Source organism: Yoonia sp. R78084 (assembly GCF_044595625.1).
In the GTDB taxonomy this organism is placed as follows: domain Bacteria; phylum Pseudomonadota; class Alphaproteobacteria; order Rhodobacterales; family Rhodobacteraceae; genus Yoonia.
This window is the reverse complement of sequence record NZ_CP138993.1, coordinates 2677194-3414542: the sequence shown is the minus strand read 5'-3', so window position 1 is coordinate 3414542 and position 737349 is coordinate 2677194. Positions and strand designations below refer to the sequence as shown.

The 737349-nt window shown below is 57.3% G+C and carries 731 protein-coding genes, 6 tRNA genes, 4 pseudogenes and 2 riboswitches (1 of these 743 cut by a window edge); of the genes and pseudogenes, 369 read left to right on the top strand and 372 right to left on the bottom strand.

All coding sequences use genetic code 11. From position 1 onward, the window contains the following. Positions 1 to 340: 340 nt before the first annotated feature. Positions 341 to 964 carry a protein-methionine-sulfoxide reductase heme-binding subunit MsrQ gene (gene msrQ, locus SJY29_RS17135; RefSeq protein WP_400085320.1) on the bottom strand — a complete coding sequence of 208 codons (624 nt, stop codon included), beginning with the start codon at positions 962 to 964 and terminating at the stop codon, positions 341 to 343. Between the two features lies 1 nt (position 965). Continuing rightward, entirely contained in the window at positions 966 to 1865 is a 900-nt protein-coding gene (msrP, locus tag SJY29_RS17130; protein WP_400085317.1) for a protein-methionine-sulfoxide reductase catalytic subunit MsrP, read from the bottom strand. Between the two features lie 281 nt (positions 1866 to 2146). Here msrP and SJY29_RS17125 point away from each other — a divergent pair, with 281 nt between their 5' ends. After that, positions 2147 to 2626 carry a fasciclin domain-containing protein gene (locus SJY29_RS17125; protein WP_110280602.1) on the top strand — a complete coding sequence of 160 codons (480 nt, stop codon included), beginning with the start codon at positions 2147 to 2149 and terminating at the stop codon, positions 2624 to 2626. 53 nt (positions 2627 to 2679) lie between these two features. Here SJY29_RS17125 and SJY29_RS17120 read toward each other — a convergent pair whose 3' ends face one another. Continuing rightward, entirely contained in the window at positions 2680 to 3291 is a 612-nt protein-coding gene (locus tag SJY29_RS17120; protein ID WP_400085314.1) for a YitT family protein, read from the bottom strand. Between the two features lie 95 nt (positions 3292 to 3386). Then, positions 3387 to 5999 (bottom strand): ATP-dependent chaperone ClpB, encoded by a 2613-nt coding sequence (gene clpB, locus SJY29_RS17115; protein ID WP_400085311.1) that lies wholly within the window; start codon positions 5997 to 5999, stop codon positions 3387 to 3389. Between the two features lie 364 nt (positions 6000 to 6363). On the opposite strand from clpB, the gene pyrF reads away from it, so the two are divergent. Next, on the top strand, positions 6364 to 7080 hold the full coding sequence (gene pyrF, locus SJY29_RS17110) for an orotidine-5'-phosphate decarboxylase (protein ID WP_400085308.1): 717 nt from the start codon (positions 6364 to 6366) through the stop codon (positions 7078 to 7080). Between the two features lie 39 nt (positions 7081 to 7119). On the opposite strand, the gene SJY29_RS17105 is transcribed toward pyrF, so the two are convergent. Genes SJY29_RS17105 through SJY29_RS17095 form a run of 3 tightly spaced genes read right to left on the bottom strand, consistent with a single transcriptional unit; the run spans position 7120 to position 9577 of the window. After that, positions 7120 to 7392 carry an NfeD family protein gene (locus SJY29_RS17105; protein WP_055296985.1) on the bottom strand — a complete coding sequence of 91 codons (273 nt, stop codon included), beginning with the start codon at positions 7390 to 7392 and terminating at the stop codon, positions 7120 to 7122. Continuing rightward, the gene (locus tag SJY29_RS17100) at positions 7392 to 8285 is read right to left on the bottom strand and encodes an SPFH domain-containing protein (protein ID WP_110280606.1); all 894 of its coding nucleotides are present in this window, start codon (positions 8283 to 8285) and stop codon (positions 7392 to 7394) included. The genes SJY29_RS17105 and SJY29_RS17100 overlap by 1 nt, the downstream gene beginning before the upstream one ends. A gap of 41 nt (positions 8286 to 8326) precedes the next feature. Further along, a complete protein-coding gene (locus SJY29_RS17095; RefSeq protein ID WP_400085305.1) occupies positions 8327 to 9577 on the bottom strand; it encodes a D-amino acid dehydrogenase in 1251 nt (416 codons plus the stop codon). A gap of 105 nt (positions 9578 to 9682) precedes the next feature. Further along, a riboswitch (glycine riboswitch) is annotated at positions 9683 to 9770 on the bottom strand. Positions 9771 to 9944: 174 nt separating this feature from the next. Between SJY29_RS17095 and SJY29_RS17090 the strand changes: the two genes are divergently transcribed. Together SJY29_RS17090 and SJY29_RS17085 are read left to right on the top strand one after the other, a co-directional pair. Next, positions 9945 to 11198 carry a DNA polymerase IV gene (locus tag SJY29_RS17090; RefSeq protein ID WP_400085302.1) on the top strand — a complete coding sequence of 418 codons (1254 nt, stop codon included), beginning with the start codon at positions 9945 to 9947 and terminating at the stop codon, positions 11196 to 11198. 103 nt (positions 11199 to 11301) lie between these two features. Then, on the top strand, positions 11302 to 12483 hold the full coding sequence (locus tag SJY29_RS17085; protein WP_400085300.1) for a phytanoyl-CoA dioxygenase family protein: 1182 nt from the start codon (positions 11302 to 11304) through the stop codon (positions 12481 to 12483). Between the two features lie 6 nt (positions 12484 to 12489). On the opposite strand, the gene SJY29_RS17080 is transcribed toward SJY29_RS17085, so the two are convergent. Further along, positions 12490 to 13353: an N-formylglutamate amidohydrolase gene (locus tag SJY29_RS17080; protein WP_400085297.1), complete on the bottom strand. Its 864-nt coding sequence runs from the start codon at positions 13351 to 13353 to the stop codon at positions 12490 to 12492. Between the two features lie 154 nt (positions 13354 to 13507). On the opposite strand from SJY29_RS17080, the gene SJY29_RS17075 reads away from it, so the two are divergent. The 3 genes from SJY29_RS17075 to SJY29_RS17065 all read left to right on the top strand — a co-directional run bounded on the left by SJY29_RS17075 (position 13508) and on the right by SJY29_RS17065 (position 15191). Continuing rightward, a tRNA-Val gene (locus SJY29_RS17075) sits at positions 13508 to 13582 on the top strand. Between the two features lie 77 nt (positions 13583 to 13659). Beyond that, complete coding sequence (gene ykgO, locus SJY29_RS17070) at positions 13660 to 13785, top strand: type B 50S ribosomal protein L36 (RefSeq protein WP_010141322.1); 126 nt, start codon at positions 13660 to 13662, stop codon at positions 13783 to 13785. A 212-nt stretch (positions 13786 to 13997) separates the two neighbouring features. After that, positions 13998 to 15191: a PPC domain-containing protein gene (locus SJY29_RS17065; protein WP_400085292.1), complete on the top strand. Its 1194-nt coding sequence runs from the start codon at positions 13998 to 14000 to the stop codon at positions 15189 to 15191. A 77-nt stretch (positions 15192 to 15268) separates the two neighbouring features. Here SJY29_RS17065 and SJY29_RS17060 read toward each other — a convergent pair whose 3' ends face one another. The 5 genes from SJY29_RS17060 to SJY29_RS17040 form a co-directional block, all read right to left on the bottom strand. Continuing rightward, complete coding sequence (locus SJY29_RS17060; protein ID WP_400085290.1) at positions 15269 to 16750, bottom strand: peptidoglycan-binding protein; 1482 nt, start codon at positions 16748 to 16750, stop codon at positions 15269 to 15271. A 125-nt stretch (positions 16751 to 16875) separates the two neighbouring features. Further along, the gene (gene fdhF / locus SJY29_RS17055; protein ID WP_400085287.1) at positions 16876 to 19644 is read right to left on the bottom strand and encodes a formate dehydrogenase subunit alpha; all 2769 of its coding nucleotides are present in this window, start codon (positions 19642 to 19644) and stop codon (positions 16876 to 16878) included. A gap of 135 nt (positions 19645 to 19779) precedes the next feature. Then, entirely contained in the window at positions 19780 to 20598 is an 819-nt protein-coding gene (locus SJY29_RS17050; RefSeq protein WP_400085284.1) for a PA2778 family cysteine peptidase, read from the bottom strand. 8 nt (positions 20599 to 20606) lie between these two features. Further along, positions 20607 to 21008, bottom strand: a complete 402-nt coding sequence (locus SJY29_RS17045) for a PA2779 family protein (RefSeq protein WP_400085281.1) — start codon at positions 21006 to 21008, stop codon at positions 20607 to 20609. A gap of 128 nt (positions 21009 to 21136) precedes the next feature. Next, complete coding sequence (locus SJY29_RS17040) at positions 21137 to 21424, bottom strand: YggT family protein (RefSeq protein WP_055296968.1); 288 nt, start codon at positions 21422 to 21424, stop codon at positions 21137 to 21139. A gap of 137 nt (positions 21425 to 21561) precedes the next feature. Between SJY29_RS17040 and SJY29_RS17035 the strand changes: the two genes are divergently transcribed. The 5 genes from SJY29_RS17035 to SJY29_RS17015 all read left to right on the top strand — a co-directional run bounded on the left by SJY29_RS17035 (position 21562) and on the right by SJY29_RS17015 (position 26002). Then, positions 21562 to 22107, top strand: a complete 546-nt coding sequence (locus SJY29_RS17035) for an acyl-CoA thioesterase (RefSeq protein ID WP_110280612.1) — start codon at positions 21562 to 21564, stop codon at positions 22105 to 22107. A 65-nt stretch (positions 22108 to 22172) separates the two neighbouring features. Then, entirely contained in the window at positions 22173 to 23549 is a 1377-nt protein-coding gene (locus SJY29_RS17030; protein WP_400085278.1) for an MFS transporter, read from the top strand. Continuing rightward, a complete protein-coding gene (gene mepA / locus SJY29_RS17025) occupies positions 23534 to 24436 on the top strand; it encodes a penicillin-insensitive murein endopeptidase (protein ID WP_400085275.1) in 903 nt (300 codons plus the stop codon). The genes SJY29_RS17030 and mepA overlap by 16 nt, the downstream gene beginning before the upstream one ends. A 21-nt stretch (positions 24437 to 24457) precedes the next feature. Continuing rightward, positions 24458 to 25288: an esterase-like activity of phytase family protein gene (locus tag SJY29_RS17020; RefSeq protein ID WP_400085272.1), complete on the top strand. Its 831-nt coding sequence runs from the start codon at positions 24458 to 24460 to the stop codon at positions 25286 to 25288. A gap of 72 nt (positions 25289 to 25360) precedes the next feature. Beyond that, complete coding sequence (locus SJY29_RS17015; protein WP_400085269.1) at positions 25361 to 26002, top strand: queuosine precursor transporter; 642 nt, start codon at positions 25361 to 25363, stop codon at positions 26000 to 26002. A gap of 719 nt (positions 26003 to 26721) precedes the next feature. Here the strand turns inward: SJY29_RS17015 and SJY29_RS17010 are convergent. Continuing rightward, positions 26722 to 27678 carry a hypothetical protein gene (locus SJY29_RS17010; protein ID WP_400085266.1) on the bottom strand — a complete coding sequence of 319 codons (957 nt, stop codon included), beginning with the start codon at positions 27676 to 27678 and terminating at the stop codon, positions 26722 to 26724. 205 nt (positions 27679 to 27883) lie between these two features. Here SJY29_RS17010 and arfB point away from each other — a divergent pair, with 205 nt between their 5' ends. After that, the gene (arfB, locus tag SJY29_RS17005) at positions 27884 to 28303 is read left to right on the top strand and encodes an alternative ribosome rescue aminoacyl-tRNA hydrolase ArfB (RefSeq protein ID WP_110280618.1); all 420 of its coding nucleotides are present in this window, start codon (positions 27884 to 27886) and stop codon (positions 28301 to 28303) included. 87 nt (positions 28304 to 28390) lie between these two features. After that, positions 28391 to 28726, top strand: coding sequence for a cupin domain-containing protein (locus SJY29_RS17000; RefSeq protein ID WP_400085263.1), 336 nt, complete (start codon positions 28391 to 28393; stop codon positions 28724 to 28726). 21 nt (positions 28727 to 28747) lie between these two features. On the opposite strand, the gene pncB is transcribed toward SJY29_RS17000, so the two are convergent. Beyond that, positions 28748 to 30040, bottom strand: a complete 1293-nt coding sequence (gene pncB / locus SJY29_RS16995) for a nicotinate phosphoribosyltransferase (RefSeq protein WP_400088970.1) — start codon at positions 30038 to 30040, stop codon at positions 28748 to 28750. A gap of 70 nt (positions 30041 to 30110) precedes the next feature. On the opposite strand from pncB, the gene SJY29_RS16990 reads away from it, so the two are divergent. Both SJY29_RS16990 and SJY29_RS16985 read left to right on the top strand, forming a co-directional pair. Then, positions 30111 to 30617, top strand: a complete 507-nt coding sequence (locus SJY29_RS16990) for a hypothetical protein (protein ID WP_400085260.1) — start codon at positions 30111 to 30113, stop codon at positions 30615 to 30617. 34 nt (positions 30618 to 30651) lie between these two features. Continuing rightward, positions 30652 to 31509, top strand: coding sequence for a DMT family transporter (locus tag SJY29_RS16985; RefSeq protein ID WP_400085258.1), 858 nt, complete (start codon positions 30652 to 30654; stop codon positions 31507 to 31509). Here the strand turns inward: SJY29_RS16985 and pncA are convergent. Beyond that, a complete protein-coding gene (gene pncA / locus SJY29_RS16980) occupies positions 31506 to 32099 on the bottom strand; it encodes a bifunctional nicotinamidase/pyrazinamidase (protein ID WP_400085255.1) in 594 nt (197 codons plus the stop codon). The two genes, SJY29_RS16985 and pncA, sit on opposite strands and share 4 nt — an antisense overlap. A 146-nt stretch (positions 32100 to 32245) precedes the next feature. Here pncA and SJY29_RS16975 point away from each other — a divergent pair, with 146 nt between their 5' ends. The 3 genes from SJY29_RS16975 to SJY29_RS16965 are packed head-to-tail and all read left to right on the top strand — an operon-like array spanning position 32246 to position 35485. Next, positions 32246 to 33511: an Hsp70 family protein gene (locus tag SJY29_RS16975; RefSeq protein WP_400085252.1), complete on the top strand. Its 1266-nt coding sequence runs from the start codon at positions 32246 to 32248 to the stop codon at positions 33509 to 33511. Positions 33512 to 33517: 6 nt separating this feature from the next. Beyond that, positions 33518 to 34423, top strand: a complete 906-nt coding sequence (locus tag SJY29_RS16970) for a rhodanese-related sulfurtransferase (protein WP_400088968.1) — start codon at positions 33518 to 33520, stop codon at positions 34421 to 34423. Between the two features lie 30 nt (positions 34424 to 34453). Then, complete coding sequence (locus SJY29_RS16965; protein WP_400085250.1) at positions 34454 to 35485, top strand: AbrB family transcriptional regulator; 1032 nt, start codon at positions 34454 to 34456, stop codon at positions 35483 to 35485. A 6-nt stretch (positions 35486 to 35491) separates the two neighbouring features. On the opposite strand, the gene gyrB is transcribed toward SJY29_RS16965, so the two are convergent. The 10 genes from gyrB to mutM form a co-directional block, all read right to left on the bottom strand. Next, entirely contained in the window at positions 35492 to 37906 is a 2415-nt protein-coding gene (gene gyrB, locus SJY29_RS16960) for a DNA topoisomerase (ATP-hydrolyzing) subunit B (protein WP_400085247.1), read from the bottom strand. Between the two features lie 105 nt (positions 37907 to 38011). Next, complete coding sequence (locus tag SJY29_RS16955; protein WP_400085244.1) at positions 38012 to 38632, bottom strand: LysE family translocator; 621 nt, start codon at positions 38630 to 38632, stop codon at positions 38012 to 38014. Further along, positions 38629 to 39057 carry a VOC family protein gene (locus SJY29_RS16950; protein WP_400085241.1) on the bottom strand — a complete coding sequence of 143 codons (429 nt, stop codon included), beginning with the start codon at positions 39055 to 39057 and terminating at the stop codon, positions 38629 to 38631. The genes SJY29_RS16955 and SJY29_RS16950 overlap by 4 nt, the downstream gene beginning before the upstream one ends. Beyond that, entirely contained in the window at positions 39054 to 40154 is a 1101-nt protein-coding gene (gene recF, locus SJY29_RS16945; protein ID WP_400085238.1) for a DNA replication/repair protein RecF, read from the bottom strand. Before recF ends, SJY29_RS16950 begins: the two co-directional genes overlap by 4 nt. Before the next feature lie 61 nt (positions 40155 to 40215). Then, positions 40216 to 41334 (bottom strand): DNA polymerase III subunit beta, encoded by a 1119-nt coding sequence (gene dnaN, locus SJY29_RS16940; protein WP_055297029.1) that lies wholly within the window; start codon positions 41332 to 41334, stop codon positions 40216 to 40218. 136 nt (positions 41335 to 41470) lie between these two features. Next, complete coding sequence (dnaA, locus tag SJY29_RS16935; protein WP_400085234.1) at positions 41471 to 42808, bottom strand: chromosomal replication initiator protein DnaA; 1338 nt, start codon at positions 42806 to 42808, stop codon at positions 41471 to 41473. Between the two features lie 597 nt (positions 42809 to 43405). After that, positions 43406 to 43669, bottom strand: a complete 264-nt coding sequence (gene rpsT / locus SJY29_RS16930; RefSeq protein WP_055296927.1) for a 30S ribosomal protein S20 — start codon at positions 43667 to 43669, stop codon at positions 43406 to 43408. Between the two features lie 191 nt (positions 43670 to 43860). Beyond that, entirely contained in the window at positions 43861 to 44787 is a 927-nt protein-coding gene (locus tag SJY29_RS16925) for a type IV pili methyl-accepting chemotaxis transducer N-terminal domain-containing protein (protein WP_400085231.1), read from the bottom strand. A gap of 133 nt (positions 44788 to 44920) precedes the next feature. Next, positions 44921 to 45697, bottom strand: a complete 777-nt coding sequence (locus SJY29_RS16920) for an enoyl-CoA hydratase (RefSeq protein ID WP_400085228.1) — start codon at positions 45695 to 45697, stop codon at positions 44921 to 44923. Between the two features lie 62 nt (positions 45698 to 45759). Beyond that, the gene (gene mutM / locus SJY29_RS16915) at positions 45760 to 46611 is read right to left on the bottom strand and encodes a bifunctional DNA-formamidopyrimidine glycosylase/DNA-(apurinic or apyrimidinic site) lyase (RefSeq protein ID WP_400085225.1); all 852 of its coding nucleotides are present in this window, start codon (positions 46609 to 46611) and stop codon (positions 45760 to 45762) included. A gap of 151 nt (positions 46612 to 46762) precedes the next feature. On the opposite strand from mutM, the gene ubiE reads away from it, so the two are divergent. Beyond that, the gene (gene ubiE / locus SJY29_RS16910) at positions 46763 to 47515 is read left to right on the top strand and encodes a bifunctional demethylmenaquinone methyltransferase/2-methoxy-6-polyprenyl-1,4-benzoquinol methylase UbiE (RefSeq protein WP_110280636.1); all 753 of its coding nucleotides are present in this window, start codon (positions 46763 to 46765) and stop codon (positions 47513 to 47515) included. 1 nt (position 47516) lies between these two features. Continuing rightward, entirely contained in the window at positions 47517 to 49046 is a 1530-nt protein-coding gene (ubiB, locus tag SJY29_RS16905) for a 2-polyprenylphenol 6-hydroxylase (protein ID WP_400085222.1), read from the top strand. Here ubiB and SJY29_RS16900 read toward each other — a convergent pair. Both SJY29_RS16900 and SJY29_RS16895 read right to left on the bottom strand, forming a co-directional pair. Then, entirely contained in the window at positions 49043 to 49708 is a 666-nt protein-coding gene (locus SJY29_RS16900; RefSeq protein ID WP_400085219.1) for a flagellar hook capping FlgD N-terminal domain-containing protein, read from the bottom strand. The two genes, ubiB and SJY29_RS16900, sit on opposite strands and share 4 nt — an antisense overlap. Before the next feature lie 9 nt (positions 49709 to 49717). Next, a complete protein-coding gene (locus SJY29_RS16895) occupies positions 49718 to 51022 on the bottom strand; it encodes a flagellar hook-length control protein FliK (protein ID WP_400085216.1) in 1305 nt (434 codons plus the stop codon). Positions 51023 to 51126: 104 nt separating this feature from the next. On the opposite strand from SJY29_RS16895, the gene SJY29_RS16890 reads away from it, so the two are divergent. The 6 genes from SJY29_RS16890 to SJY29_RS16865 all read left to right on the top strand — a co-directional run bounded on the left by SJY29_RS16890 (position 51127) and on the right by SJY29_RS16865 (position 55174). Continuing rightward, complete coding sequence (locus SJY29_RS16890; RefSeq protein ID WP_400085214.1) at positions 51127 to 51420, top strand: rod-binding protein; 294 nt, start codon at positions 51127 to 51129, stop codon at positions 51418 to 51420. A gap of 25 nt (positions 51421 to 51445) precedes the next feature. Further along, positions 51446 to 51754 carry a hypothetical protein gene (locus tag SJY29_RS16885; protein ID WP_400085211.1) on the top strand — a complete coding sequence of 103 codons (309 nt, stop codon included), beginning with the start codon at positions 51446 to 51448 and terminating at the stop codon, positions 51752 to 51754. Positions 51755 to 51957: 203 nt separating this feature from the next. Then, the gene (locus tag SJY29_RS16880; RefSeq protein WP_400085208.1) at positions 51958 to 53496 is read left to right on the top strand and encodes a flagellin; all 1539 of its coding nucleotides are present in this window, start codon (positions 51958 to 51960) and stop codon (positions 53494 to 53496) included. Positions 53497 to 53592: 96 nt separating this feature from the next. After that, the gene (gene flaF, locus SJY29_RS16875; RefSeq protein WP_400085205.1) at positions 53593 to 53967 is read left to right on the top strand and encodes a flagellar biosynthesis regulator FlaF; all 375 of its coding nucleotides are present in this window, start codon (positions 53593 to 53595) and stop codon (positions 53965 to 53967) included. Next, positions 53967 to 54371 carry a flagellar biosynthesis repressor FlbT gene (gene flbT, locus SJY29_RS16870; RefSeq protein WP_400085202.1) on the top strand — a complete coding sequence of 135 codons (405 nt, stop codon included), beginning with the start codon at positions 53967 to 53969 and terminating at the stop codon, positions 54369 to 54371. The genes flaF and flbT overlap by 1 nt, the downstream gene beginning before the upstream one ends. Next, positions 54368 to 55174: a DUF1217 domain-containing protein gene (locus tag SJY29_RS16865; RefSeq protein ID WP_400085200.1), complete on the top strand. Its 807-nt coding sequence runs from the start codon at positions 54368 to 54370 to the stop codon at positions 55172 to 55174. The genes flbT and SJY29_RS16865 overlap by 4 nt, the downstream gene beginning before the upstream one ends. Here SJY29_RS16865 and SJY29_RS16860 read toward each other — a convergent pair. Beyond that, the gene (locus SJY29_RS16860; protein WP_400085197.1) at positions 55171 to 56508 is read right to left on the bottom strand and encodes a FliI/YscN family ATPase; all 1338 of its coding nucleotides are present in this window, start codon (positions 56506 to 56508) and stop codon (positions 55171 to 55173) included. The genes SJY29_RS16865 and SJY29_RS16860 overlap by 4 nt on opposite strands. A gap of 86 nt (positions 56509 to 56594) precedes the next feature. Here SJY29_RS16860 and SJY29_RS16855 point away from each other — a divergent pair, with 86 nt between their 5' ends. The 9 genes from SJY29_RS16855 to SJY29_RS16815 are packed head-to-tail and all read left to right on the top strand — an operon-like array spanning position 56595 to position 61111. Further along, a complete protein-coding gene (locus SJY29_RS16855; RefSeq protein ID WP_400085194.1) occupies positions 56595 to 56981 on the top strand; it encodes a FlgB family protein in 387 nt (128 codons plus the stop codon). Positions 56982 to 56990: 9 nt separating this feature from the next. Next, on the top strand, positions 56991 to 57383 hold the full coding sequence (flgC, locus tag SJY29_RS16850; protein ID WP_327543090.1) for a flagellar basal body rod protein FlgC: 393 nt from the start codon (positions 56991 to 56993) through the stop codon (positions 57381 to 57383). Between the two features lie 10 nt (positions 57384 to 57393). Then, positions 57394 to 57675, top strand: coding sequence for a flagellar hook-basal body complex protein FliE (gene fliE / locus SJY29_RS16845; protein WP_400085192.1), 282 nt, complete (start codon positions 57394 to 57396; stop codon positions 57673 to 57675). Next, the gene (locus tag SJY29_RS16840) at positions 57675 to 57944 is read left to right on the top strand and encodes a flagellar biosynthetic protein FliQ (protein WP_400085190.1); all 270 of its coding nucleotides are present in this window, start codon (positions 57675 to 57677) and stop codon (positions 57942 to 57944) included. The genes fliE and SJY29_RS16840 overlap by 1 nt, the downstream gene beginning before the upstream one ends. After that, complete coding sequence (locus SJY29_RS16835) at positions 57944 to 58660, top strand: flagellar hook-basal body complex protein (protein WP_400085188.1); 717 nt, start codon at positions 57944 to 57946, stop codon at positions 58658 to 58660. Before SJY29_RS16840 ends, SJY29_RS16835 begins: the two co-directional genes overlap by 1 nt. Before the next feature lie 12 nt (positions 58661 to 58672). Then, positions 58673 to 59458, top strand: a complete 786-nt coding sequence (gene flgG, locus SJY29_RS16830) for a flagellar basal-body rod protein FlgG (RefSeq protein WP_076660589.1) — start codon at positions 58673 to 58675, stop codon at positions 59456 to 59458. Continuing rightward, the gene (flgA, locus tag SJY29_RS16825; RefSeq protein ID WP_400085184.1) at positions 59455 to 59871 is read left to right on the top strand and encodes a flagellar basal body P-ring formation chaperone FlgA; all 417 of its coding nucleotides are present in this window, start codon (positions 59455 to 59457) and stop codon (positions 59869 to 59871) included. The genes flgG and flgA overlap by 4 nt, the downstream gene beginning before the upstream one ends. Next, positions 59858 to 60592, top strand: a complete 735-nt coding sequence (gene flgH, locus SJY29_RS16820) for a flagellar basal body L-ring protein FlgH (protein WP_400085181.1) — start codon at positions 59858 to 59860, stop codon at positions 60590 to 60592. The genes flgA and flgH overlap by 14 nt, the downstream gene beginning before the upstream one ends. Before the next feature lie 18 nt (positions 60593 to 60610). Then, positions 60611 to 61111, top strand: coding sequence for a flagellar basal body-associated protein FliL (locus SJY29_RS16815; RefSeq protein WP_400085178.1), 501 nt, complete (start codon positions 60611 to 60613; stop codon positions 61109 to 61111). On the opposite strand, the gene SJY29_RS16810 is transcribed toward SJY29_RS16815, so the two are convergent. The 9 genes from SJY29_RS16810 to fliL form a co-directional block, all read right to left on the bottom strand. Continuing rightward, positions 61099 to 61476, bottom strand: coding sequence for a hypothetical protein (locus tag SJY29_RS16810; protein ID WP_400085175.1), 378 nt, complete (start codon positions 61474 to 61476; stop codon positions 61099 to 61101). The genes SJY29_RS16815 and SJY29_RS16810 overlap by 13 nt on opposite strands. Next, positions 61476 to 62555 (bottom strand): flagellar biosynthesis protein FlhB, encoded by a 1080-nt coding sequence (locus tag SJY29_RS16805; RefSeq protein ID WP_400085172.1) that lies wholly within the window; start codon positions 62553 to 62555, stop codon positions 61476 to 61478. The genes SJY29_RS16810 and SJY29_RS16805 overlap by 1 nt, the downstream gene beginning before the upstream one ends. Further along, positions 62552 to 63331 carry a flagellar biosynthetic protein FliR gene (locus SJY29_RS16800; RefSeq protein WP_400085169.1) on the bottom strand — a complete coding sequence of 260 codons (780 nt, stop codon included), beginning with the start codon at positions 63329 to 63331 and terminating at the stop codon, positions 62552 to 62554. The genes SJY29_RS16805 and SJY29_RS16800 overlap by 4 nt, the downstream gene beginning before the upstream one ends. Further along, positions 63331 to 65421, bottom strand: a complete 2091-nt coding sequence (flhA, locus tag SJY29_RS16795; RefSeq protein WP_400085166.1) for a flagellar biosynthesis protein FlhA — start codon at positions 65419 to 65421, stop codon at positions 63331 to 63333. Before flhA ends, SJY29_RS16800 begins: the two co-directional genes overlap by 1 nt. Positions 65422 to 65586: 165 nt before the next feature. Beyond that, on the bottom strand, positions 65587 to 67695 hold the full coding sequence (locus tag SJY29_RS16790; RefSeq protein ID WP_400085164.1) for a hypothetical protein: 2109 nt from the start codon (positions 67693 to 67695) through the stop codon (positions 65587 to 65589). Beyond that, on the bottom strand, positions 67692 to 68561 hold the full coding sequence (gene motA, locus SJY29_RS16785) for a flagellar motor stator protein MotA (protein WP_400085161.1): 870 nt from the start codon (positions 68559 to 68561) through the stop codon (positions 67692 to 67694). The genes SJY29_RS16790 and motA overlap by 4 nt, the downstream gene beginning before the upstream one ends. Before the next feature lie 83 nt (positions 68562 to 68644). Then, complete coding sequence (locus SJY29_RS16780; protein ID WP_400085159.1) at positions 68645 to 69220, bottom strand: MotE family protein; 576 nt, start codon at positions 69218 to 69220, stop codon at positions 68645 to 68647. Then, complete coding sequence (locus SJY29_RS16775) at positions 69217 to 69573, bottom strand: hypothetical protein (RefSeq protein WP_400085156.1); 357 nt, start codon at positions 69571 to 69573, stop codon at positions 69217 to 69219. Before SJY29_RS16775 ends, SJY29_RS16780 begins: the two co-directional genes overlap by 4 nt. A gap of 13 nt (positions 69574 to 69586) precedes the next feature. After that, complete coding sequence (gene fliL / locus SJY29_RS16770; protein ID WP_400085153.1) at positions 69587 to 70084, bottom strand: flagellar basal body-associated protein FliL; 498 nt, start codon at positions 70082 to 70084, stop codon at positions 69587 to 69589. Between the two features lie 120 nt (positions 70085 to 70204). Between fliL and fliF the strand changes: the two genes are divergently transcribed. Genes fliF through fliP form a run of 4 tightly spaced genes read left to right on the top strand, consistent with a single transcriptional unit; the run spans position 70205 to position 73356 of the window. After that, positions 70205 to 71785 carry a flagellar basal-body MS-ring/collar protein FliF gene (gene fliF, locus SJY29_RS16765; protein ID WP_400085151.1) on the top strand — a complete coding sequence of 527 codons (1581 nt, stop codon included), beginning with the start codon at positions 70205 to 70207 and terminating at the stop codon, positions 71783 to 71785. Positions 71786 to 71797: 12 nt separating this feature from the next. Further along, a complete protein-coding gene (locus tag SJY29_RS16760; protein WP_400085148.1) occupies positions 71798 to 72346 on the top strand; it encodes a hypothetical protein in 549 nt (182 codons plus the stop codon). Continuing rightward, positions 72339 to 72623 (top strand): FliM/FliN family flagellar motor switch protein, encoded by a 285-nt coding sequence (locus tag SJY29_RS16755; protein WP_400085145.1) that lies wholly within the window; start codon positions 72339 to 72341, stop codon positions 72621 to 72623. The genes SJY29_RS16760 and SJY29_RS16755 overlap by 8 nt, the downstream gene beginning before the upstream one ends. Before the next feature lies 1 nt (position 72624). Then, a complete protein-coding gene (fliP, locus tag SJY29_RS16750; RefSeq protein WP_400085142.1) occupies positions 72625 to 73356 on the top strand; it encodes a flagellar type III secretion system pore protein FliP in 732 nt (243 codons plus the stop codon). Between the two features lie 287 nt (positions 73357 to 73643). Here the strand turns inward: fliP and SJY29_RS16745 are convergent, their stop codons facing one another. The 5 genes from SJY29_RS16745 to SJY29_RS16725 all read right to left on the bottom strand — a co-directional run bounded on the left by SJY29_RS16745 (position 73644) and on the right by SJY29_RS16725 (position 79498). Then, on the bottom strand, positions 73644 to 74750 hold the full coding sequence (locus SJY29_RS16745) for a flagellar basal body P-ring protein FlgI (RefSeq protein WP_400085140.1): 1107 nt from the start codon (positions 74748 to 74750) through the stop codon (positions 73644 to 73646). Continuing rightward, complete coding sequence (locus tag SJY29_RS16740) at positions 74751 to 75755, bottom strand: flagellin (protein WP_400085137.1); 1005 nt, start codon at positions 75753 to 75755, stop codon at positions 74751 to 74753. It abuts the gene before it with no gap. After that, positions 75756 to 77198, bottom strand: a complete 1443-nt coding sequence (flgK, locus tag SJY29_RS16735) for a flagellar hook-associated protein FlgK (protein WP_400085134.1) — start codon at positions 77196 to 77198, stop codon at positions 75756 to 75758. 27 nt (positions 77199 to 77225) lie between these two features. Then, positions 77226 to 78560 (bottom strand): flagellar hook protein FlgE, encoded by a 1335-nt coding sequence (locus SJY29_RS16730; protein ID WP_400085132.1) that lies wholly within the window; start codon positions 78558 to 78560, stop codon positions 77226 to 77228. Between the two features lie 101 nt (positions 78561 to 78661). Next, positions 78662 to 79498, bottom strand: coding sequence for a flagellar motor protein MotB (locus SJY29_RS16725; protein ID WP_400085129.1), 837 nt, complete (start codon positions 79496 to 79498; stop codon positions 78662 to 78664). A gap of 204 nt (positions 79499 to 79702) precedes the next feature. Between SJY29_RS16725 and chlG the strand changes: the two genes are divergently transcribed. The 7 genes from chlG (at position 79703) to SJY29_RS16690 (ending at position 87107) form a co-directional block, all read left to right on the top strand. After that, on the top strand, positions 79703 to 80617 hold the full coding sequence (chlG, locus tag SJY29_RS16720) for a chlorophyll synthase ChlG (protein WP_400085126.1): 915 nt from the start codon (positions 79703 to 79705) through the stop codon (positions 80615 to 80617). A 1-nt stretch (position 80618) separates the two neighbouring features. Then, positions 80619 to 81899 carry a BCD family MFS transporter gene (locus tag SJY29_RS16715; protein ID WP_400085123.1) on the top strand — a complete coding sequence of 427 codons (1281 nt, stop codon included), beginning with the start codon at positions 80619 to 80621 and terminating at the stop codon, positions 81897 to 81899. A gap of 3 nt (positions 81900 to 81902) precedes the next feature. Then, positions 81903 to 83084, top strand: a complete 1182-nt coding sequence (locus SJY29_RS16710) for a geranylgeranyl diphosphate reductase (RefSeq protein ID WP_400085120.1) — start codon at positions 81903 to 81905, stop codon at positions 83082 to 83084. Then, positions 83081 to 83614, top strand: coding sequence for an isopentenyl-diphosphate Delta-isomerase (gene idi / locus SJY29_RS16705; protein ID WP_110280646.1), 534 nt, complete (start codon positions 83081 to 83083; stop codon positions 83612 to 83614). Before SJY29_RS16710 ends, idi begins: the two co-directional genes overlap by 4 nt. A 54-nt stretch (positions 83615 to 83668) precedes the next feature. Then, the gene (locus tag SJY29_RS16700; RefSeq protein WP_400085117.1) at positions 83669 to 84202 is read left to right on the top strand and encodes a gamma-glutamylcyclotransferase; all 534 of its coding nucleotides are present in this window, start codon (positions 83669 to 83671) and stop codon (positions 84200 to 84202) included. A gap of 151 nt (positions 84203 to 84353) precedes the next feature. Beyond that, a complete protein-coding gene (locus SJY29_RS16695; protein ID WP_400088966.1) occupies positions 84354 to 85439 on the top strand; it encodes a biopolymer transporter ExbB in 1086 nt (361 codons plus the stop codon). 3 nt (positions 85440 to 85442) lie between these two features. Further along, the gene (locus tag SJY29_RS16690; RefSeq protein WP_400085115.1) at positions 85443 to 87107 is read left to right on the top strand and encodes a peptidoglycan -binding protein; all 1665 of its coding nucleotides are present in this window, start codon (positions 85443 to 85445) and stop codon (positions 87105 to 87107) included. Here SJY29_RS16690 and SJY29_RS16685 read toward each other — a convergent pair. Together SJY29_RS16685 and SJY29_RS16680 are read right to left on the bottom strand one after the other, a co-directional pair. Continuing rightward, positions 87094 to 88431 carry an ABC1 kinase family protein gene (locus SJY29_RS16685; RefSeq protein WP_400085114.1) on the bottom strand — a complete coding sequence of 446 codons (1338 nt, stop codon included), beginning with the start codon at positions 88429 to 88431 and terminating at the stop codon, positions 87094 to 87096. The two genes, SJY29_RS16690 and SJY29_RS16685, sit on opposite strands and share 14 nt — an antisense overlap. A 35-nt stretch (positions 88432 to 88466) precedes the next feature. Further along, positions 88467 to 88682 carry a DUF2805 domain-containing protein gene (locus SJY29_RS16680; protein ID WP_400085111.1) on the bottom strand — a complete coding sequence of 72 codons (216 nt, stop codon included), beginning with the start codon at positions 88680 to 88682 and terminating at the stop codon, positions 88467 to 88469. 93 nt (positions 88683 to 88775) lie between these two features. Between SJY29_RS16680 and SJY29_RS16675 the strand changes: the two genes are divergently transcribed. Then, entirely contained in the window at positions 88776 to 89603 is an 828-nt protein-coding gene (locus tag SJY29_RS16675) for an isoprenylcysteine carboxylmethyltransferase family protein (protein ID WP_400085108.1), read from the top strand. A gap of 52 nt (positions 89604 to 89655) precedes the next feature. On the opposite strand, the gene clpA is transcribed toward SJY29_RS16675, so the two are convergent. Both clpA and gloB read right to left on the bottom strand, forming a co-directional pair. Continuing rightward, on the bottom strand, positions 89656 to 91980 hold the full coding sequence (gene clpA, locus SJY29_RS16670; RefSeq protein ID WP_400085105.1) for an ATP-dependent Clp protease ATP-binding subunit ClpA: 2325 nt from the start codon (positions 91978 to 91980) through the stop codon (positions 89656 to 89658). Between the two features lie 169 nt (positions 91981 to 92149). Further along, positions 92150 to 92923 (bottom strand): hydroxyacylglutathione hydrolase, encoded by a 774-nt coding sequence (gene gloB, locus SJY29_RS16665; RefSeq protein ID WP_400085102.1) that lies wholly within the window; start codon positions 92921 to 92923, stop codon positions 92150 to 92152. Positions 92924 to 92986: 63 nt separating this feature from the next. On the opposite strand from gloB, the gene SJY29_RS16660 reads away from it, so the two are divergent. Then, positions 92987 to 93760 carry a class I SAM-dependent methyltransferase gene (locus SJY29_RS16660; protein WP_110280652.1) on the top strand — a complete coding sequence of 258 codons (774 nt, stop codon included), beginning with the start codon at positions 92987 to 92989 and terminating at the stop codon, positions 93758 to 93760. Positions 93761 to 93771: 11 nt separating this feature from the next. On the opposite strand, the gene SJY29_RS16655 is transcribed toward SJY29_RS16660, so the two are convergent. Next, the gene (locus SJY29_RS16655) at positions 93772 to 94299 is read right to left on the bottom strand and encodes a CAP domain-containing protein (protein ID WP_400085098.1); all 528 of its coding nucleotides are present in this window, start codon (positions 94297 to 94299) and stop codon (positions 93772 to 93774) included. 273 nt (positions 94300 to 94572) lie between these two features. On the opposite strand from SJY29_RS16655, the gene SJY29_RS16650 reads away from it, so the two are divergent. Further along, positions 94573 to 95937: a hypothetical protein gene (locus SJY29_RS16650; RefSeq protein ID WP_400085095.1), complete on the top strand. Its 1365-nt coding sequence runs from the start codon at positions 94573 to 94575 to the stop codon at positions 95935 to 95937. Between the two features lie 55 nt (positions 95938 to 95992). Continuing rightward, positions 95993 to 97093 carry a class I SAM-dependent RNA methyltransferase gene (locus tag SJY29_RS16645; RefSeq protein ID WP_400085092.1) on the top strand — a complete coding sequence of 367 codons (1101 nt, stop codon included), beginning with the start codon at positions 95993 to 95995 and terminating at the stop codon, positions 97091 to 97093. Positions 97094 to 97143: 50 nt separating this feature from the next. Here the strand turns inward: SJY29_RS16645 and dxs (SJY29_RS16640) are convergent, their stop codons facing one another. The 14 genes from dxs (SJY29_RS16640) to SJY29_RS16575 form a co-directional block, all read right to left on the bottom strand. Then, positions 97144 to 99066 (bottom strand): 1-deoxy-D-xylulose-5-phosphate synthase, encoded by a 1923-nt coding sequence (gene dxs / locus SJY29_RS16640; RefSeq protein ID WP_400085089.1) that lies wholly within the window; start codon positions 99064 to 99066, stop codon positions 97144 to 97146. A gap of 181 nt (positions 99067 to 99247) precedes the next feature. Continuing rightward, the gene (pufX, locus tag SJY29_RS16635; protein WP_286164001.1) at positions 99248 to 99484 is read right to left on the bottom strand and encodes an RC-LH1 core complex protein PufX; all 237 of its coding nucleotides are present in this window, start codon (positions 99482 to 99484) and stop codon (positions 99248 to 99250) included. 11 nt (positions 99485 to 99495) lie between these two features. Further along, a complete protein-coding gene (gene pufM / locus SJY29_RS16630; protein ID WP_110280656.1) occupies positions 99496 to 100422 on the bottom strand; it encodes a photosynthetic reaction center subunit M in 927 nt (308 codons plus the stop codon). A 12-nt stretch (positions 100423 to 100434) separates the two neighbouring features. Then, positions 100435 to 101265 (bottom strand): photosynthetic reaction center subunit L, encoded by an 831-nt coding sequence (gene pufL / locus SJY29_RS16625; protein WP_055296878.1) that lies wholly within the window; start codon positions 101263 to 101265, stop codon positions 100435 to 100437. A gap of 124 nt (positions 101266 to 101389) precedes the next feature. Beyond that, on the bottom strand, positions 101390 to 101545 hold the full coding sequence (gene pufA, locus SJY29_RS16620) for a light-harvesting antenna LH1, alpha subunit (RefSeq protein ID WP_019954421.1): 156 nt from the start codon (positions 101543 to 101545) through the stop codon (positions 101390 to 101392). A gap of 12 nt (positions 101546 to 101557) precedes the next feature. Next, a complete protein-coding gene (gene pufB, locus SJY29_RS16615) occupies positions 101558 to 101713 on the bottom strand; it encodes a light-harvesting antenna LH1, beta subunit (protein ID WP_008231906.1) in 156 nt (51 codons plus the stop codon). Between the two features lie 147 nt (positions 101714 to 101860). Beyond that, on the bottom strand, positions 101861 to 102085 hold the full coding sequence (pufQ, locus tag SJY29_RS16610; protein ID WP_110280658.1) for a cytochrome PufQ: 225 nt from the start codon (positions 102083 to 102085) through the stop codon (positions 101861 to 101863). Then, the gene (gene bchZ, locus SJY29_RS16605; RefSeq protein WP_400085083.1) at positions 102082 to 103542 is read right to left on the bottom strand and encodes a chlorophyllide a reductase subunit Z; all 1461 of its coding nucleotides are present in this window, start codon (positions 103540 to 103542) and stop codon (positions 102082 to 102084) included. The genes pufQ and bchZ overlap by 4 nt, the downstream gene beginning before the upstream one ends. Continuing rightward, positions 103542 to 105146 carry a chlorophyllide a reductase subunit Y gene (gene bchY, locus SJY29_RS16600; protein ID WP_400085080.1) on the bottom strand — a complete coding sequence of 535 codons (1605 nt, stop codon included), beginning with the start codon at positions 105144 to 105146 and terminating at the stop codon, positions 103542 to 103544. The genes bchZ and bchY overlap by 1 nt, the downstream gene beginning before the upstream one ends. After that, entirely contained in the window at positions 105136 to 105282 is a 147-nt protein-coding gene (locus tag SJY29_RS16595) for a hypothetical protein (protein WP_400085077.1), read from the bottom strand. Before SJY29_RS16595 ends, bchY begins: the two co-directional genes overlap by 11 nt. Further along, positions 105269 to 106273 carry a chlorophyllide a reductase iron protein subunit X gene (locus SJY29_RS16590; protein ID WP_110280661.1) on the bottom strand — a complete coding sequence of 335 codons (1005 nt, stop codon included), beginning with the start codon at positions 106271 to 106273 and terminating at the stop codon, positions 105269 to 105271. Before SJY29_RS16590 ends, SJY29_RS16595 begins: the two co-directional genes overlap by 14 nt. After that, the gene (bchC, locus tag SJY29_RS16585) at positions 106270 to 107208 is read right to left on the bottom strand and encodes a chlorophyll synthesis pathway protein BchC (protein WP_400085074.1); all 939 of its coding nucleotides are present in this window, start codon (positions 107206 to 107208) and stop codon (positions 106270 to 106272) included. Before bchC ends, SJY29_RS16590 begins: the two co-directional genes overlap by 4 nt. Positions 107209 to 107318: 110 nt before the next feature. Then, a complete protein-coding gene (locus tag SJY29_RS16580) occupies positions 107319 to 108467 on the bottom strand; it encodes a methyltransferase (protein ID WP_400085072.1) in 1149 nt (382 codons plus the stop codon). Beyond that, complete coding sequence (locus SJY29_RS16575; protein WP_076660553.1) at positions 108467 to 109348, bottom strand: polyprenyl synthetase family protein; 882 nt, start codon at positions 109346 to 109348, stop codon at positions 108467 to 108469. Before SJY29_RS16575 ends, SJY29_RS16580 begins: the two co-directional genes overlap by 1 nt. 84 nt (positions 109349 to 109432) lie before the next feature. Here SJY29_RS16575 and crtD point away from each other — a divergent pair, with 84 nt between their 5' ends. After that, positions 109433 to 110986, top strand: coding sequence for a 1-hydroxycarotenoid 3,4-desaturase CrtD (crtD, locus tag SJY29_RS16570; RefSeq protein ID WP_400085069.1), 1554 nt, complete (start codon positions 109433 to 109435; stop codon positions 110984 to 110986). Continuing rightward, positions 110950 to 111819, top strand: a complete 870-nt coding sequence (gene crtC / locus SJY29_RS16565) for a carotenoid 1,2-hydratase (RefSeq protein ID WP_400088964.1) — start codon at positions 110950 to 110952, stop codon at positions 111817 to 111819. The genes crtD and crtC overlap by 37 nt, the downstream gene beginning before the upstream one ends. 79 nt (positions 111820 to 111898) lie before the next feature. On the opposite strand, the gene SJY29_RS16560 is transcribed toward crtC, so the two are convergent. The 9 genes from SJY29_RS16560 to SJY29_RS16520 form a co-directional block, all read right to left on the bottom strand. Continuing rightward, entirely contained in the window at positions 111899 to 112966 is a 1068-nt protein-coding gene (locus SJY29_RS16560) for an acyltransferase family protein (protein WP_400085067.1), read from the bottom strand. Between the two features lie 185 nt (positions 112967 to 113151). Beyond that, a complete protein-coding gene (locus SJY29_RS16555; RefSeq protein WP_400085064.1) occupies positions 113152 to 113787 on the bottom strand; it encodes an ATP-binding cassette domain-containing protein in 636 nt (211 codons plus the stop codon). Continuing rightward, positions 113780 to 115474 (bottom strand): ABC transporter permease, encoded by a 1695-nt coding sequence (locus SJY29_RS16550; RefSeq protein WP_400085061.1) that lies wholly within the window; start codon positions 115472 to 115474, stop codon positions 113780 to 113782. Before SJY29_RS16550 ends, SJY29_RS16555 begins: the two co-directional genes overlap by 8 nt. Before the next feature lie 101 nt (positions 115475 to 115575). Further along, positions 115576 to 116775, bottom strand: coding sequence for an ABC transporter substrate-binding protein (locus SJY29_RS16545; protein ID WP_400085058.1), 1200 nt, complete (start codon positions 116773 to 116775; stop codon positions 115576 to 115578). Positions 116776 to 116787: 12 nt separating this feature from the next. Then, positions 116788 to 117396 carry a CDP-alcohol phosphatidyltransferase family protein gene (locus SJY29_RS16540; protein WP_110280671.1) on the bottom strand — a complete coding sequence of 203 codons (609 nt, stop codon included), beginning with the start codon at positions 117394 to 117396 and terminating at the stop codon, positions 116788 to 116790. A 101-nt stretch (positions 117397 to 117497) separates the two neighbouring features. After that, complete coding sequence (locus SJY29_RS16535; protein ID WP_400085055.1) at positions 117498 to 119501, bottom strand: hydantoinase/oxoprolinase N-terminal domain-containing protein; 2004 nt, start codon at positions 119499 to 119501, stop codon at positions 117498 to 117500. A gap of 104 nt (positions 119502 to 119605) precedes the next feature. Beyond that, positions 119606 to 121390, bottom strand: coding sequence for a hypothetical protein (locus SJY29_RS16530; protein WP_400085052.1), 1785 nt, complete (start codon positions 121388 to 121390; stop codon positions 119606 to 119608). 114 nt (positions 121391 to 121504) lie between these two features. Further along, positions 121505 to 121900 carry a GtrA family protein gene (locus tag SJY29_RS16525; RefSeq protein ID WP_400085050.1) on the bottom strand — a complete coding sequence of 132 codons (396 nt, stop codon included), beginning with the start codon at positions 121898 to 121900 and terminating at the stop codon, positions 121505 to 121507. A 5-nt stretch (positions 121901 to 121905) separates the two neighbouring features. Beyond that, positions 121906 to 122859, bottom strand: coding sequence for a glycosyltransferase family 2 protein (locus SJY29_RS16520; protein ID WP_400085047.1), 954 nt, complete (start codon positions 122857 to 122859; stop codon positions 121906 to 121908). A 130-nt stretch (positions 122860 to 122989) separates the two neighbouring features. Between SJY29_RS16520 and SJY29_RS16515 the strand changes: the two genes are divergently transcribed. From SJY29_RS16515 to SJY29_RS16480, 8 genes are all read left to right on the top strand, one after another. Beyond that, positions 122990 to 124270 (top strand): acetylornithine deacetylase/succinyl-diaminopimelate desuccinylase family protein, encoded by a 1281-nt coding sequence (locus tag SJY29_RS16515; protein WP_400085044.1) that lies wholly within the window; start codon positions 122990 to 122992, stop codon positions 124268 to 124270. A 95-nt stretch (positions 124271 to 124365) separates the two neighbouring features. Further along, on the top strand, positions 124366 to 125841 hold the full coding sequence (locus SJY29_RS16510; RefSeq protein ID WP_400085041.1) for an ABC transporter substrate-binding protein: 1476 nt from the start codon (positions 124366 to 124368) through the stop codon (positions 125839 to 125841). Between the two features lie 65 nt (positions 125842 to 125906). After that, positions 125907 to 126443 (top strand): GNAT family N-acetyltransferase, encoded by a 537-nt coding sequence (locus SJY29_RS16505; protein WP_400085038.1) that lies wholly within the window; start codon positions 125907 to 125909, stop codon positions 126441 to 126443. After that, positions 126440 to 127384 (top strand): ABC transporter permease, encoded by a 945-nt coding sequence (locus SJY29_RS16500; protein ID WP_400085035.1) that lies wholly within the window; start codon positions 126440 to 126442, stop codon positions 127382 to 127384. The genes SJY29_RS16505 and SJY29_RS16500 overlap by 4 nt, the downstream gene beginning before the upstream one ends. Further along, positions 127381 to 128196: an ABC transporter permease gene (locus tag SJY29_RS16495; RefSeq protein WP_400085031.1), complete on the top strand. Its 816-nt coding sequence runs from the start codon at positions 127381 to 127383 to the stop codon at positions 128194 to 128196. Before SJY29_RS16500 ends, SJY29_RS16495 begins: the two co-directional genes overlap by 4 nt. Further along, on the top strand, positions 128193 to 129779 hold the full coding sequence (locus tag SJY29_RS16490) for an ABC transporter ATP-binding protein (RefSeq protein WP_400085029.1): 1587 nt from the start codon (positions 128193 to 128195) through the stop codon (positions 129777 to 129779). The genes SJY29_RS16495 and SJY29_RS16490 overlap by 4 nt, the downstream gene beginning before the upstream one ends. Before the next feature lie 58 nt (positions 129780 to 129837). Next, positions 129838 to 130575 (top strand): SDR family oxidoreductase, encoded by a 738-nt coding sequence (locus tag SJY29_RS16485; protein WP_400085026.1) that lies wholly within the window; start codon positions 129838 to 129840, stop codon positions 130573 to 130575. After that, positions 130559 to 131578 carry a P1 family peptidase gene (locus SJY29_RS16480; RefSeq protein WP_400085023.1) on the top strand — a complete coding sequence of 340 codons (1020 nt, stop codon included), beginning with the start codon at positions 130559 to 130561 and terminating at the stop codon, positions 131576 to 131578. The genes SJY29_RS16485 and SJY29_RS16480 overlap by 17 nt, the downstream gene beginning before the upstream one ends. On the opposite strand, the gene SJY29_RS16475 is transcribed toward SJY29_RS16480, so the two are convergent. The 3 genes from SJY29_RS16475 to SJY29_RS16465 are packed head-to-tail and all read right to left on the bottom strand — an operon-like array spanning position 131575 to position 133906. Further along, positions 131575 to 132753: an NAD(P)/FAD-dependent oxidoreductase gene (locus SJY29_RS16475; protein ID WP_400085020.1), complete on the bottom strand. Its 1179-nt coding sequence runs from the start codon at positions 132751 to 132753 to the stop codon at positions 131575 to 131577. The genes SJY29_RS16480 and SJY29_RS16475 overlap by 4 nt on opposite strands. A 60-nt stretch (positions 132754 to 132813) precedes the next feature. Next, complete coding sequence (locus tag SJY29_RS16470; protein WP_400085017.1) at positions 132814 to 133461, bottom strand: ferric reductase; 648 nt, start codon at positions 133459 to 133461, stop codon at positions 132814 to 132816. Next, complete coding sequence (locus SJY29_RS16465; RefSeq protein ID WP_400085014.1) at positions 133418 to 133906, bottom strand: twin-arginine translocation pathway signal; 489 nt, start codon at positions 133904 to 133906, stop codon at positions 133418 to 133420. The genes SJY29_RS16470 and SJY29_RS16465 overlap by 44 nt, the downstream gene beginning before the upstream one ends. 303 nt (positions 133907 to 134209) lie before the next feature. On the opposite strand from SJY29_RS16465, the gene SJY29_RS16460 reads away from it, so the two are divergent. Further along, complete coding sequence (locus SJY29_RS16460) at positions 134210 to 134959, top strand: lysophospholipid acyltransferase family protein (RefSeq protein ID WP_400085011.1); 750 nt, start codon at positions 134210 to 134212, stop codon at positions 134957 to 134959. Positions 134960 to 135225: 266 nt separating this feature from the next. Here the strand turns inward: SJY29_RS16460 and SJY29_RS16455 are convergent, their stop codons facing one another. The 8 genes from SJY29_RS16455 to SJY29_RS16420 all read right to left on the bottom strand — a co-directional run bounded on the left by SJY29_RS16455 (position 135226) and on the right by SJY29_RS16420 (position 142489). Then, positions 135226 to 136218: an ABC transporter substrate-binding protein gene (locus SJY29_RS16455; protein WP_110280686.1), complete on the bottom strand. Its 993-nt coding sequence runs from the start codon at positions 136216 to 136218 to the stop codon at positions 135226 to 135228. A 48-nt stretch (positions 136219 to 136266) separates the two neighbouring features. Further along, positions 136267 to 137118 (bottom strand): ABC transporter permease, encoded by an 852-nt coding sequence (locus tag SJY29_RS16450; RefSeq protein WP_400085008.1) that lies wholly within the window; start codon positions 137116 to 137118, stop codon positions 136267 to 136269. Continuing rightward, the gene (locus SJY29_RS16445; RefSeq protein ID WP_400085005.1) at positions 137115 to 138035 is read right to left on the bottom strand and encodes an ABC transporter permease; all 921 of its coding nucleotides are present in this window, start codon (positions 138033 to 138035) and stop codon (positions 137115 to 137117) included. Before SJY29_RS16445 ends, SJY29_RS16450 begins: the two co-directional genes overlap by 4 nt. A 45-nt stretch (positions 138036 to 138080) precedes the next feature. Then, positions 138081 to 138860 carry an ABC transporter ATP-binding protein gene (locus SJY29_RS16440; protein ID WP_400085002.1) on the bottom strand — a complete coding sequence of 260 codons (780 nt, stop codon included), beginning with the start codon at positions 138858 to 138860 and terminating at the stop codon, positions 138081 to 138083. Then, complete coding sequence (locus SJY29_RS16435) at positions 138853 to 139320, bottom strand: hypothetical protein (RefSeq protein WP_400084999.1); 468 nt, start codon at positions 139318 to 139320, stop codon at positions 138853 to 138855. The genes SJY29_RS16440 and SJY29_RS16435 overlap by 8 nt, the downstream gene beginning before the upstream one ends. 1 nt (position 139321) lies before the next feature. Continuing rightward, positions 139322 to 140776, bottom strand: coding sequence for a dihydropyrimidinase (gene hydA / locus SJY29_RS16430; RefSeq protein WP_400084997.1), 1455 nt, complete (start codon positions 140774 to 140776; stop codon positions 139322 to 139324). 45 nt (positions 140777 to 140821) lie between these two features. Then, positions 140822 to 141055, bottom strand: a complete 234-nt coding sequence (locus tag SJY29_RS16425; RefSeq protein WP_400084994.1) for a GIY-YIG nuclease family protein — start codon at positions 141053 to 141055, stop codon at positions 140822 to 140824. Between the two features lie 183 nt (positions 141056 to 141238). Further along, a complete protein-coding gene (locus SJY29_RS16420; protein ID WP_400084991.1) occupies positions 141239 to 142489 on the bottom strand; it encodes a Zn-dependent hydrolase in 1251 nt (416 codons plus the stop codon). A gap of 162 nt (positions 142490 to 142651) precedes the next feature. On the opposite strand from SJY29_RS16420, the gene SJY29_RS16415 reads away from it, so the two are divergent. Together SJY29_RS16415 and SJY29_RS16410 are read left to right on the top strand one after the other, a co-directional pair. Beyond that, positions 142652 to 143254, top strand: coding sequence for a TetR family transcriptional regulator C-terminal domain-containing protein (locus SJY29_RS16415; protein ID WP_400084988.1), 603 nt, complete (start codon positions 142652 to 142654; stop codon positions 143252 to 143254). A gap of 33 nt (positions 143255 to 143287) precedes the next feature. After that, the gene (locus SJY29_RS16410; protein ID WP_400084985.1) at positions 143288 to 143533 is read left to right on the top strand and encodes a hypothetical protein; all 246 of its coding nucleotides are present in this window, start codon (positions 143288 to 143290) and stop codon (positions 143531 to 143533) included. A 67-nt stretch (positions 143534 to 143600) separates the two neighbouring features. On the opposite strand, the gene preA is transcribed toward SJY29_RS16410, so the two are convergent. The 4 genes from preA to araD form a co-directional block, all read right to left on the bottom strand. After that, the gene (preA, locus tag SJY29_RS16405) at positions 143601 to 144905 is read right to left on the bottom strand and encodes an NAD-dependent dihydropyrimidine dehydrogenase subunit PreA (RefSeq protein ID WP_400084982.1); all 1305 of its coding nucleotides are present in this window, start codon (positions 144903 to 144905) and stop codon (positions 143601 to 143603) included. A 1-nt stretch (position 144906) separates the two neighbouring features. Beyond that, positions 144907 to 146241, bottom strand: a complete 1335-nt coding sequence (locus SJY29_RS16400) for an NAD(P)-dependent oxidoreductase (RefSeq protein ID WP_400084979.1) — start codon at positions 146239 to 146241, stop codon at positions 144907 to 144909. Positions 146242 to 146404: 163 nt separating this feature from the next. Then, positions 146405 to 147313: a Gfo/Idh/MocA family protein gene (locus tag SJY29_RS16395; protein WP_400084977.1), complete on the bottom strand. Its 909-nt coding sequence runs from the start codon at positions 147311 to 147313 to the stop codon at positions 146405 to 146407. Continuing rightward, positions 147313 to 149070: an L-arabinonate dehydratase gene (araD, locus tag SJY29_RS16390; RefSeq protein ID WP_400084974.1), complete on the bottom strand. Its 1758-nt coding sequence runs from the start codon at positions 149068 to 149070 to the stop codon at positions 147313 to 147315. The genes SJY29_RS16395 and araD overlap by 1 nt, the downstream gene beginning before the upstream one ends. Positions 149071 to 149141: 71 nt before the next feature. Between araD and SJY29_RS16385 the strand changes: the two genes are divergently transcribed. Beyond that, positions 149142 to 149891, top strand: coding sequence for a class II aldolase and adducin N-terminal domain-containing protein (locus SJY29_RS16385; RefSeq protein WP_327545226.1), 750 nt, complete (start codon positions 149142 to 149144; stop codon positions 149889 to 149891). A 103-nt stretch (positions 149892 to 149994) separates the two neighbouring features. Beyond that, a complete protein-coding gene (locus SJY29_RS16380) occupies positions 149995 to 150855 on the top strand; it encodes an SDR family oxidoreductase (protein WP_400084971.1) in 861 nt (286 codons plus the stop codon). On the opposite strand, the gene SJY29_RS16375 is transcribed toward SJY29_RS16380, so the two are convergent. Further along, a complete protein-coding gene (locus tag SJY29_RS16375) occupies positions 150821 to 151477 on the bottom strand; it encodes a hypothetical protein (protein WP_400084968.1) in 657 nt (218 codons plus the stop codon). The two genes, SJY29_RS16380 and SJY29_RS16375, sit on opposite strands and share 35 nt — an antisense overlap. Before the next feature lie 134 nt (positions 151478 to 151611). Between SJY29_RS16375 and SJY29_RS16370 the strand changes: the two genes are divergently transcribed. Both SJY29_RS16370 and SJY29_RS16365 read left to right on the top strand, forming a co-directional pair. Beyond that, entirely contained in the window at positions 151612 to 152394 is a 783-nt protein-coding gene (locus SJY29_RS16370; protein ID WP_400084965.1) for an ion transporter, read from the top strand. A gap of 133 nt (positions 152395 to 152527) precedes the next feature. Further along, positions 152528 to 152884 (top strand): cupin domain-containing protein, encoded by a 357-nt coding sequence (locus SJY29_RS16365; protein ID WP_400084962.1) that lies wholly within the window; start codon positions 152528 to 152530, stop codon positions 152882 to 152884. 58 nt (positions 152885 to 152942) lie between these two features. On the opposite strand, the gene dxs (SJY29_RS16360) is transcribed toward SJY29_RS16365, so the two are convergent. From dxs (SJY29_RS16360) to SJY29_RS16340, 5 genes are all read right to left on the bottom strand, one after another. Further along, positions 152943 to 154856 carry a 1-deoxy-D-xylulose-5-phosphate synthase gene (dxs, locus tag SJY29_RS16360; protein WP_400084959.1) on the bottom strand — a complete coding sequence of 638 codons (1914 nt, stop codon included), beginning with the start codon at positions 154854 to 154856 and terminating at the stop codon, positions 152943 to 152945. 11 nt (positions 154857 to 154867) lie between these two features. Then, positions 154868 to 155776, bottom strand: a complete 909-nt coding sequence (locus SJY29_RS16355) for a polyprenyl synthetase family protein (protein ID WP_110280703.1) — start codon at positions 155774 to 155776, stop codon at positions 154868 to 154870. Beyond that, positions 155769 to 156002, bottom strand: coding sequence for an exodeoxyribonuclease VII small subunit (locus SJY29_RS16350; RefSeq protein ID WP_110280704.1), 234 nt, complete (start codon positions 156000 to 156002; stop codon positions 155769 to 155771). The genes SJY29_RS16355 and SJY29_RS16350 overlap by 8 nt, the downstream gene beginning before the upstream one ends. Continuing rightward, positions 155999 to 156922: a histone deacetylase family protein gene (locus SJY29_RS16345; RefSeq protein ID WP_400084955.1), complete on the bottom strand. Its 924-nt coding sequence runs from the start codon at positions 156920 to 156922 to the stop codon at positions 155999 to 156001. The genes SJY29_RS16350 and SJY29_RS16345 overlap by 4 nt, the downstream gene beginning before the upstream one ends. A 215-nt stretch (positions 156923 to 157137) precedes the next feature. After that, positions 157138 to 159183, bottom strand: a complete 2046-nt coding sequence (locus tag SJY29_RS16340; RefSeq protein WP_400084952.1) for an FAD-dependent oxidoreductase — start codon at positions 159181 to 159183, stop codon at positions 157138 to 157140. Between the two features lie 113 nt (positions 159184 to 159296). Between SJY29_RS16340 and SJY29_RS16335 the strand changes: the two genes are divergently transcribed. Beyond that, positions 159297 to 159908, top strand: coding sequence for a TetR/AcrR family transcriptional regulator (locus SJY29_RS16335; RefSeq protein WP_400084949.1), 612 nt, complete (start codon positions 159297 to 159299; stop codon positions 159906 to 159908). 201 nt (positions 159909 to 160109) lie between these two features. Here the strand turns inward: SJY29_RS16335 and SJY29_RS16330 are convergent. Then, a pseudogene (locus SJY29_RS16330) lies at positions 160110 to 160400 on the bottom strand (polyribonucleotide nucleotidyltransferase); the annotation flags it as partial. Between the two features lie 293 nt (positions 160401 to 160693). On the opposite strand from SJY29_RS16330, the gene SJY29_RS16325 reads away from it, so the two are divergent. Beyond that, positions 160694 to 160987: a hypothetical protein gene (locus SJY29_RS16325; RefSeq protein ID WP_400084946.1), complete on the top strand. Its 294-nt coding sequence runs from the start codon at positions 160694 to 160696 to the stop codon at positions 160985 to 160987. Positions 160988 to 161142: 155 nt separating this feature from the next. Then, the gene (locus tag SJY29_RS16320; protein WP_400084943.1) at positions 161143 to 161799 is read left to right on the top strand and encodes a prolyl hydroxylase family protein; all 657 of its coding nucleotides are present in this window, start codon (positions 161143 to 161145) and stop codon (positions 161797 to 161799) included. A gap of 73 nt (positions 161800 to 161872) precedes the next feature. Here SJY29_RS16320 and rpsO read toward each other — a convergent pair whose 3' ends face one another. From rpsO to SJY29_RS16285, 7 genes are all read right to left on the bottom strand, one after another. Further along, positions 161873 to 162142, bottom strand: a complete 270-nt coding sequence (gene rpsO, locus SJY29_RS16315; RefSeq protein WP_055295077.1) for a 30S ribosomal protein S15 — start codon at positions 162140 to 162142, stop codon at positions 161873 to 161875. Between the two features lie 137 nt (positions 162143 to 162279). Then, the gene (locus SJY29_RS16310) at positions 162280 to 163116 is read right to left on the bottom strand and encodes a calcium-binding protein (protein ID WP_400084939.1); all 837 of its coding nucleotides are present in this window, start codon (positions 163114 to 163116) and stop codon (positions 162280 to 162282) included. Positions 163117 to 163227: 111 nt separating this feature from the next. Beyond that, a complete protein-coding gene (locus SJY29_RS16305; protein WP_400084936.1) occupies positions 163228 to 163740 on the bottom strand; it encodes a DUF1643 domain-containing protein in 513 nt (170 codons plus the stop codon). Positions 163741 to 163744: 4 nt separating this feature from the next. Further along, positions 163745 to 164650 carry a tRNA pseudouridine(55) synthase TruB gene (gene truB / locus SJY29_RS16300; RefSeq protein WP_400084933.1) on the bottom strand — a complete coding sequence of 302 codons (906 nt, stop codon included), beginning with the start codon at positions 164648 to 164650 and terminating at the stop codon, positions 163745 to 163747. Positions 164651 to 164707: 57 nt separating this feature from the next. Then, positions 164708 to 165697, bottom strand: a complete 990-nt coding sequence (locus SJY29_RS16295) for an NADPH:quinone reductase (RefSeq protein ID WP_400084930.1) — start codon at positions 165695 to 165697, stop codon at positions 164708 to 164710. A 21-nt stretch (positions 165698 to 165718) separates the two neighbouring features. Continuing rightward, positions 165719 to 167755 (bottom strand): DNA helicase RecQ, encoded by a 2037-nt coding sequence (gene recQ / locus SJY29_RS16290; RefSeq protein ID WP_400084927.1) that lies wholly within the window; start codon positions 167753 to 167755, stop codon positions 165719 to 165721. Positions 167756 to 167902: 147 nt separating this feature from the next. Beyond that, positions 167903 to 168235, bottom strand: a complete 333-nt coding sequence (locus SJY29_RS16285) for a hypothetical protein (protein ID WP_400084924.1) — start codon at positions 168233 to 168235, stop codon at positions 167903 to 167905. A gap of 476 nt (positions 168236 to 168711) precedes the next feature. Between SJY29_RS16285 and SJY29_RS16280 the strand changes: the two genes are divergently transcribed. Genes SJY29_RS16280 through SJY29_RS16270 form a run of 3 tightly spaced genes read left to right on the top strand, consistent with a single transcriptional unit; the run spans position 168712 to position 171019 of the window. Continuing rightward, on the top strand, positions 168712 to 169356 hold the full coding sequence (locus SJY29_RS16280; RefSeq protein ID WP_400084921.1) for a histidine phosphatase family protein: 645 nt from the start codon (positions 168712 to 168714) through the stop codon (positions 169354 to 169356). A gap of 11 nt (positions 169357 to 169367) precedes the next feature. Beyond that, complete coding sequence (locus tag SJY29_RS16275; protein WP_400084918.1) at positions 169368 to 169970, top strand: glutathione S-transferase family protein; 603 nt, start codon at positions 169368 to 169370, stop codon at positions 169968 to 169970. Beyond that, positions 169970 to 171019 (top strand): saccharopine dehydrogenase, encoded by a 1050-nt coding sequence (locus SJY29_RS16270; RefSeq protein ID WP_400084915.1) that lies wholly within the window; start codon positions 169970 to 169972, stop codon positions 171017 to 171019. The genes SJY29_RS16275 and SJY29_RS16270 overlap by 1 nt, the downstream gene beginning before the upstream one ends. 26 nt (positions 171020 to 171045) lie before the next feature. Here SJY29_RS16270 and SJY29_RS16265 read toward each other — a convergent pair whose 3' ends face one another. The 5 genes from SJY29_RS16265 to SJY29_RS16245 all read right to left on the bottom strand — a co-directional run bounded on the left by SJY29_RS16265 (position 171046) and on the right by SJY29_RS16245 (position 174303). Then, the gene (locus SJY29_RS16265) at positions 171046 to 171372 is read right to left on the bottom strand and encodes a DUF3775 domain-containing protein (protein ID WP_110277861.1); all 327 of its coding nucleotides are present in this window, start codon (positions 171370 to 171372) and stop codon (positions 171046 to 171048) included. Between the two features lie 85 nt (positions 171373 to 171457). Continuing rightward, a complete protein-coding gene (locus SJY29_RS16260; protein ID WP_400084912.1) occupies positions 171458 to 171634 on the bottom strand; it encodes a hypothetical protein in 177 nt (58 codons plus the stop codon). Between the two features lie 173 nt (positions 171635 to 171807). Beyond that, positions 171808 to 172917 (bottom strand): site-specific DNA-methyltransferase, encoded by a 1110-nt coding sequence (locus tag SJY29_RS16255; protein WP_400084909.1) that lies wholly within the window; start codon positions 172915 to 172917, stop codon positions 171808 to 171810. A 90-nt stretch (positions 172918 to 173007) separates the two neighbouring features. Continuing rightward, complete coding sequence (locus SJY29_RS16250; protein WP_400084906.1) at positions 173008 to 173640, bottom strand: ribonuclease HII; 633 nt, start codon at positions 173638 to 173640, stop codon at positions 173008 to 173010. Between the two features lie 177 nt (positions 173641 to 173817). Beyond that, positions 173818 to 174303, bottom strand: coding sequence for a hypothetical protein (locus SJY29_RS16245; protein ID WP_400084903.1), 486 nt, complete (start codon positions 174301 to 174303; stop codon positions 173818 to 173820). 158 nt (positions 174304 to 174461) lie between these two features. Here SJY29_RS16245 and SJY29_RS16240 point away from each other — a divergent pair, with 158 nt between their 5' ends. Beyond that, positions 174462 to 174743, top strand: coding sequence for a hypothetical protein (locus SJY29_RS16240; protein WP_400084900.1), 282 nt, complete (start codon positions 174462 to 174464; stop codon positions 174741 to 174743). Further along, positions 174721 to 175419, top strand: coding sequence for a transcriptional regulator (locus tag SJY29_RS16235; protein WP_400084897.1), 699 nt, complete (start codon positions 174721 to 174723; stop codon positions 175417 to 175419). Before SJY29_RS16240 ends, SJY29_RS16235 begins: the two co-directional genes overlap by 23 nt. On the opposite strand, the gene SJY29_RS16230 is transcribed toward SJY29_RS16235, so the two are convergent. Next, positions 175416 to 176372, bottom strand: coding sequence for a LacI family DNA-binding transcriptional regulator (locus tag SJY29_RS16230; RefSeq protein WP_400084894.1), 957 nt, complete (start codon positions 176370 to 176372; stop codon positions 175416 to 175418). The two genes, SJY29_RS16235 and SJY29_RS16230, sit on opposite strands and share 4 nt — an antisense overlap. Before the next feature lie 178 nt (positions 176373 to 176550). Here SJY29_RS16230 and SJY29_RS16225 point away from each other — a divergent pair. The 4 genes from SJY29_RS16225 to SJY29_RS16210 all read left to right on the top strand — a co-directional run bounded on the left by SJY29_RS16225 (position 176551) and on the right by SJY29_RS16210 (position 178247). Further along, positions 176551 to 176627, top strand: a tRNA-Arg gene (locus tag SJY29_RS16225). A 155-nt stretch (positions 176628 to 176782) separates the two neighbouring features. Next, positions 176783 to 177640 carry a hypothetical protein gene (locus SJY29_RS16220; RefSeq protein ID WP_400084891.1) on the top strand — a complete coding sequence of 286 codons (858 nt, stop codon included), beginning with the start codon at positions 176783 to 176785 and terminating at the stop codon, positions 177638 to 177640. Continuing rightward, positions 177637 to 178107, top strand: a complete 471-nt coding sequence (locus tag SJY29_RS16215) for a plasmid mobilization protein (RefSeq protein ID WP_400084888.1) — start codon at positions 177637 to 177639, stop codon at positions 178105 to 178107. Before SJY29_RS16220 ends, SJY29_RS16215 begins: the two co-directional genes overlap by 4 nt. Continuing rightward, positions 178104 to 178247 (top strand): hypothetical protein, encoded by a 144-nt coding sequence (locus tag SJY29_RS16210; RefSeq protein ID WP_400084886.1) that lies wholly within the window; start codon positions 178104 to 178106, stop codon positions 178245 to 178247. Before SJY29_RS16215 ends, SJY29_RS16210 begins: the two co-directional genes overlap by 4 nt. Positions 178248 to 178617: 370 nt before the next feature. Here the strand turns inward: SJY29_RS16210 and SJY29_RS16205 are convergent, their stop codons facing one another. After that, complete coding sequence (locus tag SJY29_RS16205) at positions 178618 to 178857, bottom strand: hypothetical protein (protein WP_400084883.1); 240 nt, start codon at positions 178855 to 178857, stop codon at positions 178618 to 178620. Between SJY29_RS16205 and SJY29_RS16200 the strand changes: the two genes are divergently transcribed. Both SJY29_RS16200 and SJY29_RS16195 read left to right on the top strand, forming a co-directional pair. Further along, positions 178856 to 179317, top strand: a complete 462-nt coding sequence (locus SJY29_RS16200) for a hypothetical protein (protein ID WP_400084881.1) — start codon at positions 178856 to 178858, stop codon at positions 179315 to 179317. The two genes, SJY29_RS16205 and SJY29_RS16200, sit on opposite strands and share 2 nt — an antisense overlap. Beyond that, the gene (locus SJY29_RS16195; RefSeq protein ID WP_400084878.1) at positions 179318 to 179632 is read left to right on the top strand and encodes a hypothetical protein; all 315 of its coding nucleotides are present in this window, start codon (positions 179318 to 179320) and stop codon (positions 179630 to 179632) included. It begins immediately after the preceding gene. Between the two features lie 102 nt (positions 179633 to 179734). On the opposite strand, the gene SJY29_RS16190 is transcribed toward SJY29_RS16195, so the two are convergent. The 4 genes from SJY29_RS16190 to SJY29_RS16175 all read right to left on the bottom strand — a co-directional run bounded on the left by SJY29_RS16190 (position 179735) and on the right by SJY29_RS16175 (position 184521). After that, complete coding sequence (locus SJY29_RS16190) at positions 179735 to 180856, bottom strand: DNA adenine methylase (RefSeq protein ID WP_400088962.1); 1122 nt, start codon at positions 180854 to 180856, stop codon at positions 179735 to 179737. A 5-nt stretch (positions 180857 to 180861) separates the two neighbouring features. Beyond that, the gene (locus SJY29_RS16185; protein ID WP_400084876.1) at positions 180862 to 182217 is read right to left on the bottom strand and encodes a hypothetical protein; all 1356 of its coding nucleotides are present in this window, start codon (positions 182215 to 182217) and stop codon (positions 180862 to 180864) included. After that, positions 182217 to 183707, bottom strand: coding sequence for a DGQHR domain-containing protein (locus tag SJY29_RS16180; protein ID WP_400084873.1), 1491 nt, complete (start codon positions 183705 to 183707; stop codon positions 182217 to 182219). The genes SJY29_RS16185 and SJY29_RS16180 overlap by 1 nt, the downstream gene beginning before the upstream one ends. Before the next feature lie 391 nt (positions 183708 to 184098). Further along, the gene (locus SJY29_RS16175; protein WP_400084871.1) at positions 184099 to 184521 is read right to left on the bottom strand and encodes a helix-turn-helix domain-containing protein; all 423 of its coding nucleotides are present in this window, start codon (positions 184519 to 184521) and stop codon (positions 184099 to 184101) included. A gap of 365 nt (positions 184522 to 184886) precedes the next feature. Between SJY29_RS16175 and SJY29_RS16170 the strand changes: the two genes are divergently transcribed. Continuing rightward, entirely contained in the window at positions 184887 to 185981 is a 1095-nt protein-coding gene (locus tag SJY29_RS16170; protein WP_400084868.1) for a tyrosine-type recombinase/integrase, read from the top strand. A 73-nt stretch (positions 185982 to 186054) separates the two neighbouring features. Here the strand turns inward: SJY29_RS16170 and SJY29_RS16165 are convergent, their stop codons facing one another. After that, positions 186055 to 186690, bottom strand: coding sequence for a hypothetical protein (locus SJY29_RS16165; RefSeq protein WP_400084866.1), 636 nt, complete (start codon positions 186688 to 186690; stop codon positions 186055 to 186057). A 52-nt stretch (positions 186691 to 186742) separates the two neighbouring features. On the opposite strand from SJY29_RS16165, the gene SJY29_RS16160 reads away from it, so the two are divergent. Beyond that, complete coding sequence (locus tag SJY29_RS16160) at positions 186743 to 187435, top strand: endonuclease/exonuclease/phosphatase family protein (protein ID WP_400084863.1); 693 nt, start codon at positions 186743 to 186745, stop codon at positions 187433 to 187435. 15 nt (positions 187436 to 187450) lie between these two features. On the opposite strand, the gene SJY29_RS16155 is transcribed toward SJY29_RS16160, so the two are convergent. Continuing rightward, positions 187451 to 188290 (bottom strand): universal stress protein, encoded by an 840-nt coding sequence (locus tag SJY29_RS16155; RefSeq protein WP_400084860.1) that lies wholly within the window; start codon positions 188288 to 188290, stop codon positions 187451 to 187453. A 226-nt stretch (positions 188291 to 188516) separates the two neighbouring features. Further along, positions 188517 to 189194 carry a helix-turn-helix domain-containing protein gene (locus SJY29_RS16150; protein ID WP_286163682.1) on the bottom strand — a complete coding sequence of 226 codons (678 nt, stop codon included), beginning with the start codon at positions 189192 to 189194 and terminating at the stop codon, positions 188517 to 188519. 166 nt (positions 189195 to 189360) lie between these two features. On the opposite strand from SJY29_RS16150, the gene SJY29_RS16145 reads away from it, so the two are divergent. Continuing rightward, the gene (locus SJY29_RS16145; protein WP_400084857.1) at positions 189361 to 190131 is read left to right on the top strand and encodes a response regulator; all 771 of its coding nucleotides are present in this window, start codon (positions 189361 to 189363) and stop codon (positions 190129 to 190131) included. Here SJY29_RS16145 and SJY29_RS16140 read toward each other — a convergent pair. After that, the gene (locus tag SJY29_RS16140) at positions 190083 to 191612 is read right to left on the bottom strand and encodes a PAS domain S-box protein (protein WP_400084854.1); all 1530 of its coding nucleotides are present in this window, start codon (positions 191610 to 191612) and stop codon (positions 190083 to 190085) included. The two genes, SJY29_RS16145 and SJY29_RS16140, sit on opposite strands and share 49 nt — an antisense overlap. A gap of 116 nt (positions 191613 to 191728) precedes the next feature. Between SJY29_RS16140 and SJY29_RS16135 the strand changes: the two genes are divergently transcribed. Together SJY29_RS16135 and SJY29_RS16130 are read left to right on the top strand one after the other, a co-directional pair. Next, complete coding sequence (locus SJY29_RS16135; RefSeq protein ID WP_400084851.1) at positions 191729 to 192166, top strand: host attachment protein; 438 nt, start codon at positions 191729 to 191731, stop codon at positions 192164 to 192166. Between the two features lie 113 nt (positions 192167 to 192279). After that, positions 192280 to 192642: a hypothetical protein gene (locus SJY29_RS16130; protein ID WP_220000155.1), complete on the top strand. Its 363-nt coding sequence runs from the start codon at positions 192280 to 192282 to the stop codon at positions 192640 to 192642. Between the two features lie 104 nt (positions 192643 to 192746). Here the strand turns inward: SJY29_RS16130 and SJY29_RS16125 are convergent, their stop codons facing one another. Together SJY29_RS16125 and SJY29_RS16120 are read right to left on the bottom strand one after the other, a co-directional pair. Beyond that, positions 192747 to 193631 carry an MBL fold metallo-hydrolase gene (locus SJY29_RS16125; RefSeq protein ID WP_400088960.1) on the bottom strand — a complete coding sequence of 295 codons (885 nt, stop codon included), beginning with the start codon at positions 193629 to 193631 and terminating at the stop codon, positions 192747 to 192749. 73 nt (positions 193632 to 193704) lie between these two features. Then, positions 193705 to 194019 (bottom strand): TraR/DksA family transcriptional regulator, encoded by a 315-nt coding sequence (locus SJY29_RS16120; RefSeq protein WP_400084847.1) that lies wholly within the window; start codon positions 194017 to 194019, stop codon positions 193705 to 193707. Positions 194020 to 194185: 166 nt separating this feature from the next. On the opposite strand from SJY29_RS16120, the gene SJY29_RS16115 reads away from it, so the two are divergent. Then, entirely contained in the window at positions 194186 to 194614 is a 429-nt protein-coding gene (locus SJY29_RS16115; RefSeq protein WP_286163681.1) for a DUF2267 domain-containing protein, read from the top strand. Positions 194615 to 194634: 20 nt separating this feature from the next. Here the strand turns inward: SJY29_RS16115 and SJY29_RS16110 are convergent, their stop codons facing one another. The 4 genes from SJY29_RS16110 to SJY29_RS16095 are packed head-to-tail and all read right to left on the bottom strand — an operon-like array spanning position 194635 to position 198351. Then, entirely contained in the window at positions 194635 to 195243 is a 609-nt protein-coding gene (locus tag SJY29_RS16110; protein ID WP_400084844.1) for an ABC-type transport auxiliary lipoprotein family protein, read from the bottom strand. Between the two features lie 5 nt (positions 195244 to 195248). Beyond that, the gene (locus SJY29_RS16105; RefSeq protein ID WP_400084841.1) at positions 195249 to 196448 is read right to left on the bottom strand and encodes an MlaD family protein; all 1200 of its coding nucleotides are present in this window, start codon (positions 196446 to 196448) and stop codon (positions 195249 to 195251) included. Then, entirely contained in the window at positions 196448 to 197224 is a 777-nt protein-coding gene (locus tag SJY29_RS16100; protein ID WP_400084839.1) for an ABC transporter ATP-binding protein, read from the bottom strand. The genes SJY29_RS16105 and SJY29_RS16100 overlap by 1 nt, the downstream gene beginning before the upstream one ends. Then, the gene (locus SJY29_RS16095; RefSeq protein ID WP_400084837.1) at positions 197224 to 198351 is read right to left on the bottom strand and encodes an ABC transporter permease; all 1128 of its coding nucleotides are present in this window, start codon (positions 198349 to 198351) and stop codon (positions 197224 to 197226) included. The genes SJY29_RS16100 and SJY29_RS16095 overlap by 1 nt, the downstream gene beginning before the upstream one ends. 142 nt (positions 198352 to 198493) lie before the next feature. Here SJY29_RS16095 and SJY29_RS16090 point away from each other — a divergent pair, with 142 nt between their 5' ends. Both SJY29_RS16090 and SJY29_RS16085 read left to right on the top strand, forming a co-directional pair. Then, a complete protein-coding gene (locus SJY29_RS16090; protein WP_400084834.1) occupies positions 198494 to 198640 on the top strand; it encodes a hypothetical protein in 147 nt (48 codons plus the stop codon). A gap of 5 nt (positions 198641 to 198645) precedes the next feature. Then, the gene (locus tag SJY29_RS16085; RefSeq protein ID WP_400084832.1) at positions 198646 to 199812 is read left to right on the top strand and encodes a cation:proton antiporter; all 1167 of its coding nucleotides are present in this window, start codon (positions 198646 to 198648) and stop codon (positions 199810 to 199812) included. 2 nt (positions 199813 to 199814) lie between these two features. Here SJY29_RS16085 and SJY29_RS16080 read toward each other — a convergent pair whose 3' ends face one another. The 3 genes from SJY29_RS16080 to SJY29_RS16070 all read right to left on the bottom strand — a co-directional run bounded on the left by SJY29_RS16080 (position 199815) and on the right by SJY29_RS16070 (position 202109). After that, positions 199815 to 200954, bottom strand: a complete 1140-nt coding sequence (locus SJY29_RS16080) for a site-2 protease family protein (RefSeq protein ID WP_400084829.1) — start codon at positions 200952 to 200954, stop codon at positions 199815 to 199817. Between the two features lie 118 nt (positions 200955 to 201072). Continuing rightward, a complete protein-coding gene (locus tag SJY29_RS16075) occupies positions 201073 to 201843 on the bottom strand; it encodes an SDR family oxidoreductase (protein ID WP_400084826.1) in 771 nt (256 codons plus the stop codon). Positions 201844 to 201899: 56 nt separating this feature from the next. Then, on the bottom strand, positions 201900 to 202109 hold the full coding sequence (locus SJY29_RS16070) for a DUF2892 domain-containing protein (protein WP_110277842.1): 210 nt from the start codon (positions 202107 to 202109) through the stop codon (positions 201900 to 201902). A 148-nt stretch (positions 202110 to 202257) separates the two neighbouring features. Between SJY29_RS16070 and SJY29_RS16065 the strand changes: the two genes are divergently transcribed. From SJY29_RS16065 to SJY29_RS16055, 3 genes are read left to right on the top strand one after another with little or no spacing between them, the layout of a single operon-like run. After that, entirely contained in the window at positions 202258 to 202977 is a 720-nt protein-coding gene (locus tag SJY29_RS16065; protein WP_400084823.1) for an ABC transporter ATP-binding protein, read from the top strand. Next, the gene (locus tag SJY29_RS16060; protein ID WP_400088958.1) at positions 202977 to 205340 is read left to right on the top strand and encodes an ABC transporter permease; all 2364 of its coding nucleotides are present in this window, start codon (positions 202977 to 202979) and stop codon (positions 205338 to 205340) included. The genes SJY29_RS16065 and SJY29_RS16060 overlap by 1 nt, the downstream gene beginning before the upstream one ends. 3 nt (positions 205341 to 205343) lie before the next feature. Further along, positions 205344 to 206558: an efflux RND transporter periplasmic adaptor subunit gene (locus SJY29_RS16055; protein WP_400084820.1), complete on the top strand. Its 1215-nt coding sequence runs from the start codon at positions 205344 to 205346 to the stop codon at positions 206556 to 206558. Between the two features lie 48 nt (positions 206559 to 206606). Here the strand turns inward: SJY29_RS16055 and SJY29_RS16050 are convergent, their stop codons facing one another. Beyond that, positions 206607 to 207458 (bottom strand): universal stress protein, encoded by an 852-nt coding sequence (locus SJY29_RS16050; protein WP_400084817.1) that lies wholly within the window; start codon positions 207456 to 207458, stop codon positions 206607 to 206609. Positions 207459 to 207578: 120 nt separating this feature from the next. Between SJY29_RS16050 and SJY29_RS16045 the strand changes: the two genes are divergently transcribed. After that, a complete protein-coding gene (locus SJY29_RS16045; protein ID WP_400084814.1) occupies positions 207579 to 208469 on the top strand; it encodes a DnaJ C-terminal domain-containing protein in 891 nt (296 codons plus the stop codon). 4 nt (positions 208470 to 208473) lie between these two features. After that, positions 208474 to 208779, top strand: coding sequence for a chaperone modulator CbpM (locus tag SJY29_RS16040; protein ID WP_110277836.1), 306 nt, complete (start codon positions 208474 to 208476; stop codon positions 208777 to 208779). 21 nt (positions 208780 to 208800) lie between these two features. Here the strand turns inward: SJY29_RS16040 and SJY29_RS16035 are convergent, their stop codons facing one another. Further along, the gene (locus tag SJY29_RS16035) at positions 208801 to 209694 is read right to left on the bottom strand and encodes a UTP--glucose-1-phosphate uridylyltransferase (RefSeq protein ID WP_400084811.1); all 894 of its coding nucleotides are present in this window, start codon (positions 209692 to 209694) and stop codon (positions 208801 to 208803) included. 346 nt (positions 209695 to 210040) lie between these two features. Here SJY29_RS16035 and SJY29_RS16030 point away from each other — a divergent pair, with 346 nt between their 5' ends. The 4 genes from SJY29_RS16030 to SJY29_RS16015 all read left to right on the top strand — a co-directional run bounded on the left by SJY29_RS16030 (position 210041) and on the right by SJY29_RS16015 (position 214677). Continuing rightward, entirely contained in the window at positions 210041 to 211183 is a 1143-nt protein-coding gene (locus tag SJY29_RS16030; protein WP_400084808.1) for an NAD(P)H-dependent glycerol-3-phosphate dehydrogenase, read from the top strand. Then, positions 211180 to 211953, top strand: a complete 774-nt coding sequence (locus tag SJY29_RS16025; RefSeq protein WP_400084805.1) for an HAD-IIB family hydrolase — start codon at positions 211180 to 211182, stop codon at positions 211951 to 211953. Before SJY29_RS16030 ends, SJY29_RS16025 begins: the two co-directional genes overlap by 4 nt. 15 nt (positions 211954 to 211968) lie before the next feature. Beyond that, positions 211969 to 213459 carry a glucosylglycerol-phosphate synthase gene (ggpS, locus tag SJY29_RS16020; RefSeq protein WP_400084802.1) on the top strand — a complete coding sequence of 497 codons (1491 nt, stop codon included), beginning with the start codon at positions 211969 to 211971 and terminating at the stop codon, positions 213457 to 213459. 342 nt (positions 213460 to 213801) lie between these two features. Beyond that, positions 213802 to 214677: a LysR family transcriptional regulator gene (locus SJY29_RS16015; protein ID WP_400084800.1), complete on the top strand. Its 876-nt coding sequence runs from the start codon at positions 213802 to 213804 to the stop codon at positions 214675 to 214677. 22 nt (positions 214678 to 214699) lie between these two features. On the opposite strand, the gene SJY29_RS16010 is transcribed toward SJY29_RS16015, so the two are convergent. After that, positions 214700 to 215755, bottom strand: coding sequence for a pyridoxal-phosphate dependent enzyme (locus SJY29_RS16010; protein ID WP_400084797.1), 1056 nt, complete (start codon positions 215753 to 215755; stop codon positions 214700 to 214702). A 151-nt stretch (positions 215756 to 215906) separates the two neighbouring features. Between SJY29_RS16010 and SJY29_RS16005 the strand changes: the two genes are divergently transcribed. Further along, complete coding sequence (locus SJY29_RS16005) at positions 215907 to 216758, top strand: urea carboxylase-associated family protein (protein WP_400084795.1); 852 nt, start codon at positions 215907 to 215909, stop codon at positions 216756 to 216758. On the opposite strand, the gene argE is transcribed toward SJY29_RS16005, so the two are convergent. Both argE and SJY29_RS15995 read right to left on the bottom strand, forming a co-directional pair. Next, the gene (gene argE / locus SJY29_RS16000) at positions 216755 to 217942 is read right to left on the bottom strand and encodes an acetylornithine deacetylase (protein WP_400084792.1); all 1188 of its coding nucleotides are present in this window, start codon (positions 217940 to 217942) and stop codon (positions 216755 to 216757) included. The two genes, SJY29_RS16005 and argE, sit on opposite strands and share 4 nt — an antisense overlap. A gap of 6 nt (positions 217943 to 217948) precedes the next feature. Continuing rightward, positions 217949 to 219133 (bottom strand): M24 family metallopeptidase, encoded by a 1185-nt coding sequence (locus SJY29_RS15995; protein WP_400084789.1) that lies wholly within the window; start codon positions 219131 to 219133, stop codon positions 217949 to 217951. Positions 219134 to 219471: 338 nt separating this feature from the next. On the opposite strand from SJY29_RS15995, the gene SJY29_RS15990 reads away from it, so the two are divergent. From SJY29_RS15990 to SJY29_RS15970, 5 genes are all read left to right on the top strand, one after another. After that, positions 219472 to 220578: an ABC transporter ATP-binding protein gene (locus SJY29_RS15990; protein ID WP_110277827.1), complete on the top strand. Its 1107-nt coding sequence runs from the start codon at positions 219472 to 219474 to the stop codon at positions 220576 to 220578. A gap of 86 nt (positions 220579 to 220664) precedes the next feature. After that, positions 220665 to 221780: an extracellular solute-binding protein gene (locus SJY29_RS15985; protein WP_400084785.1), complete on the top strand. Its 1116-nt coding sequence runs from the start codon at positions 220665 to 220667 to the stop codon at positions 221778 to 221780. A 78-nt stretch (positions 221781 to 221858) separates the two neighbouring features. Further along, on the top strand, positions 221859 to 223520 hold the full coding sequence (locus SJY29_RS15980) for an ABC transporter permease (protein WP_400084782.1): 1662 nt from the start codon (positions 221859 to 221861) through the stop codon (positions 223518 to 223520). 16 nt (positions 223521 to 223536) lie between these two features. Then, positions 223537 to 224745 (top strand): ABC transporter permease, encoded by a 1209-nt coding sequence (locus SJY29_RS15975; protein WP_400084779.1) that lies wholly within the window; start codon positions 223537 to 223539, stop codon positions 224743 to 224745. Between the two features lie 175 nt (positions 224746 to 224920). After that, positions 224921 to 226123, top strand: a complete 1203-nt coding sequence (locus SJY29_RS15970) for an aminopeptidase P family protein (RefSeq protein ID WP_400084777.1) — start codon at positions 224921 to 224923, stop codon at positions 226121 to 226123. On the opposite strand, the gene SJY29_RS15965 is transcribed toward SJY29_RS15970, so the two are convergent. From SJY29_RS15965 to SJY29_RS15930, 8 genes are all read right to left on the bottom strand, one after another. After that, positions 226120 to 227448, bottom strand: coding sequence for a UDP-glucose dehydrogenase family protein (locus SJY29_RS15965; protein WP_400084774.1), 1329 nt, complete (start codon positions 227446 to 227448; stop codon positions 226120 to 226122). The genes SJY29_RS15970 and SJY29_RS15965 overlap by 4 nt on opposite strands. A 51-nt stretch (positions 227449 to 227499) precedes the next feature. Further along, complete coding sequence (locus SJY29_RS15960; RefSeq protein WP_400084771.1) at positions 227500 to 228513, bottom strand: NAD-dependent epimerase/dehydratase family protein; 1014 nt, start codon at positions 228511 to 228513, stop codon at positions 227500 to 227502. 69 nt (positions 228514 to 228582) lie between these two features. Beyond that, positions 228583 to 229464 (bottom strand): bile acid:sodium symporter family protein, encoded by an 882-nt coding sequence (locus tag SJY29_RS15955; RefSeq protein ID WP_400084768.1) that lies wholly within the window; start codon positions 229462 to 229464, stop codon positions 228583 to 228585. Next, positions 229464 to 231185: an AMP-binding protein gene (locus SJY29_RS15950; RefSeq protein WP_400084765.1), complete on the bottom strand. Its 1722-nt coding sequence runs from the start codon at positions 231183 to 231185 to the stop codon at positions 229464 to 229466. The genes SJY29_RS15955 and SJY29_RS15950 overlap by 1 nt, the downstream gene beginning before the upstream one ends. Before the next feature lie 110 nt (positions 231186 to 231295). Next, the gene (locus SJY29_RS15945) at positions 231296 to 231919 is read right to left on the bottom strand and encodes a sugar transporter (RefSeq protein WP_400084762.1); all 624 of its coding nucleotides are present in this window, start codon (positions 231917 to 231919) and stop codon (positions 231296 to 231298) included. Continuing rightward, entirely contained in the window at positions 231903 to 232673 is a 771-nt protein-coding gene (locus SJY29_RS15940) for an ATP-binding cassette domain-containing protein (protein WP_055295159.1), read from the bottom strand. Before SJY29_RS15940 ends, SJY29_RS15945 begins: the two co-directional genes overlap by 17 nt. Further along, positions 232673 to 233761, bottom strand: a complete 1089-nt coding sequence (locus SJY29_RS15935) for an ABC transporter permease (protein WP_400084760.1) — start codon at positions 233759 to 233761, stop codon at positions 232673 to 232675. The genes SJY29_RS15940 and SJY29_RS15935 overlap by 1 nt, the downstream gene beginning before the upstream one ends. 104 nt (positions 233762 to 233865) lie before the next feature. After that, positions 233866 to 234894, bottom strand: a complete 1029-nt coding sequence (locus tag SJY29_RS15930) for a sugar ABC transporter substrate-binding protein (protein ID WP_110277817.1) — start codon at positions 234892 to 234894, stop codon at positions 233866 to 233868. A 138-nt stretch (positions 234895 to 235032) separates the two neighbouring features. On the opposite strand from SJY29_RS15930, the gene SJY29_RS15925 reads away from it, so the two are divergent. Then, complete coding sequence (locus tag SJY29_RS15925; protein WP_400084758.1) at positions 235033 to 236232, top strand: ROK family transcriptional regulator; 1200 nt, start codon at positions 235033 to 235035, stop codon at positions 236230 to 236232. A gap of 67 nt (positions 236233 to 236299) precedes the next feature. Here the strand turns inward: SJY29_RS15925 and SJY29_RS15920 are convergent. Beyond that, positions 236300 to 236375, bottom strand: a tRNA-Lys gene (locus SJY29_RS15920). A gap of 96 nt (positions 236376 to 236471) precedes the next feature. Here SJY29_RS15920 and dapF point away from each other — a divergent pair. Genes dapF through SJY29_RS15900 form a run of 4 tightly spaced genes read left to right on the top strand, consistent with a single transcriptional unit; the run spans position 236472 to position 239798 of the window. Beyond that, positions 236472 to 237287, top strand: a complete 816-nt coding sequence (gene dapF, locus SJY29_RS15915; RefSeq protein WP_400084756.1) for a diaminopimelate epimerase — start codon at positions 236472 to 236474, stop codon at positions 237285 to 237287. Then, positions 237287 to 238546, top strand: a complete 1260-nt coding sequence (gene mtaB / locus SJY29_RS15910; protein ID WP_400084753.1) for a tRNA (N(6)-L-threonylcarbamoyladenosine(37)-C(2))-methylthiotransferase MtaB — start codon at positions 237287 to 237289, stop codon at positions 238544 to 238546. The genes dapF and mtaB overlap by 1 nt, the downstream gene beginning before the upstream one ends. Further along, positions 238543 to 239175, top strand: a complete 633-nt coding sequence (locus tag SJY29_RS15905; protein WP_400084750.1) for a glutathione S-transferase — start codon at positions 238543 to 238545, stop codon at positions 239173 to 239175. The genes mtaB and SJY29_RS15905 overlap by 4 nt, the downstream gene beginning before the upstream one ends. A gap of 20 nt (positions 239176 to 239195) precedes the next feature. Then, positions 239196 to 239798 carry a glutathione S-transferase gene (locus SJY29_RS15900; RefSeq protein WP_400084747.1) on the top strand — a complete coding sequence of 201 codons (603 nt, stop codon included), beginning with the start codon at positions 239196 to 239198 and terminating at the stop codon, positions 239796 to 239798. A gap of 5 nt (positions 239799 to 239803) precedes the next feature. On the opposite strand, the gene SJY29_RS15895 is transcribed toward SJY29_RS15900, so the two are convergent. Further along, a complete protein-coding gene (locus SJY29_RS15895; RefSeq protein WP_400084744.1) occupies positions 239804 to 240448 on the bottom strand; it encodes an outer membrane protein in 645 nt (214 codons plus the stop codon). Positions 240449 to 240863: 415 nt separating this feature from the next. Here SJY29_RS15895 and petA point away from each other — a divergent pair, with 415 nt between their 5' ends. From petA to SJY29_RS15880, 3 genes are read left to right on the top strand one after another with little or no spacing between them, the layout of a single operon-like run. Then, positions 240864 to 241424, top strand: coding sequence for a ubiquinol-cytochrome c reductase iron-sulfur subunit (gene petA, locus SJY29_RS15890; RefSeq protein WP_400084741.1), 561 nt, complete (start codon positions 240864 to 240866; stop codon positions 241422 to 241424). A 12-nt stretch (positions 241425 to 241436) separates the two neighbouring features. After that, complete coding sequence (locus SJY29_RS15885; protein WP_400084738.1) at positions 241437 to 242786, top strand: cytochrome bc complex cytochrome b subunit; 1350 nt, start codon at positions 241437 to 241439, stop codon at positions 242784 to 242786. A 10-nt stretch (positions 242787 to 242796) separates the two neighbouring features. Then, positions 242797 to 243660, top strand: coding sequence for a cytochrome c1 (locus SJY29_RS15880; RefSeq protein WP_400088956.1), 864 nt, complete (start codon positions 242797 to 242799; stop codon positions 243658 to 243660). A gap of 79 nt (positions 243661 to 243739) precedes the next feature. Here SJY29_RS15880 and SJY29_RS15875 read toward each other — a convergent pair whose 3' ends face one another. The 3 genes from SJY29_RS15875 to thiB are packed head-to-tail and all read right to left on the bottom strand — an operon-like array spanning position 243740 to position 246913. Further along, positions 243740 to 244432 (bottom strand): ATP-binding cassette domain-containing protein, encoded by a 693-nt coding sequence (locus SJY29_RS15875; protein WP_400084735.1) that lies wholly within the window; start codon positions 244430 to 244432, stop codon positions 243740 to 243742. After that, the gene (locus tag SJY29_RS15870) at positions 244419 to 245948 is read right to left on the bottom strand and encodes a thiamine/thiamine pyrophosphate ABC transporter permease ThiP (protein WP_400084732.1); all 1530 of its coding nucleotides are present in this window, start codon (positions 245946 to 245948) and stop codon (positions 244419 to 244421) included. The genes SJY29_RS15875 and SJY29_RS15870 overlap by 14 nt, the downstream gene beginning before the upstream one ends. After that, positions 245924 to 246913 carry a thiamine ABC transporter substrate binding subunit gene (gene thiB, locus SJY29_RS15865; protein WP_400084730.1) on the bottom strand — a complete coding sequence of 330 codons (990 nt, stop codon included), beginning with the start codon at positions 246911 to 246913 and terminating at the stop codon, positions 245924 to 245926. Before thiB ends, SJY29_RS15870 begins: the two co-directional genes overlap by 25 nt. Before the next feature lie 36 nt (positions 246914 to 246949). Continuing rightward, positions 246950 to 247051: riboswitch (TPP riboswitch) on the bottom strand. A gap of 90 nt (positions 247052 to 247141) precedes the next feature. Between thiB and aroC the strand changes: the two genes are divergently transcribed. Further along, positions 247142 to 248245, top strand: coding sequence for a chorismate synthase (gene aroC, locus SJY29_RS15860; protein WP_110277808.1), 1104 nt, complete (start codon positions 247142 to 247144; stop codon positions 248243 to 248245). Between the two features lie 18 nt (positions 248246 to 248263). On the opposite strand, the gene SJY29_RS15855 is transcribed toward aroC, so the two are convergent. The 7 genes from SJY29_RS15855 to SJY29_RS15825 all read right to left on the bottom strand — a co-directional run bounded on the left by SJY29_RS15855 (position 248264) and on the right by SJY29_RS15825 (position 256087). After that, a complete protein-coding gene (locus SJY29_RS15855) occupies positions 248264 to 249124 on the bottom strand; it encodes a DMT family transporter (protein WP_110277807.1) in 861 nt (286 codons plus the stop codon). Between the two features lie 153 nt (positions 249125 to 249277). Next, positions 249278 to 249568 (bottom strand): HU family DNA-binding protein, encoded by a 291-nt coding sequence (locus tag SJY29_RS15850; RefSeq protein ID WP_055295176.1) that lies wholly within the window; start codon positions 249566 to 249568, stop codon positions 249278 to 249280. Positions 249569 to 249701: 133 nt separating this feature from the next. After that, on the bottom strand, positions 249702 to 251183 hold the full coding sequence (locus tag SJY29_RS15845; RefSeq protein WP_400084725.1) for an AMP nucleosidase: 1482 nt from the start codon (positions 251181 to 251183) through the stop codon (positions 249702 to 249704). Then, the gene (gene ade / locus SJY29_RS15840) at positions 251180 to 252979 is read right to left on the bottom strand and encodes an adenine deaminase (protein ID WP_400084722.1); all 1800 of its coding nucleotides are present in this window, start codon (positions 252977 to 252979) and stop codon (positions 251180 to 251182) included. The genes SJY29_RS15845 and ade overlap by 4 nt, the downstream gene beginning before the upstream one ends. A gap of 40 nt (positions 252980 to 253019) precedes the next feature. Continuing rightward, positions 253020 to 253499, bottom strand: coding sequence for a TspO/MBR family protein (locus tag SJY29_RS15835; RefSeq protein ID WP_400084719.1), 480 nt, complete (start codon positions 253497 to 253499; stop codon positions 253020 to 253022). 30 nt (positions 253500 to 253529) lie between these two features. Next, positions 253530 to 254552: a 15-cis-phytoene synthase gene (crtB, locus tag SJY29_RS15830; RefSeq protein WP_400084716.1), complete on the bottom strand. Its 1023-nt coding sequence runs from the start codon at positions 254550 to 254552 to the stop codon at positions 253530 to 253532. Continuing rightward, on the bottom strand, positions 254549 to 256087 hold the full coding sequence (locus SJY29_RS15825; protein ID WP_400084714.1) for a phytoene desaturase: 1539 nt from the start codon (positions 256085 to 256087) through the stop codon (positions 254549 to 254551). The genes crtB and SJY29_RS15825 overlap by 4 nt, the downstream gene beginning before the upstream one ends. A 107-nt stretch (positions 256088 to 256194) precedes the next feature. Here SJY29_RS15825 and crtA point away from each other — a divergent pair, with 107 nt between their 5' ends. From crtA to bchO, 4 genes are read left to right on the top strand one after another with little or no spacing between them, the layout of a single operon-like run. Continuing rightward, positions 256195 to 256896 (top strand): spheroidene monooxygenase, encoded by a 702-nt coding sequence (gene crtA / locus SJY29_RS15820; RefSeq protein ID WP_400084711.1) that lies wholly within the window; start codon positions 256195 to 256197, stop codon positions 256894 to 256896. Beyond that, on the top strand, positions 256893 to 257897 hold the full coding sequence (gene bchI / locus SJY29_RS15815) for a magnesium chelatase ATPase subunit I (protein ID WP_400088954.1): 1005 nt from the start codon (positions 256893 to 256895) through the stop codon (positions 257895 to 257897). The genes crtA and bchI overlap by 4 nt, the downstream gene beginning before the upstream one ends. Next, positions 257890 to 259521, top strand: coding sequence for a magnesium chelatase subunit D (locus SJY29_RS15810; RefSeq protein ID WP_400084708.1), 1632 nt, complete (start codon positions 257890 to 257892; stop codon positions 259519 to 259521). Before bchI ends, SJY29_RS15810 begins: the two co-directional genes overlap by 8 nt. Next, entirely contained in the window at positions 259521 to 260366 is an 846-nt protein-coding gene (gene bchO / locus SJY29_RS15805; RefSeq protein ID WP_400084705.1) for an alpha/beta fold hydrolase BchO, read from the top strand. Before SJY29_RS15810 ends, bchO begins: the two co-directional genes overlap by 1 nt. Positions 260367 to 260432: 66 nt before the next feature. On the opposite strand, the gene SJY29_RS15800 is transcribed toward bchO, so the two are convergent. From SJY29_RS15800 to bchF, 15 genes are all read right to left on the bottom strand, one after another. Further along, a complete protein-coding gene (locus tag SJY29_RS15800; RefSeq protein ID WP_076660301.1) occupies positions 260433 to 260876 on the bottom strand; it encodes a cytochrome c family protein in 444 nt (147 codons plus the stop codon). Between the two features lie 112 nt (positions 260877 to 260988). After that, positions 260989 to 262203 (bottom strand): 5-aminolevulinate synthase, encoded by a 1215-nt coding sequence (hemA, locus tag SJY29_RS15795; protein WP_400084701.1) that lies wholly within the window; start codon positions 262201 to 262203, stop codon positions 260989 to 260991. A gap of 5 nt (positions 262204 to 262208) precedes the next feature. Then, on the bottom strand, positions 262209 to 262994 hold the full coding sequence (puhE, locus tag SJY29_RS15790) for a putative photosynthetic complex assembly protein PuhE (RefSeq protein ID WP_400084698.1): 786 nt from the start codon (positions 262992 to 262994) through the stop codon (positions 262209 to 262211). Beyond that, positions 262994 to 264112 (bottom strand): magnesium-protoporphyrin IX monomethyl ester (oxidative) cyclase, encoded by a 1119-nt coding sequence (acsF, locus tag SJY29_RS15785; RefSeq protein WP_400084695.1) that lies wholly within the window; start codon positions 264110 to 264112, stop codon positions 262994 to 262996. Before acsF ends, puhE begins: the two co-directional genes overlap by 1 nt. Then, entirely contained in the window at positions 264109 to 264405 is a 297-nt protein-coding gene (locus SJY29_RS15780) for a hypothetical protein (protein WP_055295196.1), read from the bottom strand. Before SJY29_RS15780 ends, acsF begins: the two co-directional genes overlap by 4 nt. Before the next feature lie 48 nt (positions 264406 to 264453). Next, the gene (puhC, locus tag SJY29_RS15775; RefSeq protein ID WP_400084691.1) at positions 264454 to 264912 is read right to left on the bottom strand and encodes a photosynthetic complex assembly protein PuhC; all 459 of its coding nucleotides are present in this window, start codon (positions 264910 to 264912) and stop codon (positions 264454 to 264456) included. A 5-nt stretch (positions 264913 to 264917) separates the two neighbouring features. Further along, entirely contained in the window at positions 264918 to 265559 is a 642-nt protein-coding gene (puhB, locus tag SJY29_RS15770; RefSeq protein WP_400084687.1) for a photosynthetic complex putative assembly protein PuhB, read from the bottom strand. Between the two features lie 73 nt (positions 265560 to 265632). Then, positions 265633 to 266391, bottom strand: coding sequence for a photosynthetic reaction center subunit H (gene puhA / locus SJY29_RS15765; RefSeq protein WP_076660305.1), 759 nt, complete (start codon positions 266389 to 266391; stop codon positions 265633 to 265635). A 19-nt stretch (positions 266392 to 266410) separates the two neighbouring features. Then, positions 266411 to 267841 (bottom strand): PucC family protein, encoded by a 1431-nt coding sequence (locus tag SJY29_RS15760; RefSeq protein WP_400084683.1) that lies wholly within the window; start codon positions 267839 to 267841, stop codon positions 266411 to 266413. Next, on the bottom strand, positions 267838 to 268530 hold the full coding sequence (gene bchM, locus SJY29_RS15755; protein WP_400084680.1) for a magnesium protoporphyrin IX methyltransferase: 693 nt from the start codon (positions 268528 to 268530) through the stop codon (positions 267838 to 267840). The genes SJY29_RS15760 and bchM overlap by 4 nt, the downstream gene beginning before the upstream one ends. After that, positions 268530 to 269426, bottom strand: coding sequence for a ferredoxin:protochlorophyllide reductase (ATP-dependent) iron-sulfur ATP-binding protein (bchL, locus tag SJY29_RS15750; RefSeq protein ID WP_110277789.1), 897 nt, complete (start codon positions 269424 to 269426; stop codon positions 268530 to 268532). The genes bchM and bchL overlap by 1 nt, the downstream gene beginning before the upstream one ends. Before the next feature lie 37 nt (positions 269427 to 269463). Next, positions 269464 to 273009, bottom strand: a complete 3546-nt coding sequence (locus tag SJY29_RS15745; RefSeq protein ID WP_400084677.1) for a magnesium chelatase subunit H — start codon at positions 273007 to 273009, stop codon at positions 269464 to 269466. After that, positions 272999 to 274522 carry a ferredoxin:protochlorophyllide reductase (ATP-dependent) subunit B gene (bchB, locus tag SJY29_RS15740; RefSeq protein ID WP_400084675.1) on the bottom strand — a complete coding sequence of 508 codons (1524 nt, stop codon included), beginning with the start codon at positions 274520 to 274522 and terminating at the stop codon, positions 272999 to 273001. Before bchB ends, SJY29_RS15745 begins: the two co-directional genes overlap by 11 nt. Next, positions 274519 to 275802, bottom strand: coding sequence for a ferredoxin:protochlorophyllide reductase (ATP-dependent) subunit N (locus SJY29_RS15735; protein ID WP_400084672.1), 1284 nt, complete (start codon positions 275800 to 275802; stop codon positions 274519 to 274521). The genes bchB and SJY29_RS15735 overlap by 4 nt, the downstream gene beginning before the upstream one ends. Continuing rightward, complete coding sequence (gene bchF / locus SJY29_RS15730) at positions 275799 to 276299, bottom strand: 2-vinyl bacteriochlorophyllide hydratase (protein WP_400084669.1); 501 nt, start codon at positions 276297 to 276299, stop codon at positions 275799 to 275801. Before bchF ends, SJY29_RS15735 begins: the two co-directional genes overlap by 4 nt. 275 nt (positions 276300 to 276574) lie before the next feature. On the opposite strand from bchF, the gene SJY29_RS15725 reads away from it, so the two are divergent. Both SJY29_RS15725 and ppsR read left to right on the top strand, forming a co-directional pair. Beyond that, on the top strand, positions 276575 to 277372 hold the full coding sequence (locus tag SJY29_RS15725) for a B12-binding domain-containing protein (RefSeq protein ID WP_400084666.1): 798 nt from the start codon (positions 276575 to 276577) through the stop codon (positions 277370 to 277372). Positions 277373 to 277407: 35 nt separating this feature from the next. Continuing rightward, complete coding sequence (ppsR, locus tag SJY29_RS15720; RefSeq protein ID WP_400084663.1) at positions 277408 to 278835, top strand: transcriptional regulator PpsR; 1428 nt, start codon at positions 277408 to 277410, stop codon at positions 278833 to 278835. Here ppsR and SJY29_RS15715 read toward each other — a convergent pair. Continuing rightward, the gene (locus tag SJY29_RS15715; protein WP_055295221.1) at positions 278832 to 279383 is read right to left on the bottom strand and encodes an ActR/PrrA/RegA family redox response regulator transcription factor; all 552 of its coding nucleotides are present in this window, start codon (positions 279381 to 279383) and stop codon (positions 278832 to 278834) included. The genes ppsR and SJY29_RS15715 overlap by 4 nt on opposite strands. 192 nt (positions 279384 to 279575) lie before the next feature. Here SJY29_RS15715 and regB point away from each other — a divergent pair, with 192 nt between their 5' ends. The 8 genes and pseudogenes from regB to trxA form a co-directional block, all read left to right on the top strand. Further along, complete coding sequence (gene regB / locus SJY29_RS15710; RefSeq protein WP_400084659.1) at positions 279576 to 280979, top strand: sensor histidine kinase RegB; 1404 nt, start codon at positions 279576 to 279578, stop codon at positions 280977 to 280979. Between the two features lie 77 nt (positions 280980 to 281056). Beyond that, complete coding sequence (locus SJY29_RS15705; protein WP_400084656.1) at positions 281057 to 282613, top strand: PAS-domain containing protein; 1557 nt, start codon at positions 281057 to 281059, stop codon at positions 282611 to 282613. Positions 282614 to 282654: 41 nt separating this feature from the next. Further along, complete coding sequence (gene tsaE / locus SJY29_RS15700; RefSeq protein WP_400084653.1) at positions 282655 to 283119, top strand: tRNA (adenosine(37)-N6)-threonylcarbamoyltransferase complex ATPase subunit type 1 TsaE; 465 nt, start codon at positions 282655 to 282657, stop codon at positions 283117 to 283119. Next, complete coding sequence (locus SJY29_RS15695) at positions 283112 to 284083, top strand: aminoglycoside phosphotransferase family protein (protein ID WP_400084650.1); 972 nt, start codon at positions 283112 to 283114, stop codon at positions 284081 to 284083. Before tsaE ends, SJY29_RS15695 begins: the two co-directional genes overlap by 8 nt. Beyond that, the gene (locus tag SJY29_RS15690; protein WP_400084647.1) at positions 284080 to 284751 is read left to right on the top strand and encodes a nucleotidyltransferase family protein; all 672 of its coding nucleotides are present in this window, start codon (positions 284080 to 284082) and stop codon (positions 284749 to 284751) included. Before SJY29_RS15695 ends, SJY29_RS15690 begins: the two co-directional genes overlap by 4 nt. After that, a complete protein-coding gene (addB, locus tag SJY29_RS15685; protein ID WP_400084644.1) occupies positions 284744 to 287671 on the top strand; it encodes a double-strand break repair protein AddB in 2928 nt (975 codons plus the stop codon). Before SJY29_RS15690 ends, addB begins: the two co-directional genes overlap by 8 nt. Further along, positions 287668 to 291006, top strand: a complete 3339-nt coding sequence (addA, locus tag SJY29_RS15680; RefSeq protein ID WP_400084641.1) for a double-strand break repair helicase AddA — start codon at positions 287668 to 287670, stop codon at positions 291004 to 291006. Before addB ends, addA begins: the two co-directional genes overlap by 4 nt. 59 nt (positions 291007 to 291065) lie before the next feature. Next, positions 291066 to 291377, top strand: a pseudogene (gene trxA, locus SJY29_RS15675) (thioredoxin); the annotation flags it as partial. Positions 291378 to 291440: 63 nt separating this feature from the next. Here the strand turns inward: trxA and SJY29_RS15670 are convergent. Further along, the gene (locus tag SJY29_RS15670) at positions 291441 to 292358 is read right to left on the bottom strand and encodes a hypothetical protein (protein ID WP_400084638.1); all 918 of its coding nucleotides are present in this window, start codon (positions 292356 to 292358) and stop codon (positions 291441 to 291443) included. 100 nt (positions 292359 to 292458) lie between these two features. Between SJY29_RS15670 and hslV the strand changes: the two genes are divergently transcribed. The 3 genes from hslV to hslU are packed head-to-tail and all read left to right on the top strand — an operon-like array spanning position 292459 to position 295385. Next, positions 292459 to 293016: an ATP-dependent protease subunit HslV gene (gene hslV, locus SJY29_RS15665; protein ID WP_400088952.1), complete on the top strand. Its 558-nt coding sequence runs from the start codon at positions 292459 to 292461 to the stop codon at positions 293014 to 293016. Then, the gene (locus SJY29_RS15660) at positions 293013 to 294068 is read left to right on the top strand and encodes a hypothetical protein (RefSeq protein WP_400084636.1); all 1056 of its coding nucleotides are present in this window, start codon (positions 293013 to 293015) and stop codon (positions 294066 to 294068) included. The genes hslV and SJY29_RS15660 overlap by 4 nt, the downstream gene beginning before the upstream one ends. Positions 294069 to 294077: 9 nt before the next feature. Then, positions 294078 to 295385: an ATP-dependent protease ATPase subunit HslU gene (gene hslU / locus SJY29_RS15655; RefSeq protein WP_110277772.1), complete on the top strand. Its 1308-nt coding sequence runs from the start codon at positions 294078 to 294080 to the stop codon at positions 295383 to 295385. Between the two features lie 23 nt (positions 295386 to 295408). Here the strand turns inward: hslU and SJY29_RS15650 are convergent, their stop codons facing one another. Next, positions 295409 to 295789 carry a hypothetical protein gene (locus SJY29_RS15650; RefSeq protein WP_400084633.1) on the bottom strand — a complete coding sequence of 127 codons (381 nt, stop codon included), beginning with the start codon at positions 295787 to 295789 and terminating at the stop codon, positions 295409 to 295411. 146 nt (positions 295790 to 295935) lie between these two features. Between SJY29_RS15650 and SJY29_RS15645 the strand changes: the two genes are divergently transcribed. Next, on the top strand, positions 295936 to 297171 hold the full coding sequence (locus tag SJY29_RS15645) for an MFS transporter (RefSeq protein ID WP_400084630.1): 1236 nt from the start codon (positions 295936 to 295938) through the stop codon (positions 297169 to 297171). On the opposite strand, the gene SJY29_RS15640 is transcribed toward SJY29_RS15645, so the two are convergent. From SJY29_RS15640 to SJY29_RS15630, 3 genes are read right to left on the bottom strand one after another with little or no spacing between them, the layout of a single operon-like run. Continuing rightward, on the bottom strand, positions 297154 to 297741 hold the full coding sequence (locus SJY29_RS15640; protein WP_400084627.1) for a Smr/MutS family protein: 588 nt from the start codon (positions 297739 to 297741) through the stop codon (positions 297154 to 297156). The genes SJY29_RS15645 and SJY29_RS15640 overlap by 18 nt on opposite strands. Further along, positions 297741 to 298682, bottom strand: a complete 942-nt coding sequence (locus SJY29_RS15635; RefSeq protein ID WP_400084624.1) for a murein transglycosylase A — start codon at positions 298680 to 298682, stop codon at positions 297741 to 297743. Before SJY29_RS15635 ends, SJY29_RS15640 begins: the two co-directional genes overlap by 1 nt. Positions 298683 to 298734: 52 nt before the next feature. Further along, positions 298735 to 299397, bottom strand: a complete 663-nt coding sequence (locus SJY29_RS15630) for a Tim44/TimA family putative adaptor protein (RefSeq protein ID WP_400084621.1) — start codon at positions 299395 to 299397, stop codon at positions 298735 to 298737. Between the two features lie 111 nt (positions 299398 to 299508). Between SJY29_RS15630 and SJY29_RS15625 the strand changes: the two genes are divergently transcribed. Beyond that, positions 299509 to 299991 (top strand): FxsA family protein, encoded by a 483-nt coding sequence (locus SJY29_RS15625; RefSeq protein ID WP_400084619.1) that lies wholly within the window; start codon positions 299509 to 299511, stop codon positions 299989 to 299991. Between the two features lie 58 nt (positions 299992 to 300049). Beyond that, the gene (gene secB / locus SJY29_RS15620) at positions 300050 to 300547 is read left to right on the top strand and encodes a protein-export chaperone SecB (protein WP_110277766.1); all 498 of its coding nucleotides are present in this window, start codon (positions 300050 to 300052) and stop codon (positions 300545 to 300547) included. A 3-nt stretch (positions 300548 to 300550) separates the two neighbouring features. Here the strand turns inward: secB and dnaQ are convergent, their stop codons facing one another. The 4 genes from dnaQ to SJY29_RS15600 are packed head-to-tail and all read right to left on the bottom strand — an operon-like array spanning position 300551 to position 303279. Further along, positions 300551 to 301276 carry a DNA polymerase III subunit epsilon gene (gene dnaQ, locus SJY29_RS15615; RefSeq protein WP_400084616.1) on the bottom strand — a complete coding sequence of 242 codons (726 nt, stop codon included), beginning with the start codon at positions 301274 to 301276 and terminating at the stop codon, positions 300551 to 300553. Beyond that, complete coding sequence (coaE, locus tag SJY29_RS15610; RefSeq protein ID WP_400084613.1) at positions 301269 to 301859, bottom strand: dephospho-CoA kinase; 591 nt, start codon at positions 301857 to 301859, stop codon at positions 301269 to 301271. The genes dnaQ and coaE overlap by 8 nt, the downstream gene beginning before the upstream one ends. After that, on the bottom strand, positions 301856 to 302683 hold the full coding sequence (locus SJY29_RS15605; protein ID WP_400084610.1) for a shikimate dehydrogenase: 828 nt from the start codon (positions 302681 to 302683) through the stop codon (positions 301856 to 301858). Before SJY29_RS15605 ends, coaE begins: the two co-directional genes overlap by 4 nt. Further along, entirely contained in the window at positions 302680 to 303279 is a 600-nt protein-coding gene (locus SJY29_RS15600; RefSeq protein WP_400084607.1) for a Maf family protein, read from the bottom strand. The genes SJY29_RS15605 and SJY29_RS15600 overlap by 4 nt, the downstream gene beginning before the upstream one ends. A 405-nt stretch (positions 303280 to 303684) precedes the next feature. Between SJY29_RS15600 and hemJ the strand changes: the two genes are divergently transcribed. The 7 genes from hemJ to SJY29_RS15565 all read left to right on the top strand — a co-directional run bounded on the left by hemJ (position 303685) and on the right by SJY29_RS15565 (position 311015). After that, positions 303685 to 304134, top strand: coding sequence for a protoporphyrinogen oxidase HemJ (gene hemJ, locus SJY29_RS15595; protein ID WP_055295256.1), 450 nt, complete (start codon positions 303685 to 303687; stop codon positions 304132 to 304134). A 119-nt stretch (positions 304135 to 304253) separates the two neighbouring features. Further along, positions 304254 to 305525 carry a transcription termination factor Rho gene (gene rho, locus SJY29_RS15590; protein ID WP_110277760.1) on the top strand — a complete coding sequence of 424 codons (1272 nt, stop codon included), beginning with the start codon at positions 304254 to 304256 and terminating at the stop codon, positions 305523 to 305525. 29 nt (positions 305526 to 305554) lie between these two features. Then, a complete protein-coding gene (mnmE, locus tag SJY29_RS15585) occupies positions 305555 to 306835 on the top strand; it encodes a tRNA uridine-5-carboxymethylaminomethyl(34) synthesis GTPase MnmE (protein WP_400084603.1) in 1281 nt (426 codons plus the stop codon). 12 nt (positions 306836 to 306847) lie between these two features. After that, positions 306848 to 308716 (top strand): tRNA uridine-5-carboxymethylaminomethyl(34) synthesis enzyme MnmG, encoded by a 1869-nt coding sequence (gene mnmG, locus SJY29_RS15580; RefSeq protein ID WP_400084600.1) that lies wholly within the window; start codon positions 306848 to 306850, stop codon positions 308714 to 308716. 3 nt (positions 308717 to 308719) lie between these two features. Beyond that, complete coding sequence (gene rsmG, locus SJY29_RS15575; RefSeq protein WP_400084597.1) at positions 308720 to 309340, top strand: 16S rRNA (guanine(527)-N(7))-methyltransferase RsmG; 621 nt, start codon at positions 308720 to 308722, stop codon at positions 309338 to 309340. Continuing rightward, positions 309330 to 310127 carry a ParA family protein gene (locus SJY29_RS15570; protein ID WP_110277756.1) on the top strand — a complete coding sequence of 266 codons (798 nt, stop codon included), beginning with the start codon at positions 309330 to 309332 and terminating at the stop codon, positions 310125 to 310127. The genes rsmG and SJY29_RS15570 overlap by 11 nt, the downstream gene beginning before the upstream one ends. Further along, a complete protein-coding gene (locus SJY29_RS15565; RefSeq protein WP_400084594.1) occupies positions 310128 to 311015 on the top strand; it encodes a ParB/RepB/Spo0J family partition protein in 888 nt (295 codons plus the stop codon). Here SJY29_RS15565 and hemW read toward each other — a convergent pair. Genes hemW through rph form a run of 3 tightly spaced genes read right to left on the bottom strand, consistent with a single transcriptional unit; the run spans position 311012 to position 313483 of the window. Next, positions 311012 to 312166: a radical SAM family heme chaperone HemW gene (hemW, locus tag SJY29_RS15560; RefSeq protein WP_400084591.1), complete on the bottom strand. Its 1155-nt coding sequence runs from the start codon at positions 312164 to 312166 to the stop codon at positions 311012 to 311014. The genes SJY29_RS15565 and hemW overlap by 4 nt on opposite strands. Before the next feature lies 1 nt (position 312167). After that, positions 312168 to 312776, bottom strand: coding sequence for an RdgB/HAM1 family non-canonical purine NTP pyrophosphatase (gene rdgB, locus SJY29_RS15555; protein WP_400084588.1), 609 nt, complete (start codon positions 312774 to 312776; stop codon positions 312168 to 312170). Beyond that, positions 312776 to 313483 (bottom strand): ribonuclease PH, encoded by a 708-nt coding sequence (rph, locus tag SJY29_RS15550; RefSeq protein WP_400084585.1) that lies wholly within the window; start codon positions 313481 to 313483, stop codon positions 312776 to 312778. The genes rdgB and rph overlap by 1 nt, the downstream gene beginning before the upstream one ends. 145 nt (positions 313484 to 313628) lie before the next feature. On the opposite strand from rph, the gene hrcA reads away from it, so the two are divergent. Further along, positions 313629 to 314663, top strand: coding sequence for a heat-inducible transcriptional repressor HrcA (gene hrcA / locus SJY29_RS15545; protein WP_400084582.1), 1035 nt, complete (start codon positions 313629 to 313631; stop codon positions 314661 to 314663). A gap of 11 nt (positions 314664 to 314674) precedes the next feature. Then, positions 314675 to 315232, top strand: coding sequence for a nucleotide exchange factor GrpE (locus SJY29_RS15540; protein ID WP_055684974.1), 558 nt, complete (start codon positions 314675 to 314677; stop codon positions 315230 to 315232). 17 nt (positions 315233 to 315249) lie between these two features. Here the strand turns inward: SJY29_RS15540 and mutS are convergent, their stop codons facing one another. Further along, positions 315250 to 317871, bottom strand: coding sequence for a DNA mismatch repair protein MutS (mutS, locus tag SJY29_RS15535; protein ID WP_400084579.1), 2622 nt, complete (start codon positions 317869 to 317871; stop codon positions 315250 to 315252). Positions 317872 to 317994: 123 nt separating this feature from the next. On the opposite strand from mutS, the gene SJY29_RS15530 reads away from it, so the two are divergent. From SJY29_RS15530 to SJY29_RS15515, 4 genes are all read left to right on the top strand, one after another. Then, positions 317995 to 320250 (top strand): NADP-dependent malic enzyme, encoded by a 2256-nt coding sequence (locus SJY29_RS15530; protein ID WP_110277750.1) that lies wholly within the window; start codon positions 317995 to 317997, stop codon positions 320248 to 320250. Continuing rightward, a complete protein-coding gene (locus SJY29_RS15525; RefSeq protein WP_400084575.1) occupies positions 320250 to 321116 on the top strand; it encodes a ribokinase in 867 nt (288 codons plus the stop codon). The genes SJY29_RS15530 and SJY29_RS15525 overlap by 1 nt, the downstream gene beginning before the upstream one ends. Positions 321117 to 321182: 66 nt before the next feature. Then, on the top strand, positions 321183 to 322082 hold the full coding sequence (locus SJY29_RS15520; RefSeq protein WP_400084572.1) for a D-amino acid aminotransferase: 900 nt from the start codon (positions 321183 to 321185) through the stop codon (positions 322080 to 322082). Positions 322083 to 322134: 52 nt separating this feature from the next. Then, positions 322135 to 322833, top strand: a complete 699-nt coding sequence (locus tag SJY29_RS15515; RefSeq protein ID WP_400084569.1) for an HAD family hydrolase — start codon at positions 322135 to 322137, stop codon at positions 322831 to 322833. Between the two features lie 69 nt (positions 322834 to 322902). Here SJY29_RS15515 and SJY29_RS15510 read toward each other — a convergent pair whose 3' ends face one another. After that, a complete protein-coding gene (locus SJY29_RS15510) occupies positions 322903 to 324117 on the bottom strand; it encodes an argininosuccinate synthase (protein WP_110277746.1) in 1215 nt (404 codons plus the stop codon). 141 nt (positions 324118 to 324258) lie between these two features. Beyond that, positions 324259 to 324696 (bottom strand): NUDIX hydrolase, encoded by a 438-nt coding sequence (locus SJY29_RS15505; protein WP_400084566.1) that lies wholly within the window; start codon positions 324694 to 324696, stop codon positions 324259 to 324261. Positions 324697 to 324772: 76 nt separating this feature from the next. On the opposite strand from SJY29_RS15505, the gene SJY29_RS15500 reads away from it, so the two are divergent. The 8 genes from SJY29_RS15500 (at position 324773) to SJY29_RS15465 (ending at position 333554) form a co-directional block, all read left to right on the top strand. Beyond that, positions 324773 to 325765 carry an Hsp33 family molecular chaperone HslO gene (locus SJY29_RS15500; RefSeq protein ID WP_400084563.1) on the top strand — a complete coding sequence of 331 codons (993 nt, stop codon included), beginning with the start codon at positions 324773 to 324775 and terminating at the stop codon, positions 325763 to 325765. Next, positions 325758 to 326342: a CoA pyrophosphatase gene (locus tag SJY29_RS15495; RefSeq protein ID WP_400084560.1), complete on the top strand. Its 585-nt coding sequence runs from the start codon at positions 325758 to 325760 to the stop codon at positions 326340 to 326342. Before SJY29_RS15500 ends, SJY29_RS15495 begins: the two co-directional genes overlap by 8 nt. Then, the gene (locus SJY29_RS15490; protein WP_400084557.1) at positions 326339 to 327475 is read left to right on the top strand and encodes a CCA tRNA nucleotidyltransferase; all 1137 of its coding nucleotides are present in this window, start codon (positions 326339 to 326341) and stop codon (positions 327473 to 327475) included. The genes SJY29_RS15495 and SJY29_RS15490 overlap by 4 nt, the downstream gene beginning before the upstream one ends. Next, the gene (locus tag SJY29_RS15485) at positions 327468 to 328049 is read left to right on the top strand and encodes a LysE family translocator (RefSeq protein WP_400084554.1); all 582 of its coding nucleotides are present in this window, start codon (positions 327468 to 327470) and stop codon (positions 328047 to 328049) included. The genes SJY29_RS15490 and SJY29_RS15485 overlap by 8 nt, the downstream gene beginning before the upstream one ends. 46 nt (positions 328050 to 328095) lie before the next feature. Continuing rightward, the gene (locus tag SJY29_RS15480) at positions 328096 to 329961 is read left to right on the top strand and encodes an ABC transporter ATP-binding protein (RefSeq protein ID WP_400084551.1); all 1866 of its coding nucleotides are present in this window, start codon (positions 328096 to 328098) and stop codon (positions 329959 to 329961) included. Beyond that, positions 329939 to 331771 carry an ABC transporter ATP-binding protein gene (locus SJY29_RS15475; RefSeq protein ID WP_400084548.1) on the top strand — a complete coding sequence of 611 codons (1833 nt, stop codon included), beginning with the start codon at positions 329939 to 329941 and terminating at the stop codon, positions 331769 to 331771. The genes SJY29_RS15480 and SJY29_RS15475 overlap by 23 nt, the downstream gene beginning before the upstream one ends. Further along, positions 331772 to 332974, top strand: coding sequence for a class I SAM-dependent RNA methyltransferase (locus tag SJY29_RS15470; protein ID WP_400084545.1), 1203 nt, complete (start codon positions 331772 to 331774; stop codon positions 332972 to 332974). A gap of 88 nt (positions 332975 to 333062) precedes the next feature. Further along, complete coding sequence (locus SJY29_RS15465) at positions 333063 to 333554, top strand: murein L,D-transpeptidase family protein (RefSeq protein WP_286163672.1); 492 nt, start codon at positions 333063 to 333065, stop codon at positions 333552 to 333554. Here SJY29_RS15465 and SJY29_RS15460 read toward each other — a convergent pair. Next, positions 333551 to 334102 carry a CAP domain-containing protein gene (locus SJY29_RS15460; RefSeq protein WP_110277736.1) on the bottom strand — a complete coding sequence of 184 codons (552 nt, stop codon included), beginning with the start codon at positions 334100 to 334102 and terminating at the stop codon, positions 333551 to 333553. The genes SJY29_RS15465 and SJY29_RS15460 overlap by 4 nt on opposite strands. A gap of 168 nt (positions 334103 to 334270) precedes the next feature. Between SJY29_RS15460 and SJY29_RS15455 the strand changes: the two genes are divergently transcribed. Beyond that, positions 334271 to 334852, top strand: coding sequence for a L,D-transpeptidase (locus SJY29_RS15455; RefSeq protein WP_400084541.1), 582 nt, complete (start codon positions 334271 to 334273; stop codon positions 334850 to 334852). Positions 334853 to 334934: 82 nt separating this feature from the next. Here the strand turns inward: SJY29_RS15455 and SJY29_RS15450 are convergent, their stop codons facing one another. From SJY29_RS15450 to SJY29_RS15435, 4 genes are all read right to left on the bottom strand, one after another. After that, positions 334935 to 336146: a serine/threonine protein kinase gene (locus SJY29_RS15450; protein WP_400084538.1), complete on the bottom strand. Its 1212-nt coding sequence runs from the start codon at positions 336144 to 336146 to the stop codon at positions 334935 to 334937. A gap of 303 nt (positions 336147 to 336449) precedes the next feature. Then, entirely contained in the window at positions 336450 to 336701 is a 252-nt protein-coding gene (locus tag SJY29_RS15445; protein ID WP_110277733.1) for a DUF6522 family protein, read from the bottom strand. Positions 336702 to 336710: 9 nt separating this feature from the next. After that, on the bottom strand, positions 336711 to 337796 hold the full coding sequence (gene hemH / locus SJY29_RS15440) for a ferrochelatase (protein WP_400084535.1): 1086 nt from the start codon (positions 337794 to 337796) through the stop codon (positions 336711 to 336713). Positions 337797 to 337848: 52 nt separating this feature from the next. Continuing rightward, positions 337849 to 338673 carry an SAM-dependent methyltransferase gene (locus SJY29_RS15435; protein ID WP_400084532.1) on the bottom strand — a complete coding sequence of 275 codons (825 nt, stop codon included), beginning with the start codon at positions 338671 to 338673 and terminating at the stop codon, positions 337849 to 337851. 22 nt (positions 338674 to 338695) lie between these two features. Between SJY29_RS15435 and SJY29_RS15430 the strand changes: the two genes are divergently transcribed. Genes SJY29_RS15430 through SJY29_RS15415 form a run of 4 tightly spaced genes read left to right on the top strand, consistent with a single transcriptional unit; the run spans position 338696 to position 340978 of the window. Further along, positions 338696 to 339418 carry a ComF family protein gene (locus SJY29_RS15430; protein WP_400084530.1) on the top strand — a complete coding sequence of 241 codons (723 nt, stop codon included), beginning with the start codon at positions 338696 to 338698 and terminating at the stop codon, positions 339416 to 339418. A 32-nt stretch (positions 339419 to 339450) separates the two neighbouring features. Further along, on the top strand, positions 339451 to 339708 hold the full coding sequence (gene grxC / locus SJY29_RS15425) for a glutaredoxin 3 (protein ID WP_076660395.1): 258 nt from the start codon (positions 339451 to 339453) through the stop codon (positions 339706 to 339708). Beyond that, positions 339705 to 340535, top strand: coding sequence for a carbon-nitrogen hydrolase family protein (locus SJY29_RS15420; RefSeq protein ID WP_400084526.1), 831 nt, complete (start codon positions 339705 to 339707; stop codon positions 340533 to 340535). The genes grxC and SJY29_RS15420 overlap by 4 nt, the downstream gene beginning before the upstream one ends. Next, positions 340535 to 340978, top strand: coding sequence for a MarR family winged helix-turn-helix transcriptional regulator (locus SJY29_RS15415; RefSeq protein ID WP_110277728.1), 444 nt, complete (start codon positions 340535 to 340537; stop codon positions 340976 to 340978). The genes SJY29_RS15420 and SJY29_RS15415 overlap by 1 nt, the downstream gene beginning before the upstream one ends. Before the next feature lie 224 nt (positions 340979 to 341202). On the opposite strand, the gene SJY29_RS15410 is transcribed toward SJY29_RS15415, so the two are convergent. Together SJY29_RS15410 and ubiG are read right to left on the bottom strand one after the other, a co-directional pair. Then, positions 341203 to 342099 carry a glycosyl transferase family 90 gene (locus SJY29_RS15410; protein WP_400084522.1) on the bottom strand — a complete coding sequence of 299 codons (897 nt, stop codon included), beginning with the start codon at positions 342097 to 342099 and terminating at the stop codon, positions 341203 to 341205. Between the two features lie 164 nt (positions 342100 to 342263). Then, the gene (gene ubiG / locus SJY29_RS15405) at positions 342264 to 343016 is read right to left on the bottom strand and encodes a bifunctional 2-polyprenyl-6-hydroxyphenol methylase/3-demethylubiquinol 3-O-methyltransferase UbiG (protein WP_400084519.1); all 753 of its coding nucleotides are present in this window, start codon (positions 343014 to 343016) and stop codon (positions 342264 to 342266) included. Positions 343017 to 343063: 47 nt separating this feature from the next. Here ubiG and pip point away from each other — a divergent pair, with 47 nt between their 5' ends. The 9 genes from pip (at position 343064) to infB (ending at position 355108) form a co-directional block, all read left to right on the top strand. Continuing rightward, positions 343064 to 344059 carry a prolyl aminopeptidase gene (pip, locus tag SJY29_RS15400; protein ID WP_400084517.1) on the top strand — a complete coding sequence of 332 codons (996 nt, stop codon included), beginning with the start codon at positions 343064 to 343066 and terminating at the stop codon, positions 344057 to 344059. A gap of 60 nt (positions 344060 to 344119) precedes the next feature. Continuing rightward, complete coding sequence (locus SJY29_RS15395) at positions 344120 to 345112, top strand: ABC transporter permease (protein WP_110277724.1); 993 nt, start codon at positions 344120 to 344122, stop codon at positions 345110 to 345112. After that, a complete protein-coding gene (locus SJY29_RS15390; protein ID WP_400084514.1) occupies positions 345109 to 346308 on the top strand; it encodes an ABC transporter permease in 1200 nt (399 codons plus the stop codon). The genes SJY29_RS15395 and SJY29_RS15390 overlap by 4 nt, the downstream gene beginning before the upstream one ends. After that, positions 346305 to 347954: an ABC transporter ATP-binding protein gene (locus tag SJY29_RS15385; RefSeq protein WP_400084511.1), complete on the top strand. Its 1650-nt coding sequence runs from the start codon at positions 346305 to 346307 to the stop codon at positions 347952 to 347954. Before SJY29_RS15390 ends, SJY29_RS15385 begins: the two co-directional genes overlap by 4 nt. Positions 347955 to 348028: 74 nt before the next feature. Next, positions 348029 to 349570 carry an ABC transporter substrate-binding protein gene (locus SJY29_RS15380; protein ID WP_400084508.1) on the top strand — a complete coding sequence of 514 codons (1542 nt, stop codon included), beginning with the start codon at positions 348029 to 348031 and terminating at the stop codon, positions 349568 to 349570. 215 nt (positions 349571 to 349785) lie between these two features. Continuing rightward, positions 349786 to 350361, top strand: a complete 576-nt coding sequence (gene rimP / locus SJY29_RS15375; RefSeq protein WP_055685254.1) for a ribosome maturation factor RimP — start codon at positions 349786 to 349788, stop codon at positions 350359 to 350361. A gap of 1 nt (position 350362) precedes the next feature. Then, on the top strand, positions 350363 to 351970 hold the full coding sequence (gene nusA / locus SJY29_RS15370) for a transcription termination factor NusA (protein ID WP_110277721.1): 1608 nt from the start codon (positions 350363 to 350365) through the stop codon (positions 351968 to 351970). A 25-nt stretch (positions 351971 to 351995) separates the two neighbouring features. Beyond that, the gene (locus SJY29_RS15365) at positions 351996 to 352628 is read left to right on the top strand and encodes an RNA-binding protein (protein ID WP_076660408.1); all 633 of its coding nucleotides are present in this window, start codon (positions 351996 to 351998) and stop codon (positions 352626 to 352628) included. Further along, entirely contained in the window at positions 352625 to 355108 is a 2484-nt protein-coding gene (gene infB / locus SJY29_RS15360) for a translation initiation factor IF-2 (protein ID WP_400084503.1), read from the top strand. The genes SJY29_RS15365 and infB overlap by 4 nt, the downstream gene beginning before the upstream one ends. A 62-nt stretch (positions 355109 to 355170) precedes the next feature. Here infB and mutT read toward each other — a convergent pair whose 3' ends face one another. The 3 genes from mutT to SJY29_RS15345 are packed head-to-tail and all read right to left on the bottom strand — an operon-like array spanning position 355171 to position 357629. Next, positions 355171 to 355569, bottom strand: coding sequence for an 8-oxo-dGTP diphosphatase MutT (gene mutT / locus SJY29_RS15355; RefSeq protein ID WP_400084500.1), 399 nt, complete (start codon positions 355567 to 355569; stop codon positions 355171 to 355173). Continuing rightward, a complete protein-coding gene (gene argJ, locus SJY29_RS15350) occupies positions 355566 to 356780 on the bottom strand; it encodes a bifunctional glutamate N-acetyltransferase/amino-acid acetyltransferase ArgJ (protein ID WP_400084497.1) in 1215 nt (404 codons plus the stop codon). The genes mutT and argJ overlap by 4 nt, the downstream gene beginning before the upstream one ends. A gap of 6 nt (positions 356781 to 356786) precedes the next feature. Continuing rightward, the gene (locus SJY29_RS15345) at positions 356787 to 357629 is read right to left on the bottom strand and encodes a peptidylprolyl isomerase (protein ID WP_400084494.1); all 843 of its coding nucleotides are present in this window, start codon (positions 357627 to 357629) and stop codon (positions 356787 to 356789) included. A gap of 196 nt (positions 357630 to 357825) precedes the next feature. Between SJY29_RS15345 and secA the strand changes: the two genes are divergently transcribed. Both secA and SJY29_RS15335 read left to right on the top strand, forming a co-directional pair. Continuing rightward, complete coding sequence (gene secA, locus SJY29_RS15340; protein ID WP_400088950.1) at positions 357826 to 360534, top strand: preprotein translocase subunit SecA; 2709 nt, start codon at positions 357826 to 357828, stop codon at positions 360532 to 360534. 104 nt (positions 360535 to 360638) lie between these two features. Then, a complete protein-coding gene (locus tag SJY29_RS15335; protein ID WP_400084492.1) occupies positions 360639 to 361631 on the top strand; it encodes a hypothetical protein in 993 nt (330 codons plus the stop codon). Here the strand turns inward: SJY29_RS15335 and radC are convergent. From radC to SJY29_RS15315, 4 genes are all read right to left on the bottom strand, one after another. Beyond that, a complete protein-coding gene (gene radC, locus SJY29_RS15330; protein ID WP_400084489.1) occupies positions 361628 to 362395 on the bottom strand; it encodes a DNA repair protein RadC in 768 nt (255 codons plus the stop codon). The genes SJY29_RS15335 and radC overlap by 4 nt on opposite strands. Before the next feature lie 41 nt (positions 362396 to 362436). Then, a complete protein-coding gene (dnaJ, locus tag SJY29_RS15325; protein WP_400084487.1) occupies positions 362437 to 363579 on the bottom strand; it encodes a molecular chaperone DnaJ in 1143 nt (380 codons plus the stop codon). Between the two features lie 73 nt (positions 363580 to 363652). Continuing rightward, a complete protein-coding gene (gene dnaK, locus SJY29_RS15320) occupies positions 363653 to 365557 on the bottom strand; it encodes a molecular chaperone DnaK (protein WP_110277712.1) in 1905 nt (634 codons plus the stop codon). A gap of 205 nt (positions 365558 to 365762) precedes the next feature. Beyond that, the gene (locus tag SJY29_RS15315) at positions 365763 to 366536 is read right to left on the bottom strand and encodes an ABC transporter permease (protein ID WP_110278488.1); all 774 of its coding nucleotides are present in this window, start codon (positions 366534 to 366536) and stop codon (positions 365763 to 365765) included. Positions 366537 to 366705: 169 nt separating this feature from the next. Here SJY29_RS15315 and cysQ point away from each other — a divergent pair, with 169 nt between their 5' ends. The 7 genes and pseudogenes from cysQ to SJY29_RS15280 all read left to right on the top strand — a co-directional run bounded on the left by cysQ (position 366706) and on the right by SJY29_RS15280 (position 374505). Next, the gene (gene cysQ / locus SJY29_RS15310; protein ID WP_400084482.1) at positions 366706 to 367503 is read left to right on the top strand and encodes a 3'(2'),5'-bisphosphate nucleotidase CysQ; all 798 of its coding nucleotides are present in this window, start codon (positions 366706 to 366708) and stop codon (positions 367501 to 367503) included. Continuing rightward, positions 367503 to 368303 (top strand): 3-deoxy-manno-octulosonate cytidylyltransferase, encoded by an 801-nt coding sequence (locus tag SJY29_RS15305; RefSeq protein WP_400084479.1) that lies wholly within the window; start codon positions 367503 to 367505, stop codon positions 368301 to 368303. The genes cysQ and SJY29_RS15305 overlap by 1 nt, the downstream gene beginning before the upstream one ends. 110 nt (positions 368304 to 368413) lie before the next feature. Beyond that, on the top strand, positions 368414 to 369307 hold the full coding sequence (locus SJY29_RS15300) for a UTP--glucose-1-phosphate uridylyltransferase (RefSeq protein WP_110277709.1): 894 nt from the start codon (positions 368414 to 368416) through the stop codon (positions 369305 to 369307). An 8-nt stretch (positions 369308 to 369315) separates the two neighbouring features. Then, the gene (locus tag SJY29_RS15295) at positions 369316 to 370326 is read left to right on the top strand and encodes a glycosyltransferase family 2 protein (RefSeq protein ID WP_400084475.1); all 1011 of its coding nucleotides are present in this window, start codon (positions 369316 to 369318) and stop codon (positions 370324 to 370326) included. Positions 370327 to 370416: 90 nt separating this feature from the next. Next, positions 370417 to 371375 (top strand): annotated as a pseudogene (locus tag SJY29_RS15290) (glycosyltransferase family 2 protein). Continuing rightward, positions 371372 to 373075: a beta-1,6-N-acetylglucosaminyltransferase gene (locus tag SJY29_RS15285; protein WP_400084472.1), complete on the top strand. Its 1704-nt coding sequence runs from the start codon at positions 371372 to 371374 to the stop codon at positions 373073 to 373075. Before SJY29_RS15290 ends, SJY29_RS15285 begins: the two are co-directional and overlap by 4 nt. Beyond that, positions 373072 to 374505: a sulfotransferase family 2 domain-containing protein gene (locus SJY29_RS15280; RefSeq protein ID WP_400084469.1), complete on the top strand. Its 1434-nt coding sequence runs from the start codon at positions 373072 to 373074 to the stop codon at positions 374503 to 374505. Before SJY29_RS15285 ends, SJY29_RS15280 begins: the two co-directional genes overlap by 4 nt. On the opposite strand, the gene SJY29_RS15275 is transcribed toward SJY29_RS15280, so the two are convergent. The 9 genes from SJY29_RS15275 to SJY29_RS15235 all read right to left on the bottom strand — a co-directional run bounded on the left by SJY29_RS15275 (position 374502) and on the right by SJY29_RS15235 (position 382036). Beyond that, a complete protein-coding gene (locus SJY29_RS15275; RefSeq protein WP_400084466.1) occupies positions 374502 to 374966 on the bottom strand; it encodes a PTS sugar transporter subunit IIA in 465 nt (154 codons plus the stop codon). The two genes, SJY29_RS15280 and SJY29_RS15275, sit on opposite strands and share 4 nt — an antisense overlap. 29 nt (positions 374967 to 374995) lie before the next feature. Beyond that, a complete protein-coding gene (gene hpf / locus SJY29_RS15270) occupies positions 374996 to 375571 on the bottom strand; it encodes a ribosome hibernation-promoting factor, HPF/YfiA family (protein WP_110277704.1) in 576 nt (191 codons plus the stop codon). A 235-nt stretch (positions 375572 to 375806) separates the two neighbouring features. Next, entirely contained in the window at positions 375807 to 376568 is a 762-nt protein-coding gene (gene lptB / locus SJY29_RS15265) for an LPS export ABC transporter ATP-binding protein (RefSeq protein ID WP_400084462.1), read from the bottom strand. Beyond that, positions 376568 to 377053, bottom strand: coding sequence for an LptA/OstA family protein (locus SJY29_RS15260; RefSeq protein ID WP_400084459.1), 486 nt, complete (start codon positions 377051 to 377053; stop codon positions 376568 to 376570). Before SJY29_RS15260 ends, lptB begins: the two co-directional genes overlap by 1 nt. A gap of 17 nt (positions 377054 to 377070) precedes the next feature. Further along, the gene (locus SJY29_RS15255; RefSeq protein WP_400084456.1) at positions 377071 to 377673 is read right to left on the bottom strand and encodes a hypothetical protein; all 603 of its coding nucleotides are present in this window, start codon (positions 377671 to 377673) and stop codon (positions 377071 to 377073) included. 2 nt (positions 377674 to 377675) lie between these two features. Continuing rightward, positions 377676 to 378644: an SIS domain-containing protein gene (locus SJY29_RS15250; protein WP_400084453.1), complete on the bottom strand. Its 969-nt coding sequence runs from the start codon at positions 378642 to 378644 to the stop codon at positions 377676 to 377678. Next, positions 378644 to 379255 (bottom strand): ribonuclease D, encoded by a 612-nt coding sequence (locus SJY29_RS15245; RefSeq protein ID WP_400084450.1) that lies wholly within the window; start codon positions 379253 to 379255, stop codon positions 378644 to 378646. Before SJY29_RS15245 ends, SJY29_RS15250 begins: the two co-directional genes overlap by 1 nt. Before the next feature lie 67 nt (positions 379256 to 379322). Continuing rightward, positions 379323 to 381365, bottom strand: coding sequence for a putative bifunctional diguanylate cyclase/phosphodiesterase (locus SJY29_RS15240; protein WP_400084447.1), 2043 nt, complete (start codon positions 381363 to 381365; stop codon positions 379323 to 379325). A gap of 65 nt (positions 381366 to 381430) precedes the next feature. Then, positions 381431 to 382036: an HD domain-containing protein gene (locus SJY29_RS15235; protein WP_400084444.1), complete on the bottom strand. Its 606-nt coding sequence runs from the start codon at positions 382034 to 382036 to the stop codon at positions 381431 to 381433. Positions 382037 to 382250: 214 nt separating this feature from the next. Between SJY29_RS15235 and ahcY the strand changes: the two genes are divergently transcribed. Together ahcY and SJY29_RS15225 are read left to right on the top strand one after the other, a co-directional pair. After that, positions 382251 to 383636: an adenosylhomocysteinase gene (gene ahcY, locus SJY29_RS15230; RefSeq protein WP_400084441.1), complete on the top strand. Its 1386-nt coding sequence runs from the start codon at positions 382251 to 382253 to the stop codon at positions 383634 to 383636. A 6-nt stretch (positions 383637 to 383642) separates the two neighbouring features. Further along, positions 383643 to 384425, top strand: a complete 783-nt coding sequence (locus SJY29_RS15225; RefSeq protein WP_400084438.1) for an extensin family protein — start codon at positions 383643 to 383645, stop codon at positions 384423 to 384425. A 57-nt stretch (positions 384426 to 384482) separates the two neighbouring features. Here the strand turns inward: SJY29_RS15225 and SJY29_RS15220 are convergent, their stop codons facing one another. Beyond that, complete coding sequence (locus tag SJY29_RS15220; RefSeq protein WP_110277696.1) at positions 384483 to 385010, bottom strand: outer membrane protein; 528 nt, start codon at positions 385008 to 385010, stop codon at positions 384483 to 384485. A gap of 248 nt (positions 385011 to 385258) precedes the next feature. On the opposite strand from SJY29_RS15220, the gene SJY29_RS15215 reads away from it, so the two are divergent. Beyond that, complete coding sequence (locus SJY29_RS15215) at positions 385259 to 385600, top strand: DUF2853 family protein (RefSeq protein ID WP_400084434.1); 342 nt, start codon at positions 385259 to 385261, stop codon at positions 385598 to 385600. Positions 385601 to 385841: 241 nt separating this feature from the next. Here the strand turns inward: SJY29_RS15215 and SJY29_RS15210 are convergent, their stop codons facing one another. From SJY29_RS15210 to tsaD, 4 genes are read right to left on the bottom strand one after another with little or no spacing between them, the layout of a single operon-like run. After that, positions 385842 to 386261 carry an EVE domain-containing protein gene (locus SJY29_RS15210; protein WP_110277694.1) on the bottom strand — a complete coding sequence of 140 codons (420 nt, stop codon included), beginning with the start codon at positions 386259 to 386261 and terminating at the stop codon, positions 385842 to 385844. Then, positions 386261 to 386533 carry a YciI family protein gene (locus tag SJY29_RS15205; RefSeq protein ID WP_110277693.1) on the bottom strand — a complete coding sequence of 91 codons (273 nt, stop codon included), beginning with the start codon at positions 386531 to 386533 and terminating at the stop codon, positions 386261 to 386263. The genes SJY29_RS15210 and SJY29_RS15205 overlap by 1 nt, the downstream gene beginning before the upstream one ends. Further along, complete coding sequence (locus SJY29_RS15200; RefSeq protein ID WP_400084430.1) at positions 386534 to 387496, bottom strand: NAD(P)H-dependent glycerol-3-phosphate dehydrogenase; 963 nt, start codon at positions 387494 to 387496, stop codon at positions 386534 to 386536. It abuts the gene before it with no gap. Beyond that, positions 387493 to 388575, bottom strand: a complete 1083-nt coding sequence (gene tsaD, locus SJY29_RS15195) for a tRNA (adenosine(37)-N6)-threonylcarbamoyltransferase complex transferase subunit TsaD (RefSeq protein ID WP_400084427.1) — start codon at positions 388573 to 388575, stop codon at positions 387493 to 387495. Before tsaD ends, SJY29_RS15200 begins: the two co-directional genes overlap by 4 nt. A 67-nt stretch (positions 388576 to 388642) precedes the next feature. Between tsaD and SJY29_RS15190 the strand changes: the two genes are divergently transcribed. The 5 genes from SJY29_RS15190 (at position 388643) to SJY29_RS15170 (ending at position 393404) form a co-directional block, all read left to right on the top strand. Further along, entirely contained in the window at positions 388643 to 389353 is a 711-nt protein-coding gene (locus SJY29_RS15190) for a uroporphyrinogen-III synthase (RefSeq protein ID WP_400084425.1), read from the top strand. A 192-nt stretch (positions 389354 to 389545) separates the two neighbouring features. Then, on the top strand, positions 389546 to 390625 hold the full coding sequence (locus SJY29_RS15185) for a COG4223 family protein (protein ID WP_400084422.1): 1080 nt from the start codon (positions 389546 to 389548) through the stop codon (positions 390623 to 390625). 11 nt (positions 390626 to 390636) lie between these two features. Then, the gene (locus SJY29_RS15180; RefSeq protein WP_400084420.1) at positions 390637 to 392085 is read left to right on the top strand and encodes a heme biosynthesis protein HemY; all 1449 of its coding nucleotides are present in this window, start codon (positions 390637 to 390639) and stop codon (positions 392083 to 392085) included. 141 nt (positions 392086 to 392226) lie between these two features. After that, a tRNA-Thr gene (locus SJY29_RS15175) sits at positions 392227 to 392302 on the top strand. A gap of 154 nt (positions 392303 to 392456) precedes the next feature. Next, positions 392457 to 393404, top strand: a complete 948-nt coding sequence (locus tag SJY29_RS15170; protein ID WP_400084417.1) for a DMT family transporter — start codon at positions 392457 to 392459, stop codon at positions 393402 to 393404. A gap of 67 nt (positions 393405 to 393471) precedes the next feature. On the opposite strand, the gene SJY29_RS15165 is transcribed toward SJY29_RS15170, so the two are convergent. The 6 genes from SJY29_RS15165 to SJY29_RS15140 all read right to left on the bottom strand — a co-directional run bounded on the left by SJY29_RS15165 (position 393472) and on the right by SJY29_RS15140 (position 398750). Continuing rightward, positions 393472 to 395121: an acyl-CoA synthetase gene (locus tag SJY29_RS15165; RefSeq protein ID WP_400084414.1), complete on the bottom strand. Its 1650-nt coding sequence runs from the start codon at positions 395119 to 395121 to the stop codon at positions 393472 to 393474. 3 nt (positions 395122 to 395124) lie between these two features. Then, entirely contained in the window at positions 395125 to 395925 is an 801-nt protein-coding gene (locus SJY29_RS15160) for an enoyl-CoA hydratase (protein ID WP_400084412.1), read from the bottom strand. 21 nt (positions 395926 to 395946) lie between these two features. After that, the gene (locus SJY29_RS15155) at positions 395947 to 396396 is read right to left on the bottom strand and encodes an OsmC family protein (protein ID WP_400084409.1); all 450 of its coding nucleotides are present in this window, start codon (positions 396394 to 396396) and stop codon (positions 395947 to 395949) included. Positions 396397 to 396420: 24 nt separating this feature from the next. Then, positions 396421 to 397560, bottom strand: a complete 1140-nt coding sequence (locus tag SJY29_RS15150; protein ID WP_400084406.1) for a glycine cleavage T C-terminal barrel domain-containing protein — start codon at positions 397558 to 397560, stop codon at positions 396421 to 396423. A gap of 163 nt (positions 397561 to 397723) precedes the next feature. Continuing rightward, positions 397724 to 398215 carry an Lrp/AsnC family transcriptional regulator gene (locus SJY29_RS15145; RefSeq protein WP_400084403.1) on the bottom strand — a complete coding sequence of 164 codons (492 nt, stop codon included), beginning with the start codon at positions 398213 to 398215 and terminating at the stop codon, positions 397724 to 397726. A gap of 244 nt (positions 398216 to 398459) precedes the next feature. Further along, the gene (locus SJY29_RS15140) at positions 398460 to 398750 is read right to left on the bottom strand and encodes a hypothetical protein (RefSeq protein ID WP_110280866.1); all 291 of its coding nucleotides are present in this window, start codon (positions 398748 to 398750) and stop codon (positions 398460 to 398462) included. Between the two features lie 218 nt (positions 398751 to 398968). Between SJY29_RS15140 and phnC the strand changes: the two genes are divergently transcribed. The 5 genes from phnC to SJY29_RS15115 all read left to right on the top strand — a co-directional run bounded on the left by phnC (position 398969) and on the right by SJY29_RS15115 (position 403623). Then, entirely contained in the window at positions 398969 to 399784 is an 816-nt protein-coding gene (gene phnC / locus SJY29_RS15135; RefSeq protein WP_110280867.1) for a phosphonate ABC transporter ATP-binding protein, read from the top strand. A 59-nt stretch (positions 399785 to 399843) separates the two neighbouring features. Then, entirely contained in the window at positions 399844 to 400755 is a 912-nt protein-coding gene (gene phnD / locus SJY29_RS15130; protein WP_400084399.1) for a phosphonate ABC transporter substrate-binding protein, read from the top strand. 65 nt (positions 400756 to 400820) lie between these two features. Beyond that, positions 400821 to 401696, top strand: coding sequence for a phosphonate ABC transporter, permease protein PhnE (gene phnE, locus SJY29_RS15125; RefSeq protein ID WP_400084396.1), 876 nt, complete (start codon positions 400821 to 400823; stop codon positions 401694 to 401696). Then, positions 401693 to 403006 (top strand): phosphonate ABC transporter, permease protein PhnE, encoded by a 1314-nt coding sequence (gene phnE, locus SJY29_RS15120; protein WP_400084392.1) that lies wholly within the window; start codon positions 401693 to 401695, stop codon positions 403004 to 403006. The genes phnE (SJY29_RS15125) and phnE (SJY29_RS15120) overlap by 4 nt, the downstream gene beginning before the upstream one ends. Further along, the gene (locus SJY29_RS15115) at positions 403006 to 403623 is read left to right on the top strand and encodes a chloramphenicol acetyltransferase (RefSeq protein WP_400084389.1); all 618 of its coding nucleotides are present in this window, start codon (positions 403006 to 403008) and stop codon (positions 403621 to 403623) included. Before phnE (SJY29_RS15120) ends, SJY29_RS15115 begins: the two co-directional genes overlap by 1 nt. A 13-nt stretch (positions 403624 to 403636) precedes the next feature. On the opposite strand, the gene arsJ is transcribed toward SJY29_RS15115, so the two are convergent. The 4 genes from arsJ to phnF form a co-directional block, all read right to left on the bottom strand. Then, a complete protein-coding gene (arsJ, locus tag SJY29_RS15110) occupies positions 403637 to 404899 on the bottom strand; it encodes an organoarsenical effux MFS transporter ArsJ (protein ID WP_400084387.1) in 1263 nt (420 codons plus the stop codon). Beyond that, positions 404896 to 405894, bottom strand: coding sequence for an ArsJ-associated glyceraldehyde-3-phosphate dehydrogenase (locus SJY29_RS15105; RefSeq protein WP_400084384.1), 999 nt, complete (start codon positions 405892 to 405894; stop codon positions 404896 to 404898). The genes arsJ and SJY29_RS15105 overlap by 4 nt, the downstream gene beginning before the upstream one ends. Then, on the bottom strand, positions 405891 to 406739 hold the full coding sequence (locus SJY29_RS15100) for a helix-turn-helix domain-containing protein (protein ID WP_400084381.1): 849 nt from the start codon (positions 406737 to 406739) through the stop codon (positions 405891 to 405893). The genes SJY29_RS15105 and SJY29_RS15100 overlap by 4 nt, the downstream gene beginning before the upstream one ends. A 69-nt stretch (positions 406740 to 406808) precedes the next feature. Beyond that, positions 406809 to 407528: a phosphonate metabolism transcriptional regulator PhnF gene (gene phnF, locus SJY29_RS15095; RefSeq protein ID WP_400084378.1), complete on the bottom strand. Its 720-nt coding sequence runs from the start codon at positions 407526 to 407528 to the stop codon at positions 406809 to 406811. 81 nt (positions 407529 to 407609) lie between these two features. Here phnF and phnG point away from each other — a divergent pair, with 81 nt between their 5' ends. Genes phnG through phnN form a run of 7 tightly spaced genes read left to right on the top strand, consistent with a single transcriptional unit; the run spans position 407610 to position 412560 of the window. Continuing rightward, on the top strand, positions 407610 to 408065 hold the full coding sequence (gene phnG, locus SJY29_RS15090) for a phosphonate C-P lyase system protein PhnG (protein ID WP_400084375.1): 456 nt from the start codon (positions 407610 to 407612) through the stop codon (positions 408063 to 408065). After that, positions 408065 to 408628 (top strand): phosphonate C-P lyase system protein PhnH, encoded by a 564-nt coding sequence (phnH, locus tag SJY29_RS15085; RefSeq protein WP_400084372.1) that lies wholly within the window; start codon positions 408065 to 408067, stop codon positions 408626 to 408628. The genes phnG and phnH overlap by 1 nt, the downstream gene beginning before the upstream one ends. Further along, positions 408628 to 409716, top strand: a complete 1089-nt coding sequence (locus SJY29_RS15080; protein WP_400084369.1) for a carbon-phosphorus lyase complex subunit PhnI — start codon at positions 408628 to 408630, stop codon at positions 409714 to 409716. The genes phnH and SJY29_RS15080 overlap by 1 nt, the downstream gene beginning before the upstream one ends. Next, positions 409713 to 410564 carry an alpha-D-ribose 1-methylphosphonate 5-phosphate C-P-lyase PhnJ gene (locus SJY29_RS15075; RefSeq protein ID WP_400084366.1) on the top strand — a complete coding sequence of 284 codons (852 nt, stop codon included), beginning with the start codon at positions 409713 to 409715 and terminating at the stop codon, positions 410562 to 410564. The genes SJY29_RS15080 and SJY29_RS15075 overlap by 4 nt, the downstream gene beginning before the upstream one ends. Next, positions 410561 to 411331, top strand: a complete 771-nt coding sequence (phnK, locus tag SJY29_RS15070) for a phosphonate C-P lyase system protein PhnK (protein WP_400084363.1) — start codon at positions 410561 to 410563, stop codon at positions 411329 to 411331. Before SJY29_RS15075 ends, phnK begins: the two co-directional genes overlap by 4 nt. Positions 411332 to 411334: 3 nt before the next feature. Then, complete coding sequence (phnL, locus tag SJY29_RS15065) at positions 411335 to 412018, top strand: phosphonate C-P lyase system protein PhnL (protein WP_400084360.1); 684 nt, start codon at positions 411335 to 411337, stop codon at positions 412016 to 412018. After that, on the top strand, positions 412015 to 412560 hold the full coding sequence (phnN, locus tag SJY29_RS15060; protein ID WP_400084357.1) for a phosphonate metabolism protein/1,5-bisphosphokinase (PRPP-forming) PhnN: 546 nt from the start codon (positions 412015 to 412017) through the stop codon (positions 412558 to 412560). Before phnL ends, phnN begins: the two co-directional genes overlap by 4 nt. Here the strand turns inward: phnN and SJY29_RS15055 are convergent. Continuing rightward, positions 412542 to 413213 carry a DUF1045 domain-containing protein gene (locus SJY29_RS15055; protein ID WP_400084354.1) on the bottom strand — a complete coding sequence of 224 codons (672 nt, stop codon included), beginning with the start codon at positions 413211 to 413213 and terminating at the stop codon, positions 412542 to 412544. The genes phnN and SJY29_RS15055 overlap by 19 nt on opposite strands. On the opposite strand from SJY29_RS15055, the gene SJY29_RS15050 reads away from it, so the two are divergent. The 5 genes from SJY29_RS15050 to SJY29_RS15030 all read left to right on the top strand — a co-directional run bounded on the left by SJY29_RS15050 (position 413212) and on the right by SJY29_RS15030 (position 417068). Next, entirely contained in the window at positions 413212 to 414405 is a 1194-nt protein-coding gene (locus SJY29_RS15050; RefSeq protein ID WP_400084351.1) for an alpha-D-ribose 1-methylphosphonate 5-triphosphate diphosphatase, read from the top strand. The genes SJY29_RS15055 and SJY29_RS15050 overlap by 2 nt on opposite strands. Then, positions 414402 to 415640: an MFS transporter gene (locus SJY29_RS15045; protein WP_400084348.1), complete on the top strand. Its 1239-nt coding sequence runs from the start codon at positions 414402 to 414404 to the stop codon at positions 415638 to 415640. Before SJY29_RS15050 ends, SJY29_RS15045 begins: the two co-directional genes overlap by 4 nt. Then, positions 415600 to 416457: a sugar phosphate isomerase/epimerase family protein gene (locus SJY29_RS15040; RefSeq protein ID WP_400084345.1), complete on the top strand. Its 858-nt coding sequence runs from the start codon at positions 415600 to 415602 to the stop codon at positions 416455 to 416457. Before SJY29_RS15045 ends, SJY29_RS15040 begins: the two co-directional genes overlap by 41 nt. 40 nt (positions 416458 to 416497) lie before the next feature. Beyond that, positions 416498 to 416710 carry a hypothetical protein gene (locus SJY29_RS15035; RefSeq protein WP_110280886.1) on the top strand — a complete coding sequence of 71 codons (213 nt, stop codon included), beginning with the start codon at positions 416498 to 416500 and terminating at the stop codon, positions 416708 to 416710. Positions 416711 to 416816: 106 nt separating this feature from the next. Then, positions 416817 to 417068, top strand: coding sequence for a hypothetical protein (locus tag SJY29_RS15030; protein WP_400084342.1), 252 nt, complete (start codon positions 416817 to 416819; stop codon positions 417066 to 417068). Here the strand turns inward: SJY29_RS15030 and SJY29_RS15025 are convergent. The 15 genes from SJY29_RS15025 to SJY29_RS14955 form a co-directional block, all read right to left on the bottom strand. Continuing rightward, positions 417065 to 419290, bottom strand: a complete 2226-nt coding sequence (locus SJY29_RS15025; RefSeq protein ID WP_400084339.1) for an NADP-dependent isocitrate dehydrogenase — start codon at positions 419288 to 419290, stop codon at positions 417065 to 417067. The two genes, SJY29_RS15030 and SJY29_RS15025, sit on opposite strands and share 4 nt — an antisense overlap. A gap of 139 nt (positions 419291 to 419429) precedes the next feature. After that, positions 419430 to 420869: an alpha/beta hydrolase gene (locus SJY29_RS15020; RefSeq protein WP_400084336.1), complete on the bottom strand. Its 1440-nt coding sequence runs from the start codon at positions 420867 to 420869 to the stop codon at positions 419430 to 419432. A gap of 12 nt (positions 420870 to 420881) precedes the next feature. Next, complete coding sequence (locus SJY29_RS15015) at positions 420882 to 421616, bottom strand: proteasome-type protease (protein WP_110280889.1); 735 nt, start codon at positions 421614 to 421616, stop codon at positions 420882 to 420884. A gap of 48 nt (positions 421617 to 421664) precedes the next feature. After that, a complete protein-coding gene (locus SJY29_RS15010; RefSeq protein WP_400084334.1) occupies positions 421665 to 422462 on the bottom strand; it encodes a transglutaminase domain-containing protein in 798 nt (265 codons plus the stop codon). A 13-nt stretch (positions 422463 to 422475) separates the two neighbouring features. Beyond that, positions 422476 to 423417 carry an alpha-E domain-containing protein gene (locus SJY29_RS15005; protein ID WP_110280891.1) on the bottom strand — a complete coding sequence of 314 codons (942 nt, stop codon included), beginning with the start codon at positions 423415 to 423417 and terminating at the stop codon, positions 422476 to 422478. Between the two features lie 3 nt (positions 423418 to 423420). Continuing rightward, on the bottom strand, positions 423421 to 424848 hold the full coding sequence (locus SJY29_RS15000) for a circularly permuted type 2 ATP-grasp protein (protein ID WP_400084331.1): 1428 nt from the start codon (positions 424846 to 424848) through the stop codon (positions 423421 to 423423). 58 nt (positions 424849 to 424906) lie between these two features. Continuing rightward, positions 424907 to 425686 (bottom strand): transglutaminase family protein, encoded by a 780-nt coding sequence (locus SJY29_RS14995; protein WP_400084328.1) that lies wholly within the window; start codon positions 425684 to 425686, stop codon positions 424907 to 424909. Between the two features lie 245 nt (positions 425687 to 425931). Then, positions 425932 to 426063 carry a hypothetical protein gene (locus tag SJY29_RS14990; protein ID WP_286164036.1) on the bottom strand — a complete coding sequence of 44 codons (132 nt, stop codon included), beginning with the start codon at positions 426061 to 426063 and terminating at the stop codon, positions 425932 to 425934. A 4-nt stretch (positions 426064 to 426067) separates the two neighbouring features. After that, positions 426068 to 427249, bottom strand: coding sequence for a formate dehydrogenase subunit gamma (locus tag SJY29_RS14985; RefSeq protein ID WP_400084325.1), 1182 nt, complete (start codon positions 427247 to 427249; stop codon positions 426068 to 426070). 81 nt (positions 427250 to 427330) lie between these two features. Beyond that, positions 427331 to 427924 (bottom strand): formate dehydrogenase FDH3 subunit beta, encoded by a 594-nt coding sequence (fdh3B, locus tag SJY29_RS14980; RefSeq protein WP_055295457.1) that lies wholly within the window; start codon positions 427922 to 427924, stop codon positions 427331 to 427333. A gap of 12 nt (positions 427925 to 427936) precedes the next feature. After that, on the bottom strand, positions 427937 to 430837 hold the full coding sequence (locus SJY29_RS14975) for a formate dehydrogenase subunit alpha (RefSeq protein ID WP_400084322.1): 2901 nt from the start codon (positions 430835 to 430837) through the stop codon (positions 427937 to 427939). 91 nt (positions 430838 to 430928) lie between these two features. Then, positions 430929 to 431120 (bottom strand): twin-arginine translocation pathway signal protein, encoded by a 192-nt coding sequence (locus SJY29_RS14970; protein WP_400084319.1) that lies wholly within the window; start codon positions 431118 to 431120, stop codon positions 430929 to 430931. A gap of 58 nt (positions 431121 to 431178) precedes the next feature. After that, positions 431179 to 431787, bottom strand: coding sequence for a molecular chaperone (locus SJY29_RS14965; RefSeq protein ID WP_400084317.1), 609 nt, complete (start codon positions 431785 to 431787; stop codon positions 431179 to 431181). Further along, on the bottom strand, positions 431784 to 432353 hold the full coding sequence (locus SJY29_RS14960) for a DUF3306 domain-containing protein (protein WP_400088948.1): 570 nt from the start codon (positions 432351 to 432353) through the stop codon (positions 431784 to 431786). The genes SJY29_RS14965 and SJY29_RS14960 overlap by 4 nt, the downstream gene beginning before the upstream one ends. A 5-nt stretch (positions 432354 to 432358) precedes the next feature. After that, complete coding sequence (locus SJY29_RS14955; RefSeq protein ID WP_400084314.1) at positions 432359 to 432925, bottom strand: DUF3305 domain-containing protein; 567 nt, start codon at positions 432923 to 432925, stop codon at positions 432359 to 432361. A 301-nt stretch (positions 432926 to 433226) separates the two neighbouring features. On the opposite strand from SJY29_RS14955, the gene SJY29_RS14950 reads away from it, so the two are divergent. Genes SJY29_RS14950 through SJY29_RS14930 form a run of 5 tightly spaced genes read left to right on the top strand, consistent with a single transcriptional unit; the run spans position 433227 to position 437660 of the window. Further along, positions 433227 to 435176 (top strand): 4Fe-4S binding protein, encoded by a 1950-nt coding sequence (locus SJY29_RS14950; protein ID WP_400088946.1) that lies wholly within the window; start codon positions 433227 to 433229, stop codon positions 435174 to 435176. A 34-nt stretch (positions 435177 to 435210) separates the two neighbouring features. After that, positions 435211 to 435405, top strand: a complete 195-nt coding sequence (locus SJY29_RS14945; RefSeq protein ID WP_110280898.1) for a DUF6494 family protein — start codon at positions 435211 to 435213, stop codon at positions 435403 to 435405. A 1-nt stretch (position 435406) separates the two neighbouring features. Then, positions 435407 to 436474: an Mrp/NBP35 family ATP-binding protein gene (locus SJY29_RS14940; protein WP_400084312.1), complete on the top strand. Its 1068-nt coding sequence runs from the start codon at positions 435407 to 435409 to the stop codon at positions 436472 to 436474. Further along, positions 436471 to 437172 carry a biotin/lipoate--protein ligase family protein gene (locus SJY29_RS14935; protein WP_400084309.1) on the top strand — a complete coding sequence of 234 codons (702 nt, stop codon included), beginning with the start codon at positions 436471 to 436473 and terminating at the stop codon, positions 437170 to 437172. The genes SJY29_RS14940 and SJY29_RS14935 overlap by 4 nt, the downstream gene beginning before the upstream one ends. Continuing rightward, positions 437169 to 437660 carry a DUF6505 family protein gene (locus SJY29_RS14930; RefSeq protein ID WP_110280901.1) on the top strand — a complete coding sequence of 164 codons (492 nt, stop codon included), beginning with the start codon at positions 437169 to 437171 and terminating at the stop codon, positions 437658 to 437660. The genes SJY29_RS14935 and SJY29_RS14930 overlap by 4 nt, the downstream gene beginning before the upstream one ends. Here the strand turns inward: SJY29_RS14930 and SJY29_RS14925 are convergent, their stop codons facing one another. Genes SJY29_RS14925 through SJY29_RS14915 form a run of 3 tightly spaced genes read right to left on the bottom strand, consistent with a single transcriptional unit; the run spans position 437661 to position 439866 of the window. After that, entirely contained in the window at positions 437661 to 438464 is an 804-nt protein-coding gene (locus SJY29_RS14925) for a substrate-binding domain-containing protein (RefSeq protein ID WP_400084306.1), read from the bottom strand. It abuts the gene before it with no gap. Next, positions 438461 to 439156: an ABC transporter ATP-binding protein gene (locus tag SJY29_RS14920; RefSeq protein ID WP_400088945.1), complete on the bottom strand. Its 696-nt coding sequence runs from the start codon at positions 439154 to 439156 to the stop codon at positions 438461 to 438463. The genes SJY29_RS14925 and SJY29_RS14920 overlap by 4 nt, the downstream gene beginning before the upstream one ends. Positions 439157 to 439161: 5 nt before the next feature. Beyond that, complete coding sequence (locus tag SJY29_RS14915; RefSeq protein WP_400084303.1) at positions 439162 to 439866, bottom strand: ABC transporter permease; 705 nt, start codon at positions 439864 to 439866, stop codon at positions 439162 to 439164. Between the two features lie 88 nt (positions 439867 to 439954). Between SJY29_RS14915 and SJY29_RS14910 the strand changes: the two genes are divergently transcribed. The 4 genes from SJY29_RS14910 to SJY29_RS14895 all read left to right on the top strand — a co-directional run bounded on the left by SJY29_RS14910 (position 439955) and on the right by SJY29_RS14895 (position 442735). Continuing rightward, positions 439955 to 440191 (top strand): hypothetical protein, encoded by a 237-nt coding sequence (locus SJY29_RS14910; RefSeq protein ID WP_400084300.1) that lies wholly within the window; start codon positions 439955 to 439957, stop codon positions 440189 to 440191. A 360-nt stretch (positions 440192 to 440551) separates the two neighbouring features. Then, entirely contained in the window at positions 440552 to 441007 is a 456-nt protein-coding gene (locus SJY29_RS14905) for an AMP-binding protein (protein WP_400084298.1), read from the top strand. Next, complete coding sequence (locus SJY29_RS14900; protein ID WP_400084295.1) at positions 440973 to 442049, top strand: class I adenylate-forming enzyme family protein; 1077 nt, start codon at positions 440973 to 440975, stop codon at positions 442047 to 442049. Before SJY29_RS14905 ends, SJY29_RS14900 begins: the two co-directional genes overlap by 35 nt. 95 nt (positions 442050 to 442144) lie before the next feature. Beyond that, complete coding sequence (locus tag SJY29_RS14895) at positions 442145 to 442735, top strand: outer membrane protein (protein WP_400084292.1); 591 nt, start codon at positions 442145 to 442147, stop codon at positions 442733 to 442735. 64 nt (positions 442736 to 442799) lie between these two features. On the opposite strand, the gene SJY29_RS14890 is transcribed toward SJY29_RS14895, so the two are convergent. After that, positions 442800 to 444251, bottom strand: a complete 1452-nt coding sequence (locus tag SJY29_RS14890; RefSeq protein WP_400084289.1) for an AMP-binding protein — start codon at positions 444249 to 444251, stop codon at positions 442800 to 442802. A 78-nt stretch (positions 444252 to 444329) separates the two neighbouring features. Here SJY29_RS14890 and SJY29_RS14885 point away from each other — a divergent pair, with 78 nt between their 5' ends. Genes SJY29_RS14885 through SJY29_RS14875 form a run of 3 tightly spaced genes read left to right on the top strand, consistent with a single transcriptional unit; the run spans position 444330 to position 448853 of the window. Then, the gene (locus SJY29_RS14885) at positions 444330 to 445793 is read left to right on the top strand and encodes an AMP-binding protein (protein ID WP_400084286.1); all 1464 of its coding nucleotides are present in this window, start codon (positions 444330 to 444332) and stop codon (positions 445791 to 445793) included. A gap of 44 nt (positions 445794 to 445837) precedes the next feature. Further along, the gene (locus tag SJY29_RS14880) at positions 445838 to 446815 is read left to right on the top strand and encodes a tripartite tricarboxylate transporter substrate-binding protein (protein WP_400084283.1); all 978 of its coding nucleotides are present in this window, start codon (positions 445838 to 445840) and stop codon (positions 446813 to 446815) included. Between the two features lie 16 nt (positions 446816 to 446831). Beyond that, entirely contained in the window at positions 446832 to 448853 is a 2022-nt protein-coding gene (locus SJY29_RS14875; protein WP_400084281.1) for a tripartite tricarboxylate transporter permease, read from the top strand. A 210-nt stretch (positions 448854 to 449063) separates the two neighbouring features. Here SJY29_RS14875 and SJY29_RS14870 read toward each other — a convergent pair whose 3' ends face one another. The 3 genes from SJY29_RS14870 to SJY29_RS14860 form a co-directional block, all read right to left on the bottom strand. After that, positions 449064 to 449246, bottom strand: a complete 183-nt coding sequence (locus SJY29_RS14870) for a hypothetical protein (RefSeq protein WP_400084279.1) — start codon at positions 449244 to 449246, stop codon at positions 449064 to 449066. Next, entirely contained in the window at positions 449243 to 450487 is a 1245-nt protein-coding gene (locus tag SJY29_RS14865) for a tyrosine-type recombinase/integrase (protein WP_400084277.1), read from the bottom strand. Before SJY29_RS14865 ends, SJY29_RS14870 begins: the two co-directional genes overlap by 4 nt. 79 nt (positions 450488 to 450566) lie before the next feature. Continuing rightward, complete coding sequence (locus SJY29_RS14860) at positions 450567 to 450782, bottom strand: hypothetical protein (protein WP_110280726.1); 216 nt, start codon at positions 450780 to 450782, stop codon at positions 450567 to 450569. A gap of 642 nt (positions 450783 to 451424) precedes the next feature. On the opposite strand from SJY29_RS14860, the gene SJY29_RS14855 reads away from it, so the two are divergent. Beyond that, complete coding sequence (locus SJY29_RS14855) at positions 451425 to 452405, top strand: hypothetical protein (RefSeq protein WP_400084274.1); 981 nt, start codon at positions 451425 to 451427, stop codon at positions 452403 to 452405. A 200-nt stretch (positions 452406 to 452605) separates the two neighbouring features. Here SJY29_RS14855 and SJY29_RS14850 read toward each other — a convergent pair whose 3' ends face one another. Further along, entirely contained in the window at positions 452606 to 452728 is a 123-nt protein-coding gene (locus SJY29_RS14850; RefSeq protein ID WP_400084271.1) for a hypothetical protein, read from the bottom strand. Positions 452729 to 452943: 215 nt separating this feature from the next. Here SJY29_RS14850 and SJY29_RS14845 point away from each other — a divergent pair, with 215 nt between their 5' ends. From SJY29_RS14845 to SJY29_RS14835, 3 genes are all read left to right on the top strand, one after another. Further along, positions 452944 to 453591 carry a hypothetical protein gene (locus SJY29_RS14845; protein ID WP_400084268.1) on the top strand — a complete coding sequence of 216 codons (648 nt, stop codon included), beginning with the start codon at positions 452944 to 452946 and terminating at the stop codon, positions 453589 to 453591. 52 nt (positions 453592 to 453643) lie between these two features. Further along, the gene (locus SJY29_RS14840) at positions 453644 to 454402 is read left to right on the top strand and encodes a hypothetical protein (protein ID WP_400084265.1); all 759 of its coding nucleotides are present in this window, start codon (positions 453644 to 453646) and stop codon (positions 454400 to 454402) included. A 348-nt stretch (positions 454403 to 454750) separates the two neighbouring features. Beyond that, positions 454751 to 454894: a recombinase family protein gene (locus SJY29_RS14835; RefSeq protein WP_400084263.1), complete on the top strand. Its 144-nt coding sequence runs from the start codon at positions 454751 to 454753 to the stop codon at positions 454892 to 454894. Positions 454895 to 455169: 275 nt separating this feature from the next. On the opposite strand, the gene SJY29_RS14830 is transcribed toward SJY29_RS14835, so the two are convergent. The 7 genes from SJY29_RS14830 to SJY29_RS14800 all read right to left on the bottom strand — a co-directional run bounded on the left by SJY29_RS14830 (position 455170) and on the right by SJY29_RS14800 (position 462171). Further along, entirely contained in the window at positions 455170 to 455622 is a 453-nt protein-coding gene (locus SJY29_RS14830; protein ID WP_400084260.1) for a hypothetical protein, read from the bottom strand. Further along, positions 455603 to 457075: a DUF5906 domain-containing protein gene (locus SJY29_RS14825; protein ID WP_400084257.1), complete on the bottom strand. Its 1473-nt coding sequence runs from the start codon at positions 457073 to 457075 to the stop codon at positions 455603 to 455605. The genes SJY29_RS14830 and SJY29_RS14825 overlap by 20 nt, the downstream gene beginning before the upstream one ends. Before the next feature lie 240 nt (positions 457076 to 457315). Further along, positions 457316 to 458149, bottom strand: coding sequence for a hypothetical protein (locus SJY29_RS14820; protein WP_400084254.1), 834 nt, complete (start codon positions 458147 to 458149; stop codon positions 457316 to 457318). Between the two features lie 325 nt (positions 458150 to 458474). Further along, positions 458475 to 459455, bottom strand: a complete 981-nt coding sequence (locus SJY29_RS14815; protein WP_400084251.1) for a reverse transcriptase domain-containing protein — start codon at positions 459453 to 459455, stop codon at positions 458475 to 458477. A 129-nt stretch (positions 459456 to 459584) separates the two neighbouring features. Then, positions 459585 to 460427: a retron St85 family effector protein gene (locus SJY29_RS14810; RefSeq protein WP_400084248.1), complete on the bottom strand. Its 843-nt coding sequence runs from the start codon at positions 460425 to 460427 to the stop codon at positions 459585 to 459587. Between the two features lie 187 nt (positions 460428 to 460614). Beyond that, positions 460615 to 461898, bottom strand: coding sequence for a tyrosine-type recombinase/integrase (locus SJY29_RS14805; RefSeq protein ID WP_400084245.1), 1284 nt, complete (start codon positions 461896 to 461898; stop codon positions 460615 to 460617). Positions 461899 to 462084: 186 nt separating this feature from the next. Next, positions 462085 to 462171 (bottom strand) — tRNA-Leu (locus SJY29_RS14800). Between the two features lie 158 nt (positions 462172 to 462329). Between SJY29_RS14800 and SJY29_RS14795 the strand changes: the two genes are divergently transcribed. Next, positions 462330 to 463310, top strand: coding sequence for a complex I NDUFA9 subunit family protein (locus SJY29_RS14795; protein ID WP_400084242.1), 981 nt, complete (start codon positions 462330 to 462332; stop codon positions 463308 to 463310). Here the strand turns inward: SJY29_RS14795 and SJY29_RS14790 are convergent. Further along, on the bottom strand, positions 463307 to 464110 hold the full coding sequence (locus SJY29_RS14790) for an undecaprenyl-diphosphate phosphatase (protein ID WP_400084241.1): 804 nt from the start codon (positions 464108 to 464110) through the stop codon (positions 463307 to 463309). The genes SJY29_RS14795 and SJY29_RS14790 overlap by 4 nt on opposite strands. Positions 464111 to 464329: 219 nt before the next feature. Here SJY29_RS14790 and SJY29_RS14785 point away from each other — a divergent pair, with 219 nt between their 5' ends. The 8 genes from SJY29_RS14785 (at position 464330) to SJY29_RS14750 (ending at position 475638) form a co-directional block, all read left to right on the top strand. Beyond that, the gene (locus SJY29_RS14785; protein WP_400084238.1) at positions 464330 to 465757 is read left to right on the top strand and encodes an NAD(P)-dependent oxidoreductase; all 1428 of its coding nucleotides are present in this window, start codon (positions 464330 to 464332) and stop codon (positions 465755 to 465757) included. 101 nt (positions 465758 to 465858) lie between these two features. After that, positions 465859 to 466530 (top strand): hypothetical protein, encoded by a 672-nt coding sequence (locus SJY29_RS14780; protein WP_400084235.1) that lies wholly within the window; start codon positions 465859 to 465861, stop codon positions 466528 to 466530. Next, positions 466527 to 467189 (top strand): hypothetical protein, encoded by a 663-nt coding sequence (locus SJY29_RS14775; RefSeq protein WP_400084233.1) that lies wholly within the window; start codon positions 466527 to 466529, stop codon positions 467187 to 467189. Before SJY29_RS14780 ends, SJY29_RS14775 begins: the two co-directional genes overlap by 4 nt. Positions 467190 to 467243: 54 nt before the next feature. Further along, on the top strand, positions 467244 to 471776 hold the full coding sequence (gltB, locus tag SJY29_RS14770) for a glutamate synthase large subunit (RefSeq protein ID WP_400084231.1): 4533 nt from the start codon (positions 467244 to 467246) through the stop codon (positions 471774 to 471776). 82 nt (positions 471777 to 471858) lie between these two features. Beyond that, on the top strand, positions 471859 to 472623 hold the full coding sequence (gene mtgA / locus SJY29_RS14765) for a monofunctional biosynthetic peptidoglycan transglycosylase (protein WP_400084228.1): 765 nt from the start codon (positions 471859 to 471861) through the stop codon (positions 472621 to 472623). 64 nt (positions 472624 to 472687) lie between these two features. Further along, positions 472688 to 473353: a glutathione S-transferase family protein gene (locus SJY29_RS14760; RefSeq protein ID WP_110280713.1), complete on the top strand. Its 666-nt coding sequence runs from the start codon at positions 472688 to 472690 to the stop codon at positions 473351 to 473353. A gap of 87 nt (positions 473354 to 473440) precedes the next feature. Beyond that, positions 473441 to 474487, top strand: coding sequence for a tRNA epoxyqueuosine(34) reductase QueG (queG, locus tag SJY29_RS14755; protein WP_400084225.1), 1047 nt, complete (start codon positions 473441 to 473443; stop codon positions 474485 to 474487). A 2-nt stretch (positions 474488 to 474489) separates the two neighbouring features. After that, the gene (locus tag SJY29_RS14750; RefSeq protein ID WP_400084222.1) at positions 474490 to 475638 is read left to right on the top strand and encodes a PQQ-dependent sugar dehydrogenase; all 1149 of its coding nucleotides are present in this window, start codon (positions 474490 to 474492) and stop codon (positions 475636 to 475638) included. 146 nt (positions 475639 to 475784) lie between these two features. Here SJY29_RS14750 and SJY29_RS14745 read toward each other — a convergent pair whose 3' ends face one another. Beyond that, the gene (locus SJY29_RS14745; RefSeq protein ID WP_400084220.1) at positions 475785 to 476207 is read right to left on the bottom strand and encodes a cupin domain-containing protein; all 423 of its coding nucleotides are present in this window, start codon (positions 476205 to 476207) and stop codon (positions 475785 to 475787) included. A gap of 87 nt (positions 476208 to 476294) precedes the next feature. Here SJY29_RS14745 and SJY29_RS14740 point away from each other — a divergent pair, with 87 nt between their 5' ends. Next, a complete protein-coding gene (locus SJY29_RS14740; protein ID WP_400084218.1) occupies positions 476295 to 476897 on the top strand; it encodes a TetR/AcrR family transcriptional regulator in 603 nt (200 codons plus the stop codon). A 42-nt stretch (positions 476898 to 476939) separates the two neighbouring features. Here SJY29_RS14740 and SJY29_RS14735 read toward each other — a convergent pair whose 3' ends face one another. Then, complete coding sequence (locus SJY29_RS14735; RefSeq protein ID WP_400084215.1) at positions 476940 to 477929, bottom strand: fatty acid desaturase; 990 nt, start codon at positions 477927 to 477929, stop codon at positions 476940 to 476942. Positions 477930 to 478074: 145 nt separating this feature from the next. Between SJY29_RS14735 and SJY29_RS14730 the strand changes: the two genes are divergently transcribed. Continuing rightward, the gene (locus SJY29_RS14730) at positions 478075 to 478995 is read left to right on the top strand and encodes a DMT family transporter (RefSeq protein WP_400084212.1); all 921 of its coding nucleotides are present in this window, start codon (positions 478075 to 478077) and stop codon (positions 478993 to 478995) included. Here SJY29_RS14730 and SJY29_RS14725 read toward each other — a convergent pair. Beyond that, a complete protein-coding gene (locus SJY29_RS14725; RefSeq protein ID WP_400084210.1) occupies positions 478992 to 479624 on the bottom strand; it encodes a hypothetical protein in 633 nt (210 codons plus the stop codon). The genes SJY29_RS14730 and SJY29_RS14725 overlap by 4 nt on opposite strands. Before the next feature lie 227 nt (positions 479625 to 479851). On the opposite strand from SJY29_RS14725, the gene SJY29_RS14720 reads away from it, so the two are divergent. After that, positions 479852 to 480037 carry a hypothetical protein gene (locus tag SJY29_RS14720; RefSeq protein WP_400084207.1) on the top strand — a complete coding sequence of 62 codons (186 nt, stop codon included), beginning with the start codon at positions 479852 to 479854 and terminating at the stop codon, positions 480035 to 480037. Between the two features lie 52 nt (positions 480038 to 480089). On the opposite strand, the gene SJY29_RS14715 is transcribed toward SJY29_RS14720, so the two are convergent. Beyond that, positions 480090 to 480959 (bottom strand): branched-chain amino acid aminotransferase, encoded by an 870-nt coding sequence (locus SJY29_RS14715; protein WP_055297006.1) that lies wholly within the window; start codon positions 480957 to 480959, stop codon positions 480090 to 480092. Between the two features lie 148 nt (positions 480960 to 481107). On the opposite strand from SJY29_RS14715, the gene SJY29_RS14710 reads away from it, so the two are divergent. From SJY29_RS14710 to SJY29_RS14695, 4 genes are all read left to right on the top strand, one after another. After that, positions 481108 to 481614 (top strand): MarR family winged helix-turn-helix transcriptional regulator, encoded by a 507-nt coding sequence (locus SJY29_RS14710; protein ID WP_055296775.1) that lies wholly within the window; start codon positions 481108 to 481110, stop codon positions 481612 to 481614. Next, positions 481611 to 482312: a response regulator gene (locus tag SJY29_RS14705; protein WP_400084204.1), complete on the top strand. Its 702-nt coding sequence runs from the start codon at positions 481611 to 481613 to the stop codon at positions 482310 to 482312. Before SJY29_RS14710 ends, SJY29_RS14705 begins: the two co-directional genes overlap by 4 nt. A 385-nt stretch (positions 482313 to 482697) precedes the next feature. Next, a complete protein-coding gene (gene pnp, locus SJY29_RS14700; protein WP_400084201.1) occupies positions 482698 to 484830 on the top strand; it encodes a polyribonucleotide nucleotidyltransferase in 2133 nt (710 codons plus the stop codon). A 192-nt stretch (positions 484831 to 485022) separates the two neighbouring features. After that, positions 485023 to 485616, top strand: coding sequence for a hypothetical protein (locus SJY29_RS14695; RefSeq protein WP_400084199.1), 594 nt, complete (start codon positions 485023 to 485025; stop codon positions 485614 to 485616). Between the two features lie 69 nt (positions 485617 to 485685). Here SJY29_RS14695 and SJY29_RS14690 read toward each other — a convergent pair whose 3' ends face one another. Beyond that, entirely contained in the window at positions 485686 to 486339 is a 654-nt protein-coding gene (locus tag SJY29_RS14690; RefSeq protein ID WP_110277872.1) for a peroxiredoxin, read from the bottom strand. Between the two features lie 128 nt (positions 486340 to 486467). Between SJY29_RS14690 and SJY29_RS14685 the strand changes: the two genes are divergently transcribed. The 3 genes from SJY29_RS14685 (at position 486468) to SJY29_RS14675 (ending at position 489531) form a co-directional block, all read left to right on the top strand. Continuing rightward, complete coding sequence (locus tag SJY29_RS14685; RefSeq protein ID WP_400084196.1) at positions 486468 to 487907, top strand: aldehyde dehydrogenase family protein; 1440 nt, start codon at positions 486468 to 486470, stop codon at positions 487905 to 487907. A 96-nt stretch (positions 487908 to 488003) separates the two neighbouring features. After that, a complete protein-coding gene (locus SJY29_RS14680; protein WP_400084193.1) occupies positions 488004 to 488933 on the top strand; it encodes a VOC family protein in 930 nt (309 codons plus the stop codon). Position 488934: 1 nt separating this feature from the next. Further along, positions 488935 to 489531 (top strand): alpha/beta hydrolase, encoded by a 597-nt coding sequence (locus SJY29_RS14675; RefSeq protein WP_400084191.1) that lies wholly within the window; start codon positions 488935 to 488937, stop codon positions 489529 to 489531. Here SJY29_RS14675 and SJY29_RS14670 read toward each other — a convergent pair. Next, the gene (locus SJY29_RS14670; RefSeq protein WP_400084188.1) at positions 489528 to 490175 is read right to left on the bottom strand and encodes an RluA family pseudouridine synthase; all 648 of its coding nucleotides are present in this window, start codon (positions 490173 to 490175) and stop codon (positions 489528 to 489530) included. The two genes, SJY29_RS14675 and SJY29_RS14670, sit on opposite strands and share 4 nt — an antisense overlap. Continuing rightward, entirely contained in the window at positions 490172 to 490825 is a 654-nt protein-coding gene (locus SJY29_RS14665; RefSeq protein WP_400084185.1) for a YggS family pyridoxal phosphate-dependent enzyme, read from the bottom strand. Before SJY29_RS14665 ends, SJY29_RS14670 begins: the two co-directional genes overlap by 4 nt. Before the next feature lie 226 nt (positions 490826 to 491051). Between SJY29_RS14665 and SJY29_RS14660 the strand changes: the two genes are divergently transcribed. The 5 genes from SJY29_RS14660 (at position 491052) to holA (ending at position 496881) form a co-directional block, all read left to right on the top strand. Continuing rightward, positions 491052 to 492218 (top strand): porin, encoded by a 1167-nt coding sequence (locus tag SJY29_RS14660; RefSeq protein WP_400084183.1) that lies wholly within the window; start codon positions 491052 to 491054, stop codon positions 492216 to 492218. A 144-nt stretch (positions 492219 to 492362) separates the two neighbouring features. Continuing rightward, complete coding sequence (locus SJY29_RS14655; RefSeq protein WP_400084180.1) at positions 492363 to 492764, top strand: DUF3576 domain-containing protein; 402 nt, start codon at positions 492363 to 492365, stop codon at positions 492762 to 492764. 76 nt (positions 492765 to 492840) lie between these two features. Next, positions 492841 to 495387 carry a leucine--tRNA ligase gene (leuS, locus tag SJY29_RS14650; RefSeq protein ID WP_400084177.1) on the top strand — a complete coding sequence of 849 codons (2547 nt, stop codon included), beginning with the start codon at positions 492841 to 492843 and terminating at the stop codon, positions 495385 to 495387. Continuing rightward, the gene (gene lptE, locus SJY29_RS14645; RefSeq protein WP_400084174.1) at positions 495377 to 495859 is read left to right on the top strand and encodes an LPS assembly lipoprotein LptE; all 483 of its coding nucleotides are present in this window, start codon (positions 495377 to 495379) and stop codon (positions 495857 to 495859) included. Before leuS ends, lptE begins: the two co-directional genes overlap by 11 nt. Further along, positions 495859 to 496881 (top strand): DNA polymerase III subunit delta, encoded by a 1023-nt coding sequence (holA, locus tag SJY29_RS14640; protein ID WP_400084171.1) that lies wholly within the window; start codon positions 495859 to 495861, stop codon positions 496879 to 496881. The genes lptE and holA overlap by 1 nt, the downstream gene beginning before the upstream one ends. 55 nt (positions 496882 to 496936) lie before the next feature. Here the strand turns inward: holA and SJY29_RS14635 are convergent, their stop codons facing one another. The 5 genes from SJY29_RS14635 to SJY29_RS14615 form a co-directional block, all read right to left on the bottom strand. Beyond that, the gene (locus tag SJY29_RS14635) at positions 496937 to 497146 is read right to left on the bottom strand and encodes a hypothetical protein (protein WP_110277884.1); all 210 of its coding nucleotides are present in this window, start codon (positions 497144 to 497146) and stop codon (positions 496937 to 496939) included. Positions 497147 to 497679: 533 nt separating this feature from the next. Then, positions 497680 to 498843 (bottom strand): TIGR03862 family flavoprotein, encoded by a 1164-nt coding sequence (locus SJY29_RS14630; protein WP_400084168.1) that lies wholly within the window; start codon positions 498841 to 498843, stop codon positions 497680 to 497682. Continuing rightward, positions 498840 to 500147: a mechanosensitive ion channel family protein gene (locus SJY29_RS14625; protein ID WP_400084166.1), complete on the bottom strand. Its 1308-nt coding sequence runs from the start codon at positions 500145 to 500147 to the stop codon at positions 498840 to 498842. Before SJY29_RS14625 ends, SJY29_RS14630 begins: the two co-directional genes overlap by 4 nt. A gap of 13 nt (positions 500148 to 500160) precedes the next feature. After that, a complete protein-coding gene (locus SJY29_RS14620) occupies positions 500161 to 500784 on the bottom strand; it encodes an enoyl-CoA hydratase/isomerase family protein (protein WP_400084164.1) in 624 nt (207 codons plus the stop codon). Beyond that, positions 500781 to 501530 carry an SDR family oxidoreductase gene (locus SJY29_RS14615; RefSeq protein ID WP_110278508.1) on the bottom strand — a complete coding sequence of 250 codons (750 nt, stop codon included), beginning with the start codon at positions 501528 to 501530 and terminating at the stop codon, positions 500781 to 500783. Before SJY29_RS14615 ends, SJY29_RS14620 begins: the two co-directional genes overlap by 4 nt. 128 nt (positions 501531 to 501658) lie before the next feature. On the opposite strand from SJY29_RS14615, the gene SJY29_RS14610 reads away from it, so the two are divergent. The 6 genes from SJY29_RS14610 to lpxK all read left to right on the top strand — a co-directional run bounded on the left by SJY29_RS14610 (position 501659) and on the right by lpxK (position 507895). After that, on the top strand, positions 501659 to 503161 hold the full coding sequence (locus SJY29_RS14610; protein ID WP_400084161.1) for a DUF2125 domain-containing protein: 1503 nt from the start codon (positions 501659 to 501661) through the stop codon (positions 503159 to 503161). Positions 503162 to 503283: 122 nt separating this feature from the next. Further along, positions 503284 to 504630: a TldD/PmbA family protein gene (locus SJY29_RS14605; protein WP_400084158.1), complete on the top strand. Its 1347-nt coding sequence runs from the start codon at positions 503284 to 503286 to the stop codon at positions 504628 to 504630. Further along, complete coding sequence (locus SJY29_RS14600) at positions 504617 to 505408, top strand: 3'(2'),5'-bisphosphate nucleotidase CysQ (protein ID WP_400084155.1); 792 nt, start codon at positions 504617 to 504619, stop codon at positions 505406 to 505408. Before SJY29_RS14605 ends, SJY29_RS14600 begins: the two co-directional genes overlap by 14 nt. Positions 505409 to 505444: 36 nt before the next feature. Next, positions 505445 to 505690: a DUF4170 domain-containing protein gene (locus tag SJY29_RS14595; protein WP_400084152.1), complete on the top strand. Its 246-nt coding sequence runs from the start codon at positions 505445 to 505447 to the stop codon at positions 505688 to 505690. 21 nt (positions 505691 to 505711) lie between these two features. Beyond that, positions 505712 to 506908, top strand: coding sequence for a 3-deoxy-D-manno-octulosonic acid transferase (locus SJY29_RS14590; RefSeq protein ID WP_400084149.1), 1197 nt, complete (start codon positions 505712 to 505714; stop codon positions 506906 to 506908). Continuing rightward, on the top strand, positions 506909 to 507895 hold the full coding sequence (gene lpxK / locus SJY29_RS14585) for a tetraacyldisaccharide 4'-kinase (protein WP_400084146.1): 987 nt from the start codon (positions 506909 to 506911) through the stop codon (positions 507893 to 507895). Here the strand turns inward: lpxK and SJY29_RS14580 are convergent. The 3 genes from SJY29_RS14580 to SJY29_RS14570 are packed head-to-tail and all read right to left on the bottom strand — an operon-like array spanning position 507892 to position 510231. Further along, positions 507892 to 509013, bottom strand: a complete 1122-nt coding sequence (locus SJY29_RS14580) for a CaiB/BaiF CoA transferase family protein (RefSeq protein ID WP_400084143.1) — start codon at positions 509011 to 509013, stop codon at positions 507892 to 507894. The two genes, lpxK and SJY29_RS14580, sit on opposite strands and share 4 nt — an antisense overlap. A 31-nt stretch (positions 509014 to 509044) precedes the next feature. After that, the gene (locus SJY29_RS14575) at positions 509045 to 509710 is read right to left on the bottom strand and encodes a DsbA family protein (RefSeq protein WP_400084141.1); all 666 of its coding nucleotides are present in this window, start codon (positions 509708 to 509710) and stop codon (positions 509045 to 509047) included. Between the two features lie 2 nt (positions 509711 to 509712). Then, positions 509713 to 510231 carry a DUF721 domain-containing protein gene (locus SJY29_RS14570; RefSeq protein WP_400084138.1) on the bottom strand — a complete coding sequence of 173 codons (519 nt, stop codon included), beginning with the start codon at positions 510229 to 510231 and terminating at the stop codon, positions 509713 to 509715. A 68-nt stretch (positions 510232 to 510299) separates the two neighbouring features. Here SJY29_RS14570 and mutY point away from each other — a divergent pair, with 68 nt between their 5' ends. Together mutY and SJY29_RS14560 are read left to right on the top strand one after the other, a co-directional pair. Further along, positions 510300 to 511352 (top strand): A/G-specific adenine glycosylase, encoded by a 1053-nt coding sequence (mutY, locus tag SJY29_RS14565; protein ID WP_400084135.1) that lies wholly within the window; start codon positions 510300 to 510302, stop codon positions 511350 to 511352. A gap of 52 nt (positions 511353 to 511404) precedes the next feature. Continuing rightward, a complete protein-coding gene (locus SJY29_RS14560) occupies positions 511405 to 512547 on the top strand; it encodes an alkane 1-monooxygenase (protein WP_400084132.1) in 1143 nt (380 codons plus the stop codon). A gap of 6 nt (positions 512548 to 512553) precedes the next feature. Here SJY29_RS14560 and SJY29_RS14555 read toward each other — a convergent pair whose 3' ends face one another. From SJY29_RS14555 to SJY29_RS14535, 5 genes are read right to left on the bottom strand one after another with little or no spacing between them, the layout of a single operon-like run. After that, positions 512554 to 513291 carry an SDR family NAD(P)-dependent oxidoreductase gene (locus SJY29_RS14555; protein ID WP_400084130.1) on the bottom strand — a complete coding sequence of 246 codons (738 nt, stop codon included), beginning with the start codon at positions 513289 to 513291 and terminating at the stop codon, positions 512554 to 512556. Positions 513292 to 513293: 2 nt separating this feature from the next. Continuing rightward, complete coding sequence (locus SJY29_RS14550) at positions 513294 to 513866, bottom strand: DUF3833 family protein (protein ID WP_110277898.1); 573 nt, start codon at positions 513864 to 513866, stop codon at positions 513294 to 513296. 3 nt (positions 513867 to 513869) lie between these two features. Next, the gene (locus SJY29_RS14545) at positions 513870 to 515096 is read right to left on the bottom strand and encodes an MFS transporter (RefSeq protein ID WP_400084127.1); all 1227 of its coding nucleotides are present in this window, start codon (positions 515094 to 515096) and stop codon (positions 513870 to 513872) included. Continuing rightward, complete coding sequence (locus SJY29_RS14540) at positions 515093 to 515851, bottom strand: DUF1365 domain-containing protein (RefSeq protein WP_400084124.1); 759 nt, start codon at positions 515849 to 515851, stop codon at positions 515093 to 515095. Before SJY29_RS14540 ends, SJY29_RS14545 begins: the two co-directional genes overlap by 4 nt. Next, positions 515848 to 517146, bottom strand: a complete 1299-nt coding sequence (locus tag SJY29_RS14535) for an NAD(P)/FAD-dependent oxidoreductase (protein ID WP_400084121.1) — start codon at positions 517144 to 517146, stop codon at positions 515848 to 515850. Before SJY29_RS14535 ends, SJY29_RS14540 begins: the two co-directional genes overlap by 4 nt. A 257-nt stretch (positions 517147 to 517403) precedes the next feature. Between SJY29_RS14535 and SJY29_RS14530 the strand changes: the two genes are divergently transcribed. Then, complete coding sequence (locus SJY29_RS14530) at positions 517404 to 517928, top strand: sigma-70 family RNA polymerase sigma factor (RefSeq protein ID WP_242654421.1); 525 nt, start codon at positions 517404 to 517406, stop codon at positions 517926 to 517928. Positions 517929 to 517936: 8 nt separating this feature from the next. Beyond that, positions 517937 to 518587 carry a ChrR family anti-sigma-E factor gene (locus SJY29_RS14525; RefSeq protein WP_400084118.1) on the top strand — a complete coding sequence of 217 codons (651 nt, stop codon included), beginning with the start codon at positions 517937 to 517939 and terminating at the stop codon, positions 518585 to 518587. Positions 518588 to 518660: 73 nt separating this feature from the next. Here SJY29_RS14525 and SJY29_RS14520 read toward each other — a convergent pair whose 3' ends face one another. The 10 genes from SJY29_RS14520 to SJY29_RS14475 all read right to left on the bottom strand — a co-directional run bounded on the left by SJY29_RS14520 (position 518661) and on the right by SJY29_RS14475 (position 531155). Then, the gene (locus SJY29_RS14520; RefSeq protein ID WP_400084115.1) at positions 518661 to 519419 is read right to left on the bottom strand and encodes an SDR family oxidoreductase; all 759 of its coding nucleotides are present in this window, start codon (positions 519417 to 519419) and stop codon (positions 518661 to 518663) included. A gap of 3 nt (positions 519420 to 519422) precedes the next feature. Beyond that, positions 519423 to 520661 (bottom strand): DNA recombination protein RmuC, encoded by a 1239-nt coding sequence (locus SJY29_RS14515; protein WP_400084112.1) that lies wholly within the window; start codon positions 520659 to 520661, stop codon positions 519423 to 519425. Then, positions 520658 to 522469 (bottom strand): DNA mismatch repair endonuclease MutL, encoded by a 1812-nt coding sequence (mutL, locus tag SJY29_RS14510; protein ID WP_400084109.1) that lies wholly within the window; start codon positions 522467 to 522469, stop codon positions 520658 to 520660. Before mutL ends, SJY29_RS14515 begins: the two co-directional genes overlap by 4 nt. Before the next feature lie 61 nt (positions 522470 to 522530). After that, positions 522531 to 523841 carry a M16 family metallopeptidase gene (locus tag SJY29_RS14505; protein WP_400084107.1) on the bottom strand — a complete coding sequence of 437 codons (1311 nt, stop codon included), beginning with the start codon at positions 523839 to 523841 and terminating at the stop codon, positions 522531 to 522533. Then, positions 523841 to 525172 carry a M16 family metallopeptidase gene (locus SJY29_RS14500; protein ID WP_400084104.1) on the bottom strand — a complete coding sequence of 444 codons (1332 nt, stop codon included), beginning with the start codon at positions 525170 to 525172 and terminating at the stop codon, positions 523841 to 523843. The genes SJY29_RS14505 and SJY29_RS14500 overlap by 1 nt, the downstream gene beginning before the upstream one ends. 85 nt (positions 525173 to 525257) lie before the next feature. Further along, complete coding sequence (locus tag SJY29_RS14495; protein ID WP_400084102.1) at positions 525258 to 525896, bottom strand: DUF3035 domain-containing protein; 639 nt, start codon at positions 525894 to 525896, stop codon at positions 525258 to 525260. 52 nt (positions 525897 to 525948) lie between these two features. Beyond that, the gene (locus SJY29_RS14490) at positions 525949 to 526455 is read right to left on the bottom strand and encodes a signal peptidase II (protein ID WP_400084099.1); all 507 of its coding nucleotides are present in this window, start codon (positions 526453 to 526455) and stop codon (positions 525949 to 525951) included. A gap of 9 nt (positions 526456 to 526464) precedes the next feature. Continuing rightward, a complete protein-coding gene (gene purH, locus SJY29_RS14485; protein WP_400084096.1) occupies positions 526465 to 528054 on the bottom strand; it encodes a bifunctional phosphoribosylaminoimidazolecarboxamide formyltransferase/IMP cyclohydrolase in 1590 nt (529 codons plus the stop codon). Positions 528055 to 528070: 16 nt separating this feature from the next. Then, positions 528071 to 529771, bottom strand: a complete 1701-nt coding sequence (locus tag SJY29_RS14480; RefSeq protein ID WP_400084093.1) for a heparinase II/III family protein — start codon at positions 529769 to 529771, stop codon at positions 528071 to 528073. A gap of 109 nt (positions 529772 to 529880) precedes the next feature. Next, positions 529881 to 531155, bottom strand: a complete 1275-nt coding sequence (locus SJY29_RS14475; RefSeq protein WP_400084090.1) for an RsmB/NOP family class I SAM-dependent RNA methyltransferase — start codon at positions 531153 to 531155, stop codon at positions 529881 to 529883. 72 nt (positions 531156 to 531227) lie between these two features. On the opposite strand from SJY29_RS14475, the gene SJY29_RS14470 reads away from it, so the two are divergent. The 3 genes from SJY29_RS14470 (at position 531228) to SJY29_RS14460 (ending at position 532620) form a co-directional block, all read left to right on the top strand. Further along, positions 531228 to 531404 carry a DUF1674 domain-containing protein gene (locus tag SJY29_RS14470; protein WP_055295486.1) on the top strand — a complete coding sequence of 59 codons (177 nt, stop codon included), beginning with the start codon at positions 531228 to 531230 and terminating at the stop codon, positions 531402 to 531404. 104 nt (positions 531405 to 531508) lie between these two features. Continuing rightward, a complete protein-coding gene (locus tag SJY29_RS14465) occupies positions 531509 to 531763 on the top strand; it encodes a hypothetical protein (protein WP_400084087.1) in 255 nt (84 codons plus the stop codon). After that, positions 531760 to 532620: a polysaccharide biosynthesis/export family protein gene (locus SJY29_RS14460; RefSeq protein ID WP_400084084.1), complete on the top strand. Its 861-nt coding sequence runs from the start codon at positions 531760 to 531762 to the stop codon at positions 532618 to 532620. The genes SJY29_RS14465 and SJY29_RS14460 overlap by 4 nt, the downstream gene beginning before the upstream one ends. Before the next feature lie 6 nt (positions 532621 to 532626). On the opposite strand, the gene SJY29_RS14455 is transcribed toward SJY29_RS14460, so the two are convergent. Together SJY29_RS14455 and galE are read right to left on the bottom strand one after the other, a co-directional pair. Next, complete coding sequence (locus SJY29_RS14455; RefSeq protein WP_400084081.1) at positions 532627 to 534804, bottom strand: calcium-binding protein; 2178 nt, start codon at positions 534802 to 534804, stop codon at positions 532627 to 532629. A gap of 326 nt (positions 534805 to 535130) precedes the next feature. Continuing rightward, positions 535131 to 536147 (bottom strand): UDP-glucose 4-epimerase GalE, encoded by a 1017-nt coding sequence (gene galE, locus SJY29_RS14450; RefSeq protein WP_400084078.1) that lies wholly within the window; start codon positions 536145 to 536147, stop codon positions 535131 to 535133. Positions 536148 to 536310: 163 nt separating this feature from the next. Between galE and SJY29_RS14445 the strand changes: the two genes are divergently transcribed. The 6 genes from SJY29_RS14445 to SJY29_RS14420 all read left to right on the top strand — a co-directional run bounded on the left by SJY29_RS14445 (position 536311) and on the right by SJY29_RS14420 (position 541899). After that, positions 536311 to 536664: a DUF2793 domain-containing protein gene (locus SJY29_RS14445; RefSeq protein WP_400084075.1), complete on the top strand. Its 354-nt coding sequence runs from the start codon at positions 536311 to 536313 to the stop codon at positions 536662 to 536664. Positions 536665 to 537011: 347 nt separating this feature from the next. Then, positions 537012 to 537572 carry a F0F1 ATP synthase subunit delta gene (locus SJY29_RS14440; RefSeq protein WP_400084072.1) on the top strand — a complete coding sequence of 187 codons (561 nt, stop codon included), beginning with the start codon at positions 537012 to 537014 and terminating at the stop codon, positions 537570 to 537572. Next, complete coding sequence (gene atpA, locus SJY29_RS14435; protein ID WP_400084069.1) at positions 537573 to 539108, top strand: F0F1 ATP synthase subunit alpha; 1536 nt, start codon at positions 537573 to 537575, stop codon at positions 539106 to 539108. Between the two features lie 25 nt (positions 539109 to 539133). Beyond that, entirely contained in the window at positions 539134 to 540006 is an 873-nt protein-coding gene (locus SJY29_RS14430) for a F0F1 ATP synthase subunit gamma (protein WP_400084066.1), read from the top strand. Positions 540007 to 540024: 18 nt separating this feature from the next. After that, the gene (atpD, locus tag SJY29_RS14425) at positions 540025 to 541449 is read left to right on the top strand and encodes a F0F1 ATP synthase subunit beta (protein ID WP_327541718.1); all 1425 of its coding nucleotides are present in this window, start codon (positions 540025 to 540027) and stop codon (positions 541447 to 541449) included. A gap of 24 nt (positions 541450 to 541473) precedes the next feature. After that, a complete protein-coding gene (locus SJY29_RS14420) occupies positions 541474 to 541899 on the top strand; it encodes a F0F1 ATP synthase subunit epsilon (RefSeq protein WP_110277921.1) in 426 nt (141 codons plus the stop codon). A gap of 84 nt (positions 541900 to 541983) precedes the next feature. On the opposite strand, the gene SJY29_RS14415 is transcribed toward SJY29_RS14420, so the two are convergent. Further along, on the bottom strand, positions 541984 to 542712 hold the full coding sequence (locus SJY29_RS14415; RefSeq protein ID WP_400084063.1) for a hypothetical protein: 729 nt from the start codon (positions 542710 to 542712) through the stop codon (positions 541984 to 541986). Between the two features lie 98 nt (positions 542713 to 542810). Here SJY29_RS14415 and SJY29_RS14410 point away from each other — a divergent pair, with 98 nt between their 5' ends. Further along, positions 542811 to 543161 carry an H-type lectin domain-containing protein gene (locus tag SJY29_RS14410; protein ID WP_400084061.1) on the top strand — a complete coding sequence of 117 codons (351 nt, stop codon included), beginning with the start codon at positions 542811 to 542813 and terminating at the stop codon, positions 543159 to 543161. A gap of 8 nt (positions 543162 to 543169) precedes the next feature. On the opposite strand, the gene SJY29_RS14405 is transcribed toward SJY29_RS14410, so the two are convergent. Further along, positions 543170 to 544189, bottom strand: coding sequence for a ribose-phosphate pyrophosphokinase (locus SJY29_RS14405; protein ID WP_110277924.1), 1020 nt, complete (start codon positions 544187 to 544189; stop codon positions 543170 to 543172). Positions 544190 to 544305: 116 nt separating this feature from the next. Here SJY29_RS14405 and SJY29_RS14400 point away from each other — a divergent pair, with 116 nt between their 5' ends. Both SJY29_RS14400 and SJY29_RS14395 read left to right on the top strand, forming a co-directional pair. Then, positions 544306 to 544902 (top strand): 2-hydroxychromene-2-carboxylate isomerase, encoded by a 597-nt coding sequence (locus SJY29_RS14400; protein ID WP_400084059.1) that lies wholly within the window; start codon positions 544306 to 544308, stop codon positions 544900 to 544902. Next, positions 544902 to 545687 (top strand): alpha/beta fold hydrolase, encoded by a 786-nt coding sequence (locus SJY29_RS14395; RefSeq protein ID WP_400084057.1) that lies wholly within the window; start codon positions 544902 to 544904, stop codon positions 545685 to 545687. The genes SJY29_RS14400 and SJY29_RS14395 overlap by 1 nt, the downstream gene beginning before the upstream one ends. On the opposite strand, the gene SJY29_RS14390 is transcribed toward SJY29_RS14395, so the two are convergent. From SJY29_RS14390 to SJY29_RS14365, 6 genes are all read right to left on the bottom strand, one after another. Beyond that, positions 545656 to 546702 carry a threonine aldolase family protein gene (locus SJY29_RS14390; protein ID WP_400084054.1) on the bottom strand — a complete coding sequence of 349 codons (1047 nt, stop codon included), beginning with the start codon at positions 546700 to 546702 and terminating at the stop codon, positions 545656 to 545658. The genes SJY29_RS14395 and SJY29_RS14390 overlap by 32 nt on opposite strands. Beyond that, the gene (locus tag SJY29_RS14385) at positions 546703 to 547170 is read right to left on the bottom strand and encodes a YcgN family cysteine cluster protein (protein ID WP_400084052.1); all 468 of its coding nucleotides are present in this window, start codon (positions 547168 to 547170) and stop codon (positions 546703 to 546705) included. Then, a complete protein-coding gene (locus SJY29_RS14380; RefSeq protein ID WP_400084049.1) occupies positions 547160 to 548101 on the bottom strand; it encodes a bifunctional riboflavin kinase/FAD synthetase in 942 nt (313 codons plus the stop codon). The genes SJY29_RS14385 and SJY29_RS14380 overlap by 11 nt, the downstream gene beginning before the upstream one ends. A gap of 94 nt (positions 548102 to 548195) precedes the next feature. Next, positions 548196 to 548639 (bottom strand): MaoC family dehydratase, encoded by a 444-nt coding sequence (locus SJY29_RS14375; protein WP_055294950.1) that lies wholly within the window; start codon positions 548637 to 548639, stop codon positions 548196 to 548198. 91 nt (positions 548640 to 548730) lie between these two features. Beyond that, positions 548731 to 549606 (bottom strand): TIGR01459 family HAD-type hydrolase, encoded by an 876-nt coding sequence (locus SJY29_RS14370; protein WP_400084046.1) that lies wholly within the window; start codon positions 549604 to 549606, stop codon positions 548731 to 548733. Positions 549607 to 549692: 86 nt separating this feature from the next. Beyond that, positions 549693 to 550610: a manganese-dependent inorganic pyrophosphatase gene (locus tag SJY29_RS14365; protein WP_400084043.1), complete on the bottom strand. Its 918-nt coding sequence runs from the start codon at positions 550608 to 550610 to the stop codon at positions 549693 to 549695. 146 nt (positions 550611 to 550756) lie between these two features. On the opposite strand from SJY29_RS14365, the gene SJY29_RS14360 reads away from it, so the two are divergent. Then, positions 550757 to 551407 (top strand): DUF2161 domain-containing phosphodiesterase, encoded by a 651-nt coding sequence (locus SJY29_RS14360; protein WP_400084040.1) that lies wholly within the window; start codon positions 550757 to 550759, stop codon positions 551405 to 551407. Between the two features lie 66 nt (positions 551408 to 551473). Here the strand turns inward: SJY29_RS14360 and SJY29_RS14355 are convergent, their stop codons facing one another. From SJY29_RS14355 to SJY29_RS14330, 6 genes are all read right to left on the bottom strand, one after another. Further along, complete coding sequence (locus SJY29_RS14355) at positions 551474 to 552466, bottom strand: TraB/GumN family protein (protein ID WP_400084037.1); 993 nt, start codon at positions 552464 to 552466, stop codon at positions 551474 to 551476. Between the two features lie 64 nt (positions 552467 to 552530). Further along, positions 552531 to 552845 carry a hypothetical protein gene (locus SJY29_RS14350; RefSeq protein WP_055294941.1) on the bottom strand — a complete coding sequence of 105 codons (315 nt, stop codon included), beginning with the start codon at positions 552843 to 552845 and terminating at the stop codon, positions 552531 to 552533. A 448-nt stretch (positions 552846 to 553293) separates the two neighbouring features. Then, positions 553294 to 553974, bottom strand: coding sequence for a Crp/Fnr family transcriptional regulator (locus SJY29_RS14345; protein WP_400084034.1), 681 nt, complete (start codon positions 553972 to 553974; stop codon positions 553294 to 553296). Further along, entirely contained in the window at positions 553971 to 556982 is a 3012-nt protein-coding gene (locus SJY29_RS14340) for an ATP-binding protein (RefSeq protein ID WP_400084031.1), read from the bottom strand. The genes SJY29_RS14345 and SJY29_RS14340 overlap by 4 nt, the downstream gene beginning before the upstream one ends. An 84-nt stretch (positions 556983 to 557066) precedes the next feature. Next, on the bottom strand, positions 557067 to 557840 hold the full coding sequence (locus tag SJY29_RS14335) for a crotonase/enoyl-CoA hydratase family protein (RefSeq protein ID WP_400084028.1): 774 nt from the start codon (positions 557838 to 557840) through the stop codon (positions 557067 to 557069). Beyond that, a complete protein-coding gene (locus SJY29_RS14330; RefSeq protein WP_400084026.1) occupies positions 557830 to 559473 on the bottom strand; it encodes an AMP-binding protein in 1644 nt (547 codons plus the stop codon). Before SJY29_RS14330 ends, SJY29_RS14335 begins: the two co-directional genes overlap by 11 nt. 194 nt (positions 559474 to 559667) lie before the next feature. Here SJY29_RS14330 and SJY29_RS14325 point away from each other — a divergent pair, with 194 nt between their 5' ends. Together SJY29_RS14325 and SJY29_RS14320 are read left to right on the top strand one after the other, a co-directional pair. After that, the gene (locus SJY29_RS14325; RefSeq protein ID WP_110277939.1) at positions 559668 to 560330 is read left to right on the top strand and encodes a response regulator transcription factor; all 663 of its coding nucleotides are present in this window, start codon (positions 559668 to 559670) and stop codon (positions 560328 to 560330) included. After that, on the top strand, positions 560327 to 561679 hold the full coding sequence (locus tag SJY29_RS14320) for a sensor histidine kinase (RefSeq protein ID WP_400084022.1): 1353 nt from the start codon (positions 560327 to 560329) through the stop codon (positions 561677 to 561679). Before SJY29_RS14325 ends, SJY29_RS14320 begins: the two co-directional genes overlap by 4 nt. Here the strand turns inward: SJY29_RS14320 and SJY29_RS14315 are convergent. After that, positions 561663 to 562646 carry a YcjF family protein gene (locus SJY29_RS14315; RefSeq protein WP_400084019.1) on the bottom strand — a complete coding sequence of 328 codons (984 nt, stop codon included), beginning with the start codon at positions 562644 to 562646 and terminating at the stop codon, positions 561663 to 561665. The genes SJY29_RS14320 and SJY29_RS14315 overlap by 17 nt on opposite strands. Next, positions 562643 to 564055, bottom strand: a complete 1413-nt coding sequence (locus SJY29_RS14310) for a YcjX family protein (RefSeq protein ID WP_400084016.1) — start codon at positions 564053 to 564055, stop codon at positions 562643 to 562645. The genes SJY29_RS14315 and SJY29_RS14310 overlap by 4 nt, the downstream gene beginning before the upstream one ends. Before the next feature lie 94 nt (positions 564056 to 564149). Here SJY29_RS14310 and truA point away from each other — a divergent pair, with 94 nt between their 5' ends. The 3 genes from truA (at position 564150) to SJY29_RS14295 (ending at position 571081) form a co-directional block, all read left to right on the top strand. Then, the gene (truA, locus tag SJY29_RS14305; RefSeq protein WP_400084013.1) at positions 564150 to 564917 is read left to right on the top strand and encodes a tRNA pseudouridine(38-40) synthase TruA; all 768 of its coding nucleotides are present in this window, start codon (positions 564150 to 564152) and stop codon (positions 564915 to 564917) included. A gap of 144 nt (positions 564918 to 565061) precedes the next feature. Continuing rightward, complete coding sequence (locus tag SJY29_RS14300) at positions 565062 to 566831, top strand: autotransporter assembly complex family protein (RefSeq protein ID WP_400084010.1); 1770 nt, start codon at positions 565062 to 565064, stop codon at positions 566829 to 566831. Further along, positions 566828 to 571081, top strand: a complete 4254-nt coding sequence (locus SJY29_RS14295; RefSeq protein WP_400084007.1) for a translocation/assembly module TamB domain-containing protein — start codon at positions 566828 to 566830, stop codon at positions 571079 to 571081. Before SJY29_RS14300 ends, SJY29_RS14295 begins: the two co-directional genes overlap by 4 nt. 65 nt (positions 571082 to 571146) lie before the next feature. On the opposite strand, the gene SJY29_RS14290 is transcribed toward SJY29_RS14295, so the two are convergent. The 5 genes from SJY29_RS14290 to SJY29_RS14270 form a co-directional block, all read right to left on the bottom strand. After that, positions 571147 to 572154 (bottom strand): oligopeptide/dipeptide ABC transporter ATP-binding protein, encoded by a 1008-nt coding sequence (locus SJY29_RS14290; protein WP_400084005.1) that lies wholly within the window; start codon positions 572152 to 572154, stop codon positions 571147 to 571149. Beyond that, a complete protein-coding gene (locus SJY29_RS14285; protein WP_400084002.1) occupies positions 572154 to 573119 on the bottom strand; it encodes an oligopeptide/dipeptide ABC transporter ATP-binding protein in 966 nt (321 codons plus the stop codon). The genes SJY29_RS14290 and SJY29_RS14285 overlap by 1 nt, the downstream gene beginning before the upstream one ends. Before the next feature lie 2 nt (positions 573120 to 573121). Next, entirely contained in the window at positions 573122 to 574048 is a 927-nt protein-coding gene (locus SJY29_RS14280; protein ID WP_400083999.1) for an ABC transporter permease subunit, read from the bottom strand. 12 nt (positions 574049 to 574060) lie between these two features. Continuing rightward, positions 574061 to 574984, bottom strand: coding sequence for an oligopeptide ABC transporter permease OppB (gene oppB, locus SJY29_RS14275; protein WP_110277948.1), 924 nt, complete (start codon positions 574982 to 574984; stop codon positions 574061 to 574063). A gap of 70 nt (positions 574985 to 575054) precedes the next feature. Continuing rightward, the gene (locus SJY29_RS14270; RefSeq protein ID WP_400083996.1) at positions 575055 to 576689 is read right to left on the bottom strand and encodes a peptide ABC transporter substrate-binding protein; all 1635 of its coding nucleotides are present in this window, start codon (positions 576687 to 576689) and stop codon (positions 575055 to 575057) included. Positions 576690 to 576996: 307 nt separating this feature from the next. Here SJY29_RS14270 and SJY29_RS14265 point away from each other — a divergent pair, with 307 nt between their 5' ends. Next, on the top strand, positions 576997 to 577566 hold the full coding sequence (locus tag SJY29_RS14265) for a hemerythrin domain-containing protein (RefSeq protein WP_055294873.1): 570 nt from the start codon (positions 576997 to 576999) through the stop codon (positions 577564 to 577566). A gap of 1 nt (position 577567) precedes the next feature. Here SJY29_RS14265 and SJY29_RS14260 read toward each other — a convergent pair whose 3' ends face one another. Continuing rightward, positions 577568 to 577930: a dihydrodipicolinate reductase gene (locus tag SJY29_RS14260; protein WP_400083993.1), complete on the bottom strand. Its 363-nt coding sequence runs from the start codon at positions 577928 to 577930 to the stop codon at positions 577568 to 577570. Between the two features lie 243 nt (positions 577931 to 578173). Between SJY29_RS14260 and SJY29_RS14255 the strand changes: the two genes are divergently transcribed. The 5 genes from SJY29_RS14255 (at position 578174) to SJY29_RS14235 (ending at position 580897) form a co-directional block, all read left to right on the top strand. Further along, the gene (locus tag SJY29_RS14255) at positions 578174 to 578638 is read left to right on the top strand and encodes a hypothetical protein (RefSeq protein ID WP_400083990.1); all 465 of its coding nucleotides are present in this window, start codon (positions 578174 to 578176) and stop codon (positions 578636 to 578638) included. A gap of 60 nt (positions 578639 to 578698) precedes the next feature. Beyond that, positions 578699 to 579052, top strand: a complete 354-nt coding sequence (locus SJY29_RS14250) for a hypothetical protein (RefSeq protein ID WP_400083987.1) — start codon at positions 578699 to 578701, stop codon at positions 579050 to 579052. Positions 579053 to 579244: 192 nt separating this feature from the next. Continuing rightward, positions 579245 to 579991 carry a hypothetical protein gene (locus tag SJY29_RS14245; RefSeq protein WP_400083985.1) on the top strand — a complete coding sequence of 249 codons (747 nt, stop codon included), beginning with the start codon at positions 579245 to 579247 and terminating at the stop codon, positions 579989 to 579991. Positions 579992 to 580105: 114 nt separating this feature from the next. After that, on the top strand, positions 580106 to 580501 hold the full coding sequence (locus SJY29_RS14240) for a hypothetical protein (RefSeq protein ID WP_400083982.1): 396 nt from the start codon (positions 580106 to 580108) through the stop codon (positions 580499 to 580501). Between the two features lie 60 nt (positions 580502 to 580561). Further along, positions 580562 to 580897 carry a hypothetical protein gene (locus SJY29_RS14235; protein WP_400083979.1) on the top strand — a complete coding sequence of 112 codons (336 nt, stop codon included), beginning with the start codon at positions 580562 to 580564 and terminating at the stop codon, positions 580895 to 580897. Between the two features lie 51 nt (positions 580898 to 580948). Here the strand turns inward: SJY29_RS14235 and rpiB are convergent, their stop codons facing one another. Both rpiB and dapB read right to left on the bottom strand, forming a co-directional pair. Then, positions 580949 to 581398: a ribose 5-phosphate isomerase B gene (gene rpiB, locus SJY29_RS14230; RefSeq protein ID WP_400083976.1), complete on the bottom strand. Its 450-nt coding sequence runs from the start codon at positions 581396 to 581398 to the stop codon at positions 580949 to 580951. Between the two features lie 24 nt (positions 581399 to 581422). Next, positions 581423 to 582232 carry a 4-hydroxy-tetrahydrodipicolinate reductase gene (dapB, locus tag SJY29_RS14225; RefSeq protein ID WP_400083973.1) on the bottom strand — a complete coding sequence of 270 codons (810 nt, stop codon included), beginning with the start codon at positions 582230 to 582232 and terminating at the stop codon, positions 581423 to 581425. A 97-nt stretch (positions 582233 to 582329) separates the two neighbouring features. On the opposite strand from dapB, the gene rbfA reads away from it, so the two are divergent. Further along, positions 582330 to 582725 carry a 30S ribosome-binding factor RbfA gene (gene rbfA / locus SJY29_RS14220; protein ID WP_400083970.1) on the top strand — a complete coding sequence of 132 codons (396 nt, stop codon included), beginning with the start codon at positions 582330 to 582332 and terminating at the stop codon, positions 582723 to 582725. Continuing rightward, positions 582725 to 583441, top strand: a complete 717-nt coding sequence (locus tag SJY29_RS14215; RefSeq protein ID WP_400083968.1) for a phosphodiester glycosidase family protein — start codon at positions 582725 to 582727, stop codon at positions 583439 to 583441. The genes rbfA and SJY29_RS14215 overlap by 1 nt, the downstream gene beginning before the upstream one ends. An 18-nt stretch (positions 583442 to 583459) precedes the next feature. Here the strand turns inward: SJY29_RS14215 and SJY29_RS14210 are convergent, their stop codons facing one another. After that, positions 583460 to 583861 carry an NUDIX hydrolase gene (locus SJY29_RS14210; RefSeq protein ID WP_400083967.1) on the bottom strand — a complete coding sequence of 134 codons (402 nt, stop codon included), beginning with the start codon at positions 583859 to 583861 and terminating at the stop codon, positions 583460 to 583462. Then, a complete protein-coding gene (locus SJY29_RS14205) occupies positions 583861 to 584499 on the bottom strand; it encodes a GDSL-type esterase/lipase family protein (RefSeq protein ID WP_400083965.1) in 639 nt (212 codons plus the stop codon). Before SJY29_RS14205 ends, SJY29_RS14210 begins: the two co-directional genes overlap by 1 nt. 108 nt (positions 584500 to 584607) lie before the next feature. Between SJY29_RS14205 and SJY29_RS14200 the strand changes: the two genes are divergently transcribed. Genes SJY29_RS14200 through SJY29_RS14190 form a run of 3 tightly spaced genes read left to right on the top strand, consistent with a single transcriptional unit; the run spans position 584608 to position 586367 of the window. Beyond that, complete coding sequence (locus SJY29_RS14200; RefSeq protein ID WP_400083963.1) at positions 584608 to 585519, top strand: tetratricopeptide repeat protein; 912 nt, start codon at positions 584608 to 584610, stop codon at positions 585517 to 585519. A 27-nt stretch (positions 585520 to 585546) separates the two neighbouring features. After that, a complete protein-coding gene (locus SJY29_RS14195) occupies positions 585547 to 586188 on the top strand; it encodes an LON peptidase substrate-binding domain-containing protein (RefSeq protein WP_400083961.1) in 642 nt (213 codons plus the stop codon). Then, the gene (locus tag SJY29_RS14190; RefSeq protein WP_400083959.1) at positions 586185 to 586367 is read left to right on the top strand and encodes a Trm112 family protein; all 183 of its coding nucleotides are present in this window, start codon (positions 586185 to 586187) and stop codon (positions 586365 to 586367) included. The genes SJY29_RS14195 and SJY29_RS14190 overlap by 4 nt, the downstream gene beginning before the upstream one ends. Before the next feature lie 112 nt (positions 586368 to 586479). Here SJY29_RS14190 and SJY29_RS14185 read toward each other — a convergent pair whose 3' ends face one another. The 5 genes from SJY29_RS14185 to SJY29_RS14165 all read right to left on the bottom strand — a co-directional run bounded on the left by SJY29_RS14185 (position 586480) and on the right by SJY29_RS14165 (position 592050). Further along, positions 586480 to 586641: a hypothetical protein gene (locus tag SJY29_RS14185; RefSeq protein WP_400083957.1), complete on the bottom strand. Its 162-nt coding sequence runs from the start codon at positions 586639 to 586641 to the stop codon at positions 586480 to 586482. Positions 586642 to 586924: 283 nt separating this feature from the next. Then, on the bottom strand, positions 586925 to 588157 hold the full coding sequence (locus SJY29_RS14180; protein WP_400083955.1) for a hypothetical protein: 1233 nt from the start codon (positions 588155 to 588157) through the stop codon (positions 586925 to 586927). Between the two features lie 39 nt (positions 588158 to 588196). Next, positions 588197 to 588775: a polysaccharide biosynthesis/export family protein gene (locus SJY29_RS14175; RefSeq protein ID WP_400083954.1), complete on the bottom strand. Its 579-nt coding sequence runs from the start codon at positions 588773 to 588775 to the stop codon at positions 588197 to 588199. 130 nt (positions 588776 to 588905) lie between these two features. Beyond that, positions 588906 to 591332, bottom strand: coding sequence for a tetratricopeptide repeat protein (locus SJY29_RS14170; protein ID WP_400083952.1), 2427 nt, complete (start codon positions 591330 to 591332; stop codon positions 588906 to 588908). 40 nt (positions 591333 to 591372) lie between these two features. Continuing rightward, the gene (locus SJY29_RS14165; RefSeq protein ID WP_400088942.1) at positions 591373 to 592050 is read right to left on the bottom strand and encodes a sugar transferase; all 678 of its coding nucleotides are present in this window, start codon (positions 592048 to 592050) and stop codon (positions 591373 to 591375) included. A gap of 529 nt (positions 592051 to 592579) precedes the next feature. On the opposite strand from SJY29_RS14165, the gene SJY29_RS14160 reads away from it, so the two are divergent. The 3 genes from SJY29_RS14160 to SJY29_RS14150 are packed head-to-tail and all read left to right on the top strand — an operon-like array spanning position 592580 to position 595787. Beyond that, entirely contained in the window at positions 592580 to 593308 is a 729-nt protein-coding gene (locus SJY29_RS14160) for an ExeA family protein (protein WP_286163698.1), read from the top strand. Between the two features lie 39 nt (positions 593309 to 593347). Continuing rightward, positions 593348 to 594898: a GumC family protein gene (locus SJY29_RS14155; RefSeq protein WP_400083950.1), complete on the top strand. Its 1551-nt coding sequence runs from the start codon at positions 593348 to 593350 to the stop codon at positions 594896 to 594898. A gap of 16 nt (positions 594899 to 594914) precedes the next feature. Further along, a complete protein-coding gene (locus SJY29_RS14150; protein WP_181417086.1) occupies positions 594915 to 595787 on the top strand; it encodes a CpsD/CapB family tyrosine-protein kinase in 873 nt (290 codons plus the stop codon). A 77-nt stretch (positions 595788 to 595864) separates the two neighbouring features. Here SJY29_RS14150 and SJY29_RS14145 read toward each other — a convergent pair whose 3' ends face one another. The 3 genes from SJY29_RS14145 to xrtD all read right to left on the bottom strand — a co-directional run bounded on the left by SJY29_RS14145 (position 595865) and on the right by xrtD (position 599589). Continuing rightward, the gene (locus SJY29_RS14145; RefSeq protein ID WP_400083948.1) at positions 595865 to 596515 is read right to left on the bottom strand and encodes a VPLPA-CTERM sorting domain-containing protein; all 651 of its coding nucleotides are present in this window, start codon (positions 596513 to 596515) and stop codon (positions 595865 to 595867) included. Between the two features lie 221 nt (positions 596516 to 596736). After that, positions 596737 to 597597, bottom strand: a complete 861-nt coding sequence (locus SJY29_RS14140; protein ID WP_400083947.1) for a glycosyltransferase — start codon at positions 597595 to 597597, stop codon at positions 596737 to 596739. A 387-nt stretch (positions 597598 to 597984) separates the two neighbouring features. Continuing rightward, a complete protein-coding gene (gene xrtD / locus SJY29_RS14135; protein WP_400083945.1) occupies positions 597985 to 599589 on the bottom strand; it encodes a VPLPA-CTERM-specific exosortase XrtD in 1605 nt (534 codons plus the stop codon). A 215-nt stretch (positions 599590 to 599804) separates the two neighbouring features. On the opposite strand from xrtD, the gene SJY29_RS14130 reads away from it, so the two are divergent. Then, complete coding sequence (locus SJY29_RS14130; RefSeq protein WP_400083943.1) at positions 599805 to 600374, top strand: isopropylmalate isomerase; 570 nt, start codon at positions 599805 to 599807, stop codon at positions 600372 to 600374. Positions 600375 to 600450: 76 nt separating this feature from the next. Here SJY29_RS14130 and SJY29_RS14125 read toward each other — a convergent pair whose 3' ends face one another. Continuing rightward, the gene (locus SJY29_RS14125) at positions 600451 to 600666 is read right to left on the bottom strand and encodes a hypothetical protein (RefSeq protein ID WP_400083942.1); all 216 of its coding nucleotides are present in this window, start codon (positions 600664 to 600666) and stop codon (positions 600451 to 600453) included. On the opposite strand from SJY29_RS14125, the gene SJY29_RS14120 reads away from it, so the two are divergent. From SJY29_RS14120 to SJY29_RS14085, 8 genes are all read left to right on the top strand, one after another. Beyond that, positions 600659 to 602020, top strand: coding sequence for a hypothetical protein (locus SJY29_RS14120; RefSeq protein WP_400083940.1), 1362 nt, complete (start codon positions 600659 to 600661; stop codon positions 602018 to 602020). The two genes, SJY29_RS14125 and SJY29_RS14120, sit on opposite strands and share 8 nt — an antisense overlap. Positions 602021 to 602174: 154 nt before the next feature. After that, positions 602175 to 603023 (top strand): hypothetical protein, encoded by an 849-nt coding sequence (locus SJY29_RS14115; RefSeq protein ID WP_400083938.1) that lies wholly within the window; start codon positions 602175 to 602177, stop codon positions 603021 to 603023. 97 nt (positions 603024 to 603120) lie between these two features. Next, positions 603121 to 603969: a glycosyltransferase gene (locus SJY29_RS14110; RefSeq protein ID WP_400083936.1), complete on the top strand. Its 849-nt coding sequence runs from the start codon at positions 603121 to 603123 to the stop codon at positions 603967 to 603969. Between the two features lie 122 nt (positions 603970 to 604091). Continuing rightward, positions 604092 to 610532 carry a type I polyketide synthase gene (locus SJY29_RS14105; RefSeq protein ID WP_400088940.1) on the top strand — a complete coding sequence of 2147 codons (6441 nt, stop codon included), beginning with the start codon at positions 604092 to 604094 and terminating at the stop codon, positions 610530 to 610532. Further along, positions 610533 to 611522: a glycosyltransferase family 2 protein gene (locus tag SJY29_RS14100; RefSeq protein ID WP_400083934.1), complete on the top strand. Its 990-nt coding sequence runs from the start codon at positions 610533 to 610535 to the stop codon at positions 611520 to 611522. It begins immediately after the preceding gene. A 1-nt stretch (position 611523) separates the two neighbouring features. Next, a complete protein-coding gene (locus tag SJY29_RS14095) occupies positions 611524 to 616074 on the top strand; it encodes a MupA/Atu3671 family FMN-dependent luciferase-like monooxygenase (RefSeq protein WP_400083933.1) in 4551 nt (1516 codons plus the stop codon). Further along, the gene (locus SJY29_RS14090) at positions 616074 to 616700 is read left to right on the top strand and encodes a 4'-phosphopantetheinyl transferase (RefSeq protein WP_400083931.1); all 627 of its coding nucleotides are present in this window, start codon (positions 616074 to 616076) and stop codon (positions 616698 to 616700) included. The genes SJY29_RS14095 and SJY29_RS14090 overlap by 1 nt, the downstream gene beginning before the upstream one ends. Beyond that, positions 616693 to 617619 carry a hypothetical protein gene (locus SJY29_RS14085; RefSeq protein WP_400083929.1) on the top strand — a complete coding sequence of 309 codons (927 nt, stop codon included), beginning with the start codon at positions 616693 to 616695 and terminating at the stop codon, positions 617617 to 617619. Before SJY29_RS14090 ends, SJY29_RS14085 begins: the two co-directional genes overlap by 8 nt. A 6-nt stretch (positions 617620 to 617625) precedes the next feature. Here SJY29_RS14085 and SJY29_RS14080 read toward each other — a convergent pair whose 3' ends face one another. From SJY29_RS14080 to SJY29_RS13990, 19 genes are all read right to left on the bottom strand, one after another. Then, positions 617626 to 618597, bottom strand: coding sequence for a glycosyltransferase (locus tag SJY29_RS14080; RefSeq protein WP_400083928.1), 972 nt, complete (start codon positions 618595 to 618597; stop codon positions 617626 to 617628). 80 nt (positions 618598 to 618677) lie between these two features. Then, on the bottom strand, positions 618678 to 619868 hold the full coding sequence (locus SJY29_RS14075; RefSeq protein WP_400083926.1) for a glycosyltransferase family 4 protein: 1191 nt from the start codon (positions 619866 to 619868) through the stop codon (positions 618678 to 618680). A gap of 1 nt (position 619869) precedes the next feature. Continuing rightward, positions 619870 to 620739, bottom strand: a complete 870-nt coding sequence (gene rfbA, locus SJY29_RS14070; protein ID WP_400083924.1) for a glucose-1-phosphate thymidylyltransferase RfbA — start codon at positions 620737 to 620739, stop codon at positions 619870 to 619872. Beyond that, positions 620736 to 621614 (bottom strand): dTDP-4-dehydrorhamnose reductase, encoded by an 879-nt coding sequence (gene rfbD, locus SJY29_RS14065; protein WP_400083922.1) that lies wholly within the window; start codon positions 621612 to 621614, stop codon positions 620736 to 620738. The genes rfbA and rfbD overlap by 4 nt, the downstream gene beginning before the upstream one ends. Then, complete coding sequence (gene rfbB / locus SJY29_RS14060; RefSeq protein ID WP_400083920.1) at positions 621611 to 622648, bottom strand: dTDP-glucose 4,6-dehydratase; 1038 nt, start codon at positions 622646 to 622648, stop codon at positions 621611 to 621613. The genes rfbD and rfbB overlap by 4 nt, the downstream gene beginning before the upstream one ends. 570 nt (positions 622649 to 623218) lie before the next feature. Continuing rightward, positions 623219 to 624331, bottom strand: coding sequence for a DegT/DnrJ/EryC1/StrS family aminotransferase (locus SJY29_RS14055; protein WP_400083918.1), 1113 nt, complete (start codon positions 624329 to 624331; stop codon positions 623219 to 623221). A gap of 222 nt (positions 624332 to 624553) precedes the next feature. Further along, positions 624554 to 625744: a glycosyltransferase gene (locus tag SJY29_RS14050; RefSeq protein ID WP_400083916.1), complete on the bottom strand. Its 1191-nt coding sequence runs from the start codon at positions 625742 to 625744 to the stop codon at positions 624554 to 624556. Between the two features lie 346 nt (positions 625745 to 626090). Continuing rightward, positions 626091 to 626663 carry a dTDP-4-dehydrorhamnose 3,5-epimerase gene (gene rfbC / locus SJY29_RS14045; RefSeq protein WP_400083914.1) on the bottom strand — a complete coding sequence of 191 codons (573 nt, stop codon included), beginning with the start codon at positions 626661 to 626663 and terminating at the stop codon, positions 626091 to 626093. Positions 626664 to 626852: 189 nt separating this feature from the next. Continuing rightward, on the bottom strand, positions 626853 to 627686 hold the full coding sequence (locus tag SJY29_RS14040; RefSeq protein WP_400083912.1) for a 2OG-Fe(II) oxygenase: 834 nt from the start codon (positions 627684 to 627686) through the stop codon (positions 626853 to 626855). A gap of 444 nt (positions 627687 to 628130) precedes the next feature. Beyond that, entirely contained in the window at positions 628131 to 629201 is a 1071-nt protein-coding gene (locus tag SJY29_RS14035; RefSeq protein WP_400083910.1) for a WavE lipopolysaccharide synthesis family protein, read from the bottom strand. A gap of 2 nt (positions 629202 to 629203) precedes the next feature. After that, positions 629204 to 629974: a glycosyltransferase family 2 protein gene (locus SJY29_RS14030; protein ID WP_400083908.1), complete on the bottom strand. Its 771-nt coding sequence runs from the start codon at positions 629972 to 629974 to the stop codon at positions 629204 to 629206. Continuing rightward, the gene (locus SJY29_RS14025; protein ID WP_400083907.1) at positions 629968 to 630288 is read right to left on the bottom strand and encodes a hypothetical protein; all 321 of its coding nucleotides are present in this window, start codon (positions 630286 to 630288) and stop codon (positions 629968 to 629970) included. The genes SJY29_RS14030 and SJY29_RS14025 overlap by 7 nt, the downstream gene beginning before the upstream one ends. Continuing rightward, positions 630285 to 631031: a glycosyltransferase family 2 protein gene (locus tag SJY29_RS14020; RefSeq protein WP_400083905.1), complete on the bottom strand. Its 747-nt coding sequence runs from the start codon at positions 631029 to 631031 to the stop codon at positions 630285 to 630287. The genes SJY29_RS14025 and SJY29_RS14020 overlap by 4 nt, the downstream gene beginning before the upstream one ends. Further along, positions 631028 to 631657, bottom strand: a complete 630-nt coding sequence (locus SJY29_RS14015) for an HAD family hydrolase (RefSeq protein WP_400083903.1) — start codon at positions 631655 to 631657, stop codon at positions 631028 to 631030. The genes SJY29_RS14020 and SJY29_RS14015 overlap by 4 nt, the downstream gene beginning before the upstream one ends. Beyond that, positions 631654 to 632283: a hypothetical protein gene (locus SJY29_RS14010; protein ID WP_400083901.1), complete on the bottom strand. Its 630-nt coding sequence runs from the start codon at positions 632281 to 632283 to the stop codon at positions 631654 to 631656. Before SJY29_RS14010 ends, SJY29_RS14015 begins: the two co-directional genes overlap by 4 nt. 113 nt (positions 632284 to 632396) lie before the next feature. Then, a complete protein-coding gene (locus SJY29_RS14005; RefSeq protein WP_400083899.1) occupies positions 632397 to 633755 on the bottom strand; it encodes an oligosaccharide flippase family protein in 1359 nt (452 codons plus the stop codon). Positions 633756 to 634344: 589 nt separating this feature from the next. Then, on the bottom strand, positions 634345 to 635358 hold the full coding sequence (locus SJY29_RS14000) for a glycosyltransferase (protein ID WP_400083898.1): 1014 nt from the start codon (positions 635356 to 635358) through the stop codon (positions 634345 to 634347). Positions 635359 to 635429: 71 nt separating this feature from the next. Continuing rightward, positions 635430 to 636149 (bottom strand): WecB/TagA/CpsF family glycosyltransferase, encoded by a 720-nt coding sequence (locus SJY29_RS13995; protein WP_400083896.1) that lies wholly within the window; start codon positions 636147 to 636149, stop codon positions 635430 to 635432. A gap of 120 nt (positions 636150 to 636269) precedes the next feature. Continuing rightward, the gene (locus SJY29_RS13990; protein ID WP_400088938.1) at positions 636270 to 637514 is read right to left on the bottom strand and encodes a UbiH/UbiF/VisC/COQ6 family ubiquinone biosynthesis hydroxylase; all 1245 of its coding nucleotides are present in this window, start codon (positions 637512 to 637514) and stop codon (positions 636270 to 636272) included. Positions 637515 to 637556: 42 nt separating this feature from the next. Here SJY29_RS13990 and SJY29_RS13985 point away from each other — a divergent pair, with 42 nt between their 5' ends. From SJY29_RS13985 to SJY29_RS13975, 3 genes are all read left to right on the top strand, one after another. Beyond that, positions 637557 to 638885: an amidase gene (locus SJY29_RS13985; RefSeq protein ID WP_400083894.1), complete on the top strand. Its 1329-nt coding sequence runs from the start codon at positions 637557 to 637559 to the stop codon at positions 638883 to 638885. Positions 638886 to 639030: 145 nt separating this feature from the next. Then, a complete protein-coding gene (locus tag SJY29_RS13980; RefSeq protein ID WP_400083892.1) occupies positions 639031 to 640206 on the top strand; it encodes an aminotransferase class I/II-fold pyridoxal phosphate-dependent enzyme in 1176 nt (391 codons plus the stop codon). A gap of 12 nt (positions 640207 to 640218) precedes the next feature. Beyond that, entirely contained in the window at positions 640219 to 643116 is a 2898-nt protein-coding gene (locus tag SJY29_RS13975) for a DNA translocase FtsK 4TM domain-containing protein (RefSeq protein ID WP_400083890.1), read from the top strand. 148 nt (positions 643117 to 643264) lie between these two features. Here the strand turns inward: SJY29_RS13975 and SJY29_RS13970 are convergent, their stop codons facing one another. Further along, entirely contained in the window at positions 643265 to 643609 is a 345-nt protein-coding gene (locus SJY29_RS13970) for a hypothetical protein (RefSeq protein WP_400083888.1), read from the bottom strand. A 115-nt stretch (positions 643610 to 643724) separates the two neighbouring features. Continuing rightward, on the bottom strand, positions 643725 to 644198 hold the full coding sequence (locus SJY29_RS13965; protein WP_400083886.1) for a hypothetical protein: 474 nt from the start codon (positions 644196 to 644198) through the stop codon (positions 643725 to 643727). A gap of 390 nt (positions 644199 to 644588) precedes the next feature. Between SJY29_RS13965 and SJY29_RS13960 the strand changes: the two genes are divergently transcribed. Together SJY29_RS13960 and SJY29_RS13955 are read left to right on the top strand one after the other, a co-directional pair. Then, on the top strand, positions 644589 to 644996 hold the full coding sequence (locus tag SJY29_RS13960; protein WP_400083884.1) for a universal stress protein: 408 nt from the start codon (positions 644589 to 644591) through the stop codon (positions 644994 to 644996). Between the two features lie 38 nt (positions 644997 to 645034). Then, positions 645035 to 645937, top strand: coding sequence for a DMT family transporter (locus tag SJY29_RS13955; protein ID WP_400083882.1), 903 nt, complete (start codon positions 645035 to 645037; stop codon positions 645935 to 645937). Positions 645938 to 645943: 6 nt separating this feature from the next. Here the strand turns inward: SJY29_RS13955 and SJY29_RS13950 are convergent, their stop codons facing one another. Next, positions 645944 to 646525 carry a hypothetical protein gene (locus tag SJY29_RS13950; RefSeq protein WP_110277993.1) on the bottom strand — a complete coding sequence of 194 codons (582 nt, stop codon included), beginning with the start codon at positions 646523 to 646525 and terminating at the stop codon, positions 645944 to 645946. Between the two features lie 417 nt (positions 646526 to 646942). On the opposite strand from SJY29_RS13950, the gene rpsL reads away from it, so the two are divergent. The 8 genes from rpsL (at position 646943) to SJY29_RS13910 (ending at position 653922) form a co-directional block, all read left to right on the top strand. Further along, complete coding sequence (rpsL, locus tag SJY29_RS13945) at positions 646943 to 647314, top strand: 30S ribosomal protein S12 (RefSeq protein WP_055294782.1); 372 nt, start codon at positions 646943 to 646945, stop codon at positions 647312 to 647314. Positions 647315 to 647418: 104 nt separating this feature from the next. Further along, on the top strand, positions 647419 to 647889 hold the full coding sequence (gene rpsG / locus SJY29_RS13940) for a 30S ribosomal protein S7 (protein ID WP_055294780.1): 471 nt from the start codon (positions 647419 to 647421) through the stop codon (positions 647887 to 647889). 15 nt (positions 647890 to 647904) lie between these two features. Further along, a complete protein-coding gene (gene fusA / locus SJY29_RS13935; RefSeq protein WP_400083879.1) occupies positions 647905 to 650022 on the top strand; it encodes an elongation factor G in 2118 nt (705 codons plus the stop codon). A 91-nt stretch (positions 650023 to 650113) separates the two neighbouring features. Continuing rightward, the gene (tuf, locus tag SJY29_RS13930; protein WP_110278189.1) at positions 650114 to 651289 is read left to right on the top strand and encodes an elongation factor Tu; all 1176 of its coding nucleotides are present in this window, start codon (positions 650114 to 650116) and stop codon (positions 651287 to 651289) included. A 544-nt stretch (positions 651290 to 651833) separates the two neighbouring features. Next, positions 651834 to 652145 carry a 30S ribosomal protein S10 gene (gene rpsJ / locus SJY29_RS13925; protein WP_055295556.1) on the top strand — a complete coding sequence of 104 codons (312 nt, stop codon included), beginning with the start codon at positions 651834 to 651836 and terminating at the stop codon, positions 652143 to 652145. A gap of 12 nt (positions 652146 to 652157) precedes the next feature. Next, positions 652158 to 653009, top strand: a complete 852-nt coding sequence (rplC, locus tag SJY29_RS13920) for a 50S ribosomal protein L3 (protein WP_400083877.1) — start codon at positions 652158 to 652160, stop codon at positions 653007 to 653009. Continuing rightward, positions 653009 to 653629 carry a 50S ribosomal protein L4 gene (rplD, locus tag SJY29_RS13915; RefSeq protein WP_400083875.1) on the top strand — a complete coding sequence of 207 codons (621 nt, stop codon included), beginning with the start codon at positions 653009 to 653011 and terminating at the stop codon, positions 653627 to 653629. The genes rplC and rplD overlap by 1 nt, the downstream gene beginning before the upstream one ends. Further along, positions 653626 to 653922: a 50S ribosomal protein L23 gene (locus SJY29_RS13910; RefSeq protein ID WP_008236551.1), complete on the top strand. Its 297-nt coding sequence runs from the start codon at positions 653626 to 653628 to the stop codon at positions 653920 to 653922. The genes rplD and SJY29_RS13910 overlap by 4 nt, the downstream gene beginning before the upstream one ends. Before the next feature lie 154 nt (positions 653923 to 654076). On the opposite strand, the gene SJY29_RS13905 is transcribed toward SJY29_RS13910, so the two are convergent. Then, positions 654077 to 654733: a hypothetical protein gene (locus SJY29_RS13905; protein WP_400083873.1), complete on the bottom strand. Its 657-nt coding sequence runs from the start codon at positions 654731 to 654733 to the stop codon at positions 654077 to 654079. Between the two features lie 446 nt (positions 654734 to 655179). Here SJY29_RS13905 and rplB point away from each other — a divergent pair, with 446 nt between their 5' ends. Genes rplB through rplP form a run of 5 tightly spaced genes read left to right on the top strand, consistent with a single transcriptional unit; the run spans position 655180 to position 657814 of the window. After that, entirely contained in the window at positions 655180 to 656022 is an 843-nt protein-coding gene (gene rplB, locus SJY29_RS13900; RefSeq protein WP_327544429.1) for a 50S ribosomal protein L2, read from the top strand. 2 nt (positions 656023 to 656024) lie between these two features. After that, positions 656025 to 656303, top strand: a complete 279-nt coding sequence (gene rpsS, locus SJY29_RS13895; protein WP_055295568.1) for a 30S ribosomal protein S19 — start codon at positions 656025 to 656027, stop codon at positions 656301 to 656303. A 3-nt stretch (positions 656304 to 656306) separates the two neighbouring features. Further along, positions 656307 to 656687 (top strand): 50S ribosomal protein L22, encoded by a 381-nt coding sequence (rplV, locus tag SJY29_RS13890; RefSeq protein WP_008236481.1) that lies wholly within the window; start codon positions 656307 to 656309, stop codon positions 656685 to 656687. Further along, positions 656687 to 657388 (top strand): 30S ribosomal protein S3, encoded by a 702-nt coding sequence (gene rpsC / locus SJY29_RS13885; protein ID WP_055295570.1) that lies wholly within the window; start codon positions 656687 to 656689, stop codon positions 657386 to 657388. The genes rplV and rpsC overlap by 1 nt, the downstream gene beginning before the upstream one ends. Before the next feature lie 12 nt (positions 657389 to 657400). Then, the gene (gene rplP / locus SJY29_RS13880; protein WP_055295572.1) at positions 657401 to 657814 is read left to right on the top strand and encodes a 50S ribosomal protein L16; all 414 of its coding nucleotides are present in this window, start codon (positions 657401 to 657403) and stop codon (positions 657812 to 657814) included. An 81-nt stretch (positions 657815 to 657895) separates the two neighbouring features. Here rplP and SJY29_RS13875 read toward each other — a convergent pair whose 3' ends face one another. Together SJY29_RS13875 and SJY29_RS13870 are read right to left on the bottom strand one after the other, a co-directional pair. Then, positions 657896 to 658303 (bottom strand): hypothetical protein, encoded by a 408-nt coding sequence (locus SJY29_RS13875; RefSeq protein WP_400083869.1) that lies wholly within the window; start codon positions 658301 to 658303, stop codon positions 657896 to 657898. A gap of 272 nt (positions 658304 to 658575) precedes the next feature. Then, positions 658576 to 659196 (bottom strand): TIGR02466 family protein, encoded by a 621-nt coding sequence (locus SJY29_RS13870; RefSeq protein ID WP_400083867.1) that lies wholly within the window; start codon positions 659194 to 659196, stop codon positions 658576 to 658578. Between the two features lie 211 nt (positions 659197 to 659407). On the opposite strand from SJY29_RS13870, the gene rpmC reads away from it, so the two are divergent. The 28 genes from rpmC to SJY29_RS13730 all read left to right on the top strand — a co-directional run bounded on the left by rpmC (position 659408) and on the right by SJY29_RS13730 (position 678715). After that, positions 659408 to 659614, top strand: coding sequence for a 50S ribosomal protein L29 (rpmC, locus tag SJY29_RS13865; protein ID WP_055295577.1), 207 nt, complete (start codon positions 659408 to 659410; stop codon positions 659612 to 659614). Positions 659615 to 659617: 3 nt separating this feature from the next. Further along, positions 659618 to 659848: a 30S ribosomal protein S17 gene (gene rpsQ, locus SJY29_RS13860; protein WP_055295579.1), complete on the top strand. Its 231-nt coding sequence runs from the start codon at positions 659618 to 659620 to the stop codon at positions 659846 to 659848. Positions 659849 to 659929: 81 nt separating this feature from the next. Then, positions 659930 to 660298: a 50S ribosomal protein L14 gene (rplN, locus tag SJY29_RS13855; protein WP_008236500.1), complete on the top strand. Its 369-nt coding sequence runs from the start codon at positions 659930 to 659932 to the stop codon at positions 660296 to 660298. A gap of 2 nt (positions 660299 to 660300) precedes the next feature. Continuing rightward, entirely contained in the window at positions 660301 to 660606 is a 306-nt protein-coding gene (gene rplX / locus SJY29_RS13850) for a 50S ribosomal protein L24 (protein WP_110278002.1), read from the top strand. Further along, complete coding sequence (rplE, locus tag SJY29_RS13845; protein ID WP_110278003.1) at positions 660606 to 661169, top strand: 50S ribosomal protein L5; 564 nt, start codon at positions 660606 to 660608, stop codon at positions 661167 to 661169. Before rplX ends, rplE begins: the two co-directional genes overlap by 1 nt. A gap of 19 nt (positions 661170 to 661188) precedes the next feature. Next, positions 661189 to 661494, top strand: coding sequence for a 30S ribosomal protein S14 (gene rpsN, locus SJY29_RS13840; protein WP_055295584.1), 306 nt, complete (start codon positions 661189 to 661191; stop codon positions 661492 to 661494). Positions 661495 to 661506: 12 nt separating this feature from the next. Then, the gene (gene rpsH, locus SJY29_RS13835; protein ID WP_055295586.1) at positions 661507 to 661899 is read left to right on the top strand and encodes a 30S ribosomal protein S8; all 393 of its coding nucleotides are present in this window, start codon (positions 661507 to 661509) and stop codon (positions 661897 to 661899) included. Between the two features lie 9 nt (positions 661900 to 661908). Then, positions 661909 to 662442: a 50S ribosomal protein L6 gene (rplF, locus tag SJY29_RS13830; RefSeq protein ID WP_055295588.1), complete on the top strand. Its 534-nt coding sequence runs from the start codon at positions 661909 to 661911 to the stop codon at positions 662440 to 662442. 11 nt (positions 662443 to 662453) lie between these two features. After that, the gene (gene rplR, locus SJY29_RS13825) at positions 662454 to 662819 is read left to right on the top strand and encodes a 50S ribosomal protein L18 (RefSeq protein WP_055295590.1); all 366 of its coding nucleotides are present in this window, start codon (positions 662454 to 662456) and stop codon (positions 662817 to 662819) included. A gap of 131 nt (positions 662820 to 662950) precedes the next feature. Beyond that, complete coding sequence (gene rpsE, locus SJY29_RS13820) at positions 662951 to 663529, top strand: 30S ribosomal protein S5 (RefSeq protein ID WP_400083862.1); 579 nt, start codon at positions 662951 to 662953, stop codon at positions 663527 to 663529. A 13-nt stretch (positions 663530 to 663542) separates the two neighbouring features. Beyond that, the gene (gene rpmD / locus SJY29_RS13815) at positions 663543 to 663731 is read left to right on the top strand and encodes a 50S ribosomal protein L30 (protein WP_019953326.1); all 189 of its coding nucleotides are present in this window, start codon (positions 663543 to 663545) and stop codon (positions 663729 to 663731) included. 226 nt (positions 663732 to 663957) lie between these two features. Next, positions 663958 to 664191 carry a DUF1127 domain-containing protein gene (locus tag SJY29_RS13810; protein WP_110549982.1) on the top strand — a complete coding sequence of 78 codons (234 nt, stop codon included), beginning with the start codon at positions 663958 to 663960 and terminating at the stop codon, positions 664189 to 664191. Between the two features lie 312 nt (positions 664192 to 664503). Continuing rightward, positions 664504 to 664977, top strand: coding sequence for a 50S ribosomal protein L15 (gene rplO, locus SJY29_RS13805; RefSeq protein WP_110278006.1), 474 nt, complete (start codon positions 664504 to 664506; stop codon positions 664975 to 664977). A 105-nt stretch (positions 664978 to 665082) separates the two neighbouring features. Next, a complete protein-coding gene (secY, locus tag SJY29_RS13800) occupies positions 665083 to 666441 on the top strand; it encodes a preprotein translocase subunit SecY (protein ID WP_400083859.1) in 1359 nt (452 codons plus the stop codon). Further along, positions 666438 to 667097 (top strand): adenylate kinase, encoded by a 660-nt coding sequence (locus tag SJY29_RS13795; protein WP_110278007.1) that lies wholly within the window; start codon positions 666438 to 666440, stop codon positions 667095 to 667097. The genes secY and SJY29_RS13795 overlap by 4 nt, the downstream gene beginning before the upstream one ends. A gap of 244 nt (positions 667098 to 667341) precedes the next feature. Then, positions 667342 to 667710: a 30S ribosomal protein S13 gene (gene rpsM, locus SJY29_RS13790; RefSeq protein WP_110278008.1), complete on the top strand. Its 369-nt coding sequence runs from the start codon at positions 667342 to 667344 to the stop codon at positions 667708 to 667710. A 13-nt stretch (positions 667711 to 667723) separates the two neighbouring features. Then, positions 667724 to 668113, top strand: a complete 390-nt coding sequence (gene rpsK, locus SJY29_RS13785; protein ID WP_008236527.1) for a 30S ribosomal protein S11 — start codon at positions 667724 to 667726, stop codon at positions 668111 to 668113. 112 nt (positions 668114 to 668225) lie between these two features. Continuing rightward, complete coding sequence (locus tag SJY29_RS13780) at positions 668226 to 669242, top strand: DNA-directed RNA polymerase subunit alpha (protein WP_055295946.1); 1017 nt, start codon at positions 668226 to 668228, stop codon at positions 669240 to 669242. Positions 669243 to 669428: 186 nt separating this feature from the next. Beyond that, complete coding sequence (gene rplQ / locus SJY29_RS13775; protein ID WP_076660710.1) at positions 669429 to 669848, top strand: 50S ribosomal protein L17; 420 nt, start codon at positions 669429 to 669431, stop codon at positions 669846 to 669848. 84 nt (positions 669849 to 669932) lie between these two features. Continuing rightward, complete coding sequence (locus tag SJY29_RS13770; protein ID WP_400083856.1) at positions 669933 to 671243, top strand: replication-associated recombination protein A; 1311 nt, start codon at positions 669933 to 669935, stop codon at positions 671241 to 671243. A 31-nt stretch (positions 671244 to 671274) separates the two neighbouring features. Further along, positions 671275 to 671634, top strand: coding sequence for a fluoride efflux transporter FluC (locus tag SJY29_RS13765; RefSeq protein WP_400083854.1), 360 nt, complete (start codon positions 671275 to 671277; stop codon positions 671632 to 671634). Next, the gene (locus SJY29_RS13760) at positions 671631 to 672686 is read left to right on the top strand and encodes an RluA family pseudouridine synthase (RefSeq protein WP_110278012.1); all 1056 of its coding nucleotides are present in this window, start codon (positions 671631 to 671633) and stop codon (positions 672684 to 672686) included. The genes SJY29_RS13765 and SJY29_RS13760 overlap by 4 nt, the downstream gene beginning before the upstream one ends. Further along, positions 672679 to 673344 carry an HAD-IA family hydrolase gene (locus tag SJY29_RS13755; protein WP_400083852.1) on the top strand — a complete coding sequence of 222 codons (666 nt, stop codon included), beginning with the start codon at positions 672679 to 672681 and terminating at the stop codon, positions 673342 to 673344. The genes SJY29_RS13760 and SJY29_RS13755 overlap by 8 nt, the downstream gene beginning before the upstream one ends. A gap of 3 nt (positions 673345 to 673347) precedes the next feature. Beyond that, positions 673348 to 674058, top strand: a complete 711-nt coding sequence (locus SJY29_RS13750) for an ATP12 family chaperone protein (protein WP_400083850.1) — start codon at positions 673348 to 673350, stop codon at positions 674056 to 674058. A 217-nt stretch (positions 674059 to 674275) separates the two neighbouring features. Continuing rightward, positions 674276 to 675295 (top strand): amino acid ABC transporter substrate-binding protein, encoded by a 1020-nt coding sequence (locus SJY29_RS13745; protein ID WP_110278015.1) that lies wholly within the window; start codon positions 674276 to 674278, stop codon positions 675293 to 675295. Positions 675296 to 675423: 128 nt separating this feature from the next. Continuing rightward, on the top strand, positions 675424 to 676641 hold the full coding sequence (locus SJY29_RS13740) for an amino acid ABC transporter permease (protein ID WP_400083848.1): 1218 nt from the start codon (positions 675424 to 675426) through the stop codon (positions 676639 to 676641). Between the two features lies 1 nt (position 676642). Next, positions 676643 to 677935: an amino acid ABC transporter permease gene (locus SJY29_RS13735; protein WP_110278017.1), complete on the top strand. Its 1293-nt coding sequence runs from the start codon at positions 676643 to 676645 to the stop codon at positions 677933 to 677935. Positions 677936 to 677947: 12 nt separating this feature from the next. Further along, positions 677948 to 678715 (top strand): amino acid ABC transporter ATP-binding protein, encoded by a 768-nt coding sequence (locus tag SJY29_RS13730; RefSeq protein WP_110278018.1) that lies wholly within the window; start codon positions 677948 to 677950, stop codon positions 678713 to 678715. 49 nt (positions 678716 to 678764) lie between these two features. Here SJY29_RS13730 and SJY29_RS13725 read toward each other — a convergent pair whose 3' ends face one another. The 11 genes from SJY29_RS13725 to SJY29_RS13675 form a co-directional block, all read right to left on the bottom strand. After that, positions 678765 to 679292: a histidine phosphatase family protein gene (locus SJY29_RS13725; protein WP_110278019.1), complete on the bottom strand. Its 528-nt coding sequence runs from the start codon at positions 679290 to 679292 to the stop codon at positions 678765 to 678767. Next, positions 679289 to 679915: a ferredoxin gene (locus tag SJY29_RS13720; RefSeq protein ID WP_400083845.1), complete on the bottom strand. Its 627-nt coding sequence runs from the start codon at positions 679913 to 679915 to the stop codon at positions 679289 to 679291. Before SJY29_RS13720 ends, SJY29_RS13725 begins: the two co-directional genes overlap by 4 nt. Continuing rightward, positions 679916 to 680773: an acetylglutamate kinase gene (gene argB, locus SJY29_RS13715; protein WP_400083843.1), complete on the bottom strand. Its 858-nt coding sequence runs from the start codon at positions 680771 to 680773 to the stop codon at positions 679916 to 679918. 17 nt (positions 680774 to 680790) lie between these two features. Further along, the gene (gene yihA / locus SJY29_RS13710; RefSeq protein ID WP_055295625.1) at positions 680791 to 681438 is read right to left on the bottom strand and encodes a ribosome biogenesis GTP-binding protein YihA/YsxC; all 648 of its coding nucleotides are present in this window, start codon (positions 681436 to 681438) and stop codon (positions 680791 to 680793) included. 1 nt (position 681439) lies between these two features. Then, entirely contained in the window at positions 681440 to 682195 is a 756-nt protein-coding gene (locus tag SJY29_RS13705; protein ID WP_400083841.1) for an MOSC domain-containing protein, read from the bottom strand. Next, a complete protein-coding gene (gene yidC, locus SJY29_RS13700) occupies positions 682196 to 684016 on the bottom strand; it encodes a membrane protein insertase YidC (RefSeq protein WP_400088937.1) in 1821 nt (606 codons plus the stop codon). Between the two features lie 171 nt (positions 684017 to 684187). Then, positions 684188 to 684337 (bottom strand): hypothetical protein, encoded by a 150-nt coding sequence (locus SJY29_RS13695; RefSeq protein ID WP_400083840.1) that lies wholly within the window; start codon positions 684335 to 684337, stop codon positions 684188 to 684190. A gap of 281 nt (positions 684338 to 684618) precedes the next feature. Next, the gene (locus SJY29_RS13690) at positions 684619 to 685920 is read right to left on the bottom strand and encodes an NAD(P)/FAD-dependent oxidoreductase (protein WP_400083838.1); all 1302 of its coding nucleotides are present in this window, start codon (positions 685918 to 685920) and stop codon (positions 684619 to 684621) included. Next, a complete protein-coding gene (locus SJY29_RS13685; RefSeq protein ID WP_400083836.1) occupies positions 685920 to 687314 on the bottom strand; it encodes an aspartate aminotransferase family protein in 1395 nt (464 codons plus the stop codon). Before SJY29_RS13685 ends, SJY29_RS13690 begins: the two co-directional genes overlap by 1 nt. Before the next feature lie 13 nt (positions 687315 to 687327). Continuing rightward, the gene (locus SJY29_RS13680) at positions 687328 to 688704 is read right to left on the bottom strand and encodes a glutamine synthetase family protein (protein ID WP_400083834.1); all 1377 of its coding nucleotides are present in this window, start codon (positions 688702 to 688704) and stop codon (positions 687328 to 687330) included. A 112-nt stretch (positions 688705 to 688816) separates the two neighbouring features. After that, positions 688817 to 689467 (bottom strand): GntR family transcriptional regulator, encoded by a 651-nt coding sequence (locus SJY29_RS13675; RefSeq protein ID WP_400083832.1) that lies wholly within the window; start codon positions 689465 to 689467, stop codon positions 688817 to 688819. Positions 689468 to 689611: 144 nt separating this feature from the next. On the opposite strand from SJY29_RS13675, the gene SJY29_RS13670 reads away from it, so the two are divergent. The 4 genes from SJY29_RS13670 to SJY29_RS13655 all read left to right on the top strand — a co-directional run bounded on the left by SJY29_RS13670 (position 689612) and on the right by SJY29_RS13655 (position 693617). Continuing rightward, positions 689612 to 690700 carry a polyamine ABC transporter substrate-binding protein gene (locus SJY29_RS13670; protein WP_400083830.1) on the top strand — a complete coding sequence of 363 codons (1089 nt, stop codon included), beginning with the start codon at positions 689612 to 689614 and terminating at the stop codon, positions 690698 to 690700. A 72-nt stretch (positions 690701 to 690772) separates the two neighbouring features. Continuing rightward, entirely contained in the window at positions 690773 to 691894 is a 1122-nt protein-coding gene (locus SJY29_RS13665; RefSeq protein WP_110278028.1) for an ABC transporter ATP-binding protein, read from the top strand. A gap of 17 nt (positions 691895 to 691911) precedes the next feature. Next, positions 691912 to 692802 (top strand): ABC transporter permease subunit, encoded by an 891-nt coding sequence (locus SJY29_RS13660; RefSeq protein ID WP_110278521.1) that lies wholly within the window; start codon positions 691912 to 691914, stop codon positions 692800 to 692802. Beyond that, positions 692799 to 693617 carry an ABC transporter permease gene (locus tag SJY29_RS13655; RefSeq protein WP_110278029.1) on the top strand — a complete coding sequence of 273 codons (819 nt, stop codon included), beginning with the start codon at positions 692799 to 692801 and terminating at the stop codon, positions 693615 to 693617. Before SJY29_RS13660 ends, SJY29_RS13655 begins: the two co-directional genes overlap by 4 nt. Positions 693618 to 693648: 31 nt before the next feature. Here SJY29_RS13655 and SJY29_RS13650 read toward each other — a convergent pair whose 3' ends face one another. After that, positions 693649 to 695652, bottom strand: a complete 2004-nt coding sequence (locus SJY29_RS13650) for a M10 family metallopeptidase (RefSeq protein ID WP_400083827.1) — start codon at positions 695650 to 695652, stop codon at positions 693649 to 693651. 236 nt (positions 695653 to 695888) lie between these two features. Here SJY29_RS13650 and SJY29_RS13645 point away from each other — a divergent pair. Next, a pseudogene (locus tag SJY29_RS13645) lies at positions 695889 to 696404 on the top strand (NAD(P)-dependent oxidoreductase); the annotation flags it as partial. Further along, positions 696378 to 696818: an NAD-binding protein gene (locus tag SJY29_RS13640; protein WP_400088936.1), complete on the top strand. Its 441-nt coding sequence runs from the start codon at positions 696378 to 696380 to the stop codon at positions 696816 to 696818. The pseudogene SJY29_RS13645 and the gene SJY29_RS13640, both read left to right, overlap by 27 nt. Here SJY29_RS13640 and SJY29_RS13635 read toward each other — a convergent pair. Both SJY29_RS13635 and SJY29_RS13630 read right to left on the bottom strand, forming a co-directional pair. Next, positions 696815 to 697489: a hypothetical protein gene (locus SJY29_RS13635; protein ID WP_400083825.1), complete on the bottom strand. Its 675-nt coding sequence runs from the start codon at positions 697487 to 697489 to the stop codon at positions 696815 to 696817. The genes SJY29_RS13640 and SJY29_RS13635 overlap by 4 nt on opposite strands. A 391-nt stretch (positions 697490 to 697880) precedes the next feature. Further along, complete coding sequence (locus SJY29_RS13630) at positions 697881 to 698696, bottom strand: formate/nitrite transporter family protein (protein WP_400083823.1); 816 nt, start codon at positions 698694 to 698696, stop codon at positions 697881 to 697883. Positions 698697 to 698990: 294 nt separating this feature from the next. Between SJY29_RS13630 and SJY29_RS13625 the strand changes: the two genes are divergently transcribed. The 5 genes from SJY29_RS13625 (at position 698991) to SJY29_RS13605 (ending at position 704609) form a co-directional block, all read left to right on the top strand. Continuing rightward, positions 698991 to 700595, top strand: a complete 1605-nt coding sequence (locus tag SJY29_RS13625; protein WP_400083821.1) for an ABC transporter substrate-binding protein — start codon at positions 698991 to 698993, stop codon at positions 700593 to 700595. 105 nt (positions 700596 to 700700) lie between these two features. Beyond that, entirely contained in the window at positions 700701 to 701684 is a 984-nt protein-coding gene (locus SJY29_RS13620) for an ABC transporter permease (RefSeq protein WP_400083819.1), read from the top strand. Between the two features lie 12 nt (positions 701685 to 701696). Further along, positions 701697 to 702611: an ABC transporter permease gene (locus tag SJY29_RS13615; protein WP_110278035.1), complete on the top strand. Its 915-nt coding sequence runs from the start codon at positions 701697 to 701699 to the stop codon at positions 702609 to 702611. Positions 702612 to 702616: 5 nt separating this feature from the next. Continuing rightward, positions 702617 to 703621, top strand: coding sequence for an ABC transporter ATP-binding protein (locus tag SJY29_RS13610; RefSeq protein WP_110278036.1), 1005 nt, complete (start codon positions 702617 to 702619; stop codon positions 703619 to 703621). Further along, on the top strand, positions 703614 to 704609 hold the full coding sequence (locus SJY29_RS13605; RefSeq protein ID WP_400083817.1) for an ABC transporter ATP-binding protein: 996 nt from the start codon (positions 703614 to 703616) through the stop codon (positions 704607 to 704609). The genes SJY29_RS13610 and SJY29_RS13605 overlap by 8 nt, the downstream gene beginning before the upstream one ends. A 29-nt stretch (positions 704610 to 704638) precedes the next feature. Here the strand turns inward: SJY29_RS13605 and SJY29_RS13600 are convergent, their stop codons facing one another. After that, positions 704639 to 706015, bottom strand: a complete 1377-nt coding sequence (locus SJY29_RS13600; protein ID WP_400083815.1) for a glutamine synthetase family protein — start codon at positions 706013 to 706015, stop codon at positions 704639 to 704641. A gap of 252 nt (positions 706016 to 706267) precedes the next feature. Here SJY29_RS13600 and SJY29_RS13595 point away from each other — a divergent pair, with 252 nt between their 5' ends. Next, on the top strand, positions 706268 to 708559 hold the full coding sequence (locus SJY29_RS13595) for an Orn/Lys/Arg decarboxylase N-terminal domain-containing protein (protein WP_400083813.1): 2292 nt from the start codon (positions 706268 to 706270) through the stop codon (positions 708557 to 708559). Between the two features lie 103 nt (positions 708560 to 708662). Continuing rightward, on the top strand, positions 708663 to 710249 hold the full coding sequence (locus SJY29_RS13590; RefSeq protein WP_400083811.1) for a gamma-glutamyltransferase family protein: 1587 nt from the start codon (positions 708663 to 708665) through the stop codon (positions 710247 to 710249). A 95-nt stretch (positions 710250 to 710344) separates the two neighbouring features. Here the strand turns inward: SJY29_RS13590 and SJY29_RS13585 are convergent, their stop codons facing one another. The 6 genes from SJY29_RS13585 to SJY29_RS13560 form a co-directional block, all read right to left on the bottom strand. After that, positions 710345 to 711325 carry a 2-dehydropantoate 2-reductase gene (locus SJY29_RS13585; RefSeq protein WP_400083809.1) on the bottom strand — a complete coding sequence of 327 codons (981 nt, stop codon included), beginning with the start codon at positions 711323 to 711325 and terminating at the stop codon, positions 710345 to 710347. Between the two features lie 10 nt (positions 711326 to 711335). Beyond that, a complete protein-coding gene (locus SJY29_RS13580) occupies positions 711336 to 712847 on the bottom strand; it encodes an acyl--CoA ligase (protein ID WP_400083807.1) in 1512 nt (503 codons plus the stop codon). Between the two features lie 65 nt (positions 712848 to 712912). Then, positions 712913 to 714424 carry a tripartite tricarboxylate transporter permease gene (locus tag SJY29_RS13575; protein ID WP_110278042.1) on the bottom strand — a complete coding sequence of 504 codons (1512 nt, stop codon included), beginning with the start codon at positions 714422 to 714424 and terminating at the stop codon, positions 712913 to 712915. 24 nt (positions 714425 to 714448) lie between these two features. Continuing rightward, the gene (locus SJY29_RS13570; RefSeq protein WP_400083805.1) at positions 714449 to 714952 is read right to left on the bottom strand and encodes a tripartite tricarboxylate transporter TctB family protein; all 504 of its coding nucleotides are present in this window, start codon (positions 714950 to 714952) and stop codon (positions 714449 to 714451) included. A gap of 26 nt (positions 714953 to 714978) precedes the next feature. Beyond that, complete coding sequence (locus SJY29_RS13565) at positions 714979 to 715950, bottom strand: tripartite tricarboxylate transporter substrate binding protein (protein ID WP_110278044.1); 972 nt, start codon at positions 715948 to 715950, stop codon at positions 714979 to 714981. Between the two features lie 123 nt (positions 715951 to 716073). After that, on the bottom strand, positions 716074 to 716925 hold the full coding sequence (locus SJY29_RS13560) for a universal stress protein (protein ID WP_400083803.1): 852 nt from the start codon (positions 716923 to 716925) through the stop codon (positions 716074 to 716076). Between the two features lie 781 nt (positions 716926 to 717706). Here SJY29_RS13560 and SJY29_RS13555 point away from each other — a divergent pair. From SJY29_RS13555 to SJY29_RS13535, 5 genes are all read left to right on the top strand, one after another. Continuing rightward, complete coding sequence (locus tag SJY29_RS13555) at positions 717707 to 718996, top strand: tyrosine-type recombinase/integrase (protein WP_400083801.1); 1290 nt, start codon at positions 717707 to 717709, stop codon at positions 718994 to 718996. A gap of 149 nt (positions 718997 to 719145) precedes the next feature. Further along, entirely contained in the window at positions 719146 to 719781 is a 636-nt protein-coding gene (locus SJY29_RS13550) for a hypothetical protein (protein WP_400083799.1), read from the top strand. Positions 719782 to 719880: 99 nt separating this feature from the next. Beyond that, positions 719881 to 720069, top strand: a complete 189-nt coding sequence (locus tag SJY29_RS13545; RefSeq protein ID WP_400083797.1) for a helix-turn-helix transcriptional regulator — start codon at positions 719881 to 719883, stop codon at positions 720067 to 720069. 108 nt (positions 720070 to 720177) lie between these two features. Continuing rightward, the gene (locus SJY29_RS13540; RefSeq protein ID WP_400083795.1) at positions 720178 to 720465 is read left to right on the top strand and encodes a hypothetical protein; all 288 of its coding nucleotides are present in this window, start codon (positions 720178 to 720180) and stop codon (positions 720463 to 720465) included. A 90-nt stretch (positions 720466 to 720555) separates the two neighbouring features. Continuing rightward, positions 720556 to 721650, top strand: coding sequence for a bifunctional DNA primase/polymerase (locus SJY29_RS13535; RefSeq protein WP_400083793.1), 1095 nt, complete (start codon positions 720556 to 720558; stop codon positions 721648 to 721650). Here SJY29_RS13535 and SJY29_RS13530 read toward each other — a convergent pair. Continuing rightward, a complete protein-coding gene (locus SJY29_RS13530) occupies positions 721623 to 722105 on the bottom strand; it encodes a hypothetical protein (protein WP_400083791.1) in 483 nt (160 codons plus the stop codon). The two genes, SJY29_RS13535 and SJY29_RS13530, sit on opposite strands and share 28 nt — an antisense overlap. Before the next feature lie 193 nt (positions 722106 to 722298). On the opposite strand from SJY29_RS13530, the gene SJY29_RS13525 reads away from it, so the two are divergent. The 3 genes from SJY29_RS13525 to SJY29_RS13515 all read left to right on the top strand — a co-directional run bounded on the left by SJY29_RS13525 (position 722299) and on the right by SJY29_RS13515 (position 724782). Next, complete coding sequence (locus tag SJY29_RS13525; protein ID WP_400083790.1) at positions 722299 to 722706, top strand: hypothetical protein; 408 nt, start codon at positions 722299 to 722301, stop codon at positions 722704 to 722706. A 550-nt stretch (positions 722707 to 723256) separates the two neighbouring features. Then, a complete protein-coding gene (locus tag SJY29_RS13520; RefSeq protein ID WP_400083788.1) occupies positions 723257 to 723835 on the top strand; it encodes a hypothetical protein in 579 nt (192 codons plus the stop codon). Positions 723836 to 723930: 95 nt separating this feature from the next. Then, positions 723931 to 724782, top strand: coding sequence for a hypothetical protein (locus SJY29_RS13515; RefSeq protein WP_400083787.1), 852 nt, complete (start codon positions 723931 to 723933; stop codon positions 724780 to 724782). 157 nt (positions 724783 to 724939) lie between these two features. Here SJY29_RS13515 and SJY29_RS13510 read toward each other — a convergent pair. From SJY29_RS13510 to SJY29_RS13495, 4 genes are all read right to left on the bottom strand, one after another. After that, a tRNA-Arg gene (locus tag SJY29_RS13510) sits at positions 724940 to 725016 on the bottom strand. A 60-nt stretch (positions 725017 to 725076) separates the two neighbouring features. Continuing rightward, a complete protein-coding gene (locus SJY29_RS13505) occupies positions 725077 to 726477 on the bottom strand; it encodes a sensor histidine kinase (RefSeq protein WP_400083785.1) in 1401 nt (466 codons plus the stop codon). Positions 726478 to 726496: 19 nt separating this feature from the next. Next, on the bottom strand, positions 726497 to 727915 hold the full coding sequence (locus tag SJY29_RS13500) for a dihydrolipoyl dehydrogenase family protein (RefSeq protein ID WP_400083783.1): 1419 nt from the start codon (positions 727913 to 727915) through the stop codon (positions 726497 to 726499). A gap of 3 nt (positions 727916 to 727918) precedes the next feature. After that, complete coding sequence (locus SJY29_RS13495) at positions 727919 to 728650, bottom strand: TVP38/TMEM64 family protein (RefSeq protein ID WP_400083781.1); 732 nt, start codon at positions 728648 to 728650, stop codon at positions 727919 to 727921. A gap of 286 nt (positions 728651 to 728936) precedes the next feature. Here SJY29_RS13495 and rpmH point away from each other — a divergent pair, with 286 nt between their 5' ends. Genes rpmH through yidD form a run of 3 tightly spaced genes read left to right on the top strand, consistent with a single transcriptional unit; the run spans position 728937 to position 729690 of the window. Then, positions 728937 to 729071 (top strand): 50S ribosomal protein L34, encoded by a 135-nt coding sequence (gene rpmH / locus SJY29_RS13490; protein ID WP_008231458.1) that lies wholly within the window; start codon positions 728937 to 728939, stop codon positions 729069 to 729071. 23 nt (positions 729072 to 729094) lie between these two features. Next, positions 729095 to 729472, top strand: a complete 378-nt coding sequence (gene rnpA, locus SJY29_RS13485; protein ID WP_400088935.1) for a ribonuclease P protein component — start codon at positions 729095 to 729097, stop codon at positions 729470 to 729472. Further along, entirely contained in the window at positions 729469 to 729690 is a 222-nt protein-coding gene (yidD, locus tag SJY29_RS13480; RefSeq protein WP_110278049.1) for a membrane protein insertion efficiency factor YidD, read from the top strand. The genes rnpA and yidD overlap by 4 nt, the downstream gene beginning before the upstream one ends. Before the next feature lie 56 nt (positions 729691 to 729746). Here the strand turns inward: yidD and SJY29_RS13475 are convergent, their stop codons facing one another. Next, positions 729747 to 730283 carry a DUF3833 family protein gene (locus SJY29_RS13475; RefSeq protein WP_400083778.1) on the bottom strand — a complete coding sequence of 179 codons (537 nt, stop codon included), beginning with the start codon at positions 730281 to 730283 and terminating at the stop codon, positions 729747 to 729749. Positions 730284 to 730373: 90 nt separating this feature from the next. On the opposite strand from SJY29_RS13475, the gene ttcA reads away from it, so the two are divergent. The 3 genes from ttcA to SJY29_RS13460 all read left to right on the top strand — a co-directional run bounded on the left by ttcA (position 730374) and on the right by SJY29_RS13460 (position 733916). Then, positions 730374 to 731246 (top strand): tRNA 2-thiocytidine(32) synthetase TtcA, encoded by an 873-nt coding sequence (gene ttcA / locus SJY29_RS13470; protein ID WP_400083776.1) that lies wholly within the window; start codon positions 730374 to 730376, stop codon positions 731244 to 731246. 266 nt (positions 731247 to 731512) lie between these two features. Then, entirely contained in the window at positions 731513 to 733099 is a 1587-nt protein-coding gene (locus SJY29_RS13465) for a PstS family phosphate ABC transporter substrate-binding protein (protein ID WP_400083775.1), read from the top strand. Positions 733100 to 733310: 211 nt separating this feature from the next. Then, on the top strand, positions 733311 to 733916 hold the full coding sequence (locus SJY29_RS13460) for an outer membrane lipoprotein carrier protein LolA (RefSeq protein ID WP_400083773.1): 606 nt from the start codon (positions 733311 to 733313) through the stop codon (positions 733914 to 733916). 55 nt (positions 733917 to 733971) lie between these two features. On the opposite strand, the gene SJY29_RS13455 is transcribed toward SJY29_RS13460, so the two are convergent. Together SJY29_RS13455 and SJY29_RS13450 are read right to left on the bottom strand one after the other, a co-directional pair. Next, complete coding sequence (locus tag SJY29_RS13455; RefSeq protein WP_400083771.1) at positions 733972 to 734562, bottom strand: lytic transglycosylase; 591 nt, start codon at positions 734560 to 734562, stop codon at positions 733972 to 733974. A 76-nt stretch (positions 734563 to 734638) separates the two neighbouring features. Beyond that, positions 734639 to 735520 (bottom strand): AEC family transporter, encoded by an 882-nt coding sequence (locus SJY29_RS13450; protein WP_400083769.1) that lies wholly within the window; start codon positions 735518 to 735520, stop codon positions 734639 to 734641. Between the two features lie 80 nt (positions 735521 to 735600). Between SJY29_RS13450 and hspQ the strand changes: the two genes are divergently transcribed. Next, positions 735601 to 735927 carry a heat shock protein HspQ gene (gene hspQ, locus SJY29_RS13445; RefSeq protein WP_076660810.1) on the top strand — a complete coding sequence of 109 codons (327 nt, stop codon included), beginning with the start codon at positions 735601 to 735603 and terminating at the stop codon, positions 735925 to 735927. Here the strand turns inward: hspQ and SJY29_RS13440 are convergent. Then, positions 735924 to 736763, bottom strand: coding sequence for a fumarylacetoacetate hydrolase family protein (locus SJY29_RS13440; RefSeq protein WP_400083767.1), 840 nt, complete (start codon positions 736761 to 736763; stop codon positions 735924 to 735926). The genes hspQ and SJY29_RS13440 overlap by 4 nt on opposite strands. A gap of 115 nt (positions 736764 to 736878) precedes the next feature. Here SJY29_RS13440 and yaaA point away from each other — a divergent pair, with 115 nt between their 5' ends. Next, positions 736879 to 737349 carry the 5' portion of a peroxide stress protein YaaA gene (gene yaaA, locus SJY29_RS13435; protein WP_400083765.1) on the top strand. 300 nt of this gene lie beyond the right edge of the window, so 471 of the gene's 771 nt are visible here — the first part of the coding sequence; it begins with the start codon at positions 736879 to 736881; its stop codon lies off the right edge, out of view.

The following is a 737349-nucleotide window of genomic DNA, read 5'->3' as shown; positions in this document are numbered from 1 at the left end:
GAGAAAAGTGCATTTTTTATGACATCTCTGAATATACGTTTGTTTTTAATGACTTGTGGTATTTTAAATGCGCCAACACCCCCCGTTGTCGCAATTTTCTTAGGCAGAATAGAAACAGAACATACCAGATTTGGGGTTATCCACAGAGTCTCCTACTAGAGCCTTCAAGATTCACGAAGACTCACGTACCAACATCGCTCTGAATCGCTGCTATTCACACTTTCTTAAGGCATTGAGATGAAGCTGAGATGGTGATTCATTCTGATTCACCTCCTCACCACACAAAGACCCGGCAGTTTTCGCTGCCGGGTCCGTGGGCAATGTCGCAATGTCGGGTCGTTTATCCCGACGCTGGCTGTCGCTTCCGTTCCAGAGACACATACCGCGCCCCGACAAGTGCCAGCACCAAAATCAAATAGACCAGCGGCTCAATCTGGAAGCCCTTTGCCAACCAGAGATAATGCAACGCGCCCAGAACCGCGGCCGGATAGGTCAGCTTGTGCAGCTTGCGCCAGGACGCGGCCCCCATTTTGCGCAGGGACAGGTTGTTTGATGTCATCGCGAGCGGAATCAACATCACGAATGACGCCATTCCGACGGTGACATAGGGGCGCTTCACGACTTCTTCCCAGACGCGGCTAAGACTTTGCACATCAAGAACCGCGAAAACCAGAAAATGCGCCAGCACAAAGAAGAATGCACTGACACCGATCGCGCGCCGGAACTTGAGCAGGTTCAGACCGGTCCATTTGCGCAATGGTGTAACGGTTAATCCCGCCACCATCAGGATCAGGGCGATTTCACCGTAAGCCCGTTCAAGCACATTGATCGGCTCGACCAGATAGGGGCCAAGCTGGTTCAGGGCGCGCCAGAACTCCCAGCAGGCGTAAAGCGCGCTGGCGATATATATTGTACCTGCGGGCAACCGGCGCAAAACGCTGTTGATGGGTTGGGCCACTGTCACGTTAGATATCCACGCTCAGATCCTGGCCTGCATAAAGCGGGGCGACTTCGGGATAACCGTTGAACATGAGCGTGTCCTGACGTGTGGAAAAGAGACCGCCGCCAATGCGCCGCTCGGTTGCCTGGCTCCAGCGCGGGTGGTCCACATTCGGGTTCACATTACTATAGAAGCCGTATTCGCGTGCGTTGGCCTTGTTCCAGCTGGTCGGGGGTTCACGATCGGTCAGCGTAATCCGCACAATGGATTTGATCGACTTGAACCCGTACTTCCACGGCACGACCAAACGGATCGGCGCGCCGGACTGGTGATAGAGCGGCTCATCATAAATCCCTGTCGCCATGATGGTCAGCGGGTGCATTGCCTCATCAAGACGCAGGCCCTCGACATATGGGAAATCCAGAACGCGGCGCTGGACGCCGATCATGTTCTCTGGCTGCACGACCGTTTCAAAAGCCACATATTTTGCGCGCGACTGAACCCCGACCCTATCGAGGATATCTGCGAGCTCGATCCCGTTCCACGGCACGACCATCGACCATGCCTCGACACAACGGAAGCGATAGAGCCGGTCTTCAACCGATAGACCCGCCAGCAGGTCATCGAGCGCATAGTCACCGGGGTTATCGACCATGCCGTCCACTTTGATCGACCAGGGCGATGTCACCATCTTATGTGCGTTTTGGGCCGGATCATTCTTGCCGGTGCCGAATTCGTAAAAGTTGTTGTAGCTTGTGATCTCTTCCAGCGTGTTGGGCTCGAGGTCGCCCTGTGCGGCGGCGCGGCCCGCAAGGCCAATCGCGCCAAGGCCGATCGTGCCCGCCAGAATCTGGCGCCGGTTCAGATAAGCCGACTTTGGTGTGACGTCAGCCTTTGTCAAAGTATTGGTCCAGCGATATGCCATCTTGGATCTCCGATCTTTTCAGTTCCTGACAGTATATAGGGGATAACGTTTGAAAGATGTCTCACGTTGCCGCCAGATCATTGAAATGTTCCAAAAATATACGGGATCAATCACAAAGTTTCACGCACCTGTGACTGGAAACAGCAAATCATCGCGGCTTAGGTGAAATGCTGTTTTCGTCAAGCGGCGTCGGCAAAATTCCCCCATGATCCAAGGCGATCTGCCTTCGTAAAAAGCACAATGCCACCGACAAGGCATGCTTTGAAACTAGGAGAAAACAAATGCTACGCAGAACTTTTATCGCACTGACAACGACAGCTGCCCTGACATCGACATCCGCCTTTGCAGCAGGCCACTCGAAAGACATCGTCGACACAGCGATTGATGCAGGCAGCTTTACAACTTTGGTTGCAGCTGTTGAAGCGGCTGGTCTGGTTGAGACACTGAAGGGTGAAGGCCCGTTCACTGTTTTTGCACCAACAGACGAAGCTTTTGCTGCACTGCCAGAAGGTACAGTTGAGGGTCTGCTTGCCGATCCGGAAGCACTGGCTGCGATCCTGACATACCACGTTGTCCCAGGCAAAGTGATGTCCACAGACCTGAGCAACAACATGATGGCGACAACCGTAAACGGTGCTGACGTCACAATCATGACAGAAGGTGGCGTGATGGTTGATGGCGCAAACGTCGTTACAGCTGACATCGAAGCATCGAACGGCGTGATCCACGTGATCGACGCGGTTATCCTGCCGTCCATGTAAACGATTGACCACAAGGTCTACCATAGCCCCGGCACATCGCCGGGGCTCTTTCGTTATCGTGCGACGTATCGGTCGCGCCGGTGATTGATGGCAATAATCAGATTGAGCACCACAGCGCCCACGAGCGAATAGAACACCAACAACGGATCAAAGAGAAAGAACGCCAGCCCGAAGATCAGGGCGTCAAAGATGAGCTGCACATATCCGGCGCGAAACCCTGTGGTATCCTGGATCAGCAGAGCAACAACGCCCAATCCACCCAGCGATCCGTTGTGCCGGAAGAGCACCAGGAGGGCGACCCCAAGCAAAGCGCCAAATGTCAGCGCACCCACTAGCGGGTCAATATATGAGAATACCATTCCAAGCGGGATGATCTCGCTCAGGACTGACAAAAGCGTCACAGAGATCAGCGACTTAATGGTGAATATGGCGCCCAGACGTTTCCACGCCAGCACATAAAACGGCAGGTTTACCGCAAAGAAGACCACACCGAATGAATACCCGCTGAGGTAAGAAATAATCACCGCAATTCCGGCTGTCTGTCCGGTAATCAGCCCAACTGTGGTCAATATGTTCAGACCAACCGCGGCAAGAAAGATGCCAAGCGACATGCCCTGGACGTCATCAAGAAGCGAATGTGTAGATTCTGGCGGATGTGTTGTCATGACACCTTTATAGGGCAGCTTTGCTGACCCACAAGTGCCCGGGTGCCAACGGGCCCGCGATGAAAAGGGCGCCCGAAGGCGCCCCGATCACTTGCTCAATGCACGACTGCATCATTCGGCCGTGGTCGGTTGGTTCCCGCCACACGATCACCCAATACGAGCCCGTCAACTCCAGCGCTGATTTTGATCGTATCGCCGTCCATAACATCACCGGCCAGAATCATCTCGGCCAGCTGGTCCTGCAGCGCTCGCTGGATGACCCTCTTCAGGGGGCGCGCGCCGAACACAGGATCATAACCTTCTTCAGCCAGCCACTTGAGTGCGGCCTCATCCAGATCAAGATGGATGTTGCGCCCTGCCAGCCGCCGCTCGAGCAAACCAAGCTGGATTGTCACGATACCTGCCATGTCACTGCGCGCCAGACGGTCAAAGATGACAATCTCGTCCAGCCGGTTCAGGAACTCTGGCCGGAAGTGCCCGCGCACCGCATCCATCACATCGCGCTTGGCATCGCTGGTATCGGCACCATCTGGCAGTTGGCTCAGCGCCTGCGCTCCCAGATTGGATGTCAGAATGATCAGCGTCTGCTTGAAGTCCACCGTCCGGCCCTGACCATCGGTCAACACACCATCGTCCAGCACCTGCAACAGCACGTTGAACACATCGGGGTGCGCCTTTTCGACCTCGTCGAACAGGACCACCTGATATGGGCGGCGGCGGACGGCCTCGGTCAGCACGCCACCCTCGTCATAACCGACATAACCCGGAGGCGCGCCGATCAGACGCGACACAGCGTGTTTCTCCATAAATTCAGACATATCAATGCGCACCATCGCGCTATCGTCATCAAAAAGATACTCGGCCACGGCCTTGGTCAGCTCGGTTTTACCAACACCCGTTGGCCCGAGGAACAGGAACGATCCAAGCGGACGGTTCTCGTCATTCAGACCGGCACGTGCGCGGCGCACAGCATTTGCCACCGAACGGACCGCGGTCTTTTGACCGATCACGCGCTTGCCCAGCTCTTCTTCCATGCGCAAGAGCTTATCGCGTTCGCCTTCCAGCATCTTCGAGGTCGGAATACCCGTCCAGCGCTCGACGACTTCAGCGATCTGCTCGGGGCGCACGGCCTCTTCAACCATCAGGTCATCACCTGTCTCAACTTCTGCGACAAGGCGCTCCAGTTCAGGGATCACACCATAGGACAGCTCACCGGCACGGGCGAGGTTGCCTTCGCGTTTGGCGATGTCCAACTCGGCACGCGCACGGTCCAGTTTTTCCTTCACGCCACGCTGGTTTTCCAGCTTGTCACGCTCGGCCTGCCATTTCGCAGTCATTTCTGATCCACGGTCCTGCAGGTCCGCCAATTCCTTTTGCAGCTTTTCCAACCGATCAAGCGATGCTTTGTCGTCTTCTTTCTTCAAAGCCTCGGATTCGATCTGTAACTGCAGAATCTGGCGATCCAGCGCATCCAGCTCTTCTGGCTTGCTGTCCACTTCCATCCGCAGACGGCTGGCGGCCTCATCCATCAGGTCGATGGCCTTGTCCGGCAGAAAACGATCCGTGATATAGCGGTGCGATAGCGTTGCCGCCGCAACCAAGGCGCTATCGGAAATACGCACACCGTGGTGCAGCTCGTACTTCTCTTTGATCCCGCGCAAGATACTGACCGTGTCCGACACAGTCGGCTCTTCCACCATCAAAGGCTGGAAACGCCGCGCGAGGGCTGCGTCTTTTTCCACATACTTGCGGTATTCGTTCAGCGTCGTGGCACCCACGCAGTGCAGTTCGCCGCGTGCCAAAGCCGGTTTGATCAGGTTTGCCGCATCCATCGAACCCTCGGACGCACCTGCACCGACAAGCGTGTGCATCTCGTCGATGAACAAGATGATTTCGCCCGCCGCTGCCTCGATCTCTTTCAAGACAGCCTTCAGGCGCTCTTCGAACTCACCACGATATTTGGCACCCGCAATCAGCGCGCCCATATCCAGCGCCATCAGACGTTTGTTGCGCAGGCTTTCAGGCACGTCGCCGCTGATGATCCGCAGGGCCAGCCCCTCGGCGATGGCCGTTTTACCGACGCCGGGTTCGCCAATCAGCACAGGGTTATTCTTGGTCCGGCGTGACAAAACCTGCATCGCGCGGCGAATCTCTTCGTCACGGCCAATGATCGGGTCGATCTTGCCTTGCTCGGCGGCCTCGGTCAGGTCGCGCGCATATTTCTTGAGCGCATCAAAGCTGTCTTCAGCTGTGGCGCTATCGGCGGTCCGGCCTTTGCGGATATCGTTGATCGCCGCGTTCAGCTTCATGGCGGAAACGCCACCGACATCCAGCGCATCCTTGGCCTTGGATTTGACGACAGCGAGTGCCGTCAGCAATCGCTCAACCGGGACAAAGCTGTCTCCGGCTTTCTTGGCGATCTTCTCAGCCTCATCCACGACTTTGGCAGTGGTATTGTCCAAATAAACCTGCCCCGTATCTCCGGAAACCTTTGGGATTTTGGCAAGGGCTGCCTCGACAGCGCCGACAACAGCGGGCGCATCGCCACCTGCACGAGAAATCAGGTTGGTGGCCAACCCTTCTTCATCATCAAGCAAAGCTTTGAGCAGGTGCTCGGGGGCGAGTTTCTGGTGGTCCTCGCGCATAGCGATCGTCTGGGCGGCTTGAATGAAGCCGCGCGACCGCTCGGTGAACTTTTCTAAGTTCATGGGTCTCTCCTTTGTTAAGCGCCCGGGTTTATGGATGCCCGCTTGGCGGCACACCCCTGATTGGGCCTCGCTATATAGATGGGCATCGGAAGGTTCGCTCGCAAGGTTGTGAACAGGATTTTTGACAACGGGGAGATCGCAACAATTATTCCCCGCGCTTTCTATCCCCAACTTGCCCAGACTTGATCTGCAGAGAGGGACTTGTGCAATTACACAACGCGCTTTCTGCAAACCCCCACCTTGGTCGGCGTCGGTGATGGCGGCCAGGGGCAATGGCGCGGCCACGGGAGAGGCTGCGCCATTGCATTTGCACCGCCCGCCCGCAATCGCTAGACCCGTGGCAAATCAGCCAAGGAGTTTGCACATGTCCGATGACCGTTTGATCGTAGCAATGGACGTGCCGAACGTCCTTGAAGGGCTGGAACTGGCCAACACGCTGGGCGACAGCGTGAGCTTCTACAAAATCGGGCTCGGGATGCTGACGGGTGGCGGCTTGGCGCTTGCCAATGAGCTTAAGCAGGAACATGGCAAACGCATTTTCCTTGATATGAAATTCTTCGACATCGGCGCCACGGTCGAGGCTGCGGTGCGTGGTGTAGCCCAATTCGATCTGGATTTCCTGACCGTGCATGGCGACCCCCATGTCGTACGTGCAGCGCGTGAAGGGGCTGGCGGGTCCAACATGAAGATCTTGGCCGTAACCATTCTGACGTCACTCGATCGCGCCGATCTGGATGCATCCTGCATCAAGGCAGGCGATGTGGCCGATCTGGTACAGGAACGCGCCGGCATCGCGCTCTCGAACGGGGCTGACGGTGTCATCGCATCGCCACAAGAGGCGGCACTGATCCGCGCCCTGCCCGAAGCGGAAGGCAAACTGATCGTCACCCCCGGCGTGCGGCCCGCAGGTGCAGCACTTGGGGATCAAAAACGGGTCATGACACCAGCGCAGGCCATCGCAAACGGCGCGGACCATGTGGTTGTGGGCCGCCCGATCTGGCAGGCCGCGAACCCAAAAGCCGCAGCACAAAGCATTCTGGCGGAGCTGGCATCACCGCAAGCAAAAACCCCCAACCACTAGGGCCGGGGGTTTCCAAGTCTGAAAATCTGGAACGACAGATCAATCGTTGACGTCGGTTTCCCAGATTTTAACCTGTCCGGTCTTGAGGGCGAAGTATTTCCGCATCACCAGATAGGAAATCAGCGACAGGACCGAAAAGATCACCAGCGTGAGCGCAAAGCCTGACGCAGAGATCCCGAAGAGGATCAGCAGCCCCATCATGGCCGCGCCTATGGCGAACCCCAGAAATATATAGCCCGGGATCAACACTTCGAGTGTTGCAAGGATCAAAGCCCCCGACATCCACACCCACCATTCTGTCCAAAGCGGCATTATCCACGTCCTTTCAGCATCTGAAATGCGTTGGCAAAGGCATCAAGCGCATTAGCAGGCAGAATAACAGTCTGGCTGCCGGTGCCGTCACCCAGCTTTTGCAAGGCTTCAACCTGCTTGAGGGCAACCTGATACTGCGCCGCCTCCAAACCATTTTCCGCAATCGCCACGGCAACAACCTGCGTCGCGTAGGCTTCGGCATCAGCCAGAATACGGCGCGCCTTGGCTTCCTGCTCGGCGGCATAAAGTTCCGCATCCGATTGTAGCTCAACCGCCCGCTTTTTACCCTCGGCTTCGGTCACCTGCGCACGACGCGCACGTTCCGCGTTCAGCTGTTGCAGCATCGCTTCACGGGTTGCCTGATCCAGATTTACATCGAGAATCTCGGCGCGGGTCACTTCGATGCCCCAGTCATCAACCTGCTGGGCCACTTGGGTGCGGACCGCTTCAATCAGGCTCGAACGGTTCGCCTGTACCTGATCCAGTTCCATGCGGCCGATTTCCGACCGCACGATGCCCGCAACAGTGGTCGAGATCGCACCATCAACATCACGGATCCGGTAGACGGTCTTTTCAGGCTCGATGATGCGGTAAAATACCGATGTTTCGACCTGTACCAGCACGTTGTCCGATGTGATCGCATCCTGATTCATTGACGGCAATTGACGCTCGAGGATGGAGACCTTGTGCCGGACACGATCCAGAAACGGCACAATAAAGTTGATCCCGGGCCCTAGGACCGCGCGCAAACGCCCCAACCGTTCGACGACGAATTTCTCCGACTGCGGCACGATGCGGACACCCGCCATGATGCAGACGATGATAAACACCGCCAGAAGTAGCCAAAGCACATTTTGGCCCAGAAACTCGGAAAAAAGGTCTTCAATAGGCATGTATCTATCCCTCATAATTATGAAGGATAGATAAGTAGCTGCTATGCTGATTTCAATGTATGCTGTTGCATACTGTGCGATTTGGGCGCGAAAACACGCGACTGTACCGCACTTGCAACGAGATCGGACGTTGCCGCCGAAAGGGTCCAGCCAAGGTGCCCGTGCCCGGTATTATAGAAAACACGCGGATGACGCCCGGCACCGACACGCGGCATCATATTGGGCATCATCGGGCGCAGCCCCGCCCAAGGCACGACGTTTTCCGTGCTGACATCAGGGAAATGCGCCTCGCACCACTGCACCAGCGGTTTCACACGATCCGCACGGATATCGCGGTTCTCGCCGTTGAATTCCGCCGTGCCTGCAATGCGGAACCGGTCACGCCCCAAGCGCGAAGTGACGATCTTGGCCTTGTCATCCAACAGCGACACCGTTGGTGCCGCCGCCTGAGATTGTGCATCCGGCAGGTTTACGGTGATGGAATAGCCCTTCACCGGATACACATTCACGCGGTCGCCCAGTTTCTTTGCAAAACCTCGTGACGCAACGCCCGCCGAAACAACCACCGCATCAAAACGCTGCTCAGTCCGTGCCCGCACCGTCACGCCATCCGCATCCGCCGCAACATCGCCGACCGCATTGCCCATTTCAAACTGCACACCCTGCTGGCGCAGCCACGCTGCCAGACCGACCGTAAATTTGTGGATATCGCCTGTGCTGTCGCTTTCGGTCCAGAACCCGCCCAGAATATCGCCGCGCAACGTAGGCTCTTTGGCAAGGGTTTCCTCTGCACTCAATTCGCGCCGCGCCAATCCGCCTTGGGCCAAAAGCGCAGTCACCTTGCGCGCATGGGCAAAGTCTTTTTCGGTTTTGTAGAAATGCAAAATCCCCGCCGGCGTGAAATCAAAATCAATCCCGGCATGATCAGCCATTTCCGCCAGACCTGCACGCGCCGTCACCGCCATCCGCGCGGTTGCGACGGTGTTCGCTTTATATTGCGGAATATTGGCCAGAAACGCCGCCATCCAGCTAATTTTATGCCAGCTGGGGCTCGGGTTCACCGACAAAGGCGCATCCTGTTGCAGCATCCATTTGATACCCTTCAGAACCGTGGACCATTGGTTCCAGACCTCCGCATTCGACGCGCTGAGCTGCCCGCCATTGGCAAAGCTGGTTTCCATCGCCGCATAGCGCTGGCGATCATAGACGGTCACGTCATATCCGCGTGTGTGAAGTGAATAAGCAGTGGTGACGCCGGTAATTCCGGCGCCCAATACAGCAACTTTAGGCATGGTAAACTCCCTACCATCTGCCCCCGCCGTCTGCTGTACCTGAGAGATTCGCCCAATCGGGCTTGCTCCTTCGGCGGACCACTCAAGGTCTCTCTTCGGCGTGTTGCACCCCAACCGGTCCTTTTGCCTGAGAGTGACCGGGGCGGTTGCTCCTTCGGCGCCAGACCAAACCGGACTCTCCCGGTTGACGTGTTTCCTATTGGAAACTCATAGACAGATCGGCGCGCAACGCAATGGGAAATATTAGCTCGGCCTGCAGCCCCCTGCGCCGTGATATTTTCGCGACGCCATGCCGGCGGCGGCAGCACCTTTGCATCAGTGATGCAGAGCCGTTGTGTCCGAATACTGCCCCTTCTACACTGCCGTCATGCCAGCACTTTGTCGCGATTGCCTGACCACATTCGACAATGAGTCCCGTTGTCCGCAATGCCGCAGTCCAAGGGTGACGCGGCACCCGGAGCTGTTTGACCTGACCATCGCGCATATGGATTGCGATGCTTTTTATGCCTCGGTGGAAAAGCGCGACAACCCGGATCTCGCAGATAAACCCGTGATCATCGGCGGCGGGCGGCGCGGCGTTGTATCGACCGCTTGCTATGTCGCGCGAATCAAGGGCGTCAAATCTGCCATGCCGATGTTTCAGGCGCTCAAGCTTTGCCCCGAGGCTGTCGTCGTCCGCCCCAACTTTCCGGCCTACACCGAGGCCTCACGCGCCATCCGCGCGATGATGGATGAACTGACACCGGTGGTTGAGCCCTTGTCACTGGATGAAGCATTCATGGACCTTACAGGCACCGAACGCCTGCACCACGCACCCCCTGCGGTCATGCTGGCGCGTCTGGTCAAACGCATGAAAGACGAATTGGGGCTGACGGGATCAATCGGGCTGTCGCACAATAAATTCCTCGCCAAAGTGGCCTCGGACCTCGACAAACCACGCGGCTTTTCGATTATCGGCAAGGCAGAAACCACCGCATTTCTGCGCCCCAAATCCGTGCGCCTGATCTGGGGCATCGGGCCGGCCGCACAGGCCAGCCTAGAGGGTGCGGGCATTCGCACCTTTGACGACCTTCTGCGCTGGGACAGGCGGGATCTGCATGACCGCTTTGGCGGCATGGGTGAGCGGCTGTACAGCCTTGCGCGCGGCGAGGACGGGCGGCGGATCTCATCCCATAGCCCTGTAAAGACGCTGTCGAACGAGACGACGTTCAACGAAGATACCGGCAATGTAGATATTCTGGATGGGCATCTGTGGCGGATGGCCGAGAAGGTCAGCGCACGCGCCAAAGCGCAGGATAAAGCGGGGCGGGTGGTGACGCTGAAACTGAAAACATCTGATTTCAAACTGATCTCGAAACGGCAAAGCCTGCGCCACCCGACCCAGATTGCCGATACCATCTATCGCACGGCGCGCGGCTTGTTCGATCAGGTCAGCGGACGCGGGCCGTTTCGTCTGCTGGGGGTGGGGCTGTCCGAGATCACCCCTGCTGCCGACGCCGACCGCGAAGGTGATTTGCTCGACCCCGGCGCGCAAAAACGGGCCGATGCCGAAAAGGCAGCTGACAGAATCCGCGCGAAGTTTGGCAAGGATGCGATCATCAAAGGACGCGCCCTGCGTTAAGGGTAAGGTGGGTCTTGACCCACCCTACCCCGCCTGAATTTGTCTTTTTACAAAAAACAATGTCCGCTACGCTCAAGAGGCTTAGACACCGGGAGGGCACGATTTGAACCGCATCTTTGACACCACAGCCGCGTATTATGAACCCGATGCCTGTGATATCGCGGATTTCACCGCGTTGATTGATCAGACAACACACGGCGCGGATGTGCCTTTTGCCGCCGCCATCGAAAAGAATATTCCGGTTTATGATATGGCAGCACTCCGCCCTGCCCTTGAAGATCAGGGAACCCGTAAGCGAATCCTGGCAGAATGGGCGCTTGTTCTGCGGCAAGGTGCGGGTGTCATCGCCCTTAAAAAGACCTATGCGGACACCAGTGTTCTGGACCAGGCCACCCGCGTTTACGAACAGATCATTGCAGATGAAAAGGCGGGCGCGCGCGGCGCAGGGGACCATTTCGCGGCGGCAGGTGCGAATGATCGGGTCTGGAATTCGCTGCAAAAACTTTGCGAAGCGGCACCCGATGTCTTCCTCCACTATTTCGCAAATACCGTGATTGATGCGGCTTGCGAGGCATGGCTTGGCCCCAACTACCAGATGACCGCGCAAGTGAACCTCGTCCATCCCGGCGGAGCCGCGCAGCAGGCGCATCGCGATTATCATCTGGGCTTTCAAACCGCCGAAATCTGCGCGTCCTACCCCGCCCATGTGCATGATATTTCCCCAGTTCTCACGCTTCAGGGGGCGGTTGCGCATTGCGACATGCCGCTGGAAAGCGGCCCGACGAAACTACTTCCTTTCTCGCAGGCCTACCGCCCGGGATATGCCGCTTGGCGCAGGCCCGATTTCAGGGCTTTGTTTGAAGAACGCTACGTCCAACTGCCGCTCGCAAAAGGCGACACTTTGTTTTTCAACCCTGCGCTGTTTCACGCAGCAGGCGCGAACACCAGCAAGGATATCCATCGTTTCGCCAATCTCTTGCAGGTCTCCTCAGCCTTCGGGCGGGCGATGGAAACGATTGACCGCGACAAAATGTGCAGGCTGGTGTTCCCATTTGCTGCCCAAGCGATAGCAGATGGCAAATTGAGCCCCTCGGAACTCAAAGCAGCGATATCGGCCACTGCAGAAGGCTATTCTTTCCCGACCAACCTTGACCGCGATCCACCCGCAAACGGAATTGCGCCAGAAACACAGGCCGCGTTCATGGCGCGTGCCTTGTCGACAGGCATCAGCCCGGAGGATTTCAGCAAACGTCTGGACGATATGAAAATGGCGCGCCTAACTTAACCGCGGCTATTCCGCCGCAACCTTTTGGTCCGCAACACGTCCAATATCGACAATCTCGGCGATCACACCTGACAAGAGCGCCTGAAAGGCCGCGAAGTCTGCATTCAGCTCCAATGTGCGTTCGTTCATATAAAGCGCGCGGTCGATTTCGATCTGAATGGCGTGTTGCTGGCGTGACGGGCGGCCATAGTGTTGCGTAATAAAAGCACCCGCAAACGGCATGTTGCGCGCCACCCGCAGACCCGCGCTTGTGAATGCGGCCTCCACCTGCTCCACAACAGATGCCGCGGCGGTAGAGCCAAACCGGTCACCCAGAACCACATCAGGACGCGCACTGCCCGGAGGGCCTACGTTTTCCAGCGCTTCATGGGGCATGGAATGGCAATCAATTAAAATCGCCTCGCCATAGGTGTTATTGCTTTCATCCAGCAAGGTCTGCAGCTGGTCATGGTAGGGACGCCAGTATTGCGCAATGCGCAGATGCGCCTCGGCCAGTGTGAGTTTGCCGCGATAGATCTGGCGGCCATTGGCCACAACTCGCGGGATCACCCCGAGCCCGCTGGCAATGCGCGGATTATGCGCGTTGCGGCGCACCCCTTCGATCAGGGCCTGATCAAGTTCATCCACACCGCGGTTCAGATCAAGAAAGGCGCGCGGCGCTGTTGCCGTCAACAGCGGCGCGCCATGGTCAGGCACGGCTGCGAATAGCTGATCGACAAAGGCGTCCTCGGACGAACGGATCTCGCTTGCATTCAGAACCGACCGGCGCAAGAACGCGTCAGGATAATCGCGTCCGCTATGGGGCGACGCAAAGACAACGCTTGTGGTGCGCACCTGTGGTCGGGTCAGAGTGTAGGCCGTTTTGAGCAATATTTTCGTCCCTTCAGCACAACAGATAGCGCATTTCGGGAAAATACCAAAAGCCCTTGATCCCTTTGTCGACTCCTTTTATAGACCGCACGACTGACGCGGATTGCCCGCGTCCTATTTCGTTATGGGACGTGTTGCAAAACGCAGAAGACATGGATGATTAGCTCAGCGGTAGAGCACTTCGTTGACATCGAAGGGGTCACTGGTTCGATCCCAGTATCGTCCACCATGAATTCATCGGGCTTACCGCCCGTTAATGTAACCCAAGGCGCAGTCCGCGCGCCGCGACAGATAGGAAACGACCCCATGAAGGTACGTAACTCCCTCCGCTCGCTCAAGCAGCGCCACCGCGATTGCCGCGTCGTGCGCCGTAAGGGCCGCGTCTATGTTATCAACAAGACGCAACGCCGGTTCAAAGCCCGTCAGGGCTGAACCTGCGAAAGCAGTATTTGGGAAAAGGGTCGTGCCGCTGGCGCGGCCCTTTTTCTTTTTCAACAGGCCGATCTCATCAGAATATCTGCAAAAAACCCGATGAAAAGTCACAATCACGCCTTGGTAGACCTGTAATATTCGCTAGTCATACTGCGTTTCATCACGCTACTTTGTGGCACTCCAATTTTCTTGAAGACAAAGGATTTTATTCCATGACCCGCCCCACACTTAGAATATCTGCCATTGCAGCCCTCATGCTGGGCACCGCAACACCGGCATTGGCCCAGGACATCTGCGGCGGCTTTGGCAACAACGGTCAGTGGATCGGCGGCGATGAAGCCACCTCGGACATTAGCACATCCACAACCTACCGCGAACAAATGGCGCTGGTTCTGGGCGGCAATGAATATGTGTCCCTTTTCACCCTCTCTGCCCCGACAGATGTCCGCGTTGAGGCCGCAGGGCGTGGGTCGGGCGATCCGGTCATCGACCTGCTCAACAGTACCGGCGATATCATTCTTTCCGATGATGATTCTGGCGGTAACGCCGCCTCCCGTGCGGAAACCTCGCTTGATGCAGGGACCTACTGCATGTCTCTGCGCAGCTATGATGGCGGCCCGATGACCGCATTCGTCCGCATTGGCCGTCAGGAACAGGAACCGCTGACAGAAGGGATCAGCACGCCGACAAGCACCCAAACAGGCAGCTGTGACACAGCCGTGCCGTTCGGCACGCTCGGTGAAAGTGTCTCGGCCTCGGCAGCAGAGGTCCCGTTCTGGAGCTTCGAACTTGACGGTCAGACGCCGATCACGATTACAGCGGAAAATGAAACCGCCGATCCGGTCATTACCCTCTACGGTCCGGGCGAGACATACATTGACGAAAACGATGACTATGACGGTTTGAACTCCCGCCTTGATGTCACAGACACTTTGGCCGCTGGCACCTATTGCCTTGGCGTGACAGCACTCAGCGATGACAGCGCGCCGATCACCCTGTCCATCAATCCTTATGATGCGGAAGAAGCCTTGCAGGCGCTCTATGCCCGAGGCGAGGCCGCACCACCTTTGGACGGCAGCGTCCCTGTGACCGATCTTGGCGTGCTGACCTCACGCACACGCCAGGACGTACAGGCAACCGAAGATGTCACATGGTTCAGCCTTGATTTTGAAGGCGCGGGCCTTTTGGTGGTCGAAGCCATCGCAAACGGCAACAGCGACCCTTGGCTGGTGCTCTATGATGATCTGGGCCGCCAGGTCGGACTCAACGACGATTATGGCGACGGACTGGACAGCATGATTGCCGTACGTTTGCAGGAAGGCACCTACATCATCGGTGTGCGCCTGTTTGAGGGCAGCCAGGGCTTTGTCCGGCTTGTAGCCGAAAAATACGTGCGCGCAGACTAAAGAGCGCAAGACTGAAAAGAAGGGCGCCCCACGGCAAGCGGGGCGCCCTACTTCGTTGCCAGAATCACGGCTTACGCCTAGCGGCCGAAGGTATCAGCCAGCAGACGCGCCAGCGTCGCCTGATCCAGATAGCCCGTCGATGTCAGATTTCCCTGCGCCTGATAGCGCCCGATCGCACGCCGCGTATCGCTGTCAAACCGCCCATCGACCTGTCCCGGATTGAACCCCAGTTGCTGCAGCCGGTTCTCGATCAAACGACGCAGGACAGGATTGATATTCAACGCATCCTCACGCGCCCTTGCTGCATCATTGGCGGCTTCATTCGTCGCATCATTCAATGCCGCCAGCCTGTTGCGCGCCTCATCCGCGAAAATACCGTCGGGATAACGCTCCAAATAGGCCTGATAACCGGCTGGAGTACCGCGTGCTCCGGTTTCTTCCCAATAGTCACGCTCCAGTGACAAGGCTTCTTCGCGCGCACGCTCTTCCTCGGCTGCGACTTCCGCGGCGCGGCGGCTGGCCTGTGCATCAATGCGGTTGATCTGCTCGGTGGTCAGATAAGAGGTCTGCCCAAACCCGTTGTTCTGCTGCCAGTTGCGGATCGCGCCACGTGTGCCGGGGCCAAAGATACCATCCACGCCCCGCGTATCGAATTCCAGCAGCGTCAGATTGCGCTGGATCGCGCGCCGCTCGCTGCGGGTCAGGTTCAGCGCGTCCTCAGCAATCTGTGCAAGCCTGACCGGATCATTTTCGATCTGGTCCAGACGGCGGCGCGCCTCTTCGACATACGGGCTGCGGGGATGGTCGAAAATAAAGTCGCGATAGCTGTCTGCGGTGTTTGCATTCTGCGCGTTGGTCCAAGCGGTCAGGCTCGGCTCGATTTGGGGCAGGTTTGGTGCAGGCACTGCATCCGACGGCTGCATAATCAGGCTCTGCGGCTGAAAACCCAGCGTATTCAGGCGACGGTTGTCGCGCACATAGGCCATGATATCGCCGCCCGATACGGCAACCGCATCAGTCAGAACCTCGGTAACCCGGTCCGGTTCACCATAAATCACAGTCACACCTTGCGGCACATCAAGATTGCCGACGCCTTCGCGCAGATACCGTCCGAAACTGCTGAACCCGTCCTGATCGTACCCCAGCACCAGGATCGCCTGACCGGGCGTGCGTGCAAGGACATCCAGTACAGTATCCACCGATATCGCGCTATCCAGGCCAAAGGGTGTGGGTGTTTGCGCGTCCTGTGCCAGGAACCATGTCCGTGTGCCGTCCGTGGCAAAACGACCAGAGAGCGCAACAACCAGACGATCCGCGTCCAGCGCATCATCGGCCAGTGTTTCCGCCAGACGCTTCATGTCGCGCGCAGAGCCGTTCGAGAGCGTGGTGACCTGAAAGCCTGCTTGCCGGAGCTCATCCGAGGCGTCCAGAATGTCCGTTGCATCGCCGACCCTGCCAAATTCCTGATAGCGGTCAACGCCCATCAAGAGGGCTGCATCATCAGCAAAAGCCGGCAGGGCAAGCCCCGATAGGGCCGCAATCAGGGTCAATCTGCGCATCGCGCGTCTCCTTTGGTTAGTCTTGCAGAAGCCGCAAAATGGGCTCCGCACTCAGCCAAAGGCTAGGCTGTTGCGGGGGTGCTATTCAATAGCGCCCCCTAAACCGGCGTTAGATACGCAGGTTTTCACTCGGCCGGAACGGTGGTTTCGGCCTTTTCGACGCGCACGGCAGAAAATTTGAACTCGGGGATCTTGCCATAAGGATCGACCGCCGGGTTGGTCAGCACGTTCGCCGCCGCCTCGACATAGGCGAAAGGCACAAAGACCATATCGGGGGCGACTGCGCGGTCTTCGCGGGCCATGATCGTGATGCTGCCACGGCGGCTCGAGACCGTGACCATCCCGCCCGGCTCGACACCCAGCTTGCGCAGTGTCGAGGGGTGCAGCGAACAGTTCGCTTCCGGCTCAACCGCGTCCAGAACACGTGATCGCCGCGTCATAGAGCCGGTATGCCAATGCTCCAATTGCCGACCTGTTGTCATAATCATCGGATATTCTGCATCTGGTGCTTCATCCGGCGCGATCACGCTGGCGGGGGTGAAACGCGCACGCCCGTTGGCGCGGGGGAAACCATCGCCAAAGACAATCGGTTGGCCCGGATCGGTGGGCGATAGCGACGGGTAGGTCACGGCATTCTGCGCCTCAAGCCGGTCCCATGTGATGTTGGACAGCGATTTCATCGACAGCGCCATTTCGCCAAAGACCTCACGCGGGTGGGTGTAGGTCCAGTTCAGGCCAAGGCGCTTGGCAAGTTCTGTGGTGATCCACCAATCCTCGCGTGCTTCACCGGGTGGCGGCACGGCGGGGCGGCCCATTTGCACCTGTCGGTTGGTATTCGTGACCGTGCCGGACTTTTCAGCAAAGGCGGCGGCAGGCAGGATCACATCAGCATAGTTCGCTGTTTCGGTGATGAAGATATCCTGCACAACCAGATGTTTCAGCTTCGCCAGCGCATCGCGGGCATGTTCGACATCAGGGTCAGACATCGCGGGGTTTTCGCCCAAAATATACATGCCGTGAATGTCACCTGCGTGGACCGCATCAAGGATTTCCGTGACGGTCAGCCCCTTGTTGGGGTCAATCGTGCCTTCTTGCCAAATCTCCTCGAACGCAGACCGCACACCGTCATCGCCCACCGGCTGATAATCAGGCAGGAACATCGGGATCAGGCCCGCATCAGAGGCACCTTGCACGTTGTTTTGCCCGCGCAGCGGGTGCAGACCGGCACCGGGCCGCCCCACTTGGCCGGTCATCAACGCAAGGCTGATCAGGCAGCGGGAATTGTCGGTGCCGTGGATGTGTTGCGACACACCCATGCCCCAAAAGATCATAGCGGCCTGGGCACCGGCGAAGGTGCGGGCCACATCGCGCAGCACCTCGGCCTCGATGCCGCATATCTTGGCCATCTTCTCTGGTGTAAAGTCAGCCAGATGCGCTTTCTCGGCTTCCCAGTTTTCGGTGTAGGCTTCGATATATTGGCGGTCGTAAAGCTCTTCCTCCACGATCACATGCATGATCGCGTTCAGCATCGACACATCGGCACCGGGCCGGAATTGCAGCATATGGGATGCAAACCGCTTGAGTGCCTGACCGCGCGGGTCCATCACAATGAGCTTGCCACCGCGTTTGGTGAATTGCTTGAAATAGGTCGCCGCGACGGGGTGGTTTTCAATCGGGTTGGCCCCGATGACGATGGCCACATCCGCGTTTTCAATCTCGTTAAAGGTCGCGGTCACAGCGCCCGAGCCTACGTTTTCCATCAGCGCCGCGACCGATGACGCGTGGCAGAGCCGCGTGCAGTGATCGACATTGTTGTGTCCAAATCCTTGGCGGATCAGTTTCTGGAACAGATAGGCCTCTTCATTGGTGCATTTGGCCGAGCCGAAACCGGCTACACCTGTACCACCAATGTCAGCCATGCCTTTGGCGGCCACATCCAGCGCCTCTTCCCAACTGGCTTCGCGGAAATGGGTTTGCCAGTTGCCGGGGTCCACGTTCAGGCCTTTGGCAGGCGCATCATCCCGGCGGATCAATGGTTTTGTCAGACGGTGATTGTGGTGGATATAGTCGAACCCGAACCGCCCTTTCACGCAAAGCCGCCCCTCATTGGCGGGTCCGTTGATGCCTTCGACGAATTTAACCTTGCCGTCCTTGATCTTCAGGCTGATCTGGCAGCCGACACCGCAGAACGGGCAGACGCTTTCGACCTCTTTGTCGTAGTCTTTCGTGTCGCCCATCTGGTTTTCGTCCGTCACCGTCGCGGGCAGCAGAGCCCCCGTCGGGCAGGCCTGCACGCATTCGCCACAGGCCACACAAGAGGACGCGCCCATCGGATCGGCCATATCAAAGACCGGATAGGCATTGCCGCCGCGCCCTGCCATGCCGATTACGTCGTTGACCTGCACTTCGCGGCAGGCGCGCACACAAAGGCCGCATTGGATGCAGGCATCCAAGTTCACCGACATCGCCACATGGCTGTCATCAAGCAAGGGGATGTGATCGGGATCGGCCTTGGGAAAGCGGCTTTCGCTCACGTCCTGTTTCGCGGCCATGTCCCACAGATGCGCGGATTTATCGTGCGCCACCTCTTGGGCGGGCTGGTCGGCGACCAAAAGCTCCATCACCATGCGGCGCGCCTGTTTTTCGCGGGGTTGGTCGGTCGTCACGACCATGCCTTCGGAGGGTTCGCGGATACAGCTCGCGGCCAAGGTCCGCTCGCCCTCGATTGCAACCATACAGGCGCGGCAGTTGCCGTCAGACCGATAACCGGGCGCGGGTTTGTGGCACAAATGCGGGATCACAAGGCCGCGTCCATTGGCCACTTCCCAAATCGTTTCACCCGGTTGCGCGGTCACGGTCTGACCGTCAAGCGTAAAGGTAATTGGATCTGACATCGGGAACCTCCAAGGTGCGTTGCCCGAATATAGACCATTTGTGCCTTGCCACTGAAAGGTCATGCGCGACCGCAAGCAGCACATTTGCGCCATGCGGGATTTCCGATGGGTTACGTGGGGGATGCATGAGGGGAATTAACCCGCGATTTCGCTTTCGACAAAGGTGAGGTTGGCGCGGACTTCGGGAATTGAGGGATCAATGCTGCGGGCTCGGCGCAATGCCTGTCGCGCACCCCGCAGATCGCCCTGCGCATAGCGGGCATTGCCCAGACCGAATTGCCAAAGCCAGTTCTCCGGCCATTTCGCGGCACCCGTTTCATAAAGCGTTTCGGCTGCCTCATACTGCGCGACCCGTTCGAGCGCGGCAGCGGCAGAAAGGACCTCGGCCTCGTCCACGCTGGCGGGTAGTTGATCGGGCGGCAGCACCACCAGCCCCCAGTAATCGCCGCGCCGCCATGTGCGCTCAAAGACCGAAAACGGCATGACCATCTGGTCCTGCTGGCCGGAATTCAGATAGACCTCATCGCGTGCAAAATCATAGCCTGTCACAACGCCGTAATGCCAGACAGGCACCACACTGAACCCGAGGTTCTGAAACACAATCACCGGATGGCCTGCGGTCACTTCGGTCAAGAGATGATCAAAGTTATCAATTTCGACAGCAAGTTGGCCCAACCTGCGGCTGCTGCCGATCATATCTGCCAGATAGGTACCGCCCGCGCCCGGGCTGAAGGCAAGGGCGGCGACCTCTTCTTGTGAAATCTCGGCCCCTGCCCACTGCATGACCATCGCGATCGAGGTGGGACCACAAAAGAAATCTTCCTGCTGGATCAGTGGCACGCCAGTGATTTGCGCCCGTGTCGGGGCGTCGAAGGACAGGCGTTCATCCGGATCAAAAGGTGGCGCGCAGGCCGCCAGCCAGCACAGGGCCAGCAGGCAGGCAAAGCGTTTCACAAATGCGCCTAGCGGACGCACCGCGTAAAGTTGAAGAAGCGCGTAAAGCACAAAAGGTCAGTGACCAGCAGGATCACAAAAATCGTGAACAGCGTGCCCACGATATCGGCACCGGCACTGTCATTTTCCATCTGCGTCAGCATCGTGGCGATCTCGGTATCGGACAGCGCGGCCAGACGGGCCTCGGCCTCGGCGGGATCGACACCAAGCGCTTCGATCTCGGCGCGGACCTCATCGCGCTGCATTTCATCCATCAGCGCATTGCGGTTCGCCAAAGCCGTGTATTTGCTGATCGCTGCATCTGTGCCCAGCATCTCGGCCTGCGCCATTGTAACCGCTTGCGTGGCCAGCACCATCTGCGCCGAAAGCGCGATTGCGATACCTTTTTTGCTCAGATTAAGAAAACCCATGTCGTTCTTTCCCATTCTGTGGCGGCATTCCGGTCCGCCACGTTGCCCCAATACACATAGTTTTGAGCAATTTCTGCCCCAGCGCAACTCTTTGCGGGAAATTAAACGCCCAATCGGCAAAAACCAGACTAGGCGAATGCCAACATGTTGTTGATCAAGAAGATACGCAGGATTTCAAGGCCGACCAGCACAACGATCGGTGACAGGTCAATCCCGCCCAGATCCGGCATAAACCGGCGCACGCGGCTATAGATCGGCTCCAGAACACGCTCCAACCCGTACCAGACCTGACCCACAAATTCCTGCCGGATGTTCAAGACCTCAAACCGGATCAGCCAGCTCATGATGAAATGCGCGATAACAAAGAACCGGATCACACCAATGATCAGCAGAAGGGCTTGGATAATTGTCAGCATGGATGCGGCCTTTTTGAACTGTTTGTCACGATCTAAGCGCTTGCGCGCGCCGCGACAAGCCCAAGGGCTGCCGCAAGGTCAAAGTTGACGCGGACGTCACGCGAGCGCATCCCCGCGAGGCAAGAAAGGACGACCGCATGTATCCCATTATCCGCGTCATCAAAGAGGTTCTCAAAGCCAAACGTATGCCCCCGCTGCACCCTTTGGGCAGCCATGTGTCGCATCACCGCTGCTGGCCGCAGGACATTGATCAATACCTGGAAATGAACAACGGGCGTATCCTGACAATGCTTGATCTGGGCCGTACCGGTCTTGCCCAGCGCACGGGACTGCTCGATGCCCTGCGCAAGGAAAGCTGGGGCTTGACGATGGCGGGCGCGTCGATCCGCTATCGCAAACGGATCCGTCCGTTCGTGAAATTCCGCATTGTGAGCAAGGCGGTCGGCTGGAGCGAGCGGTTCTTTTATCTCGAGCATACCATCTGGATTGGTGACCAATGCGCGGTACAAGCCCTGTTCCGCGCCGCCGTGACCGACAAGAACGGTATCGTGAACCCTGCCCGTGTCTTTGCGGCAGTGGGGCTTGACCAACCCTCGCCCGAAAAGCCCGCATGGGTGCAAGCCTGGATTGATGCGGATAACACCCGCCCCTGGCCACCCGAGGACGACGGCACGTCGCAATAAAGAATTCTTGCCAGCCATAGGCTTATCTGTGTCTTATCCCGTCAGGGAAGAGCAGGGACAAGAGTATGGCAGTCGCAAAGAAACGCATCTGGGGATGGATGGCCTTCGATTGGGCCTCGCAGCCTTTCTATACGCTTGGCCTGACCTTCATCTTTGGCCCCTATTTCGCCGTTGTCGCGACCGAGTACTTCTTCAGCACGGGCATGTCCGAAAGTGCGGCAGACGCGCAGGCGCAATGGGTCTGGTCAGCGGGCCAAACCGTAGCAGGGCTACTGATTGCATTCACAGCCCCGTTTCTGGGAGCGTTCGCGGACAACTCGGGCCGCAAGATGCCGTGGATCGCCTTCTTCTCGGTCGTCTATGTTGTCACGACCTTCATGTTGTGGGGGCTGACACCGGACGGATCGTCGCTCATCCTTGTCCTCGTGATGTTCTACGTGGGCTTCTTTGCTGCCGAAAGCGCGTTGAACTTTGTGAACGCCATTCTGCCATCGCTGGGCAATGACAAAGAGGTCGGGCGGATTTCCGGCTCGGGTGCGGCCTTTGGGTATTGGGGTGGCGTGACCTCGCTCTTCATCATGCTCCTGCTCTTTGCCGAGAACGATCAGGGCGTCACCTTGTTGGGCAATGCGCCGCTCTTCGGGTTGGACCCGGAGGCACGCGAGGGCACGCGCTTTGTCGGGCCGTTTATCGCGATCTGGTACGTCATCTTTATCATCCCCTTCTTCATGTTCGTACGCGACGATCCCAAAGCCGAACGGAAATCCACCAAACTGGGCGCGGTTTGGGGCGAGTTGATGGAAACGCTGCGGTCGGTCTTCCACCGCAAAAGCCTGCTGAACTTTCTGGTAGGGTCGATGTTCTACCGTGACGCGCTCAATGCGCTTTACGCCTTTGGTGGTGTCTATGCGGCACTGGTGCTGGATTGGCAGACGATCCAGATTGGCGTGTTCGGAATAATCGCCGCGATTGCCGCCGCCATCACAACATGGCTGTCAGGTCTGGCAGACGCACGCTATGGCCCGAAACCTGTGATCCGCGCCTCTGTCTGGGTGCTGATACTTGTCTCGGTTGTCATCGTGGGTATGTCACGCGAAAGCATCTTCGGCATTCCCTTTGCCGAAGGCTCGGGCATCCCTGACATCATCTTCTACATCTGCGGTGTTTGCATCGGCGGCGCGGGCGGTGCGGTTTATGCCTCGTCACGGTCAATGATGGTGCGTCACACCCATCCCGACCGCCCCGCCGAGGCTTTCGGCCTGTTTGCGCTTACCGGCAAAGCCACCGCTTTTCTTGCCCCTGCGCTGATCACTTTGTTCACGATCATGACCGGTAGCAATCAATTAGGGTTCTTGCCTGTAATCTTTCTTTTCCTGATCGGGCTTTTGTTGCTACGATGGGTGAATAAAGACGGAGATCGCGCAGAATGGTCCGCTTCATAATCGCAGCAGCATTTACCATCGGATTGGCCGCATGCCAGACGGAAGAACCGCCTGTTGTCAGCCTGTCCAGCCAGAATTTCAACGACACACGTATCGCCAAGACGCTCTTCGGCGCGGCACCTGACGCCTCGCCACAAGGGTCGCAGCCCTTTGGCAGCTATTCGCGTGGCTGTCAGGCCGGCGCGCAGCAGTTGGAAGAAACAGGTCCGACATGGCAGGCGATGCGGCTGTCGCGCAACCGCAATTGGGCGCAACCCGAAACGCTGGATTACGTCCGCGATCTCAGCCGCTTTGCCGCGACACAACCCGGATGGGCGGGGCTTTATGTCGGCGATATGAGCCAGCCGCGCGGCGGCCCGATGCTGACCGGACATGCCAGCCACCAGACCGGTCTGGACATTGATGTCTGGATGCTACCGCCCCAGCGGCTCGACCTCACAGTGGCCGAGCGCGAAAGCATTTCGTCCATCTCGATGCGGCGCAATGCGGGCGCCTTTACCAACGACCTTTGGACGCCCCAGCACGAGGCGATCGTCCGCGCCGCAGCGTCAGACCCGCGCACTGCACGCATCTTTATCTTCCCAGGTGCAAAGGTCGCAATGTGCAATTCGGCAACCGGTGATCGTAGCTGGCTGTCCAAAGTGCGCCCTTGGTGGGGCCATCACTATCATTTCCATGTACGCCTGAATTGCCCGGCGGGTGCGGCGGGTTGCGAGAACCAGACACCACCGCCGCCCGGCGATGGCTGTGCCGAAGCACAAGAATGGGTGGATCGTATCCTGAACCCACCTCCGCCGGACCCCAACGCGCCACCACCGACACCGCGCGCAGAGCTGACGATGGCGAACCTGCCCGGCCAGTGCCAAGCCGTCTTGAACGCCCAGTAAGTGTTCCGCTTTTTATGCCTCTTGGCCCTGCTCAGGGCCGTGCCTGCCTATGCCGAGGTCACATATCTTGGCAGCTATGACTGGCGCGTGAGCGACCGGCTCTTCGGCGGCTTCTCAGCCATTGAGGTGACGGCCGATGGAATGGATTTCGTCGCCCTGACAGACCGCGGCAGCATCGCGCGCGGCACATTCATACGCGAGGGGAACGCGATTACCGGCATCGACCTCGGCGTCTTACGGCGCCTGCTCGGACCAACCCGCGCACCGCTTGCCGATGACCTGAACGATAGCGAGGGGCTCGCCATTGGGCCGGACGGGACGCTTTATATCTCGTTTGAGGGCGAGGATGGCGTCCGTTCCTTTGCAGACGTTGACCGGCCCGGATCCGAACTCGTAACCGCATGGGACTTCAAAGCATTTCAACCCAACTCAGGTCTTGAGGCCTTGGCGATTGGCCCGGACGGCGCGCTTTACACATTGCCTGAAAGGTCGGGGCTGGCGACGCGGCCTTTCCCTGTCTTCAGGCTCAAAGGCGGTGTCTGGGATCAGCCGTTCGAGATCACACGTGCAGGGGCTTTCCTCCCTGTCGGCGCGGATGTCGGGCCCGATAGCAGGCTTTATGTACTGGAACGCGACTTTACCGGCATCGGGTTTCGCAGCCGTATCAGGCGGTTTGATCTGGACGGTCGCAATGAAGAGACCATTCTCGAAACGGGCCTGCGCACACATGATAACCTCGAAGGGATCAGCGTCTGGCAAGACGCCCAAGGGCTGCGGATCACGCTGATTTCCGACGACAACTTTCGCATGTTCCAAAGGACCGAGATCGTCGAATACCGATTGACGGAGTAGGCAGAGGGCGTTAATGCGCCCTGTCCCCGTCGGGGGCCAAGTGCCGCAACCTTGTCAAAACGGATTTATCGCATGACACGTATCCTTCCCGGCGTTCTCGCCATGGCCACCATTGTTGTGGCATCCAACATCCTCGTACAATTTCTGCTGCTCGACGGGCTTTTGACCTGGGGGGCGTTTACCTATCCGCTGGCCTTTCTTGTCACCGACGTGATGAACCGCGTCTACGGGCCGTCGGCTGCGCGCAAGGTCGTGTTCTCGGGTCTTGTCGTGGGTATCATCTGTTCGCTGATCGGCAGCCGGATCATGATCCAGGGCGACGGGTTCGAGTATCCGGCCGTGGCGCTGCGTGTGGCGATCGGCTCGGCGACGGCGTTCCTGATTGCGCAATTGCTGGACATCGTGGTGTTCGACCGCCTGCGTGACGGATCGTGGTGGAAGGCCCCTCTGGGCAGCACGCTGGTTGGGTCAACCGTGGATACGGTGATCTTCTTTTCCATCGCATTTGCAGCCGTTTTCAACGGGTTGAACGCATCTGCCGCCGAAGAAGTCATGTGGGCGCAGGACGCCGCACCCTTCCTGCTCACCGGTCCCGAGATGCCGCTTTGGGTGACACTGGCCGTGGCCGACTGGGGCGTGAAACTCAGCATCGCGCTGCTCGCTTTGGTGCCATTTCGCTTCATTGTTACGCGTATGCTGCTGCGCAGCGCATAAACACGAGATCAGGTATCTTTTTACTTGAAATATACCAAATCTGTGGTTTTCTGCTTTCAGGCGAAACATTGAAAGGAGGTGATCCAGTGCATCATGAGGTATTGGAGAAGTGTGTCGGGACAACTTGGGAGGAGCGCAGCTAGGGCAGCCCTTGGCTGACGTGAACCCAAGGTGGAGTTCCTAACCGACCCACCTCCGAAATTCAGGAAAGGGCCATCCCGTTCGCCGGGGTGGCCCTTTTTCGTGGGGGTTCGGGGCGTACACAAGGTGTACACGGGCTGTACACACGGCGTATGTACAGGTGTGTGGATGGGGTTGGGGCGTAACTATGTGTGTAGAGGACATATGGCGTAGAAGATTACGTGAAACCACGAGCCAACATGTTGGCATACCGATGCCCAAAAGTATAACAAATACAAGTATATAGGTCGCAGTGACTTTGGTGCTAGCGATTAAGACCGCAAAGCCTTATTCAGAGCGTTACATCAAAGCAGTTCTGAGTTCACTCAGCTTGCTTCCTTCATTTTGTTTGACCGAAACACTTTAGGCTTTAACAGTCCCTCCCGTTCGCGAGATAGTCTGCTAGCTTTTGCTACAGCAGTAGCATCACCATTCTTTACGTATTCACGAACGAGAACGTCAATCTCACGAGTGAGCTGTCCAATTTTTGACTTTGAATCCACGGCTACTCCTCCAGAAAGGTTTCTACGCTTTATCATTTAGGATGTTTCGACCTTCTTTGCATACTCATCATGAATCAACTTGAAAAGAATAGCAAGAAAAGCTGCAGTTTCTCTTAACGCATCTTCTCGCTCCCAGTCACGCTCTCCTCTTTCAGATTCATCTTGGTATCTTCCAATTTTATCGCTGGTAGCTACGAGTATTCCGAGAGGGTTCGCACCATCAGTCGAAATAGGCATTGAGGCGAGAGAGCGATATGCATGCTCGTCATATTCACGATAATTTTGCCCTTTTGCGCCGACAACAGTTCGAAGTTCGGGAGTGTTCGCATCTGAAAAAATAATTTCATTACTTCTGCTGTATGCTAGTCCTACATGCCCCTCTCCTACACGCCAACTCCGGTGCACATGATTGGGTGGGACCTCATCTGCTCTTTTGCATGCCAAACATACAAGTTTTTCAACTTCTGCATCGTAGCGATAAACACCAAAATTCCACTTTTCATCTTGAATTCCAAAGAGGGCTGTCTTGCGTTCATCAAGTAGACCCAGCACTGCTTTGGATGACTTTTTTAGTGCATCTAAGTCAAAACCGTCATCAACAGTTGCAGCCTCAACAATCTCGCGCATGTAAGAGTTTAGTGACAACCTAGCCAACACGTGATCGACGTAGTTTTCGTAGAAATCAAACTCGTCCTCATCTTCCCTGTGCTGCTTTGAAAGCCGCAGATTTTCGGCAAGTATTTCAGAAGTGGTGCGATCTGCAAAAACAAGGACTAATGAGCTAAATGTCGTAAGAGCTAACCCCACCCAGAGTAAAATGCTGGCTATATCTTGAGCATTTTGAAAGCTTTGCGTTGAAACCCATGGGTGCAAAGCGATCATAGCCGCGCCAACTACAGTTCCGAATATTTTAGCAAGCTTAAGGGACCTACTAGAGTCTCTCAAATATTGCAGGGCAGCTTCGAAATTAGCTTCATAATCATCATAGCTCAAACCGTGACCTCAACCCTAATCCGGCACTTCCAGTGCAATACTCACTCATGACGTGCAGCAACGTCAAGTGTGCCTATTGTGTCGCCTATCAAGCGTCTGAATGTCCGACTTCCTAGGCTGCGAACCATCTCATTTACCCAACCGCCTACCCACGCCCCCGCCGCCCATGTATGCTCTCCCCACCAACCCCGCACACGGACATCACATGCGTATCAACGATCAGATCGAGATTGCCGATTGGGAGCTGACCGAGAGCTTTGCGCGGTCGTCCGGCCCCGGCGGGCAGAATGTGAACAAAGTGTCCACGGCGGTCGAGTTGCGGTTCGAGGCCGCGCGCTCTCCGCATCTGACCGAGGCGGTCAAGGCGCGCCTGAAACGGCTGGCGGGGCAGAAATGGACCAAGGACGGCGCGGTTGTGATCTTTGTGCAAGAGACCCGCAGCCAGGCCCGCAACCGCGAGATCGCGCGCGACCGGATGGCCGAATTGATCCGCAAGGCGCTGGTGGTTGCAAAACGGCGGCAGGCGACCAAACCGACCTATGGCTCGGTGAAGCGGCGGCTGAAGGCAAAGAAGGTGCGCGGGGAAGTGAAGGCGTTGCGGGGGTCGGTTGATCCGGATGCGTAAGGCGGGGGCTGCCATAACTTCGCGTTTCCCTTACCCGCCCCTTTCGCGCATCAATAGCCCCGAGACAACCGCATGAAAGGGCCACCGATGCTGATCTACAGACTGGACACCACAGGCGCGGGCGAAACGGACCGCCCCGCACCGGAAAAGCTGATCTCGGGCGATCCGGTTTTTACCACGTGGAACCTTGAAGAGCGCGACGGCCTCTACTGCGGGATCTGGCGCAGCACGCCGGGGCGCTGGCGGATAACCTATGACGAATGGGAATACTGCCGCATCCTGTCGGGTGTGTCGCATATCCACGGGGCAGACGGCAGCTGCATGACGGTGAAAACCGGCGACAGCTTTGTCCTGCGCCCGGGGTTCGTGGGCGAATGGGACGTGGAAGAAACCACGGTGAAGGAATATGTGATCAGGGTTTGACGGGGGTCTGTGCGGATCGTCCTAAACCATAACCTCCATCTTCTCCTGCGCGCCTACCCCGAACACCCGCTTGTAGCGCGCGATCTCTGCCTCCGGCCCCATCGCTTTATTCGGGTTGTCGCTCAGCTTAACCGTCGGACGCCCATTGGCGGACACCGCTTTGCAGACCAGTGAAAACGGCGCGAGCCCGTCATTGGCGACCAGACCTTTGAAGTCGTTGGTGAGCATCGTGCCCCAGCCGAAGGACACCCGCACGCGGCCGGCGAATTGTTTGTGCAACTCGACGATCTTGTCCACATCAAGCCCGTCGGAGAAAATAACCAGCTTTTCGCGCGGGTCTTCGCCGCGTGATATCCACCATTCAATTGCCGTTTCGGCCCCTGCTGCAGGATCACCGCTATCCACGCGAATACCCGTCCATCCTGCCAGCCAGTCAGGGGCGCCTTGCAGGAACCCTTTGGTGCCGAATGTATCGGGCAGAATGATGCGCAGATTGCCGTCATGTTCTTCCTGCCAGTCCGCCAGCACATCATAGGGCGATTGCCGCAGGGTCTCGTCGCTCTCGGCCAAGGCCGCATAGACCATCGGCAATTCATGGGCGTTTGTCCCGATTGCTTCGATTTCGCGCATCATCGCGATCCGGCAGTTCGATGTGCCTGTGAATTTATCGCCCAGGCCCTCCATCATCGCCTGCACGCACCAGTCCTGCCAGAGATAGGAATGCCGCCGCCGCGTGCCGAAATCCGCGACCCGCAGATCGGGGATCGTGCGCAGCTGGCCGATTTTCTCCCACAACTTTGTCATCGCGCGCGCATAGAGCACCTGCAATTCGAACCTGCCCATATCCTTGAGCACCGCGCGGCTGCGCAATTCCATGATCACCGCTAGAGCGGGAATTTCCCACAGCATCACCTCGGGCCATGTGCCTTCAAAGGTCAACTCGTATTGCCCGTCCTTCTTTTCCAGATGATAGGGCGGCAATTGCAGGTTCTCGAACCACTCCATAAAGGCGGGGGTGAACATCTGGCGTTTGCCGTAAAAGGTATTGCCGCGCAGCCATGTGCTTTCACCGCGGGTCAGCCGCAGGGAGCGGATATGGTCAAGCTGTTCGCGCAATTCGCCCTCATCCACCAGTTCGGCCAGACGGATGGATTTTGTGCGGTTGATGAGGGAAAACGACACATGCGTGTCCGGATGATTGCGGAAAACAGACTGGCACATCAGCAGTTTGTAAAAGTCCGTATCAATCAAGGACCGCACGATCGGATCGATCTTCCACTTGTGGTTCCAGACCCGTGTTGCGATATCAACCATATTCAGTTCCCCCTGCTGGCGCTTACGTGTTAGATCAAGCGGGCGCTGGTGTGGCAAGGGGGCCGTGAACATGGCATTGCGTTACGATTTCGATATGATGGAGGTGCCACCAACAGGCGTGGCGGGCGAAAAGGCTGCGATGTTCCGCGATCCGGCCACGGTCGCCGCGCTGAAAGAGGCCGACGCCTCCGTACAGGCTTATTTTTCCGACAGCGGCTTTGTTTTGCAGGAGTACAACAGCGGCGCCCCACCGGGCCGTTATCCGATGCGCGATGAAGAGGCGCGGATCGCACTGATTGACCGACTCACGGCAAATCTGGATGCCTACGATCTGGCCAATGTGAATTGGGGCGGCTTTGATTTTGACGCTTTCATGAATGCGCTTTCGACTGCAGAACCGGTCGAGGATGAGCTGTTGGCGCCTTTGCCGGGTGCCGGAACCGGCGATCTGACCGACGAGATCATCGCCGCACGCATCGCGTCACGACAAAAGAAGGGCCGCCGGATGCTGGCCTTGGGCGGGCTTTTACTCGGGCTCGTCCTGCTTTTCTATGTCGCCAGCCAAACGCTGATGTGATCCCTTCACACGCCGCGCGTCAGAAGGCCCCCGTATGACGACCACTCCTTATTCTGCCCGTCTGGTTGGCGCGGTCGTTCTGGCGATGACGCTGATTGTGGGCGGGGATGCGGCGGCGACGGTGCTGACCGGCGCGGGTTTCCCCCAGACTTTTGTGGCATGGACCCGCTTTGCGCTGGCGGCTTTGTTGCTGGCCCCTTTGTGCGGGCTGGTGCGCGCGGATCTGGCGCATCTGACGGATTGGCGGCTTTATCTGCGCGCTGCCCTGATTGTGGGCGGCATCGTCTGTATCCTGACCGCGCTGAAAACCGAGCCGCTGGCGAATGTTTTTGCGGGTTTCTTTGTGGGGCCAGTGGTTTCCTACTTCCTTTCGGCGCTCTTGTTGCGCGAACGGATTACCGCACTGCGGACCTGTCTTTTGCTGGTCAGTTTTGCTGGCGTTTTACTTGTCGTGCGCCCGGGTTTTGGCATGACCACAGGTATGGACTTTGCCATGCTGGCGGGGTGTTTTCACGGGTCCTATCTGGTGGCGACCCGCTGGCTCGTCGGGGGGTTCCGCCCGCGGTTCTTGCTGTTTTCCCAACTCTTGATCGGCGCTGTTCTGCTCTCGCCCTTTGCATTGGCCCCCATCCCGGACATGACGCTTTCCCATCTGGGGCTGATCACCATTTCGGCCTTGGGATCGGCAGGGGGGAACCTTTTGCTGGTTCTGGTAAATCGCAACACGCCCGCCGGTGTCGTCGCGCCTTTGATTTACAGCCAGCTTCTGGCGGCCATGGCTATTGGGTGGCTGGTTTTTGGCCAATGGCCGGATGGTCTAAGCCTGATTGGTCTGGTCATCATCATGACGGCGGGCGCATCCTCGGTCTGGTTCGCAGGCAGAGGCCGCTAGGCCAGTGTCACACCTGCCTGCGCCATGCCATCCTTGGCCGCATCCAATGAGCCGTCAAAATCGATCGCGCGGCAAAGCGCCATGTTCACCGTCACATCGAACCCCAGATTGGCCGCATCCACGGCAGAATAATTCACGCAAAAGTCTGTCGCCAACCCTGCCAGAGTGAGGGTGGTGATCCCGCGGGTGCGTAAATAGCCTTCCAGCCCCGTTGGTGTGGTCTTGTCGTTCTCGAAGAAGGCCGAATAGCTATCAATCGCGGGGTTAAACCCTTTGCGGATAATCAGATCAGCGCGGTCAACATGCAACTGGTTATGAAAGGCCGCGCCCTGTGTGCCCTGAATGCAGTGGTCAGGCCAGAGCACCTGAGGCCCATAAGGCATCTCTATCATACTCATCGGGGCCGCATCATGCGTGGAAGCGAATGATGAATGGCCTGCAGGGTGCCAGTCTTGTGTCAGGATCACCGCATCGAAATCGGCCATGGCGGTGTTGATGCCTGCAACAATCTCATCACCGCCCGCGACCGCCAATGCGCCACCGGGGCAGAAATCATTCTGGACGTCGATTACGAGTAGGGCATGGGTCATGGCGGGCTCCTCTTTGTTGATGGGCGCAAGCTAACCTGTTCGGCCCCGACCTGCGACCGCTTTATTGGATTTGGAAAACAGCGCTTGCCAGTGGCAGCTTATTTTCCTATCTGCGGCGTCTTTCACGCAAGGATCAGGTGGTAGAAATGGCGGTTTTGGGCATTGATTTTGGCACCTCGAATACCGCAGCGGGCATCATGGCCGCCGGTCGCCCGCATCTGATTGCGGTGGAACAGGGGCGCACGACACTACCGACTTCGGTGTTTTTTGACTATGACCGCAAGCTCACGACCTACGGGTCTGTTGCCAATGCCGCGCTGATCGAAGGGCGTGAAGGGCGGTTCATGCAGGCGCTGAAATCAGTGCTGGGCACGCCCTTACTGCGTGAGCGGCGCCAGATTGCCTATGAGCGGATGACGCTATTGGAGGTCGTGGCGCGGTTTTTGCAGATGATCCGTGAACGGGCCGAAGCCGAGACCGGCCAGAATTTTGAGGTCGCTCTATCAGGTCGTCCTGTGCGGTTTCATTCCATCGATCCCGCCCGCAATGCGCAGGCCGAGATTGACCTGCGCGAGGCCTATCTTTTGGCAGGCTACAAAGACGTGGCGTTTATGTACGAGCCCGAGGCCGCCGCCCTTGCCAGTGGCCCGATAGATCGCGGTGAACTGGGGCTGATCGTGGATATCGGCGGCGGTACGTCGGATTTCTCCATCTTTGAACGCGACGGCGAGACAACGCGGATTATCGCAAGCCACGGTGTGCGCGTTGGTGGCACCGACTTTGACCGCGCGATCAGTATTGCACAAGTCATGCCGCTGTTGGGGCGCGGTGCCGAGGTCCGCAATGCGATGGGCCAAGGGCGGCATACGGCCCCGAACGCAATTTTCAACGACCTTGCCACGTGGCAGAAAATTCCTTTTCTCTATACACTCGAAAACCGGCGGATGGCGGCGGATTTTGCAAAGCTTGGCGTTGATCCCGCGCTATTTGCACGGCTCAATACCGTTCTTGAGATGGAGTTGGGCCATGACATTGCCTTTGCTGTCGAAGCGGGGAAAATCCAGCTCAACCAACCGGATCGCGCAGACGTGGGGATTGATCTGCGCGTGATCGAACCCGCGCTCTGGGCGCGTTTGACCCAAGAGGCGATGGAGAATGTGCTGACAGATCAGGCCGCACAAATTGGGACCTGCGCGCGCGAAACGCTGGCGATGGCCGATATCGGGCCCGACCGGATTTCCAAGATCGTTTTTGTGGGCGGCTCCAGCCTTCTGACGGTGGTTGAGGATACGATGACCGCGCTTTTCCCGCAGGCAGCACATGAAAGGGCCGAAGCCTTTACCGCTGTTGCGGACGGTCTGGCGATTGCAGCATCCCGCGACTTGCCCCTTTCGGCGGACAGGCGTATTTGAGTGCCTATGTATACTGTTGCTGCGCTCTATCACTTTACCCGCTTTGATGATCCCACCGCCCTGCGGGGGCCATTGTTGGATTTGTGCAAGTCCAATGGGATCATGGGCACCCTGCTTTTGGCGAAAGAGGGGATCAACGGCACGATTGCCGGACCGCGCGCTGGCATTGATGCCGTGCTTGCGCATATCCGCGCCCTGCCCGGCTGTGACGGTCTGGAGTGGAAGGAAAGCACGGCGTCCACGCCGCCCTTCCACCGCATGAAAGTGCGCTTAAAAAAGGAAATCGTGACGATGGGCCAGCCCGATGTCGATCCGGTGGCGCGGGTCGGCAACTACGTGGACCCTGCCGATTGGAACGATCTGATCAGCGCACCAGATGTGGCCGTAATTGATACCCGCAACGATTACGAGGTGGCGATTGGCACCTTTGAAGGTGCCGTTGACCCCGAAACCAAAAGCTTTGGTGAATTCCCCGAATGGTGGGAAAAGAACAAGCACCGGTTCCACAACAAAAGGATCGCGATGTTCTGCACCGGCGGGATTCGCTGCGAAAAATCAACAAATTATCTGATGGGTCAGGGTGTTGAAGATGTGTATCACCTGAAGGGCGGCATCCTCAAATATCTCGAAGAAGTCCCCCAAGAGCAAAGCAAATGGGACGGTGAATGTTTCGTTTTCGATGCGCGAGTGAGCGTTGGACATGGGCTGACGGAAGGGCCACATATCCTGTGTCATGCCTGCCGTCGTCCGCTGCTGCCCGAAGACCGCGACAATCCGGCGTTCGAGCAGGGCGTGTCTTGCCACCAATGCATTCACGAGACATCCGAAGCGGACAAAGGCCGTTTCCGCGAGCGTCAGAAGCAAATGCAATTGGCCAAGGCGCGCGGCACGCACCATATCGGCGGAGTATAGATCCTCGGTATGCGCGCTTCGTACCCATTCATGCCGCAGTTGCTGGCGCTGACGATTGGGCTGTGCGGTGGGTTGGCTGCTTATTTTGCGGGCTTGCCCTTGCCATGGATGCTTGGGCCGATGGTGGCAAACACAGTCGCCGCGATGCTGCGGGCGCCAATCGCGGGCCCCGACAGGCTCCGCCCCTATGTGATCCCCGTGATCGGCGTGATGCTGGGGTCCGGTGTGTCGGTGGACGTGCTGGGCCTTTTGGGAAGCTGGCTGATCACTTTGCTTTTGTTGCCGCTGTTTTTGATCTGTGCAGCCGGGATTTCTTATACCGTTTACCGCAGGCTTGGCCGTTACGATCCGGTCACCGCTTTCTATTCCGCGATGCCTGGGGGGATCAACGAGATGCTGATCCTCGGTGCCGCCGCAGGCGGAGACGAGCGCCGGATCGCTTTGGCCCATGCGGCGCGCGTGTTGATTATCATCGTATTCGTGGCGTTGTTCTTTGGTTTGGTGCTGGGCGTGACAAGTGGTGGGCGCGGTGCCGCACAGTGGATCGGGCTTTATCAGATTACCGCACTGGATTACGTGATCCTTGGCATTTGCGCTGTTCTGGGCGCGCTTTTGGGCAAGTGGCTGGGTCTGCCTGCCGCACCCATTTTCGGCCCCATGATCCTGAGCGGTGTGGCCCATATCGCGGGCTGGGTGACGGTGGCGCCGCCGACGATTTTTGTGATCGCAGCGCAGGTGACGATTGGCACGATTATCGGCACACGGTTTGTCGGGGCTACTTTGCGCGAAGTCAGAACCGATATCGGGCTGTCGGCGGTCGCATCATTCCTGATGCTGGTCGCCGCGGTGGGGTTTGCGGAATTGATTGTCGTCATCAGCGGCATCCCCCTCGCGCAGGCCTTTCTGGCCTTCTCGCCCGGTGGTTTGACCGAAATGTCTTTGCTCACGCTCGCGATGGGCCAGGATGTGGCCTATGTTTCGGTGATGCATATCATCCGCATCACGATGGTTATCGCGCTGGCGCCTTTCCTGTTCACGCTGACGCGGAGCAGAAAAGGCTAGCAGTCGCTAGAAATCCAGATTTTCCACGTTCAGCGCATTGTTCTGGATAAATTCGCGGCGCGGTTCGACGACGTCGCCCATCAGCTTGGTGAACAAATCGTCCGCCTCAGCAAGATCCTCGACCTTGACCTGAAGCAGCGTACGCGCGTCAGGGTCGAGCGTCGTTTCCCAAAGCTGATCCGGGTTCATTTCGCCCAACCCTTTGTAGCGCTGATAGGACAGGCCCTTTTCGCCCTCCTCAAGGATCGCCTTGAGCAGGTCAAGCGGGCCGTGGATCGCCTGGCTGCGGTCCTTGCGGATCAGCGTGGCAGGCAGGTTGTAGACGTCCTGCAGGCTTTGCGTAAACGTACCTGTCCGCCGTGCTTCGCCACCGCGCAGCATGGGGCCGTCAAGCGTGCGCACCTCTTCGACACCGCGCAGCATACGGGCAAGCCGCATCCCGTGGTCTTGCGTGATGCGCCCTTGCCAGCCGCGTTCCCATTCCAGCGCGATCAGGTTCAGCCGTTCGGCCACGCGATCAGCCGTGCCTTGCAGGTCATTTTCCACAACTCCGGGGACAAACGCGCCAGCGATGGCGGCCTGTTCGAGAATGTGGCGCGGGTAATGCGTCGGGAAGGCTTCCAGCACACGTTTGAGCTGGCGCGCCTCTTCCACCACACGGCGCAGATCAGCACCGGCGATTTCTTCGTCGTTGCCTTGGCGGAGCATCGCCCCGTCAATGCCTTGCTCGATCAGATATTCATCCATCGCGGCCTGATCCTTGAGGTAAACCTCGGACCTGCCGCGCGAGACTTTGTAAAGCGGGGGCTGTGCGATGTAGAGATAGCCGCCTTCGATGAGCTGCGGCATCTGCCGGAAGAAGAAGGTCAGCAGCAAAGTACGGATGTGTGCGCCGTCAACGTCCGCGTCAGTCATGATGATGACTTTGTGGTAACGCAGCTTTTCGATGTTGAATTCGTCGCGGCCAATGCCGGTGCCCAGCGCCATGACAAGGTTGCCGATTTCCTGACTGCCGAGCATGCGGTCAAAACGGGCGCGTTCGACGTTCAGGATTTTACCCTTCAGCGGCAGGATTGCCTGTGTGCTGCGGTCGCGCCCTGTCTGGGCGGAACCGCCAGCCGAGTCACCCTCGACAAGGAAGACTTCGGTCTTAGAGGGGTCTTTTTCCGAGCAGTCCTTCAGCTTGGAGGCGTTGAAGTTCACGTCCATCGCCGATTTGCGGCGGATTTCGCGGGCCTTACGCGCGGCTTCGCGGGCAGCGGCAGCTTCAACGATCTTCGAGATGATCGACTTGGCCATTTGCGGGTTCTCTTCGAACCATTCGTTGAGCTTTTCACCCATCAAATTCTCGACGGCGGGGCGGACCTCCGAACTGACCAGCTTGTCTTTCGTCTGGCTGGAAAACTTTGGATCAGGGACTTTTACGGACAAAACGCAGGTCAGACCTTCGCGGGCATCATCGCCGGTCAGAGACACTTTTTCCTTCTTCGAGATCCCCGTCTCGGTGGCATATTTCGCAATGGCACGGGTGAGCGCGCCACGGAAACCGGCCAGATGGGTGCCGCCATCACGCTGAGGGATGTTATTGGTAAAAGGCAGCACCATTTCGTTGTAGCTGTCGTTCCACCACATCGCTACTTCGACGCCGATGTCATCGCGTTCACCAGTCACATAGATGGGTTCTTCCATCAGAGGGGTCTTGGAACGATCGAGGTATTTGACAAATTCCTTGACGCCGCCCTCATAAAACAGATCCGCCTTGAGCGGTTCGGCGGGGCGCAGGTCCTCAAGGATGATCCGCACGCCGGAGTTCAGAAACGCCAGCTCGCGCAGACGCTTTTCCAGAATGCTGAATTCAAAGTCACGGTTGCTGAAGGTGTCGGTCGAGGCAAGGAACGTCACCTCGGTGCCTTTGCGCCCGTTTGCGTCACCCACAACGCGCAGGTGTTCGGTGGTAAAGCCGCCTTCGAAGCGTGCATAGTGTTCTTTGCCATCGCGCCAGATGCGCAGCTCAAGGAAATCCGAAAGCGCATTCACAACCGACACGCCCACTCCGTGCAGACCGCCCGACACCTTATAGGAGTTCTGGTCGAATTTGCCGCCCGCATGCAACTGGGTCATAATGACCTCTGCGGCGGAAACACCCTCGCCCTCGTGGATGCCTACAGGAATCCCGCGCCCGTTGTCGCCCACAGTGACCGATCCGTCGGCGTTGATTTTCACATAGACATGGTCGGCATGACCGGCCAGCGCCTCGTCAATCCCGTTGTCGACGACCTCATAAACCATATGGTGCAGACCCGAGCCATCATCGGTATCGCCGATATACATGCCCGGGCGCTTGCGCACCGCCTCTAAGCCCTTGAGAACTTTGATGGAATCTGCGCCGTAGTCTTCTTGTTGTTGGGGCTCATTGGCCATGTCGGAAATCCTGTATTCTTCTGCCCAAAATATACGCTTTTGGGGGGCGTTTGTCACGCAAATGGCACAATATTTTGTGGTTTTTGCGGTCCGGCGCTCACGGGCTCAGGTCAGCCCGATGACAACGCCCACACCGATCAAAAGACAGCCCGCGATGATATTCATCCGGCGCACTGCAGCGGGTGATTTCAGCACTCCGCGTACGCGATCCACAGAGGCGGCCAGAACCAGATTTCCGACCAAGGGAACCATGAAACTGAGCGTACAGATCGCAACCATATCAAACGGTGTGACCCTGCTCAGATCAAAGAAACCGGGCAGGATACCCATATAGAAGAGCGCCGCCTTGGGGTTGCCAACGATGACGGCGACACCGGCCAGAAACCCTGCCCATCTGCCCGGCCGCATCAGCCTGCTGTTGGCATCCAGCCCATGGTCGGCGTTGCGGATCAATGCCGCGCCCATTAGCATGAAGACAAGCACCGCGACGTATTTCAGAAAATCCATGAAGCCAGCAAATTCCGACACCAGCCATGCCACCCCCAATACCGCGACCAGCGGCCAGAGGATATCACCAATGGCCACACCAATGGCGAGCGGCCAGGCCGCCTGAAACCCGCCCGACAGTGACCGTGCGAGCAACGCGACCCATACGGGACCGGGTGTCATGAACAAGATGATCAGCGCTCCTGCATAGAGCAGGAGTTCGTAGGCCGAGATTGTCATGCGGTGTCCAATGTCAGGCTTCCATCGGCGTTCAGGGTCCAGAACGGGTTTTGCGCAACTTCCCAGACGTGACCGTCAGGGTCCGCGTAGTAGCCCGAGTAGCCGCCCCAAAAGACCTTTTCTGGCGCCTTGAGTGGGGTTGCCCCTGCTGCAAGGGCGGTGGCATAGGCGGCATCGACATCTGCATCAGTGGTGAAATTCTGCGCCAGCGTGACGGCACCGGTGCCCAGTTTTGCATCAGGCCGCCCCTGATCTTTCGCCAAAGGAGCAAGACCAAAAAGACCAAGCACCATGCCGTTGATCTGATAGAACACAACTTCCCCTTCGTCATTGGTCGGGGTCCAGCCGAGAGCCGCGTAGAAGGCTTTGGAACGGTCCAGATCCGCCACCCCGAGGGTGATCAATGTGACGCGTTGTGGTGTCATGGTGCATCCCTTTGCGTGACGGTAGATTGTCCGTCTACCTCAGTGATTTCCGCGTATTGCGCGCGCGCGCCGAGTTCGGTGAAAAGTTCAGGCCCTGTGCCGGTCATGAAAGCCTGTGCGCCGAGGCTGCAGATCTCATCATAGAGCGCTGCGCGGCGGCCTGCGTCAAGATGGGCTGCGACCTCATCCAACAACAGGATGGGTGGCGCACCGAAATCGCGGGCAAGCGCGCGGCCATTGGCAAGGATCAGGCTGATCAGAAGCGCCTTTTGCTCACCGGTCGAGCAATCCTTGGCAGGCACGCCCTTGTCGGCAAAGACAGCGTCCAGATCTGCGCGGTGCGGCCCGATCAGCGTGCGGCCTGCCGCCATGTCGCGGGCGCGGTTGTCGGAGAGTGCGGCTTGCAGGTCGTCCGGCACTGGCTCGGGTGACGTGAGCGCGAGCGTGGCCGTGGGAAAGGCCGTGGTGGCGGAGGCTTGCGCCGTGGTCAGTGCGTCAATTGCATCAAGGCGATTGCGCTGGATGGTGGCGCCCGCCTCGGCCATTTGCGCCTCGATCGCGGTATACCAATGGGCATCGCGCACCATGTCTTTGAGCAGGCGATTGCGTTCGCGCATGGCCTTTTCATAGGTCAACACGGCCTCTGCATGGGTCGGCTCGAAACTGAGCGTCGCACGATCAAGAAAGCGCCTGCGTCCTTCGGCACCTTCGATCCAGAGCCGGTCCATCGCAGGCACCAGCCAGAGAACGCGCCCGATCCGTCCAAGGGCCGTTTGCGGCGCGGCCTTGCCGTCAATCCGGAGTTGGCGGGGGTTGCCGGCCTCGGCCCATGTTTCGACCTCGTGGGTTTGGTGGAGGGATTGCAGGATGCCGGTGATCTTCCAGCCCAGGGCCTCGGGACGGCGCGCGAGGTCCTCGGCCCCTGCGCGGCGCAGGCCACGCCCCGGCGAAAGGAGCGAGATGGCTTCAATGATGTTGGTCTTGCCTGCACCATTGGGACCAAATATCGCCATGGGGCGCGGATCAAGCGAAAGCGACGCGCGTTTATGCGAGCGGAAATGCGAAAGCGTCAGCTCTTGCAGGGCGAGCGTAGTCACAAGCGGTTGTCAGGATTTTGCAAAATCCTGCCTCCAAAATTTTCAAAAATTTTGGGGCCCGTCACACGCGCATCGGCATGACGACATAGACCGCCGAGGTGTCGTTGCCTTCACGCATCAGTGTCGGATCGCCCGCTGTGTTGAACATGAACACCGCGTTTTCGCGGTCTACCTGGCTTGCGATTTCCAGCAGGTATTTCGCGTTGAACCCGATTTCCAACCGCTCATCGCTATAGGCCACTGCAAGCTCTTCTTCGGCGGCACCGCTGTCAGGCGCGTTCACGGAAAGGATCAAACGGTCCTCATCGAGTGACAGCTTCACCGCGCGCGACCGCTCGGATGATACAGTCGCCACGCGGTCCACGGCGCGGGCAAATTCGCTGGCATCCACTTCAAGCTTGCGGGTATTTCCTTGCGGGATCACGCGGGTGTAATCGGGGAACGTCCCGTCGATCACCTTGGAGGTCAGCGTGATATCCGGTGTCGCAAAGCGCACTTTGGTTTCCGACACGGATACCGCAATCTGCATATCGTCATCATCAAGCAACTTGCGCAATTCGCCCACGGTCTTGCGTGGCACGATCACGCCGGCCATTTCGGCTGCACCAGCGGGAAGGTCGGCGTCGATCCGGGCAAGACGGTGGCCGTCGGTCGCAACACACCGCAGCACTTTGCCGCCTTCGCTATCGGCGACATGCATATAGACACCATTGAGGTAATAGCGGGTTTCCTCGGTCGAGATTGCGAATTTGGATTTGTCGAAAAGGCGGCGCAGCACGGGTGCTGGTGCCGAAAAATTGGCGGCATAGTCGGACGATGCCATCACAGGGAAATCTTCTTTCGGCAATGTCGCCAGAGAGAAGTTCGACCGCCCTGCCTCAATGCTCAACCGCCCGGATGCGCCGTCTTCGGTCAGCGTGACCAAAGCCCCATCAGGCAGTTTGCGCACAATTTCATTCAGGGTGACCGCAGCAACTGTTGTCGCCCCTGCGCGTTCCACCTTGGCAGGCGCGCGGTCGACAATCTCGATGTCGAGATCGGTCGCGCGGAACTGGACAGTGTCACCTTCCGCTTCGATCAGGACGTTGGCCAAAATCGGGATCGTATTGCGCCGCTCGACCACGGACTGGGCTTGCGCCACAGCCTTAAGAAGCACCGCACGTTCAATGCTGAATTTCATATCCCAATCTCCGCATATCTTGGCATCCGACGCCATCGGGACGCAAAATGTACTCTATTTTGCGCCACCCTCAAGCGTTTTCTGGACTGTTGACGATGGGGGTGTCCACGTCAAGCTTCGGGCCTGTTTTGCAGGCTTATTCCTGCAGCGCGCGGCGCAAGAGTTCCAGATCATCGGCGATCTGGCTATCCAGCGCCTTGAGCTCTTCGATCCGCTTGACCCCGTGCATGACCGTTGTGTGATCACGCCCGCCAAAACGCCGCCCGATCTCAGGCAGTGAGCGGCTGGTCATCTGCTTGGCCAGATACATCGCGATCTGGCGTGGGCGGGCATAATTGCGCACGCGCTTGGGGCCGATCATGTCGGACAGTCGGATGTTGTAATGCTCGGACACTTTGCGCTGGATCTCTTCGACCGTCACCTTGCGGTCCGACGCCTTGAGCACGTCAGACAGGCAATCCTGTGTCAGGTCCAGCGTAATTTCGCGGCCCACAAGCGACGCGAAGGCGAAAAGACGTGTCAGCGCGCCTTCCAGAACGCGCACATTGGTTGAAATACGGTGCGCGAGGAATTCCAGAACACCATCAGCGATCTGAAGTTCGGGGTATTGGGCGGAGTAGACCTCGACCTTGGACTGCAGAATGCCAAGGCGAAGTTCGTAATCTGTCGGGTGCAGGTCCACCACAAGACCACATTGCAGGCGGGATTTGATCCGCTCTTCAAGGTCCTTGATCTCGCCCGGTGCGCGATCGGCAGAAATGATGATCTGTTTCTGACCATCAACCAGCGCGTTGAAGGTGTGAAAGAATTCTTCCTGCGTGCTGTCCTTGCCGCCGATAAACTGCACATCATCCACCATCAGCACATCGACCGAACGGAAAAGCTGTTTGAAGTCCATCATCTTGCGTTCGCGCAATGCGGTGATGAAGCGGTACATGAACTGCTCGGCAGAGAGATAAAGCACGTTCAATTCCGGCGAACGCAGCTTCAATTCATGCGCGATCGCATGCATCAGGTGGGTTTTGCCCAGCCCGACGCCGCCATAAAGAAACAGCGGGTTGAATGTAACAGGGCCACCTTCAGCGACGCGGCGGGCGGCCGCATGGGCCAATTCGTTTGGTTTGCCGACGACAAAGGTGTCAAACGTGAACCGGCTATCAAGAGGCGCACCTGATCCGGCTTCGGGTTCGGCGGCTTTTCTGGCCGTTTTGGGTTTGGCTGTCGGGCGCATTTGCGACGGGACACGGAATTGCAGGCGCTGGACCTCTTGGCCCAGATTATTCATGTGATACAGGATCTGATCACCGAAGTTCTGTGAAACATAGTTCCCGATAAAATTCGTGGGCACATCAAATACGGCCACGCCATCTACAAGTTCTTTGAATTCGAGCGGTTCAATCCAGCTGGAATAACTGTTCTTCCCCAGTGCACTTTTCAGAGCAGCCAAAACCGTCGCCCAAATTTCGTTCGTCATTTTATGCCTTTGTCCCACATTCGCAGCTACCACGTGAGACGCGAAAATCGCGCCTGCGCCACAACACCCAGGACAAAAAAGGTCACCCAGATCAAGTTGCCCAACTTGATCCCCAGCGCCTTTTACCCAAAACCATAGACCGAGACGAAAACCGGCATCGCAAGGATGCAGACAGACGCCAAACGGCAGCTCAACGGGCCATGAACAGCGACCAGAAACCAAAGAGCAGACCTTGGCCCTGACGCAGACACAAAATGACACGGGTTTGCAGTTTGCACTGCAATCTCCACGGCACCTTAGCATGAAATTTGCGTTCTGGTTCGGTGAAAAAACCCGTCAACAACGATGTTTTATCACCCGATCAGTTGCAAATTCCCTCATGTCCCCCCGGAACGATGTGAATCGCTGGGACAAGGTAGCAAGGGGTTTGGGGCCGCTTCAACATAACATCGCGCTTGACTCATAGAATGTCAGAAAAGAATCTCTCGGCCCTTTGAAATGTCTCATTTTCTGCGCAGACAGACCACAGTGGAACAAAAAAAGCGCGCCCTGTTTGGACGCGCTTGAATTTCTTATTTTTTGCCGATTACGGCAGAATCAACCGACAGATTTGACGCGTGCTGCCAGACGGGACATTTTGCGCGACGCGGTGTTCTTGTGCATGACACCTTTGGTGACACCGCGCATCAGTTCTGGCTGAGCTGCCTTCAGAGCCGCTGCTGCGGCCTTTGGATCGCCGGATGCAATCGCTTCTTCAACAGCACGCAGATATGTACGGATGCGTGAGCGACGCATCTTGTTGACTGCAAAGCGTGCTGCGTTCTGACGGGCGCGTTTTTTCGCCTGAGGTGAGTTTGCCATGTGTTCGTTTCCTAGCTGGGCCTTGATCGGGCCAAATTGAATATCATTCGCGCATCAAGCCCAAGCCCCGGGTTTTCGAACCGGTGATTCTGGCCAAAGCGGGCCTCACGCGCATGTATGGCGCTGCGTTTAAGCGAGACAACACAGCGTTTCAACCCCTAATTACAAGGCAACGATCCCGACTGGACCGGTTAGAAGGCCACTTTTGAATGGTCCTGATAAAGATAGAGCAAATCAAGCAAGACCACTTTCTCGTTAATCAGGTTGTAGTAGAGATCAAATCGCTGTTGATCGGTAATCTCTTCATCCACGGCAACGAGATTGAGCACCGGCTGATTTTGCACCCAGACACTGCCAATCTCTTCCAGCTTGTCCGCGATCCCGGGTGTCTGCGGAGGTAGAATGCTCATCTGCGGCAATCCATTGCGCAGGGCGCTTAACGTACCGTTGTAGGCCTGGATCGTCTGCTTGAGTTCATCAGCGATTGTCTGGTCCATCCCTTCCGACCAGAGCAGGCAGGCCTGAAGTGCCATTTGCTGGTTCAAAGTCACCAGACGGCCCGCGAGTTGAATGAACATGATATCCCGCGCCTGGATTTCGGCCGAGCTCGAATACTGTGCGTCCAGCATTGTCGCCAATTGATATGTCTGCTCGCGAAGGTCATCCGATGCTTGCGTGAGGATCAAGGCCGCGTCTTTGTCGGTTGGCGTTTCCAAGAGCCGTCTTGCCGCCTGTTGTGCAGGGGCCCAAGTCGCGCGCAGTTGTTCAATTTCGGCAATTGTCTTGCGGCGTGTTTCAGGTGTTTCGATCCCCCAAAAGATATCACCCTCCAAGAGCGCGTTCAGCACTTCTTCCACCTGCGCATCGCCAACAGCAAGGAGCTCTGCCGCATCCTCGACATTGACCTGATTGTGCAGGTGGCAAGCCGCAGCAGGCACAGCCTGCGTCCATGACAACAGCACTTGAGCCGCTGTAAGACGGTTCGCAACGCCCGTGTCCTGAATGATGGACTGCGCACTGCCTGCGGATTGAAAGGAAGAGTCAGCGTAAAGGCCGCCGACCGGCATGATCATGGCACCCGTCAGGAAGACGGAAGCCAGCAAAGAAGAATATCGCATAATTTTGGCCGCTTTAGTTGTTTCGCGCCACCACCCGCGGCCCGATCTACGCAACCTGCGGCCGATGGTCCATGACCTAAATCAAGTGCGCGGATTGCAGACACGACTGCCGCGTGGATTTGAAGGTCCAGGTCTACTTATCGCGGAATTGCGCTTCACGTTTTTCGGTAAAGGCCGCCATGCCCTCGGCTTGGTCCTCGGTTGCGAAGAGCGACTGGAACAGCCGCCGCTCATAATTCAGACCTTCGGCAAGTGTCGTTTCATAGGCACGATCTACAGCATCTTTTGCTGCCATCGTCGCAATCTGGGATTTCTCGGCAATCTTTTCTGCAGCTGCTTTCGCTTCGCTCAGCAATTTCTTGGCGGGGACAACACGGCTCACAAGACCGCTGCGCTCGGCCTCTTCGGCGTCCATGAAGCGGCCTGTCAGATGCATGTCCATCGACTTGGATTTGCCCACATAGCGGGTCAGGCGCTGTGTGCCGCCGATCCCCGCAATCACACCAAGGTTGATTTCGGGCTGGCCGAATTTGGCATTGTCCGCCGCGATAATGAAATCGCACATCATCGCCAGCTCGCATCCGCCACCCAGCGCGTAGCCTGCAACAGCGGCGATGATCGGTTTGCGGGTGCGATTGAAGCGGTCGGTTTCATTCTCGAAGAAGCGCTTGGTGTACATCTCGACAAATGTCTTGTCGGCCATCTCGGCGATATCGGCACCTGCAGCAAAAGCCTTCTCGGATCCGATGATCACGATGCAGCGGACCTTTTCACTGGCGTCGGCGTCTTCCAGCGCCGTGCAGAGTTCGCCCAGCAAGGCGCTGTTCAACGCATTCATCGCTTCGGGTCGGTTCAGCGTGATCGTTGCGACACTGTCGCTGATATCTACGATGATCTTGTCAAAGGCCATTCTGCTCATCCTGTTGCGCCGGTCAGAGCCCAAGGCTTAGCAAAGCGCGCGGGCGGATCAAGTTATCTTTGGCATTGCGGACAAAAGAAAGATGATCTTCCGGACTGTACGATTCGGGTGATTGTCTTGCCACATCCGTGGGTTACGCAGGGTTTATCCGCGCGGTCATAGACCTGAAAAACATGCTGGAAATATCCCAACTCACCATCGGATTGCCGGTAATCGCGCAGGGATGACCCGCCTGCGGCGATTGCTTCGGACAAGACATCGCGGATCAGCGGTACCAAAGAGGCGACACGCGCAGCACTGATACGCCCCGCCTTGCGCGCAGGATGGATACCGGCGCGAAACAGCACTTCGCAGACATAAATGTTGCCAAGCCCCGACACGATCCGCTGATCCAGCAGCGCCGATTTGATCGGTGTATTGCGCCCTTTCAGGCGGTCGATCAGATAGGTTTCGTTGAAGGCATTGCCCAAGGGTTCCGGCCCCAGATCGCGGATCAGCCAGTGATCTTCCTGGCGCGCTGTCTCCATCAGGTCCATCGCGCCAAAACGGCGGGCATCATTGAACGTAATGCGCGCGCCGTTTTCCATGTGGAACACAACATGATCATGTTTGGCGGGTGCCGGATGCGGGTGGTGGAATTCACCGATCATCTGCCCCGATACCAACATGCGCCCCGACATGCCAAGGTGGATCAAGAGCGTTTCAGCACTTGCAAGATCAACCAGGATATACTTCGAGCGCCGCCGCAGACCCAGTACCCGCTGCCCCGTCAACCGCTCGGCCATCCGTTCGGGAAACGGCCAGCGCAGATCGGGCCGGTTCACCTCGGCACGCGCGATCACACTGCCCTCCATCACGGGGGCGATGCCGGCTTTGACGGTTTCGACTTCGGGCAATTCGGGCATTTTGCGTCATCTGTTTTTGCTGTGGCCCACTACATAGGCATTGCTGCGCCCCTTGTCGTCCCCATTCGTGCGCCGTGGCACATTGACAGTTTGTCTATTTCGTCGCTTGGGTATAACCCCTTGCGGGACAGTATTCAGGCGAAAGCATGACATGACCGACAAGGCAGACAATACCACACACTTCGGGTTCGAAACCGTCCGCGAGGATGAAAAAGCAGGCCGCGTGCAAGGCGTGTTCTCATCCGTGGCGAGCAAGTACGACATTATGAATGATGTGATGTCGGGTGGTGTGCACCGGATCTGGAAAGATGCGATGATGGATTGGCTGGCCCCGCGACCCGGACAGCGGCTTTTGGATGTGGCTGGCGGGACCGGTGACATCTCGTTCCGCTTCCTGAAACGTGCGGGGCGTGGTCACTCAACCGTGCTCGACATTACCGAATCCATGCTTGTCGAGGGCCGCAAACGGGCCGAGGCTGCACAGATGTCGGACAGTCTTGATTGGGTTGTGGGCGATGCGATGGCCCTGCCGTTCGAGGCGAATACCTTTGACGTCTACACCATCAGCTTTGGCATCCGGAACGTGACCCGCCCGCAAGAGGCGCTGAACGAGGCCTACCGCGTCCTGAAGCCCGGTGGCCGTTTGATGGTGTTGGAGTTCAGCCAGTTGCCCAACCCGATGATGCAGGCCGCATATGACGCCTATTCGTTTAACGTGATCCCGCGTATGGGCCAGATGATTGCGGGGGATCGTGACAGCTACCAGTATCTGGTCGAATCCATCCGCAAATTCCCCGATCAGGAAACTTTCCTCGGGATGGTGCGTGAAGCAGGTTTCGGCAACGCGAAATATCGCAACCTGACAATGGGCGTTGCGGCGCTGCATTCGGGATGGAAGCTCTAGCATGCGCGGCCCTCACAATATCATCCGCCTGATCCGCACAGGTGCCACATTCGAACGCACGGGTGCGATGAAAGTTGTGCTGGATGCGTTCGATGCGGGGCCATTGCTGCGCATTACGTTCCGGACATTGGTCTGGCCGTTTCAGTGGCTTGGCTACAAAGGCGATGTGTCGATGCCGCCCGCAGTGCGTGCGCTGCAAGCGCTGGGTCCGGCCTATATTAAATTCGGTCAAATCCTGTCGACCCGCCCCGATGTGGTGGGTGACGAACTCGCAGTGCAACTGCGGGTTCTACAGGATAAATTGCCGCCGTTTTCCATGGCAGAGGCAAAAAAGGCGATCCAATCCGAGCTGGGTACCAGTTTTGATAAACTCTTTTCGACCTTCTCTGAACCGGTCGCTGCTGCCTCGCTCGCCCAGGTGCACAAGGCCCATCTGGCCGACACGGGCGAGGCTGTCGCGGTGAAAATCCTGCGTCCCGGGATTGAGCGCGCGTTCCGGACCGACATTGATGCGTTCTACTTTGCTGCGCGTGCGATCGAGTTCTTGTCGCCCGCGTCGCGCCGTCTGCGCCCGATGGATGTGATCACCCATTTCGAAGGCGTGGTCATGGGCGAATTGGACCTGCGATTGGAAAGCTCGGCCGCCGCGGAATTTGCCGCGAATACCGAAAACGATACGGGTTTTCAGGTGCCCAAGGTGCATTGGCATCTGTCGGGGCGCCGCGTGATGACAATGGAATGGGCCGAAGGCACGAACATCGGGATGAACGAAGCGCTGGATGCCGCAGGGCATGATCGCGTCGTTTTGGCCACGCGTGTCCTGCAGCTCTTCCTGAACCATGCGCTGCGCGACGGCTACTTTCACGGCGACATGCACCAAGGCAACCTGAAGGTCGCCGCAAACGGGGATATCATTGCCTATGATTTCGGCATCATGGGGCGGATCGATGAATATACCCGCCGCGTCTATGCCGAGATCCTGTTCGGCTTTATCCGTAAGGACTACCAGCGGGTCGCAGAGGTCCATTTCGAAGCGGGCTATGTGCCTGCAAACCGCGATGTTGACGAATTCGCCCGCGCACTGCGCGCTGTTGGCGAGCCGATTTTCGGCATGGACGCGAGCCGCATTTCGATGGCGCGCCTGCTGAGTTATCTGTTTGAAGTCACCGAGCGGTTCGGCATGGAAACCCGCACCGAGCTGATCTTGTTGCAACGCACAATGGTGGTGGTCGAGGGTGTCGCCCGATCACTTGATCCGCGGATGAACATCTGGCACGTCGCAAAACCCATCGTCGAAGACTACATCAAGGAAAGCATCGGCCCGAAGGCCTTGATGCGTGATCTGGCAAAGACCGCGCGTATTCTGTCGCGCTTTGGCCCGCAGTTGCCAAAGCTTGCCGAAGACGCGCTGATCCGTCTGAACAATCCGCCACCGCCGCCAAAACCGCAGCGCCGCATTGCGCGGTTGTCGTGGATGGCGCTTGGCGCGGTTCTGGCAAGTGGCGCTATATGGGGCATCTCTCTGCTCTAGAGGTTCGCGTCACGGAGCGCTGTGACCTGATCACTCGCCACGGTAATTCCCCCCGTCAGGACCAGCATGGTCACACCGCCCTCAAGCCGCACCTCGTTCACGGTATGATAGCTTGCGACGGGGTTCTGGGCGATCACCTGACCGTTGGATATTGACTGGATTTCGAACTGATAAACCCCTGCAGGCATCGGCGTACCGTCAGGGCCGACACCCGCCCATTGCACCGTCTCGGCACCTGGCGGGACAGCCTGCCTCTGCACCTCTTCGCCTGCAGCATTGCGCACGACAAGCTCTGCGCTGTCAGCGGCCACGGTTCTTGTCGCCAGTAGTGTCATTGGCTGGCCGTCAAAATAGGCAGGCCCCTCTGTGCGCACCTCTTTGCCGACCAGTGCCGCCATTTCAACCAGCCCACCTGTTGTCATCTGGCTGCTGAGGGACCGCAACAAATCATTCGTCAGCACCGCCTGTTCAACCCCCGAGAAGGTTGCCAGCTGCGTCGCATAGTCTGTCGAATTGATTGGGTTCAGCGGGTCTTGATACTGCATTTGCGCCGTCAGCATCTTCAAGAAGGTTTCAAAATCAGAACTGATCTGCGTCGCGGCATTGGCCACGCCTGCGTTGGGGGTTGTCCCACCGGTTTGGGTGAGTTGCGTGATATCCATGTTTGCTCCTTAAATGCGCAGATCGAGGCCACCCACAGCAGGTGGTGGCGAGGCTTGGGTGATCGGAACGGTGTCTAGTATCTGTTGCTCGACAGGTTGCTCGTCCGGCCTCGCCTCAGGGCGCGCCTGCCCCTTTTGGTCGCCAAAAGAGAACGAAATTGAGTTATACCCAAGCTGACGGAACTCCTGCGCAAGGATATCAATGTGCCGCCGCAACAGCTCCTGAGTTTCGGGGCGATCAGCTAGCAGGCTCACCGTGATAACACCATCAGCCGCAGAAAGGCTTAGTTTTACCCGCCCCAGTTCTTCCGGGTTAAGCGCAATTTCCGTTGTCTTGCCGTTGCTATTCGTGACAGCCACCGCTAACTGCGCGGCCACATGGCGTGCAGTTTCTGGTGTGGCAGCGGCCGCCCCAGAGGCCGGAGTACCAGTGACCGCAGTGTGCCGTTCGGCAGGCATCGCCGACAAAATACTATCCACATCAGCCGGTTTAGACGCCTTTTCAACCATCTCACGCTGCGGATGAGCAGCGATTTGCGCCATGGCCACGGCAGGTGGCTGTGCCGCAGACACATGTGCTGCCGCACTCGGGGGTAGCTGTACCGTTGCCCGCGGTGGCATGGCATCCTCGCGTACAGGACGTGGCCGTTCATCGGCAGTATGAAACCGGGGGTTTCGCACATATTTGGCCTGACCTTCGAAATCTGCCCTGGGTTTGTCTGAAATCGACGGTGGTGACACAGGTGGCGGCGCGTCCACCTTCGTTGTCTCGACCGGTTTCGGCTGCAGTGGTTGTGTAGACGGCACCTCAGCACGCACCTTAACCGGCAAACGCCCTTCGACCACAGACTGTGCCACAGTCGCGCCTGTTGATTTGCCTTCCCGCGCGACCGGAGCGGTCTGATCGGGCCGCTTTTCTGTTGCGCCCTCGCGCGCAGGCGGCGGCACGTTCGGGCCCTGACGCCGCAACATCTGGGTTTTATCCTCTGCTGGTCCGGATAGTGCGGCTACACCTTCGCTATCAACCTTTGCTGCGGGCACAGGTAAAGCGATCGGCGTTTCGGCCTTGGCCACAACGTCTTTTGTCACCACAGGCAGAGCGACCGCATCGTCCGGTAGCAGCTCTGGATCAGCAGCAAACGCCACACCCATTCCCCCATCCGCCGCGTCACCATGTATGTCATCACCCGCCGGTGCGGTCGCGGCCATCATTTCGTCGAATGTCGTGACATCGGCGCTAGCGGCCCCCACGGCAGGCACCGGCGGGGTCTGTGCGGTCGTCGCTGCCGACTGGGAAAGGATCAAGGGAATCATCGGTTCTCCGATTGCGTCTGTTCGATCTTCTGTTTGACGCAAAAAACTTACTGAATGTTTAGGAAGGTCGGTCAAGTTGCGCGAACCACCAACCGGAGAATCCGATGACAATGATCACTGATCTGCCACCGCCACGCCCCGCGCCCGCCCTGCCGGACTATATAAACAACGACGCAAAGCTGCGTGACGCCGCCCAAAAGATGGAGGCGACATTTCTGGCGGAAATGCTGAAATCCGCAGGTGTCGGGACGCCGCGCGAAACATTCGGCGGCGGCGCTGGCGAAGAGCATTTCGCTTCTTTCCTGCTAGAGGCGCAGGCCGAGGAAATGGTGAAAGCAGGGGGAATCGGACTAGCCGAAGCGCTTTTCGAGGCCATGAAAGTCCGGAACTTTGTTTAATACAGTCGTTTCTCAATTGCATCAGGTGCTGGACCAGGAACGCCAGGCGCTGATTTCCGCGGATTACGACGCGTTGGCCACCTTCGTTTCGCAAAAGGAGGCATTGTTGTCACAGCTGGAAAAAACAATTCCGGCTAAGGAAGAGTTGCGGCCCCTGCGCCAAAAGATGGACGAGAACCTTGGTCTTCTGGCGGCCGCGATCAAAGGCGTCGCTGCCGCGAGCGCGCGTCTTTCAGCGCTTCAGAACGTGAAAAGCGGTTTGAGTGTTTATGACAACGCAGGCCGTCTTGAACATGTCCGCACCCACAACCCAGCCCTCGAGAAGAAGGCCTGATTTCAGTCAAATTCTCTTTATTTGGACGGGCCGAGTTAAGAGGTTGTTCAGCCTGCGCTAGATATTCATCCGGCATCGCCACAAAGGCGCACCGGTACGAAGTGACCGGTGAATTCCGTCAGAATGACGCATCGCGCCGCAGTAAATTTGCGGAGTTTCCAACCAACCCGGTGCAAAGCGCCATACATAAAGGACCGTGAATTATGTCCAGTATTTTGACCAACAACAGCGCAATGGTTGCGCTGCAAACGCTCAAGTCGATCAACAACGATCTCTCCAAAACACAATCAATGATCTCAACCGGTAAAGATGTCGCTTCGGCCAAGGACAATTCGGCCGTTTGGGCGATTTCCAAGGTGATGGAATCAGACGTCAAAGGCTTTAAAGCCATCTCTGAGAGCCTGTCTTTGGGTGAATCCTCTGTCGCAGTTGCCCGCAACGGGGCGGAAACGGTGACAGACCTGCTCAACAACATGAAAGAAAAAATCGTTGCAGCGCAGGGCGAGAACGTCGATCGCACAAAACTCCAGTCGGATGTAAAGGCGATCTCTGACCAGATCGCATCGGTGGTTGGTGCGGCGCAGTTCAACGGGTTGAACATGTTGTCCGGCACGCAAAGCGTGAATATTCTGTCCTCACTGGATCGTTCCAGCGATGGCACGGTCGCACCGTCCAACATCACAGTCGACCGCCAAGACCTGAGCACCGATGCAGGTGTTTACGGGACCGGGGCAACGCTGGCTGACAACGTGACAACCACACTTGGGGGCAACCTTGCCGCTGACGGGACCGGCGACGCATTCTCGAATGGTGCAAACATTCTGGAAGCAACAGTTGCAGGTACAATTGTTGCCGGCCAAACCTATAACTTCCAGATCGCGGGCGAAACCGTCAGCTTTACAACCACGACGACAGCCACCGATGACTTGGCGGCCGGCTTGACTGCCGCGATCAACGCAGCAGGCATTGAAGACATCACAGCAGATGTAACCGCATCAGTGATTTCGATCAGCTCGACCTCGAAGTTCGATGACGTCGAAGTTAATACAAGCGGCAACGGTGCTGCGACTTTTGCCCTCCAGGCAAATGGCGTGACAGCGGCGGCCGCAACAACAAATACGCAGACGATCAACGCCCGCGCGTCCGAGCTCGCGTTTTCAACGACGGCAGGTGTTTCCGAAGGTGACAGCTACCGCGCGAGCATTGGTGGCGTAAGCTATGACTATATCGCAGGTCCGAACGAGACCTTCGAAGATGTCGCGCGTGGTTTGAAGACTGTCATTGACGGTGCGGGTATTGAAAATATCTCGACACGCGTGACGCAGGATGAAGCAACGGGCGCATGGATCCTGCAAATCGACAATGATGGCGCCGCTCAGACCCTCACAGACGATGGTGCTGCGGGTGGTACAGCAACTGGTGGGCTCGTTGGGCTGGATAAACTGGACGTGACGACAGATGAAGGCGTGGCTGCGGCCCTTGCCAACATCGAAACATATATCGACACAACAATTGATGCCGCTGCATCTTTTGGTTCCAGCCAGGGCCGGATCGAAACACAGTCAGACTTTATCTCGAAACTGACAGATTCGCTCCGGTCCGGAATCGGTGCGCTGGTTGATGCGGATATGGAAGAAACATCCGCACGTCTGCAGGCCTTGCAGGTCCAACAGCAGTTGGGTGTGCAGTCGCTCTCGATTGCGAACCAGGCCCCCCAGACCATCCTGTCTTTGTTCCGGTAAAATCGAGCGGTGGCGCCATAACACTGGCGCCACCCTTATCCTTATGGCCACGATAAAATCGGGCCTCGTCCACATTGCGCCGGAAAGGACCCACGCGTGAACGTTATTGAACAAGCCCAGCTGGGCTATGCCCCCACACAATTTGCCATCCGCACGACACGCTCAGTCGAGGCACAACTGATTACACAGATTACGTCACGCCTCCAAAAGCTGCGCAACGCCAGTCGCCAGGATTTCCCGAAACTGATGGCCGCCCTGCATGACAACCGCCGCATGTGGAACACGATGGCGATTGACGTGGCTGACAAGGGCAATGCCCTTCCAAAGGAATTGCGCGCCCAGATCTTCTATCTCGCTGAGTTTACCGACCAGCACACCCAGCAGATTCTTCGCAAAAAAGCCGATATTGCTGCACTCATTGATATCAACATGGCTGTACTCCGCGGCCTCAACGGGCAGGAGCGGGCTTGATGTCGGGCCTTGTGCTCAAATTGAACCCAAGAGAGCGGGTTTTGGTGAATGGTGCCGTCATTGAAAACGGCGACCGTCGGAGCAGGCTATCGATCCTGACGCCGAACGCGAATATCTTGCGCCTGCGCGATGCGATCCGCCCGGATGAGGTCAACACACCTGTGCGCCGGGTCTGTTACATCGCACAGCTCGTGTTGTCTGGTGATGTGGATGAGGAAGATGCGAAACTGCAGATCCTGCGCGGAATCGAGCAATTGAGCCAAGCGCTCCGTGATGATGATAGCCGCACCCATCTTGATCATGCGACCGAGGCGGTTGGCCGCCTGGATTTCTACCGTGCTCTCAAATCACTGCGCAATCTTCTCCAACGTGAGGCACGTCTTTTGGGGACAGCCCCACAATGAGTTTTCAACCTGTCCTCCCCCTGACGGGCTATGTTGGCTGGCGTTTTTTGGAAAGGACTGCCCAGGCGCAAGAGACCGCTTTTGCCGAAAGCCGGCCGATCCAGCGCGCGACAGATTACTTTCGTGAAAACATCGGGTCGGTCCGCACCGCGGCCGATCTGGTCAATGATCGCCAGCTCCTGGCAGTCGCTCTTGGTGCCTTCGGCCTGGATGATGACATTAACAACCGTGCTTTTATCCAGAAAATCCTCGAGGATGGCACCACGGCAGATGACGCACTTGCCAATCGTCTGGCCGACAACCGCTATGCCGACTTCAGCCGCGCGTTCGGCTTTGGTGATAGTGCCATACCGAACACAGTATTGAGCAGTTTCGCCGGTGATATCGCCCAGCGTTTCGAAAGCCAGCAATTCGCCCGCGCGATCGGCGAGCAGAACAACGACCTGCGTCTGGCACGCAATGTAAGGTCCGGCCTTGCGGATGTGCTTGATCGCACGACAACCAACAATGGCCAGTGGTTTGCGATCATGGGAAACGCCCCGCTGCGATCTGTTTTTCAAACCGCACTCGGGCTGCCTGACAGCATTTCGAGCATTGATATCGACAGGCAACGTGAGATTTTCCAAGAGCGCGCCAAGTCAGTGCTCGGAACAGATGATTTGTCCCAGATTGCAACCCCCGCAGAAGAGGAAAAGCTGATCCGCCTGTTTCTGATCCGTGCAGAGGCCAATGCCATCGCATCCACCTCGGCGGGGGCGACAGCATTGGCATTGCTGCAATCGGTGCCGCGGATCATCCGCTAAGGTGTATCAGACCGCATCGGCGACGCCGTGATCGCCTGCCGCAGCTTGGCGAAATGCGCCAGCGTACCGCGTCCGTCCTTGATCTTCTGGAACTCTTCCAGCGCTGGTGCCGTCGCAATTGCCGCATCCAGCGCAGGGTCTGATCCCGCCACATAGAGCCCTGCCTGCACCATCATTTCAGAGCGTGCATAGGTCCCCAAAAGCGACCGTGCCTTCGCAATAATCTCATTCTCTTTGTCGTTCGCCGCCGCGGGCAAGGCACGTGATACCGACCTGACCACATCGACAGCAGGAAAACGCCCGCGTTCGGCAACCGTGCGGTCCAGCACAATGTGCCCGTCCAGAACGCCGCGCAGCATATCCGCCACCGGCTCTTCCATATCCGAACCTGCGACCAGAACAGAGAAGATGGCAGTAATATCGCCCGCATCCCCAACACCGGGCCCGGCGCGTTCGCAAAGCCGCGCAATCGCAGGGCCGGTCGAGGCGGGGTATCCGCGCAAATTGGCGTTTTCGCCGCTCGCGACAGCCAGTTCGCGATGGGCCTCGCAGAACCGGGTTACCGAATCGACCAACAGCAGAACATGCTGGCCAGCGTCGCGAAAGTATTCGGCTACAGCCATTGCCGAGAGCGCACAGCGCCGCCGCACCTGTGGACCTGTGTCCGAGGTGGCCGCCACGACAACGGCGCGCCTCATACCTTCCAGTCCCAGCACTTCTTGCACGAAGTGCCCGACCTCACGCCCGCGTTCACCAACGAGTGCGATAACGATGACATCGGCCTCAACCCCGCGCGCGAGGTCTGCCAGCAAGGTTGATTTACCCACACCGGAGCCTGCGAAAAGTCCGATCCGCTGGCCACGCACCAAAGGTAGCAGCGTGTTGAAAACCGCCAAACCCGTTTCCAACCGTGCGCCCAGTGGTCGCCGCTGATGGGACGCAGGCGGTGTCGCGTTCAGATCACAACCCTGCAAACCAGGCAGCAAAGGCCGCCCGTCAAGCGGCTGACCGTTGGGGTCAATAACACGCCCGATCCACCCCCCATGCGGTGCGAGTTGTGGTGCAGGAGAAAACACCACCGGATCGTTGATCGACACGCCATCGGTCGTGCCATCGAGCATCAGATCTGCGCCGCTTTCATCAAGCTTCACGACTTCGCCATACCGCCGTTTCCCCTTGCTCTGAATGACGCCACGGTCACCGACGCGGAGATCGTGCGCTGCACGCGCGCAGCGGACGGTGCCGGAGGAGACGCCGATCACATGCCCCGCTTTGTGTATTTGTGCGCAGGTTTCAATCGCCCGGCACATCTGATCGAGAAGGTTTTCCTGCATTAAGGTTGTCCATTCAAATGCCACACACTTCTTTTTAAGGAATCACCCTTAATCCTTCGTTGAAACCAACCGAGGGAGAATCCCCGATGTACAATTCACTGGATCTTTTCCAGACAGCGGGCGCCATGGCGCGTCACGCAGGTGCCAGACAGGCTGTCGTTGCGCGCAATATCGCTAACGCAGACACGCCTGACTTTCAGGCGCAGTCAATCGCTGCTTTCAAGGATGTCTATGCTGGGTCTGCCACAACGGCGATGCGCGCCACCCGCGCCGGGCATATTGGTGGCCAGATCGGACAACCCGCAACGGATCTGCGGCAAACCGTGGTCGGCGAACCCTCACCCAACGGCAACAGCGTATCCATTGAAGACGAAATGCTACGCGCCGTTGAAGTGAGCCGTGAACACAACCGCGCCCTGACCATCTACCGCCACGCGATGACGGTCCTGCGCACAAGTCTTGGCAGAGGATAAGGGGGTAGAATGACTGATTTCAGTGATGCCATTTCCGTTGCAACCAGCGGGATGAAGGCACAGGCCAGCCGTTTGCGTCATGTGTCCGAGAATATTGCCAATACCGACACGCCCGGTTACCGGCGCAAAGCGATAACCTTTGAAGAGATGGTCAATCTGGGCCGCACTACCGGTGAAGTTGCGGTTGGCGAGGTCCGGCTGGACCGATCCGAGCTGAGCCGGATTTATGACCCTGCCCACCCCATGGCCGACGCGGCAGGATATTACCAAGGCTCAAACGTCAATCTGCTGATTGAAATCGCCGACGCGCGTGAAGCGCAGCGCAGCTATGAAGCCAACCTCAAAATGTTCGATCAGGTGCGACAGATGTCGACAGCCCTGATGGATCTCTTGCGTAGATAAGGAAAATACCATGGATATCAGTGCACTCGTCGCCCAGAACTATGCCGCGAGCAAATCCGTCACCGCCCCCGAGACAGGCGGCGCCGGTGCCGCCTTTGGTGCTGCTGCGGAAAGCTTTCTTGCGACCATGCAGGCAAGCGAAAACACCGCAATGCAGGCGATGACCAGCGGGGCCGATCCCCATGCGCTGGTCGAGGCCTTGGCACAAACCGAACTGGCCGTGCAAACGGCAGTAACGGTGCGTGACCGCGTGGTCGAAGCCTATCAGGAAATCCTGCGGATGCCTGTCTGATGAGCGATGCGCTTTTCTATGACACCTTGCGACAGGGGCTTTGGGTGACATTTGTCATCTCTGTGCCGATCCTTGCCGTGGCACTGGCCTCGGGGTTGATTGTGGGACTGTTTCAGGCGCTGACATCCATTCAGGAAATGACGCTTACCTTTGTGCCAAAACTGGCAGCAATCGTCGTCACCTTCTGGATCACCATGGCGTTCATGACAGAGGCCCTTGTCGCACTGTTTCAAACAACGCTGATCCCGATCATTTCAGGGGGCTTTTGATGGATAATGCGTCATATACCGCGCTGACGCGGCAGGCGGGCCTGCTGCAAGAAATGCAATTGCTGGCCAACAACATCGCCAACGCATCGACCACGGGTTTTCGGGCCGAGGGCATCTTGTTTGCCGAACATATCAAAGCGCTGGGGCCAGACGCCCCGTCCCTGTCAATGGCGAGCGCCGGAGTGCGCAACACAGTGATGACGCAAGGCACATTGGCGCAAACCGGCGGCACCTTCGATCTGGCGATCGAAGGCGACGGGTTCTTTCTGGTCGAAACGCCGGATGGTCCGCGCCTGACACGGGCCGGCGCCTTTGGACCCGACGCGAACGGGACGCTTGTGACACCAGAGGGCCATGCCGTTCTGGATGCAGGCGGCGCGCCCGTTTTTGTCCCTCAGGGGCTGGGCCCTGTGGGCATTGGCGCTGACGGCATCATCAGCGCGGGCGGGCAACCTGTCGGGCAGATAGGATTGGTTCTGCCAATTGATCCGACACAAATGGTGCGCGAAGGCAGCGTGCTGTTCGACGCGCAGGGCGGATTTGAACAGGCCGTCGATGGCCGCGTGCTGCAAGGGTTTCTGGAGGGCTCAAACGTGAACCCGATACTTCAGGTCGGTCGGATGATCGAAGTCCAGCGCGCCTATGAGTTGGGCCAAAGTTTTCTCGACAAAGAAGATGAACGCATCCGCAGCGTCATTCAGGCCATTCGCACATAAAGGAGACGATTGATGCGCGCACTACAGATTGCAGCGGCAGGCATGACTGCCCAGCAAATGCGGGTTGAAGTGATTTCAAACAACCTCGCGAATATGAACACCACGGGGTATAATGCACGACGGGCGGAATTCGCGGACCTGCATTATCAACAAGTGGCCCGCCCCGGCACGATCAATGCCTCTGACGGCACAGTCCTGCCCACCGGCGTGCAGCTTGGGCTGGGCGTCCGGGCAAGCGCGGTTTCGGTGATGCTCAGCCAAGGCGCGCTGGGGGCCACAGGTGGCGATCTCGACCTTGCGATTGAGGGCGACGGTTATCTGGAAGTGACTCTGCCGTCCGGTGCGTCGGCCTATACGCGCGATGGCGCGCTGAAGCTTACAGGCGACGGTCTGATTGTGACGTCAGATGGGTATCCCGTTGTTCCCGATCTGACGATCCCGCGCGATACAAGGTCGATCTCGATCAATGCCGATGGCGAGGTTTATGGCTATTTCATTGATGAAATCCAGCCGCAACTCTTGGGCCAATTCAGCTTGGCAGGCTTTACCAACCCAAAGGGACTTGAGGCGATTGGATCAAACCTGTTTCTGGAAACCCCCGCATCAGGCCCTTCGGTCGTTGCGGCACCGGGTGAGGACGGATTGGGCGTCTTGCGTCAGGGCTATCTTGAGGACAGTTCGGTCGATCCCGTGCGCGAAGTCACCGACCTGATCGAGGCACAGCGCGGGTATGAGCTCAATTCCAAGGTTATCACCGCCGCCGACCAGATGCTGAGTGCGATGGTGCAGTTGCGGTGATCCGGCTGGCTTTCATATCCGCGATGATCGCAGCTCCTGTAGCGGCCGAGACCGTGGTCGCAACCCGCACGATCCCCGCGCAAACGGTGATTTCGGCAGACGATATCCGCATTGTCGGTGATCCGACCGGCGCGGCACTGCAAGAGGCGCAAAACATGATTGGCATGGAGGCACGCGTGGCCCTTTTTGCAAACCGGCCCATCCAGTCCGGCAACATCGGCCCGCCTGCTGTTGTCGAGCGCAATGAAATCATCCCGCTGTTGTTTGAAAGGAACGGTCTGACGATCTCGACCGATGGCAGGGCGCTAGGGCGGGCCGGGCCCGGTGATGTCATTCGGGTGATGAACCTTGGGTCGCGCACAACAGTTACGGCGCGGATCGGCAGTGATGGGGTGGCATATGTCCAAAGGTAAATTGACAGCAGCACTTCTTGCAGTGCTGATCACGGGCTGCGGCAGCAGCGATATCGGCCAACCCCCACGGTTTTCACCCTCGGCCGAAAACACCGAGCGCGCGGCCATTCTGAACCCCGCCATGCCAATGCCGGTTTCGGCACGGGTTCTGGGGCCATCATCGAATGCCTCACTCTGGACCGGTGCACGCGGATCGCTGCTCGGTGATCGCCGTGCAATGCAACGCGGCGATATCATGACGGTCGTTATTGAAATTGATGACCGTGCGGAAATCTCGAATTCGAGCGATCGGTCGCGCTCGGCGTCGCAACAAGCGGGCGTGCCCCAGCTCTTGGGTATCCCGCAGCGGCTTGATCCGCGCCTGCCAGAGGGGGCGTCATCTGCGGCACTCGTGGATCTGAATTCACAAAGTTCCGCGTCAGGCGACGGCACGGTGCGCCGCAACGAAAGGCTGACCTTAAGGGTTGCTGTCACGGTCACGGACGTCTTGCCAAACGGCGTATTGGCGATTGTGGGCCAGCAAGAGGTGAGGGTGAATTTCGAACTGCGCGAACTGATCGTGACGGGCTATGTGCGCCCCGAAGACATCACCCGACAAAACGAGATTACTTACGATAAAATCGCCTCGGCAAGGATTTCCTACGGGGGGCGCGGCCAGATCACGGACATGCAACAACCCCGCCTTGGACATCAGCTGCTTGAATCGATCCTGCCATTCTAACAAAGGTCAAAGCATCGCATGAAAGCTATTTTGATACCTGTCATACTGCTACTTGCCGGAACGGGCGCCGGCGCCGGCGCTGGGTTGTTTCTGACGCCGCCAAAACAGCAGGATGCAGAAAGCGCGCTTGACTGCCCAACGCCCGAAGGGGCAATCGAGACATCCGGTGTGCCAGACGCTGCTGCCGCGTCGCCTGAACGGGAATATGCAAAACTGAACAACCAGTTCATCATCCCCGTTGTAGAAGACGAAATGGTTGCCGCACTGGTCGTTATGTCGCTGAACCTTGAGGTCACGGTAGGCAGCCGTACCGCCATTTTTGCCGCAGAGCCCAAATTACGTGACCGTTTTCTGCAGGTGATGTTTGATCATGCCAATAACGGCGGTTTTTCCGGGAATTTTACGACTGGCACAAAAATGCGTGCCTTGCGTAACGAACTGCTGCGCGTGGCCCAAGACATCAGCGGCCCGAGCGTCACTGACGTTCTGGTCATCGATCTTGTCCGTCAGGATTCGTAGCGCGAACGCCGTTGCGCCATTTGTACCTTTTTCAATAGCGCTTGGGCCGCCTGATCCTGCCCAAAGGATCTTTGCACCCTCGCCAGACAGTCGGATTTCTGCGCCAGAAGCTGGGCAAGTTCGGTGTTGATCGTCTTGCGCCGTTGATCCACCCAGGCATGCCAATGCACATCGGCCCCTGCGATCGTGGCCGGATCATCCGCTTTGGTCACCGAAGCCGCACGCGCATTCCGCTGCTGCACCAGATCTAGCAGGTTCTTGCGTAAATCGTGCTCTTTCGCTTGCAACTGCGCCAATCGGGCCTGATCGGCCTGAAACCGCAGGGCGGATACCTGTGCCAAAGCTTTGATCCGGTCTTCCTGCATTATCGGCGCGCGGCCTTTCTGCGCATGCCTTCTGCAAACCGGATCGCTGCAGCCACGGCGCGATAGTAATCTTGCGAAATCTCTTGCCCAAGATCGACCTCTGCATGCAGCGCACGGGCGGTGGGCGGATCCGAATGTACAGGCACGCCATGTTCCTGCGCCAGTTCACGGATGCGCGCAGCGACCTCATCAACGCCCTTGGCGACACAGATAGGCGCACGCCCCGCGGACTGGTCCCACTTCAGGGCAACGGCATAATGTGTGGGGTTCACAACCACGACATCTGCGGTCGGAACATCCTGCAGCATCCTGTTTGTAGCAATCTCTTGTCCACGCTGACGGCGCTGTTGTTTGATAAAGGGGTCGCCCTCGGATTGCTTTAATTCATCCATCAATTCCTTGCGGCTCATCCGGTTCTTCCGGATGTGCTCTGCGCTTTGCCACATGAAATCCACACCGCCCAAAACCAGCGCCATCAGCAACACAATCGCCATCAGCACAACAAGCATGCGACCCAGCTCTGCCAAGATCAGACGCGGCGGCAACTGCATGCTTCCAAGGATCTGGTCAATCTGGCCTATCAGAAATAACCCCAGGATCACACAATAGATGATCAGTTTCGCGCTGCTCTTGGCGAACTCGAACAGGCCTTGCCGCCCGAGTTTATTCTTGATCCCTGAAACCGGTGAAACACGGTCCAGCTTTGGCGCGACTTTGCTGGTTGTGAACAAAAAACCGCGCTGCAAAGCCACGCTGACAAGCGCAAATATTGCGGGCACCCCGAACCAGGGGGCGACACCCCAGACCACCTGCTGTTGGATACCGCCATGCAGGGCCGCACCACCACCGCCAAAGATCACCGCAGACAGATCATTGGACTGCTCCAGAAGTACCGCAAGCGTCGTGGCCAGATCATCCAAAACCGGCGGGCCAATCGTCAGCATCACCAACAAAAGCCCACCATAGGCCGCCGCTGTTGTCAGATCAGCCGAGCGTGCGATTTCGCCCTTCTTGCGCGCGTCATCCAGCTTTTTCTGCGTCGGTTCGTATTGCTTGTCGCTGTCTTCTTCCTCGCTCATGGCATGGACCCGAAGGGCATTTCCATGAAGGCGGAAAAGGCGGCCAGCCAAATCGCCAGCATGATGGGTGCCGCAAGGAAGAAAAGCAAAAGCCCCCCTGCGGTCAGTGCGGGCGCACCGACGAATGACACCATCAACTGGGGCATGGCGCGGTTAATGACACCCAGCACAACATTGTAAACCAGCGATGCAATCAGGAAAGGTGCCGCAAGGATAAAACCCAAGGCAAACGTGCGTCCGACCTCGGCCACACCGACCTCGGCCACCAGACCAGGCTGAAGGGCCACACCAAAGGGGACCAGAACATAGCTATGGATCATATAGCTGGCCACCTGCACATGCAGCCCCGACAAAGCAGCAAGTGCCGTGCCCGCCACCACCAGCATATGGCCAATCGCAGGCTGCGGATCGACGACCGCGGTACCACCGAAGATCTGCGACAACGATGTGGCCTGCGCAGCGATAGACCCCGCAATCTGGAGAACAAGAATAAAGAACCGCAGGAAGAGACCAAAAAACAGCCCCGTTAGCGCCTCCATCCCCAAGAGGCCGAAAGCGGCCAGCATGGACGCGGGCGGCGCAGGAATCGTCTGCACAACGGAGGGTGCAACGATCAAGGTGAACATGACTGCCAAGACCAGCCGGACGCGCGTGGGAACCGGCTGATCACCGAAGGCGGGCAGAACAGCCATGAACGCCCCGAGACGGGTAAATACAGCAAAACCGCTCCAGAGTGCGGATTGCGAATAGGGCAGCAATTCCAGCAAGAGCTCCATCAGACAGGGACCAGTCCAACAAGAGAAGGCCGTGCATCAATACCAATTTCCTCGAATGACAGAACCGGGTTCATGATGCCCTTGGCCGCCATGACCGTCCGCAAAAACCGCCTGCGTCGGGTGGATGTCACGACAGCCGCATAAGCACCGGCATTCGCAGCCTGCCCCAGCTTTTCCGCGATTCCGTCGGCCAGCCGGTTAAAGCTCTCCGGCGGCAGGGCCACGTCACCGCTACCGCGATCGGTGCGTATTTCATAAGTGGCAAAGGTATCTTCCCACTCCGGTGCAAGCTGTACCAAAGGGATCGTCCCGTCCGGTCTGCGCATCTTGGCCACAAGCTGAAACCCGAGCCGCTGGCGTACATGTTCAGCAATGGCATCAGAGCTTTGAAAGAGCTGCCGTCCTTCCGCGACAGCCTCGATGATAAGCCCGAGGTTGCGGATCGACACCCGCTCTTCCAGCAGCAACCGCAAGACCGACAACAGCACATCAAGGGGCACTTTGTCAGGGACAAGTTCATCCAGCATCCGCCGGTTTGCTGCGGCGCGATCCGGATCGCTCAGATTTGTCATTTCATCCAGCCGCCGCCGTAGCGCCTTGAATGTGAGCAAGCGGGCGAAATTCCGTTTGACGATTTCAAGCAGATGCGTTGCCAAGACCTCTGCCGGTTGCACCGTGGTCAGACCGGCAACAGCCGCTTTTTCCTGATCCGATGGATCAATCCATCGTGCGGGCGCGCCATAAACCGGTTCATTCACCGCCTCGCCGGGCATATCGGCCGCACTGCTGTCGTTCATCAGCGCCAGAATCTGGTTTGGCTGCAATCGATCGCGCACCTGTTCGACACCCTGAATGTGAACAACATAATATCCGGGGGGCAAGGCGGGATTATCGGTCAGTCTGATTTCTGGTAACATCACCCCGAATTCACTCGCAACATGGCTGCGCATATTTGCAATCCGCGCGTCCAGTCCCGTACCCGGATCAAGCACCATATCAACAAGATCCGGCGCGAATTCGACGTGAATATCGTCAAGATCAAGCATGTCCCCAAGCGAGCTCCGGGCAGGCTTTTCCTCCTCCGTCGGCGCATTATCCGCATGCCTTTCGGCGTTGCGTTGCGCCGCAGAAGCCATCACGAAGGCACAACCGCCCAATGCAATCGCGCCAAGGATGAAGGGGAGAAAGGGCAAACCCGGCACCAGCGCAAGCAGCGCCATCAGGATGCCCACAGTCATCAGCGCCGCAGGATGCCGACCAAGCTGTGTCACCAGTGCTAGGTCTGTTGCACCCGTCGCCCCACCCCGCGCCAGCAGCAGCGCAGATGCGATGGAAATCACTACAGCAGGTATTTGTGATACTAATCCATCACCAACAGTCAAAATAGAATATGTCTCAAATGCGCGACCGACCGGCATATCATGTACGGTAATGCCAACAATCAATCCGACAATCAGGTTGAGGGCTGTGATCAAGAGGCCGGCGATTGCATCGCCTTTTACAAATTTCGATGCCCCGTCGAGCGAGCCGAAGAATGTCGTTTCGGCCTGTTCACGCTCACGCCTTTCTTTGGCTTCATTGTGGTCGATCGCGCCGGCAGCCACGTCACTATCAATCGCAAGCTGTTTGCCGGGCATGGCATCAAGTGCGAAACGCGCGCCCACCTCTGCCATGCGCGTGGCCCCTTTGTTGATCACCACGAAGTTGACGATCAACAAGACACAGAAAATCACGATGCCAAGGATGACACTGCCACCCATGACAAACATAGCGAACCCTTCAATCACTTCGCCGGCGGCATCTGTCCCTGTGTGGCCTTCCCCGATGATCAGCTTTGTCGAGGAAACGTTCAACGACAGACGCAGGATCAGCGAAGCAAGAAGCACAGTTGGGAACGCCGAGAAATCCAGTGGACGGTCGATGAAAAGCGTCACCGTGAACATCAGGATCGCGAGCGCGAAAGAGGCCGCGAGACCGATATCGAGGACCCATGACGGCATTGGCAAAATCATCATCACGATGACCGCCATGAGGGCCACCGCCAACAGGATTGTTGGTTGAAAGACAGTCTTAACCGACAGCCCCTTCATACGGCGTCACCGTACAGTTTACGGCGCTGGATCGTGCGCAAACCCCCACAGGTGCGCATGTGATGTGATCTTGTCACTGGCATTCTGCCGACCTCGGTTTGTGGGCGACTTCTGTCGCTCTTTGCAGGTCGTAAACCGAATTGATTTACAAACTGTAATCCCAACTCAGAAGTCAGTGGGCGCAGGTACAGTTTGCAGCAGTGCACGAATATTCTCACGCGCCTGCGCGGCAGTGTCGACCAATGAGCGACTGTCGCGCAGCGTTGGCTGACCAACAGGGTTGAATGCCTGCGTTACTGTACTTTCGAAAGTATCGGCATCGTCAGATGGCGGAACGTTTGCATTTTCGTCCGCTGTTGAACGGTTCGCTGCGATCGCCTGCAGTATATCTGCGATAAGAACATCTCTTTGTGCTGCGTCCTCTTCCTCTGCGGGTGAGGTCAGCACAGCAAGCGCGCGATCGGGAAAGCCCAGTGCGACCAGTCGCTCTGCAACCATATTCTGCGTCTTTGCATCCAGCCGCGTCAGATCTTCCTGCCAAACGAATTCCAGGAATGCAGCTTCCGGCATACGCTGCGCGGCTTGCAGATAAACCGCAAACTCTCCCGCGGCAAAGTCCTCTGTCGAAAGGGTATTCCGACGCGTCAACTGCAGGGCGCGCGCGTCTGCAAACCGGTCAACAGACAGATATCCGACAATTTGCGCTTCGGCGAGGTCGGATGCCGCGGGCGTATCCGCGGTCTCAAATCGGAGCGCATCGGAAAGCAGGAAATCCTCATCCGAGAAACCGATGCCACGCGATGCGCCATCACGAAAAAAACGCGCCATGGCTTCAGGGCTCGTGCGGGGGGCATTGCGCGCAATATCCTTTATCTGACCCATCGCGAGATTTTCCTCGCCCAATGCTTCGGCCAGAGACGCTTCGGCAAGGGCACGTGCGATATCGCGGCGGTCTGTTGTGCTTTGCGGGGCAAGCACCTGGAGCGCTTCGTCTTCCGCGCCGATGGCCAACAGCGCGCGTGCAAGGCGCGGGGCGATGGCCTGCTGCACATAACCTGGCAACGCGCGAAAACTATTCACAACAGCGGTGCGGTTCACCTGTGCATCTGTCGGCGCAGTGGGCTGCGCCAAAAGCGCCCAGAGCGCGACATTTGTCGGACAACTGACCTGGCCCGCGAACACAGCATGGGCGACAGGTTCATCATCGATGATTTGCGCAATTGCGCGCAAGACGATCCGGTCCTGGGACTGAACAGCCTCCAGTTCCAGTGCCTGTTGCGCTTCACGACCGAAACCCAAGAATACATAGAGCCGCGCCAAAGTGATAAGAGAGCCTTCAGCGAACCCGCCATCCTCTGCGGCCAACCCATTACGCGCCACATGAAGCTGCTGTCCTGGCGGACTGTCATTTCCCCATGACGCAACATCAAATGCCGCTTCGGGCAAACACCTCTGTCCGTCTTGCGTCTGGGGCGATGGAACTGCGCTTTCTATCGCGCGCGGGTCAATGCTGGTTCTTGCGGCAACACCTGGCAGGTCCGCCCCCGCCACTTGCGGCATGAAACCATCAGTTGTGTTGGTTCGGGGTGGATCCGACGGCGCGCTTAACCCTTCCTGCAAGAGCCCTTCGGAGAGTCCGCGCCCGACACTTTCCGTCAACGCCTGCGCAATCCTGCGCAGTGCTTCGTCTGCGGTCTCTGTCGATACAGTGGGATCAGAGATATCCGCAACATCTTGCTTTTGTTGATCATCGTCGACCGGCACCTCAGGTTCTGCCCACTGGAAACGCGGCGTTATTAGTGGAAGCAGACGGTTCTGCGCCGGTCGGAAGGGGACCCCGACAGAGGCGGGCAAAGGTGAATTCGGCGCGACTGTCTTTGGCAATACCAGAGCCGTCTCAAAAGGCGAATTGGGCGGCGCGGGTCCGTCACGGATATCGATCACCAGAAAATTTGAAATATAGACACTCGCAATCGCATGGCAGTCGCAGTCAACGAAGAGCTGCAATTCTCCCTCTTGCGGGGACTGGGAGACCTCTGAAATCCGATCCCGCGGGATCAATCTGAAGAACTCATCAAGCAGAAAACCATCGGTGGCAGAAACGCGCACTGCATAACCCGCAGGCGTGCGCCCGATTTGCCAATCTGTGCCTTGGGGGAGGCCGACAACGACCCGCGTGAAATCCGCATGTTCACCCGTTTGAACCCGCAATGGTGCCGCAGCCACCAAATGCGGCCAGACAACCAGCAATGACAGCAACACAGAGTATCTCATGCGGCATCCTGTTTGGTCGCCTTCAACGCATCTTCCATCTCGGCAAAGCTGGGGCGGTAATGGCCCGGCATGTTCTGGCGCCCGACTTCAACGCAGATATTCGGGGCATGGGCATGCAGGTTTGCGATCAGCACTTCACGAATAAGCTGGTGAAAATGGGCGTCTTCCTCAATCACAGCTTTCACCTTGGCCGAGAAAGGCCCGACAAATCCGTAGGCCAGAAACACGCCGAGGAATGTCCCGACCAGCGCGCCACCGATCAGCTTGCCCAACACCTCGGGTGGCTGGTCGATCGATGCCATCGTCTTGATTACGCCCAACACCGCCGCCACGATGCCCAGCGCCGGCAAACCGTCAGCAACCGTCTGCAATGCATGGGTCGTGTGGAGCTTGTGATGCAATGTCGCCTCGATCCGTTTTTCGAGAATTTCCTCGACCTGATGCGGATCATCATAATTCATGGAGGCAGACCGGAGCGTATCGCAGATCAAGGCAATTGCTTCGCCATCATCCAGAATCTTCGGGTACTTGCCGAAAATCGTTGAAGAATCAGGCGCCTCAATATGGCTTTCCAACGCGACAGGATTTGTTTTCGCGACGCGTAGCAGTTCGAACAGCAAGCACAACAGATCGCGATAATCCTGCGCTTTCCATTTCGGCCCTTTCACGACCTTGCCCAGATCCTTAAGCGTTGCCTTGATCGCAGAGCCATCATTGCTGATCGCGAATGCGCCAATCGCGGCCCCGCAGATCATGATCATTTCATAGGGCAGGGCGGCAAGGATAATGCCCATTTTACCGCCCGCCAAAAGGTACCCGCCAAAGACCGTGACGAAGACAAAGACGATACCGAATAAACCGACCATAGGGCGCGGCTCCCTGCTAGAAGAAAAGAACGAGATGCTTGCGAATCCCTTCTAGTCTGAAGGGATTAATGATTTCTCTGCGCCTATTCTGTCGGGACGTCCGCGTTGCGGCCAGCAAGCACAACGCTAAAGGAATAGGCAATTTCAGGGTCCAGTTCGGTCATTATGGACGCCGCAGCATCCGGCCGCATCAGCCCCAGAAACCCGGCGGCAAACCGCGGGGGCATCTGCGCAAAAAGGTCGGCTGCTTCGCGCGGTTTCATATTCTCATAAACGGTCGTCAGCTGCGCAAGATCAGATTCAGCCGCCGTGTCTGCCAAGGCAATTGTCGCGCTCAGGCGGGCCTCTGCTGCAACAAGTTGTTCCAGCTTTTGATCGATCTCTTCTTCCGCGACGCGCAGTGCCTCCATACGTGCGGTTAACTGTGCTTCCCGCTCTGTCATGCGCCGCTCACGTGCCTGCAACGCCGACAGGAGAGAATCAGTGGCACCCGTATCTGCAGCAGGAACGTTTGCCTCCTCAACAGAGACATCGGTTCCTTCATTGGCCATTGCGGGCCCCACTTCTGTTGCAAGACGCAACACGGCAGAGGCTACAAGCAAACAGGTAATCACCTGAAGAACCCCAAGCCCCCTTTTCTTGCGGCGCGGCTGTTTCATTGCTTCGCAACGTCCACGTTTTGCCGTCTGACAAAGAAGGGGCTTTGCGCAACGTCTGGCTGCGCTTTTTGCGGCAGATCATGCATTGACGCGATCGACAACGCGAGCCGCTTGTGCGCGCGTTCGGCCCGTTCGCTGACCGCGTCCAACTGCGCGACCGAGGCCTTAGCGGTCGTCTGCGCCTTTGTCAGGATTTCAGTCAAATCATCAACCTGCACCGACAAGACCGCCACCGCCCCACCGACGCCTTTTTCAAGATCGGTAAAGCGCCGCAACCGGCGCGACAATACAAGGCAATAGAGCGCGGCGCCCAATGCGCCGGCCACAAGTAAAACATCGGCAATCATGGTCATAAACGGCACCTTTCTAGCTCAGAACAAATTCCATAATCAGCAGATCGTTCACCCGGCCCGGCCCTGTTACAACCTGAATACGGCGCAGCATTTGCGCGCGCAGTCGCACCAGCGCGGCAGGATCTTCAAGTGATGCGATGTCCACGGCACGCAAATATCCATTCAAGACGTCGACAATCCGCGGCCTTATCGCCTCAACCTCGGGGACATAGGGCGGAGACACTTCTAACTGCGCAGAAAAACGCAGGAAATTGCGCCCGCCTTCGCCGGGCAACGAGATAACGAGCGGATCAATCGGGACAAAGGATACGGCAATATCCATTGCATCATCGGCACCGGTCGCAATCTCCGTCTCTTCTATCTCGGACGAAGCCCCGCCCCCCAGAAGACCCGACTGGGCGGCTAAAAAACCGCCACCGCCGCCAAGCAACGCCAGAACCAGCCCCAAAATCAACGGCAGCTTTGACGCCTTGCGCGGCGCTTCCTGTTCGACATCGGCGTCAGCGGTCATGGGCCTGCTCCTGAAATCTCCATGTCATGGTGAATAAACCGAAAAGCCCTAACCGATTGTTAAGTCTCATCAGCCAAAAACAACGCATCGGCAGAATGCCCACGGAATGGAGAAACCAACTTGGAAAACTTTGGCAAGCTCTGGTCTGCGCTCAGCATGCAGCGGCGGATCGTTGTAATATTTGTCACGGTGGCCGTCTTTGCGGCTGTTCTCTTGCTGGCCCGCGGCGCCGGAACACGGGACATGTCCCTGCTTTTTGGCGGATTGGAGGCAGTCGCCGCAGGCGATGTCATCACGGCTTTGGATCAACAGGGTGTCGCCTATGAGGTGCGTGGCAACGCGATCTATGTGCCCACCACAGAACGCGATTCTCTGCGCATGGCGCTCGCCGGTCAGGGGCTGCCGGCGACAGGTCGTCAGGGGTACGAACTGCTCGATTCGCTGTCGGGGTTCAGTACGACTGCGCAGATGTTTGATGCCGCCTATTGGCGCGCCAAAGAGGGTGAGCTTGCACGCACAATCCTTGCCAATCCGCAGATCCGCGCGGCGCGCGTCCATATCTCAACCCCCTCCCAACGGCCTTTCCAGCGTGAACAGGGCCAGACAGCGGCCGTCACCGTAACCACGGACGGGGTGGGTCTGTCAGCTCAGCAAATCAAGGCGTTGCAGTACCTGATCGGTGCGGCAGTACCAGGTCTGTCACCCAATGATGTCGCCGTCATTGATGACGCGGGCGGGTTGCTGTCACAAGGCGATGCTGCGCAGAACGGCGCGAGCGGCGATGAGCAGGCCGAGAGCCTGCGCCAACGCGCCGAGCGGCTTTTGGCCGCACGGGTAGGCGCCGGAAACGCTGTTGTCGAAGTCTCGGTTGATCAGGTGACAGAGACCGAAATGATCACCGAACGCCGGGTTGATCCGGACAGTCGCATCGCCATCAGTACCGACGTCACCGAAAGCACCGGCACAGCCACCGACAGCCGCGGCGGCGATGTGACCGTGGCATCAAACCTGCCCGAAGGGGACGCAGGTGCGAACACCGGATCATCCAGCAATGAAAATAGCGAAAGCCGGACTTTGACCAACTATGAGGTCTCGCAGACCGAGCGCCAGTTGACGCGCGCGCCAGGGGCGATCCGGCGGTTGACCGTCGCTGTGCTTGTCAACGATGTGGTCGAGACCGCCGATGATGGCACCGTGACGATCACCCAGCGATCTGCCGAAGAGCTCGCGGCTCTTGAGGCGCTCGTCGCCTCTGCCGTCGGGCTGAACCCGGATCGCGGGGATATTCTGACGCTCAGATCAATGCCATTTGAACCTTTCGAGGCATTGGGCACTGCAGCCGTCAGCCCGATCACGGCGCGTCCGCTTGATATGATGCAACTGATCCAGATCGGTGTTCTTGCGCTTGTTGCCTTGATCCTCGGCCTATTTGTCGTACGCCCGATATTGACATCCGCAGGCGCGCAAGCGCGGCCATTGGCATTGGAAGACCGCGCCGAACCGATCGACATCAACCCGCCGATGGCAATGGCAATGGACGAGTCGGATTTTGGCGGTTTCATGGGGGGCGATATGCTGGGGGTTGAAGCAGACAACGATCCCGTCGCGCGGCTCAAGCGCATCATATCCGAGCGCGAAACCGAAACGCTTCAGGTGTTGCAGGACTGGATCGAAGAGCCATCTGCAAAGGCGAATACGTAAGCCATGCAAAAAATGCAGCTTGAATCATTTGACGATGACGCGGTGCAGGCGGTGCAATCCCCTGAAGGGTATGAACAGGGTTTTGCCGAGGGCTATGCCGAAGGGCTTGCTGCGGCAAAATCCGAGCATGCGACCTTGCAACAAGAGTTTGTCCAAAACATCGCCGATCTGGAATTCAAGTATCAAGAGGTGCGCGGCGAACTCACCCGTTCGCTTGGGCCACTCTTTGATATCCTGTGCAACAAGCTGTTTCCACACCTCGTGGAGGAAGGGTTTGCCAGCCAGATTGCCCATATCCTCTTGCAGGGCACAGCCCAAAACCCCGCAACGCAGTTCACCTTGGTTGTCCACCCTGACCGGTGCGATGCAGTGACGTCTGCACTCGCAACGAACCCCTTCAATGTCACGCTCATGGCTGATCCAGAGCTGACAAGGAATGCAGCATGGGTGCGCTGTGGGCAGGATGCCTTGCATGTCGATCTTGATCAGATGCTGGAGGATATCCGCCAGATCCTTTCTGCCGCCGATTTCATAGAAACAAGGACCACACCGCATGGATAACCCTGCCGAAACCGCCAAAAAAGCGCACCCACTTCACAATATCCCGATCGAAGTGATTGTCACCGTGGGCAAAGCGCGCCCTTTGGTGCGCGACCTGCTGCAGCTGGGCGAAAATGCCGTCCTACCGCTCGACAGCAAGATCGAAGATCCCGTCGAACTCTACATCGGTGATCGCCTCATCGCGCGCGGTGAACTCCAGGAAGCCGAAGGCGCAGAGCCAGGACAACTTGCCGTGCGTTTGACAGAAGTCGCGCACGACAAGGCTGACCTGTCCTAGGATGGGTCGGCTGCTTGCCCTCGCGGTGCTTTTGTTTGGGCTAATTGCAAGCCCCGCGATGGCGCAGGAGGTTGCAATAACGTTCGGCGATGACGGCTCCTTGGCGACACGATCCATTCAGTTGCTTGTCCTGATCACCGTGCTGAGCCTTGTCCCCGGCATCGCGATCATGGTGACCTGCTTTCCCTTCATTGTGACGGTCTTTGCGATCCTCAGGCAGGCAATCGGCCTGCAACAGTCGCCCCCAAACATGCTGATTGTCAGCCTCGCCATGTTCCTAACATATTTTGTGATGGAACCTGTGTTTCGCGCCGCATGGGACCAAGGGATCAATCCCTTGATCCAAGGCAACATTGCACTCGAAGAAGCCTTTGCAAGAACGATCGTGCCTCTTCAGGAATTCATGCTGACCCGGATCAACCCCGATACCTTCATGGCATTGGCTGATCTACGCCCGGATATCACCAACACGCTCCCTGCGCAGGATGCACCCTTGTCGATTGTGGTACCGTCGTTTCTGCTGAGCGAAATGGAACGCGCTTTTCAGGTGGGTTTTCTGATTTTCATGCCCTTCCTGATTATTGATCTGGTTGTCGCAGCCGTGTTGATGTCGATGGGTATGATGATGGTACCGCCTGCGATCGTATCACTGCCATTCAAACTGGCATTCTTTGTCGTGGCGGACGGGTGGACCTTGATCGCAAAAAGCCTTGTACAGGGCTATGGCGTCTGAGCCACGCCTTTTTTTTGTCCTTGCAAGGATGAACGCGGACATGGTTCAAACGCGCGGCAAGTCATTCAAGGTATATGCCAACACCCCATTGCCAAACGACTATCACCCACTCATCCGCGCGACAGTCCCCCATCTTGTAGAACGTACGATCGGCTTGGGCAGTCCAGCAGCGGTTTCAAGATCATAGGCATAAAGACAGCCGAACAATTATACACAGAAAAGGTCGTGCTCACAATTGAACCATGCAGGACGCTGCACCTTCAAAATCAGCCACAAAAACGTGTCCTCTATCTGACGATAAATTCCGCATGCAGGGCACCGCTGGCTTTGATACTTTTGAGAATATCAATCATATCCCGCGGCGCGACGCCCAGTGCGTTCAGCCCTGCAACAACTTCGCTCAAGGATGTGCCACCGTTGACCTCTGCCAGGCCAATACCCGGCTCTTCGATGATATCCACATCTGTCCGGGGCACGACAACGGTTTCACCCTCGGCAAAGGGGTTGGGTTGGGAGACAAGGGGCGCTTCCTGAATACGCAGCGTGAGATTGCCCTGGCTGACAGCTACACGGCTGATCCGCACGTCTTCTCCCATGACGATGGTACCAGAGCGCTGATCCACAACAACCCGCGCGCGTCTTTCAGGTTCGACCATAATATTCTCAACACGCCCCAGCGCATGGGCCGGAGAACGCATTTGGGTGGCATGGATGTCCAGTTCGACGGTACCAGCATCCAACATCACAGCCACATGGCGCGAAAACGCCGCATTGATCGCGCGCTCGATCCGTTCTGCTGTCGTGAAATCTGGCGTACGTAGCGCCAGACGCACCGTCGAAAGACCCGAAAAATCAAAGGCCACTTCCCGCTCGATCGTCGCGCCGGAAGGGATGACGCCAGCCGTCGGCACCCCTTGAATAACAGCCGCACCATCACCTGCGGCAGAAGCACCACCTGCAATAATCGTTCCCTGGGCGACGGCATAGATATCTCCGTCGGCAGCTTTCAGCGGGGTCATAATCAACGTGCCACCAAGTAGGCTGCTGGCATCACCGATAGCCGAAACGGTCACATCAAGAGAACTGCCCGTACGCGCAAACGGCGGCAACGCGCCGGTCACCAAGACAGCCGCCACATTGTTGGGGCGGAACTGCTCACCGGTGACGTTGACGCCGAGACGCTCAAGAATATTGCCTAAAATATCCTCGGTGAATGGGGAGTTACGTAGTCCGTCGCCCGTACCATTCAGACCCACGACAAGACCGTAGCCAACGAGATCGTTTGATCGCACACCATCAAACTCAACCAGATCCTTGATACGGATCGGATTCGCCTGCGCCAACTGTGGCAAGAGTAGCGTCGCAAGGACCCAGAGTAGTTTCACCATCTTCATCTAGATGTACCGCAGCAGGCTGAGTTGGGACATGCGCGCGGTCAGACTAAAGAATGTCTCCAACTGAACCTGTGTCGCTTGTAGGCGCGACGCTGTTTCAAAAGGATCCGCAAGCGACAAATCGTTCTGTGCCTGTTTCAGGGATGTTTGTTGCGCATTGGTTTCGGTCAGCGCTCTTTCAACACCGGCCTCGGCAAAGCCGACGCGCGCTTGCACCGCAACCAAGTCGCTTGCCGCGCCATAAAGTCCGGCTGCGGCTTCTTGCAGCAGGCTGGATTTCGTTTCGCGGCTCAGGCCAGGTAGATCATTGGCAAGCGCTGCGAGGGCCGCACCTTTCAGCACGTCCCGGATTGCCGGATCATCAGCCCGCGCACTCAGCGTCACGTTACGATTGTCGGCCACCCGCCGTTCCAGCAGAGCACCTGTATCACCTTGATAACCAAGCGTTGCAAAGCCTCCGGCAGGATCATTGAACCAAGTGTCGACGGTCGCACTTATCGTCGCTTGATCCACCGCGCCGCCAATTTCGACCGTCAATTGGGCCAGCATTTCTGTGCCAGAGGCAAGCGGTGCTGTGTCGACACGCGTGCCGCCCATCAAAGCGCGGTCCGCGACCTGTGTGTTCAGGGCCAGAACCATATCTTCAAAGGCACTCCGTGATGCCAATGCTGCTTCGTCAATTTGCGCAGATGTGCTGGTATCATTTACCAAGAGCAGCCGCTCTGCAGTGGCACCGCGCGCGCTGTCAACCTTACCCAGAATGATTTGTACATTTGCGAGTGTTTGAAGCGTTTCCGATGCAATCTGACCATAGCCATCAAGCTGTGTCAGACTATACCGGATCCCGGAATACCGCGCGGTTTCCCCGTCAAGGCTCTTGGTCAGATCCACGACCTTTCCAGAGGACAGGCTATCAACCAGTTCCGCAAGTTCCGTCTTGATGGCATTTCCATTGCGCAGTGATGTAAACTGGCGCGCCATATCGCCTACTGAAACTACTGACATCTAAAGCTCCATCAGTCTTTGCATCATAAAATCTACAGTCTGGATCACCTTTGCGTTTGCAGCATAGGATTGTTCGATTTGCAGCAGTTTTTGCAGTTCCACATCTGTATCCACACCATCAGCAAGTTCGGCTTCGCGCAGTGTTTCCCACCGTGCAGAGGTGAAGCTGAGTTGTTCTTGCGCCAAAAGCCGTGTCGCGCCGACCTCGGAGACAAAGCTTGCAATCCGCCCGGACGCGGATTGTGCCGCCATGCCCGGCACGTCGACACGTGGCGCGCTGAGTGCTGCAATCCAGCGGTTGAGCTGCGTCGCATCACCAGCAGGGCCGGGCCCCGCAGCATTCAGACCATCGCGCAACAAGGCCGCGTTGCCGCCATTCGCCGGCGCAATGAGCGGGTTCAATGCAATCCGGCCCGCAAGCCCGGCCAGATCGGCCAGATCCAGGACCCCTCCTTCATCAGTCAAAAGCCCCAGATCGCCGGCCGTGAGTGACGGGTCGTTTGTTGTATCTTGAAAGCGGGCCATCAAATCCGCCGCGATCAGATCAAGAGATGCTTGTGATTCAACCAGTGTTTTGTCACGCAAAGCAAAAGCCGCACCGAGGGAACCGCCATCGAGCCGTCCAATCCCGGTCGCGGCGTCTACAACGTCGCCATCAATTGTGATGACGCCAAGCGCACCACCAGCCAAGGTCATATCGGCGGTGATTGTCGGTGTGCGCTGAAACCCGAATTCAACCGGTCGCGATTCCAGAAGCGGAGTACCACGCGTTGTCTGAAGGCCTATCGTGCCATTGTCGCGCGGGATTTCGCGAATTGGCACAATTTTCGCGATTTGATCGACAGCCCGCTGTCGCGCATCCAAGAGCGCGGACGGATCATCACCGGACCCTTTGATGCGCAAGATGTCGGCGTTCAGCGTCGCGACCTGCTTCAATGCCGTATTCAGCACGTCGATATCGCGCGCAATCGCAGCATCAGCCTCTTGCCTCAGGGCCTGGATACTCTTGGTGTTGGATTGCAGCGTCGTTGCGACATCCTGCAAACGGCTGACCACTGACGCCAGCCGCGTCTCGGATGCGGGGTCGCTGCTGGCGCTGATCAATGCGCGTTCAAATTCGGCCAGTCTTGCGCCCAAACCTGCGGCATCGTCAGGACCACCGATTGCCTGCTCGAGCCGCACCACCATCGTGGCGCTGCGGTCTTGTCCGCTCAGCGAGGCATCTGCCAAGCGCCGGTCGGCCAAAAGCCCCGCATCAACAAAGCGATTGATCGCATCAATGCGGACGCCACCTCCACGACCGCCGACTTGCACGGAAGAAAGCTCTACCGAGCGCCGCCCATAACCATCTGTCATGACGTTCGAGAGGTTGGAGGATACCACCTCGGCCATGCGCGCGTTGGTCGTCAGACCGGTCACTGCGTTATTGAGGGCGCTCGACATGCTCATGTCAGGTCAATCCAATCTGCCTTAGCGTTTGATGTTGGTGGTTTCTTGCAGCATCTCGTCCACAGTCTGGATGACCTTGGCGTTGGACGAATAGGCGCGTTGTGTCTGGATCAGTTCCGTCAGCTCACCGGCAACATCCGTGGCCAATTCCTCGCGTGCAAAGCCGACGATATCGCCCGTCGGCCCGTCACCTGCGTCCCACAGGAAGAAAGAACCACTGTCAGGCGTCACACGGTAACTCTGCTGATCAAGCGTTTCCAATCCGTTCACGTTTGGCACGTCCACAAGCGGAATTTGATAGAGAACACGGTTGATCCCGATGTCAAAGGACGCCCGCACAAAACCGTTCTGGTCCACCTCGATTGAGGTCAGACTGCCCACGGGCGTGCCGTTCTTGGAAATTGAAACGGGCGCGAAGGCATCGGACAGTTGGGTCAATCCGATCGAACTGCCCAATTCGCCGATATTGATTTCCATTGGCCCGCCATCGACCGCAATTGTCAGTGCCCCGGTGAGCGGATCGTATGCCCCGCCAATCGGGTTCAGCGGGTCTGCAAAATCGACGTTTGCAAGCGTACCGCCGCCACCGCGTGTCGCATCAAAGGTTAATGTATATTCGCCAACAACATCGGGAATACCGTCAAGATCAGTATCGGACTCACTGTCGCGGATTTCCATTGTCCATGTATTCGATGAACCATTTGCCGGTACAGTTGGCGTAAACAGGAAGCTCAGGTTCGAAGACGCACCCAGGTTGTCGAAATATTCAACCGAGAGCGTTTCCGTATCCCCCGGTGATCCTTCCCGCGTTGACGTGGCGGGCAGGTTGACCGACAGGTCAACGCGCGTCGTCGCCTCGCCCGCAAATTGGTTGGCGTTGATCTGGACAGGCACCAGACCGTCGATAGAGTCGCGCGGATAGTTGGGAATGGTTCCGTCAGCCGCCGCTGGCACACCCAGCAGAACCAACCCCCCTGGCGTACGCAAATACCCTTGGGCATCGGGGCGGAAGGATCCTGTCGTTGTCAGGAACAATGGATTGTCCCCGTTGTTGACGGCCACAGATGTTTCCGATGTGACCGGCAGCATTCCACGGCCCCGCACGGCAAGGTCTGTGGGGTTTGACGTTGAAACCAGCGCACCACGTTCATCGATCAAGCGCGATGTTGTTGTGCGCACACCGCCCGCAGAATAGGTTCCCTGACCGCTTTCAATTACCATTGACTGAAAATCGGTCACCGCTCTTTTGTAGCCATAGGTTGATGAGTTCGAAATATTGTCCGAGATCGTGGCCAACCGAGAGGCGTTTGCCGCCAAACCGGCAACGCTGGCATTCAGGGAAGAGGAAATCGTCATATAGATGAGCCTTTCTGCGTCAGAGATGACTAATGTTCACACCACTCCTAAGCCCCGCGCCTTAACACCCCCCTAACGGCTAAAATTCGAATGATATCGTTCTAGCGGTCCGATCGCAGCAGGATGACTTCAATCCGGTTATTGCGCGGGGCGGTCGCATCGCGCACTGCAGGATCGCGGTCGCCCGCACCCGTCTGGCGGACAATACGCATCGGATCGAGACCACCGCTTTGCAGCATCAGACGCATCTGGTCGGCCCTGCCGGTTGACAGTGCCCACACAGGATTGTCGACCTTCAGAACAGATTTCGCGCTCAAATGCCCTTCTATCGCAACATCGTTGCGGACCGTTTGAAACAGCCGCGCCATGATCGCTGCAATCTCGGCGATCACGGGATTGGGGATGACCGTGTCATCAACAAAAAGCGTAACGTCAGGCAGATCAAAGATCTCGATCACAAGGCCCTCATCGGTGAGGCGGGTGATGATATGACGCAGCGCCTGATCGGATAACATGCTCTCACCACCCTGCCCCAGAAGTACAGCCTCGATTTCGCGCAGGGCCGCGACCTGGGCCGCGGCGGCGGCGTCTGCCCCGGTCTCGCTTTCGCTGCGCAGGGGTTCATTGCCGATACTCGGCTGGCTGATGCCAGTGCCGCTTTGTGCCAGGGTCTCTTCGGTGAAGATATTGTCGCCACCAAAGGCACCGGACCCACCGCCTGAAATGCGGTTGACGGGAATCGTTGGCGAAAAGTAATCCGCCAGCCCCTTGCGCTGCTGTTCAGTTGTGGCGTTGAGCAGCCACATTAACATAAAGAACGCCATCATCGCGGTGACGAAATCGGCATAGGCAACCTTCCAAGCACCACCGTGGTGGCCGCCGCCAGCAACCACTTTCTTGCGTTTGATAATTGTCGGTGCGTTTGATCCTGCGCCCATCTCTCTACCTCATGTTTCACCCAGAACGGGCATAGACGGGCAGAAATGAAAGCAGGCTTAACGCGACAATTCGATGAAAAACACGCGCGTATTCCGGGCGCGGCGGTCGCGTTCATGCGACGATCAAGCCGAGTGACAAGATGGCGCAGTGTCAACAGACCTTTACACTTGCCCAAACGCCATATGTCACACTAAACTGACAGAATGAGTGTAACGTCAGATTTACAGATTGAACCCGCCATACGCCGCTGGCCCGAGCCGCGCGCGATGCTGCGGCTGATCAAACCTGTGACATGGTTCCCTCCGATGTGGGCCTATCTCTGCGGCGTCGTTTCATCGGGTATAAGCCCCTCTGGCCAATGGTTTTTCGTGGTCTTGGGCGTGGTGCTTGCCGGCCCGATCGTCTGCGGCATGTCGCAGGCGGCGAATGATTGGTGCGACCGGCATGTTGACGCAATCAACGAGCCCGACCGCCCGATTCCTTCAGGGCGCATTCCCGGACGCTGGGGGCTCTATATCGCACTCGCAATGACTGTGTTGGGGTTGGCGGTCGGGTATCAACTGGGGCCTTGGGGCTTTGGTGCCACTATACTGGCCGTTGCAGCGGCTTGGGCCTATTCGGCCGAGCCGATCCGCGCCAAAAAATCCGGTTGGTGGGGCCCGGGGCTTTGCGGCCTCGCTTATGAAACCCTGCCATGGATCACTGGTGCTGCTGTTGTCGCCGCTGGCGCGCCCAGCCCGCAGGTGATTGCGATTGCCGTGCTTTACGGCATCGGCGCGCACGGAATCATGACACTCAACGATTTCAAAGCGATTGAAGGCGACCGCGCCACTGGCCTGCGGTCGCTGCCTGTCACACTTGGGCCCGCGCGCGCGGCGCAGGTCGCCTGCTGGATCATGGCAGTGCCACAGGTCATCGTCATCGGCTTGCTGACCTATTGGGGCAAACCCGGCTTTGCCTTGGGCGTTATGGCGATGCTGGCGGTGCAATTGGGCGCGATGCGCGTTCTGCTGCGCGACCCCGAAGGCAAGACGCCCTGGTATCAGGGCATGGGTATTCTGTTCTACATCAGCGGCATGATGATCAGCGCCGTTGCTTTGCGGAGCATTGGAGGCTGATATGACACTCTCATGGTTTCAGATTGTCCGGCTTGGTTTTGTGCAAATGGCACTGGGGGCGATTGTCGTCCTGACAACATCGACACTGAACCGGCTGATGGTGGTGGAACTATCACTGCCAGCGATCCTGCCGGGTCTTTTGGTCGGCTTGCACTACGGCATTCAACTGACACGCCCCCATTGGGGGTTCTACTCTGACACAGGCGGGCACCGGACACGCTGGATTATCGGCGGTATGGTGGCACTTGCGCTCGGTGCTTTCGCTGCGGCCTGTGGGGTCTTGGCCTTCGCACAATCCTTTGCGCTTGGCCTGACCGTTTCAATCGTCGCCTATACGCTGATCGGCCTTGGCGTTGGCGCGTCAGGCACATCATTGCTGGCGCTGTTGGCCACGACGACCGCACCCCACCGCCGTGCTGCCGCCGCCACGATCACATGGCTGATGATGATCTTCGGGATCGCGATAACCGCAGGGATCGTGGGGCAGTTGATTGACCCCTATACGCCGCTGCTTTTGATCAGGATTGTCGGGTGCGTTGTGACAATCGCTACACTCGTGACCTGTCTTGCCGTCTGGCGGATCGAACGCAATCTGATTGCCGTGCGCGAGCCGGACCCGACACCCTTCATGGAGGGGCTGAAAGAGGTCTGGGCCGAACGCAAAGCGCGCAATTTCACGATCTTCGTCTTCCTGTCGATGACCGCCTACTTCATGCAGGAACTGATCCTCGAACCCTACGCCGGTCTCGTCTTCGGCTTCACGCCCGGGCAATCGACTTCTTTATCAGGCGCGCAGAACGGTGGCGTTTTCATCGGTATGCTCGCTGTCGGTATCCTGGCCACTGGTTTCAAGATCGGCGCATTGCGCAACTGGGTAATGACGGGCTGTGTCGGCTCTGCCGCAGCGCTGATCCTGATCACATTCCTCGGGCCCATCGGCCCAAGTGCTCCGCTTGTCCCCGCAGTCGTCCTGCTGGGGTTCTTTAACGGGATGTTTGCTGTTGCCGCCATCGGCTCGATGATGGCCCTTGCCGCGGCAGGGGCCGCGCGCCGTGAAGGCACCCGCATGGGGCTTTGGGGGGCGGCACAGGCCATCGCCGCCGGTTTCGGCGGACTGGTTGGCGCTGGTCTCGTCGATGCCTTGCGTGTCACCATGACCGACACCCAGGCCTTCGGGATCGTGTTCGTCGCCGAAGCCGCCATCTTTATCGCCGCCGCCACAATGGCAGCCAAAATCATGGATCGCAAAATGCAGTCCGCCACGCTCGTTCCGGGAGAATAGCACATGCAATATGATGTCGTTGTCGTGGGCGGAGGCCCGTCAGGGGCCACTGCCGCAGAAGACCTTGCACGGTCCGGTCACAAGGTCGCCTTCATCGACCGTGACGGGCGGATCAAACCTTGTGGCGGCGCTGTTCCTCCGCGTTTGATCGAAGATTTCTTTATCCCTGACGCCCAGATCGTGGCCAAAGTGAACACCGCACGCATGATCTCTCCCACGGGACGGCAGGTCGATATCCCGATCGAGAACGGCTATGTCGGCATGGTTGATCGCGAACATTTCGACGAATTCCTCCGCAAGCGGGCCAAGGACGCCGGGGCGCATCGCTACACAGGGACATTCACCAAGATCGAACGTGACGCGGACGGCACACATGTGGTCTATCGCGACAAGATCAGCGGCAACGAGATGAAACTGTCTACAAAGCTGGTCATCGGCGCTGATGGCGCGCGCTCAAACGTGGCGCGGGCCGAGATCAAAGACGGCGATAAAATTCCTTACGTGATTGCCTACCACGAAATTATCGAAGCGCCGGCAGCGACCGCCACCTACGATCCCGCACGGTGCGACGTGATCTATGATGGCCGCATTTCACCCGATTTCTACGGCTGGGTCTTTCCGCACGGCGGACAAGCCAGCGTCGGCATGGGCTCCTTGATCAAATCCGTTGACGTCAAACAGGCCACCGCCGATCTGCGTGCGGCCTCAGGCCTGACCGATTGCAAGACGATCCGTAAAGAAGGCGCGCCCATTCCGCTCAAACCATTGGATTGCTGGGACAATGGCAAGGATGTGGTTCTGGCAGGCGATGCGGCGGGCGTCGTGGCGCCGTCATCGGGCGAAGGCATCTACTATGCAATGGTTGGCGGACGCGTTGCCGCGACCGCAGCAGCGGCCACTTTGGCATCAGGGCGCGTAAAGGATTTGCAACTGGCCCGCAAACTCTTCATGCGCGAACACAAACAGGTTTTCCGGGTTTTGGGCGCGATGCAAAACGCCTATTACCGCAGCGACGAACGGCGCGAGCGGTTTGTATCCCTGTGTCATGATGTCGACGTGCAAAAGCTGACGTTTGAGGCTTATATGAACAAGAAACTGGTAAAGGCACGGCCCATGGCTCACTTGAAGATCGGCATCAAGAACCTCGCGCATCTGACGCGCCTTGTCTCTCCGCTGCGCACATGACGATCATGATCCCGGCCTGGGAAAACGGCAAACTCAAACCGGTCGAGAAACTGGATGCGCATGTGCGCGGGCTCAAGCACAAGGCGGTCAGTGTCTTTGTGATCAACCGTGGCCGCGTCTTGATCCAGCAGCGCGCGATGGGCAAATACCACACCCCCGGTCTCTGGGCGAACACCTGCTGCACCCACCCCGAATGGGACGAAGACCCGACCGATTGCGCGATGCGCCGTCTGGACGAAGAACTGGGGATCAAGGGGCTTTATCCATCCCACCGCGACCAGATCGAGTATCGGGCCGATGTGGGTGGCGGGCTGATCGAACACGAGGTTGTCGAGGTCTTCGTCGCTGACGCCCCCAATAATCTGGTGGTCAAGCCCAACCCCGACGAGGTGATGGATACCCGCTGGGTCGATTTTTATGAACTCTCTGCTGATGTGGCGCGGCATCCTGCGCAATACACACCCTGGCTGCGGATTTACCTGCAAGATCACACTGCTGCGATCTTTGGCGATCTGCTCCGCGCGGTCTAGTTCCGTTTCCTTCAAACCGGTGTTATGGGCGTGTTCAAGGAAGGGACACGCACCATGGCACTTTGGGTTTTCGGATATGGTTCACTTTTGTGGAACCCCGGTTTTATACCGGTGCGTCAGGTCAAGGCGCGGCTGCCTGACTATCACCGCAGTTTTTGCATGCTCAGCATCCATCACCGCGGCACAGAAGACGACCCCGGTCTTGTGCTCGCGCTTGATGCGCAGACAGGCGGGCAATGTACCGGCGTGGCCTTTCAGGTGGCCGAGAACGAGACAGATACGGTTCTGGCGCAACTGCGTGAACGCGAATTAATCTCGTCCGCCTATTACGAAGAAACCGTCACCCTGATCGACGATCAAGGCGCACCGTTACAGGCGCTGACCTATGTGGTTGACCGCGATCATGTGCAGTACTGCCAGTTCGACCTTGAGAAACAGGCGCAGATGATTGCAGGTGCGGTCGGCGGACGCGGGCCGAACACGGAGTATCTGTTCAATACGGCCAAACACCTCGCGGAGCTCGGCATAAAGGATACCGACATGGACTGGTTGGTTGCGCGTGTGCGTGCTTTGACGGCAACAGACTGAAGGCCCGAATTTGTTTGGGTTTGTGTAAGTTCAGCCATATGGTGTTATGCGAGCGAAGCAGTCACACAATATGAGGCCCCCATCCGTGTCGGACAAACGGGAACCCAAATCGCAACCGCAGTTCACACTGCCCATTCGTCAGCTGCTTTTCATGCTGACTGTGATCGGGCTGGTCGGCGCGGGCTTTTACCTTGGGCTGGAGCAGATCACAGCGATCTACCAGTCAAACCCTTACCTGAACGGGGTCATTCTTGGCGTGTTTGTGCTGGGAATGCTGTCCTGCTTTAATCAGGTCTTTGTGTTGATGAATTCGGTGCGCTGGATCGAACGGTTTGCACGCGAACAAGGCGGGCATTCCTATAGCGCGGCACCCTCGCTTCTTGCGCCGCTTGCCACACTCTTGCGCTCACGCGGCGCGCGCACGCAGGTGTCCTCAACCTCTGGCCGGTCTATCCTTGATTCCGTCGCGCAGCGCATCGACGAAGATCGCGAAATCACACGTTATATTGGCAACGTACTGATTTTTCTTGGCCTTTTGGGCACATTCTATGGTCTGGCCACGACCGTGCCTGCGCTGGTTGAAACCATCCGGTCGCTGAACCCCGGCGAAGGGGAAAGTGGTGCCGATATTTTTGCCCGCCTGCAATCAGGGCTCGAAGCACAACTGGGCGGCATGGGCACGGCTTTCTCAAGCTCGCTGCTCGGGCTTGCCGGATCCCTGATCGTGGGGCTTTTGGAGCTTTTTGCCGGCCATGGCCAAAACCGCTTCTACCGCGAACTCGAAGAGTGGCTATCCACAATCACCCGCGTCGGGATTGATGGTGAAGAGGGGGCCCTGGGTGCCGACCTCAGTGCGATGGGTCCCTTTGTGGAACAATTGGGCGAGCTGATGGACACCATCCAGATGATGATGGGACAGACAGACGCCGACCGCGAAGAGAACGACAAGAAGTTCAACGCGCTGGCAACTGCGATCGAAAAGATGGCGCAAAGCACCGCAGCCAATGCGACATCGGAAATGCTCGAACGTGTTGCCATTGGCCAAGAAGCGCTGATCCAGAAACTGGACGACAGCGGGATGGAAGGCATTGATGCCGAAAGCCGGATGCGCCTGCGGTCCATTGACGTGCAACTGCTCCGCATCCTCGAAGAGATGTCGGCGGGCCGGCAGGAAAGCGTCGGCGACCTGCGCAGCGAGATTGCTAATCTGGCAAGTGCGATCAGGGACAGAGGCTGATCCATGGCGTTGAGCCGCAGATCATCGAACCGCTTTCAGAACGCGATCTGGCCAGGTTTCGTGGATGCGATGACCGGGCTGTTGCTGGTCCTGATGTTCGTGTTGACGATCTTTATGGTGATCCAGTTCGTGCTGCGCCAACAGATCACCGGCCAGGAAACCGAGCTGGACGCGCTGAACAATGAGGTCGCGGCGCTGACAGCCACGCTGGGGCTTGCGCGCGATACCAACGCGTCGCTGACCGCCGATCTTGATGCCGCCAACGCAGAGGCCACGCGGCAGGCCGGAAGGATTGCGGCCCTGATCGCCGAGCGCGACGCGCAGGATCAGGCACTGGCGCAGGCGCAAACCCAAATCACCCAATTCGTGGCACAGGTCGCGGGGCTTCTGAGCGAACGCCGCGACGCGCTTGCCAATATTGCAGGGCTGGAAGCCGAGCAGGCGCGATTGCTGACACAGCAAGAAGCGCTCAACCTCGCCCTTGCGCAGGCCCGCACTGAAATCGACGAGGGCGCAGAGGCCGCGCGCCTTGCCGCCGCCCGCCGCGAAGCGTTGGAAGCACTGATAGCCGATCTGGAAAGCGAGAATGACGCCAATACCGCGCGGATCACGGCGCTGGAGGCCGATCAACTGACTAGCGCCGCCGCCGCCGAAGCGCTGCGTGAGCGGCTGGCAAATGCAGACACCGAACTGACGGCGATGACCCTCAATCTTGAGCGGCAGCGTCAGGAAGCAGAGAACACGCTGACCCTGCTGGCCGCCGCACGCGTAGCACAGGCCGAACTTGACGCGCGGAACGCAACGCTGACCAGCGAACTGGAAGAACTGCAGGGAGATCTTGGCGAAGAGGCAAGCGAAGCAGAACGTCAGGCGGCCCTTCTTGCCCTCGCCAATGAGGAACTTGCCGCGCAAGAGGCGCTGTCTGCCGAAAGCCAGCGTCAGGTGGCTTTGCTGAATGAACAGATCACCGAATTGCGCACACAGGTGGGCAACCTGCAATCGCTGCTCAACCTCGCAGAGGAGGCCGACCGCGAGGCGCAAGTCCAGATCGAAACCTTGGGCGCACAGCTGAACACCGCGCTTGCCCGCGTTGTCTCAGAAGAACGGCGCAGACGCGCACTGGAAGAGGCGGAACGTATCAGGCTCGAGGCCGAGGCCGCGCGACTGGAAGAAGAGGCCGAACGGCTGGCCGCCGAGGCCGAGAACCTGTCACGCTTCAAATCCGACTTCTTTGGCGAACTACGCCAGATCCTCGAAGGGCAGGACCGGATCCGTATCGAGGGTGATCGCTTTATCTTTGCGTCCGAGGTGCTTTTTGAGCCAGGCAGTGCCGATCTTTCGCCGGCAGGCGAAGCGGAAATTGCCAATATCGCGGATATTCTACGTAGCATCGCAGACGATATTCCCGAAGGCATTGACTGGGTCATCCGTGTGGATGGCCACACCGACAATATCTCGCTGAACCCCGGCGCGCGCTTTGCCGATAACTGGGAGCTTAGTCAGGCGCGTGCGCTGTCGGTTGTGCGCTTTATGAGCAGCGATCTTGATATTGACCCGCGCCGTCTGGCCGCGAACGGGTTTGGCGAATATCAACCGCTGAACCCTGCCGACACACCAGAGGCCCGCGCCCAGAACCGCCGGATCGAGCTGAAGCTTACCGAGCGCTAGACGCAACGTAGCGTGCGAAATATCCCGACAGATCCAACTGTGCCCCCAACTGGCTGGCCAATAAAAACATGCCCCCGAATTTGCGTTGCAACAGCAAAACATCAATCGGCAAAGGCGGCGGGACAAACCCGTCTTCAGCCAGTGCTATCCCCGCGTTCTGCATCGCGCGCGGCAGGGTCTTGTCGGTGAAATCAAACGGTCCATCCGCGCGTAAGGCGCTAAAAGCCATCTGCATCATGTCCATAATCGCCATGCGGTGACGGTCGGCTGTATCGGGCGCGATAAACCCGATCTCTTGCGCAATCCGCGCGAGCGCTGCATGATCGTTAATCAGGCCTGCGGCCAGCAACGCACGGTATTGCGCCACGACCGCCGGGTTCAATTCACAGGTCGCACCAAAATCCAGCAGGATGATCCGACCCGTCTGTGGATCGTAGCGATAATTGGCGAAATTCGGATCTGACTGCATCAGCCCTTCGTCAAACAACTCGCGCAAGGTCAGCCCGATCAGCGCATCCGCAATCCGGTGTCTTTCCGCCTCGGGTTGGGTGAAGGCCGCTTCAATCGGCACACTTTCCACATAGGACATCGCCAGGATCTGCGGCGTGCTCCATTCAGGAATAAACGCAGGCACGTCAAATGCCGGTGCGTCCGCCAGAAGCGCGCCAAACCGTGCCAGATACTGTCCTTCGCGGGTATAATCCGTTTCCTGATGCAACTGCTTGCGCGCCTCTTCCAGATAAGGCCCAAGCGCGAACCCCTTGGGGATCAGCCCCGACATGCGCAGCAGCGCGCCGACATTTGCCACATCGCTGTCAATGCTGTCCGCCACGCCAGGGTATTGCACCTTGATGGCAAGATCCCTGCCGTCTTTCAGCCGCGCGCGATGCACCTGTCCGATCGAGGCTGCCGCAATGGGCCGCACATCGAACTTTGCGAATTGACCAAGCCAGTTTTTCGGCCACTGCGTATCGAGAACCCGCCGCAACTGCGCGGGCGGCATGATATGGGCATTATCCCGCAGCCGCGCCATGATCTGTGCCATTTCCGGCGGTAGAAATTCACCCGTATCCATCGACATAAGTTGCCCGATCTTCATCGCCGCACCGCGCATCTGGGCAAGCTTTTCGGTGATCCGCGTGATGTTCTGCGGGGTGATCAGCAAATCGCGCATTGCGGGGCGCTGGCCTTGCGCCAATTGCGCGATCCCGTTGAAGGCCATGTTACCGGCAACGCCAGCCGTCATCGCGCTCAAACGGCCAAACCGCGATACGCGGCTGGAAGGCACGGCAAGCGCGCGCACGTTGGGGTGTTTGTCACTCATCACGTGGAGGTAGGCGGGTCGCGCCACATTGCCAGCTATTTATATTGCGCCCGCCTGTCCGAAAAATCGCGGACGCGTTTACGCCATGCGCGGTAACTGCCGGTTTTCAGGGTGTCGCGCATCAGGGTTTTGACGTCTTTCTCGCCAATCCCGTATTCGCGGTGGATATCCGCAAAGCTGACGTGATCCGAAAGCGCCATCTGGATCACTTCGCTGACATGTTCGGGGGCAAGTTCAGGTTTCTTCGTCATGCCCTGCCACCTAGCGGGGCCGCGCATGAAAGCAAGCTGCGACCAATGCCCCTCAACAGTCGCCTTCCGCCGTGCCCGTCCTATCTGGGGCACATGGATCAGAACACCCCCTCTCCCTTCAAGCGGCTGCTCACCCTTTGTCTCGGTGTCTTGCGCCCGCCTGCAGGCCGCAAACGGATCGCGGTGGCGTTTCTTTATGGCGTCGTCTGTCACGCGATTTTCGCAGCCGCGGTGATCGCGATGATCACGGCCATGTTTTTCGGGATGAGCGAAAGTCTGGGCCGTGTACCAGGCACTTGGGCGATTTTGGCCAACGCACTTTTGATCCTGCAGTTTCCACTGATGCATTCCCTGCTCCTCAGCGCGCGGGGGCGGCGGTTGCTTGGCTATCTCGCCCCCGCGGCCTACAGCGGCACGCTCTCAACCACGACTTATGCGATTGTGGCCTCCGTTCAGCTTCTGGCACTCTTTGCGCTCTGGACACCCAGCGGCATTGTCTGGTGGCGCGCCGAAGGGACCGCGTTCTATGTGGTGTGCACCTTCTATGCGAGCGCTTGGCTGCTGCTGATCAAAGCCAGCTATGACGCCGGGGCCGAGGTGCAATCAGGTGCCTTGGGGTGGATGTCCTTGGCGCAAAACATCAAACCCGTCTTTCCCGACATGCCTGTCACTGGTCTGTTCCGGATCATCCGGCAGCCCATCTATGTGGCCTTTGCCCTGACGCTTTGGACCGTCCCTGTCTGGACGCCCGACCAGTTGGCCCTTGCGATCAGTCTGACCGCATACTGCCTTGCCGCACCCGTGTTAAAGGAACGGCGATTTGCCCAGCGCTACGGGGAAAGGTTCGCACGCTACCAAGCCACAGTGCCTTATGCGGTGCCAGCCCTGCGCAAGTTGCCAAAGCATACCGACCAGCCATGAAAAAACCCGCCGCGCAGTTTGCGCGGCGGGTGATTATCAATGCACCTGATGGTTAGTCTGCCGTCAGAAGCGGCGGCTTTTTGCTGCCACCTGTGATCCGGCCCGGCGACGGTTCTTCAAACGTCAGATCCAGCGCGCCTTTCTTGACACCAACCTTGACGACACCACCCTTGACCAGCTTGCCAAAGAGCAGCTCTTCGGCCAGCGGCTTTTTGATGTGTTCCTGAATGACACGGCCCAGCGGGCGCGCACCCATCTTTTCATCATAGCCCTTGTCGGCCAGCCATTCGGCGGCGGCCTTGGTCAGTTCGATGTGCACATTACGGTCGATCAGTTGTGCCTCAAGCTGCAGCACGAATTTCTCGACAACCTGCATGATCACCTCTTTCGGCAGTGCGCCGAAGCTGATGATCGCATCCAGACGGTTGCGGAATTCCGGCGTAAATGTCCGCTCAATCGCAGCGGTATCTTCACCGGTCCGCGCTTCACGGCCAAAGCCCAAGGCATTCTTCGACATTTCCGCCGCACCTGCGTTCGAGGTCATGATGATGATCACGTTGCGGAAATCGGTTGTCCGGCCATTGTGGTCGGTCAATTTCCCGTGGTCCATCACCTGCAACAGGATGTTGTAGACGTCAGGATGTGCCTTTTCCATCTCGTCGAGCAACAAGACACAATGCGGGTTCTGATCGACACCGTCAGTCAGCATACCACCCTGATCAAAACCGACGTAACCGGGAGGCGCACCGATCAAGCGTGAAACGGCGTGCTTCTCCATGTACTCGGACATGTCAAAGCGCAACAGTTCAACACCCAGCGTATCGGCCAGTTGCTTGGCCACCTCGGTCTTACCAACACCGGTCGGACCGGCGAACAGGTAGTTACCAATCGGTTTCTCCGGTTCACGCAGACCTGCACGTGCCAGTTTGATGGCGGAAGACAGGGCCTCGATCGCCTGATCCTGACCAAAGACAACGCGCTTGAGGGATTTCTCAAGATCCTTGAGCACCTCAGCATCGTCTTTCGAGACGTTCTTGGGCGGAATACGGGCAATCTTGGCCACGACTTCCTCGATCTCTTTGGCGCCAATCGTCTTGCGACGCTTGGATTCCGCGACCAGATGCTGTGCGGCACCCGCTTCGTCAATCACGTCAATCGCCTTATCGGGCAATTTGCGGTCGTTGATATAACGCGCAGAAAGCTCCACCGCGGTCTTGATCGCGTCAGCGGTGTATTTGATGTGGTGGTGCTCTTCGAAGTAAGGCTTCAGACCCTGCAAAATCTTGATCGCGTCAGGAACCGAAGGCTCTGTCACGTCAATCTTCTGGAACCGGCGCGACAAGGCGCGGTCCTTTTCAAAGTGCTGGCGGAATTCCTTATAGGTCGTCGAGCCCATGCAGCGCAGCTTGCCGCCCTGCAACGCAGGTTTCAGCAGGTTGGACGCATCCATCGCGCCGCCGGACGTGGCACCGGCACCGATCACTGTGTGGATTTCATCAATGAAAAGCACCGCATCTTTATGCTCTTCCATCTCTGTCATCACAGCTTTCAGGCGTTCCTCGAAGTCACCGCGATAGCGTGTACCGGCCAACAACGCGCCCATATCGAGCGAATAGATGGTCGCCTTCGACAGCACTTCAGGCGTTTCGCCGTTCACGATCTTGAACGCGAGACCTTCGGCAATGGCCGTTTTACCCACGCCTGGATCACCCACCAGAAGCGGGTTGTTCTTGCGACGGCGGCACAGCACCTGAATGCAGCGTTCAACCTCATGCGCGCGGCCGATCAGGGGATCAACATCGCCCTTGGTCGCTTTGGCGTTCAGATCGACGCAGTACTTGGACAGCGCGCTTTCTTTTTCGTCGCCTTCGCCCGGCGCGATTGTCTCGGTTTCATCCGTTGACCCCGTGACAGGGCGCGATTCACCGAATGCGGGGTCCTTGGCCACGCCATGGGCGATAAAGTTCACCGCGTCATAACGCGTCATATCCTGTTCCTGCAGGAAATAGGCGGCATTGCTTTCGCGCTCGGCAAAGATCGCGACCAGCACGTTGGCGCCGGTCACTTCGCTGCGGCCGGATGATTGCACATGGATTGCCGCACGTTGAATAACCCGCTGGAACGCAGCAGTCGGCACCGCCTCGGAGCCTTCGACATCTGTGATCAGGGTTGAAAGATCATCCTCGATAAACCCTTCCAGATCCTTGCGCAGCTCATCAAGGTTAACCGAGCACGCACGCATCACGCGCGCCGCGTCAGGTTCGTCAATCAACGCCAGAAGCAGGTGTTCCAGCGTGGCAAGTTCATGCTTGTGTTCATTGGCCAGCGCAAGTGCGCCATGAATGGACTGCTCGAGTGTGGTCGAAAATGATGGCACGGCTTGTGCTCCTTCATATCGGGGGTTGGCGCGAACCAACCGTGGCCTCTTACCCTTAAGGTTTGGTTTTATTTGCCAACCTTCAAGGACTTTTTTCGCTTTTGGCATCACAATTCGTGTGATGCTTGGTTTTTGACCTGCTTTTCACCACGCCCATGCAGAAGGATGATTAAAACTTGTCTTTTTGCGCCCGTGCAAAGGTAAACACATCCAGATCAGACGCGTCGTTCATGCCAAGGGCGGCTTTGAATTCGGGAACATCAGCGCGCAAAAACGGGTTCGTGCGCTTCTCTTCGGTCAGCGTTGACGGGACAGTTGGTTTGCCAGCGGCGCGCGCCGCTTCGATCCCTTTGATACGAAAGATAAGGTCGGAATTCTCCGGGTCAAGGGACATCGCAAAACGCGCATTGGCGCTCGTGTACTCATGGCCGGAACAGACCAACGTATCATCGGGCAGCGCGCGCAGTTTTTGCATGCTGTCCCACATCTGCGCAGGCGTTCCTTCAAACAGGCGGCCGCAGCCCAGCGCCATGAGGCTATCGGCGGTAAAGACCAGCCCCGCATCGGGCATGTGAAACGCGATATGGCCGATGGTATGACCCGAGACATCCATAATGTGGGTCGGCTGCCCACAGACCGTTACGGTGTCGCCATCCTCGACGGCCTGATCAAGGTCCGGCAGGCGATGGGCATCAGCCTTGGCCCCGATCACGCGCGCACCTTCACGCAGTGCGGCAACGCCATCAATATGATCATCGTGGTGATGGGTGATCAAAATATCACTCAGGCGCCATCCCCGCGCGGAAAGTGCGGCCGCAATCGGCGCTGCCTCGGGCGCATCAACCAACGCGGTCTCGCCTGTGTCATGGTTGTGCACCAAAAAAGCATAGTTATCCGTCCGGCATGGCACCACGACCAATTCAACCTCTGATCTCTTTGTCATGGCAATGTGCCTTTCTCTTGATATGCTACCCCCATAACTTTGCCCAAGGAGTTGCAAACCGCAATGCATCTCGACGTTCTGGATCTGCGTAACTTTTATTACCGCAGCGCATTGGGGCGTGCGGCGCAAAAAGTGATCCGCGACGAGCTCTGCGCGCTTTGGCCCGAGGCAAAGGGGCAGATGGTTGTGGGGTTCGGTTTTGCGGTGCCCTTGCTAAGGCCGTTCCTGAAAGATGCGCGGCGGGTGATCGGACTGATGCCGGGGCCACAAGGTGTGATGCCGTGGCCACCCGATGGCAACAACGTCAGCGTGCTCTGTGAAGATACATCCTGGCCGATCGAGACAGGCCATGTCGACAAGCTCGTCATGCTGCACGGGCTGGAAACCACCGAACAGCCCTCATTGCTGCTGGATGAGGCTTGGCGCGTCCTTGGCCCGGGCGGGCGGGCGGTCTTTATTGTGCCGAACCGCGCGGGGCTTTGGTCGCGCTCGGATGCCACACCCTTTGGCTATGGGCGCCCCTATTCCCTCAGCCAGCTGGAGGCCCAGCTCCGGCGGCACCAATTTGTGACCGAACGCACCATGTCCGCGCTCTACCAGCCGCCCTCGGCAAGCAAGCTCTGGCGCAAATCAGCGGGTTTTCTTGAAAAAGTAGGGCATAACCTACCGGTTGTGGCCGCAGGTGGCGTGTTGATCGTCGAGGTCAGCAAACAAATGGCCGCCCCCACACGGCCGGGATTGACCGAAGCAGTGCGAAAACCCTTCAGGGCCCTTGAAGGCATCACAAAACCCAAGCCGAAGCCGGAACCATCAGCGTCACGGGTCATCGTCAGATAGCAAGGGAAAGATTACCGCTCACGCGCGAGCACGAGCACCCAATAAGGCCCCCGCGCGCTGTCTGCCTTCGCAAGTGCGAAGTCCTCGAACCGTGGATCGAGATTATTTGCCCTATGCCCGGAAGAATTCATCCATGCATCCAGCACAGCCTGCTCATCAACCTGACCGCGCGCGATATTCTCGCCGACACGGTTCCACTGATAGCCTGCATCGGTGACGCGTTGTCCAACGGTTGATCCGTCACTCCCCGTGTGGGAGAAAAAATTATTGGCGGCCATGTCATTTGCATGCCGGTTCGCCGCCACACCAAGGCGGCTATCATAGGTCAGCGCCCCTGCGCCTGCCCCTGACCGCACACCATTGAGCATATTTGAAAATGTCTGGCTGGGCGCTGCGGAAACGGCAACTTGCGGCAAATCCGCAATCGGGATGGGCGCCGCACCGCTGCTAGAACTTGTACTCAGACTCGTCGTGCTGCCACCGGCACCGCCACATGCTGTAGCAAGGCAAAACGCGGCTATCGCAAAGGTTCTTTTCATGAATCTTGTCCAAATCTTGTTTCAGAAAACAGCTATGGCACCATCCACTTTTCACTCAATCAAAACCTGCAAAGCACTGCGGGGTAAGCACAAACATGCCCGCGGCGGCAAAACTTAGAGAGGAAGTCCGCCGAAAATGGGATGGAATTGTGGCAAAATTAAAGCGACGCGATAAGAGGCGGCGAAACAGGCTGACTTTCTGACTGTGATAGCGCATGAGAAAAGACATGGTGGAAATCACGTTTGCCGACCAGCCGAAAGGGGGCGACCAGAATGCGGATCATAGCACGCCTCTGCGCCATAGCAGTTGCGATAACGCCAGCCTACGCCCAGTCAGCAAATGGTCTTCAAGAGCAGGCCGAAGCCGCCCTTGTCGCAGGCGCGCCCGCCACAACCCTGCGCCTTGCCCAAGAGATGCTACGCGCACAACCGGACGATTTTGTTGCGCTCTACCTGCTGGCACTTGCCCAGTCGGACCTGAATGACCCGCAAAGCGCCGCAGCCTCTGGTGCAAGGGCCTATGCCGCCGCGACAAGCCAGGACACCCGCTTTGAAACTGCGCGCTTTGTGGCCGGCGCACATTTTCAGGCCGGTCAATATACCCGATCTGCATTCTGGTTGCGACGCGCGGCCAATCACGCATCCACCGAAGCCGATCTGCAGTTTATCACAGAAGCCTATGCGAACACTGTCAGAACCAACCCGCTTTCGGTCGCGGTCACCGCCGCAATCGCACCCACCGATAACATCAACAACGGTTCAGAAGACGGTATCTTGCGACTGGAAGGGATTGACCTGACCTTCGTGCTGCCCGAAGACCGCCGCGCACTTTCCGGTATCGGCTTTTCTGCCAGCACCGACCTGCGCTACCGAATTTCAGAGACCGCACACCAAGTCACGACGGTTACCGCCACGCTTGCAGGCGATACCTATCTGTTGTCAGATGACGCAAAGTCCTTGCTTGCAGACTCTCCCGATCCAGAGGTGCGCGCAATTGATGGTCGCCACTTCGCGACAGTGACGGCCAGTATGGGCATTGAACGACAGCAAAACAACATAAGCCCGCTGGGCCCGCTCAGCCTCGGGGCGGCCTTCGGGACCTATTGGGAAGGTGGCGAAAGGCTGGTCGACTTTCACGACCTCAGCCTCGAACAGACCGTTCCCCTCACCAACACCAGCCGCCTGCAACTCCGCGCGCTCCGGCGCTGGCAGGACGCACGCACCCCTGCGTTATACGATGCAAACATCTACGACCTGACCATCGCCTATGACCGGCTGCTGGCAAACCGCGACCAGCTGCAGCTCAGCCTGATATCACAGCGCAACGCGGCAGGACCGGAAAATTCTTTCGACGAATACCAGATCGGCATCGGTTATCTGCTGGCCGAGCCTGTTTTGGGGGCACAAATTTCCACGTCCCTCAACATCGGGTTCCGCACGTTCGAGGAATTCACAACCACACTCGACGGCCGCGATGATCACTTCTATCTGGGCTCGGTCACAGCCGTGTTCGAAGACGTCAGCTACTTTGGTTTCTCCCCCAGCGTGACAGTCTCGGGTGCGCGTACACACTCAACCGCCGAGGAAAACACATCAGCGGCAGCACAGATCCTTTTCGGGGTCGCATCGCGGTTCTGACGCGGGAACCGATTGGCATTTGCATCACCACAGCAAAGCCCAGTATGCACAGGCCATGACAACACCCTTTGAAATCTTCATGGTCTGCACCCCCGGTTTTGAGCAGGCCCTCCTCGCCGAGGCGCTGGAGAACGGCTTTGCCGACGCGCAAATCACCAGCGGCGGGATCACGATCACCGGCACATGGGAAGACGTCTGGCGCGCCAACCTTGTCATGCGCGGGGCCACGCGGATCTTGGCGCGTGTGGGAAGCTTTATGGCCTTTCACCTTGCCCAACTCGACAAACGGGCGCGCAAATATCCATGGAGTGACGTGCTGCGTCAGGACGTCCCTGTACGGGTTGAGGTCAGCACTTCGAAGAAGTCGAAGATCTACCATGCAGGTGCTGCAACCCAGCGGATCGAGACCGCTCTGAAAGAGAGCCACGGCATGACTATCGCGGCAGACGCGCCCGTAGCACTCAAGGTCCGCATCGACGACAACCGTGTCACAATCAGCGTCGATACCTCTGGCGAGAGCCTCCACAAGCGCGGCCATAAAGAGGCGGTTGGGAAAGCCCCCATGCGCGAGACACTGGCCGCATTGATGCTGCGGGAATGCGGCTATGACGGCCGCGAACCGGTGCTCGACCCGATGTGCGGCTCGGGCACTTTCGTGATCGAAGCCGCCGAAATCGCCTGCGGCCTCTTCCCCGGTCGCAGCCGCGACTTTGCCTTCCAGCAACTTGCAACCTACAAAGACGACAGCTGGCGTAAGGTGGGTGAAACCCGCGCGCCCACCCAGCATTTCCACGGCAGCGACCGTGACGCAGGCGCCATCCGCATGGCTACCGCCAATGCCGAACGGGCCGGCGTGGCCGACCACATCACCTTCCAGAACCTCTCCGCCATCGACATCAAACGCCCCGAAGGCCCACCGGGTCTGATTATCTGCAACCCGCCCTATGGCGGACGGATCGGCAACCAGAACATGCTCTATGGTGTCTATGCAGGTCTCGGCGAGGCGATTAAACGCGAGTTCACGGGCTGGCGGGTTGGCATGGTCACCAGCGAAGCAGGCCTCGCCAAAGCGTCAGGCCTGCCCTTCAAACCCAAAGGGCCCGCCATTCCACACGGCGGCCTCAAGGTCTGGCTCTTCCAGACAGACGCACTCTAGCCCCTGTTATTACTGGCCCCAAAATATCCCCGCCGGAGGCACCTGCCCTCTCAGACAGTCACACCCTGACGTTTGACCTCAATCCCTGCTGCCTGCATCGCTGTCGCGGCAATATCCACCGCCGTCAGCCCTGCATCCGCATACATCGCATCCGGCGACGCGTGATCAATATACCGGTCCGGCAAAGTCATTGTCCGCACCTGACAGCGCCCGTCCAGCAGGCCGTCATTGGCCAGATCATGCAGGACCATGGCACCAAAGCCACCCTTTGCGCCCTGTTCGACCGTGATCAGCGCCTTGTGATTGCGCAAGAGTTGCCGGATCAGCGCATGGTCCAGCGGCTTGGCAAAACGCGCGTCGGCAATCGTGGCCGTCACACCTTGCGCGGCCAGTTTCTCGGCGGCCTTCTGACATTCGGCCAGATGCGCGCCAAAGCACAGGATCGCCACGTCCGACCCTTCCTGCACGATACGTCCCTTGCCGATCTCGATCAGGTTGCCGCGTTCCGGCAGCTCGAGCCCAACCCCTTCACCACGCGGATAGCGGAACGCAATCGGACCCTCATCATAGGCGGCGGCAGTGCGCACCATATGCATCAGTTCCAACTCGTCCCCTGCCGCCATCACCACCATGTTCGGCAAAGCGGACATGAACCCGATATCAAACGCACCGGCATGGGTCGGGCCATCGGCACCCACCAGTCCTGCACGGTCAATCGCAAAGCGGACAGGCAGGTTCTGCAGGGCCACGTCATGCACCACCTGATCATAACCACGCTGGAGGAACGTCGAATAGATCGCACAGAACGGTTTGAGCCCACTTGCCGCCATACCGGCCGCAAAAGTTACACCGTGTTGTTCGGCGATCCCCACATCAAACACGCGGTTCTTGAACCGTGCGCCCATGATATCGACACCGGTGCCAGAGGGCATCGCAGCGGTGACAGCCACAATAGCAGGGTCCATCTGTGCTTCGGTCGCCAGCGCAGTGCCAAAGACCTTGGTATAGCTTGGCGCGTTGGGGCGCGATTTCGCCTGCGCGCCACTCTCAACATCGAATTTCGACACACCATGCCCGCGGTCCGCACTGGTTTCTGCGGGGGCATAGCCCTTGCCTTTCTTGGTGCAGACATGGATCAGCACAGGCCCCGTGGCGCGGGTGCGCGCAGCGCGCAGTACCGGCAGAAGCTGGCGCATATCATGGCCGTCAATCGGGCCAACGTAGGAGAACCCCAGTTCTTCGAACAACGTGCCGGACCCACCGGTCTGCATCCCTGTAACCAGATGGCGCGCACGGCGGGCGTGGTCACGCAGCGGGCCGGGCAAGGCGGCCTCGAACCCTTCGGCCATTTTGTGCAATTCACCCATGGGCGACGCATAAAGGCCGGACAGATATTTCGACATGGCACCCACAGGCGGGGCAATCGACATCTCGTTATCGTTGAGGATTACGAACAAACGGCGGCCTTCAGCGCCGGCGTTATTCATCGCCTCATAGGCCATGCCCGCACTGATCGACCCGTCACCGATCACGGCAATTGCATCGCCCGTCGGCATCCCCATATCGCGCCCGACCGTGAAACCAAGCGCGGCAGAGATCGAGGTGCTGGAATGCGCCGCACCGAAAGGATCATAATCGCTCTCGGCACGTTTGGTGAAACCCGACAAACCGCCCTCTTGGCGCAGGGTGCGGATCCGGTCACGGCGGCCGGTGATCACTTTATGGGGGTAACACTGGTGTCCGACATCAAAGATCAGTTTGTCGCGCGGGGTGTCAAAGACAGCGTGGATCGCCACGGTCAATTCGACAACACCCAGCGAAGACCCAAGGTGCCCACCCGTTTCAGACACGGCCGAAATGACCTCTGCGCGGACATCGTCGGCCAAATTGGCGAGAGCGGTATCGTTCATGCGGCGCATGTCGGCAGGGCCGGAAACGCTATCGAGGAAGGGTGTTTGAGGACGGATGGTCATGACGGCACCTTTGTGGTAAATAAAAAAGCGCCGCAAAAGGGTTTCCCCGATTGCGACGCTAGTCTCCTGTAGCCAACAGGAAGGGAACTGGGGTCGAAACCCCAATATCGGGCCAGCCAGGGAGGGTAGCCCGATGGCGCTGGAACAGGCGGGGCGTCGCGCGCCGCCTGCTCCGATCTCGCTAGACTTGTGCGACCTCGGGGGCCGCTTCGATCACCAGAGATGACCGGTTGATGGGATCAGGCGTGTCGCGGCTTTCTTCGGGAAGGATGCGGCCAATAAAGGCCATCGCTGCAATCACAAACCAGATCGCGAGAACAAAGATCGCGGCGTAACCCGCCCCCTTGAGCATCAAGAGCGTAATATCGGCGGTCAGCCTGCTCTTTTCGCTCATTTCGAGGATGTTATCGTTTTTCATCATCTCTCTCCTTAGTTTACTGGCGCGTAGCCGTGGACTTGCGCCCAGACGAACCAGTTATCAACAACCGTACCGGTCAACAGGATCCCAATACCGCCGGTCAGCGTTGTCAGGACTGCGAACCACCACGCCCAGCGGTGGATACCTTCCATGGTGGCGTTAAAGCCCATGGTCCAGCGCCAGAAGAGGGCGGCACGCTCGGTCGCGGTACCGCGGTCCACGATCTGTTCGATCTCGCGCTCACCGCCAAAGCGGCTTACAGCAAGGATCGTCGCACCGTGCATCGCAAACAGCAGGGCAGACCCATAGAGGAACGCAATGCTCAGAGCGTGGAACGGATTGTAGAACAGGTTGCCATATGTGATCGAAAACAGGTTCGTCCAGTCCAGGTGCGAGAACACGCCGTAAGGCACCATCTCGGACCAGTCGCCCATCAGGATCGGACGGAACAGACCCAGCACCAGGAACAACCAGATCGCAGAGGCGAAGGCCCATGCCACATGCTTGCCCATGCCCAGAGCTTCGGCGCGCAGGTAGGTGCGTACCCACCATGTCAGCACCGAGATCAGCAGGAAGAAGGACGCGATCATGAAGTAACCGCCGTCATCCATTGGCGGCATGCCCAGCCCGTACCCCGGCGAGGGTGGATCAAGCGACAGCCAGAACAGATCCCGCAGGAAGATCGCAGGGTTATAGTCAGCCTGCGCCCAGAACGACATGCCCACCATCAGGAACCAGATCAGACCGGTCGCCAGTGAGATGACCCCGAAGGACCCCAGATAGATCGGGCCCAACTGTGCATTGCCAAAGATGCCGGCAAGCTTGGAGAACCCCGTTGTGGTTCCGCGATCAATCGCGGTTCCGTCAGGTCCGGGGAGGCCCATTTCGGGCGGCCCCTGTACTTGAACCTGTGTGAAGATGTTTTGATATTCAGCCATTTTCATATCCTCCTACAGATCGACCCACCAAGGGAGCTCATAGTACCAGTCCCACCACACGATCCATTCTTCGAACCAGATGGTGCCGGAAATAACGATACAAATCGCAGACCAGAAACCCGCATTCAGCGCCAGGAACAGACCGAGGCGGTGAATCCCCAATGGCCCGATCGAATAGCCGATCAGATCGCGGAAATACGTATCTTCATGATCAGGTGACTTGATCTCTTGGCCCTTGCCCGGGTTCACGGCCGACAACACCAGTGAGCCGTGCAGCGCAAGCGCAAGACAGGTGGTGAAGAAGAACGTGATCGCGATCATGTGGACCGGATTGTAGTGAAAGTTGCCGTAGGTGTAGCCCACGTTGTTGACCCAATCGAGGTGGCTGAAGATGCCATATGGGAACGCATGCCCCCAGGCACCCAGCAGAACCGGACGGATCACAACAAGCGTGACGTAGGCAAAGATCGCCACACCGAATGCAAAGGGCACGTGATAGCCAATGCCCAATTTGCGGCAGATCTCGACTTCGCGCATCATCCAGCTGACAAAAGCGCCAATGGCACAGATCGTGATGATCTGCCAAAGACCGCCCTCCATCAACGGGGCTGCACCCAGACCGTATTCAAGCGGCGGCGGGTCGATCGAAATCAGCCACGGGTTCCATGTGGGGCCCTGGCTGGCCCCGTAAAATATCAGTATTGTCCCAAGGACGGCGAAAAAGAACGTCGTGACCCCGAAGAAGCCAACATAAAATGGCCCCACCCAAAAGTCGAACAGATCACCGCCTACCAATGTCCCGCCACGGACCCGGTATTTTCTCTCGAAGCTGAGCTGTGCCATCTTCCAATCTCCATTCTAGACAGGCCCTGCATCCGCGTTCCGGTGCGCCCTATCTTCATCAATGTCGGTGTTTGCTACGGGCGGAACCGGCCCGCCCGTAGCGTGATTTAGTCAGCAAAGCTGATTACATTCCGCCGAAGGCGAGCTGGAACCAGTTTGTGCTTTCATTGCTCAACAGAACGAGGTGAATCATTGCTGCAAGCAGGAACAGGAATACGCCCTGGGCCACGAAAACGCGGCGTGGGTCGAATACCAACCAGATCTTATAGAACTGTGCCATTTGCTAATTCTCCTACCAGCTGAACCAAGGAAGCTTGATGTACGTCAGTACGTGAGCAACCACGGCAACGATCGTGAAGATCGTGAACCCGCTCATGTAAACTGCGTGCAGCTCCTGGGCCTGCTCGTCAGTGAGACCTGTGAAAGAAAGGTCAGATTTGTCAGCCATGTTTTGTCTCCAAAATTAAGTACTGACGCCGCGCACCCCCCGCGGCCGGGTTACGACAAAGGCTCATCCTTTGCCCCAATCCATCATCCCGGGGGGGAATGATGAACATCGGATGCCCGTTTCCGGACAAATGTCGTGCCATCAGGTTCATGCGCTGAAGATCTGTGGCGTAATAATGCGCGCCTGTGTCCAGGCCTTTGCGAAGGGGCCTTTCTCCGGGAGCTCCATCCGGCGCGCGGCAGACAACACCCATGTCAGGATGCAAAGCGGCAGCGTGGCCAGAAAGATCAGCCCAAAATAGGCATAGTATTCGCGCTTTGGCGGCGCTGACCGGGCCCGTGTGTGGGGCATGTCTGTTGTAAAATCGGTCATTTGCGTCCTCCAGAATTGGATTGAAGTGTTTCGACGGTCTCAAGAACGACCCGGTCATTGCCGGCGTCGAGGGCTGCGCGCTCGGCTGCGTCACGCAGCGTTTTGGCGGCAGAAATACGTGTCAGGATCGGGTGGGTCGCCACGATCTCGTCGAGCTTGGCCTGTGCGTCGGCATCCCAGGGGAAATCGCGGCGCAGCGGTGTCAGCGTGGCATCGGTGGCATCCATGTTGCTGCCCAGCGGCAGGATATGGAACAGCGCGTCGAACAGACCGTTGCAAACCTCTTGCAGCAGATAGGTTGCGCCTGCGTACCCCATGAACGGCGTGCCGGTCGCACGGCGGATCGCAGCACCGGGGAAGCTGGCAGGGATAAACACCGGCGATGGGCCATGCCCCGCCTTCATCTCGGCCATATACATTTTCTCGTTGATCGATCCCAAAACGATCAGCGGGCGCTTGGTATGGATCAGGTTGCGCACTTCTTCGTTGTTGGTTTTCTTGCCACGGCAACGGGCCACGGCAAAGGCACAGGGAAAGCCCAGATCACCCTCAAGGAAATGGCGCACGCCGCGGGCATAGGTCTCGTTCGCGACGATGGCGAATTCGGCAGTGGCAAAGAAATCCTGCGTCACCGAACGCCACAGATCCCACACCGGTTTGATGGTGGAGTGCTTCTCTGTCTCGATGAACGGCTCTGGGTCGAGGCCCGTCAATTCACCCAGCTTGCGCAGGAATTTCGTCGTTGAGTCTATCCCGAAAGGCGCTTGCAGGTATGGCTTGCCCAGCACCTCGCAAAGTCCCCGCCCAAATTCGCGGTACATGGTGACGTTCACATCGGCGTTCACCAGATTGCGCATCTCGGCCACATGGGCACCGAGGGGCATCACCATGTTGATCTCGGCACCAATGCCTTCGACCAGACGCCGGATTTCGGCCAGATCAGAGGGCATGTTGAACGCGCCATACATCGGCCCAAGGATATTCACGCGCGGTTTCGCACCTTCTACGCGCTTCTTCTCGGGCGGCATCCGGCCTTTGGTCATGCCGAATTCAGTGAAAATCCACGTCATCGCACGGTCGGCACATTCCCATTGGTCTTCATCAATGGTGCGCGGCAAAAAGCGCTGGATGTTGGTACCCTGCGGCGTGACACCGCCGCCGATCATCTCGGCAATGGACCCGGTCACAACAACCGCAGGCAGTGCGGGGTCAAGCGTCTTCCAGGCCCGCTTCATCGCGTCCTCGGTGCCCTCACCCATCTCGCTTTCGCCCAGACCGGTGACGACAATCGGCAATTCATGCGGCGGCAGACCATCGGTGTAATGCAACACAGATGTCACCGGCAGGTTCTCACAACCCACTGGCCCGTCGATAACCACCTGCAAACCTTTGACGGCACAGAAGGCGTAGACGGCACCCCAGTAACCACCCGCACGATCATGATCGGTGACTAGCATCAAATCATCTCCTGCGCTTTGGTGGCACGCGCCATCTTGTCGAGCTTCTTCTGATGCTGCGCACGGAAGTCAGGCCGCAAGTTCGGCGCGCCTTCCCAGACACCAGCTGTGTCGCCACTGCCCACGCCCTCGAAGAAGTCGCGCATCTTGTCCATTTTCTGTTTGCCTGCGATCGCCGCATTGACGACCTGCGCCAGCGAACCGGCCCCCGCAGGGCCCATCAGCGGACGGGCTGAAATCAGGTTAGTAAAGTAAAGCGACGGAATGCCCGCTTCTTTGGCGTGCTGGACAACAGGTGTTGTGCCAATCGCCAGATCGGGCTTGATGGCATCAACAGCGGCCAGATCATCCTCAAGCGAGGCACGATATTTGATCTTCACACCTTTGGCAGCCAGCCATTCCGCATCGGGGCGCGACCATTCTGTGCGCGGACAGGCGGTGCCGACGTATGGCACATCCGCGCCGCTTTCGATCAGCAAACGCGCCACCAGAAGCTCGGAGCCTTCATAGCCCGACAAGGTAACAGTGCCGTTGATCTGCGCGCCAGCCAGCGCGCCTTTGATGGCAGGCAGGAACGCATTTTGCGCTGCTGCAATCTGGTCAGGCTTCACATTGTAAGCGTCACCAATCGCGGCCAGCCAAGCAGCGGTGCCGTCGTGACCCACAGGCGCAGAGCCCACAATCTTGCGACCAGCCGCCTGAAATTCACGGATGGATGCCGTGTAGAACGGGTGGATCGCCGCCGCGACGCCGCAATCAAGGGCGGCGTAAAGTTCACGCCATTCGCGGGTCGGCACCACAGGACCGGCTGCCAAACCCATGGGGGCCAGCATCGCGCCGATCATCATGGGATCAGCGGGGAACATCTCGCCCAGCAAGGCCACGTTCGGGCGGTCGGATTTACCACCCACAGGGCGGGCGACGGGGCCTGCCTTAATCTCTTCGCGGGCATATTGTAGCATCGCACCGGCCAGCACATCCTTGGCCTCGGCGTGGGTCGGGATACCGAAACCGGGCACGTCAATGCCCACGATCCGCACGCCGTTGATTTCTTTGGGCAGCAACCGCAGCGGCACACCGGACGCGGTGGGCACGCAGAGGTTTGTCACGACAATCGCGTCGTAGCGATCAGGATCAGCCATATCGTGGACACTCTCGCGGATGTCCTCGAACAGTTTACCCGTCACCAATGTCTCGGAATTGAACGGAACATAGCCGACAGACCGGCGCGCCCCGTAAAAATGCGAAACAAACGTGAGACCGTATACACAACAAGCCGAACCGGACAGAACCGTGGCCACACGCTTCATCCGAAGGCCTACACGCAAAGACCCGAACGCAGGGCACATGCTCTGCGGTTGATCGTGGGGTCCTTGCGGATAATCCTTCGCATATTGATCAAGGATCTCGGATTTGCCAGCGGCACGCGCGGCAGCTTCCATTGATCCGGCACTGGCGGTGCAACCGCCCTCAAGCGCTGTCGCCTGCTGGGATGCATCCAGCGCTTCGGGCGAATCCGCACGCGCAACACCCTCGATGATCTGGACCTGCCCAGCATCATCGTAGCCAACTTCATAGCCTTGGGTGTTGGTGTCATGCGTCATAGTTGACAGGCTCCTTGGCGGCAGGTGCGGTCGCCATGATATCGCGCAGAAGGCGTTTCATCTGTGCGGGGGTGGCGCGGGCAAGCATTTCTTGCACTTCGCGTTCAACATTCTTGCGGGCGTCAGGCGTCGTCATAGATCACCTCGAGGCTCTCTTTCGGCTGGGCGTTCTTGCCGCGCATGTCCACATCAGTGGCGGGTACAAGTTGATAGTCGCCGCCGGTGTCCTTGGCATCGAACAGACCCAGCAAACCATCTTGATCAAGCGGGTTGGGGCGCACAGGCGGGGCAATGCCCACAGCCTCGGCCAACCCTTCAAACATCGGACCCCATTCGCTTTGATGGGTGCCAACGATCTGATAGTTCGCGCTTTTCTTTCTCAGGTCATCGTTTTGCGGGATTGCAGCAAGGACAGGTATGCTAACAGCTTCGGCGAAAGCCTGCGCTTCTCCTGTGCCGTCATCTTTGTTGATGACAAGTCCAGCGACCCCAACGTTGCCACCCAGTTTTCGGAAGTATTCGACTGCCGAGCAGACATTGTTAGCAACATAAAGCGATTGGAGGTCATTTGAGGCAACCAAGATAACTTTCTGCGCCATATCGCGCGCGATGGGCAGGCCGAAGCCGCCGCAGACAACGTCGCCAAGGAAATCCAGCAGGACATAGTCAAAGTCCCAATCATGGAAGCCCAGCTTTTCAAGCAGTTCAAACCCGTGAATAATCCCGCGCCCACCACAGCCACGACCCACTTCCGGTCCACCAAGCTCCATCGCGAAAACACCGCCGCGCTTGAAGCAGACATCGCCGATGGCAACTTCTTCGCCAGCAAGCTTTTTCTTTGCGGAAGTCTCGATAATTGTGGGGCAGGCTTTGCCGCCAAACAGCAGGCTGGTGGTGTCTGATTTCGGATCACAGCCGATCAGCAGCACGCGTTTGCCCATCTCGGCCATCATGTGGCTGAGGTTGGCCAGCGTGAAAGACTTGCCGATCCCGCCTTTGCCATAGATCGCGATGATCTGGGTCTTTGATGTGGGTTCGCCCTGCGGGACCTCCAGCGTGGGTTCCTCATGCGCTTCATCGCGCAGGCGCTGGTCGAAATCCTTCAGGTTCGGAATTTCATCTTTCATGCGGTTCCCCAGTTCAAAATCATTTTCAGGCAGGCCGGATCAGTGAACGCCGCTTCATAGGCGGTCCCTGCGGCTTCTGCGGGCTGTTGGTGTGTGATCAGATCGGCCAGCTCCAACGTGCCCGCCTCGACCAAGGCTTTGGTGGCGGTCATATCGTCCGCCGCCCATTCGGCACTGATGCGGAAACGGGCCTCTTTCATAAAGGCAGGCGGAAATGCGAATTGCAGCGGCGCGGTATAGAACCCTGCCAAGACGATTTCACCGCCTTTGGCGATGCGGCCGATCCAGTCGTTCAGCAGATCGCCGCGACCTGATGCATCGTAGACAGATTTGTAATCTCGGCGCGTGTCGGCGTCGGGTGTTGTCACCTCATACCCACTGGCACCACCCATGCGGATCGGATCAACTTCCCAAACGGTTGGCGCAGGCGCACCGGACGCAATGGTCAAGCGCGCCAGAAGACGGCCCAGCACACCATGGCCGATAATCAGATCTGGCACGGCCTTGTTCGGGCCCGCCATCGCATGGCGCGCCGTCGCAGCCAAAGCCAGCAACGCACCCGCAGCACCGAGACCCCGATCAATACGGGTCACGCGCGATGCTTTGGTGACCAGCGTTTGCGCCGCCGCACCGAACAGACCGAAGGCACCTTCATAGCAACTCGCGCCGGGCACGAAGACATGCTCACCCACGCGGTAGCCACTGTCAGCACCCGCCTCGATCACTTCGCCAGCGGCTTCATATCCGGGGATCAAAGGGTATCCCATGCCAGGGAATGGGGGCATCTCACCGGTCCAAAACAGTTTTTCCGTACCTGTCGAGATGCCGGAATGCCTGATCGCGACCACAATATCATCCGCCGCAGGGGGTACGATTCCCACCTGATCAAGCGCGAGCTTTCCCGGCGCTGATAGAATGACGGCCTTTGTTTCCAACGCTTTTCTCCCCAGTGTACAGCTTTGGAACATTCCAAATCACAACACTCTGTCCTGTCCTAGTTTAGCCTTACAGATCAAAGTGTCAATTTATTTAGACATGCAAAGTGTCAACTTTTCCTTACACCGGTCACAATGGATGTGATAAATGCGCGGCGCGGCTTTGGCGTTTGCACGTCGGCAAAGCCCGCCTGTTTCAACAGGGCCGCAATCTCCGCCTGAGACCGCGCGCGTCCGGTGCGCATCGCCATGCAATAAAGGGCAAAATAGGCATCCCCCGCGCGTTGGGGGCTATCTCCGCCGGTCATCGGTTCCGACACCAGTATTCGGCCATCTTCTGGCAGCGCATCATGGACCGCTTTCAGCAAGGCGATGACGGTTGCATCGGCGTGGTCATAAAGAACGCGGATCAGGCTGATGATATCGGCGCCCTGCGGCAAAGGATCATCACGAAAAGAGCCGGGAACAATCGCGGTGCGGTCACGCAGACCCGCCGCGTCAAAGCGCTCTGCCGCAGCAGGGGCCACGGCGGGAAGATCAAACAGCGTCACGTGCAGATGCGGATGCGCCACACCAACAGCGGCCAGAAATGCCCCCGTGCCACCACCCACATCAAGGATGCGCTTACCTTCGGAGAACCCGAACATTGCAAGCGTATCTTCGGCAACAAGCGCCTGACTATCCGCCATCAGTCGGGAATAGACTGCCGTTGTTTGAGGATCGGTCGCACCGCCAGCGCCGAACACATAGGGCCAGAAATCCGCCAGTTCGGTCGCGACCTCACCGCGGAAGAAGGCAACCGGATCAGCCAGATCGCGGTAGAGCACATCATGGTGGTCAATCATCCCGCGCAAACCGGGCACGCCCGCAAGTGCCGCACCCCGCGTCGTCAGCGCATAGTGCCCAGAACGACGGCGCTTCAGAAGGCCAATGGCGACAGACGCGGAAAGCAGAACGGCAAGCCGGTCTTTTGGAACTGCCAGTTCATAGGCCAAAGCCTCGGCGCTCATCTCGTTGGCCAACAAAAGCCCGGCCATATCAAACCGCACAAAGGCCTGCAAAATCTGGCTATGGCAAAAGCCCGCGACCAGATCGAACATCGCCTCACCTTCGGTTCGCACAATACGACGTGTCAGGGGAAAGCGGGCCGCCCACTTTTGAAATCCCCGTGATGCGACCAAACGGGTCAATCGCCCCGTACGCCGCAACGCCCCACGCGGCAACGCAGGTTTTTGCAAAGGGATATCAAAGTCTTTCATTATTCGCCGGGGACGGTAGATCTGCCACGCGCGCCAGCAGGCACCAGTTTATCGGCATAAGCGCGCACCATCTGCGCGAGGGCCGCTTCGCCGGGACAGGCAGGAATAGAGGAAATTGCGCCGCCCAGAATGTCGTCGAAACGCTTTACAGCACCCGCTACACCGTAAGAGGCCACCGCATTGGGCCGCCCGTGCAGATCATCCTGACCGGCCGGTTTGCCCAGCGTATCCTCATCGCATAGCGCATCGCGCAAATCATCCGCGACCTGAAATGCCTCGCCAATGCGCGCACCCAATTCTTCCCACGGCTCAGCCTCTTGTCCGGCCGCCACAGCACCCATTTGCGTTGCAGCAATGAACAAGGCACCGGTTTTGGCCTGATGGTAAGCGGACAAATCGATGTTCTCTTCGCTCTCCCAGCCCTGGCCTGCGCAAATACCAAAAGGCATCCCTGTGCGGGTACCCAGAATATCAATGAGGTTCAGCGCCCGCGCAGGCGCATCGCCAGCAGCACGCGCAAGGATCTGAAACCCCATGATGATCAGGCTATCGCCCGCAAGCACCGCCAAAGGTTCGGAATAGGCACGATGCAGCGCCGGTTTGCCGCGCCGCAGATCGGCATCGTCAAAGCAAGGCAGATCATCATGCACAAGGCTCGCGCAATGGATCACCTCAAGGGCCACCGCCGCCGCATTGGTCAACTCAGGGCGGTCATCACCACAGGCCATCGCCACCGAGGTCAGGATCGTCGGCCTGATCCGCGCACCGCCGGGGGTGACCGCATATTCAAGCGCCGCCGCCAGCTTCGCCGGCGCAACGCCACCCTGGCCTGCCTTGATGGCCGCTGCCATGGTCGCATCAATCCGTTCCGAGATTCTCATGGACGCCTCCTTTGCAATCTATAGTGTCTATTTTAGTTTACATATGTCAATGTAAATCAAACGTAACAAAAGACTCAGGGCCGGATGAAAGCGGATTCCCCAAAAATTGTTGTTATTGGCGCTGGAATCGGCGGATTGGCCACTGCACTGCGGCTGGCCCATCAGGGTTGCGATGTCACTGTGCTGGATATGCACAGCGCGCCGGGCGGCAAGATGCGCACGGTGGCATCAGATGCAGGGCCGGTCGATGCAGGCCCGACTGTCCTGACAATGCGGCCCGTGTTTGAGGCGCTGTTTACCGATGTGGATGAGGTGCTGGGTGACCACCTCACGCTTGAACCGCTGACGACACTGGCGCGGCATTATTGGGATGATGGCGCGATGCTTGATCTCGATGCGGATCCTGCGCAAAGCCTTGCCAATGTGACTGCCACCTTCGGACCGAAAGCAGGACAGGAATTCGCGGCGTTCTCGGTACGCGCCAAGCGCCTGTTTGACGCTTTCGATGCGCCGATGATGCGCACGCCCGAACCCGACCAATGGGCGATCACGAAAACCGTGCTGCGCCAGCCCAGTCTGATCCCGGCCATGGCCCCGCACCGCACCTTGGCCGGATTGCTGCGGCAGTCCTTCAGCGATCCCCGCCTTGCGCAGCTTTTCGGCCGTTATGCCACCTATGTCGGCGGCTCACCCTATGCCGCACCCGCCATTCTGGCGCTGATCTGGCAGGCCGAGGCACAAGGCGTCTGGTCCGTGAAGGGCGGGATGCATCAACTTGCACAGGCAATCGCCAAACTGGCGCAGGCACGCGGTGCCACCTTCCACTACAACATGCCCGCCACGCGGATCACGCGGCAGAACGGGCGGATCAATGGTGTGCAAACAGCCACAGGGCACTTTCCCGCAGATATGGTGCTGTTCAACGGCGATCCGCGCGCACTGGAAACCGGTCTCCTTGGCGACGGCGCGAAAGACGCGGTGCAGCCACAACACACAACACCCCGCAGCCTCTCGGCCTTTGTCCACGCCTTTGCCGCAGTCCCCGAAGGTGTCGCGCTCAAACATCACACTGTGTTTTTCGGGCACGATCCCAAAGCCGAATTCAAGGCGCTCGCCAAAGGCGAAATGCCGACCGACGCCACACTCTATCTTTGCGCACAGGATCACGGGGCAGTCGCACCCGACGCCCTGCAACAATTCGAGATCATCATGAACGGCCCGCCTGTGCCACGCGACCCTGAAAAGGAAAAACCCCCATGTCAGACACAGATTTTCAAGCGTTTCCGCGACTTCGGCCTGACGTTCAGCCCGACGCCCGGACCAGAGGCGCTCACCACACCGCAGGGGTTCGACGCGCTGTTTCCAGCGAGCCTCGGTTCCCTTTACGGGCGGAGCCCGCAAGGCATGATGGCGGCATTCAAACGCCCGACGGCACGCACACCGGTGCCGGGGCTGTACCTTTGCGGGGGCGGGACGCATCCGGGGGCGGGGGTGCCGATGGCGACACTCTCCGCAGCGCACGCGGCCGCGGCGATCATGACGGACCATGCTTCCACCTTGATGTCCCCCCAAACGGCTACGCTTGGTGGTACATTGACGGGATCAGCACGGACGGGACGAAAGCGGTCTCTGTCATAGGCTTTATCGGCTCGGTGTTTTCACCGTGGTACGCATGGTCGGGGCGCCGCGACCCAGCCAATCACTGCTGCATCAACGTGGCAACCTACGGGCCGGGCGGGCGGTTCACGATGACGGACCGCGGGCGTGCAGCACTGCACACAACACCCGACACCTTTCAGGTAGGACCTTCGTCGATGCATTGGACGGGCCGCGATCTGGTGATCGACATCAATGAGATCAGCAGCCCGCCCCTGATCAGCCGCGTGCGGGGGCAAATCACGATCACACCCCATGCGATCACCCACGTCGAACTCCCCCTGACACCGAACGGCGCGCATATCTGGCGGCCCTTCGCGCCCTCGTCGGACATCAAGGTTGAGCTGGAAGCAAAAGGCTGGCAGTGGTCAGGACACGGCTATTTCGACAGCAATTTCGGCACGCGGTCGCTGGAAGAGGATTTCAGTTTCTGGACATGGGGCCGCTATCCCACCAAAGCAGGCGCGACCTGCATCTACGACGCCGTACGCCGCGATGGCTCGACGCTCGACACCGCGATCGCCTTTGACAGTGACGGGCGCGCCAAAATCGTCGATGCGCCACCTAGGACACGCTTCAAACGCTCTCTATGGCAGGTCATGCGCGAAACCCGCGCTGATCCCGGCGTTGTTCCAAAACAAGTGCTGCCCATGCTGGACGCGCCGTTCTATTCACGATCCGCGGTGCAAACGCAGCTGAACGGCGAAGTGGTGACCGGCGTGCATGAGGCGCTGGACCTGAACCGGTACCGTTCACCCCTGATCAAACCGATGCTGGCGGTCCGCGTGCCAAGACGGAAGGGCTGGAACGGCTAGGGTCTGCTGCGCACCCAGAAGAAAGAGGGGGGCCTTGGCGGACAGCGCAAACGCCTGCTCAATGGCCTCTTGCAAACCTCTACTTGGCCGACCTCGGCGCAGGTCTGAAGCGGCGAAAGTAAGCCTCCAAGGTTCTCATGCTGATTTCTGCAACAACATAGGAAAGGACACTGTAGAGCACCAGAATTGTCCATTGCTCCATGAGGTCAAGACGGCCCGCAATCCGATTGACCACGTCGAGGACAAGCAAATGATATAGATAAATACCATAGCTCACAGCCCCGATACGGGCGATGAAACGGTTTTGCAGGATCGCAAGGGCCGCATTGTCTTCGCGCACGACCAATGCGGCAAGTATCCCGACCATTATTGTGTGGATCAAGAGATTTGGAAGGCCACGCAAATCAGAAGGCGCCAACTGGATCGTGATCGCCAGTAAACAAAAACCGGCAATTGCGTGCCAGCGGCCTCCCAGGAGTTTCTCAACGACGCGGAAGCCTTGCGCGGAGTGCAGTATCAGTCCGAGGAGTGATCCCATGATGATCGGAGCGTAGGTCGAGTTGGGCAGCCAGATGCGATAAACACCGTTTCCTGCAGGTTCCGGACCAAATGTGCCCGTAATGGCGGCAACATTGATCCCAACCAGAAAGAGCGAAACCGGTATCAGATATCGCGTGCGGACAAGAAGCAGGACCAATGGCCAAACCAGATAGTACTGCTCTTCCACCGCTAGTGACCAGGTAATGTACAGATTTGGGATATGATCGATTAGGAAATTCGATAGGAACAAGGCATAGAAGGGCACCAGCCATGCCAGTTCCGTTTGGCCAGCTATGAAAATGTAATAGGCCGATACTGATCCCACCACGAAAAAGTATACGGGAAAAATGCGCAAGACACGGCGCAGATAGAAGTCTCTTAGAGAGAAATCGCCATATTCACTCCGCTCGCGCAGCAACAGTGTAGTAATCAGAAATCCGCTGAGCACGAAAAAGAAATCAACGCCCAGAAAACCGCGCAGGAGTATCTGAGCGCCCCCTTGATCAAGTGGAATACCGTGGTGCCAGACCACCATCGCTATGGAAACAAAGCGTAGGCCATCAAGATTGGCAAAATGCCGGCGCGCCCGGTATGATTCGAATGACAACTTTCTACTTCCAGCTCGTATTCTGCTGGCGGGTACGGATTATCCCTGCAGCAGCGGACAATACCCGCCATCATGACCACAGGTCATGTGTTTGTGAAGTCAGACTTACGGTCAAATTGCGCGCGAAACCCAAGTTACCTTGCGCAGTGCGCGCCTCAACTCCGAACTGCGAGTCCGCCTTCCACTCATCCACCCAGCGTCACGATCAAGCCGCCCGCCGCCTCGGCATCTTCTGCGTCATGCGTCACCATCAGCACAGGCAGCGCGCGGGCGCGGGCACGGTCAAACACCATCTCGCGTACTTGGGCCCGCAGGGCGGCATCCAGCCGCGAAAACGGCTCGTCCAACAGCAACGCGCAGGGTTCTGACAAGAGCATCCGCATCAATGCGACCCGCGCCTTCTGCCCGCCTGACAGCGTGGCGGGATCGCGGTCTGCAAAGCCACTCAGGCCAACCTCATCCAGCGCCTCTTCGATCTTTGCCTTGCGCGTTGCAGGACAGCCACCGGGTTGCAGGCCAAAGGCCAGATTGGCCCCGACCGACAAATGCGGAAACAGCAGATCATCCTGAAACAGGATCCCGACCCTGCGTTGATGCGGGGCCGCATGGGTGATGTTCTGGCCATCCAGCCAGACCTCGCCTGTCGCGGCAAAATCACTGGCCAAGGTGCCCGTGATAAAGGCCAGCAGGGTCGATTTGCCAACACCAGAGGGGCCCATGATCGTCAGCACCTCGCCCGGCACGATTTCTTGCGCAACCGACAAGAGCGGCACACCGCCTTTGGTGATCATCACGTCTTTCAGCACCAAACCCTTATCCATGCCGCAATCCCCTTCTGTTGCGCCAGATCAGCGCCGGCAGCAGCAGCGCAAGCGCAAATGGCACCAGCGCCGCCCCAGTCTGCATCAATCCATAAACCCCGATCGCCCGCCGGTCGCCCCCCGAAGCCAGCGCCACAGCCTCGGTTGTCAGGGTTGCCACACGACCCCCGCCAATCAGCAAGGTCGGCAGATACTGCCCCACCGACACCGCCAGACCCACGGCCAATGCGGTCAGGATCGGACGCAAAAGCATCGGCAGGCGCACGCGCCACAGCACGCCGTCAGGACTGGCCCGCAAAGCTGCGGCAATCGTACCCATCCGCGTATCCCACGCACGAAACGGATCAGCGAGGGACAGGAATACATAAGGCAGCACAAACACCAGATGCGCCAGCATCACCGGCAATCGCCCGACATCAGCCCCCATATTCAACATCAAGGTCTGCAAACCCGGCAGGAATGCCGTTTGGGGAATAAGCAGAGGCAGATACAACAACCAGACCGCCCGTTGGCTGAACGACAGACCATAGCGGTACTCGGCCTCAAGACATCCGATTGTCAGGATCAGCGCGACAAGGGCCACAGTACAGGCGATCAGGGCCGTTTCACCGAGGGCCTCTAACGTGCCCGGACCAAAGCGCATCCAGTTGCGCAGGGTCCAGCCATCAGGAAAGGCATCCGGAAACCCCCAGAACCCCGCAAAAGACCAGATCACCAAGACAACCAGTCCCAACAGGACAGTCACCGCCGAAATCCCGCCCGCGACCAGCGCAGCCTGCGCCACAACCGGATCAAGCCGCCCGCGGCTGCCTTTGGTGATCCAGCGCCGCCCCAGAGAGGCCACGAGGACTTCGCCAAGCCGCCAGAAGATCAACGCACCGACCACAAGGCCCAGTTGCAACAGCGCACCCGCCGCCGCCTCAAGCCGCATCGCCAGATCAGGATCAGACATCCATTTCACAATCTGCACCGACAAAGGCGGCGGCGTATTGGGGCCAAGGATCACGGCAACATCCACCACCGACATCGAGTAGGCCAGAACCACATAAACCGGCGGTCTGATCTGCGCATAGACACGTGGAAACACGGTCTTCAGCCAGCCTGTCACCCGCCCATAGCCCAGCGCCTGCGCGATCGTCGTGCTGCGTTGCGCATCGGCCTGACCAAGGGCTGCCAGCGTAATCAAGAGCAAGAACGGCACTTCCTTGATAATCAGGCCCGCTGTCATCGTCAGGCCCCAGCTATCCTGCACAATCAGGATATCCGGCGGACGCTCCCAGCCTGTCAGGCCGGGCGATACCAGCCGCGACAACCACCCCGACGGCGCTATCAGAAAAGCCAGCCCAAAGGCGGCTGCCGCATGTGGCACCGACAACAGCGGCGAGAGCAACCGCTCAAGCGCGCGAAAGGGCCGCGTACCGGACCAGCCGGCGGTGACCAGAACCACAATCGCAAGTGAAATGCCTGTCGCCAGCACCCCCGTCGAGAGCGATAGCATCACCGCCCTTGGCAGGCCCGCCCAGTCAAACAGATCGCGAAACGGATCAAGCGACGGCCCCGCCAGTCCCGCCGCAGGCAAATGCCCGAAGGCCGGCAGCACCGTCCCCCACAGACCGGCCGCCACCGGCCCCAGCATGGCAAGCAAGGTCAGGATCGGCAGGACGGGAAGGAAACGACGGCGGTTCATAGCTGGTGCAACTCAGTCCCGGATATGATCCGGGACCTCCCACTGCAACGGCGAGGCCCCGGATCATGTCCGGGGCTGCGTTCACTTATTTTCGACACGGGCTACTGCGAAACACCGTAGCGTGTGACCCAATCATCCGCGATCCGTGTAGCCCAGCTTGGGTGCGGTTCATCCTGCACTGTGCCCAACTCGGCAGGTGTCAGTGTCGCAACACCCAGCTCAAGCGCGTCAAACAACGCGCGGTCATCTTCGGACAAAGCATCCATGTTCAACACGGTCCCATAGCCGAGGATCGCAGGATCCTGCGCGCGCGCCTGCGCCTCTGGCGACATCAGGAAATTGGCAACCACCATCGCACCGGCCTTGGACCCCGAATTGTAAGGCACCGCCACGAAAGACGCGTTCCCGATGGTGCCTTTGTCCAACACGAAGGTCCGCACGCTCGGTGGCAGTTCACTGTTCGCAATCGCCGTCGAAGCTGCACCGGGGCTGAAGGAAATCGACAAATCCAGCTCGCCGTCCGCGATCAGCGGGAACATGGCGGTTCCGGTCGGCGGATAGGCCTTGCCTTCACGCCACAGGTTCGGTGTCAGTTCGTCCATATAGGCCCAAAGCGGGGCCGTGATATCTGCATAGTTCTCGTCCGTGGCTGGTGCGGCCAACACAGACGGATCAGGCAGAATGTCGACCAGAACCTGCTTGAGGAATGTCGTACCAAGGAAATCCGGCGGCTGTGGATAGCTGAACCGCCCGGGGTTGGCTTGGGTCCATTCCAGCAGGGCCTGCATGGACCCCAGACGCTCGGGCATATCCTCGGTATCATGCACAAAGACCACCTGCGCCATGGCCCACGGGCTCTCATAGCCTTCGGTCGGCACAGTAAAATCGGTTTGCACGGTCTTGCCTTCGACATCGACCAAAGCCCAGTTCGGCAATGCTTCTGCATAAGGGCCAAACAAGAGATCGGCCTCTTTCATCGCGGCGAAATTCGCACCGTTGATCCAGATCATGTCGATCGCGCCGTCATCATCCTCGCCCGCCTGCTTTTCGGACAGCACACGTGTGACCGCATCTGCGGTATCTGTCAGCTTCACATGCTCAAGCGTGACACCATACTCTTCCATCACGCGCTCACCGACCCACGCGATGAAGTCATTGGTTGTCGTGGATCCGCCCCATGCGTTCCAGAACACCGTTTGGCCTTCGGCCTCGGTGGTGACAGCGTCCCAATTGCTGACGTCGATATCTGCAAGCGCGGGAACCGGGGCCAGCAAAGCTGCCAGAATGGCAAGATGTTTCATAAGTTACGTCCTTTAGTCAGTATAGATACGTTTGGCGGCGAGTATGCGCAGGATCGCCGTTGCGAAGCACAGGCTTCCAAAGAGCCACGCAAGTGGCGCGAAGAAAGTTTCAAAAAGGCAAAGAAGGAGGAAGAAGACAATCGTTTCCGTCCCTTCCAGAAGCCCGTTGGAATAGTAGAGCGTCTTCTGCCCCTGCAGATCGGTCTTGTGACCATGCTTTTCGGCAAGGATCGCGTAGCCCAGAAAGCTCGTCCCGTTGAAATAGAATGAAGCGAGAAGGAAAGCCCCGGCCGCCCCGTTTGCAGCGGGATCGTAAAGCACGAAGGCCATCGGAATGGCCCCGTAGAACAGGAAATCCGCTGCGATATCCAGATATCCGCCGAAATCCGTTTTCTGCGTTGCCCGCGCCACGGCACCATCAAGGCCATCGGCCAAACGGCTGGCCAAGAGCGGCACCAAAGCCCAACCAAACTGGCCCAAGGCGATCAAAAGCGCTGCAAACAACCCAAGCGCAAGCCCGACCAGTGTAACACCGTCAGCACTGAACCCACGCGCCGCCAACCCGCGACCCATCAGGTTCAACGGCGGGTCAATCAACTGACGTGCGTAACGGTCGAGCATCTGGCCTCCTCACAAGATGATTTGTTGTGACCGATGCAATCCATTCGCGCAATCAGCCTGACAACAATGTGAAAGATCAGCAGAAGTCTGACACAAATGGACTAGCTGCTGGCGATCCGCGGGCGGCCGCTGGCCTCGACCCGCAGGGTGGCCTCGATAAACATAGCCCTGTTTTCAACTGTGATTTCAGAAATATCGCGCGACACGGAAAAGCGGATTTCCTCCACCCCTGAAGCGCGCACCAGTCCTTCGGCTTCGTCCCGCAGAACCGCCTCAAGAACGCCCAGCGCTTCATCACGATCCGCAAAGATCTTCGGTCCGTCGGTCAGATGCACAGCAAAAGACCCTTCTCCCGCACTTGTGACGGTTCCTGTGGCCTGCATCCGCACCTGCCCAACAACTGCACCAATGGCATTGGCCACACCGCCATGTTCAGGCAACACCATCCGCGTTCCGAGCCGTTCGCCAACAGCGCCGTAATAGGCCGCAGCAGAGGCGCCGAGACCAATCACCGGGACGCCCAAAGACAACTGCATCCGCAACACGCCACTGTGCCGGTCCAGCCCCGCCATGCTCAGCGGATGCTTGGCAAGTGCTGCCGGATCGGGCCATGCCAGATCATCCTCGGCAAAGGCCGCCTGCAACAGACAATCGACCGTCTGCGCGGTCAGTTGATCTATAATCTGCTGTGCCAGCACCTTTCCGTTTTCGGCCACCCGCGTGCCCGCACCGGTGCGCCTGCGGGCAAAAAGCGTCAACGCCTTTTCGGCCGCTTGCGCGTCCCATGCATCCACCATCCCCAGAACATGAGACGCATCAGAGGGCGTGACCCCGGCAATAATAGCAAGACCACGCTCGACCAGCCGCCCCAATGCGGGGCTTTCCATCCGTGACTGCACCGCATGGCCAAGGCGCAAGGGCCCCTCGGCCAGACGCGCCGCCACAACCTGTTCGCGCTTGTCCAAACCCGCTGGCATGTCCTGCCAGAGCGGAACCACGAACTGCCCGCCATCCGCCGCCGGAATATCCTGCGCCAGAGCGCGGTCCAGAACCGCATGGACCAAATCAGGATACTGCTGCGCGGCCAAAGAGACCGGCATCAACCGGCGCGGACCCAACCGCAAGCCACCATGCAGCCCCTCGACCACATGCACCTCGCTGTCACCACCAAGGCCCGTCGTGCGCATCGCCACCGCCTCGACCATCGTGCGGAAGGGGCCAACACGTGCGCCTTGCGGGTCGATCTTGGGGCGGCCATCGCGCAGCAGACAAACATCCGTTGTCGTACCGCCGATGTCGCTGACCAAAGCATCGGTTTCGCCTGTCAGCCAACTGGCACCGGCAATGGATGCGGCAGGTCCGCTGAGGATTGTCTCAATCGGTTTTTCGCGCGCCAGATCAGCAGAGACCAAAGCCCCGTCCCCGCGCACAACCATCAAGCGCGCCGTGATACCCACGGCCGTCAAATGCGCCTCGCATGCTGTGATCAGACGGTCCAGCATCCCGATCAGGCGCGCGTTCAGAACAGCCGTCAACGCCCGTTTCGGCCCGCCAAGTGCCTGGCTCAGGTCATGCGAACAACTGACAGGTCGGCCTGTGGTATCGCGCAACACATCGCGCACGGCGATTTCATGGGCAGGGTTGCGCGTCGCGAAACTGGCGGCAACGGCAAACCCCGTAATGCCGTCCCCAAGATCAGCTATGGCCGCGTGCAATGTTGCAAGATCAAGCGGTGCCACCTCGCCGCCTGCATGGTTATGACCGCCCGCAAGCCGGATCACCGGATCGCCGCGCAGCGCCTCGGTCAAACCGGCGCGCGCAAGATCGGCGTCATCAAAACCGATAGCGATCAACGCGATCCGGCCGCCCTGACCCTCGACAAGCGCATTCGTCGCAAGGGTAGTGGAAAGCGATACCATCGCAATATCGGCGGGTTTGACCGCAGCCTGTGCAATTGCTGCATCAATGGCCGCTCCGACACCGACAGCCAGGTCAGGGCGCGAGGTCAGCGCCTTGGCGGACCCAAGAACCCTGTCCTGTGCTTCATCAATAATCACCGCATCGGTATATGTGCCGCCAGTGTCGACACCCAACAAATATGTCATGCAATCCCGCCTTACGTCTGGCGCACATCTAAACGACCGACGCGCGCCAAGCGCAACGCTATTTCACGCAGTTCTTCACGAAAAACGACAGGATAAAGCGCAGTCTAGTCCTGCAACGCAAAAAGCAGCTGTTCGTCATTGCGCAGGGGGACAGGGAGCAACCACGCGACGGAAACGTCACCAGCCGCCAGTCCGGTCAGAAATTCGCTCACGTAAGTCTGACCCGCACAAAGCAGGACATGTGTCGCCCCCTGTTCTCTGGCAAGCTTCTCAAACGCTGTTTCTTCGAGATCGAACCCCAAGGCACCATTCATAAAGGCGTCAGGGCTGCGATGATAGGGTGCCGCCAGCGTGCTGTGATGGGTCACCCAAAGCAAAGGCGCACCCATGTTGGTGCTGTTCATGATCACCGCAGGCGGGATGTCATTCAATGCCAGCAGCGTTTCATAGTTGCGGCAGGAGGCCCCCTCTCTTTGCGTCACAGACCCTTGGAGAAAGGGCTGTAGAGGGTTCAATAGAATCTGCGGCGCACTGATCCCGATCGCCACGATGAATATCAATGCGGCCGTGGCAAGACTGCGGGTTTGTAGATAGGCCTTTAGCAAGACGGCAAGGCAAATCCCTCCGATCGCTGGCACGACCGAAGCCACCAAAATGACCGTCCGCATCTGAAGAAAGATCAAACCGATCCCAAAAAACCCGAGCAGCAACAACTGCCCGAGAATGGCGTTTTGCGTTTGACCTGTCCCCGACCCACCGCGCCGTGACCACCACAGAACAGACCCTGAAACCAACGCGACAATAACAGGGATCATAAATGCCAGCGCCGCGAAAAGTTGCGTTTGCACATAGATCAGGAATGGTTTCGCTTCTGTAACACGCGTGGCAATCATCTCTTGCAGCTCTGGCGGCAAATCGCCGTAGGGTCCACGGATGCAAGGCCCCAGAAGTGGCCATGCAATCGCAAGGCCGATCCCCGTCAGAGCGAACGTCGGGCCAACCTGAAACACCGCACCCGGGAAACGGCCGCGCAAAGCAAAAGGCGCAAGTGCCGCAACAACGGCGACGGCAATGACGCTCAGCATCGGGGTGCCCAGCTGGTCACAGACAGGGCGTGTGCGCAAAGCAGGCGCAGTCAAGCCCAGCCAGAACAGCAGGCTGCCTGCGACCAAAGCGAGGCAGAACGCCACAAGAAGCCGCTGCGTTTCGATGCGTTGATCAAATACGCAACGGCCAAAGACCAAAATACCCGCGCCAACGATAAAAAGCAGGCTTTCAAGGCCCGTCGACAGTGCAAAAGCCGCAGCCAGCCCCCCGATGATGCCAGCGGTCACCGGACGATCCGGCCAGACAACCGCATAAACAAGGATCACCATCATCAGGATCTGGACGTTGTGGTGGTCCAGATTTCCGGCCCGCATATGCAAATCACCCAACAAGGGCCACAAGACCGTACACAGAACCGCAAAACATGCCGCGATTGGCCCGAAGATCCGCTTGGTCCCAAACCCCACGACAAGAAGTGTCAGGATCAGGATGACCGTCGGCCAAATTGCAGCGCCGACCAGTTCCGCCTTTTCCATTGGCATAAAATACGAAAACGGCACGATGAACGCGGCAATCCCCGCATCAATATAGCGGGACCAATGGATCAACACCCCCTCGGGCGGCATCAGCCGGTATTGTGTCGTGTCAAACCAGCTTTGCCCCGCCAGCCAGTCACGGACCATGACCAATCGCATGATGTCGTCATTGCCCATGGAGACAAAGTTGTCCTCCATCCCGGCACCCTGAACGACGGCTTTGACAACCACGATCAAGATCGCCCCGAGCAAAACCACAAACAATGGCCTATGCTGGCAGAATCTGATCAGTGGGACGTCTTTCATCTCTATCAATCACTCAACAAGCCGCGTCACCGCAGAGTCTTTCACATTCTGGAGACAAAACAATGGGAATTATCTGCACGCAAAGCTCCATTCTGCATGCGACGGACAGCAGGATCAGGCGCGAAAAGCCAGGTGACGCGCCCCGAAAAAGTTTAAAAGCGATCCGAAGAAAGAACCGAGCGCGAAGCCTGCGAAGATGGTCAACGACGCAGTCCCGAACACACCGATAACCGCAGAATAAATCAGGTAGTTGGTCAGGCTCCCGACGATCTGAACCCCGAAGTACCGCCCGAACTGACCCTGCCTGCTGGCATCACGTGTCGCGCGAAATGTCCAGTTGCGGTTCAAAGCCCATGTCACCACGACAGCAACAGGGAAAGACAGTGCGCGCGCCAGATATGGATTGAGATCAAACCCGATCAACAGCCACAACAACCCACCATCGACGACGAAACCAACACCCCCAACTGCACCAAAGCGCAGCATCTGCGCGATAAGCTCGGAACGCATCGGTCCTAGCGCCGCGATGGTGCGGGCAAAGCCAGATAGGCCATCCGCTTCATTTCGCGGCGCCCCAGCGTGACCGTGTCAAGGATCAGACCCGTCACCACAGACAACACGCCGATCACCATGATCGCCGAGGCCAAAATCGCCGTAGGAAACCGTGGCACGAGTCCTGTTTCCACAAACTCGACAACAACAGGCCCGCCAAGTACCAGTGAAAGCAGACCCAACAGGACACCAACGCCGCAGAAAAGCGCAAAGGGACGCTCCTCCTTCACCAGCAAGACAATCATTTTCAGAATGCGGAACCCGTCCCGGATCGTGTTCAGTTTACTGTCAGAGCCCGGCAGCCGGTCTACGTACACCGTATCCACGTCTGCAATGGGCATGCGCAGTTCCAGCGCGTGAACGGTCAACTCGGTTTCAATCTCGAACCCGCGTGACAGCGCCGGAAAGGATTTGACAAAGCGGCGCGAAAAGACGCGGTAACCGGTCAACATATCCTTGGTGCGCTTTCCAAAAATACTGGCAACAAGGCCGGTCAGCATCCAGTTCCCGAAACGGTGGCCCGGCCGGTACGCCTCTTGAATTTCAGTCACACGACACCCGCTGACCATATCAAGCGTTTCATCAAGCAGCTTGTCGACTAGCGCAGGGACCGCCTTGGCCTCATAGGTGTTGTCGCCATCCACCATGACGTAAACATCTGCATCAATATCGGCAAACATCCGGCGGACGACGTTGCCCTTACCCTGCTGGGTTTCGACCCGCACAATAGCACCCGCCGCGCGGGCGGCTTCGGCGGTATCGTCGGTAGAATTGTTGTCGTAAACATAGATGTCGGCTGCGGGCAGCGCCGCGCGAAAGTCAGCCACGACAGTGCCAATCGGCTTGGCCTCGTTATAGCACGGGATCAGAACCGCGACCTTCGTATCTGACGTCAATTCCACGCGTCTGCGCTCCATCGTAATGTGGCCCCTTGGCATAGCAGGCGGGATACAACATGGCGATACACTGCGGTTCTTTTGTGGCCGCACTGTGTAATTTCAAAATCACACCATTGTCTGTTCCACCGGAAAGACGAATACTCAAACCATGACAAAGAACACGAACCTTGCACGCGCCATCACCGACCGCCGCGATGATCTGATCGCGCTGACCCAGGACCTGATCCGTATTCCCACGCTCAACCCGCCGGGACGCGACTATCGCGCGATCTGCGAATATCTGGACCGGCGCTTGCGGGGATCGGGGTTTGAAACGGAGCTGATCCGCGCCCACGGCACCCCCGGCGATAGCGACAAATACCCCCGCTGGAACATCGTCGCACGGCGCGAGGGCGGGCAGTCCGGTGATTGCGTCCACTTCAACAGCCACACGGATGTGGTCGAAGTCGGCCACGGCTGGACCAAAGACCCCTTCGGCGGTGAACTGATCGACGGCAAAATCTACGGACGCGGGGCCTGCGATATGAAAGGCGGGCTTGCCGCCTCTATCATCGCCGCCGAGGCGTTCCTCGCAACCCACCCCACCTTCGCAGGTGCGATTGAGATTTCCGGCACAGCGGATGAAGAATCCGGCGGTTACGGTGGCGTCGCCTATCTGGCCGAAAAGGGCTATTTCGACCCCACCCGCGTGCAACACGTCATTATCCCCGAACCCCTGAACAAAGACCGCGTCTGCCTTGGCCATCGCGGCGGCTGGTGGGCGGAGATCGAGACATTCGGCGAAATCGCGCACGGGTCCATGCCGTTTCTCGGCGACTGCGCAGTGCGGCACATGGGGGCGGTACTGACTGAGTTCGAGAACAAACTCTATCCCGCAATGGCTGCACGGCACACCGACATGCCTGTCGTGCCGGAAGGCGCGCGGTCTTCGACCATGAACATCAATTCGATCCACGGCGGGCAACCCGAACAGGATGACGACTACACCGGCCTACCGGCCCATTGCGTGCCCGACAGTTGCCGCATCGTGATCGACCGCCGCTTTCTGGCCGAAGAAAACATCGACGACGTGCGCGGCGAGGTGAAGGCGCTACTTGAAGGACTGAAAGCCAGCCGTGACCGCTTTGACTATGATCTGCGCGAAATGAATGTGGTCCTGCCCAGCATGACCGACCGTGACGCACCCGTCGTGCAAGTCATCGCCGCCGAGATCGAAAAAACCTTGGGCAAACCCGCCGAATTCGTAGCCTCACCCGGGACCTACGACCAAAAACACATCGACCGGATCGGCAAACTGAAAAACTGCATCGCCTACGGGCCGGGGATATTGGAACTGGCACATAAGCCCGATGAATACATCGGCGTGGACGATATGATCGACAGTGCACAGGTGATGGCAGGGGCGTTAGTCAAGATTTTGGCACCGTAGGGCGGGGCCCGCCCCGACATCACGTCACCCGCAAGCAGCACTTGAATTGCCCCCCCGTTTTGTAAACACTCGTCCCCAACAACAGGGGGAGCATCATGCACCATTTCAAAACACTCGCGGCATCCACCGCCATCGTTCTTTGCGCCTCGGGCGCGCTTGCCCAAGACAGCATTACCGTTGCCATCCAGCTGGAACCGCCGAACCTTGACCCCACAGGCGGGGCCGCGCAGGCGATTGATAGCGTGCTCTACGCCAATGTTTTCGAGGGCCTCACACGGTTTGACGCGGATGGCGCGATCATCCGTGGCCTTGCCCAAAGCTGGGATATCTCGGATGACGGTCTGGTCTATACCTTTAACCTTGCCGCCGGTGTCACCTTTCATGACGGCACCACAATGGACGCCGAGGATGTGAAATTCAGTCTTGATCGCGCCCGCGCCGAGGACAGCACCAATGCCCAAAAGGGCCTGTTCGCAGGCATCACCGATGTCACCGTGATTGATCCGCTGACCGTGCAGGTCACACTGGACCAACCGAACGGCAGCTTCCTGTTCAACATGGCGTGGGGGGATGCGGTGATCGTAGCCCCTGAAAGCATCGATAACATCGCGTCAAACCCCATCGGCACCGGCCCTTTCACCTTCACGGACTGGGTGCAGGGCGACCGGCTCGAGCTGACACGCAACCCTGATTACTGGGGTCCGGCCCCTGCGCTGGAAAGTGCAACCTTCCGCTTTATCTCGGACCCGACGGCCGCCTTTGCCGCCGTGATGGCCGAGGATGTGGACGCCTTTGTCGGTTTCCCTGCCCCTGAGAACCTGCCCCAGTTCGAGGCCGATCCGCGTTTCCAGGTCCTCGTCGGCAATACCGAGGGCGAAACGATCCTGTCGACCAACAACAAAATGCCGCCCTTCGACGATGTCCGCGTGCGCAAAGCATTGGCCCATGCCATCGACCGCCAAGCGATCATCGACGGTGCGATGTTCGGATATGGCACACCCATTGGCACGCATTTTGCTCCGCATAACCCCGACTACGTCGATCTGCTGGCCAATTCGCAATACGACCCCGAGCTTGCACGCAGTCTCTTGGCCGAGGCAGGCTTTGCGGACGGCTTCACCACCACCCTGAAACTGCCGCCCCCATCTTACGCCCGCCGCGGCGGCGAGATCATCGCCAGCCAGTTGCGTGCGGTCGGGATCGAGACGGAAATCACCAACCTTGAATGGGCGCAGTGGATTGAAGAGGTCTTTACCAACAAGGACTTTGGCCTGTCCATCGTCAGCCACACCGAGCCCATGGATATCGGCATCTACGCCAATCCTGATTACTATTTCCAATACGACAACCCCGAGTTCCAGGCGCTGATGGAAACGCTCAACGCCACCACAGACCCTGCGATGCGCAGCAACCTGCTGGCGCAGGCGCAAGCGATCATTTCAGAGGACTACGTGAACGGCTATCTGTTTGAACTGGCCGTGGCGACCGTCGCCAAGGCGGGGCTGCAAGGGCTGTGGGTGAACCAGCCGACAGCGGCCGTTGACCTGACCGGCGTCAGCTGGAGCAACTAGGACAATGCCCCCCGTAAATATCTTGCGGGGGGCGTCCATGCAGGGCGTGGCATTTTGCCGGCCCGATGCCGTACCACGAACGCCATCGCATGACGTATGAGCCGATCATCAGAGCGGAGACACCGCAGGACCGGCAGGCGATCTATGATCTGACGCGCGATGCCTTTGCACCCATGGCTTTCAGCGATGGCAGTGAACCCGACATAATCAACCAACTCCGCGCAGACGGTGAACTCACGCTGTCATTGGTGGCCGACGCGGACGGTATTATCGGCCATGTGGCCTTCTCTCCGGCGAAAATCAGTCAGGCGCAGGGGGTTTGGTACGGGCTCGGCCCTATTTCGGTCCGCGCCGATAAGCAAAGGCAAGGGATCGGCACAAAGCTCGTGCACACAGGCTTGGAGATGTTACGCAACATGGGGGCGGCAGGCTGCGTTCTGACGGGCAACCCCGATGTTTATATGCCGATGGGCTTTAAGAACGATCACGCACTGACCTACAGCGGCCTGAATCCAAGATTTATCTTGTACTACACATTTGACGGCAGCATCCCGAAAGGCGAAATCAACTTCGCCGAAGCCCTAGAAGAGGAGCACCCATGATCCGCTATGCGCTTGGGCGCCTCACCTCGCTGATTATCAGCCTGATTGTGGCATCCATCGTCATCTTTGCGGTGATCGAGGTAATCCCGGGTGATCCCGCAGCCTTTATGCTGGGCATCAACGCACGCCCCGATACGATTGCGGCCTTGCGCGCGGAAATGGGCCTCGATCAACCTGTGGTGACGCGATATTTCGATTGGATCACGGGGTTGCTGCGCGGTGATTTCGGGCAGTCCTGGACCTATAAAACCCCTGTCGCGGAGCTGATCGCGGACCGGATCTGGGTTTCGCTTCCGCTGGCCATCTATGCGCTGGCGCTCTCGACCCTCATTGCCTTTCCCGCAGGGATTTACGCGGCAAGCCGCCGTGGCAGCGCAGGCGATGTGACCATCATGGGCGCCACGCAACTGGGCGTCGCGATCCCGAATTTCTGGTTCGCGATGATCCTTGTGCTTATCTTTGCAATCAACCTGCGTTGGTTCAGCGCAGGCGGGTTTCCCGGTTGGGACAACCCTTTGCAAGCCATCAAAGCCCTGACCCTGCCCGCCATTGCGCTCGCTCTGCCGCAAGCGGCAATCCTCGCGCGGGTCATGCGGTCATCGCTCTTGGATATGCTGGGCGAGGATTTCATCCGGACCGCCCGCGCGAAAGGCCTTTCGGCCCGCCAAGCGCTTTGGAAACACGCGGTGCGCAATGCGCTGATCCCTGTGCTCACCATCATCGGTCTGCAATTCTCGTTCCTGCTCGCAGGGGGGATAATCATTGAACAGGTCTTCTTCCTGCCCGGTCTGGGCCGTCTGATTTTCCAGTCGATCAGCGCACGCGACCTGATCGTCGTGGAAAGCGTGGTCATGCTTCTGGTCTTCACCGTGATCATGGTGAACTTCCTTGTCGATCTGGCCTATGCCGCCGTCGACCCGCGGCTGAGGACCAAATCATGAGCCGCAATCTGATCATCGGCACGGCGCTGACGGTCCTGTTCATCGCACTGGCGGCGGTGTCCTTTGTCTGGACCCCCGCCGATATCGAAACACTGGATATCCCCAACAGATTGCAAACGCCGAGCGCCACCAACTGGCTCGGCACCGATCACTTCGGCCGCGATATCCTGTCGATGATCATGATGGGCGCGCGCACATCCATCGCCGTTGCCCTGCTCGCCGTGGGCATCGGCATGGCGCTCGGCATCCCTTTGGGATTACTCGCGGCGGCGCGGCACGGCTCACTGCTCGACGAGCTCATCATGCGCGGCAACGACCTTGTCTTTGCCTTCCCGTCGCTGGTCATCGCCATTCTGATTACCGCCGTCTTCGGCGCATCCGCCGTCAATGCCATTATCGCCATTGGTATCTTCAACATCCCCGTCTTTGCCCGCCTGACCCGCGGTGCCGCCCTGCCGCTCTGGGAGCGTGATTTCATCCTCGCTGCCCGCGTCTGCGGAAAATCCGCCACGCACATCTCGATTGAACATATCCTGCCCAACATCACCAACCTGATGATTGTTCAGGGCACGATCCAGTTCAGCCTTGGCATCTTGGCAGAGGCCGCGCTGTCCTACATCGGCCTTGGCGCACAACCACCGACCGCCAGCTGGGGCCGGATGCTGGCCGACGCGCAGACACTGGTCAGCATTGCCCCCCATGTGGCCCTTGTGCCGGGCTTTGCGATCTTGCTGATGGTGCTGGGCCTCAACCTGATGGGTGACGGGCTGCGCGACTGGCTTGATCCCCGCATCAGAGTGGCCCGCACATGAGCCTGCTTGCGATCAAAGACCTGTCACTGTCCATCGGTGATACCGAAATCCTCCACGATATCGACCTCACGATTGAGGCCGGCGAGATTGTTGCGATCACCGGCGAAAGTGGTTCGGGCAAATCTATGGCTGCACTTGCCATCATGGGGCTGTTGCCGCGTGGTTCGGCCGCCAAAGGCATGGTGAACCTCGACGGCACCGATATCCTGCAAACCTCTGAAACCGACCTGTGTAAGATGCGTGGCAACACCATGGGCATGGTGTTTCAGGAACCCATGACCGCACTCAACCCCGTGCAAACCATCGGCGCACAGGTCGCCGAAACAATCCTGATCCACGAAAAAACCACCAAGTCCGAAGCCCACAAACGTGCTGCCGCCATGCTGGAACGCGTGGGGCTGAAAGTGCCCCCCTCGCGCTACCCGCATGAGCTCTCGGGCGGGCAGCGCCAGCGTGTCGTCATCGCCATGGCCATCGCCCTGCGTCCCAAACTGCTGATCGCGGATGAACCGACCACGGCACTTGATGTCACGACGCAGGCCCGCATCCTTGATCTGCTACGCGATCTCGTCCGCGAATTCGACATGGGGCTGTTGCTGATCACCCATGATCTGGCAGTCGTGGCGGACATCGCCGACAAGATCGCCGTCATGCAGAACGGGCGCATCGTGGAGTCCGGCGCAACCAGACATCTCTTTGCCCATATGCAGCACCCCTACACCAAGGCGCTCTTCGCGGCCTCGGCCCATACCGTCTCACTTCCCGAAACGCCCCCTTCACCCCCGATCCTGCAAGTCAGGAACGTCGCCCGCGATTACCCCATGTCGCGCACGGCCTTTCTGGGCCCGCGCCCTGTCTTCCGTGCCCTGCACGACATCAGCTTTCAGATCAACGCAGGCGAACGTGTCGGCCTTGTCGGCGAAAGCGGCTGCGGAAAATCGACACTAACACGGGCGATTTTGGGGCTGGAGGACGTGCAGGAAGGCGAAATCACCCTTGATGGCGATCCTGTTTTCAGCGGCAAACACCCCAACCTTGCGGTCCGGCGCAAGATGCAGGTCGTCTTTCAGGACCCCTACAGCAGCTTCAATCCCCGCCACCGGGTTGACCGTTTGATCACCGAACCCTTCCACCTTTTGCCACATCCGCCCACAGGACCGGCGCGCGCCGATGCCATTGCCAAAGCGCTCACTGACGTGGGCCTGTCACCCGCAGATGCAGGCAAGTACATCCACGAATTCTCGGGCGGCCAGCGCCAGCGCATCGCCATCGCCCGCGCGCTAATTATCGAACCTGAACTGATCATCTTCGACGAAGCGGTGTCCGCGCTTGATGTTTCGGTCCGCGCCCAGGTGCTCGACCTGATCGCGGACCTCTGCCGCAAGCGCCCCTTGGCCTATCTGTTCATCAGCCATGATCTGTCCGTTGTGCGCACAGTCACCGACCGTGTCATGGTCATGCAGGCGGGAAAAATCGTCGAACAGGGCGAAACAGAGACTGTTTTTGCACATCCACAGCATCCCTACACCCGCACTTTGATCGCAGCGGCGCCCAAGCTGCCGGATATTGGGCAGACGGGATAAGAAAGAGATTGCAGCGCGGCTTGCGTCCATTACGCTGCCGGAAAATGAGGGGGATATCATGCGACTGGCTGGCAAGACGGCGATTGTAACAGGCGGCGGCTCCGGTTTCGGGGCGGGTATCGCGCGCAAATTCGCGGCCGAAGGGTGCCATGTCATCGTGGCTGACCTCAATATCGACGGTGCCCAGCACATCGCGGATGAAATCGGCGGGCGCGCATTGACATGCGATGTCTCGGACGGTGCCTCGGTCAACTACATGGCAAAGTCGGTGCTGGGGGCGGGACCGCTGGACATACTTGTGAACAACGCAGGCATCACCCATCTGCCCAGTGCGATGGAGGACGTGAGCGAGGAGGATTTTGACCGCGTCTTTGCCGTGAACATGAAATCGGTCTACCTGACCGCCCGCGCCTTTGTTCCCCATTTCAAGGAACACAAGCGGGGCGCGATCCTCAACGTAGCCTCGACCGCCGGTGTGTCGCCGCGCCCGCGCCTGAACTGGTACAACGCCTCAAAGGGTTGGATGATCACCGCGACGAAAACCATGGCAGTCGAACTGGCCCCGGATGGGGTCCGCGTGAACGCGATTAACCCTGTGGCGGGCGATACGCCCTTGCTGAAATCCTTTATGGGCGAGGATACGCCGGAAATTCGCGCCAAATTCCTGTCGACCATCCCGCTGGGGCGCTTTTCCACCCCCGAGGACATGGGCAACGCCGCCTGTTTCCTTTGCTCGGACGAGGCCAGCATGATCACCGGTGTCGCAATGGAGGTGGACGGTGGCCGCTGTATCTAAAGGACCCCGCAACCTGATCACCGATGTGGCGGGCCTGCGTGTGGGCAACGCGCAAGACGACCACATCAAGACCGGCACCACGGTTCTGGTCGGCGACAAACCGTTCACCGCCAGCGTGCATGTGATGGGCGGGGCACCCGGCACCAAGGAAACCGATCTGCTGGCCCCCGACAAAACCGTGGAACAGGTTGATGTGCTGGTTCTCTCGGGCGGGTCGGCCTTCGGGCTTGATGCCTGTTCGGGTGTCATGGACGGGCTGCGCGCGATGGGGCGGGGGTTTGCCATCGGTGATATCCGCATTCCCATCGTGCCGGGTGCGATTATCTTTGATCTGATCAACGGCGGCGCAAAGGACTGGGACGAAAACCCCTACCGCGCCCTGGGGCGAGAAGCGCTGCAAAGCGCGTCCGAGCAGTTTGCGCTAGGCACCGCAGGGGCGGGGACAGGGGCCATGGCGGCCATGCAAAAAGGCGGGCTTGGCTCTGCCTCCTTGATCCTGCCCGATGGTACGACCGTGGGCGCATTGGTGGCGGTGAACGCGCTTGGCAGCGTCACAACCCGCGGTGACAGACATTTCTGGGCCGCACCTTTTGAAATTGACGGCGAATTCGGCGGTGCGGGGCCAGATCCAAACGCGGGACATGTCACATCAGAGCCAAGCCGCAAGGAACATGCGATGATGCAGCAGGCCACGCAAGGCGCGAACACCACCATCGCAATCGTCGCCACCGATGCGCCACTGAGCAAGGTGCAATGCCACAGGCTCGCTGTCACCGCCCATGACGGCATGGCGCGGGCGATTGTGCCATCCCACACACCGCTTGACGGTGATCTGGTGTTCGGGGTCTCGACGGGGACAAGCACCCCTGTGGACCAGACCCGCTTCCGCGAGATCGCAGCCGCAGCGGCCACCTGTCTGGCCCGCGCCATCGCGCGCGGTGTCTATGAGGCAACAAGCGCCCCAGGCGACATCATCCCAACCTATCGCGAGATGAACGGCTAGGGCGCAAACGCGCCGTCATAATAATCAGGGATCGCACCACCCGTCGCGACGATTGCGCCCAGCCGCCCGATCTCATCCGCGCATTTCGCAGCGGCCCCGTTCCCTGCGGTGAGCGCGATGATATGATCAGTCTGGGGGTAAATGAACGGGTTGCCATTGGGCGAAAAGCTTGTCGCGCAACTATCAAAATGAATAGAGCGGTACTTCAGCCCCGGCATCAGCCCGATCAGAATCTCCGAGATCGCCGCACCCGCCACGGGATCACCGCCACTGCGGAACCATGCGATCATATCATCGACGCTGTGCAATTCGGTATCCACCGCATCGCCACCGATTTTGATATAGGTCTTGCCGTCAGGATACAGCACAGGCGGCAGGATATAGGGATCCTCTGACCGGCCCGGTGGAACGTAGATCACCGAAGGCATCCCCGACAGACGCGCAGCCTCCCCTTCATCCAGTTCGAAAAACGCGATGGTGCGGGCATAGACCCGCATCGGGATCGGGTCCGGTAAAAGCCCCTCGGCCTTGGAAAAAGCGCCACAGGCGACAATCACCTTGCCGGCGGTCAAGACGGCACCACCCGCACAATGCACCTGCGCCGCACCGCCGCCCTCGGAAATCCGCACGACCGTATCACGATGCAACACAGCACCCGCCTTGGTCGCTGCCGTAATTTCTGCCTTCACATGCAAACGCGGATTGATCCAACCGGCGTCCACCTCTTCATGCAGCGCAAGGATCCCCTCAGGAAAGTCAAACTCGGGGAACCGCGCGGCCAGCTCCGCCCCGCGCAGGGCCGTATGCGCGACACCATTCGCCTGCGCATGGCGCTGTGCGTTCAGAATATAGTCGCGCTCGGCACCCACTTCGGTGCCTGCCACAATCGCCCCCGCAGGCGTGTAGAACGGCTGTGCGCCCTTGGCGGCAATCTCGGGGTAGCGGGCAATCGCCTCCTGCGCGAAACGGGCCCAGTTCTTGCGGGTGTCGATCTTGCGTGTGATCCGCGCCTGATCATAGTGGCTTGCGAAAACCCCTGTATGCGTGGCTTTTTCCAACGGTTCATCCGGCCCCACAAGGGCCGTTTTCACGCCCATTTCGGCCAGATGACGCGCCGCCGCACTGCCCATCAGCCCTGCACCAACAACAATCACATCATAGCTCTGGTCAGTCATGACAGCCCTCGTTTCCGGACGATCATGGCAAGCGTTTGGGGAAAAGAAAATAGGCGTCTTTCAGGGCCTGCGCGGGCGCAGACCCATGGACCAGACCCTGCGCCGCGCAATCGCCCACGCAAGCGCAGCAAGCACCAGTACTGACAGGGCGGTTTTGCTGATCATCTCCATCGTTCCGACAATCTGCAAAGCATGTACCACTGTGCCGAGGACGGCCAAACTGACGGCTGCCGTATGCCCCCAACGCCAAGCCCGTAGCGGCAAACGCGGTCGCAAAACCGCCAACAGGCCCGCAGCAAAAACAGCCCACATCGCCAAAGCACCCCAGATCGCAAAAGGCGTGGGCGAGCGGAGCAGTAGAACGTCAATCACATCAGGCGGGCTGGTGATCCAAAGACCCACAACATGGCCCGCGACAGCCAGCAGCAGCAGCGCACCTGTCGCGCGGTGCAGTCTGCGCGCGTTTGCCTGCGACAACCCCGGCAGTGCGCCTGCGATTAATAGGGGCTGCATCAATAGCAGCGCCATGCCGACCACACCGGCAAGACCTGCAAAGATGTAAATCGGGTCCCGCCACTGCAAAAGCGGGCTGGATGCGGCAGCAATGACAGGGACACAGACGGCGGCCGCCAGAACGCCCCACATCAGCACCGCGCGCAGCACCCTAGGCAGGCTCCAACACGAAATCGACGTGAAGGGAGGTATCATTCGGACTGGCCATCACAGGACGCAGGAACACTGTCTTGAAATGCCCGCTGTCATAGGCCAGATGCCCATGCGCCTGACCAAACGCAGGCACGATCTGTGGCATGTTCATGCGAAACACACCATCCGCATCGGTCAGTGTGGCCCCGTGGCTATGGGCGTCACGCTCATGGCCTTCGGTTGTATGGGCCCATATCTGGATACGCTGCCCTTCCAGAGGCGCACCATCGCCAGCGCGCCGGACGGTGCCTGTCATCCAGAAACCACCCGCGCCAATGCGCTCTACAATCGGCGCATCAGGGCGATAGTTATTGGCCCCACCGCGCATGGTGGGTGTGGGCGCCAGACCAGCGGCAGCAGCAGGTGACAACAGCCCTGCCGCGGGGGTGACAAGCGCTGCGGCACCAAGAGCCATGGTATGGCGGCGTGTGATCAATCCTTTGGTCATCAATGATCTCCGATCGGCAAAACATAAGGAAGACATAGCACACGACGCGCACAATCCGAACGCGCCGCTTTGTCCCAAGCTTCAAGATAGTGTGAAAGGGCACCGTGCAACGCAGGGGGGTCTTTGTTGTAAATGGTGCACGCGTGATGCAGAGCAGCTTCAAGCCCAACGAGTGATGACACAGCGCGCGCTTGGTTAGCAGGTGCAAGGTTTGCGCAAGACAAGCGCCATGCAGCCGGATGTTTCGAATTGAATTTTTGACCCGAGGGAAGTACGACCACTTTACCAAGAGCCATAGGTCATATGACGCACGCCCTGAAATCGATCCAAGAAAATTGGCGTGGTGGAAAAGCATCGCTTCGGTTTTTATTGGGCACACCAGCAGCAATGGGCAGGATAGCGCGCGGAGCGCAAGTCGGCAGGCTGGCACGGACACCGCTTGAAAGCCTGTTCGCAAAGTATCTCGAAGACTGTCGATTTGAAGTTATTGTCGAAGGAGAAATTCCTGCGGCAGGCACAGGCTGCATTCTTTCTCACAACGAGACATCGTTCGCGGACCTGGCAGCATATTTCGTTGCGATCTGGCCGCATGTGGATCGGCTCGCCGGTGCCGATGTATACCGGCATATCCCCTTCGCCCGTAAAGCCTGTGCGAAAATCGATATTGAGTTGGTCGCGCGGGGCAACCGAAGGTCCACCGACCCCCTTGTCGACCGCATGGTGGCCGCGGCGAAGGCAGGCAAAAGAGTTGGTTGGGGAGGCGAAGGCAGGCTTTCGGGTCGAGACGGCGTCGGTCGTTTCAAGGTGGGCGGCAGCATCATTGCGATCAGGGCAAAAGCACCCGTCATTCCGGTGGTCATACATGGTGGTCATCATGCCATGCAGCTTGGAACCGTCCGGGCACGACCGGGCAAGATACACGTCCGTTTCTGCAAGCCCGTTTCGACCGAACACTACGAAGAAGCCGACGCGCGGGACCTTGCCGATAAACTGCAACAGGTCGTTTCTGAAAACTACACCGCGCTTTCCGAGCGCGAGGCGGATGTGAGATAATCACTCTTTCGGTCTCACATTGCTTTTACAGCGAACCGAGCGCATGCCCCAACCTGCTCTATTCCGCATTTGGCTCGCGGAAGCATCCCTCGTATAACGGCAGCGTCGTCCTGTGTGGATGACGTCCATCGCAGACGTCGCAATATGGCATCGCGCCAACAAGGCCAAGGGTTCCAAGCTGCACCATGTAAATCAAAGGCCCCGTGCAACGCACGGGGCCTTTCGTTATCGCAAGGTCCTTGATCAAGCCCCGGACAGCGTTGCACCTAGTTCAAAGCAGCATCCGTAATCACGCTTGTCCATGCACCTTCCGGCTGCGCGGAGATCACCGGGTCAGAGCCACCTGCCAAGAGCGTATCAACGGTGCGCTGGAAATCCGCCGGATCAAGCGCGCCATTGGACCCTGCGGTCAGCTTGGCAATCTCGCCCATCATCCGGATCTGCGCAGCCTCGGACTGTGCACCGGTCTCGTCATTGTCCAGAACGATGCCAGCGGCCTCAACCGGATTCTCTTCGGCCCATTTCCAGCCCTTCATCGAAGCGCGCACAAAGCGCACCATCTTGTCGACAAAGACCGGATCTTCGAGGTTCTCTTCCAGCGCATAGATCCCGTCTTCAAGCGTGGCGACCCCCTGGTCCTCATACATGAATGTCACCAGCTCATCCTCGGACACACCCGCATCCAAAACCTGACCATACTCGTTATAGGTCATGGTCGAGATACAATCGGCCTCGCGGTTCAAGAGCGGATCAACGTTGAAACCCTGCCGCAACACGGTCACACCCTCTTCACCACCATCGGTGGGAATGCCGGCCTGGCTCATCCAGCTCAGGAACGGGTATTCATTACCAAAGAACCACACGCCAATTGTCTTACCGCGGAAATCCTCGACCGTTTCAATGCCGGTGTCTTTCCAGCATGTCAGCATCAGACCGGATGTCTTGAACGGCTGCGCGATATTGACAACAGGCAGACCGCGTTCGCGGGCCGCCAGTGCGGATGGCATCCAGTTCAGCATTACGTCGGCACCACCGCCCGCCAGCACCTGTGGCGGCGCGATATCCGGACCACCGGGCAGAATCGTGACATTCAGTCCTTCTTCCTCATAGAAGCCCTGATCCAGCGCCACATAGTATCCCGCAAACTGTGCCTGCGTGACCCACTGCAATTGCAGTGTCACATCATTGGCGTGGGCATCCGCATGGGCCATGCCACCCAATCCAGCGGCCATCGCCGCTGCCATCATCATCTTTTTCATTTTGACCTCCTAGTCAGTTGTTACACCCTCTTTGCGGGGCTCAATTCTTTATTTGCGTTGCGATGGGTGCCAAAAGGTCACCCGCCCCTCAATCCATGCCATCAATCCGTAAAAAGCACTCCCGGCCAATGCGGCAACGACAATCTCGGCCCAGACCATATCAAGCGCAAGACGGCCCACCGAAGTCGAGATGCGAAAACCCATGCCCACTGTGGGAGAGCCGAAAAATTCAGCAACAATCGCCCCGATCAGCGCCAAAGTCGTCGCAATTTTAAGACCGTTGAAGATAAACGGCATCGCCGCAGGCAGGCGCAATTTGAGCAGCGTCGGCCAATAGCCCGCGCCATAGGTGCGCATCAGATCGCGCTGCATCGCTGTCGTGTCGCGCAAACCGGCCACGGTGTTCACAAGGATCGGGAAGAACACCATCACCGCAACCACAGCCGCCTTGGACTGCCAGTCGCTCCCCAGCCAACGGACGAAAATCGGCGCAATCCCCACAATCGGCAAGGCCGCCATAAAGCCACCCACCGGGAGAATGCCGCGCGTCAGAAAATCCGACCGGTCGGCAAGAATAGCCACACCAAAGGCCGCCAGCATCCCGATGAGATAACCGGTCATGGCCCCTTTGATGATCGTCTGGACAAAATCCGCCCAAAGCGTCGGAATTTCAGTGGCAAACCGCTCGGCAATCATCGTGGGGGGCGGCAGGATAATCGGGCTGACCTCCAACAGGCGCACCAGAAGCTCCCACATGATCAGGAGTGTCAGACCGAAAATCGCAGGCACCAATAGCCTGACCAGACGGGTATTTGCCGCGCCACCATTTGCCAACCGCGCGTTGACAAACCAGCCCGCCGCCCAGATCGCCAAAGCGCTGATAATCGCTGTGCCCGTCATACCGCCTGCATCCCCATCCGGCGCAGGGTCCAGCGTTCAATCAGGCTGAAAAACCCCACCAGGGCCGCCGCAGTCAGGGCCGCTGCAAAGAGCGCAGCCCATGTGACCAAAGGCTGGCCGTATTGATCACCCACCAGCATCCGCGCCCCGAAACCCGCACGCGCACCCGTTGGCAATTCGGCGACAATCGCACCGACCAATGACGCCGAAATCCCGATCTTGAGCGAGGCAAAAAGATAGGGCAACGAGGCCGGCAACCGCAGCTTCCAGAACCCCTGCGCGGGGCTCGCATAATAGGTGCGTAGCAAATCAAGCTGCATACCGTCGGGGCTGCGCAACCCCTTCACCATGCCCACGACGACAGGAAAGAAACTGAGATAGGCGCTGATCACCGCCTTCGGAAACAGCCCCTGAATGCCGATCGCGCCCATCATCACAATAATCATTGGCGCAAGGGCCAGAATAGGAATGGTCTGGCTGGCAATCGCCCAAGGCATCACACTCATGTCCATGGCGCGGTTATACACGATCCCCACCGCCAACAGGATGCCAAGGCCCGTCCCGATCACAAAACCCACTAGCGTGGCCGATAATGTCACCCAGCCATGAAAGACCAGTGACCGCCGCGATGTAATGCTCTGCAAGGCAATCGTATTCCACATCTCCACCACAACCTGATGCGGCGAGGGCAAACGCGGCCGTTCCAGCGTATAGGTCATGGCAAACAATTGCGGGTTACGCAGTGCAAGCCCGACACCCGACAATTCTTGACGCGCCACAGGCGTATCCGGCGTCACCGCAATATCCTGCCGCTGCGCCAGATCCGCCGTCAGATGTATGTTCATCGGCACAACGGACACGATCCAGAACAACAGGATCGCCCCGATAACGGTCAGAACCGGCAGAACAGACTTCACCCGCCCACCTCATCATCTTGCCAAAAATACTCCCCCCGGAGGGTCCTACACATCGTCATGGCCTGCCCTCAGCCCGTCACGCACCCTGTGCGCAATCTCGATAAACTCGGGTGTATCGCGAATATCCAAAGGCCGATCTTTGGGCAGCGGGCTTTCGATCACATCGGTAATCCGCCCCGGACGCGGCGACATCACGACAATCTTGGTCGACAGATACACCGCCTCGGGGATTGAATGGGTGACAAAGCCAATGGTCTTTTCGGTGCGCGCCCACAGCTGCAACAGCTGCTCGTTCAGGTGATCGCGCACAATCTCGTCCAGCGCGCCAAAGGGTTCGTCCATCAGCAAAATATCCGCATCAAAGGCCAAGGCCCGCGCAATCGAGGCACGTTGCTGCATCCCGCCGGACAATTGCCACGGAAACTTCTTCTCGAACCCCGCCAGATCAACAAGGTCCAGCACCCGCGCCACCCGCTCGGCCTGTTCCACTTTGGAGAACCCCATTATCTCAAGCGGCAACTTGATATTGCCACCAATCGTGCGCCACGGATAAAGGCCAGCCGCCTGAAACACATAGCCATAGGCCCGCGCCATCCGCGCCTCGTCCGGTGTCATGCCATTGACGGATATCTCCCCACCAGTGGGGGTTTCCAACCCTGCAATGCAGCGCAAGAACGTCGTCTTGCCACAGCCAGAAGGGCCGATAAACGACACGAAGTCGCCCTTGTTGATCTCAAGGTTCACGTCCTTGAGCGCATGGACAGGGCCATCGTTGGTTTGGAAGGTGAGGTTCAGACCAGCGGCAGCGATGACAGGATTATGCATAAGCCCCACCAACAAAAACTTGGATAGTTGCAATCACCAGCCCAATCATTGCCGCGATAGCGCCGACGACCGAACCAAAGTTCCAGAGTTCATCAACGAAAACGATACTCGGCGGCACCAAATCAATATTCACCGATAGAGCCAGACTCGCACTAGCGAAGCCAGCGACTGTTGCGCCTACTACAAATGCAAGAGGTCTTCCCAAGATAACAGCACCCAAATGATAGACGGGAAAAAACACAAATGTCGCAATGACAACGGCCTTGAAAAAAACAGGCACTGCAATCGCCAACGCACCGACAAAGAATACAACAAAAGTCCCGCCAGAAATCTCCTCGCGTTGCGAACCAGCAACCACGAATGGTGCGACCAACATTGTCAGCAAGAAGCCAATACCGAAAGTCGTGCCAAATTCATCTTCATAGTTCCGCCGATGCGTCGCCCCTCTGATTTTGCCCAACTCAAACCCCCGTCGCCGGAATACCCGTCCGCTCCACCGGTCGCGGCGCGGTCAGTTCCTTCCACTTCGACAGCGCCTTGTTCGTCGGCGTATTCGCCTCGCGTTTCACGAATTTCCCATGCCCTTCCTGCGTGCGTACTTCGCCATCATGGATCGCGACATGGCCCCGCGTCAGGGTAAAGCGCGGCAGGCCCTTCACTTGCTTGCCCTCGAACACGTTGTAATCAATCGCCGATTGCTGCGCTCCGGCGGTAATCGTCTTGGACTTCTCTGGGTCCCAGACCACCAGATCGGCATCGGCCCCCACCAGAACGGCCCCCTTGCGCGGATAGCAATTCAGCACCTTCGCGATATTCGTCGAGGTCACGGCGACAAATTCGTTCATCGTCAGACGCCCCGTGCCAACGCCATGGGTCCAGAGCATCGGCATCCGGTCCTCTAGACCACCTGTACCATTCGGGATCTTCGTGAAATCGCCCACGCCATATCGTTTCTGCTCAGTCGTAAAGGCACAGTGATCCGTCGCCACAACACTCAAAGATCCTGACTGCAATCCAGCCCAGAGGCTATCCTGATGCTGCTTGTTGCGGAAAGGGGGCGACATGACGCGGCGCGCGGCATGGTCCCAATCCTTGTTGAAATACTCAGACTCATCCAGGGTCAGATGCTGGATCAGCGGCTCGCCCCAGACGCGTTTGCCCTGCATGCGGGCACGGCGGATCGCCTCATGCGCCTCTTCGCACGACACATGCACAATATAGAGCGGCACGCCGGTCATATCGGCGATCATAATCGCACGGTTCGCAGCCTCACCCTCGACCTGCGGCGGGCGGGAATAGGCATGGGCCTCGGGTCCGGTATTGCCTTCGGCCAGCAGCTTGGCAGAAAGTTCCGCCACCACATCACCGTTCTCGGCATGGACCATGGCAATGGCCCCTAGCGAGGCCAGACGCGAGAAGGACGCGTACATTTCGTCGTCATTCACCATCAGCGCGCCTTTATAGGCCATGAAGTGCTTGAAGGTGTTGATGCCGCGGTCCTTGACCACGCTTTCCATCTCGTTGAACACCTGCTCGCCCCACCATGTGACGGCCATGTGGAAGGAATAATCGCAGTTCGCGCGGCCCGACTTGTTGTCCCACATCTGCAAGGCATCATGCAGGCCCTGACCGGGGGCAGGCAGCGCAAAATCGACAACCATCGTCGTGCCTCCAGAGAGTGCTGCACGCGTTCCGCTTTCGAAATCATCGGTCGAATAGGTGCCCATGAAAGGCATTTCCAAATGGGTATGCGGGTCAATGCCGCCAGGCATGACGTAGCATCCGGTCGCGTCGAGCTCTTCGTCGCCCTTCAAGTTCGGCCCGATCTCGATGATCTTGCCGCCGTCAATCAGAACATCCGCCTTATAGGTCAGGTCAGCGGTGACGATGGTGCCGTTTTTGATGACTTTGGTCATTGGTCTCTCCCAAGTGCTACGCAGTCCCTGACTTGATCAGGGACCTCAGAGAAACGAGACCTCCATCATCAAATCGGACCACTTTGGATTCTGTGCGTTGATCAGCGCATCTTTCCAGACACGCCGCCAGCGTTTGAGTTTCTTTTCGCGGGCGATCGCTTCGTGCAGCGTTTCGTGCATTTCGAAATAGACCAGCTTGCGAATGCGGTACCGCAATGTGTGGGTGCCGCCCATACCTGACTTGTGCTCGGACATACGTTTGAGCAGGTCGCCGGTCACGCCAATTTAGATCGCTGTGTTCGACTGGCAGGCCGCGATGTATGTGTAGAATGCCATGGCTTACTTTTGCGCACACACGGTTAACAAAAGACCAACGCAGTCCCGGACGTGATCCGGGACCTCCACGTTGCGGCAAGAGGTCCCGGATCACGTCCGGGACTGCGTCGGGATTATTGGCAACCCTCACCCAACAATCTCCGCCGTTTCCACAACAGCATGAAACAGCACATCCGTCCCTGCCGCCGCCCATTCCGGTGAAATCTCTTCCGCCTCGTTATGGCTCAAACCATCCACACACGGGCACATCACCATCGCCGTTGGATAGATATCATTGATCCAGCAGGCGTCATGCCCGGCACCCGACACGATATCCATGTGGCTGTAGCCCAACCGTTCCGCCGCATCGCGCACGGCCTTCACACAGCCCTCATCGAAAGCGGGCGGGTCGAACTGGCCGACGATCTCGGCTTCGAATGTCACCCCGATCTCTTCGCAAATCTTCGGCGCACGTTCCATCAGTTCATCCACCATCGCGTTCAGCTTACCCAGCAGATGCGTACGCATATCGACAGTAAAGACCACCTTGCCAGGGATGATGTTGCGGCTGTTGGGATAGACGTCGATATGTCCAATCGCGCCCACCGCATTGGGCTGGTTCTTCATGGCAATTTCATGCACCAACTCGGTGATCAGCGCCAAACCACGCCCCGCATTCTTGCGCATATGCATCGGCGTTGAACCGGTATGGCTCTCCTTGCCGGTCACAGTGCACTGGATCCAGCGCAGACCCTGACCGTGGGTGACGACACCGATATCCTTGCCTTCGGCCTCCAAAATCGGCCCTTGTTCAATATGAAGCTCGAAGAAGGCGTGCATCTTGCGGTCGCCAACTTTCTCGGGGCCTTTCCAGCCAATCCGCTCCAACTCGTCCCCGAAACGTTTACCCTCTGCATCTACGCGGTCATTCGCCCAGTCCAGCGTATGTTTGCCCGCAAAAACACCCGATGCCAGCATGGCAGGGGCGTAACGGGTGCCTTCCTCATTGGTCCAGTTCGTTACGACAATCGGGTGTCTGGTCTTGATATCGAGGTCATTGAGCGTCCGGATCACCTCAAGGCCACCGAGCACACCCAAGACACCATCATACTTCCCGCCCGTGGGCTGGGTATCCAGATGCGAGCCCACATAAACCGGCAGCGCATCGGGATCCGTGCCTTCACGCCGCGCAAACATATTGCCGATCTCGTCAACGCCCATGGTGCAACCCGCAGCCTCGCACCAGCTCTGGAACAGGTGGCGGCCTTCGCTGTCTTCATCGGTCAGTGTCTGGCGGTTGTTGCCTCCCGCGATACCGGGGCCGATCTTGGCCATCTCCATCAGGCTGTCCCACAGCCGTTCACCGTTGATACGCAGGTTCTCTCCGGGGGCTGGCATGAGGGCTCCTCTCTTCTGGTTTGACCAACTGGTCAAAATAACGCTAACAGAGAGGAAACATCAGTCAAGTTCTCTGCGCTAAATACTGGCAGATGCATCCATCACAGGCAAAATTGGGCAAATCCGGCCCGGCTTCGCCTGAATTTTGAGCAAAGGATCGGCATGACCAAAGCCCCCACCCGCATCCAGCAGCGCAATCGCGCGGCGATCCTCTCTGCCGGTCTCGATATTTTCTCGCAATACGGGTTTCGGGGGGCAACGCTGGATCAGATCGCCGATGCGGCGGGCCTGTCCAAACCGAACCTGCTCTACTATTTCCCTTCGAAAGAGGCCATTCACACGGCGCTTCTGGAACGCCTCCTCGAAACATGGCTCGACCCGTTGAAAGCCCTTGACGGCTCCGGCGATCCGGTGGCCGAGATCATGGGCTATGCACAGCGCAAACTGGCAATGAGCCGCGATTTTCCCCGCGAAAGCCGGCTGTTTGCGAATGAAGTCCTGCAAGGTGCGCCCCATATCGAAGATATTCTGAAAACCGATCTGAAAACGCTGGTCGATGAGAAGGCCGCCATCATCCAGGGCTGGGCAGATGCAGGAAAAATCGCGGCCATCGACCCGCATCATCTGATCTTTTCCATCTGGGCCTTTACCCAGCATTACGCCGACTTCGACGTGCAGGTGCGCGCTGTCTTGGGCGACAAAGCCCCGCATGACGGGGCCTTGTCCTTTCTCGACACGCTGTATTCGAAACTCTTGCGCGTTTAAGAGAGTATTCACCAATGCGTGGGACGTTTTGGTATGCAGATTGTCCATGCCTCAACCGTCCGCCATCCGAGCACGAACCCGAGCTGGTGCGCCCGTATCTTTGATGCCAAAGCTGCGCGATCAGGCGGTATTGTCAGACGCGCCGTGAAAGATGTCGATCGCGAAATCGGGCGCGTGGCTTTCATAAATGAAGTCAGCCGACGCGGCTATCATCTGATCGAATGTGGTGGGCAGTTCATCGTTATCTGCAATGCGGGAAGAATGATCGTGCACACGTGATTGCGATAACCTTCGTACGAAGGTTATCGCAGAGACCACAAGAATTTTTGTCAAAAATTCTTGTGCTTCACTCGGCAGCAACCGCCCCCGGATTATTCGGGTGCGTCGTCCAGTTGGCGTATTCCTTCTGCACCACTTTCCCTGTGCGCGGATCAACCTCTCCCGGCTGCATCGCTTCCATCGTGATGCAGTTTTCCACCGGGCAAACATCGACACAGAGGTTACAGGCCACACATTCCGCATCAATCACGCTGAACGTGCGATCCTCGGACATGGCAATCGCCTGATGGCTGGTATCTTCACAGGCCGCATAGCAGCGCCCGCATTTGATGCAGTCGTCCTGATTGATCTTGGCCTTGACCACGTAGTTCAGGTTCAGATACTGCCAGTCGGTGACATTGGGCACTGCACGCCCAACGACCTCTTCGACGGATGTATAGCCCTTCTCATCCATCCACTGGGACAGCCCGCTGATCATTTCCTGCACGATCTTGAAACCATAGGTCATCGCTGCGGTGCAGACCTGCACGTTGCCCGCGCCAAGGCTGATAAACTCCGCCGCATCGCGCCATGTGGTGATCCCGCCGATCCCGCTGATCGGCAGACCGCGTGTTTCGGGGTTGCGCGCGATCTCGGACACCATTGACATGGCAATCGGTTTCACCGCCGGGCCGCAATAGCCGCCATGCGATCCTTTGCCGTCAATTGACGGTTCGGGCGACATCGTGTCGAGGTTCACCGACGTGATCGAGTTGATTGTATTGATCAGGCTGACCGCATCGGCCCCACCGCGCATTGCCGCCGCCGCAGGTTTGCGTACATCGGTGATATTCGGCGTCAGTTTCACAATGACAGGTTTGTCGTAATACTGCTTGCACCAGCGCGTGACCATTTCGATGTATTCAGGCACCTGCCCGACAGCAGCACCCATACCCCGTTCGCTCATTCCGTGCGGGCAGCCAAAGTTCAGCTCGATACCATCTGCGCCAGTGGCTGCCACGCGGGGGAGAATGTCTTTCCATGCCTGTTCTTCACAAGGCACCATGATCGATACGATCATTGCGCGATCCGGATAATCGGCCTTTACGCGGGTGATTTCTTCAAGGTTCACTTCCAACGGGCGATCCGTGATCAACTCGATATTGTTCAACCCCAACAACCGCCGGTCCGCGCCATAGATCGCGCCATAACGCGGGCCGTTGACGTTGACGACGGGCGGTCCTTCGGACCCCAGCGTTTTCCAGACGACACCGCCCCAGCCCGCCTCGAACGCGCGACGGACGTTGTATTCCTTGTCTGTTGGCGGGGCCGAGGCCAGCCAGAACGGATTGGGGCTTTTGATGCCCAGAAAGTTTGTTGTCAGATCAGCCATTTTAGTTGCTCCCCATCAAGGTTGCATGAATATCCATCGCCGCATCGCGGCCTTCTGCGACAGCGGTGACCGTCAGGTCATCACCGCCAGTCGCGCAATCCCCACCGGCCCAGACACCTGTCTGGCTCGTCCGGCCCGCACCTGTCACAGCAATCTTGCGGCCCGCCAGTGCCAGACCACCGTCAGTCGTCAGCGTCTGGCCAATTGCCTTGAACACCTGATCGGCGGGCAGGCGCACAGTCTCGCCCGTGCCTTTCAATCCGCTACCATCGTCGGTGGTGTATTCCAGTTCGATCTCGCGCACCGCACCGTTGCCATGGATCGCCACAGGCTGGGCGTTGAACATCAGCCGCACACCTTTTGATGCAGCCAGATCCTGTTCATAGGTGCTGGCGCTCATCGCCTCGCGCCCGCGCCTGTATGCAATTGTGACGTTTTGCGCGCCCAGCAGTTTTGATTGCACGGCGGCGTCAACAGCGGTCATCCCGCCGCCGATCACCACCACATCGCGGCCGATAGGCAGGGCCGCCAAATCGCTGGCCTGCCGCAGTTCCTTGATGAAATCGACAGCATTGCGGACACCGTCCTTGTCCTCGCCCGCACTGCCCAGCGCATTCACACCGCCAAGACCCACACCAAGGAAAACTGCGTCATAGCTCTCGGTCAGGCCGCCAAGCGAAATACCCTCGCCCAAGCGCACCCCCGTTTGCACAGTGATGCCGCCAATCCCCAAGAGCCAGTCCACCTCGCGCGCCGCGAAGTCATCGGTTGATTTATAGGCTGCGATCCCGAATTCATTCAGGCCGCCCGCCTTGGCCTCAGCATCATAGATGGTCACGTCGTGACCATGCATCGCCAAGCGGTGCGCACAGGCCAGACCCGCAGGCCCCGCGCCAACGACCGCTACCTTCTTGCCGGTTTCGGGCGCGCGATCATAAGGATGGCGCTGCTTGCCCATGAGTGTGTCCGTGGCATGGCGCTGCAATCGCCCGATTTCGACCGGCTTGCCTTCGGCCATCTCGCGGACGCAGGCCTGTTCGCAAAGATCCTCTGTCGGACAGACGCGGGCACACATGCCACCCAGAATATTCTGGTCAAAAATGGTCTTGCCCGCCGCCTCGGGTGTGCCGGTGCTGATCTGGCGGATGAAAAGCGGGATATCAATATCGGTCGGGCAGGCCGTCACGCAGGGGGCGTCATGGCAGAAATAACAACGATCCGCAGCAACCGCCGCCTCATGGGGCGTAAAGGGCGCATGTAGATCGCCAAAGTTCTCGCCGAGTATCTCGGCGGGCAGACGCGCTGCGGCAATTCCGGGGGTCATGGGGCTGGACATGGTGCAATCCTGATCTGGCTTCTCACCATCAGCCTGCCACAGTTTTATTTTTTATCAAATGGTAAATTTTTGGCAGTTTATGAAAACAGCCGAAGACGCCTTTCGCACGGGCAGGATGCCTCCGGCGGAAGTTTGATTAGACATGGAAAATCATAAGGTTAGGTCAAAAGTGGAAAGATGCGACGACGTTGCGTTTGCCAAGTGTCAGCGCGTCCGCCACATGCAGCATCGGTGACAAATCCACCTCGGATGCATTTGTTTTGACCAATTCCGCCATCCGGTCATAGAGCGCGGGATACTCACGATCCGCCCCCGCCGCGACCTCATTGCCATCAATCAACAGCCGCGCGCCCCCATCATGGAGTGAGAGCGTGCCGGTGGTCGTCTCCACCGTGATATCCCAACTTTGCGGACCTTCCTGACGCCAGTCAAAATCACCCGTCACATTTTGCGTCCATTGCATATGCGCCGCAATCGGCGTGTCGCGGTTCTCGGGAAAAAACAGATCAGCGGACCGCAAATGGATCGGCATTGGCAGGATTTCCGTGATGATTGACAGCGCATTGCTGCCCGGATCAAACACCCCCATGCCGCCGGGCGCAAAGACCCAGTCCTGCCCCGGATGCCAGCGCCGCACGTCCTCTTTCCAGCAAATATGTGCGCCTGTCACGGTTTTATCCGCAAGCCACGCCTTGGCCGGTGCTACGCCTTTCGCCATCCGGCTGTGCCATGTTGTATAAAGCGAAACCCCCGCCGCGCGGGCCATGTCGGCCAGCGCATATACTTCGGCCAATGTGGCGCCGGGGGGTTTTTCCAGCATCACATGGCGGCCCGCTGCGATTGCCTTGGCCGCGTAATCATAGCGCGGCACTGGCGGCAGGCAGAGGGAAACCACGGGGATATCGGGCCGCTCGGAGAGCATCTGATCAAAATCGGTGAATGATTGCACGCCGTCAACGGTGCCAGCCCGGCTGACCGTCGCGGCAAGGTCCCAATCGGCGCTTCCGCCTATCGCAGGCACATGTTGATCGATTGCAATTTTGCCGATCCCGACCAGACAAATGGCTGTCATCAATGCGCCTCTTTGCCGACAGCATTGCCGCGATGCCCGACGAGGAAATCAAAATCGGCCCCCGTATCGGCCCCCATGACGCGATCATGGTACAGCATCGCATAACCACTTTCAGGCCGCGGATTCGCGCCGGATTTCTCAGTGGTCCATGTCGCCAGACGCGCGGCAAGCTCATCATCGGAAATATCCAGATGCAAACGCCGCCCTGCGACGTCCAACTCAATCATATCACCCGACTGCACCACGGCGAGCGGGCCACCGACAGCCGCCTCGGGCGACGTATGCAGCACGACGGTGCCAAAGGCCGTTCCCGACATGCGCGCGTCCGAAATCCGCACCATATCGGTGATCCCTTTCTTCAGGATCTTCGGCGGCAGACCCATATTACCCACCTCTGCCATCCCCGGATAACCGCGCGGACCGCAGTTTTTCAGAACCATCACGCAGGTTTCGTCAATATCAAGATCATCATCGTTGATGCGTGCTTTATAGTCGTCGATATCCTCGAACACGACAGCACGGCCACGGTGTTGCATCAATTCCGGCGTGGCTGCTGAGGGTTTCAAGACCGCCCCACCCGGCGCCAGATTGCCGCGCAACACGGCGATACCGCCGGATTGCGTCAGCGCCTTTTCCACCGGCAGGATCACATCCTCATTCCAGTTCTTGACGTGTTTGACCTCATCCCACATGGACCCGCCCGATACGGTCAGCGCGTCTTTATGCAAGAGACCTGCCTCGCCCAATCGCTTGATCACGACAGGCAGGCCACCCGCATAGAAGAACTCTTCCATCAGGTATTTGCCCGAGGGCATCAGGTTTACAATCGTGGGCACATCGCGGCCCAACCGGTCCCAGTCATCAAGGGTCAGGTCAACGCCTTTGGTGCGCCCTGCCATGGCCAGCAGGTGGATCACCGCATTGGTGGACCCGCCAATCGCGGCATTGGTGCGGATCGCATTTTCAAAGGCCTGCTTGGTCATCACATCGGACGGTTTCAGATCATCCTTGACCATCTGGACGATGCGCCGCCCCGTCAGATGCGCCATCACACGACGGCGGCTGTCCACCGCAGGGATTGCCGCATTGCCGGACAGCGCCATGCCCAGCGCCTCGGCCATCGAGGCCATTGTGCTGGCCGTGCCCATCGTGTTGCACGACCCCGGCGAGCGGGACATCGACGCTTCTGCCTCGACAAACTCCTCGGCCGTCATTTCGCCCGCGCGCACAGCTTCCGAGAATTTCCACAGATGCGTGCCAGACCCCACACGTTCGCCACGGAACATGCCGTTCAACATCGGACCACCCGACACAACGATGGCGGGCAAATCCACCGAAGCGGCCCCCATCAACAGCGCAGGCGTTGTCTTGTCGCAGCCCGCCAGCAGCACAACACCGTCCATCGACATGCCGCGGATCGCCTCTTCCACGTCCATCGCACAGAGGTTGCGATACATCATGGCAGTGGGGCGCAAGCTGCTCTCGGCAGGCGAGAACACGGGAAATTCCACAGGAAAACCACCCGCCTCGTAAATCCCGAACTTCACCTTCTCGGCCAGATCGCGCAAATGCGCGTTGCACGGCGTCAGCTCGGACCAAGTGTTGCAGATACCGACCACAGGACGTCCATCCAGCAAATCCGCAGGCAAGCCCTGATTCTTCATCCATGAGCGGTGATAGATCGCATCTTTCGACGATCCTCCGAACCATTCCTGAGACCGCAATTTGCGAGGCCACTTGGCGGGCTTGAATGTCATAATCAGACTTCCTTTAAGGCATGTGTTGGCGCATCATTAACGCGCCCCCCGATGAAATCCAAGGAGCGGTGATGAACAGCCATCCACAAAATATGACGCACTGGCAAGAGCGGGTCGATATGGCCGCGGCATTCCGCTGGACAGCACGGCTGAACATGCATGAGGGCGTGGCGAACCACTTCAGCCTTGCGATCAATGATGATGGCACGAGGTTCCTGATGAACCCCAACCAGATGCATTTCAGCCGGATCAAGGCCAGTGATCTGATCGTGGTTGATGCCAATGATCCCGACACGCTCACCGGCCCGAACGCACCTGACCCAACGGCATGGGGGCTGCACGGGGGCATCCACCGTCTGGTGCCCCACGCGCGCTGTGCGATGCATGTGCATTCCGTCTTTGCCACGGTTCTGGCCTCGCTCAAGGACAGTCGCCTGCCACCCATCGATCAGAACTGCTGCACGTTCTTCAACCGCTATGTGATCGACGACGGCTATGGCGGGCTGGCATTCGAAAGCGAAGGCGCGCGCTGTGCCGCCCTCTTTTCCGACCCCAAACAAAAGGTGATGATCATGGGCAATCACGGCGTGCTGGTGATCGGAGCAACCGTGGCGGAAACCTTCAACCGGATGTATTACTTCGAACGCGCCGCCGAAACCTATATCCGCGCCCTGCAAACCGGCCAGCCCCTCCGCATCCTGCCGGACGACATCGCCGAGAAAACAGCACAGGAACTCGAAGCCTACCCCGAACAGGATATCCGGCACCTCGCCGAACTCCGCGCCGTCCTCGACGCCGAACAAGCCGACTACGCCACCTAGTCCCGTTATTACTGTCCCCGCAAGTATCCCCGCCGGAGGCATCCCGCCCTCTCATCCGACACAAACACTTGCCTCACCCCGCAGGTTCCGGCACCACAGGCACATGACAAAAACACTCATTTCCTTCGGCCACGGCTATAGCGCCCGCGCCCTCGCCCGCATCCTTCTGCCACAAGACTGGCGCATCATCGGCACCACGCGCTCGGAGGACAAAGCGCCCCGCCTGATGAACGAAGGGATTGAGCCGCGCATCTGGCCGGGTGCCGATATGATCCCTGCGCTGGATGCCGCGACCCACCTGCTGATCTCGGCCGCCCCCGATGACGCGGGCGATCCTGTGCTGGCGGAACTGCACGATGAAATTGCAGACCGCGCGGACCAGTTCGCATGGGTCGGCTATCTATCCACCACGGGTGTCTACGGCGACCACCAGGGCGATTGGGTGGATGAGAACACCCCCCTCACCCCCGCCACCAAACGCGGCATCGCGCGGGTCGAGGCCGAGGCCGCATGGGCCGCCATCCCCGGACTGCCGCTGCATATCTTCCGCCTTGCGGGCATCTACGGGCCGGGGCGCGGACCATTCTCGAAGGTGCGCAACGGCACCGCACGGCGGATCATCAAAGAGGGGCAGGTCTTTAGCCGCACCCATGTCGCTGATATCGCCCGCGTGCTGGCTGCCTCGATCGCCAAACCCAACCCCGGTGCGGCCTATAACGTCTGCGACGATGATCCCGCTCCGCCGGAAGATGTGATCGCCTATGCCGCCGAGTTGCTGGGGCTGCCCATCCCCGAAGCCGTCGATTTCGAAGACGCCGACATGTCGCCCATGGCGCGCAGCTTTTACGCCGAAAGCAAAAAGGTGCGGAACGACCGGATCAAGGACGAACTCGGTGTCGAGCTGCTATACCCCGACTACAAGTCGGGGCTCAGAGCGTTGCTGGCACAGGAAATCGGCGCCTGATCGCCCAGGCAATCCCGGCGTAGAGCAGCAAGACGACAACGCCCGACGTGAAATAGGATGCATAGACAATCAGGCGCTCCGACAGTTCCAGATTGTTCAGGAACGGATAGGGCAAACCGCTCGTTACGCGCCCTGCGGGGCTGGTGTTGAGCGGTTGCAGCACCAGTTCCGCCCACAAAAGATAAACCCCCACCACACCACAAAGCCACGCAAAACCCGCCCCCAAACGGCGATAGCTGCGGTGGATGAACAGACTGTCAAACACCTGCAAAGCAGGTCCAAGCCCGTGCAGGTAGAGTTCCAGATGCAATGCCGCCAATTCACCATCAGGCGTCACCGAGGCCGGATCGGCAAAATAAAGACGCCAGTAGAGCATCACGACCATCGTGTTGATGACCGCCGTCATGCAGACAAAACCGTCCCAGCGGCGCTCACTCCTGCCTTCCTCAATCGCCATCATACGGCTGAACACAAAGAACGAACAAAACAGCGCCCAGACAGTCAGGAACCGGAACGGCCCTCCAAACTGGTCCCAGCCCCCGAAAACCAGCATCCGGATGCAATAGCCTCCTGCCAGCAAAAACGCGGTCCAGCGAAAGATCAAACGGGGGTTTAACGACATTCTAGGCTCACTTTTTAAGCAAATCATGCGCAGGCGCGCCGATATGCGTCCAGTCTTACGTGGCGCAACATGATGCCCTTGCTCAACTGTTGCAAACATCCCATATCAGGGGCGCTTCAACCCGAGGACCCCGCATGACACTCCGCCAGAAAACAGCCGATCTGCTTGCCACCGCATGGGTCCGCAACTTTATCGTGGCGGTGATCATCTTCAACGCGATCATTCTGGGGATGGAGACGTCGCAAACCCTCATGGACGCGGCCGGTCCTCTGATCATCGCGCTGGACCGGATTTGCCTTGCGATCTTCGTGGCCGAGCTTGGCGCCAAACTCTTTGCCCAGCGCCTGCAATTCTTCCGCAGCGGCTGGAACATCTTTGATTTCATCATCGTTGGCGTGTCACTGGTTCCAGGTAATGGCGGCCTGTCGGTCTTGCGCGCCCTGCGCATCCTGCGGGTCCTGCGCGTGATCTCGGTCGTGCCCTCGCTACGCCGCGTGGTCGAAGGCTTTGTCACAGCCCTGCCGGGCATGGGATCGGTGTTCCTGCTGATGGGGATCGTGTTCTACATCGCCGCCGTCATGGCCACCAAACTCTTCGGCGACGCCTTCCCCGAATGGTTCGGCACATTGGGGCGGTCGGGCTATTCCCTGTTCCAGATCATGACGCTGGAAAGCTGGTCGATGGGCATCGTGCGCCCCGTGATGGAAATCTACCCCTACGCATGGGCCTTCTTTGTGCCGTTCATCATGGTGACGACTTTCGCGGTGGTAAACCTGCTGGTCGGCCTGATCGTGAACTCGATGCAGGACGCCCACGCCGAAGAAGGCAACGCCGCAACGGATGCCTACCGCGACGAGGTGCTTGCGAAGCTGGAGGCGATTGAAAAGCGGTTGGAAAAGAACGCCAAAGACGGGTGAATGGCGGCTTTGCGGACAAAGTGGCCATTCGCAGCGCGTTTAGCCAAGACCGCTCTGGTGGTGCGGCCTCTCTGAAGCTAGTGTGAGGCTATCAGTCGATACCATTCCACCAACTTCGAAAAAGGCTCAATTTATGTCCGATGCTGCCGTAAATCTCGATCAAAAGCTTTCAACTTTTACCGAGCATTGGAGTCCGAGGATTATTTCTCAATTCAATGACTGTGACGTGATGGTTGTCAAAGCTGAAGGCGAATTTAAATGGCATCACCATGACGAGACTGATGATTTCTTTCTGGTTCTGAAAGGAACGCTGCGCATCGAGTTGCGAGATCGCGATGTAACTCTCCGACCGGGAGAGTTATTTGTTGTGCCCAAAGGGGTGGAACACCGTCCAGTGGCAGAAGGAGAAGTGCACCTCTTGCTTATCGAACCCAAAGGCGTTCCGAACACCGGTGATGCTGCGACAGCAGCACAGAAAGTGTCGATATAGCGGACCTCTAGACAAGACGCAGCATCGGTCAAAATGCGCTCAAAGCGGCCATCCGGCCCTACGCCCGCTTCTCCAACGTCGCCACGCCCATCACCTCAAGCACCTTCGCTTCGATATGCTCGGCGTTCATCCCCGCCACATCGTACATCGCCTTGGGGCTGGCCTGGTCAATGAACGCATCGGGCAGCACCATGGACCGGTACTTCAGCCCGTGATCGAACACACCCTCATCCGCCAAGAGCTGCGCCACATGTGATCCGAAACCACCCACAGCGCCCTCTTCGACGGTAATCAGCGCCTCATGCTCGGTGGCCAGTTTCAGGATCAGATCACCGTCCAGTGGTTTGGCAAAACGTGCATCTGCGACTGTGGGGGTGATGCCTTTGGCAGCCAAAGCCTCGCAGGCTTTCATCACTTCCTGCAGGCGCGTCCCGAACGAAAGGATCGCCACGCGGCTCCCCTCTTGGATCATCCGGCCCTTACCAATTTCCAGCACCTGCGGGTTTTCAGGCATCTCGACGCCCACGCCTTCACCGCGCGGGAAACGGAACGCAATCGGGCCTTCGTCATGCGCCGCAGCAGTCGCAACCATCCGTACCAATTCACCCTCATCCGCAGCCGCCATCACGACAAATCCGGGCAGGTTGGCAAGGAACGCCACATCAAACGATCCCGCATGCGTGGCCCCATCGGCTCCCACCAGCCCCGCGCGGTCAATCGCGAAACGGACCGGCAAACGCTGGATCGCCACATCATGGACAACCTGATCATAGCCGCGTTGCAGGAAGGTCGAATAAAGCGCGCAAAACGGGCGCATCCCGCCAGCAGCAAGACCGGCACTGAAGGTCACCGCGTGTTGTTCAGCGATACCCACGTCAAAGCAACGGCTCGCATAGCGTTCCATGAACTTGTTCAGACCGGTGCCGTCCGGCATCGCCGCAGTGACGGCGCAGATCTTGGGATCACTCGCGGCATGTTTCAGCAGGCTTTCGGCAAAGACAGAGGTATAGGACGGCGCGTTGCTCGGCGCTTTCTTCTGCTCACCGGTGATCACATCAAACTTGGCTGTGGCATGGCCCTTGTCGCTCGCGCGCTCGGCAGGGGCATAACCTTTGCCCTTTTTCGTGATCGCATGAATCAGGATCGGCCCGTCGGCGCGGGCCTTGACGGTGCGCAAGACCGACAAAAGCTGCTCCATATCATGGCCGTCAATCGGACCGAGGTACGAGAAACCCAACTCCTCGAACAGCGTCCCGCCCACGGTCATATGCTTGAGCACATCCTTGGCGCGCTTGGCCCCTTCGCGGAAGGGTTCAGGCAGCAGGGATATCGCGCCTTTGGCGGCGGCCTTGAATTCCTGAAACGGCTCGCCCGCATAAAGGCGCGACAGATAGGACGACATCGCGCCTGTGGGGGGCGCAATCGACATTTCATTGTCATTCAGGATCACGATCAGGCGCTTGCCCAGATGGCCTGCGTTATTCATCGCCTCATAGGCCATGCCCGCCGACATCGCGCCATCACCGATGATCGCAATCGCATCGCCACCTTCACCACCCAGATCACGGGCGACGGCAAAGCCAAGGGCCGCAGAAATCGAGGTGCTGGAATGGGCGGCACCAAAGGGATCATAGGGGCTCTCGGAGCGTTTGGTAAACCCGCTCAGGCCACCTTCTGTGCGCAGGGTGCGGATGCGGTCGCGCCGGCCCGTCAAAATCTTGTGCGGATAACACTGGTGCGACACGTCCCAGATGATCTTGTCTTTGGGCGCATCGAAAACCGCATGCAGGGCCACGGTCATTTCAACCACACCCAGACCAGCCCCCAAATGCCCGCCTGTCACAGACACCGCCGAGATCGTCTCGGCGCGCAATTCATCGGCCAACTGGCGCAATTCGGCGTCAGACATGCCCTTCATATCGGCAGGTGTATGGACACGGTCCAGAACGGGCGTGTGGGGTTGGTCAGACATGGCGACCCTTCTTAATGTGTGCGGGCAATCACAAATTGCGCGGCTTCTTTCAACGTATCGGCATCTTCGCCGTACGGAGATAGCGCATCACAGGCTTCTTCCACCAGTGCTGCCGCGCGGCTTTTCGCCCCATCAAGACCTAAAAGAGACACAAAAGTCGCCTTTCCGGCAACAGCGTCCTTGCCGACAGCCTTGCCAACAGTGTCTGCATCGCCAGTCGCATCCAGAACATCGTCGACAATCTGGAACGCCAGACCCAGATAGGCACCATAGATCGACAAAGGCTCACGCTCGGCCTCGGCCATCCGCGGCCCAACGAGGGCAGACCACGAAATCAGCGCGCCGGTCTTGGCGGCCTGCAAGTCCATGATCTGCTGCAAATCAAGCGGCATTTTGGCTGTTTCTGCGGCAATATCCGCAGCCTGCCCGCCAACCATACCCCGAATACCCGCAGCATTGGTCAGGGACATCAAGAGGTTCAGCTTGGCACGGGGGGCACATTCGGTCTGCAACAACAGCTCAAACGCAAGTGCCTGCAATCCATCACCTGCCAAAACAGCCGTCGCTTCGTCCCACTTCTTGTGAACAGTCGGCTGACCACGGCGCAGATCATCGTCATCCATGCAGGGCAGGTCATCATGCACGAGGGAATAGGCGTGAATACACTCGATCGCTGCGGCAGCACCGGCTGCAGCAACCGGATTGATCCCCAGCATACGGGTGGTTTCCAAAACCAGAAACGCGCGGAACGCCTTGCCGCCGGAAGAAGCATAGATCATCGCATCGGCGACATTGCCTTCCAGCCCCGTCAGGGCGAACCCGATCCGTGCCTGCGAAACCTTTGCCGCATGGGCCAGCATTTCTTCGAAAGGTTTGCGCTTCAGCGCAGCGATTTGATATTTTTCAAGAGGATTAGCCATCGAGCGGTGCCGTGCCGACAGGTGAACCACCTTCGCCCAATGTGATCTTCGCGACCTTTTCTTCAGCCTCTTTCAACTTGGCTTCGCAGCGCGCTTTCAGGGCCGCGCCACGCTCATAAAGGGCGATGCTTTCATCCAGAGCAACGTCGCCACGCTCCAGCTGGCCAACAACCTTTTCCAATTCTTTGATTGCGTCCTCAAAGCTCATGTTTTCAACGTCGCTCATCGACCTCTTTCCTCCAAAACCTTTACATGGGCAGCCGCAGACGCCCCCAGTGCTGTCAGGTCATATCCACCTTCTAGGCTTGACACCACCCGCCCCTCACAATGGGTACTTGCTACATCACACAAACGTTCTGTCACCCAACCAAAGTCTTCTGTCGTCAGGTTCATCCCCGCCAAGGGATCACTCATATGTGCATCGAAACCAGCCGAAATTATGACGAGTTGTGGAGAGAATGCGTCAATACGTGGCAGAACAAGGCGCTCCATCACATCACGAAACGCCTTTGATCCGGTGCCCTCGGGCAAAGGCACGTTCAACACGTTATCGACACCCACCTCATGGGCGGCACCGGTGCCGGGATAAAGCGGGGACTGATGGGTCGAGCAAAACAGAATACGCGGATCATCCTCGACCAGATCCTGCGTGCCGTTGCCGTGGTGCACGTCAAAATCCACAATCGCGACGCGATCCAGCCCGTGATAGTCCAGCGCGTGCTTGGCCCCGATCACGACATTGCCGAAAAAGCAAAACCCCATCGCCGTTTCACGTTCCGCATGATGGCCCGGCGGACGGACCGCAACAAAGGCATTGTTCGCCTCTCCTCCCAGCACCATATCAACCGCGCGCACAACACCCCCTGCAGCACGCAAGGCAGCAGTCAGCGTGCCCGGCGACATATGGGTATCGGCATCCAGTGACCGCCATCCTTCTGTCGGGGCAGCGGCACGGATTGCATCAATATGGGTCTGCGGATGGGCGCGCAGAAGATCATCGTCAGCAACCAAAGGGGCTGTGACACGGGTCAGGGGCATGCCCTCAAGGGCATTCAAGACCGCCGCCAACCGCGCCACCTGTTCAGGATGGCCCGGGGGTGTAACGTGGTTCGCGCAATCGGGGTGTGAAATAAGTGCTGTTGTCATGGGCGCATGAAAACGCAATTCAGACTGGAAGCACAACTATGTTTGTGATCTTCACGGCATTTACCGCGCGAGATCAGGCAGCAACTTGGTGTCGGCGCTGACTTTCAAAAAACAGACCGTCGGTCTAGGCGCAGCGCAAATCCGATTTGAGCCCACTTTGACCAATGCTGCGTTCTACACGAATGGCGCGTTGGTCTGCGTTCAGTGCCGAATACCTACAAATCTTTCACCAACCTCAGTGCATCATAAATTGCGGCGTGTGTATTGCGGGCTGACACGGCATCGCCGATCCGAAAGAGTTGATACTTCCCGGCCTCATTGCGTTGAATGGTCTGCGGCGCACCTTCGATCAACGCGTCATGATCCACAGCCCCACCGTTCGTGCTGAGAGGTTTCAGATCAAAATACAATTCGTCCAAAGGCAATGTGCCGTAGTTGATGACGATCTGATCGTAGTCTTGTTCCTTCGAATGATCGCTGTAATCGGTGCCAATCGTTGCCGTCAGTCTGTTGCCGCTGCGGGCCACGTCAAGCAATCGCCGCGTCACAGTGAAGGTCACGTCCTTGTCCTGAAGTGCGCGCATATAGGGTACCAAATTCATCGCCATAACGCCCGGCGCGAAGGTGCGATCGGGGGTCATGACCTCAACTGTTGACCCCGCGGCGGCTGCGATTTCAGCCGCCTGCATTCCGGCATGATCGCCGGCTTCGTCATAGATCAGGACACTTTGCGCAGGCTTCACATCCCCCGCGATCATATCCCAAGAAGTCACCACATTCGCCGTGTCCTTGCCACTTTCGAACAATTCGGTGTTTGGCATGCCGCCTGTGGCGATGATGACGACATCGGGGTCCAGGGCCATGACATCCGCTGCCTCGGCCCAGGTGTTGAAATGGAACACAACATCCCGGGCCGCACATTGAGCCATCCGCCAGTCGATGATCGAGATCATCTCGCGACGGCGCGGGCTTTGGGCGGTAAGGCGGACCTGTCCACCTGGGTCGGGCTGGGCCTCAAACACCACAACCTCGTGACCGCGTTCAGCGGCCACACGTGCAGCTTCAAGCCCCGCAGGCCCTGCGCCAACGATTACAACTTTGCGTTTCAAGTCAGCAGCCTGGATCGTATGTGGCATGGTCAATTCACGCCCCGTCGCCGCGTTATGGATGCATAAGGCGTCACCGGCCTCATAGATGCGATCCAGACAATAGGTGGCGCCAACGCACGGGCGAATGTCGTCCTCTCGTCCTTCCATGATCTTTTTGACCACATGGGGATCGGCCATATGCGCACGGGTCATGCCGACCATATCCAGAAGACCTGCTTCGACCGCATGTCGCGCGGTTGCCACGTCAGGAATTTTGGCCGCATGGAAGGTGGGCATACCAGTCAACTTCTTGACCTGTCCTGCAAAATCCAGATGCGGCGCGTTCTTCATGCCTTGGATCGGAATGAGATCGGTCATGGCGGGATCGGTATGAATGCGACCGCGCACGACGTTCAGAAAATCCAATTGGCCCGTGTCTGCCAGCGTCTTGGAAATTTTCAATCCGTCTTCGGCTGTGATGCCGCCTTTCTGCGCCTCGTCCGCCGTATAGCGGAACCCAACGATAAAATCGTCCCCAACGCGTTTGCGGATCGCCGACAGCACGTCGAGCGGAAACCGCATCCGGTTTTCCAAAGTGTCCGCGCCATAGGGCCCGACCAGATCATTGGTCAGCGGCGACCAGAATTGATCCAGCAGGTGACCGTAGACCTGCATTTCAATGCCATCCATGCCTCCCGCCTGCATCCGCTCTGCAGCATCCGCAAAATCGGTAATGATCCGCTCAATGTCCCAATCCTCGATCAGCTTGGGAAAGGCCCGGTGCGCTGGTTCGCGATGTTTGGATGACGAGACAGAGGGCAACCAGTCGCCTTTGTTCCAAGTCGTCCGCCGTCCCAAGTGGGTCAGTTGGATCATGACAGCACAACCATGTTCGTGGCAGCTGTCGGTGAGATTCTGAATCCACGGTACAACCTCGTCCTTATAGGCCAGAATATTGTTGAACACCGGCGGGCTGTCCTTTGATACAGCCGCAGAGCCTGCGGTCATGGTCAGCGCAACGCCCGCCTTTGCGCGTTCTTCATGATAGGCCCGATAACGGTCCTTGGGCATGCCGTCTTCGGGGTAGGCAGGCTCATGGCTGGTCGTCATGATCCGATTTTTCAACGTCAGATGTTTCAGCTGATAAGGTTGAAGCAGCGGGTCTTTGGTCACTGAAAAATCTCCTTTTCCGAAGGTGTCAGAGGGCATGCGGTCACCTTGACATCAGTGTCAAGTTTGTTTTGTATGGCAATTGACACACCTGTCAAGTATTCTATTCTGAAGTCATGACTGACCCCCTCTCCCGTCAACGCGGCTCAAAAGACCTTTGGCTTGATGCCGCCTATGAGGTGCTGGTGTCTGACGGCATTGGTGCGGTCAAAGTCATGGCCTTGGCAAAAAAGCTGAACCTTTCGCGGACAGGATTTTATTGGTTTTTCGCGGACCTCAAAGAACTCCACATCGCGATGATTGAAAGGTGGGAAACCAAAAATTCTGGCAACCTTGTGGAGCGGTGCAATAGGTCTGCGGCAAATATCTGCGAAGGGTTGTTCAACCTCATGGATTGCTGGCTCGACCCCTCCCTGTTCGATGCACCACTGGATTTGGCCATCCGCAACTGGGCTCGTATTGATAGTGATCTACATCGCCGAGTCACGGAGGCTGACAGCCTTCGCATCGGCGCCATAGCGGACCTGTTTCAGCGTCACGGATTCTCATCTGATCAAGCTCATGTACGCAGCCTGACAGTCGTCTATACGCAGATCGGATATATCTCGATGGAGGTCGAAGAAGCGCGACACGACAGGCTTGCGCGGGTACAGCACTATGTCGAAATTTTCTCTGGCACCGTTCCTTCGAGAAGGGACGTCGAAGGATTTCTGGCGCGGCATGTCTAGGCTTCAAAGCGGAGCCGCGACATGATCATTGCCTCGTCAGCTGTTTGGAGCAAGATGCGCTTTGCGGCCATTGTTGGATTTGCAGCAAAATGGCGCTTTGTCCCGCAAAGCTGACCTTTAGACAATAAAAAACGCCCACCTGATAGCGGGCGCTCTCTGTAATCTCTTCTCAACCGTATCGCTTTAGCGACGCAGGCCCAGACGGTCGATCAGGCGTGATGTCAGCGTCTCTTTTTCGGTTGGACGCGCTTCGCGCTTGAAAAAGCCGCCAGGCACTTTGCCGGCAGCATAGTATTTCTCTTGGTAATGCACGGTCAGCGGGAAAAAATCCTGCCCCGGCTTTTGTTGTTTGGCGAATGTCACGTTGGCCATGACGCTGGTTTCACCCAGTGTCGCGATGACAGAGCCATCGGCCTGGCGGGCAACCTTACCCGTTTCCAGTGTCAGCGTTTCTTCGCCCCACTGAATTGATTTCTTCACTTCATTAAACATGATGTCTTCCTAGTTGGCCTGTTTGGCCTTTTGCGTAGGGGGCGTATTCCCCCTCATCCCAATATCTTCTTTGGTCAGGCGCTGGAATGCGGGCGCCAGTCTCTCAAGATTGTTGGGCCTTTTCGCAGATCGCGGCGTTTGGGAAGGGGGAAGGGTTTGTTCCCGTTACCGACTCGCGACCTGCAGCACATCATTGGGAGAAATTTCAAAACAAAGAAATTTCTTTACCTTAGGGAATGTCATTTGCTACGCTTTGTTTGAATTGTTTAGTTTTGAAGAAAAGGTGATCCAATATGAAGTTTGTTCCTCACGCTGCAGCGATTTCACTTGTTGCAACGCAGTCAATGGCAGGCGGCTTGGCCGACTCTATTGTTGAAACACCCGTAGCAGAGCCAGAGGCGATGGCAGCACCGGCAGGCAGCTCGGATTGGATCATCCCTGCACTTATCGTAGGTGCCTTGATTGCAGTCGCAGTGTCGAGTGGCGATGATGACAATGGCGGCGGCGAACCAACACCGATGGAGCCTGAACCACTTGAGCCGCTACCGATGCCGATGCCGATGCCCATACCGATGCCACCAGCATAAATCTGTAGGTTTAACCAACGGCATACATCTAGCGAGATATTGCATCACGAGGGGTGTATTAGAGAAACTGGCTGGCTTCCTGCTGGTGTGACCAGCGTAAGGTAGCTTGATCATTCTGTTAGTGAAAGCTCCTATAAATACGAGGACATAGCGCGTTGAACCTGGCTAACCTGCAGCCACAGCTCCTTTCGCTGAATCCGCTTGTTGTGATATTTGACAGCGTTTTTGACACCCAGCTTGCTGAGCATATCATTCAGTTGGGCCAAGAAAAACTTAACAGGGCACGTGTAGTCAATCATTCCGGTGGCGGTATGACAGAAGACTCCCGTACAAACGAAGCGGCTGTCATTGACCAGTGGCGCAATGAACGACTTACAGCGCTCGTCACCAACATTTCTAGTCTCGTCAGGCTGCCCCCTGAAAACTCTGAACCATCCCAACTGCTGCGCTATCAAGGCGAACAAAAGTTTGACCCGCACCCAGATGCATTCGGAAACACAATTGGTGGGCGCGAATGCCTCGCACAAGGAGGTCAGCGTCTTTTCACGACGATCTGCTATTTGAATGACGTCGAAGCTGGTGGTGAGACAGAGTTTCCAGAACTAAAAATCAAGGTCGCTCCCAAAGCGGGGCGTGTACTGATTTTTGGAAATACCAGATTGGGAACCACTCAAGCTCATCCTCATTCTTACCATGCAGGACGTCCGGTTAAGACCGGTGAAAAATACGCTTTGACAATCTGGTGGCGACAACTGGCATACCACGTGCAACGCGATTATCCGCCAGAAGATGGCGAAACACGAACCTTCTAATAACAGCTGCCGAAACAAAAAACGCCCACCAACAGGTGGGCGTTTTCAGTAATCTCTTCTCGCCCGTATCGCCTTAGCGACGCAGGCCCAGACGTTCGATCAGGCTCTGGTAGCGTGCTTCATCTTTAGACTTGGTGTAGTCCAGAAGCTTGCGGCGCAGCGCGACCATTTTCAGCAGACCACGGCGACCGTGGTTGTCTTTTTTGTGGGTCTTGAAGTGCTCTGTCAGCGTCGCGATGCGGCTGGACAGGATAGCAACCTGAACTTCGGGCGAACCTGTATCGCCTTCTTTGGTTGCAAATTCCTTCATGATCCGTGCTTTTTCTTCAGCAGTAATCGACATCGGGGTCTCCTTTATATCAAGGGTGAATGGCACAATCCGGGATGTCGTCCAGAAGGGCCCGTGGAGGGTCTGTGCAAGGCAATCCCTGCGCAGATGCGTCGCAATAAGAGGATTCTGCGAAAAAGGAAAGCGATTTGTTACGCGGCAATCAGTGCGATCCGTGTCACATCCAGCTCGGCCAGATCGGGGAAAGTTGCGACAATCAAACCGTCGGCAAGAAGGGCGAGCCCATCTTCCGTTTCCGCAGTCTCAAGCTTTGGCACTGCACCCTCATAAGTAATCTCGATCACGTCCTCTGACGCATCGAAATCTTCAACGATTAAGTCGTTTCCAGACAGAAGTGCAAAGGTATCAGCACCCGTCCCGCCATGCAGATTGTCGCCCGCACCGCCCATCAAGGTATCGTCACCCGCGCCACCATTCAGGTAATCGGCATCTGCATCGCCTCGATCATAAAGAATATCGTCGCCAGACCCGCCATGAAGCGTGTCCGCACCAGCGCCACCGACCAAGCGATCATTGCCCAAAGAGCCGAGCAACGCATCATCACCCGCGCCACCCATCAATACATCGTCACCATCGCCGCCATTCAGCGCATCGTCACCCGCACCACCGGCCAGAACATCATCGCCAACATGCCCGCTCAGCAGGTCATTGCCATCACCACCGACAAGCACATCTTCACCGCGACCGCCCTGCAGTGTGTCATCCCCGGCACCACTGGCAAGATAATCATCGCCATCTTCGCCATGGAGATAGTCGTTGCCCGCACCCGTCAGCAGTGTGTCATCCAGCGGACCGGAAAAGATCACTGTGTCTTCGTCGCTTGGCGCAAGAAGGTTGTCGACCGGTTCGATATCAACGCTGGGATCATCCTGATCGGATACCCCGTCCTGCGTCTCATCCGCCTCATCCGTATCCAGCATTATGACGGCCGTCATCGTGACCCCCATCAGTCCAATCAGAGCAAGCATTCCAAAAAACCTGTCATCAACGAGTCGCCCCCGACCCTCGGACGCTCTGATACCATGAGGCACAAGCCGAGACGTGCAGATTCTGAATGATTGGTTAACGCGGCAGGGACCTCACCCAGCATCCCAAATGCTCGGCTGCTGTGCGTAGCTGATGTAAAGCGGATGCTTGGGGTGGCCGTGCTTGCTCAGCCCCAGCGTATAGAGCGGCTTGTCCAGCTTACGCAAAAGCGCCTCGGTCTGGCGGCCGCGTCCGAGGTGCGCGCCATGCGTGCCCCATGCAGCGATGATCTGATCCGCCCACTGTGCACCATCCCGAATGGCAGCATCGTTCTCAGGCCCAACCGGATCTGTGGCTTTACGCATCGCAAAGGGATCGGTGTCGCGCCAAGCGAAGATATTGGTCACCTGAAACGCGCCAAAGCCCAGTGCACGGGCGCGCCGCTCGCAGCGCTCGACGGTCGGGTCGTTTTGCACCTCGGTGGCCTTCGATGGGTTCAGCATCACAAACAGGACCCGTTTGCCCTTTGCATCCCACGTGCGTGTCAGCGCATAACGGTAGCGCTCGCAATCCGAATAGGTCGCGACTGACGGAGCGTCATCTTTGATATGCGTCCGCGTGATCACCGGATCAGGTGACAAACACGCGTGATGGCTGGATTTCTCCGCCTCGATAGGTGCCCACGGCAATCGCCTTACCTTCGTAAGAGGCCCAGACTTCTTCACCGAATTCGACACCCGTCGCGATCACGGACGCAGGGTTACCATTGCGCAGCTTGGCCACGCTTTCTGCGAGGCAATGCACCTCTTGCAGATCACTTAGCCCCACTTCCAGAGGTTGCACAAAGGCATCGAGTTCGGGCGTTTTGGCCAATGCATCGACCTGTTCCAAAGTCACCCCGTTTTTGGCCTGAAACGGACCAGACCAGATCCGGCGCAGTGATTTGACATGGGCCTTGCAGCCCAGCGCCTCACCCAGATCGCGCGCGATGGAACGGACGTAGCCGCCTTTGCCACAGGTCATTTCCAGCACAACGTGATCGGCATCGGGACGGTCGATCAGCAAGAGTTCTTCCACCCATAAAGGACGCGCTGCAAGGTCCATTTCCTCGCCATCGCGGGCCTTCTTATAGGCGCGCTCACCATCTACTTTCACGGCGGAAAACTGCGGCGGGACCTGCATGATATCACCAACAAAGCTGTTCAAGGCTTCCTTGATCGCCGCGTCATCAGGGCGCAAATCAGAGGTCGCGATAACTTCGCCCTCGGCATCGTCGGTGTTGGTGGCCATGCCAAGACGCACGGTAAACGTATACGCCTTCAGCGCATCGGTGATGTAGGGCACGGTTTTGGTCGCTTCGCCCAACGCCACGGCCAGAACGCCCGTCGCCTCGGGATCGAGCGTGCCTGCATGACCGGCCTTTTTGGCATCCAGCGCCCAGCGCACCTTATTGACGACCGCGGTGGAGGTAATGCCGGCGGGTTTGTCCACCACCAGCCAACCCGAAATATCGCGACCCTTGCGTCTGCGTGCCATGTCTTTGCCTCTTGTCAGAATGTGCGCTTGCTAGAGCGAAGCCTGCGGCGGGTCAATCTAGAGTGTCAGGATGACAGAGCCCGCACGATCACCGCGCGCGATCATATCATGCGCGATGGCGCATTGGTCCAGAGCAAGCGTGTCCGAGATACGGATGTTCAACGCATTACGTGCGAGCAAATCGTTCAGTTGATCCGTAGTCTTTTCCCGCTCCTCGGACGTCAGCAGGTAAACCAACACAAGCTTGATGTTCACGGCTTTGAACATCAACGGATAAAAGGGGATTGCAGGCGTCATGTCTTTGGCCGACCCATAAGTGGACACCGTCCCGTTTTCAGCGATGACCTCGGCGATGGTCGCGGCATTCTTGCCGAACTCGACTTCGGCGATATGGTCAATCGGGCGACCGCCTGTGGCCTCCAATATCTGCGCGGCCAGATCCGGGTCCGCATAGTCAAACACATGGGCCGCACCCGCATCGCGTACCGATTGCATCGCCTCCTCACCCCGCGCCGTTGCGATCACTTCGGCGCCAGAGGCCGCCGCCACCTGCACAGCAAGATGACCAACGCTACCGGCACCGCCACTGACAAGCACCCTTTTGCCCGAGACAGGACCTTGCCCCAGCACCGCGTGAACCGCCGTCAGGCCCGGTATGCCAAGTGTTGCCCCTTCGGCGAAAGACACGTTCTGGGGCAATGGCACCGCTTGCGAGGCTGGCAGGGCGATATAATCCGCAGCCGTGCCAAAAGCGCGCTGCCACTGTCCGTTCCAGATCCAGACCCGCTGCCCAATCCGGTCAGATGATACGCCTTCGCCCACCGCCTCGATAACACCAGCGCCATCGCTATGGGGGATGATCTTGGGAAAGGGCGGCTTGGTCACACCGGGGCGGCCGCCTGCACGGGCGCGAATGTCAGAGGGGTTGACGCCAGAGGTCTGCAACCGCACCAGAACCTCGCCCGCTGCGGGGTCTGGCGTGGGCAGGTCTTCAAGGATCAGGACATCGGCGGCCGGTCCGAAGGCAGTATAGGTGATCGCGCGCATGTTGCTTGTCCCTCTTTTAGTTTAACCGGCTTCTAGCACCTCTAGAAACGCCTCGCCAAACCTTTCGGCGTATTTGTCCCCGATCAGACGGGTAAGATTATCCATATCGGCGCTGCGCATCTGCGCGACTTTGGCCAGCATTGCCGCCGAACAGCTCATCGGTTTGTCCACGCCGTGCGGGCCACGGGTGAGCTGGGCCTGCGCCTGCATCAGACGGTCGTAGACAGCGCCCTCGTCACGTCCTGCAAGTTTGCGACGCATGGGGTGCACCTCCTCGACCGTGCCTGCGATGACTGACAGGAAATCCTGACCATAGGTCGCCAGCTTCTTGGCCCCCACACCGCCGATATGGGCCATCTCATCAAGGGTCATGGGCCGTTTTTCGGCCATTTCGATCAAAGTACGGTCGTTGAAAATAATATAGGCGGGGACATTGGCCTGTTCGGCAAGGTACCGGCGTTTGGCCTTCAGCGCAGAGAGAAGTGGCGCATCTTCTTCACTGACCAGCATCCGCACTTGCGGGCCGGATCCGCGCGCCGCCTTGATCGTGTCGCGGCGCAATTCGATCGTTGCCTCGCCGCGCAGGATGGGCCGTGCATGTTCGGTCATCCGCAGCGCGCCATGCCTTTCCCGATCAGGGCGCAATAAATCATGCCCCATCATCTGCCGGAAAATCGCCTGCCATTGGCGTTTGTCATAGTCTTTGCCAACACCGAAGGTTGGCAGGCTGTCGTGACCCCGCTGCATGATCTTGTCAGTAGGCGTCCCCAGCAAGATATCAATCAGATGGCCCGCGCCGAACCATTCCTCGGTGCGCAGTGCCGCCGACAGCGCCATACGCACGGCGGTGGTGCCATCGAAAACCTCGGCGGGTTTATCGCAAAGGTCGCAGTTACCGCAGGGTTCCGGGTTTTCGCCGAAATATTCCAGCAGGTTCTGCCGCCGGCAGCGCAGCGCCTCGGCCAGTCCTAAAAGTGCGTTCAGTCGCCCGTGGTCGGCGGCACGGCGTTCGGGCGGGGCCAGCCCCTCGTCGATCTGCTGGCGGCGGTAGCGGATATCATCGGGCCCAAAGAGTGTGAGCGTCTCGGCAGGGTCGCCATCCCGCCCCGCACGACCGATTTCCTGATAATAAGCCTCGATTGACTTGGGCAGATCGGCATGGGCGACCCAGCGGATATCGGGTTTGTCGATCCCCATGCCAAAGGCAACAGTCGCGCAGACGATCAAGCCATCCTCTTGCTGAAAGCGGCGTTCGACAATCCGGCGATCCTCGGCCTCCATCCCGCCGTGATAATAGCAGGTGCTGTGGCCTGCATCGCCCAGCGCTTTCGCCAGCGTTTCGGTTTTCGCACGGGTGCCGCAATAGACGATCCCTGACTGGCCCTTGCGCGCCGCGGCAAAGTTCAGGATCTGGTTGCGCGGCCCGTCCTTGACGGCGAAGGCAAGATGGATGTTGGGGCGATCAAACCCGCGCAAGAACGTGGCGGGCTGTTTGCCAGCAAAAAGCTTCTCGACGATTTCGTCGCGGGTTTCGGCATCTGCCGTCGCGGTGAACGCGGCCAGCGGCACGTCCAGCAGGCGCTTAAGTTCACCAATGCGGAGATAATCAGGGCGGAAATCATGGCCCCATTGGCTCACACAGTGCGCCTCATCCACCGCGATCAGGCCGACACCGGCGCGGCGCAGCATATTCATGGTCCCGACTGCTGCCAGCCGTTCGGGCGCCATATAAAGCAGCTTGAGCGTTCCCGCTTCCAGCGCTTCCCAAACGGCATCGGTTTCTTCGGGGGTATTGCCAGAGGTCAGCGCGCCCGCCTCGACCCCTGCTTCGCGCAATCCGCGCACCTGATCGCGCATCAGTGCAATCAAAGGCGAGATCACGACAGTGACACCGCCACGCACCAAGGCAGGCAATTGGAAACAAAGGGATTTACCGCCACCTGTCGGCATGATTGCCAGCGTGTCCTGACCAGCGACAACCGCTTCGACAATCTCCTGTTGGCCCGGCCGGAAGGCATCAAAGCCAAAGATGTCACTCAGAAGCGCTGTGGTGGACACTGAAAACCCTGCTTGTGCAATTTCTGCTGCTCTTGAGGGTCACAATCCCACGCTAAGAATCGGTTAACAAGAGGTGAGCATGCGGCAAAACGCAAAAGGCCGGCACCTTTCGGGTGCCGGCCTCTGATTGGGAGGAGTATGCGTCGTTTAGTCGACGATGTCGTATGTACGCTCTGCCACTGTCTGGCCGTCGACCTTCAGCAGGGCGATGACGTTTTCAGCATTGCGCAGTTGTGCGTTCACACGTACGTCAGCGTTTGCACCCATGTTGACAGCTTCTGTGCCAAGCAGTGCACCGATCTGGCCACCGGAGAAGTCATATACTTCTACAACGCCTGCCGCTTCGGAGCGGACAATACCCAGATCCAGGATTGACGACGCTTCAAGGCGCTCGTTCAGCTGGAAATAGCTGTCTGCGGAAGCGATGGAAGCAGTACCGGCGATTGTTGCGGCGATCAGTGCGATTTTCTTGATGGACATGATAGAGTTCCTTTCAGTTTCGGTTGCGGCGGGAATGCCGCGGTTCATTTCGTGCCGCTTCAGTGCGGCGCTTCGATGAGTTGAAGATTGGTTGGGAACGGCGATTTGAAAAGGCCGCCAGCGTTCACGAAAATGGTGATCAATGTGATCGTAATTTGTGCTTGAAAATGGAAAAACCGTTCTACTGACGCTCTAGTGTGCATTGGCGCACCAATTGGAATCCAAATCTGTGCGGGAATTTCCACCTCGCGCCAGAAAACCGGATCAGTTTTATTTCTCCCGTTCACAGATTTCAGTCGGGCGCATTTCCGTGATCGACAATTATTTCATCTGTCTCTCGGGTACGTGACTGAAAACACTCCGTTTCTCGGGATATTCGGCCCGTTCACCGCGCCCATCTGATGCCGATTCTAAGGGTTTGAATCGTTGCCAACGCCCGTCACACACCGTAACCCTGTGAGTTCAGGAGAGACTTGATGGGCGAAATCATACTAGTCCGGCACGGGCAGGCAAATTCGGCGGCAACAGACGAAGAAAGCTATGACCGGCTCTCTTCCTTGGGGCATCAACAGGCGAAATGGTTGGGGGAATACCTGTCAGAGCGCGAAGGCGCTTTCGACAAGGTGATTTCCGGCAGCCTGCGACGCCATCAGGAAACCGCAGCAGGCATCGGCTATCACAGCCCGCTGATTGATCCGCGTCTGAACGAGATGGATTACTTCAATCTGGGGCAGGCGCTTGAGGATGTGCACGGTGTGCCATTTCCGGGACCGGATGAATTTGCAGCGCATGTCCCGCAAGTCATGGAAGCATGGCATAATGCCGAGATCATGGGGAACGAGACTTTTGCCTCATTCGAGAGCCGCGTGACCTCTGTACTGCAAGAGGCCGCCAAACCCGGTGTCCGCGTGCTTTGCATCACATCGGGCGGGGTCATCGGGATGATCATGCGGCATCTGCTTGATCTGAACCCGACGCGGATGGCGCATGTCCTGCTGCCGATCATGAATAGCTCGCTCCATCGCATTAACGTCATACCGCAGGGGCCGATTTTGGCCAGTTTCAACGCCATCCCGCATCTGGACCGGGATGACCGCCTGCATGCCCGCACACATTACTAAAGGATCATCCCATGTTGAGACTTCACTACGCCCCCAGAACCATTTCGGTGGCTGTTGCGATCATCCTGGAAGAGTGCGGTACCCCGCACGAAAAGATCCGTGTCGACTTTGCCAGCGGTGAACAAACAAAGCATGATTATCTGAAAATGAATCCAAAGGGGCGCGTCCCCACCTTGGAAACACCTGACGGTATCCTGACCGAGACCCCTGCCATTCTGGAATACATCGCCCCGCAACTGGTGCCAGAGGACGCATTCGCCGCCGCCAAGATGCGCGAACTGATGTCTTATCTGAATGGCACCATGCATCCGCATCACGCTCATGGCCTGCGCGGTGAACGGTGGGCGGATGAGCCCAGCTCTTTTGCGGATATGAAGCGCAAAGTACCCCAACGCATGGCAGAGTGCGCCGCCCATCTGGAAGAATACCTGCCAAGCCTGCCCTTTGAGACCGGCAAACTCAGCGTTCTATCTGACGCTTACCTCTATGTTGTGCTCAGCTGGCTACCGGGTGACGGCGTGGATATTGCGCATTATCCACGGCTGGTGGCGTTTCAGCATGAAATGAATACACATGCCTCTGTGCAGGCCGTGTTTGAAAAGGGACTGCTGTGATGACCCATCTCTGGGTACGCGCGGAAAGCCGCGACAACGAGGAACGCGTCGGAATCACGCCGCAAGGGGCCGCCAAGCTGATTGCGGCAGGGTTTCGGGTGACCGTCGAAGAAAGCACGCAACGTATTCTGCCACTGGCCGATTATGTTGCAGCAGGGTGTGCGGTCGCACCCGAGTTCTCTTGGCCCGATGCGCCTGACGACGCGATCATCTTTGGATTAAAAGAATTGCCCAGCGATGGATCGCCTCTGCGCCATCGCCACATCATGTTCGGCCATGCCTATAAAGGGCAGCCCGCAGGACAGGTCCTGCTCGATCGCTTCAAGGCGGGCGGTGGCGCGCTTTATGATCTCGAATATCTCACGCATGAGGACGGGCGGCGCGTTGCCGCGTTCGGCTATTGGGCTGGCTATGCGGGGGCGGCGGTGTCTCTGATGTGCTGGATTGCGCAACAGCATGGCCGTATCGCGGGACCGGTCAACGCCTATCCCAGTGCAAACCACCTGCTGGCCGACCTGCAAGAGGCTTTGATGGCCTTGGGCACCGACCGCCCGACCGCGTTGATTATTGGCGCCTTGGGCCGTGTCGGCAGCGGGGCCACCGATCTGTGTACCGCAATGGGGGTCGCAACCACGCAATGGGATATGGCGGAAACCGCCTCGGGTGGGCCGTTTCCCGAAGTGCTGCGCCACGACATCTTTCTCAACTGTATTCTGGCACGCCCCGGTACGCCGGTCTTTGTCCCGGCAAGTGCCAAGACTGCCCCCCGCACCCTGTCTGTGATTGGCGATGTGGCCTGCGACCCGGACAGCGATTTTTCTCCGATCAAGGTCTATGACCGCACAACGACATGGGATGCGCCAGCGCTGCGTGTGCATGACAATCCGGTGCTGGATGTCACAGCGATTGACAACCTGCCTTCGATGTTGCCGGCAGAAAGCAGCGCGGATTTTGCCGACCAGCTTTTGCCGCATCTGATGACACTGCCACAGATAGATGAAGGCGTCTGGGGCAGAGCGCAGGCGTGGTTTGAAAGGGCAACGCGCTGATCAGGTAAGGTGGATCCAGATCCACCTTACGCGGGCCGGTAAAGATCATCCTCGGCTTCTGACGGATCCATACCAAGGGCCGCCATCCCCGCCTCCAGATGATCGGCCAGATGCGGCGACCCTTTCAGATAGCTGGCTGTCGGTGTTGTCGCCTCTTGCGCAGCCGTGGCAAGTGCCTCGGCCAGTTCTTCAGCCTCGAAGCTGCCGCGCCCGATCCAGAAGACTGCAACCAGTCCAGTCTTTTCATCGTCATTGAGCTGATCGACAAATCCGTCAAATTCATTCTCGGCGCGATCCAACTCGCGCGCCAGAATGATGACTTCTGCAATTTTATCGGCCGTAATTGGTAGCATTGGCGCATCTCCTTTGGGTCAACCATGCAGAATGCACACAAGGGCGACCTTGATCTGGCGCAAGCCGTGTCGCGTTTCCGTCCGACTATTTCTTGTCGCGGGCGGCTTTCTCTTCCTTGGTCAGCTTGTTGTTCCAGACATTGTTGCTCAGACCAAGCTCGGCCGCCAAAGGTTTGGTTTTGCCACGACTGACTTTACCGCCTTTCTTCAGGAACTCCTGAATAAGGGCATCATCAGTGGTTTCTTTGGGGACATGTTTCATGCGTTCAGGCTAACCGAGCAGACGCAACGGAGCAACGATTGCTTTCAACGCAGGCCCGCAAAGAAAAAACCCCGCCATCACATTGGACGGCGGGGGAAAAGTTAGTGCTCGCGTGCCCATCCAGTATTGGACAGGCTTGCCGCAGGCACCGGCGGTATCAACTTTGGTAAAACTTAGTGTTTCGCCATCTCTGAGCGGATCTGCTGGCGCAGCAGATCAATGGGCACTTTCTGCCCGTCGCGTTTAAATTGCCAATAGGTCCAGCCGTTGCAGCTTGGTGCGCCTTCGAGGAAGGCACCGACCTGATGGATAGATCCTTTGATGTCGTCACCGATCAACGTGCCGTCAGCACGGACCTTGGCTTTGTGACGGCCATTCATGCTCCACAATTCCTCGCCGGGGCGCAGCATGCCGCGCTCGACCAACACGCCGAAGGCAACACGCGGTTCGGCACGTTTCGAGGTCGAGACCTCCAGCGCTTCCTTGTCGAATTTGCGGGTATTGTTGATGCGCTTCTCGGCCACCTTGCGGTAGGCCTCTTCGCGCTCGATCCCGATGAAATCGCGGCCCAGCATTTTTGCGACCGCGCCCGTGGTGCCAGTCCCGAAGAAGGGGTCAAGGACCACATCGCCGGGGTTAGTGGTGGCAACAAGAACGCGGTGCAATAGGGACTGCGGTTTTTGCGTGGGATGCGCCTTTTCGCCTTCGTCATTCTTCAGCCGCTCATGACCAGTGCAGATGGGCAGAACCCAGTCCGACCGCATCTGCACGCCCTCGTTGAGGGCTTTGAGCGCTTCATAATTGAAGGTGTACTTGCTGGCCTCTTCTTTCGAGGCCCAGATCAGTGTCTCATGGGCGTTGGTCAAGCGCTTGCCCCGAAAGTTCGGCATCGGGTTGGATTTGCGCCAGACAACATCATTGAGAATCCAGAAACCCTGGTTCTGCAACTCGGCGCCCATGCGGAAAACATTGTGATAGCTGCCAATGACCCAGATCGCGCCATTTGGCTTCAGCAGACGGCGGGCGGCAGCCAGCCATGCTTTGGTGAACTGGTCATAAACCTTGAAGCTGTCGAACTGGTCCCATGCGTCATCGACGGCATCGACCTTGGAATTGTCGGGGCGGTGCAGATCGCCCTTGAGCTGTAGGTTATATGGCGGGTCCGCAAAAATCAGATCAACAGACCCTGCAGGCAGGCTGTTCATCACCTCGATGCAATCACCATCAATAATCGTATTGAGCGGGAGCGCTTGCGCACCCTTCGTTTTCGTTTTGATCGTCATAACTTGCCTCTAAGCCCCGGCGGGTGTTCCCGCTCTTTGGTTGAGCCCAATGTGAGTCAGAGGCGATTCCGTGTCAAAATCTTTATTGATTCAGTCACTTACGTTTTTATCTTGATACAAGATATTGTGTATCGGCTTGAACGAACGCCTATGGTGTTCAGACACGCCAAACTGCTCAAGCCCCAATTTATGTTGGGCTGTGGGGTATCCGGCGTTGTTTTCCCACCCGTAGTGGGGGTGCTGTTGCGCCAATGCCACCATGTGTCTGTCACGCCACACTTTGGCGACGACAGAAGCGGCCGCGATACTCAAACTACGTGCGTCGCCTTTGACGATTGTCTCGCAGGGGATCACCAAATCACGCGGCACCATATTGCCGTCGATCAGCGCATAGTCGGCGGTTTGCCGCAGGCCCGCGACCGCGCGGACCATCGCGATATGAGAGGCGCGCAAAATGTTATGGATATCAATCTCGGCCACAGTTGCCTCGGCGATAGACACGTCCGCCACCACCAGCAATTCATCATAGAGCGCGTCACGCCTTTTCGCGGTCAGTTTCTTACTGTCATTCAATCCGGCAGGAATGTTTGCAGGATCAAGAATCACTGCCGCCGCAACGACTGGCCCCGCCAACGGACCGCGCCCGACCTCATCGACGCCAGCGATCTGCAAAAAGCCGCGCGCCTGTGCGGCTTGTTCAAAACTAAAATCAGGTTTGGTCATAAGGTCAGTGACCAGAACAAAGCTGTCACTTCAAGGAAAAAGGGGCAGAGAGCCATGTCCAACCTCTCTGCCCCATACTGGGCGTCGCCATATCACGCTCTAAGCGGCGTACTTGTTACTGGCAGATCACCCAAGGTGGTGCGGCAACTGGGGCAAGCAGCCGCACACCTGCCCGACTTAGTTGTGTCGGTCAGTCCGGTAGCCTTGCTCGCGCAGGCAAAGGGGATCAAAGCCGTTACGTGGCCCGTTGCTGGTCCAGACGCGGACGGCGCAGCGCTCGGGCAGGCGGCTTGCGAAACGGTAGTTGTTTTCAAGGCAGCGCTTGCCAAACATGCGCTGGGTGCCAAAGCGCGTCTCGACATGGCGCATACAGGCATAGGGCAAGGTGCGCCGGTTCTGGCGGCTGCGTTCTTCCTGCCGGTTCAGCTCAGACCAGCCGTTGTTGCGGTTGATCCCGTTCCATTGCTGCGTATTGCGCGCGGGGGTGGCGGGCTCTGCACGACGATTATTCTGCTCGATCGCAGAGCCAATCACCGCAGCAGCAGCCAATCCAATCAGCAGTTTTCCGACATCTTCGCGGTCCAGCCCTTGGGCATAGGCGGGGGTCATGGTCGCAAAGGTCAGCGACAGCGCAGTGATGGCAGCAGTCATTGATTTCAACATGGTGGTTCCTTTCGGTTCAAATGCCTATCGAGCGGCGATGAACCGAAAATGCGGTAGCAGTAGCTTGCCAAACAATAACGAGGGATGGTTATAGGATTGCCATCGCGATAACATTGGGCGTTATTGAATATCACAACTGCTTTGGATCAGGTGGGGGCATGAAACACATTTCTTTCTCATTCATGGCGCTCATGCTGAGCACGACCCTCGCGCAGGCGGCCTGCTATGCCGATTACAAGGCCAAGCAGGACGATCCTCTCCGGCTGCACTACGGTGTGGCCGAGGTGCGGGGCGACTGCTCGGTTGGATCGGCCGAAAGCCAACTGCGTGACCGGTTGGCCGGTAGCGGTTGGCAGCTTTTGAATGTGCTGGGCGTCTTTGATGACGCAGGCCTTGATGAAAGAAAGGACAGCGCAGGTGAGTTCTTCCTCCGCTACTGAAGCACGCGAAATCGGCAACAAGATCGTTATCGCAGGGATCGCGGCCATTGTTCTGATTCTGGCAATTGCCGCCGTGCTGCTGTTTATCAACCTGCCGGATGCCAATGCATTCAATATGCGCGTCGAACGGCTTTTTATTGAAAACGACAACCTGACCAGCAACGCCGAAATCAAGCTGCTGGAAATCCTCGCAGGATCCGGCACGGCATTCTCCGATACGCTGGCCTCTTACCGCTTTGTGATCTTCGTTCTGCTGGTCTTTGCGACGGCGCTCCTGATTGCTGCTGTCGCCTTCCTTGTCATGCTGATTGCCCTGAACCGCCGGATGGGCCGCATTGAACGGCAAGGGATCGAGGTGAACTCTCTCACAATCAGCCGCGATCAAAAGGCGGTGTATCTGAATGATTTTGAATTCAAACTGACCGATGCCGCGATTGAAACACTTTCGGTGCTGGCCGAAGCACGCATGGACGACGAAGTTCTGACAGGGGCTGAAATCGAAGGGGTGATCTCGGGGCGCGATGCCGCCGACTGCGATGAGGCCGCAGGGGCAACCCGCATCAAACGCCTGCGCGACACATTGGGCAACCAGATGATGAGCGAGCTTCTGGTCAAGAACATCGCCCGCAAAGGCTATGTGCTGGCAATCGACAAAGACGTCATTCGCATGATCTAGCGGCGCAGGGTATCACCTACGGCCAGGATGGGTTCCAGCGCAATGACGGGGCCGTCCGGCACGTCCTCACCGGCATTGAGCGCCGCGATAATCCGCGCAGCTTTCTGGCCAATTTCACGGCGGCAGGCATCCATCGTGGCCAATTGCCGTGGCAGACCCTCCAAGAGCTCGACCCCGTTGAAACCGGCCAAACCCACCTGGCCTGGCACATCAATACCTTGCTCCAGCAGAAAAAGCAGACCACCCGCACCGATCATGTCATTCGAGTAATAAAGGAAGTCCAGATCCGGCGTGCGTTCGATCATCTTGGCCGTCATCTCGCGCCCTTTGGCAAGGGCTGAGCCGCCGGAATAGAATTCTTGATCCGCGATCTCGATGCCTGCCTTTGCAAGCGTCCGCGTGAACCCCTCGAACCGCTTGCGCGCGCGGTGATCGAGCGGCATCTTTGTGCCCATAAAGCCGATCCGCTTGTAACCGGCGGCAATGATCTCTTCCGCCATCTTGCGCCCTGCGCGGCGGTGGGAAATGCCGACACAATGGTCGATCGGTTCGCCATCGGTATCCATGATTTCGACCACAGGGATACCCGCCTGCCGCAGCATGGCTTGCGACGCCTCGGAATGCTCGAGCCCGGCAATAATCACACCCGAAGGCCGCCACGAGAGCATCTCAAAGAGAACTTTCTCTTCTTTTTCAGGCAGGTAGTCTGTAACACCGACCACCGGTTGCAGATCGGTACCCTCCAGCGTCTCGGAAATCCCCGAGAGCACCTCTGGAAAAACCATGTTGCCCAGTGATGGAATAATCACCGCGACCAGATTAACGCGCTGCGAGGCAAGCGCGCCTGCGATCTTGTTGGGGACATAGCCCAGCAATTTCGCGGCATCCTGTACTTTCTGCCGTGTCGCGGCGCTGACGTCCCCTTTGTTACGCAGCACGCGGCTTACGGTCATTTCACTTACCCCGGATGCTTCGGACACATCGCGCAAGGTCAGTGGGCGTCTTGGTTTATTCGTCAAATGAAGGGTCCCGTCCGTGGTTTCGTCTATTGTTAGCGGGGCTTTGCGACAAAAGCCAGAACCGCATGACAGTTGACCAATTTGGCAAAGCGATGCATTCAACACATCGGATGGTCCCGTGGCTCAACTGGATAGAGCAGCCCCCTCCTAAGGGGCAGGTTGCAGGTTCGAATCCTGCCGGGGTCGCCAAAAACACCTGAAAAATATGAATTATTTTCAAGGCTTTGTGCAGAAGCTTGCAAAAAGTCCCGTGAGCTTTCGCGGCGAAATCGGCTGAAACGGGCGATTTCTCGTACAAAACCTGTACAAAATTCGCACATTTGTGCGTATTTCGGGGGTCAATCATGAGCCGCCATAGCTTTGATCCCGAAATCGCCGGACGTGTCGGTCTCAATGCAGCAGTGATTTTCCAGAACATCACCTTCTGGATCGAGAAGAACCAAGCCAATCGCCGTAACCTTCGTGACGGGCGGTACTGGACCTACAATTCGATCTCGGCCTTTGGTGAGCTGTTCCCATATCTGAGCGAAAAGCAGATCCGAACGGCGCTCGAAAAGCTGGTTAGCGCAGAGCTGATCATCAAGGGCAATTTCAGCGATGATCGCTATGACCGGACCTGTTGGTATGCCCTGGGCAACTCCATTTGCCCAAATGGGCAAATGGATCCGACTGAAAGGGAAAATGATGCATTTGCCCCTGAGGGCAAGCCATCTGCCCCAGAGGGCAAATCCTATAAGAACAGATATAAACCATATCAAAAACCAAATCCTTCGCACGCGAAGGCGGCGGTGGAGGATGAAGTTTCTGAAAAGATTTTGTCCGCCTATCCCGAGGATCGCATTCGCGGCAAAGCGGTTTGTCTTTCACAAATCCGCCAAGCGTTGGCCGATGGAGTGGATGCCAAAGACTTCGGGGAAGCCGTGCGGGCCTATGCGACCGAGAGCGAAGGCTTCACCCGCTCGAAGGTGTGCTTCTCCGACAATTGGTTCTCCTCTGGCCGTTGGTTGAAACACCTTCAGGAGGTTGAGGAGGCGCGAGAAGCGGGCAAAGCCAAAGAGGCTGAATTGCTGAAAGGCTTGGCTGACTGGGTCACGGACCGCCATCCGCTGTGCCGCCACATCACACCCGGCCAAGTGACAGCCTTGCTGGCTGCAAACCTGGTCAGCCCTGCTGAAATCGAGGCGGCGGGACTCAGAGTATGAGTGCGACCGATCCCCACGAAGAGCAGAGAGCAAGGTTACCCACCGATTACATCGGCGGGACTTGTGAGGGGCGGCAAGCCTCCCCTTCAAACCCCAACCGGACGCGCGCAAGCGGCGTCAAAGAGGGCCTTTCCGAGAGCGTGATCTTTCGATGCACCCCGTCGGAAAAGGCAGCGCTTGTGGCCAAAGCGCGCGCCGCTGGTCTACCCAATGCCACGCTGATGCGGGAGGCCTTGGGGTTGACCGAGGCACGTCGACGCAAGCCCGTCCCTCATGTTGACCCGAAGCTGACCTTTGCGATTGCCCGCGTTGGCGGCAACCTCAATCAGCTCTCCCGCTGGATCAACGGCGCGGTCAAATCCGGTCGCGCGAGCCAGATCGATGCGCTTAAGGTCGCGACGCAGCTGGTGGTCATCGAACGGCAGATGGCGCAGATCGCAGCGGCACACACCGGCGGCGGCGAATGATCATCTCGTTCTTCTCCACCGGCACAGGCGGCGGAGCTGCACCCGTCGACTACCTAACAGCGCGTGAAGTGCTGGCCTATGATGAGAACCGCAATCTGATCCGCGATGACAACGGCCAGCCGCAAACCAGAGATCCGTAACCCGCTGCCAGAGGTACTGCATTGCAATCCCGATCAAACTCGTGATCTGATCGATGCGAGCCCCAACAAGTGGAGCTTCACGGCGGGCGTGATCAGCTTTGCCGAGAGCGATGATCCCAGTCCCGCTGCCCAGCAAGAGGCCATTGAGCTATTTGAGGCTCTGGCCTTTGCTGGGCTGGACAGGGATCAATACGATTGTCTTTGGGTGCGCCACTCGCACGAAGGCAATGTCGAGCTGCACTTCTGCACGCCACGACTTGAGCTGAGCACCGGCAAGGCCCTGAACATCGCGCCCCCAGGGCATGAGAACGCGTTTGCAAGCTTGCGCGACCTGTTGAACAAGACGCACGGTTGGGCAGACCCTTTGGAGTCAGAACGCGCACGGGAGGTAAGGGCGACGATTGAGGCCCCAACCCGCGCACAGGGGCGCGAGGCGCTGCATGATTGGATCCTCGATCAGATCAGCGTCGGCACCATTACTGACCGTGCCAGCATGATCGACGCACTCACTGACGCGGGATTCGAGATCCCCCGTGCCAGCAAGAATTACATCACCGCCAAAGACCCCGACACCGGCGAGCGCTGGCGTTTGAAAGGAGAGATTTTCCATGACGATTGGCAAGCCGAACCGCCTCGCCGAGAAATTGAACGCGGACCTGGAGACAATACGCAGCGACCACGCCGCCTTGATGGCATCTCAGCTCGAGAGCTTCAGGAACGATTTCAGCAGCATTGCGACCAGCGCGCTGCATACAATCGAGACCGATATCAGGTTCTTTCTGAGCGACAGCAGGAGCGAGTTGGAGAGGCGGAGCGAGACGATCAGGCGCTGGTTGACGATCTCACCCTGGGTGATCGTGGGGATGGTCTCAGCCTGGATCGCGACGGTGCTGATCGCGAGTTGGTTTTGGACAGGTTTGATCACGCGTTCAGAGATGATGAGGCTGGGTCTGACGCGGATCGAACAGGCGGGGCAGACATGGGTGACGCTGGACCCCGACCGGACCGAGTTGAAGACCTGCACGATGGCGCAACGGCCCATCATCTGCATCGAGATCAAGGAGCCTTAGATGACCAATCCGCCGACAACACCCCTGACAGCATTGGAACGCGAATTGCTCGCATCCGTCGAACGGTTGGTGACGGCCTGCGAGAGCTCAGCCAAGGAATTGCACGCCTTGGAGAAACGCTCGACCAGCAGGATCGAAAGCAAGGTGAATGGCTTGGCGCACTGCGTGGCGCTATTGATGAAATCACATCTCACGTCCGTCACCACATTGGCCGACTTGCTGCGCGAGGAGCAGAATTTCGCGAAGCTTCAGTCGGGATTAGAAACCAGCTGGAAACTAGCGAAAGACGCCGAGAAGCGGCTGAACGAGAGTTAGATGAGCGGGGTCACGACCGAAGGCTGACGCATTGAGTGAAGCGCTGAGCGAAAGATTGCCACCAATGTCTTGCTTTGTGTTCTAAAGGTTTGGGGTCGTGTTCTATTTAGGTGAAAGTCTCAAAATTAGTTCGGTCGTGTTCTGCCTTGCTTCCCGGTGCTTTTTATCGCCTCCCAAGGTTGAGAAACGGGAAGAGACTTTGACTTCTTCAATCGCAAAGTAACGCTCGGACAAATCCGCAACGTCTTCGCCACTCAATCCGTTGCTCGCGGCACCAGCCGGAAAAGTTACGATTGCAGATGCCCCTTTTTGTGAAATCACCTTGAGCAAACCATCAAGAACCGGCTTGGATCTCGTCCGTAAACTGTATTGTGAGCGGGGGCGCTCCTCTGAAGGAGGGTACCGGCCGTTACCTGATATCTCGCCCACTTCCCCGAGGGCGACAGTTTCCAGAACATGATAAAACCGACTGTAATGTACGCCGGAATAAGGTGGGTCCAAGAAAACTAGATCCCCTTCAATTACCTGGTTAGCCAGTTCGTTCGCATCACCGACAATCGCCCTACCTGCCTTTAGGGCATGTTTTTCGGACACGGAGACGGCTGCCCGTTTGACCAAGAACTGGATATCCCTCATCCAAGCTTCTTTCAGGAAGCGCCCGGCTGTTTCATTCGGTTTGAACGGCTGTGCCGTGTGACCTGGAGCGGCGGCTGATTGGCTCGCTGCGATGATTAGAGCTGCAAGGCCAATCCTGCGCTGATTGGCATTCTTTGGAAGAGCAATGCGTAGCGTGTCAAGCCAAAGCGATTGGAGCGGCGAGTAGTAGTAGCCTCCGTAAGCAAAACAGACAGGCAAGTTAAAGTCTGCACAGAGTTCCCGTGCCTCAATCGCAGCCCCCGCGATTTGCTCAACCTCCAGCTTCTCTTGCAGGTTTGTGGCCTTCTGAAAGAAGCGACTTGGCTGCATCTCTCTCGCACAGTCAAACCAGCTGTCTAGCCAACGATGATCAGCAAGAGGCTCTGTTCTTTCAATTACCCCGGCGGCTAGTGCGACCGCATAAGATTGGAGATCGGAAGCAATTACTTCACGGTCGTATTTCTGAGCGACGTGCCACGCAACGGCTCCAGACCCTGTGAACAGGTCAAATACACGATTGCATTCCGCTATCGATTGGCTGAGCGCGTCCCCAAGCCCGTTGGTCAACATGGACCGTTTTGAGCCCATATACTTCACGGACAGATACCCCACATCGCAGCGCGCTCAAGCTGCGTGACGTCGGGAGTCCCGTTGAGGTTTGCGGTAAAGAAGGCGTGCGGTTCATACGAGCAATCAGTCAACGATGCTTGGAAGTCTTCGACTGCGAACTTGGTACTATCCCACAGATCAGCCATTCTGTCTGGCAACGCATCTGCAGCTACAATGCCACGATGAACAAGCAGGGGATCAATCCATGGTCTAATCTCTGTCCCGTCTTGAGAGAATCCAGCCTCGTTTAGAGTTAGCACATTTAGCGCCGTTGCAGCTCTCAGCAGAAGTACGGCACGCGAGATCATTGCGCGAGGGGTCGACCCGTCCGTAGACGCCAGCTGAAATAGCTGAGGTTCACCTGTTCCAGCCTCGTCTAGAAGAAATGCTTTCGGAACAGCCTGCTGAAGTGTTGGCTGCAATTCGCTATATCTAGTTGCTACTGAGCTACTATCCAGCGGACTTCGGTCTGCAGGATCTAACGCAGAATTGTCTTTCTGGTGGATCATCTGAAACATACGCCGCAGCATATGGTTGTCGAGTTGAACAAACCCGTTGGGCGTAGACGGTTCCAGAGACCTCCATGTCTCAGACAAAAAGTCCATCTCATCCTGGAATGAACAGGGTATTTCGTTCAAATCGTGGGGCGAGTAACTTGATATATTCCTCTGATCATGGTGCTTCGAAGCAATGTTCAAATCAAATGCCCAAGCGTCGATCAATGGAACAACAATTGATGCAGGTTGTTTGCTAGGCCAAATTGAATGCAAAGCGTCTTTGAGGTTCGAGCCATGTAGCGTTATTGCCGAAAGGAACCTAGCGGCGTTTGTATCTATTCGAAGCCAAGCATCTAACGCAGGCCAAACAATAGAGTGAGTATTCCTTCCGCTATCGTTCTCCCTGTTGTCTTCTAGTTTGTGGATGGCACCATTCGCATCAACACAGATATTCAAGCAGTTGAAAATTCCGACACCTGAAATCGCGAGAATACTCATTGCCGCCCTAAGTTGAGCATAGTACGCCATATGCTTGGCAGAGTGGCCATCTCTCGCAACAAGGGCGCTTACACTGCGAGCAAGGTAGCCCCACCCATCCAAGCAATGGTTGGGGCCACAAGCGGCCACCAACTCAACCATCTGAACTGCATTCAGATGTTGGCGCGCCTTCCGCACTTTCCGGATTGTTTTGTCCGTGCCGGGTTCAAAAACCTGTCCAGTTTGAGCCGGATGCCCCACAGGCAGCCATTCTCTTACCGGCTTTCCTGCAAAGGTCATGAGTTCGGACACAATGGATGCAGGGCTCGCCAACCCAATCTGACTGTTTACAAGTGGCGTCGCCATTACTCACCGCCGGTGGAGATTGTTTCGGCCATTTTCGCGACGCTCTTTGATTGAGATGTAGCTAACTCTCGTATGATGTCGTTTGTCAGGAGGGTATAACCACCGCTCCCGCGGTACGCACGACGTGTAAGCTCTAAATCTCGATTGTCTCGAACTCCCGGCCCATCCAATGATCGCCAATCAAAACGTGTCAGCGCAAGCGCCAACTCTTTGAAGTGCTTGTAGAAATTCTGATTTCGTAATGTTTCCAAAGATCTTGTGACATCTTCTTCATTGGTATCGGTCTCGTCAAACTCCTCTGCAACCCAATCTGCAAGTTGCCATTGGTCAACGGAACGATACAGAAAGTCGTTCACGACGGCATGGGCCGCACGGACACCCATATCCTGATTCAACATGGAGCTTCGGTCGTCGAAAGGATCTCTTTCGGGCTCCGCGCCCGTAAAGGCGTCTGCCCAATCTCCAGCTTCGCCGTCATCGATGGCTTCTTTGACCAACCGCCAAAACTCGAGCACAAGAGCAACCTGTTGCGATCTAGTCCAGGACAAGGGCTCTTCTTGCCCGGGGGTGGCCGCTTGAAACAAGCCGTAACGGCCCGCTTTACCACGACCGGTTCCGAAGAATGCAGCAGTCAACGAACGCACGAATGCTGCCTGGCTCACCCGACCAGCGCCACTTTCTCCAAGCATATTGATCCTGTTTTTCCATACGGAATCCGGGTGCTTATATAACCACTCTGTGATTTCCTGCGCCCTAGCTTCCCGATAGACGGTCAGATCACCTGTTTGCTCAAGCCAAGCTTGGTTCCTAAGCAAAGGATAAAGGTCGAAAGCGTGACTAGGGTTGATCCGTTTCGGAGAGACATTGATCGACCAGAAAAGATAGGCTTGCCAAGCAATGTCGAGCCCATGAAATGCGACGACTGGCAGCTCATAATCGCCATCTAACTGCTCCTCAAAGGCCCACAGCCGATGCTGGCCATCTATGACTTCGAAGGGTCTCACATCATCTTGAGAGAACTGGCCTAGGTCAGGCAGTTGGATCTGATATTGCCCTGAATTTTCCTGAACTTTTGCCGTCAGACCTTTAGAGGCTTGTTTGCCCCGACGCACGTCGCCGGGTTCGAGGATGTTCACTACGATAGCGGTTGGCAGCCAGCCTGGTTTTCTAAGGGCTACCTTGTCCAAGGTGCGTTGGTTCTCCTTCAAGTCGCCGTACGGATAACCGTATTGGACAAACTCTTGGATCCGTTCCGTTCGCTTCTCGTCTCTTTTTCTTTGAATGCCCTCAGCGTCAACACTGTTTCGTTCACGCTTATAAACGTCGCTATAGCTGCGCAGCGTCGAAGCGTTCATGGAGAAAATGAACATTGAAGGTTTCGGTTTCCTGTCAGGTGGGTTTGTCGAATATTCAAACCCGTCCCAGATATCGAGCCACTGGGTAAACTTCAGAGCGTTTATCTTGGGTGCCTGACCGCTATTTTTGTTCATACTCTTTCAGCCTTGTGTGAATTTGGGTAATTCGGCGAGAGATCGCCATAAAATTTTGTTCTACTACTAATTTATTTGCGTAGAGTTGCCATAATCATTCAGCAGCTTTCTCAATTTTTGATTGGCAAAATGCAAAGTGAGAACTGAAGCGGTAAGGATTGGTACCAACACCCCCGATGCAGCAACCACAAGTAGCATGGTAAGTGTAATCGTGGTTGGCTCTGGCGGAATGTCAGAGGAAAAAAGGTATGCGAAACCAATCAAATAGATCGCACACGCGCCTAGGTGAACACCGTAAAGCGGTTTCAGGGGCTCAATGGCAGCATCGCATGCTCTTTCAAGAGTGGCATGCCGAACTTTGAGCCAACTTTTGCTAGGTGGTCGCATTTGTTTAATCCCTTACCAACTCGATCCATGTGTGCACATCGTCGTTACTGACTTCACGGCCTTCGACGTGTGACTGATACCAGCGCGCTACGATTGCTCCGCGTTTCTCGCTCTTAATCTTGATGTTTTCCTCCGTGAGGTGTTGATCCAGCGAAATCTCGATCCGCTTTAGCGCCTCGAAATCATGCGCCGCCCTGACGGATTTTGTGCCTAAGAGGATCCAAGCTGCGTCCACGTCGAATTTATCGGCAATCGCGACTAAGGCTTCAACGGGAAGGCCGCGCTGGCCTTTTTCGTAGCTGTGATAGGCGCGGTGTGAGACGCCGATCGCGTCCGCCATAGCGGTTTGCGTCAAGCCGACTTCGTTGCGCGCGATCGCAAGACGCGCACCCATTGCCGAGAAGACAGCCTTCAAATCCCGCGCCATGCAAGGTTCCCATTGACGTGACTGCCAAATTGCGCGAAACTGCACAAAATGACATAAAATTCCAGTTAATCCCATCTGACCACGTCAGAAGGTGCAGAACAAGCGATTCCATGCGTGTCGCTGATTCAACTTAAGCGGACAAGGACGACTGAAATGGCAGAGACCAATTATTCAGACAGCTCTCAGATCCTGGGGCTTGGGAAAACGCCCGCACAGTGGGTCGAAGTTATGGCCGGGATGGGGATCGATATTTCAGAACGCACCTTGCGCGAACGCGCCAATGAAACGGGCGCATTTTATCGCCTTGGGCGGACCATGCTGATCACGCCCGCGCAAATTGATACGATTTTTGAAGGAGGCCAGTCATGCCGCTCCAAATTTACAAGAGGGGCCGTGTCTACTGGGCCAAGGGGTGGATTGAATACAACGGCAGGCCAATCGCCGGCCCATACCGGCGAAGCACTAAGGCATCTACAGAAGAGGGCGCACGGGACTGGATAAACCATGAGACAGAACGGCAGATCCGTCGCTACGTCGTGGGAGACGAACCGAGCAAGACGTTCTCTGATGCAATCATGCTCTACAACGCGTCCCCCAAAGCAGCAAAGCAGTTGATCCCGATTGTCGAAGCAATCGGCGACCTGTCGTTAAGTGCAATTTCCGGTGCTTTGCTGAAGAGCCTTGGGCCGAAACTGAAACCCAAAGCGTCGACCGACACTTGGTGGCGCGAAATCGTGACGCCCGCGAGTGCTGTGATCAACAATGCCCACGAGCTGGAGGGGACGCCGCTGATCCGCGTGAAGCCCTACGACAAGTTCGAGCGGATCGCGCAGGACAAGCGGCGCGGGAAGCTTAGCCGCGTCGAGCGCACGCCAGCTGATAAGGAATGGATCAAGGCCTTTTGTCGCGCAGCTGATCCGTACAATGCCGCGCTGGTCCGTTTCATGTTCGAAACGGCTGCGCGGATTGATCAAGCCGTGTCATTGGAGCCTGATGACCTTCGGCCGCACGAAAACAAAGTCCGAGTAAAAGCTCAGAAGGGGCATCCGGAAAGCTGGATCACCGTTTCGCCTCAGATGATGGACGAGCTTCTCGCACTGCCAGCCAAACGGCCCAAGAACCGCAAGACCGGCAAACTGATGAAGGCGCGTGTTTTTGGCTATGGCAGCTCCACCGGTTACAACACGCGCTGGAAGACGATCTGCAAGCGTGCGGGCATCCCGTATCTTTCAGCCCACCCTGCTGGGCGGCATGGGTTCTTCACTGAGTTAGTCGTCCGACAGGGCGTCGATCCAGTCACGGCAGCTAAAGCTGGGCGATGGTCAGACCCCAATTTGCCCATGCGCATCTATGCCCACGCAGAGACCGATGAGGCTGACATCAGGGCCCGTTTTCGTACAAACCACGTACAGGACGACGCTGTACAAACACCCAACAGTAAGAAATCACATAAGGAATAGCGCTATGAACGCATCCCTCCTAAGGGGCAGGTTGCAGGTTCGAATCCTGCCGGGGTCACCATTAATCACGCGATTACCTGTGTTTGCGGAACAGCTTTTTGTTCAGTGCCACGAACCGGTCAATTGGCCATGTCCAGAACGACGGGTCCTTGGCCCGCAGGTAGACATAGCCAAGCCAGCTGGCCAACGCAGCACCGATGACATCGACAATCAGGTCGCCCATTGTGTCCTGTAGCCCTGATTTCTGCATGTTCAGCCCGAACCACTGGTCCATTGCATATTCAAAGATTTCCCAACACGCACCGACGGTTACCGCCAGACCGAACGCCATCAGACACATCGCCCATGGTGGCGCGGCAAAGCGGTCGCCCTCGAACATCATCAGCACAAAGATGAACCCGACCAAACCAAAGCCGATGGCGGACGAGCCGTGCAGTGCGATGTCCCACCACCAGAACCGCTCATAAAAATCAAAGACTTCACCCATAAAGATCGAAGCGATCACAAAGATGGTGACGGCGGTGACGAAAGGCAGTGGCAAGGTGATGTCGAGCCTGCGGGCCAGGAAAAGCGGCGCCAATGCCAATGCCAGCGTTGCAAGAGCGACAAATGTGAGTGACCAGCGCCCTTCATACGCCGCCGCCGCCGCTGCCAGAATCAAGAGTGCCCACAGGCCCCGGACCAGATATCCTTGTTGGCGCAGTTCCACTCTCACACAGGCGACCTCTGTTTATATTGTATTTCCTACATATATGACGCTCATGTCACACTCCCGCAAGAACCGCACTCTCCGCCTGGCCAGCTACAACATCCGCAAGGCGCGCGGTCTTGATGGCCGTCGTGATCCAGGGCGTGTGCTTGACGTGATCAATGCACTGGACGCGGATGTGATCACCCTGCAGGAGGCCGACCGCAGGCTTGGTGACAGGCCGACAGCGGTCCCGAGAAACCTGATTGCGCAGGCGACCGATTTTGATGTCGTCCCACTGGCCGCAAATGACGTCAGCCTTGGCTGGCACGGCAACGCCGTTCTGGTCCGGCGTGGCATCGCGGTGAAAACCGCCAGCCGGATTGAATTGCCGGGTGCCGAGCCGCGTGGTGCTGTGTCTGTGTCGATTGAGAACGGTTTCACAATCGTCGGGGTGCATCTGGGATTGCTGCGCCAGTCCCGCCGCCGCCAGTTGCGCGCCATCGTGGCAGGGTTAGGCCCGAGCCAGAAGGTGGCCATCATCGGTGATATGAACGAATGGGCTGTGACACGCGGCTTTGAGGCGCTGGAAGAGGGCTTTGACCTTCATAGCCCTGGCCGGAGTTTTCACGCCGCCCGCCCGATTGCGGCACTGGACAGGCTGGCGCTCTCGCATGGTCTGACGCTCAGCGATGCAGGGGTTGATGAGAGCCCGCTTGCGCGGATGGCCTCGGACCATCTGCCGATCTGGGCCGATATTTCCTGAAGCTCCAACACCGTCCTATTTCGAGAACATCACCGGCAGCTTGGCATCGCGGAGGAGGTGCCGCGTCGCGGCGCCGATCACGAAATCATAGGCCCGGGAATGTCCGAATGCGCCCGTAGCGATCATATCCGCGCCCATCTCAAAGGCTTCGTGCGAAAGGATATCGGGCACTTTTTCACCGTCTTTTTCCCGATGCACAATCTCGACACTGGGGCCATGCCGGCTGAGTGCGGTAGCAAGATCAATGGCGGCATGATCTGCCAGAGTATTGCTGGGAGGTTTGCCGACGCGCAGAACACGCACACTTGCACCCGCACCAACCAAGTTCATCATATCATGTACCGCCCGTGTCGCCTCGCGGGTATCACTCCACCCCAACAAGACAGTCTCGCCCAGCTTTTCGGCTGTATAGCCTCGCGGAATGACAAGCACGGGGCGCCCGCTCTCTTTGATCACCCGCTCTTGCAGGCTGTTGATCAGCGGCCGTTCTTCACCGTCCTCTTCTTGCGCCACCACGACCAGATCGACAAAGCGCGCATTGGCGATGATGCTATCGGCAAGAAAGCCGTTCTCGCTGCTGACTTGCCGCCACTCTGTGGGGAAATCTTCGGATTTCGCGAAGCTGTCAAATATGTCTTTCACCTCTTTGGCATGCGCCTTTTGGCTGGCAAGAAAACTCTGATAGCTCACCTCGGGGATATGGACCGCAATGCCGGGGTAAACCACCAGCGATTCCGTAACATAAAGCCCGATAACATGGGCATTGTCCCGCCGTGCAAGAACCGCGGCAGACCGCAAGAGTTCTGCCGCCGAGGCTGTGCTGGTCAGGCAAACAAGGATGGTGCGCAGGGTCATAAGATATCCTCCGGTTCAGCTGCCGCATCCGGAACATCCGGCGCGACAGGCTACGATCGTTTTTGGAACGCGTTGATGCGTCAAGACCGTTCTAGCGAGGGCAATGCGTGATGGTTTTGACATTGCTCAATCGCAGCAGGTCATTCGGCATCTGTTTCGATTGTGCAGAAAAAACCGAGGTCCGCGTCTTTATTCGCGGCCTCGGCAGTCATGGGGGAACTCAGGACTAATCGCTGTCGCCCTGCGCAATAGCACGCAAACCAACGGGTTTCAGAATAACAACAGTGTTCACATGGTCGATCGCGATGATCTGCGACTTGCGCAATTGCGTGAACGTGCGGCTAATGGTTTCCGTGGTCAGGCCCAGAAAATCCGCGATATCGGCCCGGGTCATGGGCAAGGCGATTTGTGTATACTCTCCAAGCGGTTCGCCCACACGTGCCGAAAGCACCATCAGGAAAGACGCCAGCTTTTCAATCGAGGACTTGCGGCCTAGCATCATGAAATGGTCCTGCATCCCGCTGATTTCACGCAAGGCGGCCCGCAATAGGCGCAGATGGAGTTCTGGATCACCCTTGGCGCTCTCAAGATCCGAGCGGCGATGCACGATCAGTGTTGTCGGCACAAGCGCGTCGCAATCTGTGTGATAGCGCCCGTTGCTCGGAAAACCGACGGTGTCGCCGGGATAACCGAAAGCGATGACCTGCCGCCGGCCATCCTCCATGATCCGTGTCAGACGCAGAATTCCGCTGGCCACTTCATAAATCAAGTCAGCGGGGTCATCTTCAAGAAACAGATGCTTGCCCGGCTTGATTGTTATCGTTGCTTGTCTTGCAATGGATGGCTTACGGGATGGAATGACGATCATCTCATCATTGATGCTTGGCGCAGAGGTCACGTACATGGCAGCTTCCTTTTTTTGCGGTCCAGGAAACCTATTGAGCCTTCGTATCGCCCATACCTGAGCGGTCGTATCAAATTGTATCAATTTGTATCAAAGCCACAAATAGGCTAGGTTCAAACCTGCCGAGTCCCTACTCTCCAGTTGTATTGAGGAACGGAGGCCGTTCATGAAAAACGCTGTCATCTTGGTCGTCGACGATGATCCAAAGATCAGAACCCTGCTGCGGCGTTGCTTTGAAGGCGAGGGCAGCGAGGTACGCGAGGCGGGCGATAAAGCAGCCACGCTTCAGGCGCTTGCTGAGGGTCAGGTTGATCTTGTGACGCTGGATCTTGATCTGGGACGAGATGACGGTTTGGACGTGGCCAAGGCCATTCGCCAGACATCCGCTGTTCCGATCATTATGGTGACTGCAAAGAGTGACGTGATTGACCGTGTCGTCGGGCTCGAGATTGGCGCAGACGACTATATTTCAAAGCCGTTTCATCTGCGCGAGGTGGTTGCACGCGTCAAATCAATCCTGCGTCGGTCACACCGCACAGCCCAGCCCACCCTGACGCCGCCCGATAGCCCGTGTTGGGTATTCGACGACATGGTCGCCATGCCCGCAGAGATGAAGCTCTTGGACCGCAACCATGACTTGGTCGACCTCACAAGCGGCGAGTTCACGCTGTTAGAGGTCTTTTTGCGCCGCCCGAAACGCGTACTTTCGCGCGAACAACTGATGGATCTGACAGGCGGGCAAAGCTATGCACCGCTCGACCGCACCATCGACAACCAGATTGCCCGTCTGCGCAAGAAGATCGAACGCAACCCGGCTTCACCACGGTTGATCTCGACCATCCGCGGTATCGGATATTCGTTCACATGCGACGTCCGGGACTGTGACAATCATCCACCATCGAAGAGCGCCGAAAGCGCATTGGCCAGATCCGACTGACGGTAGGGTTTGCGCAGGATCTGCAGATTTGTCTCAGCGTGCTTGGCGTTCAGGATATCTTCGCCATAGCCTGACGTCAGCAGAATACGGATGTGCGGATAGGTCGCCACGATGTGCCGTGCGAGCGCGAGGCCATCCAGTTCCCCTGGCATCACCAGATCGGTAAACACCGCGTCTATCGTGTCTTTCTGACGCAGTATTTCGGCAGCGTCATCGCCAGAACCGCATTCCTCAACAACATAGCCCAACTCCTTGAGCCGCGCGACAGTCAGACGGCGTACCTGTGGGTTGTCTTCAACCACCAAAACAGATTGCCCGTTAGCCTCGTGGCGGCTGATGCTTTCTCCGGCGGTTTGGCGCATAACTGGGGCTTCACCAAGGATCGGGAAATACAGAGCGACTGTCGTTCCCAGCCCTATCTCGCTGTAGATCGCAACATGGCCAGCGCATTGCCGCACAAAGCCATAGACCATCGCAAGCCCAAGTCCGGTTCCGCGCCCGATGGGTTTGGTCGTAAAGAACGGCTCGAACGCTTTTTGTTGCGTGTCCGGCCCCATACCGATGCCGGTATCTGTTACCGAAATGCGGACATAGTGACCCTGCGCGACGTCGAGTTCCTGCGCAACGTAAGTGTCATCAATCAGGACCGTCTCTGTGCGGATAATCAACTTGCCGCCATCAGGCATAGCATCACGGGCGTTCAGCGCGATGTTGATAAGTGCTGATTGCAACTGCGTGGTATCCGCGAGGACAATCGGCAAGGGGTCGCAGCGCTCGAAGATGATTTCGTACTTTGGATCAAAGGTGCGCTGGATGAGGGCCGTGGCCGCGTCACAGGCCTCATTCACGTCGATAGGGTCGCAATGGGTAATTGTGGTGCGTGCAAATGCACTGATCCCCGCGGTCAGTTCTGCACCCAAATGCGCCGCCTCGACCGCATCAGACAGGATCGCCTTGTTGTCCTCGCCGTCGATCCTTGCCTCCAACAGCTCGAGATTGCCAATAATGACGGTCAGGATATTGCTGAAATCGTGACTGATCCCGCTGGTCATCTGGCCGATCGCATCAACGCGGGCAGAGCGCGCCAAGGCATCCTCGGCAGCCTTGCGTTTGCTCTGATCGTGCAGGATTGCGATAAAGTAGGTCTGTCCTGCCTGCTCGGCCTTCCCGATGGACAAATGCAACGGAAAGGCGGTGCCATCGCGCCGCAGCCCTTCGACGGCACGCCCCAACCCGATAACCCGCGCAATGCCGGTATTCAGATAGTTTTCCATAAAGCCATTGTGCCGATCCGCGAGTGCTTGCGGCATCAGAATATTGACGCTTTCGCCGATCAATTCCGCCGGATCATGGCCAAAGAGGCGTCCGACGGCGGGATTGGCCTGCATGATCACGCCCTCAGCATTACTCACAAGAACCGCATCGGGCATTGCATCAAGCAGGGCCATGAACAAAAGCGCATCGCGTTGGTCATCGCTCATCAGGGTCTGCCTTTCCACACGGAGTGTTCACGCAGAGTGACCCCTAATATTGAGAAAAATCAACTGCACCCCGCGCCATGCCCATAAATTGCCCGAAACTCACGGGAGAAATGGCAATGAAACCACATAAAACATGGATCGTATTGGCGGATTCCAAACATGTGCGGATTGCAGTCAATGATGGCCCCGGAAAAGGGATTTACGGTCATAGCACCGAAGGGCTGGAAGCCCCGCCGATCACCGAGTTGTCCGATGCCCCGGGAATGACCACTGCGCCCGTTGGACCAAACCGTGGCAATATCTCTGACCCCGATCTCAAAGGGCTCGCAGCGGCAGCATTTGCCGATGACATTGTTGCCTGTCTCGAGGCCGCGCTTGATCAAGGCGAATTTGAGCGGCTTGTTCTTGTGGCCTCTCCCGCCATGCTGGGTATCCTGCGCAAGTCACTGACGCCGAAAGTCAAATCTGCTTTGCGCGCCGAGGTGCCCAAAGACCTGACACATATCCCGCTGACTGACCTACCTGATCATCTGACTGAAATCATGCTGGTTTAGGCAGTGATCCCCGCGCCCGCTCCAAGCGCGCACTGTCAAAGTTGATGCATATCAACGCCGATTTCGTCGCAACGCGCTAAAATATCCACAGTAAGAAACAAGGGGAACAGATGATGTCGAAATCAGAAAATGAGACTGCCGCTGACGATGCCCTTCTCACAATGGGTAAGGCATGGATGAAACAATTCGAGGATGCGGGCCTCTATCCCTTGGGATTGATGCATACCGGATGGTTTGACAAGGTTGCCGAAATCAACAGCGAGGTTGCAAATTTCGTCGCAGACCGGATCCGCGAAGATGCCAAGACCCAAGGCGAGCTGTTGAAATGCAAGTCTGCCGAAGAATTGCAGAAGGTGCAAATGAAGTTCCTCGAAAAGACCTATGCTCAATACACCCTTGAGACAGGCAAGCTGATCAAGATGGGGATGGATATGATGCCAATCGTCGAAGGCCAGACCAAGCACACCCCCGTCTAGACGGAATTCGTAGCCGGCAGAGCGAAAATAACCCCGTTCAGTCAGACTGAGCGGGGTTATTTCTTGGGAGGATCAAGCCCGTGCACGTGGCTGGGATCAGGACACTAGAGCTTGTTCAACGGCACTTTGAGCATCTCGTTGCCGTCCTGATCTCTCGGCACTTCGCCCGCACGCATGTTCACCTGTAGCGACGGAATAATCAGGCGGGGCATATCCAGCGTCGCGTCGCGTTCTGTGCGGAACTTGATGAACTCGTCGCGCGTCTTGCCGCGGCCTACGTGGATATTATGGGCCTTTTCCTCGGCGACAGTGGTTTCCCACTTAATATCGCGGCCATTGGGGCCGTAGTCATGGCACATAAAAAGACGCATGTCGTCAGGCAGGGCCAGCACCTTCTGGATGCTGTCATAAAGCGTGCCCGCGTCACCACCGGGGAAATCGGCACGTGCGGATCCGCCGTCGGGCATAAAGAGCGTGTCACCGACGAAACAGGCATCACCGATGACATGCACCATACAGGCAGGCGTATGCCCCGGCGTGGCAATGACAAAGGCCTGCATATTCCCGATCTGATAGGTGTCGCCTTCTTTGAACAGCGCATCAAACTGCGATCCGTCGCGCTGGAATTCCGTGCCTGCGTTAAAGATCTTGCCAAAAGTGTCCTGCACTACCGTGATCTTCTCACCGACACCGATCTTGCCGCCCAGCTTTTCCTGAATGTAGGGGGCAGCACTCAGATGGTCGGCGTGCACATGGGTCTCGATGATCCAGTCCAGCTTCAGGTCGCGGCGCTGCACCTCTGCGATCAGCGCGTCGGCGCTGTCATAGGTCAGACGACCTGCGGCATAGTCGATATCCAGCACGCTATCAATGATCGCGCAATGATCGCCATCAGGTTCCGACACGACATAGCTGATCGTATTTGTTGCCTCGTCAAAGAAGGGCGAAACATGGGGTTTGATCCTCATATCAACAGGATAAGGCATCAGTTTCTCCTCATAAAATACATTACGATATCGGAATATATAGATGGCTCAGCGCCTTCATTGATCGAGATCAATCCTACCCCATACATTTGCGGCAGGTGACGGCGTAGGGCACGGCATCCAGACGTTCCGGAGAGATGTCACCGCCGCATTTGGCGCAAATCCCATAGGTGCCCTTCGCGATGCGTTTCAGCGCATCATTTAAGAGCCCCACCTCTTTCTGATTGCTCTGTCCAAGGCTGCTCAGGACTTCGTCATCTTCAAGATCAATGGCCTGATCTTCAAGATCGGCCGGAAGGGGTTGATCAAGATCGTCGGAAATCTTCTGCATATGTGCAGTCAGCTCTGCAATCCGGTTTTCGATCTGTGCTTTGCGTTCTTCAAAAGCCACGTGCCTGTCCTTCCATAACTTTGGGATGGGGCGCACTCATTCCGCCCGTAATCCAGATGCCCCAGCTATGTCAGCTTCGCCCCCAACGTGCTTTGATTTTGATCAATACCAGCCCCGTGCGTTCCGGTACCAGTGGTTCGTAAACCCAGTGAAAAGGAAATTTGTGATGAGCCGGATGATCCATGTCTTTGAACGCACGACCCATGAGGCACATGAATGGGTGAACGATCTGGCCGGACGCACCGGTTGGACCAATGAACGCGAGGTCCTTCGCTTGCTGCGTACCGTACTCACCAAAATTCGCGATCACCTTCCGGTCGATGAAATGGCACAGTTTTCGGCGCAGCTTCCGATGCTTGTGCGTGGTATGTTCTTTGAAGGCTGGCAGCCAAAGCTGACGCCGGTTCAGGAACGTCACGCGGAAGATTTCATTGCAGCAGTTGATGCGCAGGTCGGCGATGTGATCGACTATCAGGGACCAAGCGACATAAAGGCCGTGTTCAACGTGATCAATGCCCATATCTCGCGGGGCGAGGTGGAGGATGTCCGCGCTTGCCTGCCACAGGAGTTACGCGATTTGTGGCCCGCCCCCTAGGGCCACCATCCTTATATGCTTCACCCCACCCGTGCGGCGACCCATGGCAGCGCCTGCCTCAAGAGCGCTTCCAGCGCCTGCTGGAAGCTGCGCGTGATTGTATCGGCCTGATCATCGGCAACCGCGAGAGTCGTGGCAAACCGCTGTGTGCCCAACACCCTTTGATCGCGGTCACGCAACACAGTCAGCTCGAACGACATCCTTGCCAAGAAAGTGCCATCCGCTTGCCGGTCAACCCCGAAAGCATCAATCCGCGTCAGCAGCACCGCATCAGGCACAGGCCCAGCGCCTTGTGCGCCCACAAAGCCGATCTGCCCACTGGACGCGATTGACTGGATCAGAACCGTCTGGAACATCTTCGGCACGGTATCGGCCCAGCGCGCATCAGGCAGATAAGTGACAGAGAGCGGGTCCTGCTTGATCAAGATCCGGTCGGTGGCGATTGCGGCAGCGGCGCTTGGCTCAAGCACCAGCAATGTCCGCGATGATCGTCTTGTCTGACCGGCGCTGCTGACAGGCTGCAAGGCATAGGTATCGCGCGGAGCGGCCGCGTCATTGAGAACCCCGAGTGCCGTGCAACCGGGCAAGGCAAGTGTCGCCAACGTAAAGGTCCGTCTTGTCAGGGTCATCGGTCTTACCTCCGGTATTCGGGAACGCGGTTATCCAGCACAAAACCTGCGGGGTCCTGGTTGATACGCCGTATAAGATCATTCAGGGCACGGACAGCGGCGCGCGCTTCGCCACCCAGCGCGCCAAAGTCGCGCATGCCGGGGCTGATTGCAGCAATCGCACTACGCGCCTCGGCAACGCCAGCGCGCAGATCGGCCATGATCGCCGGTACGTCATCAGTCACCGTGGCCACAGTTTCCGCCAAATCAGTGAGCGCGGCACGGGTCTCAGCCAAGGCGGGGCCCAGATCATCCACCATCAAACCATCGGCACGCACAAAGGCCTGATCGGCACTTGCAAGGGCAGTATCCGCATTGCCCAGCGTCGTGCGCAAATCATCGGCCAACGGGGCGAAATCCTCTGTGACCAGCGTATTGATCGCTGCAATCGCGGCGTTGGCCTGATCTATGGCGGGGCCAAGATTTTCGATAGCCGCATTCGCGTTGCCAAAGGTTTCGGTGATGGCGGCAAAAGACCCGTCAGCGGCGTCTAGCGTCGCCCTTGCGCTGTTTCCCACACCGTCGAATTCAGCAACAAAGCCTGTGACCTGCGCGGTCGCGGCGCGCAAAGTCTCTGAAATATCAGAGAAATCCGTCAGCGCCTGTTCCAATCCATCGGTGGCATTATCAACGTTTTCCAGAATACTGCGCACGCGTTCCTGATTTTCCGTGCCCGTCAGCTGCTCAAGCTGCGAGACAATTCTAGAGGCATCCGCGATCAGGTCGGGCGCGCTGCTGACAAGTGACTGAAAGGTCGATTGCCGCGACGGGATAATCGGTACTTCGTCGCCATCCAGTGGGATGACCGGCGCGCCGGGCGCACCGCCTGACAACGCAATATAGGCCACGCCGGTCACACCCTGTGACTCCAGCCGCGCAATCGTATCCACGGCAACCGGCGTGGTGGAATCAATTTCCACCGCAACATAGGCTTTGCTCGGGTCGTCTTCCCAGATGCGAATGCCCGTCACCCTGCCAACGGAAACCCCGTTGAACAGCACTTCTGCGGATTGGTCCAGACCCGACACATTGTCAAAAAGCACGCCATATTGCGCGTATTGCCGGTCGATCTGGACGCTGGCCAACCACAGGAAAAACCCCAGACCGCCCAGAATTCCCAGCAAGGTAAACAGGCCGATGATGATAAAATTCGCACGGGTTTCCATCAGATGGTTTCCTTTTGTGCCAAAGCGGCGCGGGCGCGCGGGCCTTTGAAGTAGGCCTGCACCCACGGGTGATCAACGTTCTGCATTTCCCCCATTGTCCCCGTGGCCAGCACGCGGCCTTCGGCCAGAACAGCAATACGGTCACAGATTGCATGCAGGCTATCAAGGTCATGTGTGACCAGAAACACCGTCAAACCCAATGCGCGGCGCAATTGCGCAATCAGCGTATCAAAGGCCGCAGCACCAATAGGGTCCAGTCCGGCCGTCGGTTCATCCAGAAAGACAATCTCGGGATCAAGTGCAATCGCGCGCGCAAAGCCCGCCCGCTTGCGCATCCCACCGGAAAGTTCGGAGGGCATCTTTTGCAACGCATCTTCGGGCAAGCCCACCATGCGCACCTTGATCGCGGCCAGTGCCGCGCGAGTCTCGGGCGACAGCGCAAGCTGTTCACGCATGGGCGCCTCGACGTTTTGCTGCACATTCAGCGATGAAAACAGCGCGCCATCCTGGAACATCACACCCCAGCGACGGCGCAGGCGGCGGTAGTCCTCGGCACTGGTATCACGGACGTTTTCGCCAAAGACGGTAATCTGGCCGTCAGCAGGCTTCAGCAGCCCCACGACGGCACGCAGCAGCACCGATTTGCCGGTCCCTGATCCGCCCACGATCCCGATGATCTCGCCCTGCCGCACATCAAGATCGAGGCCGTCATGGACCGTATGCTTGCCGAAACGGGTGACAAGGCCGCGAACACTGATGATAGGGGCTTCGTCCATCAGACCCCCAACACGGCAAAAAAGATCGAAAACAGCGCATCCGCGGCGATCACAAGGAAGATCGCCAGCACCACAGAGGTCGAGGTCAGATGACCCAAGGATTCCGCGTTGCCCTTGACCTGCATCCCTTCAAAGCAGCCCACAATTGCGATAATCAACGCAAAGAACGGCGCTTTGATCAGCCCCACGAACAGGTGCTCAACACCGGTATTGCTGACCAATCTGGACTGGAACACGCCAGGAGAAACGCCAAGTTCAATCCATGACATGAGCGCGCCGCCGAACAGGCCCGCAAAGTTCGCGATGATCCCCAGAACCGGTAACATGATGGTCAAGGCGATCACGCGAGGCACGACCAACACCTCAACCGGATCAAGCCCGAGGGTTCGCATTGCGTCAATCTCTTCGCGCATTTTCATAGACCCAATCGCAGCGGTAAAAGCCGAACCGGACCGTCCCGCCACGATAATCGCTGTGAGCAGAATACCGAGCTCACGCAAAATCGAGATCGCGATCAGATCAACGACGAATACCTCCGCTCCGAACTGGCGCAGTTGTGCAGCCCCCTGAAAGGCCAGCACGACACCGATCAGGAAGGCCATCAACGACACAATCGGGACGGCGTTCAGCCCCACCTGCTGCATGTGGTGCACAATGGCGGTCCACCTGATCCGCCCCGGCCGCACGATCAACCCTCCAATCGTCGCAACAACGCGGCCAAGAAACCCGACAATCGCCATTGTCTTTTGAAACGCGCTGACCGTTGACCGCCCCACCTGTTCAAGCCTGTCGGCAACCGACTTTTTCGGTGCAAAGGGTATGTCTGTTTCCGGCATATTCTGGCGCAAGGTCGCGATCAGATCGCTTTGTAGAGATGTCGCGCCGGTTATCTTCGGCATCCCGCCAGCAGCCTTGATCCGGCGTTCCAGCGTTACAACGGCCCAAGCACCCGCCGTATCCAGCCGTGTGACACCGCTCAGATCAATCGTTTCAGCCTGACCCCGCTGTGCAAGCAGGCCGTCCACTGATCCGATCAGAAAATCCCCCTCCAGCACAAGGACACCATCCACAAAGTTCATTTGCGGGGCGGTGGTGTTATCGGCTGGGCGCGATCCGCGAGTGTCCATATCCACCTTCTATGTCGGCACGATCCAGGGTGTGTTGATCAAGGTCAAAGACCGCAATCACCAGTTGTTGATAAACATCAATCACACACCTGCATCCACGGCTAGTGTGCGCGTTGCAGACACACATGGAAAGAGGCACATTATGAAACTTATGCCATTGCTGATGATCTTGTTTCTGGCCAGTTGCGCACAGGAAGGGACTTACCCCCTTTCAGGTGAGGAATGCGGACCAGACGATCCTGTTCTGACGCTTGATGCCGCGGATTGTATGGCGCCAATCTCGGGTTAACCCCGTTGCACCCGTCATTGTTCATCGCGCTTGGCGCGCTGTTTCTCAGCGGGCTGGTTGCCGATCTGATTTCACGCAAGACAGGGTTTCCGCGCGTCACCTTGTTCTTATTCATTGGATTGGGCGCGGGAGGTGCTGGCTTTGACATGATCCCGCCTGCGTTGCAGGAGTGGTACGACGCTCTGTCTGTCATCGCCTTGACGATGGTCGCCTTCCTTTTGGGTGGAGGGCTGCACCGCGATACACTGCGCCAGCACGGACGGGCGATCATGACCATTTCGCTGGCCATTGTGTTGGGCACGCTGGTTGTCGTCACGATTGGCCTGACCGCCATGGGCATGCCGTTGGGGCTTGCCCTGCTGCTGGCGGCAATTGCCACCGCAACAGCACCCGCGGCGACCAATGATGTGATCACCCAATCCGGCGTAAATAACGGCTTTACACAAACCATACGCGGAATTGTTGCCATTGATGATGTCTGGGGGCTTCTGGCCTTCAGCCTGGTGCTTGTGGCCGTGGGCCAACTGCAGGGCGATCACGGTCTGGAGGGGCTCTTGCTGGCTGGCCGGGAAGCAGGTGGTGCCATCGCGCTTGGCTTTGCTATCGGCGTACCTGCGGCGATGGTGACGGGGCGTCTGCGTGATGGCGAGCCGCTCCAGATCGAGGCGCTCAGCCTTGTCTTTCTCTGCGCCGGTCTGTCGCTCTGGCTTGAGGTGTCTTTCCTGATCACAGGCATGGTCGTGGGGGCGGTTATCGTCAATCTTGCGACGCATCACACCAAAGCCTTCAACGAAATCAGCCATATCCAATGGCCCTTCGTTGTGCTGTTCTTCATTCTCGCCGGTGCCGAACTTGACATGGACGTTGCCCGCACCCTCGGCACAATCGGGCTTGGCTTTGTCGTCTTGCGAACCCTTTCGCGGATCATCAGTGGCTGGGCCGGTGCACGGCTGGCCCATGTACCTCAGAATGAAGCGCCTTGGTACGGGGTCGCGTTGCTACCACAGGCCGGCGTTGCAATCGGCATGGCACTGATTGCCGCGCAACGGTTTCCGGCATGGGGCGCGGAAATCATTGCACTGACAATCGGAACAACAGTGGTTTTTGAAATCTTCGGACCTATCGCAACCCTGATTGCGATCAAGCGTGCGCAGCAAGACAAGGGTAGCTGAGCCTAGAGTGCTTTCCGCTGGATGGCATCGTCTGCGCGATGCAAATATCCAATCAGATTGGCCAAGGTGACCACGCCCATCAGTTTGTGATCATCAACCACCATGAACTTGCGTACACCAGTCTGGGAAATCAGCTCCAGCAAGGCACGAACCGCCATATCCGAAGGAATGGTGACCGCAACATCAAGCCCGGCAAACACATCGCCAACACGCGTATTTGTCCAATGATCGCGGTCAATGGCAGACAGAACGTCTTTGTCGATCTGCCCGATCAGCACGCCGTCAGCAACGACCGGAACAAAGCTGACACGATGTTTCAACATGACCTGATTGACGAACTCCGACAGAGTCAGCTCGGGCGAGACAACGACAGGATCCCGGATCATGACGGCGGACACTGTCTTGCCTGAAAATGTGCTTTGCATCAGCTGGTTCTGATAGGCGGACCGTGCCGCAGCCAACACAAAAAAACCGATCAATACGTACCAGAGCCCCGAGGGTCCCGCACCCAGAAAGACGGTATAGGCCCCCAAAGCAATCAGACCATAGGCCAGAATCCTGCCCGATGTCGCAGCGGTCCGTGTCGCGCTGAGCAGATCACCGCGCCGCGCCCAAAGATAGGCCCGCAAGACGCGGCCACCATCCATCGGAAATGCCGGCAGCATGTTGAACACAGCAATCACGATGTTCACTGTGCCAAGATATGCCAGAACGCTTGGCAAGGCAGGAGAGATCATGACAGCCTGCGATACCCCCGCCAACATCCAGAAGAGTACACCCAGAACAATGCTCATCGCAGGGCCAGCAATCGCGACGCGAAACTCGACCTTTGCAGAGGGCACTTCGGTCTCAAGCTCGGCCACGCCACCGAACAGGAACAGGGTGATCCCCCTGATCCGCACACCATAGCTGCGGGCAACGACCGAATGTGCCAGCTCATGCAGCAAGAGAGAGGTAAAGAACCCGAGCATCGCAAGAACGGCTAGCAGGATATAGTTCGTGTCAGCCAAACCCGGCAGCGCGACGGGAAAGTACTGGGTCGCAAGCGACCATGTGATGAGAGCAGCAATCAAAAACCAGCTTGGGTCCAGCTTTATCTCAAAGCCGCCCACATTGAATAGCCTGATCGCGGATGTGAACATTCAGGAACCTCGCTTTCGTCATCAGCGTATCGCGCCCCGCCAAGGGCGCGATTGAGTAATGTCAAATCAACTGCTGAGCGTCAGAATAGCACGCACGGGCTGCACGGCACGCCTTGGACTATTGCGCCACATACCCGCCATCAATCGGGATCGCTGTACCGGTGATAAACCCCGCACGCGGTGACGCCAGCCACACGATCAGATCCGCTATTTCCTGAGGGGTTCCGATACGTCCCATCGGATGCAGGGGTGCCATCATCTGGGTCGCGGTTTGCGCGCCAGATGTGGCCTGTTCCGCCAGCGAATCCAGCATTCTGGTATCGACGCCACCGGGGCAGATCGCGTTCACGCGGATGCCGGATGCCGCGTATTCAATTGCTGCGTTCTTGGTCAATCCGATGACGCCGTGCTTGGACGCGACATAGGGCGACAGCCCCGAAAAACCGATGAGCCCCGCAACCGAGGACAGGTTCACAATTGCACCGCCCCCGGTTTTGAGCATTGCGGCAATCTCGGCCTGCAAACACAGGTAAGTACCCTTCAGGTTTACATTGATAATCGCATCGAAGTTTTCCTCTGATTGCGCGGCAATGGGTGCAATCTTGCCCTCGATCCCTGCATTGTTCACTGCGCAATCAAGCCTGCCATAGGCCGCAACTGTCTTGGCGATCAGATCGGAAACGTCAGCCTTTTTTGAAACGTCAGCCGCAACAAAAAGCGCCGTCCCGCCCGCTTTTTCAATCATTCTAACGGTCTCTGCCCCGCCCTCCTGATTGACGTCAGACACAACGACCTTTGCGCCCTCTGCGGCGAAGGTCTTGGCCGTGGCGCGCCCGATTCCGGCACCGCCGCCCGTGACCAAAGCTATTTTACCAGTCACCAGTCCCATATCCGGTCTCCCTTAAAGATGGACGTTCCGTGAAAAACTCAGTTTGTGGAGCTGCATCAGGATTTCGTTGAAATTCCCATTAGCCTGTAAAGCGGGCATATGCCGAAAACGGCAGTGGCCCCCAGAATGACACCGATTGCGATCATTCCGTATGTGATGGCAGCGCTGGCGCCCAAACCCATGAAATTGATCAATGGTGCCGCAATCAGAGCCGCACCAACGACAAGACGAAGCAGACGGTCGATCGTACCTACATTCGAAAACATATGACGTTCCTTTGCTTTCTACGGCGCGCCGGAACAGCCCGCCGTTTCCTGCGCCCATTCTAGGCTGTGCCCGGCTCCACCAATTGACTTTGATCAATGTTTGTTGGAGCCAGTCTTGGCAGTATCGCCCAAGTCAGGATCAAACCACATGGGCCAAGAAGCACCAGAAATCGTCTTTCGGACCCAAGGTGTCACGAAGGTCTATCAGACCGGCGACGTGAAGGTATTTGCCCTCGCGGGTGTTGATCTTGAACTCTACACAGGTGAAATGGCCGTCCTTCTGGGGCCGTCGGGCAGTGGTAAATCAACCTTGCTCAACATCCTTGGCGGTCTGGATCATGCAACGGCGGGACGTGTCTGGTTTCGCGATACCGAGCTTACCGATCTGCCCGACCGCGCACTGACCCGTTATCGGCGCGATCACGTCGGCTTTGTGTTCCAGTTCTACAATCTGGTGCCCAGTCTGACCGCGCGTGAAAATGTCCAGCTTGTCACCGATGTCTCGCCTGACCCGATGTCTGCGGAAGAGGCGCTGGCACTTGTCGGGCTGGCCAAACGGATGGACCATTTCCCCTCCGAAATGTCAGGCGGCGAACAACAGCGCGTTGCCATCGCCCGCGCCATTGCCAAGCGCCCAGAGATTTTGCTTTGCGATGAACCGACAGGGGCGCTGGACAGTGCCACCGGCGTGCAGGTCCTCGAGGTCTTGCAGGACATCAACGCCCGATTTGGCACGACCACAGTCATCATCACCCATAACGCAGAAATCCAGCGCATGGCGCACCGTGTCATCCAGTTTGCGGACGGGAAAATCAGCAGCGTCCACACAAACGAAACGCGCCTTGCCCCGTCAGAGATCGTCTGGTGATGCAAGCGATTGACCGCAAACTGCTCCGCGATTTTTCGCGCCTCTGGAAACAGGCACTCGCCATCGCCCTGGTGCTGGCCTGCGGCGTCGCGATCCTGCTGACCGCTTTGGGAATGTACAAATCGCTCAGCGATACCCGCGACACTTATTACGAGCGCAACCGTTTTGCCGATGTCTTTAGCGCTGTGCAACGCGCGCCCGAAAGACTGGTGACAGAACTCGCCGCGATTGAAGGGGTTTGGGCGGTTGAGACGCGCACCGTTGGCAGCGCCGTTCTGGATGTGCCCGGAAGCATGGTCAGCGTGACAGGGAAAATCCTGTCACTGCCGCAAGATGGGGCGCCGCGACTGAACGTGCCACTTCTCAAGACAGGTCGGTTACCCGATCCCACATCAACCGATGAAGTGATGGTGAACCATAATTTTGCACTGGCGAACGGATTCCAGCTTGGCGATTTCTTCTATGCCAATCTCAACGGCCAGAAGCGGCAACTGACGATCACCGGCACCGCCCAATCGCCCGAATTTATCTACACCATCGGTCCGGGTGCCCTGATGCCCGACAATGCCACTTTTGGCATTTTGTGGATGTCGCAGGTGGCCGTGGCCGCTGCCTTTGATATGACGGGGGCGTTCAACGATGTCGCGCTGAAACTCAGCAAGGGCGCGCGCGAAGAGAACGTGATCGACGCCGTTGACCGACTGCTTGAACCTTACGGATCATTGGGCGCTTACGGGCGGGATCTGCAGGCCTCGCACAGCTTTATCGACAGTGAAATCAAACAGCTGCGCAATATGGCAACAGTGCTGCCACCGATCTTTTTCGGGATATCGGCGTTTCTTGTCAGCATGGTCATGGGGCGGATCATTACTTTGGAACGCAGCCAGATCGGGCTGCTCAAGGCGGTGGGCTATTCCAATCTGGAAGTTTGTTTGCACTACCTGATGCTCGCCGTGCTGATTGCGGTGGTCGGCATTGGAATCGGCTGGCTGGTAGGCGGATGGCTGGCACGCCAGATGGCGTTGCTCTATGCGGAATATTTCGACTTTCCGTTCTTGATCTTCAGCACATCGCTTTGGGTCTATGCGGCGTCTGGCATGGCGGCGATGCTGACAACAACTCTGGGGGCCGCGCAGGCCGCCATCAAGGCCGCGCGTCTTGCCCCCGCCATTGCAATGCAGCCCCCCGCGCCGCCGCAATTCAAACGCTCTTGGATCGACCGCGCGATGGCGGCCATGCACCTGTCGCAACCGACGATCATGATCCTGCGGTCGTTGATCCGGTGGCCCGTGCGGAGCGGGCTGACGTTGCTGGGGCTTGCGCTGGCGGTCTCGACCGTGGTGTCGCCCTCGTTCTTCACCTATTCCCTGAACAAGATTGTCGACAGCGCGTTTTATGAAAGCGCGCGACAGGATGGCATGCTGATCCTGTCGCATGACATGCCTGAAATTGTTCTGGCTACAGCCGCCGACCTGCCAGCGGTTTTGCAGGCAGAAGGGCAACAATACCACCCTGTAATCCTGAGTAACGGCAACCGCGAAAAGCGGACAGTCATCCAAGCCGGCCGCCCCGACAGCGACCTCAGCCGCGTCATCGACAAAGACGGCAAACAGATCGCAGTGCCGCCGGGCGGGGTGGTGTTGACCGAACGGCTTGCCACGCAACTGGATGTTGGGATCGGGGATGCGGTTGATGTCAAATTCCTTGGCGGACGGCAGGAAACGCACGCTCTGCGCGTGACCGATATCATCGCGCAGTACTTTGGCCTGGGCGCCTATATGGATCTGGAATACGTCAACGCGCTATTGCGACAATCACCGCGCATTTCCCTGATCAATGTGTCACTGGACGATACCGAGATCATAGACCTGCACCGCAGGCTCAAGGATATTCCCAGTCTTGCCGGGATCGTCATGATGACAGATACGCGGCGCTCTTTTTCCGAAACGATCGAACAGAATATCGGCGTCGTGAATACAATCTACATTGTGATTGCCCTGCTCATCACCATCGGCGTCACCTACAACGGGGCACGGATTCAGCTGTCTGAACGGTCCCGCGAACTGGCCAGCCTGCGCATCCTTGGCTTTACCCGCTCCGAGGTGTCTTACATCCTGATCGGCGAAACCATGTTGCTGTCGGTTCTGGCGCAGCCCTTGGGCTGGTGGATCGGGACGCTGATTACGGCCAGCATGTTCAACAGCTTTTCCAGCGACCTTTATAACATGCCGCTTGTCATACATCCGGCGATCTATGCCAAGGCAAGCTTTGTTGTTCTGCTGGCCAGCTTTGGTTCTGTGATGCTGGTACGGCGCAGGCTGGACAAACAAAACCTCGTTTCTGCAATGAAAGTAAGGGAGTAACCAATGTCGTGGAAACCGCGTACCATCGGACTGGTCGGCCTTGGTGCCGCAGTCATGCTCGGGATGGGTTATGTCGCCCTGCAGGAAGACCCTGTGCCAGTGGATCTGCACACCATCACCCGCGGCCCTTTGGCGGTGATGATCAACGCCGATGGCGTCACACGGATCAAGGATATCTACGATGTATCCAGCCCCATCAACGGCACTGCGCTACGATCCCCCGTGGACATCGGTGACCGGGTGACCGGCGGCCAGACTGTGGTTGCCGTTGTGCAGCCTGCAACGCCTGGCTTGCTGGATAGTCGCAGCCTGCTTCAGGCGCAAGCGACCGTGCAAGAAGCCGAGGCCGCGCTGGATGTTGCCGAAGCGGATCTGGCACGTGCACAAGAGGATCGGGCGCTGGCACAGACACAGTACGACAGGACACAAATACTGGTCGAACGCGGCGTCGCCTCGCTGACGCGGTTGGAGGACGCACTGCAAAAACTTGCTGTCGCCCAAACCACGGTCGAGGCCGCCGAGGCGCGGATCGATATGGCCGAGAGCACGCTTGCCCGCGCCGCAACCATGCTGCAAAGCCCACAATCAGCGGCAGAGGTGGATGCAAGTTGCTGCCTTGAGATTTACGCCCCCGCCGATGGCGTGGTCCTGAGCATAGAGAGCATCAGCGAACATCCCGTGGCTACCGGTGCCCCGTTCTTGCGGATCGGTGATCCTGCCCAGCTTGAGATCGTCGCCGATCTGTTATCCTCCGACGCGGTCCGCCTGCAAACCGGCGCAATTGCGACTGTCGAACGCTGGGGGGGCGATAATGCGCTTGCGGCAACGCTGACCCGTATTTCACCCGCCGCCGAAACCAAGATCTCTGCATTGGGCATAGACGAGCAACGTCTTGATGTCATTTTCGACATCACGACACCCGCTTCTGAAAGGGCGGGGCTGGGGGATGGTTTTGCCGTGTTTCTGCGCATCATCGAATGGCAGACAGATGACGCTGTCCAGGTTCCTCTGAGCGCGCTTTTCAAACGGCGCGGCGACTGGGCCGTATTTCGCGCCGAAGACGGGACTGTCACGGAGCAAATCATCTCTATCGGGCGGCAAAATGCACAATTTGCCGAAGTTCTCGAAGGGCTGGATCCCGGGATGCATGTCGTGACACATCCGAATGATCAACTGATGACAGGGGCAGAAATCATCCAGCGCAGCAGCCTTGAATAAAGGGCACGGTGCAATACTGCGCCGTGCCCTCGGATCAACGTGTAATCCCTAGTGCGACAACAGCACTGCCATGTCTTGCTGCGCAATCATCGTTTCCGTGGTCCCCCCAAAGAACCGCTCGTTCCAACGGCTGCGCCCATATGCGCCCATCACGACCAGATCGGCAGTGGTTTCCTGCGCGCGGTTCAGGATCGCCTCTGCCACAGTTTTGCTACCGGTCACATATTCCTGCACGGTGATAGTACACCCATGGTGGCTGAGCCACATAGCCAGATCGGCACCGGGGCTTTCCCCGTCGCCCCAGCGCGAAGGGTCGGCATCAAAGGTTGCAATCGTCACCTCTTTAGCAGTCTTCAAGAGTGGCAGGGCCGCGCGCACTGCCCGTGCTACCGGAAGGCTATTGTTCCATGCAATCAGCACATTTTCAGGTGCCAGCGCCTTACTGCCTTTCTCAACATTCAACATCAGCGGACCGGGTGCCTTGAAAAGCAGACCATAGACAATGTCATTGAAGGCCGTTTCATCATCCCGCAAAGAATTCAGCGCAATACTGACATCGGCAAACAATGACCTGACGGCGACAATATCATGCAATGCCGTGGGTTCGGCGCAAAGCGTTGCCACCTCGCCCGTCAGGCTTTCTCGCGTCAGGTAGGCGCGCATTTCTTCCTGGCGCGCGGCGAGTCTCTTGTTCATTTCGTCACGCTCGCCAAGCCATCCTTCGGGAATGACGGGTATTCCATAAGGCGTTGCGGCGATCGCATAGGTCATGATCGGCACCGCACCGACATGCAATACGCTCAGGCGTCCACCATGCGCTTCGGCGGCATCAACGATAGACGCAAGATCGGCAGGGGTGCCTTCGGGACCTTGCAGGGCAAAAAATGTGGCGTTTTTCATGACGGACCTCTTGTGAAAGTTGTCTTACCCTATGCCAAGCCAGCAACGCGGGATTGAGATTAGTCAATCCCGAAGAGCCCGTCGCATGCATAACAAGACCAACGCAGATGAGACGGTGAAATGGCTGATACAGAACTCTATAAGGCGCTTGGTGTTAGCCCCGACGCCTCTGCGGATGAGATCAAACGCGCCTATCGCAAGATGGCGCGCAAATACCATCCGGATGTAAATTCCTCGCCCGAAGCCGATGCAAAATTCAAAGCGGCAGCTGCGGCCAATGATGTGCTCAGCGATCCGGAAAAGCGCGCGGCCTATGACCGCTTTGGCGCATCATGGGACCAGCCACGACCAGAGCAGACCACACGACAGGATGATCGCTGGCAAGGCGGCTTTGCCTTTGACGAACGCGATGTGAACCCTGACATGTTCCGCGATTTCTTTGGCGATCGGTTTGGCCGTGGAGCCATGCCGCGCGACCAGCATGCAGCGATCGAAATCTCGCTTGAGGATGCGATCACCGGAGCAAAAAAGGCCCTGACGCTGCAGTCACCGCAGATCGACAGAACCGGCCATGTGACGATGCAAACCCGCCGGATTGATCTGACAATCCCCAAAGGCGTGTTGCCCGGCCAGAACCTCCGTCTGAAGGGCAAGGGGGCAGAGGGAGCCGACCTGCTGATTGAGGTCAATTTTCGACCCCATCCCATCTATACGATCGAGGGCCGCGATCTTTACATGACTCTGCCTGTCACGCCTTGGGAGGCGGCGCTGGGTGGTAAAGTGCCCATGCCAACCCCGACAGGCACAGTTGACCTCACAATTCCGCCCGATGCCCGGCAAGGCCAGAAGTTACGGCTAAAAGGCCGCGGTATGCCCGCCGCGCAAAAGGGCGACCTCTACGCGATCCTGCAAATCGTGAACCCGTCTAAAGTGTCACCAAAGGCCCGTGACCTTTATCAGCAGTTGGCCGAGGCACAGCCATACAATCCCCGGTCGAAACTAGGAGTATAGTGCAATGAAAAAAGCTAGTCCTCGCGGCACACATGTTGAAGTCGTCGAAACGCTGTCCTTGTCAGAACTGACGATGTTCTGCGACACGAACGCAGACTGGGTGGTCAAACTCGTCGAACATGGTGTTGTCGCACCAGTCGCAGAGACGACCCCCGAGTGGGAATTCGCACCCAAGCATATCGCCCGCGCCCGCAAAGCCGCACGCCTGATGCGGGATCTGGGGCTGAACGTGGCGGGCGTGGCCCTTGTTCTGGATCTGATTGAGGAACGCGACAGGCTTGCCCGTAGACTGGCCATGATGGGGGGATAGGAAAGGCCCCGTATCAAGACCCTAGGCAGCCAAGGACGGATTGGCGGCGGCCAAATATTCGTTCAGCACCTCGTCATATTCCGGGTCCTGTGACGCGATATGCAGAATAGCGCGCAGCATCCCTGCCTTAGCGCCGCAATCGAAGCGTTCGCCCGAAAAACGCAAACCTGCCAAGCCGACCGTGCCTGCACCCGTATTGATCGCATCCGTCAGCTGGATTTCATTGCCAGCGCCGGGCGGCTGGGTTGAAAGAACATCAAAGATCGACGGATCAAGCACATAGCGCCCGACAACCGCATCAAGCGATGGCGCATCCTCGGGTGCTGGCTTTTCCACCATACCATCAGCTTTGAGCAGATTGGCGTCCTGACCTGTGACCGACAGGATACCGTATTTATTGGTTTCTTCAGCCGCGACGGGCATTGTCGCTACAAGATGGCCGCTGGCGCCCGCCGTGTAAGCCTCGATCATTTCGCCAATGCAGCCTTTGCCGAGGATCAGATCATCAGGCAGGATCACAGCGACCGGACCCGGCAAGATGTGCGCGCGAGCGCAAAGCACCGCGTGGCCAAGACCCAGCGGTTCATGCTGCATCGTGAACACCACATCGTCCTCAATCTCGCAAAACGCGGCCTCGCGCAGTTCTGTCGCAAGTGCGGCCTTGCCACGCGCTTTCAACTCGGTGCGCAGGCGGACATCGTCCATGACGTGCCGTTCAATAGCTGACTTGGAAGGATGGCTGACAAAGACCATCCGCTCGATACCCGCATCACGTGCCTCGTCAATCGCATATTGGATCAATGGCGTGTCCAGAACCGGCAGCAGTTCCTTGGGTGTCGCCTTGGTGGCAGGCAAGAACCGTGTCCCCAATCCGGCAACGGGAAAGATGGCAGTACGAACAGGTGACTTGGTCATGATGTAGGTATCCTTTCACAAATACGGGTGCCCTACATAAATGCTGCAACTGCAGAAAATGTCAAAAAACGACATGGAAATGTCGCTATCAAATCATCAAGTGCCTAAAATTTAGCGTGTCTGACCATTCCTTGGGTGTTTACTGGTCAAAAGACGCGCATTTCTCTGAGGAATTCCAAAGGTTCTGGTCATTTTGCACCTGCAGCATTGACTTTTGGACATCAGGAGCCACCATAAACGACATGACTGTAACGTAAGCGACATATATACCGGTTCATTCGGTCCTTGATGCACGTGGCCAGATATGGCTGCATCCGCAATCCGCTTTCAACTTCAGAGGTCACCAATGAAAGATCACGCGACGACGGGACAACCATTTCAACAGGTTGCGCTACCTTATAGAAAGGTCACCGTGGTTGGGGCTGGGTCTTGGGGCACAGCCCTTGCGGTGGTTCTGGCGCGCGCCGGATGCGACACGACGATCTGTGGCCGTGACCCCGCCATCATTGATGAAATCAACACAAAAGGCACGACCGAACGCTTTTTGCCGGGTGTAACGCTGCCCGAAGGTTTGCGCGGCACAACGGATATGCCCAAAGCCTTGGAACAGGCTGAAGCTGTGCTTGTGGTTGTCCCCTCGCGTAGCGTGCGCAGTGTAGCCCGCCAAGTGGCCGAGCACGCGCCGAAAGAAACGCCGGTTGCCGTTTGCGCCAAAGGGATCGAAGCCGAAACCGGCCTGTTGATGACACAGGTCGCAGAAGAAGAACTGGGCGGGCGCTGCGTCGGTTGCGTCTCCGGTCCGACCTTTGCGCTGGAAACAGCCCTCGGGCACCCCACAGCCGCCACCGTCGCCTTTCCGTTTACTTATGGTGACAGGTTGCGCCCGCATGAGAGCCCGGCTGTGCGCCTTGCGCTGTCGCTTTCGACCGAAAGTTTCCGGTCCTATGTCTCAGACGATCTGGTCGGCGTCGAAATTGGCGGTGCGGTCAAGAACATCATTGCCATCGCCTGCGGGCTGATGACCGGCGCAGGCTTTGCCGAAAACACCCGCGCGGCGCTGATTACCCGCGGACTCGATGAAATGAAGGCACTCGCCGAAGCACTGGGCGGACGCCGTGAAACCGTCACCGGACTGTCGGGGATCGGGGATTTGTCGCTGACATGTTCCAGCCCCACATCGCGCAACATGTCGCTAGGCCTGCAACTGGGCCAAGGTACGCCGCGCGCCGACTGTTTTGACGGCCGCCCCGTCGTTGTCGAAGGCGAGATGAACGCAAAATCGGTCACCGACCTTGCGCGTAGCGTAAACGTGGCCATGCCAATCTGCGAAACCGTACGGTCTATCCTGCATGAGGGCGCTGACCTTGGCACCGCCTTCGCAAACCTGTGGGCCCGCCCGATTGAGGCAGAGCCACGCACGATGGACCTCTCTTTCACACACCCCGCAACTGACAAAGATATTGCAACACTTGCAGAAAGGATCTCATGACCCGTCACGAGAAATTCGATACAACCGACATCGCGGACAAGAAATTTGTCCTCGCCACCGATCTTGATGGAACATTCCTCGGCGGGTCTGATGACCAGCGCGCAGGTCTGTACAACTGGATCGCGGCCAACCGCGCGCAGGTAGGTTTGATCTTTGTGACAGGGCGCGATCCGGGGTTTATCCACGATATCACCCGCAAAGGGGACGTGCCGCGCCCAGATTATGTGATCGCCGATGTCGGTACCACGATTGCAACGATGGATCACAACAACCTTGTGTCGCCGATCCCCGAGCTTGAGGCGGAAATCGCCACCGCGTGGGGCGATGCCGGCACCAAAGCGCGGTTTACCCTGAATGGCACACGCGGTCTGAGGCTCCAGTCAACGCTGTTCCGCTATCGGCTCAGCTATGACATGGACCCTGCCAAATTCGATGAAGCTGCGATTGATGCGATTGCCGAACTTGGTCTTGATACCATCGTGTCGGATAACCGCTTCTTTGACGTGCTGCCAAAGGGCGTCAGCAAAGGCCCATCGCTTTTGCGCCTCATGACGCACCTGAACATCGACAACCGGCGCGTTCTGGTGGCAGGCGATACGATGAATGATCTGTCCATGCTGAAAATGGGCATGCCTGCCGTCGCGGTTGGGGGATCAGAGCCGTCCCTGATCGACGAGATTAAGGACCTTTCGCATTGCTACGCCGCAGAAGCGGAGGGTGCCGCAGGCATCGCCGAAGCGATTTTGCACCACAACCTGTTTGCCGCGTAGAGAAAGGAGCATCACATGTCTTCCGAAATGGTCATCGTCTACCACCGCCAGCCCTATGAAGAGGTCGAGGAAAACGGGCAGATCGTGCTGCGCGAAAACAAGAGCCCGAACGGGATCGTCCCCACGCTGAAGAGCTTTTTTGGTGAGGTCGATCACGGGGCATGGATCGCATGGAAACTGGCCGAAGACCCTGACAACCCCGATTTCGAGCAACGCATCGAGATTGATGACGACTATGGCCGCTATGCTGTCTCACGACTGGCTTTGTCTGAAGAGCAGGTGCGCGAATTCTATCACGTCACCTCGAAAGAGGCGTTCTGGCCGATCCTCCACGGTTTCAAGGAACGCTATAACTACGACCCTGTTGATTGGGCGAACTTTCAGGATGTGAACCGCCGTTTCGCCGAAGCGGCCGCCGAAGAAGCAGCAGAAGGCGCTTTGGTTTGGGTGCATGACTATAACCTGTGGCTGGTGCCCGGATATCTGCGCGCCATGCGCCCCGACGTGCGGATCGCATTCTTCCACCACACGCCGTTTCCATCGGCGGATATCTTTAACATGCTGCCTTGGCGCAAAGAGATCGTGAACAGCCTGCTGGCCTGTGATGACATCGGTTTTCACATCCCGCGCTACGCCAGCAACTTTGTCTCGGTTGCCACCAGTCTGTTCGACGTGGATGTGACGACGCGGACGCAAGTCCCCGACAAATGGATTTTCGAAGGCACTGCGCTGGCCGAACGCGCATGGGCAAGCAAGCTGAACGTCGATGGCCATGAGGTGGCGGTCAGCGTGACACCCGTGGGCGTGGATATCGGCTATATCGACGAGATTGCTCATGCCCCTGAAACGGTGTCCCAAACCGCAAAGATCAAAGTGGAAATCGGTGACGAGAAACTGATCCTCTCGGTCGGGCGCACCGACTACACCAAAGGCGGGATCGAGCAACTGGCCAGCTTTGAGCGTGTTTTGGAATATAACCCTGACCTGCGGGGCAAATTCCGGCTGATGCATGTTTCGGTCGCGGCTAACCGCAATATGCAGGCCTATGAGGAAATTCAGAGCGAGATCGAGCAGATCGCAGGCCGGATCAATGGCCGCTTCGGGACACTGGAATGGCAGCCTGTCACACTGATTTCACGCGCCGTACCGTTCACGCAGCTGATTTCATACTATCAGGCCGCCGATGTCGCATGGATCACGCCACTGGCGGACGGCATGAATCTGGTGGCGAAGGAATTTATCGCATCTCGGATCGACAACAGCGGTGTGCTGGTCCTGTCCGAATTCGCAGGGGCGGCTGTAGAACTGGCCGATGCGGTGATCACAAACCCCTTCTCGAACCGCGCGATGGATCTGACAATCGTCAGCGCCCTGAAAATGCCGGAACAAGAGCGCCGCATGCGTATGGAGAACCTGCGCGCCGCCGTCCAGAAAACAGACGTGCGCAAATGGACCCCCGGCACGCTTGAACTGAAATCAAAGCCGGCGATCGTTTCGGCAGCCTAGTTTTTGAGAAGAGAAATTGCTTTGTCGGCAAAGGATCTCCGGCGATTGGGCGCTTATCAGTGCCCAGCGGTCGATACTTTGCCGACAAACTGCCGTGAGCGGCAGCACGACGGGTACACCGAATGCAACGAGCACGAATATAGCGAAATATCCGTGCCCCCCTCTCAAAAATAGTGACACCCTGCCATTTTGAATGCGCGTTTCCACCCTAAAGGCCAGATTGACAGCGCGCTTTTTGACGCAAAGGATAGGCCCATAGCGTTTGCAGTTTGCCCGTTTGCAAGCGACCCATCTCCCGAACGGTGCAAAATGTTTCGTTCCGAACCAGATCGGAGTGAGATAATGAATATAAGGAAGTTCAAGTCCTGGGGCCAATTGCAGACCGTACTGACGGTCGCCGAGGTTGGTTCTTATCGTGCCGCTGCACAATCTCTCGGTGTGACCAGCAGTACAGTTGCACGCCATGTCGATACGATCTCGGAAGAACTCGGTCATCCGATCTTTTTGCCTGCAGGCAATCGTTGGGAACTCACCGAGATCGGCGAAGAGCTTGTTGCGATCGCCGAAGCCACGCAATCCAGTCTGGGTTTCATGCTCAAGGATATCGAGAATAGCGACAATTTCTTTGGCGCGCTGCAGATCAACACACTCTCTTTTATCAACAGCGATTTTCTTGCCCCCGCAATGAACCTCTGGCGCGAAAAATTCCCGCAGGCCAAGATCATGATTGAGGCAAATGATGAGACAACTGCAATCGAACGCGGCGAGGCCGATGTCGCACTTCGGCTCTCGCGTCCCGACACACCGGGCGTCGCGCGGTTCAAGGTGGCAAATTGCAGGGTTGGGATTTTTGCGTCCGAAGACGGTGATCAGAACGGATGGGTTGGGCTGCCTCTAAGCCTTGAAGGCTTGCCAGAGATGCAACTCGCACGGCAATATTTCGGGACCTGCCCGATCATACGGATGGATTCCTATCGTGCGATTGCAAATACCGCCCAAGCGACCGGCCTTTCTTGTGTTCTGCCCACCTGTATGGCCCGCGCGTTCCCGGAACTACGTCAGGTTCATTCAGATGAAGCGCAAACCTTTGTGGACCGTGAAATGTGGTTTCTTTTCTATGAAACCCGCAAGAATGATCCGGCGATCAAAGCCGCGAAATGCTGGGTGAAGGATATATTTCCCTCACCGAACAAGTGTCTTTGCGGCAAGTGTAACTGACAGAGCGCGCACGCGCGGTTGATCACCCGTCCTCCGGTCCTTCGCTGATAATGCAGAGCACGTTTGATCTGCTATCAATATCCCCCACGCCAGCCAAAGCCGCCGCAACGCCCGCAGCGCCCGACGGTGTGGTCCTAATGCCCTGTTCCGCCAAAGCCGCCACAGCTGCCTCTGCTTCACCTTCCGTGATGGTCGCAAAATCATCCGCATCACGTGCCAGAATGCCCAGTGCCAACATTGAGGGCGTCTTGCAGTCCAAACGCCCCATGTTGGAGACAGGGCCCTGGGTGGTGACCAAGGCCCCCGCCTTCATGCTTGCGATCAGCGCAGGCGCTGCCTCGGGCTCAACCACGATCACGCGTGGCCCGTCGCCCCAGTATGCACGCAGACTCTCAGCCAGCGCTGCTGCCAACCCGCCAACACCCGCCTGCAAGAATACATGGGTCGGCGTGCCCTCATAAGCCTGTGCTATTTCAAGGCCCATCTGGGTGTAACCTTCCATCACGTGAAACGGCAATCTGGTGTAACCCGGCCACGACCCGTCCGAGAGCAGTTGCAAGTCGCCTTCCTCGGCTGCAACAGACGCGGCCGCCATGCTTTCCTCGTAGTTGGCACCGGCGCGCACGACCTCTGCGCCTTTCGCGCGCAAACGTGCGGCAAAACCTTCGGGGACGGTATCGGCCAGGTAAATCACCGCACGCGCACCAAAAACGGCAGCGCCTGCAGCAAGCGAAAGCCCGTGATTGCCTGCGCTGGCAGCAACATAGCTGCGCCCGTTCAGTGCGTTGGACCAATCAACACCCGTATCGCGCACCACATCCGCCGCATCACGGGCAATGACATGCGCCGCGCCCAGCGCCTTGAAGCTACCCAGCCCCATCCGCGTGCGCTCGTCCTTCAAAACAACGCGGGCAGCACCAGTGATGCGGGCAAGGCCCTCACAATCCACCAGAGGTGTCGCATGATGGGCGGGGCATTGATCGAGTAAACGGGTGACGGCCTCGGTGTCAAAAGCATCACCAGGTGCCGGATCGGCCAAACCATGTCCACGCACCGTATTTTTGTAGATTTCAGCCATGGGACACCTTTTGCTCAGAATTCCGCGTCACGGTTACTCTGACCGCCACAGGTGCTTTTAGCAAATCTGAACCAAGAAGCCGAGGTCTGGTCTTTGACCGCCATTCAAAGCTACGGTTCCGCCCGACATCCCCTGAGACGAGTATGCACCCATGAAACCTGATCAGCCCGCCTTTACGCCCCCAAGCGATGCCGACGCCCGCCGCGCCAAACCTGCGGTGATCTGCTATCCAACTGATGCGCTTGCCCCGCCGGACCATGCAGCGATGCAGACACGCCGCGCCAGTGCCACCCATCGCAACACCTGCGTGATCCCGCCCCGCGATGCACGCTGCACGACCGTCCCTGCGGGCGGGTTCTTTCGGATTACATGCCCGGACGGCGCGCAGGTCGGCGATCTGAACCTATGGTCCGCCACTGACCTGACCGAACATTTCTATTCCGGCAAAACGCGCGCCTTGCATGGCACGCATCTGTCCACCGGCGACAGGCTTTGGTCGCGCTTTCCGAACATGCGCCCGATGGCGACGATTACAGAGGACACGCTGGATTGGTACGGTTGGGATGCGGACGGCGGATCGGTGCATGACGTGATCGGCACACGCTGCGATCCCTACACCGGAAGGTTGTTGTCGGGGTCCGACTATCACTACTGTTGCCATTCCAACCTGACCCGCGCGCTGGCAGACCACACAGGCATGTCACTGGCCGAGGCAGAGCCCTACGTGCACGACGTCCTGAACGTCTTTATGTGCACCGGTTTTACCAACGACACGCATCAATACTTTATGAAGGCCAGTCCTGTGCGGAAGGGCGACTATCTGGAATTCTTTGCAGAGATTGACCTGATCGTCGGCTTGTCGGCCTGCCCCGGTGGTGATTGCGGGGATGAGCATACCTCGGACAAGGCCGCGTGCTATCCGCTGGTGATTGATGTCTTTGAAAGTGCAGACCCCTTCACATCACCGGCGCCTAACGCCTACGACCGCAGTCACGGGCGCTAAGATATATAACGCACCAGTCGCGAGAGCATGCTCATACAGGCGTCCAACTGGTCAATCTCAAGGTATTCATCAGGCTTATGGGCCTGCTGGATTGATCCGGGACCGCAGACCACCACATGGCTGCCCAGCGCCTGAAAAAGCCCTGCCTCGGTGCCAAAAGCCACCAGATCGGCGCCGTTCGCGCCTGTCAGTTCGGCGACCAATTCGCGCGCGGCGTTCACGGCCATCGGCTCAAGTCCCGCGATTTCGCCCACAGTGGTCAGGGTGATGCTGGCATCAGGGCTGACAGCCTGCATGGCGGGCAGTAAGGTATCCGCGCAATAGCGGGCCATGCTGGATTTGACGAAATCGGCGTCGCTGTTCTGCACGGGCCGCATTTCCCATTCAACCTCGGCTTTGCCGGCGATCACGTTATGAGCAACACCGCCCGAAATACGGCCTACATTGATCGTTGTCCAAGGCGGCTCGAACTTGCTGTCCGCTGGTGCGCGCGCAATCAGGTCCTCGCGCAACTCCATCAGCCGCGTGACATAGCGCACAGCATATTCGGCCGCATTTACACCCAGATCAGGGGCGGAACCGTGGCCCTCAAGCCCTGTGAAATGCGCCGTGTATTCGCAGCAGCCTTTATGCCCCTCGATCACCCGCATTTCTGTGGGTTCGCCGATGATCGTAATGTCAGGCACCAAACCAAGATCGCGCATGACACCGACAAGCGATTGCGCGCCCAGACAACCGGTTTCCTCGTCATAGGTAAAGGCGAAGTGGAGCGGGCGCGTCAGCTTGTCTGAATCAACGGTTTCCGCAATGGCCAGCGTGGCCGCGATAAACCCCTTCATGTCGCAGGTACCGCGCCCGTAAAGGCGGCCGTCACCTTCGTGCAAGACGAACGGGTCCGTGGCCCAGTCCTGATCTGCGACAGGGACCACATCGGTATGACCAGATAACAGGATACCGCCACGCGCGTCCGGCCCAAGCGTCGCGAAGAGGTTCGCTTTGCTGCCCGTGTCATCGTGATCCAGAAAAACGCGTGCGCCCTGACGTTCCATATGCTCCGCCATCCACGAAATCATCGCCAGATTGCTGTCAGCCGAGATCGTGGGAAAGCCGATAAGGTGCTGCAGGATGTTCTGGGCGCGCTGCGTGATGTCCGTCACGCGTGGCGAAGAAAGGGGGACAACCACGCGCGCCTAGTCCTTGAGGTACATCTTGCGTGGCCGGTCGCAGAAACAGGCCGCCGGTCCGTCCTCTGTAATAAGAATGGATTCAGTGATCTCCAGACCCCAATCATCCATCCACAGACCCGGCATAAAGTGAAAGGTCATGCCCGGTTCAAGGATCGTTTCGTCTTCTTCACGCAGTGAAATCGTCCGCTCGCCCCAATCGGGGGGATAGCTCAGCCCGATGGGATAGCCGCAGCGCGCGCCGCGTTCGATACCGGCGCGTTCCAGCGGGGCGGCGAGGGCTATCGCGATATCCTGTGCGCGATTGCCTGCACGGGCGGCATCAAGGCCGGCCTCTAGCCCTTCGACAAGGGCGGCTTCGGCGCGTTTGAGGAAATCAGGCGGTGTCCCAAGAAAAACAGAGCGGCAAAACGGGATGTGATAGCGGCGATAACATCCTGCCAGTTCAAAAAAGGTGCCCTCACCACGTTTGAAAGGCTGGCTGTCCCACGTCAGATGCGGGGCGGCGGCATTTGTGCCTGAGGGCAAAAGCGGCACAATCGCGGGGTAGTCGCCCCAATCGTCACCAATGCCACGGATCACATCGCCATAGATTTCCGCCACAAGATCATTCTTGCGCATCCCGGGTTCGATCCGCTCGATCACCCCGTCCATGACGTTTTCGGCAATGCGCGCCGCTTTTTGCATAAAGGCGATCTCTTCGTCGGATTTCACCGCACGCTGCCAGTTCACAAGTGCTGTCGCATCCAGAATTTTCGCATTGGGCAGTTCTGCGCAAAGCGTGGTGTAGGCTTTGGCCGAGAAATAGTAATTGTCCATCTCGACACCGATACGCGCCTTCGCATGGCCCATCTCGGTCAGCAGGCGCGCAAGGTCCTGCATGGGATGGCGGACCGTGGATTGCACAAAATGGTCGGCATAACCAAAGATCCGGTCGTCCTGCATCCAGACCGTGCGGAGCGCGCCATTGGCGTCCTGCCTGCGCCCCCACCAGATTGGATCAGCGTCATGAAAGACCACGACACCCTGATGGACATAGAACGACCAGCCGTCATAGCCGGTGATCCACGCCATGTTCGAAGGATCCTCGACGAACAGGACATCCAGTCCGGCAGCCGCCATCGCTGCGCGTGTCTTGTTCAGGCGGCGGGCGTATTCCTTGGCGCTGAACGCGGGGTCTGGGTGTGTCATTTGCGGTGTTCCTCTCGCCATATGCGCGGTGCAACTGCACAAGAGGCTACAGCGACGTCTGCGCCCCGCCTCGCGTTTCGCGACATCGCATGTGACAAGAGCGTCATCGGGTTCAGGTAAACCGCTATCCCTGCAAAACAGGATTCATAAAACGCCATGATTCTTGGCATCGCGTGGGGCAGATTGCCTCATTTACAGCGCTGAACGCTATATAAAAAAGGAGTTTTTTGTCCAAAAAGAGACCGCTCAGGAAATCTGCTTGCAAACCACCAACGCTTTTACGTTAGTATGTGCCCAACGCAGAGATAAAAAATGTTGCGACACAAGGGGAGCCAAATTTGGCCGATACAAAACAAAACGACTCTTTCGTCGAATTCGAAAGAGTGCAGAAGAGTTATGACGGCGAAACGCTCGTCGTGAAAGACCTCAACCTTCAAATGCCAAAAGGCGAGTTCCTGACAATGCTTGGGCCTTCGGGTTCGGGCAAAACGACTTGCCTGATGATGCTGGCCGGTTTTGAGACGGCGACGCACGGGGATATCCGACTTGATGGAAAATCCATCAACGATATTCCCCCGCACAAACGCGGCATCGGCATGGTGTTCCAGAACTATGCGCTGTTCCCGCATATGACCATCGCCGAGAACCTCGCCTTTCCGCTGGAAGTCCGGAAAATGGGCAAGTCCGAGCGGGAACAGAAGGTCAAACGCGCATTGGACATGGTTGAAATGGGTGCATTCGGCAACCGCCGTCCGGCCCAGCTTTCGGGTGGCCAGCAACAGCGCGTCGCCTTGGCCCGTGCGCTGGTTTTCGAACCTGAACTGGTGCTGATGGACGAACCGCTTGGCGCGCTGGACAAGCAACTGCGTGAAAAGATGCAATTCGAGATTACCGATCTGGCGCACAACCTTGGGATCACCACGGTTTATGTAACCCACGACCAGACAGAGGCGCTGACTATGTCGGACCGTGTCGCCGTATTTGACGATGGCCGTATTCAGCAGCTTGCCCCACCGGACGAGCTCTACGAGCAGCCACAAAACAGCTTTGTGGCGCAGTTTATCGGTGAGAATAATACGCTCAGTGGCAAGGTGACCAAGATCGACAACGCAAAAAATACCTGTGTTGTCCAGCTTGATAGCGGCGAGGAAATCGACGCGGTACCCGTGAACGTCAATGCGGTAGGTGAACGCACAACAGTGTCAATCCGCCCCGAACGCGTTGAAACCAACAAAGAACGCTTGTCTCCGGACGCGCATACGCTGAAGGCCGAAGTGCTTGAGTTCATCTATATGGGTGACATCTTCCGCACACGTCTGCGTGTTGCAGGGTCGACCGAATTTGTCATGAAGACGCGGAATGCCCCTGACCAACCAAGGCTTCGCCCCGGCGAGCAGATCGAAATTGGTTGGTTGCCAGAAGATTGCCGTGCTTTGGACGCGTAGAGCGACCTGAAGCACAATCAGATTGGCCGCGCTAGCCCTGGTATGCGCGGTCATCATCGAAAAACCAGGTTTAACGGGAGAATAGAATGAAGTTTACGAAACCAATTCTGACGACAATGGCCCTGGGCCTGTCAGCCACGACATCACTTGCTGACGGTCATATGGCTTCGGACATGACACTGGTCAGCTGGGGTGGTGCATACCAGTCGTCCCAGATCAACGCATATGCTGACCCATATGTCGCGATGAACCCAGGTGTTACCATCACATGGGACGAAAGCTCTGCCGAAGCTGTGGCCAAGCTGCGTGCCATGAATGAAGCCGGTTCGATCACATGGGATGTGGTTGACGTTGTTGCCGCTGACGCGCTGCGTCTGTGCGACGAAGGTCTTGCGATGGAAATCGACCCTGACGAGATCCTTGCGCCAGCGCCGGACGGGACATCTGCTTCTGACGACTTCGGTGACCTGCTGGTTGGCGACTGCTTTATTCCGCAGATCGTCTATTCCACAACATTCGGCTACCGCACAGACATGGTGCCAGCCGGTGTAGAAGCGCCAAACGACATCTGCGACGTGTTCGACCTGGAAACATATCCTGGCATGCGCGCGTTGGAACAGCGCCCCATCAACAACGTTGAGTGGGCTCTGCTGTGTGACGGTGTTGCAAAAGAAGACGTCTATGACGTTCTGGCAACCGAAGAAGGCCAGGAGCAGGCGCTTGCCAAGCTCGACACGATCCGTGACAGCGTGATCTGGTGGTCCGCCGGTGCAGACACACCACAGCTTCTGGCTGATGGCGAAGTCTTCATGGGCTCCACATACAACGGCCGTCTGTTTGCAGCGATCGAAGAGCAGGGCCAGCCAATCGGCATGATGTGGGACGCGCAAGTGTTCGACCTTGACGGCTGGATCATCCCAGAGGGTCTGTCCGACGAGCGTCTCGCGCGCGCTTTGGACTTCATCTACTTTGCGACTGACACACAGCGTCTTGCAGATCAGGCCAAGTACATCTCTTACGGTCCTGCACGTTTGTCTTCTGCGCCACTGGTTGGCCAGCACGCAACACTGGGTATCGATATGGCGCAGCACATGCCAACCGACCCGGCGAACGCTGCTAACACCTTCCTGTACAACTATGAGTTCTGGGCTGACTACCGCGACGATATCGACGCGAAGTTCCAAGCCTGGCTTGCACAGTAAGCACTTTCGGAAAGGGGCGGTTTCGCCCCTTTCCATTTCTATGAATACAGAAATTTGCGTTAAACGATTGGGGACGACATGAGTGATACAACCGGCTCGGGACCAATGCTTGCTGCTGACGGCAGGCCTCTCAAAGAAAGCCTGGGACGCGCACTTCGCCGCCAAAAACTTCGGGCGCTGGCACTGATCGCCCCGCTTCTATTTTTTGTTCTTCTGACCTTTGTGATCCCGATCGTTTCCATGCTGATCCGGTCGGTCGATAACGAGATCGTCGAGAACACGCTGCCCGGCGCAGTGCCTGCACTTGCTGCATGGGATAGCACGACGCAGGATTTGCCGTCCGAAGACGTCTATCAGAACATGTTCTTCGACCTCTTCAACGCCTCTGAGGCCCGCAGGCACACCCGCCTGGGCAGCCGCCTGAACTATGAAACCACCGGCCTTGCCTCGCTGTTCCGCACATCCGGGCGGAACATGGACTCCATCGGCGAAGTCTTTCAGGATGCGATCGAAGATGTCGATCCGCGCTTTGAAGAAGGCGCATTCTGGTTCGAGATGATGAACGGGACTGGCGGTGATGCCATGCTTGAAATGCGGCGCGCACGTTGGGAAAACCTGACCGAGCAAGACATGTCCGCCGACATCGGCTTTATGCCATCGCAGGCCATCATCGAGATACTGCCAACAACCGCAGCCGCCTATACCGATTGGGCGATCTGGACTGTGATCGACGAAGAAGATGTCGTATCCGAGGAAGACCCGTGGGAGGCCGTTTATGCCGCACTTGCCATTGATCTGCGTGACCCTGCGACAGGGCCGGCACTGGCAGCATATCAAGGGCCCGGTGCCGATGCGCTGCAAACACTTGCTGCCGCTGACCTGCCGGATCTGACCTTTGCACAGGCATTCCTTGATCTTGATGAAGACTGGGCCGACAAGGAGGTTTGGGAGACAATTGTTGTTTATAGCCCGAACTACACCACCGGATATTTTCTGAACGCCGTTGACGCGCAGCTGACACCCGAAGGCGTGTCCATGCGCCCTGACAATCAGCAGCTTTACATCCAGCTTTTCATCCGCACATTGCAAATGTCGCTGATCATCACAGGCAGCTGTATCCTGCTGGGCTATCCGATTGCGTGGCTGCTGGCCAACCTGCCGGTGCGGACCGCCAACGTGCTGATGATCCTTGTGCTGCTGCCTTTCTGGACCTCGCTTCTGGTGCGGACGTCCGCATGGAAGGTTCTGTTGCAACAACAAGGTGTGATCAACGAAATCCTTGTATGGCTCGGCTTTGTGGATGACGCAAACCGTCTGATCCTGATGAACAACTCGACCGGTACGATCATTGCGATGACGCATATCTTGCTGCCGTTCATGATCTTGCCGCTCTACTCGGTGATGAAAACGATCCCGCCATCATATCTGCGGGCTGCGAAATCACTGGGCGCCACCAATTGGACAGCCTTCTGGCGGGTGTACTTCCCGCAGTCTGTTCCGGGCATTGGCGCAGGCTCGATCCTCGTGTTCATTCTGGCGATTGGCTACTACATCACGCCCGAGATCGTGGGGGGTACCGATGGTGTCTTTATCTCCAACCGGATCGCCTATCACATTTCAAGCTCGTTGAACTGGGGCCTTGCAGCCGCATTGGGTACAATCCTTCTTGTGCTCGTTATGGCGCTCTACTGGTGCTACGACCGCATCGTCGGCATCGATAACGTAAAGCTGGGGGGCTAAAACTATGGCAAAGAAGATGCTGATAGCAGAAAAGCGTCCGGACCTGTTCCGGTTCACCATGCCCCTGACGGCACTCCTGGCCGCGATGTTCGGCTTCGTTGGCGGCAATATGGCAGCGCAGCCGATGCTGGGTGCGCTGATTGGTGCTCTGGTCGGTTGTGCGATTGCATTTGTGGCAGAAACGAACCTCATGCGGCGAACACAGGTGCGCTGGGGTGTCATCGCGGTGCTCGCAATTGCCGGTCTTGTTTTTGGCAACGTCGGCACAGCTGTTTCTGGTGCGATCATCGGGGCCGTTCTGAGCTGGACAGCTTATTGGCTGGCGACGGGCGCTTACGGCATGACTGTGCCAATCTACTACACCCCTGCACAGACGCTGTGGCATAATACGTTCAAATTCATCTGCGGCCTGATCTTCTTCTTCCTGGTGGCACCACTGATCCCTGTGATGTGGCTCAGCTTCAACGCCGAGGATTTCTTTACCTTCACACCGGAGATGCTGAACTTCCAGGCCGAGGGCTATAGCCTCAAGCACTACCGTGATTTCCTTGGCACGGATGAGTGGATGGTGCCGCTGAAAAACTCTTTGATCATTGCGCCGATTGCGACGATCATTTCGGTGACATTGGGAACGCTGGCCGCGATTGGCCTGTCGCAAAGCCACGTTCCCGGGCGTCAGGCGATCATGGCAATCCTGATTTCGCCGATGATTGTCCCGCTGATCATTTCGGCAACGGGTATGTTCTTCTTCTACGCGCCTTTGGGCAACTGGCTGGAAGCAACACTTGGCCTGTCGCAATCATTCGTGGGCTTTGTCAAAGTGATCCTCGCACATGCCGTGCTCGGTATTCCTTTCGTGATCATTACGGTGACTGCAACCTTGGTTGGCTTTGACCGGTCGCTGACGCGGGCTGCGGCATCTATGGGGGCCAACCCTGTGACCACCTTCTTTCAGGTGCAAATGCCGCTTATTCTGCCCGGTGTGATCTCGGGTGGTCTGTTCGCCTTTATTACGTCGTTTGACGAAGTGGTTGTCGTGCTCTTCGTGGGTTCTGCCCAGCAGCAGACACTGCCATGGCAGATGTTCACCGGCCTGCGCGAGCAGATCTCACCAACGATCCTCGCTGCGGCGACAATCCTTGTCATTGTGTCCATCATGCTTTTGACAACGGTCGAACTCTTGCGCCGCCGGTCCGAGCGGTTGCGCGGTCTATCCCCCGCGTAAGGGGGCTTGCCATAGCCCGTATTTTGCGGGCAAATGACCTTCAGGGTCGGCGATGGCGTCGCCGACCCTTTTTCTTTCTTCACTTCTTTTCCTGAACGCCGGGACTTCACTTTGCCGCCTTTGCGTCAGATGAGTTCACTCTTCACGCATGGGCCGCTGATCACGGAGCCATGCTATGGATCGCCCAGAATTCTACCGTTTCCATCAGGGGGAAAAGACCCTTCCCTTCGCCCCCTCCGAATATGACGCCCGCCTTGCACTACTGCGCACCGATATGGCCAATGCCGGTGTTGACGCCTGTGTCTTTAGTTCGATGCACAACATCGCCTACTACTCGGGCTTTCTTTATTGTTCCTTCGGGCGGCCCTATGCGCTTGTCGTGACAGCGACAGAGGCTGTCACCATCAGCGCGGGCATTGACGCCGCCCAACCCTGGCGGCGCAGCCATGGTGACAACATCACCTATACCGATTGGCAACGGAACAATTATTGGCGCGCGGTGCTGTCCGTGACCGGTAGCGGCAAGGCGATTGGTTATGAGGGCGATCACATGTCGCTGGCGCAGTTTGACCTGCTGAAATCCTTTCTGTCGCCTGCCACCACCACCGATGTGGCCCCAATGACCATGCGCCAACGCATGCATAAATCCGCCGCTGAAATCACCCTCATCCGCCAATGCGCCAAAATCGCCGATGTGGGCGGCTATGCCATCAAGGACGCGGTCAAGGCAGGCACGCGCGAAATTGACGTCGCCATGGCAGGGCGCGATGCAATGGAGCTTGAAATCGCAAAAGTGTTCCCCGATGCCGAATACCGTGACACATGGGTCTGGTTCCAATCCGGGATCAACACAGACGGGGCACATAACCCCGTAACATCGCGCGAACTGCAAAGTGGCGATATCCTGAGCCTGAACACATTTCCGATGATCAGCGGCTATTACACAGCGCTTGAACGCACGATGTTCGTGGAAACGGTCGATCCTGCCAGCCTGAAAATCTGGGAAGCCAATGTCGCGGCGCATGAATATGGGATGAGTTTTTTGAAACCGGGTGCCCGCTGCGCGGAAGTCACTGAAAAGATTAACATCTTCTTTGCCGAACGTGACCTCTTGCAATACCGGACCTTTGGCTACGGCCACTCATTCGGCATCCTGTCGCATTACTATGGCCGTGAAGCGGGGCTTGAGTTGCGCGAAGACATCGACACGGTGCTGGAACCCGGGATGGTGATCTCGATGGAACCGATGCTGACAATCCCCGAAGGCACACCGGGTGCAGGCGGGTACCGTGAGCACGATATTCTGGTCATCACCGACGACGGCAACGAGGATATCACAGGATATCCCTACGGCCCCGACTTCAACGTGTTGGCCTAGTCGTCGAAGGGTAACTTGGACTTGCGTCCCATGCCGGTGTAGGCCTCAAAGCCTGCATCAAGCGCGAGGTCGCAAGAATAGATATTGCGCAGGTCCGCCATGCGGGGCTGCGCCATCCGACCAGCCATATCGCGCAGATCAAGGGCGCGGAATTCGTTCCACTCGGTTAGCATGACCACGGCATCCGCGCCATCTGTGGCCGCATAAGGATCGTCAAACCATGCCACGTTCGGCAACAGCGATTCAGCTTCGCGGAAAGCCTGCGGATCAACGACACGCACGTTCGCACCCCGCCCGACCAAAACAGGCACGATCGTCAGCGCGGGCGCATCGCGCATGTCGTCGGTGTCGGGCTTGAACGTCAGACCCAGCACAACAATCGTCTTGTTCTGGAGCTTGCCGTCGCACAGGTCGATGATCTTTTCGATCATCAGGCGTTTGACCTCTTCGTTCACCTTGATCACCGTTTCCACGATCTGCAAAGGCGAGGAATTGTCCTGCCCGATCCGCGCCAGCGCCATCGTATCCTTTGGGAAACAGGACCCGCCATAGCCCGGCCCCGCCTGCAAGAACTTTGGACCGATGCGGCTGTCAAAGCCCATGCCGTTGGCGACGTCCTTTACATCAGCGCCGGTTCTTTCGCAGAGCATCGCGATTTCGTTGATGAAGGTCACTTTTGTCGCCAAGAATGCGTTGGCGGCGTATTTGATCATCTCTGCTGTTTCAAGATCTGTGGTCAGCAACGGGTAATCGCGCAGCGCAAGCGGGCGGTAGACCTCTTTCATCACCTCGCTCGCGCGTTCGGATTCAACACCGACCACCACGCGGTCAGGGTGCATGAAGTCATCAATCGCAGCCCCTTCGCGCAAGAATTCAGGGTTCGAGACAACGTCGCACGCCAGATCGGGCCGGACCTCCTTCAAGAGTTCCGCCACCTTGCGGTTCGTCCCGACAGGCACGGTTGATTTTATCACGATGACCGCAGGCTTGGTCAAAACCTCGGCCACTTCTTTGACAGCACCGAACACGAAACTCAGGTCCGCATGGCCATCACCGCGTCTGCTGGGGGTGCCGACGGCGATGAAAACCGTGTCGGCGTCTTGCGTCGCGTCCCGAAGGTCATCGGTGAATGACAGCCGGTTTGCCGCCATGTTGCGGGCCATCAGACGATCAAGACCCGGCTCGAATATCGGGGTTTTGCCTGCGCGCAAAAGTGCGAGCTTATCCTGATTTTTGTCGACGCAGACCACTTCATGCCCAAAGTCCGAGAAACAGACGCCAGACACCAGACCAACATAACCGGTGCCAATCATTGCAATTTTCATCGTCTTCTCTCTTCTTTAGCAGTGGCGCATGTCTCTCATGAAACGCCTAATTCACTTACCGTAATAGTCGCGATACCATGCAACGAACGCGCTGACACCCTCTGCAACATCGGTTTGCGGCGCATATCCGGTCAGGTGTTGCAGCAAGGCATTGTCAGCAAAGGTTTCGTGCACGTCACCCTTTTGCATATCCATGAAATTCTTTTCGAGCGGCATACCCAGCGCATCCTCAATCGCGGCAATGAAATCCATCAAGGGCACCTTGGTGCCATTGCCGATATTGACCACACGGAAAGGTGCTGCGGGGCTGAGGCTATCGCCATCGGCAATGTCATCTGGCGTGGCAGGTTCGACAGGCGGCGTATCAATCAAGAGCCGGATACCGCGCACAAGATCAGTCACATAGGTGAAATCACGCGCCATTTCGCCGTTATTGTAGACGTCGATGGCGTCACCATCCAATCCGGCTTTGACGAATTTGAAAAGTGCCAGATCGGGCCGCCCCCAAGGACCATAAACGGTGAAAAACCGGAACATCGTGGTCGGGATCTTCCACAGATGCGCATAGGCGTGTCCCATGTGCTCATTCGCGCGCTTGCTGGCAGCGTAGATCGTCAGCGGCGTATCGGTGCGCTGCAATTCATTGAACGGCATGTCCGTGTTGGCCCCGTAAACCGATGAGGTCGAGGCCATCAGCAAGTGCTCAACCTGATGGATGCGGGCACATTCAGTCACGTTGAACGTGCCCATGACGTTCGTTTCCATATAGGACCGCGGGTTTTCGAGCGAATAGCGCACACCGGCCTGTCCTGCGAGGTGGACGATAATATCCGGCCTGGCCTCATCACAGGTTTTCGCCAGAAGATCATAGTCTTCCAGCAGCCCCTCAACACATGAGAAATGCGGGTTTTGCAGCAATATCTGATGACGGCGGCGTTTGAGCTGCACATCGTAGTAATCTGTCATGCCGTCATAGCCGACCACGCGAAACCCTTCGTCCAGCAAGAGTTGCGCAAGGTGAAACCCGATAAATCCGGCCGTTCCCGTAATAAAGACAGTGCGCATAGTATGAACCTTGATGAAAACGGCAGTGTTGCGCCGTTTTCATCGAATGTACGGTTCAGGTCAATCCAGCTAGAGCAAACCGTTGGGCAAAGGTTGCTCATTCGCTGTGTTCACGCGGCGGAACCACAGCGTCACCATCGTCGAGGTGATCACGATGAACAGTGAATAGAGCACCGGCACGGCCATGATCGACTGCGCCTCGGTCCCTGAAAAGGTGAAGGCGATGATTGCGATGGCCAGAGGTCCGTTCTGGATACCTGTCTCAAGCGCCACCGTGCGCGCATTCCGCGGATGCAACCGCAACAGGATCGAGAACCCGTAGCCCAGCGCAAAACCAAAGAGGCCCAGCACGATGGACCCGAAATACGTGGCCCATGTCGTCGTGAGCAGGAACTCCCAGTTGCGGGGAATCCACGATACAATCAGGAACAGAATGAAGAAGATCGCCAGCATCGAGCCCATAAATTCGGTCACCGCACCCACGTTGGCGTTCAGTTTGCGCAGCACCATCCCGATGGCGACCGGCACCAGAAGAAGGACCAGTGTCGCAATGATGTTTTCGCGCGGAATATCCAGATCAAGCGCACCCGCATAAAGCACCAGAACCAGCGGGATCAGCAGAACACCAAAGACCGTTGATGTTACCGTCATCAGCACCGAAAGCGCCAGATTACCTTTCGAGAAGTAGGTAAAGATGTTCGAGGTCGTCCCGCCGGGCATGCAGGCCATGATCAGGATACCAATCTTGATCGTGTCCGACACAGGCAAGGTTGTCGCCAGGATAAAGCCGATCAGCGGCATGAACCCGTATTGGGACACAACGCCGATCATCAATCCGTATGGCCGCTTCAACGCCAGCGTAAAGTCACGTGGGGTCAGGGATGCACCCATGCCCAGCATGATCACGAAAATCATCAGAGCCAGAATGGCTTGTTCAAGTGGTCCAACCATTATGCGTTCTCCACTTTGGCTTGTTCTTCGGCGCGCAGGTCCTTGCGCAGGATCTTTCCGACGTTCGATTTTGGCAGTTCGTCCCGGAATTCGACCGCCTTGGGCACTTTGTACCCGGTCAGATGCTCCTTGCAGTAGGCACGCACGGCATCTTTGGTCAGTGTATCATCACGCTTGACGATAAAGGCCTTCACAGCTTCACCCGAGGCACCATCAGGCACGCCAATCACCGCGACTTCTTCGATGCCCGGATGGTTGGCCAGCGTATCTTCGATCTCGTTCGGATAAACATTGAAGCCCGAGACAAGGATCATATCCTTCTTGCGGTCGACAATGCGGAAATACCCGTCTTCGTCCATGACGCCGATATCGCCGGTCAGCAGCCAGCCGTTTTGAATGGTCTTGGCGGTCTCTTCGGGCTTTTTCCAATAGCCCTTCATGATCTGTGGGCCGCGGGCAATCAGTTCACCCGGCGCGCCTTGCGGCACATCAACACCGTCCTCATCCACACATTTCAATTCGGTCGATGGCAAAGGCACACCGATCGAGTTCACGCGGCTTTTTCCAAAAGGGTTAAACGTCAGGATCGGAGAGGACTCAGTCAGCCCATATCCTTCCAGCAGCGGCTTGCCCGTCAGCTTTTCCCATCGTTCAGCCACAATTCCCTGCGTTGCCATACCGCCTGCGGATGCAAATTTCAGGTGCTTTGGTGGTGTATCAAGAAACCAGATTTCCCCTGTCAGACCGTTAAACAACGTATTCACGCCACTCAGCCATGTGATCTTGTAGTTCTCGAACGCGCGTTTGAGGTTGCTGAGCGGGCGGGGGTTCGGGATGAGAATATTGTGCGCGCCCTGCGAAAACATGCCCAGAAAATTCACGGTAAATGCAAAGACGTGATACAAAGGGAGTGCAGTCAAGGCGACTTCGCGGCCTTTCTCGAACTGCTCGATCAGCTCCATCGTCTGTTCCATATTCATCAGAATATTGCTGTGGGTCAGCATCGCGCCCTTGGACACACCGGTGGTGCCGCCGGTGTACTGCAGACAGGCGACGTCGTCGGGGTCGATTGTCTGGCGATAGCTTTCCAGCGCATTGTGCGTCTGCGCGTGTTTTGCGCGGCCCGCCTTAACGGCCTCTGGCAGGCGGATATGGGGGATCGTGATCGGGGTGATCGTCTTGTCCCAATACTTCTGGACCAGACCCACGATACCGCGGGGCATTGCCGGAAAATATTCGGCAACGCGAGTTACAATGACATTCGGGATCGGATGCCCTTGCATCGCTTCGACCAGCTTTTCGGCGAACATATCGACCACGATGATGGCAGAGGGTTCGGCATCGGCGAACTGTTTCGCCATTTCCTCGGGCGTATAAAGGGGGTTCACGTTGACCAGAACACACCCGGCCTTGAACACCGCCATGGCCGCAATCGGATAGGCGAGGCAGTTCGGCACCTGAATGGCAACACGGTCTCCGGTGTCCAGACCCGCGATTTCGCGCAAGTAAACCGCCATAGCATCAGACATCTCATCCGCTTGGCGATAGCTTAATGTCCCATTCATGCCGTTGGGCAGGCAGGTGGTGAAGGCGGGGCGGTCGCCGTAAAGAGCGGCAGTCGCACTGATGAAATCACCGATTGTCCTGAATTCGGGCGCGTCGATCGTCTTGCGGACGGACGTGCCGTAAAAGGCCGTCCAAGGGCGTGTCTGGTCTGTCACTGGCTTCCTCCCAAAAGCGTTCGGGAGACATTATCCGGTCCTGTGATTTTGTGAAGCAAAAGCAGTCGTGCAATGGCATGTGACCCTGCGTCCAATACGCTCAGCCTACACTAGAGCACCAAATCGCAGGCGCGGCTGTTGGATTGCACATGTTTCGCATTGAGCAGATCGTTCTCACCGACCTTGAAACGCGCCTGCGCCTCAGAGAATCCTTCGTCGAGCCAGCGTTGCATCAAACGGCGTTCGAGTTCCTCAATCGGTGCGTCGATCCAGATAGAGCTGGTCCAGAATTGTGCCAATTGACCCCAGGGATCACCCTCAAGCATCAGATAATTGCCCTCAAAGAGCACGTATTCCACATCTTTTGACAGGACCGCCGCACCGGCAATCGCAATATCCCGCGACCGGTCGAAGACAGGGTACACGACGTCTGTACCGTCATGCGCAATCCGCTGCACCAGATTGCAGAAACCCGCGCCATCAAAGGTTTCTGGCGCACCTTTCCGCGCCCGCAAACCGCGCGCATCCAGGATAGCGTTATCCAGATGAAACCCGTCCATCGGCACCACCGCAGACGTCCTGTCCGCAGCGGTCAACAACCGGTGCAGAGCCTCGGCCACGGTAGATTTCCCCGAACCGGGCGGCCCTGCGATCGCAATCAGTTTGCGCCCGACAGGCAGGTGCAAAACATGCTCGAACGCCTGCTTGGCAAGTGTCTCAGGCGGCAATTTCATCAGGTGTCATCGCTCCGGTCATCAGCGCGACAGCATCGGACATTGAAACCTCGGACGGCTTTACAACACACAGGCGTTTGCCAAGACGATGGATATGGATGCGGTCCGCGACCTCGAACACATGCGGCATGTTGTGGCTGATCAGGATGATCGGAATACCACGCGCTTTCACGTCCTTGATCAGCTCGAGCACCTTGCGGCTTTCTTTCACGCCCAGGGCAGCCGTCGGTTCATCCAGAATGATCACCTTTGATCCAAACGCAGCGGCACGCGCTACGGCTACCCCCTGACGCTGGCCACCAGACAGTGTTTCAACCGCCTGATTGATATTCTGGATCGTCATCAGGCCCAGTTCCGAAAGCTTTTCGCGGGCGATTTTCTCCATACGGGGGCGGTCAAGTTGGCGCAGCCATTTGCCCATGAACCCCGGTTTGCGCAGTTCGCGCCCCATGAACATGTTGTCCGCAATGGAAAGGGCAGGTGACATCGCAAGCGTCTGATAGACGGTCTCAACGCCTTCCTCGCGCGCTTCGGTGGGTGAATTGAACTGCACCTTCCGGCCATCCAGGAACACTTCGCCCTCATCAGGGACCACCGCGCCCGATACGGATTTGATCAGTGATGATTTCCCCGCACCGTTATCGCCAATCACCGCAAGGATTTCACCCGGGTACAGATCGAAATCGCAATGGTCCAATGCGGTGACCTTGCCATAGCGTTTGACAAGCCCGCGTCCTTTTAAAACCGGTTCCATTATGCCGATACCCTTCTGATCCATTGGTCCACGGTGACAGCGCCAATGATCAGCGCGCCGATAAGAAGATAAGTCCACTGCGCGTCTGCCCCCGCAAGGCGCAGGCCAAGCGTAAAGACACCCACAATCAGCGCACCAAAGAGCGGCCCAAGGATCGACCCGCGCCCCCCGAAGAGCGAGATGCCACCGATCACAACGGCCGTGATACTCTCAATATTCAGAAGCTGACCCGATGTCGGGCTGACAGATCCGATCCGGCCAATCAGCGCCCAGCCTGCAATCGCACAGATGAAACCGGTAACAGCATAGACCGAAATCAGCGTATAGCGGACGTTCACACCAGAGAGCTGCGCTGCTTCGGGGTCATCGCCGACGGCATAGACGTGGCGGCCCCAAGCCGTTTGGCTAAGCACATATGTCAGCACCGCAAAAATAAGGATCATGGCGATCACACCATAGGTAAAGGTGGCGCCGCCGCTGCCATTTGCATCCGCGCCGACTTTGAAAGTCGTGCCAAGGAACTGGAGCAAGGGTGCTTCAGCCTCGATATCCTGACTGCGGATTGTCTCGTTCGCGGAATAAAGGAAGTTGGCCGCCAGAACGATCTGCCACATCCCCAAGGTTACAATAAAGGGCGGTAATTTCATCACCGCAACAAGCCATCCGTTGATCGTGCCGATCAATGTGCCGAAGGCAAGGCCGATGACAATCGCAGCCTCGACCGGAACACCATAGCGAAAGGTGAATTGCCCCATGATCACGCTCGACAGAACAGCGATTGCGCCGACGCTCAGGTCGATACCTGCCGTGAGGATGATCAGAGATTGCGCAGCCGCGACGATGCCCACGATCTGCACCTGTTGCAAAATCAGCGTCAACGCGAAGGGTGAAAAGAAGGTTGAACCCAAAAGCAACCCGAACACCGCAATTGAAGCGACAAGCACAAACAACGGCACAAGCGCGGGATTGACGTGCAGCAAGTGCTGTAAACTGTGCATGAACCCTTTGCGGTTATCTACGAAGGCGGCAACTGTTTCAGTGCGCTCCGTTTTGACAACAGATTCATAGTTATCGGAATCGTTTGGCATTATGCTCCCCAACGTGGCAACGGCGTGAACGGCAAATTCAGCTTCTTAGAGAAAAGGGCAAACACGTTGCCCTTTTCAAAGTTTAACAAAGATGTGTCAGGGATTTAACCCCAGCAAAGCTCCATGCCTTCGGCAACCGAGATGCTGTCAACGCCTTCCGCTGGCTGGTCGGTGACCAGAGCAACGCCGGTGTCAAAGAAGTTCTTGCCTGGTGTGTTTTCAGGCAATGTGCCATCGGCTGCATATGCCGCAATCGCTTCGATCCCTTTGGACGCCATCAACAGTGGATACTGCTGCGATGTCGCACCGATCACACCGTCAGCGACGTTCTGCACACCAGGGCAGCCACCGTCGACAGACACGATCAGCACGTCGTTTTCACGACCGATAGAACGCAGCGCTTCATAGGCACCAGCGGCAGCTGGTTCGTTGATTGTGTAGACGACGTTGATCATCGGATCGACAGCGAGAAGGTTTTCCATCGCACGACGGCCGCCTTCTTCGTTACCTGCGGTGACGTCGTTGCCAACGATGCGCGGATCGGTTTCGTCGCCCCATCTGTTCGGGTCGCCCAGATCGATACCAAAGCCCTGCAAGAAGCCTTGGTCGCGCAGCACGCCAACAGTTGGCTGGCTGACAGCAAGGTCAAGCATGGCGATTTTCGCGTTTGCGGCTTCATCACCAAGTGTCGCTGCAGCCCACTGGCCGATCAGTTCACCGGCAAGGAAGTTGTCGGTCGCGAAGGTCGCGTCAGCGGCATCAATCGGATCAAGCGGTGTATCGAGCGCGATAACCAACAGGCCTGCTTCACGTGCCTGGGTCACAGCACCAACGATGGATGATGTGTCGGACGCTGTCAGCAGAATACCGGATGCGCCGTTTGCGATGCAGGTCTCGATCGCAGCAACCTGTGTTTCGTGGTCACCGTCAACACGCCCTGCAAAAGAGCTCAGCGTCATGCCCGCAGCTTCGGCAGCAGCCTCGGCACCTTCGCGCATCTTAACAAAGAAAGGGTTGGTGTCTGTCTTTGTAATCAGGCACGCGGATGGTCCGTGTGCGTCGGCAAAAGCTGCGCCGCTGCTGGCAATAGCAATTGCACCGCCCAAAAGGGCTGTCTTTGTGGATTTAAACATAATGGTCCTCCCATGACCTTTGTAGTCGTTCCCGTGAGACCGGAAACTGAAGCTTTTCCGACGGACTGTCAATAACTAACTTCCAGAGAGTTATTTAATATGCTATTGCTTGGCGAGACCAAAGAATAGTTGGGTGCGATGGACAGAATTCAGGAACCGGACAGGGACGAATCGGACGACGCGACATTTGAGCGCGGCACCAATCAAGGCGGCATGCGCGAACGAAACGAGCGCGTTGTCCTCAGCCTCTTGCGCCGAAATTCCGACATGGCGAAAGCCGACATTGCGCGCCGCACTGGTTTGTCAGCCCAAACCGTTGCCCGCCTGATCGGATCACTTGAGGCCGATGGCCTTATTCTGCGCGGCACACCTTCCCGGGGCCGGATCGGGCAACCGTCTGTACCCCTTTCGCTCAACCCCTCGGGTGTCGTTTTTCTGGGAATGAAAGTGGGCCGTCGCTCGGTCGAGATGGTTGTAATCGACTTTCTCGGGCAAATCATCGACCGCGAAAAACAGATCTATGACTACCCTGATTTCGATAAGGTTCTGCAATTTGCCAAAACATCGTCAAAGTCTCTGCGCGCTCGGCTTCCGGCAAGCCTGAAACCGCGGATCGCGGGCTTGGGCATTGCGATGCCCTTCTATCTCTGGAGCTGGCCCGAGCATATCGGGGTTGACGCGGAACGTATGGCCAATTGGGAATACCGCGATCTGCAGGCAGAAATTGCCGAAGCACTGGGGATACCTGTTTTCTTGCAGAACGACGGAACCGCGGCCTGTAGCGCCGAGATGGTGTTCGGGGAAAACCCGCTGCCCGCGAATACGCTCTGCTTCTTCATAGCCTTCTTCATCGGCGGTGGTCTGGTGCTGCGCAACACGCTTTACACAGGGTCAACCGGCAATGCCGCCAGTTTCGGGCCCCTGAACATCCCCGACCGCAATGGTGTTTCACGCCCGATGATCGAGCTTGCTTCTTTGGCAACGCTGGAAGAGGCGCTTGTCCAGAACGGCGTTGATGCGCAACAAATGTGGGTTGATCCGGAAAACTGGGACTTCCCCGAAGACATCGTTGCCGAATGGACCGCGCAATGCGCACACGCCATCGCGCAGGCGATCCAATCGACGCAGGCGATCGTCGATCTTGAACTGGTTATGATTGATGGATGGATGCCGCGTGCGCTCTGCGCCGAGGTAACCGCACAAACCAGAGCGCATCTCGCGACGTTGGATATGACCGGTATGGACAGACCCGATATCGCAACAGGCACGCGCGGCCCTGATGCCCGCGTTCTTGGCGCGGCAAGCCTGCCACTTAGCCACCGTTTTCTTGTGCAATAGCTACGACGTACACGCGGAAAGACCCAGGCGGCGAGTTTGCATAAATCCGCAAATATCAGGGATGAAGTGGTGAGCCGTGATGGGTTCGAACCATCGACCTACTGATTAAAAGTCAGTTGCTCTACCAACTGAGCTAACGGCCCACTGAGGGCGGTATCTAGAAAGCCACGGGGGTGCGGTCAACCCCCAAATTCCCCTGACTGCTGGATAACTTGTCTGCCTTGGCATATATCGCCGCCATGACCGCAAACGACTCATCATATTTGCCCTTTATGAAGATGCACGGGCTGGGAAACGACTTTGTTGTCGTGGACGAACGGGGAATCACCCCGCGCGTGGATGCGGCTATCGCTGTGGCAATCGCAGACCGCCATCGCGGCGTGGGGTTTGACCAGCTTGCCGTGCTGTCCGACACGACCGAAGCCGATGTGCGGCTGACATTCTGGAACAGCGACGGATCACTGGCAGGGGCCTGCGGCAACGCCACGCGCTGTATAGCACGTTATCTGATGGACCAGTCTGGCGCGACCACGCTGACCTTGCAAACCGAGCGCGGCATCTTGCACGCGCTGGACTCGGGTAATGGCCTGACGTCGGTCAACATGGGGCAGCCTCAGCTGGACTGGCAGGATGTGCCGCTGGCGCGCGCAATGGACACGCTTGAACTGCCCATCGATGGTGCACCCACAGCAACCGGCATGGGGAACCCGCATTGCACATTCTTTGTAGCGGATGCCGAGGCCGTTGATCTGGCCACCCGAGGGTCCGCAATCGAACATCACCCGCTGTATCCTCAACGTACCAACGTACAATTCGCCAGCGTGATCGGCCCCGATCACCTGCGGATGCGCGTTTGGGAACGCGGCGTCGGTGTGACGCTGGCCTCTGGCTCTTCCTCTTGTGCCACAGCTGTCGCTGCCGCGCGGCGCGGGCTGACAGGGCGGTCTGTCAGAATCGACCTGGATGGCGGCAGCCTGCATGTCGACTGGCGTGATGATGGCGTGTGGATGACGGGTCCGACTGCACATGTCTTTGACGGCGTCTGGCGGCTCTGATGGTGAAAACAGCCCCGATATTCTCCAACCACGGTTGCAGGCTCAACGCCTATGAGACCGAGGCGATGAAGGAACTGGCAACAGCGGCAGGCGTGGATAACGCCATCGTGGTGAACACCTGCGCCGTGACGGCAGAGGCCGTGCGCAAGGCCCGTCAGGATATCCGCAAGCTCCGCCGCGACCATCCGAGTGCAAAGCTGATCGTCACAGGATGCGCTGCCCAGACAGAACCCGATACTTTCGCCAGAATGGCCGAGGTTGATGTCGTCATCGGCAACACCGAAAAAATGGACCCCGCCACATGGGCAGGCATGGCCCCCGATCTGATCGGGCAGACCGAACCGGTACAGGTTGATGACATCATGTCGGTGACCGAGACCGCAGGCCACCTGATTGACGGCTTCGGCACCCGCAGCCGTGCCTATGTGCAGGTCCAGAACGGGTGTGACCATCGCTGCACGTTCTGCATCATTCCTTATGGCCGCGGCAATTCCCGCTCGGTCCCCGCTGGCGTTGTGGTGGATCAGATCAAGCGGCTGGTGGATACGGGATACAATGAAGTCGTGCTGACAGGCGTCGATCTGACCAGTTGGGGCGCCGATCTTCCTGCCACGCCGAAACTGGGCGATCTTGTGATGCGCATCCTCAAACTGGTGCCAGATCTGCCGCGACTGCGGATCAGCTCGATAGACAGTATCGAAGTGGATGAGAACCTCATGCAGGCCATCGCGACCGAACCGCGCCTGATGCCGCATTTGCATCTGTCCTTGCAGCATGGCGACGATATGATCCTGAAACGGATGAAACGCCGCCACTTGCGCGACGATGCCATCGCTTTTTGCCAGGAGGCGCGGAAACTGCGCCCCGACATGACATATGGCGCCGACATCATCGCAGGCTTCCCGACCGAGACGGACGCGATGTTTGCCAATTCTCTGGCGCTTGTCGCAGAATGCGATCTGACATGGCTGCATGTCTTTCCCTACTCCCCGCGCCCCGGCACGCCTGCTGCGAGGATGCCGCAGGTGAATGGCAAGCTGATCAAAACCCGCGCTGCCGCCTTGCGCGCGGCAGGTGAAGCGCAAGTCGTGCGGCATTTGGCCGCCCAACAGGGCAAGACCCATCAGGTGCTGATGGAGAATGCGCGGATGGGTCGCACCGCGCAGTTCACTGAAGTGGTGTTCGACACTGACCAGCCTGAAAGCCAGATCGTGCAGGCGCAGATCACCGGATTTGCAGGCACGCAGCTGACCGCATGACAACGCTGCCGATCCTTTGGAGCTTTCGGCGCTGCCCCTACGCGATGCGCGCCCGCCTTGCGATCCAGTCCAGCGGCGTGCAGGTTGTATTGCAGGAAATCCTGCTACGAGAGAAGCCCGCGCCTTTTCTGGCCGCCTCACCCAAAGGCACGGTGCCTGTGGTGCAGGACGGGGACCGCGTGATCGAGGAAAGCCGCGATGTCATGCTGTGGGCATTGGGCCGCAATGACCCCGAGGGCTGGCTTGATATGCCGCGCGAGGGCCACGCCCTGATTGACCAAAATGACGGCCCGTTCAAAAGCGCCCTGGATCATACAAAATACGCCGTCCGCTTTCCCGACCGGAGCGAAGAGGATGAGCGCGCCAAGGCGATGGCATTTCTTACGGAATTGAACGACCGCCTTGCACAGTCTCCGTTCCTGATGGGCGACCGGCGCACACTGGCCGATATTGCAATTCTGCCCTTTGTGCGCCAGTTCGCGAACACAGACCGCGCATGGTTTGATGCGCAAGCCTTGGGGCCTTTGACCGCCTGGTTGGATGATTTTCTGGCCTCCGAACGGTTTCGCGCGATCATGACGAAATATCCGCCTTGGCAAGAGGGGCAGGATCAGGTCTTGTTTCCCTGACCCAGATAAGGACGACTCCCATGCAGTTGCTGATCTCGCCCGCTTCTCCTTTTGTGCGCAAAGCGCGCGTGCTGACCCGCGAAACAGGGCTGGTGGATACAGTCGAAGAGGTGGTCGTTTCGACCTCTGCTTTTAACTCAGCGCCCGAGGTGATTGCTGCTAATCCGATGGGCAAAATCCCCGCACTGATCCGCGCCGATGGCCCTGCGATCTATGACAGCCGTGTCATCACGCGCTTTCTGAATGATCTGGCTGGTGCAAACCTTTATCCGCAAAGCAGCATCTGGGAAATTCTCACGCTGGAAGCCACAGCCGACGCGGTCATGGATGCGACTGTTTCCATGGCCTATGAAACACGGCTACGCCCTGCGGACCAGCAATCGCCTGACTGGGTCGAGGCGCAATGGGCCAAAGCCGCGCGTGGCATCGCCGCAATCAATAGCCGCTGGATGAGCCACCTGACCGGCCCGCTCAATATCGGGCAGATCGCGGTTGCCTGTGCGCTATCCTATATTGATCTGCGGCATGATGCGCGTGGCTGGCGTAACGGAAACGAAGCGCTGGCAAGCTGGCATGCAGAATTCAGCAAACGCGACAGCATGGTTGCGACAAAGGCTGAGTAACAGCGCTAGAAATCGAAGCTGACGCCAAAATTGACGGCATTTGTGAAAATGTCGGTTTCAAGCGTGCCGCCACTATCAAGATCAGCACGGTTGGATGAGAATGTGCCTTTGTATTCGCCAAAAACGGACCATTGGTCGTTGATGGGCATGGCGGCACCGGCTACCAGCGTCGCGGCGGGACCCGTCAGTTGGTAGCCGTTTGTCTGGGAACTGCCGTTGACGACCTCGACATGCGGTACGGCCAAACCGATCCCACCGCCAACATAGGGCGTCACATCGCCAAGTACGTCATTCCAACGCCGATACGCATTGAGCGTCAGGGTATTCAGACCGTCAGTAAATTCGAGGACTTCGTAGCCGGGTGCTGCGATACCATTGGCGGGGTAGACCTTGTTGTGCGCGAAATCCAATCCATAACCAAATGTCGGCGACTGCCAGCGTGTTGCGCGCACCCCGTAGTAAATCGGCGCCTCGGACGACCGCCCTTCCCAATCCTGGGAAAAGTCATCTGCCCCAATCAATGGATCACGAATCGAAATATCAGACGCTGGCGCGGTCTGCGCGCCACCATAGAAGCTCAACTGCACATCCGCTATCGCGAGGGCAGGTGCAATGACAGCACAAAGGCAATATGACAGGGCACGGCGCATAGCAGCTTGTCCGAAATGAGTGGCACCTAACTCGGGTAGAGACCTGCCACAAAGCTGACAATAAAACACTAACGCCCAGAGGCGTGTTGCTGCGCGCATGTGGCGTCACTGACACAAATAGCCGTATTTTATCGGAAATTCCCGCCACACTATTGCCACAGTTGGGCGAATTCCATCATTTCCGCCAGAAGTTTAGGCTGCTTTGCCTGAACGGGCCACAGGTGATTCTGTCCGCCTGTTTAACGAAGTCTTCGCTGTTAGCGCATAACAGGACTGTCTTGTGGGCCTGCGCCCGATTGTCCGCTGGACCTTGAATGGTTTGATAGTTAAACAGCGCTCAAATTGACTGACCGACCTGTCGGTCTATTTTCTCGTGCGGGCATAGAGCCCATCAAAAGAATCGGAGATGCATCCAGTGTCACATGCAGATGATCATCAGGGCACACGCCGCGACTTTCTTTATTACGCAACCGCTAGCGCGGGTGTTGTAGTAACGGGCGCCGCAGTTTGGCCACTGGTAAACCAGATGAACCCTTCCGCCGATGTTTTGGCGCTCGCCTCGATCCGCGTTGATGTCAGCGCGGTCGCCCCAGGCACCCAGATCACGGTGCTTTGGCAGGGTAAACCGGTCTTTATCCGGTCCCGTTCCGAAGAGGAAATCGCCGAGGCGCGCGCCGTAGAACTGTCCGATCTGCCGGACCAGAGCGCGGAAAACGCGAACCTTCCTGACGGCACGCCAGCCACTGACGAGAACCGCGCACTGACAGAAGATGGTGTATGGTTGGTCCAGATGGGTGTGTGTACACACCTTGGCTGTGTGCCTCTGGGCGACGCAGGTGATTTTGGCGGCTGGTTCTGCCCGTGCCACGGGTCACACTATGATACTTCCGGCCGGATTCGCCGCGGCCCAGCGCCAAAGAACCTGCCTGTTCCTGTCGCGTCCTTCGTGGACGAAACAACTATTCAACTCGGTTAAGGAGAGAAACCCATGGGCGGAATTCCCCACGACCATTACGAGCCAAAGTCCGGCGGCGAAAAGTGGCTTCACAGCCGCCTGCCAATCGTTGGCTTGATGTATGACACCCTTATGCTTCCCACACCAAAGAACCTGAACTGGATGTGGATCTGGGGTATCGTTCTTGTTTTCACACTCGTGTTGCAGATCGTCACCGGTATCGTACTGGTGATGCATTATGTGCCACACGTTGATATGGCCTTTGCTTCGGTCGAGCACATCATGCGCGACGTCAACGGCGGCCATATGATCCGCTACTTCCACCAGAACGGCGCGTCGCTCTTCTTTGTGGCTGTTTATGCACACATCTTCCGGTCGCTGTACTACGGTTCGTACAAATCACCACGCGAGGTGACATGGATCGTCGGCATGCTGATGTATGTGCTGATGATGGGTACGGCCTTTATGGGTTACGTACTGCCATGGGGCCAGATGTCGTTCCACGGTACAGCCGTTATCACAGGCCTTTTCGGTGCGATTCCCTTCGTTGGTGAAAGCATCCAGATCTGGCTGTTGGGTACACCAAACGGTGCGATTGCGCAGCCAGCGTTGAACCGCTTCTTCTCGCTGCACTATTTGCTGCCTTTCATTCTGTTGGGTCTGACCATTGTGCACATCTGGGCATTCCACACGACTGGCAACAACAACCCAACCGGTGTTGAGGTGCGTCGCACATCGAAAGAAGACGCAGCCAAAGACACACTGCCATTCTGGCCGTATTTCGTGATCAAGGACCTTTTCGCGCTGGCCGTCATTCTGGCCGTGTTTGTGGCAGTCGTCGGCTTCATGCCGAACTACCTTGGTCACCCGGACAACTACATTCCGGCCAACCCGCTGGCGACACCATCGCACATCGTGCCGGAATGGTACTTCCTGCCATTCTACGCCGTACTGCGCGCGTTCGACCAAGACGTATGGCTGGTGATTGCAGTGAACTGGATCACATTCGGCATCATCGACGCCAAGTTCTTTGGTGTGATCGCGATGTTCGGTGCGATCGTCGTAATGGCGCTGGCACCGTGGCTTGATACCTCGTCGGTCCGCTCTGGCCGTTACCGTCCGATGTTCAAGTGGTGGTTCTGGCTCTTTGCCGTGAACTTCGTCCTGCTGATGTGGGTCGGTGCGCGCCCTGCTGAGGGTATCTATCCCTACATCGCGCTGATCGGTTCGACATATTGGTTCGCCTACTTCCTGGTGATCCTGCCGCTCTTGGGCGTGATCGAAAAGCCGAACACACCGCCAGCAACCATCGAAGACGACTTCAATGCGCACTACGCGCCGACAGGTGACGGCGCCAAGCCTGTTGCCAGCCCGGCCGAGTGAGAAAGGACGAATAGTCATGTTCCGCAAACTATCACTCACCGCAGCAATGGCGCTTGCCCTCACCGCAGGGCAGGCCACCGCCGCTGAACTTGAAATTGAAGTCACCGACTATGATTTCTCGTTCGAAGGCCCATTCGGCAGCTATGACCAGATGCAGCTTCAGCGCGGTCTTCAGGTCTACACAGAAATCTGTGCCGCCTGCCACGGGCTGGAATTTGTCGCATTCCGCAACCTGTCTGACGAAGGCGGCCCCGGGCTTCCTGAAGACCAGATGCGGGCCTATGCCGAGTTCTACGAAGTCTTTGACGAGACGTTGTTTGATGGCGAGGGCGACTTCCGTCCAGCAACGCCAGCAGACAAATTTCCAGAGTCGAGCCTGTCGAACGCACCTGACCTCAGCCTGATGGCAAAGGCGCGGGCGGGCTTTAGCGGCCCATATGGTACAGGCATCAGCCAGTTCGTAAACGGCATGGGCGGCGCGGAATACATCGCGTCATTGATGACCGGCTACCACGAAGAGCCTGAGTGCGCACTGGAAGGCGAGCCGATGGACGGCTTCTACAACGTAGCATTCGCAGCTGGTGGTTTCCCTGAAAGCTGTAAAGACGAGCACGGCAAGCACAAGGTGCCAGGCTCATGGATTGCGATGTCACAGCCGCTTTGGGGCGATGATGTTGACTATGCAGACGGTCACTCAACCGAGCTGGAAGATGTCGCAATGGATGTTGCGGCGTTCCTGATGTGGACAGCCGAGCCGAAACTGGTTGCGCGCAAGCAGGCAGGTCTGACCGGTTTTCTGTTCCTGACAGTTCTGTCCGTGCTGCTGTACCTGACAAACAAGCGTCTCTGGGCACCACACAAGCACAAAGACTAAGTCAAACAGATCAAACAAACACAAAGGCCCGCCGTTATGGCGGGCCTTTTGCATTCTGTAAGGTGGATCTTGCTCCACCTTACCCCAGATAAGCCCTGAGCGCGGCCGGTGGATCATCAAACAACGCATCGGTCGCAACGGGCGCATGTACCTGACCCGCATCCACGAGCGCAACCATATCCGCAATCCGTCGCGCATCAGCCGGATCATGGGTGACCATCACGACAGTCTTTCCCGCCGCGGCCAGCTTGGATTTCACCAGATCGAGCATTTCATCCTTGAGAGCGGGGCCAAGCGCGGAAAAGGGTTCATCCAGCAAGACGACAGGTCGATCCGCCACAAGAACGCGTGCCAGCGCCACGCGACTTTGCTGCCCACCCGACAATGCAGCGGGTTTGCGTACTTCCATACCAGCCAATCCAACCTCTGCGAGGGCCGCAGCAACCTGGCTCCTTTCTTCCTCGCGCAACCGCAGGTCCGGCCGCAGCCCCAAACCGACATTCTGCGCCACGGTCAAATGTGGAAACAGGTTATTGTCCTGAAAGAGCATACTGACAGGCCGCTTACCTGGCTCTTCATCCGTCACATCGATACCGCCAAGGATCACGCGACCTGACACAGGCGCAAGAAACCCCGCCAGACCCGCCAAGAACGTCGACTTTCCCGCACCGGACGGCCCGATCAAAGCCACCGCTTTGCCGCGTGCGAACACAATATCCGCACACAAAGAAAATGCGCCTTGCTGCAGGACCAGGTTTTCACATCTCAACACGTCCACGCCCCCATCGGTCACAGATCCAGAACAGTGCAAAACTCAGCACCACCAGTAACAGCGCCGCACTTGCCGCTGCCTCCATCCGGTAGGCACCCATCAAACGATACATCGCCAGCGGCAGTGTCTCTTGTCCTTGGCCCGCAAACAAGGCGATCACGCCCAAATCACCCATGGACAAGGCCGCCGCCAAACCCGCCGCAAACCCCAGCGGACGCCGCAGACGGGGCAGAACAACCCATCGTAGCCACGTCCATCCGCGCATATCCAGCGCGAGCCCTAAACGGCCATAGCTTTGGTTGATCTGGTCAACAGTCGGGGCAATGGCGCGGAGCGCGAAAGGCAAAGCGAGTGTCGCGTTCACCAGCATGGTCACCAGCAACGCAACATCAGCCGGACGGACAAAGGGAAACACGATCAGGAATGCACCCGTTCCAACGACCAATCCAGACGCCGCGAGCGGCATCACACCAACCACAGACACCATGGCGCCACCACGCAAAGCCAGCGCAAGGGCCATCAAGACGCAAAGCGCCGCCGAGCCGATGGCGACACAGAGCGACCGCAATGCCGCAGCCCAGACCGTTGCAGGCATGTCGGGGAACGCGGGCAGCCCGCGGACCACGATCATCCCCAAGGGCAGCAGTAGAAAAAGTGCGGCCATAGCGATTACAGCATAGTCCACCACAGGCCGCGGCAAATCCCAACGCTGCACGACACGGTCCATGCCGGCACCCATCGGATCATTCCCTGTCACCTCCCACGCCAGAGCGGCAGCCAACACACAGAGCCCGAACTGGATGCAGGCCAGCAATGCGGCCCGTCCCAGATCGAAATCGAACCGGACCGCCTGATAGATCGCCAGTTCAACTGTTGTTGCCCGCGGTCCGCCGCCCATCGTCAGGGCAACGGCAAAACTGGTCAGACAAATGAGAAAGATGACCAGAAACGTACCTGGCACCACTGAACGGAGCATCGGCCATTCGAGCAACCGGCCAACCGGTGCATTCAGCGATGCCGCAAGGCGAAACCGCTCGGCGGGGATTGAGAGCCAGCCTTGCAAAATAAACCGCACCGCCAAGGGCATGTTAAAGAACACGTGGGCCAGTACCACGCCGTGCAAACCGAAAATCGAAACAGGCTGAAACCCCAGCCAGACCAGGCCATCATTCAAAAGACCGCCGCGGCCAAAAATCGCCAGAAGACCAAGCACCGCGACAATGACCGGTAGAAGGAATGGTGCCCCGAGCAGGGTAATCAGCAAATCCCGCCCGTAGAAACCACGCCGTGCCAAAGCCCGCGCTACGGGAATAGCCAGCAGGACACTCAGCAGCGCAGACAGAAACGCCTGCACAAGCGTAAACCGAACCGCGGCCCAATCCGCAGGGGCGAGGCCACCCATCCATTCGGCACGCCAGCCAACAGCCGCCAGCGTGCCAAGGGTGAGCACAAGCACCAGCGCCGCAGCTGCGACGCCGGGCCAGCGCGGTGTTACTGGGACAAGGCTGTGCGCCATTCGTCCAGGGCCGCATCACGCATGGCGGCTGCATCTTCCGGTGACAACAAGAGTGATGTTTCAGGCGTCATCAAAGTTTCGAACCCGTCAGGCAGGCCCGCAGCCGGAATGACCGCCGGATACATCCAGTTCGTTGTGGGGATCAAGCTTTGGAACGCGTCCGACACCATGAAAGCAAGGAACTGATCCGCCAGTTCCGGCTGATCGGTGCCTGCGACTTTGCCCGCCACTTCGACCTGCATGTAGTGCCCTTCATCAAAGGCCCATGCGACCTTGCTGTCGTCTTCCTCGGCAATTAGGTGGTAGGCAGGCGAGGTCGTGTAGGACAAAACCGCATCAGCCTGACCGTCAAGGAACATGCCGTAAGCTTCGGACCAACCCGGTGTGACAGTTATGATGTTGTCGGCCAGATCGGCCCAGAGCGTTGCAGCTCCATCGCCGTAAGCGGCCTTCACCCACATCAACAGACCCAGACCGGGCGTGGATGAGCGGGGATCCTGAATGACAATCTGGATGTCACTGTCGGCCAAAGCACGCAGGGATGCCGGCGCATCCGCACCTGCATTTCCGACGAAGGCGAAATAGCCCCAGTCGAACGGCAGGAAATCCGCATCATTCCATGCAACAGGGAGATCAAGGTCCGCAGCAACGCCATGCGGCGCAAATAGCCCCGTCTCGCGCGCAGCGGCTGTCAGGTTTGTATCCAGCCCCAAGACGATATCAGCCTCTGTGCGCGGCCCCTCCAGTTGCAGACGGGCCAGCAGGGAAGCCCCGTCACCTGCGCCCACAAATTGCAGATCACAGGCGCATTCCGCCTCGAAAGCGGCTTCAACCGCAGGGCCGGGGCCCCATTCGCTGGTAAAGCTGTCGTAAGTCATGACTTGCAGCACAGGCGTATCGGCGAGTGCAGCCGAAGCACAAAGAGCAAGTCCCGCGACAACTGGCAGATAGGTGGTGTTTTTCATCGTATCCTCCAAATGCGACGGGCGGATTGGGGGATAGCGGGATTGCCATACCTTCCCTCCGCCGGTCTTAACCGGTTCAGGTTCAACGGGTCCGCGTGCTACGCATCTCAGCCATGATTGGCCCCCCGAGGTACGCCCTAGGTATTGCGGAATAGACCGAAGGACAAGGGAAACCTCTTGAGCCTGATTGTCACCCCCGCTAGACCCCATGTGCAAAGGGAGATGCCCATGTCGATCAACAGCTTCGGACATTTGTTTCGTTTCACTACTTGGGGTGAAAGCCATGGGCCTGCCTTGGGTGCCACGGTTGACGGCTGCCCGCCCGGCGTGCCGCTTGAGGCGCCGATGATCCAGCAGTGGATGGATAAACGCCGCCCCGGGCTGAACAAGAACACAACCCAGCGGAACGAACCTGATGCGGTGAAAATCCTGTCCGGCGTCTATGAGGGTAAGACCACAGGTACCCCGATCCAGTTGATGATCGAAAACACCGACCAGCGGTCAAAAGACTATGGCGATATCCTGAACACGTTCCGTCCCGGTCATGCGGATATCACCTATCACCAGAAATACGGGCTGCGCGATCCACGCGGTGGCGGGCGGTCTTCGGCGCGCGAAACCGCGTCGCGCGTGGCTGCCGGCGGTGTGGCGCGCGAGGCGATCAAAGCGATTGCGCCGAACGTAGAGATCAAGGGCTATATGACCCAGATGGGCACCAAAGCGATTGATCGCAGCAAGGTCGACTGGGACCAGATCGACCAGAATGATTTCTTCTGTCCCGACGCCGAAGCAGCCGCCGAGTGGAACGACTATCTGGCATGGCTGCGCAAGGACGATCACAACTCGGTCGGCGCAATCATCGAGGTTGTCGCGCGTGGCGTGCCTGCGGGCATCGGCGCGCCTGTTTACGCCAAGTTAGACACTGATCTGGCCGCTGCGATGATGTCGATCAATGCCGTGAAAGGCGTGGAAATCGGTGAAGGCATGGCTGCCGCTGCGCTTACCGGACGCGACAACGCTGACGAGATTTTCATGGGGCCGAACGGACCGGAGTATTCCTCGAACCACGCAGGCGGTATCCTTGGCGGGATCAGTACGGGGCAGGACATTGTCGTGCGCTTTGCCGTGAAACCAACCTCTTCGATCCTGTCGCCGCGCAAATCCATCCGCATGGATGGCACCCCGACCGAGGTCGTGACAAAAGGACGGCATGATCCTTGTGTGGGTATCCGCGCAGTCCCTGTCGGTGAAGCGATGATGGCTTGTGTGATCCTTGATCATCTGCTGCTGGATCGCGGTCAAACTGGCGGCGTGCGCGGGCAGATCGGGTAAGGTGGATTTCAATCCACCTTACTGTTTGGACAGCTGAACCGCCAAAATACCACCTGCGATAATCGCAACGCCCAGCACATCCAGCACGCCGATCTTTTCGCCCAGAATGATCGCAGCGGTCGCGACCCCCAGAAACGGGTTGAGAAAGTGAAAGGTCGAGGCCCTGACCGCGCCAATCCGGCCCACCAGCAAGAACCAAACCAGCGTCGCACCCAATCCTGGCACGATTGTTGTGTAGATAAACGCGACCCCCAACTGCCAGTTCCACGTGACATCCCAGGTTTCAATTGTGAGGGCTGGAACCCACAGAAACGCACTCCCCACCAGCATCTGTAGACCGACGATCATCAGGACATTTCCGCCTGACGACGCGCCCAAGACAGCCATAGTGGCAATAGTCAGCGACACAACCCCGATCACACAAAGGACAACCCCGAAGAGATCGACGCCACCTTGCAGCCGCGCTCCCATGATCAGAACAACGCCAACAACACCGGCAATCAGGCCAATGATACCCAGAGGCCGCACTTTATTGCCGAAAACCAGCCATCCCGACAAAGCCACCAGCAACGGCATGGTCGAGGCAATAATAGCCGCCAAAGACGCAGGAATCGTCTGCATGGCAACAAAATTGAGACCCAAATACAACGCGTTCTGACAGACACCAAAGATCACGACGCCTGTCCACTGCCGCCGGCTCAGCCGCGCTGACTGGCCAAGCAGAAACGCGATGCCCACACCGATCACACCTGAAATCAGAAACCGGAGTGCCAGAGCACTAAGCGGCGGCGCATACTCGACAATCACGCGGGCAGAGGTGAATGCCGACGACCACATCAGCGCGAACGCCAGCCCCATCGCGATTGCTTTGATGTCCATGTGATCCCCTTTGGTGCCGAGTTACGCCGAGCGTACGGCTGATTGCAAGGCTGGACTGTTATCGCGCCGCACTGTGCATCCCGAAACGAAAAAGGCCGCCTTAACCGGCGACCTTTCCCAAACTCTGCATCCGGCCCGAGGGCCTGCGATGGCTTAGCCGTTCACGCTGTCTTTCAGCGCTTTTGCGATTGTCATTTTGACAACCTTGTCGGCTTCTTTCTTGATCTGCTCACCCGTGGCAGGGTTGCGGACCATACGCTCTGGGCGCTCGCGGCAATAGATCTTGCCAACACCTGGAAGTGTCACAGCACCGCCGCCGGAAACTTCTTTGGTGATGATGTCTGTCACAGCATCAAGCGCAGCACCGGCTGCTTTTTTGTCCATGCCTGTTTCTTCTGCAAGTGCAGCAACCAGCTGCGCCTTTGTCATTGGTTTTGTCGCCATTTTACTGGTCTCCCTCGTTCGCCCCAGCAGTAGGGCCTATTACCCGCACATTTAACGGTATGTTGTGGGACACCACAATGATTAGTGTGCCATTACAAGTGAAAAAGAGCAGGTTTCCGCACTTTTTGACTGTTTAGAGGAAAGCTGTCTCTTCAAAGCTGCGCAATTTGCGGCTGTGAATGCGCTCAAGCGGCATTTCGCGCAACCGTTCCATCGCACGAATACCGATCATCAGATGGGCTGCAACCTGCGTTTTATAGAACTCCGACGCCATGCCCGGCAATTTCAACTCGCCATGCAGGGGTTTGTCGCTGACGCAAAGTAGCGTGCCATAGGGGACGCGAAACCGGAACCCGTTGGCGGCAATCGTGGCGCTTTCCATATCCAGCGCAATCGCACGTGATTGGGAAAGCCGTTGAACTGGGCCAGCCTGTTCGCGCAATTCCCAGTTCCGGTTGTCGATGGTTGCCACGGTGCCTGTGCGCATGATCCGCTTCAACTCATACCCTTCAAGCTTGGTCACATCAGCCACAGCGGTTTCCAGCGCAATCTGGATTTCCGCCAGCGCCGGAATTGGCACCCATACAGGCAGATCATCATCAAGCACGTGATCTTCGCGCAGGTACGCATGAGCCAGTACGAAATCACCCAAGCGTTGCGAATTCCGCAAGCCCGCACAGTGCCCGACCATCAGCCACGCATGGGGCCGCAGCACGGCGATATGATCGGTCGCCGTTTTCGCGTTCGACGGACCCACACCGATATTGACCAACGTGATCCCCGCACCGTTCTTGCGCTTGAGATGATAGGTGGGCATTTGCGGCAATTTCGCGGGCATCGGAACAGGCGCATCGGCATCCGATATTTCGACATTCCCGGTACTCACAAAGCTGGTGTAGCCGCTGTCGGGGTCCGCCAGCATCTGGCGCGCGAAGGATTCAAACTCCTCAACATAGAACTGGTAGTTGGTAAAGAGCACGTGGTTCTGGAAATGCTCGGGCGCAGTCGCCGTATAATGCGCCAGACGCGCCAGTGAGTAATCAACGCGCTGTGCCGTGAATGGCGCCAAAGGGTGCGCCCCGTCAGGGTACTGAAAACCCGAGCCGTTCACGATGCTATCATGTGTCGTGCTCAGGTCCGGTACATCAAATGCATCGCGCAGATTGAATTCCATCGACCCGTCATGTGGCACCGTCAATCCCGGATCGTTTGCCGCAGCAAAATGCACCGGCATTTCTGTGCCGGATGCGCCAATAATCACAGGTACACCGTGACTGGCCAGCAATAGCCCGATTTGTTGTTCAAGATAGGATGCGAACAGGTCGGGGCGGGTCACCGTCGTGGCATAAACCCCCGGTTCGGCCACGTGCCCGAAAGACAGCCGCGAATCCATCTTGGCGTGAGTTGTCGTCGTCAGGCGGATTTCAGGGTAGTAGGCCCGCACCCGTGTGTCAGGCTGGCCATGCCGCAGCGCGGTGGCGAAATTCTCGGACAGGAATTTCACTGCCGTGTCATAAAGCTCTTGCAGCCTGACAACGGCCAGTTTCGCGTCAGTAAATGCCTCTGGCGCGGGGACTTCAGGTGTCCGGATTGACACCTCTTGTGCAACGTTCATGCGTTTTCCTCAAATATATCTGTAATTTCAAACTTATCGACATCCACCAGCCCCAGATCAGAGATCCGTAACGATGGGATGACGACAAGCGCCAGCAGCGAGTGCTGCATATAGGCGTTATTCAATGTGCACCCGCAAGTGGCCATCGCAGCAACCATCTGGTCGGCTTTGGCGGCAACTTCGGCAGCAGGGCTATCGGACATCAGGCCGGCAATAGGCAGTTCCACCAGCGCCAGTTCCTCGCCATCTTTCCAGACGGTCACGCCACCGCCAACCTCGCCCAGTCGGTTCGCGGCGGCAGCCATCATCGCGCGGTCCGTGCCCACGACGATCATATGGTGACTGTCATGTGCCACGGTCGAGGCCATGGCCATCTTGCCCGTGTATCCGAACCCCGACACAAAGCCGTTCACGACCTTTCCGGTGCCTTGGTGCCGTTCGACAAGGGCGATTTGATAGGTGTCGCCCTCGCCTTCAACCAACCCGTCAACAACGGGCAGTTCAGCGGTCAATGCTTGCGTCGGTGCCTGGTTTTCCACCACACCGATGACCTTGGCTTTGACCTTGTTCTTGCCCGAGGGTGCATGGATGGCAAAGTCTGCATCCCCGAGAACCTTCCCCATATGCACGGTTGTGCGGGCATCATCGGGCCAAGCATAATGCGGACAGGTCACGGTAATCTTGCCGTCACGCGCGACGGTCTGACCGCGCGCGATCACCTCTTCAATCGGCAATGTCACCAGATCAGAGGTCAGGATCATATCCGCCCGACGCCCCGGCGCGATCGAGCCAAGCTCGCGCTCCAGCCCGAAATGGGTGGCCGTGTTGATCGTGGCCATTTGCAGCGCGATTACCGGATCACAGCCACAGGCGATGGCATGGCGCACCACGCGGTTCATATGGCCGTCATTCACCAACGTGCCGGAATGGCAGTCATCGGTGCAGAGGATGAAATTGCGCGGATCAAGCCCCTTTTCGGTCACAGCGGTAATCTGGCTTTCCACATCATACCACGCCGACCCCAGCCGCATCATCGACCGCATCCCGTTGCGCGCGCGGGCAATCGCGTCGGCCTCGGCGGTGCCTTCGTGATCATCAGCGGCACCGCCCGCGACATAGGCGGAAAACGCTGTTCCCTTGTCAGGGCTTGCGTAATGCCCGCCGACAGTCTTGCCCGCATTCATCGTCGCGGCCATTTCCGCCAGCATCTGCGGATCGCCGTTGATCACACCGGGGAAATTCATCATCTCGCCCAAGCCGATGATGCCGGGCCACGCCATCGCCTCAGCCACATCATCGGCGGAAATCTCATACCCTGTGGTTTCCAACCCTGGTGCCGAAGGGGCGCAAGATGGCATCTGGGTGTAGATATTAACCGGCTGCATCAGCGCCTCGTCATGCATCATGCGGACACCGCGCAGCCCCAGCACATTGGCGATCTCATGCGGATCGGTGAACATGGTGGTCGTGCCATGGGGGATCACAGCGGCTGCAAATTCGGCGGGCGTCAGCATCCCGCTTTCGATATGCATGTGTCCGTCGCAGAGGCCGGGAATCAGATAGCGGCCTTCCGCCTCGATCACGCGGGTGTCGGGACCAATACAATGCGACGCGTCAGGGCCGACGTAGGCAAAGCGCCCCTCGGCCACAGCAACCTGCCAACCATCTAGAATTTCGCGGGTTTGTACGTTGACCAGCCTGCCGCCGCGAATGACCAGATCGGCCTTATCGCGGCCTGCTGCGACGGCCACCAAGCAGGGGGCAACCTCGGCCCATGATTTGAAATGCGTTTCCATCCCCAATGGTTTCACCGATTTCAGGGACGTTCAAGAGGGATCAGAGGTTCTGAAGCGGCAGCGGCTTTTGATCGGGGTTCAGACGCACCATCGCAAGGTTCAGAGCAGCAGCCACAGTGACCCACGCGAGATAGGGCACAAAGGCCAGCCCCGCCCAGAAATCCAGCTGGAAATGGGTGATCGTAGCGCCAAGAACGGCAATCCAGAGACAGACCATGATCGGGATCGAGCCTTTCAGGTTGCGCGCCCCGAAAAATACCGGCGTCCAAAGCGCGTTGAACGCAATCTGCATCGCCCAGAATGCCATCGCATAGGCGTTGCCATCCAGCACGGCAACGCGGGCGCCCGCGAAAGAGATCAGCAAATAAATCGAGGTCCAGGCAACCGGAAAGGCCCAGTTGGGCGGTGTCCACGACGGTTTGTTCAGGCTTTTGTACCACTCACCGGTGGGGAAAAGCGCGCCCGTCGCGCCTGCGCCAAAGGTCGCCGCCAAAAAGAGGCAAAAAAGCAGAATATCCATTGCAGGGCCCTTTCAAGGTACCCGACACACTTAGGCCATCGGACGGTCAGTTCCAATGCCTGCTTCGCGCGCTTTCAACTCGGCCAAGATATCGAGCACCGATGATGCCCGCTTTTGGTCAGGCTTGGCGCGGCTGGCGGCATCAACCAGAAATGCGACTTCCGGCAGGGGTTTCGCATAGATCACTGCCGATTTCGGCATGATCAGTGAAATGCCCGTCCGCGCGCCCGCTTGCATCAGCCAGCCCAGCTTTTGCGCGCCCGAGGTTCTTGCGCGCATCGAGATACTGTCGAAACCCTGCCTGCGCAGTTGCCTGCCGATACCTGCGTAAATCAGGCGCGCAGCCCAGATACCTGTACGGGCTTGCAGCGGCAGTACGTCAATCCCTGCCTCGGACCGCAGATAAAGCCTGTCGGCCTCGGCCAGAAGACGTTTGACCATACGCCGCACGTCATTCGTTGGCAGGGTTTCGCGGGTAAAGTTCACGGGATCAATGCCCGCCTCGGCCAGCCAATCCAGCGGCAGATAAATCCGCCCCATGCGGGCATCTTCGCCCACATCGCGCGCGATATTCGTCAACTGCATTGCAACGCCCAGATCACAGGCTCGCGCCAGTGCATCGGGATCGCGCACGCGCATCAGCACGCACATCATCGCACCTACGGCACTGGCCACGCGGGCGGAATAATCGCGCACGCCGCTTAAGGTGTCATAGCGCCGCTCGGCGGCATCCCATGCAAGCCCTTCCAGCAAAGCCTCGGGCAGGGCACGGGGCATCTCGAAGTCCTCGATGATCGCGGCAAAGGCGCGGTCTTCGGGCGCATTGTGGGGTTTGCCGGCATAGGCCGCATCCAGACGGTCTTGCAGGCGGAAGACGGCACCGGCCTGATACTCGCCCTCGTCCACCTCATCATCGGCCAGACGGCAAAAGGCATAAAGTGCCAGCGCAGGATCGCGCACCTTGGCGGGTAAAAGTTTGCTCGCGGCATGAAAAGACAATGATCCATGGCGGATCGCCTCGCGGCAATGTTCAAGATCATCGGGGCGGATCATTCCGCAGCAACCTTGAGTTCAGGCACAACCGGCGCATCAGGCACCAGTTTCGCCAGCACTTCGGCACTGGAAATCACGCCCGGCACACCTGCACCCGGATGGGTACCTGCACCGACAAGGAACAGGCCCTTGGCCTCTTCGCTAATGTTATGAGGGCGGAACCACGCGGATTGTAAAATGCGCGGTTCGATGGAAAAGCCCGACCCGTTGGGCGACAGATACCGGTCGCGGAAATCCTCGGGCGTCAGCACCATTTCAGTGCTGATATGTTCCGCAAAGCCGGGGATCGTCTTTTCAACTTCAGCCATGACCTTGGCTTTGTAAATCTCGGCCTCTTTGGCCCAATCTACAGGGTCATCAAAGCCCAGATGTGGGACAGGCGACAGCACATAAAACGTGTCATCCCCTACAGGAGCGACGCTGGGATCGGTCTTGGACGGGCGGTGGATATAAAGGCTCATATCGTCGGCAAGTTTGCCCTTGATAAAGATATCCTTCAGCAGCCCCTCATAACGTGGCGCGTTGGTGATGGTGTGATGGCCCACATCGGGCCACATCTTGGCGGTGCCTTTGGTGCCGAAATACCAAACGAACAGGCCCATAGACCAGCGCCGTGATTTCAGTTTCTGATCGGTCCAGCGTTTGCGTGGCGTGTTGCGCATCAGACGCTGATATGTGTGGCCTGCATCGGCGTTGCTGACCACCAGATCAGCTGCGATTTCCTGACCGTCTGTCAGGCGCACACCTTTGGCGGCACCGTCTTTGACCAGGATTTCATCCACTTCAGCCCCTTGGCGGACTTGCCCGCCTTGCGACCGGATCACGCCGACCATCGCCTGCGCAATCGCCTGTACGCCGCCCATGGCGTAGTGCACGCCAAATTCCTTTTCCAGATAGGCCACCAGCGCATACATCGACGTCACATGGCGCGGATCACCCCCGATAAAGAGCGGATGAAACGACAATGCCATGCGCAAACGCGGGTCTTTCACACGCGCCTTGGCCAGCCCAAGGATCGACCGGTCCGCGCGCAACAGTGCGAAGAGCGGCAGCACCTTGATGGTTTCCCAAAGCCTGTGCATCGGCTTGGCGACCATGCCTTCAAAGCCCACTTTGTAACAGGCCTCGCTATCCTTCAAAAACCGCTTGTAGCCCTTCACGTCACGCGGGCTGAGCCGTGCCACCTCGGCCAGCATCGCGTCAGTGTCCTGCCGCGCGGTAAAGGTAGAACCATCCTGCCAACGCACCTCGTAAAACGGGTCCATCGGGCGCAGGTCGATATCTTTGTGAAAATCGCGTCCACAGGCAGCCCAGAGCGCCTCGTAGACTTGCGGCACAGTGATAATCGTCGGGCCCAGATCGAATCGGTGGCCATCTTGTGTCACAGAGGACCCCCGCCCGCCGGGCTTATCCAGCCGGTCCAGCACGGTGACGGCATAACCCTTGGCCCCGAGGCGCATGGCCGCAGCGAGGCCACCAAGCCCCGCACCGATCACAATTGCTGCGTTTGAATCGCTCTGTTCGTCTATCATCATGGCTCAACTCTAGTAGTGTAAACACAAGTTGACAATTATTATGTCAACATCTTCCCAAAACGGACCACATATGTCAGGATTAGTTGACACGATCAGAGGTCTTCACCGTGACTCAAACCGTCAGCCTGTCATTCTTCCGCTTCAGTGGGCCCATTGCCCGTGCTTGGGCGTTGACGATGATGGGCGGCGCAAGACTGCCTCTGGCACGCACGCCCGACATCGGATTCTGGAAGCTCTGCGGATCAGGCACTGGCGAAGGTTTTACCCCCGTCCCCAACACCGCTGTTTACGCGATCCTTGCCACTTGGCCCGATGCGGAAACGGCCCAAGCACGCACACAATCAGGCATTTTCGCGACTTACCAGAAACGTGCCGCCGAGGATTGGACCGTCTTTCTCCAAACGCAGACATCGCGCGGCGCATGGGCGGGCCAATCACCTTTCGAACCGACGATGGCACAAACCACCGGCCCGCTTGCTGCACTCACGCGCGCAACCATCAAACCCAGCATCCTGACCAGATTTTGGGGCCGTGTGCCGAACATTTCGGAAATGATCGGCAAAGATCCCAACGTTGCCTTCAAGATCGGCATCGGCGAAGTGCCGATGCTGCACCAGGTGACCTTTTCGATCTGGCCTTCCGAAAAAGCGATGGCCGGTTTCGCCCGTACCGGCCCGCACGCCGATGCCATCCGCGCCGTGCGCGAAGAAGGCTGGTTTCGCGAAGAACTCTACGCCCGTTTTGCCGTCCATTCGGATCGCGGCACCTGGAACGGCACCTCCCCCTTAGCCAAACTTGAGGCCGCATAATGCAACCATTCCCCTTTTCCGCCATTGTCGGCCAAGACGAGATGAAACAGGCGATGATCCTCACTGCGATTGATGCCAGCATCGGTGGGGTTCTGGTCTTTGGTGATCGCGGCACAGGCAAATCCACCGCCGTGCGTGCACTGGCCGCCCTGCTGCCCCCGATCAAGGCGATCAAAGGCTGCCCGATCAATGCAGCCACTGCCAAGGACGTGCCGGATTGGGCCGGCCTAAAAACAAAACGCGCATATGAGATGCCGACGCCGGTGGTGGACCTGCCGCTTGGCGCGACCGAGGACCGCGTGACAGGCGCGCTTGATATCGAGAAGGCCCTGACCAAAGGCGAGAAAGCCTTTCAACCCGGCCTGCTGGCCCGCGCCAACCGCGGGTATCTTTACATCGACGAAGTGAACCTGCTTGAGGATCACATTGTGGATCTTCTGCTCGACGTCGCCCAATCTGGTGAAAACGTGGTCGAACGCGAAGGTCTTTCCATCCGCCACCCCGCCCGCTTTGTTCTGGTCGGGTCCGGCAACCCCGAAGAAGGCGAATTACGCCCGCAGCTGTTAGACCGTTTCGGTCTGTCGGTTGAGGTCGCATCACCCAAAGATGTTGCCACCCGTGTCGATGTCATCAAGCGACGCGATGCCTTCGAGAACGACAATGCCGCCTTTATGCTCCGCTGGCAGGCCGAAGATGCGGCGATCCGCGAACGTATCCTGACCGCGCGCAAAGCGCTGGCAAAGCTCAAAACGCCCGAGAAAACGCTGGTCGACGTGGCCGAACTTTGCCTCGCGCTGGGCTCGGACGGTTTGCGCGGTGAACTAACCCTGCTCAAAGCCGCCCGCGCCTATGCCGCGTGGCGTGATGACACGGCGCTGACCCGCGCCCATGTAAAGGCCGTTGCGCCCATGGCGCTCCGTCACCGCCTGCGCCGCGATCCACTGGACGAGGCGGGCAGCGGCACACGCGTCGCCCGCACCGTGGAAGAAGTCCTTGGCTAGGGAAAGCTGGCACCACGCAACGCGCGCGTTGCAATTGCTCGCGCTTGATCCGGGTCTTGGCGGGATATGCATTCGTGCGCGCTCTGGCCCCGTTCGTGCGCGCCTGATGGAAATGATTTCCCCTGATGCCCGCCGCCTGCACCCCGCCATAACTGACGAGGCGCTCTTTGGCGGGTTGGACCTTTCGGCGACTTTGGCCAGTGGCCAGATGATCCGCGAAACAGGACTGCTTGAAACGCCATGCACCTTGGTGCTTGCAATGGCTGAACGCGCCACAACAGGGCTGGCGGCGCGGCTCGCGGTCGCGCTGGACCGCAGCACCGATCACACCCTGATTGCACTGGATGAAGGCGCAGAGCCCGACGAATGCCTGAACCCCAAACTGGCCGAGCGGCTGGCCTTTCATGTCGATCTGTCCGAGTGCGCCCTGCAAGATATCACCGCCACAGCGCCTAGGGCGCCAATCGCGTTGCGTGACGTCAAAATGCCCACCGACTTGCTTGAGCAAGTCACGCGCATCGCCTGCGACCTCGGGATTGATAGCATGCGTGCACCACTATTCGCCCTGCGCGCCACCCGTGCCAATGCCGCTCTGATGGGCCGCACACAGATCACGTCCGAGGATGTTGAAATTGCTTGCGCGCTGACCTTGGCACACCGCGCAACGCGGGTGCCGGAGCCTGAATCGCAAGAGGAAGAGCCACCTGCACCGCCCCCCGACCAGAACAACGAAAACCAAGGTCCCGAAGACAGCCTTGATCTGCCTGATGAGCTTTTGCTTGAGGCCGTCCGTGCCATGCTGCCCGATAACCTGCTTGAACAACTGGCCGCGCAAAAGGCGCGGGCGGGGCGTGGCAATGGCACCGGTGCTGCACGCAAGGGCAACCGGCGCGGACGGCCTTTGCCATCACGCGCGGGGCATATCAGCGATGGCGCACGGATTGATATCATCGGCACGTTGCGCGCCGCGGCCCCTTGGCAAACGATCCGGCGCAACGCGACAGGCCGCGACGGTCTGCACATCCGCCCCGCAGATATCCGCATCAAACGGTTCGAGGAAAAATCCGACCGCCTGTTGATCTTTACGGTTGATGCCTCTGGGTCCTCCGCCCTCACCCGTCTGGCCGAAGCCAAGGGTGCGGTGGAACTTCTGCTGGCCGCAGCCTATGCGCGCCGTGATCACGTGGCACTTGTCGCCTTTCGCGGGACCGAAGCCGAGCTCTTGCTGCCACCCACCCGCTCACTGGTGCAAACCAAACGGCGCCTGGCGGCATTGCCCGGCGGCGGCGGCACGCCGCTTGCCGCAGGTATGGTCACCGCGTTTGAACAAGCCGTCCAGGCCACCCGCCGTGGCATGACACCGACGATTGCAATCCTGACCGACGGGCGGGCGAATATCGCGCTGGATGGGCGTGCAGACCGCAAACAGGCGGCCACTGATGCCCAGCAAATCGCCCGCGTTCTGCGTGCAAATGGTGTTGATGCGATTGTGATCGACACCGGCAACCGGCCCGAACCTGCGTTGCGCAACCTTGCCCAGACCCTGGATGCGGCCTATCTGCCCTTGCCGCGCGCCGATGCCCAGCGCCTTTCCAAATCCGTCGCCACCGCGTTGGGCGATTGATGCGGTGGCCCGAGGATGCCGAAGGCTGGCCTCTGACGGTATATTCGCGGCAGGTTCTGCACCGTCCGCACCGTTGGCATATTCAGGAACACGGGATCGGACCCACAATCCTGCTGATCCATGGCGCAGGGGGGGCAACGCAGAGTTTCCGTGGCTTGTTTCCCATCCTTGCGCGCACCCACCATGTTGTGGCTGTTGATTTGCCCGGTCAGGGGTTTACCCAAATGGGCGCGCAACAACGCTGCGGGCTGGATCACATGGCAGCGGACCTGCTTGCACTGGCACGCAACCAAGGCTGGTCGCCTGATATCGTTGTCGGTCACTCCGCAGGTGCGGCTATTGCGCTGCGCATGTGGGAACTGGGACTGCAGCCCGCCAAGGGAATCGTGGGGATCAACGCCGCTCTTGGGAATTTCAAAGGGGTCGCTGGCTGGCTCTTTCCGATAATGGCCAAAGCCTTGGCCGTTTCACCTTTTGCGGCACGCCTGTTTAGCAAGACGACAACGCGCAATAGCATCAGCCAACTGATCGAAGGCACCGGATCAAATCTGGATGCGCGGGGCATTGATCTCTATTATCGGCTCGCAACTGACAAGGGCCACGTGGATGCGACGCTTTCGATGATGGCGCAATGGTCGCTCGATGGGCTACTGGCGCGGTTAGGCAAGATCGACGTGCCGGTCCATCTGATCGCGGCACTTGGCGACAGGTCTGTACCACCCGAGGTCAGCCGCAGTGCTGTCCGAAAGCTTCCACAAGGCAGGTTAACCGAGGTTGCCGGACTTGGGCACCTCGCGCATGAGGAAGACCCCGAAACGATCGCGAATTTGATCACCGACATGTAAAAGGCCGCCGGGTTTCCCCAACGGCCTTTTTTCATTCAGAACAACGGTTACCCGCTGTAATGGCTCTTACTCAGCGGCAAATGTCGCCAGGTATGCATAAAGGTCGTATGCCTGAGCTTCTTCGCGTACCTGATAGGCCATCTTGCCACGTGCACGACGGTTGTCGAGCGTTTCGCGGAGCCAGCCTGTCGGATCCTGAACGTAGCCGACAAAGGCTTCTTCAGTCCAAGGTGTGCCAGCTTCGCCCAATTCGATCAGCGCATCGCTGTAACGGAAATCTTCAACCGATCCCATTGTGCGACCGGCAAGTCCGTAAAGGTTTGGACCGGTACGTGCATTGCGACCGGCAAGAACCTCGCCGGATGCGTCTGCGACAACATGGCATGCAACGCACTGACGGTTGAATTGCTCTTCGCCAGCTGCGGCGTCACCGACAGTCGCGGCGTGGCCGTCAGCAAAGGCGGGTGCGGAAAGAACAGCAAATGCTGCTGCGATAGTAAAACGTTTCATGATCGTATTCCTCTTCGATCTAGTTCTGTGACCGTTCGCCCCAGTCGGCGCTTAATGTAACGCGGGAAACCAAAGGGTCCACCCCCGCATGCAAAAGAATCCGTGATACGCGTTATGCCACCGCATGCGCGAGCGCACATTGGCGCCACAAAACCTTTAACGCATTGATAAGATGATCAATATCTGCATCTGTATGCAGCGGTGATGGTGTAAACCGAAGCCGCTCGGTCCCCTTAGGAACGGTCGGATAGTTGATCGGCTGCACATAAATATCCCATTCGCGCATCAGATAATCGGCCAACATGCGCGTCTTGACAGGATCACCGATCATAACCGGCACAATATGGCTGTCGTTCTCCATATGCGGAATCCCCTCACGATCAAGCGCCGCACGCAGGCGCGCCACCTGGCGGCGTTGTTGGGCGCGTTCAATCTCTGACTCCTTGAGATACGCGATCGAGGTGCGCGCAGCCGCAGCGACCGCTGGCGGCAGTGCTGTGGTAAAGATGAAGCCCGAGGCGAAGCTACGAATAAAGTCACACAACGCCGCCGATCCCGTGATATATCCACCGACAACACCATATGCCTTGCCCAATGTCCCTTCGATCAGGGTAATCCGGTCTGCTAGCCCCTCGCGTTCGCTGACACCGCCACCGCGCGGGCCATACATGCCAACGGCATGGACCTCATCCAGATAGGTCATCGCACCGTATTTTTCGGCGACTTCGACGATCTCTTTGATCGGGGCAATATCACCGTCCATGGAATAGACGCTTTCAAAGGCAACGATCTTGGGCACATCAGCGGGCAGACAACGCAGCTTCATTTCCAGATCATGCACGTCGTTGTGTTTCCAGATCACCTTGTTGGCGCGGGAATGGCGGATGCCTTCGATCATGGATGCATGGTTGCCTGCATCCGACAGGATCACGCAGTCCTTCAAACGGCTGCCCAAGGTGCTGAGCGCGGCCCAGTTGGACACATACCCCGACGTAAAGAGCAAAGCCGACTCTTTGCCATGCAGATCGGCAAGCTCACGCTCTAGCAAAAGGTGGTCGTGGTTCGTGCCCGATATATTGCGCGTCCCGCCTGCGCCGGTGCCGGTGCGCTCAACGGCTTCACACATCGCACCAATCACCTTGGGGTGTTGCCCCATGCCCAGATAGTCGTTCGAACACCAGACTGTCACATCACGCACGCCGTCTTCGGCGTGGTTGGCCGCCCGCGGGAATTTCCCGCATTTGCGTTCAAGTTCGGCAAAGTACCGATAGTTGCCGTCCTGCTTGAGTTGGGACAGCTGTGCATTGAAAAGTGCGTCAAAATCCATCGGTCTTATCTTTCTTCTTTGGACATCGTTTTTTGCGCCGGAAGCATCCAGCGCCAGAGTTTTGCATCCGGCAGCGGAACCACCATCAACCAGTGTTCAAGCAGGGCAAGCCCTGCCATTGCGGTAAGCAGGGCATAGCCTGCGACAGTCACCTCTGATCCGGCGGACCAGAGCCGCTCGGCGCAGACGGCGAGCAGCGCGGTCAGAATGGTGATCGCGGCTGGGAACGCGAGTGTCACCGGACTGCGCCGGAAATAGGTTTTCAGATGGTTCAGCCTCAGCGGCACGAATTCCGTATTGATCCGCGGCACGCCAAAATAGAGGTTCAGTTTGGCCAGAATGCGCGCAATGAACAGCACGAGGTAGATCGCAAGCGCGATCCGGTTCGGGGCACCTTCCGATGCAATCACCAGACCCCAAAGACCAAGTGTCAGCGCCAGTTCGTGGTAGGCCACCGTCGAGAATGCACGAAAGAACCGATCCCGCCCGGCAAGACCGGGGGGGCAATCGTCACGCATGGGGCCCGTGATCACACCCGCCAGAAAGGCAAGCTCGATCCAGCCCCAGATCGCCAAGGCCCCCGCAAAGCCGATATAGACGCCAGCAACGCTGGCATCATGCAAAGACACCGCCACAGCCCAGATACCGACCGCCAGCAACGGCAGGCCCATAAAAGTGGTCATGCCATGGCGATCCAAACGGTCCGCCCGCCGCACCGCCACTAGAATCGCACCGGTGGCGAACCACCAGGCGAAAATAGCGATCAGCGATGCGATCCAGGGCGATGTCATCAGTATGCAGGCTCCAGTCGTGGGCTGTCAGGAACAGCATTCTTGTGAACTGGAATTGTCAGCAGGCTAACGAAGGCGTAACCGGCCTTGGCCGATCCGACCATCCGCTTGGCCCAGCCCCCGATCCCGCCTTGCTTGCGGCCTTCGGCGATCTGCACATTGGCATCCTGCATCCGGTTCAGGGTTGGTTCCCAACGGGGGTGGTCGATGTCCAAGGTCATCGGGAACACCTGTGTCGAGATTTCCGAGGTCTTGCGGAACACCTCTTGGCCGTACCATTTGGGGTCAACGCCCAGCGCCTTGTGGAATTCGGGGCGCTGGTGGTCGCGCACCCACATGGTCGAGAAGACAGCCGTCAGGAAGAACTTGATCCACATGCGGTTGGCCCAGCTTTGCGTCAGCTTGGGGTCGGTTTTCAGCAGCAGGGCAAAGGCCTCACCATGGGAAAACTCGTCGTTGCACCATTCACGGAACCATTTGAAAATGGGGTGGAAGCGGTGCTCGGGGTGCGCCTCAAGGTGACGGAAGATCGTGATGTAGCGCGCATAACCGATCTTTTCGGAAAGATAAGTCGCGTAGTAGATGAACTTGGGGCGGAAGTACGTGTACTTCTTGGCCTGCGTCAGAAAGCCAAGGTTCACGGCAATACCCGCTTCACGCAGCGCGTCATTGATGAAGCCGGCATGGCGGGCCTCATCGCGGGCCATCAGCTGAAACAGCTCGGTGATATCCTTGTTGGATCCGCGCCGCTTCATTTCCTTATAAAGCACACAGCCCGAGAATTCAGCCGTGCAGGACGAAATCAGAAAGTCGATGAACTCGGCCTTCAGCTTCGGCTCCATCCCGTCCCAATCCACATGGTCCCAGTCTTCGTTTTTCTTGAAGTGGCCCTTGTTGGGGTCAGCCTTCATCTGGCCGATCAACACGTCCCAGTCTTCGCGGACGGAGGAGACATCAATCGCATCCATCTCATCGAAATCGGTGGTGTAGAAACGCGGCGTCAGCAGCGTGTTGGACATCGCCACTTTTGTCGCTTCTTCATTGGTCAGCGGCGGCAGCGCTTCTTGTGCGGCAATCGCCTCTTCGGCGGTGGCGGCGGTGGATGAATGCATGTTCATGACATCACCTCTTCGCTAAAGGAAAATTCGCAGAGTTCCATGAACTCAAAATCCCCGGTGGCACGGGTCCAAAGCTGTTCCAGCTTGCTGGCGCGGGTAATGACGGCGGTGCGCTTTTCTTCGATCAGCTCGCCAAAGGCAGCCATAATTTCGGGGCCCTGCACCTGCACCGTGTCACCCGGATAGATGACAGCGCCATTATCCAGACGCACGTGCGCCGACAGTTCTTCAAACCGGTGCGAGATCGTGACCGTGCACGGCGCGGTCTCTTTCTCTCTTGTAAATAGTCCCATGTGAGTTCCCTTTCACATTAAACGCGGGGGGCTAGCCTGCGTTTGGTTTCAGTCCAGCAGTCTTGCGAAGGCTGCTACATTATCTTTGCCGTAGCCAATCAATTCGACCCGCAGGTCGGTGGTCTCATCAATGATGGCGATATTGCCGTTCTCGCGCCGCACGACGGTGACGGGCGCAGTTTGCGAGACGTTATTCACATAGCGCGACCGTTCCACGACGCGGCCAATCACACCCAGAAAACCGCCTTTGTAATCAGCAGAAGAAGCCAGCAATTCACCCTCAGGCGTTCTGACCTCGTAAATGCCGCTCCGGTTGCCCTCCATCACAATCTCAAGTGATTGAACGATTGGCGCTTCGACCAGCACACCACGGTTCGGTACGTCAAACCATTGCGCATAGGCCACTAAGGCAAGGGCCGCTGCCATCAGACCAAACATGGCCTGCACCAGAAATCGCGGGACCATATCGCGGTCGCGGTGGCGCATTTGTTGTTCAAGTTGCGACATATGACTTACTCCGCTGCAACGGCGTTGCTGCCGTCTTGTTGCGACACACGCGCGATGCGTGGCTCGGAAATCCGGGTCTCGGCCGCTTCAGCAAAGATCTGGGCGACATTCTGGGCATCAGGGATACAGCGCAGCGCCGGCTGCGTGCGTGCTATCCGCCACGGGCGGACGTGCGGCCATGACATCAGATAAGAAATGCGGGTTTCGCCAATCAACTCGAACGCCAATGTACCGTGGCCCGATGGTTTCAGGTCCAGCTTGGCGGTCCCGATCCATGTATAAGGCAGGTTCAGTGTCATGGTCAGCGCCGCCCCGATCCGCATGGCCACGCGCTTGTTTGTCAGCGTGTAAACGGTGGAACGGGCCTGCACATAGGCAATCCCATAAAGGATACCACAGGCGATCAGGCCGGAAATGATGAACGGGATACCATGCATTAACGCAATGCCGAAAGGTGCATCCGCTGCCGAAACACCCACCCGCCAGAAGGCGAGCAATGCGAAATAGGCCGCAACCCAGCGCACCCCAAGCGCTTCGCGCGCCAAGAGCCGCGGATCAGGGGCACCCTGCCACAAGATATGTTCCCCTTCGGGCAGCTGCTCTGGCAGGCCCCTGATGGGTTCAAAGTTAAAATCGTCGTGGCTCATGGTAGGTTCCCTTTCGTAGCCAGGGCGGCCCCGGTGGCGAACCGGGAACGCAGCGTGTTTTCATCGGACCGGATCAGGAGGCGTACATCGTGCCACCGGCGTAGTACGCCATGATCTTGTCTTCCTCGAGCAGGGTGACCTGCTCCATGCTTTTGGTCGTTGGCACGTTGTCCCAGTTGCTTGCGTAGAGCGATTTGACCGTCACGCGGTCAGTTCCGATCTTGGCAAGGTTCATCGGGATCAGACGTGTTTTGCCTGTGCCTTCTGGGTTCAGATCAACCGTCAGAAAGCGGACCATCTGCTCGGGCACGTCGACCCACATATCGGTGACACGTCCGACGACTTCACCATCACCACCGACAACGGCCTTGCCGCGCGGGTCACGACCGGCAGACACCTTGAAGTCAGGCAGCATCGACATCGGCTTGATCTTGACATGGCCGTGCGCGTCCAGTTCCGGCGCATCGCGGCGTGGTGCCCAGGCAGCAGGACCGACACCATCAATCATCGGATCACCAGTTGGAATCCACGGCGAACCGGTCGAGGCAGAGGACTGCGCCAAGGCAAGATCAGTCCGCATTTTGCTGTCTTCGAATGCGCGTGAAGGCACTGTCAATTCACCGCGGCCATCGCGCAGTTTGAAGGTCTTTTCCTTCGGCAAAGGAAACAGGCTTTCGTTCGCAGGCACACCATCGGCGTCGTCCCGCAAAGGATAACCTTCACGCATGTTTTCGGTTTGCAGGTAATAGACAAGCCCCGCAAAGAAGATCCAGAAGAGCCATATCGCTGCGCTCGCCAGATCGAAGTCTCCAAAAAATTCTACACCAACCATTGGTTTTTCCTTTCGGTGGTTAGGTCGGGAAATCTGCCAATCCCAGCTTGGCAGACCCCCCGGTGGTTATGGGCCGCAACCGCACAAGCGGCCCCAGCACAATCAGGGTTAGGAATAAGAGGCCAATTTCGGTGTGATAAACGACCGAATAGCCGGTGGCAGGCGTGGCGAGCGCCTCTCCCAAGGTGCCGTTCCCAGCGGCATGGTTCACGAGGTCACGCACAGTGCCCCCGATAAAGATGGACAGCCCCGCGCCGGTGGCTTGTGCAGCCCCCCATGCGCCAAGGGCCAAACCACGACCGGCTTTGCCGATTGTGGGCATTGTCATGGCGGCGGTCAGGGTCGAGACGCCGAAAAGGCCGCCTCCAAACCCGATCAGGGCCGCACCGAAATAGAACAGAACTGGCGATCCGATGGGCGCCGAAAAGATGACAGCGCAAAACGCCAGAATTCCAGCAAGAATGCCGCGTGCGCACATCCGATAAGGGTCAACGCCCTTTGCCAGCCAGCGCGCCGCAAAACCGAAACCGACCAGCGCGCCCAGCGCCCACATCGCTGTCAGCAGCGTGGTTGCGGACACGGACAACCCGAGGATCTCACCACCGTAAGGCTCAAGCAGGACGTCCTGCATGTTGAAGGCCATCGTACCAATAAAGACAACAGCAAGCAGACGGCCCGCATCACCACCGGCGGCTAGATCATTCCAGGCATCGCGGAATGTCGGGCTTGCCTCTGCGCGCTGTGCCTTGGTCATCGGCTTGACCTGTTCCTGCTTCCACAGGGCAATCAGGTTCAAGAGCAGCGTGACAACAGCCGTACCTTGCACGACCTGCACCAGGCGCAGCGCCGAATAATCACGCAACAAAGCGCCGATGATGATGGCTGCAAATGCCATGCCCAGCAGGTTCATCACATAAAGCAGCGCAACCACCTTGGGCCGCGTTTCTTCCGTCGCGCGGTCAGCGGCCAGCGCCAGACCCGCCGTCTGGGTCATATGCATGCCGATCCCGGTCAGCAAAAACGCAAGGCCCGCACCCACATAGCCCGCAATCGGGAAATCGAGCGTGCGGTCACCCGACAGCACAAGCAAGGCCATCGGCATGATCGCAAGACCGCCGAACTGCCACATGGTGCCGAACCAAAGATAGGGAATGCGCTTCCACCCGATGGCGGATTTATAGTTATCCGATTTATGCCCCACGAGCGCACGGAACGGCGCCACCAGCACAGGGATCGCGATCATTGCGGCAACCAGCGTTGCGCCAATCCCCAACTCGACAATCATCACACGGTTCAACGTGCCCAACAGCATCACCGCCGCCATGCCGACCGACACCTGAAACAGCGACAGGCGGAGCAACTGGCCCAGCGGCAGATCATCACTCACCGCATCGCTAAACGGCAAAAGATCAACCGAAATCTTTTTGAGGGATGATGCCTTGAAGATCATGGTTTTGGACCCTCGAATGACAATGCTGTGGAAATATAAAAGCCTGATTTGACCCGTTCGATCTCCTTCAGGCGCCCCTTTACGCCTGATGTGCGCAAGGCATCTGCAACGCCGACGACGGTTTGCGGAACCATCACAGGGCTGCGGTCTGCACGCGGGAACATCTTGCCGACACGCCACATGGCCATCAGGGCCGGGGTGCGTGGGGCGATGGTAAAGACAAACTTGCCCTCCAGACGCGGGCTGGCCTTAGCAAGCAGTCCGGCGATGTCCAAGGCGCTGTAGTAAATCATCGAATCCATCGCGAGGATGTAGTCAAACACACCTGTCGTGCTGTCGAGCATATCGCCGGCAACCCATGTGATATTGCCCGCCAGATTGGCCGGCATCCGCTGCTCTGCGATCCCCACCAACGCGGGTGAAATATCAACGGCCACCACATCCGCGCCCCGCTGGGCCAGTTCGACCGCCATCGTGCCAGTGCCACACCCTGCATCCAGCACCCGTGCACCGCGCAGGTCTTCAGGCAGTTGCGCCAGCATCAGGGCACGCATCTGGTCACGCCCCGCACGCACAGTCGCACGCACACCGGAAACGGGCGCATCTGATGTCAGCTGCTCCCAGACCTTGGTGGCCGTGCGGTCGAAATAGTGTTCGACCCTGTCACGTGTGGTGGCGTAATTGGCCATTAATCAAAACCCAACAATTCAAAGATTTCACGATCCGGCAGGCATTCGGGCGCCAGCGGCAAAGTCCCGTTCCACAGCGTTTCAGCAAGACGCATGTATTCCTTGCGCACCTGTACGACGTCTTCGTCGTCTGGCATTTCAAAGAGGGTCTTTTTCTTCAGACGGCTGCGACGGATCGCATCAAGATCGGGCATATGTGCAAGGCGGTTAAAGCCCACCACATCGCAATAGCGATCCACCTCATCGGTGTCCTTGCTGCGGTTTGCGACGCAACCCGCCAGGCGGACCTTATAGTTGGATGATTTCGCCTGCACCGCCGCGATGATCCGGTTCATCGCATAGATGCTGTCAAAGTCATTCGCGGTCACGATCAAGGCACGATCGGCGTGTTGCAGCGGGGCGGCAAAACCACCACACACCACGTCGCCCAAAACGTCAAAGATCACAACATCGGTGTCTTCCAGCAGGTGATGCTGCTTTAGCAACTTCACCGTCTGGCCGACAACATACCCACCACAGCCTGTACCGGCAGGGGGGCCACCGGCCTCGACGCATTTCACACCGTTGAAACCCTCAAAGATGAAATCTTCGGGGCGTAGTTCCTCGGCATGGAAATCAACATCCTTGAGAATATCGATCACCGTCGGGACTAGACTTCCGGTCAGGGTAAACGTGCTGTCATGCTTGGGATCACAGCCAATCTGCAACACGCGCTTGCCATGCATCGAAAACGCCGCCGACAGGTTGGATGATGTGGTCGATTTCCCGATCCCGCCCTTGCCGTAGACTGCAAATACCTTTGCGCCTTCGATCTTGGCATCTTCGGGCTGATGCACCTGAACGGACCCTTCGCCATCCTGGCCGCGTAGGTTTGGTACTTCGTCTCTCGGGCTCATATCAGAGTCCTTCCTGTTATATTCATTGTGAAAGCGGTCATTCTGCTGCGACCCCTTCCATGCGATCTTCAAGGGCGTCCGCTGCGTCCTGCAGGGCGGCCAATGTGTCTTCGTCGGGTGACCAGTAGGCGCGGTCAGATGCCTCAAGCAGGCGGTTTGCCATCCGCATCGAGGCTTGCGGGTTCAGCGCCGCCAAACGGTTGCGCATCGCCTCGTCCAGAACGAACGTCTCGGACAGGCGCTGATAAACCCAAGGCTCAACTTCACCGGTGGTTGCGGACCAGCCCATCGTATTGGTCACATGGGCCTCTATCTGGCGCACGCCTTCATGGCCGTGGTTCAGCAGGGCCTCATAGAATTTGGGGTTCAGACTGCGGCTGCGTGTTTCAAGGGCGACCTGATCCTGAAGGGTCCGCACTTTGGCGGCCCCTTTGGTCTGATCGCCGATATAGACAGGCGCGCTTTGCCCACCTTTGGCACGTTTTACGGCGCGGGAAATGCCACCCAGCGTATCGAAATAATGGTCAACGGTGGTGACACCCAGCTCGACCGATTCAAGGTTCTGATAGGCCAGATCCACGTCTTTCAGCGCCTTTTGCAGCAAGGCGGGGTTCTGTGCGGCCTTGCCATTTACGCCATAGGCAAAGGACTTGCGCGCCTCATAGGCATCGGCCAATTCATCCTCATCGCCAAAGGCAGAGCTATCTACCAACTGGTTGACGTTCGACCCATAGGCACCCTCGGCATTGCTGAAGACGCGCAAAGCCGCGGTTTCCAGATCGGACCCCATCTCTTCGGCATAGGCCAGCGCATGGGCGCGAATGAAGTTCTGTGCAAGCGGTTCATCGGCTTGGGCGCATTTCAGTGCCGCTTCGGCCAACATCTTGGTCTGCAAAGGCAGCAGATCGCGGAAGATGCCCGACAGTGTCATCACCACGTCAATGCGCGGACGTCCCAATTTGGAGAGCGGGATCAGATCGGCACCGGCAAGGCGGCCAAAATTGTCAAACCGTGGCACAGCGCCCATCAGCGACAACGCCTGTGCGATCGGTCCGCCATCGGATTTGATGTTATCAGACCCCCAAAGCACCAAGGCAACGGTTCCGGGAACGCTGGCATGGGTTGCCAGCAAGAGATCGGCCTGCTTGGCACCTTCGGCCATTGCAAATGCAGTGGGCATGCGGAACGGATCGAATGCGTGGATATTCCGGCCAGTAGGCACAATCTGGGGCGAACGGATCAGATCACCACCGGGGACAGGCGCAATAAAATGGCCCGACAGCGCGCGCATCAGCGCAGGCAGTTCGTGATCTTCTTTCAGTAGTTCTGCTGCGTGATCCGCCGCCTCGCCCGCTGGCATCATCGCGATCATCTCGGCGCGCGCGGCATCGGACAACGGTTTGCCCACAACATGCATGCCTTCGGTAATCAGCGACCCTTCGGTTTCCAACAGCTTGAGCCACAGACCATCAATATCGCCTGCCTTCATATCAACGGCATGGGCCTGATCACGGATCAGTTGTTCCAGATCGGCGCGCTGGTTGTCCTCGGCGGGCATTTCACGCCAACGGGTCAGGCTGTCCTTGAGATCAGCCAGGCCTTTATACAAACCTGCCGTGGTCAAAGGTGGCGTCAAATGCGTCACAATAATCGCGTTAGACCGGCGCTTGGCCAGTGTCGCCTCGGAGGGGTTATTCGCGGCATAAAGGTAGATATTCGGCATCTCGCCGATCAAACGGTCCGGCCAGTCATCAGCCCCCAGACCCGCCTGCTTGCCCGGCATGAATTCAAGCGCGCCATGCATCCCGAAATGCAGCAAGGCGTCGGCTTTGAACGTATTGCGCAGCCACAGATAGAAGGTGACAAAAGCGTGCGTCGGGGCAAAGCCTTTCTCGAACAGAAGGCGCATGGGATCGCCCTCATACCCGAAGGCAGGCTGCACGCCGACAAAAACATTCCCGAAATGATGCCCCAGCACATAAACGCCGCGTCCGTCAGATTGGATTTTACCCGGAGCAGGGCCCCAGACCGCTTCAACCTCGGCCAGATGCGGGCTGGTGCGCACGATGGTGTCGGCATCAATATGGGCGGCAACATTGGCCTGCTGGCCGTATTGGGCGCTGTTGCCCTGCAAGATCATGGCGCACAGATCATCAACCGTGTCGGGCACATCAACGCTATAGCCGTCAGTTTTCATCTTGTTCAACGTGTTGAACAGACTTTCAAACACGCCCAGATAGGCCGCCGTGCCAACGGCACCGGCATTCGGCGGGAAACCGAACAGCACAACGCCAACTTTCTTCTCGGCATTTTCCTTGCGCCGCAGCAGCGCCAAGCGCCGCGTCTTTTCAACGAGGCTTCCAATCCGCTCGTGGCAGGGGGCCATCGCCTTGCAATCTGATTGCACGGCACAATTGACCGAACAGCCATTACAGCCGCCGAGACCATGACGACCGGCAAAAACAGTCGGGTTTGTCGCGCCGTCTATTTCGGGCAGGGCGACCAGCATTGTCGTTTCGATCGGGCCAAGACCCTGACCGCTTTGCGCCCACTGCCCAAGCGTCTGGAATTCCAGCGGTTGGGCCGCAATATAGGGCACGTTCAAGGCACCCAGCACAGCAACCGCTGTATCGCTGTCATTATAAGCAGGGCCACCGATCAGGGAAAATCCGGTCAATGACACCAGCGCATCAATGTTGCCCTGAAAATAGTTTTCAATCGCCGGACGCCCGTCGAGACCCCCAGCAAAAGCAGGGATGACACGGACACCCTTGGCCTCGAACGCACGAATAACCGCATCATAGTGGGCGCAGTCAGAGGCAAGGATATAGGACCGCAGCATCAGCAAACCGACCGTTGCAACCGGGGTCGCAGGCCGCGGCAGGTCAGCAAGGTCAGTGACGATCTTATGATCCGGCAGATCAGGGTGATAAAGGCCGACATCAGGGTACTCGATCGGCAGAGCCGCCCGCGCGCCACGCCAGTCGGCACGGTTCGCATAACGGCCAATCAGGAAGCGGATCATCTGCTCGACATTGTCGTCAGAACCACCAAGCCAGTATTGCATCGCCAGGAACCAGGCGCGCAGATCCTGGGCCTTGCCAGGGATCAGTTTCAGGATCCTGGGCAGGCGGCGCAGCGTCTTCATCTGCTTGGCACCACTATCGGCAGTTGGCTTGGACGAGCCGCGCAATTTCTTCAAAAGCGCCATGGCACCGCTGGCAGGCTTGGACATGTCCAAGTCACCCATACGGGTCAGTTTGACGATCTCGCCGTCGGCAATGACACCCAGCATCGCATCGCATGCCGCGCGGCGGGCCTGCATCGCGGGCAGAATGGCCTTCACGTGTTCTTCGAGGAAGAGAAGGTTTGCGATGATGATATCACCCTGCGCAACAGCATCGCGGGCGCGGGTCAATGCATCGGGTGATTCAGACCACTCAGCGGCAGAAAACACCTGCACGTCGAGCCCCGGAAAATCCGGTGCCAAGCGCGTAGACACACGCAAGGCGGGTCCCGCAGCGTGGGCATCCAGCGTGACAATCACCACGCGGTAGGGCTTATGCATCACTTCATCGCGCATAATGTGCCTTTGCCTCATAGAGCGTATCAAGGCTGATTTCGTGAAGGCCCTTTTCCAAAGCGAAGGTTTCCGTGTTCCGGCGGGCCTTGCCGCGCACAAAGAACGGGATCTTTTTCAGCTCGCGTTCCGCATCCGACAGCCAGATCACATTGTCGCCCTGAGGCTCTGCTGGCACGTTCACGGTTTCTTCGACCTTCGCTTTCGCCTTACCGCCGTGGTGGCTCGCGCCGGCATCATCGTGGAATTCGAAATCGTCGCGGAACATCGTCAAGAGATGCTCTTCCAGACCCATCACCAGCGGATGGATCAGCGTATCAAAGATGACATTTGCGCCCTCGAAACCGACTTGCGGGGAATAGCGGGCGGGGAAATCCTGCACGTGGACGGGCGCGGAAATGACAGCACAGGGAATGCCCAGACGCTTGCCGATATGGCGCTCCATCTGGGTGCCAAGGATCATTTCAGGGCTCAGCGCCTCAATCGCCGCCTCGACCTCGAGGTAATCATCGGTGATCAGGGCGTCGACGCCGTATTCCTTGGCCAGCGCCCGAATAGGACGCGCCATTTCGCGATTGTAACAGCCCATGCCGACAACTTCGAAACCCATCTCGTCTCGGGCGATCCGCGCATGGGCGGCAACATGGGTGCCGTCGCCGAAGATAAAGACGCGCTTGCCGGTCAGATAGGTGCTATCGACCGAGCGCGACCACCACGGCATCCGCAGGCGGCTTTCATCAACGGCAACGGATTTGCCAGTGATGGCGACCACTTCCTTGATAAAGTCGCGTGTCGCGCCAACACCAATCGGCACAACCTTGGTGAACGGCTGGTTATGGTTCTTTTCCAAAAACCGCGCCGCTGCCTCGCCGGTCTCGGGCGACAGCAACACATTGAAATGCGCCGCTGGGAGGCGTGCAATATCAGATGGTGTTGCGTTCAAAGGGGCAACGACATTCACGTTGATGCCCATTTCGGACAAAAGCCCAGTGAGTTCTTCCACATCATCGCGGGCACGAAAGCCCAGCGCGGTTGGACCCAAGATGTTGCACGTCACACGCGCTGTGCGCTCTTGTGGTTGGGCCAGCGTTTTCACGATCTGGTAAAACGTCTCATCCGCGCCAAAGTTTTCCTTGCGGCTATAGCTTGGCAATTCCAGCGGAATGACGGGGATCGACAACCCCATCGTCTCGGCCAGACCCGCCGGATCATCCTGAATCAATTCCGCAGTGCAGGACGCACCCACGATAATCGCCTCGGGCTGGAACCGGTCAACGGCATCCTGACAGGATGCTTTGAACAGGGTCGCGGTATCGGCACCCAGATCTCGCGCCTGAAAAGTGGTATAGCTGACAGGCGGGCGGTGATTGCGGCGTTCGATCATCGTGAACAGCAGATCGGCATAGGTATCGCCCTGCGGGGCGTGCAGCACATAGTGCAGACCCTTCATCGCGGTGGCGACGCGCATCGCGCCAACATGGGGCGGGCCTTCATATGTCCAGACGGTGAGTTTCATTCGGCGACCTCCATTTGGAGAACGGCCTTGCGCCGCAGCGGACGCGAGAAGAGACCGGCCAAATCACCCGCCTGTTCGTAGAAATGGACGGGCGTAAAGACCAGCTCGATCGCCCATTTGGTCGACAGCCCCTCCGCCTCAAGCGGGTTGGCAAGGCCAAGGCCGCAAACCGTGAGGTCAGGGCGGGCGGCACGGGCGCGTGCCAGTTGTTTATCAACATCCTGCCCTTCGGAAATCTGCGGACCGGCAGGTAACAGATCAAGATCGGGGCCATGCAGGGCATCGTGAATATAGGGGCTGCCCACTTCGATCGCGGTCATGCCGCATTCGCGGGTCAGGAAGCGTGCAAGCGGGATTTCCAACTGGCTGTCAGGGAAGAAGAACACCGATTTGCCGCGCAATGCCTCGGCGGCTTGCGCAATCGCTTTGCGCGCACGGGCGCGGGGGGCGGCGGTGACGGCTTCGAACGTCTCGGCGCTGACGCCAAACTCTGTGGCAATCGTGCGCAACCACGCGGTCGTACCTTCATCACCAAAGGGGAAGGGGGCCGCCAGATGGCGTGCGCCACGACGTTCCAGTGCGGCATGCGTATCACCAAGGAACGGCTGGGTCAGCGCAAACACCGTGTTTTCGCCGACCGCAGTCGTGTCATCAATCCGGCGCGCTGGGAGCAGGCGGATCGGGCCGATACCCAGATCGGTGAGAAGCGACACCATCTGATCTTCGACAACATCAGGCAGCGCACCGACAACAAGCAACTCGCGCGCTTTGGTATCCTTCAGAACCGGCACCATTGAGGCAAGGCAGGCGTCTTCACCTTCGGTAAAAGTCGTCTCGATGCCGGAACCGGAATAATTCAGCACCCGTACATGAGGCGCATGCACCTGGCTGAGACGTTCTGCCGCACGCGCCAGATCGATTTTGATTACTTCAGAGGGACAAGACCCCACTAAAAACAACTGGCGGATGTCAGGACGACGCGCCAGGAGGCGGGCAACCTCGCGATCAAGCTCTTTGTGGGCGTCGGCCATACCGGCCAAATCCTGCTCTTCGAGAATCGCTGTACCGAATCTGGGTTCGGCAAAAATCATCACGCCAGCCGCCGATTGCAGCAGATGCGCGCAGGTCCGTGAGCCCACCACCAGAAAGAATGCGTCCTGCATCTTGCGATGCAACCAGATGATGCCGGTCAAACCGCAAAACACCTCGCGCTGGCCCCGCTCTTTGAGGATAGGCGCGGTCCGGCAGCCGCCGTTTGTGGGGGTGAGAGGTACGTTCATGCCCGTGCCTCCGCATCCAACCGCGCAAGGCGCAGTTTCCAGACGAATTGGGCGGCGTTGATGACGTAGGCCGCATACGCCGCAAGCGCCAGATACATCAGACCGCTTGGCGATAGCGCGCTTGAGTAGAGCGCGAAAATATAAAGCAAATGCAATGCGATAACCGCAAAGCTGAACACATCTTCCCAGAAGAAAGCCGGTGCAAAAAGGTACTGCCCAAAGACGACTTTTTCCCAGATCGCACCGGTCACCATGATCAACAGCAAAACGCCGGTTTTGATGACGATTGAAAGCGTGGCAACGTCATAGCCCGCCCCGGTGATCAGGTAGCGCAGCACCAGTACAAGCGAGGCAAGAAATACGAGGAACTGGAGTGGCGCCAAAATACCCTGAACAAGGGTCCATTTGGTGGCGTCACGGCGGGCCCGCTCTGCATCAGAATACAGCCGCCTGCCGAGTGTTTGCACACCTGCTGTATTCGTGTCGGCAATGGCCATGTTAAGTTTCCCTGACAGTGTCTTGTGTCAAGAATAGGTGTCATTCGCCCCATGTGTCAACTTTAAGTTACACACTGTGACCGAATGTAGCTGACAGCCGGCCTTGTGCCGAAATTGCGCCTAAGTATCAATTTTACATGAGACTTTTTAAGTCTTTCACGGACAAGACCGCTATATATGTCAATTTACTTTGACATTCCGGACGTCACACCTGACAATGACGCAATTGCTGTATAGAACGCCTCCGCGCAGTACTTCAGCTAAAGGACAAGCGAATGGCCGATCGTCATAAGTTTGGCGTCAAGAAAGAGCCGGTAGTGCCTCAGGTGCCACGGGGTGCTGTCGGGCGCCGTGTCGCTGAAGCCGTGACCGAAGATATTTCGCGCCATCTTGATCCTGTCCTCTTCGAGGACTTGAAGGATGCGGCACTTAGCCAGAACCCCGAAGCCAGCAGACGTGCGATCAAAACTGCGCTTGCTGATGGGATACGTCCGGAAGACCTCGCTGACTTTTATATTCCGGCCCTTGCGCGTGATATGGGTGACCTGTGGTGCGTGGATCAGCTTAGTTTTGCAGGGGTGACAATAGGTGTATCGCGGTTGCAAGCCATGATGCGCGCATTGGGGCCCAACTGGGCAAGCGATAGCGCGACGCAGAACGAAAACGCGTCAATTCTGTTGATTGTACCGCAAGAAGTGTATCACACGCTTGGCGCGATTGTTCTCAGCAGCCAACTGCGGCGCAAGGGCTTTTCTGTGAAGCTGATTTTGGGCGGCAAACCGGAAGATATTGCCATTCGGCTGTCACGTACTAGGTTTGAAGCCGTATTTATATCTTCATCCGCTGGTGAAACGCTTGAATCGTTGCGCCATATCATTGATGTTATTAAAACTTCGTGCGAGGAACCTTGTCCTATTGTGGTCGGCGGCTCTATTCTCGACGTTGAGAAGACTGATGACGTAACGGCGCTGACAGGGGCTGACTATGCCACAAAAAGACCAGATGAGGCCCTGAGACTTTGCGGCCTACAACAAACCGAGCAGAACAAAGCGCACGCCAAGGGCGGGACCTAAGCCATGAAAAAGGTCCTCACTTACAGGCGTCATCCATGACTTCCCGCGGAACCAAATACTGGAACAGCGGTGCGATCCCTTTGATTGCCCCCGAAATTCTTGGCGATATCATTGCCGAAGTCGCAGACGTTGGTGTGGTCATTTCGGGAACCGGCACCATCCTTTCTGTTCTTGTAAATCCTTCCAATGATGCTTTCCGCCAGCTGGAGAATTGGGAAAACAAGGACATTCGCACAACGCTGACAATCGAAAGCGTATCGAAATTTGACAGCCGTTTGTCCGAATTTCTTGATGGCAAGTCACGGGTCCGGCCAGTTGAGCTGAACCATACCGACGGCGATAATCGGTGGGAATCACCCGTCAAATACAGTTTCCACCGCATCGGGCCTGATGGCGCGATTCTGCTTTTGGGTCGCGATTTACGCCCCATCGCTGAGATGCAGCAGCAATTGGTCGAAGCACAGCTTTCGCTCGAGCGCGACTATGAAACCCAGCGCGAATATGACACCCGCTTTCGCGTGCTGATGGAGAGCACCTCTGAAGCAATCGTTTTTGTATCGGTTGCCACCGGTGAAATCACCGAGGCGAACTCGGCAGCAGTCGCATTGATCGACCGCCCGCTTGAAAACCTTATCGGCAATCAGCTTTCAGGCTGTTTTGAGGGGCGAAAACGCGGGGATATGGTTGATGCACTGGCATCTCAGGCAATCTCAGGCGTAAAAAAGACCATTCTTGCCGATCTGCGCGGTAACGGGTCGTCAGTACAAATATTTCCGACGCTTTTTCGCGCTGCAGGTGAACGCATTCTGCTCTGCAAACTCGTCCCCGAAGGTGAAGGCAGCGCACTCGCGGACGATCTGAACCACAATCTCCATGCACTCTATGCTGACGGGCCCGAGGCGATCGTGTTTACCGCCGAAAACGGTGACGTGCTTTCTGCCAATGATGCATTCCTCGATCTCATTGATGTGGCCCATGATATCAACGTGCGCGGCCGGAGTTTTTCCGACTATTTGCAACGCGGCAGCGTTGATTTCAAAGTGATGGCTGAGAACGCGCAGCGCGCCGGACGGATGCGCAACTATGCAACAAAACTGGCTGGTGAATATGGCAGCCCGCGTGCGATGGATATTTCTGTGACGCGGTTGATGGCCGGTCAGCAGACGATCTTTGCATTTGTGCTGCGCGATGCAAGTCGCGGTGAGACTGCCCAAACGCGCGCGCACCCCGGCAGCGACGAAAGCATGCGATCCGTTGCCGAGCTGGTGGGTAGTGCGACCCTGAAAGACATTGTATCGGAAACGACCAATGTTGTTGAGAAGATGTGTATCGAAACAGCCGTTGAGCTGACGATGAACAACCGCGTCGCCGCGGCCGAGATGCTGGGTCTGTCACGCCAGTCGCTTTACGTGAAACTCCGGAAATTCGGCCTTTTGAGCCGCGACGGCGAAGCCGAAGATTAACGCGGGCTGCGCTTGGCCAGAATACGTTGCAGCGTCCGCCTGTGCATGGACAAACGGCGTGCGGTCTCAGACACATTGCGATCGCAGAGCTCGTAGACCCGCTGAATATGTTCCCAACGCACACGATCTGCGCTCATCGGGTTTTCCGGCGGTGGTGGCAACTCATCCTGCAAAGCAAGTAAAGCATTGGTCACGTCAGTCGCATCTGCCGGCTTTGACAGATAGTCCGTCGCACCAATCTTGACTGCGGCGACCGCGGTCGCGATCGCGCCGTACCCTGTCAGCACAACAATGCGTGCATCGGGACGGCGCGCGCGCAATGTCTCTACCACATCAAGGCCGTTGCCGTCCTCCAGTCGCAAATCAACAACAGCATAGGCCGGCGGCCGCGCTGTCGAAATCGCCTTTCCTGCCGCGACAGAGCCAGCCATCTCGACATCAAAGCCGCGCTTTTCCATTGCTTTGGCCAGACGCCGCAGAAATGCTTCGTCGTCGTCTACCAACAGTAAGCTTTTGTCTTCACCCAAATCCAAGGCCACGGTGTTCATTCGCTTCCCTATGCATGCTTCTGCAATTGAGATAGGCTAGATCAGAGCGTCGTCAAATCACTGGTACTTATCCCCTGAACTCATTGCACGACGGAAGGGAATGACAATTCGCTCAGGGCAACTCCAAGCACATTGAACCTCTGAGCAATCGGCTTATCCTCCCTAACTTAACCTGATATTGGATCGCGGATTATGTCGGCCACAGAGAATTTGCTGATCAGAGGACAAGAACGCACCGATTGGGTCCGCCTTCGGACGCTTGTTACCCTGCGCTGGTTTGCCGTTGCGGGGCAGGCCATCGCAATTCTTGTGGCCGTGCGCGTTTACAACATCGAAATCGCGGTCGGGCAGGCGGCACTTGTTGTGACCGTCGCAGTCATTGCGAACCTTGTCTCCTTTTTCGCCTACCCATCGAACAAGCGCCTTTCGGATTTTGAGGCAACGCTCTGGCTCGTCTTCGACCTGATCCAGCTCAGCCTGTTGCTCTATCTGACCGGTGGCTTGAACAACCCTTTTGCAATGCTTGTGCTGGCGCCGGTGACAATTTCGGCCACCGTTCTTCACCTGCGCAGCACGATCTTTCTGGGGCTGGCCGCCATCACGATCATCACGATTATCAGCCGCTATAACCTGCCGCTGATCACATCAGACGGCGTTGTTTTGGTGCTTCCCGTCCTGTTCCAGTTCGGATTTTGGGTCGCACTACTGATCAGCCTGGTGTTTTTGGCCTTCTATGCACGGCAGGTCACATCCGAAATGAACGCAATGAACGAGGCATTGCTGGCAACACAACTGGCCTTGTCACGCGAACAAAAGCTCACCGACCTTGGCGGTGTTGTCGCCGCAACCGCGCATGAATTGGGTACACCACTTGCGACAATCAAACTTGTCAGCAGCGAGTTGAAAGAAGAACTGGCCGACCGCCCCGATCTGCTGGATGATGCCGAGCTGATCAGCTCTCAGGCGGACCGGTGCCGCGATATTCTGCGCTCGATGGGACGGGTCGGGAAAGATGATCTTCATCTGCGCAACGCACCCATCGAAATTGTTGTCAGAGAAGCCGCCGAACCGCACCGGAACCGCGGCAAGGACGTTGAATTCAATATCTTTCCGCTGGATGGCGCGAATTTGACACAACCCAATATCCAAAGGCGCCCGGAAATCATCCACGGTTTGCGCAACCTGATCCAGAACGCTGTCGATTTTTCGGAATCTCACGTCACCATAGACGTGACGTGGTCTGATACTCAGATCAACATCAAGATCTCTGACGATGGCCGTGGTTTTCCGCAGTCCGTCATCGGGCGCATCGGCGACCCCTACGTACGCCGACGGCGTTTTTCAGAAGATGGTGCGCGCAGACCCGGCTATGAGGGAATGGGCCTGGGACTGTTTATCGCCAAGACGTTGCTGGAACGGTCGGGTGCCACGCTTTCATTTTCCAATAGCCGCCGCCCCGGTCACGCGAGTTGGACGGGCCATCCGACAGGCGGTGCTGTGGTCGAGGTCAGCTGGCCCAGCGATGCGCTGCTTTTGCGTGGACAGGCCAATGATACCCCTCTGGGCAAGAACCAACCAATCCCGAGTTGGCCCTGACATTGTTTCCAGTATTAACACCACATTAACTTTCCTGACGGATGCTCGCGCCAAGCAGTGACAGGATCGGACGGAAAATGACAATCAATTTGGTCGAGTATGGGTCCATCTTGGTTGCGGCTGTTCTTGGCGCTATGGTCATCATGTCTGTTTTGCGTGCAAGCGGTGCATTCGGCACCATGACGCAAATGAATACCCAATCCCATCCGGATGAGGGTGCTGTTTTTCTGTTTCACGACAACGATCTCGTTGATGCGACAACACAGGCTTGGGCTTTGATCAACAATAGCCCCCGTAACCTTACCGATATGGATGCGATGCTCGTGGCGCTGGAGGTAGAGTTTCCCACGCTCAGAGAGCGGCTCTCGGATGTGAGTGCCGCGCATTGCCAAATCCGCAGTGAAAGCGATCGGTCTGTTTTTGTGGCGATCCAGCGCGTCAACCAACAGTTGCGCGTTTCACTCATGGGTGACGAAACCCCTGCGTATCAAGCAGCCACCAACCGGTTAAGCGATGCAGCACGCGACAAACAGGCCGCATTGATGCAAAGCATCGCCGCCAATTCCCCGCAACTGATCTGGCAGGAAGACAGCAAAGGGCATTTACTTTGGGCAAATGATGCCTATGCGAACCTGCTGAAACGCCATCGCCAGATGTCGCTTTTCGAGCCGTCGAAATACGCTGGCGACACCCCTGACCGCAGAGTTTCCGTAAAACTGGCTGGCGACCGCAGAGAGCGCTGGTTTGACATTTCTACCGTCAAACACGCAGACGGCTATCTGCACTTTGCCAATGACGCCACCGATGTGGTGCGGGCAGACACAGCACGCACCGAATTCGTCAAAACCCTTGGCAAGACCTTTGCCGAATTATCCATCGGCATTGCCATCTTTGACAACAACAGGCAGTTGACCATGTTCAATCCGGCACTGCTCGATATGACCAACCTTCCGGTCGATTTTCTGAGCGCCAGCCCAACAATCGACACGGTACTCGACCGGTTGCGTGAAATGCGCATGATGCCAGAACCCAAAAACTATGTGACCTGGCGCGAACAATTCACAGCCGTCGAAACGGCCGCCAAGGAAGGTACTTACAGCAAAAACTGGTCTCTTCCCGACGGGCAGACATACCGTGTGACAGGGCGGCCCTATCCTGACGGCGCTTTTGCACTTCTGTTCGAAGATATTAGCGCCGAGGTCTCGCTCACGCGGCGTTTCCGGCTGGATATTGAAACAGGGCAGGCCGTCCTTGACACGCTTCCGGACGCGATCGCGGTGTTCTCCTCTGCGGGTACTCTGGTGATGTCCAATCAGGCCTATGCCGATCTCTGGGCCAGCAACACGGACCACATCCTCGAACATCGTGTCCTACAGTCTGAAATGCGTATCTGGAAGAACCAGTCTATTCCATCGCCCATCTGGAACAATCTGTGCGATTTCATCCAGCAGCTTGGTACACGGCAACCGTGGGACGATGATGTTTTGCTGGATGACGGGCGGCAGCTTCATTGCCAAGCCAACCCGATTTCGGGCGGCATGACGATGCTGCGTTTCTCTGTCGCGCGGCCAAAACGGCCCGAGTTTACAAAGCTGATGGCCGCTGATCCCGCGATACAATTGATGAAGCGCTGATTTCTGCTTGCAGGCACCGCGCAACCCCATAATGTCGGTGCATGGCCCGCACCCTGTTTGAGTTTTCCCTCGCCGATGAAGGCGTCACCGGCGCATTGGCCTCGCAAATCGCAGCACGGCTTTTGCCTGGCGATACGCTTTTGCTGGAGGGTGAGATCGGGGCCGGAAAATCCGCTTTTGCGCGCGGCGTCATCCGCGCCCGACTTGGCCGGATGGAAGACGTGCCGTCACCCACCTTTACGCTGGTCCAAACCTATGAAGACCCGCGCGGCGATATCTGGCACTGTGATCTTTACCGGTTGACCCACCCTGACGAAGCGCTCGAGTTGGGGCTGGACGAGGCGTTTGAGACCGCCATCTGTCTGATCGAATGGCCTGACAGACTGGGCGAGGCAGCCCCTGCCTCCGCGCTCACCCTATCCTTTGTGGCAAGCAGTGATGCGCATCACGTCACGATCAGCGGACCAGACCCGTGGCCTGAACGTCTTGAGGGCCTGCATGTCTGACCGCAACGCTCTTATCCATGATTTCCTGATTGAAACTGCATGGCAGGACTGGACACACGCACCCTTGGCCGGTGATGCCTCGGCCCGACGTTATCGTCGGTTATCCTCAAAGGGCCAGTCGGTGATCCTGATGGATGCCCCGCCCGAGAACGGCGAAGACACTGTACCCTTCGTCGAAATCGCAACGCTGTTGCGCAAGGCGGGCTTTGCTGCCCCTGATATACTGCTGCACGATGCCAAGAATGGGCTGCTTTTGCTGAGTGACCTTGGGACAACTGACTATGCGCAATGGTTGCGCAGAACCCCAACAGATGAGGGGAGGCTTTATCACTCTGCGACGACCGTCCTGCTAAAGCTGGAAGGTCTTCCGCCGCCGCCGCACCTCAAACATCTGACCCCTGCCATTGGCGCAGAGATGGTTGAGATCGTCGGCACCGACTATACCCACTCATCCGTTGCAGACCTTTGCACCGAGGTCAAAAAATCCCTCGAAGAATTCGCGCCCGAGCCATCGGTGCTGGCATTGCGTGACTATCACGCCGAAAACCTGATCTGGCGGGCAGGGAAAACAGGCATAGATCAGGTTGGTCTGCTTGATTTCCAGGATGCCTTCATCGCACCGCCCGGCTATGATCTTGCGTCGCTCTTGCGGGATGCACGGCGTGATGTGAGCCCTGCAATCGTTGAGGACATGATCACTTATTTCGGCGCACATACCAAAGCAACAACACCATTCCGCACATCACTTGCCTGCCTTGGTGTGCAGCGCAACCTGCGCATCCTAGGCGTTTTCGCCCGCTTGGTCAGCACGCTCAACAAACCACGTTACACCGCATTCATGCCCCGCGTCTGGGCACACATCATGGAAGACCTGCAAGATCCCGCGCTGGCAACACTGCGACAGGCAGTGATAGATCTGGTCCCCGAACCCACCGCAACTCGGCTTGCGGGGCGCGCGACATGACATTGCCCATTCTCTTTTTCGCCGCTGGGCGTGGCACCCGTATGGGCCCGCTAACCAAAGACCGGCCAAAACCGCTGATCAACGTGGCCGGCAAAGCACTGATCGACCATGCGCTGGATATCGCAAACGCGGCCGCAGTCGGTCGGAAAGTCGTGAACCTGCACTACCACGGCGAGATGATCCGGCAGCATCTGGCGGGCCAGAACATCACTTTTTCAGACGAGAGTGCACAACTTCTGGAAACAGGCGGCGGCCTCAAGAAAGCCTTGCCACTGTTGGACGCCAGTCCGGTCCTGACGATGAACACAGATGCGGTGTGGCAGGGGCAGAACCCGATCACACAGATCCTCAACGCTTGGCGCCCCGAGATGGAGGCGCTGATGCTGCTGGTCGACAAGAAAGATGTGGTGGGCCATCTGGGCAAAGGTGATTTCGAGATCAACAAGGACGGACGGCTGAAACGCGCGCCGGAAGATATCTACACGGGTCTCCAGATTATCCGGACCGATGTGCTGGGCGAGATCACGGACACCGCGTTTTCCATGAACGCCGCATGGGACATCATCGCAGCACGCGGCGGGCTTTTTGGCACACGTTTTGTGGGCAAATGGTGCGATGTCGGCCAGCCTGAAAGCATCCCTCTGGTCGAGGATATGCTGCATGTTTGACCCTGGCAAAGCCCCTCGCATCTTTGCAAGTCCCCCCGGCGTGGATTTCGCTGACGGGTTGGTTACAGGGCTCCTGGACCGCACGGCTGGAATGGCGCCCAATGATCTTGCAAGGGTCCAAATCTACGTCAACACAACACGGATGCAGCGCCGGATCAGGGCCGTCTTTGACGCAGGGCCACCGCGCTTGTTGCCACGGATCAGGCTGATCACAGACCTCGCCAATGATCCGGTTTCGCTTGCCTTGCCGCCAGCGGTTTCACCACTGCACAGGCGGTTGGAACTGTCCCAATTCGTAGCCAAATTGCTGGAACAACAGCCCGATCTTGCACCGCGCGCAGCGCTCTACGATCTTTCCGACAGCCTTGCGAAACTGATGGACGAAATGCAGGGCGAGGGCGTCAACCCCGACACGATCGCCAATCTCGAAGTTGCCGACGAATCCGGCCATTGGGAACGCACCCTCAAATTCGTCAAAATCATCACCCGCTATTTTGACGACCAAGACCAAGCGCCCGACAAAGAGGCACGCCAACGCATGGTCATCGAAACGCTGGCCGCCCGCTGGCAAGTCACGCCACCCGATCATCCGGTCATCATCGCGGGCTCGACCGGATCGCGCGGCGCGACGGCGCTGTTCATGCAGGCGGTGGCGACACTGCCGCAAGGCGCGATCATCCTGCCCGGTTTTGATTTCGATCTGCCCGCCCATGTCTGGGACGGGATGGACGATGACATGACCGCCGAGGATCACCCGCAATACCGCTTCCGCCGCTTGATGGATATCATCGGTTTCGCGCAGGACGACGTCAGATCATGGTCGGACCATCAACCTGTCCACCCCGAACGCAATGCGCTTGTGTCCCTATCGCTCCGTCCGGCACCTGTCACCGATCAATGGCTGGCTGAAGGGCCCAAGCTTGGGGATCTGCATAAAGCAACCAAAGGCCTCACACTCGTCGAGGCCGCATCGCCACGCGCCGAGGCCGAAACCATCGCGCTGCGTTTGCGCCAGGCCGCTGAAGACGGCATCACCGCCGCGCTGATTTCCCCTGACCGTATGCTGACCCGTCAGGTTACGGCGGCCCTGGATCGCTGGAATATCAAACCTGATGACAGCGCGGGCATCCCGCTCGCGCTATCACCGCCGGGACGGTTTCTGCGCCATGTCGCAGACCTTTTCGGCAAGCCCTTAACGGGAGAGGCCTTGCTGACGCTGTTGAAACATCCGCTGTGCCATTCCGAGCATCCCGACCGAGGCGATCACCTGCGCCACACCCGCGATCTGGAGTTGCACCTGCGCCGCTTTGGACCCCCGTTTCCGACGGCTGATGACCTGCAGACCTGGGCAAAGAACGGATCAGGGCGCGCGGATTGGGGTGCTTGGCTTGCCGGTCTTGTGACAGGTCTGGACACGGTTGGCGCAAGACCACTCGCTGATCATCTCGGCGATCATCTGGCGCGCGCAGAAAAACTCGCCGCTGGGCCGGAAGCCGATGGCACAGGCGGTCTTTGGGACGAGGCCGCAGGGCGCGAGGCCCGCAAGATTTGCGACAACCTGATACAGGCCGCCAGCGCCGGCGGTACTATGACCGCGCGCGATTACACCGCCCTTTTCAGTGCGGTCATCGCCGAAGGCGTCGTGCGCGACCGGGACGCTGGCCACCCCGGTATCCTGATCTGGGGCACTCTAGAGGCACGGGTGCAAGGCGTGGACTTGACGATCCTTGGCGGTATGAACGATGGCGTCTGGCCCGAGGCACCACCACCTGATCCGTGGCTCAATCGCATGATGCGGGCCAAAGCAGGGCTCTTGCTGCCGGAACGCCGGATCGGTCTGTCCGCGCATGATTACCAGCAGGCGGTTGCCGGGCGCGAGGTCTGGATCACGCGCGCGAAACGTTCGGCGGACGCAGAAACCGTCCCGTCCCGCTGGGTAAACCGGCTGACAAACCTGCTCAAAGGATTACCCGAACAGGGTGGGGAGGACGCGCTGAAAGCCATGCGCGAAGAGGGTGATCGCTGGTGCGCAATGGCCGAAGCCCTCTCTGCGCCCAACGAGAAGACCAAACTCGAACCGCGCCCTTCACCCTGTCCACCCATCGACGCGCGGCCCCAGAAATTTTCGGTTACGGAAATTAAAACCCTGATCCGCGATCCCTTTGCAATCTATGCGCGGAAAACTCTGCGGCTGAAGGCGCTCGACCCGCTGGTGCCCAGCGCCGATGCACCTTTGCGGGGCACGCTGATCCATAAAATCCTTGAAGTTTTCATTGCCGCTGGCCATGGCCCCAATGACCGCGCTGCGCTCTTGAAAATCGCCGAAGACGTGTTTGTGCAAGATTGCCCGTGGCCCACAATCCGCGCGCAATGGATGGCCCGACTGGCCCGCTCAGTCGATCAGTTCCTCGCCGATGAGGGCGCGCGTCAGGCGCTGGCCCCTGACCGGTTGCTTGAAAAATTCGGAGAAATCATCGTCGCCCCGTCCGGCGTAACGCTAACCTGCAAAGCCGACCGGATTGATCTGACACCATCAGACGGAGCGTTGATCTATGACTATAAGACCGGTGCCGTGCCTACCGGCCCGCAGCAGGAAAAATTCGACAAACAACTCTTGCTCGAGGCCGCGATGGTCGAACGCGGCGCGTTCCGTGATGTGGGTAGCAAACCAGTTCTGGCAGCCACATTTATCGGCGTGAACACCACGATGAAAAACAGCGACGCGCCACTGGACAAACACCCGCCCGAACAGGTCTGGGAAGAACTCGAAGCGCTTTTCGCGGCATGGCAAGACATCAGCCGCGGCTACACCGCCCGCCTCGCGCTGTTTTCGAAGACCGACATAAGCGACTATGACCACCTGTCCCGCTTTGGCGAATGGGACACGCATGATGCGCCGACCCCGCAGGTGCTGACATGATCCGCGACGCGGCCACCCAAAGACAGGTCGACGCCGCCAATCCCGGCACCTCGACATGGCTGTCCGCCAATGCCGGATCGGGTAAAACCCGTGTGCTGACCGACCGTGTTGCACGGTTGTTGCTGGATAAGGTGTCGCCGCAGAATATCCTGTGCCTGACCTATACCAAAGCTGCTGCCGCCGAGATGCAGAACCGCCTGTTCCAGCGCCTTGGCGAATGGGCCATGATGCCCGAGCATGACTTGCGCCGCGCCCTGCAAACGTTGGGTGTTGATCGCACAATTGATGCGGCGCAGCTGGCACAGGCGCGGACACTTTTCGCCCGCGCCATTGAAACGCCCGGAGGTTTGAAAATCCAGACCATCCACTCGTTCTGTGCGGGCGTTCTGCGGCGGTTTCCACTTGAAGCACAGGTCAGCCCGCAGTTCCGCGAGATGGAAGACCGCGCTGCCGAAATCCTCCGCGCCGAGGTGGTGGATGAAATGGTCTTGGGGCCAAGGGCAGAGGTCGTGCACCAACTGCTTGCGCTGTTCACAGGCGATGATCTGGCAAAGTTCACCGCCGAGATTGCAGGGAAGGGCGACCATTTCACACAAGAGCCGGATCTTGCGCGGCTTTGCGATATCCTGGAAATACCACAAGCGCTGACGGTTGAAACGCTCTACAATGATATCTTTGACAAGGACCTGATTGCGCAGTTCATCAACGCTTGTTCCACCGGATCGGTTACCGACGTCAAAGCCGCAAACGCCCTGCGCCCGCTGCTGTCAGGGTCCCTTTCACCACATGACGCGCTTGCCATCCTTGAAAATGTCTTTCTGTTCGGAGAGGGCGCCGCCGCACCTTTCGGCGCCAAGATTGGCAAACTGCCCACCAAGAAAACCCGCGAAGCAAACGCCGAACTTATGGAACAGATTGAGCCGATCATGGGGCAGGTCGAGGACATGCGCCCCTATCGCCTCGGCCTCATCGCGTTTGACCGCACCATCGCACTTTACAATTTCGCCCGCGTCTTTGTGCCCGCCTACGCCGCGCGCAAACTGGCGATGGGGATGCTCGATTTTGACGATCTGATTCGCAAAGCCAAGGCGCTTTTGACCGACCGTGATGTGGCGCAGTGGGTGCTGTTCCGGCTTGATGGTGGCATCGACCACATTCTTGTCGATGAAGCACAGGACACCAGCCCGACCCAATGGGCAGTGATCGAACAATTGACTCAGGAATTCGCTACAGGCGAGGGCGCGCGCATGGACCGCGAGCGCACGGTTTTCATCGTCGGTGATAAAAAGCAGTCGATCTATTCGTTCCAGGGGGCGGATCCGGCAGCCTTTGACAAGATGAAGGCCCATTTCGAGGCGACCCATGCCGCGATTTCAAAACCATTCAACGAAACCTCCCTCGACTATTCCTTTCGCTCTTCGCAGGCCATTCTGACGGTGGTGGACAAGACATTCACAGGTGACCGCGCGGCGGGCATGGACGACAACCTGAGCCACCGTGCGTTCAAGGAAAACATGCCCGGTCGTGTTGATCTGTGGCCCGTGATCGAAAAATCCGAGGCCGCGCCCGACCGCGAATGGTTCAAGCCCGTCGATGAACCCAGCAGCACCGACCACACCGTTCTGATGGCCCAGCGCGTGGCGGAAAAGATCAAACATATGATCGCCCAAGAAACCATCCCCGAAGAGATAGGAAACACCGGCGACTTTATCCGTCGGCCGATCACCGAAGGCGATTTCCTGATCCTTGTGCAGCGCCGGTCCGAGCTTTTCGCCGAAATCATCCGCGCCTGCAAATCGGCGGGCCTGCAAATCGCCGGGGCGGACAGGCTCCGTGTGGGGGCGGAACTTGCGGTCAAAGACCTTGCCGCGGTGCTGCGGTTTCTGGCGCTGCCCGAAGACGATCTGTCACTTGCCGCCGCCCTACGGTCGCCGCTGTTCGGCTGGAGCGAGCAAGATCTTTTCACCCTCGCACATCACCGTCCCGAGAAGGCCTATCTATGGGAAACACTCCGCAATGGGGATTACCCCGAAACGCTGGCGATCCTGAATGATCTGCGCAGTAAGGCGGATTTCCTGCGCCCTTACGACCTGATCGAACGTATCCTGACCCGCCATGACGGGCGGCGCAAATTACTGGCGCGACTAGGGCCAGAGGCCGAGGACGGGATCGACGCGCTGCTGTCTCAGGCGCTCGCCTATGAAAATACCGCTGTGCCGAGCCTCACCGGATTTTTGTCGTGGATGGACACCGATGATCTCGAGGTGAAACGCCAGATGGACAGCCAAGGCGACCAGATCCGTGTGATGACAGTGCATGGCGCAAAGGGGCTCGAGGCACCAATCGTCATTCTGCCCGATACCGCGAAACGCGATGTACAGGTCAAACAGGAAATCCTGCCAGCGGACGACGATGTCATCTGGAAGCCCCCTGCCAAATCTGCAGCCCCTGCGGTCATGGCCCTGCGCGAGGATGTTATCGCCAAACAAACCCGCGAACGCCTGCGCCTGCTTTACGTTGCAATGACCCGCGCCGAAAAATGGCTGATCGTTGGGGCGGCAGGTGATGTGGGTGAGGGCGATGCAAGCTGGTACAATATCGTCGCCGACGGCATGCGCGCCTGCGGTGATTATGACGCGAAACTGGGTGATCTTAAGTTACGTCGCGTTTCAGAGCTGACATGGGATGCGCCCGCCCTGCAGGAAAAGTCACCCGTCAAGAAAACGCAGGTCACGCTGCCCGCATTCGGTGAACTCCCCATTCCGGCACAGACCAAGACCATCTCGCCTTCTGAATTGAAAGGCGACAAAATCCTCAAAGGTGATCCCGCGGGTGACAACGAAGAAGACGCGATGGAACGCGGCACGCAGATCCATAAGCTTCTCGAGCATCTCCCGATGGCCGCCCCTGCAGACCGGCACGCCCTTGGTCTGCAACTTTTGCAAAATGATGACACGGCCTTGGTCGAAGAGGTGATGGCACTGATCGACAACCCTGATCTGGCTTGGATCTGGGGCGCTGATGCCTTGAACGAGGTCGACATCACCGCCGACATTCCCCAACTTGGCCGCATCCATGGCACAATCGACCGCCTGCTGATCGGGCCCGATACAATCACCGCGATCGACTATAAATCGAACCGTCTGGTACCGACAAAACCCGAGGATACGCCCATCGGGCTCGCGCGCCAGCTTGCCGCCTATGACAGCGCGCTCCGGCAAATCTATCCCGATCATACAATCAGGACTGCTATTCTCTGGACCCACACCGGAACCTTGACCACTTTATCGCAAGAGCATCTTCACGAAGCCCTGAACACGCTTGCGACATCTTGACCATCATGGACAGGGTACCTAGTTTCCCACTTCAACGCATTTCGCCAAGGAGCACCCCAATGGCAACCGTAGCAGTAACCGACGCAACCTTTGACGCCGAAGTCCGCCAGTCCGATATCCCCGTTGTTGTGGATTTCTGGGCAGAATGGTGTGGCCCTTGCAAACAGATCGGCCCCGCTCTGGAAGAGCTGTCAGCCGAAATGGAAGGCCGCGTGAAAATCGTCAAAGTGAACGTGGACGAGAACCCTAATTCACCCGCGCAGATGGGCGTGCGCGGCATTCCTGCGCTTTTCGTCTTCAAGAATGGCGAAGTTGTCTCGAACAAGGCAGGCGCGGCACCCAAGGCAGCAATCCAAGGCTGGATCGAAGAGTTCGATCTAAGCGCCACGCGCATCTGGTATCAAAGGGCGTCCCATGCGGGCGCCCTTTTTCGTTCAAACAGGCCAACCGTGGCCGCGCAACACATTGCAGATCTTCTTGGCTGCCTCTGGCCTGCCTGCGTTGATGGCGCGCTGCTGGAGGAACCAGAAAAGATAGGCCGCAAAATCCGGCCTGTGGCCGTGAACAAGATCAAACGCGCTTTCGACACCAATATCAGCCACGTTCAGCGCGATATGATGAAAGTCCGATTTCCCGAACAGAATGAGCGGTTTACCGAAGAAATACCCCTCAAAACCAACAGCCGAATTCTGCGTCACGATGTAGTCGCAGTTCTTTAAATTCTGGTTTGTGCCTTGTTCGTCGAGCGTAAGGCGATCTTCACGCGCGACCAGCGCCGCAAGGGCATGGCGCTCTTCTGCGGAATATGTCTCGGACGGATGAAGCGTCACAAGGATATGTTTGTTTGGCTCTTCCTCTAGGACCGTTTTGACCATCTCCAAAGGGCTACAGGATTGAAAAGACCGCTGTCGCAAAAGCTGCCCCTGCAAGGGCACATAGACAAAGCCGTCCTGACGGGCATTCAGCGGAGCCTCATCAAATAGACGTTGCCGCCAGAACCGGTAGAAATTTGCGGCCTTGCGCGGATCAACAGCGGCCGGATCGAACCGCTCTTTCGCAACAGGCCATTCCCAACGCTCGGCCTCTTTCTCGATATGCCAGAACGGATAGATATAGGTTTTGCGAAACGTCAGACCGCGCCCGTTCGCTGGCGGGTCCATCAGGTAAAGCCCGCGCCCCGGCCGCGCGTGGGCACGCAGACGCGCGAAATCATCGTCGTCGTCATAATCAACCGAAAGCCCAGCGCCGCTCAGCACCTCGCTCACCTTCTTGATAAAATTGTGATTGCCGCGCTCGGCCTGATTGCGCAGCTGCGATGGTAGGTAAAAGGTCACGGTGTCACGAGCGCTCATGCGGCGAAAGCTAGCCGCGCCGGTGGGCAGGAACAAGCCATGCGGGGTTGTTTGCCCGCATTTGGCCCGCCATATATGCAAAAGCGACAAGGAGCAGATGATGGCAAGTGAAGAATTTCCCGGCTGGCACGGAACGACAATCATCGGTGTCCGCAAGGGCGGGCAGGTTGTGATTGCCGGTGATGGCCAAGTCAGCCTTGGACAGACCGTCATCAAAGGCACGGCACGCAAGGTCCGGCGCCTGTCACCCGGCGGGCAGGACGTGATCTGCGGTTTTGCCGGATCAACGGCAGATGCCTTTACCCTGCTTGAACGTCTGGAAAAGAAACTCGAAGCCACCCCCGGTCAACTGGCCCGCGCGAGCGTTGAACTGGCCAAGGACTGGCGCACCGACAAATACCTGCAAAAGCTCGAGGCGATGCTGATCGTCAGTGACGGATCCGAGCTTTTCGTGATTACTGGCGCCGGTGATGTGCTGGAACCGGAACATGATATCGCCGCCATCGGATCAGGCGGAAACTATGCGCTGGCCGCAGGGCGCGCCTTGATGGGCACCGACAAAGACGCCGAAACAATCGCACGCGAAGCTATGGCGATTGCTGCTGATATCTGTGTTTACACCAATGGCAACCTGACGGTTGAAGCCATTAAAGCATGATCGAACGTGACGATCTCCGCGCCGCTGTCGCGAGTGGTTTGTTGTCTGAAAGACAGGCCGCAGACCTGATCAGCCTGTCTGACAGTCGCCGTGGCGCGCGCGAAAACCTGAACCCCGGTGATGAACCCTTCGAGCTGTTCAAAGGGTTCAACGAGATTTTCATCGTTGTCGGGCTCTTGATACTGTCGTCCGGCTGGTGGGGTGTCTCCGCGCTCGTTTTCAACGACCGCGTCGTCAATCTGCAAGAATTTGCCATGTGGTCATCGCTGTTGGCCGGTGTGCTGTTGTGGCTCTTGTCAGAATATTTTGTGCGCAAAAGACGCATGGTCGCGCCGGCCATTGCATTGTCAGTGATGTTCGCCGGCAACGCCGCCTTTGGCTTTGTCGCCGTGCTGTCCGAACCCTTTATGATCGCCCAGAACGACTATTCCAGCATTCCCTTCCCGCTATTTCTGGCCACGCTTTCGCTCGCAGTTTACTGGTGGCGCTTCCGCGTCCCCTTCGCGATGGCAATGATTGCACTGGGGCTTTTCGCCGTCGCCATCGTTTTTGCCGCCAGCCGCGAAGGCCGCATCGCCGACCTGAGCGAATTTTTCCTTCTTTCGGCAGGCGGACCTTTCGCCTGGATCACGCTGGTGCTGGGGATCGTGGTCTTTGCCGTCGCCATGATGTTCGATATGAGCGATCCGCACCGCGTTACCCGCCGTTCGGCGAACGGGTTCTGGCTGCATATGGTTGCCGCACCCGCGCTGGTAAACACCATGGCGCTTTCGCTTCTGGACCAGTCTAACCTGATCCTTCTCGCCGTTCTTGCGATGTTTGCTATCGTCGCCATCGTCATCGACCGCCGGTCGTTCCTGATTGCCGCGATCGGGTATATCGTTGCCCTCGGGGCAGCTGTTTTTGACGGTGCCGGAACAGCGCCAACCATCCTGATCCTCGGCATTGTCCTGCTTCTTCTTGGTGCATTCTGGGAACGTATACGCGCACGCATCCTGCGCGTGATGCCCGAATTTATCCCGTTGCACCGTCTTCCCCCTTCTCAAGTTTAAGGCTCATCCATGACTGACCTCACGCCTCGCGAAATCGTCTCCGAACTTGACCGGTTCATCATCGGCCAGAAGGATGCCAAACGCGCCGTTGCTGTCGCCCTGCGCAATCGTTGGCGGCGCAAGCAATTGGGCGATGATCTGCGCGATGAGGTTTACCCCAAAAATATCCTGATGATCGGGCCAACCGGTGTGGGCAAAACCGAAATCTCGCGCCGTTTGGCGAAACTGGCGCGTGCGCCATTTCTGAAAGTCGAAGCGACGAAATTCACCGAAGTCGGGTATGTCGGCCGTGATGTAGAACAGATCATTCGCGATCTGGTCGATACCGCAATCATCGACACCCGCGAGCATATGCGCGAAGACGTCAAAACCAAAGCGCGTGCTGCCGCCGAAGAACGGGTGATTACCGCAGTTGCAGGCACCGATGCGCGTGAAGGCACGCGCGAGATGTTCCGCCGCAAACTCAAATCAGGCGAACTTGACGACACGATCATCGAACTTGAACTGACCGACAATTCCAACCCCATGGGCGGTTTCGAAATCCCCGGCCAGCCCGGTGGCATGGGCGGCATGATGAACCTTGGCGAACTGTTCGGCAAAGCCATGGGTGGCCGCACTGTCAAAAAGCAAATGACCGTCGCCGATAGCTATGATGCGCTGATTGCAGATGAAGCCGACAAATTGCTCGACGATGAAACCGTCACCAAAGCAGCACTTGAAGCGGTTGAGCAGAACGGCATCGTCTTTCTGGACGAGATCGACAAGGTTTGCGCCCGCGCCGATGCGCGCGGTGCTGATGTATCCCGCGAAGGTGTCCAGCGTGATCTGCTGCCCTTGATCGAAGGCACGACGGTTTCCACCAAACACGGGCCGATCAAAACCGACCATATCCTGTTCATCGCCTCGGGCGCGTTCCACGTGGCGAAGCCGTCTGATCTGTTGCCCGAACTGCAAGGCCGCCTGCCCATCCGCGTTGAACTGCGTGCACTGACCGAGGATGATTTCGTGCGCATTCTGACCGAAACGGATAACGCGCTAACACTGCAATACGCCGCCTTGATGAAGACCGAAGAAGTCACCGTGACCTTCACCGAAGACGGGATCAAAGCACTGGCCAAAATCGCCGCCGAGGTCAACGAATCCGTCGAAAACATCGGCGCACGCCGCCTGTACACCGTGATCGAACGGGTATTCGAGGACCTGTCCTTTAACGCGCCGGACCGCGCTGGTGACGAAATCGCAGTAGATGCAGCCTTTGTTGAAAAGCATCTGGGTGAGTTGTCACGGTCACTCGATATCAGCCGCTACGTGCTTTGATGCCAGCAATCAACGGGTGCGGTCTAACCGCCCCGTTTCCAGGTCATGTAGTCTCCGACCAAGTTGGCATAGACCGGCTCTGCCCGGTCCCAAAGGAACAACCAGATAAGAAACGCAGCAATTGCCCAGTTGATGATCGAAATGATCAGGTTGCGCAGACTTGCGAGTTCATAAAAACCCTCTGAATCGAGATCGACCCTAAACCAGATATCATCAATGGAAAAAGCGTCGCGGAAAAAGAAATCCGATTTGGATTGTGCGCGATAGCGTTCATAACGGGAAATCCCGCGCGCAGGGTTCCCCCTGGGGGCAAAGGGCCGCCAGAGACCTCTGAAGACATGGCCGGTAATCCCTGCCAGAATGACAAACGTGGGCAAGGCCATATAGTATTCAAAGTCGGTCATGGTCATGTATCTCGCAAGATGCGGCGCGTTCTGACACGACCATAACAAAAACGCCGTTTCGTTTCATACACAATCTGGCGGCCTAATTTGCGGGTATAGCGAAGTTTCTCCTTCCAAACGCCTGACAGTCAGATCATCAAAGGCGCATGAACCGACAACCCACTTACTTCCGCTTCATCCGCGAAAACTTCCCGTTCCTTGCAACGGGATTTTTGTTGTCGTTTCTGTCCAGCTTTGGCCAGACATTTTTTATCTCGATCTTTGGCGGTGAAATTCGCGAAGCCTACGGGCTGACCAACGGTGAATGGGGGCTGACGTATATGATCGGCACCGGCGCATCGGCAGTGGTGATGGTCTTTGCGGGCGGTCTGGCTGACAGGTTTCGGGTGCGCACACTAGGGATCGTCGTGGTCCTGCTTCTTGCGTCCGCCTGCCTGTTCATGGCCTTCAATAGCATTGTCGCGCTGCTGCCTTTCGTGATTTTCGCGCTGCGTTTCACAGGCCAAGGCATGACCACCCATGTCGCCACTGTCGCCATGTCCCGCTGGTTTATTGCCACGCGCGGCCGCGCGCTGGCAGTCGCTGCCTTTGGCTTTATGCTAGGCGAGGCCGCATTGCCGCTGACAATGGTCTGGCTCAAATCCATGATTGAGTGGCGGACACTCTGGGTCTGTTTCGCCATTTTCTGTGTGTTGGCCTGCTTTGTGCTTTATCGCCTTCTCCGCCTTGAGCGCACACCGCAGGCCATGGCTGAAACCACGCAAGCCGCAGGTATGAACGGGCGGCATTGGACACGCAGCGATGCGCTGCGCCATCCACTGTTCTGGGCCATGGTGCCGGCGGTGATGTCGTTTTCCGGATTCGGGACAGCATTCTGGTTCCATCAGGTCCATTTTGCGGAAATCAAAGGCTGGTCGCATCTGGCGCTCGTCTCGGTCTTTCCTTTGGGCACCGCAGCACTTCTCATCTCGACCATCGGCTATGGCTGGGCGGTCGACCGTTTCGGCGCAACGCGGCTTTTGCCGATTTACCTGATTCCGCTGGTGATCGCCTTCATCCTGCACTGGTACGCGCCATCACTGGGCTGGACCGCATTGGCGGTCATCCTCATGGGGGTTGCGGGCGGCGGGCAGGCGACTTTGCTGAACGCTTGCTGGGCAGAATTCTATGGCACACGGCATATCGGCGCGATCAAAGCAGCGGCAGCGGCTTTGATGGTGCTCGGCTCAGCCATCGGGCCAGGTTTAAGCGGTTGGTTGATTGACCAGGGTGTCGGATTTGAACAACAACAACTGGGCTATGCCGCTACCTTTGCTTTCGCAGCCCTCGTCCTGATCATCCCAACCAGCAAAGCGCGACAGGCTTTAGCGGTTTCGCTTTAAATACACGTAATAGGCACCATGGCCGCCGTGTCTGATATGCGCTGGCGTCACCTGCAAAATCGCCTGCGACAATGGCGGCAGCGCAAGCCATTGCGGCACCTGATGCCGCAAGACGCCATGCCGTGTCGGGATCGGCCCACCATCATCACGGTCTTTCCCTTTCCCGGTAATCACCAGAACCAAACGCCGCCCCTGCAATTGCGACCCAAGGATAAAAGATACCAACGCCGGATGTGCCTGCGCCATCGTCATGCCGTGCAGGTCAATCCGGCCTTCCGGTTTCAGCTTGCCACGCTTCATTTTCCCGAAAGACTTGTTGTCCATATTGACGGGCGAGGCGGCCAAACGCTCAACAAGCGGGCGCATGATGTCATGGGGGCGGGCGGCGTTTGTTTTTTGGCCGACGCGGAAATCCGGCACAGGTTCGCGGATATCATCAGGTTTGGGTTTAGGTTTTGGCGCCAACTCTGGCGCACGCGTTTTGCGCTTGGGATCAAGCGGTGTGGCGCGTTCTGCCACGCGATCCCAAAGTGCACGTTCTTCGGATGAAAGGTGCCGTGGTTTGCGCATCAGCTTTCCACCAGTTGTGCGGGCAATAACACAACCATCCGCCCGCCGTCCTTAATCCGGCCGGCCTGCAAGCCTGCGTCTGTGCCGGTTCCAAAAAAGATATCCGCCCGTTGCGCACCCTTGATCGCGCCACCGATATCTTGGGCAATCATCAAACGCTGCATTGGGGTAGCTCCGTCCTTTTCAATCCAGACTGGCGCACCAAGCGGCACAAAGGCAGGATCAACCGCTATAGACCTGCCAGCGGTAATGGACAGGTTCATCGTTCCCAAGGGTCCTTGATGGGCAGGGATTTCGCTGACCTCGCGAAAAAACACATAGCTTTCGTTTTCCAGCAAAAGCGCACGGCCCGAACCACCGTTCACATGCACCCAATCGCGGATTGCATCGGCTGAAACCTGATCCGGCCCGAACACCCCACGCGCCACCAAGAGCTTGCCAATCGAGGTATAGGGCCGCCCGTTCTTTCCACCAAACCCGACACGCATCATGCTGCCGTCAGGCAGACGAATGCGGCCGGACCCCTGCACTTGAAGAAAGAACACATCAACAGGGTCTGTCAGCCAGGCAAGTTCAAGCCCGCGATCCGCCAGAACACCGTCTTGGTCTATTTCGCGGCGCGAATGGTTGAGGTCGTCCGGTGTGGCATAAACCGGATAGAGATAGGGGTCACCGCGTTGGCGCGATCCGGTCAGTTCGGGTTCATAGTATCCGGTGAACAGCGTCGCATTCCCGTCTTCGATCAAAACAGGACGGAAGAATTCCTCAAAGAATGCACGCGGACTGGGGCCAGTGCGGGCAATATCATTAAGCGTTGCCCACTCGGGACCATCCATATCGCCACAGGTGGTCTTGAAAACATCAAAGGCGGCCTGATGATTATCATCACGCCACCCTTTCAGCTGATCAAACGTCAGCGCGGTATATGTTGTTTTCGCCATCGCACCGCCCATCGGCCTGCAGGTTCAGGCAACTACCAGACCCTGCAAGGGGTTAATCACCCGTGGCAACCAGCCGCCAGTTCGGATCGCCGGCATCCATTTTGCGGGCAAAGGTCCATGTGTCTTTCTGGCGTTTGATCTCTTTTTCGCTGCCTTCGATAATATCGCCCGCGCTGTCACGCACGATAGAGGTCATTTCGCTCTTGAATTGTACGGAAACCTCCGCCTCGTTCGTGGCGTCGTCAAATTCGGCGGCAACAAGTTTCATATCACTGATACCGATAAACTTGGCATCGATCGTCAGGCCCTGACGCTGGCGTTCATCAACGACAGACGCGAATGCTTCGTAAACATCTTCGGAAATAAAAGGCACGATCTCATCGAGATCGCCTTTTTCAAAGGCCATCAGGATCATCTCATAGGCGCCACGCGCACCGCCCAGAAACTCGCTTACGTTGAACGACGGATCAACGCGCTTCATGCTGGCCAATGCCTTGGCTGAGACAGAACCTTCGTTAACATGATCTGTGATATCCAGATCAGGGCCACCTTCGATCACGTCGAATTCCGGCTTGCCGATACGGCTTGACGGTTCCGGCCGCGCAACGGGCGGTTTTTCAAAACCTTCGCGCGTGCCAAGAACACCGCGCAGACGCAAAATCAAGAAAACAGCGATGCCGGCTAGCACCAGAAGCTGAATAATCGGAGAGTTCATCGGGACCTCGTTCAGGGGAAGGCATGGAAACACGCCCTTTCGTTCCCTATGTAGGTCGCAGGCAGGCCCAAGTCCACCTTAGGCCCGCACATGTTATGAAAGGCACGGATAATGTGGCTGTTAATTGCGTTTATCGCAGTCCCGATGATCGAAATTGCGCTGTTTATACAGGTCGGCGGCCTGATCGGCGTGTGGTGGACCCTCTTGATTGTCCTTCTGACGGCGATCACCGGGTCTTATCTGGTCCGTAGCCAGGGCTTGCGCGAACTAGGGAACCTGCAAAGGTCTTTTTCAGAGCTCGACGACCCGACCGAACCGCTGGTCCACGGCGCGATGATCCTTTTTGCAGGTGCGTTGCTTCTGACACCGGGGTTTTTCACCGATGTCGTGGGTCTTTCGCTTCTTGTCCCCAGTGTCAGGCGCGCCGCTTTCATCTGGGCCAAATCCCGCATGAATGTGCAGCGCTTTGAAATGGGCGAGGCCCCACAGCAACGCCCGCGGCAACCAAATGACCGTGTAATCGACGGTGAATTCGAAGACGTCACGCCACAGAAGAATAGGCCTGAGGGCCCCTCAAACTGGACACGGGATTGAGCCTGCGCTTCTAGGCTGCTAGGAACGCGCCAACCTTATTCAACTGGAGCAGTTTCCAATGTCCGATACACCTGAAAACGGTGCCGCCGCCCAACCCGCCGCCGCCCAAGTCACCAACCGTATTCTCGCGCAGTATATCCGCGACATGTCGTTCGAAAATATTCTGGCGCAAAAGGGTGTCACAGGTGACGCACAGCCAGAGATTCAGGTGCAGGTGAACCTTGATGCACGCAAGCGTGGCACAGAAAACCAGTACGAAGTGATCACAAAGCTGAACATCACCAGCAAGACCAAGGAAAAAGGCGATCCGCTTTTTGTGCTTGAACTTGAGTACGCTGGCGTTTTCCTCGTGCAAGGCGTTCCGGAAGAGCAGATGCACCCCTTCCTTCTGATCGAGTGCCCGCGCCTGACATTCCCGTTCCTTCGCCGGATTGTCAGCGACGTCACACGTGACGGGGGCTTCCCGCCACTGAACCTTGATACGATTGATTTCCTTGCGCTTTACCGCTCCGAGCTGGCCCGCCGGACAGAAGCCGAAAAAGCAAAAGCCAACTAGGCCCTAGTTTTTCCAAATTGCGCCGTCGCCCAGCTTTTCGATGAAAGCAGCATGGGCGGCGGCTTCTTCTTTTGTGATCCGCGGCGCAAGCGGTTCCTGACGCGGCATCGGGCGCCAGTCATCGGCACCGCCACTTGCGTTTCGGCTGCGGGTATCTGTTGCCAATGCAAAATCCGGCTGTCGGCCACCGATCAGTTCCAGATAAACCTCTGCCAAGATCTCACTATCCAACAGCGCGCCGTGCAATGTCCGCGAGCTGTTGTCGATCGCAAAGCGCCGGCAAAGCGCATCGAGGGACGCGGGTGAGCCCGGAAATTTGCGGCGTGCAATGGCAAGCGTATCGATGGCCTGATCCATCGGCAGAAGCGGGCGATTGAGCCAGCCCAATTCGGCATTGAGAAATTTCATATCGAATGCCGCGTTATGGATCACCAGTTTTGCATCACCGATGAAATCCACGAAATCCTGTGCAATATCCTTGAAAAGTGGCTTGTCGCGCAGCGTTTCTTGCCCCGGCTTGGCCTCTTGCGGTGGTTCCAGCAGATCGGGACCGATCCCGTGCACGCCAAACGCCTCTGCCGGCATTGACCGCTGGGGGTTGATGTATTGATGATATGTGCGGCCCGTCGGGACGTGGCCCATCAGTTCGACTGCACCGATTTCGACAATGCGGTCACCCTCATGCGGTTCAAAACCGGTGGTTTCCGTATCAAGTACGATTTCACGCATCTGTCTGCCCTGTCAGTTTCGCAATCAGGTGTCGCACGGCCTGTCGGGTGTCGTCCAGTGTCAGGGTCTCAATAATGTGGTCCGCACAGGCCCGTTTTTCAGCATCCGGCATTTGGCGTTCTAAAATCCTTTGAAACTGGCTTTCGGTCATGCCCGGGCGGGCCATGACCCGTTCTCTTTGCACATCTGCGGGGGCTGTGACGACAAGAATAGAGGATAGCCAGTTCTGTGCACTTGTTTCAAAAAGCAGCGGGATATCGAGAACGACCAACGGGTCACTATGTGAGGCAAGAAACGCCGCGCGGTGCTCTGCGACCAGCGGATGCACGATCTCTTCGAGTTTTCCCATAACACTGAGATCATCCGCGATCATTTTCTTGAGCCGGTCACGGCTGACATGATCGTCCTCAATCGCTTCGGGTAATGCGGCGCTGATGGGGCCAACCGCCGCACCACCTTTGGCGTAAAGCGCATGTACAGCTTCGTCCGCGTCCCACACGGGGATCCCTTCGTCACGAAACATCTGGGCTGTTGTAGATTTTCCCATTCCAATCGAACCGGTTAATCCCAACAGATGTGTCATGCGAGGACCGCCGCGCGGGTGGCGTCATCTACCTCGGGTCTTTGCCCGAACCATCGTTCAAAGCCAGGCACACCCTGATGCAACAACATCCCGAGGCCATCAACCGTTCGGGCACCTTTGGCCTCGGCCGCCTTGAGAAACGGTGTCCGCAAAGGATTATACACAATGTCGGTCACGACCGCGTCTTTCGAGAGCGCATCAAGCGATACTTTGAATTCCTGCGCACCAACCATGCCAAGCGATGTCGTATTGATCACGGTGTTCGCACCATCAAGCATTTGATCAGCCTGCACCCAGTCTACCACTCTCACACGGGCGCCAAAATCGGCGCGCAAGGCCTCGGCCTTGGGGCGGGTCCGGTTTGCAATAATGATTTCGGGAACACCCGCGTCAGCAAGGGCGACAATAATCGCGCGGGCCGCACCACCTGCCCCGAAAATGGCGGCCGGGCCTGCCTTTGGGTCCCAGTCCGGCGCACCCTGACGGACATTTGCCATGAAACCATAGCCATCGGTGTTATCCGCGAAAATACGCCCATCTTCTTTGAAAATCAGGGTATTTGCAGCACCGATCAGTGTGGCGCGGTCTGTGATCTGATCGGCATATTGCATGACGCTGACTTTGTGCGGCAAGGTGACATTCGCGCCGATAAATCCCCGCTTTGGAAGATCACGGAGCGTAGTTTCAAGTGCATCTTCCGAGACCTGAAGTGCCGTATATTCACCTTCAATGCCGTAACGTTTGAGCCAATAGCTATGCAGCTTTGGTGACAGCGAATGACTGATTGGATTGCCGATAACACCGGCGCGGGGAATACTGGTCATGAAGGTAATGTTCCGCGAAGTGTCAGATATGACAAGAGTTCTAAGAGCGGCAAACCGAGGACGGTGAAATAATCTCCTTCAATGCGTGTAAAAAGTCGCACTCCTTCTTCTTCAAGCTTATAGGCACCGACAGAATGGCGGATGCTGTCCCAGTTTAGTGCGACATAGTCAGCAAGATAAGCGTCGGAGGCATCACGCATATGCAGCCGGACGACGCCAACATGACGCCAAAGCGGTTTCCCCTCTCCATAGATCACGGCGGCAGACAAAAGCTGGTGTTTTTGACCGCGAAGGGACTGAAGTTGCGACAGGGCCTCGGCGGGTGTTTCGGGCTTGTTGAAAATTTGCGGGCCAAGCGCAAGTACTTGATCGCAGCCAATCACCAGGGCATCAGGGTGACGCGCCGCGACACGCTGTGCTTTCAATTCTGCCAGCGTATCAGCAATATCCCGCGGGCTGGCAGATTCGGCCAAAAGGGATGCACGCACAGCGTCCTCATCAACGCGGGCAACGGAAACGTCAAAATCGAGGCCTGCGTTTTTGAGCAATTGCGCGCGGATTTCCGAGCCTGATGCAAGAATGATCTGGTCGCTCATGTGGATAACCTTTTGGACAAGTCTTGTGTCACCGTGCAGATTGATACGGGCATAACTAGCAGGCTGCAGCGTTTTGTGTAGAACAGACCTATCCCAAATTGCACCACAGGGTTTTTTCCACGGTGGGTATGAATAAGTCGGGCCTGTGGAAGAATCGGGTTGAAGAGAGAGTCAATGCTGTAACCGACCGGATTACGTAGAAAGTTATACTCCACAAGATATTGTTTTTAAATGGTTTATTTTGCATTCTGTTCTCTTCAGCAGTTACCTTAGAGAAATCCCGCCTTGGGATAAATCTGAGGATGAAAAAACAACCCACAGAAAATCGGGTGACAAACAACAACATCATCTTTTCTTTCTCTTTATATTTATTAAGGAAGAGCAGGGCAAAGAAGGCATAAGCACATGATGGATTTTTTGAGTGGTATCTATCCGTGGATCAAGGCACTCCATATCATGGCGGTGCTCGCATGGATGGCTGGCTTGTTCTATCTGCCGCGCCTGTTTGTTTATCATGCCGAGAAAGCGACTGTTGGATCAGAGCTTGATCAGACGTTTCAGATCATGGAAGAGAAACTTCTGCGGGTGATTATGAACCCTGCGATGATTGTGGCGTGGATTGCCGGTCTGATCATGATCGGGTTGGGTGCGTTTGACTGGGGCGCGGCCTGGTCGTGGGTCAAGCTTGTCTCGGTGATTTTGATGACGGGTGCGCACGGCTGGATGAGTGCGCGGCGCAAAGAGTTTGCAGCGGGCACAAATACACGGTCAGGGCGGACGTACCGGTTATTTAACGAGGTGCCCACCGTTTTGATGGTCTTGATCGTTGTCGCAGTAATTGTGCGGCCCTTTTAAGCGCGATTGACTCAGATGCGTTGCGTGCCTATGTGTGAAAGCGCTTCCCGTCCGGGAAAGTAATTTTCCATTCCTAACCGTAGAAATGCTGGCATGCGTGCTGGCAGCAGGATTTATTCATGTCACAGCACCGTTTGAACCTCGCTGATCTGAAGGCGCAAAGCCCGAAGGATTTGCTGTCTCTGGCCGAAGAGCTTGAGATCGAGAACGCATCGACGATGCGTAAAGGCGACATGATGTTCGCTATTCTGAAAGAACGGGCAGACGAGGAATGGGTCATCGGTGGTGATGGTGTTTTGGAAGTGTTGCAGGACGGGTTCGGTTTCTTGCGCTCGCCAGAAGCAAACTATCTGCCAGGTCCTGATGACATTTACGTCTCACCGGATATGATCCGGCAGTATTCCTTGCGCACCGGTGATACGGTCGAAGGGGTCATGAAAGAGCCCAATGACAATGAACGCTATTTTGCGCTGACCTCGGTTGAGTTGATCAACTTCGAAGATCCCGAGAAAGCGAAGCACAAGGTTGCCTTTGATAACCTCACACCGCTCTATCCTGATGAGCGTCTGACGATGGAAATCGCGGATCCGACGGTAAAAGACCGTTCGGCGCGGATTATTGATCTTGTAGCCCCGATCGGGAAAGGCCAGCGGTCTTTGATCGTGGCGCCACCGCGGACCGGCAAGACAGTACTGTTGCAGAACATTGCGAACTCGATCGAGAAGAACCATCCAGAGTGCTACCTGATCGTCCTGCTGATTGACGAACGCCCCGAAGAGGTGACGGACATGCAGCGCTCTGTAAAGGGCGAGGTTGTGTCGTCGACCTTTGATGAACCTGCAACCCGTCACGTGGCCGTGTCCGAGATGGTGATCGAAAAGGCGAAACGTCTTGTCGAACATAAGCGAGATGTTGTGATCCTGCTGGATTCGATCACGCGTCTGGGGCGTGCGTTCAACACGACTGTGCCGTCGTCCGGTAAAGTCCTGACAGGTGGAGTTGATGCGAATGCGCTGCAGCGGCCCAAGCGGTTCTTTGGTGCGGCACGCAACATCGAAGAGGGCGGGTCGCTGACGATTATTGCGACAGCACTGATTGATACAGGTTCGCGCATGGACGAGGTGATCTTTGAGGAATTCAAAGGGACGGGCAACAGCGAGATTGTTCTGGATCGTAAGGTCGCTGACAAGCGCGTCTTCCCTGCGATGGATATTCTGAAATCAGGTACGCGTAAGGAAGAGTTGCTGGTGGATAAGGCCGATCTGGCCAAGACCTATGTCTTGCGGCGTATTCTGAACCCGATGGGCACGACCGATGCGATTGAGTTTCTGATCGGGAAGTTGAAGCAGACCAAGACAAACGCAGATTTCTTCGACTCAATGAACACGTAACTTATTGTTCTAAAACAATGGGTTAACCTATGGATACGATTTTTGCCTTAGCGACCGCGCAGGGCCGTGCAGGTGTTGCTGTGGTGCGGATTTCCGGGCCAATGGCAGTGCCTGCGGTGGCGGGTTTGTGCGGTGATGTCCCTGTGATGCGGGGCGTGCGCGCGTTGCGTGACGCGAGCGGAGAGTTGCTGGATGAGGCGCTCATCCTGCACTTCCCGGAGGGCAAGAGCTTTACCGGTGAAAGCGTGGTCGAACTTCAGCTGCATGGCAGTCCGGCGGTGGTCAATGCGGTGTTGCGGTGTTTAGGTGATAACCCTGCGCTACGACAGGCAGAGGCAGGCGAATTCACACGTCGTGCGCTGGAAAACGGACGGCTCAATCTGGCCGAGGTTGAGGGACTTGCTGATTTGATTGACGCCGAGACCGAGAGCCAGCGTAAGCAGGCTGTACGGGTCTTTTCCGGCGCGCTGGGGGTATTGGCAGATAGCTGGCGGACACGTCTTATTCGGGCGGCTGCTTTGCTTGAGGCGACAATTGATTTTGCGGATGAGGAAGTGCCTGTCGATGTCAGCCCTGAAGTGAATGATCTTTTGGGTCAGGTCCGGACCGAGATGACCCGCGAGGCCGCAGGTGTGCGTGTTGCCGAGCGTGTGCGGGACGGATTCGAAGTGGCCATTATCGGCGCACCGAATGTTGGTAAATCAACGCTCTTGAACCGGCTTGCCGGACGAGATGTTGCGATCACATCCGAGGTTGCGGGTACCACGCGTGACGTGATCGAGGTACAGATGGACCTTGATGGTCTGCCAGTGACGCTGCTGGATACAGCGGGCGTTAGGGACACGGATGATATCGTCGAGGGGCTTGGTGTCGCGCGGGCGAAAGAAAGGGCTGAGCGGGCCGATTTTCGCATACACTTGGTCATGGATCCTTCAGAAATAAATGGACAGCTTAGCCCTGATGATCTTGTCGTGCAGGCAAAATCTGATCTTGGTTGTGGGGATGGACTGGCGATATCTGGCAAGACAGGGGCTGGCATCGACGCGCTTATTGAATGTGTGCGGCAGCGGCTTCAGGAGAAGGTCGGACAAATCGGGATTGCGATGCGCGAACGGCACCGGGTCGCGATGGTGCGCGCAATCGGATATCTGGATGATGCGGTGCTGGCACTTGAAACACCTGACGCGATGACCGATTTCGTGGCAGAGGATTTAAGATCAGCCATTCGCGCCGTGGATAGCATTGTGGGGCGCGTTGATGTAGAGCACGTGCTGGATGAGATCTTCAGCAGTTTTTGCATCGGCAAGTAGGGAGTGTTTCACGTGAAACATCAGGACTACGACGTAATCGTGATTGGTGGCGGACATGCAGGCGCCGAGGCAGCACATGCGGCGGCCCGTATGGGCGTGCGCACAGCATTGGTGACGCTGACCAAGGCTTCTATCGGTGTGATGTCTTGCAATCCAGCAATTGGTGGTCTGGGAAAAGGCCACCTCGTGCGCGAGATTGATGCGCTGGACGGCGTTATGGGGCGTGTTGCCGATAAGGCGGGTATCCAGTTTCGTTTGCTGAACCGGAAGAAAGGGCCTGCCGTACAGGGGCCGCGCGCCCAATCTGACAGGCAAATCTATCGCAAGGAAATGCAGGCAGAGCTGGATTTGCTGGCAAACCTCACGATCCTTGAAGGCGAAGCCGTTGATTTGCTGATGTCTAAGGGCCGCGTGACCGGTATCCAGATGCGCGATGGTGCTGCGATCTCCGCAAATAGCGTAATTCTGACAACCGGTACATTCCTGCGCGGTGTGATCCATATCGGCGATGTGTCGCGGCCTGGCGGGCGGATGGGTGATGACCCGTCGGTCAAAATGGCAGAGCGCCTTGATAGCTTTGGATTGCCGCTTGGCCGTCTGAAAACGGGGACACCACCACGTCTGGATGGTCGCACAATTGCTTGGGATAAATTGGAAGCACAGCCTAGTGACGCGGATCCTGTGTTGTTTTCCTTTCTTTCGACAGGTCCGTCGGCCCCACAGATTGATTGCGGCATCACCCATACGAATGAGGCGACTCACGATATTATCCGCGATAACCTTGGCCGTTCGGCGATGTATGGTGGACGGATCGACGGCGTGGGCCCACGCTATTGCCCGTCGATCGAGGATAAGATCGTTCGCTTCGCAGATAAGACATCGCACCAGATTTTCCTCGAACCAGAGGGCGTGAACGATCACACGGTCTATCCGAACGGCATTTCAACATCACTGCCTGAGGACGTGCAAAAAGCCTATGTGAATTCGATCTATGGCCTTGAAAATACAACGATTTTGCAGCCTGGCTATGCAATTGAATATGACTATGTCGATCCGCGGGCCTTACGGTCGACATTGGAACTCCGCGATGTTCCGGGGCTGTTTTTGGCGGGGCAGATCAACGGGACGACCGGTTACGAAGAGGCGGCGGCGCAGGGCATGGTTGCGGGCCTCAATGCGGCTGCGCAAGTAAAAGGACAGGACTCCGTCATCTTTAGCCGTCGGGAATCCTATATCGGTGTGATGATTGATGATCTGATCACACGAGGTGTATCAGAACCCTACCGCATGTTTACCTCGCGCGCCGAGTTTCGTTTATCGCTTCGCGCGGATAACGCAGATCAGCGGCTGACAGAGCGGGGCCATGCGATTGGCTGTGTGGGTGAAAACCGGTGGTCGCACTTTAGCGACAAGATGGAACAGATCGAAAAAGCCAAGGCATCACTTTCCGATATGATGATTTCTTCGCGTGACATTGCAGGTCTTGGAGTGAAATTGAACGCGGATGGTCCGCGCAAATCGGCACTGGATGTGCTTGCCTTGGCGGATTTCAATTTCGAACACCTGGCGCAATTGCAGCTAGATGTAGATGATATTCCTGTTCAGATACAAGACCAGGTAAAGAAAGATGCACTCTATGCGCATTACATCGCGCGGCAAGAGCGTGATATTGCGGCGATGGAGCGGGATGAAAACCACATCATTCCCGATGACACAGACTATACGCAAATCAGGGGCCTTTCGAACGAAATCGTGGCAAAACTGTCCGCAACGCGTCCGTCAACGATTGCGCATGCGGGTCGTATCGAGGGCATGACGCCTGCGGCCCTGATGCTGATTATCGGGGCCATAAAGAAACAGCACCAAGCGACCGGAACCTGAGAGATGTCATTGGTTGTTGCCGGCGTGAATGTTTCACGTGAAACAATGTCAGACCTTGAGGCATTTGCTGCTCTGACTGCGAAATGGACCGCAAAGATCAACCTGATCGCGCGGGGAACACGAGATTCCATCTGGGAGCGCCATATCGTCGATTCGGTCCAGCTCTATAGGTTTGCGCCAGAATCCTTTGAAAAATGGGTCGATATCGGCAGCGGCGGCGGGTTTCCCGGCATCGTTATGGCGATTCTCGCTAAAGAGAAGAACCCGCATGCGGAGTTTGTTCTCATTGAAAGCGACCAACGCAAAGCAGCATTCCTGCGCACAGCGGCACGTGAGCTTGGCCTTTCAGTGCAAGTGATTGCTGAACGAATTGAAACTGCCCCTGAACAGAATGCAGATGTGGTATCTGCTCGCGCACTTACCGCACTATCTGGATTGCTTTCTCTGACACAGCGACACGTCAAGCACGACGGCTTGGCTCTTTTTCACAAGGGTCGCCAGTCCGGACAGGAAGTTGCCGATGCGCAAAAGAACTGGTCGTTTGACCTTGAAGAAAACGCCAGTATCACTGATCCTGACGCACGAATACTCGCCATCCGAAGGATAGATAAGCTTGGCTCATGATCCAATAATCATCGCGGTTGCGAACCAAAAAGGGGGTGTCGGGAAAACGACCACCACTATCAATTTGGGTGCAGCCTTGGCAGAAAAAAAGAAAAACGTCCTGCTGATCGATCTGGACCCGCAAGGGAACGCATCTACGGGCCTTGGCGTTGATCATGACAAGAGAGAGGCCACAACCTACGATCTGCTGGCTGGCGATGTCACCTTGACCAAGGCCATTCAGAAAACATCCGTCAATCGCCTTTGCATCATTCCAGCAACAACCGACCTAAGCTCTGCCGATCTTGAACTTGTCGACAATGCAAAACGCAGTTTCCTGTTGCGGGATGTGCTGCGGGGCAATGATCCGGCGCTTTTCGTCTTTGACTACATTTTGATAGATTGCCCGCCCTCTCTCAACATATTGACTGTCAACGCGATGGTAGCGGCGCATTCCATCATTGTGCCGCTACAAAGCGAGTTTTTCGCGCTCGAAGGCCTCTCACAGCTTATTCTCACTGTCCGTGATGTCCGGCAAACCGCCAATCCCGATCTGAGGATCGAAGGTATTGCGCTCACAATGTATGATAGCCGCAACAACCTCTCTTTGCAGGTTGAGGATGACGCCCGCGAAAACATGGGTGATATGGTGTTCAAAACTGTCATTCCCCGCAATGTCCGGCTGAGCGAGGCGCCATCATTCGCGATGCCTGTGCTCTCCTATGATAGTGCATCAAAAGGCAGCGCCGCATATCGTGCGCTCGCTGCTGAATTGATTGAAAGAACAAAGAAAAAGAAGGCCGCATAGATGACACGCACACCAAAGAAATCCCGTGGCCTGGGCCGTGGTCTCTCTGCTCTGATGTCAGATGTGGCAACGGACGACAGCAGCGAAGCACCGGCAAAGCGGCCTGACCTTGTCGTGCCGATTGAACGGGTGCGCCCCAATCCCGATCAGCCGCGCCGCACCTTTGCAGAGGATGCGCTTGATGAACTTGCAAGTTCCATTGCCGAGAAAGGCATCATTCAGCCTCTCATCGTCCGGCAATCTCCGACTGATCCTGATTTTTTCGAAATCGTAGCGGGTGAACGTCGTTGGCGTGCTGCGCAACGCGCCAAATTGCACGAGATCCCGGTCCTCCTGCGTGACTATGACGACACAGAAGTCCTTGAAATTGCGATCATCGAAAACATCCAGCGCGCTGACCTGAACCCCGTGGATGAGGCCGCAGGCTATAAACAATTGATGGATCGCTTCGGCCACACACAAGATAAACTCGCCTCAGCTCTAGGCAAAAGCCGCAGCCACATCGCAAACCTGCTGCGCCTCCTGACCTTACCGGAAGAGGTGCAGACCTATCTTGTCAGCGGCCAGCTCTCTGCCGGTCACGCGCGTGCCCTTGTCGGGCACGATCATGCCGTCGCCTTGGCCCGCGAAATCATTCAACGCAAACTCTCGGTCCGCGAAACCGAAAAGCTCGCCAAGAAGGGCCCTGCAATCAAAAAGCGTTCGGTGCTAGGGGCGCCAGTGCCCAAAGATGCTGACACCATCCAGATCGAAGATGAGCTGTCAGCGACGCTGCGCATGAAAGTCACAATTGATCATCCGGCAGGCAGTGAAGGCGGCAAAATGACGATTGCATATAAGTCGCTTGATCAGTTGGATGATCTGCTTCGCGCGCTTTCCGGTGGTTAATCGTCCAATAAGGCGCGCAGGACAGCGTTCAAGACAGGAGCGCCTTGAGCGGTAAGTTGCAGGATCTCCGAGTTATAGGTGACCATTCCCAAGTCAACTAACCCATTGATTTTATTTATATATTCGTCTCTAGCGAGATGTGGAAAGCGCGTAGTATCCACACCTTCGCGTAACCGCATTCCCATCAACAGAAACTCGGCAAACTGCTCGTCTTGCGTGAGCGCCTCACGCGACAAATCCCCGTTTCCTGTCTTGCGCACCTGTGCCAACCAGCCCGCGGGCGCGCGCGGCGCCTCGGTCGCAAACCGTTGGCCATGCAATGTCAAACGCCCATGTGCGCCTGGCCCAATCCCTGCATAATCGCCATAGCGCCAATAGATCTTGTTGTGGATACTCTCACAGCCCGCGCGCGCGTGATTGGACACTTCATAGCCCTCAAATCCGGCCTCTTCGCAAATCTCTTGCGTCGCGGCATACATGTCAGCCGCATCATCATCATCCGGCAGACCACGCAGTTTGCCTGCCGCATAGCGATCACCAAAGGCGGTGCCATCCTCAATTGTGAGTTGATAGAGTGATAAATGATCGACCGCCAAATCCAGCGCACGCTGCAATTCCGCCGTCCAGTCCGCAACGGATTGGCCTTGCCGCGCATATATCAGATCAAAACTCACCCGATCAAAGGCATTGCGCGCAATCTCAAAGGCCCGCATCGCTTCCTCTGCGCTATGCAACCGGCCCAGGGCCTTCAAATCTGCGTCATTCAGCGCCTGAATCCCCATGGAAACGCGGTTCACCCCCGCATCGCGGTACCCGGCAAAGCGTCCCGCCTCAACAGAGGTTGGATTCGCCTCCAACGTGATCTCGATATCATTCGCCATCGGCCAGGTCGCGCGTACCTTTGTCAGGATTGCATCAACGACGGCAGGATCCATCAAGCTGGGCGTGCCACCCCCAAAGAACACAGACCGTAAAACGCGGCCCTCTGTTTCGGCACCGACACGCGCGATCTCGCTCAGATAGGCATCAGCCCAGGCATTCTGGTCAATTTGCGCGACCACATGACTGTTAAAATCGCAATAGGGACACTTCGCCTGACAAAACGGCCAGTGAATATAGAGGCCAAAGCCTCCATGTTCCCAGTCATCCATCTTAGGCAAAACAACCCGCGATCAGCTTGGCAAATGCATCGGCACGGTGGCTGATCTTGTTCTTTTCCCAACGATCCATCTCGCCAAAGGTGATGTCATAGCCGTCAGGCTGAAAAATCGGATCATATCCATGCCCTTGGTCGCCCCGCATCGGCCAAACAATCTGGCCAGGCATCACACCGGGAAACACCTCGTCATGCCCGTCAGGCCAGGCCAGAACCAAGGTGCAACAAAACCGCGCAGTCCGTGGATAGGGGGCAGAAACAGACTCTAACTCGGCCCAACTCCGCTCCATCGCCATCTTGAAATCACGGCCGCTGGGCGTTTCCGCCCAATCCGCTGTATAAACACCGGGTGCACCCCCAAGGCCGTCAATCTCGATCCCGCTATCATCCGACAGGGCCGGCAGGCCGGTTGCCTTGGCTGCTGCATGCGCCTTGATCCGTGCGTTCCCGACAAAGGTCGTTTCTGTCTCTTCCGGCTCGGGCAACCTATGATCCGCATTTGACGTCAAAGACACCCCGTAAGGGCGCAACAGATCGGCAATCTCTTCCAGCTTCCCTTGGTTATGGGTCGCGATCACCAATTCCTTGCCGTCAAATCGCCGCATCAGGACACCGCCGCCAATTGCGCCGCTGTCAGTTCCGCGACACCTTTTTCCGCCAGATCAAGCAGGGCATCCATCTGCGCGCGCGTATAGGTTGACCCCTCTGCAGACATCTGTACCTCGATTAGTTTTCCAGCGGTCATGACAAAGTTGCCGTCAACACCGGCTTCGCTATCCTCGGGATAATCCAGATCCAGCACTTCCTGACCCGCATAAATCCCGCAAGAAATTGCCGCAACAGGGTCAATCAAAGGATCACTGATCACATCACCGGCCTTCATCAATTTTTGCACTGCCAGCTTCAACGCGACCCAACCGCCCGTGATTGATGCACAGCGTGTGCCCCCATCGGCCTGAATAACATCACAATCCACCACGATTTGGCGTTCTCCCAGCGCGACCCGATCAACACCGGCCCGCAAAGACCGCCCGATCAACCGCTGGATTTCCTGTGTGCGGCCGGATTGCCCGTTCTTGGCCTCACGCCGCATCCGCGTATTTGTCGCACGTGGCAGCATGCCGTATTCCGCTGTCACCCACCCAAGGCCGGAATTCTTCAGAAACGGTGGTACACGCTCATCAATGGTCGCGGTGCAAAGCACATGGGTATTGCCACATTTGATCAGACAAGACCCTTCCGCGTGCATCGTCACGCCTGTCTCGATTGAGATTTCGCGCATTTCATTCGTTTGACGGCCAGATGGACGCATCGGGTTTCCTCCTATCGGTTGCATCAGCGGCATACGCTGCCCACATATGAAATCCAACCCCGATTGACGCTACCGCAAACTTCGTTTTAATTGCGACGCCTTGCCAGTGGAACCAATGACAGCACAATCGCCAAATATTGACGAAATGAACGCGCGCTCCCGCGAGGTGTTTCGCCGCGTGGTCGAAGGCTACCTTGAAAGTGGTGCACCTGTCGGGTCGCGCACGCTCACCCGCGATTTTTCAGAACAGGTCAGTGCCGCGACGATCCGCAATGTGATGCAGGATCTCGAGTATCTCGGACTGTTGGGAAGCCCCCATGTCAGCGCGGGCCGCATTCCCACCCAGTTGGGGCTGCGCCTTTTCGTTGACGGGTTGCTGGAAGTTGGTGATCTTGATGGTCAGGACCGTGAAAAAATTGATCGCACGGTCACGTCGAACAATCAGGACGTTACCACTGTTCTGGATGAGGTCGGCCAGGCGCTCTCTGGTGTGACGCATGGTGCCAGCCTCGTGCTGACCCCGAAGCACGAAGCGCCGATTAGACATATCGAGTTTGTCTCGCTCTCTGCCGATCGCGCGCTGGTTGTGCTGGTCTTCGGTGACGGCCATGTGGAAAACCGCGTCTTTACGCCGCCACCCGGCCAAACCCCGTCTTCCATGCGCGAGGCTGCGAATTTCCTGAATGCAATCGCAGCGGGGCATACGCTATCGGACCTCAGCGCCGTAATTTCACGTGAGATTAAAACACGGCGTCAGGAAATCAACGCCTTGGCCGCCGAACTCGTCGAGAATGGCGTCGTTCTTTGGGAGAATGAGGGCGAATCGACCGAGCGCTTGATTGTGCGCGGTCGCGGCAATCTGCTGGGTGAGGGCGGAGACGAGGCTGATCTTGCCCGTATCCGCACCCTGTTTGACGACCTTGAACGCAAGCGTGACATCGCGCAATTCCTTGATCTTGCCGAAGAAGGTGAGGGGGTGCGCATTTTTATTGGCTCCGAGAACAAATTGTTCTCACTTTCGGGTTCATCTCTGGTCGTTTCCCCTTATATGAACGCCGACAAAAAGATCATTGGCGCCGTTGGGGTGATTGGTCCAACACGGCTGAACTATGGGCGCATCGTACCAATCGTGAACTACACCGCAAAGCTGGTCGGCAAGATGATCGTTGACCGCTCGTAAAGGGAAGACTGATGTCTGATAAAGACGAAGAACTACAAAGCCTTGATGAACTCGCAGCTGAAGGCGACGAGATTGATTTCGATGCTGCTGAAGCAAGCTTTGATGAAATCGAAGCCCTGCGCGCAGAGCGTGATGAATTCCGTGACAAGTTCATGCGCGCATTGGCTGATGCGGAAAATACCCGCAAACGTGCCGACCGTGACCGCCGCGAGGCTGAAAACTATGGTGGTTCCAAACTCGCCCGCGACATGCTGCCGGTTTACGACAACCTGCGCCGCGCGTTGCAGTCCTCGGCCGAGGCCGAGCAGGAAGCAAACAAAGCCTTGCTTGAAGGTGTTGAGCTAACAATGCGCGAATTGATCAGCGTATTCAAAAAGCACGGAATCGACCCTATTACACCTGAAGTCGGCGATAAATTCGACCCGCAACTGCATCAGGCGATGTTCGAGGCACCCGTGCCCGGCACCAAAGCAGGCGAGATCATTCAGGTCGCAGCCGAGGGTTTCATGTTGCACGACCGCCTCTTGCGCCCCGCACAAGTCGGTGTATCATCCATGCCCGCATCGTAGGGTGGGTAAAACCCACGCTACAATTTCGACCGCAACTCATAGATCAGATCAAGCGCATCCCGGGGGCTTAGCTCATCGGGGTGCACATCGCGCAAACGTTCCTCGACTACAGAGGGCTTTGGCGCAACGGTGACCGGGGCAGGCGTTGCAGAAAACAACGGCAGATCATCAATGATCGCCTTTTGCGCTGTCCCGCCTTCACGCTCACCTTTTTCCAAAGCTTCCAGAACCACTTTGGCGCGCTCTACAACGACGGCAGGCAACCCTGCCAAACGCGCAACTTGCACCCCGTAACTGCGATCCGCTGTGCCGCGCTTGACCTCATGCAGGAAAATCACGTCGCCTTCCCATTCCTTCACGGTGACCGTCGCGTTATCCACACCCTCGAGCTTTGCCGATAGCGCCGACATTTCGTGGTAATGCGTAGCAAACAGCGCACGACAGCGGTTCACATCATGCAAATGTTCCAACGTCGCCCAGGCAATCGACAAACCGTCATATGTCGCGGTGCCGCGCCCGATTTCATCCAGAATGACAAGCGCCCGATCATCGGCCTGATTCAAAATCGCTGCCGTTTCCACCATCTCGACCATAAAGGTCGACCGCCCGCGTGCCAGATCGTCTGACGCCCCGACGCGGCTGAACAACTGGCTGACAATCCCGATGTGGGCCTCGGTGGCTGGCACAAAACTCCCCATCTGGGCCAAAATCGCAAGCAGCGCATTCTGTCTTAGAAACGTCGATTTACCTGCCATGTTGGGACCGGTCAGCAACCAGATCGGTGTGTCTGTCAATCCGCAGTCATTGGCAATAAACGGTGCGCCGTCTTTCTGCAAAGCCGCCTCAACCACGGGGTGTCGCCCGCCTGTGATGTCAAATGCGCGGCTGTCGTCCACCCGTGGCCTGACCCAGTTTTCGGTCACTGCCAATTCCGCCAAACCCGCGTGCAAATCAATCTCGGACAGGGCGCGTGCCAATGCGCCAAGCGGCCCTGCCTGCGCAATAATCGCCTCTTTCAGGCTGGAATAGAGTCTCTTTTCGATCTCGAGTGCACGCCCGCCTGCATTGAGGATACGCGTCTCGATCTCTGACAGCTCCACGGTGGTAAAACGCACCTGATTGGCCGTGGTCTGGCGATGAATGAAGGTTTCATTCAATGGCGGGGCCATCATTTTGGCCGCATGCGTTGCCGTTGTCTCGATAAAGTACCCCAGCACATTGTTGTGTTTGATCTTCAGCGACGACACGCCCGATGTTTCAATGTACTCTGATTGCATCTGCGCAATCACAGACCGGCCTTCGTCGCGTAACTTGCGTACTTCGTCCAGTTCGGCGTCATACCCCGGTGCAATGAACCCGCCGTCGCGCGACAAAAGCGGTGGCTCTGCAATCAGCGCCTCATCCAGCAGGTCCAACAACGCCTGATGCCCTGTCAAATCCTGCGTTGCATCCGCCAGAATAGGGAGCAAATCCGCCGGCATCAGCGCGGAAAGCGCAATAGCCTGTCCGATAGTGTTGCGAATTGCTGCCATATCCCGTGGCCCGCCACGATCCAGCGCCAAACGTGACAACGCGCGGTCCAGATCATGCACGCCGCGCAAACTCTGTCGAATATCCTTGGTCAGCCGCGCCTGATTGGCCAAGAACCCGACCGCATCCAATCGCCCCGTGATGACATCCCCATTGCAGGACGGTGACGAAAGCCGCCGTTCCAACAATCGCGCACCACCTGCGGTGACTGTGCGATCAATGCAATGCAAAAGCGACCCTTGCTTGCCGCCATTCATCGCTTGGGTCAGTTCCAATGATCGCCGTGTCGCCGCATCAATCTGCATTGCTGCTGACTGGCCCTCCTGAACGGGGGGGCGCAACAAAGGCAGATTACCGCGCTGCGTAATATCCAGATATTCGGCAACAGCAGACATGGCCCCAATCTCGGCGCGACCAAAGCTGCCAAACGCATCAAGTGAGCTGACTTTATAGACACTACACAGGCGTTTTTCGCCAGAAACACTGTCAAATGCCGCTGCACCCAAGGTTGTCAGTGTTGCACCGGAATCAGACACTATTTCAGCCCAATCAGCCTCTGATCCGTCCGCAATAATCACCTCGCGCGGCGTCAATCGTGCCAGTTCGGGGCCCAGTTGCGCGCCCCCGCAAGGCATCACGTGGAACGCGCCGGTCGAGATATCGACCCACGCCAGTGCCCCTGTATCGCGCACGCTATGATAGGCGGCCAGAAAATTATGCCGGCGTGCATCAAGCAACGAATCCTCGGTCAACGTACCCGGCGTGACCAAACGCACGACTTCACGTTTCACAACCGCCTTATAACCACGCTTCTTCGCCTCGGCGGGGCTTTCCATCTGCTCACAAACCGCCACGCGGAACCCTTTGCGGATCAGCGTCAGGAAATAGCCTTCAGCCGCATGATGCGGCACACCGCACATCGGTATATCCTGTTCATCATGCTTGCCGCGTTTTGTCAGCGCGATATCAAGCGCTTCGGCCGCAGCAACGGCATCGTCAAAGAACATCTCATAGAAATCGCCCATCCGGTAGAACAGCAGCGCATCAGGATGCTCTGCCTTGATTTCCAGATATTGCGCCATCATCGGCGTGACTGTGCTGTTGCTCATGTATCCCCCGGGATCATTCCGCGCACATTACCACCGCATGAAAGCTGCGAAACCCTGAAATGAACCCGTTGCAGGCCCTTGGCAGAAACCGCTATGTCTTGTGGACTAAAACAGGGGGACCCGATGTCGAAGAATAAACTGACCCGCGAAGATGCGCTGCAATTCCATATGCATCCAACTCCGGGCAAATGGGAAATTCAGGCAACTGTCCCGATGACGACGCAGCGCGATTTGTCACTGGCCTATTCCCCTGGCGTCGCGATCCCCTGCGAGGAAATCGCCGCAAACCCCGCGCTGGCTTATGATTACACCAACAAAGGCAATCTGGTTGCCGTGATTTCCAACGGCACTGCGGTCCTTGGCCTCGGCAATCTGGGCGCGCTGGGCAGCAAACCGGTCATGGAAGGCAAATCCGTGCTTTTCAAACGTTTTGCCGACGTCAATTCCATCGACATTGAGCTGGATACCGAAGACCCGGACGAATTCATCAAGGCCGTCCGCCTGATGGGTCCCACCTTTGGCGGTATCAACCTTGAAGACATCAAAGCACCCGAGTGTTTCATCATTGAACAAACGCTCAAAGAGCAGATGGATATCCCTGTCTTCCACGATGACCAGCACGGGACGGCGGTGATCTGTGCCGCAGGTCTGCTGAATGCGCTGCATCTGTCCGGCAAGAAAATCGAAGATGTCAAAATCGTCCTGAACGGGGCCGGTGCCGCAGGGATCGCCTGCCTTGAATTGCTCAAGGCGATGGGTGCGAAACATGACAACTGCATCATGGCTGATACCAAAGGTGTCATTTACCAGGGCCGGACCGAGGGCATGAACCAATGGAAATCTGCCCACGCTGCCAATACCACCGCCCGCACGCTTGATGATGCGATGAAGGGCTGTGACGTCTTCCTCGGTGTCAGCGCCAAAGGTGCCGTGACCCAGGAAATGGTGTCTAACATGGCCGAAAACCCTGTAATTTTTGCCATGGCGAACCCTGATCCGGAAATTACACCCGAAGACGCCCATGCTGTGCGCGAGGACGCCATCGTCGCCACAGGCCGCAGCGATTACCCCAATCAGGTGAACAACGTGCTGGGCTTTCCCTATCTCTTCCGCGGCGCGCTCGACATCCACGCCCGCGCGATCAACGACGAAATGAAAATCGCCTGCGCTGAGGCGCTTGCGGCACTGGCGCGCGAGGATGTGCCCGATGAAGTCGCTATGGCTTACGGCAAAAAGCTAACCTTCGGGCGCGACTACATCATCCCGACGCCGTTCGACCCCCGTCTGATCCACCGCATCCCTACGGCGGTGGCACGGGCCGGCATGAAAACAGGCGTCGCGCGCCGCCCCATCGTGGATATGGACGCCTATGAGCTCTCTCTCAAATCCCGCATGGATCCCACGCAGTCCATTCTGCGTAGCCTGAACGCGCGCGCCCGCGCCAACCAATCCACCGTTGTGTTCGCCGAAGGCGATGATCCTCGTGTGTTGCGCGCCGCCGTCATGTATCAGCGCTCTGGCATGGGCAAAGCGTTGATCGTTGGCCGCAAGGACGATGTGAAACAGAAACTCACGGCCGAAGGTCTGGCCGAGGCCTTTGACGAACTTGAAATCGTCAACGCCGCTACGACCCCGTATTTGGAAACCTACAAGGATTTCCTTTATAAACGCCTGCAACGCAAAGGTTTTGATGCGCAAGACGTCCATCGCCTTGCCGCCCGCGACCGTCACGTGTTTGCGGCACTCATGCTCGCGCATGGCCACGCCGATGGGATGGTGACAGGGGCCACACGCAAATCGGCGCATATTCTGGAACTGATTAACCACGTCTTCGACGCAGAACCACACGATGGTGCAGTGGGTGTTACCGCTGTCCTGCACAAAGGGCGGATCGTGCTGATCACCGACACGCTTGTCCATGAATGGCCCGACGAAAACGATCTCGCGGATATCGCCGAACGCGGTGCTGCCGTCGCGCGCGAACTGGGGCTAGAACCGCGCGTGGCCTTCCTGTCTTTCTCGACCTTCGGTTACCCCGTCTCCGAGCGTGCAGAAAAAATGCACAAAGCCCCCCAAGTCCTCGACGCGCGCAAAGCCGATTTCGAATACGAGGGTGAAATGACGGTCGACGTGGCACTCAATGCCGCCGCACAAGAGAACTATCCGTTCCAACGCCTGACGGGCCCAGCGAACGTCTTGGTTGTCCCGGCCCGACATTCCGCCTCGATTTCTGTGAAACTGATGCAGGAAATGGCAGGCGCGACTGTTATCGGCCCAATCCTGTCGGGTATCGGGAAGCCAATCCAGATCTGTTCGACTGTCTCGACGGTCAACGACATCCTCAACATGGCCGTGATTGCGGCCTGCAAGGTCGACTAATGGCAATCTGGAACCTTGGTTCAATCAACGCGGATTTCGTCTATCGCGTCCCGCATATCCCGGCACCCGGTGAAACGCTGTCGTCCACAGGCCGCCAGATGTTCCTGGGCGGCAAGGGAACCAATATGTCGGTCGCCGCCGCCCGTGCTGCTGCCCGCGTCAATCACATTGGCGCTGTCGGTCAAGACGGGCGCTGGGCGATCCAGCGCCTGCTGGAATACGGCGTCGATACCCGCAATATCGCTGTGTTAGAAACTGAAACGGCCCAAGCGATCATTATGGTTGACCCCGAGGGCGAGAATGCAATCGTCCTTCATCCGGGTGCGAATGCGGAGATCCCCCAGGTTACCCTCCAGGCCGCAATGGCCGAGGCGGAAACCGGTGATTGGCTGGTCATCCAGAACGAAACCAACCTGCAACGCACCGCCGCCGAAATGGGCAAAAAGCTGGGCCTGCAGATCGCCTATGCTGCCGCGCCCTTCGATGCGGATCGCGTCAAGGCGGTGCTGCCGTCGCTTGATTTTCTGATCCTCAATGCGGTTGAGGCCGCCCAGCTTGAAGAAGCTATTGGGACCGCGCCCGCTGATCTGCCTGTGCGCGACGTGATCGTGACCCGCGGTGCCGATGGCGCAGATTGGTTTAGCGCTGCAGGAAAACAGCACTTCCCTGCGATAAAGGTCGATGCTGTCGATACAACCGGCGCAGGTGACACCTTCACCGGTTACGTTCTTGCCGGCCTTGATCGTGGCATGCCCATGGAACAGGCGATCGGGCAAGCGACCAAAGCAGGCGCGCTCATGGTTATGCGGCATGGTACAGCTGACGTTATTCCTGATCTGTCCGAAGTGCAGGACTTTCACCCCTGACACCTGCGTTTTCCCTCTTGGAACGGCCAGAACACTGGCCTAGCGTCCACGACAAGGAGAACACCAATGACCGAAGTCACCACCCATCAGGCCGAGGATGATGCCCGCAATGAGGCCATCCTGATCTACGTTGACGGACAGATTGTCCCGAAAGCCCAGGCCACTGTCAGCGTCTACGACAGCGGCTTTATGCTGGGTGATGGGGTTTGGGAAGGGCTGCGGCTCTATGATGGCAAATGGGCCTTCATGGATGAGCATCTGGACCGGCTTTTCGAGGCGGCAAAGGCGATTGATCTCGACATCGGCATGGACCGGAAAGGCGTGGTTTCCGCCTTGTTAGAGACACAAAACGCCAACGGCATGACAACAGATGCCCACGCGCGGTTGATGGTGACACGCGGGGTGAAGGTGCGCCCTTTCCAACACCCCAGCCTCTCACAATCAGGGCCCACTTTCGTAATCATCATGGAACATTCGCGCCCTAAAATCCCGCGCCCGATTACCCTTGCCACGGTCCCCCACCAGCGCGGCCTGCCGATGACGCAGGATCCGAAGCTGAACAGCCACTCGAAACTCAACTGCATTCTCGCCTGTATCGCTGCGCAGAAGGCAGGTGCAGATGAGGCGCTGATGCTCGACGTGCATGGTTTTGTGAACACGACAAACGCCTGCAACTTCTTTATCGTCAAAAAGGGCGCGGTCTGGACCAGCACGGGCGACTATTGCATGAACGGCATTACCCGCCAAAAGGTGATCGACCTGTGCCGTGCCAACGACATTCCGGTGTTCGAACGCAACTACAGCCTCGTCGACACTTACGCGGCTGATGAGGCGTTTCTCACCGGCACCTTCGGCGCACAAACGCCCGTCAGCAGCATTGATGGCCGCATTATAGGTACCGGCGAATTGGGTCCAATGACCGCACGTTTGCGCGCGCTCTACAAGGATTTGGTGGACCGGTCATGATGTGTCATCTGTATGTACAGGTTGTGTACAGCTTGTGTACGGGATGTGGCCGATGAGAATCGCCATGTGGTCCGGTCCACGCAATCTCTCGACCGCGATGATGTACGCCTTTGGCAACCGTGCCGATTTCGCCGTATGGGATGAACCGTTTTATGCTCCCTATCTGAAAGCAACCGGCGCAAACCACCCGATGCGGGATGAGATCATCGCCGGGCACGAGACGGACCCGACGATTGTCGCACAGCGCTGTTTAGGCACTATTCCGGACAAAAAGCTGCATTTCTACATGAAGCACATGCCGCATCACATGATTACGGGCTTCCCGCTGGACTGGGCTCGGGACTGCATCAACATCCACCTCATCCGCCACCCCGCCCGCGTAATCGCGAGCTATGGTGCCAAACGCGATGAGATGACCCTCGAGGACATCGGCTTCACCCAGCAAGCGGCGCTTTATGACCAGATTGGTGGCCTCGTGATTGATAGCGCAGACATCCGCGCAGACCCCGAAAGAATGCTGCGAAAGCTCTGTGATGCCATAGACTTAGCCTTTGATCCCGCAATGCTGGCATGGCCTGCCGGACCATGCGCGGCCGATGGTGTCTGGGCCGCGCATTGGTACAATGCGGTCCACCAAAGTACGGGATTTGCCTCTGCTGAGGGGCCGCTGCCAATGGTGGATGACAAACATCACGAAATGCTGGCCAAGGCCCTACCGCTCTACGAAAAAATGCAGGCCAGAAAGCTCTGAGAGCCTTCGCCATTACTGGCCCGAAAATATCCTTGGGGGGACCCGGCACGGGTCGGGGGTAAAACCCCCTCAGCCCTTACGATTACGTGCCGCCAACAGTTTCAACCGCAGCGCGTTCAACTGGATGAACCCTTGCGCATCCGTCTGGTCATAAGCGCCCGCATCATCCTCAAAGGTCACATGCGCCTCGGAATAAAGCGACTGGTCCGACCAACGTGCAACAGTCGTAGCCGACCCTTTATAAAGCTTTACACGGACCGTTCCCGACACATGCTCCTGGCTCTTGTCGATCAGGGCCTGCAGCATTTCACGCTCTGGCGAGAACCAGAAACCGTTGTAAATCAGTTCCGCATATCGCGGCATGATGCTGTCTTTCAGGTGGCCCGCACCGCTATCAAGCGTAATCTGTTCAATCCCGCGATGCGCTTCCAGCAGCACGGTTCCGCCGGGTGTCTCGTAAATCCCGCGTGATTTCATCCCGACAAAGCGGTTTTCCACCAGATCAAGCCGGCCCACACCATGCTTGCCGCCCAGTTCATTCAGTTTGGTCAGGATCGTTGCAGGCGACATACGCTCGCCATTGATCCCCACGGCATCTCCGCGCTCAAATTCGATCTCGACCATTTCCGCGACATCCGGCGCATCTTCTGGTGCGACCGTCCGCTGGTACACGTAATCCGGCGCCTCAACACCCGGGTCTTCCAGCACTTTCCCTTCGGACGATGTGTGCAGCAGGTTGGCATCCACACTGAACGGGGCTTCGCCGCGCTTGTCCTTGGCAACAGGGATCTGGTTCTTTTCGGCAAACTCCAAAAGACGGGTCCGGCTCGTCAAATCCCACTCACGCCAGGGCGCGATCACCTTGATTTCAGGGTTCAACGCATAGGCTGCCAGTTCAAACCGGACCTGATCGTTGCCTTTGCCAGTCGCACCATGCGCCACGGCGTCGGCACCTTCAGCGGCGGCAATCTCGACCAGACGCTTGGAAATCAGCGGGCGCGCAATCGACGTACCCAACAGATAAAGCCCCTCATATAGCGCGTTGGCGCGGAACATCGGGAATACGAAATCGCGCACGAATTCTTCGCGCAGGTCCTCGATATAGATCGCAGATGCGCCCATCATCTCGGCCTTGGCGCGCGCCGGCTCGAGTTCCTCGCCCTGACCGAGATCGGCGGTAAAGGTCACCACCTCGCAGCCGTACTCGGTCTGCAGCCATTTCAGAATGATCGAGGTATCAAGCCCACCGGAATAGGCCAGAACAACTTTTTTCGGAGCGGTCATCAGCAAGCGCCTTTACGTCAATACAAGTTGTCTCGCGCGATAAAGGTTTTTCCCGACAGGGGCAAGAACAGCAACCAGTCCCGTTATTACTGGCCCAAAAATATCCTGGGGGAGGCGCGCAGCGCCGGGGGCAAAGCCCCCTTAAAACGCAAACCGCGCCACAAAATCCGCATCGCCGTCATTATAAAGCTCTGTCAAAGCCTCCTCGACGGACAACCACAGCGCCATATGCCCCGGCTCGCTGGGCGGGCCATGGGGCCGCACGGGGCGGGCCAGATAGATATGACACAGCTTTTCGGCCCAAAGATCGTATTCCGGCATAAAGGTGAACCGCCGGAACGCGCCCAGCTTGCGCGGTGCCGCAATGCGCCAGCCTGTTTCCTCAAACACCTCGCGGTGCAGCGCGTTCAAAGGATGTTCCCCAGGGTCAATACCGCCGCCGGGCAGTTGAACCTCATAATGCGGATCACCCTGATAGGTGCAGAGCAGCTTGCCTGCACGCGGTAAAATCGCGTAAACACCGGGTCGTAATTTGTAGCGCTGCCCGTTTTGTGGCACCTCGCCATACCGTCTGATCATAGCTTCACCCTTGGACGCCGCCTTGCCCCACCTATATAGGCGCGGTATGCCATCCAGAAACCTGTTAGGAAAGACCATGAGCCTCGGCACCAAAATCGCCTGGGACGATACCGTCCTGCCATTCCAACTTGACGCATCCGACATCCGTGGACGGGTGGCGCGGCTTGATGGTGTCTTGGAACAGGTTCTCAAGCAACACAACTACCCCGCAATGATCGAAGGTCTGGTGGCCGAGATGGCGCTGCTGACCGCCTTGATCGGTCAAACCATGAAACTGCGATGGAAACTGTCGTTACAGGTGCGCGGCGATGGCCCCGCCCGTTTGATCGCGACCGATTACTACGGCCCGACCGAGGACGGCGCCCCTGCGCGCATCCGTGCCTATGCATCCTATGATGCGGAAACACTGGACCAGTCAGCTGATGCGTTTAGCCAGATCGGCAAGGGGTATTTTGCAATCCTGATTGATCAGGGTCAGGATATGGCCCCCTATCAGGGGATCACGCCGATTGCTGGCGGCTCACTTTCCGCCTGTGCAGAAACCTATTTTGCGCAATCCGAACAGCTGCCGACGCGCTTTCAACTGACCCATGGTCTGTCGCAACTGCCCGGTGAAGGGACCCATTGGCGTGCGGGTGGCGTGATGTTGCAGCATATGCCCAAGGCGTCACCCCATGTGACCGGTGAAGGCGGATCAGGCGAAGATGGCCTGCTGGACGCAACGGATATCTTGGATGCCGAAGAGGGCGAAAACTGGATTCGTGCAAATGTGCTGTTGGATACGGTGGACGAGATTGAGCTGATCGGCCCAAGCGTTGCGCCCACGGACCTGCTTGTGCGTTTGTTCCATGAGGAACAGCCGCGTGTCTATGATGCACAGCCCGTCAAATTCGGTTGTAGCTGTTCCGAGGATGCGGTCCGTCAAAGCCTGTCGATCTATTCGGCCAAGGATATCGGCACCATGACAACCGAAGAAGGCACCGTAACAGCGGACTGCCAGTTCTGCGGCGCGCATTATATCTTCAAACCCGAAACGCTGGGGTTTGAAGCCACGGATACCGGTGCCTGATCTACGTAAAAGACTGGAAGACGCGCTTGCACAAGCGGGCAGCGCGTCTTCTGATTTTGACCTGAACGCTGATGTGAAAAAACCCGATGCGGTGCTCACGCCTGCGGCTGTTCTGATCGGAATTTGCGCGGAAACAGAGACTGTTATTCTCACAAAGCGCTCGGCGCGGCTCAAACATCACCCCGGTCAGATTGCCTTTCCTGGCGGCAAACAAGACCCGACTGACGCCACGCTTACTGATGCCGCCCTGCGCGAAGCGCGCGAGGAGATTGGTCTGCCCCCTGTGATTGTCGATGTTCTGGGTGAACTGCCTCCGCATCAGACCGTCACGGGGTATCAAGTGACCCCGGTTGTTGGCCTCATTGACGGGCACTATGATCCTGTGCCGGAGCAGGGCGAAGTGAGCGAGATCTTCGAGGTCCCTTTGGCACATCTTCTTGAGCCAAGAAACTACCTGATCGAGGGTCGCCGCTGGCAAGGTCGCCGCAGGCTCTATTACACCGTACCTTTCGGCCCCTATTATATCTGGGGTGCCACAGCGCGTATCTTGCGCGCCTTTGCCGAGCGCATGGCATGACCCGCATTTCCGCATCATGGTTGCACGATGAGGGCGCGCAAAAAGTCTGCGCTTTGCTGACCAACGCAGGCCATCAGGCGTGGTTTGTGGGGGGATGTGTCCGCAATGAACTGTTGGGTGCGCCTGTGGCGGATCTTGATCTTTCGACAGATGCCTTACCGCAAACCGTGATGACTTTGGCCAAGAAAGCACGGATCAAGGCCATTCCCACAGGGATCGACCACGGGACAGTCACTTTGGTTGTCAACGACACCCCGTTCGAGATCACGACGTTTCGCCGCGATGTCGCCACCGACGGCCGCCGCGCTGCTGTCGCCTTTTCCGATAACATCAAGGATGATGCGCGGCGTCGCGATTTCACCATGAATGCGCTCTATGCCGCCCCTGATGGCCAGATTACCGACCCTTTGGATGGTTTGCCCGATCTTGTCGCGCGCCGTGTGCGGTTTATCGAGGACGCCGATCAGCGGATCAAAGAAGACTACCTGCGCATCCTGCGGTTTTTCAGGTTTTACGCGTGGTATGGGGATGTGAGCGAAGGCCCCGACCGCGATGGGATGGCCGCCTGTGCGGATAATATCGAAGGCCTGCAATCGCTTTCGGTCGAGCGCATCACCGCTGAAATGCTCAAGCTTCTTGGCGCACCTGATCCCGCACCAGCTCTGGCTGCGATGGCCTCAACCGGGGCCTTGGCGCAGGTCTTGCCAGGTGCAGAAAGTGGGGCACTGGCCGTGCTCGTGCATCTGGAACAGTCACTTGGTATCGCGCCAGATCCCTTGCGCCGTTTGGCGGTTATCGGTGGGGACCCCGCGCGGGCGCTGCGCCTGTCTAACGCCCAATCCCGCGCGTTGGGTCATATCACCGCCGGTCTGTCGCCGGTTGAAACCGCGTATCGTCACGGCGAGGCCGCGGGACGGGATGTCTTGTTGGCGCAATCCGCGTCATCGGGACAGCCAATCGCCGACACCGCTCTTGCGGCGATCACCCATGCGGCAAACCAAGTATTTCCCCTCAAAGCCGCTGATCTGATGCCTGCACTTTCCGGTCCCGTGCTGGGCAAGGCCCTGCAAGACGCCGAGGCGCGGTGGATCGCCTCGGGCTTTACCCTCACGAAAGCAGACTTGCTTGGCTGATTACCTGCCGCTTATCGGATTCGTCTTTTTCGGCCTCTTTTCGCCCGGTCCGAATGTGATCCTGATCACCACGTCGGCTGCGCGGTTCGGGTTTCAGCGCACTCTGCCGCATATCATTGGTGTGGTCCTTGGCGTTGGCATCATTGCCGCTGTCACAGGCATCGGCATCGGGGCACTGATCACTGCACAGCCAGCGCTGGGCGGAGTGTTGAAGATCATTGCGGGCCTCTGGATTCTCTGGATGGCCTATAACCTCTGGCGCGCTGATCCGGCAAAGAAGCGCGAGACGGACAGGCCTTTTACATTCCTTCAGGTGATCCTGTTTCAATGGGTAAACCCAAAGGTCTGGGCTGTTGCGCTCAGCGCCACCGCCTATGTCGCGACACTGGCTCCCATGCAGCAGGTGCTGACCTTGGCGACGACCTTCTCCTCGCTCAACCTTGGCGTCTGCATCTTCTGGGCGGTCGCGGGTAGCATGCTGGCTTATCTGCTGAAAAACCCGGCTGCGTGGCGCATCTTCATGCGCGTCATGGCGCTGGCTTTGGCGGGTTTCTCGGTCCTGCTTTTTCTCTGAGATAAGCTTTGCTATAGCGAGGGTCTAACCCAGAAAGGCAGGCCCCGTGTTTCGTTGGTTCGAAGGTCTTGTCGATCCCTATGTGCCCTACAAGGAGAACGACACGCCGCCCAAGCGGCTTTACCCGTTTCTGCGCGCCTACGCAGAGCCGTTCAAAAAGGTGTTCTGGGTCACAGGTATCTCCGCCATCATCATCGCGATGATCGAAATCTGGCTGCTGAGCTATCTTGGCCGCCTTGTTGATATCCTTGGCGGTGGCACACCTGCGCAGGTTTGGGCCGAGAGTGGCGGTGAATTCCTGCTGGTTGCATTCCTGATCCTCACGATCCGTCCCGCCTTTCACATGTTGCAGATCCTGCTGCTGAACAACACGATCCTGCCGAATTTTGGCACGTTGGTCCGTTGGCGGGCGCACCGCCATGTGTTGCGGCAATCTGTGGGCTGGTTTGAGGATGATTTCGCAGGCCGGATTGCGAACCGCATCATGCAAACACCCCCTGCTGCGGGGTCTGTCGTGTTTCAACTGTTCGATGCGCTGACCTTTGCCGTGGCCTATATCATCGGCGCGGCCGTTTTGCTGGGGCAGGCGGATTTGCGGCTGTTGCTGCCGTTGATGCTCTGGCTTGTGCCCTATCTTTTCCTGCTTCACTGGGTGATCCGCCGCATTACACCTGCCTCTGAGGCGGCGTCGAATGCGCGCAGTGCGGTCACGGGGCGTGTCGTGGATAGCTACACCAACATTCACGCCGTCAAGATGTTCGCCCATCACGACCGCGAAATTGATTACGCAAAAGAAGCGATCGAGGAAGCGCGCCGGACCTTCCAGATCGAAATGCGGCTCTATACGCTGATGGACGCGGGATTGATGCTGCTGAATGGCGTATTGGTTGTGGGGGTCGTTGGCTGGTCCATCTGGCTCTGGATGCAGGGGATGGCATCGGTTGGTGTGGTGGCGGTCGCAACCTCGCTTGCGCTGCGCCTGAATTCGATGTCGGGCTGGATCATTTGGGCGATGACAGATTTTTTCCGCGAACTGGGCGTGGTGAAGGAGGGGATGCTGACGATCGCGCAACCTGTGACTTTGGTGGATCAACCGGATGCCAAGGTATTGGATATTCGGGCCGGCGCAGTCGAGGTCCGCAATCTGTCGCATCACTATGGCAAGAAAACCGGCGGTCTGGATCATGTGAACCTGTCCATTGCTGCGGGTGAAAAGGTTGGTCTTGTCGGGCAATCTGGTGCCGGAAAATCCACGCTCGTGAAGCTGCTGCTGCGGTTTTACGATGTGGAGCAGGGCCAGATCCTGATCGACGGGCAGGACATCAAGTTCGCCACTCAGGACAGCCTGCGCAGTGCCATCGGCATGGTGCAACAGGATAGTGCGCTTTTGCATCGCTCGGTGCGCGAGAATATCCTTTATGGCAATCCCGCCGCCACGGAAGAGGCCATGATTGCTGCCGCCCAAAAGGCCGAGGCGCATGATTTCATTCTTGGTCTGCAAGACAACGAAGGGAATACGGGATATGATGCCCGTGTCGGCGAACGCGGTGTGAAACTTTCGGGTGGACAGCGACAGAGGATCAGCCTTGCACGGGTGATTTTGAAAGATGCGCCGATACTGCTCTTGGACGAAGCGACGAGCGCACTAGATAGTGAGGTCGAAGCCGCAATTCAGCAGACACTTTATGGAATGATGGAGGGCAAGACCGTCATCGCCATCGCACACCGTTTGTCGACGATTGCCCGGATGGACCGGATCATCGTGATGGATCAGGGCCGCATCATTGAAGACGGCACCCATGACGCACTGCTGGCGGAAAATGGACAATACGCACGGTTCTGGGCGCGCCAATCAGGGGGCTTTCTGGGACAGGGCGGACAGGAAAATAATGACCCCAGAACGCTGGATTGACCCCTTTGAACCCGCCGAAGGCCCGCCGCCACAGACGCTGATGGCGTTCCTGCGCTGGTGCCTGAAAGGTAGCACGAAAATCACGCTTTGGGCTGGATTAGTCTCTGCTTTGGCAGGCACGCTTGAAGTCGCAACGGCGCTCATGCTGGGGTGGGTCATTGATGCCGCGCTCAATTCTTCGGGTGAGGGGTATTTCACCGAAAATGTACTTTTGTTGATGGGGGTCACCGCGTTCTTCATCGTTTTGCGTCCGGTTATCCTTGGTGTGTCGGGTGTGATGCAGGCGGTGGTTGTCGGCCCGTCATTGGGCAATCTGATCCTGTCACGCTTGCACCGCCATTCGATCGGCCAGTCGGTCACATTCTTTGACGATGATTTTGCCGGACGCATTGCACAAAAACAGATGCAGGCAGCGCGTGCTACTACTGACCTGATTGTCGATATGATCCATACGGTCGCCTTTGCTTTGGCGTCTTTGTTGGGTTCAATCATTTTGTTGTTCACGATAGACGCGCGGTCGGCCTTGCTTTTGGCCGTTTGGGCGGCGTCCTATATCTGGCTGATCCGTTTTTTCATGCCGCGTATCCGCGCAAGGTCCAAAGCGCGCGCCGCAACGCGAGCGATGGTCACAGGGCAGGTCGTGGATACGATTACCAATATCAAGACCGTCAAACTGTTTGCACATGACGCCCATGAAGATCGCGCGGCGATTGACGCGATGGAGAATTACTGGGGCACTGCGGTGCGCTATGGCTGGATGTCTGCATCCTTCCGCTTTTGGCTGATGGCGCTGGGCGGGCTGTTGCCTGTCATTCTGGTCGGCATGACGCTCTATTTCTGGAGCGTAGGCACCGCTTCTGCCGGCGATATCGCGGCCGCTGGCGCGATATCGCTGCGGCTTGCGCAGATGACCGGTTGGGTCAGTTTCACGTTAATGGGCATGTACGCAAATGTGGGCGAGGTCGAAGATGCGATGATCACGCTCAGCCCGGCACATACGTTGACTGATGCTGAAAACGCGATTGAATTGACCGCGCACAAGGGCGCGATTGCGCTGGAGGATGTGTCATTCACCTATGGCGGCGGCCCGGGTGGCTTGGACGGTGTCTCGCTGAATGTGGCGCCTGGTGAAAAGCTGGGGCTGGTCGGGGCCTCGGGTGCGGGCAAATCGACTTTGGTGGCGTTGTTGCTTCGGCTTTATGATGCCGAGGCGGGCAGGATTGCGATTGATGGCGCCGATGTGCGCGACGTGACCCAAGAAAGCCTGCGTCGCCAGATCGCGATGGTCACGCAGGAAACAGCGATGTTTAACCGCTCAGCCCGCGATAACATCAAATACGGAGAACCCGATGCGACGCAGGACGAAATCGAAGCTGCCGCAAAGCAGGCCGAGGCGCATGATTTCATCCTGACGCTGAAAGATCATAAAGGGCGCACCGGCTACGATGCGCATTTGGGCGAACGCGGGGTCAAGCTCTCGGGCGGTCAACGCCAGCGGATTGCCATTGCGCGCGCAATCCTGAAAGACGCACCAATTCTGGTGCTGGACGAGGCGACAAGCGCGCTTGACTCCGAGGTTGAAGCATCGATTCAGTCAGCGTTAGACTCTATTATGGACGGCAAGACCGTTATTGCGATCGCACACCGCCTGTCCACTTTGGCGCGGATGGACCGGATCGTCGTGCTTGACGCAGGTCGCATTGTCGAGGAAGGAACGCATGACGTGCTTTTGGCCCAAGGTGGTCTTTACGCGCGTTATTGGAATCGCCAATCTGGCGGGTTCATCAATGTGAAAGATGCGGCCGAATAAATGCTGATAATTGAAAGTCTGACCCACCTTGGCATGGGGCGCGCCTCTGACGGGCAATCCTTGCTGCCGCGTGTCTTGCCGGGCGAAGAGGTGGATGTCGCGCAAGACGGTACCTTGCGGATTGTGACGCCTTCCGTGGATCGGGTCGCCGCCCCCTGCCGTCATTTCAAGTCCTGCGGTGGTTGCGCGATGCAACATGCCACTGATGCGTTTGTTGCCGCGTGGAAACAGGATATCGTTGTCAAAGCCGTCCATGCCCGTGGGCTGGACCCCGTGTTCCGTGAAATCGCGACGTCACCCGCACAGTCGCGCAGGCGTGCGAAATTCTCGGGGCGACGCACGAAAAAGGGCGCGATGGTCGGGTTTCACACCCGCGCGTCGGATAACCTCGTGCAGGTGACGGACTGCCAGTTGGTCACACCCGCACTTCTGGCCAGTTTTCCCGCGCTTGAGGCTTTGACCGTTCTGGCCTGTTCGCGCAAAGGCGAAATTGACCTGACCGTGACGGATGCGGTTCTTGGCCCCGATGTATTGATCGGGACCGAGAAAGAGCTGACGCCGCAGTTGCGCGTGGAACTGGCTTCGCTCGCGAACCAGTTCGGTCTGTCTCGGTTGGTGTGGAACGATGAACCTGTCGTCATGATGAATCCGCCGATGCAGGATTTCGGTGGGACAGGTGTTGTGCCGCCGCCCGGAGCGTTTTTGCAGGCAACAAAACATGGTGAGGCCTCGTTACTTGCCGCAGTTGACGAAATCACTGCAGGTGCGGCCCGCATCATCGACCTTTTTGCAGGCTGCGGCACTTTCACTCTTCCGCTTTCAAAACGCGCAGAGGTGCATGCAGTTGAGAGCGAAGCTGCGATGCTGGCAGCACTTGATCGGGGCTGGCGGGCGGGACATCAGTTGCGTCGTGTCACCACAGAAACCCGCGATCTGTTTCGCCGCCCGCTTGAGGCGGACGAGTTGCGCCATTTTGATGCCGCTGTGATTGATCCTCCACGCGCAGGTGCCGAGGCCCAGATCGCGAATCTGGCAGAATCGGACATCAAGACCATTGCAATGGTATCCTGTAACCCCGTGACATTCGCCCGAGATGCAAGAATGCTCGTTGATGCAGGGTTTGTGATGCCTTGGGTGCAGGTTGTAGATCAGTTCCGCTGGTCACCGCATGTTGAAGTTGTTGCATCATTCACGCGGAAATGAGTGTAATCGCACAACATTATCTTTTCTGACACATCCACATCATATAATCTGTTCGAAACGGCGTAGACCGTAGCGATTGGGCAGAGACATGATTTCAAGACGTTCCATGATTGCGGGTTCAGCCGCATTTGGGCTTGCCGGGTGTGCAAGTCAGGCATCGGTTTACACTGGGCCAGAAGTAACCCGTATTCAGGTGCTGAAAGAACGGCGCGAGATGCAGTTGCTCAACAACCGTACGCTGCTGAAGTCCTACAAAATCGATCTGGGTTTTGATCCGATCGGCCACAAGACCCAAGAAGGTGACGGTCGCACGCCCGAAGGCGGCTACCGGATTGATCGGCGCAACCCCAACAGCCGCTTCCACCTATCTTTGGGGATCTCTTATCCTGATGCCAACGACCTTGCCTATGCGAAGGCCAAAGGTGTGGATCCGGGGGGTGATATCTTTATTCACGGAACACCGCAAAGATGGATCGGTACACCGGATTGGACGTGGGGCTGCATTGCAGTGACCAACGAAGAGATGGAAGAAGTCTACGCGATGGTCGACACGGGCACGCTGATCTACATCTACGCCTAGAAGCTGAAGCCGGCGATTGGCTGCCTGATGCTTGGGTCGCTACCCATGTTCAATGTCCACCAAAGCTTGGCTGATTCCTCTTGATACCATGCAAAGCCCATAAAACGCGCGTCGGGATCAAGGATTACAGCGCGCGTATCAGGTTGCGCCATCCACGCTCCGAGTGTCTGCAATTCTGTTTCAAATGACTCCGAGATGTTCTCACCCAAAAGCCGCCCAGGGAAACCCACACGACGTGCCCGTTCCAGCGGGCTTGAACCATCAGATCCAAAAAGCCAGGGCCTGTTCTGTACGGCCATATCGCGTGAGTGCGTCGCGGCGGCGGCATTGAGCCGTGAATCGAGTTCGACAGGCGGGACGCCTGCGGTGCGCCGCAACGCGTTGACACTGTCCAGCATCCGGAACTGCACAGCGGCTTCATCGCCGGAACGGATCACATAAGCCGTCGGCAAGGGGAGCCCATCTGGCCCAAGCGGTCTGTTGCTCGGAGCACTACAGGCCGCAAGTCCGACCGCTGCCAGTCCCATCACCATTTCGCGTCGCAACATTAGTCCGCTCGTCCTTTTTGAGTTTTTAAACCTTTAGCTTGATTGGCGTGACACTTCAAACCCACATCCACACAGATCGGCGGGAATGACATTTGTTTGAATTGCGATGCTAGGCCAGACACATTATCTAGCGTTAATAAGAAGAATGATCCTTTGAGGAGGGCCAAAATGACAAATACGTTCTCGCGCCGTGGGTTCTTGGCAGCTTCCGCAGCCATGGTCGGCACAGGGGCTGTTGCACAGACGGCCAATAGTACCGAAATCGAGGCTGATATCTCGCAGGGTGTTCAACGGAATATCGCAAGTTTCCGGTCTCTGGATTGGCAACCCTATTTCAGCAATCTGAACAACGGCGCAATTCTTGTCGATCTGCAGTCGCGGGCTTTGCATTTCTGGTCCGAAGATGAGGCGATTTATAAGCTTTATCCGACAAGTGTTCCGCTGTCCGATGAGCTAACACGGACGGGCCGGACCGAGATTACACGCAAAGTAGAAGGACCAAGCTGGGCGCCGACGCCATCCATGAAGCTGCGTAACCCCGAATGGCCGGATTTCATTGGTCCGGGTCCTGACAACCCGCTTGGTACGCATGCCTTGCACCTGTCTTGGCAATACTACCGTATTCACGGTACCCATGACACACGCAAGATTGGCCGCCGGTCCTCTAACGGGTGCGTTGGCCTGTATAACGAACAGATTGCAGAGCTCTATGCGCTGACCCGTGTCGGTACGCAGGTTCTTCTGATTTGACAGTCATACGATGGAATTAACGAAAAAGGCGCACCTTTGGATGCGCCTTTTTTGTATGTTTTTATCAAGCGCCCGTTTCGCCCTATTTTCTGACAAAACCCAGACGCCACCACTTTTTCTTGCGCTCTTCGGCAGCCAATCGCGCTGCTTTGCGGGCTTCAAGTTCTGCAACTGTCTTTTCCACCGCGCGCTGCTCTTCCACTGTGTCGACCAGACTGCTTATCCCCGTCTGAGGCGCTTTGCCTGTCTCGTGGTTGAATTCCTGAACCCAACCCGGTGCCCTTACCGGTTTCGCTTCTGTTGGCTTGAGCTCGAGCGGTTGTGATTTGGGTGTGCGTGGTTCCGAGTTCAGGACGTACTCATTTGTCTCGGATACCAAACGTGTCAGAGTCTTGTTGAGGTCAAACCGGGAATTTACCTTTAGCGGTTTTACCCGCTCGCCTTCTTTGTTGATGATGTTGAGCCATTCCCGTGCTGACTGGATCCGTGCCTTTGGCAAGATCTGCATGGCTTTGTCGATCGCTTCGAGAAATGCGCGATCATATTCAGGGAAGCGTCCGGCAAGCGGCTCACACGGATCAGGGTTTCTGCCAGCAAATTCGGCCATGCGGGTTTGGCTGTTTGGCGGGGCAACACCGCTGATCAGGTGATAGAACGTGGCGCCAAGCGCATAAAGGTCACTGCTGGGGCCTTGTTTTCCGCCTGCAAAGTAGAATTCCTGCGGGGAATAGCCATCTTTCACGATCAACACGGATGAAACAGCACGTGTTTCACGGCTGGCTTCTTCGCGTGCAGCGCCGAAATCAATCAGGAACGGGCTTCCCCATTTGTCCAACAGAATGTTGTCGGGCGATATATCGCGGTGCAGCAGGTCATTTTGGTGTACCAGATCAACCGCATCCAGAACCTTGATCAGGATTTCCTTGATCTGGGCTGGCGGCAAAGGCTTGTTCTTGTCATTCACAATGCTCAGCAAATCGCGGCCGTGAATCAGATCAAGAACCATATAGGCGGTCTGGTTATCCTCGAAGATGCGATGGACGCCCACGATATTGGGGTGACGCATCTTCGCGATGCTCCGCGCCTCGCGCATGAACATCTTTACAATTGTACGGTATTTTTCTTTGTGCTGGTCAGAGCGCACAAGCACGTTCTTGCCTTGGCGCATACAGAATACTTCGGGATAGCATTCTTTGATAACAACGCGACGATCAAGGTAATTGTCCCTCGCCAGATAGGTGATCCCAAAGCCGCCGTTGCTTAGCGCCCGTTCAACCGTAAACTGATCACCCAACAGGTGCGTCCCATCAGGAAGTGCTTCACTTCTTTCCTGTTGCTCGTCACCTTGCATTGGCTGGGTTGCTGCATTCATAATTCTCACTTGTCGTGCCATACTCTCGGCACGCTCCAAACAAACACTTTACGACAGTTTTATGTCATTGAATTATGTTTCCTTTGGGGCGGTGACCGGTAAAAATATGGCACAATTTGCGCAAAAGGCAGTCTTTTCAAACGATCAGCCGGTAATTCTTCATGCAGCGCGCGTCTAATTGGTAGAAAATATGAAAATCAGACAATCTGTTGCCGACTGCCGCAATCAGGTTCCGGCTCTGATTCTTGTGGTTTTCAGCACGGTTCCGTCAGTGTCGCAGATCAGCCGAACGCGTTGACCTTTATACCAAAATGTCAGACGTACACGCCCCGCATCATCGTCAACACCTTGTTCGGAACGGCTTGTGATTTCGCCCGACCGCATTTTGGCTGGCACCTCGGCAGGATCCAGACCAAGAAGTGGTCCAAGATCATGGGCGTCAACTGTCGCAACGGTATCGGACAGATCGACTTTCATCGCTGACGTTCAGCCCAACCAGCCCTTGAGGTTTTTCTCAATCACGCCCGAGAGCGCGTCAATATGTGCGGGATCATCGTTGAGGCACGGAATATAGGTGAAGTGCTCGCCGCCGGCCTCTTCAAAGCTCTCTTTGATCTCTTCGTTGATCTCTTCCAGAGTCTCGATGCAGTCAGCTGAGAAAGCAGGGGCACAAACGGCGATGTTTTTAACGCCGTCCTCTTCTGCAAGGCGTGCAACCTCTTCAACTGTATAGGGTTTCAGCCATTCCTCTGGTCCGAAACGCGACTGGAATGTCGTGACGATCTGCGTGTCATCCCAGCCCAGGCGTTCTTTGAGCAGGCGCGTCGTTTTTTGGCATTGGCAGTGATAGGGGTCACCCTCGCGCAGATAGCGTTCAGGGACACCATGGTACGAACACACCAGTTTTTCGGGCTTTGTTTCTGCTTCCGCATAGGCGCGCTCGATGGATTGCGCCAAAGCCTCAATGTAAGCGGGTTCGTTGAAGTAAGGCTCAACAACACGTGCCACAGGCTGCCATTTCTCGTCCATTAGGGCGCGAAAGAATTGGTCGTTTGCTGTGGCTGATGTTGCACCCGCGTAATGCGGGTAAAGCGGGAAGAAGAGGATCTTGGTACATCCTGCTTCCACCATTTCACGCACCTTCGACTTCGTCGAAGGGTTGCCATAGCGCATGCAGAAATCCACGCGTACATCATCGCCATACCGTTCAACCATCTGCGCCTTGATCGCGGCGGTTTGCTTTTTGGTGATGGTCAGAAGCGGGCTTTCGTTGTCTTCCTCGTTCCAGATCGACTTATACGCCGCACCGGACGAAAACGGGCGCTTGGTCAGGATGACCAACTGCAAGAGCGGTTGCCAGATCCAGGCTGAATAATCCACGACACGTTTGTCGGACAGAAATTCATTCAGGTACCGCCGCATCGACCAATAATCGGTTGCATCAGGTGTCCCAAGATTTGCCAGCAAAATGCCAACACGGGCCGGTTTCACCGACGGATGATCGGGTTGCGCATGTACGGGGCATACGGCGGGGCGCTCTTCGGCCTGGTTCTGTGCATCAAACATTTTCATGGGCCCTTAGGTAACGTCATTTTGCTGGTAGTTAAATGGGATACGCGCCGCATCAATCATTGGACCTGTTTAAAGGCGTTTCTTTTGTGTTTAGCGCATCCGCAAGGCGCGTTTTCGCGCTACCGGGGCGCAATGGCTGCGGTTGGCTCTCGGCAGGTGCCCATCCAGTGAGCGTGATGAACTCAAAAGTGGCATCGACGCGATTCTCTGTATTGCGGAAATTGTCAGCGTAAATGCAGGCTGCCTCGGTCAGCACATTGCGCCGCGTCGGGTGCTTGATCCTGCCCGTGAGCGCGTTGTTTTCCCCCATCTTGCGTAGATCGTGCATCAGGTGAAAGGCATTGACGTAGCTGGCCGTCAGCGGTGTGCCGTCAGCGACTGGCAAGGCAAAGCCGGCCCGTTGCAGCAATCCGCCCAGATCACGAATTTCGCCCATGGGTGCGATCCGTGGCGATAGTCCACCGGTTATAGCGACCTCGGCCTCGGCCAATGACATGCGCAACTCATGCAGGGTTTGCCCGCCAAGGAATGTGCAGAGCAACAACCCGTCTGGCTTCAACGCATGGCGCGCCTGCACCAGCTGGCCGACAGGGTCATTCGACCAATGCAGGCACATGGTGTGCAGGATCAGGTCATGCGCCTGCGGTTTCAGATCAAGGGTGTCGTCATCGGGCACAATCGTCGCATCAGGGTAACGCGCGGCCCAAAAATCGGGGAAACCGGTGACAATCGCGACGGACGTAAAGGTTCTGTTAACCTCAAACAGTCTCTCTTGAAGTTCATCGGCAGCATGTTCTTGCAGGAACAACGCCTCGGGCAAAGCGCGGGCGCGGTTGCGCATCAAGGCGGTACGGTCGGTGATCTGGGGCATATCCATGCCGGTCATTTAGGGTGCATTCATGCGGTTGCAAAGCGTCATTCGGGCAATTTATCCCGCGCAATGTGTCGCGTGCGACGCGCCGACCGAGGATGACTTTGGTCTTTGCGCCGCATGTTGGCGCGAAACACAGTTCATTGGCGGGCTGGTTTGCGACAGTTGCGGCGTGCCATTGCCCGGGGAAGACCATGGCGAAACGGTGCAGTGTGATGATTGCATGACCATTGCGCGTCCTTGGGATCGCGGGCGCACGGTGCTGGACTATAGCGGCGTCGGACGGCGCCTTGTCTTGTCACTCAAGCATGGTGACCGTACCGAACTTGCACGCCCAGCGGCGCGGTGGATGGCGCAAAAAATTACGAATTGGGCTGATATAGACACTGTTTTTGTGCCTGTCCCGCTACATTGGCTGCGGCTTCTTCGCAGGCGCTACAACCAATCTGCCTTGCTTGCGCAAGAGATCGCCAAAGTGATGAATACGCCGGTTTGTGTTGATGCGCTTTTGCGGCCCAAACGCACTGCGACCTTGCAAGGCCATAGCCGCGACGCGCGCTTTGCCGAGCTTGCAGGGGCTATTTTGCCGAACCCGAAACGCTTGCCGCAGATCGCGGGTAAACACGTGATTTTGGTGGATGATGTCATGACCTCGGGGGCCACGCTGGCTGCCAGTGCCGAGGCTGCGATGGCCGGTGGTGCCAGAAATGTGTCGATTGTTACTCTGGCAAGAGTGGTCAAAGACGCTTAGATCAGTGCTAACGCGATGCAAGGATCACTCTTATGGCAACTGTCGAGATTTATACCAAACCAACCTGCGGGTTTTGTCATATGGCCAAACGCCTGCTGTCTTCCAAAGGGATCAGCTTTGCCGAGGTGAATATCTCTGCGCAGCCCGAGCGCCGTGCAGAAATGATCCAGCGCGCGAATGGCGGCAGCACAGTGCCGCAGATATTCATCGACGGCACCCATGTGGGCGGTTGTGATGATCTTTTCGCACTTGAGCGCGGCGGCAAACTGGACGCGCTGCTCGCTGCATGAAGGCGGCCCTCCTGCAACTCAATGTCAGCGATGATCCCGTCACCAATCTGGCGCGGACCGCTGACATGGTCGCACAAGCGGCCGGGCAGGGCGCAGGTTTTGTCCTGACGCCGGAAGTCACCAACTGCGTCTCGCAGGATCGCGCGCATCAAAAGCGCGTGTTGCAGCACGAGGCCGAGGATATCACCCTTGCCGGACTGCGCGAGGCGGCGATCCGCCATGGCGTCTGGCTCTCGGTTGGCTCTTTGGCACTGAAAACCGACGACCCTGACGGGCGTTTTGCAAACCGGTCGTTCCTGATTGATCCTGCGGGGCAAATCGTTGCGCGCTATGACAAGATCCATATGTTTGATGTGACTGTGTCAGAGACAGAAACCTACCGCGAATCCGCCGGGTATCGGCCGGGCACCCATGCAGTTGTCGCGGATACGCCTTTCGCAAAGATCGGGCTGAGTATCTGCTACGATATCCGTTTCGCCTATCTTTACCGTGCGCTTGCCCAAGCAGGTGCGCAGGTTTTGCTTGTGCCGTCCGCATTTTCCCCCGTAACTGGGGCCGCACATTGGGAACCCTTGCTGCGCGCGCGCGCCATTGAGATGGGGTGCTATGTCTTGGCCGCCGCCCAGACCGGCCAGCATGCGGCCCAAGCAGGCAGGCCGCGCCAAACATATGGGCACACGATGGCAATTTCGCCTTGGGGCGAGGTGTTGGCGGATTTAGGCACCGAACCGGGGTTTGCCTTGGTTGATCTTGACCCTGCGGAAGTGGCACAAAGCCGCAAACGGATTGCGGCCCTCAGCCATGATCGTCCCTTTGAAGGTCCCTGATGTCAGATACCGCACATAACCTCGCCGTGTCCCTGTTCAGCGAAATTCTCGCTGTGGATCAATTGGCGCGGGCGAATGTGGCGCGGGTCTTGCCAAAAGGGATGGAGCTTTCACATTTTTCGGTTCTGAACCATCTGGCGAATGCGGGTGTTGAACGGACGCCTGCGCAACTGGCCAAGACGTTCCATCTGACCCGCGGGGCGATGACAAACACCCTTCAAAAACTTGAATGGGCGGGGTGGGTGCATGTGCGGCCCGATTGGGATGATGCACGGCGCAAGATGGTGGCGATCAGCCCATCGGGGCAGGCCGCCCGCGACGCTGCACTGGCCGCTATCGCGCCAGTCATCGCCGATGTCGTGACCAAGGTGGGTGAGGACAAAGCCAAAGCCGTTTTGCCCGTCCTGCGGGAAATGCGATTGAAGCTGGGGCAGATCGACTAGCGCCGCGTTATGCGTCTAGAGGGTGTCCCCCGGAGACGGTTTTTCAAGATCAAAAGGCGTCATAAGTCCTTCCCGCAAGGCGACTTTGGGCGTCCACCCGAGCAAGTCTTGGGCTTTTTTGATGTCTGGCTGCCACCTGCAACAAGGACGGTCCTATTGCGCCAGAAACTCACGCGCGGCGCTCGCGTTCTGCAATGGCACGTACGGCAAAACCTGTTTCACTTTCAAAGGTCAGGCCCTTGGCCAGGATTTTGGCCCTGTCTGGCGATGTCGCGGGCCTCGGCTGGATGCGATTTGACCCAGTCGATCCTTTCTCTCAGGTCCGAAAGGTCGGCGCTGATCGGTACGAAGTGCTCCCACGGGATCAGCCGGTCATAGTACCATTGCTGATAGCCAAAGGGGCTTGCGACCTTGAGCACACAGCAACCCAGCTTCAACCGCTGCAAAAGGTTGCACCAAGCGTTCGTAAAGCCGTCAATATCAATCGCGTATTTCATGGCTCCCCAGTCATGGGTCGGAATGAAATCGCCAAGAAGTCCTGCATTGCGAAGGACACTGTTTTCATTGCGTTGCGGGTCCGAAACAAACTTGAAATCAACATCCAGCGCTTTGCATTTTTGTGCCATGCGCAATCGCTGTATCACGCCGGGATTGTCTTCTGCCCATGGTTCGAGCGAGAAATGCCCGGTCCCGTTCAGCGCACCGCGCCAGATAATATCTTCATGCCGCAGGTCCCATGCTGGAGCACTCTGTGCCGCGAACAGATCTGTTGCGGCATAGCCGTGGTCGCGAAAAAAATGCGGGTCTGGCAAGAGTGTGTACTCTGATGAAGCGGCAGAGAACCTGTAGCGCGCGACACTCTGCTGGTTGCCATCAGAGATATTTACCATGATTTCATGTTCGCCTTCCGTCATGCTGACCCAGTAGACACAGGATGCAATGCGGTCCCGGAAATAGTTGAGCGAGAATCGCGGCAGGTTCTGGTTGATGAAAACGGTTATTTTGCCGTCAGTCTTGGAAATGATAATATCGGTCGGCGATATGGGGATGTTGGATTTGCGCACCCTGAAAGGCACTGGTGTGACGCCAGCGCGATTGAACACCTTTCTGGCATCGCGCATGATAAGCCAAGGCTGTTTAAACTTTGCGCGCGTATTCCGAAGTTGCCGCTTAAAATGCGATAAAGATGATATCAAAAGTTCAATTCCAGGTCGTCGAGCGGGATAGTTTCATCAATCCCGCTCCTCAGCAACAACGCTGTTGAACTATCCTTGCAACGGCAAAGCTACGCAACAGGCTTTGTTGCGGCCGTCACATAGTTGACTGACAGGTCACGGTCCGAGATGGACCATGTGAACTTGGCAAAATTGAACACGAAACCTTTGCGGTCCACCGGTGTCATACCGGCTTTTTCCAGAAAGCCGAACAGCTCGTCCGGCGTGATGAATTTGTTCCACTCATGCGTGCCCTTTGGCAGCCAGCGCATCACGTATTCGGCCCCGACAATCGCCATCATAAAGGATTTCGGGTTGCGGTTGATGGTCGAACAAATGTGAATGCCGCCCGGTTTCATCAGTTGCTGGCACGCATCCAGATAGCCCTGTGGATCGGCCACATGTTCGACCACTTCCATATTCAGAACGGCATCGAATTGTTCGCCTGCTGCGGCCATCGCCTCGGCCGTGGTGTGGCGATAGTCGATCTCAAGGCCGGATTGTTCGGCATGGATTTGTGCCACGGGAATATTGCGTTCCGCGGCATCGGCCCCCACGACAGTCGCGCCCAACCGCGCCATTGGCTCGCATAGAAGCCCGCCACCGCAGCCGATATCAAGGATCCGCAGGCCTTTGAATGCTTCGGGTTGGCTCAGGTCGCGCCCGAATTCGGCGGCAATTTGACGCGTGATATAGTCAAGCCGCACAGGGTTCATCATGTGCAGCGGCTTGAATTTGCCATTCAGATCCCACCATTCCGCGGCCATCGCCTCAAACTTGGCAATTTCACCGGGGTCTACTGTGTTCGTTGCCGACATTTTCATCGCTCCGCATTGTGGTCACTCACTTCAAGTCGCGATATAGGGTGATTATGGACAAAGTCGTAGGACAAAAGCGCCCAGGGGCACATCTTTACCAGCCGATTGATCCTTTCGATCAGCGGATGCTGGATGTTGGCGATGGCCACCGCATTTATATGGAACAATGCGGCAATCCTGACGGTGTTCCTGTCGTGGTGCTGCACGGTGGGCCCGGCGGGGGGTGCAGCCCTGCGATGCGCCGCTATTTTGATCCCAATGTTTTCCGCATTATCCTGTTCGATCAGCGCGGCTGCGGCCGGTCGCGCCCCCATGCGAGCGTCGAGGCCAATACAACATGGCATCTGGTCGCTGATATCGAGTTGATCCGTGAAACATTGGGCATTGACCGTTGGATTGTCTTTGGCGGATCCTGGGGTGCGACGCTGGCATTGATCTATGCGCAAGCCCACCCTGACCGCGCCGCCGCCCTGACCTTGCGCGGTGTGTTCCTGATGACAAAACCGGAGCTGGATTGGTTCTATGGTGGCGGTGCCGGAAAATTCTGGCCTGATTTGTGGGAACGTTTTGCATCTCTGATCCCCGCAGACGAGCATGATGATTTTATCGCAGCTTATCACCGCCGGTTGTTTTCAGGTGATCATCACCTTGAGGTCCGTTTCGCCCGTGCCTGGGCGTCATGGGAAAACGCCCTCGCCTCGATCGAAAGTGATGGTGTGACAGGGGAAAGCCCTGCGGATTACGCCCGTGCCTTTTCGCGCCTTGAGAACCACTATTTTTATCATGGTGGCTTTCTCAACGAGGATCAGCAGATTTTGCATCCTGTTCAGATGGCCAAGATTGCCGACGTACCGGGCGTCATCGTTCAGGGGCGCTATGATATGATTTGTCCGCCGGTTTCTGCGCACAAACTATCGCAGATGTGGCCCAAGTCGCGCCTTACTTTTATCGGGCGTGCCGGACATGCCTTATCGGAACCCGGGATCAGCGCAGAGCTGGTGCGCACGATGGATATGATGGGTGCTCAGCGTCATGCGCTGGGGCTTTAGTCTTTACAGACGGGAATATGCCGTTAAGCTTTAGGTCCAGCTACCGGGGAAATAGTAAACTTGGGCAACGTCCTAACGATTATTCTGCAACGTCTTGCGCTCGGCCTTCTCACATTGCTCATTGTGTCGATCGTTATCTTCGTGGCGGTCAATTTGCTTCCCGGGGACTTTGCTGAATCCATTCTGGGCCAAGGTGCGACGCCCGAGGCAGTCGCCGCAATCCGGACCGATCTCGGGCTCGATGAGCCCCTTGTCTCACGCTACTTTCAATGGCTGGGCGGCGTTATTCAGGGTGATCTGGGCACCAGCTTTGCGCAGGCGAATTTTTCGAGCTTTACGGGGACGGACTCAGGCGCAACAACAGTAGCAGCCCAGATTGCACCGCGTTTCGGTAACACGATGTTCCTTGCAATGATCACTGCGGCAATTGCGGTACCGTTCTCGATCATCTTGGGTATTCTGGCGGCGCTTTACCGCAACACCGTTTTTGACCGCGCCACCAACATTTTTACGCTGACGTCGATCTCAAGCCCTGAATTCTTTCTGGCCTACGTGCTGATCCTGTTTCTGGCCGTTCTGAACCCGATCTTTCCATCACTGTCGAATATCTTCGAGGGCATGCCTTTCGGAGAGCGGGTCGAAAAATCCATGTTGCCTGCTTTGACGCTGACGCTTGTTGTGACCGCCCATATGATGCGGATGACGCGGGCCGCGATCATCAATCTGTTGGCTTCGCCCTATATCGAAATGGCGCGCCTGAAGGGCCTTTCGCCGATGCGGGTCATCGTCAGGCATGCCCTGCCAAACGCGCTGGCCCCCATTATCAACGTCATCGCGCTGAACCTTGCGTATCTCATTACCGGCGTTGTCGTGGTCGAGGTGGTCTTTGTGTATCCCGGCATTGGTCAGCTTTTTGTGGATGCGGTAAAAAATCGTGACATTCCCGTTGTGCAGGCGTGCTGCCTGATCTTTGCAACGGCCTTTATTCTACTGAACCTGACAGCCGACATTCTGTCGATCCTGTCCAACCCACGTCTGAGGCATCCGAAATGATCGTATGGACCGTCATAGCGCTGGTCGGTATGGGTGCCTTGGCTTGGGGTTTCCGTTTTGCAGGACAGTTTGCAACAGGAAACGCGCCAAGGTTTCGGGATATGCCCTATGGCGTCGCTTATGGCTATGTTCTGGGCGTGGCTGTTCTGGTCTGGCTGGCATGGGCCTATATGCAAGGGCGCAGTGCGGACCCTGCCATCGCAAATAAGTTCTTTTTCCTGCGCATCGCGATCGAGGGCTTTGTCATCTTTGCGATCGCGGCGGGGCTGTTCCGCATTCTGGGGCGCACGGTTGGGACGCCGGGAACCAAAAAGCTGTTCCGTTCGATGCCTCTGACCGCAGCATTCGGTATTCTGATCATCCTGATTTACGCGATCCTCGCGATCTTTGCAGGGGCAATCGCACCTTACGGTCAGGAACAGATCATCGCGGGCGTCGCGGCAAATGTTATTCCCGGTGGCGATCCTGCGCTGGGCGGCAACCCTGATTTCCCGCTGGGGACTGACCAGATTGGCCGCGATATCCTCAGCCGGTTGATCTATGGCGCGCAGAACACCGTCGGCATTGCTTTTGCGACGACCGTTCTGGCGTTTCTCTTGGGTGGCACCTTCGGTTTTCTCGCCGCCACACTGGGCGGATGGCTGGATCAGCTTCTCTCGCGGGCGGTTGATGTCCTGATGGCGATCCCGTCGCTGATTTTCGCACTTCTCTTGATGACAATCGCGCAAGTGTGGGCACCACAACTGGGGATCCCGCTGACCTTCTTTATGGTCATTATCATTGCGGTGATCGACAGCACGCGGGTCTACCGTCTGGCGCGCGCGGTCGGGCAGAACATTGTTGTAATGGACTATATCGAGGCTGCCAAACTCCGTGGTGAGGGTTTGGGATATCTTGTCTTCAAGGAAATCCTGCCAAATGCGACCGCCCCTCTTCTTGCCGAATTCGGCCTGCGCTTTTGCTTTGTCTTCCTAACAATCGCATCGTTGTCCTTCCTCGGGGTGGGCATCCAGCCGCCTCTGGCTGACTGGGGAACAATGGTACGCGACCTTGCCGGTTTCGTGAACTTTGCGCAATTCGCACCGATGGCGGCAACGGCCCCCTTGTTGGCGGCCGGCGCGATTGCACTGCTGACGGTTGCCGTGAATTTCGTCGTGGACTGGATGCTGCAGAAATCATCGGGGCTGAAAGAATGAGCGAAGAACCACTCGTCAAAATGCGCGATGTCTGGCTTGAGGGCCGGAGCGACGAGATCTGGAACCCCATCATCAACGGTGTTGATTTGACGCTGACGCGCGGCGAAGTGCTCGGGCTGATCGGTGAATCCGGGGCGGGTAAATCGACCTTGGGACTGGCCGCGATGGGCTATACCCGCGATGGTGTGCGCATCAGCAAAGGGTCGGTTGAGTTCGACGGGATCGACCTTTTGAAAGCCTCGGCTTCGGTCAAGCGTGAATTGCTGGGCAAGCGCATTGCCTATGTCGCCCAGTCAGCCGCGGCGAGTTTTAATCCGGCCCATAAACTGATGGACCAGCATGTCGAGGGACCTGTGCAGCACGGCGTGATGAGCCGCGCTGAAAGTGAAGCGGACGGCATTGATCTTTACCGCAAACTGCGCCTGCCGAACCCTGAACAGATCGGGTTCCGTTATCCGCATCAGGTGTCTGGTGGGCAATTGCAGCGCTGCATGACAGCGATGGCGATGTCCTGCCGCCCTGATCTGATCATTTTTGACGAACCGACAACGGCGCTGGATGTAACCACGCAGATCGAAGTGCTGGCCTCGATCCGTGATATTGTGGAACAGTTCAATACGGCCGCGATCTATATCACCCATGATCTTGCTGTTGTGGCGCAAATGGCTGACCGGATCAAAGTGCTGCTGAAAGGTAATGAGGTCGAAACCGCCGACACACGTACCATGCTTTCTGCGCCGACGCAGGACTACACAAAATCGCTCTGGGCGGTGCGCAGCTTTGAGCGGCCGCAGAAACCTGCAATTCAAACAGGCTCTGTCCCTGTCGTGAGCGTCCAGAATGTTGATGCGTCCTATGGCACCGTTCCGGTGCTGCATGACGTCAGCTTTGATCTTCACGAAGGCCGCACCGTAGCGGTTGTTGGTGAAAGCGGGTCGGGAAAATCGACGACCGCGCGCTGCATCACAGGCCTTTTGCCGCCCAAAGCAGGGCAGGTCTTGCTGCACGGCGAAGTCCTGCCTGCCGACTATCGCAAGCGGAGCAAGGATCACTTGCAGCAGGTCCAGATGATTTACCAGATGGCGGATACGGCACTGAACCCGCGCATGTCGGTTGGTCAAATCATTGCGCGCCCGGTCGAGTTCTATCTCGGCTTGAAGGGCAAAGAAAAACGCAAAAAGGTAGATGGGCTTCTTGAGCAGATCGAGCTTGAACCCTCACAGTATTACCATCGCCTTCCGTCCGAACTCTCTGGCGGGCAAAAGCAGCGGATCGGGATCGCCCGTGCGCTTGCGGCAGAACCCAAATTCATCATCTGCGATGAGGTGACATCTGCGCTTGATCAGCTGGTTGCGGAAGGCATTCTGCGACTATTGGCACGGTTGCAGGATGAACTTTCGCTGACTTACATGTTTATTACACATGATCTCGCGACAGTGCGGGCGATTTCCGATGAAGTGGTCGTCATGAAGGACGGCCGTGTGGTAGAACAGGGGCCAAAGAAGGAAATGTTCAAGCCGCCACACCACGCCTATACCGATCTATTGCTGTCCTCGGTTCCTGAAATGGACCCGGATTGGCTAACTAATCTGCTTGCTGAACGCGGAGTTGATAACATTGGCGATGCAGCTGTTGATAAGATGTAATTCGAATCATTCACGAGGGTGATGGAATAAACCGGCAAAAAATGCCGAATAAGACAACTAGGGAGAATGCAAATATGCAAGGAATTAGTAGACGTGGCCTGTTAAAGACGGGTGTAGCAGCGGGTGTGTTGGGCCTGTCGGGTATGCCACTGCGTGCGCAAACTCGTGGTGGTAAACTGACCGCCGGTCTTTCAGGTGCAAACACATCTGACAGTTGGGACGGACGTACCCACTCTGACCTCTTCATGATCGCTTCGGCGCAGGGTGCTGTTTTTGACAGCCTCACAGAAGTCGGCGCTGATGGTCTGTTGAAGGGCGAGTTGGCTGAAAGCTGGGAAGCCTCGGCAGATGCCAAGGTCTGGACATTCAACCTGCGTCGGGGCGTGACTTTCCACAACGGCAAGTCTTTTGGCGCGGACGACGTGATTGAATCGCTGCAAATGCACGTTGCAGAAGGCGCGAAATCTGCGGCTGAGCCGATTGTTTCGGCCATCGTCGAAATGACCAAGGTCACTGATTACCAGGTTCAGCTGACGCTGGCCGCCGGCAACGCCGACCTGCCTTATCTGCTATCCGACTATCACCTGCTGATGTATCCTGCAGGCCAGATTGAAGAGGCGATTGCGCAGGGTATCGGTACGGGCCTTTATCAGGTGCAGTCCTTTGATCCCGGTGTGCGCATGGTCGCTACGCGTTATGCGGATCACTACAAGGGTGACAGCGCCGGTTTCTTTGACGAGATCGAATATATCGCAATCAACGACAACACAGCGCGGACAAACGCCCTGCTGACAGGTCAGGTGGATGCGATCAACCGGATCGACTTCAAAACCGAAGCTCTGCTGCGCGCCAACCCTGCACTGCGTATTCAGGAACTGACCGGCAACCAGCACTATATCTTCCCGATGCTGACAAAGGTCGCGCCGTTTGATGACGTGAACGTCCGCCGCGCGCTGAAATACGGCATCAACCGTCAGGAAATGGTGGACAAGATCCTGCTGGGTCACGGTCAGGTCGGCAACGACTCACCGATCGGTCCTGCAAACCAGTATTACAACGCGGATATGGAGCAGTTGGCCTACGATCCTGACAAGGCCAAGTTCTACCTGAAAGAAGCTGGCCTCGACAGTATCGACCTTGATCTCTCGGCATCCAGTGCGGCGTTCGAAGGTGCAGTTGATGCGGCCCTTCTTTACAAGAACTCTGCTGCTGCAGGCGGAATCAACATCAATGTGATCCAGGAGCCGGCTGATGGTTACTGGTCCAATGTCTGGTTGAAAAAGCCTTGGTGTGCCAGCTACTGGTCGGGCCGCGCGACAGAGGACTGGATGTTCTCGACCGCCTATGAGGCCGGTGCGCCTTGGAACGACAGCCAGTGGGATGAACCCCGCTTCCAGGAACTGCTGTTGTCCGCCCGTGCCGAGCTGGATAGCGACAAGCGCCGCGAGCAGTACTACGAAATGCAGCAGATCCTGCGTGACGATGGCGGTGTGATCCTGCCAATGTTTGCCAACTATGTGCAGGCGTTGAACAACCGCATCGCGACACCGGAAACAGTGGGCAACCTTTGGCAGATGGACAACGCCCGCATGGCCGAGCGTTGGTCGCTGGCGTAAGCCTTGCTGGCTTGAGAATGGAAACGCCCTGCCGAAAGGCGGGGCGTTTTGCGCTTGAAAGGCGGGTAGGTGATGACAGGCCTTGCAGTTTGGCCGTTCCTTCCGTATACGATCCTTAACAGCGGCGACTTGGCCTCCACCCCCAAGCCTCCACCGGAATTTTCCACGGGCCGCGCGCCCGTTTTTTTGTGCCGAATGATAAGTCGGAAAGAATGATGAACGATCTGATCGCCAAAGCGGCCATTGACCGCCGCATCGCTGAAATCATCACCCCAGTCGTTGAAGACATGGGGTTCGAGGTCGTGCGCGTGCGTCTGATGACCGGCAAGGAAAGTATCTTGCAGATCATGGTCCAGCGTCCCGATGGCCAGATCGAAGTTGATGAATGTGCCCAGATTTCCACCGCTGTCAGCGCTGTGCTGGATGTCGAAGACCCGATTCTGGATGTTTATACACTTGAAGTCTCGAGCCCCGGTATCGACCGTCCGCTGACACGGATGAAGGATTTCGACCAATGGGAAGGCTTTGAAGCCAAGGTTGAAACCGATGAGCTGATTGATGGCCGCCGCCGTTTCAAAGGGCAGTTGGCGGGCACCGAAGGTGATGAGATTCTGATCACGATTGCCGAGGGCACGATTGGTCTGAAATTCGAATGGCTGTCAGACGCCAAACTGGTTCTGACAGATGAGTTGATCCGCGATGTTTTGCGCGGTCGCAAAGACGCGGGTCAGATCGACGAGACCCAATTTGATGAAATCGAAACCATCATTGATGGCGAGGAGAACACTTAAGATGGCTTACACATCCGCCAACCAGTTGGAGCTTTTGCAAACAGCAGAGGCCGTGGCCCGCGAAAAAAACATCGAGCCCGGGCTTGTTGTTGAAGCGATGGAAGAATCGCTCGCCCGTGCCGCCAAGTCGCGTTACGGCGCAGAGATGGACATTCGCGTGTCCATCGACCGCAAAACCGGCAAGGCGACCTTCACCCGCGTGCGGACTGTGGTCGAGGATGATGAGCTTGAGAACTATCAGGCCGAGTTCACCGTTGAGCAGGCCAAGGAATACATGGACAACCCCGAAGTGGGCCAGCAGTTCATTGAAGAAGTGCCACCGGTGGAGTTGGGCCGCATTGCTGCACAGTCTGCCAAGCAGGTGATCTTGCAGAAAGTCCGCGAAGCCGAGCGTGACAAGCAATACGAAGAGTTCAAGGATCGCGCCGGTACGATCATCAACGCGCTGGTAAAGCGTGAAGAGTACGGCAACGTGATCGTTGATGTAGGCTCTGGCGAAGCTGTGCTGCGACGCAACGAAAAGATCGGCCGCGAGGCTTACCGCCCTAATGATCGTATCCGTTGCTACATCAAGGAAGTGCGCCGCGAACAGCGTGGCCCGCAGATCTTCCTCAGCCGCACAGCGCCTGAATTCATGGCGGAACTGTTCAAGATGGAAGTGCCAGAAATCTATGAGGGCATCATCGAGATCAAAGCTGTTGCCCGCGACCCCGGTTCGCGCGCGAAGATCGCCGTTATCTCTTATGACGGTTCCATTGACCCTGTCGGTGCCTGCGTTGGTATGCGCGGGTCCCGCGTGCAGGCCGTTGTGAACGAATTGCAGGGCGAAAAGATCGACATCATTCCATGGAATGAAGATATGCCGACCTTCCTCGTGAATGCGTTGCAGCCTGCCGAGGTGTCCAAGGTTGTTCTGGACGAAGAGGCCGGCAAAATCGAAGTTGTTGTTCCTGAAGAGCAGTTGTCGCTGGCCATTGGCCGCCGCGGCCAGAACGTGCGCCTTGCGTCGCAACTGACCGGTCTGGATATCGACATCATGACCGAGGAAGAAGAGAGCAAGCGTCGTCAGGCCGAATTCGAGCTGCGCACGAAATTGTTCATGGATACCCTTGATCTGGACGAGTTCTTTGCCCAACTCTTGGTGTCTGAAGGGTTCACGAACCTTGAAGAGGTCGCCTATGTCGAGCTTGACGAACTGCTGGTGATCGAAGGCGTCGATGACGATACTGCTGCCGAATTGCAGGCGCGTGCCCGCGACTATCTGGAAGCGGAAGCCAAAAAAGCCATGGAAGCGGCCCGTGCATTGGGTGTCGAAGACAGCCTTGTAAATTTCGAAGGGCTGACACCTGCCATGCTTGAGGCGCTCGGCAAAGACGGTGTGAAAACACTCGAAGACTTTGCAACCTGTGCTGACTGGGAACTGGCCGGTGGCTGGACGACGGTCAACGGCGAACGCGTAAAAGACGAAGGCGTCTTGGAGCCGTTCGACGTATCGCTGGAAGAAGCACAAGACATGGTGATGACCGCCCGCGTAATGCTGGGTTGGGTTGACCCTGATGATCTTGCGTCTGACAGCGAAGAAGATCTGATCGCGGAGGAGGAGGCCTGATCGCAGGCCTCTGAGGGGATCGCAGATGGCGCGTGGTGGCCATAACAAAGAACGCGATGATGTTGAACGTAAGTGCATCGTCACGGGCGAGGTGCAGCCAAAGGCTGGCTTGATCCGCTTTGTTGTGGGCCCTGATAATCAGGTTGTGCCTGATGTTCTGGGCAAACTGCCGGGCCGTGGCATGTACGTGACGGCTGACCGGACAACGCTTGAAGAGGCGAAGAAAGGTCAGTTTTCACGCTCTGCCAAGCAGGCGGTCACTGTGCCCGACGGACTGGTGGACGAAGTTGAACGCCAACTTGCCCGCCGCACCGTTGATCTGATCGCATTGACCCGCAAAGCGGGCCGTGCGGTTTGCGGATTTGAAAAGGTAAAGGGCTGGCTCGCCGGTGGTGAGCGGGTCCGTGTTCTGGTTCAGGCCTCTGACGGGTCGGAACGGGGCAAAACGAAACTATGGACGCCCGAGGGCGCCCGATACTTTGGCTGCCTGACCTCTCAGGAATTGGGTTTGGCATTTGGGCGGCAAAGTGTGATACATGGCGCGCTTGCGACTGGCAGACTCAGCGATCGTGTTGTAGAGGAAGCCACAAAGCTACGCGGATTACGCGAAGGGAACGGGGGCGATACGGCCTCCGGGAAGGATAAAGAAGCTAAATGAGCGATAACGACGGTAAAAAGACACTCGGCCTTGGTGGTTCACGTCCCAGCAACGTGAAGCAAAGTTTTAGCCATGGGCGGACCAAAAACGTCGTGGTGGAAACCAAACGCAAACGCGTTGTGGTGCCGAAGCCCGGTGCAGCCAAGCCTACCACAACCGGTGGCCCTGTTGGCGGTGATCCTAAAAAGCGCCCCGCAGGCATTTCTGATGTTGAACTTGAGCGCCGGATGAATGCGCTGAAGATGGCGAAAGCCCGCGAGGCCGAAGAGGCCGCCGCGCGCGAAGCCGACGAAAAGGAACGCGCCGCCGAGCGTGAAGCGCGCCGGGCCGAGATGGAAGCCAAAGAGGCCGAGGATCGCGAGCGCGAAGAGCGCGCGAGAGCAAAAGCCGAGGAAGAAGAGCGCAAGGCCGCTGCCGCTGCGAAAGCCAAGGCGATCGCAGATGCGCCGCCTGCTGCCGCCGCTGTTCCCGGCGAAACCGAGATTTCCCGCCCCTCTGCCGCGCCGCGCAAAGCGGATCGCGGAAACGATGCGCGTGATAAAGAAACCAAGCCGAAACCAAACCGTGGTGGTGAAGATAACCGCCGTTCCGGCAAGCTGACGCTGAATGATGCGATGGCCGGCCGCGAAGGTGGGCGTCAGCGCTCAATGGCTGCGATGAAGCGCAAGCAGGATCGTGCCCGTGCGAAAGCGATGGGTGGATCTGTCGAGCGTGAAAAGGTCTTCCGCGAAGTGGCGCTGCCCGAGGCGATCACGGTGTCGGAACTGGCCAACCGGATGACCGAGCGTGTTGCCGACGTTGTGAAAGCGCTGATGACCAACGGTATCATGGCGACGCAGAACCAGACGATTGATGCGGATACCGCGGAATTGATCATCGAAGAATTCGGCCACACAGTTGTGCGCGTGTCCGACGCGGATGTCGAAGATGTCATTCAGGCCGTGGAAGATAAGCCCGAAGACCTTAAACCACGTCCTCCGATCATTACGATCATGGGCCACGTTGACCACGGTAAAACGTCACTGCTGGATGCAATCCGCAACGCCAAAGTTGTTGCAGGCGAAGCAGGCGGGATCACGCAGCACATCGGTGCCTATCAGGTCACGACCGAAAGCGGTGCGGTGCTGTCGTTCCTCGACACGCCAGGCCACGCCGCCTTTACCTCGATGCGTTCGCGCGGTGCGCAGGTGACGGATATTGTTGTACTTGTTGTTGCGGCGGATGATGCGGTGATGCCGCAAACGGTTGAGGCGATTAACCACGCGAAAGCGGCGAAAGTGCCGATGATCGTGGCGATCAACAAAATCGACAAGCCCGAGGCGAATCCTGACAAAGTGCGGACCGATCTGTTGCAGCACGAAGTGATCGTCGAAAAGATGTCCGGCGATGTGCAGGACGTTGAAGTGTCGGCCATCACGGGCAAAGGTCTTGATGATCTGCTTGAAGCGATCGCGCTGCAGGCCGAAATCCTCGAACTGAAAGCCAACCCTGATCGCGCTGCCGAAGGTGCCGTGATTGAAGCGCAGCTTGATGTGGGCCGCGGCCCTGTTGCAACCGTTCTTGTGCAGAACGGAACATTGCGCCAAGGCGATATCTTTGTTGTGGGCGAGCAGTACGGTAAGGTCCGTGCGCTGATCAACGACAAAGGCGAGCGCGTGAAAGAAGCAGGTCCTGCCGTACCGGTTGAGGTGCTTGGCCTGAATGGTACACCAGAAGCAGGCGACGTGTTGAACGTGGTTGAAACTGATGCCCAGGCACGTGAAATCGCCGAGTATCGTGAAAAGGCTGCGAAAGAGAAACGTGCGGCTGCCGGTGCTGCGACGACACTGGAACAGCTGATGGCGAACGCCAAAGCCGATGAAAACGTCAGCGAATTGCCGATTGTGGTAAAAGCAGACGTCCAGGGTTCGGCCGAAGCGATCGTGCAAGCGATGGAGAAAATCGGCAACGATGAGGTACGCGTGCGCGTCCTGCACTCTGGTGTTGGTGCGATCACCGAAACCGATATCGGCTTGGCCGAAGCTTCCGGTGCGCCTGTCTTTGGCTTTAACGTCCGTGCGAATGCCTCTGCACGGAACACCGCCAACCAGAAGGGTGTCGAAATCCGCTACTACTCGGTCATTTATGACCTTGTGGATGATGTGAAAGCTGCGGCCTCTGGTCTGTTGTCTGCGGAAATTCGCGAAAAGTTCATCGGCTATGCCAACATCAAAGAGGTCTTCAAGGTCTCGAATGTGGGTAAGGTTGCGGGCTGTCTCGTCACCGAAGGTGTCGCGCGTCGTTCTGCGGGCGTCCGTCTGCTGCGCGACAACGTGGTTATCCACGAAGGCACGCTGAAAACGCTCAAGCGCTTCAAGGACGAGGTTGCCGAGGTGCAATCCGGTCAGGAATGTGGCATGGCGTTCGAGAACTATGATGATATCCGCCCGAACGACGTGATCGAGATATTCGAGCGCGAAGAGGTCGAACGGAACCTGTAACCTCGGGTTTCAGGAATAGAAAAGGGCGGTCCCAAGGGCCGCCCTTTTTCGTTTCGATGTTGCTAAAGCCAATCCCGCAAGATCGGGATCAGGGGTATATCAGCCGCAGGCATCGGGTAATCCCGCAGCTCGTTTGCCCGCACCCATTTGAGCGCCTGACCCTCGCGCGATTGCGGGGTTCCATCCCATTTCCGGCAGGCGAACAGCGGCATCAGCAGGTGGAATTTTTCATAACTATGGCTGGCAAAGGTCAGCGGCGCGAGGCAGGACGACCAAGTGTCGATGCCCAGTTCCTCTTGCAGCTCTCTGATCAACGCGGCCTCTGGGGTTTCACCCTCTTCCACCTTGCCGCCAGGAAACTCCCACAGGCCCGCCATGGATTTTCCCTCGGGGCGTTGTGCCAAAAGGATGCGGCCGTCGCCATCAATCAGGGCGACTGCGGACACCAGAACAGTCTTCATGAGCGATAATCGGCGTTGATTGTGATGTAGCCGTGGGTCAGATCGCAGGTCCAGACGGTGCTTTGGCCGCTGCCGATCCCCAGATCAACGCCGATCTCAAGCTCGGCGTTTTTCATATAGGCACTTGTCGCCTCTTCCGAATAATCAGGTGCGCGCCAGCCGTTTTCGGCGACGGTGATATCCCCAAACCGAATGCTGAGCGTGTCGCGGTCTGCTGCGGCGCCTGACTTGCCGACAGCCATCACGACCCTTCCCCAGTTGGCGTCTTCGCCCGCGATTGCAGTTTTTACCAAAGGCGAATTTGCGATAGAGAGTGCCACTTTATGGGCGTCGCTGTCATTCTCTGCGCCGGTCACTTTGACCGTCACAAATTTGGTGGCCCCTTCGCCGTCACGCACGACCTGATGCGCGAGGTCCTGCATCACGTCGTGCAAGGCTGCTGCGAAATCGGCGCTTCCTGTCACATCCACACCTGATGTGCCTGTTGCGGCCATCAAAAGCGAATCCGAGGTCGAAGTGTCGCTATCCACTGTGATGCAGTTGAAGGTTCTAGCGTTGGTTTCAAACACAAGCGTCTGCAAGTCCGCCTGCCCGATCTTTGCATCGGTAAAGATATAAACCAGCATCGTCGCCATATCCGGTGCGATCATGCCAGAGCCTTTGGCGATGCCTGCGATCTTCACGTCTTTGCCGTTCACTGTGATCATGGCTGCGGCGCCCTTGGCAAAAGTATCGGTGGTCATGATCGCGCGGGCGGCGTTCTCGATCTCATCCGCACTTTGGTTTGCGTGCAATTCCGCGATCTTGGCGATGATCCGGTCATGTGGCAGCGGCTCACCGATCACACCGGTAGATGCCGTGAAAATCCGGTCGATCGGCGCGCCGGTCTGGGCTGCCACGGCTTCACACACCGCCTGAACTGATGCGCTGCCGCGGCTGCCTGTGAAGGCGTTCGAATTGCCCGAGTTCACCAGGAATGCAGCGATCTGGCTAGGGTCACTGCCCAGTTTCGCCTGACAATCCAGCACAGGTGCCGAGCGTGTCGCCGAGCGTGTAAAAACACCGGCAACCGCAGAGCCCGGTGCGACAATCGCCAGCATCACATCGGTCCGGTTCTTGTATTTGACGCCCGCGGCGGCCGCCGCAAAGGTGACCCCGCCAATTTTGGGCAATTCCGGGAAATTTGCGGGGGCAAGGGGCGAAACAGGCATATCAGATCAATCCAGCAGGTTGGTTGCGTCAATCAGGCTGGGATCAAACTGCCCCGGCTCTGGCTTTGTGATTGTTTCCTCTGCTGCCAATGCATCCAGACGGACAGTGATTGCAGCCTCTTGCAGTTCGGCAGTCAGCTCACGCCGGACATCATCGAGTGTCGGGCCGGCCTGAATCCGTTTGTCAAGCAGTGTCGCAACATGCCAGCCGAATTGGGTTTCAAACGGTTCGGTCACGCCACCCACCTCAAGTGCTGTCACGGCGTTTTCGAATTCAGGCACCATGGCGCCTGCGCCGAACCACCCCAGATTGCCGCCATTCGGCCCTGTCGGTCCGGTCGAGACATCGCGGGCTACGTCAGCAAAGGCCGCACCTTCATCAATGCGCGTCTTGGCAGCGGCAGCTTCTTCTTGTGTTTCGACAAGAAGGTGTGCGGCGTTGAATTCCTCAATCTCTTCGGCATTCGCAAAACGTTCGTCATAGGCGGCCTGAAGATCGGCTTCGGTCACTGCGTTTGCGGCAATTTCTGTAATCACCTCGGCCGCAAGCAAAGAGCGACGTTCGTTCAGTAGCGTAAAGCTTGTGCGCGCCGAAGGTTCGCCTGCTGCATCGGCCAGAAGTTGTTGCTGGATCAGTTGGTCGACAAGCCCGTCAAAAAGAACCTCTACAGGGAATTGCGCATACTGCGGCGGCAGTTGGGTGCGGGCAATGATGATCTCGCCCATCGTGATTTCTGTCTCGCCCACAGTGGCAACGACTGTATCGGCCGTTACGTCTTGGGCAAAAGCCCCGGTGGACAAAGTGGCGGCCACAGCAGTTGCACCCAAAAATGTAACATGTTTCAGCATTATACGATCCCTTGATAAGCCACGGTGGCCCGCGGCGTTGACACTGTACTGACGGCCCCTTACATCCCAAAGATGCCTCGAGGAGGCCGTTATAGTTCGAAAATCTTGGCCCTTTCTAAGTGGCCTGAAGCGGGCCTACAAGCGACCTCCTCTCAAATAGATGTCAGACAGGCGCCAAGGCGCCATCGGAGAGAACATGCTGGGTTTCGGAACAATTGCCAAAAAGGTGTTTGGCACCGCAAACGACCGCAAAGTAAAAGCTGCCCGCCCCTTGGTCGACAAGATCAATGCGCTCGAGCCTGAGTTTGAGGCGCTTTCTGATGAAGGCATCAAGCAAAAGACCGAAGAGCTTGCCAAGCGCGCGAAGGGTGGCGAGAGCCTTGACGATCTATTGCCAGAGGCATTCGCCAACTGCCGCGAAGCCGCCAAGCGCGCGCTGGGCCTGCGGGCCTTTGATACGCAGCTGAAGGGCGGGATTTTCCTGCATCAGGGCAACATCGCCGAAATGAAAACGGGTGAAGGCAAAACGCTTGTTGCGACGTTCCCCGCCTATCTGAACGCGCTGACAGGTAAAGGCGTGCATATCGTTACTGTGAACGACTATCTTGCCCGCCGCGACGCGGAATGGATGAGCAAGGTTTATGGCGCCTTGGGTCTGACCACCGGCGTCGTCTATCCCCAGCAGCCAGAGGGCGAAAAGAAAGCCGCCTATGCCTGTGACGTGACCTATGCCACGAACAACGAACTTGGTTTTGATTACCTGCGCGACAACATGAAGTCCGAGCTGAGCCAGATGTTCCAGCGTGAGCATAACTTTGCGATTGTGGACGAAGTCGACAGTATCCTGATTGATGAGGCGCGCACACCGCTGATCATCTCTGGCCCCGCGCAAGACCGGTCCGACATGTACGCGACCATCGATAAAGTGATCCCCGATGTGGCGGATGAACACTTCACGCTGGATGAGAAAACCCGCCAAGTGTCATTCTCTGAAGAAGGCAACGACTTTCTCGAAGAAAAACTCGGTGCTGCGGGTCTCTTGCCTGAAGGGCAGACCCTCTATGATCCAGAAAGCGCAACCTTGGTCCACCATGTGAACCAGGCGCTACGCGCGCACAAACTGTTTACCAAGGATAAAGACTACATTGTCCGCGATGACGAGGTTGTGCTGATCGACGAGTTCACTGGCCGTATGATGGCGGGTCGCCGTCTGTCGGACGGTCTGCATCAGGCGATCGAAGCGAAAGAAGGCTGCACGATCAAGCCCGAGAACGTGACTTTGGCCTCGGTGACCTTCCAGAACTATTTCCGCCTCTACGACAAACTGGGCGGCATGACAGGCACCGCCGCGACCGAGGCCGAGGAATTCCGCGAGATCTATAATCTTGGCGTTGTTGAGGTGCCGACGAACCGCCCTATCGCACGTATCGACGAAGACGATCAGGTTTATCGTACCGCGCGCGAGAAATTCGAAGGCATCGTCGCAGAGATCAAAGCGGCCCACGCCAAAGGCCAGCCGATTCTTGTCGGTACGACATCTATCGAAAAGTCAGAGGCTTTGGCCGAGATGCTGAAAGCCGAGGGAATCACCTACAATATCCTCAACGCACGGCAGCACGAAAAAGAAGCCCAGATTGTGGCCGATGCCGGCAAGCTGAATGCCGTGACGATTGCGACCAACATGGCGGGCCGTGGTACAGATATTCAGTTGGGCGGTAACGTCGAGATGCGCGTGATGCAGGCGATGGAAGAGAATCCCGACGCTGACATCGAAGCGATCCGTGCCAAGATCGAGGCCGAAGTTGCCGATGAGAAGGAAAAGGTCAAAGCGGCCGGTGGTCTCTATGTGCTGGCGACCGAACGGCACGAAAGCCGCCGGATTGATAACCAGCTGCGTGGCCGTTCCGGCCGTCAGGGTGACCCCGGACGCTCGGCGTTCTTTTTGTCACTCGAAGATGATCTGATGCGGATTTTCGGGTCTGACCGGTTGGACAAAGTGCTGTCCGGTCTTGGCATGAAAGAGGGCGAGGCAATCGTGCACCCATGGGTGAACAAATCGCTTGAGCGCGCGCAGGCCAAGGTCGAAGGCCGTAACTTTGACATTCGCAAACAGCTGTTGAAGTTCGACGATGTGATGAATGAGCAGCGCAAGGTGATCTTCTCGCAGCGGCGCGATATCATGATGGCGAAGGACCTTTCAGAGGTCACAAAGGACATGCGCGATCAGGTGATCGACGACCTTGTCCATGACTATATGCCACCAAAAACATATGCAGATCAATGGGATACTGAGGGCCTCGCAGAAAGCGTGAAGGAACATATCGGTCTTGACCTGCCTGTTGTTGCTTGGGCTGCCGAAGAAGGTGTGGACGATGATGACATCCGCGAACGTCTTGAAGAGGCCGCAGACAAATACATGGCCGAGAAGGCAGAAGCCTTTGGCGATGAGACGATGCGCAATGTTGAAAAGCAGCTTTTGTTGCAGACCATCGACGCCAAATGGCGCGAGCATTTGCTGACGCTTGAGCACCTGCGCTCGGTTGTTGGTTTCCGTGGATATGCCCAACGGGATCCGTTGAACGAATACAAAACCGAAGGGTTTCAGCTGTTCGAAACCATGCTGGAAAGCCTGCGCTCTGATGTGACGAAAAAGCTGGCGCAGATCCGGCCGATGTCGAAGGAAGAGCAGGAACAGATGATCGCCCAGATCCGCCAGCAGCAAGCAGCAGCAGCGGCGGCAACGGCAGGTGCTGCCGCCCCTGCGGCAGCGGCTGAAGCCACGGGAACGGCGCGTGAAGGTTTTGACGAGAATGATCCGAATACATGGGGAAACCCTGGCCGCAATGACAGCTGTCCCTGCGGATCAGGCAAGAAGTTCAAACATTGTCACGGGCGGCTCGCCTAATTTCTGACATAATCGGGACACGCTAAGACCTTTAGGCAGTCCTGTTAACGTCACGCTAACGGTGCATCTTCATCATAGCTTTTCTGCAGCTGTGAGGGATGGGGATGTCTCGCTTAAAGACAATCAAGACAATTGCGTCCACGCTCACCGTGGCGCTGTCGATTGGATTCGTCGCACAGTATGGTGAAACGACACCGGACATGGACGGTGCCAGCATACAAGAAAACTACAATAAAGCGCCGCGTTCCTTGATGTTGTCGACCAACGCAGATGGGCAGGCTGTCTTTGGCGTGCCAAACATCGTGACAACACCTCTGGACCATGCAGCCAATGCAAAAAGGGTGGTTGCGGTTGATTCGGTGTACACGGAATTCGACACCCCACGATTCCAATCCATCATGGCCACACCCACGCCAGGTTGTGATACTGTCGTCAATACCCGCCGCGAGCTTGCAGCCCTGGTCACGCTGAGCGTCTCATCCCCATGCCTCGCAAACGAATCCTTTGTTGTGTCGCACAGTGGCCTGCGCGTCGCTGCAACCACAGACCGAAGCGGCAATGCGCAGGTTTTGATGCCTGCACTTGTCCCCAATGCCGAGTTTGAAGTGACGTTTGATAATATTCTCAAAGCATCATCCGAAATCTTTGTTCCGGAATTGCGCCGATATGACCGTGCGGTCCTGCAATGGTCGACGACAGATAACATGCGCCTTCATGCACTGGAAAACGGTGCGCAGATCGGCGATCCCGGACATGTCTGGTCGGCATCGTTTCACAACGCCGAAGATACCCGCGCGGGCAAAAACGGTTTTGTCATCTTTTTGGGCGAAGCCGAGGCTGAAATTCCCTTTCAGGCCGAGGTTTACACTTTTCCCGAAGGTCAAATGAACCGCAACAGCGGTGTCGATCTGCGCGTCGGTGTCACTGTGACTGCCGCCAATTGTGGTCGGGAAGTCGATGCAGGGACGATCCAGACCAATTCAGGCCAAACTCTTGTGGTGAAAGAGATTACGCTCCAGATGCCCGCCTGTGATCAGGTTGGTGAAGTGACCTTGATCCGCAACAAATTCACAAACCTTGCAGTGGTCTCGAACTAGCTGGTTCTGTCAAACAGACCCAGTGACCGAAAGCTGGTTTCGCTGGATTTTCCAATAATCAGATGATCATGCACGGTGATATTCAGCGCCATTGCGGCGTTCGTGATTTGCCGTGTCATCTGCACATCGGCTTCTGATGGCGTAGGATCACCGGATGGGTGGTTGTGCACAAGGATAAGGGCGCTTGCATTCAGTTCGAGCGCGCGTTTCACAACCTCGCGTGGATAGACCGGCACATGATCGACCGTGCCCTTTGCCTGTTCCTCATCGGCGATGACAGTGTTTTTGGTATCGAGAAACAGGATCCGAAACTGTTCGGTTTCGCGGTGCGCCATCGTCGTGTGGCAATAGTTCAGTAAAGCATCCCAGTTCGAAAGCACGTGGCGCTGCATGACCTTTGAGCGCGACAGGCGGTGTGCCGCCGCTTCGACCAGTTTGAGTTCTAGCAGAACGGCATCACCAACCCCCTTGACGCCGGAAAGCTGGGCCAGAGGTGCGGAAAGAACGCGGTTAAAGTCGCCAAAGGTATCAATCAGCGCCCGGGCGAGCGGTTTGACATCCTGGCGCGGGATCGCGCGGAACAGCACGAGTTCAAGCAGTTCATAATCCGGCATGGCATCAGCCCCGCCCGCCAGAAAGCGTTCGCGCAACCGTTTGCGGTGGTCACGCACATAAGACGGGAGTTTGCCGGGTGTCAGCGGCAGAACCTCGGTCACGTCGTCGTTGTCAGGAAACAGAGAGGGTGTTTCGGCAAAGTGATTCATATCATCACTTTGCCGAAGTAGTGGTTACTGCGCGGTTAATGCTAGCTCTTCATCGAGTCCCAAAAGCTTTTGACTGTGTCGAAAAAGCTTGATCCTTGCGGATTGTTCTCTTCGCTCAGCTGGTCGAACTCTTTGAGGATTTCACGCTGGCGCGCGGTGAGCTTCACAGGCGTTTCGACAGCCAATTCGATGAACATATCACCGATGCCACCACCACGCAGGGCAGGCATGCCCTTGCCACGCAGACGCATTTGCCGACCGGATTGCGATCCTTCGGGCACCTTGACGCGGCTGCGGCCACCGTCAATCGTAGGCACCTCAATTTCGCCACCCAAAGCGGCGGTCGCGATAGAAACGGGAACACGGCAGTAGAGGTTTGTGTTTTCCCGTTCAAAAAGCGCATGGTTCTGCACTTCGATAAAGATATAAAGGTCACCTGTTGGTCCACCGCGCATCCCTGCTTCGCCCTCACCGGCGAGACGGATGCGTGTACCGGTTTCAACACCGGCTGGAATGTTCACAGATAGCGACTTTTCCTTCTCGACACGGCCTTGGCCGTGGCAGGTCCGGCAAGGATCCTTGATGGTCTGGCCCATGCCGGAACATGTCGGACAGGTCCGTTCGACCGTAAAGAAACCCTGCTGCGCGCGGACTTTGCCCATGCCGGAACATGTAGGGCAGGTCTGCGGTTCCGAGCCGCCTTCGGCGCCAGTTCCCTTACAAGACCCACAGCTTACAGCCGTTGGGACAGTGATTGTCTTCTGCATCCCTGAAAACGCATCTTCAAGGTTGATCCGGAGGTTATACCGCAAGTCATTGCCGCGCTGGGCCGCATTGCGTCTACCGCCACCGCGACCACCCATGAAATCACCAAAGAGATCGTCGAACACGTCAGAGAATGCGCTGCCAAAGTCACCTTGTCCGCCGCGTGGCCCACCGCCACCGCCGCCCATACCGTTTTCGAACGCGGCATGACCATAGCGGTCATAGGCGGCTTTCTTGTTCGGGTCCTTCAGAACTTCATAGGCCTCATTGGCCTCTTTGAACTGGGCTTCGGCATTGGGATTGTCGGCATTGCGATCAGGGTGGAGCTCTTTCGCCTTTTGGCGATAGCCCTTCTTGATCTCGGCAGCATCGGCGCCTTTGGCAACACCAAGCACTTCGTAATAGTCACGTTTTGCCATGATAAGTTCCCCCTTGGGAATGACAAAGACCGGCCCAGTTCAAGGGCCGGTCACATGTCAGAGGCGCGCGGCCTTAGTTGTCACGCTTGTCGTCGCCCAGATCTTCGAAATCCGCATCAAGGATTTCTTCGTCTGCACCCGGTGCATCCGGCTCTACTTCGCCGTCTGCCTCTTGCTGAGACTTATAGATCGCCTCGCCCAGTTTCATGGCTGCTTCGGTCACGTTCTGGATGCCGGACTTGATCTTGTCGGCTTTGTCGCCTTCCAGATCATCCTTGAGCGCGGCAATCGCCAACTCGATCGCTTCGATCGTGGTTGGATCAACCTTGTCTGCATGCTCTTCCATCGACTTTTCGGTCGAGTGGATCAGGCTCTCAGCCTGGTTTTTCGCATCCACAAGCTCACGGCGTTCCTTGTCGGCCTCGGCGTTTGCCTCGGCGTCCTTGACCATTGCTTCGATATCCTCATCGGACAAACCGCCAGAGGCCTGGATCGTGATCTTCTGCTCTTTGCCGGTGCCTTTGTCTTTGGCGCCGACTTCAACGATACCGTTGGCGTCGATGTCGAAGGTCACTTCGATCTGTGGCATGCCGCGTGGTGCTGGCGGGATATCTTCAAGGTTGAACTGGCCCAACATCTTGTTGTCTGCGGCCATTTCACGTTCACCCTGGAACACACGCAGTGTCACGGCGTTCTGGTTGTCTTCGGCAGTCGAGAAGACCTGAGACTTCTTGGTCGGGATCGTCGTGTTGCGGTCGATCAGGCGTGTGAACACACCACCGAGCGTTTCGATACCCAGCGAAAGCGGTGTCACGTCGAGAAGAACCACGTCTTTGACGTCACCCTGCAGAACACCGGCCTGAATGGCAGCACCCATGGCAACCACTTCGTCAGGGTTCACGCCTTGGTGGGCTTCCTTGCCAAAGAACTTGGCAACCTCTTCCTTCACTTTCGGCATGCGTGTCATACCACCGACCAACACGACTTCGTCGATGTCGGATGTGGACAGGCCCGCGTCTTTGATCGCGTCTTTACAAGGCTTCAGTGACGCCTTGATCAGGTCACCAACAAGGCTTTCCAGTTTTGCACGTGTCAGCTTCATGACCATGTGCAGCGGCTGGCCGTTCGAGCCCATCGAGATAAACGGCTGGTTGATTTCGGTGCTGGAAGACGAGGACAGCTCGATCTTGGCTTTCTCGGCGGCTTCTTTCAGACGCTGCAACGCCATCTTGTCCTTGGTCAGATCGACCGAGTTCTCTTTCTTGAACTCGTCTGCAAGGTAGTTGACGATGCGCATGTCAAAGTCTTCACCACCAAGGAACGTATCACCGTTGGTGGATTTCACTTCGAACAGGCCGTCGTCGATTTCCAGAATGGTCACGTCGAATGTACCACCGCCAAGGTCATAGACGGCGATTGTCTTGCTGTCTTTTTTGTCCAGACCATAGGCCAAGGCAGCAGCTGTCGGTTCGTTGATGATCCGCAGCACTTCCAGACCGGCGATTTTACCGGCGTCCTTTGTGGCCTGACGCTGGGCGTCGTTAAAGTAGGCAGGGACGGTAATAACGGCTTGCGTTACTTCTTCGCCAAGATAGCTCTCGGCGGTTTCTTTCATTTTGCCAAGGATAAAGGCAGAGATCTGGCTTGGGGAGTATTTCTCACCCTTGGCCTCGACCCATGCGTCACCGTTGCCGCCGTTGATCACATTGAACGGCATGTTCTTTTTGTCTTTGGCAAGGTCCTTGTCGTCGAACCGGCGACCGATCAGACGCTTGACGGCAAAGATTGTATTCTCGGGGTTGGTGACAGCTTGGCGCTTTGCCGGCTGACCAACAAGGCGTTCATCATCTGTGAACGCAACGATGGATGGCGTTGTACGCGCACCTTCAGAGTTTTCGATAACACGCGGCTTTGCACCATCCATGATGGCGATACAGGAGTTCGTGGTTCCCAGGTCGATACCAATAACTTTGGCCATTTTTCAAATCCCTCTACTTTAGGCGGTTTGAGCAGCGCGAACCCGTTTCGGCACCCGCGCCAGTTTCCAGTCTGAAGTCTGCGATTGCTCCGCTCGACTTCGATCTCAGCGTATATAGGGGTGCGATATTGGGGCTGCAAGCATCTGGGGTGCACCGAGAAGGCTAAATCGCCGGTTTTTTCGGCATAGATAACGCTTGTTTTGCCTATCTGCCGGCAGACCAGCTTATAGAGACGTGCTGGCGCCCGAAAAATTCGCCCATCAGACCGATCATGATCAGGACGAGCGACAAATAAATAGGATACTCGACGCTCGTGAACTGCGGGTTGTAATGCAGGAACACAGCACCGCGCATCTGGTCGATATTGTGGAACAAGGGGTTCCAGTCAAACATTGCCATCATTGATGCGGGAAGCGAATTCACAACAAACATCTTGCCCGAAGCGATCATGTTTACGCGGGTATAGATGGTCTTGGCGATCGCCGTGAACCGCGGAAACCACGGCTTGAGTGCAAGAAAGATCATGCCGACCGCACAGCCCGAAAACCAGGCCATCAGGAAAAAGCCCATTGCGGCGACAGGATCATGGATTGTGATCGGCGTGAATGCGATGTGGTAGACTGACAGGATCACAACCAGCGTGAAGATTTGCGTGTAAAGCGACGCAAATGCCGCTGCCAGGATCGCGATAATCGTATTCATCGGCCGGTGCAGCATCATCGGAGATGTCGGTCCACCCGCGCCCATAACGGCGCCCACGGCTTTGATATGTGTCAGATAAACAAAAATCCCGCTCATAATGTAGAGCATCATGTCGCCGCGGATCGGAGAGCTGCGGAGCCCGAGGATCTGGAAGAACAGAAAGAACGCCACGATCATTGTCAGGCCCTGAATCAGGTTCAGAACCATTCCGATGACGGCATTGCGATGCCCGCTGCGCGCATTGCGGACAATCGTGTGATACGTCACCTCAAGCATGCCAAACAAACCGCTTGTCTTGCTTCTATAGATCGGTGTCTGGAACATCGGCGGTCCGTTTCGCTGGGTGAAGGCGCTGTTTTACTTGTTACGACGATAACCTTGCTGATCGCGTGGCGAAACATCATAAACAGCCCGAACAGGGCTTTTTGATGACAGGTAACATTTGATGGATTTTGAAGAACTCACCAAAGTCACGCGCGAACTTGCATTGTCGGCTGGTGACAAGATCATGGAAATCTATGACGGGGAGGATTTTGAAGTCCGCTCAAAGAGTGATGAAAGCCCCGTGACTGTCGCGGATGAAGCTGCAGATGCGATCATTAGCGCAGGTCTGCGCGCAGCTTTCCCCGATATCCCTTTGGTCACCGAGGAGCAGGCCGCTTCGCATAAGGTTTCGGCCCGCACATTTCTGATTGTTGATCCGCTGGACGGCACAAAGGAATTCATCAAACGTCGCGGCGATTTCACTGTGAACATTGCCTACGTCAAAGATGGGGTGCCGGTGCGCGGCATTGTCTATGCCCCTGCGAGAGGGCGCCTCTTTTACACGGATGCCCAAGGTACCTCTGTCGAAGAGCAAGGCCCGTTCAACTTGGAAAAACAGGGTAAGACCACGCCAATCAAAGTGTCCAAACCTGATAATGACGCGCTGCTCGTCGTCGCATCAAAGTCCCACCGCGATCAAGCGACTGACGACTATATCAGCAAATATGCGACTGCCGATATGAAGAGCGCCGGTTCGTCCCTGAAATTCTGTTTGGTAGCGACCGGTGAAGCCGATCTTTATCCGCGCCTTGGCCGCACGATGGAATGGGACACGGCAGCGGGTCATGCGGTCTTGAATGGTGCAGGTGGCCAAGTTGTCCGCTTTGATGACCATACGCCCTTGCAGTATGGAAAACCTGCATTTGAAAACCCCTTCTTCATCGCCTACGCCCCGGGTGTCGTACTGGAGAAACCGTAATGTCCGTCATCATCGTCATTCCCGCACGGTACGCGTCAACGCGCTATCCCGGCAAACCGCTTGTCACGCTGAAAGGCGCGAGTGGTGAGGCCAAGAGCCTGATCCGCCGGTCATGGGATGCGGCTTGCGGGGTGGCAGGTATCGACAAGGTGGTCGTGGCGACCGATGACGCGCGCATTGCCGAGGCCTGTGCAGCCTTTGGTGCCGAGGTCGTGATGACGTCGACCACCTGCCAGAACGGGACCGAGCGTTGCGCAGAGACGCTTGTGAACTTGGGTGAAGACTATGACATCGTGGTGAACCTGCAGGGCGATGCCCCGTTGACCCCGGCTTGGTTCATCGAGGATCTGGTGCAAGGCCTGCGTGACAATCCATCAGCAGATGTCGCGACCCCTGTTTTGCGGACCGAAGGGCGTGCGTTGAACGGGCTGTTGCAGGACCGCCGCGAAGGACGCGTTGGCGGGACCACGGCCGTCTTTGGTGCGGACAACAACGCACTCTATTTCTCGAAAGAGGTGATTCCCTACACCGGAAAAACCTACGGCGATGCGGATGAAACACCGGTTTTCCACCATGTTGGCGTCTATGCCTACCGTCCGGATGCGCTCAAGTCCTATCCACAGTGGCCCGCCGGACCACTAGAGCAACTGGAAGGGTTAGAGCAGTTGCGTTTTCTTGAACGTGGTGTTCCCATGCTTTGTGTGGAAGTCGCAGCCAAGGGCAGGCAGTTTTGGGAATTGAATAACCCCGAAGATGTTCCGCGTATTGAAGAAATGCTCAAAGAAATGGGGCATGAGTAAGTTTTTTATGAAGACTGGCTAGGCCGGGTCGCAGAAATTTCACGTTTCCCGTCTTAATGTGGCCAATATCGGCAGTTACATCAGCATTTTTAGGTATCGAGGGTAGAGTCATGGATAGAAAAGTATCAAAAGCCATTTTTCCCGTCGCGGGGCTTGGCACGCGGTTTCTACCGGCGACAAAATCCGTACCCAAGGAAATCATGACCTTGGTCGACCGCCCGTTGATTCAATATGCGATTGATGAGGCGCGCGCGGCTGGTATCGAAGACTTTATCTTTGTCACATCGCGCGGAAAGTCGGCACTTGAGGACTACTTTGACCTTGCCCCTGATCTGGAAGCCGCATTGGAAGCTTCGGGAAAAACCAAGCTTTTGGAAATCCTGCGCAGTACCAACATGGAAAGCGGCACGATCGCCTATCTGCGCCAGCACAAGGCGCTGGGCCTTGGTCATGCCGTGTCATGCGCACGCAAGCTGATCGGGGATGAGCCCTTTGCGGTTATTTTGCCCGACGATGTGATTGCAGCCGAAAAACCCTGTCTGCAGCAGATGGTCGAGGCTTATCAGGAAACCGGTGGCGCGATGGTGGCTGCGATGGAAGTTTCACCAGCGCAGACCGCATCTTACGGTGTGCTTGATATCGCAGCGCAAGACGGTCCGATTGTCAGGGCCAAGGGGATGGTGGAAAAACCCGCCGCGGGCACTGCACCATCCAATCTGGCGGTGATCGGCCGCTATATTCTGACGCCGCAGGTTCTTGCTAATTTTGATAAGATCGGGCGCGGTGCCGGTGGCGAAATCCAGTTGACAGATGCGATTGCCGAAGAGATCAGCGCGGGCCGCAATGTGTTCGGCTATCGCTTTGACGGGCAGCGCTATGATTGCGGGTCCAAGGCCGGTTTCCTGCAGGCGACCGTTGCCTTTGCACTTGCGCGCGAGGAGTTGCGTGATGAGTTCGCGGAATTTCTGGCGCAGATGCATGCAACAAAGCAGGCCGCACAGTAGGGCCGCAAATGGACCTTTGGCATGCGTATCGCCTGCGATGGAAGCGGCGGCGCTTCCTGTTTCGCATCTGGCGCAAGCGTCATGAAATTTCTGTTGCTGTAGATCGCACGGGCCAGATCCGGCCTGATGGGATCCTTTGCTTTGCGACCGTCCGGAATGAAATTGTCCGCCTGCCATATTTTCTGGACCACTACCGCAGACTTGGCGTCGATCACTTTCTGATCGTCGATAATGGCAGCGATGATGGTACGGCCGAGTATCTGGCCCGGCAGCCCGATGTATCAGTCTGGACAACCACGCAAAGCTATCGCCTTGCCCGTTTCGGCATGGATTGGCTGGGGTGGCTGCAATGGCATTACGGCAATGGCCATTGGTGTCTGACCGTCGATGCGGATGAACTCTTGATCTATCCAGATCATGAAACCCGCGATCTGAAAGCACTGACAACATGGCTGGACGGACAGGGTCACGCCTCTCTTGGCGCATTGTTGTTGGACCTCTACCCCAAAGGACCGCTTGAGGACGCGCCCTATGTGCCCGGCGACGATCCGACCAAGACTCTGGCATGGTTTGACGCCGATAATTATCGCCATCAGCTACACCATTATTACGGCAACCTGTGGATACAGGGCGGTGTCCGTGACCGCGTATTCTTTGCAAACGAACCTGCGCGCGCGCCAACGTTGAATAAAACGCCACTCGTGCGCTGGTCGTGGCGCTATGCCTATGTCAGTTCAACCCATCAGATATTGCCGACCCGCCTGCACGATGTTTTTGATTTTGAAGGTAACAGCAAAGCGAGCGGTGTCTTGCTCCACACCAAGTTCCTGCCGATGATCGGGGCAAAGTCTGCGGAAGAGCTTGAACGGGGGCAGCATTTTCAAAACACGGTACTTTATCAGGATTATCATCAGCACCTGACCGAAAATCCGGATTTCTGGTATGAAGGGTCCTGTCGGTATAATGGTGATGCGCAACTGACCGCACTGGGGCTGATGTCAAAGGGGCGCTGGGTCTGATATGCAGGCGGGAAAAAGACGAAACAGGGCACAGCTATTGTGAGCATTTTGACGTCATATCGTTTGCGGTGGCAGCGGAAACGCCTGCGCATGCGCGCGCTGCGTAAGGGGCGGGAACTTGTCGCGGTGTCGGACAGGACGAAAGATATCGCACCCAATGACGTCTTGCTTTTCTGCACCTTCCGCAACGAAGACATCCGCCTGCCATTTTTCTTTGATTACTACCGCAAGCTCGGGATCAATCATTTCCTGATGATCGACAACGGGAGCGAGGACGCAGGAAGCGATTTCGCCCGTGAACAGCCTGACGTGTCTTTGTGGCGTACCGATGCGCCTTACGGCGAGGCGCGCTATGGCGTTGATTGGCTGACATATTTGCAAGGCAAATACGGGCACGGGCATTGGGCGCTGACTGTCGATGTGGATGAGTTCTTTGTCTATCCGTTCTGCGACACACGGCCTATCCGCGCCTTGGCAGACTGGCTGGACGCGTCTGATGTCCGGTCCTTCGGTGCGATGTTGCTGGATATGTACCCCAAAGGACCGGTAGGGCAGACGACTTATCGGCGCGGCGATGATCCGTTTCAAACCGCCAACTGGTTCGATCCGGGCAATTATTTCATGACCCAGAACAAGCTGCTGAAAAACCTCTGGATACAGGGTGGACCGCGCGCGCGCAGTTTCTTTGCCAGCAAGCCAAAGCAGGCGCCGGCACTGAACAAAGTCCCTTTTGTGAAATGGCGGCGCCCCTATGCCTATGTCAGCTCGACCCATATGATGCTGCCGCGCGGATTGAACCTCGTTTACGATCAGCAGGGGGGGAAAAGACATCCGGTATCTTGCTGCACGCAAAATTCCTGAACACCTTCGGTGACCGTGCCGCTGAAGAGGCCACGCGCGCCGAGCACTACAAAGGCGGGCGCGAATATAAGACCTATGCAGAACGGCATGGTGCCGACCCGGATTTATGGTGCCAGTGGAGCGAGCAATACATCAACTGGCGACAGCTTGAGGTCTTGGGCCTGATGTCCAAGGGGAACTGGGCATGAGCTTGGGTGTCATTATGCTGGTCCACACAGCCTTTGACCGCGCCGAACAGATGGTGCGCCATTGGGCCGGAGCCGGTTGTCCCGTTGTTGTCCACGTCGACAGCAATGTGCCATCGCAGACCTATGACCGCTTTGTCGGGTCTTTGGCGGACCTGCCCGATGTCCGGTTTTGCGCACGGCACCGCTGCGAATGGGGCACTTGGGGGTTGGTGGCCGCATCCCAAGAAGCCGCGACGCTTTTGCTCGAAGAATTCCCGGAGGTTCAGCACGTGTTTCTGGCCTCTGGCGCCTGTCTTCCGTTGCGCCCGATTGCAGAGTTGCGGTGCTATCTGGATGCACACCCTGACACGGACTTCGTTGAAAGCGCGACAACAGCGGATGTTCCTTGGACAGTCGGTGGTCTGGATCGTGAACGTTTCACGCTGCGGTTTCCCTTTGCTTGGAAAAAGCACCGCAGACTGTTTGATGCCTTTGTGAAGTTGCAGCAGGCAGTTGGGTATAAACGCCGCATTCCAGAAGGTGTTGTGCCCCACATGGGTTCGCAGTGGTGGTGCCTGACACGTCAAACGCTTGACGCGATCTTGCGCGACCCGAACCGTGGGACTAATGACGCGTATTTCCGCAAGGTCTGGATCCCTGATGAAAGCTACTATCAGACCCTGGCGCGGTTTCATTCGCGCAAGATCGAAAGCCGCTCACTCACCCTTGCGAAGTTTGATTTTCAGGGCAAACCGCACATCTTTTTTGACGATCACGTTGAACTTTTGCAGCGCTCGAAGTGCTTTGTGGCGCGGAAAATCTGGCGAGATGCCGATCTTTTGTTCAATACCTTTCCGGCATCGGAAGATCCCCTGCGCCAAGCAGTAGAACCCAACTCGGGCACGGTAGACCGCGTTTTTGCACAAGCGGTTGACCGGCGTACATTGGGGCGGCAGGGCCTTTTTATGCAAAGCCGTTTTCCGAGCATCGACCGCCAAACCAGCATTGCAGCCGCCCCTTATGCAGTGTTGCAGGGCTTTGATGATATCTTCCCCGATTTCCAGTCATGGCTGACGCAGCAAACGGGTGCTGTGGTGCACGGGCATCTTTATGCAAAGGACCGTGCGCATTTTGCGGATGAGGCCGAGGTTTACCGCGGCTGCATGTCTGACAATGCGCGGCTTCGCGACTACAACGGCAAAATGTTCCTGAGCAATCTGATCTGGAACGGCCGCGACAGTCACCATTGCTTTCAGTTCGGCCCCGCCGATACCCAAGAGATCGGCTGGACCCTGGCTAAGGACACACAGGCCAGCATCTGGGTGGTGTCAGGGGCCTGGTCGATCCCGCTTTTCTGCTCTGGCCGCTCGGCGAGCGAGGTGCGGGCAGAGGCGGCGCGCCTGCAACGCATCGAGGATAAATTTCTCAAGGTGCTGCGATCCCCTGACGCGCGGGCGCGGATCAAGATCATGACATTGGCCCAGTTTATCGAAGCGCCAATGGTGGTGCTGCAAACGATCATTGACGAGATCGCGGGGCACCGTGGACTTGCCATCAAGGAGGCCCCCAAAATGCGCGATCTGACGGGTCTGCCGGATTATCTCCAAGAGCTGAAGAATCAGGGTATGCACCCCTTCCTGACCGGGGATATCACTGTTGGCAACGCACCAGCGGCCAAACCGGTGGCGCGGCGCAAACCCTATGTGATTAGCGGGAAATGAGTAGGTTCGACTATTTCATTTTGCTGGCGGAAATGCGGACCGGGTCCAACCTTCTGGAGGCCAACATCAATATGCTTGATGGCGTCACCTGCCACGGTGAGGCATTCAACCCGTCTTTTGTAGGCTATCCCAAGACTGACGCTCTGCTTGGCATTGACAGGGTTGCCCGCGAAAAAGATCCCTTTGCCTTGCTCGGGAAGATCAAGGAAAGCGACACTTTGGCGGGATTTCGTTTCTTTCACGACCATGATCCGCGCATTCTGAATACCTGTATTGAGGATCCGCGCTGCGCGAAGATTATCCTGACACGCAATCCGCTGGATAGCTTCGTCAGCTGGAAAATTGCGCAGACGACGGGGCAGTGGAAACTGACAAATGCCACGCATTCGAAATCGACATCTATCACATTTGATCCGGCCGCGTTCGAGGCACATCTTGAAGCAATTCAGAGCTTTCAGGTGCGGATCCAAAGGGCGCTCCAGACCAGCGGGCAAACCGCGTTCTATATCAGCTATGACGACCTCCGTGATCTGGACGTACTGAACGGGTTGGCGCAATTTCTTGGCTGCGATGCGCGGTTGTCGAATGTGAACAAAAAGCTCAAAAAGCAGAACCCCGCGCCTCTTGAGGAACGGGTAAGTAACTATGATGAGATGACATCTGCCTTGGCGCGCCTTGATCGCTTTGATCTGGGGCGGACCCCGCATTTTGAACCGAACCGTGGTCCTGCGATCCCGACTTATGTGGCTGCACCGCAGTCGGGTGTTTTATATATGCCGTTGCGGTCCGGTCCGGACAAAGCCGTGCGGCAATGGCTGGCCGATCTGGATCATGCGCAGCCCGAGGCGCTGATCCGGAAGTTCACGCAAAAGTCGCTGCGGATGTGGCAGGAGACCCATGAAACACACCGCAGCTTTGCGGTGTTGCGGCATCCGCTTGCCCGTGCACATGCTGCGTTTTGTGACCGGATTTTGCTTGATGGTCCGCAAAGCCTGCCGGAAATTCGTGCGAACCTGATCAGGGTGCATAAGCTTGCGCTGCCTCAGGTGGCGCCGGACCTTGCTGACCCCGGCACCTATTCGGACGCGGATCACCGGCGTGCCTTCGGAGGTTTTCTGGATTTCCTCAAAACAAACCTCGCAGGACAGACCAGCATTCGCGTTGATCCGTCATGGGCCAGCCAACTGACGCTCTTGCAAGGTATGGCGCAGTTCGCCTTGCCGGATCATATCTTGCGCGAGGAAACACTGGCCGAAGACCTTGGCTTTGTGGCGCGGCAGGTCGGTCTGGCGCAATCACCGAAGCTGGGGGACACGGCGCATCGGTGGGAAGGGCGGCTCGCGGCGATTTATGATCCTGCGCTCGAAGCGGCAGCGCGCGACGCATATGCGCGCGACTATGCGGCTTTCGGGTTTGGAAACTGGCGCTAGGCTGCCTGCGTCGATTCGACCGCAGTCAGGATTGTATGTAGCGTATTGGCATCCTGATTGGCGCGGAGTTTAGCGCAAACCGACGTATTGCGCAGCGTGCGTGAGACCAATGCCAGCGCCTTGAGGTGTTCAACACCTGCATCCTCGGGGGCGATCAACGCGAAAACAAGGTCCACAGGCTGACGGTCAACCGCATCGAAATCCAACGGCTTTTCAAGACGCAGGAACAGGCCAAAAACACTTTTGGCCTCTGCCATGCGCGCATGAGGCAGCGCGATACCTTGGCCCACACCTGTTGGCCCAAGGTTTTCGCGATCCATCAATGCTTCGATCACGCTGGACGCGCTGATGCCATAGCTGGCTTCAGCAAGTTCGCCCAGATCGTGAAAGAGACGCTTCTTGCTGGTGCAAGATGAAATAGTCTTTACAGCACTCGCCTTCAGAATATCGCCAAGTTGCATTGATTGCGTCTCTCAATTGATATGTTGGTCTAACCCGAGTTACGTGGGTCGATCCATCCGATGTTTCCGTCGTCCCGCCGATAAACGACGTTCACCCCGTTATGTTTCTCGTTCCGGAAAACCAATACCGGAGCACTGGCGATTTCCATCTGCATGACCGCCTCACCGACAGACAGTGATGGAATTTTCGTCTCCATCTCGGCAACGATCATTGCATTGACCGAGTCTTGCCCATCCTCATCAGACTCTTCTCTTGATTCGAGGATATATGATCCGGCGTCCGAAAGTTCAACTGGCTGTGATCGTTCCTTGTGGTGATCCTTCAGACGGCGTTTATAGCGCCGCAGCTGTTTGTCCATTTTCTCGGCACTTGCATCAAAAGCGGCGTAAATCTCGTTCGCTTTGCCCGTTGCCTGCGCGTTGAGACCGGTTGAAAGATGCACCACGGATTCACAGACATATTCGTGGCCTGATTTTGAAAACACGACATAAGCCTCAGTTGGGCGCCCGGCATATTTGCTCAGAATTTCTGCCAACTCAGTCTGCACATGAGTTTGTAGCGCTGCGCCAATGTCGATTTGTTTTCCACTGATTTGGTAACGCATCGTATCTCCTTTATTGGATCATAACAGAACAAGGATCTTTGCCGATTTTGCGGCAAACCAAAGCAAAGTTATATGAGTGGATCACGATAACACCCCGTTATCGTTAACCTTATCCACATCGGTCGGCGGTTGGCCGGCATACATGCGGGGAAAGAAAACGGGTTTGTCATCACCTCTATTTGGCGATGAATCGTGCTCAGTTGTCAATGATGCAAAGATTAACGGCGCAAAAGAATCAGTTTACGCGGAAGTTGTTCCCAAGATAGACGCGGCGGACGTTTTCGTCCTGGATCACCTCTTGGGTGGTGCCGCTCATCAGGACTTTGCCATCGTGCAGGATATAGGCGCGGTCAACGATCTGAAGCGTCTCCTGCACGTTATGGTCTGTGATCAAAACGCCGATGCCGCGGTTCTTGAGGTCTGCCACCAGATGCCGGATTTCGCCAACTGCGATCGGGTCAACGCCGGCAAAAGGTTCGTCCAGCAGGACATATTTGGGCCCGGCGGCAAGGCAGCGCGCGATCTCGACCCGCCGGCGTTCACCACCCGAAAGTGCCATCGCCGAGGCGCGGCGCAGGTGTTCGATCGAGAATTCGGACAAGAGTTCTTCCAGCCGCTCTCTGCGGCGGTGTTTGTCGGGAACCGCGATTTCAAGGATCGACATGATGTTGTCCTCGACCGACATGCCGCGAAAGATCGACATTTCCTGTGGCAGATACCCTATCCCAAGCTGGGCTCGACGGTACATTGGCAGGGTCGTCACATCACGGCCATCAATAATCACGCGGCCGCCCTCGGGGGTAACCAACCCTGCAATTGAATAAAAGCAGGTCGTTTTTCCCGAACCATTCGGACCAAGCAAGGCCACGACTTCACCCCGCCCAAGGTCAATGCTTACATCGCGGATCACCGGCCGCTTGCGATAGCTCTTGCGTAGATTGACGATGTGCAGCCCGACGTCACCTTCCTTGATGCTGAGTTGAGGCGCTTCAGGCATCAGTTGCCACCTTGTTGAAGAACGGTGCGTACCCGCCCTTCCATTGTGGCGGTACCATCCGTGACATTGATCGTCATCTGCCCTGCTGAAATTGCGCTGGGCCCCTGCGTCAACAGCACATCGCCTGTCATCACCAAAAGGCCGCTGGCAATGTCATAATCGGCCTGCTGCGCTTCCGCGGCTTCATCGGCGGTCACAAAGGTCACGCCTTCAGATGCAAGAAGGCGCGCGATTTCCGAAGTATCCGCACCATAGATCACCTCGACGCGGCCTGCCGTCAGGCGCAGATCGCCCTGCACGATCATCACGTTTCCATCAAAGACGGCGGTGCCGCTGGCCTGATCAATCGAAAGACTATCGGCGGTCAACTCGACGGCCGCGCTTGTATCAACCTCCATGCCACCCAGATTGATGTTGGTCTGGGCATAGGCAGTTGCCGGCACGGTCAGAGAAAGAGCTGCGCAAAATGCGATCTGTTTCAGCATAGATGCAGTGTCCTTCATCACGGTGTTTGCGGGTTATATAGCAGGCGGACGCCGTCAGTGAACAGTATCTCCTGTGCTTTGCCGTCTACAGCCGACTGAAATGTGACTTTTCCGGCGGTCAGGTCCCCGAACGGGGCGCGGATTTCCAACAGGCCGTCAGATGTAATGCGTCCTGTCGAAAGTTCTGCGATCAATCCGTTGGTTTCCATTTGATACCCGTCCGACGTGATCAGCCTTGCAAGGCCGAGAAAGCGGGCGATCTGGCCGCGCCCGTCAACCTCGCCCTCAGTCGCAGTCACTTCAACGCTGCTGCCATCTGCGTTGTCCATGCGCAGACGCATATCATTGATGCTCATGGTGTCGGGGCGGTCCGTATCGGGTCGCGCCGTTGCCGCCGATATGACGATCACGGCGCCATCGTCGGTCACACCGGAAAACTCTGGCGCAGAGACGCGCTGTTCGCGGGCAATCGCTTCGACAGTTGCGACGGTGATGTCGTCCTGATCCGGTGTTGAGCGTGCAAAAAGGAACAATGTCGATAGCAGTGCCAAAGCCCCGAGCGGGAGGATAATCTTCGCCCATCCAACAAGCTGGGAATAGAGATGTTCGGACGGGCCCAAGGCTAGACAATCCCGGCGCGCAGGCAGTCGTGAATATGCAGGAACCCTGACACTTTGCCGTCACCGTTTGGATCAACCGCGAACAGGCAGGTAATCTTCTTTGCGTTCATCATGGCGACAGCTTCTTCTGCCAGTGCGGCGGGTGCGACTGTTGCAGGGTGCGCGGTCATGACTTCACCCGCTGTGTGATCCAGCAGGCCTGCCATATGTCGCCGCAGGTCCCCGTCCGTGACGATCCCGATCAGGCGCTTGTCACGATCCACAACACCAACAACGCCAAACCCTTTTTGGCTGATCTCCAAAAGCGCCTCGCTCATCGGGGTTTCCGCCGCGACCAGAGGGACAGTGCTATCAACATGCATCAGGTCCGAGACCTTGGACAATTGCGCGCCCAGTTTGCCACCGGGGTGGAATTCACGGAAGTTTTCCGGCGTGAAATCGCGGTGTTCCATCAACGCGACTGCAAGGGCATCGCCCAGCGCAAGCGTCATGGTGGTTGATGTTGTGGGCACAACACCGGTGCCGCAGGCCTCTTTCAGGGCGGGCAAAACGATGGCGACATCGGCGCGTTGCAAAAGCGTGCTTTCCGGCCTGCTGGCGACACCGATCATCGGGATGCCAAAGCGCCGCGTATAGGCCACAAGATCGGCGAGTTCGGGTGTTTCACCTGAATTGGACAGCACCAGCACAACATCACCGCGCGTCATCATGCCCAGATCACCGTGGCTTGCCTCGGCGGGGTGTACGAAATGTGCGGGCGTGCCGGTGCTGGCGAAGGTTGCGGCGATCTTGCGGGCGATATGCCCTGATTTCCCCATGCCTGAGACGATCACGCGCCCCTTGGCATTCAACAAAAGCGCAACGGCCTCGCCAAAGCTCTCGCTCAACCCGTCGGCCAGAATGGTCAGCGCATCAGCCTCTTGCGTGATAACGCGCCGCGCTGTGGCAAGGAATTTCTGATGATCGGCCATCAGTGCGAAAAGATGTCGAGTTCGGGCCAACCCGACAAGTCAAGTCTGGCACGTGTTGGCAGGAAATCGAAACAGGCCTGCGCGATTTCGGTGCGCCCTTCACGGGCCAGCAGGATATCGAATTTTTCCTTCAGTTGGTGCAGATAAAGGACATCTGAGGCGGCGTAATCAAGTTGCGCCTCGGTCAATGTGGGCGCGCCCCAATCGCTTTGCTGTTGGTGCTTTGAGATGTCGACGCCAACCATATCCTGCAACAGAACCTTGAGTCCGTGACGATCTGTATAGGTGCGCACCAGCTTTGATGCGATTTTAGTACAGTAAACGGGGGCCGCTAAAGCGCCAAAGGCGTTCAAGAGGGCGGCGATGTCAAAGCGGCCAAAGTGGAAGAGTTTGAGCACATCGGGGTTTTCCAGCATTGCACAAAGATTGGGTGCAGCGGTCTGGCCAAGGGTGACCTGAACAAGATGGCAGTCCCCGTCGCCTCCGGACATCTGGATCAGGCACAGCCGGTCACGATGCGGGTTCAATCCCATCGTTTCGCAGTCAATTGCGACAATCGGGCCCAGATCAAGCCCGTCCGGCAGATCGTTCTTGTAAAGGTGGTTGGCCATGTATTGCCCTTTTCTGGTCAGCCTGCTGTGGGTCAAATACGGATTGTGCGGCTAATCCTCAAGGGCTTCATGCGATCCTCGCGATTTCGGGCCCTGCTTTCAGTTTGCTTTTGGCATTGGCAGAAAGCCAGGTTGTAAACGCTGCGGGTGGCATCGGCCTCCCAAAGCCATAGCCTTGTCCGATACCGCACCCTCGCTCGCTGAGATGTATTGCTTGTGCGTTTTCCTCAACACCTTCGGCAACGACATGCAGCCCGAGTTCGGCGGCAAGTGCCAGAATTGCGCGCACGACACTGTCCGCGGCCTGATCCGGCAGCGGGGTAATCAGCGACCGGTCAAGCTTGAGTCCCGCCAATGGCAGCTGTGTCAGTTTTGAAAGCGACGCATAGCCGGTTCCGAAATCATCGAGTTCGAGTGAGATTCCACACTCTGCAAGGCTGTCTATGTTGATCGATGCGAGATCATCCTTGCCATTGATCAAGGTCGTTTCAAGCACCTCGATCACGACCTGATCCGCATCAAGGCCGGAATGGTGGAGCGTGCGCAGAAACCGTTCGATCAGATAGGGATCGGAAATGGTGTCTGGTGCTGCGTTCAATGAGATAAGAGGCCGCCAAACTTTTTCATCTTGCCAACCGCGCGCCAGATCCATGGCCGATTTCCAGACAGCGTGGTCAAGATCAATCATCATGCCGGCACGTTCAGCGGCAGGCAGAAAGATGTCGGGGGTGAGTAGTCCGCGGGTGGGGTGCCGCCAGCGCACCAGGACTTCGGCACCATGTAGCCTCCCGTCTGAAAGGCGCACTTGTGGCTGAAACCACGGTTCGAGTTCGCCGTTCCGGATTGCATCCGGCAGGTCCAGTTGCAGTTGTTGCATCATGCCAAGATCATCCCGCAGATGCTGGGTAAAGGCCTGTGCCTTCTTCCCACCCGTGTTCTTGGCAAACTGAAGTGCGATCTCTGCATCGGCCAGTAAATCATGTGTTTGACTGCCACAGCCATCAATCGTGAGGTATCCGATGCTGGCTTTAACCGGAATGCGCCGCCCTGATATTTCAAAGGGTTCATTCAATGATGCGAAAATCCGTTTAATGAGGTATTCGCTTGCTTCGTTGGAGAGGAGAACAAATTCGTCGCCTCCGACATGTGCAACCAGATGCTCAGAATCGACACAGCTCTTCAATGCATTGCTCACAGCGATCAAAAGCGCGTCACCATAATCGTGGCCGATTGTGTCGTTGATCGACTTAAAGTCATCAAGACCGACGAGCAGTAGGCTCCATTCATCGGTCCGTTTGTCAAACTTGATACCGTCAAGATACTCGATCAGAGAGCGGCGGTTTGGCAAACCGGTCAACGGGTCATGCCGCACTATATGTTCCAGTTGCGCATTCATTTTCTTCAGCTTCTCTTGGGATGTGCGCAGCTCGTTGGTGGTCTTTCGCATCGACTTTAAGCTGGACACCACGGATATCTGCGCAGGTCGGAAGATGAAAAGCGCTTCTGCAAGCAAGACAAGACCAGATGCCAGAAGCATGGCTTTCTGTTGGATCTGGAAGCGGGTTGCCTCGGCCTTGAACCTTGCGCTGATGACGCGTGACACTTCAAGCAGATCGTCGTTCAGGCCGCTTCGCTGGTAGACCTGCTTAAGGCGAAGGTTCAGACCGAAACGCCGATCAGGAGGCGCCGCTGCAAATTCTTTGGCGACAGCCAAGAACGATATCGTTTTCTGATGCAGGGGCTGGGTTGCGTTGACAAGGTTGTCGTCAAAAAGGTGCCAGCTGGGTTGTGATGCCCGCAAGTCGGCATAGACGGCTTCATAATTCAGCACGGCATAATCGAATTCGGCAAGATCCGCAGCATTGGCGCCAACCAATCCGTCGGATATCGCGATGATGTCTTGGGCGGCCAGAACTTGACCATTGCTGCGTTTGATGGCCTGCGCCGCTAATAGGCCCCGATCGACCATGGCACGGTTCTGGACATAGCTGAAGATGATGAGACACAGGACAATCATGAGCGCTAAGCAGTAGTGCGCCCAAAGCCTCTCGGGCTTGCGTAATAAGAAGGGCCGCCTGACTACCTCAAGCGGTTTGGATTTCCAGCGCATTTTTCATCCCTGCAGCGTTGTCTGCCGAGTATGCGCCGAGAGTCCTTAAGCAAGCGTTGCGCTTTTTAATCAAACGAGAGAGCAGCCGCCAGTTTGTGATAGAGCGCGGTATAGTCGTCGCGCACTGCAACAGGCGGGCGCAACCTGATCTGAAGGCTTCCTGCCAATCCAGGATCCTGTTTTCCAAAGTATTTATCGGCCTCTGCCTGTGTGAACCCGGCGATCTGGATCGCCTCGAGCCAAGCAGAGAGCTTATCGGCTTTCTTGATCTGCCTCTTAACTGGGACAGGAATTTGCGCGGGCAGGCCGAACCGAAGATGGATCGCTGCAGTCAAGCGGTCATCCAGAAGACCGTAATCCGGACCAACAGCCGCCTTGACCGGGCTAATCATGTCGCCAATGACGTATTCTGGTGCATCGTGCAGCAGAGCCGCCAGCTGCCATTTGACCGGTGCTTTCGGTTGCTGACGTGTGAAGATTTCAGTGACCAAGAGCGAATGTTCGGCCACCGAATAGGCAAAGTCACCTTTTGTCTGTCCGTTCCAGCGCGCCACAAAGGCAAGACCATGGGCGATATCCTCAATCTCGATATCAACAGGTGTCGGATCCAGAAGATCGAGCCTGCGTCCGGACAACATTCGCTGCCATGCGCGGGGTTGGGCTTTGGGCATAGTGGCTCCTTGGTTCAGCAACTTCTGACATACTGGGGTGTCTGCAGATCGTAAACCATGGTGTGGTTTGCATCACCCGTCTTGGCATGAACTTTCCTGCCTTTAAGTGTTCGTAAGTGATTGTCACTTAGGCGCGACACTGCTGCCATTGTCGCAGGGGGAAACCCCTGCTATCAGCGCTTCAAATTGATTAACGCCCGCCGAGGAGGCAGTAATGAAAGATTATATTGTCAAGGACATCGCCCTTGCAGAATTTGGCCGCAAAGAGCTTGATATTGCGGAAACAGAAATGCCGGGTCTGATGGCGCTGCGCGAAGAGTATGGCGACAAGAAGCCTCTCAAAGGTGCGCGCATTGTGGGGTCGCTCCACATGACGATCCAGACTGCGGTTCTGATCGAAACACTGGTTGAGCTAGGTGCCGACGTGCGCTGGGCGTCATGCAACATCTTTTCAACCCAGGATCACGCTGCCGCGGCAATTGCGGCGGGCGGCACGCCGGTTTTTGCAATCAAAGGGCAGTCGCTGGAAGAGCATTGGGACTATCTGGATAAGTCCTTCATGTTCCCGGAAGGCGCCAACATGATCCTTGATGATGGCGGCGACGCCACGCTCTATGTTCTGCTGGGCGCACGTGCCGAAGCGGGCGAAGAGATCATCCCTGTGCCCCAGTCCGAAGAAGAAGCGGTGATCAAGGCACAGATCGCCAAACGTATGGCGGCTAGCCCAGGCTGGTTCACCAAAACGCGCGACGCGATCAAGGGCGTGTCCGAGGAAACAACAACAGGTGTTCACCGCCTTTATGATCTGCACAAGAATGGCCAGTTGCCTTTCCCTGCGATCAACGTGAACGACAGTGTCACCAAGTCCAAGTTCGACAATAAATACGGCTGTAAGGAATCACTGGTTGACGGTATCCGCCGCGCCACTGACACGATGATGGCCGGTAAGGTTGCCGTTGTCTGCGGTTATGGCGATGTGGGCAAAGGCTCTGCCGCGTCATTGGCCGGTGCCGGTGCCCGCGTGAAGGTGACGGAAGTGGACCCGATTTGCGCATTGCAGGCCGCAATGGACGGTTTTGAAGTCGTTGTGCTTGAGGATGTGCTGGACAGCGCAGACATCTTTATCACCACAACCGGCAACAAAGACGTGATCCGCATCGAGCACATGCGCGAGATGAAGGATATGGCGATTGTCGGCAACATCGGCCACTTCGACAACGAAATTCAGGTCGCGGCGCTCAAGAACCACAAGTGGACGAACATCAAAGAACAGGTGGACATGATCGAGATGCCATCCGGCAACCGTCTGATCCTGCTTTCCGAGGGCCGTTTGCTGAACCTTGGCAACGCCACCGGCCACCCGTCTTTCGTGATGTCCGCGTCCTTCACCAACCAGGTGCTGGCGCAGATGGAACTTTGGAACAACGGCGATGCCTACGAAGTTGGCGTGCACATCCTGCCCAAGCGTCTTGATGAAAAGGTCGCACGCCTGCACCTTGCTCGGATCGGTGTGAAACTGACCGAGCTGAAGAAAGAGCAGGCGGACTATATCGGCGTCACCGTCGAAGGCCCGTTCAAGCCCGAACACTACCGGTACTAACCCTTTATGCGGCATGCCAAACGTCAGCAAATGGCGCAGCAGGCCGCGCAAAGGCATGAAAAGAAGAAGCAACGCAGCTGGGCCCTGATAAGCGGTCTGGCTGCGTTTTTCTTTGCGGGGGCGCTGGCCTTTGGCGGGTATCAGGCGCTGGTCCATCCCGAGACACCCCTGCCGCGCGAATGGAACCCGACGGTGCCGTTGCAGATCAGCGATCCGGTGACGCCGCTCACAGGATGGAAGCTCAATCGTGCAGCAGCGGATCAGGCGCAATGCCTTGCAGCCTTGGACGGTTTCGCCAGCTTGCAACCGCTTGATCCGCTCGAGGAGAGTGATCAGTGCTTTATCCGTGACCGCGTTGATCTGCGGGGCGTGGGGGATGCACGGCTGGTATCGATTGAAACGCGTTGCGCGATCGCCTTGCGGCTGGCGATGTGGGAAACGCATAGCGTACAGCCCGCCGCAGCAGAATTTCTGCAGACATCTGTCACCGCCATTGACCATATCGGTAGCTACAACTGTCGCACAATCCGCACTGGAAATGGTTCGTCCACGCGGATGAGCACGCATGCGACTGCGGATGCAATTGATATTGCGGGGTTTCAACTGGCCGATGGCGGGCAGGTCAGGCTGTTGGCGGACTGGGAACCACCCGGCCGCAAGGGTGATTTTCTACGCGCGGTGCGGGATGGCGCGTGCGACTGGTTCAGCCTGACACTCTCACCTGACTACAACCGTCTGCATGCTGATCACTTTCATCTGCAATCGCGCGGATGGGGCTTGTGCCGCTAAAAAAATTGGCGCGAGGTGCCCCTCGCGCCAGTCTTGGAAATGCTCTGTGAGGCCGGATTAGAAGTTAAAGCCGACGCGCAGACGCAGCGTGGTTACATCCACCTCGAGGTCGTCATCTTCAAAGTTGTGGAACAGCAGTTCGCTACCGATCAACAGATTTTCGGACAGCTTCATGTCATAGCCGGCACCGACGAGAACGCCGCGACCGTCTTTGACTTCATTGGATGTCGCGCCAACAGCACCGACCACACCGTAAGCGAGACCGTTGCCAATGGGCGCACCGATGCGCGCCTTCAAGCGTGCTGTGCTTTCAACCTTCACTGCGCCATCTGCGATTTCGTAATTTGTGCCATCCAGATCAAATTCACCACCATAGACAATATTGCCCATTTGATAATTATAGCCCGCGAAGAAGCCAACGGATGAGCCGTCACCTTCGAGTTCGGCATCAGCAGCTTTTACCGTTGCGGTAATGTCTGAACCGCCGACGGTGAGACCACCATAGGCGCCGGTCCAATCCTGGGCCTGTGCCATAGCAGGTGCCAATGCGATTGCAGTGACGATGAGAAACTTATTTACTGACATAGTTGCGTCCTTGTTTGCTTGGGTTCCAAAGTTTTGGTGCAACAGTCACGTACCGGTCTGAGATCAAGTTTCAGCGCTCACACCGCTGTGATCACTCGTGATCCAGCGTTAAACAGCAATAGGGTGGTAAAACCCCGCCGATCGCGGGCTTTTTTCTTTACCAAAGTGGCGCAGTCCCGTTAACTTACGCGCATGGCTGCGACTTTGGCCGATTTTTAGAAACAAAAGACAACATCGGGGACAATCTCATGGGTAAAAGAGACGATTTGATTGCGAAGTATGCGGATGATTTGAAAAATAAATGTGGCATGACGCCAGATATGGACCTACTGACAAAGGTGACCATCGGTTGCGGCCCTGCAATCTACAACGCTGACGCCTCGACTGTTGCCGGTAGCCAGCCTGCCGAACTCGAAACGGTGAAGAACAACTTCCTTGTGAAGAAACTTGGCCTGAAAGACAGCCCCGAGCTTGATGCGGCCATCGCTTCTGTCCTCGATACCTACGGCCAGTCCGAGCGCAACAAATACCGTGCCGTTGTCTATTACATGCTGACCAAACACTTCGGCAAAGAAGCCGTCTACGGCTAGAAAACACGATTATTCGAAACGGAACGCCTGCCGCTTTGGCGGGCGTTCTGCGTTATGCTGTCGCATATCAGGCCCATTTGAAATGTTTTTGAGACGCTAATTTGTTGCGTGGCCCTATGATCAAACGCTAACAGCGATGTAGGCCAGAATGGCCGAACCGGAATCAATTGCGTGTGGTGGATGTGGAGCACGCGGGGTGAGAGAGGGTTCGGCTTATGCCGGACCCTTTTTCATTGCATGCCTAAGCTTCGGTTTCGCCCAAAGCGCAGATGATTTTCCATTCATCTTCGCTCACAGGTTGGACAGACAGACGCGAGTTATTCACAAGCACCATGTCTTTCAGGCGCGGATCCGCCTTGATCGTCTCCAGCGTGACGGGCTTGGTGAACGGGCGCAGGGCTTTCACATCAACGCAGTCCCAACGTGGGTCATCCGTGGTCGTATCCGGATGCGCCTCTGCACAAACTTCGACAATCCCCACAATCTCAAGCCCTGTACGCGAGTGATAAAAGAACCCTTTCTCGCCCAGTTTCATCGCGCGCATGTTGTTGCGCGCCTGATAATTGCGCACACCGTCCCATTGCTCGCCGGTATCGCCTTTGGCCACCTGCGCATCCCAGCCCCAGACATCGGGTTCGGACTTGAAGAGCCAATATGCCATCAGCCGATCACCTTTTTCCACGCGCGCAATGTGACCGCCTCGAACAACCCTGCCTTGGCGTAGGGGTCATTGTCGGCCCAGGCCTGCGCCGCCGCCATGTCTTCAACATCCAGCACGATCAGCGATCCGCACATCTGCCCGTCGTCATCCAAAACAGGACCGGCCATTTCGACAACGCCGGTTTCGGCGATATAGGCCAAATGGGCCTCGCGGTTGTCCATGCGGGTTTGCAGGGCACCGGGTTTGTCTTTTGTCATCAGGGCAAAGCGCATTTATTCTTCCTTTAACGGGCGTGAGAGAAGTGTGTTCAGAGCGGTCGCGACGTCTGTTTTGCCTTCGGTCAGGTCAGCCACAACAGCGCAGATAGGCATATCAATTCCAAGCTCTTGTGCCAATTGCCGCACAGCACGGGCAGTGGCGACACCTTCGACCGTCGTGGTCAGGTCAAAGTCAGCACCGGACCCGAGCGCCAACCCATAGCGGTAGTTCCGCGACTGGTCCGAGGTGCAGGTCAGCACCAGATCACCGAAGCCGGATAGCCCCGCCAGCGTGTCTGGCTGCGCACCCAAAGCGAGCGCAAGACGCTGCATTTCGGGAAATCCGCGGGTGATGAGCGCCGCGCGCGCGCTTTCGCCCAGTCTCGCGCCAATCGCCACGCCCGAAGCAATCGCCATGACGTTCTTCAAGGCACCACCCAATTCCGCGCCAATAGTGTCTGTTGTGCGGTAAAGGCGGATACTGGTTGTGGAGAGGGCCGTTTGTAGCATGGCCCCCAATGCGTCATCGGCACAGGCCAAAGTCAGCGCCGTGGGCAGGCCGCGCGCGATATCGGCGGCAAAACTGGGACCGGTTAACATGGCCGCCTGCGCATGCGGTACCAGATCGCGGATCGTGCTGGCGGGGCCGGTCATGCGTTGCAGGTCGATGCCCTTGCAGCATGCGACAAGGGTCTTGCCCGTCAGTGCCTCAACATTGGCCGTCAGAAAGGCGGGCAGCGTTTGCGCGGGGATCGCGATCAGGATCGTGTCGCAGGCAAAAAGCGGCTCTAACGCTGCTGAAAAGGTCATATTTTGGGGGAGGGTGACACCGGGGAGCTTCGGGTTTTCACGGGTCTCCTGCATCTGCGTGACGCGCTGCGCATCGCGCGCCCAAAGATGGATTGTGTTTCCATCCAAGGCCAATGCGACACCCAAAGCGGTCCCGAACGCACCACCGCCTGCAATCCCGATTTTCATGCCTTCGCCCCCTTCTTGCCCGAGCCTAACATCGGGGCTGCACGTTTATCCAACGGCCAACGGGGCCTTGCTGAAAGCGTCAGGTCGTCCTGTTCGCCGGCCTGCATACGTTCCAGCCCCGCATAGGCGATCATTGCCGCGTTATCGGTGCACAGACGGAGTGGTGGTGCGACGAAATCAGTCTCTAATCCGGCGCAAAGTGCCATTAATCCATCCCGCACAGCGGTGTTGGCCGCGACACCACCGGCAATCGCAAAAGCGGGTTTTTCCGGGTTCAGCGCCAGATAGGTGTCAAGCGCGCGACGGGACTTTTCAATCAGCACATCTGTGATCGCGGCCTGAAAGCTCGCACTCAGGTCGGCCTGATCCTGCGTGGCAAGTCCACCTTTTTCCGCAACAACACTGTCGCGGGCGCGCAAGATCGCGGTTTTCAGACCAGAGAACGACATATCGCACCCCGGCTGGTTCAACAGCGGGCGGGGCAGCGGAAAGCGCCGCGCATCACCGGTCTTTGCGGCCTTCTCCACTGATGGCCCACCGGGTTGCGGCAATCCCAGCAGCCGTGCGGTCTTGTCAAAGGCCTCGCCTGGGGCGTCGTCAATCGTGCCGCCGATCCGTTGAAAGCTGTCGTGGCCCGCGGCGATCAGGAATTGACAGTGCCCGCCCGAGACAAGCAGCATCAGATAAGGATAGGTCAGCTGATCTGTCAGGCGCGGGGTCAGGGCGTGACCGGCCAGATGGTTCACGCCAATCAAAGGTAAACCTGTCGCGGCGGACAATCCCTTGGCGCACATCACACCCGAAAGCACCCCGCCAATCAGGCCGGGACCGGCGGTGACGGCAATGGCGTCGAGGTCGGCGAATGTGACACCCGCCTCTGCCAGAGCTTCTTCAATACAGTGATCCAGCTTTTCCGCATGTGCCCTTGCGGCAATTTCCGGCACCACGCCGCCGAACTCCGCATGAAGCGCCGTTTGCCCGTAAACGACCGAGGCCAGTACATCGCAATCCCGCACCACAGCCGCCGCCGTATCATCGCAGCTGCTTTCAATGCCAAGGATCGTCAAAGAGCGTGTCATAGCGCTTCCGGTTGCGTGTTGTTCTGTCGCAGGTAACACTGCCGGAACGCGCAAACAATGGTGCAGCATGACCGCAACAATGATCCTGACCCGCCCAGAGGCGCAGAGCGATAGCTTTGCCGCCGAGATTGCTGCGCGCTGGTCAGCGCCGCTAGAGGTGGTGATATCACCCTTGATGCGGATCGTCCCGCTGACCCCACGGATTGATTCCGTTGATGCGGTGATCTTCACGTCGGCCCATGGGATTGAAGCCGCAGAAAGGCTGCACATTCCAAAGGGAACCCCTGCATGGTGCGTTGGTGAAAAGACCGCTGCTGTTGCGCAAGAGGCCGGTTTTCTGCCGCATGTGGGGCCGGGTAATGCGGATGGGTTAATTGCCAGCATGATTGCGGCACGGCCACAAGGCCGCCTTGTGCATCTGCGTGGCAAACATACGCGCGGGGCGGTCAAGGATCGGTTGCGCGCGGCGGGGTTGGATTGCGCGGACGTCATTGCCTACGATCAGCAACCTCAGATGCTGAATAATGATGCAAAACGCGTCCTTGATGCGCAGGAACCGGTCATCTTCCCCCTGTTTTCCCCGCGCACAGCCACCATATTGCGCAAGCAGGGGCCTTTTTGTGCACCTGTGCATGTGATTGCGCTAAGTCAAGCAGTGGCCGAGGCTTTCGGTTACGGATCAACGCGGCAGATAGCGGTGGCAAAGCACCCCGATATGCCCGCGATGCTGGATGCAACGCTCGATGCGCTGCATGCGCACTCTGGTCACAGGGCATAGGCAGGCGCTTTGCTTGAGGGTCCTGCGGATGCAAGATAGTCTAAACCTGACCTGTCTATATGGCAGGTAAGGCTCTGAGGGGGTGAAAACGTGGCAAAACAGCCAGCTAAGGGTCGAAAGACACCAGCAGAACCAAAGAATGCAGCAATTTCCGGCGAGGTTGCGCCCGAATCGGCTGTGGCAGGTAAGCCCATGGTTGATGCGATTCCGCCTGAAGTGCATGCCAAAACTGCGACATCCGTGCCGTCTGTGAAGCCTTCTGAAGCTGCGAAAGCGGCCGACACGCCCGCACCTGCGGAAACGCCCAAAGCGCCGGAAACGCCAAAAACTGCCGCGCCCGCGCAACCAAAATCACAAGGTGGCGGATTTTTCCCGCTTTTACTGGGCGGGCTTCTTGCCGGTGTGATCGGGTTCGCCGTTGCATCGCTCACAACCCCTGCCGCTGACACCACCCTTGTCGACCGGGTCAGTGCGCAAGCGACACAGATCAGCCTGCTTGAACAGCGTATTGAGGCCGCCCCGCAGGTAGATTTGAGCGGCATTGAGGCCGCGCAAGCGGAGCTGGCGGTTCAGCTATCTGACATGCAGGCCCGCATTGATGAGCTCGCAGCGCGCCCTGCCTCGACCGTGATTTCCGAAGCCACGGGCGAAGGTGTTTCTGCGGAACTGAACGCGCTGCGTGCGCAGATTGCAGAAATGACCAATGCGGCGCAAACCGAGTTGGAAGAGGCGCGCGCGGCTGCGGCCTCGATCGAGGAGAATGCCGCTGCTGCTGCGCGCAATGCTGCCGCACGTGCTGCTTTGTCGCGCGTTCAGACCGCACTGGAAAGCGGCGCGCCCATTGGTGCCGCCCTTGGTGATCTTGAGGCGGCTACCATGCAGGGCGCGCCTGCAGAATTGCTCGCGGTTCAAGACGGTGTGCCCACCCTTGCCAGCCTGCAAGACCAGTTCCCCGATGTTGCACGCGCTGCATTGGCCACGGCCCGCGCGGAAGGTGTCTCAGGTGAGGAGACAACAGGCTTTGGCGCGTTCCTGCGGAACCAGTTGGACGTGCGCTCGACCACGCCGCGCGAAGGCAGCAGTGCTGATGCGATCCTGTCTCGCGCCGAGGCCGCTGTGCGGTCTGGCCGTCTGTCCGATGCTTTGGCCGAAATCAGCGCCCTGCCAGAAGTTGCCCGTGCTGAAATGTCCGACTGGCTGGCGCAGGCCGAGCAACGTGCCGATGCGATTGCTGCTGTCGATATTCTTTCCACATCCCTTTCAGATAACTAAAGGCGAACCCTATGCTTTGGTCACTTACAAAAATTATAGCGTTTGTCCTTCTTGTTACGGCGCTGACCTATGGCGGCACGCAGTTGATGGAAGTGGACGGTGGCACGACGGTTGATGTTGCCGGTCAGGAATTCACGCTCAGCCCGCTCGAGATGGTCTTTGCCTTGGTTGCACTGGTCGTTGCGGTCTGGCTGGGGTTGAAGCTGATGGCGCTTTTGGTGGCCACGTTCAAATTCCTGAACGGCGATGAGACCGCAATATCGCGTTACTTTGACCGCAACCGCGAGCGGAAGGGATATGAAGCGCTGAGCGAGGGCATGATGGCGCTTGCTTCGGGCGAGGGGCATCTGGCGATGACCAAGGCCGCGCGGGCAGATAAATACCTCAAGCAACCGCAGTTGACCAACCTTCTGACAGCACAGGCCGCCGAGATGACGGGTGACCGGAAGACCGCAGAAGAAACATACAAAAAGCTGCTTGCAGATGACAAAACCCGCTTTGTGGGTGTGCGCGGCATCATGAAACAGAAGCTGGCCGAGGGTGACACCGATACCGCGATGGCGCTTGCGCAAAAGGCCTTTGCGCTGAAGCCCAAGCATGAAGAAACGCAGGACGTATTGCTGCGCCTGCAGGCCGAAAAATCGGATTGGGAAGGCGCACGCAAAACGCTGGGTGCCAAGTTGAAATCCGGTAGCTTGCCCCGCGATGTGCACAAGCGCCGCGATGCGGTGCTGGCGCTGTCGCAGGCGCGCGATATTCTGGATGAAGGCAAAACCATTGAAGCCCGCGAAGCCGCAATCGAGGCAAACCGTCTTTCGCCCGATCTGATCCCTGCTGCGATTATGGCAGCACGCGGATTTATCAGTGAAGGCAATGCGCGCTATGCGACACGGGTGTTGACCAAAGCATGGAACGCACAACCGCATCCTGATATCGCTGCCGCCTTCGCCGAGATCGTCCCTGACGAGACACCCGACGCGCGGATCAAACGGTTTACCACTTTGACAAAGGCGACCGCCGACAACCCGGAAACCAAGATGCTGATGGCCGAGCTGCAAATCTCGGCCGAGGATTTCCCCGCCGCCAAACGTGCGCTTGGTGATCTGGTTGAAAAGCAACCAACCGCGCGTGTTTTGACCTTGATGGCAGCCATTGAACGCGGCGAAGGTGCCGACAATTCTGTGGTGCGCGGCTGGCTGACCAAAGCGTTGACGGCTCCGCGCGGCCCGCAGTGGATTTGCGACAAATGCCAGCATATCCATGCGACATGGGGCCCAACCTGCGACAACTGCGGTGCATTTGACACGCTCGCGTGGAAAACGCCGCCCATGAGCGAGGTGGCGATGCCTGCTGGCACCGAGATGTTGCCGCTGATTGTGGGGCGCGCCGCTGACGCAGCGCTGCCCTCCACCGAGGTCGTCGAAGAAGCCGAGATCGTTGCGGGTGAGCCTCCGAAATAGCCCTTATCTGTTTCCCGATACGGGCTTTTCGTTGTCGCCCTATCGCTGGTACGGAGGGTGCTTAATTTTCGGATCATGACCGGAATGGCTTGCAAAATCGACGTGTCCACGGCAAATGGGACGCGCTGACAGCACTTAGTCGCCTCAATAGCTCAGCTGGTAGAGCAGGTCCTTCGTAAGGACAAGGTCGGGGGTTCGAGTCCCTCTTGAGGCACCATCGTTCATCAGCTTGCCGATATGGAGATGAACGTATCGGAAACCCCATTTCTCGGAAACGCAGGCATTCAATCCAACAGCGTCGCTTCGAGCCTGTCGGGGAAAGCGTCGCAAAAGGAATAGACGCGCGCGTGTTCTCTCCCTAATGCGGGATCATGAGCACCAGTATCCCCTTCACCCCATCCACTGACCGCATTCTTGCCGGTGTTGCCCTGATGTTGGGGTTCTGCATTACCGCCCCTTTGCTGGATGTGGCGGCCAAGCTTGCATCCGGCAGTTTGCCCGTCGGGCAGATTACCGCCGCGCGTTTTATAGTGCAGTGCATCCTTATGGCGCCGTTCGTCTGGATGATGGGCCTGTCGTTGCGAGTGGCGCAAGGGCATTGGCTGCCACTCTTGTTTCGCGCGATGCTTTTACTCGGCTCGACATTCTGTTTCATCGCGGCAATCAGCGTCATGCCGCTTGCAGATGCGCTCGCGATCGTCTTCGTGGCCCCGTTTATCGTCCTTCTGGTCGGCAAATTCTACTTGGGTGAAGATGTCGGTCTGCGCCGGGTGGGTGCTGCTGTCGTGGGCTTTGTCGGTGTCATGTTCGTGATCCAGCCCAGTTTTGCGGCCTTCGGTGCAGTCGCGCTGTTTCCTCTGGGAACCGCAGTCGGGTTTGCGTTCTACATACTTGTAACACGCGGGCTGTCGCGGCGCATGCATCCCGTTACCCTGCAATTCTACACAGGCCTTATCGCGAGCCTGCTCTGTCTGCCGGTGATGATACTGGCCCAAGGGACGGGGTCAGCTTTTCTTGATCCGGCTTGGCCCCAAGGCATTGCGTGGGTCTGGCTGCTGGGTGTCGGGTTTTTCGCCACAGTGAGCCATATGATGATGACCTATGCGCTGTCGCTGGCACCATCGGCGACATTGGCGCCGTTGCAGTATCTCGAACTTCCGGTTGCGACCATGCTGGGCTATCTCGTCTTTGGCGATTTCCCCAACGCGCTGACCCTGACCGGCATCGCTATCATCATCGGTGCAGGGCTTTATATGATTCACCGTGAGAGGGTTACAGCGCGGCAACTGATCACCGAACGCACTGTGCCACCGATCTGAGATGCCCGGCTCCGCAAACCCCGACTGATCTGGAGGCAAACGCCGCAGCGCTTTTATCTTGCGCCACTTATCCTGCGGTAGCCGCTTTCCTCATGCTCCTTGCTTGGTCGCGCAAGAGAAATTTCTGGATCTTGCCGGTAGACGTTCGCGGAATTGGCATGAAAACGAAGTGCCCTGGCACTTTGTAGGGTGCGAGTTGGCCCTTGCACCACAGGGTAAGCGCTGCGGCGTCCACGGTTTCACCAGCGGACAGTTCGACAAAAGCACAGGGGGTTTCGCCCCATTTGTCATGGGGCATGGCCACGACGGCGGCGATCGCGACCGCTGGGTGACGGTAGAGCGCCTCTTCCACTTCTATTGAAGATATATTCTCGCCACCCGAGATGATGATGTCTTTGGAGCGGTCCTTGAGCTGGATATAGCCGTCCGGGTGCCGCACACCCAGATCACCTGAATGGAACCATCCCCCCGCGAAGGCCTCTTGTGTGGCTTTGGGATTGCGGAAATAGCCTTTCATCACAACGTTACCGCGAAACATCACCTCGCCCATGGTCTTGCCGTCATACGGGACCGGAACCATGGTGTCAGGGTCCATTACCTCAAGTCCCTCAAGCGGCAGATAGCGCACGCCTTGGCGCGACTTCAGCGCAGCCTGTTCTGCTGCTGGGAGATCGGACCAGTCCTCATGCCAGTCGTTCACCACGGCCGGACCATAGGTTTCGGTCAGCCCGTAAAGATGGGTCACATCAAAGCCGGCAGTTTTCATATCGGCCAACAGCTTTTCCGGCGGCGGCGCTGCGGCGGTGAAGAACTGCACTGTGTGGTCAAGTTTGCGTTTCTCGTGCGCGGGGGCAGAGATCATCAGTGACATGACAATCGGTGCGCCGCACAGGTGTGTCACGCCGTCGTCGGCGAGGGCGGCCCAGATCGGCTCCGCACGGACTTGTCGCAGGCAAACATGGGTGCCGATAATGGCCGACAGGGTCCACGGAAAACACCAACCGTTGCAGTGAAACATCGGCAGGGTCCACAGATAGACCGCGTGTTTGGCCATCGACGTGGTCAGCGCATTGCCCTGCGCCAAAAGATAGGCCCCGCGGTGATGCGAAACCACACCCTTGGGATCACCCGTTGTGCCCGAGGTATAGTTGATGGAAATCGCGTCCCATTCATCCAGTGGCACGAGCCAGTCAAACGCGGGATCGCCCGAGGCCAGAAAGGCTTCGTAGTCAGTGGCACCTGTCTGTGTTGCAGGTCCGGTGAACATAGCATCGTCGTATTGGATGATCACGGGGGACACTGTCGCCAATGTCAGCGCGTCTTGGATCAATGGCATGAACTCACGGTCCACGATGACGACCCTGGACAGCGCATGGTCCAACTGGAATGCAATCACGGACGCATCAAGGCGGGTGTTGATGGAATGCAGAACCGCGCCGCTCATGGGCACGCCGTAGTGGCATTCAAGCATCGCAGGCGTGTTGGGAAGCACGACAGAAACTGTGTCGCCCCGTCCAATACCAAGCTGCGCCAAAGCGGAGGCCAGCTGGCGGGACCTTGCGTAGAATTCCGCATAGTTGCGGCGCAATGTGCCATGGACGATGGCCGTGTGGTCGGGAAACACCGATGCCGCGCGCTCCAGAAATGTCAGCGGTGTGAGCGGCTGGTGGTTTGCGGGGTTACGATCCAGATCTGTGTTGTAGGGGTTTGTGTGCATCGCTCAGGCGTCCTGCCATTCAGGCGCACGCTTTTCGATGAACGCGCCGATGCCTTCGCGCGCGTCCTGAGCCAACATGTTCTCGACCATGACGGCAGACGCGTATTCATAGGCATCTGGCAGGGTCATTTCGCGCTGTGCGTAATAGGCCCGTTTACCGGTGGCGAGCGTCATGCTGGATTTCGACGCGATCTTGCGCGCCATCGCCATCGTTGTTTCCGTTACCACTTCAGGTGTCACAGTACGGTTCACCAGCCCGATCTTGGCGGCGCGTGCGGCTGATGTCATATCGCCGGTCAGCAACATCTCCATCGCGTGTTTGTCCGCGACATTGCGCGACAGTGCCACCATGGGGGTCGAGCAAAAGAGCCCGATATGCACGCCGGGCGTGCTGAACTGCGCCGTATCCGCTGCAATCGCCAGATCGCAGCTTGCAACCAGTTGGCAGCCTGCGGCGGTGGCCACGCCTGTGACCTCGGCAATGACAGGTTTCGGGCAGTTTACGATGCCCTGCATGACGCCTGCGCATAGGGACATAACATGCGCGAAATAGGCTTTGCCGCCATCGTTGCCCGCACGACCGGCTGTCATTTCCTTCAGATCATGGCCTGCACAAAACGCAGGTCCATGCGCAGCAAGGACGATCACGCGCACCGTCGGGTCTGATCCGGCCTCTTCAAAGGCCGCGCGCAATGTGGCCAGCATCGCTTCGGACAAGGCATTGCGCCGTGCCGCATCGTTCAAGGTCAGGCGCAGGATGCCTTGCGCGTCCAGATCGCGCAGGAGAATGGCAGGTGTGGTCACGATGGGTGTCCTCTTTCGGCGCTAGAGAATGTTGATTTCGACACTGTCGGCCAAGGTGTTGGCGATAAAGCAATAGCGGTGCGCACGGTCCTGCATCTGTGCGAGCTCGTCAGTGCTGACCGAGAAACCCGTATCGAAACGCACGACAGGATGCAGGTCGATCCGCGTGACAGACATCTGGCCTTTGGGGTTCTTGCCCAAATGGGCCTCTGCATAGTCGTGATAGCTTGCCACGGGCCAGCCGGCTTTGGCGGCAAGCGCCAGAAAAGTCATCATATGACAACTGGAAAGCGCCGAGGCGAGGGCCTGCTCGGGATTTGTGTTGTCCGGGTTTCCGCCCCAATCGGGGGCGGAGTTTACCAGGAGGTCATAGCGGTTATTGTATTGGACCGTATGCTCGTTCGAGTAAGTACCGGTTTGCAATACCGGTGAGGCGCGGTGCCAATGCAGCGCGATCGCAAGGTCTGACATCTTGGTGGCCTTTCCAGTGTGGCGTTACGCGGCTGCGATCTGTTTTTTGGGGTCAAAGAACGGGCGCTCGCAGATTGTTGCGCGGGTCGGGCCGGACTTTGTGACAACCTCGACTTCGGCACCGATATTGGCGTGTTCTGCTGCAACCATGGCCAGCGCGATGTTCTGCTTGAGGCGTGGGGAGTAAACAGCAGAGGTGACCTTGCCGATGGTATCGCCGCCCAGATTGATTTCCCAGAACGTCGTGTTGGGGCCGGCAAGCGGCTCTCCGTCGATGATCAGGCCGATCTGTTTGCGGCAGACACCCTCTTCCTTGATGCGGCGGAGCGCAGCCTTGCCGATAAAGTCAGCCTCCATGTCAAGATTGACCAGCCGGTCAAAGCCAAGCTCGAAAGGGTTCGTGCTCATGTCTGCATCGGCGTGATAGGACAGCATGCCGCCCTCGATGCGACGGATGGACGAGGTGTGCCCGGGCTTGAGGCCGAATTCGAGACCCGCTGCCATGATGGTTTCCCACAGCAGATCACCTTTGGATCCGTCACGCAGATAGATTTCATAGCCCAGTTCACTGGACCAGCCGGTGCGGGAGACGATCAGCGGAATGCCATCCAGTTCGACTTCGCGCAGCCAGTAGTAGCGCAGGTCCATGATGTCGTCGCCAAACAGCGCCTTCATGATCTCGCCGGACTTAGGCCCTTGCAATTGCAAGGGCGACACATCAGGTTCGCCGATCTTCACATCGAGGCCGGAGTTAATCGCAACCCCCTGTGCCCAAAGCAGGATGTCGCTGTCCGCCAGTGAAATCCAGAAATGGTTTTCCGCAAGACGGAGCAGGATCGGGTCGTTCAGGATGCCACCATCAGCATTCGTAATCAGGATGTATTTGCACTGGCCCACGGCCATCTTTGACAGATCACGGCAGGTCAGCATTTGCGTGAATCTGGCAGCATCAGGGCCGGTGATCTCAACCTGACGCTCGACAGCCACATCACAAAGGATCGCTTCGTTCACAAGGTTCCAGAAGTTCTGCTCGGGGTCGCCGAAATCACGCGGGATATACATGTGGTTGTAGACGGAAAACCCCTGAGCGCCCCAACGCACTGTTGCGTCAAAATAAGGCGACTTGCGGATCTGTGTGCCGAAACCAAAATCATCTGCTTGCATTGAAACGTCCTCCCGTTTGTCTGCGATCCTCCCGACCACAAACTGGTAAATTCTGTCCGAGATGTAGTCTGAGAAAAGCAAAGAAAGCGGACTGAAGATTCCGCCTTTGCAGACCAATCAGGCCATTTTGTTCACGTCCGAAGGACCGTTTGGGCCGCATGCACTATTTGGCGCGCGCACCTGCCAGCTTTGCGATGTTGGGCAAAGCAGATTTCACTTGTCGGGTCGCGAAATGGGTCATGTAGCGGTCGATGCCAAGATCTTCGGCGTGGAGCTCTTCGACAAACGCCTGAAACGCCGTCAGGCTGGGGCTTATGACCTTCATGATGTAGTCAACCCCGCCGCCCGTGGCGATGCAATCAATGATCTCGTCACGTCCGTTGATGTAGGCTTCGAAGCGGTCAAAGTCGGCTTTGCGATGCCGGCTGAGCGAGACTGTCACAATCACTTGGGCGAAATCAGCCAGCTGACCCAATGCGATATCGGCGTGATAGCCACGAATATAGCCGGCGGCCTTCAACCGGGTCAGCCGCGCCCAGCAGGGGGTGGCGGACAGGCTGCAAATCTCCGCCAGCCTCGCTTTGCTCAACTGGCCGTGCTGTTGCAGTGCACTCAGAATGCGGATGTCTGCGGCATCAAGGGCTATTCGTTTCATGCAAATTGTCCTTACGCTTTCGGGCCCTGGCGGGTTGTGTCTTTTCAAAGCTTTAACTGCAAACCTAAAGACCAGAGGTTCGCTTTGCGACAAATACCAACGCTTTGACGCCCCACTGGCCTGCGAAAAAGCATCAGTGTGTGCTTTTACCAGTCATGTCAGCTTGAGATCAGTGGTCGGCTATTCCAACCCATGCGTAAAACGGCTGTTCCTCTTTGAACAAGAAGGCGGCCCCGTATTTGGCTCAGGCAGGGTTCGCGAATGAACCTTCCCAATGCTCACCCATCGCGACGATGCAGGATGTGCCATTGGCATAACTCTGCACAACCAACCAATTGCCATTCCCTGCGGTTACCCAGACTTCCAGCATTGTATCTGGGTCACGCAAACCCATGCCTTTGCGCTCGGCTCCGATGACCTGTTGCAGCGTCTCGGTCATCCGCGCGGTGTCATCACAGCTGACATCTGCCATCTGCGCTTGCGCGAAGGCCGGAAGCGTGACGTAGACGCAGAGAAGAATGGTGCGAAGGTTCATAATCCGAAAACCAATTGCTCTGGGTTTGAATGTAACAGCTTTATGACAGCCTGTGGATAAAAATATTCTGAATCCCATACCCTGCGGCGCTTGTCCGACGGAACAAAGCTATCGGCGCAGTGTCACAGAACTGTTGCGCAATTGTCAGGTAACTGAATCATAACCTTCACAGAGCTGTCGCTTTTGTCCCGTATCCGCCTCTCAAACATGGGGGCGATATGCTGCAAATCGATACGCTAACCAAGCGCTTCGGAGACAAAACGGCTGTGGATGCGGCCAATATCTCCGTCAACAAACCCGCAATGATCGGGATCATTGGCCGGTCCGGTGCAGGCAAATCCACGTTGCTGCGGATGGTCAATCGCCTGAGTGATGCGACGTCCGGCACGATCACCTTTGAGGGCGAGGATATTACGGGCCTTCGCGGCGCTGCCAAGCGGGACTGGCAATCGCGTTGCGCGATGATCTTTCAGCAGTTCAACCTCGTACCGCGCATGGATGTGGTCTCGAATGTTCTGCACGGGACACTGAACAAACGCTCGACCTTTGCGACGATGTTCAACCTCTATCCGCAGGCCGATATCCACAGAGCGATTGAAATCCTTGATCGTCTGGGCATTGCAGAACAGGCGCCGAAACGTGCCGAGGCATTGTCGGGCGGGCAGCAGCAGCGCGTCGCGATTGCCCGCGCCCTGATGCAAGACCCCAAAATTATTCTGGCGGATGAACCAATTGCCTCCCTTGATCCCATGAACGCGCAGGTGGTGATGCAATCACTGCGTACCATTCATGAGGAAGACGGTCGTATGGTGATCGCCAACCTCCATACGCTTGATACCGCGCGTCGTTACTGTGACCGCGTCATCGGCATGCGCGACGGCCGGATCGTTTTTGACGGCACGCCTGCGCAACTGACCACGGGCGTCGCGCGCGACATCTACGGGGCGGGTGCGGATTTTTCCGAGGCTGCCACTTCTACCGAAATCGAAACACTGGACAGGCCAGAAGTCCGCGAAGCAGAGGCCTACGCCTGAACCAGTTCACCCCGCGTGATCGGCGCGGGCCACCTTCATCAAACCCAATGGAGAAAACGATGAAAAAGACCCTCGCAATGGCGCTTGTCGCCACCACAGCGCTCAGCAATGGTGCATTCGCTCAGGAAATCACCGAATTCCGCATCGGTATTCTTGGCGGTGAAAACGCACAGGACCGCATGAACAGCTATCAGTGTCTGGCTGATTACACGACCGAAGCGCTCGGCGTGGAAACAAAGCTGTTTGCCCCTGCCGACTATAACGGCGTGATCCAGGGCCTGCTGGGCGGCACCATCGATATGGCATGGTTGGGCGCATCTGCCTATGCCGCGACATACCTGCAAGACCCGAATGTGGTTGAGCCTGTGCTGATCAAAGTGAACGTTGACGGCTCTGTCGGCTATCACTCCATCGGTTTTGCCCGTGTCGACAGCGGTGTGACTTCGCTTGACGACATGGCAGGCAAAGTCTTTGGTTTTGGTGACCCGAATTCGACCTCCGGTTACCTGATTCCGTCCATCGAGATCCCACAGTACAAAGACGGTATCACAATGGAATCCGGCGAGTACTTCGGCGAAGTACGTTTCACCGGTGGCCACGAACAGACGATCGTTGCCGTGAATAACGGTGATATCGACGCTGGTGTGACATGGGCTGACGGTCAGGGCAACTGGGAAGACGGCTATAACTCCGGCGCGCTGCGCAAGGCGGTTGATGCGGGTCTAGTTGATATGAACGAGATGGTCGAGATCTGGAAATCGAACGTCATCCCCGAAGGCCCTGTGGTTCTGCGCACAGCACTTCCAGACGATGTAAAGGCGACAATGACGGCACTGGTCGATGGCCTGCACGAGCGTGACGCTGACTGCGCCTACGGTGTTGCGGCTGGTGACACACTTGGCTTCCAGCCGGTGACCCACGAAATGTACGAAAGCATCGTGGCTGCCCGTCAGGCAGTGATCGGCAACTAAGCTATTTTCATGACGCATCCGGTAGCCCCTAGGGGCTGCCGGTATTTCTTTGCCCGGGGATTGGAATGACAGGTATATCGCTCAGCAGCGCGGCGCCGACCGTGGATAGCATACAGTCCGCCTATATGGCGCAGGTGCATCGCCGCAAACTCTACGGTGGTTTGACGCTCCTGATTTTTGTCATCCTGATGGTTTCGGGCTTTAACGTTGCTGATGAACGCAACGCAGGCGGTTTTTGGGAAGGCTTGCACCAGATTGGTGACTATCCCGCTGATGTTCTTTCAGAGGCATGGGAAAAGCGCGCCGATCTGCCGGCCCTGATCGTCAAATATTTTCCCGCACTGGTGGAAACGATCAATATCGCTGCCGTCTCGACCCTGATCGGTGCGATTGGTGGTTTGTTCCTGTCGCTGCTTGGCACCCGCGGCCTGGCCAAATGGCCCCGTCTGATCCCGCTGTTCCGCCGCATCTCGGATATCATGCGCGCGGTGCCCGAGATCGTGATCGCGCTGGTCTTGATCTTCGTACTCGGTGGTGGCCCTGTCCCCGCGATGATCGCGATTGCCATCCATACAGCTGGCGCTTTGGCAAAGCTGTTTTCCGAAGTATCCGAAAATACCGACCTGAAAGCAGTCGAAGGGCTGTCCTCAACCGGTGCCACATGGTCACAGAGGATGCTTTTGGGTGTGCTGCCGCAGGTCGCACCAAACTATGTCAGCTACACATTGCTGCGGTTCGAGATCAACATCCGCGCTTCGGCTATCCTTGGTTTCGTCGGTGCTGGCGGTCTGGGCTACGAGTTGCGCAATTCCATGGCATGGGGCCCCGGCCGCTTTGACGAGGCCGCCGCGATCTTCATTCTGCTGTTCGGAACAATCGTGTTCTTCGATCAGGTTTCAAGCCGCTACCGCAACCGTTTGACCGAGGGGCAAGGCCAATGACCGCCGTTGAACTGCACGACACAAAACTGGCGGCTGAGAAGCTATTTCAGCGCAAGCGCATCATCGGCTTTGGAATCCCTGCGGTCATCGCGGTCTACCTGACCTATATCTTCTTTGCCTTTGACCTTCCTGGTCTCGCGGAACGCGCAAATCTGGATAATGCGGTCACGCTTGCCTCTGACAGCTGGTCCCACAAGGTCCACGTCACCCGCGATAACCGCTCGGGCGAGATTACCTACGCGGTAGAGGGTGAACGCAAGGGCACCTATCCCGATGGTATGCGCCCCGCGTGGGTCACTGGCGATGACGTGACCGTCATTGACTTGGGTGGTGACCACGTTGTCCGCTATCTGCCGGACAACCGGACCGAGATCGACATTCCGGGCTTCCCGTTGATTACGGCGCAGGCCGAGGGCCGCCTTGTCACAACCAACCTGCCTGATGACCTGCCCGACTGGATTTCCGCCACCGATCGCCGTGTCGGGATCACGACGCCCGAAGGACGCATCACCCTGACGGGTGCACGGACGGAAGTGTTCAACTATTTCCCCGGATGGGAACTGTTCTGGTTCACATTGGACAGCCCCTATCACGGGCAGGGCTTGGGCACGATCCTGTTCGGAGAGCAGCTAGACCCGAACCGCGGGAACATCGCGGGCGCTGTCTCGGACTGGTGGAACAATGCGATGTGGCGTCACAAGGATGTGGCATGGGCGATCGGTGAAACCGTCCTGATGGCCTTCCTTGGCACCATGGGTGGTGCGATTATTGCGTTGCCACTGGCCTTTCTTGCGGCCAAGCGCTTTTCTCCGGTCATGCTGCTGCGCGCGGCAACCCGCCGTCTGTTCGACTTTGTGCGCGGGGTTGATGCGCTGATCTGGACGGTGGTTCTGGCGCGCGCCTTTGGCCCCGGACCTTTGACAGGTGCTTTGGCGATCCTGATCACCGACACCGGCACCTTCGGCAAGATCTTCTCCGAAGCGCTGGAAAACGTGGACCAGAAACAGATCGAGGGTGTCTCTTCCACAGGGGCAAAGCCGCTGCAACGGTATCGCTTTGGTGTGATCCCGCAGGTAGTACCGGTGCTCTTGGCGCAAATCCTGTATTTCCTTGAGTCCAACACGCGCTCTGCCACCATTATCGGCGCAATTACGGGCGGCGGAATCGGCTTGATGCTGACGCAGGCCATCCAGACGCAGAAGGATTGGGAAGAAGTTGCCTATTACATCATCCTGATCATCGCTATGGTGATGTTTATGGATTGGTTCTCGGGCTGGCTCCGCGGCAAGCTGATCGGGCGCAAAGATTGATGCCGCGTCTTTCCGCCACGACCCCTTTCATTCATCCCGAATGCGAGATCACTGACAGCACTTTTGGCGCTTTCGTCGAGATCGGCAAAGGCAGCCGCATCGCGCATGGGGTTTTCGGCGATTACAGCTATTGTGACCGCTACGCCGACATTGCGAACGCGGAGATTGGCAAATTCGCCAATATCGCGGCCTTTGCGCGGATCGGCGCGACAGATCACCCGCTGCACACGGCCGCGTGCCATCATTTTCTCTATCGCTCTGCGGACTATTGGGATGACGCCACGAACGACGACGCGTTTTTCGCGCATCGTAAATCCCGTACCGCATACATCGGGCATGATACGTGGATCGGTGCGGGTGGGATGATCAAACCCGAGGTGACGCTTGGCCATGGTGCCGTTATCGCGGCGGGTGCTGTTGTGACGAAAGATGTCGCACCCTACACCATCGTTGCGGGGACGCCTGCAAAGACTCTACGCCTGCGTCAGCCGCGCGACATTGCAGAGCGTCTGATCGCGCTGGCTTGGTGGGACTGGTCGCACGACACGCTACGCGATGCTTTGCCGGACTTTCGCGTGATGACGGCAGAGGCATTTCTGGAAAAATACGGCGGTTAGCAAAGCGATTGGCTCAGGTGTCTTGAGGCCGCAAGAAACCCACAGTGATCGCTGACAGCGCAACCATCGTAGCCGCTGTTCCAAGCATCAGAACCAGTCCGCCGACCTGATAGGTGACCCCCGAAAGCAGTGTTCCCGCCAGCCGTCCAGCGGCATTGGCCATGTAGTAAAATCCGACGTCCATCGTGACCCGCTCTGCTTTGGTGAACGTCAGGATCAGATAGGAATGCAGGGACGAGTTCACCGCAAAGATACCACCAAAAGCGAGCAACCCGACAATCAATGTCAGCGTCAGCCACATCTGGGGCCCCTGCGCGAACATCGCGGCCGCCGTCAGTGCCGCAGGAACAATGGCAAGCGCCCAGGCCCAGCCGCGCGCAGCCGCAATGAGCTCTGCTTCGGGTCGGGTCTTTGCGCGCAGAATGCGCGGGGCGTTGGCCTGCACCAGACCATAAAGGATGATCCACCCCGCCATGAACGTGCCGATCAGAAAGAATGCGGCGCGGTTTCCCTCGGTCGTACCGTCGGACAGGACCGCATAAAAATAGATCGGTATGCCGACCACAAACCAGACGTCGCGCGCGCCGAACAGGAACACACGCGCCGCGCTGAGCAGATTTACATTGCGCGACTTGGAAAACACCTCGGAAAACTTTGTGCCCTTGCGGCCCTTTGGCAAGCCTGCGGGCATGGCGATCAAAACGGCCAACAGGATGACGGCAAGGATCAAAGCCATGCCAAGAACCGCCCAAACGAAACCCAAAGTCGCCAGCAGGGCCGCACCCAATAGAAAGCCAAGGCCCTTGACCATGTTCTTGGAGCCCGTCAGCAGGGCCACCCAGCGGAAAAGCCCGCCATCTTCTGACGGTGCCAGAAGCTTGACCGCGGACTTCGACGACATCTTGGCAAGGTCTTTGGCGACCCCGCTCGCGCCCTGCACCAGCATGACGAAAACGACGGATGCACCAACCGCCCATGACGGTTCCAGCTGGGCCAAGGCGAGCAGCGCCACCACTTGCAGGCCAAGGCCTGCATAAAGCGTTGATGTCAGCCCGAACCGCGCGGCAATCCAGCCTGCGCAGAGGTTCGTGACAACGCCTGCAATTTCATAAAGCACAAAAAGATAGGCAAGCTGCACCGGCGAAAAGCCCAGCGTGTGAAAGTGCAAGAGCACCAGCATACGCAGCGCACCATCGGTCAGCATGAACGCCCAATAGGCCGCCGTGACTGCAATATAGGCCGACAGGCCCTCTGGCCGCGCAGAAGATTGGGTCACAGGCTGCGACCAACCATGAGGGCTACGTCAGCCAACCGGTGGGCATATCCCATTTCGTTGTCATACCACGCATAGATCTTCACCTGCGTGCCGTTGATGACCATGGTTGAAAGCGCATCGACAATGCCTGATCGTTCGTCATTGGTATAGTCGCACGACACCAAGGGCCGTTCCTCATAGCCCAGAATGCCTTTCAATGGCCCTTCTGACGCGGCTTTGAACAGCGCGTTGACCTCTTCGGCGGTTGTTGGCTGCTCTACTTCGAACACGCAATCTGTCAGCGACGCATTCAGCAAAGGCACGCGGACGGCATGACCGTTCAGGCGCCCTTTCAGTTCAGGGTAAATCAGCGTGATGGCGGTTGCGCTGCCGGTCGTGGTCGGGATCAGGGAATTCAGCGCAGAACGGGCGCGCCGCAGATCTTTGGCCGGGCGATCCACAATTGTCTGTGTGTTTGTGACATCATGGATTGTCGTGATGGACCCGTGTTTGATCCTCAGGTTCTCGTGGATCACCTTGACGACTGGCGCAAGGCAGTTGGTTGTACAACTGGCGGCGGTCACGATGCGATGGCGGTTTGGTTCATAAATATCGTGGTTGACGCCAAACACGATATTCGCAGCATCGCCATCCTTGACCGGTGCCGACACAACCACCTTTTTTACCCCGGCATCGAAGTAAGGGGCGATCTTTGCGTCGGTCTTGAACACACCGGTGCAGTCAATGACAACATCCACGCCATCAAGCGGCAAATCCGCGATGTCACGCGTGCCAATGAAGGGCAGCCGCACACCGTCGATTGTGACACTCTCCGCATCATGGGCGAAATCAGCCTTCCAGCGACCATGAACAGTGTCGAATTCAAACAGATGTGCGTGCATTTCTGGATCGCCAACCGCGTCATTGATCCACGCGATTTCTGCCCCCTGTTCCAGCAACGGTTTCAGGGCGAGCTTGCCGATACGGCCAAGGCCGTTCAGGGCGTAGACAGTCATATGGAAGGTCCTTCTTCAATAGATTGGCCAATCTCATCGACAGCCTTTTGCAACGACATGCGATCAAGTGACGAAAGCGGCAGGGCGGTAAAGGCGATCATCCGGTTTCGGAGCGCGCCATAGGTCTGGTGGAAAGCAAGGCTTTTCTCTGCGTCCGACCCCTCGACTTTGACCGGATCAGGAAGCCCCCAATGTGCGCTGATCGGTTGGCCCTGCCACGAAGGACAGTCTTCGTTTGCGGCTTGATTGCAGACGGTGAAAACGAAATCGAAACGGGGGGCGTTGTCGCCTTGGAATTCGGTGATGTTCTTTGCGCGCAAGATGTTGGTGTCATGTCCTTTCTGTTCCAATACCTCGAGGGCAAAGGGGTTCAGTTCCGAGCGGGGCTTGGTACCTGCCGAATAGGCCACGAAGCGGTCACCGGCGAGATCGCGCAGGATCGTTTCTGCGAAAATGGATCGCGCAGAGTTGCCGGTGCAGATGAACAGGACATTGTACTTACGATCAGTCATTTGAGGGCCTCTGTCTTCTGCCTGATAGGCGTTCGGGACGCAGATTTCGGGGCGCCCCCTGCAGCATTCGTGCAGGAGGTAATCAATCGTTTCGCGCGCAGCGTCCATGTTGATGGAATAACGCAAGGATGTGCCAACACGTTCCTGGTTGATCAGACCTGCCTGCATAAGGGCGTTTACATAAGTGGAGAGTGTATTTGGCTTCAGCCCAAGTGCCTGTGCCAGTTCAGTGGCTGGAACACGATCAGGGTATCGCCGCATCAGAAGCCGAAAAAGGGCGAGCCGTTGCGGATGACCAAGTGTAGAGAGGCGGTTGGGAATCAATATATCCATAATTCATGTATATCTGAATTAAGAGTTCTGGAAAGTGAAGGTTTTGTGACAGCCTCCTCGGTCCTGACCCTAGGTTTCGAGCGTCAGCGTAACGCGATCCCCGACAAACCATGTGCGCCCATATTCTACAGGTTGGCCGAACTGGCCTGTATTCACACCGGACGACCTTAACAGCGGATCGCCCTCCGTGACTTGCAGATGCAGTGCTTGCGTGGCCGTGGCACGCACCGCTGTCAGACGGGTTGAGGCGCGGGTGTAGTCGGCGATGCCTGCCACCCTCAGTGCTTCTGTCACGCTACTTGTGTCACGCAATGCGTCGGTGATGCCCGCGATGCGATCCAGTGGAAACAGGCTTTCAAAGATGGCAATCGGCTGGCCATCAGCCAGTGAGAGACCGTGATAGGCGCAGAGGGGTGCACCGGTCGGGACTTGCAAAGCCTTGGCTTCACCTTGTGTTGCAGCACGCTCGTCCAGCGCAAGAATGCGCTTTTCCGGCCTGCGTCCTGCAGCGATCAGGTTTTCATGAAACCGGACGCGGTTGCCGATGGGGTAGTCTGTTGGCGTCGCTGCGACAAACGCGCCTGCACCACGACGGGTCCGGACCAACCCGTCATCCACCAAGGCCGCGATCCCGTGCCTGACCGTGTGGCGATTGACGCCGAAACGGTCTGCCAGCGCGGCTTCGGTCGGGAGCTTGTCACCCGGGCTATAGCGTCCTTCGGCCAAATCGCTGCGTAAGGCATCAGCGATGGCCTTCCAGATTGGGGTTTTACCTGAACTGTCACGCAAATTTCACAAAACTCTTCTGTCGCGAGGCCACAAATGTGGTAAGATATGTATAGTTGTATAGTAAATGGAAAAGTTGTCGAGATGAAAGACACTTTACAAGAAAATAATTCCCGCAAAGCGTGGATGAGCTTACTGGCCAAAGCGCCGGAAGGCCGTGCCGCCACCTTGCTGGATAGGGCCATTGCGCGCCCTGCCTTCACATGGCTGCGTGCGCCGGAAATCGGCAGCACCATGGTCCGTGCCCGCGCGGGTGCCACGGGTGCGCCATTCAATCTTGGCGAAATGACAGTGACCCGCTGCGCATTGACCTTGGACACCGGTGAGGTCGGACATGCCTATATTCAGGGGCGGCGCAAAGAAGATGCAGAAACGGCGGCTTTGATTGATGCGCTGATGCAAACGGCAATGTCGCAAACACTGCGGACATCAGTGCTTGAGCCGCTGGAGGCCGAAATGAACACGGCCAAGGCTGCGCGCGCGGCCAAGGCTGCTGCGACAAAGGTCGATTTCTTCACAATGGTCCGAGGAGAAGACTGATGCAGGCAGATACTCTTTCCGGCGGATTTGCAGACCCGTCCATTGCATCATCCCACGCCTTCCGCGCCGTGATGGAGGCAATGGCACGTCCAGGGACTGTGCAGGAAATTTCAGGTGCCGTGCCCCCTGCGCCGCTCTCGCCAGCGGCAGGCACCGTTCTGCTGACCCTCTGCGACACTGAAACGCCGGTCTATCTGGCGGGCGCTGCTGATTGCGAAGCGGTGCGCGTCTGGCTGGCCTTTCACACGGGTGCCCCTTTGGTGGGTCCGGCGGAGTGCATGTTCGCTGTCGGCACATGGGATGCGCTTGCGCCGCTGTCGTCATATCCCGTCGGCACATCACAATACCCCGACCGATCAGCCACTTTGATTGTGGAACGCCCCGATCTTTCCGCAACGGGCACGGCCCTGACGGGCCCGGGTATCAAGGATCAGGCAGCGCTTTCCCTGCCAGAGGTTGCTGCCTTCCAATCCAACCGCGCGCTGTTTCCGTTGGGGTTGGATTTCATCTTCACCAGTGGAGACTGCGTTGCGGCTCTGCCAAGAACGACAAAGGTGTCCTGATGTATGTCGCAGTCAAAGGCGGTGAACGGGCAATCGAGAACGCCCATGCATGGCTTGCCGAGGAACGCCGCGGCAATACGGATATTGCCGAACTCAGCATCGCGCAAATCCGCGAACAACTCAGCCTTGCCGTTAATCGCGTCATGGCCGAAGGCTCGCTTTATGATCCTGATCTGGCGGCCTTGGCGATCAAACAGGCCCGCGGTGATCTGATCGAGGCGATCTTTCTGATCCGCGCTTACCGGACCACGCTGCCCCGCTTTGGGGCGTCTGACCCTGTAGATACCGGTGCGATGGCCTGCGACCGGCGCATCTCGGCCACGTTCAAGGACCTGCCGGGCGGGCAGGTGTTGGGGCCAACCTTTGATTACACGCACCGTTTGCTGGATTTCAAACTGGCGGCGGATGGCGAAGTACCAGATGCGCCCGCGCGCGCGGCGGAAACTGGCGAAGTGCCGCATGTAACGGGGTTCTTGAACCGCGAAGGATTGATTGAAGAGGCCCGCCACGATGACACGCCACCGCGTGACCTGACCCGCGAACCGCTGGAAATGCCGGCAGACCGGCCCTTGCGCCTTCAGGCGCTTACCCGCGCGGACGAGGGTTTTACGCTTGGCCTCGCCTATTCAACGCAACGCGGATACGGGCGCAATCACGCCTTTGTGGGCGAGTTGCGCATCGGGGCGGTGCCCGTTGAAATGAATATTCCTGAACTGGGCTTTGCCATTGAGATCGGCGAAGTGACCTTGACCGAATGCGAAACCGTCAATCAGTTCACCGGTTCCAAAACCGAACCGCCGCAATTCACACGCGGCTATGGATTGGTCTTTGGTCAGACCGAGCGCAAGGCGATTTCCATGGCCTTGGTCGACCGCGCCTTGCGGTGGGAAGAACTGGGCGAGGACAACGTTGGCGCCCCCGCGCAGGATGCGGAATTCGTGCTTTATCACGCCGACAACATTCAGGCGACGGGCTTTCTCGAGCATATCAAACTGCCTCATTACGTTGATTTCCAGTCCGAACTGGAACTGGTGCGCAAACTGCGCCGCGAAGCAGGCGTCGATCAAGTGCAGGAGGCTGCGGAATGAACGCTTATAATTTTGCCTATCTCGATGAGCAGACCAAGCGGATGATCCGCCGCGCGATCCTCAAGAGCCTTGCCATTCCCGGCTATCAGGTGCCTTTTGCCAGCCGTGAAATGCCTATGCCCTATGGTTGGGGCACTGGCGGCGTGCAGGTTTCAGCGGCAGTCCTGACCCCTGAAGACACCTTCAAGGTCATTGACCAAGGGGCCGATGATACCACAAACGCGGTGTCAATTCGCAGCTTCTTTCAGCGCACCGCAGGTGTTGCGACGACTACCGCGACACGCGACGCCACTGTGATCCAGACCCGTCACCGTATTCCCGAAGAGGCGCTGGGCGAAGGCCAGATCCTTGTCTATCAGGTGCCCATCCCCGAACCGCTGCGCTTTCTGGAGCCGCGCGAAAGCGAGACGCGCAAGATGCATAGCCTTGAGGAATACGGGCTGATGCATGTGAAGCTTTACGAAGACATCAGCCGTCACGGGCATATCGCGACCTCATATGCCTATCCTGTCAAGGTCGAAGGGCGCTATGTCATGGACCCGTCACCCATTCCGAAATTCGATAATCCCAAGCTCGGCGATATGGCCGCGATCCAGCTTTTCGGTGCGGGGCGTGAACAGCGCATTTACGCCCTGCCGCCCTATACCCAAGTCGTCAGCCTTGATTTTGAGGATCACCCGTTCGAGGCGACAAAGGCCGATCATCCTTGCGGGATGTGCGGCGCGCAGGACAGCTATCTGGATGAACTCATCATTGATGATGCGGGCGGGCGGATGTTCGTGTGCTCGGATACCGACTATTGCGAGGCGCGTCAGGCGGCGGGCCATAAAGGAAAGGACGCGGCATGACACCTTTGCTGTCTGTTCAGGGCGTTACAAAACGATACGGTGCCCATATCGGTTGCGCGGATGTCTCGTTCGACCTTTACCCGGGCGAGGTCATGGGAATTGTGGGTGAAAGCGGGTCGGGCAAGTCGACCCTGCTCAATTGCATGGCAGGTCATCTGCGCCCCGATGCGGGACAGGTCGTCTTTGATACCCGTACCGATGGTCCGCGTGATACGATCACGATGTCCGAGCCTGAACGCCGGATGCTCGGTCGCACCGATTGGGCCTTTGTCCACCAACACGCGCGCGACGGGCTGCGCATGGGTGTCAGCGCCGGTGGCAATGTTGGGGAACGGCTGATGGCTGTGGGTGAGCGGCACTATGGCGACATCCGTGACAAGGCGACCGACTGGCTAGGACGTGTCGAGATTGATGCCGCGCGCGTTGATGATCGCCCGACGACTTTCTCGGGGGGGATGCAGCAACGCCTGCAAATCGCCCGCAACCTTGTGACCGGGCCGCGACTGGTGTTCATGGATGAACCCACGGGCGGGCTTGATGTGTCAGTGCAGGCCCGATTGCTTGATCTGCTGCGCGGTCTGGTGCGCGACATGGGACTGTCCGCGATCATCGTCACACACGATCTGGCGGTGGTGCGTCTGCTCGCGGATCGTCTGATGGTGATGAAGGATGGCCGCGTGGTTGAAGCCGGCCTGACCGATCAGGTGCTGGACGATCCGCAGCATGCCTACAGCCAACTCCTTGTCAGCTCCGTTTTGCAGGTATGACCCATGATTGAACTTACCAACGTCTCAAAAACCTTCACCCTGCACAATCAGGGCAGCGCGGTCATCGAGGTGATCAATGATGTGTCTTTCGCCGTTGCCGCTGGCGAATGTGTGGCGCTGACGGGCGCGTCCGGTGCGGGCAAATCCACGCTGATGCGGATGATCTATGGCAACTACCTGACACAGGCGGGCCAAATCCGTATTGGCGATGTGGATCTCGTACAAGCTGAACCACGCGAGGTTATCGCGGTGCGCCGTGAAGTTCTGGGCTACGTCAGCCAGTTCCTGCGTGTCGTGCCGCGTGTGCCCACACTTGATGTGGTCGCCGAACCGCTACGGACGCTAGGCGTTTCCGCGGAAGTGTCACAAGCCCGCGCCAAGGCATTGCTGGGCCAGTTGAACATACCTGAGCGCCTTTGGTCGCTCTCGCCCACCACCTTTTCAGGTGGCGAACAACAGCGCGTGAATATCGCGCGCGGCTTTGCTCATGCCTATCCTGCGATGCTGCTGGATGAACCGACCGCCAGCTTGGATGCCAAGAACCGCGAAGTCGTGCTGTCCCTGATCGAAGAGGCCAAGGCGCGGGGCGCTGCCATCATCGGTATTTTCCACGATGAGGCCGCCCGCGACCGCGTCTGTGACCGCGAGATCGACGTCAGCCGCTTTACACCAAAGGTTGCCGCATGACCCAAGGTCGCCTCATAGCTGTCGTCGGCCCTTCGGGTGTTGGCAAGGACAGCGTGATGGCGGGCCTTTGTGAGGCTATGCCGCGGTTGCATCTGGTGCGGCGCGTTATCACCCGCGCGCCCGCGCTTGGTGGCGAAGATTACGATGCGGTGTCAGTGCCGGAATTTGAGGATCTGGTCGAGAACGGCGCTTTCGCAGTGCATTGGCGCGCGCATGGGCTGCACTACGGCATCCCGATCACTGTCAGGTATCAACTAGGCAAAGGCACCGATTGCCTTGCCAATTTCTCGCGCAAGGCTCTGGCTGAAGCGGCCGAGACATTCCCGAATTTTGTTGTTCTCAATATCAGTGCAACACCGCAAACGCTGGCGCATCGGCTGGCCGCACGGGGGCGTGAGACCGAGGAAGAAATCGCCAAACGCCTTGCACAGGCTGATAAGCCATTGCCAGCAGGGCTTCATGTGATCGACCTCGCCAATGACGGCCCGCTATCCCAGACCGTCGCCCGCGGGGTGGCGCTGCTTCAGCCGGCGAGTGTATAGCGATGGAGCATCTCGAAGTGTCCATCTTCCCGCTCACCACACAAGGCGATCTGGTCAAGAATGAACGGCGCGGGCAGGGCGGGCAAAAATTTCCGCACAGTGTCGGACCATGTGGTAAGCTCTGGCTCGGGCAATTGCCCCGAAAGTGTCAGGTGAAAGCGGAATTCTTCCATTACATAGGGATAGCCCCATTGTACGAGCAGGGCTTCCTGCCGCGCTGTGAGGCCGGATGCGCGACGGCGCGCCAACTCTGTTTTGCTGGCGGGTGCGCGAAAACCGTCAAGCGCGCTGACGCAGGCCGCTGCCACCCGCTGCAAGGTTTCTGTGTCACCGTGGGGTGTCAGGGCCAGAAAACGGCCCAGCGTGGTCAGCGCCAGACCATCGCAGATGGCAGGCGCAAGCGACGCCGCCAGTTCCGCGACCGCCTTGTCAAGCTCGGCGACGTTTCGTCCGTCCGTCAGCTTGAAGGGCGGCTTCAACGTCCCATGAAACCCGTATTTGCGCGGTGTCATTGTAATGTCACGCAGATCGGGCAGATCGGGCTGACGTGTCAGTTGACCGTTCACAACATCCCACCCGAGCCACGACGCCCCGAAATCGGCCAAAGACCCCGCCGGCGGCACATAGTAAATTGCAAATCGAGAGTATGACATGAATTCCCCTTTTCCCACGGCCTCTTTGACAAAGGCTTGTGACACGGATGTGTCAAGCAACCTGTGTCTTGCAAATGCGCAGCTTGTTATGGCGGATCAGGTAATCACCGGATCGGTGACAATCGAACAGGGGGTCATCTGCGATATTGCCGAGGGAGATCATGTTCCGGCAGGTGCGCTCGATTGCGCCGGAGATATGGTGATCCCGGGGCTTGTTGAACTGCATACCGACAATGTCGAGCGCCACATCGAACCGCGCCCCGAGGTGGACTGGCCGCATCTGCCCGCGCTGATCGCCCATGATGCCGAACTGGCGTCTACGGGGATCACAACGGTGTTCGATGCGCTGCGCGTAGGCTCGATCCATAGCGGCAAGGCGCGCTATAGCGATTATGCCCGCAAACTGGCGGACGAGCTCTTGGCGGCGCGGGCGGCAGGGTTCTTCAAGATCAGCCATTTTCTTCATCTGCGGGCCGAGATTTGTTCGGAAACGCTGCTTGAGGAACTGGCGGCCTTTGCACCCGAGGACCGCGTCGGGATCGTCAGCCTGATGGACCATACGCCGGGCCAGCGCCAGTTTCGTGACCTGACGGCGTTGAAAACCTATGTTGGCAAGAAACGCGGTCTGAATGACGCAGAATTTGACGCCCATGTCGCGAACCTGTTGGACCTACAAGCCCGCTATGGCGCCAAGCATGAAACCGGTGCTGTTACCGAAGCAGTGCGCCTTGGTGCGGTGCTTGCCAGCCACGATGACACCACGGCCGAGCATGTTGGCACCTCTGCGGGCAATGGCGTGGGTTTTGCCGAGTTTCCCACAACGGTCGAGGCCGCCGCGGCATGTCGCACGCACGGGATTGCCGTGATGATGGGCGCACCCAACCTTATCCGTGGCGGGTCGCACTCTGGCAATGTCGCTGCCGAAGAGCTGGCGAAAGCCGGCCTTCTTGACATTGTGTCGTCAGACTATGTGCCATCGGCGCTGCTTTTGTCCGCCTTCCGCCTTGCCGATATCTGGGATGATCTGCCACGCGCTATTGCGACTGTGACGACCAACCCTGCCAAGGCTGTGCGGCTGCATGATCGTGGTGCCCTGAAGACAGGTTTGCGCGGTGATGTCTTGCGGGTGCGCAAAACTGGCCAAACGCCGCTGCTGCGGGGCGTGTGGAGCCAAGGCAACAAGGTTGCATGACCCTGCTGCGCATTGATCGCGATTACCTGCCCGCCATCGGGTTGGGGATCACACAGATCATGGGTTACGGCACGTTGATGTACGCCTATGCCGTGCTGCTGCCTGAAATGGCCAAGGACCTTGGGCTTACCCTCTCGGAGGTCTTTGGCATCCTGTCGCTGGGCCTGTTTTTTGGCGGCCTGGTCTCGCCTGTGGCAGGCAAGCTGGTGGACCTTTTCGGTGGGCGCTGGGTGATGACGCTTGGCACGATTGTGGCCTGTATTGCTGTTATGGCAATGAGTCAGGTCGAAGGCCGGATAGGGCTCTTCATTCTGATATTACTTGCCGAAGGGGCAGGTATGTTCGTGCTCTATAACGTGGCTTTTGCAAGCGTCGCACGGTTGGATTTGAGCGTTCCGCCACAGCGTTCAATTTCGGTAATTACCCTGTTTGGCGGTGTGGCATCCACGATCTACTGGCCGCTGACATTGGCGCTTTTCAATCGCTATGGTTGGGAAACAACCTGGGTGATCCTCGGGATCAGTGCCTTGCTGATCTGCACCCCGATCCACTTCTTCGTTCTGCGCAGCCGCGAACGCGCGGCAGACGCTCCCAAGCCTGACAACGCACCGGACTGGCCCGAGTTGACTGGACGGCTGCGCAGACAGGCCATGCTTTGGATGGTCGTATCGTTCATCTTCTCGGGCTACCTGATGGGTGCCGTGATGACGCTTTGGGTGACCAACGTGCAGGATCTGGGACATACGGCTGCCATGGCCGCCCTTGCCGGTGCGGTGATCGGACCGTTCAAGACGGTAGGCCGATTTTTCGAGATGCTGGTCAGTCAGAATATGTACCCTCTTGTGACCTATGCCCTGAGCCTTGGATTGATGTTCTCCGGCTTTGTCGTCCTGTTGACGCTTGGCTTTACCCTGCCGGGGCTTTTGCTGGCCGCCGCACTTTACGGGATGGGTGACGGGATCAAGACGATTGCCCGCGGCACACTGCCTTTGGCCTTGTTTGGTGCCAAAGGGTATGGCGCGCGGCTTGGCTGGATTTCATTTGTGCAGATGGGGATCAACGCCTCTGCGCCCTTTGCTTTTGCATGGGCCACGCAGACCTATGGGGGATGGTGGTCCTTTGCTGTCATGGCGCTGTGCCTTTGCTGTGCGATGGCAACCTACATGTTTATTCCTGATCCGAGGACACACAGAAATGACCCCGCTCAAGATCGGCGCCTGCCTGACCATCCCTGAAATTGATGACCACCGCGACTGGCTGTTCGATGCAGGACGCGATATCGAACTGCAGGATTTCATGACCTATTCCGCTTTGACTACGGGGTTTGAAGATCGCGTCGCCGCAGCCAAGACAGCCCTTGACGGTCACATGGGTCGGGTGGGTATTCACGGCCCCTTCGAGGGATTGGACATCGACAATAAAGATGCCGAGTTGCGTCCGCTCATCACGGCGCGGCTCTTGAAAGCATTGGAGGCCGCAGATCGGATCGGTGCACGCCAGATGGTACTGCACTCTCCCTATACGGCTTGGTATCAGAACAACATCTTCAGCTTCCCCAACTACGCCGAAAAGAAGCTTGCCCGTGTGCATGAAATTCTGGGCCCCGTCGTGCGCGCCGGCGAGGACAAGGGCATCACATTGGTGATTGAGAATATTCAGGATGTGCGGCCCGAAACCCGCCGCGCATTGGTGGACAGCTTTGGATCCACGGCCATCGCGCTGTCTATTGATACAGGCCATGCGCAGCTTGCACGGCGCATGGCAGGTGCACCACCTGTTGCTGATTTTGTTGCCGATGCCGGCGCGCAGCTGGCACATGTCCATCTGCAAGACGTTGATGGCCATGCGGACCGGCACTGGGCCCCCGGTGAGGGCGAGATTGAGTGGACTGCTGTGTTTCGTGCCTTGGCTGCTTCCAGCAGTGACCCGCATCTGGTTTTGGAATTGCACAATAAAGCTGACATACCCAAAGGCTTTGGCGCTTTGCGCGACCTTGGCTTGGCGATTGGAGGCCAGCAGTCGAAACTTGCCGAATCGACGTCATCGCAATAGCGTCACAGTCGTGTTACAAGAGATATGGCTGGGGGGCTTTATGGCTTACTACATTGCAGAGCTTGATGAGGCGCAACAGATCGCTGCTGTTTGGATTAAGGAAAGCATGGCCCGCGCGCCGCGTGTTTTCGACCCGGCAAAGCACTTTTTCGATGCGGACACTGCTTCAGGATTTATTGGCGCGACGAAAGAAGAAATCGCCAGCTGGATAGCGTGCGCTTGCGGGACTGCGCATCACCCTTCCTATCCATAGGGGCAGAACCCCTTCAATCGCGCCTTCCGACATTAAGCTCTACCCGCGCAGATATACGTCTGGCCATCAGCAAATCGCATGACGGAACGTGGAGGCGGTTTATCGCTTGAGCATATCCAACTTTGAGCGGTTTCCGATGCCCACGCGCTCCTCGGCTGGGGCCGAGTTGACCTGCGCGGGCCGCGCGTTCGAGCGATATGCCCTTTCCAACATCCGAGTCTGGGAGGAGATGAGCCAGCAAGTCGCTTTTGGCGGTATCATGCAAAGCGGTAAGACCGACAGCACAAGGGTCGGGATCAGTTTGTCATCAACACGGCTGGAGGCGGAACAAACCGCCCCCAAATTCGTTCTGGCTTAGTCGATCAGCGCATTCAGTGTCGCTGATGGGCGCATTGCGGCGGCGGCCAATTCGTCGGACGTGTGATAATAGCCACCTAGATCAACCGGTGTGCCTTGACCTTGTGACAACTCGCTCAGGATCGCCGCCTCGTTTTGCGCCAGTTCTGCCGCAAGCGGCGCAAACTTTTCCGCCAGTGTGGCGTCATCAGTTTGTGCTGCCAATGCCTCGGCCCAATAACGCGCAAACCAGTAGTGACTGTGGCGGTTGTCGGGTTGGCCCACTTTACGCTGCGGCGAATGACCCTCGGACAAAAGCTTCTCGGTTGCTGCATCCACGGCATTGCCCAGAACGTTGGCCGCAGCTTTGTTTTGCGCATTGCCAAGGAAGCGCAGGCTTTCACCCAAGGCGCAGAACTCACCCAGGCTGTCCCAGCGCAGGTGGTTTTCGTTGACCAGCTGTTCGACGTGCTTTGGTGCGGACCCACCGGCGCCCGTTTCGAACAAACCGCCGCCCTGCATCAGTTTCACAACCGACAGCATCTTGGCCGATGTGCCGACCTCAAGGATCGGGAACAGGTCGGTCAGGTAATCGCGCAGCACATTGCCTGTCACGGCAATCGTATCCTTGCCCTGATAAATCAGTTCGAACGACCGTGTCGTCGCCTCGCGCGGGGCCATGATTTTCACGGCATCCGTCAGACCCGCCTTGGCCAAGGCAGGTTCCACGTATTTCAGCAGTTCCGCATCGTGCGCTCGGTTCCGGTCCAGCCAGAAGATGGTTTCAAACCCTGTCGCCTGCATCCGGTCAATTGCAAGCTGGATCCAGTTTTCAATCGGTGCGCGTCGTGCCGAGGCCATGCGCCAGATGTCGCCTGCCTCAACCTGATGTGTGTGCAGCACGTCACCATTGCCTGCAATCACACGCACGGTGCCGTCTTGCGGAATTTCGAATGTCGTGGGGTGAGAGCCGTATTCTTCGGCCTTCTGCGCCATCAGACCGACGTTTTGCACAGTGCCTGCCGTTACCGGATCAAGCGCGCCGTTTTCTTTGCAGAAGTTTACGGATGCCTCATAGACAGGCGCATAAGAGCTGTCGGGGATCACACAGTTTGTGTCGGCCTCTGCGCCGTCAGGGCCCCAGCCCTTGCCGCCTGCGCGGATCACCGCGGGCATTGACGCGTCGATAATCACGTCAGAGGGCACATGCAGGTTTGTGATGCCGCGGTCGGAATTCACCATGTAGAGCGGCGGGCGTTCGGCCAGTACTGCATCGATTTCGGCTTTGATCTCGGCACCGTTCGGCATTTCCGCAATCGCATTGAACATCGTGCCAAATCCCGCATTCGGGCCCACGCCCGCAGCGGCAAAAGCATCGGCATGGCGGTCAAAGACGGGCTGCAGATAGGCGACAACCGCATGGCCGAACAGGATCGGGTCAGAGACCTTCATCATCGTGGCCTTCAGGTGCAATGAGAACAGCGTGCCATCGGCCAGCGTCTTTTCGATCTGTGCGTGGTAGAACGCCTTCAGCGCCTTGGCTGACATGAACGTCGCATCCACAATCGTGCCCGCAGGCATTTTGATGCCGTCCTTCAAGGTGGTGATTGTGCCATCGGCGGCAGTGTGTTCGATCTTGAGCGCACCTGCGGCCTGCGATTCGGTCAATGTGACCGAGGTCTCGTTCGAATAGAAATCATTGGCGCCCATGGTGGACACGCAGGTCTTGCTGTCCTTTGACCACGCGCCCATGCGGTGCGGGTTGGCGCGGGCGTATGCCTTGACCGATGATGGCGCGCGGCGGTCCGAGTTGCCTTCGCGCAGCACGGGGTTCACGGCAGAGCCTTTGACCGCATCATACCGCTTGCGCGCCTCAACCTCATCGGGGGTCTGCGGGTTTTCGGGGTAATCGGGAATGTCATAGCCTTGGCCCTGCAATTCCTTCACCGCTGCCACCAGTTGTGGCACAGAGGCCGACACGTTGGGCAGTTTGATCACATTGGCGCTTGCCTCTTTCACAACCTCGCCCAGCAGAGCCAGATCGTCAGACACTTTTTGCGCATCTGTCAGACGCTCGGGGAACGACGCCAGAATACGCCCTGCAAGCGAGATGTCCTTTGTTCCGATTGTAATATCCGCTTCGCCCAGAAACCTGCGCAGGATCGGCAGCAAAGAGGCGGACGCCAGTTGCGGCGCTTCATCGGTTTTTGTGTAGATGATATCGGGAAGGGTCTGGTCTGACATGCGCATATCCTCGTGGTTTGGTCGTGTTGCATAGGCAGGCGGCCTACATGAAAAGAACCGCACGCGTTTGATTCACATCACTAGTGGAACAGACTTCGAAAGGGAATGCATTTTGGTGTACTGTTGTACACAAAGTGAATTATGACCCGACAAACAAGGGAAAACTGACCCCTAGTGCCCATGCGAGCACCAATCCAAGTGCTATTCCGGATGTTGCGGCTCCCGACCGCCGTGCGACTTGCCGCCCCATCGTGCCGAAGACGGCGTAGAAAAGCACAAGTACCGGCGCGATCATGATGAGAAAGAACAGTCCCTCGAAGTCCAACGCGACAGCGATGCCAAGTGAAATAAGGAAGGCAAGGCGGACCAGCAGCCTGCGCCAGAACGCTGATTGTGCGCTCAAGACCATATCAGCGAGCATATAGGGCACGGCGCCAAGAGCGAGGACGCCCATAATCCAGATCCGTTGCGGCGTGGGCAGGAAATTTGCGGCATAACGATCCAGCAAGAAACCGAAAAGCGCGCACCACAGCAACAGAAGCGCTACAGCGCGCCATCCGAAAGGCCCGATCGGATGCCGCCAATGCCAAAGCAGGGCAAGCTGTATTCCCCCAAAGATCAACAGGTGCAGGCCAAGGTAATCGGCCACAAGGACCGGCAGAAAACTGGGTGAAAGCGGTACGGCGATGAGGGGCGTAAGCACCATTGGAGCCAGCAACAAAACCGCCAAATGCTTGCGATCCATCTCTGACACCGCAATCTGTTGCTGCGGCAGGCGCTTGGCAATCGGCCCGAACAACAGGACAATTCCGATCAAAAGCCCCAAAATCGCAGTCCCGGTTGGCAAGATCATGGGCCCTGATTGCCGCCCATAGAAGCCATCAAGCCATGCGACCGCTTCGGCCCGCCCCGCGCGGCTATGCAGGACCGCGACATGCTCGCTGAACGGCGCAATGACAGCGCGGCGGCGCAGATCACCGGCGGTGACGGTCTCTCCTGTGGTGGCTGCCGGATCAACCATCTGCACGGCCTCTTGCGCAAAGTCGCGCAGGCCTGGCTCCCAGCTTCCGGTGATCAAGAGCAGATCGGGCGGGGTGTTGGCATCAATCACCTGCGAAAACGCCGAAACCAGAACCAGAGGGCCAATATCATCACGCTCTTGCGCAACACGGGCGAGGATATCGGTCGCCATGGAATGCCCCAAGAGCGCAACAGGCACATCGCCCGCACCAATGCTGTCGATGACTGCGCTTGTTTGCGCCACTAACAAGCGGGTCGTGCCATCCAGCGCGTTCACATCACCTGACATCGGCTGTTGATGCCGCCCATGCCCGAGGAACTCAAAGGCGTAGACCTGATACCCTGCCTGAGCGAGCGGCAAGGCATAGCCCTGCATCATCTGCTGCGATCCGGCGAAACCATGCGCCACCACTACCGCCGGGCCATCCGCATCGGGCTGTGCATATCTTGTCACGGGTGTTTCGCCGACTGCGAAATGCGAGATGCTGACACCCTGCCGGGCGGTTTCCAGCACGAAAAGCGACAGGATCACCGCGATGAGGGCCAGAACTGCCTTCATCCTGCGGTGCCGCTAGTCAGCCTGATAGCTGGGAAGCTGCGCCAATGCGGTGCGCAAAGCCTCGCCCCAACTATTTGAAATATGTTGGAAATACGGGTCATCAGCCTCGATTCGTGGTCGTTCTGTCACCTTGAAGCTGTCCGCCTCATAGATTTGCAGATCGAGTGGCAGCCCTACTGAAAGGTTCGCCTTGATCGTGCTGTCAAAAGAGACCAGCAAAAGCTTGATTGTATCCGCGAAACTCATGTCCGGATCATAGGCGCGCACCAAAATCGGCTTGCCATATTTGGCTTCCCCAATCTGGAAGAACGGGCTGTCTTCGGTGATCTCGATGAAATTCCCCTCGGGATAGATCAGGAACAGTGTAGGCTTGCCGCCTTTGATCTGGCCGCCCAGAATGACCGACGCGCGAAACTTGGTTGAGGCTTCTTGCCCGTCAGGCCCGCTTTCCTCGATCACTTCTTTCAGTGTTGCACCGACCATGCGTGCCACCTGAAACATCGTCGGCAGTTCAAGCACAGTTGGGTTGCGCTCGGCCGTCGCCTTTGATCGTTCGTCCAGAAGGCTGACCAGGGCCTGCGTCGTGGCAAGGTTACCCGCGGTCATCAGGGTGATGACCCGTTCACCGGGTGTATTCCATGTGAACATTTTGCGGGTGACAGAGAAGTTATCTACACCTGCATTTGTGCGGGTGTCGGACATAAAGACCAGTCCCTTATTCAGGCGAAGCCCAACACAGTATGTCAATTTAGTGGTCCATTACCGATAGGAGAAATCCAGCGTTCAATTTAGCATCTACTGCTGAATTTGAAGCGATACAATCATTGCTTCTGACGCAGACCCTAAACGCACGCCGGTAACCGGGGATGCATCGCGCGAATCCAGCCCTGTAGCGATCCTCACATAGCGTTCGTCGGGTGAATAGCCGTTGGATACGTCAAATCCGACCCAGCCAAGCTCATCGATATGTGCCTCTGCCCATGCATGGCTCGCGTCCTGATCAATGCGGTCATTCATCATCAGATAACCGCTGACGTAGCGTGCTGGCACACCTGCAAGTCGTGCGGCCGAAATGAAAATCTGCGCGTGATCCTGACATACACCACCACCGGCTATCAGCGCCTCTTCGGCGGTAGTGCCTGAAAAGGTGATGGCTTGGCCGTAAGGGACCGCCTCGATAATCGCCTGTGACAAAGCATGCAGCCCATCAAGCACATTGGGTGCTTTTTCCAAGGTCTTTGCCAGCTTGCGAATGCCCTTGCCTGCTTCGGTCCGCCGTGTGCTTTGCTTGAAATGCCATAGCGGAGCGGTGCCGTAGGTCTTGCCAAAGATACCGTCACTCGTGTGCGTCTCGACCTCGCCGGACACTTCGACCGACACTTCGGTGGCACCTTTGTCGGCCCGCACCAGAATGGTCTGGTTTTGATAATGGTCTTCGAACGTCAGCTCTTTGGTGCCGCCTGTCACTGCGACCGTCCAGTCATGCACCGTCTGATGTCTGGAGTTTGCAGGGGTTAACCGCACCTGTTGCAGCCCATAGGACACAGGCGCGTCATAGGTGTATTTCGTTGCATGTCTGATACTGAGTCTCATGGTCTGAAAATACCTATCCTACAAAACTGTAGTCTTGTTCGATCTGAAGCCCGATCGCGTTGTTTTCGCGGATGAACGACGTGATGAATTCGTGCAGCCCCTCATCAAAGACCGTTTCAATCGTGCTGGCGCGCAGTCTGTCGCGCTGGGCGTCGATCATGTCATGGCATGGCAGGCGGGTGCGATAGTCCTTGGCCAGATACCCGAGATTCTCGTCCAGAATACGGCTGCAGAACGAGAGTGAACGCGGAAAGCGGCTGTCAAAAATCAGAAAGTCCGCAATGCTCATCGGCGAGATATCGTCGTTGTTCAGCCAACGGAAAGACCGATAGGCCGATACCGACCGCAGGATCGTTTCCCACTGCACGTTATCAAGGGCAGAGCCGACGAAACTGGCTGAAGGAAGCAGCGTATAATACTTCACGTCGATGATCCGCGCGGTGTTATCCGCCCGCTCGATCGCGATGCCAAGCTGGGAAAAGTCGAAAATATCATTGCGTAGCATCGTGCCATGCAACGCGCCCCGCACGAGCGCTGTGTAGCGGCGGATTTCACCCAGCACCTCTGGCAGTTTTGCCTGTGTGACGGGTGACTTCAACGCCGCCTTCATGGCCATCCAGCTTTCGTTCACGGCCTCCCAGACTTCGGTTGTCAGTGCCGTGCGCACCATCCGCGCGTTGGTGCGCGCGTTGTTGATCGACGACATGACACTTGACGGGTTGTCAGTATCACGCAGCAGGAAATCAATCGCATCCAGTGCGGTATAACCATCATATTTCTGGTCATAGTTCATCCGCACACCGGCGGTTGTCAGAACAGATTTCCACTCTGATTCAGGGTCTGACGATCGCGTCAGGGCAATCCGGAACCCTGCTTCAACCAGTCGTGCGGTATTTTCACTGCGTTCCAGAAAGCGGAACATCCAGTAGAGCCCACCTGCGGTTTTTCCAAGCATCGCCTAGTCCTCCAAAACCCAAGTGTCTTTTGTTCCGCCGCCCTGACTTGAATTCACCACCAGTGATCCGGCTTTCAACGCAACGCGTGTCAAACCACCGGGTGTGATGTTCATGCCGTCAGGCGACACAAGCGCAAAGGGCCGCAGATCGACGTGGCGCGGGGCAAGGCCCTTCTTGGTGAATATTGGAACGGTCGACAACGACAGTGTTGGCTGCGCGATATAATTGCCGGGAGATTTCCGTAGTTTGGCTGCGAATGCCGCCAATTCCTTCTTTGATGCGGCGGGGCCGACAAGCATGCCGTAACCACCTGATCCGTGCACCTCTTTGACCACCAGATCAGCGAGGTTATCGAGCACATATTTCAACGCATCAGGTTCAGAACAGCGGAAGGTCTGGACGTTCTTCAGGATCGCCTTTTCACCGGTATAAAACTCGATGATGTCAGGCATGTAGGAATAGATCGCCTTGTCATCCGCAATACCTGTGCCGGGCGCGTTCGCGATGGTGATATTGCCGGCACGATAGACATCCATGATGCCGGGCACACCCAGCATAGAATCCGGGCGGAAGTTCAGCGGATCAAGGTAATCATCATCAACACGCCGATAGAGCACGTCGATAGTTTTATACCCTTCGGTCGTGCGCATCGCGATATGGCCGTCGACAACGCGCAGGTCATGCCCCTCGACCAGTTCTACGCCCATTTGATCGGCAAGGAATGAATGCTCAAAATAAGCCGAGTTATGGATACCCGGCGTCAGGATCGCGACCGTTGGTTTGCCATTGCACCCCGCAGGCGCACAGGCCGCAAGGGACCGGCGCAGGTTTTTGGGGTAATCGCTGACCGGCTGTACCTTGATCTGGCTGAACAGTTCAGGGAACATTTGCAGCATCGTTTCGCGATTTTCGAGCATATAAGATACGCCGGACGGGGTGCGCGCGTTGTCTTCCAGCACAAAGAAGTCATCCTCGCCGGTCCGCACGATATCGGTGCCCACAATATGTGTGTAAACATTGCCCGGCGGTGTCACCCCCATCATCTGCGGCAGGAACGCTGCGTTTTTCGCGATCAGGTCAATCGGTACCACGCCGGCGCGCAGAATTTCCTGACGGTGGTAAATATCATGCAAAAAGGCGTTCACACCGCGCACGCGCTGTTCGATGCCTTTCGACAGCTTTGTCCATTCGCGGTTCGCGATGATCCGCGGGATCAGATCAAAGGGGATCAGCCGTTCTTGCGCCGCCGCCTGACCGTAAACGTTGAAGGTAATCCCCGTCCTGCGAAAGAAGGCTTCTGCCTCTTTCGACTTTCTGGAGAGGCGCGATACGTCTTCATGCGAGAACCACTCTTGATATTCAGCGTAAGGGGCGCGAACGCCCTCTCCGCCCAAAAGCATCTCATCAAAGTGCTGTCGTTCTGTACTCATGAAATTAACCTAACGCGCGGCAAGGGAGTTGCAAGCAGATGGCGCGCTTCCTGCGGCTTCATGCGATGAAAGACACATCAACTGACTGTTTTTTCATCTCCATCCAACCATAGGACGTCATGAAGGATACATCAGCCGCGTCACGCCCGACGCCGATGCGGACAATCTCGCTTGGGTGGGCCATGCCTGTGGGGTCAACGATGTGCCATGCACCATCCAGAAACACCTCGGCGACGGCGTGGAAATCCTGCGGGTTCACAGCAGGCCCATAGACGCTGGCGATCCGCGCGGGGATACCGGCAGAGCGTGCCATACCAATCAACACATGCGCGTAATCGCGACATACGCCGCGCTGCGCCAGAAAGCTATCGGTCGCAGTGGTCAGCGCATTGCTGGCGCAGATATCGTATGTGAAGTTCTCTCTAATCCAGTCGCTCATCTGCGCGATCAACGCGCCACCCGCGAGTGACCCGAATTGTTTAGGGACAAAGCCGAGGAAAGCTTCGGGGAAGCAATAGCGCGAGGGCATCAGAAACTTGGTCACATCGCTGGGCAATTGTGTGACATCATGGGCCGCAAGATGCGCAAGATCGGATGCGGGGCGCTGCACCCGTACCTTTGCTTCGTAGATACAATCGAATTCCTGTTCGATCCGCCCCCAGCGACGTAAACCGATATTCTCTTCGCCCGGAATGATGTTCCAGTAGACATCTTTGTTCGTGGTAAAGTGACTGCTTTCGCAAACCTGCGCGATATCCTGCGCTGCCTCGATCTGTAGCAGCAGGCTACAAGAGGTGGCGGTGGTGTAGCTGAGATGTGTCTTGATGGAGATGAGCACGCTGGGGCCTTTCCTTTCTCGATGACGACCACACCCCGCCAGAGACGCGCCGAAGGAATGCATCCTCAACGCTGTGCCAGAGACAGGAAACTGGGTTTAGATTTTGGTTTCGCGGATCAGGCCTACCCCCGGCCTGATTGCTTTGACCGGCTGGTATCGTTTTCCGGAGCGATGCGCAAATCCCCTTTTGCGCATGCAAAACAGGGCCCCGTAGGGCCCTGTGTTTCGTCAAACTTAACAGATTCTTAGTCTGAAAGGCGGACGTTGTCGTTTGAAATGGTGGCTTCGGCACTGGAGGGTCCGACGCGCGTAAGGATCTGATTCGCACCCACCGTGATGACGACCAAGGCGACCAGCGAGATAAGGAAAGCTTTCATCGTGCTATGCCTCGCTCTTGGTTGGTTTGGCGTTCAGCACCTCATCGGCCCAAATGCTGTGGTGCTCGCGCGCCCATTGTTCTTCGACTTCGCCTTTGCCCATCGCATCAAAGGCGCCCTCCATGCCGACGGAGCCAAGATAGATATGCGCAAGGATAATCGCGGTCAGCACAAGGCTGACGATGGCGTGCCAGAGTTGGGCGAACTGCATCTCTTCATGTGGCAACAGCGGATAGGGCAAATCAGGCAAGCCAAACCACCCCGGCACGCCCCAGCCGTTGATGACCGAGAATGTGTGCGCAAACATGTTGAACTCGAACGGGAACAGCAACGAAATACCCGAGGCCGAGATCGAGCCACCAAGGATAATCACCGCCCAGAAGATCAGCTTTTGACCTGCGTTGAACTTTTTCGCAGGCGGGTGATCGCCGCCAAACAGACCGCCCGCTTTTGCAAGCCATTTCAGATCGGTGCGGTCGGGAATGTTATGCACAACCCAAACCACAAACACGATCACAAGCGCTAGCATGAACGCCCAGGAAACGTTGTTGTGGATCCATTTGCTGGCGATTGCCAAACCAGAAAATGCCTCATGCCCAAAGGTTGGGATCAGAACCTTGCGGCCCAAGAGCGACACCAGTCCTGTGAGCCCAAGCAGGATAAATGACGATGCCAATAGCCAGTGGCCGAAACGCTCGAAGGCCTTGAAGCGTGTGATCGTCCGCCCTGTTTTTTCGCCGTGCAGGCGGATGCGCCCACGGATCAGATAGAAGAGGGCCAGCAGCACAAGCGTGCCGCCCAGCAAGGCCGTGGTCATTGAAACCAGTGGTCCTTCGCGGAACGCCTGCCACCACATCCCGCGATCCTGAATCATTGTTGTGACCGCAGGCCCACGTGCCTGGGTGGTCAGATCGGCAACTTCATAGCGGTATGCGCGCCATAAATCGGGATCCGACGCACCACCCAAGGTGCCAAGCTGATCTGTGATCGGTGCGGCATTCTCGGGGTTGCCTGTCACATCACTCCGGAAACTGTCATCCATGACCAGGCCTTCCTGGCGGCGCAGGATATCCTCCAATGTTTGCGCCCCGCCAGTGGCTGCGCGCGGATCATCGGTGGCCTCTTGTGCCGATGCGGGTGCTGTCATGGCGAATAGCAATGCAAAAACTGTCATCAGACGCAGCATTGAGAAATCCTCTCTGGCTAATCAAAGAAGGGCGGCCCGTGAAAAGGCCGCCCCTTTATTTGCATCTCGCAAAAGGGGCTATTAGCCGCCTTTCTGGTCGTAGGCTGTGCCCCAACCCCAGGCACCGGACCCGAAACCGCGGGCCACGACACGCTCGCGGTAGATGTCGGATACTGTGTCGCCATCACCGGCCAGCAGCGCTTTGGTTGCGCACATTTCGGCACAGATCGGCAGCTTGCCCTCGGCAATCCGGTTCCGCCCGTATTTGGCGAATTCGGCTGTCGAGTTGTTTTCCTCGGGACCACCGGCGCAGAAGGTACATTTGTCCATCTTGCCGCGTGACCCAAAGTTGCCAGCCTGCGGGAATTGCGGCGCGCCGAACGGACACGCGTAGAAGCAATAACCACAGCCAATGCAGAGGTCTTTGGAGTGCAACACCACACCGTCGGCTGTCTGGTAGAAACAGTCTACCGGACAAACCGCCATGCACGGTGCATCCGAGCAATGCATACATGCGACCGAGATGGACCGCTCGCCGGGCTTGCCGTCATTGATTGTGACAACCTTGCGGCGGTTGATACCCCAAGGCACCTCATGTTCGTTCTTACATGCAGTGACGCAGGCGTTACATTCGATGCAGCGTTCAGCATCAACGAGAAATTTTGCTCTAGCCATTCTACTTCTCCCTTATGCTGTCCAGATTTTGCAAAGAGTCGCTTTGGTCTCTTGCATCTGGGTTACGCTGTCATAGCCATAGGTTTGTGCGGTGTTGGTGGATTCGCCCAAGACGTATGGGTCGGCCCCTTCAGGATATTTATCCCGCAGATCGACGCCCTCCATGTGTCCACCAAAGTGGAATGGCATGAACGCCACGCCTTCGCCAACCCGTTCGGTGACCATGGCCATAACCTTGACCTTGCCGCCTTCGGGGCCTTCAACCCAGACCTGTGCACCGTCACGGACACCAAGGTTGTTGGCGTCACGTGTGTTGATCTCGATGAACATGTCCTGCTGCAATTCGGCCAGCCACGGGTTCGAACGGGTCTCGTCGCCGCCACCTTCGTATTCAACCAGGCGGCCTGAGGTCAGGATGATCGGATACTCTTGCGAGAAATCGTTTTCCTGAATTGAGGCATACATGGTCGGAACGCGCCAGAACTTCTTGTCCGCGTAAGTTGGATAATCTGCGACCAGATCGCGGCGGTTCGAGTAGAGCGGTTCGCGGTGGATCGGCACAGGGTCAGGGAAGGTCCAGACCACAGCCCGCGCCTTGGCGTTGCCGAAGGGCGCACAACCACGTGCAATTGCGACGCGCTGGATACCGCCCGATAGGTCGGTTTTCCAGTTGATGCCGCCGACATTATCTGCGCCACCTGCGACCTGTTCGATTGATGCGCGTTCCTCGGCGGTCAGATCACCGTCCCAGCCAAGGTCTATCAGCATTTGCATGGTGAACTCGGGATAGCCATCCTCGATCTGCGATCCGGGGGTAAAGACGCCCTCGGCCAGCAGGTTTTCACCATCGCGTTCCACCCCGAAGCGGGCGCGGAAGGTCAGACCGCCTTCGGCGACCGGCATCGACATGTCATAGAGATTTGCCGTGCCCGGGTGGTTCATCTCGGGTGCGCCCCAGCATGGCCAAGGCATCCCGTAGAAGTCACCGTCAGCCGGACCACCGACAGCCCGCAGTGTGGTGCGGTCAAAGGTGTGCTGGTTGGCCATGTGCATCTTGAGACGCTCTGGGCTCTGGCCGGTGTAGCCGATGGTCCACATGCCGCGGTTAAACTCGCGGGTGATATCCTCGATGTTGGGCTCGCCGCCTTCATCAATCGCAATGTTGCGGAAGATCCTGTCGTGGAAGCCGAACTTTTCGGCGAACATCGCCATAATCGTGTGATCAGGCAGCGATTCAAACAGCGGCTCAACCACTTTATCACGCCACTGCAGCGACCGGTTCGACGCCGTTACAGAACCACGCGTTTCGAACTGCGTACATGCCGGCAGCAGGTAAACACCGTCTGTCCGGTCCTGCAAAACAGCCGTCACTGTCGGATAAGGGTCAACCACGACAAGCATGTCGAGTTTCTCCATCGCCGTTTTCATCTCTTTCTGACGGGTCTGAGAGTTCGGCGCATGGCCCCAAAGTACCATCGCACGGGTGTTGTCGGGCTGGTCGATGTTTTCGGCATCTTCCAACACGCCATCAATCCAGCGGCTGACGGGAATACCTGTCAGGTTCATCATGGATGTATCGCCGTAAGACGCATCCGAGAACCGGCCCTTGAGCCAATCAAGGTCCTCTTCCCACACGCGCGCCCAGTGCGCCCATGATCCCGGTGCAAGGCCGTAGTAGCCCGGCAAAGTATCGGCCAGAACGCCAAGGTCGGTTGCACCCTGCACGTTGTCGTGGCCACGGAAGATGTTGGTGCCGCCACCGGCGACGCCCATATTGCCCAGTGCCAGCTGCAAGATGCAGTAAGCGCGGGTGTTGTTGTTGCCGTTGGTGTGCTGTGTGCCTCCCATGCACCAGATCACGGTGCCGGGGCGGTTGTTGGCAAGGGTCCGCGCGACGCGCTCAAGCTGGCTGCCGGGTGCGCCTGTGACGCGCTCGACCTCTTCAGGTGTCCACTTGGCCACTTCTTTCTTGATCTCGTCCATGCCCCAGACGCGGGTGCGGATGAATTCCTGATCTTCCCAGCCGTTTTCAAAGATGTGCCACAGGATACCCCAGACAAGCGCGACGTCACTGCCCGGACGGAAGCGGACATATTCATCGGCGTGCGCGGCTGTGCGTGTGAAACGCGGATCGCAAACGATCAGGGGCGCGTTGTTCTGCTCTTTGGCTTTCAGCATGTGCAGCAGGGACACAGGGTGCGCCTCGGCCGGGTTGCCGCCAATCAGGAACATCGCTTTGGAGTTATGGATGTCGTTGTAGCTGTTGGTCATGGCGCCGTAGCCCCATGTGTTCGCCACGCCGGCAACAGTGGTCGAGTGGCAAATACGCGCCTGGTGGTCGACGTTGTTTGTGCCCCAGTAGGCGGCGAATTTGCGGAACAGATAGGCCTGCTCGTTGTTGCTCTTGGCAGAGCCCAGCCAGTAGACCGAATCCGGACCGCTTTCTTCGCGGATTTTCATCATGCCGTCGCCGATCTCGTTGATCGCGGTTTCCCAGCTGATGCGGACCCACTCGCCGTTTTCTTTCTTCATCGGGTATTTCAGGCGGCGCTCGCCATGGGCGTGCTCACGGACCGCAGCACCTTTGGCGCAGTGTGCCCCGAGGTTGAACGGGCTGTCCCAGCCGGGCTCTTGCCCTGTCCAGACGCCGTTATCGACTTCTGCGATCACGGTACAACCGACCGAGCAGTGCGTACAAACCGATTTGATGCTTTCAACGGCGCGTGTCGCAGCCTGTTGTGCTGTTGCTTGGGTCACGCTGCCGCCTGTTGCGGCAATCGCAGCCAGGCCACCGATGGCAAGGCCCGATCCGCGCAAAAATCCGCGACGGTCAATTCCTTTGGCACCTGTGTTCACCATAATCGGCGAACGACCGGACCGGCGTGTATACCCGTTGGTCTTTTTCCTCAGCATTTTCTTCCTCCCTGATCCGATCTACTCGGATAATCCTTTTGGGGCCTGTTCGTCATGGTGTGTCGCTACCACGCGAAGAGCCCAAGAATGTTTAGAACCGCGTGCTTTCAAGATACGCACGCGTGTGATCGGTATCCTGAATCGTCTGCGATGACAGATCGACGGGCTGTGCTGCGGCTTGCGTCGCACCCCCCGCGGCCACGGCAGCAACGGCGGCTGGCGCGGCTGTGCCGGCCAATTTCAGAAATCCGCGGCGGTTTGTGCCCTCTTTTTTCTCGGTCATAAGGATGTCTCCCTTTCTTTCTTTGGCGGGCATCCCCACCGGTTATGTCGCAAGCTCGTCAGCCTGCCGTCATGCGAAACGCTTCTTTCTCGATGTCCATGAATGCCTGTCCGACAGCACCGACAGAGGCATAAAGGATGGATGATTTGGCCCCTTGCAGGTCGCTGAAATAATGCGACGCCCATGTGCCGATATGCGCGTTAAAGAACGTTTGTTGTTCGGCCAGTGTCGCCACACGACCAAACCGGCCAACGATCATGCCAGCCATCATTTCCATCAAGGAAGCGATGTTGTCTTCGGGTTCAAACACGTTTTCGGCACGCGTCATACCGAAATCGGCCATTGTCCTGCGCAAGTTGGCCAGCGGCTTTTCGTTCAGGAACCCTGTGAGGTAGTAGCTGGCAAAAGGCAGCAACTCGCCCCGACCAAGGCCGATGAAGAGCGCGTTGAATTCCGAACGCACGGCCTTTGGCTTGGAGATCTTTGCCACACGCGCCAGACCGTTGATCGCTTGACCCAACGCGGTATCATCGCCCGAAAGCCCCGCAGTCTGATCCAGCAGCAATTGATCGGGTGGTCCCGCCAGTATCACGCCCAGATAGTTATAGAGATCCGCGCGAAGACGGTCTTCCTCGGCGATATCGACTATTTCGACGGCGGCGTTCATGCGACATCATCCTCGAATTGAAACTGCATACGGCGGGGGGTGAATGGTGCAGGGTCCTCCTCAACCGCTGCACCATCCTTGGGCAGATCAACAGTCGGCGCGCTTGTCTCGGCGACATTCTCGGTGGTGTCCTCCTCGACTTCCACCTTTGCGACGGCCGGACCTGCCTCTTTCTGGCGCTCGATTTCCAACAGATGCGCCAGCATCCCTTTACCAACCTGATAGGTGGTCTTTAGCGCATCTTGCCCGATGCTTTGCGCCAGATAATCGTCATCATAATCGTTCAGCCCGTCAACACAGGCCAGAACCGGATTGCTGCGCCATAGCTTGCGCAGCGCGCGTTTGCGAATGTGTTCAGGCACGGCCTTGGACATGAAAGCCTTGAAATCATCGCCAATCGCAAGGCTGTCAGGATCAGGAAGGCCGAGCGTCTCCAAAATCTCTTCATCCGATTTCTCGGCCAGCGCCTCTTGCTCTTGCGCCAAAGCAGCCTCTTGCGCGGCGCTTTTCTCTTGTTCGGCTTCGGCCGCGACAGCGGCACGGCGGCGGGACCATGATGACAGCATATCGCTCAATTCAGCACCTCATTGCGGCGCGGCGCGCGATAGACATCGGCCGTCTGGCGGATACGCGGATCACCAATGCCGTCCTGGCTTCGATCGACGCGGGCCTTATCGCGGCGGCGTTTCACGAACACCTCTTCCTCGTAGTGCTTGTCTACAAATTCGGTAATCCACGCCCCGAGACCATCCGGCATTGGAATTTTCTCGACCTGCTCTTCGGCGGAATCGCAGTAGTCCTGTGCCTCATAAGGGGACGCAGTAACAAGCGCGACAGTCCAGGGTATATCCTTGTTCCCCGACACCGGGCGCAACACCACATAAACAGAAGGTTCGCGTGCCTGCAGTTCGTGGGCATAAGCCTCGACGTCAGACACATAGAGCGTCAGCGGAAGCGTTGCGGCATGGAACTCGGTCACATCACCATCGCTGCGCAGCACTTTCCAATCCGCAGGCCCGGCACCCGGCAGGACAGCAGAGGCTTTCCACGCGTGCTTGGCCCAACGCGTAACACCCGGCGCGCGTCTTACGACGACGCCAAGCGGCAATGACTGCGAACCTGGGTATTCGAATTTCAAAAGAAATCCTCGTTTAGTGTGCCTTGGTACACGGACAGATTGCCGCAGAAACTTGCAAACGCAAAGCTTGTTTTTATGTAAAGATGTCGCACCCTTAACATACTGCAGTGCAGCATTTGCCAGGCGCCAAATTTGCAAGGGTTCTGCGTGTGAAAGGCTCCCACTTTGTCTCGAGGATTATTTGAATTGCTGCATCTGCAAAGCCGGTTGCATGTAAATCAAACCGATATTTGGGTTTACTGTCTTGCGATTTCCTGACTAGCTACCCTCCGATCTGCGTTCATGAAAATCGGGGATGATGATGGCGAAAACACTGTTGGTTTGTGACTGTCTTGGGTCCCAAACAGTCGATGCCGCTGCCCTGCAGGCCGCCACAGGCCAAAGCTGTGGCGGGTGTTACTCAAGCCTCTGCACTGACCAGATCGAGGTTGCAGCCAAGGCAATCGGACAAGGCGACGTGATGATCGCCTGCCAGCAAGAGGCGCATCGTTTTCTTGCCGTTTCAGAAGAGATCGACGCAGAGGCACCTGCCTTTGTCGATATTCGTGACCGTGCCGGCTGGACCGATGATACTGCGGACACGACGCCAAAGATGGCTGCATTGATCGCTGAGGCGGCTTTGACGCCTCCAGCACAAAAGGCCTTTGATGTAGTGTCAGAAGGCACCTGTCTGATCGTGGGTGCGAACGACATAGCACTTGCCGCTGCTGAAAAGCTGTCGGATACGCTTGCGGTCACTGTGCTCCTTGCGCCGGGCACCGAAATAGTGCCGAACCAGAACTACGACACTGTTGTTGGCACGTTGCATCAGGCCAGCGGCACGCTTGGCCGCTTTCAGGTGCGCATCAGCGCGTTCCAGCAAAGCATGACAGGCGGGCGTGGAACCCCGGCGATGACAGCGCCACGTGACGGCGCGGTGTCGGAATGCGATATCATTCTTGATCTCACAGGCGGCACACCCCTGTTCCCCGCACCCGACAAACGTGACGGCTATGTGCGCGCTGATCCCAAAAGCCCTGTTGCTGTCGCGGACGCGGTGTTTGCCGCCAGCCAGTTGGTCGGCACGTTTGAAAAACCCTTCTACGTACGCTTGGAAACCAGTCTTTGCGCCCATTCCCGCGCTGAGAAACCGGCCTGTTCCAATTGTCTGAACCTATGTCCCACCGGCGCGATCACATCGGCAGGTGAACATGTCAGCGTTGATCCGATGATCTGCGCCGGGTGTGGTGCCTGTGCGGCGGTCTGTCCGTCGGGGGCAATCAGCTATGACGCGCCGTCTGGCGATTTCACATTTCGCCGCATCAACACCCTTGCCAGTACCTATCGCGCTGCGGGCGGCAAAAACGCCACGCTGCTGGTACACGATGACCACGGTGCCGAAATGATCAGCCTTGCGGCACGACACGGGCGCGGCCTGCCCGCCAATGTGATCCCTTTGCAGGTGGATGCTTTGGCGGGGTTTGGTCACGCCGAGATGGTGGGCGCTTTGGCGAGCGGATTTGCCCGTGTTGATGTTTTGCTTGCTCCAAAAACCGAACGCGACGCGCTGGTGCCGCAAGCGGATTTGGCGAATGCGATTTCGCCGGACAAGGTTGCTTTGCTTGATATCGCTGATCCCGACGCGCTGTCGGATCACCTGTTTGATCAGCCGAAAACGCCCGCCATTGCGGCGCCGATCCTGCCGCTGGGATCGCGCAGGCAGGTGGCGCGACTATCGGCAAAGGCGCTCAACCCCGATGTTACGACATTGCCGTTGCCCGCCAACGCACCTTATGGCGCGGTGATCGTTGATACAGATGCTTGCACATTGTGCTTGGCCTGTGCCTCGCTTTGCCCCTCTGGCGCGCTGGGCGACAACAGTGATCTGCCGCAGCTCCGGTTCCAGGAGGATGCCTGCCTGCAATGCGGCCTCTGCGCCAATGTCTGCCCCGAAAAGGCGATCACCTTGCAGCCGCAACTGGACCTGACCGACGCCGCCCTGTCGCAAACGGTGCTGAACGAGGAGGAACCTTTCGCGTGCATCGACTGCGGTAGTCTCTTCGGCGTGAAATCCACCGTGGAACGGATCACTGAAAAGCTGGCGAACAATCACGCGATGTACCAGAACCCGAACGCGATCCGCATGATCCAGATGTGCGACAACTGCCGCATCAATGCGCAGTATCATTCTGAGAATAACCCCTTCGCATCTGGCGAACGGCCCCGCCCGCGCACGACCGATGACTATTTGTCCAAGCGCAGGGATCACTGATCCGGCGATCCATCACTGATAAGGAGAAAACCCAATGAGCGAAGACTTTAACATGTCCATGCGCAAGTTCCTCAAACAGGTCGGCGTGACCTCGCAACAGGCGATCGAAGAGGCGATGCGCAACGCCGGTGACACCTCTGGGCGTAGCTTTGAAGCCAAGGTTGTGCTGACGGTTGACGGGCTTGATCTTGAACATGTCGTGACCGGCAAAATCGAAGGGCAGTCGTAACGTGGCGCTGACACGTGAAGCCGTTCTTGAGATCCTCAAGACGATTGAAGACCCCATCAGCGGCACATCCATCGCAGAGGCGGGGATCGTCAAAGCCCTGACCGTGCAAGACGGCGCTGTGCGCTTTGTGATGGAGGTCAGCGGTAGCCATGCTACGGCCTATACGGCGATCAAAGACAGCGCCGAAGCGCAGATCAAGGCGCTGGATGGCGTGGCGTCGGTGTCGGTCGTGATGACGGCGCATAGCACACCTGCGGCACCGCCTGATCTGAAACCACAGCGTGGCGGCGCGCCTGCAGGGCCCGAGAAAATCCCCGGTGTGGACCGGATTATCGCAGTGGCCTCTGGCAAGGGCGGGGTCGGGAAATCAACTGTTTCGGCCAACCTAGCCTGTGCGCTTGCTGCCGAAGGACGGCGCGTTGGTCTGTTGGACGCCGATGTCTATGGACCCAGCCAGCCGCGGATGCTGGGTGTCTCTGGGCGGCCTGCGTCGCCTGACGGCAAGACAATTCTGCCGATGCGCAATTACGGTGTGACCATGATGTCGCTGGGTCTGATGGCGAACGAGGATCAGGCGGTTGTCTGGCGCGGCCCGATGCTGATGGGTGCGTTGCAGCAGATGCTGACCCAGGTGCAATGGGGCGCGCTGGATGTGCTGATCGTTGATCTGCCGCCCGGGACCGGTGATGTACAAATGACGCTGGCGCAAAAATCGCAACTGAACGGCGCGATTATCGTGTCCACGCCGCAGGATATTGCCTTGCTCGACGCCCGCAAAGGCATTGATATGTTCAACCAGTTGGGCACGCCGATCATCGGGATGATCGAAAACATGTCCACGCATATCTGTTCCGCTTGCGGACATGAGGAGCATATGTTCGGTCATGGCGGTGTGGCGAAAGAAGCGGAAAAGCTGGGCGTTCCGCTGCTTGCGGAAATCCCGCTGCATATGGATATCCGCCTTGCGGCCGATGGCGGCGCACCGATTGTTGTGTCCAAGCCCGACAGCAGCCAAGCGGCTGCCTTCCGGCAGGTGGCCCGCGACCTGATCGCCGAAGGCCACGCATGAGCGAGCCGTCGTTTCCACCGCTCTTTACGGGGCAGGATGCGGCGGGCAGCGATCCTTTTGCGCGTGCGTGCGCCACGGCTGAGGCCGGGTGTGACGCAGGTCTTGTGATCTATGACCTTGCGCCTGATCTTTTGCGTGCGGCAATTGTCTTTGCCCCTGATGTGCCACTGCGTAAAGCGGCCGTAATGCTGCCCATTTGCGGCGTCGGGTTTCAAAATGCGCTTGGCGCCTTGGCCCCGCCCGAGGTGGCGGTTCATCTTGGTTGGGATGGTCCAATCTATGTCAATGGCGGGCGCTGCGGCGCATTGAAAATGGCGGCCCCCGGCCAGCCAGAGGATGAACCCGATTGGTTGGTCATCGCGCTGGAACTGGCGCTTTGGCCGCCCAGCGAAGACACCGGCCTGATCCCCGATGAAACAGCACTCTACGCCGAAGGCTGCGCCGAGGTGGATGCGATCACGTTGCTGGAGTCGTGGGTGCGCCATACTCTGGTCGGCATCAACACATGGACCGACAGCGGCACGGCAACGCTGCACCGCGAATGGATCGGCCTTGCGCATGCATTAGAGGGCGAAGTCACGGTCAAAGGCAGAACGGGCACCTATACCGGACTGGACGAAGATCTTGGCCTTTTGCTCAAAATCGGGGACAAGATCGAACTGGTCCCACTGACTGAAACCCTGACGAGGCCCGCATGAAACTTGCCCGCGCGATCCATTTTGACGAAAGCGACAGCCGCGTGTTCCATAATCCCGCGCGCACGGGTGAATGGTGCATTTCAGGCGGCTTTGAATTTTCCAACTGGAGCGAGGCCGATCTGATGGGCAAGGCGAAACAGGCCTTTTCCAACGGCTGGATGGGGTGTGAAACCTTCGGGCGGGTCAGTTTTGTCGCGGTCACCCAGATCGAGCCGCAGGAAAAGGACGCCATCGCAGGCCTGCTCGCCCAGCATTTCGTTGATATCTATGGCGCGCCCTCGCTGGAAGCGGCGCACGCTGTGGCCTTGGAAGAGATCGCGCAAATGGCCGATCTTTGCGCGGATCACGACGCCAATACCCTGCTGACTGTTGCGCGGGAATTGACCGACGCAGGTGTACGGGAAAGCTACCGCGTGATTGCGCCCCAAGACGCCGACCTGACGCAATTTGCCGTGCACGGCTCGCTGGACGAGCCGCACACGCACTGATCACTCAGCCTTGGCGTTAAACACAAAAAGCGTTTCGCCGTTGATCGTGTAATCGTTGATCAATGCCGCCGCACGCGGGCTGACCAGCCAGGTTTCAAGCGCCATCGCCAGATCGTTGCGGACATTTGCGTTCTTGGAGGGATCGACGGGCAGATAGGCGTATTGGTTGAACAGCACCGGATCGCCGGAATAGAGCAGCGCCAGATCGGCCTTATTGGCAAAGTTCAGCCAACTGGCACGGTCTGAAAGCAGATAAGCCTCCATTCCTGCCGCTGTGTTCAGCGCTTGGCCCATGCCAGCACCGACAGGGCGATACCAGCCGTCAAAACCTGCTGCGTCAAGACCTGCTGTCGCCCAAACGCCAAGCTCGGCCTTATGGGTACCGCTGTCGTCACCACGGCTGACGAAAGGCGCCTCGGCAGCCGCGATCCGTTGGAGCGCATCAGCAGCGCTTGCGGCATTGGCGATATCGGCAGGGTCCGACGCAGGGCCGATCAGGACGAAATCGTTATACATGATTTCACGGCGATGCGTGCCGTGGCCCGCGGCAACAAACGCCTCTTCCGCGGGACGTGAATGGACCAGAACCGCATCGACATCACCCGCCTCGCCCAGTCGCAACGCCTGACCTGTGCCGACGACAAGCAGTTGCAGATCAATATCAAGGTCTTCCTTGATCGCAGGCAACAGCACCTCGGCAAGGCCCGAACTATCAAAGGATGTCGTCACCGCCATCCGCATGTCTTCGGCAACAGATGTTGTCGCCCAGATGGCCATGATACCGGCTAGAATTCCCTTGATCATGTCACAATATCTCCCCTCAAAAACGCAGCCAGTTCTTCGGTTTGCGGGCGCGCAAATGCAACCTCTGCTTGGCTGACATCATGTACCTTGCCATGCAACATGAATATCAGATCCTGTGCCAGCCGGCGGGCCTGCCCCATGTCATGGGTGGACATCACAAGGCGGGTTCCGGCGGCAGATGTCTCCTGCAAAAGCGCCTCAATCTCGCGTGTGGTATGGCCGTCAAGGTTGGCGCAAGGCTCATCCAGAAACAGCACCTGCGGTTTGCGGATCAGGGCGCGGGCAATGGCAAGTTTTTGCCGCTCGCCGCCGGACAGGCGTGTCGCGGGGTTACCTGCGCGCTCGGTCAGCCCGATCCGGTCGAGCCAATGGTCCACGGCTTGCGCGATCTCGGCCTTTGGACGCCCCAAGAGCCGAAGTGGATAGGCCAGATTCTCTGCCGCGGACCGCCGCAAGACGATAGGCGATTGAAAGACAAAGGCGTGCTGCGCGGGATCATCGTGGTGCCAGGTCACCGTGCCGCTTGTGACGCGCTCAATCCCGTGCATCACGCGCAGCAGGGTTGTTTTTCCGGCCCCATTTGGCCCGATGATGATTGTCGGTCCCCCTGCATCAAGCACAAGGTCCGTCGGGCCGATCACAACCTTGCCACGGCGGCGCACCAGTACCTTGTTCAGGGTCAGGGGAAACATCTGTGTCACCAGCGGCCCTCCCGTTCGGTTTGCGACAGGGTGTGGATCGCAAGGTTCACAAAGATTGCAAGGCCAATCAGGACAAAGCCAAGACCAAGCGCCAAGGCGAAGTCACCCTTGCCCGTTTCCAGTGCAATTGCCGTAGTCAGCACCCGGGTGACATTGTCGATGTTGCCGCCGACGATCATGATCGCCCCCACCTCGCCAATGGCACGCCCGAACCCGGCAAGCGCGGCGGTTAGCAGATTACGCCGCCCATCCCAGATCAGCGTCATGATCCGCTGCCTTTTCGATGTGTTGAGCGATATCAGAAGGTCATGATATTCGGCCCAGAGCTCGCGCATGGATTGATGCGCGATCGAGGCAATGACCGGCGTGATGATAATGACCTGCGCGATGATCATCGCAGTAGGCGTAAAGAGCAGGTCCAGCACACCAAAGGGGCCGGACCGCGACAGAAGTATATAGACAAAAAGGCCGACAACGACAGGCGGCAGACCCATCAAAGCGTTGATCATCGAGATAACGAACCGGCGATAGCGGAAACGCTGTACCGCAAGGAAAGTGCCCAGCGGGATCGCAATGACAGAGGCAATCACCAGCGCGGTCAACGTTACGCGGAGCGAGCGCAGGCTGATTTCCCACAGCTCGGCGTCAAAGGTGACGACCAGCCAGAATGCCGCGATGAGACCATCAAGAATATCAACCATGGAAGCATTGCACTCGCGCTATTGCCGGGGCCGCCAACGTCCGGCTTTCGGGCAGAAAAGACAAGTCTCAATCAGGTCTGGCTCTGGGATGCCAAGACGCGCAAGCGACGCAACGCCTCTGGCCAAGCTCGCGGTGTTTTGGGCCTTACATCTGTATGTGTTGATAGACGTGGTGCACCCGAAGAGCCGCAAAAGGCCGGTTTCCGATGATTGGGAACGCATGACCGATCATCTGGTGGTGTCTTCTTTTGTGCAGGATGACGAATGGTCTGCTGAAAAAATCGCGCACACAAGCGGCAACATGCTCGACCGGCGAATGCCATAACGCTTTTAGGGATTTTGGTGCCCAGGAGAGGCAACTATCATCTTGGATATCCATGTAATAATAGATACTTACGTCATGATAATTCATCGAGAATGGTCCCAGAAGTGGTCCCTATCTAGGCTTCAGTTTATGAAAATAGTGTCTGGCTGCGAGTAGCAGTACTTAGAAAAAGGCTTTCACGGCGAAAGACATGATAGTCTGCTTAGCGGGAAGATGCTTGCAGAGAAACATCGGCGCCAACTATTCCTCGCCAAGACGCGCTTGATGTATCGCCGAGGCGCTCGTTCCGAGCGTTGCCGTTTCTCACAGCCTTATTGACTTCGGATAGCTTCCTTTGGATGTGTGTTCGTACAACGGGGAATGCGTGAGACTATCATTATGGATAAAGGGCAAGGTCACAATGTCGGAGCTGTATTCCTGGAAAAGGCAGCCGAGCGCCCAAACTCTATTGCTTTCAGCTACGATACAGAAGGCGAAAGCCTTACCTGTGCCCAATTTGCTTCAATCGTCATATCAATGGCCAGCCACATGCGACGGCATGGCATATCGCCCGGAAAGACGGTGGCGTTCAAATCTGATGATCCTGTGGCGGTGTTATCAAGTATTTTCTCCGTTGCACTCCTAGGTGCCCGATGGGTGTTCGTTGATCCGTCGCCTACTCTAATGTCCAAAGCCAAAGTTGACCTTCTTCTAGATACCGAGCCCGACCCAGCCAAACGGCACGACAGGGCGGTGCTGGTCGATGCAAGCTGGGCGCGCCCACCTGCTGGGACCAATGTGAATGAACCTCCGCGCTTTTCCTGGTTGCCAATCTGAAAACGACATTTTGATGCTTTCGAAAACATCGGGCACCACCGGCACGCCCAAACTGGTCGCACTTAGCTATCGGACTATCAGCCGGCGGACCGCAGAGAATATTGCCTACTTTCCCCGCCCCGATATGAAGGTCAGCGGATTGTTCCCGTCCAGCGCACCAGCTCTCTTGTCGCGCTATATCGCTGCATTGGTACATGGAGCAGAAATTGTGGCCAGTCGTGACCCGGGTGTCTGGGAACGTCGCAAAGTTGATTTTGTCTTTGGCTCAACCGCGCAGCTTCGGGCAATCATGGCGGATCGCGTGCTTTCGCAAAAGTTGCCTCGGGTCCATTTGTCCGGAGCAACTGGCGATAAGCTGATGATCAGACATCTGTTGAATTCATTCGAAATGGTAACGAATGGCTATGGATCCACGGAAGGGTTCAACTGCCTGTCAGTAATTCACACGCTCGACCCTGATGGCACGGTTGTGAAGACAACGAAACTGCGCGGAGGGGCGCTAGAACTTGTTGATGCCGAAGATAATCCCGTCGAGACCGGTCAAATCGGACGTGTGCGCTTGCGGAACGATTATCTGGCTGATGGTTATCTCGATACACCGACGGCAAACGCCGATGCCTTTCGACAAGGATGGTTTTATCCGGGCGATCTGGCGCGATGGCTTGACGATGGCAATTTTGAGGTTGTCGGTCGGATCAACGATCAGTTCAATCTCGGTGGCGTCAAGCTGAATGCCGCCAGTATGGATTTTGTTCTTCTGTCAGTTCCGGGAATTGCTGACGCAATCTGCTTTGTCATGCCGGAACGTGACAGACCTGACAGTCTGCGATGCTTTTTGAAACTCTATCCTGGTTATGCGACCGACGAAGTGCTTTCGAATGCCCGCATTGCCTTAATGAGACTAGGCGGGGTTGCTGCAGTGCCTGAGCGTTTCTTGTTTGCTGAAACTTTGCCGCGGAATGCAAATGGCAAAGCAGATCGACGCGCTTGCGCAGAAATTGTGGAGAGTCGAAGACGTACACGCCAAGAATTGAAGATGTGACCGTAATAGCCAGCCTCACATATTTGTGTTGAGAAGTGAGCGAAAATCCGCTATGTTGGCCTTGAAAACTATAAAAGCGAAAGTCTGGAAACCAAATGGCCAAGTCAAAAGTTTTAGATATGGTGCTTGTAGGCGGTGCCACTGCGGTTGCAGGAGGCATAGCAGCGTCCGGCGCACAGGCACAATCACTTGACGGCTTTTATGGCGGCATTTCTTATGCTGACATCGGCGGTGATTACGGTTTGGAGTTTGCCGATTACAACTTTGAAGGCGGATCTGCCGGTCTGTTTACCGGATATAACCTGTCCGTTGGCGATATGGTGCTTGGTGTTGAGCTCGCCTATGTGGGATCAGACATCACAATTGAACCTTCTGCATATGATTACACCTTCAATAATCTTATTGATATCAGTGGTCGGGCTGGCAAGGTTTTTGGCGATGTTTTCGTATACGGCAAGGCTGGCGTAAGTTTTGTTGGTGTCGAGACGGACTTTGGCTACTGGGACGGGAACGAAATCGCCAGCGGTGCACATGTTGGTCTCGGCTTGGATTATGTCATTGCCGATAGATATTTTGTAGGCGCAGATGTAACCCGTCGTTTCATGCGGTATACAGACGAAGTTGGACAGTATGTCCCTTCAAATGAAATCGACACCGCTTCGTTGCGTGTGGGTATGCGGTTCTAAGCGGCCTGGATATAGAAAATTGATAGAGGCTGGTCTTGCGACAAGCCTCTATTTTTTTGTGCTATCAGTCTTCGCTAAACAGCTTGCGAAGGCTTTCAGCGGCGACTTTGCCAGTTTGCGGATTAACAGGAAAGCTCTCTACAGACTTCACTGCCGCAATTGAAACTCCGGCGAAGGATGGTTTCAGGGTGGCCTCTGCTTCATGGCGATCAATGGTTTCGCCGCCACTTTGGACCAGTAAAAGCTGTTCAAGCCCATGTTCGTTGCGATCGACAAACGCAACAAATTGCGCGCCTTTAAACTGTTCAGACAGGTATTCCGTTACCCGCTCGATTGAGTATTTGTTGCCACCAAAGTTGACGATATTCTTCAGGCGATCCACGTATTGATAACCGTCCGCAGTGCGTTTTAGAACGTCGCCTGGAAAGAAGACTCCTTGCTTTAGCCCCGCAACATCATTGTCGTTCTCATTCAAATACTGACGCTGCATGCGGGGGTCAGTGAAGCGAAATCCAACCAAACCCTCATCCGCGTCCGGCATCAAGCGCCCTGTATCATCGTAAAACCCAATCTCGAGATCATCACGCACTGGATGGCCCAAATACCCCGAAGGCCGGTGGTTTTCTGGGTTGTGACGATACCCGAGCATCATACCGATCTCAGAAGCACCATAGCCGATGTGAAGAGTTGCATCGCTCAGCTCTGCAACTTGTTGGATGAGTTGCTCTACCGCAAGTGCGCCGCCAATACGGATATCCCGAAGTGAGGCAATGAAGTGCTTTGCATCAGGCAACTTCAGCATTTGCGATAAGATCGCCGGAGTTGTTGCCAACGCGTCAACGCGATAGAGGTCGATAAAGGACAAGATCTTCTCACGATCGCTTGCGACCAGGACGACACTTCCCCCTGAAAGCAGCACAGACAGGGCTGCGCTGACTGCCCAACCTGTGTTCGGCGCCAATGTCGTCGTAAAGCGTCGACCCTTCATAGAGAGATTGACGAAACCGGCACTGACATTGACTGTTTTTAGCCGTTCGGCCTCACCGCCGATCACATATTTTGGCATACCTGTGGAACCGGATGTCTGTGTAATGAATATGCCGCCACCGTCTACCATCGTATGGGTCGAATAATCGGGTGTTGCCAGCGTTCCCAGAGTACGAAACCAGCTGTTTTCAATAACGATTTGCTTCGATTGATCGATGAGATCGGTCGCTTCGGTGACGATGGCCCGATCGAATGCGAGACCGCCAAGCTGTGCTTGTTTGACCGATGTAAAGGCAACCCGATAGCCGCGCAGACTCAGGAGCAGAGTGAAGGCCATCGTGAATTCACCCCGGGCCGTGTCCAGAACAAGTGTTTGCTCCGGTCGCACGCCACGGGTCGCAAGCTCCATATCTATCAGGTGCACGAGGTCCAGAATGTCCTGATAGGTCAACTGACTGCGTTCGGTGATCATTGCGATGGTCTGTGGCTGTTCAGCTGCTACCTTCGCAAAAGCGGAAATGATGCTCATCTTTGGCGGTCTCCCAACGTTTATTGGCCGTTGTCCGTTGCCTTCAACGGGCGAGCAAGCCTACATTCTACCCATAGCATGCGTGACCTAGGAGAAAATGATCAATTGCAGCCAGGTCTGTCCAAAAGCATTGAAAACAGCTGTTTGGCTCACGCAGATCGCGTCGCCATTTATGATGTTACGGGCGAAGCGATCCTGTTCAAGAGCCTGCTTTCCATGATTATGGCCTTTGCAGAGAATGCGACCGCTCATGGTGTTCGCCCCAAGCAGGTTGTCGCAGTCAATGTTGCAGACCCAACCGCGGGTTTTATATTGCGATTGGCACTCTTGCGCATCGGGGCGCATCTGATCGAAGGAACGCGGTCTTACCTGGAGAATTCACTGGGGATTGATGCGCAGTGGTCGATCAGCGAGCAGCAGGAGACATCCAGCGCACAGATTGATCGTGATATCTATATCGATAGAACGTGGATCAAATTACCCGGCTGCGAATTCCCGATAAATGGCAGTGGGCACATGATCAAGTCCACCTCTGGCACCACGGGTACTCCAAAGTTGCGCCTCTTGAACGAGGATGTTCTGCTTGCAAGGTTGCTGCGAGCGAATGACCATCGCGGCACGCAAAGTGGTCCATCGTTGATAGGGTACAGGCCGTCTTCATCGCCGGGCTTCAATCAGGCCAGTCGGGCAATCTTGAACGGAGTGCCGATCATTCAGCCCCGCCGTGACCAGACCGAGAACCTTCGATTACTTCAAAGGCACGCCGCAACAGATGCCTTCTTGTCACCTTACAATTTCAAACAGCTAATTGAAGCCGCACGCACCACCGATCAACTCCCTAAGACTCTGCAGCAAGTGACTGTGGGTGGCGGGTCACTTTCGCCTCAAGCAGCGATAGAGGCTGAGAGTCTTTTTGGGTGCCCTGTCTACAACAGCTATGGAAGTGGCGAAACCGGGTCAATTTCGAAGTTCCGCGTAGCCGAGTTGGCCCAGACACCAGGTGTTGTCGGCAATATCTATGACGACATGAAGATCAAGTTTTTGGCCGCAGACGGGAGCCAGATAGATCCAAGCGTGGGCGGTGAAATTGTGGTGAATGTACCGCGAGAGATACAGGTTCTCGATTATCCATCATGCGAGCCCCTCTGCGATGCAGATGGGTGGGTCAAGACGGGCGATTTGGGCCAGATGCTGTCTGATAATACGCTTTGCCTGACAGGGCGTGTGTCAGAGCTATTGAATATTGGTGGTGCAAAGCGCTCGCCCAGCTGGTTTGAAAGCATAGCGGCTCGATGCGATCCAAATGCGACGATCGTTGCCTTTGGTGTGCCTGCCAAGATGGGTACTGACAATGTGGGCATTGCCGTTGAGGCCCGCGAAGACTTCAACATTCAGGAATTCGCCCAATTCATGCACAGCATTCTTGGTCAGTCGTATGTCTTGCAGATTGGCCTTGTCGACAGAATACCGGTAAATGATGCAGGCAAAGTGGATCGGCAAGCTCTCCGGGATTTGTTCCTTGACGCCAGTGACGCGCCGTAAGCATGATGCACGCGAAGACTAAAAATGTAAGGGAATTAGTTTAAATGAAGATCGTTCTTGCGATGGTTACGGCTTTGGCAGTTACTGCAGGTGCCGCTGCTGCAGATGAAACCGTTTCGTTTCGGGTAGGGTACTCTGCTGGCGGCTCTTATGACATCAACGCGCGCCTAGTGGCAGAATTTCTGCCTGCGTATCTGGCAGAAGGTACGGGTATCATCGTCGAGAATGCGCCTGGTGCGGGCAGCCTGACACTTGCAAAGACCATGATGTTTGAAGACGCAACGGATGGAACCAGCATCGCGACGATCAGTTCTGCTTTGGCGCTGTCACCAATCTTTGATCCAGAGTCAACGGACTTTGATCCGCAAAAAGTGCATTACATCGCGAGCCTTTCCAATGCGGCATCCTACTGTGTCGCGCATAAATCCTCCGGGATTGAGACGTTGCAGCAACTTCTGGACTCTTCTGATGCAAAGGTTGGGGCGACAGGACGTGGCAGCACAACCTATACTTTTCCTTCTGCGATAAAGACGGCATTGAATGGTCAATTTGAGATTGTTGTCGGCTTTAAAGGTGGCAATGAAATCGATCTTGCGATGGAGCGCGGCGACGTTGATGTCCGCTGTGGAATTGGCTTGAACACGCTGGTGCGCGGTGATGCTCTTGAACGGCTCAATGTGATTGCGGAAATCGCCCTTGAACCAAAAGGCGAAATGGATGGGATTGATTTCGCGCTTGATTTTGCCCCTGACGCAGAAACGCGTGCCGCATTGGAATTGGTATTTGCGTCGGGCAGCGTCCATCATCCTGTCATAGCCGGGCCCAATACAACCGAAGAGGCCGTCGATGCATTGCGCGCTGCATTCTCGGCACTTGCAACTGATCCGGACTTTGTCGCGGCGAATGAAGACAGGAGAGCATTCATCAATATCACGGATGGTGCCACCGTTGAGGCGATCATTGATGGATTCCTGTCTGCACCTGACGACGTGAAAGAGCTCGCACGGACGCTTGTTCAGTAGATAGGAACATCCGATTATGGGTGTGTTAATTGAAGCTCTGTCTGAACTTGCAGAGCCGCTACGCCTCGGGATGCTATTACTGGGGGTCGTTTTAGGCCTTGTGATTGGGGTAATCCCGGGGCTTGGCGGCATATTTGGGCTCACACTGCTGATCCCTTTGACCTACACACTAGATCCTATTTCAGCGCTTGCGCTCTTGCTGGGAATGTCCGCGGTCACAACGACATCGGATACAATACCTGCGGTGTTACTGGGCGTTCCCGGAACGGTCGGTTCGGCGGCGACTGTCCTTGACGGGCATGAAATGGCAAAGCAGGGCCATGCGGCACAAGCCTTGGGTGCTGCCTATATGGCGTCGTTGATTGGGGGTGTGTTCGGGGCGCTTGTACTTGCGCTGTCGCTTCCCATGATGCGCCCCTTGGTACTCTTACTGAACTACGGTGATCTGTTGGCCATTACGATTTTTGGTCTCACGCTGGTTGCCCTTCTGTCCGGTGAAAGCAAGATCCGCGGTGTGCTGGCAGCGCTCTTGGGTGTGCTCGTCTCGCTCATTGGACTTGACCCATATGAAGGCGCTGAACGTTGGACCATGGGAAGCCTTTATTTTTGGGGTGGCGTCCCCACTGCGATTGTATTTCTTGGCTTGTTTGGTTTGTCCGAACTTGCGGCGTTGTCTGGACGCGGACAAATCCAACAGTCTGCGAATATGAGCGACCCAGGCGGACTACGCAGGGGCATGTACGATGCGCTGCGCCATTGGCGTTTGGTGCTGAAATCCAGCGCGATGGGTACACTTCTGGGGGCAGTGCCAGGCATTGGCGTTACGGTGATTGAGTGGATCGCTTATGGCAATGCGGCACGTCATCCCGGGCCTGGTCCCGCCTTTGGAAAAGGCAACATTCGCGGTGTGATTGGACCCGAAAGCGCCAACAATGCAAAAGAGGGTGGCGCACTTCTACCGACGCTTGCATTTGGAATCCCTGGATCTGCCCCTATGGCGATTTTGCTTGGCGCGTTTGCCATTCATGGCATCACAGCTGGACCCAACATGCTTGGAGATGATGCACCCCTCTTGGTCTCTATGGTTCTTGCAGTCGCTGTTGCCAACATGATCGGGGCTGTAATTTGTATGGGCCTGACACCGCAGCTTGCCAAGATCGCTAGCATTCCAGCAACGCTGATCGTGCCTGTCAGTCTAGTGTTTATCGGTCTTGGTGCTTTCAGCACCAACAAGGTACCGCACGATCTAATGGTACTGCTGGTCTTCGGGTTGCTTGGCATAGCGTTTCGAAAATCTGGCTGGTCGCGGCCTGCTTTCGCGCTGGGTTTTGTCCTGGGGCCAAGTCTTGAAAGATACTTTGTGCTGACCTACCAAATCTCGGGCTGGAACTGGTTGAGCCAGCCCTTCGTCTTGATTGTCTTTGCGATCATCGCCGCCGGCTTGCTGCGTCGATTACGGGTGCCCAAAGAGCGAACGACGATGGCAATAGACGGCTCTGCCGAGGCAGATTTTCGCGATGGATGGCTGATTGTATCTGTCATGGTCTTTGTCGCTACTCTCGCAGTAGCCGCATTGCCACTCCCTAATGCTGCAAGGATCTTACCACTTATTGTCTGTTGCTTTGCTCTATCGTTGGGTTTTCTTTCGATGTTCAGTCTCTGGATGAACCGCAAAAAGAGTGAACCGATCCAAGAGAACGCTCCGACTATTTATGAGTTCATCAGCGGGGCGGCTGCCAAGTTCATAATGACGGTCGTGCTACTCGCAGTCCTCTTGCTGGGGTTCGGGCACTTGGTAGGACCAATGATATTTATTCTGATAATCCTTTCCACTCAGCATGCCAAAAAACGAAGTTGGTCTCCTGTCTTCTGGGCGCTGGGCATCACGGCCGTATCCTACTTGATTTTTGATCTGGTGGCGCAGCAAAGCTGGCCAACTCCTTTGGCATTCAAAATTCTAAGTGTAATCAATTCGAGCTTGCAGGAAGTTGGTCATCAACTGTCGCTTCACTTGAATGGGATTGGTTATGAAGTCTAATTTAAGAAGTAGATCACATCGCTCTGGAGCCTCTTACTGTTCGGTTCCCAAATACCAGTCATCAAGATGACCGCTCTAAGCAGTTGGACGCTGTGATTTGGATCAATGTCCGCACTGGCGCTCGTTCTCCTTCCTACAAAAAAATACCTAGCGCAGACCCCCGCCCGACTGCCCGCAATGGGAAGCCGGACGGGGGTTGTTTTTTGCCGTCTAGCCAAGCCCTCTTTTGCTCACGTACTCAGCGAGCCACCGCCAGTACGCCCCAGCCGAGGTAAAGCCTTGCTCCTGAGCCGCGAGCGCTTCGGCTTGCAGCCGTGTCAGCCCCCCATCGTATTCCGCGATGGCAGCCCGCTCCTCGAAGGCTTCGATGTCAGGGATACGGGTGGAGGTCATAGCAGCACCTCCTGAGGCAGCCTGATCTGATCAATGATTTCCCGCTTTTGGGTGTCACTGATGCCTGCCGAGTAGAGCCCATAGGTCAGTTTGTTCTCGGACCGTGCTGACTGATGGCCCACAAGACTGGCGGTGAAGTGCTCAGGGACACCGGTGCGTTCACACTGTGTGATGAACCACTTACGGGTGGAGTGGAACACGGTGCTGTGGAGCTCTCGATGCACGGACCTGAGGTAGGCATAGCGCTTGACCACCCGATCCACCGTCAGGGATGGAAAGAGCCGCCCCGTGGATGGCAGTCTTTGGTCCAACAGTTGCTCAAGCACGGGATGCAGAGGAACCACCCGCTCTGCCGCCTTGGACTTGAGTGGCCGCAGGTGATTGGGCATGATCTGCACGAACCGCCCGAGGTTGCCCTTGGTGGAGATATCCTCCGCCAGGAGCCCACACGCTTCCCCCGACCGCATCCCTGTGAGCAGACAAAAAAGAAGGGCGCTGTGAAGCACCCTGTCATTTGCATTGAGAAGGAGAGAGACCTGAGCGTCAGTCAGGACTCTGTGTGACCTGACCTCTGGCCTTTCCTTTACCTGCAAGCCATCCCAAGGATTTGTCTCCAAGTGCCCCGCCCGAACACACCAGTCCAGGAACTGCTGCAACTGTCGCCAGATACGCCGCTGGGTTTGGGCTGTCAGGGATACGCCCTCATGCTCCTCCGACAGAGCAGCCAGTTCTGCCAGAGAGGCCCCCTGTGCATCACTGTACTTCCTGATGTTGGGAGACAGCCGCGCAACATACCCCAAGACCTCCTTACCCAGCGTGCCGTTGAGGTCCCCCAGCTTGTGCTCCCCAAGATGTGAGGTCAGCAGGTCCAAGGCAAAGCGGACTGACTTGTAGCTGCCCGGGCGCAGGCGATTGGAGACCTCTGCCAAGTAGACGGCAGCAACCTCCTGCACCTGTTCCTCCCCCAAGAGCCGAGCCCGCTGGTAACGGGGAACGGCAATGGCGATGTGCGCAGGTGCAGTCAAATGCTCAGGGTTAGCGATCTGTGCCTCCGCTTCCTGAACGATCGCATCGAAGGTGGTGTTGAGTTCTACCACCCGCTTGGCAGCAACCTTGGCATCGGCGGTATGCAGGGACCGCTTGAGCGACGATCCCAAGATTTCCTGCAACTGGACTGGGTAAGTGCGGCGGTAGATCCATGTGTTATGCCGTCTGTAGGCATACTTTATCTGTGTGGACATAGCGTCTCCTAGCGGGGCAAAAGCCCCGGTTTGTGTGTTGGATTGAGTTTTTGTGAACGGAATCAACAGGGGGCTGGGTTTAACCCCTTCCCTGATCGCCTCCGGTGCTGCGCGAGTGGACCCGCAGGATCAGCTCCAGCCCCGGTTCACCGTAGACACCCTCGAGAGGTCCCGTCAGCGAGTAGCCGGTGATGCAGTCGTCAAAGACTTCCCACACCTGGAAAAGGTGCTCGGGAATGTCATCGAGGGGACGCAGGACAACAACGTCGTCTTCTTTAAGGTGCCAGTCCGTCATAGCGACCTCCGCGTCAGCAGAAGGTCAGGAAGGACCACCCCAAGGGCCACACCAAGCGGAATGGGCAAAGGAATGGGTTGGAGCCAGCTTGGCAAACAGGCCAATACCAGCAGTGCCCCGGCAAGGGCTTGGGGGATCGCTAGATCGAGGCCAAACCTCGTCCTCAGTATCCAGGATAGGGCCAGCCGGAAGCCGACCCCCGCCGCCAGAAGCAGCAAAAAGGGTGTAAACATCTATACATCTCCATGAAGGGTTTCTTTTGTATAGATGCGGGGATTTCCTCAGTTTTTATGGGCTTTGTGGACCTGTCTTGCCGCTAAGGGTGGAAAGGTGGGGTGGGTGGATTGCAAAATCACCTACATAGAGTGCCACCCACGCGGAACCTCCCAGCGCGTACTGTGTGCCAACTCAAAGCAGCCATTCCGAGCGCTTGGTGCCGAAGTCTGCTATGCGGGACAAAGCTGCCCTTTCACTTCTTTCCCACAATGTCCGCTTTCGAACAGGTGCGGCCATATATGCGTCGTGTGACCGCTTTATCCAGCGGAGCCTTTCGATAACCCTAAAAACGAAAGAGTTGGGCTATCAATTACTTGGATATCAACTAATCTTACAGCTCAAGCTACTTCAGAACTCGGAAATGCTATGCGTCGAGCACTTGTTGGATATTCCACACCGATTGGATATGATTATCAATCTCCCGCCGTAAAAGATGATCAGGGGAGGCCAAAGCAAGCAAATCCGGTTGTCGTGGGAAGTATGGGTTTAATGCTTCTCTACGACGAGATTTGGTTCGCGGAAGAGTGGCTTTGCCCCTCAAGCATGCGCCAGCTACCCTACTGCCGGATTCTCAGTAAAGAAAAACCTGAGCTAACGAAGCTAGTGGAAAAGATGCCGCGAATTGACTGGGGCGCGGGTAGCGAATTTCCAAACATTAATGACTTGGATACAAAAGGGTACGGTGGGTTCATTGAAGGATACTACGGCGTTAGCAACGGAGTCGATAATCACAGCTACTCAGGGAATCCAACACCTGAAAACCTGCTCAGAGACCTTGAATTAATTGATAAATGCGAAGAGTTAGAATTTGACCTAGCGATGAACAATTTTACACATCAGTTCCTTTTTCCGGAAGGGCTTGAATACTTGCAAGCAAGAACTCTATTCGAGCAACTTGAACTCGCCGAAAACGCCCTGAACGTCGTGAGCATGTACGATATCACTGGGGCCTCAGGACCTTATCATCCCGTGATCGATCCTATGCGAGAAAGCAACTTCCTTTCAGATTTTAGAAATTGGGCAAACCAGCAAACTAGCAACCTACATAACCAACCCGTCGAAGAGATTCTTGAAGAGTTAGATGAGCGGGTTTCAGAATTTGCATCGGGAGCTCTTTCTGCGGCGGTTGGAGCCGACGGCATTAAAGAGACCATTGTAGACATGGCACAGGACGTAGCTCTCGATCTGGTACCAGGAGCAGCAACAGTTCACACCGTTCTAGGTCTAATCGGAGCGGCCAACGAACGGTCCGACCGGCGTCTCAGCGCATTCGTTGCTGATGGAAGATCTTCAGTTCATATTGAACAACGAAAGGCAGACCTAAAGAAGCGTCAAGCGCGTCGATAAATGCCGTTCGCCGCATCGCAAAGCACTGGTCAACTTGGGATCTTCAGTATCATTCGCCGCGATCTGCGCGAACGGCCGCTTATGATACGATTCCGCCCCCAGCCTGACTCGACCTCATATAGTTGCAGATCGTACAAGTGACGTGGGATCCGACGGATCTATACTATAGGTTCATTCTCCAAGGCTGTTGCGCTCGTCATCTAACTTCCAAGAAGGGTTGCAATGGCAACAGCTAACCCACCGAACGTTGCCAGCATCGATAGCAATGCAATGATAAACTGTGCTCGATCACGAAGCTCTTTGTCGCGGAAGATCTTTCTCATTGGCATCTCCTTTCGAGTTTACAGCTAATGCTTTTTCCAACAGTTGTTAGGTGAAAAATTTAATAGAATCAGAAAGTTATACTTAATCATCGGCCATTTTGAATGTGGAAACAGACCAAAGAAAACCAGCAAAAAAATATGCTCAACATTTTGTGGAGTCGCTTTTTCTCTTAGGATGACTATTTTTAAGGGGTGTCGTGCCGAAAGGTTGAAAAATGAATAGAGATGTCGAGGGTGTCGAAAACGAAAAGGACACTTCAAAAAGTTCGATAAAAGATCGCGTGATAAAGGCGGAGACGCCTAGTCAACGAGACGAGAAAGAAACCATAGCGGCTTTAGTTGGCGCCTCAATACGCCTTCGATTGGAAAAAAACTACCTACTTCTACTTGATAACTATTTCGAGGGTTGGAAAGAACAGTACTCGGCGAACGTAAATGAAAAGAAGTATCGCTCAGCAAAAAAGCTTCTGATGAGTTCGGATGGCCGCCAAATTATTGAACTGGTTTGGAAAGAATCTAGGCATATTCCGGATATGTCATTAGCAATTTCAGGATATGAAAAAAGTATTCTACAATATACACCAAGCATTACAGACATAGCCGACGCCATTGTTAGTGATGCTTCCTTTGATGAAGTTTCTGGCTTTAGGACAGGCAACCGTATCCGTCAAAGAGTTCAAAGAGTAGTGGAGGCGGCAGAGTTTTTTGACCTGCTAACCCGCCCTGACGCAAAAGGAGGCTGTGCTCGGCCCATTCAAACAACTGATGATTTACACCTGCTGATGAAGCGGGTTCACCATCAGAACATTGCCGAAATAGCACAGCTTTTTCCTGGCTCCGGTGACAAAACGGGCGGAGCATAAAATGAGAAACCTGATAAGAAATCGTGTCCCTACGTCAGATCGAGACACTATTATGATCCCCGATGACGGAGAGTTACTGCCCGATGGCCTGATAAATACCCTTAGTCTTTTTGAAGGTTTAGATAGTGGCATCACTAGCTCCGCTCGAGCTTTGTCTCATGTTCTTGACGAACTTGATCTCGGAACAGATAGGCTGCTGGGTTGCCCGTATGATCACGAGCTTCTCCGCACGTTGGTGTTTGATACTTGTGTGAAGAGAGCTGTCCCTGAAAGGGTCGTAGACCTGTACTCTCCGGATAGTATTACGCAGCCAAAAGAGTTGACAGATACACTGCGCGTTTTGCAGAAAGTGTTCAATCAATACTCCATAAGTTCTGATGAAGTATTTGCTTTTGAGGAGGTATCGCTTGCTCCAACTGCTGGTCAAGCGTTGTTAGCAACTCTCCGCTCTCACAAGGTTGGCAAAGAAGTATTAGTGCAGTTGTCTTGGATGTTCCGTTCTCTCAATGACGACACAATCTGGTGGCTCGTCGCTTTCTCAGATTTACGCAGTAATGCTGACGCCATCATTTCAACAATGGAAGAGGGGCCAGAAGCAGAGCTATTCTTTGAAGAAGATACTTTTGTTGAAGTAATGGGTGATCCGTGCTTGGACAGCGGCAATTTGACCATCAATATGATCGAATTTTTATACCAGAATGATGCGATTAGCGAAAGCGTGCGTGATGAGCTTCTAAACTGGATTGTTGAAAACGGAGAGGAACTAGAGATTTGTCAGTCTCTAGCAGAAAAGTTGGAAGATGAGTTTTGATAAGGCGGTCGCTGGAACTTGATTCATCAGCGGCCGTCTACACGAGGCCTAAAAAAGTAGGAGAGCACCTTAAAGTGTGGGGCAATCACACCGCACTTTTGATTTCAGCGTCGGCTTTCATTCCCGGATACCACTGTTTGGATTTGCCTCGAAGCGTCCCATCAAGCGTCCGGGTGCGAATTTGGAGCATGAGGGGGGCTGTTACGGGAGGGGTATAATAGTAGCGCAAAGAAAGTTAGTCATTGAAATGAAATGATTTTTCCGGTCGGCTATTCCCACAAAGATGCCACTAAGTCGGTCCATTTAAGTGTTTGACATATTACGAAAAAATCTCGCTATCGTACGATTATGCCCCTCCTGCAATCGCCCCCCCAGATCGCGGCGGAGCTGAACGCACGCGGAATCAAAACCGCACGGGGCGGAAAGTGGTACGCGACCACGGTTCGGAATATTCTAACGGCAGAAAACGGGGCTGAGGGCTGCGCGGCCTAAAACGGTCGTTTTTGTCACTGAACGGGCGGTTGTTGGAATCGCTAGAAAAACCTGTGCCACAAACCCTTGGCAGGACTCACGTTAGTTTTGTCGCTTTTTTGACCACATGACAAAGAAGCCGACATTGATGCGTCACGCAGCATCCGTCACTTTGGGCTCGAACCCGCCGTTCGCTGCAGGAAGAACGAAGGTCCGTTATGGCAATATTCGGCGGCCGATAATTTGTTTGTCCTGACCGAGGGTGGAAAGGTGGGGTGGGTGGATTGCTAAACTCTCTACATAGAGTCCCACCCGCGTAGGAGCTCCCAGCGTGTGCCATAGGCTTGGGTTGCGAGATGGTCGCGGAAGTTGTCCTTCTGGTCGCCGGTCAGCAGGTGGCGCGGGTTGACGCAAAAGGGGTTGTTGCACTCGTGGCGCATCAATTGCGTCTGACTAAGTGGGACGACAGTCGCGATCCCGTAGGCAAAGCGGTAGGCCGTGAGCGTCTTCTTCTGGAACTTGATGTTGGCGCGGGCGTGGTCGCCGAACCAAAGGCACCCGTGACTGTCACGGCTGGCCAATTGGAAGATCAGCGTGAGATACTTTGCGACGGCGCTTTCCATATGGGTCGTGAACACCCAGTCCCACCAAAGATACTGCCGATCGCTAATCTCGACCTTCATCCGTTCGCGCAGGTAGACCTCATGGCGAGCCCAAATCCTGTCGCGCTCAGAAGTCAATTTCTGCATCGAGATCATCCTTGAGGGTTGGGTCAGTCGGCTCGCCTTGGTCCTTGACGTAAAAGCCGTTTCCCAGTTCGCCTTTTGAGTTGTCGACAACTTCTGTGTCGAGCTCCCAAGTGTCTGGTCCAGAGATCACGCTGCCTTTAAGGGTGTATCCTGGCTTTAACCAGATCATCCGCTTGTAGTCCTTGCCGCCCCACTTGGCGTTCTTGCTGACCCACCCAAGGTCGGCCAACACATGCTTTAGGACGGTTTTCTTCGTCGCCAGCCTTTGCTCGACCATAAAGTCGGCACCCTTCATGTTGACGGCCACACACTCATGCTCATCGAAGAACTCGGCCACGGCCTTGCGGGTAATGTCGATGGCGCTTTCCTGGATTTCTCGCATGACGGCGGTCGCTTTCTGAATGACCTCCAGTGAGTGGGGGTTAAAGTCCTCTGCCACCTTGTGTGCCTTTAGGGCCTTGTAGAGGGCGGCCACGTGCCTTGGGTCCTCAAAGTAGGCGAAGAGTGCCGCGACTTGGCTGGCGTACTTGCCACCATTGGGGCCAAAGCGGTGCCCATCGTGATCGACATGCACGACGTAGAAGCGACGATCGCCCTGCTCTAGCCAGACCGGTTTGTGGTTGGTGATGAAGACAAAGCAACAGACTTGCTGGACCTGCTGCACCGCTTGGAACTTGTGCTCTACCACCGCCTCTTTTTCTGTGATGAAGGTCTTGACCGCATTGGCCTTGTCGGACCCTGGGGGCAAGTAGAGCTCCTCACAGATCACCAGCTTCTTTTCCAGCACGGGGGCGTTAAAGCGCGACACCAGCTTGTTGATGTTATTCTCGGTGGCCGTGTTCTGATCGCCAAAGAGCAAGCCAGCGACCTTTGCAAAGGTACTCTTGCCTGAGCCTTTCTCGGCTGAGAACAAGAACGGGGCCCAGCCTGGCTTGTCGTCCTCATTCTGCAAGCACCAAGCGAGCCAGTCTGTGAGCATCCGACGCTCATCTTCGCGAGTGAACGTTACCTGCATGAACTCCGCAAAGGGTCCCCAATCAGCTGTCACCCCCTCAAGTCGCCGATAGGAAGGTTCGCGCCACGTGTTGATCGTTGCTGCCATACGCTTGAAGGACAGCCTGTTGGGGTTGCCGGGCATGGACTGTCGTAGGCCCGACCAGATCGGGATGGACCGGCGTGGATCGACAAAGATGTCTCCGATGGCGACCTGCAAAAGTTGCCTTACAACGTCTTCTGACAGGTCCTGTCCAGGGAACTCGCCCTTGAGCCTTTGCACAATGATCCGCTCGACATCACCGCGCGAGAACACGGGTCCCGGTTCTTCCACATCGTAGTATTTGCCATCTTTGCGCACATACCACTGTGCAATGGTCTTGAGGATGTTTTCCAGTGTATCGAAGGATGCCTCACCCGGCTGGGGTTGGGGCGGGAACACCTCGACATGCTCGGCCAAGTTCTCATGCCACCGTAGAAGGTGATCAGGTGGGTCTGGTTGGAAGTCATCGCCTGACATGGTGCTGCGCCGTCCCGTGATTGGTCACTCAATGCGAGGCAGGGTTGCGCCAAGGCCAAGTAGACATTCAGTGGATTTTAGTTTTGTTCGCTAGTGATTTTGGCTGCATTTCCCGCATAAGGCCATGAAGCTTTTGGGTTTTTGGCCAAAATATTCCCACTAACCAGCCTAGGTTTGCAGTTACCTAAGTAGCTCAGCCCGTAAGTCGTCAGTGCCATAGAGCGTTGACCGACCCTTAGATGTGGTTTTCCACGGTTGGTTATCTTGCTGCTCGAGAAAGGCGTCCTCTTCCAGGTCATGGAGGAGGTCTGCAAAGAGGCTCGGATCGTCACCGGGATCGTCGGACACATAGTCAGTCTCCACTTGGGTTGGCTGAATACGTGGCTCTGCCTTTGGTATGGGCCGAGTGACCGCAAGGGTTGGGAGTGGTGCAGCCTTTGATAGAGGTGCCTTGGGTGCTGTGGCCGAAGCTGTGTTGCCCGGTCCCTCACGCAAGCCCTTGGCATAGTCCACCATCTCGAAGGTCGCATCCTCCCAGTCATGGTCCTGGGTTGGGGCATACTCGTTAAAGATGCTGGCCTCTCCGGTTCTCTTGCCTTTGCCTTGGAGGAGGACATGAACCAGCATCGTGGTGAGTTCCCATTGGTGGACTACCCCAGACATGACCAGCCAGAGGGATGCCTGCTCGAGTGAGGCAAGCAGATGGGCGTTGTCAGCGGTGGCGTTGTTGTCGCCCTTGGCATGGAGGCGGAAGACCCTGGCGTCAGGATAGTCAGCCAAAAGCTGATCTACGGCTGCGTAGTGATCGGGGAGAGCAACCAGTGAGCGGGCCTTCTGTCGCTGCAACCCGTCACGGTCCCGTTTGGGGAGGGCGGTATAGAACTCATGCTTCTTCTTTAGGGTCAGCGTTTGGAAGCTGATCTTGGCCCGTCCTGAGGCAAAGATTTGGAGGTGGTAGCCGTTAAAGGTGGGGAGGGTGCCCGGGGTGAACTCGGGTCGGATGAATACTGTCATAGGGGGATGTCTTTCTATAGGTTAATGTATTGATTTAATGAGATATATAAGGAGCAATGAGTAAGGGATAAGCTATAATTCTTAATATCTAAGAAGTAATATATAAGGGCTTGGGTAACCCGTTCTCTTCTCTTGCCAAGCAAGAAGAACAGTGATCGCCAAGGCGGATACCGTTGTGCTTTCCTCATTAGGCGGCACTGTTTTTGTGCCTTAAGAGGTTGGGTGATCTGATGGTGCTTGGGAGGTGTTGATGCGGTGCTGCCCGGTTAAGTTGGGCGAGGAGTGGTCATTTGCTGCAAGTGCGAAGTCAATGGTCGGCCATGGTCTACTTGCTTTGGTATGTATCGTGAATTCTCAACCGAACTTCATTGTCGAGTACTGCCCGATACTGAATGTAGGTGTCATCTCGCCCGTAGACGCACTTGTACCACTCAAGAATGCCGCGTAACCGCTCACGATTATCATGTGCCCAATGAATGTTTCTCGAAGCTTTAAAAAATAGCGACCTATATAGACGGCGTTGTTTACCAGGTATCTTTGGTGTCTCACCATGCGATAGTAGGCCCAGCGTCGTCCTAGGAAGGCCTTTGGGATGATACTTGGTTTTAGCCGGGTTCGCAGTAAAGCCGCCATCTTCAATGATTTTTAGTGCAAACTTTGCTAGCTTTGGATGGTTGAAGTTCTTGTCCTTATGGAAGAACATATCATCACTGTACCGAAGGTATTTCATCTGCCACGTCTCAGCCAAGCGCTTTAAGCGTAGATCCATGCCTCGAACGATCAGATTTGATATCGCCGGGCTTGTTGGTGCCCCTTGCGCTAACCTATTTTCGTAAGTGGTGAGTCGAGCAAGAATATATGAAGCTGGGCCGGAGAAGCCCAAAGACCGGAAAAGACCCAATACTCGGACGAATGAGATGGTTGGAAAAAAGTCTTTAAGATCTACTTTCAGAATGGCTCGTCCAGGACAAAGTTCTCTTGTAGCAGTCAAAATCGACCGGGAGGTGACATAAGAGTGTACACAATCATCCACTGAATACTCGGCCAGAATCTTCCTGTTAATGGCTTTTTGAATCCCCTTCAGCTGAGAAATTGGGATATCCAGTTCTCGCATTTGTGAGGGGTCAGAATTTTTGGGAATTTCAATTCGGACGTAGCAACGATCAGGATTTTCGACCAAATAGAAAATGTGCTGCGGAGCGAAACCCAAGAATACGGCGGTCGACACCAGATCCTTACATTCGTCCGCAGCACTCATTCCTACTTCTTCTCTCTCTCGATGCCATACAATAAATCGTAAAAGCATAAATTTGCTTTTCTATTTATTGGATGACAGGCTTCTGCGTACTTCGCGTGCCCGCAACGATGACATTGCGTCTCCCCAGTTTGGGGAATTGCTAGGAATACTAAGAGACTACCCTAAGCGCTGATGGCGTCAAGCGGCAGACAAACTCAAAGACCGAGTTTTGCTAATTTCTGTTGAGCTAAATGGCTCTAGAAGATCATCGCTGTACCCATGTTTTGAACGGTAGCGGCCTGATCCCACTTTCTCGATCTTGCCTGCCGCATAGAGATTATGCAGTGCCGAGTTAAGTTGCCTAGGCGCAAGTCCTGACGACAGAAGTAGATTCGAGTAACTAGGCCGATCCCCTACCAAGATCGCAATCAGCGTCGTCGCCATCTGGTATCTTTCTCTAGTCGGTTTTATGTATGTAGAATAATCGACCAGCTTTCGTTGATACCTAAGCATAGTATTTTTCAGGTAATCAAAGCGGTGCAAGTATTGCGCGTATTTAATGAATGTGAGCGGGTACCTAACGCGATCTAGCATCTCGGTCTCGCTTTCAGCGTCGAAGTAGATCACACTATTTGGGTTCAGCTTTGTTAGCAGACTCAATGGCCCTCTCGAAATGTAACTTTCCGCGCGATAGAACCTCCCGGACAGCAACACTACAAGACGTTCTCTAATACCTGGGATTTGCGTAAAGGTGCCAAGCTCCGCAATTGATCCTGGCGATTCCAAAATCAAGAGCGTGAAGTCAACATCATGTGCAAACCGCACTTCCAGGGTTTGAAGGTCGGTTGATTGCTTCTTATAGCTCGATATTTCCTCAATCTCTTCACCATAAATCGCTTTTACATTCGGGATTTTCTGCAAAGCGTTACGGGCCATATCTCGGATAGCGATTCCCTCAGATGAGTAGCCGGGGCCGCACACGAAAACTCTCGATGAGACATTTTGAGCAGCTTTCTTGAGAAGTGTTGGTTGGATAATCAAAGCAATGTCCCAGGCTAAGAGTTTCCCTGAGCTTACATCATAACAAGCGCTCTTCCAGCCTTTGTGACACTCAGTGTTGCGATACCCATGCTCGTCCGCATCTCGTCAGCGCCCGGTTGCATTAATAGTATTAGGATGCGGCGAAGATGCCAGCTGGCGAGTATCCGCTCCGCGCCGGTACTCCACCTCACTCCCCCCACACCTTCACCAACGCCTCCCGCATAACGTCGATCGCATACCCTGACCCATAGTTGGCCGCGACACTGCCCTGGGCATGACCAAGGATTTCCATCGACAGGTTCTCAGGGCAGCCGGTGTTGCGCAGCTTGTCTTTCATCCGGTGCCGGAGAGAGTGCATTGTGACCTTCTTGTCGGTGATGACGGTCCGCAGCCGCTTCATGAGCATGGCGGAGGCTTTGTCATTGCCACGGGGTTTAGCATAGGCGGGAAAGATGGGATCGGCATCCGAGAGCCCAACCTGATGCTGTCTGAGGCACTCTGTAGCTCTCTGTGACAGTGGGATGCTTCGGGTGGAAGTCTTGGTCTTGAGGCCACGGCGGTCATTGGGGCGGATGTGGAGAATGGCTTTATCGAGGTCTACGTCTTTGGCTTCCAGACCTGTTATCTCTGCCAAGCGGGCTCCGGTGTCGGTTAGGAGGAGAAGCAGAGCCTTGGCAACCTCACTGCTCTCGAAGGCAGGAACCATCATTGTCAGTTGTTCATCCGTGATGGGAAGTCGATCGGTGTTGCTGCTTCCCGCCCCTTTGATCTTGATGGCTTGGAAGACGTTGCGGAGGTCCAGATCATGTTCCAGCAAGACGTGATTTACCGCTGCCTTCACGACGCCAAGGTTCCGCTGCACAGAGTTGGGTGACATTCTTGCAAGCAGAAGGTCTCGGTAGGCATTGGCATCTGCCCGCGTGAGGTCTTTGAGCTCAGTCCACTCAAAGCGGTTTTTGCCAAGGCAAAGGATCAGGTCTTTGCGGATACGGTCAATCCTTGTCCGCAGGCCGTTGTCACTCTCTTCTGCTTTGTAGGTAAAGTATTCCTCCAAGACCCGAGAGAGCGACATAGGGGCGGCCTCTGAGGAAGCTGCTTTGAGCTGTCTTACAACGCCTTTTGGAACAGCGTGCTCAACGTCCTCAGCCAAGTCTTGGAAGTCGTCATACTCAGGCCACTCAGGATCGACTGCCCCGTCTATGAACATGGATTGGTACCGTTCGCCCAGCCGTTCTCGGACAAGAGCTGTTGCCCGCTGCTCATCTGTTGTCCGTCGTTCCAGATCAAAGAGCGCCTCGATCTCGGCGTGAACCTTGGGCAAAGCTCTCAGTGCATCTTGGTAGGTATTCCCGAGCTGACGGTAGACCGTGGCTTTAGGAATCACCTTGCGCAGGTCTTTGGGAACATTCCGTTTATAGCGGAAAGAGCCGTTGGCACGGCGGAACATGTAGCGTGGGAGCTTGAGGGGCATCTTGTGGTCCATGCTGAGCAACGTCTGTCACAGCATCACCCAGTGCAACCAAAAAGGACCTTCCAAGAGTGACAATTCACTGGCAGAAATTGACGAAAGTGGTCCTAAAAGCGGTCCCGAAAATGGTCACAAAAAACCCAAAACCCTGGGTTTTCTTTAGTTTTCTTAGCGATATAGGGGGTTTGGTGGTGCCCAGGAGAGGACTCGAACCTCCACGTCCATACAGACACCAGCACCTGAAGCTGGCGCGTCTACCAATTCCGCCACCTGGGCAGGTCACGTGGCGCGGATTTACGCGCGGTTTAAGGGGCTGTCAACGCGATTCGACCACAAATATCCGGGGAACAAATAAATCCTCCCAGATTGCGCCTTGTCTTACAGGGGGGGCGGGGGGTAAACCCGACACCAGCTACTTATCTAAAGGCCCAGGGATGTCACAGCTTGTCACTATCTTCGGCGGTTCCGGCTTTGTCGGACGCTATATCGCGCGGCGCATGGCGAAAGAGGGATGGCGTGTGCGCGTCGCGGTGCGCAACGTCAACGAGGCGATGTTTGTCCGCCCTTACGGCGTGGTGGGTCAGGTTGAACCGGTTTTCTGCAATATCCGCGATGATGCCAGTGTTGCGGCCGTGACCGAGGGTGCCGATGCTGTGGTCAACTGCGTCGGTGTGCTGGACGAGGTTGGCAAGAACACATTCACGGCCGTGCAGGCCGAAGGTGCCGGGCGCATCGCCCGCATCGCTGCGGCACATGGTGTGGGGCGGATGGTGCATATCTCTGCGATTGGCGCGAACGCCGAGGCAGCAAGCGAATATTCTAAGACCAAAGCTGCAGGCGAAGCGGCTGTGCTCGCGCATATGCCGCAGGCGATGATCCTGCGTCCGTCGATCATATTCGGTGCCGAGGACCAGTTCTTTAACCGCTTTGCCGGTATGTCCCGTCTGGGGCCTGTGTTGCCTGTGATCGGAGCCGAAACCAAGTTCCAGCCCGTCTATGTGGATGATGTTGCAGCCGCAGCGGTCAAAGGCGTTCTGGGGCAGGCCGAAGGCGGTGTTTATGAGCTGGGCGGGCCTGATGTGCATAGTTTCCGCGAGCTGATGCAACTGATGCTGCGTATCATCCGCCGCCGCCGTTTGATTGTGAATACGCCGTTCTGGATGGCGCGGATCATGGCAACTGTTTTTGGCATTGTGCGTGCTGTGTCGCTGGGTCTGATCAAGGGGCCTGTGACAAAGGATCAGGTAATCAATCTCGGTGTCGATAATATCGTGTCCGGGGATGCCAAAGGGTTTGCCGCTCTCGGTTTGCAGCCGACCGCGATGGAGGCTGTGCTGCCTGATTACCTGTGGCGGTTCCGTCCGTCGGGGCAGTATGACGCGATCAAGGAATCCGCGAAGAACCTGAAAGTCTAGGTATAGGCGATCCAGAGCAGCACCACGCCAAGCGCGATCCGGTAGATCACGTAGGGTGTGAAACTGACAGATTTCAGAAGGCGCATCATGAGCGCCAGTGCAAGCAGTGCTGCCGCGAATGACATCACTGCCACCAGCCCGATATCGCGCCATGCGCCGATGTTGCCTGATCCGATCACATCGAGGCTGAGCAAGGCCCCAGAGGCAATGATTGTCGGGATCGACATCAGCATCGCAAGGCGCGCGGCATCTGTACGCGTATAACCCAGCATGCGTCCTGCGGTGATAGTGATGCCGGAGCGCGATGTGCCTGGGATCAGAGCAACCGCCTGCCAGAGCCCCATTTTCAGGGCGTCTTTCAATGACCAACTGGCGGCTGTCTTTTCCTCCGCGCCTTTCTGGTCGGCCCAATAAAGCACGATCCCGAAAATAATCATGGCCCACCCGATCACGGCGATACCGCGCATCGCGTCAGAGAGACCGGTCACCTTGAGGATCAGGCCTGCGATGATCACGGGGATTGTTGCGATAATCAGGCAAAGGGCAAGAAACGCGCCTTGGGTGTCGATCTTGCCGCGCAGCAGGCGCAAGGTGCCGCCGAGCGCCAGTTTCACGTCGGACCGGAAATAGAGCATGACGGCGCAGAGTGTACCGACATGGGCGGCGACATCGATGACCTGTCCCTGATCGGTCATGCCTGTCAGTGATGGCAGCAGGATCAGGTGACCGGATGATGACACTGGCAGGAACTCGGTGATCCCTTGGACGATCGCGATGATGAGCAGGTGGAGTGTTGTCATTGATCCGGCTTTTGATTCGTCTTGTCCAACCTATAACCTGCCTGAATCTTGGGGAAAGAGGGGATATAGGTCGCAAATCGGACCTAATTTTAACCTTTTGACCACGATCTTTCGCGCGCCGCGACAAATTTTCTTCGATATAGGTCAGTAGTACTGCCTTTTCATTTGGTTTGGACCGTTTTAAAAGGCGTCTCGCTCTGGAATACGGGAGGGTGGCTTATGGCTGGCCAAAAGATGTTGAAGTTTACACAAGTCTCGCGCGAGATGCCGGAAAAGCGTCCGCCGAACTTACGCAAGGAAGACTTCGGCGAGATTTACGCCGAGTACGCACGCGACAAGGCCGCCGAGCAGGCAAGCCGGTGCAGCCAGTGTGGCGTGCCTTATTGCCAGACCCATTGTCCGCTGCACAACAACATCCCTGACTGGCTGCGTCTGACGGCCGAGGGGCGTTTGCAGGAAGCCTATGAGATTTCGCAGGCCACCAACACGTTCCCCGAAATCTGTGGCCGTATCTGCCCGCAGGACCGTCTTTGCGAAGGGAACTGTGTCATCGAACAGTCCGGCCATGGCACTGTCACCATCGGTTCGGTCGAAAAATACATCACCGACACCGCATTCGAGGAAGGCTGGGTTCAGCCGATCCGCCCCCATGCCGAGCGGAGTGAAAGCGTTGGTATTATCGGTGCCGGACCGGGTGGTCTGGCGGCGGCGGATATGCTGCGCCGTCAGGGTGTGCAGGTCACGGTTTACGACCGCTATGACCGCGGCGGCGGTTTGCTGACCTACGGTATCCCGGGCTTCAAGCTTGAAAAAGATATCGTGATGCAGCGCATGGCCCAGCTTGAGGATGGCGGCGTGCAGTTCGTGCTGAATTGTAATGTGGGCGAGGATCTGTCCTTTGACGCCATTCGCGGCAAGCATGATGCGGTTCTGATCGCCACAGGCGTCTATAAAACACGTGATTTGCCGGATTCTGGTGCGGACGGCATTGTTGACGCGATCGACTATCTGACCGCGAGCAACCGCAAGAGCTTTGGCGATGAAGTGCCCGAGTTCGACAGCGGTGAATTGAACGCTGAAGGCAAGCGCGTTGTCGTGATTGGCGGCGGTGATACCGCGATGGACTGTGTCCGCACAGCGATCCGTCAAGGTGCGGAAAGCGTGAAATGCCTGTACCGCCGTGACCGCGCGAACATGCCCGGATCACAGCGTGAGGTGCAAAACGCTGAGGAAGAAGGTGTCGAGTTTGTCTGGCTAGCTGCCCCCAATGGTTTCGAGGGCGATCCCGTCACAGGTGTGAAGGTGCAAAAGATGCGTCTTGGCGCGCCTGACGCGACGGGCCGCCAAGCGCCCGAGTTGATCGAAGGGTCGGACTATGTCGAGGGCGCGGACATCGTGATCAAGGCGCTGGGCTTTGAGCCCGAGGACCTGCCGAAGTTGTGGGGTGTCGAGGGGCTGGAAGTGACCCGTTGGGGCACCGTGAAAGCCGACTTCAACACCGGTGCGACAAGCCTTGAGGGTGTCTATGCCGCAGGTGACATCGTGCGCGGTGCTTCGCTTGTTGTCTGGGCAATTCGCGACGGGCGTGACGCGGCGACCGCAATGCTGGAGTATTTGGGGCAAGCAGCCACTGTCGCTGCCGAGTAGGGCCGTACAGAACGCGTACACAACCTGTACACAAGCTGTGCATACAGTCGGCTTACACGCGATTTAGGTAGGTCACATTTGCTGACCTGGAGGGTAAAGAAATGATGAAACCGATGATCATCCTCAGTGCTCTGGTTGTGGCCGCTCCGGCCATGGCCCAGCAGAGCTTTGCCGCGCCAGAGGGGTGTGAAGCCGTGCTGACCGTCCAGAACAAGGGTTGCGTCATGACCAATGTCTGGCAATGCACCGCCGATGAACCGGGTGATCAGTGGATCGCGCTGCTGACGCAGGCGGGTGTCTTCAGCGTGCAAAAGGTTGACGCCGAATTCCAGTGGGTCGAGGCCTATAAGGTCACCGGAAACGAGCGTCTGATCACGCCTGCCGAGGATCCTGCGTCGTTGACCACGCTTTTCGAGACCCAGATTGATACGTGGGATTTCACGCTGGAAACCGATGAGGGCACCGAGCGCAACGTGGGTTTTGACATGCTCACCGGCGAGACGACCGAGATTGACGGGGAGGTCCTTCTGAACACCGAGTTTCAGGGCCGGACGATTGATGGCGACGGCAATGTGATAGATGCGAGCAGCGGCCGCCAGTATGTCAGCGAAGAGCACCGGCTTTTCTTTTTCGGTGAAAGCTGGTCCGACGATACCCCCGATCAGGTGATTGATATGTCACCTGTCGAGTTCATCTATCCGGGTGAGCCGGGGTTCTTTGCGGACCGGCCTTTGTACGAATGTAACGTCATTGAATCAGGGTTCCGCCCATGAGACTGGCATGCGCCCTGATCCTTTTGGCCAGCCCCGTTGCTGCGCAAGAGACATTCTCCCTCCCGGGTGGATGTGAGGCGTTTGTGACCGTGCAAAGCGAGAGCTGTCAGGTGGACCACCACTTTATCTGTCTGGGCGATCCCGAGGGACACAAGCGCCGTGTCAGCCTTGATGAACAGGGCATGACCTATACAGGCGTCACCGATGATGAAGCGCAGTGGATCAGCAGTTTTCATGTCCTGAGCGGGCATAGCGAAGTGTTGGAGAGTGCACCCATTGATCCTGCGTCTTTCAGCGAACTGATCGCGACGGACCTTGATACTTTTGATTTTCGCACCCTGTCCGACGAGATCGGCGAGACCCGCTATGTGGGCCGCGATACGTTGACCGGCCGTCAGATCACGATTGATGGCGTCACGCTGGATGAGACTACTTATGACATCACCGCCTATGACGGGGCGGGCAACGAGGTTTGGGCGGCCCAAGGCCGTGAATTTATCAACCGCGACTGGCGCATGTTTCTGGCCGGAACCGGCACTGTGACGACATCGGACGGAACTTATGAGCGGTCCAACCGCCCCGTTGAATTTATCTTCCCCGGCGAGCCCGGGTTCCTGAGCGCCAGCCCGAAACACGGGTGTGGTGTCGCGATCTCTTAAGACATGAATTTCAAGCCCACCCGCGTGGTGGCCCCGCCTAGAAAGGAAACGCAGATGACAACATATGACCAGACTTGGGTTGCCGCCGAAGAGGCCAAGCGTCAGTGGATGGCCGAGAATGGCCTGTATAAGGCGGACGATGAACATGCCTCTTGTGGCGTGGGCCTTGTGGTGTCGATTGATGGCACCCCGTCACGCGATGTTGTGGAAAAAGGCATCAATGCGCTGAAGGCGGTCTGGCACCGTGGTGCTGTTGATGCCGACGGAAAGACAGGGGATGGCGCGGGTATTCACGTGCAGATCCCTGTGCCCTTCTTTAACGACCAGATCCGCCGGACCGGCCACGAACCAATCGACGACAAGCTGATTGCCGTGGGACAGGTGTTTCTGCCGCGCACGGATTTTGCCGCCCAGGAACGCTGCCGCACGATTGTGGAATCCGAAGTGCTGCGCATGGGCCACTATATCTATGGCTGGCGCCATGTGCCGGTGAACACCGAAGTGCTGGGTGACAAGGCCAACGCAACCCGCCCCGAGATCGAACAGATCCTGATCCGCAACGAAAAGGGTCTGGATGAAGAGGCGTTCGAGCGCGAGCTTTACATCATTCGCCGCCGGATCGAGAAGGCGGCGACGGCTGCTGCGATTAATGGCATGTATGTCTGTTCGCTGTCGTGCCGTTCGCTGATCTACAAGGGCATGATGCTGGCCGAACAGGTTGCCGAATTCTACCCTGACCTGATGGATGCGCGGTTCGAGAGTGCCTTTGCGATCTATCACCAGCGCTATTCCACCAACACCTTCCCGCAGTGGTCCTTGGCCCAGCCGTTCCGTATGTTGGCCCATAACGGCGAGATCAACACGCTGAAAGGCAACGTCAACTGGATGAAGAGCCATGAAATCCGCATGGCGTCTAATGCTTTTGGCGACAAGGCCGGTGACATCAAGCCGATCATTCCATCGGGTGCGTCGGACAGTGCTGCCTTGGACTCCGTTTTCGAGGTTCTGGTGCGTGCAGGCCGCAATGCACCGATGGCAAAGACCATGATGGTGCCCGAGGCGTGGTCACAGCAGGCCGTGGAAATGCCGCAGGCGTGGCAGGACATGTATGGCTATTGCAACGCCGTGATGGAGCCATGGGATGGTCCTGCGGCATTGGCTATGACGGACGGGCGTTGGGTTTGCGGCGGTCTGGACCGCAACGGTCTGCGTCCGCTGCGTTATGTCGTGACCGGTGACGGTCTGCTAGTGGCAGGCTCCGAAGTAGGCATGGTGCCTGTCGATGAAGCCACAGTTGTAGAAAAAGGCGCGCTTGGTCCGGGGCAGATGATTGCCGTGGATATGCAAGAGGGGCGTTTGTACCACGACAAGGAATTGAAGGACAAACTGGCCGCTGCCCAGCCTTTTGGTGACTGGGTCGAGAAGGTCGTCGATCTGAACGACATCATGCGCGATGTGCCTGAAAAGCCGATCTTTGAGGGGGCGGACCTGCGCAAGCGTCAGGTGGCTGCAGGCTATAGCATCGAAGAACTGGAACAGGTGCTCGCGCCCATGGCCGAGGACGGCAAAGAAATGATTGCGTCGATGGGGGATGACACGCCGTCGGCAGTGCTGTCCAAGACGTACCGCCCGCTGTCGCATTTCTTCCGTCAGAACTTTAGCCAAGTCACGAACCCGCCGATCGACAGTTTGCGCGAAAGCCGCGTGATGTCGCTGAAAACGCGGTTCGGGAACCTCAAGAACGTGCTGGACGAGGATTCGTCGCAGACCGAGATCCTGTTGCTGGCCAGTCCGTTTGTCGCCAACGCCGAGTTCGAGCAGATGATGAAGCAGTTCGGCGACAGCGTTGCTGTAATCGACTGTGTCTTTGAGCCGGGTACGGGGTCTTTGAATGCGGGCCTGCAGCGTATTCGTGCCGAGGCCGAAGACGCCGTGCGTTCGGGTGCGGGCCATATTGTGCTGACCGATCAGAACCAGTCCGAAGATCTGGTGCCGATGCCGATGATCCTTGCGACCTCTGCGGTGCACTCGGGCCTGACGGCCAAGGGCTTGCGGACCTTCTGTTCGATCAACGTGCGCTCGGCCGAATGTATTGATCCGCATTACTTTGCGGTGCTGATCGGCTGTGGTGCGACCACGGTCAACGCTTACCTTGCGCAGGATTCCATCGCGGACCGTGTGCGTCGCGGGCTGATCGAGGGCACATTGACCGAGGCTGTCGCGCGGTATCGCGCTGCCATTGATGCTGGCCTTCTCAAGATCATGTCGAAGATGGGGATTTCGGTTCTGTCGTCCTATCGCGGCGGTCTGAACTTTGAGGCCGTGGGTCTGTCGCGCGCAATGGTCGCCGAATACTTCCCCGGGATGCACAGCCGCATCTCCGGGATTGGTACGTCGGGTATCCAGACCAAGCTGGAAGAAGTACATGCGAAGGGCTGGAAAGGCGGCAGTGATGTGCTGCCGATCGGGGGCTTCTACAAGGCCCGCCGGTCTGGTGAAAAGCACGCATGGGAAGCGCAAACGATGCACATGTTGCAGGCGGCTTGTAACAAGGCGAGCTATGCTTTGTGGCAGCAGTTCTCGAAATCCATGCAGTCGAACCCGCCGATCCATCTGCGTGACCTGCTGGCGATCAAACCGCTGGGTGCACCGATCCCGATTGAAGAGGTGGAAAGCATCACCGCAATCCGCAAGCGTTTCGTCACACCCGGCATGTCTTTGGGTGCGCTGAGCCCCGAGGCGCATAAGACGCTGAACGTGGCGATGAACCGGATTGGCGCAAAGTCGGATTCCGGTGAGGGTGGCGAAGATCCCGCACACTTCAACCCCGAACCCAATGGCGACAACCCTTCCGCGAAGATCAAGCAGGTTGCGTCGGGCCGTTTCGGTGTGACAGCCGAATATCTGAACGCCTGTGAAGAGCTTGAGATCAAAGTCGCGCAGGGTGCCAAGCCTGGTGAGGGTGGCCAGTTGCCCGGTATGAAGGTCACTGACCTGATTGCGCGTCTGCGTCACTCGACCAAGGGTGTGACCCTGATTTCACCGCCGCCGCACCACGATATCTATTCCATCGAGGATTTGGCGCAGCTGATCTATGACCTCAAGCAGATCAACCCGCGCTGTAAGGTGACCGTCAAGCTGGTGTCGTCGTCCGGTGTGGGAACGATTGCCGCCGGTGTGGCCAAGGCCAAGGCCGATGTGATCCTGATTTCGGGCCACAATGGCGGCACAGGTGCATCGCCCGGTACGTCGATCAAATACGCAGGCCTGCCATGGGAAATGGGCCTGACCGAGGCGCATCAGGTGTTGGCGATGAACAACCTGCGTGAGCGGATTACCCTGCGCACCGATGGTGGTTTGCGCACTGGCCGTGACATTGTCATGGCTGCGATGATGGGGGCCGAAGAATACGGCATCGGCACCGCTGCGCTGATCGCGATGGGCTGCATTATGGTCCGTCAGTGCCAGTCGAACACCTGCCCTGTGGGTGTGTGCACGCAGGACGAAGCCTTGCGCGAGAAGTTCACCGGCAATGCCGACAAGGTTGTCAACCTGATCACCTTCTATGCGACTGAAGTCCGAGAAATCCTTGCGTCGATTGGCGCGCGGTCTTTGGATGACGTGATTGGCCGTGCCGATCTGTTGACCCAAGTGTCGCGTGGGTCGGCGCATCTGGATGATCTGGACCTGAACCCGCTGTTGATCACCGTCGATGGGGCCAACAAGATCACCTATGACCGCAACAAGCCGCGTAATCCTGTCGATGATACGCTGGATGCACAGATTGTGAAGGACGCCGCGCGCTTCCTGAATGATGGCGAGAAGATGCAGCTGGACTATGCGGTGCAGAACACGCTGCGGACAATCGGCACACGCACATCCAGCCACATCGTGCAGCAGTTCGGGATGCGCAATGCGTTGCAGCCGGATCACCTGACGGTGAAACTGCGCGGCAGTGCGGGCCAGTCGCTGGGGGCGTTTGCCGCTCCGGGCCTCAAGCTAGAGGTGTCGGGTGATGCCAACGACTATGTGGGCAAAGGTCTGTCAGGGGGGACAATCGTGATCCGTCCGCCCATGGTCAGCCCGCTGGTGGCGTCGGACAACACGATCATTGGCAACACCGTGCTTTATGGTGCGACGGCGGGGTATCTTTTCGCCGCCGGTCGCGCGGGCGAGCGCTTTGCGGTGCGCAACTCGGGTGCCCATGTGGTGATCGAGGGCTGCGGCACAAACGGGTGTGAATATATGACCGGTGGTGTGGCTGTGATCCTTGGCACGATCGGTGCGAACTTCGGGGCGGGCATGACCGGCGGTATGGCCTATCTTTATGACCCCAAGGGCGAGGCCGCAGAGCTGATCAACATGGAAACACTGGTGACGAACCCTGTGACGGTCGATCACTGGGAGACCCAGTTGAAAGGCCTGATCGAACGTCATGCCGCGGAAACAGGCAGCCGCAAGGCCGCTGATATCCTGCAGCATTGGGACCTTGAGAAAGCCAATTTCCTGCAGGTCTGCCCCAAAGAGATGCTGGTGCATTTGCCTGCACCGCTCAGCATCGAGGACGCGGCAATCCCTGCGGAATAAATAGCACGCCCCCGCGCTGAAAATCGCGCGGGGGCGCTGCATCTTCTTGACCCTTTAACCCCGCCTATGGCTTATGGGGCAGATGGCAGAACCGAGCACAGCTAGAAAGCGAACGGCGCAAAAACCGGCACCCAAAAAGAAACCTGCGAGGAAGACCGAAAAGCTGGGGCTTGTGGCCCGCGTGCGCAGGTTTATCCGCAGGACGGTTTTTTGGGGTGTTGTGGCTGTCTTTTCTTTCGCGCTGCTCTGGACGCTGCTTTATGCGGTCATCAATCCGCCCACGACACCCTATATGCGTGCCGAAGCCCATCGTTTGGTGACGATTGAACGGGAATGGGTGGATATCGAAGATATTGCCCCCGTCATGGCGCGGTCCGTCGTGGCGGCGGAAGACGCGAATTTCTGTCTGCACTGGGGGCTGGATGTCAACGCCATCCAGGATGCGGTGGAGCGCGGGCGCGGCGGGGCCTCGACCATATCGCAGCAGGTCGTCAAGAACGTTTTTCTCTGGCACGGGCGGAGCTGGTCGCGCAAAGCCATCGAGGCGCTCTGGACGCCCTTGACCGAGGCGATCTGGTCCAAGCGCCGGATTGTCGAGCTTTATCTGAATGTGGCCGAATTTGATGAAGGTGTCTTTGGCGTGCAGGCCGCGGCGCGGCATTATTTCGGTGTCGATGCCGCCGATCTGACGCCCACACAGGCGGCGCGCCTTGCCGCGATCCTGCCTGCGCCCAAAACCCGTTCGGCCAGCAACCCCAGCACATTTACCCGCGAACGCACGCGCGCGATCATGAGCGGGGCCGCAACGATTGCGGCGGACGGGCGCGCGGAATGCTTTGAAAACTGACCCAGCCATTGAACAGTGGCGCAGCTTGCGGCATTGAAGGGCGAGTTATTGTTGTGAGCCGCGCATGAACACCCTGTACCATTATCCCTTGTCTCCGTTTTCCCGCAAAGTCCGGCTGTGTCTGGGCGAAAAGAAGATCGAAGTCGCTTTGGTCGAAGAACGCTATTGGGAAAAAGATCCGGATTTCCTGCGCCGCAATCCGGCGGGCAAGGTTCCTGTGCTGAAAATGGACGGGCGTACAATGTCGGACAGTGTTGCGATCTGCGAGTATATCGAAGAGACGCACCCGACGCCCGCGTTATTGCCAAAAGGGGCCGATGCCCGCTGCGAGGTCCGGCGTCTGGTGGGCTGGTTTGATGACAAGTTCTATCAAGAGGTCACGACAAAGCTGACCGGTGAGCGTGTCTATCGCAAGATCATGGGCACCGGTTATCCGGACAGCACGAATGTGAAAGCCGGCGCGAAGGCGATCAAATACCATCTGGATTATATGGCGCGCCTGCTGGACGAACGCCGCTGGCTTGCGGGTAACGAGATGACGATGGCGGATTTTGCGGCTGCCGCGCAACTGTCATGTCTGGATTATACCAGTGACGTGGACTGGAACCGGCATGAGGTGCTGAAGGACTGGTATGCCAAGATCAAGTCCCGCCCTGCGTTCCGGTCTATTCTCGCGGATGAGGTGCCGGGGTTTCAGCCTGCGGCGCATTATGCTGATCTGGACTTCTAGGGGCTCTGCCCCGTCCCGGACGATGTCCGGGACTCCCCGGGATATTTTCCGGCCGATAATAACGGGCATGCTGCGGGGTGCGCTGCTTTGCAAGAAACGGGTGATCTAAAACAGCGTTTGATCGGCTTTGCGCAGGAGGCGGGCTTTGCCGCTGTCGGTGTGTGTCGGCCTGATGCTGTGCCGGAATTGCCTGAACGGTTGCAGAAATTTGTTGCGGCCGGCATGCACGGGCAGATGGGCTGGATGGCCGAGCGGATGGCATGGCGGGCGGACCCGACAGCGCTTTGGCCTGCGGCGCGGTCGGTGATTATGCTGGCGGAACCCTATACGCCCGTGCATGATCCTTTGGCGGTCTTGGAGGAACGTGACCGTGCCGCGATCAGCGTTTATGCGCAGAACCGTGATTATCATGACGTGGTCAAGAAGCGCCTGAAGCGCGTCGGGCGATGGCTGATCGAAGCGGTGCCGGGGGCGGAGATCAAGGTTTTTGTCGATACAGCGCCTGTGATGGAGAAACCGCTCGCGCAGGCGGCCGGACTGGGGTGGCAGGGCAAGCATACCAATCTGTTGTCCCGTGATCTGGGCAACTGGTTCTTTCTGGGTGCGATCTTTACCACCGTGGATCTGGCAAGCGATGTGGCAGAGACGAGCCATTGTGGTTCTTGCACCGCCTGTCTTGAAATCTGCCCGACGGGCGCGTTTCCGGCCCCTTACCGTCTGGATGCACGGCGGTGCATTTCCTATCTGACGATTGAACATAAGGGGCCTGTGGATGCCGATTTGCGTCCGCTGATGGGCAACCGGATTTATGGCTGTGATGATTGTCTGGCGGTCTGTCCGTGGAACAAATTTGCCCATGAGGGGCGGGATGCAAAGCTTGCGGCGCGGGATGATCTGGTGGCACCACCGTTGGCAGATTTGGCGGGATTGGATGATGCGGGCTTTCGCGCGCTGTTTTCGGGATCACCGATCAAGCGGATCGGCCGCGACCGTTTTGTGCGCAATGTGGCCTATGCGATTGGCAATTCCGGTGATCAGACGTTGATCGCAGCCGTTTCACCTTTGGTTGATGATCCTGATGCGGCAGTGGCCGATGCGGCGCGCTGGGCTATCTCACGTCTGAAGGAGGACTGATCATGTTTCGTATTCTTGCATTGATGATGTTACCTGTTGCCGCCTATGCGCAGGTGGACCAAGGGCGCCCGAATGCCGATTTCACCCCTGCGTTTGCAGAGCAGACACGTGCACCCGCGTTGCCCGTCACCGATGTGACGGTTGAGGTTTTTGCCGATGGTCTGGATAGCCCGTGGGGGATTGCGAACCTCGGGAACGGGCAGTTTTTGGTGACCGAGAAGGTTGGAAACCTGCGTGTTATGAATGCGGATGGCAGTCTGAGCAGCCCATTGGCGGGGTTGCCTGATGTGGCGGCGCAGGGTCAGGGCGGGTTGCTGGACGTAGCGGTGTCGCCCGATTTTGCGCAGGACAGGACGATTTTCTGGACCTATGCGAAATCCGTGCGCGGCGGTTTGGTGACGGCAGCGGCCCGCGGAACTTTGGGTGCCGATGGTGTGATCAGCGATGCGACGGATATTTTTGTGCAGGATAATCCCGCGCGCAACGGGCGCCATTTCGGTAGCCGCGTTCTACCGATGGCAGATGGCACCGTCTGGATTACGACAGGTGATCGCGGCGCAGGCGATCGTGGCACTTTGGTGCAGGATATCGAGACAACCCATGGCAAGATCATCCGTGTGAATGCGGACGGATCAGTGCCTGCGGACAATCCCTTTGTGGGCCGTGCAGGCAACGATCAAGTCTGGTCTCTGGGTCATCGCAACGTGCAGGGTGCCGCGATGGGGCCCGGCGGGCTTTGGACAATCGAGCACGGGCCGCGTGGCGGGGATGAGTTGAACCGGCCGCAGGCGGGGCTGAACTATGGTTGGCCGGTTGTGAGCTACGGGATCAATTACCGCGGGTCTGACGTGGGCGGTGGAGATGCAAGCGGGCCCGAGTTTGAAGAACCCGTTTACTATTGGGACCCTGTAATCGCACCCGGTGGGATGATGTTTTACGACGGGCCATATGCCGCGTGGCAGGGGGATTTGCTGATTGCCTCGCTCAACCCCGGTGCGCTGGTGCGTCTGGATATCCAGAACGGGCGCGTGGTTGGCGAAGAGCGTTTGCTGACTGATGTGGGCCGCATCCGTGACGTGGAAGTGCTGGAGGACGGCGCGGTGCTGCTGCTGTTAGACGCGGGCGAGGTGCTGCGGGTCATGCCGGGGTAGCGTCCGGCCGCGTTGGCGGGAGCTTTTGGGCGGTGTATGTCTGAACAGTGCGAGGCCCTGATGGTGCGCGATGATGGCGATAGCCTTGTCTGAGGAGCTTGCCAGCCGCAGATATCGCGGCCGGCAAGACGATCATCGGCGCGGTGCTAGTTCGCCAAGGCCACATCACGTGGTCCGGCGAAATCGAGCAGGAAGATGCACTCCACGTCGCTGTCGCAACGATCGGCATGCGGCTCACCAGCGGGGACAAGGGCGTAGTCGCCCGGACCTGTGGGCACTTCGGTGCCGTCACCTTCGATGTGTACCCAGTTGCCCTGAATGGTCAGTCCCCAATAGTCACTGCTGTGGGTATGCATCGGCAATGCCACCCCCGGCTCCATTTTGAACAGCCACGTCGCGCCGGTTGCATCCTCGCCCCAGACCAGCGCAAGTTGGACACCGGGCAGTGGTGCGTCTTCCCATGCGACATTTTCAAGGGCCACATGAATCCCGCCGTGGCCGTGACCATCGGCGGTGGCGAATGTCGTAAGCAGGGTGGCCGCAGTGGCGGCGATCAAAGTCTTCAACATTGTATTTCTCCTCTTTGCAAATTTGATACCGATTGGTACAAATAAATCAGAAAAGCTGTCAACAATAAAATACTATCCGGTACTAAAATGTCATCTAACCCAGAAAAACCGGGCCGTGGACGCCCAAAGACCCTGAAGAAAGCCGCTGTGATCGACGCGGCCATGCAGGCTTACTGGCAGGAGGGGCCGACAAATGTCTCGCTGAACGAGGTTTGTGCGCGGGCGGGGGTGTCGAAGCCATCGGTCTACCGCGAGTTCGGCAATGACGATGGTTTGGCGGCTGCGGTGCTTGAGGTCTATGCGGAAACTGTGCTGGGGCAGATGCTTGGCATTGTGCAGAGTGACGAGGATCTTGCGACTAAATTGTCCAAGATCGTCTCTCTGGCGGCGGCGGATCCTTTACATGACCAAGGCTGTCTTTTTGTGAAGATGCGTGCAGCGCGGGATCAATTAGGGCCGAAGACCCAAGCGGTGATCGGGCAGATTGACGGCATGGCGCTTGAGGCCTTTACCAAGCTGTTTGCGCAAGCGCGCACAGAAGGAGGGTGGACCAGCAGTCTGCCCGCGGACCTTGCGGCGGCCTATACTCATGCGCAGATTGGCTTGGCACTGGATTACCGCGCGCGCGGCGAAGACCCGCTGGCGATTCTGGATCTGGCGCTGTCTGTTCTACAACCTGCAAAGGTGTAGCGGCGGCACGAGGTGCCGGATCAGGTCCGGGACTGCGGGGTGCTAGGCGGCCAGCTTGCGCGCTGCGGCAAAGGAAATCAGGCGCTTGGATTTTTCGTCCCAGAGATCAAGGCTTGCGCATTTGATGCTTTGGGCGATTGTCATGCGGCTCACCTCGACCAGTTCGCTATGGTCGCGCAGGACCTCTGTCAGCCTGTAGAACGGGATGCGGCTATAGAGGTGGTGGACGTGGTGGATGCCGATGTTCGCGGTGAACCACCGCAGGATTGGTGGCAGGTCGTAGTGTGAGCTGCCGTGCAAAGCGGCCTCGTGCAGTTGCCAGTCTTCGTGCTGTTCCCAATGCGTCGTTTCAAACTGGTGTTGCACATAGAACAGCCACACGCCGATGGATGCGGCGATCAGGGTTGTCGGCAGAAAGACAAGGAACAGTGCCTGCAGCCCGCCGAAATAGACGATTGTGCCAAGGATCGCAGCGATAGCAACATTGGTGCCCATCGCGCTGACCCAGTATTTGCGCCCTTGCAGGCCCAGCGGCAGGCGGTTTTGCAGGAAAAACAGATATGTCGGGCCAAGGCCGAACATGACGAAGGGATGGCGGTACGCCCGATAGAGGAACCGTCCGAAGGGGGTGCGCTGGTGGTATTCCTCGACCGTCAGCGTCATCACATCACCGATGCCGCGTTGGTCAAGGTCACCCGCGTGGCTGTGATGGATCGAATGTGTGCGCCGCCAGACATCATATGGCGTAAGCGTGACAACACCCAAGGCCCGCCCGACCCAGTCACTCACATCACGGTTGCCAAAGAACGAGCCATGGCCGCAATCGTGTTGAATACAAAAGAGCCGCAACAGGAAAAGACCGTTCGCCGCCGAGATCAGAAACGCGCCAAGATAGCTATATTGCGCCACCCAGCAGGCCAGCACCCAGAGCACCACAAAGGGGATCAAACTGACGGCGAGTTCAAAGCTGCTGCGGATGCTGCTTGGTTCGCGGTATTTTGCCAAAATCTGGACCCAGTCACGGGGGGTCATGTTCGCGGGGGTCTTATTTTTGTCTTGCATATACTGCTTCTTAGCCTGTGATGGTTTTCGATACCCTAACGTCAACGATTAGCAAGCGAAAAAGGCTTCAATGTGGTCTGCCTGCGTCCTAGTGTAGCGGAAAGAGGAACACATCATGCAGCCGCTTCGGGGCATTATCTTTAAAGTTATGTCCGTCTGCATGTTCATGGGGATGGCCAGTCTGGTCAAAGCCGCCTCGGTTGATGTCCCGCCGGGGCAGGCTGTTTTCTTTCGGTCTTTCTTCGCTTTGCCCATTATTCTGGGGTGGCTGGCCATACGGCATGAGCTGCGCGATGGCTGGAAAACCAAGAACCCGATGGGGCATTTCTGGCGCGGATTGGTGGGTACATCGGCAATGGGGCTGGGGTTTACCGGGCTCGGCCTGTTGCCATTGCCCGAGGTGACAGCGATTGGCTATGCCGCGCCGCTGTTGGTCGTCGTCTTTGCGGCGATGTTCCTGAATGAAAACGTGCGCGCGTTCCGGTTGTCGGCTGTTGCGATGGGGATGGTTGGCGTTCTGATCGTGTTGTCGCCGCGGCTTTCGGTCGGGGCGAGCTTGAACCATTCCGAAACGCTGGGCGCGATTGTCGTTTTGATGGGGGCGGTTCTTGCGGCCCTCGCGCAGGTTTTCGTGCGCAAACTGGTGGCGACAGAAACAACGGCTGCAATTGTGTTCTGGTTTACGCTCACCTCGTCGGCCATGGCGCTTTTCACACTGCCGTGGGGGTGGGTTATGCCGACATGGCAGATCGCGGCCATGCTTGTCATGGCGGGGTTCCTGGGTGGGATCGGGCAGATTTTCCTGACGTCGAGCTATCGCTATGCCGATGCGTCGCTGGTGGCGCCGTTTGACTATAGCTCGATGATCCTTGCGCTGTTGATCGGCTATTTCATCTTTGACGAGGTGCCGACCGGGACCATGCTGATCGGCGCAGGGATTGTGATTGCGGCGGGTGTGCTGATAATCTGGCGCGAGCGCAAACTGGGTTTGCAGCGCGCGCAACAGCGCAAAGCGACGGGCAATGTCGGGTCCTAGGCCTGTCGCGCGCCTTGCCGCAGCCGTGCCAAAAGCAGACGCACCTGCGCGATTTTTCGGGCAAACCCCGGTGGGGATTTGTGCACCTTGAGGCCCAGATCGGAAAACAGTGACCAGATGTCCCTGATCTCGTTGGGTTGCAGATGCGTTGGCACTCTGACAGGTGATCCGCCCGTCGGCTCAATAAACGCCTGCGGGATCGTGAAGGGCAGCGTCCCGTCGGGGTAGACCATCATCTTCTGCCTGACCCGCGACACGATACGCGGATCGGCATCCACTACATCGACCTTCAGGCGATGTGTCCTGTAGGATCCTGTTTCCCAGTTCCGCAGGATCAGCGCGAATATCTCACAGGGTCCCGGGCGTGCGGGCAATGGGCGGGGATTGTCGAGATGCTCCGTCGGATTGCAGCGATAGAAGGCGTGCACCGCCACGGCAAAATCGCATTCAGGCTGGCACAACATCCAGTGGACAAGCGCGCAATGCTCTGTTCCGCGCGTGCGGCGCAGCGTGTCCAGCCAGAGATCCTGGGGTGATGACTTGAGCAATTGTCGCACCGCGCGCTCGTTTTCAGAGAGCTTTGGTTTCTCGGCAACTTGCTTGGTCGTAGTCGTATCGGGAGAATACATGACGAATCCAACTCATTAAACAAAGCTAATTTCCCATTGAATCCTGCCGGAACTTTGGCCTTTCCGCGTTCGTTGGCGGATTTATTGTTGCTGTTTTGAGGACTGTTTTCGGCGCTGCGGCCTGTTTTGCTGCCATAATATACAAAACGCCTACAATGCGGCATTTGTCAGGATTGGGCAGAATCGGTCGTCTTGTGGTATACTGGCCAGACAAAGCGGAGGATGACATGACAAAACATGTAATCGACAGACCAAAAGCAGTGACGCCTGCACGTATGGTCCGGGCTATTGCAATCGAACGCCACGAAGCGCCGCGCAAGGCGACGCTGGACCTTCAGCGCCGCAAACGGCAGCGGACGCTTGACAGCCGCACCAGTTTCTTTGTGCGGTTTGCGCGCGGTATGCGGCCCTAGCCGACGAAAAAGGGGCGCCCGAGCGCCCCTTCCGATTGCCGTATGGGATCCGTTATGCGCGGACCAGTTTCTCGTAGTCGGCTGAAATCTCGCGTGTGATGGCACCGACCTCAAAGTTGTAGTCGCCGATTTGCCCCACAGGAGTCACTTCGGCGGCGGTGCCTGTGAGCCAGCACTGTTCGAACCCTTCGAGTTCTTCGGGCATGATGATCCGTTCATTCACAGTCAGGCCCTTGTCGCGCAACATGCCGATCACTGTCTGGCGGGTGATGCCGTTCAGGAATGCATCGGCAACAGGTGTGTGCACTTCACCGTCTTTGACAAAGAAGATGTTGGCACCTGTCGCTTCGGCCACATAGCCGCGATAGTCGAACATCATGGCGTCGGAACAGCCTTTGGCCTCGGCTGCGTGTTTGGACATGGTGGCGATCATATAAAGACCCGCCGCCTTTGCCTGCGATGGTGCCGTTTCAGGGCTTGGGCGTTTCCATTTCGCGATATCGAGCTTGGCGCCTTTCATCTTGGCGTCGCCATAGTAGTTGCCCCATTCCCAGACCGCCACGGCAAGGTGGACAGGGTTGCGCGCCGCAGCGACACCCATGTCTTCGCCTGATCCGCGCCATGCGACGGGGCGCACATAGGCGTCTTTGAGGCCGTTGGCGTCGAGGGCGGCTTGTTTTGCCGCTTCGATTTCATCAACAGTGTAGGGGATTTCAAAGTCGATCAACTGGCCGGATTTGATTAGACGCTCGCTGTGTTCGCGTGATTTGAAGATCTTGCCGGAATAGCAGCGCTCGCCCTCGAACACGGATGAGGCGTAGTGCATGGCGTGCGTCAGAATGTGGACTTTGGCATCGCGCCATTCGACCAACTGGCCGTCCATCCAGATTTTACCGTCTCTGTCGTCATATGCACCGGCCATCGTAATCTCCATCCCGTTTTGCATTTGTTACGTCAATAGGTCCGTTTCGGACATAATGTTGCGTAGTTTCTGCGTTTCGCTAGCAGTTGATTCTTGGAATGTCAACAAAGCTGACGTATTGTAGCGTCAAGACCAAGGGAGGACGCGCATGAATGACGGGTTGCCGCCGCAAATGGGACAAAGCCTGCTGTTCCTGACGGACGAGCAGTTGCGCAAAGGGATCGAGGCGATGTTTTTTGCCTATCGCGGCTTTACCGCCGATCCTGATCGTATTCTTGCGCAGAAATCATACGGGCGTGCCCATCACCGTGCGATCCATTTCATCCACCGCAGCCCGGGCACGACGGTGAATAACCTTTTATCCATTCTTGGCGTTACAAAACAATCGCTCAATCGTGTCTTGCGCAGTTTGATCGAAGACGGTTTGGTAGCGAGCACTGTTGGACAGCGGGACAAGCGCGAGCGCCATTTGCACCTGACTGCAGCGGGTGAAGCGCTCGAGCGGGAATTATCCGATGCCCAGCGTGACCGGATGCGGGCTGCCTATCGTGCGGCAGGTCCGGCGGCGGTTGCCGGTTTTCGGCAGGTTTTGGAGGCCATGATGGATGAAGAGACGCGCCACCATTATGAGGCGATGAAGGATAAACCGGAATGAGCAATGACGATGCCCACCTCTTGATTGTCGATGACGATGAACGCATCCGCGGACTTTTGCAAAAGTTCCTGATGCGCTCGGGTTTTCTGGTCAGCACCGCTCGCGATGCCGCCCACGCGCGGCGTATTCTGGCGGGGCTGGAATTTGATATGATCGTTCTGGACGTGATGATGCCGGGCGAGGATGGCATGTCGCTCTGTCGTGATCTGCGCCAGACCATCACAACGCCAATCATGCTTTTGACCGCCAAAGGTGGCACCGATGACCGGATTACGGGGCTCGAGGCGGGCGCGGACGATTATCTGCCAAAGCCGTTTGAGCCCAAAGAACTGCTGCTGCGGATCAATGCGATTTTGCGCCGTGTGCCCGCCGCTGAACCCAGCGTGGTCCTGCCCAAGGTCCTGAACATGGGGCCGATCCGCTATGATATCGGACGTGGCGAGATGTGGCATGGTGACGAACTGGTCCGGCTGACAGCGACCGAAAGCCAGTTGATGCGTATTTTCTCGGGCTGTCCCGGACAGGCGGTCACACGCTCAAAGCTGGTCGAGGAACTGAGCCGGTCGGGTGGTCAGACACAGGAGCGCGCGGTGGACGTGCAGATCACGCGCCTGCGCCGCAAGATCGAGGTGGACCCCAAACAGCCCCGCTATCTGCAAACGGTGCGTGGGGCTGGGTATATGCTGGCACCGGAGTAAAGGGCGGGGCCTTATCGCTGCATCCTGACCGCAGAGCGGCCGTTGTTGCGGTGCGGGGGAACTGGGGAAGTGCGGACACAATTGCCTCCTTCGTTTCACACAAAGGCACCCCATGGCACAACCGGCCGGAGATGGCCGGACTGCGCCTTGGGCGGTAGATTGGGCTCAAAGCCGCTATTCAATGCAGTTCTCATGTGGATGACGCATTCCGTGCGTTCCCCCGCGATTATTCACGCCCCCTTCCCAAACGCTGCAATCTGCGATAAGGCCCAACAATCTTGAGAGACTGGCGCCCGCATTCCAGCGCCTGACCAAAGAAGATATTGGGATGAGGGGGAATACGCCCCCTACGCAAAAGGCCAAACAGGCCAACTAGGAAGACATCATGTTTAATGAAGTGAAGAAATCAATTCAGTGGGGCGAAGAAACGCTGACACTGGAAACGGGTAAGGTTGCCCGCCAGGCCGATGGCTCTGTCATCGCGACACTGGGTGAAACCAGCGTCATGGCCAACGTGACATTTGCCAAACAACAAAAGCCGGGGCAGGATTTTTTCCCGCTGACCGTGCATTACCAAGAGAAATACTATGCTGCCGGCAAAGTGCCTGGCGGCTTTTTCAAGCGCGAAGCGCGTCCAACCGAAAAAGAGACGCTGACATCCCGCCTGATCGACCGTCCGATCCGCCCGCTGTTCGTCCCCGGCTTCAAGAACGAAGTTCTGGTGATGTGCACCGTGCTGTCGCACGATATGGTCAACGACCCCGACATGGTTGCGATGATCGCAGCCTCTGCGGCGCTGACCATCTCGGGCGCTCCTTTCATGGGCCCGATTGCGGCTTGCCGCGTGGGGTATGAGGATGGCGAATACATCCTGAACCCTGAAATCGACGACATGCATAACCTGCGCATGAACCCCGATCAGCGTCTCGACCTTGTTGTTGCTGGCACCAAAGACGCCGTAATGATGGTGGAATCCGAAGCTTACGAACTGTCCGAGGACGAAATGCTGGGTGCGGTGACATTCGCACACGAGCAGATCCAGCCGGTCATCGACCTGATCATTGATCTGGCCGAAGATTGCGCGAAAGAGCCTTTCGACTTCCAGCCTGAGGATTATTCGGAGCTGTCAGCCGCTGTGAAAGCTGCTGGTGAAGACAAGATGCGCGCCGCCTATGCGATCACCGACAAGCAAGAGCGCACTGCCGCTGTTGCCAATGCCAAGCAAGAGATCATCGACGCGCTGACCGAAGAGCAGCAGGAAGATAGCAACCTTGGCGCGGCGCTGAAAAAGCTGGAATCCAGCGTTCTGCGCGGTGATGTTGTCAAGAACGGCAAGCGGATTGATGGCCGTGCGCTTGATACGATCCGCCCGATCGTGTCCGAGACAGGCATCCTGCCACGCACCCACGGTTCTGCCCTGTTCACACGTGGCGAAACCCAAGGTCTGGTAGTGACCACGCTGGGCACCGGCGACGACGAACAGATGATCGACGCGCTGACCGGCATGTATAAATCCAACTTCATGCTGCACTACAACTTCCCACCATACTCTGTTGGTGAAGTCGGCCGCGTTGCTGGCCCCGGCCGTCGCGAGATCGGTCATGGCAAGCTGGCATGGCGTGCGCTGCAGGCGGTTCTGCCTGCGCCAACGGATTTCCCATACACCATTCGCGTGGTGTCGGAGATCACTGAATCCAACGGGTCATCCTCGATGGCATCCGTCTGTGGCGGCTCCTTGTCCATGATGGACGCAGGCGTGCCACTGAAGGCACCGGTTGCCGGTGTGGCCATGGGTCTGGTGATGGAAGAAGACGGCTCTTACGCCATTTTGTCCGACATCCTTGGTGACGAAGACCACCTCGGCGACATGGACTTCAAGGTTGCGGGTACCGAGAACGGGATCACCTCCTTGCAGATGGACATCAAGATCGCCGGCATCACGCCAGAGATCATGAAAAAGGCGCTTGAGCAGGCGAAGGCAGGCCGTTTGCATATTCTGGGCGAGATGGGCAAAGCCATCACCGGCGCGCAGGAATTCAGCGTGCACGCACCGAAGATCGAAACCATGCAGATCCCGACCGACAAGATCCGTGAAGTGATCGGGTCCGGTGGTAAGGTCATCCGCGAGATCGTGGAAACATCCGGTGCCAAGGTCGATATCAACGACGACGGTGTGATCAAGCTGGCATCCAACGATGCCGAGGCGATCAAGAAAGCCTACGACATGATCTATTCGATCGTGGCAGAGCCGGAAGAAGGCGTGATCTACAAAGGCACAGTTGTGAAACTGGTCGACTTTGGCGCTTTCGTGAACTTCTTTGGCAAGCGCGACGGTCTGGTGCACGTGTCCCAGATCGAGAACCGCCGCCTGAACCATCCTTCCGATGTCCTTAAGGAAGGTCAGGAAGTCTGGGTCAAACTCCTTGGTTTCGATGATCGCGGCAAGGTCCGTTTGGCCATGAAGATGGTTGATCAGGAAACCGGTCAGGAGATCACGAAAGAAGAAGTGCCCGAGTAAGCTCTGGCCTGATCAGACTGATGAATAAAATAGCGCCCGGCCTAAGTGCCGGGCGTTTTTTTATGACTTGAATGCTGCACTGCCACGCAAATTGCGCGATGGACTTTCCCCAAGCTTCCCTTGCGTCAGTCGCGGGCTATCCTGTTCGAAGGGACAATGACGCCCCTGACTGCAGACAAGAAAGGATAGCTTATGAATTTGAAGACGATATTGGCAGCGACCGTATTTGGCACGGTGGCCACGGGCGCTGTGGCGCAAAATTTTGACGGTGTTTCTTTTGGTGTGGGTGTGACCAATTTCGGCCTGTCCCTTGAAGGTGAATATGCTGTCAATCCGCAGGTTGGCGTCCGTGGAATGGTCATGGGCGGTTTCAGTTTCGATGATGAATTCGATATCGACGATGCGACCGTTGATGGCGAAGTGGATCTGGGCGGCGTTGCCGTCCTTGCCGACTATTACCCGCTGGCAAACGCGTGGCGGCTGTCAGGCGGGCTTTTCTTTTCCAACAGTGAGGTGACCGGCACGGTCACGGATGATCTCACAACCTATGACGGGGAAATCAATTTCAAGAACGAAGTGGCGCCACTTATCACCACCGGTTTCAGCACCGAAGTGGCCCCGGGCTGGTCGGTGTCCGGTGATATCGGTGTGATCGTGTCTTCGTTAGAGGTGTCGTCTGACGACAACACTGGCACGGTACAGGCCGATATCGCAGAGTTGAACGCAGATCTTGAGGATGTGCCGGTCTTTCCGTTCTTCGGCGTTGCGGTCAGTTATTCCTACTAGATCGTTGCGTGGACATGAAAAAGGCCCCGGTAAATTAACCGGGGCCTTCTCTTTGTGCGGTGACCGGGCCTAACCCTTCAGCTTTGTTGTCCGCAGATACGGGAAGACGGTCGTGAAATCACCAAACTTTGCTTTCGCGTCTTCATCGCTGACCGTCGCTGGAATAATCACGTCATCGCCGACATTCCAGTTTGCAGGCATTGCAACGCCCTGTCCCGCAGCCGTCTGTAGCCCGTCAAGCGCGCGGAGCACCTCGGCAAAGTTACGGCCAACGTTCATCGGGTAGGTCATCGACAGCTTCAGCTTCTTGTCCGGCCCAATGATGAACACCACACGGACTGTGGCACTGTCCGCAGGTGTGCGCCCGTCCGGCAGATAGGCGTCGGCGGGCAACATGTCGAAGGCCTTTGCGACGGTCAGGTCCTCATCGGCGATGATCGGGAAACCTGCCTTGGCGTTTGCGAAGGTCTCGATATCGCTTTTCCACTTTTTGTGATCCTCAACGCCGTCGACGCTGATGCCCATCACTTTGGTGCCACGCTTGGCCCATTCATCGGCCAGCTGCGCGACAGCGCCGAATTCGGTGGTGCAAACAGGTGTGAAATCCTTGGGGTGCGAAAACAGGATCGCCCAGCTATCGCCGATCCAGTCATGCAGCGAAAGGGTGCCTTGGTCGGTTTCGACGGTCAGATCGGGAATAGTGTCATTGATGCGGAGACTCATTGTGTCGTTCCTCTATTGAAGTGCACTGGTGGCTATATAGGTATCCTCGGCACTGACTGCCACCGCCGCTTGCGCCCGTTGCGTGCCGGTGTCACAAGTTTCAAGAGCATTTGTCAGGGAGAGATCCAATGATCGAGAACCGCAACTTCTATATCAACGGGGCGTGGGTACCACCGGTGCAGCCCCGCGATTACAACGTGATTGATCCTTCTACGGAAGATCCCTGCGCGATCATTTCGCTTGGCGATCAGGCAGATACCGATGCGGCCGTTGCCGCAGCCAAGGCTGCGTTTCCTGCATGGGCTGCGACAGATCCCGAAGTGCGTGCTTCTTATGTCGAAGCAATTCTTGCGCAATATGAGGCGCGGGTCGAGGAAATGGCCCAGGCGATCAGCATGGAAATGGGCGCACCCATTGATATGTCGCGCAGCAGTCAGGCCCCTTGCCTGCCGTGGCACTTGAAAAACGCCCTTGAGGCAGTCAAGGAAATTGAGTGGATCCGCCCCCTTGGGCCGCATGCCCCCAATGACCGCATCGCAATGGAACCGATCGGTGTGGTGGGCCTGATCACACCGTGGAACTGGCCGATGAACCAGGTCACGCTCAAGGTGATCCCGGCGCTTCTGGCCGGTTGTACAATGGTTTTGAAACCATCCGAGGAATCGCCGCTCTCTTCGCTGTTGTTTGCCGAATTCGTCCATGACGCAGGTGTGCCTGCCGGTGTGTTCAATCTTGTCAACGGCGACGGCGCTGGCGTTGGCAGCCAGCTTTCACGCCACGAAGATGTCGCGATGATCAGCTTCACAGGCTCGACCCGTGCCGGCAAGGCGATCTCTGCCGCCGCAGCCGAGACGCTGAAACGCGTCACGCTCGAACTTGGTGGAAAGGGCGCAAACGTGATCTTCGCCGATGCCGATGAAAAGGCCGTCAAGCGCGGTGTCATTCATTGCATGAGCAACTCCGGCCAATCCTGTAACGCGCCGACCCGTATGTTGGTCGAGCGGTCGATCTACGACCAAGCGGTTGAATTGGCGGCGGAGGCTGCCAAGAGCATCACCGTTGGCCCCGCGTCAGAACCGGGGCGGCATATCGGCCCAGTGGTGAACAAGAGCCAATGGACGAAAATTCAGGAAATGATCGAAGTGGGCATTAACGAAGGTGCACGCCTTGTGGCCGGTGGTCCGGGTCTGCCTGAGGGAATGAACCGTGGATTTTATGTGCGTCCGACGGTCTTTGCCGATGTGACCAATGACATGCGCATTGCGCAGGAGGAAATCTTTGGTCCTGTCCTGTCGATCATCCCGTTCGAGGATGAAGCGGATGCTGTGCGTATCGCCAATGATACGCCCTATGGTCTGACCAACTATGTCCAGTCGCAGGATGGCGCAAAGCGCAACCGCATGGCCTGCGCCCTGCGCTCGGGCATGGTTGAGATGAACGGCCAGTCCCGAGGTGCTGGTTCGCCCTTTGGCGGTATGAAAATGTCCGGGCGCGCGCGCGAAGGCGGTGTCTGGGGGATTGAAGAATTCCTCGAGGTCAAAGCCATCTCGGGCTGGGCCGCTGAATAGTATCATGTGCACAGGCGCACCAAATAGGTGCGCCTGTGGATGTTTAGTGCATGATCGAATCCGCTATGTAACCTGTCAGCAAGATAGGAGAGCGAGATGATCAACCAGATTAAAGGCCTGCACCACGTCACCTCACTGGCCAGTGACGCCCGTGAGAACAATGCCTTCTTTACCAACGTGCTTGGATTGCGCCGCGTAAAGAAGACCGTGAACTTTGACGCACCTGATGTGTATCACCTCTATTATGGTGACGAAGCAGGAACTCCCGGTACCGTCATGACCTACTTTCCCTTCCCCAACGCAGGCCGTGGCCGCAAGGGTGTCGGCGAAGTGGGGCGCACCGCATTCAGTATCCCGACAGGGACGTCGCAGGCGTGGCTTGACCATTTCGCAACCTTCGAGGTTGCCGGCGTTGCCCAAGACACGCGCTTTGGTGAAAAGCGTGTTTTGTTCGATGGCCCGGACGGCGATCAGTTCGCCTTGGTCGAAAGCAACGATGACCGCACGCCTTGGACCGGAAATGGCGTGAGCGAAGAGATGGGTATCCGTGGTTTCCACTCTGCCGATATGCGCCTCCAACAGGCCGCGATGAGCAGCGAGCTGTTGCAGTTCATGGGCTATGAAAAGCTTGATACCCAAGACAACGTGACCCGCTTTATCGTGCCGGGCGGGAATGATGCGAACATCATTGATATCGAAGAAATCCCCACGGCAGGACATGCAGCACAGGGCGCAGGCTCGGTCCACCACCTTGCCTTTGCTGTCGACAACCGTGCGCGCCAGATCGAAGTCCGCGAGGCACTGCTTGATACCGGATACCAAGTGACCCCTGTGATTGATCGCGACTATTTCTATGCGATCTATTTCCGCACACCTGGTGGTGTGCTGTTCGAGGTCGCCACCAACGAGCCCGGCTTTGACCGCGACGAAGACACCGCGCACTTGGGTGAGGCGCTCAAACTGCCAAGCCAGCACGAGCATTTGCGTGCCCGTCTGGAAAGTCTGCTTCAGCCGCTGGGCGATTGATATGAGCTATGCTGCAAAACGCACAGAAGGAGCAGCGGGCGCACCGCTGTTCCTGACATTCCACGGCACGGGCGGGAACGAAGGCCAGTTTCACGGGTTCGCTGAACAGTTGAAGCCCGGCGCGCATATCTGCTCTCCGCGTGGTGATGTGTCGGAACATGGCGCACTACGCTATTTCCGGCGCACCGGTGAGGGCGTCTATGACATGGATGATCTGGCGGCGCGTACCGCGGCGATGGCTGATTTTATCCGGTCGGAAAAGAAAAAGACGGGCGCAGCGGATACGATTGGTCTGGGCTATTCCAACGGGGCCAATATTCTGGCCTCGGTCGCGCTCGCGCAAGCTGAGCTTGTCGATACGCTGATCCTGATGCACCCGCTCATCCCTTGGGAGCCCAAAGCCCAACCGGGGCTCAAGGGTCGCCGCATTTTGATCACCGCAGGTGAGCGTGATCCGATCTGCCCCGCGCCGCTGACGCAGGCTTTGGTGGACTATCTCGCGGCGCAGGGCGCTGATGTAACCGTCCATTGGCACCCCGGCGGCCATGAAATCGCACAGTCCGAAGTGGATGCCATTGCGCAGTTTATCGCAGGCTAGAACGGACACTTGGCTGTAATGCGCATGCCCTGACCCCCGTCAGGGTGGCGGAACTGCAACGTCTCGGAATGCAACATGAGGCGCGGATAATCCCGCGCCTCTCCTGTTGCATAGAACGGATCACCCAGGATCGGATGCCCCAGTGCCTGCATATGGACACGCAACTGATGTGACCGGCCCGTGCGCGGCATCAGCTTGACCCGCGTTTCCCCGTCCTTTGCGCGCACAACGCGCCAATCGGTGACCGCCTGTTTACCGGTCTCGTGATCCACCATCTGCTTGGGGCGGTTCGGCCAATCCACGATCAGGGGCAAATCCACGGTCCCTGTCTTGCCCGCCATCTCGCCCCAGACCCGTGCGATGTAGGTTTTCTTGGTCTGTCGTTTTTCGAATTGCAGCCCGAGGTGCCGCTGGGCGTGCGGCGTCAGCGCAAAAATCATCACCCCCGAGGTGTCGCGATCAAGCCGGTGCACCAGCAACGCCATTGGAAATGCCGCCTGGACACGTGTCAAAAGACAATCTGCCAGATGCGGCCCCTTGCCGGGCACCGACAAGAGCCCGCTTGGCTTGTCGACCAAAAGAACCTGATGGTCGTCATGCAGGATCGTCAAAGGGTCTTGGGGCGGGGCGTAATCGTCGCTCACGCGTAGACACGCTCGCCAAAAATGGCCGAACCGACGCGGATATGTGTGGCACCCAAGGCGATGGCGCTTTCAAAGTCGCTGCTCATGCCCATCGACAGGCCCGCAAGACCGTTGCGTGCTGCGATCTTGCCGAGCAGGGCAAAATGCAAGGATGGTTCTTCATCAACGGGCGGAATGCACATCAACCCTTTCAGCGGCAGATCAAGGGCGCGGACCTCGGCGATGAAAGCATCCGCCTCATTTGGCAAAACCCCTGCCTTCTGCGGCTCTTCGCCGGTGTTGACCTGCACAAACAGATCGGGACAGGTGCCAAGCTCTTGGGCGTGCCGCGCGATTGCATTGGCCAGCTTTGCGCGATCGACCGTATGGATCGCATCGGCCAGCTGCATGGCTTGCTTGACCTTGTTGGTTTGCAGCGGGCCAATCAGATGAAGTTCAATGCCCTCATATTGTTCGCTGAACGCAGGCCACTTTGATGCGGCTTCCTGCACCTTGTTTTCCCCGAAGATTCGATGCCCCTGATCCAGAACTGCGGCGACTCTCTCGTTCGGCTGCACTTTGGACACGGCAATCAGCCGCACATCTGCCGGATTTCGGCCAGCGGCTTCACAAGCGCTCGCGACACGGGCCTGAATTTCTGCAAGAGGCATGGAAGACTCCAAAAAATAAGGTTCACGATAGGTTTCGGCCTGAAATAGGGCGTATTGGAGCGGATGTCATGATTGAAAAAATTGTGTGTCATAGATGCATCATTTCCGGCAAAGAGCCGAAAAGCCCCCCTATTTCACTTGAGTGTCAGGGCATCAGGGCGCAGTTAGACGCCAATGCTAGTACAACTGGCATTCTTGGGAATGCATAACACGAGGGAAAAAATCCATGAAAAGCATCCTTCTTACAACAACAGCTATCGTCGCATTTGCCGGCGCAGCCGTTGCTGATGGACACGCTGGCGTATCGTTCAGCGGTGATTTCACACTGGGCTTCAACGACGACAATGATGACGTTGACTCTGCGTCAGCTACGTCCGCTGGTAAAATCGGCGACAATGATGGCTTCTACTGGGAAGGTGACCTGAACGTCACTGGTACAGCTGCGCTCGACAATGGCGTAACTGCATCTGCTTCTTGGGAATTCGACATCACCGACGAAGACAACGGTCAGCCAATCAGCTCTGACGGCGTTCTGCTGTCTTTGACAACTGACAACGCAGGTCTGTACCTGGGTGACACATCTTTCGCTGCTGAAACACAGTGGAAATCCGCTGGCGACATGGAAGCAGACGGCTTCTCCGAAGCTGACGGCGAAAACGTACTGCGCGGCGACGTTTCTGTTGCTGGCATCGACGCTTCGATCTCGCTTGCTCTCGGCAACGCAGATGGCGGTCTCGTAGCTGAAGACACAACTGAAGACTACGACCAACTGTCCTTCGGTGCGTCCGGCGATCTGGGTATGTTCAGCTTCGCAGTTGCATATCAGGAAGAGTCCGAGTTCGCTCCTTACTTCTCTGCTGAGAACGGCGACTTCAACGACTCCGAAATCTTCGGTATCTCTGCTGGTGTATCTGTAGCTGGTGCAGACATCACTGTTGCATACGCATCTGACGAGACACTTGACGAGAACTCGACTGGTATCCAGGTGTCTTACCCATTCGGTCCAATCACAGGTACAGTTTACTATGTAGCTGAAGATGACGGTTCCGACGAAGACAACTACGGTGCAACAGTTGCATACGCAGACGGCCCAATCGCAGTTACCCTTGACTACGATTACGACCAAGGCGTGAACAAAGTTGGCCTCGACGGCACATACGACCTGGGCAACGGTTTCACAATCGGTGCTGGTATGTACGACCAGTCTGACGACGCAACTGACGCGAACAACGGCACAGACTTCTACGTTGCTGGCATGTACGACCTCGGTGGCGGTGCAGAACTGCTCGTGACTTACGCTGATGCTGAAACAGCTGGCGCAATCGCAGACGACGAAGTTGGTGGTCCAGACTACCAGGTTGGTACAACTGTTGAAGTGTCCTTCTCCTTCTAATCGAAGCAGAACGACCTGAAATAGCGAGAGCGGCCCCTTTGGGGTCGCTCTTTCTTTTTGTGCGGTGATAACTGCTTGTGACCGCGCCCCCCCTTCGCTACATATTTTGGCAATGTGGTTGTCCCGATCAAAGGGGAGAGTGGTTTGACTTTGTTTTCCGGCATGTGGCGCAAAGCGCTTGCGGTATTGGCCCTTGGCGCCCTTGTGGCCTGTAGCAGCGGCCCGCCGCCGACACCCCGTGGCGCAGAAAATGTGGCTGTGAACCGCTATCTTTGGGCGGCGTCGCTTGATGTGCTCAGCTTCCTGCCCGTTGAAACCGCCGATCCCTTCACCGGTGTGATCACCACAGGCTTTGGCACGCCCCCCGGCAGCGGCCGCGCCTACCGCGCGACAATTCAGGTCAGTGACCCTGCAATGGATGCGCGTTCTTTGAACGTGAGCCTTCTGACCCGCAACGGCCCCGTAGCTGCGGAAACCCAGCGCGCGGTGGAAGATGCCATCCTGTCACGTGCCCGCCAGTTGCGGATTGCTGACGGCGCGCTATAGCCATCGGCCACCAGCCCGATTATGAATAGCGCCGGGCCCATACGCCCGGCGTTTCGCTTTAAGAAAGACCAACCAGATGACCACTTACGCACCCGCCGAGATCGAGGCGAAATGGCAGGACACATGGGCCGCCGCCGAGACCTTCAAGGCCGCGCGCAGTGCCGACAAACCCAAGTACTATGTGCTTGAGATGTTCCCCTATCCCTCGGGACGTATCCACATGGGCCACGTGCGCAACTACACCATGGGTGACGTGATCGCGCGGTACAAGCTGGCCACGGGCCACAACATTCTGCACCCCATGGGCTGGGATGCGTTCGGAATGCCTGCGGAGAACGCCGCGATGGCGTCGGGTGGGCATCCGAAAGACTGGACCTACGGCAATATCGCCGACATGAAAGCGCAGATGAAACCGCTGGGCCTGTCGATTGACTGGTCCCGCGAATTCGCGACCTGCGATCCTGAATATTATGGCCAGCAACAGGCGTTGTTCATTGATTTTCTGTCCAAGGGCCTGATTTACCGCAAGAAAGCTGTGGTGAACTGGGATCCCGTCGATATGACCGTGTTGGCGAACGAACAGGTGATCGATGGCAAAGGCTGGCGCTCCGGTGCCGAGGTCGAGCGCCGCGAGTTGGTGCAATGGTTCTTCAAGATCAGCGATTATTCGGAAGAGTTGCTTGAGGCGTTGGACACGCTGGATAACTGGCCTGCGAAGGTCAAACTGATGCAGGCCAACTGGATCGGCAAATCGCGTGGTTTGCAGTTTGCCTTCACCCGCACCGATGGCGGCGGCGAGATTGACGTTTACACGACCCGCCCCGATACATTGATGGGCGCGTCTTTTGTCGGCATTTCCCCCGATCACCCGCTGGCCAAAGAGCTGGAAGCTCAAGACGACAAGATCGCCGCATTCTGTGCCGAATGCCGCAAGGGTGGCACCACCGCCGAGGCGATCGAGAAGGCCGAAAAGCTGGGCTATGATACCGGTCTGCGGGTCAAACACCCGCTGGAAGGCCACGATGATCTGCCCGTCTATATCGCGAATTTCATCCTGATGGATTACGGCACGGGCGCGATCTTTGGCTGTCCTGCCCACGATCAACGCGACCTTGATTTCGCACGCAAATACGGGTTGCCCGTGATCAGCACCTATGCGCCTGTCAAAGACGAAGGCATCACATTGCCCGAAGATGGCGGTGACGCCTATGTGCCGCCCAAAACAGAGCCCGTCATCTATATCCGTGGCTTTGCAGGCGAGACCGAGCAAACCGGTGATGCGGGCATCGCTGCCGCAATTGCCTTTTGCGAAGCGAACGGCATCGGCGAAGGTGTTACCAAGTTCCGCCTGCGCGATTGGGGTCTGTCCCGCCAGCGTTATTGGGGTTGCCCGATCCCTGTTGTCCATTGTGACGACTGTGGCGTGGTGCCAGAGGCAAAAGAAAACCTGCCCGTCGAGTTGCCCTATGATGTGACCTTCGATGTTCCCGGCAACCCGCTTGACCGTCACCCGACATGGCGCGATTGCGCTTGCCCGTCTTGTGGCAAACCTGCGCTGCGCGAAACCGACACGATGGATACCTTTGTCGATTCTTCATGGTACTTCGCGCGTTTCACAGCACCGGATGCGGACACGCCAACGAACATGGAGGACGCTGCCTATTGGATGAACGTCGACCAATATATCGGCGGGATCGAGCATGCGATTTTGCACCTGCTCTACAGCCGCTTCTTTGCGCGGGCGATGCATATGACCGGCCATTTGCCTGAAAGCGCGAAGGAACCCTTCGATGCGCTGTTCACGCAGGGCATGGTGACGCATGAGATCTATCAGACGCGCGACGACAAAGGCCGCCCTGTCTATCACCTGCCCGAGGATGTGACCGACGGGAAACTGGCCGATGGCACAGCGGTTGAAATCATTCCTTCGGCGAAAATGTCGAAGTCGAAAAAGAACGTGGTCGACCCCGATGACATTCTGGCGAAATACGGTGCAGACACCGCGCGCTGGTTCGTTCTGTCCGACAGCCCGCCCGAGCGGGATGTGGAGTGGACGGCATCGGGCGCTGAGGCAACCTATAAGCATTTGGGCCGCGTTTATCGTGTGACGTCCGAAATTGCGGGCATGGATAATACGGCCGGTGAAGGCGACGAAGACCTGCTGCGCGCCATGCACAAGGCAATCCATGATGTGACAATGGGTGTCGAAACCTTCGGATTTAACGCAGCGATTGCAAAGCTTTACGCCTTCACCAACGTGCTGGCCAAATCCAAGGCTGGTGGCGCTGCTAAACGCGAGGCCGCGCTTGTGCTGGCGCAACTGATGTCGCCCATGACGCCCCACCTCTCTGAAGAAATCTGGTCCATGCTGGGCGGTGATGGTCTGATCGCCAGCGCCCCTTGGCCCGTTGCGGATGAGGCGATGCTGGTCGAGGACACGGTGACGATGCCGATCCAGATCAACGGCAAGCGGCGCGCTGAAATTCAAGTGGCCGCAGATGCCAGCAAAGAGGCTGTCGAGGCGCAAGCCCTGGCCCTTGATGTCGTGCAAAATGCCCTCGGCGGTGCCGCACCCAAAAAGCTGATCGTTGTACCCGGAAGGATCGTGAACATTGTCGTCTAGCCTGACACCCCGCCGCACTGTCCTGCTTGGCCTTCTGGGTCTGGCGGGCTGCGGCTTTGCGCCAATCTATGGGGCAGATACGGGGTTGCGGGGGCGTGTTGCCTTTGAGACGGATGCAAGTGTTGCGGGCTTTCGCCTGCGCGAACAGCTGGAGAAACGGCTCGGGCGCAGTGTGGCACCGGAATATGCGCTGAAGACAACGGTACGCTCCAGCCAGCGGGCGGCAGCGATTACATCGGAGGGTGACACATCGCGCTTTAACATTGTTGGCGTGGCGACATGGACATTGATCGCGCTGGAGGATGGTCGTCAGATTGACGGTGGCGAAGTCGAGGCCTTTACCAGTTACTCGGCCACAGGATCAACCAACGCAACGCAAGCCACGCGCGATGACGCCGAAGCGCGGGTGTCTGTGATCCTTGCTGACCTGATTGTCAGTCGCATGCTGATCCGTGCCGCCGAGCTTGACTGATGAAGCTGACGGGGGCCGCGGCGAATAACTACTTCCGGCAGCCGGACCCGTCCCATATGGCGCTCTTGATCTTTGGGGCCGATCCGATGCGGGTGGCCGATAAACGCCAGCAGGTGATCAATGCCTTGGTCGGCCCGCAGGGCGAAGAGGAAATGCGCCTGACACGGATCAATGCCTCTGATTTGCGCAAGGATCCTGCGATGCTGGATGATGCGATCAAGGCGCAGGGGTTCTTTCCGGGGCACAGGGTGGCCTTTGTGGAGGACGCCACGGATGGTCTGTCAAAGGTTATCGCCGCAGCCTTGGCCGACTGGCAGCCCGGTGATGCACAGGTTGTGATTACGGCGGCCCAGCTGACCGCGAAATCTGCCCTGCGCAAGGTTGTCGAAGGATATAGCAACGCGGTGTCCATCGGGCTCTATGACGACCCGCCAACGATGGCAGACGTAGAGCTGGCGCTCAAAGATGCCGGTGTCGCCCAGCCCGACCGTGATGTGATGGATGCGCTGCTGGCGCTCGCCAACAGCCTTGAACCGGGTGATTTCAGACAAACGATCGAAAAGGTGAGCCTTTACAAGCGTGGCGATGAAAGCCCGCTGAGCATCGCCGACATCACGGCCAATGCACCGCAATCTGCCGAGGTGGAGGTTGACGATGTGCTAGACATCGTGGCCACAGGTCAGGCTGATCAACTGGGCCCGCTTTTGCGCAATCTCTACGCGCAGGGCGTCACGCCTGTGACGCTTTGCATTGGGGCAATGCGCCATTTTCGCAGGCTGCATGTGGTGGCTTCTGATCCTGGCGGGCCAGCGGCAGGTGCCGGGCGGCTGCGGCCCCCTGTTTTTGGTCCACGACGTGATAAGATCGTCCGGCAGGCAGGCCAGTGGGGGCGTGACCGTCTGGAAAAGGCGCTGACAGCGCTGACGGATGCCGACCTGCAATTACGCTCGGCAAGTACCGCGCCGCAGAATGCCCTGATGGAGCGGACATTGATCCGGCTCGCGATGATGGCAAGGCGCTGACACGAAAAAAGGCAGGCCATAAGCCTGCCTTTCATTCAAGATCGTAGATCCTGATTTATTGATCAGCTGCTGCTGCGATCAGAAGTGCAGCAAGTACACCCAGAACGATGTATGTTGGGCTGATTGAAGAAGCTGCTGGTGCTGGTGCTGGCTCAGCTACGACGACTGGTGCTTCCATGACTTCTTCAGCCATGCCACCAGCAGAAGCGGCGACGCCGGATACTGCGAGAGCTGCTGCAGCGGCAAGTGTTGTTGTAATGCGCATAGTGTTACTCCATTTGTGCAAGGGGCCTACCGGCCAAAGCGTGACCGACCCACATTTTCGCAATGAATCAGGGTTTTCATGCAAATCCTAGATGCAAAAGTTGACGGCTTGAGATCTGTTTCCGGGCTTCGGTAGGGGATTTGCCTCTGCAGAGGGTGTGAATTACTATAACCCTTTGATTAGAAATGATAAAATATAATGACTTTGGAAGATTGAAGATTTCCAGCATTCAATTGACCGATGCTCGGATTACCGCTGACAAAATAATTCATGCGGTTTCGGTGCAAAAATGCAACGGTCCAATTGGTCTTTCGGTCCTGCAGGACAATGCGAGGGGCGTGGCTTTCAGTTTAATTGGAAATGTACCGCCAGTGAATCGCGCAATGTTCAACAAGGGGGCAGGTTGCAAGGTTTCGCGGAGCCTTGGCGCGGCTGTCAAAGCCTCATAGGCCAACGCTCTTTCGGCAAAGACCGGTTTGGATTCTGTGACGGCGCTGCACGGTGGTCGTCGTGGTGCCAGACCTGTCGCGCACTCACGCGCAGCAGAGTTTGACTGCGGCGGCACCAGCGCGCTGGCCGGTCGCAAGGCACGCGGTAATCAGGTAGCCCCCTGTCGGGGCCTCCCAATCCAGCATTTCGCCTGCGCAGAATACACCAAAGCGCTGTTTCAGCATCAAATCATCGGTGAGTGCGCTGAACCGCACGCCGCCAGCAGTAGAAATCGCTTCGTCCATGGGCCGTGGCCCTTGGTGCGCGATGGGGAGCGCCTTGATAAGTGGCGCAAGATCATCTGGTAACGGTCGCCCACATTCCATCAGCAAGGCCGTCTGCACCGGCGAAAACCTGAGCACTTTGCGCAGGTGGTTGGACAGGCTCGCCTTGCCGCGTGGTTTCTCAAGTGCTGCGCGGATCTTGTCCTCTGGCCAGTCGGGCAGCAAGTCAATGGTCAGCGGTGCCCCCTCGCGCATGGCTTTGGACACCATATAGATGCCCCCACCTTCGATACCGCGCTCTGAGATGATAAACTCGCCGCGTGTGCTCTGGTTGCCAGCCGTCAAGCCAACCGATTTGACCGGCGTGCCCAGATAGGGGGCCATATGGGGCGACCAGTCCACCACAAAGCCCATATTCGCAGGGGCAAAGGGCGCGACCTGATCCTGCAGATGCGCCGCCCAAGCGCCGTTGGCCCCAAGGCGTGCCCAACTGGCGCCACCTGTCGCAAGGACGGTCACCTTTGGCGTGACCGTGACTGTGCCATCGGGTGTCTCAAAGCGCAAAGCGTCACCTTGCCAGCCGTCCCAGCGCCACCGCGTTTCAATGCGCACGCCATAGTCACGCAACCGCGCCAGCCAAGCACGCAACAAGGGTGAGGCTTTCATGACGGTGGGAAACACGCGCCCTGTTGATCCGGTAAAGACGGTTTGCCCCAGACCCTCCGCCCAAGACATCACCTGATCCGGGCCGAAATCATCAAGGGCCTTGGTCAGCGCAAGAGGGGGTGAACTGCCATAGGCCGCAAGAAAAGCGGTACGTTGTTCAGCCTTTGTGATGTTCAATCCTGATTTGCCCGCCATCAGGAATTTCCGCCCCACCGATGGCATGGCATCGGCGACGGTGACCGAAACGCCGGCCCTGCCCAGTTGCTCGGCAGCCATCAGCCCGGCGGGCCCCGCACCAATGACCATTGCATCGGTCACGCGGGCATGGATCCTTTGATTTCCACCACACGGTGCGGATAGGGGATCTCGATGTCGTTTTCCTTGAGGGCATTCCAGATCAGGAACAGCACGTCAGAGGCGTATTTGTTCTTGCCGTCGTCAATGCCTTCGACCCAGAATTCAACCCCGAAATCCACGCCGCTATCGCCAAACCCGCGTAATTCGCAGTCAGGGCCTTCGGGCTCTTGCAGGACGCCGGGGTGCTTTGAAACAGCGGCCTCGATGATGGCGGGGATACGGTTGATGTCGGTGTCGTAGCTTACGGAAAATGCCACCTCGAGCCGGTTTGCTGACCCGGAGTCTGAGTAATTGACCACCCGCGTAGTGATGAAATCCTCATTCGGGACAACAATCCAACGGCCATCAAACGTTTCAAGGATCGTTGCGCGTGCCCCCATCTTGATGATGGTTCCTGCTTCGCCGCCGTCCAGTTCGACATAATCGCCGACAGTGGCTTGACCCTCGACCATCAGGATTACGCCAGAGATAAAATTGGATGCGATTTTTTGCAGGCCGAAACCAAGGCCCACACCAATGGCACCCCCGATGATCGCCAAGGAACTCAGGTTGATCCCCATCACATTCATCAGGATCAGGAAGGCGACTGTAAAGATCGCAAATTCAGAGGCCTTGATCGCCAGTTGCCGGATTGCCGGCCGCATGGGTTGTTGCGTGATGTAAGAGGAGGACTGCGCGTTTGACCATTGGCCCAGCCAGAACAGCAGGCTGCCGACAATAAGCCCGCGGACGATGGAAAGCGCAGAGAAACTGATATTGCCAAGTGTCACCCGCGCCGCGTCGAGCGCCATCGTGACTTCATCAAGAAAACCAAGCGCATAGAGCGCCGCGACAGGGACGAGAATATAGCGCGCCAGAAGGCGCAGAAAGGCGTCCGTGACGATATCTTTGGCCAGTGCGCGGGCGGCAAGAAAAAGGAAGACACGCTTGCCGAATGCGATGACTTCACCGGACCCGAAGAGGGACCGCGTCACGCTTTCGCCGACGGCGGTAAACCCATAAGCCAAGAGCGGCAAGGTGAGCGGTAGGAAGATGAGCAGGAAGCGGCGCGCCTTGGAGAGGATGGATCGGTTGGCCGCATCCGGTGTGAGCAATGTGCGCAGGCGCGGCGTAATAATCCCGCTCGCGATCCGTGCCAGAAGGTAGGCACCGATCAGAAGCGCAAATTGCGACCACGCCGCAGGTGAAAGCAGCCAGCCTTGTGCCAGGACCAGTGCCTGATCAAAGGCGTTCTGGGCTTGCTCCATCAATCCGTTTGGTTCCATCCGCGCCCGCCCTTTATCGTTTTAACGCTTCTACTGTCATGCGTTTGATCGCTGCAATATGTTCCGGCGCGGCAGAGAGCGCATCTGCCCCAAGGTTCTGTGCGGTTTCAAGCAGCGCGTCAGGGTTACTGATCTGGTCCACCAATCCCCATTGGAGCGCCCGTTCCGCCTCGATCTTTTGGCCTGCCATCAGAATCATCTTGGCGCGGGCGGGCCCGACAAGCCGTGTCAGGCGCGGGGGATCAGAGGGTTGCGGCAGAAAGCCCAGCTTCATCACCGGATAGAAGAACTTTGCCTTTGGAATGGCGATCCGCAGATCGCAGGCGAGCACCATGCCAAATGCGCCGCCTGCCACTGTGCCGTTCAGGGCTGCGATGGTCAGGCACGGCAAGGATGCGATCGCGCCCGAGAGCCGTTCCCAGACCGGATCGGTGGCAAGTCCTGCGCGCGCGGCTTCCAAATCTGCACCGGCACTAAAAACACCGCCCGTGCCCGTCAGAATGAAGAGTTTCGCATCCTGTGCCGCCTCTGCAATCTCGGCCAGCCGGATCAGCATATCACGCGTCAACGCGCCCGCTTTGTCGGGTCGGTCGATGGTGACGACCCATGTGTCACCATCCTTGTCACAGCGGATCATACAAGCCCGACCTTTTTGCGGATATCCTCGTCACGCAGGCTGACGTCATCGCCCAAGAAATCGTCGGCCTCGGGTGTACACATCCACAACAGCGCCTGTGCGGGCCACTCGGGCGGGATATGGACGGACCAGTCAAGCTGGCTGACCGGATTGATGCCTGACGCCTTGATTTCACGCTGCATTTGCGTGGCCACTGTCCCTGGCGAAAGGCCCAGGATCCGCAGGCCTTTCTCGCGGGATTCCTTGTCGGCGGCACGCGTGAGCATATAGACGGCAGCCTTGGAGCTGCAGTAGGCCGACCAGCCCTCGACCGGGCCATGGGCGGCACCGGACGAGATGTTGATAATCGTGCCGTGCCCTTGGGCAATCATGCCGGGCATCGCCGCATGCATCCCGTGCATCACGCCTTTGAGGTTGATGTCGATGGTGCGCGACCACGCCTCGGGATCGGTGTCTTGCAGGTGGCCGATGGGCTCAACCACGCCTGCGTTATTGATCAGAACATCCAACCCGCCGAATGTGCGCGCGGTTGCGGCAACGGCCGAAGCGACATCGGAATAGCGCGAGACATCGCAAGGGATCGCAAGTGCTTTCTCCCCGATTTTTCCGGCAATTTCGGCAATCTCGTCGGTGCTGCGGGCAACCAGTGCGACGTTCGCGCCTGCTTCGGCAAAGGCAAAGGCGGCAGCTGCGCCGATGCCGCGGCTGGCCCCGGTGATAAGTACGGTTTTCCCGACTAAATTGATGTTTTTCACACAAGTCCCTTTCAGATTGCTTTTGGGATAGCTAGTTATTGTCATAATAGTAAAGCCCATCGCCGGTATATTTCAAAGCCGGGTCCGGTGGGACAAAGATATATCGAAAGGGATCATCCATGACATATCCGACAGGAATGCGTAGCGCTGTTTGCATCGCCGCATTGATCGCTGGCAGCGCAGCGCAGGCCGACGTCACCGCCGCACAGGTCTGGGAAGACTGGAAGGCACAGATGAGCCTTTACGGTGAAGACAGCCTCACTATCGGTGCGGAAGAGACCTCAAGCGGCGTCGTGACGATCCGCGACCTGTCTTTGCGGACCACGGACGATGACGTCACCGCCGAGATTTCCGTTGGAACGATCACCTTCAACGAACAGTCTGATGGCACCGTGCGGGTGACGATGGATGATAGCTATCCCATGGTCATCACCGGTGAGGATGGTGTTGTCGTAACCTTGGCCGTGACCCAGCAAAACATGAGCATGATCGTCAGCGGCGACCCTGACGCCATGAATTATGCGATCACCGCCGATCAGTACGGCATTGCCCTACAGGATGTTGTGGATGGTGATATCACCTTTACCGGCGATGCCGAGGTCACGCTGAACGACATCGACATGAGCTATCAGACCGAAACCGGCGATCTGCGCGAAATCTCGTATAACGGGACAATCGGATCAGTCGACCTGCTGGTTGATTTTCAGATTCCCGGCGGCAATGGCGAATATGTGACTGCGGGCGGTAAAATGACGGCCATTGCGGCGCAGGCTGAAATGTCGGTTCCCGCCGATGCGGATTTTGACGATCCTGATACGCTGATGGTCGACGGTTTTGCCGTTGCAGGGGGCTATACGATCGACCGCTCGGACTTTGTTTTCGATATCAATGCAGAGGGTGATCAGGCCGCAGGGTCAATCACGGTCGGGTCTTCAAACCTGACGGGTGAATTGAACAACAGCACAGTTGGCTACACATCGCTGACCAATGATATTGCGGTGAATATCGTTTCCGGTGAGTTCCCGCTTCCGATTGAATTGAGCCTGGCGCAATACGGGGTGAATGTTCTGTTCCCGACAGCCGCTTCCGAAGAAGCCTCGGATTTTGCCTTTGGTTTCGATCTGGTGGACCTGTCGATCAGCGATGCGCTTTGGGATCTTTTCGATGCGGGCAAGGTTTTGCCGCGCGATCCTGCGACGATCCAGCTGGCACTGAGCGGCCGTGGTAAGGCGCTGTTTGATATGTTCGATCCGGAACAGCAGGATGCGATGAACAGCGCGGAAATGCCCTATGAGCTTGAATCAGTGACGCTGGACCGTCTGAACGTCAACGCCGCCGGTGCCGCTTTGGTGGGCAGTGGGGCCTTCACGTTTGACAACAGCGACATGGACAGCTTTGCGCCGCTGCCGCGCCCTGAAGGGTCAGCAACGATCGAGATTACGGGCTTTAACGCGCTGCTCGATAATCTTGTCGCTATGGGGCTGGTCCCCGAACAGGATGTAATGGGCGCACGCATGATGGTGGGCATGTTTGCCCGCTCAACCGGTGACGACCAGATGGAAACCTCTGTCGAGGTTCTGCCAAACGGTCAGGTCAACGTGAACGGCAATCGCGTCCGTTAATTGATCTTTTTTGTAAAGGGGGCGCAGGTGGCGACACTTGCGCCCTTTTTCATTTGCACCACCCTTGGTCTTGCGGGTCAGACCTTGGCGCACTAGGTCTTTGAGCAAGCAAAGGACACACGATGACCCAATCTCTTTCAGACCTTTCCGATCAGATATTGCAAGCCGCCAAGCGCGCTGGTGCAGATGCCGCCGATGCGATTGCCGTGGATGGCACGTCGATCTCGATTACTGTCCGTGAAGGTGCGCTGGAACAGGCCGAACGGTCCGAGGGCATCGACATTGGTCTGCGCGTCTTTGTCGGGAACCGGCAGGCCTGTGTGTCGTCATCCGACACGAAACCCGAGACGCTGGTCCAGATGGCGGAACGTGGTGTGGCGATGGCCAAGGAAGCGCCTGAAGACCCCCATGCGGGCCTTGCTGATCCGTCACAACTGGCAAGCAATACTGCGACCGAGGCGCTGGAACTTTATGATCCCAGCGACGAGCCGGACCCTGCCGCGCTGCAAGAGGATGCTACGCGCGCAGAGGCGGCAGCCCTGCGCAATGCAGGTGTTTCACAGGTGCAATCCGCGTCGGCAGGTTACGGGCGCCGCCGCATCCATCTGGCTGCAACGAACGGGTTTTCTGCGGGCTATGCGCGCAGTGATCGTGGCCTGTCCTGTGTGGCGATCAGCGGCACCGGCACAGGGATGGAGCGCGATTATGACTATGACAGCCGCGTGTTTCAGGCCGATCTGCGTGACGCCGAAGAAATCGGACGCATCGCGGCGGAACGTGCAGTGGAACGGGCGGGCGCGAAGCGTCCCCGCACCGGAGCCTATCCGGTGCTCTTTGATGAACGTGTCGCCAGCACCCTGATTGGGAGCCTTCTGCAGGCCAGCAACGGATCCATGATTGCGCGCGGCTCAAGCTGGTTGCGCGATGCCATTGGTCAACAGGTTCTGCCCAAGGGGTTGTCAATTATTGAGGATCCGCACCGCGTGCGTGTCACCGGATCAAAGCTCTTTGATGCCGAAGGTTTGGCGACATCCCGGCGTGCGATTGTCGAAGATGGCGTCCTGATGGGCTGGACGCTTGATCTGGCGACAGGGCGCAAGCTTGGGATGCCAAGCACGGCAAATGCCGCGCGTGGCACCGGATCGCCGCCATCCCCGAGCCTGACAAATGTGGCACTGACCCAAGGCCAGCAATCACGCGATGATCTGATCCGCGAGATGGGCACAGGGCTTTTAGTGACCTCGATGATCGGTTCAACCATCAATCCGAACACTGGCGATTATTCACGCGGCGCGGCTGGTTTCTGGGTCGAGAACGGTGAAATCGCCTATCCCGTCAACGAATGTACCGTTGCGGGTAACCTGCGCGAGATGTTGTTGACGATCCAGCCTGCCAATGACGGCCGCGAGCATCTGTCGCGCGTTGTTCCCTCGTTGCTGGTTGAAGGATTGACGCTTGCCGGAGCCTGATCTTGCACTGCTTGTGCAAGCAGCGCGCCAGTCGGGCGACATTGCCAAGCGGTATTTTCAGCAAAATCCCGATGTGACCGATAAACCGCATGGCGCAGGGCCGGTGACGGCGGCGGATCTTGCCGTGAACGCAATGCTGGAGAATTTCCTGCAAGCAGAGCGGCCCGAATATGGCTGGCTGTCGGAGGAAACCGAGGACAATGCCGCACGCCTTGAGACGCAGCGCCAGTTCATCATTGACCCTATCGACGGGACCCGTGCCTTTATCGAGGGCAGCAAGGATTGGGCACATTCGCTTGCCGTGACCGAGAATGGCATTCCGGTCGCCGCCGCGGTTTATCTGCCGATGCGTGATATGATGTTCGCTGCCGTAATTGGTGGTGGTGCGACGATGAACGGCGCGGTGATCAGCGCCTCTGACCCGCAGATTGATGATGCGACGATCCTTGGCGCAAGGCCGAATTTTGATGCCCGGTTCTGGAAAGGCGGGACGCTCCCGCCGGTCAAGCGCGCATTCAGGTCATCGCTTGCCTACAGGCTTTGTCTTGCGGCCGAGGGCAGTTTCGACGGGATGATTACCCTGCGCCCCAGTTGGGAATGGGATATCGCGGCGGGGGCATTAATCGTGCAAGAGGCAGGCGCCACGATTTCCGACCAACAGGGGGCGCCGCTCCGCTTCAACAACACCCACCCGCAGGTTCCCGGTGTTCTGGCCGCCGGTCCACGGCTTCATGGTGATCTGCTTGCGCGGCTTGAGCCATCCGCGCCAAAGGCCTAGACTGTCCCCGACAGATTTTTTCGCAAAGGTTTACCCATGACACAACGCCTGCACCTCGTTTTTGGCGGCGAGCTGATAGATCCGACCAAGAACGCATTCAAGGATGTGGATGCCATTGATATCGTTGGCATGTACCCAAACTATGATGCGGCTTATAATGCGTGGAAAGGTGCCGCACAGCGCACCGTTGACAATGCGCATATGCGGTACTTCATTGCACACATCCACCGCTTGCGGGACGAAGAAACAGCGGCGTCGCCGACTGAAGAACTCGATAGCTAAGGCAAGGCCATCGGTCAGAAAATGGCAAGATCCCTCGCAATCGCAGCCTATCTGGCAGGCTTGGGGTCACATGACCGCAAAAAGCCACTGGCCGAACAGCCACCCCGCCCTGCGGGTACGATCATCTGGGCGCGATGTAGCCGCCCGGACCAGTTGATGGCGATAGAGACTCTTGACCGGAAGCTGGCCGAAGACGGCGATCCCATCCATGTGGTGGCAACGCTGCTGCACTGGGTGCCGGAATATGCCCAACGCGCCTTGCCGGAGCCGCAAGGGCGTAAAGATATCCGCGCCTTCATTGCCCACTGGCAACCAGCCATGAGCATATGGGTGAAGGGCGATCTTGATCCAATACTCTTGTCAGAACTGGATAATGCCAAGGTCCCCGCCATCTTTGTCGATGCGACGGCCGAAGGTCTTGATGATATAGCCGGCAAATGGGTGCCCGGTGCCCGGCGCTCGATGTTGTCGCAGTTCGAGGCTGTGCTTGCACTTGATCAGGCAGCAGCGGACCGATTGATTTATGCGGGTGCACCTGCGGATAATGTTTTGGTAACGGGTGCGATGGAAGACTGCGCGCCAACATTACCTTGTAGCGAAACCGAGCGCAGCGAAATCTCCAAAGCCATCGGGACACGCCCTGTCTGGCTCGCGGCGGCTACACCGGCGTGCGAAACCGGTTACATTGCAAAGGCCCATCACGCCGCAAGCAGACGTGCACATCGTCTCTTGCTGATTGTCGTCCCGCAGGATGCGACGGCGGCCCATGACATTGTGGAACAAATGCGTGGGAAGGGCTTTAATGTCGCTTTGCGGTCGGACGAGCCGGAACCATCCGAGATTACGCAGGTCTATGTGGTCGACACCGAAGAAGAGCTTGGCCTGTGGTACCGCATCGCGCCGATCACCTATCTGGGGGGAACGCTGGACGGCAAAGGGTGTCGCGATCCTTTTGAGGCGGCAGCTCTTGGGTCTGCTGTCCTGTACGGCCCTCAAGTGGCTCCGTTTCAACGTCATGCAGCACGGTTGAATGCGGCAGGCGCGTCCCGTTTGCTGCGCTCTGGCAATGATCTGGGCGTTGCGGTTGAGACGCTTTTGGCTGCGGATAAAGCGGCGGAACTCGCCCATGCGGCCTGGGATGTGACATCGCGCGGGGCAACGGTGACCAACCGTATCGCAACATTTATCCAGCTGCGTCTGGAAGAGTTGGTTTCTTAGATGCGCGCACCGTCCTTCTGGTTCACACCTCCCGATCAACCAACCCTGACCGCGCGCGCATTGGCGCCCTTGGCTGCACTTTACGCCGCTGGCACCGCACGCCGCCTGCGCCGGCCCGCCAAGGTGAAGGCCAGTGTGCCGGTCATTTGCATTGGCAATATCAACGCAGGCGGAACGGGCAAGACACCGACAACCATCGCTTTGATCGCGCGCCTTATAGATCGCGGCCGGACCCCGCACGTCGTGTCGCGGGGCTATGGCGGTCACCTTGAAGGCCCTGTGCGTGTCAGTGAACGCGATCATAAAGCAGAGCAGACGGGCGATGAGCCGCTGCTTCTGGCCGCCTTTGCACCCACATGGGTGGCCAAGGACCGTGCGGCTGGTGTGCGCGCCGCGCAAGAGGCGGGCGCGGATGTGATCGTGCTCGATGACGGGTTCCAGAACCCAGATGTGGCCAAAGACCTCTCGATCGTTGTTGTCGATGCGATGCGGGGGTTTGGCAATGGCCGCGTTATTCCTGCGGGGCCCTTGCGCGAAACTGTGGCGTCGGGCCTGAAGCGGGCTGATCTGGTGCTGTCCATCGGGCCACCTGCGGCGCAAGACCGGTTTGCCGCGCAGTGGCATTTCGATGTGCCGCATCTTGTGGGCCATCTGGCTCCGCTGCCGACCGGCATGCCATGGCGTGATCTGAAACTCCTTGCCTTTGCTGGGATCGGGCACCCCGAGAAATTCTTTGTCACGCTCCGCGATATGGGCGCGACTTTGGTCCGCGCCGAGGCGCTGGGCGATCATCAACCCTTGACCGAGGCTTTGATGAAGCGCCTTGAGATCGAGGCAGAGGCGCGCAAAGCACAGCTTGTCACAACCGAGAAAGACGCCGTGCGCCTGCCCGCCAGTTTTCGCATGAAAGTGCTCACCCTCCCGGTGCGTCTGCAGCTGGTGGAATGGGCGCCGATTGATGCGGGTTTTGACCGCCTGGGGCTTTAATCCAGCAGGTCCTGATCGGCACCCAGTTTCGGTGACGCGGTCCTTGGCGTCACATCGGCATCCGAGAATGTGATCGGCAGACGTACAGAGGGCACCCCGTCCAGATCAACACGCATGCCGCGGTGGATCACTTGGGGATCGGCGAAGGTTTCTTCCAGATCGTTTATGGGTCCTGCGGGGACACCATGTGTTTCGCAGGCAGCCAAGAGATCTGCCTTGGTCCATGTCTGCGTTTTCGCTGTCAACAGTGCCGTTAGCGCATCGCGGTTCTTCAAACGCGCTGCATTGGTCGCATAGTCGGGATGCGCCGCCAATTCCGGCAGGCCCAGAAGTACACAGAAATGCTGGTACTGCCCGTCGTTCCCGCTGGCGACGATGATATGCCCGTCGGCGCAGTCAAAGACCTGATAGGGCACGATATTGGGGTGCGCATTGCCCATCCGCTGGGGCGCGTTCCCCGTTGCCAGATAGTTCATCGCCTGATTGGTCATCACAGCGGTGGCCACATCCATCAGCGCCATGTCAATATGTTGGCCCTTGCCCGTCGTGTGCCGCTGGTTCACGGCCGCAAGGATGCCTGTGCAGGCATAGATGCCGGTGAAAATATCCGTCACTGCGACGCCTACTTTCTGTGGCTGCCCGTCAGGGGAGCCTGTGACGGACATCAGGCCTGACATGCCCTGAATGATGTAGTCATAGCCTGCGCGTTTGGCGTAGGGCCCGGTCTGGCCAAAGCCGGTGATCGAGCAATAGATCAGACGGGGGTTAAGCGCGGAAAGGCTGGCGTAGTCGAGCCCGTATTTGGCCAGCCCGCCGACCTTGAAGTTCTCGATCAGGATATCGGCGTCCGCCACAAGGCGGCGCACTTGCGCTTGGCCTTCGGGGGTGCGGAAATCAATGACCACCGATTTCTTGCCGCGATTGCAGCAATGAAAATAGGCGGCGGCCTGTTCGCCCTCGTGATCGACAAAGGGAGGACCCCATTGGCGCGTGTCATCGCCTTGGGGGCTTTCGACCTTGATAACTTCAGCACCAAGGTCGGCAAGTGTCTGTCCGGCAAGCGGGCCCGCAAGGACCCGCGCCAGTTCCACAACTTTCAGGCCCGCAAGAGGCTGCATTGCAATTCTTTCAGTTCATGCGCGGGCTGATCTAGCCCAGCTTTCCGTCCAGAATAGCAGCGAATTCATCATAGGCCATGTTGGAATATTTCTGACCGTCGATCAGGAAGCTTGGCGTGCCTGTGATCCCGTCACGGTCGGCATTTTCCTGATACCATGTGAACAAAGCCTCGGCCTTGGCCGCATCGCTGAGGCAGGCATCAAGTGCCGCATCATCCATGCCTGCCGTCTTGGCCAAGCGGCGCAACTCTTCAACGATTGTGGCCGGATCACCAGACGCGAGCCAGTTACGTTGCTCTGTGTAAAGCAGCTCTGAGAAGGCGAAGAAGAACTCAGGCGTGTTGTTGCAGCGTGCAATCATAGAAGCCCAAAGGCCCGGACGGTCGAAATAGACTTCGCGGTAGACAAAACGGATCCGGCCTGTGTCGATATAGTTTTCCTTCAGCGCCTGATACTGGTTGGCGTGGAACGTCGCACAGTGCGGGCAGGTGTAAGAGGCATATTCGATCACCTCAACCGGCGCATCGGGATTACCCAGAACCATTTCGATCACTTCGGGAAGTGCACCATCGGCGCTTTGCGCCATGGCCGCCCCCGGCAATAGCCCAGTTGCAGGGTCAGGCCGTGTCAGTGTCCAACCAGCGCCCAGCGCGACCAAAGCACTGCCACCTGCGGCCAAAAGAGTTCTACGTTTCATATCTACCTCTGATGCGAGTTTTGTTTCGTTAAGACGTTTGCGCCCAGCGCGGTCAGCGCCGCACGCAGTTTTTCGTTTTCCACTTTTTCAGATAGGGCCTTTGCGGCCATTTGCACGGCTGGATCAGGTGTTTTCCTGACTTTTGGCGCGTGCCCAAAGGCCACGCGCCCTTCGGCAAAGCCCGTTGGCGCTGTCTGTGTGATCCGGACCCGCGAAATAGCGCGGTAGCCGTAGCAGGCATTAACCTTTTCGCGAATCTGCTCTTTTTGCATTTCCAACATGGGGGCCTGTGCCCCTGTTGTCAGCAATGTCAGCGTCGCACCCATGCCACCCTTGCCGTAGCTGACGTTCACAGGCGTGGCGATTGCGGCTGTCGCTTGTCCCACCACCTCGGACCAATGCGTCAAAAGGCGGGTCACAGCAAAGCCGCGATCCTCGCTGGCTTTGCGCACTTTGCCTTGCATCAACGTCGCCGCGCGGGAAAATCCGCGCGTGGTGCTGGTAGGACGTGGTTCTTTCATGTCTAAGCCCTACTCTAAGATGAAAGACGCGCCAAGTCTGCGGGGCGGTTTGAAACGGGTAATAAACATTGCGTGACCTTAGTGCAGAGCTTTTGGCATGGTATGACACCCATGCGCGCGAAATGCCGTGGCGTGTGCCGCCTGCTGATCGTAAGGCGGGTGTCCTGCCTGATCCTTATGCTGTCTGGATGTCCGAGGTCATGTTGCAACAGACAACCGTGGCCGCGGTGCGTGATTATCACCGCAAATTTCTGGCAATCTGGCCCACGGTGCGCGATTTGGCATCGGCAGATGACGCCGATGTCATGGCCGCTTGGGCGGGTTTGGGGTATTACGCCCGCGCGCGGAACTTGCTGAAATGTGCCCGTGCAGTGGTTGCCGATTATGACGGCGTGTTCCCAGATACCTATGCAGAGTTACTAAAACTGCCCGGCATTGGCCCCTACACAGCGGCGGCTGTTGCCGCGATTGCCTTTGACCGGCCCGAGACCGTGGTTGATGGCAATGTCGAGCGTGTCATGGCGCGCCTGCACGATATTCACGCGCCCCTGCCAAGTTCCAAGGCGGAACTGACTGCGCGGGCCGCAGAACTGACGCCCCAAACTCGCCCTGGTGATTATGCACAGGCAGTGATGGATCTTGGCGCTACGATTTGCACGCCGCGCAACCCAGCATGCGGGATCTGCCCGTGGCGTGATGACTGCGCTGCGCGCATTGCCGGTACCGCAGCGGACCTGCCCAAGAAAACACCCAAGAAAAAGACGCCAACCCGGTTTGGCATCGTCTATGTTGCGCGCCGCGAAGACGGCGCATGGCTCTTGGAAACCCGTCCTGAAAAGGGCCTGTTGGGTGGCATGTTGGGCTGGCCGGGGTCGGATTGGGGCGATGATCCTGCACCAGAACCGCCGTTTGAGGCAGAATGGACAGCATTGGGCGAAGAGGCGCGGCATACCTTCACGCATTTTCATTTGCGGTTGAAGATCATGACGGCAAAGGTAGCCTTGGGCACAAAACCTGCGCGCGGGGAATTCCTGTCACAAGGGAAATTTAACCCGACTGCGTTACCGACGGTGATGCGCAAGGTGTTTGATCTTGCCCATATGACGCTACGCGACGATTGAGAAGTAAGGCCGCTGAACCTATTGTTGTGACTGCAACGCTTTCGGACATGATATGACAAGCATTCCTGAAACATCAAAGATCGGTAACCTTCCCAGCGCGCTCCCTTTCTGGCTGTCGCTTGGCTTGGTGCCGCTCGCTGTTCTGGCGGCGGTTTATGGCGGGTGGGCGATAGCGCTTTTGCCTCTGTCTACGTGGTATCTATTCACCTTTCTTGATTACATCGTCGGGAAGAACACGCAAAATCCCGACGTTGAAACGCCGGAAGGCCAATTGTTCTGGTACCGTCTGATCACGCTTCTTTGGACGCCGTTCCAGTTGCTCACGATCTTCGGGATCATGGTCTATGTGGTGCAAACCAACCATCTGAGACCGGTCGAGCAATGGTTGCTTTTTGCGGCACTTGGCATTCTGTCCGGCACGATTGGCATCACCTATGCGCATGAATTGGTGCACCAGAAGCCCAAGCTGGAACGGTGGCTGGCCGATATCCTTTTATCGTCGGTGCTTTATGCGCATTTCCGGTCAGAACATCTGCTGGTCCACCACCGCTATATCGGGACGCCACGCGATCCAGTGACCGCGCGCTATGGTGAAAGCTTCTATCGTTTCTTCCCGCGTGTGCTTTACCAATCGCTGGTGTCATCCTTCAAAGCCGAGAAGGCGATGTTGGCGCGCAAGGAATTGCCCTGGTTTCATCGGTCCAACCCGTTCTGGCGGTATTGGGCGCTTGAGGCCGGTTTTGTCCTGCTTGCATGGGGCATCGGCGGTTGGTGGGGCGTGTTCTTGTTCGCAACACAGGCGTTCTGGGCTGTCTTCCAGCTCGAGTTGGTCGACTATGTGGAACACTACGGGCTCACACGCAAACACTTGGGCGATGGCAAATATGAACACGTGCTGCCAAGGCATTCATGGAATGCATCGCAGCAGGCCTCCAACTGGTTGTTGATCAATCTGCAGCGGCACTCTGATCACCACTACAAACCCAACCGGCGCTTTCCGTTACTTCAGACCTACGATGATGATGAAGCGCCGCAACTGCCCTATGGTTATCCGCTGATGACGATGATCGCGCTGGTCCCGCCTGCCTGGCGCAAGGTGATGAACCCGCGCGTCAAGGACTGGCGGCAAAAGTACTATCCAGAGATCAACAACTGGAAACCCTACAAGAATGCCACCAATCCGATGCCGCGATAGCAGGCGCTATTTTGCGCCAAAGAGCCGGTAATACATCCAGTCCGGCATGAACTGCGACAGACGGAAGACCCATGAAAAGAGCATGGGAAAGCTTTTCTTGAAAGCGTCGGTGTTCATATGCTCGAACACCTCTTTGGCGGCATCCTCTGCCGACATGATGAACGGCATCGTAAAGTCGTTCTTGTCGGTCAGGCGGGTCTTGATGAAACCGGGGTTGATCAGCTGCACCTCAATTGGAGAGGTGCGCAGATCGGCCTGCATTGATTCCGCCAAAGACATCAGCCCGGCCTTAGACGCCGAGTAACCAATCGCACCGGGCAGACCACGGAAACCGGACAGCGAACCAACAAGTACGATGTGCCCCGCCCCTTTCGCGACCATATCCTTGATGACGGCCCCCACGACACGCGATGCGCCAAGGAAGTTGACCTCGCCCATCATGTCCGCTTTCTCGTTGTCCCAGTCCTGCGCCTTCATCGGCCAGTAGACGCCCGCCAGATAGACAACGCCATCAATCTCGCCTGCTTCTTTCGCGGCGGCTTCAACCGCCGCGCGGTCGGCGACATCTACAGCGATGTAAGAGGCTTTTCCGGGAAGCTCCGCGACCAGTTCCTTCAACCGGTCCTCTGATCTGGCAGACACGATCACCTCGGCCCCTGCGCGGCTAAGGCTGAAAGCGACTTCACGCCCCAGCCCCTCGCTTGCGCCTACAAGCCAGTATCGTTTTCCTTGCCAGTTTTTCACGGTTATTCTCCTGCGTAGGCTTTGTCTTTGGGGCGCATCGTCGCGACGAGCTCGGCCACTTTGATCCCGAACTTGCGGAACTGGCTGCGGTTCATGATTGACCCGTTGGACATCAGATACATCCAGTCTGTCACATCAAGCGCATGGCCGCCTGCCTCTTCGGTCAGCTTGATACGGTAGTTCAGGGAAACCGCTGAGCCTTTCTGCGCGCCATGACCGGACCCAACCAGATCAGGCGCATCAGCCTTGATTGACCCGTCATTGCCAAGGGTGAGTGTCCATTCGCGCTCTTGCACCTGCCCGCTGTCGTAATGAAAAACCTCTTTCATGGTCCCGACATTGCCGTTCCAAGAGGCCTCGAAGTCCGCCACAAAACGGGAAGACACACGACCGGTCGGCCCATAGATCACACCTTCGCAGACAATTGGCCCGTTGAACCGTTCGCGGATATCAAAAATCGGGCCATCTGCGTAATCATCGGATTTCTGCGCCCAGAACGACACGTAACGCTCTCGCAGAAATACGGCGATAGCCATCAACGCAGCGCCTATCAGGATGTAGGTCATAAACGACATCGTTTAGTCCTCAAGTCTTGTGGCAACCAGCAAACCGATTGCCAAAATTTTCAATAGCGATGGCACCAGTGCGTAGAGCACCGTCAGCATCGTGATGGCTTCAGCGGGCAAATCGGTTGCCCCGGCCTGAAAACCGGATCGTTCAAGTAGCGGCAGCAAAACCACCGCGGCGAAGGCAAGCGTGAACTTGTTCACCAAATTCCAAAGGCCAAATCCCTGTCCGCCATTGGGCGAGATGGCAGCCATACGTTTCGCAAACATTGCGGGCAGCAAAGTAAGGTCTGCGCCGATGCTTGCTCCACTTAGTACGCAGATAACCGCGAAAGGGATCACATCACCGGGCGATAAAGTGAGGGTGTAACCAAATGAAGCGACGGCAAGCACCATGGCGGCCAGCAAAACCGGCTTTGGCGAGAAGCGCCGCGCGAGGGCGGACCAAACAGGTGACGAAATTGCGGCGGCAAGGAAAAACAGCACAAGAAGGGGCCCTTCCCAACCTACCGCACCCAGTTTGCTCTCGACGTAAAAGAGAAAAAGTGTCGAAGAGACAGCCAGAGGGGTGGCATTTACCAGAGCCAGAACAAGCAACTTGCGTGCCGTTTTGTCGCGGATGATTGCACCGATCTGCGATGGTTCCTGACTGACCCTTTCTTTCCACTCGGGCCACATAAAGATGGCGGCGGCCACGGTGAGCGCGGTGAAGCCGTAGGCGAAGGCCGCGAAAGGATCGGCCACTACGCCGATCAACACGGTGGGTACGACGGCGGCTATGCAGACACCGATCAAAGCCCCGCTTTCCCGCCAGGCGGCCAGCCGCACATGGCCCTGTGGGCCACTGCCGGCTTTGCTGACACCTTGAGCGTAGAAATTGATGGTGAGAAAGCTGAATGCCGTAAAGAGCCCTGTCACCGTGATTGCGAACCACCACAGTGGATTGATCGGCGGCGCCACCGCAAAAAGCCCTATCATCGAGAGCGCCATGACACCTGCGGTCAGCGTAATCACCAGCTTTTTGGCGCGGGTCAGCCGTTCACTGATCCAGCCCAGAACAGGGTCCTGGATCATGTCGAAAAGACGCATCGCAAAAAGGAGCGTGCCGAGCGCGGCAAGGCTAACACCGTAAGTGTCGGCATAATATTTCGGCGCGTAAATATAGATCGGCAGGCCCGCACCAGCAAGCACGGCAGCGAAAAGCGAATAGGCGGGAAGGCGTTCGGTCAGCGCCCTCACCGGCTCACCTCGTCTGCGGGTGGTTCGGGTTGCGATCGGAACGTCGCACCTTTCCACCAGAGTTTCACTGCCTGCCAATGGATGAGTGCCAGCACGCGACGAGACCCGAAGGGTCGCCGGAGCGCCGCCTTAATGATCGCTGTGTTGGTCATGGGTTTGCGCGGCCCCGTCAGCGTGGCAATCAGCCCGCCGTTACCGCGCGAATAGTCGATCCAGATGCCGATCGCATCAGGCTGGATATCAAAGCGAAACGTATAGCCGCCCTCGATTGGCTGGAACGGGGACACATGCATCAGTTTTTGTGCCGGCAGTGTTTCATCCTCGGTGATCGCACGGCCATCCTCATGACGACACAAGTAGGAATGGCGGTCGCCAAAGGTATTTGTCACCTCGGCAATCACTGTGGTCAGCGCGTCATCCGCATCATAGCAAAGCCAGAAGGAAACAGGGTTGAACACATGACCCAGAACGCGGGGCTGGGTGAGCAGCTCAATCCGCACAGCATCCGTGACATCGTATGCCGCAAGCACATTCCGCACCCACGCAGGCCCCGCACCAGCCTTGGGTGCGCCACCATGATCGCTGTCATGCAGTGACATCAGGTTGCCTGCATTGCGCGAAAACAGGGTCGGGGTTGCCACCTCGGCCTCTGCGTCCAGCAACACATAATCGATCGAATAGCGAAAGGCGTTTTTTACCGCCCCCCGCCGTCCGTGGTAGGTCTCTGCTGCGATATGTTGAACGGTGGCTGTCACTCGGCCGCGACGTTCATCCGCGCACGCGCGTTGAGCGAACCCACGACGTCCAAAGCGCTGGACAGGCCATCTTCATGGAACCCGTTCTTCATCCATGCACCGCAAAACCACGTCCGGTTTGCGCCATTCATCGCGGCCGCCGCCTGCTGGGCGGCGATCGCCTCAAGATCATATACGGGGTGTCGCAGTGTAACTTCGTCCCAGATCAGTTCTTCCTTGATCGGACGGTTGCTGTTCAAAGTGACCATCATCTCCTCGGCTTTCAGCCAAGGCTGCAGCGAATTCATCCAATAGGTCAAGTTGATCTCGGTATCGGTGCGCTGGGCATCCTCGGAATAGATCCACGATGACCAGACCTGACGGCGCTTCGGCATGATAGATGTATCAGAGTGCAGAACCACCTTGTTGGGTTGATAGCGCACCGCACCGAGCACAGATTGCTCAACGGCTGTGGCGTCCGACAGCATCGCCAGCGTATCGTCGGAATGGGTTGCAAAGACCACCTCGTCAAAGGCTTCCCATTCCGCGCCATGTGTTTTGACTTCGGCACCTGCCTGCGTGCGGCGTACCGCATCAATCGGCGCGCCGAGACGTGTCTCAACACCGCGTTTCAGCATATCCGCCCCAAGCCGCCTAACATACTCACGTGAACCGCCGTCAACCGTGTACCACTGGTGCTGGCCCGTTGCGCTCAGCAGTGCGTGGTTGTCGAAAAACTTCATCATTGCATAGGCAGGAAAATCGAGAATTTTCTCTTTCGGGGTCGACCAGATCGCGCCCGAAAATGGCAGCAGATAATGATCGCGGAAATAATCGCTGAGTTTCAGTTTCTTCAACAACTGGCCGATCGTCAGCGTCTCATCCTGACTAGCCTCAAGGCCTTTGGCGTTGAATTTCAGAATATCGCGGACCATGCGTAAAAAGCGCGGGCTTGCGATATTGCTGCGCTGGGCGAAAAGCGCGTTCATGCTGGCAAGGCCATATTCCATGCGGCCTCCGCTGAACGATGCGCCAAAGCTCATGTTGCTTTTTGTGACCGGCACATTGAGGTCGCCGAACAGCTTTGTCAGATGCGGGTAATTGGCATAGTTGAAAACGATAAAGCCCGTATCCACAGCCTGATCGCCGTTTTTGCCCGCCATCCGTGTGCGTGCATGGCCGCCAAGACGCCCCTCTGCTTCATACAACACAACTTGGTGGTTTTGTGCGAGCGCATGTGCAGCGCCCATTCCTGAAATACCGGCACCAATGACCGCAATTTTCTTGGGCGCGATCGTCCCGGCTTCGAATGGCATGTGTGGGGAGCTCCAGCTTCGCTTGATCGTTTCTTATTGTTGTTACGTCCCTACTACTTACATGGATCATCACAAAAAAACATCAATGTTGTGATCCACTCCGTGATCGGGCGCGTAATATCCATATGTTAACGGAAACAAGCACCTTGAGAAAAGCGGATGCGTTGCCTGTGCCAAGCACATATGATGGTGCGAAGGCACATCTAAAGCGCGCAGCGGAGACATCAAAGGTGAATACCGAACAAACGACGAAACGTATGGCTTGGGTCGTCCAAGTCTATGCGGTGCGTGATAACCAGGACCGTGCGGCATTCGCCGAACTGTTCGGCTATTTTGCACCTCGCGTGAAATCGTTTTTAATGAAATCGGGGGCCAGCCCGGATCTGGCAGAAGAATGCACACAGGAGGTCATGGCGACCCTTTGGAACAAGGCCCATATGTTCGATCCGACCAAGGCGAGTGTATCCACATGGATTTTTACAATCGCCCGAAATCGCAAGATCGACATTCTGCGCAAACAGCGCAGGCCTGAACCCGAAGACCTGCCATGGGGCCCCGAAGCGGAACCAGATCAGGCCGATGCCATCGGCCTGCAGCAAGAAACGGAACAGCTCGGGCAGGCCTTGGCCACTTTGCCTGAAGAACAAAGGAAACTGATTGAGCGCGCCTACTTTGGCGAGCTGACCCATAGTCAAATCGCCGCAGAGACGGGATTGCCGCTGGGAACAATCAAATCGCGGATTAGGTTGGCGTTGGATCGGCTGCGCCACGCAATGAAATGATGAACGACATGACAAAGATAAAACATCACCTGACCGAGCCCCTTTTGATGGGCTATGCCGCCGGAACGCTGCCGGAGGCGTTTAATCTGGTCGTGGCGACGCACATCAGCATGTGTGACGATTGTCGCGCGGCCCTCGCAGGATTTGAAGCTGTCGGCGGCGAGGTCATGATGGATACAGCGCCTGTTGATGTGGCCGAGGATGCACTGGCCGCGACACTCGCCTTGATTGACAGTGGCAAGTTTGCGGACCAGCCGGCACCGCCGCGTACAAAAGACAGCGTGTTCCCGGGCCCTCTTCAGGACTATGTCTCAGGCGATATCGACAGTCTGAAGTGGCGCAAAGTTGGTGGCGGTGTAAGCCAACTGGTACTGAAAACATCAAAAGATGCCAGCGTGCGCTTGTTGCGGATTCCGGCAGGTACGGCCGTTCCGGATCATGGACACCGCGGGACAGAGCTGACGCTTGTGCTGCAGGGGGCCTTTACGGACGAAGAAGACCGTTTTGGCGCGGGTGACGTTGAGGTTGCCAACGAAGATTTGCACCACACGCCCGTCGCTGAGGAAGGTATGGATTGTATCTGCCTTGCCGCAACAGACGCGCCGCTCCGGTTCAACGGTTTGGTTCCCCGCATCGCGCAGCGTTTCATCGGGATCTAATCGCGGCAGCAATATTTATTGAAAGGCGTCCCAATTGGTTTTGGGGCGCCTTTTACTTTGTTGGGTCCGGTCCCTAGACGGAATGATAAGTCTCGGTGTTGCCATCAACCGCGATTGCCTGACCTGATATAAATTTCGCTGCATCAGAGGAAAGGTAAAGACAAAGCTGCGCGATTTCCGCAGGTTCAGCAAACCGGCGCAGGGAACTGCCGGATGCATATTCCTGATAGACATCTTGCGGTGTCACGCCACGCGCCTGCGCTTCGGCGGCAAGCACCCTGTCCATACGATCACCACTGACAGCACCCGGACAGATCGCATTGCAGCGGATGCCATGGGGGCCCAATTCGGTTGCAATGGTCTTGGTAAAGCCGATCACCGCCCATTTTGCCGCAGCATAAGGCGCACGAAACGGCGCACCGAACAGGCCGGAGGTTGAGGACAGATTGATAATCACGCCAGATTTCTGGCGTTTCATCACAGGGGCGATCGCGCGGCAGGTGATCATCTGCGCATCGAGGTTCACCGCAAGGCATGTCCGCCACTGTGCAAGATCAAGTGCCTCAACGGGGTCAGCTTGTCCTGCAATGCCCGCATTGTTGATCAGGACATCGCAGCCGCCAAATCTGGCAATCCCGTCCTGCAGCCAAGCGTCCAGTGCCGCTTCATCGGTCACGTCAACGCACGTCCCGCTGATCTCCTCTGCGAGGTTATCAATCGCTGTGCGGTCCTGATCGCAAACGAATACCTGCGCACCTTGTGCGGCATAGGTCTCGGCGATCACTTTGCCGATGCCACCCGCGCCAGCGGTGATGAAAACACGTTGCGACATGGGCTAGACCTTCGGTGGCATAATGGGCACGACTTTCGTCTCAGGGTCCGGTGCGATCTCTTCAAAGTCGAAATGATCCAGACGGTGCGCACGTTTGCCCGCCTTTTCGGCTGATATCTTGATATCTTCGATGTCTTTTGCTGCTTGCCCGAAGTGCCGGTCGAGGTTGCCCACGCGCGTTACCAGACGGTCGACATCGCCCCCAAGCAACGCCAGTTCCTTGCGGATCGCACCCGTCTGTTCGCGCATCCGCGCGTCTTTCAGGATGGCGCGCATCGTGTTCAGGGTCGCCATGCAGGTGGTTGGTGAGACGATCCAGACGCGCGCAGTGAAACCTTCGCGCACCACATGGGGCAGGCGGCTGTGGAGTTCGGCATAGACGGCTTCGGACGGCAGAAACATCAAGGCACCGTCGGCGGTTTCGCCTTCAATCAGATAGCTTTCGGAGATCTTTTTGATGTGCGTTCTGATCGCCTGTCCAAAGGTGGTCAGCGCGCGTTCGCGTTCCGGCTTTGTCTCTGCCGCCATCAAAGCCTCGTATGCCTCAAGCGGAAATTTCGCGTCAACAACAATAGGGCCGGGCGGATTGGGCAAGTGGATGAGGCAATCGGGTCTGCTGCCGTTTGAAAGGGTCGCCTGCCAAGTGTAGCTGTCCGACGGCAGGGCCTTGGACACGATATCCTGCAGCTGGATTTCGCCGAACGCACCGCGTGTCTGCTTGTTCGACAGAATATCCTGCAAGGACAGCACGTCGCCCGACAGCTTTTCGATATTGGTCTGCGCCTTGTCGATTGTGGCCAGCCGTTCTTGCAACTCTGTCAGGCTTTTGGTGGTCTTTTCGGACGATCCGGTCAGCGTGTCCTTCATGCGCTCCTGCATTTCGGTCAAGGCGCGCGCCGATTTCATCGCGTTTTCAGCCAGCCGTTCGGCCATCTGGGCCTGCACTTCGGCCAGACGCGCCTCCATCGTCTGCACGACGTGCATCTGCGCATTGGCCTGCGCCTCGCTGACGATGCTGATGTTGCCTGCAAGCTGTTGCTGACCCTGCCCCAACGAATGGACATCCTGCGACAAGCGCCCGACCTGTGACGCGACAAACTGGACGGCCTCTGTGGATTTTCCTGCACGGCGCACCGTCATGATCAAAAGGATTAGTACGAGGAGCAAAATTGCCCCTCCAAGGATCACGCCAAGCACCATGGGATCGCTGAGGTCGTAGATATTCTCGCCAATCTGGATCATGTGCGCCCGAAAAGCCGTTCGATATCGGCCAGTTTGAGTTCAACATAGGTGGGCCGGCCGTGGTTGCATTGCCCTGATAGTGGCGTCGCCTCCATTTCACGGAGAAGCGCGTTCATTTCCGCCGCCTGCATGCGCCTGCCAGAGCGGATCGAGCCGTGACAGGCCACGCGGCTGAGGATTGCCTCGATCCGTGCTTGGACCGACGCGCTGTCGCCTTGGTCGGCAAGTTCATCCAGAATATCGCGGATCATTGCTGCGGCGTTTACCTCGCCCAGAATTGCGGGCGTCTCGCGCACAGCCACAGCATTGCCGCCAAAGGGTTCAATGGTCAGGCCGAATCTGGCCAGATCATCGGCGATTTCCAGCAAATGCGCCGCTTCGTTCGCTGAAAGCTCGACCACTTCGGGGATCAGCAGAGCCTGCGCCGCAACGCCGTTTTCAGCCATCTGTGCTTTCAGCTTCTCATAGACCAGCCGTTCGTGTGCGGCATGTTGATCTACGATGACGATGCCTTTTTCGGTTTGCGCGATGATATAGTTTTCATGCACCTGCGCGCGGGCGGCGCCAAGGGGCAGGTGATCGGGTTCATCTGCCACCACCGGTTCAAACCGTGCAGAGGGGTGTTCACCAAATCCCGGTGCCTGTGCCTGGAACGTCATAGACCGCGCACTGAAACTGGGACGGTTCATCTGGTAAACGCGGGGTGCGGCCGGTTGCGGCGTCATCGCGCCCAGCGTCGCGTTTGCCACGGTTGTGGAGGCACGGTGCCCTGCGTCTGCCAGCGCATGGCGCAGGCCGGATACGATCAAGCCGCGCACGGTTCCCGGATCGCGGAAACGGACCTCGGATTTTGCGGGGTGGACGTTCACGTCCACCAATGTGGGGTCGCAATCCACGAACAACGCCGCCACCGGATGCCTGTCGCGCGACAGCACATCCATATAGGCCGCACGCAACGCGCCCAGCAGCATCTTGTCCCGCACAGGGCGGCCGTTGACGAACAAGAACTGTGCCACTGCTGCCCCGCGTGAATAGGTCGGGAGCGCGGCATAGCCTGTCAGGTGAAAGCCGTCGCGCTGGGTGTCGATCCGCAAGGCGTTTTCGGCAAAATCCTTGCCCAAGACCACCTGCAGCCGCCCGTGCAGTGCATCAAAAAGATCGCCTGTTTCAGCATCGGCACGAAACACCGTGCGGTTATCCCCGTTTGACGCATCGCGCAGAATGAAGGTGATGAAAGGTTCGGCCATGGCAAGCTGCTTGACGACATCGGTGACCGCCTGCGCCTCGGCCCTGTCGGTGCGCAGGAACTTCAGGCGGGCAGGGGTGGCGTAGAAGAGATCGCGCAATTCAATGACGGTGCCAGCGGAAAGCGCCGCCGGTTTCACACCCTCTGTCTTGCCGCCGGCGACAGCAATCATGGCCGCATCTGCACCTTTCGCGCGCGATGTGATCGTTAGTCGACCTGTTGCACCCAACGATGGCAGCGCTTCGCCACGAAAACCGAAAGAGCGGATGTTGAGAAGGTCAGAGCCGTCGATCTTGGATGTTGCATGCCGTGAAAGCGCCAAGGGAAGGTCTGCCCCTGTCATACCGCAGCCGTTGTCTGTGACGCGGATCAGGGTCTTGCCGCCATCGGCGATCACCACCTCAATACGGGTGGCGCCTGCATCGACGCTGTTTTCGACCAGTTCCTTGACGGCCGAAGCAGGCCGTTCCAGCACTTCTCCCGCCGCAATCCGGTTGATTGCAGCGTCATCAAGTTGCCGGATCACGGGGCGCGGCTGTATTTGGGGGTCTGCGGTGGCCATGCCACAATCTGTAGCATGGCCCACCGCGATTCTGCGAGTGGAAAACAGGGCCGCAGAGGGGCTACTGCGTCGATTCAAGCCCCTCGGGCTGACCAACCACAACAAAGTGCAGCCCTTCTGGTTGTAGCAATTCGGCGGCAACACGGTTCACGTCTTCCAGCGTGACTGCCTCAACAAAACTGTTGCGGTCCACCACATAATCCGGCGTCAGGCCGATCATCTGCATTCCCGCCATAATGCTCGCAATATCGGCATTTCCATCAAAGCGCAGAGGGTATTCGCCCGTCAGATAGGTCTTGGCAACCGCCAGCTCTTCCGGCGTCACACCATCGCGCGCCATCCGTTCCCATTCGCTGCGGGTCACTTCGATTGCTTCGGCAATCGTCTCGTTCGAGGAGGCGACAGTTCCGAGGATCATTTCCGCGTGGTATTTGGGAACAAGGGACGTGCCGATGCCATAGGTCAGGCCGCGCTTTTCGCGCACTTCGGTCATCAGGCGGGATTCAAAGCCGCCTGCACCCAGAATATGGTTCAGCACGAAAGCGGTGAAGAAGTCTTCGTCGTCGCGTTTCAGACCTGCCTGTCCGAAGAAGGCGACAGATTGGGGGGTTTCAAACTCAACAACCGTGATGCCCCCATCCAGACCAAAGGCAACGTCATCGGGCAAAGCTGGGCCCTCTGCGGGCAGATCACCCAAAAGGTCATCAAGCATAGCGCCCACGGTTTCGGCGGTCGTGTCGCCCACAACGGATACAAAGAGCCGGTCGAGAACCAGTGCATTGCGATGCGCTTCGAACATGTCGTCACGCGTCAGGGAGGTTACGGAGTCGATCGTCCCGTCAATGCTGGACCCGTAAGGATGGTCGCCGAAAGCGTTCGCGTAGAATGTTGAACTTGCAATCGCATTGGGGCTTTTGGCATCGCTATTGATGCCCGCAATGACCTGTGCGCGCACACGGTCCAGCGCGTCCTGATCAAAGCGTGGCGCGATCAGTGCCTGCCGCAACAAGGCAATAGCTTCCTCTTTGTTTTCGGTCAGAAAGCGCGCCGAGATTTGCATGCTGTCGTCAAAGGCCCGGAATGTGAAACTGGCGGCAAGGTCTTCCAGCGTGGTCTGGAATTCCTGCGCTGTCATATCGCCGGAGCCTTCCTCCAGAAGTGCGGCCATCAGATTTGTCGCGCCGCGCTTGCCGGGCAGGTCAAGCGTGCCGCCACCCCGAATACGGATTTCCAAGGCCACAAACGGGATTGCGGGTTCTTCGACCACCCACGCATTGATCCCGCCGGGTGATGTGACCTGCTTGATGTCCAGTTCCGCCCGTGCGGTTGTGGCGACGATGGTCAGGCAAAATGCAATCAGAATACGCAGCATCAGCGTGCCTCCTTCTGGTTTGCCACGACCCAGCCGGTCACGGATTGATCACGGTTCAGCACTTTGGCGGCGACCGCTTTGATGTCTTCTTCGGTGACGGACTGCAGGATCTCGGGCCATTCCTGCACATCGGCGACCGTCAGGCTCTGCGACAGCGCCGCGCCATAGCGTTGCGCCAGCCCTTGCACGTCATCCAGCGCATAGATTTCGGATGCGCGGAGCTGCGTGCGGATACTTTCCATGCGCGCAGGGTCGATCTCGGCTTCCAGAAAGGCGTTTACGACCTCGTCCATCGCAGCCTCTGCCTCGGACAGGGAAACGCCATCGGCGGGGACAATTGAAAATGAAAACACGCCGTCATCCAAAGTGGACCCATTATAAGAGGCGTTGGTGTAGATGGCTGTCTGCGTGTCGAATTGCAGGGCTTGTCCCAAAGCCGAGGTAAAGGGCGAACCGCCCAAAAGCTCGGCCAGATAGACCAAGGCAGCAGCTTCGCGCTGCGCACCGGGGTCGCGTTCGGGGGCCAGATACATGCGCACCAGATAGGGCTGGCTCACGCGCGCATCGACGTAGGTGATCCGGCGTTCGGCACGCTGCGGCGGTTCTTGCGGGCGTTCGCGGACAGGCAGTTGGTCTTCGGCAGGGATCACGCCGTAATACTGTCTTGCCAGTGCAAGAACCTCTTCGGGTTCAACGTCACCGGCGACTACAAGAATTGCGTTGTTGGGTGAATAGTAGAGATCGTAAAACCCAAGCGCGTCTTGCAGATCAAGCTCTTCCATCTCGTGTTTCCAGCCAATGATCGGCACACCGTAGCGGTGGTTCTGGAACAGGGCTGCGCGGAACTGCTCGCGTGCGAGTGCGTTGGGGTTGTTCTCGGTGCGCTGGTTGCGCTCTTCAAGAACGACCTGACGCTCGGTTTCGACATCCTCGGCGGTGATCCGCAGGTTGTTCATCCGGTTGCTTTCCATCTGCATCATCAGCTCAAGACGGTCGGCGGCCACACGTTGGAAATAGGCGGTGTAGTCATAGCTGGTGAAGGCGTTATCACGGCCGCCATTGGCCGCCACCGTTGCCGAGAACTCGCCCGATTCAAGCACATCAGTTGCTTTGAACAGCAAATGCTCAAGGAAGTGCGCCACACCGGAGGCACCAACAGGTTCATCCGCGGACCCGACTTTGTACCAGAGCATATGCACGACAACAGGCGCGCGGTGGTCCTCGATCACAACCACTTCCATGCCGTTGTCGAGCGTATATGTCGTGACTTCTTCGGCTTGCGCAGCCGTGGCGGATAGCGCCATCACCAGAGCAGCGAACAGACGTTTCATAGGCACCCCTTCAGAAATTGACCACAAGGAAACCTACGCCGCTTTGCCCATGGTTCAAGTCACCATACGCAGATGTGAGGTTAGCCTACTCGGCTTCGTCAGATTCGCAGACACGACGAATCCGTCCGTCCGGTGACCCGATGGTTGTGAAAACACAGTCTTCGCGAATGCCGAATTGCCCAAGCAATCCAGCGGAAGCACGCTCTCTTGCCTCAACTGCTTCGGCAGGCACCTGCGGGACCGCAACACCAAGCGCGTCCAGACGTGCCAGTTCGGCAGGTGCGTCGAGGGCCTGTCGCGCATATGCGGCGAAGTACCGGTCGCGCCCTAGGGGATTGAAAAGGTTTGTCCGGCGTGCACGGCGCAAAGTCGCGTCATCGTCGGCCGCAAGCTGTGCGCGGATCGCGGGGTCTACACCATATCTGTTTGTTTGCGTCACAAGGGCTGCATCACCGGCGGGGACACCACCGGCCACCACCGCAGCAGGTGATCCGCCCAATGCGCGGATCGCATCGGCATTCGGTGTCGGATCAGCGCGGTTGGCCCCACCAGGTGTCGGGTTCGGCAAAGCGCGCGTTTCTGGGATTTCCAGCGGATCAAAAGGGATCACGGCGAATTCATCGGGCCCGCCGCCGGCAGAGCGCAAATCGCGCAGGGGACGATCCGTGTTGCCACAGGCTGTGACCAAAATCAGGGCCAGAACAGAGAAAGAAAGCGCACGCATGAATAGTCCCTCGGTGTTGGTCAGATTTGTTTAGCCCAAGCCAAGCGCAAGGTCACGCCGATTTCTTTTTGTCATCCGCAAGAAAGGCCAGCCCGATGGCACCAAGGAAGATGCAGATGTCAGCCACGTTGAACGCATAGGGATTGTTGAACCCGCAGCACGACATGTTCAGAAAATCCGCCACAGCCCCATAAAAGAAGCGGTCAATCACATTGCCCATCGCGCCGCCAATCAGCAACCCGCCCGAGATATAGACCCATTTGGTCCCGCCGATCTTGTTCAGCCACCAGATCACGCCTGCCGTAATCGCGAAGGCCACGCCGATCAGCACCCAGCGCATGTCATGTTCGGCAAAAAGCCCGAAATTCACGCCACGGTTCCATGCCATCCGCAGCACAAGGAACGGTGGGACGACATCCACCGCCTGCGGATAGGGGAGTTGATCCGAGGGCACTGTGACCTGTTCCCACCGCAGCCCGAAGACATTGAACAACACGTAGAATTTGATCACCTGATCCAGCAGGAAAATCCACAGGGCAGTGAAAAACATCAGGCGCATGGCGGTCCTCTAGTGGCGGAAGTGGCGCATGCCGGTAAAGACCATCGCGATGCCGGCCTCATCGGCGGCTGCGATCACTTCGTCGTCACGCATGGAGCCACCGGGCTGGATGACACAGGTTGCACCAGCGGCAGCAGCCTCCATCAGGCCGTCAGCAAAGGGGAAGAACGCATCGGACGCCACGGCAGAGCCTTTGGTCAGCGGCGTGTCCAGACCCATCGCCTCGGCCATCCGTTCGGCCTTTTTGGCGGCGATCAGCGCGCTGTCCAGACGTGACATCTGGCCTGCGCCGACGCCAACGGTGGCCTTGTCCTTGACGTAAACGATGGCGTTGGATTTCACGTGCTTGGCCACTTTCCACGCAAACAGCAGATCGGCCATTTGTTCCTCGGTCGGCGCAACCTTGGTCACGACCTTCAGATCATCCATGCCGACGTATCCGGTGTCCTTGTCCTGCACCAACATACCGCCCGCGACCTGACGATAGGTGGTGATCGGCGCTTTCACATCGGGCAGACCATCGGTGGTCAGCAAGCGCAGGTTCTTTTTGGCCGCGAACACAGCCTTGGCCGCATCAGAGGCGCCGGGTGCGATGACGACCTCGGTGAAAATCTCGACAATCGCTCTCGCGGTGTCTTCATCCAGTGGCTGGTTCAGGGCAACAATGCCGCCGAACGCGCTGGTGCGGTCGCAATCAAAGGCGTGTTGATAGGCCTCAAGCAACGTCGCACCCCGCGCCACACCGCAGGGGTTAGCGTGTTTGATGATCGCGACGGCAGGGCCCTCGGCTGGATCAAATTCCGCGACAAGTTCAAAGGCGGCGTCGGTGTCGTTGATGTTGTTATACGACAGCTCTTTGCCCTGATGCTGCACGGCTGTGGCGACGCCGGGACGGTCTGTGCCATCAGTATAGAACGCCGCAGACTGGTGGCTGTTTTCGCCATAGCGCATAATTTGTTTGAATGTGCCGCTAAATGACCGGCGACGTGGTGTATCCTCGCCAATCGCACCTGCCATCCAAGTGCTGACGGCAGTGTCATAGGCCGCTGTGCGGGCGTAAGCAGTTTGTGCCAGACGCTGGCGCAGGGCCAGCGTTGTCTGGCCTTCGTTGGCGTCAAGCTCCGCCAAAAGCGCAGCGTAATCTTCCACATCCGTTACGACCGTCACGAACGCGTGGTTCTTGGCCGCAGAGCGGATCATCGCGGGGCCGCCGATGTCGATGTTCTCGATGCAAGTGTCGAAATCGGCACCTTTGGCGACGGTTTCTTCAAAGGGATAGAGATTCACCACCAGCAGGTCGATCGGCCCGATGTTATGTTCCACCATCGCATCGCGGTGCGCCTCAAGATCGCGGCGTGCGAGAAGACCGCCGTGGACCACAGGGTGCAGGGTCTTGACCCGTCCGTCCATCATTTCTGGAAAACCGGTGACATCCGCGACATCGCGCACCTCAAGTCCCGCATCCCGCAGCGCCTTGGCGGACCCGCCGGTAGACAAGAGTTCAACACCACGCGCAGCAAGCGCCTGGCCAAGATCAATCAACCCGGTTTTGTCAGAGACAGAAAGAAGGGCGCGGCGCAGTGGGACAAGATCGGTCATGTGGGTCCTTTGAAGGCTAATCAACGGCGTCCAGTGGATCGGCCTGCACAAAATCGCGCACAGCAGCGGGCGTATCTTGCGTTTTGGCCAAGGACCAACGGACACGCGTCGCATAGGCCATTGCGTAGCCAGATAAAACCACCTGTTGTGTGGCAATGGGCTTTAATTCGTGATTTTGCAGATAAACCGATGCCGTCAGGCCAAGTTTCGCCGCTCCGTCATGGCGCAAAACCCAAACCTCGCCGGATTTCAGCGTCAGAGACACAGCGGTCCCTGCAATATCTATCGCCGCTTCAACATCCGGATGAAGATGAAACCGCAGCACATAGGGCAGGATGCTGCGCGCCCGTGCGGCATCAAAGGCCGCTTCATCTTCGGGGCCAAGCGTCGTCAGCAAGTCTTCGCCTTCGAGCGTACGGCCATCCATCGAAAGTTGCAGGGTCCGCGCATGGGTAAGCCCGTGTGACGGTTGATAGCCGTTGTGCGATAGCTCGAGTTTGCGGGTTTGTGCTGTTTCCGAAAGGATGCAGTCCACGCGCGTTGGCAGTTCGGTCAACAGCTCCGCGCCAGCAATCCCGCGCCCTCTGAGGCCAAGATGCGATGACGACACGCCCTCGATCATCATTGTGGAATGGCTGGGTGTGGCGCGGCTTGCCCTGCGCCATTCCTCTCCGAAACGGGCACCGGACCCGCAGTTGACGATCATAGGCCTGCGCCCCGACGTCAGTTCGAATGCCAAGGTACTGGCATGCCCGTCAGCCGAGGCAGCGTCTTGCGGGGGTGGGGCCGCGTCGGCGATCAGTGTGGTCCGGCCCGCCGCAAGGCGCGCGTACCCCATATGCCGGTCACCTGTGGGTGGTGTCTTGATGCCTGACGCGACCAAGGCGGCGTCCAGCCGTCCGTCCACGCCATTTCCACCGCCGTGAAACCGCGCCAGGCCGCCATCGGCGTGGCGCAGGGCGCGCAAGGTCGGCGTGATGCGTGCAATGGCGTTGCTCAGCTCCGGCGGGCAGGCGTGATTCACGTCTTTCAATGACTGGGCTGTCCAGTTCAGCAGGCTCAGGATATCAAGCAGGTCCTGGGGTTTGCGGGTTGCAATCGCGCCGTCTGCGCTGATCTCGCTGTCGCAATCCCTGGCCAATGCCTGCAACGCGGGTGCGGTATAGTGGTCGATACTCTTAAGAGAGAGGCTGGCATAGATGATGCCTGCCAGTGCCTCGAAGCGGCGCACACCCGGTTCGGTGGCATTCCAGCGGCGTGACAGGAAAAGTGCCTGACGCGCAAGGCTTTGGAAGAAACGGTAGGACGTTGTCTTGTCCTGTCCCCGCAGCACAAACGGGCCGTGGTTGATCAGCCGCATCAGCCTGCGCCCTGTCACCCCGGGTGTCCAGCCGTCACTGCGGCCGTCGCCATAGCGGTCGATCCATCCCAGCACCCATGTCCGCGCCAAGGCGCGTGCAGCCTCGTCCCCGACCGCCGCGAGATCATCCAACCAGCCGCATCCTTGTATTTCATCCGAGACTTCGGGGTAGGCGTCGGCGATATCCCAGATGCTGTGTTCTTTCCCTTCGACAAACAGGCCGGAGAAGAGAAATTTACCCGCAATAAGTTGCTGGCCGCGCGCGACAATGCCGATCGTGTGTGGTTCCGGCAGGGTTACAAATGCCGTCGCAACAGCGGTACGCGCGGCGCGGCGCGCATGAAACCGGTGCATCATGCGCCTGCGGCGTTGCTGCCATTTTGTGAGTTGCGCCAATTCCTGCGGCCTCGGGTTATATTCGTACGGGACTATTTTCCCCGAACCATAGGAAATGGTTGCCGTTAAGTCACGCAGGCTTTCGCATCACCGCCATATAGAACCCGTCCATCCCGCCGCGATCTGCCCAGAAATCGGGGCGCAGACGCAGGCCGCCTTCTGCTGTGATCCAGTCAGGGTCGATCCCTTCGATGCGCAACGCATCGGCGTCAATGGTCAGACCTTCGTGCCGTGCCAGCGCCTCTTCAGCCTGCACTTCGCCTTCATCCGGCAGCAGTGAACAGGTGCAAAACACCAGCCGCCCACCGGGTTTTAGAAGCGTGAGCGCGTGATCAATCAGTGTTTCCTGCTGGTCGATCAGCGCGCCAAACTCGGACCCGTCCTTTGCATAGGGCAAATCCGGATGCCGCCGGATCGTGCCGGTCGCTGAACAGGGGGCATCCAGAAGAACGGCATCAAATCCGCTGTTACTAAATTCAAAGGCGTCACTGATTACGCAAGTGGCAGTCAATCCCACACGGTTCAGGTTTTCGCTGACCCGCGCCATCCGCTTGTCAGAGATATCCACTGCCGTGACATCTGCGCCCAAAGCCGCCAATTGCATGGTCTTGCCGCCCGGTGCTGCGCAAAGGTCAAGCACTCTCAGTCCTTTGACATCGCCGAGCAGTTTCACGGGCATAGCCGCTGCCGCGTCCTGTACCCACCAGTCTCCGCTGGCATAACCTGCAAGGGACGACACCTGTCCCGCATTTGGCACACGGACAGAGCCTGTCGGCAAAACTGTTCCGCCGACCGCCGCGGCAACCGCTTCCGCGTTGCCTTTGGCGGTCAGATCAAGCGGCGCGCCTGCGAAATGCGCCGCTTCCATACCGGCCACCGCATCGCGCCCCCACGCGGCTACCAGCGGTTGCCGCAGCCAGCCCGGTGTGAGCGGCACAGCACGCTTGGCCCAACCTGCGGGCCCCTCATCGGCGATTTTGCGCAGGACGGCGTTTGTCAGGCCCTTCATGGACTGGGTCCGTTTATTGCGGGCGACGATTTCGACATAGGCGTTGACGACACCGTGGGCGGCTTCGCCATTGCACAGCTCGATCACGCCAAGACGCAGGGCATTCATCACATGGTCAGGGGGCGTTTTCTTCAGATACGGCTTCAGCATCCGGTCCGCACGGTCAAGGCCGCGCAGGGCCTCGGTCGCAAGGCGCTGGGCGCGCGCGCGATCATCGTTTTCCAGACGCGCCAAGGCCCCGCCGGCGATCAGTTCGGCCATCAGGCGACCTTCGGTCGTGATCTGCATCAGCAGATGATGGGCGGTGCGGCGGGCAGGCAGGCCGGTCTGGGTCATCTGTGGTCTCACTTGAAGCTTGCGCTTCTGCGCGTATATCAATCATGGGATATCGACAAGGAGGCGCCTGCCATGACCGAAGAGATCAAAGATTTGCCCCCTGCGGCACAACGCGCCTTGGCCGAGGCAGAAGAGCGCCGCAAGAAAGCTGGTGCGCAAGAGCTGCCGACCGAATTGGGCGGGCGCGACGGGCCCGAGCCTGTCCGCTATGGCGATTGGGAAAAAAAGGGATTGGCGATCGATTTCTGATCCTCTTGTCAGGACCGTGTATTATCTGACATTTTGCCGTCTTAGACGCTGTTCATAAAAACTTGGCAGTGTAGGATACGCGGATTGCCCGAAAGGATTCAGGTTTGATCGTTCATAAATTCGTTGCTCTCGTCGTATGTTGTGCGCTTGCCGGTTGCGGCTTGCCGCGCGGCGCCGGTTTTCAGTCAGAGGTTCTTGCCGCTGCCAAGGCAAATACTGCTGCGGCAGGCGAAGAGCCCGCTTACGATTTTGCCGTCTATGAAGTGAACCGCAATACGCTGCCTGTCTTGCAGGGCTGGCCGGTCACAGGCCAGGGGCATTGCCTTGGCCTGTTGCGCAAGAACAGCCCGCTTCGATGATGATTGCAGCGGGTGACACCGTTCAGGTGACGATCTGGGATGCCGAAGAAAACTCGATTTTCGGTGCGGCTGGTGTGACGCCGTTGCAGCCTGAAATCGTAAGCGCTGACGGTAGCATCTTTGTTCCCTACATCGGGAGCCTGCGTGTGGCCGGAATGGCCCCCACTACAGCCCGCGAGCGGATCGAAGAAGAGCTGATCCGCACCGTACCATCAGCGCAGGTCCAGTTGACTGTTGAACCGGGTCAGACGAATACGGCAAACCTTGCTGCCGGGGTTTCAGCCCCTGGTCTTTATCCCCTGCCGAACCGCAACTTCAAGATCCTCGATCTGTTCTCGCAGGCGGGTGGCCCGCGCCCTGATCTGAACTCCCCGCAGGTGCGTCTGGTCCGTGGCAGCCGGACCTATGGTATTCCGTTCGAGCGGCTACTGAGCGACCCTGGTGCCAATATTGCCGTGCGCGGTGGTGACCGTATTTTTGTCGAAGACGACAAACGGCAGTTTATCGCTCTTGGCGCAACCGGTGCCCAGTCGATCTTTGATTTCCCCGAAATCGAGTTTTCAGCGCTTGAGGCGCTGGCCTTCATCGGTGGCGTCAATGCCGGCAGCGCAAACCCAGAGGGCATTCTGATCCTCCGGGAATACGCCCAAAGCGCCGTGAAAGACGGTATCGCGGGGCCGCCGCAAGAGCGTGTTGTCTTTACGATCGACCTCACCTCGGCCGATGGCCTGTTCTCGGCGGGGAACTTCATGCTTGAGGGGGACGATCTGATCTACGGCACTGAAAGCGCACTTGGTCCTGCGCTGACGCTCTTTGGTCTGACGAATAATCTGGCATCGGTCGTCAGCGGAAACTGACCGCGTTCAGAACAAAATGATGTCGTCTGCGAATGTGGTGGGGTCGGTGATCCCGTCGATATGCAGGATATTGCCGTCCTCAAAATCAATCGTCGCGCGCCCGTCCGCAAAGGTGCCATAGACAAAGAGCAGGTCGGCGGCCGAGGTCAGTCCGGTCCAGAGGTCCGGGTCGAGGATAATCCGGTCGATGCCCTGTTCGAAATCAGCAATGACGTCGGCACCGCTGTTGAATATAAAGGTATCGGCGCCAGCGCCGCCCTTCAGCCAGTCCTGCCCGTTGCCACCGTCGAGCCGGTCGTCGCCTGCACCGCCAAAAAGCGTATCTGCGCCGTCACCGCCATTGAGGATGTCATCGCCGGCACGGCCCAGGATTGTGTCATCGCCTTGCCCTCCGTTGACGGTATCGTCGCCACCACCCGCGAAGATGACATCAAACCGGTTGCTGCCAAGAAACGTTTCGGCAGCGTCGGTTCCCTCAATCGTGAGCCCAAGGGGGCCACTATCTGCTGCATCGTTCATCGTGTCGCGCAGTTGATCCAGATTACCCGTACCGACGATCTGAAGCGAGGTCAGGATGCTATTCTCGCCGCTCTGATCGGCGGGGGGATCCGGCGGCAGTGCACCCAAGTCCGGCAAAGGTGTTGCCGGTCCGGGGTAGCCGGGCGTGATCCCGACAGGCAGGCGCATCGCCCCGATCAGATCGGCGGTGGTCAAGGTGCGGTAATCAATGGGGCCCCCGTCGGAACTCTGCACGATCAGCATTTCATCACCATAGCTGATGGCCATGCCGTCGCTACGGATCGTGATGAAAAGCTGGCTGATGTCGCGCAGCATGGGCCAGAGCGATAAATCAATGCTGTCTTCGCCCACAGTGAAGTCCGTAATCGTGTCGGTCCGGCCATCAGCGCTCAGAATAAAGACATCCGCACCGCTGCCGCCTGACATGATGTCGGCGCCTGCGCCATCGCGCAGAATGTCATCGCCTTGGCCCCCCGTAATGGTATCGTCACCGTCGTGTCCTTGCAGGATATCATTGCCGTCGGTGCCGGCCAGCGGTCCTCCTGCCAGAGTGGCGGTCAGATCAACGCCGCTGACACCGGTATCAAAGGCCAGTTGCGTGACGCCGGGTTCGCTGCTGCTGGCCACAAAGATGTCAATTCCTCCGACGCGATCCCTTGCTGCCAGTGCGCTGACGTTATCAAGCCCGAAATCAACGGTGTCTTCGATCGTTGCACGATGAACCAGCAATCCGCCCGAGAGCAGCAGGAAAACCGAAACCCCGTCATCGGCGCCGCCTGCAATGACATAGGTTTTGCCTTCGGTCTGGATGACCTCAAGGGAGGTGACGCCGCCAAAGCGCGTATCGCGTCCGTCAAGCACATGGTCACGCACGATCATGCTGCCATCGGCGCCAAGCTCTACCACGCTGAGGCTGCTTGATCCGGCTGCGGCGAGTATGACGAATGTCGCATCCCCGACGGTGGTGGTTTCAAGGGCTGTGGGCGCGCTGATCCAAAGACCGTCATCTGAACCGATGGTTGTTTCGCCAACGATTGCCCCTGTCGAATCAACCTCCCGCGCCGTCAGGCTGTTCTGGGCCTCGCTTGTTGTCAGAACAAAGGTCTGACCCTCGAGCGTTGCAAGCGTGACCGCCGCGATGCGTGCAGTCGAGGACGCGTCCACGTCATAGTGGATACTCTGATCGCGCAGGGTGCCATCGGCGTCGAAGGTGATGCGGGCAAGGCCGGTCTGGCCCGCAAGAGCGCCAAAGACAGTTTGCGTTCCGTCCGGCAGCGCGAGTGTGACGCCGTGCTGAAAGCCGTTGTATGTCGCCGGTAGGCTGACCAACGGAGTGGCGGTTGCAAAGCCACCATCCGTGGCAATCCCGATAGTCTGAAGCGCGCCGTTCTCACCGCCACCGACCAAGACACTTGCGTCCGCTCCTTCTGCAATCAGGCTGATGCTGGCCGCACCACCAAGAACGGCTCCGCCGAAATAGGGCTGGGTTTCTTCAATGGCGATAGCGCCACTTTCGATGCTCCACTGCCGTAGGACGCCGTCATAGCGTGTTGTGCTATAAAGCTGGGCTATTCCGCCAATCTCCATGACCACCAGGTCAGTGATATGAGAGCGGCCCACGTCACCGGGATCGGCGACGTGGCCGGAAAAGGTTAGTAGAGACATGAAAGGTACCCCCCGGAACCACGTGTCATCTGTATGTTTTGTGAAGTTGATGTTTTTTGGCGGTTTAGCTGCGGCGGAATTAGGGCGCAGGTGTGAACTTTACCGCTTAATTTCCTCAATAACGTATGGGATTTGAGGAAAACTCCCACATGATTGAGAAGTATGGAGCCCGATATTCAGAGCGCTTGTGAGTGGCTTGTGTGACAAAACGCACAGAAGAAATACTGCCTATACGCTAGGTTGTCTGTGGGGAATTTTTCCAGTGGTGAGGGTTTAACGGTTCGTCTTCAGTGTGCCTTGCGTTTGTGACGCAGGGCACATTTCATTTAAGACCCTTCGTACCCGTCCGGATTGGCAGATTGCCATGCCCATGTGCTGCTGGTCATGTCATCAAGATCATGCGTCGCTTTCCATCCCAGTTCGGCATTTGCACGACTTGCATCGGCTTGCATTGCTGCAATATCGCCTTCACGGCGGCCGACTTGCTGGGTCTTGATCGGCGCGCCGCAGGCCCGCTCGAATGCAGCAACCATGTCGCGCACGCTGTAGCTTTGGCCGGTGCCGATATTGAATGGTCGCGCACCTGTTGCCTCTTCGGCATAGGCAATGGCCGCGACATGGGCGCGGGCAAGATCGACCACATGGATATAGTCGCGCAGGCCCGTCCCGTCCGGTGTGTCGTAATCATCCCCGAAAATTTGCAATGCTTCGCGCTTGCCCACCGCGACCTGCGCGATAAAGGGCATCAAGTTATTGGGAATATCCTTGGGGTCTTCGCCGATTTGTGCCGAGGCATGGGCCCCGACAGGGTTGAAATAGCGCAGCAACACGGCCGCGCGCGCGGGATCGGCGGCAGCCCAATCCGTCAGGATCTGCTCGGCTATCAGCTTGGTTTTGCCATAGACAGATGTGGGATTTGTCGGATGCGCCTCATCATAGGGCAGATAGACGGGTTCGCCGTAAACCGTCGCCGAGGATGAAAAGATCAGGCGTTTGCAATTTGCCCGCTCCATCGCATGCAGCAAAGACAGCGTGCCAGAAACGTTGACGTCATAATAGAGCAGCGGTTTCTCCTGACTTTCGCCAACTGCCTTGAGGCCTGCAAAATGGATCACGGCCTCGGGCTGAAAATCCTGCATGACCTCGTCGAGCTTAGCGGCATCACGTACATCGCCGATATAATCATGGACTAAACCGTTCGACAAAGCCCGGACACGGTTCAATACTTCGGGTGTCGCGTTGCTGTAGTTGTCCAGCACGCAGACTTCATGGCCTTGCGCCATAAGTTCAAGCAATGTGTGGCTGCCGATATACCCTGCACCGCCGGTCACCAATACGCGCATGCGTGTCTCCAAATCATACCGTTCCCTTTTAGGGACTTGCAGACCCAGGTTCAACGTCACTGAAGGCGGGGGTTTCGGCACCGCACGGTCCTGTAAGGCTCTTGTGAGACATCGTCGGAAATACTGCGCGTCAATTCATTCCCAGCGGAAGGCGCAGGACCACATGCCAGATACTACCCCGAACCTCGAGTTGCCGTTCATCATGCCGGCGCAGGCACAAAAACACGTGACACATAACGAAGCCATCGAGTTGCTCGATATGATCGTCCAGCTAACGGTCGAAAGTACGGGCGCCACGACCCCACCCGCATCAGCCAATGAAGGGCAGGCATGGGTGCTTGGTGCTTCGCCTTCAGGTGGTTGGGCGGGACAGGCGGGCAGGATCGCTGCATGGCGTGGCGGTGGCTGGTTGTTTGTCACGCCGCGCGAAGGGTGGATGGCATGGGTGAAGAGTGATTCCGAGCTGCAGGTCTTTACCGGAAGCATCTGGGCGACTTTGGCCGGAACCGCGACCTAGTGCTTTAGCGGCGAATCCGGCTTTGCGCATTTTGACGCATGCGACATGAAGAGAGCAAAAAGCGTGGCACCCGAAAGGGGCTGCGCTTTCTTGTATTTTCTCGAAGAAGAAATGGAGAAAGCCTAAGTTTTGGTCTGAAATTGCTGTTCAATGCAGATAACAGCACCATATGCCCCTTCGAGTAGCGGATTCTTGTCGCAGGGTGCTTGCGACGTCATAGGGGCTCTGCTACATCGCGCAGGATTTTGCTGCTCTCTCGTTTTCGTGAGGGCTAAGGAAGTTGCTCATTCGCGTCCTGTCACCGACGGGGCCCGCGGGTCTGGGCCCAAGATATCGGAAGGCTCCACGTGTCCGAAACTGCTGGTATTTCGACAGGCATCGCCACGCGCTATGCAACCGCCGTGTTTGACCTCGCCAAAGAAGGCAAGGTGATCAAGGCACTCGAATCAGATGTTGCTTCATTGGAAGCGGCGATGGCCGAAAGCGCCGATCTGCGTACATTGTTGACATCACCGCTTTACAGCCGCGAACAACAGTCTGGTGCAATCGTTGCGATCGCCAAGAAGATGAAACTCTCTGACACCACAAGCAACGTGCTAGCGCTTCTGGCGTCCAAGCGTCGCTTGTTTGTCCTGCCACAGCTGATCGCTGTTTTGCAGGACATGTTGTCAGAAGAGCGTGGCGAAGTGACGGCCGAAGTCACCACAGCCAAGGCGCTGACCAAGGCGCAGGCTGACAAGCTGGCGAAAACGCTCAAAGCTCAAGTGGGCAAATCTATTACCATCAAAGAAACCGTCGATGAATCAATCATCGGCGGTCTTATTGTCAAAGTGGGCTCCAAGATGATCGACACGTCGATCGCCTCCAAGCTCAACGCACTCCAAAGTAAAATGAAAGAGGTCGGATAAATGGCGATCCAAGCGTCTGAAATTTCTGCGATCCTGAAGGACCAGATCAAAAACTTCGGTCAAGAGGCCGAAGTTGCCGAAGTCGGTCGTGTGCTGAGCGTGGGCGACGGTATCGCCCGTGTTTATGGCCTCGACAACGTGCAGGCCGGTGAAATGGTTGAATTCCCCGGTGGTATCCGCGGGATGGCCCTGAACCTTGAATCCGACAACGTGGGTGTTGTTATTTTTGGTTCCGACCGTGACATCAAAGAAGGTGACACCGTTAAGCGCACCAAATCCATCGTGGACGTGCCCGTTGGTGATGAACTGCTGGGTCGCGTTGTTGACGGCCTTGGCAATCCGCTGGACGGCAAAGGCCCGATCAAGACAAAGACGCGCGCGGTTGCTGACTCAAAGGCACCCGGCATCATCCCCCGCAAATCGGTTCACGAGCCGATGGCAACAGGTCTGAAATCCGTTGATGCGATGATCCCGATTGGCCGTGGCCAGCGTGAATTGATCATTGGTGACCGTCAGACAGGTAAAACTGCTGTGGCACTCGACACGATCCTGAACCAGAAGTCCTATAACGACGCTGCCGAAAAAGAGTACGACAAGCTGTACTGCGTGTACGTTGCGATCGGTCAGAAGCGTTCGACAGTTGCCCAGCTGGTGAAAAAGCTCGAAGAAAGCGGCGCGATTGAGTATTCGATCGTTGTGGCTGCGACTGCGTCCGACCCTGCACCGATGCAGTTCCTTGCACCATATGCAGCAACCGCGATGGCCGAGCACTTCCGTGACAACGGCCGCCACGCGCTGATCATCTACGATGACCTGTCCAAGCAGGCTGTGTCTTACCGTCAGATGTCCCTGCTGCTGCGCCGCCCACCAGGGCGTGAAGCCTACCCGGGTGACGTTTTCTACCTTCACTCCCGCCTGCTCGAGCGTTCGGCGAAGCTGAACGAAGACAACGGTGCGGGTTCTTTGACCGCGCTGCCGATCATCGAAACCCAAGGTGGTGACGTTTCCGCATTTATTCCGACGAACGTGATTTCGATCACCGACGGTCAGATCTTCCTTGAAACCGAACTGTTCTATCAGGGTATCCGCCCTGCGGTGAACACCGGTCTGTCGGTGTCTCGTGTTGGTTCGTCCGCGCAGACAAACTCGATGAAATCGGTTGCTGGTCCTGTTAAGCTCGAGCTTGCACAGTACCGCGAAATGGCCGCTTTTGCGCAGTTCGGTTCCGACCTTGACGCCGCGACACAGCAGTTGCTGAACCGTGGTGCCCGCCTGACCGAGTTGATGAAGCAGCCACAGTATGCGCCGCTGACCAACGCAGAGATCGTTTGTGTCATCTACGCAGGCACCAAAGGCTACCTCGACAAGATTGCCGTCAAGGATGTTGGCCGTTTTGAAGCAGGCCTGCTGAAGCACCTGCGCACAAACGCATCCGACGTGCTCGACATGATCACCAAGGAAGACCCGAAGATCAAAGGCGACGCCGAAGAGAAGATCAAAGCGGCAATCGACGCTTTTGCAAAAGACTTCGCGTAATCTTTGAGACAAAGGAGGCTTTGCTTTGCCAAGTCTTAAGGACCTGAAAAACAGGATCGAGTTGGTCAAATCGACCCGCAAGATCACAAAGGCCATGCAGATGGTCGCGGCTGCAAAACTGCGCCGCGCCCAGGATGCAGCCGAGGCGTCGCGCCCTTACACCGAACGGTTTAACGCCGTGATGGCCGGGCTTGCCGCATCGGTTGGCGGATCAGACACGGCACCAAAGTTGCTGTCCGGTACGGGCAGCGACCAGGTGCAGTTGTTGGTTGTCATGACTGCAGAACGCGGGCTGTGCGGTGGCTTTAACGGCAACATCGCAAAGCTGGCGAAGACCCATGCACAGAAGCTGCTGGCTGAAGGCAAGACAGTGAAAATTATCACTGTCGGCAAAAAAGGCCGCGACGCGATGAAGCGTGATTTCGGCAGCCTCTTTGTCGGTCACGTTGATCTGACAGATGTCAAACGTGTTGGTTATGCCGACGCGCAGGGTATCGCCAAGGACGTGCTTGGCCGTTTCGACGCCGAGGAATTCGATGTCGCGACGATCTTCTTTGCGCGCTTTGAAAATGTTGTATCGCAGCACCCGACTGCACAGCAAATCATCCCTGCCAAATTCGAGCAGGCTGAAGATGCTGATGCGACACTCTACGACTATGAGCCCGGTGAGGAAGAAATCCTCGCCGACCTGCTGCCACGTGGTGTGGCGACGGCAATCTTCAGCGCACTGCTGGAAAACGCCGCGTCCGAGCAGGGCGCACGTATGTCGGCGATGGACAACGCGACACGCAACGCCGGCGAGATGATTGACAAGCTGACCATCGAGTTTAACCGCTCGCGTCAGGCTGTGATCACCAACGAGCTGATTGAAATTATTTCGGGCGCGGAAGCGCTCTAGACCCCGGAGAAGACGAAAATGGCAAATGCAAAAGGCAAGATCACGCAGGTCATCGGCGCTGTCGTCGACGTGCAGTTCGACGACCACCTGCCCGAGATTTTGAACGCACTGATCACAGACAACAACGGCAAGCCGCTGGTGTTGGAAGTGGCACAGCACCTTGGTGAAAACACTGTGCGGACCATCGCGATGGACAGTACCGAGGGTCTGGTGCGCGGTCAGGAAGTGGTTGACCAGGACAACACCATCACAGTGCCCGTGGGCGACGCAACTCTGGGCCGCATCATGAACGTCATCGGCGAGCCGATCGACGAAAAAGGCCCGATCGGTGAGAAAGAGCGCCGCTCGATCCACGCTGATGCGCCAACGTTTGAGCAGCAGTCCACAGCTTCCGAGGTTCTGGTGACAGGGATCAAGGTGATCGACCTTCTCGCACCCTACGCAAAGGGTGGTAAGATCGGTCTGTTCGGTGGTGCCGGTGTTGGTAAAACTGTTCTTATCCAAGAGCTGATCAACAACATCGCCAAAGTGCACTCCGGTTACTCGGTTTTCGCCGGTGTGGGTGAGCGGACACGTGAAGGTAACGACCTTTACTACGAATTCATCGACTCCAAGGTTATCGACATCGACGACCTGACCAAGTCAAAAGTGGCGCTGGTGTACGGTCAGATGAACGAGCCTCCAGGTGCGCGTATGCGTGTTGCCCTGTCCGGTCTGACAATGGCAGAAGCGTTCCGCGACCAGTCCGGTACAGACGTTCTGTTCTTCGTGGACAACATCTTCCGCTTCACACAGGCCGGTTCCGAGGTGTCCGCGCTGTTGGGTCGTATCCCATCCGCTGTGGGCTACCAGCCGACACTGGCGACCGATATGGGCCAGATGCAGGAACGTATTACATCGACAAAGAACGGTTCGATTACGTCCGTTCAGGCAATTTACGTCCCTGCGGACGACTTGACCGACCCCGCACCAGCGACATCCTTTGCGCACCTCGATGCGACAACGGTTCTCAACCGTGCGATTTCGGAAAAGGGTATCTACCCTGCGGTTGACCCGCTCGATTCCACATCGCGCCTGCTGGACCCAGCGATCGTTGGTGAAGAGCACTATGCAGTGGCGGCCGACGTGCAGCAGATGTTGCAGCGCTACAAATCGCTTCAGGATATTATCGCGATCCTCGGCATGGACGAACTGTCAGAAGAAGACAAACTGACCGTTGCCCGCGCCCGTAAGATCGAGCGTTTCCTGTCGCAGCCGTTCGACGTGGCACAGGTCTTTACAGGCTCGCCAGGTGTTCAGGTACCGCTGGAAGACACGATCGCGTCGTTCAAGGCTGTTGTGGCTGGCGAATATGACCACTTCCCAGAGGGCGCCTTCTACATGGTTGGCGGCATTGAAGAAGTGAAAGCCAAAGCCGAGAAAATGGCTGCAGACGCCGCTTAATTCTGGGCTGAAGGAGAAGCCGACATGGCAAACCTACAATTCGATCTGGTCTCGCCCGAACGCCGCTTGGCGTCGGTCGAGGCGACCGAGGTCCGCATCCCCGGTGCAGACGGTGATCTGACAGCCATGGCAAACCATGCGCCGACGATCACGACACTGCGCCCCGGGGTTCTGACCGTGGTGCACGGTGGTGGGTCCGACACCTATGTTGTGTCCGGCGGTTTCGCCGAGATCACAGCAACCGGTGTATCCGTTCTGGCCGAGCGCGCCTTGCCTCAGGCAGAGGTGACGCAAGAGGTCTTTGACGCAATGGTCGAAGAAGCCAAAGCGGCGCATCGCAAGGCGCAGGACAACTTCAAGAATGAACCTGGCCCGGTTGATGACGCAGCCAAGCTGTTGTCCGATATGGTGGCCATTGGTGGCCACATCGGGCTGACCGCCAAGAACTAAGAAATCAGGCATAAGCTCATCGGAGCTTATGCCGACCCAACCTTCCCCAAAATTGGCAAACATATCTCTTGCGCTAAGTGCGGCCTAGTCCGATAGCGCCCAGAGGGTTGCTGATCCATAAACCGGCTCACCGTCCGCCGTCAGCGTAATGTCCTGACCGAGGCCGAAATAGCTGCCCGAAGCATAGATTCCGCTGGCATCCGGCCCATAGACTGGACCGTCGATATTGCCCGTGATCGTGAACTGCTGCACCCCATTGTCAAATGCACCGTCGATTTCGATATCAATATTGGCATTGCCATTGCTCGCCGAGGTCAGGGTCGCACCTAGGAAGCTGACCCCGCCGTCATAGAGCGCCAGTTCGGTGGTGTTGGTTGCGCTGTTGTAGACGTAGCCCATGAACTCATTCGCGCTGCCTGTTGTTGCGCCTGTCCCCATATCGACGGTCAGGGTTGCAGCGCTTGCAATGTTGGCATTGGGGGTGCTGGTGAAAAGAACCTCCATAAACCCGCTATATGTGATCGCGCCCGCAGGCAGATCTGCAAAAGCTGTCCGGCCGCCGTCATTGTGAGTGTCCTGCACCAAAGACAGCTCATCCGGCATGACATTGCGGAAGTAGAGCGCCTGTTGTTCTGTCGGTGCAAAGAAAGGGCTTGGGGGCGGGCCACCGCCGCTGCCATCGCCACTATCACCACCGCCGTCATCACCTCCCCCGTCACCAGGGTCGGGCAAGCCCCCTGATCCCCCACCACATGCCATGACGAGTGCGAGCAGCGCGCAGCACCCCAAATGCGTTACAAAACGGTGTGACATGGCATGATCCCAACGATAGTTTCCAAAACCTTAAGGTTGAGTTATCAATGAATGATTAACCAAGTGTTAGTATCGGTTTGGCAATCGCAGGAATAGCAATGCGGCGCTTTGAGGGTGGTAAAGTCGGCATAGACCACGGAGATGTCGTGCTCTTTTCCGATTTTGAGGATGACGGCCAGATGTGGCGCGGCGAAGGCCCGAGACAGTCCCGCGCTGCGGTGCAGTTTTCAAAAGCCTATGTGACGCCGCCCCATGTGCAGGTTTCTATGTCAATGTGGGACATCTCCAACAACACCAACATCCGTGCCGATGTGCAGGCCGAAGAGATCACCGAGACAGGATTTACTATCGTTTTTCGGACGTGGTCAGATACCCAGGTCGCGCGTGTCCGCGTTGCCTGGACGTCATTTGGCGAATTGCCGAGTGATGATGGGTGGGAACTTTACTAGAGCAAGTCTTATTCCGCAGCATAGAGCCCCTCGTAGATCGGCCCCAATGTCTTGTGATCGAACAGCGACGAAACAGATGTGCCGTTCCATGTGTTCAGGATTGCCTGAGCAAACATCGGCGCTGTCGGCACAATCCGGATGTTCGGGCAGGCTTTCACCGCGTCGGTCGCCCGGATCGTGTCGGTGATCACCAGCGATTTCATTACCGATTTCGACACACGTTCTACCGCAGGACCAGACAGCACACCGTGGGTAATATAGGAGTGCACCTCTTTCGCGCCATTCTCCATCAGCACTTCGGCCGCTTTGCAAAGGGTGCCTGCGGTATCAACGATGTCATCAACGATCACGCAGACCTTGTCTTTGACATCACCGATCACCGTCATTTCAGCCACTTCACCGGGTTTGCCGCGGCGTTTGTCCACGATCGACAAAGGCGCCCCGATACGCTGTGCCAGATCACGCGCGCGGGCCACGCCACCCACGTCAGGGGATACCACCATCACATCGTCCATCTGACCGCGGAAATTGTGCATCGCATCCAGCGCGTAAATCGGTGAGGCATAGAGGTTATCCACCGGAATATCGAAAAAACCCTGAATCTGCGTGGCATGCAAATCCAGGGTGAGAACGCGTTCAATACCGGCTTCGACAATCATATTCGACACCAGCTTGGCGGTGATCGGCGTGCGCGCCTTGGAGCGGCGATCCTGACGGGCATATCCGAAATACGGGATCACAGCCGTAATGCGCGCCGCTGATGACCGGCGCAGCGCATCGGCGATGATTAGCAACTCCATCAGGTTGTCGTTGGCGGGGTTCGAGGTGGGTTGAATGATAAACATATCCTCGCCGCGGACGTTCTCGAAGACCTCAACAAATATTTCGCCGTCGTTGAACCGTTCGACCCGCGCATCACAGAGGCTGACATCCATGCCACGATGCATCGACATGCGGCGGGCGATGGCAGTGGCCAAGGGCTGATTGGCGTTGCCGGCAATCAGCTTGGGTTCAATCATGGTCGGCATGGGCGTGGTCCTCTGGCAGAAGGCAGTTACAGGTATGTAACAGATTCGTGGCGTTGACACCGCGTAGCACAAGCTTACCGTCTCGCAAAGAATTGACCTGCGACAGGAGCCGCAAAATGCCACATATCGACTATTACTTCGCAACGCTGTCGCCGTTCACTTACCTTAGCGGAACGCGGCCACGCGATATCGCCCAAAAACATGGCGCGACGCTCACGTATAAGCCGCTGGACATCATGGCGCTCTTTGCGCGCACCGGCGGTGTGCCACCCAAGGATCGCCACCCGAACCGTCAGGAATACCGCCTGCAAGATCTGGCGCGCCGGTCCAAGCTTTTGGGGGTTCCACTGAACCTGAAACCGATGTTCTGGCCGACCAACGGGGCGCCTTCGGCCTATGCCATTATTGCGGCCCAAAATGCAGGTGCAGATGTGGCCGAACTTGTCACGGCCTTTGGCGCGGCGTGCTGGGCAGAAGAACGCGATATCAGCCAGGATGATGTTGTTCGCGCCTGTCTGGAAAAATGTGGGCTTGATCCGGCGTTGGCGGACAAAGACATGCTGACCAGTGCGGATACCTTTGGCAAAAACCTTGAAGATGCAGTGAACGCGGGGGCCTTTGGAGCACCGTTTTTCATTACTGATAGTGGTGAGCGTTTCTGGGGCGAAGATCGCCTTGATGATCTGGACGCCTATCTTTCCGGAAAATTCTGATGCCTGACGCCTTTGGGCATGACATCCACAGTGTCACGGTCGGCTCTGGTGAACCGACCGTGATGCTGCACTGTATGCTGGCGCGCCACCAAGCAATGTTGCCGCTTTCAAAAGCACTTGGGTGGCAAGCCACGCTGCTTGACCTGCCCGGTCACGGACGCAGTGCCGACTGGGACGGAAAGAGCGAATATCAATCGCTGACAGTTGAGGCGGCGAGACAAAGCTGTAACGGCCCCGCGCACATCATCGGCCATTCATTCGGTGCGACAGCCGCCTTGCGACTGGCCGTTGAAAGCCCTGAGTGCGTTTCAAGACTTACCCTGATTGAGCCTGTGTTCTTTGCCGCGGCAAAGGGCACCGCCGCGTTCACCGCGCATATGAAAGCGTTTCGTCCGTTTGTCGCTGCGATGCTGATGGGGGATGAGGCGCGCGCAGCCGAGATTTTCAATGCGCAGTGGTCTGATAGCGATTGGACCGCACTGTCAGATCGGCAGAAGGACTATCTGATCCAGCGCATCCATTTGGTCGTCGCTGGCGGTGCCGCTATTGAGGAAGATGCCGACGGTGTCACCTCGGCAGCACGGCTCGGTGCTTTGGATGTCCCTGTCACGCTGATCCGCGGCGGGCAAACGCAACCCGTCATCAAGGCAATTCACGACACCCTAGTTGCGCGGATTCCTCAGGCGACTGATCATGTTGTTGAAGAAGCGGGGCATATGATTGCCCTGACGCATGTTGCGCAGATCGCTGCGATTATCCGTGCAGCAGATCAAGAAACTGGTTAACGTCCGCTTCGGTCATGGCCCAGTCACAGACCAGACGCCCGATCAGCGGCGCGTCGGGGTCGCCTGCCTCGGGGTCGCCATTCATCACATAGTAGACCGCCCCTGCATCAAGCATGCGTTTGTGGTCGCTGCGGGGCATCTGGAAGAAGATCATGTTGGCTTGCGGCTCGAACAGGAGTTCGACGGCATCATGCTGGCGCATCCCTGCGGCCAGTTGGGCACAGCGGGCGTTGGCGGAGCGGGCCATATCAAGCCAGAGGTCATCCTGAAGATAGGCCTGCATCTGGGCTGAAAGATAACGGTGCTTGGACAGCAGGTGTCCGCCACGCTTGCGCCGCAGTTCGAATTCCCATGCGATTTCGGGGTTGAAAATGATACAGGCCTCAACCCCCATTGCGCCGTTCTTGGTGCCGCCAAAGCTGACGGTATCAACGCCGGCTTTCCATGTCATGTCCGCAGGCGAACAGTCGAGCGCGGTCATCGCATTGGCGAAACGCGCACCATCAAGGTGGGTTTGCATCCCGAATTCGTGGGCGGTGGCGGTCAGCGCTTGGATTTCTTCCAGTGTATAAATTGTGCCTTTTTCGGTTACCTGCGTAATCGACAGCGGGCCGCGTTGCGGGCCGTGCACGCCACGGTTTTCTTCGCCAAGGATTTTGCTGCGCAGGGCATCCGGGGCCATTTTGCCGTCCGCCGTTGGCACCAAGGTCAGCTTGGCCTGAGTGTAGAACTCCGGCGCGTTGCATTCGTCCTCGTGGATATGCGCGCATTCGGTGCAGAATACCGTCTGCCAAGGCTGTGTCATTGAGGCAAGCAACACAGAGTTCGCCGCCGTGCCGTTGATGATTAGGTAAACGGCAGCTTCGGGTGCTTCAAACGCTTCGCGGATCTGCGCGCGCACGGTCTCCATGATCGGGTCCGCGCCATATCCCATGGCATAGCCGGTATTGGCGGCGACCAGCGCCTCCATCACCTTGGGATGGACGGGGCCTGCGTTGTCTGAAGCAAAAAACATCTAGAGTGGCTCCTCGATAATGTGGTCTTCCCAATCGTCTTCATCGACCTGAAATTCCGGAATGGTCATGCCCCTGACCGACACCCCGGCCCGATGGACCGATTCCGGATCGCCCGAGATCAGCGGGTGCCAGTCGTACAGCGGGCGGCGTTCATGGACTAAACGGTAGCCGCAGGTCATGGGCAGCCAGTACAGGTTTTCGACAATCGTTTTCGGGGTCAGCACAATACATTCGGGGACGAATTGATGGCGTTTGGCATAGTTGCTGCACAAACAGCTTTCACCATCAAGCAGGCGGCAGGCGATGCGGGTCATCGCCACGGTGCCGTCGTCATCTTCAAGCTTGTTCAGGCAGCATTTGCCGCACCCATCGCAGAGCGCTTCCCATTCCTGTTTGTTCAGTTTCGACATCGGTTTGGTTTCCCAGAACCGCGGCGTCAGGTCGTCGCGGGGGATTTCAACGGACATCGGCAAGGATCTCTCTGGCGGTGACACAATCGGCATCCATCTGGGTGATGAGCGCTTCGAGGCTGTCGAATTTCAACTCGGGCCGCAGGAAATCAACCAAGGCAACCGAAAGGGTGGACCCGTAAAGATCGCCTTTGAAGTCAAAGATGAAAGTTTCGCAATTCGGAACATTCTCGCCAAACATCGGGCGCACGCCAATTGAGGCCGCGCCGTTGTAGGTGCCTTTGTGCGGGCCATCAAGGACGTCAACTTTCACAGCATAAACGCCGAATTTCGGCGGGTGCAGGCCGGTGATCGACATGTTGGCGGTGGGATACCCCAGATCACGGCCGCGTTGGTCGCCACGAATGACCTCGCCTACGATACGGTGCCAGTGGCCCAGCATTGCGGCGGCCTCGCGCGGTTTGCCTTCGCTCAGGGCTTGCCGGATCGCGGTGGAGGAGACATTAGCGTGGTCGATGGCCACGATGGGTGCGACAGTCACGCCAAAGCCCATTTCATCGCCGAATTTCTGAAGGTCTGCCACCGTGCCCGCGCGGTCTTTGCCAAAGCAGAAGTCGGCACCGACAACCACATGTTTGAGCCCCAGTTGATCGGCGATGACCGTTTGCGCAAACGCACGGGGGGTGAGGGCGGCAAGGGCTGCGTTGAAGGGTACTTCATAAAGTTTTTCAACACCCAGTTTCGCCAGACGGTTTGCGCGCGCTTCTGCATTCATCAGGCGGAAAGGGTTGGGATCGCGGGAGAAATAGCTGCGCGGGTGTGGCTCGAACGTCATGATGCCGAGGGGTGCGTCCGCCTCTTTGGCGGCTTTGCGCGTGAGGTCAATGACAGCTTGATGGCCGATATGCACCCCGTCAAAATTGCCGATCGCGGCGGCGGCGCCACGGTCAGCAGGATCAATGAAAACGGTGTCACGAATGATGCGCATGGCTTTGGGTAGCGGACCACGCAGGGCCGTGCAAGCACCGCTTGTCAGCCCTTGCGGGCTTGCGCGCGTGGAACGCCGTCAGGCTTGAACAGCGCTAGTCGAATTTCCGGCTTGGCGCGAGGACGGTGGCATCGCCGACCAGCACCTTTTTGTCGTTCACAATGCAGCGCGTGTTCATGGTGACGCGCCGTTTGGAATGGTCGATATCTGTGACTTCAACTTCGGCCAGTACCATGTCGCCAGGGCGCACCGGGGCGAGGAATTTCAGGCTTTGCCCCAGATAAACCGTGCCATGTCCAGGCAGTTGTTCCCCGATCACGGCGCTGACCAGCCCCGCCGTCAGCATCCCATGGGCGATACGCCCGCCAAAGATGGTGTCCTGCGCATAGTCTTCGTCAAGGTGCACAGGGTTTCTATCGGTCGACACCTCTGCAAACATTTCGATATCGCGATCCGTGATCACCTTGCGGAGCGAACGGGTCATACCGATTTCGATATCTTCGATGCAGATCGTTCCGCGGGGGGCGTTATCCAGCATATCAGACTCCATCAAGTAACAAAAAATCCAGTATCGCGTCGATATTGAAATTTTATTACTTTGCCGATGCAGAAAGATCAAGCGATTCCTGCTACCGCAACTGCCCGATAGTGTAGGTCGTGCTGATCTGCGCCTCGTTCAAATAGGCCCCCAATGCCTCCGGGTCAGGCTGGCGGTCGGTCTTTGTCTCTGCCGCTGCCAATCCGCCCGAGATAAAGAGCGTGTCGATATCTTCTTGCAGTCCCCCCAGAATATCCGTGCCGATCCCGTCACCGATCCCGATAATACGCGGATCTGATGGCGCATTGGTTAATGCCGCGAGCCTGCGGCGCGCGAGGTCATAGATCGGCGGATGGGGTTTGCCGAAATAGAGGCTCTCGCCGCCCATTTCGGTATAGAGCGCGGCTAGCGCACCGGCGCACCATTCGCGCACTTCGCCGCGATCCACAATGATATCGGGGTTGGCGCAAAGCAGTTTCAGACCCCTCGTTTTCGCATAGAGAAATTCTGGGCGGTTCACATCGACATCTGCCAGCGGATCAAAGGGGCCGCAGCACACAATGCCCTCGGCCTGATCCAGCGGAACCTTCTGGATATTCACAGGGTTTTCAATGATCTGCAGGGGCTGGAAGAAGTCATCATCCCGGGGGCTTTCGCCCATAAACCAGATCTTCTCACCCACAATGCCACGGAACATTGCCGCGCGCGCGCTGTCACCAGAGGTGGCAATCGCGTCCCATGCATCATCGGGCACGCCCAGCCCGTTGATTTGGCGCGCCACGGAATCCCATGGGCGCGGGGAATTGGTGACAAGCACAACAATCCCGCCTGCCGCCCGGTATTTCTGCATGGCAGCCACGGCGTCTGGCAGGGCCGTGACGCCGTTGTGCATGCACCCCCACAGGTCCACAAAGGCGGCGTCATACTGCCCCGAGATGTCGGCGAATTGGTCGATGATATGGGTCATGCGTTAACCTTGGTGAACGGTAAGGAAGGCGTACAGATCCTGTACACATCCGGTACACAACCTGTACATACGTTTGCGCGGCCGGCTTAGACCTTGAGCGCGGGGATAATCTGCTTTTTCCGGCTCATGATGCCGGGCAGGACCACGCTGTCGCCGTCGACTTTTGCGTCAAAGGATTTTTCGGCCACCGTCTTGGTCAGATCGTTGGGGATCAGCATGGTGGCCTCTTCCTTGAGGATATCCACGACGAAAAGCAGCACCTCGTCGACGCCGTCTTCTTTTGCGACCTTCGGCATGGTTTCCATCAGCGATGCTTTGCGGTCGAGCACGATATCGGGCGCTGTGGTTTCGAGCACGGAGACGCGGAATTTCTTGCCGTCGACGGCATATTCCTTGCTGTCCATGCGCAGCAGTTCGGCATCCGAAAATGCTGAGACATCAGATTTTGCAGCAAACATTTCACCGGCGTAGGTATCGATATCGACGCCAAGGTCCTTGGCAAGCGCCTCGGCCAGATCCTTGTCGACCTCGGTTGTCGTGGGTGACCGGAAGGCCAGTGTGTCGGAAAGGATGCAGGACAGCATCAGGCCCTTGATGCCCTGTGGCATGTGGCTGGCGTGATCACCCATCATCTGGTGCATGATCGTCGCGGTGCACGCCAAGGGGCGCACCGTGATGTTGATCGGGTTCTTGGTTTCCAGACCGCCGGCCAGTTTGTGGTGGTCAATGATGGCCAGCACATCGGCGTTGTTGATGTTTGCGGGCAGTTCGGCGGGATTGTTCGTGTCCACGATCACGCAGGACTGGTTGTCATCCACGTCGGCAATGATCTCGGGAAGCTCGAACCCCCAACGCTCGGCCACGAATTTGGCTTCCGTGTTGGGCTCGCCCAGCAGGGCCGCTTTCGCGTCGATATCGGTGTGGTTCAGAAACCATTCCCAGATCAGGGGCGAGCCTGTGCTGTCGGTGTCAGGGGATTTATGGCCAAATACGAGCGTTGTCATGTGCGTCACTTTCTATCGGAGCAGGGTTTGGCCCGTATATAGAAGTGTCCACTGGGGCTGTCACCCCATCGTCTCGGTTTGAACGGTCATTGGCGGGTCTTGTCATCGGCGGGTTTTTCCAATTGGCTATGCCGAAAGGAGCACCCATGCCACGAGAGGCCGATTTATACCCCCCCATCAAGGCCTATCTGCAACGTCAGGGCTATGAGGTGAAAGGCGAGGTCGGCCCTGCCGATGTCGTCGGGCGGCGCGGTGATGAACTGGTGGTGGTGGAGCTCAAGCTGGGGTTTTCGCTGGCGCTTTTCCATCAAGGAATTGAACGCTTGCTGAACACCGAGCACGTCTATCTGGCCGTGCCCGCAGGTGGCAAAGACAAGGCACTGAAGGCGAATGTCAAACTGGCGCGGCGTGCGGGTTTGGGCGTGCTGACCGTGCGTCTGCGTGACGGGCATGTCGAGGTGCTGGCTGACCCCGGGCCCTATGCCACACGGCAGTCGAAAAAGAAGAAAACACGGCTCTTGCGCGCCTTTGAGCGGTTGCAGGGTGATCCCAATGACGGGGGTGCGACACGGCACGGTATTATCACCGGCTATCGGCAGGATGCGCTGCGCTGTGCGCGTTTTCTGGCCGTCCATGGGCCGTCAAAAGGCGCCAAGGTCAAGGAATGGGCCGAAGTCCCACAAGCCACGCAGATCATGGCGGCGGACCATTATGGCTGGTTCACACGTGTGTCGCGCGGGGTTTACGATTTGACCGATCTGGGGCGCAAGGGGTTGTCCGATTACGGGGATGTTTAAGGTCAATAATTTTCGTGAAAATTATTGACGGGATAGAAGGAATTTCGCGAAATTCCTTCGTTTTCCTTATTCCGCCCTTGTGATGGTCCAGCCCTCGTTTTCCAGAAGCTGCAGCACGCCCTGTTCACCGATCAGATGGCCCGCGCCGACGGCCACAACAATATCGTTGCGGCCTTTGACAGCATCCGTGATGACCGGAATCCAGTTCCGGTTGCGGATATTCAGCATTGATTCTTCCATTTCGTCGAACATGGCGTTCCCTTCGTCGGGGTCCATGCCGGGCACATCGGACAAGGCGAGCCGTGACATCTCCCAAAGCTGGCCGATTTCTTGCGAAAAGTAACTATCGAGCATCGCAACGAACATCTGCTGTTGCAGTTCGGGCACCAGCATGCTGATCCGGAGCATACTGATTTGTTCGTCCATGTTGTTGTCACCGAACAGATCAAACAGTGTCGTGTAGGGTTCGACCGCTTGCATGGGCACGCCTGCTGCCTGTGCATCCTCAATGATCATCTGGTCGAGGCCGCGCGCGCCCGCCATCATCTCGGCCATCGCACAGGATGGCACCGCAAGGGTCATCGACAGGTACCAGGGTTGCATTTTTGCGGCCATGAAGGATGGTATCCCGCGTTCGCCGGCGGCGACCAGAATCAGTTGCCATGTCTCTTCATCGACAAGTTCTGGCAGGGTAGGCCCGTCAACAAGAAACAGACGTTCGGGCTCGCGCGTGATCAGTTCTTCCAGTTGCGCTTCTTCTTTCGGCGTTGCCTCGAGCAGGACAAGATCGGCCGTCGCGACCCTTTCGGCCAGTTGCGCACGCAACTCTTCCAGGCGCGGATCATAGATGTGCATCGTGCCGACGACGGTGATCTCGGTCGTGTCCTTTGTTGCAGTCCAGATCAGCCCTTCGGAATAGGGCATATCGGCCACCGCTGCCGACAACTGCGCTTCCTGTTGCGGGGTCAATTGATCCAGATAGCTGTCACCCACACAGACGGCCGCTGCCGGAAATGCAATGCATGACAACAAAAACGTTGCGGCGGAGCGAAAGAACATGGGCGATCCTGTGTCTGATAATATCATCCTACAGGTAAGCGTTCCGCGCTGAGGGTCAATTCCCTCAGGCGCGGTTTTCCATGATCATGCGCTGGCCGGTCCGGATGAGCAGCCGGCCAATAAAGTCGCGCAGCGTGCGTTGCGGGGGTGGCACGATCTGCAAAGCGGGGTGCGGCGCGAGCATAGCCCCGCTGGGCAGATAGAGTGCGCCATTATCGCTGAACGCGCCGGTCGCCATCGGCACAGGCGGCCAACCCGAGGCTGTTGCGGTCAGCGCAAGCCTTGCTGGGGCGGTCCGCCGGATGACGGGTTTATGATCTGTATGATGATAGACATCGGGGCCGATCTTGTGATCGACAACATAAAACGGGGGATGCATGGACGTATCCGATCTTGAATCTTATTCTGGAGAAATTCGTGTCGGGCGTAGACGCGCGACAGCGCTGCAATGTGGTTTCTAACACCACGTAAAAAGTCGGTCCTTTCGATACATTGCAGTCTCCTTGATTCGGGTTCGAATAGCGGTTGTTTATCCCGAGGGTTGTATTTTCCCCAAGCGAATTTTTGAAAAGTCTGGCGCAGCATCAAACAATGGATGCAGCAAGGCTACACCGGTAGGTGCAGAATTCACTGTCACGCCAAGAGAAATCAGCTGAAGATGAGAAACACCAAGCCTACGCCGCCGCCAGCCAACATCAGCGTCACTTCACCGCCCAGAATGCTAAAAATACGTGCTAAACTAGTCAACTCTATCTCCTTGTGCGCAACCACTCCCGTGTCACCACAATAAAAACACTTGGCCCAATTTCATGAAATTTGGATTAAAACTAGGTGAGGTCGTCCGATAGCGCTGCGGGATCAAGGATTTCGATTTTCTGACGTGCTGATCTGATCACACCGCCCTTGACCAACTTGCTGATCGCACGGCTGACCATCTCGCGGTTCGCCCCGACAGAGCCCGCAATCTCTGCATGTGTCGGCGCGTGTTCGATAACGGCCCCTTTGAACAGTTTGGCTTCCTCTGCTGCCAGCCGCAGCAGGTATTTTCTGACCCGCTGGTCAACCGACAGGGTTGTCATCTCCATATTGCGCTCGGTCAGGGTGCGTATCCTGTCCACAAGGTTTTTCGTCATCCGGTCCCGCAGCAGGGGCACTTCGTTGAAAAGCTGCAAGAAGCTGCTGCGCGTCATTGTCAGGACCGTGGCCTCGGTTTTTGCGACAACTGCGAGCGAGCGCGGGATGCCGTCGAAGGCCGCCAACTCCCCGAAATAGGAACCGACAGGAAAGCGCGAAAAGACGATTTCGCGTCCTTGCGGTGTCCAGAAAACAGCCAGAAGCGAACCGGACAGCAAAAAGTACAGATCATAGGACGCATCGTCCTGATCTATGATCGTTTGCCATGGCGCAAGATGCTGTTCACTGACGCCCAAAGGGATGTTGCCAAAGTCGGCAGGTTTCATGCCCGCAAAAAGAGGGAGCTTGTAGCTGAGTAATTTCTCAGGGGTCATGTCCGCGACAACAGCGCAAGCGCTGCCTGCTTTTCAGGCGGTGCCGCACGACGGTGAAGCTGGCCAACCGCCTCAGCCAGAACCCCGGCATCTATTTCGCCCGCGCCCAATTGGTCGATCCGTGTGCGCAGCAACCAAAGCGCAGCACCCTGTTTGCTGGCAATGGCCGCGGCCTCTTGGCGAAAACGCGCAGCACCGGCTGTGCCGCCTTCAATATCGCAGACAAGAGCATGCAGCCGGAGCACCTCTGGATACCAGCTATGCAGGCCGTCATGCCCGTTTTCGCGCACAGCCTGCAATGCGGTCTCATAGGCTGCGGTGATATCGCCGTGCTCAGCCTGTGCCAGCGCGTAATGCGCCCGGAAATAAGGGAGCCCGATATGCGCGCCCATTGCTTCATAGGTGCTGATCGCCTGCGCGAACTGCGCGAGCCCCTCGGCGCTGGCGCTCTCAGCGGGTTGCATTACGTGCAACCACGCCGTGCCGGTGACCTGCCAGAAGGTTGAATCCTGCTTGGTGGCAATCGCGATCCCGCGCCGCACACGTTGAATGGCGGTGTCCTGCTGGCCTGCATAGTACAACGACACGGCGCCCCAGATCTGGGCCCAGGGTTGCATCACGGGGATATTCAGCTGCCGTTGATGGGCATCCGTTTCCATGATCATTTCCGTGATCAGATGCGTTTGCCCGCAAATGGCGCGTGCCACGCAATCAAACATATGTGCCGCAGCGAATGTATCGGCGCCATAGCTGGCGATCATCGCGCCATGGGTGTTGATGTCGTAATGCTTGCGCAGCGATTTGAACGTGGTCAACGCTCTTGCGAAGTTGCCGGTGTAGAAATGCAAGGCCGTATCTGTATTCAAAGAGGCCAGCCGCAATTCGTTATCGGGCCTGTCCGGCGGCGCTTTGTTCGCCGCTTTGCGCAGCATATCGGCGAACCGCGTTGCGGCCTTCTTGTCGCCCGACACAATGGCATGGGTGAAGCTGCCGTAAAGGGCGGGACCGTTTGCAGAGGAATGTGCATCCTTGCCGCTTGCCAGCTTTGCGACGGTTTCAAAGGCTGCCTTTACCGAGTCAGCGGTAAATCCCTGCGTCTGCATCCGGATTGATCCCAGCGCCGAATAGCAGGCGATTTCGAGCGTGCGGACGTCGACGTTTGCAGGTGCTTTCGCGCACAGAGCAATGGCGGCCAGCACATGCGCTTCGGCATCGTCAAAGGCCCCCTGAGACAGTGCCCAGCGGCTGACCGAAAGATAATTCTCGATCGCCGGAATATGTTGTTCTGCGCGGCTGAGATGGGTCGTCAGCAGGGCCGGATTGCGCATCACGGCATCGACATGGTCTTGCTTGAGATGTGCTGCAATCCTGGCGTGATAGGCGATGCGCTTGTTCCGCAAGAGGCTGTCATAGGCCGCTTGGTGCAAGAGCGCATGGGCAAACCCCCATTTGGCGACACCAAGTTTTTTCAGCACACCTTTTCTGCAGGCCTCTTCCAGATGCATATCAAGGGGTGCGTGATCTGATGCGATGGCCTCGAGCGTGTCCAAGGTAAAGGTTTGCCCGATGACCGCTGCGCACTGCAACACGGCTTTGGTCGGTCCTGTCGCATCAATCTGATCCGCCAACAGGTCCTTCAGAGAGCCCGGAACATCTGCGGATAGGATGTCGTCGACAGCGTTCCGCTTGGACAAATGCTCGATGAACAAAGGGATCCCTGCGGATTGTGAAATCACAAAGGCCTTCTGGCTGTGTGAGGGCGGTACATCTGAAACGGCATCGAGCATATCGGCGGCCTCCGCGTCGGAGAGTGGGGCGAGGGTAATCACCGTGATCCGGGACTGGTCGAGGTGCTTGCCGATTTTGCTATCGTCGCGGCTGGTCATCAGGATTTGATGATCATGATCGCCGGCGTTTTCCAGAATATGCCGCAGGACGCCGAAACTGGCGTTGTCCAGCCAATGCAGGTCTTCAAAAACAAGCAGCCCAGCGGGTTGCGCCGCAGATATTGCTTGCCAGAGGCTGTCTTCGATCAGCGCCTTGAGGGCCACATTGCTGCGATCAATCAAAAGGCTCTGGCCCTCGGGCAATCCCAAAACCAGTGCAAGCGCGCGTTGGGTTTCGTCTTCGAGGGCCGGGAAAACTGTAACGATATCCGTGAAATCCGGCAGTGTGCTGCCGGTCTTATGCAAGAGCCACTGCGCGAAGGGCTGATAGCTGCTGGGTGTTTTGACGCCGTCGGCGGCAAAGGTTGTCGCTGCGGGCGCCTCTTGCGCCAAATGCCGCGCAAGCGCGGATTTACCAATTCCCGCCTGCCCCAGTACCAGAACGGGATCACTGCTCAGACTGATCTGCGCGCGTGTGTCTTTACGCCCGACGAAGGGCGCGAAAGTTGTGACAGCCGGCTTTTGGTTTGCAAGTGGCCGGAACAGGGTCTGCGCCTCGGCGAAGCCTTTGAGGGTCTGGTTGCCGATTTCTTCTGTTGCGATAGCGCCGCGGAGCAGGGCCTTGGTGCTGGCCGAGATCAACACCGTGCCGGGGGCGGCCTGTTGCTGGATCCGCCGCGCAAGCGTGGTGACCATGCCGGTCGCGCGCGGCAGGTTTTCGCGCCCTCTGTCGATGCGCACAGCGGCATCACCCGTCGCCACTCCGATGCGCAGCCGCGTTGTGATGCCTTGGCTTGCACCGGCGTTGATCTCTTCAAGGGCGGTCATCGCGGCACTGACAGCCCTTGACGCGGCGAGTTCGTCAGCGCGGGCGAGACCGAAGAGTGCGACAACACCGTCACCCAGATATTCTGTGACCTCGCCGCCCTGTGCCTCGATAATGCGGCGCGCCTGACCGTAGAACTCTTCCAGCCAGTGTTCGAGATCCTCGGGATCAGCACTGCTGGCGATGCTGCTGAACCCGACAATATCCATGAAAACAGCCGTAATCTGCCTGCGCTCACCTTGTGCGTGGCCAGTCGTCTGTGATGTGGGATCGCTGATCGCGTTATCTGTTCTCATGCGGCTGCCACTATATGCGTGTTTTCAGCGCTTCCAAGCGCCGAATGCAGATAGCTTCGCCCGCGCGCGTCCTTTGAAGGCGCTCTATTTACCCCGCCAGACCGGTGCGCGCTTTTCAATGAACGCGCGCGCGCCTTCGGCGGCGTCGGCGGTCTGCCCGATTTGATGGATGATCTCGTCATTGGCGGGCCAATGGGCAGCATCATTCTCCGCCAGAGCCCTGTTGGCGATGGCCAGCGTATGGCGCACCGCCAGCGGGGCGTTTGCGGCGATCTGGGCGGCGATGGTCCGGGCGGTCTGCAAGGCGGCACCATCGGGGGTGATACGGTTGATCAGCCCCCAGTCGGCGGCCTCTTGCGCGCCGAAAGCGGCCCCTGTCAGCAGGATTTCATTGGCCCGCACCCGCGGGATCGTCACCGGCAGGCGCACGGCGCCGCCCGCACCGGGGATCAGCCCGATCCGCACTTCGGGCAACGCAAACTGTGTAGATGCCCCGGCAACAACCAGATCGCAGGCCAACATCATTTCAAATCCACCGGCGAGTGCGGCCCCTTCCACGGCGGCAATGACGGGCTTTGTGCGGGCGCGCTTTACGAAACCGCCAAAGCCGTACTGACCAAAGAGGATCACATCGCCTGCGCCTGCCGCAAAGGCCTTGAGGTCCATACCCGCGCAGAAAAGCGCACCTGTGCCGTTCAGGATCGCGACACGTACATCGGGGTCTGCCTCGACCTTGTCGAATGCCGTGCGGATACCGTCGCAGACCTCCGGGTTGATGGCATTGCGCTGGTCCGGGCGGTTCAACGTGACCGTCGCGATGCCATTTTCGGCGTGATAAAGAACAACATCATTGCTCATTTTCGGCTTCCTCTGCTGCACGCGCCCGCAAGGTGGCGCGGATAATCTTGCCGGTCGTGGTCATGGGCATATCATGGATGAAGCGGACGACGCGGGGGAATTCATAGGCGGCAAGTCTGGTTTTGACGTGTTCTGCGATCTCGGTGGCCAGAGCATCTGACGCCTCAAAGCCTGCGGCAAGTTGAATATAGGCAGCTACCACTGATCCGCGGAGCGCATCAGGTTTGCCGACAACGCCCGCCAACTGCACCGCAGGATGTGTCAGCAGGCAGTCTTCGATCTCGGCGGGGCCGATGCGGTAGCCACCCGAACTGATGATGTCATCGTCGCGGCCGATAAACTGCAGGCGGCCTGTGGGTGTCTTGCGGCCCCGATCACCGGTCAGCAGCCATTTTTCGCCTGCAATATCAATGAATTTCCGGGCCGTGGCGTCAGGGTTGTTCCAATAGTGCAGAAACATCACCGGATCAGGTGCGCGCACGGCGATGCTGCCCTCTTCGCCGGTGGTGCAAAGCGTGCGGGTTTCTTCGTTCACAACGTCAACTTTGTGGCCCGGTACGGCAAAGCCCATGACGCCCGGTTCTGCCGGCGCAAGGGCCGCGCAGGATGAGACGATCATGTTGCACTCGGTCTGCCCATAGAATTCGTTGATGGTGGTGCCAAAGACCTGCTGGCCCCACGCGATAAGCTCCTTGCCCAAGGTTTCGCCGCCCGAGGCGACCGAGCGCATGGGAACGGGTTCGGCGGGTGTATCAAGGCGCATAAGTTTGAGCGCCGTTGGCGGCAGGAATGCGTTCTGAATACCGTGGATGCGGATCAGGTCAAATGCGGCTTGCGCGGTGAATTTGCGGAACCGGCAGGCCACGACCGGCACGCCATGGTGCAGCGCGGGCATCAGCACATCAAGCAAACCGCCGATCCATGCCCAATCGGCGGGTGTCCAGATCTTGTCGCCGGGCTGGGGAAAGAAATCATGGCTCATTTCCACACCGGGCAGATGCCCCAGAAGAATGCGGTGGGCATGCAGGGCCCCTTTGGGTGCACCTGTTGTCCCAGAGGTATAGATCAGGATGGCAGGGTCATCTGCCTTGGTTGGATGCGGGGTAAAATCGGTGGATTGCGCGTCGCAGAGTGTCTGAAAGTCTGTGGCCTGCGTGTTCTTGCCATCAACGCTGATCACCGTGCGCAGATCGGGCAATTCGGGCATCAGATTCAGGATCGTTTGCATATTTTCACTGTTGGTGATGATCGTCGTGGTGCCTGAATCCCGCAGTCTGTGGCGCAGTGCATCAGGCCCGAAAAGTGTAAAAAGCGGCAGGGAAACGCAGCCCATTTTGGTGATCGCCGCATGCGCCACCGCCGTTTCAAAACACTGCGGCAACAATACCGCGATCCGGTCGCCCACAGAGGCCGTTTGTGACAGGGCATTGGCAAGCTGGTTGGAGCGGTCGCGCAGTGCCGCAAAACTGTGTTCCGTGGCGTTGCCATCGGCGTCAATATCAATGATCGCGCAGCGGTCAGGTGTCAGGTCGGCATGCCTGTCGCAAATGTCGACGCCTATGTTGTAATTATCGGGGATGCGCCACCTGAAGTGATCGCGGGTTTCGGTGATGGTTGGGTGTTTGACGAGCATGATGAGCGACAAATTGAGCGTCTATGTCATGGCTGTCAAACGAAGAACACAATCGGTGGATTGATGCGACGTGCCGAGGGGGTTGGCACGGCCTTTTGTTCCGCGAAACCGCCACGTTTGACTGCCACAAAAGACTGTGTCCGGTGACTCATATTCGCCCAAATTTTGCCACCTCGCGGAATTACGCAAGGAGTATGCGTATTCTCATTGCCGAAGACGAGCCTGTGCTCGCCAGCCAACTAAAGAAAACACTGGTGTCCGAGGGGCTCACCGTTGACGTGGCAGTCGACGGTGCCGAAGCGCAGTATCTTGGTGAAACTGAACCCTATGATGTGATCATTCTGGACCTCGGCCTGCCCATTCGGGATGGTCTGACGGTGCTGAAGAATTTGCGCAGCGGCGGCAACGATACAGCGATTCTGATTCTGACAGCGCGCAACGACTGGACGGACCGCGTGGATGGTCTTGATGCGGGTGCAGATGATTATCTGACCAAGCCGTTCCATATGGCGGAACTTTCGGCGCGGGTGCGTGCCCTGATCCGCCGCAAGGCAGGCAAAGCGACGCCGGTTTTCACAAAGGATGACGTGACCTTTGATACACGTAACAATCAGGTTACTGTTCAAGGCGTGCCAACCAATCTGACGTCACAGGAAATCGCGGTGCTGTCCTATCTGTTCCACAACTCGGGTCGGCTTGTGTCACGGACGGAGCTGTCCGATCATATCTATCAGCATGAAGGTGACCGTGATTCCAACACGATCGCTGTCTTTGTGAACCGTCTCCGCAAGAAACTGGGGAGCAACCTGATCGAGACTGTGCGCGGCAGGGGCTACGTCATCAAAGCAACCGCATGACATCGTTACGCGCCCGCGCAGTGACAGGCGGCATCCTTTGGGCGGTCGCGATCATCGTTTTGGGTTTGGCGGGCCTGTCATCCTATATGGCATCACAGGCCCAAGCCCGTTTTCTTGATGTGCTGGAAACACGCCATTCGCAGGCTGTCGTTGCGGTTACAAACAATAGCGACACTACCGATGGTCTGGACCGCGCGATCGGTGATCTGGTGTATCAGGTGCCGCTGTCGGGCCAGTACTGGCAGGTTGAGACCGAGGATGGCAGGATTTATGCGTCGCCATCGTTGGGAGAGGCGCGTTTGCCCGCCGCAGTCGGGCGCTCGGAGGTTGCCCAACGGCGTGAGTTTCTGGGCCCCAATAACGAAGCCCTGTTTGGTATAGGTCAATGGATCCCTGTTCGTGATGGCGCGCTTTGGCATGTTCAGGTGGCTTCGTCGCTGCGGAGCTTTGATGAAGAGCAGATGGACCTGCGGCGCACGCTTTTGACGGCTTTTGCTTTTGTTGCCTTCATGGGCGTCTTGGGTGCGTTGACACAGGTTGCAGTGGTGTTGCGGCCCCTCAACAAGCTGCGACAGGACGTTTCCGGCAAATGGGAACAGGACGGCGGGATGAAAGTCGCCGACTATCCGGTCGAGGTTGCCCCGTTGGTGAATGACATCAACACCCTGATGGAGCGCAACCGCGATATCATGCGCCGCTCACGCAGGCAGGCTGCAGACCTCGCCCATGCCATCAAGACCCCGTCGGCCATTATGCGCAACGAGTTGGATATGCTCATAATGAACGGTCACGATGTGCATGAAGCCGTGGATGCGTTGGATCGGCTGGATGCGCAGCTCAAACGGTCCTTTGCGCGGATGCGCGCGGATGGCACTGACAGCACGATGGCTGTTGCGACGCCGCTGGATGTCGCCCTGGGCCGCATGCAGCGTGCCTTTAACGCGCTTGCACAAAACGAAGGCAAGACATTCACCGCCAGTTTTGATCCCGGAATGCGCGTGCGTATGGACCAGAGCGATTTTGAAGAGGTGATGGGCAACCTTCTGGACAATGCGCTGAAGTGGGCCGCCTCTGAGGTGCGGCTAAAAGCGGACCTGACGAAAGACGGCCAGATCATGATCACCATTGCGGATGACGGTCCCGGTATTCCCAAGGAAGAGATCGCCAAGGCCACCCAGAGCGGGCAGCGGCTTGATACATCCAAGCCCGGTACCGGTCTCGGGCTCGCGATTGCGCATGACTTGATCCATGCCTACGGCGGCAAGATCCTGCTGTCCAAGGATGAAAGACTCGGCGGGCTGGCCGTACATCTGCGTCTGCCTGTCGCGGCCTCTAAGCGCCCCGATTAAAGAGTCCGCTCATGGCACGGCTGACAAGGCCGCTGACCGAAGGTTTCCTGGCGGCATGAAATGGAAGGGGGCGGCACACCTCGATCGCGGCAACGCCAACGCGCGCGGTGAGTGCGCCATTGATGACGCCTTCGCCAAAGCGCCGAGAAACCTTTGACAGCACCCCGCCGCCGGCAACCGAGCTGATCAGATCATCACCCACAGCGACGGCACCGGTTGCGACCAGATGGGTCAGCACAGTGCGCGTCAGCCGCCAGCTGCCCAAGGTTCCTGCGCGCCCACCATAGATTTCCGCGATCCGCCGGATCATGCGCAGATTTGCTGTGAGGGCCGTAAATAGGTCGGCCAATGCAATGGGGACGATGGCGGTGACGGTGGCAACTTGGCGTGCGGCGGCCTCAACTTCGCGCTGGACGCGGGCGTCAAGCGGGGTGAGCAGGGTGGTTTCGGCAAGGCCGAGCAGGCCGTCGGCATCAAGCACTTCATCGCGGCGGGACGTCAGTTCAGCGCGTCCCCAAGCGGTGTCGTCGCGGTTGCTGTAAAGCTTTTCCAGTGAAGCGATGACACCGCGTGCCTGTTTCAGATCGTGTGACAGCAAGGCCGCTTGTGCCTGATGCTGGATCTGGTCGAGTTTGCGCAAGCGACCAAAGGCAGCCAGTTCGCGCAGGGCGATGATGGCGAGGACGGCGAGGAGAAGCGCCACGAGCGCCGTGGCGATGCCGCCCAGAATGGGCGAGCGCGCCAGAAGTGTATTGATGTAATCCCATGCCGCCAGTGACACCACAAAGCCCGTCAGGGCGATTGTGACGGACCAGAACCAGCGCGCGAGGCGTGAGGGGCGGCGCGCCGCGATCGCCGCGACCTGCTGCATTGCGGCACCTTGCGGCACATCGGGTACGGCAGGGGCCATGTCGGGTTGTGCGGCTTTGGTGCCTTCGAGGTCGATCAGTACTGGGCCACGGGTCATAGCCGGTCTCCGAATAGAAACTGCGCGGCTTTATCCAGCCGGATATGGGGTGGTCCGTCTCCGGGGCGGCGGGTCAGGGGCGCGGGGGCAAAGTTCATAATGCTGTAATCCGCGTCCAGCCATTTGTCTGAGCCTTGCTGTGCGGGGGTCAGCAGATGCGCGGGATCTTCGGGCAGCTTGCCGGGGTAGAAGGCGGCTTGTTTATTGGTGTCGCGCAGGCGGCCACGCACAACATCTAGGGGGCCGTCCTTGTGATCAACCGTTTCTTCCACGGTCGTGCGCAGGGCGGCGATGGACATGGCTGCGGTCTGTGCGCCTGCGAAATCGGCGCGGTCTTTGGCCTCGCGCAAAAGAGCCTCAGTAATCGCAGTCAGTTGCGGGTGTTGGCTGTGGTGCAGGTGGTCGGCTTTGGTGGCGGCGAAAAGGATCTTTTCGACGCGACGGCCTTGGAAAATGCGGGTCAGGAAGGCGTTGCGCCCGGGGCGGAAGGCCCCGAGGATGCGCGCCATGGCATTGCGCAGGTCGTCAAGGGCGGCGGGCCCTGCATGGATCGCGCCCAGCACATCGACCAGCACGATCTGACGGTCAATCTTGGCGAAATGATCCTGAAAGAACGGGCGCACGATATTGCGTTTGTAGCTTTCAAAGCGCCGCTCAAATTCTCGGCCCAATGACCCGCGTGGATAACGCGCATCGGGCAGGGGTGCAAAAGTCAGGACAGGCGATCCGGCAAGATCACCGGGAAGCAGGAAACGACCGGGCGAGCAGTCGGAAAAGCCTGCTTCGCGGGCCTCTTTCAGGTGGGCGGTGAAGCGTTCGGCGAGCACCTGCGCTTCGGGTTCATCAAGCGGGACTGTGGGGTCTACACCTGCGACCAATGCAACATAATCGTCACCCCCGGGCCGGCCTTTGGCGCGTGCAAGAGCGGCCTTTGACCATTCGGCGTAGGATTGATCAAGCAGGCCAAGGTCTAACAGCCATTCGCCGGGGTAATCGACGATGTCGATATGCACGGTGCGCGGGCCGGAAAGGCCCGATAACAGACCGCTGGGCTGGACGCGCAAGGACAGCCGCAATTCGCTGATCTGGCGGGTGCCTTGCGGCCAGCTTGGGTCAGGTGCGGTCAGTTGCGCAAGATAGGTTTCATAGGCAAAGCGCGGCACGGTATCGTCGGGCTGGGGTTGCAGATAGGCGGTGCGGATGGCACCCGATGCCGCGGCCTCAAGCTGGGGCATGCGGCCACGGTCCATCAGGTTGGCGACCAGCGAGGTGATGAAAACCGTTTTGCCCGCGCGCGACAGGCCTGTGACGCCTAGGCGGATCACCGGATCGCTGAAAGGGGCGGTCAGTGTATGGCCCACGCCCTCGACAGTGCGTGTGATCTGATCTGCGATTGTTGCGATAACCAAAATCGGCCCTTTCCGTGCTTTGATTGAAGATAGGCACGCTGTGACGCGATGTGTAGGGATTGATTTTGCCCGATGCTCCCCCTAATCCGGTCCAATGCCCCGTTATGCCCTTCTTGTTGAATATCATGGCGCACCCTTTGCAGGGTGGCAGCGGCAGAATGATCAGCCTTCCGTTCAGGGCGCGATTGAAGCGGCTTTGGCCAAGCTGGAGCCGCGCGACCACACCATTGCCGCCGCCGGGCGCACCGATGCCGGGGTCAATGCCACAGGGCAGGTGGCGCATTGTGATCTGGAAAAGGATTGGGATCCGTTCCGTCTGTCCGAAGCGTTGAATTTCCACCTTAAGCCCGCGCCAGTGGCGATCGTCGCCTGTGTGCAGGTTGCCGATGACTGGCATGCGCGGTTTGATGCAGTGGAGCGCCGGTATCTCTTTCGCCTGATGTCGCGGCGCGCGCCGCTGACGTTTGAGGCGGGACAGATGTGGCGTGTGAACCATACGCTTGATGCGGCAGCGATGCAGGCGGGGGCGGATCAATTGCTGGGCCAACATGATTTTACGACCTTCCGCTCCTCGATCTGTCAGGCGAAGAGTCCGGTGAAAACGCTGGATGAATTGCGGATCGAGGTTGTGCCGCATGATCACGGCACCGAATACCGGTTCCATGTGCGGGCACGGTCGTTCCTGCACAATCAGGTGCGCAGCTTTGTGGGCACGCTTGAACGCGTTGGTGCGGGGGCCTGGACGCCCGACGATGTTGGGGCGGCTTTGGCGGCGAAGGATCGTGCAGCCTGTGGTCCTGTTTGCCCGCCACAGGGGCTCTATCTGGCGGGGGTGACCTACCCCGAAAACCCCTTTGCGTAAGTTCCGTCTTTTCAGAAGTCGCTCGACGCGGATGGAAAACATCCTATCATCCCGATGTGATTGGTAAATTGAGCCTGACACCTTTAGGCCACCCAAGACGACTGGAAAGAAGAGCCGATCCGACGTTGGAGGCGCGGTAGAAACATGTTGAAACGTTCCTGTGCGATTGTGCTTTTCTGTGCCAGTTCCGCTTCTGCGCAAGACGTGCGGCTGGTGACGGATGCCGCCGAAACCGCGCTGAATGACGCCTCACTTCTGGTTGCGCTGGAAGCAGGGTCAGCGCCGCAAGACTATATCGCCGCCGCCCGTGCCGACTATCGCCGCCTGCTGACGGCGCTTTATGGATCGGGGTATTACGGCGGGACAATCTCGATCACCGTGGACGGACGCGAGGCCGCAAATATCGCACCGCTGGATGCGCCGCGCGCGATCAGTCAGGTTGTTATCACGGTTGATCCCGGTGACCGGTTTACCTTTGGCGATGTGCAGATTGCCCCGCTCCCGCCAGAGACCACGCTGCTTGACGATCTCGGGCCGCGTCGCACTGCGGAATCGGCTGTCATCGGGGATGTGGTGCGGGGCGGAATCAGCAGTTGGCGCGATCTGGGTTATGCCAAGGCGCGTGTCGTGGATCAGCGCATTGTCGCGCGCCATGCGGATGCGAAACTGGATGTGGATGTTGTCCTTGATACCGGTCCGCGTTTGCGGTTTGGGCCGCTTTCGGTTTCGGGCAATCGCAACGTCGGTGATGACCGTGTCCGTGAAATAGCAGGATTACCGGAAGGTGAGGTTTTCTCGCCGCAAGAAATGGACGCGGCCGAACGCCGTTTGCGCCGCACCGGTAGTTTTGCAAGTGTGGCGCTTTCCGAAGCGGACCAGATTGGCCCGAACGATACCTTGCCGATCAATGCGCAAGTGTCCGAAGCCAATCCGCGGAGGATCGGTTTCGGGATCGAGCTATCATCGATTGAAGGTGTCACGCTGTCCTCTTTTTGGCTTCACCGGAATTTGCTGGGTGGCGCGGAACGTATCCGCGTGGATGCAGAGGTGTCCGGCATCAGCGGTGAAACCGGCGGTATTGATTATCGCTTGGGCGGCACGTTCACCCGACCGGCAACATTCGGCCCTGACACCGACTATTTTCTGAGTGGCGAAATTTCACGGCAGGACGAACCGGAATTCCTGATTGACAAGATCAGCGTTGAAACCGGCTTTTCACGGATCCTGAGCGATGATCTGACTGTGCGCGCGGGTGTCGGGATATTGCGGGCGCGTGAAGAAACCGCACTGGAGACCCGCGAATATACGTTGTTCACCCTGCCCTTGGACGCGACACTCGACCGCCGCGATGAACCCTCGAATGCGTCAAACGGCTACTATCTTGATGTGAGCGCCACGCCTTTTATCAGCTCTGACGGTGAAATCAGCGGTGCGCGGCTTTATGGTGATGCACGGGGTTATGTGACCTTGGGCGAAGAAGAAAAGCTGACACTGGCCGGGCGCGTGCAACTGGGGAGCGTTCTGGGTGCTGACCTGACCGAAGCGCCCGCCGACTTTCTGTTCTACTCGGGCGGTGGTGGTACGGTCCGTGGGCAGGCCTATCAATCACTGGGCGTTGAAACAGTGCAGGGTCTTGAGACTGTGACAACAGGGGGGGCATCCTTCCTCGGGACGCAGCTTGAGGCGCGTTATGCGATCCGCGAGAATATCGCCCTTGTCGGCTTTTATGATTTTGGTCAGGTGGGTGCTGCGGCCTCGCCTTTCGAAGATGCAGAATGGCATGCGGGCGCAGGGGTTGGTTTGCGCTATAACACGGGGATCGGGCCGATCCGTCTGGATCTGGGCACACAGGCCAGCGGCGACAACGCAGGCGAGGATTTGCAGGTTTACATCGGTATCGGACAAGCGTTTTGAAACGGTTCTTAAGCATATGTGCGCTCTGCGCTGCCCCTTTCACGGCCTCCGCACAAGAGGATGACGGCGAGGGCTATCTGGCGGGTTTGATCGAGGAAAACCTGTCCGGTGTCAGCCGTCAGGTGAACATTCAGGGCTTCGAGGGCGCGCTGAGTTCCGAGGCAACCATTGACGTGCTGACGATTGCGGATGCGGATGGTGTCTGGCTGACGCTGGAAGACATCGTGCTGAACTGGAGACGAACAGCCCTGCTGCGCGGTGTCATTGATGTCAGCGAGTTGAGCGCTGCGCGGATTATCGTATCACGTCCGCCCTTGTCGGAAGACACAGGCCCCGCGCCCGAGGCGCAGCCGTTTTCTTTGCCGGAATTGCCGGTCAGCGTGTCTCTTGATCAGCTGCGTATCGACAGCGTCGAGTTGGGCGAGGCGTTTCTGGGCGAGCCAATTACGGTGTCGCTGAAAGGATCTGCTCAGCTGGCTGATGGCGAAGGGGCTGTGATACTCAACGCCGAACGTTTGGGCGATAAATCCGGTATTTTCGAGATCAACGGCAGTTTTGTGAACGAAACCCGCCTGCTCGATCTGTTCCTGAACCTTGATGAAGGGCCAGACGGCATTGTGGCGCGGTTGATTGATCTGCCCGGCAGGCCCGCCGTCAAACTGGAGGTCGCGGGTGCGGCCCCGCTGGATGACTACGCGGCGACACTGGCGATTGCGACGGATGGACAGGACCGCCTTACGGGCAACTTCGCGCTGACCAGCGCCGGGGACGCGCGGCGGATCTCGCTCGATATTGGTGGTGATATCAGCCCGCTGTTTTTACCCGAATACCAAGGGTTCTTTGGCAACGACGCCAGCCTCTCTGCGCAGGTGCTCCAGGCGGCAGACGGGCGCATTGATGTGCAGCAACTTGCGCTGGATGCGGGACGTGTGGCGTTGAATGGTTCGGTGCAGATCGGCAGCGGGGGCTGGCCCGCGGTGATTGATCTGAACGGGGGCATCACCGCTTTGGGGAATGATCCGGTTCTGTTGCCTCTCAGTGGCCCGCGTACCTTTGTGGATGGCATGGATTTGGCGATCAGCTACGACGCTGCGGTCGCGGACACGTGGCGCGCAGATATCACAGTGCAGGGGCTTGACCGTCCCGGGCTGTCGATTGACACGCTGCGCCTGCAGGGCGGGGGTTTGCTGCGCTCTGGTGAAGGGGCGCAACAGGGGCTTTTCACCGCTGATCTTGCCTATGGCGCGACAGGCCTGCAACTGGATGATGCAGGTGCGGCGCAGGCCTTTGGAGACGAGATAGGCGGCGAATTCAACGCGTCGCGCGTTGAGGGCGCGCCCATCGAGATCACGCGATTCACGCTGGGTGGTGCCGGGCTGGACGCGCAGGCGCAGGCGACGATCGAGGGGCCCGATGCCGGTTTCCGTACCAATGCCACAATGAATGTCGGTATCGCGGGGTTGGGGCGGTTCTCCACTCTTGCGGGGCGCGATATCGGGGGCGGGGCCGAACTGGCTGTGCTGGCGAATATGACGCCGCTGGATGGTCTGTTCAATCTTGTGGTGTCTGGGGAAACCAGTGATCTGTCGATCGGTATTCCCGAGGCTGACCGGATTTTGGCCGGCACGGGGACATTCGCGGCGACGGCGGTGCGGGATACCGCAGGCACGCGGCTTGAGGACTTGCGCGTGAATACCGATGCGGCCAGCATCCGCGCCAATGCCGCATTGACCAGCGAGGGTGCGGATGCACGTATCAATGCCAGCCTGCGCGACGTGGCCCTGGTTCTGCCTGACCTGTCAGGACCCGCTGCCGTGGCGGGTGACGTCACACAGCGCGCAGATGGTACAATCGAATTTGCACTCAACGGCACGGGCCCTGCGGCGACATTTGACACCAGCGGCACGGTGAATCCCGCCGAGGCCGGGCAGACGTTGAATGCGGCGATTGAGGCCGAGATCAGCGATCTGACACGCTATGCCGGATTGGCCGGGCGGCCCTTGGCCGGTGCTTTGTCAGTTGAGGGAAGCGGCGTCCTTCTTGCAGATGGGCAGCGGTTTGACGTTGATCTGCGCGCACAGACACGCGATCTGGTGACGGGTGTCGCGCGGGTTGACCCTTTGCTGGAAGGCGAAGGCAATTTCACGGCAGCGCTTTCGCATGTGGGTAACGGACGGTTCGGAATCGGTGATCTGCTGGTCCGGACACCGGCGATGTCGCTGCGTGGTGATGCAGATGTTTCGCTGACGGGCGCCAACACGGCGGATCTTTCGTTCCGGATCAATGATGCCGCTTTGCTTGATCCCAGCCTGAGCGGGCCGGTGACCGTGGACCTGGCTGCTGTGCCTGCGCCGATGGATGCAACCGATGTGACGCTGCGCGCTTTGGGGCCGGGGACGGATGTGGGGCTGACCGCAACAGTGGCTTCGCCTGAAAATGGGCGCGAAGTCACCGGTGATCTGGACCTGCAGGTCGAGAGCCTTGCGGCCTTTGCCACGCTGATCGGTCAACCGGTGGCAGGCAGTGTTGATCTGACCGCATCAGGAAGCCTGCTGCCTGACCTGACCCGCTTTGATACCCAGGTGAACCTGCGCAGCGAAGACCTGCGCATTGGCAACCCGACGGTAGACGCGCTTTTGGCGGGGACGGGACGGATTAATGCGACGGTCTCATTCGCGGATGAGGTTCTGGCGGTGCGGACATTAGAGGTGTCCACCCGCGAACTGTCGGTTGTGGGCGCGCTGAACGGGGCGGCAGGTTTTGGTCAGGGCCGGTTCAACGCCAGTTTGCGCGACGTGGGCATTCTGACTGATCAGATCAGCGGACCGATCCGTGCACGCGGATCAGCCTCTCTGGATGAAAACGGCACATGGGGCATTGATGCCACGGGCACCGGCCCGGGCGGGTTGAATGCGCAGATTGTGGGGGATGTGAGTCAGAATGGCACGCTCGCGATTGATGTCGATGGCAGCGCGCCTTTGGCCTTGGCAAATACAGCGATTGATCCGCGGCGTCTCAGCGGGCTTGCGAATTTCGATCTGAGTGTGAACGGACCACCCGCCCTGTCGTCGTTGGGAGGGCAGATTACCTTTTCGGACGGGCGTTTGGCCGCCCCGAACCTGGGTGAGGCGCTGACGGATATTGCGGGTGGTATCAGCATGGCGAATGGCAGCGCGCAGATTGATTTGCGGACCCGTGTGGAAAGTGGCGGCAGTATTACGATTAGCGGGCCTGTTACGCTGACGGGGCCCAATCAGGCCGACATTATGGTCGCGTTGAACGATGTGGTTTTGCAGGACCCCGAGCTTTATTCGTCGCGTGTTGCGGGTGCAATTAACCTCAACGGTCCGCTACGCGGCGGCGCAAGTATTTCGGGGCGATTGCAGCTTGGCGAGACAAATGTGCAGGTGCCGTCGTCGTCGATCAGTTCACTGGGCGATTTGCCCGATGTCCGGCATGTCGATGCCTCTGCCGCAGTCCGGCGGACGTTGCAGCGGGCGGGTGTGGTCAATGGCAATGGTTCACAGAATACCGGTTCGGGCAGCCGTGGGCCGGCGTTTCCGCTGGATATCGTCATCAATGCCCCATCGCGTATCTTTATCCGCGGCCGTGGTCTTGATGCGGAATTGGGCGGGAGCCTGACAATAGGCGGCACCAGCAATGATGTGATCCCAGTGGGGCGGTTCGAGTTGATCCGCGGGCGGATTGATATCCTGCAGCAGCGCTTTGAACTGGATGAGGGGACGGCGACGCTTCAGGGCGATTTTGCCCCGTTCCTGCGCCTTGTGGCGACCACGGAGACCGATACAGGCACAGTGATCAGCATCGTTGTCGAGGGCCCGGCCGGTGCGCCCGAGGTCAGTTTCCTGTCGGTGCCGGAATTGCCGCAGGACGAGGTGTTATCGCAGCTGATTTTCGGACGTGATCTGGAAAGCATCAGCCCGTTGCAGGCTGTGCAACTTGCCTCGGCCATCAGTACTTTGGCAGGGCGCGGGGGCGGTGCTCTTGACAGTTTCCGCCAACGGGTCGGGCTTGATGATTTTGATGTGACCACCGACGATGAGGGCAATGCCGCCGTGCGGGCGGGGGCCTATGTGTCGGAAAACGTCTATACCGATGTGACGGTCACAAGTACCGGTGAAACAGAGATCAACCTGAACCTTGATGTCACCTCGGAAGTCACCGCCAAAGGCAGCGTGAATCAGGCGGGTGATACCAGCATCGGTCTGTTTTACGAGCGCGACTACTAGGGGCAGGAGCGAACAATTTTCTGCGAAAATTGTTCTGACAAAAGATTTTTAGCTAAAAATCTTTGCTACGCCTCGGCGGCAAGGACCTGTTCCGCGGCATGAAACGGGCAGGCCACGAAATGGTTGTCACCGATGTCTTCAAGCATGGGTCGCGTGCCCGCGCAGGAGGCTTGCGCCTTGGGGCAGCGAGTGCGGAAGACGCAACCCGAGGGTGGTGACAACGGCGATGGCAGCTCGCCCTCAAGAACAGGGCGCGGGCGTGCGCGCTCCAGCACAGGGTCGGGGATCGGTACGGACGCAATCAGCGCCTGACTGTAGGGATGTTCCGGCAAGGTCGTGAGTTTGCGGCTCTCTGCCATCTCCATCACGCGGCCCAGATAGAGCACCAGCGTGCGGTCACTGATGTGTTTTACCACGCTCAGGTCGTGCGCGATGAAGATCATCGACAACCCCAAGTCGCGTTGCAATTCCATCAACAGGTTGATGACCTGCGCCTGTACCGACACATCAAGCGCCGAGACGGGTTCGTCGCAGATGATCAGTTTTGGTTTGAGGATCAGCGCGCGGGCGATCCCGATGCGCTGGCATTGCCCGCCCGAGAATTCATGGGGATAACGGTTGATCAGATTGGGCAGGAGGCCCACGCGTTCCATCAAAGCGCCGACACGTTTTTTGACCTCGGCGCGCGGTGCGTTGGGTTCGTGCGTGATCAGTGGCTCAGCAATGATTTCACCCACGGTCATGCGCGGGTTCAGCGCGGCAAGCGGGTCCTGAAAGATCATCTGCACATCGCGGCGGTGCACGCGGCGTTCGCGCGTGTCCATATTTGCAAGGTCCGCGCCTTCGAAGAAGATGTTCCCGTCAGATGACGGGATCGTGCCGACGATGGCGCGCGCCAGTGTGGATTTGCCCGAGCCGCTTTCGCCGACGATGCCAAGGCATTCCCCCGGTTTCAGGTCGAACGATACGTCGGAGACGGCGTGCAGTTTGCGTGGCGGTGTCCATGGCCATGCGCCGGGCTTTGCGACATCGAAAGTGACCGAGAGGTTACGGACTGACAGAAGGGGGGCCATTATGCGACCTCGCTTGCGGGAAGGTGACAGGCACGGCGGCGGTTGCCGATGGTTTCCATCGCGGGGCGCTGGTTGCTGCAGTGATCAAGGCTGACCGCGCAGCGCGGCGAAAAGGGGCAGCCTGTGGGCAGGTTTGACATGTCCGGCGGTTCGCCCGCGATGGTCAGAAGGTCGCCATCATCGCGATCCAGACGCGGCACGGCCTTGAGCAGCCCGCTGGTATAGGGGTGGGCTGGGGTGGCGAAAATATCATCGGTGGTGCCTTCTTCCATGACCTGTCCGCCGTACATCACCAGCGTGCGGTCACAGAAACCTGCGACGACACCTAGGTCATGTGTAATCAGGATCACAGCGGTCCCGAAATCCTGACGGATATCGCCCAAAAGCTGCATGATTTGTGCCTGCACAGTCACATCAAGTGCCGTTGTCGGTTCATCCGCGATCAAAAGGCGGGGTTGGCACAGAAGCGACATGGCGATCATGATCCGCTGGCGCATCCCGCCCGAGAATTCATGCGGATACATGGTGATCCGCGCGGCGGCATCAGGGATGCGCACGGCGTCAAGCATGTGCGCGGATTCCCTCACCGCTTGGGATTTGCCGATGCCTTTGTGCAGCATCAGCACCTCGGCCATCTGGTCGCTGACCTTGAGATAGGGGTTGAGCGAGGTCATCGGGTCTTGAAAGATCATCGCGATGTCCTTGCTGCGGATCGCGTTGAATTCGCGCTGCGACATTTGCAACAGGTCCTGACCGTCAAAGCGGGCCTTCCCCGTGGCGCGTCCGTTCTTGGCCAAAAGCCCCATTGTGGCAAAGGCGGTCTGGCTCTTGCCGGACCCGCTCTCGCCGACAATCGCAAGCGTTTCGCCCTTGTCGATATGGAAGCTGACGCCGTTCACCGCGTTCACATCGCCATCGGCCGTGGTGAAGGTGACTTTGAGGTCCTCGATTTCCAACAGGCTCATATCTAGCGGTCCTTGGGGTCAAGCGCGTCGCGCAGGCCGTCGCCGACAAAGAAGAAGGCGAAGATGGTCACGATGAAAAAGAAAAGCGGGAAGGCGATCTGCCAGTAATAGCCGAACTGCATGGTGCGCGAGCCTTCGTTGATCAAAGCACCCAGCGAGGTGGCAGGTTCCTGGACGCCGAGGCCCAGAAAGCTGATGAAGCTTTCGAAGATGATCATATTGGGCACCAGCAGGGTGGCGTAGACGATCACGATGCCCAAGAGGTTCGGCACGATGTGGCGCAGGATGATCTTGAGCGGGCGCACACCGGTGGCGACAGCGACTTCCACGAATTCCTTGTTCTTGATGGTGAGTGTCTGGCCGCGCGCGATCCGCGCCATATCAAGCCAGGAGATCAGGCCGATCCCGAGGAAAAGCATAAAGATCGAGCGGCCGAAGATCACCAGCATCAGGATAAGCACAAACATGAAAGGGATCGACATCAGCACGTCGACGACCCGCATCATGATCCCGTCAATGCGCCCGCCATAGTAGCCTGCGGTGGCCCCATAAAGCGTGCCAACGATAACGGCGACCAAGGCCCCCACAACACCCACCATCAGCGAAATACCGGTCCCCTGCACGGTGCGTGCGAACAGATCGCGCCCGTTGCTGTCGGTGCCGAAATAGTGCCCGGTTTCAAGAGAAGGGACGCCAAGGTATGCGTTGCTGCCGATCAGGCTGAAGTTGACGAAATCACCCTCGTATTGCGCGACAAGCCCCCCGAAGAGCGCAAAGCCTGCTACCGCACACAGCATGATAAGCGATATGACAGCGGCGCGGTTGCGTAAGAACCGTGTGCGCGCATCGGCCCAGAGGGACCGGCCTTTGACTTCGGCAAGATGCATGTTTTCGGCGATGCCTTCGACGGCTGCTCTGTTGGGTAACATCACGCAGCCCCCTTAGTAGCGGATCTTGGGGTCGATCCACGCGTAGAGGATGTCGACCAGAAGATTGAACAGGATTGTCAGGGTGCCCACCAGAATGGTGATCCCCATGATGACGGAATAATCGCGGTTGAAAGCAGAGTTCACGAAAAACTGGCCAATGCCGCCGGTGGAGAAGAACACATCAATGATGACCGAGCCGGTGATCATGCCGACGAAGGCAGGCCCCAGATAGGACAGCACCGGCAACATTGTGGGCTTCATCGCGTGTTTCCAGATCACGCGGCGCATCGGCAAGCCTTTGGCGCGGGCGGTGCGAATGAAATTGGTGTTTAGCACCTCAAGCATCGAGGACCGTGTGATCCGCGCAATCGAGGCCATGTAAGAGGTGGAGAGTGCGATCACGGGCATGATCAGGAATTGCCACTGGCCGCCGTTCCAGCCACCGCCGGGCAACCATCCCAGCCAGAGTGTGAAGACGAGCAGCAAAAGCGGGGCCATCACGAAATTCGGCAGGACCTGCGCGCCGATAGACACACCAACGGCGAAGTAATCGACCCAGGAGTTCTGCTTGATTGCGGCGGCAACCCCCAGTGACACGCCCACGGTGACAGCCACGACAAAGGACCAGAACCCGTAGGTCAGCGTGACCGGAAAGCCTTGTGCGATCACGTCGTTCACGCTGCGGTCCTTGTATTGGAAAGAGGGCCCGAAATCGAATTGCGTGACCACGCTGACCACGTAATTGACGATCTGTTTCCAGAACGGCTGATCCAGCCCGTATTTTGCCTCGATATTGGCAAGCACCTCGGGTGGTAGGGGACGTTCGGAGTTGAACGGGCCACCGGGCGCTGCGTACATCAGGACAAAGGACAGGACGACCAAGATCAACAGGGTCGGCACTGCCACAGCAAGGCGGCGGAAGACGAAACTCAGCATGTCAGGGGTCCTCACAGAATGGGAAAACCGCGCCCCGTAAGGTTGGGGCGCGGTCCATCACGTCAAGTGATTACTCGGCGATCTTGTAGAGATCTTTGGAGTACCATGTCTGTTCAAAATTCTCGTAGGGCCAGCCTTCGAGGTTCTCCGCAAACATATCGACTGCGGCATAGTGGTAGATAGGAATGATCGGCGTATCCTGCGCGATGAATTCCTCGACGCGGTCATAGTTGGCCTGCGGGTTCGCGGATGTCTTTGCCTCGGCCAGCAGCGCGTCAACCTCGGGGTTCACGTATTTGCTGTCGTTATAGCCCGATTCCGACTGCATCAGGTCAAGGAAGGTCGAGGCCTCGTTATAGTCTGCACACCAACCGCCGCGCGCGACTTCGAAATCACCGTTCGAGCGGGCTTCGAGGAAAGTCTGCCATTCCTGATTGGCCAGCGTGGTGTCGACACCCAGTGTCTGCTTCCACATCTGGCTGATCGCGATTGCAACAGAACGGTGGGAATCGTTGGTGTTGTACACCAGATCAATGCTGAGCGGATTGTCAGAGCCGTAGCCTGCCTCGGTCAAGAGTTCGACCGCCATGGCATTCCGCTCGGCTTGGGTCATTGTCGCCATCGGGATGTCGGGTGTCTCGAAGCCGGCAGTCGCCCAATGTGTGAAGGTGTAGGCGGCTTTCTGACCACCGGCGAGCACGTTGTTTACGATGATGTCGCGGTCGATGGCGAGGCTCAGGGCCTTGCGTACGTTGGGGTCCTGAATTTCAGGCGATGCACCGTCGCGCAGGTTGAACATGTAATAGTAGGAACATGCCATTGGCACGGAAACGGCCTGGTCGGGATATTGCTCCGAAAGGCGCGGGAACTGGCCAGCGGGCACGTCGGTCAAGTCCAACTCACCAGCGAGATAGCGTGTCAAAGCGACGTTTTCATCGGGCACAACCAGTTTGACCACACGTTCGATGATGGTGTTGTCGTTGTCCCAATACATCGGGTTACGCTCGCGGACGAGGCGCTCTTGCGGGACAAATTCGGTCAAGACATAGGCCCCGTTGGATACCATGTTTTCCGGCAGAACCCAGTCGTTGCCGAATTCTTCGACGGTCGCCTGGTGGACGGGGAAGGTCGTACCGTGTGTCAGCATTTGCGGGAAATATGGCAGAGGCTGGGACAGGCGGACTTCGAGCGTTGTGTCGTCAATGGCTGTGACGCCAAGTGTGGATGGCTCCATATCACCTGCAATCACGGCAGCGCCGTTCTCGATCGACATCAGCTCGATGTACCAGCTGTAGGGCGATGCCAGTGCGGGCGATGCGGCGCGCTGCCATGCGTAGACGAAATCACCGGCAGTCACCGTGTCACCGTTGGACCACATTGCATTATCGCGCAGCGTGAATGTGTATACGAGGCCATCGTCGCTGACCTCGTGGCTGAGTGCGACACCAGGGACCAGATTGCCTGCGGCATCCTGATTGTAGAGACCTTCAAAAAGGTCGCGCACCACTGCGGCCCCATCCACGTCCTCGACGAGACCAGGATCAATCGACGGGCTTTCATCACCCACGCGGTACGTGAATGTCTGGACAGAGGCGAGCGCTTCGCCGGTCACGGGGTGTGTGGCGTGCGCATCTGCAAAGACTACGCCTGAGGTCGCAAACAGCACCGCGGCTGTTGTTACGAAAAGTCTGGATTTCAGTGTCATCATTTTCTCCCTGAAGTTGCATCTTGGCGATGCAATCGTTGAAGTGTGAGCGTATCAGCTACCCCTCTGACACCATCTTTTGACTCCAAACGGCAAATGGCAAGGTTAATCGGCAGTTGACCCAGCGACAGCGGGTTCTACTTGGGGACAAACAGGAAACGCGCACAATTGTGACTTGAGGCATGATCTAACACGAAATTTTCTAAGGCGGACCGATGATTCTCTTGATGGACGTTCGGGGCGCTTGTGCTGGTATTACCCGGCAGTTTATGCCCAAAGGTGACCTGATGGTTGGAAAGGCCTCTTTATGAAGAAACTTGCACTTGCCGAACGTGATGCCTTGCCGGATGCCTTGCGCGTCCTTCTGGCCGAATATCCGCGTGACGGTTGGGAACTGGACCCCGGTTTTGACGGGCTGATCCGGTTCTGGCTGGACCGCCATTTGATGTTTCGCAAGCTCTTGGGCGAGTTACGCAGCGGGACAGAGGCGCTTTTGGATCGCAAGATCGAGGCGGATCGTTTCGCGGGGCTGACTTCGCGCTATGGTGGTATGCTGGTGAACGGGCTGCATGAACACCACACGATTGAGGACAAATATTATTTCCCGAAGCTGGTGAAGAAAGACGCGCGGATCGCGAAGGGATTTGCCATTCTTGATAAGGACCACCACGATCTGGACGAATTTCTGGCCGATTTTGTGGGACGCGCGAATGAGGTGCTAGGCCTGACAGCAAACCGCAACAAGCTGCAAACCGCGGCGGGGCATTTCCAGACCGAACTGGCCAAGCTGGAGGGCCTGCTTGACCGCCATTTGATTGATGAGGAAGAGCTGATCGTGCCGGTCATCCTGCGCTATGGATCACGTGATCTGGGCTAGATTACCGCAAGCGGAAAGAAGCACTGTCTCCCGCGCCCTGATCGACCGTAAAGCGCAACCGGTCATCGCCGCGTGCTTCGACCAATTGGCAGTTGTAGGGGATCGGATCGCCGCCCCAGCTCAGCTCACGGCAGAAATAGCCGTCTTCCCACGTCCAGTTGCCGACGATGTCCCATCCGATGGCCGAGCCCGCAATGCTTCCGTCCGGTGACACGCTCAGGCTGACACCGTAGAAAAAATTGCTGAGTTCACGGCCCTCAACGAGCGAAACAAAAGTCGCCTGGTCCTTGATGGGCACATAACTGTCCGCAACAGCTGGCGCCGCAGCGGTGGCGAGTACCAATGTCAAAATCGCATGTCTCATCGGGTCCTCCACATGTTGTCGAACACTTCTTTTACGTTGCGACACGCGGCTTGGTTCACTTTGGAATGCGATCGGCGGATGACGGCTCATACGTGCGAGGCAGGCAAGACGGCGCCAATCAGCTTTCGTTTTTCGTCAACGTATTGGCACCGGATGCCAGACGGTGATCGCACGTGAAGCTGCCCTTGCTGTTTGGTGTGCAATACTGAACAATATCAGGCAGATGAGAGAAAAGTATTTGAGATGTCAGACAGCTATATTGAGCTCACAATCAATGACACGTCGCTGAAGTTACCATTGGGTATGGCGGAGGCAGATTTGCCGTCTTTGTTGGTGCCAAGGAAATATCTCCGAAATGATGATCCTGAAATGCAGAGGACGTCTTTTCAGTTACCAGATGATGGTGTTGAGATTATTTTTCAGAACGGTGCGTTGCGGGGTGTTTTCCTTTACCTGGCATCTTCTGACAACGGTCAACCGGTCTTCACGGGAAGCACGAATTTCCTGAGTGAAGCGTTCTTTCGGGCACCTTCACCTCATCTATTCGAGGTTACTCTGGCGGCTTCGAGTTTCGCGCGCTCTGCGCGCCAATACCCGAATGCGATTGATATGCTTACGGATAAAACGCGTCTCCGATACGAAACGCGGCCAGACCAGAGTATCATCTATTTTGATAGCGGGGCTTCCCTGCGGACAGGGAGTATGTAGTTGCGCCTGAGACTGACGAAAAACGATAGCGCGGATATTGGCTTTGCCCTCACATGTTTGATGTCCGGTGCCATCCATTTCCGAGAGTTCAAGGAGTGGCTTTATTTCGTCGTTGAACACGTCGATGCGCCACCAAACTATATCTTTGACATGATTGATGTTGATCAGCGGATTGATTTCAAACCCATGCGGATAATGGGTTGGACGCCAAGCGCGACCCTGCGTGACGATGAGCATGATGCATTGAAAGGCATCGGATTTATGCGCCAGATATGTGAACACGAGGACGTCATCTCGCGGCAGAAGGCAATTGAGAAGCTACGCGCCAATGAAGCGTTCCATCAAAGGGTAAAGGACTTTTTTCCGTTTCTAGACTTGGACGAGGTTGTCGGGCCGGACCCTGGTCAAGGTTAATCAGCATTCTGTGGTGTCGACGGTGTGCCTGCGCCGGTTTTCGCTCTCATGCCCGGGGTGGTCTTCTGACCTGCAACACTATTTGCAATAGACAATGCTGGGATTTACCAATCCTAAAAACATCAGCAAATTCATTTCTCTAAAGGATTTTCAAGAATGGGAATTTACAAAGCTCCTTTATTGGCAGTGCTTATGGCCACCGCGACATCAGCCCTCGCGCAATCTGTCAGTACCAGCGATAATTCTGTCTGGCGCTATCTGCAAAGCGACGAGATTATTGCGTCAGATGATTGGCCCGCACTGCGGGATCGTGTGATCGGCCTCTGGGGGGCAGAAAACGTCTCGGAGGTACCAATCGGCAACGGAAACATGCTGAACCAGACCGGCCTGCCAGCGACGTATCGTGCTGCCTCTGAAGCTGTGGAGGTCGTACACCTGCAAGGGTCGCCAGCCGATCAGGACGTTTTGGCGTTTCTGACCGAGATGCTGCCCGATATTGCCTTGACGGATCTGGTTGAATTCCGTGATGGCGTGCATCTGACGGCGTTGCAAATGCGGCCCGATAGCCATGAGATTGGCATTTTCTTTCTTGACCGGATTGAGGGCGATATGCCGGTTTCTACGGATCAACCAATTGCCGAAACAGGATCGCTGTCCGATATTATTCTGGCGCAATTGGAAAACGCTGGTCAGCTTGCCGCAGGGTTTCCGCCTTATGGTTTGGGCAATCCGAATATTTTCGTTTCAGCGTCGCTCGCGGATGTCACGGAACTGGTCAAGGATGTGCTTGATCAGCAAGGTATCGCAGTAAGCGAGGTCAGCATGGGCGAGGACGCCGGCACACAGTTTATGGGCACGAATGAGACGCAACCGACACTTATCAGCGTGGCCAAAGCGGATGACGCAATGACGATCATAACGATCATTGCCCAGCCCTAGGGTGATGTATGGAAGATTTGGCAGCGTACCGGCCAGAGGAATAGCCCCACGGCACCATGAAACCGTACCAGTGCCCTTGGTGTGCCACAATGCTGAAGTCGGAGTTAACGCGATATGATGGTCGTTCTTAAGAGAAACCCTTATGAGCCATTTGTCACCCAAGAGGATGATGGGCTGGTCTATCACCTGCCGGTCGAGAGCGGTTTCTCCTCGAAGAGGCTCAAGTTCAGCATTTCAGAAGAGGATGTGGCTGTTCTGAAAACCGATAACGCGCGATTTTACTTTCTCTTTGCGGTCCTGCATCAGAAATACCAGATGCAAAATCCCGCGCTTGCGCCCGGTACTGACCCCTACTTTGGATCAATTCTACGACTGCCGCCTGCGGATGTTACTGCGATACTGGATGCGGCGGATGTCGAGAGCAGGGGTGCCGTGCGGCACATGGCTTGCAAATTACTGGGCCGGAATTCTGATGAAATGGGAAAGGGTCGGTGGTTTGAAACGACCTGAGACGCATTGCTTTTTACCAGTGTCGCGCAGCCACACAAGGCACCGTTTGGAGACAAGTCGATGAACCCGATTGAGGAGCAGCGCAAGTTGATCCACCAGCTTTCTGCGCTGGTTGTTGAAAGCATACCCGTTGGGGCGACCTCAGCGGACTGTCGCTTTGACTATTTCAAAGGACCGGATGGTGCGCAATCGGTCGGCACCGAGTTGCATTATGAGCTGGATGGACACCGCGTTTCAGCCCGACTTCTCAGGCGGCCTGATCGCGCTGAACGCCCTATTCGTCTGGTGCCGCAGCTTCATGCGCTGATGAAAGCACATACGGGCGGTGACTGGGTTGCATTGCGTTTGGCAATCACCCCAAGCGGGTGCGTTTCGGCGCATTTCGAATACAGCTGATCTCCGCGCCCCACAGACAGCGCTTTCCTGAAAGCTGGGTAATCCCTGACCCTAGCCGTCCTCAAGTGCCTTGATCATGTCCACGCGGGTTGCGTGGCGGCCACCTTCGAAATCGGCATTCAGGAAGGCATCGACGATATCAAGGGCAAGGGCGTCGCCGATCACGCGCGCCCCGAGCGAGAGCATGTTGGCATCGTTGTGCTGCCGGATCATGCGCGCGGAAAACGCGTCGGAACACACCCCGCAGCGCACGCCTTTGACCTTGTTGGCGGCCATCATGATCCCTTGACCGGTACCGCACAGAATAATCCCCAGCGCGCAATCACCAGAGGCCACGCGCCGTGCTGCGGCTTCGCCATGTTGCGGGTAGGGCGTGCTTTCAGGGGTGGTCGGGCCGATATCGACGGCCTCATACCCCAGTGAAGTGATGTGGTCGGCTATGGTTTGGCGCATGCCGATGGCGGCGTGATCAGAGGAAAGCACAATGCGTTTGTTGGTCATGGAAGGTTTGCCCCTTGTTGTCGGTTAGATGCCCAGAACATCCATCATGTCGTATTCGCCGGGGTCTTTGTCTTGGCCCCAGAGTGCGGCTTTCAGAGCGCCGCGTGCGAAAATCGCGCGGTCTGTAGCAATGTGGCGGAGCACAATGCGTTCACCGGCAGCGGCAAAGAGCACGTCGTGTTCGCCCACGATATCGCCGCCGCGAATGGCGCTAAAGCCGATGTCGCCGCGTTTGCGTGCGCCGGTGATGCCGTCGCGCCCGCTGTCGCTGACGTCTTTCAGCGCCACTCCACGCCCATGGGCTGCGGCTTCGCCCAGCATCAGGGCAGTGCCGGAGGGGGCGTCGACCTTCTGGTTGTGGTGGGCTTCGATGATTTCGATATCAAAGTCTTCGTCCAGTGCGGCCGCGACCTTTTTGGTTAGTTGCACCAGCAAGTTCACACCGAGCGACATATTCCCCGCCCGCACGATGACCGCATGGCGCGCGGCGGCGTTGATGGCCTTGAGGTCATCGTCAGAAAGTCCTGTTGTGCCGATCACATGCACCGCGCGCGCCTGAGCGGCCAGACCTGCAAAGCCGACGGTGGCGGCAGGTGCGGTAAAGTCGATCACGGCTTGTGCCTTGGCAAACACCTCGACCGCGTCGTCGGTGACGGTGACACCTGCCGGCTGACCGCCCATGGCAGTGCCCACATCCCGCCCGATCCAGTCATGCCCTGTCCGTTCCAGCACGCCCACAAGGCGGCATTTGTCCGAGGCCATCACGGTTTTGATGAGCATTTGGCCCATGCGGCCCGATGCGCCTGTGATCACGATGCCTGGTGTGTCTGTCATGGTCTGTTTCCTTTATCCGTGCCTTCTCTTAGCGGCGGATTGCCGTGGACGCAAAGGCTTGCTTGGCAATGACGTGATCAAGGATTACATGAGGGCCATGGCAAAGAATGCAAACAGAGACGGCAAGGCCCCCACCCAGCGCATGTTGCGCGTGGGCGAGGTGATCCGCCGCACCCTATCCGAGGTCCTGCAACGCGGTGACGTGCATGACGATGAACTGGCGCGCATGTCCATTACCGTGGGCGAAGTGCGCATGACGTCCGATCTGCGGATTGCGACGGCCTTTGTGTTGCCCCTTGGCGGGCAGGGCAAAGAAGAGGCGCTGGCGGCGCTGCGGCGCAACAAGCATGAGATCCGCCATCTGGTGGTCAAAGGGGGCACGATGAAATTCGCGCCTGAACTGCGGTTCGAGATCGACGGCACGTTTGACCAGATCGATGCGACCCGGGCTTTGCTGGCCAAAGATCACGTGCGGCAGGATCTGGACGACTGATGCGCTGGCTCGCTGTGGCACTGCTCTTTTGGGCGCTGCCGGCAGCGGCGGTAAGTTGCGAGGACGTCGATTATCTGGGGAACAGCTATACGGTCTGCACGGTGGATGCGACCCAAGAGGATTTGCGTCTTTTCTACAAGGATGCGGACGGTGGCGTGATCGGGAGCTTTGGCGCGCTGGAGGATCTGCCGTCGGTGGGCAGCCTTGCTTTTGCGATGAATGCGGGGATGTACCACGATGACCGCTCTCCTGTGGGTCATTACGTCGAAGACGGTATTGAGACGATGCGCGTGATCCCGAATGCGGGGCCGGGGAATTTTGGCCTGCTGCCCAACGGGGTTTTCTGCATCACGGATACTTCAGCGCAGGTCTATGAAACGCTCGCCTATGTCGCAAATGCGCCCGCCTGTCGCGATGCCACCCAATCAGGGCCGATGCTGGTGATTGATGGCGCACTGCATCCGCGGTTCCTGCCCGACAGTACATCACGGTTTGTGCGTAATGGTGTGGGCACGAGTGCCGATGGGGCGACCGCGGTCTTTGCGATTTCCAACAATAGTGTCACCTTTTACGAGTTCGGGTCTTTCTTCAAAGACTATCTGGCTATGCCGAACGCGCTCTATTTCGATGGCAAGGTATCGCGGCTTTATTCGCGCGCCCAAGGGCGCAGTGATTTCGGGTTCCAGCTTGGGCCGATGGTTGGCGTTGTCGAGTAGGGTGGGTTGAAACCCAACTTACCTGTGGCACAGGTCTATTACGTATTGCAGGTTCGGGCTTTGTGGGAGAGCCTTCGCCTGATCCGCTGTAAACCAGCCTGCATCAAGCGCATCATCGGCCGCACAAGGCGTGCCATGTTTATAGGTACAGACCACCACCGCCAGGAGGTAATGGAACAGCACCGCACCGTCCGCATCGCGTGTGATGACATCGAGGTTGGTCAGGTAACCCTGTGCGGTCGCGACGACGCCGGTTTCTTCGGCCAGTTCACGGATAGCGGCGTCGCGCGCTGTTTCGCCCAGCTCCACATGACCGCCCGGAAACCCCCATGTATTGGCGTTGGGTTCCTTTTTGCGTTGCACCAGAAGGAACCGGCCTTCGTGCTGCACAACGGCAATGGCGCCAAGCTTAGGCTGCATCACAGGCTTGCGACTTTCGCGGCTATCGCACGCCCCAGCGTGATGTGATCCTGCGCTTCGAAATGCAGACCGTCGACGGGACTGGGCCTGATATGCATGCCTGCATCCAGAAACGGCAGCCCCCAGTGATCGGCCAGTTGCGCAATTGCAAAGGGCAGATCGCGGGATTTCGTCTGCGCACCCAAGAGCCCGTCACGATAGGTCCCTTGTTCGAGCACGACCGCGGGTGCGATCAGCAGAATGTCAAAGCTTTTGTGGCGCGTCTGGTATGGCTCGGAGCGGGCGATCCCCAGCAGCCCTGCAAGACCCGCGACCACCTGATCCACGCTTGCGCCGTGATGTGTCTTGAGGTCATTTGTCCCCAGCATGATGGTTAACAGATCAATCGGTCCCTGGCTCTCCAATGCGATGCGCAGCCCAAGCTGCCCGTCCATATGCGCGCCCATCAAAGGGTCTGCGCGGCTGGTCGTGCGTCCGGGCAGTCCGTCTTCGATCAGCGCCCAGCCAGGCCCGAGTTCGGAAAGCATCACCGTGGGCCAGCGCGTCTCGGGCCCGAAACGCCGGTTCTCACCCCGTGCATGCGCGGGGGGCGTGCCGTAGGTGTTGCTATCGCCGAACGTCAGGATGGTTTTTGTCATATCGCCACGCTAAGCGCCCTTCTTGGTTTGGTAAAGCGGCATTGCCCCTTGGACTTATGGCGCCGAGCGCACATATAGGGGCTAACAGAAAGTTGAAGGAGACAGGCCATGCTGGAATTGGACGCAAATGCAGGTGCCGCCGCTGATCTGATCAAGGACGGAACCGACGCAAGCTTTGCCAAGGACGTGATCGAAGCGTCGCAAACCGTGCCGGTGATCGTGGACTTCTGGGCACCATGGTGTGGCCCGTGCAAGACGCTTGGTCCCGCGATTGAAGCGGCGGTGACCAATGCCAAAGGGCGGGTCAAGCTGGTGAAGATCGACGTGGATGCGAACCAGGCCTATGCAGGCCAGTTGCAGGTGCAGTCGATCCCGACGGTTTATGCCTTCTATCAGGGCCGTCCTGTTGACGGGTTTCAAGGCGCTTTGCCCCCCTCCGAGATCAATGCCTTTGTCGACAAGATCGCAGCCCTTGCCGGTGATCCCGAGGCGGAGGGGCTGAGTGCGGCCATTGAGGCAGCAGAGCAGATGCTGGCGGAAGGTGCGGTAACGGATGCGGCCGAGACTTTTGCCGCAATCCTGCAGGAAGAGCCGAACAACGCGCCTGCCTATGCGGGGCTTGTGCGTGCGCATCTGGCGTTGGACGATATTGATCAGGCCGAGGCGATCCTGAATGGCGCACCTGCCGAAATCTCTACCGATCCGCTGCTTGAGGCCGTTCATGCGCAGATCACGCTCGCGCGTGAGGCCGCGAATGCGGGGCCTGTGGCGGAATTGCAGGCGGCGGTTGAGGCGGATCCCGACAATCATCAGGCACGTTTCGATCTGGCGACGGCGCTGCATGCCAGCGGTCAGGTGGAAGAGGCAGTGAATACGCTGCTTGAACTGTTTCGCCGTGATCGGGAATGGAATGACGGCGCGGCCAAGGCCCAGCTATTCAAGATTTTCGATGCACATGATGCCAAGGATCCGATTGTATTGAACGGGCGGCGAAAACTTTCTTCGATGATATTTGCCTGACCATGGCTTCGGCCTAGTTTAATGGTCATGACATCATCATATGATCTGCCTGACACAATTCCGGTCTTTCCGTTGCCGGGGGCATTGCTGTTGCCGCGCGCGCGTCTGCCGTTGCATTTGTTTGAACCCCGTTATCTGGCGATGCTGGATGATGTGCTGAAAACACCCTCGCGGTTGATAGGGATGGTACAGCCTTATGATGCGCCCGGCAAAGGCGGGAAGCTGCATAGCATTGGCTGCGCTGGCCGTGTGACGGCGTTCTCCGAGACTGAGGACGGTCGCTATATGATTACCCTCGCGGGCATGTCGCGATTCCGGATTTCGCAGGAAGTCGAAGGGTTCACGCCCTACCGCCGCTGCAACGTCAGCTGGCAGGGATTTGAACGCGATCTTGGTCCGGTTGAGCGCGACGACAGTTTCGACCGCGAGGCCTTTATGGAGGCTCTGGGGCGTTATCTTGTGGATCAGGGGCTATCGACCGATTGGGAAAGTCTTGGCGAGGCCGAGGACGAGTTGTTGATCAATTCACTTTCGATGCTTTGCCCCTTTGCGCCCGAGGATAAACAAGCCCTGCTCGAAGCACCGTCCTTGACCACACGGCGCGAAACGCTCATGACTTTGATTGAATTCGCATTGCGTGGCGGATCAGGTGAAGAGGTGATGCAATGAGTGGAACAGCATTCGACCCCAAGATGCTCGAGGCGCTGGTATGCCCGTTGACACAAGGGACGCTGCGCTATGATGCGGACAAGCAGGAGCTTGTCAGCGAGGCTGGCAAGGTCGCATTCCCGATCCGCAACGGGATACCTGTCATGCTGGTCGATGAGGCGCGTCCGCTGGAGAACTAGCTGATGTTGCCTCCGCGTGCAGAAAGCCAGCGATACATCATCTGCAGGCATAGCCATACCGACCAACGATAAAGCAAGCCTTGTTCAGTAGGTTGTCAGGATAGAAAGCGCGTTAGCTACGTTGTGCGGCTGCGTGCTTTTCGGAGCGTTCTTGCTGGGGGATGTTGACCCAGACCAGACCTGCAACAAAGCCGATCATTCCACCAAGAATATACGCGAGAATTGCCAGAAAGATGCCGGCACCCGAGAGCAATGCAACGGTCGTTGCCAGCATTCCAGAGGCTATTCCGAGTATGATATACAAGATGAACATCAGTGGCTCTTTTCTGCTTGGCGGTATTTTCGCCCTACGATCCCATCAGCCTAGGCTGGCTTCGTGTCAAAACTTTGTTCGAATTCTGACCAGTCTGTAGGGTAAATACTAATATTCCATTAACTTCACGCGGCCCAACTGCTGGGCAGCCTTGGTTCACGTGAAGCTATAGGAGGAAAAACGAGGTTGCCAAGCGCACTGCGCCAGTTGTCCCCGAAAGGGCAGGAATCAGCCGATGAGTGCCTTACGGCCGGAAGGAAAACTGCCGATCGAGCGCCAAGAAGATTGACGTACTGTCTGTGCGGACTCCGTCATCCTCGCGGAAATCAAAGCTTGCACCGACGTTGAGCTGCCAGAATTCGTTGATGCTGTAGCCATAGCTTGCCGAAAGGCTGCCGGTTGCAAGGACATCCCCTCCGTCAGGATCGCTTGTCTGGCCGAAGTCAAAACCAACCTGCATGCTGGTGACGGGGCTGAGTTCTTGAAGATAATTGGCGCTGAACGTCGTTGTGGCGCGGTCATCGCCCGGGTCGAGGCTGTGGTCCGCGCTAAGGGTGATTTCGGCTGCGGGAAGCGGATAGCTAAAGGCAATTCCACCCGTAACACGTATATCACCAAATTCATCTTCGACCACGCCCAGTTCGCCCCGTAGGCTGCCATTGGGCAATGCATAATCGCGGGCGACTGTGGCAGCCCAGAAGGTCTCATCCTCTTCATCACGTGAAACGCTGATACCTGTTGTCAGCGCCCCGAGCGGGCGTGCAAAGGTCAGCGCGCCGGACAGCGTTGTGGTCTCTGTCGTTGGTTCGCCGATGTCTTCCGACTGTGTATAGGAAAGCCCGATATTGCTGGTGACGACTTCATTGATGTTCAGTCGCAGGCCAAGTGCAATCGTGCTGCTGTCATTGTCCAGCAGTGCGGCGCTTGCATCTTCGTAGCGCAGTCTAGTTTGACTGCCGCTCAGGCTATAGCCCACCGGCGCGGTATCGCCCCAAGTAAACGCAACTGACACCGTGGTTTCATTGCGGAAACCGGTCCCGGTCAGATCATCAAAATCATCCGGCAGGACGATTACACCTTCATCATTAATGAAATCTGAGGCGTCGCGCAGGAACGCGATGTCTTCGCGACGTCCTTCCAGCGCGAAATCGAATGAGGCGTCCGCCCTGTTCCGGGTGTAGGCCAAACGTGCAACAAGCCCTTCATCAGCGAATTCATCCTCGGTGAGGCTGAATGTCGTGTCCAGATCGAACGACAGGCGCTGTGTCCGTGTTTCGGTGACCGCACCGAAACTCAGGTCGGTGACGCTCTCGAACCCGTCTTCGGCCTCGGTCGTTTCCAGGTCACGGTCGGTTGAACCGATAAAGGTCTGACCCAAGTCGAATGTGAAGAACACACCGCCAGGTTCGGCCTCTTGCGTGGACGCCGCAAGAGGACAAAGGCAGGTCAGGAGAGCAAGGCTTATTACACGTTTCATATTTATCCGCCCCCGAGCGGAAGCTAGGGGTCTGGGTACTTATTCGAACAGCTTGCGCTGTGGAATGACGATGACATCACCATCGCGCATCCGCACGGCGCCGTTTTCGCTGCTACCGTCGAGGATGCTGTTGTAGTTGATGGTGTAAACGTCGCTGCCGCGGCGCAACTGGATGCGTTTGACTGCAGCGAAGTTTGTAAAGCCGCCGAACTGTGCGATTGCCTGCATCAGGTTTGTGCCTGGCTCAATCTCGATCCGGCCAACAGTCACGCCTTCGCCGACAACAAAGATACCGATGGTCCGCGGCTCACGTTCGGGTGCGAGCCCTTCAATGCCCACAAAGACGTTTGGAGGGCTGACAAAACTTGCGGCCAAACGGCTGGTCAAAGCAGATTGGATTTGTGTTGTGGTAAGCCCGCTTGCGCGAATGTTTCCGGTGCCGGGCAGTGCGATACGTCCGTCAGGCGCCACCAGCACCACACGGTTCAAGCTGGCATCTTCGGCCACTTCGATCCGCAGAGAATCACCGGGCTGCACCCTGTATTCCTGCGCAAGTGTGACGGTGGAAAATAGGACCAGGGTCAGGAGCGACCCAAGAAGGGTAACAATACGGGACATAACGCGACCTCTTTTTACAGTACAACAATGCGGGCAACACCCTCCCGCTACGAGAAAAATGTTAACCCAAGTATTCCAATTCCCCAACGTAAAAACGCGGCAAAACATGGCTAAAACTGCGATTTTTACGCTATTGACCCAATTCGGTCAGTTTTGCGCGTGCAATGTCGAACTGGGGAAGGGATTGATCACCAGCAAGCATCAATGCGCGTGTCAAATAGGTCGTCGCGTTCTCGGCTTGGCCAAGCTCTGCATAGGTCATGCCAAGGTGGTACTGGACAAGCGGATCATCGGGCAAACCGGCGGCGGCGGGTGCCAGATAGGTTAGGGCCTCTTCCAGATTGCCCTGACGATAGGCGATCCAGCCATAGGTGTCCTGAAAAGCCGGTACCTCAAGATCACGCAAGCGTTTCGCGATCGCTGCAGCGCGGGCAAGGCTGGATTTGTCGTTCTTATGGGTTGCGATCAGGGATGCGAGATTGTTGGCGATCACAACCGCATCTGAATTTGCCGCATACATCTCTTCATAGATCGCGATGGCGGCATCAATGTCTCCACGTTCCTCATACCGCGTGGCGCTGAGCCAGCGCAGATTGACCGAGTTTGGAAGCGCATCAAGACCGGCCTCCAACACAGCATCTGCTTTCGCGGGTTGGTCCGTGGCGACAAGAAGGTTGTAGAGGCGCAGGAATGGGGCCTCGGATTGCGGCGAGGCGGCGATTATCCGGCGGAATGCTGCCTCGGAGGTTTCGAAATCGCCGTCCATGGCAAAAAGGCTGGCGCTGAGCATTTGCAGGCTGTTGTCTTCGGGAAAACGGGTGAGAGCCTCATTGAGTGTGCTGCGTGCTGTGGCAAGGTTCCCCGCCAGAAGATGGATCTGGACCAGTTGTGTGACGGCTTCAACATCCCCGTTCCCCTGCTCTATCTCGGCTTGGAGAAAGGCAAGGCTGTCTTCAATTCTGTTCTGGCCCAGCAAAAGCGCAGCTTGCAGCGATGTGGCGGCTTTCTGCGCTTCCGCGTTTTCAATCGCCCTGAGCGTATTGGCAACGCCCTGCGCTTCGATCCACGCGCCTTCGCGGAGGAGGATACCGGCCAGGCTGGTCATGACAGTAACGTCGTTCGGATTTGCGGCGCGTGCATCCGTCAGGACCGAACGCGCGGCGGCTGTCCGTCCGTCTTCTAGCAGGAAGTTGGCATAACGGATCGCTTCAGCCGGCGCGCTGTTCGTGACATCGACCGCGAGGGCAAGTCTTTCGCCGGCAAGAGCGCGATTGCCCTCACGCTGGTGGGCTTGCGCCATCAATGTCAGTGTTTCCGCGTCGCGCGGTTGCTGGCTCAGGGCCTGACGCAAGGCAAACACCGCTTCACCGGCGCGATCATCTGCGATCAACCATGTGGCACGCAGCTTTAGCGCATCGACGTTCGTTTCATCTTCCGAAAGGATCATGTCCACCTGCGCGCGCGCGGCGGCTTCATCTCCGGTGGCGATCAGAAGGCGGGCATATGTATTGCGGATCTGCCGCGTCTGATCCGACGGTTCTGCCCTTGCGAGTACCTCTTCAAAAGTGGCGATTGCAGCATCCCTTTCGCCCGCTTCAAAACGTATCGCCGCGGAGAGGGTGATATAAACATCCGCATTCAGGGTGCCTGCATTGGCGGTTGCAAGGCGGTCAAGCTCTTGTTGCGCAACGTCCGGCCCTTGCGTGTTTTGCAAGAACTGGACGACAGCGATATGGCCTTCAATCGGGGCCGTATCCGCGCCTGCGAGTTCACGCAGGTATTGTTCCGCGCCCGCGAGATCATCCTGCACGAAATACCAGCCGATCAGGGCCTGAGTCAGATTGGCGTCATCCGGAAACAGCGCAACCATCTGTCGGAGTTGCAGGCCAATATTTGGCATATCATTGACCTGCGTTAGAACCTGCAAGCGGGCCGTATGATAGGCATAGTTTTCGGGATCGCTGGCAAGGGCGCGGTCGATTTCCGGCAAGGCGTCGCCTGGTGTGTCGCTCCGCATCAGATTGTCGATGACCACACGCCGCGCAACTTCATCTTCGGGATTTGCATCCAGAAGTGTCCGCGCGCGGGTCGCGGCCTGTGCAAGCGCTGCGGTGTCGTTGATTTGCGAGGCGTCGCGGTAGGCCAGCGCCACCGCAATAGCCTGCGCCTGTGGGTCCTCCGGTGCAAGTGCGACAGCAGCTTGACCATGGCGTCGCGCCTCGTCCCAGTTGCTGGCATCAATGGCAATTCTGGCCAGAAGAATACGGACGTCAGGGGTATCGGGGTATTGCTCGATCAGACGGAGATACTGGCTGTAAGCCGCGCCGATATCTCCTTGTTCGAGCCGTATTTCCGCGAGCTTGCGCCGCGCGTCCTCGTGGAAACCGTCATGTTGAAAAACGTTGAGGAACTGGATCGCCGCGCGCTCTAGGTCGCCGGCGTCAAGCAGCGCAAGACCCGACTGGTAAAATGCGTCGGCTTTTTCTTCGTTTGTCTTGCAGGCAGAGAGCGCAGATATACTGAGGCAAATCAGACAAACGCGCAGAAAATGTTGCATTGGCTACCTAGTGTGTCGCCCCAGCTTGAGAGACTTTGGATTAATATCCAGTCCCTCTTACCACAACACGGACCGTCGCCAACAGCAGCTTCATGTCGTTCGCAAACGACATATTGGCGATATAGTCAGTATCAAAGCGGGCACGGTCGGCAAACGTACACTCGTTGCGCTCGGATACCTGCCAACTGCCGGTAATGCCCGGGCGCTGGGAATAATAGGCAAGCCCGGGATACATTGTCTGTTGCTCCGGTAGCATCGGACGTGGGCCGACAAGGCTCATGTCGCCGATCAGGACGTTCCACAACTGTGGAAGTTCATCAACAGAGCTCTTGCGCAGAAGCGCCCCGATTTTCGTGATCCGAGGATCGCGCTTGAGTTTCTGCGTCAGTGTCCATTCCGCCGCCGCTTCAGGGTGCTTGGACAGATGATCTTGCAGCTTGGATTCCGCGTCTACCACCATCGTGCGCAATTTCCAGATACGGTAGATGCGGCCATTCATTCCGACGCGATCCTGGCAATAGAACGCGGGGCCTCCGTCGCGCTTAACCATTAGCGCGAGAACACCAATAAGTGGTAAAATGAAAGGGATTGAAGCAACGACGCACATCACGTCAAACAAGCGCTTCAGCCCGAGCTCGTAAGGGCCCTTGATCGGAAGCGATGGCCCGATCGGACGTGATTTCGCATGTTTTCTTACGTCAGAATAGTCTGTCGACATGTAATTGCTCACTCGTTCACCAAATTCACTCGCCAGAAAATACAACACATTCTGCAGCACCGGATTACCGAAAATTCTACTGGTAGCCCTCAGGTGCGCTGGCTCGATTAACGTAGCATTAAACAAAGATCGCGTGAACCTGTCCTTTATATTTTGACCCCAAAAAAGAACGTTTTTCGCCTTAGTTCTCAGTATTGTGTTCACAAATTGATCGCTGTTCTGGCAAAAGTTTTACCATTGTTTCGAGGTGCGAACCAATGGGTTGCTAGAATCGCGTTACCCTAGGACAGTTTGCCAGAGTTTGAGGGTTCTGGTGGTTTGAAAACAGCTTTTCCTTTAGACATCATCAAGTTCCGAATTGTGTTTGTTTCGGATGTAGTTGAAACGAGAGTGACTTTGTTTCGGGGTCTGAATGAACCAAGCCATAAGTATCTACCTTAACCATTTTGGGTTGAGCGAACGCCCCTTTAGCTTGGTGCCGGACCCTGACTTCATTTATTGGTCCCCGGTACATGAACGGGCCTATGCAATGTTCGAGTTTGGTTTGGTCACGCGGTCACCGATCACGCTGATCACAGGCGAGGTTGGTGCCGGCAAGACGACGCTTTTGCACCACTTGCTGAAATCACTTGGTGATGAGCTTGTGGTTGGTCTGATCTCGAATGCCCATGGCACGCGAGACGAGCTTTTGCGCTGGGTGCTGCAATCGCTTGATCAGCCCGTACCGCCAGGTGCAGACTATGTCGCGCTTTTCGGGCAGTTCGAAGAATTCCTGATTGAGACCTATGCCAAAGGTCATCGCGTTGCCTTGATTTTTGACGAGGCGCAGAACCTCAACCGAGAGTCACTTGAAGAACTGCGGATGTTCACGAATATCAACGCCAACAAGGACGAGCTTTTGCAGCTGGTTCTCGTTGGTCAGCCTGAGTTGCGCGACAATGTCCGCCACCCCAATCTGACACAATTTGCACAGCGGGTTGCCTCAAGCTTCCATCTGCCCACCCTCGACGCCGAGACAGTGGCGGAATACATACATCACCGCCTGAAAGTAGCCGGCGCCAAGGAACAGATCTTTAGCCCGGGCGCTTGCAAGCGGATCTACACAGAGACGCGTGGCGTGCCCCGTTTGATCAACCAGCTTTGTGACTTTTCGCTGCTCTATGCGTATACGGAAGACAAATATAAGGTGAATGAGGTGACGGTGAAACAAGTGCTGAACGATGGTGTCTTTTTCGGCGGTGGGGTGTCCGCGGGGTAGCGGCTTTTGTAATCTGGCCTCGAATGTGAATGGTAAACGATGGATCTTAAATTTTATCTGGCAATCTTTTGGAGACGCTTTCCGTATGTCCTGATCCTGCTGGCTCTCGGGACAGCAGCGGGGCTGACGGTGGCGCTGACCCAGAAACCGATTTACGTGGCCGAAGCCCGTTTGGTTGTTGAGTCACAACAGATCCCGGATGAACTTGCCGCATCCACTGTGCGCACTGATGCCGCCGAACAGTTGCAAATCATCCAACAGCGTATTTTCACGCGGGATAACCTGCTCGACATGGCGAACCGCCTTGGTGTCTACACCGAAACCGATGGTACCGAAGACCGTTTGCGTCCTGATGAAAAAGTGGAGGACATGAGCGCGCGGATCAACGTTGACCTTGGTGGCAGATCGGCGGCGATTATCGTGACGGTCAGCTTCGACGATCCGCTTCCAGACCGCGCGGCTGCGGTTGTAAACGAAATCGTCACCTTGATTCTGCAAGAGAACATCGAGATGCGCACGACGGTTTCGGGCCAGACACTCGACTTCTTTGCACAAGAGACAGAGCAGTTGGAGCAGGAATTGTCCCAGATGCGTGGCCAGATTCTTGCTTTCCAAGAGGCCAATCTGGAAGCGTTGCCGGACAGCCTCGAGTTCCGCAGATCACAGCAAGCAGCGGCGCAGGAGCGTATTCTGGAGCTTGACCGAGAGCGGATACAACTGCGTGAACGTCGCGACCGCCTCGTGCAGCTCTTTGAACAGACCGGAGAAGTCGGCCTGCTCGGCGTTGCCGCGCGCACCCCTGAGGAAGCGGAACTACAGGAGTTGCTGGATGAACTGACGCGCGCTTCGGCACTGCTTTCGCCTGACAATCCGCGCATCGGAATTTTGCAGGCGCAAGTCGCTGCATTGGAAAGAATTGTCGCAGCCCAACAGGCTGCCGCGAGCAACGGGACACTTGATACTGAAGGCGCGCCTTTGACTCCTTTCGCATTGCAGCTTGCAGATCTTGAGGGTCAGATCGCCTTTATTGATGAGCAAAAGGCGCTCATTGAACAGAACCTTGAGGAGTTGTCTGCGTCCATCGCAGCGACACCCGGTAATGCGCTGACGCTGGCAACGCTTGAACGGAATTTTGAAAACTTGCGGACGCAATATGACCGTGCCGTGCAAAACCGTGCGATCGCAGAAGTGGGTGATACAATTGAGGCTTTGTCCAAAGGGCAGCGCATCACGGTCATTGAGCAAGCTATTGCGCCAACAAGTCCGTCACGCCCAAACAGACGGTTGATTGCGGCGACTGGCGTCGCGGCAGGTCTTGGAATGGGATTCGGGTTGATCGTGTTGCTCGAGCTTTTGAATACTGCGGTCCGGCGCCCTGCTGATATTGTGAATGGTCTGCAGATTACGCCTTTCATGACGATGCCGTATATCCGCACGCGTGGTCAGATCTGGCGGCGCCGGCTTCTTATTCTTGCTGCTCTGGCCGTCGTTTTCCTCGGGGTTCCTGCCGCGATCTGGTACATTGACGAGAATATCCAGCCACTGCAGCCAGTCTTTGACGAAGTGCTGCGTCGCGTCGGTTTGGACTAGTGTAGGGCGAGAAAAGATGGACAAGATACAAGCCGCAATCGCAAAAGCACGCGCTGCCCGCGAGGAAATTACAGGCGACGCAAAAGCGAGCCAACGCCATTCCTACATCGCCAGCAGGCGCCGGGCCCTGAACAAAGAACATGATGTGGCTATGGCTGACCGTGCCGCAATCTGGCAACCGCTTGCCACCTTTGCACCGCCAGCCAAGCAAATGGCAAAACATCGCGTCGTGACGTTCGAGACAGGGCCGCAATCGGATCAGGGCGTCATGGCTTTTGATAAACTCCGTACCAAGGTGTTGCAGGAGATGCGGATCAACGGATGGCGTCGTCTTGCGATTACGTCACCAAGCGCGGATTGCGGGAAGACGACAGTCTCGATGAATCTTGCCTTCTCTTTGGCGAAACAGCCGGAGATATTCACAGTCGTTGCGGAAATGGACATGCGGCGTCCGTCGATGGCTTCTATCTTTGGCCTGTCCGGCGAGACCGGTTTTTCAGCCGTGCTGGGCGGTGAGGCAGCGTTTGCCGACATCGCGAAACGTCCGCGCCCAAACGTGGCCTTCGGTCTGAATTATACACGCACGCGCAATCCTGCAGAGCTTTTGCAGAGTTCGTCGGTGGGCCGTGCTCTGGCTGATATTGAAGAGCAGTTCGCACCGGATCTGACAATCTTTGATATGCCGCCGATGTTAAGCAGTGACGATACGATGGCCTTTATGGGGCAGGTGGATTGCGTCCTGTTGGTTGCCGCCGCTGAAGCCACCTCGATCGGTGAAATCGACGTATGTGAACGTGATTTGGCGTCACAGACAAATGTCATGGGTGTGCTGCTGAACAAGTGCCGGTACATGGACAAGGAGTCAGGCAACGTCGATGCCTATTACTGATCCCGCGGCTGGTGGATCAGGATAATAAAAAAGCCGGCTGAGAGCCGGCTTTTTCTTTTCCAATGGTATGCGTGTGCCTAGGCGGCGACGGCCTTGCGACGGCGTAGCACCAATGCGCCACCAAGTGCCGACAGCAAGAGCAAGCTACCTGCAGGCAGTGGGACCGCTGCGACATCAATGCGCACTGCGATATCGTCAAAGTCACGGTCACCGCGTGCGATATCGTCGAAAAGCACATAGAAGGCATTCGCGCTGATCGCCACAAAGCCCATTGCATAATGGCGCGTTGCCTCATCGGCGACGCCATCGTTGTTGAACAGACCCGTCGCCCAGCTTGGGGCATAGGTTCCGAATGCAAAGTCGAGGAAGCCGCTGACGGCCTGCGTGACGGTCACGGTTGCATTTGTCGCGGTGTAAGTGGGGCCGCGGTTATCAAATACCTCTGTCCCCATGACGGCGGCATAATTGCTGTTGCCAGCTTCGGCGCCGAGATAAGTGTATGTAATTTGCGCCACACCACTCACAATATCGAGGAAAAGACCGTTTGATGCGTTCTTGCGCGAACCATCAATCATGTCGATTGTTGTGTTGTTCAAAGAGCCCAAGACGTCGTTGTTCGTGACAACATGTGTCTGGCCTGTACCATGCAAGCTCAGCGTCGCGGCACTTGCCGCCGTTGCTGTGAGCGCAACTGCTGTAATAACGCCAGCTAGAAAATTCTTGATCATCTGATCCACCATTTACCGTCAAAAACGCGTGACGATACCTATTAACATATCATTCACACTATAGCGCTTTTGGCGCGGGTGAGTGCAAGCGGAAAGTAAGGAAATATGGCGATTTCGCCTCGCTTTCTATGGATTGAGAGGTTTTTCCATGCGAGGGCGAACACATTCCCTCATGCCTGGCCTGATTGTGGTGTATTTCGAAACAAGGTTGCTTGCGACCGTTATTCTTGTTGTCGACTCAAGAACCGCTTTATCACCTCGGAACGGTGCGCAAATACGGTTTCATCGTCAAAAGGTCTGCCGTCTTCACGTGCGCGTTTATTCAGCTCTACGAGTTGGTCGCGATCGTTCGACAGCTGAACGAGACGCTTTCCAAGTCCTTCAATGTCCCCAATCGGAACCAGATGTCCGCCACCCGCGTTACTGATGAGATCCGCTGCATAAGATCCGTCATATCCGATGATTGGCGTGCCTGCGATCAAGCTCTCGATCAGACAGCGCGGTGATTCCGGTGTTGTGTGGCAAAACAGGAAAATATGCGCGGCCTGCAGTCTCGCAGTGACTTGTGCCGGATCGTCGACAAATCCATGCAAGGTAACCCGATCCATCAGGCCGTCTGCTTCTAACTGTGCTCGTAAGTCTGCAAGCATCGGCCCGTCGCCCAACCAGTGTGCTTTGAAATCAATACCCGCAACTGACAACTCTTTTAAGGCGGATGCCCAATGCAGGGGGCCCTTCATAGCAGTTGCCCTCCCAACATAGACTATGTTGAGTGGATCGTACCGCGCGCTGGCAATTTTTGCGCTGAAGGCATCATCGGTGATATGCGCATCCCGATTGACGTGGATATCATGCACAATGACGGGTTTTTTGCTGAAGGGAGCATAGGCGTCATAGGTTTGCTGACCATGGAATAGTCCAATGGTCGCGCGTTTGATCACGTACCGCTCCAGCATTGCCATGGGCCGATGGATGACCCGCTTCTTGATACGGCTTTTGAAAGAGCCAGCCTGAGAGAGAGATTCAACCCTCACGACTTCAGACTCGACGCGGTCTGTCCACACGGCGAACCGGCGGCCCATGGCATGAGCCTGAAGGCAAGCCACCGCGCCCCAGTCGCCGACAAGGCCGCCAATGGCAAAGGACAGATAATCGGCGCCCTGGATTTTCCTGGCGGATGGTATCGCGCGTGCTGTAGTAGACCTTGGCAAACCTGGAAAGCACCCATGCTGTCGGCAAAGGTACAATGTTCACGCGTGCCAGGTTTGGTCCGATATTTGCGGCCGGGATCCAACCAACCGGCGCAGGTCCGTCTTGATGGGGCATCATCACTGTGACGTGGTCAAAGTTCTCTGCCCAAAGCCTTAGACCATTCGCCGCCTGTTTCTCTATGAACCAGCCCTCGGGCGTTCCATAGATTGACACGGGAGCGTAGATCAGTAGCCGGCCGTTGTTCTGGGGTGTCTCGGTCATGTCTCTAATCCAGGCACAAATCGCGGCAGAACATTTACCGTTTCGCGGAACATGTCTTGCAAGCGGGCTTCTGCGTCGGCCTCGGTCTCGCCTGACATGATCGGGGTTGTCAGGCGTACCAGCGCACCGTCAGTGCGGCCGATAGTGATGCTGTCCCACAGCAGGTACATTTTCGCGGCAAAGTCCCAGGCGGTGTGCCGCCCGTGTTGTTCGAACCAGTAATAGACCAGCATCCGCGTCTGGTCTCTTTGAATGATAGCGCGGTTCAGATTGTAGGGCGCGGCAAAGCCCATTTGTGGCGCGATGTCGACACGATCCAGTTTTGCGATTTCCCAACCAGCGCCAGGCAAACATATCTCGGGTGAGTGGATACCGCCTTGGGTTTGATCGTCGTACCATGCGATAAAAAGTTGTACGGGCGCGATTTGGTTGCTGTTGGTAAAATGGACCGACAAGTAATCATCCGCCGCCAAATTCTCGGCGACATCGGGCGCAAGCAGTTCCGGGATATCGCCGTCCCATGCGCCCAAACGCGCGGGGAAGACGGTAAAGGGTTCACGATCAACGGTGGTCGTTGCGGTTTGTGGTCGTGCCTCCCAAGCGATTGCCCCCACGCCAAGCAAGAGAGCCGATAAGATGAGGGCGCGCGAGGGCGCGATAAAACGAATACGGGCGGCCTGTGCTGTCCAGCCCGAGGTGTCGAGGTCGAGCGCGTCGACAAGGCTCATGTGCGAACCCGAAAAGCGCAACATCACCCATGCGAGGAGGAAAAGCAGGACCACGCAAATCATGAAAATGATCCAGCCTTCGAAGAAATGCGTGAAGCCTTCAAGGTATTCGAGGCCAACGTAGTTCACCAGCCATCCCGCAAACGCGATGCGGGCCGAGTTCATCACAATTGTTATGGGTACCGCCGCCAGCAACAGGACCGCCTTGTGCCAGAGGGACCCTTTGAACAGCACCGCAAAGACATAGGAAAACGACATGATGGGGAACAGGTAGCGCAGGCCGGAACAAGCTTCGGCGACGTGAAGTTTATAGACCCCCAGATCAATAATGTTGCCCTCCAGAAAGACAGGAACGCTGAGAAGTCGCAGCATCCAGACGCCCAACTCGGACGAGAAGACCTGAAGCGACGTCGATACCTTGTAATAGATGACACCCGGCAGTGGCAGCATATAGACCAGATGCAACACAGGTGGCCAGAAATGCCTGCCCTGCTGCCACCCCCAGGAAATCAGCAGAAGCGCGCCAACCCAAAGGATGATCGCATAGGCGACGACTTCGTTGATCTGGCTCAGCTTGCCGAGCACGCCAAGCGTGATCGCAAGGAGCATGAGCGCAATTCCAGGCCCACGGTCGGCAACCGGGGCAAGGTCGACAGGGATGCCTTTAAGCTGCCGCAGGAAGAGCAAGAGCGACAAGACCGGGATGAGTGGACCGTGGCTATATTCGGGAAGTCGCCAGGCGGTCAGCAAGGCATTGAAACCTTCATGAAAGAAGATCAGTCCAGCGATGAAGGTGAAAACCAGCCAGAAGACGCCTGTCGTCAACATTCCCGCAGGGAAGGAAGACAGGCTATGTTCTTTGGTCAATGCCATCTGGAATCACTCGTTAAAACGCGTAGGTCTGCTTGTGCTACCACGTTCCTGTTATAGTTGGATCATGGCATAGATGGAAATTGTGCCATTTTTGGGGGCAACCCTTGCCGTTTTGCGATATCGTTCGTGTGTGCTTGATAAGTTCATCTCTTCTTTCTAACGCAACTCCAGAACGCTTGGCTTGCAGTTTTGGCGTCTCAGGGTAGAGGAAGTTTATGAGTGTCAGTGGTCTTCTTGATTGTATTTTTGTAGATTGGTCTCCAACGATCGGTGATCCGACGCTGACAGGCTGGGTGACCGTTGTTGCATATCTGGCGGCAAGTTGTCTTTCTGCGCTGGTACTTTTCCATCATTCGGGCAAGCTGCGCATATTCTGGTTGGGGCTATCCATCATTCTACTGCTGCTGGCTGTGAACAAGCAGCTTGATTTACAGTCGGCCCTCACAGCGGCAGGGCGGTGTTTGTCCAAGGCGCAAGGGTGGTATGAAAACCGGCGTTCGGTCCAGATTGCGTTTATTCTGGCGATTCTTGTGATTTGTGGGGTCATCGCGGCTGTGCTGCTTTGGGTGATGCGTCGTGAAATCCTCGTGATATGGCCTGCGCTTATCGGGATTGTCAGTTTGCTGGCTTTCATCGCGATCCGCGCTGCGGGGTTTCAACATTTTGACCAGTTCATCGGTTTTGAAGTTGGTGGAATTCGGATGAATGCTGTCCTTGAACTGGGTGGTATCGTCTTTATTGCCACGAATGCGTTCGTCTTGCTTTGGATGAAGCAAAAACCCTGATCCTCGACGGTGCCGGTCGTATTCTAAGGGCGCATCCATACTGCTGTGTGCGATGTGTTACACGATCGGTTGGCATTCAGACGCGTGGACGTTGTAGCAATGTGGCGGCATTTGCGGCGACTTGCCATAGGTTGGCAATATTGGCGAATGTGGTATGATCCTTAAGTGTTTTTCCCCATTCGCCGAGTAGAGGTGCACGATTTATGGCGGCTTTCGCGATTTTGATCTGGCCAGCGATCGCCTTGCTGATCTTTATGAACAGAGCCATTGCACCGGCAATATTGATGGCCACAGTGCTGCCTTATCTGTTTTTGCCAGAAGCATTTGCAATAGACCTTCCTGGCCTGCCCGATCTGAGCAAGACCTTCGCAATAACAGTCGGCCTCATCTTCGGCTTGCTTTTTTCTGCGGCGCGCGGGCGCAAAATATCAGATTTGCCAGTCCTGAAGACCGAAGGCTTCAAATTTCGAGTCGTGCTGTATGTGCTGGTTGCAGCACTTGTTGGGGGGGTGTTTGTAACTATTCTCAATAACAGGGAATGGTTGGTTTTTGGACCAACCGTGCTCCCCGGTTTGCGGCCTTGGGATGCGATCGGACATTTTGCCCAGCTGATCATTTTGGCGGTCCCGTATTTCGTGGCACGCAAATACCTCGCCACGCCAGATATGCATCGCGCGTTGTGCAAGGTTCTTGTTTTATCGGGTTTGGTTTACACGCTCTTTATGCTTGTAGAGTTCCGCCTGAGCCCGCAATTGCATAACTGGGTGTATGGGTACCATCAGCATTCGTTTATACAGCATATCCGGGACGGCTATCGTCCAATGGTGTTTCTTGAGCACGGACTTTGGGTCGGTTTCTTCATCTTCACGGCAGTGATGGCGGCGGCTGCGCTTTGGAAGGCTGAGAAGCAATCCAAATGGCTTTGGGGGTTGGGATGGCTCTTTGTCATTTTGATGGTGAGTAAGAATTTAGGGGCTTTTGCCATCGGGCTAATGTGCCTCGCTGTCTTCTTTGCGCTCCATCGAAAGATGCAGATTTGGTTTGTTATTTGTGTCTCAATCGCGACGCTCAGTTTCCCTGCTCTGCGGCAGGCGCATCTTGTGCCGATTGACAGTATCATGTCGGCAGCAGAAAGTATATCCGAGGAACGCGCCGGATCGCTGAGATACCGGCTTGATAACGAAGACCAATTGCTGGCCCGCGCGTTTGAAAAGCCTCTTTTTGGATGGGGTACGTGGGGACGTGGCCGCATTTATAATGAATTTGGCTCCGACATCTCTGTTACTGATGGGCTTTGGATCATCGTACTTGGTGGCTGGGGTTGGGTCGGATACGTCGGTTTTTTCGGGGTGCTTGCTGCGCCCTTGCTGTTCTTGGCTGCGACGGCCCGCCGCAAAGAGATACCGCCTGAAACCATTGCGTTGGCGCTGATTTGCGCGGGCAATTTCATTTATTTGATCCCGAATGCGACCTTAACACCCGTTGGGTTGCTCTGTTTCGGGGCGTTGGCGGGCTTCGTGCAATTTGACCGGAGGCAAGAGACTGTCGATGTTGCTGAAGCCGCTTTGCAGGGCAGACGCGTAGCCCACAGCTATACGAGGTTCCCCCACAAGGTGGCGCGGCGTCAAGGAACCGCAGACATTTGACGTTGACTGACATCCTGCCGCACCCTGTGAAATGCGCTTCTACTGCAGTAATAATGTAGGGTAGTGTTTGATTGAACGGCTGAGAGGCGGTTGTCAGCGGTGCCTTAGCTGAACCGCTCTGGACCAACCGAAGTAGTTTTTGTTAGGAATTGTTATGCCCTTCAAACTTAAGTCTTCTATCGTATCAAGTTTAGTGATGGCGTTGCTCTCGATCTGGGTCACGACGGCCCAGGCGCAGGAAAGGCCGCTCACACAGCGGGTGATTCAATCAGGCCATAGCCTCACAGACGGGGTTCTAGATCCACTACGTGAAATGGTGCGGCAGGCAGGCAATTCCGCCGTCGTCATTGACAAATCCACCATACCGGGCAGCCCGATGGATTTTCGCTGGACCAATGTGCCAGGCTACGGTCAACCAGATGCGCGCCATGACATCGCGCGCTATGATACGCTGGTGCTGACCGAGCGGGTAGAATTATCAAACACGATACAGTGGCATAATTCACCAGATTTTGCATTGCAGTGGTTCAACAATGCATGGACGAATGGCAAAAACGGCAATGGCGCAGAAACCATACTTTATGCAACTTGGGTTAATATCGACAGCGGACCAGAGGCTGAAAACCCTTACAAAGATCCTGAAAGGCACATCGTATTCCGCGATCGCTTGCCGCTCGAGATGGAAAGATGGCTGACCATTCTCGATCACGTCAACGAGAGCCGGCCCGCAGGTTCGGCAGAAATGCGGATGATCCCGGGGCCTCTGTTGATGGCCGCGATCTATGATGACATTGCAGCGGGCAAAGCGCCCGGGCTCACCGATATTTCGGATCTTTTCTCGGATACCATCCACCTGAACGACTTGGGGAACTACTATATCGCGTTGGCGCATTTCGCGGTGATTTATGGCCGTGATCCACGTGGTTTGCAAAACCTCAATGGCGTGACGCCGGAACAGGCGCGGTATATGCAGGATCTGGTGTGGAAGGTCCTGTCCGAGTGAGGCGCAGGTCATACCCGACACGTTGGTTTTTGGATAGGCGTTGAAGTAAGCGCCTATCCGCGAAATAGGTGGACTGAAACTTGTCAAAGGGTCATCGTTGCTCACTGTCATTATCCCCAGTCACAATGAAGAAAACCACATCCCCGGGTGTCTGGATGCGGTGATCACGCAGAAGGACCTTCGGCCCAACCATGCCGTTCAGGTGATTGTGGCCGCGAATGGTTGCAGTGACCGGACCGTTCCGCTTGCGAAGGAAAAAGAACCTGCACTGAAGGCTGCGGGATTTGATCTCGTGGTGCTGGATATATTGCAGGGCAACAAAATGAACGCCCTGAACGAGGCCGAGGCTGTTGCCACCTATGACAACCGGGTTTTCCTCGATGCTGATGTGATCATAGGGCCAACGCTCCTCGCGGAAATGGCAAAGATTTTGGCCGAAGACGCAGCCGTCTACGCCAGTGGAACTGTCCGTATCCAGCGGACGCAAAGCCTGATCACGCGGGCCTATGCCAAAGTCTGGACGCATATGCCTTTCGTGCGTGATGGCGTGCCAGGCATTGGGCTCTACGCGGTAAATGCAAAGGGCCGCGCGCGGTGGGGGCGCTTTCCTGCAATTATTGCAGATGATCGGTTTGTCAGGCTACAATTTGCCCCGCAGGAAAGGCGCAAAACCCGCGCGATGCATGATTGGCCGCTTCCCGAAGGATTTGCCAATTTGGTCAACGTCCGCCACCGATGGCGTGAAGGCAACCTTGAACTAGCCGAAAAGTACCCCGCGTTGTTGGCGAACGACAGCGAGATCAACACATCGGGAAGTAACATTCCGCAGCTGTTCCGGACGCCGTTTTCGTCAGTTGTCTTTGTGCTTGTATATGTGGTCAGCAATATCCGCGCGAAACGCAGTCTTAAGGATGGTGGCTATATTTGGCGGCGGGGCCGGAACTGACACTTTATCGGGTGACAAAGAGAGGAAGGTTTACCTGCTTGTGACATCAAGAAAACTGACATAATTTTGCCTATTGTTGCTGGTATTTGTAATGCTTCTGTTCCTGAGGCTGTTTGGTAGTTCTGTTGCCCCTATCACGAGATGATATCGATTTCGCCGAAACTGACATCGCCATTGTCGGCATGGCTGCGCATTTACCTGGTGCAGATACGGTTGCGGCCTATTGGGACAATCTGAAAAACGGCATCGAATCAATCCGCCATTACAGCAAGGAAGAATTGCTGGCGGCGGGCGAGGCCGCGCATCGCCTGAACCGGCCTGATTACGTGCCTGCTGCGGCCCCGCTGTCAGGCTATCAGGACTTTGACACAGAATTTTTTGGCCTCTCCGCCAAAGAAGCCGCCATCATGGACCCGCAGCACCGCCGTTTCCTTGAGGTGGCGTGGGAGGCCATGGAAAACGCAGGCCATATGCCGGAAAACGCGAAAGGCCCGATTGGTGTTTTTGCGGGCTGCGGCATGGGCAGCTATTTCTATTTCAACATCTGCTCGAACCCGAAACTGGTCGACAATGTGGGGATGTTCCTGCTGCGTCACACCGGCAACGACAAGGATTTCCTCTCCACGCGCCTGAGCCATATTTTTGATCTCAAAGGGCCGAGTGTGAACGTGCAGACTGCCTGTTCCACCTCTTTGGTAGCCACCCATTATGCCACGCAAGCACTGCTCTCGGGTGAATGTGACATGGCACTTGCGGGCGGTGTCACGATCGAACTGCCACAGGACCGCGGGTACATCTACAAAGAGGGCGAGGTGCTGTCGCCTGACGGCCATTGCCACGCTTTTGACCATCGCGCGCAAGGCACGGTTTTCGGGTCTGGTGCGGGTGTGGTTGTGTTGCGCCGCCTGAAAGATGCGATTGCCGACGGTGATCATATCTGGGCTGTCATCAAGGGTTCGGCAATCAACAACGATGGCGCGGCCAAGGCCGGCTATCTTGCCCCATCCGTTGATGGACAGGCCGAGGCAATTGCCGAAGCGCAGATGATTGCCGAAACCCCTGCTGACACCATCGACTATATCGAGTGCCACGGCACAGGCACCTATCTGGGCGACCCGATCGAGGTTGCCGCACTCACGCAGGCCTTTCAGGAAACCACGGACGAGGTGGGGTTTTGCCGGATCGGGTCGGTCAAGACCAACATCGGCCATCTGGATACGGCGGCGGGCGTGGCCAGTCTGATCAAGACCTCGCTTGCGCTGCATCACAAGCAGATCCCTGCATCGCTGGGCTATGAAAAGCCCAATCCTGCGATTGATTTCGAAACCTCGCCTTTTCGCGTGAATGACAGGCTGACCGATTGGGTCAGCCATAAAGGGCCAAGGCGCGCCGGTGTGAATTCGCTGGGTGTGGGCGGGACCAACGCCCATGTCGTGTTACAGGAAGCGCCAGAATTGCCGCCATCAGACGCGTCGGATTGGCCGTTCCAGATCCTCACGGTCTCGGGGCGTAACAAGGCCGCACTTGATGCCAATTGCGCCGCGCTGGCCGCGCACCTGCGCGCAAACCCTGACCAGCCGCTTGCTGACGTGGCATGGACCCTGCAAAAGGGGCGTCGCGCGTTTGAGCGCCGCCGCGTGATTGTAGCCGAAACCCATGAAGACGCGGCAGCCCAGCTTGAAGCAAACGACCCCCGCCGCGCGTTCAGTCATACGGTCGTGGGTGAAGACCCCGATTATGTTTTCATGTTCCCCGGTGGTGGCGCGCAATACGCGGGCATGGCGCGGGACCTTTACGAGACCGAGCCTGTCTTTGCGGAATGGATGGATCAGGGTCTGGCCATCCTGCAACCCAAGCTGGATTACGATATCCGCGCGCTTTGGCTGCCCGAACTAGGGCAGGAAGCCGCCGCTGATGCGAAGCTGACCCAACCTTCCGTGCAATTGCCGCTGATCATGATCGTGGAGTATGCGCTGGCGCAACTTTGGATGAGCTGGGGTGTGCAGCCTGCCGCCCTGACCGGTCATTCGATGGGTGAAAACACCGCCGCCTGTGTCGCCGGTGTCATGTCTTTCGAGGACTGCATCGGACTGGTGCATTTGCGCGGCAAGCTCTTTGATACCGTTCCTGCGGGCGGCATGTTGTCGATTGCACTACCTGCGGATCAGTTGGAACCGCTCCTGGGCGATGATCTGGATTTGGGGGCTGTGAACGCCCCGTCACTCAGCGTCGCCACTGGTCCGCAATCAGCGCTCGATGATCTTGAGGCGCGGCTGAAGGCCAAGGATATCGACTGCCAGCGCATTCCGATTGATATCGCCGCACATTCGCGGATGCTTGACCCGATCCTGAAGGATTTCGGCGATTACCTGCGGTCGATTGAGCTGCATGCCCCGAAGATCCCGTTCACGTCCAATCGCACGGGCGCATTCATCACCGATGAACAGGCGCAGGACCCCGAATATTGGGTCGGCCATTTGCGCGGCACGGTGCGCTTTGCCGATTGCCTGACCACGCTGGCCGAAAAGGACGCGCGCGTCTTTATCGAAGTCGGCCCCGGCAAGGCGATGTCTTCGCTGGCGGGCCAGCACGGCAAGGTGACCGCAAATCAGGTGATTTCGAGCCTGCGTCACCCCAAGGATCACATCGCGGATGATGCGTATTTCATGGCGATGCTGGGCCGTGTCTGGGCCGTGGGCGGCACCTTTGACTGGGGCCAAATCTGGGGCGACGCGCGGCGTTTGCGCGTCCCGCTGCCGACCTACGCGTTCCAGCACGCCGCGTATTTCATCGAACCCGGCACAGTGACCACAGATGAGGCCAGCGAATGGCTGACCCGCAATACACCGCCCGATGAATGGGGCTACCGCCCTGCATGGTTGCCGCGCTATGCGGCCTGCGATGTGGATGTGACCGGTGATCTGTCCGAGGCGGAAAAACAGATATGGCTGGTCTTTGCCGATGATGCGGGCCTGTGCGCCGCCGCCGCTGAAAGGTTGCGCGACGCAGGGCATGACGTGATCACGGTGCGCCCCGGTGATACTTTTGCGCGTGATGGCGAGGGCGGGTATTTCCTTGCCCCTGAACGCGGGCGCGAAGGCTATGATCTGCTGATTGCCGATCTCAACACCCGCGATCTGATCCCGACCCGTATTCTGCACGGCTGGATGATGACGGCGGATGAGAGTTTCCGCCCCGGTTCAAGCTTTTTCCACCGCGTGCAGGAACAGGGGTTCTATAGCCTGTTCTTCCTTGCCCAAGCGATTGGGGGCGAGGATTTGCCTGGCGATATCCACATGACTGTGCTCTCCAACGGCGCCGCCCAGCATAAAGGTGAGGCTCTGCCGCATCCTGAGAAAGCCACGCTTGCAGGGCCTGCACGGGTGATCCCGCGTGAATTTCCGCATCTGACGGTCGCGACGCTTGATCTTGAACTGCCCCAGCCCGAGGCGCGCAAGAAGCGCCGGCTGGCCAAGGCCGATACCGACCGTTTGGTGGGCCATATCCTTGAGGATGCGCTGGCCGATCCGGGCAATGGCACCGCATTGGTGCGTGCGGGTAAACGGTTTGCCCTGACCTATAAACCTGCGGCGCTGACGGATTTGCCTGATGATGGCCCTTTGCCTGTGTTGAAAGACAAAGGTGTCTATCTGATCACCGGTGGTTTTGGTGGCATCGGCCTGACGCTGGCCGAGGCGCTGATCAAACGCTGCGGTGCGCGGATTGCGCTTCTGTCGCGGAGTGCTTTGCCGCCGCGTGATGCATGGGAGACGACGCTGAGAAATACCCCACCAACTGCGTCACTCGCGCGGCGCATCAAGGCGGTGCAGGCGCTTGAGGCGCTGGGCGGTGAGATCCTCTCGGTCGCAGCGGATGTGAGCAACGTCGAGGATATCCGTGAGGCCCGCGCGCAGGTTGAGGCCGCTTTCGGGCCGATCAACGGGGTGATCCATGCCGCTGGCCACATCGACGACGCGCCGATCATGGCCAAGGATGTGACCAGCATCGAAGACGTCTTCGCCCCGAAAATCCACGGCACCCAAGTGCTAGACGAGGTGTTCCCTGACGGCGATCTGGACTGGCTTGTGCTTTTCGCCTCAAGTTCAACTGCGACGGCACCCATCGGGCAGGTCGATTATGTGGCCGCCAACGAATACCTGAACGCCTACGCCAAATCGCGCAGCGGCGGTGCGACAATGGTGCGTGCGATCAACTGGGGTATCTGGGCCGATGTGGGCATGGCTGCGGATGCGATGGAAGAACGCACAGGCGCCGCTGCCCCCGCAGAAGTGACCGATGTCAGCGCACCAATGCTGGATCACGCGACGTTTGACCGTGCGGGCGCGCGTGTCTTTACCGCGACATACACCGTGGCCGACCGCTGGTTTCTGAATGAGCACCGCACCAAGGCGGGTGACGCGCTTGTTCCCGGCACCGGATATCTGGAAATGGCCGCTGAGGCCTTGCAAAGCATGGGTGAAACGGCGGCCTTTGAGATCCGTGACCTCTATTTCCTGCGCCCCTTTGCGGTGGGTGATAGCGGATCGGTGGACCTGCGTCTGACCTTGCCGCGCAGTGAAGCAGGCTATGAGTTTTTGGTCGAAAGCGGCACGGATGGTGCCTTTGCCCAGAACGCACAGGCCAGTTTGCAGATATTACCAATGGGTGCGCCTGCGCCGCTGGATATTGCCGCCATTGCCGCGCGCTGTGCGCCGCCGATTGAAGCGGGTGAACTGGGCTGGATTGCGTCACCGCAAGAGGCGCATTTGAAATTCGGCCCGCGCTGGCGGGTCCTGCAATCCACGGCCCTTGGCGATGATGAGGGGCTTGCCACGCTCGCGCTGCCGCAAGCCGCGGCGGGGGATGCAGAGGCAGGTTATTTGCTGCATCCCGGCATGTTGGATCTGGCCACGGGCTGGGCTATGAAGCTGATCAAAGGCTATACCGCGCAGCACCTTTGGGTGCCGGTGTCCTATCGGTCGGTCAAGGTCTATGCCCCGCTGCCCACACAGGTGGTCAGTTGGGTGCGCAACGCGCGCGACAACACGTCAGACAGCGAAATCGCCAGTTTTGATATCACGCTGGCCGCGCCGGATGGGACGGTCTGTGTCGACATCAACGGCTTTACGATCCGCAAGATGGCCGAGATGACAGGTTTTGGCGCGCAAGAACCCGCCCCCGCAAAGGCGGGGCAGGATGATGTGGTACGACCCTTGTCACCTGCCGAAGAACGGCTGCGCCATAATCTGTCCCAAGGCATCCGCGCAGAGGAAGGTGCGGACCTGTTCCTGCGTGCGCTCATCAGCCCGCACCAGCAGGTGATCCTGTCATCGCTTGATCTGGATGCACTGATTGCGCAGGCGGGCCAGAGCGATGACGATGATGCCGAAGACGGACAGAAATTCTCGCGTCCGCAACTCGATAGTGACTATGTTGCACCTGAAGGTCCGATCGAAGAGCGGCTCGCAGGGTTCTGGCAGGATCTTCTGGGGGTCGATCAGATCGGCGCCGAGGACAGTTTCTTTGATCTTGGCGGGCATTCCCTGATCGCGGTGCGGCTCTTTGCGCAAACCCGCAAAGCATTCGCGGTCGATTTCCCGATCTCGGTTTTGTTCGAGGCCCCGACAATCCGCAAATGTGCGGCGCTGATTGCCGCACGCGGTGTCACCGTAGAGGGCGAGGATGCGCCAGCCGACGCCCCCAAAGCGCCTACGCGGCGCTTTACCCATCTGGTGCCAATGCATCAGGGAGAAGGCGGGCGCAAACCGCCGTTCTTCCTTGTGGCGGGGATGTTCGGTAACGTGTTGAACCTGCGCCATCTGGCCCATCTGATCGGCAGCGACCGTCCGTTCTATGGCTTGCAGGCGCGCGGCCTTCTGGGCGACGAAGAACCGCACCGCACGATTGAAGCCGCTGCCGCCGACTATATTGCCGAGATGCGGCAGGTGCAGCCGCATGGTCCCTATCACTTGGGCGGTTTTTCCGGTGGCGGCATTACGGCCTATGAAATTGCCCACCAGCTGCGCGCGCAGGGTGAAGAGATTGCCGCACTTGTGTTGTTGGACACGCCCTTGCCTGTCCGCCCAATCATGGATCGCGGCGATCGTTTACGCACGAAATTGCAGGATATCCAGCGCGGCGGTCCGATGTATCTGGTGAACTGGTTCAAGTCGCGGGTCGCATGGGAGATCGCGAAACGAAAAGGCCGCGAAGAGACCGCCGAGGAAGGTCAACAATTTCATAATCTGGCGATTCAGGATGCGTTCCTGGAAAGTGTCGGCGCCTATCAGGTCAAACCTTGGGACGGGACGATGGCACTGTTCCGCCCGCCTTTGGTGCCGAAATGGACCGTTGGCGATCGCCTGATCAGTTCCGAGCGCACCTATCTTTATCCTGACAACGACTGGACCAAGTTTGTTCCGGAGTTAGAGGTTTTCGAGGTGCCCGGGGACCATGACAGCATGGTGCTTGAACCCAATGTGCGCGTGCTGGCTGCCCGCATCCGCCGCTATCTTGAACGGCCGGCGGGAGTGGCGACCAATTACAGGGAAGCCGCTGAATAGATGTCTGATCCAAGCATCCTGACAATCGTGCTGAATTATAAGACAGCACAGATGACGCTGGAAGCGGCAGACGCCGCGCGGGTGGCGATGCAGGGTTTGCCGGGCGAGATTGTGATTGTCGATAATGACAGTCAGGACGGATCATTCGAGACGATGGCGGCGCATGTCGTCTCTGCGGGCTGGGACAGGACCCGTGTGATCCAGTCGGGCCGCAACGGCGGCTTTGGCGCGGGCAATAACGTTGGTATTCGTGCGGGGCTGTCGGATGGTGGCAGGCCGGATTACGTCTATATCCTGAACTCGGACGCCTTTCCCAAACCCGATGCGATCCGTGTGCTGTATGACCATCTGAACACGACCCCAAGCACCGGTTTCGCCGGTAGCTTCATCGCCGGTGAAGACGGTCTGCAGCACACCACGACTTTTCGATTCCCCTCGGTATGGAGCGAATTGGAAGGGTCCATCCATTTCGGCCCTGTCAGCAAGGTTTTGAAATCCTATCGGGTGCCCAGAGAGTTGACCGAGACAGCCCCTGTCGATTGGCTGGCCGGTGCCAGCATGATGATCCGGCAGGACGTTCTGGATGAAGTCGGGTTGTTTGACGAGACATTTTTTTTGTATTTCGAGGAAACAGATCTGTGCCGCCGTGTGCAAAAAGCGGGGCATCAGGGCATGTTTCTTGCAGATAGCGTGGTCACACATCTGGGATCGGTTTCAACCGGAATGAAGGAATGGAAGCGCGTGCCGGACTACTGGTTCGATTCGCGCTGGTATTACTTCGCCAAGAATCACGGGCGTGCTTATGCCGCCTGTGCCACGATCCTGCATTTGACGGGCGGCGGCCTGCACTGGCTGCGCTGTAAATTGACCGGCAAAGGCCATGGGGCGGCCCCGCATTTCCTGCGGACCATGGCCGCGCATGATCTTGCCGCAATGTTCAAACCTACGCGCGGGCAGCCTGATCTGCGACCGCAAACCGGAGAAGAGTGACATGTCCACATTTCGCGCGGTCATCATCGGAAACGAATCCCTTGCCATTCAATGTGGCGAGATGCTGCGTGATGCGGGCCATACGCTTGTTGCGGTTGTGACGCGTAACACGGATGTGGCCGCATGGGCGCGGGATGCGGGCCTGCCGGTTGTGTCCTCTGACGATGATCTGGTAGCGGCCCTGTCGGACCTATCTTTTGACTGGCTCTTATCCATCGCCAACCTTGATATGATCCCCGATGCCGTGCTGGCGCTGCCCGCGCGCGGGGCGGCAAATTTCCATGATGGTCCTTTGCCGCGCTATGCGGGCCTGAATGCGCCGGTTTGGGCGCTCTTGGCAGGTGAGGCCGAGTACGGCATCAGCTGGCATTTGATCGAAGGCGGCGTGGATGAAGGCAGGCTGCTGGCGCAAAGCTTTTTTGATGTGGCCCCCGATGAAAACGTTCTGACGCTGAATGCAAAATGCTATGCCGCCGCGATCGACAGTTTCGCCACGGTGATCGACAAGCTGGCCAGTGACGCCCCTGTCGTGACAGCACAAGACCTGACGCAGCGCACCTATTTCGCCAAGAATGACAGGCCAGCCAACGCCGCCCGTCTGGATTTCACCCAAACTGCGCGCAAGATCACGACGCTGGTGCATGCGCTGGACCACGGTGACTATTGGAACCCGCTGACCTGCCCCAAGATCGCGACGGACGCTGGGGTGTTTCTTGTGGCGAAAGCGGCTGCTGAAAAAACTGCGTCTGATGCGGCACCCGGCTCGGTGATTGCCGTGGGCGATGACAGTCTCACCGTTGCAACTGCCACCGCGCCTGTCACCCTGCGGGGGTTGCGCGATGCGGTGGGGCGCGCTGTCGCTGTCGCAGATGTTGCGCAAGTTGGCGATGTGCTGCCAAAGCTGACACCCGAAGAAGGCGCGGCGCTGACCGCAGCGCTCAAAGACACACTGAAACACGAGGGGACATGGCGCAAAACGCTTGCGGCGATGACCCCTGCCAACCTGCCGCTGATCGACATGGGCGCGGGTGAAGGCGAGGTTATCAGCCTGCCGTTGACGGGTGATGCCGCTGATTTGGCCCGCGCGCTTGGGGCGTTGGGGGCCGCGTTGTCCGATGAATCTGTCACGCTGGCGCTGGGCGTAGCCCATGAACATCCCGGTTATCTGAACGACTGGGTGCCCGTTGGAGCAGGGGATGACATGGGTGCGGCGGCGGCCCGTGGCCCTTTTGCCGCCGATCTTTGCGCCCGTATTCCCGGCGGTGTCGCGATGCCTGCCTTGGGGCTGTCGTCACAAGGCCACATCAACGGGACCGCCCTGACAGTGGCGGGGAACATGCTCTACGCCGATAGGGGCAAGTTGAGCGCGGCAACCGCCCGACTGATGGCTGCGCGCCTTGATCATATGGCAGCCCAGATCGCCAAGGGCGCGGCCCCGGCGATCCTTTCCGAGGCAGAGCGGCAGACCGTTCTTTATGACTGGAACGCGACCGCCACGGACTACCCTGCCGACCTGTGCATCCATCAGGCGTTCGAGGCGCAGGTCGCCCGCACCCCTGATGCCGAGGCACTGGCCTTTGAGGGCGAAAGCCTGACCTATGCGGAACTGAACACCCGCGCCAATGCGCTGGCTCATGTGCTGCGCGCAAAGGGCGTTGGCCCTGACGCGATTGTCGGTCTACACCTGCGGCGCTCGTCGGCGCTTTTGATCGGGGCCTTGGCGATCATGAAAGCGGGCGGTGCCTATCTGCCGATGGACCCTGCCTATCCCGCCGACCGGACAGCCCATTTTATCGCAGACAGCGGCACGAAGGTGATCGTCACCGACAGCGCCCTTGCCGCCGATCTACCGCCCTCCGATGCTGAAACGGTGCTGGTTGATGCCTTTCCCGCAGGGACCGAGACGGGCAATCCTGACAGCGGCGTCACCGGCGCGCATCTGGCCTATATGATCTATACCTCAGGCTCGACCGGTAAGCCGAAAGGCGTGATGGTCGAACACCGCAATGTCGCGAATTTCTTTACCGGCATGGACGACCGCATTGCGCATGATCCGCCCGGTGTGTGGATGGCGGTCACATCACTGTCGTTTGATATTTCGGTGCTGGAGCTGTTCTGGACCCTCGCGCGGGGGTTCAAGCTTGTAATCTCGGGCGACGAAAGCCGTGCACTGGTCGCAGGTGAAGGCAGCACGCCGGGTGTCGGCATGGACTTCAGCCTGTTTTACTGGGGCAATGATGACGGGATCGGGCGCGATAAATACCGCTCACTGTTGGAAGGCGCGCAGTTCGCTGACGATAGCGGGTTCTGCGCTGTCTGGACGCCCGAGCGGCATTTCCACGCTTTTGGTGGGCCTTACCCGAACCCGTCTGTGACGGGTGCCGCCGTTGCTGCCGTGACCAAGAATTTAGCGGTGCGTGCGGGGTCTTGCGTGGCGCCTCTGCATCACACGGCACGGATCGCCGAAGAATGGGCGGTGATTGATAACCTCACAAACGGGCGGACGGGGCTTGCCATTGCCTCTGGCTGGCAGCCCGATGATTTTGTGCTGCGGCCCGAAAACACGCCACCCAAGAACAAACCCGCGATGTTTGATGCGATCCGCGATTTGCGCAAACTCTGGGCTGGTGAAGCCGTGGAATTCCCGCGTGCGAACGGCGAGATGCACGGTGTCGTCACGCAGCCGCGCCCTGTTTCAAAGAAACTGAACGTGTGGGTCACGACCGCAGGCAACCCCGAGACGTGGAAAGAGGCGGGGACCAACGGTTGCAACGTGCTCACCCACCTTCTGGGGCAGAGCGTGGGCGAAGTGGCCGAAAAGATCGTGATCTATCATGATGCCTTGCGCGCGGCGGGCCACAACCCCGACGATTTTTCCGTCACCCTGATGCTGCACAGCTTCCTGTCAGACACCCGCGACCACGCCCGCGAAATCGCCCGTGAGCCGATGAAGGACTACCTGCGCGCTGCCGCTGGTCTGATCAAGCAATATGCGTGGGCCTTTCCCGCGTTCAAAAAGCCCAAAGGCGTCGAAAACCCGATGCAGATTGATCTTGGCTCGCTCGACGAGGACGAGATGGACGGCATTCTGGAATTCGCCTTCGAGCGCTATTTCAACGACAGCGGGCTGTTCGGCACGGTCGAGGATGCCATTAAACGCGTCAAAGAGGTCAAGGCCATTGGCGTGACCGAGGTTGCCTGCCTGATTGATTACGGTATTGACGTTGATCATGTGCTGGAGGGACTGAAGCCGCTGGCAAAGGTCGTGGCGGCCAGCAATCAGCAGGTCGCACAGGGTGATTATTCCATCGCGGCCCAGATCGCCCGCCATAAAGTCACCCATCTGCAATGCACCCCGTCCATGGCGCAAATGCTGACGATGAACGACGAGGCGCGCGCAGCCCTGTCGGGGATCAAACACATGATGGTCGGGGGCGAGGCCCTGCCGAGTGCGCTGGCCGATGAGCTGCGCCAGATCACAGGCGGGCATGTCGAAAACATGTATGGGCCGACAGAAACGACGATCTGGTCTACCACCCAGACCGCAGAGGCCGGACAGGGTGTCGTGCCTATTGGAACCCCGATCGCCAATACACAGGTCTATGTGCTGGATGAAGCCATGCAGCCGGTTCCTGTTGGTGTGCTGGGCGAGCTTTATATCGGCGGCGCAGGTGTGACGCGGGGCTATTTCCAGCGGAATGAACTGACTGCCGAACGGTTTCTGCCCAACCCCTTTGCTGATGGGCGCATGTATCGCACCGGTGATCTGGCGCGCTGGCGGCCTGATGGGCGGCTTGATTTTCTGGGGCGCGCTGATTTTCAGGTCAAACTGCGCGGGTACCGCGTTGAACTGGGCGAAATCGAAAGCGTGATCGACCGGCATGAGACGGTTCAGCAATCCGTGGTCGTGGCGCGTGAGGACACGCCCGGGGTGGTGCAACTGGTCGGGTATCTGTTGGCCGATGGCAAGGTGGACGAGGCCGCGCTGCGCAAGGAGATGCTGCAATCCCTGCCGGACTATATGGTGCCGCGCCATTTTGTTACGCTGGATGCCTTTCCTTTGACGCCCAACAAGAAGATCGACCGCAAGGCGTTGCCGGCGCCCACCCTTGGGCAGGCCCCCGCTGCACCTGCGCCGGTCGCGGCACCTGCGGCGTCTCCGGCCCCCGTTGATTTGGGATCAGAGGCCGAGATCAGCGACAGGATCGCCGCGATCTGGTCTGCGACACTTGGTGTGCCGCAAATCGGGGCGAAAGACAGCTTCTTTGATCTTGGTGGTCATTCCTTGCTGGCCGTGCAGGTTCACCGTGAAATTCGCGCGTCGATGGGTGTGCAGAAACTGTCGATCACCGATATTTTCCGCGCACCGACATTGGGTGCGTTGGCAAAGATCGTCGCACAAAAGGTCGGCGCAAAGCCCGCACCATCGCAACCCGCTGCCGAAACGCCGCCGCCAGAAGCCGCACCCGCAGCAGCGCAATCCACAGGTGACCCCCTCCAAGACGCGATGGCCCGCCGCCGTGAAATGCGTGAGCGCAGGCGCAATCGCTGATGGAAGGCGTAAGGGCGGCTCTGCGGCAAATGCTTGGCCCCCATGCCGGGATCGGTGTAACTGATCCGGCCCAAGACGCCGCGCTTTGGGATGAAGAGGCCGCCGCAGTCGCCCGCGCCGTCCCGAAACGCCGCACCGAATTTGCCGCAGGGCGCAGTGCCGCGCGTGTTGCAATGGCCGAGATCGGGTTTGCGCCCGCCGCGATCCCGCAGGGCCCTGATCGCGCACCCATCTGGCCATCTGGGGTGTCAGGGTCGATCGCCCATTGCGACGCTTGTTGCGTATCCGTTGTCGCCCTGAAGGAAGAGCATCAAACGCTTGGCGTCGATATTGAACCGGCTACGCCACTCACCCCTGATCTGTTCGCGGTCATCTGTACCCCGGCAGAGCGCGCGTGGCTTGCGGGTGAACCTGATCCGGGCCTTGCCGCAAAGATGATCTTCAGTGCCAAAGAAGCTGTTTATAAGGCCCAATACCCGCTGACCGGCAAGGTCATCGGGTTTGACGCGGTGACGCTTAATATGACCGACGGCGCCTTTCGTGTTGTTGGTGATCCCACCCTTGCAAACATGAAAGGTGCGATCTTGATCGAAGGCGGTCTGATCCTATCTGTTGCCTATGTTTAAACGTATCGCGTTATTTGTTATTGCACCCGCCCTCGCTGTCTTGGCCGCACTTGGCCTCTATGCGCGCGATCCTGCGCCACTTGATAAAGACACCTTTGAAGCGCTCTACGCAGAACCCGCCCCAAAGCCTGATGGCCCGCGGCAGGTCTTTCACATCGGCCATAGTCTTGTGGGGCGGGATATGCCTGCGATGCTCGCACAGTTGGCGGGAGAGGGGCATGACTATGCCAGCCAGTTGGGATGGGGCGCGACGCTGAAATCGCATTGGGAACCGGATGTTGCGATCAACGGTTTCGCCGAGGAGAACGTGCATGAAAAATACCGTGACGCACATGAAGCGGTAGAGTCCGGTGATTATGATGCGCTTGTTTTGACAGAGATGGTCGAGATCAAGGATGCGATCAGGTATTTTGACAGCCCAACCTATATTTATCGCTGGACCGACAAGGCCCAGGCCCGCGGTCTGCCAGTCTATCTCTATGAGACATGGCACCAGTTGAATGATGAGACCGGTTGGCTGACACGTCTTGATCAGGATTTGGGTCTATACTGGGAAGATGCCATTCTGCGACCGGCACTTGCACGGGCCGAGACCCCGCAACCGGTGTACCTGATCCCCGGTGGTCAGGTCATGGCCGCTTTCGCGCGCGCCTTGGAAGCACAGGGACCGGTGGGGCCTTTGGCCAGCCATGAAGATCTGTTCAGCGATGACATCCACTTCAACGACTATGGCGCCTATCTGATGGCGCTGACGCATTATGCGGTGCTCTATCAGCAAAGCCCTGTCGGGCTGCCGCACCAGCTTTTGCGCGCAGATGGAACAGCTGCCGATGATCCGGGCGCAGAGGCCGCGCGTCTGATGCAAAACGTCGTCTGGGATGTCGTGACATCCCTGCCCCGCACGGGGGTGCGAAGCTGACCTGATCTATTTATATTCGATCAGCACCATGTCCTTGTTGCGAAACCGTCGCCAGAAATAAGTCAGCATGCCGATGACATTGGGCACTTTGGACAGGCTGAGGAAAACAGCCTGATGGCGGGCCTTCTCCGGAGCCAAACCTTCGGCTTGCAAGCCGCGGACGGTGCGGACGTAGGACAAAAGATAGAGCAAGACGACCGGCACCAGCAGCCACGGTGCAAAGATGAAACCCACACCCGCAACAAGCGGAAGAATCGCGCCGAAGACCAAAATGCGGATGCGGGTGCGCCGTGCATATTCAGGGTGCAACCTGCTCACTTGGGTAAAGGCGTGCCCCGCGCGCACCGCCCTCTGCCACCACTGTCCAAAGCGCATCATATCCGCATCGTGTTTCGTCATCTTCTCAGGCAGACGATGCAACCGCCATCCTGCTTTACCGACACGGATGCAGAACTCTTCATCCTCTCCGGCAATGATTCCGGGGTTGAAACCGTTGACCTCAAGAAAGACGGCCGAACGGACGAGCATATCACCACCGCAAACGTCAATATCACCGGCGGGCCTGTGCCATTCGAAGTCGGCCAGTCCGTTGTAGACGCTGGCATCGGGGTATAACTCTGAACGCCAACCGGTGACGATGCCCATGTCATCATGTGCGGCAAGTGCGGCAAGTCCGCGCGCGATCCAGCCCGGCTCGACCATGCAATCACCGTCAATGAACTGGACAAATTCCGGCACGGGATCGAGGGCCGCAAAACCCGCGTTACGGGCCCTTGCGGCGGTGAAAGGCACGCTGAGGTCCAGCTCGACCACCTGCGCGCCCGCGTCGCGTGCGGCCTGCAGGCTGTTATCGGTTGACCCGCTATCCACATAAACGATGCGCGGCACGACCCCTTGCAGCGATGCAAGGCTGGCCACCAGGCGCGCACCCTCGTTGCGCCCAATCACGACCACGGCAATGTCGGCTGTGTCTGTCATGCGCTGTGCGTTCCGGTGGTTTGCGAAAGTGGTGTCATCGGTGTCTCCATGCCCGCGCAATCTGGCGATAGTAGGGCACCTTAGCCGTCAGGGAAAAACCTGCGCAGCTTTGCTGCATTCTGTGTCTGATCATGGACTTTTGCAACGCGCGCACGGCCTGTCGCGCCCATTGCTGCCAATGTCGCCGTATCCGCCGAGAGCGCATGCGCCACCGCGGCTTGCAGGGCTTGCACATCGCCTGCTTTGACGATCCAGCCGACTTCTGCATCCACCAGTTCGGGAATTCCCGTGATCCGCGTGGTCACAACCGCACGACCCATTGCGAGGCTTTCCATCAAGACGATGGGCAGGCCTTCGGCGAAACTGGGCAAGGCAAAGATGCGCGCGCCCTGAATTGCGGCGCGGACTTCATCACCGGTGCCCCAACCGGCCAGTGTCACGTGGTTCTCGAGGCCCAATTCTGCAACGCGTTTTTCGATGGATGCGCGGTCTTCACCATCGCCGATAAAGACCAGTTCGAGGGTCGGAAAGTCTTTGACCAGAGGCGCCACCGCTTCGACCAGCAGGGCCTGCGCTTTTGCCGGACACAGGCGGCCGACGCAGACAATCCGTGCGTTTTCCGGCGGCGGGGTCAGTTCGAATTCGTCCAGATCAATCCCGCAGCGCACAACATGGACTTTGTCCGCACCGGTCCCGCCCGTCGCTGTCAGGATCACATCGCGCGCGTAATCGGTGATCGCGGCGACAAAGGCGGCATGTGCCACTTTCATCGGCAGGCCATTGGCAGCCGGATCGTCGAATTCATCAGGGCCGTGGGCCGTGAAACTGTAGCTGGGGCCGCCCATCCGGCGCGCAAGCAAGGCCACCGCCGCCGAATTGGTCGAGAAATGCGCATGCACGTGATGGATATTTTTCGCTTTGGCGGCCTGCTTGAAAAACACAGCCTCGACCAGATAGGCCACGTTCCGGAGACCTGTACTGCCTGGCCGTGTGGCCAGATGCAGCATTGTCTTTGCCGCGCGGACAAAACCGATCGGGTTGGTAACGATCTCGGACACGGTCCGCCCCGCCAGCGCCAAGGCCCCCTGTTTGAGGATATAGGTCGTCTTGCCAACCTCGTCGCGGTCGCGCGGATCGACGGGGACTTCCGCCCAATCGCGGATCGCAAAGCGGGTGACAGGCACGCCAGCCGCCTCATGCGCGTGGATTTCGCGCCGCACAAAGGTGGTCGACGTGATCGGGTAGGTGTTCATCAGATAGGCAAGGCCCATGTCAGAGCAGCCCTCGCAGATAGGCCCCGTATTCTGTCTTGGCATAGCGATCTGCCAGCGCGATCAGTTCCGCATCAGTGATCCAGCCAGCGCCATAGGCAATTTCTTCGGGGCATCCGGTTTGCATCCCTTGCCGGCTTTGCAGGGTGCGCACGAAATTGGCAGCGTCCAGCAGGCTGCCATGGGTGCCGGTATCAAGCCACGCATAGCCGCGCCCCATGGTCTCGACCTTGAGCGCACCCTCGGTCAGATAGCTTTCCAGCAAGCTGACGATTTCCAGCTCTCCACGTGTGCTGGGCTTGATGGCGCGTGCGCGTTCGGGTGCGGTGCCATCTAGGAAATACAGCCCTGTCACCGCGTAGTTGGAAGGCGGCACATCCGGCTTTTCGATAATCCGTGTAACACGGCCGGTTTCATCCATCCCCACCACGCCGTATCGTTGGGGATCGGCCACGCGGTAGCCAAAGACCGTGCCACCTTCCGTCTGCGCATCTGCGCTAGAGAGCAGTTCCGGCAGGCCGTGTCCGAAGAAAATGTTATCCCCCAGCACCATGGCCGAGTGCGCGCCATCCAGGAAATCCTCGGCGATCAGATAGGCCTGTGCCAGACCATCGGGGCTTTCCTGCACAAGCCATGTGATCTGTAGGCCCCATTGCGCGCCGTCGCCCAGCAGGTTCTGGAACTGCGCCTGATCCTGCGGGGTCGTGATGATCCCGATTTCGCGGATACCGGTCAGCATCAAGACTGACAGCGGGTAATAGATCATCGGCTTGTCGTAGATCGGCATAAGCTGTTTCGACAGCCCTTGGGTGATCGGCCAAAGCCGCGAACCGGTGCCACCTGCGAGGATTAGTCCTTTACGTGTGCTCATAACATTGTCCTACGCGATAAGGTCTGTTGCGTCAGCATTTTTGCAAGTGCGCTGCGCCAATCAGGGCGCGCGATGCCAAAGGTCGCTTCGGTGCTGGTGCAATCCAGCCGTGAATTGGCGGGGCGTTTGGCGGGGGTCGGATAGTCTGCGGTCGTGATATCGGCGACAGTCACGTCGCGGCCGGCGATGTCAAAGATCGCGCGTGCGAAATCGGCCCATGATACATCGGGTGCGCCGCTGAAATGGTAGGTGCCGCTGGCCCCCTGTCCTGCGGCCAAGGTCTTGGCGATGGTCAAACAGGCGGCGGCGATGGCATCGGCGGGTGTCGGGCCGCCGATCTGGTCGGCCACGACGGTTAGCGCATTGCGCGTCTCTGACAGCCGCAGCATGGTGGTGACGAAATTCTTGCCGTTCGCGTCAAAGACCCACGCCGTGCGCAGAATCGCGAAGGTGCCGCCAGCGCCCGTCACACCCTCTTCGCCCGTCAGCTTGGTCCGCCCGTAAGCACCAAGCGGGCCGGTCGGGTCTGTGGGTCGCCACGCAGCACCTGCGCTGCCGTCAAAGACATAGTCGGTCGAGATATGCACGAAGGGGATATTCTTGGTGGCACAGGCCTGCGCCATTGCGGTGGGGGCGTCAGCGTTGACGATCCGGGCTGTCGCTTCGTCGGTTTCGGCGGCGTCCACGGCGGTATAGGCGGCGGCGTTGATGACTGCATCCGCATCACTGGCGGCAATCATCGCGGCACAGGCGGCGGGGTTGGTCAGGTCGGCAGCATCGCGCCCGAGCGCGGTGATCTCGACCTCCGCAGCAGGGCCCTCGGCGATCAGCGCGCGGGCAACTTGGCCGGTTCTGCCGAAAACCAATACCTTCATGCCTTGCCCAATCGCGCACCAACACCGTCGCGATCCAGAAGCGGCTGCCACCAGTCAGAGTTATCAAGATACCATGCGACAGTTCTGGCAAGGCCTTCTTCCAGCGTGACCGAGGGCCGCCAGCCGAGTTCCGTGCGGATGCGGGTCGGGTCAATCGCATAGCGCAGGTCATGGCCCGGGCGGTCTGTGACATAGGTGATCAGATCGGCATGAGGGGCGGCCTCGGGGCGGTGTTGGTCGAGCAGGGCGCAAATCTTCGTCACAAGATCAATGTTCCGCGCCTCGTTCTCGCCCCCGATGTTATAGCTGCGGCCCAACTGCCCGCGCGCGAGGACAGTCAGCAAGGCATCTGCGTGATCTTCGACATAAAGCCAGTCGCGCACGTTTTCGCCTTTGCCATACACCGGGATCGGTTTGCCGTGCAGCGCGTTCAGGATCACGACAGGGATGAGCTTTTCGGGGAAATGATAGGGGCCGTAATTGTTGGAACAATTGGTCAGGACAACAGGCAGGCCATAAGTTTCTGCCCAAGCGCGCACCAGATGGTCGCTGGCGGCTTTGGAAGCGGAATAGGGGCTGCGCGGATCGTAGGGTGTCTCTTCGGTGAATTGCCCGTCGGCACCAAGCGAGCCGTAAACCTCATCCGTAGAGATGTGGTGAAAGCGGAATGTATCGGGTCTGCCTTCTGCGTCCCAATAGCTGCGCGCGGCCTCAAGCAGGGTGTAGGTGCCGGTAATGTTGGTCTGGATAAAGGCGCCAGGCCCGTCGATCGACCGGTCAACGTGGGATTCCGCAGCAAGATGCATGATCGCGTCGGGGCGGTGCCGGGCCAGAATATTGTCCACCGCCGCACGGTCACAGATATCGGCCTGTTCGAACGCATAAAGCGGGCTGTCCGCGACACTGGCGACATTGGCCAGACAAGCGGCATAGGTCAGCGCATCCAGATTGACAACGCTATGCCCCTGCGCGACCGCCTGCCGCACAACGGCGGACCCAATAAAACCTGCGCCACCGGTGACAAGAATTTTCATGTCGCATCCATATAGGTGAAAGGTGATGAAAAACCGTGTAGGGAGCTTTTGGCAATGAACCTGTGATTTCTCTTCACTTTGGAAAGCTCTTTGCTAATCCAAGGGACAAAGTGTGGTGAGCTCTAATGAACATCAACGAAGACATTCAAAATGACGCCATGCAATACACGCACAAATTTCGACTGTGCAAACGTCGGGAGGAGTGAACTCTATGGCGTCAGTCAGCCCAATTTGAATTACTGAATGCATAGATCACCTTCTACTTAATATATGCCAAGTCCGACCATGTTTTACGGGATAGGCAGTCCAAAATCCATCCTCATGTTTAGGGATACGTTGCCAATGATCAGTTGTCCGTTTGTGAGGAATGCCAGGCCGGAAAAAGACTGATTTATGACCAGACCCTGTTTGACCAATATGAAAGTAATGACCGCAGAGAAAACGTTTGGTTGACGGGGGCGTCACCATTTGTAGCCGCGTCGCGGCCATCGTTTCTGTCTAGCTGCACGCTTAGCTTGGCGCCAATTGTTGGCTATCTGATGAGTGGTCAAATGCGCTATCGGGGTGAATTCAGTATCTCAGCAAATGTTCAATCACTCTGTCCTGCGTAGGTATATCCAGATCAGGATAAAGTGGCAGGCAGAGAATCTGAGATGCAATCTTGCGGGCAACCGGCAAACCGGCCGGGTTAGCAGAAGCCAGGCTCTTATAGGGCTCCATATCCGAGATGAGCGGGTAGAAGTATTTGCGCGTGAAGATGTTCTCTTCCTCAAGTCTGCTGTGTAGCTCATCGCGACTTACGTGAAAATCGGAACCGACAAGAATCGGAAATGCATAGTGGTTGTGACCCACGATGCCGGTTGGACTTGGACAACTCAGCCGTCGGATGTTGCTTAGTTGCTCCATATACCGTTGCGCAACACACGCTCGATCAGCAAGCACTTCGTCGATTCTGCAAAGCTGAGCCAGCCCGATCGCCGCAGAAAATTCATTCATCTTGGCGTTCATGCCAATCGCATTGGCCGCACCCGTGGCGTCAAAGCCGAAATTGGCCAACCGATCTATGGCTAGCTTTGTCTCGCGATCTCGTACGATGACCGCGCCCCCTTCAAATGTATTGAAGACCTTTGTTGCGTGAAAACTCAGTACCGACATTTCGCCATGTCGCAGAATAGACTGTCCGTTGCGATGCACACCGAAAGCATGCGCGGCATCATAGAGTACCTTCAGACCATGACGATGGGCTACCTCAGCAAGCCCGTCAGTATCACACGGCACGCCAAAAGTATGAACCGGCAGAAGCGCCTTGGTCTGTGGCGTTATCAAGGCTTCTATTTTCGTAGGGTCGAGGTTCAAAGTTATTGGGTCGATGTCCGCAAAGACAGGCGTTGCTCCCGCCAGCTTAATTGCATGAGACGTTGCTACAAACGAAAACGGTGTTGTAATCACCTCTCCAGAGGTTATCCCGGCTTGCTGCATTGCGAGAACGGTGCCTAATGTAGCATTCGCCACAAGCGAGATATGCTCTACGCCCAGATAATCTGACAACGCGCTTTCAAACCTCTGCAACACAGGGCCATTGTTTGTGAGGATCCGTCGGTCCCATATCTCTTCGAGCAGGGGAATTATATCTGCCAGAGCGGGGAGGTTCGAACGCGTTACATAGACGGGTTGTTTCTTCATCTAGCTATCTTCATCAATAACCATCGCAGGTCAAAAAATATTATCGTCAGCAGGTAGACAAATTGCGGAGCACCGCAACCTCGGCCAGGTATTTTCGCCAACGGGGTCCTAGGTCGAATTTCTGCACAAGTGCGCCACGGGCAAATCATGCGCAGTAAACCAAACTGGAGCGGGTGAGTGCATCACCGGAGCCGAGTACGTTGAAGGACGAGCTGATAAGTCTTATGGGCAAGTCACAAGCCCAACAGAGCTGGCCAAATGATCCATTCTTCGGGCAAAGGTAGCTTCAAATGTATGTTTGCGGGCAAAAGCTACCGCGCGTGACATTGCAACAGCAAGTTCGTGCCGGTCTTCATGCAGTTGAGCGATCCGTTGTGCCAGTAGCGCCGGCTTGCCGATCGGGCTAAGGAAGCCCGAGTTAGAATGAGAAACGATACCGCTGAAAGCTTCGTTTGCATATCCAGCAATAGCAACCCCGCAAGACATCACCTCAGGATAGGTGCTGGATGGATCTCCTTGTGGGTGTGGGCAAATAAAGAGGTCTGCGCTGGTCTTCAGATAGGGAATCCATTCAGTCCGGAAATCCATGGGGCTGTGCAATGCGACGCAATTAGCGAGAGGCGGTGCTGAAATTGCAGACTTCAATTCCTCGGTCAGTGGGCCATCTCCGACGATATCAAGCGAAAACGGTACCCCGAGGTTAACCAGAGCTTTCGCAATCCGGGGCAAGTCAAGAACCCCTTTCATTGCCGTTAGCCGCCCGCCAAAGACCAAACGCAATGGCTGTTTTCTCAATATCTCTGAAGTCTTTAGCGATAATGCGTCATCCAACAGGATGTCTGCTTCCCGTACGCGGTTGTCGAAAAATAAGAGCGCGTTCGACTGCAACGGTCGATAGATGTCATATGTAGGGGTCCCACTGCATTGGAGACCTGCAGACTTCTGCAGCATCTTCCGGCGCATGCGTTCGGCCCCTTGTAGCCAGGCCCTGCGGCGCATTCTGATAACGGGGTTTGACACTTCTGCGCTCATGATCTGGCGCTCCGTCTTAGGTGAGTATTCACTGACGAAGACGACGGGGACCTTAATCTCGTTGCAAATTTGCAGCATTGGTGCCTCATCTGGCGCCAAAAAAGCCATGACACCAGCCGCGCCCTTTAAGCGGGATGCAAGCTGCCCAAGGTCCTGAGGGCGGATCTCGATGCCATTCGGACCGTTTCCCAAAGTTACCTCGACTGGATCAAGATCGCGAACGGGTTGATTTGTCAGACGCGCCAGTGTGGTGACGGGGCCAGGCCAGTTTTTGGCGTATTCAGCGACTCCATCAAGGTATTTTTGAGTCAGAAACAGTTTCCCTTCTGCATCTACACTGGCCGGTAGGACTGGGAGCAAAATCAATTCTGGGTCTTTCATGAATCTTCACAGTCCTCAGACGAGATTTTTTAATACGATATCAGACCCAGAGAGGCTCAAGCGTGGCCAAGGCTCAGGGTGCATAAACTGAATATAACAGTTCCAGCAAGGACAATTGCCGGCAGGAATGCTCCGAGGCGGTGGCCATTGAGGGTAGCAACGCGTCATGACTCTGTGAGTTTATCAAACACGCGTTCGATCTGGATGCAAAGTCTGTAACGGCGCCCGTCAAATCTAATGATCCTTTTGCCTTTGAGTTTAGGCCAATGAGCTTCGGGAAATGCCGCTGCTAGTGACTACAAAAAGGTCTTGGGAAAGGGATACAACATATTGTATCGGTCCGTCGTTAGGCGCCTTCGTAAACAAACGGCGATGCAAACGCAGCGAAGCTCACCGCCGCTGCATCTTTGTCTGACAGATGGGCACCTTGCACATCAATCCCCCAATCAATCGCCAGATCAGGATCATCAAAGCGCACAGACCCTTCGGTGTCCGGCGCATAAGTCGCCGAGCATTTATAGGCGACCATGCAATCGGCTGTGCGGGTGACAAAACCGTGCAGGAAGCCTTCGGGAATGAACAACTGGTTGCCTTTCTCAGCTGACAATTCGCACCCGACCCACTGGCCATAGGTGGGAGAACCCTTGCGGATATCGACAGCGACATCCCAGATGACGCCTTGCAATACGCGAATAAGTTTAGCTTGCGCAGAAGGCGGCGCTTGAAAATGCAAGCCGCGCACGGTGCCGATATCGCGGCTATAGGACTGGTTGTCCTGCACAAACTGGGTGGTGATCCCGTGCTGGGCCAGCGTGTCTGCGTTATAGGTTTCGCTAAAATGGCCACGGCTGTCGACAAATCGGCGTGGGGTAAACGCGATGACCTCATTTAGGAAGGTTTTGTTTATCGTTTCAAGCAATGGCGTAACCTAATCCACATAGAAATTTGCCATAGTCTTAGGCGATGCCCGTACCGAAAGCTATCTCTGCCCATTCATGGCTCCGGGCGGGAACTCTTCAGTGTTCCGACGACCCAGTACGCGAACGCTTTTCCCAAATCCGTCCCCGAGTTAGCACAAACGGACGAAACGAAACGCCTTGCCTCACCGCTATCGGCGCAGCCTACGAAGCAAGTTCATGGACTTTCGGTAAACAATCGGAGGTACAAATTCACGCACGACGCGCAGGACCGCTTCACTGCTCGCGGCGTCTTTAGAGCCGGGGCGCTGTTTAAAGACTGTTGATTGCGCGACACGTCCATCCTCCCAAGTTGCGGTGTAGTAATACAACGCAATAGAAAGGCGGGGGTCACCATTGGGGTGGTTCACAGGTTCCGGGTTGCCATGCATTGTGTTGGCGCCTGTGGAAAAACAGCACATCCTGTTCATTATGGGGACGAAAGAGTCTACCTTTTCGCTCATATCGTCGGTCCATACTTCAAACGATCCGCCATATTCCTCTTTCCAGTCTGGATTGAGGTAAATCAGCACGTTCAAACGACGTTCTAAATTCATAATCTGATGATAGTTAAAGTCGGCATGAATGCTTAGAAAGCCGGTCGTGTTTGTGCGGTGCACGCCGCCACCGCCGTAATATGGATCAGGTATCAAGCCTTTGATCCCAGACATATTTTCCAAGAATTGGATGAAGGGGCGAGAATTTAGCGCGTGAAAAACCGACTTAGAGTAGGGCGGCATGCGATCAGGGTTATATGACGTCTTGAGCTTTTCGTTGGGGCTGTCGTTCTCGGCTTTCTTCTCTCCCATCTGAAGCGCCTCTTCCCGGACGCGGGTGACCATCTCCAGCGGTAAGAAATTATCGACACAAATGTAGTGATACGGTGTTTTTGACTGGTAATCGGCAGCGAGAGAAGCCCCAATTTCTTTTGTTGCTCCATGGTCAAAACTGAGCGTCTCTGGATCAATGGGGAGGAAACTCGACATAATGCTCACTCTAAGGAAAACTACTGATATCAAGCTATTTAAGATGCCGTGTCAGGTCAAGCTGATGCCGATTATCATCGCTGCCTCACAACCGCTAACAACCTGCCTCCTCCCCCAAAAGAAATTGCACCGGGTCAGGATCGATTGACTGATCAAGCTTGTCGCGTTGTCAGGTTTCACGACAATCAGTTGTAGATGGGGCTTGATTGGTAATTTGTATCGGCTAGCCGAGGTGCAGTTGGACCGCTTCCGGCCCTGTTCTTAAATGGAACGAACCGTGCGCGTGTAGATGTCATGCGGCTTTCAGAGTGCACCCAGCGCATGACCAGGCCAGGCTGCCCGAATGCAAGATGTCGCCTGGCAGGTGTTTTCAAATTAGAAAGATTGAACTCTCATTGAACGATCCTCCGTCTCGAGCTTCAAACACCGTTCTCTGATCGGCACCTACACGTCAGTGTCAATTTCACTCATAAATAGCTGATCAAGCGCGGCTTCGTAGCGGGCAGCTGCTTTAGGAGAGAGTGCGCCCGAATATAGCAGCATCCAATGCGCGAACGTCATCTCATGACGTGTCCAAACCATGCCATATTCATGCATCAGCTCCAAGCGAGTCCAAGTCTGTGTTCTTTGCCAGAAAAAGTCTGTGCTTTGATAATCGACAAAGCAGAAACAGTCCCGGAATGCGGCCCAGGTGTCTTGGATCGTCCAGTCTTGATGACGACCTATTCTTGTCAAGTACTGGGACGCCAAGTAGCTTTCGGGAGCGGCGTGACGGCACTCTTCACCAATGGGAACCTGATGATAGATTTCCTTGTCGCTTTCCGGAAAATGTGCAGGTGGATTTCCTTCCCGAAGTGGAGGTGTCCAGTACTTCAGCATGTCATCACCATGACCGAACACTGTTTGGTCTGTCACGTGATAAGGTGCATATTTGAGGGACCCATACCCCACACCAAAGATCCGGTATTTTTGATCAAACCCACCTGTTGCCGGCATAGTCTTGGCCATTGATGCCAATTCCGACATTACATTGGGGTTGTATAGCCGTTGGTCTACGCGGGTCTTGAGAACCCATACAGCGCCTTCCTCAACCGCTTTTTTTATGCCAGCCCCTGCGCTCGTGAGTTGCATATTGATGTTAAAAAGACCGGGATTTTCAGGCTTTTCACACAGGACCAGTTTAACTCCCAATCCGCGAATAGCTTCAAGATGTTCATCAGGCGTGTCTGCCCAAGTTGACAAAATCAACTGCACGTCAGGCATATGGCGACGATAAATCTTCAGGGTCTCATAGGCGAAATTGTCTGGCACAGGTAGTGGGCCCTGCATGACGATTGCCATTTTTTCTACATCGATAGGACGGTCAGCTTGGGTCCGGATGGCATCGGAGAACTTCGGCCGTTTTCGATATGTCGTATATTCATTTGAGTGCTTGTTCAGCCAATCGATCGACCCATCAAGCAAACGCTGGGCAACCTTGTTGCTGACTTTGTTGAAAAATTCGCTGGTGCCCAAGCCTACTCTCCCTTCTTCAAAGGAGGAAGTCGTTCCATCAACTTCTTGGACACAAGACTGTTTTCAAACTCTCGCAAATCAGCGGGCACGCCGATGCCATGCATCCCGGCTCCAACTCTTCCAATTGAATGGCAGCGAATGTTGGCGCCCGCGGCGGCCAGTCTGCTGTAGACTGGGGCAACATAGAATTCGCCGTTGACCCGTTCGTTGGCCAGAATCATTGCGTCGGCAGCACTTACGAAATCGGCACCGCGCGCGAAATTATATATTCCGACGGTCGCTTCATTCGAGACAACTTCCTTTTCAATCACTTCTACTACACGACCAGTGTCGTCCCGAAGGACAAAAGACCATTTCGCATCATCCGCCCACATGGTCATGATCAGCCCATCAGCCCCATCCAGATCCTCAAGATAGGTATCGATAGACGCGTCTATATACTGATCGCAATTTGCGATCATTAGCGGGTTTTCATTGTCGATTTCCTGGCGCGCAAGCAGAACGGTGCAAGCAGCACCCTCCGTTACCTCATCGACATAAGTAATCGTCGATCCGGGCGCCCAACTCATGAGCATATTTGCCAAATCGTAGGTCTCGTCGTGATCACGGAGAATCAAAAAGTGAAACCTATGTGATCTTGAGGGGCGCAGGTTATCGATGACAACCTGAATCATCGGGTAACCCTGAACCGGTATGAGTGGCTTGGGGAGAGTATAGCCATCTTTGGCAAAACGACTGCCTCGTCCTGCCATTGGTACAACAATGTTCAACATACGAACTTGTCCCCATCGACACTAGGCAGCTTTACAACAACAGTCGTAACATCCGTCAACGCTTCGAAATCAGTAGCATCGCCAGGATCAATGCGGATGATATCGCCAGCAACATAGCGTGTCCCATTCATCCGCGCTTCTCCAGATACGATCACCGTTACTTCTGTAGAAACCTTGTGAAAGTGCTTAGATTCTAGAGTGCCGGCGCTGTAGGATTTTACTGCAACCTCCGCGGCGTCAGTCTTCAGAACCGCCGGATCAAAGTTACCGACGAACCAGCCTTTCGTCATATTGTCTAAAAGATATTTCTTCACTTTGCTGCATCCCGTTTGCGTGCAAGCAACAGCTTCTCGAATTCCTCGATAGCTTGCGGTGTGGCAAGTGAAGTATACTGCTCACGTTCGATCTGCTTGATGCCGATCCTCTTCTGTTTGAGGATTAATTCGTTGAATGATGGGCAGACAAAATATCCGCCATTCACAATCGCCTTCTTTTGAATCATCGCTTTCGACGCTGCCACGAAATCCGAGCCTTTGCGAAAGTAATAGACACCCGCCGTCGCATTGCGGCTGATGGGGCGCTTCTCCGCCGCTTCAATGACCATCCCGTCCGCGTCAGTTTTGACAAAGGACCATCTCGGATGGACACTATCGAACACGATCGTCCCCGCATCAAGGTCGCGATCACGGAACCCTACGACAACTTCATTCAGGTCAAAACCCAATATCTGGTCACCGTTTGCGATGATCAACTCCTCATCGGTGTCAATCTGCTCGACAGCCAATAAAACTGTGCAAGCTGCACCGGCAGTCTCGCCATCTACTGCAATTATAGTGCAGTCTTGATCAAGCAGCCGAAGGACATCGCCCAAATGGAATCGTATGTCATCTTCCTTACGTATTACAAAGATGAAATCTGATGCCGGGGTCATACGCAGGCAATCGAAAGCATGTTCGATCAAAGGTCGCCCGTCGATCTCGACGACTGGCTTTGGAAACGGAAAGCCATATTGCTTAAACCGATCATCTGACCCCGCCATGGGAATGACAACTTTCAAGATTGCTCCTCCAATCGTCTAATTGCACCAAGGATACGATCAATTTGCACATCATAGATGCTTTGCACCACCAAGAGGTTGCACCCCGCTGCCTCTGCCGCTTTGATGCCGTTAGCATTATCCTCGACAACTAAAGTGTTCGCGGGCGCGACCCCCAACATGCGTGCTGCAGTCAAGTAAATATCAGGATCAGGCTTCGATTTTGAGACGTCTTCATTTGACAACATCACGTCAAAATACGGCTTGAGTGCACTCTTCTCCATCATAAGTTCGATTGAGTTTCGAACCGAGTTGGACGCCAAACCCAGTTTGTAGCCACGAGCCTTTAGGTTGGAAAGCGCAAACTCATGCACAAAGATAGGATGACAGTCGGTGTGTACTTGATCTGTTGTATATTGTTGCTTCAAGTCATTCAGGAACCCATGGAGCCCGACTGGCAAACCACGCTCCTGGCTCAACATTTCCAACTTCTTGCGCGTTGGCAGGCCATCAAATGTCGATAAGTGATCAGCGCGCGAAATCGTATATCCGAACAGTTCAAGGGCACGGTTCAGAGCGTGATAATGCCAGTCTTTGGCATCTATCAGCACACCGTCCATATCGAAAATGACTGCTTCTATCTTCATGAACCAAAAAACTCGCTAGCGACGTCAGGTATATCGGTACAAAGAATAACGTCATTACTATGACGAAATTCTGATTCCTTCAGTTTGCTCCAAAGTGAGGCATGACTACGTCCGTGCAATTCCGGAGAAACAACAGCGACACGCTTTCCTGCTCCAAGATGTTTGCCAATGATGCTCACGTCCCACCAATCGCTATAGAAGCCATCTAACCAGATACCGTCAGCCTGATCATAAAGCGCCGGAATTTCCTCTACGTCTGAATGACGGGTAAAAACAGAAACTTCTGTTTTCAGCCACTGCACAGCATCTGGAACGGCCATGTCAAAAACAAAGCAGCCAGTCAGCCCGTGCCGCTCAATTGCCGATGATATCAACGCCTGCAACCCGTCAGCTTTCACGTTGAGGGCCATGGTTAGTCCCGGATCATAAGCCGCCACCTGACGAAACAATTCATCCACCCCCAACGCATCGGAACCGGGTGGATCATGCGAGACAACCAGCCGGCCTCCCAGGTCCCGTAAATCGGTCTCGGTTCCGTAGCCGTGCTCGAAGGATCGGACAAATGCCTGAGGAGTGTTCTTTTCTGCTGACGTTTTCCAAAAGCCACGATGGGAAATAATTAACATGGCACATCCCAAAAAGCTAATTTTCTACCCATGTGTCTAAATCCAATAGCTTCGCACATCAAGCGAGCGGACGGCTGCCATGTTCCTTTTGGGATGACAACAGCGGATGAAGTTCAAGCCTGACTATACACAAGATAAGCGATCATGAGCGTCAGAAAAAACCAGAGAATATCAAAACTGATCTGCTTGAGACCAAGGTAGCGCTGGACAAGCCAAAGCGTATACGGAACGGTTACAAGTGGCACGAGGGCAATCACCAACAACGCTGCGGGAAACCCGAAATACAAGTATGCGATGGGAAGCGCTATACACACCCAAAGCCCGCGCACCGCTGATACCACCATCATCGCAAGGCTATTTCCTTGGTTCATAATGAGCCCGTTCACAGTGTCGAACCGAACCGCCAGGAAACGTAGCGCTAGAATTGTCAAATAGGTGCCTGCGAGTTGGTAGGTTGACGTATAAAGTGTGTCGATCAGAAGCTGGCCAAGGAAAAACAGGGTCAGAAATGCGGCGACACACAGACTGTCGATGCCCGTTTGCAGTTTCCGGTAAAGCCGAGGAACCTGCAGTGGTCGTGTGCGGAGCATCTCGCTTAAGACAGGGAAGCCGACACCGTCGCTCAATTTGACGATGACCATTACGCCCGCCTCAATCCAGAAAAGTGCAATGACAAAAATCCCGAATGTGGTGGCGTCAAGAAAGATGCCAAACAAAAGCTTTTCTGCATTCACCGCCAGGAAGGTGAAAATCGAGGAGACCATAAGCCACTTTCCATAGTGCCAAAGCCTGCTGGAAATCTCAGGGTCCCAAGCATAAGCCATCCGCGGTCCAGGAATGACAAGGTGCGTGCCGACCAGGTGAATGGTCGTGCCGACCAACATCCCAGCCATAAGGGCCCAAACCGTTGGGCTCCACAATGCAAAGCAAATCATCGCAAGGATGGTAATGACTTGTGTTCCGATGCCGAGAAGAGACAAATAATGCATCTGCAATCGGCGCGCTGCAAGTTCTTCTGTTGTCGAATTGAAGCCCGCGAGAAGTGGCGCCAATGCAGATACCGCGATGAGCATAGGTAGGTCTGGATTGGCGTAAACCGTTCCTTCGGCGGCATAGATGGGCGCCAATACCCATGTCACGATTGAAAGCATCAAGACGCAGGAAGCAATGAGCACACCACGCACGGCCTTAACGACCCAAGCAACGCGTAGAAAATGAACCTGGTCTCCATCCGGCTCTCGAGCGATAGACCGATTGATGCCAATATCAGTAAATAGGTTGAGCGCTGAAATCAGCACGCCGACCAAGGCCATCAGGCCAAACACCTCTGGCACCAGTAACCTTGTCATAACCAAATTGCTGCCCAAGCGAAGGATGTTGACACCCATCACCTGCAGAACGCTCCAGCTGCTTGCCTTGATGATCCGTTGACGGAAACTGGGCGCAGCCTCTAAGTGTTTATCTGGTGGCATCTTCATCCTTACTGAACCAACTTTGACGATGCCGAAGTAGACTACGCGGATTAGTGGCAAGCACGTGTAAGTATTCTATGAATTGGGTTCCTATCAGTAGGAAAGCCTGATCCCAAGAGAATTTTCCGCGACACTTCAGACCGCAGCCAGATAACCTCCTCTTTGCCCCATCGAGGGGTCTTTGCGGGTTAAAACGCGTTCAGCAGAAGTCTTGTGCCTCGGGAAAACCCAAAGCCGAAGCGCGTCGAAGCAGAGGATCGCATGATACGTGCAGTGAGGCTACCACTCTGCAGCAGATCACTCGCTTTAATGGTTAGCCCTCAGCGGATGCCCATGCCTTTTAACCTTTGTCAGCCTTCACGGGACGGTCATAGGAAGAACACGACTGCATTCATCTCAAGATCCATCTTCATGACAAGGGTTGTACCAAGTATCGAAACGGGCAGCGGTGTGTCTTTGCTGAAAATCAATCGTGAAGTATAGCTGCCTCATTGCGAGGTCTAAGAGATCAAATGTGGGATCAAGTCTTGTTGGCTTTGAGGCGCAGGGCATCGTTGCGGACAATACGATACTGTGTCAACGCGCGAGTCTACCAATAGCCAGACCCGATACCACGCGCCATTTTGAATTGCGCGATGACATAGACAACCAGATCAAATCCAAATCCAACGAGAACGACCAATTTCCGCTTGAGGGTATAGGACCAAAACCCCGATAAGCGCTTCGTGAGGAAATGGAGGGGGACAAATCCATACCGTTGAGGAAGCTTTTCTCGACAAAGTGCGCCCAGCCAATCTGGATCCTTGGCGGCTGTTTCCAGTACTGTATGGGGTGTATCGGACGCGCGCAGGGCCTCAAAGACAATGGCGTTCAGGGCGCTGCCTATTACAATCCGTACCTGATGCCTGATCAAAGCCAGCACACTGCGTTCAGACCGGTAAACATGAAAGACAGTCTCATCGACATCGATCAGATTAAGATCTTCAGGTTTTCGAAAAAGATCGGTCAACAGCATTGCTCGGACGAAACCATCTTCAACGGGCAGGCCGATTGGCAGATGGAAACCTCGGGCGACGTCACCCTTAAGACTATAAAGCTGCCCGCAAATGCTTTTGCGCCAGTCATCCAGCGTACCGCCGGCGGCGGCAATCAGTTTTTCGCGCAGATTTAGATTATGCGGCGTAAAAACGATGTCTTTCACAGGACGGCTTGATGACGCGATGAGTTGTGGGCGCGAGTCCATAAAAGCGATCATCTTGCGTAGGGCGTCCGGCTGCGGAATGTCGATGTCGGCATCACAAAAGATGAGGAAGTCACTATCGTCCCCGGCGAAATCATGGACGAAACTGTTCCATGTTCTGGACTTTCCACCAAATGCGATGTCACAGACCTCAAATTGCGCGGCATGCTTCGAGCGGGCAATCGATTGCTGCGCTAATTCGACTGTGTTGTCATCACACCCGTTGGCCAAAACCAAAACGCGAAAGGAAATATCTGGCAGGTCAAAGATATCTTGGCGTTGCAGCATCAAAAGCATCGATTCAATGTTTGCCGCTTCGTTGTGGGCAAAAATACCAAGATCGATCTTGAGGTGTTGTTTCACGCGGAAAATCCGATGATTCTATACAATATCTGGCGACTATATTGGCCTGCCAATAGAATTGCACTCTTTGATCAAGCTGCGTGCCGAGAGTTCAAACGCGCCCTCAGCGCGGACCAAAACAGCTGTGGTAATACCGCAATGCACCGCGCGTATCGCAGGCCCAACCGCTTCGGGTTGGTCAAAAGCCGCCACACCCATTCAGCTGCAATAAGACGAATGAATTTTGGCGCGCGCTTTTGCGTCCCCGCAATGAAATCCAGTCCGGCGCCGATGGACACAAACCCGACGGTGTCAATTTTTGATACCGCATGCGCGGCGAATAGCTCTTGTTTCGGCGCGCCGAGCGCGAGAAAGCACAAACCGATGTCGGCATCAGCGAGTTGCGAAATGTAGCTATCAGCAAGGCTGCCTGACGGATCGAAACCCATCGGGGGGGACATGCATAGAACAACCTCTAGACCGTGATGGCGGGCCATCAGCGCACGGGCCGCTGCTTTCAGCGTTTCCTCTGTGCTGCCCAAAAGCGCCACACGCACCTTCGTTGCGGCCGCCAGGTCGCAAAGCGGTGCAATCAGGTCTGCCCCCGGCAGCAGGTCGACGGGCGCACCCGCAATACGCGACATCCAGACGATCGGGTTGCCATCTGCCGTGACATGGGTGTGTGCAAGATAAGCTGTCCGAAACGCGGGGTCATCGCGCAATTTCACAACGTGATCGAGGTTCAGCGTGGCGAGGGCAAAACCTTGCCGCCTTTCAAAACGGGTTTTCAGATCGGAAAGCAGGCTATCCATAGACGGGACTGTGACTGCAACTTTTCTCGCGGCCTCGTCCATTAGCGCGCTTGAATTTGGCAACCACTCTACTTGCATTTGATATTCACCATCGCCGTTTAGCGTAACACCTACCCCAGATCAGCGCATCAGTCGCGGTAAATCACCGGTCAGCCCTGCCGCTTCGCGGATAAAGGTGCGCCGCAATCCCGGGGCAGCGTTGACCAGACCCATGCCGATATCGCGCGCGGCGCGGAGCAGTGGGTTGTCATTGGAAAAGAGCCGGTTGAACGTGTCGGTGGCCAAAGCGAGCGTCGCGGTATCGAACCGCCGCCACGTCTGATACCGCGCCAGTGTCTGCGCGCCGCCAATGTCTTCACCGCGTGCGCGTGCGCTTTCCAGCACCTCGGCCAAAGCAGCGACATCGCGCAGACCGGCGTTCAGGCCTTGGCCCGCAATGGGGTGCACACCATGTGCCGCGTCGCCGATCAATGCGGTGCGCTCTGCGATGAAACTGTTGGCAAGCGTCAGCCCCAAAGGATAGCTGAAACGTGCGCCGGTTAGGTTGATCTGCCCGAGAAAGCTGCCAAAGGCGGGGCGGAGGGCGTCGAGAAACTCCGCGTCATTCATCGCCATCAGCGCCTGCGCGCGCGCATCGCTTTCGCTCCAGACAATCGAACTGCGGTCCTTGGTCAGGGGGAGGATCGCCAAAGGGCCTGCGGGCATAAAGAACTGATGCGCGATACCGCCGTGGGGGTGTTCATGTTTTACGGCACAAACGACCGCCGTTTGCCCGTAACCCCAGCCTGTGCGCTTGATGCCTGCGCGTTCGGCGGTGCCGCTTTTACGCCCGTCCGACCCGATAAGCACCTTGCCACTGATCTGCGTGCCGGACGCCAATGTGACCTGCACCCCGCCTGCATCGACAGATTGCGCAACAACGGTTTCGCCGGACAGATGCGTAATCCGGTCGTCTTTTGCCATGGCATCAAGAAACGCGCGCCGCAGGTGGCGGTCTTCGACCATAAAGCCCATGGGACCTTCTTCGATCTCGGCATGGTCAAAATGCATCATCCAGGGGGACGGCCCTTCGCCGGCCCGCCCGTCGGTGACTTTGATTTCCAGCATCGGTTGGGCGTTGTCGGCGATTTGCGGCCAGATGCCGATGCCGCTCAACAGCCGCTTGGATGCGAGCGCAAGCGCATAGCTGCGCCCGTCAAAACCGACCCGTTTACGGGTATCCAGGGGGAGGCGGTCGATAATCGTGACGGTAAATCCTGCCTGCGCTGTTGCCAGTGCCAAGGCTGGCCCGTTGAGCCCGCCGCCCACAATGATGAGATCTGTTTTCATACCTCGCAATATGCGTGTCGGGACGGGATTGTCCATGCGCTGCTTGGCCGCTACCGTGGCCACGAACAGGAGAATGATATGCAAGACTGGCGATGGATGACAGCGGCGGATCTGGGCCGTGCGATTGGCGCGGGCGAAATTGATCCGATAGCCTTGGCCGAGGTCTATCTGGACGCGATTGATGCGCACGAGCACCGCGACCGCATCTATGCCCGTGTGACGCATGATCGCGCCCGCGCCGAGGCTCAGGCGGCATCGGAACGCGCGAGGGCAGGGATGCGCCGGAGTGCGCTGGACGGTGTGCCGGTGTCCTGGAAAGATCTGTTTGATACCGCAGGAGTGGCGACCGAGGCGGGAACGGCACTGATGGAAGGCCGCGTGCCGGACACGGATGCCGAGGTGTTGCAAAACGCCACGGCGGCAGGGCTGGTCTGCCTGGGCAAGACACATATGTCCGAAATCGCGTTCTCCGGCCTCGGGCTGAACCCGATCACCGCGACGCCACCTTGCGTGAATGATCCCGATGCCGTGCCGGGGGGGTCTTCGTCAGGGGCTGCGGCTTCGGTTGCCTTTGGACTGGCTGCCGCCGGTATCGGTTCTGATACAGGGGGATCGGTCCGCATTCCTTCGGCGTGGAATGATCTGGTGGGGCTCAAGACGACGCACGCGCGCCTGTCGCTTGAGGGTGTCGTGCCGCTCTGCCTGACCTTTGATACCGTTGGTCCATTGTGCCGGTCAGTTGAGGATGCGGGGCTTTTGCTGGCCGTGCTCGAGGGCAGTCGCGCTGTTGATCTTGCGGAGAGCAGCCTTGAGGGCGTGCGCCTGATGGTGCTTGATACGATTGCGCCCGATGATGTGCGCGATGCCCCGCGCGCGGCGTTTGACGGTGCTGTCGCTCGGTTGCAGGCGGCAGGCGCCGTGATCGAACACCGCTATTTTTCGCAGCTTTTCGATGCATTCAACGTGGCGGGCAATCTTTACGCTGCCGACAGCTATGGCTGGTGGCGCGATCGGGTCGAGGCGCATCCCGAAAAGATGTTCCCGCAAATCCTTGAACGGGTGCGCGGCGGCAAGACCGTCAGTGGGCCGGATTACTGCGCCGGATGGAACCTGCTGCGCGACATCCGCAAGCAATATGCCGCAGAGACAGCGCAATTCGACGCGGTGATCATGCCCACCGCCGCGATCCTGCCACCCGATGCCGCGCGGCTATTGTCCGACGACGACTATTACAAGACCGAGAACCTGCTGGCCCTGCGCAATACACGTATCGCGAACCTGATGGATGTGTGTTCTGTGACACTGCCAACGGGCGTGCCGTCCTGCGGGATCATGTTCAACGGACGAAACGGGAGTGAGGCAGCGCTGTTGCGGCTGGCGGCGGCGGCAGAGCGGGCTTTGGGGTAGATAAAGGGTTGTCGCATTCTTCCCCCTAACTGACCGAAAAGCCACAAATTCCGCGCAGACTGATCCCTTCTTCTGGACAGAACGCCCACTGCCGCGTTAGTTTGGAAAAAAGCGGGGCGAAATGATCCCGTAAATTGAGGCAGTTATGGTATTTCCTGAGCGGTTTTCGGACCTTCCGGCAGCGACGTGGCCACGCTTGCGTGCTCTTTTAGACGTGCCGACACAGGCGTCCGAGACGATCAACATGACGATCGGCGAACCACGCCATGCGTTCCCCGGTTTTGTGGGCGATATCATTGCGGACAATCTGACAGGTTTTGGCAAGTATCCGGATAACTACGGCACACCCGCTCTGCTGGACGCGATCGGCGGTTTTCTCAAGCGGCGTTATGATCTGGATATGCCGCATCACCAAATTCTGACGCTGAACGGCACCCGCGAGGGGCTGTATAACGCCGCCATGGCGCTTTGCCGCGAAGAGAAGAACGGCACACCAGTGATCCTGACGCCCAACCCGTTTTATCAGGTCTATGCGGTGGCGGCTCTGTCTGTGGGTGCCGAGGCGGTCTATGTCCCTGCGGTCAAAGAAACAGGCCATTTGCCTGATTTCCATGCTTTGCCTGTCGATATTCTGGACCGCACGGCAATTGCCTATATCTGTTCGCCCGCCAACCCCCAAGGCGCGGTTGCGGATGAGGACTATTGGCGCAATCTGATCACGCTGGCTGAAAAGCATGATTTCATCATTTTCGCCGATGAGTGCTATTCCGAGATTTACCGCGACACGCCACCCCCCGGTGCCTTGCAGATCGCCACGCAGATGGGTGCTGACCCCGAGCGCGTTGTGATCTTTCACTCGCTGTCCAAGCGCTCGAACCTGCCGGGCCTGCGGTCCGGTTTTTGCGCGGGCGGGCCAAAGTCGATGGAGCGCATCCGTTTGTTGCGTGCCTTCGCGGGTGCGCCCTTGCCCGAGCCTTTGCAGGCGGTTGCGGCTGCTGCGTGGAACGATGAGGCGCATGTGATCGAAAACCGCGCCCTCTATCACCGCAAGTACGAGATCGCGGATGATATTCTGGGCCATGTGGACGGCTATCAGTCCCCGCAGGCGGGGTTCTTTTTGTGGTTGCCGACCGAAGACGGCGAAACATCCGCCGTCAAGCTGTGGCAGGAAACCGGCGTGCGGGTGCTGCCCGGTGCATATTTGAGCAGAGAGACAAACGGGGAAAACCCCGGCAAGACATACATTCGGGTCGCCATGGTGGCCCCAACACAAGAAATGCAGCGCGGTCTGACCCTGATCCGCGACTGTTTATATGGTTGAGGAACAAGAGTAATGGCATCTTACCAATCCCGGCGGCGCGACCCGCTTTTGGACAGCACCACGCAGGCCGCGATCGAGAAACGCAGCAAAGAGCTTTTGGGCATTGGCCTGATCTGTGTCGGTCTGCTGATTGCCGTGATGGTGGGCAGCTATTCTCCTGATGATCCAAGCTGGATTTCCGCAACAGATGCGCCTGTGCAAAACTGGTTGGGCCATTTTGGTGCGTCGGTGGCTGCACCGCTGATGATGGTGATCGGTCTGGGCACTTGGGTCATGCCTGTGATCTTGCTGACATGGGGTCTGCGTTTTGTTCTGCATCACGGCCAGGAACGCGCCATTGGCCGCGTGATCTTTGCACCGGTTGCGATTGTGCTGGCGTCGGTGCATGCCGCAACGCTGACGCCGGGTGTGGATTGGCCTGCCAACTTTGGTCTGGGCGGTCTTTTCGGCGATACCGTTCTGGGTGTTATTCTGACGATCGTGCCCTTTGGTGCTATCTTCGGCGTGAAACTCTTGTCGTTCCTGACCGGTGTGGCGCTGCTGGCGCTCATGGCGTTTGTGCTTGGATTTACGCGCCCCGAATTGAAAACCGGCGGGCGTTTTGCCTTTCTGGGCACGGTGATGCTTTATGCGATGGCGCTGCGTGTCCTTGGCAAAGGGGCGGCACTTTCCGCGCAGGCCGCACAAGGCATGACCGCGACCGTACAAGCCCGCCGCGAACAAATGCATGAAATCCGCGCTGCCCGCGCGCAGGAGCCTGCCGTGGACGATCCCTTCTCGGTGCCACCACTGGCCGACGATGCGCGCGCGCGCGCCGCAGCCGTTGTGCGCGCGAACCCCTTCATGCCCACATCACAGCCACCTGTGACGGTCCCAAAAATGCCACCGGCACCACCGCTTGCTGCTCCGGCCCGTGCCACTGCGCCAGAGCCGCAGGGTGGTTTCCTGTCCGGTCTGTTGAAACGCAATGACCCGATGCCGGAACCTGAATTGGTGACGCGGGAACCTGTTGCGCACGGTGTGCCTGCCGCAGGCGGTGCTGACCGTGTGAGTGCGCGCATCGCTGATGCGATCAAGAACCGTGCCGTGCCGCCATCCCCGACGGGTGTCCGGATCGAGCCTTCTCTGACCGCAGGGCGGGGGCCGCAGCCACTGGTCTTTACACCGCCGCAAGAAGAAGCCCTGCTGGAAAGTGATGATGATCTGGTGCTGGACCGTGCGGATGATACGGAACGGATGGCCGCGCCACATATGCCAATTCCGGAGGTGCGCGTGCCCACACCGCCCGCGCCAGAGCCGCGCAGCGTTGTCCAGCACCCGCCCAAACGCCCGCCGCAGCCCTCGCGTCAGGCACAGGCCGAGGCGCAGCCTGCACTGAAGTTTGATGACAAATATGCGACCTATGAGCATCCGCCGCTGGGTCTGTTGACAAACCCCATCGAAATCCAGCGCCATCACCTGAGCGATGAGGCTCTGGAGGAAAACGCCCGTATGCTGGAAAGCGTGCTGGATGATTATGGCGTGAAAGGTGAAATCGTTTCGGTCCGTCCCGGTCCGGTTGTCACGATGTATGAACTTGAGCCTGCGCCGGGTTTGAAGGCCAGCCGTGTGATTGGCCTGTCCGATGATATCGCGCGGTCCATGTCGGCGCTGTCTGCACGTGTCTCTACCGTGCCGGGCCGGTCGGTGATCGGTATCGAACTGCCCAACGAAAACCGTGAAAAGGTGGTTCTGCGTGAAATCCTGTCGCACCGTGACTTTGGTGACGGCAACCAGAAACTGCCACTTGCGCTGGGCAAGGATATCGGTGGTGAGCCGATTATCGCGAACCTTGCCAAGATGCCTCACCTGCTGATTGCCGGTACAACGGGTTCGGGTAAATCGGTGGCTATCAACACGATGATCCTGTCGCTCTTGTACAAACTGAGCCCCGAAGAATGCCGGATGATCATGATTGACCCCAAGATGCTCGAACTCAGCGTCTATGACGGCATCCCACATCTGCTCTCACCTGTTGTGACCGACCCCAAAAAGGCGGTCGTTGCCCTGAAATGGGTCGTGGGCGAGATGGAAGAACGCTATCGCAAGATGTCCAAGATGGGCGTGCGCAATATTGACGGATTCAATGGCCGTGTGAAAGACGCGCTGGCCAAGGGTGAAATGTTTAGCCGCACGGTGCAGACCGGATTTGACGATGAAACCGGTGATCCGATTTTCGAGACCGAGGAATTCCAGCCTGAAGTCCTGCCTTACATCGTTGTGATCGTGGACGAGATGGCCGATCTGATGATGGTCGCCGGTAAAGAGATCGAAGCCTGCATCCAGCGTCTGGCACAGATGGCCCGTGCGTCAGGTATTCACCTGATTATGGCAACGCAGCGTCCGTCGGTGGATGTGATCACCGGTACGATCAAGGCCAACTTCCCGACGCGGATTTCGTTTCAGGTGACGTCGAAGATCGACAGCCGCACGATTTTGGGTGAGATGGGTGCTGAACAACTGCTGGGCATGGGTGACATGCTTTATATGGCGGGCGGGTCCAAGATCACCCGCGTGCACGGCCCCTTCGTGAGCGACGAGGAAGTCGAAGAGATCGTGAACCACCTCAAAGGCTTTGGTCCGCCCGAGTATATGTCCGGTGTTGTTGATGGCCCGTCTGATGATCAGGAAAGCAGCATTGATCTGGTGCTGGGTCTTGGTGACGGATCGGACAGCGAGAACGCGCTTTATGACACGGCGGTGGCGATTGTGATCAAGGACCGCAAATGCTCGACCTCTTATATCCAGCGCAAACTGGCGATCGGCTATAACAAGGCGGCGCGTCTGGTGGAGCAGATGGAAGAAGAGGGCGTGGTCAGTTCCGCTAACCACGTCGGCAAGCGCGAGATTCTTGTGCCGGAACAGCACTGATCAAAAAACCCAAGTTGATGGAGGTCCCCGCCTTGGGTAGCGCCGTGTGGATCAGGCTGCTGATTGTGGGCCGTGTGTGCAGACTCAGCCTGACTCACCCGTGGACCGCAAGCAAGGACAAGTGGCGCGCGACAGGTACAAATTGGGATCAGATATAGATCCTATGGTGGGAGTCACCTTTGCCCCACCACAGTTCTAGATATTCTGTAGGGCCTTCCTGTACGACCTCTACGAATTCATCTCCAATCTGGAACTGAGCTCTGCCACTACTCAAGACAAGATTGGAAATTCTGGAATTGATGAGACGCTCTTGTACATCGTAAAGCTGCATCTCAAGCCAATCTTTCTGGAGAGTACACCAAAGAATAGGGTGCTTTGCAACCAATCCGGAAACCTCATCAGTCTTTGAATGGATATAGCATATCTCAATCTCGTACAGACTAAGGTTGATTGATATGATTTCGCCTTCGACAGTTGGGTTGATGTCTTCCATGATAGTAATGTCTCTAATTTGGAACGTGGCTTGAGAAGCGAGAATGACTGCTAAAATGACGAGGGAGCAACAGACAGAGGTACCCTTTGTGCAAGTCAACCTGCTCGTTGAGAAATCACCAAACTCGCAAGTGCGATTGCGCGAATTCATCCTGACGGCTAACACCAGACACCAAAATATCCTTTATGTTTCCGATCCCTAGAATTGCCCGTTCAGACAGATAGGGTAGTTCAGGTTCGTCTGCATCAACGGTCCTCCAACCATTGCTATCATAGATCGCCCAAGACTTAGCTGACCCGTCCGGTCGCCTACCTCCACCGCCGCGCATAGGAGGCAGGAAGGGTTCAAAACCAGCTAAGGTAGCGACACGAACCGCATTCTTGGAGCGAATAAGTGCATCGAGACGTATGTAAGCATAGAGCGAGATATCGTCATCTTTGTTAAGATCCCCAGTCCATCTCTGGAGCGCTTCCTGCTTCTTTGAAAAACCACAAAGGTATCCACAATTATCATCAAAATAGACACACAGCCCAAAAAACCGATAGCCTTCAAAAGTGAACTCAAAAATCTTTCCGATATGACGTTTCATTTATTGACCTAGCTGCTGTAAAATCTGGTTTCCCTGCGTGGTCAAAGGTCCAAAGTTGGGATTATTCAAGCCTATCGGGTTTCTGATGTTTTGCAATGCGCCACCACTGACACCTCCCCGTTTCACAAGCCTGTTTGGTCCTTCGCGCTTTTGGCGAGGGATGGTCTTTGGTCTTAGACAGGTTGGATTTGAAAATTGTCAGAGTCGCTCGGCTCCCCGGTATGCAAGTACCGACCTGTGGTCGGATCAGATCCCCTCATCCCGTTCTGGTGCTGTCCGGACGGCACAATTGCCGCGTGAGGTGATACTCTTCGACTCTGAGTGACCCAGATCAATGCGTGTGTCTTTTAGCGTGGCTAGACTGGGTTCAGCATGAAAAGGAAACACACCATGTACAAGAAGATCCTTGTTCCCGTCTCGTTCGAAGCGGACCGTAACGCACAAGGCGCGATGGATGTGGCGAAAGCCCTGCGTGAAGAGGCCGGCGCAATCACCTGTCTGCATGTCATCGAGCAGCTTCCGCAATATGCGACGCAATACCTTCCTCCGGGCCATCTGGAGGCGGCGAAGGCCGAGATGGTCGAGACCCTCAAGTCTTTGGTGGCGGAAGTCGACAACGCGACCGCTGTCGTGGTGGATGGTCATGCGTCCCGCACCATCCTGGATTTTGCTGAAAAGAACGCTGTTGATCTCATTATCATCGCCAGCCATCAACCTGGAATGCAGGACTATTTGCTGGGGTCGACTGCGGCCAAAGTTGTGCGCCATGCAAAATGTGCGGTGCACGTGCTACGATAACGCTGGTCAGGTTTCAAACGCGCTGATACGCCAGCACTATGCCGGTGGTGTCAGACAATATTCGCGGTGCGCTTCTGATGATGGGAGCGATGTGCGCTTATACGCTCAACGATGCTTTCATGAAATCGTTGGCGGATGAAATTCCGTTGTTTCAGGCCATCTTCATCCGCGGGCTGGGGGCGATCGTATTCCTTGTCTTTATGTGCAAGGTGCTGGGGCAGCTTCGCTTTACGTTCCCTGCGCGGGATTGGGGCCTTGTGATCCTGCGGACCGTGGGCGAGATCGGCGGCACCTATTTTTTTCTGACCGCGCTTTTCAACATGCCCATCGCAAATGTCAGCGCTATTTTGCAGGTCCTGCCGCTCTCGGTTGCTTTGGCGGCGGCGCTTTTTCTGCGCGAGCCTTTGGGCTGGCGCAGGCTTTCGGCCATTATCGTCGGTTTTTGCGGTGTTCTTTTGATTATCCAGCCGGGCGGTGCGGACTTTAGCGCATACAGCATCTATGCCCTCGCGGCGGTGGCCTGTGTCACATTGCGTGATATCGCGGTACGCAGGATGTCACGTAGTGTGCCTTCCGTCTTTGTTGCACTTGTCGCGGCGGTCGGTGTGACGGGGCTTGGTGGCGTTGGCTCTCTCTTTGTGGAATGGCAGTCCTTTACCACGCTCTCTGGCTTGCAGCTGGCGGGCGCGACAGGTTTCCTGATCTTCGGGTACATCGCCTCGGTCAGCGCCATGCGGTTCGGGGATATCGCGTTTGTTGCGCCGTTCCGGTACACCAGCCTTCTGGTGGCGCTCGTCCTCGGGGTGCTTGTGTTCGGCGAATGGCCCAATGTGCTTGCGCTGACAGGGGGTGTCATTGTTGTCGCGACGGGGCTGTTTACGCTCTATCGTGAAACCAAATTGCGGATCCGGAACCGGATGGTTCCGGACCGGATCAGATAGGTTGCCCTAGTTCGCGGTGCCGAAGAACACGCCATTCACGTCCATGTTGAAATCGCCTGTCGCAAAGCCCGTCGCAGACCCAAAGACGGCGTCTCCTTCACTGAAATCATCGCGTACGGCACCGTCGAGTGTCAGTACCATCTGGCTTTCCACCGCGAATCCGTCGTTATCAACACCCGAGATCTGACCGGACGCAAAGGCATCGAGGTCACCACTTGTTTCGGTGCCGGTTATGCCAAGGCTGCCGCCGAACCGTTGGTTCGGGGTGCCGTTCGGGTCAATCAGGTTGATATTGGTAACGCTGCCGGAAATATCACTGTCGCCGAAATCGACCAGCATTGTCATATCGCCCAGAATGCTGCCCTGCGCGTCCCCTGTAACATCAGCCCCGACGTGACCACGGTAGGTGACACCGCCTGATGGCAGGTCAGACAGGGGGGTGAATGGCAGATCGGCGATACGCTCTGCCTCGAACATCGCGATATCGACATCGCGGGCCGAGACGGTTGGGTCAGTGGGCGCGACGGTTGTCGCCGCGCAGGCGGCGAGGGTGGCAAGCGTCATAAGACTGAGTGTGATCCGTGTCATGTGAGGGTCTCCTACAAAGGGGCTTGTACTGGACGGCACGACAGGCGCGCCTTGGAGCATGACTTGGACAAGGTGTGATCTGCTAGGCAATAAAGCCCGCATGATATGCGATAGCAGGGGCGAAATTGCAGGCATGCGACACAGAAGTCGCGTGGCTGTCGTGGCGCTGTTGACAGGCCAAGAGACTCCCCCTATACGCCGCTCATCCGGGCTGGGGGCAATCCTCCGTCGTCCCGATATCATACCACGTAGTGGCCAAGAACCGAGCGCTTTTATAGCTTTGTTCCTCTGGAGCTCACCGCACCGAACCTCCGGTAAGGGTTCGACTGCGGAATTTTTGTGCTTTCCGAAGTGAAAGCATGTTTTGAAACCCGCGTTTGCCGGACGCAAAATGTGAATAGATGGGAACATCAAACGATGCCAACAATTCAGCAGCTGATCCGCAAGCCGCGCCAGCCAAAAGTCACACGATCCAAATCTCAGCACATGGAAGGCTGCCCGCAGAAGCGCGGCGTCTGCACACGTGTTTATACAACGACACCAAAGAAGCCGAACTCGGCGATGCGTAAGGTTGCCAAAGTGCGCCTGACAAACGGCTTTGAGGTCATCTCTTACATCCCAGGTGAAAGCCACAACCTTCAGGAACACTCTGTGGTTCTGATCCGCGGCGGCCGTGTAAAAGACCTTCCAGGTGTCCGTTACCACATTCTGCGCGGTGTGCTTGATACACAAGGTGTCAAAGACCGTAAGCAGCGTCGTTCGAAGTACGGCGCGAAGCGCCCTAAGTAAGTTATGACGCAGTCCCGGACTTGATCCGGGACCTCCACGTCAACCGCCAGAAGGTCCCGGATCAAGTCCGGGACTGCGTAGAGAAACAAGAGAGAGACCGACACATGTCACGTCGTCACGCCGCTGAAAAACGCGAAGTTCTGCCAGACGCAAAGTTTGGTGATATCGTTCTGACCAAGTTCATGAACAACCTGATGGTTGACGGTAAGAAATCCGTCGCCGAACGTATCGTCTATAACGCTTTTGACCGCGTTGAAGACAAGCTGAAGAAATCCCCTGTGGAAGTCTTCCACGAGAGCCTTGATAACATCAAGCCAGCTGTCGAAGTGCGTTCGCGCCGCGTTGGTGGTGCGACATATCAGGTGCCTGTTGAAGTGCGCCCCGAGCGCCGCGAAGCGCTTGCGATCCGCTGGCTGATCGCTGCTGCGAAAAAGCGCAACGAAAACACAATGGAAGAGCGCCTTGCAGGCGAGCTGATGGATGCGGTCAACGGCCGCGGCACAGCCGTCAAGAAGCGTGAAGACACCCACAAGATGGCCGACGCGAACAAAGCGTTCAGCCACTACCGCTGGTAAGAGGAAAGCACCACAATGGCACGCGATTACCCCCTCGAACTTTACCGTAACTTCGGGATCATGGCGCACATCGATGCAGGTAAGACCACCTGTTCCGAGCGCATCCTGTATTACACCGGTAAATCACACAACATCGGCGAAGTGCACGATGGCGCCGCCACCATGGACTGGATGGAGCAAGAGCAGGAACGTGGCATCACGATTACCTCTGCTGCGACAACCACGTTCTGGGAGCGCACAGAAAACGGCGTTGAGCCTGACAGCCCCAAGCACCGCCTGAACATCATCGACACCCCCGGCCACGTTGACTTCACCATCGAAGTCGAGCGTTCTTTGGCCGTGCTTGACGGTGCGGTTTGTGTTCTCGACGCCAACGCCGGTGTTGAGCCGCAGACAGAAACCGTTTGGCGTCAGGCCGACCGCTACAAAGTTCCGCGTATGGTTTTCGTCAACAAAATGGACAAGATCGGCGCCGACTTCTTCAACTGCGTGCGCATGATCGAAGACCGTACCGGTGCGAAAGCTGTGCCCGTCGGTGTTCCAATCGGTGCCGAGAACGAGCTGGAAGGCCTGATCGACCTTGTCACCATGGAAGAGTGGTTGTGGCAGGGTGAAGATCTGGGTGCATCCTGGATCAAAGCGCCAATCCGCGACAGCCTGAAAGACATGGCTGACGAGTGGCGTGGCAAGATGATCGAAGCTGCCGTCGAAATGGACGACGACGCGATGATGGAATACCTCGAAGGCAACGAGCCTGACGTTCCAACACTGCGCAAGCTGCTCCGCAAGGGCACGTTGGCGATGGCATTCGTGCCTGTACTGGGTGGTTCTGCATTCAAGAACAAAGGTGTCCAGCCACTGCTGAACGCAGTTGTCGATTATCTGCCAAGCCCGATGGACGTCGTTGACTACATGGGCTTCAAACCAGGCGACGAGACAGAGACACGCAACATCCCGCGTCGTGCGGATGACAACATGGCGTTTTCCGGTCTGGCGTTCAAAATCATGAACGACCCGTTTGTGGGCTCTTTGACGTTTACACGGATCTATTCCGGTAAGCTGATGAAGGGTGACACCATGCTCAACTCTACCAAGGGTAACAAAGAGCGTGTTGGCCGTATGATGATGATGCACTCCAACAACCGCGAAGAGATCAGCGAAGCCTGGGCAGGTGACATTATCGCACTGGGTGGTCTGAAGAACACAACAACCGGTGATACACTTTGTGATGCAGCCGATCCTGTTGTTCTCGAAACAATGACCTTCCCCGATCCGGTGATCGAGATTGCGGTCGAGCCCAAAACAAAGGCCGACCAGGAAAAGATGGGTATCGCTCTGGCGCGTCTGGCAGCAGAAGATCCATCCTTCCGTGTCGAAACCGATCTGGAATCCGGTCAGACCATCATGAAGGGCATGGGCGAATTGCACCTCGACATTCTTGTCGACCGCATGAAGCGCGAATTCAAAGTCGAAGCGAACATCGGTGCGCCACAAGTGGCCTACCGTGAGACCATCGGCCACGAAGTCGAGCACACCTATACGCACAAGAAGCAGTCTGGTGGTTCCGGTCAGTACGCTGAAGTGAAGATGATCATCTCTCCGACAGAGCCCGGCGAAGGCTACTCTTTCGAGAGCCGCATCGTCGGTGGTGCTGTTCCAAAGGAATACATCCCCGGTGTTGAAAAAGGCATCCTGTCTGTCATGGATAACGGCCCGCTGGCCGGCTTCCCCGTGATCGACTTCAAGGTGGCTTTGATCGACGGTAAGTTCCACGACGTTGACTCCTCCATCATGGCGTTCGAAATCGCGGCCCGTATGTGTATGCGTGAAGGCATGCGCAAAGCCGGTGCGAAACTGCTCGAACCGATCATGAAGGTCGAGGTGGTAACGCCCGAGGAGTACACTGGCGGGATCATCGGTGACCTGACATCACGCCGCGGCATGGTGCAGGGTCAGGACACACGCGGCAACGCGATTGTCATCGACGCGATGGTGCCTCTAGCGAATATGTTCGGCTACATCAACACACTGCGTTCCATGTCTTCGGGCCGCGCGCAGTTTACGATGCAGTTTGACCACTACGATCCAGTGCCAAGCAACATCTCGGAAGAGATTCAGGCAAAATACGCTTAATCGGGATGGCGGGGTGAACCCCGCCCTACCCACCACCCCGTAGGGCGGGGCCTGCCCCGCCGCCCAAACCTAAATTTGAAGGAGCCACACCATGGCAAAGGCAAAGTTTGAACGTAATAAGCCGCACGTAAACATTGGCACAATCGGCCACGTTGACCACGGCAAGACCACCCTGACCGCTGCGATCACCAAGTATTTCGGTGACTTCAAAGCCTACGACCAGATTGACGGCGCGCCCGAAGAGAAGGCCCGTGGTATCACGATCTCGACCGCACACGTCGAGTACGAGACAGAGACACGCCACTACGCCCACGTCGACTGCCCCGGCCACGCTGACTATGTGAAGAACATGATCACCGGTGCCGCCCAGATGGACGGCGCGATCCTGGTTGTGAACGCAGCCGACGGTCCAATGCCACAGACACGCGAGCACATCCTGCTCGGCCGTCAGGTGGGTATCCCTTACATGGTCGTTTACATGAACAAGGTTGACCAGGTTGACGACGCAGAGCTGCTCGAGCTGGTTGAAATGGAAATCCGTGAACTGCTGTCTTCTTACGAGTACCCCGGCGACGACATTCCTGTGATCCCGGGTTCGGCTCTGGCTGCACTGGAAGGCCGTGACGCGGAGATCGGCGAGAACTCGATCAAAGCGCTGATGGAAGCTGTCGACACATATATCCCGACACCGGCCCGTGCGGTTGACCTGCCGTTCCTGATGCCGATCGAGGACGTGTTCTCGATTTCCGGCCGTGGTACTGTTGTGACCGGCCGTGTTGAGCGTGGCGTGATCAACGTCGGCGACGAAATCAGCATCGTTGGTATCCGCGACACCACAAAAACGACCTGCACAGGCGTTGAAATGTTCCGCAAGCTGCTGGACCGTGGTGAAGCCGGCGACAACATCGGCGCACTGCTGCGCGGTGTTGACCGTGAGGGCGTTGAGCGTGGTCAGGTTCTGTGTAAGCCGGGTTCCGTGAACCCGCACACAAAGTTCGAGGCAGAAGCCTATATTCTGACCAAAGAAGAGGGTGGCCGTCACACACCATTCTTTGCGAACTACCGTCCACAGTTCTACTTCCGGACCACTGACGTGACCGGCACAGTTGTTCTGCCCGAAGGCACCGAAATGGTGATGCCGGGCGACAACCTGAAGTTCAACGTCGAGCTGATCGCACCGATCGCGATGGAAGACGGCCTGCGCTTCGCGATCCGCGAAGGCGGCCGCACCGTCGGCGCTGGTGTTGTATCGAAGATCGTCGAGTAAACCGTCGGTCGGGGCCCGCCCCGACACATCGGACCAAACAAACGAAAGGCCGCTCCACTTGGGGCGGCCTTTTGTGTTGATTTATTAGAATGATCGCTCAACTGACATAATTGCTTTCTTCGTTTCACACAAAGGCATCCCTATATCACAATCGGCCGGCGCAGTCCGGCCATCGCCCGACCTCCCCCAGGAGGGCGATTTTGCAACGCTTTCAAAGGTATCTGACCCTGATTATACTGCACCATCCCGTGCCTCTGACAGCGCAAAGCCCTCCAGGTCGGGCGATGGCCGGACTGCACGTCGGGCAGCAGATTGGATTCTCAATAGACATTGGCCCAATATTTGCCGAACACGCACCGCGTTAGTTCTTGATCAATCGGCGCAAATCCCCTTTACACATCCCTCGACTCCCCCTATACGCCCGCTATCCAACAAGGGTGCGCTTTGCGTGCCCTTTATACATTGGACAAAAAAGACGCGATGAGGGCTCTGGATGAGCCATGGTCCTCCTCTCCGATCTAGGCCCTAATCAAAGGGTGATGACATGGCAGCCAGCCAAAACATCCGTATTCGCCTGAAGGCGTTTGATTTCCGCGTCCTTGATGCAAGCACCGCCGAAATCGTCAGCACAGCAAAGCGCACTGGCGCATCTGTGCGTGGACCGATCCCACTTCCAAACAAGATCGAAAAGTTCACTGTTCTGCGTGGACCACACGTTGACAAGAAATCCCGCGATCAGTTCGAGATCCGTACGCACAAGCGCCTTCTCGACATCATCGACCCAACACCACAGACCGTGGACGCGCTGATGAAGCTCGACCTGGCTGCCGGTGTTGACGTCCAGATTTCTGTATAAGGAGTAGATCATATGCTCCGTACAGGACTTATCGCAAAGAAAGTCGGCATGACCCGACTGTTCATGGAAGACGGCAAGCAGATCCCTGTGACCGTTCTTGCATTGGAAAACCTGCAGGTTGTCGCACAGCGTACACCTGAGACAAACGGCTACACAGCTGTTCAGTTGGGTGCAGGCAACGCCAAAGCCAAGCGCACATCTAAGGCGATGCGCGGCCACTTTGCTGCGGCCAAGGTCGAACCCAAGCGCAAGGTCGCCGAGTTCCGCGTTGCCCCCGAAAACATGATCAACGTCGGTGAAACACTGACGGCGAACCACTACTTCGAAGGTCAGTATGTTGACGTGTCCGGCACATCTATCGGTAAAGGTTTTGCCGGTGCCATGAAGCGTCACAACTTTGGCGGTTTGCGCGCGACACACGGTGTGTCCGTGTCCCACCGTTCGCACGGCTCGACCGGTCAGTGTCAGGATCCGGGCAAGGTTTTCAAAGGCAAGAAGATGGCCGGCCACATGGGTTCCGCCCGCGTGACGACACAGAACTTGCAAGTTGTGAAAACCGATGCCGAGCGTGGCGTCATCATGGTCAAGGGCGCTGTTCCCGGTTCCAAAGGTGGCTGGGTCACAATCAAGGATGCGGTCAAAAAGCCGACACCCGAGAACGTGATCTACCCTGCTGGCCTGCAGTCCATGGACGAAGAAGCCAAGCGTCTGGCTGAAGAAGCTGCTGCCGCCGCTGCTGCCGAAGAAGCTGCTGCCGCAAAGGCCGCTGCCGAGGCAGAACAGGCCGCGCTGGAAGCTGCTGAAGCAGAAGCTGCAACTGAAGCCCCGGCAGAAGATGCCGCACCAGAAGAAGGTGAGAAATAATGAAGGCTGATGCAATCAAACTGGACGGCAAGGCAGCTGGTTCCGTCGAACTGAACGACGAAATCTTCGGTCTTGAGCCGCGCAAGGACATCTTGCACCGCGTCGTTCGCTGGCAGCGCAACAAGGCAATGGCAGGTACACACGATGTGCTGGGTCGTTCCGAGGTGAGCTATTCCACCAAGAAGATCTATCGCCAGAAGGGCACCGGTGGCGCACGTCACGGCTCTCGTGGCGCGCCGATCTTCCGTTCCGGTGGTACCTACAAGGGCCCAACACCACGTAGCCACGCGCATGATTTGCCCAAGAAGTTCCGCAAGCTTGGTCTGAAGCACGCCCTGTCCGCGAAAGTGGCCGCAGGCGAGCTGGTGATCGTTGACACCATCGAAGTCAAAGACGCCAAGACCGGTGCGCTGGCCAAAATGGTCGGCAATCTGGGCTGGAAGCGTGCACTGATCATCGACGGTGCCGAAGTGAACGCAAACTTCGCCAAGGCAGCCGCCAACATCACAACCATTAACGTTCTGCCATCCATGGGCGCGAACGTTTACGACATCCTCAAGTCGGACACACTCGTCCTGACCAAAGCAGGTGTCGAAGCTCTGGAGGCCCGTTTGTCATGAACGCCAAGGCAGAACACTACGACGTGATCCGCAAGCCGATCATCACCGAGAAAGCAACAATGGCTTCTGAGGCCAATGCTGTTGTTTTCGAAGTGGCGATCGACGCGAACAAACCGATGATCAAGGAAGCCGTTGAAAGCCTCTTTGGTGTAAAGGTCAAAGCGGTCAACACATCGATCACCAAAGGTAAAGTGAAGCGCTTCCGCGGCTCGCTGGGCACACGCAAAGACGTGAAAAAAGCCTATGTGACGCTCGAAGAAGGCAACACAATCGACGTTAGCACTGGTCTGTAAGATCGGTTCGCTATGAAGTTAGAAAGGCCCCCGCAGTGCGGGGGCCTTTTTCGTTTGGGAGCAGGGAGTCGGGGCAGGCCCCGACCTACGTAGGCCGGGGCCTGCCCCGGCGCCTACGGCTTGATGCCGGACCGTGGTCCATATTGATACAGTCTCAATCATTTTCGTCAAACCGCCTGCTAGGCCTTGGTCGTTTCCTTGAGCTTTCTTCTCTCAGAACGAAATTTTGAGATGGAGACGGATCACCTTTATCACTGGGCTCAGGTAGCTTTGAGGCGCGTAGAGCAGATGAGAGTTGTTGTGTTACGAACGAGGCGTCCGTAAGGATTTCGTGGAATCCCTCTTTTAATTCTGGATAAGCGGCCACAAATGCACCGACAGCGACTACCCCAGCATAAATGTCGCCTTTAATTGAGCCTTCCTCTAATTGCCCAAGTCGAAAGTATGCACCTGCACCTTTACGTCTATGTCGCCAAGGGCTTTTGGAAAGATGCCTTGAAAGTGAGTACAGGAAACGATCTTGCTGTAGCTCGTTTAGAAGTACCGACGAATCGAATGAAAAGGTTATTCTGAACTCTGAAATCTCATGTCCGTAGCCGAACGACTGATAGTCAAAATCTTTGAAAATTTCATCTAGGAGCCATTTATCCCCTGCATCGTGTACCCACATCCCGCGTTTTATTCGGTGGCCAAATGGATTGTGGGTGTTCGGCAAGTCTGCTAGGCGAAGCAATTCGTCAAAGCTTGTTGGCTCTATTTCCGCAACCTCTAGAAAATGCAAATCGACTTCGTAGTGTTTGTTGGATGCCATCTAAATTCCTTCACCACTATAGATTGAGAAAAGCTAGGGAGTTTTCGATGGTGGATCAATCTTGAAGGCCAGTTGCGCTAGTATCAAGTTCATGATCCTTTAAGAAAGCTGTTCCAAGTCGGCGGATACTGCTAGAGAATTGAGCGTTATTGGCCAAGACGCTTGTCCGGCATGATGAACTCTATTTTGCAACTGCTGAGTTGCACCGCATTCATTGAGCGATCTATCGCGAAGACACTACTTGCCACCCGCACCCCTCCCTGCTACATCCGCGCAATCACGCGGCCTCGGATTCGTTCCGGGGTCTTTGTGTTATGCGAAAAGTCGGTGTAACTGCCGGCCTACGTAGGTCGGGGGCTCCCCCGACATTCCAAAACGGGGACCTTCGGGGCCCTATAACATCAGGGTCGCAACTGTGGCCCGCCAAGCAAACGGAAGAAGCTAACATGGCACTCAAGTCGTACAAACCGACGACGCCGGGCCAGCGTGGGCTGGTGCTGATCGACCGTTCGGAGCTTTGGAAAGGACGTCCTGTCAAGTCTCTCACTGAGGGTCTGACGAAATCGGGCGGCCGGAACAACACCGGACGGATCACTATGCGTCGTATTGGTGGGGGCGCAAAGCGTCTTTACCGCATCGTCGATTTCAAGCGCAACAAGCTGGATATGCCTGCTGTTGTCGCACGGATCGAATATGACCCGAACCGCACCGCATTTATCGCGCTGATCCAGTACGAAGACGGTACACAGAATTACATCCTTGCCCCCCAGCGCCTCGCGATTGGTGACAAGGTGATCGCATCCGCCAAGGCTGACATCAAGCCAGGCAACGCAATGCCCTTCAGCGGCATGCCTATCGGTACGATCGTTCACAACATCGAAATGAAAGCAGGCAAAGGCGGCCAGATCGCCCGTGCAGCCGGTACCTACGCCCAGTTCGTTGGTCGTGACGGTGGCTACGCGCAGGTCCGTTTGTCATCCGGTGAATTGCGCCTGGTACGTCAGGAATGCATGGCCACTGTCGGTGCTGTGTCCAACGCAGACCACTCGAACCAGAACTTCGGTAAAGCAGGCCGCATGCGTCACAAGGGCATCCGCCCATCTGTGCGTGGTGTTGCCATGAACCCGATCGACCACCCGCACGGTGGTGGTGAAGGCCGGACATCTGGTGGTCGGACACCGGTTACGCCTTGGGGTAAAGACACCAAGGGCAAGCGTACCCGTAACAAGAACAAAGCGTCGCAGAGCCTTATCATCCGCTCGCGTCACGCCAAGAAGAAGGGTCGTTAATTATGGCTCGTTCCGTATGGAAAGGCCCCTTTGTGGATGCCTACGTCTTGAAAAAGGCAGAAGCATCGCGCGAAAGCGGCCGCAACGAAGTGATCAAGATCTGGTCGCGTCGTTCGACAATCCTGCCTCAGTTCGTTGGTCTCACCTTTGGTGTGTACAATGGCAAGAAGCACATCCCTGTTAACGTCACAGAAGACATGATCGGTCAGAAGTTCGGTGAATATTCGCCAACCCGCACCTATTACGGTCACGCTGCTGACAAAAAAGCGAAGCGGAAATAAGCCATGAGCAAGGATAAGAATCCCCGCCGCGTGGCCGATAACGAAGCAATGGCAAAACTGCGCATGCTCCGGACGTCCCCGCAGAAGCTGAACCTCGTTGCTGGCCTGATCCGCGGCAAGAAAGTCGAGCAGGCGCTGACCGACCTGACTTTCTCGAAAAAGCGGATTTCGGACGATGTGAAGAAGTGTCTTCAGTCGGCCATCGCCAACGCAGAGAACAACCACAACCTTGACGTCGATGAACTGGTCGTCGCAGAGGCCTATGTCGGCAAGAACCTTACCATGAAGCGCGGTCGCCCTCGGGCCCGTGGTCGCTTTGGTAAGATCATCAAGCCGTTTGCAGAGATCACCATCAAGGTGCGTCAAGTTGAGGAGCAATCATAATGGGTAACAAAGTAAACCCGATCGGTATGCGTCTTCAGGTCAACCGCACCTGGGATAGCCGCTGGTACGCTGACACCAAAGACTATGGCGACCTTCTGTTGGAAGACCTCAAGATCAAGGCTTTCATCAAGAAAGAATGCGCACAGTCCGGCGTCAGCCGCGTGATCATCGAGCGTCCGCACAAAAAGTGCCGCGTCACGATCCACGCAGCACGTCCCGGTGTGATCATCGGCAAGAAAGGTGCAGACATCGAAGGTCTGCGCAAGAAACTTGCCGCGCTGACTGCCTCCGAGCTGCACCTGAACATCGTTGAAGTCCGCAAGCCCGAGCTTGACGCAGCACTGGTTGCCGAAAGCATCGGTCAGCAGCTTGAGCGTCGTGTGTCTTTCCGTCGCGCAATGAAGCGTGCGGTTCAGAACGCCATGCGTATGGGTGCCCTCGGTATCCGGGTCAACCTTGCCGGTCGTCTGGGCGGTGCTGAAATTGCACGGACAGAATGGTACCGCGAAGGTCGTGTGCCGCTGCACACGCTGCGCGCCGACATCGACTATGCACTGTATGAGGCAATGACGCCTTATGGGATCATCGGCATCAAGGTCTTCATCTACAAAGGTGAGATCATGGAGCACGATCCGTCAGCGCACGACCGTAAACATGCTGAGCTGCAAGAGGGCGCTGTCCCTCGCGGCCCACGTCGCTAAGGAGCTGATGATATGCTGCAACCAAAGCGTACAAAACACCGCAAGCTGCACAAAGGCCGCATCCGTGGTGAAGCAAAGGGCGGGTCTGACCTGAACTTTGGCACCTACGGCCTGAAGGCGATCGAACCCGAGCGTATCACTGCACGCCAGATCGAAGCTGCACGTCGTGCCATGACGCGTCACATGAAGCGTCAAGGCCGTGTCTGGATCCGTATTTTCCCGGATCTGCCTGTTACCTCGAAGCCTATCGAAGTGCGTATGGGTAAAGGTAAAGGCTCCATCGATTTTTGGGCATGCAAGGTCAAACCAGGCCGCGTGATGTTCGAAATCGACGGCGTGACCGAAGTGGTCGCCCGTGAGGCCCTGCGCCTTGCTGCGATGAAGCTGCCGATCAAGACACGGACCGTGGTTCGCGAAGATTGGTAAGTGGCGTCGGGGCAGGCCCCGACCTACGGTGAGAGTAAAAAAGCCCCTGCCGAGAGATCGGTGGGGGCTTTTTGTTTTAGCCTACCAAACCACGTCAATGATCCGGCCATCGCTGTGGTTACAGACACCCACACCACCTGCTGATGTTTCTCCAAGACTACTCGCATAATTCATCTGACATCTGAGCGTTGATCCCTGGTTTCCAAGGAGCGTAGCAACAAAGTTGCCGCTGCTGCTGGACGTCATTATCGTCGAAGGCATACCGGTTCCGAATACAGTCCCAAAGCCTGAACGGGCGTCTGCTTGAACTGCTTTACCGCTAAACTGTTCACTTCCAACCTGAGCAGTGTAAGTGTCACTTTCCATGCCTTGTTCGTATTGAAATTGAACAGGTGTTCCAATTCCACGAACCACGCCTTGCATTGTGCCGCTACATGCAGCCAGCGCCAGCACCGTGGTGAATGATGGAAGAATTTTCGCAAGTTTCATAACAACCTCAAATAGAGAAAAATTGGTGACCCTCACTATGAAGATTGTTTTGGCGCAAATAAGGCATTGAGAACAGTTCTGGGTAGTAGTCTGCCGCCTCGTAGAAATGTACCGCCCGGCATCGCCGGGCAGCGCCCGGATCTCCCCCATGGGGAGGGCGCTCTTGCGACCTTGCAAAGATCGGGACGGTCGTGCGTGATTGTGGCGCTCCGCCAATCAGCCCTGTCGGTGCGCCCACCCCGAGGTCCGGACGCTGCCCTTCGTCGGGCCCGTCACTCCCACTTGTAATTAAAACTCACCGAAATCCGTTCTTCCTCGGCCATATTCATCGGCACCTCGTGCCGCAGCCAGCTTTCCCAGAGCAGCACATCGCCGACCTCGGGTTTCGCATAAAAGAACGTGCGCAGCTCGTCGCGCGCGTCTTTCATGCGTGTGGGTGCCGCCATCATCATGGCAAGGCGGGGGTCTTCGAATTTGATCGCACTCGCGCCGTCCGGCATGGCGACGTAGGTCGTGCCGCTGATCACTGAATGGGGGTGGATGTGGCCGGTGTGGATCCCGCCCTCTGGCAGGATGTTGATCCAGATATCTTCGAGTTGCAGCTTCTTGTCGCCAAGGTCGAAGGCGAGGTCTTTGGCAAAGGCCGCGACATGGGCATCGAGAACGGCGACGAGATCTTTGAAAATCGGGAACCGCCACGGCAGGTCCGTGAGCGAGGCGTAAGAGGTATAGCCCGGATATCCGTGCTCCTCGCACCAGTCCTGACCGGCCTCGTCATCGTCGGCGATCACAAGACAAGAGTTTTCAAGCTCGGCAGGATCAACGGGCGCGCCATGCTCGGAGAGTTTGGCGTGATAGAGGCGGGTCGCGAAGAGGGATTTGATTTGGGTCATACAGATGTCTTAGCGCAGGCGGTGTGGTAGTGCGAGTACTGAAACAGATATAGGTCCGGGACAGCGGCGTGACAGGTCGCGCAACTCTTTGCCAACAAGGGGTTGCTTTATATGCGGATGGGGTCTAAACGGCACACTTCTACCCCCACTCCACCGGGAATCGGGTGACGTTTCGTACGGCCTGCCGGTGATGTTGAAAAAGGAAAATGGCATGAACGCCAACGAACTGCGGGCCAAAACGCCCGATCAGCTCCGTGAAGAGCTGGTGAACCTCAAAAAAGAGTCCTTCAATCTGCGCTTTCAGCAGGCCACAGGTCAGTTGGAAAACACAGCAGGCATCCGTGCGGCCCGCCGCAACGCTGCCAAGGTCAAAACAATTCTGAACGAAAAGGCCGCTGCTGCGGCATCGGAGGCTTAATCCATGCCTAAGCGTATCCTGCAAGGGGTTGTGACAAGCAACCAGAACGCCCAGACCGTCACTGTATCGGTCGAGCGCCGCTTCAAGCACCCGCTGCTTCAGAAGACTGTTCGTAAGTCCAAGAAGTACCGGGCGCATGACGAGCAAAACGCTTTCAACGTTGGCGATACTGTCCGTATTCAGGAATGTGCGCCGAAATCGAAAACCAAACGCTGGGAAGTTATTGCTTCTTAAGCAATAGCACCCGGTTCAAACGAAACCCTGGGCCCCCGGACGGAAATCGGGACTTGCTCATAGGTCGGAAAAGGAAACCAAATGATCCAGATGCAGACCAATCTGGATGTTGCTGACAACAGCGGCGCTCGCCGTGTTCAGTGCATCAAGGTTCTGGGTGGTTCTCACCGTCGTTACGCCAGTGTTGGAGACATCATTGTTGTTTCGGTGAAAGAGGCCATTCCACGCGGTCGCGTAAAGAAGGGTGACGTCCGTAAGGCCGTCGTCGTACGCACCGCCAAAGAAGTACGCCGCGACGATGGCACAGCCATCCGTTTTGACAGCAACGCTGCTGTCATCCTCAACAACAACAACGAGCCGATCGGTACACGTATCTTTGGCCCGGTTGTTCGCGAGCTGCGCGCAAAGAACTTCATGAAAATCATCTCACTCGCTCCGGAGGTGCTGTAACCATGGCTGCGAAACTCCGTAAAGGTGATAGCGTGATCGTGCTTGCCGGTAAGGACAAGGGCAAGAAGGGCACTATCAGCTCTGTTGACCCCAAGTCGGGCAAAGCTGTTGTTGATGGCATCAACATTGCTGTGCGTCACCAGAAGCAAACGCAAGCGACACAGGGTGGCCGCACGCCAAAGGCGATGCCGATCCAGCTGTCCAACCTCGCGATCGTTGACAAGAATGGCAAAGCAACCCGTGTTGGCTTCCGTATGGATGGCGACAACAAGGTGCGTTTCGCCAAGACAACAGGGGATGTGATCTAATGCTTGACGCTGCAAACTATAGCCCCCGTCTTAAGGACCTCTACATCGCTAAAATTCGTGCGGCGATGAAAGAAGAGTTCGGTTACAAAAACGAGATGCAGATCCCGAAGCTGGACAAGATTGTCCTGAACATCGGCTGCGGTGCAGAAGCTGTCCGTGACAGCAAGAAAGCAAAAACCGCGCAGGAAGATCTGACAACCATCGCCGGCCAGAAGGCCATGACAACACACGCCAAGAAATCCATCGCTGGTTTCCGCGTTCGTGAAGACATGCCGCTGGGTGCAAAGGTGACTTTGCGTGGCGACCGTATGTACGAATTCCTTGATCGTCTGATCACTGTTGCAATGCCACGTATCCGCGACTTCCGCGGCGTATCCGGCAAATCCTTTGATGGCCGCGGCAACTATGCCACCGGCATCAAAGAGCACCTGATCTTCCCAGAAATCAACTTCGACAAGATCGATGAGAACTGGGGCATGGACATCGTGATCTGCACAACAGCGAACACTGACGCTGAAGCAAAGGCACTGTTGAAGCACTTCAACATGCCGTTCAACAGCTAAGCGCCAGGGAGATTTAGAGATGGCAAAGAAATCCATGATCGCACGCGAAGTGAAGCGTGAAAAGCTGGTCAAGCAGTATGCCGAAAAGCGTGCCGCCTTGAAGGCAATCATCAACAACAAAGAGATCGCTGTAGAAGAGCGGTTCAAGGCAACTCTTGAACTTGCGAAACTGCCACGGAACTCTTCTGCAACGCGTTTGCACAACCGTTGCCAGCTGACCGGGCGTCCACACGCCTATTACCGCAAACTCAAGATCAGCCGGATCGCGCTGCGGGACCTTGGTTCCAATGGCGAAATCCCCGGCATGGTCAAGTCTAGCTGGTAAGGAGCACATATTATGAATGATCCTATCGGTGATATGCTCACACGTATCCGCAACGGCCAGATGCGCGGCAAAGCGTCGGTGGAAACACCTGCGTCCAAACTGCGTGGTTGGGTGTTGGATGTGCTTTCCGACGAAGGCTACATCCGCGGTTACGAAAAGAAGGATGGCAAAGACGGCCACCCTGCTTTCAGCATCGAATTGAAGTATTACGAGGGTGACCCTGTCATTCGCGAAGTGAAGCGGGTTTCCAAGCCTGGCCGTCGCGTTTACCTGGGCGCCAATGACATCCCATCCGTCCGTCAGGGCCTGGGTGTGTCGATTGTCTCCACCTCTCAGGGTGTGATGTCGGATGCCAAAGCACGGGCTGCCAATATTGGCGGCGAAGTGCTCTGCACTGTATTCTAAGGGGATATTATGTCTCGTATTGGTAAAAAACCGGTTGAGCTGCCCGCAGGCGTCACTGCCTCTGTGTCAGGTCAGACCGTTGAGATGAAAGGCCCCAAAGGGACCCGGACTTTCAAGGCGACAGACGATGTCACCATCACTGTTGATGGCAATGTCGTGACTGTAGAACCACGCGGCAAATCCAAGCGCGCGCGCCAGCAGTGGGGCATGAGCCGCACTATGGTTGCAAACTTGGCCACCGGCGTTTCCGAAGGCTTCAAGAAAGAGCTTGAGCTGTCGGGTGTTGGTTACCGTGCACAGATGCAGGGCAATGTCCTGAACCTGTCATTGGGCTACAGCCACGATGTCAAATTTGAGGTGCCTGAGGGCGTCACAGTGACATCTGCAAAGCCAACTGAGATTCTTGTCGAAGGTATCGACGAGCAGCAGGTTGGTCAGGTTGCGGCGAATATTCGTGCTTGGCGTAAGCCCGAGCCCTACAAGGGCAAAGGGATTAAGTACAAAGGCGAATATATCTTCCGCAAAGAAGGTAAGAAGAAGTAAGGAACGCGATTATGGCAAACAGCAAGAGACAACTGTTTCTGAAGCGCCGCATGCGCGTTCGGAACAAACTTCGCAGCGTCACAGCCAACCAAGGCCGTGCACGTCTTTCGGTACACCGCTCGAACAAAAACATCAGCGCCCAGCTGATCGACGACGTCAACGGCGTAACACTCGCCTCAGCGTCTTCGCTCGAAAAGGACCTTGGTGTCGTTGGCAAGAACAACATCGAAGCCGCTGCAAAAGTGGGCGCTGCAATTGCAGAGCGCGCGAAAAAGGCTGGTGTCGAGGTTGCTTACTTCGACCGTGGCGGTTTCCTCTTTCACGGCAAGATCAAGGCTTTGGCCGAGGCAGCCCGTGAAGGCGGTCTGAAGATCTAACGGTGTGGGTGGGTTTTACCCACCCTACCGACCCCCTGTAGTGTGGGTGCAACCCACGCTCGATGATCCGGCGCCTTGGGCGACCCGCGATTGGACAACGCCTTCGGGCACGAAAACAAAGGACGCCATCAATGGCAGAACGTGAAAACCGCGGCCGCGGCCGCAACCGTGAAGAGCAAGCCCCAGAGTTTGCAGACCGTCTGGTCGCAATCAACCGGGTCTCGAAAACAGTTAAAGGCGGTAAGCGCTTTGGCTTCGCAGCACTCGTTGTTGTTGGTGACCAAAAGGGCCGTGTCGGCTTTGGCAAAGGGAAAGCCAAGGAAGTTCCTGAGGCGATCCGCAAAGCCACAGAGCAAGCCAAGCGCCAGATGATCCGCGTTGCACTGCGCGATGGCCGTACGCTGCACCACGATATCGAGGGCCGTCACGGGGCTGGTAAAGTTGTGATGCGCACAGCGCCAGTGGGTACCGGTATCATCGCCGGTGGTCCAATGCGTGCCGTGTTCGAAATGCTGGGCGTGCAGGACGTTGTATCGAAATCGATCGGTTCGCAGAACCCCTACAACATGATCCGCGCAACCATGAACGGTCTGGCCAAAGAGCAATCTCCACGCAACGTCGCCCAGCGTCGTGGCAAGAAGGTTGCTGATATTCTGCCCAAGCGTGACGAAGCCCCAGCGGCTGAAGCACCTGCTGAAGCTGACGCGTAAGGAGAACTGACAGATGGCTAAAACAATCGTCGTCAAGCAGATCGGCTCCCCGATCCGCCGCCCCGAAAAGCAGCGTGCAACGCTGATCGGTCTGGGCCTGAACAAAATGAACCGCACGCGCGAACTGGAAGATACCCCTTCCGTGCGCGGTATGGTGAACAGCATTCCGCACCTCGTCGAGATCATCGAAGAGCGTGGATAAGCTTTCACGTAGTGTCGGGGCAGACCCCGACCTGCGGTGCTGACAGATTGAAGCCCTCGGGAAACCGGGGGCTTTTTCTTTGGGCAGAATGAAAACTCTGACATGCAAATGCTGCATGGCGGCATTTCCGATGCTGCAGTTGCACAATAGAGGCCTGCGTCCTAGCTATTTGCTGAGAAGCATCGCCGTCGCGGTGTCGCAAAACGCAATTGAAAGGACGAAAGTCATGTCTATTACGACCAACACATTCGCCCCCGCACAAATTGGTGCGCGTATATCCGCACGCATCTCTGCCCAATTGGCAGCTTTGAAAGAGGCACGTGCGCAGAAGGCGGTTTACTATAAAGTCAGAACCCAATTGAACCGCATGTCAGACCGCGAGTTGGCCGATATCGGCACGAACCGTCTCCTGATCGACGATCTGGCGCGCGAAGCGGCCTTTGGCACAGCGGAACGGTGAGTTGAGGTAAGGTGGATCAAGATCCACCTTACGGTTTGAAATGAATGCGCCTCGCAGGGAACTGCGGGGCATTTGTTTTCCGGCGCAGCCAGCGGCAGAAATGATGCGCAACTATGGGTTGCATAACTTCATTTTTGCCGCGATTTTCTGTATCCCTGCGTGTGTCGCTTTCAACCGACATCCCATTCTTGACGCCGCCTATCCCCCCGTCTATACGCCAGCAGTCGGCAGGCAACCGCCCCGACTCAGATGTAACGCCGTGTTTGGCCGCTCCCGTCGCTGGGGGCCAATTCCGGCAAAAGGAGAAGCGACATGAAACTGAATGAACTCTCAGACAACCCAGGCGCCACCAAAGGCAAAAAGCGTATTGGCCGTGGTCCAGGTTCCGGCAAAGGTAAGACCGGTGGCCGTGGTATCAAAGGTCAGAAATCGCGTTCCGGCGTAGCCATCAAAGGCTATGAGGGCGGCCAGATGCCACTCTACCAGCGTCTGCCAAAGCGCGGCTTCAACAAGCCGAACCGCAAGACTTTCGCTGTCATCAACCTTGGTCTGATCCAGAAATTCATCGACGAAGGCAAGATCGACGTCAAAGCCGACATCACCGAAGATGCGCTGATCGCGTCCGGTCTGGTGCGTCGCAAGAAGGACGGTATCCGCGTTCTTGCCAAAGGCGATTTCAAAGCCAAAGCAACGATTGCTGTCACCGGTGCCTCCAAGGGCGCTGTTGAGGCGGTTGAAAAGGCTGGCGGCACATTGACTGTCACAGCACCGGCTGCGGCTGAGTAAGACCTTGTGAGCGGCGTCACCGTCGCTTACATAGCTCTTCAAGTTTTCCCAAACGCCGCGATCCGGGAAACGGTATCGCGGCGTTTCTATTGAAAAGAGACCCATATGGCTTCTGCAGCAGAGCAAATGGCAGCCAACGTCAGTTGGAGCGCCTTCGGCAAAGCAACTGAACTGCGTCAGCGCATCCTGTTTACGATTGGTTTGCTGATTATCTACCGTCTTGGCACGTTCATTCCGGTTCCCGGCATTGACGGCATTGCCCTGCAGCAGTTCATGGAAGACGCGCAGTCGGGCATTGGCGGCATCCTGTCGATGTTCACCGGTGGTGCCCTGTCACGCATGGCGATCTTTACGCTCGGCATTATGCCCTACATCTCTGCCTCGATCGTGATGCAGCTCTTGGGGTCTATGTGGGAGCCGCTCAAGAACCTCAAGAAAGAGGGTGAGCAGGGGCGCCGCAAGCTGAACCAATATACCCGTTACTTCACTGTCGTTCTGGCCACTGCACAGGCCTACGGCCTTGCTGTCAGCCTTGAGGCAGGTGGTCTTGCGGCTGATCCGGGCCTGTTCTTCCAGGCCTCGACGGTCATCACCATCGTTGGTGGCTGTATGTTCCTGATGTGGCTGGGCGAGCAGATTACCGCACGCGGCATCGGCAACGGTATCTCCTTGATCATCTTCGTTGGTATTATTGCCGAAATCCCTGCCGCACTTGCGCAATTCCTGTCGCAGGGTCGTTCAGGTGCGATCAGCCCGCTGGTCATCGTCGGGATTATCCTGATGTTGATCGTGGTTCTGACCTTTGTGGTTTTCATGGAGCGGTCACTGCGCAAGATCCACATCCAGTACCCGCGCCAGCAGCGCGGCATGAAGGTTTATGACGGTTCAACCAGCCACCTGCCGATCAAGGTGAACCCCGCCGGCGTGATCCCCGCGATCTTTGCATCCGCGCTGCTTTTGCTGCCAACCACGATCAGCACATTCAGCGGTGGATCATCCGGCCCCTTGATGTCGACCATTCTGGCGCTCTTCGGTCCTGGCCAGCCGCTCTATCTCATCTTCTTTGGCGGCATGATCATCTTCTTTACGTATTTCTACACCCGTGAAGTTGCCTTCAAGACCGAGGATGTCGCCGAGAACCTGAAGAACCAGAACGGCTTTGTGCCCGGCATCCGCCCCGGCAAGAAAACCGAAGAGTATCTGGACTATGTCGTGACACGGATTCTGGTGCTGGGTTCCGGCTATCTGGCGCTCGTGGCGCTTTTGCCCGAGATTATCCGCGCGGAATTGTCGATCCCGTTCTACTTTGGTGGCACATCAATCCTGATTATTGTGTCTGTGGGTATGGACACGATCCAGCAAATCCAGTCACACTTGGTGGCACATCAATACGAAGGCCTGATTGAGAAGTCTCAATTGCGTGGCAAGCGTAGCGCAAAACGTAAAGGGCCATCACGCCGATGAATATCATTCTGCTGGGACCGCCGGGGGCGGGTAAGGGAACACAGGCACGCAAGCTTGTTGAAGAACGCAATATGGTGCAGTTGAGCACTGGCGATATGCTGCGCGCCGCCCGCACCAGCGGGACCGAGATGGGCAAAACTGTTGCGGCCGTGATGGACCGTGGCGATCTTGTCACCGATGAAATCGTGATCGGCCTGATCCGCGAACAGCTTGAGAGTGACGACGGCAAGGGCGGCTATATCTTTGACGGCTTCCCGCGCACATTGGCGCAGGCTGATGCGTTGGGAAATCTGCTGGTCGAGATGGGTGAGAACCTTGATTGCGTGATCGAGATGCAAGTCGATGACGAGGCGCTTGTTGATCGCATCACCGCACGCTCGACCTGTGCTGATTGTGGTGAAGTCTATAATGACAACACCAAGCCGATCCCGGCGGATGGTAAATGCACCAACTGTGGGGGCACGAATTTCCAGCGCCGTGCCGATGACAACGCAGACAGTCTCCGCACCCGTCTGATGGCTTATTACAAGCAAACCAGCCCACTGGTTGGCTACTACTATGCCAAAGGTGACCTGAAGTCTGTGGATGGTCTGGCCAGCATGGAAGATGTAGCAACCAGCATCGCTTCGGCACTGCGAGACGCTGAGAAATCCTGATATTTTGCTATGGTACGGGGCGGAATGCGCAAATCGTCTTTTGTGCCGCCCCAGCGCCTTGACGCCTCGGCAAATGCCCCCTAAACAGCGCCATCCCAAACGGGAATCATTTTGTGGTTGACGGGTCGCCCCCGAAGATCACAAGGCACCTCCATATGACGCAGCCCGGCGCCCCAAAGGTCCGGGCTTCCGTTGTGAAAAAAGGGTCTGGAACGACGGACCCGCAACGAAAAGGAATAGCAACGTGGCACGTATTGCCGGCGTAAACATCCCGACTGCAAAGCGGGTTCCAATCGCCCTTACTTACATCACCGGTATTGGTTCTGCCAAAGCCGAAGAAATCTGCGCAGCGACCAACATTGATCGCGCGCGTCGTGTAAACCAGCTTTCTGATGCAGAAGTGCTGTCGATCCGTGAATACATCGACGCCAACCTGACAGTGGAAGGTGACCTGCGTCGCGAGACACAGATGAACATCAAGCGCCTGATGGACCTTGGTTGTTACCGTGGCCTGCGCCACCGTCGTAACCTGCCGGTTCGCGGTCAGCGGACATCCACCAACGCACGTACACGCAAGGGTCCTGCAAAGGCCATTGCTGGTAAGAAGAAATAAGGGAGCTTGATCAATGGCACGTGATACAAAACGCACCAAGAAGAAGGTTTCCAAGAACATCGCAGCTGGTGTTGCGCATGTAAACTCTTCTTTCAACAACACAAAGATCCTGATCTCCGACGTGCAGGGCAACGCCATTTCTTGGTCGTCTGCTGGCACGATGGGTTTCAAAGGTTCACGGAAATCCACACCCTACGCGGCCCAGATGGCTGCTGAGGATGCAGGCAAGAAAGCACAAGATCACGGCGTGAAGACGCTGGAAGTCGAAGTGCAGGGTCCTGGTTCCGGTCGTGAATCCGCGCTTCGCGCACTGGCCGCAGTTGGTTTCAACATCACATCGATCCGTGACGTGACCCCAATGGCCCACAACGGTTGCCGCCCACCAAAGCGTCGCCGCGTCTAATTACACCCAAACGCCTTGGGGTCGTGCATGATTTCGCACGGCCCCAATCCGTCATTTTAACCTCGGGCGTTTGCCTTTTTGGACATGAAGGCAGACTAGTATGGAGGGACATATGATCCACAAGAACTGGGCTGAGTTGATTAAGCCGACTCAATTAGAAGTTAAGCCAGGCAACGATCCTGCGCGTCAGGCAACCGTCATTGCAGAACCACTCGAGCGTGGCTTTGGTTTGACACTGGGTAACGCCCTGCGCCGTATTTTGATGAGCTCCCTTCAGGGCGCTGCGATTACTGCTGTTCAGATCGACAACGTTCTGCACGAGTTCTCAAGCGTTTCCGGTGTGCGTGAAGACGTCACCGACATCGTATTGAACCTCAAAGGTGTTGCGATCCGCATGGAAGTGGAAGGGCCAAAGCGTCTGTCCGTTCAGGCCAAAGGCCCGGGCGTCGTGACTGCTGCGGACATTTCCGAGACTGCGGGTATCGAGATCCTGAACAAGGATCATGTGATCTGCCACCTTGACGAAGGTGCCGATCTGTACATGGAACTGACCGTGAATACCGGTAAGGGCTATGTAGCGGCTGACAAGAACAAGCCAGAAGATGCACCCATCGGCATGATGGCCGTTGATGCGATCTACTCGCCTGTGAAGAAAGTCAGCTATGACGTGCAGCCGACCCGCGAAGGTCAGGTTCTGGACTATGACAAGCTGACCATGAAGGTCGAAACAGACGGGTCGCTGACCCCTGATGATGCAGTCGCTTACGCGGCCCGCATCCTGCAGGACCAGCTTTCGATCTTCGTCAACTTTGACGAGCCTGAATCAGCAACTGCTGGCGCTGACGATGATGGTCTCGAGTTCAACCCGCTTCTGCTCAAGAAAGTGGACGAGCTGGAACTGTCTGTCCGTTCGGCAAACTGCCTCAAGAACGACAACATCGTGTATATTGGCGATCTGATCCAGAAGACCGAAGCCGAAATGCTGCGCACACCGAACTTTGGCCGCAAATCTTTGAACGAGATCAAAGAAGTGCTGTCAGGTATGGGTCTGCACCTTGGCATGGACGTTGAGGACTGGCCACCGGACAACATCGAAGATCTGGCCAAGAAGTTTGAGGATCAGTTTTAACTGATCCGAAAATCCCGGACTTGATCCGGGATCTGAACCAAGCACGAGGCCCCGGATCAAGTCCGGGGCTGCGTTAAACCAAAAATGCCCGCACTGGCGGGGAACATCCTGGGCATGGTGCCCCACTAACGGAGCCAGCGACACGCATCGCATCGGCCCATCCTAAAACAAAATGGAGACTATCACATGCGTCACGCACGAGGTTACCGCCGCCTGAACCGCACACACGAGCACCGCAAGGCGCTGTTCGCGAACATGGCTGGCTCGCTCATTGAGCATGAGCAAATCAAGACAACATTGCCCAAGGCGAAAGAACTGCGCCGTATCGTTGAAAAGCTGGTCACACTTGGCAAGCGCGGCGATCTGCACGCACGCCGTCAGGCAAACGCACAGCTGAAGCAGGAAATGCACACTGCAAAACTGTTCGAAGTGCTTGGGCCACGCTACGCCGAACGTCAGGGCGGTTATGTTCGCATCATCAAAGCGGGTTTCCGTTACGGTGACATGGCACCAATGGCGATCATCGAATTCGTCGACCGCGACGTCGATGCAAAAGGTGCGGCTGATAAGGCCCGTCTGGCCGAATACGAGGCCGCTGAGGATTAATTTCCCCTGCATCACCTGAGTTTCGCAAAGCCCTGCCTTTCTGGCGGGGCTTTCGCTTTTTTGAACAAAGCTTATGTTTCTGCCATGGCCGATCTTTTTGACAGCACCCCCACCGATACCCCCGCGGGCCCCCGCCCGCTGGCGGATCGTTTGCGGCCCAAAACTCTGTCCGAGGTCATCGGCCAGCAGCAGGTTCTCGGCCCTGATGCGCCACTGGGCACAATGCTTGCCTCTGGTTCGCTGTCTTCGCTGATTTTCTGGGGACCACCCGGTGTGGGTAAAACGACGATCGCCCGCTTGCTGGCGGCCGAAACCGACCTGCATTTCGTCCAGATCAGCGCGATTTTCACCGGTGTGCCGGAACTGCGCAAGGTGTTCGAGGCCGCCAAGATGCGCCGCCAGAACGGCAAGGGCACCCTGCTGTTTGTCGATGAAATCCATCGTTTCAACAAAGCCCAGCAAGACGGGTTTCTGCCGTATATGGAAGACGGGACCATTCTGCTGGTGGGTGCCACGACCGAAAACCCCAGTTTTGAGTTGAACGCCGCTGTTCTGAGCCGAAGCCAGGTTTTCATCCTCACCCGTCTTGACCTCAAAGTCCTCGAACTGCTCGCGCAGCGCGCCGAAAAGGAACTCGGCCGCGCTCTGCCGCTTGATGGCCACGCCCGTGAGGCGCTTTTGAATATGGCCGATGGCGATGGTCGCGCCTTGCTCAATCTGATTGAACAGGTCGCCGCATGGAAAACGGATGCCAAACTGGGCCGCGATGACCTGACCAAACGCCTGATGAAACGTGCCGCAAAATACGACAAATCCGGTGACGAGCATTACAACCTGATCAGCGCGCTCCATAAATCCGTGCGCGGCTCGGACCCTGATGCGGCACTTTACTGGTTCGCCCGTATGCTGGCGGGTGGCGAGGACCCGCGGTTTCTTGCGCGCCGTATCACGCGCATGGCGGTCGAGGATATCGGACTTGCCGACCCACAGGCGCAGGCCATTTGCCTGCAATCGTGGGAAACCTATGAAAGGCTTGGATCGCCCGAGGGCGAGTTGGCGCTTGCGCAGGCGGTGACCTATCTGGCCCTCGCACCTAAATCGAACGCCACCTATGTGGCCTACAAGGGCGCTGTCGCGGCCGCCAAGCAGACTGGATCAGAGCCACCGCCCGCCCATATCCTGAACGCGCCCACGCGGTTGATGAAGGAACAGGGTTTTGGCGCGGGCTATGCCTATGACCATGATGCCGAGGACGGGTTTAGTGGCCAGAACTATTTCCCCGAAACCATGAAGCGCGGCGTCTACTACATCCCCGTGGATCGCGGGTTCGAGCGCGAGTTGAAAAAGCGCGTTGATTTCTTTGCGGGCCTGCGTGCCAAACGGGGCAAGAATTGACAAGGCTGGCACAAAGGCCCATGGGGGCGGCATGATGACACCTGTAATCTCTGTGGCCCTCGGTGGGGCGATCGGCTCTGTGCTTCGCTATGTGGTCGGTTTGACCGTGGCGTTTCCATTGGGCACGCTGACGGTCAATGTAGTCGGGTCCTTTGCCATTGGCGTGATCTGGGTGCATCTGGCGGACCGCGGGTTGCAGCATTGGTTGCCGTTTGTGATGACGGGGCTCTTGGGTGGCTTCACCACCTTCTCGGCTTTTACGTTGGACGCATTGCGTCTGTTTGAAGAGGGACGTTTCACCGCCGCAGGTGCCTATGTCGCGGGCTCGGTGGTTCTGTCCTTGATGGCCTGCGGGCTGGGTCTGTGGCTTGCCAAAGGAATGACGACATGAGTGGCGTACAAACGCGGGTGATCGGCCCTGACGATGGTGACCAGCGGCTGGACCGCTATCTACGCCGCCTGTTCCCGCATCTGACCCAAGGGCGGATCGAAAAGATGTGCCGCAAAGGCGAGTTGCGTGTTGATGGCGGGCGGGTGAAATCGAACACGCGTCTGGATATCGGGCAAAAGGTACGAATCCCACCTTTGCCGACCGAGGAAGAGGCCGCTGCGGCAGCCAACCTCGCCAAGCGTGGCGTGACCAAGGCGGATGCCAAGCTGATCCAGTCCTGCGTGATCTACAAGGACGAGCATATCATTGCCATCAACAAGCCGCATGGTTTGGCCACCCAAGGCGGGACAAACACGGCACGCCATGTGGACGGATTGGCCGAGGCTTTGATGTTTGATTACGACGAAAAGCCGCGTCTTGTGCACCGTCTGGACAAGGATACATCCGGTGTTCTGCTGCTGGCCCGTACCCGCATGATGGCCAAGCAGTTGACCGAGAACCTCAAGCACCGCGAGACGCGCAAGATCTACTGGGCCGCCGTTGCGGGTGTCCCGCATCCACGTGCGGGCACGATCAAATACGGGTTGGTGAAAGCCGCAGGTCATGGCCGCGGTGGCGAGAACGAAAAGATGCGCTGCGTGCATCCGCGTGATTTGGACAGCGTCGAGGGCGCGAAACGTGCGGTCAGTGATTACGCGGTTATGGATACGCTGGCCAGCCGCGCGTCGTGGTGTGCTTTGGTCCCGATCACGGGCCGCACACACCAGTTGCGCGCGCATATGGCCGAGATCGGCCATCCGATCATCGGTGATGGCAAATATGGCGGGTCAGGTCAGGAAAACCTCGGTGACGGCTGGGGCGCTGGCATGGGGAGCGAGATCGGGCGCAAGTTGCATTTGCATGCGCGCAGCCTGACGATCGAACACCCTGCGACAGGTGCAATTCTACACATTACAGCGCCTTTGCCAGAGCATATGCAAAACACCTGGGATTTCGTGGGCTGGGTTGTCGGCCACGCGCCCGTTGATCCGTTCAATATGCCTGATGAGTGAACTGCGGCTGGTGATTTTTGACGTCGACGGAACACTTGTCGACAGTCAGGCCGAGATCCTGGCGGCGATGGCGCTGGCGTTTCAGTCCGAAGGGCTGGCTTTGCCAGAGCGCGCAACGGTTTTGTCGATTGTCGGGTTGTCATTGGCAGAAGCATTTCAAACCCTTTGCGCCGATATCGGCGCGCCCCGCCGCGCACGGATGGTAGAGGCCTACAAAGACGCCTTCATGTCGCTGCGCACCCAGAACCAAGAGATGGGCCCATTGTTTCCCGGTGCGCTTGATGCGCTGGATGTGTTGCGCGCACAGGATCACACGCTTTTGGCGGTGGCGACAGGCAAGTCGCGGCGGGGACTTGATAAGGTGCTCGAACGGCACGGGCTGACGGGGGTGTTCCATTCCGAACAGGTGGCGGACCATCATCCGTCCAAACCGAATCCTTCGATGATTCTGACGGCGCTGAATGAAACCGGTGTTGCGCCGCAAAAGGCCGTCATGCTGGGTGATACGACGTTCGACATGGATATGGCGCGCGCGGCGGGTATCAAAAAGATCGGGGTCACTTGGGGCTATCATCCTGCAGAGACCCTGCAACCCGATGCAATGATTGACGATTTCGCAGCGCTGGCCGGTACTGTGGATCAACTGATAGGTGTCTGACCGATGAGTGACTGGAAACCAAAGCGATTTTGGAAAAAGGCGCAGGCCGAGGCCTGTGATGATGGTTTCACCGTGTTGCTTGACGGGCGTCCGGTCCGAACGCCTGCAAAAGCACCGCTGGCGGTACCGACCCTTGTAATGGCCCAAGCGATTGCCGCTGAATGGGATGCGCAGCAAGAGCTGATTGATCCACGCACCATGCCGGTAACCCGTGGTGCGAACGCCGCCATTGATAAGGTCCGCACCCAGCGCGACGAAGTCGTGGACTTGCTTGCAGAATATGGTGACAGCGATCTGCTGTGTTACCGCGCTGCCGGACCTGAGGGCCTGATCCGGAAACAGGCCGAGGCGTGGGATCCGATGCTGGACTGGGCGGCGGATGCGCTGGGTGTGCGGCTTGCTGTCGGGGAAGGGGTGATGCATGTCGCGCAACCGCCCGAGGCGCTTGCCCAGCTGAGAAATGAGCTTGCAGCGTTCGATGAGTTCGCACTGGCCGCTGTGCACGATCTGATCAGCCTCTCGGGCTCTTTGATCCTCGCACTCGGGGTGACGCGCGAGGCCGTCGCGGTTGAAAAGGCATGGTTACTTTCACGCATAGATGAACACTGGCAGGTTTCGCAGTGGGGTGAAGACGAAGAGGCCACCGCCGCGGAAGCGATCAAACGGCAGGCCTTTGAGGATGCTGCACGGTTTTACAGGTTTTCACTGACCTAAGGGAAAGCCAGTGTTTGCACCGATCACACCGAAAAGTGCCTCATTTAGTGGCATCTGCCCTGTGTTTTTCGGCTGCTGCCCTTGACTCTAGGCCAGAATACCCAAACTCTCTGTTCATTGAGTTGGTTCGACCAGCTCATCCATCATGACTGTCTATCGGGACGGGATAAAAATTGGCTGCTCTGATTATGGGGCAGAAACTCAGGAAGAGGTAAAAATGAAAAAAACCGCATTTTACGGCGCACTCACTGTTGCAGGTTTTGCTGCAAGCATGGCTTCGGCGGCAACGCTTGATGACGTGAAAGAGCGCGGCACACTGAACTGTGGCGTCACAACTGGCCTGATCGGCTTCGCTTCACCAGACGCGAACGGCGTGTGGGACGGCTTTGACGTGGGCGTTTGCCGCGCTGTTGCTGCTGCTGTTTTGGGTGATCCGAATGCAGTCGAATTCGTTCCAACAACTGGTAAGACACGCTTCACAGCGCTGGCTTCCGGCGAGATCGACATGCTGGCACGCAACACAACATGGACATTCAGCCGCGACGTGGACCTGAAGTTCGAATTCGTTGGCATCAACTACTACGACGGTCAGGGCTTCATTGCACCACGTGATCTTGGCGTGTCTTCCGCGAAAGAACTCGACGGTGCGACTGTCTGCATCCAAACCGGTACAACAACCGAGCTGAACCTGGCCGACTACTTCCGCGCCAACAACATCAGCTATGAGCCAGTGCCAATCGAAACAAACGCTGAAGGTCAGCAGCAGTACCTTGCCGGTGCATGCGACGTTTACACAACTGACGCATCCGGTCTGGCTGCGACACGTGCTGCATTCGAGAACCCACAGGATCACATCATCCTGCCAGAGATCATCTCGAAAGAGCCTCTTGGTCCGCTTGTCCGCCATGGCGACAACGACTGGGGTGACGTTGTGCGTTGGACGCTCAATGCGCTGATCGCCGCTGAAGAACTGGGCGTCACATCTGCCAACATCGAAGAGCTGGCAGCTGCACCAACAGGCAACCCGGAAATCAATCGTCTGCTGGGCACCGAAGGTGAACTGGGCGCAATGCTGGGTCTGGAAGCAGACTGGGCGAAGAACGCAATCGCGGCTGGTGGTAACTACGGTGAGCTGTTCGAGCGCAACATCGGTGAGAACACACCAATCGGTCTGGCACGCGGTCTGAACGCGCAGTGGACAGATGGTGGTCTGCTGTACACGCCTCCATTCCGCTAAGGACTTCGGATAAGATCAAAGGGCGCGGTGCAAACCGCGCCCTTTCACCAAGACGACCATAAAAATCGGCGCAAACGAGTTGCTTAAGCAACCAAATCCAAAAGCACCGAAGCAACGGGGAATACATAATGACGTCGGTCACAGACCCACCACAGGGGTCGTTCCGCCTGTCGATGCTTATCAACGACACGCGTTATCGATCCTACACTTTTCAATTCATCGCTCTCGTGCTTCTGATCGGCTTCATGGCCTATCTGGGCATCAATCTGGTGAGCAACCTTGCCGCGCAGGGTCTCAACATTTCTTTCGGCTTTCTGGGCGATCCTGCAGGATATGACATCAATCAGACCGTCGTCGAATATGACAGCCAGTCATCGCACCTGCGGGCTGCGGTTGTGGGGATTATCAACACCCTGATTGTCGCCTTCCTCGCCTGTGTGACCGCGACCATCTTTGGTGTGATCGCCGGTGTTCTGCGCTTGTCGAACAACTGGGTCGTGCGCAAGCTGATGGCGTTCTATGTCGAGATCTTCCGGAACATTCCCGTTCTGATCTGGATCATCATTATCTTCTCGATCATGACCGTTAGCATGCCGGCGCCCCGTGATTTCCGGGGTGACGATGCAACCGCGGGGATGCTCTTTGACGCGTTCGCCTTTACCAACCGCGGCGTCTATTCACCCGCGCCGGTGATTGACGGTGCAAGTGGCTGGATCGTCATCGGGGTCTTTATCGCCTCGATCATCGGGATCTTTGCTTATCGCAGATACGCGACCAAAAAACTTTATGACACGGGCCAGCTCTTGCCGATGCTGTGGCCATCTGTGGTGCTGTTTTTTGTTCCCGTGATCCTTGCCTACTTCATCCTCGGTCGTCCGATCACTCTGGACTACCCTTCGCTGCAAGGCTTCAACTTCCAAGGCGGGCTTCACCTGCGTGGGTCTTTGATCGCGCTTTGGTTTGCTCTGGCGATCTACACCGGTGCCTTTATCGCGGAAAACGTGCGTGCCGGTATTCAGGCGATTTCCAAGGGCCAGACAGAGGCGGCAGCTTCGCTTGGTCTGCGTCCCGGACGGATTATGAACCTTGTGATTCTGCCGCAGGCTTTGCGGGTCATCATCCCGCCGCTGATTTCGCAGTATCTGAACATCACAAAGAACAGCTCTTTGGCGATTGCTGTGGGGTATATGGATGTCACGTCCACGCTGGGCGGGATCACCCTGAACCAGACCGGCCGTGCAATCGAATGTATTCTGCTGCTGATGCTGTTCTATCTGACGATCTCACTGCTGATCTCGGCTGTGATGAACGTCTACAACAACTCTGTTAAGCTGAAGGAGCGCTGATATGTCAGATAACACCTCAGTCGCTTTTGTTCGCACCGAAACCCTGCCGCAGTTGCCCCCGCCCGCAAGCGAGGCAGGTGTGGTCAAATGGATGCGCGAGAACCTGTTCTCGAGCATCCCCAACAGTATCCTGACGCTGGTATCGCTTTATGTGATCTATCAGCTGGTGACAGGCGCATTCCCCTGGATGGCAAATGGCATCTGGAACACAAACTCTCTGGCAGAGTGTCGTGAAATCCTTGATGGCGCCACGGGCGCATGTTTCTCGGTTATCACGGAGCGCTGGAACCAGCTTCTGTTCGGGTTCAGTTACCCGTCTGAATTCTACTGGCGTCCGGGACTGGCCTTCCTTTTGCTGTTTGTCGCGGCTGCACCGGTCATGTTCTTCGACCTGCCGCGTAAATTGCTGCTCTTCACAGCGATCTATCCGTTCCTGGCCTACTGGCTGATCTGGGGTGGCACGATCTATACCCCACTCTTTGCACTGCTGGGCATTATCATCGGATACCTTGTGTATGCGCGCTTCGTCAAAGACAGCTTTGCGATGGGCTTTTTCGGTGGCGTGATTGCCGCGTTTATCGCGTGGTTTATCGGCGGATACATTGTCGGTGCTATCGCGCCTGCCGAGCCGTTCCTTGAGGCCGTGCAGTCGCGCGACATGGGGGGCTTTATGCTCAACATGACGCTGGGCGTGGTTTGTGTGTCGCTCTCGCTGCCCTTGGGTATCGTGCTGGCGCTGGGCCGTCAGTCAGACATGCCGATCATCAAGTGGATCTGCGTGATCTTCATCGAGTTCATCCGTGGCGTGCCGCTGATCACCCTGCTCTTCGTGGCAAACGTGGTTCTGGCCTACTTCCTGCCACCGGGGACAACGTTTGACCTTATCCTGCGGGTGATCATCATGATCACTATGTTCTCGGCCGCCTATATCGCCGAGGTGATCCGCGGGGGTCTGGCCGCTTTGCCGAAGGGCCAGTACGAGGCCGCTGACAGTCTCGGGCTTGATTATGCGCAGGCGATGCGTCTGATCATCCTGCCGCAGGCGCTCAAAATCTCGATCCCGGGCATCGTGAACGTGGCTGTGGGACTGTTCAAGGACACCACGCTAGTGTCGGTCATTTCGATGTTCGATCTCGTTGGTATGATCCGCGGTCCGATCCTGTCGTCCACCGACTGGAACGGGGTTTACTGGGAGCTGTTCATGGCGGCCTCGGTTCTGTTCTTCGTCGTGTGCTACGGCATTTCACAATACTCACAATGGTTGGAGCGCAGGCTCGCAACCGACCACCGATAGGAGGCTGAAACTATGGCCGAAGCAAAACAACTCAAAGTCTCGGACGAACTCGCGATTACCATTGAAGGCATGAACAAATGGTATGGTTCTTTCCACGTGCTGCGCGACATCGACCTGACGGTCTATCGCGGCGAGCGGATCGTCATCTGTGGCCCCTCGGGGTCCGGTAAGTCGACGCTGATCCGCTGCATCAACGCGTTGGAAGAGCACCAGCAGGGCAAGATCACCGTGGATGGCACCGTGCTGTCCTCGGATCTCAAGAATATCGACAAGATCCGGTCAGAGGTCGGGATGTGTTTCCAGCACTTCAACCTCTTCCCGCACCTGACGATCCTCGAGAACTGCACGCTGGCCCCGATCTGGGTACGCAAAACGCCCAAGAAGGAAGCCGAAGAAACCGCGATGCACTTCCTTGAGAAGGTCAAAATCCCCGAGCAGGCCGACAAGTACCCAGGCCAGTTGTCCGGTGGTCAGCAGCAGCGTGTGGCGATTGCCCGTTCGCTGTGCATGCGCCCGCGCATCATGCTATTTGACGAACCGACATCCGCGCTTGACCCCGAGATGATCAAAGAGGTGCTCGACACCATGATCGAGCTGGCCGAAGAGGGCATGACCATGCTCTGCGTGACCCACGAGATGGGCTTTGCCCGTCAGGTCGCCAACCGCGTGATCTTTATGGACCAGGGCCAGATCGTGGAACAGAACGAACCTGAAGAGTTCTTCAACAACCCGCAATCGGACCGGACCCAGTTGTTCCTGAGCCAGATTTTGGGTCATTAGAACCAATCAAATTCGATTAAAAGAAGCCCCGGTCAGCGCCGGGGCTTTTTCATTCAATATCCTGCGCCGAAGTGCCGATCAGATCGCGCGGCACGACGAAGGCTTTGCAATAGCCGGTTCGGGCTTTGGCCTGCATCCAGCTCTCTCCGTCGAAATCAATCACTGTGGTGGCGCATGTCGGATAGTCGCTGAAACGGTGATGTTTCGGTGGAACCCTGACCAGGATATTGGCCAGCATGCCGATGCCGGGGTTGTGGCCGATGACGGCGACGTTCTGGGCTGTTTGCCGGTGCAGCAAATCAAGGATCGTATCGGGCGATGCGTGATAGATCGTGCCGGTCAACTCCAGCTTGGGCTGCGGGTCCAGTGAAGGCAGGATGAGTGCCGCTGTCTCTCGGGTTCGTATCGCATCAGAGCAAAGCACCACATCGGGCAGATAGCCCTCTGCCGCCATCCATGCGCCAATCGCCTCGGCTGATGCACGTCCGCGCGCGTTCAGCACACGCGCATGATCATCGGCGAATGGATCGCTCCAGCTTGATTTCGCATGGCGGATCAGGATCAGGCGCAGGGTCACAGGAAGGCCTCCATATGGAACGCGGATTGGGCGGGCAGGCGGGTCCCTTTACCCACTGGGCAGGCATGGCGCGCAAGACATCCTCCGGCGCGGCAGGTCGCACCTGCTTCTGAGGCGACGTGGGCTTTGCAGGCGGCAACATCATAGCCGTCGATAAACGCGCCCACAGGGCAGGCGGAGGCGCAGGGTTGTGCGCATGTCAGGCAGGGCTTTTGGTTGCTGCCAATTTCCGCTGGCTTTTTCCAGCGTAACGCACCACGGAAAGACGTGAAGAGCCCTGCCGTGTCATGCACCAGAAATCCGATCGGTGATGTCCAGAACCGCCCCGTTTGTTTGGCCCACGTAAAGAACGGCGCATAGGGTGGGCCGCCGAACGGGAAGAGCGGTTCTGCGTCAAGCGTCACGGCCAATTCACCGAAGATGCGGGTAGACCAGCGGTCCATCGGGTCAGGCTGCCCGTCCTTGTATTCAGGACAGGCCGCAAAGATGGGCCAGAAGGCAGGTTCATCGGGGCCGATCAAGGTAATCGTGCTGTCCCCGTCGGGGCAGTCGCCCAAGGGCTGCAGCCCATGGGGTACGAGCAATGCGCCCAAGTCAGCCGCAATGCCCACGTGCCTCGACATTTAATCGCGGGGTGCGCGAATGATGGAACCGGCGCCATGTTCGGTGAAAAGTTCCAACAGGCTGGCGTTTGGCAGCCGGCCATCAAGGATCACAACAGCACGCACGCCCTTTTCAATCGCATCAAGGGCGGTTTCCGTTTTCGGGATCATGCCGCCGGAAATCGTACCGTCAGCAATCATCGCGCGGACCTGTTCAGGGGTGATCTGGGTGATCACATTGCCTTCGGCGTCCTTAACACCTGCCACGTCTGTTAGGAGAAGCAGGCGGTCCGCTTTCAGCGCACCGGCAATGGCACCGGCCGCTGTGTCGCCGTTGACGTTGAAGGTCTCGTTGAAGTCCATGCCTGTGGCAACGGGTGCAACCACCGGAATAATCCCGGCAGAAAACAGGTCGCGCAACACTTGCACGTTCATTTCGATGGGTTTGCCGACAAAGCCAAGTTCAGGATCGTCGGCCTCGGCGACCATGAGGTCGTCATCCTTGCCAGACAGGCCAACTGCCCGCCCGCCTTCATCCATGATGGCCTGCACGATCCGCTTGTTCACCAGACCGGTCAGCACCATCTCGACCACTTCGACCGTGTCCTTATCCGTGACACGTTTGCCGCGCACGAATTCAGATTTGATCCCCAGTTTATCCAGCATTTCGTTGATCATGGGGCCGCCGCCATGCACGACGACGGGGTTCATGCCAACCTGCCGCATCAAGACGATATCGCGGGCAAATTCGGCCATCGCATTTGCGTCGCCCATGGCGTTGCCGCCGAATTTGATCACGACAACTGCGCCGGAATAGCGCTGTAGATAAGGGAGTGCCTCTGACAGAGTTCGCGCGGTTGCGATCCAGTCACGGTTCATATCTTGTTTCCTTGTATTCATTCTATTCCCGCAATGACGGCGCGCAGCGTCGCAATACCATCACCCTTTTCGGACGACGTCAGGATCAGTTCAGGAAATGCCGCGGGGTGTTTGGCCAATGCGGCGCGGGTCTTGTCAAGCGAGGTTTGCAGCGCGTCACCGCGCAGTTTGTCGACCTTGGTCATGACAACCTGAAAGGTCACAGCCGAGCTATCCAGCAGTGACATGATCTCTTCATCCACCGCTTTGGCCCCGTGCCGCGCGTCAATCAGCACAAAGACGCGGCGCAGGGTCTGACGACCCGAGAGGTATTGCTTGAGCAGGCGCTGCCACTTTTCAACAACCGCCACAGGCGCATTGGCAAAACCATAGCCGGGCAGGTCGACGACATAGATGTCGCCTGCCGTGAAGTAGTTGATTTCCTGCGTGCGCCCCGGCGTGTTTGAGGCGCGCGCCAATCCTTTGCGCCCTGTCAGCGCGTTGATCAGGGATGATTTGCCAACGTTCGAGCGGCCCGCAAAGCAGACCTCGATCCGGTCCGCAGGGGGCAGCCCGTCCATCGCGACGACGCCTTTGACGAATTCGGTTTCGCCAGCAAAAAGCAGGCGACCCTTTTCAAGCGTTTGTGCGTCAGGCTCTTCCACTTCGGGAAAGCGCATTTCCATTTCAGATTACCTTTGCCGTATCGTTGAGGGCGATCTTACCGCCCTTGATGACCTTGGCATAGACGCCAAAATCCTGATGGTTCCAACCATCGCGCAAAGCCGAGAGCGTATCAACGTCACGTTCGCCCGTGCGCGGGTTGGCCATCGTATGCTTGCAGCGTTCAATGGGTTCGACGACCTGCAAGACGGCTTCGCCGATTTGCACATCCTTGCCGACCCACGTCATTTCTTCCCATGCAGCGGTGCCATCCAGCCAGATATTGCCGCGCCAGCGTTCCACCTCAAGCGGGTGTCCCAACCTGTCCGCCACAGCCTCATGGCTGGCCTTCGTCATGATCGAGACCGAGGGATAATCCGTGTCTGTCATCCCGCGCGCGGGCACTTTGGCAAGCCCCGTCGGCTGGCGTTTGTCGGGCGGGCAGAGGGGGCGCACCCATTCAAGGAATTTCGCCGCATCCGAGGGGTCATCCGGATCAAAGCTCACCTCACCTAACGCGTCGTGGCGCAAGGTGATCTTGCCCGCCACATCATCAAGCATCGCCCAAATACCGGCAAGGCCAGGCGTGCCTGTGCCAATCATGAAATTGGCGCAAGGCACCCATTCGGGTGCATCGGCATCAAACCTTGTGGCCTCATGCGTGACCGCCCAGACGCGATCCCAAGGCAGCGTCTGACCAGAGATGAGCGTGACTTGCTCAAGCGGTTCACGCCCGTGGCTTTTGATTGGGTGCCGCCACAACGCGGCGACACGTGCCATCTACTTGCCCTCTTTCTTCGCGTCTTCCGATGCAGCCTTTTTCTTGATGCTGGCCTTGATGTTGCCAAAGACATCCGGCTTGGCGCCGTGGCTCCGCATAATTGCATACTGCTGGGTAAAGGTGATGATGTTGTTGGCAATCCAGTACAGGACCAGACCGGACGCAAAGTGGCCCAGCATGAACATGAAGACCCATGGCATCCACGCAAAGATCATCTGCTGTGTGGGGTCTGTCGGGGCCGGGTTCAGCTTTTGCTGCAGCCACATCGACACACCCAGCAGGATTGGCAGGATACCGATAAAGATCAGCGCAAGGATTGAGCCGGGTTCGGGGGCCGCAAAGGGCAGCAAGCCGAAGAGGTTCAGGAAGGATGATGGATCAGGCGCGGAAAGGTCGCGGATCCAGCCGATCCATGGCGCGTGGCGCAGTTCGATCGTGACAAAGATCACCTTGTAGAGCGAGAAGAAGATCGGGATCTGCAACAGGATCGGCAAACAGCCTGCGGCAGGGTTCACCTTATTGTCTTTGTAGAGCTTCATCATGCCTTGCTGCATGGCCTGCTTGTCGTCGCCAGCGCGCTCTTTAAGTTTCTCCATCTCCGGCTGAAGCTCTTTCATCTTTGCCATCGAGACATAGGATTTATAGGCCAGCGGCAGCACGATGATTTTTAGGATCACGGTCAGCGCGAGGATCGACCAACCCATGTTGCCAATCACGATGTTCAGGTAGTGCAGCAGCGCAAAGATCGGCTTGGTCAGGAAAAAGAACCAGCCCCAGTCAATGCTATCCAGAAAGCCGTCAACGCCTTCTTCGTCCTGATAGTGGCGGATTTCGTCCCATTCCTTGGCACCTGCAAAGAGACGGGTCGTGACGGTGGTGGTTTCACCGGCAGCAACCGTTTCAATCGGCATCACAGCCTCGACCTGATAGAGGTCGCGGACATCGAAGTACTTGGAGGTGGAGCGGAACGGCACACCCTGTTCAGGGATCAGCGTGGTCATCCAGTAGTGGTCGGTATATCCGATCCAGCCGGATGAGGTGACATCCAGACGCTCGGCCTGTGTGCGTTCGCGCGGATCAACGGCATACTCTGTAATATCGCTATAGCCGGTTTCTTCGAGCTCACCATCTGTCATCCGCACCATGCCTTCGTGCAGGATGAAGAAGTTTTTCAGGTCGGCAGGCTCTCCGTGGCGGCGCAGAATGCCATAGGGCCGCGCGGAAACGGCTGCGTCTGACGTGTTCTCGACGCTTTGGGCAAAGCTGAACATATAGGCGTCATCAACCGAAATTTCGGTGCGGAAAATCTGGCCTGCGCCATTGTCCCACGCAATGGTCACAGGGGTGGTTGGCGTCAGTGTATCACCGCTTTCCAGTGACCAGACTGTGTCGGGGCCAGGAACCGCGCTTGCATCGATGCCGTCGGTTGCGGTCCAGCCGAAGGACGCGAAATAGGCACCCGCTTCGCCAACAGGTTTCAGCAGACGTACAATCGGTGCGCCCTCATCAAGCGTTTCGCGGTATTGCGTCAGCGCCAGATCGTCGATCCGACCGCCCAAAAGGGAGATGGAACCGCTCAGTTCATCCGTTTCAATCGGCACACGTGGCGCCTCGGCGGCTGCCTCTGGCGCATCAGTTGGCGTCATGGCGGTGGGGGCCACTGGATCAGACGCGGGCAAGGTCGCATCTTCGAGCAGTTGGGCGCTTTCGGTCGCAGGATCAACGGGCAGATCCTCAGGCGGGAACAATGTGGTCCATGCCACGATCACGGCAAAGCTTAGCACCGTTGCCAAGATGAGGTTCTTGTTCTGGTCGTCCATCTGAAAACCACCCATTTTTCCTAGAAAAGTCTGTGGGTGGTTCAACCTGTCAGGGGGGGAAAGGTCAAGCGGTTTTCAGGGTTTTTGGACCGATTGAAGCAGTTGTGAGCGACCAATGCGCTGTCATGCCGCCTACCGAGCGTCAAATCCAATGCACGCCGTCGGGAATTCTCAGGAGTTTTGTGAGTCCAGGAACCGCTTGCGGGTCCGTTGAAAGACATCAGTCAAGCGCGGATCGTTGGCCGCGAGCTTTTTCAGCATCTCCAAAAATGCTTCGTCGTCTTGACCAAAGAAGGCCTTCGCTGCTTCGTCAGGATCCATTGATTTCGAAATGCTTTTCATACCATGCTACCTTATCACCATTACTTCTTGCCTGATAATTGGGCAATCAGGTGAAATTGGGGCCATAATTGGGCCTAAACTTAGATATTCAATAAGACTGTTAAAAATTACTCATCAAAGTATCGGTTGGCACATGATGCGGAATACGTGCCAGACCGTGCAAATTGGCAAGAAGCGCCTCTGCGCCCTTTTGCATTCAACCTTTCGGCCGCCCGCAACGCAAGTCTGGTTGCCCTTACCTCATGGCAACGTGATTGAAACTACAATTTATCGCGCAAGCTATACCACAACATTGCCAAAACCAGCAAAGGCGAACGCAACTTAGGCCCGCCGGGGAACGGATATGTCGGCACACGTGCCATGATGTCGAACCGTTCCGCCTGACCTGCGATAGTTTCCGCAGCGATCTGCCCCGAGAGCGTCGCGAGCGCGACACCCGATCCCGAAAATCCTGACATCGTCAGGATATTCCCGCCAATCCGTTCAAAATGCGGCATCCGGTTCATCGTGATGCCCAGTGTGCCGCCCCATGCATGGTCAATCTCGACATCTTTGAGTTGGGGGAAAATCTCGGCCAGCGGTTTGCGCACGGCCCCCGCAATGTCTTTGGGAAACCTATAGCCATAGCTTTCGGTGCCACCGAACAAGAGCCGGTGATCCTCGGAGAAGCGAAAGTAGTTCACCACGAATTTGCTATCGGCGACGGCATAGTTGTTGCGGACAATCCGGTTCTGCGCCTCGGGCGTCATCGGTTTGGTCGAGACGATGAAATTGTTGATCGGCATGACGCGGGCGGCCACGTGTTTTTGCAGCGTGCCCAGATAGCCGTTGCAACCCATCACAACAAAACGCGCCTTGATGTTTGCGTCGTCCGTCTTGACGCAAGCAGGATCACCTTCGTCAATCGCAGTGACCTTGGCACCCTCGAATATCCGCGCGCCTGCTTTGGTGGCAAGCCGCGCGAGGCCCAAAGCCAACTCCAGCGGGTTCACATGCCCCGCGCCCATATCAAGCGTCCCGCCATGATAGGCGGGCGAGTTCACAATCTCGCGGCATTCCTCGGGTGACAGCAGGCTGATTTTATCATCGCCGTATTTGTCCTGCATATGCGCGACATAGGCGTGGTTGTGGGCATGATCACGCGCGCGGTGGACTGTGTGCACGATGCCGGGGTGAAATTCTGTGTGGACCTCATCCTTGCTGCACAGTTCACGCACCAGATCCGTCGCCTGACAGCCGATATCCCATAAAGCGCGGGCGTGGGTATCGCCCACCATCGCCTCAAGGTCTTCCTGATCGCGCCGCTGACCGCGCGCGACCTGACCACCGTTGCGACCGGAGGCGCCAAAGCCCACGCGTTGTGCTTCCAGCAGCACCACATCATAGCCGCGCTGGGCCAGATGATAGGCGGTTGATAGCCCCGTGAATCCGCCACCCACCACGCAGACATCACAGTCCAGATCACCCGCTGCGGCGGGAAATCTGTCCAGATGCGCCGCACTGTCGGCATAGTAGGAACGCGGGTATTCACCCGCGCGGTCGTTGACGCTCAGCAGGTCCATCAGCCAGCTTTCAGCAGATCGTCAGCTTTCAGTTTCTCATAGGCCTCGTCCAGCGACTTGCGCGCGCGCGCAATCAGGATGTCGATCTCGTCGCATGTGATCGACAAAGGCGGTGAGATAATCATCCGGTCGCCGACACTGCGCATGATGATGTTGTTGGCAAAACAGCGGTCGCGGCAGATGAAACCGGCGGTTCCTGTCTCGGCGGCAAAGACGGCGCGGTTGGATTTATCGGGTGTCAGTGCAAGCGACGCCATCATGCCCACGATCTTGGCCTCACCGACCAGAGGATGATCGGCCAGCGCTTCCCATTTTTCACGCAGGTAAGGTGCTGTCACATCGCGCACGTTTTCGATCATGCCTTCCTCTTCGAGGATCCGCAGGTTTTCCAACGCCACTGCACAGGCCACGGGGTGACCCGAGTAGGTGTAGCCGTGGTTGAACTCCGTATCCCGCAGCACCTCGGCCACACGATCGGACACGATGGAACCGCCAATCGGGATGTAGCCAGAGCTGAGACCCTTGGCGATTGTCATGATATCAGGCGAAATCCCGACTGTTTGCGAGCCGAACCAGTTGCCGGTGCGCCCGAAGCCGCAGATCACCTCATCCGCGATCAGCAGGATGTCGTATTTTTTGACGATCCGCTGGATTTCCGGCCAATAGGTTTCGGGCGGCACGATCACGCCGCCCGCACCCTGAATTGGTTCGGCGATGAAAGCCGCAACACGTTCGGGCCCGATTTCCTTGATCTTCGCTTCCAACTGGCGCGCGCGCTCCAGCCCGAATTCCTCGGGCGTCATATCGCCGCCTTCGGCCCACCAATGGGGCTGGTCGATGAATTCAATGCCGGGGATTGGCAGGCCACCCTGACCGTGCATCCCTTTCATGCCCCCCAACGACGCGCCTCCTATGGTCGAGCCGTGATAGGCGTTCCAGCGCGAAATGATCACATCGCGCTGGGGTTCGCCTTTCTCGGCCCAATAGGTCCGCACAAGGCGAATGTTCGTGTCATTCGCATCAGACCCGCCATTGGCAAAGAAGACCTGGTTCAGGTCACCGGGTGCTAGTTCGGCGAGCTTCTTGGCCAGCATGATCGCGGGGATATGCGTGGTTTTGAAGAAGGTGTTGTAGAAGGGCAACTCCTTCATCTGGCGCGCCGCGACCTCTGCCAGTTCCTCGCGGCCATAGCCGATGTTGACGCACCACAGGCCCGCCATGCCGTCAATGATCTCATGGCCGTCGCTGTCTTTCAGCCAGACACCTTTGGCCGAGGTAATGACGCGCGGTTTGCTTTCGGCAAGCGCGTTGGCATGACTGAAGGGGTGCAGGTGGTGCGCGGAATCGAGCGCCTGAAGTTCAGCGGTCGGGGGGTAGTTTGTAATGACGTTCATGGGGACCTCTGGGCTAGACGTTCAAAAGAAGGTGGCGGCGTTCCCAAGGCGAAATCTCGCGTTGGTATTCCTCGTTTTCGGCGACTTTGATTTGTTCATAAAGGCGGCAGAAATCCTCGCCCAAGAAACTGCGGATTTCTGTCGCGTCCTCGAAATAATCAAGCGCCTCGCGCAGGCTTGAGGGCAGGGGAAGGTCGCTTTCCCAGACCTCTTTCGTGGCTTCTGCGCGTGGTTCGATCTTGTTGACCATGCCAAGATAGCCAGAGGCCAAAGATGCCGCGATTGCGATGTAGGGATTGCAGTCCATCCCGATGACACGGTTTTCAAGGCGCCGCGATTCAGGCCGCGAATGTGGTACGCGCAGCCCCGTTGTGCGGTTATCGGTGGCCCATTCAAGGTTTGCAGGCGCGCTTTGCCCGTCCACCGTCAGGCGACGGAAGGAGTTCACGTAAGGCGCCATCAGCGGCATGACCTGCATCAGATAGGTCTGTGATCCACCGGTGAACCAACGGAACAAATCTGTGGCACTGCCATCTTCGGCAGAGAAGATGTTTTTGCCTGTTTCAATGTCCACAACGCTTTGATGCACATGCATCGCGCTTCCCGGCTCATCCCGTTTGGGTTTGGCCATGAATGTGGCAAAGACGTTGTTCTTCAGTGCCGCTTCGCGGATCGTGCGTTTGAAATAGAACACCTGATCGGCCACATGCAGGGGGTCACCATGCATCAGGTTGATCTCGATCTGGCCGGCGCCGCCTTCCTGGATCAGCGTGTCAATCGGCAGGCCCTGCTGTTCGGCATAGGCGTAAATCGTGTCAATTACCGGCCCGTATTCATCAACCGCGACCATGGAATAGACCTGACGGCTTGGTACCTTGCGCCCCGTCCGGCCAACGGGTGTCTCAATCGGATCATTCGGGTCGAGGTTGGGTGTTGTGAGGTAAAACTCCAGCTCGGGCGCGATGACGGGCTTCCAGCCTTTTTCGGCGTAAGCGGCCATCACCTTTTTCAGAATCGACCGCGGTGCCACAGAAAGCGGTGTGCCGTCGCGGTTGTACATGTCACAGATCACCTGCACAGATACATCATCCGCCCAGGGCACTGCGCATGCGGTTGACATATCCGGTCTGAGGATCGTGTCCTTTTCCAGCCACTGGTTTTCGATATCCATATCGACGTAATCGCCCGAAACCGTCTGGTAAAAGAGCGAGATCGGGAGTGCCATTTCGATATCGGGCCGGAATTTGGTCGCAGGCATGGTTTTGCCGCGTGATGTGCCGACGAGGTCGGGGATGATACATTCCACCCCGTCGATTTTGGCGCCTTTGCTGTAAGTCGTGAACTCTTCGGAAAGAGAATCTTGCCAGTTGGCGCTATTCGCTGATGACATTGGTGCCTCCTAAGGCGCGAGAGCGGTCGCTTTGGCCGCTGCTCGATAATTTGATCAAAAGTGCCGTGATAGTCAATCGCCACCTCGATGGCGATGCTTGAATTTTGTGCGTTCAGTCGGTCGCTGTTTGTTGGATGAACCCCATGCCTTGCCGGATATCCTGTGTCATGGCTTCGCGTGTTTTCAGTGCATCGCCCTGACGCAATGCCTGGATTGCCGCACGATGGTGATCCACGAGATTTGCGGTGCCATATCGCCCGCAGACCACCCGCAGCGAGGGCCCCACACGAAGCCAGAGACTCTCCGCAATTCTACGCAGAATACCGGCGTCGGCAAGGTGATAGAGATGGAAATGGAAGCGGTAATTTGCTTCCAGATACCCGCGGATATCACCGCCCTTAATGGCGTCGTCAACGAGACTGTCGAGACGTTCTAATTCATTGATATCATTCTGTGAAACATATGCGACCGCTGCTTCCGCAAGCTCCGGTTCTACGGTCAGTCTGACCAGTTCGATCTGCTGCAATCTGCGGGTGGTCATGGCGGGTACAGCGATGCGCCTGTTTTCAAGCGTGACAAGGGCGCCTTCGGCTGTCAATCGCCGGATTGCCTCGCGCGCAGGAGTGACGCCGGTGCCGATCAAATCCGCCAGTCCGTGTATCGTGACCGGCTGTCCGGGAACGACCTCGCCAAAGAGAATCATCTCTTTGACGCGCAGGTAGATCGTTTCGTGTTCCGGCTTTTTGCTGATCAGTACGGTCATTTTTGTGCCTGCGTTCCAAGCATCCTTGTTTTCATAAACCCTTTAAGTTGTCAAAACCTATCAAATTTATGAGACGGGATTGCAAACGCTTATGATTTCATCAAAGCTGCTTGCCAGTGAATAGGATTCCTAACGGAGGATTACATGCCTAAAACGAATACATACGCTCTACTTGCGGCCGCCGTGCTTGCTGCGCAGGCGGGCTGGGCTCAGGAAGTGCGCGTCTATAACTGGTCGGACTACATCGACGAAGATCTGTTGACCAAGTTCGAGGAAGAGACCGGTTTCGATCTGATCTATGACGTGTTTGACAGCAACGAAGTTTTGGAAACGAAACTTCTGGCTGGTGGGTCAGGCTATGACGTTGTCGTTCCCTCCGCGACATTCCTGCAGCGCCAGATCGCAGCAGGCGCGTTTCAGCCACTCGATAAATCGCAGCTGAGCAACATCGGCAACCTCTGGGATGTGGTCAGCGCACGCACCAATACCTATGACCCGGGCGGCGAATATTCGATCAACTACATGTGGGGCACAACAGGCCTTGGGGTGAACGTTGGTGAAGTGACTGCACGTTTGGGTGAAGACGCGCCGATCAATTCGCTGTCGTTGGTTTTCGATCCTGCGAACATGGAAAAACTAGCTGACTGTGGTGTGCATTTCCTTGATGCACCGACCGAGATGGTTCCGGCTGCGTTGCAGTACCTTGGCGAGGACCCTGACGCGAAAGACGATGAATCTCTGGCCAAAGCAGAGGCGGTTCTGGCCGCTGTCCGCCCCTATGTTCAGAAATATCACAGCTCGGAATATATCTCGGCTCTGGCGAACGGCGACATCTGTGTGGCTTTCGGTTGGTCCGGTGATATCCTGCAATCACGCGACCGCGCAGCAGAGGCCGAGAACGGCATCGAGATTGCCTATAACGCCCCTGTCGAGGGTGCCTTGATGTGGTTCGACCAGATGGCGATTCCTGTGGATGCACCGAACCCCGAAGGCGCGCACGCATTCCTGAACTTCATCCTGGATGCCCAGAACATGGCGGATGCGTCCAACTACGTCTACTACGCCAATGGTAACCTCGCCTCGCAAGAGCTCTTGGTTGAAGACGTGATCGGTGATCCGGCCATCTATCCGGATGCCGCAACGCTTGAGACGCTTTATACAACCACACCTTTTGATGCGCGCTCGCAGCGTTCGCTCACACGGATGTGGACACGGGTGAAATCCGGCACATAAGATAGACCTACCCCGGCCCGGAACACGGGCCGGGGCTTTTGCAACATACAAGTATCTGAGGCCCCGATCCCTATGCCACAAACCGCATTTGAGCCTTGGAACGACCCTGACGCAAAGCCGTTGATCCAGTTTCGAAATGTGTCGAAACGCTTTGGCGACTTCACCGCGATTGATGATCTGAGCATCGATATTTTCGAGCGTGAGTTCTTTGCCCTGCTTGGCCCCTCGGGCTGCGGCAAGACCACAATGATGCGGATGCTGGCAGGGTTCGAGACACCGACATCCGGCACGATCATGTTGGACGGGCAGGACATCTCGCCCATCCCGCCAAACAAGCGCAGCGTGAACATGATGTTCCAGTCCTACGCGCTGTTCCCCCATTTGACGGTTTACGAAAACATCGCCTTCGGCTTGCGCCGCTCGAAGATGCCAAAAGACGAGATAGACGCGCGGGTCAAGCAGATGCTGAAGCTCGTGCAGATCGAGAAATTCGGCGCCCGCAAACCCGAGCAAATCTCCGGTGGTCAGCGCCAGCGTGTCGCCCTTGCGCGCGCTTTGGCCAAGGGGCCCAAGCTCTTGCTGCTGGATGAGCCGTTGTCCGCCCTCGACAAGAAGTTGCGACAGGACACGCAGTTCGAGCTGATGGATATTCAGGAAAAAACCGGTACGACCTTTGTGGTGGTCACCCACGATCAGGAAGAGGCCATGACCGTTGCGTCGCGCGTCGCGGTGATGGACCATGGCAAGCTCAAGCAGGTTGATACCCCCGACCGCATTTATGAGGCCCCGAACAGCACCTATGTTGCGGATTTCATCGGCGATGTGAACATCATCGAAGGCTACGCCACCAAGCAGGGCGATACGGTGTCGATTGCATGGTCCGAAGGGCATAGCCCGATCATTGGCACACCGTCGAAACCGATTGCCGATGGCAAGGTCAGCTTTGCGATCCGCCCTGAAAAGATTGCGATTTCCGCAGAACGGCCGACCGACCGGAACAACATTGTCCACGGCAAGGTGCTCGACATCGCCTATCTGGGTAACCTGTCGACCTATCATGTCGCGCTGCCGGATGGCACGATCATCAAGGCGCAGACCGCCAACTCCCGCCGGCGGTCAAGCCGTCCGTTTACCTGGGATGACGAGGTCTGGCTATCCTGGACCGATACAGCCGGCATCGTGTTGGAAAGCTGAGGGAGCGCGCGATGAACATGCGTCGTTTCTCTTTGATTGCGGTTCCCTACGGGTGGCTGCTGCTTCTCTTTCTTGTGCCCTTCCTGATCGTCTTCAAGATCTCGCTGTCGGATGTTGCCCTTTCTATCCCGCCCTATACACCAACGCTGGAACTGTCCGAAGGTTGGGCGGGCTTTCGTGATTTTCTGTCGCAACTGGATTTCGAGAATTACGAGTTTCTTGCGACGGATGATCTTTACTGGAAAAGCTACCTTTCCAGTTTGCAGATCGCGTTCATCTCGACGACGATCTGTTTGCTGATCGGCTTTCCCATCGCCTACGGCATGGCAAATGCGCCCAAGGAATGGCAGCCGACCTTGATGCTATTGGTGATCCTGCCGTTCTGGACCAGCTTTCTGATCCGCGTCTATTCGCTGATCGGCATCCTGAGTCAGGAAGGTATGCTGAACCAGTTTCTGATGTGGATCGGTATCATTAACGAACCGCTGACGATCCTGAACACGAACATCGCGGTCTATATCGGGATCGTTTACACCTATGTCCCTTTCATGATTCTGCCGATCTATGCGACGTTGATTAAACTTGACGGATCGCTGCTAGAGGCTGCCGAAGACCTGGGCTGTTCACGGACCGAGGCGTTCTGGCGCATCACCGTGCCCCTGTCCAAGGCGGGTATTATCGCGGGCTGTTTCCTTGTCTTCATCCCCGCGCTGGGCGAATTCGTGATCCCCTCGCTGTTGGGTGGCTCTGACACCTTGATGATCGGCAAGGTGCTCTATGAGGAATTCTTCGCCAACCGCGATTGGCCGGTGGCCGGTGCCGTGGCTGTCATCCTGCTGCTGATCCTGATCATTCCGATCGTGCTCTACCAGCGCAACGAGCAAAAGATGATGGAGGCCGACACATGAGACGGCTGACATGGTTCAACGCGACATCGCTGACACTGGGTTTTGCGTTCCTCTACATCCCGATGATCGTTGTGATCATCTACAGCTTCAACGAAAGCCGACTAGTCACCGTCTGGGGCGGGTTTTCGACCAAGTGGTATGGCGAGTTGTTGCGCAATGAGTCGTTTCTTGACGCGGCCTGGGTGACGTTCCAGGTCGGGTTCTTTTCATCCATTATTGCTACGATCCTTGGCACAATGGGGGCCTATGTGCTGGTGCGCGGCGGCCGTTTCTACGGGCGCACCCTGTTTTCGGGCATGATGTACGCGCCGCTCGTGATGCCGGAAGTGATTACAGGTCTTTCGCTGCTCCTGCTCTTTATCTCGATCGGCTTGGACCGTGGTATGTTCACGATTATCCTCGCCCACGGGACTTTTGCGATGTGCTATGTCTCGGTGGTGGTCAGTTCGCGTCTGGTCAGCTTTGACCGCTCGGTCGAAGAGGCGGCCCTTGATCTTGGATGCACCCCGTTCGAGGCGTTTCGCCTTGTCACCCTGCCCATCATCGCGCCCGCCGTAATTTCGGGCTGGTTGCTGGCGCTGACCTTGTCCCTTGATGATCTGGTGATTGCATCATTTGTCGCGGGGCCATCAGCGACAACGCTGCCGATCAAAGTGTTCAGTTCGATCCGCTTGGGGGTGAGCCCCGAAATCAACGCGCTCTCCACCATTCTGATCGGGATCGTCACCATCGGGACGATTGCCGCGTCCTTGACCACCAAACGCGCCGTCATGCGGCGGCAGCGCGAAGAGCGGATGGCAGAGCAGGCGGGCTGAACGCTATGCAGGGTGACAGAAGGGCCGCAAGTTAAAGGATGAAATCACCTGCAGTCACGCCTGTGGTGTCTTCAAGCGTGATACCCATATCCGCAATTCCGTCGCCGTCCTGATCAACAAAGATGATGGTGTCGCTGCCGGACATTGTCGCCCAAATCTCGCCAGCCGTATTTGTCGGCGCGCCACCAGAGTTGAAGGTAAATGCCTGATCACCGCCAAGCGACAGATTGGCGTCAATCATGCTGAGATCAATGTGGTCCGTCCCGGTCTCGAAATCTGTAATGGTGTCTCGGTTGTTGTCCCAGCTGTCGCTGATCGCATTAAAGATGAAGACATCGGCGCCACTCCCGCCGGTCATCGTGTCCTGACCCAGACCACCTGTGATGTCGTCCGCACCGCCACCGCCTTGGATGGTGTCATTGCCACGGCCACCAAAGAGCGCGTCATTGCCGCCGCCGCCTATAATCTGATCGTTGCCGCTACCGGCATAGACTGTGTCGGCACCCGTGCCTCCTGTGATCTGGTCATTCCCGGAACTGCCGTAAATCGTGTTTGTCCCGCCGCTTGTCGAGATCGTGTCGTTGCCAGAGTTTCCGTCGACTGCGTCGTTGTTGGCACCTGCATCAATCACGTCACTGCCGGTCCCGCCGGATATGTCGTCGTTGCCAGCACCGCCATTCAGCGTGTCTTGACCGTGACCACCAATCAAAAGGTCGTTGCCGCCGTTTCCGGTCAGAACATTGTCCGCGTCGTTTCCGACGAGAATATCATTGCCGCTGCCGCTTGTTGCGTTTTCGATCACAACACCGTTTGCGATGGTAAAGCCGCCTTGGATACCCGAGGCGTTCGAGATGAAACCGCCGCCGCCAACTTCATACTCCAGCGTCGCGGGCCGCAGATCAATGACGGTATCGCGGGTCCCGCTATATGTGATTGTATCAACCCCGCCTGTATCCCAGATCGCAACCCAACCTGTTCCGACTGCGTTCGCGCTGGCCAGTTCATAGGTGTTGTTGCCGTTGTTGTGGGTGGTGTTCGCGCCATAGAGCTCTTGCAACATCGCGATATCGAGCGCCATCGGGCTTGCGGCATCGCCATAGGAATTTGTCGTTGGTGATGCGCCGTTCCAACCGCCATTATATGACATGATCGTATAGACGGTTTGGTTAAGCTCAAAGTCACCGTAGTCCCCGAAGGGGAAGTTGAAGGCCTCAGGGTTCAGACCCAGCAGAACCGAGTCGCCTTCATGCGGGTGGTCCAAACCCAAGCCATGGAGGGCTTCGTGAATGACCGTCGAAAACCCGAGCCCGCCAGCGGTAAGCCCATTTGACCAGCCAAAGCCACCGCTATTGAATGCGCCCATTGACTCGCCAGTGTAGCTCGCATTGCTGGGGAGGTAAAAATAACCCAGCAATCCTGCATCACCGAAGTCATCCAACACCAACTGGAAATCTGCCCGTGGATCATTCGAGATAACAAAAGACACATCGGCATAATTTGAAATGACCCCCAATGCCGTCATGACCGCGTTGCGTTCATCGGTGCTCCAGCCTTCTGAAACGACATCAGCACTCGGGTCCGTTGTCAGCCGTCCGAATTCCGCCTGATCGCCAGCATCGACAAAATACACGGTTACGATGTTATCACTGTCACCACGGGCCAGACCGGAATCAAGTGTGTCCACCGGTGACGGTGCCGGAACAGACACTGCCGTCAACTCATAAGTGCCGGTGCCGCTGTCATTGTATGCCCCAGCCTCGATATAGAATGTCCCGCCATTCGGGCCGCCAATCGTGAGTTGTGAGTCACGCCCGTTAAAGTCGTCGTTTAGGGCAACGAGGTCACCGTCAGCGTTATAGATCCGCAAGAAAGGGTCGGCGAGGCTGATACCTTCCATTGAAATCTCGACAAACTGTCCCGGTCCAAGATCAATACGCACCCAATCGCGATCGCCGTTACTGTCGATCGCACTTGTAAGGCTGCCTCCAATTGTCAGCGTTGCAGAGGTTGAGGCATTATTGGGAATATCGGCCATGAAAAGTCTCTTCTGAAAGCGTGGAATGCTCTGAAAAATAACACAATGAAACGGGTTGCATACAAAGGACACAAAAACTGTGGCAAAAATTAGTTCAACGCGCCGATAGATTCAAATTTTCAAGCCCGAGGCACCCCTTTTTATAACGTAGTCAGGTGCTGGTTCCGGCATAAGCCATAGACTGTACGCATCTGGCTTTCCTGTCATGAAAACCCTAGGCTGGGCAGAGGCAGCGTGATGGTAAATTACGACAGATAAATCAAAGGAGTGCTGGCCAAATGACAAACGAAACAATCGGTGTTGTTGGTGTTGGCCTAATGGGGCACGGGATTGCTAAGAACCTGCTCGCGGCGGACTATCCTGTCACGGTGATCGCCCACCGCAACCGGACCCCGATCGAGAGCCTGACAGCGCTTGGCGCGGTTGAGGTTGGCGACCTGACCCAAATGGCTGCGACATGTTCTGTGATCCACATCTGCGCCCCCGGATCGCCGCAGGTCGAAGAAATCGTTGGCGCGCTGTTACCGGCGCTCAAGCGCGGCAGCATCGTTGTCGACTGCTCGACCTCTGATCCCACATCGACAATAACATTGGCGCAAAAACTGGCAGAGGCCGGGTGCCACATGGCCGATGCGCCGCTTGGTGGCACGCCTGTGCAGGCCGAGCAGGGGGAATTGGCCACAATGGTCGGGGCGGATGCCGAGGTTTTCGCGCGGCTCGAACCCGTGATCGCAAGCTGGGCCGGCGCCATTGTGCACATCGGGCCGTGTGGGGCAGGGCACAAGATGAAGCTGCTCAACAACTTTGTCTCGCTTGGCTATGCAGCACTTTATTCCGAGGCGCTGGCACTCTCGCGCAAGGTTGGCATTTCGGTTGATCAGTTCGATTCCGTCATTCGTGGAAGCCGGATGGATTGCGGTTTCTATCAAACCTTCATGGGCTACGCGGTTGAGGGCAACCGCGAGGCGCATAAGTTCACACTGACCAATGCACTCAAGGATTTGCGCTATCTTGAGGCGATGGCGGATAGTGTCGCGCTTTCCAATCCTATCGGCAATGCGGTGAAAAACAGTTTCGCTCTGGCCAGCGCCGCCGGGGGCAGCGGGCCAGAGGATTATGTGCCGCATCTTGTCGATTATGTCGCGCGGCAGAACGGCCTGGACTAGAAGACACCATAGTATGTGGCCACCTTATCGGCCCAGTGCCGGTCAAGGGCGGCGGTATTTTCAAGCTGCGGACTGGCGTCCAGCGTCGCTGCATCAATCGTGAGCACTGTTTTGGTATCGGCATTGCCGACAGTTTCCACCAGATTGATCGGCAGGACACGTTGTGTTTCGGGCAAGACCACGCCTGTATCCACGGCAAGGTGACTGACGGTCAGGTCCGCAGAACCAGCCAGAAGGCCGATCACCTTGCCAAGGTTCTCTTCCCCGTGACAGGCGACAGATCCCGAGACATTGCGCGCTGACAACAGCGTTCCGTCCGGTGCGTTCTTTTGCAGAAACGTGGCAGCGACGTCCTTGCTGGACGGTCCAAGGATCAACGAGGGGATGTCACTGAATTGCAGCCCGTCATCAAGGCCCACCTTTTCAATGACTTCCAGATTTTCCACGTCAGCTTTGGTCAGTTGCAGCGTCACCAAACGGTCGTCCGGGTCGATCTTGCCAATTTTGTCGGCCGAAACCACGACGGTAAGATTGGACAATAAGCCACCCGTATCAATGGCAAGGTGTTTGATTTTCATCGTCTTGCGGTCAATGAAGGCATCGATCACAGAGGCTTTGAAGTCCTCCGCTTGGGCCAAAAATCCAAAAAGATCGTTTACTGAAAATAGCATGAGAAATTCCTTTCTTCGTACGTGTCTTGATAATGATGGAACGTCCGTCAGCGTGGGGGCTGGAACGGATCAGACGCGGCGACACGGCCAGTGACTGGCGATGCCTTGCGCGGAATTTGAGGGATTAGAAGGCTACGGCGCGGCCACTCTTGCGGACGGCATATTCATGCGTCTCAGGCGCTCCAGGTCGGTCTTGCTGTGGCATTCCGCCCCTCTTTCTTGCGTCGTTTCGCGCCAATCAATCTCGGCGCGGCCTGAGATACAGATAGGCTTTGTTACGCAAAGTTCAAGATTTGCAGGTATTTTGCCAAAGAGCATTGCGCCTTTTGCAGGCGTCGGCACCATGCAATTACGCCCTCTCCGGTACGGTACTGCATGGCGCGGGTGCCTTTCACTCTTTCGGGTTCTCGTCGATCTCTTCCTGTACCTGGCCCCATGCCAGCATGGTAAAGACCAATGTGCCGCCCACGATGTTGCCTGCAAGGACGGGCAAGAAAAACGCAAGGACAGCGTCCCCTGCCGTCGTTGCGCCAGTGACCAGCAAGAACCACATCTCGACCGATCCGGCCACGATATGCGCGAAATCCCCTGCCGCGATCAGCCATGTGATCGCCACAATAAGCCAAAAGACAGAATGCGTTGACTGCGGGATCATCCACACCAGAGCCGCTACCAGAATACCCGCCGGAATGGCGCGCATAAACGCTGTTGCCGGATCATACCCAAGCGCATGTTCGGACAGCGCTGCGATCGCCGGAAGCAGATCCGATGGAATAGCGGGAGTGAACGCGAACAGGCTGGCCGCCGCCAGCGCACCCACCACATTTGCCGCCAAGACAATGCCCCAAAGCTTCAGGACACTTGTCAGCATATGGAGTGTCGGTTTTGCAACCAAGGGAAACACAGTTGTGATTGTGTTCTCTGTGAACAATTGCAGACGCCCCAGGATCACGAGCAAGAACCCGAAGCTATACCCAAGGTTTTCGATCAAGTGACGGCTGGGCATGTCGGGCAAATAGGTCCGCAGGATCGCTTCGCCAAGAACGGAAAAGCTGATCATCAGGCCTGCCGCAATGCCAGACCAGATCAGTGACTTCGCAGGTCTTTGCAGTTCCTCTTCGCCCTCGCGGCGGATTACCTCGTATATCAGCCGTGGAGCAAGACTCGTGGCATCCTCAATCGTCTTCTTTTCTTTATGTTTTGTCATGAAATTACCTTTTCCTGATACAGGAAGTAGCTGACATTACGCGGAATTCAACGAGAGGGAAGATCGCATCTTTTTATCGAACCGCGCTTCCGCATCATGGCAGGTGGGTGCAGGACAATGCGACAGCTGCCGCACTGTGAGGGCACAATCAGTGGTGTTTTTCCAAAACCAGGGTGTTGTCTGTCCCGAAAAAATCGAGCACAAAACAGCATGCTCTGGCACTTCGGGGATTTACCCTGCACAGTGCGTGACAGCAAAAAATCAAATCATCATCTCAACCAGCAGGAGACTTCTATGTCGATATTTACCAAGGATCAAAGCTTCGCGCATGCGCGAAAAATGCTTTCGGTGTCCGCCCTCGCCCTCGCAATGACCTCGGTGTCTGCCAACGCCGAGACACTGCGCTGGGCACGTGTCGCTGATGCGCTGACGCTTGATCCGCATTCCCAGAACGAAGGTCCGACGTCGACATTGCTGCACCACATCTATGAAACGCTTGTGGGGCGTGCGACGGACGGTTCGCTGACCCCGCGTCTGGCAACAGACTGGCGCATCAGCGAAGAAGACCCTTCTGTCTGGATTTTCACGCTGCGCGAAGGTGTGACGTTCCATGATGGTTCCGAGTTCAACGCCGAAGATGTTGTATTCTCGCTGAACCGTGTCCGCGCCGAAAGCTCGGGCTTCAAGGCGCTGCACAGTGCCGTTGAAAGCGTGTCGATGGTGGATGACTATACCGTCCACGTCAAAATGACCGGCCCGTCGCCGCTTTACGTGCAGAACCTGACAAACACTTTCATCATGGATCAAGGTTGGGCCGAGGCAAACGACGTGGTTGAACCACAGAACTTTGCTGCCGGTGAGGAAAACTTTGCCGTGCGCAACACCAACGGGACCGGCCCCTACACGCTGGTATCGCGTGATCCCGAAGTGCGTACCGTCATGGCTGCGTTTGACGGCCACTGGGACGAAACCCCGGCCGTGACCGAGATCATCTACACCCCGATTTCAGAGGCTGCGACCCGCGTTGCCGCTCTGCTTTCGGGCGAAGTCGATGTGGTACAGGATGTGCCCGTGCAGGATATCGCACGCCTTGAGCAGACTGATGGCGTCAAGATCACAACCGGCCCTGAAAACCGCAACATCTTTTTCGCCTATGACATGGTGTCGGACACGCTGCGGTCCTCTGATGCAGCCGACAACCCTTTCAAAAAGCCTGAGATCCGCGAAGCGATGGCCCTCGTTCTGGATCGCGACGCGATCCAGCAGGTCGTGATGCGTGGCCAGTCACAGCCATCAGCGGCCCCGTTGCCGCCATTCGTGAACGGCTGGACCGAAGAGATGAACGCTTACGGTTCACCAGATGTGGAACGCGCCGCGCAGCTTGTGGTGGAAGCGGGTTATCCTGACGGGTTCTCGGTTGATCTGAACTGCCCGAATGACCGTTATCTGAACGACGAAGCGATCTGTCAGGCGATGGTCGGCATGCTGGGCCGCGCGAACATCCGCGCCAATCTGGTGTCGCAGACACGCAGCCTGCACTTCCCGCTGATCGAAAACTGGGAAACCGATTTCTATCTGCTGGGCTGGGGTGTACCGACATTTGACAGCGCCTATATCTTCAACTTCCTCGTGCACACCCGTGAAGACGCCTATGGCGCATATAACGGATCGCGTTATTCCAACCCCGAGGTTGATGCGAAAATCGAGGCTCTGGCGACCATGACCGATCTGGAAGCACGCGATGCGACGATCGCGGAAATCTGGGATCAGGTGATGGAAGACCGCGTTTTCCTGAACGTACACAACCAGATGCTGGCCTATGCGATGCGTGACGACATCAATCTTGATGTGCATCCTGAAAACCAGCCGAAGATGACGACTGTCACTTTCAACAACTAATACGTCTTGAACCTTTTGCCCGCGTGGTTTAGCGCCACGCGGGCAATTTGTATTTGTGTCAATGGGGCTGACCTATTCGCACATCAATGAAGGGGCTGTTCCAGAATGTTGGCCTATATCATCCGCCGTATCCTGCAATCCGTCTTGGTGATGCTTGTCGTGGCTTTGGTGTCATTTGCCCTGTTTCGTTTTGTCGGTGACCCGATCAATTCGATGGTCGGACAGGAAGCGTCAATCGCCGACCGCGAAGCGTTGCGCGACCAGTTGGGTTTGAACGATCCGTTCCTGAGCCAGTTCGCGACATTCGTGACGCGCGCCGCCCAAGGCGATTTTGGTATTTCCTACCGGCTGCAACAGCCAGTGATGGAATTGATCCTGTCGCGCTTGCCGGCAACGCTGGAACTTGCGCTGGTGTCGGGGGTGCTGGCCTTTGTCTTTGGTGTCGGCTTTGGCGTTTACACAGCACTGCGACGCAACGGTTGGGTGTCGAACACGATCATGACAGTGTCCTTGATCGGCGTGTCGCTGCCCACGTTCCTGATCGGTGTGCTGCTGATCTGGGTTTTCGCGGTCGAGCTGCAATGGCTGCCCAGTTTCGGGCGTGGTGAAACGGTAGAGATCGGCGGCTGGACGACCGGTTTTCTTACATCCACGGGCCGCGCCTCTTTGATCCTGCCCGCGATTACGCTGGGGCTTTATCAGATGACGCTGATCATGCGCCTTGTGCGTGCCGAGATGCTCGAAGTGCTCCGCACCGACTATATCAAATTCGCGCGGGCACGTGGCCTGAGCAATCGCGCGGTCAACTTTGGCCATGCCCTCAAGAACACCATGGTGCCGGTGATTACGATTACCGGTTTGCAACTGGGATCGATCATCGCTTTTGCCATCATCACAGAGACTGTTTTCCAGTGGCCGGGCGTGGGTGCGCTGTTTATCAACTCGGTCCGCTTTGTAGATGTACCTGTGATGGCGGCCTATCTGATGATGATTGCGCTCGTGTTCGTCATCATCAACCTGATCGTTGATCTGCTGTATTATGCGGTTGATCCGCGGCTGCGCGTCGATCGCGCGGCGACACGGCATTAAGGATTTACTGACATGAACCGCCTTGCTCGCATGTGGGACAGTGATATCGCTTGGTCCTTCCGTAATTCACCGGTCGCGATTGTTGCCGCAATAATCGCGTTGATTATCGTGCTGGGGGCCGTCTTTGCACCATGGATTGCACCCCATGATCCGTTCAATTCGGCGTCGCTGAACCTGATGGACGGTTTCACGCCGCCCGGTGAGCCGAACCAGTTTACCGGCAATACCTATTTGATGGGCACCGACAATCAGGGCCGCGATATCTTCTCGACAATCCTTTATGGCGCGCGGATCTCGCTTTTTGTGGGCTTCTCTGCCGTGGTGTTTGCCTTGGTGCTGGGCATCGGGCTCGGGCTGTTGGCGGGGTGGCGCGGTGGCTGGGTCGATAGCCTGATCATGCGTATTGCGGATGTGCAGTTGTCATTTCCGTCCATCCTGATTGCATTGCTGATCTTTGGTGTGGCGCGCGGCTTCATCCCGCCTTCAATGCGTGAAGAGGTTGCGATCTGGGTATTGATCGTCTCGATCGGTCTGTCGGACTGGGTGCAATATGCCCGCGTCGTGCGCGGTGCCGCCATGGTCGAGAAATCCAAGGAATACGTGCAGGCCGCCCGCGTCATCGGGGTGCACCCTGCGCGCATCGTCTTGCGCCATATCCTGCCCAATGTGATGGGACCTGTGCTTGTGATCGCAACGATCGGTCTGGCGCTTGCGATTATCGCCGAAGCAACCCTGTCCTTTCTGGGCGTCGGTGTGCCGCCGACACAACCGAGCCTTGGTACGCTGATCCGGATTGGCCAGCAGTATCTCTTCTCTGGCGAATGGTGGATTTTGCTGTTCCCGGCTATCGCACTCTTGCTGCTCGCTTTGTCGGTCAACCTTTTGGGTGACTGGCTGCGCGACGCGCTGAACCCACGGCTAAGGTGACAACTATGACCGATGCTTTGCTTTCCGTCCGTAACCTGCGGGTCGAATTCCCGACACGTCGCGGCGTCCTGACCGCGATTGACGATGTGTCTTTTGATATCATGCCCGGCGAGGTGCTGGGGGTGGTCGGTGAATCCGGTGCGGGCAAATCGCTAACCGGTGCTGCGATCATCGGCCTTCTGGAACCACCGGGGCGCATTGCCGGCGGTGAAATCCTGCTCAAAGGCGAACGGATTGACAATCTGGGCGCCGAAGCCATGCGCCGGATCCGTGGCAAGCGGATCGGCATGGTGTTTCAGGACCCGCTGACAAGCCTGAACCCGCTTTATACCGTGGCGCAGCAGTTGATCGAAACCATCCGCACCCATGCGGATATTTCCGAAAGTGAGGCCCGCAAAAAGGCCATTGCCTTGCTTGACCGTGTGGGTATTCCTGCGGCGGCGCGGCGCATCGACGATTACCCGCACCATTTTTCGGGCGGCATGCGCCAGCGCGTTGTTATTGCCCTTGCGCTTTGCGCCGAGCCGGAGCTGGTGATCGCGGACGAACCCACAACAGCGCTTGATGTGTCGGTCCAAAGCCAGATCATCGACCTGATCAAGGAAATCTGCGCGGAACGGGGTGCCGCTGTGATGTTGATCACCCATGATATGGGCGTGATCGCCGAAACCGCCGATCGTGTGGCGGTGCTCTATGCGGGCCGGATTGCCGAGATCGGACCTGTGCGGCAGGTCATCACCGCACCTGAACATCCCTATACCGCAGGGCTGATGGGCTCGATCCCGACGCTGACGCAAACCGACGCACGGCTGGTGCAGATCCCGGGTGCAATGCCCCGGCTGAATGCTATCCCACAGGGCTGCGCCTTTAATCCGCGCTGCGAAAAGGCGTTTGACCGTTGCTTTAAGGAACGCCCAGCACCTGTCCTGCGCGATGCAGACGGGCGCAAGGTTGCCTGCTGGCTATATGATGCCATCGACACACCTGCAAAGGAGCAAGCGAATGGCTGATGCGCTGCTGAAGATCGAACACCTGACGCGGTATTTCGATATCTCGAAACCCTTCCTGAACCGGTTGCTGGAACGCGATGAAAAGCAGTTCCTGACGGCGGTGGCCGACGTGAGCTTCGAAATCAAGCGTGGCGAAACCTTTGCGCTGGTCGGCGAAAGCGGGTCGGGTAAATCGACAATTGCCAAATTGGTTGTCGGCCTGCTTACGGCATCCGAAGGCACCATCGAATTTGACGGGCATAGGATGACAGGTACAACAGGGACCGAAATGCGTGATCTGCGCCGCCGGTTCCAGATGATCTTTCAAGACCCTTTCGCAAGCCTGAACCCGCGCTGGCGCGTTGGTGATATCATCGCCGAGCCGATCCACACGTTTGGCCTGCTCAAAGGGGCTGACGTGACAAACCGTGTGGGTGAATTGCTGGATACGGTGGGCCTGTCCGCCAAAGACGCCGAGAAGTTCCCGCATGAGTTTTCCGGCGGCCAGCGCCAGCGCATTGCGATTGCACGCGCGCTCTCGTCCAAACCGGAATTCATTGTGTGTGACGAACCGACCTCGGCGCTGGATGTGTCAGTGCAGGCGCAAATTCTGAATTTGATGAAGGACCTTCAAGACGAAATGGGCCTGACCTATCTTTTCATCAGCCATGACCTTTCGGTCGTGCGGCACATGGCGAGCCGGATTGGTGTGCTTTATCTGGGCCGTCTGGTCGAAGTGGCCGATGGGAAGACGCTGTTCTCGTCCCCGCAGCACCCCTATACGCAGATGCTCTTGGATGCGGTGCCTGATCTGGCGCTATCGGGACGGCGGCGCAAACCTGTCGACGGTGAAATCCCGAACCCGATCAATCCGCCACCTGGCTGTGCCTTCCACCCACGTTGCCCGCTGGCCATGGACCGCTGCAAGGTTGATGCACCCCATCAGGTCGCGACAGAGACCGGTTACGCCGCGTGCTTTGCGCTGGAAGCCGAAGCAAAGGCAAGCTGAGCGGATCAGGCGCGGGCTTTGGACCGCCGTCAGACGGTTTCCAGATAGCTGTGGAATTCGAAATCCGTGACGTGGCGCGCAAACCGTTTCAGTTCCTGCGTCTTGCATTCCACCAGCATCGTTTGCAGGCGTCTGGAAAAAATATTCTGCACGTGCTTGCCGCGGTTGAATGCTTGAATCGCTGTCGCCCAATCAAGCGGCAGGTTATCAAGTTTCAGACTATAGGCATCGCCCTCGATGGGCGAGGCGGGCTGCATTTTCTCTTCGATGCCAACCAGCGCGCCGCCGAGAATGCTTGCGACAACAAGATACGGGTTCGCATCAGCCCCCGCGACCCTGTGTTCGATCCGGCGCGCTTTGTGGTTGCCGCCGGGAATGCGGATTGCGGCGGTGCGGTTTTCATAGCCCCAAGCCACGCTGGTCGGGGCATGTGCCCCCGGTAGCAAGCGCCGGTAGGAATTTTCATGCGGCGCAAATGTCAGGGTGTTTTCCTGCATCGTCTCCAATAGCCCTGCCACGGCATTCAGCATCAGCGGTGTGCCTTCCGCGCCGCCGTTGTCGAACAGGTTGACGCCGTTTTCATCGACAAGGCTGAAATGCACGTGAAAGCCGCTACCGGATCGTTCGCCGTAGGGTTTGGCCATGAAGGTCGCGGCCAAGCCGTGCTTGCGCGCGATCCCGCGGACCAACCGCTTGAACAGCACGGCATCGTCAGCGGCCTGAAGCGGATCGTTGACATGCATCATGTTGATTTCGAATTGCCCCGCTCCGTTTTCCGAGATTGCGGCATCTGCGGGAATGCCTTGTTCATGGCAGGCCTGATAGACATCGTTCAGGAAGCTGTCGAAATGCTGCAATTCATCGAGGGATAAGGCGCCGTCTGAGTCAAGCCGCTTGCCGGTAACAGGAGAACAGGGTGGCTGCGGGCGCTCTTCGCTGGGATCACACAGGTAGAATTCAAGCTCGGTTGCCACGACGGGCGTCAGGCCCAGTGCCTTGTAGCGGTCAACGATATTGGCCAGAGCATGGCGCGGATCGCCCAGAAACGGTTTGCAGTCATCGGTATGCATCCAGAACATCGCCAAGGCCGAGGGTTGGCTGGTCCAGTTGATCAGGACAAGCGGGCGGCCGGTGTGTTCGCAGATCCCGTCGGAATTGCCGGTCTCAAAAACAAGTTCGTTGTTCTCGATATCCTCGCCCCAGACATCCATGCTCAGGATCGACAGTGGCATCCGCAGCCCGCCGTCAAGCGACGCGCGCGCCTTTTCAATCGGCAGCCGCTTGCCGCGCATCGTGCCGTTCAGATCGCAAACACAGACAAAAACACTCTCGATCTCGGGGTGCTCCTGCAGCCACGTCATGATATTTGTGGTCGTCGTTGCCGGTGTCTTGTTCTGGGCAGTCATATTGCGATCCTTCGGATGTCCTGACGTCATATCCAGGCGACCGCGAAGGTGATATATGCTCTCCGGCCTGCTCAAGGATGCATGATATGTCTAACCTGCGGCGCAGGTGACTGCCAGCGGGAAGTATATGGGCCACCATGGACATCAGCCCGAAAGTAGCCCCATAAGTGGGCAACGATCGTGGTTCGAAACGCTGCTTGTGTCGATTCTCAAGAGGGCGTCATCCACCAAGTCTGGAGCTAGGAAAGCATCATGAAGTTTCGTTTCCCCATTTTCATTATCGACGAGGATTTCCGGTCGGATAACAACTCTGGGGTGGGTATTCGCGCGATGGCACAGGCCATCGAAAACGAGGGTGTCGAGGTCGTCGGCGTTACAAACTACGGTGACCTGTCCCAGTTCGCACAGCAGCAATCCCGCGCCAGCGCCTTCCTTTTGTCGATTGATGATGAAGAGTTCAGCGCGGGCCCTGACATTGACCCCGTGGTCGTCAACCTGCGCGCCTTTATTGAAGAGGTGCGCTGGAAAAACGCAGATGTGCCGATCTTCATCTACGGTGAAACAAAAACCGCACGCCATCTGCCCAACGATATTCTGCGCGAACTGCACGGCTTTATTCACATGTTCGAGGATACGCCCGAATTCGTCGCGCGGCACATCATTCGCGAGGCGAAAACCTATCTCGAAGGCATCCAGCCGCCCTTCTTCAAGGCTTTGTTGGATTATGCGGATGACGGCTCTTATTCGTGGCACTGCCCGGGCCATTCCGGCGGCGTTGCTTTCCTCAAAAGCCCGATTGGCCAGATGTATCACCAGTTTTACGGTGAGAACATGCTGCGCGCCGACGTTTGCAATTCGGTCGAGGAACTGGGCCAGTTGTTGGACCACAATGGTGCAATCGGCGCGTCGGAACGCAACGCCGCCCGTATCTTCAACGCCGATCACTGTTTCTTTGTCACCAACGGCACCAGCACCAGCAACAAGATGGTCTGGCATCACACGGTTGCCCCCGGCGACGTTGTTGTCGTCGATCGCAACTGCCACAAATCCATCCTGCACAGCATCATCATGACCGGTGCGATCCCGATCTTTCTGAAACCGACGCGGAACCATTTCGGGATCATCGGCCCGATTCAGCGCAGCGAGTTCGAGATCGAAGCCATCCGTGACAAGATCCGCGCCAACCCGTTGCTGGCGCATATCGACGCCGATACCGTCAAGCCGCGTATCATGACGCTGACCCAGTCAACCTATGATGGTGTGCTGTACAACACCGAGACGATCAAGGACCGGCTGGACGGCTATATCGAGAACCTGCATTTCGATGAGGCATGGTTGCCCCATGCGGCCTTCCATCCGTTCTACGGCAACTTCCATTCGATGGGGCGCAAACGGGAACGGCCACGGCATTCGGTGACCTATGCCACCCAGTCGATTCACAAACTTTTGGCAGGGATCAGTCAGGCCAGCCATGTGCTGGTGCAGGATTTGCAAGACACCAAACTGGATCGCCACCTCTTTAACGAAGCCTACCTGATGCACACCAGCACCAGCCCGCAGTATAGCATCATCGCAAGCTGTGATGTGGCCGCGGCCATGATGGAACCTCCGGGCGGCACGGCCCTCGTTGAGGAAAGCATACAGGAAGCGCTCGATTTCCGCCGTGCCATGCGCAAGGTTGATGACGAGTTTGGCGCTGATGACTGGTGGTTCAAGGTCTGGGGCCCTGATGCGCTCGAAGAAGAGGGGATCGGCCGCGCCAAGGATTGGGTGCTCAAGCGCACCGATGAAGAAGGAGTGCAGGCCTCTGACGGTGAAGACGCTTGGCACGGGTTTGGGGATATGGCCCCGGGCTTTAACATGCTGGACCCGATCAAGGCCACGATCATCACACCGGGCCTGAACCTTGATGGGCGTTTCGAAGAGGCGGGCATTCCTGCGTCGATCGTTACCAAATATCTGGCCGAACACGGGGTCGTGGTGGAAAAAACCGGCCTTTATAGTTTCTTTATCATGTTCACCATCGGCATCACCAAGGGCCGTTGGAACACGCTTTTGGCTGCGTTGCAGCAGTTCAAGGACGACTACGGCAAGAACCAACCGATGTGGCGCACGATGCCGGAGTTCTGCGCCAAACATCCGCGCTATGAACAGATGGGCCTGCGCGATCTTTGCGAACATGTGCACAAGCTCTATGCGAAATACGACGTCGCGATCCTGTCAACGGATATGTATCTGAGCGATCTGACCCCCGCCATGACACCTTCGGACGCCTTTGCGCATATCGCGCAACGCACAACGCAGCGTGTGCCGATCGACGCGCTCGAGGGGCGGATCACGACGAGCCTGATCACGCCTTACCCGCCGGGTATTCCGCTGCTTATTCCGGGTGAGGTGTTCAACAGCAAGATTGTCGAATACCTCAAATTCAATCGCGAATTCGCCCGTGATTGTCCGGGGTTTGAGACGGACATCCATGGCTTGGTTCAAATCACCGGCCTTGATGGGACTGTCGAGTATTTTGCCGATTGCGTCGCCGCGTAAGGCCGGAAGCGATGGCGCTATCGGTTTGCAGGGAGCGGATTAGTGCTTGTCTTCCGCTTGTGGCAACAGGCACTTTGGCAGCAAGAGGACATTGGGGGGAAAGATGCTGAGATCAGCGATGGGATATAACGGCGCGGTGAGCGCGCCGCACCGTGCCGCGGCACTGGCGGGCCGAGATATACTGGAAGCGGGCGGGACAGCGATTGAAGCGATGGTCGCTGCAGCGGCTGCCGTGGCCGTGGCCTATCCGCATATGAACGGGATTGGCGGCGATGGGTTCTGGGTGATCCACCGACCTGGCCAGGCCCCCGTGGGCATATCGGGTTGTGGTCGTGCAGCGGGGCTTGCAACGCCGGAATGGTACGCCGCGCGCGGGGCAACGGATGCGATCCCCAGCCGTGGCGCACAGGCGGCATTGACCGTGCCGGGCACGATTGAGGGTTGGGCAAAAGCGCTGGACCTTGTGCCGGCAGACCGGCGTCTGCCCCTGTCACAACTTCTCGCACCCGCGATTGCGCTGGCACGCGAGGGTGTCGCAGTGACAGCAAACCAGTCTCTCACAACCGCCGACAAGCTGGCGACCCTGAAAGGTGTCGAAGGCTTTGACGAGACCTTCCTTGTGGATGGCGCGCCACCGGAACCGGGGTATCGTTTGCGCCAGGCGGCACTTGGTCAAACCTTGCAGCGCCTCGCCGATGTGGGCCTTGATGATTATTACCGCGGCGACATTGCCGCAACCCACGCGGCATTTCTGGAAAACGCTGGCAGCCCGCTGCGGCTGGACGATTTTAACCGCTTTACAGCCGAACAGGTCACGCCGCTGACGGTTCAGGTGAAAGCAGGTCAGCTCTATAACATGATCGCACCGACCCAAGGGGTGTCATCCTTGATGATTCTTGCGCTCTTTGACCGTTTGAACGTCGAGGCGGCCGAGAGTTTCGCGCATCTGCATGGTCTGATAGAGGCTACAAAGCTGGCCTTTATCAAGCGCAATGCGGAACTGGGTGATCCCGACTATATGGCAACACCCGCTCAGGACTGGCTGCAAGCGGACGATCTGGATGCGCTGGCGAAACAGGTGAATCCAGAGGTTGCCCTGCCTTGGCCGCATGAGGCCAAAGCAGGCGATACGATCTGGATGGGGGCCGCCGATCGCGAGGGCTGCGTTGTCAGCTTTATCCAATCGGTCTTTTGGGAATTCGGATCAGGCCTGACATGCCCTGATACCGGCGTTTATTTCCAGAACCGTGGCGCAGGCTTTTCGTTGCAGGAGGGGCCCAACCAACTGGGTCCCTACCGCCGTCCGTTCCACACATTGAACCCCGCTTTGGCGCAATTGGCGGATGGCCGTGTCATGGCCTACGGTACGATGGGTGGCGAAGGCCAGCCACAGACACAGGCGGCAGTCTTTACGCGCCATGTGCTATTCGGACAGGATTTGCAGGCGGCAGTGACAGCGCCAAGGTGGCTTTTGGGCCGCACGTGGGGGGACGCGACAACCAGCCTGAAGCTCGAGGACCGTTTTGATCCCGAACTTGTCGCGGCCCTGACCGGGGCGGGCCATGAGGTTGAGATGATCGCACCGTTTTCTGATCTGGCGGGTCACGCGGGTGCGGTAGTGATGCACCCTTCCGGCCTGATGGAATGCGCAAGTGATCCGCGCGCTGATGGTGTGGCGATCGCTGTCTGATCCTGCTGGACGGCACTATTTGTGCAGCACAGAACATGATAACGCCGCAGCAGTGTTCCTGCTGCGGCGTTATCACATTCAACAAAGCCCCTGCCTTAGGCGCCGTAAAGGCCAGCCGTCTTTCCGCGCAATGCGACCAGAGCCAGCACCGTGTCAATCGTTGGTGTCGGCGTTTCGGTGACGCGCCCAAGTTCTTTCACCGAGCCTACAAGCGCGTCGATTTCCATTGGGCGTCCTTGGTCCAGATCCTGCAGCATGGATGTGCGGTGCGCTCCCACATCGGCACCGCCCTGGATGCGACGGTCGACATCAATCGGGAATTTGACGCCCAGCTTTTCGGCAATCGCTTGCGCTTCAAGCATCATGTTGCGGGCAACCTCGCGCGTGCCGGGGTCTGTGCACAGAACATCAAGCGTCGCATGGGTCAGCGCAGAGATCGGATTGAACGACAGATTGCCCCAGAGCTTGACCCAGATTTCGTCCCTGATCTTCGGTCGGACAGGCGCCCTGAGCCCCGCATCTGCCAGCGCCTTGGAAAGGGTAAGCGCGCGTTCGGACTTTGATCCGTCAGGTTCCCCCAAGGAAAAGCGGTTGCCTTCGATGTGTTTGACAACACCCGGTGCAATGACCTCGGCGGCAGGATACACGACACATCCCAGCACACGGTCCGGACCAAAGCCGTCCCATTGTGCGTTGCCGGGATCGACTGTTTCCAGCCGCGTGCCTTCAAGCGGACCGCTGATTTTGTGGAAATACCACCAAGGCACACCGTTCACGCCCGATACAATGGTCGTGTTCTCACCGATCAGCGGCTGCATTTTTGACACCACTGGCGGGACAGAGTGGGCCTTGAGCGTGACAATGACATAGTCCTGTGGCCCGAGATCGGCCGCATCATCGGAGGCTGTGACCTTTACAGTCGTCTCGCCACTTTCCTCAATCAGGCGCAACCCGTTTTCGCGCATCGCTTTTAGGTGCGGGCCGCGCGCTACAAGGCTGACATCTGCCCCGGCCTGCGCGAGCTTTGCACCCATATAGCCGCCGATTGCACCGGCCCCGAAAATACAGATCTTCATGGCGTGCTCCTTATCCCAGGCCCAGTTTCTCGGCGAGGCCGATACGCTGGAGCTTTCCGGTCGCACCCTTCGGGATCTCATCCAGGATCAGGATATTGCGCGGAACCTTGAAGGCCGCCAGCCGTTCGCTTGCGAAATCGCGGATCTCGCGGTCGGTGGCGCTTTGCCCCTCTTTCAACACGACGGCGGCCGCAACGTCTTCGCCCAGTTTGGCGTGCGGGACAGCAAAGGTCACACATTGCCCGACAGCTGGGTGATCTGACAGGACGCCGTCAACCTCCAGCGGGCTGATCTTTTCACCACCACGGTTGATAATTTCCTTCAGGCGACCGGTGAGCGACAGATATCCGTCCTCATCAAACATGCCCTGATCGCCGGTCCGGAACCAGCGCTTGCCGTCGGCTTCAAAGAAGTTCTTTTCGTTTGCTTCGGGGTTTGCCTCATAGCCTGGTGTGACGTTGGGGCCGGAAATCGCAATCTCGCCCACGCCATCAATCAGGCGGTTTTCCACTTCATGGGCGATGCGTACTTCGGGACCGGCGGGCAGACCGACAGCGCCGGGTTTCTGGCGGCCCGGTTCAATCGGATTGCAGCACATCTGATGCGCGGCCTCTGTCATGCCATAGGCCTCGACGACTGGGGCGCCAAAGGTCTCTGCCAGTTGGGTCATCACAGGACCGGGCAGGGACGATGACGAGGACCGCAAGAAGCGCAAGCGCGCGTTCTTGATGATCTCTGCATTGCGCGGTGCGCGTGCCAGAATGGCCTGATGCATCGTCGGCACGGCGGTGTACCACGTGGGATCGACCTCTTCGAGCCAGCCATAGAACTTGAGCGCATCAAAACCCGGCGCACAACTGATCGACGCTCCAGCGGCCAGCGATGCGCTGACAGCCGCAATCAGACCATGAATGTGGAACAGCGGCATCACGTTGAGGCAACAATCCTCCGGCGTCAGAGCGAGTGACGCGCGGATGTTCTCGGCAGAGGCCGCGACATTCGATTGCAGCAATGGCACGATTTTGGGGCGCGATGTGGTGCCCGAGGTGTGCAGGATAAGGGCCACATCATCGGCCGTGGGGACCGCATCCGACACATCGCCTGTCACATCGGTCGAAAGTGTGAAGGTGCCCGCCGGTTCGGTCGCGGTCAGTTCGATCACTGTCATGTTGAACCGGTTCGCGGCCGCGCGCGCAGGTCCGTCATAGCCTGCCTCGACGATAATGGCGCGCGCTTTGAGGTCCTCAAGATAGAACGCAAATTCGTCCTCTTTGTAGGCGGGGTTCAGCGGGGCCGTGGTGGCAGACTGCGCGACCGTGACAAAGGCAGCTGCAATTTCAGGGCCATTGGGCAAGACGATTGCAACACGGTCACGCGCGCCGATACCTGCTTTGCGCAATGCCGCACGCACGTCTTGGGTAAGCGCCCGCAGGTCAGCATAGGTCATCCAGTCGCGGCCGGGTGCACCGATGGCATTGGCCGTATCGGGGTGCGGCTGGATCAGGTCTTCAAGTCTTTGCATAGCGTGTCTTTCATGTCGTTTGGTGTTTGGATGGACGCGATCTGTTGTCAGATTTTGTACATCGGTCAGTTTGCGGCGACCCGCTTTTTGCGGCGCAACAGCTTAAACGCGGGCAAGAGGATCAGGAAGATTGCGATCACCGTGATTGGCCCTGCGATTGGTCTGTTCAAAAAGATCATCGGGTCGCCTGACGACAAAAGCAAGGATTGACGCAATGTTGGTTCTGCAATCGGCCCCAGCACAATCGCCAGAACGGCGGGCGCGAGGGGATAGTCGAACTTGCGCATGAAGAATGCCCCGAGTCCGAAGATCACGATAAGCCACAAGTCATGCATGCTGCGTGATGCGGCAAAGCCACCCACGATGGACAGCACAAAGATCAGCGGGGCAAGGATGGTGAACGGCATCCGCAGCATCCACACAAACAGTGGAATGAACGCAAGGTTGATCAGAACCGCCGCCAGATTCGAGATATAAAAGGACCCGATCAGGCCCCAGACAAACTCGCTCTGGTCAAGGAAAAGGCGCGGTCCCGGTGTAAGACCCCAAATCACCATCCCGCCCAGCAGGATCGCTGTCGTCGGCGAGCCGGGAATGCCCAGTGTCAGCATCGGCAGCATAGAGCCCGTTGATGCCGAGTTGTTGGCGGCCTCGGGAGCAGCAACCCCGTCGGGGGAGCCTTTGCCGTATTCCTCTGGGGTCCGTGATAGCATCTTGGCAACACCGTAGGACATCAGCGAACCGGGCGTGGCACCCGCTGCTGGCAAGACACCGACAAAGAAGCCGAGGAACGAGCCGATCAACGTCCCTTTCCAGCCCTTTTTCGTCGCTTCCTTGGAGTCCGCCATCATACCTTTGGCGGTCATTTTGGGGTTTGTTGTTGTCACTTCACCGCGCGTTTGTTCGATCGTCCAGATCATTTCCCCGATGCCGTAGACACCGATGGCCAGAACGATAAAGCCGATCCCGCGCAAGAACCCCTGTATGTCAAAAAGGACCAGCCGCGGTTCGCCCGAGATTGTGTCGAAGCCGACAGTCGCTAGGACCAGTCCAAAACAGATAGAGAAGATCGTCTTGGGAATATCATCGCCGCCAAGCCCTACAAAAGTGGCAAATGCCAGCAGCATCAGGGCGAAAATTTCCGGTGGACCGAACGAAAGGGCCATTGTCGCAAGAAGCGGAGCAAAGAGTGTGAACAGGACGGTGGCAACAGTGCCGCCCACAAAGGACGCCAGCGCCGCAGTGACCAGGGCCAGACTGGCACGCCCCTGAAGCGCCAACGGGCGCCCGTCAAATGTTGTGGCAACTGCGGTTGATGCCCCGGGTATCCCCAGTGTCACCGAGGAAATCGCACCCCCGTACATCGCGCCATAATAGATGGCCGCGAGAAAGATAATGGCCGAGCTTGGCGGCACCAGAAACGTGATTGGCAAAAGGATTGCTACGCCGTTCACCGATCCCAAGCCGGGCATCGCGCCGATAAAGAGCCCGACGGTGACACCAATCAGGATCAACATCAGATTGATCGGCATGAGCGCCAGCAAAATGCCGTCGGCAAGAGATGAGAAAACTTCCATGATGGTCCTCGGTTCGCGGGTGCGTCAGTAAATGATGTCGTACATCACATCGAAGAATGGCTGGGTGAACGGCATGCCCTGTGGCATCGAGATCTGCATCGCGCCTTCGAAGAAAAAGAACAGCGCAATGGGCAGGACAATCGCCATCGCCAGTGTCAGCAGCCACGAATGCCTGCCCAGAAAACGCAGGTAGTAGACAAGGAAAAGCCCGACCGCACCGTACATCGACACCACGGAAATCATGGCAACAAATCCTACGACCCCGCCGCCAACAAGGATGACTGTCCGCCATCCGAAACGGTCCATAAGAGGTTCATCCGATACGGATGCTGGGCTTTTGCCGCGCCACCAGTTCCACGCGATGGCACAGCAGCTCAGAAGCATGCCCACGGACAACCAGAATGGCCAGAACCCGCCCCCCGGCCCTTGGCCGCGAATATAACCGATGGGAAGTTCGGCGCTCTTCCACATCAGGTAGAGTGAAAAGAGGGCAAGAAACCCTGCGAGCGATATCTCACCTTGGCGCATGTCTGCCCCCTTTCCGTTAGTTTGGCTTAGCCGTCAATTTCGGACAAAAGCTGACGATGGTTTGCAACCTGCGTTGCCCAGTAGGCGCGGGTTTCTGCTTCGTCCATCGGCAGGGGTGACAGGCTTTCAGAGACAAGGTAGTCCTGCCACGCGTCGCTTGCGTAGACCTGACCGAAGATGTCCCGGTAATAGGCCGCAGCTTCGTCCGACATGCCGGGCGCACCGACAATGGCCCGCTGGTTATAGTAAGAAAAGTCGTGCCCCAATTCCTTGATTGTTGGCACATCAGGGTAGGCGTCCATACGTGTGTCCGAGAAGGCAAGGAGTGGGACGAAATCGCCTGCCTCATAGAAACCCTTTGCTTCTGCAGGGTTGTTCACGGTCGCCATGATCTGCTGACCGGCAAGATCTTTGGCCACAGCGCCACCGCCATCGTAAGGGATGTACTTGATGTCGAGGTCGTAGACGCCGGACATATAGGCAATCACGATCGAGTCCTCCTGACCGGCACCTGTGCCGCCCATTACATACTCGCCGTCCATCTCACGTACTTTCGCAAGAAATCCGTCAAAGTCCGTGATTCCCGAATCCTTGTGTACCCAGAGCACGAAGGGATCGACGCCCATCATCGTAATCGGCGTAAAGGTTTCGATATCAATGCCCAATGCTTCTTGGCGGATCGGCGTTGTGTAGAAAGAGTTCAGCGTCACCATCAGCGTATGATCGGGATCACGCGCGTCATTGAGATGCAACAGCGCCTCTGCGCCGGAACCGCCGCCACGGTTGGTCGGGATCAGAGGGCGGTTTGTCATATCGTTTGCCTCGACAACAGACTGCACGAAGCGCGCGATCTGGTCGGCGCCGCCACCAGGGCCGGCCATGATCGTGAAATCAATCGGGCGCGTTGGCTGCCAATCCTGTGCGAGGGCAGAAATGGGAAGCGTTGCAAGGGTGCCACCGACGGCCAATCCCAGAAAAAGCCTTTTCGTAAGTTTCATGTTATGTTCCTCCGTGTAGGGTCCGGACTTCCGGACATGCAGTTTGCGCTTGCTGCGCGGTTTTTATTTCTTTTGGGGGGTCTTGCCCCGCCATCCTGGGCCGTTGCGCGGCCCAAGACTGTTTCAATGCGCCATCAGGATCGGCATGTCTGCCTTGTCCACGATGCGCTCGGTGTTGCCCCCGAAGAGCATCTCTGTCTCATGGCTATGGCTATAGGCGCCGATAACCAGCAGGCTCGCGCCGATGTTCTTGCTGGTCTTGAGCAACTCGGTCGCAGGGTCTTTCCCCTCAAAGCGCACGATCTCGGCGGTGATGCCGCGCAATGCGTAGTAATCCACCAATTCGTCCACGCTCGGGCCATGCGTCTGCACCTTGCCACCTGTCAAAATGGTGACCTTCTCGGCTGTGTGAACGATGTCGAGAGAGGACGCGACCGCACGTGCTGCCGGCAGTGATCCATTCCAGCCGATTGCCACGTGCCGGGCGAAGGTTTCATCTGGCTGGAGTTGCCCCGGGCAAATCAGAACGGGCCGTCCAGCGCCATAAAGTGCGGCTTTCAAAGAGCTTTCGCCAAGATTCCGTTCACGCTGGGGCTTCGGCAGAACAATGAGGTCCGACAACCGGCCAGCATGTTTGACCACATCTGCCATGCGTCCCTGCTCTTCGGTGAAAGTACAGATAACAGAGCCCTCTGCCGCGCCATTCTCGCTCAGTCCGAACTCGCGGGCCAAGCGGTGCAAGATGCCGCGCAGGTGGTCTTCCTGACGGTTTGCAAGCTCTACGGCCTGCTCCATCATGACCTTGCGCGCAAAGTCATTCAGGGGAATGCCCGCAGGCATCAGATCTTTGGCTTGTGCACGGCAATGCACGACATTGACCTGTGCTTGATGCTGTCTGGCAAGCTCGGCTGCATGTGCAAGTACGGTTGCGACCATGCCATCACCACGTACGGGAACCAGGATGGACTTTATCATCACCAAGAACCGCCTTTGCCTTCTTGCGCTGTCAAAACGCGCCACATTCATAGAGCGAGTTCCAGCACCAAGGTGCAGCCTTTCGCTGTCTAGGCTGTATTGAGCGCGCAACTTTATTTCGTCAAGCATTTTTATTTTGAAACTTAGTTTCCATCCAATTTTTTGAGGTTTTATAAGCCTTTGTAAACCATTTGTTTTTCAGTACCCTGAAGTATACAGCCCGCCATGAGTGCGGAATGTCGCTTTTTGGGACGCAACGCGGAAACGAAGGCAACTAATTACGGGTACGAATCGCGCCAGATTGCGCAGCAGCGCGCACGATCACCGTATCTTGCAGTTGTAACAGAATGACACTGGATTGAACGAACAGTGTTACTGATAACGTATAAGTTGTAGTCTGCCGGCAAGCGATGTGTCAATGCGCGTGCGACAGCAGCACGCTATCGTACCCTTTTGCCCGTTTCGGCCAAAGTCCGATCGAACGGCACGCCTACGCAGCCTGTGCGGGGAATTGACCAGTCTTCAATGGCTTCGGACCGCTAGCCAGAGATATTCCGGACGCGGAAATCAAGCCCAAGACGCACAAAAAGACATCTGTTTGATTGAAATGGCGGACTGGGGAGCCGCCATGTTTCCGGTATTATCGTTTACAAACATATGTATAGACTAGCGCTTTCCCTTTGATAACTTGGCTTTACCCCACAAAACACCTATGCAGGGTTGTGCAGGGGTATGCATCCGGTTACATTCCTTTTGTGGGGTAGGATGTGGGATTTATTTAATGCCAAAGATTGCAGACGAACTAAGCGCGCTGGACGTAAAGCGCCTGACACATCCGGGCGGAAGCCGAAACGTGATGTTTTCCGTTGGCGGAGTGCCGGGGCTACACCTGCAAATCACGCCAAAGGGCGGTCGCTCTTGGGTGTTGCGCGTCAAGGTCGGCACCGTGCGCCGCGACATTGGCTTGGGGGGCTTCCCCGGCGTGACGCTATCACAGGCACGCGACAAGGCCCGCGAAGCGCGCGCCAAGATAGAAAACGGCATTGACCCTGTGGAGGAACGCAAGGCGATGAAAGCGGCGCTTGTTGCTGCCCAGCGCCGTGGCCTGACCTTTGACCTTGCTGTTGACCGATGCCTTGGCGCGAAGCTGGACGCATTCAGAAACGCCAAGCATCGCCAGCAATGGGAAAACACCTTGGCAACCTATGCCAGCCCCGAACTTGGCAAGATGCTGGTGCAGGATATCACGACACAAGACGTGCTGCGCGCCCTGCAACCTATCTGGGCCACCAAGACAGAAACGGCCAAGCGCGTGCGCGGGCGGATCGAAGCCGTGTTAAGTTGGGCCACAGTCGCAGGCCACCGTTCTGGTGACAATCCGGCGCGCTGGGCGGGCAACCTGAAAGAACTGCTGCCAGCCCCGTCCAAGGTCGCCACAGAAGGCAATCACCCTGCCTTGGCGCTGGATGATGCCCCGCGCTGGTTTGCCGCCCTACAGACCCGCGAAGGGTTCGGCGCGCGCGCATTGGAGTTTCTGGCCCTGACTGCCACGCGGTCGCAAGAGGTGCGGGGCGCGCGGTGGGATGAAATCGACTTAGCCAAAGGGCTGTGGGTCATTCCGGGCGCGCGGATGAAAATGGGCAAGGAACATCGCATCCCGCTGTCCAAGTCTGCTGTGGCGCTGCTAGAGGCTTTGCCAAGGCTAGAAGATAACCCGCTGGTCTTTCCAGCGGCACGCGGTGGTCAGTTGTCCGACATGACGCTTTCCGCGACCATGAAGCGGATGCACCAAGCCGAGGTCGCCCAAGGCGGGGCAGGGTTCATCGACCGCACGTCCAAGCGCCCGGCGGTGCCGCACGGTCTGCGCAGCACATTCCGCGATTGGGTGGCAGAGCGCACCACCTATCCCGGCGACATGGCCGAAGTTGCCTTGGCCCATAGTATCAGCAACGCTGTCGAGGCCAGCTATCGGCGGGGCGACATGATTGAAAAGCGGCGGCGGATGATGGCGGATTGGGCTGGGTTTGTTTCGGGTAGCGCCAAAGGCGGCAAAGTTGTGAGGATTGGGTGATGTGGTGTCCGGAGGGTTACGTCACATTTTTGGAAGTAAGGAAGGTAGTCCAAAGCCTCTTTAGGGAAAAGGCGAAGACTGGTGCTTTTGCCCGTTCCGGCACTTTTCCGTACATTGCGGAACACAACGCATGGCTATTCCGTGATTGCATGCAAGAGTTCTTTGAGGCTTGCCCGAGCCTGTCCGTGTTCTCACCAACTGGTCAAACTCTCAGGCTCGATAAGACGATTGCTGCAAACTATTATGTGCCAACACTTGGCTGGCAATACCTATTTATCGAGCAACAAACAGGAATTGTCTCAGCTTTCCAGTTTGATCGATGCCAAGCATACACAAGTAAGGCGCTGAGAGAGGGAAAAGTTTGGCTTGAAGAATTAGACTTTGGAGAGCGTCAGTCCGAAAATGAATCGCTTCGCGATCCACGTTTTTTGACGCTATCGACCTACGATGAAGTACGCGCAATTGAAGAATACTACTTTGATTGGGAAAATCTGAAGCAGTTTGACGGATGGGCTGTTGGATGCCGAAAGAGGGATATTCCCATGACAGTCGAAGACTTCATGACTCTTGACGACTGGGTAAAATCCGCAGCTGACGAGCAAAAAGACTTTGAAATGAAGGCCGTTATCATCGCTGCATTTGATAGAGGCGATATCTTACCAAAACTCGATTTCAAAGAAAGATACTTCAAAAACGAAAAAAGGGATGCATTTCGAGCTGCATGGAAAGAGGCCGCAAAGGAGCGGCCCGAACTATCCAAGAGAGGGCCTAAGCCATTGTCTTAAATACATTAATTATGGCGAAGCTATTTAGGCCACCTATTGCTTGGCGGCCAAATTTTTCTTCTAGAGCATGTGATCCATACCAATCGTATGGAGTCGCAAATGCCCGAAACCTACCTTTCAGATCGCCAGCTTGGGGCGCGCTACGGCGTCCACCACCTGACCCCAAGGCGCTGGGCCAGAGAAGACCCGACATTTCCCAAACCCGTCAAACTTAGCCCCGGATGCGCGCGCTGGCGTTTGTCCGAAATCGCGGTTTGGGAAGCATCCAAAACAGACAACGCTGCATAAACAAAACCGCCACCCGGCGGGGCAGCGGCGTTGTTCGTTTTGGTCTGTAGCTAGGCAAAATGATAGCACCACCCGCCTTTGGCATCAACAGCTGAAAGGCAATTCAAAATGACAACACAAGACAAATGGTTTTCCAGTCCGACTCAAGTTTATTGGTGCTGCAAGGCGCTGATATCAGGCCGCGTGATTTCCCACAAAACGGAAATCCGCGAGGTGAAGGGGTGGCGGCTGGGTGCCATTATCCACCTGCTGAAAAGCAAATATCACTGGCCCATTCTGGTCGAATACAAAGGCCCCGAATGTGTCGCCCATTATCGGTTGGCCCCCGGCACCGCCATTGCCTCGCTGGAGTTTCCGCCCAGCGCCGCAAGTCTGGCAGAGGATGACGCCGCATGAACAAGCTGCAAATCCTTTACCTGCGCAGGCTCTACGGTCTGACAGAAGCACAGGCGCACGCGGTCGCCGCATTGGTCTGGGGGTGCTGATATGACGGCCCAGCAAAACCCGGCGTTGCCCGATGATTTCACAAACGAACTTGCCCGCCTTTCGCGGGCGGGTTTCCCCCTCTTGCCGCTGGGAGGTGGGGCCGATGGCAAGGCCCCGCTCTTGCGGTCATGGGCAGGCCCTAAGATGACCCTAAGCCGCGTTCTGGCCCCGCTCTATCGCTCAGGGTCGCAGGTCTATGGGGTGCGGCTGGATGGCTTGGCGGTGATCGACTGTGACGAAAACAGCCCCGAACTGGTGGCCGCAATAGAGGCCCGCTTTGGCCCGTCACCCGTCCATGTGAAAACGCCACGCGGTCGGCACCTGTATTACCGCGCCAACGGGAAGGCCCCGAACCTACGAGGGGAGGGCTTGCCCGTCGATATCAAGACAGGCCCGCGCGCCTATGTGGTGGGGCCGCTGTCAGAGCGCCCAGATGGGGGGCAATACTGGCCCGCCAAGGGCTTGCTAGGTGTCGATGCCCTACCGCTGCTACGTGCGCCCAGTGGCCCGCCCAGCGGCAATGTGGGACCGTCAGACCCTATCCCGGTCGGCCATCGCCACGTCAGGCTTATTAAGGAGGCTGTGCAGATGGTCGAACTGGTAGACAGTGCCGAGGAATTGGCGGCGAACTTAGCAGGGGTCAGGGATGACTTTTGCGAAGATGCCAGCACGATGCCCGATAGTGAATTGGCGGCCATTGCAGGATGGGCTTGGCAATGCCGCTTGGACAACCGCGTTTACAAGGGCCGTGACAGCGCCTTTCCCCTGCAACGGCAAGCCTTGGATGCCCTGCGCGGCTGCGACAATGACACCGACGCAATTACCCTTTACGTCATGCTGGTCGATCTACACGGCCATTCCCCCGGCAAACGGTTTGCGCTGGACTTCAAGGCAATGCGCGCGTCAGGTTTGACCCGCCTTTCCATTCCCCGCCTGCGCGCCGCACGTCGCAACCTGCAAACGGTAGGCTTGCTGGTGCAGGTCGGCAAACATCGCGCGGGGTCAAGGCATCAGACGTGGGCTTTAAGCCGTCTACGGCCAAGCAGCACTCATGCCGAGAGTGTCACTCAAATAAAGCCGGAGATGCTGAGCTGAGTTTCGGTTGAATGCTTTCTTTCTTGAACTTTCAATGCCGTATAGGTTTGCCGCTCGGCCCACCGCATAACACTATCAACATGATGCTGGGGAACCCAAACTCGCGCATATTTCCGTCCCTCTGCCCTAGCGATTTCGATTTGCTGCTTGGCTCCTTCCGAACGCTCATCGTCTTCCTTGATTCTCCGCAGCCTAGTGTTCTCCTCGTGTTGTTTTTTCTCAGCAGCGCGCTGCGCTTCTTCATCGGCTAGAAACTTTTCCCGCTCTTCTGGGGACATTGCATCGAGCTTTGCCTTTCGTTTTTTCACTTCGTACCAAGTTGCGATACCAAACGCCCCGAACAAGAGTAGTATAATTCTCCAACCCATTGAAAAGCCCCGGAATCCGCCCTGATGAATGAATATAATCTGGATTGGACTTAGTTTAGTCAAGCTATGCAACCAAGCACTAGTCATGTTGCCAGTGATGCTCTGCCGTACTGCACCAAATCGCAGGTAGAGAAAGGGGGGAAGGGTCTAAGATTACATATGACGCCTGATTTCAGACCTACAAACGGCAGGTATCTAACCGTCTCGAAAAATCCTCTAACGGGCTTTTAATTTGCGCCGCAAACCGTAAGGTTTCGATGAGTTCAGAAGGTATTTGACAATGGAACATGTAAGACTGTTGGAGGCTTTTTCGCTTGCGATATGTGCTGCTGGCGCGCTGCTATTATCAGCGAAAGTAACGGTAGCTGAGCCTGATTATAATTCCGTTGGTGGTCTTCGGGACAATTGTTACTTAGTCACGGAAAAGTGGGAAGAGTTAAGCACTCAGGAACAAATACAGGCCACAGCCTGCGGCAGTTTTATAAATGGTATTGTCAATATGATGATAACAAACTGCCTTAGCGATTTTCCTGTTCCGGACAACTTGAAAGCAAGTTCCCCGCACACGATGAGGGCTTACGTCCAAGGCTTTCTTAATTGGGCAGATGAAAACCCAAATCGGTGGTCTGATGATAAATTTTTAGGAATAGTTGACGCGATAAGCATAAACTTTCCCTGTGAAGAATAGTCCTGTAGCTGGCCTAGATTCCGCCTTTGAACACAATCCGCATGGCCTTCACATTACCAAGTTGGCCGCACTTGCTGCAGCGGGCCGACGTCGTGACCTGATGGACCGTTGTGGCGTCTGGTAAGCGGAGCAGCAATTTGGCGACAGGGATGCTGCTATGATGGCCGCAGTGGCATTCGAGCCAAATCAGATGTTCGGGGATAGCAGAGAGTTTTGTCATGCTTTCATGCCTAACGTCAGCCTCACAAGAGACTCCCTGTCGATGACCTGAAGGCGACCTAGTTTCTTGGAACTCATGACGGGAACATTTAAAGAACATTTAATGTCTGATAAAGTACCGAATAGGGGGTGGTCCGATGGTGGGCGGCTTCGTATTCGGGACCGGTATGAGGGCCATAAACCGTGCTGCCACAAAATGGGGTTTGGATACTCAGCAGCCGTTGAAGCCCAGAATTGGCTATAGATTTCGTAAAATATTGGAGGTCCAGATATGGGCGGATATGGATCGGGGAGACCCGGCTACAAGCAAAAGGCAGAGGGTTGCCGTTCCTTGGACATATACCAGCTGAAGCGCCAAGGCTGCCTAGAGGAAGGCAAGCGCGGCAACTCTGTATGGTCTCGCGACAATGAAGAGATTGCGCGCATCGGGTTTCATTGTACCGGAGCAACTCTGGTTCTGGATTACCGCGTTCGCCTTTGCGGAGGAGAATGGGAGCCAATCAAACAAACTGTTCCACTGACGCATACAGACTGCCACTACGGAGGCCAGCGCATCTATGCCCGCTGCCCCGGCGTGGTAAATGGTCAGCTCTGCGGGCGGCGTGTCGGCAAGCTGTTTGCAGGAGGGCGCTACTTTCTTTGCCGTCACTGTTACAACGTCGCCTATAGCAGCCAGTCAGAAGACCGCCATAGTCGGCTGTTGCGCCGCGCAAACAAGCTACGCACTGCGCTTGGCGGTGAACCCGGAGCAGCCTACTGGATAGCACCTAAGCCAAAGGGGATGTGGCACCGGACCTATGAGCGCATGTGCGCGGAGATTGAGTGGTGCGAGCATCAAGCTAACGTCGCATTTCTGGCAACATATGGGCATCTTCTTAGTGGCCGGGAACGCGAAATGCTGTTTGATTGATATCACCCGGCAATGCACCGTAGGGCGCTGGTCGATAGCTGGGGGTAGGGCACTACAATTTCCGTATTCACAAAATGGGAATCTAGGAACACCCGGTGGCAGACGCAAAGTTTCCTGATAATTTCGCAAAAAGCTGGATTTGCACTTTCCTGCACTGTTACGCCATTATTGGGCAACTGAACTGGAGAAAAGAATTGTACATTGCTCGCATAGTGCCCATTTTATTTATCTCATCCGCACAGATGGGTGTTTCTGAGCCCACATATGGAACTCTCATTGGCTCATTGGACGGTGACATTCTGCACTATGAATGCAGTGGAGACAGTGAAATTAACAGTCTTTCATGCAGTTTTACCCAAGTGCTGTTGACCACGAATAGTAGTCCAGAGGGCTTGGAGGATGAACTAGCAAGCATTCCCCAAATGCTGGCTGATGTTTCCACATTTGAGGGGTGTGAAGACTTGGTAGCTAACTTTGAAGACGCTATTTCACGGGTTGAGCGCGGCGAACCGATGGAAGATGGCCGGATTCTTGATATGGACGCTGATGAACTCGAATATTCCAAGAGACTAGTCGCTAGCTTGGCGGCAATGTGTTCAGATAGGACGGCTGAAAGTCTCGAAGCCTTGTTTCGCTTAACTCATGAACGTGAAGCAATTACCTGTAGGCCATTCGTCAATGATTATCGACAAACCTTCACAAAGGTAGATGACGGGCTGTGGGTTGTTGATGATGGCCCCACTGGGCAGTGCGGCATCGTGCAGGTAAGTCGGTTCGAGCAAAGTGAGGGGGATGGGTTTCTGTGGGAATATACGGCTCAACGGGTAATCACCAATCCGTCAGGCGTCAGCGAAACTGGCATGAGTTGCTCTGTGCTGAGTGATGAACCCGTCCTATACACTTGGCGTTCTGATGCTCATCGGATCGATTGCACATTCATTGAGTAGACTGGCCACGAATATTGATTATGCTATTTCGATAAAACGGCAACCCGGACCGCAGCCGCCTTACGTCTAGAAGGCAAAGGTGCGTTTCTGGCATGTGGGGCTTTATGTGGGGTAAGTTGCCACTAAAGGCAATTTATTCAATCATTTCAAAGGTGAATGGCGGACTGGGGAGGATTCGAACCCCCGACCCCTTGATTCGTAGTCAAGTACTCTATCCAACTGAGCTACCAATCCGCGTATCGGGGGATTTAGACGGGGATTACCTGCGATGCAAGGCCCAATTCACATTCTTTCTCATTCTGCTGCCGGTGCGAGCGCCATGTCCTCTTTTGGCAGTTGAATAAGAAAGGTCGTCCCTTGGGCGCTTGTTGATTTCAGCTCAAGCCGCCCGCCGTGGCCGCGCACCAGATCGGCCGCGATGACAAGCCCCAGACCCGAGCCGCCTTTGCGCACACCCCCCTGAAACGGCTGGAACAGATGTTCTTGCGCTTTCTTGGGCAGGCCTGGCCCTGTGTCGGTGATGGTCAAACACCATGTCAGATCATCCTCGACTGCTTGCAGTCCGATTTCACCGGGATCGCCGGTGGCCATGATGGCCTGCCGGGCATTGCGCACAAGGTTGAAAATCGCGCGGTAAAGCTGCTCGCTGTCGGCGCGCAGTGTCATGGTGGCGGGGATATCTTCGGCGAAAGACAACGGATAATCTGCAGCAGCCAACCTTTCGCTATCAATCACATCGCCGACGATTTGCGCAAGATTGACCCGTGACAGGCGCGGCGCGGGCTCATCAACCCGTCCGAAGGCCAGAGTTGTTTCGCACAGGTTCACCGCACGTGTAATCGAGCCCACCAGTTTCGGCGCCATGCGTTTGACCAACGGGTCATCGGACAATTCGATGCGATCAGTGAAAAGTTGTGCAGATGTCAGAATATTGCGCAGATCATGGCTCACCTTCGCCACAGCGCCGCCAAGCTGGGCCAACCGCTCCTTCTGTTTGAGAGAGCTGGTCATCTGCGTTTGCATCGTCCGCAGGGCCTCTTCGGCGTTGCGCAGCTCGGTCACGCTGGCACGCGGTGTGATAATCTGGCGCGCGTCCTCGGGGGCCTTGGCATAGGCTTGCATTTGGCTCACGACCCCTTTGATCGGGCGCACCAAGAGTATCTGCACCGAAAGAAACAGAAGGCTTGCCGTGATGATCGAAATAAATGCCGAGAGGAACAGGATATTGCGCCCGTATTCCAACAGCGCATTGCGCAGGGGCATTTCGTCCATTGTGACTTCGATCAAGAGCCCGCCGTCGCGTACCGGATTACCGATGACGCGCACGATCCGGTCTTCGGGATCCACCAGCGTGCGCAGGGCATCCGCGATCAAGGTCATCGCGCTGGGGTCGCGCATGTCATAGGTCGCTGTGATGGGCGAGGGGATCGGTGACGAAAGGGCAAGTTGCCGGATTTCATCGCGCCGTAGCACCACGTTGTAGACCTCGGCATTGCGCAGCAACTCGGCCTCAAGCGCGGGGCTGATCATGTCATCAGCTTCCAGTGCCAGCGATGCGATCTGCGCACGTTCAAGCCGCGCAAGCAGGTAGTCCTCGCGGAAACGCGCGACCGAGGGCACGAAGATAAACACCTCTGCCAGCATCACGAAGATCACCGTGAGGATCAGAAAGCGACCTGAAAGAGAGTTGGTCATATTGCCTCGTTTTAGCGGCCTATGGCAGCCAACGCTGCACAAAGCCTACGACACGCTTTACCGTGGGGTTATCAAAAAGTCTCGGGCTAAAATAGGCACCCGCAGCACGTTTGTTAACCTCACTGACCGTCGGATAGGGCAGAACGGTATTGGCAATCGCCGACATTTTCATCTTGTTGGCAATGGCCATGGCCCACATGCCGATCAACTCACCCGCCATATGCCCTGCAATCGAAGCCCCGACTGGGCGGCCTTTGACAACCATTACCTTGATCAGACCCTTGGTCTTGCGTTCCGCAATCAGACGGTCGTTATGATGGAAGTCAAAACGCACGACCTCTAGCGCAGGCCCGAACTTCTTTTTCGCCTGCGCCTCGGTCAGGCCAACTTGGGCCAGTTCAGGGTCCGTGTAGGTGGCCCAAGGGATGTGATCGGTGCGTTGCTTGGAGGGCAGGCCAAACAGCATCGACCGGATCAGAACCCCTGCATGATAGCCCGCGACATGTGTAAATTGCAGTCCACCTGCCACATCGCCCGCGGCATAGACCTTTTTGTTGGTGACAGAGCGCAAATCAGGTCCGACCTTGAGCCCTGCGCGATCATGGGCGATCCCGCCGGCATCCAGATCAAGCTTTTCGGTGTTCACTTTGCGCCCCACCGCCATCAGCAGATGTGATCCGGTGAAATCTCCCTTGGGGGTGTGGACTGTGATCGTATCGTCCTTGCCGGTGATCTTTTCGGCCTGCGCCCCCTCAACGATATTCACCCCTTCGGCACGCAGGTTTTCCAGGACAATCGCCGCCATTTCGGGATCGTCCTTGCCGAATGCTTTGGCCCCTTCAATGACGGTTACATTGCAGCCCAGACGCCGGTGTGCCTGCGCCATTTCCATGCCGATAGGGCCGCCGCCGATGATCAGCAGGTGCTTGGGCTTTTCACGCAGATCAAAGATATTCTCGTTGGTGTAATAGGTGACATCCTCAATCCCGGGGATCGGCGGGACAAAGGGGCCAGAGCCTGTGGCAACCACAAATCGGCGTGCTTCGATGATGGTGTCACCTGCCTGCACTTCTGTGCGTGAAATGAATTTGCCGAACTCAGAAATGACCTGCACGCCCAGTCCCTCGAAGCGTTCAACGCTGTCCACAGGCGCGATGGTGGCGATCACGTCTGCGACGTGGTCCTTGGCTGCGGTATAATCGACCTGAGGTTCCACCTCAGCCACGCCAAGGGACGCGCCGTGCGACATCGCATAGGCCTGTTTGGCCGAGGCGATTAGCGCCTTGGACGGCACGCAGCCATAATTCAGGCAATCGCCGCCCATCTTATGGCCTTCAAGCAGGACTACTTTTGCGCCCATCTGCACAGCACCCGCCGCAATCGACAGCCCACCTGATCCAGCGCCGATGATGCAAATATCTGTTTTGATCCGGTTCATGTCTTAAAGACCTTTCTTGCCGCGCAAGGCATTGATCAGGATCGGCAGTGCAGCCAGCACGCAAAGACCGATGATCGGGAAAATAATCTGGGGCTCAAAGATGATGCCAAGGTTTGGTGTCTCGCCACGGGCAAATACCTCACCCAGACCCGCGCCGACAGAGGTATAGACGACAGAGCCGGGGATAATGCCGAGGAAAGTCGAGATCACAAAGCGATGCAGCGGTACTTCGAGGAAAGAAGGGATCAGATTGGCCAGAAAGAACGGCACAGCAGGCACAAGGCGGATCAGAAACAGCATCGACCACTGGTTTTCATCAATCCCGTCCTTGATCTTTTTTACCGTACCTTCCGAGGTCTCCAGTTTCTTGCCAAGGCTTTCACCAAACCCCCAGCGCGCGGCTAAAAAGATCGCCGTTGCGCCAATTGTGGCTGCGGTCATATTGAACAAGGCACCCGGGAAGGTGGCAAAGAGAAATCCGCCGGTGAGTGTCGCGATGGTCGCGCCGGGCAGGGAGAAGGCCACGATCACAACGTAAGCGGCAATAAACACCAGCACGGTCAAGACATAGTTGGCATCCCGGAACGCCAGCAGTGTCTCGCGGTTTTCAGCCAAGGCCTCGAAGGTCAGGTAGTCGCGCAAAAAATAAGCGCCGAGAATTGCCACAACAATAATCACAATCAAAGGCAGCTTCTTGAGAAGCGGGTTGGCGGGGGCATCTGGCATATCGGTCATCACATTCTATCCTGAGGGGCTGCTTGGCTGTTGTGTTAAATGGACTGATCCGCTTGATCAGGGTACCCACTTCACAGCCCATTGATGCAAAGCCCCCCTGATGTTTCAGTTTCGGGGTGTGCTCTGTGAGGATTGAAACAATTGGCGACGCATAAATCTGCGAAATGTTGCAGTTTCATCCCGCCTGTTGCGTTGACATGATGCCACCCCCCCTCTAAAGGACGGGTCTGAATTGTAGACAGGCCTCGAATCCTTTTGGGTTTGGCCGTAAACCGGAGAGCACGCTATGAAGCGCACGTTCCAACCATCAAACCGGGTTCGCAAGAACCGTCACGGATTCCGCGCACGCATGGCCACAAAGGCCGGTCGCAAAATCCTGAACAATCGCCGTGCCAAAGGCCGCGCGAAGCTGAGCGCGTAAGCGCGACAGCCGTTTTGACCGATTTGAAACCGCCGGTTGCGCCTGTATCAGGCACTCCGGCGGTTTCTGTTTGCGTATTGACCAAGCGCGCCGACTTTGTGCGCGCGTCACACGCCCACAGGCAAGGTACCCCCGGCATCCACCTTCAGGGGCGCAAACGCGCCGAGGGAGAAGCTGCGGGTATCCGTGTCGGCTATACCTGTTCCAAGAAAGTCGGCAACGCCGTTGCCCGCAACCGTGCCAAACGGCGTTTACGTGAAGTGGCGCGGATTGTTTTGCCGGAAATGGGCCGTGATGGCTGGGATTATGTTCTGGTGGGTCGTAAAGACCTGACCGCGACCCTACCTTTCGACAAGTTGGTCGCAGATCTGCGCCGCGCCATGAAAAAGGTCCACGGATGAGCCCGCTTGCCTATATCGTTTCGCTACCGGTCCGCGCCTACAGGCTTGTGCTGTCGCCATGGGTCGGGATGAGTTGTCGCTATCATCCCACCTGCTCGGCCTATGCGCTGGAAGCGCTCGAAAAGCATGGGGCGCTTAAAGGTAGCTATCTGACCGTGCGGCGCATCCTGCGCTGCCACCCTTGGGGTGGGTCGGGGATTGATAACGTGCCGGACTGAAGATTTTTCGACGAAAAATCTACAGGACCCAAAGAAATTTCGACGAAATTTCTTTGCTACTCCTTTTCAAACGAAATCGTAACCGTGCCGATATCCAGCCCGTAACGTTTGACGTAGGCGAGGTTCAGCAACCGGTCCTCCGCCAGCAGCCACATCCAGTCGTCAAAGGTCACACGCAAGGTTTCTGTCTCGCCTGTGGCTGACGGCACCGGCAGATCAATCTCGTATTTCCAGTTGAAGCGGTCGCCTTGTTCCTCTCCTGTCGCCTGCCCGATCACGCCCGGGGCCGTGCCGACCCAGCTATCCGGCCCGGTCTTGGTCAGCGTCCATATCCGTTGCTCGGTCGACCCGTCTTCATAGACAAAATCCTCAACCAATCGCAGCCGCTCACCATCCCAGTCACCCGCGATATTCACAACAAAACTGCGCCGTACCGTGCCGAGGATGTCCTGAAACTGCCCGTAGGCCACCAGTTCCCCGTCAAAGAATTCTTCAAGGTTCAATTTGCGGTCGCTAAGGCTGGGGTCATCAAAGGACGGTTTGCCCGTGCAGGCGGCGAGCAGGGCGAAGGCGGCGGCAAGGATAAGGCGCATGATATTCTCCAATGACTTATTTCTGATACGCAGGCCAATGGGTTTCGGATGCCTCTAGGCAGACCACTGGCGTTCTGGCATATCGAAAACATGCTAGATGAATCTGAAATCCACCCGCTGTTTTACGGCGCCCCGACCACAACCGAGTTCAAGAAGCTGCGCAAGCGGATTGTCCGGTATACGCGCGAGGCGATTGAGCAATACGGCATGATCGAGCGCGATGCGAAGTGGCTGGTCTGCCTCTCAGGTGGCAAGGACAGCTATACACTCCTGGCAGTGCTCTATGAGCTGAAATGGCGTGGCCTGTTGCCTGTTGAACTGGTGGCCTGCAATCTTGATCAAGGCCAGCCCGGATTTCCTGCGACTGTCCTGCCGGCGTTTCTGGAAAAGATGGGCGTCCCCCACCGGATCGAGTATCAGGATACCTATTCCATCGTGATGGATAAGGTCCCGCAGGGTCGCACATTCTGTGCGCTTTGTTCACGGCTGCGCCGTGGCAACCTTTACCGCATTGCGCGCGAAGAGGGTTGTTCTGCAGTTGTGCTGGGTCATCACCGCGACGATATTCTGGAAACTTTCTTTATGAACCTGTTCCACGGCGGCCGTCTGGCAACAATGCCGCCGAAACTGGTGAACGAAGAAGGTGATCTGTTCCTCTACCGCCCTCTGGCGCATGTGGCCGAGGCCGATTGTGAAAAATTTGCGGCTGCAATGAATTATCCGATTATCCCTTGTGATCTTTGCGGGTCGCAAGACGGGTTGCAGCGCCAACAGGTCAAGCAGATCCTTGATGGCTGGGAAAAGAACAGCCCGGGCCGCAGGCAGGTCATGTTCCGCGCCTTGATGAATGCGCGCCCGTCCCATTTGCTCGACCCCAAGCTGTTTGATTTTGCTGCATTGCAGCGCAATACGCAGCCGACTTGCGAACTCGGTGAAGAGGATGCGGGCCAAAAAACCCTTTAGAAACGGTCACCGGCCGACAAAGCGCGATTCCGCGCCTTGCGTTATTATGCTGTGAGTGCAAACTACCCAGAATGTGGCGAGACTGTGGAAAGGCTGACTGCGCTAATTCATTGCAATTGCAGAAGGCCCTTAAATAAAGGGCGTTCTCATTGTTGCGCAAACCGGTTCAATTAACCATTTATTGTCAGCATTTCCCTAGTTTCGCCCGTTTTGCATGGTCTTGTCCCAAGATATATCCGCTGACGCTTTGCTGGAGCTTTAAAAAAATGATTTCACGATTTGCCACGACCTTGTTCTGTACTGTTGCGCCAGTGGCGCTTTTTGCGCAGTCGGTTGAGCTACGTTCCTTGGATGAATTCATCAATGTGCAGGGTCAGATTGTCGGCTTCAACGGTGTGATGGTTCAGGTTGAAACAACGGTTGGCCGCGTGGCCGTGCCTGCGGCAGAAGTCGTGTGCTACGGGGATGCATGCCTTGATGTCATCGCATCGAACGACTTTGGTCTGACGGAAGCGGCCTTTCAGGGCGTTGTCGGAAATGCCGTTCCTGCCATTGCCGGTGCTGTTGATGCACTCTCCGTCGGGTTCGCCACAGCAAGTTACGGTACATTACACCGGACCATAACAGGGGCTTTTGCGGTAACGAACGCAGGCAGCACGAGCGCGGAACTGACGTCTGTCGGTGAATTGATCCTGGAGGACAGCACGACAGGCGACAAAGCGTCTTTGGCAGTCAGTGCCTCCGATGAAGTGGCCGATATTCGCGTGGACAGCGTTTCCCTCAACGGCACAGCAAGCCGTGTTTACAACACACCCTCGGCATGGGCCACGGGCACGGCATTGTCACATCAGTTGCTTGGCCTCAAATCATTCTCTGTTGTTGTGGCGCCGAATGCGGGGATCACAGCGCTTTCCGTAAACGACCTTGCACGGATTTTTGCAGGCGAGGTCACGAACTGGTCCCAGATCGGCGGTGCAGACGTCAGTATTCTGCCGCTCCAGCTTCCGCCGAGTTCCGAGGCGGGGTCCGCCTTCCAGCGTCTTGTCATGGAGCCCGCCGGACGCGAGGTTGCAGGCAACGTACTGACCATGTCGGATGAGGCCGGTGTTGCCGGTTCAATCGGTCAATTCCCCGGCAGTGTGGGTGTTGTGACCACGTCAAATGCCGACCAGAACTTTGTCGTGGATGTGACCGGCTCTTGCGGTATTGCTGTCGCGCCGACACCGTTCAACATTGTTTCAGGCGATTATGCGCTTATCCAGCCCATTATGGCGACATATAACGCCACCCCCAACACAGCTTTGCCGGCAGAGGTGTTCGACTTTGCCGCCAGCGATGTTGCGCAGGGTCTGGTCGAGAATGAAGGGTTCATCAACTTCAGTGCTGTGGCATTGAACAGCGCCGAGAAGAACGCCCGGATCAGTGGCCTGCTCGGGGCAGCACTTGACGATGTGCAGCGCGCCGCCGCCGCCGAAATGTTCCAGGCGCTGTTTGATGCCGACCGCCTGTCCTCCACGATGACGGGCGGCCCTGCCAGCGGCGCAGAGGGTGCGTGGAACCGCGCGATGCTGATTGACCTGATTGATTTTCTGGAACAGCCTGGAAATGAAGGCCGCGAGATCCTTTTTGTCGGCTTCGGAGAGAGCAGCAACGGGAGCGCGGCAGCGATTGCAGCTTCCGAAGAAGCGGCGGCATCTTTTGCGGCGCTACTCGCTGATGTTGCGGCAAATACAATTGCTGCGAACAACTACACCGTCACTTCATATGGCTTCGGGAATGTGTCTCCGGCCACCTGCATTGACGGGCAGGTCGCAGGGTCCGAGTACACACGTGTCGAGGTTTGGATCCGCTGATCCCTTTGGCAAGATTTCAGACCTGCAAGAATGCGCCGTTCTTCGGCGCATTTTTCATTTCTGTTGCGGCTTTCGGATTTGGCTTCAAGGCAAAACCCGCAAATCGCTATCAGGAAACATATGGCATGTTATCGCTTAGCAGCACATCACATGCTGTTGTATCGCCTATCCAAAGGGTGCATTTCGTCACCCAGACACATAGGTAAGAGACATGAACAAACGTATCCTCTCCTTCATCGCCGTTCTGGCGCTCACGCTCTATGCCGGTGCCGTTTCGGCCCAGCAGCTCAGTCTGGCGCAAATCTCGGCCTATCTGAACCAGCTTCAGACGGCACAGGGTGGCTTTACCCAGATCAATCCCGACGGCACGCTGAGTACCGGCCAGATCTATATCAAACGCCCGGGACGTATCCGGTTTGAGTATAACGCGCCGTCAGACTCTTTGGTGATGGCAGGTGGTGGGCAGGTCGCGGTCTTTGATCCGCGCTCGAACACAGGACCGGACCGCTATCCGTTGAACCAGACGCCGCTCAGCATCATTTTGCAGAATAACGTAGATCTTGAACGCGCCGATATGGTGACAAATGTGGTTTCGGACGGAACGACGACAACTGTCACCGCGCAAGACCCCGACAACCCCAACTATGGCAGTATCCAATTGGTCTTTACGGCCAATCCGGTAGAACTGCGGCAGTGGATTGTCACCGACGAATTCGGAACCGAGACCACGGTGATCCTGAATGATCTGATCTCGGGCAGCGTGATCCGGGATATCCTGTTCAACATCAACGCGGAAATACGCAGTCGCGGAAACTGATCCCTGATGACAAGATAAAGAAAAGGCGGCTCTGCCCAGAGCCGCCTTTTGTGTTTTAGCGCTTACGGCAGGACCGCAGCTGTTGGTCATACATGACGGCACGCGCTTCGACTTCACCGGCAATCCGGATCAGCCAGCTTTTGGAACGCCACGTGCCACGCAGGAAACCGGTCCGGCCGTCGTGATAGGCCAGATACTGGTTGCGCGTGTCATAGATCGGCACGCCCGTCTCTTCGACGGTCTTGGTCATGTACCATCCCATAAAGTCGGTGGCGTCAAAGATATCATCCCGTCGCGCGCCGCGTCCGCCTGGGCCGCGCACGTATTCTTCCCATGTGCCATCCAGGGCCTGACTATAGCCAAAGGCCGAGGATTGCCGCCCCACGGGAATCACACCCAGCGCATAGCGATGCGGCGTGCGGTTGTTGCCGATAAATTTGCTTTCCTGATAAATCATCGCCATCAACGCAGGCACCGGAACGCCGTATTTACGTTCCACCGCATTGAAAGCACGAAGGTATTCTGGGCGCTCGGACACGATACTGCATGCATCATCAAGGTTGCGCGGGGCCGAGTTATAACCCGATCCGCTGCTGCAACTTGCCAGAAGCATCACACATGCCATTGCGCGAAAGATACTGCTCATCTGCCTCTCGCTTATCTTTGTTTTTTCGCAGCATAGCGCGGAACGGGCGATGTGGGAATCCCCTAGTGGTGACGGTTCAGATCACAAATGCGAGGATCAGCGGCAAAGCGATCACTGAAAGCAGGGTTGAGGCTACAACGAGACCCGCCACAGGCTGGGCGTTGGCTCCGTATTTTTCGGCCAGAAGGTAGGACGTGACAGCCACCGGCGTGGCCAGTTGCACAATCAGCACGCCAGCGGCAACCGGATCAAGCCCGAACCAGACCGCAGCCCCCCAGCCAGCGCCGCCGCAAATCAACAACTTGACGACCGAAAGCAGCACAGCCTGTCCCATCGCCTTTGTTTCCAGCCGCGCCACTGCGACCCCAAGTGTGATCAGCATCATCGGGATCGCCATCTGCCCGATCAATTCCAGCGTATTGGTCAGGAAAACCGGTGTTTCCCACCCCTGCCATAAGAACAGCGCGCCCAGCAGGGTCGCACCCACCAAGGGTTCCTGCAAGACGCGTTTGAATGATCCTGCACCGGCCACCATCCAGATCCCGATCGTGAAAGACAAGATTGCCATCACCGCAAAGACGACCACCGCATAGCCCAACCCTGTCTCGCCAAAAGCAAAGAGCGCCAGCGGCAGGCCAAGGTTGCCTGTATTGCCGAAAATCAGCGGTGCCAGATAGGTTTGCGTGTCGAGCCGCGCTGCTTTCACAAGAATGAAACAACCCGCCATCACAACCAGATAGGCCATGAATGAAGCCACAGACAGCGTGGCAATCGCCTGCGGTGCGGCGTCTATGTTCATCAACGCCACAAAGATCAGGCAGGGCACCGCCAGCGTCATCGCCATGCGGGTGACAAAAGTGACGCTGTACTCAAACCCCAGTTTGACCCAGACGAATCCGACAACCGCCAAAAGAAAGACCGGCGCGGTGATATTCAGGACTGTCAGGACGAGGTTCACAAACTGTTTCCTTTAAATCTTGGCTGCAAGCGTGGACTTTTCGCGTGCGGCAGACTTATAAGGAGACAAATAGGAAGACCATGTTCAAAACGCGCGCGAAATATCATCTTGGCCAGATTGTACGCCACAGAAAGCATCCTTTCCGGGGTGTGATCTTTGACGTGGACGCCATGTTTTCGAACACGGACGAATGGTACAATGCCATTCCAGAGGACAGCCGGCCCAAAAAGGACCAGCCGTATTATCACCTCTTGGCCGAGAACGAGCAGAGCTTTTATGTGGCCTACGTCTCGGAACAGAACCTTGTCGCGGATTATTCGGGCGAACCGGTAGACCACCCTGATCTGGATGACCTGTTTGGTCCGTTCGAGGATGGCCAGTACCCGCTACAGGTCCAGCTCAACTAGCCTTTGAATGCGACGGCTTCTTGCCGCAGCGCACCAAGCCCTTCAATTTCCGCCGTCAGGATATCGCCCGCTTTCATAAAACGTGGTGGTTTGTGGCCAACGCCAACGCCGGGCGGTGTCCCCGTCAGGATAAGATCGCCGGGCTGGAGGGTCACAAACTGGCTGACATGCGCCACGATCTGGGCCACGGAAAAGATCATCGTGCTGGTTGACCCTTTCTGCATCTGCTCGCCGTTGATTTCCAGCGACATCGACAGGTTTTGCGCATCTGCAATCTCGTCTTTGGTCACAAGGTAGGGGCCAACCGGCGCAAAGCTGTCTGCGGATTTGCCTTTCATCCACTGACCGCCGAACTCAAGCTGGAATGCCCGTTCCGACACGTCATTGCCGACGAAATATCCTGCCACGTGATCCAGTGCGGCTTCCTCAGTCACATGTTGTGCGCGGGTGCCGATGGCAACGCCCAGTTCCAGCTCCCAGTCGGTCTTCGTCGCCCCTTTGGGAATAATGATCGGATCATGTGCGCCTGTGACCTCGCAGGCCTTCATGAACAGGATCGGGTGGTCGGGGATCGCCATGTTCATCTCTGCGGCGTGGTCGTAATAGTTGAGCCCGATGCAGAAGACGCGCCGCGCATCGCTTAGAAACGGGGCAGGGGCACCGGCAATCACAGGACAGGCGTCAAGATCAATGGCGGCAAGGGCGCGCAGCGCGTCCGGTGCAATCTGAGCAGCCGTTACATCATCGATATGGTCTGACAAATCGCGCAAAGCGCCCGCAGCATCCACTGCTGCTGGTTTGATTCCGTCTGCTGTCCTGATCCGGCAAAGTTTCATGGCGCACTCCCTTTAGTTTGGCCAAGACATAGCCCCAGCCGTGTGCGGACACCAGAGGGGTGGTCAATGTGGCTGGTCATGTTACATCCCTGTGCAAGATCGAAAGGATGCCCGAATGCTTGTTGTCGTTTCCCCTGCCAAATCGCTCGACATGGAGCCCGTTGATATGCCTGCCACTGCCCCTGATTTTCAGGAAGATGCAGTGCGCCTGTCCAAGACCGCCAAGAACCTGACGTTGAAAGAGCTCAAAAACCTGATGAGCATTTCGGACGATCTGGCCCGTCTGAACCGTGACCGGTTCAATGCATTTGCCGCAGAACCGGATGCGAGCGTCACGAAACCTGCGGCACTGGCGTTTAACGGCGATACCTATCAGGGTCTGGAAGCCAAGACATTGACCGAGGATGATTTGGCATGGGCGCAAGACCACCTGCGCATTCTGTCCGGCCTCTATGGTCTGTTACGGCCGCTTGATGCGATCCAACCCTACCGGCTCGAGATGGGCAGCCGTTTGAAAACGCGGCGCGGCAAATCGCTTTATGACTATTGGGGCGACACAATCACCAAGGCGCTGAACGCGCAGGCC

What these genes read in the sequence shown, in the direction of transcription:
- msrP (WP_400085317.1), bottom strand. Translation starts at nt 1,865, where the DNA reads ATGGCATATCGCTGGACCAATACTTTGACAAAGGCTGACGTCACACCA.
- SJY29_RS17125 (WP_110280602.1), top strand. Translation starts at nt 2,147, where the DNA reads ATGCTACGCAGAACTTTTATCGCACTGACAACGACAGCTGCCCTGACA.
- SJY29_RS17120 (WP_400085314.1), bottom strand. Translation starts at nt 3,291, where the DNA reads ATGACAACACATCCGCCAGAATCTACACATTCGCTTCTTGATGACGTC.
- clpB (WP_400085311.1), bottom strand. Translation starts at nt 5,999, where the DNA reads ATGAACTTAGAAAAGTTCACCGAGCGGTCGCGCGGCTTCATTCAAGCC.
- pyrF (WP_400085308.1), top strand. Translation starts at nt 6,364, where the DNA reads ATGTCCGATGACCGTTTGATCGTAGCAATGGACGTGCCGAACGTCCTT.
- SJY29_RS17105 (WP_055296985.1), bottom strand. Translation starts at nt 7,392, where the DNA reads ATGCCGCTTTGGACAGAATGGTGGGTGTGGATGTCGGGGGCTTTGATC.
- SJY29_RS17100 (WP_110280606.1), bottom strand. Translation starts at nt 8,285, where the DNA reads ATGCCTATTGAAGACCTTTTTTCCGAGTTTCTGGGCCAAAATGTGCTT.
- SJY29_RS17095 (WP_400085305.1), bottom strand. Translation starts at nt 9,577, where the DNA reads ATGCCTAAAGTTGCTGTATTGGGCGCCGGAATTACCGGCGTCACCACT.
- SJY29_RS17090 (WP_400085302.1), top strand. Translation starts at nt 9,945, where the DNA reads ATGCCAGCACTTTGTCGCGATTGCCTGACCACATTCGACAATGAGTCC.
- ykgO (WP_010141322.1), top strand. Translation starts at nt 13,660, where the DNA reads ATGAAGGTACGTAACTCCCTCCGCTCGCTCAAGCAGCGCCACCGCGAT.
- SJY29_RS17065 (WP_400085292.1), top strand. Translation starts at nt 13,998, where the DNA reads ATGACCCGCCCCACACTTAGAATATCTGCCATTGCAGCCCTCATGCTG.
- SJY29_RS17060 (WP_400085290.1), bottom strand. Translation starts at nt 16,750, where the DNA reads ATGCGCAGATTGACCCTGATTGCGGCCCTATCGGGGCTTGCCCTGCCG.
- fdhF (WP_400085287.1), bottom strand. Translation starts at nt 19,644, where the DNA reads ATGTCAGATCCAATTACCTTTACGCTTGACGGTCAGACCGTGACCGCG.
- SJY29_RS17045 (WP_400085281.1), bottom strand. Translation starts at nt 21,008, where the DNA reads ATGGGTTTTCTTAATCTGAGCAAAAAAGGTATCGCAATCGCGCTTTCG.
- SJY29_RS17040 (WP_055296968.1), bottom strand. Translation starts at nt 21,424, where the DNA reads ATGCTGACAATTATCCAAGCCCTTCTGCTGATCATTGGTGTGATCCGG.
- SJY29_RS17035 (WP_110280612.1), top strand. Translation starts at nt 21,562, where the DNA reads ATGTATCCCATTATCCGCGTCATCAAAGAGGTTCTCAAAGCCAAACGT.
- SJY29_RS17030 (WP_400085278.1), top strand. Translation starts at nt 22,173, where the DNA reads ATGGCAGTCGCAAAGAAACGCATCTGGGGATGGATGGCCTTCGATTGG.
- mepA (WP_400085275.1), top strand. Translation starts at nt 23,534, where the DNA reads ATGGTCCGCTTCATAATCGCAGCAGCATTTACCATCGGATTGGCCGCA.
- SJY29_RS17015 (WP_400085269.1), top strand. Translation starts at nt 25,361, where the DNA reads ATGACACGTATCCTTCCCGGCGTTCTCGCCATGGCCACCATTGTTGTG.
- arfB (WP_110280618.1), top strand. Translation starts at nt 27,884, where the DNA reads ATGCGTATCAACGATCAGATCGAGATTGCCGATTGGGAGCTGACCGAG.
- SJY29_RS17000 (WP_400085263.1), top strand. Translation starts at nt 28,391, where the DNA reads ATGCTGATCTACAGACTGGACACCACAGGCGCGGGCGAAACGGACCGC.
- pncB (WP_400088970.1), bottom strand. Translation starts at nt 30,040, where the DNA reads ATGGTTGATATCGCAACACGGGTCTGGAACCACAAGTGGAAGATCGAT.
- SJY29_RS16990 (WP_400085260.1), top strand. Translation starts at nt 30,111, where the DNA reads ATGGCATTGCGTTACGATTTCGATATGATGGAGGTGCCACCAACAGGC.
- SJY29_RS16985 (WP_400085258.1), top strand. Translation starts at nt 30,652, where the DNA reads ATGACGACCACTCCTTATTCTGCCCGTCTGGTTGGCGCGGTCGTTCTG.
- pncA (WP_400085255.1), bottom strand. Translation starts at nt 32,099, where the DNA reads ATGACCCATGCCCTACTCGTAATCGACGTCCAGAATGATTTCTGCCCC.
- SJY29_RS16975 (WP_400085252.1), top strand. Translation starts at nt 32,246, where the DNA reads ATGGCGGTTTTGGGCATTGATTTTGGCACCTCGAATACCGCAGCGGGC.
- SJY29_RS16970 (WP_400088968.1), top strand. Translation starts at nt 33,518, where the DNA reads ATGTATACTGTTGCTGCGCTCTATCACTTTACCCGCTTTGATGATCCC.
- SJY29_RS16965 (WP_400085250.1), top strand. Translation starts at nt 34,454, where the DNA reads ATGCCGCAGTTGCTGGCGCTGACGATTGGGCTGTGCGGTGGGTTGGCT.
- gyrB (WP_400085247.1), bottom strand. Translation starts at nt 37,906, where the DNA reads ATGGCCAATGAGCCCCAACAACAAGAAGACTACGGCGCAGATTCCATC.
- SJY29_RS16955 (WP_400085244.1), bottom strand. Translation starts at nt 38,632, where the DNA reads ATGACAATCTCGGCCTACGAACTCCTGCTCTATGCAGGAGCGCTGATC.
- SJY29_RS16950 (WP_400085241.1), bottom strand. Translation starts at nt 39,057, where the DNA reads ATGACACCACAACGCGTCACATTGATCACCCTCGGGGTGGCGGATCTG.
- dnaN (WP_055297029.1), bottom strand. Translation starts at nt 41,334, where the DNA reads ATGAAATTCAGCATTGAACGTGCGGTGCTTCTTAAGGCTGTGGCGCAA.
- dnaA (WP_400085234.1), bottom strand. Translation starts at nt 42,808, where the DNA reads ATGACGAACGAAATTTGGGCGACGGTTTTGGCTGCTCTGAAAAGTGCA.
- rpsT (WP_055296927.1), bottom strand. Translation starts at nt 43,669, where the DNA reads ATGGCAAACTCACCTCAGGCGAAAAAACGCGCCCGTCAGAACGCAGCA.
- SJY29_RS16925 (WP_400085231.1), bottom strand. Translation starts at nt 44,787, where the DNA reads ATGCGATATTCTTCTTTGCTGGCTTCCGTCTTCCTGACGGGTGCCATG.
- SJY29_RS16920 (WP_400085228.1), bottom strand. Translation starts at nt 45,697, where the DNA reads ATGGCCTTTGACAAGATCATCGTAGATATCAGCGACAGTGTCGCAACG.
- mutM (WP_400085225.1), bottom strand. Translation starts at nt 46,611, where the DNA reads ATGCCCGAATTGCCCGAAGTCGAAACCGTCAAAGCCGGCATCGCCCCC.
- ubiE (WP_110280636.1), top strand. Translation starts at nt 46,763, where the DNA reads ATGACCGACAAGGCAGACAATACCACACACTTCGGGTTCGAAACCGTC.
- ubiB (WP_400085222.1), top strand. Translation starts at nt 47,517, where the DNA reads ATGCGCGGCCCTCACAATATCATCCGCCTGATCCGCACAGGTGCCACA.
- SJY29_RS16900 (WP_400085219.1), bottom strand. Translation starts at nt 49,708, where the DNA reads ATGGATATCACGCAACTCACCCAAACCGGTGGGACAACCCCCAACGCA.
- SJY29_RS16895 (WP_400085216.1), bottom strand. Translation starts at nt 51,022, where the DNA reads ATGATTCCCTTGATCCTTTCCCAGTCGGCAGCGACGACCGCACAGACC.
- SJY29_RS16890 (WP_400085214.1), top strand. Translation starts at nt 51,127, where the DNA reads ATGACAATGATCACTGATCTGCCACCGCCACGCCCCGCGCCCGCCCTG.
- SJY29_RS16880 (WP_400085208.1), top strand. Translation starts at nt 51,958, where the DNA reads ATGTCCAGTATTTTGACCAACAACAGCGCAATGGTTGCGCTGCAAACG.
- flbT (WP_400085202.1), top strand. Translation starts at nt 53,967, where the DNA reads ATGTCGGGCCTTGTGCTCAAATTGAACCCAAGAGAGCGGGTTTTGGTG.
- SJY29_RS16865 (WP_400085200.1), top strand. Translation starts at nt 54,368, where the DNA reads ATGAGTTTTCAACCTGTCCTCCCCCTGACGGGCTATGTTGGCTGGCGT.
- SJY29_RS16860 (WP_400085197.1), bottom strand. Translation starts at nt 56,508, where the DNA reads ATGCAGGAAAACCTTCTCGATCAGATGTGCCGGGCGATTGAAACCTGC.
- SJY29_RS16855 (WP_400085194.1), top strand. Translation starts at nt 56,595, where the DNA reads ATGTACAATTCACTGGATCTTTTCCAGACAGCGGGCGCCATGGCGCGT.
- flgC (WP_327543090.1), top strand. Translation starts at nt 56,991, where the DNA reads ATGACTGATTTCAGTGATGCCATTTCCGTTGCAACCAGCGGGATGAAG.
- fliE (WP_400085192.1), top strand. Translation starts at nt 57,394, where the DNA reads ATGGATATCAGTGCACTCGTCGCCCAGAACTATGCCGCGAGCAAATCC.
- SJY29_RS16840 (WP_400085190.1), top strand. Translation starts at nt 57,675, where the DNA reads ATGAGCGATGCGCTTTTCTATGACACCTTGCGACAGGGGCTTTGGGTG.
- SJY29_RS16835 (WP_400085188.1), top strand. Translation starts at nt 57,944, where the DNA reads ATGGATAATGCGTCATATACCGCGCTGACGCGGCAGGCGGGCCTGCTG.
- flgG (WP_076660589.1), top strand. Translation starts at nt 58,673, where the DNA reads ATGCGCGCACTACAGATTGCAGCGGCAGGCATGACTGCCCAGCAAATG.
- flgH (WP_400085181.1), top strand. Translation starts at nt 59,858, where the DNA reads ATGTCCAAAGGTAAATTGACAGCAGCACTTCTTGCAGTGCTGATCACG.
- SJY29_RS16815 (WP_400085178.1), top strand. Translation starts at nt 60,611, where the DNA reads ATGAAAGCTATTTTGATACCTGTCATACTGCTACTTGCCGGAACGGGC.
- SJY29_RS16810 (WP_400085175.1), bottom strand. Translation starts at nt 61,476, where the DNA reads ATGCAGGAAGACCGGATCAAAGCTTTGGCACAGGTATCCGCCCTGCGG.
- SJY29_RS16805 (WP_400085172.1), bottom strand. Translation starts at nt 62,555, where the DNA reads ATGAGCGAGGAAGAAGACAGCGACAAGCAATACGAACCGACGCAGAAA.
- SJY29_RS16800 (WP_400085169.1), bottom strand. Translation starts at nt 63,331, where the DNA reads ATGGAGCTCTTGCTGGAATTGCTGCCCTATTCGCAATCCGCACTCTGG.
- flhA (WP_400085166.1), bottom strand. Translation starts at nt 65,421, where the DNA reads ATGAAGGGGCTGTCGGTTAAGACTGTCTTTCAACCAACAATCCTGTTG.
- SJY29_RS16790 (WP_400085164.1), bottom strand. Translation starts at nt 67,695, where the DNA reads ATGAGATACTCTGTGTTGCTGTCATTGCTGGTTGTCTGGCCGCATTTG.
- motA (WP_400085161.1), bottom strand. Translation starts at nt 68,561, where the DNA reads ATGGTCGGTTTATTCGGTATCGTCTTTGTCTTCGTCACGGTCTTTGGC.
- SJY29_RS16780 (WP_400085159.1), bottom strand. Translation starts at nt 69,220, where the DNA reads ATGAAACAGCCGCGCCGCAAGAAAAGGGGGCTTGGGGTTCTTCAGGTG.
- SJY29_RS16775 (WP_400085156.1), bottom strand. Translation starts at nt 69,573, where the DNA reads ATGACCATGATTGCCGATGTTTTACTTGTGGCCGGCGCATTGGGCGCC.
- fliL (WP_400085153.1), bottom strand. Translation starts at nt 70,084, where the DNA reads ATGACCGCTGACGCCGATGTCGAACAGGAAGCGCCGCGCAAGGCGTCA.
- SJY29_RS16760 (WP_400085148.1), top strand. Translation starts at nt 71,798, where the DNA reads ATGCAGCTTGAATCATTTGACGATGACGCGGTGCAGGCGGTGCAATCC.
- SJY29_RS16755 (WP_400085145.1), top strand. Translation starts at nt 72,339, where the DNA reads ATGGATAACCCTGCCGAAACCGCCAAAAAAGCGCACCCACTTCACAAT.
- fliP (WP_400085142.1), top strand. Translation starts at nt 72,625, where the DNA reads ATGGGTCGGCTGCTTGCCCTCGCGGTGCTTTTGTTTGGGCTAATTGCA.
- SJY29_RS16745 (WP_400085140.1), bottom strand. Translation starts at nt 74,750, where the DNA reads ATGAAGATGGTGAAACTACTCTGGGTCCTTGCGACGCTACTCTTGCCA.
- SJY29_RS16740 (WP_400085137.1), bottom strand. Translation starts at nt 75,755, where the DNA reads ATGTCAGTAGTTTCAGTAGGCGATATGGCGCGCCAGTTTACATCACTG.
- flgK (WP_400085134.1), bottom strand. Translation starts at nt 77,198, where the DNA reads ATGTCGAGCGCCCTCAATAACGCAGTGACCGGTCTGACGACCAACGCG.
- SJY29_RS16730 (WP_400085132.1), bottom strand. Translation starts at nt 78,560, where the DNA reads ATGACGATTTCCTCTTCCCTGAATGCCAGCGTTGCCGGTTTGGCGGCA.
- SJY29_RS16725 (WP_400085129.1), bottom strand. Translation starts at nt 79,498, where the DNA reads ATGGGCGCAGGATCAAACGCACCGACAATTATCAAACGCAAGAAAGTG.
- chlG (WP_400085126.1), top strand. Translation starts at nt 79,703, where the DNA reads ATGAGTGTAACGTCAGATTTACAGATTGAACCCGCCATACGCCGCTGG.
- SJY29_RS16715 (WP_400085123.1), top strand. Translation starts at nt 80,619, where the DNA reads ATGACACTCTCATGGTTTCAGATTGTCCGGCTTGGTTTTGTGCAAATG.
- SJY29_RS16710 (WP_400085120.1), top strand. Translation starts at nt 81,903, where the DNA reads ATGCAATATGATGTCGTTGTCGTGGGCGGAGGCCCGTCAGGGGCCACT.
- idi (WP_110280646.1), top strand. Translation starts at nt 83,081, where the DNA reads ATGACGATCATGATCCCGGCCTGGGAAAACGGCAAACTCAAACCGGTC.
- SJY29_RS16700 (WP_400085117.1), top strand. Translation starts at nt 83,669, where the DNA reads ATGGCACTTTGGGTTTTCGGATATGGTTCACTTTTGTGGAACCCCGGT.
- SJY29_RS16695 (WP_400088966.1), top strand. Translation starts at nt 84,354, where the DNA reads ATGCTGACTGTGATCGGGCTGGTCGGCGCGGGCTTTTACCTTGGGCTG.
- SJY29_RS16690 (WP_400085115.1), top strand. Translation starts at nt 85,443, where the DNA reads ATGGCGTTGAGCCGCAGATCATCGAACCGCTTTCAGAACGCGATCTGG.
- SJY29_RS16685 (WP_400085114.1), bottom strand. Translation starts at nt 88,431, where the DNA reads ATGAGTGACAAACACCCCAACGTGCGCGCGCTTGCCGTGCCTTCCAGC.
- SJY29_RS16680 (WP_400085111.1), bottom strand. Translation starts at nt 88,682, where the DNA reads ATGACGAAGAAACCTGAACTTGCCCCCGAACATGTCAGCGAAGTGATC.
- SJY29_RS16675 (WP_400085108.1), top strand. Translation starts at nt 88,776, where the DNA reads ATGGATCAGAACACCCCCTCTCCCTTCAAGCGGCTGCTCACCCTTTGT.
- gloB (WP_400085102.1), bottom strand. Translation starts at nt 92,923, where the DNA reads ATGACAAAGAGATCAGAGGTTGAATTGGTCGTGGTGCCATGCCGGACG.
- SJY29_RS16660 (WP_110280652.1), top strand. Translation starts at nt 92,987, where the DNA reads ATGCATCTCGACGTTCTGGATCTGCGTAACTTTTATTACCGCAGCGCA.
- SJY29_RS16655 (WP_400085098.1), bottom strand. Translation starts at nt 94,299, where the DNA reads ATGAAAAGAACCTTTGCGATAGCCGCGTTTTGCCTTGCTACAGCATGT.
- SJY29_RS16650 (WP_400085095.1), top strand. Translation starts at nt 94,573, where the DNA reads ATGCGGATCATAGCACGCCTCTGCGCCATAGCAGTTGCGATAACGCCA.
- SJY29_RS16645 (WP_400085092.1), top strand. Translation starts at nt 95,993, where the DNA reads ATGACAACACCCTTTGAAATCTTCATGGTCTGCACCCCCGGTTTTGAG.
- dxs (WP_400085089.1), bottom strand. Translation starts at nt 99,066, where the DNA reads ATGACCATCCGTCCTCAAACACCCTTCCTCGATAGCGTTTCCGGCCCT.
- pufX (WP_286164001.1), bottom strand. Translation starts at nt 99,484, where the DNA reads ATGAAAAACGATAACATCCTCGAAATGAGCGAAAAGAGCAGGCTGACC.
- pufM (WP_110280656.1), bottom strand. Translation starts at nt 100,422, where the DNA reads ATGGCTGAATATCAAAACATCTTCACACAGGTTCAAGTACAGGGGCCG.
- pufL (WP_055296878.1), bottom strand. Translation starts at nt 101,265, where the DNA reads ATGGCACAGCTCAGCTTCGAGAGAAAATACCGGGTCCGTGGCGGGACA.
- pufA (WP_019954421.1), bottom strand. Translation starts at nt 101,545, where the DNA reads ATGGCACAGTTCTATAAGATCTGGTTGGTATTCGACCCACGCCGCGTT.
- pufB (WP_008231906.1), bottom strand. Translation starts at nt 101,713, where the DNA reads ATGGCTGACAAATCTGACCTTTCTTTCACAGGTCTCACTGACGAGCAG.
- pufQ (WP_110280658.1), bottom strand. Translation starts at nt 102,085, where the DNA reads ATGACCGATTTTACAACAGACATGCCCCACACACGGGCCCGGTCAGCG.
- bchZ (WP_400085083.1), bottom strand. Translation starts at nt 103,542, where the DNA reads ATGCTAGTCACCGATCATGATCGTGCGGGTGGTTACTGGGGTGCCGTC.
- bchY (WP_400085080.1), bottom strand. Translation starts at nt 105,146, where the DNA reads ATGACGCATGACACCAACACCCAAGGCTATGAAGTTGGCTACGATGAT.
- SJY29_RS16595 (WP_400085077.1), bottom strand. Translation starts at nt 105,282, where the DNA reads ATGACGACGCCTGACGCCCGCAAGAATGTTGAACGCGAAGTGCAAGAA.
- SJY29_RS16590 (WP_110280661.1), bottom strand. Translation starts at nt 106,273, where the DNA reads ATGAAAGATGAAATTCCGAACCTGAAGGATTTCGACCAGCGCCTGCGC.
- SJY29_RS16580 (WP_400085072.1), bottom strand. Translation starts at nt 108,467, where the DNA reads ATGAAAGACTTTGATATCCCTTTGCAAAAACCTGCGTTGCCGCGTGGG.
- SJY29_RS16575 (WP_076660553.1), bottom strand. Translation starts at nt 109,348, where the DNA reads ATGAGAATCTCGGAACGGATTGATGCGACCATGGCAGCGGCCATCAAG.
- crtD (WP_400085069.1), top strand. Translation starts at nt 109,433, where the DNA reads ATGAAAGCGGATTCCCCAAAAATTGTTGTTATTGGCGCTGGAATCGGC.
- SJY29_RS16555 (WP_400085064.1), bottom strand. Translation starts at nt 113,787, where the DNA reads ATGGATAAGGGTTTGGTGCTGAAAGACGTGATGATCACCAAAGGCGGT.
- SJY29_RS16550 (WP_400085061.1), bottom strand. Translation starts at nt 115,474, where the DNA reads ATGAACCGCCGTCGTTTCCTTCCCGTCCTGCCGATCCTGACCTTGCTT.
- SJY29_RS16545 (WP_400085058.1), bottom strand. Translation starts at nt 116,775, where the DNA reads ATGAAACATCTTGCCATTCTGGCAGCTTTGCTGGCCCCGGTTCCCGCG.
- SJY29_RS16540 (WP_110280671.1), bottom strand. Translation starts at nt 117,396, where the DNA reads ATGCTCGACCGTTACGCACGTCAGTTGATTGACCCGCCGTTGAACCTG.
- SJY29_RS16535 (WP_400085055.1), bottom strand. Translation starts at nt 119,501, where the DNA reads ATGACATATTTGTTGGGTGTCGACACTGGCGGCACATATACCGATGCG.
- SJY29_RS16530 (WP_400085052.1), bottom strand. Translation starts at nt 121,390, where the DNA reads ATGAAAGACGTCCCACTGATCAGATTCTGCCAGCATAGGCCATTGTTT.
- SJY29_RS16525 (WP_400085050.1), bottom strand. Translation starts at nt 121,900, where the DNA reads ATGCGTTCCGAGCTTATCGCGCAGATGCTGCGCTTTGGTGCAGTTGGG.
- SJY29_RS16520 (WP_400085047.1), bottom strand. Translation starts at nt 122,859, where the DNA reads ATGGAGCGCAGACGCGTGGAATTGACGTCAGATACGAAGGTCGCGGTT.
- SJY29_RS16515 (WP_400085044.1), top strand. Translation starts at nt 122,990, where the DNA reads ATGACAAAGAACACGAACCTTGCACGCGCCATCACCGACCGCCGCGAT.
- SJY29_RS16510 (WP_400085041.1), top strand. Translation starts at nt 124,366, where the DNA reads ATGCACCATTTCAAAACACTCGCGGCATCCACCGCCATCGTTCTTTGC.
- SJY29_RS16505 (WP_400085038.1), top strand. Translation starts at nt 125,907, where the DNA reads ATGCCGTACCACGAACGCCATCGCATGACGTATGAGCCGATCATCAGA.
- SJY29_RS16500 (WP_400085035.1), top strand. Translation starts at nt 126,440, where the DNA reads ATGATCCGCTATGCGCTTGGGCGCCTCACCTCGCTGATTATCAGCCTG.
- SJY29_RS16495 (WP_400085031.1), top strand. Translation starts at nt 127,381, where the DNA reads ATGAGCCGCAATCTGATCATCGGCACGGCGCTGACGGTCCTGTTCATC.
- SJY29_RS16490 (WP_400085029.1), top strand. Translation starts at nt 128,193, where the DNA reads ATGAGCCTGCTTGCGATCAAAGACCTGTCACTGTCCATCGGTGATACC.
- SJY29_RS16485 (WP_400085026.1), top strand. Translation starts at nt 129,838, where the DNA reads ATGCGACTGGCTGGCAAGACGGCGATTGTAACAGGCGGCGGCTCCGGT.
- SJY29_RS16475 (WP_400085020.1), bottom strand. Translation starts at nt 132,753, where the DNA reads ATGACTGACCAGAGCTATGATGTGATTGTTGTTGGTGCAGGGCTGATG.
- SJY29_RS16470 (WP_400085017.1), bottom strand. Translation starts at nt 133,461, where the DNA reads ATGATACCTCCCTTCACGTCGATTTCGTGTTGGAGCCTGCCTAGGGTG.
- SJY29_RS16465 (WP_400085014.1), bottom strand. Translation starts at nt 133,906, where the DNA reads ATGACCAAAGGATTGATCACACGCCGCCATACCATGGCTCTTGGTGCC.
- SJY29_RS16460 (WP_400085011.1), top strand. Translation starts at nt 134,210, where the DNA reads ATGACGCACGCCCTGAAATCGATCCAAGAAAATTGGCGTGGTGGAAAA.
- SJY29_RS16455 (WP_110280686.1), bottom strand. Translation starts at nt 136,218, where the DNA reads ATGAAAAAGATGATGATGGCAGCGGCGATGGCCGCTGGATTGGGTGGC.
- SJY29_RS16450 (WP_400085008.1), bottom strand. Translation starts at nt 137,118, where the DNA reads ATGACGGGCACAGCGATTATCAGCGCTTTGGCGATCTGGGCGGCGGGC.
- SJY29_RS16440 (WP_400085002.1), bottom strand. Translation starts at nt 138,860, where the DNA reads ATGCATAATCCTGTCATCGCTGCCGCTGGTCTGAACCTCACCTTCCAA.
- hydA (WP_400084997.1), bottom strand. Translation starts at nt 140,776, where the DNA reads ATGACCAAAGTCATCAAAAACGGCACCATCGTCACCGCTGACCTGACC.
- SJY29_RS16420 (WP_400084991.1), bottom strand. Translation starts at nt 142,489, where the DNA reads ATGCCAGCCCCCGGAGAGAACCTGCGTATCAACGGTGAACGGCTGTGG.
- SJY29_RS16415 (WP_400084988.1), top strand. Translation starts at nt 142,652, where the DNA reads ATGACCAAAGCCCCCACCCGCATCCAGCAGCGCAATCGCGCGGCGATC.
- SJY29_RS16410 (WP_400084985.1), top strand. Translation starts at nt 143,288, where the DNA reads ATGCAGATTGTCCATGCCTCAACCGTCCGCCATCCGAGCACGAACCCG.
- preA (WP_400084982.1), bottom strand. Translation starts at nt 144,905, where the DNA reads ATGGCTGATCTGACAACAAACTTTCTGGGCATCAAAAGCCCCAATCCG.
- SJY29_RS16400 (WP_400084979.1), bottom strand. Translation starts at nt 146,241, where the DNA reads ATGTCCAGCCCCATGACCCCCGGAATTGCCGCAGCGCGTCTGCCCGCC.
- SJY29_RS16395 (WP_400084977.1), bottom strand. Translation starts at nt 147,313, where the DNA reads ATGACAGCCATTTGTCTGGTCGGGATCGGCAAAATTGCAATCGATCAA.
- araD (WP_400084974.1), bottom strand. Translation starts at nt 149,070, where the DNA reads ATGACATTCAAGCCCGCCAAGTGGCCTCGCAAATTGCGGTCTCAGGAA.
- SJY29_RS16385 (WP_327545226.1), top strand. Translation starts at nt 149,142, where the DNA reads ATGAACAGCCATCCACAAAATATGACGCACTGGCAAGAGCGGGTCGAT.
- SJY29_RS16380 (WP_400084971.1), top strand. Translation starts at nt 149,995, where the DNA reads ATGACAAAAACACTCATTTCCTTCGGCCACGGCTATAGCGCCCGCGCC.
- SJY29_RS16375 (WP_400084968.1), bottom strand. Translation starts at nt 151,477, where the DNA reads ATGTCGTTAAACCCCCGTTTGATCTTTCGCTGGACCGCGTTTTTGCTG.
- SJY29_RS16370 (WP_400084965.1), top strand. Translation starts at nt 151,612, where the DNA reads ATGACACTCCGCCAGAAAACAGCCGATCTGCTTGCCACCGCATGGGTC.
- SJY29_RS16365 (WP_400084962.1), top strand. Translation starts at nt 152,528, where the DNA reads ATGTCCGATGCTGCCGTAAATCTCGATCAAAAGCTTTCAACTTTTACC.
- dxs (WP_400084959.1), bottom strand. Translation starts at nt 154,856, where the DNA reads ATGTCTGACCAACCCCACACGCCCGTTCTGGACCGTGTCCATACACCT.
- SJY29_RS16355 (WP_110280703.1), bottom strand. Translation starts at nt 155,776, where the DNA reads ATGGCTAATCCTCTTGAAAAATATCAAATCGCTGCGCTGAAGCGCAAA.
- SJY29_RS16350 (WP_110280704.1), bottom strand. Translation starts at nt 156,002, where the DNA reads ATGAGCGACGTTGAAAACATGAGCTTTGAGGACGCAATCAAAGAATTG.
- SJY29_RS16345 (WP_400084955.1), bottom strand. Translation starts at nt 156,922, where the DNA reads ATGACAACAGCACTTATTTCACACCCCGATTGCGCGAACCACGTTACA.
- SJY29_RS16335 (WP_400084949.1), top strand. Translation starts at nt 159,297, where the DNA reads ATGACTGACCCCCTCTCCCGTCAACGCGGCTCAAAAGACCTTTGGCTT.
- SJY29_RS16325 (WP_400084946.1), top strand. Translation starts at nt 160,694, where the DNA reads ATGAAGTTTGTTCCTCACGCTGCAGCGATTTCACTTGTTGCAACGCAG.
- rpsO (WP_055295077.1), bottom strand. Translation starts at nt 162,142, where the DNA reads ATGTCGATTACTGCTGAAGAAAAAGCACGGATCATGAAGGAATTTGCA.
- SJY29_RS16310 (WP_400084939.1), bottom strand. Translation starts at nt 163,116, where the DNA reads ATGCTTGCTCTGATTGGACTGATGGGGGTCACGATGACGGCCGTCATA.
- truB (WP_400084933.1), bottom strand. Translation starts at nt 164,650, where the DNA reads ATGGCACGCAGACGCAAGGGTCGCGATATTTCGGGTTGGCTGGTGGTG.
- SJY29_RS16295 (WP_400084930.1), bottom strand. Translation starts at nt 165,697, where the DNA reads ATGCGCGCGATCACCTATACTGCCTTCGGACCGGCCGCCGATGTCCTG.
- SJY29_RS16285 (WP_400084924.1), bottom strand. Translation starts at nt 168,235, where the DNA reads ATGTCCATCAAGAAAATCGCACTGATCGCCGCAACAATCGCCGGTACT.
- SJY29_RS16280 (WP_400084921.1), top strand. Translation starts at nt 168,712, where the DNA reads ATGGGCGAAATCATACTAGTCCGGCACGGGCAGGCAAATTCGGCGGCA.
- SJY29_RS16275 (WP_400084918.1), top strand. Translation starts at nt 169,368, where the DNA reads ATGTTGAGACTTCACTACGCCCCCAGAACCATTTCGGTGGCTGTTGCG.
- SJY29_RS16270 (WP_400084915.1), top strand. Translation starts at nt 169,970, where the DNA reads ATGACCCATCTCTGGGTACGCGCGGAAAGCCGCGACAACGAGGAACGC.
- SJY29_RS16265 (WP_110277861.1), bottom strand. Translation starts at nt 171,372, where the DNA reads ATGCTACCAATTACGGCCGATAAAATTGCAGAAGTCATCATTCTGGCG.
- SJY29_RS16260 (WP_400084912.1), bottom strand. Translation starts at nt 171,634, where the DNA reads ATGAAACATGTCCCCAAAGAAACCACTGATGATGCCCTTATTCAGGAG.
- SJY29_RS16255 (WP_400084909.1), bottom strand. Translation starts at nt 172,917, where the DNA reads ATGACGATCAAAACGAAAACGAAGGGTGCGCAAGCGCTCCCGCTCAAT.
- SJY29_RS16250 (WP_400084906.1), bottom strand. Translation starts at nt 173,640, where the DNA reads ATGACCAAACCTGATTTTAGTTTTGAACAAGCCGCACAGGCGCGCGGC.
- SJY29_RS16245 (WP_400084903.1), bottom strand. Translation starts at nt 174,303, where the DNA reads ATGTTGAAATCAATGACTGCTGCCATCACTGCGCTGTCGCTGACCTTT.
- SJY29_RS16240 (WP_400084900.1), top strand. Translation starts at nt 174,462, where the DNA reads ATGAAACACATTTCTTTCTCATTCATGGCGCTCATGCTGAGCACGACC.
- SJY29_RS16230 (WP_400084894.1), bottom strand. Translation starts at nt 176,372, where the DNA reads ATGACCGTAAGCCGCGTGCTGCGTAACAAAGGGGACGTCAGCGCCGCG.
- SJY29_RS16220 (WP_400084891.1), top strand. Translation starts at nt 176,783, where the DNA reads ATGAGCCGCCATAGCTTTGATCCCGAAATCGCCGGACGTGTCGGTCTC.
- SJY29_RS16215 (WP_400084888.1), top strand. Translation starts at nt 177,637, where the DNA reads ATGAGTGCGACCGATCCCCACGAAGAGCAGAGAGCAAGGTTACCCACC.
- SJY29_RS16210 (WP_400084886.1), top strand. Translation starts at nt 178,104, where the DNA reads ATGATCATCTCGTTCTTCTCCACCGGCACAGGCGGCGGAGCTGCACCC.
- SJY29_RS16200 (WP_400084881.1), top strand. Translation starts at nt 178,856, where the DNA reads ATGACGATTGGCAAGCCGAACCGCCTCGCCGAGAAATTGAACGCGGAC.
- SJY29_RS16205 (WP_400084883.1), bottom strand. Translation starts at nt 178,857, where the DNA reads ATGGAAAATCTCTCCTTTCAAACGCCAGCGCTCGCCGGTGTCGGGGTC.
- SJY29_RS16195 (WP_400084878.1), top strand. Translation starts at nt 179,318, where the DNA reads ATGACCAATCCGCCGACAACACCCCTGACAGCATTGGAACGCGAATTG.
- SJY29_RS16190 (WP_400088962.1), bottom strand. Translation starts at nt 180,856, where the DNA reads ATGGGCTCAAAACGGTCCATGTTGACCAACGGGCTTGGGGACGCGCTC.
- SJY29_RS16185 (WP_400084876.1), bottom strand. Translation starts at nt 182,217, where the DNA reads ATGGCGACGCCACTTGTAAACAGTCAGATTGGGTTGGCGAGCCCTGCA.
- SJY29_RS16180 (WP_400084873.1), bottom strand. Translation starts at nt 183,707, where the DNA reads ATGAACAAAAATAGCGGTCAGGCACCCAAGATAAACGCTCTGAAGTTT.
- SJY29_RS16175 (WP_400084871.1), bottom strand. Translation starts at nt 184,521, where the DNA reads ATGGCGCGGGATTTGAAGGCTGTCTTCTCGGCAATGGGTGCGCGTCTT.
- SJY29_RS16170 (WP_400084868.1), top strand. Translation starts at nt 184,887, where the DNA reads ATGCCGCTCCAAATTTACAAGAGGGGCCGTGTCTACTGGGCCAAGGGG.
- SJY29_RS16160 (WP_400084863.1), top strand. Translation starts at nt 186,743, where the DNA reads ATGTCACACTCCCGCAAGAACCGCACTCTCCGCCTGGCCAGCTACAAC.
- SJY29_RS16155 (WP_400084860.1), bottom strand. Translation starts at nt 188,290, where the DNA reads ATGACCCTGCGCACCATCCTTGTTTGCCTGACCAGCACAGCCTCGGCG.
- SJY29_RS16150 (WP_286163682.1), bottom strand. Translation starts at nt 189,194, where the DNA reads ATGTACGTGACCTCTGCGCCAAGCATCAATGATGAGATGATCGTCATT.
- SJY29_RS16145 (WP_400084857.1), top strand. Translation starts at nt 189,361, where the DNA reads ATGAAAAACGCTGTCATCTTGGTCGTCGACGATGATCCAAAGATCAGA.
- SJY29_RS16140 (WP_400084854.1), bottom strand. Translation starts at nt 191,612, where the DNA reads ATGAGCGATGACCAACGCGATGCGCTTTTGTTCATGGCCCTGCTTGAT.
- SJY29_RS16135 (WP_400084851.1), top strand. Translation starts at nt 191,729, where the DNA reads ATGAAACCACATAAAACATGGATCGTATTGGCGGATTCCAAACATGTG.
- SJY29_RS16130 (WP_220000155.1), top strand. Translation starts at nt 192,280, where the DNA reads ATGTCGAAATCAGAAAATGAGACTGCCGCTGACGATGCCCTTCTCACA.
- SJY29_RS16115 (WP_286163681.1), top strand. Translation starts at nt 194,186, where the DNA reads ATGAGCCGGATGATCCATGTCTTTGAACGCACGACCCATGAGGCACAT.
- SJY29_RS16110 (WP_400084844.1), bottom strand. Translation starts at nt 195,243, where the DNA reads ATGACCCTGACAAGACGGACCTTTACGTTGGCGACACTTGCCTTGCCC.
- SJY29_RS16105 (WP_400084841.1), bottom strand. Translation starts at nt 196,448, where the DNA reads ATGGAAACCCGTGCGAATTTTATCATCATCGGCCTGTTTACCTTGCTG.
- SJY29_RS16100 (WP_400084839.1), bottom strand. Translation starts at nt 197,224, where the DNA reads ATGGACGAAGCCCCTATCATCAGTGTTCGCGGCCTTGTCACCCGTTTC.
- SJY29_RS16095 (WP_400084837.1), bottom strand. Translation starts at nt 198,351, where the DNA reads ATGGACACTCGCGGATCGCGCCCAGCCGATAACACCACCGCCCCGCAA.
- SJY29_RS16090 (WP_400084834.1), top strand. Translation starts at nt 198,494, where the DNA reads ATGAAACTTATGCCATTGCTGATGATCTTGTTTCTGGCCAGTTGCGCA.
- SJY29_RS16080 (WP_400084829.1), bottom strand. Translation starts at nt 200,954, where the DNA reads ATGTTCACATCCGCGATCAGGCTATTCAATGTGGGCGGCTTTGAGATA.
- SJY29_RS16075 (WP_400084826.1), bottom strand. Translation starts at nt 201,843, where the DNA reads ATGGGACTGGTGACTGGTAAAATAGCTTTGGTCACGGGCGGCGGTGCC.
- SJY29_RS16070 (WP_110277842.1), bottom strand. Translation starts at nt 202,109, where the DNA reads ATGTTTTCGAATGTAGGTACGATCGACCGTCTGCTTCGTCTTGTCGTT.
- SJY29_RS16065 (WP_400084823.1), top strand. Translation starts at nt 202,258, where the DNA reads ATGGGCCAAGAAGCACCAGAAATCGTCTTTCGGACCCAAGGTGTCACG.
- SJY29_RS16060 (WP_400088958.1), top strand. Translation starts at nt 202,977, where the DNA reads ATGCAAGCGATTGACCGCAAACTGCTCCGCGATTTTTCGCGCCTCTGG.
- SJY29_RS16055 (WP_400084820.1), top strand. Translation starts at nt 205,344, where the DNA reads ATGTCGTGGAAACCGCGTACCATCGGACTGGTCGGCCTTGGTGCCGCA.
- SJY29_RS16050 (WP_400084817.1), bottom strand. Translation starts at nt 207,458, where the DNA reads ATGAAAAACGCCACATTTTTTGCCCTGCAAGGTCCCGAAGGCACCCCT.
- SJY29_RS16045 (WP_400084814.1), top strand. Translation starts at nt 207,579, where the DNA reads ATGGCTGATACAGAACTCTATAAGGCGCTTGGTGTTAGCCCCGACGCC.
- SJY29_RS16040 (WP_110277836.1), top strand. Translation starts at nt 208,474, where the DNA reads ATGAAAAAAGCTAGTCCTCGCGGCACACATGTTGAAGTCGTCGAAACG.
- SJY29_RS16035 (WP_400084811.1), bottom strand. Translation starts at nt 209,694, where the DNA reads ATGACCAAGTCACCTGTTCGTACTGCCATCTTTCCCGTTGCCGGATTG.
- SJY29_RS16030 (WP_400084808.1), top strand. Translation starts at nt 210,041, where the DNA reads ATGAAAGATCACGCGACGACGGGACAACCATTTCAACAGGTTGCGCTA.
- SJY29_RS16025 (WP_400084805.1), top strand. Translation starts at nt 211,180, where the DNA reads ATGACCCGTCACGAGAAATTCGATACAACCGACATCGCGGACAAGAAA.
- ggpS (WP_400084802.1), top strand. Translation starts at nt 211,969, where the DNA reads ATGTCTTCCGAAATGGTCATCGTCTACCACCGCCAGCCCTATGAAGAG.
- SJY29_RS16015 (WP_400084800.1), top strand. Translation starts at nt 213,802, where the DNA reads ATGAATATAAGGAAGTTCAAGTCCTGGGGCCAATTGCAGACCGTACTG.
- SJY29_RS16010 (WP_400084797.1), bottom strand. Translation starts at nt 215,755, where the DNA reads ATGGCTGAAATCTACAAAAATACGGTGCGTGGACATGGTTTGGCCGAT.
- SJY29_RS16005 (WP_400084795.1), top strand. Translation starts at nt 215,907, where the DNA reads ATGAAACCTGATCAGCCCGCCTTTACGCCCCCAAGCGATGCCGACGCC.
- SJY29_RS15995 (WP_400084789.1), bottom strand. Translation starts at nt 219,133, where the DNA reads ATGACACACCCAGACCCCGCGTTCAGCGCCAAGGAATACGCCCGCCGC.
- SJY29_RS15985 (WP_400084785.1), top strand. Translation starts at nt 220,665, where the DNA reads ATGAAGTTTACGAAACCAATTCTGACGACAATGGCCCTGGGCCTGTCA.
- SJY29_RS15980 (WP_400084782.1), top strand. Translation starts at nt 221,859, where the DNA reads ATGAGTGATACAACCGGCTCGGGACCAATGCTTGCTGCTGACGGCAGG.
- SJY29_RS15975 (WP_400084779.1), top strand. Translation starts at nt 223,537, where the DNA reads ATGCTGATAGCAGAAAAGCGTCCGGACCTGTTCCGGTTCACCATGCCC.
- SJY29_RS15970 (WP_400084777.1), top strand. Translation starts at nt 224,921, where the DNA reads ATGGATCGCCCAGAATTCTACCGTTTCCATCAGGGGGAAAAGACCCTT.
- SJY29_RS15965 (WP_400084774.1), bottom strand. Translation starts at nt 227,448, where the DNA reads ATGAAAATTGCAATGATTGGCACCGGTTATGTTGGTCTGGTGTCTGGC.
- SJY29_RS15960 (WP_400084771.1), bottom strand. Translation starts at nt 228,513, where the DNA reads ATGCGCACTGTCTTTATTACGGGAACGGCCGGATTTATCGGGTTTCAC.
- SJY29_RS15955 (WP_400084768.1), bottom strand. Translation starts at nt 229,464, where the DNA reads ATGGTTGGACCACTTGAACAAGCCATTCTGGCTCTGATGATTTTCGTG.
- SJY29_RS15945 (WP_400084762.1), bottom strand. Translation starts at nt 231,919, where the DNA reads ATGAAATTGCCGCCTGAGACACTTGCCAAGCAGGCGTTCGAGCATGTT.
- SJY29_RS15940 (WP_055295159.1), bottom strand. Translation starts at nt 232,673, where the DNA reads ATGGAACCGGTTTTAAAAGGACGCGGGCTTGTCAAACGCTATGGCAAG.
- SJY29_RS15935 (WP_400084760.1), bottom strand. Translation starts at nt 233,761, where the DNA reads ATGCCAAACGATTCCGATAACTATGAATCTGTTGTCAAAACGGAGCGC.
- SJY29_RS15930 (WP_110277817.1), bottom strand. Translation starts at nt 234,894, where the DNA reads ATGTTTAAATCCACAAAGACAGCCCTTTTGGGCGGTGCAATTGCTATT.
- SJY29_RS15925 (WP_400084758.1), top strand. Translation starts at nt 235,033, where the DNA reads ATGGACAGAATTCAGGAACCGGACAGGGACGAATCGGACGACGCGACA.
- dapF (WP_400084756.1), top strand. Translation starts at nt 236,472, where the DNA reads ATGACCGCAAACGACTCATCATATTTGCCCTTTATGAAGATGCACGGG.
- mtaB (WP_400084753.1), top strand. Translation starts at nt 237,287, where the DNA reads ATGGTGAAAACAGCCCCGATATTCTCCAACCACGGTTGCAGGCTCAAC.
- SJY29_RS15905 (WP_400084750.1), top strand. Translation starts at nt 238,543, where the DNA reads ATGACAACGCTGCCGATCCTTTGGAGCTTTCGGCGCTGCCCCTACGCG.
- SJY29_RS15900 (WP_400084747.1), top strand. Translation starts at nt 239,196, where the DNA reads ATGCAGTTGCTGATCTCGCCCGCTTCTCCTTTTGTGCGCAAAGCGCGC.
- SJY29_RS15895 (WP_400084744.1), bottom strand. Translation starts at nt 240,448, where the DNA reads ATGCGCCGTGCCCTGTCATATTGCCTTTGTGCTGTCATTGCACCTGCC.
- SJY29_RS15885 (WP_400084738.1), top strand. Translation starts at nt 241,437, where the DNA reads ATGGGCGGAATTCCCCACGACCATTACGAGCCAAAGTCCGGCGGCGAA.
- SJY29_RS15870 (WP_400084732.1), bottom strand. Translation starts at nt 245,948, where the DNA reads ATGGCGCACAGCCTTGTCCCAGTAACACCGCGCTGGCCCGGCGTCGCA.
- thiB (WP_400084730.1), bottom strand. Translation starts at nt 246,913, where the DNA reads ATGAAAAACACCACCTATCTGCCAGTTGTCGCGGGACTTGCTCTTTGT.
- aroC (WP_110277808.1), top strand. Translation starts at nt 247,142, where the DNA reads ATGTCGATCAACAGCTTCGGACATTTGTTTCGTTTCACTACTTGGGGT.
- SJY29_RS15855 (WP_110277807.1), bottom strand. Translation starts at nt 249,124, where the DNA reads ATGGACATCAAAGCAATCGCGATGGGGCTGGCGTTCGCGCTGATGTGG.
- SJY29_RS15850 (WP_055295176.1), bottom strand. Translation starts at nt 249,568, where the DNA reads ATGGCGACAAAACCAATGACAAAGGCGCAGCTGGTTGCTGCACTTGCA.
- SJY29_RS15845 (WP_400084725.1), bottom strand. Translation starts at nt 251,183, where the DNA reads ATGAACGTTGCACAAGAGGTGTCAATCCGGACACCTGAAGTCCCCGCG.
- ade (WP_400084722.1), bottom strand. Translation starts at nt 252,979, where the DNA reads ATGGAAACGCATTTCAAATCATGGGCCGAGGTTGCCCCCTGCTTGGTG.
- SJY29_RS15835 (WP_400084719.1), bottom strand. Translation starts at nt 253,499, where the DNA reads ATGGATATTCTGCTTTTTTGCCTCTTTTTGGCGGCGACCTTTGGCGCA.
- crtB (WP_400084716.1), bottom strand. Translation starts at nt 254,552, where the DNA reads ATGATCCGCCCCGATGATCTTGAACATTGCCGCGAGGCGATCCGCCAT.
- SJY29_RS15825 (WP_400084714.1), bottom strand. Translation starts at nt 256,087, where the DNA reads ATGATGATAGACGAACAGAGCGATTCAAACGCAGCAATTGTGATCGGT.
- bchO (WP_400084705.1), top strand. Translation starts at nt 259,521, where the DNA reads ATGCGGTGGCCCGAGGATGCCGAAGGCTGGCCTCTGACGGTATATTCG.
- SJY29_RS15800 (WP_076660301.1), bottom strand. Translation starts at nt 260,876, where the DNA reads ATGAAACGTTTTACTATCGCAGCAGCATTTGCTGTTCTTTCCGCACCC.
- hemA (WP_400084701.1), bottom strand. Translation starts at nt 262,203, where the DNA reads ATGGATTTTGACGCACTTTTCAATGCACAGCTGTCCCAACTCAAGCAG.
- puhE (WP_400084698.1), bottom strand. Translation starts at nt 262,994, where the DNA reads ATGACATCGCCCTGGATCGCATCGCTGATCGCTATTTTCGCCTGGTGG.
- acsF (WP_400084695.1), bottom strand. Translation starts at nt 264,112, where the DNA reads ATGAACATGCATTCATCCACCGCCGCCACCGCCGAAGAGGCGATTGCC.
- SJY29_RS15780 (WP_055295196.1), bottom strand. Translation starts at nt 264,405, where the DNA reads ATGGGACTATTTACAAGAGAGAAAGAGACCGCGCCGTGCACGGTCACG.
- puhC (WP_400084691.1), bottom strand. Translation starts at nt 264,912, where the DNA reads ATGTCGCAACTTGAACAACAAATGCGCCACCGCGACCGCGATATGGTC.
- puhB (WP_400084687.1), bottom strand. Translation starts at nt 265,559, where the DNA reads ATGAGCCACGACGATTTTAACTTTGAACCCATCAGGGGCCTGCCAGAG.
- puhA (WP_076660305.1), bottom strand. Translation starts at nt 266,391, where the DNA reads ATGGTTGGTGTAGAATTTTTTGGAGACTTCGATCTGGCGAGCGCAGCG.
- SJY29_RS15760 (WP_400084683.1), bottom strand. Translation starts at nt 267,841, where the DNA reads ATGATCTTCAAGGCATCATCCCTCAAAAAGATTTCGGTTGATCTTTTG.
- bchM (WP_400084680.1), bottom strand. Translation starts at nt 268,530, where the DNA reads ATGGCCAATTACGCCACCACACGTGACAGGGTCGAACACTATTTCGAC.
- bchL (WP_110277789.1), bottom strand. Translation starts at nt 269,426, where the DNA reads ATGAGCCCGAGAGACGAAGTACCAAACCTACGCGGCCAGGATGGCGAA.
- SJY29_RS15745 (WP_400084677.1), bottom strand. Translation starts at nt 273,009, where the DNA reads ATGCGCGATGAAGTGATGCATAAGCCCTACCGCGTGGTGATTGTCACG.
- bchB (WP_400084675.1), bottom strand. Translation starts at nt 274,522, where the DNA reads ATGAAACTCACCGTCTGGACATATGAAGGCCCGCCCCATGTTGGCGCG.
- SJY29_RS15735 (WP_400084672.1), bottom strand. Translation starts at nt 275,802, where the DNA reads ATGAACGTACCTCTCACCCCCACAAACGGCGGCTGCCGGACCGCGCCT.
- bchF (WP_400084669.1), bottom strand. Translation starts at nt 276,299, where the DNA reads ATGGCCATTGCCGACACGAATACAGCAGGTGTGCAAACACTCGGCAGG.
- SJY29_RS15725 (WP_400084666.1), top strand. Translation starts at nt 276,575, where the DNA reads ATGGCCGATCGTCATAAGTTTGGCGTCAAGAAAGAGCCGGTAGTGCCT.
- ppsR (WP_400084663.1), top strand. Translation starts at nt 277,408, where the DNA reads ATGACTTCCCGCGGAACCAAATACTGGAACAGCGGTGCGATCCCTTTG.
- SJY29_RS15715 (WP_055295221.1), bottom strand. Translation starts at nt 279,383, where the DNA reads ATGAACACCGTGGCCTTGGATTTGGGTGAAGACAAAAGCTTACTGTTG.
- regB (WP_400084659.1), top strand. Translation starts at nt 279,576, where the DNA reads ATGTCGGCCACAGAGAATTTGCTGATCAGAGGACAAGAACGCACCGAT.
- SJY29_RS15705 (WP_400084656.1), top strand. Translation starts at nt 281,057, where the DNA reads ATGACAATCAATTTGGTCGAGTATGGGTCCATCTTGGTTGCGGCTGTT.
- tsaE (WP_400084653.1), top strand. Translation starts at nt 282,655, where the DNA reads ATGGCCCGCACCCTGTTTGAGTTTTCCCTCGCCGATGAAGGCGTCACC.
- SJY29_RS15695 (WP_400084650.1), top strand. Translation starts at nt 283,112, where the DNA reads ATGTCTGACCGCAACGCTCTTATCCATGATTTCCTGATTGAAACTGCA.
- SJY29_RS15690 (WP_400084647.1), top strand. Translation starts at nt 284,080, where the DNA reads ATGACATTGCCCATTCTCTTTTTCGCCGCTGGGCGTGGCACCCGTATG.
- addB (WP_400084644.1), top strand. Translation starts at nt 284,744, where the DNA reads ATGTTTGACCCTGGCAAAGCCCCTCGCATCTTTGCAAGTCCCCCCGGC.
- addA (WP_400084641.1), top strand. Translation starts at nt 287,668, where the DNA reads ATGATCCGCGACGCGGCCACCCAAAGACAGGTCGACGCCGCCAATCCC.
- SJY29_RS15670 (WP_400084638.1), bottom strand. Translation starts at nt 292,358, where the DNA reads ATGAGCGCTCGTGACACCGTGACCTTTTACCTACCATCGCAGCTGCGC.
- hslV (WP_400088952.1), top strand. Translation starts at nt 292,459, where the DNA reads ATGGCAAGTGAAGAATTTCCCGGCTGGCACGGAACGACAATCATCGGT.
- SJY29_RS15660 (WP_400084636.1), top strand. Translation starts at nt 293,013, where the DNA reads ATGATCGAACGTGACGATCTCCGCGCCGCTGTCGCGAGTGGTTTGTTG.
- hslU (WP_110277772.1), top strand. Translation starts at nt 294,078, where the DNA reads ATGACTGACCTCACGCCTCGCGAAATCGTCTCCGAACTTGACCGGTTC.
- SJY29_RS15650 (WP_400084633.1), bottom strand. Translation starts at nt 295,789, where the DNA reads ATGACCGACTTTGAATACTATATGGCCTTGCCCACGTTTGTCATTCTG.
- SJY29_RS15645 (WP_400084630.1), top strand. Translation starts at nt 295,936, where the DNA reads ATGAACCGACAACCCACTTACTTCCGCTTCATCCGCGAAAACTTCCCG.
- SJY29_RS15640 (WP_400084627.1), bottom strand. Translation starts at nt 297,741, where the DNA reads ATGCGCAAACCACGGCACCTTTCATCCGAAGAACGTGCACTTTGGGAT.
- SJY29_RS15635 (WP_400084624.1), bottom strand. Translation starts at nt 298,682, where the DNA reads ATGGCGAAAACAACATATACCGCGCTGACGTTTGATCAGCTGAAAGGG.
- SJY29_RS15630 (WP_400084621.1), bottom strand. Translation starts at nt 299,397, where the DNA reads ATGAACTCTCCGATTATTCAGCTTCTGGTGCTAGCCGGCATCGCTGTT.
- SJY29_RS15625 (WP_400084619.1), top strand. Translation starts at nt 299,509, where the DNA reads ATGTGGCTGTTAATTGCGTTTATCGCAGTCCCGATGATCGAAATTGCG.
- secB (WP_110277766.1), top strand. Translation starts at nt 300,050, where the DNA reads ATGTCCGATACACCTGAAAACGGTGCCGCCGCCCAACCCGCCGCCGCC.
- dnaQ (WP_400084616.1), bottom strand. Translation starts at nt 301,276, where the DNA reads ATGCGTGAAATCGTACTTGATACGGAAACCACCGGTTTTGAACCGCAT.
- coaE (WP_400084613.1), bottom strand. Translation starts at nt 301,859, where the DNA reads ATGACACATCTGTTGGGATTAACCGGTTCGATTGGAATGGGAAAATCT.
- SJY29_RS15605 (WP_400084610.1), bottom strand. Translation starts at nt 302,683, where the DNA reads ATGACCAGTATTCCCCGCGCCGGTGTTATCGGCAATCCAATCAGTCAT.
- SJY29_RS15600 (WP_400084607.1), bottom strand. Translation starts at nt 303,279, where the DNA reads ATGAGCGACCAGATCATTCTTGCATCAGGCTCGGAAATCCGCGCGCAA.
- hemJ (WP_055295256.1), top strand. Translation starts at nt 303,685, where the DNA reads ATGATGGATTTTTTGAGTGGTATCTATCCGTGGATCAAGGCACTCCAT.
- rho (WP_110277760.1), top strand. Translation starts at nt 304,254, where the DNA reads ATGTCACAGCACCGTTTGAACCTCGCTGATCTGAAGGCGCAAAGCCCG.
- mnmE (WP_400084603.1), top strand. Translation starts at nt 305,555, where the DNA reads ATGGATACGATTTTTGCCTTAGCGACCGCGCAGGGCCGTGCAGGTGTT.
- rsmG (WP_400084597.1), top strand. Translation starts at nt 308,720, where the DNA reads ATGTCATTGGTTGTTGCCGGCGTGAATGTTTCACGTGAAACAATGTCA.
- SJY29_RS15565 (WP_400084594.1), top strand. Translation starts at nt 310,128, where the DNA reads ATGACACGCACACCAAAGAAATCCCGTGGCCTGGGCCGTGGTCTCTCT.
- hemW (WP_400084591.1), bottom strand. Translation starts at nt 312,166, where the DNA reads ATGGATGACTGGGAACATGGAGGCTTTGGCCTCTATATTCACTGGCCG.
- rdgB (WP_400084588.1), bottom strand. Translation starts at nt 312,776, where the DNA reads ATGCGGCGATTTGACGGCAAGGAATTGGTGATCGCGACCCATAACCAA.
- rph (WP_400084585.1), bottom strand. Translation starts at nt 313,483, where the DNA reads ATGCGTCCATCTGGCCGTCAAACGAATGAAATGCGCGAAATCTCAATC.
- hrcA (WP_400084582.1), top strand. Translation starts at nt 313,629, where the DNA reads ATGAACGCGCGCTCCCGCGAGGTGTTTCGCCGCGTGGTCGAAGGCTAC.
- SJY29_RS15540 (WP_055684974.1), top strand. Translation starts at nt 314,675, where the DNA reads ATGTCTGATAAAGACGAAGAACTACAAAGCCTTGATGAACTCGCAGCT.
- mutS (WP_400084579.1), bottom strand. Translation starts at nt 317,871, where the DNA reads ATGAGCAACAGCACAGTCACGCCGATGATGGCGCAATATCTGGAAATC.
- SJY29_RS15530 (WP_110277750.1), top strand. Translation starts at nt 317,995, where the DNA reads ATGTCGAAGAATAAACTGACCCGCGAAGATGCGCTGCAATTCCATATG.
- SJY29_RS15525 (WP_400084575.1), top strand. Translation starts at nt 320,250, where the DNA reads ATGGCAATCTGGAACCTTGGTTCAATCAACGCGGATTTCGTCTATCGC.
- SJY29_RS15520 (WP_400084572.1), top strand. Translation starts at nt 321,183, where the DNA reads ATGACCGAAGTCACCACCCATCAGGCCGAGGATGATGCCCGCAATGAG.
- SJY29_RS15515 (WP_400084569.1), top strand. Translation starts at nt 322,135, where the DNA reads ATGAGAATCGCCATGTGGTCCGGTCCACGCAATCTCTCGACCGCGATG.
- SJY29_RS15510 (WP_110277746.1), bottom strand. Translation starts at nt 324,117, where the DNA reads ATGACCGCTCCGAAAAAAGTTGTTCTGGCCTATTCCGGTGGGCTTGAT.
- SJY29_RS15505 (WP_400084566.1), bottom strand. Translation starts at nt 324,696, where the DNA reads ATGATCAGACGGTATGGCGAGGTGCCACAAAACGGGCAGCGCTACAAA.
- SJY29_RS15500 (WP_400084563.1), top strand. Translation starts at nt 324,773, where the DNA reads ATGAGCCTCGGCACCAAAATCGCCTGGGACGATACCGTCCTGCCATTC.
- SJY29_RS15490 (WP_400084557.1), top strand. Translation starts at nt 326,339, where the DNA reads ATGACCCGCATTTCCGCATCATGGTTGCACGATGAGGGCGCGCAAAAA.
- SJY29_RS15475 (WP_400084548.1), top strand. Translation starts at nt 329,939, where the DNA reads ATGACCCCAGAACGCTGGATTGACCCCTTTGAACCCGCCGAAGGCCCG.
- SJY29_RS15470 (WP_400084545.1), top strand. Translation starts at nt 331,772, where the DNA reads ATGCTGATAATTGAAAGTCTGACCCACCTTGGCATGGGGCGCGCCTCT.
- SJY29_RS15465 (WP_286163672.1), top strand. Translation starts at nt 333,063, where the DNA reads ATGATTTCAAGACGTTCCATGATTGCGGGTTCAGCCGCATTTGGGCTT.
- SJY29_RS15460 (WP_110277736.1), bottom strand. Translation starts at nt 334,102, where the DNA reads ATGTTGCGACGCGAAATGGTGATGGGACTGGCAGCGGTCGGACTTGCG.
- SJY29_RS15455 (WP_400084541.1), top strand. Translation starts at nt 334,271, where the DNA reads ATGACAAATACGTTCTCGCGCCGTGGGTTCTTGGCAGCTTCCGCAGCC.
- SJY29_RS15445 (WP_110277733.1), bottom strand. Translation starts at nt 336,701, where the DNA reads ATGAAAGTCGATCTGTCCGATACCGTTGCGACAGTTGACGCCCATGAT.
- hemH (WP_400084535.1), bottom strand. Translation starts at nt 337,796, where the DNA reads ATGAAAATGTTTGATGCACAGAACCAGGCCGAAGAGCGCCCCGCCGTA.
- SJY29_RS15435 (WP_400084532.1), bottom strand. Translation starts at nt 338,673, where the DNA reads ATGGATATGCCCCAGATCACCGACCGTACCGCCTTGATGCGCAACCGC.
- SJY29_RS15430 (WP_400084530.1), top strand. Translation starts at nt 338,696, where the DNA reads ATGCGGTTGCAAAGCGTCATTCGGGCAATTTATCCCGCGCAATGTGTC.
- grxC (WP_076660395.1), top strand. Translation starts at nt 339,451, where the DNA reads ATGGCAACTGTCGAGATTTATACCAAACCAACCTGCGGGTTTTGTCAT.
- SJY29_RS15420 (WP_400084526.1), top strand. Translation starts at nt 339,705, where the DNA reads ATGAAGGCGGCCCTCCTGCAACTCAATGTCAGCGATGATCCCGTCACC.
- SJY29_RS15415 (WP_110277728.1), top strand. Translation starts at nt 340,535, where the DNA reads ATGTCAGATACCGCACATAACCTCGCCGTGTCCCTGTTCAGCGAAATT.
- SJY29_RS15410 (WP_400084522.1), bottom strand. Translation starts at nt 342,099, where the DNA reads ATGCGCGATGCCAGAAAGGTGTTCAATCGCGCTGGCGTCACACCAGTG.
- ubiG (WP_400084519.1), bottom strand. Translation starts at nt 343,016, where the DNA reads ATGAAAATGTCGGCAACGAACACAGTAGACCCCGGTGAAATTGCCAAG.
- pip (WP_400084517.1), top strand. Translation starts at nt 343,064, where the DNA reads ATGGACAAAGTCGTAGGACAAAAGCGCCCAGGGGCACATCTTTACCAG.
- SJY29_RS15390 (WP_400084514.1), top strand. Translation starts at nt 345,109, where the DNA reads ATGATCGTATGGACCGTCATAGCGCTGGTCGGTATGGGTGCCTTGGCT.
- SJY29_RS15385 (WP_400084511.1), top strand. Translation starts at nt 346,305, where the DNA reads ATGAGCGAAGAACCACTCGTCAAAATGCGCGATGTCTGGCTTGAGGGC.
- SJY29_RS15380 (WP_400084508.1), top strand. Translation starts at nt 348,029, where the DNA reads ATGCAAGGAATTAGTAGACGTGGCCTGTTAAAGACGGGTGTAGCAGCG.
- rimP (WP_055685254.1), top strand. Translation starts at nt 349,786, where the DNA reads ATGAACGATCTGATCGCCAAAGCGGCCATTGACCGCCGCATCGCTGAA.
- nusA (WP_110277721.1), top strand. Translation starts at nt 350,363, where the DNA reads ATGGCTTACACATCCGCCAACCAGTTGGAGCTTTTGCAAACAGCAGAG.
- SJY29_RS15365 (WP_076660408.1), top strand. Translation starts at nt 351,996, where the DNA reads ATGGCGCGTGGTGGCCATAACAAAGAACGCGATGATGTTGAACGTAAG.
- infB (WP_400084503.1), top strand. Translation starts at nt 352,625, where the DNA reads ATGAGCGATAACGACGGTAAAAAGACACTCGGCCTTGGTGGTTCACGT.
- mutT (WP_400084500.1), bottom strand. Translation starts at nt 355,569, where the DNA reads ATGAAGACTGTTCTGGTGTCCGCAGTCGCCCTGATTGATGGCGACGGC.
- argJ (WP_400084497.1), bottom strand. Translation starts at nt 356,780, where the DNA reads ATGCCTGTTTCGCCCCTTGCCCCCGCAAATTTCCCGGAATTGCCCAAA.
- SJY29_RS15345 (WP_400084494.1), bottom strand. Translation starts at nt 357,629, where the DNA reads ATGCTGAAACATGTTACATTTTTGGGTGCAACTGCTGTGGCCGCCACT.
- secA (WP_400088950.1), top strand. Translation starts at nt 357,826, where the DNA reads ATGCTGGGTTTCGGAACAATTGCCAAAAAGGTGTTTGGCACCGCAAAC.
- SJY29_RS15335 (WP_400084492.1), top strand. Translation starts at nt 360,639, where the DNA reads ATGTCTCGCTTAAAGACAATCAAGACAATTGCGTCCACGCTCACCGTG.
- radC (WP_400084489.1), bottom strand. Translation starts at nt 362,395, where the DNA reads ATGAATCACTTTGCCGAAACACCCTCTCTGTTTCCTGACAACGACGAC.
- dnaJ (WP_400084487.1), bottom strand. Translation starts at nt 363,579, where the DNA reads ATGGCAAAACGTGACTATTACGAAGTGCTTGGTGTTGCCAAAGGCGCC.
- dnaK (WP_110277712.1), bottom strand. Translation starts at nt 365,557, where the DNA reads ATGGCCAAAGTTATTGGTATCGACCTGGGAACCACGAACTCCTGTATC.
- SJY29_RS15315 (WP_110278488.1), bottom strand. Translation starts at nt 366,536, where the DNA reads ATGCTTGAGGTGACGTATCACACGATTGTCCGCAATGCGCGCAGCGGG.
- cysQ (WP_400084482.1), top strand. Translation starts at nt 366,706, where the DNA reads ATGGATTTTGAAGAACTCACCAAAGTCACGCGCGAACTTGCATTGTCG.
- SJY29_RS15305 (WP_400084479.1), top strand. Translation starts at nt 367,503, where the DNA reads ATGTCCGTCATCATCGTCATTCCCGCACGGTACGCGTCAACGCGCTAT.
- SJY29_RS15300 (WP_110277709.1), top strand. Translation starts at nt 368,414, where the DNA reads ATGGATAGAAAAGTATCAAAAGCCATTTTTCCCGTCGCGGGGCTTGGC.
- SJY29_RS15295 (WP_400084475.1), top strand. Translation starts at nt 369,316, where the DNA reads ATGGACCTTTGGCATGCGTATCGCCTGCGATGGAAGCGGCGGCGCTTC.
- SJY29_RS15285 (WP_400084472.1), top strand. Translation starts at nt 371,372, where the DNA reads ATGAGCTTGGGTGTCATTATGCTGGTCCACACAGCCTTTGACCGCGCC.
- SJY29_RS15280 (WP_400084469.1), top strand. Translation starts at nt 373,072, where the DNA reads ATGAGTAGGTTCGACTATTTCATTTTGCTGGCGGAAATGCGGACCGGG.
- SJY29_RS15275 (WP_400084466.1), bottom strand. Translation starts at nt 374,966, where the DNA reads ATGCAACTTGGCGATATTCTGAAGGCGAGTGCTGTAAAGACTATTTCA.
- hpf (WP_110277704.1), bottom strand. Translation starts at nt 375,571, where the DNA reads ATGCGTTACCAAATCAGTGGAAAACAAATCGACATTGGCGCAGCGCTA.
- lptB (WP_400084462.1), bottom strand. Translation starts at nt 376,568, where the DNA reads ATGCCTGAAGCGCCTCAACTCAGCATCAAGGAAGGTGACGTCGGGCTG.
- SJY29_RS15260 (WP_400084459.1), bottom strand. Translation starts at nt 377,053, where the DNA reads ATGCTGAAACAGATCGCATTTTGCGCAGCTCTTTCTCTGACCGTGCCG.
- SJY29_RS15250 (WP_400084453.1), bottom strand. Translation starts at nt 378,644, where the DNA reads ATGGCCGATCATCAGAAATTCCTTGCCACAGCGCGGCGCGTTATCACG.
- SJY29_RS15245 (WP_400084450.1), bottom strand. Translation starts at nt 379,255, where the DNA reads ATGGCCAACCACCTTTACAAGAACGATCTGCCGGACGGGCTTGATCTG.
- SJY29_RS15240 (WP_400084447.1), bottom strand. Translation starts at nt 381,365, where the DNA reads ATGCGCTGGAAATCCAAACCGCTTGAGGTAGTCAGGCGGCCCTTCTTA.
- SJY29_RS15235 (WP_400084444.1), bottom strand. Translation starts at nt 382,036, where the DNA reads ATGCCCAAAGCCCAACCCCGCGCATGGCAGCGAATGTTGTCCGGACGC.
- ahcY (WP_400084441.1), top strand. Translation starts at nt 382,251, where the DNA reads ATGAAAGATTATATTGTCAAGGACATCGCCCTTGCAGAATTTGGCCGC.
- SJY29_RS15225 (WP_400084438.1), top strand. Translation starts at nt 383,643, where the DNA reads ATGCGGCATGCCAAACGTCAGCAAATGGCGCAGCAGGCCGCGCAAAGG.
- SJY29_RS15220 (WP_110277696.1), bottom strand. Translation starts at nt 385,010, where the DNA reads ATGTCAGTAAATAAGTTTCTCATCGTCACTGCAATCGCATTGGCACCT.
- SJY29_RS15215 (WP_400084434.1), top strand. Translation starts at nt 385,259, where the DNA reads ATGGGTAAAAGAGACGATTTGATTGCGAAGTATGCGGATGATTTGAAA.
- SJY29_RS15210 (WP_110277694.1), bottom strand. Translation starts at nt 386,261, where the DNA reads ATGGCATATTGGCTCTTCAAGTCCGAACCCGATGTCTGGGGCTGGGAT.
- SJY29_RS15205 (WP_110277693.1), bottom strand. Translation starts at nt 386,533, where the DNA reads ATGCGCTTTGCCCTGATGACAAAAGACAAACCCGGTGCCCTGCAAACC.
- SJY29_RS15200 (WP_400084430.1), bottom strand. Translation starts at nt 387,496, where the DNA reads ATGAAAATCGGGATTGCAGGCGGTGGTGCGTTCGGGACCGCTTTGGGT.
- tsaD (WP_400084427.1), bottom strand. Translation starts at nt 388,575, where the DNA reads ATGACACGCTCTTTGACGATCCTTGGCATTGAAAGCAGCTGCGATGAT.
- SJY29_RS15190 (WP_400084425.1), top strand. Translation starts at nt 388,643, where the DNA reads ATGACCGCAACAATGATCCTGACCCGCCCAGAGGCGCAGAGCGATAGC.
- SJY29_RS15185 (WP_400084422.1), top strand. Translation starts at nt 389,546, where the DNA reads ATGGTTGATGCGATTCCGCCTGAAGTGCATGCCAAAACTGCGACATCC.
- SJY29_RS15180 (WP_400084420.1), top strand. Translation starts at nt 390,637, where the DNA reads ATGCTTTGGTCACTTACAAAAATTATAGCGTTTGTCCTTCTTGTTACG.
- SJY29_RS15170 (WP_400084417.1), top strand. Translation starts at nt 392,457, where the DNA reads ATGAGCACCAGTATCCCCTTCACCCCATCCACTGACCGCATTCTTGCC.
- SJY29_RS15165 (WP_400084414.1), bottom strand. Translation starts at nt 395,121, where the DNA reads ATGCACACAAACCCCTACAACACAGATCTGGATCGTAACCCCGCAAAC.
- SJY29_RS15155 (WP_400084409.1), bottom strand. Translation starts at nt 396,396, where the DNA reads ATGTCAGACCTTGCGATCGCGCTGCATTGGCACCGCGCCTCACCGGTA.
- SJY29_RS15150 (WP_400084406.1), bottom strand. Translation starts at nt 397,560, where the DNA reads ATGCAAGCAGATGATTTTGGTTTCGGCACACAGATCCGCAAGTCGCCT.
- SJY29_RS15145 (WP_400084403.1), bottom strand. Translation starts at nt 398,215, where the DNA reads ATGAAACGAATAGCCCTTGATGCCGCAGACATCCGCATTCTGAGTGCA.
- SJY29_RS15140 (WP_110280866.1), bottom strand. Translation starts at nt 398,750, where the DNA reads ATGAACCTTCGCACCATTCTTCTCTGCGTCTACGTCACGCTTCCGGCC.
- phnC (WP_110280867.1), top strand. Translation starts at nt 398,969, where the DNA reads ATGCTGCAAATCGATACGCTAACCAAGCGCTTCGGAGACAAAACGGCT.
- phnD (WP_400084399.1), top strand. Translation starts at nt 399,844, where the DNA reads ATGAAAAAGACCCTCGCAATGGCGCTTGTCGCCACCACAGCGCTCAGC.
- phnE (WP_400084396.1), top strand. Translation starts at nt 400,821, where the DNA reads ATGACAGGTATATCGCTCAGCAGCGCGGCGCCGACCGTGGATAGCATA.
- phnE (WP_400084392.1), top strand. Translation starts at nt 401,693, where the DNA reads ATGACCGCCGTTGAACTGCACGACACAAAACTGGCGGCTGAGAAGCTA.
- SJY29_RS15115 (WP_400084389.1), top strand. Translation starts at nt 403,006, where the DNA reads ATGCCGCGTCTTTCCGCCACGACCCCTTTCATTCATCCCGAATGCGAG.
- SJY29_RS15105 (WP_400084384.1), bottom strand. Translation starts at nt 405,894, where the DNA reads ATGACTGTCTACGCCCTGAACGGCCTTGGCCGTATCGGCAAGCTCGCC.
- SJY29_RS15100 (WP_400084381.1), bottom strand. Translation starts at nt 406,739, where the DNA reads ATGGATATATTGATTCCCAACCGCCTCTCTACACTTGGTCATCCGCAA.
- phnG (WP_400084375.1), top strand. Translation starts at nt 407,610, where the DNA reads ATGAAAGACACTTTACAAGAAAATAATTCCCGCAAAGCGTGGATGAGC.
- phnH (WP_400084372.1), top strand. Translation starts at nt 408,065, where the DNA reads ATGCAGGCAGATACTCTTTCCGGCGGATTTGCAGACCCGTCCATTGCA.
- SJY29_RS15080 (WP_400084369.1), top strand. Translation starts at nt 408,628, where the DNA reads ATGTATGTCGCAGTCAAAGGCGGTGAACGGGCAATCGAGAACGCCCAT.
- SJY29_RS15075 (WP_400084366.1), top strand. Translation starts at nt 409,713, where the DNA reads ATGAACGCTTATAATTTTGCCTATCTCGATGAGCAGACCAAGCGGATG.
- phnK (WP_400084363.1), top strand. Translation starts at nt 410,561, where the DNA reads ATGACACCTTTGCTGTCTGTTCAGGGCGTTACAAAACGATACGGTGCC.
- phnL (WP_400084360.1), top strand. Translation starts at nt 411,335, where the DNA reads ATGATTGAACTTACCAACGTCTCAAAAACCTTCACCCTGCACAATCAG.
- phnN (WP_400084357.1), top strand. Translation starts at nt 412,015, where the DNA reads ATGACCCAAGGTCGCCTCATAGCTGTCGTCGGCCCTTCGGGTGTTGGC.
- SJY29_RS15050 (WP_400084351.1), top strand. Translation starts at nt 413,212, where the DNA reads ATGAATTCCCCTTTTCCCACGGCCTCTTTGACAAAGGCTTGTGACACG.
- SJY29_RS15055 (WP_400084354.1), bottom strand. Translation starts at nt 413,213, where the DNA reads ATGTCATACTCTCGATTTGCAATTTACTATGTGCCGCCGGCGGGGTCT.
- SJY29_RS15045 (WP_400084348.1), top strand. Translation starts at nt 414,402, where the DNA reads ATGACCCTGCTGCGCATTGATCGCGATTACCTGCCCGCCATCGGGTTG.
- SJY29_RS15040 (WP_400084345.1), top strand. Translation starts at nt 415,600, where the DNA reads ATGACCCCGCTCAAGATCGGCGCCTGCCTGACCATCCCTGAAATTGAT.
- SJY29_RS15035 (WP_110280886.1), top strand. Translation starts at nt 416,498, where the DNA reads ATGGCTTACTACATTGCAGAGCTTGATGAGGCGCAACAGATCGCTGCT.
- SJY29_RS15025 (WP_400084339.1), bottom strand. Translation starts at nt 419,290, where the DNA reads ATGTCAGACCAGACCCTTCCCGATATCATCTACACAAAAACCGATGAA.
- SJY29_RS15020 (WP_400084336.1), bottom strand. Translation starts at nt 420,869, where the DNA reads ATGAAGGCAGTTCTGGCCCTCATCGCGGTGATCCTGTCGCTTTTCGTG.
- SJY29_RS15010 (WP_400084334.1), bottom strand. Translation starts at nt 422,462, where the DNA reads ATGAGACTCAGTATCAGACATGCAACGAAATACACCTATGACGCGCCT.
- SJY29_RS15005 (WP_110280891.1), bottom strand. Translation starts at nt 423,417, where the DNA reads ATGCTTGGAAAAACCGCAGGTGGGCTCTACTGGATGTTCCGCTTTCTG.
- SJY29_RS15000 (WP_400084331.1), bottom strand. Translation starts at nt 424,848, where the DNA reads ATGAGTACAGAACGACAGCACTTTGATGAGATGCTTTTGGGCGGAGAG.
- SJY29_RS14990 (WP_286164036.1), bottom strand. Translation starts at nt 426,063, where the DNA reads ATGAAAGCTTTCCTTATCTCGCTGGTCGCCTTGGTCGTCATCACGGTG.
- SJY29_RS14985 (WP_400084325.1), bottom strand. Translation starts at nt 427,249, where the DNA reads ATGCTGCGTCTGATGACAGTTTTTGCATTGCTATTCGCCATGACAGCA.
- fdh3B (WP_055295457.1), bottom strand. Translation starts at nt 427,924, where the DNA reads ATGGCTAGAGCAAAATTTCTCGTTGATGCTGAACGCTGCATCGAATGT.
- SJY29_RS14975 (WP_400084322.1), bottom strand. Translation starts at nt 430,837, where the DNA reads ATGCTGAGGAAAAAGACCAACGGGTATACACGCCGGTCCGGTCGTTCG.
- SJY29_RS14970 (WP_400084319.1), bottom strand. Translation starts at nt 431,120, where the DNA reads ATGACCGAGAAAAAAGAGGGCACAAACCGCCGCGGATTTCTGAAATTG.
- SJY29_RS14965 (WP_400084317.1), bottom strand. Translation starts at nt 431,787, where the DNA reads ATGAACGCCGCCGTCGAAATAGTCGATATCGCCGAGGAAGACCGTCTT.
- SJY29_RS14960 (WP_400088948.1), bottom strand. Translation starts at nt 432,353, where the DNA reads ATGCTGTCATCATGGTCCCGCCGCCGTGCCGCTGTCGCGGCCGAAGCC.
- SJY29_RS14950 (WP_400088946.1), top strand. Translation starts at nt 433,227, where the DNA reads ATGGCGAAAACACTGTTGGTTTGTGACTGTCTTGGGTCCCAAACAGTC.
- SJY29_RS14945 (WP_110280898.1), top strand. Translation starts at nt 435,211, where the DNA reads ATGAGCGAAGACTTTAACATGTCCATGCGCAAGTTCCTCAAACAGGTC.
- SJY29_RS14935 (WP_400084309.1), top strand. Translation starts at nt 436,471, where the DNA reads ATGAGCGAGCCGTCGTTTCCACCGCTCTTTACGGGGCAGGATGCGGCG.
- SJY29_RS14930 (WP_110280901.1), top strand. Translation starts at nt 437,169, where the DNA reads ATGAAACTTGCCCGCGCGATCCATTTTGACGAAAGCGACAGCCGCGTG.
- SJY29_RS14925 (WP_400084306.1), bottom strand. Translation starts at nt 438,464, where the DNA reads ATGATCAAGGGAATTCTAGCCGGTATCATGGCCATCTGGGCGACAACA.
- SJY29_RS14920 (WP_400088945.1), bottom strand. Translation starts at nt 439,156, where the DNA reads ATGTTTCCCCTGACCCTGAACAAGGTACTGGTGCGCCGCCGTGGCAAG.
- SJY29_RS14915 (WP_400084303.1), bottom strand. Translation starts at nt 439,866, where the DNA reads ATGGTTGATATTCTTGATGGTCTCATCGCGGCATTCTGGCTGGTCGTC.
- SJY29_RS14910 (WP_400084300.1), top strand. Translation starts at nt 439,955, where the DNA reads ATGCCAAGACGCGCAAGCGACGCAACGCCTCTGGCCAAGCTCGCGGTG.
- SJY29_RS14905 (WP_400084298.1), top strand. Translation starts at nt 440,552, where the DNA reads ATGCGTGAGACTATCATTATGGATAAAGGGCAAGGTCACAATGTCGGA.
- SJY29_RS14900 (WP_400084295.1), top strand. Translation starts at nt 440,973, where the DNA reads ATGAACCTCCGCGCTTTTCCTGGTTGCCAATCTGAAAACGACATTTTG.
- SJY29_RS14895 (WP_400084292.1), top strand. Translation starts at nt 442,145, where the DNA reads ATGGCCAAGTCAAAAGTTTTAGATATGGTGCTTGTAGGCGGTGCCACT.
- SJY29_RS14890 (WP_400084289.1), bottom strand. Translation starts at nt 444,251, where the DNA reads ATGAGCATCATTTCCGCTTTTGCGAAGGTAGCAGCTGAACAGCCACAG.
- SJY29_RS14885 (WP_400084286.1), top strand. Translation starts at nt 444,330, where the DNA reads ATGCGTGACCTAGGAGAAAATGATCAATTGCAGCCAGGTCTGTCCAAA.
- SJY29_RS14880 (WP_400084283.1), top strand. Translation starts at nt 445,838, where the DNA reads ATGAAGATCGTTCTTGCGATGGTTACGGCTTTGGCAGTTACTGCAGGT.
- SJY29_RS14875 (WP_400084281.1), top strand. Translation starts at nt 446,832, where the DNA reads ATGGGTGTGTTAATTGAAGCTCTGTCTGAACTTGCAGAGCCGCTACGC.
- SJY29_RS14870 (WP_400084279.1), bottom strand. Translation starts at nt 449,246, where the DNA reads ATGACCTCCACCCGTATCCCTGACATCGAAGCCTTCGAGGAGCGGGCT.
- SJY29_RS14865 (WP_400084277.1), bottom strand. Translation starts at nt 450,487, where the DNA reads ATGTCCACACAGATAAAGTATGCCTACAGACGGCATAACACATGGATC.
- SJY29_RS14860 (WP_110280726.1), bottom strand. Translation starts at nt 450,782, where the DNA reads ATGACGGACTGGCACCTTAAAGAAGACGACGTTGTTGTCCTGCGTCCC.
- SJY29_RS14855 (WP_400084274.1), top strand. Translation starts at nt 451,425, where the DNA reads ATGCGTCGAGCACTTGTTGGATATTCCACACCGATTGGATATGATTAT.
- SJY29_RS14850 (WP_400084271.1), bottom strand. Translation starts at nt 452,728, where the DNA reads ATGAGAAAGATCTTCCGCGACAAAGAGCTTCGTGATCGAGCACAGTTT.
- SJY29_RS14845 (WP_400084268.1), top strand. Translation starts at nt 452,944, where the DNA reads ATGAATAGAGATGTCGAGGGTGTCGAAAACGAAAAGGACACTTCAAAA.
- SJY29_RS14840 (WP_400084265.1), top strand. Translation starts at nt 453,644, where the DNA reads ATGATCCCCGATGACGGAGAGTTACTGCCCGATGGCCTGATAAATACC.
- SJY29_RS14835 (WP_400084263.1), top strand. Translation starts at nt 454,751, where the DNA reads ATGCCCCTCCTGCAATCGCCCCCCCAGATCGCGGCGGAGCTGAACGCA.
- SJY29_RS14830 (WP_400084260.1), bottom strand. Translation starts at nt 455,622, where the DNA reads ATGCAGAAATTGACTTCTGAGCGCGACAGGATTTGGGCTCGCCATGAG.
- SJY29_RS14820 (WP_400084254.1), bottom strand. Translation starts at nt 458,149, where the DNA reads ATGACAGTATTCATCCGACCCGAGTTCACCCCGGGCACCCTCCCCACC.
- SJY29_RS14815 (WP_400084251.1), bottom strand. Translation starts at nt 459,455, where the DNA reads ATGCTTTTACGATTTATTGTATGGCATCGAGAGAGAGAAGAAGTAGGA.
- SJY29_RS14805 (WP_400084245.1), bottom strand. Translation starts at nt 461,898, where the DNA reads ATGCCCCTCAAGCTCCCACGCTACATGTTCCGCCGTGCCAACGGCTCT.
- SJY29_RS14795 (WP_400084242.1), top strand. Translation starts at nt 462,330, where the DNA reads ATGTCACAGCTTGTCACTATCTTCGGCGGTTCCGGCTTTGTCGGACGC.
- SJY29_RS14790 (WP_400084241.1), bottom strand. Translation starts at nt 464,110, where the DNA reads ATGACAACACTCCACCTGCTCATCATCGCGATCGTCCAAGGGATCACC.
- SJY29_RS14785 (WP_400084238.1), top strand. Translation starts at nt 464,330, where the DNA reads ATGGCTGGCCAAAAGATGTTGAAGTTTACACAAGTCTCGCGCGAGATG.
- SJY29_RS14780 (WP_400084235.1), top strand. Translation starts at nt 465,859, where the DNA reads ATGATGAAACCGATGATCATCCTCAGTGCTCTGGTTGTGGCCGCTCCG.
- SJY29_RS14775 (WP_400084233.1), top strand. Translation starts at nt 466,527, where the DNA reads ATGAGACTGGCATGCGCCCTGATCCTTTTGGCCAGCCCCGTTGCTGCG.
- gltB (WP_400084231.1), top strand. Translation starts at nt 467,244, where the DNA reads ATGACAACATATGACCAGACTTGGGTTGCCGCCGAAGAGGCCAAGCGT.
- mtgA (WP_400084228.1), top strand. Translation starts at nt 471,859, where the DNA reads ATGGCAGAACCGAGCACAGCTAGAAAGCGAACGGCGCAAAAACCGGCA.
- SJY29_RS14760 (WP_110280713.1), top strand. Translation starts at nt 472,688, where the DNA reads ATGAACACCCTGTACCATTATCCCTTGTCTCCGTTTTCCCGCAAAGTC.
- SJY29_RS14750 (WP_400084222.1), top strand. Translation starts at nt 474,490, where the DNA reads ATGTTTCGTATTCTTGCATTGATGATGTTACCTGTTGCCGCCTATGCG.
- SJY29_RS14745 (WP_400084220.1), bottom strand. Translation starts at nt 476,207, where the DNA reads ATGTTGAAGACTTTGATCGCCGCCACTGCGGCCACCCTGCTTACGACA.
- SJY29_RS14740 (WP_400084218.1), top strand. Translation starts at nt 476,295, where the DNA reads ATGTCATCTAACCCAGAAAAACCGGGCCGTGGACGCCCAAAGACCCTG.
- SJY29_RS14735 (WP_400084215.1), bottom strand. Translation starts at nt 477,929, where the DNA reads ATGACCCCCCGTGACTGGGTCCAGATTTTGGCAAAATACCGCGAACCA.
- SJY29_RS14730 (WP_400084212.1), top strand. Translation starts at nt 478,075, where the DNA reads ATGCAGCCGCTTCGGGGCATTATCTTTAAAGTTATGTCCGTCTGCATG.
- SJY29_RS14725 (WP_400084210.1), bottom strand. Translation starts at nt 479,624, where the DNA reads ATGTATTCTCCCGATACGACTACGACCAAGCAAGTTGCCGAGAAACCA.
- SJY29_RS14720 (WP_400084207.1), top strand. Translation starts at nt 479,852, where the DNA reads ATGACAAAACATGTAATCGACAGACCAAAAGCAGTGACGCCTGCACGT.
- SJY29_RS14715 (WP_055297006.1), bottom strand. Translation starts at nt 480,959, where the DNA reads ATGGCCGGTGCATATGACGACAGAGACGGTAAAATCTGGATGGACGGC.
- SJY29_RS14710 (WP_055296775.1), top strand. Translation starts at nt 481,108, where the DNA reads ATGAATGACGGGTTGCCGCCGCAAATGGGACAAAGCCTGCTGTTCCTG.
- SJY29_RS14705 (WP_400084204.1), top strand. Translation starts at nt 481,611, where the DNA reads ATGAGCAATGACGATGCCCACCTCTTGATTGTCGATGACGATGAACGC.
- pnp (WP_400084201.1), top strand. Translation starts at nt 482,698, where the DNA reads ATGTTTAATGAAGTGAAGAAATCAATTCAGTGGGGCGAAGAAACGCTG.
- SJY29_RS14695 (WP_400084199.1), top strand. Translation starts at nt 485,023, where the DNA reads ATGAATTTGAAGACGATATTGGCAGCGACCGTATTTGGCACGGTGGCC.
- SJY29_RS14690 (WP_110277872.1), bottom strand. Translation starts at nt 486,339, where the DNA reads ATGAGTCTCCGCATCAATGACACTATTCCCGATCTGACCGTCGAAACC.
- SJY29_RS14685 (WP_400084196.1), top strand. Translation starts at nt 486,468, where the DNA reads ATGATCGAGAACCGCAACTTCTATATCAACGGGGCGTGGGTACCACCG.
- SJY29_RS14680 (WP_400084193.1), top strand. Translation starts at nt 488,004, where the DNA reads ATGATCAACCAGATTAAAGGCCTGCACCACGTCACCTCACTGGCCAGT.
- SJY29_RS14675 (WP_400084191.1), top strand. Translation starts at nt 488,935, where the DNA reads ATGAGCTATGCTGCAAAACGCACAGAAGGAGCAGCGGGCGCACCGCTG.
- SJY29_RS14665 (WP_400084185.1), bottom strand. Translation starts at nt 490,825, where the DNA reads ATGCCTCTTGCAGAAATTCAGGCCCGTGTCGCGAGCGCTTGTGAAGCC.
- SJY29_RS14660 (WP_400084183.1), top strand. Translation starts at nt 491,052, where the DNA reads ATGAAAAGCATCCTTCTTACAACAACAGCTATCGTCGCATTTGCCGGC.
- leuS (WP_400084177.1), top strand. Translation starts at nt 492,841, where the DNA reads ATGACCACTTACGCACCCGCCGAGATCGAGGCGAAATGGCAGGACACA.
- holA (WP_400084171.1), top strand. Translation starts at nt 495,859, where the DNA reads ATGAAGCTGACGGGGGCCGCGGCGAATAACTACTTCCGGCAGCCGGAC.
- SJY29_RS14635 (WP_110277884.1), bottom strand. Translation starts at nt 497,146, where the DNA reads ATGCGCATTACAACAACACTTGCCGCTGCAGCAGCTCTCGCAGTATCC.
- SJY29_RS14625 (WP_400084166.1), bottom strand. Translation starts at nt 500,147, where the DNA reads ATGGAACCAAACGGATTGATGGAGCAAGCCCAGAACGCCTTTGATCAG.
- SJY29_RS14620 (WP_400084164.1), bottom strand. Translation starts at nt 500,784, where the DNA reads ATGATCCGCTGTGACAAGGATGGTGACACATGGGTCGTCACCATCGAC.
- SJY29_RS14610 (WP_400084161.1), top strand. Translation starts at nt 501,659, where the DNA reads ATGACATATCCGACAGGAATGCGTAGCGCTGTTTGCATCGCCGCATTG.
- SJY29_RS14605 (WP_400084158.1), top strand. Translation starts at nt 503,284, where the DNA reads ATGACCCAATCTCTTTCAGACCTTTCCGATCAGATATTGCAAGCCGCC.
- SJY29_RS14595 (WP_400084152.1), top strand. Translation starts at nt 505,445, where the DNA reads ATGACACAACGCCTGCACCTCGTTTTTGGCGGCGAGCTGATAGATCCG.
- SJY29_RS14590 (WP_400084149.1), top strand. Translation starts at nt 505,712, where the DNA reads ATGGCAAGATCCCTCGCAATCGCAGCCTATCTGGCAGGCTTGGGGTCA.
- lpxK (WP_400084146.1), top strand. Translation starts at nt 506,909, where the DNA reads ATGCGCGCACCGTCCTTCTGGTTCACACCTCCCGATCAACCAACCCTG.
- SJY29_RS14580 (WP_400084143.1), bottom strand. Translation starts at nt 509,013, where the DNA reads ATGCAGCCTCTTGCGGGCCTGAAAGTTGTGGAACTGGCGCGGGTCCTT.
- SJY29_RS14575 (WP_400084141.1), bottom strand. Translation starts at nt 509,710, where the DNA reads ATGAAACGTAGAACTCTTTTGGCCGCAGGTGGCAGTGCTTTGGTCGCG.
- SJY29_RS14570 (WP_400084138.1), bottom strand. Translation starts at nt 510,231, where the DNA reads ATGAAAGAACCACGTCCTACCAGCACCACGCGCGGATTTTCCCGCGCG.
- SJY29_RS14560 (WP_400084132.1), top strand. Translation starts at nt 511,405, where the DNA reads ATGACAAGCATTCCTGAAACATCAAAGATCGGTAACCTTCCCAGCGCG.
- SJY29_RS14550 (WP_110277898.1), bottom strand. Translation starts at nt 513,866, where the DNA reads ATGTCGTTTATGACCTACATCCTGATAGGCGCTGCGTTGATGGCTATC.
- SJY29_RS14535 (WP_400084121.1), bottom strand. Translation starts at nt 517,146, where the DNA reads ATGCCATTCGAAGCCGGGACGATCGCGCCCAAGAAAATTGCGGTCATT.
- SJY29_RS14530 (WP_242654421.1), top strand. Translation starts at nt 517,404, where the DNA reads ATGGCTTGGGTCGTCCAAGTCTATGCGGTGCGTGATAACCAGGACCGT.
- SJY29_RS14525 (WP_400084118.1), top strand. Translation starts at nt 517,937, where the DNA reads ATGACAAAGATAAAACATCACCTGACCGAGCCCCTTTTGATGGGCTAT.
- SJY29_RS14520 (WP_400084115.1), bottom strand. Translation starts at nt 519,419, where the DNA reads ATGTCGCAACGTGTTTTCATCACCGCTGGCGCGGGTGGCATCGGCAAA.
- SJY29_RS14515 (WP_400084112.1), bottom strand. Translation starts at nt 520,661, where the DNA reads ATGATCCAGATTGGCGAGAATATCTACGACCTCAGCGATCCCATGGTG.
- mutL (WP_400084109.1), bottom strand. Translation starts at nt 522,469, where the DNA reads ATGGCCACCGCAGACCCCCAAATACAGCCGCGCCCCGTGATCCGGCAA.
- SJY29_RS14505 (WP_400084107.1), bottom strand. Translation starts at nt 523,841, where the DNA reads ATGCTGCGTATTCTGATTGCATTTTGCCTGACCATCGTCGCCACAACC.
- SJY29_RS14500 (WP_400084104.1), bottom strand. Translation starts at nt 525,172, where the DNA reads ATGAAACGTCTGTTCGCTGCTCTGGTGATGGCGCTATCCGCCACGGCT.
- SJY29_RS14495 (WP_400084102.1), bottom strand. Translation starts at nt 525,896, where the DNA reads ATGCGTGCGCTTTCTTTCTCTGTTCTGGCCCTGATTTTGGTCACAGCC.
- SJY29_RS14490 (WP_400084099.1), bottom strand. Translation starts at nt 526,455, where the DNA reads ATGCGCCTGATGTTTTTCACTGCCCTGTGGATTTTCCTGCTGGATCAG.
- purH (WP_400084096.1), bottom strand. Translation starts at nt 528,054, where the DNA reads ATGACCGATCTTGTCCCACTGCGCCGCGCCCTTCTTTCTGTCTCTGAC.
- SJY29_RS14480 (WP_400084093.1), bottom strand. Translation starts at nt 529,771, where the DNA reads ATGATGCACCGGTTTCATGCGCGCCGCGCCGCGCGTACCGCTGTTGCG.
- SJY29_RS14475 (WP_400084090.1), bottom strand. Translation starts at nt 531,155, where the DNA reads ATGACCCAGACCGGCCTGCCTGCCCGCCGCACCGCCCATCATCTGCTG.
- SJY29_RS14470 (WP_055295486.1), top strand. Translation starts at nt 531,228, where the DNA reads ATGACCGAAGAGATCAAAGATTTGCCCCCTGCGGCACAACGCGCCTTG.
- SJY29_RS14460 (WP_400084084.1), top strand. Translation starts at nt 531,760, where the DNA reads ATGATGATTGCAGCGGGTGACACCGTTCAGGTGACGATCTGGGATGCC.
- SJY29_RS14455 (WP_400084081.1), bottom strand. Translation starts at nt 534,804, where the DNA reads ATGTCTCTACTAACCTTTTCCGGCCACGTCGCCGATCCCGGTGACGTG.
- galE (WP_400084078.1), bottom strand. Translation starts at nt 536,147, where the DNA reads ATGCGCGTATTGGTGACCGGCGGTGCAGGGTATATCGGCAGCCACACA.
- SJY29_RS14445 (WP_400084075.1), top strand. Translation starts at nt 536,311, where the DNA reads ATGCCAGATACTACCCCGAACCTCGAGTTGCCGTTCATCATGCCGGCG.
- atpA (WP_400084069.1), top strand. Translation starts at nt 537,573, where the DNA reads ATGGCGATCCAAGCGTCTGAAATTTCTGCGATCCTGAAGGACCAGATC.
- atpD (WP_327541718.1), top strand. Translation starts at nt 540,025, where the DNA reads ATGGCAAATGCAAAAGGCAAGATCACGCAGGTCATCGGCGCTGTCGTC.
- SJY29_RS14420 (WP_110277921.1), top strand. Translation starts at nt 541,474, where the DNA reads ATGGCAAACCTACAATTCGATCTGGTCTCGCCCGAACGCCGCTTGGCG.
- SJY29_RS14415 (WP_400084063.1), bottom strand. Translation starts at nt 542,712, where the DNA reads ATGTCACACCGTTTTGTAACGCATTTGGGGTGCTGCGCGCTGCTCGCA.
- SJY29_RS14410 (WP_400084061.1), top strand. Translation starts at nt 542,811, where the DNA reads ATGCGGCGCTTTGAGGGTGGTAAAGTCGGCATAGACCACGGAGATGTC.
- SJY29_RS14405 (WP_110277924.1), bottom strand. Translation starts at nt 544,189, where the DNA reads ATGCCGACCATGATTGAACCCAAGCTGATTGCCGGCAACGCCAATCAG.
- SJY29_RS14400 (WP_400084059.1), top strand. Translation starts at nt 544,306, where the DNA reads ATGCCACATATCGACTATTACTTCGCAACGCTGTCGCCGTTCACTTAC.
- SJY29_RS14395 (WP_400084057.1), top strand. Translation starts at nt 544,902, where the DNA reads ATGCCTGACGCCTTTGGGCATGACATCCACAGTGTCACGGTCGGCTCT.
- SJY29_RS14390 (WP_400084054.1), bottom strand. Translation starts at nt 546,702, where the DNA reads ATGTTTTTTGCTTCAGACAACGCAGGCCCCGTCCATCCCAAGGTGATG.
- SJY29_RS14385 (WP_400084052.1), bottom strand. Translation starts at nt 547,170, where the DNA reads ATGTCCGTTGAAATCCCCCGCGACGACCTGACGCCGCGGTTCTGGGAA.
- SJY29_RS14380 (WP_400084049.1), bottom strand. Translation starts at nt 548,101, where the DNA reads ATGCGCATCATTCGTGACACCGTTTTCATTGATCCTGCTGACCGTGGC.
- SJY29_RS14375 (WP_055294950.1), bottom strand. Translation starts at nt 548,639, where the DNA reads ATGCTGGATAACGCCCCCCGCGGAACGATCTGCATCGAAGATATCGAA.
- SJY29_RS14370 (WP_400084046.1), bottom strand. Translation starts at nt 549,606, where the DNA reads ATGACCCATATCATCGACCAATTCGCCGACATCTCGGGGCAGTATGAC.
- SJY29_RS14365 (WP_400084043.1), bottom strand. Translation starts at nt 550,610, where the DNA reads ATGACAACGCTCGTATTTGGCCATAAATCCCCTGACACCGACAGCACA.
- SJY29_RS14360 (WP_400084040.1), top strand. Translation starts at nt 550,757, where the DNA reads ATGCCACGAGAGGCCGATTTATACCCCCCCATCAAGGCCTATCTGCAA.
- SJY29_RS14355 (WP_400084037.1), bottom strand. Translation starts at nt 552,466, where the DNA reads ATGTTCTTTCGCTCCGCCGCAACGTTTTTGTTGTCATGCATTGCATTT.
- SJY29_RS14350 (WP_055294941.1), bottom strand. Translation starts at nt 552,845, where the DNA reads ATGCATCCCCCGTTTTATGTTGTCGATCACAAGATCGGCCCCGATGTC.
- SJY29_RS14345 (WP_400084034.1), bottom strand. Translation starts at nt 553,974, where the DNA reads ATGACCCCTGAGAAATTACTCAGCTACAAGCTCCCTCTTTTTGCGGGC.
- SJY29_RS14340 (WP_400084031.1), bottom strand. Translation starts at nt 556,982, where the DNA reads ATGAGAACAGATAACGCGATCAGCGATCCCACATCACAGACGACTGGC.
- SJY29_RS14335 (WP_400084028.1), bottom strand. Translation starts at nt 557,840, where the DNA reads ATGAGCAATGATGTTGTTCTTTATCACGCCGAAAATGGCATCGCGACG.
- SJY29_RS14330 (WP_400084026.1), bottom strand. Translation starts at nt 559,473, where the DNA reads ATGCTCGTCAAACACCCAACCATCACCGAAACCCGCGATCACTTCAGG.
- SJY29_RS14325 (WP_110277939.1), top strand. Translation starts at nt 559,668, where the DNA reads ATGCGTATTCTCATTGCCGAAGACGAGCCTGTGCTCGCCAGCCAACTA.
- SJY29_RS14320 (WP_400084022.1), top strand. Translation starts at nt 560,327, where the DNA reads ATGACATCGTTACGCGCCCGCGCAGTGACAGGCGGCATCCTTTGGGCG.
- SJY29_RS14315 (WP_400084019.1), bottom strand. Translation starts at nt 562,646, where the DNA reads ATGACCCGTGGCCCAGTACTGATCGACCTCGAAGGCACCAAAGCCGCA.
- truA (WP_400084013.1), top strand. Translation starts at nt 564,150, where the DNA reads ATGCCCCGTTATGCCCTTCTTGTTGAATATCATGGCGCACCCTTTGCA.
- SJY29_RS14300 (WP_400084010.1), top strand. Translation starts at nt 565,062, where the DNA reads ATGTTGAAACGTTCCTGTGCGATTGTGCTTTTCTGTGCCAGTTCCGCT.
- SJY29_RS14290 (WP_400084005.1), bottom strand. Translation starts at nt 572,154, where the DNA reads ATGGCCCCCCTTCTGTCAGTCCGTAACCTCTCGGTCACTTTCGATGTC.
- SJY29_RS14285 (WP_400084002.1), bottom strand. Translation starts at nt 573,119, where the DNA reads ATGAGCCTGTTGGAAATCGAGGACCTCAAAGTCACCTTCACCACGGCC.
- SJY29_RS14280 (WP_400083999.1), bottom strand. Translation starts at nt 574,048, where the DNA reads ATGTTACCCAACAGAGCAGCCGTCGAAGGCATCGCCGAAAACATGCAT.
- oppB (WP_110277948.1), bottom strand. Translation starts at nt 574,984, where the DNA reads ATGCTGAGTTTCGTCTTCCGCCGCCTTGCTGTGGCAGTGCCGACCCTG.
- SJY29_RS14270 (WP_400083996.1), bottom strand. Translation starts at nt 576,689, where the DNA reads ATGACACTGAAATCCAGACTTTTCGTAACAACAGCCGCGGTGCTGTTT.
- SJY29_RS14265 (WP_055294873.1), top strand. Translation starts at nt 576,997, where the DNA reads ATGAAGAAACTTGCACTTGCCGAACGTGATGCCTTGCCGGATGCCTTG.
- SJY29_RS14260 (WP_400083993.1), bottom strand. Translation starts at nt 577,930, where the DNA reads ATGAGACATGCGATTTTGACATTGGTACTCGCCACCGCTGCGGCGCCA.
- SJY29_RS14255 (WP_400083990.1), top strand. Translation starts at nt 578,174, where the DNA reads ATGTCAGACAGCTATATTGAGCTCACAATCAATGACACGTCGCTGAAG.
- SJY29_RS14250 (WP_400083987.1), top strand. Translation starts at nt 578,699, where the DNA reads ATGTCCGGTGCCATCCATTTCCGAGAGTTCAAGGAGTGGCTTTATTTC.
- SJY29_RS14245 (WP_400083985.1), top strand. Translation starts at nt 579,245, where the DNA reads ATGGCCACCGCGACATCAGCCCTCGCGCAATCTGTCAGTACCAGCGAT.
- SJY29_RS14240 (WP_400083982.1), top strand. Translation starts at nt 580,106, where the DNA reads ATGATGGTCGTTCTTAAGAGAAACCCTTATGAGCCATTTGTCACCCAA.
- SJY29_RS14235 (WP_400083979.1), top strand. Translation starts at nt 580,562, where the DNA reads ATGAACCCGATTGAGGAGCAGCGCAAGTTGATCCACCAGCTTTCTGCG.
- rpiB (WP_400083976.1), bottom strand. Translation starts at nt 581,398, where the DNA reads ATGACCAACAAACGCATTGTGCTTTCCTCTGATCACGCCGCCATCGGC.
- dapB (WP_400083973.1), bottom strand. Translation starts at nt 582,232, where the DNA reads ATGACAGACACACCAGGCATCGTGATCACAGGCGCATCGGGCCGCATG.
- rbfA (WP_400083970.1), top strand. Translation starts at nt 582,330, where the DNA reads ATGGCAAAGAATGCAAACAGAGACGGCAAGGCCCCCACCCAGCGCATG.
- SJY29_RS14215 (WP_400083968.1), top strand. Translation starts at nt 582,725, where the DNA reads ATGCGCTGGCTCGCTGTGGCACTGCTCTTTTGGGCGCTGCCGGCAGCG.
- SJY29_RS14210 (WP_400083967.1), bottom strand. Translation starts at nt 583,861, where the DNA reads ATGCAGCCTAAGCTTGGCGCCATTGCCGTTGTGCAGCACGAAGGCCGG.
- SJY29_RS14205 (WP_400083965.1), bottom strand. Translation starts at nt 584,499, where the DNA reads ATGACAAAAACCATCCTGACGTTCGGCGATAGCAACACCTACGGCACG.
- SJY29_RS14200 (WP_400083963.1), top strand. Translation starts at nt 584,608, where the DNA reads ATGCTGGAATTGGACGCAAATGCAGGTGCCGCCGCTGATCTGATCAAG.
- SJY29_RS14195 (WP_400083961.1), top strand. Translation starts at nt 585,547, where the DNA reads ATGACATCATCATATGATCTGCCTGACACAATTCCGGTCTTTCCGTTG.
- SJY29_RS14190 (WP_400083959.1), top strand. Translation starts at nt 586,185, where the DNA reads ATGAGTGGAACAGCATTCGACCCCAAGATGCTCGAGGCGCTGGTATGC.
- SJY29_RS14185 (WP_400083957.1), bottom strand. Translation starts at nt 586,641, where the DNA reads ATGCTGGCAACGACCGTTGCATTGCTCTCGGGTGCCGGCATCTTTCTG.
- SJY29_RS14180 (WP_400083955.1), bottom strand. Translation starts at nt 588,157, where the DNA reads ATGAAACGTGTAATAAGCCTTGCTCTCCTGACCTGCCTTTGTCCTCTT.
- SJY29_RS14175 (WP_400083954.1), bottom strand. Translation starts at nt 588,775, where the DNA reads ATGTCCCGTATTGTTACCCTTCTTGGGTCGCTCCTGACCCTGGTCCTA.
- SJY29_RS14170 (WP_400083952.1), bottom strand. Translation starts at nt 591,332, where the DNA reads ATGCAACATTTTCTGCGCGTTTGTCTGATTTGCCTCAGTATATCTGCG.
- SJY29_RS14165 (WP_400088942.1), bottom strand. Translation starts at nt 592,050, where the DNA reads ATGTCGACAGACTATTCTGACGTAAGAAAACATGCGAAATCACGTCCG.
- SJY29_RS14160 (WP_286163698.1), top strand. Translation starts at nt 592,580, where the DNA reads ATGTTCGAGTTTGGTTTGGTCACGCGGTCACCGATCACGCTGATCACA.
- SJY29_RS14155 (WP_400083950.1), top strand. Translation starts at nt 593,348, where the DNA reads ATGGATCTTAAATTTTATCTGGCAATCTTTTGGAGACGCTTTCCGTAT.
- SJY29_RS14150 (WP_181417086.1), top strand. Translation starts at nt 594,915, where the DNA reads ATGGACAAGATACAAGCCGCAATCGCAAAAGCACGCGCTGCCCGCGAG.
- SJY29_RS14145 (WP_400083948.1), bottom strand. Translation starts at nt 596,515, where the DNA reads ATGATCAAGAATTTTCTAGCTGGCGTTATTACAGCAGTTGCGCTCACA.
- SJY29_RS14140 (WP_400083947.1), bottom strand. Translation starts at nt 597,597, where the DNA reads ATGGGCCGCCGGTTCGCCGTGTGGACAGACCGCGTCGAGTCTGAAGTC.
- xrtD (WP_400083945.1), bottom strand. Translation starts at nt 599,589, where the DNA reads ATGGCATTGACCAAAGAACATAGCCTGTCTTCCTTCCCTGCGGGAATG.
- SJY29_RS14130 (WP_400083943.1), top strand. Translation starts at nt 599,805, where the DNA reads ATGAGTGTCAGTGGTCTTCTTGATTGTATTTTTGTAGATTGGTCTCCA.
- SJY29_RS14120 (WP_400083940.1), top strand. Translation starts at nt 600,659, where the DNA reads ATGGCCACAGTGCTGCCTTATCTGTTTTTGCCAGAAGCATTTGCAATA.
- SJY29_RS14115 (WP_400083938.1), top strand. Translation starts at nt 602,175, where the DNA reads ATGCCCTTCAAACTTAAGTCTTCTATCGTATCAAGTTTAGTGATGGCG.
- SJY29_RS14100 (WP_400083934.1), top strand. Translation starts at nt 610,533, where the DNA reads ATGTCTGATCCAAGCATCCTGACAATCGTGCTGAATTATAAGACAGCA.
- SJY29_RS14095 (WP_400083933.1), top strand. Translation starts at nt 611,524, where the DNA reads ATGTCCACATTTCGCGCGGTCATCATCGGAAACGAATCCCTTGCCATT.
- SJY29_RS14090 (WP_400083931.1), top strand. Translation starts at nt 616,074, where the DNA reads ATGGAAGGCGTAAGGGCGGCTCTGCGGCAAATGCTTGGCCCCCATGCC.
- SJY29_RS14085 (WP_400083929.1), top strand. Translation starts at nt 616,693, where the DNA reads ATGTTTAAACGTATCGCGTTATTTGTTATTGCACCCGCCCTCGCTGTC.
- SJY29_RS14080 (WP_400083928.1), bottom strand. Translation starts at nt 618,597, where the DNA reads ATGACAGACACAGCCGACATTGCCGTGGTCGTGATTGGGCGCAACGAG.
- SJY29_RS14075 (WP_400083926.1), bottom strand. Translation starts at nt 619,868, where the DNA reads ATGGGCCTTGCCTATCTGATGAACACCTACCCGATCACGTCGACCACC.
- rfbA (WP_400083924.1), bottom strand. Translation starts at nt 620,739, where the DNA reads ATGAGCACACGTAAAGGACTAATCCTCGCAGGTGGCACCGGTTCGCGG.
- rfbD (WP_400083922.1), bottom strand. Translation starts at nt 621,614, where the DNA reads ATGAAGGTATTGGTTTTCGGCAGAACCGGCCAAGTTGCCCGCGCGCTG.
- rfbB (WP_400083920.1), bottom strand. Translation starts at nt 622,648, where the DNA reads ATGAAAATTCTTGTCACCGGTGGCGCAGGTTTTATTGGGTCCGCCGTT.
- SJY29_RS14055 (WP_400083918.1), bottom strand. Translation starts at nt 624,331, where the DNA reads ATGAAGAAACAACCCGTCTATGTAACGCGTTCGAACCTCCCCGCTCTG.
- SJY29_RS14050 (WP_400083916.1), bottom strand. Translation starts at nt 625,744, where the DNA reads ATGAAAGACCCAGAATTGATTTTGCTCCCAGTCCTACCGGCCAGTGTA.
- SJY29_RS14040 (WP_400083912.1), bottom strand. Translation starts at nt 627,686, where the DNA reads ATGTCGAGTTTCCTCCCCATTGATCCAGAGACGCTCAGTTTTGACCAT.
- SJY29_RS14030 (WP_400083908.1), bottom strand. Translation starts at nt 629,974, where the DNA reads ATGTTGAACATTGTTGTACCAATGGCAGGACGAGGCAGTCGTTTTGCC.
- SJY29_RS14015 (WP_400083903.1), bottom strand. Translation starts at nt 631,657, where the DNA reads ATGAAGATAGAAGCAGTCATTTTCGATATGGACGGTGTGCTGATAGAT.
- SJY29_RS14010 (WP_400083901.1), bottom strand. Translation starts at nt 632,283, where the DNA reads ATGTTAATTATTTCCCATCGTGGCTTTTGGAAAACGTCAGCAGAAAAG.
- SJY29_RS14005 (WP_400083899.1), bottom strand. Translation starts at nt 633,755, where the DNA reads ATGCCACCAGATAAACACTTAGAGGCTGCGCCCAGTTTCCGTCAACGG.
- SJY29_RS13995 (WP_400083896.1), bottom strand. Translation starts at nt 636,149, where the DNA reads ATGGATAGCCTGCTTTCCGATCTGAAAACCCGTTTTGAAAGGCGGCAA.
- SJY29_RS13990 (WP_400088938.1), bottom strand. Translation starts at nt 637,514, where the DNA reads ATGGACAATCCCGTCCCGACACGCATATTGCGAGGTATGAAAACAGAT.
- SJY29_RS13985 (WP_400083894.1), top strand. Translation starts at nt 637,557, where the DNA reads ATGCAAGACTGGCGATGGATGACAGCGGCGGATCTGGGCCGTGCGATT.
- SJY29_RS13980 (WP_400083892.1), top strand. Translation starts at nt 639,031, where the DNA reads ATGGTATTTCCTGAGCGGTTTTCGGACCTTCCGGCAGCGACGTGGCCA.
- SJY29_RS13975 (WP_400083890.1), top strand. Translation starts at nt 640,219, where the DNA reads ATGGCATCTTACCAATCCCGGCGGCGCGACCCGCTTTTGGACAGCACC.
- SJY29_RS13970 (WP_400083888.1), bottom strand. Translation starts at nt 643,609, where the DNA reads ATGGAAGACATCAACCCAACTGTCGAAGGCGAAATCATATCAATCAAC.
- SJY29_RS13965 (WP_400083886.1), bottom strand. Translation starts at nt 644,198, where the DNA reads ATGAAACGTCATATCGGAAAGATTTTTGAGTTCACTTTTGAAGGCTAT.
- SJY29_RS13960 (WP_400083884.1), top strand. Translation starts at nt 644,589, where the DNA reads ATGTACAAGAAGATCCTTGTTCCCGTCTCGTTCGAAGCGGACCGTAAC.
- SJY29_RS13955 (WP_400083882.1), top strand. Translation starts at nt 645,035, where the DNA reads ATGCCGGTGGTGTCAGACAATATTCGCGGTGCGCTTCTGATGATGGGA.
- SJY29_RS13950 (WP_110277993.1), bottom strand. Translation starts at nt 646,525, where the DNA reads ATGACACGGATCACACTCAGTCTTATGACGCTTGCCACCCTCGCCGCC.
- rpsL (WP_055294782.1), top strand. Translation starts at nt 646,943, where the DNA reads ATGCCAACAATTCAGCAGCTGATCCGCAAGCCGCGCCAGCCAAAAGTC.
- rpsG (WP_055294780.1), top strand. Translation starts at nt 647,419, where the DNA reads ATGTCACGTCGTCACGCCGCTGAAAAACGCGAAGTTCTGCCAGACGCA.
- fusA (WP_400083879.1), top strand. Translation starts at nt 647,905, where the DNA reads ATGGCACGCGATTACCCCCTCGAACTTTACCGTAACTTCGGGATCATG.
- tuf (WP_110278189.1), top strand. Translation starts at nt 650,114, where the DNA reads ATGGCAAAGGCAAAGTTTGAACGTAATAAGCCGCACGTAAACATTGGC.
- rpsJ (WP_055295556.1), top strand. Translation starts at nt 651,834, where the DNA reads ATGGCAGCCAGCCAAAACATCCGTATTCGCCTGAAGGCGTTTGATTTC.
- rplC (WP_400083877.1), top strand. Translation starts at nt 652,158, where the DNA reads ATGCTCCGTACAGGACTTATCGCAAAGAAAGTCGGCATGACCCGACTG.
- rplD (WP_400083875.1), top strand. Translation starts at nt 653,009, where the DNA reads ATGAAGGCTGATGCAATCAAACTGGACGGCAAGGCAGCTGGTTCCGTC.
- SJY29_RS13910 (WP_008236551.1), top strand. Translation starts at nt 653,626, where the DNA reads ATGAACGCCAAGGCAGAACACTACGACGTGATCCGCAAGCCGATCATC.
- SJY29_RS13905 (WP_400083873.1), bottom strand. Translation starts at nt 654,733, where the DNA reads ATGGCATCCAACAAACACTACGAAGTCGATTTGCATTTTCTAGAGGTT.
- rplB (WP_327544429.1), top strand. Translation starts at nt 655,180, where the DNA reads ATGGCACTCAAGTCGTACAAACCGACGACGCCGGGCCAGCGTGGGCTG.
- rpsS (WP_055295568.1), top strand. Translation starts at nt 656,025, where the DNA reads ATGGCTCGTTCCGTATGGAAAGGCCCCTTTGTGGATGCCTACGTCTTG.
- rplV (WP_008236481.1), top strand. Translation starts at nt 656,307, where the DNA reads ATGAGCAAGGATAAGAATCCCCGCCGCGTGGCCGATAACGAAGCAATG.
- rpsC (WP_055295570.1), top strand. Translation starts at nt 656,687, where the DNA reads ATGGGTAACAAAGTAAACCCGATCGGTATGCGTCTTCAGGTCAACCGC.
- rplP (WP_055295572.1), top strand. Translation starts at nt 657,401, where the DNA reads ATGCTGCAACCAAAGCGTACAAAACACCGCAAGCTGCACAAAGGCCGC.
- SJY29_RS13875 (WP_400083869.1), bottom strand. Translation starts at nt 658,303, where the DNA reads ATGAAACTTGCGAAAATTCTTCCATCATTCACCACGGTGCTGGCGCTG.
- SJY29_RS13870 (WP_400083867.1), bottom strand. Translation starts at nt 659,196, where the DNA reads ATGACCCAAATCAAATCCCTCTTCGCGACCCGCCTCTATCACGCCAAA.
- rpmC (WP_055295577.1), top strand. Translation starts at nt 659,408, where the DNA reads ATGAACGCCAACGAACTGCGGGCCAAAACGCCCGATCAGCTCCGTGAA.
- rpsQ (WP_055295579.1), top strand. Translation starts at nt 659,618, where the DNA reads ATGCCTAAGCGTATCCTGCAAGGGGTTGTGACAAGCAACCAGAACGCC.
- rplN (WP_008236500.1), top strand. Translation starts at nt 659,930, where the DNA reads ATGATCCAGATGCAGACCAATCTGGATGTTGCTGACAACAGCGGCGCT.
- rplX (WP_110278002.1), top strand. Translation starts at nt 660,301, where the DNA reads ATGGCTGCGAAACTCCGTAAAGGTGATAGCGTGATCGTGCTTGCCGGT.
- rplE (WP_110278003.1), top strand. Translation starts at nt 660,606, where the DNA reads ATGCTTGACGCTGCAAACTATAGCCCCCGTCTTAAGGACCTCTACATC.
- rpsN (WP_055295584.1), top strand. Translation starts at nt 661,189, where the DNA reads ATGGCAAAGAAATCCATGATCGCACGCGAAGTGAAGCGTGAAAAGCTG.
- rpsH (WP_055295586.1), top strand. Translation starts at nt 661,507, where the DNA reads ATGAATGATCCTATCGGTGATATGCTCACACGTATCCGCAACGGCCAG.
- rplF (WP_055295588.1), top strand. Translation starts at nt 661,909, where the DNA reads ATGTCTCGTATTGGTAAAAAACCGGTTGAGCTGCCCGCAGGCGTCACT.
- rplR (WP_055295590.1), top strand. Translation starts at nt 662,454, where the DNA reads ATGGCAAACAGCAAGAGACAACTGTTTCTGAAGCGCCGCATGCGCGTT.
- rpsE (WP_400083862.1), top strand. Translation starts at nt 662,951, where the DNA reads ATGGCAGAACGTGAAAACCGCGGCCGCGGCCGCAACCGTGAAGAGCAA.
- rpmD (WP_019953326.1), top strand. Translation starts at nt 663,543, where the DNA reads ATGGCTAAAACAATCGTCGTCAAGCAGATCGGCTCCCCGATCCGCCGC.
- SJY29_RS13810 (WP_110549982.1), top strand. Translation starts at nt 663,958, where the DNA reads ATGTCTATTACGACCAACACATTCGCCCCCGCACAAATTGGTGCGCGT.
- rplO (WP_110278006.1), top strand. Translation starts at nt 664,504, where the DNA reads ATGAAACTGAATGAACTCTCAGACAACCCAGGCGCCACCAAAGGCAAA.
- secY (WP_400083859.1), top strand. Translation starts at nt 665,083, where the DNA reads ATGGCTTCTGCAGCAGAGCAAATGGCAGCCAACGTCAGTTGGAGCGCC.
- SJY29_RS13795 (WP_110278007.1), top strand. Translation starts at nt 666,438, where the DNA reads ATGAATATCATTCTGCTGGGACCGCCGGGGGCGGGTAAGGGAACACAG.
- rpsK (WP_008236527.1), top strand. Translation starts at nt 667,724, where the DNA reads ATGGCACGTGATACAAAACGCACCAAGAAGAAGGTTTCCAAGAACATC.
- SJY29_RS13780 (WP_055295946.1), top strand. Translation starts at nt 668,226, where the DNA reads ATGATCCACAAGAACTGGGCTGAGTTGATTAAGCCGACTCAATTAGAA.
- rplQ (WP_076660710.1), top strand. Translation starts at nt 669,429, where the DNA reads ATGCGTCACGCACGAGGTTACCGCCGCCTGAACCGCACACACGAGCAC.
- SJY29_RS13770 (WP_400083856.1), top strand. Translation starts at nt 669,933, where the DNA reads ATGGCCGATCTTTTTGACAGCACCCCCACCGATACCCCCGCGGGCCCC.
- SJY29_RS13765 (WP_400083854.1), top strand. Translation starts at nt 671,275, where the DNA reads ATGATGACACCTGTAATCTCTGTGGCCCTCGGTGGGGCGATCGGCTCT.
- SJY29_RS13760 (WP_110278012.1), top strand. Translation starts at nt 671,631, where the DNA reads ATGAGTGGCGTACAAACGCGGGTGATCGGCCCTGACGATGGTGACCAG.
- SJY29_RS13755 (WP_400083852.1), top strand. Translation starts at nt 672,679, where the DNA reads ATGAGTGAACTGCGGCTGGTGATTTTTGACGTCGACGGAACACTTGTC.
- SJY29_RS13750 (WP_400083850.1), top strand. Translation starts at nt 673,348, where the DNA reads ATGAGTGACTGGAAACCAAAGCGATTTTGGAAAAAGGCGCAGGCCGAG.
- SJY29_RS13745 (WP_110278015.1), top strand. Translation starts at nt 674,276, where the DNA reads ATGAAAAAAACCGCATTTTACGGCGCACTCACTGTTGCAGGTTTTGCT.
- SJY29_RS13740 (WP_400083848.1), top strand. Translation starts at nt 675,424, where the DNA reads ATGACGTCGGTCACAGACCCACCACAGGGGTCGTTCCGCCTGTCGATG.
- SJY29_RS13735 (WP_110278017.1), top strand. Translation starts at nt 676,643, where the DNA reads ATGTCAGATAACACCTCAGTCGCTTTTGTTCGCACCGAAACCCTGCCG.
- SJY29_RS13730 (WP_110278018.1), top strand. Translation starts at nt 677,948, where the DNA reads ATGGCCGAAGCAAAACAACTCAAAGTCTCGGACGAACTCGCGATTACC.
- SJY29_RS13720 (WP_400083845.1), bottom strand. Translation starts at nt 679,915, where the DNA reads ATGTCGAGGCACGTGGGCATTGCGGCTGACTTGGGCGCATTGCTCGTA.
- argB (WP_400083843.1), bottom strand. Translation starts at nt 680,773, where the DNA reads ATGAACCGTGACTGGATCGCAACCGCGCGAACTCTGTCAGAGGCACTC.
- yihA (WP_055295625.1), bottom strand. Translation starts at nt 681,438, where the DNA reads ATGGAAATGCGCTTTCCCGAAGTGGAAGAGCCTGACGCACAAACGCTT.
- SJY29_RS13705 (WP_400083841.1), bottom strand. Translation starts at nt 682,195, where the DNA reads ATGGCACGTGTCGCCGCGTTGTGGCGGCACCCAATCAAAAGCCACGGG.
- yidC (WP_400088937.1), bottom strand. Translation starts at nt 684,016, where the DNA reads ATGGACGACCAGAACAAGAACCTCATCTTGGCAACGGTGCTAAGCTTT.
- SJY29_RS13695 (WP_400083840.1), bottom strand. Translation starts at nt 684,337, where the DNA reads ATGGATCCTGACGAAGCAGCGAAGGCCTTCTTTGGTCAAGACGACGAA.
- SJY29_RS13690 (WP_400083838.1), bottom strand. Translation starts at nt 685,920, where the DNA reads ATGGACCTGCTGAGCGTCAACGACCGCGCGGGTGAATACCCGCGTTCC.
- SJY29_RS13685 (WP_400083836.1), bottom strand. Translation starts at nt 687,314, where the DNA reads ATGAACGTCATTACAAACTACCCCCCGACCGCTGAACTTCAGGCGCTC.
- SJY29_RS13680 (WP_400083834.1), bottom strand. Translation starts at nt 688,704, where the DNA reads ATGTCATCAGCGAATAGCGCCAACTGGCAAGATTCTCTTTCCGAAGAG.
- SJY29_RS13675 (WP_400083832.1), bottom strand. Translation starts at nt 689,467, where the DNA reads ATGACCGTACTGATCAGCAAAAAGCCGGAACACGAAACGATCTACCTG.
- SJY29_RS13670 (WP_400083830.1), top strand. Translation starts at nt 689,612, where the DNA reads ATGCCTAAAACGAATACATACGCTCTACTTGCGGCCGCCGTGCTTGCT.
- SJY29_RS13665 (WP_110278028.1), top strand. Translation starts at nt 690,773, where the DNA reads ATGCCACAAACCGCATTTGAGCCTTGGAACGACCCTGACGCAAAGCCG.
- SJY29_RS13660 (WP_110278521.1), top strand. Translation starts at nt 691,912, where the DNA reads ATGCGTCGTTTCTCTTTGATTGCGGTTCCCTACGGGTGGCTGCTGCTT.
- SJY29_RS13655 (WP_110278029.1), top strand. Translation starts at nt 692,799, where the DNA reads ATGAGACGGCTGACATGGTTCAACGCGACATCGCTGACACTGGGTTTT.
- SJY29_RS13650 (WP_400083827.1), bottom strand. Translation starts at nt 695,652, where the DNA reads ATGGCCGATATTCCCAATAATGCCTCAACCTCTGCAACGCTGACAATT.
- SJY29_RS13635 (WP_400083825.1), bottom strand. Translation starts at nt 697,489, where the DNA reads ATGCTATTTTCAGTAAACGATCTTTTTGGATTTTTGGCCCAAGCGGAG.
- SJY29_RS13630 (WP_400083823.1), bottom strand. Translation starts at nt 698,696, where the DNA reads ATGACAAAACATAAAGAAAAGAAGACGATTGAGGATGCCACGAGTCTT.
- SJY29_RS13625 (WP_400083821.1), top strand. Translation starts at nt 698,991, where the DNA reads ATGTCGATATTTACCAAGGATCAAAGCTTCGCGCATGCGCGAAAAATG.
- SJY29_RS13620 (WP_400083819.1), top strand. Translation starts at nt 700,701, where the DNA reads ATGTTGGCCTATATCATCCGCCGTATCCTGCAATCCGTCTTGGTGATG.
- SJY29_RS13615 (WP_110278035.1), top strand. Translation starts at nt 701,697, where the DNA reads ATGAACCGCCTTGCTCGCATGTGGGACAGTGATATCGCTTGGTCCTTC.
- SJY29_RS13610 (WP_110278036.1), top strand. Translation starts at nt 702,617, where the DNA reads ATGACCGATGCTTTGCTTTCCGTCCGTAACCTGCGGGTCGAATTCCCG.
- SJY29_RS13605 (WP_400083817.1), top strand. Translation starts at nt 703,614, where the DNA reads ATGGCTGATGCGCTGCTGAAGATCGAACACCTGACGCGGTATTTCGAT.
- SJY29_RS13600 (WP_400083815.1), bottom strand. Translation starts at nt 706,015, where the DNA reads ATGACTGCCCAGAACAAGACACCGGCAACGACGACCACAAATATCATG.
- SJY29_RS13595 (WP_400083813.1), top strand. Translation starts at nt 706,268, where the DNA reads ATGAAGTTTCGTTTCCCCATTTTCATTATCGACGAGGATTTCCGGTCG.
- SJY29_RS13590 (WP_400083811.1), top strand. Translation starts at nt 708,663, where the DNA reads ATGCTGAGATCAGCGATGGGATATAACGGCGCGGTGAGCGCGCCGCAC.
- SJY29_RS13585 (WP_400083809.1), bottom strand. Translation starts at nt 711,325, where the DNA reads ATGAAGATCTGTATTTTCGGGGCCGGTGCAATCGGCGGCTATATGGGT.
- SJY29_RS13580 (WP_400083807.1), bottom strand. Translation starts at nt 712,847, where the DNA reads ATGCAAAGACTTGAAGACCTGATCCAGCCGCACCCCGATACGGCCAAT.
- SJY29_RS13575 (WP_110278042.1), bottom strand. Translation starts at nt 714,424, where the DNA reads ATGGAAGTTTTCTCATCTCTTGCCGACGGCATTTTGCTGGCGCTCATG.
- SJY29_RS13570 (WP_400083805.1), bottom strand. Translation starts at nt 714,952, where the DNA reads ATGCGCCAAGGTGAGATATCGCTCGCAGGGTTTCTTGCCCTCTTTTCA.
- SJY29_RS13565 (WP_110278044.1), bottom strand. Translation starts at nt 715,950, where the DNA reads ATGAAACTTACGAAAAGGCTTTTTCTGGGATTGGCCGTCGGTGGCACC.
- SJY29_RS13560 (WP_400083803.1), bottom strand. Translation starts at nt 716,925, where the DNA reads ATGATAAAGTCCATCCTGGTTCCCGTACGTGGTGATGGCATGGTCGCA.
- SJY29_RS13555 (WP_400083801.1), top strand. Translation starts at nt 717,707, where the DNA reads ATGCCAAAGATTGCAGACGAACTAAGCGCGCTGGACGTAAAGCGCCTG.
- SJY29_RS13550 (WP_400083799.1), top strand. Translation starts at nt 719,146, where the DNA reads ATGCAAGAGTTCTTTGAGGCTTGCCCGAGCCTGTCCGTGTTCTCACCA.
- SJY29_RS13545 (WP_400083797.1), top strand. Translation starts at nt 719,881, where the DNA reads ATGCCCGAAACCTACCTTTCAGATCGCCAGCTTGGGGCGCGCTACGGC.
- SJY29_RS13540 (WP_400083795.1), top strand. Translation starts at nt 720,178, where the DNA reads ATGACAACACAAGACAAATGGTTTTCCAGTCCGACTCAAGTTTATTGG.
- SJY29_RS13535 (WP_400083793.1), top strand. Translation starts at nt 720,556, where the DNA reads ATGACGGCCCAGCAAAACCCGGCGTTGCCCGATGATTTCACAAACGAA.
- SJY29_RS13530 (WP_400083791.1), bottom strand. Translation starts at nt 722,105, where the DNA reads ATGACTAGTGCTTGGTTGCATAGCTTGACTAAACTAAGTCCAATCCAG.
- SJY29_RS13525 (WP_400083790.1), top strand. Translation starts at nt 722,299, where the DNA reads ATGGAACATGTAAGACTGTTGGAGGCTTTTTCGCTTGCGATATGTGCT.
- SJY29_RS13505 (WP_400083785.1), bottom strand. Translation starts at nt 726,477, where the DNA reads ATGACCAACTCTCTTTCAGGTCGCTTTCTGATCCTCACGGTGATCTTC.
- SJY29_RS13500 (WP_400083783.1), bottom strand. Translation starts at nt 727,915, where the DNA reads ATGAACCGGATCAAAACAGATATTTGCATCATCGGCGCTGGATCAGGT.
- SJY29_RS13495 (WP_400083781.1), bottom strand. Translation starts at nt 728,650, where the DNA reads ATGACCGATATGCCAGATGCCCCCGCCAACCCGCTTCTCAAGAAGCTG.
- rpmH (WP_008231458.1), top strand. Translation starts at nt 728,937, where the DNA reads ATGAAGCGCACGTTCCAACCATCAAACCGGGTTCGCAAGAACCGTCAC.
- yidD (WP_110278049.1), top strand. Translation starts at nt 729,469, where the DNA reads ATGAGCCCGCTTGCCTATATCGTTTCGCTACCGGTCCGCGCCTACAGG.
- SJY29_RS13475 (WP_400083778.1), bottom strand. Translation starts at nt 730,283, where the DNA reads ATGCGCCTTATCCTTGCCGCCGCCTTCGCCCTGCTCGCCGCCTGCACG.
- ttcA (WP_400083776.1), top strand. Translation starts at nt 730,374, where the DNA reads ATGCTAGATGAATCTGAAATCCACCCGCTGTTTTACGGCGCCCCGACC.
- SJY29_RS13465 (WP_400083775.1), top strand. Translation starts at nt 731,513, where the DNA reads ATGATTTCACGATTTGCCACGACCTTGTTCTGTACTGTTGCGCCAGTG.
- SJY29_RS13460 (WP_400083773.1), top strand. Translation starts at nt 733,311, where the DNA reads ATGAACAAACGTATCCTCTCCTTCATCGCCGTTCTGGCGCTCACGCTC.
- SJY29_RS13455 (WP_400083771.1), bottom strand. Translation starts at nt 734,562, where the DNA reads ATGAGCAGTATCTTTCGCGCAATGGCATGTGTGATGCTTCTGGCAAGT.
- hspQ (WP_076660810.1), top strand. Translation starts at nt 735,601, where the DNA reads ATGTTCAAAACGCGCGCGAAATATCATCTTGGCCAGATTGTACGCCAC.
- SJY29_RS13440 (WP_400083767.1), bottom strand. Translation starts at nt 736,763, where the DNA reads ATGAAACTTTGCCGGATCAGGACAGCAGACGGAATCAAACCAGCAGCA.